Source organism: Actinocrispum wychmicini (assembly GCF_004345645.1).
Classification (GTDB): Bacteria; Actinomycetota; Actinomycetes; order Mycobacteriales; family Pseudonocardiaceae; genus Kibdelosporangium; species Kibdelosporangium wychmicini.
Genome location: NZ_SLWS01000002.1, coordinates 173,015 through 1,095,760 on the forward strand (window position 1 = coordinate 173,015; position 922,746 = coordinate 1,095,760).

General features: G+C 68.4%; 788 protein-coding genes, 1 tRNA gene, 7 pseudogenes and 1 riboswitch (2 of these 797 only partly in view). Of the genes and pseudogenes, 363 read left to right on the top strand and 433 right to left on the bottom strand.

Going from position 1 to position 922,746, the window contains the following annotated elements; all coding sequences use genetic code 11:
- Positions 1-1,249, bottom strand: partial view of a carbamoyl phosphate synthase preATP-grasp domain-containing protein gene (locus EV192_RS09380; protein WP_132113462.1) — the 5' portion only. It extends 995 nt beyond the left edge of the window; the window shows 1,249 of its 2,244 coding nt (coding positions 1-1,249); it begins with the start codon at positions 1,247-1,249; the stop codon falls past the left edge of the window.
- Between the two features lie 278 nt (positions 1,250-1,527).
- Between EV192_RS09380 and EV192_RS09385 the strand changes: the two genes are divergently transcribed.
- The 5 genes from EV192_RS09385 to EV192_RS09405 all read left to right on the top strand — a co-directional run bounded on the left by EV192_RS09385 (position 1,528) and on the right by EV192_RS09405 (position 4,999).
- Complete coding sequence (locus tag EV192_RS09385) at positions 1,528-1,797, top strand: helix-turn-helix domain-containing protein (protein WP_132113464.1); 270 nt, start codon at positions 1,528-1,530, stop codon at positions 1,795-1,797.
- Between the two features lie 33 nt (positions 1,798-1,830).
- Complete coding sequence (locus EV192_RS09390) at positions 1,831-2,034, top strand: hypothetical protein (protein WP_132113466.1); 204 nt, start codon at positions 1,831-1,833, stop codon at positions 2,032-2,034.
- On the top strand, positions 2,031-3,488 hold the full coding sequence (locus EV192_RS09395; protein WP_243726743.1) for a sodium:solute symporter family protein: 1,458 nt from the start codon (positions 2,031-2,033) through the stop codon (positions 3,486-3,488). Before EV192_RS09390 ends, EV192_RS09395 begins: the two co-directional genes overlap by 4 nt.
- Positions 3,489-3,808: 320 nt before the next feature.
- Positions 3,809-4,561: an ArsR/SmtB family transcription factor gene (locus tag EV192_RS09400; protein ID WP_243726744.1), complete on the top strand. Its 753-nt coding sequence runs from the start codon at positions 3,809-3,811 to the stop codon at positions 4,559-4,561.
- 42 nt (positions 4,562-4,603) lie between these two features.
- Positions 4,604-4,999 (top strand): hypothetical protein, encoded by a 396-nt coding sequence (locus tag EV192_RS09405; protein ID WP_132113468.1) that lies wholly within the window; start codon positions 4,604-4,606, stop codon positions 4,997-4,999.
- Positions 5,000-5,031: 32 nt separating this feature from the next.
- Here the strand turns inward: EV192_RS09405 and EV192_RS09410 are convergent, their stop codons facing one another.
- Together EV192_RS09410 and EV192_RS09415 are read right to left on the bottom strand one after the other, a co-directional pair.
- Complete coding sequence (locus EV192_RS09410; RefSeq protein ID WP_341770851.1) at positions 5,032-5,994, bottom strand: LysR family transcriptional regulator; 963 nt, start codon at positions 5,992-5,994, stop codon at positions 5,032-5,034.
- Positions 5,995-6,073: 79 nt separating this feature from the next.
- Positions 6,074-7,278: pseudogene (locus EV192_RS09415) on the bottom strand (ISAzo13 family transposase).
- Between the two features lie 163 nt (positions 7,279-7,441).
- Here EV192_RS09415 and EV192_RS09420 point away from each other — a divergent pair.
- Positions 7,442-7,894: a hypothetical protein gene (locus EV192_RS09420; protein WP_132113470.1), complete on the top strand. Its 453-nt coding sequence runs from the start codon at positions 7,442-7,444 to the stop codon at positions 7,892-7,894.
- A gap of 340 nt (positions 7,895-8,234) precedes the next feature.
- Positions 8,235-8,387 (top strand): hypothetical protein, encoded by a 153-nt coding sequence (locus EV192_RS55610; protein WP_243726745.1) that lies wholly within the window; start codon positions 8,235-8,237, stop codon positions 8,385-8,387.
- Positions 8,388-8,396: 9 nt separating this feature from the next.
- On the opposite strand, the pseudogene EV192_RS57325 reads toward EV192_RS55610, so the two are convergent.
- A pseudogene (locus EV192_RS57325) lies at positions 8,397-8,726 on the bottom strand (transposase family protein); the annotation flags it as partial.
- A 398-nt stretch (positions 8,727-9,124) separates the two neighbouring features.
- Between EV192_RS57325 and EV192_RS09430 the strand changes: the two are divergent.
- The 4 genes from EV192_RS09430 to panD all read left to right on the top strand — a co-directional run bounded on the left by EV192_RS09430 (position 9,125) and on the right by panD (position 12,958).
- Complete coding sequence (locus tag EV192_RS09430; RefSeq protein WP_165960309.1) at positions 9,125-10,576, top strand: aminotransferase-like domain-containing protein; 1,452 nt, start codon at positions 9,125-9,127, stop codon at positions 10,574-10,576.
- A 139-nt stretch (positions 10,577-10,715) separates the two neighbouring features.
- Positions 10,716-11,600, top strand: coding sequence for a ThiF family adenylyltransferase (locus EV192_RS09435; protein WP_207925954.1), 885 nt, complete (start codon positions 10,716-10,718; stop codon positions 11,598-11,600).
- Position 11,601: 1 nt separating this feature from the next.
- A complete protein-coding gene (locus EV192_RS09440; RefSeq protein ID WP_132113476.1) occupies positions 11,602-12,552 on the top strand; it encodes an aspartate/ornithine carbamoyltransferase family protein in 951 nt (316 codons plus the stop codon).
- Positions 12,553-12,592: 40 nt separating this feature from the next.
- On the top strand, positions 12,593-12,958 hold the full coding sequence (gene panD / locus EV192_RS09445; protein ID WP_132113478.1) for an aspartate 1-decarboxylase: 366 nt from the start codon (positions 12,593-12,595) through the stop codon (positions 12,956-12,958).
- A gap of 299 nt (positions 12,959-13,257) precedes the next feature.
- Here panD and EV192_RS09450 read toward each other — a convergent pair whose 3' ends face one another.
- The 11 genes from EV192_RS09450 to EV192_RS09500 form a co-directional block, all read right to left on the bottom strand.
- Positions 13,258-13,617 carry a hypothetical protein gene (locus EV192_RS09450; RefSeq protein WP_132113480.1) on the bottom strand — a complete coding sequence of 120 codons (360 nt, stop codon included), beginning with the start codon at positions 13,615-13,617 and terminating at the stop codon, positions 13,258-13,260.
- A 32-nt stretch (positions 13,618-13,649) separates the two neighbouring features.
- On the bottom strand, positions 13,650-13,925 hold the full coding sequence (locus EV192_RS09455) for a DNA glycosylase family protein (protein WP_132113482.1): 276 nt from the start codon (positions 13,923-13,925) through the stop codon (positions 13,650-13,652).
- Between the two features lie 165 nt (positions 13,926-14,090).
- Positions 14,091-14,984 (bottom strand): isocitrate lyase/PEP mutase family protein, encoded by an 894-nt coding sequence (locus tag EV192_RS09460; RefSeq protein ID WP_165960310.1) that lies wholly within the window; start codon positions 14,982-14,984, stop codon positions 14,091-14,093.
- Positions 14,985-15,094: 110 nt separating this feature from the next.
- Positions 15,095-15,865, bottom strand: a complete 771-nt coding sequence (locus EV192_RS09465; protein ID WP_132113486.1) for a maleylpyruvate isomerase N-terminal domain-containing protein — start codon at positions 15,863-15,865, stop codon at positions 15,095-15,097.
- A 64-nt stretch (positions 15,866-15,929) separates the two neighbouring features.
- Entirely contained in the window at positions 15,930-16,196 is a 267-nt protein-coding gene (locus EV192_RS09470; RefSeq protein WP_132113488.1) for a hypothetical protein, read from the bottom strand.
- A gap of 179 nt (positions 16,197-16,375) precedes the next feature.
- Positions 16,376-17,164 (bottom strand): formyltransferase family protein, encoded by a 789-nt coding sequence (locus EV192_RS09475; RefSeq protein WP_165960311.1) that lies wholly within the window; start codon positions 17,162-17,164, stop codon positions 16,376-16,378.
- Positions 17,165-17,416: 252 nt separating this feature from the next.
- Complete coding sequence (locus EV192_RS09480; RefSeq protein WP_132113492.1) at positions 17,417-17,716, bottom strand: NIPSNAP family protein; 300 nt, start codon at positions 17,714-17,716, stop codon at positions 17,417-17,419.
- Positions 17,713-19,170 carry an MFS transporter gene (locus tag EV192_RS09485; RefSeq protein ID WP_132113494.1) on the bottom strand — a complete coding sequence of 486 codons (1,458 nt, stop codon included), beginning with the start codon at positions 19,168-19,170 and terminating at the stop codon, positions 17,713-17,715. Before EV192_RS09485 ends, EV192_RS09480 begins: the two co-directional genes overlap by 4 nt.
- A gap of 304 nt (positions 19,171-19,474) precedes the next feature.
- Positions 19,475-20,692, bottom strand: a complete 1,218-nt coding sequence (locus EV192_RS09490) for an acetyl-CoA hydrolase/transferase family protein (RefSeq protein ID WP_243726747.1) — start codon at positions 20,690-20,692, stop codon at positions 19,475-19,477.
- The gene (locus tag EV192_RS09495; RefSeq protein ID WP_207925955.1) at positions 20,689-21,879 is read right to left on the bottom strand and encodes a CaiB/BaiF CoA transferase family protein; all 1,191 of its coding nucleotides are present in this window, start codon (positions 21,877-21,879) and stop codon (positions 20,689-20,691) included. The genes EV192_RS09490 and EV192_RS09495 overlap by 4 nt, the downstream gene beginning before the upstream one ends.
- A gap of 8 nt (positions 21,880-21,887) precedes the next feature.
- Positions 21,888-22,871: an LLM class flavin-dependent oxidoreductase gene (locus EV192_RS09500; RefSeq protein WP_165960312.1), complete on the bottom strand. Its 984-nt coding sequence runs from the start codon at positions 22,869-22,871 to the stop codon at positions 21,888-21,890.
- A gap of 172 nt (positions 22,872-23,043) precedes the next feature.
- On the opposite strand from EV192_RS09500, the gene leuA reads away from it, so the two are divergent.
- Positions 23,044-24,621, top strand: a complete 1,578-nt coding sequence (gene leuA / locus EV192_RS09505; protein ID WP_132115227.1) for a 2-isopropylmalate synthase — start codon at positions 23,044-23,046, stop codon at positions 24,619-24,621.
- Positions 24,622-24,675: 54 nt separating this feature from the next.
- On the opposite strand, the gene EV192_RS09510 is transcribed toward leuA, so the two are convergent.
- The 8 genes from EV192_RS09510 to EV192_RS09545 are packed head-to-tail and all read right to left on the bottom strand — an operon-like array spanning position 24,676 to position 33,717.
- Positions 24,676-26,295: an FAD-dependent monooxygenase gene (locus EV192_RS09510; RefSeq protein WP_165960313.1), complete on the bottom strand. Its 1,620-nt coding sequence runs from the start codon at positions 26,293-26,295 to the stop codon at positions 24,676-24,678.
- A gap of 2 nt (positions 26,296-26,297) precedes the next feature.
- Positions 26,298-27,338 carry a ketoacyl-ACP synthase III family protein gene (locus EV192_RS09515; protein WP_132113500.1) on the bottom strand — a complete coding sequence of 347 codons (1,041 nt, stop codon included), beginning with the start codon at positions 27,336-27,338 and terminating at the stop codon, positions 26,298-26,300.
- Position 27,339: 1 nt separating this feature from the next.
- Complete coding sequence (locus EV192_RS09520) at positions 27,340-27,597, bottom strand: acyl carrier protein (RefSeq protein ID WP_132113502.1); 258 nt, start codon at positions 27,595-27,597, stop codon at positions 27,340-27,342.
- Positions 27,597-28,835, bottom strand: coding sequence for a ketosynthase chain-length factor (locus EV192_RS09525; protein ID WP_132113504.1), 1,239 nt, complete (start codon positions 28,833-28,835; stop codon positions 27,597-27,599). Before EV192_RS09525 ends, EV192_RS09520 begins: the two co-directional genes overlap by 1 nt.
- Positions 28,832-30,112 (bottom strand): beta-ketoacyl-[acyl-carrier-protein] synthase family protein, encoded by a 1,281-nt coding sequence (locus EV192_RS09530; protein WP_132113506.1) that lies wholly within the window; start codon positions 30,110-30,112, stop codon positions 28,832-28,834. The genes EV192_RS09525 and EV192_RS09530 overlap by 4 nt, the downstream gene beginning before the upstream one ends.
- Positions 30,109-31,203: a Gfo/Idh/MocA family protein gene (locus EV192_RS09535; protein WP_132113508.1), complete on the bottom strand. Its 1,095-nt coding sequence runs from the start codon at positions 31,201-31,203 to the stop codon at positions 30,109-30,111. The genes EV192_RS09530 and EV192_RS09535 overlap by 4 nt, the downstream gene beginning before the upstream one ends.
- Positions 31,200-32,678 carry an FAD-dependent oxidoreductase gene (locus EV192_RS09540; RefSeq protein WP_132113510.1) on the bottom strand — a complete coding sequence of 493 codons (1,479 nt, stop codon included), beginning with the start codon at positions 32,676-32,678 and terminating at the stop codon, positions 31,200-31,202. The genes EV192_RS09535 and EV192_RS09540 overlap by 4 nt, the downstream gene beginning before the upstream one ends.
- Before the next feature lie 31 nt (positions 32,679-32,709).
- The gene (locus EV192_RS09545) at positions 32,710-33,717 is read right to left on the bottom strand and encodes a class I SAM-dependent methyltransferase (RefSeq protein ID WP_132113512.1); all 1,008 of its coding nucleotides are present in this window, start codon (positions 33,715-33,717) and stop codon (positions 32,710-32,712) included.
- A 137-nt stretch (positions 33,718-33,854) separates the two neighbouring features.
- On the opposite strand from EV192_RS09545, the gene EV192_RS09550 reads away from it, so the two are divergent.
- From EV192_RS09550 to EV192_RS09570, 5 genes are read left to right on the top strand one after another with little or no spacing between them, the layout of a single operon-like run.
- Positions 33,855-34,829: an acyltransferase domain-containing protein gene (locus EV192_RS09550; protein WP_132113514.1), complete on the top strand. Its 975-nt coding sequence runs from the start codon at positions 33,855-33,857 to the stop codon at positions 34,827-34,829.
- Positions 34,830-34,851: 22 nt separating this feature from the next.
- Positions 34,852-36,372 (top strand): FAD-dependent monooxygenase, encoded by a 1,521-nt coding sequence (locus tag EV192_RS09555; protein ID WP_132113516.1) that lies wholly within the window; start codon positions 34,852-34,854, stop codon positions 36,370-36,372.
- Positions 36,369-37,775 (top strand): NDP-hexose 2,3-dehydratase family protein, encoded by a 1,407-nt coding sequence (locus EV192_RS09560; RefSeq protein WP_132113518.1) that lies wholly within the window; start codon positions 36,369-36,371, stop codon positions 37,773-37,775. Before EV192_RS09555 ends, EV192_RS09560 begins: the two co-directional genes overlap by 4 nt.
- Positions 37,776-37,803: 28 nt before the next feature.
- Positions 37,804-39,051, top strand: coding sequence for a nucleotide disphospho-sugar-binding domain-containing protein (locus tag EV192_RS09565; protein WP_132113520.1), 1,248 nt, complete (start codon positions 37,804-37,806; stop codon positions 39,049-39,051).
- Positions 39,048-40,310 (top strand): DUF6365 family protein, encoded by a 1,263-nt coding sequence (locus EV192_RS09570; protein ID WP_132113522.1) that lies wholly within the window; start codon positions 39,048-39,050, stop codon positions 40,308-40,310. Before EV192_RS09565 ends, EV192_RS09570 begins: the two co-directional genes overlap by 4 nt.
- A gap of 69 nt (positions 40,311-40,379) precedes the next feature.
- Here EV192_RS09570 and EV192_RS09575 read toward each other — a convergent pair whose 3' ends face one another.
- The 4 genes from EV192_RS09575 to EV192_RS09590 are packed head-to-tail and all read right to left on the bottom strand — an operon-like array spanning position 40,380 to position 44,689.
- Entirely contained in the window at positions 40,380-41,450 is a 1,071-nt protein-coding gene (locus EV192_RS09575) for a methyltransferase (protein WP_165960314.1), read from the bottom strand.
- A 29-nt stretch (positions 41,451-41,479) separates the two neighbouring features.
- Positions 41,480-42,784, bottom strand: a complete 1,305-nt coding sequence (gene rfbH / locus EV192_RS09580; protein WP_132113526.1) for a lipopolysaccharide biosynthesis protein RfbH — start codon at positions 42,782-42,784, stop codon at positions 41,480-41,482.
- A complete protein-coding gene (locus EV192_RS09585) occupies positions 42,777-43,766 on the bottom strand; it encodes a Gfo/Idh/MocA family protein (RefSeq protein ID WP_132113528.1) in 990 nt (329 codons plus the stop codon). The genes rfbH and EV192_RS09585 overlap by 8 nt, the downstream gene beginning before the upstream one ends.
- The gene (locus EV192_RS09590) at positions 43,766-44,689 is read right to left on the bottom strand and encodes an aromatase/cyclase (protein WP_132113530.1); all 924 of its coding nucleotides are present in this window, start codon (positions 44,687-44,689) and stop codon (positions 43,766-43,768) included. The genes EV192_RS09585 and EV192_RS09590 overlap by 1 nt, the downstream gene beginning before the upstream one ends.
- 119 nt (positions 44,690-44,808) lie before the next feature.
- Between EV192_RS09590 and EV192_RS09595 the strand changes: the two genes are divergently transcribed.
- Entirely contained in the window at positions 44,809-45,774 is a 966-nt protein-coding gene (locus tag EV192_RS09595; protein ID WP_132113532.1) for an aldo/keto reductase, read from the top strand.
- Here the strand turns inward: EV192_RS09595 and EV192_RS09600 are convergent.
- Genes EV192_RS09600 through EV192_RS09625 form a run of 6 tightly spaced genes read right to left on the bottom strand, consistent with a single transcriptional unit; the run spans position 45,769 to position 52,408 of the window.
- Positions 45,769-46,548: a cyclase family protein gene (locus EV192_RS09600; protein ID WP_132113534.1), complete on the bottom strand. Its 780-nt coding sequence runs from the start codon at positions 46,546-46,548 to the stop codon at positions 45,769-45,771. The genes EV192_RS09595 and EV192_RS09600 overlap by 6 nt on opposite strands.
- Before the next feature lie 13 nt (positions 46,549-46,561).
- Positions 46,562-47,764: an FAD-dependent oxidoreductase gene (locus EV192_RS09605; RefSeq protein ID WP_132113537.1), complete on the bottom strand. Its 1,203-nt coding sequence runs from the start codon at positions 47,762-47,764 to the stop codon at positions 46,562-46,564.
- The gene (locus EV192_RS09610) at positions 47,761-48,519 is read right to left on the bottom strand and encodes an SDR family NAD(P)-dependent oxidoreductase (protein ID WP_243726748.1); all 759 of its coding nucleotides are present in this window, start codon (positions 48,517-48,519) and stop codon (positions 47,761-47,763) included. The genes EV192_RS09605 and EV192_RS09610 overlap by 4 nt, the downstream gene beginning before the upstream one ends.
- Complete coding sequence (locus tag EV192_RS09615; protein WP_165960315.1) at positions 48,509-50,683, bottom strand: AMP-binding protein; 2,175 nt, start codon at positions 50,681-50,683, stop codon at positions 48,509-48,511. Before EV192_RS09615 ends, EV192_RS09610 begins: the two co-directional genes overlap by 11 nt.
- Complete coding sequence (locus tag EV192_RS09620; RefSeq protein ID WP_132113543.1) at positions 50,676-51,596, bottom strand: aromatase/cyclase; 921 nt, start codon at positions 51,594-51,596, stop codon at positions 50,676-50,678. Before EV192_RS09620 ends, EV192_RS09615 begins: the two co-directional genes overlap by 8 nt.
- 23 nt (positions 51,597-51,619) lie before the next feature.
- Positions 51,620-52,408 carry an SDR family NAD(P)-dependent oxidoreductase gene (locus EV192_RS09625; RefSeq protein ID WP_132113545.1) on the bottom strand — a complete coding sequence of 263 codons (789 nt, stop codon included), beginning with the start codon at positions 52,406-52,408 and terminating at the stop codon, positions 51,620-51,622.
- Between the two features lie 150 nt (positions 52,409-52,558).
- Here EV192_RS09625 and EV192_RS09630 point away from each other — a divergent pair, with 150 nt between their 5' ends.
- Genes EV192_RS09630 through EV192_RS09640 form a run of 3 tightly spaced genes read left to right on the top strand, consistent with a single transcriptional unit; the run spans position 52,559 to position 55,181 of the window.
- On the top strand, positions 52,559-52,984 hold the full coding sequence (locus EV192_RS09630; protein ID WP_132113547.1) for a nuclear transport factor 2 family protein: 426 nt from the start codon (positions 52,559-52,561) through the stop codon (positions 52,982-52,984).
- Positions 52,981-54,129 (top strand): cytochrome P450 family protein, encoded by a 1,149-nt coding sequence (locus tag EV192_RS09635; protein WP_132113549.1) that lies wholly within the window; start codon positions 52,981-52,983, stop codon positions 54,127-54,129. Before EV192_RS09630 ends, EV192_RS09635 begins: the two co-directional genes overlap by 4 nt.
- Complete coding sequence (locus EV192_RS09640; RefSeq protein WP_132113551.1) at positions 54,126-55,181, top strand: glucose-1-phosphate thymidylyltransferase; 1,056 nt, start codon at positions 54,126-54,128, stop codon at positions 55,179-55,181. The genes EV192_RS09635 and EV192_RS09640 overlap by 4 nt, the downstream gene beginning before the upstream one ends.
- Before the next feature lie 55 nt (positions 55,182-55,236).
- On the opposite strand, the gene EV192_RS09645 is transcribed toward EV192_RS09640, so the two are convergent.
- Positions 55,237-57,117, bottom strand: coding sequence for an AfsR/SARP family transcriptional regulator (locus EV192_RS09645; protein ID WP_132113553.1), 1,881 nt, complete (start codon positions 57,115-57,117; stop codon positions 55,237-55,239).
- Between the two features lie 346 nt (positions 57,118-57,463).
- On the opposite strand from EV192_RS09645, the gene EV192_RS53700 reads away from it, so the two are divergent.
- The gene (locus EV192_RS53700) at positions 57,464-57,634 is read left to right on the top strand and encodes a hypothetical protein (RefSeq protein ID WP_165960316.1); all 171 of its coding nucleotides are present in this window, start codon (positions 57,464-57,466) and stop codon (positions 57,632-57,634) included.
- Positions 57,635-58,551: 917 nt separating this feature from the next.
- Here EV192_RS53700 and EV192_RS09650 read toward each other — a convergent pair.
- Positions 58,552-59,160: a MerR family transcriptional regulator gene (locus EV192_RS09650; protein ID WP_132113555.1), complete on the bottom strand. Its 609-nt coding sequence runs from the start codon at positions 59,158-59,160 to the stop codon at positions 58,552-58,554.
- A 73-nt stretch (positions 59,161-59,233) separates the two neighbouring features.
- Positions 59,234-59,755 (bottom strand): PadR family transcriptional regulator, encoded by a 522-nt coding sequence (locus tag EV192_RS09655; RefSeq protein WP_165960317.1) that lies wholly within the window; start codon positions 59,753-59,755, stop codon positions 59,234-59,236.
- A 75-nt stretch (positions 59,756-59,830) separates the two neighbouring features.
- Between EV192_RS09655 and EV192_RS09660 the strand changes: the two genes are divergently transcribed.
- The 3 genes from EV192_RS09660 (at position 59,831) to EV192_RS09670 (ending at position 62,867) form a co-directional block, all read left to right on the top strand.
- Positions 59,831-61,327, top strand: a complete 1,497-nt coding sequence (locus tag EV192_RS09660) for an MFS transporter (RefSeq protein ID WP_132113559.1) — start codon at positions 59,831-59,833, stop codon at positions 61,325-61,327.
- A gap of 76 nt (positions 61,328-61,403) precedes the next feature.
- A complete protein-coding gene (locus EV192_RS09665) occupies positions 61,404-61,832 on the top strand; it encodes an SCP2 sterol-binding domain-containing protein (protein ID WP_132113561.1) in 429 nt (142 codons plus the stop codon).
- Between the two features lie 15 nt (positions 61,833-61,847).
- Positions 61,848-62,867: a ketoacyl-ACP synthase III family protein gene (locus EV192_RS09670; protein WP_132113563.1), complete on the top strand. Its 1,020-nt coding sequence runs from the start codon at positions 61,848-61,850 to the stop codon at positions 62,865-62,867.
- A 157-nt stretch (positions 62,868-63,024) separates the two neighbouring features.
- Here EV192_RS09670 and EV192_RS09675 read toward each other — a convergent pair whose 3' ends face one another.
- The gene (locus EV192_RS09675) at positions 63,025-63,774 is read right to left on the bottom strand and encodes a TetR/AcrR family transcriptional regulator C-terminal domain-containing protein (RefSeq protein WP_207925956.1); all 750 of its coding nucleotides are present in this window, start codon (positions 63,772-63,774) and stop codon (positions 63,025-63,027) included.
- An 804-nt stretch (positions 63,775-64,578) separates the two neighbouring features.
- On the opposite strand from EV192_RS09675, the gene EV192_RS55615 reads away from it, so the two are divergent.
- Entirely contained in the window at positions 64,579-64,842 is a 264-nt protein-coding gene (locus tag EV192_RS55615) for a COG3415 family protein (protein ID WP_243726749.1), read from the top strand.
- A 372-nt stretch (positions 64,843-65,214) separates the two neighbouring features.
- On the opposite strand, the gene EV192_RS09685 is transcribed toward EV192_RS55615, so the two are convergent.
- Entirely contained in the window at positions 65,215-65,901 is a 687-nt protein-coding gene (locus EV192_RS09685; RefSeq protein WP_132113565.1) for an isochorismatase family protein, read from the bottom strand.
- Positions 65,898-66,275, bottom strand: coding sequence for a PPOX class F420-dependent oxidoreductase (locus EV192_RS09690; RefSeq protein WP_132113567.1), 378 nt, complete (start codon positions 66,273-66,275; stop codon positions 65,898-65,900). The genes EV192_RS09685 and EV192_RS09690 overlap by 4 nt, the downstream gene beginning before the upstream one ends.
- 140 nt (positions 66,276-66,415) lie before the next feature.
- Here EV192_RS09690 and EV192_RS09695 point away from each other — a divergent pair, with 140 nt between their 5' ends.
- Positions 66,416-66,880 (top strand): MarR family winged helix-turn-helix transcriptional regulator, encoded by a 465-nt coding sequence (locus EV192_RS09695; RefSeq protein ID WP_207925957.1) that lies wholly within the window; start codon positions 66,416-66,418, stop codon positions 66,878-66,880.
- A gap of 230 nt (positions 66,881-67,110) precedes the next feature.
- Here the strand turns inward: EV192_RS09695 and EV192_RS55620 are convergent, their stop codons facing one another.
- A complete protein-coding gene (locus tag EV192_RS55620; RefSeq protein WP_165960318.1) occupies positions 67,111-67,326 on the bottom strand; it encodes a helix-turn-helix domain containing protein in 216 nt (71 codons plus the stop codon).
- 313 nt (positions 67,327-67,639) lie between these two features.
- Here EV192_RS55620 and EV192_RS09705 point away from each other — a divergent pair, with 313 nt between their 5' ends.
- From EV192_RS09705 to EV192_RS09730, 6 genes are all read left to right on the top strand, one after another.
- The gene (locus EV192_RS09705; protein WP_132113569.1) at positions 67,640-70,204 is read left to right on the top strand and encodes a S8 family peptidase; all 2,565 of its coding nucleotides are present in this window, start codon (positions 67,640-67,642) and stop codon (positions 70,202-70,204) included.
- A 779-nt stretch (positions 70,205-70,983) separates the two neighbouring features.
- A complete protein-coding gene (locus EV192_RS09710) occupies positions 70,984-71,271 on the top strand; it encodes a hypothetical protein (protein ID WP_243726750.1) in 288 nt (95 codons plus the stop codon).
- 40 nt (positions 71,272-71,311) lie between these two features.
- Entirely contained in the window at positions 71,312-72,424 is a 1,113-nt protein-coding gene (locus EV192_RS09715; RefSeq protein WP_132113571.1) for an AAA family ATPase, read from the top strand.
- Entirely contained in the window at positions 72,421-72,756 is a 336-nt protein-coding gene (locus EV192_RS09720; protein WP_132113573.1) for a bpX5 domain-containing protein, read from the top strand. Before EV192_RS09715 ends, EV192_RS09720 begins: the two co-directional genes overlap by 4 nt.
- Complete coding sequence (locus EV192_RS09725) at positions 72,753-74,381, top strand: hypothetical protein (protein ID WP_132113575.1); 1,629 nt, start codon at positions 72,753-72,755, stop codon at positions 74,379-74,381. The genes EV192_RS09720 and EV192_RS09725 overlap by 4 nt, the downstream gene beginning before the upstream one ends.
- Entirely contained in the window at positions 74,378-76,525 is a 2,148-nt protein-coding gene (locus EV192_RS09730; protein WP_132113577.1) for a bpX6 domain-containing protein, read from the top strand. The genes EV192_RS09725 and EV192_RS09730 overlap by 4 nt, the downstream gene beginning before the upstream one ends.
- Before the next feature lie 53 nt (positions 76,526-76,578).
- On the opposite strand, the gene EV192_RS09735 is transcribed toward EV192_RS09730, so the two are convergent.
- Positions 76,579-77,733, bottom strand: a complete 1,155-nt coding sequence (locus EV192_RS09735; protein ID WP_132113579.1) for an epoxide hydrolase family protein — start codon at positions 77,731-77,733, stop codon at positions 76,579-76,581.
- 63 nt (positions 77,734-77,796) lie between these two features.
- Here EV192_RS09735 and EV192_RS09740 point away from each other — a divergent pair, with 63 nt between their 5' ends.
- Positions 77,797-78,747, top strand: a complete 951-nt coding sequence (locus tag EV192_RS09740; RefSeq protein ID WP_132113581.1) for a helix-turn-helix transcriptional regulator — start codon at positions 77,797-77,799, stop codon at positions 78,745-78,747.
- 9 nt (positions 78,748-78,756) lie between these two features.
- On the opposite strand, the gene EV192_RS09745 is transcribed toward EV192_RS09740, so the two are convergent.
- A complete protein-coding gene (locus EV192_RS09745; protein WP_132113583.1) occupies positions 78,757-79,341 on the bottom strand; it encodes a TetR/AcrR family transcriptional regulator in 585 nt (194 codons plus the stop codon).
- A gap of 85 nt (positions 79,342-79,426) precedes the next feature.
- Here EV192_RS09745 and EV192_RS09750 point away from each other — a divergent pair, with 85 nt between their 5' ends.
- A complete protein-coding gene (locus tag EV192_RS09750; protein WP_132113585.1) occupies positions 79,427-80,308 on the top strand; it encodes an SDR family oxidoreductase in 882 nt (293 codons plus the stop codon).
- A gap of 117 nt (positions 80,309-80,425) precedes the next feature.
- On the opposite strand, the gene EV192_RS09755 is transcribed toward EV192_RS09750, so the two are convergent.
- Positions 80,426-80,680, bottom strand: a complete 255-nt coding sequence (locus EV192_RS09755; protein WP_132113587.1) for a DUF6059 family protein — start codon at positions 80,678-80,680, stop codon at positions 80,426-80,428.
- 339 nt (positions 80,681-81,019) lie between these two features.
- Between EV192_RS09755 and EV192_RS09760 the strand changes: the two genes are divergently transcribed.
- Positions 81,020-81,388, top strand: coding sequence for a hypothetical protein (locus EV192_RS09760; RefSeq protein ID WP_132113589.1), 369 nt, complete (start codon positions 81,020-81,022; stop codon positions 81,386-81,388).
- Positions 81,389-81,473: 85 nt separating this feature from the next.
- On the opposite strand, the gene EV192_RS09765 is transcribed toward EV192_RS09760, so the two are convergent.
- The gene (locus EV192_RS09765) at positions 81,474-82,064 is read right to left on the bottom strand and encodes a hypothetical protein (protein WP_132113590.1); all 591 of its coding nucleotides are present in this window, start codon (positions 82,062-82,064) and stop codon (positions 81,474-81,476) included.
- Between the two features lie 143 nt (positions 82,065-82,207).
- Between EV192_RS09765 and EV192_RS09770 the strand changes: the two genes are divergently transcribed.
- Both EV192_RS09770 and EV192_RS09775 read left to right on the top strand, forming a co-directional pair.
- On the top strand, positions 82,208-82,996 hold the full coding sequence (locus EV192_RS09770) for a hypothetical protein (RefSeq protein WP_132113592.1): 789 nt from the start codon (positions 82,208-82,210) through the stop codon (positions 82,994-82,996).
- A 226-nt stretch (positions 82,997-83,222) separates the two neighbouring features.
- Complete coding sequence (locus tag EV192_RS09775) at positions 83,223-84,731, top strand: outer membrane protein assembly factor BamB family protein (RefSeq protein WP_243726751.1); 1,509 nt, start codon at positions 83,223-83,225, stop codon at positions 84,729-84,731.
- A gap of 114 nt (positions 84,732-84,845) precedes the next feature.
- Here EV192_RS09775 and EV192_RS09780 read toward each other — a convergent pair whose 3' ends face one another.
- Positions 84,846-85,088 (bottom strand): hypothetical protein, encoded by a 243-nt coding sequence (locus tag EV192_RS09780; RefSeq protein WP_132113594.1) that lies wholly within the window; start codon positions 85,086-85,088, stop codon positions 84,846-84,848.
- A gap of 605 nt (positions 85,089-85,693) precedes the next feature.
- Between EV192_RS09780 and EV192_RS09785 the strand changes: the two genes are divergently transcribed.
- Positions 85,694-86,227, top strand: coding sequence for a hypothetical protein (locus tag EV192_RS09785; protein WP_132113596.1), 534 nt, complete (start codon positions 85,694-85,696; stop codon positions 86,225-86,227).
- 367 nt (positions 86,228-86,594) lie between these two features.
- A complete protein-coding gene (locus EV192_RS54635) occupies positions 86,595-86,792 on the top strand; it encodes a hypothetical protein (protein ID WP_207925958.1) in 198 nt (65 codons plus the stop codon).
- A 267-nt stretch (positions 86,793-87,059) separates the two neighbouring features.
- Here the strand turns inward: EV192_RS54635 and EV192_RS09795 are convergent, their stop codons facing one another.
- On the bottom strand, positions 87,060-87,983 hold the full coding sequence (locus tag EV192_RS09795; RefSeq protein ID WP_132113597.1) for a TetR/AcrR family transcriptional regulator: 924 nt from the start codon (positions 87,981-87,983) through the stop codon (positions 87,060-87,062).
- A 109-nt stretch (positions 87,984-88,092) separates the two neighbouring features.
- Here EV192_RS09795 and EV192_RS09800 point away from each other — a divergent pair, with 109 nt between their 5' ends.
- On the top strand, positions 88,093-89,205 hold the full coding sequence (locus tag EV192_RS09800; RefSeq protein WP_132113599.1) for an FAD-dependent monooxygenase: 1,113 nt from the start codon (positions 88,093-88,095) through the stop codon (positions 89,203-89,205).
- Positions 89,206-89,519: 314 nt separating this feature from the next.
- Here EV192_RS09800 and EV192_RS09805 read toward each other — a convergent pair whose 3' ends face one another.
- Both EV192_RS09805 and EV192_RS09810 read right to left on the bottom strand, forming a co-directional pair.
- On the bottom strand, positions 89,520-89,846 hold the full coding sequence (locus EV192_RS09805) for a hypothetical protein (RefSeq protein ID WP_132113601.1): 327 nt from the start codon (positions 89,844-89,846) through the stop codon (positions 89,520-89,522).
- Positions 89,843-91,843: a PA14 domain-containing protein gene (locus tag EV192_RS09810; protein ID WP_165960319.1), complete on the bottom strand. Its 2,001-nt coding sequence runs from the start codon at positions 91,841-91,843 to the stop codon at positions 89,843-89,845. The genes EV192_RS09805 and EV192_RS09810 overlap by 4 nt, the downstream gene beginning before the upstream one ends.
- A gap of 142 nt (positions 91,844-91,985) precedes the next feature.
- On the opposite strand from EV192_RS09810, the gene EV192_RS09815 reads away from it, so the two are divergent.
- The gene (locus EV192_RS09815; RefSeq protein WP_132113605.1) at positions 91,986-93,155 is read left to right on the top strand and encodes a hypothetical protein; all 1,170 of its coding nucleotides are present in this window, start codon (positions 91,986-91,988) and stop codon (positions 93,153-93,155) included.
- A gap of 69 nt (positions 93,156-93,224) precedes the next feature.
- Complete coding sequence (locus EV192_RS09820; protein ID WP_207925959.1) at positions 93,225-95,186, top strand: DUF5107 domain-containing protein; 1,962 nt, start codon at positions 93,225-93,227, stop codon at positions 95,184-95,186.
- A 29-nt stretch (positions 95,187-95,215) separates the two neighbouring features.
- Here EV192_RS09820 and EV192_RS09825 read toward each other — a convergent pair whose 3' ends face one another.
- Together EV192_RS09825 and EV192_RS09830 are read right to left on the bottom strand one after the other, a co-directional pair.
- The gene (locus EV192_RS09825; protein ID WP_132113609.1) at positions 95,216-96,490 is read right to left on the bottom strand and encodes an ROK family transcriptional regulator; all 1,275 of its coding nucleotides are present in this window, start codon (positions 96,488-96,490) and stop codon (positions 95,216-95,218) included.
- 109 nt (positions 96,491-96,599) lie between these two features.
- Positions 96,600-98,354 carry an RICIN domain-containing protein gene (locus EV192_RS09830; RefSeq protein WP_132113611.1) on the bottom strand — a complete coding sequence of 585 codons (1,755 nt, stop codon included), beginning with the start codon at positions 98,352-98,354 and terminating at the stop codon, positions 96,600-96,602.
- Positions 98,355-98,626: 272 nt separating this feature from the next.
- On the opposite strand from EV192_RS09830, the gene EV192_RS09835 reads away from it, so the two are divergent.
- Positions 98,627-98,848: a hypothetical protein gene (locus EV192_RS09835; RefSeq protein WP_132113613.1), complete on the top strand. Its 222-nt coding sequence runs from the start codon at positions 98,627-98,629 to the stop codon at positions 98,846-98,848.
- A gap of 42 nt (positions 98,849-98,890) precedes the next feature.
- Here EV192_RS09835 and EV192_RS53710 read toward each other — a convergent pair whose 3' ends face one another.
- From EV192_RS53710 to EV192_RS09880, 9 genes are read right to left on the bottom strand one after another with little or no spacing between them, the layout of a single operon-like run.
- Positions 98,891-99,502: a TetR/AcrR family transcriptional regulator gene (locus tag EV192_RS53710; protein WP_165960320.1), complete on the bottom strand. Its 612-nt coding sequence runs from the start codon at positions 99,500-99,502 to the stop codon at positions 98,891-98,893.
- Positions 99,503-99,549: 47 nt separating this feature from the next.
- Complete coding sequence (locus EV192_RS09845; RefSeq protein ID WP_132113617.1) at positions 99,550-101,148, bottom strand: AMP-binding protein; 1,599 nt, start codon at positions 101,146-101,148, stop codon at positions 99,550-99,552.
- Between the two features lie 12 nt (positions 101,149-101,160).
- Positions 101,161-103,905, bottom strand: coding sequence for a serine hydrolase (locus EV192_RS09850; protein ID WP_132113619.1), 2,745 nt, complete (start codon positions 103,903-103,905; stop codon positions 101,161-101,163).
- Positions 103,902-105,632 carry a CocE/NonD family hydrolase gene (locus tag EV192_RS09855; protein WP_132113621.1) on the bottom strand — a complete coding sequence of 577 codons (1,731 nt, stop codon included), beginning with the start codon at positions 105,630-105,632 and terminating at the stop codon, positions 103,902-103,904. The genes EV192_RS09850 and EV192_RS09855 overlap by 4 nt, the downstream gene beginning before the upstream one ends.
- Before the next feature lie 16 nt (positions 105,633-105,648).
- Complete coding sequence (locus EV192_RS09860; RefSeq protein WP_132113623.1) at positions 105,649-106,398, bottom strand: SDR family NAD(P)-dependent oxidoreductase; 750 nt, start codon at positions 106,396-106,398, stop codon at positions 105,649-105,651.
- Complete coding sequence (locus tag EV192_RS09865) at positions 106,395-107,579, bottom strand: acetyl-CoA acetyltransferase (RefSeq protein WP_132113625.1); 1,185 nt, start codon at positions 107,577-107,579, stop codon at positions 106,395-106,397. Before EV192_RS09865 ends, EV192_RS09860 begins: the two co-directional genes overlap by 4 nt.
- Positions 107,579-108,976, bottom strand: a complete 1,398-nt coding sequence (locus EV192_RS09870) for an OB-fold domain-containing protein (protein WP_132113627.1) — start codon at positions 108,974-108,976, stop codon at positions 107,579-107,581. The genes EV192_RS09865 and EV192_RS09870 overlap by 1 nt, the downstream gene beginning before the upstream one ends.
- On the bottom strand, positions 108,973-109,791 hold the full coding sequence (locus tag EV192_RS09875; protein WP_132113629.1) for an SDR family NAD(P)-dependent oxidoreductase: 819 nt from the start codon (positions 109,789-109,791) through the stop codon (positions 108,973-108,975). Before EV192_RS09875 ends, EV192_RS09870 begins: the two co-directional genes overlap by 4 nt.
- Complete coding sequence (locus EV192_RS09880; RefSeq protein ID WP_132113631.1) at positions 109,781-111,406, bottom strand: AMP-binding protein; 1,626 nt, start codon at positions 111,404-111,406, stop codon at positions 109,781-109,783. The genes EV192_RS09875 and EV192_RS09880 overlap by 11 nt, the downstream gene beginning before the upstream one ends.
- 100 nt (positions 111,407-111,506) lie before the next feature.
- On the opposite strand from EV192_RS09880, the gene EV192_RS09885 reads away from it, so the two are divergent.
- Both EV192_RS09885 and EV192_RS09890 read left to right on the top strand, forming a co-directional pair.
- Complete coding sequence (locus EV192_RS09885; RefSeq protein ID WP_132113633.1) at positions 111,507-112,463, top strand: amidohydrolase family protein; 957 nt, start codon at positions 111,507-111,509, stop codon at positions 112,461-112,463.
- Positions 112,460-113,617 (top strand): thiolase family protein, encoded by a 1,158-nt coding sequence (locus EV192_RS09890; RefSeq protein ID WP_132113635.1) that lies wholly within the window; start codon positions 112,460-112,462, stop codon positions 113,615-113,617. The genes EV192_RS09885 and EV192_RS09890 overlap by 4 nt, the downstream gene beginning before the upstream one ends.
- Here the strand turns inward: EV192_RS09890 and EV192_RS09895 are convergent.
- The gene (locus tag EV192_RS09895; protein WP_132113637.1) at positions 113,592-114,980 is read right to left on the bottom strand and encodes a flavin monoamine oxidase family protein; all 1,389 of its coding nucleotides are present in this window, start codon (positions 114,978-114,980) and stop codon (positions 113,592-113,594) included. The genes EV192_RS09890 and EV192_RS09895 overlap by 26 nt on opposite strands.
- Before the next feature lie 89 nt (positions 114,981-115,069).
- Between EV192_RS09895 and EV192_RS09900 the strand changes: the two genes are divergently transcribed.
- The 4 genes from EV192_RS09900 to EV192_RS09915 all read left to right on the top strand — a co-directional run bounded on the left by EV192_RS09900 (position 115,070) and on the right by EV192_RS09915 (position 120,672).
- A complete protein-coding gene (locus EV192_RS09900) occupies positions 115,070-115,627 on the top strand; it encodes a VanZ family protein (RefSeq protein ID WP_132113639.1) in 558 nt (185 codons plus the stop codon).
- A 253-nt stretch (positions 115,628-115,880) separates the two neighbouring features.
- Positions 115,881-116,942, top strand: a complete 1,062-nt coding sequence (locus EV192_RS09905) for a ferritin-like domain-containing protein (protein ID WP_132113641.1) — start codon at positions 115,881-115,883, stop codon at positions 116,940-116,942.
- The gene (locus tag EV192_RS09910; protein ID WP_132113643.1) at positions 116,939-119,590 is read left to right on the top strand and encodes a LodA/GoxA family CTQ-dependent oxidase; all 2,652 of its coding nucleotides are present in this window, start codon (positions 116,939-116,941) and stop codon (positions 119,588-119,590) included. The genes EV192_RS09905 and EV192_RS09910 overlap by 4 nt, the downstream gene beginning before the upstream one ends.
- Positions 119,587-120,672 carry an NAD(P)/FAD-dependent oxidoreductase gene (locus EV192_RS09915; RefSeq protein ID WP_132113645.1) on the top strand — a complete coding sequence of 362 codons (1,086 nt, stop codon included), beginning with the start codon at positions 119,587-119,589 and terminating at the stop codon, positions 120,670-120,672. The genes EV192_RS09910 and EV192_RS09915 overlap by 4 nt, the downstream gene beginning before the upstream one ends.
- Before the next feature lie 44 nt (positions 120,673-120,716).
- On the opposite strand, the gene EV192_RS09920 is transcribed toward EV192_RS09915, so the two are convergent.
- The 3 genes from EV192_RS09920 to EV192_RS09930 form a co-directional block, all read right to left on the bottom strand.
- Positions 120,717-121,634 carry an RICIN domain-containing protein gene (locus EV192_RS09920; protein ID WP_132113647.1) on the bottom strand — a complete coding sequence of 306 codons (918 nt, stop codon included), beginning with the start codon at positions 121,632-121,634 and terminating at the stop codon, positions 120,717-120,719.
- A 107-nt stretch (positions 121,635-121,741) separates the two neighbouring features.
- Positions 121,742-123,166, bottom strand: coding sequence for an MFS transporter (locus tag EV192_RS09925; RefSeq protein ID WP_132113649.1), 1,425 nt, complete (start codon positions 123,164-123,166; stop codon positions 121,742-121,744).
- Between the two features lie 37 nt (positions 123,167-123,203).
- Positions 123,204-123,878, bottom strand: coding sequence for an SGNH/GDSL hydrolase family protein (locus EV192_RS09930; RefSeq protein ID WP_207925961.1), 675 nt, complete (start codon positions 123,876-123,878; stop codon positions 123,204-123,206).
- A gap of 71 nt (positions 123,879-123,949) precedes the next feature.
- Here EV192_RS09930 and EV192_RS09935 point away from each other — a divergent pair, with 71 nt between their 5' ends.
- Positions 123,950-124,939 carry a helix-turn-helix domain-containing protein gene (locus EV192_RS09935; RefSeq protein ID WP_132113653.1) on the top strand — a complete coding sequence of 330 codons (990 nt, stop codon included), beginning with the start codon at positions 123,950-123,952 and terminating at the stop codon, positions 124,937-124,939.
- Between the two features lie 387 nt (positions 124,940-125,326).
- Positions 125,327-126,574 carry a serine hydrolase domain-containing protein gene (locus EV192_RS09940; protein WP_165960321.1) on the top strand — a complete coding sequence of 416 codons (1,248 nt, stop codon included), beginning with the start codon at positions 125,327-125,329 and terminating at the stop codon, positions 126,572-126,574.
- 317 nt (positions 126,575-126,891) lie between these two features.
- On the opposite strand, the gene EV192_RS09945 is transcribed toward EV192_RS09940, so the two are convergent.
- From EV192_RS09945 to EV192_RS09980, 8 genes and pseudogenes are all read right to left on the bottom strand, one after another.
- Complete coding sequence (locus tag EV192_RS09945; protein ID WP_132113657.1) at positions 126,892-127,098, bottom strand: hypothetical protein; 207 nt, start codon at positions 127,096-127,098, stop codon at positions 126,892-126,894.
- Positions 127,099-127,209: 111 nt separating this feature from the next.
- Complete coding sequence (locus EV192_RS09950; protein WP_132113659.1) at positions 127,210-127,836, bottom strand: hypothetical protein; 627 nt, start codon at positions 127,834-127,836, stop codon at positions 127,210-127,212.
- The gene (locus EV192_RS09955; RefSeq protein WP_132113661.1) at positions 127,833-128,633 is read right to left on the bottom strand and encodes a DNA-binding transcriptional response regulator; all 801 of its coding nucleotides are present in this window, start codon (positions 128,631-128,633) and stop codon (positions 127,833-127,835) included. Before EV192_RS09955 ends, EV192_RS09950 begins: the two co-directional genes overlap by 4 nt.
- The gene (locus EV192_RS09960) at positions 128,633-129,925 is read right to left on the bottom strand and encodes a sensor histidine kinase (RefSeq protein ID WP_132113663.1); all 1,293 of its coding nucleotides are present in this window, start codon (positions 129,923-129,925) and stop codon (positions 128,633-128,635) included. The genes EV192_RS09955 and EV192_RS09960 overlap by 1 nt, the downstream gene beginning before the upstream one ends.
- An 85-nt stretch (positions 129,926-130,010) precedes the next feature.
- Positions 130,011-130,769, bottom strand: a pseudogene (locus EV192_RS09965) (methyltransferase domain-containing protein); the annotation flags it as partial.
- 333 nt (positions 130,770-131,102) lie between these two features.
- Positions 131,103-131,585: a hypothetical protein gene (locus tag EV192_RS09970; RefSeq protein ID WP_132113665.1), complete on the bottom strand. Its 483-nt coding sequence runs from the start codon at positions 131,583-131,585 to the stop codon at positions 131,103-131,105.
- 96 nt (positions 131,586-131,681) lie between these two features.
- Complete coding sequence (locus tag EV192_RS09975) at positions 131,682-133,115, bottom strand: hypothetical protein (RefSeq protein WP_132113667.1); 1,434 nt, start codon at positions 133,113-133,115, stop codon at positions 131,682-131,684.
- Positions 133,116-133,226: 111 nt separating this feature from the next.
- Positions 133,227-135,221, bottom strand: coding sequence for an APC family permease (locus EV192_RS09980; protein ID WP_132113669.1), 1,995 nt, complete (start codon positions 135,219-135,221; stop codon positions 133,227-133,229).
- A gap of 158 nt (positions 135,222-135,379) precedes the next feature.
- On the opposite strand from EV192_RS09980, the gene EV192_RS09985 reads away from it, so the two are divergent.
- Both EV192_RS09985 and EV192_RS09990 read left to right on the top strand, forming a co-directional pair.
- Entirely contained in the window at positions 135,380-135,682 is a 303-nt protein-coding gene (locus EV192_RS09985; protein ID WP_165960322.1) for a winged helix-turn-helix transcriptional regulator, read from the top strand.
- Positions 135,683-135,798: 116 nt separating this feature from the next.
- Positions 135,799-137,736 carry a potassium transporter Kup gene (locus tag EV192_RS09990; RefSeq protein ID WP_132113673.1) on the top strand — a complete coding sequence of 646 codons (1,938 nt, stop codon included), beginning with the start codon at positions 135,799-135,801 and terminating at the stop codon, positions 137,734-137,736.
- On the opposite strand, the gene EV192_RS09995 is transcribed toward EV192_RS09990, so the two are convergent.
- The 3 genes and pseudogenes from EV192_RS09995 to EV192_RS10000 form a co-directional block, all read right to left on the bottom strand.
- Positions 137,737-137,946 carry a hypothetical protein gene (locus EV192_RS09995; protein ID WP_132113675.1) on the bottom strand — a complete coding sequence of 70 codons (210 nt, stop codon included), beginning with the start codon at positions 137,944-137,946 and terminating at the stop codon, positions 137,737-137,739.
- Positions 137,947-138,178: 232 nt separating this feature from the next.
- A pseudogene (locus EV192_RS57665) lies at positions 138,179-138,349 on the bottom strand (WXG100-like domain-containing protein); the annotation flags it as partial.
- Positions 138,339-138,665: a hypothetical protein gene (locus EV192_RS10000; RefSeq protein ID WP_132113677.1), complete on the bottom strand. Its 327-nt coding sequence runs from the start codon at positions 138,663-138,665 to the stop codon at positions 138,339-138,341. The pseudogene EV192_RS57665 and the gene EV192_RS10000, both read right to left, overlap by 11 nt.
- A 202-nt stretch (positions 138,666-138,867) precedes the next feature.
- On the opposite strand from EV192_RS10000, the gene EV192_RS10005 reads away from it, so the two are divergent.
- The 4 genes from EV192_RS10005 (at position 138,868) to EV192_RS10025 (ending at position 144,097) form a co-directional block, all read left to right on the top strand.
- Positions 138,868-139,407: a hypothetical protein gene (locus EV192_RS10005; RefSeq protein ID WP_132113679.1), complete on the top strand. Its 540-nt coding sequence runs from the start codon at positions 138,868-138,870 to the stop codon at positions 139,405-139,407.
- Between the two features lie 236 nt (positions 139,408-139,643).
- On the top strand, positions 139,644-140,726 hold the full coding sequence (locus EV192_RS10015) for a sensor histidine kinase (protein ID WP_132113681.1): 1,083 nt from the start codon (positions 139,644-139,646) through the stop codon (positions 140,724-140,726).
- An 87-nt stretch (positions 140,727-140,813) separates the two neighbouring features.
- Positions 140,814-141,566, top strand: a complete 753-nt coding sequence (locus EV192_RS10020) for an ABC transporter ATP-binding protein (protein ID WP_132113683.1) — start codon at positions 140,814-140,816, stop codon at positions 141,564-141,566.
- Positions 141,560-144,097, top strand: coding sequence for an FtsX-like permease family protein (locus EV192_RS10025; RefSeq protein WP_132113685.1), 2,538 nt, complete (start codon positions 141,560-141,562; stop codon positions 144,095-144,097). The genes EV192_RS10020 and EV192_RS10025 overlap by 7 nt, the downstream gene beginning before the upstream one ends.
- Positions 144,098-144,102: 5 nt before the next feature.
- Here the strand turns inward: EV192_RS10025 and EV192_RS10030 are convergent, their stop codons facing one another.
- Positions 144,103-145,326, bottom strand: coding sequence for a PucR family transcriptional regulator (locus EV192_RS10030; RefSeq protein WP_132113687.1), 1,224 nt, complete (start codon positions 145,324-145,326; stop codon positions 144,103-144,105).
- A 166-nt stretch (positions 145,327-145,492) separates the two neighbouring features.
- On the opposite strand from EV192_RS10030, the gene EV192_RS10035 reads away from it, so the two are divergent.
- The gene (locus EV192_RS10035; protein ID WP_165960323.1) at positions 145,493-146,797 is read left to right on the top strand and encodes an FG-GAP repeat domain-containing protein; all 1,305 of its coding nucleotides are present in this window, start codon (positions 145,493-145,495) and stop codon (positions 146,795-146,797) included.
- 11 nt (positions 146,798-146,808) lie between these two features.
- The gene (locus EV192_RS10040; protein WP_132113691.1) at positions 146,809-147,663 is read left to right on the top strand and encodes an esterase/lipase family protein; all 855 of its coding nucleotides are present in this window, start codon (positions 146,809-146,811) and stop codon (positions 147,661-147,663) included.
- A 58-nt stretch (positions 147,664-147,721) separates the two neighbouring features.
- Here the strand turns inward: EV192_RS10040 and EV192_RS10045 are convergent, their stop codons facing one another.
- From EV192_RS10045 to EV192_RS10065, 5 genes are all read right to left on the bottom strand, one after another.
- On the bottom strand, positions 147,722-149,020 hold the full coding sequence (locus tag EV192_RS10045) for a cytochrome P450 (protein ID WP_243726752.1): 1,299 nt from the start codon (positions 149,018-149,020) through the stop codon (positions 147,722-147,724).
- Between the two features lie 164 nt (positions 149,021-149,184).
- Entirely contained in the window at positions 149,185-150,798 is a 1,614-nt protein-coding gene (locus EV192_RS10050; RefSeq protein ID WP_132113695.1) for a carboxylesterase/lipase family protein, read from the bottom strand.
- A gap of 33 nt (positions 150,799-150,831) precedes the next feature.
- Positions 150,832-151,530: a TetR/AcrR family transcriptional regulator gene (locus EV192_RS10055; RefSeq protein WP_165960324.1), complete on the bottom strand. Its 699-nt coding sequence runs from the start codon at positions 151,528-151,530 to the stop codon at positions 150,832-150,834.
- Between the two features lie 77 nt (positions 151,531-151,607).
- Positions 151,608-152,798 carry a PucR family transcriptional regulator gene (locus tag EV192_RS10060; protein ID WP_132113699.1) on the bottom strand — a complete coding sequence of 397 codons (1,191 nt, stop codon included), beginning with the start codon at positions 152,796-152,798 and terminating at the stop codon, positions 151,608-151,610.
- A gap of 17 nt (positions 152,799-152,815) precedes the next feature.
- Complete coding sequence (locus EV192_RS10065; protein WP_132113701.1) at positions 152,816-153,856, bottom strand: alpha/beta hydrolase family protein; 1,041 nt, start codon at positions 153,854-153,856, stop codon at positions 152,816-152,818.
- A gap of 149 nt (positions 153,857-154,005) precedes the next feature.
- Here EV192_RS10065 and EV192_RS10070 point away from each other — a divergent pair, with 149 nt between their 5' ends.
- Positions 154,006-154,737 (top strand): esterase/lipase family protein, encoded by a 732-nt coding sequence (locus EV192_RS10070; protein ID WP_165960325.1) that lies wholly within the window; start codon positions 154,006-154,008, stop codon positions 154,735-154,737.
- On the opposite strand, the gene EV192_RS10075 is transcribed toward EV192_RS10070, so the two are convergent.
- From EV192_RS10075 to EV192_RS10105, 7 genes are read right to left on the bottom strand one after another with little or no spacing between them, the layout of a single operon-like run.
- Positions 154,734-155,693, bottom strand: coding sequence for a Gfo/Idh/MocA family protein (locus tag EV192_RS10075; protein ID WP_243726753.1), 960 nt, complete (start codon positions 155,691-155,693; stop codon positions 154,734-154,736). The two genes, EV192_RS10070 and EV192_RS10075, sit on opposite strands and share 4 nt — an antisense overlap.
- Positions 155,690-157,075 (bottom strand): zinc-binding metallopeptidase family protein, encoded by a 1,386-nt coding sequence (locus tag EV192_RS10080; protein ID WP_132113705.1) that lies wholly within the window; start codon positions 157,073-157,075, stop codon positions 155,690-155,692. The genes EV192_RS10075 and EV192_RS10080 overlap by 4 nt, the downstream gene beginning before the upstream one ends.
- On the bottom strand, positions 157,072-158,709 hold the full coding sequence (locus EV192_RS10085) for a glycoside hydrolase family 13 protein (protein ID WP_132113707.1): 1,638 nt from the start codon (positions 158,707-158,709) through the stop codon (positions 157,072-157,074). The genes EV192_RS10080 and EV192_RS10085 overlap by 4 nt, the downstream gene beginning before the upstream one ends.
- On the bottom strand, positions 158,706-160,088 hold the full coding sequence (locus EV192_RS10090) for an ABC transporter substrate-binding protein (RefSeq protein WP_165960326.1): 1,383 nt from the start codon (positions 160,086-160,088) through the stop codon (positions 158,706-158,708). Before EV192_RS10090 ends, EV192_RS10085 begins: the two co-directional genes overlap by 4 nt.
- 2 nt (positions 160,089-160,090) lie before the next feature.
- Positions 160,091-160,900 (bottom strand): carbohydrate ABC transporter permease, encoded by an 810-nt coding sequence (locus EV192_RS10095; protein ID WP_207925963.1) that lies wholly within the window; start codon positions 160,898-160,900, stop codon positions 160,091-160,093.
- On the bottom strand, positions 160,893-161,756 hold the full coding sequence (locus EV192_RS10100) for a carbohydrate ABC transporter permease (RefSeq protein ID WP_132113713.1): 864 nt from the start codon (positions 161,754-161,756) through the stop codon (positions 160,893-160,895). Before EV192_RS10100 ends, EV192_RS10095 begins: the two co-directional genes overlap by 8 nt.
- Positions 161,753-162,832, bottom strand: coding sequence for an ABC transporter ATP-binding protein (locus tag EV192_RS10105; protein WP_132113715.1), 1,080 nt, complete (start codon positions 162,830-162,832; stop codon positions 161,753-161,755). Before EV192_RS10105 ends, EV192_RS10100 begins: the two co-directional genes overlap by 4 nt.
- Before the next feature lie 214 nt (positions 162,833-163,046).
- On the opposite strand from EV192_RS10105, the gene EV192_RS10110 reads away from it, so the two are divergent.
- Positions 163,047-164,555 carry a long-chain-fatty-acid--CoA ligase gene (locus EV192_RS10110; RefSeq protein ID WP_132113717.1) on the top strand — a complete coding sequence of 503 codons (1,509 nt, stop codon included), beginning with the start codon at positions 163,047-163,049 and terminating at the stop codon, positions 164,553-164,555.
- 43 nt (positions 164,556-164,598) lie between these two features.
- Here EV192_RS10110 and EV192_RS10115 read toward each other — a convergent pair whose 3' ends face one another.
- A complete protein-coding gene (locus tag EV192_RS10115) occupies positions 164,599-165,573 on the bottom strand; it encodes a zinc metalloprotease (RefSeq protein ID WP_132113719.1) in 975 nt (324 codons plus the stop codon).
- Between the two features lie 442 nt (positions 165,574-166,015).
- Between EV192_RS10115 and EV192_RS10120 the strand changes: the two genes are divergently transcribed.
- The 6 genes from EV192_RS10120 (at position 166,016) to EV192_RS10145 (ending at position 173,611) form a co-directional block, all read left to right on the top strand.
- Positions 166,016-167,194: a hypothetical protein gene (locus tag EV192_RS10120; protein WP_132113721.1), complete on the top strand. Its 1,179-nt coding sequence runs from the start codon at positions 166,016-166,018 to the stop codon at positions 167,192-167,194.
- The gene (locus EV192_RS10125) at positions 167,191-168,603 is read left to right on the top strand and encodes an alpha/beta fold hydrolase (RefSeq protein WP_132113723.1); all 1,413 of its coding nucleotides are present in this window, start codon (positions 167,191-167,193) and stop codon (positions 168,601-168,603) included. Before EV192_RS10120 ends, EV192_RS10125 begins: the two co-directional genes overlap by 4 nt.
- Before the next feature lie 47 nt (positions 168,604-168,650).
- Positions 168,651-169,238, top strand: coding sequence for an O-methyltransferase (locus tag EV192_RS10130; RefSeq protein WP_132113725.1), 588 nt, complete (start codon positions 168,651-168,653; stop codon positions 169,236-169,238).
- Positions 169,228-170,511, top strand: coding sequence for an MFS transporter (locus EV192_RS10135; RefSeq protein ID WP_132113727.1), 1,284 nt, complete (start codon positions 169,228-169,230; stop codon positions 170,509-170,511). The genes EV192_RS10130 and EV192_RS10135 overlap by 11 nt, the downstream gene beginning before the upstream one ends.
- Positions 170,512-170,594: 83 nt before the next feature.
- The gene (locus EV192_RS10140) at positions 170,595-171,404 is read left to right on the top strand and encodes a PDZ domain-containing protein (protein WP_165960327.1); all 810 of its coding nucleotides are present in this window, start codon (positions 170,595-170,597) and stop codon (positions 171,402-171,404) included.
- The gene (locus EV192_RS10145; RefSeq protein ID WP_132113731.1) at positions 171,401-173,611 is read left to right on the top strand and encodes a RiPP maturation radical SAM C-methyltransferase; all 2,211 of its coding nucleotides are present in this window, start codon (positions 171,401-171,403) and stop codon (positions 173,609-173,611) included. Before EV192_RS10140 ends, EV192_RS10145 begins: the two co-directional genes overlap by 4 nt.
- Here the strand turns inward: EV192_RS10145 and EV192_RS10150 are convergent.
- From EV192_RS10150 to EV192_RS57125, 3 genes and pseudogenes are all read right to left on the bottom strand, one after another.
- The gene (locus EV192_RS10150) at positions 173,580-174,614 is read right to left on the bottom strand and encodes a helix-turn-helix domain-containing protein (RefSeq protein WP_132113733.1); all 1,035 of its coding nucleotides are present in this window, start codon (positions 174,612-174,614) and stop codon (positions 173,580-173,582) included. The two genes, EV192_RS10145 and EV192_RS10150, sit on opposite strands and share 32 nt — an antisense overlap.
- Before the next feature lie 272 nt (positions 174,615-174,886).
- Entirely contained in the window at positions 174,887-175,357 is a 471-nt protein-coding gene (locus EV192_RS55625) for a zinc-binding dehydrogenase (RefSeq protein ID WP_243726754.1), read from the bottom strand.
- Positions 175,358-175,550: 193 nt separating this feature from the next.
- Positions 175,551-176,135, bottom strand: a pseudogene (locus EV192_RS57125) (alcohol dehydrogenase catalytic domain-containing protein); the annotation flags it as partial.
- On the opposite strand from EV192_RS57125, the gene EV192_RS10160 reads away from it, so the two are divergent.
- Entirely contained in the window at positions 176,065-178,050 is a 1,986-nt protein-coding gene (locus EV192_RS10160; RefSeq protein WP_132113735.1) for a S8 family peptidase, read from the top strand. The pseudogene EV192_RS57125 and the gene EV192_RS10160 sit on opposite strands and share 71 nt — an antisense overlap.
- 61 nt (positions 178,051-178,111) lie before the next feature.
- Here EV192_RS10160 and EV192_RS10165 read toward each other — a convergent pair whose 3' ends face one another.
- Entirely contained in the window at positions 178,112-179,653 is a 1,542-nt protein-coding gene (locus EV192_RS10165; protein ID WP_132113737.1) for a B12-binding domain-containing radical SAM protein, read from the bottom strand.
- 214 nt (positions 179,654-179,867) lie between these two features.
- Here EV192_RS10165 and EV192_RS10170 point away from each other — a divergent pair, with 214 nt between their 5' ends.
- A complete protein-coding gene (locus tag EV192_RS10170) occupies positions 179,868-180,149 on the top strand; it encodes a hypothetical protein (RefSeq protein WP_132113739.1) in 282 nt (93 codons plus the stop codon).
- Here the strand turns inward: EV192_RS10170 and EV192_RS10175 are convergent.
- The 11 genes from EV192_RS10175 to EV192_RS10225 form a co-directional block, all read right to left on the bottom strand.
- Positions 180,115-181,776: an Hsp70 family protein gene (locus tag EV192_RS10175; protein WP_132113741.1), complete on the bottom strand. Its 1,662-nt coding sequence runs from the start codon at positions 181,774-181,776 to the stop codon at positions 180,115-180,117. The genes EV192_RS10170 and EV192_RS10175 overlap by 35 nt on opposite strands.
- Positions 181,773-183,884: an Hsp70 family protein gene (locus EV192_RS10180; protein ID WP_132113743.1), complete on the bottom strand. Its 2,112-nt coding sequence runs from the start codon at positions 183,882-183,884 to the stop codon at positions 181,773-181,775. Before EV192_RS10180 ends, EV192_RS10175 begins: the two co-directional genes overlap by 4 nt.
- Complete coding sequence (locus EV192_RS10185) at positions 183,881-184,300, bottom strand: nucleotide exchange factor GrpE (protein WP_132113745.1); 420 nt, start codon at positions 184,298-184,300, stop codon at positions 183,881-183,883. The genes EV192_RS10180 and EV192_RS10185 overlap by 4 nt, the downstream gene beginning before the upstream one ends.
- The gene (locus tag EV192_RS10190) at positions 184,287-184,538 is read right to left on the bottom strand and encodes a hypothetical protein (protein ID WP_132113747.1); all 252 of its coding nucleotides are present in this window, start codon (positions 184,536-184,538) and stop codon (positions 184,287-184,289) included. The genes EV192_RS10185 and EV192_RS10190 overlap by 14 nt, the downstream gene beginning before the upstream one ends.
- A complete protein-coding gene (locus tag EV192_RS10195; RefSeq protein WP_165960328.1) occupies positions 184,535-189,598 on the bottom strand; it encodes a CHAT domain-containing protein in 5,064 nt (1,687 codons plus the stop codon). Before EV192_RS10195 ends, EV192_RS10190 begins: the two co-directional genes overlap by 4 nt.
- A complete protein-coding gene (locus EV192_RS10200) occupies positions 189,595-191,355 on the bottom strand; it encodes a tetratricopeptide repeat protein (protein WP_132113751.1) in 1,761 nt (586 codons plus the stop codon). The genes EV192_RS10195 and EV192_RS10200 overlap by 4 nt, the downstream gene beginning before the upstream one ends.
- Positions 191,352-192,998: a HEAT repeat domain-containing protein gene (locus EV192_RS10205; RefSeq protein ID WP_132113753.1), complete on the bottom strand. Its 1,647-nt coding sequence runs from the start codon at positions 192,996-192,998 to the stop codon at positions 191,352-191,354. The genes EV192_RS10200 and EV192_RS10205 overlap by 4 nt, the downstream gene beginning before the upstream one ends.
- Positions 192,995-193,924, bottom strand: a complete 930-nt coding sequence (locus tag EV192_RS10210) for a hypothetical protein (protein ID WP_132113755.1) — start codon at positions 193,922-193,924, stop codon at positions 192,995-192,997. Before EV192_RS10210 ends, EV192_RS10205 begins: the two co-directional genes overlap by 4 nt.
- A gap of 647 nt (positions 193,925-194,571) precedes the next feature.
- Complete coding sequence (locus EV192_RS10215) at positions 194,572-195,162, bottom strand: LuxR C-terminal-related transcriptional regulator (RefSeq protein WP_424923354.1); 591 nt, start codon at positions 195,160-195,162, stop codon at positions 194,572-194,574.
- A 44-nt stretch (positions 195,163-195,206) separates the two neighbouring features.
- Entirely contained in the window at positions 195,207-196,424 is a 1,218-nt protein-coding gene (locus EV192_RS10220) for a sensor histidine kinase (protein WP_132113757.1), read from the bottom strand.
- Positions 196,425-196,477: 53 nt separating this feature from the next.
- Positions 196,478-197,977 carry a nitrilase-related carbon-nitrogen hydrolase gene (locus EV192_RS10225; RefSeq protein ID WP_132113759.1) on the bottom strand — a complete coding sequence of 500 codons (1,500 nt, stop codon included), beginning with the start codon at positions 197,975-197,977 and terminating at the stop codon, positions 196,478-196,480.
- 113 nt (positions 197,978-198,090) lie between these two features.
- Between EV192_RS10225 and EV192_RS10230 the strand changes: the two genes are divergently transcribed.
- A complete protein-coding gene (locus tag EV192_RS10230; protein ID WP_132113761.1) occupies positions 198,091-198,477 on the top strand; it encodes a PPOX class F420-dependent oxidoreductase in 387 nt (128 codons plus the stop codon).
- Here EV192_RS10230 and EV192_RS10235 read toward each other — a convergent pair whose 3' ends face one another.
- The 5 genes from EV192_RS10235 to EV192_RS10255 form a co-directional block, all read right to left on the bottom strand.
- A complete protein-coding gene (locus EV192_RS10235; protein ID WP_132113763.1) occupies positions 198,478-199,434 on the bottom strand; it encodes an alpha/beta fold hydrolase in 957 nt (318 codons plus the stop codon). It lies immediately after the preceding gene.
- Positions 199,435-199,443: 9 nt separating this feature from the next.
- The gene (locus EV192_RS10240) at positions 199,444-200,589 is read right to left on the bottom strand and encodes an epoxide hydrolase family protein (RefSeq protein ID WP_132113765.1); all 1,146 of its coding nucleotides are present in this window, start codon (positions 200,587-200,589) and stop codon (positions 199,444-199,446) included.
- A gap of 64 nt (positions 200,590-200,653) precedes the next feature.
- Entirely contained in the window at positions 200,654-201,631 is a 978-nt protein-coding gene (locus EV192_RS10245; RefSeq protein WP_243726755.1) for a GlxA family transcriptional regulator, read from the bottom strand.
- A 55-nt stretch (positions 201,632-201,686) separates the two neighbouring features.
- Complete coding sequence (locus EV192_RS10250) at positions 201,687-202,745, bottom strand: hypothetical protein (protein WP_132113767.1); 1,059 nt, start codon at positions 202,743-202,745, stop codon at positions 201,687-201,689.
- Complete coding sequence (locus EV192_RS10255) at positions 202,742-203,245, bottom strand: SigE family RNA polymerase sigma factor (protein WP_165960329.1); 504 nt, start codon at positions 203,243-203,245, stop codon at positions 202,742-202,744. Before EV192_RS10255 ends, EV192_RS10250 begins: the two co-directional genes overlap by 4 nt.
- Before the next feature lie 75 nt (positions 203,246-203,320).
- On the opposite strand from EV192_RS10255, the gene EV192_RS10260 reads away from it, so the two are divergent.
- Entirely contained in the window at positions 203,321-203,962 is a 642-nt protein-coding gene (locus EV192_RS10260) for a nitroreductase family protein (RefSeq protein ID WP_132113771.1), read from the top strand.
- Here the strand turns inward: EV192_RS10260 and EV192_RS10265 are convergent.
- The 4 genes from EV192_RS10265 to EV192_RS10280 form a co-directional block, all read right to left on the bottom strand.
- Positions 203,923-207,093 carry an AfsR/SARP family transcriptional regulator gene (locus EV192_RS10265; protein ID WP_132113773.1) on the bottom strand — a complete coding sequence of 1,057 codons (3,171 nt, stop codon included), beginning with the start codon at positions 207,091-207,093 and terminating at the stop codon, positions 203,923-203,925. The genes EV192_RS10260 and EV192_RS10265 overlap by 40 nt on opposite strands.
- Before the next feature lie 117 nt (positions 207,094-207,210).
- Positions 207,211-209,109 (bottom strand): ABC transporter ATP-binding protein, encoded by a 1,899-nt coding sequence (locus tag EV192_RS10270; RefSeq protein ID WP_132113775.1) that lies wholly within the window; start codon positions 209,107-209,109, stop codon positions 207,211-207,213.
- A 3-nt stretch (positions 209,110-209,112) separates the two neighbouring features.
- Positions 209,113-210,150, bottom strand: coding sequence for a lanthionine synthetase LanC family protein (locus EV192_RS10275; protein WP_132113777.1), 1,038 nt, complete (start codon positions 210,148-210,150; stop codon positions 209,113-209,115).
- A gap of 78 nt (positions 210,151-210,228) precedes the next feature.
- Positions 210,229-210,465, bottom strand: coding sequence for a hypothetical protein (locus EV192_RS10280; protein WP_132113779.1), 237 nt, complete (start codon positions 210,463-210,465; stop codon positions 210,229-210,231).
- Between the two features lie 187 nt (positions 210,466-210,652).
- On the opposite strand from EV192_RS10280, the gene EV192_RS10285 reads away from it, so the two are divergent.
- From EV192_RS10285 to EV192_RS10300, 4 genes are all read left to right on the top strand, one after another.
- Positions 210,653-213,637 carry a lantibiotic dehydratase gene (locus EV192_RS10285; protein ID WP_132113781.1) on the top strand — a complete coding sequence of 995 codons (2,985 nt, stop codon included), beginning with the start codon at positions 210,653-210,655 and terminating at the stop codon, positions 213,635-213,637.
- Entirely contained in the window at positions 213,634-214,890 is a 1,257-nt protein-coding gene (locus EV192_RS10290) for a lanthionine synthetase C family protein (RefSeq protein ID WP_132113783.1), read from the top strand. Before EV192_RS10285 ends, EV192_RS10290 begins: the two co-directional genes overlap by 4 nt.
- Before the next feature lie 21 nt (positions 214,891-214,911).
- Positions 214,912-215,814, top strand: coding sequence for a JmjC domain-containing protein (locus tag EV192_RS10295; RefSeq protein WP_132113785.1), 903 nt, complete (start codon positions 214,912-214,914; stop codon positions 215,812-215,814).
- A 385-nt stretch (positions 215,815-216,199) separates the two neighbouring features.
- Entirely contained in the window at positions 216,200-217,294 is a 1,095-nt protein-coding gene (locus tag EV192_RS10300) for a hypothetical protein (RefSeq protein WP_132113787.1), read from the top strand.
- Positions 217,295-217,300: 6 nt separating this feature from the next.
- On the opposite strand, the gene EV192_RS10305 is transcribed toward EV192_RS10300, so the two are convergent.
- From EV192_RS10305 to EV192_RS10315, 3 genes are read right to left on the bottom strand one after another with little or no spacing between them, the layout of a single operon-like run.
- Positions 217,301-218,059: a GAF and ANTAR domain-containing protein gene (locus EV192_RS10305; RefSeq protein ID WP_132113789.1), complete on the bottom strand. Its 759-nt coding sequence runs from the start codon at positions 218,057-218,059 to the stop codon at positions 217,301-217,303.
- Positions 218,060-218,087: 28 nt separating this feature from the next.
- Entirely contained in the window at positions 218,088-218,849 is a 762-nt protein-coding gene (locus EV192_RS10310) for a GAF and ANTAR domain-containing protein (RefSeq protein WP_207925965.1), read from the bottom strand.
- Positions 218,833-219,813 carry an acyl-CoA desaturase gene (locus tag EV192_RS10315; protein WP_132113793.1) on the bottom strand — a complete coding sequence of 327 codons (981 nt, stop codon included), beginning with the start codon at positions 219,811-219,813 and terminating at the stop codon, positions 218,833-218,835. Before EV192_RS10315 ends, EV192_RS10310 begins: the two co-directional genes overlap by 17 nt.
- 194 nt (positions 219,814-220,007) lie before the next feature.
- On the opposite strand from EV192_RS10315, the gene EV192_RS10320 reads away from it, so the two are divergent.
- From EV192_RS10320 to EV192_RS10340, 5 genes are all read left to right on the top strand, one after another.
- Positions 220,008-220,361: a lipopolysaccharide assembly protein LapA domain-containing protein gene (locus EV192_RS10320; RefSeq protein WP_132113795.1), complete on the top strand. Its 354-nt coding sequence runs from the start codon at positions 220,008-220,010 to the stop codon at positions 220,359-220,361.
- Positions 220,362-220,431: 70 nt separating this feature from the next.
- Positions 220,432-220,815 (top strand): HPF/RaiA family ribosome-associated protein, encoded by a 384-nt coding sequence (locus tag EV192_RS10325; RefSeq protein ID WP_132113797.1) that lies wholly within the window; start codon positions 220,432-220,434, stop codon positions 220,813-220,815.
- A 211-nt stretch (positions 220,816-221,026) separates the two neighbouring features.
- A complete protein-coding gene (locus EV192_RS10330) occupies positions 221,027-221,869 on the top strand; it encodes a slipin family protein (RefSeq protein WP_132113799.1) in 843 nt (280 codons plus the stop codon).
- Positions 221,870-221,947: 78 nt separating this feature from the next.
- On the top strand, positions 221,948-223,498 hold the full coding sequence (locus tag EV192_RS10335) for a tannase/feruloyl esterase family alpha/beta hydrolase (RefSeq protein WP_132113801.1): 1,551 nt from the start codon (positions 221,948-221,950) through the stop codon (positions 223,496-223,498).
- Between the two features lie 23 nt (positions 223,499-223,521).
- On the top strand, positions 223,522-224,358 hold the full coding sequence (locus tag EV192_RS10340; protein WP_243726756.1) for a lipase family protein: 837 nt from the start codon (positions 223,522-223,524) through the stop codon (positions 224,356-224,358).
- Between the two features lie 173 nt (positions 224,359-224,531).
- Here EV192_RS10340 and EV192_RS55635 read toward each other — a convergent pair whose 3' ends face one another.
- The gene (locus EV192_RS55635) at positions 224,532-224,771 is read right to left on the bottom strand and encodes a hypothetical protein (protein WP_243726842.1); all 240 of its coding nucleotides are present in this window, start codon (positions 224,769-224,771) and stop codon (positions 224,532-224,534) included.
- Here EV192_RS55635 and EV192_RS10345 point away from each other — a divergent pair.
- Positions 224,719-225,312 carry a S1 family peptidase gene (locus tag EV192_RS10345; RefSeq protein WP_243726822.1) on the top strand — a complete coding sequence of 198 codons (594 nt, stop codon included), beginning with the start codon at positions 224,719-224,721 and terminating at the stop codon, positions 225,310-225,312. The genes EV192_RS55635 and EV192_RS10345 overlap by 53 nt on opposite strands.
- A 28-nt stretch (positions 225,313-225,340) precedes the next feature.
- On the opposite strand, the gene EV192_RS55640 is transcribed toward EV192_RS10345, so the two are convergent.
- Positions 225,341-225,460 carry a LuxR C-terminal-related transcriptional regulator gene (locus EV192_RS55640; RefSeq protein WP_243726823.1) on the bottom strand — a complete coding sequence of 40 codons (120 nt, stop codon included), beginning with the start codon at positions 225,458-225,460 and terminating at the stop codon, positions 225,341-225,343.
- Between EV192_RS55640 and EV192_RS55645 the strand changes: the two genes are divergently transcribed.
- From EV192_RS55645 to EV192_RS10360, 3 genes are read left to right on the top strand one after another with little or no spacing between them, the layout of a single operon-like run.
- On the top strand, positions 225,416-225,754 hold the full coding sequence (locus EV192_RS55645) for an anti-sigma factor family protein (protein ID WP_243726757.1): 339 nt from the start codon (positions 225,416-225,418) through the stop codon (positions 225,752-225,754). The genes EV192_RS55640 and EV192_RS55645 overlap by 45 nt on opposite strands.
- 44 nt (positions 225,755-225,798) lie before the next feature.
- The gene (locus tag EV192_RS10355; protein WP_132113803.1) at positions 225,799-226,110 is read left to right on the top strand and encodes a PadR family transcriptional regulator; all 312 of its coding nucleotides are present in this window, start codon (positions 225,799-225,801) and stop codon (positions 226,108-226,110) included.
- Positions 226,110-227,114: a hypothetical protein gene (locus EV192_RS10360; protein ID WP_132113805.1), complete on the top strand. Its 1,005-nt coding sequence runs from the start codon at positions 226,110-226,112 to the stop codon at positions 227,112-227,114. The genes EV192_RS10355 and EV192_RS10360 overlap by 1 nt, the downstream gene beginning before the upstream one ends.
- On the opposite strand, the gene EV192_RS10365 is transcribed toward EV192_RS10360, so the two are convergent.
- Complete coding sequence (locus tag EV192_RS10365; protein WP_132113807.1) at positions 227,038-227,961, bottom strand: gluconolaconase; 924 nt, start codon at positions 227,959-227,961, stop codon at positions 227,038-227,040. The two genes, EV192_RS10360 and EV192_RS10365, sit on opposite strands and share 77 nt — an antisense overlap.
- Before the next feature lie 140 nt (positions 227,962-228,101).
- On the opposite strand from EV192_RS10365, the gene EV192_RS10370 reads away from it, so the two are divergent.
- A complete protein-coding gene (locus tag EV192_RS10370; RefSeq protein WP_132113809.1) occupies positions 228,102-228,842 on the top strand; it encodes a hypothetical protein in 741 nt (246 codons plus the stop codon).
- 11 nt (positions 228,843-228,853) lie between these two features.
- Here EV192_RS10370 and EV192_RS10375 read toward each other — a convergent pair whose 3' ends face one another.
- A complete protein-coding gene (locus EV192_RS10375; protein WP_132113811.1) occupies positions 228,854-230,383 on the bottom strand; it encodes an MFS transporter in 1,530 nt (509 codons plus the stop codon).
- A 185-nt stretch (positions 230,384-230,568) separates the two neighbouring features.
- Here EV192_RS10375 and EV192_RS10380 point away from each other — a divergent pair, with 185 nt between their 5' ends.
- The 5 genes from EV192_RS10380 to EV192_RS10400 all read left to right on the top strand — a co-directional run bounded on the left by EV192_RS10380 (position 230,569) and on the right by EV192_RS10400 (position 236,162).
- Positions 230,569-232,044 (top strand): S8 family peptidase, encoded by a 1,476-nt coding sequence (locus tag EV192_RS10380; protein ID WP_132113813.1) that lies wholly within the window; start codon positions 230,569-230,571, stop codon positions 232,042-232,044.
- 368 nt (positions 232,045-232,412) lie between these two features.
- Positions 232,413-232,784 carry a cupredoxin domain-containing protein gene (locus EV192_RS10385; protein ID WP_132113815.1) on the top strand — a complete coding sequence of 124 codons (372 nt, stop codon included), beginning with the start codon at positions 232,413-232,415 and terminating at the stop codon, positions 232,782-232,784.
- 317 nt (positions 232,785-233,101) lie between these two features.
- Entirely contained in the window at positions 233,102-234,535 is a 1,434-nt protein-coding gene (locus EV192_RS10390) for a phenylacetate--CoA ligase family protein (protein ID WP_132113817.1), read from the top strand.
- A gap of 1 nt (position 234,536) precedes the next feature.
- Positions 234,537-235,463 (top strand): hypothetical protein, encoded by a 927-nt coding sequence (locus tag EV192_RS10395; protein WP_132113819.1) that lies wholly within the window; start codon positions 234,537-234,539, stop codon positions 235,461-235,463.
- Positions 235,464-235,529: 66 nt separating this feature from the next.
- Positions 235,530-236,162 carry a GPP34 family phosphoprotein gene (locus EV192_RS10400; RefSeq protein WP_132113821.1) on the top strand — a complete coding sequence of 211 codons (633 nt, stop codon included), beginning with the start codon at positions 235,530-235,532 and terminating at the stop codon, positions 236,160-236,162.
- 1 nt (position 236,163) lies between these two features.
- Here EV192_RS10400 and EV192_RS10405 read toward each other — a convergent pair whose 3' ends face one another.
- The gene (locus EV192_RS10405; protein WP_243726758.1) at positions 236,164-237,744 is read right to left on the bottom strand and encodes an amidohydrolase; all 1,581 of its coding nucleotides are present in this window, start codon (positions 237,742-237,744) and stop codon (positions 236,164-236,166) included.
- On the bottom strand, positions 237,741-239,192 hold the full coding sequence (locus tag EV192_RS10410) for an APC family permease (protein WP_132113823.1): 1,452 nt from the start codon (positions 239,190-239,192) through the stop codon (positions 237,741-237,743). The genes EV192_RS10405 and EV192_RS10410 overlap by 4 nt, the downstream gene beginning before the upstream one ends.
- A gap of 128 nt (positions 239,193-239,320) precedes the next feature.
- Between EV192_RS10410 and EV192_RS10415 the strand changes: the two genes are divergently transcribed.
- Positions 239,321-239,950, top strand: a complete 630-nt coding sequence (locus EV192_RS10415; protein ID WP_132113825.1) for a TetR/AcrR family transcriptional regulator — start codon at positions 239,321-239,323, stop codon at positions 239,948-239,950.
- Positions 239,951-239,954: 4 nt separating this feature from the next.
- On the opposite strand, the gene EV192_RS10420 is transcribed toward EV192_RS10415, so the two are convergent.
- The 4 genes from EV192_RS10420 to EV192_RS10435 are packed head-to-tail and all read right to left on the bottom strand — an operon-like array spanning position 239,955 to position 243,931.
- Positions 239,955-240,620 (bottom strand): response regulator, encoded by a 666-nt coding sequence (locus EV192_RS10420; RefSeq protein ID WP_132113827.1) that lies wholly within the window; start codon positions 240,618-240,620, stop codon positions 239,955-239,957.
- Entirely contained in the window at positions 240,617-241,873 is a 1,257-nt protein-coding gene (locus EV192_RS10425) for a sensor histidine kinase (protein WP_132113829.1), read from the bottom strand. The genes EV192_RS10420 and EV192_RS10425 overlap by 4 nt, the downstream gene beginning before the upstream one ends.
- A gap of 5 nt (positions 241,874-241,878) precedes the next feature.
- The gene (locus EV192_RS10430; protein ID WP_132113831.1) at positions 241,879-242,997 is read right to left on the bottom strand and encodes an acyltransferase family protein; all 1,119 of its coding nucleotides are present in this window, start codon (positions 242,995-242,997) and stop codon (positions 241,879-241,881) included.
- Entirely contained in the window at positions 242,981-243,931 is a 951-nt protein-coding gene (locus EV192_RS10435; RefSeq protein WP_132113833.1) for an alpha/beta hydrolase, read from the bottom strand. The genes EV192_RS10430 and EV192_RS10435 overlap by 17 nt, the downstream gene beginning before the upstream one ends.
- 192 nt (positions 243,932-244,123) lie before the next feature.
- Between EV192_RS10435 and EV192_RS10440 the strand changes: the two genes are divergently transcribed.
- The gene (locus tag EV192_RS10440) at positions 244,124-244,669 is read left to right on the top strand and encodes a hypothetical protein (RefSeq protein WP_132113835.1); all 546 of its coding nucleotides are present in this window, start codon (positions 244,124-244,126) and stop codon (positions 244,667-244,669) included.
- 7 nt (positions 244,670-244,676) lie between these two features.
- On the opposite strand, the gene EV192_RS54640 is transcribed toward EV192_RS10440, so the two are convergent.
- Positions 244,677-247,274, bottom strand: coding sequence for a hypothetical protein (locus EV192_RS54640; RefSeq protein WP_207925966.1), 2,598 nt, complete (start codon positions 247,272-247,274; stop codon positions 244,677-244,679).
- Between the two features lie 142 nt (positions 247,275-247,416).
- Positions 247,417-248,334 carry a LysR family transcriptional regulator gene (locus EV192_RS10450; RefSeq protein WP_132113837.1) on the bottom strand — a complete coding sequence of 306 codons (918 nt, stop codon included), beginning with the start codon at positions 248,332-248,334 and terminating at the stop codon, positions 247,417-247,419.
- A gap of 71 nt (positions 248,335-248,405) precedes the next feature.
- On the opposite strand from EV192_RS10450, the gene EV192_RS10455 reads away from it, so the two are divergent.
- The 5 genes from EV192_RS10455 (at position 248,406) to EV192_RS10470 (ending at position 252,324) form a co-directional block, all read left to right on the top strand.
- A complete protein-coding gene (locus EV192_RS10455; RefSeq protein ID WP_243726759.1) occupies positions 248,406-248,549 on the top strand; it encodes a hypothetical protein in 144 nt (47 codons plus the stop codon).
- Positions 248,546-249,385, top strand: a complete 840-nt coding sequence (locus EV192_RS10460) for an SDR family NAD(P)-dependent oxidoreductase (RefSeq protein ID WP_132113839.1) — start codon at positions 248,546-248,548, stop codon at positions 249,383-249,385. The genes EV192_RS10455 and EV192_RS10460 overlap by 4 nt, the downstream gene beginning before the upstream one ends.
- 177 nt (positions 249,386-249,562) lie before the next feature.
- Positions 249,563-250,495 carry an alpha/beta fold hydrolase gene (locus tag EV192_RS10465; RefSeq protein ID WP_243726760.1) on the top strand — a complete coding sequence of 311 codons (933 nt, stop codon included), beginning with the start codon at positions 249,563-249,565 and terminating at the stop codon, positions 250,493-250,495.
- A 21-nt stretch (positions 250,496-250,516) separates the two neighbouring features.
- A complete protein-coding gene (locus EV192_RS53715; protein WP_165960330.1) occupies positions 250,517-250,819 on the top strand; it encodes a twin-arginine translocation signal domain-containing protein in 303 nt (100 codons plus the stop codon).
- The gene (locus EV192_RS10470; protein ID WP_165960331.1) at positions 250,783-252,324 is read left to right on the top strand and encodes an amidohydrolase; all 1,542 of its coding nucleotides are present in this window, start codon (positions 250,783-250,785) and stop codon (positions 252,322-252,324) included. The genes EV192_RS53715 and EV192_RS10470 overlap by 37 nt, the downstream gene beginning before the upstream one ends.
- 1 nt (position 252,325) lies before the next feature.
- Here EV192_RS10470 and EV192_RS10475 read toward each other — a convergent pair whose 3' ends face one another.
- Both EV192_RS10475 and EV192_RS10480 read right to left on the bottom strand, forming a co-directional pair.
- Positions 252,326-254,200, bottom strand: coding sequence for an acyl-CoA synthetase (locus tag EV192_RS10475; protein ID WP_132113844.1), 1,875 nt, complete (start codon positions 254,198-254,200; stop codon positions 252,326-252,328).
- 5 nt (positions 254,201-254,205) lie between these two features.
- Positions 254,206-255,087 (bottom strand): esterase/lipase family protein, encoded by an 882-nt coding sequence (locus EV192_RS10480; protein ID WP_132113846.1) that lies wholly within the window; start codon positions 255,085-255,087, stop codon positions 254,206-254,208.
- A gap of 132 nt (positions 255,088-255,219) precedes the next feature.
- On the opposite strand from EV192_RS10480, the gene EV192_RS10485 reads away from it, so the two are divergent.
- Together EV192_RS10485 and EV192_RS10490 are read left to right on the top strand one after the other, a co-directional pair.
- Positions 255,220-256,356 (top strand): PucR family transcriptional regulator, encoded by a 1,137-nt coding sequence (locus tag EV192_RS10485; protein WP_132113848.1) that lies wholly within the window; start codon positions 255,220-255,222, stop codon positions 256,354-256,356.
- Positions 256,357-256,486: 130 nt separating this feature from the next.
- Positions 256,487-257,917 carry an APC family permease gene (locus EV192_RS10490; protein ID WP_132113850.1) on the top strand — a complete coding sequence of 477 codons (1,431 nt, stop codon included), beginning with the start codon at positions 256,487-256,489 and terminating at the stop codon, positions 257,915-257,917.
- A 2-nt stretch (positions 257,918-257,919) separates the two neighbouring features.
- On the opposite strand, the gene EV192_RS10495 is transcribed toward EV192_RS10490, so the two are convergent.
- Genes EV192_RS10495 through EV192_RS10520 form a run of 6 tightly spaced genes read right to left on the bottom strand, consistent with a single transcriptional unit; the run spans position 257,920 to position 264,586 of the window.
- A complete protein-coding gene (locus EV192_RS10495) occupies positions 257,920-258,270 on the bottom strand; it encodes a transposase (protein WP_132113852.1) in 351 nt (116 codons plus the stop codon).
- Entirely contained in the window at positions 258,267-258,953 is a 687-nt protein-coding gene (locus tag EV192_RS10500; RefSeq protein WP_132113854.1) for a CPBP family intramembrane glutamic endopeptidase, read from the bottom strand. Before EV192_RS10500 ends, EV192_RS10495 begins: the two co-directional genes overlap by 4 nt.
- Positions 258,950-261,349 (bottom strand): MMPL family transporter, encoded by a 2,400-nt coding sequence (locus tag EV192_RS10505; RefSeq protein WP_132113856.1) that lies wholly within the window; start codon positions 261,347-261,349, stop codon positions 258,950-258,952. Before EV192_RS10505 ends, EV192_RS10500 begins: the two co-directional genes overlap by 4 nt.
- Positions 261,346-262,218: a class I SAM-dependent methyltransferase gene (locus tag EV192_RS10510; protein WP_132113858.1), complete on the bottom strand. Its 873-nt coding sequence runs from the start codon at positions 262,216-262,218 to the stop codon at positions 261,346-261,348. The genes EV192_RS10505 and EV192_RS10510 overlap by 4 nt, the downstream gene beginning before the upstream one ends.
- Positions 262,215-263,408 (bottom strand): MFS transporter, encoded by a 1,194-nt coding sequence (locus EV192_RS10515; RefSeq protein WP_132113860.1) that lies wholly within the window; start codon positions 263,406-263,408, stop codon positions 262,215-262,217. The genes EV192_RS10510 and EV192_RS10515 overlap by 4 nt, the downstream gene beginning before the upstream one ends.
- On the bottom strand, positions 263,405-264,586 hold the full coding sequence (locus EV192_RS10520) for an aminotransferase class I/II-fold pyridoxal phosphate-dependent enzyme (protein ID WP_132113862.1): 1,182 nt from the start codon (positions 264,584-264,586) through the stop codon (positions 263,405-263,407). Before EV192_RS10520 ends, EV192_RS10515 begins: the two co-directional genes overlap by 4 nt.
- A 504-nt stretch (positions 264,587-265,090) precedes the next feature.
- Between EV192_RS10520 and EV192_RS10525 the strand changes: the two genes are divergently transcribed.
- Both EV192_RS10525 and EV192_RS10530 read left to right on the top strand, forming a co-directional pair.
- Complete coding sequence (locus tag EV192_RS10525) at positions 265,091-265,621, top strand: TetR/AcrR family transcriptional regulator (RefSeq protein ID WP_207925967.1); 531 nt, start codon at positions 265,091-265,093, stop codon at positions 265,619-265,621.
- A complete protein-coding gene (locus EV192_RS10530; protein ID WP_207925968.1) occupies positions 265,618-266,037 on the top strand; it encodes a DUF5360 family protein in 420 nt (139 codons plus the stop codon). The genes EV192_RS10525 and EV192_RS10530 overlap by 4 nt, the downstream gene beginning before the upstream one ends.
- A gap of 3 nt (positions 266,038-266,040) precedes the next feature.
- Here EV192_RS10530 and EV192_RS10535 read toward each other — a convergent pair whose 3' ends face one another.
- Positions 266,041-266,598: a DoxX family protein gene (locus tag EV192_RS10535; protein ID WP_132113864.1), complete on the bottom strand. Its 558-nt coding sequence runs from the start codon at positions 266,596-266,598 to the stop codon at positions 266,041-266,043.
- Between the two features lie 203 nt (positions 266,599-266,801).
- Here EV192_RS10535 and ppk2 point away from each other — a divergent pair, with 203 nt between their 5' ends.
- The 5 genes and pseudogenes from ppk2 to EV192_RS10560 all read left to right on the top strand — a co-directional run bounded on the left by ppk2 (position 266,802) and on the right by EV192_RS10560 (position 271,364).
- Positions 266,802-267,617, top strand: coding sequence for a polyphosphate kinase 2 (gene ppk2 / locus EV192_RS10540; RefSeq protein WP_132113866.1), 816 nt, complete (start codon positions 266,802-266,804; stop codon positions 267,615-267,617).
- A gap of 130 nt (positions 267,618-267,747) precedes the next feature.
- Entirely contained in the window at positions 267,748-269,490 is a 1,743-nt protein-coding gene (locus tag EV192_RS10545) for a GAF domain-containing sensor histidine kinase (RefSeq protein ID WP_243726762.1), read from the top strand.
- A gap of 209 nt (positions 269,491-269,699) precedes the next feature.
- A pseudogene (locus tag EV192_RS10550) lies at positions 269,700-269,915 on the top strand (response regulator transcription factor); the annotation flags it as partial.
- A 227-nt stretch (positions 269,916-270,142) separates the two neighbouring features.
- Positions 270,143-270,568 carry a pyridoxamine 5'-phosphate oxidase family protein gene (locus EV192_RS10555; RefSeq protein WP_207925969.1) on the top strand — a complete coding sequence of 142 codons (426 nt, stop codon included), beginning with the start codon at positions 270,143-270,145 and terminating at the stop codon, positions 270,566-270,568.
- A gap of 64 nt (positions 270,569-270,632) precedes the next feature.
- The gene (locus tag EV192_RS10560) at positions 270,633-271,364 is read left to right on the top strand and encodes a maleylpyruvate isomerase family mycothiol-dependent enzyme (RefSeq protein WP_132113868.1); all 732 of its coding nucleotides are present in this window, start codon (positions 270,633-270,635) and stop codon (positions 271,362-271,364) included.
- 4 nt (positions 271,365-271,368) lie between these two features.
- Here the strand turns inward: EV192_RS10560 and EV192_RS10565 are convergent, their stop codons facing one another.
- Positions 271,369-271,809, bottom strand: a complete 441-nt coding sequence (locus EV192_RS10565; RefSeq protein WP_132113870.1) for a hypothetical protein — start codon at positions 271,807-271,809, stop codon at positions 271,369-271,371.
- Between the two features lie 82 nt (positions 271,810-271,891).
- Between EV192_RS10565 and EV192_RS10570 the strand changes: the two genes are divergently transcribed.
- Entirely contained in the window at positions 271,892-273,937 is a 2,046-nt protein-coding gene (locus EV192_RS10570) for a hypothetical protein (protein ID WP_132113872.1), read from the top strand.
- On the opposite strand, the gene EV192_RS10575 is transcribed toward EV192_RS10570, so the two are convergent.
- From EV192_RS10575 to EV192_RS10585, 3 genes are read right to left on the bottom strand one after another with little or no spacing between them, the layout of a single operon-like run.
- On the bottom strand, positions 273,938-276,112 hold the full coding sequence (locus EV192_RS10575) for a xanthine dehydrogenase family protein molybdopterin-binding subunit (RefSeq protein WP_132113874.1): 2,175 nt from the start codon (positions 276,110-276,112) through the stop codon (positions 273,938-273,940).
- Positions 276,112-277,062 carry an FAD binding domain-containing protein gene (locus EV192_RS10580; protein WP_132113876.1) on the bottom strand — a complete coding sequence of 317 codons (951 nt, stop codon included), beginning with the start codon at positions 277,060-277,062 and terminating at the stop codon, positions 276,112-276,114. The genes EV192_RS10575 and EV192_RS10580 overlap by 1 nt, the downstream gene beginning before the upstream one ends.
- Positions 277,049-277,501, bottom strand: coding sequence for a (2Fe-2S)-binding protein (locus tag EV192_RS10585; RefSeq protein WP_132113878.1), 453 nt, complete (start codon positions 277,499-277,501; stop codon positions 277,049-277,051). The genes EV192_RS10580 and EV192_RS10585 overlap by 14 nt, the downstream gene beginning before the upstream one ends.
- 210 nt (positions 277,502-277,711) lie before the next feature.
- Here EV192_RS10585 and EV192_RS10590 point away from each other — a divergent pair, with 210 nt between their 5' ends.
- The 3 genes from EV192_RS10590 (at position 277,712) to EV192_RS10600 (ending at position 279,728) form a co-directional block, all read left to right on the top strand.
- Positions 277,712-278,275, top strand: a complete 564-nt coding sequence (locus EV192_RS10590) for a TetR/AcrR family transcriptional regulator (protein ID WP_132113880.1) — start codon at positions 277,712-277,714, stop codon at positions 278,273-278,275.
- 106 nt (positions 278,276-278,381) lie between these two features.
- Complete coding sequence (locus EV192_RS54645) at positions 278,382-279,143, top strand: hypothetical protein (protein ID WP_207925970.1); 762 nt, start codon at positions 278,382-278,384, stop codon at positions 279,141-279,143.
- Positions 279,144-279,164: 21 nt separating this feature from the next.
- On the top strand, positions 279,165-279,728 hold the full coding sequence (locus EV192_RS10600; protein ID WP_132113883.1) for a histidine phosphatase family protein: 564 nt from the start codon (positions 279,165-279,167) through the stop codon (positions 279,726-279,728).
- Here EV192_RS10600 and EV192_RS10605 read toward each other — a convergent pair.
- From EV192_RS10605 to EV192_RS10615, 3 genes are read right to left on the bottom strand one after another with little or no spacing between them, the layout of a single operon-like run.
- A complete protein-coding gene (locus EV192_RS10605; protein WP_132113885.1) occupies positions 279,725-281,056 on the bottom strand; it encodes a PEP/pyruvate-binding domain-containing protein in 1,332 nt (443 codons plus the stop codon). The two genes, EV192_RS10600 and EV192_RS10605, sit on opposite strands and share 4 nt — an antisense overlap.
- Positions 281,053-281,682 carry a transcriptional regulator gene (locus tag EV192_RS10610; RefSeq protein ID WP_132113887.1) on the bottom strand — a complete coding sequence of 210 codons (630 nt, stop codon included), beginning with the start codon at positions 281,680-281,682 and terminating at the stop codon, positions 281,053-281,055. The genes EV192_RS10605 and EV192_RS10610 overlap by 4 nt, the downstream gene beginning before the upstream one ends.
- Complete coding sequence (locus tag EV192_RS10615; protein WP_132113889.1) at positions 281,664-282,755, bottom strand: TetR/AcrR family transcriptional regulator; 1,092 nt, start codon at positions 282,753-282,755, stop codon at positions 281,664-281,666. Before EV192_RS10615 ends, EV192_RS10610 begins: the two co-directional genes overlap by 19 nt.
- 81 nt (positions 282,756-282,836) lie before the next feature.
- Between EV192_RS10615 and EV192_RS10620 the strand changes: the two genes are divergently transcribed.
- Together EV192_RS10620 and EV192_RS10625 are read left to right on the top strand one after the other, a co-directional pair.
- The gene (locus EV192_RS10620; RefSeq protein WP_132113891.1) at positions 282,837-283,787 is read left to right on the top strand and encodes an ATP-binding cassette domain-containing protein; all 951 of its coding nucleotides are present in this window, start codon (positions 282,837-282,839) and stop codon (positions 283,785-283,787) included.
- Complete coding sequence (locus EV192_RS10625; protein WP_207925971.1) at positions 283,787-284,584, top strand: ABC transporter permease; 798 nt, start codon at positions 283,787-283,789, stop codon at positions 284,582-284,584. Before EV192_RS10620 ends, EV192_RS10625 begins: the two co-directional genes overlap by 1 nt.
- Here the strand turns inward: EV192_RS10625 and EV192_RS10630 are convergent.
- From EV192_RS10630 to EV192_RS10640, 3 genes are all read right to left on the bottom strand, one after another.
- Entirely contained in the window at positions 284,575-285,738 is a 1,164-nt protein-coding gene (locus tag EV192_RS10630; protein ID WP_132113893.1) for an MAB_1171c family putative transporter, read from the bottom strand. The genes EV192_RS10625 and EV192_RS10630 overlap by 10 nt on opposite strands.
- Positions 285,735-286,154 (bottom strand): gluzincin family metallopeptidase, encoded by a 420-nt coding sequence (locus EV192_RS10635; protein WP_132113895.1) that lies wholly within the window; start codon positions 286,152-286,154, stop codon positions 285,735-285,737. Before EV192_RS10635 ends, EV192_RS10630 begins: the two co-directional genes overlap by 4 nt.
- A gap of 100 nt (positions 286,155-286,254) precedes the next feature.
- On the bottom strand, positions 286,255-286,680 hold the full coding sequence (locus tag EV192_RS10640) for a helix-turn-helix transcriptional regulator (RefSeq protein WP_132113897.1): 426 nt from the start codon (positions 286,678-286,680) through the stop codon (positions 286,255-286,257).
- A 253-nt stretch (positions 286,681-286,933) separates the two neighbouring features.
- Between EV192_RS10640 and EV192_RS10645 the strand changes: the two genes are divergently transcribed.
- From EV192_RS10645 to EV192_RS10665, 5 genes are all read left to right on the top strand, one after another.
- A complete protein-coding gene (locus tag EV192_RS10645; RefSeq protein WP_132113899.1) occupies positions 286,934-287,434 on the top strand; it encodes a hypothetical protein in 501 nt (166 codons plus the stop codon).
- Entirely contained in the window at positions 287,431-290,904 is a 3,474-nt protein-coding gene (locus EV192_RS10650) for a polymorphic toxin type 44 domain-containing protein (RefSeq protein WP_132113901.1), read from the top strand. The genes EV192_RS10645 and EV192_RS10650 overlap by 4 nt, the downstream gene beginning before the upstream one ends.
- On the top strand, positions 290,864-292,741 hold the full coding sequence (locus tag EV192_RS10655; protein ID WP_132113903.1) for a S1 family peptidase: 1,878 nt from the start codon (positions 290,864-290,866) through the stop codon (positions 292,739-292,741). The genes EV192_RS10650 and EV192_RS10655 overlap by 41 nt, the downstream gene beginning before the upstream one ends.
- Before the next feature lie 92 nt (positions 292,742-292,833).
- A complete protein-coding gene (locus EV192_RS10660; RefSeq protein WP_132113905.1) occupies positions 292,834-293,211 on the top strand; it encodes a hypothetical protein in 378 nt (125 codons plus the stop codon).
- Between the two features lie 19 nt (positions 293,212-293,230).
- Positions 293,231-293,584 (top strand): VOC family protein, encoded by a 354-nt coding sequence (locus tag EV192_RS10665; RefSeq protein WP_132113907.1) that lies wholly within the window; start codon positions 293,231-293,233, stop codon positions 293,582-293,584.
- On the opposite strand, the gene EV192_RS10670 is transcribed toward EV192_RS10665, so the two are convergent.
- A complete protein-coding gene (locus EV192_RS10670) occupies positions 293,559-294,215 on the bottom strand; it encodes an SDR family oxidoreductase (RefSeq protein ID WP_132113909.1) in 657 nt (218 codons plus the stop codon). The two genes, EV192_RS10665 and EV192_RS10670, sit on opposite strands and share 26 nt — an antisense overlap.
- A gap of 101 nt (positions 294,216-294,316) precedes the next feature.
- On the opposite strand from EV192_RS10670, the gene EV192_RS10675 reads away from it, so the two are divergent.
- Complete coding sequence (locus EV192_RS10675) at positions 294,317-295,153, top strand: helix-turn-helix transcriptional regulator (protein WP_132113911.1); 837 nt, start codon at positions 294,317-294,319, stop codon at positions 295,151-295,153.
- A gap of 4 nt (positions 295,154-295,157) precedes the next feature.
- Here the strand turns inward: EV192_RS10675 and EV192_RS10680 are convergent, their stop codons facing one another.
- The 4 genes from EV192_RS10680 to EV192_RS10695 all read right to left on the bottom strand — a co-directional run bounded on the left by EV192_RS10680 (position 295,158) and on the right by EV192_RS10695 (position 304,424).
- Complete coding sequence (locus EV192_RS10680; RefSeq protein ID WP_132113913.1) at positions 295,158-297,905, bottom strand: nSTAND1 domain-containing NTPase; 2,748 nt, start codon at positions 297,903-297,905, stop codon at positions 295,158-295,160.
- Positions 297,906-298,008: 103 nt separating this feature from the next.
- Positions 298,009-299,418, bottom strand: a complete 1,410-nt coding sequence (locus tag EV192_RS10685; RefSeq protein ID WP_132113915.1) for a hypothetical protein — start codon at positions 299,416-299,418, stop codon at positions 298,009-298,011.
- Between the two features lie 71 nt (positions 299,419-299,489).
- Positions 299,490-301,805, bottom strand: coding sequence for an RCC1 domain-containing protein (locus tag EV192_RS10690; RefSeq protein ID WP_132113918.1), 2,316 nt, complete (start codon positions 301,803-301,805; stop codon positions 299,490-299,492).
- A gap of 105 nt (positions 301,806-301,910) precedes the next feature.
- The gene (locus EV192_RS10695) at positions 301,911-304,424 is read right to left on the bottom strand and encodes a fibronectin type III domain-containing protein (protein ID WP_132113920.1); all 2,514 of its coding nucleotides are present in this window, start codon (positions 304,422-304,424) and stop codon (positions 301,911-301,913) included.
- Positions 304,425-304,530: 106 nt separating this feature from the next.
- On the opposite strand from EV192_RS10695, the gene EV192_RS10700 reads away from it, so the two are divergent.
- The 9 genes from EV192_RS10700 to EV192_RS10735 all read left to right on the top strand — a co-directional run bounded on the left by EV192_RS10700 (position 304,531) and on the right by EV192_RS10735 (position 317,046).
- Entirely contained in the window at positions 304,531-305,166 is a 636-nt protein-coding gene (locus EV192_RS10700) for a nitroreductase family protein (protein ID WP_132113922.1), read from the top strand.
- 61 nt (positions 305,167-305,227) lie between these two features.
- The gene (locus EV192_RS10705) at positions 305,228-308,263 is read left to right on the top strand and encodes a type 2 lanthipeptide synthetase LanM family protein (RefSeq protein WP_132113924.1); all 3,036 of its coding nucleotides are present in this window, start codon (positions 305,228-305,230) and stop codon (positions 308,261-308,263) included.
- A 29-nt stretch (positions 308,264-308,292) separates the two neighbouring features.
- Entirely contained in the window at positions 308,293-308,490 is a 198-nt protein-coding gene (locus EV192_RS10710) for a hypothetical protein (RefSeq protein ID WP_132113926.1), read from the top strand.
- A gap of 74 nt (positions 308,491-308,564) precedes the next feature.
- Positions 308,565-311,486, top strand: a complete 2,922-nt coding sequence (locus tag EV192_RS56765; RefSeq protein ID WP_132113928.1) for a helix-turn-helix transcriptional regulator — start codon at positions 308,565-308,567, stop codon at positions 311,484-311,486.
- A gap of 148 nt (positions 311,487-311,634) precedes the next feature.
- Positions 311,635-311,766 (top strand): hypothetical protein, encoded by a 132-nt coding sequence (locus tag EV192_RS56770; protein ID WP_279493094.1) that lies wholly within the window; start codon positions 311,635-311,637, stop codon positions 311,764-311,766.
- A 76-nt stretch (positions 311,767-311,842) separates the two neighbouring features.
- The gene (gene lanKC / locus EV192_RS10720) at positions 311,843-314,407 is read left to right on the top strand and encodes a class III lanthionine synthetase LanKC (protein ID WP_132113930.1); all 2,565 of its coding nucleotides are present in this window, start codon (positions 311,843-311,845) and stop codon (positions 314,405-314,407) included.
- The gene (locus tag EV192_RS10725) at positions 314,400-314,948 is read left to right on the top strand and encodes a flavoprotein (RefSeq protein WP_132113932.1); all 549 of its coding nucleotides are present in this window, start codon (positions 314,400-314,402) and stop codon (positions 314,946-314,948) included. Before lanKC ends, EV192_RS10725 begins: the two co-directional genes overlap by 8 nt.
- Positions 314,941-316,137 carry an MFS transporter gene (locus EV192_RS10730; RefSeq protein ID WP_132113934.1) on the top strand — a complete coding sequence of 399 codons (1,197 nt, stop codon included), beginning with the start codon at positions 314,941-314,943 and terminating at the stop codon, positions 316,135-316,137. Before EV192_RS10725 ends, EV192_RS10730 begins: the two co-directional genes overlap by 8 nt.
- Positions 316,138-316,212: 75 nt before the next feature.
- The gene (locus EV192_RS10735) at positions 316,213-317,046 is read left to right on the top strand and encodes a siderophore-interacting protein (RefSeq protein WP_207925972.1); all 834 of its coding nucleotides are present in this window, start codon (positions 316,213-316,215) and stop codon (positions 317,044-317,046) included.
- On the opposite strand, the gene EV192_RS10740 is transcribed toward EV192_RS10735, so the two are convergent.
- The 10 genes from EV192_RS10740 to EV192_RS10785 are packed head-to-tail and all read right to left on the bottom strand — an operon-like array spanning position 317,019 to position 324,692.
- Positions 317,019-317,504 carry a pyridoxamine 5'-phosphate oxidase family protein gene (locus EV192_RS10740; RefSeq protein WP_132113936.1) on the bottom strand — a complete coding sequence of 162 codons (486 nt, stop codon included), beginning with the start codon at positions 317,502-317,504 and terminating at the stop codon, positions 317,019-317,021. The two genes, EV192_RS10735 and EV192_RS10740, sit on opposite strands and share 28 nt — an antisense overlap.
- Positions 317,497-317,862 carry a carboxymuconolactone decarboxylase family protein gene (locus EV192_RS10745; RefSeq protein WP_132113938.1) on the bottom strand — a complete coding sequence of 122 codons (366 nt, stop codon included), beginning with the start codon at positions 317,860-317,862 and terminating at the stop codon, positions 317,497-317,499. Before EV192_RS10745 ends, EV192_RS10740 begins: the two co-directional genes overlap by 8 nt.
- Positions 317,859-319,052: an MFS transporter gene (locus tag EV192_RS10750; protein WP_132113940.1), complete on the bottom strand. Its 1,194-nt coding sequence runs from the start codon at positions 319,050-319,052 to the stop codon at positions 317,859-317,861. Before EV192_RS10750 ends, EV192_RS10745 begins: the two co-directional genes overlap by 4 nt.
- Positions 319,052-320,668 carry an FAD-dependent monooxygenase gene (locus tag EV192_RS10755; protein WP_165960332.1) on the bottom strand — a complete coding sequence of 539 codons (1,617 nt, stop codon included), beginning with the start codon at positions 320,666-320,668 and terminating at the stop codon, positions 319,052-319,054. Before EV192_RS10755 ends, EV192_RS10750 begins: the two co-directional genes overlap by 1 nt.
- Positions 320,658-321,317, bottom strand: a complete 660-nt coding sequence (locus tag EV192_RS10760) for an HAD family hydrolase (RefSeq protein WP_132113944.1) — start codon at positions 321,315-321,317, stop codon at positions 320,658-320,660. The genes EV192_RS10755 and EV192_RS10760 overlap by 11 nt, the downstream gene beginning before the upstream one ends.
- On the bottom strand, positions 321,314-321,568 hold the full coding sequence (locus EV192_RS10765; protein ID WP_132113946.1) for an acyl carrier protein: 255 nt from the start codon (positions 321,566-321,568) through the stop codon (positions 321,314-321,316). The genes EV192_RS10760 and EV192_RS10765 overlap by 4 nt, the downstream gene beginning before the upstream one ends.
- A gap of 31 nt (positions 321,569-321,599) precedes the next feature.
- On the bottom strand, positions 321,600-322,547 hold the full coding sequence (locus EV192_RS10770; protein WP_132113948.1) for a beta-ketoacyl-ACP synthase III: 948 nt from the start codon (positions 322,545-322,547) through the stop codon (positions 321,600-321,602).
- Entirely contained in the window at positions 322,544-323,242 is a 699-nt protein-coding gene (locus tag EV192_RS10775; protein WP_207925973.1) for an AAA family ATPase, read from the bottom strand. Before EV192_RS10775 ends, EV192_RS10770 begins: the two co-directional genes overlap by 4 nt.
- Positions 323,243-323,271: 29 nt before the next feature.
- Entirely contained in the window at positions 323,272-324,252 is a 981-nt protein-coding gene (locus EV192_RS10780; RefSeq protein ID WP_132113950.1) for an AvrD family protein, read from the bottom strand.
- A complete protein-coding gene (locus tag EV192_RS10785) occupies positions 324,249-324,692 on the bottom strand; it encodes a hotdog fold thioesterase (RefSeq protein ID WP_132113952.1) in 444 nt (147 codons plus the stop codon). Before EV192_RS10785 ends, EV192_RS10780 begins: the two co-directional genes overlap by 4 nt.
- 297 nt (positions 324,693-324,989) lie before the next feature.
- On the opposite strand from EV192_RS10785, the gene EV192_RS10790 reads away from it, so the two are divergent.
- Positions 324,990-325,952 (top strand): AraC family transcriptional regulator, encoded by a 963-nt coding sequence (locus EV192_RS10790; RefSeq protein WP_243726764.1) that lies wholly within the window; start codon positions 324,990-324,992, stop codon positions 325,950-325,952.
- Here the strand turns inward: EV192_RS10790 and EV192_RS10795 are convergent.
- Complete coding sequence (locus tag EV192_RS10795) at positions 325,892-326,164, bottom strand: response regulator transcription factor (RefSeq protein WP_132113954.1); 273 nt, start codon at positions 326,162-326,164, stop codon at positions 325,892-325,894. The two genes, EV192_RS10790 and EV192_RS10795, sit on opposite strands and share 61 nt — an antisense overlap.
- A gap of 224 nt (positions 326,165-326,388) precedes the next feature.
- On the opposite strand from EV192_RS10795, the gene EV192_RS10800 reads away from it, so the two are divergent.
- The 4 genes from EV192_RS10800 (at position 326,389) to EV192_RS10815 (ending at position 332,052) form a co-directional block, all read left to right on the top strand.
- Positions 326,389-327,687, top strand: a complete 1,299-nt coding sequence (locus EV192_RS10800; RefSeq protein ID WP_132113956.1) for an amidohydrolase family protein — start codon at positions 326,389-326,391, stop codon at positions 327,685-327,687.
- A gap of 148 nt (positions 327,688-327,835) precedes the next feature.
- Complete coding sequence (locus tag EV192_RS10805; protein WP_243726765.1) at positions 327,836-329,152, top strand: alpha/beta fold hydrolase; 1,317 nt, start codon at positions 327,836-327,838, stop codon at positions 329,150-329,152.
- Between the two features lie 380 nt (positions 329,153-329,532).
- Positions 329,533-330,480: a Leg1-related protein gene (locus EV192_RS10810; protein ID WP_132113960.1), complete on the top strand. Its 948-nt coding sequence runs from the start codon at positions 329,533-329,535 to the stop codon at positions 330,478-330,480.
- A 489-nt stretch (positions 330,481-330,969) separates the two neighbouring features.
- The gene (locus EV192_RS10815; protein ID WP_243726766.1) at positions 330,970-332,052 is read left to right on the top strand and encodes a S53 family peptidase; all 1,083 of its coding nucleotides are present in this window, start codon (positions 330,970-330,972) and stop codon (positions 332,050-332,052) included.
- A 136-nt stretch (positions 332,053-332,188) separates the two neighbouring features.
- On the opposite strand, the gene EV192_RS10820 is transcribed toward EV192_RS10815, so the two are convergent.
- Positions 332,189-333,031, bottom strand: coding sequence for an alpha/beta fold hydrolase (locus EV192_RS10820; RefSeq protein ID WP_132113964.1), 843 nt, complete (start codon positions 333,029-333,031; stop codon positions 332,189-332,191).
- A 52-nt stretch (positions 333,032-333,083) separates the two neighbouring features.
- Here EV192_RS10820 and EV192_RS10825 point away from each other — a divergent pair, with 52 nt between their 5' ends.
- Positions 333,084-333,695, top strand: a complete 612-nt coding sequence (locus tag EV192_RS10825) for a TetR/AcrR family transcriptional regulator (protein ID WP_132113966.1) — start codon at positions 333,084-333,086, stop codon at positions 333,693-333,695.
- Here EV192_RS10825 and EV192_RS10830 read toward each other — a convergent pair.
- Positions 333,646-334,962: an ABC transporter permease gene (locus tag EV192_RS10830; protein ID WP_132113968.1), complete on the bottom strand. Its 1,317-nt coding sequence runs from the start codon at positions 334,960-334,962 to the stop codon at positions 333,646-333,648. The genes EV192_RS10825 and EV192_RS10830 overlap by 50 nt on opposite strands.
- The gene (locus EV192_RS10835; RefSeq protein ID WP_132113970.1) at positions 334,959-335,714 is read right to left on the bottom strand and encodes an ABC transporter ATP-binding protein; all 756 of its coding nucleotides are present in this window, start codon (positions 335,712-335,714) and stop codon (positions 334,959-334,961) included. Before EV192_RS10835 ends, EV192_RS10830 begins: the two co-directional genes overlap by 4 nt.
- A gap of 109 nt (positions 335,715-335,823) precedes the next feature.
- On the opposite strand from EV192_RS10835, the gene EV192_RS10840 reads away from it, so the two are divergent.
- On the top strand, positions 335,824-336,627 hold the full coding sequence (locus tag EV192_RS10840; RefSeq protein WP_132113972.1) for a TetR/AcrR family transcriptional regulator: 804 nt from the start codon (positions 335,824-335,826) through the stop codon (positions 336,625-336,627).
- Positions 336,628-336,701: 74 nt separating this feature from the next.
- Complete coding sequence (locus tag EV192_RS10845) at positions 336,702-337,172, top strand: DUF4396 domain-containing protein (protein ID WP_207925974.1); 471 nt, start codon at positions 336,702-336,704, stop codon at positions 337,170-337,172.
- A gap of 9 nt (positions 337,173-337,181) precedes the next feature.
- Here the strand turns inward: EV192_RS10845 and EV192_RS10850 are convergent, their stop codons facing one another.
- Together EV192_RS10850 and EV192_RS10855 are read right to left on the bottom strand one after the other, a co-directional pair.
- Positions 337,182-338,312 (bottom strand): acyl-CoA dehydrogenase family protein, encoded by a 1,131-nt coding sequence (locus EV192_RS10850; RefSeq protein ID WP_132113976.1) that lies wholly within the window; start codon positions 338,310-338,312, stop codon positions 337,182-337,184.
- Positions 338,309-338,677, bottom strand: a complete 369-nt coding sequence (locus EV192_RS10855) for a hypothetical protein (protein WP_132113978.1) — start codon at positions 338,675-338,677, stop codon at positions 338,309-338,311. The genes EV192_RS10850 and EV192_RS10855 overlap by 4 nt, the downstream gene beginning before the upstream one ends.
- A gap of 276 nt (positions 338,678-338,953) precedes the next feature.
- Here EV192_RS10855 and EV192_RS10860 point away from each other — a divergent pair, with 276 nt between their 5' ends.
- The 5 genes from EV192_RS10860 to EV192_RS10880 all read left to right on the top strand — a co-directional run bounded on the left by EV192_RS10860 (position 338,954) and on the right by EV192_RS10880 (position 344,339).
- Positions 338,954-341,836: a helix-turn-helix transcriptional regulator gene (locus EV192_RS10860; RefSeq protein WP_165960333.1), complete on the top strand. Its 2,883-nt coding sequence runs from the start codon at positions 338,954-338,956 to the stop codon at positions 341,834-341,836.
- A 117-nt stretch (positions 341,837-341,953) separates the two neighbouring features.
- Positions 341,954-342,292, top strand: a complete 339-nt coding sequence (locus EV192_RS10865) for a hypothetical protein (protein WP_132113982.1) — start codon at positions 341,954-341,956, stop codon at positions 342,290-342,292.
- Positions 342,293-343,297 (top strand): WXG100-like domain-containing protein, encoded by a 1,005-nt coding sequence (locus tag EV192_RS10870; RefSeq protein WP_132113984.1) that lies wholly within the window; start codon positions 342,293-342,295, stop codon positions 343,295-343,297. It begins immediately after the preceding gene.
- The gene (locus EV192_RS10875; protein WP_132113986.1) at positions 343,297-343,902 is read left to right on the top strand and encodes a pentapeptide repeat-containing protein; all 606 of its coding nucleotides are present in this window, start codon (positions 343,297-343,299) and stop codon (positions 343,900-343,902) included. The genes EV192_RS10870 and EV192_RS10875 overlap by 1 nt, the downstream gene beginning before the upstream one ends.
- Positions 343,899-344,339 (top strand): YbaB/EbfC family nucleoid-associated protein, encoded by a 441-nt coding sequence (locus EV192_RS10880; RefSeq protein WP_132113988.1) that lies wholly within the window; start codon positions 343,899-343,901, stop codon positions 344,337-344,339. Before EV192_RS10875 ends, EV192_RS10880 begins: the two co-directional genes overlap by 4 nt.
- Before the next feature lie 17 nt (positions 344,340-344,356).
- Here EV192_RS10880 and EV192_RS10885 read toward each other — a convergent pair whose 3' ends face one another.
- Positions 344,357-344,947, bottom strand: coding sequence for a TetR/AcrR family transcriptional regulator (locus EV192_RS10885; protein ID WP_132113990.1), 591 nt, complete (start codon positions 344,945-344,947; stop codon positions 344,357-344,359).
- Positions 344,948-345,062: 115 nt separating this feature from the next.
- On the opposite strand from EV192_RS10885, the gene EV192_RS10890 reads away from it, so the two are divergent.
- Positions 345,063-346,502 (top strand): MFS transporter, encoded by a 1,440-nt coding sequence (locus tag EV192_RS10890; RefSeq protein WP_207925975.1) that lies wholly within the window; start codon positions 345,063-345,065, stop codon positions 346,500-346,502.
- A gap of 79 nt (positions 346,503-346,581) precedes the next feature.
- On the opposite strand, the gene EV192_RS10895 is transcribed toward EV192_RS10890, so the two are convergent.
- The 9 genes from EV192_RS10895 to EV192_RS10935 all read right to left on the bottom strand — a co-directional run bounded on the left by EV192_RS10895 (position 346,582) and on the right by EV192_RS10935 (position 356,930).
- Positions 346,582-347,916, bottom strand: a complete 1,335-nt coding sequence (locus EV192_RS10895; RefSeq protein WP_132113994.1) for an FAD-dependent oxidoreductase — start codon at positions 347,914-347,916, stop codon at positions 346,582-346,584.
- On the bottom strand, positions 347,913-349,103 hold the full coding sequence (locus EV192_RS10900; protein ID WP_132113996.1) for a cytochrome P450: 1,191 nt from the start codon (positions 349,101-349,103) through the stop codon (positions 347,913-347,915). The genes EV192_RS10895 and EV192_RS10900 overlap by 4 nt, the downstream gene beginning before the upstream one ends.
- A gap of 209 nt (positions 349,104-349,312) precedes the next feature.
- Positions 349,313-350,353, bottom strand: a complete 1,041-nt coding sequence (locus EV192_RS10905) for an LLM class flavin-dependent oxidoreductase (protein ID WP_132113998.1) — start codon at positions 350,351-350,353, stop codon at positions 349,313-349,315.
- 15 nt (positions 350,354-350,368) lie between these two features.
- Positions 350,369-351,967 (bottom strand): dipeptide ABC transporter ATP-binding protein, encoded by a 1,599-nt coding sequence (locus EV192_RS10910; RefSeq protein WP_243726767.1) that lies wholly within the window; start codon positions 351,965-351,967, stop codon positions 350,369-350,371.
- Complete coding sequence (locus EV192_RS10915) at positions 351,954-352,802, bottom strand: ABC transporter permease (RefSeq protein ID WP_132114002.1); 849 nt, start codon at positions 352,800-352,802, stop codon at positions 351,954-351,956. The genes EV192_RS10910 and EV192_RS10915 overlap by 14 nt, the downstream gene beginning before the upstream one ends.
- Positions 352,799-353,743, bottom strand: coding sequence for an ABC transporter permease (locus tag EV192_RS10920; RefSeq protein ID WP_243726768.1), 945 nt, complete (start codon positions 353,741-353,743; stop codon positions 352,799-352,801). Before EV192_RS10920 ends, EV192_RS10915 begins: the two co-directional genes overlap by 4 nt.
- 7 nt (positions 353,744-353,750) lie before the next feature.
- Positions 353,751-355,412: an ABC transporter substrate-binding protein gene (locus EV192_RS10925; RefSeq protein WP_165960334.1), complete on the bottom strand. Its 1,662-nt coding sequence runs from the start codon at positions 355,410-355,412 to the stop codon at positions 353,751-353,753.
- 299 nt (positions 355,413-355,711) lie between these two features.
- Positions 355,712-356,506, bottom strand: a complete 795-nt coding sequence (locus EV192_RS10930) for an SDR family NAD(P)-dependent oxidoreductase (protein WP_132114008.1) — start codon at positions 356,504-356,506, stop codon at positions 355,712-355,714.
- Between the two features lie 7 nt (positions 356,507-356,513).
- The gene (locus EV192_RS10935; protein WP_132114010.1) at positions 356,514-356,930 is read right to left on the bottom strand and encodes a nuclear transport factor 2 family protein; all 417 of its coding nucleotides are present in this window, start codon (positions 356,928-356,930) and stop codon (positions 356,514-356,516) included.
- Between the two features lie 180 nt (positions 356,931-357,110).
- On the opposite strand from EV192_RS10935, the gene EV192_RS10940 reads away from it, so the two are divergent.
- The 7 genes from EV192_RS10940 to EV192_RS55660 are packed head-to-tail and all read left to right on the top strand — an operon-like array spanning position 357,111 to position 392,696.
- Positions 357,111-358,130, top strand: a complete 1,020-nt coding sequence (locus tag EV192_RS10940; protein WP_243726769.1) for a 3-oxoacyl-ACP synthase III family protein — start codon at positions 357,111-357,113, stop codon at positions 358,128-358,130.
- Positions 358,127-358,354, top strand: coding sequence for an acyl carrier protein (locus tag EV192_RS10945; protein ID WP_132114012.1), 228 nt, complete (start codon positions 358,127-358,129; stop codon positions 358,352-358,354). The genes EV192_RS10940 and EV192_RS10945 overlap by 4 nt, the downstream gene beginning before the upstream one ends.
- On the top strand, positions 358,351-359,100 hold the full coding sequence (locus tag EV192_RS10950; protein ID WP_243726770.1) for a 2-oxo acid dehydrogenase subunit E2: 750 nt from the start codon (positions 358,351-358,353) through the stop codon (positions 359,098-359,100). Before EV192_RS10945 ends, EV192_RS10950 begins: the two co-directional genes overlap by 4 nt.
- The gene (locus EV192_RS10955; RefSeq protein WP_132114014.1) at positions 359,097-360,167 is read left to right on the top strand and encodes an alpha/beta hydrolase; all 1,071 of its coding nucleotides are present in this window, start codon (positions 359,097-359,099) and stop codon (positions 360,165-360,167) included. Before EV192_RS10950 ends, EV192_RS10955 begins: the two co-directional genes overlap by 4 nt.
- Complete coding sequence (locus EV192_RS10960; protein WP_132114016.1) at positions 360,164-373,717, top strand: type I polyketide synthase; 13,554 nt, start codon at positions 360,164-360,166, stop codon at positions 373,715-373,717. The genes EV192_RS10955 and EV192_RS10960 overlap by 4 nt, the downstream gene beginning before the upstream one ends.
- Positions 373,714-381,096 (top strand): type I polyketide synthase, encoded by a 7,383-nt coding sequence (locus EV192_RS10965; protein ID WP_132114018.1) that lies wholly within the window; start codon positions 373,714-373,716, stop codon positions 381,094-381,096. The genes EV192_RS10960 and EV192_RS10965 overlap by 4 nt, the downstream gene beginning before the upstream one ends.
- On the top strand, positions 381,093-392,696 hold the full coding sequence (locus EV192_RS55660; RefSeq protein ID WP_243726771.1) for a type I polyketide synthase: 11,604 nt from the start codon (positions 381,093-381,095) through the stop codon (positions 392,694-392,696). The genes EV192_RS10965 and EV192_RS55660 overlap by 4 nt, the downstream gene beginning before the upstream one ends.
- Here the strand turns inward: EV192_RS55660 and EV192_RS11000 are convergent.
- Positions 392,657-393,568, bottom strand: coding sequence for an AfsR/SARP family transcriptional regulator (locus EV192_RS11000; RefSeq protein WP_243726772.1), 912 nt, complete (start codon positions 393,566-393,568; stop codon positions 392,657-392,659). The two genes, EV192_RS55660 and EV192_RS11000, sit on opposite strands and share 40 nt — an antisense overlap.
- 619 nt (positions 393,569-394,187) lie before the next feature.
- Between EV192_RS11000 and EV192_RS11005 the strand changes: the two genes are divergently transcribed.
- Positions 394,188-396,035 (top strand): right-handed parallel beta-helix repeat-containing protein, encoded by a 1,848-nt coding sequence (locus tag EV192_RS11005; RefSeq protein ID WP_207925977.1) that lies wholly within the window; start codon positions 394,188-394,190, stop codon positions 396,033-396,035.
- Positions 396,036-396,088: 53 nt separating this feature from the next.
- Here the strand turns inward: EV192_RS11005 and EV192_RS11010 are convergent, their stop codons facing one another.
- From EV192_RS11010 to EV192_RS11045, 8 genes are all read right to left on the bottom strand, one after another.
- Positions 396,089-397,783: a DUF7405 family protein gene (locus tag EV192_RS11010; protein WP_207925978.1), complete on the bottom strand. Its 1,695-nt coding sequence runs from the start codon at positions 397,781-397,783 to the stop codon at positions 396,089-396,091.
- Between the two features lie 322 nt (positions 397,784-398,105).
- Entirely contained in the window at positions 398,106-399,041 is a 936-nt protein-coding gene (locus EV192_RS11015; protein WP_207925979.1) for a pseudouridine-5'-phosphate glycosidase, read from the bottom strand.
- Positions 399,038-403,060, bottom strand: a complete 4,023-nt coding sequence (locus EV192_RS11020; RefSeq protein ID WP_132114026.1) for an amino acid adenylation domain-containing protein — start codon at positions 403,058-403,060, stop codon at positions 399,038-399,040. Before EV192_RS11020 ends, EV192_RS11015 begins: the two co-directional genes overlap by 4 nt.
- Positions 403,061-403,094: 34 nt before the next feature.
- Complete coding sequence (gene upp, locus EV192_RS11025) at positions 403,095-403,760, bottom strand: uracil phosphoribosyltransferase (RefSeq protein WP_207925980.1); 666 nt, start codon at positions 403,758-403,760, stop codon at positions 403,095-403,097.
- The gene (locus EV192_RS11030; protein WP_243726825.1) at positions 403,757-404,422 is read right to left on the bottom strand and encodes a phosphoribosylanthranilate isomerase; all 666 of its coding nucleotides are present in this window, start codon (positions 404,420-404,422) and stop codon (positions 403,757-403,759) included. The genes upp and EV192_RS11030 overlap by 4 nt, the downstream gene beginning before the upstream one ends.
- A 207-nt stretch (positions 404,423-404,629) precedes the next feature.
- Positions 404,630-404,836 (bottom strand): hypothetical protein, encoded by a 207-nt coding sequence (locus tag EV192_RS11035; protein ID WP_207925981.1) that lies wholly within the window; start codon positions 404,834-404,836, stop codon positions 404,630-404,632.
- 26 nt (positions 404,837-404,862) lie between these two features.
- Positions 404,863-405,318: a hypothetical protein gene (locus tag EV192_RS11040; protein ID WP_132114031.1), complete on the bottom strand. Its 456-nt coding sequence runs from the start codon at positions 405,316-405,318 to the stop codon at positions 404,863-404,865.
- A 381-nt stretch (positions 405,319-405,699) separates the two neighbouring features.
- Complete coding sequence (locus EV192_RS11045; RefSeq protein ID WP_207925982.1) at positions 405,700-406,965, bottom strand: ATP-binding protein; 1,266 nt, start codon at positions 406,963-406,965, stop codon at positions 405,700-405,702.
- Positions 406,966-407,040: 75 nt separating this feature from the next.
- Here EV192_RS11045 and EV192_RS11050 point away from each other — a divergent pair, with 75 nt between their 5' ends.
- Entirely contained in the window at positions 407,041-408,228 is a 1,188-nt protein-coding gene (locus tag EV192_RS11050; protein WP_132114035.1) for an MFS transporter, read from the top strand.
- A 15-nt stretch (positions 408,229-408,243) separates the two neighbouring features.
- Positions 408,244-409,008, top strand: coding sequence for an AraC family transcriptional regulator (locus EV192_RS11055; protein WP_132114037.1), 765 nt, complete (start codon positions 408,244-408,246; stop codon positions 409,006-409,008).
- 5 nt (positions 409,009-409,013) lie between these two features.
- Here the strand turns inward: EV192_RS11055 and EV192_RS11060 are convergent, their stop codons facing one another.
- From EV192_RS11060 to EV192_RS11090, 7 genes are read right to left on the bottom strand one after another with little or no spacing between them, the layout of a single operon-like run.
- Positions 409,014-410,282 carry an ATP-grasp domain-containing protein gene (locus EV192_RS11060; RefSeq protein ID WP_132114039.1) on the bottom strand — a complete coding sequence of 423 codons (1,269 nt, stop codon included), beginning with the start codon at positions 410,280-410,282 and terminating at the stop codon, positions 409,014-409,016.
- On the bottom strand, positions 410,279-411,097 hold the full coding sequence (locus tag EV192_RS11065; protein ID WP_132114041.1) for a proline dehydrogenase family protein: 819 nt from the start codon (positions 411,095-411,097) through the stop codon (positions 410,279-410,281). Before EV192_RS11065 ends, EV192_RS11060 begins: the two co-directional genes overlap by 4 nt.
- A 7-nt stretch (positions 411,098-411,104) precedes the next feature.
- Positions 411,105-412,523 carry a radical SAM protein gene (locus EV192_RS11070; RefSeq protein ID WP_132114043.1) on the bottom strand — a complete coding sequence of 473 codons (1,419 nt, stop codon included), beginning with the start codon at positions 412,521-412,523 and terminating at the stop codon, positions 411,105-411,107.
- A gap of 27 nt (positions 412,524-412,550) precedes the next feature.
- Complete coding sequence (gene speD, locus EV192_RS11075; protein ID WP_132114045.1) at positions 412,551-412,949, bottom strand: adenosylmethionine decarboxylase; 399 nt, start codon at positions 412,947-412,949, stop codon at positions 412,551-412,553.
- Positions 412,937-414,139 (bottom strand): ATP-grasp domain-containing protein, encoded by a 1,203-nt coding sequence (locus EV192_RS11080; RefSeq protein WP_132114047.1) that lies wholly within the window; start codon positions 414,137-414,139, stop codon positions 412,937-412,939. The genes speD and EV192_RS11080 overlap by 13 nt, the downstream gene beginning before the upstream one ends.
- Positions 414,072-415,280 carry an MFS transporter gene (locus EV192_RS11085; protein ID WP_132114049.1) on the bottom strand — a complete coding sequence of 403 codons (1,209 nt, stop codon included), beginning with the start codon at positions 415,278-415,280 and terminating at the stop codon, positions 414,072-414,074. The genes EV192_RS11080 and EV192_RS11085 overlap by 68 nt, the downstream gene beginning before the upstream one ends.
- Entirely contained in the window at positions 415,277-415,912 is a 636-nt protein-coding gene (locus EV192_RS11090) for a hypothetical protein (protein WP_132114051.1), read from the bottom strand. The genes EV192_RS11085 and EV192_RS11090 overlap by 4 nt, the downstream gene beginning before the upstream one ends.
- Before the next feature lie 159 nt (positions 415,913-416,071).
- On the opposite strand from EV192_RS11090, the gene EV192_RS53735 reads away from it, so the two are divergent.
- Entirely contained in the window at positions 416,072-416,230 is a 159-nt protein-coding gene (locus tag EV192_RS53735; RefSeq protein ID WP_165960335.1) for a hypothetical protein, read from the top strand.
- Here the strand turns inward: EV192_RS53735 and EV192_RS11095 are convergent.
- Positions 416,227-419,292 (bottom strand): AfsR/SARP family transcriptional regulator, encoded by a 3,066-nt coding sequence (locus tag EV192_RS11095; RefSeq protein WP_132114053.1) that lies wholly within the window; start codon positions 419,290-419,292, stop codon positions 416,227-416,229. The genes EV192_RS53735 and EV192_RS11095 overlap by 4 nt on opposite strands.
- A 175-nt stretch (positions 419,293-419,467) precedes the next feature.
- A complete protein-coding gene (locus EV192_RS11100; protein ID WP_132114055.1) occupies positions 419,468-420,439 on the bottom strand; it encodes a ParB/RepB/Spo0J family partition protein in 972 nt (323 codons plus the stop codon).
- 438 nt (positions 420,440-420,877) lie between these two features.
- Here EV192_RS11100 and EV192_RS11105 point away from each other — a divergent pair, with 438 nt between their 5' ends.
- Positions 420,878-423,070: a choice-of-anchor J domain-containing protein gene (locus EV192_RS11105; protein WP_132114057.1), complete on the top strand. Its 2,193-nt coding sequence runs from the start codon at positions 420,878-420,880 to the stop codon at positions 423,068-423,070.
- Between the two features lie 41 nt (positions 423,071-423,111).
- On the opposite strand, the gene EV192_RS11110 is transcribed toward EV192_RS11105, so the two are convergent.
- The 3 genes from EV192_RS11110 to EV192_RS11120 all read right to left on the bottom strand — a co-directional run bounded on the left by EV192_RS11110 (position 423,112) and on the right by EV192_RS11120 (position 427,691).
- Positions 423,112-424,125, bottom strand: coding sequence for a ribonucleotide-diphosphate reductase subunit beta (locus EV192_RS11110; RefSeq protein WP_243726773.1), 1,014 nt, complete (start codon positions 424,123-424,125; stop codon positions 423,112-423,114).
- Positions 424,122-426,437 carry a ribonucleoside-diphosphate reductase subunit alpha gene (locus tag EV192_RS11115; RefSeq protein ID WP_243726774.1) on the bottom strand — a complete coding sequence of 772 codons (2,316 nt, stop codon included), beginning with the start codon at positions 426,435-426,437 and terminating at the stop codon, positions 424,122-424,124. The genes EV192_RS11110 and EV192_RS11115 overlap by 4 nt, the downstream gene beginning before the upstream one ends.
- An 86-nt stretch (positions 426,438-426,523) precedes the next feature.
- A riboswitch (cobalamin riboswitch) is annotated at positions 426,524-426,729 on the bottom strand.
- 47 nt (positions 426,730-426,776) lie between these two features.
- Entirely contained in the window at positions 426,777-427,691 is a 915-nt protein-coding gene (locus EV192_RS11120; protein WP_132114059.1) for a transglycosylase SLT domain-containing protein, read from the bottom strand.
- A 127-nt stretch (positions 427,692-427,818) separates the two neighbouring features.
- Here EV192_RS11120 and EV192_RS11125 point away from each other — a divergent pair, with 127 nt between their 5' ends.
- The 3 genes from EV192_RS11125 to EV192_RS11135 all read left to right on the top strand — a co-directional run bounded on the left by EV192_RS11125 (position 427,819) and on the right by EV192_RS11135 (position 431,056).
- The gene (locus tag EV192_RS11125; protein ID WP_132114061.1) at positions 427,819-428,610 is read left to right on the top strand and encodes a methyltransferase domain-containing protein; all 792 of its coding nucleotides are present in this window, start codon (positions 427,819-427,821) and stop codon (positions 428,608-428,610) included.
- Positions 428,611-428,895: 285 nt separating this feature from the next.
- Positions 428,896-429,288: a hypothetical protein gene (locus tag EV192_RS11130; RefSeq protein WP_132114063.1), complete on the top strand. Its 393-nt coding sequence runs from the start codon at positions 428,896-428,898 to the stop codon at positions 429,286-429,288.
- Positions 429,278-431,056: a caspase, EACC1-associated type gene (locus tag EV192_RS11135; RefSeq protein ID WP_132114065.1), complete on the top strand. Its 1,779-nt coding sequence runs from the start codon at positions 429,278-429,280 to the stop codon at positions 431,054-431,056. The genes EV192_RS11130 and EV192_RS11135 overlap by 11 nt, the downstream gene beginning before the upstream one ends.
- A 2-nt stretch (positions 431,057-431,058) precedes the next feature.
- Here the strand turns inward: EV192_RS11135 and EV192_RS11140 are convergent, their stop codons facing one another.
- Complete coding sequence (locus EV192_RS11140; protein WP_132114067.1) at positions 431,059-433,380, bottom strand: PEP/pyruvate-binding domain-containing protein; 2,322 nt, start codon at positions 433,378-433,380, stop codon at positions 431,059-431,061.
- Between the two features lie 601 nt (positions 433,381-433,981).
- On the opposite strand from EV192_RS11140, the gene EV192_RS11145 reads away from it, so the two are divergent.
- From EV192_RS11145 to EV192_RS11180, 8 genes are all read left to right on the top strand, one after another.
- Positions 433,982-434,977 carry an ABC transporter substrate-binding protein gene (locus EV192_RS11145; RefSeq protein ID WP_132114069.1) on the top strand — a complete coding sequence of 332 codons (996 nt, stop codon included), beginning with the start codon at positions 433,982-433,984 and terminating at the stop codon, positions 434,975-434,977.
- Complete coding sequence (locus EV192_RS11150; RefSeq protein WP_132114071.1) at positions 434,974-435,885, top strand: ABC transporter permease; 912 nt, start codon at positions 434,974-434,976, stop codon at positions 435,883-435,885. The genes EV192_RS11145 and EV192_RS11150 overlap by 4 nt, the downstream gene beginning before the upstream one ends.
- Positions 435,882-436,667, top strand: a complete 786-nt coding sequence (locus tag EV192_RS11155) for an ABC transporter ATP-binding protein (RefSeq protein ID WP_132114073.1) — start codon at positions 435,882-435,884, stop codon at positions 436,665-436,667. The genes EV192_RS11150 and EV192_RS11155 overlap by 4 nt, the downstream gene beginning before the upstream one ends.
- A gap of 20 nt (positions 436,668-436,687) precedes the next feature.
- On the top strand, positions 436,688-439,420 hold the full coding sequence (locus EV192_RS11160) for a sensor histidine kinase (protein WP_243726775.1): 2,733 nt from the start codon (positions 436,688-436,690) through the stop codon (positions 439,418-439,420).
- Complete coding sequence (locus tag EV192_RS11165) at positions 439,417-439,845, top strand: roadblock/LC7 domain-containing protein (RefSeq protein WP_132114075.1); 429 nt, start codon at positions 439,417-439,419, stop codon at positions 439,843-439,845. The genes EV192_RS11160 and EV192_RS11165 overlap by 4 nt, the downstream gene beginning before the upstream one ends.
- 9 nt (positions 439,846-439,854) lie before the next feature.
- Positions 439,855-440,217, top strand: coding sequence for a DUF742 domain-containing protein (locus EV192_RS11170; protein ID WP_132114077.1), 363 nt, complete (start codon positions 439,855-439,857; stop codon positions 440,215-440,217).
- Positions 440,195-440,797: a GTP-binding protein gene (locus EV192_RS11175; RefSeq protein WP_132114079.1), complete on the top strand. Its 603-nt coding sequence runs from the start codon at positions 440,195-440,197 to the stop codon at positions 440,795-440,797. Before EV192_RS11170 ends, EV192_RS11175 begins: the two co-directional genes overlap by 23 nt.
- Before the next feature lie 103 nt (positions 440,798-440,900).
- Positions 440,901-442,319: an ATP-binding protein gene (locus EV192_RS11180; protein WP_132114081.1), complete on the top strand. Its 1,419-nt coding sequence runs from the start codon at positions 440,901-440,903 to the stop codon at positions 442,317-442,319.
- Position 442,320: 1 nt separating this feature from the next.
- Here EV192_RS11180 and EV192_RS11185 read toward each other — a convergent pair whose 3' ends face one another.
- Complete coding sequence (locus EV192_RS11185) at positions 442,321-443,484, bottom strand: cytochrome P450 (RefSeq protein WP_165960336.1); 1,164 nt, start codon at positions 443,482-443,484, stop codon at positions 442,321-442,323.
- Positions 443,485-443,588: 104 nt separating this feature from the next.
- Here EV192_RS11185 and EV192_RS11190 point away from each other — a divergent pair, with 104 nt between their 5' ends.
- Both EV192_RS11190 and EV192_RS11195 read left to right on the top strand, forming a co-directional pair.
- Positions 443,589-444,161 carry a TetR/AcrR family transcriptional regulator gene (locus tag EV192_RS11190; protein ID WP_132114085.1) on the top strand — a complete coding sequence of 191 codons (573 nt, stop codon included), beginning with the start codon at positions 443,589-443,591 and terminating at the stop codon, positions 444,159-444,161.
- A complete protein-coding gene (locus tag EV192_RS11195) occupies positions 444,145-445,515 on the top strand; it encodes a nitrilase-related carbon-nitrogen hydrolase (RefSeq protein ID WP_132114087.1) in 1,371 nt (456 codons plus the stop codon). Before EV192_RS11190 ends, EV192_RS11195 begins: the two co-directional genes overlap by 17 nt.
- Here EV192_RS11195 and EV192_RS11200 read toward each other — a convergent pair.
- The 5 genes from EV192_RS11200 to EV192_RS11220 form a co-directional block, all read right to left on the bottom strand.
- On the bottom strand, positions 445,420-446,595 hold the full coding sequence (locus tag EV192_RS11200; protein WP_132114089.1) for an RNA polymerase sigma factor: 1,176 nt from the start codon (positions 446,593-446,595) through the stop codon (positions 445,420-445,422). The two genes, EV192_RS11195 and EV192_RS11200, sit on opposite strands and share 96 nt — an antisense overlap.
- Positions 446,592-446,948, bottom strand: a complete 357-nt coding sequence (locus tag EV192_RS11205; protein ID WP_132114091.1) for a YciI family protein — start codon at positions 446,946-446,948, stop codon at positions 446,592-446,594. Before EV192_RS11205 ends, EV192_RS11200 begins: the two co-directional genes overlap by 4 nt.
- Before the next feature lie 9 nt (positions 446,949-446,957).
- The gene (locus EV192_RS11210) at positions 446,958-447,509 is read right to left on the bottom strand and encodes an eCIS core domain-containing protein (protein ID WP_132114093.1); all 552 of its coding nucleotides are present in this window, start codon (positions 447,507-447,509) and stop codon (positions 446,958-446,960) included.
- A gap of 111 nt (positions 447,510-447,620) precedes the next feature.
- The gene (locus EV192_RS11215) at positions 447,621-449,909 is read right to left on the bottom strand and encodes a M4 family metallopeptidase (RefSeq protein ID WP_132114095.1); all 2,289 of its coding nucleotides are present in this window, start codon (positions 449,907-449,909) and stop codon (positions 447,621-447,623) included.
- Positions 449,910-450,563: 654 nt separating this feature from the next.
- On the bottom strand, positions 450,564-452,825 hold the full coding sequence (locus EV192_RS11220) for an ATP-binding cassette domain-containing protein (RefSeq protein ID WP_132114097.1): 2,262 nt from the start codon (positions 452,823-452,825) through the stop codon (positions 450,564-450,566).
- 74 nt (positions 452,826-452,899) lie between these two features.
- Between EV192_RS11220 and EV192_RS11225 the strand changes: the two genes are divergently transcribed.
- The 3 genes from EV192_RS11225 (at position 452,900) to EV192_RS11235 (ending at position 458,637) form a co-directional block, all read left to right on the top strand.
- A complete protein-coding gene (locus EV192_RS11225; RefSeq protein WP_132114099.1) occupies positions 452,900-453,691 on the top strand; it encodes a TetR/AcrR family transcriptional regulator in 792 nt (263 codons plus the stop codon).
- An 86-nt stretch (positions 453,692-453,777) separates the two neighbouring features.
- Positions 453,778-456,510, top strand: a complete 2,733-nt coding sequence (locus EV192_RS11230; RefSeq protein ID WP_132114101.1) for a discoidin domain-containing protein — start codon at positions 453,778-453,780, stop codon at positions 456,508-456,510.
- A gap of 33 nt (positions 456,511-456,543) precedes the next feature.
- Positions 456,544-458,637: a phosphocholine-specific phospholipase C gene (locus tag EV192_RS11235; protein WP_132114103.1), complete on the top strand. Its 2,094-nt coding sequence runs from the start codon at positions 456,544-456,546 to the stop codon at positions 458,635-458,637.
- Between the two features lie 57 nt (positions 458,638-458,694).
- On the opposite strand, the gene EV192_RS11240 is transcribed toward EV192_RS11235, so the two are convergent.
- A complete protein-coding gene (locus EV192_RS11240) occupies positions 458,695-459,726 on the bottom strand; it encodes an NlpC/P60 family protein (protein WP_165960337.1) in 1,032 nt (343 codons plus the stop codon).
- A 266-nt stretch (positions 459,727-459,992) separates the two neighbouring features.
- Here EV192_RS11240 and EV192_RS11245 point away from each other — a divergent pair, with 266 nt between their 5' ends.
- Entirely contained in the window at positions 459,993-460,340 is a 348-nt protein-coding gene (locus EV192_RS11245) for a hypothetical protein (RefSeq protein ID WP_207925983.1), read from the top strand.
- Here EV192_RS11245 and EV192_RS11250 read toward each other — a convergent pair.
- Positions 460,328-460,591 carry a hypothetical protein gene (locus EV192_RS11250; protein WP_132114109.1) on the bottom strand — a complete coding sequence of 88 codons (264 nt, stop codon included), beginning with the start codon at positions 460,589-460,591 and terminating at the stop codon, positions 460,328-460,330. The two genes, EV192_RS11245 and EV192_RS11250, sit on opposite strands and share 13 nt — an antisense overlap.
- On the bottom strand, positions 460,578-461,120 hold the full coding sequence (locus tag EV192_RS11255; protein ID WP_132114111.1) for a dihydrofolate reductase family protein: 543 nt from the start codon (positions 461,118-461,120) through the stop codon (positions 460,578-460,580). Before EV192_RS11255 ends, EV192_RS11250 begins: the two co-directional genes overlap by 14 nt.
- A 140-nt stretch (positions 461,121-461,260) precedes the next feature.
- Here EV192_RS11255 and EV192_RS11260 point away from each other — a divergent pair, with 140 nt between their 5' ends.
- Positions 461,261-461,620 (top strand): hypothetical protein, encoded by a 360-nt coding sequence (locus tag EV192_RS11260; RefSeq protein ID WP_132114113.1) that lies wholly within the window; start codon positions 461,261-461,263, stop codon positions 461,618-461,620.
- Here EV192_RS11260 and EV192_RS11265 read toward each other — a convergent pair.
- Positions 461,598-462,413, bottom strand: coding sequence for a thioesterase family protein (locus tag EV192_RS11265; protein WP_132114115.1), 816 nt, complete (start codon positions 462,411-462,413; stop codon positions 461,598-461,600). The two genes, EV192_RS11260 and EV192_RS11265, sit on opposite strands and share 23 nt — an antisense overlap.
- A gap of 61 nt (positions 462,414-462,474) precedes the next feature.
- Between EV192_RS11265 and hypF the strand changes: the two genes are divergently transcribed.
- Positions 462,475-464,667: a carbamoyltransferase HypF gene (hypF, locus tag EV192_RS11270; RefSeq protein ID WP_132114117.1), complete on the top strand. Its 2,193-nt coding sequence runs from the start codon at positions 462,475-462,477 to the stop codon at positions 464,665-464,667.
- A 113-nt stretch (positions 464,668-464,780) separates the two neighbouring features.
- Here the strand turns inward: hypF and EV192_RS11275 are convergent, their stop codons facing one another.
- Genes EV192_RS11275 through EV192_RS11300 form a run of 7 tightly spaced genes read right to left on the bottom strand, consistent with a single transcriptional unit; the run spans position 464,781 to position 470,020 of the window.
- The gene (locus EV192_RS11275; RefSeq protein ID WP_132114119.1) at positions 464,781-465,047 is read right to left on the bottom strand and encodes a hypothetical protein; all 267 of its coding nucleotides are present in this window, start codon (positions 465,045-465,047) and stop codon (positions 464,781-464,783) included.
- 1 nt (position 465,048) lies between these two features.
- Positions 465,049-465,153 carry a DUF6893 family small protein gene (locus EV192_RS57330; RefSeq protein WP_424923349.1) on the bottom strand — a complete coding sequence of 35 codons (105 nt, stop codon included), beginning with the start codon at positions 465,151-465,153 and terminating at the stop codon, positions 465,049-465,051.
- Positions 465,154-465,156: 3 nt separating this feature from the next.
- Entirely contained in the window at positions 465,157-465,780 is a 624-nt protein-coding gene (locus EV192_RS11280; RefSeq protein WP_132114121.1) for a DUF6084 family protein, read from the bottom strand.
- 1 nt (position 465,781) lies between these two features.
- Positions 465,782-466,366 (bottom strand): DUF5947 family protein, encoded by a 585-nt coding sequence (locus EV192_RS11285; RefSeq protein WP_132114123.1) that lies wholly within the window; start codon positions 466,364-466,366, stop codon positions 465,782-465,784.
- Positions 466,363-467,163 carry a NifU family protein gene (locus tag EV192_RS11290; protein WP_132114125.1) on the bottom strand — a complete coding sequence of 267 codons (801 nt, stop codon included), beginning with the start codon at positions 467,161-467,163 and terminating at the stop codon, positions 466,363-466,365. The genes EV192_RS11285 and EV192_RS11290 overlap by 4 nt, the downstream gene beginning before the upstream one ends.
- A 1-nt stretch (position 467,164) precedes the next feature.
- Entirely contained in the window at positions 467,165-468,958 is a 1,794-nt protein-coding gene (locus tag EV192_RS11295) for a nickel-dependent hydrogenase large subunit (RefSeq protein ID WP_132114127.1), read from the bottom strand.
- Between the two features lie 18 nt (positions 468,959-468,976).
- A complete protein-coding gene (locus EV192_RS11300) occupies positions 468,977-470,020 on the bottom strand; it encodes an NADH-quinone oxidoreductase subunit B family protein (protein WP_132114129.1) in 1,044 nt (347 codons plus the stop codon).
- Between the two features lie 282 nt (positions 470,021-470,302).
- Between EV192_RS11300 and EV192_RS55665 the strand changes: the two genes are divergently transcribed.
- The 16 genes from EV192_RS55665 to EV192_RS11380 all read left to right on the top strand — a co-directional run bounded on the left by EV192_RS55665 (position 470,303) and on the right by EV192_RS11380 (position 480,507).
- On the top strand, positions 470,303-470,641 hold the full coding sequence (locus tag EV192_RS55665) for a helix-turn-helix domain-containing protein (protein ID WP_243726776.1): 339 nt from the start codon (positions 470,303-470,305) through the stop codon (positions 470,639-470,641).
- A 21-nt stretch (positions 470,642-470,662) separates the two neighbouring features.
- Positions 470,663-471,208 (top strand): YceI family protein, encoded by a 546-nt coding sequence (locus EV192_RS11310; protein ID WP_132114133.1) that lies wholly within the window; start codon positions 470,663-470,665, stop codon positions 471,206-471,208.
- Positions 471,205-471,480 carry a muconolactone Delta-isomerase family protein gene (locus tag EV192_RS11315; RefSeq protein WP_132114135.1) on the top strand — a complete coding sequence of 92 codons (276 nt, stop codon included), beginning with the start codon at positions 471,205-471,207 and terminating at the stop codon, positions 471,478-471,480. The genes EV192_RS11310 and EV192_RS11315 overlap by 4 nt, the downstream gene beginning before the upstream one ends.
- Positions 471,481-471,558: 78 nt before the next feature.
- Complete coding sequence (locus EV192_RS11320; protein WP_132114138.1) at positions 471,559-471,942, top strand: helix-turn-helix domain-containing protein; 384 nt, start codon at positions 471,559-471,561, stop codon at positions 471,940-471,942.
- 63 nt (positions 471,943-472,005) lie between these two features.
- Positions 472,006-472,608 (top strand): D-sedoheptulose-7-phosphate isomerase, encoded by a 603-nt coding sequence (locus EV192_RS11325; RefSeq protein WP_132114140.1) that lies wholly within the window; start codon positions 472,006-472,008, stop codon positions 472,606-472,608.
- Positions 472,609-472,625: 17 nt separating this feature from the next.
- Complete coding sequence (locus EV192_RS11330; protein ID WP_132115277.1) at positions 472,626-472,823, top strand: HypC/HybG/HupF family hydrogenase formation chaperone; 198 nt, start codon at positions 472,626-472,628, stop codon at positions 472,821-472,823.
- Positions 472,820-473,479, top strand: a complete 660-nt coding sequence (locus EV192_RS11335) for a D-sedoheptulose-7-phosphate isomerase (protein ID WP_132114142.1) — start codon at positions 472,820-472,822, stop codon at positions 473,477-473,479. Before EV192_RS11330 ends, EV192_RS11335 begins: the two co-directional genes overlap by 4 nt.
- Entirely contained in the window at positions 473,476-474,768 is a 1,293-nt protein-coding gene (locus EV192_RS11340) for a hypothetical protein (protein WP_132114144.1), read from the top strand. The genes EV192_RS11335 and EV192_RS11340 overlap by 4 nt, the downstream gene beginning before the upstream one ends.
- Entirely contained in the window at positions 474,765-475,253 is a 489-nt protein-coding gene (locus EV192_RS11345) for a hydrogenase maturation protease (RefSeq protein ID WP_243726778.1), read from the top strand. The genes EV192_RS11340 and EV192_RS11345 overlap by 4 nt, the downstream gene beginning before the upstream one ends.
- A complete protein-coding gene (locus tag EV192_RS11350) occupies positions 475,226-475,498 on the top strand; it encodes a HypC/HybG/HupF family hydrogenase formation chaperone (RefSeq protein WP_132114146.1) in 273 nt (90 codons plus the stop codon). Before EV192_RS11345 ends, EV192_RS11350 begins: the two co-directional genes overlap by 28 nt.
- Positions 475,499-475,507: 9 nt before the next feature.
- Complete coding sequence (gene hypD, locus EV192_RS11355) at positions 475,508-476,635, top strand: hydrogenase formation protein HypD (protein WP_132114148.1); 1,128 nt, start codon at positions 475,508-475,510, stop codon at positions 476,633-476,635.
- Positions 476,632-477,711, top strand: coding sequence for a hydrogenase expression/formation protein HypE (hypE, locus tag EV192_RS11360; protein WP_132114150.1), 1,080 nt, complete (start codon positions 476,632-476,634; stop codon positions 477,709-477,711). The genes hypD and hypE overlap by 4 nt, the downstream gene beginning before the upstream one ends.
- On the top strand, positions 477,711-478,082 hold the full coding sequence (gene hypA, locus EV192_RS11365; RefSeq protein ID WP_132114152.1) for a hydrogenase maturation nickel metallochaperone HypA: 372 nt from the start codon (positions 477,711-477,713) through the stop codon (positions 478,080-478,082). The genes hypE and hypA overlap by 1 nt, the downstream gene beginning before the upstream one ends.
- Positions 478,046-478,738 (top strand): hydrogenase nickel incorporation protein HypB, encoded by a 693-nt coding sequence (gene hypB, locus EV192_RS11370; protein WP_132114154.1) that lies wholly within the window; start codon positions 478,046-478,048, stop codon positions 478,736-478,738. The genes hypA and hypB overlap by 37 nt, the downstream gene beginning before the upstream one ends.
- 60 nt (positions 478,739-478,798) lie before the next feature.
- A complete protein-coding gene (locus tag EV192_RS11375) occupies positions 478,799-479,356 on the top strand; it encodes a TetR/AcrR family transcriptional regulator (RefSeq protein ID WP_243726779.1) in 558 nt (185 codons plus the stop codon).
- Positions 479,353-480,507, top strand: coding sequence for an FAD-dependent monooxygenase (locus EV192_RS11380; RefSeq protein WP_132114156.1), 1,155 nt, complete (start codon positions 479,353-479,355; stop codon positions 480,505-480,507). Before EV192_RS11375 ends, EV192_RS11380 begins: the two co-directional genes overlap by 4 nt.
- On the opposite strand, the gene EV192_RS11385 is transcribed toward EV192_RS11380, so the two are convergent.
- From EV192_RS11385 to EV192_RS11395, 3 genes are read right to left on the bottom strand one after another with little or no spacing between them, the layout of a single operon-like run.
- The gene (locus EV192_RS11385) at positions 480,482-481,705 is read right to left on the bottom strand and encodes a sensor histidine kinase (RefSeq protein ID WP_132114158.1); all 1,224 of its coding nucleotides are present in this window, start codon (positions 481,703-481,705) and stop codon (positions 480,482-480,484) included. The genes EV192_RS11380 and EV192_RS11385 overlap by 26 nt on opposite strands.
- Positions 481,702-482,370, bottom strand: a complete 669-nt coding sequence (gene cseB, locus EV192_RS11390; protein ID WP_279493124.1) for a two-component system response regulator CseB — start codon at positions 482,368-482,370, stop codon at positions 481,702-481,704. The genes EV192_RS11385 and cseB overlap by 4 nt, the downstream gene beginning before the upstream one ends.
- A 5-nt stretch (positions 482,371-482,375) precedes the next feature.
- Positions 482,376-482,924: an LppP/LprE family lipoprotein gene (locus EV192_RS11395; protein ID WP_132114162.1), complete on the bottom strand. Its 549-nt coding sequence runs from the start codon at positions 482,922-482,924 to the stop codon at positions 482,376-482,378.
- A gap of 150 nt (positions 482,925-483,074) precedes the next feature.
- Here EV192_RS11395 and EV192_RS11400 point away from each other — a divergent pair, with 150 nt between their 5' ends.
- The gene (locus EV192_RS11400) at positions 483,075-483,839 is read left to right on the top strand and encodes a polysaccharide deacetylase family protein (RefSeq protein ID WP_132114164.1); all 765 of its coding nucleotides are present in this window, start codon (positions 483,075-483,077) and stop codon (positions 483,837-483,839) included.
- On the opposite strand, the gene EV192_RS57335 is transcribed toward EV192_RS11400, so the two are convergent.
- Entirely contained in the window at positions 483,769-485,055 is a 1,287-nt protein-coding gene (locus EV192_RS57335; RefSeq protein ID WP_207925984.1) for an RNA-guided endonuclease InsQ/TnpB family protein, read from the bottom strand. The two genes, EV192_RS11400 and EV192_RS57335, sit on opposite strands and share 71 nt — an antisense overlap.
- A 128-nt stretch (positions 485,056-485,183) precedes the next feature.
- Between EV192_RS57335 and EV192_RS11410 the strand changes: the two genes are divergently transcribed.
- From EV192_RS11410 to EV192_RS11420, 3 genes are read left to right on the top strand one after another with little or no spacing between them, the layout of a single operon-like run.
- Entirely contained in the window at positions 485,184-486,389 is a 1,206-nt protein-coding gene (locus tag EV192_RS11410; protein WP_132114166.1) for an LCP family protein, read from the top strand.
- A gap of 16 nt (positions 486,390-486,405) precedes the next feature.
- Positions 486,406-486,741 carry a DUF6542 domain-containing protein gene (locus EV192_RS11415; RefSeq protein ID WP_132114168.1) on the top strand — a complete coding sequence of 112 codons (336 nt, stop codon included), beginning with the start codon at positions 486,406-486,408 and terminating at the stop codon, positions 486,739-486,741.
- A gap of 27 nt (positions 486,742-486,768) precedes the next feature.
- Positions 486,769-487,911, top strand: a complete 1,143-nt coding sequence (locus EV192_RS11420) for a CaiB/BaiF CoA transferase family protein (protein ID WP_132114170.1) — start codon at positions 486,769-486,771, stop codon at positions 487,909-487,911.
- Here EV192_RS11420 and EV192_RS11425 read toward each other — a convergent pair whose 3' ends face one another.
- From EV192_RS11425 to pstC, 11 genes are all read right to left on the bottom strand, one after another.
- Positions 487,912-488,706 (bottom strand): phosphate ABC transporter ATP-binding protein, encoded by a 795-nt coding sequence (locus EV192_RS11425; RefSeq protein WP_132114172.1) that lies wholly within the window; start codon positions 488,704-488,706, stop codon positions 487,912-487,914.
- A gap of 8 nt (positions 488,707-488,714) precedes the next feature.
- Positions 488,715-489,548, bottom strand: a complete 834-nt coding sequence (locus EV192_RS11430; RefSeq protein WP_132114174.1) for a sortase — start codon at positions 489,546-489,548, stop codon at positions 488,715-488,717.
- Positions 489,549-489,551: 3 nt separating this feature from the next.
- Positions 489,552-490,307 carry a hypothetical protein gene (locus EV192_RS11435; protein ID WP_132114176.1) on the bottom strand — a complete coding sequence of 252 codons (756 nt, stop codon included), beginning with the start codon at positions 490,305-490,307 and terminating at the stop codon, positions 489,552-489,554.
- Entirely contained in the window at positions 490,300-490,935 is a 636-nt protein-coding gene (locus EV192_RS11440; RefSeq protein WP_132114178.1) for a hypothetical protein, read from the bottom strand. The genes EV192_RS11435 and EV192_RS11440 overlap by 8 nt, the downstream gene beginning before the upstream one ends.
- Positions 490,922-491,899 (bottom strand): WxL protein peptidoglycan domain-containing protein, encoded by a 978-nt coding sequence (locus tag EV192_RS11445; RefSeq protein WP_132114180.1) that lies wholly within the window; start codon positions 491,897-491,899, stop codon positions 490,922-490,924. The genes EV192_RS11440 and EV192_RS11445 overlap by 14 nt, the downstream gene beginning before the upstream one ends.
- A 54-nt stretch (positions 491,900-491,953) precedes the next feature.
- Positions 491,954-493,525 (bottom strand): Ig-like domain-containing protein, encoded by a 1,572-nt coding sequence (locus tag EV192_RS11450; RefSeq protein WP_243726780.1) that lies wholly within the window; start codon positions 493,523-493,525, stop codon positions 491,954-491,956.
- 14 nt (positions 493,526-493,539) lie between these two features.
- Positions 493,540-494,529 (bottom strand): substrate-binding domain-containing protein, encoded by a 990-nt coding sequence (locus EV192_RS11455; RefSeq protein ID WP_243726781.1) that lies wholly within the window; start codon positions 494,527-494,529, stop codon positions 493,540-493,542.
- Between the two features lie 129 nt (positions 494,530-494,658).
- Positions 494,659-497,001: a hypothetical protein gene (locus EV192_RS11460; protein ID WP_132114182.1), complete on the bottom strand. Its 2,343-nt coding sequence runs from the start codon at positions 496,999-497,001 to the stop codon at positions 494,659-494,661.
- A complete protein-coding gene (pstS, locus tag EV192_RS11465; RefSeq protein WP_132114184.1) occupies positions 496,998-498,569 on the bottom strand; it encodes a phosphate ABC transporter substrate-binding protein PstS in 1,572 nt (523 codons plus the stop codon). Before pstS ends, EV192_RS11460 begins: the two co-directional genes overlap by 4 nt.
- Positions 498,566-499,696 carry a phosphate ABC transporter permease PstA gene (gene pstA / locus EV192_RS11470; protein ID WP_132114186.1) on the bottom strand — a complete coding sequence of 377 codons (1,131 nt, stop codon included), beginning with the start codon at positions 499,694-499,696 and terminating at the stop codon, positions 498,566-498,568. The genes pstS and pstA overlap by 4 nt, the downstream gene beginning before the upstream one ends.
- Positions 499,693-500,685 (bottom strand): phosphate ABC transporter permease subunit PstC, encoded by a 993-nt coding sequence (gene pstC / locus EV192_RS11475; protein WP_132114188.1) that lies wholly within the window; start codon positions 500,683-500,685, stop codon positions 499,693-499,695. The genes pstA and pstC overlap by 4 nt, the downstream gene beginning before the upstream one ends.
- A gap of 814 nt (positions 500,686-501,499) precedes the next feature.
- Between pstC and EV192_RS11485 the strand changes: the two genes are divergently transcribed.
- The 3 genes from EV192_RS11485 to EV192_RS11495 are packed head-to-tail and all read left to right on the top strand — an operon-like array spanning position 501,500 to position 504,168.
- On the top strand, positions 501,500-501,781 hold the full coding sequence (locus EV192_RS11485) for a metal-sensitive transcriptional regulator (protein WP_132114190.1): 282 nt from the start codon (positions 501,500-501,502) through the stop codon (positions 501,779-501,781).
- A 12-nt stretch (positions 501,782-501,793) separates the two neighbouring features.
- Entirely contained in the window at positions 501,794-502,000 is a 207-nt protein-coding gene (locus tag EV192_RS11490) for a heavy-metal-associated domain-containing protein (protein ID WP_132114192.1), read from the top strand.
- Positions 502,001-502,014: 14 nt separating this feature from the next.
- The gene (locus EV192_RS11495) at positions 502,015-504,168 is read left to right on the top strand and encodes a heavy metal translocating P-type ATPase (protein WP_132114194.1); all 2,154 of its coding nucleotides are present in this window, start codon (positions 502,015-502,017) and stop codon (positions 504,166-504,168) included.
- 10 nt (positions 504,169-504,178) lie between these two features.
- Here the strand turns inward: EV192_RS11495 and EV192_RS11500 are convergent, their stop codons facing one another.
- On the bottom strand, positions 504,179-504,676 hold the full coding sequence (locus EV192_RS11500) for a MarR family winged helix-turn-helix transcriptional regulator (RefSeq protein WP_132114196.1): 498 nt from the start codon (positions 504,674-504,676) through the stop codon (positions 504,179-504,181).
- Positions 504,677-504,754: 78 nt separating this feature from the next.
- Here EV192_RS11500 and EV192_RS11505 point away from each other — a divergent pair, with 78 nt between their 5' ends.
- Positions 504,755-505,918: an amidohydrolase family protein gene (locus EV192_RS11505; protein WP_132114198.1), complete on the top strand. Its 1,164-nt coding sequence runs from the start codon at positions 504,755-504,757 to the stop codon at positions 505,916-505,918.
- Between the two features lie 159 nt (positions 505,919-506,077).
- On the opposite strand, the gene EV192_RS56775 is transcribed toward EV192_RS11505, so the two are convergent.
- Positions 506,078-506,431: a hypothetical protein gene (locus EV192_RS56775; protein WP_132114200.1), complete on the bottom strand. Its 354-nt coding sequence runs from the start codon at positions 506,429-506,431 to the stop codon at positions 506,078-506,080.
- Between the two features lie 683 nt (positions 506,432-507,114).
- Between EV192_RS56775 and EV192_RS11515 the strand changes: the two genes are divergently transcribed.
- Positions 507,115-508,347 carry an HNH endonuclease signature motif containing protein gene (locus tag EV192_RS11515; protein ID WP_132114201.1) on the top strand — a complete coding sequence of 411 codons (1,233 nt, stop codon included), beginning with the start codon at positions 507,115-507,117 and terminating at the stop codon, positions 508,345-508,347.
- 420 nt (positions 508,348-508,767) lie between these two features.
- Here EV192_RS11515 and EV192_RS11520 read toward each other — a convergent pair whose 3' ends face one another.
- The 3 genes from EV192_RS11520 to EV192_RS56780 are packed head-to-tail and all read right to left on the bottom strand — an operon-like array spanning position 508,768 to position 511,144.
- The gene (locus EV192_RS11520) at positions 508,768-509,907 is read right to left on the bottom strand and encodes an alkaline phosphatase family protein (protein ID WP_243726782.1); all 1,140 of its coding nucleotides are present in this window, start codon (positions 509,905-509,907) and stop codon (positions 508,768-508,770) included.
- A 9-nt stretch (positions 509,908-509,916) separates the two neighbouring features.
- Positions 509,917-510,978 (bottom strand): ATP-dependent DNA ligase, encoded by a 1,062-nt coding sequence (locus EV192_RS11525; RefSeq protein ID WP_207925985.1) that lies wholly within the window; start codon positions 510,976-510,978, stop codon positions 509,917-509,919.
- A 37-nt stretch (positions 510,979-511,015) separates the two neighbouring features.
- Positions 511,016-511,144 carry a VOC family protein gene (locus EV192_RS56780; protein WP_279493128.1) on the bottom strand — a complete coding sequence of 43 codons (129 nt, stop codon included), beginning with the start codon at positions 511,142-511,144 and terminating at the stop codon, positions 511,016-511,018.
- Positions 511,145-511,233: 89 nt separating this feature from the next.
- Between EV192_RS56780 and EV192_RS11535 the strand changes: the two genes are divergently transcribed.
- The 3 genes from EV192_RS11535 to EV192_RS11545 are packed head-to-tail and all read left to right on the top strand — an operon-like array spanning position 511,234 to position 514,177.
- The gene (locus EV192_RS11535; RefSeq protein WP_165960338.1) at positions 511,234-511,881 is read left to right on the top strand and encodes a TetR/AcrR family transcriptional regulator; all 648 of its coding nucleotides are present in this window, start codon (positions 511,234-511,236) and stop codon (positions 511,879-511,881) included.
- Positions 511,878-512,738: an amidohydrolase family protein gene (locus tag EV192_RS11540; RefSeq protein ID WP_132114204.1), complete on the top strand. Its 861-nt coding sequence runs from the start codon at positions 511,878-511,880 to the stop codon at positions 512,736-512,738. Before EV192_RS11535 ends, EV192_RS11540 begins: the two co-directional genes overlap by 4 nt.
- Complete coding sequence (locus EV192_RS11545; RefSeq protein ID WP_132114206.1) at positions 512,735-514,177, top strand: AMP-binding protein; 1,443 nt, start codon at positions 512,735-512,737, stop codon at positions 514,175-514,177. The genes EV192_RS11540 and EV192_RS11545 overlap by 4 nt, the downstream gene beginning before the upstream one ends.
- On the opposite strand, the gene EV192_RS11550 is transcribed toward EV192_RS11545, so the two are convergent.
- Positions 514,174-515,160: a Gfo/Idh/MocA family protein gene (locus EV192_RS11550; protein ID WP_132114208.1), complete on the bottom strand. Its 987-nt coding sequence runs from the start codon at positions 515,158-515,160 to the stop codon at positions 514,174-514,176. The two genes, EV192_RS11545 and EV192_RS11550, sit on opposite strands and share 4 nt — an antisense overlap.
- Before the next feature lie 81 nt (positions 515,161-515,241).
- Here EV192_RS11550 and EV192_RS11555 point away from each other — a divergent pair, with 81 nt between their 5' ends.
- From EV192_RS11555 to EV192_RS11565, 3 genes are all read left to right on the top strand, one after another.
- Positions 515,242-515,673 (top strand): helix-turn-helix domain-containing protein, encoded by a 432-nt coding sequence (locus EV192_RS11555; RefSeq protein ID WP_132114210.1) that lies wholly within the window; start codon positions 515,242-515,244, stop codon positions 515,671-515,673.
- A 5-nt stretch (positions 515,674-515,678) separates the two neighbouring features.
- Positions 515,679-516,212 (top strand): hypothetical protein, encoded by a 534-nt coding sequence (locus tag EV192_RS11560; RefSeq protein ID WP_132114212.1) that lies wholly within the window; start codon positions 515,679-515,681, stop codon positions 516,210-516,212.
- 97 nt (positions 516,213-516,309) lie between these two features.
- On the top strand, positions 516,310-516,837 hold the full coding sequence (locus tag EV192_RS11565; protein ID WP_132114214.1) for a hypothetical protein: 528 nt from the start codon (positions 516,310-516,312) through the stop codon (positions 516,835-516,837).
- On the opposite strand, the gene EV192_RS11570 is transcribed toward EV192_RS11565, so the two are convergent.
- Positions 516,779-518,287: an alpha/beta hydrolase gene (locus EV192_RS11570; RefSeq protein WP_132114216.1), complete on the bottom strand. Its 1,509-nt coding sequence runs from the start codon at positions 518,285-518,287 to the stop codon at positions 516,779-516,781. The two genes, EV192_RS11565 and EV192_RS11570, sit on opposite strands and share 59 nt — an antisense overlap.
- A gap of 153 nt (positions 518,288-518,440) precedes the next feature.
- On the opposite strand from EV192_RS11570, the gene EV192_RS11575 reads away from it, so the two are divergent.
- The 3 genes from EV192_RS11575 to moaC all read left to right on the top strand — a co-directional run bounded on the left by EV192_RS11575 (position 518,441) and on the right by moaC (position 521,722).
- Positions 518,441-519,772, top strand: coding sequence for a pyridoxal phosphate-dependent decarboxylase family protein (locus EV192_RS11575; RefSeq protein ID WP_132114218.1), 1,332 nt, complete (start codon positions 518,441-518,443; stop codon positions 519,770-519,772).
- A 444-nt stretch (positions 519,773-520,216) separates the two neighbouring features.
- Complete coding sequence (moaA, locus tag EV192_RS11580) at positions 520,217-521,245, top strand: GTP 3',8-cyclase MoaA (protein ID WP_207925986.1); 1,029 nt, start codon at positions 520,217-520,219, stop codon at positions 521,243-521,245.
- Between the two features lie 3 nt (positions 521,246-521,248).
- A complete protein-coding gene (gene moaC, locus EV192_RS11585) occupies positions 521,249-521,722 on the top strand; it encodes a cyclic pyranopterin monophosphate synthase MoaC (RefSeq protein ID WP_132114220.1) in 474 nt (157 codons plus the stop codon).
- Here the strand turns inward: moaC and EV192_RS11590 are convergent.
- Positions 521,719-522,216 carry a methylated-DNA--[protein]-cysteine S-methyltransferase gene (locus EV192_RS11590; protein WP_132114222.1) on the bottom strand — a complete coding sequence of 166 codons (498 nt, stop codon included), beginning with the start codon at positions 522,214-522,216 and terminating at the stop codon, positions 521,719-521,721. The two genes, moaC and EV192_RS11590, sit on opposite strands and share 4 nt — an antisense overlap.
- Positions 522,217-522,275: 59 nt before the next feature.
- Positions 522,276-523,529 (bottom strand): MFS transporter, encoded by a 1,254-nt coding sequence (locus EV192_RS11595; RefSeq protein WP_132114224.1) that lies wholly within the window; start codon positions 523,527-523,529, stop codon positions 522,276-522,278.
- A gap of 330 nt (positions 523,530-523,859) precedes the next feature.
- On the opposite strand from EV192_RS11595, the gene EV192_RS11600 reads away from it, so the two are divergent.
- Together EV192_RS11600 and EV192_RS11605 are read left to right on the top strand one after the other, a co-directional pair.
- A complete protein-coding gene (locus tag EV192_RS11600) occupies positions 523,860-524,369 on the top strand; it encodes a DinB family protein (protein ID WP_424923350.1) in 510 nt (169 codons plus the stop codon).
- A gap of 176 nt (positions 524,370-524,545) precedes the next feature.
- Positions 524,546-524,959: a DUF5313 family protein gene (locus EV192_RS11605; RefSeq protein WP_132114228.1), complete on the top strand. Its 414-nt coding sequence runs from the start codon at positions 524,546-524,548 to the stop codon at positions 524,957-524,959.
- A 6-nt stretch (positions 524,960-524,965) separates the two neighbouring features.
- Here the strand turns inward: EV192_RS11605 and EV192_RS11610 are convergent, their stop codons facing one another.
- Entirely contained in the window at positions 524,966-525,367 is a 402-nt protein-coding gene (locus EV192_RS11610; protein WP_165960339.1) for a nuclear transport factor 2 family protein, read from the bottom strand.
- 110 nt (positions 525,368-525,477) lie between these two features.
- Here EV192_RS11610 and EV192_RS11615 point away from each other — a divergent pair, with 110 nt between their 5' ends.
- From EV192_RS11615 to EV192_RS11640, 6 genes are all read left to right on the top strand, one after another.
- Entirely contained in the window at positions 525,478-526,029 is a 552-nt protein-coding gene (locus EV192_RS11615; protein ID WP_132114232.1) for an HdeD family acid-resistance protein, read from the top strand.
- 69 nt (positions 526,030-526,098) lie between these two features.
- Entirely contained in the window at positions 526,099-527,112 is a 1,014-nt protein-coding gene (locus EV192_RS11620) for a DUF7847 domain-containing protein (protein ID WP_132114234.1), read from the top strand.
- Positions 527,112-527,702 carry a DUF4129 domain-containing protein gene (locus tag EV192_RS11625; RefSeq protein ID WP_132114236.1) on the top strand — a complete coding sequence of 197 codons (591 nt, stop codon included), beginning with the start codon at positions 527,112-527,114 and terminating at the stop codon, positions 527,700-527,702. The genes EV192_RS11620 and EV192_RS11625 overlap by 1 nt, the downstream gene beginning before the upstream one ends.
- On the top strand, positions 527,699-528,841 hold the full coding sequence (locus tag EV192_RS11630; protein ID WP_243726783.1) for a DUF4350 domain-containing protein: 1,143 nt from the start codon (positions 527,699-527,701) through the stop codon (positions 528,839-528,841). The genes EV192_RS11625 and EV192_RS11630 overlap by 4 nt, the downstream gene beginning before the upstream one ends.
- Positions 528,838-529,791 (top strand): AAA family ATPase, encoded by a 954-nt coding sequence (locus EV192_RS11635; protein WP_132114238.1) that lies wholly within the window; start codon positions 528,838-528,840, stop codon positions 529,789-529,791. Before EV192_RS11630 ends, EV192_RS11635 begins: the two co-directional genes overlap by 4 nt.
- On the top strand, positions 529,791-531,083 hold the full coding sequence (locus EV192_RS11640) for a DUF58 domain-containing protein (RefSeq protein WP_132114240.1): 1,293 nt from the start codon (positions 529,791-529,793) through the stop codon (positions 531,081-531,083). The genes EV192_RS11635 and EV192_RS11640 overlap by 1 nt, the downstream gene beginning before the upstream one ends.
- Here the strand turns inward: EV192_RS11640 and EV192_RS11645 are convergent.
- On the bottom strand, positions 531,080-532,087 hold the full coding sequence (locus EV192_RS11645) for a stage II sporulation protein M (protein ID WP_132114242.1): 1,008 nt from the start codon (positions 532,085-532,087) through the stop codon (positions 531,080-531,082). The genes EV192_RS11640 and EV192_RS11645 overlap by 4 nt on opposite strands.
- A 35-nt stretch (positions 532,088-532,122) precedes the next feature.
- Here EV192_RS11645 and EV192_RS11650 point away from each other — a divergent pair, with 35 nt between their 5' ends.
- Positions 532,123-532,944 carry an RDD family protein gene (locus EV192_RS11650; RefSeq protein ID WP_424923351.1) on the top strand — a complete coding sequence of 274 codons (822 nt, stop codon included), beginning with the start codon at positions 532,123-532,125 and terminating at the stop codon, positions 532,942-532,944.
- Here EV192_RS11650 and EV192_RS11655 read toward each other — a convergent pair.
- Positions 532,941-533,783, bottom strand: coding sequence for an AraC family transcriptional regulator (locus EV192_RS11655; protein WP_132114246.1), 843 nt, complete (start codon positions 533,781-533,783; stop codon positions 532,941-532,943). The two genes, EV192_RS11650 and EV192_RS11655, sit on opposite strands and share 4 nt — an antisense overlap.
- A gap of 90 nt (positions 533,784-533,873) precedes the next feature.
- Here EV192_RS11655 and EV192_RS11660 point away from each other — a divergent pair, with 90 nt between their 5' ends.
- Complete coding sequence (locus EV192_RS11660) at positions 533,874-534,683, top strand: NAD(P)H-binding protein (RefSeq protein ID WP_132114248.1); 810 nt, start codon at positions 533,874-533,876, stop codon at positions 534,681-534,683.
- Here EV192_RS11660 and EV192_RS11665 read toward each other — a convergent pair.
- From EV192_RS11665 to EV192_RS11685, 5 genes are read right to left on the bottom strand one after another with little or no spacing between them, the layout of a single operon-like run.
- The gene (locus tag EV192_RS11665) at positions 534,680-535,303 is read right to left on the bottom strand and encodes a sensor histidine kinase (RefSeq protein WP_132114250.1); all 624 of its coding nucleotides are present in this window, start codon (positions 535,301-535,303) and stop codon (positions 534,680-534,682) included. The genes EV192_RS11660 and EV192_RS11665 overlap by 4 nt on opposite strands.
- On the bottom strand, positions 535,303-535,950 hold the full coding sequence (locus EV192_RS11670) for a response regulator (RefSeq protein WP_132114252.1): 648 nt from the start codon (positions 535,948-535,950) through the stop codon (positions 535,303-535,305). The genes EV192_RS11665 and EV192_RS11670 overlap by 1 nt, the downstream gene beginning before the upstream one ends.
- A gap of 54 nt (positions 535,951-536,004) precedes the next feature.
- A complete protein-coding gene (locus EV192_RS11675; protein ID WP_132114254.1) occupies positions 536,005-536,646 on the bottom strand; it encodes a response regulator transcription factor in 642 nt (213 codons plus the stop codon).
- Positions 536,643-537,740 (bottom strand): hypothetical protein, encoded by a 1,098-nt coding sequence (locus tag EV192_RS11680; protein ID WP_132114256.1) that lies wholly within the window; start codon positions 537,738-537,740, stop codon positions 536,643-536,645. Before EV192_RS11680 ends, EV192_RS11675 begins: the two co-directional genes overlap by 4 nt.
- A complete protein-coding gene (locus EV192_RS11685; protein WP_243726827.1) occupies positions 537,727-538,857 on the bottom strand; it encodes a sensor histidine kinase in 1,131 nt (376 codons plus the stop codon). Before EV192_RS11685 ends, EV192_RS11680 begins: the two co-directional genes overlap by 14 nt.
- Positions 538,858-539,061: 204 nt before the next feature.
- Between EV192_RS11685 and EV192_RS11690 the strand changes: the two genes are divergently transcribed.
- The 3 genes from EV192_RS11690 (at position 539,062) to EV192_RS11700 (ending at position 541,852) form a co-directional block, all read left to right on the top strand.
- Entirely contained in the window at positions 539,062-539,271 is a 210-nt protein-coding gene (locus EV192_RS11690; protein ID WP_243726784.1) for a DUF397 domain-containing protein, read from the top strand.
- 273 nt (positions 539,272-539,544) lie between these two features.
- A complete protein-coding gene (locus tag EV192_RS11695) occupies positions 539,545-540,432 on the top strand; it encodes a helix-turn-helix domain-containing protein (RefSeq protein WP_165960340.1) in 888 nt (295 codons plus the stop codon).
- Positions 540,433-540,652: 220 nt separating this feature from the next.
- Complete coding sequence (locus EV192_RS11700) at positions 540,653-541,852, top strand: hypothetical protein (protein WP_132114264.1); 1,200 nt, start codon at positions 540,653-540,655, stop codon at positions 541,850-541,852.
- A 188-nt stretch (positions 541,853-542,040) separates the two neighbouring features.
- Here the strand turns inward: EV192_RS11700 and EV192_RS11705 are convergent, their stop codons facing one another.
- The gene (locus EV192_RS11705) at positions 542,041-544,635 is read right to left on the bottom strand and encodes an ATP-binding protein (RefSeq protein WP_132114266.1); all 2,595 of its coding nucleotides are present in this window, start codon (positions 544,633-544,635) and stop codon (positions 542,041-542,043) included.
- A 143-nt stretch (positions 544,636-544,778) separates the two neighbouring features.
- Between EV192_RS11705 and EV192_RS11710 the strand changes: the two genes are divergently transcribed.
- The 7 genes from EV192_RS11710 (at position 544,779) to EV192_RS11740 (ending at position 552,706) form a co-directional block, all read left to right on the top strand.
- On the top strand, positions 544,779-545,534 hold the full coding sequence (locus tag EV192_RS11710) for a DeoR/GlpR family DNA-binding transcription regulator (RefSeq protein ID WP_132114268.1): 756 nt from the start codon (positions 544,779-544,781) through the stop codon (positions 545,532-545,534).
- A 10-nt stretch (positions 545,535-545,544) separates the two neighbouring features.
- Positions 545,545-545,901: a DUF4406 domain-containing protein gene (locus EV192_RS11715; RefSeq protein WP_243726785.1), complete on the top strand. Its 357-nt coding sequence runs from the start codon at positions 545,545-545,547 to the stop codon at positions 545,899-545,901.
- Between the two features lie 84 nt (positions 545,902-545,985).
- On the top strand, positions 545,986-546,477 hold the full coding sequence (locus EV192_RS11720; protein ID WP_132114270.1) for an ester cyclase: 492 nt from the start codon (positions 545,986-545,988) through the stop codon (positions 546,475-546,477).
- 118 nt (positions 546,478-546,595) lie between these two features.
- Positions 546,596-549,271 (top strand): ATP-binding protein, encoded by a 2,676-nt coding sequence (locus EV192_RS11725; protein WP_132114272.1) that lies wholly within the window; start codon positions 546,596-546,598, stop codon positions 549,269-549,271.
- A gap of 79 nt (positions 549,272-549,350) precedes the next feature.
- Complete coding sequence (locus EV192_RS56785) at positions 549,351-551,009, top strand: PEP-utilizing enzyme (RefSeq protein ID WP_132114274.1); 1,659 nt, start codon at positions 549,351-549,353, stop codon at positions 551,007-551,009.
- On the top strand, positions 551,006-551,893 hold the full coding sequence (locus EV192_RS11735) for a methyltransferase (RefSeq protein ID WP_132114276.1): 888 nt from the start codon (positions 551,006-551,008) through the stop codon (positions 551,891-551,893). The genes EV192_RS56785 and EV192_RS11735 overlap by 4 nt, the downstream gene beginning before the upstream one ends.
- 159 nt (positions 551,894-552,052) lie before the next feature.
- The gene (locus EV192_RS11740; protein WP_132114278.1) at positions 552,053-552,706 is read left to right on the top strand and encodes a response regulator; all 654 of its coding nucleotides are present in this window, start codon (positions 552,053-552,055) and stop codon (positions 552,704-552,706) included.
- A 118-nt stretch (positions 552,707-552,824) separates the two neighbouring features.
- Here the strand turns inward: EV192_RS11740 and EV192_RS11745 are convergent, their stop codons facing one another.
- Positions 552,825-553,649 (bottom strand): SCO4651 family lipoprotein, encoded by an 825-nt coding sequence (locus tag EV192_RS11745; RefSeq protein ID WP_132114280.1) that lies wholly within the window; start codon positions 553,647-553,649, stop codon positions 552,825-552,827.
- A 181-nt stretch (positions 553,650-553,830) separates the two neighbouring features.
- Here EV192_RS11745 and EV192_RS11750 point away from each other — a divergent pair, with 181 nt between their 5' ends.
- Positions 553,831-555,678 (top strand): sensor histidine kinase, encoded by a 1,848-nt coding sequence (locus EV192_RS11750; protein ID WP_132114282.1) that lies wholly within the window; start codon positions 553,831-553,833, stop codon positions 555,676-555,678.
- Here the strand turns inward: EV192_RS11750 and EV192_RS11755 are convergent.
- Positions 555,665-555,970: a metallophosphoesterase family protein gene (locus EV192_RS11755; RefSeq protein WP_132114284.1), complete on the bottom strand. Its 306-nt coding sequence runs from the start codon at positions 555,968-555,970 to the stop codon at positions 555,665-555,667. The two genes, EV192_RS11750 and EV192_RS11755, sit on opposite strands and share 14 nt — an antisense overlap.
- A gap of 184 nt (positions 555,971-556,154) precedes the next feature.
- Here EV192_RS11755 and EV192_RS11760 point away from each other — a divergent pair, with 184 nt between their 5' ends.
- Positions 556,155-558,890, top strand: a complete 2,736-nt coding sequence (locus EV192_RS11760; RefSeq protein ID WP_132114286.1) for a helix-turn-helix transcriptional regulator — start codon at positions 556,155-556,157, stop codon at positions 558,888-558,890.
- A 3-nt stretch (positions 558,891-558,893) separates the two neighbouring features.
- Positions 558,894-561,710, top strand: a complete 2,817-nt coding sequence (locus EV192_RS11765) for a helix-turn-helix transcriptional regulator (RefSeq protein ID WP_132114288.1) — start codon at positions 558,894-558,896, stop codon at positions 561,708-561,710.
- 18 nt (positions 561,711-561,728) lie between these two features.
- Here EV192_RS11765 and EV192_RS11770 read toward each other — a convergent pair whose 3' ends face one another.
- Both EV192_RS11770 and EV192_RS11775 read right to left on the bottom strand, forming a co-directional pair.
- Positions 561,729-562,202 (bottom strand): ester cyclase, encoded by a 474-nt coding sequence (locus tag EV192_RS11770; protein WP_165960341.1) that lies wholly within the window; start codon positions 562,200-562,202, stop codon positions 561,729-561,731.
- A gap of 185 nt (positions 562,203-562,387) precedes the next feature.
- A complete protein-coding gene (locus tag EV192_RS11775) occupies positions 562,388-563,968 on the bottom strand; it encodes an ABC-F family ATP-binding cassette domain-containing protein (protein ID WP_132114292.1) in 1,581 nt (526 codons plus the stop codon).
- A gap of 182 nt (positions 563,969-564,150) precedes the next feature.
- On the opposite strand from EV192_RS11775, the gene modA reads away from it, so the two are divergent.
- Genes modA through EV192_RS11790 form a run of 3 tightly spaced genes read left to right on the top strand, consistent with a single transcriptional unit; the run spans position 564,151 to position 566,767 of the window.
- Positions 564,151-564,921 (top strand): molybdate ABC transporter substrate-binding protein, encoded by a 771-nt coding sequence (gene modA / locus EV192_RS11780; protein ID WP_207925987.1) that lies wholly within the window; start codon positions 564,151-564,153, stop codon positions 564,919-564,921.
- Complete coding sequence (locus EV192_RS11785; RefSeq protein WP_132114294.1) at positions 564,918-565,718, top strand: ABC transporter permease; 801 nt, start codon at positions 564,918-564,920, stop codon at positions 565,716-565,718. The genes modA and EV192_RS11785 overlap by 4 nt, the downstream gene beginning before the upstream one ends.
- A complete protein-coding gene (locus tag EV192_RS11790; RefSeq protein ID WP_341770852.1) occupies positions 565,697-566,767 on the top strand; it encodes an ABC transporter ATP-binding protein in 1,071 nt (356 codons plus the stop codon). Before EV192_RS11785 ends, EV192_RS11790 begins: the two co-directional genes overlap by 22 nt.
- Here EV192_RS11790 and EV192_RS11795 read toward each other — a convergent pair.
- From EV192_RS11795 to EV192_RS11805, 3 genes are read right to left on the bottom strand one after another with little or no spacing between them, the layout of a single operon-like run.
- Positions 566,764-567,954, bottom strand: coding sequence for a dihydrolipoamide acetyltransferase family protein (locus tag EV192_RS11795; RefSeq protein WP_207925988.1), 1,191 nt, complete (start codon positions 567,952-567,954; stop codon positions 566,764-566,766). The two genes, EV192_RS11790 and EV192_RS11795, sit on opposite strands and share 4 nt — an antisense overlap.
- Entirely contained in the window at positions 567,951-568,937 is a 987-nt protein-coding gene (locus tag EV192_RS11800; RefSeq protein WP_132114298.1) for an alpha-ketoacid dehydrogenase subunit beta, read from the bottom strand. The genes EV192_RS11795 and EV192_RS11800 overlap by 4 nt, the downstream gene beginning before the upstream one ends.
- The gene (locus EV192_RS11805; RefSeq protein ID WP_132114300.1) at positions 568,937-570,016 is read right to left on the bottom strand and encodes a thiamine pyrophosphate-dependent dehydrogenase E1 component subunit alpha; all 1,080 of its coding nucleotides are present in this window, start codon (positions 570,014-570,016) and stop codon (positions 568,937-568,939) included. Before EV192_RS11805 ends, EV192_RS11800 begins: the two co-directional genes overlap by 1 nt.
- Before the next feature lie 22 nt (positions 570,017-570,038).
- On the opposite strand from EV192_RS11805, the gene EV192_RS11810 reads away from it, so the two are divergent.
- Together EV192_RS11810 and EV192_RS11815 are read left to right on the top strand one after the other, a co-directional pair.
- Entirely contained in the window at positions 570,039-570,596 is a 558-nt protein-coding gene (locus tag EV192_RS11810) for an Lrp/AsnC family transcriptional regulator (RefSeq protein WP_341770853.1), read from the top strand.
- Positions 570,597-570,790: 194 nt separating this feature from the next.
- The gene (locus EV192_RS11815; RefSeq protein WP_132114302.1) at positions 570,791-571,282 is read left to right on the top strand and encodes a helix-turn-helix domain-containing protein; all 492 of its coding nucleotides are present in this window, start codon (positions 570,791-570,793) and stop codon (positions 571,280-571,282) included.
- 374 nt (positions 571,283-571,656) lie between these two features.
- On the opposite strand, the gene EV192_RS11820 is transcribed toward EV192_RS11815, so the two are convergent.
- Positions 571,657-574,686: a tetratricopeptide repeat protein gene (locus EV192_RS11820; RefSeq protein WP_132114304.1), complete on the bottom strand. Its 3,030-nt coding sequence runs from the start codon at positions 574,684-574,686 to the stop codon at positions 571,657-571,659.
- 329 nt (positions 574,687-575,015) lie between these two features.
- On the opposite strand from EV192_RS11820, the gene EV192_RS11825 reads away from it, so the two are divergent.
- Positions 575,016-576,230: a hypothetical protein gene (locus EV192_RS11825; RefSeq protein ID WP_132114306.1), complete on the top strand. Its 1,215-nt coding sequence runs from the start codon at positions 575,016-575,018 to the stop codon at positions 576,228-576,230.
- Positions 576,231-576,648: 418 nt separating this feature from the next.
- On the opposite strand, the gene EV192_RS11830 is transcribed toward EV192_RS11825, so the two are convergent.
- Positions 576,649-578,778 (bottom strand): tetratricopeptide repeat protein, encoded by a 2,130-nt coding sequence (locus EV192_RS11830; protein WP_132114308.1) that lies wholly within the window; start codon positions 578,776-578,778, stop codon positions 576,649-576,651.
- Between the two features lie 142 nt (positions 578,779-578,920).
- On the opposite strand from EV192_RS11830, the gene EV192_RS11835 reads away from it, so the two are divergent.
- Complete coding sequence (locus tag EV192_RS11835; protein WP_132114310.1) at positions 578,921-579,505, top strand: Uma2 family endonuclease; 585 nt, start codon at positions 578,921-578,923, stop codon at positions 579,503-579,505.
- A 97-nt stretch (positions 579,506-579,602) separates the two neighbouring features.
- On the opposite strand, the gene EV192_RS11840 is transcribed toward EV192_RS11835, so the two are convergent.
- The 4 genes from EV192_RS11840 to EV192_RS11855 form a co-directional block, all read right to left on the bottom strand.
- Positions 579,603-580,394 (bottom strand): S1 family peptidase, encoded by a 792-nt coding sequence (locus EV192_RS11840; RefSeq protein ID WP_132114312.1) that lies wholly within the window; start codon positions 580,392-580,394, stop codon positions 579,603-579,605.
- 116 nt (positions 580,395-580,510) lie between these two features.
- Positions 580,511-581,896 (bottom strand): NAD-dependent succinate-semialdehyde dehydrogenase, encoded by a 1,386-nt coding sequence (locus EV192_RS11845; protein ID WP_132114314.1) that lies wholly within the window; start codon positions 581,894-581,896, stop codon positions 580,511-580,513.
- On the bottom strand, positions 581,893-583,200 hold the full coding sequence (gene gabT, locus EV192_RS11850) for a 4-aminobutyrate--2-oxoglutarate transaminase (RefSeq protein ID WP_132114316.1): 1,308 nt from the start codon (positions 583,198-583,200) through the stop codon (positions 581,893-581,895). The genes EV192_RS11845 and gabT overlap by 4 nt, the downstream gene beginning before the upstream one ends.
- A gap of 52 nt (positions 583,201-583,252) precedes the next feature.
- Positions 583,253-584,584: a PucR family transcriptional regulator gene (locus tag EV192_RS11855; protein WP_165960342.1), complete on the bottom strand. Its 1,332-nt coding sequence runs from the start codon at positions 584,582-584,584 to the stop codon at positions 583,253-583,255.
- Positions 584,585-584,650: 66 nt separating this feature from the next.
- On the opposite strand from EV192_RS11855, the gene EV192_RS11860 reads away from it, so the two are divergent.
- A complete protein-coding gene (locus EV192_RS11860; RefSeq protein ID WP_132114320.1) occupies positions 584,651-585,547 on the top strand; it encodes a universal stress protein in 897 nt (298 codons plus the stop codon).
- Between the two features lie 64 nt (positions 585,548-585,611).
- A complete protein-coding gene (locus tag EV192_RS11865; RefSeq protein ID WP_243726786.1) occupies positions 585,612-587,534 on the top strand; it encodes an FAD/NAD(P)-binding protein in 1,923 nt (640 codons plus the stop codon).
- On the opposite strand, the gene EV192_RS11870 is transcribed toward EV192_RS11865, so the two are convergent.
- Together EV192_RS11870 and EV192_RS11875 are read right to left on the bottom strand one after the other, a co-directional pair.
- Positions 587,437-588,324, bottom strand: a complete 888-nt coding sequence (locus EV192_RS11870; RefSeq protein ID WP_132114324.1) for an SDR family NAD(P)-dependent oxidoreductase — start codon at positions 588,322-588,324, stop codon at positions 587,437-587,439. The genes EV192_RS11865 and EV192_RS11870 overlap by 98 nt on opposite strands.
- 334 nt (positions 588,325-588,658) lie before the next feature.
- The gene (locus tag EV192_RS11875) at positions 588,659-592,096 is read right to left on the bottom strand and encodes a tetratricopeptide repeat protein (RefSeq protein ID WP_132114326.1); all 3,438 of its coding nucleotides are present in this window, start codon (positions 592,094-592,096) and stop codon (positions 588,659-588,661) included.
- A gap of 262 nt (positions 592,097-592,358) precedes the next feature.
- Here EV192_RS11875 and EV192_RS11880 point away from each other — a divergent pair, with 262 nt between their 5' ends.
- From EV192_RS11880 to EV192_RS11895, 4 genes are all read left to right on the top strand, one after another.
- On the top strand, positions 592,359-594,299 hold the full coding sequence (locus EV192_RS11880) for a phospholipase A2 (protein WP_165960343.1): 1,941 nt from the start codon (positions 592,359-592,361) through the stop codon (positions 594,297-594,299).
- A gap of 439 nt (positions 594,300-594,738) precedes the next feature.
- Positions 594,739-596,214, top strand: coding sequence for an LCP family protein (locus EV192_RS11885; RefSeq protein WP_165960344.1), 1,476 nt, complete (start codon positions 594,739-594,741; stop codon positions 596,212-596,214).
- A gap of 73 nt (positions 596,215-596,287) precedes the next feature.
- Positions 596,288-596,824 (top strand): helix-turn-helix domain-containing protein, encoded by a 537-nt coding sequence (locus tag EV192_RS11890; RefSeq protein WP_132114333.1) that lies wholly within the window; start codon positions 596,288-596,290, stop codon positions 596,822-596,824.
- Between the two features lie 64 nt (positions 596,825-596,888).
- Positions 596,889-598,310 (top strand): ATP-binding protein, encoded by a 1,422-nt coding sequence (locus tag EV192_RS11895; RefSeq protein ID WP_424923352.1) that lies wholly within the window; start codon positions 596,889-596,891, stop codon positions 598,308-598,310.
- Positions 598,311-598,314: 4 nt separating this feature from the next.
- Here the strand turns inward: EV192_RS11895 and EV192_RS11900 are convergent, their stop codons facing one another.
- Positions 598,315-599,787: a flavin-containing monooxygenase gene (locus EV192_RS11900; RefSeq protein ID WP_132114337.1), complete on the bottom strand. Its 1,473-nt coding sequence runs from the start codon at positions 599,785-599,787 to the stop codon at positions 598,315-598,317.
- Positions 599,788-599,902: 115 nt separating this feature from the next.
- On the opposite strand from EV192_RS11900, the gene EV192_RS11905 reads away from it, so the two are divergent.
- Entirely contained in the window at positions 599,903-600,502 is a 600-nt protein-coding gene (locus EV192_RS11905; protein ID WP_132115303.1) for a TetR/AcrR family transcriptional regulator, read from the top strand.
- A gap of 66 nt (positions 600,503-600,568) precedes the next feature.
- On the top strand, positions 600,569-600,901 hold the full coding sequence (locus EV192_RS11910) for a hypothetical protein (RefSeq protein WP_165960345.1): 333 nt from the start codon (positions 600,569-600,571) through the stop codon (positions 600,899-600,901).
- On the opposite strand, the gene EV192_RS11915 is transcribed toward EV192_RS11910, so the two are convergent.
- Positions 600,898-601,119: a DUF3618 domain-containing protein gene (locus EV192_RS11915; RefSeq protein ID WP_132114341.1), complete on the bottom strand. Its 222-nt coding sequence runs from the start codon at positions 601,117-601,119 to the stop codon at positions 600,898-600,900. The genes EV192_RS11910 and EV192_RS11915 overlap by 4 nt on opposite strands.
- 106 nt (positions 601,120-601,225) lie before the next feature.
- Here EV192_RS11915 and EV192_RS11920 point away from each other — a divergent pair.
- The 4 genes from EV192_RS11920 (at position 601,226) to EV192_RS11935 (ending at position 605,281) form a co-directional block, all read left to right on the top strand.
- Positions 601,226-601,299: transfer RNA gene (locus tag EV192_RS11920), tRNA-Leu, on the top strand.
- 223 nt (positions 601,300-601,522) lie between these two features.
- Positions 601,523-603,193 carry an Eco57I restriction-modification methylase domain-containing protein gene (locus tag EV192_RS11925; RefSeq protein WP_207925990.1) on the top strand — a complete coding sequence of 557 codons (1,671 nt, stop codon included), beginning with the start codon at positions 601,523-601,525 and terminating at the stop codon, positions 603,191-603,193.
- Positions 603,190-603,903 carry a PaeR7I family type II restriction endonuclease gene (locus tag EV192_RS11930; protein WP_165960346.1) on the top strand — a complete coding sequence of 238 codons (714 nt, stop codon included), beginning with the start codon at positions 603,190-603,192 and terminating at the stop codon, positions 603,901-603,903. The genes EV192_RS11925 and EV192_RS11930 overlap by 4 nt, the downstream gene beginning before the upstream one ends.
- A 40-nt stretch (positions 603,904-603,943) precedes the next feature.
- Positions 603,944-605,281 (top strand): cryptochrome/photolyase family protein, encoded by a 1,338-nt coding sequence (locus EV192_RS11935; RefSeq protein WP_132114347.1) that lies wholly within the window; start codon positions 603,944-603,946, stop codon positions 605,279-605,281.
- On the opposite strand, the gene EV192_RS11940 is transcribed toward EV192_RS11935, so the two are convergent.
- From EV192_RS11940 to EV192_RS11950, 3 genes are all read right to left on the bottom strand, one after another.
- Positions 605,203-605,706 carry a hypothetical protein gene (locus tag EV192_RS11940; protein WP_132114349.1) on the bottom strand — a complete coding sequence of 168 codons (504 nt, stop codon included), beginning with the start codon at positions 605,704-605,706 and terminating at the stop codon, positions 605,203-605,205. The two genes, EV192_RS11935 and EV192_RS11940, sit on opposite strands and share 79 nt — an antisense overlap.
- A complete protein-coding gene (locus tag EV192_RS11945; RefSeq protein WP_132114351.1) occupies positions 605,703-606,161 on the bottom strand; it encodes a MarR family winged helix-turn-helix transcriptional regulator in 459 nt (152 codons plus the stop codon). The genes EV192_RS11940 and EV192_RS11945 overlap by 4 nt, the downstream gene beginning before the upstream one ends.
- Positions 606,162-606,314: 153 nt before the next feature.
- A complete protein-coding gene (locus EV192_RS11950; protein WP_132114353.1) occupies positions 606,315-606,887 on the bottom strand; it encodes a TetR/AcrR family transcriptional regulator in 573 nt (190 codons plus the stop codon).
- A gap of 141 nt (positions 606,888-607,028) precedes the next feature.
- Here EV192_RS11950 and EV192_RS11955 point away from each other — a divergent pair, with 141 nt between their 5' ends.
- The 7 genes from EV192_RS11955 (at position 607,029) to EV192_RS11985 (ending at position 611,757) form a co-directional block, all read left to right on the top strand.
- Positions 607,029-607,622 (top strand): isochorismatase family protein, encoded by a 594-nt coding sequence (locus EV192_RS11955; protein ID WP_207925991.1) that lies wholly within the window; start codon positions 607,029-607,031, stop codon positions 607,620-607,622.
- Positions 607,623-607,624: 2 nt separating this feature from the next.
- Positions 607,625-609,004, top strand: a complete 1,380-nt coding sequence (locus EV192_RS11960; RefSeq protein ID WP_132115305.1) for an FAD-dependent monooxygenase — start codon at positions 607,625-607,627, stop codon at positions 609,002-609,004.
- Between the two features lie 27 nt (positions 609,005-609,031).
- The gene (locus EV192_RS11965; RefSeq protein WP_132114357.1) at positions 609,032-609,265 is read left to right on the top strand and encodes a hypothetical protein; all 234 of its coding nucleotides are present in this window, start codon (positions 609,032-609,034) and stop codon (positions 609,263-609,265) included.
- 67 nt (positions 609,266-609,332) lie between these two features.
- Entirely contained in the window at positions 609,333-609,515 is a 183-nt protein-coding gene (locus EV192_RS11970; RefSeq protein ID WP_132114359.1) for a hypothetical protein, read from the top strand.
- A 218-nt stretch (positions 609,516-609,733) separates the two neighbouring features.
- Positions 609,734-610,264, top strand: a complete 531-nt coding sequence (locus tag EV192_RS11975; protein WP_132114361.1) for a hypothetical protein — start codon at positions 609,734-609,736, stop codon at positions 610,262-610,264.
- 16 nt (positions 610,265-610,280) lie between these two features.
- Positions 610,281-610,754: a thioredoxin-dependent thiol peroxidase gene (gene bcp, locus EV192_RS11980; protein WP_132114363.1), complete on the top strand. Its 474-nt coding sequence runs from the start codon at positions 610,281-610,283 to the stop codon at positions 610,752-610,754.
- A gap of 130 nt (positions 610,755-610,884) precedes the next feature.
- Positions 610,885-611,757 carry a hypothetical protein gene (locus tag EV192_RS11985; protein ID WP_132114365.1) on the top strand — a complete coding sequence of 291 codons (873 nt, stop codon included), beginning with the start codon at positions 610,885-610,887 and terminating at the stop codon, positions 611,755-611,757.
- Here EV192_RS11985 and EV192_RS11990 read toward each other — a convergent pair.
- Positions 611,754-612,860 carry an FAD-dependent monooxygenase gene (locus EV192_RS11990; protein ID WP_132114367.1) on the bottom strand — a complete coding sequence of 369 codons (1,107 nt, stop codon included), beginning with the start codon at positions 612,858-612,860 and terminating at the stop codon, positions 611,754-611,756. The two genes, EV192_RS11985 and EV192_RS11990, sit on opposite strands and share 4 nt — an antisense overlap.
- A 44-nt stretch (positions 612,861-612,904) precedes the next feature.
- On the opposite strand from EV192_RS11990, the gene EV192_RS11995 reads away from it, so the two are divergent.
- Positions 612,905-613,474 carry a TetR/AcrR family transcriptional regulator gene (locus tag EV192_RS11995; protein WP_132114369.1) on the top strand — a complete coding sequence of 190 codons (570 nt, stop codon included), beginning with the start codon at positions 612,905-612,907 and terminating at the stop codon, positions 613,472-613,474.
- On the opposite strand, the gene rdgB is transcribed toward EV192_RS11995, so the two are convergent.
- Together rdgB and rph are read right to left on the bottom strand one after the other, a co-directional pair.
- The gene (gene rdgB, locus EV192_RS12000; protein ID WP_132114371.1) at positions 613,437-614,039 is read right to left on the bottom strand and encodes an RdgB/HAM1 family non-canonical purine NTP pyrophosphatase; all 603 of its coding nucleotides are present in this window, start codon (positions 614,037-614,039) and stop codon (positions 613,437-613,439) included. The genes EV192_RS11995 and rdgB overlap by 38 nt on opposite strands.
- On the bottom strand, positions 614,036-614,812 hold the full coding sequence (rph, locus tag EV192_RS12005; protein ID WP_132114373.1) for a ribonuclease PH: 777 nt from the start codon (positions 614,810-614,812) through the stop codon (positions 614,036-614,038). The genes rdgB and rph overlap by 4 nt, the downstream gene beginning before the upstream one ends.
- A 91-nt stretch (positions 614,813-614,903) precedes the next feature.
- Between rph and EV192_RS12010 the strand changes: the two genes are divergently transcribed.
- Both EV192_RS12010 and EV192_RS12015 read left to right on the top strand, forming a co-directional pair.
- Complete coding sequence (locus tag EV192_RS12010; protein ID WP_132114375.1) at positions 614,904-615,578, top strand: Crp/Fnr family transcriptional regulator; 675 nt, start codon at positions 614,904-614,906, stop codon at positions 615,576-615,578.
- Between the two features lie 112 nt (positions 615,579-615,690).
- Entirely contained in the window at positions 615,691-616,914 is a 1,224-nt protein-coding gene (locus tag EV192_RS12015) for a glycosyltransferase family 4 protein (protein ID WP_132114377.1), read from the top strand.
- On the opposite strand, the gene EV192_RS12020 is transcribed toward EV192_RS12015, so the two are convergent.
- The 5 genes from EV192_RS12020 to EV192_RS12040 are packed head-to-tail and all read right to left on the bottom strand — an operon-like array spanning position 616,901 to position 622,455.
- Positions 616,901-619,486: an ATP-binding protein gene (locus tag EV192_RS12020; RefSeq protein WP_132114379.1), complete on the bottom strand. Its 2,586-nt coding sequence runs from the start codon at positions 619,484-619,486 to the stop codon at positions 616,901-616,903. The genes EV192_RS12015 and EV192_RS12020 overlap by 14 nt on opposite strands.
- Before the next feature lie 22 nt (positions 619,487-619,508).
- The gene (locus tag EV192_RS12025) at positions 619,509-620,276 is read right to left on the bottom strand and encodes an MBL fold metallo-hydrolase (protein ID WP_132114381.1); all 768 of its coding nucleotides are present in this window, start codon (positions 620,274-620,276) and stop codon (positions 619,509-619,511) included.
- A gap of 36 nt (positions 620,277-620,312) precedes the next feature.
- Positions 620,313-621,119, bottom strand: a complete 807-nt coding sequence (gene murI, locus EV192_RS12030) for a glutamate racemase (RefSeq protein WP_132114383.1) — start codon at positions 621,117-621,119, stop codon at positions 620,313-620,315.
- Positions 621,116-621,763, bottom strand: a complete 648-nt coding sequence (locus EV192_RS12035; RefSeq protein WP_132114385.1) for a rhomboid family intramembrane serine protease — start codon at positions 621,761-621,763, stop codon at positions 621,116-621,118. Before EV192_RS12035 ends, murI begins: the two co-directional genes overlap by 4 nt.
- 35 nt (positions 621,764-621,798) lie before the next feature.
- On the bottom strand, positions 621,799-622,455 hold the full coding sequence (locus tag EV192_RS12040; RefSeq protein WP_243726787.1) for a rhomboid family intramembrane serine protease: 657 nt from the start codon (positions 622,453-622,455) through the stop codon (positions 621,799-621,801).
- A 20-nt stretch (positions 622,456-622,475) separates the two neighbouring features.
- On the opposite strand from EV192_RS12040, the gene EV192_RS12045 reads away from it, so the two are divergent.
- On the top strand, positions 622,476-623,333 hold the full coding sequence (locus tag EV192_RS12045; protein WP_132114387.1) for an SMP-30/gluconolactonase/LRE family protein: 858 nt from the start codon (positions 622,476-622,478) through the stop codon (positions 623,331-623,333).
- On the opposite strand, the gene EV192_RS12050 is transcribed toward EV192_RS12045, so the two are convergent.
- The 9 genes from EV192_RS12050 to clpS all read right to left on the bottom strand — a co-directional run bounded on the left by EV192_RS12050 (position 623,313) and on the right by clpS (position 628,838).
- Positions 623,313-624,449, bottom strand: a complete 1,137-nt coding sequence (locus tag EV192_RS12050; protein ID WP_132114389.1) for a serine hydrolase domain-containing protein — start codon at positions 624,447-624,449, stop codon at positions 623,313-623,315. The genes EV192_RS12045 and EV192_RS12050 overlap by 21 nt on opposite strands.
- 61 nt (positions 624,450-624,510) lie before the next feature.
- Positions 624,511-625,461, bottom strand: a complete 951-nt coding sequence (locus EV192_RS12055; protein WP_132114391.1) for a PLP-dependent cysteine synthase family protein — start codon at positions 625,459-625,461, stop codon at positions 624,511-624,513.
- 4 nt (positions 625,462-625,465) lie between these two features.
- Positions 625,466-625,738: a MoaD/ThiS family protein gene (locus EV192_RS12060; RefSeq protein ID WP_132114393.1), complete on the bottom strand. Its 273-nt coding sequence runs from the start codon at positions 625,736-625,738 to the stop codon at positions 625,466-625,468.
- A 39-nt stretch (positions 625,739-625,777) separates the two neighbouring features.
- The gene (locus tag EV192_RS12065) at positions 625,778-626,233 is read right to left on the bottom strand and encodes a M67 family metallopeptidase (protein ID WP_132114395.1); all 456 of its coding nucleotides are present in this window, start codon (positions 626,231-626,233) and stop codon (positions 625,778-625,780) included.
- Positions 626,234-626,285: 52 nt separating this feature from the next.
- On the bottom strand, positions 626,286-626,741 hold the full coding sequence (locus EV192_RS12070; RefSeq protein ID WP_132114397.1) for a hypothetical protein: 456 nt from the start codon (positions 626,739-626,741) through the stop codon (positions 626,286-626,288).
- Positions 626,738-626,974 (bottom strand): ATP-dependent Clp protease adaptor ClpS, encoded by a 237-nt coding sequence (locus EV192_RS12075; RefSeq protein WP_132114399.1) that lies wholly within the window; start codon positions 626,972-626,974, stop codon positions 626,738-626,740. The genes EV192_RS12070 and EV192_RS12075 overlap by 4 nt, the downstream gene beginning before the upstream one ends.
- Positions 626,975-626,982: 8 nt before the next feature.
- The gene (locus EV192_RS12080; protein WP_132114401.1) at positions 626,983-627,942 is read right to left on the bottom strand and encodes a P1 family peptidase; all 960 of its coding nucleotides are present in this window, start codon (positions 627,940-627,942) and stop codon (positions 626,983-626,985) included.
- Positions 627,943-627,996: 54 nt separating this feature from the next.
- Positions 627,997-628,554: a DUF2017 domain-containing protein gene (locus EV192_RS12085; RefSeq protein WP_132114403.1), complete on the bottom strand. Its 558-nt coding sequence runs from the start codon at positions 628,552-628,554 to the stop codon at positions 627,997-627,999.
- Positions 628,551-628,838, bottom strand: coding sequence for an ATP-dependent Clp protease adapter ClpS (clpS, locus tag EV192_RS12090; RefSeq protein WP_132114405.1), 288 nt, complete (start codon positions 628,836-628,838; stop codon positions 628,551-628,553). Before clpS ends, EV192_RS12085 begins: the two co-directional genes overlap by 4 nt.
- Before the next feature lie 101 nt (positions 628,839-628,939).
- Here clpS and EV192_RS12095 point away from each other — a divergent pair, with 101 nt between their 5' ends.
- Together EV192_RS12095 and EV192_RS12100 are read left to right on the top strand one after the other, a co-directional pair.
- Entirely contained in the window at positions 628,940-630,250 is a 1,311-nt protein-coding gene (locus tag EV192_RS12095; RefSeq protein WP_132115309.1) for a nicotinate phosphoribosyltransferase, read from the top strand.
- 10 nt (positions 630,251-630,260) lie between these two features.
- Positions 630,261-630,830: an isochorismatase family protein gene (locus tag EV192_RS12100; protein ID WP_132114407.1), complete on the top strand. Its 570-nt coding sequence runs from the start codon at positions 630,261-630,263 to the stop codon at positions 630,828-630,830.
- A gap of 13 nt (positions 630,831-630,843) precedes the next feature.
- Here the strand turns inward: EV192_RS12100 and EV192_RS12105 are convergent, their stop codons facing one another.
- Positions 630,844-631,353 (bottom strand): SRPBCC family protein, encoded by a 510-nt coding sequence (locus tag EV192_RS12105; protein ID WP_207925992.1) that lies wholly within the window; start codon positions 631,351-631,353, stop codon positions 630,844-630,846.
- 113 nt (positions 631,354-631,466) lie between these two features.
- Here EV192_RS12105 and EV192_RS12110 point away from each other — a divergent pair, with 113 nt between their 5' ends.
- Entirely contained in the window at positions 631,467-633,227 is a 1,761-nt protein-coding gene (locus tag EV192_RS12110; protein WP_132114411.1) for a DUF6879 family protein, read from the top strand.
- On the opposite strand, the gene EV192_RS12115 is transcribed toward EV192_RS12110, so the two are convergent.
- Positions 633,206-633,853, bottom strand: coding sequence for a choice-of-anchor P family protein (locus tag EV192_RS12115; protein ID WP_132114413.1), 648 nt, complete (start codon positions 633,851-633,853; stop codon positions 633,206-633,208). The genes EV192_RS12110 and EV192_RS12115 overlap by 22 nt on opposite strands.
- Positions 633,854-634,002: 149 nt before the next feature.
- Between EV192_RS12115 and EV192_RS12120 the strand changes: the two genes are divergently transcribed.
- Positions 634,003-634,581, top strand: a complete 579-nt coding sequence (locus tag EV192_RS12120; RefSeq protein ID WP_243726788.1) for a biotin transporter BioY — start codon at positions 634,003-634,005, stop codon at positions 634,579-634,581.
- Between the two features lie 9 nt (positions 634,582-634,590).
- Here EV192_RS12120 and EV192_RS12125 read toward each other — a convergent pair.
- From EV192_RS12125 to EV192_RS12160, 8 genes and pseudogenes are all read right to left on the bottom strand, one after another.
- Positions 634,591-635,433: pseudogene (locus EV192_RS12125) on the bottom strand (DMT family transporter); the annotation flags it as partial.
- Positions 635,434-635,518: 85 nt separating this feature from the next.
- Positions 635,519-637,252 (bottom strand): serine/threonine-protein kinase, encoded by a 1,734-nt coding sequence (locus EV192_RS12130; protein ID WP_132114415.1) that lies wholly within the window; start codon positions 637,250-637,252, stop codon positions 635,519-635,521.
- Between the two features lie 16 nt (positions 637,253-637,268).
- Positions 637,269-638,444 (bottom strand): S1 family peptidase, encoded by a 1,176-nt coding sequence (locus tag EV192_RS12135; RefSeq protein ID WP_165960347.1) that lies wholly within the window; start codon positions 638,442-638,444, stop codon positions 637,269-637,271.
- A 76-nt stretch (positions 638,445-638,520) separates the two neighbouring features.
- Complete coding sequence (locus tag EV192_RS12140; protein WP_207925993.1) at positions 638,521-640,551, bottom strand: ATP-dependent DNA helicase; 2,031 nt, start codon at positions 640,549-640,551, stop codon at positions 638,521-638,523.
- Positions 640,552-640,586: 35 nt separating this feature from the next.
- On the bottom strand, positions 640,587-641,345 hold the full coding sequence (locus EV192_RS12145) for a peptidyl-tRNA hydrolase (protein ID WP_132114419.1): 759 nt from the start codon (positions 641,343-641,345) through the stop codon (positions 640,587-640,589).
- Positions 641,342-642,568 (bottom strand): phosphoserine phosphatase SerB, encoded by a 1,227-nt coding sequence (gene serB / locus EV192_RS12150; RefSeq protein WP_132114421.1) that lies wholly within the window; start codon positions 642,566-642,568, stop codon positions 641,342-641,344. The genes EV192_RS12145 and serB overlap by 4 nt, the downstream gene beginning before the upstream one ends.
- Positions 642,569-642,603: 35 nt before the next feature.
- Complete coding sequence (gene ctaD / locus EV192_RS12155; protein WP_132114423.1) at positions 642,604-644,346, bottom strand: aa3-type cytochrome oxidase subunit I; 1,743 nt, start codon at positions 644,344-644,346, stop codon at positions 642,604-642,606.
- 113 nt (positions 644,347-644,459) lie between these two features.
- Positions 644,460-645,686, bottom strand: a complete 1,227-nt coding sequence (locus tag EV192_RS12160) for an aldehyde dehydrogenase family protein (protein ID WP_132114425.1) — start codon at positions 645,684-645,686, stop codon at positions 644,460-644,462.
- A gap of 69 nt (positions 645,687-645,755) precedes the next feature.
- Between EV192_RS12160 and EV192_RS12165 the strand changes: the two genes are divergently transcribed.
- Complete coding sequence (locus tag EV192_RS12165) at positions 645,756-647,120, top strand: amidase (RefSeq protein ID WP_132114427.1); 1,365 nt, start codon at positions 645,756-645,758, stop codon at positions 647,118-647,120.
- 88 nt (positions 647,121-647,208) lie between these two features.
- Entirely contained in the window at positions 647,209-648,738 is a 1,530-nt protein-coding gene (locus tag EV192_RS12170) for a hypothetical protein (protein ID WP_132114429.1), read from the top strand.
- On the opposite strand, the gene EV192_RS12175 is transcribed toward EV192_RS12170, so the two are convergent.
- Positions 648,731-649,438 (bottom strand): M50 family metallopeptidase, encoded by a 708-nt coding sequence (locus EV192_RS12175; RefSeq protein ID WP_132114431.1) that lies wholly within the window; start codon positions 649,436-649,438, stop codon positions 648,731-648,733. The genes EV192_RS12170 and EV192_RS12175 overlap by 8 nt on opposite strands.
- 93 nt (positions 649,439-649,531) lie before the next feature.
- Between EV192_RS12175 and EV192_RS12180 the strand changes: the two genes are divergently transcribed.
- The gene (locus EV192_RS12180; protein ID WP_132114433.1) at positions 649,532-650,665 is read left to right on the top strand and encodes a glycosyltransferase family protein; all 1,134 of its coding nucleotides are present in this window, start codon (positions 649,532-649,534) and stop codon (positions 650,663-650,665) included.
- Between the two features lie 31 nt (positions 650,666-650,696).
- Entirely contained in the window at positions 650,697-651,227 is a 531-nt protein-coding gene (gene soxR, locus EV192_RS12185) for a redox-sensitive transcriptional activator SoxR (RefSeq protein ID WP_132114435.1), read from the top strand.
- On the opposite strand, the gene EV192_RS53740 is transcribed toward soxR, so the two are convergent.
- Together EV192_RS53740 and EV192_RS53745 are read right to left on the bottom strand one after the other, a co-directional pair.
- Positions 651,196-651,987 carry an ABC transporter permease gene (locus EV192_RS53740; RefSeq protein ID WP_165960348.1) on the bottom strand — a complete coding sequence of 264 codons (792 nt, stop codon included), beginning with the start codon at positions 651,985-651,987 and terminating at the stop codon, positions 651,196-651,198. The two genes, soxR and EV192_RS53740, sit on opposite strands and share 32 nt — an antisense overlap.
- A gap of 14 nt (positions 651,988-652,001) precedes the next feature.
- The gene (locus EV192_RS53745; RefSeq protein ID WP_165960349.1) at positions 652,002-652,919 is read right to left on the bottom strand and encodes an ABC transporter ATP-binding protein; all 918 of its coding nucleotides are present in this window, start codon (positions 652,917-652,919) and stop codon (positions 652,002-652,004) included.
- Positions 652,920-653,083: 164 nt separating this feature from the next.
- On the opposite strand from EV192_RS53745, the gene EV192_RS12195 reads away from it, so the two are divergent.
- The gene (locus tag EV192_RS12195; RefSeq protein ID WP_132114437.1) at positions 653,084-654,976 is read left to right on the top strand and encodes a sensor histidine kinase; all 1,893 of its coding nucleotides are present in this window, start codon (positions 653,084-653,086) and stop codon (positions 654,974-654,976) included.
- On the top strand, positions 654,928-655,581 hold the full coding sequence (locus tag EV192_RS12200; RefSeq protein ID WP_132114439.1) for a response regulator transcription factor: 654 nt from the start codon (positions 654,928-654,930) through the stop codon (positions 655,579-655,581). Before EV192_RS12195 ends, EV192_RS12200 begins: the two co-directional genes overlap by 49 nt.
- 25 nt (positions 655,582-655,606) lie before the next feature.
- Here EV192_RS12200 and EV192_RS12205 read toward each other — a convergent pair whose 3' ends face one another.
- A complete protein-coding gene (locus EV192_RS12205) occupies positions 655,607-656,242 on the bottom strand; it encodes a response regulator transcription factor (RefSeq protein ID WP_279493166.1) in 636 nt (211 codons plus the stop codon).
- A 453-nt stretch (positions 656,243-656,695) separates the two neighbouring features.
- On the opposite strand from EV192_RS12205, the gene EV192_RS12210 reads away from it, so the two are divergent.
- The 3 genes from EV192_RS12210 to EV192_RS12220 all read left to right on the top strand — a co-directional run bounded on the left by EV192_RS12210 (position 656,696) and on the right by EV192_RS12220 (position 659,343).
- The gene (locus tag EV192_RS12210; protein WP_165960350.1) at positions 656,696-657,202 is read left to right on the top strand and encodes an RNA polymerase sigma factor; all 507 of its coding nucleotides are present in this window, start codon (positions 656,696-656,698) and stop codon (positions 657,200-657,202) included.
- Positions 657,203-657,459: 257 nt separating this feature from the next.
- Entirely contained in the window at positions 657,460-658,713 is a 1,254-nt protein-coding gene (locus tag EV192_RS12215) for a sensor histidine kinase (RefSeq protein WP_132114443.1), read from the top strand.
- Between the two features lie 9 nt (positions 658,714-658,722).
- Complete coding sequence (locus EV192_RS12220) at positions 658,723-659,343, top strand: response regulator (RefSeq protein WP_132114445.1); 621 nt, start codon at positions 658,723-658,725, stop codon at positions 659,341-659,343.
- Positions 659,344-659,447: 104 nt separating this feature from the next.
- On the opposite strand, the gene EV192_RS12225 is transcribed toward EV192_RS12220, so the two are convergent.
- From EV192_RS12225 to EV192_RS12240, 4 genes are read right to left on the bottom strand one after another with little or no spacing between them, the layout of a single operon-like run.
- Positions 659,448-661,910, bottom strand: a complete 2,463-nt coding sequence (locus EV192_RS12225; protein ID WP_132114447.1) for an NAD(P)/FAD-dependent oxidoreductase — start codon at positions 661,908-661,910, stop codon at positions 659,448-659,450.
- On the bottom strand, positions 661,911-662,117 hold the full coding sequence (locus EV192_RS12230) for a ferredoxin (RefSeq protein ID WP_132114449.1): 207 nt from the start codon (positions 662,115-662,117) through the stop codon (positions 661,911-661,913).
- Positions 662,114-662,698: a ferric reductase-like transmembrane domain-containing protein gene (locus tag EV192_RS12235; RefSeq protein ID WP_243726789.1), complete on the bottom strand. Its 585-nt coding sequence runs from the start codon at positions 662,696-662,698 to the stop codon at positions 662,114-662,116. Before EV192_RS12235 ends, EV192_RS12230 begins: the two co-directional genes overlap by 4 nt.
- Positions 662,695-663,447 (bottom strand): DUF4142 domain-containing protein, encoded by a 753-nt coding sequence (locus EV192_RS12240; protein WP_165960351.1) that lies wholly within the window; start codon positions 663,445-663,447, stop codon positions 662,695-662,697. The genes EV192_RS12235 and EV192_RS12240 overlap by 4 nt, the downstream gene beginning before the upstream one ends.
- Positions 663,448-663,684: 237 nt before the next feature.
- Here EV192_RS12240 and EV192_RS12245 point away from each other — a divergent pair, with 237 nt between their 5' ends.
- The 5 genes from EV192_RS12245 to EV192_RS12265 are packed head-to-tail and all read left to right on the top strand — an operon-like array spanning position 663,685 to position 667,742.
- Entirely contained in the window at positions 663,685-664,251 is a 567-nt protein-coding gene (locus tag EV192_RS12245; RefSeq protein ID WP_132114453.1) for a sigma-70 family RNA polymerase sigma factor, read from the top strand.
- A gap of 8 nt (positions 664,252-664,259) precedes the next feature.
- A complete protein-coding gene (locus tag EV192_RS12250; RefSeq protein WP_132114455.1) occupies positions 664,260-664,976 on the top strand; it encodes an anti-sigma factor in 717 nt (238 codons plus the stop codon).
- Positions 664,977-664,985: 9 nt separating this feature from the next.
- Positions 664,986-665,861, top strand: a complete 876-nt coding sequence (locus EV192_RS12255) for an AAA family ATPase (protein ID WP_132114457.1) — start codon at positions 664,986-664,988, stop codon at positions 665,859-665,861.
- Positions 665,858-667,198: a vWA domain-containing protein gene (locus EV192_RS12260; RefSeq protein WP_132114459.1), complete on the top strand. Its 1,341-nt coding sequence runs from the start codon at positions 665,858-665,860 to the stop codon at positions 667,196-667,198. The genes EV192_RS12255 and EV192_RS12260 overlap by 4 nt, the downstream gene beginning before the upstream one ends.
- Before the next feature lie 7 nt (positions 667,199-667,205).
- On the top strand, positions 667,206-667,742 hold the full coding sequence (locus EV192_RS12265) for a histidine phosphatase family protein (protein ID WP_132114461.1): 537 nt from the start codon (positions 667,206-667,208) through the stop codon (positions 667,740-667,742).
- Here EV192_RS12265 and EV192_RS12270 read toward each other — a convergent pair.
- Positions 667,730-669,181, bottom strand: a complete 1,452-nt coding sequence (locus EV192_RS12270) for an MFS transporter (RefSeq protein WP_132114463.1) — start codon at positions 669,179-669,181, stop codon at positions 667,730-667,732. The genes EV192_RS12265 and EV192_RS12270 overlap by 13 nt on opposite strands.
- A gap of 101 nt (positions 669,182-669,282) precedes the next feature.
- Between EV192_RS12270 and EV192_RS12275 the strand changes: the two genes are divergently transcribed.
- Together EV192_RS12275 and EV192_RS12280 are read left to right on the top strand one after the other, a co-directional pair.
- The gene (locus EV192_RS12275) at positions 669,283-670,131 is read left to right on the top strand and encodes a helix-turn-helix transcriptional regulator (RefSeq protein WP_132114465.1); all 849 of its coding nucleotides are present in this window, start codon (positions 669,283-669,285) and stop codon (positions 670,129-670,131) included.
- Positions 670,128-670,994 (top strand): LysR family transcriptional regulator, encoded by an 867-nt coding sequence (locus EV192_RS12280; protein ID WP_132114467.1) that lies wholly within the window; start codon positions 670,128-670,130, stop codon positions 670,992-670,994. Before EV192_RS12275 ends, EV192_RS12280 begins: the two co-directional genes overlap by 4 nt.
- On the opposite strand, the gene EV192_RS12285 is transcribed toward EV192_RS12280, so the two are convergent.
- Positions 670,954-672,192, bottom strand: coding sequence for an FAD-dependent monooxygenase (locus tag EV192_RS12285; protein WP_132114469.1), 1,239 nt, complete (start codon positions 672,190-672,192; stop codon positions 670,954-670,956). The two genes, EV192_RS12280 and EV192_RS12285, sit on opposite strands and share 41 nt — an antisense overlap.
- Positions 672,193-672,272: 80 nt before the next feature.
- Between EV192_RS12285 and EV192_RS12290 the strand changes: the two genes are divergently transcribed.
- The gene (locus EV192_RS12290; RefSeq protein WP_132114471.1) at positions 672,273-672,797 is read left to right on the top strand and encodes a TetR/AcrR family transcriptional regulator; all 525 of its coding nucleotides are present in this window, start codon (positions 672,273-672,275) and stop codon (positions 672,795-672,797) included.
- Here EV192_RS12290 and EV192_RS12295 read toward each other — a convergent pair.
- From EV192_RS12295 to EV192_RS12305, 3 genes are all read right to left on the bottom strand, one after another.
- Complete coding sequence (locus EV192_RS12295) at positions 672,794-673,978, bottom strand: glycine C-acetyltransferase (RefSeq protein ID WP_132114473.1); 1,185 nt, start codon at positions 673,976-673,978, stop codon at positions 672,794-672,796. The genes EV192_RS12290 and EV192_RS12295 overlap by 4 nt on opposite strands.
- Positions 673,978-675,009, bottom strand: coding sequence for an L-threonine 3-dehydrogenase (gene tdh, locus EV192_RS12300; protein ID WP_132114475.1), 1,032 nt, complete (start codon positions 675,007-675,009; stop codon positions 673,978-673,980). Before tdh ends, EV192_RS12295 begins: the two co-directional genes overlap by 1 nt.
- Before the next feature lie 92 nt (positions 675,010-675,101).
- Positions 675,102-678,026, bottom strand: a complete 2,925-nt coding sequence (locus EV192_RS12305; RefSeq protein ID WP_243726790.1) for an amidohydrolase family protein — start codon at positions 678,024-678,026, stop codon at positions 675,102-675,104.
- Positions 678,027-678,257: 231 nt separating this feature from the next.
- Between EV192_RS12305 and EV192_RS12310 the strand changes: the two genes are divergently transcribed.
- From EV192_RS12310 to EV192_RS12320, 3 genes are read left to right on the top strand one after another with little or no spacing between them, the layout of a single operon-like run.
- Complete coding sequence (locus tag EV192_RS12310) at positions 678,258-682,214, top strand: NACHT and WD40 repeat domain-containing protein (protein WP_132114477.1); 3,957 nt, start codon at positions 678,258-678,260, stop codon at positions 682,212-682,214.
- A complete protein-coding gene (locus tag EV192_RS12315) occupies positions 682,198-684,624 on the top strand; it encodes a P-loop NTPase fold protein (protein WP_165960353.1) in 2,427 nt (808 codons plus the stop codon). The genes EV192_RS12310 and EV192_RS12315 overlap by 17 nt, the downstream gene beginning before the upstream one ends.
- Positions 684,621-685,253 (top strand): response regulator transcription factor, encoded by a 633-nt coding sequence (locus EV192_RS12320; protein ID WP_243726791.1) that lies wholly within the window; start codon positions 684,621-684,623, stop codon positions 685,251-685,253. The genes EV192_RS12315 and EV192_RS12320 overlap by 4 nt, the downstream gene beginning before the upstream one ends.
- Here the strand turns inward: EV192_RS12320 and lpdA are convergent.
- Complete coding sequence (gene lpdA, locus EV192_RS12325; protein WP_132114481.1) at positions 685,250-686,635, bottom strand: dihydrolipoyl dehydrogenase; 1,386 nt, start codon at positions 686,633-686,635, stop codon at positions 685,250-685,252. The genes EV192_RS12320 and lpdA overlap by 4 nt on opposite strands.
- A gap of 57 nt (positions 686,636-686,692) precedes the next feature.
- Between lpdA and EV192_RS12330 the strand changes: the two genes are divergently transcribed.
- From EV192_RS12330 to EV192_RS12340, 3 genes are all read left to right on the top strand, one after another.
- Positions 686,693-690,214, top strand: a complete 3,522-nt coding sequence (locus EV192_RS12330) for an AAA family ATPase (RefSeq protein WP_132114483.1) — start codon at positions 686,693-686,695, stop codon at positions 690,212-690,214.
- 86 nt (positions 690,215-690,300) lie between these two features.
- The gene (locus EV192_RS12335; protein ID WP_132114485.1) at positions 690,301-691,635 is read left to right on the top strand and encodes an O-antigen ligase family protein; all 1,335 of its coding nucleotides are present in this window, start codon (positions 690,301-690,303) and stop codon (positions 691,633-691,635) included.
- Positions 691,632-692,108, top strand: a complete 477-nt coding sequence (locus tag EV192_RS12340) for a hypothetical protein (RefSeq protein WP_132114487.1) — start codon at positions 691,632-691,634, stop codon at positions 692,106-692,108. The genes EV192_RS12335 and EV192_RS12340 overlap by 4 nt, the downstream gene beginning before the upstream one ends.
- A 48-nt stretch (positions 692,109-692,156) precedes the next feature.
- On the opposite strand, the gene paaE is transcribed toward EV192_RS12340, so the two are convergent.
- From paaE to paaZ, 6 genes are read right to left on the bottom strand one after another with little or no spacing between them, the layout of a single operon-like run.
- A complete protein-coding gene (paaE, locus tag EV192_RS12345; RefSeq protein ID WP_132114489.1) occupies positions 692,157-693,215 on the bottom strand; it encodes a 1,2-phenylacetyl-CoA epoxidase subunit PaaE in 1,059 nt (352 codons plus the stop codon).
- Positions 693,215-693,700: a 1,2-phenylacetyl-CoA epoxidase subunit PaaD gene (gene paaD, locus EV192_RS12350; RefSeq protein ID WP_132114491.1), complete on the bottom strand. Its 486-nt coding sequence runs from the start codon at positions 693,698-693,700 to the stop codon at positions 693,215-693,217. Before paaD ends, paaE begins: the two co-directional genes overlap by 1 nt.
- Positions 693,694-694,527, bottom strand: coding sequence for a 1,2-phenylacetyl-CoA epoxidase subunit PaaC (gene paaC, locus EV192_RS12355; RefSeq protein ID WP_132114493.1), 834 nt, complete (start codon positions 694,525-694,527; stop codon positions 693,694-693,696). Before paaC ends, paaD begins: the two co-directional genes overlap by 7 nt.
- Positions 694,528-694,534: 7 nt before the next feature.
- Complete coding sequence (gene paaB, locus EV192_RS12360; protein WP_132114495.1) at positions 694,535-694,813, bottom strand: 1,2-phenylacetyl-CoA epoxidase subunit PaaB; 279 nt, start codon at positions 694,811-694,813, stop codon at positions 694,535-694,537.
- Positions 694,810-695,736 (bottom strand): 1,2-phenylacetyl-CoA epoxidase subunit PaaA, encoded by a 927-nt coding sequence (gene paaA / locus EV192_RS12365; protein WP_132114497.1) that lies wholly within the window; start codon positions 695,734-695,736, stop codon positions 694,810-694,812. Before paaA ends, paaB begins: the two co-directional genes overlap by 4 nt.
- A complete protein-coding gene (paaZ, locus tag EV192_RS12370; protein ID WP_132114499.1) occupies positions 695,736-697,763 on the bottom strand; it encodes a phenylacetic acid degradation bifunctional protein PaaZ in 2,028 nt (675 codons plus the stop codon). Before paaZ ends, paaA begins: the two co-directional genes overlap by 1 nt.
- A gap of 62 nt (positions 697,764-697,825) precedes the next feature.
- On the opposite strand from paaZ, the gene EV192_RS12375 reads away from it, so the two are divergent.
- Positions 697,826-698,596 (top strand): enoyl-CoA hydratase/isomerase family protein, encoded by a 771-nt coding sequence (locus EV192_RS12375; protein WP_132114501.1) that lies wholly within the window; start codon positions 697,826-697,828, stop codon positions 698,594-698,596.
- Between the two features lie 20 nt (positions 698,597-698,616).
- Here EV192_RS12375 and EV192_RS12380 read toward each other — a convergent pair whose 3' ends face one another.
- The 3 genes from EV192_RS12380 to EV192_RS12390 form a co-directional block, all read right to left on the bottom strand.
- On the bottom strand, positions 698,617-698,940 hold the full coding sequence (locus EV192_RS12380) for a hypothetical protein (protein ID WP_132114503.1): 324 nt from the start codon (positions 698,938-698,940) through the stop codon (positions 698,617-698,619).
- A gap of 18 nt (positions 698,941-698,958) precedes the next feature.
- A complete protein-coding gene (locus tag EV192_RS12385) occupies positions 698,959-699,753 on the bottom strand; it encodes a hypothetical protein (RefSeq protein ID WP_132114505.1) in 795 nt (264 codons plus the stop codon).
- Between the two features lie 79 nt (positions 699,754-699,832).
- Positions 699,833-701,011, bottom strand: a complete 1,179-nt coding sequence (locus EV192_RS12390) for a thiolase family protein (RefSeq protein ID WP_132114507.1) — start codon at positions 701,009-701,011, stop codon at positions 699,833-699,835.
- Between the two features lie 76 nt (positions 701,012-701,087).
- Between EV192_RS12390 and paaI the strand changes: the two genes are divergently transcribed.
- Together paaI and EV192_RS12400 are read left to right on the top strand one after the other, a co-directional pair.
- A complete protein-coding gene (paaI, locus tag EV192_RS12395; protein ID WP_132115325.1) occupies positions 701,088-701,456 on the top strand; it encodes a hydroxyphenylacetyl-CoA thioesterase PaaI in 369 nt (122 codons plus the stop codon).
- Positions 701,453-702,040, top strand: coding sequence for a TetR/AcrR family transcriptional regulator (locus EV192_RS12400; RefSeq protein ID WP_132114509.1), 588 nt, complete (start codon positions 701,453-701,455; stop codon positions 702,038-702,040). Before paaI ends, EV192_RS12400 begins: the two co-directional genes overlap by 4 nt.
- 46 nt (positions 702,041-702,086) lie before the next feature.
- Here EV192_RS12400 and EV192_RS12405 read toward each other — a convergent pair whose 3' ends face one another.
- The 8 genes from EV192_RS12405 to EV192_RS12440 form a co-directional block, all read right to left on the bottom strand.
- On the bottom strand, positions 702,087-702,476 hold the full coding sequence (locus EV192_RS12405) for a histone-like nucleoid-structuring protein Lsr2 (protein WP_132114511.1): 390 nt from the start codon (positions 702,474-702,476) through the stop codon (positions 702,087-702,089).
- A gap of 165 nt (positions 702,477-702,641) precedes the next feature.
- Positions 702,642-704,030 (bottom strand): glycoside hydrolase family 28 protein, encoded by a 1,389-nt coding sequence (locus tag EV192_RS12410; RefSeq protein WP_132114513.1) that lies wholly within the window; start codon positions 704,028-704,030, stop codon positions 702,642-702,644.
- Between the two features lie 86 nt (positions 704,031-704,116).
- Positions 704,117-705,118 (bottom strand): proline racemase family protein, encoded by a 1,002-nt coding sequence (locus EV192_RS12415; RefSeq protein WP_132114515.1) that lies wholly within the window; start codon positions 705,116-705,118, stop codon positions 704,117-704,119.
- A 1-nt stretch (position 705,119) separates the two neighbouring features.
- Positions 705,120-706,175: a dihydrodipicolinate synthase family protein gene (locus tag EV192_RS12420; protein WP_132114517.1), complete on the bottom strand. Its 1,056-nt coding sequence runs from the start codon at positions 706,173-706,175 to the stop codon at positions 705,120-705,122.
- A gap of 9 nt (positions 706,176-706,184) precedes the next feature.
- Positions 706,185-707,405 (bottom strand): NAD(P)/FAD-dependent oxidoreductase, encoded by a 1,221-nt coding sequence (locus EV192_RS12425; RefSeq protein WP_132114519.1) that lies wholly within the window; start codon positions 707,403-707,405, stop codon positions 706,185-706,187.
- Entirely contained in the window at positions 707,402-707,623 is a 222-nt protein-coding gene (locus EV192_RS12430) for a 2Fe-2S iron-sulfur cluster-binding protein (RefSeq protein WP_165960354.1), read from the bottom strand. Before EV192_RS12430 ends, EV192_RS12425 begins: the two co-directional genes overlap by 4 nt.
- Entirely contained in the window at positions 707,620-708,759 is a 1,140-nt protein-coding gene (locus EV192_RS12435) for an NAD(P)/FAD-dependent oxidoreductase (protein WP_132114521.1), read from the bottom strand. The genes EV192_RS12430 and EV192_RS12435 overlap by 4 nt, the downstream gene beginning before the upstream one ends.
- Positions 708,760-708,799: 40 nt before the next feature.
- Positions 708,800-709,393 carry a helix-turn-helix domain-containing protein gene (locus tag EV192_RS12440; protein WP_132114523.1) on the bottom strand — a complete coding sequence of 198 codons (594 nt, stop codon included), beginning with the start codon at positions 709,391-709,393 and terminating at the stop codon, positions 708,800-708,802.
- Between the two features lie 89 nt (positions 709,394-709,482).
- On the opposite strand from EV192_RS12440, the gene EV192_RS12445 reads away from it, so the two are divergent.
- Positions 709,483-711,024, top strand: a complete 1,542-nt coding sequence (locus tag EV192_RS12445; protein ID WP_132114525.1) for a methionine--tRNA ligase — start codon at positions 709,483-709,485, stop codon at positions 711,022-711,024.
- 37 nt (positions 711,025-711,061) lie between these two features.
- Here EV192_RS12445 and EV192_RS12450 read toward each other — a convergent pair whose 3' ends face one another.
- Complete coding sequence (locus EV192_RS12450) at positions 711,062-713,359, bottom strand: penicillin acylase family protein (protein ID WP_132114527.1); 2,298 nt, start codon at positions 713,357-713,359, stop codon at positions 711,062-711,064.
- Positions 713,360-713,421: 62 nt separating this feature from the next.
- Positions 713,422-714,060 carry a TetR/AcrR family transcriptional regulator C-terminal domain-containing protein gene (locus EV192_RS12455; protein WP_132114529.1) on the bottom strand — a complete coding sequence of 213 codons (639 nt, stop codon included), beginning with the start codon at positions 714,058-714,060 and terminating at the stop codon, positions 713,422-713,424.
- A 77-nt stretch (positions 714,061-714,137) separates the two neighbouring features.
- Between EV192_RS12455 and EV192_RS12460 the strand changes: the two genes are divergently transcribed.
- Positions 714,138-715,592 carry an FAD-dependent monooxygenase gene (locus EV192_RS12460; RefSeq protein WP_132114531.1) on the top strand — a complete coding sequence of 485 codons (1,455 nt, stop codon included), beginning with the start codon at positions 714,138-714,140 and terminating at the stop codon, positions 715,590-715,592.
- A gap of 297 nt (positions 715,593-715,889) precedes the next feature.
- Here EV192_RS12460 and EV192_RS12465 read toward each other — a convergent pair whose 3' ends face one another.
- Positions 715,890-716,618, bottom strand: coding sequence for a nucleotidyltransferase domain-containing protein (locus EV192_RS12465; protein WP_132114533.1), 729 nt, complete (start codon positions 716,616-716,618; stop codon positions 715,890-715,892).
- Positions 716,619-716,949: 331 nt separating this feature from the next.
- Between EV192_RS12465 and EV192_RS55680 the strand changes: the two genes are divergently transcribed.
- The gene (locus EV192_RS55680) at positions 716,950-717,102 is read left to right on the top strand and encodes a hypothetical protein (protein ID WP_243726792.1); all 153 of its coding nucleotides are present in this window, start codon (positions 716,950-716,952) and stop codon (positions 717,100-717,102) included.
- 443 nt (positions 717,103-717,545) lie between these two features.
- Here the strand turns inward: EV192_RS55680 and EV192_RS12480 are convergent, their stop codons facing one another.
- Both EV192_RS12480 and EV192_RS12485 read right to left on the bottom strand, forming a co-directional pair.
- Positions 717,546-718,016 carry a hypothetical protein gene (locus tag EV192_RS12480; RefSeq protein ID WP_243726793.1) on the bottom strand — a complete coding sequence of 157 codons (471 nt, stop codon included), beginning with the start codon at positions 718,014-718,016 and terminating at the stop codon, positions 717,546-717,548.
- A gap of 547 nt (positions 718,017-718,563) precedes the next feature.
- The gene (locus tag EV192_RS12485) at positions 718,564-719,010 is read right to left on the bottom strand and encodes a winged helix-turn-helix transcriptional regulator (RefSeq protein ID WP_207925994.1); all 447 of its coding nucleotides are present in this window, start codon (positions 719,008-719,010) and stop codon (positions 718,564-718,566) included.
- A gap of 151 nt (positions 719,011-719,161) precedes the next feature.
- Between EV192_RS12485 and EV192_RS12490 the strand changes: the two genes are divergently transcribed.
- From EV192_RS12490 to EV192_RS12510, 5 genes are all read left to right on the top strand, one after another.
- A complete protein-coding gene (locus EV192_RS12490) occupies positions 719,162-719,890 on the top strand; it encodes an SDR family NAD(P)-dependent oxidoreductase (protein WP_132114535.1) in 729 nt (242 codons plus the stop codon).
- 57 nt (positions 719,891-719,947) lie between these two features.
- The gene (locus EV192_RS12495) at positions 719,948-720,775 is read left to right on the top strand and encodes an alpha/beta fold hydrolase (protein WP_132114537.1); all 828 of its coding nucleotides are present in this window, start codon (positions 719,948-719,950) and stop codon (positions 720,773-720,775) included.
- A 103-nt stretch (positions 720,776-720,878) separates the two neighbouring features.
- Positions 720,879-721,586 carry a FadR/GntR family transcriptional regulator gene (locus EV192_RS12500; RefSeq protein WP_207925995.1) on the top strand — a complete coding sequence of 236 codons (708 nt, stop codon included), beginning with the start codon at positions 720,879-720,881 and terminating at the stop codon, positions 721,584-721,586.
- A 3-nt stretch (positions 721,587-721,589) separates the two neighbouring features.
- Entirely contained in the window at positions 721,590-722,897 is a 1,308-nt protein-coding gene (locus EV192_RS12505) for a hypothetical protein (protein WP_207925996.1), read from the top strand.
- A 119-nt stretch (positions 722,898-723,016) separates the two neighbouring features.
- Entirely contained in the window at positions 723,017-724,711 is a 1,695-nt protein-coding gene (locus EV192_RS12510; RefSeq protein WP_207925997.1) for a GMC family oxidoreductase, read from the top strand.
- 6 nt (positions 724,712-724,717) lie between these two features.
- Here EV192_RS12510 and EV192_RS12515 read toward each other — a convergent pair whose 3' ends face one another.
- Entirely contained in the window at positions 724,718-725,416 is a 699-nt protein-coding gene (locus EV192_RS12515; protein WP_132114539.1) for a dienelactone hydrolase family protein, read from the bottom strand.
- A gap of 133 nt (positions 725,417-725,549) precedes the next feature.
- Between EV192_RS12515 and EV192_RS12520 the strand changes: the two genes are divergently transcribed.
- Both EV192_RS12520 and EV192_RS12525 read left to right on the top strand, forming a co-directional pair.
- On the top strand, positions 725,550-726,536 hold the full coding sequence (locus EV192_RS12520; RefSeq protein WP_132114541.1) for a right-handed parallel beta-helix repeat-containing protein: 987 nt from the start codon (positions 725,550-725,552) through the stop codon (positions 726,534-726,536).
- A gap of 85 nt (positions 726,537-726,621) precedes the next feature.
- Positions 726,622-727,848: an MFS transporter gene (locus tag EV192_RS12525; RefSeq protein ID WP_132114543.1), complete on the top strand. Its 1,227-nt coding sequence runs from the start codon at positions 726,622-726,624 to the stop codon at positions 727,846-727,848.
- Here EV192_RS12525 and EV192_RS12530 read toward each other — a convergent pair.
- Positions 727,792-728,820, bottom strand: a complete 1,029-nt coding sequence (locus tag EV192_RS12530) for a FecCD family ABC transporter permease (protein WP_207925998.1) — start codon at positions 728,818-728,820, stop codon at positions 727,792-727,794. The genes EV192_RS12525 and EV192_RS12530 overlap by 57 nt on opposite strands.
- Entirely contained in the window at positions 728,817-729,833 is a 1,017-nt protein-coding gene (locus EV192_RS12535; protein ID WP_243726795.1) for a FecCD family ABC transporter permease, read from the bottom strand. The genes EV192_RS12530 and EV192_RS12535 overlap by 4 nt, the downstream gene beginning before the upstream one ends.
- A gap of 82 nt (positions 729,834-729,915) precedes the next feature.
- On the opposite strand from EV192_RS12535, the gene EV192_RS12540 reads away from it, so the two are divergent.
- Genes EV192_RS12540 through EV192_RS12555 form a run of 4 tightly spaced genes read left to right on the top strand, consistent with a single transcriptional unit; the run spans position 729,916 to position 734,971 of the window.
- Positions 729,916-731,556 (top strand): ABC transporter ATP-binding protein, encoded by a 1,641-nt coding sequence (locus tag EV192_RS12540; protein ID WP_243726796.1) that lies wholly within the window; start codon positions 729,916-729,918, stop codon positions 731,554-731,556.
- Positions 731,553-733,265 carry an ABC transporter ATP-binding protein gene (locus EV192_RS12545; RefSeq protein WP_132114549.1) on the top strand — a complete coding sequence of 571 codons (1,713 nt, stop codon included), beginning with the start codon at positions 731,553-731,555 and terminating at the stop codon, positions 733,263-733,265. Before EV192_RS12540 ends, EV192_RS12545 begins: the two co-directional genes overlap by 4 nt.
- A complete protein-coding gene (locus EV192_RS12550) occupies positions 733,266-734,249 on the top strand; it encodes an iron-siderophore ABC transporter substrate-binding protein (protein ID WP_132114551.1) in 984 nt (327 codons plus the stop codon).
- 5 nt (positions 734,250-734,254) lie between these two features.
- Positions 734,255-734,971 (top strand): SDR family oxidoreductase, encoded by a 717-nt coding sequence (locus EV192_RS12555; protein WP_132114553.1) that lies wholly within the window; start codon positions 734,255-734,257, stop codon positions 734,969-734,971.
- Between the two features lie 766 nt (positions 734,972-735,737).
- Here EV192_RS12555 and EV192_RS12560 read toward each other — a convergent pair.
- Genes EV192_RS12560 through EV192_RS12575 form a run of 4 tightly spaced genes read right to left on the bottom strand, consistent with a single transcriptional unit; the run spans position 735,738 to position 755,645 of the window.
- On the bottom strand, positions 735,738-735,947 hold the full coding sequence (locus tag EV192_RS12560; RefSeq protein ID WP_132114555.1) for an MbtH family protein: 210 nt from the start codon (positions 735,945-735,947) through the stop codon (positions 735,738-735,740).
- Positions 735,944-753,313, bottom strand: a complete 17,370-nt coding sequence (locus EV192_RS12565) for an amino acid adenylation domain-containing protein (RefSeq protein ID WP_481728848.1) — start codon at positions 753,311-753,313, stop codon at positions 735,944-735,946. The genes EV192_RS12560 and EV192_RS12565 overlap by 4 nt, the downstream gene beginning before the upstream one ends.
- Complete coding sequence (locus tag EV192_RS12570; RefSeq protein WP_132114559.1) at positions 753,310-754,317, bottom strand: iron-siderophore ABC transporter substrate-binding protein; 1,008 nt, start codon at positions 754,315-754,317, stop codon at positions 753,310-753,312. Before EV192_RS12570 ends, EV192_RS12565 begins: the two co-directional genes overlap by 4 nt.
- Before the next feature lie 11 nt (positions 754,318-754,328).
- A complete protein-coding gene (locus EV192_RS12575) occupies positions 754,329-755,645 on the bottom strand; it encodes a lysine N(6)-hydroxylase/L-ornithine N(5)-oxygenase family protein (protein WP_132114561.1) in 1,317 nt (438 codons plus the stop codon).
- A 119-nt stretch (positions 755,646-755,764) separates the two neighbouring features.
- Here EV192_RS12575 and EV192_RS12580 point away from each other — a divergent pair, with 119 nt between their 5' ends.
- The gene (locus EV192_RS12580) at positions 755,765-756,697 is read left to right on the top strand and encodes a methionyl-tRNA formyltransferase (protein ID WP_132114563.1); all 933 of its coding nucleotides are present in this window, start codon (positions 755,765-755,767) and stop codon (positions 756,695-756,697) included.
- On the opposite strand, the gene EV192_RS12585 is transcribed toward EV192_RS12580, so the two are convergent.
- Positions 756,694-758,784, bottom strand: coding sequence for a putative bifunctional diguanylate cyclase/phosphodiesterase (locus tag EV192_RS12585; RefSeq protein ID WP_132114565.1), 2,091 nt, complete (start codon positions 758,782-758,784; stop codon positions 756,694-756,696). The two genes, EV192_RS12580 and EV192_RS12585, sit on opposite strands and share 4 nt — an antisense overlap.
- A gap of 163 nt (positions 758,785-758,947) precedes the next feature.
- Positions 758,948-760,408 carry an MFS transporter gene (locus EV192_RS12590; protein WP_243726832.1) on the bottom strand — a complete coding sequence of 487 codons (1,461 nt, stop codon included), beginning with the start codon at positions 760,406-760,408 and terminating at the stop codon, positions 758,948-758,950.
- A 91-nt stretch (positions 760,409-760,499) separates the two neighbouring features.
- Between EV192_RS12590 and EV192_RS12595 the strand changes: the two genes are divergently transcribed.
- On the top strand, positions 760,500-760,931 hold the full coding sequence (locus EV192_RS12595) for a MarR family transcriptional regulator (protein WP_132114569.1): 432 nt from the start codon (positions 760,500-760,502) through the stop codon (positions 760,929-760,931).
- Here the strand turns inward: EV192_RS12595 and EV192_RS12600 are convergent.
- Together EV192_RS12600 and EV192_RS12605 are read right to left on the bottom strand one after the other, a co-directional pair.
- Positions 760,881-761,639 carry an SGNH/GDSL hydrolase family protein gene (locus EV192_RS12600; RefSeq protein ID WP_132114571.1) on the bottom strand — a complete coding sequence of 253 codons (759 nt, stop codon included), beginning with the start codon at positions 761,637-761,639 and terminating at the stop codon, positions 760,881-760,883. The two genes, EV192_RS12595 and EV192_RS12600, sit on opposite strands and share 51 nt — an antisense overlap.
- 16 nt (positions 761,640-761,655) lie before the next feature.
- Positions 761,656-762,582 carry a helix-turn-helix transcriptional regulator gene (locus EV192_RS12605; RefSeq protein ID WP_132114573.1) on the bottom strand — a complete coding sequence of 309 codons (927 nt, stop codon included), beginning with the start codon at positions 762,580-762,582 and terminating at the stop codon, positions 761,656-761,658.
- 1,079 nt (positions 762,583-763,661) lie between these two features.
- Here EV192_RS12605 and EV192_RS12610 point away from each other — a divergent pair.
- Both EV192_RS12610 and EV192_RS12615 read left to right on the top strand, forming a co-directional pair.
- Positions 763,662-764,534 (top strand): TIGR03854 family LLM class F420-dependent oxidoreductase, encoded by an 873-nt coding sequence (locus EV192_RS12610; RefSeq protein WP_132114575.1) that lies wholly within the window; start codon positions 763,662-763,664, stop codon positions 764,532-764,534.
- A 388-nt stretch (positions 764,535-764,922) separates the two neighbouring features.
- Positions 764,923-766,515 (top strand): L-lactate permease, encoded by a 1,593-nt coding sequence (locus EV192_RS12615; RefSeq protein WP_132114578.1) that lies wholly within the window; start codon positions 764,923-764,925, stop codon positions 766,513-766,515.
- Here EV192_RS12615 and EV192_RS12620 read toward each other — a convergent pair.
- The 3 genes from EV192_RS12620 to EV192_RS12630 all read right to left on the bottom strand — a co-directional run bounded on the left by EV192_RS12620 (position 766,489) and on the right by EV192_RS12630 (position 770,677).
- Positions 766,489-767,391 carry an arginase family protein gene (locus tag EV192_RS12620; protein WP_132114580.1) on the bottom strand — a complete coding sequence of 301 codons (903 nt, stop codon included), beginning with the start codon at positions 767,389-767,391 and terminating at the stop codon, positions 766,489-766,491. The genes EV192_RS12615 and EV192_RS12620 overlap by 27 nt on opposite strands.
- 51 nt (positions 767,392-767,442) lie before the next feature.
- Positions 767,443-768,186 carry a chitosanase gene (locus EV192_RS12625; protein WP_243726833.1) on the bottom strand — a complete coding sequence of 248 codons (744 nt, stop codon included), beginning with the start codon at positions 768,184-768,186 and terminating at the stop codon, positions 767,443-767,445.
- A gap of 199 nt (positions 768,187-768,385) precedes the next feature.
- Positions 768,386-770,677 carry a PQQ-dependent sugar dehydrogenase gene (locus EV192_RS12630; RefSeq protein WP_132114583.1) on the bottom strand — a complete coding sequence of 764 codons (2,292 nt, stop codon included), beginning with the start codon at positions 770,675-770,677 and terminating at the stop codon, positions 768,386-768,388.
- A gap of 105 nt (positions 770,678-770,782) precedes the next feature.
- On the opposite strand from EV192_RS12630, the gene EV192_RS12635 reads away from it, so the two are divergent.
- Genes EV192_RS12635 through EV192_RS12640 form a run of 3 tightly spaced genes read left to right on the top strand, consistent with a single transcriptional unit; the run spans position 770,783 to position 775,046 of the window.
- On the top strand, positions 770,783-771,895 hold the full coding sequence (locus tag EV192_RS12635) for a glycosyltransferase (RefSeq protein WP_132114585.1): 1,113 nt from the start codon (positions 770,783-770,785) through the stop codon (positions 771,893-771,895).
- 59 nt (positions 771,896-771,954) lie between these two features.
- Positions 771,955-772,089 carry a hypothetical protein gene (locus EV192_RS56790; RefSeq protein WP_279493187.1) on the top strand — a complete coding sequence of 45 codons (135 nt, stop codon included), beginning with the start codon at positions 771,955-771,957 and terminating at the stop codon, positions 772,087-772,089.
- 41 nt (positions 772,090-772,130) lie between these two features.
- Positions 772,131-775,046, top strand: coding sequence for a helix-turn-helix transcriptional regulator (locus EV192_RS12640; protein ID WP_132114587.1), 2,916 nt, complete (start codon positions 772,131-772,133; stop codon positions 775,044-775,046).
- A 3-nt stretch (positions 775,047-775,049) separates the two neighbouring features.
- Here EV192_RS12640 and EV192_RS12645 read toward each other — a convergent pair whose 3' ends face one another.
- Positions 775,050-775,826: a hypothetical protein gene (locus tag EV192_RS12645; protein ID WP_132114589.1), complete on the bottom strand. Its 777-nt coding sequence runs from the start codon at positions 775,824-775,826 to the stop codon at positions 775,050-775,052.
- Between the two features lie 202 nt (positions 775,827-776,028).
- Here EV192_RS12645 and EV192_RS12650 point away from each other — a divergent pair, with 202 nt between their 5' ends.
- Entirely contained in the window at positions 776,029-776,805 is a 777-nt protein-coding gene (locus tag EV192_RS12650; RefSeq protein WP_132114591.1) for a hypothetical protein, read from the top strand.
- A gap of 279 nt (positions 776,806-777,084) precedes the next feature.
- Here EV192_RS12650 and EV192_RS12655 read toward each other — a convergent pair whose 3' ends face one another.
- Positions 777,085-778,068 carry a sigma-70 family RNA polymerase sigma factor gene (locus EV192_RS12655; RefSeq protein WP_132114593.1) on the bottom strand — a complete coding sequence of 328 codons (984 nt, stop codon included), beginning with the start codon at positions 778,066-778,068 and terminating at the stop codon, positions 777,085-777,087.
- Positions 778,069-778,260: 192 nt separating this feature from the next.
- On the opposite strand from EV192_RS12655, the gene EV192_RS12660 reads away from it, so the two are divergent.
- Positions 778,261-778,632 carry a VOC family protein gene (locus tag EV192_RS12660; protein WP_132114595.1) on the top strand — a complete coding sequence of 124 codons (372 nt, stop codon included), beginning with the start codon at positions 778,261-778,263 and terminating at the stop codon, positions 778,630-778,632.
- 26 nt (positions 778,633-778,658) lie between these two features.
- Here EV192_RS12660 and EV192_RS12665 read toward each other — a convergent pair whose 3' ends face one another.
- From EV192_RS12665 to EV192_RS12680, 4 genes are all read right to left on the bottom strand, one after another.
- On the bottom strand, positions 778,659-779,453 hold the full coding sequence (locus EV192_RS12665; protein WP_132114597.1) for a class I SAM-dependent methyltransferase: 795 nt from the start codon (positions 779,451-779,453) through the stop codon (positions 778,659-778,661).
- A 73-nt stretch (positions 779,454-779,526) separates the two neighbouring features.
- Complete coding sequence (locus tag EV192_RS12670) at positions 779,527-780,900, bottom strand: DUF6351 family protein (protein WP_132114599.1); 1,374 nt, start codon at positions 780,898-780,900, stop codon at positions 779,527-779,529.
- 57 nt (positions 780,901-780,957) lie between these two features.
- The gene (locus EV192_RS12675; RefSeq protein ID WP_132114601.1) at positions 780,958-781,389 is read right to left on the bottom strand and encodes a VOC family protein; all 432 of its coding nucleotides are present in this window, start codon (positions 781,387-781,389) and stop codon (positions 780,958-780,960) included.
- A gap of 37 nt (positions 781,390-781,426) precedes the next feature.
- Positions 781,427-781,861 carry a helix-turn-helix transcriptional regulator gene (locus EV192_RS12680; RefSeq protein WP_132114603.1) on the bottom strand — a complete coding sequence of 145 codons (435 nt, stop codon included), beginning with the start codon at positions 781,859-781,861 and terminating at the stop codon, positions 781,427-781,429.
- Positions 781,862-781,935: 74 nt separating this feature from the next.
- Here EV192_RS12680 and EV192_RS12685 point away from each other — a divergent pair, with 74 nt between their 5' ends.
- Positions 781,936-782,580, top strand: a complete 645-nt coding sequence (locus EV192_RS12685) for a LuxR C-terminal-related transcriptional regulator (protein ID WP_132114605.1) — start codon at positions 781,936-781,938, stop codon at positions 782,578-782,580.
- On the opposite strand, the gene EV192_RS12690 is transcribed toward EV192_RS12685, so the two are convergent.
- Positions 782,574-783,866, bottom strand: coding sequence for a tetratricopeptide repeat protein (locus EV192_RS12690; RefSeq protein ID WP_132114607.1), 1,293 nt, complete (start codon positions 783,864-783,866; stop codon positions 782,574-782,576). The genes EV192_RS12685 and EV192_RS12690 overlap by 7 nt on opposite strands.
- Before the next feature lie 421 nt (positions 783,867-784,287).
- Here EV192_RS12690 and EV192_RS12695 point away from each other — a divergent pair, with 421 nt between their 5' ends.
- On the top strand, positions 784,288-785,250 hold the full coding sequence (locus EV192_RS12695) for a hypothetical protein (RefSeq protein ID WP_132114609.1): 963 nt from the start codon (positions 784,288-784,290) through the stop codon (positions 785,248-785,250).
- Between the two features lie 301 nt (positions 785,251-785,551).
- Positions 785,552-785,701 (top strand): hypothetical protein, encoded by a 150-nt coding sequence (locus tag EV192_RS53750; RefSeq protein ID WP_165960355.1) that lies wholly within the window; start codon positions 785,552-785,554, stop codon positions 785,699-785,701.
- A gap of 124 nt (positions 785,702-785,825) precedes the next feature.
- On the opposite strand, the gene EV192_RS12700 is transcribed toward EV192_RS53750, so the two are convergent.
- Positions 785,826-786,479: a Crp/Fnr family transcriptional regulator gene (locus tag EV192_RS12700; RefSeq protein ID WP_132114611.1), complete on the bottom strand. Its 654-nt coding sequence runs from the start codon at positions 786,477-786,479 to the stop codon at positions 785,826-785,828.
- A gap of 162 nt (positions 786,480-786,641) precedes the next feature.
- Entirely contained in the window at positions 786,642-787,121 is a 480-nt protein-coding gene (locus EV192_RS12705) for a cupin domain-containing protein (RefSeq protein WP_132114613.1), read from the bottom strand.
- A gap of 149 nt (positions 787,122-787,270) precedes the next feature.
- Between EV192_RS12705 and EV192_RS12710 the strand changes: the two genes are divergently transcribed.
- The 4 genes from EV192_RS12710 to EV192_RS12725 all read left to right on the top strand — a co-directional run bounded on the left by EV192_RS12710 (position 787,271) and on the right by EV192_RS12725 (position 791,099).
- The gene (locus tag EV192_RS12710) at positions 787,271-787,708 is read left to right on the top strand and encodes a hypothetical protein (RefSeq protein ID WP_132114615.1); all 438 of its coding nucleotides are present in this window, start codon (positions 787,271-787,273) and stop codon (positions 787,706-787,708) included.
- The gene (locus EV192_RS12715) at positions 787,705-789,171 is read left to right on the top strand and encodes a carboxylesterase/lipase family protein (RefSeq protein ID WP_132114617.1); all 1,467 of its coding nucleotides are present in this window, start codon (positions 787,705-787,707) and stop codon (positions 789,169-789,171) included. Before EV192_RS12710 ends, EV192_RS12715 begins: the two co-directional genes overlap by 4 nt.
- A 101-nt stretch (positions 789,172-789,272) precedes the next feature.
- Positions 789,273-790,394 (top strand): alpha/beta hydrolase family protein, encoded by a 1,122-nt coding sequence (locus EV192_RS12720; protein ID WP_165960356.1) that lies wholly within the window; start codon positions 789,273-789,275, stop codon positions 790,392-790,394.
- 135 nt (positions 790,395-790,529) lie between these two features.
- Positions 790,530-791,099: a hypothetical protein gene (locus EV192_RS12725; RefSeq protein ID WP_132114621.1), complete on the top strand. Its 570-nt coding sequence runs from the start codon at positions 790,530-790,532 to the stop codon at positions 791,097-791,099.
- Here the strand turns inward: EV192_RS12725 and EV192_RS12730 are convergent.
- From EV192_RS12730 to EV192_RS12765, 8 genes are all read right to left on the bottom strand, one after another.
- Positions 791,086-791,646, bottom strand: coding sequence for an acyltransferase (locus tag EV192_RS12730; protein WP_132114623.1), 561 nt, complete (start codon positions 791,644-791,646; stop codon positions 791,086-791,088). The two genes, EV192_RS12725 and EV192_RS12730, sit on opposite strands and share 14 nt — an antisense overlap.
- Positions 791,643-792,719: a DegT/DnrJ/EryC1/StrS family aminotransferase gene (locus EV192_RS12735; protein WP_132114625.1), complete on the bottom strand. Its 1,077-nt coding sequence runs from the start codon at positions 792,717-792,719 to the stop codon at positions 791,643-791,645. The genes EV192_RS12730 and EV192_RS12735 overlap by 4 nt, the downstream gene beginning before the upstream one ends.
- Entirely contained in the window at positions 792,716-793,360 is a 645-nt protein-coding gene (locus EV192_RS12740; RefSeq protein ID WP_132114627.1) for a NeuD/PglB/VioB family sugar acetyltransferase, read from the bottom strand. The genes EV192_RS12735 and EV192_RS12740 overlap by 4 nt, the downstream gene beginning before the upstream one ends.
- Complete coding sequence (locus tag EV192_RS12745; RefSeq protein WP_132114629.1) at positions 793,357-794,472, bottom strand: DegT/DnrJ/EryC1/StrS family aminotransferase; 1,116 nt, start codon at positions 794,470-794,472, stop codon at positions 793,357-793,359. Before EV192_RS12745 ends, EV192_RS12740 begins: the two co-directional genes overlap by 4 nt.
- A complete protein-coding gene (locus EV192_RS12750; protein ID WP_132114631.1) occupies positions 794,469-795,431 on the bottom strand; it encodes an NAD-dependent epimerase/dehydratase family protein in 963 nt (320 codons plus the stop codon). Before EV192_RS12750 ends, EV192_RS12745 begins: the two co-directional genes overlap by 4 nt.
- Positions 795,431-796,450 carry a Gfo/Idh/MocA family protein gene (locus EV192_RS12755; RefSeq protein WP_243726797.1) on the bottom strand — a complete coding sequence of 340 codons (1,020 nt, stop codon included), beginning with the start codon at positions 796,448-796,450 and terminating at the stop codon, positions 795,431-795,433. The genes EV192_RS12750 and EV192_RS12755 overlap by 1 nt, the downstream gene beginning before the upstream one ends.
- Positions 796,451-796,621: 171 nt before the next feature.
- Positions 796,622-797,572 (bottom strand): non-homologous end-joining DNA ligase, encoded by a 951-nt coding sequence (gene ligD, locus EV192_RS12760; RefSeq protein ID WP_132114635.1) that lies wholly within the window; start codon positions 797,570-797,572, stop codon positions 796,622-796,624.
- 9 nt (positions 797,573-797,581) lie between these two features.
- Positions 797,582-798,100, bottom strand: coding sequence for a TetR/AcrR family transcriptional regulator (locus tag EV192_RS12765; protein ID WP_243726798.1), 519 nt, complete (start codon positions 798,098-798,100; stop codon positions 797,582-797,584).
- 81 nt (positions 798,101-798,181) lie between these two features.
- On the opposite strand from EV192_RS12765, the gene EV192_RS12770 reads away from it, so the two are divergent.
- Together EV192_RS12770 and EV192_RS12775 are read left to right on the top strand one after the other, a co-directional pair.
- Complete coding sequence (locus tag EV192_RS12770) at positions 798,182-798,640, top strand: nuclear transport factor 2 family protein (RefSeq protein ID WP_132114639.1); 459 nt, start codon at positions 798,182-798,184, stop codon at positions 798,638-798,640.
- A 128-nt stretch (positions 798,641-798,768) separates the two neighbouring features.
- Complete coding sequence (locus EV192_RS12775; RefSeq protein ID WP_165960357.1) at positions 798,769-802,344, top strand: RCC1 domain-containing protein; 3,576 nt, start codon at positions 798,769-798,771, stop codon at positions 802,342-802,344.
- On the opposite strand, the gene dinB is transcribed toward EV192_RS12775, so the two are convergent.
- On the bottom strand, positions 802,341-803,537 hold the full coding sequence (gene dinB, locus EV192_RS12780; protein WP_132114643.1) for a DNA polymerase IV: 1,197 nt from the start codon (positions 803,535-803,537) through the stop codon (positions 802,341-802,343). The two genes, EV192_RS12775 and dinB, sit on opposite strands and share 4 nt — an antisense overlap.
- A 117-nt stretch (positions 803,538-803,654) precedes the next feature.
- On the opposite strand from dinB, the gene EV192_RS12785 reads away from it, so the two are divergent.
- From EV192_RS12785 to EV192_RS12800, 4 genes are read left to right on the top strand one after another with little or no spacing between them, the layout of a single operon-like run.
- The gene (locus tag EV192_RS12785; RefSeq protein WP_132114645.1) at positions 803,655-804,062 is read left to right on the top strand and encodes a VOC family protein; all 408 of its coding nucleotides are present in this window, start codon (positions 803,655-803,657) and stop codon (positions 804,060-804,062) included.
- Positions 804,059-804,976 (top strand): RNA polymerase subunit sigma-70, encoded by a 918-nt coding sequence (locus tag EV192_RS12790; RefSeq protein ID WP_132114647.1) that lies wholly within the window; start codon positions 804,059-804,061, stop codon positions 804,974-804,976. The genes EV192_RS12785 and EV192_RS12790 overlap by 4 nt, the downstream gene beginning before the upstream one ends.
- The gene (locus EV192_RS12795) at positions 804,976-805,728 is read left to right on the top strand and encodes a HipA family kinase (protein WP_132114649.1); all 753 of its coding nucleotides are present in this window, start codon (positions 804,976-804,978) and stop codon (positions 805,726-805,728) included. Before EV192_RS12790 ends, EV192_RS12795 begins: the two co-directional genes overlap by 1 nt.
- The gene (locus EV192_RS12800; protein ID WP_132114651.1) at positions 805,712-806,095 is read left to right on the top strand and encodes a DUF3037 domain-containing protein; all 384 of its coding nucleotides are present in this window, start codon (positions 805,712-805,714) and stop codon (positions 806,093-806,095) included. Before EV192_RS12795 ends, EV192_RS12800 begins: the two co-directional genes overlap by 17 nt.
- On the opposite strand, the gene EV192_RS12805 is transcribed toward EV192_RS12800, so the two are convergent.
- The 4 genes from EV192_RS12805 to EV192_RS12820 are packed head-to-tail and all read right to left on the bottom strand — an operon-like array spanning position 806,092 to position 811,972.
- Positions 806,092-806,814: a hypothetical protein gene (locus EV192_RS12805; protein ID WP_132114653.1), complete on the bottom strand. Its 723-nt coding sequence runs from the start codon at positions 806,812-806,814 to the stop codon at positions 806,092-806,094. The two genes, EV192_RS12800 and EV192_RS12805, sit on opposite strands and share 4 nt — an antisense overlap.
- A complete protein-coding gene (locus tag EV192_RS12810) occupies positions 806,811-807,968 on the bottom strand; it encodes a vWA domain-containing protein (RefSeq protein ID WP_132114655.1) in 1,158 nt (385 codons plus the stop codon). The genes EV192_RS12805 and EV192_RS12810 overlap by 4 nt, the downstream gene beginning before the upstream one ends.
- Positions 807,958-809,055, bottom strand: coding sequence for an ATP-binding protein (locus tag EV192_RS12815; protein WP_207926000.1), 1,098 nt, complete (start codon positions 809,053-809,055; stop codon positions 807,958-807,960). Before EV192_RS12815 ends, EV192_RS12810 begins: the two co-directional genes overlap by 11 nt.
- Before the next feature lie 52 nt (positions 809,056-809,107).
- Positions 809,108-811,972 (bottom strand): helix-turn-helix transcriptional regulator, encoded by a 2,865-nt coding sequence (locus tag EV192_RS12820; RefSeq protein ID WP_132114657.1) that lies wholly within the window; start codon positions 811,970-811,972, stop codon positions 809,108-809,110.
- A gap of 98 nt (positions 811,973-812,070) precedes the next feature.
- Here EV192_RS12820 and EV192_RS12825 point away from each other — a divergent pair, with 98 nt between their 5' ends.
- A complete protein-coding gene (locus EV192_RS12825; RefSeq protein WP_132114659.1) occupies positions 812,071-812,841 on the top strand; it encodes an SDR family NAD(P)-dependent oxidoreductase in 771 nt (256 codons plus the stop codon).
- Between the two features lie 227 nt (positions 812,842-813,068).
- Here EV192_RS12825 and EV192_RS12830 read toward each other — a convergent pair whose 3' ends face one another.
- From EV192_RS12830 to EV192_RS12840, 3 genes are all read right to left on the bottom strand, one after another.
- Positions 813,069-816,227: an NACHT domain-containing protein gene (locus tag EV192_RS12830; RefSeq protein ID WP_132114661.1), complete on the bottom strand. Its 3,159-nt coding sequence runs from the start codon at positions 816,225-816,227 to the stop codon at positions 813,069-813,071.
- A 120-nt stretch (positions 816,228-816,347) separates the two neighbouring features.
- Positions 816,348-816,896: a dihydrofolate reductase family protein gene (locus tag EV192_RS12835; RefSeq protein ID WP_132114663.1), complete on the bottom strand. Its 549-nt coding sequence runs from the start codon at positions 816,894-816,896 to the stop codon at positions 816,348-816,350.
- An 89-nt stretch (positions 816,897-816,985) separates the two neighbouring features.
- The gene (locus EV192_RS12840) at positions 816,986-817,423 is read right to left on the bottom strand and encodes a sigma factor-like helix-turn-helix DNA-binding protein (protein ID WP_132114665.1); all 438 of its coding nucleotides are present in this window, start codon (positions 817,421-817,423) and stop codon (positions 816,986-816,988) included.
- 525 nt (positions 817,424-817,948) lie between these two features.
- On the opposite strand from EV192_RS12840, the gene EV192_RS12845 reads away from it, so the two are divergent.
- Both EV192_RS12845 and EV192_RS12850 read left to right on the top strand, forming a co-directional pair.
- Entirely contained in the window at positions 817,949-818,404 is a 456-nt protein-coding gene (locus EV192_RS12845) for a DUF1062 domain-containing protein (RefSeq protein ID WP_243726799.1), read from the top strand.
- 11 nt (positions 818,405-818,415) lie between these two features.
- A complete protein-coding gene (locus tag EV192_RS12850) occupies positions 818,416-818,889 on the top strand; it encodes a YfbM family protein (RefSeq protein ID WP_132114669.1) in 474 nt (157 codons plus the stop codon).
- 9 nt (positions 818,890-818,898) lie between these two features.
- On the opposite strand, the gene EV192_RS12855 is transcribed toward EV192_RS12850, so the two are convergent.
- The 3 genes from EV192_RS12855 to EV192_RS12865 form a co-directional block, all read right to left on the bottom strand.
- Positions 818,899-819,588 (bottom strand): SDR family oxidoreductase, encoded by a 690-nt coding sequence (locus tag EV192_RS12855; protein WP_132114671.1) that lies wholly within the window; start codon positions 819,586-819,588, stop codon positions 818,899-818,901.
- Positions 819,589-819,658: 70 nt separating this feature from the next.
- Positions 819,659-820,201: a GNAT family N-acetyltransferase gene (locus EV192_RS12860; protein ID WP_132114673.1), complete on the bottom strand. Its 543-nt coding sequence runs from the start codon at positions 820,199-820,201 to the stop codon at positions 819,659-819,661.
- Positions 820,202-820,210: 9 nt separating this feature from the next.
- Positions 820,211-821,059, bottom strand: coding sequence for a hypothetical protein (locus EV192_RS12865; protein ID WP_207926002.1), 849 nt, complete (start codon positions 821,057-821,059; stop codon positions 820,211-820,213).
- A gap of 199 nt (positions 821,060-821,258) precedes the next feature.
- Here EV192_RS12865 and EV192_RS12870 point away from each other — a divergent pair, with 199 nt between their 5' ends.
- A complete protein-coding gene (locus EV192_RS12870) occupies positions 821,259-822,128 on the top strand; it encodes a 1-aminocyclopropane-1-carboxylate deaminase/D-cysteine desulfhydrase (RefSeq protein ID WP_132114675.1) in 870 nt (289 codons plus the stop codon).
- 101 nt (positions 822,129-822,229) lie between these two features.
- Here the strand turns inward: EV192_RS12870 and EV192_RS12875 are convergent, their stop codons facing one another.
- Positions 822,230-823,291: a hypothetical protein gene (locus tag EV192_RS12875; RefSeq protein WP_132114677.1), complete on the bottom strand. Its 1,062-nt coding sequence runs from the start codon at positions 823,289-823,291 to the stop codon at positions 822,230-822,232.
- Positions 823,292-823,468: 177 nt separating this feature from the next.
- On the opposite strand from EV192_RS12875, the gene EV192_RS12880 reads away from it, so the two are divergent.
- Both EV192_RS12880 and EV192_RS57340 read left to right on the top strand, forming a co-directional pair.
- Complete coding sequence (locus EV192_RS12880; protein ID WP_132114679.1) at positions 823,469-823,735, top strand: AMED_5909 family protein; 267 nt, start codon at positions 823,469-823,471, stop codon at positions 823,733-823,735.
- Positions 823,735-824,010, top strand: coding sequence for a helix-turn-helix domain-containing protein (locus EV192_RS57340; protein ID WP_132114681.1), 276 nt, complete (start codon positions 823,735-823,737; stop codon positions 824,008-824,010). Before EV192_RS12880 ends, EV192_RS57340 begins: the two co-directional genes overlap by 1 nt.
- Here EV192_RS57340 and EV192_RS12890 read toward each other — a convergent pair.
- The 3 genes from EV192_RS12890 to EV192_RS12900 are packed head-to-tail and all read right to left on the bottom strand — an operon-like array spanning position 823,961 to position 826,313.
- Complete coding sequence (locus EV192_RS12890) at positions 823,961-824,911, bottom strand: sigma-70 family RNA polymerase sigma factor (RefSeq protein ID WP_132114683.1); 951 nt, start codon at positions 824,909-824,911, stop codon at positions 823,961-823,963. The two genes, EV192_RS57340 and EV192_RS12890, sit on opposite strands and share 50 nt — an antisense overlap.
- The gene (locus tag EV192_RS12895; protein ID WP_132114685.1) at positions 824,908-825,828 is read right to left on the bottom strand and encodes an alpha/beta hydrolase; all 921 of its coding nucleotides are present in this window, start codon (positions 825,826-825,828) and stop codon (positions 824,908-824,910) included. The genes EV192_RS12890 and EV192_RS12895 overlap by 4 nt, the downstream gene beginning before the upstream one ends.
- Before the next feature lie 35 nt (positions 825,829-825,863).
- On the bottom strand, positions 825,864-826,313 hold the full coding sequence (locus tag EV192_RS12900) for a MarR family winged helix-turn-helix transcriptional regulator (protein WP_132114687.1): 450 nt from the start codon (positions 826,311-826,313) through the stop codon (positions 825,864-825,866).
- 109 nt (positions 826,314-826,422) lie between these two features.
- On the opposite strand from EV192_RS12900, the gene EV192_RS12905 reads away from it, so the two are divergent.
- Entirely contained in the window at positions 826,423-827,562 is a 1,140-nt protein-coding gene (locus EV192_RS12905) for an FAD-dependent monooxygenase (protein WP_132115345.1), read from the top strand.
- On the opposite strand, the gene EV192_RS12910 is transcribed toward EV192_RS12905, so the two are convergent.
- On the bottom strand, positions 827,546-828,388 hold the full coding sequence (locus tag EV192_RS12910; RefSeq protein WP_132114689.1) for an alpha/beta fold hydrolase: 843 nt from the start codon (positions 828,386-828,388) through the stop codon (positions 827,546-827,548). The two genes, EV192_RS12905 and EV192_RS12910, sit on opposite strands and share 17 nt — an antisense overlap.
- Before the next feature lie 137 nt (positions 828,389-828,525).
- On the opposite strand from EV192_RS12910, the gene EV192_RS12915 reads away from it, so the two are divergent.
- Together EV192_RS12915 and EV192_RS12920 are read left to right on the top strand one after the other, a co-directional pair.
- Positions 828,526-828,918: a YciI family protein gene (locus EV192_RS12915; protein ID WP_243726834.1), complete on the top strand. Its 393-nt coding sequence runs from the start codon at positions 828,526-828,528 to the stop codon at positions 828,916-828,918.
- Entirely contained in the window at positions 828,915-830,132 is a 1,218-nt protein-coding gene (locus tag EV192_RS12920) for an RNA polymerase sigma factor (protein ID WP_132114693.1), read from the top strand. The genes EV192_RS12915 and EV192_RS12920 overlap by 4 nt, the downstream gene beginning before the upstream one ends.
- On the opposite strand, the gene htpG is transcribed toward EV192_RS12920, so the two are convergent.
- Positions 830,092-831,990 carry a molecular chaperone HtpG gene (gene htpG / locus EV192_RS12925; protein ID WP_132115347.1) on the bottom strand — a complete coding sequence of 633 codons (1,899 nt, stop codon included), beginning with the start codon at positions 831,988-831,990 and terminating at the stop codon, positions 830,092-830,094. The genes EV192_RS12920 and htpG overlap by 41 nt on opposite strands.
- Positions 831,991-832,051: 61 nt before the next feature.
- Positions 832,052-832,630: a TetR/AcrR family transcriptional regulator gene (locus tag EV192_RS12930; protein WP_132114695.1), complete on the bottom strand. Its 579-nt coding sequence runs from the start codon at positions 832,628-832,630 to the stop codon at positions 832,052-832,054.
- Positions 832,631-832,687: 57 nt separating this feature from the next.
- On the opposite strand from EV192_RS12930, the gene EV192_RS12935 reads away from it, so the two are divergent.
- From EV192_RS12935 to EV192_RS12950, 4 genes are all read left to right on the top strand, one after another.
- Entirely contained in the window at positions 832,688-834,028 is a 1,341-nt protein-coding gene (locus EV192_RS12935; RefSeq protein ID WP_132114697.1) for a M14 family zinc carboxypeptidase, read from the top strand.
- Positions 834,029-834,077: 49 nt separating this feature from the next.
- Positions 834,078-834,716: a hypothetical protein gene (locus EV192_RS12940; protein ID WP_132114699.1), complete on the top strand. Its 639-nt coding sequence runs from the start codon at positions 834,078-834,080 to the stop codon at positions 834,714-834,716.
- A 60-nt stretch (positions 834,717-834,776) separates the two neighbouring features.
- On the top strand, positions 834,777-837,926 hold the full coding sequence (locus EV192_RS12945) for an AfsR/SARP family transcriptional regulator (protein WP_132114701.1): 3,150 nt from the start codon (positions 834,777-834,779) through the stop codon (positions 837,924-837,926).
- Positions 837,927-838,021: 95 nt separating this feature from the next.
- Positions 838,022-839,182, top strand: coding sequence for a serine hydrolase domain-containing protein (locus EV192_RS12950; RefSeq protein WP_132114703.1), 1,161 nt, complete (start codon positions 838,022-838,024; stop codon positions 839,180-839,182).
- A gap of 167 nt (positions 839,183-839,349) precedes the next feature.
- On the opposite strand, the gene EV192_RS12955 is transcribed toward EV192_RS12950, so the two are convergent.
- Complete coding sequence (locus tag EV192_RS12955; protein WP_165960358.1) at positions 839,350-840,882, bottom strand: CocE/NonD family hydrolase; 1,533 nt, start codon at positions 840,880-840,882, stop codon at positions 839,350-839,352.
- Positions 840,883-841,026: 144 nt separating this feature from the next.
- Here EV192_RS12955 and EV192_RS12960 point away from each other — a divergent pair, with 144 nt between their 5' ends.
- Positions 841,027-842,421: a M36 family metallopeptidase gene (locus EV192_RS12960; protein ID WP_207926003.1), complete on the top strand. Its 1,395-nt coding sequence runs from the start codon at positions 841,027-841,029 to the stop codon at positions 842,419-842,421.
- Here EV192_RS12960 and EV192_RS12965 read toward each other — a convergent pair.
- Complete coding sequence (locus EV192_RS12965; RefSeq protein ID WP_132114707.1) at positions 842,414-843,631, bottom strand: MFS transporter; 1,218 nt, start codon at positions 843,629-843,631, stop codon at positions 842,414-842,416. The two genes, EV192_RS12960 and EV192_RS12965, sit on opposite strands and share 8 nt — an antisense overlap.
- A gap of 61 nt (positions 843,632-843,692) precedes the next feature.
- Here EV192_RS12965 and EV192_RS12970 point away from each other — a divergent pair, with 61 nt between their 5' ends.
- From EV192_RS12970 to EV192_RS12980, 3 genes are read left to right on the top strand one after another with little or no spacing between them, the layout of a single operon-like run.
- Positions 843,693-844,601 (top strand): winged helix-turn-helix transcriptional regulator, encoded by a 909-nt coding sequence (locus tag EV192_RS12970; protein WP_132114709.1) that lies wholly within the window; start codon positions 843,693-843,695, stop codon positions 844,599-844,601.
- A gap of 28 nt (positions 844,602-844,629) precedes the next feature.
- Positions 844,630-844,962 (top strand): YciI family protein, encoded by a 333-nt coding sequence (locus EV192_RS12975; protein WP_132114711.1) that lies wholly within the window; start codon positions 844,630-844,632, stop codon positions 844,960-844,962.
- Positions 844,955-846,154, top strand: coding sequence for an RNA polymerase sigma factor (locus EV192_RS12980; RefSeq protein WP_132114713.1), 1,200 nt, complete (start codon positions 844,955-844,957; stop codon positions 846,152-846,154). The genes EV192_RS12975 and EV192_RS12980 overlap by 8 nt, the downstream gene beginning before the upstream one ends.
- On the opposite strand, the gene EV192_RS12985 is transcribed toward EV192_RS12980, so the two are convergent.
- The 3 genes from EV192_RS12985 to EV192_RS12995 form a co-directional block, all read right to left on the bottom strand.
- On the bottom strand, positions 846,145-846,504 hold the full coding sequence (locus tag EV192_RS12985; RefSeq protein WP_207926004.1) for an RNA-binding S4 domain-containing protein: 360 nt from the start codon (positions 846,502-846,504) through the stop codon (positions 846,145-846,147). The genes EV192_RS12980 and EV192_RS12985 overlap by 10 nt on opposite strands.
- A gap of 70 nt (positions 846,505-846,574) precedes the next feature.
- Positions 846,575-846,868: a response regulator transcription factor gene (locus EV192_RS56795; RefSeq protein WP_132114715.1), complete on the bottom strand. Its 294-nt coding sequence runs from the start codon at positions 846,866-846,868 to the stop codon at positions 846,575-846,577.
- Between the two features lie 102 nt (positions 846,869-846,970).
- A complete protein-coding gene (locus EV192_RS12995; RefSeq protein WP_132114717.1) occupies positions 846,971-848,065 on the bottom strand; it encodes a Gfo/Idh/MocA family protein in 1,095 nt (364 codons plus the stop codon).
- 90 nt (positions 848,066-848,155) lie between these two features.
- Here EV192_RS12995 and EV192_RS13000 point away from each other — a divergent pair, with 90 nt between their 5' ends.
- The gene (locus EV192_RS13000; protein WP_132114719.1) at positions 848,156-848,752 is read left to right on the top strand and encodes a TetR/AcrR family transcriptional regulator; all 597 of its coding nucleotides are present in this window, start codon (positions 848,156-848,158) and stop codon (positions 848,750-848,752) included.
- On the opposite strand, the gene EV192_RS13005 is transcribed toward EV192_RS13000, so the two are convergent.
- Positions 848,736-849,773, bottom strand: a complete 1,038-nt coding sequence (locus EV192_RS13005; RefSeq protein WP_132114721.1) for an AraC family transcriptional regulator — start codon at positions 849,771-849,773, stop codon at positions 848,736-848,738. The two genes, EV192_RS13000 and EV192_RS13005, sit on opposite strands and share 17 nt — an antisense overlap.
- A gap of 84 nt (positions 849,774-849,857) precedes the next feature.
- On the opposite strand from EV192_RS13005, the gene EV192_RS13010 reads away from it, so the two are divergent.
- The gene (locus tag EV192_RS13010; protein ID WP_132114723.1) at positions 849,858-850,724 is read left to right on the top strand and encodes a DUF3060 domain-containing protein; all 867 of its coding nucleotides are present in this window, start codon (positions 849,858-849,860) and stop codon (positions 850,722-850,724) included.
- A gap of 3 nt (positions 850,725-850,727) precedes the next feature.
- On the opposite strand, the gene EV192_RS13015 is transcribed toward EV192_RS13010, so the two are convergent.
- Genes EV192_RS13015 through EV192_RS13050 form a run of 8 tightly spaced genes read right to left on the bottom strand, consistent with a single transcriptional unit; the run spans position 850,728 to position 863,059 of the window.
- On the bottom strand, positions 850,728-851,288 hold the full coding sequence (locus tag EV192_RS13015) for a GNAT family N-acetyltransferase (protein ID WP_132114725.1): 561 nt from the start codon (positions 851,286-851,288) through the stop codon (positions 850,728-850,730).
- Between the two features lie 2 nt (positions 851,289-851,290).
- Positions 851,291-852,499, bottom strand: a complete 1,209-nt coding sequence (locus EV192_RS13020; protein WP_132114727.1) for an MFS transporter — start codon at positions 852,497-852,499, stop codon at positions 851,291-851,293.
- A 13-nt stretch (positions 852,500-852,512) separates the two neighbouring features.
- Positions 852,513-855,650, bottom strand: coding sequence for an amidohydrolase family protein (locus EV192_RS13025; protein WP_243726800.1), 3,138 nt, complete (start codon positions 855,648-855,650; stop codon positions 852,513-852,515).
- Positions 855,651-855,687: 37 nt separating this feature from the next.
- Complete coding sequence (locus tag EV192_RS13030) at positions 855,688-857,148, bottom strand: NAD(P)/FAD-dependent oxidoreductase (protein ID WP_132114729.1); 1,461 nt, start codon at positions 857,146-857,148, stop codon at positions 855,688-855,690.
- A 21-nt stretch (positions 857,149-857,169) separates the two neighbouring features.
- A complete protein-coding gene (locus EV192_RS13035) occupies positions 857,170-859,320 on the bottom strand; it encodes an aminotransferase class I/II-fold pyridoxal phosphate-dependent enzyme (protein ID WP_132114731.1) in 2,151 nt (716 codons plus the stop codon).
- Complete coding sequence (gene pabB, locus EV192_RS13040) at positions 859,317-861,401, bottom strand: aminodeoxychorismate synthase component I (RefSeq protein WP_132114733.1); 2,085 nt, start codon at positions 861,399-861,401, stop codon at positions 859,317-859,319. The genes EV192_RS13035 and pabB overlap by 4 nt, the downstream gene beginning before the upstream one ends.
- A gap of 28 nt (positions 861,402-861,429) precedes the next feature.
- Positions 861,430-861,723 carry a chorismate mutase family protein gene (locus tag EV192_RS13045; RefSeq protein WP_132114735.1) on the bottom strand — a complete coding sequence of 98 codons (294 nt, stop codon included), beginning with the start codon at positions 861,721-861,723 and terminating at the stop codon, positions 861,430-861,432.
- Between the two features lies 1 nt (position 861,724).
- Entirely contained in the window at positions 861,725-863,059 is a 1,335-nt protein-coding gene (locus EV192_RS13050) for a phenylacetate--CoA ligase family protein (protein WP_132114737.1), read from the bottom strand.
- A 517-nt stretch (positions 863,060-863,576) separates the two neighbouring features.
- Between EV192_RS13050 and EV192_RS13055 the strand changes: the two genes are divergently transcribed.
- The gene (locus tag EV192_RS13055) at positions 863,577-864,956 is read left to right on the top strand and encodes a class II 3-deoxy-7-phosphoheptulonate synthase (RefSeq protein WP_132115355.1); all 1,380 of its coding nucleotides are present in this window, start codon (positions 863,577-863,579) and stop codon (positions 864,954-864,956) included.
- Here the strand turns inward: EV192_RS13055 and EV192_RS13060 are convergent.
- From EV192_RS13060 to EV192_RS13075, 4 genes are read right to left on the bottom strand one after another with little or no spacing between them, the layout of a single operon-like run.
- Complete coding sequence (locus EV192_RS13060) at positions 864,953-865,687, bottom strand: alpha/beta hydrolase family protein (RefSeq protein WP_132114739.1); 735 nt, start codon at positions 865,685-865,687, stop codon at positions 864,953-864,955. The genes EV192_RS13055 and EV192_RS13060 overlap by 4 nt on opposite strands.
- A 39-nt stretch (positions 865,688-865,726) precedes the next feature.
- Positions 865,727-867,508: a RiPP maturation radical SAM C-methyltransferase gene (locus EV192_RS13065; protein WP_132114741.1), complete on the bottom strand. Its 1,782-nt coding sequence runs from the start codon at positions 867,506-867,508 to the stop codon at positions 865,727-865,729.
- A gap of 13 nt (positions 867,509-867,521) precedes the next feature.
- Positions 867,522-867,776, bottom strand: a complete 255-nt coding sequence (locus tag EV192_RS13070; RefSeq protein ID WP_132114743.1) for a hypothetical protein — start codon at positions 867,774-867,776, stop codon at positions 867,522-867,524.
- Between the two features lie 15 nt (positions 867,777-867,791).
- The gene (locus EV192_RS13075; RefSeq protein ID WP_132114745.1) at positions 867,792-870,566 is read right to left on the bottom strand and encodes an AfsR/SARP family transcriptional regulator; all 2,775 of its coding nucleotides are present in this window, start codon (positions 870,564-870,566) and stop codon (positions 867,792-867,794) included.
- Positions 870,567-870,707: 141 nt separating this feature from the next.
- Between EV192_RS13075 and EV192_RS13080 the strand changes: the two genes are divergently transcribed.
- Positions 870,708-871,283 carry an RNA polymerase sigma factor gene (locus EV192_RS13080; RefSeq protein WP_132114747.1) on the top strand — a complete coding sequence of 192 codons (576 nt, stop codon included), beginning with the start codon at positions 870,708-870,710 and terminating at the stop codon, positions 871,281-871,283.
- Here the strand turns inward: EV192_RS13080 and EV192_RS13085 are convergent.
- Positions 871,280-871,963, bottom strand: a complete 684-nt coding sequence (locus EV192_RS13085; RefSeq protein ID WP_132114749.1) for a hypothetical protein — start codon at positions 871,961-871,963, stop codon at positions 871,280-871,282. The genes EV192_RS13080 and EV192_RS13085 overlap by 4 nt on opposite strands.
- A gap of 108 nt (positions 871,964-872,071) precedes the next feature.
- Here EV192_RS13085 and EV192_RS13090 point away from each other — a divergent pair, with 108 nt between their 5' ends.
- The gene (locus EV192_RS13090; RefSeq protein ID WP_132114751.1) at positions 872,072-872,656 is read left to right on the top strand and encodes a glycoside hydrolase domain-containing protein; all 585 of its coding nucleotides are present in this window, start codon (positions 872,072-872,074) and stop codon (positions 872,654-872,656) included.
- Positions 872,657-872,724: 68 nt separating this feature from the next.
- Here EV192_RS13090 and EV192_RS13095 read toward each other — a convergent pair whose 3' ends face one another.
- Both EV192_RS13095 and EV192_RS13100 read right to left on the bottom strand, forming a co-directional pair.
- Positions 872,725-876,177 carry a tetratricopeptide repeat protein gene (locus EV192_RS13095; RefSeq protein ID WP_165960359.1) on the bottom strand — a complete coding sequence of 1,151 codons (3,453 nt, stop codon included), beginning with the start codon at positions 876,175-876,177 and terminating at the stop codon, positions 872,725-872,727.
- A 155-nt stretch (positions 876,178-876,332) separates the two neighbouring features.
- The gene (locus EV192_RS13100; protein WP_132114755.1) at positions 876,333-876,776 is read right to left on the bottom strand and encodes an ester cyclase; all 444 of its coding nucleotides are present in this window, start codon (positions 876,774-876,776) and stop codon (positions 876,333-876,335) included.
- A gap of 97 nt (positions 876,777-876,873) precedes the next feature.
- Here EV192_RS13100 and EV192_RS13105 point away from each other — a divergent pair, with 97 nt between their 5' ends.
- Positions 876,874-877,389 carry a flavin reductase family protein gene (locus tag EV192_RS13105; protein WP_132114757.1) on the top strand — a complete coding sequence of 172 codons (516 nt, stop codon included), beginning with the start codon at positions 876,874-876,876 and terminating at the stop codon, positions 877,387-877,389.
- Here EV192_RS13105 and EV192_RS13110 read toward each other — a convergent pair.
- On the bottom strand, positions 877,286-878,002 hold the full coding sequence (locus EV192_RS13110; protein WP_243726835.1) for a Crp/Fnr family transcriptional regulator: 717 nt from the start codon (positions 878,000-878,002) through the stop codon (positions 877,286-877,288). The two genes, EV192_RS13105 and EV192_RS13110, sit on opposite strands and share 104 nt — an antisense overlap.
- A 181-nt stretch (positions 878,003-878,183) precedes the next feature.
- Here EV192_RS13110 and EV192_RS13115 point away from each other — a divergent pair, with 181 nt between their 5' ends.
- The 6 genes from EV192_RS13115 to EV192_RS13140 are packed head-to-tail and all read left to right on the top strand — an operon-like array spanning position 878,184 to position 883,065.
- On the top strand, positions 878,184-879,251 hold the full coding sequence (locus tag EV192_RS13115; RefSeq protein ID WP_165960360.1) for an LLM class flavin-dependent oxidoreductase: 1,068 nt from the start codon (positions 878,184-878,186) through the stop codon (positions 879,249-879,251).
- A gap of 2 nt (positions 879,252-879,253) precedes the next feature.
- Positions 879,254-879,736, top strand: coding sequence for a DoxX family protein (locus tag EV192_RS13120; RefSeq protein WP_132114763.1), 483 nt, complete (start codon positions 879,254-879,256; stop codon positions 879,734-879,736).
- A complete protein-coding gene (locus EV192_RS13125; RefSeq protein ID WP_132114765.1) occupies positions 879,733-880,563 on the top strand; it encodes an ABC transporter permease in 831 nt (276 codons plus the stop codon). Before EV192_RS13120 ends, EV192_RS13125 begins: the two co-directional genes overlap by 4 nt.
- Complete coding sequence (locus tag EV192_RS13130; protein ID WP_132114767.1) at positions 880,560-881,315, top strand: ABC transporter permease; 756 nt, start codon at positions 880,560-880,562, stop codon at positions 881,313-881,315. The genes EV192_RS13125 and EV192_RS13130 overlap by 4 nt, the downstream gene beginning before the upstream one ends.
- A gap of 22 nt (positions 881,316-881,337) precedes the next feature.
- Positions 881,338-882,105: an ABC transporter ATP-binding protein gene (locus EV192_RS13135; protein WP_132114769.1), complete on the top strand. Its 768-nt coding sequence runs from the start codon at positions 881,338-881,340 to the stop codon at positions 882,103-882,105.
- A 15-nt stretch (positions 882,106-882,120) separates the two neighbouring features.
- Positions 882,121-883,065 carry an ABC transporter substrate-binding protein gene (locus EV192_RS13140; RefSeq protein WP_132114771.1) on the top strand — a complete coding sequence of 315 codons (945 nt, stop codon included), beginning with the start codon at positions 882,121-882,123 and terminating at the stop codon, positions 883,063-883,065.
- Between the two features lie 3 nt (positions 883,066-883,068).
- On the opposite strand, the gene EV192_RS13145 is transcribed toward EV192_RS13140, so the two are convergent.
- The 9 genes from EV192_RS13145 to EV192_RS13185 all read right to left on the bottom strand — a co-directional run bounded on the left by EV192_RS13145 (position 883,069) and on the right by EV192_RS13185 (position 893,983).
- A complete protein-coding gene (locus tag EV192_RS13145) occupies positions 883,069-883,821 on the bottom strand; it encodes a Crp/Fnr family transcriptional regulator (RefSeq protein WP_132114773.1) in 753 nt (250 codons plus the stop codon).
- Complete coding sequence (locus tag EV192_RS13150) at positions 883,821-885,014, bottom strand: 2-oxo acid dehydrogenase subunit E2 (RefSeq protein WP_132114775.1); 1,194 nt, start codon at positions 885,012-885,014, stop codon at positions 883,821-883,823. Before EV192_RS13150 ends, EV192_RS13145 begins: the two co-directional genes overlap by 1 nt.
- A gap of 6 nt (positions 885,015-885,020) precedes the next feature.
- Positions 885,021-887,180 (bottom strand): alpha-ketoacid dehydrogenase subunit alpha/beta, encoded by a 2,160-nt coding sequence (locus EV192_RS13155; RefSeq protein ID WP_132114777.1) that lies wholly within the window; start codon positions 887,178-887,180, stop codon positions 885,021-885,023.
- A gap of 11 nt (positions 887,181-887,191) precedes the next feature.
- The gene (locus EV192_RS13160; RefSeq protein ID WP_207926006.1) at positions 887,192-888,628 is read right to left on the bottom strand and encodes an NAD-dependent succinate-semialdehyde dehydrogenase; all 1,437 of its coding nucleotides are present in this window, start codon (positions 888,626-888,628) and stop codon (positions 887,192-887,194) included.
- A gap of 13 nt (positions 888,629-888,641) precedes the next feature.
- Entirely contained in the window at positions 888,642-889,874 is a 1,233-nt protein-coding gene (locus EV192_RS13165) for a M24 family metallopeptidase (RefSeq protein WP_132114779.1), read from the bottom strand.
- 2 nt (positions 889,875-889,876) lie between these two features.
- On the bottom strand, positions 889,877-890,839 hold the full coding sequence (locus tag EV192_RS13170) for an NAD(P)-dependent oxidoreductase (protein WP_132114781.1): 963 nt from the start codon (positions 890,837-890,839) through the stop codon (positions 889,877-889,879).
- 194 nt (positions 890,840-891,033) lie between these two features.
- Entirely contained in the window at positions 891,034-891,762 is a 729-nt protein-coding gene (locus EV192_RS13175; RefSeq protein WP_132114783.1) for an alpha/beta fold hydrolase, read from the bottom strand.
- Positions 891,763-891,806: 44 nt separating this feature from the next.
- Complete coding sequence (locus EV192_RS13180) at positions 891,807-892,463, bottom strand: endonuclease/exonuclease/phosphatase family protein (protein WP_165960361.1); 657 nt, start codon at positions 892,461-892,463, stop codon at positions 891,807-891,809.
- A gap of 110 nt (positions 892,464-892,573) precedes the next feature.
- The gene (locus EV192_RS13185) at positions 892,574-893,983 is read right to left on the bottom strand and encodes a helix-turn-helix domain-containing protein (RefSeq protein ID WP_132114787.1); all 1,410 of its coding nucleotides are present in this window, start codon (positions 893,981-893,983) and stop codon (positions 892,574-892,576) included.
- Between the two features lie 255 nt (positions 893,984-894,238).
- On the opposite strand from EV192_RS13185, the gene EV192_RS53755 reads away from it, so the two are divergent.
- Together EV192_RS53755 and EV192_RS13190 are read left to right on the top strand one after the other, a co-directional pair.
- Positions 894,239-894,388, top strand: coding sequence for a hypothetical protein (locus EV192_RS53755; protein ID WP_165960362.1), 150 nt, complete (start codon positions 894,239-894,241; stop codon positions 894,386-894,388).
- 325 nt (positions 894,389-894,713) lie between these two features.
- Positions 894,714-895,175 (top strand): DUF6907 domain-containing protein, encoded by a 462-nt coding sequence (locus tag EV192_RS13190; RefSeq protein WP_132114789.1) that lies wholly within the window; start codon positions 894,714-894,716, stop codon positions 895,173-895,175.
- A gap of 29 nt (positions 895,176-895,204) precedes the next feature.
- Here the strand turns inward: EV192_RS13190 and EV192_RS13195 are convergent, their stop codons facing one another.
- Genes EV192_RS13195 through EV192_RS13215 form a run of 5 tightly spaced genes read right to left on the bottom strand, consistent with a single transcriptional unit; the run spans position 895,205 to position 898,841 of the window.
- Complete coding sequence (locus EV192_RS13195; RefSeq protein WP_132114791.1) at positions 895,205-895,459, bottom strand: hypothetical protein; 255 nt, start codon at positions 895,457-895,459, stop codon at positions 895,205-895,207.
- A gap of 49 nt (positions 895,460-895,508) precedes the next feature.
- On the bottom strand, positions 895,509-895,952 hold the full coding sequence (locus tag EV192_RS13200) for a pyridoxamine 5'-phosphate oxidase family protein (RefSeq protein ID WP_132114793.1): 444 nt from the start codon (positions 895,950-895,952) through the stop codon (positions 895,509-895,511).
- A gap of 14 nt (positions 895,953-895,966) precedes the next feature.
- A complete protein-coding gene (locus EV192_RS13205) occupies positions 895,967-897,400 on the bottom strand; it encodes a sodium:solute symporter family protein (protein ID WP_165960363.1) in 1,434 nt (477 codons plus the stop codon).
- Positions 897,397-897,633: a hypothetical protein gene (locus tag EV192_RS13210; RefSeq protein ID WP_132114795.1), complete on the bottom strand. Its 237-nt coding sequence runs from the start codon at positions 897,631-897,633 to the stop codon at positions 897,397-897,399. The genes EV192_RS13205 and EV192_RS13210 overlap by 4 nt, the downstream gene beginning before the upstream one ends.
- Positions 897,630-898,841, bottom strand: coding sequence for a M20 metallopeptidase family protein (locus EV192_RS13215; RefSeq protein ID WP_132114797.1), 1,212 nt, complete (start codon positions 898,839-898,841; stop codon positions 897,630-897,632). Before EV192_RS13215 ends, EV192_RS13210 begins: the two co-directional genes overlap by 4 nt.
- A gap of 68 nt (positions 898,842-898,909) precedes the next feature.
- Between EV192_RS13215 and EV192_RS13220 the strand changes: the two genes are divergently transcribed.
- Positions 898,910-899,464 carry a hypothetical protein gene (locus tag EV192_RS13220; protein ID WP_132114799.1) on the top strand — a complete coding sequence of 185 codons (555 nt, stop codon included), beginning with the start codon at positions 898,910-898,912 and terminating at the stop codon, positions 899,462-899,464.
- A gap of 32 nt (positions 899,465-899,496) precedes the next feature.
- On the opposite strand, the gene EV192_RS13225 is transcribed toward EV192_RS13220, so the two are convergent.
- The 9 genes from EV192_RS13225 to EV192_RS13265 all read right to left on the bottom strand — a co-directional run bounded on the left by EV192_RS13225 (position 899,497) and on the right by EV192_RS13265 (position 910,117).
- Entirely contained in the window at positions 899,497-901,326 is a 1,830-nt protein-coding gene (locus EV192_RS13225) for a VWD domain-containing protein (RefSeq protein WP_132114801.1), read from the bottom strand.
- 74 nt (positions 901,327-901,400) lie between these two features.
- Positions 901,401-903,308 carry a DUF8189 domain-containing protein gene (locus EV192_RS13230; RefSeq protein ID WP_132114803.1) on the bottom strand — a complete coding sequence of 636 codons (1,908 nt, stop codon included), beginning with the start codon at positions 903,306-903,308 and terminating at the stop codon, positions 901,401-901,403.
- A gap of 2 nt (positions 903,309-903,310) precedes the next feature.
- A complete protein-coding gene (locus tag EV192_RS13235) occupies positions 903,311-904,939 on the bottom strand; it encodes a PLL family lectin (protein WP_132114805.1) in 1,629 nt (542 codons plus the stop codon).
- Between the two features lie 23 nt (positions 904,940-904,962).
- Complete coding sequence (locus EV192_RS13240; RefSeq protein ID WP_207926007.1) at positions 904,963-906,468, bottom strand: PLL family lectin; 1,506 nt, start codon at positions 906,466-906,468, stop codon at positions 904,963-904,965.
- A 47-nt stretch (positions 906,469-906,515) separates the two neighbouring features.
- Entirely contained in the window at positions 906,516-907,475 is a 960-nt protein-coding gene (locus tag EV192_RS13245) for an alpha/beta hydrolase (RefSeq protein ID WP_279493211.1), read from the bottom strand.
- A 69-nt stretch (positions 907,476-907,544) separates the two neighbouring features.
- Positions 907,545-908,105 carry a carboxymuconolactone decarboxylase family protein gene (locus EV192_RS13250; RefSeq protein ID WP_132114807.1) on the bottom strand — a complete coding sequence of 187 codons (561 nt, stop codon included), beginning with the start codon at positions 908,103-908,105 and terminating at the stop codon, positions 907,545-907,547.
- Positions 908,102-908,965, bottom strand: coding sequence for an SDR family oxidoreductase (locus EV192_RS13255; protein WP_132114809.1), 864 nt, complete (start codon positions 908,963-908,965; stop codon positions 908,102-908,104). The genes EV192_RS13250 and EV192_RS13255 overlap by 4 nt, the downstream gene beginning before the upstream one ends.
- A 106-nt stretch (positions 908,966-909,071) precedes the next feature.
- Positions 909,072-909,533 (bottom strand): VOC family protein, encoded by a 462-nt coding sequence (locus tag EV192_RS13260; protein WP_132114811.1) that lies wholly within the window; start codon positions 909,531-909,533, stop codon positions 909,072-909,074.
- Complete coding sequence (locus EV192_RS13265; protein WP_132114813.1) at positions 909,530-910,117, bottom strand: DinB family protein; 588 nt, start codon at positions 910,115-910,117, stop codon at positions 909,530-909,532. Before EV192_RS13265 ends, EV192_RS13260 begins: the two co-directional genes overlap by 4 nt.
- Before the next feature lie 62 nt (positions 910,118-910,179).
- Here EV192_RS13265 and EV192_RS13270 point away from each other — a divergent pair, with 62 nt between their 5' ends.
- Positions 910,180-911,160 carry a helix-turn-helix transcriptional regulator gene (locus EV192_RS13270; RefSeq protein WP_132114815.1) on the top strand — a complete coding sequence of 327 codons (981 nt, stop codon included), beginning with the start codon at positions 910,180-910,182 and terminating at the stop codon, positions 911,158-911,160.
- Here the strand turns inward: EV192_RS13270 and EV192_RS13275 are convergent.
- Both EV192_RS13275 and EV192_RS13280 read right to left on the bottom strand, forming a co-directional pair.
- Positions 911,149-911,820 carry a TetR/AcrR family transcriptional regulator gene (locus tag EV192_RS13275; RefSeq protein ID WP_132114817.1) on the bottom strand — a complete coding sequence of 224 codons (672 nt, stop codon included), beginning with the start codon at positions 911,818-911,820 and terminating at the stop codon, positions 911,149-911,151. The two genes, EV192_RS13270 and EV192_RS13275, sit on opposite strands and share 12 nt — an antisense overlap.
- A 9-nt stretch (positions 911,821-911,829) precedes the next feature.
- Positions 911,830-912,450, bottom strand: a complete 621-nt coding sequence (locus tag EV192_RS13280) for a TetR/AcrR family transcriptional regulator (protein ID WP_132114819.1) — start codon at positions 912,448-912,450, stop codon at positions 911,830-911,832.
- A gap of 91 nt (positions 912,451-912,541) precedes the next feature.
- Here EV192_RS13280 and EV192_RS13285 point away from each other — a divergent pair, with 91 nt between their 5' ends.
- Entirely contained in the window at positions 912,542-913,216 is a 675-nt protein-coding gene (locus tag EV192_RS13285) for a hypothetical protein (RefSeq protein ID WP_132114821.1), read from the top strand.
- On the opposite strand, the gene EV192_RS13290 is transcribed toward EV192_RS13285, so the two are convergent.
- Together EV192_RS13290 and EV192_RS13295 are read right to left on the bottom strand one after the other, a co-directional pair.
- Positions 913,173-915,509 carry a WD40/YVTN/BNR-like repeat-containing protein gene (locus EV192_RS13290; protein ID WP_132114823.1) on the bottom strand — a complete coding sequence of 779 codons (2,337 nt, stop codon included), beginning with the start codon at positions 915,507-915,509 and terminating at the stop codon, positions 913,173-913,175. The genes EV192_RS13285 and EV192_RS13290 overlap by 44 nt on opposite strands.
- 177 nt (positions 915,510-915,686) lie before the next feature.
- Positions 915,687-916,649, bottom strand: a complete 963-nt coding sequence (locus EV192_RS13295; RefSeq protein WP_132114825.1) for a M28 family metallopeptidase — start codon at positions 916,647-916,649, stop codon at positions 915,687-915,689.
- Between the two features lie 175 nt (positions 916,650-916,824).
- On the opposite strand from EV192_RS13295, the gene EV192_RS13300 reads away from it, so the two are divergent.
- A complete protein-coding gene (locus tag EV192_RS13300; RefSeq protein WP_243726801.1) occupies positions 916,825-917,439 on the top strand; it encodes a DsbA family protein in 615 nt (204 codons plus the stop codon).
- Between the two features lie 19 nt (positions 917,440-917,458).
- On the opposite strand, the gene EV192_RS13305 is transcribed toward EV192_RS13300, so the two are convergent.
- Positions 917,459-917,914, bottom strand: coding sequence for a DUF2871 domain-containing protein (locus EV192_RS13305; RefSeq protein WP_132114827.1), 456 nt, complete (start codon positions 917,912-917,914; stop codon positions 917,459-917,461).
- A gap of 233 nt (positions 917,915-918,147) precedes the next feature.
- Here EV192_RS13305 and EV192_RS13310 point away from each other — a divergent pair, with 233 nt between their 5' ends.
- Both EV192_RS13310 and EV192_RS13315 read left to right on the top strand, forming a co-directional pair.
- Positions 918,148-919,119: a GlxA family transcriptional regulator gene (locus tag EV192_RS13310; protein WP_132114829.1), complete on the top strand. Its 972-nt coding sequence runs from the start codon at positions 918,148-918,150 to the stop codon at positions 919,117-919,119.
- 127 nt (positions 919,120-919,246) lie between these two features.
- On the top strand, positions 919,247-920,287 hold the full coding sequence (locus tag EV192_RS13315; protein ID WP_165960364.1) for an LPXTG cell wall anchor domain-containing protein: 1,041 nt from the start codon (positions 919,247-919,249) through the stop codon (positions 920,285-920,287).
- Positions 920,288-920,332: 45 nt separating this feature from the next.
- Here the strand turns inward: EV192_RS13315 and EV192_RS13320 are convergent, their stop codons facing one another.
- Together EV192_RS13320 and EV192_RS13325 are read right to left on the bottom strand one after the other, a co-directional pair.
- Positions 920,333-921,481, bottom strand: coding sequence for a DNA glycosylase AlkZ-like family protein (locus tag EV192_RS13320; protein ID WP_132114833.1), 1,149 nt, complete (start codon positions 921,479-921,481; stop codon positions 920,333-920,335).
- Positions 921,482-921,526: 45 nt separating this feature from the next.
- Positions 921,527-922,746, bottom strand: partial view of a DUF7927 domain-containing protein gene (locus EV192_RS13325; RefSeq protein ID WP_243726802.1) — the end only. It continues 6,904 nt past the right edge of the window; the window shows 1,220 of its 8,124 coding nt (coding positions 6,905-8,124); its start codon lies off the right edge, out of view; it ends in the stop codon at positions 921,527-921,529.

Below are 922,746 nucleotides of genomic sequence, written 5' to 3' on the forward strand. Positions count from 1 at the left end.
CGATCGACGCCGTCACCACGGCGACCCGGTATCCGGCGCGGCGCAGGGCAAGCGCGCCGTTGGCGCAGGCGTGGTCGAACTCGGCCGGGTCGTCCGGTGCCGGTCCTAGTAGCAGCACGGCCGGTTCGTCCGGGCGCCTGGCCGGCGGCGGATCGCCGGCTGTCGGCGGACCGGCGACGAGAACCGTTGCTGGGCCGTGGAAGTGCGGGTGCAGGCCGAGACGCTCGCGCACTCGGCGGACACCGGCGCCGTCGGCCAGTTCCGGTCGCAGGTCAGCGATCTGGTCGTCGGAAAGGCCGGCCCGCTTGGCATCCCGCAGCACGGCGGCGTCGAGTACCGGCGCGCATTCGATCCGCGTGCGCAACGTGTCGAGTTCGCGCAGCCGCACCGCCAGCCACGGCGGTAATCCGGTGCGGCCGGCGGGCCAGCACGTGCGCCCTGTTGTACGCAGCGCGGCATTGAGGGCCGCCAGGACGGTGGTGCCCATACCGACCGCGTGGTCGCCCAGCGCGACGAGGACGCGGTCGCCCGGGGTCGGCTCGAACGTCGGCAAATCGGCGCCGATGGCGAGCTGGACGGCCGTGGCCGCCAACGGAAGTCCGTGCACGGCGGCGGCCAGGGCGCTCGCCCGGGTCAGTCCCGGCGTCACGCCGACGACCCGCCAACTGTCCCCGTCGGCGACCAGCCGGACCGAGCAGCAGCCGGCGCCCGGTGCGTTCGCGGCCACCGCCGCCGTCGCTGCGCGCCGGATGGTGCGGTCGCCGGCCTCAGTTACCTGTGCCGGCACGATGATCGCGTCGTCGTCGATGTGTTCCAGTGTGCCGAGAACGGACACGCGGCCGTGCCGGTCGCGCAGCGTCTCGACGTCGACCAGTCGTCCGCACACTCGAGGTACGGGTGGGATACGTCGCCACGCAACGGGATCCACGCCGAGCAGTGCGGTGCCGTACCGGCGCAGCACACCCTGCTCGTGCAAGGCCAGTGCACTCGCGACGGCAGCGGGGCCACCGAGCGCCACCACCAGGCCGTCCGGTCGTTCCGCCGCGATCACCCCGGCCAGGCCGGCCGGGGTGATCGGCGCCACGTACGTGGTGTCGGCGAACTCCGCGTCGACCGTGATCGTGGCCGGGTTCGGGTCGGCGACGGTGACACGAAATCCGGCATCACGCAGCACGCGGCACGCCGGGCCGGTCGCGACCGGCCCGGCGCCGAGCACCAATATCTGTGAAATCGCTGTAGTTTCGGGCATGACGGAACACCTTTGTCCGTAAAGCGCGTGTGAGGACGGCGGCGACGAAACCAGCTCGCTCCAATCGTATCATCATATGCGACCGGGTGGTGCTTCCTCACCCGTTTACCCTCATGCGAAACCCCTTTCACCAGCGGTTATACGTCGTACACATTAATGCGTTACCAGTGGTATTTGGGATTTTGGCACCCGGCCGCATAGTGTGTGGAAGGTGCCAAGATTGATCGGTTTCGGAACCATGTGATCGACATTTATTACCTCAGAAACGGAGATATGTGATGTTGACCGTCGTCGACCCGCCGGTCCTGCTCAGTGCGCATGAACACCGCATCGCGGTGCGTGCCGCCGACGGTTGCTCGAACCAGGGCATCGCCGATGACTTCGACGTTTGCGCCCGTACCGTCGAACACCATCTCACCAAGGTGTACCGGAAACTGGGAATCGCGGGACGCAATCAGCTCCGCGCCGAGCTGCGTCGCTACTCGGCGGCCGGCGGCAATCGTCGGACGCAACCAACGGCCCAGCCGACGTCATCGCGCGCCGCATAATTGTGGCCGCATAATTGTGACTGGGGGGTTGAGATGAACCGATTCGCTCCGCTCGCTCTCGTCGTGCTGGCACTGCCTGTCGCGGTCGCGATTCCCGCCGTCAACCGGGCCACGCTCTGGCTTGGTATCCCGCCGTTGGTGGTGTGGTCATTTGTCGGTGTCGCCCTGTTGACCCCGCTGCTCGCCCTGATCGAGTTCACGCGTCGCGGCTCGGACGACGAGGAGCCGAACCCGTGAACGTGACACTCCTGGTCATGCTGGTGGGCGTTGTCGTCATCGGCGCGTTCGGCGTACTCGGCCGCCGCCGGCAGCGCGAGCTGTCGGACTGGACCGTCGGCGGCCGCCAGCTCGGCGGGGCGACGATGTGGTTCCTCCAGGCGGGTGAGACTTTCACCATCTTCACGTTCCTCGGCCTGGCCGGACTCGGTTTCACCGGCGGGGTGGCCGCGCTGTACGCGCTGCTCTACATCCCGCTTGCCTTCGTGGGCTTGTACTTTCTCGGCCCCCGGCTGTGGCGCCGGTGCCGGGACGAGGGTCACCTCACGCAGGCGGACTTTGTCGGCGGCTTCTTCGCGTCGCCGGTGCTTGGCCGGGTGGTCGCGGTGCTGGGTGTCGTGTTCGTGCTGCCCTACCTCCAGTTGCAGATCACCGGGCTCGGCCTCGCCGTCCAGTTGGCCACCGGCGACCGGGCGTCGGCGGATCTGGGCATGGTGATCGCGTTCGCGATCACCGTCGGATTCGTGCTGTGGTCCGGGATTCGTGGTGTCGCGACGGCGTCCTACTTCAAGGACGGCCTGATGCTGGTCGTGCTGGTGGTGCTGGCCGTCGTGATTCCGAGCCATTTCTCCGGCGGCCTCGGCTCGCTGTTCACCCGTCTGGTGCACCAGCATCCGGCGATCCTGACCATCCACTCCGGACCAAACGACACCGGTTGGTACGTCTCCAGCGTGATCGCGTCGGGGCTCGGGTTGGCGTGCATGACCCTGCCGCACATGTGGCCGGAACTGCTCGCGGCACGGTCGGCACAGGCGCTGCGGCGCAACTACGTGTGGCTGCCGGCCTACTCCCTCGTGCTGGTGTTCCCGGTGTTCATCGGCATGACCGCGATCGGCCTGCTGCCCACCGGTACGGACAGCAACTCCGCGCTGCTGCTCCTGGTGTCGCGGTCGCTGCCGCCCTGGCTGGTCGGCGTGGTCGTGGTCGCGGCGGCCGCCACCGCGATGGTGCCGGCCGGCGGCATCATCATCGGGATGTCCACGCTGATATCGCGCAACATCCTGCCGACGACGACCCAGCGTGGGCAGTACCGGACCACCATGATCGCCGTGGTCGGGGTCGCCGGCCTCGCGCTGGTGCTCGCGCTCCTGCGGCCGGACCTGATCGCCAACCTGTTGCTGCTCACGTATTCCGGGCTCGACCAGCTCGTGCCGGCCATTCTGGTCGCGTTGCTCGGCCGGCGGTTCGTGAGTTGGCGGCCGGTGCTGGCCGGGATGCTGGTCGGGGTCGCCGCGGTGATCGTGCTGACGCCGCCGTTCGGGAGCCTGCACGTCGGTCACGTCAACGCCGGCCTGCTCGCGCTCGGGCCGAACGTGCTGGTCGTCGCGGCCGGTGCGCTGATCGAGCGCCGACGCGCCACGCAACGGGTCACCGCGTCGGACGCGAACACCGAATCCGCGGCGGTGCATCCGTAAAACTTCACCCGATCGGGTGGAAACGGTCACGGCGATATGCGTTCGCGCAGTTCAGCGGCCACGGCCAGATCAGTTCGGCCGGGGCCGAAACGTTCCGCCGATAGCGTCGCCAGCATGTCCACTAAGATAGAAGCGGTACCGGAATGCCCGCCGCACCACCGTCTTCGACGCACCTTCCATGCCATCGCGCCCTCCAGCGATATTCGAACACACGTTCGAGTGATGGTTCCCGTTGTGTCCGCGTGTCGATGCGGATCGGCCCGTCCCGGCCCTGAAGACCGGGGTACCCACCGACTGGAGTCCTGATGACCATGACCGGCGTGCGAACCGAACCGGTTCTCGGTGACGTCGAGATCGCCGAGATCGGAACGCTCCTGGCCGACCGCTCGCGCTGCCGCGTCCTGATGGCGCTCATCGACGGCCGCGCGCTGGCCGCCAGCGTACTGGCCGACGAGGCAGGCGTCGCCAGATCCACTGCGAGCAGTCATCTCGCCAAGCTCACCGAGGCCGGCTTTCTCCGCGTCGAGACGCACGGCCGGCACCGGTACTACCGGCTGGCCGGCCCGGAAGTCGGTGAGCTGCTGGAGAAGCTCACCCAGATCGCGCCGGCACGGCCGGTGCGTTCGCTGCGCGACGGCAACCGGGGAGCGCAGTTGCGGGCCGCCCGGACCTGCTACGACCACATGGCCGGCCGGCTCGGCGTCGGTATCATGGCGCACTTCGTCGAATGTCGTTACCTGGTCGGCGGGGACGGCGAGTTCCATCCCGAGTCGGCCCCGCACGACAAGATCATCGGCTACGGCCGGGACGTCGCGTACGAGCTGTCGCCGGCCGGCCGGGACTTCATCGACGAGGTAGGCATCACGATCCCGGACAACGGCCGCAGTCTGATCCGGTACTGCGTCGACTGGAGCGAGCAGCGGCACCATATGGCCGGCCGGCTCGGCCGGGCGATCCTGGATCACTTCCTCGCCAATGCGTGGATCGCGCGCCGCCCGGTCGGTCGCAGCGTCCAGGTCACCGCGAACGGGTCGAGGGCGCTCGCCGACATCTTCGACATCTCCTGGAACTAGGGAAGACGCGCCATTGTCCGACCGCACAGGAAGCCGAGACCGATGAGTGACGACCAACCGGTCGAGGTGGCCGAATTCCTCGGCGCGCTGGACTCCGCGACACCAGAAGCGCTCGCCGCGCACATCGCCGGCAACTACTGGGAAATCACCCGGCATGTCGAGACCTACCTGGCCGGCACGCCGTTGATGCGCACCAGGACGTTCGACGAACGCGAACCGGAGTTCCGGATGCTGTCCGCGCCGGAGCTCACCCGCGCCTTCGAAGCGGGCGAGGCCAGGATGCGGGTCCGGATCGAGGAACTGCTGTCCATCCAGGACAACCCAGTGCTGCGCTTGGCCAACCGGCAGATGCATGCCGCCGGATTCCTCAAGCACAGTCGCAGCGAATGCGCCGAGGCGGACACCCGGGCCAACGCGAGCGGGAACGCGCGGCGGTAGTGCCGTGTGGCCGTCCCGCCGGGCACATCGGGTCATGCGACGACGTCGAGTGGCGGCGACGTGTGCGGCGGAAGGGCCGCCCGCCGGGCCGCGCTGACGAACTGCCGGGTGAACGGATGGCTGCCCTGGCGCGGAAAAACCAGGTACACCGGCACAAGTGGCGCGCCCTCCAGCGCGACGAACCGGATCGCCGGGTGGATGACCCGGTACGCGGCCGAAATCGGCACGACGCCGACCCCTCGGCCGGCCGCGACCGCCTCCAGCCATTCGTCGAAGTTCGTGGTCTCAGTCGACATCATCGGCCGGTGGTTCGCCGGCCACAGTTCCGGTCGGGTGGTGCCGCTGACCGTGTTCACCACGAGCGGGCTGTCGGCGAGGTCGTGCCAGTGGATGCGCGACTGGTTGGCCAGCGGTGTGTTGCGGCGCACCGCGGCCACCCGGCGTTCCCGGAACAGCAGGACGGCCTGCAACCCGGTGTGGGCCAGTTCGCCACGCAACACGGCGATGTCGCTTCGCCCCGCGTCGACGCCGGCGAACACCTCGTCCCTGCGGACCAGTTCGACCTGGACGTGCGTGTCGGCCTCGAACTGGGTGATCGCCTGCTGTGCCCAGGTGTCCGGGAGCAGCCATGTGAACCCGAGGCGCAGCCGGGCCGGCGCGCCGCCGATGTCGAGGATGGAGTCCAACTCTTTGAGCAGCCGTTCCACGTCGGTCTTCAACCGCTCGCCCTCGATGGTGAGTGACACCCGTCGCGTGGTGCGGTTCAACAGTTGGGCGCCGAGCATGCGTTCCAGGCCGTTGACCGTCCTCGTGAGGCTCGGCTGGCTCGTCCGCAGCCGTTTCGCGGCGCGTGTGAAGTTCAGTTCCTCGGCTACGACCAAAAAACTCCGTAAATGACGAATGTCCACATTCACCCGAATAATCCCCCGAACGCCGATTGGTACCAGACCAATACAAGCACACTGTAACAGGACGGTCACGCATCCGGCAAACACCGTCGAACAAGATCGGCGTACCCAGGCAGCGGCAAGATCATACTGTGTGATCGTTAGGAGCCGTAAAGAAATAATCTATTTATCTGCGTTTTGGCTTGATTGTGTAATTCCATTCGCCGTGGAATTTGCGTCGGCGGAGAGGGATGGCTTCTCGTTCCGGCTGGCCAGTTTTGATCTTGGTTGGGTAGAGGTTGGAGTCGAGTTCGCCTTGACCGGTGAGACCAGTGCGGGCGGTAGTGTTGGCGACAAGATTGACGACGGTCTGATAGGCCGTGAGTGGGGGTCCGCGCCAGTTGCGGGTGATTCTGGAGAATAGCCGGTGCTCGATCTTGTTCCATTTGCTGGTACCGGGCGGACAGTGGCAGACGACGATCTCCAGCCCGGTCGCGGCAGCCAGCCGGGCGAGTGCGTGTTTCCACAACCACGGGCGGTGTCCATGGGAGCCATCGCCATCGGCGATGATCACCAGCTGGTGGGCATGGGGGTATATGTCCCGGCCCATCTGCTGCCACCATTTCTCCATGGTGGCTACAGCGAACACCGAGGTGTCGTGATCCACTCCGGCGGATACCCGGGCGCTGTCGTCAGCTAGGTCGTAAATTCCGTAGGGAATAGCCTTGCCGTCGGCTTTGCTGGGGAAGTCGTAGGTGGAGACTTGTTCAGGTTCGCTGACTGGCCGCCACTCCCGTCCCCCTTGAGTGAATCGCCCTACCAGCTCCTTCTTTTTCGTATCGACGCTGATCACGGGCTGCCCGGCGGCCAACGCCGCCGTGACCTGGTCATGGATGTACCGAAACTGTGCGTCTCGATCCGGACGCTGAGCACCTTCCAGTGTCCTGCGGGTGCCCTGCAGACTGTAGCCACTCGCCTTCAGCAGGCCAGCCACCAGAACATGGCTGGCGGGGTGACCACAGGCGGTCAACTCACCAGCCAGGTTTCGGGTCGACTTCGTTGTCCATCGCAATGGCGATTCCGCCCCTCCCCGCGTTTCCGGCTCGATCAACGAATCCAACGCTTCCATCAACGCCGGATTAGCGACTTCTGCCTTCTTACGCCCACCCCCGGCGGCCCGTATCCGGCCCGTCCTTGGTGACTCGGCTGCCACTTCCAGATCACGCAGTCCCTGTTTAACGGTCGACCGTGCTACACCAGTCGCCCGATGAACTTCCGCGATTCCCCCATACCCCCATACCCCCACGACCGCGCTTCCGCGCCCAGTGCCAAGCGACGACCACGCTCATTTAGCCGAGGCAGCAAGGCTGCCAGTCGAGCCATCATCGCCATACGCTCACCGGACCGGTCGATCGCCACGAAAAGATCGTAGCACAAACCGTTCACTATCAATTAGTTATTTAATTACATTTCCTTGGTTGCGCTGAGCGACGAGCAGAGGGAGTGCTCGTAGCGGGTTGCGGCTGATCCACTCGGTGGTTCGTTTCATGTCGGTATGGCCGTGGAGTCGGAGCAGGCTGTTGGCGATGTCGGTGAGTGTTTCCTTGACGCGTGGTGCGGTTCCGTTGTTGATATGTTGCGCGTCTTCGTGCCAGACGGTGTCGCGGACGTAGTGGCTTTTGTTATCGATCCCCCACTGGTTTCGGACGTGGTCGTGAAGGTCGACTGCTGTGGCGTCTTCGACGAAGAGGCTGGTGATGATGAACGCCCATTCTTGCCAGGTTTCCTGACCGTCGAGGTCGTAGGTTCGGCGTCGAATGCAGGCGGTTTGTCGCGCGTGTGGAAAAGTGATGTTGTCTGCGTCTGTGATCCAGGTTCCCAGGTGTTGATGCGGCCGTGGTTTCGTTCGCGGACAGCGTGGTCGGGCGTGTTCTTGACGAGCGGAAGTGTCTTGGACGCGATGGCGGAGTGGAGTGTGGGCTGGTGTCCTTTGGCGGCCATGATGTAGCCGAATCCGCGGATCCCGGCGATGTATTCGGCGGTGTCATGTTGGGTGTGCGCGGCGTCCATGGTGACGATGACGCGTTCTGTCTCGCGGGTGACTATCGGGTCGAGGAGCGCTTTGACCTGGGTGATCTCGTTGGTGTCCGGCGGCACCCCAGGGCGGCGACAAGATCATCTTCCGTGATCCTTAGTTACGTTGGGTGACGAGGAGGCGGAGTGCTCGCAGTAGGTGCGACTGATCCGCTCGATGGCTCACCCATCCCGCCCAGCAGACCCACAAGATGACTACGCTCCGCAGTTGACTACTATCTCGAAGTGATCTTGGCGGTGCCTTGGGTGGCACCTTGACCTGGGCGATGGTGATGCCTTCGCGGTGGATCATCCCGGAGAACAAAGTTGAACCGCTCGTTCTCGTCGGTCCAGACACCACGGAGTACCTTGCCGTCTATCGCGAGCAGAAGCTCTCCGTCAGTATCGCGCTGGGCGCGTTTTCGTAGCCATGCGCCTATCTCGGTTTCCAACCGTTCTACGTCGACATGTTCGAACACGCGTCGGAACGTGCGATAGCACGGATTCCGGACCCGGCTCACGAAGTGGCACCACCGTCCACCCAGTCTTTGTGATAGCTCCCGCGGAAAGTCTGCTACCTGATCAGCGATCTGTCGGAAGTATGCCGCGCCACCCAGTATGGCGAGCAGTGCGGTGGCGAGTACAAACGAGAGCGGGAAGATGAGCCCTCGTGGCTTACGACCCTCGGGAACGTTCGCGAACAGTTCCAGCAAGCTTGGAAGCGTATCCTCTAATTCTGGATCGACAGGTGTTTGCGATGACGACATGCGCCCGTGAGACAATACCGCCGGATGGCCTTCTGCCGGGAAGTTGGTTCGTTTTGGCGATCGCCACTATTCCCGGTCGGGAGGCCATCTCCAGCCCGCCCATCAGACCCACAAGATGGCTACACTCTGCAGTTGCCGCTACATCAAGTGATCTTGTCGCTGCCCTGGCGTACCCCAGGCCGTTCGAGGTAGATCGCCGGATTTTGCCTGGCGCCCAGCCGATCGGCGGCAGCTCAAGATCGATGCGGAGACGGACGTTGGCATGAAACCGAACCGCTGAGCGGAACGGTGGCGCCCTTTGGCGTGCCAGCGTTCGGCCAAGCGAACCAACGTGGACGGGGTGATATCTGATGGGCGATCACGGGTCGACACGGCCGCAATCTCCGCGATTCAAACTGGTGCTCGCTGACCGGTCACTTTCCAGCTATGACGTCGCGTTGGTCAAGAATGCCGCCGAACCCCTTTATGCACAGCTCTACACCCAGCTACGGGCCGCGATCGTCGCTGGTGACCGGCGGATCGCCGGCGCGCGGCTGCCGTCGTCCCGGGAGCTCGCCGGTGAGTTCGGCGTGTCCCGCAACACCGTCGTACTGGCCTACCAGCGGTTGCAGGAGGACGGCTTCGTGCGCGGGATGGCCGGCGGCGGCACCGTGGTCGCCGATCTGCCGCCGCTGGCGTGCGACCCGCCAGCGCCCGAGCCCGTTGTCGCCGCCGTCCCGGCCACCGTCGAACGGGCCCCGTACGGGCTGCCCAACTCGGCGTTCCCGGTCGGCGTCCCGCCGGTCGACCTCTTTCCGACCGCGCTGTGGGCCGGCCTGACCAGCCGGCGGCTGCGCGCGTCCGGCGTGCGGGTGCTGCTGGGCTCCGGCCGGCTGGGCTACCGGCCGCTACGCGAGGCGATCGCCGGCTACCTGTGGGTCGTGCGCGGTATCCGCTGTTCCCCCGATCAGGTGATCGTCACCCGTGGCCTGGGCGCCGGGTTGGACCTGCTCGGCCGGGCACTGCTGCGGGCGGGTGACCGGGTGTGGTGCGAGGAACCCGGCTACTACCCGGGGTGGGACGCGCTGGCCCGGCACGGCGTGCGGCGTGACCCGGTGCCCGTCGACACGGACGGGCTCGACGTGGCCGCCGGCCGGGCGATGGCACCGGAGGCCGCGATGGCGCTCGTGTCCGCGGCGTGCCAGATGCCGCTGTCGGTGACGATGACCGCGCAGCGCCGCACCCAGTTGCTCGACCACGCCCGCGGCACCGGCATGTGGATCGTGGAGCACGAGAGCGACACGCCGTTCCTCGGCCGGCACGCCAGCCGCCCGCTGGTCGCCGACGACCCGGACGGCCGGGTGATTCATGTCGGCAGCTTCGACACGGTGCTGTTCCCCCAGTTGCACGTGGGCTACTGCGTCGTGCCGGTCGGACTGATCGACCCGGTCGGCCGGGTGCTGTGTGAGAGCGGCGCGCAGGCATCCGGCCTCACCCAGGCCGTGCTCTCGGATTTCCTCAACCACCACCGGTTCGCGCGGTTCATGATGCGGATCACGTCGGCCTGCACCAGCCGGCGCGACGCGTTGCGCGATGCCCTGCTACGACTGCCGGGAACGCCGCTGGCCATGATCGGCGACGGCGGCCGGGGTGCCTGTCTCACCGCGTTGTTCAGCCGTGACGTCCGGGAGGACGCCCTGCTCGCCGACGCGGCGCGGCTGTCGCTGCGCCTCGAGCCGCTGAGCCGCTACTTCAGCACACCCGCCCCGGCGACCGCCGGCCTGCTGCTGGGCTGCGCGGCGGCACGCGAGGAGGCGATCGGGCCGGCCGTGCGCCTGCTGGCCGGCCTGTTGCGTCGCCACGGGTCGTAACGCTTGGTTTGGTACCGCAGCCCGATCCCACTTGGACCTGTGCAGACGTGCCGGAATCGGGCAACCATGGAGCAGGTTCGAATTCACCGTCCTGTTGCGAACGGGACGTCTCCCATGTCGAAGGCAAGGAGAAACGCCTGTGTCATCACGGAATTTTTACAGTTTCCCCAGCGAATACGACGACGAAATCTACTGGGCCCGGGTAGCGCGCAATCTCGGCTGGCTGGGCGACACCGACGAACAGGCACGGGCCCGGCAGACCCAGCTCCGTGACACCGTTGTCGGCGTCGCCGGGTGCGGCGGCATCGGTGGCAGCATGGTGGACCGGCTGGCCAGGCTCGGCGTGCTGCGCCTGCGCATCGCCGATCTGGACACGTTCGAGTACTCCAACATCAACCGTCAGCTCGGCGCCGGATTCGACACCATCGGCAAGAGCAAGGCCGAAATCGTCGGCAGTATTGTGCACAACACGGCGCCGGACGTCGCGATCGACGTGTGCACGAAAGGGATCACCGAGGAAACGGCCGATGAATTCTTCGAAGGCTGTGACTTCGTACTCGACGAGATCGAGCCCTACGAGTTCCGCGCCCGTTACGCGTTGCACCGCGCGTTCCGCCGGTCCGAGAAGTGCAAGTTCATGATGACCGCGCACGTCTACGGCAACCGTACGTTCCTGTGGAAGTGGACCAAGGACTCGATGCCGCTGGAGGAACTGCTCGGCGTGCCCGAGGACGCCGAGGTCAACCCGACGACCGCCAAGCAGTTGATGAGCCGCCTCATCCCGGAGTGGCCGACCTGGCCGGCCGACGACATGCAGCGTGGCTGGCTGATCGACAAGACCACGTGCCCGATCATCCCGGGTGCCCCGCCGATGGCGCAGGGTTTGCTGTTGGAGCGCCTGATGTTCGGCATCCTCGGCATCGAGGATCTCGGTGACAGCATGAAGTTCCCGCCGTCGCCCGGCTACGCGATGATGGATTCTCGTACCTGGACCGCGAAGGTGGTCGAGGGCCAGTGGTGGTGACATGAGCGTCCCGACCGCCGGGCTGCTCGCCGTCGACCCGATACCGCGTAGTACCAACGGTTTCGCTGGTCTGCACGTGCTGTCGATGTCCCAGTACGGCCCGGACGACCTGTGTCTGCTGTTCGCGGCCGCCCAGGACATGCGCGTCATCGCGGCGACGGGCCGACTCAACCGGTCCCTCACCGGGCGGCTGTTGATGTCCGCTTTCTTCGAACGGAGCACCCGCACCCGCCTCTCGCACGAGGCCGCGATGATCCGGCTCGGCGGCGGCGTGTCCGGCTTCGCCGATCCCACGGTCACCAGGGCCGGCGGATCGACCAAGGAAAGCGACGACGACGTCGCCAGAATGCTGTCGCTGTACGCGGACGTGGTCGTCGTGCGGCACCCGGTCACCGGTTGGCCGGCACGGATGGCCAAGCTGTCGCACGGCGCCCTCGTGATCAACGGCGGTGACGGCGTCGGCGAGCATCCGACACAGACGCTGGTCGACCTGTTCACGCTCTGGCAGATCTTCGGTCGACTGGACGGACTGCGGATCGTGCTCACGAACGACCTGCGCATGCGGTGCACGCACTCGTTGTTGTTGGGTCTGCGGCACTTCGGCTGCACGGTCTACGGAGTGTGTGCGCCGGGCAAGGCCCCCGACGACGAGACCCTGGACGTCATCCTGCGCGACGACCTGCCGGACCTGTTGCCGCACGTGGACGTGATCTACTCGTCGCCGACGGTCGCCGCCGAACTGCCCGGCCAGGACAGCGGCGTCGTACTCGACCGGCGCCTGCTCGACATGTATGCCAACGATCACGCCGTCGTACTGCATCCGCTGCCGAGGCGGGCCGAACTGGCGACCGATGTGGACGACACCCGGTTCAACGGCTACTGGACCCAGGCGGCCAACGCGGTGCCGGTCCGGATGGCGCTGCTGTCCCTGATGTTCGACATGATCCCTTGAACAGTCCCGATTTCCCCTGCGCAGAAAGGCAAACGAAATCATGTTGCGTACGTTCATGAACTCGAAGATCCACCGCGCGACGGTGACCGACAGCAATCTCAACTACGTCGGCTCGCTCACGCTCTCCCCGGAACTGCTGGACGCGGCGAACATCGGCATCCACGAGCTGGTCAGCATCGTGAACGTCAACAACGGCGCCCGCTTCGAGACGTACACGATCCTGGGCACCCCGGGCGTCAACGAGGTCGTGGTGAACGGCGCGGCTGCGCGCCTCGTGCAGCCGGGCGACAAGGTCATCATCATCTCCTACGCCCAGCTGACCGAGGTCGAACTGCTCACGCACCAGCCGACGGTCGTGCACGTCGACAAGGAGAACCGGGTGCTCGAGCTGGTATCCGCGCACTGAAACCGAAATCAATGAGGTTGTTCACGCAGGGGAATCCCGGCCAGTCTTCGGCGTGTTGACCTGAGCGGCGGTCTATTTGTTGAGAGAATTGGGTCACCAGACTCAAAACTCGAACAAATGGGCCGCCTTACGTGCGTTACACCACAGGACTTACTCGCGAACGCATCGTGAATCTCTGCGCGATCATCTATCGTGGCACGGTGGACGAGGAACAGACGTGTCCGCAGATCCTGGGATTGTTCAAATCCGGCAGTGGACTGGCCGGACGTTGACCAGTTGGGTGAATCGACTTGACACGTTTACTGTGGCCCCCTCGCCCTGGCGAGCATGTCCGCCGGAGACTCGCCGGACATCAGGTCGCCCAGTGCCGCCCTGCTGGTGAACACGCGTAGTTCCTCGACCGTCTGGTTGTAGTTCAGGTCCTCGACCGCCTGGATGTCCCACTCCACCAGGCCCGCATAGGGTGCGACGATCGCGGCGACTTCACGCGAGGTCCCGACCTCGATCAGCACGAAACCCGCCAGTCCGCTGGGAAAGGTGAACCAGGCGCGCACATCGGCCGGCCGGTTGGTGCCCGCGTCGTGCTGGCGCAGGAGCCGTCGGGCCAGGTCGCCGGCACGGACCTTCGGCAACGCCCGGTAACCGCAATACCACATCATCGAAACTCATTCCTTCCAGTCGGGTTGCGTTGTCACGCACAGGTTTCCAGCACGATCTGCCGCGCGACGGCCCGGCGCAGGGCCACGTCGCCGGCCACGACGACCGGCCGGCCCAGCACCCGGACGGCGAACCATTCCGCGGTCCATCGGCCGATGCCGTGCAGCCTCGTCAGTTCTGTGATCACTTCCTGGTCGTCCAGCCCGGCCCGCGTTGGTAGACGCAGTCGGCCGTCCCGCAGCGCAGTGGCGACACCGATCAGGTAGCTCGCCTTGCGCTCGGACAGTTGCAGGGCCCGCAACTCGGCCACGGTCGTACCGGTGCCCGTCCAGCGTCAGCACGTGGATCAGGCGGTCGCCGTCCCAGCGGTCCAGTAGGTCGTCTCCGTTGCGGCGCAAGAACTCCACCGACGCGGCCACGTCAACCGGTCCGGGCAGCGGCACGGTGAGCCGCCGCGTCTGGCCGACTCCCGCGGTCACGACGTGCCCGCCGTGGACAGCACGTCCAGGAGTTCCGCGTAGCTCAGGTTCTCCGCGGCGGCCAGCGCGGCCGACTGGCCGGTGGTGAGCAGGTCGGCGGCCGCGTCGCGCACCGCCGCCATCCCGAGACGGTAGAGCCTCGAACCCGTCGACAGCCGGCAAACGCCCAGTTCGGCCAGCACGTCAACCGGCGGCAGACTCGGGTCGGCCAGCAGGTTGAGCGGCGTGCCGGCCAACTCGCCGACCAGTTCGGCGATCAGGTCGCGGGCCTGCTGGTCGGGCACGTCCGGTCCAGGGAAGCCGGGCACGAACACGCAGTCCGCGCCGGCCTCCGCGTAACTCCGCAACCGGTAGACCGCGTGGGCCAGGCGGCAGTCCGGCCGCCCGATCCGCCGCCAGTAGACGTCGGTCCGCGCGTTGACCACGATCGGCACGCCCAACTGGCCGGCGGCGGACCGCGCGGCGGCGATCCGCGCGGCGTGCTCCTCCTCGGACCGCAGTTGGTTGGGTTGGCCAGGCAGGCCATCCTCCAGGTTCACCCCGACCGCGCCGGCGTCGATCACCGAGGCCACCGAGTCCGCGACCTCGTCCGATGTGCTGCCGTATCCGGCCTCCAGGTCCACGGTCACCGGCAGGGCGACCGCGCGGATGAGCTGTGTGATGGCGGCCAGCAGTTGGTCCAGGCTCAGCAGTTCGCCATCCGGCAGGCCGTAGCCCGCGGCCATGCCGGCGCTGGTGGTGCCCAGCGCCCGCACCATAGGCACCCTCGCCAGCAACGCCGCGCTGCCGGCGTCCCACGCGTTGGGCAGCACGAGGACACCGGGCCCGGCGTGCATGCCGGCGAACCTCCTGGCCATGGCCTGTCGGGTGACGAGCAGCTCAGAGTCCATATCGGACGGTCCCGTTCCCCAACCAGCCGGCCCAGGTGCGCCTTTCTTCCGCCAGCCGGTCCAGGGACGTCGCCCGCCTGCCGTTGCCATCACACACACCTCCCGGTTGGTCAGTAGCCAGACAGCAGCCACTGGACCCGGGACAGCTCCTCGGCGGTCCCGTGGCACAACAGCCGACCGAACGGGGTCGCCCGGCGGCCCCACATGAACAGCAGCCGGGCGGCGGGGTCGCCCTCGATCAGTGCCTCGCCTGCCGGCTCGACCGCGGCTATCGACGGCTGGCCGCGATTGACGGTGACCAGCAGATCGGGTTGCCCGGTCGCGCGGATCCGGGCCTGCAGCGGTGCGCCGAAGCCGGCGCCGGTCGCGATCCCGCGTGCGGTCATCGGCAGCGGACCAATGAAATTGACCACGTGCATGAAGAGTTCCTCTTGGGACAGCAGTTTCTCGCTGATCTCGTCGCCACCCACCAGGTCCCAGCGGTGCACGGCACACTCGTCACGTTGGTGCTTGATGAAACTGGTCGCGTGCGCTTGGCGCTTCGTCCAGAGCAGCACCGGATCCGGCTCCTTGTCGAACAGTTCCGCGAGGCTGGCCCGCATCCGCCGTTCGCCCTCCTCGAAGGCCCGCATCAGGTCCGGCGCGGACAGCACGCGGAACTCCGGTTCACGCTCGTCAAAGGTCCTGGTGCGCTGCAGTGGCGTGCCGGCCATGTAGTTGTCGACGTGCCGGGTGATCTCGTAGTAGGTGCCGGTCACGTGCGCGGCCAACGTGTGCACGGTGCGCCCGGGGCACGCGGTCAGCGCATTGGGTAAGCTGGAGTCGAGCGCGGTCAGAAATTCGGCCGCCTCGAGCGGCTGCTGGCCGGTGTCGTTCGTCATCGGTTCGGCTCCCTGGTGCGTTCGGATGCATTGAAGGAAACGGCCGGATCCGACCTGTGCCGCGTCAGCAGTTCCAGGCGAGGTGAAAGATCTCGGCCAGCGCCACCTGGCCCTGCGGGGTGACCTGCACGCTGCGGCCGACCGTGCGGCGACGGATCCACGACGCGGCAACGAAGTGGTCCATGATCGCCCGGCCGAGCTGTCCAGCGAGATGGTGCCGCTGCTCGCTCCAGTCCACGCAGTACCGGATCAGCGGGCGGTAACCGTCCGGGATCATGACGCCGGCATCGTGCGGGAACGTCCAGCCGGCCGGGGTGAGCGAATATTCCACGTCCCAGCCGTAGCCGGCGACCCGGTCCCGACCGCGGCCAGCGCCCTGCCACCGTTTAGCGCCATCAGCACCCGACGCCGGGTCCGATCGGCCAGGAGGGTCCCGATCTCGGCGATCTCGACATCGCCGAGAACCGCCTCGGTCCCCGTGCGCATAGTGGACATTGCCAACCCTGACCGTTACGTGCTCGCCGAGCTGAGCATCAGGCGCCGGTCACGCGAATCCTCGGCCGGAATGCCCGCCTCGCGGACCGCCTCGATCAGCGTGTCCCGCAGGCCGCCGATATCGGCGAGGGTGCCGAAGAACGCGTCCGCGAGCACGTCGATCACCGCCGACGCCCGGAACAGGTCGACGCCTTTGCTGGCCAACCGATCCAGATCGGCGTCGGTCAGATAGCTGAAATAGCCCGCGTTCTCCTTGTCCTGCGGCCGGGCCGGCACGGGTTGTCCGGCCGAGACCCGGTGCATGAGGTCCAGCATGAGGCTGGCCGAGTCGGTGGCGTGCGCCATCATGTTCTCCAGGAACGAACGCGAATAGCTCAACGGGAAGCTGGCCTGTCCGACCACATCGCCGGTGTCGAGCTCCGCGTCGACATGATGCATCGTGAAGCCGGCGCGCGGCGCGCCATCGATCATCGACCGCGCGAACGTGGTGACGCCCCGGTAGAACGGCAGCAGGCCGGGATGCGCGTTCACGAACAGGGAACCCGGCCGGCTGAGCGTGTCGATGATGGGCTGGCGGAACTTCTGGTAGCAGCGGACCGACACGGAGATGTCCAGGTTCTCATCGGCCAGTCCCGCGACGAACTCGGGGTCGTTGACATCCTTCACGTCCCGGACAGTGGACCCGGGGGGCACCAGTGCCCGCCAGCCGGCCGGGGTGTTGAAGTAGTCCGGTGCCGGTGTGCCGAAGTTGTCCACATACGGATACACGTGCTCCTGCAACAACACGTGCTCGACGAAGTACAACTGCCATAGTCGTCGCGGGTGGTTGCGATGGGGCCGCGAATGGGTCAGGAAGACATGGACGGTGGCTCCGGAGCGGAGCAGAATCGGTAACAGCCGATTGACGGTGATATGGCTGGTGATGTCGCTGTTCAGGAAGAAAGCGACCCGAATCGGGCGCCCCAGCTTGCTGAGGACTAATGGGGATACTGGTGCCGCGGGCGGCATTGTCGACTCCTCAGGCTTTGATGCGTGAATGGGTCGAGCGCAGATCGGTTACACTGGTCGCAGGAACGACCGACTTTCCACGAGAATGCAACGGGTGTCACGGGCATGCGCGAAGTTCGCCTTCGCGTCCGGGTCGGCGGCCAGCCGCTCCCGGTAGCGCTCGTAGTCGGCGAGCGAATCGAAATTGATGAGCGCCTGGGCGTAGTTGTTGGCGCCGTCCTTGGGCAGGTAGTACCCGACGAGCTGGCCGCCGCAACGCTCGACGATCGGCGGCCACGTGGTCGCGTACTTCTCGAAGTCGTCAATGCGGAACGGGTCGAGCGTATACTGAATGCAACAGGTGATCATTTGTTGTGCACCTCCTGGTTCTTCCCGGCACGGCTGGGGTTGCGCACCTTCAGTAGTGCGATCAGACAGCCGAGGAATTCCACCGCGCAGCTCACCAGCAGCGCGCCCCGCAGGCCGCTGAGGAACGCGGGTCCATGTATCGCGCCCGCGCTGATGACCGCCAGCGTGGTGCCCATGACCGCGACACCCAGCGAGGAGCCGAACATCCGCACCAGGTTGACGATCCCGGACGCCAGCCCGGCCAACTCGGAGCTCACGGCGGACACGGCGACGCCGACTACCGGCCCGGTGTTGCCGGCGAGCCCGATGCCGACGATCACGAAGGAAATCTCGATCAGCCAGATGTTCCCGTCGCCGCCGACCACTGCCCAGAACAGCACGCCGACGCCCATCGCGAACATCCCGGTGATCATCGGCAACCTGGGCCCGTAGCGGGTGGTGAGCCGCCCCACGACCGGCGAAAGGGCCATGAACACCAACGGCATCGGTAGCATCTCAAGGCCGGCGACCAACGGCGTGGTACCACGCTCCTGCTGGAACGCGAGGCTCACCAGCATGAACAGGCCGTACATCCCGAACGTCATGCACCCGGCGACCACCGAGGCCACCGGCAACTGGCCACGGCGCACCAGATTCAGCGGCACCATCGGGCTGGGATGCCGGTTCTCGACGTAGAAGAACAGCCCGGCGGAGAGCAGGCAGACCACCACACACCCGATGACCGTTGGCGATGTCCAGCCCAGATTCCGACCGTCCACCACCACGAACGTCAGCAGGCCCAGGGCAACCGTGCACAGCACCTGGCCGCGGACGTCCAATCGGCGGGCGTTCGGGTTGCGCGACTCAGGCACGTTGGTGAACGCCAATATCAGCGACAAGATGCCGATCGGCACGTTGACCCAGAAGATGAAGTTCCAGTTGATCTCCTGGACGACCAGGCCACCGATGGTCGGTCCGGCGGCCACGCCGAGCCCGGCAACCACCGACCACGCGGCCATGGCGCGGTTGCGCTCGCGCTTCCCGGGAAACGCGGTGGCCAGGATGGCGAGGCTCTGCGGCACCATCAGGGCCGATCCGACGCCCTGCACCACACGGCCGGCGAAGAGGACCGGGATGGTGCCGGCCAGCGCACACACGATCGAGCCGATGATGAACACGGCGATGCCGATGCGGAACAGCAGGCGTCGGCCGAACCGGTCACCGAGCGTGCCGCCGCTCATCAGCAGCGCGGCGTAGGTGACGCTGTAGGCGATGATGATCCCCTGCTGGGCGTCCAGCCCGCCGCCAAGCGCCCGCCCCATCGCGGGCAGCGCGAGGTTGATGGCGGTGGTGTCGACCTGGCCGAGAAACAACCCGAGGCAGATGGCGAGCAGGGTCAGAATCGGTCTGGCCATCGGGTCCCGACCAGGTGGCCCAGCTGATGTGGACTCGGCGGCTGATCGTTGGATCGTCATGCCCGTGACGCTATCGCCGGAACGGTTCGACCCAGGCCGAACCGACATGGGCTGCTCGCTGAACTGGGTAAACGTGTCTCGATGCGAACGGTTGCCAACCGATCGGATGAACCAGTCAACGCTGCAGCACCGTCGGACGCCGGGAGCCGCTTGTCGTCCTGAGTACCGCGACGCAGCCGTTCCGCACATAGTTCTCGGTCGCGGCGAACATCATCGCGATCTCGCCCACGGGCCGCTCCTGCACCGACGCGCGTCGACCTGGTGGTCTTCACCAACCGCTGCGTCTTCGAGGGCCAACCATCCGCTATCCCATCAGGGATGTTTCGAGGGCGGCTTGCCGATCGGGGTGCACGATGGCGAGCAGGCGCTCGTAGCGCTCACGCAAAGAGCGTCCGCGCAGATCTGCCACGCCGAACTCGGTGACGATCACACCGGCATCCGCGCGGGCGGTGCTGACCGGGCCGCTCAGAGTGGCCACGATGCGGGCCGCAGGCAGGGCGACTATGGGCAGGCCGCCGGGGGATGCGGCGGCACCGCGCAGGAAGTCGGCTGCTCCACCGACAGCGCCAACGTAGCGGCCTCGAGCGACCTCCGTGTTCGTCTGACCCGTCAGGTCCACTTCGATCGCGGTGTTGATGGCCACGAATCGTTGCTGGGCCGCGAGGGTGGCGTGGGCGTGGGTGTACCGGGTGTCGGCAAGACGGATCGCGGGATTGCGGTGGGCGAAGGTGAACAGGCGGTCGGAGCCGATCAAGGCGCCCGCCACCGCGCGGCCGCGGTCAAGAGTCTTGCGGGCATTGGTGACTACGCCCGCGGCCATCAGATCAGCGACCCTGTCGTTGATCAGTCCGGAGTGGACACCAAGGTGGCGGTGGCCGGACAGCTCCGCCAGAACGGCCTCGGGCAGCGCGCCGATCCCCACCTGCAGGGTCGAGCCGTCCTCGACCAGGCCAGCCACCGTCTTGGCGATCCGCCGCTGGAGCAGATCCGGCTCGTCACGGTTCGGACAGGTGGGCGACCGGGAAGTGTGGATCACGACATCCAGGTCCGCCGCGGTCAGGGTCCGGCTGCCATGGGTCCACGGCACCGCTTCGCTTACCTCGGCGATCACTGTCCTGGCCGTGTCGATGGCCGCGGGCAGATACTCCTCGGCCAGTCCCAGGCTGTGCCGGCCGACCGAGTCCGGCGCGGGCAGCGACAGCAACACCACGTCGACCGGCAGCACACCCGAAGTGATCAGCCGCGGAAACGCCGAATAATGGCAGGGCAACACATCCAGCACGCCCGCCCGATCCAGCGACCGGTTCGCGCCACTACCGGTGTACGACACGAACCGCACATGATCGGCGTGTTCCGGGCGTACCGTGTCCGACGTCGGCACGCCAAGAAAACACCGGAAGCCACCGATCCGGGCACGCTGGGCCATCAGCTGCTCGGTCAAGGTCCGTGGCTCGGCGCACGCCTGGCCCCAGAGCACCGTGTCACCCGGACGGACATACCGAGCGAAGTCCACTGTGGTCACTCGACGACCCCGGTGGCCCGCAGCCGGGTGATCACGGCCGGGTCATAGCCGAGTTCGGCCAGCACGGCGCCGGTGTGTTCGCCGAGCGCCGGAATCGGGTCCATCCGGGCCGCCACGTCCGCGAAGCCGATCGGCGGCAGGATCGTCCTGACCGGACCGACCGGCGACCCGACCTCGCGCCATCGGTCCCGGTCGCGCAGTTGCGGGTGGGCGGCCAGGCCGTGCCCGTCGTTGACCGTCGCGTTCGGTATCCCCACCTCGTCGAGCCTGCGGACGAGATCGGCGCGATCGAGCCGCGATGTCGCCGCGACGACCGCGGCGTCGACGTCCGCGCGGTTGGCGACCCGCACCTGGTTCGTCGCGAACCGCGGGTGGGTGGCGAGCTCGGGCCGGTCGAGCACCTTGGTCGCCAGCAGCGCCCAGCCGGGATCGGTCTGCACACCGATGATCACGTCACCACCGTCACGGGTGGGAAACGCGCCATAGGGCACGACCACGGGATGGCTCAACGCCGAACGCTCGGGCGGCGCACCGGCGTACAGCGTGGTGTACATGACGTGCGCCATCCACTCGGCGGCCGCGTCGAACATCGTGACGTCCAGGGACGCCCCCTCGCCGGTCCGTGCCCGCCGGACCAACGCGGACAGCACGCCCGAGAACGCGTACATCCCGGCGGCGATGTCGCAGATGGGCGTCCCCACCTTGACCTGGGTCTGCGGGGTCCCGGTCACCGAGATGATCCCGGCTTCCGCCTGCACCAGCATGTCGAAAGCCCGTTTCCCGCGGTAGGGACCGAGCTCGCCGTACCCGGAAATGTCCACCGTGATCAGTTTCGGGGCACTGGCCCGCAGCCGCGCCTGGCCGAAACCCAGACGCGCCGCGGCGCCGGGCGCCAGGTTCTGCACGAAGACGTCGGCGTTGGACACCAGCTTCGCCAGGATGTCCCGGCCTTCCTGCTGCTTGAGGTCGAGCGCCACCGACTCCTTCGACCGGTTGAGCCACGCGAAATGGCTGCCGAGGCCGCCGCGGATGGCCTGGTCGTAGCCACGGGCGAAGTCGCCGCCGCCGACCCGTTCGACCTTGATCACCCGCGCGCCGAGGTCCGCGAGCTGACGGGTGGCGAACGGCGCGGCCACCGCCTGCTCCAGCGCCACCACCACAATCCCGTCAAGGGGCACCATGCTCATCTCCCGTCTCACAGCAGCGGGATGACCCGGTCACCGATCAGCTTGATCGCGTTCTCGACGTGCTCGGACGGCATGCCGCGCCATTGCATGCGGAGCAGGAAAGTATCCGTCCGCAAGGCGTCCGCGTGCAGTTTCAGGCCCTGCGCCACGTCTTCCGGGTCGCCGACGATGACCCGGCTGAGCAGCAGCTCCTGGAACCTGTCCACCTCGCCCTTCTCGCGCAGCACCTGAGTGAAGAGTCCCCAGTCGCGGAAATGCGCATAGCTCTTGGCCAGGTAGGGCATGGCCAGCTCGATGGCCTTCGCCCGGGTCTCGGCCACGAACACGTTGCGCAGGATCGGCATCGTCGGGATCTGGTCGCCGGTCAGCCCTTTGCCTTGCAGGAACGCCTGCTGGATACGGACCTGCCGGTCCAGCGGCACATGTGCGCTGAGCACCATGCTGTCGGCGAGCGGGGCGAAGGTGCGGGCGGTGCGCGGGCTGCTGGCGCCCAGCAGGATCGGCGGGCGGGGGCGTTGCACGGGCCTCAACCCGAGACGTACCGGCCGTCCGCCCACCTCGATCTCGTCACCGCGCAGCAGTGCGTCGAGAGTGCGCAGGCCATGCTCGAACGCGACCAGCCGGTCCGCCTTGTTCCTGCCCAGCGCCATGAACTCCGCCTCGACCCAGCCGGGCGCGACCCCGACCGTGAGCCTGCCGCCGGTGAGCACATCGAGGAACGCGACCGACTCGGCAAGCAGGACCGGGTCGAAGAACGGCACGAGAACAGCCGTCAGAGACAACTTCAGCTCGGGCACTTTGGCGGTGAGATAGGACAGGAACTGGATCGGCGGTGGCCATTGCAGGTCGCCGAGGGAGAGGTGCTGCCCGACCGACGCACCGGTCAGCCCATGGTCGGCGGCCAGCCGCGCCTGCCGGATGTGCTCGTCGATCCTGGGCGGCAGCGGCGTCTGGCTCGAGTACTCGGCGTTGATGAACAGCTGAAGCTCCACGTGCGCTCCCTGAGCGTGGGGTCGGGTGGGTGCCCCACCGACAGTCACAGCCCGCGCTCGACGACCGCTCAAGCAGCTCTGGACCAGTGCCCAACACGATCTGTGGCAGGGCCACAGCCGCGTCCCGGACAAGGAGGCTCCCGTGTCGTTCCCACTCCAGCAACCGTCCCGCATGCCATACCAGCGGTACCAGGCGTTTCCCCCGGTTGACCTGCCCGACCGGACCTGGCCGGCCAAGGTGGTCGACCGGGCACCCCGCTGGTGCGCGGTGGATCTGCGGGACGGCAACCAGGCGCTGATCGACCCGATGGACGGGCAGCGCAAGTGGATGATGTTCGATCTGCTCGTTCAGATGGGCTACAAGGAGATCGAGGTCGGGTTCCCGGCCGCGTCACAGACCGACTACGACTTCGTCCGTGGCATCATCGAGGGCGATCTGGTCCCGGACGACGTCGTCATCCAGGTGCTGACCCAGTCCCGGCCGGAACAGATCGAGCGGACGTTCGACGCCATCAAAGGGGCCCGGCGGGCAACGGTCCACTTGTACAACTCGACATCGACGCTGCAGCGGCGGGTGGTTTTCGCCCAGAGCCGCAGCCAGATCGCCGCGCTGGCGGTGGCAGGTGCCCAACAGTGCGTCAGGCTGGCCGAGCGGGCCAGCGGCGAAGTGCACTTCCAGTATTCGCCCGAGTCGTTCACCGGCACGGAACTGGACTTCGCCGCGGAGATCTGCAATGCGGTGATCGGTGTATGGCAGCCGGGTCCCGGGCGCGAGATGATCGTGAACCTGCCCGCCACCGTGGAGATGTCCACCCCGAACATCTATGCCGACCAGATCGAGTGGATGTCCCGACGGCTCGACCACCGGGAGTCGCTGGTGCTCTCCCTGCACCCGCACAACGACCGGGGCACCGCCGTCGCGGCAGCCGAGTTGGGCTATCTGGCCGGCGCGGACCGGATCGAGGGCTGCCTGTTCGGCAACGGCGAGCGGACCGGCAACGTCTGTCTGGTCACTCTCGGGCTGAACCTGTTCTCCCAGGGCATCGACCCGCAAGTCGACTTCTCCGGCATTGACGAGATCCGCCGGATCACCGAGCACTGCAACGAACTTCCGGTGCATCCTCGCCATCCCTACGGCGGCGACCTGGTGTACACGTCGTTCAGCGGGTCGCATCAGGACGCCATCAACAAGGGACTCAAGGCGATCGAGGCACTCGACGACACCACCAAGTGGCAGGTGCCGTACCTGCCGATCGATCCGAAGGACGTCGGCCGCACGTATGAGGCCGTTGTCCGGGTGAACTCCCAGTCCGGCAAGGGCGGCATCGCCTACCTGATGCGTTCCCGCCATGGCATGCACCTGCCACGCCGCCTGCAGATCGAGTTCTCCCGGGTGGTCCAGGACCACACCGACACCGGCGGCGGCGAGGTGACCCCGGCACAGCTGTGGGACATCTTCTCGACGGAGTACCTGGCGGTACCGGCCACACCTGGGATCCCGGCGGACGAGGAGTTCCGGGACACCGCCGATCCCGTCGCGGCCTTCGTTGGCGCACTGTGTTCTGCCGGCTTCCGGGTGCGCATTCTTGATCAGCAGCAACACGGTCGCGACGCAGGCCAGGTCGTGGCATACGTCGAGTGCGCGGTGGCCGAATGTGTCCTGTGGGGAGTCGGGATCGCGCAGGACGTGACCGCGGCGACTCTTTCCGCGATCGTCTCCGCGATCAACCGCGACCACCGCCAGTCCTGACAGCGCTGGGTGGCCTGCCGGAATCCGTCGGCAGGCCACCCAGCGTCGGGGTTCTCAGCTGCGGTCAAGGATGGTGCGCAGGGTGTCGTGGAGGGTCTGTTCGGGGATGGGTGACCGGCCGGTGGACCGCCACGCCACGAACCCGTCCGGACGCACGAGCACAGCGCCCTCCGCGCTGATCCCTGCCGCCTGCCGCCAGTTCCCGTCCAGGTCGACCAGAGGACAGCCCCGGCCGATCTGGTAGGCCTGGACCCGCATCCCGAGCCTGCGCCCCGCTTCGGCGGCCGCGTCGGCCCAGCGGTGTGCCGACGCACCACCCAGCAGCACGAAATCCCTGCCGCACAAGTCAAGCGTGCTGAGCCGTTCACCACGGCGAGCAAGCCGCACATGCGGCACCCGCCCACCCGGCGAACCGTCCACATTGGCCGCGAAGTCGGACAGGGACGCCAGCTCCCGGTGCGACTCGGCCACGGCACGCGACCGGTACCGGTAACCGGCGGAGACCACCTGCGGGTCGGCCATGCCGAGCTGTTCGCGTTCCGCCATGGATCCCGCGAGGTCCCAGTGCAAGCGGGGGTTGCGCTGGCACAGCATCGCCTGCTCGACGGTGAACCGGGCGACCGGCAGCCGCTCCTGCTCGTAGCTGTCCAGCAGACCGGGACCGGCCATGCCGTTGATCACGGCCGCGAGCTTCCAGGCGATGTTGTGCGCGTCCGCGATGCCGGTGTTCAGGCCGTACGCACCCAGCGGCGGCATGACATGGGCGGCGTCCCCGGCGAGGAAGACCATGTCCTTGCGCATTGCTTCGGCAGAGAAGGCCGAAGGGACCCAAGGATTGCGGGCAAGCACCCGCACGTCGAGGCCGGGCCGGCCGATCGCGGTCCTGATCAGCTCGGCACACCGCTGCTCCGGATAGTCCGCCGGGCTCGCGGTATCCGGGTCGTAGGAGATGTTGAACACCCAGCGGTCGCTGTTGTTGATGGCGAGCAGCAGGCCTGGTGCGGCCGGAGTGCCGATCTCGCAGACCACGAACTCGTGCCCGCGGATCAGGTTGGCCAGATCCGCCTCGAAAAGCACGCTCAGCACCGCGCCGCCCAGCGGTCCAGGCCCGATCGTCCCAATGCCGAGCGACTCCCGCAGACCACTGGCCGCACCGTCGGCCGCCACCACGTAACGGGGGTGCACGACCTGTTCCCCGCCGGGCGAACGCAATGTGGCGACCCCGCCGTCAAAGCCGGCCAGTTCGGTCTCGAACTGCACCCGCGCGCCGGCTGCACGCGCCGCGTCCAGCAGGATCGGCTCCAGCCGGTCCTGCGGGCAGATGCCCGACACGTCCGCGGTCGGGCTGTGCTCGACCGTCACGGCCTGCTCGGACTGGCGTGGCCAGATCCGCTTCGCAGTGGCCAAGTCGGTCCCAGCGAGGGTGTCCACGATCAGCTTCCCGCCGGTACTCGCCATCGCGCTGCCCGCCGCCGCCACCGACTCGGCCAGCCCGGCCTCACGCAGGATCTCCCGGGTGCGCACGGCGAGGCCGGTGGCACGGGGGTAGATCGTGGTGCCGGGATGCCGCTCCGCGACCAGGGCCCGCACACCGTGGCGGCCCAGGAAAAGACCGGTGGCGAGCCCGACCGGACCAGCGCCGACGACCAGCACATCGATGTTCGTTTCGGACACGTTCAGCTCCCCCTTGCCCAGGTAGGTCGATCGATGATCCGGATGATCGCCGCCGACCAGGTGAATCCGGCGCCGACGCCGAGCAGCATCAGGTGGTCGCCCGGCCCGGCCCGGCCGGACGCCACCAGATGGTCCAGACCGGCGAACGGGTCACCGGCGCCGAGGTGCCCGACTGCCCGGCTGTAGTCCCAGGTGGTGCGCTCCTCGTCGATACCGAGCGGCCCGAGATAGCCGGTCCGCAGACGGCGGGATCCCAGGTGCGGCACCACGAACCAGTCGATGTCGGCCTGGGTGACCTCGGCCGCGGCCAACGCCTGCTTGACCACCTGCCGCAGGCTGGAGCGCACTCGCGCGGTGGCCATCGACGCGGTGTAGCCCGCCAGGAACGCGTTCTTGCAGGCGTCCAGGTCCACTGTGGACCGATGGCTGAACGGGGCGGCGCCGAAGGGATCGTCGCCCCGGTGCATCCCCTCCAGGTCCGGGGCGGACACCGAGGCGAGGGACAACAACCGGGCGAACCCCATGGTCCGGCCGAGCACCACGGCCGTCCCGCCGTCGGCGTACACCGTTCCCGGATCACTCCGGAACCGGTCGAATCCCGGCGGGCAGAACTTGTCCCCGGTGGTGATCAGCGCGGCCGAACGCGTGGTGTCGGCCAGCAGATAGGCACGAGCGAGCTCCAGCGCGGCCATACCGCCGTTGGACACCTGCCCGACGCTGATCGCCGGGCAGGTCGCCGTACTCATGGCCCGCCGCTGGACGTACGACGCGGGCGCCCAAAGGTCGTGTCCCTGATAGTAGAAACTCGCGTGCAGCAGCACATCGACGTCATCCGGTTGGACACCACCGCGCCGCATCGCGGACTCGGCGGCCCGCGCCGCCATCTCCGGTGCGTGCTCGGAACCGGCGATGGCGACCGACGAGACACCGGTCGCCATCGCGGTCCGCTGGTCGCACATTCCCGCGGCGATGGCGTCCTCGATGGACATCCGCTGCGGCAACCAGGTGGCGGACGCCACCACGTACAGCTCGTCACCGGCCATGTCACACGCCCTGGGCAAGGCGCCCGTTGACGTAGGCGACAAACTGCGCGGGCGTGGTGATGTCCGCGAGGTCCTCCTCGGGCAGCCGGATGTCGTAGTCCCGCTCCAGCCGGTTCGTGGTCTCCATCAAGGCGAGCGAGTCGTAGCCGAGATCGGTGAACGGCGTCTCCGCGACCATCTCGGTGAGCTCGACCCCCTCGTCCTCGCCCGCACACTCGCGCATGATCCTCATCAGGTCCGCCAACCTGACCTTCGCCATCACAGTTCTCCTTCGCTGTCAGTGCCCGCCGCGGGTGCCCGCACGACCAAGGCGGCGTTGAACCCGCCGGCGCCGCGGGCCAGTACCAGCGCGTGGCGACCGTTGCACGGTCTGGGCGTTTCGGTGACCACATCCAGGTCTGCGCACACGGATGCCGCGCTGATGTTGGGCGCAGGCGGCAGCAAGCGGTCGCGCAGAGCGAGCAGCGCGGTCGCAACGTCCAGGGGAGCGCCCCCCGAGAACAACCGTCCGACACCCGTCTTCGGCAAGGCGACCGGTACACCGTGCGGTCCGAAGATCTCGGTGATCGCTAGAGCCTCGATCGAGTCCAACTCGGCGACGCCCATCCCGTCGGCGAACACGACGTCCACATCGGACGGATCAATTCCCGCGTCGGCCATGGCCAGTGCGGCGCACCGCCGCAACCCGGGCGGCCGGGCGCTACCCGCCGGCGGGTCGAACGTCGAGGCGTAGCCGGCGATCTCGCCGTACTCGCCGGCACCGCGTTCCCTGGCCGCGTCCGCCTCCTCCACAACGAGGATCGCACCTCCCTCGCCGGGCACGTACCCGTTGGCACGGCCGGTGAACGGCACGTACGCCGCCTTGGGGTCGTGGCTGTGGCTGACCCGGCCGCCTGCCTCGTGCGCCACCCACGAGTACGGGCACAGCGAACTCTCCATCCCGCCGGTCAGCATGATCGTGCAGCCCTTGGCGATATTGCGCCTGGCCTGGGCGATGGCCTCAAGCCCGCCCGCCTGCTCGCCGACGAACACGCCGGTCGGGCCGCGCAGCCGCTGGCGGATGGAGATCTGACCGGAGTTCACCGCGTAGAACCACGCGAACGACATGTACACGCTCACGTGCTTCGGGCCGGCCCGCCACAGGTTCTGCAGTTCGCGCTGGCCGAACTCGAAGCCGCCGAACGTGCCCGCCGTGGTCACCCCGGCGGACAGCTCGTCGAACTCCCCGTCGATCTTCGCGTCGGCCATCGCCCAGTCAGCCGCGGTGAGCGCGAGCTGGGTCATCCGGTCCATCTGCGGCACGAGCCTGCCGGGCAGATGCCTGCCCGGGTCGAAGTACGGGATCTCGCCCGCGATCTTCGCCGGATACCTGCCCGGGTCCAGCCGGGTCACCTGGGCCAGCGCGCTGCTGCCGCGCAAGGTCGCCGCCCAGTACGAGTCGAGGCCGAGCCCCGTGGGCGCCAGCACACCTATGCCTGTCACAACCGCGCGTGTCATGCGGCAGCCTTGGTCAGTACGACGGCGCTCTGGAAGCCGCCGAAGCCGCTGCCGATGCTCAGCGCCGCGTCCAGCTGCTGTTCGCGGGCCACAAGCGGGACATAGTCCAGGTCCAGGTCCGGGTCCGGCTCGTGCAGGTTGGCCGTGGGCGGGATGATCCCGTGCTCGATGGCCAGTGCGGTCGCTGCGATCTCGATGCTGCCGACCGCGCCGAGGGAATGGCCGATCATGGACTTGATCGAGCTGACCGGCACCCGCAGCGCATGCGCGCCGAGGGCGCGTTTGATGGCCGCTGTCTCGTGCACGTCGTTCTGCCTGGTCGCCGTTCCGTGCGCGTTGACGTAGCCGATCTCCTCCGGGCGCAGCCCGGCCTCCCGCAACGCCGCCGACATCGCGGCGGCCATCTCGGCGCCGTCGGTGCGCAGCCCGGTCATGTGGTAGGCGTTGCTGCGTGCGCCAAATCCAGCGATCTCCGCGTAGACGTGCGCGTTCCTGCGGCGCGCGGCCCCCAACTCCTCAAGGATGAGCACAGCGCAGCCTTCGCCGAGGACGAACCCGTTGCGGGTGCGGTCGAACGGCCGCAACGCGTGCTCGGGGTCGTCGTTGCGCGGCGAGGTCGCCTTGATGGCGTCGAAACAGGCCACGGTGATCGGGGAGATCGGCGCGTCGGTCGCGCCGGCGATCACCACGTCGGCGCGACCCTCCCGGATGAGGTCACAGGCGTGGCCGACCGCGTCCAGCCCGGACGTGCACCCGGCGGACACCACACCGACCGGCCCTTCCGCGCCGAACCGCCAAGCCAGTTGCGCGGCCATGGAACTGGGCACGAAGTAGTCGGGCAGCCATGAGCCGTCCGGCGGACTGTCCAGCGTCCAAGTGCTGCCGCCACCGCTCAGGGCGACGTACTCCGACTCAAGTTTCATCGTGCAGCCGACCGCGGTGCCGAGGCTGACACCGGTCCGCTCGCCGATCAGCTGTTCGGATTCGAGACCGCTGTCGGCGAAGGCCTCGTCCGCCGCCACCAACGCGAACTGCGCGGCGCGGTCGAGGTGGGTGATCTCTTCCGTGGTGAGGCCGCAGACGGCCGGATCGAAGTCGCACTCGGCGGCGAGCTTCGACCGGAACGGAGCCGGATCGAACGAGCTGATCAGCCCGGTGGCCGACCGGCCGGCCACGATGCGATCCCAGAACGCCTTGCGACCCACCTCGCCGGGGGCCACAACGCCGATGCCGGTCACGGCGACCCGGCGGGTGTGCTGCGTCGTAGGCGGTGTCATGGAGAGCTCGCTTTCTTCAGATGCGTCCAGGTCCGGGTGCGGGCCGACGCCGCCGCCGCGTCCAGCACGACCTGGCCGCGGTGTCCGTCGGCGACAGTCGGGGCGGCCGTGGGCTTCTGGCCACCGAACACCGCGAGGATGTCCGCTGCCTCCCGCGCGGCCGCGTGGTCGCTGACCGCCATGAACTCCTGGAACGAGCCTGGCGTCGTACCGTTCAGGTCCGGTCCGTCGGCACGCACGACGCGGGGTGCGGCTCCGCCGGTCGTCAGCACCACCTCGGCCGGGCGGTCGGAGTCGTAGGTCAACGTGCCGCTGTCCCCAACCAGTTCGAGGCGGTGCTGGAAACGGCGGTACGGGCTGGGTGGCAGAACTCTGGTCAGCGCGAGGCTGACCGCGACGTCGTCCGCCGTCCGTGCGGAGACCACGCAGTCGTCCCAGTTGTCCACCGCACGCCTGCCGTTCCTGCCATCCGGACGGTCCGGAAAGACGGTGTGCGCGGTGGCTGTCACGTCAGTGATCTCTCCACCCAGCCATTCGGCGATGTCCACCGCGTGCGGGCCGAGATCACTGAGGACGCCGTACGCGTACTGCTGGGAGTCCGACCGCCAGTCCCAGGCGGCTTGGGCGTTCGCGGCGATGCAGCTCGCGCTGGTGTAGCGCAGGTGCCTGAGTCGTCCCAGCTCATCGGTCAGCCTCGCGGCCAGCCGGACCCCGGGATGCCAGCGCTGAGTGAATCCCACGATCGTGGGCACGTTCGCACACGCCGTCACCATCTCGGCGGTCTCAGTGCCGTTGCGGCCCAGCGGTTTCTCGCAGAACACCGGGACGCCCTGTGCCCCGGCCGCACGCACGGCGTCCACATGGGACGAGGGCGGCGAGACGATCAGCAGGCCGTCCGGCTCGGTCGCCTCCAGCATCGCGTGGATGTCAGTGAACGTCCGGCCGACCCCGAGATTGGCGGCCGCCGCCTGGGCACGGCCGGTGTCCCGGCCGCACAATGCGACCAGGTCCGCGCCCGGCACCGACCGCAGACCGGGCACCAGGTACTTCTGCGCCCACCAGCCATGGCCGAAAAGGACGATCCGGGTCATCGGACCGCCCCGGCAGCCGCCTGCACCACAGCCGGCTGCTCACCGAACCAGATGGCCAGCGCCTGGGGCAGGCCGGTCGCCGTCCCGTCCGCGGATGCCCACGCGATGTACCCGTCCGGACGAACGAGAATACTGTCGCCAGGAACACCGGGATCGGCCGCGATCACCGTCGTCACCACGTCCGCCCACGGCTTCGCCGCCGCGGCAACAGAACCGCCGGTGCGGTCGATCAGGACACTCCAGCCGTCCCGCAACGCCTCCACCAGCCGGACATCACCCAGGCCGGTGCCGACCGTGCGGTCCGTGGCGAATGTGCCGGTCAACGGATGGTCACCGCCGAAGTCGTATCGAGTCGCGACGCCGGTGACGAGCCTGGCCAGCTCGATGTTCAGCTCATCGAGCGAGAGCAGACCGGCGAACAACTCGCGCAGCGCACTCACGTCGTCGTCCGGCTTGAACAACGCCAGCTGGGCGCGGCTGTAGGCGAGAACCCAGGCCGCCTGCGGATAACGCTCGGCGTGATAGCTCTCCAGTAGCGAGGCGGGGCCACCGGATCGCACCTGGACGGCGAGTTTCCAGCCGAGGTTGACCGCGTCCTGCAGACCCAGGTTGAGACCGAGCCCGCCGTAGGGGAAGTGCACGTGTGCGGCGTCACCCGCCAGCACCACCCGGCCGCTGAGATACTGTTCGGCCAGCCGGGTCGTGTCGGCGAACCGGTTGAGCCACAAGGGATCCACGAACGGGATGTCCCGGCCGAGCACCCGGCGCACGGCGGCGGTGAACTCCTCGACCTCGACCGGGGCCTCCCGGTCGGTGTGGGCGCGGCCGAACTCGGTGACCACGATCCTGGCCTTGCCGCCAGGGCGGATGTTGACGTTGACGGTGCCAGCGGCGGTGCGTGTGATGCCTCGGCGTTCGGCGGTCACGTCCGGGATGGTGCAGTCGCACAGCATGGCGGCCACCGTCGCATCCGTGCCGGGGAAGGCGATGTCGGCCATGGCACGGACGGCGCTGCGGCCGCCGTCGCATCCGACGGCGTACGCGGCTCGTACGGTTCCCGCAGTGGTTTCCACCTCCACGCTGTCCGCGTGCTGAGTCAGGCCGGTAGCGGTGACGCCCCGCCGGATCTCGGCCCCCGCGTCCGTAGCCCGTTGTTCGAGCAGTCCTTCCAGGGCCGTCTGCGGGACGTTGACGAGATACGGGTGATCACTGTCCAATACGGACAGATCGAGCAGCGGCCACATCCCGGCGAACGGCATCTTCGGCCACGTCACGCCGGGCCGGAGCAACGGCTCCAGCAACCCCCGCCGGTCGAGCGTCTCTGCCGTGCGCGCGTGCAGGCCCCAGGCGCGCGAATGCGGCGAGCGCTCCGGCCGACGTTCCAGCACCACGGTCCGCACGTCACGCAAAGCGAGCTCGTATGCCAGCATCAGCCCGACCGGACCGCCGCCGACCACGACGACATCGGTGTCCATTGTAGATTCTTCGCCTCCTCTGGTCGTTGGGTCATGCACGGGTGGCCAGCACCACGCGCAACGGCAGCCCTTCCCGGGTGTGCACCCGGGGTTCGATGAACCCGGCTGCGCGCAGCATGTTCTGGTACGCCTGGGTGGAATGCAGCTCGCCGCCCGCCGTCCAAGCCAGCATCAGCAGTTCAAGCATGTGCGCGTGGTAGTCCACAGCCGGTGGGGCGTCGCCCGTGGTGAAACCGACGATCGCCACACGACCGCCCGGGCGGGTCACCGCGGCCACCCGCCGCAGCAGCACGGCACATCGCTGCGGCGAGAACTGCAGCAGCACGTTGGCGAGGACGGCCACGTCGTACGGTCCGCCGAGGTCCACGGTGAACGCGTCGCCAGGCACCTGGTGCACCCGGTCGGCCAGGCCGAGGCGCGCCGCGTGCTTGCCGCTGACCGCCAGGACATCCGGCCAGTCCACATCCCACACCTGCGCGCCGGGCCAGTGTCCGGCGAGCGTGAAGCCGAACGTGCCCGGGCCGGAGCCGACGTCAAGCACCCGCGGGCCCGCACCACCGCCGAGGTCCGGGTCCAGCACCTCGGCCAGGAACTGGGCACCTGGCACGGTCGCGAATGTCTGGTGGGTGGCGAAGTCGGCCCAGTAGGGGAAGTTCGCCTTCGCCGCGTCGAACCCGATGCCACCGCCCCGGATCCGGGCGGCGAGGTCGCGCATCGAGTCCCACTCCCAGGTGCTCGCCGCCACCTTGGCCACTCCCCCGGCGTACCGGTCACTCCCGCTGACCAACAGCGTGTCCACGCCGGGCGCGAGCCCGAACTGCTCGCCGGTCATCTCCAGCAGTCCGGTCGCGGTCAGCGCCCGCAGCAGCACCCGGGTCGCGCGCGGGTCGGTACGCAGCAACGCGGCCACGGTGTCCGGATCGGCGGATTCCTCGGCCAGCGCGTCGAAGACCCGTAGCTCGATCGCGGCCCGAAGCAGATAGGTCTGCTTGAACGCGGTCAGCATCTCCAGCAGCCGGCCCTGGGTCACTTCGGGCATGTCGCTCCTCTCTGCGGTGCGCGGTCAGGCCCAGAGTTTTGGGAAGGACGCTCGAGACCGCGTCGACACGTGCTGGAGCACCGGGTTTCCACCGGCACTCCAGTTCGGTTCGACCGGGACGGCCAAGGCTGCCGACCATGCGATCAGTCGCGTTGCTGCTGCCGGGCCAGGGCGCCCAATACGCGGGCATGAGCACCGATCTTTACGGCGAGGTGGAGGTCTTCACCACGGCGATGGACGAGGTGTTCGATGCTCTTGGCCCGGACGGGGACCAGCTGCGGGCGGACTGGTTGTCCGACAGCCCTTCGCTGCCGATCGACCATGTCATCAGATCACAGCCGTTGCTCTTCGCCATCGACTACGCGTACGGCACGCTGGTGCGCAGCTGGGGTGTGGAGCCGGCGGCGTTGCTGGGACACAGCATCGGCGAGATGGCGGCCGCCGTGCTGGCCGGGGTGTTCACCATCGGCGACGCGAGCCGTCTCGTGTGGACTCGGATGAGCGGCCTCGCCGACGCGGTTCCCGGCGGGATGATAGCCGTGGCACAGAGCGCGCAGAGCCTGGCCCCGTTGCTCGGCGGCCAGGTCGTGGTCGGTGCGGTCAACGCGCCTCGGCAGACCATCCTGGCCGGACCACGGCCCGAACTGGACAGTGTCGCCGCCGAACTGACAGCACGCGGGATCACCTGCCGGCCAGTCGCCTCGCTCACCCCGTTCCACAGTCCGGCACTGGCCGGATTCGTCGCCGCGGACCGCCGGCAGTTCGCGACCGTCCCCATGCGTGCCCCCGCGATGCCGATCTACTCCTGCTACACGGCCGCAGTGCTGCGCCCGGACCAAGCTGTCGACCCCGGTTACTGGGCCAGTCATCCGGTCGCGACGGTCCGGTTCTGGCCCGCGCTCGAGACGCTCCTCGCCTCCGGCGACTACCTGCTGCTGGAGGCCGGCCCGGGCCGGAGCCTGACCACGCTGGCCCGCAGGCATCCGGCCGTGCGCTCCGGGCGTAGCCAGGTGCTCGCCCTGACCCCGGATCCCCATCAGTCCCGTTCGGAGATCTTCACCATCGCCCAGGGGATTGCCAGTGGGACACACCCCCGGGAAGCCGTCACCTGACGGCGAACAGAGAGGTTGTGTGATGGATGTTCTCGTCGTGGGTGCTGGCCCGGTCGGTCTCGCCATGTCCTGCCTGCTCGCCCGGCGCGGGATCCGAGTGCGGCTGGTGGACGCCGCCACCGGGCCGGCCACGACCAGCAGGGCGATCGCCGTGCATCCCCGGACCCTGGAACTGTGCGACCAACTGGGCGTCCTACCGGACATGCTGACGCGCGGCCAGGTCATCAACGCGTTCACCCTGCACGCCAACGGTCGCAGGCTGGCCCGGTTGGACGCGGACTACAGCCGGATGCCCACCCGGCATCCGTTCACGTTGTGCATCGATCAGGTGCGTACCGAGCAGGTTCTGCGCGACACGGCCGCGCGGCACGGAGTCCAGGTCGAATGGGACACCCGGCTGGAGTCGCTCAGCCACGACGACGCCGCGGCGCATGTCGTCCTGCGGCGTGCGGGCGGTGCTGCCGAGAACCTGACGGTCCCTTGGCTGGTCGGGTGCGACGGCGGGCACAGCACGGTCCGCAAGGCGCTCGGCTTCGACTTGGTCGGAACGTCCAGCGAGACATGGATGATCGCGGACGCCCCGGTCGACGCGGACCTGCCGCGCAACAGCATCCACTGGGTCCGCAACCGGGGCCGCACGATGATGATGGTCCCGATGAGCACGCCCGGCCACTGGCGGCTGCTCGACACAGCCGTGGTGAGCAGACCGGACCCGGACCCGGCCGCCATGTTCAGTCGTGAGCTCTCCCGCGGGCTCGGCCGTGCCGTCCGCGTGCACGAGCCGACCTGGGTCTCCGTTTTCACCTTCCAGCAACGAATGGTCACCCGGTTGCGGGCCGGGCGGTGTTTCGTCGCGGGCGACGCCGCACACGTGCACAGCCCGGCATCCGGCCAGGGGCTCAACACCGGCCTGCAGGACGCGGTGAACCTCGCATGGAAGCTGGCCATGGTGATCGACGGCCGCTCGGCACCCGCCGTACTCGACACCTACGCGGACGAGCGGATCCCGGTCGGCCGCAACCTGCTCAAGTCCACCAGGACCGCGACTTCGCTGGTACAGCTGCGCAACGCGGCGGCCGGTGTCGCACTTCCCGTGGTGTTCACGATAGTGCGTGCGGTACCCGCACTCAGACGGAAGATCCAGCGCAAAGTACTGGGCGGCGTATCCGGGCTGAACCTGGCCTACGCGCCGGGCCCGTTGAGCCTGCCCACCGCACGACCGTGTCCCGGACCACAACCGGGACAACGTGTCACTCAGGCGACGCTGTCCGGGCCGCTGCTTGAGGGCACCTCCGGCTGGGTCCTGGTGCACGACGGCGGCGAGGCCCCCGAGGGCGACGACTGGCTGGACGTCCGCCCGGTCGAGGACAGTGCCATCCGTGCGCAACTGGGGCTGAGCACCGGTGACTGGCTGCTGATCCGGCCGGACGGGTACATCGCGGCACGCGGCTCGGGACTCACCCCGGGCACGGTCGGCGATCTGGGCGTCTTCACCACTCCAGGTCCCCGGCTGCAGGAGAAAGCGACTGAGGCGACAGCATGACGACACTGACCCCGCAGCCGGTTTCAGTCCGCGCAGAGGACATCGACCGGTTCACCCGCTCGGCTCTGACGAGCGAAGGCATTGTCCCGACACAGCAAGTCCATGCCTGGTTCGCCGAACGCCGGCGAGCCGCCACGCACGTGGTGCGACGCGTGCCTTTCTCCGCGCTCACCACATGGCAGGTCGATCAGGACACCGGCGACATCGCTCACCAGAGCGGCAAGTTCTTCACCATCGAGGGCCTGCGAGCCGTGCGCGCCGACGGGCAAGGCTGGACCCAGCCGGTCATCAACCAGCCGGAAGTCGGCATCCTCGGCATCCTGGCCAAGGAGTTCGACGGCGTACTGCACCTGCTCATGCAGGCCAAGATGGAGCCCGGCAACATCAACCTGGTCCAGTTGTCCCCCACCGTGCAGGCCACGTTCAGCAACTACACCCAGGTGCACGGCGGTACGCGCACCCGGCACCTCGACCACTTCCGGTTCCCTGGCGGTGGCACGCCACTGGTGGACGTCCTGCAGTCCGAGCAGGGCGCGTGGTTCTACCGCAAGCGCAACCGGAACATGGTCGTCGAAGCCGACGGCGAGGTCGAGCCGCACGAGGACTTCTGCTGGCTCACGCTCGGCCAGATCCGGGACCTGCTTCGGCTACCGCATGTCATCAACATGCCGGCCCGCTCGGTTCTCGGCTCAATCCCCTATCTCGCCACACCGCGGGGCGGCAACGGATTCCGCACCAGCCTGGGGGCGTCGCTCACCCCCGAGGACAACGGGCCACGCTCGCTGGCGGAGCTGATCGGCTGGCTCAACGACGCCAAACTCACCCGTGGGCTGGACGCCACGCTGATCCGCCTCAACGAGGTCACCGGCTGGCATCGCACGGACGACGAGATCTCCGACGACGGCGGCAGGCACTTCAGCGTCATCGGTGTCTCGGTATCGGCGAGCACCCGTGAAGTCACCGCCTGGCAGCAACCCATGCTCGCGCCGCGGGCGCCTGGCCTGGCCGCGTTCGTCACCCGCAACGTCGACGGCGTGCTGCGGATCCTGGTCCGCGCGTCGGCCGAGGCGGGGCTGTTCGACCGGGTGGAGATCGGCCCGACCGTGCAGTGCGTCCCCGGCAACCGGGACAAGGCCCCGGAGAGCCGGCCCGCGTTGCTGGACTACGTACGCGGCCCGTCGGCGCGCGTCCGGTTCGACGTGGTGCAGTCCGAGGAGGGCGGTCGCTTCTATCAGGCGCAAACGCGGTACCTCGTGGTGGAAGCCGGCGATGACCTGCCCGCGCCGCCCGGTGACGAGTTCACCTGGATGACCTTCGGCCAGCTGATGGCCTTCCAGGCCTTCGGCGGCCTGATCAACGTTCAGGCCCGCACCCTGATCACGTGCCTGAACGCCTTGTGGTGACCCGCCCTCCCGATCGGAGTGAGACGACATGCGTGTGCTGTTCACCGTTTCCGACTGGCCCGCGCACTATTTCGCGATGATGCCGCTCGGCTGGGCCCTGCAGGCCGCGGGCCACGAGGTCCGTGTCGCGTGTGCGCCCAACCAGGTGCACCACGTGTCACACGCGGGCCTGACGCCGGTGCCGATCGTGGCCGGCCGCGATCCGGTCTACATGCACCGGCTGCTGGAACTGCAGAAATTCCATAATGGACAGTGGCGGTCCGAGCACCTGCCATTGCATCCCGTCACCGGCGTGCCCCTGCACAGCGCGGACGAACTGGGCGACCTCGACGTGTACCTCGCCGAGGCGAAGTACGACATGGCCCGGAAGCTGCGGCAGAACATGGCGGACTGCGTCCAGTTCGCCGAGCGGTGGCGGCCCGACGTGGTCATGCATGACATCGCGAGCCTGCACGGGATTGTGGTGTCCGCGGTCATCGGCGTGCCGGATGTGCTGCACCTCTGGGGTCCGCTGGGCACGGCCGAGCCGAAGGGGGTGAACCTGCTTCCGGTCGACCGGGCGGGCATCCTGGCCGGGTATGGCATCGACACCGCCATCGCCGACCTCATCGACTACGTCATCGACCCGTGCCCGGACGACCTTGAGCCGCCGACACACGCCGTCCGCGTCCGCAGCAAGTTCGTCCCGTACAACGGGCCGGGCGCCATGCCACTGTGGGTGCTCGATCCGCCCGAACGCCGCCGGGTGTGCCTGGTGTGGGGCAACTCGCTGCGCGAGACCGTCGGCCCCACGTCGTTCATCGTGCCGGAGGTCATCGAGTCCCTGTCCGACTTGGACATCGAGCTGATGGTGCTGGTGAACCCGCAGGACGCCGAGCGGTTGGGCGACCTGCCCCCGAACGCCGTCGCGCCGGGCACTGTGCCGCTGCATCTGGTGCTGCCGTCGTGTGCCGCGGTGATCCACCACGGTGGCTGTGGCTGCATGATGACCGCGGTCGGCGCGGGCATTCCCCAGCTTTCCCTGCCGGTGACGCCCGATCTGGACGAGAACGCACTCCGGCTGGCCAAGACCGGCGCGGGCCTGTTCACCGACGGCCGGGACGTCGACACCTCGACGGTCCGTGCTCATGTGCTTGCCCTGCTTGACAATCCAGCGTACGGCCAGGCGGCGCGGCGGTTGCAACGCCAGGGCGCGCTACGGCCCTCCCCCGCCGAGGTCGTTGCCCAGCTGGAGAAGATCGCCGTCGCCGGGCGGCGCGAAAGGAGTACCGCATGAGACTGATGCAGTTCGTGCTGACCCCGTCGGGCACCGGTGAGGCTGTCATCGCTTTGTCCCTCGCCGAGCAGTTGAAGCCGATGGGCTTCGAGCACCACTTCGTGATCTTGCCTGGGATGGAGGGCATGTTCCGGACCGCCGGGCATCCCTGTACTGTCCTGCGGCCGGAGATGGGACCGGCGGTCCGGGACGTCATCCACGAGGCCGTGGTGACCCACCGGCCGGACGCCTTCGTCCTCACTGACTACTTCACTTTCTGGGTGGTGCTGGAAAAGAACTTCGGCATCGACCCGTGGTTCGTCAAGGACTACGGCGTTCCGCTGCTGCCCGTGGACACCTGGGAATGGCGGCAGACGGACTTCGCGATGGACATGACTCCCGAGGACATCCGCCCGGTGAGCAAGGAGATCATCGGGATGCCCGCGCATCTGCGCCCGGTCCCGCTGACCCGGCCCCGGGCCGATCACGAGGCAGGTGAGTTCCCCTTCCGGCTGCGGGTCGGAGCCGACCGGCCCAGCGCGGCCGGCCGTCGAGCGGTCCGCGACGAACTTGGCATCCGCGGGGGCGACCGGCTGTTGTTCCTGCCCGCCTCGGCCTGGCAGCAGCGGCCGGTCCGGAACAAGGACCCACGGGTGCTGACCATCGCCGCCGAGGTGCCGAACCTGGTCACCCACTACCTGCGTCAACTGCCCGAGTCCACGCGATTCCTTGTCGTGGGCGATGTTCCGCCCGCGCTGCGATCCCTTCCCCCGGATCGCACGCACATCCTGCCGGTATGCCCGCCGGAGCGCTACTCGCAGCTGTTGTGTGCGTCCGACGCCGTGCTGGCCATGACTTTCCAGGCGGTGACGCTGATCAGGGCGATGTACGCCGGGATTCCCGGCATGGTCCTGACCAACAAGTACACCATCGCCGGGACGCGGGACGCGGAACAGGCCGGTGCCGAGTTCGGCGGGCTGACACCGGCGGTCCGGCAGTGGCTGGCCAAGGTCGGTGACATCTACCGGTTCCGGTTGTGGCCACTGTCGATGTACTCGCTGATGGAACCGGTGCTCCAGGACAACCCGTACCTGGCGGCGGTCGCCCACAGTGAACTGCTGGACGAGCGGGGCGTCGTCGACGGCCTGGCCGGACTGCTCAACGACCGGGCGGCGCGTGACCGGCTCGCCGAGGGCCGGGCCGGCTACCTGGCCGAAGTGGACAGTCTGGCCGACACGCCTGAGGTGGTCAGCGCGGCACTGAGGATGGCCTCGGGCTGATCCTCCGTTACAGCGGATGCTCGGCCCCGCGGTCCGGACCGCGGGGCCGAGCATTTGCTGTAGTGGAGGTCAGATCGCCATCGCCTCGATCAACTGTGACTCCACGCCGATCCAGGCGGGCACGATGGGCACCAGTCGGGTCTGCCGGAAACCCGCCTCGCTCAACAACTTCGAATACTCCGGCAAGGTCCGCTCCCGGCCGCCGTTGAGCAGCATGTTCAGGTCGCCCATGGCGGCCAGCCGGGATGCCAGCGAACCACTGAGGGTGTCCGGCATGACCGACTCGGCGATCAGCAGCCGGTGACCGGGCGTCATGGCCTGCCGGCAGCGAGCGAGGATCTGCGTGGCCTGCTCGTCGTCCCAGTCGTGCAACACGTTCTTGAGCAGGTAGAGATCACCCCCGGCGGGAACGTGCTGGAAGAAGTCGCCGCCCACCGCGGTCAGGCGCTCTCCGACGCCCTGCGCCGCGAACTGCTGCGCGGCCCGCTCGGCCACTTCGGGCAGGTCGAACACGACACCGCTGATATCCGGCAGTGCCTCGACCAGAGTGGCCAGCAACGTCCCGTGCCCGCCGCCCACATCGAAGACGGCCCGCACCCCGGCGAAGTCATAACCGTCCACAATGGCCTGCGCGGTGCTTCTGGTGAAGAACGTCATCGCCTGCTGGAACACCGCGGCGATCTCGGGCGGCATGTTGAACGGGTTGCCGCCGCCCGCTCCCGGCGACGCGGCCGGTGCGGGTTGCGGCGCCGATTGCTCGCCCGTGGCCGGACGCACCTTGTCGGCCAGCGCGGCCCACCGACGCTGGTGGTGCGGGCCCGCGTGCAGCAACGCCACCGCGAACAGCGACTCGACCCGGTCGGTACGCAGGTAGGCGCCCATGTCGGTGAGAGCGAACCGGCCTGGCGCGGACTCGGCGACAACGCCCTGCGCGACCAGGAAACGCAGCAGCCGCAACAGCACGTCCGGGACAGAGCCGGTCTTCTCGGCGAGGTCGGTGTACGACGTCTCGCCGTCGAAGGCGTCCGCGAGCCGCAGTTGCGCGACGGCATGCAGGGCCGCGGACACCGAGTGCGCGGTGATCAGCTCGAACAGTCGGGCGGCCGGTGCGTCACCGGTCGGCGGGCCGGCTGGGGGCATGGCAGCAGGAACCTCCGTGGAGTGGATGGTCATGACCGGTCGTGGGCGAACTGCCGGATCGAGGCGATCACGTAGTCGATCATCTCGTCGGTGAGACCTGGAAAAACACCGACCCAGAAGGTGCGCTCGGTGACGACATCGCTGTTGTCCAGGCTGCCCGACACCCGATAGCCCACGTTCGCGTACGCGGGCTGCCGGGTCAGGTTGCCCGCGAACAGCATCCGGGTGCCGATCCGGCGCGCCTCCAGGAAGTTCACGATCTCCGGCCGCGTGAACCCGGCGTCCGCGGCGACCGTGATGATGAACCCGAACCAGCTCGGGTCACTGCCAGGGGTGGCCGAGGGCAGGATCAGTCCGGGCACGCCGTCCAGGCCCTCCCGCAGCCGCCGCCAGTTGCGCCTGCGGCTCTCGCCGAACTCCGGCAGCCGCTGCAGCTGGGACAGGCCGAGAGAGGCGTGCAGGTCGGTCGACTTCAGGTTGTACCCGACATGGGAGAACACGTACTTGTGGTCGTACCCGGCCGGCAGGGCCGCGAACTGCTGCGTGTAGCGCTTTCCGCAGGTGTCGCACTGGCCTGGCTCGCACCAGCAGTCCCGGCCCCAGTCCCGCAACGACTCCACCACCCGCGCCAGTTTGACGCTGTCGGTGGTGACGCAGCCGCCTTCACCCATGGTGAGATGATGCGCCGGATAGAAGCTCACGGTGCTGAAATCGCCGAACGTCCCGGTCAGCTGGTCCTGATAGGTGGAGCCGACCGCGTCACAGTTGTCCTCGACGAAGAACAATCCGTTCGCCTTCGCGAGCTCGGCCACCTCGGCGACCGGAAACGGGTTGCCAAGCGCATGCGCGATCATGATCGCTCGGGTGCGCGGGGAGATGGCCTCGGCCACCCGCTCGGCAGTGGTGTTGTACGTGCCCAGTTCGATGTCCACGAAGACCGGGATCATCTGGTTCTGCACGATGGGGTTCACCGTCGTCGGGAACCCGGCCGCGACCGTGATCACCTCGTCCCCCGGTTTCAGCCGGGCGTCGCCCAGTTCGGCCTGGGTGAGCGCGGTCAGCGCCAGCAGGTTGGCCGAGGATCCCGAGTTGGTCAGGTGCACCTTCCGGCGGTGCAGGGTCTTCGACAGCCGCCGCTCGAAGGTGGTCGCGCTGACGCCCGCGGCGATGCGCAGGTTCAGCGCGGCCTCGACCAGTGCGGCCCGGTCGTCCTCGTCCAGCGCGGCGCCCGACGGCATGACCAGCGTCTCGCCGGGCACGAACCGCCGCTCCTGCTCCCGGTCCCGGTGCAGCTTGCGGACCAGCTCAAGGATCAGGTCCTGGCCGTCACTCATCGCTTCCTCCCGGCAGTGCCACCACAGCGTCGCGCACCCGTTGCATCAGGTCGGCCAGCCGCAGGACCTCCTCGCCCTGCAGGTCGCCCTCGCGGCCGGTGCGCACGGCACGGACGAAAGTCGTGAGCACGTTGCCGAACTGGTCGTCCGGCGGCAGCGTGCGCCATTCCCGGCGGTCCTGCTGCTCGATCCGGATCACCGGGGCATGGCTCGCCGGCGGGGTGTACGCCCACTCCACGACGATCCGCCCGCTGCTGCCCCACAGCTCGTACGCCGACCGGTAGCCATGCTCCATCCCCCACGTGAGGTGGGCCGGCGTGCCGTCCGGACCGACGAGCAGCGCCGATCCGGACAGGTCGACGCCCAGCCGCCGGTCGCGGCGTGCCGTGGCCCCCACGACCTGGACGCCATCGCCGAGGTAGAGCAGAGCTGTCCGGACGGGGTAGACGCCGATCTCGGTGAGGGCGCCGCCGCCGACCGGGTGGTAGCGCATGTCCGTCGGCGGTCTGGGCGGGAACCCGAAGTCCGCGGTCAGTCCGCGGATCTCGCCGATCGTCCCGGCCCCGACGAGCTCGCGAACGGTGTGGTGCTGGGAATGCCGGGTGAACATCAGGCTTTCCATCAGCGTCAGGTCGAGTTGCTGGGCGAGCTTGACCAGCCGCTCGGTCTCGGCGAAGCAACCGGCCAACGGCTTCTCGCACAGCACGTGCAGACCTGCCCGCAGCGCGTGCTCCACCCACTCGGCGTGCAGCATCACCGGCAGTGGCACGTAGACGGCCTCGATGTCGTCGCGGGCAAGCAGTTCGTCGTATCCGGTGACCGGCTCGCAGGCGAACCGCGCGGCGAACCGCTCAGCCTTCGCGCGGTCCCTGCTGGCCACGGCCACAAGTTCGACGTCCGGGTGCGCGGCCATGCTTGCCAGCATTCGCCGCCACGCGATCGAGGCGCAGCCCAGAGTGGCCATCCGTACCGGGGCGGCCATCAGGTCACCAGGTCGCGGCGTCGGTTCAGGAACTCCTGGGCACTGCGCAGCGCACCCAGGTTGCGCTCGCCGCGCACCTCGGCGACGTGGTCCTTGGCCTGCTGGACGTCCCAGCCGCGCTTGGCGACGGCCTCGGGTTTGAGCAACTCGGTCTGCCCGGCCCTGGCCAGGACGCCGTCATTGGTCTGGGTGAAGCTGGTGTAGCCGTAGAGGGCCTGGTCGAGCGGGGGAAGCCCACCCATCTGCCGCCACACGATCCGATCCCCCGGCAGGCAGACCCGGGCCTGTTTGGTGGTGTGCACGGCGCCGCTGGGCACGCGCACCTGCATCTCGACGATCTGCAGGCCGGTCTGGTCCTCGCGGGTGTCCACCGACAAGCAGTGGGGGATGGTCTCCGGCCAGCGGTCGGTCCGGTAGAAGTAGTCGAAGACGTCGTCGAGGTCGCCATCGATGAGCAACTGGGCCTCGTAGAACACTTCCAGGTCGATCAGCTGCTGCCGCTGCTCGGCGACCTTCACCAGCTGGGCCAGCTGCCGCTCAGCGCCGTCGGACAGCATCTGCTGCGCGCCTGGCGGCTCACCGGCAGGCGTGAACTCATGCCGCAGCCGCACCTCGGTGCGGTCGTCGGAACTCGCCTTGAAGGACCATTCACCGCTCACCGCGGCCAGGCCCGGTGGCGGGGTCTCGTGCCGGAAGCCGATCCGGCCGGCCGCCGGGTCGAGCTCGCGGGCCACTTCGGACACTCGGATGGTGTCGCCGTCGACGATCCAGCGCCGGACCCGATCACCGTCGCGAGTGGACTCAAGAAGGGCGGTGTGCACCACGTTGCCGAAGAACCTGACAGCTTGGCTGATGTCGGCGACCAGGTCGTACACCTTGCTCGCGGACGCGGCGACCACCGCCGTGTGCACGGTTTCGGGCATGCGTCTGTCTCCTCTGCCCTGCACTTGCCGGGATAGGGAACTGTGTGACGTGACAGTCGCACCGTGCGCTCGAGGACGGCTCCAGACCGCCTCGACGGCGACGGCCGAGGCTTCGCCGCATGCAGAAACGACTACTGGGGCAAGGACTGACGGTCTCCGCGATCGGCTTCGGGACGCTGGCGCTGACCGGCGGCTACGGAGCGGCCGACGAACTGGAGTCGGCGGACACCATCCATGCCGCTCTGGACGCGGGCGTCACCATGATCGACACCGCGGGTTTCTACGCGGACGGAGCGGTCGAGCAACTGGTCGGCAAGTCGGTCGCGGGCCGCAGGGACCAGGTCGTGCTCGCCACCCGGGGCGGCGTCCGCGCCGCATCCACCGGTGGGCCACCGACCATTGTGGACGCGAGCCCGGCCGCGCTGCGGACCGCCTGCGACGACTCGTTGCGCCGGCTCGGCACCGACCGGATCGACCTGTACTACCTGGCGCGGGTGGACCCCAAGGTGCCGGTCGAGGACAGCACCGGGGCACTGGCCGAGCTTGTCGCGGCCGGTAAAGTACGGCACATCGGGCTGTCCGAGGCGCCGCCCGAGGACCTGCGCCGCGCCAGCGCGGTGCACCCGATCGCCGCGCTGGAAAGCGAGTACTCCTTGTGGGAGCGCCACATTGAGACAGCCGTCCTCCCGACGGCCCGCGAGCTCGGGGTGCCGCTTGTGGCCCATACCCCGCTCGGCAAGGGCATGCTGGCTGGCGCGGTGACCGGGCACGCGAGTCTCGGCCGCGGCGACCACCGCCGCAACCATCCCCGGTTCCAGGCCGGGAACCTGACGTACAACCGCGGCCTGGTCGACGAAGCGGCCGCCATCGCGGCCGACCTGGACATCACGGTGGCCCAGCTGGCGCTCGCCTGGCTACTGGGACGCGGCACGGACATTCTGCCGATTCCCGGCACCCGCCGCCGCGCCCATCTGGCCGCCAATGTGCGAGCCTGCGAGATCACCCTCGATCCGGTGCATACCGCGCGGCTCGACGAGATCTTCGCACCCGGCCGCGCCGCGGGCGACCGCCACCGGGCGTCATAGATCCAGCAGGGCGACCGCTCGCGCCCAGCCCGCCCCGGCCCTGGCCAGCTTGACCGGGAAGCAGGCGACGGTGAAGCCGGTGGGCGCGGGCAGTTGGTCCAAATTGGACAGTCGTTCGATCTGACAGTACTCCCGGTCCCGCCCGGCGAAGTGAGCAGGCCACAGACCGGCGCGGTCACCGGTGGCCTGCCATTGCTCGACGATAAAGGGAAACGGCGCGTCGAGGCTGAACGCGTCGGTCCCGATGACCTTCACTCCCTTGTCCAGCAACAGGTGCACGGCCGGTCCAGTCAGCCCGGCGAAGTCGGTGAAGTACTTCGGTGTGCCCACGTGCCGGTCAGCGCCGGTGCGCAGCAGCACAATGTCACCGGGGCTGATGTCGTGGCCGATCCGGTCGAGTTCGGCCGCGATGTCATCGCGGTCGATCAGGCCGGGACCGTCGCGGTACAGGTCGAGCAGCACGCCGGGAGCGAGAAACCAGTCGAGCGGCATCTGGTCGATGGTCCGGGGCGGGTCCGGAGAGTAGGACGCGGTGGAGCCGTAGTGGGCCGGAGCGTCCACATGGGTTCCTGTGTGGACGGTCAGAGTGAAGGTGTCGTTGTTGAGGAACTCACCGCCGGGCAACATCTCCGGGTCGAAGTCGATGCCAAGGTGCTCCCGCAACTCGGACGCCATGTGCCGGGCGCCCTCGGCCGGGCTCATCGGCTCGTGCCGCACCGGGTCCGGTTCCCAGAAGGTGGCGTCCACAGGGGACGACAGATCGATCAGACGCACCGAAACGACTCCTTCAGACGAAAAGGTCACTGGCTATGCGTAGGTCTTTGTTGCCGTAGGCGATGTGCCGCAGGATCTTCGGGTACACCGGCGTGCGCGCGAGCACACGCGCCATCGCAGGCCGGACGCGGGACGCCACCCGGCCGGAGCCGAGCATCGCCTTGCTCTGCAAGGCCTGCGTGCGAAGGACTTTCGCGATGTCACGCCGTCGCGGCACGGTGAAGGCGTCCAGCGCGGCCGCGCGGAGATCACCGACGGCCAGCGCCCCGACCAGCACGGGATGCAACGCGACCGCGTCCTGGATAGCGAGGTTGATGCCCTGCGCCCCGAGCGGACTGTGAGTGTGCGCCGCGTCCCCGATGAGCACCAGGCCGTCCTCAGCCCAATGCCGGGCCGTCGCAGCGAACACGTCGAGCAGGGTCAAGTCGGCCAGGCGCCGGATGGTCCGGACGATCTGCTCGGCGTACTCCGGCACCGCCGCGCACAGCCGCTCCCGCACGTGGTCGAAACCCTGTGCCGCCAGGTCACTGTAGCCCTTGTGCGGGATCGTCCAGCCGAGCTGCACCTGGTCGGGGTATGACCGATAGCTGAGCACCGGACTGCCATCCGCCTTGTGAATCCGCACGTTCGGCTCACCCATGCCGGGTAGCCGCAACCACAGGACGTCGTGGGCGAACATGTCCAGCCGCTGCCATGGAATCCCGGCGAGCGAGCGCACCTTCGAGTACCGGCCATCCGCACCGACCACGCACCGCGCCCGCACGGAGAACCCGGTCCCGGCGACACCGATGACCCGGCCGGTACCGTCCCGGCGGAGTTCGGTCACCCTGCTGCCGGGACGGTGGTCGAAACCGTTGTGCTTCCCGCATTCCTCCAGCAGCTGGGCCAACACGTGCCGCTGCGGAATGCTCAGCAGATGGTCGTATGGGGCGGGCAGGGCCGCGTAGTCGATGTCGAGCAGGGTCCGGTCCGCGTCGACGAGCTGAAACCGGCGGTGCGGATGACAGCCACGTGCCTTCGCGCCTGCCAGCACACCCAGGGCATCGAGCAACGCCATGCCACCGGGCTGCAGGATCTCTCCACGGTACTCCCGGTCGAGGGACCGGCTGCGTTCCAGTACACACACCCGCACACCGGAACGTGCCAGCAGGAGGGCGAGAGTGAGTCCGGCCGGACCGCCACCGACGACGCACACGTCGGTGTTCACTTCGCTCATTGCCACAGTCCGAGACCGCCGTCGACCGTGATGACCTGTCCCTGGATGAACCCGGCCTCGGCGGTGCACAACAGGGCGACCACCCCGGCCACATCTTCGGGTGTGGTGAGCCGCCCGGCCGGTGTGGCCGCCGCCAACGCGGCCGCCGCCCCCGGATTGGGCGTGTCAGGTCCTTTGTCCAGTTTTGACGTGGACACCGCGTTGACCGTGATCCCCCGCGGCGCCAGCTCCACCGCGAGATACCGGACCATGCTCTCCAGTGCCGCCTTGGCGATGCCGTGCGCCCCGTAGCCTCGTATCACCGAGTGCGCCCCGGAACTGGACACCGCGATGAGCCGCCCCGCCGCAGAGGTCATCGCCTTCGCCGCGCACAGCAACGGATGCAGTGCGAGGCGCAGATCGACCGCCAGCACGTCCTGCGGCGTGTTCAGCATCGCCGTGGGCCGCCAGGCGTTCGCTGCGTTGTGCACGAACACGTCCACCCGCCCGCGCAGCGTCGCGACCTCGTCGATCAGCGCGGTCATCGCCTCGGGGTCGGACGCGTCGCCCCGGTGGAAGGTGATCGAGCCGGGTTGCTCGGGAAGCGGCGACCGCTGGTGGATGGCGTGCACGTAAACCCCGCCCGCGGCAAGTCTGCGCGCGACGGCGAGCCCGACGCCGCGGCTGCCACCGGTGACAATGGCCACCTTGCCGGCAAGCCCCCACGTCCCGGCCGTCACCCCGGCCGGTCGGCCCGCGGTCACATCAGTCGTCACCCTCGGCCCCCAGCGCCCGGTTCCATGCCACATGCACAACGGTTTCCGTGCGTACGGCCGCGGCCGCGGCGAGCGCCGCGAACTCCGGTGTGCCCGCTGCCTTGTCGAAGGCGGCCGGATCCCACCAGTAAGCCAGCCCGTAGTACGTTCCGGGTTCCTGGAACGACCGGTTGAGATCGGCGTAGCCGAACCCGTAGGTGTCGGCGATCACCTTGGCGTACCTGTCGAACGCGGCCTCGAACGCGAGGGGGTCGCCGGTCGTGAACGTGCACACCTGCATCAGCGGCACATCGAACTGTGCGCGCTCACCGGCGGCCTCGCCGGCGTTCACCCGCCGGACGTTCTTGCACAGCACCACTTCGGCTTTCTCCAGCAGGCCACGCATGACCGTCTGGTGGGACCGGAACTCTTCGGACGTGGTGACCGCGAGAAACGTGTCCTTCGAAGTCCACCAGCCGAAGTTCAGGTACACCCGTGGGTCGTCGGCGAGCCGGACTGCCTGGTGGGCACCGAATCCGTCCCGGGCCCGCATGTACTCCACGTGCTCCAGGAAGAAGGCCTCGAACGCGGCCGGGTCGTCCCTGGTGGTGAAACGCGCGACGGCGGTAACGAGGTTGTCCAGGTCCTCGGCGGTCTTCTCGGCCATGGTTCTCCTTGAGATCAGCTCGGCGCGCAGCGCGCGGCGGGACAGCTTGCCGTTGGTGGTGCGAGGGATCGCCCCGACCACCTCGAAATGCCGGACCCTCTGGTAGTAGGGCACCCGCATGGCCAGATGGGCTTCGAGATCGTCGACGGCCGCACCGTCCTGCAGGACGACGAACGCGGCCGCGTACGCGCCGCTGAACTCGTCGGGGTAGTCCACGACGGCGCAGTCGCGCACGCCGGGACATTCGCTCAGCACTCGCTCTACTTCGGACGGTGAGACCAGGTAGTTGTCGCACTTGAAGACGTCCTTGATCCGGTCGACCACGACGAGCCTGCCATCGTCGTCGAGCCGGCCGATGTCGCCGGTGGCGAACCAGCCCTCGTCGTCCACTCCGCTGTCGTGCTCGCTGTAGCCGAGCATGACCTGCGGGCCCCGCACCTGGATCTCGCCTTCGGCGCCCGCGGCGACCGGCTCGCCGGTGCCGGGGTCGACGATGCGGCACTCGGTGTCGGCGACCGGGCGCCCTACCGTGCCCACCGCGGGATCCAGCGGCGTGGCCGAATGGGTCAGCGGTGAGGTCTCGGCCAGCCCGTATCCCTGGAACACCGGTATGCCGAAGTGATCGGCCAAAGTGGACGCCGCGGCCGGGGCGAGCGCGGACCCGCCGGAGGCGATCGCCCGGACGGTGGTCAGCCGCAACTCGGGCAAGCGGGGGTGGCCGGCCAGTTTGGTCAGTCGCATCGGGATGCTGTAGTAGTGCGTGGCTCCGGCCGTGTTCGCCAGCTCGACCGCCTTGACCACATCCCATTCCTGGCACAGCACCTGGGTCGCGGCCGCGTGCACGGCCGAGTTCAGGTGCATCAGGTGGTATTTGGGCAGATGGTTGAGCACCACGGAGGTTTCGTCCACCAGGTGCGCGACGGCGGTCTGGGCGGCGTTGACCACCAGGTTCGCCTGGGACAGCCGGCACCCTTTGGGAGGCCCCGTGGTGCCGCTGGTGAACAGGACGCACGCGGTCCGCGCCGGCGGCACGGGCTCGGTTCGCGAGATGTCGTAGGCGGCCACGAGGTCGTCGAGTGTGCGCACCGCGCCTGCCTGGGCGGCAGGGCCAGGACCGATCAGGATGGCCTCGGCCAGCAATGGCAACCGGTGCGCGATGCGGCGGACACGTTCGAAAAGCACATCGGTCACGAACACCAGCCGTGCCTTCGAGGTGACCAGCAGATGCTCCAGCTCGTGCTCGGTGAGCAACGGATTGAGGGGCGCGACGGTCTTGCCCGCCCGGATCGCACCGTGGAAGGCGACGGCGAAATCCGGGTGCAGCGGTGACGCGAGGGCGATCACGTCAGGTTCCGTGCCCAGCAAACGAACCAGCGCCGTCGCGGCCGCCGAGACACTCGAATCGAGCTCGGCGAACGTCACGTCCCCGTAATGGGCACGCAGTGCGACCCCGTCCGGGCGCCGCGCCGCCGCGGCCGACACCAAGCCGTCCACGCTCGACGGCAGGGACTCAGCCACGGCCTGCTCCCGTGACGTGTGCGGACGCCGCATTGAGCGTGGCAAGACTGTTGGCGCCCAAGGCCGACCGGATCAGCTCACCGGCCTGCGCGAGCCCGGCGTCCGGCCCGAGAACCGTGCCGACCGCGTCCGGGTTGATCCGCACCTGATGCCGGGACACGGCCACGACCTCGTCGCCGTCCTGCCGCAGCAGCCACCTTCCGGCGTGGGCCGCCATGAGCGCGGGTGTTTCGGTCTGCTTGTAGGCGATCCTCGACGGAGCCGTGCAGATCCGGACAGACGAGGTGGTGTGCACACCGCCGTCCTTGGTACGGGTGTTCATCCGCATCCGCTGCACCCCTTGCGGGTCCTCCACGAGGTCCATACTGTCCACGTGCGACAATCTGGTCGGCCATTCCGCCGCCCGGTAAAGGAAGTCGTACATCTCCTGCAGCGGCGTCGATGTCCGTACCTCGTCGGTGAAGTCGAGGAACGCCCCCGCCGGCGCCGCCACCGCGGCCGCGAGCGCGGCCAGTTCCGCATGGCTGTTCGTGTCGACGGCCTTGGCGATCCAGGCGAGCGCCTCCTCATCGTCGCCCAGCGCGCGGAAGTCGTGTGTGAGCGACACTTCCGTACGGTCCCCGGCCGGGGTGAGCACCCACTCACCGCCCATCTCCGCCACCGGCGGCGCGGACAGCTCCTGCAGGAAACCGATCCGCAGCGCGCCGGGGTCCAGGGTCCGCCGGGACACCCAGGTCTTGACGGTGCCGTTGGCCAGAGCGCACAGCCGGATACGTTCTTTGCCATCGTGCAAGGAAAGCCGCTCGGCGTCGATGGTCGGCCCAAAGGTCGCCGGCCACAGCGTTACGTCGGCGAGCAGTTCGTACACCGACTCGGCCGCGGCCGGGACGGTCACCCGGTGTTCGACGTGCATGGACTGCCTCTCTCCGGAGATGTTCAGTAGTTGCCGAGGCCGCCGCAGATGTTGACGGCCTGGGCGGTGACCGGACCAGCGTCGTCGGAGACCAGGTAGGCGACCATGGCGGCCACCTCCTCGGGCGCCGTGTAGCGACCGAGCGGGATCTTGGCCTCGAACCGCTGCAGCACGGCGTCCTCGGTGATCCCCCAGTGCGCCGCGTACCCTTGGCGAACCCGTTGCGCCATTGCCGTTTCCACGTAGCCCGGACACACCGCGTTCACGGTGACACCGGTCTTGGCCAGTTCCAGGCCGACGGCTTTGGTGAAGCCGACCACGCCGTGCTTGGACGCCGAGTACGGCGCGCCGAGCACGACGCCCTGTTTGCCGCCGGTGGATGCGATGTTCACGATCCGGCCCCACCCCCGCTCGATCATCCCGCCCGCGCCGAGCACCTGGCGGGTCAGCAAGAACACGCTGGTCAGGTTGGTGGCTAGCACGTCGTTCCACAGCTCGTCGGTCAACTCGGCCGTCACCCCGCCGCCGCTGCGGCCCGCGTTGTTGACCAGCACGTCGATCCGCCCATACCGCGCCACAGCCTCGTCGACGAGTTGCGCGACGGAATCCGCGGACCGCACGTCACACGCCGCACCTGCGACGTCCATTCCCTTTTCGCGCAGGCGATCGACGGTCGAGTTCACGTCGTCCTTGCTGCGGGCGCAGAGGAATACGGCATGCTGCCGCTCAGCGAGTGCCGTCGCCGAGGCGAGTCCTATCCCACTGGTGGCACCGGTGACCAGGGCGACCCGTTTGTCCCCGCGCACACTCATCTTTGTTTCCTTCCTGTCGGCCTGCCGGGGCAGCGTCCGCCCGGCCGGTCGAGACCCGGTGGACGAACGCTCGACCTGAGTTTCCAGCCGTCATCGACCGGCCATTGAGAGCGGGCGAAGAGCCTGTCGGCGAACGAAAGGAGAACACCGATGACTGACTTGCCGGAACTCTCGGTCCGCCGGTTCTACGCGCGCCAGATGCACCTACTCGATGACGGTGATGTCACCGGCTGGGCTCAGACCTTCACCGAGACGGGTTCCTTCGCCTCGAACGCCATGCCAGCCGCGGTGGCCGGCCGGGACGCCATCGCGAAAGCCGCTGGCGAGACCACGGCGGCCCTCGCGAGGGACAAGCTCCGGCGCAGGCACTGGATCGGGATGCTCGCGATCACGGCCGGCGACGACGACACCGTCCGGGTGCGCAGCTACGCGCTGGTGATCCAGACCCCCATCGGTGGCACGCCCACCGTACTGGCCAGCACCACGTGCGACGACCTGCTGGTCGCGCACGGCGACGACTGGCTGGTCGCCGACCGGGTGATCGCCCGGGACGATCTTGACGGAGTTTCCCCATGACCATCGCCCCGCTGGCCCAGTCCGACAGCGGTATTTGCTCCCCCGATCCCTATCCACCGCTGCGGCGGTTACGGTCGACCGCGCCCCTGGTGCGCGTGCGGACCAGTTTCATGGGCGAGGTGTGGGTGGTCGCCCGCCACGACCTCGCCCGGCGGTTGCTGGCCGATCCCCGCTTCAGCCGCAGACGGGCCGACGACGGCGATGTGGCCGCGGTCGACTCCGATCCGCCGGACCACACCCGCATCCGTGGCCTGATCCGCAAGGCGTTCACCTACCGGCGGATCGAGCAACTGCGGCCGTGGCTCGAACGAACCGTCGAGGAGATGCTCGACGACATCGCGCCCCATGGGCACGCGGACATGCTGGAGGCACTGGCGTATCCACTCCCCATCGCGGTCATCTGCGAGCTGCTGGGCGCACCCGCCGCCGACCGCCGGGACGTGCGCAGCCGTACCGAGAAGATCCTCGCCGGCGAGGTGGCGGAGAACCGCGAAGAGGTCTACGACCGGACCAAGCAGTACATCGAGAAGCTCATCGCGGACAAACGTGCACACCCTGGTGACGACCTGATGAGCGCGCTCATCGCGGCCAGGGACGGCGACGCCCGGCTCAGCGAACCCGAACTGGTGGAGCTGGGGATCGCCTTGATCGCCGCGGGCTATGCGACGACGACGAATCTCATCGGCAACGGCATCCACACCCTGCTGACCCATCCCGGCCAGTTCGCCCTGCTGCGTCGGTACCCCAAGCTGATCCGGTCGGCGGTCGAGGAGTTCCTCCGGTTCGAGAGCCCGTTCAGCGCGGCGGGCCAGATCGCCAGGCAGGACATGGAGATCGACGGCATACCGATCGCCGAGGGCGACGTGGTGCTGGTGTCGTTCGCCGGGGCCAACCGCGATCCGGCGTGCTTCACCGATCCCGATCAGCTCGACATCACCCGCGATCCCAACCCGCACCTGGCCTTCTCACACGGCATCCACCACTGCGTCGGCGCTCCGCTGGCCAGGCTGGAGGCCGAAGTGGCGATCTCGGCCGTGGTCCGCCGGTTTCCCGATCTGCGCCTCGATGGTCCCGCCGAGTGGCGGGCGAACATCATGCGCGGCCTGCACACGCTGCCGGTACGGTTCGAGGTGGCCGCGCGATGAAGGCTCTCGTGCTCGCGGGCGGCAGTGGCACACGCCTGCGGCCGTTCAGCCACTCCATGCCCAAGCAGCTGTTCCCGGTGGCCGGCAAACCGGTGCTGCTGCACTGCCTGGAGAACATCCGGCAGGCCGGTATCCGCGAGGTCGGCCTGGTGGTCGGCGGCAGGCACGAGGAGATCCGCGCGGCCGTGGCAGCGTGCGGGCTCGACCTGTCGATCACGTACATCCCGCAGGCCGCGCCCCTGGGCCTGGCGCACTGCGTGCTGATCGCCAGGCAGTTCCTCGCCGACGAGGACTTCGTGATGTACCTGGGCGACAACGTGCTCGCCGAGGGGATCGCCGATCTCGCCGAACGGTTCCGGGCCTGTCCGGCGCAGGCGCAGATCACCGTCACCAAGGTCGCCAACCCACAGGAGTACGGCGTGGCCGAGGTGGACCATGACGGGCGCGTCATGCGGCTGACCGAGAAACCCCGCACTCCGGCGACGGATCTCGCGGTCATCGGCGTCTACTTCCTCACTCCGGCCGTGCATGAGGCGGTCCGGCGTGTCCAGCCGAGTGCGCGCGGCGAGCTGGAGATCACCGACGTGTTGCAGGATCTGGTCACGCAGGGGGCGGACGTGCGCGCCGAGGTGTTCTCGGGCTACTGGAAGGACACCGGCAGTATCGAGGACGTCCTCGATTGCAACCGGGTCCTGCTGGACGCCATACCGACGGCCAACCTGGGTGCGGTGGACGGTACGAGCCAGGTGACCGGGCCCGTGGTGGTCGAAGCGGGGGCGCGGATCCTCAACTCCCGGGTCGTCGGCCCGGTGACGATCGGCGCGGAGACCGTGATCGTCGACAGTGAGATCGGCCCCTACGTCTCGGTCGGGGCACGGTGCCGGCTCGGCCGGGCCGGTATCACCGATTCGATCGTGCTGGACGACGCCCGCGTACACGACGTCCGGGAGCTGCGCGGCTCGATCGTCGGCCGGTCGGCCGAGGTGACGAGCTCGGGGACCACCAGGCGCCGGGTCATCCTTGGTGATCACTCCAGCATGCGGATCCCTTGACCCTGGTGGCCCTGGGAGACAGGCACCAGTCCGGTCCCTGTCTCCCAGGGGCGAGTCAAGCCGCGCTGTCGTCCACCGTGGATACCCTGGCTGCCGGTTCCTGGCGTCCCCGTAACGATCTCGCGGCCACGCCAAGAAGCGACGGCAGCAGATAGTCTGGCTCGGCGGGCTCGTCCTGCTCGGTTCGCAGGACCAGCAACTGCGCGTCCAGCAACTGTTCCAGGACCGCCTCCGCATGGATCCTGCTCAACCCGAGCGTCTGTTCCACCGCACTGGCGCGCAAGGTGGTCATCCGGCGGGACGCGAGGAGATGAAACGTGTCCCGGGCGACGGGGCCGAGCCGGGCGCAAGTGGTCCGTACGCTGCGCAACAGCTCGCTGCCGAATTCACCGAACTCACCGAACTCGCCGAACGGGTCGCCGCTGGTCGCGAACCGGTTGGTGAAATGCTCGACCGCGCCGGCGGGTTTGCCGCTCAGCCGCGACGCCACGGCCCGGACGGCCAACGGCCAGTGGTCGCACAGTTCCGCCAGCTGCTTCGCCGAGGCCAGCTCGGCGTCCACGATCTGTGCGCCCACGATCTTCCTGAGCAGTTCCACGCTCTCGTCCACAGTGAACGAGCCGAGCTGGACCACGTGTGCCCCGCCGGCCACGTTCAGCCGCATCCGGCTGGTGATCAGCATCGTGCAGCCTTTGCCCGCCGGTTGCAGTGCCCGCAGTTGCGCGGCGGTGTCGACGTCGTCGAGGACGACCAGCACCCTGCGGTCGGCCGTCCACGTACGGTACATCGCGGCGAGCTCCGCCACTCTGACCGAGCTGGGCGGCTCAGCTATGCCACAGGCGCGCAGCATCCTGCGCAGGACGGTCTCGATGGCGTTCGGCTGGCCTGCCACTGTGCCGAGCTCTTCGTAGAACTGCCCGTCCGGAAAAAAAGGGCGCAACCGCCGCGCCGCGTGGATGGCGAAGGTCGTCTTCCCGATGCCCGGCGGGCCGACCACTTCGATCAACGGCACCTGCGCGGCCGTGTCGGCGCGGGTGAACGGTGCGGTCAGCGCGGCGAGCTCCGCGCCTCGGCCGACGAAGTCCGCGATCTCGGCCGGCAGCTGGGCGGGCGCCCGCGACAGCTGCACACTTCCCTTGGGCGTCGCGGGCTCGTCGATCAGGGACGCCTCGTCGGTGAGGATCGAGTAGTGCAGGTCCTGCAGCTTGGCCGCGGGTTCGAGGCCGTACTCGGCCACCAGCCGCTGCCTGGTCCGCTGGTACGTGTCCAGGGCGGCGGTCCGCTGTCCGGAACGCACCAGCGCGAGCATGAGCTTGGCGACGAACCCTTCGTGCGTCGGGTCGGTCTCCACCAGCGCCCGCAGCTCGTCGAGCAACACGTTGTGCCGCCCGAACTGCAGGTTGATCCCGAGCCACATGTCCAGCGCGGACCGGTGCATCTCCTCCATCCGGTGCACCTCGGCGGACAGCACCGGGCCGACAGTCACGTCCGCGAGGACCGGGCCCGTGTACAGCGCGAGGGCCTCGGAGAGCTTGGCCTCGGCGTCCTCCAGCAGGTTGAGCCGGTAGTCCGTGGTGGCACGGGCCACAAGGCTGCCGAACTGCCTGACGTCCAGCCAGTCGTCCGGTCCGAGCCGCAGTTCGTAGCCGGACGGCCTGGTGAGCACCGCGGTGCCCTCGCCCGGGCCGCTCTCCGCCCGGTCGTAGGCCAGGCCAAAGTGCCTGCGCAGGTGGTAGATGTAGGTGTGCATCGTGGTACGGGCGCTGCGCGGCGGACTGTTGTCCCACAGCTCCTGGACCAGGCGCTCACATCGGATGATTCGGTTTGCGTCGAGCAGCAACAGGGCCAGCACCCGTCGCGGCATTCGTGCGGTCGGCGTAATGGACGTGCCGCCGCCAGTGTGAACCTGTAACGAATCGAACAGCTTAAAACGCATCGGTTCCCCCTGAACCAGAATTGCCTTTTCGTCTCACGCGGCCCCCCATGACCACGAAGCGGAGCAGCTTCACTGCGAACTGTCATGAACTGCGCTCGCTGCAATTGATTGAACCATCTACTACAACCGCACATCACGACAAGATCTGTTCACGTACTCAAGCCGGGACGATGTTACCCAAACGAACAGGGAACTGGTCAAGTCCCTGTTGGCGTGACTTGTTGATCTTGTTGATTGGTGCGGTGCCTGCTGATCGGCGTCCGTCCTATGACGAGCTTGCTGTTCTTGTCGTGCGGCAGGCCGAGGGTGGTGCTGGGCCAGTCAGGCCGGCGACGCGCTCGTGGACATGCGGAAGCTCGTCAGCGAGGCGATCACGACCAGCGCTGACACCGACGACCTCGACGCTCTGGCCACGCAGACCCGGCTCTACCGTTCGGCCGCGCGGATCGGCATGCCCCAGACCGCCGCATATTCCGACAAAGGTGACGAAGAAAACACAACGCGCTGGCCCGCATGATCAAGCTGCGGCGGAAAGTGTCCGGCTGGCTACGCTCCCCCCACCGGAGCCGCACAGTTCTGCGCGATACGCAGCTACCTGCCCACAGCCGCGAAACACGGCAAACACTTCCTCGAAGTCCTCGTCATGCTCGCCGAGGGCGACCCTGGCTGCCCGCACATTCGTAATCACCAGCGACGATCTGACCAGTTAAACAAATATTTGTCTGTATTGACCGTTCTCTCAGCCCGTCATCTGAAAAGATCACCGCCTTTCAGACCAACGTACCACGGTATCCGGCGCAGCGATAACCAAACCGCCAGCGGTCGCGCCCCAGTGCAAGTGAGGACATCAAAGCGGAATGTTCGTCCGCGTCCCCCGGGCCCGGTCAGCGGCGGCGGGCCCGGCCAGCCGGTATCGGGCGGGAGCGGGCTTGATGTGTCGTCGACGACTCCGATCGCCCGCCGGACGCCGCCCACGTCGTCCTCGTACACGACTCCGACAGTGTGCCCGGCTAGCCGGGTCAGCGCTGTCACCACGTTCGGTGCCCATTTCGCAGGCAGTTCCTCGAAAACGGGACCTGTCCCATCGCACCGCCCATCGCCGTCGGGTCAAGCGATCCGGCGTTCACCAGGTGTACCAGGCAGGCTTGCGGAGTGCGTGGATCCGTGTCCCGGTCAGCGCCACTCGCGAGTGGCGCTGACGGATGGGTGGAAAGGGTCATCGGTGGCTGCGCCCCTGTCTGCTAGGGTCACCGGAATCTCGAGGCGCAGCGTTTCAGCGAACTCTCGAAAACGGGTTGAGGGGCGCTTGACCCGGGCAAAGGCAAGATCACGCCAGGCGAGGCCAGTTCGCACGCCCCACCCGCAGATGATCACTCAAGGTCACATCGTCGTCACAGTAGATGATCTTGCCCTTGCCCTGCGCTTGACCGCGAGTCAGCTCGCCGGGTCACCGCCGTCGGCGCTGGGCATGGCTTGAGTGCGGCGCTGGCGCATCTCGGCCGCCTGCTCGGCGGGCAGCGCGTTCATCGCTTCCTCGCGTTTGCGTCCCATCTCGGCCAGCTCCTCGTCGCTGAGGCGCCCCATCCTGTCCGCGCGCTCCTCGGCCATCTTGGCCACCTGCTCGGGTGTGAACGGCTGGTCCATACTGATCATCTCCTCTATGAGCTGGATGAATTCGGTCACCGATGGCTTGGCCGTGCGGTCGAGCGCGCCGAGTATTCCGAGGAGCCGCGTACGAACTTGTCTCGATTTCTCGATGCGGTCCTCAAGCACGTGAAGCTGCCGCCGGATCAAATCGCGTGGATCGTCGACAATCCGACCGAGTGTCGTGCGTATCTCGTCAAGTGAGAGGCCGAACCCGCGCAATGCGATGATCCGGTGCAAACGACGAATGTCCTCGTCCGTATACGTCCGATGACCGGCCGATGTCCGGGATGAGGGCACGAGCAGACCGAGCCGATCGTAGTGGTGCAGTGTGCGCACAGTGATTCCGGTGACACGGGCCAGCTCGCCGATCCGCCACTGTTGCTTCCGCTCCGCCACCGTTCCTCCCCGTGTGTGCTTCCGACGCTAGAACCTGACGTCGGGTCAGGGTCAATGCCGATCTCGCTCAGGTTCACAGGCGGGCCTCAATCCGCCGCCGCGTCTCGTCACACCAGCCGAGCATGGCGTCGGCCAGCCGCAGAGTCAGGTCGTAGGCGATCATGTGCGAGTCGTGCGGGGCGACGAACTGTTCGCTCTCGGCGATGAACGACGCGAGGCCGTCCCGCTCCCGCTGCCACACCTTGGCCTCCCGGTCCAGCACCTCGAGCGCGTCCTTGGCCGACAGGGCGAAGGTGAGCAGGAAAGCCCGCAGGTAGACCTCACTGCGCATGGTCCGGTCCGGTTCGACCTCCACCAGCCAGTGCCGCAGCTCGCCGCGACCGGCCGGGGTGAGCGCGTAGGTGCTCCGGTTGCGGGGTCCTTGCGCGCTGACCTCGATCTTGCCGCTCGCGGCGAGTTTCGACAGCACCGGGTAGAGCTGGGGATTCTGCGCGTGCCAGACCCGCGGCAGCGTCTGCTCGAAGTGCTTGGCCAGCTCGTAGCCGCTGGCCGGGGCGACGCTGAGCAGCCCAAGCACCGCGTGTTGCAGAGACAAGTCGACCTCCGTCTTCGCCAAGCCTGACATCTATGATTCTATATATAGAGTTCTACATATGAGCAAGGAGTGATCATGACCTCACCCGAGGGGGGCGAGCAGACAGCTCCCGCTGACAGTCTCCGCGCCCGCATCGCGCAGCTGACGCCGCCGACCCAGCACACGGTGATCATTGTCGCCATCCTGGTGATGTTCCTGGGGCTGCTGGACACCACGGTCCTCGGCACCGCGCTGCCGCGTATCGTTGAGCAGCTGCGCGGCGACCAATCCCTCTACACCTGGACCGTCACCGCCTACCTGCTTGCCTCTATCGTGAGCACACCGCTGTACGGCCGCTACGCCGACCTACGCGGCCGCAAGCCCATGCTGCTGCTCGGGCTCATCCTGTTCCTGGCCGGGTCGGTCGGGAGCATGCTCGCTCAGTCCATGCCCGAACTGGTCATCTTCCGTGGCGTGCAAGGACTTGGCGCAGGCAGCCTGATGACCGTCGTAACCTCGTTGATGTTCGACGCGTTCCCCATGAAGCGCGTCGCCAAACTGCAGGCCTTCATGGGGACGATGCTGACGGTGACGGTCATCGGGGGCCCGTTCCTCGGCGGCCTGATCACCGACTACCTGGGGTGGCGGGCCATCTTCGGGCTCAACCTCCTCTTCGGCATCCCGGCGCTCGCGGTACTGGCCTGGCTGCTGCCGTCCTTCCGCCCGCCCCGGCGGCAGGGCGGCCGGACCGACCTTGCCGGTGCCGTTCTGATCGTGGTCGGGCTCGCCCTGATCATGCTGGGGCTGACCGAGAAGAGTCAGGTCACAAGCCGTCAGCCGGCCGAGTGGACCAGCCCGCAAGTCGGTGGCCTGCTCGCCGGTGGCGTCGTGGCTCTCGTGCTGTTCGTGCTGGTCGAACGGCGTGCGTCCACCCCACTGGTTCCCCTGCGGCTGTTCCGGTCCAGGACGTTCTCGGCCGCGCTGGCGACCGGCCTGTTCTTCTCGGTCACCATGCTGCCCACCGGGGTGTTCCTGCCGTTGTACTTCCAGCATGTGCGCGGCCTGTCACCCGCGGAGTCGGCGTTGTGGATGATTCCGTCGTTGGTGGCCATGATCGGCGGCAACCGGATCAGCGCCCGCCTCGTGCTCTACCCGGGCAAGGCGCGGTGGGTGCTGCTGAGCGGCGCGGTCCTGGTCACCATCGGCTCGGTGTTGTTCACGATGATCTCGGCCGGCACGCCGCTGGTACTCGTCACGGCGTTCGCCCTGGTCCGAGGACTCGGCCTCGGCCCGTCGATGGCGGCCATCTCCATCCTCACCCAGAACGCGGCCCCGCAGCAGGACGTGGGCACGGCCATGTCCAGCGGCAACATGTTCAAGTCCGTCGGTCAGATGCTCGGCCTGGCGGTGGCCGCGACGATCTTCGCTCACGTCCAGGCCACAGAGAACGGCGCGTTGAGCGACGGGATCACCACGGCGATCGCCATCGTCGGCGGGGTCGGCGGGGTGCTGGCCGCGCTCGGCGCGTTGTTCATTGAGGACCTGCCCATGCGGCATCTGCGTCCCAGCAAGCCCGCAACCGCCAGTCGCTGAGGCCGCCCAGCGGACTTCGAGCACACGTCGAGCAAACGGCGGCAGACTGCCGTCATCCCAGCACACAAGGAGTGCCATGAACGACATCGCCACTCACTACGGGCAGATCGCCAAAATCGTCGACTCGAACCCGGTGGAGGACCTGCCCGCCGTACTGACGGCTGAGGCAGGTGGGACGGACGCGGTCCTCGACACCGTCTTCGCTGTCTGGGTCCAGCGCATCGATCCCGCCCGGACAGGCGACATGGATGCCGACATCCAGTTCGACATCGGTACTGAGGAGGGTGTCAAGTCCTACGTGATGGCGTTGCGGCCCAACAGCTGCGAAGGACGGCGGGGTTCCGTGGACGCCCCCCTGTCCACGATCACCGTGGGGCTGACGGACTTCCTGCTGCTGGTGACCGGCAACGTCACCGGCGCCTCGCTCGGGATGACCAACAGGATGCGCACCAGCGGGGACACATCCGTGGTGATCAAGATGAAGAACTGGTTCGCTGCCCCGTAGCGAGAGGAGGCCGCAATGCGTTGGGACAGCTTGTATGTAGCTGGTGTGGGTACGTGGCTGCCGGAACCGCTCCCGGTGGCGGCGGCCGTGATCGAAGGGAAGGTTGACGAGGCCCGGGTCGAGGAACTCGCGTACAAGTCCGTGCTCGTGGCCGACGAGCTGAGCCCACCGGAGATGGCGGTGCGCGCGGCCGATGTCGCGATCGGCCGCGCGGGCATCCCGCGTGACGAGTACTCGGTCGTACTGCACAACACCAGTTGGTATCAAGGACATCCGATGTGGCCGTCAGGCAGCTATGTGGGCCGCCACTCGGTCGGGGCACACGTGCCGTGCTTCGAGATCCAGCAGCGGTGCAACGGGGCACTGGGCAGCATCGAACTCGCCGGCGCCCATCTGGCATCGGGGATCTCCACCGGCAGCGCGGCTTTGCTCACCACCGGGGACAGGTTCGTGGCCCCGGCGATCGACCGCTGGCACTGCCACCCACAGAGCGCGGTCGCTGACGGCGGAACCGCCGCCGTCCTGTCGGCAGTCGGCGGTTTCGCCCGCGTGGTGGCCACTTCGACAGCCGTCGACAACACCTTGGAACAAGTCAACCGCGGTCTGCGCCCCTTCAGCGAGCTGCCGCCGGACCCGGCCGAGCCGTTCGAGTACACCTCCCGGTACCGCGAGTACGTGGCCGGTCCTGGCGGTGGTGACGCCGCAGAACAGTTGAAGAAGGTTCTCATCACCGCCTGCGAGACTGTCCTGTCCGACGCGGGCATCGGTATCGACGATGTGGCCGTGCTCGTCATCCCTGCCGTCGGCGCCGGTCGGCTGAGCCGTGTGCTCGGTGTCCCGGTGGAACGCACCAGCTGGGACTTCGCCGCCAGCACCGGCCACCTCGCCAGCGGTGGCGACCAGATCGCCGGCTTCGCCAACCTGCTGGAAACCGGTTCGGTGTCGCCAGGTGACCACGTCATGCTGTTCGGCGGCGGCGGAGGTTACACATGTACCGCCGCTGTCCTGCAGATCAACGAGGTTCCCGACTGGTGACGCCGCGCTTGCCGAAAATGTCATCCACGACCAAGGCACTGCGGACACCGACCGCCTGCAACCCTCACCGCCGCAGCCTGACACGAGGGTCCAGGTGACGCTGGACCGTCACCTGTTTTTCCGATCAGTGTTGTACATGCTGCACCCGCGTCGCACGTCATCGCCTCAAGCGGCGACGCGGCAACGCCTCGATCGTCGAGAGCGCGTGGCTGATCAGCGCCGCGATGCCGAACTCCGAACGCTCGTCGAACGTGTCGTCCATGAACAGCCTCTCCACGCGAGCCAGGGTCGGGTACTTCTCGGCGCTCGCCTCGTACCGGCTGGCCGGGTCCGAGCGCTCGAACTGCTCTTCCTGGACCAGCCCGATGAGGAGGCAGTGCAGCGCCCAGGCGGTGCGCGCCGCCACGGCCTCGCTGGTGCCCAGCTCGAGGAACGCCGCAACGATCACCTCTGCCACGTGCAGGGTGTTGGACTCAAGCACTTTCGTGCCCGCGACCACGCGCGCGCCATCCCGGTGCGCAAGCAGCGCCAAGCGCAGCCGTCGCGACATCTCGGCGATCCGGTCTCTGGGATCCTCGGGAAGGTCGTTGAGCGAGAGCTCACCGAGGATCGCATCCGCCAACAGCTCGAAGAGCCTGGCCTTGGTATTCACCTGGAACGAGACCGAATTGAGGTGCACCTGCATGCGCTTGGCCACGCCGCGTAGCGTGACTGCGGCGATGCCTGACTCGTCCAGCAGCGCGAGCGACTCGGCGACCACGTCGTCCCGGCTGACCCGTTTCCTGCCTTTCTGCAACGAACCTCGTCCCCCTTTCGTCGAGTCCTTGAGGGTCGTCCTGGCGATCGACACCTGCTGTCGCTCACCGCCGGAGAGCGACCCGTCGCCTTCATCGACGGGCGTGTCCAATCCCGAACGGCAGCCGCGCTCCGGGTCGACGAGAAGGCTGCACAAACTCAGCTGGCATCGATCCCGCGTCGCGTCGAACCGGCCACACTTGAAAGCAGTTCTTGGCCAGCGAAGCCCGCGGCATCGCACGCCCCAGAGTACCAGCGACACTATGAAAAGCACCGGCCTCACCAAACCTGGGGCACGGGCGCTGCCGAGCGTGCCGCGGTAAAACTAAAGGCGGTCAAAGACTTTAGAGTGCGCGTCTGCGTCCGTTTAGATGGTCTGCTAGGCGCTGCCAGGCCATAGCGTTCTCGCGGGCGAGGTTGACGACGATACCAATGCAATGAGATGGCATATCATCGACCACCTTCTTCCACTCGATCGTCTCTGCTGGGTAGACACCGAGTGTCCGAACAAGAAGCCTTCCCGCATCGTTTAGCCGGAGCGATGGATCCGCCCGCAGACTCTGCAATGCCGAGGCTCGATCCATGCCCGACAGACGATCTCCGCTCTTATCTCTCGACCGGTCCGGCGCCGCATGGCGTTTTGATCGTCGCGGCGAAGACCTCGTCCTGTCGCGTTGACCGACTGGCACAGGGTCCTGCCCGGAAAAGAGTGCGCTCACGCACATTGAGCACCGTGGACGGTGCCAGTCAATCGCGACGTATCCTCGTGTTCAACTGTGTCTTCGGCACAGTCGAACGACGACGTATCTCACCCACTGTTCTAGTGCCGCGTCAACCAACGTTGGCGCTGTAATCGTGTCGCGTGGACGTGCTGTTGGTTGATGGTTCAGGCTGGGCCGCTGGAGGTGGTGGTTGAGTGGGACGTCGGCCTGAGGTGTTCGTTCGTCCGCTGGAGCCTGAGCAGGCCCAGCGGCTGGTCAAGGTCACCCGGTCCACGCGGGACCGTGTCCGGTCGCGGCGGGCCGGGATCGTGCTGGCCTCGGTGCAGGGCCGCAGCGCCAGGGACATCGCGGTCATGTTCGCCGCGACCGACAGTCATCTGCGGGAGGTGATCCACGCGTTCAACGACCTCGGGGTTCGCAGCCTTGGACCCCAAATGCAGCGGCGGCCGACCGCGTAAGTTCGGTCCGGCCGCCAACGCCTCCTGGCTGAACTGGACCGAGTGCGAGTCCACCGCATTGCGGTACTTCACCCTCGACGGCAGCGACTCCCCCTCCCACACCGCCCAGGAACTGGCCATCGCCCGCTACATCCGTTGGGCCACCAAGCAAGCCACCCCGAAACGGCACTTCGCCACAAACTCCAAGATCCGCAGACCCGATTACCCACCCAACGTTGCATGACGCGGCACTAGGTCAGACGGTCACCGTGCACACGGGCCCTGGGTTCAGGAAGCAGTTCGAGCCCTTGATCTGATTGTCGGCTGTGCTGGATGGAAGCCATCAGTGAGTGCAGGAGATTGCCACTCCCCGAATAGCCCAATGTTGAGAGATTACGAGCTGGCCTGGCGGCCAAGTTCGGCGTTGTACCACTGCAAAACGGGCAACGCGCGCCGCGCCTGTGGCGAGGCCCAGTCGCGGAACCACTCGAGCACCATAGCCATGGCGGTACTCGCCGTGGCACCAGCATGAATCATGCGATCCAACGCGCGATCATAGGCGGTGGTGCTCTGACCGGCAATGGCGTCGCCGATGACGGCCAGGTCCAGACCGGCGGCCAGCATGTGCACGGTGGGAAAGGCAACACAAATCTCGCTGTAAAGCCCGCCAATCACCACCCGCCGCCGGCCAGTCGCGTGGACCGCGCGGCGTACGGCGGGGTCGTCCCAGGCATCCATTGTGCTCCGGTCAATGGGTTGAAAGCCCGGCACATCACCCAGCAAGGCCGGAACCGTCGGCCCGTTAATCCCCATCGCCACGCCAACCGTGGTGAGCACAACGGGAATGGACAGGGCGACCGCCATCCTGGCCAACAATCGGGCATTGAGCTCAATCACCCGGGGATCGGCGCCGCGCAAACCGGCGAATGTCTCCGGCTGATAATCGACAAGCAGCAACGCCACATCCTCCTGCCGCCAGATCGGCGATCGCGCCGGCTGCTCGGCCGCTGCTCGCGGCGCAGCGAGCACTCCGGCCGCTGCGGCCGCCGTGCCGGTCAACACGGTCCTGCGTGAGGTCATCGTTGCTCTCCTTCGTCCAGACCCCAGGATGTGATCGTTTCCGGGGTGATGCGGATCAGGGCCTCGCCGCCGGTCGCCGGGGCGTCGATGGCCTCGGCGCGGCCCTGGATGGTGACGCAGCGGGGGCGCCATGGGGGCAGGACATCGTCGACGACGAAGGCGACGTTGGGGTTGTGCCGCACGTTGCGGAACTTGCGGGTGGCAGCGAAGTCGCGGCCGGAAATGTCGATCGTGCCGAGCTCGGCGTTGTAGTACCAGCCGAGGGGGACCAGGTGCGGGCGGCCGTCCCTGGTGATGGTGGCGAGCCGGCCGAGCCTGCGTTCGCCCGGCTCGACATCGAGGTAGGCCAGTTCGGCTGGGGTGAAGGTCGCCATGGTCGCTCCGATCGCGGGGAAGCGGATGCATCGACCCGACCGCCCCTTGGCCAGTTAGTTGCTGCGAGGAAATTTGTTGTGACAAGTAAAGTTTGTACACGAGGATATTCCTCGCGTCAACTAACTGCTAGCATGAGGCCGTGGCGACCTTCACCGACCCCCGGCTGACCGTGATCGGCCTGTTGGTCGAGGTGCATGGTGGGCTGATGGCGCGCTTGGACAAGGTGCACGCGACCGCCGGGTTTTCTGGCACGGACTTCGATGTGCTCATTCGGCTCGCCCGATCCCCTGGTCACCGGCTGCGCATGAGCGACCTCGCCGCCCAGACCGCCCTCTCGACGAGCGGGGTCACCCGCATCGTCGACCGTCTCGAACACCGCGGCCTGCTCACCAGGCAGCTCAGCTCGGATGACCGCCGCAGCCTGCTCGCCGTGCTCACCGACGAGGGCCTCGATCGCCTCACCGCTCACCTACCCGGCCTGTTCGCCGCGATCGATTCGGCCCTCGTCGACGTGCTCACCCTCCAAGAGTTGGACCAGTTGGTCGGCACCTTCCGGATGCTGCGCGAGCACCTGCACCCCGACGCCACCGCGGGAGCCCACTAGTGCCGCATCATGCAACGTTGGGTGGGTAATCGGGTCTGCGGATCTTGGAGTTTGTGGCGAAGTGCCTTTTCGGGGTGGCTTGCTTGTTGGCCCAACGGATGTGGCGGGCGATGGCCAGTTCCTGGGCGGTGTGGGAGGGGTAGTCGCTGCCGTCGAGGGTGAAGTACCGCGATGCGGTGAACTCGCACTCGATCCAGTTCAGCCAGGAGGCGTTGGCGGCCGGACCGAACTTACGCGGTCGGCCGCCGCTCCATTTTGGGTCCAAGGCTGCAAACCCCGAGGTCGTTGAACGCGTGGATCACCTCCCGCAGATAACTGTCGGTCGCGGCGAACATGACCGCGATGTCCCTGGCGCTGCGGCCCTGCACCGAGGCCAGCACGATCCCGGCCCGCCGCAACCGGACACGGTCCCGCGTGGACCGGGTGACCTTGACCAGATGCGGCACTGGAAAGTCCGGACACAAAGCCCGCGAGAATCCACCTGATTGATCTGGTCCTGACATCACGAGACGAAAACTCGACGACTACCTATAGTAGGTGTAGTTTCCGCCTCCACCTGACCACTTCCGCGGGCAGACGACCACAATTGACCAGGTGATCGGATGACCCGTCGTTCGCTAGGGTGATAGCTTCTGTTCGCTCTGTAACTACTGGCTGGAACTGCCCGTCGGGCCGTGACCTGAAATTGATTCCGCAATCGGTATCTGTTGGCATAACGGGTCCTCATTCCATACATGCCATCGACTATTGGGAGATCCGATGAGAATCGATATCGACGAGCCGCACGGACGGACGGCGCGATACGCGCTCGCTAGTGCCAATCTGCACGAGCGTACTGTCTCGGCCTTGCGGCTGGATGGGCGCACCCCGACCACCTTCGTTGCCGACGAGGTGGTCGTCGACGCAGCCGACCGTGACCTGATCGACCGCATGTTGGCGCACGGCGGACGGATCGTGCGCGACGTCTACGACCCCGACCCGCCGGCGGAGTTCCGCGACGCCGGGCTCGGCCGGGAGACCCCGGTCGACCTGGCCGGGCTGCCCCGCAGCGTCCGGATCCAGTTCGAGCGTGTGCCCGAAGCGCGTGACGTCGACCTAGAGGCGTACCTGAGCCGAGCCGGGCTGCCCGCCGAACGCCTGACGTTCTCCGACGACACGGCCGCTGCGCTGACGCGGCTGATAGCGCCGATGGTCACCGATGGCCGGGGCATCTGGTTGAACGAGATCGGCACCGATGCGACGCTTCCACTGCACGAGCCTCATGAAGGTCCCTACCTGGCGTTCGACATCGACCCGTTCAAGTGGAACAGCATGACCGGACGCACGCGTGTTGCCGCGGCGTGGCAGCTGATCGAAAGCATGCGTATCGCGCGTTCGGTGAGCCCCGTGGTGTTCATTTGCATTGTCGACAGTGGCTTCTGGTTCGACGCTCCCCAGGCGCCGCCCGACTCGGCGGGCGCACAGACCTTCGCTGACATCGGGGCCGGCGGCCCGCAGTGGAACGCGGTGAGCGACTCGCAGGGCATACCGACCGGACCGGGTCGCACGAACTACCACGGCACCTCAGTGGCGGGCGTGGCCGGTGCCGTCGTGGGAAACAAGAAGGCCGCGGCTGGGTCCGGCGGCACGGTTGCCCACCTGTGTTTCTTCTATGACGACCGCACCGCCGACTCGGCGAAGACGGCGATGATCCGGTGCGCCCAGTGGGGCATCCCGATCGTGAACTACTCGGGCACATTCACCTCCATCGAGCTGTTCTTCGGCACGAGCGCCTGGAACGACACCTTCAACTGGGCTGCCGACAACGGCACGATCATGTTCGCCGCCGCAGGCAACGACAACATCAGCCTGCCCGACGACGCCGTCAAGCGCCCGGCCTCGCGAACGCCGCGTGCCCTGACCATCGGCGCGCTGAACGACGACGGCACCAAGGCCGGCTTCTCCAACTACGGCAGTTCCGTGGACCTCTGGGCCCCAGGCGTCAATATCCCGCTAGTCCCGAATCCTGGTGCGATGGACGGCAAGCCCCTGTCCGGGACATCCTTCTCAGCGCCGCTCACCGCGGGCGTCGCCGCGATGGTCCGCGCCGCGAACCCGAATCTGACCATGGACCAGGTCCGCGACACACTGGTGAACACCGGATGGGACGGCGCGGGACCGGGCGGCAAGGGTTTGGACGCCTATGCCGCGGTGTGGGCCGCCATGGCGGGCCGTTTCGCGGAGGACGTGTTCGAGAAGCCGCAGGAGACGTTGTTCCCGCACGCGGACGGCACGTTCAAGCCGATCTTCAACGAGGCGATCAACCGCAACGGTGATCGCGACACGTTCCTGATCAACGTCTCCGCGTTCTCGACGATCCAGGTGGATCTCCAGTGGTACGAGCGGCTCGCGAACGTCACGCTCGCGATCGAGGCGACCGACCCGGCATCGATGGCGGACCCGGACAGCACGGTCGTCTCGACAGGAGCCGGCGCGGCCCTGCTCACCGCCGCAGTCGGCTCCGGGCAGTATCGGATCGTCGTGACCGGCAACGGCCCGACCGCGTACCTGCTGACCGGGCGTCTCACACCGGGCCACCTCGACCCCGACTGGTTCGAGGGCAACGACTCGTTCGACACCGCGACCCAGCTGCGCTTCGTGCGGAACCCCATCCCCGACCTGCACCACCGGTCCAAGCACGGTCCAGGGTCGTTCAACCTGACACTGCACACAAGCGGCACCGGCCCTGGCACAACCGACGTGGACTACTTCACCTTCACCGTGCCCACCGACATCGGCGCCCTGAACATCCCACAGATCATCGTGCACAGCGACGAACAGGTGGACGTCACGGCGTACGACGCGGCACGCCAGCAGATATTCAGCAAGCACGACAGGGATGTCACGCTCAGCTGGAAACCCGGAGAGACGTGCTACCTGCGGGTATCCGGGTCGACGCACACCCGCTACTCGCTCTACGTCGGGCTCACGCTCAACGACGAGGCCCTGCACAAGAACTGGCCAGAGGTCCAGATCCTGCCGCACTGGTGGGAGGGACCGCACCCGGACTGGGTGAAGGGCGAAACGTACCGCGGCATCATTCTCAACGAGGACGTGCTGAGCGATGGGCAGCTCGTCATCGGCGAGGCGACCACCGGCGTGCTGCCCGCGTCGGTGCGCGTCGAACTGCTGGACGACGCCGGCAACATCGCGGCGGAGTCGGTCGACACCGCGGGGCGTCGCACGTTCGACGTGGCTGGCCTGGAGCAGGGCGCGTACGTCCTGCGGATCACTTCTGGCGAGCAAGCACCAGTGGCGATCACCGTTCAGGCACCCTTGGGCTGACGCGGTCCCAGACTGCGAGCCGTGTCGGAGGCAAGGTATCCAGCCACCCCGACGAGTACCGCCACACCCAGCACGCCGATGGCTGTCGCCCCCCGGCGTGACTGGCTGTCCCCGATCAGCCACCGGACGTGCGGTCGGCTGGTTGTCATAGTGGTTGGTTGGGGTGCGACTTTGTGCCAGATCGGCACCTGGTCATTCCGGGCCGGATTAGGTCCGTCATGTGCCGGGTGAGTCCGGCCCAACTCGCGGGACGGGCGACCCGGCTGTGCGCCAACGCGGCCAGATGCGGGTGCTGTCCTTGTCGCGGTCGGGGGTTGAGCATGTCAAGCTGTCGCGACTGACCTGTCCGCAACCGGTTGGTCAAACTCGGAACGAACTGTTCTGACCAACCGCCGGGCACAAGCATCGCCGATGCCCTACCTACTGCACACGACAGCTCGGTCGTCGGCACGAATGGCTCGGCACCACTCGCGAGATTTCGCCGCACCAAGCCGCAATCGCTTGCGCAAAGTTTCAGCGGTGATAGGCCGGCCGGTCCTCGCCCCACCGGCAACCGCGATGCCACGTCGCTCTATCTGCGGCGGCGACTCCGGTAGTGCATGAACCGTCGACGGGACCGTCTGGCGACAACTGGCCAGCTGTCACAACACCATCCGCCGCCACAACAATCAAGTCCGCCACGGCACCAACACCCACCGAACCGCAGGAATCGCATCACGACTCGCCTCCTGCTCGCGAACGATCCGTGGCGGGAACTGTTGGGAGCGGTCCGGTCGGCGATGTCTGGCCCCGGTGCGAGTGAGGACTACACCTACGGACGGCCGTCGCGCAGGTCAGCTGGTCTGCCCGGTGTCGTCATGCCGAGCCTGCGGCGCCGGCCGCCCCGTGTCTGTGTGATCGTCGACACCTCCGGGTCCGTGAGCGACGACGAGTTGGGGACCGCGATCGTCGCGATCGGCCGCGCCGTGGGCGGCCGGCGTGACCTTGTCTCAGTGCTGTCGTGTGACGCCGCCGCCCACGTCACACATCCACTGTGCCACGCCGAAGGGGTCGCGCTGGTCGAGTAATTCGAGGGTTGGGGACTTGAAGTTTCCCTACACTCGCGGCGTGCAGGGGAATGACGCGGCGGCCGTGCGAGCGGCGGTGGTGGCCACACGGGACGGGTTGGTCGACCGGGAGCTCATCGCCGAGGTCGTGGTGTTGTGTGCGGTCGCGGGTGAACACTTGCTGGTAGTCGGTGCACCCGGCACAGCCAAGTCCGAGGCCGTCCGGCGGACGGCCGCGCAGCTGGGTGGGCGGTACTTCGAGTACGTCCTGGGCCGGTTCACCGAGCCGAACGAGATCTTCGGCCCGGTCGACCTGCGGCGCCTGCGGGACGGCGTCGTGGAGATCGAGACCGCGGGCATGCTGCCCGAGGCCGACGTCGCGTTCCTCGACGAGGTCTTCCTCGGCTCCACGGCGATTCTGAACACGCTGCTCGGTGTGCTGAACGAGCGCGTGTTCCGGCGTGGCGGCACGAACGTCACGTGTCCGCTGCGGGTCTGTGTGGGCGCGACCAACACCCTGCCGGAGGACCCGGCGCTGGCCGCGTTCGCCGACCGGTTCCTGGCCCGCCTGTTCGTCGCGCCGGTGGCCGACGCTCGCCTGGAAGAGCTGCTGGAAACCGGCTGGCGATCCGCGGCCACCGCCGGAAACGATCTGCTGCCAGCGGTCGACCGACTGGCGCGCCAAGCCCGCGACGTCGACATGACGGCGATGGTGCCGCTCGTCGCCACCGCCATCCGCCGGATGCGCAACGCAGGTATCACCATCACCGACCGACGGGCTGTGCGCGCGCAGCGACTCGTCGCGGCTGCGGCCGTCCTGGATGGACGGACCGTAGCGACGCCCAGCGACCTGTGGGTGTTGCCGATCGTCGCGCCGACCGCGGACACCCAGGCACTGGCCAAGGACGCGCTGGCGGACATGCTTACCAGTGCGGGCAACGATGGCCTGGTGTACGCGGCCGAGGAGTTCTCCGACGGCGTCCAGGCACGCGACCGAAGGCTCGCGGAGACCGCCGAGAAGCTGCTCGCGACACTGGGCGACCCGACCAGTCAGGACGAGCGCCTGCGGGTGGAGGCGACGCTTCGCGAGATCGACGCGAGCATCGCCTCGACCGACATGTCCGAACAGCTCAAGGGCGTCCGCGCCCGGCTCATCCTCGCCGCCCGGCCGTGAACATCACGTGGACCCGCCGCGAACCACCATTGCGGCCCGTGGCCGTCGCGGGCACGGACAGCCTGTACGACGCCGCCCGGAAACGCCTGGCGGACGGTGTGGCGATCAGGGCCGCGGTCGGTGACGGCTGGACGCTGATCCTCGGCGATGACCTGCCATGGGCCGACGGCGCGGTGTATCTCGGGTGGGAGGACGGGCTGCTGGTGCCGACGCTGTTGCGGCCATCCGTGCCGTCCAGCTTCCTGAAAGCCGCGCTGCCCGACGCGCTGGCTGTGCTCCCCGGTCGGGTATTGACCGGCGCCATGCCCGTACGGCAGGCGGAGCTGGCATGACTCAGCTTCCCGCCGCACTGGCCCCCTGGGCGACCGCACTGTCCACACTGGAAGTAGCCGCGGCGGTGGCGCTCGGCCCGCTGCTGCGCACGCTCGACACGATGGTCAGCCGGTACGACAACGGAACCGGCCAGGGTGACGTGTTCGACGGCTACAGCGGCATCACACGACACGGCATCCCCGAGCGGATCCTCATGTCGGAATGGGCCCTCGCGGATGAGTTCCCGCTGGAGTTCCTGCGCCGCGCGGCAGGCAACGAACTGCTGCACATGGCCCCTGCGTACCAGAACACCAGGCGACGCGGCCGGATCGCGGTGCTGGCGGACACCGGCCCGGACCAGATCGGCGCGAGCCGGCTCGTGCAACTGGCCGCGCTGATCGTGCTACACAGGCGTGCCCAAGCACGCGGCAGCGAACTGGCGTTGGGAGTGCTCGGTGACGAGGCCGGGCGGTGGCGCGAAGGTGACATCGCCCAACTACTGCTGGGCTGGGTAAGTGCCCGCCGGAGCACCGCGCCCGAAGCGGACGACGTGCGCCGGTGGAGCGCCGATCTGACCGCGGCGGACGAGATGTGGGTGCTCACCGGCCCCCGGCTCGCCCGACATCTGCCCGGCCGCCCACACACGCTGGTATGCGCCGAGTCCGCATGGGACGCCAACGGCGCCACCGCCGTGAAGATCACACTCGCGGACGCCGACGCGGAACTTCCCTTGCCTGGCCGGAATGTGGCCGTGCGGACGCTACGCGGGGCCGCGTTCCGCCAGGCGGTGGAGACGTCGTCCGGAGGTATGCGCTACCCGTTGTTCTCCAGCGGCGGACAACAGTTGATCGGACGCGGCAAGGACCTCACCGAGATCCGCGCCGTCCATGTGCCGCAGACCAAGGTGCGGCAATACCGGTTCCCCGGGCCGGTAGTCGCCGCGTCGTACCTGGGCAGGCGGCTGGTCGCGTTGTGCCAGACTGACGACACGCTGGTCGCGCGGGTCATCGGGAAGAAACTCGGCGGAGTGGACCGGATCTCCCTGTCGCTGAAGAACATCTCGCTGGATGACGCCATGTTCGAGACCCTGCGGCCGCTGTACTTCGACAGCGGCGCGCTCCTGTTCAACATCGACGGGAAATGGTGGCACGCCGAACCGTCCGGCAAGCTCAGCTCGCTCATCTCACCAACTATCGCCGCCGTCGCCACCGGTCCGGTTTTCGACTCCCCGCTCCGCGCCTACCGCACCCCAACCGGAGTCTGGGTCAACGGCTCCCAGCTGAACATCAACCCCGGGTCGCGGGTCTTCCTGGGCGGTGGCCTCAAGGCGTGGTCGGCGGACGGCATCGAGTGGGCGCTCGAGCACCCGGACGACGTGGTGACCATCGAGGACGGCGCCCAGGTCATCGGCCTGCACCGGATCGACGGCAAGCCGACGCTGATCACCCTGTCCCGCGCCGGGCTGCTCGTGCGCGCGGTCCGCCTCGGCAAGGTCGTGACGCTCAGCAAGTGGTCGGCCGGAATCACCCCGCCCACGGTCCACCCGACGAAGCCGTGGATCGCGGTCGAGCACAGCGACGGCAAGGTGGAAGTCGGCGACCTCCAGACCGGCGAGCTGCTCCTGCGGCTGCGGGGTGACCGGTGACGTTCCGGGGCCGGGTGACCGCGGCCGCCTTCGTCGTCGACCGGCCGCTCATCGGCGAACACGAGGCCCGGCAGCGGGTTCTGGAGTGGTGGGGCGACGGCGCCCGCGTGTACGAGCTGCCCACGGGGGTGTGGCTCGTCGTGTTGGCGAAGGCGGTGACGGTCCGGGCCGAGAAGGCGCCTGGGCTGCCGTTGACGGACCCCACAGCCGTACCCGTCGGCGGCGACGTGCTGCGGGCCGACCTGGACCAGCTGCCCAAGATCGACCTCGCCGACTGGATCGACATGGGCGAGATGCACCGGCTGACACCGGCCGACGCGCCGCTCACGGCCACGCGAGCGGTCGAGACACCCATCGTGCGGACGCAACGCGCAGTCGGCAAACTCGGCCAAGAAGAGCCGGCGCCGAAAACCGGCTTCATGTGGCGGTTCGCCCGGCTCGTGACACAAGCCGCGTACGAGCGTTACCTGCGCAGGCTGTCGCGTCTGTTCGAGCAACGGCAATGGGACGACGCCTTACGTGAGGCGATCGGCGTCCGCGACGGTGCTGGCACGAAACCGGCGTACCGCCTGCCTCGGCGACGCACAGGCCAGATCAAGCCCACGTTCATCATGCGCCCCAGCAACCGGACTGTCGGCAGCAGCGGCGGGCCGCGTCTGAACGACATGTACCGGACCGCGGCCCAGCGCCTGGAACACGAGGGCAGGATCGACGAGGCCGCGTTCGTCTACGCCGACCTGCTCAACCAGCCGTCCACGGCCGTCGCCGTGCTGGAACGCCACCAGCGCTACCGGACAGCGGCCGAACTCGCCGAAGGGCGGCGGCTGGCACCGGACGTGATCGTCCGGCTGTGGTGGCAGGCGGGCGACCGGGACCGAGCGATCACGGTGGCCCGGACATTCGGGGCGTTCGCCACCGCGATCGCCTTCATGTCCAGAGTGGACAAAGAAGCCGCCCGGCCGCTCCGGATCGAATGGGTCCGCTTCCTACAACAGGCCAACGACCACCTGGCGGCCGTGGAAGCCGCGTGGCCGGCGGACGACCTGCGGCCGACCGTGCTGACGAACATCCAGCACGGCATGGCCCTCGGCGGCCGCACAGCGGCCCACCTGCTGGCGTATCTGCTGGCCGAGTGGCCATCGGCCGACACCCAGCGAGCCGCGATGTCCACTTTGGATGGCGAACACCGGGGTCAGTTCGTGGCCACGCTCACCAAGGTCACGATTCGGGACCCGGCCGTGGACCGGCGAATCTGCACAGCCGCCCTGCGCGCATCACTCGGCGACGACACCCCGGTCAGCGCGTTGACTTACCGCGCCGACCCGTTGCTGGTCGTCGACCTCCCGGCCAGGAGGATGCACGCGGACCCGAACGGCACCCTGGTAATCGAAGTCCCACTGCGCAAGGGTGAGCTGCCGATCCTGGACGCGGTCGCCCTGGACAGCGGCGCGTTCCTGATCGCGCACGGCGACCTGGGCGTGACCCTCCGGGCGTCGGACGACACAATCCGCGCGCGGTGGAGCGTGCCCGCGCACGAACTCGTGGTCGCCGACCACGGTGGCAGCGCGTTGCTGGTCGCCCGCCTGGGCGAGTCGTGCGAGATTCACCGGCTCGACCTGACCAGCCGCAAGGTGACCCGCTGGACGAGCCTGCACAACACGCGGTTCGTCCCGTCCTACGACGGCGCGATCGCGATCACCGTGGACGAGGACGGCATCGCGTGGCTGGACACGCACGCCGAACCGCCCAGGGTGATGTGGCGCGAACTGACCCGTGACAACCAGATCCGGTCGCTGCAACGCGTCCCGAACAGCCTGGCCGCGGCTGTCGACGACGAACTGTGGCACTGGGACCTGCCGTCGATGGCCCTGCGCCGACGCGTCAAACTACCCGAGGACACCACCGGGCTGCTGGCCAACGGGAACACGATCACCTGCGACTCCCCCCGCGTCAGCGGATCGATGTTCACGACCGGCACACTGGTGCACGCGGCAGCACACACCACGCCCGCCCTGGACATCCGGTTCCCCGAATCGGACCCACCCGGATTTCGCGCACACGGCACCAACGTCACGCTCTGGGACAACGCGGGACGACTGGTGGCAGCCGACATCACGCAACGGCGGGTGCTGTCGACCGAATGAGTGGCTGTTGACCTGCGTGGACGTATTCCTCGGCACGCACAGCCGCGGTGGTGTCAGCGTAGTTTGCCGAAGAACTCCCGGATGTCGCCGGTGAGCAGGTCGGGGGCTTCCATGGCGGCGAAGTGGCCGCCGCGGTCGAATTCGGACCAGTGCACGACAGTGTGTTCGAGCTCGACAGTGGGTCGGATCGACACGTCCAGGGGGAACACCGCGACCCCGGTGGGCACCGTGGAACGCTGACTCGCGCCCCAGGCTCCGGCATGGGCGGTCTCGTAGTAGCTGTTGGCCGAGGACCCGGCGGTGCCGGTCAACCAGTACAGCATCACGTTGGTGAGCAGCTGATCCCGGTCCACCGCGTCCTCGGGCAGTTCGGCGGCCGGATCGGTCCACTCCTTGAACTTCTCCACGATCCAGGCCAGTTGTCCGACCGGGGAGTCGTGCAGCCCGTGCGCCAGGGTCTGCGGCCGGCTGATCTGCATCATCGCGTAGCCGGACCCCTCGGTCTTCAGGTACGCCAGATGCGCGAGCCGCGCCCGATCGGCCTCGGTCAGCTCGCCCAGATCGTCGGGGTTGACCTCGGTGAACGCGGAGAGCCCGTTCGTGTGCACGCCGACAACCTTGTCGGGGTTGAGCCGGCCGAGCCCTGGGGCGATGACCGCGCCGGTGTCGCCGCCCTGGGCGCCGTAGCGGTCGTAGCCGAGCCGGTTCATCAGTTCGGCGAACGCCCTGGTCACCCGGTTGGTGTCCCAGCCGGCCTCGCGGGTCGGCCCGGAGAAGCCGCTGCCGGGATTCGACGGGATCACGAGGTGGAACGCGTCCGCCGGGTCTCCGCCGTGTGCTCTGGGGTCGGTCAGCGGGCCGATGACGTTGAGGAACTCCGCGACGGAGCCGGGCCAGCCGTGGATCAGGATCAGCGGCAGTGCGTCCGGCTCGGGCGAGCGGACGTGCAGGAAGTGGATGTTCTGTCCGTCGATCTGGGTGGTGAACTGGGGATAGGAGTTCAGTTCCCGCTCATGGGCGCGCCAGTCGTAGCCGTCGCGCCAGTACTCGGCCAGCACTTTGAGGTAGCTCACCGGCACCCCGCGGCTCCAGCCGACATCGGGCAGGTCCGCGGCCCACCGGGTTCTGGTGAGCCGGTCACGCAGATCATCCAGGTCAGCCTGGGGAATGTCGATGGTGAAGGGCCGGATCTCGCTGTTGTTCCGCATGCCGACTACGCTAGAAGCCGGTTAGGTCTGATTCGGTCCTAGGTTGATGGCAGACTTCAACGCATGTGGGAAACCTCGGCACGGTTGCTGCGACTGCTCTCGCTCTTGCAGACACGACGCGACTGGTCCGGCGCCGAACTCGCCGAGCGACTGGAGATCACCGCGCGTACCGTGCGACGTGACATCGAGCGCCTGCGGGCCCTCGGCTACCCTGTGCTGGCCACCGCGGGCACCGCCGGCTACCGGTTGGGCGCCGGCGCGGACGTGCCGCCGCTGCTGCTCGACGATGATGAGGCCGTCGCGGTCGCGATGGGCCTGCGCACGGCCGCCGGCGGTTCCATCACCGGTATCGAGGAGACCTCGGTGCGGGCCCTGGCCAAGCTCGAACAGGTACTGCCGTCCCGGCTGCGCCACCGGATCAACGCCTTGCAGTCGATGACCGTGCCGATGGCCAACACCGGCCCCACCGTCGACCCGAGCACCCTCACCGCCATCGCCGCCGCCTGCCGAGACTCGCTGCGCCTGCGCTTCGACTACCGCACCCACGACGCAACCAAAAGCCTCCGCACCACCGAGCCGCACCGACTGGTGCATTCGGGCCGGCGCTGGTACCTCATCGGCTGGGACGTCGACCGCCAGGACTGGCGTACCTACCGCGTGGACCGCCTCAACCCGCGCACGCCCACCGGCCCCCGGTTCACCCCACGCACCCCACCAGACCCCGATCTCAGCGGCTACACCTCACGCGCGATCTCCACGTCGGCCTACCGCTACCAAGCCCGCTTCACCCTGCACGTCAACGCCGAGACCGCGGCGGAGCGGATCTCCCCCACCACCGCGACCCTGGAGCCGATCGACGAGCAGAGCTGCACCCTGCGGGCCGGATCCAACTCGCTGGACGAGTTGGCCATCTACGTGGCAGGCAAGGGATTCGACTTCCAGATACACGAACCCCCGGAACTCGTCGAACACGTCAGAACGCTGGCAACCCGACTCGCCAACGCGAGCGGGTGAGTTGTCCGGTCAGCCCAGGCCCAGCGATGCGCTCGCGGTGCGCAACTCGTCGAGGGCCTTCCGGAGGCAGGCGGCGAACCCGTCATCGGGGGCACGATCAGCTTCGGACCATTCGGCGTACCCCCGCTTGAAGGCGAGGACGGCGAGCTCACTGGCCACGGCCGCGGCCGGATCGGACACGCCGCGGGCGACCAGGGCAGTGGTCATGGCGGCCGCGAGGCTGACGCTCTTGAGGGCGTCGCGCTCCTGAAGTTCGGTGCTGGCGGCGACGGCCGCCTTCAGCCGCGGGGCGATCTCCCGGCTCATCGGGCCCATCGCGGTCGAGGCGCGCTCCAGACCGGCGGCGACCGCCTCGAGCGGGCTGGCGCCGGAAGGTGCCTCGGTGATGCCCTCGGTCAGCAGTCGACACAGCGTCTCCTGCCCGGCGACCAGCAGCTCGCGTTTGTCGGGGAAGTGCCGGAAGAAGGTGCTTTTGGTGACCCCGGCGCGCTCGGCGATCTGGGTCACCGTCGTGGCGTCGTACCCCTGCTCGGTGAACAGGTCGACGGCCGCCATGACGAGGCGTTCGCGCGCGCCCGGCTCCCATCGACCCATGGGACCATGATAGGTGATGGGACTCTTGTCCCGTCACTCTGCTACGGTGACGGGACAAGAGTCCCATCACTTGCGGGAGAGTTCCATGCGCGTCTTCATCACCGGCGGCACCGGCCTGATCGGGTCAGCCGTCGTCGCCGAGCTGCTCGGCAACGGCCACACCGTCGTCGCACTCGCCCGCTCCGACGCCTCCGCACGGGCCGCCTCGGCTGTCGGCGCCGAGCCGATCCGGGGAGGCCTGGCCGATCTGGACGTCCTGCGTGCCGGCGCCGCTCACGCCGACGGCGTGATCCATCTCGCCTTCGCCAACGACTTCAGCAGCCCCGAAGCCCTGGCGAACGCGGTCGCCGAGGAAAGCGCCGCTCTCGCCACCCTCGGCGAAGCACTCGTCGGCAGCGACCGTCCCTTCGTCGCCTGCTCGGGCACGCCCGCCGTGCCGGGCCGCGCCTCCACCGAGGCCGACCCGATTCTGACCGACGGACCGGTCGGTGGTCGCGGCCGTGCGGTCACAGGAGTCCTGGACTTGGCCTCGCGCGGGGTCCGCAGCTCGGCCGTCCGCTTGCCGCGGACCGTCCACAACGAGGGCACGGGCGGGTTCGCCGGTGTGTTGACCGGGATCGCGCGTCAGAGCGGAGTGTCCGGCTACCCGGGCGACGGCACGCAGCGCTGGCCGGCCGTGCACGCCCTCGATGCCGCGGTCCTGTTCCGGCTCGCCTTGGAGCAGGCGGAAGCCGGCACCTCCTGGCATGCCGTGGACGACGAGGGCGACCGGGTGCGTGACATCGCGGCCGTCATCGGCCGGCGGCTGGGCCTGCCGGTCGAGTCCGTGCCGGTGCAGACCTACGGCCCCCTCGGCGTCATCTTCGCGGCCGACCAGCCTTCGTCCAGCACACACACCCGCCAAGCACTGGGCTGGGAGCCGAAACACCCGAGCCTGCTGGAAGACCTGGAAAACATCCAGCCCTGACCGCCGGCACATTCAGTCCACATCAGCCTGAGGACCTTCATGACCAGCCGCGGCGAAGTCGCCGCCGGCACCGTTGTCCCGCGCCGTCGACCAACGGTGTTGGCGCCAGCCGGACGTTCATGGTGTTCTGTTGTCTTCCTTCGCTTCCGGAATTCTCCAGCCCAACTGCCGCCACAGCGCACGTTCGGTGGGTGATGGCGGCAGGTCGGCCGCATGCCTTTCGGGATGTCCGGGCGGCACCCGCAAATCCAGCGGGCGATCCGGTGGGATGACACAACCATAGAACTGGCAGACCATCTCGCCGAGCATCCGCAACGCACGCCAGCCAACCGGCAGCACAACAGCACGAAGAAGCTTGGCCGCATTCCGCACTCCGACCTCCTCGTGACTGGACTACGGCCAACACTGCCAGCGCACCCTAAAGCCGCGATTGCACATCGCTAACGCGGAACTGCTCATAGTGGCGGAGGTCGCGGTGCCGTTGCCGGGTCAGTTGATTGGCCCGTTCGCCTCTCCGGTGTGGTACGGCCGATGGCATTCCGCGGACCGGCCTTGTGACGCCGCCACGGCGCCACTACCTTCCGGGAGTCCGTTCCCGGCAAGGGAGTCCACGTGCCGTGGTAGGCCGCTCTCCACCTCCGCGGCACGATGCGCTGGGACTACGACCCAGCAGATGCCCCGGCTGGGCCGGGCCTCGAACACAGGAGAATCATGACGAAACGTCGATTGCTCACCGCCGCCATCTCACTTCTGGCCCTCGTCGCCCTGCCAGGCACGGCGCACGCGGCGAACTCGGTCACCATCATCGAGGGCTACGGCACCGGCAGCGCCTGGGTCAAGTTCAGCTACACATGCGCACCGGGGACCGCGACGAACGCGCCCCTGGTCGTAGCGGCGGGTCAATCGGTGGCGAACGCAAGCCCCGGCGTGACCTGTGACAACGTCAGCCACACCGTGATCAGCGGGACAAGCTGTTTGACCAGTTGCAACTTCCGCCCGGGCAACAGCGTGTGGGTCCAGGTGCACGTGGGCGGGGCCAGCGATTCCAGGAACCTGGGCCTGCGTCCCCCGCCGTGGTGAGCGCCGGGAGTCCGTGCGGTCCCTGGCGGGTCGCCGTTCACCAAGAGCGCCTGCTCCCGATGAGCCGTGACTTGTCCACTTCGGATCAACCGGACCGGGTGACGGAGATGCCCAGGACATCCCGGACGTAGATCTCGATGAACTCGGGAAGCCATGGGGCAGCGGCTATCCGGTCGAACACGGCGATGATCCCACTGTCCGGGGCGTCGGTGAGATGGACGATGCGCCACAGGTTCAACGGCTGGTTCTCGGTGCCGCCCACCGAGTGCTGTACGTGGAAGACCGGCTGGCGGGAATCGGCCCGCAGGGGCTCGCCGTCGCTGCCGGCAAGCTCGGTGGCCCCGATGAACGTGACGATCTGGTTGGCATGGTCGAGCTGGGTCTGTTCGAGCACCAGTCCGTACGTGTCGGGCTGGGTCCACAGGCGCTGCATCGACTTGCGTACGAAGATGTCGCCCTCGCCCCACGACTCGGCGCTGCCGGAAGCCACCACGAACGGGATGAACAAGTCTGGCCGCCGGGCCTTGCGGACCTCCAGGTCCCACAGCATCGTCCGGGTGAACACCAAGGGTTTCCCGAGCTGGTAACGCTCGGCCAGGACCTCGTTGACATCGATCGCGGGCAGCTCGTAGCGGGTCGCGGCCGGGTTGTCCCACGCCTCGAGAAAAGTCTTCACATGATCGATGGTGTCCATCGCGGCCTCCCAGGTGTTTCTCGCGAATCGCCAAGGCCCACACTAGCGGCCAGTTCGGCAAGTGTCGGGCGGTGATCGCTGGCTCACGCAATGATTCGCTTCTCGGTTGATGGCAAGGTCAAGGTATGGCATCCGGCGACCAGGCCATCGAGCACTTCCAGATCCACGGTTGGATGCGCGTGCCTGGGGCGTTCGACCGCGCCGAGGCCTCGGCCATGCGCGACGTCGTCTGGCACGGCCTTGCGGACGTCGGCGTCCAGCGCGACGCGCCGGCGACGTGGACCATCGAACGGCCGGAAAAACTGCAACAGCTGAAGGCCCATGCCGCCTTCAACGCCGTGGGAAGCGCACGCCTGCTCGCGGCCATCGACGCCATTCTGGAAACCCAGGCCTACCAGAAGCCGAAAAGGTGGGGCGCCATATTCGTGGCCTTCCCCACCATGGACGAATGGCGGGTGCCGGCGAGCGGTTGGCACGTCGATGCGAACTACACCAGCCAGCTGTCGCCGCCGAAGGGCGTCCAAACTCACGCCCTGTTCGGTGATATCGCGCCCCGCAGCGGCGCCAGCCAGATCCTGTCGGGCTCGCATCGGTTGATCCGCAAATGGTTCGAGGACCATCCGCCGCCGGCCGGCGCGCGAAGCGCCGACATGCGCAAGTCATTGCAGAGGCATCCGTATGTCCGGGACCTGCATACCGAGGGCGACCGGGGAAGCCGGATCGATCGGTTCATGAACCGCGTCGAGGAAGTGGACGGCATCCCGCTGCAGGTGGTCGAAAACACGGGCGCGGCCAGGGACGTCATCCTCTTGCACCCGTTGACGCTGCACGTCGCCGCCCCAAACAACGGCGTCGCGCCTCGTTTCCTGCTTAGCGGCGCCGTCACGACCGACATGCACGGCTGGGCCCGGTAACCGGCGGACTCCCCGGATACGCCGGTCCACGGTCAGATCCGCCGACCCCTTTGTCCGATGTGGAGAGTCGATGTGAGTTGTCCAGACCATTCGTCGTTTTATTTTCGCCACCCGTAGACCATAGGCCGCTGATTTCGACCATTCGGCGTACACCCTCGGTGTTAACCGGACAACACTCAGTAGTTTCCTGGTCACCTTGTTCCGGTCGGCCGAAGGAGGGTCCGCCGTGCGGCCAGGACACATCCCCACACTCTTGCTCATCCCCCTGCTCACCAGCGTGCCGGCGGCCCAGGCACGCACGTCCCACCAGGTGTCGGTCACGGTGACCGAAGGCACCAACATCGCCGTCACCGCGGCGCCGCGCACCGGCGCCATGGTGATGGAACGGCCTGGCTTCGCCGCCAAGAGCCAGCCCGCGGTGGTCGACGGGTCGATCTACTTCGGCGGCCCGGACGGGAAGTTCTACGCGCTCGACGCTCGCACCGGCGCCACGAGGTGGACCTTCACCCTCACCCGGTCAGTCGTCAACGACGCGCCCACGGTCGCCCACGGAAAGGTCTACTTCGGCGACTCCGCCGGCAACGTGTACGCGCTGTCGACCCGTACCGGCAAGTTGCTGTGGACGAAGGACACCGAGTCGCACCCGGCCGGGCTCCACACCAGTTCACCGCTCTACTACCGTGGACGGATCTATCTCGGCGCGTCGAGTGGTGAGAACATCACCAGCGACGTGAACTACCCGTGTTGCACGTTCCGTGGCCACATCGACTCGCTCGACGCCGACACCGGCGACCTCGTCTGGCGGTATTTCACCGTTCCCGAACCCAAGGCGACCGGCACCTGGCCGAGCGGCGCGACGAAGTACGAACCGTCCGGCGCCGGTGTCTGGAGCTCACCTGTGATCGACGAGCACACCGGCACGCTCTACGTGGGCACCGGCCAGAACTACAGCGGCAGCGGCGGCGACTTCGACTCGTTGCTCGCACTGGACGCCAAGTCCGGCGCGGTCCGGTGGAAGCAGCAGGTCACCAAGGCCGACACATGGCGGTTGCTGTGCAGCCGCCCGGACAACGAGGGGTTCTGCCCGGGGCAACGCGACGGCACCGCGCTCGACTACGACATCGGCGCCACCCCCAACCTGCTGCGGGTCGGCGACCGGACGCTCGTCGGCGTCGGCCAGAAGAGCGGTGCATACCACGTGTTCGACGCGCGCACCGGCGATGTCGTCTGGCGCCGCCAGCTCGGCCGGCCAATACCTGGTGGGGGTATCGGGGGCGTCCAGTGGGGTGCCAGCACGGACGGCCGGCGTGTGTACGTAGCCACCTACATGGCGAACCCAGGCACCCTCTTCGCGCTGGACCCCGCGACCGGCACGGAGATCTGGTCGACCGCCAACCCAGCCGACGGCTGCACCACCGGCGGTGCCGCCCAGTTCCCGAACCTCTGCGTGCCAGCCCACCCCGGAGCGGCGACCGGATCACCTGGTCTCGTCTGGGAAGGCAGCGACGACGGCAAGATCCGCGCATACTCGGCAAAGGACGGCAAGGTGTTGTGGACGTACGACACGGTCCGTGACTTCGACGGCGTGAACGGTGTTCCCGGGCGGGGTAACGCGATCTCCGCGGCCGGTGGCGCGGTAGTGGCCAACGGCATGCTGTACGTGCAGGCGGCCGGCGCGCTGTTCTCGTCCTACCCGAGCGACCGGGGAAACGTCCTGCTGGCCTTCGGACTGTGACAGCGACTCCGGACGAGTCAAGGCTCGTCCGGAGCTGGCACGGCGAGTTGGACGGTGGGATCGGGCGCTGACCGGAGGGCCCGGTGGACGCGGCCCCGGGCCCTCCGTCGCGGGTCAGCCCTTGAACGCCCCGGCCACGATCCCGGCGACGTTCGCGGACGCGTACTCGGTGGTGGCATCGGCGGATGCCTTGCCCAGCTTCTTGTAGGCCCCGGCCACGATCGCCGGCGCGTAGCCGTGCTCCGACGCGGACGCCCCGAACTCGGTCGCCGTCGCGGCCTGAGCGCTCGCCGCCCCGGCGATGCCGAGCAGCGCGCACGCCGCACCAATCACGATAACCCCAGCCGTCCTGCGCATGTGTCCTCCTTGATTAACCTGTTGGGCCGGTCACGATAGCGAGCCGGCCCGGCCGCGGAGGCCCTTTCGGCAGCAACCGGCCACGGGAGCTCAGGAGGGATGACCGACGGTGTCGTCCTGGCCCGGTCCGGGAGTAGCGTGCGCCGGCGGGAGCGTCGGTGGCCCGGCTCCCCGCACTCGCGGATCATCCAGATGGCGTGGGCGACGGCAAGGTAGACGAAGCGAACCAGCACGAGCCGCGATCATGCCCGACCCCCACCGGCCACACGCCGATACCTGTTGACCTGCACGGACGTGTTTCTCGACAGGCACAGATCCAGCAACAAGGCCAAGACCACGTCTAGCCAGAAACACGACCGCTACCCGGTCGCCATGCACATCCTCCTCGCCAACCACATGGACAGATCCTGTTCATGCTCCGCGCCGGCTCCGGCTACGCTGACGGACAACTCACCATCAAGCCCCAGCCGGACAGCCTCGAAGACAATGGCCGGCCAACAAGCATCAAGGTCCGGCCCGGCAGGCGAACAGCCACACCGCCGGCGTACTCCCCCGGGTATGCATCCCGGCGAAGGACTGCGCATGCGGGTTCGGCAAGCAGAGGAGTGATCGAGTTGTGGGAGGTGGCGGATGAGCAGCGTCGCCGGTGGGAGTACGCACCACACCAGACCGTTGGGCCGCTGGCCTTCGGGATCACAGCCGACGAGGTCGTCGACGCACTCCACGCGATCCGGAATCTCGACCACAGCGACCGGGCACAGTACGGTCCGACCGTCTCCCAGCCGGGTTGCTTCGCCGAGTTCCCCGATGTCGGAGTGACCACCTACTTCGCCCACGGCTCGCTGCTCGCCGGGGTCGCGATCGATGCTCTCCGCGGCCCTCAGGTCACCATCGACGGCGTCCCGCTCACCGGCCGCACACCGTCCGTACTGGACAAGTGGATCGTTGATCACACCGGCACGAACGACCTCGACCTGCGCTACACCCACGAAGGGAACCCAGCATCGATTGCCCTCGGACTCGTCATGCGAGTACAGCGGGCCGGCGACCTCGTCCTGAGCCGTCCACTGTTACTCACACCGGAATGGGTCGAGGACTGTTGGGACCGCCTGCCCGACCACGAGTGGCGCACCTTCTGAACCACCGACCACAAGCACACGCCAGCCCGCGACCCCGCCTATGGCAACGTCCAGGCGCCACAGGCAATCAATCCACCGGCCGGTCCCGTGCGATGCCGTGGGCGCCGAGGACCGTTGTTCCCACCACTGGCACCACACGAGGTCGACGCCGCCGAACGCCTCATCGGACGCCCCGTGCCGACCTTGCTTCGCCGGATCTACACCGAAGTGGGCAACGGTGGCTTCGGCCCCGACACCGGCCTCGCCCAACCTTACCGAAGGCCACCGCGCACCCGGTGACGCGAGTGATTGGCGATCCACAATCAGCATGCACCTGCGCAATCGCGCAAGGAGGCTACCGTCGTCGTGGCTGTACCTCGGATGCACGATGGAGTGGTACGTCTCCCTGATCGCGGTCGACAACCCGGTACTGCTCTTCGACGCCGACGGGTGGGAACCCAGTTGGGGCGAAGAACCACATGACGGACTCCGACACGCGACTGCGTCATTGCGGGAATGGCTACGGACATGGGCAACCGGCGGCAACGTCTGGGACACAGCACTCGGCGACAGCTCCCTCGACTGAACGGCATTATGCGCCCGGCCACGGACGATGCGTTTGCCGAGAATGTCATCTATGCAGGTCAGAGGCGACCTATGCGAAGACCGGACCTACCTGACGATCCAGCACCACAGACAGCTGCCTGACCGTCGGCACGAATCGCTCGACACCAGTTGCGGGACTTCGCCGCACCGAGCCGCAACCGCTTGCGCAGAGTCTCGGCAGAGATGGGCCGACCGGTCCTCGCCCACGTTCCAAAGCTCATGCGGCTGACCGCGTGGGAGGTTGTCCTCAGTGGCCGCCCTCGATGATCACTGCGAAGCCGTCGAGCAACGGTTGGAGTCCGAACTCGAACAGGTCGTCGAGGCGGAGGTCGTAGCCGTCGTCGAGAGCGCGCACGGTCTTCGCGAACGTTGGCGCGGCACCGGATTCGACGATCGCGGCAAGCGCGGACGCTTGTGTGTCCATCCACTGCTCGTCGGACAGTCCGGTGGTGGCCTCGGCGTGCGCTTCACGTTCCAGGTTCACCGCGATGCCGTGCACATAGCTGTACCCCAGCACGTGCAGATTCATCATCGTCGTCGGGTCAAGGCCGTGGCCGTCCATCGCCTTCATCGCCCATTCCGCGTGTGCCAACTGGTTGGCCAACGGGAGCGGGCGGGTGAGCGGATTGAACTGTGCCAGCCAGGGGTGTTTGCGGAACAGTCGCCACAGCATGCGTAGCCCCAACTCCAGGCGGGCCCGCCAGCCGTCCGGGGGTTGCTCGGGATAGGACTCATCACCGAAGGCGGCGTCGGCCATCAGTTCGATGAGGGCCTCCTTGCCGTTCACGTAGCGGTACGGCGACATCGTGGCCACCCCGAGCTTGGCCGCCACCCCGCGCATCGACAGCGCGGCCAGCCCGTGCTCATCCGCGATGTCAATGGCCGCCCGCACGATCCGGTCCCTGGTGAACTCGCCGGTGTCCGTACTGTCCGGCTCGGCCGGTGGGCGACGTCCGGCCACCACCGTGCCGACCCTGGGCTGGGCGCGGACCAGCCCCGCCTGGCTCAGCGCGGTCAGTGCCTTGGCGGCGGTGGCCAGCGCGACGTTCCACTCCTTGGCGATCTGCCTGGTCGATGGCACCCGCGCGCCGGCCGGGAGTTCGCCGGTCGTGATGCGCCGCCGAATCTCGGCAACGATCCGCTGGTAGGGCGGTGGCGCCTGGGTCGCCATCAGCTCCTCCTGTACTAGCACACAGGGTTGGTCATCTCCGAGCGTTTCTTGCTAGAACTGCATATACAACGTACATACAGGCGCATACACCGTACAAGGGAGACCGCTCGTGCAGACCGTGCTCATCTCCGGAGCCAGCATCGCCGGACCCACGCTCGCCTACTGGCTACACCGCAACGGATTCGCCCCCACGATCGTCGAGCAGGCCCCAGCACCACGAACGGGCGGCCAGGCGATCGACGTCCGAGGAGTCGCGCTCGAGGTCGTCAACCGCATGGGCGTCCTCACCGACATCCAGCGGGCCCGCACCCAGATGCGCGGCATGTCCATGCTCGACGGCCACGGCAACGAAATCCACCGCACCGAGGACATGACCGTCAGCGGCGGTCGGCTCGACAACGACGACGTCGAACTGCTCCGCGAAGACCTCACTCACCTGCTGCACACCCTCACGCACGACAACGTCGAATACATCTTCGACGACGCCATCACCTCGCTCGACGAGGATCCGCAGGGCGTGCGGGCCACCTTCCAACACGGCCAGCCCAGGACATTCGACCTCGTCATCGGCGCCGACGGCCAACATTCGAACGTGCGCGCGCTGACCTTCGGCCACGAGGGACAGTTCCACCACCACCTCGGCATGCACCTCGGGATCTTCAGCACGGACAACTTCCTCGACCTGGACAACTGGCAGGTCTGGCTCAGAGACGGCAACGCCGGCTACGGCATCTACCCGGTGCGCGACAACACCGAACTCCGAGTCAACATCGGCTTCCACTCCGGACCGATCGACTACGACTACCGCGACATCGAGCAGCAGAAGCAAATCATCACCGACCGAGTCGCGGACCTGCGCTGGGAGACCCCGCGACTGGTGAAGGCCATGTGGGACGCCACCGACTTCTACTTCGACAGCATGGCGCAGATCCGGATGGACACCTGGTCGCGGGGCCGGGTCACCCTGGTCGGCGACGCGGGCTACTGCGCGTCCGCGTTGTCCGGCCAGGGCACCAGCCTGGCACTGGTCGGCGCCTACATCCTCGCCGACGAACTCGCCAAGACTGGCGGCGACCACCTGGCGGCCTACACCCGCTACGAGCAACGCATGCGCCCGTTCGTCGACCTCAACCAGGCGTTGGCCACCGAGAACCCCGGCATGCCCGCGTCCGAGGAATCCATTGAATGCGCCAAAACCGCCATCAGCCTCGGCACCCCATGACCAAATGCTATGCCTGCGTCATACGGTATCGACCACGAGTCGATAGTTCGGTATGTTTTCCTCTCCTTCGAGGACAGTCTCCCCGGCAGGCGGTACCCATGATTTGTTGGGCATCAGCCCGAACAGGCATGAGTCACACCAGAGGGCTGCTTTGGCGACAGCGCCGGTCTCGATCTTCTTACCGCCTACCATGAACACCATTCGCAATCGACGTGCGCCGCAATGGGGACACGTGCGTGAAGCGATCGAGGAAGGGTCTCGATGGAGGGAGCTGAACATTTCCACCCATTCATCGAATTCCGACTTCGACGGACTCATGATGGCATGTCCTGCCGATACTTTCCGTAACGTTCCCACCAGTCGTCCTCATACTGTTGGGCTTCTTTCTCCCAAGAATTCCCGGGGTCGTATTCCGCGGGATACCCCTTTCCGGATTCGATCTGTTGCACATGGAATTTTTCATGGACCAGCGTCCTGGCCAGCTGCTCCTCACTTCTGAACGCGGCCCTTCTGAGAGTGATGTCGCCATTCGGTGCCGTGATACCGTAGACGCCATCCCTGTTTTTGTCGATCTTGATGTTGAGGCTGCGGATGTCAATGTTGTACTTGTGGGCGATCTCATCAACCGACTGCCTGCTCATGGAAAGCCGGTCCGTCTTCGGATTCCGGTCCGGATTGGCTGGCCGCTTCGGCCCACAGGTGGCGGTCTCGTCACAGCTGTCCGGTTTCTCGCCCCAATGATACGGGCCGACCGGAATGGGAATTGGTTCATAACCACCGCCACCCCCGGAATCGCACCACTGAGGTCGTTGTAGTTGACCGGGTCGCCGCTGGTGTAGTCGTAGTCGTTGTCGGAGCCGGCGGCGACCGGGTCGGTTTGCACGACACCGCCAGGCAGCGTCAGCACCCGCTGCTGAAGTTTCTCGGAGCCATCCAGGATGAAGTCAGGGCCGCCGGTGTCACTGGTGAAGCCGTAACGGGTTACCTGTACGGGGCTGTTGGCATTGTCCTGGGCTGTTCGTGCTGTGATGCGGTCGGTGACGTCGCGGGTGTAGCGGACTGTGCGTCCGGCGGCCGTGGTGGTGGACACGTGCCGGCGGGTGGAGTCATACCCGAGGGTGTCGGTGCCGACCGAAGTGGCGTTGCCGTAGGTGTCGTACTTGAACGACAGGGCGAGTCCGCCGTTGGTGGCGACCAGTCGGTCGGCGTTGTCGTAGCAGTAGCTGGTGCTGACTGCCGGGGCGCCGTTGAGGCTGTCGGTGGAGGCGGTTCGGTTGGTGTTCGCGCCAGCCTTCGGGTTGGGTCCGCAACCACCGTCGCCTGCGTAGGCGTACGTGAGTTGGTGGTGTGGCACGGTGGCCGCGATCAGGCGACCGACCCCGTCATGGGTGTAGGCGGATTTGTAGCTCGGACCGGTCGTGTCGGTGATGGTGTCGTCGGTGACGCGCTTGTCGCGGGCTCGGGTGACGGTGTCGGTGACGGTGGAGCCGGGGGTTGTCCAGGCCAGTGCGGTCAGTGATTCCGCGTCGTTGTCGGTGACCGCGAGGTTCGAGTTGTTGCCGTAGGCCACGGTGCGCAGGAATCCCGCGTCGTAGGCGGGAGTGGCGATGGTGGTGCCGTCCAGGTCCTGGCCGGTGAGGCGGGAGGCGGTGTCCCAGTGGTAGGTCAAGGTCGAGGTGGCACCGTTGATCCTGGTGGTGTCGCTGGTTTTGCGGTTGGCGACGTCGTACTGGGAGACGGTGACGGCACCGTTGGCGTCGGTGTAGGACACCATTTGGCGGAGTAGGTCGATCACGGTGGTGGTGGACCCACTGTCGTCGCTGACCTTGGTGGCCAACGGGTTGCCGCCTGCCACGGTTTTGGGCATACCGCCTTGACTGACCGCCGGAGAACGAGTGTCGCAGGGGTTGGTGCGGGTTTCGGTGTCCCCGTAGTAGGTCGAGGTGCCGCGCTGGTCGGGGTTGGCGATGTCACCGGCGGGTAGCGAGGTGGCCAGCCGGCGTAGGTATCCTTGGCCGGGCTTCTCGAAACTGTTGCGGCGGGTCAGGTTGAGCCCGTTCCGGTCGCTGGTGGTGGCGACCGCCAGCCCCAGGGCCGGGTCGATCCCGTTGGCAGGATCCGAGTAGTTGGTCGTGGTTGTGGTTGAGGGCGCGCGTTCGGCGTTGCTGTCGGTGACGGTGCTGGTTGGGTAGCCGTAGCGGGGTGCCAGATTCTGGCCGGGCACCGTGACTGCCGCGCTGGCGCCGGGTGGTGTCCAGGTGAAGGACAGGGCGCCGCTGGTGCCGGCACGGTTGTAGTAGTCGACGCGGACGCGGTGCCAACTGCCGGCGGTCGCGTTCATGTAGGTGCCCGTGACCGCGGTGCTGGGCTTGTCGCTCCAGGAGTCCACGGTCAGCACGTCGTCGATCCTGAGCCGGACTCCATCCACGGCGGTGAACCCGACACCGTACTGACCGGTGGTGGGGAACTGGATCTCGCCGGTGAACCGTCCCGACCAGCCGTCGGTATTCGGCACCGGTGGCGTGCCACCCCAACTACCGGACAGGGAACCATCAGGTGTGCCGACCCCGGTCTGCCAGACCGCCGGCACACCCGACAGGAACGGGTTGTCGTAGAACGCGGCCTGCAATCCGGCCATGCCCCCGTCATAACGAACCTCGCCGTCGACCGTGAGCGAACAGCGCGCTGAGCAACAAGACAGGGCAACCTCCAATGGGGAACACACGTGTTGGTTACACACGCCCACGCTCGACCGACACATTTTCTCGGGAGGGGATCACATGCCTGGCACAAACAGCTGTATTCGAAGAATCGCGATCCTCGGCACAGCTGCGATGCTGGTCGCCGGCACAGGCACCGCGGATGCGCTCGCGGTCAGCGGCTCGCCGACGATTGTCGACCTTGGCACGTTAGGCGGCACATACAGTGATGCCGAGGACATCAACGACGCCGGGGTCATCGTGGGACGAGCGACGACAGCCGACGGTCAGACGCACGCGGCCAAATGGGATCGGCATGGCACCATCGCCGACCTCGGTGCCATCGGCGAAGCTCACCGGGTGAACGCCCGCGGCGAGATTGTGGGCACCACGCGACTGCCCTCGGGGAGGACCCACGCCATGCGGTGGGACAGGCATGGAGTCGCGACCGATCTGGGTACCCTCCCCGGCGGTCAGGAAAGCAGGGGTTCCGCGATCAACGACGACGGTGTCGTGGTCGGCTCGGGATACGCCTTGGGCCCCAACAACACCCTGTTCAATCATGCTCTCCGGTGGGATCAGTCCGGCCAGATCGTCGACCTCGGTCCGGCCGAGGACGCCTACGGCATCAACAACGCCGGCATCACCATCGGCGCAACGGCCGTCAACGGTAATCGCGCCGCGAAATGGGACGCACGTGGAACCATGATCGCCCTCGACCAACTACCCGGCACCACCTACAGCGTGGGATACGGGATCAACGACGCGGGGATGGCCGTTGGCTACGCGGAGACCCGCCCTTCGAAGGGCCACACTGTCCGCTGGGACGCACAGGGCCGGATCACCGACCTCGGCGCGTTGCCCGGCGGCGAGTACAGCACGGCGGGCGCGATCGGTGACGACGGCACAGTTGTCGGAATCTCCACCACCACCGGCGAGCTGTACCCGTACCACGCGGTGCGCTGGGACAGGTGGGGCCGGATCACCGACCTGGGCATCCTGCCAGGCGAGATGGCCAGCGACGCCCGGACCGTGAACCGGCACGGCACGGCCGCGGGTGTCTCGGGGCAGTCCGCGGTTTTGTGGGACCGGCGCGGCCGGATCACCAACCTCGGCAGTCTTGTCGACGGCGGGCGCAGCGCCGCGTACGCGATCAACAACCACGGGCTGGTGGTCGGGCTCGGCAGTGCGCCGGACGGCTCGTTCCATGCCATGCTCTGGCGTCCGTCCAGCCGGGCGACTGCTCCTTGACTTGCCCCCTTTTAGTTATAACAATAGTCGAATTAATTGGCGGAGACCCGAGACCGAATGGGGCGCGGAGTGAGCGCGGTATACCTCGACACCGTGCGGCTGCCTGTCGCCGCGCTCGGCCCGGACAATCCCCTACCACCACTGGGTGCGCCGAAGCTGGTGACGCCGATGGTCGACACCTTGGCCGCCGACCCGGAGATGGCCCGGAACCTTGCCTACGGCCGGCCCAGGACGCTGTTGCCGTACACCGTGCAGGACGGCTACACCCGTGACCTCACCGACCGGGACGTGCCCGTGGCCATAGTGGACAACGGCATCCTGCGCGCCGAGTTCCTGCTGGACTTCGGCGGCCGGATGCGATCGCTGGTGCACCTGCCCACCGGCCGGGAACTGCTGCACCGCAACCCGATCGTGCAACCGGCGAACCTGGCACTGCGCAATGCCTGGTTCGCCGGCGGCGTCGAGTGGAACCTCGGCACCACCGGTCACACGGCTCTGACGTGCGCACCGCTGCACGCGGCCAGGGTGGTCCGGCCCGACGGCGTCGAGGTCCTGCGGATGTGGGAATTCGAACGCGGCCGCGAACTGGTCTACCAGATCGACGCGTACGCGCCCGCGGGCTCTCCCGTGCTGTACGTCCACGTCCGGATCATCAACCCGAACCAGCACGAGGTTCCGGTGTACTGGTGGTCCAACATCGCCGTTCCCGAAACACCTGACACCCGGGTGCTGGCGCCCGCCGACGCGGCCTTCCACCTCGCCTACGACGGTGTTCTGCGCCGGGTACCAGTTCCCACGTACGACGGTATCGACCGCAGCTACCCGACACGCGCCCAGCACGCCGCCGACTACTTCTACGACATCGCGCCGCAGCGCCGCCGGTGGATCGCCGCCCTGGACGGCGACGGCACCGGCCTGGTGCAGTCGTCGACCGACCAGCTGCGCGGGCGCAAACTGTTCCTGTGGGGCCAAAGCACCGGCGGCCACCGCTGGCAGCAGTGGCTTTCCCCGCCGGGGCACCCGTACCTGGAGATCCAGGCCGGCCTGGCCCGTACCCAGCTGGAGCACCTGCCGATGCCCGCCGGCGCACGGTGGTCCTGGCTGGAGGTTTACGGCCTGCTCACCGCGGACGTCGCAAAGGTGCACCACCACGACTGGGACACCGCTTGTGCTGGCACTGAGGAGGCGTTGCACGAGCTGGTCCCCCGGCACGTCGTGGACGCGGAGCTGGACGCCGCCCGGCAGTGGACCGACCAGCCGCCGACCCAGCGTCTGCACTCCGGATCCGGTTGGGGCGCACTGGAACAGCGCCACCGCGGCACGGACGGCGATCATTCCCTGGACCTACCGGGGACCCCGTTCGACACCGACACCCTCGGCTGCGAGCAGCAACCGTGGCTGGCCCTGATCGACACCGGCGACATCCCGGCGCCCCCGTCCCGGGCCACGCCGGGCTCCTACCAGGCCAGCCCAGGCTGGCGGCAGCGGCTCGAACACGCCCGGGACAACTGGTTCGTCTGGCTGCACCGCGGCGTGGCCCGCTGGCACGCCGGCGACACCGACGCCGCCCGCGACGCCTGGCACGCCTCGCTGAACGCGACCGCCAACCCGTGGGCGTTGCGCAACCTGGCCGCACACGACCTGCACGCCGGGAACGCACACAACGCGGCGTCCACACTGCTTCTCGCGGGCACCATGCTGCCCTACATGCGGTCACTCGCGGTGGAAACACTCCAGGCTCTGCTCGTCGCCGACCGCCCGACCGAGGCGCTTGCCCTCGTCGACCGGCTGCCACCGCACCTGCGCGCCCACGGCCGAATCCGGATGCTCGAGTGCGCCGCCGCTCTCGCCGCCAGTCGCCTGGACCGGGCCACCCGCCTGGTGGACACCGGCATTGTCGTGGCCGACCTTCGCGAAGGCGAGGACGCCCTCGACCAACTCTGGTTCGCCTACCACGACCTGCGCGCCGACTCCGGGACAGCCACCGAGGACCACCCGCTGCCCTGCCTCTACGACTTCCGCATGACGTAACACCTGTCCATAGTGGAATCGGCGGACGCTCAGGAAGATGAGTCGGGTGGCGCCGAGACCGATCCGGGGTCGGCGAAAACGGACTCCAGGGCGGCCTGGGCCGCGCCACGTGCGGCGCTGGTGAATCCCAGGGTGGAGGCCAGCAGCCGGCATCCCCCGGCGTTGGGCGCCATGGCGCGGTCGTCGACGACCTGCCGGACGGTGTCGAGGAGGTGGTCACTGAGAATCGCGAAGTAACCGCCCAGTACCACGGCTTGGGGGTTGAGGATGTCGACCAGCAGGCCGATGCCGAGGCCGAGACCATGTGCGATGCGGTCGAGCGCGGCCAGCGTGCGGCTGTCCCCCGCCGCCGCCCGGGAGCGGATCTCGGCCAGCCGGTCCTCCAGGTCGCGGGTGGGGTCGCGAACCGGATCGTCAGGTTCGGCGGCGTGCCGCATGAGGGCGGCGAGCCCGACCATGGTCTCCCAGCAGCCGCGCCTGCCGCAGGCGCACGGTTGCGGGTCGGGATCGAGTGGCATGTGGCCGACTTCGCCGGCGAACCCGGCCGCGCCCAGAAACAACTGCCCGTTGGTGATGATCCCGGCGCCGACACCGACTTCGCCGGTGATGTAGATCAGATTGTGGACGCCGAAAGTTCCGGCGACGGCGTATTCGGCGATGGCACCGAGTCTGGCGTCGTTGCCGAGCGTGACGGGCGGGGCGTGGGGGCCGAGCCGCGCGGTGAGGCCGCTCACGATCGGCAGGTGTGACCAGCCCATGTTGGCGGCGAAGATCACGACTCCGGTGTCCTGGTCGATCTCACCTGGAGCCGCCACCGTAATGCCGATGACGTCGACCCCATCCGCGCGGACGCGGTCGATGGCGCGGGCGAGCAGGGCGGCGACGGCGTCGAGCAGAGCGTCGCTGTCTTGTTTCGGGCTGATGGTGATCCGCTGGTCCAGGATCATGTCACCGCGCAGATCGAGCGCGATGGCCCGGGCGTAGTCGACACTGATCTCCACGCCGAGCCCGCACAGCGTCCGGCCGTACAGCTCGACGGCCTGCCTGGGGCGCCCGATGCTCCCACCCCGTTGCACGTCGCCTTCCCGGACGAGGTTGCGTTCGACGAGTTCGTTGACCAGGTTCGAGATCGTGGCTTTGGGCAGGCCAAGGTCCTCGGCGAGCAAGGTGCGCGACCGGGGGCCGACGTTGCGCAGACGGCGAAGGATCAGACCGAGGTTGGTACGCCGGATCGAGGCCCGGTTCGCGACATCCTGATGTCGCGCCGCCGGAACCGCGCTCTCGGGTACGTGTTGGTACACCATCGCCCACAATCCTGCCCTATGAATCACGGCCAGTGGAGTGCCCGGGGTTGACGTGGCCGGTTGCCGCGTCAACCCCGGGCACTCCGCTCTCATGTGGCCAGTGTGAGTGTCACTGCACCTGGTTGGACGCGGAGAGCTGCGTCGCGGTACGGGTGAAGGTCAGCACCTGCGCCGCCGAGGGGGTGCGGTCGCCGCTGGCGGCGCTGCTGGTGTTGTCCCAGTTGCGTTGCGGGGTGGTCACCAGGGATTGGCCGGTGACGCTCAGTGCCAACCCGTTGTAGCGGCTGACCAGGCGGTAGGTGCCGGTGGGACCCGAGTCGGTGACGACCGGCTGCAAGGACCACTGCTGCCGAACGTCGGTGCTGTGTGCCGGTGCCGGAGTGACGGCAGCACCCCAGGCCCGGCCTGCGTCGCCGCTGCTGGCCACGCCCAGAGCCTGGCCCGCGGCCTTGTTGGTGACGGTGTAGAAGCCATCGCCGGTGGGGGTCAGATTCCACTGCTGGGACTGCGAGGTGCTGGCGCCGTCGCTGCCCTGGGCCAGCTGTCGGCCGTTGGCGGCGGTGATCTGGTAGGAGGCGGTGCCGTCAGCCTTTGCCGCCAGCTGCGACGCCTGATCGATCGTGACCGGCACGTACGTGGCGTTGGAGCTCGCGGTGCAGAAGAAGGAGCAGTAGGTGCGGAACGTCCTGCCCACCGTGTTGGAGGTGGTCAGGGTGGCGGAGTCCACGAACCACCGGTACCACGAACTGGCGCTCAGCTTGTTGGCGGGAACGCTGCCGATGTCGGTCCACTTCTGGGTGGCCAGGTTGCTCGTGGCGTAGATGTGCAGCGGCAGGTGCTGGCCGGGGGGCTGGTTCTGCGGCGTCCCGATGTACACGCCCAGGTAGGAGTCCCAGGCGACGTTCATCAGGGCCAGCGGCGAGTCACCGCTGGGCAAGGTGCCCGCGGACCTCTGCTGGGCGACCGTGCCCGGCTTGGTGGGGTTGTAGTTGACGGACGTGTATCCGGTGCTGGACTGGCTGGTGGGAACGATGTTGCTTTCCTGCCCGCCGACACCGGCGGTCTGCCACGCGCCGTTGTACCACTTCTGCCACGACGACGGCGTCATCTTCTGCGAGATGGGTGCGCGCGCCACGTGCTCGAGCCACATGTTGCCGCCGCCGCTCTTGTCGAGCACCCTGCTGCCGTAGAAGACGTAGAAGTAGCCCGAAGCGTTGTCGACGAACAGGCGCGGATCGCCGTCGCCGTAGTAGTACGTCTGGTTCGGGAACTGGGCGGTGTCGTTGCGGACGGTTCTGAACGGTGAGGTGATGACGTGGTTCTGGATGGTCCAGCTGCTGCCATGGTTCTGGGACGTGGCGTAGTCGATTGAGTCGTAGTGCAGGCCGTCACCGAACGGCTGTGGCGTGAACTCGTTGTGGATCAGGCCGTACCAGGTACCGGTGTCCGGGTCGACCCACACGCCCATCAGGTCGCAGAAGTTTCGCTGCGAGTAGCCGGAACCAGCGGGTGCGTAGGTGGCTTGCACGCCGGTGGGACTGTTGTTGCACAGCGTTGTCGTGTTGGCGTTGGCGCCGGTGTTGCTGATCGACGCGAGGGTGGCCGTGTCGAATCTGCTGCCGCTGTAGAAACTCCACCTGCGGCTGTCGTTCGCGCCGTAGAGAGAGTGCGATTGCTGGTAGTAGAACTTGCCGTTCGTGTCGATGAACAGCCCCGCGGGGGTGTCGTCGGGGTTGCTCCAGGAACCAGGCGTCCCCGCGGTCACGGTGTATGTGGCTGCTTCCGCCGTGTTGGCGGTCGTCGTCGCCAGGGCCAGGACCGCGGCAAGCGCGACTCCTAACCGTCGTGTTGTGGTTCGCGCCATTGCGATCCTCTCGGTGCAGGGTCAACGGAAGAGGCCAGGTGAGCTCGGCAGTGCGGTCGCGGGACCACCGGCGCCCCGGGGCGAGCCGCTGACCTGAGGGTATTTCGTTCGTACATTGTCCAAACTAATGCGACGTGGCAAGTGTCCGAGCCAATCCCCCGGAAGTCAAGAGGCAGCCGTCCTGATCCCGCAGATGGCCGGCTTGTCAGGTCGGAGCAAGGCATAGCCTTGCCGCACAGACAAAGCAGGGCAGCCGGAGAACGGAGTGCATCATGATCGTTCGCCTGTCCCGTCGCGCCTTGGCATCCGGCGTGGTCCGCATCGTCGCCGTAGCGGGCGCGGCGCTCGCGTCAACCGAGGCCGCCGCCGCGACCACAACGTCCTGCACGAGCGGCTTCAGCCCATGGACGTTGACATCGGTCAACCTCCCCGGCCCGAACACCAACTGCAACAGCACCAGCCTGTCCGCCGTGAACTGCACGATCACCAGGTGACACTTCGTCCACGGCGACCTTGGCACCGACCGGCGCGGTGGGTCAGGCGGACCGCCGGGTGACTATCCGCAGCGCCAGTTGGGCGTGGAAGCGGGCGAGTCCGGCGATGTCCCTGCTCGGGTGGGGGCCGGCCGCGTCGGACAGGCGGATCGCGACGTTCGCCAGTGCGGTCGCGGTGAGTTTGATCTCGTTGACGTTGTCGTAGATGGGAATGACGAACTGGCCGGTGGCGATGCCCGCCTCGATGATCTTCTCGATGCGGCGGCGGTTGGTCCGCCGGAACTCGACCTCTTCCTTGAGGTACGCCTCGCTGAGTTCCACATAGTCGACGTTGGCGACCTTGACGGCATCGGGATGGCGCAGCGCGAACAGGGCCATCGCCTCGACGACGTTGAACAGCAGTTGGGCGGGGTCGTCCGGGTCGGCCGCCTGCTCGCCCCGCTTGATCATGACGGTGAACTCGTCGCCGAGCTTTCTGAGGATGGTGAAGAGGAGCTCGTCCTTGGACTGGAAGTGGTTGTACATGGCGCCTGGGGTCAGGCCGCACTCCAGCATGATCTCCTTGACCGGGGTGCCCCGGTAGCCCTGGGCCGCGAACAGCTTCAGTGCCACTTCCTCGATGCGGCGCCTGGCCGGGCTGTCGGGTTCGGCCACGGGCTTGTCTCCTCGCGCGATCCACGGTGAATGTACGTTCACACATATTACCGGCGATGGCTGATCCGGTCCCGGTGCACCCGGATCCCGGCTGCCTCCCGGTCCCAGGTGTCGGCCGTCAGTCCGGTGGTTCTGAGCTTGTGTTTCTCGACCTTCGCCGAGGGTGTCCTGGGGAGTTCGCCGAGGAACCGCACGTAGCGCGGGATCATGAAGTGCGCCAGGCGCGGCCGTAGGTGCTCGATCAGGTCGGCCGGGTCGAGACGGTGGCCGTCGGCGAGGGCGAGCACGGCCAGCACCTCCTCCTCGCTGTGCTCGCTGGGTACACCGACGACTGCCGCCTCGCGGATGGCCGGGTGCGCGAGCAGTTCGGCCTCGACCTCGAACGAGGAGATGTTCTCGCCGCGACGGCGGATGGCGTCCTTCGCGCGGTCGACGAAGAAGAAGTTGTCCTCGCCGTCCCGGCGGAACAGGTCGCCGGTGTGGAACCAGCCGTTGCGCCAGGCGTGCGCGGTGGCCTCGGGCATGGCGTGGTATCCGGCGTTCATCGACCACGGCAGGTCGGCACGGACGATCAACTCGCCCACCTCGCCGGCGGCGACCTCGCGGTCGTGCTCGTCGACGAGCCGGACCTCGACACCCGGGCGGGGCCGCCCGCAGCTGCCCACCGCGGTCGGATTGGGTTCCGACACCAGCGGATTCGACGTCTCGGTCATGTTGAACACGGTCAGCACCTGGACGTCGAACCGCTTGGCGAACGCGATGGCGTCGGCTGTCAGCGGCACCGTGAGGGCGAAGCGGAGTGGGTTGTCGGTGTCGTCGGCGCGGGGCGGTTGTTGGGAGAGGAAGGCGACGGGTGCGCCGAGGAGGGTGCAGGCGGTGGTGCCGGTCCGGCGGACGACGTTCCAGAAGTCCTTGGTGTCGAAGCCGCGGCTGACCACCATCGACGCGCCCAGCGCGAGCACCCCGTTGACGGCAAGGGTGGCGGCACCGTGGAAGAAGGGCGTGTTGACGAGGTAACGGTCGTGTTCGCCGAGGCGGCCGAGGACAGCCACCGCCGTGCAGTGGGCATGCAGGTGGGGGCAGCGGACTCCTTTGGACGGCCCGGTGGTGCCCGAGGTGTACATGATCGTCTGGAGGTCCCAGGGCTGGACCGGCCGGTCCGGGGCCGGCAGCGCGTCCGGGTCGCCGTCCAGCGCGTCGCGGCCGAGGATCCGCCAGGGTGCCGGGGCGGCCGGGGTGTCGCCCAGCACGACGACAGTGTCCAGTCCGGGGGTGTCGACGTGCCGCAGCCGGTCCACCAGTTCGGGGTGGACCACGGCCACCCGCGCCCCGGTCGTGGTGACCACGTGCCGCAGTAGATTTCCCTTGTAGGCCAGGTTGATCGGTACGTAGACGGCACCGATGAGGTTGATGCCGAACCAGGTGCGCAGCACGTCCGGTCCGTTGGGCAGCCAGACCAGCACCGGATCGTCCTGCTCGACGCCGAGACCGCGCAGGCCGGCGGCGGTCCGCCGGGCCTCTGCCATGGCGTCGCCGTAGGTCCACGTCACGTCGTCGTCGAACACGGCGAACGTCCGCTCCGGGTGGGCGTTCGCCCCCTTGGCCAGCAATGCGGGCAGCACGCAGTCCTCAGCCGGCGGGATCATGGGCGTCTCCTCTCACCGGACAGTGTGGACGCAGTGGTAGAGCGCGTCGATCAAGGGGCGGGACCGGTCGTCCTGGATCTTGTGCGCCATGTGGTTACGGATGTAGCCGATGCTCAGCCCGGCCGCGGGGTCGGCGATCGCGAGCGCGCCGTTGGCGCCGGAGTGGCCGAACGCCGTCGGGGTCGGTGCGTCGAAGAAGATGCCTCCCGAGACGGCGAAGCCGAGCCCCCAGGCGGTCGGTCCGAGGACGACCTGGTCCGGGCCCACCGCGTGCGGCCTGGTGGCGCGGGCGACGGTGTCCGGGGTGAGGATCCGGTGTCCGTCGACCTCGCCGATGAGCGCGGCGTACAGGCGGGCGACCGACCGGGCGTCGGCGATGCCGTTGGCTGCCGGCACCTCCATGGCGTGGTAGCGCGGCGAGTCCATGTCCTCGCCGATCTCGACCGGACCCATCGTGCGCTGCCCGATGGTGAGGTCGCGGCGGAAGAACGACGGGTCGCGCCTGCCGGGATCGCGGTACATCGCCAGGAACTCGGGGTCGAGGTACAGCTCGGAGAGTTCGTGCAGGAACCGGTTGTAGTCCTCGTCGCCGTAGTCGGCGACCAGGGCGTCGGGGTGGTCGAAGTCGACCCGGTGGACCGGCGCCACCCGGGCCTCGTGTTCGGCCGGCAGCCCGATCCACATGTCGAGGTCCAGCCGCGGCGCCACGTGCCGGGCGAGGTACTGACCAGGGGTGAGCCCGGACAGCCGGCGGACCAGTTCACCGATCAGCCAGCCGATGGTCAGCCCGTGGTAGCCGTGCGCCGTTCCCGGCGTCCACAATGGACGCTGCGCGGCCAGTGCGTCCACCACCGGATGCCAGGCCTCGCAGTCGTCGAGGGTGATCCAGCGGTCGACGGCGGGCAGCCCGGCCTGGTGGCTGAACAGCAGCGAGACGGGGATGTCGGCCTTGCCCTCGGCGGCGAACTCGGGCCAGTACTCGACGACCGGCGCGGCCAGGTCGAGCAGCCCCTGGTCGACCAGCATCAGGCCGCAGATCGCGGTCAGTGCCTTGGTGGACGAGTCGACGGTGGCGATCGTGTCGCGCTGCCACTCGGCGCCGCTGCCGGCGTCCGCGATCCCACCCCAGAGGTCGACGACCGGTGTGCCGTCTAGGTACACCGCGAACGCCGCGCCCACCTCCGTCCGCTCGTCGAAGTTCTCCTGGAACACCGCCCGGACGGGCTCGAAACCGGGTGCGACGAAGCCGTCGATCTTCGTTGTGGGCAGCACGGACGGCGTCACCCGGCTGCGGATGGACGGGCCGCCGGTGCGCTCCGCCGGTGTTCGGGTGGTGCGGTCGTCTGGCATGGTGGACCACCATTTCTCGCCGATCGGGGTGGACGGGGTGCCGCCGAGGAACAGTTCCCGGCCGAGCGCGTGGAAGTTCGCGGCGCCGCGCAGCCGGCCGAGCACCGCCATGGTGCCCATCGTGTAGCGCAGCAGCATGCTCAACCACGGCGGCTGGTAGCTGGCCTTGCGTGACTTGTAGAACTCCGCGGTGGGTTTCTGCGCCGCCGCGATCAGCCGGCCGATGTGCCGCGGGTCGAGCCGGGTCTCGGTGTCCTCGTCGACCGGCCCGGCCAGCAGCGGACCCAGCTCGGCCCAGAGCTTCGCCGGGTTCCCGCCGTTGTCCGGCAGGAGCCCGAGGCCGGTCAGCCCGGCCACCAGCGCGTCCCAGTCGTCCTGGACCGCGGCCACGACGGGCGCGATGGCTCGGGCGTGGTCATCCGGGGTCATCCGCTCCACCAGCCCGAAGTCCAGGAAGCAGACCCGGCCGTCGTCGAGGAACAGGTAGTTGCCCGGGTGCGGGTCGCAGGAGAACACCCCGCCGGCCACCGAGCCGTAGGCGAAACGGTAGATGGTCTCGGCGTACCGGTCCCGTTGCGCCTGCGGCCGGTCGAGGATGTCGTGGAAACCTTGGCCGTCAACGAACTCCGAGGTCAGTACCCGCCGTCGGCTCAGCTCGGGCACCACCTCAGGGATCTTCACGTACGGGTGGCCGCGGTACAGCTCGGCGAAGTAGGTCTGGCTGGCGGCCTCGATCTCGTAGTCGAACTCGTCGCGCAGCATCGAACCGAGGTCGGTGAGGATGGCCTCGACGTCGAACCCGACTCCGGTCAGCGCCCAGGCGCGGGACAGGTCGGCGACCGCGTCGAAGTCGGTCATGATGGCCGTTTCGACGCCGGGGTACTGGACTTTGACGACGACCGCGCGGCCGTCGGGCAGGGTCGCGCGGTGCACCTGCCCGACCGAGGCCGCGGCGATCGGCTCCGGCGAGAAGGACGCGAACCGCGCCAGCGGCCGTGGTCCGAGCTCGTCGGTGAGGATGCCCAGCACCACCTCGTAGTCCATCGGCTCGGCGTGCGTCTGGAGTGCGGTCAGGTGCTTCTCCGTGCCCGGGTCGAGCCCGCCGGCGAAGGACGCGAACTGGCCGAACTTCATGGCCAGGCCCTTCATGTCGCCCATCGCCCTGGCCACGTCGGCCGCGGCTTTCTCGGTGGCGGCGGAGCGCAGCGCCGCTTGGTTGGCGTTGGTGGTGAACAGGCCGCGCAGCCGTGCTCCGGCGAGTGTGCGGCCCGCCCGGTAGGTCATCCGGACCAGTTCGCTGCGCCGCTGGTTCGCGTCACCGCCGCGGCGGGCGAACACGGCGCGCAGGATGTCGGCCTGGAGGCGGCCAAGCGCTCGCCAGCGCTGTCCTCGACGTGGATCGTTCACTGGTGCTCCTGTCCTGTGTGGCCAGTGGCGGAGAGGACGGACAGTCGCAGCACGGACTCGTGGTACACGCGCTGGGTGGCGGCCAGTCCGGCGGCATCGGTACCGATCGCGTTGCCGGTGTTCAGGTTGCGGTCGAAACGGGGGAAGTTGCTGCTGGTGACGGACAGCCGAAGCCGGCTGCCCGGACGGAACCGCCAGGCGGTCTCCCCGCAGTCCACCCGCAACGCGACCGGCACACCGGGGTCGAGCGGCACCTCGCGGTCGAGGCCTTCGCGGTAGCGGGCGCGGGTGATGCCGTCGACGACGGCGATCGAGCGGCCGTCGGGCAGCACCTCGGTCAGCCGAGCGACGAAGTCGGTGTCCACAGCGGACGACGACACCCGCATGTCCACCAGGACCGGACCGACGACATCGAGTGGCCGCTCCAGTGGCGCCGACGTGTAGCACAACACGTCCCGCCGTCGTTCTACAAAGGACACATCGCGCGGGCCGGTGACCTCGTTGCCGAGCGCCACGCGGCCACCGTGGGTGGGCACCGGATCGTCGGGGTCGTAGACGTACTCGTCGTACCCGGCCGCGCCGGTCACCACGTCGGTCAGGCGGCCGTCGCCGGCCGAGGTCCTGGCGTCCCCGCCGCTGGCGAGCGCGAGTTCGCAGGTGGTGGTGCCGGCCGGCGGCCACTGGTCGGCGGTACGCCATTCGTTCGCGCCCATCAGGAAGTACTCGACCGGCGGCAGATCCCGCCCGGCGCCCCGCAGGTGCCGGTCGAAGAACGCGAGCTGCTTCTCGGTCAGGCCCGCGCCGGCACCCTCGGCGGATATCCCGAAGTTCAGGTCACCCTGTCCGGCGGGGGCGCTCGACGCGTGCGCCCACGGCCCGACGATCAGCCGATGCTCGGCCGCGCCTGCCGTCGCGAGCCGGGAGAACCCGCGCACACCCGCGTCGCAGTAGATGTCGAACCAGCCGGCCAGCGACAGGCTGGGCACCGCGATGGCGTCGACGTCGAACTCGGCGGTGTCCGCGAACCGTCCACTGAGGACGTCGGCGAGGTCGGCGACCACGCCGGCGGACAGCCCGGGCATGTCCAGCAGCGGGAGGTGGCGGGTGGCGAGGTCGGGATCGGCCGCGACCGCGGCGATCTCACCGAGCACCACCTGATCCACTGGTTCTCCCTTGGCCTGACTGGTGATCAGCCGTTCCAGCGCCATGTACGCCAGCCAGGACACCCCCTGCGCCAAGGGGAAGGCCCCGCCGTCCGCCTGGCGTTGGAGCGCGCCGCCGGCCGCGATGGCCGGGGCGATCGCCTTCAGATGGGGCGGGCGCAACGCGGCCCCGACCCACTGGACGATCCCGAGGTACGACCCGCCGACCATGCCGACGTTGCCGTCGCACCAGTCCTGGGCCGCGATCCACTCCACCGTGTCGTAGGTGTCCAGGCCCTCCTGCGGCCACATGATCGGCGCCCACTCGCCGTCGGAGGCGTAGCGGCCACGCGTGTCCTGGACGAGGACGGTGTAGCCGGCGGCGAGTGCGTCGGTGGTACGGAACCAGTCGCTGTTCGGCATCGCGACGGCCTTGTTGTAGGGCAGGCGGCGCAGCAGCACCGGTCGCGGCGTCTCGTCCGCCGTGCGCCATACGTCGCCGCGCAGGATGACCCCGTCCCGCATCGGCATCTCGACGTCGCGGTGTACGACCAGGTTCGGCTTGGTGCTCAAGGGTTTCTTCATGATGTGATGTGTGCTTTCAGTGGCGGATCCAGCCGCCGTCGACGAACAACGACTGACCGGTGATGTAGGCGGCCTGATCACTGACGAGGTAGGTGACCGCGCCGGCCACGTCGGTGGGCAGTCCCATCCGCGCGATCGGCTGGGTGGCCACCTGCTTGTGCGCGACGGTCGCGAGGTTCGCGGCATCGACCTGGCCGGTGTCGATGAACCCCGGACACACCGCGTTGGACCGGACGCCCTCGCGGCCGAGCTCGACGGCCAGCGAGCGGGTCAGGGTGAGCAGACCGCCCTTGGAGGCGTCGTAGCCGATCTGCCCGAAGAACCCGATGACCGCGGTCGAGCAGACGTTGACGATGGCACCGTGCCCGGATTCGGCGAGGTGGTCGACGGCGGCCTGGGCGAGGAAGAACGGCCCGCTCAGGTTGGTCGCCAGCACCTGGTGCCACTGCTCGGGCGTCCACTGGCGGATCTTCAGCCGGCGCCCGGTCGCCGCGTTGTTGACCAGGATGCCCAGCCCGCCGAGCCGGGCGACGGTCTCGTCGACGACCGCCCGTGCCGTGCCCGGCTCGCTCACGTCACCGGGGACGGCCACGCACTGGTGCCCGGCCGCGGTGAGCTCGGCCACGGTCCGGCCGGCCGCCGCGGTGTCGATGTCGTTGACGGCGACGAGCGCCCCCTCGGCCACGAGCAGGCGGGCGATCCCGGCGCCGATGCCCCGGCCGGCCCCGGTGACGAGCGCGACGCGGCCGGTCAGCTCCCTGGTCATCCGCGCTCAGCCCCCCACACCGAGACGAAGGAGACGCACTCGCCTGGGTAACCGCCGAGGTTCTGGGTGACGGCGTACTTGCCGGTCAGGTCAAGCTGCCGGTCCGCCGCCTCGCCCCGCAGCTGCGACCAGCACTCGAAGATCATCCGGATCCCGGACGCGCCGAGCGGGTGACCGAACGACTTCAGGCCACCGTCCGGGTTGACCGGCAGCGCGCCGTCCCGGTCGAAGGTGCCCGCGAGGATCTCCTTCCACGCGGTGCCACGATCGGCGAAGCCGAGGTCCTCCATCAGGATCAGTTCGGTGATGGTGAAGCAGTCGTGCACCTCGGCCATCCCGATCCGGTCCGGCGAGCCGACGCCCGCCTGGCCGAACGCCTCCCGGCGGGAGGCCACGACCTCGGGGAAGGTGCTGAAGTCGTACCCGGGATCCATCGCGCCGGTGCCCGGTCCGGTGACGAACGACATGCCCCGCAGGTAGATCGGGCGGTCGGTGTACTTCTCCGCGTCCTCGGCCCGCACGACCACGGCCGCGGCCGCACCGTCGGAAAGCCCGCCGCAGTCGAACAGGCTGAGGTTCCCGGCCAGTGGCGGCGCGGTGGCGAGCGCCTCCTTGCTGACCCGCGTCCGCAGGTGTGCCCTGGGGTTTCCGGCGCCGTTGTCGTGGTTCTTCCACGCCACGTGCGAAATAGCGTCCTTGAGGTCGGTTTCGCTGACCCCGTACTTGTGCGCGTAGGCGGTGAACAGGTAGCTGTAGGAGCCGGGTGCGGAGATGTCGAGCCGGGTGCCATCGCTGAACGGGTGCGTGAACGGGATGCCGGCGATACCAGGATCGCTCATATGCTCGGCGCCGATCGCCAGCGCGACGTCGTACGCGCCGGAAGCGACGGCGTAGCAGGCGTTGCGGAACGCGTCCGACCCGGTGGCGCAGTAGTTCTCATTGCGACTGACCGGTTTGTAGCCGATCTTCAGTGGCCGCGACAGTGTGGTGCCTGCCACGCCGGAGCCGAAGGTACCCAACCAGTAGGCGTCGACCTGGTCCTGGCGGACACCGGCCGAGTCGAAAGCGGCCACGGCGGCCTCGACGAGCAGGTCGTCGAGACCGCGGTCGCGGTGGTGACCGAACCGGGTGCAGCCCATCCCGACGATCGCGATCTGGTTCTTCAGTCCGTGGGACCCCATCAGCCCGCCTCTCCGCGCACTGGACGCGCTTTCCAGAAATAGTTGTGCACGCCGTCCCGGGTGTGGCCGCGCCGGAAGACCATCTCGACGGCCAGGCCCGGCGCGATGGCCGTGTCGTCCACTTCGGTCAGTTCGCACTCCAGGCGCCCGCCGCCGTCGAAGTCGATGACGGCGTAGCTCGCCGGCGGATGCGGTGACCACGCCAGGCGGTCCGTGGTGCCGGTGACCACGCGGGCCGGCCGGCCGGCGACGGGCCGGACCCGCATGTCGTCGACCGCGCCACACGAGGCGCACACTCGCTGCGGAGGCAGGTGGACCGCGCCACACGAGCAGACCGACCCCCGCAGCGCGAACTTCCAGCCGGTCGCACGTCGCGCGGGTGGTCCCATCGGCGCCTTCGGTGTCGGGCGGGGCAGGTCCTCCACCGGCAGGAGGCCACGCCACCGCAGGACGGTGAACTGGTCCACCGGGTCGTCGCACGCGGCCGCCTGGTCGCCGAACGGGATCCGTTGCCGGCCGCTCACCAGCGCGTCGGTGGTCCGCAGGACGACCGCGTCCGCGCCGTCGGCGAGGCTGACCACGACGATGTGCTGGCCCGGTTCGGCGAGATCCAGCACCGCGGCGAGTTGCACCCCGGCGTCGGCGGCCCCGGCCTGACCCAACCCGCCCGTGGAGTCCACTGTAGACGCTTCGGGCCGGGTGCCCGCCGTGCGGCGCAACGTACGGGCCGCACGGCGGTTGGTCGAGGAGACGAGCAGGTAGTCGATCTCGCTCGCGGTGAGCCCCGCCTGCTTGAGCGCGGCGTCGAACGCGCGCTGCCCGGCCGGCACGTACTGCTCGGCCCCGAAGTGCTCCTCCCAGCGGCGGTCGGCCGGCGCGCCCGGCAACCGCCACCGTTCCAGGATCTCCATGGTGACCGCGGCGTCGCCGAGCACCTCGGCGATGACCGACGGCCCGGAGCCGGTGACGAACGCGACGGCCGCGTCCGCGCCCTCGCGCTCGTCCGGCCCGCCGGGCAACCCGCCGCGCATGTCCGACACCGCGAGCAACTGGGCGCGATCCTGTTGGGCCGCCTCGATGAGCAGGGCCAGGGCGGACCGGGTCGCCGAGCCCGCGTCGGTGGCGCGGACGGATTCGTCCAGCCCGAGCGCGGCGTGCACCGCCGACGCGTTGTTCTTCACCAGATACGGCGGAACTGGTGTGGTGACCTTGACCGCGGCCAGGTCCGGATGGCGGCCGGCGGACAGCACCCGGCGGCATGCCTCGACCGCCATCGTGGTGGTGTCCTCGTCGTGGCAGGCCACCAGCCGCCCGTGCCCGCCGGCCCTGGTGCCCAGTGCCGCCTCGGTGATCCGGTAGTGCGGCAGGTAGCTGGCGTAGCCGATGATTCCGGTCATCTCGCTCCTCGTGATCGCTGCAGGCGCCACGTCGTCGCACCGCGCCGGCGGAAGTCGTTCGTGTACCAGCCGGCGCCGGGGATGGCGCCGCCGCCGTCCACGACCAGCGCGGTCCCGGTGACGTACGCCGCCTCGTCGCTGAGCAGGTAGCAGACCGTCCTGGCGACGTCCGCCGGCACCCCCAGCCGTCCTAACGGGACATTCGAGAGCACGTGGTCCTCGGCGCCCGCGGCCAGGATGGCCTGGGTCATCGGCGTCGAGACGACACCGGGCAGCACGGCGTTGACCCGGATGTCGTGCGCCCCGAGTTCGTAGGCCATGACGGCGACGAGCATGTTCAGCGAGGCCTTGGCGCTGCAGTAGGCGGCCATCATCGCGGTGGGGACGACAGCGCCCGTCGACGAGGTGACCACGATCGAGCCGGGAGTGCCGTGCCGCACCATCCGGACGGCCGCGGCACGGGCGGTGAGGAACGTGCCGTGCACGTTGACGTCGAAGGCCCGGCGCCAGTCGTCGAAGGACGTGTCGAGCACCGACCCGACCGATCCCCAGCCGGCGTTGGCGAACACCAGGTCGATCCGGCCATACCGGTCGACGACGGTGTCGAACAGGCCGTCCACCTGGTCCGGGTCGGTGGTGTCGCAGCCGGCGGCCCAGGCGCTGGGGCCGATCTTCGCCGCCTGGTCCCGTGCGCCGTCGCCGTTCAGGTCGGCGAGGACGACGGTCGCCCCGCGCTCGGCCAGCAGGTGCGCTGTGGCGCCGCCGATACCGCCGGCCGCGCCGGTGATCACCGCGACCTGACCGTCATACCGCATCGTGTGCCTCCGTCCGGGTGCCACCGAGCACGAGACCGCTGGTGGCGCGGTCCCATGTGTCCGGCGTGACTCCGTCCTGCCGCAGCAGGTATTTCCGTACCTTGTTGGTGGGTGTGCGGGGCAACGTGTCCACGACCCGCACGTACCGGGGAACCATGAAGTGCGGCATACGCGGGATGAGCCAGCGCGTCAGGGCCTCCGGGTCGATCGTCCGGCCGGGCACCGCGGTCACGACGACCAGCACGTCGTTCTCGGTGTCGGCACTGGGCACCGGCACCGCCGCCGCGTCCTGCACATCGGGGTGCGCGGCCACGTCGGCCTCCACCTCGAAGGAGGAGATGTTCTCGCCGCGCCGGCGGATGGCGTCCTTCATGCGGTCGACGAAGAAGTAGTCGCCTGCCGCGTCGCACCGAAAGGCGTCGCCCGTGTGGAACCAGCCGTTTCGCCAGGCATGCGCGGTCTCCGCCGGCATTCCCAGGTAGCCGTGGCTCATCGCCCATGGCGTGTCCGTGCGGACGATCAACTCGCCGACCTCGCCGATCGGCACCGGCCGGTCGTGCTCGTCCACCAGCCGTAGCGTCACGCCGGCCCGCGCTCGTCCGCAACTGCCCACCCGGTCGGGATTCCTGGCCGAGACGATCGGTGCGGAGACCTCGGTCATGTTGAAGACCGTGTACACGTCCACCCCGAACCGATCGCGCAACCGCGCGCCGTCCTCAGTGAACGGAACGAGGAAGACCGTGCGCAGCGGGTTGTCGGCGTCGTCAGGGGATTCCGGCCGGCTCAGCAGGAACCGTGCCATCGCACCGAGCAACGTGACGACGGTGACGCACTCGGCCCGCACGACGTCCCAGAATTCCTCGGTGCGGAACCGGGGACAGACGACGAACGAGCCGCCGATCACCAGCGCGGCATACGCGTCCTGGGTGGCGCCGGCGTGGTAGAGCGGTAGGGCGATCAGGGACCGCTCACCCGGCCGGAAGTTGTCCGCGACCGCCCGCACGGTCTCGTACTGGTGCAGGTGCGAGCACAGCACACCCTTGGACGGCCCGGTGGTGCCCGAGGTGAAGACGACACACTGGGTGTCCCACGGCTCGACCGGCGTCTCCGGCTCGGTGAATCCGGCGCCGTCCCCGGTGAGGAGCTCGAAGGGCGCCGTCGCGACGAGGAGTTCGGGGCTGGGCGGGCCGGGACCGACGACCACGGCGACTTCCAGGCCCGCCAGGTCGACGTCGGCCAACCGGTCGAGGAGCGTCGCGTGGACCACCAGCACCTTGGCCTGGCTGATGCGGATCACGTGCTCGAGGATCGCCCCGCGATAGGCCAGGTTCATCGGCACGAACGCCGCGCCGAGCAGGTTGGCGCCGAACCAGACCCGCAGCACCTCCGCGCCGTTCGGCAGCCAGGCGAGCACTCGGTCGCCCACGACGACACCGAGCTGCCGCAGACCACGGGCTGCTGCTCGGGCTGCCGCGTAGGCGTCCATGAAGGACCATTCCTCGCCGGTGTCGGTGAACGTCGCGTACGGGTCGTCCGGCTGTTCCCGGGCGCGCCGGCGGAGCAGGCCCGGGACCGTGCACTCGTCCCGGTCCGGAAACCGTGGGTCGTGCGTCATCGGGAATCACCACCACTTGGCATATGAATGAACATTTATTATCGTACGATCTTGCGCCAGGACAGCCCAGAGCGCAACCCCCTGATCCTTCGGAGGACAGATGACAACACCGCCCCAGGTCGTCGACATGTGCGGCGTGTACTTCGACCTCGAGTGCTGGGAGAGCTATCTCCACTCGTTCGCCAACCTCGCGCCGGGCTACCTGCGCACCTTCGCCGTCCCACTGGCCCGGCACGCCGGGATCGACCTGCAGCGGTACCGGGACGCGCTCGACAGGAGTGCCCGCGACGCGGTGAGCGCCTTGCTGGACGGCCCCGGGCTCGCGGTCGGTGTGGACGACTACGCCGCAGACCTGCGCGCGAACGGCGTCGCGCGGCAGGTGTTGCACGGCGGCCAGAGCCGGCTGACGGACGGGACGACGGTGAACGACCGGCTGGTGCGGATCACCGACCCGCACCGCGACCTGCTGGAGGTCTGGGCCGGGCTCGATCTCGCGGACGTTCCCGCCGCCATCGCCGAGCTCGAGCACTGCGTGACCGACCTCGGCGTGCGCGGCGCGTCGATGGTGCACTGGTGGGCGGACCGGGCACCGGACGACCCGGAGTGTCACCGGCTCTACGCGCGCGCGGCCGAACTGGGGGTGCCACTGTGGATCCACACCGGCACGAGCTACTCGCCGAACCGGGTGTTCGACCACTGCACCTGGCGCGACCTCGACCACATCGCCGCACGGCACCCCGATCTGGTCATCGTCGCCGGGCACGGCGGCTGGCCGTGGATCACCGAGGCGATGGCGGTGCTGCAGCGCCAGCCCAACGTCTACCTGGAGTTCAGCGCGCACCGGCCGAAGTACATGCGCGCGGCGGGTTCCGGCTGGGAGCCGATGCTCAACTACGGCCGGACCACGGCCCGCCACAAGATCATGTTCGGCTCAGTCACCTGGGTGCATTCGGTGCCGATCGGGATCCTGGCCCGCGAGGTCCAGGGGCTCGACCTCGGCGCCGAGACCGAACGCGCCTGGCTGCACGGCAACGCCGAACGGCTGCTCGGCGCATGACCATGGCGGTCATCGTCGATGCCGTCCGCACCCCGTCGGGCCGGGGCAAGCCGGGCGGAGCGCTGCACCACGTCCATCCGGCCGAGTTGCTGGCGGTGGTGCTGCGCGCGCTGGTGGACCGGTCCGGCCTCGACGCGGCCATTGTGGACGACGTCATCGCCGGATGTGTGACGCAGAGCGGAGATCAGTCGCTGAACATCGGCCGGACGGCGGTGCTCCTCGCCGGTTTCCCCGAGTCGGTGCCCGCGGTGACGATCGACCGGCAGTGCGGCTCCAGCCAGCAGGCCGTCCATTTCGCCGTGCAGGGCGTGCTGGCCGGCGCGTATGACGTGGCGATCGCGTGTGGTGTCGAGTCGATGAGCCGGGCACCGATGTTCGCCAACACGCGGGGCGGCGACCCGACCGGGGTGCGGGATGGGGTGATCCAGCAGGGGCACGCGGCCGAGGTGGTCGCGGCCCGCTGGAAGATCGGCCGCACCGCGCTCGACGAGTACGCCGCCCGGTCGCACCGGCTTGCCGCCCACACCGCGGCGGCCGGCGGGTTCGACCGGGAAACGGTGCCCTTGGGCACCTTCGTCCAGGACGAGACGATCCGCCCGGGTACCACCGCCGAGGCACTGGCCGGGCTTGCGCCGGCCTTCCGGGACGCCGCGATCGGGGACCGGTTCCCGGAGATCGAATGGCGCGTCACGGCGGGGAACTCGTCGCCACTGACCGACGGCGCCTCTGGTGTGCTTGTGATGTCCGAGCCGCGCGCCGCCGAACTCGGCCTCGTCGCGAGAGCCCGCGTGCACGCCATGTCCGTCGTCGGCAGCGACCCGTTGCTGATGCTCACCGGCGTCGTCGCGGCCACGCGCCGAGTGCTGAAGGCCGGCCGCCTGCGTCTCGACGAGATCGACGCCTACGAGGTCAACGAGGCATTCGCGGTGGTACCGCTGCTGTGGGCGGCGGAGCTGGGCGGGGACGCCGAGCGGCTCAACCCGCGCGGCGGGGCGATCGCACTCGGGCATCCGCTCGGCGCGTCCGGGACCCGGCTGCTGGCCACGCTGCTCAACCACCTCGAGGACACCGGTGGACGGTATGGCCTGCAGACGATGTGCGAGGGCGGCGGCATGGCCAACGCGATGATCATCGAACGGGTGACCGCTCGCTGAGCACCTCGTCGGCAGCGCGCTCGCCGGCCTGCACGGCTCCGTTCATCCAGCCGGTCCACCGGGTCGCGGTCTCGGTCCCGGCGAGGTGGACCCGCCCCACTGGTGCGCGCAACGCCGAGCCGGCCCGGGTGACCACGCCGGGCGGCGTTGTGCCCTGGCAGCCGAAGATCCACGGTTGCCGGGGCCAGTTCGTCTCCTGGAACTCCACTACCTCCCGGGCGCGTTGGCCGAAGAAGCGCACGAGCTGTTCCAGCGCGGCCGCGCGCCGCAGGTCCGCGTCGACGAAGAACTCCGGCGGACTGCCGAACGGCTCGTCCGCTGGGAACACGAAGCCGATCACCGTCAGGACGCCGACCGAGCCGTCCGGCGGCGAGGAGTCGACGACTGCCGGGAACGGGCCGGTGTCGCTGCTCGCGCTGCCGCTCAACCCGTCGGCTCGCCAGAACGGCTCGGCGTAGACGACGTTCAGCTTCAGCAGTTGCCCCGGCAGCCACGAGCCGGCCAGCAGCTCGTGTCCCGCACCCAACCCCGGCGAGAAGTCGATCGCACGGGTGCCGAGCGCGTTGAGCGCGACGATGACATGGTCCGCCGCGACTTCGGCACGGCGGCTCGTGACGCGTACCGGACCGTCCCGGTGGTCCTCGACCGCGGACACCGGCGTACCAAGCACCAGGCGGTCACCGAGCCGCTCACCGATGGCCAGCGCGAGCCGCTGCGAGCCACCCGTGAACCGGTAGGTGACCTCCTGGTCGGCAAGCATGCGTGCCACGCCGCCACACGTCGCCATGTAGTGCAGGGCGCCCAGCAGGGACGCACGAGACGCCGGCGTCGCCAGCCAGCCACTGACACAGCGGTCGAACTGGACGCGGGCGATCGGGTCACGGATCCTTCCGTCCCGCCAGTCGCCCAGGCTTGTCTGGTCGAGCACCACCGCCTCAGGATGGCGCCACGGTTCCCCGGCGGGAACGCCGGCGACCAGCTCGTCGAACGCGCGGAGCGCGCGGCGCAGCTCGTCACGGGCGGACTTCGCCATGGGCGGCACGGCGCCGTCGCTGACGTGGCGTACCCCGTTCAGCTCCGTGACGTGCGCGCCGTCCTTGTGCGTCGGGAACATCTCCAGCCCGAACAGCTCGATGAGCCGCCAGATGTCCCGCTGCGCCGGGCACACGTACATGGCCCCGCCCTCGATGAGGCCGCCATGGCTCAGTGGCCGGTTCCACACCCGGCCACCAACCCGCTCGGCGGCTTCCAGCACCACGACGGAGTCGATCCCGCGCTCGACCAGACGGTGCGCGGCGGCCAGGCCCGAGAGGCCGGCACCGATGACCGCGACCTCGGCGCGGAGGTGATGACCGTCGGACATGACCACCCCTTCCGATATGAATGAGCATTTATATGCTAGCGGATGTCGCCGGGCTGGGTAGATTCACGGCCGGCGCACGCGGAGGTGGCATGACCGAGGGGTGGCACAGCTGGGTGGGTACGGTCCATGGCGTCGTACTCATCACGGTGGCCGTACTGCCGTTGGCCGTACTGGCAGTGTGGTTTCTGGCACGCCGCCGGAGCGTCACCGGCACCACGCCAGCATGGGCGTGGCGAATGTCGCTGGCCGAGGTCGGCATGGTCTACGGGACCGTGCCGTGGGTATGGATGATCATGTTGCCGGGCGGCCGGGCCGGCGCCGTTCCCGGCCGGGTAAGCGTGGTACCGCTGCGGGATCTTCTCGCGGTCCTTGCCGACGGGCCGCTCACGGCGACGGTCCAGGTCGTCGGCAATCTGCTGGTGTTCGCGGCTCTGGGGTTCTTCGGCCCGCTGCGGTTCGCCGCACTGGCGTCGGTACCGCGGATCCTGGCGCTCGCGGCCGGCTGCTCGGTCCTGGTCGAGACCGCCCAGTACGTCCTGCGCCTGGACCGGGTGTCCTCTGTGGACGACGTACTGCTCAACACCGCCGGCGCCGGGCTCGCCGCACTGGCGGCCCGCCGCTGGTGGCAGGACCGGGCCTGCGCGTAGGTGCGGCTTTGCCGCTCGCCGGGTTGGGGAGATGGCGTTCCGATCACGAACTGTGAGATTTCTCGATGGAGAATCACCTTTCTGTCGGCCTTCTTCGCACCATCGGGCAAAAGTCCGTTGCGCACATTGGCCACCCTTTCGAGCGAACGGCTGTCAGTGCCAAGAATCCGGTGGTAGCGTCCGAAGCTTGACGTCAAGCGCGACCGAACCATTCAGACGTGTTCGATGATTCACGTTTCCAAGGAGAAGTAACGTGACCACGTCAACATTTGACACATCGCTCATCCAATCGATCGAACGCCAGCTCGCCTGCCCGCCGGAGGAGCAGGATCTCGACTGGCTCAAGCGCTCGCTGCAGACGGCCGTGGAACTCGAACTGTCCACCATCCCGCCGTACCTCTGCGGCCTCTGGTCGATCGAGAACAGCTCGGACCAGTCCTCGGCCGAGGCGGCGGAGACGATCTGGGAGATCGTCCGCGACGAGATGTTCCACGCGGCGCTGGCCTGCAATCTGCTCACCGCGATCGGTGGCACGCCGGATGTCACCCGCGTGCCCGGCTACCCGTGTGAGCTGCCCGGCATCGACCGGGACCGGCTGCGGGTATACCTGGGCGGCCTGACCAGGGAGTACGTTCAGGACGTCTTCATGGCCATCGAGCTGCCCGAGCAGCTGTGGCCGGCGGACCGCCAGGCCAGGACGATCGGCGAGTTCTACGACGCCGTCGAGTCGGTGATCCGGACCAGGCCCGACATCCTTCCGCCGGTCACCAAGGCCCGACAGTACGAGCGCAACGGGTTCCCGGACCTTCCCCTCGTCGACACCTACCAGACCGCGCTCAAGGTGATCACGAGAATCAAGGAGGAGGGCGAGGGCAGCCGGACCCCGCCGGACGAAACCCCGGAGGTCCTCCCGCACTACTACCGGTTCGGCGCACTGGTCAACGGCCGACGGTACGTCAGGAAACCGGACGGCAAGTGGGACTACGTCGGCGCGAAGGTCCCGTTTCCGACCAAGGTGTACCCGATGATGCCCGTGCCCGACGGCGGCTGGCAGAACACATCCGGCGAGGTCGCCGACAATCTCAAGAAATTCGACGTCCAGTACAAGAAGACGCTCACCGAGCTCAACGCCGTGTGGCGCGAGTCGGACACCGCCAAACAGAACACGCATTTCTCCGCGTCCGTGCGGGCAATGCGCGAGATGGGTAAACACGCCAAGGCACTGATGAGGACTCCACTCCCCGGCCTGATGCTCGGAAACTACGGACCGGATTTCCGTCCGTTCCCCATCCGCACCGAAGGAAGTCACCGATGAGTGAGATCAAAAGCATCCGGATCCATCCGGCGATCGGCATCGCCAGAGTCGGCAACAGCGCGGACTTCTTCATCGGACCCGAACAAGTGTGGCAGCGGACCGACCCGCACGAGAAATTCAAGGACGGGGCCGGCCGAGTGAAACGGCAGGCCGCCAGATTCCGCCTGTTCGCCTACTACGACGACGGTCCGCCCAAGGAACTGACCAAGGCGCACCCGGGGATCTCGATCACCTGGCAGGTCCACGTCCGCAACAAGAAGCCGTGGATAGACGAGGACAACGAGCGGTCGCCCGGCCTGGTCATCGACTCGGGGAAGCAGACGGTCAGGGGCGACGGCGCCCACACCGGACCGAAGCTCGCCGGGAAGATCACGTTCTCGCGCCAGTCCGAACGCCCGGTGCCACTCGGCGAGCTCCGCACCGACCCACAAGGGCACCTGGTGGTGCTTGGCGGCTACGGCAAGTCCACCTCCTGGCACGGCCGGGAACCTGAGCGCATCATGCGGAACCCGGGATGGTACGACGACACGTCCGACGGCCCCGTCACGGCGACCGTCACGATCAACGGCCGGAACGTTCCCGTGGTGGGCGCGTGGATCATTGTGGCGCCGCCGAAGTACGGGCCGCATTTCGACACCGTCATCACCCTGTACGACCGGCTCTTCCAGCTACGGAACCCGACTTTTTCGGTGCCGGCCAAGGTCTCGTACACCAATGACGTGTATCCCATCCTCAGGCGCGCGGTGGATACACAGTGGACGAACAAGAACGCCGGCAAGCGGCACGGAAAGGACTGGGCGGCCGACGACAAGCTCCGGAGTATGCCGAAGGAGCTGCGGGAGCGTGTGTTCGAGAACCTGCGGGATCCAAGGAATCCCTCAGGTGGAGGCACCATGCCCAAGCTGGAGACGACCGTGAGCCTCACCTCGATCCAGTACGACATCATGCGGAAGTGGAAGGACGGGGGCGAGCAGGTCGTCAACGACTGGCCAGCGGACGGCCACGGCCCGAAGCCGGCGGAGAAGGTCACCCCGGATGACCTCGACCGGGCGGCACTGAGCGCCTGCGTCGGCGAGTCCTTCGGGCCCGGCATCGAAGTCGGTGGGTTCGGTACGCAGCCCATCCTCGACAACTCCCTTTACGACGACACCGACCGGTTGCGCCTGAAAAGCACGGTCGAACCGGGTGCCATCACCGCGTACCTGGCGAACCCGTGGCAGACCGACTTCAGCGCCTGCGGGGAGAACTGGTGGCCGGTCCCCCGGCCGAACCAGGTGCACACGGAGTCCGCCGGTACGCTGGATTGGGACCGGGGCCGAAAGGGCTTCACGAACATGGTCCGCAACTGGCACACCTTCGGCTTCGTCCTCCCGGTGGGGAACAAGTTCCTGGAAGTCGGGCGCGCTCCGCTGCCGACCGTGCGGCTCAGGAGCTACCAACTGCACTTCAGCGACGTCGTTCCGGCGGCGTTCGACATCCCGAAACGGGTCGGCGGGCAGATCACGTTCGACGTGTCCGCGCCTGGGCAGCCGGTCACCCTCCGGATCGCCCCCGGCGACGGCCCGAGCCATGCCGGCCTCGAGGTGGATCGCGGTTCCATCACCGTCGAGCCCACCGGGGCCGGCGAGATGGCCACGGTGTCGTTCCGGGTGACCTACCAGCCGACGGAGACCGGCGAGCGGATCGAGGACCGGGTGATCGTCAGCGACCCGGTCGGCGACCAGCGCTGGGTCATCCCGATCAGGGCGACCACCGCGACCACCACACTGTCCACAACAGACAGCCAGGAGGCGGTGCAGCGGGCCGCGTCGGTCCTGGCCGACCTGCTGCCCGCCGGTACGCCGGACGCGGTGGCCGACCTTCAGTCGATGGACCTCGACCACAGTCACCCGGATGGTTTCGGGCCCGCGCGGGCGGCCGTGCGGCTGGCCACCTCGCTGGTGGACGCGGGAACCGCCCTGGACGTCGACGGCACGCTGCTGCCCGGGTACGACCAGAGCGTCCCGTTCGACCTGACCGAAGTGGACACGGCGGTCGACCTGATCCTGCTGACCGACAACGCCGACCTGGTCGACTTCCGGCTGCTGAGCCCGGTCGGCCTGGCGGTCGACCCGGCGCGCCTGATCAAGGCACCCTCGGGCGTCGCCCACTACCGGATCACGCTACCGCTGGAGTTCATGCCCGGCCGTTTCGACCACGCCGGGCAGTGGCGGGCCTTGCTCTCGACGACCGGAGCCAAAGCTGTCGCGTACAGCCTGGTTGCCCAGGTCTACTCCAGCATGTCGATGCGCGCCACCATCATCCCGCGTGGCACCGATTTCGACGCGCCGCTGGCGATTCACGCGAGCCTGACCGACGCCGAACTCGTCCCGGACAGCGCCCGTGCGTGGGCGGTGATCACCAGACCGGACGGCTCTGAACAGGAGACGCCGTTGGCCGAACAGATGCCAGGTCGGTTCGCCGGGACGTTCCCCACGGACGAGCCTGGTACGTACCGCGGCCGTGTCCGGATCAGTGGGGTGAGCGCGGACGGCCATCCGTTCCAGCGAGAGCAGTCCGCGACCGCGACGACGTGGCACGAGACCGTGATCCCAGCGCAGGAACCGGCGCGGGAGGTTCGGTCGCGGGACGCGGCGCACAGTCGATGACCTTGCTGCGTAACGAGATGTACGAGGTGGCTGTCGTCGGCGGTGGCCCCGCAGGCGCCGTGGCGGCAGCCACCCTCGCCAAAGCCGGCTACCGGACGGTGCTCCTCGAAGCGTCCCACTACGAGGAGCACCGGATCGGCGAGACCCTGCCGCCGGACGCGGCAGCACTGCTGACCCAGTGGGGACTTCGCGAAGACGACTGGCTTCCCTGCAATGGCAACGAAAGCGCGTGGGGCGGGCGCGACCTGCAGTCGTTTCCGTTCATCTTCAACGTCCACGGTGCTGGCGCGCATGTCGACCGAAGTCTGTTCGACTCCCGGCTGGCCGCGTCCGCAGCCGACGCGGGCGTCAGGCTGCTGTGTGGCACGCGTGTCACCGAATGCGTAGGTCCGTCCGACGGTTGTTGGCGGCTGACCTTGCGTGGACGTGGCGAGATCACAGCACATGCCGTGATCGACGCGACCGGACGCACCGGGCGGCTGTCCCGTTCCGTCGGCGCCCACAGACACACCTGCGATCGCCTGGTCGGCGTCGCCGCGCAGTACCGTGGACCAACCACCAGCGGCGGCAACACCCTCATCGAGTCCACAAAGGACGGATGGTGGTACACCGCGCCGCTGCCACCAGATCGCCGGATAGTGGTGTTCATGACCGACGCGGACCTCTGCCGTCGGCTCCGACTCACCCACGACCGGACCTGGGACGAGCGGCTGGCCCGGACCCACCACATCCGTGATCGGGTCGCGAACACCCAACGGGTGTCGGCCCCGACGGCGCACACAGCGGCCAGCCACCACCTCGAATCCGGCACCACCGCGGGCAGGTGGCTCGCGGTGGGCGATGCCACCATGAGCGTCGATCCGCTCTCGTCCAGCGGTATCTCCCGAGCTCTGACGACCGGTGCCCTCGGCGGCCTGGCGATGGCACACTGGCTGGCGGGCCAGGTCAAACCCGTACAGGAGTACCAGCGTGCCCAGGCCGACGAACTCAGTGCGTACCGGCAGGCCAGACTCGCCTACTACGGCTTGGAAACGCAGTGGCCGGACGCGTCTTTCTGGCGACGCCGGCACGTCGATGCTTGAGCGTCGGTAAGCCGCGCTTGCGCGGCTTACCGACCCGCGCGAGGTCAGCGGCCGTCGAGGTACCAGTACTGGCTGGCCCAGTCGTGGCACGGCTGCACACTCAGCCCCTGCCCGAGGCTGCCGGTGGACAGGCATCCCCACGTCTGGGTGTTGATGATCGACACGGTGCCGTCCGGGCCGCCACCGACGATCTTCCACCGCTGGTTGGCGCCGCCACCGTAGGTCCACACCTGCACCTTGCCGTTGCCCGTGTCCAGGTCGAGCGCCTTGGAGTACCCGGTGGCACCGTTCTTGAGCACGTACACGTCACCGCCCTGCGCCTCCAGCGACCACACCTGTGCGGCGTTGTTGTTGGCACGCTCGGCTTTCACCAGGTTGCCGTTGGCGTTGCGGGCGCCATCGTCATCGGCCAGAAGCCCGTTCTCCCTGCTGCGCAACGCCTTCTTGTCGCCCTGGTTGCCCTGGCCGCGGTCGGGGCGGGAGCGGAACGTGTAATGGTCGTTGTACCGGCCGCTCTTGCCGAAGTCACCGCGGAAGCGGGACCAGGCCGGGTAGTCCTTGTCGTAGTCGTATCCGCCGCCGTCGAAGGTGCCGGTGTCGAAGATCCACACCCCGTACTTCCAGCCGTTGTCCTCCACCGTGGTGTAGATCGGCTGGCCCCGGTCGGGGCCGCCGCGGACGTCGACCTTCGCACCCCATTGGGTGATCGCCGAGATGGACAGGACGATCACGTTGTACTCGTAGTTGGTGTCGCGTTCGGCGACCTCGGCCTCAGCCCAGGTGAACTCCTCGTACTTCGCGTTCTGGGACGCGGCCTTGGCGATGTCCGCGATCACCTTCGCCGGGTCGATCGGGATCTTCGCGCTGGCGGCCGGGACCGCGCCCAGCGCCACCGGCACCGCCATCGCCAGCACGGCCAGTCCGCTGACCACCGCACTGCGTAGCTTTCTTGTCCTGTTCATCGTTACGCGAGACCTCCCCATCAAGCGCGCCGGGTGGCGCGGCCACAGGAGCATCGCTGACACTGATCAACAGGAAATCAATCCGGCATCAACCGGTACATACCCGGCTAGCGCCGGGTCCCAGGCTTCGGGGTGATGCCCAGCGCGGCGGCGGCGCCGACCAGGGCGACGGCGGCGATGGCCCACCAGGCCCAGGTGAAGACCGTCAGTGCCTGGTCGTCGGACGCGATCAACTTCCCGAGAATGGCGACCAGCATGGCCACCCCGAAGACGTAGCCGAGTTGGCGACTGGCGTTGATGACGGCGCTGCCAGTCGCCGCCCGAGCCGGCGGTAGGTCGACGGTCGCGGAGGCGAGCATGTTCGGTAGCGCGAAACCGACACCGATGCCGACGATGATCCAGCCCGGCAGGATCTGGCTGGCATAGTTGACATCCGTTGTCGCGGTGAGCGCCAGCACCACGGCGCCGACACCGACCAGCGCGTTCCCGATGGCGACCACCACACCGACCGGTAGGCGGCCGGTCAGCTTCTGACTCACGATGGCGAACAACGGCACCATCAACGGTCCGGGTGCCACCGCGAAACCGGTGATCAACGGATCGAAGTGCGCGTAGTTCTCCAGCCGCAGCACGACGCTCGGCAGAACGGCGCCGAACGCGATGCAGAACAACAAAGCGCTGGCATTGGCCCAGAAGAACGTCCGTACCCTCAGCAATGCTGGATCCACCACGGGCGCGGGGTGGCGGAACGCACGGAAGACGAACCATGCCAGCGCAAGCACGGACACGGCAAACGACACCAAGGTCGGCCCGCTCGACCAACCCCACTCCTGGCCTTTGACGAGAGCGAGGGCGAGGGCGCCGATCCCGAAGGCGAGAACAACCGAGCCAACGATATCCGGAATTCTCGAAACCGACGTGTCGCGGGAATCAGGTACCAGCGAGACGGCGGCGACAAACGCCAGGAGTCCGATGGGCACATTGATCAGGAAGATCCAGTGCCACGACACCTTCACCAGGGCGCCGCCGATGACCGGCCCGACGGCGGCGGCGACCGACGTCGAGGTCGCCCACACCTTGACCGCGAACGCTCGCCGAGCCGCAGGCATCGAGGTGAGCAGCAGACCGAGACTGGTTGGCGTCAGTGCCGCGGCGCCAACAGCCTGGAGCACGCGGAAGCCGTTCAACCACCACAATGTCGGGCCAACCGCGCACAAGGCACTGGCGATCGTGAACACGGTAAGTCCAACAAGGAATCCAGCTTTGCGCCCGTAGCGGTCAGACATCCGCCCGGCCGGGATGAGGAACGCCGCGTAGACAATGGTGTATCCGTTCAAGATCCAGCTGAGATCGGACAGCGAAGATCCCGCGTACCCCTCCCCGATGGCCGTGAACGCGACGTTGACCACGAAAACGTCCAGCATCGCCATGAAGGCCGCTGAACAGAGCACGATCAGGATGAGATTCGAACGATCCCGGACCTGTGGTTCGCGGGCGCGCGACGCGGTCGCCGCATTTTGCGCACTGTTCATTGAGGCACACCGATCCTGTTGGAAGAGTTCATCGCGCTCACCGCACGCCGTTGAGGGCGCCGGCCAGCGCGCGGACAACCTCGATGGCGAGCACGGCCTGTCCCGCCGATGCGAGGTGGATCTGGTCCGCGCTCAGCAGATCTGGGCGATCGTTGATGTGGTGGTCCCATGTGTCGACCACGATGGCGCCGTACTCGCGAGCGACGCGACGGGTGATGTCGTTGACCCGGCTGACCCGTGCGGCGAAGTCGGGGATCGTGGCGACCACGAACCGTTTGACCAGGGTGAACACCGTGAGCGTGGCACCTGTGGCAGCCGCGAGTGCGTACAGCTCGCGCAGGTCGTCCTCGATGTCGGAATAGGACGGCTGGGACCGCCAGATGTCGTTGGCGCCGGAGGGCAGGTGGATCAGGTCGGGTCGGAACGCAAGCATCCGTTCTGCCTGAGTCGCGGTGGTCTTTGCCGTCGACGTGCCGATCTGTGCGGTGTTGAGATACGCGAGGTCCGGGTTCACGCGTCGCAGGACCGTGCAGACCCGTTCCGGCCAGGGCACGGTCCGGTAGCCAGGGCTGGGATCGCCGATCCCGGCGGACAGGCTGTCACCGATGACCGCGAAGCGGCGCCACGGAGCGCCCACGAGCACGGCCGCGGCGTCCTCGTCGGACAGGCAGTAGGGGTCCGTCTGCTCGGTGAGCACAGTGTCTGTGGTCATGGCGTCGAGCATCGGCCGGTTCGATCTTCTTGCCCAGTGTCCGATCGGCCCACTTGCGTATACTTTCGGACATGACTGTCGTCGCGCTGGCCCTGTCGGACCGTGTCCCGATCTACGAGCTCGCCGCACCGTGTGCGATCTTCGGTTCCCGTGCGCCGCGCGGTGTCGAAGGCTGGTACGAGCTCCAGGTCTGCAGCCCGCGAAACGCGCGTGTCGACGAGTGGTTTCGCGCGGCGACCGAGTTCACCTACGACGATCTCGTGCAAGCAGACACGGTCGTTGTACCTGCGTGTCACGACCTACAGCCATCGCGACGTCTCGTCGAAGCGGTGCGTGCGGCGTACGACCGGGGCGCACGGGTGATGTCCATCTGCACCGGAGCCTTCGTGCTGGCCGAGGCAGGAATCCTCAACGAACTGCGGGCCACGACGCACTGGATGTACGCGACGACGCTGGCTGAGCGCTACCCGTCCATCACGGTCGACCCGGACGTGCTCTACGTCGACGAAGGACGGGTGCTGACGTCCGCGGGCAAGGCCGCGGGTCATGACCTGTGCCTGCACGTCGTACGGCGTGACTTCGGTGCGGCGGTCGCCAACCACATCGCCCGCCGGCTGGTGATGCCGCCGCACCGTGAGGGCGGCCAGGCGCAGTACATCGCCACATCGGTCCCCCACTCCTTGTCCGACGATCTCGCGCCAGTGCTGGACTGGGCGCTGACGCACCTCGACCAGGCGATCACCGTCGAGGACCTCGCCAGGCGGGCGCACCTGGGGACCCGGACACTCAATCGGCACTTCCACGCCAGGGTCGGCACCAATCCGTTGCAGTGGCTGCACGGCCAGCGGATCCGCCGCGCCCAGGAACTGCTTGAGCAGACCGACCTGCCTGTCGAAATCGTCTCGCAACGCGTGGGACTCACCAGCGCCGCCGTGCTGCGCCGCCATTTCCGGCGCGCGCTGGACACAACCCCGGACGCCTACCGGCGTACCTTCAGAGGCGCTCGCCCGTTGCACGGGACTACCCCACCGGCGTCGTCCCTGGATTCAGCTTCAGCCTAGTAGGGTCGCGGGCTTGGTGGCGTCGTCGCCACCAGACCCAGTGCAGGTGATCACTGATCAGCCCCTGGATGTACTTCCTGGCCTGCGCAAACGGTTGCACCCGGGCAAAGCGCGGCCGTAACCGCCCGGGTAGGTCGGCCAGATTCGACACCGCACGCCAGGGACCTGTCGCGACTCCGTGTGTTCCGGCTTCCGGGCATTCGGCCGACCCGTGGTCCGACTTTCGACTGGGGGCGTCCTCCTACCTCGGTAGGAGGATGGATGGCACCGCGGTGCGATGTGGAGCGTGTCCGTGTGTCCTTACGGTCGGCGCGTTGTGGGATGACGCCGACCGGACGGCCCAAGCCGTCGACGGAGTTCCGGATGCCGAACCAAGGGAGTCGTCCAATGGCGGTTTCGTTCGCACGTCGAGTATGGGTACCGGCCGTCGCGGCGGTGGCGTTGGCCGCTGGGACGACCGCGCCCGCCAACGCCGGACAACCCGGCCTGGACCGGACCGGCCTTGACCAGCCCGGGTTGGACCGGGCGCTGGCCGCGGTTCACGAGGCCGGGATGCCCGGGATCTACGCCGAGGTCCGGGACGGGTGGCGGACCTGGCGGGGCGCGTCCGGGGTGGCCGACACGGCCACCGGCAGGCCGGTCCGGCCGAATCTCGAGCACCGCGTTGGCAGTATCACCAAGACGTTCGTCGCCACCGGCCTGTTGCAGCAGGTCGCCGCCGGCCGGATTGTTCTGGACGCCCCGATCGGCCGCTACCTCCCCGCCCTGGTGCCGGGCGAGCGGGGCCAGCAGATCACGGTACGGATGCTGCTCAACCACACCAGCCTCATCAACGAACACACCGACGCGCTGTGGAGCGGCCCGGACGACATCGACCAAACCCGGTTGACCACCCACGCACCGGAGAAACTGGTGGAGATCGGGCTGCGGATGACGCCGGCGGCGGGCACGCTCGGCAGCACGCACGCTTACTCCAACACCAACTACATCATCATCGGACTGTTGCTGGAGAAGGTCACCGGGCAACCGGTCCGGGACTACCTGACTCGCAACGTGATCCGCGCGGCGGGCATCGGGCACACCACGTACTTCCCCGGCACCGACCCGTACATCCGCGGTCCGCACTCCCGGGCCTACGAGTCGATGTACGGCCACTGGAACCCGCCGAAGGACTTCACCGTCGACAACATGTCCTGGGCAGGCATGGCCGGCGAGCTAGTGTCCACAATGGATGATCTGAACCGGTTCTACCGCGCACTGTTGCAGGGCAAACTGCTCCCGCCCGCGATGCTGGCCGAGATGAAGAGGACAGTCCCGATCTCGCTCGGCGTGGCGTACGGGCTGGGCCTGGTCGAGAAGACGTACCCGGGCTGCGGCACGTTCTGGGGACACGGCGGCGGTGTGCTCGGCATGGGCACCACGACATTCACCAGCGGGGACGGCACTCGCCAGGTCTCAGTGGGGGTCAACTTGCTGCGGTACGAACAACTCGGACCGGACGGTCAACCCGTGCCGAACCCGATCACCGCAGCGTACAACAACCTGCTCCAGACCGCACTGTGCCCGGGTTCCCCGGCGGCATCGACCCAGGCCACAGCATTCCCAGGGGAAACCATGCTGGCCACCCGCGGCTGACAGCACACCGCCCAGGGGGCGTCGCCGGCCCGGCCGCCGGTGACGCCCCCGGGTCCATGAGGGAGCGCGGCTTTGTCGCGGCAGCCCGACGCCACCAAGCCCGCGCCCGCTGGTTCCACCACCGCACTCGACTACGCCGCGACCAGCAAACATAGCCCCACTCGGAAGTGCGGCTGCCGTACCAGGCAGGCCGGCCTTACGCCACGATGTCGCGTGCCGGAAACGGGACTCGCCAGTTGCGGGCGCGACCTTGGCATTGCCCCGTTGCGGCACGCGACATCGTCTGTGCGGCTGGTATCGACCTGCCGAGCCCAGCCTCAGTCCTCGATCGCCTCCTCGATGGCGTTGTTGACCAGTGCTCCGGCGATGAAGCCCACTCCGGCGCCGATGATCGCACCGGCCGGTCCGCCCGCGACGAAGCCGAGTGCGGCCCCGCCCTTGACGCCGGCGGCGTAACCGGCGGCCGCACCGGCCGTGGTCGACACGCCCTCGATGATGATCTCCTCGGTGGTCCGCTTAGGCACGTTCCCCCTCCTATCTCAGCAACTGGTTCGTTGTCGGTGAACCATCACGGTTCACACGATGCACCGAACCGCGCGGCCGAGGCAGGGAAAACTCCGCACCACATCAGACGGTCAACCGGACGTCGCCCGCAGGCTGATGGAATCCGCTGGCCAAGGGCGGGGCACGGGCCGCAACCGGCGCCAGTCGAAGGGCGGATGCCCGAGCCTGGGATGCCGCCGGTCGTGCAGGTGCAGGAGGATCCAGCCGGCCCCGCACCCGAGGATGATCACCTTGCCCAGCGCCGCGAGGACAGGCCGATCGCCAAGTGGGGCACCAAGACCGGCGACAGCGGTGACCGTGACCAGGGTGCCGAACACCGGATACACCGCGAGTTGATGCCAGATCTTGGTCGGCGCCAACGCCTGGGCCAACGAGTAGTAGTTCAGCCGTGTTTCCGAACGCCATTGCCAGATACCGAAGACCAGCCAACAGCTCGCGACGAGCAGGGCCGTCTGGGTGGCGGCCAACGACCGGATCAGCCCGGAAAGCTCCCGGGGAACCAGCGCGACACCCACCCCACAGGCCAGGCACAGCAAGGGATCGCCGTAGATGAGCGCCAGGAACTGGTCGCGTGGCCGGATCACCCGGCGTTCCAAACCGAGTGCCAGCACCACATGCATGCCAGGGGTGATCGCCAACGCCATGGCACCGGCCACCAGGGGACCTCGGTCCAGCACGAACAGCAGCGGGCCGGTCACCGTCGTCGCCCCCTACGTCGCTGGACTCCGCGGCTGGCCTCGGTGCTGACCCGAACGACTGGTCGCTCCACGACGAGCGCGCGCACCTCAGGATCCTGGAAGAACCGAAAGTGCGTGACCGCGAAGGCGTGCATGGGCGCGAGAAAGTGCTTCTTCGACCCGTCTCCGTCAGGGAGCACCGAGATGATGGGTGCCCGGCTGTGCAGCGACTGGATCGCCAGCATGGCGTCGTAGTGCTCGGCAAGGAAGTAGTCGACGGTTCGCGGTGAGACGAACGAGGCCATCGCGATCTCGGTGCGGGTCACGTGGGTGGACAGGTTCTCCCAGATCGTCAGGTCGACAGGACTGCGCACCAACCCGTCGAGCAACGAAGGACGATCACGGGAACGGTACCGGTCGCCTTCCTTGTCCGTCACCGTCGTCATCCCGGACCGTTGGAAATCATCGACCAGTTCTCTGATCTCGTCGGCGTTGGCCCGCTTGGAAAGCAGGGTGAGCGGCCGGTAGAACTGGAACGCGGCAAGGAGGAACAGCACCCGGTTGTCCTCGCTGTCCGCCGAGTAGATCACTGACGGCACGCCGTGCGCGGCAAGGTGGCGCAACGCCGTCAGCCCGGTTTCCGGCGATTCGTAGGAGAAGTCCACGTCAACAAAGGCCAGGTCGAAGCGCTGCTCGCGCAAGGCGACGGCCAGAGCGCGCGGGGTCAGCAGCGTGTGCACGTCATGCGCCGTTCCCCTCAACGACTGCGCGACGGTGTGCCCGATCTCCAGGATGTCGTCGACCACCACGATCCGCATCAGCGTTCCCTCCACCAACCATCGCCACTACGCAGCCTCGTCACGCCATCGTGCCCCTGCGAGCGCCAATGGGCCTCGACGACGGTCTCGATGCCGGCGCGGTTCCAGGCGATGCCACCGTCCATCATGGACAGACGGGTGTGCAGGAGACCGAGGCTGCTGTGCGGGGTGTGGTCAGGCGCCTGGGCCGGCCCTTCGCCATCGTCCGCGACCCGGACGCGGGTGCACTCGTCGTCCAGGACACAGTTGACATGGACCAGGTTGGCTCCCGCGTTGAGCGCGTTGGTGACCAGGTCCGGCAGTACCCGCCGGGCGATCTGGTAGTCCGCGGCGGACAGGACCAGCGCGGCTGAACCCTCGTTCAGCACGCAGCAACCCCGGCGTGGCGACGGCACGATACGCAGCACCGTCTCCCACAGTTGGCTGAACGACCGGGGGCCGGACCGCTCGCCCGTGGCCAGAACATCCCGCCGCAGCTCCTCGACCCGCATCATGACCTCTCTGGTCAGGCTGCGCACCTCTTCGATGACCGGATCCGACTCGTCGACGTAGCGCTGCAACAACGTCGCCGAGTTCTTCACCTGGCTGTGCAGGTCGATCGACGTCTCCTGACACTGGATGACGTAGCTGCTTCGCGCGTGGCTGACCGACGCCCTGAGCAGGACGTCGAACGCACCACGGATCGGGTAGTACAGCAACGGAAGCGCGGACAGCACGAGGACCACGGGTAGCGGCACCCGACCGGCGACATCGTTGTACGGGAACACGGTGGCCAGCACGATCGCACAGAGAATGACCGGGATCAGCACCCGGAACCGACGCATGCCCCGTGGTGGCGGGAACTTCGTGCTGTACCAGCCGGGATCGATCACTGCCTGGAGTACGGCCTCCCACACGTACAGCACGGCGAGGGTGACGCCGAGGATCCTGACCCCGGTCGGCAGGCTCACCAGCGGGAACGGGCCGACGTAGAGCCAGGTCGCCAGGAACGCACCGGCGCCCTCCAGCAGGCCGGACGCGTCGACCGTGGCCCGCCCCGAGGTGCTGGCCAGATGGTCGACCAACCGAGTCAGGCCAGGGATACGGCCGAGGCGGGCCAGCGCTTCGGCGCTGAGATGCGCGAACGCCAGCATCACAGCCGCGGTGGCAAGAAGCAGTTGTGCCGCCCCGCGCAACGCGTCGCCCGCCGTAGCCGCCAGCAGGGTTGTCCACATCCCGGCCAGCAGAAGGGTGCGGATCCAGCAACCGGCGCGCCAGATCGGCCCGGCGGCACGCACCGCCGTACTGAACATCGCTTGCTCTGGCCCGAATACCCGCACGACCCTCCCGGTGGTTGTCTGGATAGTCGTCAACCATGGCCGGCGTATTGGGGTCTGTTTCCCAGACCGACACGTGTTTGGTGCTCTCAGCCGTGAGCTCCGAGCGGTCCCAGTCCGCCCAGCGGTACTTCAGGCTCATCCCGGCGATGCGCGCCATCAGGTCCATCTCGGCCGGCCAGGCATACCGGAAGGGAATACGGCGGAACCGCCCCGTCCCGTCCGGGGACACGGTGACGTGGTTCGACGTGAACTCCTGCCTGACGACGTCGTACTGGTCGAACCCGACATAGCCGCCGCCGGCGCCGGGCGCCACCGCGAACGGGACAGTGTCCTGCCCGGGCGGTAGGCGACGCAGGTCCGGCAGGCCCACCTCGACCAGGAACAACCCGCCCGGCCGCAGGTGCGCGGCCGCATTGCGGAAGACGTCGACCTGCCCGTCCTGTGTGGTCACGTTGCTGATCGTGTTGAACACCAGATAGACCAGCGAGAACTGCCCGGCCACCCGCGTCGTCGTCATATCGCCGATGGTGACCTCGACCGCGTCGCCACCCGGCTTGCCCGCGATCCGCGCCGCCATCGACCGGCTCAACTCGATGCCACTCACCGGCACGCCGCGAGCAGCCAGCGGCACGGCGATCCGCCCGGTCCCGACGGCGAACTCGAGTACCGGGCCGTCAGCCAAGTCTTCGAGTACGTCCACCGCGGGCGTCACCACCGCGGGCACGTTCGCGCCACCCGGGGCGTCATAGCCCGCGGCCACGCTCTCGGGGAACCAACCGTCCGCCGGGTCATCTCCCGTATTCGCCTTATCGATCACGGTTACCAACGCTACGCCGGCGAACGTGAACCTTCGACGGCGTTGAGTTCCTCGAAGATGCCGATGGCTTCTTCGACGCACGCTCTGGCCTCTGCGATCCGGCGCCGGCCGATCAGCGCCTTGGCCTGGTTGACCAGGGCTTCGCCTTCGCCGAAGCGGACCCCGTGAACGGGCCGGCAGCCACCAGCTGATGGCGGCGCGGACGGCGAGGCGGGTCTTGCCCGCCCTTGTGCCCACCCACGACGATCTCCCCACAGTTTCCTGCCGCTGGGACGCTGTGGACACCGGTCCGTTGATCGTCCTAGGGCACGAAAAACCGTCGGAAAACCCTGGTCAGACCAGGCCGGCGAAGCTGTCGGCGAGGTAGGCGACGCGGGCCGGCTCGTCACGGGCGGACCGCAGGTAGCGCAACCAGGCCTGCTGCTCGTGGCACACCGCGCCCAACTCCCACACGCAGTACGTGGCGTGGTGCGGCCGCTGTGGCACGATCTCGAAGGGGCCGCCGTCGGCGGCGAACACGGTCTCCCACAGTTCGTTCTCGTTCCGCCAGGTGTTCAGAATGAGAAAGTGGAAACTCGGTCCGCATCGGTGCAACACAACGAAGCCCAGCGGGCCGGCACCGTCGAGCTCGGCCGAGCACAGGAACTCCCTCGCCTGCTCGGCGACGGTCGGATCAACGCCCTGCGCCGGTCTGGCGATGTCGTACCACTTCAACCGGCCTGCCGGCAGGTCCAGTTGCGGCCCTGGGGTGATCAGTTTGTCCGCGTGGACGTAGTCGGCGGCAACGGCATCGGCGGATATGGCGTGTGCGGTCATTCTTCCTCCGGATCTTCCCCAGCGACCCAGTCGCCAGCGCCAGTCGTTGGACACCCTATTCCCAGTGCGCGGTGCCGAACAGATGGATCAGGGCCTTCAGCGGTACTCGACGACTCTGCGCCATACTCCGGCTCCTACCAGTAGCGTCACGGCCACCGGCAGCCCGAGTGGGACGAGGTCGCCCCATCCGGTCAGTTCGCCGTCCGCGTCCCGGATCGCGGTGTCGAACGCCTGCTGGTTGACGTCGATGACGGCGACCAGTGCGTTGTCGTACTGGGCGAAGTCGTAGTTGGAGTTGCCCGGTGTGGTGCCGATCCCGAACGCGATCGCCCCGCGCAGGTCTCCCCTGGCGGCCATGGCCCTGATGTGCCGGTCGTCCCGTTGGTACTGCTGGAAGGCGGTCAGCATCCGTTCGGCGGCGGCTCGTTCGCCGGGGAAGGTGATGTTGTGCAGCTCCGCGCCGAAGTAGCCGCCGAACCCCACGTCGGTGTGGTCGGCCCGATAGTCCCGTAGGGCGGCGTCGAAGCGGTCGTCGAAGTCGTTGACTCCGGCGTCGAGCAACGTCACCAGCGACAGTGTTTTGTCCACAAAGGTCCGTTCGTACTGGGCCGTGCGGAAGGGGTCGACCAGGTAACGGCTCTCGTCGGCGTTGGCGTCATAGCCGACCGACCGCGCCTGGGACAGGGCGATGATCGAGTCGAAGGCGTCGGCCTTGGCCACTTTCAGGTCACGTGCCTCGGCCGACAGGGCGGTCGATCCCACGACCACGGTGCCGCCGACGAGGATGGTCGCGAGCAGGATCGCCGGATTGAGGCGACGCCGTAACCGGGCACGGAGGAACACCTGCAGCCCGACGAGCGCGACGACCAGCAGGCCACCTGTGCCCCACAGCCAGCCGCGTGCTTCAGTCGCGCCGTCGTGTTTGTCCTGGTAGGTCTGGTTGAGCAGGTCATGGTTGGTGGTCGTCAGGTCACGGACCTCGCGCAGGATGTCCCGCATCAGGTCGGTGGCTTCGCGGTGCCGTTGGAGGGCCGCCGTCGACGGCCGGCCTGCCGGGCTGTTGTCGCGTTCGTTCAGCAAGGTGGTCTGGCCGGCCAGCGATTCGTAGCAGCCCAGGCGGTCGAGGATGTCCGCAACCTTCTTGTCGGTCGGGTCGCCAGCCGCGATCCGCTGGAGTGCGGCGGTGGCCTCGGTCCGGCGTTGTTGATAAAGGTCCAGCGCCTCCCGGCGGTTGCCTGCCATGGCGGGTTCGCCGCCGGCGAGCAGCACGTTGGCCAGTTGGGCGTCCATGTCGCTGAGCGCGAAGTAGAGTCCGGTGGTCGCGGCGACCTGCGGCGCGGCCTCGCGGCCGATGACCCGCACGCCTTCCCGGACCGAACTGGTCACAGCGCTGACGAACGCGCCCAGCACGACGGCCAGGACCACACAGGCGCCGGAGAGTGTGATGATCCAGGTCGGCGTTTCCCAGCGGTAGCTGGATAATCGACGAAGGCCCGGCTCAGCGGCCGGGCGGACGAGCGTGGTCGCCACAGGTCCCCCTCAGTTGTGACGCGATCAGTCAACTGGAGAGTGGGCACTGACGACCGCCGGATTGACGCGGTCCTTACGCCCAGAAGCGCCGGATTGACGGCATCACAACGGTCACTCCCCCGGGCTCAGGCCGCGGCGGATCTCGCCGGGGACATGCTCGACGCGGAGCTTGGCGCGGCCTTCACTGGAGCGCAGCTGCCACGGGACGCTGGTGACCATCACACCGGGCAGGAACAGCAGCCGGCCTTTGAGCCGCAGCGCGCTTTGGTTGTGCAGCAGGTTCTCCCACCAGCGGCCGACGACGTACTCGGGGATGTAGACGCAGACGATGTCGCGTGCGCTGGCGCGGTGGATGTTCTTGACGTAGTCCACCACCGGCCGGGTGATTTCCCGATACGGCGATTCCAGGACCTTCAACGGGATCCTGACAGGGAAGTCCTCCCACTGTTTGCGCAGGGCGAGGGTGTCGGCTTCGTCGACGTTCACCGTGATCGCGGTGACCGTGTCCGGCCGGGTGGCCTTGGCGAACGCGATCGCCCGCAGGCTCGCCTTGTGCAGGCCCGACAGCAGCACGACCGCGTGCACGCGGCTGGGCGTGATGGTGCTTTCCTTGTCCGGAGCCATTTCCTCACGAACGCGCGTGTAGTGCCGGTGGATGGCGCGCATCATGAGGAACAGCAACGGAATCGCGATCACCACGAGGTACGCGCCGTTGGTGAACTTCGTGATCAGCACGACGACGAGCACCACACCCGTGAAGCACGCGCCGAACGCGTTGATGATCCTGGCCTGGTGGATCCGGCGACGCCCTTCGGTGGCCCGCCTCAGCTCCCGGGACCAGTGCCGGACCATGCCGGCCTGACACAAGGTGAACGACGTGAACACGCCGAGGATGTACAGCTGGATCAACCGGGTGGTCGACCCGTCGAAGGCGTAGATCAGGACGGCGGCGGCCGCGGCCAGCAGGACGATGCCGTTGGAGAACGCGAGCCGGTCACCCCGGGTGTGCAGCTGGCGCGGCATGAACCGGTCCTGCGCCAGGATCGACGCCAGCATCGGGAACCCGTTGTACGCGGTGTTGGCCGCCAGGATCAGGATCAACGCCGTACTGGCCTGGATGTAGTAGAACAGGAACGTGTGGTCGCCGCCGAACACGGCGACCGCGATCTGGGCGATCACGGTGCGTTGCGCGGCGTCGGCGCAGCCGGCGGCCGGGAATCCGACGAGATCGCAGGCGTTGTCCGTGATCCGGACGTCGGCGATCAGGGCCAGTGCGGTCACCCCGACGAACATCACGATGGCCAGGATCCCCATCGCGGCCATGGTGCGGGCGGCGTTGAGCGCCTTGGGTCGCCGGAACGCCGGTACCCCGTTCGAGATCGCCTCGGCCCCGGTCAGCGCGGTACATCCGGACGAGAACGCCCGCAACACCAGGAACGCCACCCCGAACGACGTGATGCCGACCTGCTCCGGGCGGATGTCGAAGTGGGCGGTCTCGGCGACGGGCGCGTGCCCGGCGATCGTCTGCGCCACGCCGAGGGTGATCATCAGCACCACGCCGACGATGAAGGCGTAGGTGGGGACCGCGAACGCCCGGCCGGACTCTCGGACGCCGCGGAGGTTCATCGCGGTCAGCAGCGCGATGAACCCGATGTTGATCAGCACGCGATAGTCGTTGAGGCCCGGCGCCGCGGAGATGACGTTGTCCACACCCGCGGCCACCGACACCGCGACCGTCATGATGTAGTCGACCATCAGCGCCGCCGCGACGACCAGGCCGGCGGTGCGGCCGAGGTTGCGTGAGGCGACCTCGTAGGATCCGCCGCCGCTGGGATAGGCGCGGACGACCTGCCGGTAGGACAACACGACCACGGTGAGCAGCACCGCGACGGCCAGCGCGATCCACGGCGCCAGATGCAGGTAGGCCAGGCCGCCCAGGGTCAGGACGAGCAGGATCTCCTGGGTCGCATAGGCCACAGAGGACAGCGCGTCACTGGCGAAGATCGGCAGGGCCAGCCGTTTCGGCAGCAGGGTGTGCCCCAGGCTGTCACTGCGAAACGGCCGGCCGAGCACCAGTCGTTTCAACCACGAGGCGGGAGCCGGCACGTCAGCAGAATAGGGTGAACCACCCCACGTTCTCGCTGGTCGCACGCGTATGGATTGCGTAAACGGCGTAGGGATGGCGTAAATATTGTCCGCCGGGTCGTAGCGGCGACGTTAGATCTCAGCCAGCCCGGTGTGGTCGACGCCTTATCGTCATGGCCGTGTCGCGCACGGACCTGGCATTCCTGGTCAGCCAATACCGCGCGGTCGAAATCCTGGACGCCCTCGCCCGCAAGTCCTTGGCACTACGCGACCTGCGGGTCCAGACCCACGCGAGCCGCCGCCCACTGGCCAGGACACTGCGGCTGCTCGGCGCGCACGGCATGGTCAGGCGCACTCACCCAGGCAGCTGGGACCGGCTACGACCGGTAGGCCGCTACGAACTGACCCGGCAGGGCCACGAACTCGCCGACCAATTGTCCGTTTTGGACGTCTGGACGGATCTGTACGAGCACTACCTGTAGCCCGTGCCCGGTTCGGTTCCGCCCACTGGGCAGGAATCCCTTTCGTCGTCCCAACGCGACCTGCACGCCTTTGCCGCGATTTTGACGTAGGGTACGCGCGGCGAGGGAGGAACACCGTGACCGATCAGCAGAATGTGGCCGCGTCGAACACTGGGGCGCATGGCCTCAGCGCTGTACGGCTGGCGGTGGTGATCGGCGCGCTCGGCGTGGTGTTCGGCGACATCGGCACCAGCCCGCTCTACACCCTGCAGACGGTGTTCAACCCCAGCGACCCGCACCCCGTCCCGGTCACCGTCGACAACGTGTACGGGGTGGTCTCGCTCATCTTCTGGTCCGTGATGATCATCGTCACGGTCACCTACGTCCTGCTCGCCATGCGCGCCGACAACGACGGCGAAGGCGGCATCATGGCGCTCATCACGCTCCTGCGGCGGTGGAGCACCCAACGCGGCCGACGCGCCGCCCTCGTCCTGGCCGGACTGGGCATCTTCGGCGCCGCCCTGTTCTTCGGCGACAGCATGATCACCCCCGCCATCTCGGTGCTCTCCGCGGTGGAGGGGCTCAAGGTCGTCAACGAGTCGCTCGACGATCTGGTCGTGCCGATCACCGCGGTGATCATCGTCGTGTTGTTCCTGATACAACGCCGGGGCACCGCGGCTGTGGGCCGGGTGTTCGGCCCGGTCATGATCGCCTGGTTCGTCATCGTCGGCGTGATCGGCGTGACCGGCATCGCCCAGCGCCCGGAGATCCTCAAAGCCCTCTCCCCGACCTACGCGCTCAGCTTCATGGTCGGCCACTTCGACATCGCGTTCTTCGCCCTGGCCGCGATCGTGCTCGCGGTCACCGGGGCCGAGGCCCTCTACGCCGACATGGGCCATTTCGGCCGTCGGGCGATCACCCGGGCCTGGCTGGTCCTCGTGTTCCCCGCGTGCGTGCTGAGCTACCTCGGCCAGGGCGCGCTGATCCTGGCCGACCCGGCGAACATCAGCAGCCCGTTCTTCCTGCTCGTGCCCGAGTGGGGCCGGGTGCCGATGATCCTGCTCGCCACCGCCGCGACCGTGATCGCCTCCCAGGCGGTGATCACCGGCGCGTACTCGGTCGCCCACCAGGCCGCCCAGCTCGGCTACCTGCCCCGGCTGCGCGTCGCGCACACGTCCGAATCCACCGTGGGGCAGATCTACGTCCCCTGGATCAACTGGCTGCTCATGGTGTCCGTGCTGACCCTGGTCTTCGCGTTCCGCAGCTCCACCGCGCTGGCGTTCGCGTTCGGCATGGCCGTCACCGGCACGATCACCATCACCACCCTGCTGTTCTTCTACGTCGCCCGCGCCAAGTGGGGCACGCCGCGGTGGGTGATCGGGATCGGCGCGACCGTGCTGTTGGTCGTGGATCTTCTGTTCGTCGCGGCCAACATGACCAAACTTATCCACGGCGCCTGGCTGCCGCTGCTGATCGGCCTCACCGCGTTCACCGTCATGACCACCTGGGAACGCGGCCGTAAGATCGTCACCGCCGCACGCGAACGCCTCGAGGGACCACTGCGCGAGTTCGTCGACCGGCTCCGCACCGGCCAACAACCCACGATCGTCCCCGGAACCGCGATCTTCCTCAACCGGGGCAACGAAACCGCGCCGCTGGCCATGCGCGCCAACGTCGAGCACAACCACGTCCGGCACGAGCACGTCGTCATCGTGTCCATCGAGACCGAACCCATCCCTCGCGTGCCGGCGAACGAACGGGTCACCGTCGACAATCTCGGCTACCGCGACGACGGCATCACCCATGTCACCGCGCGCTTCGGCTACATGGAAAACCCGGACGTCCCCGGAGTGCTCGCCACCATCGACCCGGCCGCCACCGAAGGCCGGCTGCAGCTCGACCGGGCCTCCTACTTCCTGTCCACAATAGAGCTCCAACGCGGCACCGGACCCACCATGGCCGCCTGGCGCAAACGGCTGTTCATCGCCACCTCCTACATCACCGCCGACGCCGCCGACAGCTTCAACCTCCCCCGCGACCGCACCGTCATCATGGGCTCCCACATCGACGTCTGATCAGTGGAACACCCAGGTGTAGCTGCCACCCGCCTCCCCGCCCGCGCCGGCGCCGACACCACCGAGGGCAGTGGCGGTCCAGACCGGCCCGTCCGGGCTGTTGCCGTAGGCGATCGTCCCGCTCCCGCCGGGGAATCCCGTGCCGCCGCCCACCGAACCCTGGACGAACCAGCCAGCCTGGTCCTCCACTCGCGCCCCGTTGCTGACCATGGGTCCTGTCCCCAGTGTCGCGTCGAGGCCTTCGCTTGTGCCGACCGCTCCGGCGAGCGTGACCGTCGGCGCCCATCCGCCGTCGGGCGCGTGGATGATGCAGGCCGAAGCACCGCCGCTGAACAATGGATGTCTGTGTTCCGACGGCTTGAACCACCTTTCCCCATACCGTTTGGTTGGCGGACACTTTGTCCACCATTGTGCCGCCGGCCGTGTCCCGCCAGGCGTGGCTGATCTCCTCGCCGGCGCGGCCGATCAGTGTCCGGCCGTCGACGACCTTGGCCCCGAATCCGGCCAGGTCCTCGCCGAGTTGGCGCGCCACATCCTCGCTGTCCGGCGGCCAAGCGTCGTATACCGCTTTCACCGCCGTCCACAGTGGACTTCTGTGAGGCTCAGGAATCACGGCGCACCACTGCCAGCTCGGCGGCAGACCGCTGGTCGGAATCGACGTACGTGGCGATGCCCGCCAAGCCGGCAGACGCCAGGTGCGCCACGTCCGCCAACGCCCGCGCGGTGTCCTCGTGCAGTCGCGCGTCTCTTGGGTGATACAACGCTCGGAAGCGCGCCCCCATCGGCCCGCCGCCGAGCCGCCCGGCCGTCGACTCCAGCAGTCGTGACGTTGCCGACCATTCATCGCGCAGTGTGTCGCCCACCGCGCCGAGACGAGCCACATGCACCTCGGTTTCACCGACGTTCATGTCGATCTCGCTGCCGCCCATGGCTTCGCGCTCCTTTCCTCCGGTGACCTCAGCCTGTCCGGGACAGCCGCTGACCCGCCGAACCCTGGCAGGAACCGGACATCAAGGGGCCGTCAAGGTTCTTCTGTGCGGTGGGGGCGGGATACTCTGGACCCGCATCCGGCGGCCGCGACTCCGCTGTGGCCGAGTGTCCCGGGACAGCCGATGGAGGAGAGTGTTCCCGGTGACTTCCTCGCCGCAGCAGCCCGGTGGACAACCGTACGACTGGCCAGGCGGACGGCCGCAGAAAGGCACTCGCCGGATTGTCGGCATTGTCGCAGGTGTCGTTGTCGTCGGCGTGGTCGTCGGCGTTGGCGGGTTCGTGTGGCCCGGTTTCTTCGCCGGTTCCCGGCCGACATCGGTGGCCCAGTCGTTCACCGACGCGATCAGGAACAACGACACCGCAGGCGCCAAACGGTTCGTCTGCCCGGCCCAGCGCGACAGTGACGAAGTCTTCCTTGGCCTCGCGCTCGCCGCCGGAGGGCCGCGCGTGACACCCGCGTTGCTGCACGCGATCAGACTCACCAACAAGTTGGCCGCGGCCCAGATACTGGGAGGCGCGGATGTCACGGGCAGCACCGCGACCGCTGTCGTGCATGTGGAGGGTTCGTTCGGGGGTGGCGCGTCCGGCCAGGACGAACAGCGCTACTCCGCTGTCGTTACGGTGCAGTTGGAGCAGCAGGACGGGGTGTGGTGCGTGTCCGACGTGCGTCCTGTCTCCTAGGTCGGTTCAACTAACTACCCCGCGCGGGGGACTGGGTGTCCGAGAATGGACAGATTCCGGCGCCTGCGGGGATTCTTGTGTCCAAATTGTGCACACAGGACAACGGGCCACGGAGGAGCCAAGGTGACCGGACCAACCCACCTGAACCGACTGATGGCCAAACTCGAACTGTCCTCCCGCGCCCAGGTGGTGTCCCTCGCGTACGCCACCGGCCTGGTCAACCCACCGCGGCACCCATGCTGATGCGGGCCGGTTACGGCGTCCTCGGCGGCGTGCTGGCGCTCGCCCAGGTGGCGACCATGGTTACCGCCGTACGGTTCCCGGATGTCGCGTTGCTCGCGGCCGGAGCGGTCGGCGGTGGATCGGTGGCCGTCGTACCGCGGTTTCCCCGGGTTGCCCACGCGGTGGCCGTCCTGGGCTATGTCGCGATGATCTCCGCGGGCGTCAAAGGCGGCGGCTGCTTCTTCGCCGTGGTGATCACCGCGTACGCCGTCGCCGTCCGTGGCTGGTGGGGATGGGCCGGGTTCGGGATGGCCGCGTCGGTGGCTGTCGAACTCTGGGCCCGGCTGCCCGCCGACCACACGGTCGCGACGGCCGTCATGGTGGGCGCGGCGGCGCTGCTGGGGCACAGTGCGAGGCAGACCGCGATCCGAGCGGGCCAACTCGAGCAGCGACTACACGAGCTGCGTTCCAGCCAGGCTTCCCTCGCGGCGGCGACAGCCACCGCCGAACGTGGTCGGGTCGCCCGCTATCTGCACGACGTCGTGATCGCATGCCTGGGTGGTGTCCGTGGCCAGGCGGTCCGGGCGCGTCGGCTGCTGACTGACGACGACCGGGCCGCGGCCAAGATCACCCTTGGCCGGATCGAGTCGGCTTCCCGCGACACCCTGGCCGAGATGCGCGGTGTGCTCAAGGCCATCCGCGCACCGGCCGAAACGCCGACATGGCCAGGGATCGACCAGGTCGGCCACCTGGTGTCGACGGTCCGGGCGTCCGGTGTGTCCGTCCGATTCGAACAGACGGGAACACCGGTTCCCCTTCCCGCCGGGACCGATCGGGCCGCGTACCGGATCGTCGAGGAGGCGCTGGCCAACGTGCTCCAACACGCGGGCGACGCCACGGTCCGCGTCACATTGGCTTACACACCGGCCGAACTGGTCATCGACGTCGTGAACGGCCCTGGCTGGACACTTCGCAAATGGTCAGTAGGGCACGGGCTCACCGCGATGCGGGAACACGCCGTGACGAATCGGGGGCAGTTCTCGGCCACTCCCCTGCCCGACGGCGGATTCCACGTGACCGCCACCCTGCCACTGTAGGGCTGGGATACCGCCGAGGTTTACCCGGACACTGCCGCGGTTGTCGAATTGCGAGGGAACCGTCCTCGGACGACAATCCCTTGGAGTATGGACAGTCAGGCACGGGCCGCCGTGCGGGTCGCGGGCGTGAGCAAGACGTACGGCAAGGGCGGCGCGGCCGTACAGGCGCTGCGTGAGGTCTCCTATTCCTTCGGTGCGGGCACGTTCACCGCGGTGATGGGACCGTCCGGCTCGGGCAAGAGCACCTTGCTGCACTGCTCGGCGGGTCTCGACCGGCCGAGTTCGGGCTCGGTGTGGCTGGGCGACACCGACCTCGCCGCACTGAAGGAGAACCAGCTCACCAGGCTGCGCCGGGACCGGGTCGGGTTCGTGTTCCAGGCGTTCAACCTGATGGGCTCGCTGACGGTCCGGGAGAACATCCTGCTTCCGCTGCGGCTGGCCGGCAGGCGCCCCGACCGGGAATGGCTGCGGCAGGTCGTCGAGCAGGTCGGCCTGGCGCAGCGGTTGCGGCATCGGCCCGCCGAGCTGTCCGGCGGACAGCAGCAGCGCGTGGCCATCGCCCGCGCGTTGGTGACCCGGCCCGAAGTGGTGTTCGGGGACGAGCCGACCGGGGCGTTGGACACCAGGACGGGGGCTGACGTGTTGCGGCTGCTCCGGTCGGTTGTGGACACTCACCGGCAGACGGTGGTCATGGTGACCCACGATCCGGTCGCCGCCTCCTACGCCGACCGGGTGGTGTTCCTGGCCGACGGCCGCCTGGTGGGACACCTGGACCGGCCGTCGGCGGACCAGGTCGCCAACCGGATGGCGCATCTGGACGACTGGGGTGCGGGATGCTGAGACTCGCGGTCCGGACTCTGCGCGCCCGCAAGGGTTCCTTCATCGCGGCGTTCGTGGCGTTGTTCTTCGCCTCGGCCCTGCTCACCGCCTGCGGGGTGCTGCTGGAAACCGGGATCGCGGGCGGGGTGCCCACCGAGCGGTACCAGGCTGCGGCCGTGGTGGTGGCCGGTGACCAGTCGTACGTTCCGGCCCAACCGGCTGACCGGGACACCACCGGGTCCACCTCCGCGCAGTCGCAGCAGCTACGGGAACGGGTCCGGGTGGACTCCACTGTGGCGAACGAAATCGCCGCGGTCGCCGGGGTGCGGGCAGTGGTGCCGGACGTGTCCTTCCCCGTGACGATCGCCAGTCCCGGGACCACGGCGGTCGGCCATTCCTGGGCCAGTGCCGAGTTGGCGCCGTACCAGCTGCGGGCGGGGACAGCACCGACCCGGCCGGACGAGGTCGTGCTGGACGCGTCGATAGGTCTTGGCGTCGGGGATCAGGTCCTGTTGCAGGTCGACGACCGGCTCACCCCGTACCGCGTGGCCGGCGTCGCCTCGCTGGACAACGCCCGGCAGCCGGCGGTGTTCTTCAGCGAGCCGAAGGCCACCGAACTCGCCGGGCACCCCGGCCGGGTGGACGCGCTGGGCGTGCTGGCCCAGCCCGGCACCGACCCGCGGACGCTGGCCGATCGGATCGAGCAGGCCCTGCCGGAGCACGGGTTCGTGGTCGCCACCGGCCTCGACCGCGGCTCGGTCGAGTTCCTCACGGCGGGCAACTCGCTGGCGTCGTTGATCGCGTTGTCCGCCGCCTTCGGCGGGACGGCGATGATGGTGGCGTTGTTCGTGGTGTCGGCCACGTTGGCGGTGTCGGTCCGGCAGCGGCTCCGGGAAATGGCCCTGCTGCGGGCGATCGGGACCACGCCGGGGCAGATCCGCCGGATGATCTGCGGTGAGGCGCTGATCGTCGCCGCGGTCGCCGGGCTGCTCGGCTGCCTACCCGGCCTGGCGCTGGCGAAGTGGCTGCGTTCGTTGTTCGTCGATCGGGGGATTCTGCCCACCGACGTCGCCGTCGTGTACGGGCCGCTGCCGCCGCTGGTGGTCGTCGCCGCGCTGGTGGTCGCCGCGTTGGTGGCCGGGCGGATCGCGGCGCGGCGGGCGGCGACGCTCAAACCCACGGAGGCGCTCGGTGAGGCCGCCGCCGAGCGGAAGGTGATCGGTGCGGGCCGGTTGATCACCGGACTGGTGCTGTTGGCCGTGGGCGTGGCCGGGGTGGTGCTGGCCAACCAGCTCACCGGGCCGGCCGCCGCGGCGAGCGCCGGCGGGGTCGCCATGGTGCTGATCGTCGCGGCCGCGGTGCTCGGCCCCGTGCTGGCCAAGGTGGCGGCCGTGCTGACCACTCCGATCCTGCGCGGCGCCCGGGCCAGCGGATATCTCGCGACCAGGAACAACCTGGCCAACGCGAGGCGGATGGCCGGCTCGATCACCCCGCTGGTGCTGGCGGTTGGCCTGGGCTGCGTGTCGATCTTCACCCAGACGACGATGCTGCGTGGCGCCGAGGAGGACACCCAGGCGACGATCACCGCCGACTACACGCTCAGCGCCCCGGACGGCATCCCCACCGCCGCGGTGGACGCGGTCCGGGCGATCCCAGGAGTGGCCTCGGCCACCTCGTTGCGGCAAACCCAGCTGATCGAGGAACACACGTCCGGCGGCGCGATCCAGGCACACACCGTCGACGCGCTCGCGATCGACCCGGGGCGGCCGAGCCTGAACCTGGACATGCGAGTGCGCGTTGGCAGCCTGGACCAGGTCCGTGGCTCTGATGTGGCACTGTCCCAGCAGCTCGCCGACACCCTCGGCGCGCGGATCGGCGACCGCGTCAAGCTGCGGCTCGGTGACACCACGCCGACCGAGCTGCGCCTCGTCGCCGTCTTTGACCGGGAGAACGGGCTGGGCCAGGCCGTGATCGACCGCACCGTCGTGGCCGGGCACACCACCAGCCCCCGCGACGAGCAGATCCTGGTCCGCCTCGACCCCGGCGCGAACCGGGCGGCGGTGACCGCGGCCCTGACCGCGCTCGGCCAGTCCTTTCCCGGCCTCGGCCTCGCGGACCGGGATTCGGTGCGGGCCGCGCAGGCGCAGGAGCTGCAGGCGAACGCCTGGGTGAACTTCCTGGTCGTCGGGTTGATCCTGGTCTACATGGGGATCGCCGTGGTCAACACCCTGGTGATGGCCACCAGCGCCCGGTCGCGGGAGCTCGCGCTGCTGCGGCTGGTCGGCGGCACCCGACGGCAAGCACTCCGGATGATCAGATGGGAAAGCCTGGTCCTGGTGCTCACCGCGATCCTCACGGGCTCCGCGATAGCCGCGGTGACACTCGTGCCGTTCAGCAAAGCGACGACCGGCTCACCGATCCCGGACGTGCCGCCGGCGATCTACTTCGGACTGATCGGGCTGGTCGCCCTGCTCGGCCTGATCGCCACCGAGATCCCCGCCCGGCTCGCGCTGCGGCAGGACCCGGTGGCGGCGATCGGCATCCGGGAGTAGGACTGTCAGGCGTGGTCCAGGACGGTGAGGGCGGCGGCGATCACCCGGGCGTGGTCGGGACGGGCCGGGTCAAGCCCGGTGATGGTGGCCGCGCGGCGCAGCCGGTAGTCGAACGTGTTGGGGTGGACGTGCAGTTCGGCCGCGGCGGCCTGCCTGTTGTTGCCGTGCAGTGCGTGTGCGCGCAACGCGTTCAGCAGGTGCGGGTGCTCGGCGAGTTCGGCCAGGCGCGCGGCGAGGCGATCGCGTGCCGGGCTGGGGCGGGTGAGCTGGTACTCCAGCAGCACGTCGTCCAGGTGATACAGGCCCGGTGGGTAGTGCAGCGCGCGGACGAGCTGGGTGATCTCCCGGGCTTGGTCGGCGGCTTCGGGTAGACGCGCGGGGGTCGTGGCTTCGCAGACCGCGGCGACGGTCGGCGCGTCGAGGGCGTCGGTGAGCCGGGCGACCAGATCGGGCAGGCCGGTGCGCATGGTGTCCAGGGATGCCGTCGCGGCGGGCAGCAGGGCGATGCCAGTGCCGCCGTCGATGGTGCCGATCACCGGCGCCTGGGCGAAGGCGTCGAGTTCGCCCTGGGTCCGGCGGATCCGTCGGCGTGCGGCGACCGCGGCACCGGCCGTGGTGGTGGAGTCACCGGTCTGCGGGACGAGCACCTCGATGGCGAGCACGAGATAAGCCGGCGCGATGGGAACTCCGGCCTTGTCGGCCAACTCCTCCGCGGGCTGTCCGGCGAGCAGGGCCGCACACAGCGCACGACGGGCTTCGCGTTCCTCGCCGTAGATGGTTTGTTGCACCTCAAGGAAAGCAGTGGAGATGGCCGCGGTGACGGCCTGCATGTGGGTCATCATGTAGGTGCCCGCGGCCAGCAGGTCATCGGTGTCGTCCGGACCGGCCAGCTGGATCATCGCCTGCCAGCAGACACGCGCACCGATGTGATACGCGGCGAGCACATCGGCGAGCGGGATCCGTTCCTCCGCGCGACGCATGGCCGAGCTCATGATCGTGGCCAGTTCGGACTCGGTCGGCGTCCGCCCGGCCCGGATCGAGTCGAGGTAGACCCGGATGTTCTTGACGACGATGTCGGCCATCTCGCCGTCGATCTCCTCCTGGGGCAGCAGGGCGTAGAGCGGTAGCTCGGCCTGGCAGGTGGCCATCGTGCGGGCGGCCAGCTCGCGGATCCGCGGCGGCAGTCGGCGCATCAGCGGGGCGTCCGGGCGGATGGCCGGCAGGGTCACGACCAGATTGTGACATCTCACAAACTGGCGAGGCAAACTTTGCGTTCACAGTGGAGAGACGCCAGCGCCGCCGTGCCGAATGATGAAGAGCGCGGCATCTGAAAAGCCGTCTCGCCAAATTCAGCTGCTTTCCGTCATCCCTGCATGTCAACGAAAGCGAGGCACTGTGGAACACCGTGGTTTCACACCCACCCGACGCCGGGCCGCCGTGCTGTCCGGGCTGGTACTGACCACCACCGCCATGCTGGCCGGGCCGGCGTCCGCCGGTATGACCGGTACCAAGGTGGAGTTCTCCGGCGCGACCAACTTCACCATCGGCGCCGGCCTGCCATGGTCGGTCCGCACCGCCGACTTCAACAACGACGGCAAACCCGACATCGTCACCGCGAACGCCGGCCAGCTCGGCTGGAACGGGGTGTCCGTGCTGCTCAACGCCACCCCGCGCGGGGCGGGTGCGCCCGTCTTCGGCAAGCCGGCCAACCTCAACGCCGGCTGGGCCACCACCGGCGTGGCCGCCGCCGACTTCAACGGCGACGGCAAGGCCGACATCGCCGCCGCCAACACCGGGTCGGTCTACTTCAACGCCGTCTCGGTGTTCACCAACAAGACCCCCGACGGCGCGACCACCGCCGGCTTCGGCGAAGCCCGCCAGTTCGCCGGTGGTCTGGGCGCGTCCCAGATCGCGGCGGCGGACATGAACGGCGACGGCAAGCCGGACATCATCGTCGGCAACTTCGCCAGCCCGTTCGTCACCGGCGTGTCCGTCCTGATCAACACCACCCAGCGGGGCGCGCAGCAGCCGTCGTTCGCCGGGCCGGAGTTCTTCACCGAGGGCTGGGGGTCCGAGGGCATCGGCGTCGGCGACCTCAACGGCGACGGCAAACCCGACGTGGTCATCGGCAACACCATCTCCAGCCAGGTGTCCGTCCTGTTCAACACCACCAAACCGGGTGCCGGCAAGCCGTCCTTCGCGCCGGTCAAGCAGATCTTCTCGCCGCTGGCGACCGCGATCGGCCTGGCCGACTTCAACGGCGACGGCAAGCTCGACATCGCCGCCGCGAGCACGGTCAGCACGCCAGGCGCCGGTGTGTACGTGTGGACCAACAACACACCCGTTGGCTCCCTGGAACCGAAGTTCGACAACAAGCGCGCGTTCGGCACCGGGTTCCTGGCCGAGGACATCGCGGTCGCGGACTACAACGGCGACGGGAAACCCGACCTGGCGGTGGCCAACGACGTCTCCGTGCCAGGTCTGATCGAAGGTGTCTCGGTGCTGGTGAACACCACACCGGCCGGTTCGCCGGACATCGACTTCGCCAAGCAGCAACTGCTGTCCACCGGCGGGATCGGCACGAACACCATCGCCACCGCGGACTTCACCGGCGACGGCAAGCCCGACCTGACCACCGGCAACGTCGTCACGTTGGTCGGCAAGGACGGCGTGTCCGTCCTGGTCAACCAGACGAACTAAGGAGCCCACTGATGCGCTCGTCCCTACGTCGTTTCACAGTGGCGACCCTGACCGCGATCGGTCTCGTCGCCGCCCCACTCGCCGCCTCCGCCCAGGCCGATCCGGTCGCCGCCGCCAAGAAGTACGCCTCCCCCGGCGCCGACCTGGTGGGTGCCAACAACTGGAGCTGCCGACCCACCGCGACCCACCCTGAACCCGTGGTGCTGGTACACGGCACGTTCGTGCCCGGCGCGATCAACTTCGCGCTGCTCGCGCCCCGGCTGAAATCACTCGGGTACTGCGTGTTCTCCATCGACTACGGCGGCCCGATCGGCACCGGGCCGATGGCCGAGTCCGCCAAGCAGCTCAAGGTCTTCGTCGACGGCGTGCTCGCCGCCACGGGCGCCGCGAAGGTGTCCATCGTCGGCCACAGCCAGGGCGGCGCGCTCCCCCGCTGGTACCTCCGGTTCCTTGGTGGCACAGCGAAAACCAGCCGGCTGATCGGGATGGCGCCGACCAACCACGGCACCGAGTTCCCGCTGGCGGGGCAGGTCGGTTTCGTCTGCCCGGCCTGCGCCGACCAGGCCGTCGGCTCGAAGTTCAACCGGACACTCGACGCCGGCCACGACGTCGAACCAGGTGTCGCCTACACCGTCATCCAGACCAAGTTCGACCAGGTCAACTTCCCGTACACCAACCAGGCCCTGGCCGGGCCGGCCGACCAGGTCACCAACCGGATCATCCAGGACGACTGCGCCTGGCGGCCGGTCGAACACGCCCTGCAGGCCGTCGACGGCGTGACCCGCCAGTACGTCGAGAAGGCCCTCGCCGTGCCGAACGGCCCGCTGCCCAAGGACTTCAAGCCCAACTGCGGCGTCCTGCTCTGAACCCGGACCAGCATGTCGACCGGACCGGTCGACATGCTGGTCAACAAACGCGGCCTTCCTACGGCTCGACGCCGACACGTGCCTGCGGAGCCAGCGGCATGTGGGTGTAGCCGCGGAGTACGCGGTTGCCGCGGCGGACGGGCCGGCCGTCCAGGCGCAGGTCGGGGAACCGCTCGAACAGCACCCGGGTGGCGGTCGCCGCCTCCAGACGGGCGAGTTGGGCGCCGAGGCAGAAGTGCACGCCTGAGGAGAAAGCGAGATGTTCCCGGGCGTTGGCGCGGGCGGTGTCGAACACGTTCGGGTCGGGGAACACGGCCGGGTCACGATTGGCTCCGCCCAGCAGGATGAGCACCGGCCGGCCAGCCGGGAGCGAGGTGCCGGCGACCTCGGCGTCCTCCCGAGGGATACGCAGGGTGAACTGCACCGGAGAGTCGTGGCGGAGCACTTCTTCGATCGCGTTCGGCCAGCCGGCGGGTTCCCGCCGGAGACGGTCGAGTTGGCCGGGGTTGGCCAACAAGAGCGGAACCGCGTTGCCGATCAGGTTGACGGTGGTTTCGAAGCCGGCGCCGAGCACCAGCATCGCGGTGACCCGCAGCTCGGTGTCGGTGAGCCGGTCGGCGCCGTCCGCCGCCTGGATCATGTGGCTGAGCAGGTTGTCCTCCGGTTCACGACGCAACCGGGCGATGTGCTCGTCGAACCAGGCGTGAAAGCGCCGGCTGGCCGCGTCGGAACGCCGGTAGTCGCGCCAGGGCATGCCGGGTTCCAGGGCCAGCGCCACATCGTCGCCCAGTTCACGGAACAGGTCGCGCATGCCGGCGGGGACGCCGAGAATCTCGGCGATCACAGTCACCGGCAACAGCGCCGCGTACGAGCCGATCACGTCGAACGTGCCGGAGTTGGTCGCCTCGATCCGGTCGAGCAGTTCGTTGGCCAGTCCCTCCACCCGCTTCGACAGCGCGGCGATGGCACGGGCGGTGAACGCGCGCGTGACGAGCCGGCGCAACCGGGTGTGCTGTGGCGCGCTGATCGCGATCAGCGAGGGCGGGTCGACGACGCTGAGCGCCCGCGGTTCACGCACGGCGTCCAGCAGCCGCGCCAGCCGCGGGAAGGGCACAGGTGTGGGCCCGGCCTGGAAGATGTCGCTGCGCAGCAACTCGGTGGCGGTCGCGTAGTTGGCGGTGGCACTGATGAACGAGCCATGCGCCATCGCGCCCATCGCGCGAATCTCGTCGTAGGCCGGGAACGGGTCCTCCCGGAGCCTCGGATCGGCAACCAGCCGGGAGATCAGGTCACCACGCCGGCTCCCGATCCGCATCCCCAAGCCGGACAAGCCATACTGAATCGTCCAGACCGCCATCGACCGCATTGTCATTGTGGCACTCCCCTCCCGGGTTCGCCGCTTGACATTACGGACCGGACGGCATGAGCACATCGGACCGTGGCATCCAATGTCTTCTCCTACCGTGGTCGCAGGCCGGTGCCGTCTATCGGCGGAAAGGGCGGCACCGGCCCGCGAGTCTGTCAGCCGTGCGACTGCTGGAAGGCCGGCGCGGGGTAGTCGGCCCAGAAGTCGCAGCGGTGCTCGTCACTGAACTTCTCGGTCACCTTGTTGCCGCCGGTCTGCAACGACAGGATCTCCTTGGTCGTCGGGTCATAGCTGGGCATGGCGGTCAGGTCGTCCGGGTTGGGATCGCCGGTCGCCACGAACTGGGTCCAGTACTTGACCATCTGCTTGCTGAGCTTCTTCTGCTCCGAGTTCAACAACAGTTGCAGCAAGTCCAGCCGGAAGTCACCGGAGCCGACCCAGATCGTCCACAGGTACATCAGCTCGCTCGCGTGGTACGCGCCCATCCCGAAGAACGCCGGTGGTTGCGGCGCGTTCCGGTCGTTGAACTCGTAGACGTACGCGGACGACTGGTCGGCGATCCCCTTGGCCATCGCCGGGATGGACTTGCACACCGCCCAGTCCGTCTCGACCGCGCTGAGCGTGCGGTTGGTGTTGTACTCGTAGTCGCTCACCGGATACTTCTCCACGATGGCCTTGAGTTGGTCTTCGTCGAGTGACGGGACTTCCTTGGCCAGCGTGCTCTTGTACTCCCATGGCCAGATGTACTTGAGTTTCAGGTCGTAGTTCGCCCACACGAACAACGACATCTCGTCACGGTTGTTCCCCATCATCACCGGGACTTTGTTGAACTTGCCCTGGACGATCGCGTCGCCGAGCGGGAGCGGGATCATGGTGCCGCCCGAGGTCGCGTCCAGCCTGGGCGTCGGCGCGGCCATGATCTTGTCGACCGACAGGCCGCGCAGGCACTTCGCCACGTCATCGGCGTCGGCGCAGCCCACGTTGGTGGCGAAGGTGTCGGCCGCCTTGGTGCCCTGGTCCTGGGTCATGGACTGACACGGGCCGCTTTGGTCGATCGCGGCCCGGAACAACCCGGCCGCGCTGGGGCTCGCCAGCAGGGCACAGACCGCGATGCCGCCCGCCGACTCGCCGGCGACGGTCACCTTGTCCGCGTCCCCGCCGAACGCGGAAATGTTGCTCTGCACCCATTTCAGGGACGCTTCCTGGTCCATGATGCCGTAGTTGCCGAGCTCGCCGTCCGTGCCGGCGAGCTTCGGGTGGGCCAGGAAGCCGAGCGCACCGAGCCGGTAGTTGATGGTCACCACGATGATGTTCTCGGTGCCGTCGTTGACCAGCTTGTCCGGGCTGTAGTCGGCGCCGGAGCCGGTTTTGAAGCTGCCACCGTGGATCCACACCATCACCGGCAGCTTGTGGCCGTCGGCGGGCAGCTTCTTGGGCGTGGAGACGTTGAGGTACAAGCAGTCCTCATTGGTGCCCTTGTCCTGCGGGCAGGACGAGCCCGTCTTGGTCGCGTCACGCACGTCGTCCCACGATTTGACGGCCGCGGGCGGCTGCCACCGCAGGTCCCCTACCGGCGGCGCGGCGTACGGGACTCCGTTGAACTGACGCAGGGATGCAGTTGTGGTGCCAAGAATCTTGCCGGAGTCGGTCGTGACGGTCAGCGGAGCGTCGTCCGTCGTAGCACTCGCGGGAGCGACGCCTGTCAGCGCGACGGCGCTGACCACAAGCGTCACCAACGCGAGCCGACGTTTTGTACGTGCCCTTTCCATGACGGCCTCCTTGCCACATGGGAGTGGGTTTCTTCAGCCGGACGGTGACACCATCCGGACGGCGAAATCGGCGTACGTATCCGCGATCTCGTCGATCGTGTACCGCTCGCGGGTCACACCGGCGTCGGGCATGTCCGGGACCTGGAGCTGGTGAAAGTGGCTGGCGCCGTACCATTCCGCGACGCGGATGCCCATGGCGGCGATCGCGGCCGTGGTGAGGAACGGGTCGCTGTCAACGAACTCGCCTGCCGCGACACCCCGCTGGAGCACCTCCATGCCGATGCTGGCCGCGTCGACGTGGGTCTCGAGCGTCGCCTTCAGCTCCGACTCGGGCAGTGCGTGTTCCTGCCGATCACACACCCGCATCAGCAACGGGTAGGTGGCGTACATTCGCACGTGCGCGCGGACCAGGGCACGAAGTTGGTCGGTGGCCCCCGACCCGGCGTCCAGCACCGCTTGCTGGAGCCGGTGGCGATGTTCGTCGAGGCCGAGTCGCACCAGCTCGGCCAGGATGTCCTCCTTGGCGGAGAAGTGCGCGTACATCGAGCTGGGACGGATGCCGATCTGCGCGGTGATGTCGCGGACGGACACGCCGTAGTAGCCGCGTTCGGCGAATTGCACGACCGCGGTTTCCAACAGCCGCCGGACGGTGCCGGTCATGGTGGCGCGAGGCGGCAGGAGTTCGGGAAGGTTCCGGGTGTCGCCCGGATGCCCCTTGGCGGATGGTGACACAACCCACACCCTAACGAACATTCGTTAGGAACGCTAGACCAGGGACAACACCAAAAAGGAAGTGGGTCGGACAGGGCTCACGGGCGGTCACGCAGGCGTTGCGCCGACAGTGCGGCGAAGAGGGCTGCCACGTCGGCGGGGCGCTCGAACGACCGGCCGGTGAGTTTCTCGATCCGGTCGAGCCGGTTTCGGACCGTGTTGCGGTGGCAGTAGAGCCGGTCGGCGACGTCACCGGTCGAGCCCTTGGTGTCCAGCCGGGCCGCCAGGAACACGAGCAGCTGTTCGTGGTCGGGCTGGGCGAGCAGGGGTGCGAGCACCGAGTCGGCGACGTGAGCGCCGATCTCGGGCGCGGCGGCGACCAGCACGCCGACCGGGTTGGTGTCGAGAGCCGCCGCGCCGCGCGTACCCACCGGGAGGCTGGTTCGCGCGCTGCCGGCCATCCGCAGGGCGGCGGCGGTGTCGAACAGGCGGGCGTACCAGGGGCTGACCCCGACGCGACCGGTCGCCACCGCGGTGAGTGCCTCGACGACGTGGGCGATGTCGGTCCGGGCCGGTGCTGAGGCGATGCCGACCTGGTCGTCGGTGCGCGGTCGCCACACCGAGCGCATCCCCAGCCTGCGCAACGCCCGGTTGAGCGCCGATCCGTCGTCGGTCAGATCAGCCGCCACGCAAAGGAAGCTGCCGCGTTCGTGCAGACCGAGTGCCTGCGTCGTGCCGCCCAATGTGGACCAGTCGGCGATCCTGTTGTCAATCAGGGAATCCAGCAACGCGAGGCGTTGCCGCTCGTCGTGGCGGGCGAGGTCGACCAGCGTGTCCTGGTAGGCGTCGGTGACCGCGGTCGAGAAGACGTCGACCACCGACCACACCGACGACACCGCACGGGCCATCTCGTCCGCGGGGATGTCCGAGTCAGCGGACGCGCGTTCGATGATCGCGTCCCAGATGATCCGCAGGCCGATCCGGTGGGCGTGCAGCAGATCGCCGAGGGACATGCCCTGGGCGGCCCGCAGCCGCACGCCGAGCTGCACCGGATCGGTCCGGATCGGATCACCGTTGGCCAGGCTGGTGAGCAACCCGCGGCCGACATGCGCGATGTTTTCGCGCACGTCGGCCCGCTGCTGGGCGTTCAGCGCCTGGTAACGGTCGATCTCGGCGAACATCGCCTCGGCCGCGCGGTCAGCCAGCTCGTCGGCGTTTCCGGCGAGCAACTCCTTGGCCATCCGCGTGACAAGCGGGTCGCGCCAGTACCCGCTGCCGATCGCCGTCATATCCCGATCATAATGCGCTACCTGGCCGGCGGCGGGTCCATGATCGTGGCCGCCGTCGCCGGGATACCGTCGCTCCAGATTCCCATGCCAGTGAGGTCGCCGAGCTGTGCGCCCAGTCGCGCACTGTCCGCCAACGCCTGCCAGTTGCGGTACAGGCCGTAATACTGGATGTGGCTGCGATGGCACTCGAAGTAGACGCCGAGCTGGTCGAACTTCTCCCCGTCGGGGCAGTCGTTGGAGCTGGTGTGCTCCGCGGTGTAGACCTTCACGTCCGGGTGGCTGTTGTCGCTGAGCACCCGCACCCGCTCCTTCGTGCCGCCGGGCGCCCGCATCCGGTCGTATTCGGGGAGAACCGTGTCGTTCCCGGTACCCCAGTTGACCACGAGCACACGCGTGTTCTTCGGAAACGTGATGTCCTGGGGATCAGCCGGGACCTTCTTCAGGTAGCGCGGGTCGTTCATGAGTATCCAGAAAGAACTGGTTCCCCAACCGTGCCCCTCAACCTTGCTCGACAGCCATGGGGTCATGCCACCCCCGTAGGAATGGCTCCATAAGCCGATGTTGGCGAGGTCCATCCGGGTGGTCATGGTCGTCGCCTGCACCCAGCCGTGGTCGACCTGCGGGTAGGTCATGTCCGCATACCAGTCGAGATCGGCCGCGGGCAGGGAGGTGTAGTTCGCGAATGCCACGATGTAGCCGTTGCTGACCATGTTGTCGATGACGCCCTGGTACCACCATGGCCACATCGCACCCCAGCCGTGCGTCATGAACACCACCGGCCGTTTGGCATCGTCGCAGGTTCCCCCACTGCGCGGCGTGCCCGTGCCGGTGGGCTGGTAGAGCCACACCCACAGTCCCCAGTCCGTCTTGTTCGCCTCGTCGGTTCTGCTGCTGCCGCACGGCCCGGCGCCGCCGAGTGCACCGGCGGCCGGCTGCGTCGGCGGTGTCGGCTGGTCGGCCGCTACGGCCTGACCGACTCCGGCCATCATGACGGTGGCGGCGAAAGTGACCGCGACGGCCGCTTTCCATAGCCGAGTGTGTCCAAAGTGTCTTCCCATGGTGACGAACCTCTCTGTTCTGGCACCGAAGTTCACCCATGGTGCAGGACATCGAGGGCGGCGTCTCTGGGCGCGTGCCGCCGATGTCGCGGACCGTTTTGTGCGCCCGCACAACGACTTACCGCCAGCCAGGTCCTACGGTGGTAGACATGAGCACCAGGCCCTCCGCCGGGTACAACGACCTGACGTGCAAGCCGTCGTCACGACACCCCTACCCGGTGATCTTTCTGCACGGCATGGGGTCCAACAAGAACGCTTACACGAAGAAAGGCGCCAGGCTGGCCGCGGCAGGCTACTGCGCGTACTCACTCACCTATGGCGCCCATTCGTGGCTTCCCAAGCTGGGTGGCGTCACCGACATGGTGGCCAGCGCGAAGACCGTGGGATCGTTCGTGGCGAAGGTGCTGGAGCACACCGGGGCGGCCAAGGTGGACCTGGTCGGCGCGTCCGAGGGCTCGACCGTCGCGGCCTATTACATCAAGGTGCTCGGCGGCGCCGCGGTGGTCAACCACCTGGTGGGTGTGTCGCCGAACTACGCGGGCACCACCAAGGCGATTCGGGCGCGCGCACTGCCGTCCCCGCTCCGGAAGCTAGCTTGGCGTGCGGGTGCCGCGTTCCTTCAGTTCTCCCCTGACTCGGACTTCATGCGCGAGCTGAACTCCGGTGGCACCGCGGCAGTGGACGGCGTGCGGTACACCAACATCCAGAGCACGTACGACGACGTCGTGGTGCCGTTGCGCAGCGGCCAGCTGGATGTCCCGAACGCTACCAACATCATCCTGCAGGACGGCTGCGAAGAGAACCACGACGGCCACATCGCCGCCATCCTCAGCGAACGGGCCTTCGAGTTCACGCTGAAGGCCCTCGACGCGGAGTCCTAAGCCTGGGCCAGAACGGAGTCCATGGTCGCCATGATCGCGACGGTTTCGTCCAGGGGCATGAGTGGACTCTCGGTCTCGCCGGCCGCCAACCGGCGAGCGACCTCGTCCGCCTGGTGGCGAAGGCCGCGGCCGTGGTGGTCCCGCTCCACCCTGATCGGTTCCCCCCGGCGTGGCACCAGGGTGAACGACGTCGGTGCGTAGAAGTCGCCGTCGATGTCGATCCGGGCATCCGTGCCCACGATGCACGCCCTGGTGGGGCTCTTCGCCCGCAACGTACAGGTGAGGACCGCCTGCGCCCCGCTGTCGTAGCCGAACAGCATCGAGGTCTGCCCGTCGACACCGGTGAAGGCCGGATCGCTCATGACCATGATCCGGCTGGGCGCACCGAGGATCATGGAGGCGAAGGAGACCGGGTACACGCCCAGATCCAGCAGCGCGCCACCACCCAAGGCGGGCGAGAACAACCGGAAGTCGGGATCCTCGGCGAACCACTGCCCGTGGTCGGCGGTCACGGTCACGATGTCACCCAGCGCGCCATCAGCGACCAGCTCACGGATTCGCTGGATGTGCGGGAGGAACCGGGTCCACATCGCCTCCATCAGGAACAGCCCGGCGTCGCGGGCCACGGCGACCAGTTCGCGCGCCTCCTCGGCGTTCATCGTGAACGCTTTCTCCACCAGCACGGGTTTCCCTGCCCGCAAGGCGAGCAGTGCGTTGGGATGGTGCAGGGGATGCGGGGTGGCCACGTACACGACGTCGACTTCCGGGTCGGCGGCCAGGTCCGCGTAGTCCGCGTGGCGGCGGTCGATGTCGAAGCGGTCGGCGAACTTGTCGGCGGACGCCTGGCTGCGCGAACCGACGGCGACCACCGTGCCGGAGTCAGTATCGCGTAGGTCAGCGGCGAACCCGCCCGCGATCAGGCCGGTGCCCATGATTCCCCACCGCAGCGGCTTCACCGGGCCCCTCCGCGCATGTCGCCCGCGGCGACGCCACGGGTGGATTCAAGGATGCGGATGGTCGTCCTGGTGATCGGCACCAGACCATCCTGGTCGATCTTGTCCACTGTGTCCATCTTGTCGAACAGGTAGAACGGCGCGGTCAGGAACTGGACGATGGGGTAGCCGGCGAGGTGGTAGCCGCCCGCGTCGGTGCCGGGGCGTTCGCCGACCGCGTTCGGGGCCAGCAGCATCGACCGTTCCAGGTGCTCGGCCCGGATCGCGCCGATGACCGCTTCTTCCAGGCGGGGGATGCGGCTGGTGAAGAACCAGCGGGGCACCGGCAGGCCGGTGGCCACCAGTTCGCCGTCCTGCTCGGCGAACTCGCTGGCCGCGTGTTCCAAGTGGACGGCCAGGACGAGCCGCTCGTCCAGCGCGGCGCGGTGTGTGGCGATGAACCGGGCGTCGGCGGGATCGCCGAGGGTACCCATGTGTCCGGCGTGTAGGACGAACGCCATCCGGTGTGGGCGTTCCGCGGCCGGTCTGCTAGCCCAGTATGTGGCCTGTGCCAGCACGAGCGCGATCCCGCTGGCGTCTTCGACCGCGGATGCCCATGGTCCATCGTGATGGGACCCGATGATCACCATGTCCTCGTCGGCGCCGGGCAGTTCGCCGACGACCGTGTTCGCCTGGAACGGTTGACAGGTCGACTTCACGGCCAGGCGGACGCGGACGGGGCCACGGGTGAGCTGTTCGTGCAGCCAGGCTCCGTCGCTGCCGCGGATCCACATTCCGGGGATGGGCCGTTGCACCGCGTCATACGGCACGAAGTAGTCACAGGAGTCGCCGGGATAGTCGGCCAGGCACCCGATGAACGCCGAGGCGCCGGCCGCCATCGACGGTTCCATCACCTGCATGCGTTCCAGCGCGAACGGCAGCACGACCTCTTGGGACAGCGTGTTCGCCGAGTCGAGCCGGCGGCTGGCCATCTGTGACTCCGGCGCGTCGCCGACGGCCATGAACAGCGCTGCCGGCAGCCGCATCAAGCGGATGTCATACAAGGATGCCTTGCCGGACACCGCCGCGGGGTCTTCCGGGTCGAACGCGGCCAGTTCCAGCTCCAGGCCGTCGACCGGGGCCGCGAACGGAACCGGGAAGCAGTCCAGGACAACGGGCGCGGCGTCGCCGGCCAGCACCTCCAGCGACCAGTCGTTCGGCTCCCACCGCAGGGTCGGCACCGGTTCGAGGCGGACGTCCTGCATGCCGAGCCGACGGAACTCCTCAGTGCAGAAGCGTTCCGTCCAGATGTCCGCCGGGTAGCCGGAGCGTCGGATGCCCTGCTCGACGATCTGTTCGATCCAGGAGACGATGGTTTCCTGGCTGGGTACCGCGTCGTCGATCACTCCGCCTCCGGGTTCTTCAGCCATACCGCGGTGTCCGGCGGCAGTTGGTCGTCGACTCGGCCGCTGGCCAGCAGCACACGGTGGTGTGGCGGCAGCGGCACAGGTGTCGAGCCGAGGTTGATCAGGCACGTGAAGCTGTCGCCTCGGGTGAACCGCAACGTGTCCGCCGGGGTGTCGACCCAGGCCATCGGGCCGCCGCGCGGCCGTGTCGAAATGGCCGCGCGGTACAGGTTCAGCGTGGAGTCGGGTTCGGCGAGCTGGGCGGCGACCGTGTAGTCGGCCCAGTCGGTGGGTTGCGGCAGCCAGGTGGCCATGCCGTCCGGAGAGAAGCCGTACGGCGGTGCGCCGCCCGACCACGGCAGCGGCACCCGGCAGCCGTCGCGAGTCGCCAGTGTTCCGCTTGAGCGCCACCAGATCGGGTCGTCCCGCGCGTGGTCCGGGATGTCGAAGACCTCGGGCAGGCCGAGTTCGTCACCCTGGTAGATGTAGGCCGACCCGGGCAGGGCCAGCATCAGTAGCGCCGCCGCCCGCGCCCGGCGGGCGCCGGCCGCGGTGTCTACTTCGGACTCAACTGGCATGTTCGGTATCTGGTAGGAACGTCCATCGACGACGGTGTAGATCGGGTCCTGCCAGCCGTACCGGCTCGCCATCCTGGCGACGTCGTGGTTGCCGAGCACCCAGGGCGCCACCATGTCCGATCCGGCGGTCAGGCCGGTGACGGTCTCGATGGCCGCCCGGACGGCCGCCGCGTCCCAGGGCGCGAACAGCAGGAAGAAGTTGAACAGCTGGGGCAGCCCGCCGGACGCCACGTACGGCGCCAGATCCTCGGGCAGGGCGTAGATCTCGCCGATCGCGGTCCGTCGCCCCGGGAACACGTCGTCCGGATAGGACTCGAGGATGGTCCGCCACGACCGGTACAGCTCGTGCAGTTCGACGCGATGCCGGTACGGGCCGGGTACCAGGCGGGGCTGCCGCCCGTCGGGCAGGTCAGGCAGGTCGGGGTCCTTGTAGAGGGCGCTGGCGACGTCGATCCGCAGCCCGGCCACGCCACGGTCGAGCCAGAACCGCAGGACGTCCTCGAACATGGCCGGCACTGCCGGGTTGCGCCAGTTCCAGTCAGGCTGCCCGGAATCGAACAGGTGCAGGTAGTACTGCCCGTCCGGGACACGGGTCCACGCCGGTCCGCCGAACGACGACGGCCAGTTGTTCGGCGGCTCGTCCCCGGCGGGTCCGCGGCCCTCGCGGAACACGAACAGTTCGCGTTCCGGACTGCCCGGTCCGGCGGCCATTGCCTGCTGGAACAACGGATGCGCGGTGGAGCAGTGGTTCGGCACGATGTCGACGATCACCCGGATGCCCAGCCACGCCGCGTGGGACACCAGCGCGTCGAAGTCGTCCAGGTCGCCGAAGCGCGGGTCGACGTCGCGGTAGTCGGCCACGTCGTAACCGCCGTCGGCCATCGGGGACGGATAGAACGGCGACAGCCACAAGGCGTTCACGCCGAGGTCGACGAGGTGGTCCAGGGACGATCGGACACCGGCGAGGTCGCCGATGCCGTCGCCGTTCTCGTCGGCGAAGCTGCGGGGATAGATGTGGTACACGACGGCGTCGTGCCACCAGGGAGTCTCGGTCATCCGTTGTACTGTTTCAGTGCGTCGTTGAGTGCGGTGTCGGTGGTCTTGACGACGTCGTCGACCGGTTTGCCACCGGACAGCAGGTTCTCGGTGGAGGCGTTCAGTGTCCGCTCGAACTGGTCGTACGGGCCGATGGCCGGCGCGGGGTTGTTCGGGTCGACCCGTGCGAGTTCGTCGGCGGCGACGGCGAGGATCTTGCCGGCGCTGTCGGTCTTGTAGAACGCCTGCAGCGCGGGGTCGTCGGAGATGCCTTTGACGAACGGTACCGCGGAGCCCTCCTTGTTCCAGGTGACCAGGTTGTCCTTGCCCTGCATGAACTTCATGAAGTCCCATGCGGCCGCCTGCTTGGCCGGGCTGGACTTGCTGACCAGGTAGAAGCCGCCACCGTCCACATTGACCTGACCGGCCTTGGTCACGCCGGGCAGCGGGGCGGCGACCAGGTCCAGTCCCGGGATGGTCTTGCCGGCCAGGAACGCCTTCACCGAGCTGGCCGCGCTGGACGTGTCGATGGTCATCGTCGCGGTCTGGTTCACGATGGACAGGAAGTGGTCGGGACTGGCCAGGCTGAACGGGTACTCCTTGAGCAGGCCGTCGGCCTTCATGTCGTGCAGCCACTGGTAGACCGTACGGGTGGTCGGGTTGTCGAACGTCGACTTGTCGGCGGGGCCCTTGCGGCCGTTGCCGTTGCTGACGATGTCGGCACCGGCGCCGGCCAGCCAGGAGTTGATGATCTGCGGGTCCTGCCGGAAGCTGAGCGGCGCCTTCACCCCGGCCGCCTTCAGCTTGCGGGCGTCGTCGAGCAGTTCGGTCAGCGTCGCCGGCGGCTTGTCCGGGTCGAGACCGGCCTTGCTGAACTGGGCCTTGTTGTAGTACAGGACGGGCACTGTGACGTGCGCGAAGCCCGGCCAGTACTTGCCGTCGAGAGTGTAGGTGTTGCGCACGACCGGCACGATCTGGTCGAGGTTGCCGCCGGACGCGCGGACGCAGGACTCGGCGGGCATCAGCGTGCCCTTGTCGATGAACGACCGCAGCCGTTTCGGGTCGACGTCGACCAGGTCGGGCAGCTGGTTCGGGCCGATCGCGGAGTTGTACTTCGCGGTCAGGTCGGCCGCGGGGCCCTGCTGACTCAGCACGACCTTGACCTTGCTCTGGCTGGAGTTGTACTGCTGCACCAGGTTCTGCAGGGTCTTCTCCACCTCGGCGGACCGGCTGTGCCAGAACTGGATCTCCACCGGACCGGCTGCGTCCTTCAGCGCGTCGACCGGGCAGGCCGACCCGGCCGCGGCCGGCTCGTCGCCGCCGGAACCACCGCAGGCGGCCAGCGTGAGCCAGCCGGCGAGCGTCAACGCCACCGCGCGAAGCTTTGCGGATCTACGCATGTTCATCCTTTCACCGCACCCGCAGTGAGGCCGCGGACGATCTGTCGCTGGAAGACGATCAGCAGGAACAGCACCGGAACCGCGGTGATCAGGGCACCGGCCGGCAGCAGGTTGAGGTCGTTGGCCGAGAAGCTGAGCCCGCGCAGTGCGACCTGGAGGGTGGCCGCTTCGCTGCTCTCCACGACGGTTCTCGGCCAGAGGTACTGGCCCCACGCGCCCAATGCCGCGATCAACGTGAACGACGCGACCACCGGCCGGGTCAGCGGCACAGCGATGAGGAACAGCAGGTGCAGATGGCCGTGCCCGTCCAGGCGGCTGGCGTCCTTGATCTCCGAGGGAATCCCGGCGAACGCCTGGCGCAGCAGGAAGATCCCGAACGCGCTGGCCCCGAACGGCAGCACCAGCGCCTGCATGCTGTCGATCCAGTGCAGGTCCCGGATCGTGCCGACGTTGGCCAGCAGGGTGACCTCGATCGGCAGCAGCATGGTGGCCATGCACACCGCGAACAGCAGCCGCCGGAACGGGAACTTCAGGAACACGAACGCGTACGCGGCCAGCACGCCGGTGACGACCTGGGCGAGCGTGATCAGCACGGTCATGATCAGGCTCTGTAGCGCCGCGTGGCCCAGCCCGGCGCGTGTCCACGCCTCGGCGAACGCGCTCCACTGCGGGTGGGCCGGATAGAGCGGGGAGTCCTGCAACGCGAACTCGACCGGCGGCGTGAGGGCACGCACGAAGGTCAGGTAGATTGGGAACAGGACAATGAGCGACAACACGCCAAGCAGGGCATACCAGCCCGTTTTCCTAATCACCATAGTGCACCCGCCTGCTCAGCAGCCCGAACTGCAGCAGCGCCACCAGCCCGGTCAGCACGAACATGCCCACCGACTGCACCGCCCCCACACCACGGGTCTCCGGACTGTTGTTGTGGAAGACGGTGAACAGCAGGGTCTGGGTGGACTTGCCGGGGCCGCCCTGGGTCAGCAGTTCGATCTGGGCGAAAGCCTGCAGCGCGAAGATCGTCAGCACCACGGCGAGGAACAGCAGCACCGGCGAGATCAGCGGCACGGTGACCCGGAACATCCGGCGCACCGGGCCGTACCCGTCCAGCCTGGCCGCCTCCAGCACCTCCTCGGGCACCGCCTGCAACCCGGCCAGCACGATCACGAACGACACCCCGAGGGTCTGCCAGACCAGTGACAGTGACACCGCGAACAACGCGATGTCCGGGTTCTGCAACCAGTCCACTTTGAACACGCCGATGGTCGGGTTGATCAGCATGGCGAAGACCACCGCGGCGACCGCTCCGGACGTGGCGATGGTGGTGGAGAAGATGGTCTGGAACACCTTGATGCCGCGCAGCCGGCGGTGCGCGGCCGTGGCGAGCAGCACCCCGAGCACGAGGCCGGCCGGCACGGTGATCAGCATCATCGCCACACTGCGCCAGACCCCGCCAAGAAACTCCTTGCCGGTCAACACGTCGACGTACTGCTGGAGGCCGACGAACCGGTACGAGGCGCCGCCCCGGACGCTCTTGTACGTGCCCCAGGACAGCAGTTTCACCAGCGGCACGAAGAAGAACATGACGAAAATCGCCAGCGACGGCACGAGGAACAGCAGCGCGAGGCCGACTTCCCTGGCGCGGTACTGTTTCAGTCTGGCGATCACGTCAGCCGCTGCCCGGACTCGGTGTCGAACACGTGCACGTTGGCCGGGTCGACCGCGAAGGTGACCACGCCGCTCGGCGGGTCGCTGGTCGCCCGGACCAGCAGGTCCTGACCGTCCAGCGTGCAGAACACCAACCGGTCGTGGCCCAGCCACTCGCTGGCCCGCACTTGTGCCTTCACCGTGCCCGCGGCGTCGAGGGACAGGTGCTCCGGCCGCACTCCGACGGTCACCAGTCGGCCCTCCTCAAGCCGGGTGCGCAGCCCGGTAGGGATCGGGAACCACGCCTCACCCACGGTGATCCCCTCGACGGTCACCTTCCCGTCCAGGCAGTTCATCGGCGGCGAGCCGAGGAACCGGGCGACGAACTGGTTGGCCGGGGCGGTGTAGATCTCCTCGGGTGTGCCGGCCTGCTGCAGGCGGCCGGCGGACATGACCGCGATCCGGGTCGCCATCGTCATGGCCTCGGTCTGGTCGTGCGTCACGTAGATGACGGTGGTGCCGACCCGCTGGTGCAGCTCGACGAGTTCCCGTCGGGTCTGGGTGCGGAGTTTGGCGTCCAGGTTGGAGAGTGGTTCGTCCATCAGGAACGCTTTGGGCCGGCCGACGATCGCCCTGGCCAGCGCGACTCGTTGCCGTTGCCCGCCGGACAGCGCGCGCGGCTTGCGGTCGAGATACGGCGTGAGTTCCAACGCCCGTGCCGCCTCGGCCACCCGCTCGGCGCGCTCCACCTTGGTCAGCTTGCGGGTCGTACCGTCCACAGGGTAGCGGCGGGCGATCAGTGGCGACTCGATGTTGCCCCGCACGGTCATGTGCGGGTACAGCGCGTAGCTCTGGAACACCATCGAGACGTCCCGTTGGGCGGGTTCGACCCGGTTGACCACGTCGTCACCGATCCGCAGCGTGCCGTCGCTGATCTCCTCCAGCCCGGCGACCATCCGCAGCGCGGTGGTCTTGCCGCACCCGGACGGGCCGAGCAGCACCATGAACTCGCCGTCCCGCACGTCCAGCGACAGCCCGTCGACCGCGGTCACGTCGCCGTACCGCTTCGACACGCCCTCGAACGTCACGCTAGCCATCCACCCACACCTTCCTAACGAATGTTCGTTAGGATGTGCGTTGACTCACCATCCGTCAAGAGGCAATCCGACAATCCACACCATTGGGCATCCGCACACCCAGGCCGCTTGAGCCGGGTGCGCGCGCCCAGTGACCAGCCGACAGCCGGTCAGGCATGGTGAGTCCGGCCTCGGCCGGACAGGGCACGGGCTTCTCCAGAAAGGGACAACCACCGTGAGCTTCAACCTGGCGACGATTCTGCGCGAGTCCCGGCGGGCTCATCCGCACCAGCCGCTGTGCCATGACCGGACCGGCACCTTCACCTACGAACAGGTCGACGACCTGTCCGGCCGGGTGGCGACCAGCCTGCGGGACCTGGGGCTGAAGCCAGGTGACCGGGTGGCGGTCCAGTTGCCGAACGTGCCGGAGTTCCTCTACTGCTACTTCGCGATCCTCAAGGCGGGCCTGATCATGGTTCCGCTCAACCCCCTGCTGCGCGCCGCCGAGATCGCCTATCACCTGTCGGACTCGGGAGCGAAAGTGCTCATCACGTTCGAGTCCTGCGCCGCGCAGGCGGTTCTCGCCGCGACGATGACCACCTTCGTCGTCAACACGCCGGGCACCGACACACGACCTGAAGCGACTCTGCCCTTCGACGACCTGTACGCGGCCGAGGACACCGGAGAAATCGAGCCGACGCGCGCCGACGACCCAGCCGTCCTGCTCTACACCAGCGGCACCACCGGACACCCCAAGGGCGCGGAGCTCACCCACTTCCAGCTCTACATGAACTGCACGGTATCCGGGGAGCTGTTCGGGTTCCGCCCCGACGACGTCGAGTTGGCGGTGCTGCCGCTGTTCCACGTCTTCGGGCTGTCGAGCGTGCTGAACATGGCCGTACGGTTCGGGGGCGCGATCGCACTCGTGCCGCGATTCGACATCGCGCTTGTGCTCGACGCGTTGGAGGTCCACCGCTGCACGGTCCTCGCGGGCGTCCCCACCGTGTACTTCGGACTGCTCCGAGCCGACCTGACCAACCGGGACCTGTCAGCCGTGCGGATCGGCGTCTCGGGCGGAGCGGCCATGCCCGGCGAGATCCTGCGGGAGTTCGAGGAGAAGTTCCCCGGCGTGGTGATCCTCGAGGGATACGGGCTCTCCGAATCGGCCAGCACCACCACGTTCAACATCAGCGCCGCCCAGCGCAAGACCGGCTCGATCGGCAAGCCCATCTGGGGCGTCGAGACGATGATCGTCGACGAGGACGACCGGCCCCTGCCACCCGGTGCCGACCAGGTCGGCGAGATCGTCATCCGCGGCCACAACATCATGCGCGGCTACTGGAACCGCCCAGCCGAAACCGCCGAGGCGTTCCGCGGCGGCTGGTTCCACTCCGGCGACCTCGGCTACGCCGACGACGACGGTTACCTGTTCGTCGTCGACCGCAAGAAGGACCTCATCATCCGCGGCGGCTACAACGTCTATCCGCGCGAAGTCGAAGAGGTGCTCTACACGCACCCGGCCATCGCCGAGGCCGCGGTGATCGGCCGCCCGGACGAGCGCCTCGGTGAGGAAGTCGTCGCCTGCGTGACGTTCAAACCCGGCACAACCGCCGCCGCGGAGGACGTCATCGCCTTCTGCCGTGAACAGTTGGCCGCCTACAAGTACCCCCGCGAGATCCGTGTGCTCGACGCCCTTCCGGTCGGCCCCACCGGCAAGATCCTCAAGAAAGCGTTGCGCACGTGAGCTCAGCCGATCTCGCGTCGCACGAGGCTCCTGGTGTGTCGGCTTAGGCTGACCGCGGCTGTCGGTAGGCCGCCCAATGGTCGGCTGCTCGCTGTGCCTGCCCGGGGCTGAACGTGGTCATGCAGGAGTCGTCGCTGTAGTCCATGTAGTTGTGCACTGGATCGGTGCCGGGGGCGGGACAGCTGTCCTGGCCCTGTGGGCAGCCCGCGGCCGGCTCCGCTTCGTACGGGGTGTCGTCCACTTCGTCGCCCGGCGCTTCGCAGCCGCCTTGGAAGGTGTGGTACAGCCCGAGCCAGTGGCCTACCTCATGGGTGGCTGTCTTGCCCTGGTCGTACGGCTTGAATGCACCGCCGGGCACCGTGTTGTACTTGACCACCACGCCGTCCAGCGCCGCCGAACTGGCGTAGTCCTTGGGCCAGGTGGCGATGCCGAGGAGCTTGCCGTCCCCGGGGGCTTTGTAGCCGGGGTTGTTGAAGTAGAGGTTGAGATCCCCGGCCCTGCCCTTGTGCAGCTTGGTTTTCATGGCCTTCTCGGCCGGGCTGGCAGTGACCGCCTGGAACCAGTTCTGGTTGTCCGTGCGGTCGGTGCCCCTGAGTACGAAGGCGAACCCGGTGGCGGCGCCGAAGTTGTTGTTCAGCACGGCGATCTGCTTCCGCACCGTGTCATCGGTGATCTTGCCCGTGTCGCCGGTGGACACCACGTGCACGTACACCGGGATCTTCACCTGGCCCGTGGCCAGGTTGGCGTGGATCTTCCCGTCCTGGCCCTCGACCAGCATCCCCTGCGGCAGCTGGTGCTGGTCGAACAACTCCTGGAGGATCCTCTCCTCGGCGGTCTGCTCTTCGACCACTTCGGACTCCGGCGGATTGTCCGGGTCGTGCCCGGGGTCGTCCACCAGCCTGGCCTGAGCGCAGTCCGTCTTCGCCGTGGCGGCCGGTGACGTCTCGGCGGCGGCACCGGGAGTGACCACCATCCCGCTGGCCAACGCCAATGTGAGGAGTGCTCCGAAAACTCTCATCACCCGTCCCCTGCCGTGTGACTCACCCGTCCACTCGAACATAGGCAGGAGATCAGGCAGCGTACAGGTATCGAAGGAGTGACACCGGCCAGGAACACAGCCGCCCGCTCCGCCGCGGCCGCGCGGTTGTTCGAGGATTGTTGAAAAGCTCGATCGCGCTACCGAAACCTGCGGATACTTCGGGTAGCTGGCCATCCTCGCGAGGCTGGCCGGCCGGTTATGAGGTCAAAGCACGGGGAGGTACACGAATGGATGCTGCAACTGAGCATGACGTCGTCAACGAAGACGCGGTGTTCGACCTTGACAACATCGGCGAGGCCGACTTCAACGTGTTGACGTCCGTCCGCATCTACTAGCGGTTCCAGCTAATCAACAGATGCGACGGTTCTCGTGCGCGGAGCGCTACGCCACGAGAACCGTCCTTCCGACCAGGGTGAAACACATGTCAGACGCGACAGCTGTCTCGGTGACCAGTCGGGTGTGGCGGACCTTGCTCACGTTGCTCCCGAGCTCCGCCGGCCCCATCGCTATTCAACACGCACCCTTGACGGCCCGAGGTCAGCTGGGATCGCTGCGCGAGCCGTTCTCGTCGATCCAGTACCCAACCGGAACCCGGGCCCATCTGATCGACGCGGTCGGTCAGGTGCTGGAGCCGCTCGGCGCGGCCGCGAGCACGTTCGACGGCCACCCGGAACTCGCCCAGCTCAACGCGGACATCGTGCGGTTCCGGGACCTGACCATGATCCGCCGGGCCGAGGTACTGTCCTGTTTGAACTGCATGACGGAGCAACGGGTGGCGTTTCAGCTGGTGCCCGCGTTGTCATGGGCCGAGCACTACGCCGATCCCGACGGGTGTTGCGTGCTGTACGAGGCGGCTCGCAGCCTGATCAGGGTGAAGCCGCAGGACCAGCAGTCCCGGCGGGTCCTGGAGCGGATCTCCCGCCAGGACGTCAACCCGCGGCTGGCGACGGCCGCCGCCATCCAGCTCGGGGCCGCGTCGGTCCGACTGGACCACGACCTCGACGCCGCCGCCAAGGCGCTGGACGTGGCCGACCAGCGGCGCGCCGAGGTCGACCGGACGGACACGCCGTTCGTGGCGGATCTCCTGGACAGCCGTTACTACCGGGCCTTGGCCCTGCTCGCGTTGAAGCAGCGCGACTTCAAGCTGCTGCGGTCCTCAATGGACGGTACGATGACGGCCGCGATGGCGCTGATGGCCCGAACCACGCCCGCCGACGAGTACCCGCTGCTGGTCGCACGGGAGAACATGCGGCTGGTCGTCGAGGTTCACCTGGTGGCGGCGACTGGCGCCGAGAAGCCCGACCAGTTCTCGCGGTGGGCCAAGCGGTTGCTCGACCTGGATCCCGAGGACCCGTTCACCTGGCAGTACCTGTCGATCTACGGGGCGCGCTGCGGTTGTGTCGTCGAGGCCGCCCTCGCGGCGTCCGGCATGGCGATCATCGGCGGGCTCGACCATGTCGGTGTGAGCGAGGCGCTCGGCGCGGCCAGGGTTGGCGACTTCCGGGACGACGATCTGGTCGAGAAGATCCTCGGCACCCTGGAAAGCCTTGTGCGGCCTGAGAAGCCCGCCCGGATCGAACAGCCCATGAGCGTCGCATGAGTGCGGCGGTCGACAGGCTCCTGCGCCGCGTCCCCAGCCCGGCGTCGACCATCTCGCCGGAGTTCGACCTGGCCCGTGCGGGCGGGATCGCCCCTGAGGACAGTGTCGCCTTCCATCGCGGCCGGCTCTTCGTCCTCAGCGACCTGCACGGCGGCAGGATGCTGCACGAGTACTCCGCCGGTCGACTGGCGGTGCAGCCCGACGCGGGTGCCTGGATCCACAGCCTGGAGTCAACCGCGCGGCTGACCGCGTGGAACAGCAGTCCTACGAACGAGAACATGACCGCGACGGACTACAACAACGGGCGCTGGACGGTCGACCGCGAGCGGGTGAAGAGCTTCCCGACTGTCTCGTCGCTGCACCATCCGGACGAGCCGCTGGTGTTCCAGTCTCGGAGGGTGTCGCCGGGCGTGAGCGCCTGCCGCGTCCTGCGGGACGACGGCACCGTCATGGCCCGCTGGCGCTGTGCCTTGATGGGCCGTGGTTTCTGGTTCGACAACATGCTCTGGTACACCGACGAGGTGTGGCCGTCGCAGGTCCTTGTCGGGCGCGGCGGCGACGACTTCGCGGTGCTCACGCGGCATCAGCTGCCTCCGGGGATCCTGTCGAGCCTGGTGTCGGACGGTTCGGTGGTGGCCGGCATCTGGAGCGACCCCGGGACACCGGCCTCGCTGCTCACCGCCGGTTCCGTCGGGGAGCTCGCGGACACCGTGGCCGCGTTCGCGGAGACATCGGACCCACGCCCTTACCGCAGCCATTGCGGCACCATCGAGGACCTGCCCTGCGTGGTGTACACGCCGCGCATCTCGGTCGTCGGCACAGTGCTTGTGCTCCACGGCGGACCCCACTCGCTGAACTGGCCGGTCTTCTCGCCGTTGATCGGGTACCTGTGTGAGAGTGGCTGGCGGGTCGTCGCGCCCAACGTGAGCAGCAGCGCGATGGGCTCGCGTGAAACGGATGTTGAGAGCGAGTACGGGGTCGACGACGCCAACGACGTGACGCGCCTGGCGACAGCTTTCTCGGACGGCCCGGTGGCGGTCGTCGGATGGAGCTACGGGGCCTACCTCGCGGCCCGTGCGGTCGCGCTTGGGTTGCGGTGCGCGGGAATCGTCTCCCTCGGCGGCTTCTTCAGCCCGGAGGCGATCAACGAGGCGCACCCCGCGGTTGGCGCGTTTCTGCGCGCGTACCGGTTGCCCCGGACGGATTCCGGCGACATCGCGCACGTCCCGGTGCTGGCGGTGCACGGGCGCCATGACACCCGCATCAAGGTCGATGTCCATCGCGATTACGTGCGGCGACTGCGGTTCGGCACGTTCGTGGAACTCCCCGACGATGGCCATCTGATCATCACCGACGCCGGCGCCGCCATCGCCTATCCCGCACTGGCGGCCTGGCTCGCCGGTCTCTGAGCGGTGGCGGCTCGCCGAAACCCACCGGGAGCACTGAGGAGCACGAGATGATGAACGACCAGCCCCAGGAGATTCCTCCGCTCGTCGCCGAAGCGATCGCGCTGTCGGAGGCCAACGACGACCCCATGGCCAGCAGCCTGCGCACCGGGGGCCTGCTCCGTACCCTCGCGGCGACCAAGCCCGGCGGCCTGCTGCTCGAACTGGGAACGGGTTTCGCCGTGGGCAGCGCCTGGCTGGCGTCCGGGATGGACGCCAACGCCCGGCTGATCACGTTGGAGATCGACGAGGAGGCAGCCGAGGCCAGCCGCCGGCTGCTGGCCAAGGACGACCGGGTGGAGGTCATCCAGACCGACGCCACCGTCTGGCTTGAGGAATACGCCGGGCCCCGGTTCGACCTCGTCTTCGTCGACACGACAGTGATCAAGTTCCTGCGGCGCGACCTGCTGATACCGCGGCTGGCCCCAGGGGCGGTCTGGGTGTCGGACGACCTCACCCCGCAGCCCAAGTGGAACCCGACGCACGCCGAGAAAGTCGAGCGGTTCCTCGGCGAGATCGGGCACGAGAAGGATCTTCTGGTCACGCTGCTGGACTGGGACTCGGGACTGATGATCGCCAGCCGCCGAAATGACCACTAGCGGCCAGGCCGACGGGGACACCTCGGCCGTCGAGAAGCGCAACGTCAACCGCATGTGGGTCGCGGCCGCGGCGGCCAACGTGTCGGACGGGCTCGCCACCACGGCGATGCCGTTGCTGGTCGTCAGCGTGAGCCGGGAGCCGTTGGCCCTGTCGACGCTGAACGCGCTGTGGTTCCTGCCATGGCTGCTGCTCGGCGTGGTCGTCGGCGCCCTGATGGATCGCTGGGACCGGAGACTGGCGATGGTGCGGGCGGCGGCCGTGCGGGCCGTGCTGGTGGGGTTGCTCGCGGTGGCGATCGCGTTCGGCCACGGCAGCCTTGCCTTGCTCTATCCGATCGTCTTCGTCTTCGGCTCGGCGGAGATCGTCTACGACATCGCCAACCGGGTGCTGTTGCCGTCGCTGATCCCGCCGGGACGGCTCGAAGTGGTGAACAGCTGGCTGGTCTCGACCGAGAACGTGGGCCAGTCGTTCGTCGGGCCGCTCCTGGCCGGCGTGCTGTTCGCGGTGACGGAGTCGTTGCCGTTCGCGGTGATCGCCGTGCTGTTGCTGGTGGCGGCCGTCGCTCCCTGGACGATCCGGGGCGACTTCCGGCCACGGCCCGCCGAAGGGGCGGCCCGGCCGTCGATCCGCCGGGAGATCGCCGAGGGCATGCGGTGGTTGTTCGCCCACCGGCTGCTTCGGCACATCGCGGTCATGGTGGGCGTCCTCGGGTTCCTCGGCGCGGGTGTGCTCGCCCTGCTGGTCCTCTACGCGCGCGAGAACCTTGGGCTGAGCAGCCGGATGACGGGTGTGTTCCTGGCCGCCGGCGCGGTTGGCGGTGTGCTGGGCAGCCTGGTCGCCCCCAAGGTCCGCCAAGCCCTCGGCACCGGGCTCGCGCTGACGCTGGCGGTGATCGTCATGGGCGTCGCGACAATGGGATTCGCCGGGACCGACCAGCCGGTCATCGCCATGGTCCTGTTCGGCGTCACCGGAATCGGATCACTGGTCTGGAACATCATCACGCTGGCGCTGCGCCAGGCCCTGATCCCTGACGAGATCCTCGGCCGGGTCTTCACCTCCTACCGCCTGCTGGCGTACGGCTCGGTGCCGCTCGGGGCGACCGCCGCCGGCCTGGTCGCCACGTGGACCAGCCTGGACACCGTCTTCCTGCTGGCGGGCGTGCTCCAGCTGGTGCTCATCGCGGGCTATTTCCGGCTCCTGATGGTGGCGGGCCGCGAATACGAAGCCACCCTCCGGACGGACGAGGCCGAAAACGCGAGCCCACCGGGATGACCGTTCGAGAACCGTTGAAAGGACAGGGGAGCCGAATGGCGGACCTTCATCCGTGGCCACGGCCATGCCGGACGATCGACTTCATGCAACACGTCCGGGCCAGTACCGAACGGGTGTGGCAGGCGCTGACCACCGAGTCGGAACTGCGGTCGTGGCTGGGCGCGACCCACGCCGACATGCCGCAGACCGCCGGCGAGCCCTTCACGTTGGAATGGGTCACTCAGGGCCGGGTGAGCGGCGAGACGACGCACGGCTACTACGGACACGTGCACTCGGTGATCCCGGAACGGCTGCTGGCGTTGGACTTCAAGTTGCGGTTCGCGGACCGCATGACCCAGTTCTCCGTGCAGCTTCATCCCTCGTTCATGGCGTACGGCTTCGACCGGGGAGCCGAGTGCGACATCTGGATCACCCATTCGGGCTTTCCCACCGAGGGCACGGGCTTGTTCGAGTACGACGGGTTGCTGCTGCACTGGCGCCAGTCGGTGGACGACCTCGTCGCGGCGTTGGAGGACCGGCCGGCCAGGCGGCGTCCCTACGCCATCGCCGGCATGGAGTTCGTTGGCGGCGCCCAGGACCAGGGCGTGCTGGTGGCCGACGTGGTGGTCGACGGCCCTGCGGACAAGGCCGGTATCCGGCCGCGTGACGTCCTCCTGGCTATCGACGGCAAGCGACTGCACGCCGTCGACGATTTCCACGACTGGATCGCCGTGCAGCGCCACGGGGACAGCGGGACGTTCGAGGTCGCCGGCCGGGGCGAGATCGTCCTCACCGTGGAGAGCGTCGAGGTGGCACTGGCGCGGTTCCGGGTCCTGCAGGGCGACCGTTGGGAAGCTCCCGACGGCACCATCCTCAAGGAACCAGCCGAGCAGGAAGGCAGGGTCGCGCCATGAGCCGGGGTTCGGATCTTCGCAGGCTCCTGGTGGGCGTGCTGACCGACGCCGAACTGAGGGCGGCGCTGCTGGACGAGGGGGTGACCGCCGCCGAGCGCTGGGGGTTGCGGCTGTCGGACGCGCAGCGAGCCGGCCTGGACCGCAATATCGACGCGCTGCGGCGGAATCCGCTCGGCTGGGAGCACCTGGTCGACCGGGACGTGCCCGCGAACCTCTCGCTGGCCGCGGCCAAGGCGAAGGCTGACGCGTCGACGCCGGTGGCTTTCGTGGTCATGCCCTACGCCGAGGTGCGGTGGCCGGCCCTCGGCGTGTCCCTGCTGCAGGCGGCACTGCGGCGGACCGGGCTGGACAGCGACGTCGTCTACGTGAATGTCGACTGGGCGGACACCATCGGCCACCCGCTCTACGACCGGGTCGGCGTCAGCTCGCCGACGACTTCGCTGTCCGGCGAGTGGATCTTCGCCGATCTGGTCAACGAGCCCGCCGGCATCGGGGCGATCGAGGACTACGTCAACGACGTGCTGCTGGGCGACCACGCCAGCTACTTCAAGTTCAACCTCATGTTCCGGATGGGCGAACTGCGGGCACTCAGCGGTCCCTTCATCCAACGGCTGGCCGATGATCCGGTGTGGGCCCGCTACCAGGTCGTCGCCTTCACGACCACGTTCCAGCAGAACGCCGCCTCACTGGCGCTGGCCCGCGGCCTCAAGAAGGCCCACCCCGGGCTGACCGTCGTCTTCGGCGGCGCCAACTGCGAGGGGACCATGGGCGAGTCCCTGCTGCGCAACTACCCGGAGCTCGACTTCGTGTTCCAGGGCGAGGCCGAGGAGCGGTTCCCGCGGTTCGTGGCCGACCTTGTCGCGGGGCGCCGGGACTTCGTCGCGACCGACCCGACGTGGAAATCGGCCTCGAAGCGCCTGCCCGACGGCCGCGCGCTCATCCGCTGCCAGCCCGTCGCCAACATCGAAGACGTGCCCATGCCCAGCTACGGTGACTACTTCGCCAGGCTCGCGGCGACCGACGAACTCGCGGGTACGTCCCTGGTGAGCACGGCGGCCATCCCCTTCGAGACCTCCCGCGGCTGTTGGTGGGGCGAGAAGCACCACTGCACCTTCTGCGGCCTCAACGGCCAGACGATGAGTTTCCGCAGCAAGGACCCCGACCGGGCGCTCGACGAGCTGCGCGGCCTGGTATCGACCTATGGCGATCCCGCCGGCACACCCCAGATCCTGGTGGTGGACAACATCCTGGACTACCGCTACCTGGACACGTTCATCCCGCGGCTGGCCGAGTCCGAGCTCGATGTCGCCCTGCACTACGAGGTCAAGGCCAACCTGCGGCACGATCAGCTGGTGCGGCTGGCCGGGGCCGGCGTCCGGCATCTGCAGCCGGGCATCGAGTCGCTCAACGACCGGGTGCTCGGGCTGATGCGGAAGGGAACGACCCGGCTGCGCAACATCCAGCTGCTCAAGTGGTGCATGGAGACCGGCATCGCGCCGTTCTGGAACTACCTGCACGGGTTCCCCGGCGAACAGGACAGCGACTACCTGGATCTCCCGGAGCTGTGCGGCCTGCTGACCCACCTGCGGCCGCCCGACGGCGTGGGCCCGGCCCGGGCCGACCGCTTCAGCCCGTTCTTCGTGACCCCGAGGGAGCTCGGCATCCGCGAACTATTGCGCGAGAAGGCTTACGACACTGTCTACGCCGATCTCACCCCGGCGGACCGAACCGACATCGCCTACCATTTCAAGATCGTCTCCGAGACGCCGTTGGCGAGCAAGGCGGCGGTGGCCGCCTTGACCCGGGCGATCGACTGGTGGCGCGCGGTTCACCCGTCGTCGACGCTCACCGCCCGGTGGGAGGTCGACCACGTGGTGGTGCTGGACGGTCGCACGGTGAGTCCCGCCGAGGACGGCGCCCCGGCCCGTCGCATCGACCTGACCCCGGTGCAGAGCGCGGTGCTGCTGGCCATCGACAAGGTACGAGGCGGCAACGCGGTGGTACGTGACGTGCGGCGGAGGATGCCAGGTGCCGACGCCGAGTCCGCTCTCGCCGCGCTCATGGACTGGCAACTGGCCATCCGGGACGGTGACAACTACCTGGGTCTCCCCGTACTGGACCGGACCAGCGGGCTACCGGGTACGGAGCAGGAGGAGGAGCGGGAAACCCGGCGGATCAACGTGCCACTACACGTCGTGTCGAGCTAGCCCGCCGAGCGGTGCACCCCCAGGCTTCGAAGATGTGCAGCAGGGCCGTGCCGCGAGCGCTGCGGTGAACGAGTACCCGTTGACCGTCGCGCTCGCGCACCACCAGTCCGGTGCGTTCCAGCGCTTTGAGGTGGTGGCTGATCGCGGACGGGGTGAACAGCAGTTCGTCGGCCAGTCCGCCGGCGCACACGGGCCGGTCCAGACGACGCAGGATGTCCGCTCTCGGGGCGCCGAGCAGCTCGTCCAGGGAGGTGGCATGGGGGTGCGGGCCGTTCCCCTCGATCAGCCGGTGCGCGCCGGGCAGCGGATAGCCGAGGTAGTGGACCCGATCCCGGTCGGTTCCCACCAGCGAACCGCCGGGACCGACGACCATCGGCGCCAGGACCAGATCGGGCGCGAGCGCGGTGGGTGAATACCCGGGTCGATTCAGTCCGTCACCCGAGATTCGGTAGTCCGGATACAGTCGCGCGAGCTGCTCCCCCAGGGAGCCCCACGCCAGGGCGGCCGCCATCCGCTCGGCCTCGCGTTCAAGGAGCGGCGCGGCGCGTTCCCACCAAGGCTGGACGCATTCCCAGGCCAATCCCAGTGCGAGAAGGTAGGCGTCCAGCCAACGGTCCGGCGCCTCGGCCGCGACCGACCAGGCCGACCCACGGAATTCCGCCGCTTCGAGTTCGGCCATCAGATCGTCGGATGACACCGCGGCCACCTGATCGAGTTCGTCGGCGAAGGCCGGGAACGGCGCTTCGGGGCGAGGCATCAGACAGTCGGGGATGAACGGCGGGCCATCCGGGCCGCACACCGGTGCCAGGGCACCGGTGGCGATGTCGCATGTCCGGAAAGCGGTCCGCAGCCTGGTCAACCACTGCGACGGCGACCCTTTGCGGCGGCCGAACGTCTCGAAGACGAGTTCAGTGACGGTCGCCAGTGGCATGGCCGCGACGCGGGCCTGCTGACCGGCGGCCGCCAGGAGTCCCAAGCCCTTGATGTCCACGCCTGTCAGCAAGGTGCCCCCCTTTTTTGTCCATCAGCAAGGTGCCCCCTTTTTTTGTCCGATCGAAAGATCGACTCATCCGCCCCAACAGACACCCGCGTTTGTTCGCAAGATCTGGTGATGAATCTCCGCAAAGTCACCCATTCTTAAACGACTTGCAAAAGCTGGATCGCACTAATCGAGCAATCCGCCATACTTTTGGAGCTTACATCGAGCGTCAATCCCAGCGGCGGGCCACCGGGCCAATTGGAATGAATGGCATGGAATCCCGATCAATATGTCGGTCATGCGATGAGCACCAGCTTGCCGGGAGCGTGCCCGGCGAGGCCGACCTCGTGGGCCTTCGCGGCTTCGGCGAGCGGGAAGGTGGTGTCGACGATGACGCGCAGGGCGCCGGATCCGACGCGGTCGACGAGTTCACCGCGGGCGGCGGCGCGGACCTCGGTGCCCGCGTCCTGCCCGGGGCCGTAGCCGAGTAGCTTGATGCCGGCCGTGGCGCGGCGCGGCGACCCGGCGATCGAGGCGATGCGGGTGCGGTCGGCCACCAGCTCCAGCGAGACGTCGAGCGCCTCGTCCGTACCGGCGAAGTCGACCGCGGCGCTGACGCCCTGCGGCGCGGCGGCGCGCACCCGGTCGGCGAGCCCAGGGCCGTAGACGACCGGGGTGGCGCCGAGTTCGCGCAGCAACGCGTGGTTGCGCTCGGCGGCGGTGGCGATCACCGTCGCCCCCGCGGCGACGGCCAGCTGCACGCCCATCAGGCCGACCCCCGCCGGCCCCGCCGTGGACGAGCAGCGTGTCGCCGGGACCCACACCGGCGGCGTGCAGCGCATGGACCGCGGTGGTGCCGGTCAGCATCATCGACCCGGCCTCGGCCCAGCCGAGCCCGGCGGGCTTGGGGAGGATCGAGGTGGCCGGGGCCGTGACGTAGTCGGCGTAAGCGGCCGTCACGGGGTACACGATGACCTCGGCACCGATCCGCACACCCGTTACGTCCGCACCAACCTCGGTGACGACACCCGCGCACTCCAGGCCGAGCGACGGCATCGAGGCGGCGATCCCGGCGGCGTCCTTGTGGTCGTCGTCCACGGCGTGGAAAGCCCCGCTGTAGAGCTTCCAATCGATCGGGTTGACCCCCGCGGCCCGAACCTCGACGACCACGCCGTCGGCGGCCGCGTGCGGCGTGGGCACGTCCGTCAGGGTGAGCACATCGGGCGTGCCGTAGGCGGTCGGTCGCACGATCCTGGGCATGACTGGACTCCTGTCTCGGTGATGGTGGGAGGACTCCCAACAGCCAGTATTGATCCGTTCGGGCTTGATTCCCAGTGCATAGTTGGTAAGGAGTACTTGCGTCAAATGCAAGAGTGGCGTCCGTGCCGTCGACGCGCCTGTCGGCCGTCGCATTCCCTGTGTCCGCACTATCTTTCGCAGTATCAGAAGCTTCGACCGAGGGGAACTGAAGCGAATGTCCCTCCTACTTCGTCGTGCTCGCCGGGCCTTCGTCGGCACCACCGCCTTGGCCCTCGTGCTCGGCATGGCCGCCGCGCTCCCGGCGGCCGCCCAGCCCGGAGACACGGCCGCGCCGCTGCTCGCGGCCGGATCACCGCACGTGGTTCCCGGGCGCTACCTTGTCGTGCTCAAACGCCCGGACCAGGGCCTGTCGCCGTCGGCGACGCCTGACGCCCTGACCAGAACGAGGTCCACCGCAAGCGCCAACGGCGGCAGCGTGCGCCGGGACTTCACCGCCGCCCTGCGCGGCTTCTCCGCGGACCTGCCACCAGCGGCTCTCGACGCGCTCCGCCGTGACCCGGCGGTCGCGTACGTGGAAGCCGACCAGATCCACCAGCAGCCGGTGCGGGCGAGCAGCCAACTGGCCCAGGCGAACCCGCCGTGGCACCTGGACCGGATCGACCAGCACACCCTGCCCCTGGACCAGTCCTACAACCCGCCCAACGACGCGGCCGGTGTCAACGTGTACGTCCTCGACAGCGGTGTGCGCGCCACCCACACGGAGTTCGAAGGCCGTGCGACCGGCGTGTTCACGGCCATCAACGACGGCAACGGCACCAACGACTGCGCCGACCACGGCACGTTCGTCTCCAGTCACATCGCGGGCAGGACGTTCGGCGCGGCCAAGAAAGCCGCCATCAAGATGGTGCGCATCCTGCACTGCGACAACACGGCGTCGACCGAGGAGATCGTGGCCGGGATGAACTGGGCCGCCGCCAACGTCCCGGCGCACTCGGTGGTCAACATGAGCATCGAGAGCGGCGGCGGCCTGTCCGACCAGGCGCTCGACGACGCGGCGGCCGCGATGATCGACCACGGGCTGCTGCTGGTCCTGATCACCGGGAACTTCGACAAGGGCGACTGCATGAACTCCCCGAAGGACCCCCGCGCCATCACCATGGCGGCGACCACGATCGGCGACTCCCGCAACACCGGGCCGTTTCCGTCCAGCTACGGCCCATGTGTCACCGCGTTCGCCCCAGGCGCGGACGTGACCGGCGCGGGCAAGGACAGCGACACCACCGTCCTCACCGGGTTCTACGGCACCTCGTTCGCGGCGCCACTGGCCACCGCGACGGTCGCCATGGCGTTGAAGAACAACCCCACCCTGACTTTGGCGCAGGCCAAGGATCTCATCGTCAGCACCGCCACCACGAACGTCCTGACGAACATCGGCGCCGGTTCGCCGAACCGCCTGCTGTTCGCCGGAACCAGCGGCACACCCAGCCAGAACCCCGTGGTCACCAACCCGGGCAACCAGACGTCGACGGCCGGCACCCCGGTCACACTGGCCATCCGGGCGACCGATCCGCAGAGCGACCCGCTCACGTACACCGCGACCGGACTGCCCGCCGGCCTGACCATCAACGCCGGCACCGGCGTGATCTCCGGCGCCCCCACCACGGCCGGCGTCTCGACGGTCACCGTCACCGCCAAGGACCCCGGTGGCAACACCGGTTCCGCGTCGTTCAGCTGGAAAGTCACCGCGGCCACCGGATGCACCCCGGCCCAACTCGTTGGCAACGGCGGCTTCGAGTCCGGCACCACGCCATGGACGGGCGACACGCACACCATCGGGCAGTTCGGCCAGGCACACAACGGCACCCGCGTGGCGTCACTCGACGGCTACGGTCACGCCGCCACCGAGCGGGTCGCGCAAACCGTCACCATCCCCGCGGGCTGCTCCGCCACGCTCACGTACTTCCTGCACATCGACACCGCCGAGACCGGCACCACCGCGTTCGACCGGATGACCGTGAAACTGGGCGGCACCACCCTGTCCACCTTCAGCAACCTGGACGCCAAGCCCGGCTACACCGCTCGGACCGCCAACGTGTCCGGCTTCGCCGGACGCACGGTCGCACTGGAGTTCAGCGGCACCGAGGACAGCGCGCTGCAGACCAGCTTCACCCTCGACGACATCGCCATCACCACCAGCTGACGGCCATCGGCGTTCCGGCACCGCGGCCACGGTGCCGGAACCGCCGTCGACGTTGTCGCCGCTACCGCTTCTCGATGGTGAGTGGAAGGGGCTGAACGGCGGCGGGAGACAGGTCGGGTGTCCGATCGGCCGGTGACAGCAGTTCCGCGTAGCGGCCGAGCATGCGCTCGCCGATGTGTTGGTAGAACCCCGGCAGGGCGTTGGTGCGGCCTTCGTGGAACGCCAGGAACCGGGCGTCTGACCGCAGCATGCCCAGGATGCCCTGGAAGCTTTTGATGTCAGCGCGGAAGCTCGCCGTGCGGGCCCGGTGCACGTATCCGACAAGGCGGTTGGACGTGGTCCGCACGCGCCGACGCAGCATGCTGGGCGATGAGGCGTGCGCGTAGAGCTGGATGAGCTTCTCGTAGTAGGTGACCGGGTCGTAGTGCTTGATCGTGGTCACCAGATAGGGCGCGTAGTAGAAGTTGAACGGCATGGCGGACAGGATCCGCCCGCTGGCGGCGAGTTCGTCGTGCAGCGGGGTGCCACCGAACGGCACCGGGATGTTGATCGTCGGGAAGGCGAAGGGAGCCAGGTCCATGAACCGCTTGGTCAACTCGACCGGCTGGTCGCCTTGGTCGGTGTCCAGCCCGAACATGAAGTTCGCCTGCAGGTACGGCACGTTCTCGGCCAACTGCGCGAAATGCTGGGCCACCCGGTCGACCTTCGCCACGCCGCCGGTACGACCCACACCGGCCTTGTTCGAGTAGTCCGTCCACGACTCGACGCCTGGCGCGACCATCGCGCAGTTGGTGTCCTTCAGCCGCCGCAGCCGGTCACCGCGCAGGACGGTGAGCGAGCTTTCGATGATGTACGGCGGCCGCTCGCCCGGCGGCTGGGCTTCCAACGTCTCGAAGACCTGGTCGAACTTCACCGCGAAGTTCGGGTCGTGGAACACGATCAGCCGGCCCGGCAGGTGCCGGGCGAGGTAGCGCAGGTCGGCACCGAGCCGGTCGGTCGACAACGGCCGGTAGGTGCTGTTCCAGTCGATGCAGAAGTCACACCGGTAGGGACAGCCCATGCTCGCGAGCATCGGCACCGCCGACAGCAGCAGCGGCTTGCGTCCCCAGAAGAAGGCCGAGGAGCGGATCTCAGGCATCCGTTCCTCGACAGTCGGCACGTCGTCGAACGGTTGGCTGGCCGAGATCACGGCCCCGGGATCGAACTGCCCGGCCAGGATGTCGGCGACCAACGCCGGGTCACATTCCCGCACGACCAGGTCGAAGAACCGCAGACAGTCCACGGGGAACGCCTTGGCGTGCGGACCGCCGATCACCGTGCGGACACCGGCCCGGCGGTAGAGCTTCGCCAGCGCGTAGGCGAGGTGGCTGACCTGCGTGTAGCAGGAGATGAACACCACGTCCAAGTCGGTCGGCAGCAGGCGGTGTGGCTGGCCGAGGCCGTAATAGGTGGCGTAGAACGTCTTGTGCCCCATCCGGCGGCACCAGACCGAGATAGCCTGCGGGGTGATGCTGGCGTACTGCTTGGTGATCAGCGACTGGTAACCCACGTCCACCAGCCGTCGGGCCGGCGGACCCAGAAGGTCGAGGATTCCCACTCTCACCACGTGCCCCCTTGGGCGATCGGCCGCGACTCGAACTGACAACGACGTCACCAGGGTCTGGGGCAAACGTGGCGATCACCAGGGAGTGTACCTCGCCCGCTCGGTGCCGCACGGCCCTCGCTCAGTTTCACCCCTACCGAGATGGCGGGGGTGCCTGATTCGGCGCACGACGCCGGCGCCCCGTGACGCTGCGGGTCCTGGAGGAGGGCGATCGGTGAGCGACGATGTCACTGTCGAACGGCATGCGGAGACAGGGCGCGACAACGTGCACGCGTTCCTGGCCACCATCGAACATATCGTCGACAGCCCAGGCCGCACGGACAACGCCCGGCGGCTGCTGCTCCCGGTACTGATCAGCGTCGTCCTCGTGCTGACCGCGGTGGTGATCGTGGCTGTGCTCGCCCCGGCCTGGGCGCTCGGGGCGGCCGGAAGCGGTGCCGTTGTCGCCGGCTACCGCCGCCTCAGCCGTGGGTGTGCGCGCCGATCTCGGCGCTGAGCTCCTGCCCACCTGGATGGTCGGGGTCGAGGTTCAGACACTGCTCCAGCAGACCCATCGCCTCGGTGAGCTGGCCGCGATCATGATGGTGGCGCGCGTGCGCGAACATCCGCTCAACCAGGCAGTCGACGACCTCCTGGTTGAATCTGGCGTGCGCCTGGGCACAGTTGAGCCACCGGTACGCGTCGGCGAACCGGTCCGGTGTGTCGGCGGCTCTGGCCGCCGCGAGATGGACGTCGATCATCTTCTGGAAGACGTCATCCAGATCCGGCGCCAGTTCCCACGCCTGATGCGATTCGCTCACCGCGTCGGCCAACTGCCCCTTCGTCAACCGGCGAACCGCACGGTCGATAGCGCGCCGGGCACGGTCGCGAGCCTCCTGTGTCGATTCCGCGAGGAGAGACTCTGTCTCAGACGTACTCTCGGCGATCTCCTTGAGCAACTGGCCGGCGCGGTCGATCAGCGCGGTCAGGAGGGCCTTCGCGTCGTCCGGTTTGCCGTCGGACCAGAGCCGCCGTGCGTCGGCAATCGGGTCCGACGGACGCGTCGTGTCCGGAGCTACGCCATGGGCCGGGAGAGTCAGGCCGGTCAGAGCGACCGGTTGTTCCGGCACATCGATGAACTCGGCGGCCTGGTCCGGCTCGGCGTCCATGGGCCCCAACCGGGCCCCGTACACGGCGGCTCCCCAGGCCAGATGGTTCGGGCCTGTTCGGCGGGTCGGAACGCCCAGTTCGCTGTCGAGCATGGCGGGCACGGCCGGCAACGCGGTGCATCCGCCGACAAGCAGCACGGCGTCGATGTCCCGGGCGGACAGCTTCGCGTCCGCCAGGACCTCACGAACGTGGTCCCTTGTCGCGGCGACCTGCGCGTCGGTCAGCTGACGGAACTCCTCCGGGGTGGGAGTCTCGAGAACCAGCGACGGCCCGGTGGACCAAGGTGGCCAGAAGCGGCGGACCGGCTGGTTCGCCGCCAACTGGTGCTTCGCCTCCTCGGCGACGGCACGCAGGCGCGTCCACTCCGCCGCGGTCCAGTCCGTCAGGTCGTCGGCCTCCCGCTGGCCGAGTGCGCGCAGCCAGGTGTTCATGATCCAGCTGTCCATGCCGGCCCCGCTCGGCGCGTCCGCCGCCATGTGGTGCAGTACCCGGACCTGGCCTCGGGCCACGCGCAACAGCCCGACCTCGAACCCGCTGTAGCCCAGCGAGTACACCAGAACGGTCCGGGCCGGGACCGAGCCGTCCTCACCGAGGGCCGCGGCGATGGCGTCGTTGACCAGATGGACGTCGGTGAAACCGGCCCTGCGCGCCAAGGCGCGCAGGCCGATCCGGTCGCGGGACTCCATGCGCGCCGGCACGGTCAACACCACCCGATCAACTTGGTGGCCTGTCTCGGTGCCGACGCGTGTCCGCGCGGCCGAGAGCTCGGTCACGAGTTTATGGACGGCGGCGGCTGATCGTAGGTGCCGGGCAGTGACGAAGTTGATCGTGCCGGCCTCGAACTCGGCCGTGACCCACGGTTGGTCCTCGGCCGCCGCCGACTCGCCCAACTCCACCGGCTGACAGTCCGGACCGGACCAGGCGACGCGCAGCCCGAGGCTGCCGACGTCGACGCCGATGGCTGTGCCGCTCATCGGCTCGTCGCCGAGTGCGGTGTCCGAAGCAGGTCGCTGGCGTCCGCCATGGTGTCCCCGCTCAGCTTGCGCAACTCCCGTTCGATCAACTCGCGGAGGATCTTCTCGGCATGCGCCCGCCGGGCCTCGTTGCGCTGCTCGTGGGCTTCCCGCACGGTCTGGGCGGTTCGACGGATGCGCTCGCTGTCCGCCGGCTCCGCCCGGTCAGCGACGATGTCGGCGTAGTACAGCGTGGTCGCCAAGCCGGCCGAGTCCAGGTCGCGCAGCAGCAACCCGTTGAAGCGCCGGTGTTCGGCGCTGTCGTCACCGCGGAACGCCGCCTTCGCCTTGACCAGGCGGCCTTTGATCCGGTCGCCGTGGAACGGCTCAAGGTAGGAGTCGAACCGCACCAGGAAGTCCTCCACGAGGTCGATGGACCTCTCCAGGTCCTCCTTGGCGTCGTCGGCGGCCGGCGGCCGGTCGTCGACCACGTGCGGGTGCAGGGTCGTCGCCTGCACGAAGGTGGTCCCCGGCACTCGGACCATGACCGTGACGACACGATCCCGGTCGTAGTTGAAGCTGACCTCCACGTCGCTGTTGGGTTCCAGCCCCTCGGGCAGTTCCACCTCGACGACGCCCTGCACGCGGTTCTTGCTGGCGACCTTGTGCACGCCCTCGTGAACCGGGATCCGGACGCGGCGCGCGGCCGCGGTGAACATCTTCTTCATCGGTTCCCGGAGCGGATATTTGGTGCCGCGGGGAATGATCTCGACGAAGGCGTCCGAGTTGTCCCCGTCGATCGCCGCGATGCCCAGTGCCATGGCGGTCTGTTCGTAGATGACGATCCCGTCGTCCGATCCCACCTCAAGCAGCGAATGGTCGCAATTCTGGCAGCTCTCGGCGTCGTCGCCGTTGGCCGTCTCGCAGGACGGGCATTCGAGGCCGGTCTCGGTGCTCGCCAGGATCGCCGCCCCGAGCGCGACGCATTCCATCGGCTTGACGCCCATCCGCACCTTGCCGACGCCGAACCGGGCGATCACCGCCTCGCGCACACTCGCCATCAGCGTGGAGCCACCCACCAGCAGCACGTCCGTGATGTCCTCGGCGGTGAAGTTGCCCTCGGCGAGCACGTCGTCGACGAGCGCCATGGTGCGGGCCACCAGCGGGGCGAACATCCGGTTGGCCTGTTCCCTGGTGAACTCGACGTAGACGTCGATCAGCGGACCGTCGTCGGCCGGCATCCGGAACGCGCCCGGGATGTTCACCACGGCGAAGTCCTGGTTGCTCAGCTTCCACTTCACCTTCTCCGAGTGTTCCTTCACCGCCCGCCGGAACCTCTGGTCGTCCGGTGGCGCCGTGCCGAGCCGGTCACGGACCTCCTCAAGCACCTTGTCGACGATCAGGTGGTCGAAGTCGTCACCGCCGAGCCAGTTGTCGCCGGCGGCGCCGACCACATGGAAGTGGCTGCGCCCGTCCTGGTCCTGGACCATCTGCAGCAGGGAGATGTCGAACGTGCCGCCACCGAGGTCGTAGACCAGCACCCGCTTTCCGGTGGTGCCGGCCTCGCGCATGCCGAACGCGATGGCCGCCGCCGTGGGTTCGTCGATCAGCCGCTTCACCTTCAGCCCGGCCGCCTCCGCGGCCTTGCGGGTGGCCGCACGCTGGGCCACCTCGAAGTAGGCCGGCACGGTGATCACCGCGTGCGTCACCTGTCCGCCGAGCGACCGCGCCACGTCCGTACACACCTTGCGCAGAATCAGGCTGGAGATCTCCGGCGGGGTGCGCACCGTGCTCCCCATCCGGATCGCGGCCGTGGGGTCCTCCGGCGAAGCCGGGACGATCTCGTAGTGGAACCGCTTGCGCACGTCGGCGATCTCCGGTTCGGAGACGCCACGGCCCATCAGGCGCTTGACGGAGAACACCGTGCAGGTGGCGTTTCCAGCGCCGTCGACGGCGTCCTGGCCGACGACAGTCGCCTCCTCACCGGTCTTGCGGGTGTGCACGCCCACGACGGACGGCGTGTACGGCTTCGCCTCGCCGTTCTCCACGACCTCGGTGACTTTCCCGTCCGGATGGTGGATCGCCGTCACGGTGTTGGTGGTGCCGAGGTCGATGCCGATTGCTTTCACGCTTGCGACTCCTTTGTTCCGTCAGCGACGATCACCTCGGCTGACCGGAAGATCCGGCCGTCCTTCTGATAGCCGGGCCGTACCACCTCGACGACGGTGCGCGCCGGCAGGTCCGCACACGGCCGCGCGCCGATGACCCGATATCCGCCGAGATCGACGGAATCTCCCCGGGCGCCGAAGGGAACCAGCCCACTGTCCGCGAGCGCCGAGCGCATCTGCTCACCGATCCGGACGCAGGTCACCACCAGGTCGGCCGGGTCATCGAGCGGTTTTCCGTTGTTCACATGGCATTCCAGCCGGTCGAACGAGTCGAGGACGGGGATCAGCGACTCCAGCAGGCTGTCCAGCTCGTCGCGGAGATTCATCCGCTCCAGCAGGTGACTGGCCAGCGGCCAGCGACTGTCATCGCTCGTCATCGTCGGCTGCTCCTTCCTCGGCCCCGTCGGGGTAGATGAACAGATCGACGAACAGCCGTCGATCGAGATGCCGAAGCTCGTCCCACGCCACCTGCGCCTCGTGCGTGAGCCGGTTCTCCCGCAGCAGCACGAAAGAAGCGTCCTGCACCTCGGTGTGCGGCGACTCCGGTGAGATGCCGATATCGGCGAAGACGTCGTAGGGAAACGGACCGCCCCACTCGGTCAGCGGATCTTTCACGGTGTGCTCCCATCGGGATCGCGGGCGGCCCAGCGGTTGACCAGGGCGATCAGCGCGTCCCTGGCGAAAACGGCCGTCGGGTCGGCCTGGACCGCCTCAACAGCAACCAGAAGTGCCCCTCGGGAATCGCCTGCGGCGTCGGTTCGGACGGCCGCCTGGGCAAGCCGCACCGCCTTCGCGGTCGCCGGTTCCGCCGGCCGGTCCACGGTGGGCTGCAAGGCGATCAGCTCGTCCTCGGGCATCGCCTGGAAGATCAGCTTCTGTACCATCGCCGCCGCTGTCTCGAGGGCGGCGAGCAACGGCCCCATCCCTGTCGCCAGGCGCAGTCCCTCGCCCAGCACGGTCAGCGCCTCGGCCACCGCCGCCGCACGGCCGCGCGACCACCGCTGGTCGTTGCACCGGTCCACCAGCGTGTGGGCCAGGCCGACCCGAGCCATCAAGGTGGTGCGGCTGAGCTCGACCGCCAGGCGCAGGTCGGCGATCGCCCGGTCGTAGTCGCCGGCATCAGGTTCGTCGCTCTGCGCGATCGCCTGTGCTCTGTGATAAAGCGCCTCGGCGTGGGCTCGGCGAAGTTCAGGACTGTCCAACGCCAGCTCGCCGCGGAGCGTCTCGACGAACTCGACCGCACGGTTCGGGCGCTGGCTCCGCCCCTCCCCCGGTGCGGTCATCGCGTCGACACAGGCACTCACCAGGTCGGAGATCGTGCCTTGGGCCCGCCCGGCCAGGCCCACGACCGCGGCGCGACCGAGGGCGGTGCCGATCGATCGCACGGCGATGTCCACACCGGACTCCTCGGCACCGAGCACCGCGTCGCGCGCGATCCCCACGTGGCACTCGACGGTGATCCGCACGGCGTCCTGCCACAGCTGGAAATCGCGGCCGGCCAGGCCAATGTACGCGGGATCCTCAGCGAGGAACCTGTCGCAGCTCTCGCACAGTTCGTCGAGCGGGATCGGGCAGTCACAGCCGGGGGCGGCCAGCACCTCGGCCACGTTCGCGTAGGGAAAGTCGGGCAGCACCGCCAAAGCGCGCGTCGGCCGGCCCGCCTCCAGCAGTGTCTGCGCGGGGCCGAGCCGCGAGAACGCCGCCCGCAGCCTGGTGGTCAGTTCGTCGGACACCACGACGTCGGCCGACGCGGCTGAAATGTCCTCATCAGACAGTTCGGGAGCCGGGCGGCGCATCAGGTCGGCGACGAGCCGGCCGACGCATGTGGACAGTCCGACGGCACGCAGGTACACCGGCCCGCCGATCACGCGGGTACCTACGGGGGCGGTGATCCCACCCACCTCCGCGAGCAGCCCGCGGCCCAGCGTTTCCACCTGAACGGCGAGGCCGAGCCTGCGATAGCTCTCGGCCATGGTGGGTCGACCGTCGTCGTCGTGCCGCTCCGCGATCCGGTGCAACTCCGCGACCAGGTCGGCGATCACCACCCGGCGCAGCCGCCGCACCTCCGCGACCGGCACCATGAACTGGTAGCAGTCCGAACGTTCCCGGCGCCAACGCTCCCAGTACGTCTCGTCGCCGAGAACGGTCACCCACATCCCGATGCAGTGCTGCCAGGCCATCCGGCCGTGCTCCCAGGCCCCGGCCTGGTCAAGGTCCCGGGCTGACCACTGGTGCGCGATCGCAAGACAGTGCGCGACGGCGGTGTCCGCGGGGTCGGCCCGCAGTCGCTCCTCCCAGGCGTTCATCGCCTGTTCCCGGCCGAGGTGCAGAAGGATCAGCAGCGGGCGGTCGTCCGCGACGGCCGAGCACAGTCGCTGAAACTGAACGTCCGGCTCGTCATCGACCAGCGCGCCCAATGCCGCCCGCAGGCGGGCCGGATCGCGGACAGGGTAGAGATCCGCGTCCACACCCAGGCGTGTCTTCCAGGAGCGCAGGGTGGCGACACCAATGGCCGCGGTCGCGTTCTCCCGCATGGCAAGGATTTCGGCGTCCTTGATCCGTGCCATCGAGGCCGCGGGGCCGACGCCGAAGGCAGCAAGTACCCGATACGGGAAGTCCTCTCGGGCCTCAGCGCTTGGATCAGGTACCAGGTTCCTGTCACCCAGCCCCTCGGCCCAGCCGAACGACGTCAGGAGGTCCGCCAGCCGCGCGCGCAGGAGCAGCACGTCCCGATGGTCGTCAGCCAGTGGGAGAAGGCACGCGAGTGCGTCACGCCAGCGGCCGTCGGCGGCCAACGCCCGACCGCGCGCATACGTCAGCCGGTCATCGGAGTCACGGAATCCGTGGCATTCAGCGAACAGCCGAACCTGCTCCAGCCAGTCCATAGTGGACTCCGCAGCGCGGGCGCGACCGTAGCATTCGAGCTGCTTGGCATCTCGGAACCCGCCGAGCCGGCCGGCCTCCGTCACCACCGCCAGCCAGTCCTCACGATCGAGGGCCGCCCGCGCGGCGGCGTACCCGCGCAGCGCGCCCGCGTTCTCGAAGTCGGTCGGCAAGGCGGCCCACCAGCGCTCGGCCGCCGACCAGTCACCGGCTTCCTCGCCCATCTTACCGCGGACGAGATCCCGTCGGGCGACGACATCCCGCACCGCGTCGGCGATGCCTTGGTAGGCGTCCAACGCCTCGGCCAGCCGGCCGTCCGCCTCCGCCACCCTGCCCTTGGCGTATTCCCAAAGCTCCGCCAAGTCGGCCGTCGGCAGCACAGTGCCGGTGAAGGCCGCCACGAAGGCCGGCCAGTCACGGCGTTCCAAGGCGACGTGTGCGAGCGCGGTGGCTTTCAGCACGCGGACCTCGTCGTCTTCGGAGACGTCCTGCAGCGCTTCGACAACGGCCTGCCATTCCTCCCGAGCCACCGCCAGATGTGCGCGGGCGAGCCCACGCATGCGGCCCACCTCGTCCGGCAGGAAGTCGGACGGCAGCACATGCAACGCGTCCAGGACCTGGTCCCAGTTCGCTGTGGCGAAAGCGACCTTGCCTTCGGCGAACCGGCCGCGCACCCGCGCGTCGCCGTACAACAACTCGGGCAGCTCGCCGAGTATCAGAGCCGCCCGCGCGAACTCGCCGTCGGCGAAGGCCAAGCGACCGACCGCGTAGGCGTGCGCCAGCTCATCGTCCACACCGGACCGTTGCGCCATCTCGTAGCAGGCGACTGCCGCCCGCCAGTCGCCGGCGATCTCCGCCTGCCACGCCTGGCACAGGCTCGACCGGCCGCTCGCGTCCGCGATGTCGCCGGCGGCCGCGTAGGCCGCGATCGCCGCGGGAATCTCCCGTGCGGCTTCGGCGACGTGCCCGAGGCAGTACTGCTCCCACCGGTCGGCCTCTCGATACCCGTTCGGGCGGCGGGCCACCACGGCCGCGTAGTCCGCGGCCGCGGCCTGCCATTGCCACGTGTTGACGTGCCGTCCGCCGCGCTGGTAAGTCGCCGCCACGTCAAGCTCGTCGATGGCATGCTCGCGCAATGTCACGGTCCGGCCATAACCGCCAGGCAAGTCGGAGAGAACCTCGTCGCAGTAGCCGATCACGGCCGCCCATTCGCCGGACTCGGCGGCCTTGGCCGCGGCCCGCAGCGCGCCCGATGCCTTGTCCGCGAGCCGAATCTCGCTGTCGAGGCAGTCATACATCTGTTCGGGGACGACGGCTCGAATCCCGTCAAGCAGCACCCGGGCCTCGCTCGGGTCGCGCTCCTCGGCGAGCTGCTCGCAGATCGCCCGGCACCGGTCCATGGCCAGCTCCAGCCGCCCCTCCTGGGCCAGCCAGTCCAGCCGTTCGTCGTCGCCGCCCAGATCGGCGTACCGGACGACCTCCGCCCAGTCACCTTGCAGCCAGGCGAATCGGGCGGCCTCGGCCAGGGCCTCGATCCGGACCACCCCGTCCGGTGGGTCGTTCACCTCGGCCGTCGCCCGCGCTCCCGCCGCCAGCGGGTCGACCGGGACGGCCTTGCTGCTGGCGACCGTGACCGCCTTGAACAGCCAGGTGTGCCAGCATTGCTGGTGCAGCATCAACACCGGCGTCGCCCACTCCACCGTGGTCTCGTCCTCGGGGTTGACCAGGTCCTGGCGGGCGGCTGCGACGGCCTCGTCGAGGGAACGGTTCGCCGCGAGCGCGGCGAGCAACGTGGGCGTGAAGCGTTTGGCGGCGGAGTCGCTGACGTCCGCCTGCATCGCCACGACAGCGGGAATCCCTCGGGCGATCAGCTCGTCCGCGACGGCCGAGCCAGGATCCGCGGCGGACCCGTTGTCGGCGCCGGCGCACAGGTTCAGCACGACAAGCCGGAGGTTGGGGGCCGCGGCCAACTCGGTGGCGAGACGTTCGCCCGCGATCGAGTCCCGGGTACCGTCCGAGTTCTCCAGGAACACCCGGCCACCGCGAGTGCCGTCGCCGCCTGTGCCGTGCCCGACTATCACCACCACGGTCGGCATCTCGGCGTGCTTGGCCAGGGCGGCGCGGAGATTGCCTACCGTCGGGCGGTTTATGCGGCGCCCGGTAGGCGACCAGCCAAGCGGCTCCAAGGCCACCGCGGCCGGACGGGCGCCGGCGGCCAGTTCGGCCCGCAAAGCCTCCATCTCGGCGTCGAGATCGAGCCGCGGTTCTGTGCTCGCGTCGCGCCACCGCCCGGCGGCCACTGCCACCACCCGGAACTTCTCCGGCCGGCTGGCCGCGGTCGGCAACCGGCCCGGTGCCAACCCGGCTCCCTGCACGGTGCGCGTCAGCGACAGACTCGCATGTCCGACCAGCCACCGGTGCGGCGGCGGTGGGCGGAGGATCTCCATCGGGAGATCGCCGAGTTCCGGTGCCAGTTCGAACCTGATCCGCAGCCGCCTGCCGTCCTTCTCGGCCCGGTGCGCGCTGTCGAACAGGCAGTTGGCCAGCGGATCGGGAAACAGCGTGGCGAACAGGCGCTCACCAAGCTCTCGAAGGCGTTCACGCACGGTGGGGTGGGCCCGGTCGACGCGCCGGAACTCCTCGTCGAGCAACCGGCGGTACGACCTCCGGAACTCGTTGCCCGGATCGATGTGCACCACGGCTCCCGCCGCGGCAGGGCCGTTCGCCAGCACCAGGTAGCGGCAGCGTCCGATGCGTCGGACGCGCACCCGCAGTTCCTCATATTCGATCACGCCCGTCTTCCCGCCTCCAAGATCAGGTCCATGACGAAATCCACCAGCGCCCGCCACGCTCGCCTGAACCGGCCACCCGACGGGCGGCGCGGTTCAGGTTCCGGGTACCGGAACTCGTCCTGGTAGCCGACGCCACGGGAGCCTCTCGGGTAAGGACTCCCGGCGCGGCCCAACAGCCGCGTCAACTCGCTCAGGTCGATGTCGCCCAAGCTGTCGGACAACTGCGGCAATCGCATCGTGTCCGAGATGACCCGCCGGTTGTGCAGCACTGTGCTGTCGCCTGGCAGCTCGGCCAGTGCCCGGTCGATGATCCGCAGGGCCTCGTCGTGATCACCACGCTCATGTGCTCGCACGGCCTGCGCGTTCCAGGTCATCCCCAGGGCACGCGAGATCGACCGGAGCAGCACGTCGACCTCTTCGCGTTTGCCGCCACCAGGAAACGCGGTCACGTGCTCACGCGCCTCGGTCAGCAATGTCGTGGCAGAATAGAAGTCCGTGCCGAGCGGACGCTGCTTGTCTATCACGAGCCCCGCGGCGTTCTGCAGAACGACAACCAGATTGCGGCACGCGTTCCAGGACGTCGGGCAGAGCTTGACGGCTTGACGCAGATCCGCCTGCGCTCGCGCGAACTCCGGTGGTGTGCGGCTGGCGAACTCGACGCCACGTGCCGCCAGCAGTTGGCCGAGGCTGCGGGTCGCCTCGCCGAACACCTCGTCGCCCGCCGCCTCGACGTCCAAGGGAAGCGCCTGCAGCACTGCGATGGCGTCGTCCCGCCGACGCGACCGCTGGAGGAACCTGACTCGCGGCAACGCGAATCCGGTGACGTGCTGGCGGACCAGCTCAGCGGACCCAGGTAGTTCCACGGCTGCTCGCCAATGTTCGCGTGCCGTGGGAACGTCGAGATCCATTGAGGACAGTGCCGTTTCGGCGATCCGTAGATGTGCCTCGACAGTGAGCGTGCACGCGGCGACGAGAAACCGCATCTGACCGGCGTTCACGCGCGCGTACGCCGGGTTGAGTTCGGCGAAGGACGGACAGCCCTCTCGACAGAGTCGTGGTGCCGCACCCAGGCGGCCCGCGTGCCGCTCGCAGTCGGCACACCAGACCTCGGCAAGACAAGCCAGAGCCGCTGTGGGGGCATCCCGGTCGAGGTGCACCACGGCCATGCCCAGCCGGGAGAAGTACATGGCGGCGCGCCGGGTCTGTTCGTCCAGTGACGCCAGCAAGCCGGCCGTCAGCCGGTGGCACTCCTCGTCCAGCGCGAGATGCCGGATCAGCATCGGTCCACACGGGATCGGCCGGTGCGCGGTCGGCGCCGAGACACCCCCACGGACCGCCACCAGCTTGGCCGCGCGCACCTCGAGTGCGAGCGCCACAGCCAGGTCGTCCCCGGCGCAGCGGGCCACGGTCTGGGACAACCACTGCTCCAGTTTCTCGCGCGCGGCGTCAACGTGGCCGGCCGGAACCGCGGCGCGGTACCGGTGGCCGGCCTCGGTCGCGAACCAGGTCCAGAACCGGGGCTCCGCGAGCAGGTTCGCCCACAGTCCGAGGCACAGCCGCCAATCCGCGACGGTCCCGGCCCGGCCGCTCACCAGCTGCCAGAGCGACATCAGGGCGAGTGCGTGGGTGATCCGGAAATCGGCCGGATCCTCGGCGTACGACCGGGTCAGCAACCGCATGGCCCGATCCCGTTGGCCGCGGTTGAGGCAACGGACCGCCGTCAGCACATCGGTGTGCTGCCCTGTTATCTCGCTCATCCCGGCTCCCGGGACCCGTCAGCGTCCGGCAGGCGACCGGCGCGAATGACCGATGCGATGCGCGTGTGCACGCCGGGATCGGCAGCCAGCGCCGCCCAGGCGTCCACGGTCTCCGCATAGGCGCGGCGAACGGACACGGCAACCGCGTCGGCGAACTCCGGACCGAGCGTGTCGGCACTGTGGATCGCCAACCCGCCGTTGCCTTCCAGCCGGTCTGTGTCGTGCAGCACGAGCCGCGCTCCGCACCGGTCGGTCTGGTGGTTCCACCGCAATGGCGCGAGCAGATACTCCGGTCCGCCGGCGGCCCGCACCGGGAGCCGGACGACCAGCCGCCGGTCGGTGATCCCGAGCCCGACAACGTCCGCGATGATGCTGCCGTCCGCGGCTCGGCGGATCGTCATGGTGCGCCCGTCCGGATCGGACACCTCCAGCACCGCGACAAACTCCTGCTCGGTGGCAACGGACGGGCCGCGCACCAGAACCGGTGTCGCCGCTTGCGCGGAAAGGTCTCGCACGGTCCGGTCGGCGGGCTGCCGGCCCGGCGGGTGAATCCGCAACTCGTACCGTCTCGCACTGACATCGCGCAACCGGAGCTGGCCGAGCCGGTCGAACGCGCCGGAGTGCACCCGGACCGTGCCGATCGCCCACAACGAGGCGATATGGCCGCCGAGCGCGTCGCCGGGAGCCACAGCGAGGGCAAGGGTGTCCGCGTCGAACAAGTCGGGATGCGCCAGCAGTGCCACGCCGTCCTGCTCGACGACGGAGCCGACGGCCGGGTCGATCTCCGGGAAACGTCCCGCCGCGACCTGGACGGCGTCAGCGGACGATGCCGGCAGAGCAGGCGTCGCGCGTTCGACGACCGGGGTCGGCGTGTCCCACTCGGTCTCGCCGAGCCGTTCGAGCGCCTCCTCCGCCGCCTCCCGGACGGCGGGATCGCGGTCGGCGTTGTTGCTGATCTCGACGAGCTTGGCCACCGCTGCCGAGCTGGCAATCAGTCCCAGGCTCCACACGGCGGCCTGTTGTACGGACCACATGGCGTCGTCCGCGGCTGCCAGCAACGGTTCGACCGCGCCGACGCCACCGACCGCTCCGAGCAGTTCGGCCGCGGCTCGGCGAACGATCGCTTCGGGGTTCGCCCGCAGCTGCCGCACGATCGGTTCGGCCATCGCAGCCGGCCAGGGATCGCCATCCGCGGTGGCACGCAGGGCGTCGAGCGCCTCGCAGCAGACGATCGGGTCATCGTCCACAACGGACTCAAGCAGCCGGCCGACCTCCCGGGTCCGCGACGGTTCAGCGTCGTCGGGGACCGACCGAGGTCGATCGGTGGCCAGCAGCCTGACCGCCCATCGGCCGCGGGCGAGACCACGGAAATGGCACTGGCCGTTGCGGTCCAGCCGCTCGTAACGATAGGGGTCGTCCGGTCGGGCCGCGACGATCCAGCAGCCGTCGAGGTCGACCTGCTCATCGCCGACGGGGAACAGGGTCACCGTCAGCGCGTCGCCGGAGACCGCGCCCAGGTCGACCCACCCGCTGTCCGCGGTGCGCAGCTCATGTCCGGGAACCTCGACCGGGCTGGCGGCCAGCATCCGCGCCGCGTCGGCCACAAAGCCACGGTCGGAACGTGGCAGGTGCGTCTCGGTCACCGTACCCAGACCTCCTGCGTCCGGCACAGCGCCAACTTGCGCTCGTCGAGCGCTTCCAGGAGACCGTGGCCACACCGTCGGCAGCTCCCGGAATCCCGCAGCACCTCACCGACCGTCCAACTGGCCGGACACCCCGGACACCGTACGGTGAGATACCCGCGACAGCCCTCGCACCGGGACATCAGGTCGTCGACCTCCCGCCACTGGCCACACCCCCTTGTCGCGCACCGCAACTGGCGGGTGTGACGGCACTGTTTCAGCGGGCACCCCTTCCCTCGTTCCACCCGTGCCGCATCGAAGTATCCGCCGCATTCGCGGCACAGCACCCGACGAACCCGCTGGTAGCCCCCGGCCCCGGGATACAGCAACACGTGCCGCCTCACCTCGCGCCGATTCAGCTTCGCCGTGTCCGCGTGACCGCACTCCGAGCAGGCGTCCACACCAGCCGGACGCTCGAACCGGTGCGCGCACATCGCACATCGGCGAACTTCCACATCCCCGACGACCATCGGCTCCAGCCCGGCCCGATCCAGCACGGGCCGGAGCATGCTCCGGCTGAACGCGTCACCCCAGACCACCCGGACCGGTGTGCCACTCCTACTTCGGGTATCGGCGCTCCCCCGCACCGCGTTGGCCAGGAACACCCCCAGCTGCACCTCCGCTGGGTCCCACGCCCGCAGCGCGTGACCGCGCACGCAGCACCGGCAGGACGTCGATGTGGGCCGGCAGGACCGGACGTGATGCCCGCACCCGCAACGACCACTGATCAGGCTGAGCACGAGCAAAACGGCCACGCGGTCGACCCATTCGGTACGCGCGTTCGGGGAGTACTGCCACTCCGGGAAGTTCTCGTCGAACGCGCGCACCTGCCCCCGCAGAATTCGGACAGTCGAGCTGACCCGGCTCGCCACCAGGCGGCTGAGCACTTCGACCGACCTCGGCCACGGCGTCGCCGTTCCACCCGCCGATATCGCAGTTGCCGGCTGCACATCTGCTCCGTTCTGGACAATTCCGCGGGAGCGCGTCGCGCACGTACGTACCAGGTGATTCAGTTCGGTCCAGCGCACCCGATGGCCCCCACCGAGACGGCGGCGGCCCACGGCCCCGCCAACTCGGCGACCCGGGTGAAAGCCAACCGCAAAGGTTCGGGAGGGGTCCCCAGACCGGCCGGAGCCAGGACCTTCAACATCACCAAACCCAGCTCGTCAACGGTCAACGACCGTCCCATGCATCGCTCGACGGACAGTACTGGGCTGTTCTGCCCGCCCCCTTCGATCGCGTCAACCAGCCGAACCAAGTCGTCGACCGGCCACGAAGCCAGTCGCGGCTCAACGTCGTCCAGGAACCGCCAAAAACCGCCCACCCGCGCTACTCCCCGGTAAACAGTCATTCACACGCTCGACGTGATTCCCCTGCACATCGTGGCCGGGTCGGCAACCCCAATCTGGAGTAATCGTCGATCGCCCGCGTGCAGCTTTGCGGTGTCACATTCCGCTGTCAAGTTGATGTAGAAGCGAGTTCCGGCACTCACAATTGTTGACGTAATGCCAAGAAGAGTCGCCCGGGGCGGTGGTCAGCGGTTGAGATACGCGAGCACGGCCAGGACGCGACGGTTGTCGTCCTCGGACTCCGGCAGGTGAAGTTTGCCGAAGATGCTCGCGATGTGTTTGGTGACCGCGCTGGCCGAGATCGTCAGTTGATGAGCGATGGCCGCGTTCGAGCGCCCCGCGGCGATCAGGCTGAGCACCTCACGTTCGCGGGGGCTCAGTTCGGCTGTACGGCCGCGCGCGTCTCCTCGGGTCAGCAGTTTGGCGACCACTTTTGGGTCCATCGCCGTGCCGCCACGGGCCACCGAGTCCACCGCGGTGATGAACTGCTCGGTGTTGGACACCCTGTCCTTCAACAGGTAACCGACTGCTCCGGCGCCGTCGGCGAGCAGTTCCCGCGCGTAGAGCTGCTCGACGTACTGGGACAGCACCAGCACCGGAAAGCCGGGCCGCTGGCGGCGCAGGTCGATCGCCGCCTGAAGGCCCTCGTCGGTGAACGTCGGCGGCAGCCGCACGTCGACGACGGCCAGGTCGGGCCGCTCGTCGGCCAACGCCTTGCGCAGTGCCGGGCCGTTGTCCACGGCGGCCACGACCGTGAAGCCGTGCTCGGTGAGCATGCGGACGAGCGCGTCCCGGATGAGGAACAGGTCCTCGGCGACGACTACTCGGACCTGATCGCGCACGGCACCTCCAGGTGGACGCGGGTCGGGCCGCCGGGTGGGCTGTCGACGACGATCGTCCCGTCGAAAACGGCCAACCGGCTTTGGACACCACGCAGCCCGGTGCCGTTGGCCGGATCGGCGCCGCCGCTGCCGTCGTCGACCACATCGCAGCTCAGCACGCCGTTCCGGTACTGGATGGTGACGCTTATGGTTGCCGCGCCGGCGTGTTTGCTCGTGTTGGCGAGCACTTCGTTGACGGCGAAGTAAACGGCCGACTCGACCGGCGGCGCCGGCCGGCCGGGCAGATCGGCGAAGACGTCGACGTCGAGCAGCGAATCCAGGGCCAGGGCGCGGATCGCGTCCGCGAGGCCCCGGTCGGCCAACACCGGCGGATGCACGCCCCGGACCAGGTCGCGCAGTTCGTCCAACGCCTTCGAAGACGCCTCCCGCGCCGAGGCCACAAGCTGGCGGGCCGCCTCTGGATCCTCATCGAACAGCCGCTCGGCATTGCCCAGGCCCATGCCCAACGCGACCAGCCGGGCCTGCGCGCCGTCGTGCAGGTCCCGTTCGATCCGGCGCAGTTCCGCGGCCTGTGTGTCAACGGTGTCCGCGCGCGTTTCCACCAGCGTCTCGACTCGTCGCTCCAACTTGGTCGTCTGCGACGGCCCAAGCAGGTCGCGCGCCCAGCGGGCCCGCAACCGCAGCAGTATCGGCCCGAGGTACAGGCCGAGCGCGACCAACGCGAGCCCGACCGGGATCGCCGCCAGCGCGTCGGCCGTCGAGGTCACGTGAATCACGCCGTAGGAGTTGGTGCCGCCGGCCCGCGCGTTGGCCTGCCATACGAATGGCTGCACCACCGCGCCGTACACGCCGTAGAGCGGCATGCCAAGCGCCAGCGCGGCCGCCCACGTGCCGATGATCGGGTCGAGGAACGCCCAGAGCACGTCCCGCCAGGTCGTGCGCGCCGCCAGCAGCGCGGCGGCGTCCGTCTCGGGGCCGTAGGGGCGCTCGATGTGCACACCGAGCTGGCCTGCCAGCCGCCTGGCCGCGTTCGCGACCGTCCGCAGCAGCGAAACCGCGCGCGGGAACACGTACCTGCCGACGCCGAGCAACGCCAGCGCCGCGCAGAGCACGACCAAGGCCGCCGCGCCGATGCCGGCGATCGACAGGCCGATCATGGCCAGCGCGCGAACCGGTGCCGCAAGTCTCGCCCTCATCCAGGTCTCCCGTTCCGTTCCGCTGGCATCATCGCATTTCTCCGCCGGGGAGATCATTTTTGGCCCGGATGTTCGACCGGCCGGAAAACAGCCAGTGCGCCCAGTCCGGCGGCGGCCGCGGCGCAGAGCCAGGCGAACAGGTCACCGACCAGGCCGTAGACCGTCCAGGTTCCCCGCGTCGGCACGGACGCGACCATGGTCTGCCGCGTGGTGCTGAAGTAGTTGGTCCTGGCCAGGTTCGCGCCGTACGGGTCGACGGTGATCGCGATCCCGTTGCTGGTCTGCCGGATCAGGGTGTAACCGTTCTCGACGGCCCGGAACACCGCGTTCGCCGCATGCATGTGCTCGATGCCTTTCCAGTCGTTGGCGGGGACGAACATGATGTCCGCGTGGGTGCGTAGCGTGCCGGGGAAATCGGCGTCGAAGCAGATGACGTTGGCCAGACTGCCGTACGGTGTCCCGGACACTGGCACGATTCCGTTGCCCGGCCGCAGGTTTTCCATGCCGGGCACCGGATGCGCCTTGTCGAAGGTGGACAGCACCTGGCCGTCCGGCGCCACGAGCACCGCGATGTCACGGGAACCTGGTGCGCCGTCCAGGATGACGGCTATCCCCATGTCCAGATAGATCTGTTTCGCCCTGGCCAGGTCCTGGGCCGCACGCAGAAAGTCGGCGTAGTCGTCGGCGAGGACGACCGCGGCGGTCTCCGGCCACGCCACGATCTTCGCGCCGCCATCGGCCTCGATCCGGCTGTGCGCCAACAGGTCGTCGTTCAGTACCGCGAACGCCTTACGCAGCACCGGTTTCTGCTCAGGTTGGACGCTCGGGGTGTGGAAGTTGTCGATCTCCCGCATCCGGGCCTCGGCCGTGAGCGACGCGCTGACGCCCGCGACGCGGACCAGGCTCGGCGGAGTGGGTGCCATGGCCAGCCGCAGGCCACCGCCGAGCAGGACGAGCCCGAGCACCGAAACGTAGGCCAGCGTGCCGCCCCGGATCGACGGCCAGCTCAACCGGCGTTCCAGCGTCATGTTGACGACCGGCGCGACCCAGGCCATCACGAAGCTGATCCCGTAGACGCCGGTGACGGACGCCAGTTGCAGCAGCGGCAGGTTGGTCGACTGGGTCGCCGCCAGCGGCCCGAAGATCGTCCCAAGCGGGCTGACCGCCGCCACCAGGAACTCGGCCGCCGCCCGGGTGGCGGGAAAGACCAGGCTGCCGGCAAACGCGGGCAAACGCCGGAAAAGTAGCCGGTCGACCAGCAGCGGAACGCTCAGGATCAGGCTCAGCACCAGGCAGCCGAGCAGGATCGGTAGGACCTCGAACTGGCCCGCGGCCGCGACATAGACCACTGTCGTCGCCGCCGACGACAGAACCACGCACAGCAGTCCGGCGAGCACACCGGAGCTGCGCGTGAACCGCATCAGGCCGATCGAGAACAACCAGCCGGCGACCGGAATCGCCCATTCGCTGTTCGTGCCGAACAGCCCGATCGTGATTCCCGCCACCAGCCACGCGTGTTTTCGCCAACCGGTGGCGAAGAACAAGTTCTCCATGCGACCGAGCGTCCCCGATCACACGGCCGCCGCCATTGCGGTTTGCTCTCCACTCTCCCTGTAGTTTTCTCCACCGGCGATCCCTTTGGGGACTCGCGGCGGTCTGCACAGGCATGGAACTCGACGAACCCAGCCGCGACCTGCTCGACGGACCGCACACGGCGGTGCTCGCCACGACGAACGCGGACGGTCGCCCCCAGTCCTCGGTGATCTTCGTGAAGCGCGACGGCGACACGGTCGTCTTCAGCACGATCAAGGGCCGCCTGAAGACCCGGAACATGACCCGTGACCCCCGAGTGAGCCTGCTCGTCACCCGGACGGCCGGCCAGTACGTCGAGATCAGGGGCACGGTCGAGATCACCGAGGACCCGGAGAAACGCCTCCTGCACGAGATGTACGACCGCTACATGGGCGGCCAGACTCCACCGCCGGAACCCGACGCGGAACGCCTGATCGTCCGCGTCATCCCGGAGAAGCTCCACCTCTGGCCGCCCCAGTGATCAACCGAGGAAGTCGGTGAGGGCCTTGACGACCGCGTCCGGCTGTTCCTCCGGCAGGAAGTGGCCCGAGCCGGCGATCTTGGCCAGGCGGACGTCGGTTCCCTTGCCCGGCAACACTTCCGCCAGGGTGTCGTTGTACTCGGCGGCGAGGCCTAGCATCGGGGCGGTGACCTTTCGGTAGGCCGTCTGATCCTCGATGTCCTGATAGAACGCTTGGTACCAGGCGTTTCCCGCGCGGATCGCGTCCGGCCGGGAGTAGGCGCGGGCGTAGACCGCGCGGTCCCGATCCCCGACGGACGCCGGGTTGACCAGCAGGGTGTCGAACAGCCAGTCGACCAGGGGCCGGAACCGGCCGGCGAGCAACTGCTCGGGCAGGCCCCGGACCTGGTTGAACGCGAACCACCACACGTTCACCGGCTGGCCGGGCGGCGCGAGCATGGGGATCTTGAACAGGTTCTCGTCGGGGTGGGCGACGTCCATGATGGTCACCGTGCGGGTACTGTCCGGGTGGTTGACCGCGAAGCTGAACGCCACCATGGCGCCGATATCGTGCCCCGCTATGTCCACAGTGGAGTATCCAAGGTGGCGGACGAGTTCGTGGATGTCCCGCGCCATGGTCTTCTTGTCGTACCCACCGGCCGGTTTGTCCGAGCCGCCCTGGCCGCGCAGGTCCACCGCGATGACCCGGTACCGGGCGGCGAGCGCGGGCATGATCTTGCGGAACTCCCACCAGGTCTGCGGCCACCCCGGCACCAGCACCAGCGGCCGGCCACGACCGCCGGCCACGTAGTGCATCCGGATGCCGTTGACGTTCGCGTACCCGCTGCGGAAACCCGGCAGGGACCGGACCAGCGCCTCGTCGTCCGGGCCCTGGTCGGCGGACGCCGGCTGGCCGGTGGCGGCGAGGACGGCGCCGGCCGCGCCGAGCGAGAAGAGATGGCGACGGTTGATCGTCATGGTGGTCCCCTACCGGTAGTCGCGGAAGAACGAGCGGAGGTCGTCGGCCAGCAGGTCGGGCGCGTCGGTGCCGGAGTAGTGCCCGCCGCGGTCGAACTCGCTCCAGTGCACGATGTTGTGGTCGCGTTCGGCCAACGGGCGGATGGCCTGGAAGTCGTTGGCGAACACCGCGACCCCGGTCGGCACGGTCCCCCGCGACGCGGGTTCCTCCGAAATGTGCGCGTTCTCGTAGTAGAACCGCGCCGACGAGCCGGCGGTGTTGGTCAGCCAGTACAGCGACGCGATCGTGAGCACGAAGTCGGCGTCCAGCGCCTTGTCCATTTCGGACGGATGGTCGCCGAACCCGCGCAGCAGGTCGAGCACCCAGGCGAGCTGGCCGACGGGTGAGTCCGCGAGCGCGTGCGCCAGGGTCTCCGGGCGGGTGGACTGGATCTTGTTGAAGCCCGAGTGCTCGTCCATGAACCGCTGCAGGAACGTGAGCCTGCGGTACTCCTCCGGACCGAAGCCCTCGAACTCGGTGGGATCGCCGCTGGGGAACGAGAACACCTGGGTCACGTGGACCGCCGGGACCTGCTCGACCCGGCCGAGCACCGGCGTGACCATCGAGCCCGCGTCGTTGCCCGCCGCGCCGTACCGCGCGTACCCCAGCCGCCGCATCAGCTCCGCCCACGCCCGTGCCACCCGGTTGACGTCCCAGCCCGCGTCCGGGGTGGGCCCGGAGAACGCGAAGCCCGGGATGGACGGGATGACCAGGTGGAACGCATCGGCTGGGTCACCGCCGTGCGCACGTGGGTCGGTCAGCCGGTCGATGACGTCGAGGTACTCGACGAACGTGCCCGGCCAGCCGTGGGTGAGGACCAGCGGGAACGCGTCCGGCTCCGGCGAGCGCACGTGCAGGAAGTGCACAGTGGTGCCGTCGATCTCGGTCCGGAACTGGGGGTAGCCGTTCATCCGGGCCTCATGGGCCCGCCAGTCGTACCCGTTCGCCCAGTACTCGGTCAGCTGCGCCAACTCCCCCGCCGGCACACCCCGGTCCCACCCGGGGAGCTGGCCGGTGGTCCGCCGGGTGCGGGCCAGGCGGTCGGCCAGGTCGTCCAGCTCGGCCTGCGGGATGTCGATCCGAAACGGCCGGATGTCGGTGTTTTCGCTGTTCATGGGGATAGCGTCGCCCGATCACGGGCTCGGCCGTGAGAGGTGATCTCGCCATCGCCCGTCGGTTTTAGGACAGGCTTCCGGCCATGCCGAAGCTGTCCCGGTAGGACGCCGGAGCGACGCCCACCAGCCGCCGGAAGTGCGGGCGCAACGCGGCCGCCGACGAGAACCCGCAGTACCGGGCGACCTGGTCGACCGGCAGGGTGGTGGACTCCAGCAGCCGCTGCGCCCGGATCACCCGCTGGTGCGTCAGCCAGGTCGCCGGCGTCGTGCCGGTGATCTCCCGAAACCGCCGGTCATAGTTGCGCCGGCTCATGTGCGCGCGCTGGGCCAACTCGGCCACCGGCATGGTCGTGTCGAGCTTGGACAGCGCCCACGTCATCGTCTCGGCGACCGGGTCCTCCTCGGGCACCTCGGGGATCGGCGACTCGATGTACTGCGCCTGCCCACCCGGCCGGTGCGGCGGCAACACCATGCCCTTGGCCAGCCGAATGGCCACGTCCGCGCCGCACAACGTGCGGATCAGGTGCAGCGCGAGATCCATCCCCGCCGCGCCACCGCCCGACGTGAGCACGTCCCCGTCGTCCACGTAGAGCGCCGAGGCGTCCACCTTGACCTTCGGGAACTGCTCGGCCAGCAACGGCGCGAGCCCCCAGTGGGTCGTCGCCGGGCGGTCGTCCAACAGCCCGGCCGCGGCCAGCACGAACGCCCCGCTGCACAGGCCCGCCACCCGTGCCCCGCGGGCGTGGGCCGCCCGCAGGGCCTCCAGCAGGTCCTCCGGCGGCCGTTCGAACGGCGACCGCCAGTTCGGCACGATCACCAGGTCCGCACCCCGGACCGCGGCGAGGTCGTAGGGCACCGGACAGCTCAGCCCACCGCCGCGCAGCGCCGCGTCCGGCTCGCCGCCGACCACCCGCACATCCAACCCGGGCAGCTCCCCCTGCGCCGTGGCCATGTCGAAGACCCCGAACGCGAAGGACATGATCCCCAACGACACGCCGTTGAACACCACCACAGCCAGCCGCTCGACCACTGCCGTATCCACCCCCAGGGTTGTGTCACCCTGAGCATAACCAGCGGAAACGCGAAACTGAGTGGGTTCAGTGCGGCAGGACGAGCCGGTCGGCGATGTCGTACAGGTCGGTTTGTGGCACCCGGCCGGCGATGATGACCGGGGCGCCGTCGACCGCGTCGAGGACCCACAAACTCTGGTAGCCCTTCTCGTCGGCGAGGCGCGTCGCGTGGCCCTGCACAGGTTGGCCCGGGGTGCCGGCCGGCGGCTTGGTGACCGCGGTGGTGACGTTGATCGGCGGCATGGTGGCGCACGTGCCCAGTGCGTAGCTCGTGTGGGCCGCCGACGACCCCGCCGCGGACGGACCGACGCCGCCCTGCTCGACGTCGAAGGCGCAGATCCGCGTGCCGTTCGGCAGGTCGCGCAGTCCGTACGCCGGCTTGACGGTGGTCGCGCCTGGGAACTGGATGTTCTCCGCGATCCGCCGACCGGCGTCGACCAGCTGCTGCGCGGGTGCCTTGCTGCCGGGCGCGGCGGACACGTTCACGTACATCGACCCGCCGTCACGGTGCGTCACGTACAGCTCGTAGCCGCCGGGGCCGCTGGAAACCGAGCTCTCGACACCGCGCTGCCCGTTGACGGTGACGGCCTTGCCCGGGCCGGACTTGAACGCCGCCTGGTCCACCGGCATCATCCGGAAGTGCTGGACGTCGACCTCCAGGACCTGCCCGTTGGCCTTGACGGTGAGCATGTACTCACCGCCGTACAGCGGCGACGCGTCCGGGCTGGAGGTGGTGGCTCCGACGTTGATTCGGTGCGCCAGGTAGGTGACCGCGCCCGGCGGCAGCCAGCCGAGGGAGAAGGGCATCTGCAGGCTCGTGACGGCCGGCTCGGCCGCGGCCTTGGTGCTCTGGACCTCGGCGGCCGGACCGGCGACCTGGCGCTCGTCCGCCGGCCGGTTCAGCACCACGACGGCGGCCGCGGCGAGGGTCAGCACGGTGGCCCCGCCCGCGACCGCGAGCGGTCGGCTCAGCCCGACGCTCCCGCGGTCGATGCGCTGCCGGGCGGCGGCAAGGACCGAGTCGCTGTCCGGCACGGCATCTTCGTGCGCGGTGAAGGTGTCCGCGATCAGCTTCTCGACGTTCATGAGTTCTCCTTGATCTCGGCCATCTGCTCGATGGTCAAGCCGTTCCGCAGTGTCGCCAGTGCCTTGTGGGCGTGCGCGCGCACAGTGGACTGGGCACAGCCGAGCAGGTCGGCGATCTCGGGATCGGCCAACTGCTCGTAGTACCGCAGCACCACCACAGCCCGCTGACGTTTGGGCAGCCGCGCCAGGCGCTGCCACATGTCCTCGCGTGACGCGTGGTCCGAGGCGAAGTCGTCCGCCCGCGCCTTGTCGGGCGGGTCACCCGTGGTGATCACCCGGATCGACCTGCGCCGTCGCCAGGACAGGTAGCCGTTGGTGACCATCCGCAGCACGTAGCGGTCGGGGTGTTCCGTGCCGCTGATCCGGGACCAGTGCCGGTAGAGCTTGACCAGCACGTCCTGCACCAGGTCAGCGGCCTGTTCCCGCTCGCCGGTGAGCATCGTCGCGTAGCGCAGCAGCCGCGGCAGCAGCCCCCGGACGAAGTTCTCGTAGTCAGCCATCACCACTGAAGACTCAGCTCAAGGCCGATCTGTTTACCGCGGTTCGGTGTCTTTCATGATCTGTAGTGTGAGCCCATGACCCCGGATGAGCTGTTGACGACCACGCGTTCGGTCCGCAGGCGACTGGATCTGACCCGGCCGGTCCCGATCGACCTGGTGCGGGCGTGCCTGGAGATCGCGATTCAGGCGCCGTCGGGGAGCAACCGGCAGGCGTGGCAATGGCTGGTGGTCACCGACCCCGACCAGCGGGCCGCGTTGGGCGAACTCTACCGCCGCGCGGTGGACAGCTACCTGGAATCCGCCAGTGCGGCCGGGAAACTGTTCCAGGACGAGCCGGGGCGCGCCGGTGTGCAGGAACGCGTCGGCGACAGTGTCGCGTACCTGGGACCGCGCATGGGTCAGGTGCCCGTGCTCGTGGTGCCGTGTATCCAGGTCGCCGAACTGCCTCCGGGCAACCAGGCCGGTGTCTGGGGCTCGATCCTTCCGGCGGCGTGGAGTTACATGCTCGCCGCGCGGTCCCGCGGGCTGGGCACGGCGTGGACGACGTTGCATCTGACCTACGAGGAGGAGGCCGCCGAGATCCTGGGCCTGCCGCGGGACGTTCGGCAGGCGGCGCTGATTCCGACGGCCTACTACACCGGTTCGACGTTCAAGCCGGCCGCCCGGGTTCCCCTCGATCAGGTACTGCACCTGGATCGCTGGGGTTCGCGCGACTGACCGGCGCACGGGACGTCATGCGGTGCTGGCACGTGGTCGACGGTGATCTCGGTCATCGCCGCGTGGGCGCGTTCCTGGCCTGGGCGGTAGCCGGTGTGGGTGTGGGTGGCCAGGGCCGCCCGGATGTGGGCGGTGGCGGTGTCCCGGTTGTCCAGTCGGTGGGCGGTCAGAGCCAGGGAGGTCAGTGCGTTGCCGCGCTGGATCTCCCGGCCGGTCACGACGGCACCGACGAGGGCGGCGTCGGCGTAGTAGGCCGATCTGGTCAGGGCGCCGAGGTGGCGGTGGGACACCGAGAGGCCGATGCGGGCTTCGCCGAGGACGCGGCTGTGTTCGTCGGCGGCGAGGAGGTTGACGGCTTCGAGGAACTTGTCGACGGCCTGGCAGTGGTTGTCGCGCAACTGATCGATGGTGCCGTGGACGACGAGGACCTCGGCCAGGACGCGGACCGCGTTGACGGCGCGGGCGGCGGCAAGGGCTTCGTCGGCCACCGCGGCGGCCTGGTCGTGACGGCCCGCGTCCCGGTGGACGGCGGCGAGGTGCGACAGCGTCTCCGCTGAGTCCACTGTGGACCCCAAGTCCTGGAAGGCCGCGAGGGCTTCGCGGAGATGGTCTTCCGCGTCCGCCAGCCGGCCCGCCGCGTGGTGTGCCTGACCGAGGTTGGACCGCGCGGTGGCCGCGGCGTGTGGGGAACGTACGCGCTCGCAGATGGCCAACGCCTCCTCGCTGCATCGCCGGGCCGCGTCGAGTTCGCCGAGTTCCAGGTGAGCACCCGCGCTGTTGAGCAGGGCGTTGGCGACGACGAAGTCCTGACCGGTGCGCCTGCCCAGGTCCTGGCCGCGGGCGAACAGGTCGGCGGCCAGCATCGGCCGCCCGATCTCCAGCTGGATGATGCCCATGTTCAGCAACGCCGCGCCCTCGATCGGGGCCGAACCGGCCGCGCGGCCGCTGTCCAGGGCGCGGCCCATCTCGTCGAGGGCCTCGGTGTGCCGGCCCAGTGTCCACGCCAGGATGCCCAGACTCATCCGCATGGCGGCCTGCGCGCCCACGTCTCCCGCGCGTTCGGCGGCGGCCAGTGCGTTGCGCGCGGCGGAGTCCCACTGGGTGGTCGTACTGCGGGAGTGGAGGTAGCCGCGCAAGGCGTCGGCCAGGTGCCACGAGTACGACGGCAGGCCGGACGGCTCAGCCGCCTCGATGGCGGCGATGAGGTTGGCGCGTTCCGCCTCCAGATGGTCGCGGGCCGCCTCGGCCGCGTCGAACCTGGCGCGGGGCGACGACCGGGGCAGCCTGCTCAGGTCCGGATACAGCACCGTCCCTGCCGCGTCGGCGACATCCAGATAGTGGTCGAACAACCTGCGGAGCGCTTCGCGCCGGTCGTCCGCCGAGTCGTCCTGACGGGCCCGTTCGGCGGCGTACAGGCGCATCAGGTCGTGGAACTGGTAACGGCCCGGGATCCGCTGACCGACGAGGTGACGCATGCTCAGGTGGTCGAGCGCCTCTCGCGCCCGCGCCACGTCCACCCCCAGCAACTCAGCCGCGGCGTCGACGGTGAAATCCGGACCGGGCACCACGCCCAACAGCCGGAAAAGCCGTCGCGGCAGCTCCGGTAACGCGGCGTAGGACAGGTCGAAGGTGGTACGCACGGTGGCGTGCGGGTCGCCAGGCACAGCGAGCCTGCCCAACCGGTCACCCGCGCGCAGTTCGGCGAGATAGTGCTTGACGCCGCCGCCGAGGTTGGCCGCGGCCAGCCGCAGCGCGAGCGGCAGATGTCCGCACAGCTGAGCGATCTCGGCCAGCGCGTCCACGTCCGCGTCGACGTCGCCGAGCAGTTCGGCGAAGAGCGTCCGCGCCTCGCCGGGACGCAGCACGTCCAGGGTGAACACGCGGGCGTCGTGCAGGGCGGCGAGTCCGCCCAGGTGGACGCGGCTGGTGATCAGCGCCGCGCAGCCAGGCGTGCCAGGCAGCAGGGGGCGCACCTGGGTGACGTCGGCGGCGTCGTCGAGCAGCAGCAGGACGCGTCGGTCAGCCAGCCGGGCGCGTAACTCGGCCGCCCGGGCCTCGGTGGACGCGGGCAGGTGGGCGCGGTCCAACCCGGTGGCGTGCAACAGGTCCGCGAGCACCTCGGCCGGCTCGACCCGGCCGAGCCGGACGTACAGCTGACCGTCAGGGAACGCGGCCCGTAACTGGTGGGCGATCCGCACGGCGAGTGCGGTCTTCCCGACGCCGGGCGGACCGCACAGGGCGGCCACGGGGACGGTCTCACCCGTCAAGGTGAGGACGAGCTGGTTCAGCAACTCCTCACGACCCACGTAGGCGCGCACATCCAGTGGGAGCGTGCACTGCGTGACCCACGGCGCCGACCGCGGTGACTCCGCGTGCGCCGTCCTGACGGGCGGCGGCTCGGCCTCGCCGGTGAGCACGGCCTGATGCAGGTCACGCAGCCGGTCCCCGGGCTCGATGCCCAGTTCGTCGCGCAGCCTGGCCCGGACCGACCGGTACGCGGCCAGCGCCTCGGCCTGCCTGCCGCCGCGGTACAGGGCGAGCATCAACTGCGCCCAGAACCGCTCCCGCATCGGGTGTGCGGCGGTCAGCCCGGAGAGTTCGGCCACCAGCTCGGCGTGCCGGCCCATGGCCAGCTCAAGATCGACGACGCGTTCGAGCACCTGCAGCCGTTCCTCGGCCAGTGGTAGCGCGGCCGCGGCCCGGAGCGACTCGGACGGGACGTCGCTGAGCACCGCGCCACGCCAGAGCGTGAGACCGGCGCGCAGTGACTCGACCTCGGCGTCCAGGTCCCCACGCGCCGCGGCGGCGTTGGCCTCGGTGACCGCGGCACGAAAGCGGTCGAGGTCGAGCGCGCCGGGGCCGACCTCGATGGCGTAGCCGTCACGGTGGGTGGTGATCAGCTCGTGCGGCGCGAAGGCGCGGCGCAGCCGCTGGACGTAGGTCTGGACCGTGCCGCGGGCGCCGGCGGGCGGCGCTTCCGCCCACAGGTGCTCGATCAGCTCGGCCACCGACACGGCTTGATTGGCGCGCAACAACAACGAGGCCAGCACCACCCGGTGCTTCCCCGCCGGCACGGGCACCTCATGCCCGTCCAAGTCCACCCGCATGGCGCCGAGAAGAGCGAACTCCACTCGCGACTCCGTCCCCAGATCGAGCCGCTCGCGCGCCCCCACGCACGATGCCGCACCCGAACGGCGCAAAGTATTCCATACCGGACAGCCGACGTCGGCAAACGGGTGAAGATCGCCTCAACGGGTCAGGCCGTGCTGCTCCGCCTGGAGCCGGAAGAGCTGCGCGTACGTCCGGTCCAGCGCCATGAGCTGCTCGTGGGTGCCTTGTTCGACGATCCGACCCTGGTCGAGCACGTAGACGCGGTCCGCGCGACGCACCGAGGCCAGCCGGTGGGTGACCAGTACGACCGCGCGGCCGGCGCCGGCCAGGCCGCACACCCGGTCGAACACCTCGACCTCGGCGCGCGGGTCGAGCGCGGCGGTCGGCTCGTCGAAGATCACCACGGGCGCGTTCCGGTAGTGCGCCCTGGCCAGGCCCATTCGCTGCCACTGGCCGCCGGACAGCGCCGTACCGCCCCAGAACTCGCGGGCGAGCAGGGTGTCCCAGCCGTGGTCGAGCCGGGCGACGACCTCGTCCGCCCGGCCGAACCAGGCGGCGTGCCGGAGCCGGGTCGGGTCCGGCGGGTGGGTGGTGCGGCCGATGGTGACGTTGACGCGGGCCGTGAACGGCCACTGCACGAAGTCCTGGGCGACCAGGGCGACGTGGTCGAACAGGTGCTGGCGGTCGACCTCCGTGGTCGGCATGCCGTCCCAGCGGATCACGCCACCGCTCGGCAGGTACAGCCCGGCCAGCAGCTTGGCGAGCGTGGTCTTGCCCGAGCCGTTCGCCCCCACGAACGCCACGATCTCGCCGGTGCGCAGGGTCATGTCGACCTCGGTCAACGCGGGCTGCTTCGCGTTCGGATAGGTGAAGGACAAGTTACTCACGGTGATCACGGCCGGCGGGCGGTTCAGGCGGCGCCGTCGGACCGGCATCGCCTCGGCCTCGGCGCGCTCGCACGCCCGTTGCCAGTCCTGCACGAACAGGCCCTGCTCGTACAGCCCGTTGACGGACGTGACCAGCCTGGCCAGGTGCCGGGTCCCGGTCTGGATGGCGAGCACGACAGTGCCCGCGACCGCCAACGGCACCGTCCCGGAGACCAGCAGCAGCCCGAGTACGCCGTAGGTGGCCACCTTCGCCAGCCCCGCGACACCGTCGGTGAACAGGGTGGTGCGGGCCTGCGCGTCGGCCAGCCGGGCCTGCTCCGCCTCGGCGAGCCCGGCGAGCCTGCGGTAGTTCGCCAGCAGGAACCCGCCCGTCCGGTGAACCCGGACCTCTTCGGCCGACGAGGGCTGCGTGAGCAGGGTGGCGAGCATGTCGAGCTGGCGGTTCAGCTCGACCCATCGCTTCATCGACAGGAATCTGGCCCGCGCGGTGCGTACCGCGCCCCACGCCGACGGCAGGCTCACCGCGAGCAGCATCGGGAGCAGCGTGGGATGCAGCACGGTCAGGACGCCGCCGGCGGCCAACAGCCCGGCGATCGCTTCGAGCAGGTCGATCGCGTTCGACGTGACCTGGCGCGCCGCCAGCGCGCCGCGCCGGGCAGCGGCGAGGTCGTTGTTGAACGTCGGGTCCTGCATGACGGCCAGTTCGACGGCGACAGCCCGCTCCAGCAGCCGTACGTAAGCGGCCCTGTCGACGCGTGGGGCGAGCCGTCCGCTCGCGGCACTGCCCACCGAGGTCAGCACGCTGCGCAGCACGCCGCCCGCGATCACCCAGACGAGCGAGGGCACAGCGGCGACTAGCAGTTCCTTGCTCGGCGGGGCCGACAACAGGACGGACAGGGCTGAGTTGGTCGCGACAAGGATCAACGCGGTGGCCGCGCCCGCGACGAGGTTCGCGCCGACCGCGACCGGCAGTGTCCAGCGACCGGCCGCCCAGGCCAGTCCGAGCGTGATCCGCAGCAGGTTGGGCAGCCTGCGCAGCATGGTCCAGAAGCCCAGATCCGCCGCGGCGCCCTCGTGTTGCGCGAACCCGTCGGTGAGCCGGATGCCGCTGCCGAACAGCGGGTCGTCGCCCGTCCCGTGCGGTCGCATCGGTCAGGCCAACAGGAACAGCCGGGCCCACGCGGGCGGGCGGGAAGCGGTGACGGCACGGAGAACCAGCGCGACGCCGGCGGCGCCGAGCAGGACACCGGGGTTGTCCACGAGGGCACCGAGCGATTCGACGTCGCGAAAGCCGAACAGCGACGCCGGCTCATAGGCGTCCAGCAGGCGCGTGCAGAGCCGGTCGGCGTGGACTCGATGACGTTCGTCGCCCGTGTCCCACCAGAACAGGGCGGACACCAACAACGCGCCTGCCGTGCCGTGGCAAAGCGTGGGTGTGCGGTAGTCGGTGTCAGCGAGGGCCATGTCAGTGGCGAAGGCGCGCAACTCGGCGTCGTCCAGGGCACGACCCGCCAGCCACAACGCCCGTGCGACGCCCAATGCTCCCGTGCACCAGCTGACTTGCGCGACTTCGGCCGTACGCAGCCTGTCGGCCAGCGCGCGAAGCGCGGGCCGCACGCCCGGTACTCGGTGCAGGTGCAGCAGGGCAAGCGCGGCGAGCGGGCCGCCCGCGCCGTGCGCCATGCCGGGCTCAGGGAAGTCCTGACCGAGCTGGGCCAGCGTGGCGCCAAGGGCGGTGAGGACGTCCGCGGGGGCGGCGTCCAGCAGAAGTGCGGCGGTCCAGCCGGACAGTCCTTCGACGACGTCGTAGTCGCGCTCGTCGCCGCGCGCCTCGTGCAAGGAACGACCCAACGCCAGCAGCACAGCGGTGCCCAACTGGCTGCGCAGTCCCGGATAGCGCGTCCCGCCACGGCTCAGCAGAGCCGCCGCGGCGAGGACGCCCGTCGAGCCCGCGAACAACGACAACGGCAGGTCCGGGTCGTCGACTGCGGCAATGGCCGCGGTGAGAAAACGATGGCCAGTGCGATCCCATCCGCCGTGCGGATCAGCGGCGTCGAACGCGGCGCACAGGACGGCCGCGCCCACGTCGCCGCACGCCAACGACGCCGGGCGCCAGCGGACCGTGTCGGCGAAGGCGGACTGGCCGGCCATGGCGGCGACGCCCGCGGCGATCCGGTCGGGATCGACCATGCGCGCCGCCACCTCGGCGGACACTGTCGCGACCCGCGCGGCGCGGCGCGGGTCAAACAGAGCCGACGACACCACGGGTCAGATGCACATGTTCGGCGTGATCGTGGATCCCTGTGCGGCGAACCCCCGGCAGGTGTAGCTGCACGCGTAGTCCGCCGTGCACCTGCTGCTACAGCTCTCCGACACGTAGGACGTGTGCACGGTGCCGGTGTCCATCTGGAACTCCAGGCCGTAGTCGTCCTTGGCGTCCAGCGGCACGACCCGCACCTCAAGCTCGAACAGCGCGTCCTCTTCGGACAGCGTCATCATCGTCATTCGTCGTCTTCCATTCCCTGTGGACTCAACCGGGACCCACCGATGGGTCGCCGGATCCAGCTTGCTGGCTCGTGCCGGCGGACCGGCGACGTGCCGCCGACGTCTCGCCGACGCCGGGCTTCGGGCCGGTGACGCCGGCCTGGCTGCGTGGTTACCTGCGGTGCGACCCGAGGTGGAAGGAGTTCCCGTGGCCCTGTTCACGCCCGACGACGCGGCTCTGTTGCGGATGCCGGCCGCCCCTGTGGCGATGGCGGACGCCACCAGGGTCGGGCTGGCCGACGCCGGCCAGGTGCTGCGTACCGTGCTCGACGACCCGGTCCTCCGCGAAACCGTCGAGCTGTCGAGCACCGCGCTCGCCGGAACGCTTCAGGCCGTCGACGCCGGCCGGACCAGTCAGTCCAAAGTGGACCGGGCGGGCCGCTCCGCCGCCCGGTACCTGCTGCGGATGGCGGGCCGGCCGACGCCGTTCGGCCTGCACTCCGGTGTCGCGGTGGCCGCGGTCGACGACACGACGAAGGTGCGGATCGGTACGGCGCACCGCAAAGGCGTACGGGTCGACTCGGGCTGGCTGACCGCCTTGCTGGTGCGTTTCGAGCGTGACCCACGCGTGCTGCGGAAGTTACGGGTCGTGGCCAACGACCTGTTCTTCACCCGAGGCGATCGGCTCGTGCTGCCGTACGTGCCCAGTGACGCGAGCGAGTCGGTCCGGAGCGTGCGGGAGTTGTCGGTGCGCCGGACCCCGCCCGCCAGCCTGGCACTGGAGATCGCGCGGCAGCCGATCCCGTTCACCGGCCTGGTCGCCGAGGTCGCCGCCGCCTTCCCACGGGCGTCCACCGACGCCGTCGAACGGATGCTGGGCCAGCTGGTCGCCCAGGACCTGCTGCTGACCGACCTGCATCCGCCGCTGGTCGACACCGACCAGCTCGACCACGTCATCGACCACCTCGCCGGCCTGCCCGAGGCAGCCGCGCTCCGGCACGCGCGCGAGCTGCTGGCGGCTTACGCCGAAGCGCCGATCGGCCAAGGACTGCCCCAGTGGAACCGCGCTGTCGAGGCGCTGCAAGCGATCCAGCCCGGCAACCGCGCCCCGATCCAAGTCGACCTACGGGTCGACGCCGACGTACGGCTGCCCCGCGCCGTCGCCGACCAAGCCGCCCGCGCCGCCGAAGTGCTTTATCGCTTCGGCCTGACCCGACAGGAACCCCCGCACCTCACGGACTACCGGGAGGCGTTCCTCGACCGCTACGGCAGCCACCAGCTGGTGCCGCTGGCCGAGTTGATCGACCCGGAACGCGGCCTGGGCGCGCCCGCCGGCTACCGGGTGCCTGACAGCGAGCGGCGCCTCCGGCACAGCGTGACTCCGTCGACGCCGGTGGACGACGCCCTCGCCGCGTTGGCGCAGCAGGTGATGCTCAGCGGCGAGGTCGAGTTCGTCCTGGACGACGCCCTGGTGGACCGCCTCGCGCCCACCCACCCGGACGACCCCGCACCGGACAGCGCCGAACTGTGCGTACGCGTGCTCGCCTCGTCGGCCGCCGCGCTGGACGCGGGAGACTTCCGGCTGGTGGTGGCCCGGTCCGTGGGCGCGCCCAACGCGGGCGAGATGTTCTCCCGGTTCGCGTACCTGTTCGACAACCGGCCCATCTCGGCAACACCTGACCAGCCAAACCTGCTTCCCGTGCAGCTGGTGTTCCGCCCGCTGCACGGCCGGATGGGCAACCTGCTGCAGGTGCCTGCCGTCTGCGAGCGCACGCTGGCCATCGGCACGTTCGCCGAACGCGGCCGCGAAGACGTGCTCGGCCTGGCCGATCTGTCGGTCGGCATCGACGGCGAGCGGCTGTTCCTGGCCGCGCCAGCGCTCGGCGCGGAGATCCTCGCGGTGTCGCCGCACCGCATGAACACGACGCACTCGACCGCCAACGTCGTGCGGCTGATTCGCGAGATCACGGCCGCGAGACACAACGCGCTCGACGCCTGGTCGTGGGGCGCGACCGCGGGACGGCTCCCGATGCAGCCGCGAGTTCGTTACGGGCGCACGGTGTTGTCCGCCGCGACATGGACGGTCAGTGACCGGATGCGCGACAAGAACCTGCCGTGGGCGGAGTGGAACGGCGAACTCGACGCGTGGCGTGCGCGGTGGCGCGTACCCGAGCGTGTGCAGGCGATCGACCGTGACGTCTGCCTGGAACTTGACCTGACCAGCGAACTGCACCGCAGGCTGCTGCGCGACGAGCTGAGTCGCCGTCCGGACACCGTCGTGGGTGAGGTGTGCGGCGGCCCGGAGGACACCGGCTGGCTCGACGGCTACGCGGCGGAGTTTGTGGTGCCGTTGCGCGGGGTCGGGCCACGGCCCGCTTCCGCCCGCGTCGTGGCCCAGCCGCCGCCTTCCCGCCGGCTGCTGCCTGGCGGGGAATGGTTGTACGCCAAGCTTTACGCCGCGACCACCCGGCACGACGAGCTGCTCGCCCAGCACGTCGCTCCGCTGGTCGCGGGCCAGCGATGGTTCTTCATCCGTTACGCCGATCCGGACCCGCATCTGCGGCTGCGGTTCCACGCGCCTGCCGATCGCTTGCTCCCGGAACTGCACGCGTGGGCGGCCGGCCTGTGCGACAGCGGGCTCGCCAGCAGGCTGGTCATCGACTCCTACGAACCGGAGACCGCCCGCTACGGCGGCCCGGCGCTGCTGCCCGCCGCCGAACTGGTCTTCCGCGCCGACAGCGAGTCCGTGCTCGACCAGCTGCGGCTGCCCAGCCTGCCGCTGTCCCCGGTGATGCTGGCGGCGGCCAACTACCTCGACATGCTGTCCGCGTTCGGCGACCCGGACTGGCTGCTCGACAACCACCCCAAGGACATCCAGCAGCACCGCGCCTTCCGAGCCGTGCGCACGGAAGCCGTCACCCTGCTGGACCCGGCGAGCGGCTGGCGTGCGCTCGCGGCGCGGCCGGGCGGGGACGTCATCGTCTCGTCGTGGGCGAGGCGACGGGTGGCGCTGGCCGCGTACGGCGAGGCGGTCCGTGCCGCCGGGAGTCCGCACGACTCGTTGCTGCCGGCCCTCCTGCACATGCATCACAACCGGCTGATCGGCTTCGACCCCACGAGTGAGGCCGAGTCGTTGGCCCTCGCGCGCGGTGCCGTCGAAGCCCACCGCAACCGCGCGAGGTTCGGCCGATGACCGGCGTGGTGGACACCCTGGCGATCCGTGTCCGGGCCGAGGCGGTGGTCGAGGACGTCGCCCGCAGGCTGGCCGACCCGGCGGTGGTGGCCGCCGTGACGATCGCGCTGTCGCCGGGCAGGTGGGCTGCCTTGTCCTTGTCTGACGGGTATCCAGCCACCGCGCTGCTGTTCGCCGAACTCGCCCACCAGGATCCCGCGTACCGCGCGGTCGCCCACCAGCACCTGGCGATCGGTTCGGCGGCAGGCAACGCGAGCACGCGCGGCCTCTACGTCGGTGCGGGTGCGCTGGCGTTCGCCGCGGCGCGGGCGGCGGGCAAGGCGGGTGCCTACGCCGACATGCTGTCCACATTGGACCACCACCTCGCCATGTGGGTGGCGCGCAAGCTGCGGCCGGAATGGGAGCGCATGTCCGCGGGGCGGCCGGGGACCGAGTTCGCCACGTACGACGTGGTGACCGGTGTGACCGGCGTCGGCAGGCACCTGCTGGACCGCGGTGCCCTCGAATCCACCCAGGCGGTGCTGAGGTATCTGGTGACGCTCACCGAGCCCGTCGGCCGGTTGCCGGGGTGGTGGGCCGTGCATCCACCGACCGTGGCCGATCCCGGCGGTGGGCACGCGAACACCGGTCTGGCGCACGGCATCGCCGGGCCGCTGGCGCTGATCTCGATCGCGTGGGCGCACGGGGTGCGCGTGCCAGGGCAGGACGCGGCCGCCGAACGGATCGTCGACTGGCTGCTCACGTGGTCGGACACCGACGAGAACGGCCGGTACTGGCCGTACGGGTTGGACACCGCCGAGCTGGCCGCCCGGCCGAAGCGGCTGCGACCGGCCCGGTCGGCGTGGTGCTACGGCACACCCGGGATCGCTCGCGCGCTGCACCTGGCGGGCACCGCCTTCGACCGTCCAGAGTGGACCGACGAGGCCGTCGGGGCACTCCAGGCCATGCTGCTCAGGCCACTGCACAGTCACGCGGTGACCGACGCCGGACTGTGCCACGGCTGGGCCGGCCTGCTGCACCTGGTGCTCGGCACCGGACGCGACACCGGCGCGCCCGAGCTGCTCGCCGCCGCCGACCGGATCGCCGCACGGGTGCTGGAGGTCTACGACCCGGACTCCGCTTTCGGCTTCCGGGTGGACGGGACCGACGACACCGCCGGGTTCCTGGAGGGCGCCGCGGGCGTCGCGCTGGCCCTGCTCGGCTGGCTCGGCGAACCCCGCAGCGGCTGGGACGCGGCCCTGCTGGCCGCATGACGATTCGACGAAAGGACAACAGTGAGCGAGGACTACCGGACCGACCCGGCGTGGGCCGCGCTGTTCGCCAAACCCGAACAGGCACAGGACTTGCGCTGGGGCGGCGAGCACATGCGCTTCAAGGCCGCGGACACCGTGCGTGAACTCGTCACCCGGGAGTTGATCGAGCACTGGCTGGTGTTCGGCAACCTTCGATACCCGCAGTTCAACGTCAGCTACGGCGGCGACGGCGCCCCACCGACCACGTTCACCCGCACGAGGGTCCTCAACCAGCACCAGCTCACCGGTTGCGCCCACGCCGACGACATCATCGAGCACCTTGACCGTGGCGGGACCCTCGTACTCAGCAACATGGAACAGTACGACCAGCGCGTCGGCGACTTCTGCCGCGGTCTGGCCAACGCGGTGTCCGGGACCGCGCAGACCTACGCCTACCTGACCGCGCCGGACCAGTTCGGCAGCCGCCCGCACCGCGACACCGCGGACGTCTTCGCCGTGCAGATCGAGGGCACCAAGCAGTGGACGCTCTACGACCTCCCGACCGGCGGCGACTGGAACCGCGGCCACATCGACGACGACACCCAGGTCACCGAGAAGGTCGTGCTGGAGCCCGGAGACGCGCTCTACGTGCCCGCGGGACTGGGCCACCGCGCCCAGGCCGGCCCGACCGGCTCGCTGCACCTGACCATCTCCCTCGGCGTCCCGCCCGTGCGCCAGGTGATCGACGTGCTCACCGAAGAACTGCGGGCGGTTTTCCAGCGGCAAGAGGCGTTCCCGCCCGGCCAGGCCGGTCGCGCCGAGGTGGCGCGGGACGCGTTGCGGCGCCTGGCCGCCGCGGTCGAGGCAGCCGATCCGGCGGCGGTCGCCGACCGGCTGGTCCGGCCGAGCGAATGGCCGCACGAGGCCCGCCGCCTGCCCTGGTGACCGTCCGGAACGTGGTCCGCGATTGGGGGTGCCGGCGACGGTGGTCGCCTTCGGGCTGTCGCTGTCGCCGGCCACAGTCGCGCACGTTCCACCGCCGCCACATCAGGCCGGCTGATGGCGGTACCGCACCAGGTGGGATCCACGGTACCGTCGCGTCAAATGTCAATTTGCGCCCGGACCCCGCGCGGCCTGCGAGCGTCCCCGGAAACATGATCGACCGGGTACGTCGGTGATGGCCTGACGTCGGCAACCGCCGACGCCAAGAAGCCTCGGTCCCGGGAGATCCTCCATTAGCGTCTCAGTCTCGTTGTCAATTCCCCGTTCACTCACCGATGTATACGGTCCCGGCGTCGCCGTCTGCGCGCGACCGGCGCTGGAGGCGACGGTGCCCACGAGCAGGCACCGCCATACCCGTGACGTGGTCTCCGCCCGGCCGATCGCCGTCGCCGCGGACACACCGCTGATCTGCAGCGCCGGCGGCACGAACCCGGAACTTCTGGCCCGGTTGCGACACGGTGGCCTGCCGGTCGGCACCGACCTGCGGGAATTCCGCACCGAGGCGGAGTTCTCCGCACGGGTGACGGAGGCGATCGCCGACGGCCTGCTCATCTCGATGGAGTACCCGCAGCCGACGACCCTGTGCCCGGACGAACACGCCGCCAAAACCGGCCGGCTCGTCGGCCACCTCAACAACAAGGCCAGCATCGCCACCCTGGTGCATCCGCGCTACCAAGCGCTCCGCAGTGTGGTGACACGTGCGCAGTTGGCCGAAGCGGCACCCGCTGAGAAGGCCTGGGTGCTCAAGGCCGCGACCGACGACGCACACGGCGGCAGCCTCGACGTCTACCTGCACCAGGCCGGCGGGCAGATCACGCTGCCGACGTTCACCGACGTCCTGAGCGAGTTCGTGATCGAGGAGTACCTGAACATCCTCCGTAACTGGGGCGTCCAGCTGCACACCGGGGCGGACGGGACAGCGCACCTGCTCGCCGTCACCGAACAGCGCATCGACGCGGCAGGGATCTACACGGGCGGACGGTTCGGGCTGGTCACCCCGCTGCCGCCCGAGCTGCTCACCGAATGCCTGGCGATCACCCAACGGGCCGCCGACCTCGGCTATCGCGGCCTGTGCAGCCTGGACTGCGCCCAAACCCGCGACGGTCAACTGGTCGTGCTCGACCTGAACTTCCGGATCACCAGTGGGTCCGTCCCGTTGTTGGCGCTGCGGTCAGTCCGCCCGGACGCCCTCGACCGGCCCGCCGAGTCGGTGAAACTCACCGTGACCGCGCCGCTGATCAACCTGCTCGACGAACTAGGGCCCGACTTGGCAGCCGGCGGCCTGCTCATCGCCGCCGCGCACGACACCGTCCGAACCGACAACCCGATCCGGCAAAGCACCATCCAGCTGGTGGTGTTCGGCGACGATCCGGACGAGGTGACCGCACGCCGCGTCGCCCTGGAAACCAAGGCCACCCCGTGACTTCGGTCATGGTCCGGGCGGGGTGCCTGGCCTGGTACGCGGGCCCTTTCCCAACTGGTCACCGCCGATCGACCCGTCGACGATCTGTGCGGCGACGTCGCTCAGCCGGCGGTTGTGGCTGCGGGCGTAGTCGCGCATCACCTGGAAGGCCTGCCCCATCGGCAGGCCGGTGCGTTGGGCGAGCATCCCTTTGGCCTGTTCCAGCTGGACCCGGCTGGTGAGGGCGGTCTGCAGCTGGGTGGCGAGCAGTTCGCGGGTGGCGATGGCGCGTTCCTGCATCAGGCCGACCGTGGCCACGTCGGCCATGGCCTGGCCGATCCCCAGGTCGGCTTCGCCCAGCAGGCCGGGTCGGGTCCGGAACAGGTTCAGCGCGCCGATTGTCTCGTCCCGCAGCCGCATCGGCAGTGCCTGCGCGGAGCGGTATCCGAGTTGCTGCAGCCGCTGCGTGAAGGTCGGCCACACCGTGCGCATCGCGGACAGGTCGTCCTGGGCCACCGGACGCCCGGACCGGAAGCAGTCCAGGCAGGGGCCTTCGTTGTTCTGCAGTTCGTAGAGTTCCAGCAGCCGGGCCTCCTCGGCGGACGAGGCCATCACGTGCAGGTCGCCCTGCGGGTCGGCCAGCATGATCCCGGCGGCGTCGGCGTCAAGCAGTTCCACGCTGCGGGTGGCCAGGGTGTGCAGGAAGTCGATGACGTCGAAGTCGGCGACCAGCGTGTCGGCCAGATCCACGAACGTGCTGGCCAGGAGTTGTTCCCGGGTCGTCATGAGCCCACTGCCCCCACCGTCTCACGGATCATGGCCGGTCCTGCCGCGTCGTGCCTTCTGGCCCAGTGTCATCGAAACACATACGGCGGCTCACCACATCCGCGGCTACGGCGGACACCGTCCGTCCGATGGCGTACGCGTGCGCTCGCAACCGACGCAGTGCCTCAGCAAGACTGATGCCGAGCTGGATCGCGATCATCCCGGTCGCTTGATGGACCTCAGCGCGGTTGTCGATCGGTCCGGCGAGTGGGACGTGCGTGCTGTCGTGCTCGTCGTAGTCCTGCAGGTGCAGGATCACGACGGTGGCCGCGTCAGCGAAGGCCGCCGCGTCGGCGAGTTCAACGGCTGTGAGCTGCCCCGGGGTGTCGCGGTACAGGTCCAGGACGCCCACCCGGATGGCGCCGACCCGCAGTGGGAACGCGAAGATCGCGTGCACACCGGCGTCGAGCACGGCCGCGCCGAACCGTGGCCAGCGTGCCGGCCCAGCCGCCCCGAGATCCGGTTCGAGGACCGGGCGACCGCTGCCGGACGCTTCGACACACGGCCCCTGACCGAGCGCGAACTGCAGTTCCTCCAACTGCCGGGCCCGCCCGTCAGTGGCCGCGAGGACGACACCACTGGGCCCGTCAGCGGTCATCAACGCCAACCCGACCCCGCTGACCGGCAACGCCGACAAGCATTCCGCACACAACCTCGCGGGCAGCCCGACCTGCTCACCGCCGTGGCCATCGATCGCCGACAGGATCTCGGCGACCCTGCCGTCACGCCGGGTGCTATCCGTCCGAACCACGACCGGACAAGGCCCGATCCTTCGGGACAGCGATCCGGGCCAGTCGCGCGGGCGTGCTCCACCGCACGTCCGACACCCAGCCGAGCCGCTCGAAGATCCAGATCACCCTCGCCGAGATGTCAATCTGCCCGCGCAGCACACCATGTCGGGCGCACGTCGGGTCGGCGTGGTGCGAGTTGTGCCACGACTCCCCCATCGACAGGATCGCCAAGGGCCAGAAGTTCGCCGCCTTGTCCCGTGAGGCGAACGGCCGGTCGCCGATCATGTGGCAGATCGAGTTGATCGACCACGTCACGTGGTGCAGGAACGAAACCCGCACCAGACCCGCCCAGAAGAACGCCGTCAACGCGCCCCACCACGACAACGTGATCACCCCGCCCAGCACGGTGGGCACCCCGATGCTCACCGCGACCCACAAGGGAAACAGCCGGTCGACGACCCGGATGTCCCGGTCGGCCAACAGATCCGGGGCGAACCGTTCGGTGTTGGTGCCGGCCCGTTCGAACAACCAGCCCATGTGGGCGTGCCAGAACCCCTTGGCCAACGCCACCGGCCCGGTGCCGAACAGCCACGGCGAGTGCGGATCGCCCGCACGGTCGGAGAACGCGTGGTGCCGCCGGTGATCAGCCACCCACCCGATCACCGGCCCCTGCGCGGCCAGGCCACCGGCCACCGCCAACGCGATCCGCAGACCACGCTTGGCCTTGAACGCGCGATGGGTGAAATACCGGTGGTAGCCGACCGTCACACCCAGACAGGCGACCGTGTAGAAGCCCGCGGCCAGGCCGATGTCCGTCCAGCCCACACCCCAGCCCCAGACCGTCGGCACCGCCGCGATCAACGCGGCGAAGGGCAGCAGGACGAAGGCCTTCACCAGGATCTGCTCGCGCGTCGACCGGCCGGGGACGACCATCGGCTTCGGATCGGCACCTGGTGCGGGGCGAACCGCGGTGGAGGTGGTCATCAGCAGGCCCCCACTTGGGCCGTGATGCGGAGAGTCAGGTCGAGACGTGTCACCGGAACACCCTTCGGTCGGCTGATGTCACGCCGAGGTCCAGGGCACTTGACCACCACCCTACGCGCTCCGCCGGACGATGTCCGCCGAGATCGGGAGTAGCATGCGGAGGTAAGCCCCTCATTCAGAGAGGGGGCGCACCCATGACCGATACGTCCGCCACCAGGCACGTACCTTCAAACACCCCACCTGTGGACGCCGTCCCAGGCCCCATCCAGACCGCACCGGCGACCGGTGATCCCGACCCGCTGCGACGCACCCGGACGGGTGTCGTCTGGATCGGCGTGATCATATTCGCCGTCGTGCTGGTCCTCCTGCTCATCTTCATCCTGCAGAACACCCAGCCGGTGGAGATCTCCTACCTCGGCGCCACCGGACACGTGTCACTCGCCGTCGCCATGCTCCTGGCCGCCATGGCCGGCCTGCTGCTCACCGCGATCGCGGGATCACTGCGGATCTGGCAACTACGCCGACGCCTGCGCCGTTCCGCGCGTTAGCTGACGACCACAGCAGCGCACTGTCCCGCTTGGACCCCGCAGGACATCATGCCCAGGAAGGCACCTCCGTATGACCGCGATTCCGCACGAGCCGAACCTGATCGCCGACCGACTGCACCTCGCCACCGGTTTCCTGGACTCCGAACGTGACTGGATCGTCCGGCGCCTGGCCGCGCTCGATCCGAGACTGCGGTCCTTCCACGAGGTACAGATCGACCTGGAGATCAGTCTCAAGGATCGCGGCGGCGCGGCCCAACGGGTCACGCTGGAATGCTGGATCCGCCGCACTCCCCGGCTGCACTTGGTGTCTACTTCGGACTCGGCGAAACTGGCGGTGGCCCTCAACGAGGTCCGCAACGGCATGATCCGAAAGATCGACGACGCCAAGACCCGCACCGAGCCGCGCCACAACCGCGCGCTGCGAAACGTCCAGCCAACACCCGAACCCGAATGACCCGACTGCGTCACCTCGACGCACGAGGAGGCACACCAACGATGCGACACATACCCAAGCCCACGCCAGCCGCCCAGCGGCCTCGCCCGGCCGGCGACACCGCACGCGACCGAAACTGGCCCACCACCTTCGGCACGCTGATCCTCGGCGCCATCATCGGCGCGATAGTCGGCATCACCAGCCGCACACCCTTGCCGCGAAAGGAAACTCGATGATCGTTCTGTACGTCGCCATCGGGATCGTGATCCTGCTGGGACTCGCACTCTCGTTGCGGATCGTCACCCAGTACGAGCAAGGGGTGCTGTTCCGGTTGGGCCGGGTGCGAAAAGTGCGGGAACCCGGACTCGCCGTGATCGTCCCGGTGATCGACATCCTGCGCAAGGTGTCGCTGCGGATCATCACCATGCCCATCCAGTCCCAGGGCATCATCACCCGGGACAACGTGAGCATCGACGTCTCCGCCGTCGCCTACTACCGCGTCATCGACGCGGTGAAGTCCGTGGTGGCCATCGAGAACGTCGCCGCGGCCATCAACCAGATCGCCCAGACCACCCTGCGCAAGGTCGTCGGGCAACACACCCTGGACCAGACACTGTCCGAGACCGACGCCATCAACATCAGCATCCGCGAGATCCTCGACGTGGCGACCGTCGAGTGGGGCGTCGTGGTCACCCTGGTCGAACTCAAGGACATCCAACTGCCCGACAGCATGAAACGAGCGATGGCACGGCAAGCCGAAGCGGAGCGCGAGAAGCGAGCCAAGATCATCGCCGCCGAAGGCGAGTCACTGGCCGCCGCCGCGCTGGGCGAAGCCTCCGACACCATGATGGCCCACCCGTTGGCCCTGCAACTGCGAAACCTCCAGAGCCTGGTCGAGATCGGCGTGGACAAGAACACCACAGTCGTCTTCCCGGCACCCCTCATGAGCACCATCGGGGAGCTCGGCTCGTTCCTCAGCCGGGAAGCCGCGGCGGCCGTCCCGGTGCCCGCGCCCCCGATCCCCGCCAAACCGGACGTGGCGGCCAACGGAGCGCCCGTCAGCGTCAACAAGTAGGCCAGGGCCTGTTCGCCACAGAACTGTCGGTGGTCCCCGATACGGTCACAGGTGTCCTGTCGATCGATAGGGGGCAAGATGAGACGACTACTGCTGGCAGGGTTGCTCCTGCCGGCGTTCCTGACCGTCGCACCGCAGGCGTCCGCGCACACGCGGGCCTGTGAGGCGGGCAAACCAGCTGTTCCGGGCGCTCAGGTGGTGTCCGCGACCGGCGTCGAGAAGCCGGGTGGCACCGTGGAGGTGCCGTTCCCTGGGGTTCCACCGATCACCGACGTGCCGCCGTACTGCGACATCACCCTCGTCCTCACACATCCCGGCGCGAACGACCGGGTGACCGTGTCGGTCTGGTTGCCGGTCAGCGGGTGGAACGGGCGGTTCCAGGGCACCGGCGGTGGTGGCTATGCGATGACCATGGGTGAGTTCGGGCTCGCGCAGGCCGTGAAGGACGGCTACGCGGCCGCTTCGACGGACGGCGGGCACGTCATCGACTTCGAGGATCCGTCGAGTTGGGCGCTCGGCCCGGACGGCCACGTGAACCAGCCGCTGCTGCTGGACTTCGCGTCCCGATCGTTGCACGACATGGCCGTCGCGGGCAAGGCGGTGACCACCCGGTACTACGCGACGGCGCCGCGCTATTCGTACTGGACCGGCTGCTCGACCGGCGGGCGGCAAGGCCTGATGGAGGCCCAGCGGTACCCAGGCGACTACGACGGCATCAGCGCCAACGCGCCGGCGGTCAACTGGGACCGGTTCATCCCGGACCTGGTGTGGCCGCAGGTGGTCATGCAGCAGGAGCACAACTTCCCGACACAGTGCGAGTTCCAGGCGTTCCACGACGCGGCGACGGCCGCGTGTGACCGCGATGACGGGGTGGCCGACGGCGTGGTCGACCTGCCGAAGTCGTGCGACTACAACCCTTACCGCCTGGTCGGCACGAAGATCGTCTGTGCCGGCAAGGAGATCACGATCTCACGCGCCGACGCCGACGTGGTCCGCAAGATCTGGCAGGGCACGCCGTTGTGGTTCGGGCTCAACAAGACCGCGGCGTTCTCCGGCCTGGCCAACACTGTTCCCGGCCCGGACGGGTCGACCGTGGGCGCGCCGTTCAAGATCTCCGAGAACTGGCTGAGGTACTTCGTGCAGGAGGACCCGTCGTTCGACCTGCGGACGGTCACCTACCGCGACTTCGACCGGCTGTTCGCCAAGTCGCGGGCGAAGTTCAACGCGATCATCGGCACGGACGACCCGGACCTGTCGGCGTTCCGGGCGGCCGGCGGCAAGATGATCACGTGGCACGGCCTCGACGACTCGATCATCCCGTACCAGGGCACGGTCGACTACCGGGAACGGGTCGAGCGCCGGCTGGGCGGATCAACCACAGTGGACAATTTCTACCGGGTGTTCCTCGCGCCCGGCGTGGACCACTGTTTCGGCGGCCCAGGACCGTACCCGGCCGACCCACTCAGCGCGCTCGTCAACTGGGTGGAGAAAGGCAAGGCACCGGACACCTTGCCGGCGGTCACCGCGGACGGAGCCAGGACCCGCAACATCTGCCACTATCCACTGAAGGCGCGGTACAACGGTCACGGTGACCCGAACTCGGCGGACAGCTACACCTGCCGCCGCTGACCCGGATTGCCCGCTGGTCGTGCGTGAGAGCACCCGAACATGAGTGTTCGCCACGCACGACCAGCCGTGCCAAGGGCTACAGCCTCCCGCTGGCCTACGGGATGGCCAAGGCCGCCGAGCTGGCCTACCAGAACGAGGACGCCGTCAAGGCCGAAGCCGGCCGGTGGGGTTTCGACCGGGTGCGCCACCACCTGACCCGGTTCACCCCGCCGTTCCCACTGGCCGACACCCAGGCGTACACCGCGGCCAGCGACAACATGATCATCATCGCGTTCCGGGGCACCGAACCCGCCCAGATCCGGGACTGGCTGTCCGATGTGAACACTCCGCCCCGGCCCGGTCCGGCCGGCACCGGGCTGGTCCACTTCGGCTTCGCCGAGGCGCTGCGTTCGGTGTGGCCGCAGGTCAAGGACGCGGTCAGCGAACTGCGGGACAACGACCAGTCGGTGTGGTTCACCGGTCACAGCCTCGGCGGCGCCCTGGCGATGCTGGCCGGCGCGTGGCTGTCCTTCGAGGACCCCAAGCTACGAGCGGACGGCGTCTACACCTTCGGCCAGCCCCGCACCTGCGACCGTCTGCTGGCGTCGGCCTACAACACCGCGTTCGCCGGCCGCTGCCACCGGTTCGTCAACAACAACGACATCGTGCCCCGACTGCCGCCCGAGCCGGTCTACCACCACGTCGACGCCCTGCGGTTCATCGACGCCGCCGGCCGCGTCCGGGAGTCGACGACCCTGCTGGGCGGGTTGACCGAACGGGCCAAGGGCCTGACCGCGGACGCGTTCGCGCCGGCCAGTGCGGGAATCCGCGATCACTTCATGGCGGCCTACCGCACCGCGATCGAGAAGAACCTGACCTGATCCGCCACCACTGAGGCCACCGAAAGGTGGGCACTCCCGCAACCGAAGTGAGGTGTCGTACGTGTTGATCGTGTGAGTCCGAATGCGCGGGGTCGGTCGTTGTTCCGGTTGTGGGTGGTGGCGTTCGCCGCCGTGCTGGGGGCCGGGGCGGCGTTTGGCTACGTTTTCGCTGGTCAACAGCGCGCGGCGGCTGGGGCCGAGCAGGTCCAGGCACCGCCACAGCACAGCGTTGTCACGAGCGGTGACAGCCCGACGCCGTCGGTGGCGGCGACGACGACTTCGAGCCGGCCGGTGGTGAGCGCGATACTGCCGTTCAACGCGAAACTGACGTCGTCGGACATTCCCGTCCCGGGCGGCGGAGTGCGCAGCGGCGGGTGCAGCGGATCGCTGATCGCCCGCGAATGGGTTGTCACGGCCGGGCATTGTTTCCACGACACGAAGGACAACCGGATTGGTGGACCGCCGCCATATCATATGACGGTTACAGTGGGCAAGCTCAAGGACAGTGATCCCGGCGGTGAAACAGCGCCAGTGGTGGATGTCCGGCAGTCCCCCGTCAACGATCTCGCCGTGGTGAGACTCGCGTCGCCTGTGGACGGCATCACGCCGTTGACCATCGCGGACACGAAGCCAAAGGTCGGCCAGCGGTTGCATTTCGCCGGTTGGGGCTCGCTTTCGGCGAAAGCGGTCGCCCCGTCCGACCACCTCAAGCGCGGCGAGTTCACGGTGGCCAAAATCGGGCAGACCACTGTGGAAGCGTCGCCCGTGGTGGCCCGGACCGTGGAGAACAGCCCATGCCCGGACGACTCGGGCGCGCCGTTCTACGCGGGCGACGACAAGACGGGCACGTTGGTCGCCATCGTGAACACCGGGCCGTCGTGCCCCCAGCCCGGCCGTGAGGTCCTCGCCCGGGTGGACGTCGTCGCCGACTGGATTCGCCAGCAGATCGGCTGAGCGCCGACCGGACGCCCGGCTGGTCCGCTCAGGTGTCGGGCAGGGTCAGCCGGATGAGGTCGGTGCGCGAGGAGATCCCGGTCTTCTGGCACACCTTTCGCAGGTGGTAGTCGATCGTGCGGGTGCTGAGGAACAGTTGGGCGGCGATCTCGCGGTTGGTGGCGACGGCGGAATCGTCGCGCTGGTCGCGATCCTGCTGGTGTTGTCCGCCGTCCGGCCGCCCGCGGCGGCACCGGCCGTCGAGCCGCAACCGTCGGACCTGGCCTGCCGGGAACTCGTCGACCTCGTGACCAGTTACCTCGACGGCGTGCTGGCGCCGGACTGGCGCGCCGGACTCGACCACCACCTCCAAGACTGCGACGGCTGCACCGAGTACGTCCACCAGATCCGCGGCGTCCTCCAGGCACTCAGCGTGCTCAAACCCGCCGCGGGCACATCATGAAAGCGCCCTTGTGGCCAAGAAGTCTATCTAGGTAGACTTCTTGGATGGCTCGCCGACCGTCCGCGCAAACCGTTGCCGTACTGGCCGTTCTGGCGCACGACCCGGGAAACCCACGCTACGGCTACGAACTCGGCAAAGAGCTGGGGATCAAGGCCGGCACCCTCTACCCGATCCTGATCCGGTTGTGCCAGCGGGGTTTGCTGGACGCGTCCTGGGAGAGCGACCCACCGGTCGGGCGCCCGCCCCGGCACCTGTACCGCATCCTGGCCCCTGGCCTGCGTCTTCTGGAGCACGTACGGCAGGACAGCCCGCGTACGCAGCCGGCGCGGGGCAGCATCGCCCTGGGTGGTGCCTGATGACCCGGCACGAGGATATGGCCGGCCGCGTTCTTGCCGTGGTGGTCCGCGCGCTTCCCTTCCACCGCAAGGACTGGGGTCAAGCCATGCGCGCGGAACTGGCCGCCATCACCGAAGGGCCGGCACGCCGTCAGTTCGTCCGTGGCTGCACGCGAGCGGTCCTCCTCAGCGGTACCGCGCTGCGCACGCTGGCCGGCTATGTCGGCATGCTGGTCTTCGCCGCGGTGATCCTCCGCCAGACAGCCGACCTCCCCTCGGCGGGTGTCCGTGTCGAGGCCATCGGGCTGATCGCGGTCATCACTGTCCTGGCCTGGTGCGGTCGCCGCCGCGGCGCCCTCGGCCCGGCCGGCATCGACCTCGTTCCCCGACTGATCCGTCTCGCCGGATACGCCGCCGTCATGACCACTGTGGCCGTGCTGCTCACCACCGGAACCAACGACCCCACAGGCTGGTGGCTCGCGGCCCTCGCGGTCGGCGTCTACCTCACCGGCTTCCTGCGCGCCACCACCCAGCCCGCCGCCGACGCGCTGTCGCTGCCCATCGCCGCGACGCTCACCTTGGTGGGCCTGGCCGTGTGGTGGGTTCCCATGCTCCTGCTCATTGGCGTCCGCGCCGCGCCGATCCTCACGTTCCTCGTCGCATGCGCCCTCGTGCCCGCCGGCACCGCGCTGGGTTCGCGAACCGGCTCACCCATCAAGGGCACGCTCAGCGGACTGGCCGCCGCGGCCGTCACCCTGCTCCTGTTCTTCTTGGCCGCCGTGCTCACCTACCGGCTCGCCCCTGGCCTGGTCCCGGACATCGCCGGTCCCGGCGACGCTGGCGGCCTCACCCCCGCCGCCAAAGCCGAGACCAACCAGATCGAGTCCATCGACCCCTACGTCGCCGACTTCCTGCTCGGCGCGGTGCTCAGCGGCATCCTGACCGCCGTCAGTGTCCGTCGACGTCCAGGCGTCGCAACAGGAATTCGTCGCTTCCCTGGGGAAGTGTATCCAGCCGACCGCTGAGCACATAGACGCCGCAACGACTGTTGGCCATCGTGGTGGGTGCTGGGTCCGGCCAAGGCCGACTCACGGTCACGCCCGCCGTGGACCAGTTGTCTTTCGACTGCAGCGTGACCACACGGTTGGCAGCGGTGTTGTCCACTGCCTCCAGTGTGTTGTGGCCGCGCAGCAGCAGTCCGTCCGGAGCGCCGATCGGTTGATCGACGGTGACCTGCGTGAGGTTGGTGCCACTCAACTTGTAGAGCGCGCGTGCGGAGGATTGTGCGATCAGCAGGAACCCGCGCGGGTGCCACACGATTCCGTTGGCGCCGTTGCCACGGCCCACCGGCTGCAGCCGGTCGTCGCGCATCAGGACGGTGGGCGAGCCCTTCAACGGCACGCGGTAAATGGCGCCACTGAGGGAATCGGTGACGTAGGCGGTGCCGTCCGGTGTGAGGGCGACGTCGTTGCCGAAGTGCTGACGGGTGGGATCAAGCGCGCCAAGGTCGTGGTAGGCCAGTCGCCGTCCGGTGCGCAGGTCGTAGACGCCCAGTCCGGCGGTCTTGTTCAGGGTCTGGGGCGTTGTCCGGGAACTCAACCCGACGTCGCCGTTGACGACCAGCAGCCGGCCCCGCTTCGCGTCCACCGTCATGCCCATGGTGGTGACCAGCACAGGGTCGTTGACGAGGGTCCGGACGGTGCCGTCGGTCTGCACGACCGAGACGGTGCCCTGGGTGACCGAACCGACCAGGAAGTGGTCCCTGATCGGATCGTAGCCGACACCCTCGGGCTGCAGCCGAGCCGCGGAACCGTGGATGACATCGGCACAGTCACAGGTTCGCGCACTCGCGGTGGCCGGGGCGACCGCCATTGCCAGGACCACGGAGAGGACAACCAACCCGCTAGCCTTCATAAGGCTGTCATACCTCCGGCCTGCCGGCGCTCACAACCCGTCATCAGTCGTGAGGCATGATCACAGTGCGGGATACCGAATGAGACTGGGGATGAGCGATGGACAACGCGTACGGCAACGAGTCCAAACGGATCGAGAAGACCAACGCCGAGCGGTATCAGGCGTCCGCGCAGTACGGCTGGCAGTTCCGGCCGGACGCACCGGAACTCCTGGACCGGTGGAACGTCATGCCGTTCACGCAGCGCGGTGACAAACGGCTCGCGTTCGGCGTGCTCTCCGGTGCGTACCAGGGGCTGCCGTTCACGATGTTCGACTTCCACCGCCGCCCCAAGGTGACCAGCTCCTACACCAAGTACACGCATCGGCACATGAACGACCGGGACACCATCGAGATCGAGTCGGTGTGGGTGGTCACGCTGCGGGCGCCGATGCCCCGGTTCCAGATCGTCAGCAGCACCGCACCGACCTACGAGGTCGACCACTACCCCGAGCCGCCCACGTACGACCCGAAGTTCAACCGGTGGTACAAGATCATCGACACCGACCCGCAGGTCGCCACGCAGCTCCTCACGCCGCCCGTGATGTCGACGATGCGGCAGCTCAAGACCCACAACTGGGCCCTGGTGGGCACTGATCTGGTCTACGTGGAGAACCCCATCTTCGGGCGCACGAAACCGGACGAGGTGCTGCAGGCGCTGGGCAAGCTGTACACCCTCGTGTCCCTGCTGCCCATCGGTCCGCCCGCCCCGCCGCAGTACCAACAACCGCAGCCCAACTTCCAGTACCAGCAACCGTATCCGCAGTACAGATACCCGCAACCCGGGTATCCGCAGCGCTGACAGCCATCGCGTCAGTGGTTCTCCAGGACGGGAACCGGCTTTTCGATGACGGCTGGGCGGGTCCTGCGCAGCGCGATCATGCCGACCACTGCGAACACCACGACAATCGCGGTACCGATACCGGCGACGGTGTGCAGTCCGGATGAGAAGGCATCCCGTGCGGTGGCAAGGACACCGTCGGCCAGCGAACCGGGAAGAGTGCTGGCCGCCCGCAGGGCTCCGGCCATGCTGTCCGTCGCCTGAGCGGCGGCCTCGGCGGGCACCTGGGCGGGAATGGCGACCTGGTCGCGGTAGACGGCCGTGCTGATGCTGCCGAACACCGCGATCCCCATGGCGATCCCGAATTCGGCGCTGGTCTCGGACATCGCCGAGGCGGCACCGGCCTTCTGCGGTGGGACCGAGCTGACCACCATCTCGGTGCACAGCACGCCCTGCGGCCCCATCCCGAAGCCGGCGATCGACATGCCCACGACCACGAACGCCACCCCGCCGGTTCCGGCGGCCTGCGTGAACAGCACGATCCCGCCGGCCGCGACCAGCATCCCGAAACCGAGCACGAACTCCGGCCGGAACCGCTGTGCCAGCCGTGGCGCGATCATCGACCCGACCACCACCGCACCGGCCTGCGGCACCAGCCAGAGCCCGGCCTGCGCCGCGTTCAGCCCGGCGACCATCTGCAGGTACTGGCTGACCAGCAGGAAGACGCCGCCCATGGTGACCGCGCCGACCAGCATGATGCTCACCGCCGCGCTGAACGCCCGCACCCGGAACAGCCGCAGGTCCAGCATCGGGTCGGCCAGGCCGCGCTGCCGGCGGACGAACACCGCGCCGACTGACAGGCCCACGGCGAGCACGACCAGGTTGACCAACGACACGCCGTCCTTGGCGGTTTCCTTGAGGGCGTAGATGATCGGCAGGATCGCGCCCAGCGACAGGGCCACGCTCGCCAGGTCGAGCCGTCCGGCGGCGGTGTCGCGGTACTCCGGCAGCAGCTTCGGCGCGGTGGCCAGCAGCAGCACCATCACCGGCACGGACATCAGGAACACCGAGCCCCACCGGAAGTGCTCCAGCAGCACGCCGCCGACCACCGGCCCGATCACCATGCCGCCCATGAAGCAGCTCATCCACACCGCGATCGCGGTCCCGCGCTGCTTGGGGTTCTGGAACATGTTGCTGATCAGCGCCAACGTGGACGGCATCAGCGTCGCGCCGGCGATCCCGAGCACGGCCCGTGCCCCGATCAGCATCTCCGGGCTGGTCGCGAAGGCCGCCACGATCGACGCCACGCCGAACGCGGCACCGCCGATCATCAGCAGTTTCCGCCGGCCGATCCGGTCGCCCAGGGTGCCCATCGTGACCAGGAAACCGGCGATCATGAAGCCGTAGATGTCGATGATCCACAACAGTTGGGTGCTGCTCGGCCGCAGGTCGGCGGCCAGGTGCGGGACTGCCAGGTGCAGCACGCTCATGTCCAGCGACAACAGCAGGGTCGGCAGCGCCAGCACCGCCAACCCCAGCCACTCGCGTCGTCCTGCCCTCATCGTCGTCTCCCGGTGGTCTCGATCGTCTCGTCTCACCCTTCCGTCGAACGGCGGCGGCCCAGATCGACACCGCGGTCGAAGAAGTCTTCGCCGGGCCGACCTGCGACCGATAGATCGTCGGTTGTCCGGATCTCGCCGTCCGGCGGACACTCGACAGGTCGTCAGAACTCCGAGGGGATGGGCTCATGGGCGCGGTAGTCGGATCGTGGCGTCGTCGGACTGTGGGGACGTTGGCACTGGCCTTGGTGGGCGCGACGCTGCTGGCGCCAGCCGCTCAGGCTGACGAGCAGCCCGAGTCCGTGCCGGCGCTCACTTCGGAGCCGACCATCACCGAGGCGCCTGGGCAGCTCGTCATGCCTTACGTCGTGGTGACCAAGGGTGGACTCCGGGACACCTGGCGGGCCGAGCGCGCCGTGCGTGGCTCAGGCGGCAAGGTCGTCTCTTCCTATCCGCAGATCGGCGTGGTGGTGGCGTACTCGACCGACGACGGCTTCGCCGCGCGGTTGCGTCAGGTGCGCGGCGTCGAAGCGGTCGGGGCGACGCGCACGGCCAAGATCCCGGTCGAGTTCTTCGCCCCGCGCAAGGACTTGGTGTACACCGGCCCGGGGTCGCCGGACAGCGCCAAGGTGCCGGCCGAGGGCGCCGCCTGGGACGTGGCGGCCATCGGCGTCGACCGGGCGCACCAGGTGACCACCGGTGACCGTGATGTGGTGGTCGGCGTCCTGGACACCGGCGTGGACGACCAACACCCGGAACTCACCCGTGCGGTGGACACCGGCAAGTCGGTGTCCTGCCTGTCCGGCTGGGCCGACCGCGGCCGGGCGGCGTGGCGCCCGACGCTGGACGGGCACGGCACCCACGTGGCCGGCACGATCGCGGCCGCCCGGAACGGGACGGGCGTGGTCGGCGTCGCCCCAGGGGTCCGGATCGCCTCGGTGAAGCTGGCGGAGCTGGACGACACCGAGACCGCGGAGAGCATGGTGTGCGGTTTCGTCTGGGCCGCCGAGCACGGTTTCCGGATCGCCAGCAACAGCTACCGAGCCATCCCGTGGCGCTACCACTGCCCCGCGCAGGTCGACCAGGCCGCGATCCTGGCAGCCGTCGGCCGCGCCGTGCAGTACGCGCAGCGCCGTAACGTCCTTGTCGTCGCCTCAGGCGGCAACGCGGGCCTCGACCTGAACAACCGCAAGGTGGACAACGAAAGCCCAGCGGACAGCACACCGGTCAGCCGCATGATCGACAACAGCTGCATCCGGCTGCCGCACGAACTGCCCGGCGTGGTGGGTACCGGCGCGGTGGACGAGAAGCTGCTCAAGGCCAGTTTCTCGAACTACGCGATCGGCCCGATCGCGGTGGCGGCGCCCGGGGTTCGGGTGTGGTCGACGTGGCCGGGCGGGCTGTACCGGTCGCTCAGCGGAACCTCGATGGCGGCGCCGCACGCCGCCGGTGTGGCCGCGTTGATCGCCAGCGAGCATCCACACTGGCCAGCCTCGCGACTGGCCCGCGCCCTGTTCGCCGACGCGACCCGGCTGCCGTGCCCCGAGCTCTACGACCCGAATGGAGACGGCAAGCCGGACGCGGTCTGCACCAGCGCGGGCGGCCAGACCAGCTTCTACGGCCACGGGCTGGTCGACGCCGCGAAGGCAGTTCGGGGCCATTGAGCTCCCCGGCCGGTCGGAAATTCACCATCCCGAAAATGGCGCATTTCCAACCGAGTTTCACCTAACGTGACCACAGCGACCACTTTCCGCGATTTCAATCGGCCGTTTGAACCCGACCCGATTGGCGCGTGACAAATGTCGTAGCAGTTTCCTGAATTGTTCCATTTGTGCGATAACGGTGATTCGATTGTGTTCGTAACGACGGTTTGATCTTATTCGCGGAGCTGCCCGGAGTTTTCTTCCCGTTGACGGTTCTCTGACGAGCCGGTGAACCGTATGCTCACTCGTCAAGGATCCGACGATTCAATGAACGGGTGACGGCGAGGCCGCGCTATCGACGGCCGTGCAATTGCGGACGGAGTCTTATCGTGTCAATTCCGCGGATACTCTTCGCTATTCCCTTGCTGGTGGCCGGGGCGTTCCTGCCGGCCGCGGGCGCCGAACCGCCCGCGCCGCCGTCCGGTGACGTCGGCATGGCCCACGAGACGTTCACGACCGACGTGATCACCATCCACCGCGGCGAAACCCTGACGCTGGTGAACAACTCGCGGTGGGCGCACATCATCGGCCCCGGCCAGGACGGCACGCTCACCGACGCCGACGCGGTGCCGATGCACATGCGCGTGATGACGGAGACGAACGACAGTTACACAACGCCACCGTGGAACGAGACGGGCACCTTTTACCTCACGTGTTCGATGCACCCGGAGATGACGGTCAAGGTGATTGTCACCGACTGAGGCGACTACTCACGAGCAATGTGGGTAGCACAGCGTGGCCACCTGACGGTCACGCTGGGTCAAATTGTCCCGACAAGTGTTCGAAGGGAGGTTCGCCATGCGTTCACTCGTAACCGGCTTCAAGCACGCTCGTTACGTGATGGGTTCACTGACCGCGGTTCTGTTCACTGCGGCCAGTGGCGCGTCTCTGTAACTCACCGATCGCCGCCGGCCGCCCCACCCGGGTTCGCCGTGCGCGGTCTCCCAACGGACCGGGCGGCGTTCCGCGATGAGCGTCGCCCGGTTTCCAGACGCGATGACAAAGAAAGGAGTGGCAAATGTTCGAGACCGGGATCAGGCAGTTGCGGATGGCGATGGGAATGGTCCGGGGGCGTCGGCTGGACACCCGCAACATCACCAGGCTCGTCGACGACGCACTGGCCACCCTCCGCGAGTTCGGCGAACCGGGCGCGGACGCCCGGGACCTGATCGACGGCCCGCTCACCGATCCGGCGGCTCGGCTCGACTTCGCCACCGAGGGTGTTCGACGCACCGCCACCCGGCTCGCGTCGCAGTCCCCCTTCTACGCCCGCCGGTTCGCGTCCGCCGGCGTACCGCCGGCCAAGCTCGACGTCGCCGGCCTGGCCGCGGTCCCGGTCACCGTCAAACGCGACCTGGTGGAGCGGCCGGACGACTTCCAGTGCGCCGACACCAGCCGCTATCTGGCGACCCGCACCACAGGCACCAGCGGCCGGCCGGCCGAGATCTGGATGTCGCGCTACGAGATGGACCTCTGGCCGGCCATCGGCTCACTGGCCGCCGTGCTCCGCGACGACCTCCGGCCCAGCGACGTCATGCAGGTCAACATCAGCTCCCGCGCGACGGCCGCGGTCCACCTCGACGTCGCCTGCTGCCGCCTAGTCGGCGCCGCCTGCCGCGTGCTGGGCACCGTGCCACCGGACGACGCGCTCGACAGCCTGGCCGAGCAGGGCGCGACGCTGTTGGCGACCACCCCGAGCTACCTCGGCGAGCTTGAAGCAGCGGCGCGCCGGCGCGGTATGGGCCCGGACGACTTCCAGCTGCGCCGCGTCGACGTCGGTGGCGAGGTGCTGTCCACCAGCCTGGTCGCGGCCGCGCGGGAGACGTTCGGCGTGCCCGGGGTCAACGACCTGTTCGCGATGACCGAGGTGGTGCCGGTGACCGGGCGGATGTGTGGCCACGGACATCTGCACCACGACATCAACATGGGGCTGGTCGAATACCTGGACCTCGAGTCCGGTGAGCCGGCCGAACCCGGCGCGCTCGCCACGGTCGTGGTCACCCCGTTCTTCCCGTACCGCGACTGCATGCCCGTCTTCCGGTACGACACGCGCGACGTCGTCCAGTGCCTGCCCGACGAGCCGCTCACCTGTGAAGTCGCCGGCCTGCCCGGCACCGGGCCGATCGTCGGCAAGGCCGACCAGCTGGTCCGGCTCGGCCCCGGCGACATCGTCACGCCGAGACAGCTGATCGAGGCGATCGAGGCGCTGCCGACCCGCCCGTGGCCGGCCCGATTCCGCTCCACCGTCGACAATGGACGGTTGCGGCTCACGGTGCCGGCGTCCGTGGTGGACGGCCTGAGCGAGGGCGCGGCCACCGGCCACTTCGCCGACCGCGGCCTGGACGTGGACCTCGATCTCGTGCCCGACGACGAGGCTCCTGCACTCCGCCACCTGCGCAGCGACCTGCACGAGACGACGTTCACCGTCCGTCCGACCCTGATCGGAGCTTGACATGCTGACCAGCGGCATCCTCAGCCCCGTCCTGTCGAGATCCATCTTCGAGCTGTTCGTGTCGGTGATCGGCGCGCTCGCGACGAGCCTCGGCGCGCTGCTCTACCTGCTCCGGGTCCGGCTCGACCGACCGGCCATCGGCAAGTTCAACGGGCGGGACGTCCTCATCCTGTTCGTGTTCCTGGCGATCCTGCCGGCCGTGTACCTGGTCCTCCCCCGCTGGGCGGTGACGTCCCTGCTGTCACTGACCTTCATGGCGTCGCTCTCCATCGGCTTCCGGCCGCTGTTCAACCCGACCCCGTTGTGGGTGGGCATCGGCGTGCTGCTCGGCGGGAACATCTGGCTCGGCCAGAACGCGCTCGGCACGGTTCCCGGCTGGCAGGCGTTCTGGGCCGAGACCAGTGTCGTCGTGGTCCTCGGCGCGGTGTCGGTCGCCAACCTGTACGTGCAGGGCGGCATGCAACTGCGGCACGTGGCCTGGTTCGCCGTCGGGCTCGCCGTCTACGACGCGGTCTTCACCGTCGCGATCCCCGTGTCGAACCTGCTCGTGCGGGAGTTCGTCGGGTACCCGCTGTTCCCGGCGGTGGGCATGCGGATCGGTTTCGACGAGGCCATCGTGGGTCTGGGCGACCTGCTGGTGTACGGCCTGTTCACGGCCGCCGCACTCAAGGCGTACGGCTGGCCGGCGGTACGGCTCGCACTGGTCCTCGTGGTCGTGTTCGGCGCCGCGATGCCCGCCCTGTCCTCACTCCTGATCGACTACATCGACGCCCGCGCGGACATCGTCATCCCGGCGCAAACCTGGTTCGGGCCGGCTGCGTACATCGGATACCGATGGCTGCGCCACCGGTACGGTCCCGAGCGCACCATGCGGGAGTTCCTGGCGAGCAGGACCGTCGTCCCCGATCTTGTCGCGGTGCCGGCCTAGTTCCTCCACATCGGTGGTAGGGTCCATTCAGGACGGTTAGGCCGCACGAGTTGGGACCCGACAAGGATGTTCGGCACAGACACGGTCGCCACCAAGTTCGTTTTGTGTACCCGTACGGACACCGGCAAGTCGACGCTTGCCGCGACCGCCGCCGGGGTCGGCACAGCGGCCGCGCTCATCTGCGACCTGCTGCTCACGCGACAGGGAAGGCTGCACGACGGGATCGTCGTGACCCGGCCCGGCGCGCGCTCGAGCCATCCGTTGACCGACCTCACCCTCAACCGGTTGACCGGCCGCCGGTCGACCAGTGACTGCCTGCACATCCTCGGCGCGGACGCCTACAGTGTGGTCACCGACCACCTGGTGGACACCGGCGTACTTCGCTTTGTCCGCAACGGTCGTTGGTGGGCCAGTCACCCTGTCGTCCAGCCGGTCGACCCGAACGTGGCCGCGGCACCGGCCGCGAGGCTGGCCGTCCGACTGAGCCGAGGCCAACGGATGGACCTTGGCGACACGGTTCTCGTCGGCCTGCTCGCCGCCATCGGCATCGACCACCGGCTGCCTGTCGACGACGCCCACACCGCACGCCATCACTTGGCCAGGCTCCTGGACACACTGCCGACGCCGTTCAGCGAGCTGTTCCGGGAGACGGCCACGGCCGCCAACGCCCGGCGCACATCCCCGGGCCGTCTCCTGTAGATCAAGCCCTGTGCACGACTTTGCCAGACACCACAGTCATGGCGATCGGCGCGTCGGCCAGCTCGTCCGGATCGGCGCGCAGCGGATCGACGGTGAACACGGTGAGATCCGCGCGTGCGTCGGCCACTGTCCGGCCGATCTGACCGGCGGCCGCAGCGGCCATGGATGTGTAGCCCTCCAACGCCATCAGCGCGGTCAGTCCCTGGTTCGGTTGTACCGGCGGCACTTCGGGCTGACCGGCCGGCCGCCGCAGGCGCGCGGTGGCCAGGCTCCGGCGCGCGTCGAACGGGGCGACCGGCCAGTCGGAGCCGAGGACGACCGGGACGCCTGCGGCGCGCAGGTCGCGGCAACGCCAGGCCCGGTCGGCCCGCTCGTCGCCCAGCCGGACCGACCAGTTGTCGGTGTGGTCGGCCCTGGTGTAGTGGCTGTGCAACGGTTGCATGCTGGCGACTACCCGCTGCCGGCGGAACCGGTCGATCAACCCGGTCGGCAGGGTTTCGATGTGCTCGATCCGATGGGACGGCGAACTTCCGAGCCCGTCAAGCGCGTCAAGGACATGCCGTACGGCGGCGTCGCCGATGGCATGTGTCGCGGTGGGAACGCCGGCAGCGGCGAGCGTCCGCACGGCTTTGGTGTAGTCCATGGGGTCGGGCCAGAAGCTGTCCGTCGATTCCCCGTGTGTGTCGGGCTGTTCCAGCCATGCCGTCCCGTTGTCGACCGTGCCGTCGATCATGAACTTGACTCCGCCGATCTCCCAGCGACGGCCACCCCGCCCCTGCATGGCAACCAGCTCCGCCAAGCCGTCGGCGTCCACACCGGGTACGCACCACGGGGCGAACCGAAGGCGCACCGGCAGATCACCCAGGTTCTCGGCGGCGGACACAACGGCCTCGCTGTCACCGAGCAGGTCCATGACGTGGCCACCGGTGATCCCCGTCGCGGCCATTTCGGTGAGGAGCGTGTACAGCCGCGCGGCCCGTTCCGCGACCGGCTCCTGCGGGATGAGGTCGGCCACCAGATCCATGGCCGCGGACTCCAGCAGCAGGCCGGTCGGCCGGCCGTTCTCGCCGCAGACGACGCTCGCCCGCTGCTGAAACCGTTGGGGCCCATCGACTCCGGCGACCCGCAGCGCGGCCGGGGTGGCCAGCGCGGAGTGCGCGTCGGACAGCCGCACGAAGGCCGGCCGACCGCCCACCGCCGCCTCGATCGGCGCGCTGGTGACCGGCATGCCCTCGAAGACGTTCGGATCCAGTCCCCATCCCTGCACCCAACCGTCGGGCGCCGGACCGGCGGCGGCCAACAGCCCGACGACCTCCGCGAGCGACCGGGCGCCCGACAGGTCGACACCCGCGGTCAACTGGAGACCCGACACCGGGTGGATGTGCCCGTCGATCAGGCCGGGTGTCACCACGGCACGGCCCAAGTCGATGACTTCCGTGCCGGAACCACGCCAATCCCTTACGTCCCGCCGGTTTCCGACGGCGACCACAACACCGTCGGCCATCGCGATCGCCTCGGCGGGACGGCCGTCGCCGGCCAAGGTGTGCACTGTGTCGGCACACACCACAAGGTCCGGATTCACACGGACACCCCTTCGGACACGACGGCGTCCTCGCCGATGCGCGCGTACGTCGCCGGTCGCCTGCTCCGCAACCAGAGGGCGACCAGGCCACCCGCCAGGAGCGTCACCGGGACCACACTGACCAACAGGACGTTGACCGTGGCCGTGGTGTTCGTGAGCAGGCCGACGTTGTCCACCAGGAGATAAGTGGCGACAGTCAGCAGCACAGTGGACACTATTCCGGCGGCCACCGCCGTCGACGTACTCGCCGCTTTGTTGCGTCGCAAGAAGTACACGACAGTGGCGATCGCGGTCAAGGTCTGCAGGACCACGACCCCGACCACGCCTGGCGTGTTCACCCCCAACAACAGCCGGGTGTACGGATCGGCGCCGGCGATGGCGAACGCCCCGATCACGACCACCGCGAGCACGGTCTGCACGACGCTTGCCCGGACCGGCGACCTGAAGCGAGGATGAACCTTCCCCATCCACGCCGGCAGGACGCCGTCCCGCGCGAGGGCATAGGTGTACCGCGTGATCGCGTTGTGGAAGGCGAGCTGTGACGCGTAGACGCTGCTGATCACCAGCAAATGCATCAGCGTGCTGGCCCAAGGCCCGACGTAGGTTCCGATCGCGGTGAAGAACAGGCCGGCGATGTCGTCGCCGGCCGCGGCGACCGCGTGCTCGCTGCCGACCGCCTGGATGACCGACCAGACGATGAAGCTGTAGAAGATCGCCATGAACCCCGCGGCGAAATAGGTGGCGCGGGGGATCGTGCGCTCGGGGTCACGCGCCTCCCGGCGATAGAGCACTGTGGACTCGAAGCCGATGAACGCGCCGAAGCAGAACGACATGGCCGCGCCCATACCCGGGCCGAACGCCGCGGCCGGCGTGTAGGACTTCGCGTCGAGACCCGATGCGCCACCGTGGGTCAGGACGCCGATGGCCATCAGCAGCAGGATCCCCGACTCCAGGACCAGCAGGACACCCAGCACCTTCGCACCCACGTCGATCCCCAGCCAGGCCACCACCAGCACCAGCGCGACGGCGACGAGCGCGATGACCGGCCATGGCACGTTCACACCGAACACGTCGGCCAGCGTCGCCTGGGCCTGCGCGGCGAGCAGCCCGTACACCCCGATCTGCAGGGCGTTGTACGACACCAGCGCCAGCAGCGCGGCGGCCAGACCCCATGCCTTGCCAAGTCCTTTCGCGATGTAGGCATAGAACGCGCCCACACTGCCCACATGCCGCGTCATCCGGGTGAACGCGACCGCGAAAACGGTGAGCACCGCGCCCGCGGCGAGATAGCCGGCGGGCGCGCCGATCCCGCCGATCATGATGGCCAGCGGTGCCACGCCGGCCATCACGGTCAGCGGCGCCGCGGCGGCCACGACCATGAACACCAGACTGCCGGTGCCTAGGACACCACGTCTGAGCTGGCCGTCACCGGCTGGGGAAGTGGTCATGGCGGATCCTCTCGGAGCCTGCGAAGCTTAACCGAACGAGATTCGCTTAAGGATGCAGAGCGCACCCCGAGTCGTCAAGGATTTCGTACGAACAAGGGTCGATCTGTTGCGGATATAGTGGAGAACTTGTGGCTCAACGACGGAAACGGTTGCTCAGTGTCGAATCAATCCTGGACGCGGCCCTGGCCTGCGTCGACGACTCCGGCCGACTGACCATGGCCGACCTGGCCGCGCGTCTCGGCGCGAGCGCGTCGTCCATCTACCACCACCTGCCCGGCCGGGCGGCGATCATCGAGGCCCTGCGGGAACGGCTCGGCGACGAGATCGGTCCGCCCCCGATGGACGGCAGCGACTGGGACGCGCAGATCCGCCAGTGGATGCGCTCCTACCGACAGGCGATGGCCGAGCACCCCAACCTGATCCCGCTGCTGACCGAGCAGACGATGACCGCGGGCACGGTCCTGCGCGGCTACGAGCAGATCGTGACGCTGCTGACCCAGGTCGGCGCGCCCGCGGCCGACATAGCGCTGTGGATCAGCGTCCTGGACAGCTACGCCCTCGGGTCAGCCCTTGACCTCGCCGCCCCGGACGAGGTGTGGCACGCCGACCCGGACACCCTCCCCGCGCTCGCCGAAGCGATCAGCATGGCACCGCGCGGACGCCCCCGCGCCGACAAGGCATTCGAACTGGGCCTGAACGCGCTGCTGGCCGGAATGCGTGACCAACTTGGCGGGTCGTCCGCCGCGTCGGTCTCATGATCGCTCAGTGTCCGGTCGGCCGGATCAGACCTGTTTCGTAGGCGAAGACCGCGGCCTGGGTACGGTCGCGCAGGCCCAGTTTGATCAGGATCCGGCTGACATGTGTCTTGACGGTCTGTTCCGCCACGACCAGCTGTTCGGCGATTTCGGAGTTCGCGAGGCCTTGCGCGATCAGGGACAGCACCTCGGTCTCCCGTTCGGTCAGGTCGCCGACGCGTTCCTTGAGTGGGGCGCGGGGCCGGTCGGATATCCGGGAGAACTCGGCGATGAGGCGTTTGGTGACACTGGGGGCGAGCAGTGCCTCGCCGGCTGCCACCACTCGGACCGCCTCGGCGAGCTCGATCGCGGAGGCGTCCTTGAGCAGGAACCCGGACGCGCCCGCGCGCAGCGCCTCGTAGACGTACTCGTCGAGGTCGTAGGTGGTCAGGACGATGACTTTCACGGCGGTGTCGGCGGTGACCCGACGAGTCGCCTCGATACCGTCCATTTCGGGCATCCGGATGTCCATCAGGACGACATCGGGGGTGAGCTCGGCGACCTGGGCGACCGCGTCGGCGCCGTTCACGGCCTGGCCGACCACCTCGATGTCGGGCTCGGCGCCCATCAGTACGGCCAGGCCCTGGCGGACCATCTTCTGGTCGTCGGCGATCAGAACGCGGATGGTCGTCATGGCGTGTCCTCGGCCGGAGTCGTGGTCGTCGGCAGGGTGGCGGTCACGTCGTATCCGCCGTCCGGAGTGGCTCCGTTGGTCAGTGCGCCGCCCAGCATGGCGGTGCGCTCACGCATGCCGAGCAGGCCGTGCCCCTGCCCTGGTGCGGCCGTACCGGGCCGGGTCGGGGCGGTGTTGGCGACCCGGATCGTGACCTCGGACCGCTGGTATCCGATCTCCACCCTCGCCGCGGCGCCCGGCGCGTGCCGGAGCACGTTGCTGAGCGCCTCCTGGACGATGCGGTAGGCCGAAAGTTCGACACCCGACGGAAGCGGGCGCGGATCGCCCGTGATCTGTGTCGTGACCGCGAGGCCGGTGCGACGCACCGTCAGGATCAGCTCGTCCAACTGGTCGAGACTGGGTTGCGGGGCGTACCGCGTGTCCTCGGCCTGCAGAGCCTCCTCGGAACGCAGGACGCCGAGCACCCGGCGCAGTTCGGTGAGCGCCTCGACGGCGCTGTCCCGGATGCCGGCGAGGTTCTCCGTCAACGCCTCGGGCGGGTTCTCGACAAGGTGCGTGGCGACCTGAGCCTGAATCGAGATGACGGACATGTGGTGCGCGACCACGTCGTGTAGTTCGCGCGCGATGCGGTTGCGCTCCTGAAGGTGAGCCAGTTGGGTGCGCCCCTCGGCAAGGATCTTCTCCCGCTCCACCAGCTTGTCCCGGGCCACCTGGCGGCCGCGCAGTGAAGCACCGACCACCACGGTGGCGACGAGGATCGTGACGGTGAGCGCAATGTCCCGATCGCGCTCGGCGGCGAACAGCATGATCACTTCGATCGAGACGCTGATCCCCAGCGTCTCGGCAGTGACCCGGGGGCGGCTCCGCAGCGCGACCATGAACAGCACCGCGACGCGCATCGCGATCTCGACACCTGTCCAGGTCGGGCTCGTACCGGTGATGGCCAAGACCATCAGCACACCGTCGACCGCCGTCACCATCCACCAAGCCACGATCGGGCGATACAGCGTGACGACAAGTGCCATCGCCAGAACCGCCGCGACCGGGTAGCCGAACGTGCCCAACTGGTCGGCGCGACCGTACTCATTGGCCGTGGCGGCGAACAGCGCCGCAGCCAACAACGTGAACACCAATGTCGCGGACGCCGACAGCCATCGGGGCGTGTGCCCGTGCCGGTCGGAGGTGTCCGTCAGCAGGTCCTCGCGCAGCATGCGCGGCACCCTCCGCACGGCTTCCCCGAATCGCCTGTCCATCGTGATCACACCTTAGATACGCCGCCGCGTTCGTGCCGACGGAACACCGCGCAGAGGACAAGCAGCACCACGGCGAAGACAGGTAACCACGCGAGCCTGGCGAGCACCCAATTCCCACTGGCCGGCACGGTGTGCAGACCTGGCAGGGTCTCGCCGGTGAGCCTGCCGGCGGCGGTGACCGCGATCAGCGCGGTCAGGTGCCACAGGTAGATGGTCATCGCGGAGAGGTTGGCCAGTGCCACCGCCGCCCAGACGACCGGCCGCCGCAGTACCCGGCGCAATGGGCCGAGCAGCAGAACGGTCGCTCCGCACTGCGCGAGGCCGAAGGTCACGGCGGCCAAGGTGGGCGGGTTGAGATTGGAGATCCCGTTGCCGGGCACGCCGACCATGGCGGCCGGGTAGCCGGCCAGCAGGACCAACCCGGCTGTGGCGGCGGCACCGCCCAGTAGCAGCGCCCAGCCGGTGCCGCGGCCAGGGACACCGCGGCGCGCCCAGGTCGACCCCAGGCAGAACGGAACCAGCCACCCCACCGGCACGTTGACCCAGCCGAGCCACTCCGGACCGTCGAGACCCAACCGCACCACGTCGACGCACAGCACAACGGCCACCGGCCACACCGGATGCAGCTTCGTGACCAGCGGGGTCGCCGCCGTCAACGCCGCGAAGACCGCCAGGAACCACAGCGGCGACATCACCAGGTGGACCAGGGTGCGAACGGTCGGCCAGTCCGCCCCGCAGGCGAGCATCGAGCCTGCCACCGCGGCCCACACCACCACCAGGACCACGACCGGCCGGGACAGGCGGCCCAGCCGGGAGACCAGCCACTGCCCGTACGACCATCCCCGGGCTCGGGCCGACAGGTAGCCCCGTGCGCTCATCTGCCCGCCCACCAGGAAGAAGACCGCCAGGGTCTGCAACACCCACGAGACGGGAGTCAGCCATGGCAGGTACTGCAACGGGCTCTCGCCGTGCACAGTGCCGCTGTCCACGATCAGGCCGGTCACCAGCCAGTGACCGAGCACCACCCCCAGAATGGCCAGGAAGCGGAGCGCGTCCACGGCTCGATCCCGGTCCGGCGGCGTCGCGGCCTCGGTCCGCTCGACAAGTTCACGAACGCGTGTCATGGGTGTCTCCCGAGATGATCCGTGCGATCCCCGCCAGCGACGAGGAGCCGGGTTTCAGGTAGTCGCTGTGGCCGCCGGTGCCCGCGTCGAAGACTCGGGCACCGAACCCCGGCGAGAGCGGGTCCGGGCCGAATCCGATGGTGGTGACCATGAACCTCAGACGGAAGTGAGGCACGTTGGCGATCCAATCAGTCGCGCCGCGCCCGGCCCACACTGTGGCAGGAGTATGCAACTCGGCCACGGTGTCGTATCCGGTGCCGGGGCTGCCCAGCAGGACGATGTCGGACACGGCCATGTCCGCCGCGGCTCGCGCGCACACCACCGTGCCGTAGGAATGGCAGACAAGTGACGTCCGGGCCGCGGGTTTGACCGCACGCAACTCCTCGACGAACCGGCGTAACCCACCGGTGGCCTCGTCCGCACGACCGGTCGTCAACACCCCGAGGCTGATCGTGCTCGGTGTCGCGTACCCGAGCCACGCGATCACAGCGGACTTGTCGCCCAGTTGCCCCACAAGTGCCGCCGCGGCGGATTCGAGCCGCCCGTACCTGTCGAGATCGGTGTCCGAACCCGGGACCAGCACGGCGATTCGCTCGGCCTGGGCAAGATCGCCGAAGACTTCGACCGTGCGGCCGCCGTCACGGCCATCGAACGTGAGGAAGGAACGATCAGGCTCCGCCATGGCACGCAACGCCGCGGCCCGGGTCAGGTCACCGTGCGCACTGGCCATCCGTTCGGCCGCCCTGATGTCTTCGCGACTTGCGGCGTACCGGTCGGCGAGAGCTCCAGCGGTCGCCGGAGGCAACGGGCCGGCGTGCGCCGGGGCAGGCGCCGGCACAGCCGCCGGGCGGGCCATCCCCGACATCGGCACGGCTATCACGGCGCCGGCGAACGCGGCGAGCAGCGCGTGGTACATCCGCGGCAGAGACGCCATGGCGATCCTCCATATCTTTTCGTGCTCTGCACCGAAAGCTATGGATCACACCTCGTGGTCGGCGTCCCTCCGTGGAGCGCACTTACCGCGTAGCTCTTAAGTACTACGGGTCGTCGGGCCGGGAAATGCTCCCGAGTGTCTGGGTGCACGCACCCTTCTCACTCGCGTGTCGCGCCCGCGACGATCCGAGGCATGCGGAAATGGACCAAGTTGCTGGCCCTGCCGGCGATCGCCCTGTCCTTGCTCGCCTCCGGTGGTGTCGCGCAGGCACAGTCGACCCCCTGGAACTTCACCACGGCGTGGCACAACGCGAAATTTCCCGGCAAATGCCTGAGCGCGATGCCGGAGCCGATCCTCGCCGCGGCGCGTCCGATCGGCACCAAGTTCCCGGTGATCATGCATTCGTGTGACCAATGGGACCAGTTCCACCTGTGGACCACGAAACAGATCGGCGACAACCGCTTCCTCTTCGGCCCGAGCGACGCCTTCGGCCACGGCGTCGACGGCTGTGTCGGCTTCAACCTGCTCAGCGAACTCGACGTATGGCAGTGCTCGGCGACGGAGCCGAGAGAGGTGTGGTCGGTCACCGGAACCGCGGCCGCCGGATACCGGTGGAAGTCCGAATTCGCCCAGACCTGCATGCGCGTCGACGACGCGGGCTGGGGCCCTGTGCTGGCGAACTGCGACTCCCCACGCACCGAACTGAACTGGATCCCGGAACACGCGCCCAGCCACTGAATCGGCACTACCGGGTCCTGGATACGGGCTGTGCGAGCCGTGCTTGGAGTTTGGCGTGCCGGAACTGGTAGACGGGTCCCACCGTGCGCAGCAGGTGTCTGCTCCGCGCGTCTTCCAGGAACGCGACCAGCCGCAGTGGGGTCTCGTGCCGGATCGCGAGTTGCACCGCAGCCAGTGCGGTGTCTGCGGCGGCGGCACCAGGTGAGCTCGCGGCGGTGCCCTCACGTTTGATTATCAATGCGGTCCCGAGCCCGCACACGAGCCCGACCAGCAGCACGACCGACAGCACGACCGAAGGTCTGGACGCGAGCCCCGATGGGAGCCCTGGCACGAGCCCAACCGTGAGCACTGCCACGAGAGCGAACACGAGCCCAGCCACGGATATGAACATGAGCCCGGCGTTTCTGTCTTCGCGCCAGACATCCGCAGGCCCGAGCGGGCTTTCATCAACTTCCGTATGCCTCGCGAGCCCCTGCAGGACGACAACCACAAGTCCGGATACGAGCCCGACTGAGAGCCCGGTCAGGAGCCCGGCCGACAGCCCGGCCAGGAGCCCGGCCAACACCCCGGCCAGAAGCCCGCCGGAGAGCCCGGCCAGGAATCCGAACACGAGACTTTGCACTGCGCTCCGATAGGTAAGGCGGGTGATCCGTCTGGGCATGACCGGTACCCCCTGCCAATGCCCGGCCAAGAGCCCGACCACGGTCGTGAGCCCGACCACGAGCCCAGCCGAGAGCCCGAGCACGGGCCCGAACACGGGCCCCAGCGCAAGCCCGACGACGAGCTCGTTCACGAGCACGGTCGTGACGGCGCCCATGATCATTCGGGAGCGGTGCGTTGTCCAGGTGGGGATGTGCCACCAGGCGAGGTCGGCAGTGCCGTGTTCGGTGAGCCGGGTGGCGAGGTAGCGCAGCGTGCGTTGGGCGGTCGCCACCGGGTAGCGCGGGGCAGGATGGCCGGGGCGGGGTGTGTACGCGGCGGTGATGGCTTGGTCGAGCAGATGGTTCTCGATGTCGGCGGCAGCAGGAAATCGTTCGTCGTCAAGGAGTTCGTCGACCAGGTCGGCCGAACCGTAGACGTCACGGAGCAGGCTGAGCGCGAGCGGCGTGATCAGGGCTTCTGACAACGCACTGGTCCCTTGTTCATCGTCCGCTATCCCGGCGAGATGATCGCTGATCCGCTGCCACGGGACTGGTGGCGGATTGACCAACGGTTGCAGGAGATAGCCGGCGGCGTCGGTGGGCTGCACGGGTTGAAGTTCCAACGCGACGGCGCCGGCCAGCGGGCCGTGCTGGGCTGCCGCGACCGCTTCCTCGGTGCGGGTCAGCAAGACCAGTCGGAAGGGGGCGTCGGCCAGCGCCGCCAGGACGCCGGGCCGAACGGACTCAGGGATTTCGTCCAAGCCGTCGAGGAATCCCGCCACGCGGCCGGCGGTCAGCAGGTCCGTTGCCGCGCGACGGCCTGTGCGGCCGTGGAAGAGTGGGTAGGTCTCGGCGAGTTTGCCGGCCATCCAGTCGGTGACCGACACGCCGCTGTCGGGGTCCCAGCCGTGCAGGGTGAACAGCACCGGCACCGGAATCCTCGCCTGGTCTTCCGGCCTGGCCTGCTTTCGGTAACTCAGCGCGTCCCGCAGCAGGAGGATCGCGGCGGCGGTCTTTCCCGATCCTGGTGGTCCGAGCAGCAGCAGCCGCCCCGACGGCAATCCTCCGTAGATCCGGTGCAAAGCGTCTTTGTCGCCCTCACTCGGTTCGCTGACGGCCGGCAGTCCGGGCAGCGGATCGAACCGCGGATACCTGGCGGCCGATTCCGGGCCGGCGACCGGCGCCGTCGAGCGACGCCACCGGATCGGCAACGGGGCGGGGTGCAACAACCGCCGGTCGTTGGCCGCCCCCGTCCACTGATTCCACGACGCCTTGGCCAGCAGGCCCAATTGCTCGTCTGCCGGCGATGCGAGTGGGGGCGCGACCACAGGATGGCTGGTGTGGTCACCGCGTTGGTCGAGCACTGTGGGGTCGGCGGGATAGGGCTGATCAGGCAGCGCGACCCAGGCGGTGTCGCAGGTTTCCTTCACCGCCACCAGGATGGGTCGGAACGTGGCCGCGTCGACCCCGGCGGAGTGGCGAACGACCTCGTCGAACACCCACCGGGACACAGCCAGCGCGACCACTCCGGAGGAGTCCGCCAACGCCTGTTTGACAGGCGGGGCGTCCAGCAGCCGGAAGACGGTGATGACCGCGTTCGACGTGACGCCGTGATCGTCGTGTGCGACTTCGCCCGCGTGCACAGCCATCCGAAGCCGAACCCGCTGCCTTTCATCGCTGATGTGGTTGTGGGCGCGCACCGCGTGCGCCAGGGCTTCCGGCATGACAGCGACCAGTGGCGACTTGGGGATGTCCGGCGGTACCAGGATGAACACCGCGTCGCCCCGGTCCTCGGTCCGGCAGCGGTCCCACGGCACCCCGGCGGCGTCAAGTGCCTCCGCCACGACCTTGTAGAGCCCGGCGCGGGTGGCCAGTTGGTGTGGCATCGTCCGCGCGGGGTCGCCGAAACCTTCGATGTCCACAGCGATGATCGTGCGATGGACCGCGACCTCGGAACCCACCATGCCACCCTCCGCGGAATTCCGCTTTTGGTGTCCCGTCCGAAGTTGTACCGATCACCGGCCGGGTCGATCCCTCCTTTGCGCGGGTTCGCCTTGGCGAATACCGAGCTCACCCGATCGGACGCAACCGAGCACCTGTTCGGGGCTATGCCGGGGTGTCCGTCTCGATGGCGGCGGCGCGCAGGGCGTCGGCGAGGCGGGCGACCGGTTCCGGTAGTGGTCGCGGGACTCGGGCGAGGTGGATGCGGCGTTGCTCCGCCGGTCCGCCGCGGACCGGCAGGATCCGCACTCCGGGCGGTGTCGCGGAGGAGAACGAGGCGGGCACGGTGGTGATACCGCAGCCGGCGGCGACCAGGTGCAGTTTCGCCAGCCAGTCACGGGCGGTGTGGGCGATCTGGGGGCGTTCGTCCACACCCGGCCAGACGCCCATCACCCCTTCGTGGCCCGGTCCGGCGATCCAGCGTTGGCCGCGCAGGTCGGCGATCTCGATGAACTCGTTGCGGGCCAACGGATGCGTGGTGGGCACGGCGACGCGCAGGCTGCGTTCGGTGAGAATGTGCAGTTCCAGTGCGGGTGTTTCGGCGTCCGGTGGGCGGAACGGCGGTGCCGACGCCAGCAGTGCGACGTCCAGGGTGCCGGCCCGCAGCGCCCGCACCAGTGCCGGTGTGCTGCCCTCGCGGGTGATCACGGTGATGGCCGGGTGGGTGCTGCGCAACGCGGCCAGCGCGCGGGGAACCAGCCAGGCGCCGGCGCTGGCGAACCAGCCGAGCCGGATCGTGCTGTGGTCCTCGGGCAGGCCGGCCAACTCCCGCGCGGTCGTGTCGACCTGGTCGACGACGATGGCGGCGCGGCGGACCACGACCCGTCCGGCCGGGGTGAGCCGTACCCCGTCGTGCCGCCGCTCCAGCAACGGCGTGCCCGCCGCGCGTTCCAGTGACGCGATCTGCCGGGATACCGCGGACTGCGTGTAGCCGAGTGCGGTCGCCGCGGCGGTGAGTGTGCCCCGCTCGGCCACTTCCCGGAACACCCGGAGCGCGGTCAGCGAGGCATCGGTGAAGGCCATGACATATACGCATACCATGGTTGACTGTCTTTCGTTGGCGGCATGGCCGCGGGCTGCCTAGCGTGGCCGGTATGAGCCTGATCAAGACGCCGGAACAGGGCGCGGCGACCTCGGTCCTCCTGGCCACGTCGCCCCAGTTGGCGGGTGTCGACCCGGACAGCGCCGAACGCCTGTGGACCCTCTCCGAAACCCTGCTCGCGAAAGGACCGGCATGACGAAGGTCGCCCTGGTCACCGGCGCCACCCAGGGCCTGGGCCTGGCACTGGCCGAGGGACTCGCCCACCGAATGTCCACTGAGGACACCGTTTACCTCACCGGTCGGGACATCGACCGGGTCACCCAGGCCGTCGACACCGTGCCCAGCGGCGGCGCGCGGGTCCGTGGCGAGATCCTGGACGTGGCCAATCCCGAAGCCGCCGACCGCCTCGCCAGGCAACTGAACGAGCGGCACGGCGGCGTCGACATCGTGTTCAACAACGCCGTCATGCGAGTCGGACCGGACGACGATCCACGCGCGATCGTCGACCGCTACACCGAGGTGAACAACTTCGGCACCACCCGGATGCTGCGCGCCTTCGCTCCCCTACTACGGGACAACGGCCGGCTGATCGTCGTCGCGAGTTCGTTCGGCAGGTTGCACTACCTGGCACCGGCGCTGCACGACCGCTTCGCCAACTTGTCCTCTTTGGACGACGTGGACAAGCAGGTCGCCGCATGGCGCGACGCCGTACGGGACGGAAGCGCCCGCAGTGGCGCGTGGCCTGGTTTCGTCAACATCCCGTCCAAGATCGGCCAGGTCGCCGCCGTGCGCACCCTTGCCGAGCAGCGCCGCGAGGACGACGCCGAACGCGGCATCCTGCTCGCCGCGGTCTGCCCCGGCATGATGAACACCCCCACATCCGCCATGTGGTGGGACGTCAGCACCGCGCCCACTCCCGCCCAGGCCGCTGTCGCTCTCCTGGATCTCGCGCTCGACCCGGTCCGTCCCCAGCACTACGGCCAACTCGTCCGCGACGGAGAAGTCCTCCCCTGGTCTCCCACGAGTATGTGAGCCGCCTGTTGTTGATGTCAACACACAGGACACTTGACGCCGGAGACCAAGACCTGAGCCACCACGGCACCTCATTCAGGGTGTTGACATTGACAACACTGGAGGGGCATCCTCTCGGTCTACCAGGCAGGACGAGACGGTGGAGTTCGCATGACAGGCTCGGCGAGGTCGGACGGCGTGAGCCGACGACGGATCATGTTGGCTACCACGGCTGCCGCGGCGGCGATGGCCGTCCCGGGGACGGCGACAGCCGATCCTGACCGGCGCGTCCCGTGCGACACGCCGGAGCCGGTCCCGGCTCAAGTACCGGCCAGCGAAGGGTTTCTGGATGTGCCGGGGGCGCGGCTGTGGTACTGGGACACCGGTGGCAACGGCCCCGCGGTCGTGCTGGTGCACCCGGGCAGCGGCAGCGCTTTGTCCTGGCCGTACCAGCAGCCGGTCTTCGCCAAGGCCGGCTATCGGGTGATCGCGTACTCGCGGCGCGGGCACTACAACTCCTCGCCGCCCGCGCCCGGCAACCCGGGTGTCGGCGCCGACGATCTGCAGGCGTTGGTCGACCACCTGCGCCTGCGGCGGTTCCACCTGCTCGGCGCGGCGCTGGGCGGCTACTTCGCGACGGACTACGCGCTGCTGCACCCGGAACGGCTGCTCAGCCTGGTGATCCTGAGCAGTTTCATGGGTATCTCCGACCCGGAGTACCTTCGGGTGACCTCGTTGCTGCGACCACCGGGTTTCTCGGACATGCCGCACGACTTCCTCGAACTGAGCCCGTACTACCGCGCCGCCAACGAGACCGGTGCCCGGCAGTGGCGGGAGATCTCGGACAGGTCACTCGGCGGGCACTCGGTCGACAGCCAACTGGTGTCGCAGCCGATCAGTTGGGCGCGACTGGAAACCCTGTCGGTCCGCACCCTGCTCATCGGCGGGGACGCGGACCTCTACCTGCCGCCGCCGATCCTGCGGATGATCGTCGGCCACCTACCGGGCTGCAGCACACTGGTCTACGGCAAGGCCGGCCACTCCGCCAACTGGGAACGTCCTGTCGACTTCAACCGTGACGTGCTGAAGTTTCTGTCCGGCGCCCGGTTCCCCCGTGAGTCCTGCCGCTGACCGACCCAAGGAGGCTCGACGATGGATCGTCGTCAGTTGCTGCGCGGAGCCGCCGTGGTGGCCGCCGGTACAGCGATCACGGAAGCGTTGCCTACGGTCGCGAACGCATCGCCGGGCACCGCGGACCTCATCATCCACAATGGACGCGTGCTCATCCTGGACAAGCACTTCCGCACGGCGGAGGCCGTCGCCATCCGCGGCGGGCGCGTACTCGCCGTGGGCAGCGGCCGGGACATCCGACGCTACCAGGCCCCCAGACAGAACTGCTCGACGCGGGCGGCGGCACGGTGCTTCCAGGCGTCAACGACTCACACAACCACCTGAACTCGCTTGGGTTGAGCGCCCCGCCGTACAGCGTCAGCGTGGACACCAAGACGATCGCCGAACTGGTCGCGGTGTTGCGAAAGGCTGCGGCTGAGGCACCCGCGCCGGATTCGTGGATCCGTGGCCGGGGTTGGCAGGAACTCGTCCTGCCGCGGGCACCGGTCGCCGCCGACATCGACCCGGTTTCCGGAAACCATCCGGTGATCCTCGGTGACTTCTCCGGGCACGCGGTGTCCGTGAACTCCGTCGTGATGCGGATGGCAGGCATCACCCGCGACACCGTGCCACCGCCTGGCGGCGTCATCGACAAGGACGCGAACGGCGAACCGACGGGCGTGTTCCGCGAGACCGCCGCGGGCCTGGTGCGCCGTGTCGTCCCGCCGTACACCCGGGAGGAACGCTCACAAGCCATCGACAGCGGCGTGAAACTCCTGCACACCATGGGAATCACGAGCGTCACCGAACCGGGCATCGACGTCGACACGTTGGGCATCTACGCGGAGAAGGCGCGTTCCGGCACGTTACCTCTGCGCATCTCCGCACTGTTGGGCGCAGGAACCACGCCACAGTCGCTGCGGAACGTCCTGGCCGGATACCAGCCTTTGACTGACGTTGATCCCCGGATCCTGCGTGTCGTCGGGGTCAAGCTCTTCGCCGACGGTATCCCCCGGTTCCGGACCGCGTGGATGAACAAGCCGTACCTGGACGGATCCAACGGTCGTCTCACCATCGGCGGCGCCACACCGGCCGAGCAGCTTGCCAACCTGCACGAGATGATCAAGATCGCGACCGACGCCAAGCTTCAAGTCGGCACGCACGCGACCGGCGACGCGACCACCGACGCGACAGTCGCCGGGTACGTCAAAGCGGTCGGGCACAACTGGCGTAGGGCGGATCTGCGCCACTACGTGATCCACTGCAACTTCCCGTCCGCGCGGACACTGCGGACGATGGCGCGCAACGGGATCGGCGCGAACATGAACGCGGAGATCCTGTACCTGCAGGGGCGCGTGCTCGAATCGATCATCGGGCCCGAACTGACGGAGTACCAGTGGCCCTACCGCAGCGCGCTCAACGCAGGCGTGCAGGTGGCGAGCGGATCGGACGCGCCTGTGGTGGCGTTCCACTGGCTGCGCGGCGTGATGGCGGCCGCGCTGCGAGAAGGCGGCGACGGCAGCGTCGCCGGCACCGCGGAGCGCATCACCATGCCCGAAGCGCTGGCCACCTACACCCGGACCGCGGCTTGGCAGGACCACGCGGAGAGCTGGAAGGGCACACTGGAGCCTGGGATGGCGGCTGACGTCTGCATTGTCGACGGCGACGTCCTCACCCAGGACCCACACGACCTCATCCACAGAGGAATCGCCGCCACGGTGGTTGACGGCAAGGTGGTCTACGAGCGGTCACCCGGTGGCCAGGCCAAAGCCGCCGGCATGGGCCACACCTGCGAAGAGGCCGGCAAGTGCTGCTGTCAGCTGGCTGAGGAGATCCGGGCCGGACAATGAGCTATCGCTCCAGCAGGCGCCAACGGAAGGTGTAGGCGTCGAGGGCCAACGCGAGTTCGCCGATGCCGGCCTGGTGGGTTCCCGGGTCGACCACGACGACCGGCTCGTCTCCGTCCACCACGACCGTGGCGGTCACTCCCGCGAGGTCCAGCGACGCGATCTCGTGTTCGGCCGCACGCCGTAAAGCGTCCTGGCGCAGAGCTGGTTTGTACTGCTTGCCGACTGCGGTCAACGGGATCTCTTTGACGACATAGACGTCCTTCGGTACCGCGGCGCGCTCGGGGACGTGCTCGGCCGCCCACGTGAGCAGTTCTTCCGGCGACGTCTCGGTGTGCAGGGTCACGTACACGACGGGGACTTCGCCGGCGTGGCGGTCTGGCCGGCCGACGGCTGCCGCGCTGGACACCGCTGGGTGGGTGAGCAGCGCGTCCTCGATTCCGGCCGGGTCGATGTTGTGCCCGCCGCGGATGATCAGGTCCTTTGCTCGGCCGGTCAGTCGCACGAACCCGGCTGTGTCGACGCTGCCCAGGTCGCCGGTGTCCAGCCAGCCGTCGACCACTTTTCCGGCGGGGTCCGGGATCCGGCCGGCCGCGGTCTGGCGCAGGTAGCCGGGGAAGACGTTGGGTCCGCTGACCACCAGCACGCCGGGCTCGCCGGCGGGGAGGTCGGTCCAGCCGTTGTCGTCCATCCGCACGGCTTTTATTTGCTGGTACGGCATTCGCTGGCCGACTGTGCCGGGGCGGGGTGCGCCAGGGAACGACCGCACGGAGGCGCAGGTGGCCTCGGTGAGGCCGTAGCCCTCGCACAGCTCGACTCCGGTGTGGTCGCGGAACTGCGTACGCACGGAATCGGGCAGGGGCGCCGCGCCGACGATCGGCAGGGTGAGGGTGGAGATGTCGGCGTCGACAGGGATGTGCACGAGCACGGCGTACACAGTGGGCACCGCTGACATCGCGCCGATCCGGTAGCGCTCGACGATCCGCCAGAACGCCGGGTACAGCGCGGGATCCCGGTAGCCGAGCGGCCCGGCCCACACCACCTGCTGGCCCTTGAACAGCGGTGCGAGCCCGGTGACGAACAACGCGTTGGCGTGGAACAACGGCAATGCGCCCAGCAGCACGATGTCCTCGTCGCCGCTGCACGCGGCGAGCGTCCACGCCATGGTGACCTCGTTGGCGTGGGTGTGCACCGCGATCTTCGGGGTGCCGGTGCTGCCGCCGGTGTGGAAGTAGCCGGCGATGTCGGTCGCTACGGGCGGATCTGCCAGCAGCGTGCTCGGCTCGGCTATGGCGGCGAGGTCTTCGAGCCAGGCGGCGTTCCCGGGCAGGGCGGGTCTGCCAGGAGCGGCACCGTCGGGACGGACCGCGAGGACAGCGGCCAGGCCAAGGTCGCTCGCCAGCCCGAGCGCGGTGTCCCAGAGATCGGGGTCCAACTCGGGGCCGGCGGCGATCAGGACCTTGGCGCCGGACGCCTGCAGCAGCGAGCGGATCTGCGACGCGGCGAGCCCGGGGTTCACTGGCGCGGCGACGCCGACGGCCTCGGCCGCCAACGTCGCCGCGAGCACCTCCCCCGTGTTCGGCGACAGCAGCGCCACCGCGTCGAGCCGCCCGACGCCGAGCGTGCTCAGCGCGTTGCCGATCCGGTGGACGCGGGTGAGCAGTTCGGCGAACGTCCAGGTCACCGGCTCCGCCCAGCGCGCCGCGGACGGCAGCAGCGTCACCGCCGGACGGCTGGGAAAGCGGGCTCCGGCTTGCTGGAGCAGGGCGTAGGTGCTCTCCGGCAGGTCGCGCTCGGACAGGGGGACGGCCTCGATCGCGGCGAGGTCGTCCGGCCCGTCGTAGCGCGGCCAGGCCGTGGATGGGCTGGTCGCGGTCATCGGGTTCAGCCGGGGGAGCCGACGGCGCAGATGGCGATCGGGGTCGCGTGCGCCGGGTCGAGCGCGTTGCGGACCAGGTGCCAGACATTGAGGTCGTACGCCTCGCCGATGTGGCCGACCGGGTCGAACGGGCAGGAGTCCTGGACGTAACGGTTGTGCACGCCAGGTTCGCGCACGAACGAGGTCTCCGTCGGGGTCACCAGCTCGTCGTAGCGCGACGTGATGATCGTGTAGTCGATTCCCGGCTGCGCGACCGGCCCGGTGTTCAGGGCGATGACCGCGGCGCCGCCGTCGAGTTCGTCGGCGAAGATCGGCAGGCCGATCGTCTTGACGATGGTGTCCCAGGTGCCCTTGCCGAGCAGCGTGTACGCCAGCGTGAGCAGGCCGGACGCGTTGGCGCCGTGGGTGGGTGGCGCGATCGCCACGACATGGGCGATCTCGGACTGGATGCCCTGCATCTTGGCCAGGTAGAGGGACTGCAGGCCGCCTTCGGAGTGCCCGACGACGTCGACCTTGGCCGCGCCGGTCGCGCCACGGACGCGCTCGACGAAGTTCTTGATCTCCACCGACGACTCGGCCACCGGCTTCAGGCCGCCGACGAACGGGAACCCTGGGTAGGCGCCGTACGTCAGAGAGAACGTGCAGTAGCCGCGGGCGGCGAGGTCGGCCTGGAGGAAGTTGAGGTCCTCGTAGTAGGTGGCGAAGGTGCCGTGCAGCAGCACGACCGGGTTCGGGTGGGCCGCGCCCGGCCGGCAGGAGAAGTCGTTGTTGCCGCCGGCGGTCGCGGCCTGGGCAGGGACGGCCGTGCCCACGCCGAGCGTGAGCGCCAGCAGTGTGCCGGCGATGCCCGCCCATCGTTTCGCCCGGCGGACCTTCGTTCGCGCCATTGCGACTCCCTTTCGTGATCGGTCGACTCGATCTGGTCTGCATGCACAGCATGCTCCGGTCGGCCAACGCTGTCTGCTAGCACAACGCGCAGAAACTTGCCGCGGAGGTTTGTGCACAGTGACAATGTCGGCATGAACAACGTCGACGCGTTGCTGCCCCGGATCGACGAGATCGCGACCGCGATGATCGCTCGATGCGCGGTCGAGATCCCGGCCTACCGGCTGCTGCCGGCGAGCGTGCTTGAGGGCGATCTGGTGGCCAACGCCAAGGGCGTCTTCGAGTTGTTCCTGACCACGGTCGCCGAGGGACGGCCACCGACCGAGCAGGAGTTGGCGCCCCCGATCGCCTGGGGTGCCGAACGGGCCCGCGACGGCCTACCGCTCGAAGCCGTGCTCCAGACCTACCCGACGGGCGCCGGCGTGGCCTGGGCGATGGCCGCCGAGGGGGATGTCGACCTTGAGGTGCTCGGTACCCGGATGATCGGCTTCCTGGGTGCGGTGATCCCCCGGGTCGCGGCCGCGTACCTGCGCGAACGTGACGACCTGGACTGGGAGCAGCGCGAGGACCGCCAGAACCTGGCCGCCGGTCTGCTGGCCGGCCGCCCGGCACGGCGCGCCGCCAGCCGGAAGCTCGCCGACAGCTACGACGTCGTCGTGTTCCATCTGCCCGCGCTGCCCGCGGACAGCGGTCCCCGGGCCGCGACGAACCTGTTCCGCCAGATCCGGTCCGATATGGACAGTCAGCCGGACGTGCTGGTGACGTTCAAGGACGACGGCGGCATCGTGCTCGTCCCGACCGGTGGTGCCGACCGGCTGATGTCCCGGATCGACGCGGTGACCGGCCATCGGTGTGTCGCCGCGGCCGCCACCGCGGCCACCCACGCCGACATTCCGGCGGCGCACAACGAAGCCGCGGAAGTCCTTGCCCTGGCCGAGAACCTGAGCCGCCCGCCGGGTCTCTACCGGCTCGCCGACCTCGCCATCGAGTACCAGATAGCCCAGCCGGGACCGGCCCGCGAACTCCTCGCCCGCGTGCTGGCGCCACTGGCCGGGCACCCGCACCTGATCGACACCCTGCGCGGGTTCGTCCTGTCCGGCTACCACCGTGGCGACGCCGCGGCCGCGTTGAACATCCACCGCAACACGCTGACCTACCGCCTCGGCCGCATCCAGATCCTCACCGGCCACGACGCCACCCAGCCCGCCGACGCCCGCCACCTCGCCGCCGCGATCACGGCCTACGACATCATCCGCCACGCCAGCCGGTAGCCGGCACCTGCCTTTGCATTGCGAGCACAGCCCTTGACCGTGGCAGCACAGCCGGCGCCGGCGCTATCAGGATCCCCACCGGACAAGCGATCGTGTCAGGTCAATACCGCGCGGCGCGAGGAGAACGACCATGGAAACCGGGTCCGCAGGGCGACTTCGACGCGACGCACTTGGCACAGCCGGAGTGGTGTTCCTGGTCCTCGCCGCGGTGGCACCACTCACCGGCATCATCGTCATCGCCGCGCTCGGCATCGCGGTGGGCAACGGTGGCGGCATGCCCGGCGCGTTCGCCATCGCCGCGCTGATCCTGCTTCTGTTCGGGACCGGATACGCGCAGATGAGCAAGGACGTCGTCGGCGCCGGCGGGTTCTACGTGTACGTCACCAAGGCGCTCGGCCGCCCGCCAGGCCTGGTCGCGGCGTTCGTCGCGCTCGTCGGTTACAACTGCTTCGTCGCTGGCGCCGTCGGCACCAGCGGGTTCTTCACCGCCAGCGTCGTCCAGCAGGTCTTCGGGCTCGACACACCGTGGCCATTGTGGAGCGCGGTGTCGGTGGTCGCCGTGTTCCTGTTGGGCCGCCGCGGTGTCGATGTCAGCGCGAAGGTGCTCGGCACGTCGCTCGTCCTTGAGGTGTCGATCCTGCTGGTCCTCGACGTCGCGGTGCTGGTGCGCCACGGATACGACTTCACGGCGTTCGCGCCCGGCGTCGTGTTCTCCGGCTCGGTCGGCCTCGCGTTCCTCTTCGCGTTCAACGCGTTCGTCGGGTTCGAGGCGACAGGACTGTTCAGTGAGGAGGCCCGGGACCCGCGCCGCACCATCCCCCGAGCCACCTACATCGCCATCACCGCGATAGGCGTGTTCGCCGCGGTCACCACACTGGCCATCGTCACCGCCCTCGGGGTCGCCCAGGCCGGCCAAGCCGGCCAGGACCACCTGTCAACCGGCGACCTGGTGTTCTCGATCAGCAAGGACTACCTGGGCTCGACCCTCACCGACGTGATGATGCTGCTCCTGGTGGTCAGCCTCTTCGCGGCGCTGCTCGCACTGCACAACTCGGCCACCCGCTACCTCTTCGCGCTGGGCCGTGCCCGTGTGCTGCCGGCCGCGCTGGGCCGCACCAACGCCAAGAACGGCGCGCCCTACATCGCGAGCGCCGTACAGATCGCGTTCGCGACCATCGTCGCCGGGATCTTCGCGGTGACCGGCCTCGACCCGCTCGCCGACCTCACGGCCAGCATGACCGGCATCGGCACGCTCGGCATCATCGTGCTGCAGGCCATGGCCGGGGTCGCCGTCGTCGTGTACTTCCGCCGTCGCCGCGACCCACGCGTCTGGACCACGGCCGTCGCCCCGGGACTGGGCGGGCTCGGCCTGATCGGCGTGACCGTGCTCGCGGTCGTCAACTTCCCCACGCTCGCCGGTTCCGAGGCTCCGGTCATCGCGCTGCTGCCGTGGCTGCTGGTGATCGCGGCCGTGGTCGGGCTCGGCATGGCCCTACGCCTGCGCCGCAGCCGGCCAGAGATCTACGCGGGGCTGACCGACATCGCCGTTGACGCGCCATAGCGTCAGTTGCAGGCCCGTTCCTTGGCCGCGTCGACGATGGCTCGCAGCCAAGTGTCCTCACAGGACATTCCGTCGGCGACCGTGTGCTCGATGCGGCTCCAGATGTCCACGGCGGTCCACTCGATGAAACGGCGGTGGGCGGTGGGGGCGCTGACGCCGAACCAGCGTGGGAGTTGGCGCCAGCCGCAGCCGCTGCCCAGCACGTAGACCACGGCCGTGAACACGGCTCGGTCGTCGGTACGTGCCCGGCCGCCACCTTGCGGCCGGGCACGGGTGGACGGCAGCATCGGGCCGACACGCGCCCACAACTGGTCCGGCACGAGCCGTTCGAAAAGCAGCACGTGGCCGTTCATGACCACACGACCCAGGCCACGAGCAGCAGGTTGGCGGTGCCCTGGGCGATCGCGCTGGCCAGCACCGACCCGGTCAGCGCGCGGCAGAAGCCGAGCGCGAGCCCCATGCAGAACACCGACGGCAGGACACCGAGGATCACCCCGCCGTTGGGTGGGTTCAGCCCGTAGTTGCCCAGGTGCACCAACGCCCAGCCGGCGGACGTGAGCACCACGGCCGGGACGACGCCCCAATTCCGCCGCACAGTGGTGAACAGAACGCCGCGATAGCAGATCTCCTCGATCAGGGGGACGAACAGGCCCATCGCGAGCACCATGACGACGCCGGCCAGCGCGGTCGCTCCGCCGACCAGGTCGTGGAACAGCCTGGGGATTCCGGTGGTCCAGTTGGCCGCGCCCGAACCGAACGCGGCCCAGTTGCACGCGACCACGTCCGCGTACACGACGACCACCACGCCGACGCCGAGCACGAGGCGCCAGCCACCGGTCCGGCGTAGCCCGATCTCCTGCCATGCGTCCCGCGGCACTGCGGCGAGAACGCATGGCGTCAATGCTATGGACAGCACGGAAAAGGGGATCTCGAACGCGCCCGCGATCCGTACCGCCGCGAGGATGGCGTACCCGACCAACGCGGTCGCGAGCGGTGCCATCTCATGACGCGTACGGACCCAGCGCAACACCGTCATCGCGCGGCTCTCCGTAACTTCGGCAGCCACCAGTTGTACTTGCCGAACAGCAACAGTGTCGCGGGCACGAACAGCATCCGCACCAGCGTCGCGTCCAACAGAACGGCGGTCGCCAAACCGGTGCCGTACTGCTGCAACATTATCGTGGACGACAACACCATCGTGCCCAGACTGCCGGCCATCACCAGACCCGCCGACGTGATCACCCGGCCGGTGTCGACGACCGCGCGCATGGTCGCCGGGCCGTTGGCCATCCCGCCGCGGACCAGGTCACGGACCCTGGTGACGAGGAAGATCTCGTAGTCCATGCCCAGGCCCATCATCAGGATGATCAGGAAGATCGGCAGGTCGTCGATGACCGGCAGGCCGAACACGTCCCGGAACAGCAGGACCGTCACGCCGATCGCCCACACGTTGCTCATCATGATCGTGCCGATCAGGTGCAACGGGATGACCAGTGAGCGGATCGTCAGCAGCAGCATGAGGAACACGCCCAGCGACACCAGCAGGACCATCTGCCAGAAGCTGGAGTTCAACGCCGACCCGTACTGTTCGTCGACCCTTGTGGCGCCACCGAGTTCGAGGTTGCCGACCGCCTTGCCGGCATCGGACAACACCGTCTCCACCCGCTTGACCGTGTCCGAAGCCGCCGCCGAGTACGGCTCGTCCTTCAGCTTCACCACGATCCGGAGCGTTCCGTTGTCCGCCAGGAAGTCCTTGCGGACGTCCGGCGGGAGGTCGGTCACTTCGGCACGCGGCAACGCCTTGCCGAACGGCCGGGCCACCGTGTCCACTTCGGACACGCCAGGGACGCCGGCGAGCCGGTCGCCGAGGTCGGTCACGGCCTGGTAGCCGCTGTCGGTCAGCTTGGTCCCGTCGGCGGCGCCGGCGGCGATCGGGCCGGCGATCACGGTCGGGAACACCGTGCCGTGGCCCCATTCCTTGGCCACCAGCTCGAAGCCGCGCTTGGAGTCGGTGTCCGGGCTCAGCGCGACCGGGTCGGCGGTCGAGTGGTTGGACGCCACGACGAACCCGAACGGGACCGTCACCAGCAGGAACAGCAGGGTGACCGCGATCTTCCGGCGGCTGGCCACCGCCGAGACCCGCCGCAGGTACCGGCTGAGCAGGCCGGTGCTCTCCATGTCCGCCAACGGTTTACGGCCGAGCAGGAAGAACTTGTCGCCGAACAGCGTGAGCAGCGCCGGGGTCAACGTCAACGCGGCCAGCAGGATGATCGGGATGCCGAGCAGCCCGCCGTACCCCAGCGGCGGAATCCAGTCCACAGGGGACAGTAGGGTGGCGCCGAACGACAGGGCCACCGCACCACCGGCCAGCATCACGCTCTCCCCCGCGTGCGTGGTCGCGTGCACGACAGCCTCACGAACCGACCGCCCGGCAAGCCGTTCCTGTCTGTATCGGGACGACAGCAGCATGCTGTAGTCCACGCCCGCGCCGAGCATCACGAACGTCATGATGGTGACCGTGAACTGGGTGAGCGTGACCGCGTGACCCAGCCCGAACAGCGCCGCCTGGCTGACGTTCATCGCCAGCCCGATCGACACCAACGTGACCACCGCGGGCACGACGGCACGGAAGAACAACAGCAACACCAACAGAATGATGACGTACGCCGCCGTCTCCATCGTGCCGTTGTCCGCGTCGGCCTTCGCGTACGTGTCGTGGATCAGCGCGAGTTCGCCGGTGGCGTGCACCTGTGCCACACCGTCAAGCCCGGCGTCGTGCAGGCTCCGCGCGGCGAGCGCCCGAAGACCGTCGACGTCCGGGTCGTTGCCCGCCTTCTTGCTGAAGCTCACCGACACGAGCGTGGTTCCGCCGCTGGACGAGATGACCGTGGACACCACCTCTGGCGGCACCGGGACTGGGAACTTCGCCCAATCCGTACGCAGAGCGAGGTCGGCGGCGGCCGTGCGAATGCCGTCCGGGCCTTGCAGCTGGGTGAGGTACGCGGTCGCCGCGTCCCGGTAGATCGTGTACGCGGACACGGTCTGGTCGATCTCACCACGTGCGACCCGCTCGCTGAGCCCAGCGTCGACCGCGGCAAGGAACTGCCTGACTCTCGGCTCGCGCACATCGGGCGCGGTCAGCACCAGCAGGGTCTCCCGCTGTGACCGTTGCGGGAAATCCTGTTCCACCAACCGTTCCACGTCCGCGCTGGACGTGCCCGGGACCACTTTGGACGCGCCCTGCTTGGTCAGCACGGACGACAGCTGGAACGCGAACGGCGTGCTGGCCGCGATGACCACCAGCCACGCCACGATGACGAGTTTGTGCCTGCGGACAATGCCTTCGGCGACCCGCTGGAGCACCCGTTGCAGGCCACCGCCCGAACGGCCGGGCTTGGACCGTTCGGGCGCGGGCGACACGAGCTGGGTCATGCGGCCGGCTTCCGGCCCGTCACGACCAGGAACGTGTGCCGCAGCTGCAGCTGGCCGCTCGACGCGACCTGCACCGCGAGCTCGTCCCGCAGCTTCCGCAGCACTTCCTCCTCACGCTGGGAGTCCACCGCGTCCTTGAACCCGGCGGCGGCGCCGGACCGCTGCACCCACTCCAACGCGGCGTCCGGTGTGGTCACCGGGAGGACCTGGCTGCCTTCGCTCTGGTGCGTCACGACCAGGCCGGCCTTCTCGAACCAGCGCGCGACGACCGCCGCGCTCTTCGGCAGCGAGATCCTGATCAAAGACGTGAGCAGGGACGGGTCGTCGGCGAAGACCCGCTCCAGCGGACGGACCAGGTTCTGCAACGCGTCCGCCCGGGTCTCGATGATCAGCACGTGCCCCTCTGGCTTGAGCACCCGGTGGATCTGCCTGAGCAGCTGCGGCGGCTTGCCGTAGCAGATCGCCCACCCGCACACCACCACGTCCGCGCTGGCGGTCGGCTGCCGGCGCAGGAACTCCTCCATGTCACCGGCTTCCAGGGTGACGTCCAACAGGGAGCTGCCGGTGACCTTGGCCCGCGCCACCTCCAGCATGCCCGGCGACTTGTCGACCGCCCTGATCACGCCCCGGCCGGCCAGCCGCTCGCCGATCGCCTCGGTCAGGTGGCCGGTGCCGCACGCGAGCTCGACCACGGTGTTCCCCGGCCTGATGGTGACCTGGTCGAGCGCCGCCACCGAATGCACGCCCATGACTTTGGTGAAGAACGAGTCATAGGTGGGGCTCGCCGCGTTGTAGTCGTGAATCGGGTCCGATGTGGACCGGGTGATCGCGAGCCGTAACGCCCGGACCGCGAGCCTGGTTTTGCTCACCGTGTCATCCCTTTCGCCGACGGCGCCATCGCGCCTGTTTCTCCAGAACCGCCGGTTGTCCCGGCGAGCAGCAGCAGGCCGCCGGCGCACAGCAACGCGCCGGCCACCGCGAGCGTCGCTCCGAGCGACAGCCCGGCACCGGCGCCACCGGCGACCGGTCCGAGCACCATTCCCATGCTGTAACTGATGTTGAAGACCGCGTACACCGTCGCGTACGCGCCGCCGCCATGCCGCTGCGCCACCGTGGCCAGCTCTGGCAAGGCGGGAACGAGAATGAACCCGTAGGCGATCGCGAACACCGTCAACACCGCGCCCGTGCCGACCACCGAGTCCGGGATCAGCAGGCACGGCAGCAGGCCACCGGACGCGACCAGGCCCAACGCGATCAGCCGGACCCGGCGGCACCGATCGGCCAACGCGCCGATGACCGGGCTGGCGGCCCCGTTGGCCAGGGTCGCCACACCGAACACCAGGCCGACCGCGGCCGGACCGGCGCCCTGGTGGTCGGCCAGGTCGAGGGGCAGGATCGGTTCGAGCATGCTCAACGCCGACGCGCCGAGGAACACCGCGATCACCGTCCCGCGCAGCGATCGGTCGGCCAGCAACGTCCGAACTGGCACGCCCTCGGCGTTCGTCGCTGGCGGATCCTTCACCAGCACCATCTGAGTGAGTCCACTGAGGACGGCCACGGCCGCGACGACGAGGAACGGCGTGCGGTAGCCGCCGGCCTGCTCCAGGAAGCCGCCGATCGGCGGGCCGCTGATCAGACCGGCCGACATGCACGCCATCACCACGCCCATGACCTGCCCGAGCCGGCCCTTCTCGGTCACGTCCGCGACCAGTGCGATGCCGGCCGTCCACACCGCTGCCGCGGCCACCCCCTGCAGGAACCTCGCGGTCACCAACAGCGGATACACGTCCGCGAACGCGTACAGCACAGTCGTCGCAGCAAGGCCTACCGACCCGAGCAGCATCGGGATCCGGCGGCCGATCCGGTCGGACATCCGGCCCAGCACCGGAGTGGCGAGCACGAGCCCGACGGCGTACGCGGCGAACAGCAGGCCGATGGCGGTCGACGAGGCTCCCAAGCGGCTGGCGTAACCCGGCAGCACGGGCACGACGACGCTGTACAGCAGGCTGTCCACGAACATCGCCACGCAGACAGCCGCCACGGCGGGTTTCGCGGTCATGCCTGGAGCACGGCCGCCGGGCGGCTGGCGAACTCGGACTCGAACGCCGACAGCACCCGGTCGAGATGGTCGACGGTGTGGGTGGCCATGAAGCTCATCCGCAGCCGGTAGGACGCGGCCGGCGGAACGACCGGGTTCACGTACACACCCTTGCCCAGCAAGCTCTTCCACACGCCGAACGTGTCCAGCAGGTCCTTTGTGGGCACTGGCAGGATCGGCGTGCTGCTGGCACCGACGTCCACACCCATCCGCCGCAGCCCGTCACGGACGTACGTGGCGTTCTCGTGGACGTGATCCACGCGCCACGGCTCCTCTTTCAGAACCCGCAACGCTGCCAGCGCGGCCGCGGTGTTGGCGGGCGACATGCTCGCGCTGAAGATCAAGCTGCGCGCGTGGTGCCTTAGGTAGTGGATGACGTCGGCGTCGCCGATGACCGCGCCGCCGACTGACGCGAGTGACTTGCTGAACGTGACCGTGAGCAGGTCGACCCGGTCGGCCAGGCCGAAGTGCGACTCGGTTCCGCGCCCGTCGGCCAGCACGCCAAGGCCGTGCGCGTCGTCCAGGATGAGTCGCGCGCCGTGCTCGTGGCAGACGCTGAGCAGGTCGGGCAGCGAGCAGATGTCGCCCTCCATCGAGTAGACGCCATCCACCACGACCAACTTGCCGGCGTCCGGCGGGCACGCACGCAGCTGCCGTCGCAACGACTCCGGGTCGTCGTGCCGGAACGTCCGAACCTTGGCGCCGGAGAGCGCCGCCGCGTCGATCGCCGACGCGTGCGCCGCGCGGTCGATCAGGACCACGTCCCCACGCCCGGCCAAGCCGCTCACCGCGCCAAGATTCGCCTGGTAGCCGGTGGAGAACACGAGTGCGTCCTGGCGGCCGCAGAACTCCGCGAGCTCACGCTCCAGCGTCTCGTGCAGCTCCAGGTTGCCGTTGAGGAACCGGGAACCCGTGCAGGACGTGCCGAACTCGTCGATCGCGGCCCGGCTCGCCGCCTTGACCCGCGGATCCGTGGTCAGCCCGAGATAGTTGTTCGAACCGCACATCACCAGGTCCCGGCCCCGGTGCCGGACCTCGGCCCCCTCGTGCCCGTCCAGCACGATGAAGTACGGGTAGAGCCCCGCGGCCATGGCGTCCCTGGCCGCGGTGAAGCTGTGCACCTTCTCGAATATGTCCATTCAAGACCGTCCAATATGGTCAGTTCGGGCATGACGTCGACACCACCGGTGGTGAGTGGTGATTTCCCCCAGAACAAAGATCAAAAGCGGTGGCAGGCATGCCCGGCGACACCGGCGAGCGCTACCGCGTTTCGCTGCTGGCGGACAAATTAGCGGTTCAACCGGCCTTGGTGTTACGTCCGGCCACCAAGGGTGCAATGCGCGGGTTCGGCCGCGGTGTCTCAGTTGGCGACTTTCCCGGCGGAACCGGCATGAATCCGGCCGTCAGGCGCGGTCCAACTGGGGCAGCATTGCCCAAAAGGACGTGACCGTGGTCACATTTACCGAGCGGACAACCCTCTCCGTTAATGCGCGCTGAGCTGCGCGTTTATCGAGTTCCACCGCCGCGGTCGGCCAACTGAGATGTCGTGGTGATCAAGAGCCGGGCGCGGCCGGTGATAGTGCTCGCGGCGAGGGCTGGGGTAGGCTGCCGACGTCCGACCGTCCAGCCGGTTTGGGGACCGTATGCTGCGGGAACGTGTGCTCGACGCCACTGTTCGGCTCATCCTGGCCAAGGGCACGGACGCGGTCCGGCTGGAGGACGTCGCCAGCGAGGCCGGGGTCAGCAAAGGCGGCCTGCTCCACCATTTCCGGAGCAAACAAGCGTTGATCGAAGGTGTTCTCCGCCGGCAGATCGCCATTTTCGAGGCAGTTCTGCCACCATCGAACAGTCCACCCGGATCGTTCACCAAAGCGTGGCTCGACGCAGCCATCCCGCTGACGGAACCGCGGCGCGGCGACCCGTCCGATCAGGTGGCGGTCGCATTGCTCTGCGCGATCAGTGGCGGCTCGGAAACCCTCGACGTGTTACGCGAACACTACGAACAGTGGCAGGAACGATTGGTGACCGACGGTCTGGAACCGGCCACCGCGACACTTGTGCGATTCGCGGTGGACGGCTGGTGGACCAGCCGTATCCTCGGACTCGCGCCGCCGACCGGCGAGCTGTACCAGCGGCTCCGCCAGGACATCGCCGACCTGGTCGAACCGGCATGACCGACATGTCCTGCCTGCCGCGTCTGCCATGCCTGCCGCCATGGCGCCTGGTACGCAAGGCGATGCTCGGCACCGACATCGGCTTTCTCATCTACTGGACGGTGGTGATTGCCGGGATCATCCCACCTTCGCTGGCCTATCAGGACTACCTGAATCCCATTCTCACCGACTGGAACAAGTCGTTCCTCCTGCTCGACGTCCTCGCCAGCCTGACCGGCCTGATCGGCGTCCGCACCCGGCGCCGGGTGCTGGTGGTCGTCTCACTCGTCCTCACCAGCACAGCCGGGCTGCAGGCGGTCAGCTTCTGGTTGCTGCGCGGCGACTTCACCTTGATGTGGTGGCTGCCCAACCTGTGGCTGCTGCTGTTCCCGTTGCCCGCCATCGTCGTCGCCGCCCGGCACCCGTCGCTGCGGTGACGCTCAGGCACGGATCAGGAGGAACACTCCGCCCACCACCAGTGCCAGCACGATCGCCGCCACGCCGTAGATCACCCGGTGCGACCGGAGCACCGGGATGAACCGGTCGAGTGCGTACCGGCCCGGCCCGGTGAGCGCGAGGCTCGCCGCGGCGATCACCAGCAGCAGTTCGAGTTCGATACCGTCCGGCGCGAAATAGCCACCGCCCTTGACGGTGAGCGCGTTGATCATCTCGCCGACGACCGCCGCCGCCGCGAGCGGGGTGAGCAGGCCGAGTGCGATGCCCAGTCCGCCCATCGTCTCGGACAGGCCGGCCACCACCGCCATCGTCTTGCCGGCCGGGTAGCCGGACATCACGAAGTACTCCCCGGTGCCGTCCAGGCCGGCGCCGCCGAAGAAGCCGAACAGCTTCTGCGAGCCGTGGGCGGCCATGCCCAGCCCGACCACGAGGCGCAGCAGGAGCAGACCACTGTTGTAGGCACCCGCGGTGGCCGCGTAACCAGGCACAACACGGGCAGGTGCCGCGGGAACGGAGTTCTCCAGCGAACGGGTAGAAGACATCGAAGAGTCCTTCCTGGTGAAGCTCGAACGAGTCGCGGTCCCTTCTGGTCTGCTGTGGGCAGTTTCGGCTTCGACGGTCCGCAATGGAACCGCTCGTGCGGTGGGGGACAACAACGGTGCGCTCCCGGCCAACCCGCTCGGGCATGCCACCCGGTTCATCTGGCCTTACCGTGGTCGGGTAGCCAGAACGGGCAAAGGAGGCCATGGTGGGCGACAGGGACAAGAAGAAGCGGCTGCCCCGCGCGGTCTACGAGCAGGAGTTGTTCCGGCTGCAGGCCGAGTTGGTGAAGATGCAGGAATGGGTACGGGCCGAAGGCGCGCGCGTAGTGGTCATCTTCGAGGGGCGGGACGCCGCGGGCAAGGGCAGTACCATCAAACGGGTAACCCAGTACCTCAACCCACGGATCGCTCGGATCGCCGCGTTGCCCACGCCGACCGAACGGCAACGGACCCAGTGGTACTTCCAACGGTACATCGAACACCTGCCCGCGGCCGGCGAGATCGTCTTGTTCGACCGCAGCTGGTACAACCGCGCCGGGGTGGAGCGGGTGATGGGTTTCTGCACGCCCGACGAGTATCGCCGGTTCCTGCAGCAGTGTCCCATCTTCGAACGACTGCTGGTGGAGGACGGCATCCTGCTGCGCAAGTACTGGTTCTCGGTGAGCGACAGCGAGCAGCAGAGCCGGTTCGAGTCCCGGCTGAACGACCCGATGCGGCAGTGGAAGCTCTCCCCCATGGATCTTGAGTCGATCACCCGATGGGAGGACTACTCCAGGGCCAAGGACGAGATGCTCGTGCACACCGACATCCCCGAGTCACGCTGGTACGTGGTCGAAAGCGACGACAAGCGCACGGCCCGGCTGAACATGATCTCGCACCTGTTGTCCACCGTCCCGTACCACGAGGTGAAACGCCCCCTGCTGAAGCTGCCGCACCGGCCGGCGTCGAGCGGGTACGTCCGGCCGCCCCGGGCCCAGCAGACCTACGTCCCCGACCACGCCGCGTCCCTCGGCGAGTGACCCGGTCCGGCGTCTGATGTGGATCGGGGCTGGTTCGGCGCCTTGCGTTCATCTTGGCCTGGGTCGCCTTCAGTCGCGAGCGCCACTAGCCTTGACGGCCGGGAACCGACCCCGACCTGAGTGAGGCACGGTGAACGAACAGTCCGGTGACCGGATGATTCCCGACCTCAGTCAGCTTCGCCTGGACGCGTTGTTGCGTGAGCTGTTGGATCGGGCTGCCGAGGTGTTGGAGTCCCAGGACCGGATCCACCGGTTGCTGGACGCGGTGGTGTCCGTCGCGAGTGACCTGTCGTTGCCGGACGTGTTGCGGCGGATCGTGCAGTCGTCGATCGACCTGGTCGGCGCCCGCTACGCCGCGATGGGCGTGCTCGCCCCGGAAGGCACCAGCCTGCAGGAGTTCATCTACATCGGCATCGACGACCAGCAGCGAGACCTGATCGGCGATCTCCCGCACGGCAAGGGCATCCTGGGGCTGCTGATCAAGCACCCCGAGCCGATCCGCATGCCCGACCTGCACGAACACCGGCAGTCGTACGGGTTCCCGCCGAACCACCCGCCGATGAAGTCGTTCCTCGGTGTCCCGGTCCGGGTCCGTGGTGAGGTGTTCGGCAACCTCTACCTGACTGAGAAGAAGAGCGGCAGCGAGTTCACCGACGAGGATCAGACCGTGGTCGTCGCGTTGGCCGCGGCAGCCGGTATCGCGATCGAGAACGCGCGGCTGTTCGAGCAGACCCGTCAGCGCGAGGCGTGGTCGCGCGCGTCGAACGAGCTGACGGGGGCACTGCTGGCCGACCAGACGGCCGCAGGCGCGTTACGACTGGTCGCGCGGCGGGCCGCACAGGTGTCCGGGGCGCCGCTCGTCGCCGTCGCCCTGCCGGACGAGCTGGGCGAACAGCTGGTGTTCGACGTGGTCGACGGCGCGACCGCCACCGAGTTGGCCGACCACCAGGTGCCGATGACGGGCAGCGTCCTCGGCGAGGTGTACCGCAGTGCCGAACCCCGCGTGATCGACGACGGGTGGGGCTCGTCCGAACGGTCACCGCTCGGCTGGGCCGGCGAGGCACCGGTCGCGTTCAAACAACTGGGGTCGACCGTCCTGGCGCCATTGGCAGCCGGCCAACAAGTGCTGGGTGTGCTGGTGGTCACCAAGGCGGCCGGGCAGATCCCGTTCCTCGAACCCGACCTGCGGATGGTGACCACCTTCGCCAGCCACGCCGCACTGGCCATCGAATTCGCGCGGGCCCAAGAGGACCGGCAACGGCTCGCGGTGTTCGAGGACCGCGACCGGATCGCCCGCGACCTGCACGACCAGGTCATCCAGCGACTGTTCGCGATCGGGCTTGGCCTGCAAGGACTGACCCGACTGGTGGTCAAACCAGAGGTCGGCACCCGAGTAGCCGGCTTCGTCGAAGACCTCGACCAGACCATCCGCGAGATCCGGCGCAGCATCTTCTCCCTACAGGAGGCCCCAGGCGGGCCAGTCAGCCTGCGGGGCGAACTGCTGCGGGTGATCCAGGAAGGCGCCGGCGCGCTCGGGTTCGAACCCACAGTCAGCATGGACGGCCCATTGGACAGCCTGGTCCCCGACGACATCCGACCCGACGTACTGGCAACGCTCCGCGAGACGCTGTCGAATGCCGCACGGCACGCCGAGGCAAGCGCGGTCACCATCGCCATCACCGTCGACCGGGACGGGACCGGACTGCGGCTGTCGGTCCGCGACGACGGCAAAGGCATGCCCAGCCAGCCGGAACGCAACAGCGGGCTGGCCAACATCGCCGACCGGGCGACCCACTTGCACGGCACGTGCGCCATCGACAGCGCACCCCACGGCGGGACCACCGTCACGTGGTCGGTCCCGCTGCCGAAATAGCCCGATTCAGTGGCGACCGGCCTGGGTCACTGGGGCCGATAGTCCCTAACGGCGGCACGCGGCGCAGGACACGATGTCAGGCACGGTCTGCACGGGGCCGGATTCCCGGACGAGCGCGGGCTCAGTGCGCTCGTCCGGGTCGGCGAAACGTCCGCAATGGACAGTGCGAACCGGGGTAACGTGCTGGCTGCCGACCGCGAGGAGTGACCATGGCCATCTCCGTGTTCCTGCTCGACGACCACGAGGTGGTCCGCCGTGGGCTGCGCCAGCTCCTGGCGGACGAGCCGGACATCGAGGTGACCGGCGAGGCCGGCACCGCCGCGCAGGCCCTGGCCCGGATCCCGGCGCTGCGCCCGGACGTGGCCATCCTCGACGTCCGCCTGCCCGACGGCGAAGGCACCGCCACCGTCCTCAACCGGCTGCGCGGCGGCGACCACGAAGACCCCCGCTACGCCACCCGCAGACGCGACGAACAACGCTGACGGGTCTCAGTTCCACCGCCGGGTAGCCGTTTCCCGCACCCATTTCGTGGCTGACTTCGCCTGGTCGACGGGCGCCCGGGAGCGTCCGGGACTTTGGACCCTATCCGCTCCGACCGAGCCGCCGCACAGTGGAAACCACACCGGGAGACACGAGACCAAAGGGGGCCGAGGTGGACGCCGCGGGACTGGAGATCCTCAGTGCCGAGGAATGCCTCCGGCTGTTGGACGAGGTCGCGGTCGGCCGGATCGTGTACACCGACCGGGCGCTGCCGGCGATCCAGCCGGTGAACTTCATTGTGGACGGACCGTCGGTGGTGATCCGGACCGCGTCCCGCAGCCGGCTTGCCATCGCCGCGACCGGGGCCGTGGTCGCGTTCGAAGTGGACGAGTTCAGCGACGAGTGGGTCCGCTGTGGATGGAGTGTGGTCGCTGTGGGCATGGCCGCCCAGGTGACCGACGAGCGGGAGTTGGCCGCCGTGCGGCGCCGGGGCTTGGAGCCGTGGGCGCCGGGCGCGCGGGAGTACTACCTGCGCGTCGACATAGCGATCATCTCCGGGCGCAGACTCAAGGCGCGACAACGCGTCTGCGGCCGTTAACGATCGTTCACGGTCGGGCAACCAGGAAGAAACCGGTTCCCGATGCCGGCGATACCGTGGCTGGATGAAGGTCTTCGACATGATCGTGGACGAACGGCGTCGGGTCGCGGATGTGTTGGCTGACCTCACCGCCGAGCAGTTCCAGCGGCGGAGTCTGTGTGCCAAGTGGACTGTGCACGACGTCGCCGCCCACCTGATCACGTACTTACGGTTCGGGCAGGCCAAGCTGTACATCGGCATCGTGGCAACCGCGGCGGACTTCGACCGGATCAACGTGTGGCTGACCCGCCGGGAAGCCCGCCGCCCCAGCCAGGAGATCGTCGAGGTGCTGCGCCGGCGGGCCAGGTCGGGGGTCACCATTCCGCGGTCCGGCTTCGACCCGGTACTCGCCGATCTCCTGCTGCACGACCTGGACATCCGGGTGCCGCTGGGCATTCCCCGCGCGACCCCGGAAGAACGGCTGTGGGTGGCCTTCCACCATCTCACCGCCCGGCCGTCACCCGGCTTCACCATGGGGTCCAGGCTCACCGGCCTGCGCGTGACGGCCACCGACACCGGCTGGACACACGGCGACGGTGCGCCGGTGCGCGGCCGGGCCGAGGCTCTGCTGCTCGCGATCGGTGGCCGCGCTGTGGCCTTCGACGAACTGGCCGGCGACGGCGTGCCGCTGCTGCGTGCGCGGGTGACCACGCCGCCGCCCAAAGCCGGCCCGCTCAGGCGGTTGACGGTCCCACTCGGTGTCCTGCTCAACCCGGCCCCGCCTGAGCGCCGGTCACGCGAGGCGACTCCGGCCTGAACGACTACGCGGCAGTGAGGGAATCCCGCAACGCCACGAAACTGTCGTACTCCGCCTTTTGGTCTACCGGCAACTGGTACGCGACGGCCATCAGTTTCGGCACTGACGGGATCACCGTGAGCCGGAACGTCTGGCCGTCGGTGGTCTTGACCACGAACCGGCCCTGGAGGTCGCGTTTCTTCACCACCGCCCGGTTGGCGTCGGTGATGGTGAACGGGGTGCCCGCGGTCACCGTGCCGTTGTTCTCATCGATTGGGACGATGGTCAGGTCGGTCCGGCCGGACTGGAAGCCGATGACGAAGTTGCTGATCGTCGTTCGGCGGAACACAATGTAGTTCTTCTGCCTGATTTCGGTGGCGTACACCTTGGTGTAGCTTGCGCCGTTCGCGACCACCGAATCGAAGGCGGCGTGGATCCTCGCCTTCAGTTCTTCCTTGTTCGCCACTGCGCTGCTCCTCTCGGTCTGCCCGCAATGTGAGCGAGAACCTACTAGGGTGCTGATCAACTGGATGACGATGGGGCGGACTATGACCGACTGGGGCTCGCTGTCCCATGCCTATGGCGACGCGTCCGACGTACCGGAACTGTTGGCGCGGTTGCGTTCCGGGAACGCCGACGAAGCCGGTCAGGAACTGTGGGCTTCGGTGCTGCACCAGGGCACCTTGTACGACGCGACGCCGCCGGCGATCGTCGAGATCTGTCGCGTTCTGGCGGGGCGGGCCGCTGCCCGGGCCGAGGTCGCGGGCTGGTTGCTGGCCCAGGCAGTCGAGAGTGCCACCGCCTGCCCTGCCGAGGATCCGCTGGCGCTGGCCGTGCTGGCGGCCGCCGAACCGGCCTGGACATGGGCCACCAAAGCGATCACGCGCTCGAAGCAGGCCGCGGTCGCGGCGAACGTGCTGCGGGCGTACCGGCATCGTGCGTCGGAGGCATTGCCGCTCCTCACCGCGGCTGCCGCGCGCTGGCCGAACCGGCCCGAGTTCCTGGTCGCCATCCACGTTCTCGATCCGGACTCCCCGGTGCTGGCACAGCGGTTGGCGGCCGACGACGAGCAGCAGGCGGCGGTCGCCGCGGTGCTGTTGATCAACGCCTTGGGCGGCCCACCGGACAGTCCACTCGGCGAGAAGTTGATCAGCGCGTCCACTCGGGTCCTGGCCAACGGACCGGTGACCGAGCACCTGCCGGACACCCCGGTGAAGTTGATCATGACCGGGATCACCGGCGTCGACCCCCAGTTCACCGAGCCGGAGTTCGCCCACCCACCGACCGCGCCGGAGCCGGCCGCTCGCCTGGTCGGCGCGTTGTTGGACAGCCGGCACCAGCCGACCGCGACTGAAGCCTACGTCGCGCTCAACGACCGCAACCTGGCCCGCAGTCGCGGCGTCGCGGACTGGGCCACCGGGTTGATCGTGGAGCGGATGGACTGGCCTGGCCCGGCGGCGGACGCGATGATGCTGGCCGCGTTCGGGCTCGGGCCGAGGCTGGCCCCGGCCGTTGACCGGATCGCCGCGGTCGACTGGCCGGACGGCAGCATGGCCGGCGGCGCGGCCATGGCCCTGCTGGCCCGCCTGGATCCGGCCCGTGTCGAACAGGTGCCCGACTGGCTGGACCGCGGCTGGGGGCACCCCGACCTGGCCGCGCACACCCAAACACCGCTGAACGACCGGGTGATGACAGCCATCGCCGGCCGGTTGCGGCAGCTCGGTGTGCCGACCTCCGGCCCGGCCACCTCGTCCCGCCCGTGGCACGTCCGCTCGCTCACCGGGACGACGGAAGCATTGCGGAACAACGAGTTCATCGCCTGGCAGGGCGCACTGGCGCGCGGCGGCCGGGCCGCCAACCAGCAGCTGGCCGAGCTACGGTCCGGCTGGCCGGACGACACGGTGGGCCTCGGCCCGACCCGCCGGGCCGACCATCTGCTGGGGCTCGGCGACGAGGACAGCGCACGGGCGTGGCTGATCGACCAGGTGAGCCGGCCCGACCACCGGCTGGACATGGACTGGCTGTGGGCGCGGCCGGCCGATCCGGCGGTCGTCGAAGCTGGCGTCGCGACGCTGTCCACGCTCGATCCCAGTGCCTACTTCCCCAGTGCGGCGATAGCCCTGGCCGGCTGGCTAGCCGCCAACTCCGACTGGGATCCGGCGGCGTTGTTCGCCGCGCGGGCCGGTGAACCGTGGCCGGCGATCGAAATGCTGGGGCTGCGCCGGTACAGCGACCGGTTCACGGCAGACGTCGAAAGCTGGATCGCGCCTGCCGTGCCGACGGTGATCACCGCGTTGGACACTCCCGGACAGTGCCTGGCCGCCGCTCCCCTGCTGCGCCCCGACGAACTGACCGACGGACAAGCCGAAGTGCGGCGCGAACTCCTGGTGCGGTGCGCGACCCGGCTGCCCGACCGGTCGGCTGAAGCCGTGGCGGTGCTGGCAGCCGAACCGGCCACGCTCAATGAGGTCGCCGGCCGGCTCCGGGACTGGCTGGCGGGCGACTCCTTGTTCAGCTCCTTGTCGATCGGGCAGTCCGCCGGTTTCACCGACCAGGAGGTGCGCGACCGCCTACTCCCCCTGGTCGGTTCCTGACTAGTGGCCCAGCAGGTCCTCGATCGTGATGGGAATGTGGCGCACTCGGATACCGGTGGCGTTGTGGATGGCGTTCGCGATCGCGGCGGCCACGCCCACGACGCCGATCTCGCCGAGTCCTTTGGCTCCGACGGGATTGTGCAGGGTGTCCGGGTACTCCACGAAGTGCACGTCGATGTCCGGGATGTCGGCGTTGACCGGGACGAGGTAGCTCGCCAGGTCGCCGTTGGCGAACCGGCCGTTCGCCTCCAACTCCAGGCCTTCGTGCAGCGCCGCGGAGACGCCCCAGATCATCCCGCCGACGATCTGGCTGCGGGCGGTCTTGTCGTTGATGATCCGGCCGGCGTCGTAGACGCCGAGCATGCGGGACACCCGCGCCTCACGGGTCCACTTGTGCACGCGGACCTCGCAGAACTGGGCGCCCCATGAGCTGAACGAGTGCTTGGTCAACTCCTCGCCCGGGGCCGACGAGCCGGTGGCCGAGATCGACGGACGGTTCACCGCCCGAAGCACCTCGCCGAAGGTCATCGAACCGCCGTCCGCGAACAAGCGTCCGTCCGCGTACGAAACCTCCTTGCCCGCGAACGGCGATCCCGGCGAGGACGCCAACGCCAGCAGTTCGTCGATGATCTGGGCCGCGGTGGCCATGATCGCCGTGCCCGCGCTCGCGGTCGCGCTCGACCCGCCGGACAAACCCCCTGGGGGTAGCTCCGAGTCGCCAAGCAAGGGGGTGACCCGCTCCGGCGGGATGTCCAACGATTCCGCGCCGACCAAGGAAAGTACGGTCAGCAGGCCGGTTCCGGGGTCCGCGCCGCCGGTGCCGACCACAGCCGTGTCGTCGTCCCGCAAGGTGATCCGGACCGCCGCCGGGAACCTGATCGCGGGGAACATCGCGGTGGCCATCCCGAGGCCCACCTGCCAGTCGCCGTCCGTGCGGCCGTTCGGCGAACGGTCCGCCCAGCCGAAGCGGGCCGCGCCGATCCGGTAGCAGTCGTCGAGATGCTTGCTCGACCACAGCAGGTCCTTGCCCGGCGGCGCGGTCGAGTTGTTCCGCAGCCGCAGCTCGATCGGATCCATGGCCAGCTTGGCCGCCAGCTCGTCCATCGCGCTCTCCAGCGCGAACGACCCGGGCGCTTCGCCCGGCGCCCGCATGAACGTGGTCCGCGGGATGTTCAGCGGCACGATCTTCTGGCTGATGGCCAGGTTCTCGGTCGCGTACCACTCCCTGGACGTGCCGTGCGAGGTCGGTTCGACGAACGACCGGTCCATCGCCGTGCTGCACCACGAGTCGTGCCGCACCGCGACGAGTGAGCCGCCGGTGGTCGAGCCGAGAGTGATCTTCTGCACGGTCGCGGCGCGGTTCGCGGTCGTGGTGAAGATCTGCTCCCGGGTCAGTACGACCTTCACCGGCTTGCCGAGCACCCTGGCCGCGGCCGCCGCCAGGAAGGCCGCGACGGACGTGCGGCCCTTGCCGCCGAACGCCCCACCCACGAACGGGTTGATCGTGTGCACCGCCGACGATTCGATCTCCAGCGAAGCGGTCAGCTCCGCCACCTGCAGGCTGGCGCCCTGGTTCCCGCTGTACATCGTCAGGCCGTCGGCGTCCCACACCGCGACCGCCGAATGCGGCTCCATGGCGGCGTGGTTCTGCGGGGCGGTGGAGTACGTCGCCTCGACCACCACCGGGCTCGCCGCCAGAGCGTCCTCAATGGACGCCACGCCGTCGGCGAGGACGGCGAAGGTCGCGGGCGTCCCGTCCCTGGCCGCCGGCGCGTCCTCGGCCTCCGCCAGGCCGTCCGCCAGTGACGTCCGGACCGGGCGCCGGGCATACGTGACCTCGACGGTCATCGCCGCGTCCCTGGCCTGCTCGTACGTCTCCGCCACGACCAGGCCGATCGCCTGGCCGTAGTACGTGACTTCCTTGTCCTGTAAGGGAACCCACGTCTCGCCGAGCAGGGGCGTACTCGCCGTCCGCAGGACGAGCGGGTCGAACGGCGAGTAGACGCCGACGACTCCCGGGGCACTCTTGGCGGCCGTGGTGTCCATCGCCAGGATCTCGCCGTGGGCGACCGTGCCGACCACGACGTAGCCGTGCACCAGGCCGGGAAAGTTGTTGTCCGCCCCGTACTTGGCCCGGCCGGTGACCTTCAGTGGGCCGTCCACCCGGCTGGCCATCAACGACTCCCCTCGATCAGCGCGCGGACCACCGTCCGCTTGAGCAACGACACCTTGAAACTGTTGCCGGACAACGGCTTGGCCCCGTCGGCCGCCACGGCGGCGGCATCCTCGAAGGCCTCGACGGTCGCAGGCCCGCCACGCAGGGCGTCCTCGATCGCGGTCAGCCGCCACGGCCTGGTCGCCACGCCACCGACAGCCACCCGGGCGTCGACGACCCGCGAGTCCTGGATGTCCAACGCGACCGCGGCCGAACAGAGCGCGAACTCGTAGGACTGCCTGTCCCGCACCTTCACGTAGGTCGAGCGCCGGGCCCAGTCCAGCCGCGGCACCACGACCTCGGTGATCAACTCGCCCGGCCGCAGGTCGTTCTCCACGTCCGGGGTGTCCCCCGGCAGCCGGTAGAAGTCGGCCAGCCGAACGGTCCGCTGCCCCGAGGCGCTGACCAGCCGGATCTCGGCGTCCAGCGCGACGAGGGCGACCGCGACGTCACTGGCGTGGGTCGCCACGCACGAGTCGCTCGTGCCCAGCACGGCGTGCATCCGGTTGGCACCACTGACAGCCGGGCAGCCACTGCCGGGCGCCCGCTTGTTGCACGGCATGTTCACGTCACGGAAGTAGCCGCACCGAGTGCGCTGCAACAGGTTGCCGCCGATGCTGGCCATGTTCCGCAACTGCTGGGACGCGCTCTGCAGCAGTGCCCGGGAGATGGCGGGGTACACGCCGGGGTGCTGGGCGATGTCGCTCATCCGCTCCAGCGCGCCGATCCGCAGCCCGTCGCCGGTGTCGATGCCACGCAACGGTAAGTCGTTGATGTCCAACACATGTCGCGGCGTCATGACGTTCAGCTTCATCAGGTCGACCAGGGTGGTCCCGCCGGCGAGGAACGTCCCCGGCTGGCCGAGGGCGGCCTCGACGGTGGCGGGCGCGGTCAGGTCAAACGGTCGCATCGGCCCGCCTCACCTGTTGCACCGCGGCGACGATGTTCGGGTACGCGGAGCAGCGGCAGATGTTGCCGGACATGAACTCCCGGACATCGTCGACGCCCTGCTCGACGGCGGCCACCGCGGACATGATCTGGCCGGACGTGCAGAAGCCGCACTGCAGCGCGTCCCGGTCGACGAACGCCTGTTGGACCGGGTGCAGCCGGTCCCCGTCGGCGAGGCCGTCCACCGTCGTCACCGGCCGTTTCACGGTGGCGGCCAGGGTCAGGCACGACAGCACGGGCCGGCCGTCGACGTGCACGGTGCAGGCGCCGCACTGGCCGCGGTCGCAGCCCTTCTTCGGACCGGTGATGTCGAGGCGTTCCCGCAGGCAGTCCAGCAACGTCACGCCGGGCTCGACACTCACGTGTTCGGTCCGGCCGTTGACTTCAAGGGAGATGTCCACTGGTCTCTTCCCTGTTGACCACTTTGGACGTCCAGGTCGGACGTCGTGAGGGGGATGTGGGGGGTGATCATCGGACCCCGGCACTAACCGGAGTCGCTTCCGCTTCAGACGTTAGCGGATTATTATCCGCTTCGCAACAGCCTGCCGTTCGCGGCGAACACCTGCCATTTGTGCACTACATTCGATGGACGAGCCGGGGAGGAGGGGGCGATGACCACGGGGGCGGTGAGCCCGAGGCGCGCGGACACCCGACGCAACCACGAGCGCATTCTCGCGGCGGCGTTGGAGTCACTGACCACCACGGGCGAGATCTCGTTCAACACCATCGCCAAGAACGCCGAAGTGGGCGTGGGCACGGTGTACCGGCACTTCCCCAACCAGGAGGCGCTCGTCCTGGCCGTCTACCGGCGCGAGGTGCGGCACCTGCTGGACATCGTGCCGGCGCTGCTCAAGCGGAACACGCCGGAACAGGCCTTCCGGGAGTGGACCAGGCACCTGGCGCGCTACATGATCACCAAGCACGGCCTGGCCGACGCGTTGCGCACCGCGGCGACATCGCAGGCGGAACTGTTCGCGGCCTCCTACGAAGCCATCCTCGGCGCGGTCAGGACACTGCTGGACGCCAACGTGGCCGCCGGTTCGGTGCGTGCCGACCTGGATCCGTTGACAGTCACCCGCGCACTGGGCGGCATGATGCACTTCAACCCGGGCGGAAACTGGCAGACGGACACCGAAAGCCTGATCGACCTGCTCTGGAAAGGCATGCGCCCCTGAGTACGTGTCGTGTTGTAGCCGACACCCAGTGCTACGCGCATCCGCGTACCTTCAGTGACAACACTGGGCGGACGCGTAACCACCAGCAGGTCGACACGCTGTTCGGATGACCGACAACATCAGACGCTTACCGATCGTGGCCACCTTCGCCGGACTGTTCGTCGCCGCGGTCGGGTTGGTGGTCCAGTGGATCGCCAAACCCGCCGCCTTCGCCGATTTCGGCTTTCCACCCGGCCTGTTCTATGTGGTCGGTGCCGCCGTGCTCGTCTGGCTGGACCGACGGGCCAACTGGTCGCCGATGGCCGCGGTCATATTGGCGCTGTGGATCGTGATCGGCGGTCTCGCCGGCGGCATCCTGCTGCGGAACCTCGCGTCCACCAACGCGGGCACGGTGGCCGGGAACGTCGTGATGGTCGCCGGGCTGGCCGTCACCGCGGTCGCGGGAGTGTTGGCGATCGCGCACAATCGCCGCACCAGGCCGGAATCCGCGCCGCGACCGTTGGACAGGAGCAATCCGCGCAGGCTCGCGGCACTGCTCACGGTCATCGGGCTGGCCGTCGACGCGATCGGCGACGCCGCGCCGGAGGGCCTGAACTGGGACGGGCCAGGACCGGCACTGTTCGCCATCCTCGCCGTTGTGGTGGCGCTCGTGCCTGGACGGGCCATGATCGGGCTGAGCATGCTCCTCTCGTTGACCTTCGTGCTCGCCGCCGTCGCCGAACCCGACTCGGTCAACCGCCTGCTGAACCCGGCGGACGCGTTGCCGTTCGGCGGCGTGGTCGCGCAGATTCTCGGGCTGTCGCTGGCCGTCGTCGCCGGAACCGTCGCCATCGCACCGTTCCGCAGATCGAATGTTGTCAACATCTGAATTTTGTGAGTATCTTGATTTATGGCGACTCGGCACTTGTACGTGATACGGCACGGCACAGCGGACGCGTTCGGTCAGCTGACCGACATCGGGCAGCGGCAGTCGGAACTGGTCGCGGCGCGGTTGGCCGCCCTGCCGGTCGACGCCGTGTGGCATTCGCCCCTGCCCCGGGCAACGCGTTGTGCCCAGATCGTGGGCGAGCACCTGCCGGGTGTCGCCGTACGGAAAGCGGCCGAACTGATCGACCACGTGCCGTACGTGCCGACGGAGATCCCGCCCGCGTGGGCGGGGTTCTTCGACGGGTACGACGCCGCGGAAGCCGCTGCGGGCGCGCGTGTCGCGGACGCGTTGATCGACAGGTTCGCCCGCCCAGCCGAAAGCGAGACCCACGAGGTCCTGATCACCCACGCCTACCCGGTGGCCTGGCTGGTGCGGCACGCGCTCGACGCGCCACCGGTCCGGTGGTTGGGCCTGAACTGCGGCAACACAGCGTTGACAGTGATCGAGTATCGCGACGGCCTGGCGCCGACTCTGTTGCTGTACAACGACATGGGTCACCTCCCGGCGGACCTGCGGAAGCCCTAGCGGCGCAGGACGGCGTGGGCAGCGGTGAGGCGTTGGGCTTCGTCGCGTTCGGAGTGGTCGCCGGACACGTTGTCAGCCCATTCGAGCAGCCGGCGCAGTTTGGTGTCGGCTGCGGTCGTGACGACACGAGGCCTGCCGAGGGCGACTTCACCACTGGTTCCGTCGATGGTGACGAGCGTGCCTTCGCTGATGGCACGTCCACCAACACTGATCGAGGCGTCGGCGACGGTGAGATCAGTTATCCCCACCACAGCAGGCTTTCCCATCGCCCGGGCGACGACCGCGGCGTGGCTGGCCGGCCCGCCGCGGGCGGTGACGATTCCGTTGGCAGCGGCCAGGCCACGCATGTCGAGCGGGGACGTCTCCGGACGTACCAAGATGACCGGGCCGTCGGTGGTCATCCGCACGGCCCTGTCGGCCGTGGTCGCCACCCTGCCGACCGCGACACCGGGGCAGGCGCCCAGTCCTCGGGCTAGGATGTCGGCGCTCCCGGCTATGCGGGGTGTGCGGACGTGCTGGAGATGCTGCGGCGACACCCTGAGCAGCGCTTCGTCACGTCCGATCACGCCCTCGTCGGCGAGGTCGGTCGCGACGCGGACAGCGGCAGCACCGACGAACCGGCCCGGCCGGACCTGCAACATCCACAACTCGCCGGCCTCAAAGGTGAACTCCACGTAGCACGCGTCGCGGTAGTGCCCCTCGACCCGGCTCAACGCGTCGACGAGACCGGCCCACACGGTCGGTTCCCGGTCGGCGAGTTCGAGCAGGGGCCGGGTCAGCGTGTTGCCGGAGACCACGTCCTCACCTTGATGTCCAAAAAGGACGTCGCCGAACGGGACCGGGTCACCGGTATTGGGGTCGCGGCTGAACGCGACCCCGGTGCCGCTGTGGTCGTCGCGGTTTCCGTACACCATCGTTTGCACGATCGCGGCTGTGCCGAGGGTGTGCGGGATGTCATGCAGTTCGCGGTAGGTACGCGCGCGTGGCGTGTCCCAAGACGAGAACACGGCCATCACCGCCGACGCCAAGCCGGCTGCGGGGTCGAGGTTGAGGATCGTGTTCATCATGCCAGGCATCGACACGCTCGCCCCTGAGCGAACAGACACCTCCAACGATCCGAGCTCCGTACTGGCTGACGCGAGTTCGTCGTCAAGTCCGTCGGGAAGACGCCCGTCACGCAGGAAAGCGCGACAGGCGTCCGTGGTGACGACGAACCCAGTGGGCACCGGCAGCCCGAGGCGTTGCAGCACCACGAGTCCGTGTGCCTTGCTGCCCAGCAGCTCCGCGGTCTCGTCGAGCTGAGCGGACAGCGGGCGAATCCACTTCATCGCGGAATCCCCAGTGTGGCAAGCAGATCTTCGTGCATCTCGGCCCACACGGTGTGGTACGACGCGGTGCCGTCGGCCACGTACTCCAACTCGCCGGAGATGGCGCGATCGAGGGCTTCGCTGAGACGGACCCGGTAACGGCCGAATCGAGGCAGCGCCGCGGACAGTTCGGCGCCAACGACGGCGGCACGCTGGTCGAACTCGGCGAACCGGTTGAGGACGAGGGCGTCGTAGGACCGATCGCGGTGGTCGTTGACGGTCATGACGCCGTCGACGGTCCGGAGTTGCCATGCCGTGCAGAGGTCCAGCAGTTCCGGGTTGAGCACGAGAAAGCTGTCGAACGCAGCTTTCACGGCGGTACGGGCGTTCGCCGACTCCAGCTCGTCGGTGATCCGCTGGGCGTCCACGACCCGGCCGGCGTCCGTCAGACTCCACCCGCCGAACGGGCCAGGCAGGTGGTTGACGAGACCGGCGACCGCGAGATCGATCAGCTCGGACTCCACATCGGATTCGGTGAGAACGGTGGCCGCGGCCAGGCGGGCGAGACCGGCGGTGCCGCCGCAGCGCAAGGCGTGGAGTACCACCAGGTTGGCGTCGGTCGCGCGGATCACCTCTTGCCTCGCCATGCGTTCGAAGTGTCGGCGGTGGACGCCGCATAGGCGGCGCCTCGCCCGTGGGCTCGGGCGACGATCACGCCGTCCTGAACGCGCACAGCGGCCTCGGTCTCGTCATCGAAGTCCGTCAGGCCGATCGCCGACACGGTCCGGGCGTCATCGTCGAAAACCAGTCGAACGCGTTGCCAGACCTCGGGTTCGAACACGCGCCGCAGGCAGCTGGTGAGGTCGACGACTCTGAGCCGGACGAGGCGACCTGTCTCGGCGGGATCGTTCGTGACGATCACCACCGTCACCTGTTCGCCGGGCCGAGCGGACCGGACGGCTTCCTCAGCGGCGGCAACGCGACCGGCCCCCAGTACCGTGACCAGACCGTCGGCGCCGAAGTCGACCTCATCCCCGCCGATCTCATCCGCAAGTCCCGTGGGCGGATCCCATGTGTCCTCGCAGGGTTGCGCGGGGGTGATGTACGGCAGATACGCCGGCGCCCACGTGTCAGCGAGGTCGATCCCGGCCAGGTGTTCACACGCGCGCGCCAGGTCGAACGGGTCGCCGAAGCCTGGCGCGGCCTCGGCCAGATGGCTCGAACCGTCCAGCATGGTCAGCACCAGCTCAGCCAGTCGTACGCGCCGCACCGCACGAGCCGGTTCGCACGACTCCAGCGCGATGGCGAGCAACAACGCCTCCAGCCGGGCAATCTCCGCCAGCACAGCTCGTCCATGCTCGTCATCAAGCACGCCGACCAGCGAGCGCAGTTGCAGGCGCCCTCCGGAAGCCGTGTCGTCGGCCATGGGCAGGCGTTCCAGCCAGGCCCGGGCGAACACGCCCAGCGCGTCGTCCAGCGACACCGGCGGCGTCGGCTCATCGACGGTGATGTTCTCGACCATGTCGATCAGCACCGCCAGATACAGCGCGCGCTTGCTCGGGAAGTTCGAGTACACCGCCCCGCGGGTCAGCTCGGCCCGGTCGGCGATTCGATCGACCTTGGCCAACGTGTAGCCGTACTCGGTGAACTCGTCCTTCGCCGCGGCCAGCACGGACCTGCGGGTGCGTTCCTGCTGCTGCACCCGAGTCAGTCGAACCATCCCCTGCTCCTTCCCTCGACGTTCGGCATTAGGATACTCTCAAAATCCAGATGTTGTGAACATCCGAATGAGAGGTGACCCGTGCACGGGTTCGAGACCGAGGGACTGGCCAGAAAGTTCGGCAAGGTCACCGCGCTCGACGGAGTCAGCCTGGCCGTCCCGCGCGGGCAGGTGCTCGGCCTGCTGGGGCCCAACGGGGCCGGCAAAACCACCTTGATCCGCATCCTGGCGACGCTGCTGCGCCCCGACCGCGGCCGGGCCTCCGTCGCCGGCTTCGACGTGGCCCGCCAGCCGGCACAGGTGCGGCGGCGGATCGCCCTGTCCGGCCAGCACACCAGCGTGGACGAGGAGCTGACCGGGCTGGCGAACCTGGTCATGATCGGCCAGTTGCTCGACCTGCCCCGACGGCAGGCCAGCCAGCGCGCCGCCGACCTGCTGGCCCAGTTCGGGCTGCAGGACGCGGCGACCCGACCGGTGGCCGGCTACTCCGGTGGCATGCGCCGACGCCTCGACCTGGCCGCGAGCATGGTCGGCCACCCCGAAGTGGTCTTCCTCGACGAGCCTTCGGTGGGACTGGATCCCGGCAAACGCGACGAGCTGTGGCAGATGATCCGCGGCCTCAGCGCCGACGGCGTCACCGTCCTGCTGACCACCCAGTACCTCGAAGAGGCCGACGCGCTCGCCGACGCCGTCGCCGTCATCGACCACGGCCAAGTCATCGCCGCCGGTACTCCCGCGGACCTGAAACGCCAGGTCGGCGGGCACACCATCACCGTACGCCTGAACAACCCCGCCGACACCGACGCGGCCGCCGCCATCCTGGCCGATGTCGCCGACCGCACCCCGGAACGCGCCACGCGCCACGAACTCGTCGTGCCCGTGCACGGTGACGAGGACTTCTTCGAGATCACCGCACGGCTGCGCGAACACCGGATCGGCGTCTCCGAACTGTCCCTGCGTCTGCCAAGCCTGGACGAGGTCTTCCTCGCCCTGACCGGAGCACCCACCACCGAACCGACAAAGGCCGCCTGATGACCGCCGTTCCGATGACCACCACCGCCACCCGACCACTCGGCTGGCTGCGGCACAGCCTCGTACTGGCCCGCCGCAGCCTCGCCAAAACCACCCGCAACCCCGGCCCGATCATCAACGGGGTCGTGACACCCGCCCTGTTCATGGTGCTTTTCCTGTACCTGTTCGGCGGGTCGGTGGCCGGCTCCACCACCGGCTACCTGCAGTACCTCTTCCCCGGCATCCTGGTCATGGGCGCCGGCCTCGCCGGGATGGTCTCGACCGGCACGAACATCAACATCGACCTCAAGAACGGCGTCACCGACCGGTTCCGCAGCCTGCCCATCAGCCGCCTCGCACCCCTGCTCGGCTCGGTGCTCGCCGACATCGTCCGCTACCTGATCGCCGTCGCGGTCCTCTTCGGCCTCGGCGCCCTCCTCGGCTTCGACGGCGCCGGCAGCTTCGCCGCCACCCTCGCCGCGGCCGGCCTGGCCATCGGGTTCGGCTTCTGCCTCAGCTGGGTCACCGTGTTCGTCGGCGTCCTGGTCAAGAACGCCAACACCGTCCTCGCGATCAGCTTCATCAGCTTCCTGCCCCTGCAACTCGGCACCAGCCTCGCCGCCCCGGTCGCGACCCTCCCGGGCTGGCTCCGAAACTGGGCCGAGATCAACCCGATCACCCACGTCATGGACGCCTGCCGCGCCCTACTCACCGACACCCCGGTCGGCGACACCGTCACCACCACGCTCATCTGGTGCGCCGCCCTCTTCGTCGTCTTCTGCCCCCTGGCCGTCCGCGCCTACAGCCGTCAACAATGACCGACCGTCGCATGGGTGGCGATGCCGCAGATCGTCGTGTCCCGCATGAGATTCGACAAGGTCAGCAATGCGGCGATCTCGTCGTCGAGCCCGGTCGCCGTCGTCCAATGGAGCGCACAGGGGCTGGTCGCCGGAGCGCGATCCTTGATACCCAAGGCGATGCGCAGTGTGCAGGCGTCGAGGGCGAGTTCGTGGTCGAAGCCGTGCCGTGACAGTTCGGCCTCGGCGGTGTCGCGGATGGCTCTCGGAACCTTGTGGATCAGTTCGAGTTGGGCGTCGCGGATCTCCACGGCTCTTCGGTACAACAGCAACTCCATGGTCCTGAAGGCGAGAACGGACAGTGGGTGCGGTGGCGGGGAGAGAACCGTGCCTGGTACGGCGTTGGTGAGGGTGGTCCAGAGGTCACGGAGGCGGTGGTAGGCCACGTGCCTGCGGATGAGAGCACCGAGGCGACCAGTCAGCGGAACGAGCGCGCTGAGTGCGCCGAGCAGGAGAAATACCTGCTCGGTCAGGCTGAACACCATGTGGTAGACCGGGTCGGCTATCGGATCGGCACCGAACCCTTGTCGCAGCGTGGCCCAGACGCGGTTGACGACATAGGGGATCGCGACCGCGACTGCCAGCCACAACAGCAACAAAGCTGTGCGCAACGGGCCGCGCGATGCCGATCGCCAATGCCGCACCAGAAACGACAGCGCAAGGCACAGTCCGACGCCAAGAGAGACGTGGAAGAGCAACATGTAGGCGACGACCCGGATGTCTCCGCCTTGCCAGACACCGAAGTCCGGCCGATCGAACCGCCGCGGGACGGCGATGAACAACGCGACCATGCACACCGCGACCACGGCAGCCACAGCCTTGCTGTGGCGTAGCGGTGTGCGCCGGGGGCGGCTGGCGCCGGTCACCGCCGACGTGAACTGGACCGCCGTGATGATCACAAGTAACCCGACCAGGTGGCTGAGCAGGATCGACAGGTCGGGTACGCCGATGCCGGCGTCCGTTGTTCGACGGACTGCCGGGTGCATCAGCGTCGCGGACGCGGCGACGAACATCAGGAGCATGGTGATCAACCGCTGCTGCCGACTCTGCCACAGCGCGGGCAGCCGCCAGAGCACGACCAGCCACAGCAAGGACAACACCACAGTCAGGGTCACTGGGTGCCTCGCCTCGGCAGGCCGAATGCGATGGTGAGCTTGCCGAGCGCCCCGTAGGGCAGTGCCGTGCCCGGCGACCAGCCCGCTTCCTCGAGGATGAGCGCCGCGACCATCTCGGCTTCCTGTTCCTGCGGCGTCGAGTAACGCGATCTCAGCAGGACCTGTCGTACCTTCTCCGGATCGAGATGACTGAACAACGCGGTGAGATCGGCAGAACCGTCATGGAGCGAGTGATCGCACAGCAGGTGCCCGATCTCGTGCAGGATGATGTTCTGTTGATGCAGTGCGCTGGCGCCCTTCGCGTAGAACACGTAGTCGGTGTCAGGCAACGCGATCCACATTCCGCATGGCAGATCAGGCGCCGCGGCCAGCGGCAACGGCCGCAAACGCAGCTTCCGCCCGCGACTGCGCGACACCCGCGTGCACAGTTCGTGGACGGAGAACGGGCGTGGCACCTCGAAGCCCGACAGCCTTGCTCTACAGGTACGACGCAGTTGTCGCCACCGCGGACTGCCGTTACTCATCGTCTTGCGCCGAGGGCAGCCCTTCGATGGCCCTGGTGTGCTCGATCACCCCCATGATCGCCTTGAGCCCGGCCGGAGACAGGTCCGCGGTGCGCAACGCGACCATCCGGACCGATTGGTCCCGCAACGCGACCATGAGTTCCAGTTCCGCGTCGACATCCGACACGTCCTCCTCCAGGAAGTACGACGGCCGCACCCCGAAGAACCTGGCCAGCGCCTCAAGGTGCCGCTTGGTCGGATTGTCCCGCAAACCCTTGCGCAACTGCCAGACGTACGTGTGGGAGATGGTCACCCCCTCCGCACGGATCGCCGCCGCCACCTCGTCGTAGCTGTACTCCCTGCGGCCGGTCGGGTGCACCGTGCGGAACAGCCGGTCAAGCCGGTCGGCCAGGGTCGCGGGTTCGGGTAGCTCGGGCACGCTTTCATCCTAGTTGACACAGAACCTCTCCGCGTCAGCTGTTGACAGCGCGAGCCCCGATGGTAGTCTCCGAACGTAAACTGAAGTTTACATGATCAGAATTGTCATAAACTGAAGTTCGGGGTAGAACGCGCGACGACGCGTGCGGTAACCGGGGGTCGGGGGATCCTTTGATGGGACGACTGCGCACTGCCTGGCGCGTTCTTCGTGAAGGTCGACACTGCGAGAATCCACATAGGAGACATGATCGTTCATGCGCAGAGGCCCGCGAGTTTTCGTACTCAGCATAGGTTGTCTCTGGCTCGCCGCCGGTGGCGCACTGGCCGCCGCCGACCAGCCCAGAGCCCAGAAAGTCGATCCCGCCCAGACAACCCTCGTCGAGGACTTCGCCTACCCGGGGGCCGGCGAAATCCTCGCCCGCCGGGGGATCACGCTCGTCAAAGGTGATGGCCACCTCCTACTGGTTGCCTGTGGCCAGCCCGGCTTGATCGAAGTCATGAGTACCGACGTCCCGCACGACACGGATCCTGACGCACTGCACTACTGCTTCAAGGCGTCTGTGCCCTTCGGGGATCTCACCCTCACCATCCCGAACGCCTATCAGGTCAAAGGCGACGACCACTCGGTCACGGCCACCGTGACAGTGCAGAACCAGACCAGCACGGTCCCCATCGACAAGAACACCTGGACCGGCATCGGTATCTCATCCGGCCCTGATCCGGCCACCCTCCTGCGGTTGACGGCGAAACCATGAACGCAAAACCTTTGCGCGCGGCGGTGGTTTACGCGTTGGCCGCGATCGTTGTGTTCTGCCAGTTGAGCATCGGGCCGTCGGCAACGGCAGATCCTGCCGCACCACCGGTGAGTGAGCGCGCGCAGGTGTTCGACGCGGTCCAGAACGGGGGCCGGGCGACGTCGGGTGCGGCCGCGATCGCGTTGTGCGGTTCGGATGCCGACGTGCGGGCGTTCCTGTCCACCGGGCTGGCCCGAGCGCGTGCCATCGACGATCGGATCGCGGCGCAGCGCTTGCTGACCGACGGCGGCCCGCTGGTGAAGTCAGCCGCCAACCGGGCGTTGTCCGGGTCGGCCGACGATGTGCGGACGTTCGTGGCCGGCGGCTGGCAACAGCCGTGGCACATCGACCTGCGGATCACGGTCCAGCGGATCCTGTCGGCCGCGACTGGCCCGACGGTCCGGGACAGAGCCAACCAGGCGCTCAACGGCACCGAGAACGACCTGCTGGCGTTCTTGGGCACGGGGTGGCCGCAGGCGCAGGCCGCCGACGACCGGATCGCGGTGCAGCGGATCCTCACCACCGGCGGGCCTGAGGTGCGCGCGGCCGCCAACCGGGCGTTGTCCGGGTCGATCGAGGACGTGCGGGAGTTTCTGCGCACCGGCTACCAGATCGCGGCACAGCGCGATCAGGAGACGCTGACCGTGGCGCAGTTGGCCGATCTGGCGAGCCAGGCCGAACAACGATCAGCAGTGCAGACTCAGGCCGCCAAGGAGGCGGCCGACCAAGCGGTCGCCGCCGCGGCCACCGCCAAGGACGCCGCGCAACGTGCCGCCGCGGAGACCCAGGCGGCCGGCAACTCCGCCGCGCAAGCAGCCGACGCGGCCGCTCGGGCCGCTGACGCCGCCAACCGGGCCGCTGATGCCGCGCAGACCGCGATCGACGCCGCGCAGGCTGCCAATGACGCCGCACGGGAGGCAGCGAACGCGGCCAGCCAAGCCGCGTGGGCCGCGGCCATGGCCGGCAAGGCCGCCGCCGAGGCGCAGAACGCCGCGGCTGGCGTTGCCCGTGGTGCGGTCCAGGCCGAGGAGGCCAACCGGGCCGCGCAGAACGCGCGAGATGCCGCCGCTGGGGCGCGTAACGCCTACGTGGCGCTCACCCGTGCGCTCGAAGCACTCGACGCGGCCCTCGTGGCGATCCGAAGTGCGGCGGGCGCTGCCGCCGACGCCGCCGCAGCCGCGGCTGCCTCACGCGACGCCGGCGATTGGGCACAGCGGGCCGGGGCCGACGCGGACAGGGCGAACGCGGCCGCCGCGCGGGCGCAGGCCAACGCCGACGAGGCCGTGCGGGCGGCCAACGCCGCCCAGGCGATCGCCAACGAGGCGCGCGGCTACGCCGACCAGGCCCGCCAGGCCGCTGCTGACGCCGCCGCGCACGCCGACGCCGCGGCCAAGGCGGCCGAGGACGCGGCGAAAGCGGGCTATGAGGCGGCCCAGGCCGCCCAACGCAGCCAAGCCGCCGCTGACGCCGCCACCGAGTCCGCTCGTGAGGCTGACGCTGCCTACCAGCAGGCGAGTAACACCGCTGGGACCGCTCGCAAGGCCGACGCCGAACGCCTTGCCGCGCAGTCCAGCCAGGCGTCCCGGGAAGCCCGCGACGCTCGACAGGCGGAACTGGACAAGCAAGCCGACGTGAGGTGGCAGCCCGGCCAGGGCACCGTCTTCGACGCCGGCACCCAACACCTGCTCGTCGAGGCACAAGACCCGGCCACACCCGCCGATGTCGCACGGGCCGACGGCCGCAAAGCCGCGCTACAACTGTGGCGCACCGCGGGACCGTGGGTGAAAGCCGCCGCCGGCTCGGCCCTCGTCGGAATGGACGCCGACGTCACGGCGTTCGTGTCCACGCGTCTGGTCATCGCCGTCGAGCAGGACGACCGGGCCAGCGTGGCCACCATCGCCGACACCACGGCCATCCCCCGGCAGCACGACGCCGCGGTGGCGGCGTTGGCCGGAACCTATGCCGTGGTCAAGGAGTTCCTGCGAACCCGGTGGTATCCCGGCAAGGACACCGACGACCGCGTCGCCGTGCAGCGCATCCTCACCGCCGGCGGCCCAGCCACCAAGGCCGCGGCCAACCAGGCGTTGTCCGGCACCATCGACGACGTCCGGGCGTTCCTCGCCAGCGGCCAGTACCAAGCCGCTGCCGCCGACGACCGCATCGCCGCCCAACAAGTCCTCACCACCGGCGGCCCCGAGGTGCGCGCCGCCGCCAACGCCGCCCTTGACGGGCCCGCCGGCTACGCTCGGCAATTCGTCCAAATTGGACAGTTCAAGGCCGCGCAACGTGACGCCGACACCGCCTCCCACACCGCCCAGATCGCCGCCTACCTCGCCAACGCCGCCAACTCCGCGGCACTGGCCTGGCAGAACGCGGACAAAGCCCAACAGTCCGCCGCGATCGCCCGCGGTGCCGCCGCCGAGGCCGCCAACTGGGCCGCCCAAGCCCAACAATCGGCGGACCAGGCCCGAAACTACGCCAATGAGGCCGCCAACTCCGCGGCGCAAGCCCAGCAATCAGCCGATCAGGCCCAGCAATCCGCCAACACCGCGCGGGACGCGGCCACCGCGGCCCAGCACGACGCGGCGGCGGCCGCGCAGTCAGCGGCTCGCGCTGACGCCTCGGCGGCTCAAGCCAACAGCTATGCCACCGCAGCCCAAGCAGCGGCCGACCAAGCGCGGGCCGATGCGCTGGCAGCCAACAAAAGCGCTGAGGAAGCGGAGCAGGCCGCAAAGGACGCGTTGACAACCGCCATCGCCAGGCAGCAACGAGAAGACGAACTGCGGCGCCAAGCCGGCGGCGGTGGCGCCGGTGTCGTAGGCGGCCTGGACTGCCCACCCACCTGCGTCCCGCCGGACCAGCAGGTCCCACCCAACCCCGCCTGGTCGCAAGCTCTTGGCTTCATGATGAACGAAATGGTCAACAATCCAAAAAGTGCCACAACCTCGGTCATCAGCGACCTGAACAAATGTAGCCGCTTTGCCCCAATTGGCTGCAAACTGTCCGCGTATGGGATGTTCTTCACCTACGAGAAGCCGAACGGCCCATGGGACCAAAAATCCAAACTGCAGCAGATTCTGAGGGACAACGGAATTGATGACATCTATTTTCCGATCCCGGGCACGAACGAGGAGCTGAGCTATGACTTCTGGTCCAACCTGCACTACGGGTACGAAGGCATCGCGGCCGGCTTCTCCCCGGTAGAGCTCACGACGGCGACGGAGTTGACCCCGCTCCTCGGCCACATCGGCGGCAGCAAGGCCGCGGCGATCCGTGCGGGGATACGGTTGCGGCAGCTTTATCCCAACGAAAACTTTCTCAACAATCCCGACATCATCCTTCAGGTCATCAAGGACCACCGGGACATCTTCCGTCAACGGCAGTCCAACAATGAGCCTCCCTATCTCCGGCGCGTTCGTGAAAGGCATTGACGTGATATCGGACATTGTGGCAACGCGTTCGCGTCCCGCGCGGATCGCTGGACTGGCCGCGGCGGTTGTGGCCGCTGGAATGTTGGTTGCCGTGCCGAGCGCGGCGGTCAGTGGGGGCACTGCGGTGCCGGACGGGTCGTACCGGTTCGCGGTGAAGCTGAACGCCGGTGAGGACGCCGGGTGCAGCGGCGCGTTGGTCGACCCGCAATGGGTGATCACCGCGGCCAGTTGCTTCGCCGGCAACGCCGGGCACAACGGTGCCCCCGCGGTGGCCACCACGGCCACCGTCGGCCGGACCCGACTGGACCACACCGACGGGCACATCGTGTCTGTTGTGGACCTTCTGTTCCGCGCGGACCGCAATGTGGTTTTGGCGAGACTGGCCACGCCGGTCACCGACGTACCACCGGTGGCGATCTCGACGGCGGCCCCGACTGTGGGGGAGGCGCTGACGGTCGCTGGTTATGGCCGTACCGCTACCGAATGGGTGCCCAACCAACTGCACAGCGCGGCCGTGTCGGTCCAGGCCACCGCCGATACCACGGTGGCGGTCGCGGCGCCGGGCACGGCGACCACATGCAAGGGCGACGCCGGCGGGCCCACGATCCGGGACCGCAACGGCACAGCCGAACTGGTCGCCATCCACCACACGTCCTGGCAGAACGGGTGCCTGGACTCGACCGAGACCCGGCAGGGCGCCACCGAGACCCGCCTGGACACCATCGCGGACTGGGTGTCCCAGCAGGTGCGCGGCGACGCCTACACCCCGCTGGCCAACCAGCGGCGGCTGCTGGACACCCGCACCGCGACCGGCGGTCACCAGAAGGCGTTGAGCGCGGGCGAGATCGTGGCCGTGCCGATCCCGGACCTGCCCGCCGAGGCCAGTGCGGTGGTGGTGAACCTGGCCGGTGTCGGCGCCACGGTGCCGACGTTCCTCACCGCGTTCGGCGACACCGCTCCCCCGACCTCCAATCTCAACCTCCTCTCCGGTCGGGCGGCAGCCGTCATGGCCACCGTTCCGGTCGCCGCCGACCGGGTCATCCGGGTCCGCAACAACCACGGCGACGTCGACGTGATCATGGATCTGCTGGGCTACTACAGCGCGTCCGGCAACTCCACCTACGTTCCCCGCGACACGCCCCAACTGGCGTTGGACACCCGAACGGGTCTGGGCGGTCACCTCGGGCCATTGCAGGGCGGGGAAACGGCGATCCTGCCGGTCCGTGGGGTCAACGGGATACCGGCCAACGCCACGGCGGTCGCGGTGAACGTCACCGCGACGCAACCCACCGGCTTCACCCACGTGGACGTGTTCGCCAAGGACCACACCGAGGCGTCCACTCTGAACGTGGTGCCCGGGGAGGATCGGGCCAACCAGGCGGTGGTGGCCGTCGGGGACGACGGCGCGGTTCGGATCTTCAACCATGTCGGGCAGACCCACCTGATCGTCGCCGTGCTCGGCTGGTTCGTGCCCGGGGACGCCGGCAGCCGGTACACGGCGCTGCGGACCGGCGTCAGAATGACCGACACCCGGGACAGGCACAGTCCGCTCACCCCGGGCGCGGTCATGACCGTGCCGAACTTCTTCATCCCACGCCGGGCGGTCGCCGCGGAGCTGAACATCACCGCGATCACCCCGACCGCCAACACCTACCTGACCGTGTGGGCACCCGGCGGAACCGTCCCCGCTGACGCACCCGCACTCAACGCGACCGCGAACGACATCACCGACAACTCCGCCACCACCCGGGTGGCGCCGCTCGGCCAGGTCAACATCCAGAACCACGTCGGCACCGTCGACGTGGTCGTCGACCTGCAGGGCTACTACGCCCGGTGATCGACGCCCCACCCGTCGCGACAAACATGATCTGGTTCGAACGCCCCGACAGGTCGACAATGAGGCGGACAGTTCCGGGATGGAGGATCGCCATGATCGGATGGGTGTTGCGGATCGTTGTCGCGGCCGCGCTGCTGGGGTCGGCCGGGGTGCACTACTTCCTGTGGACACAGGGGTATTCGGGCATTGTCAGCGCGTTGTTCCTGCTGAACGCGATCGGTGGGGTGGTGCTCGCGATCGCGGTGCTGCTGTGGCGGCACTGGTTGCCGCCGTTGGGCGCGATCGGGTTCGGGGTGTTGACCCTCGGCTCGTACGTTCTCGCTGCGACAATCGGTTTCCTCGGGCAACATGACCAGTTCAACAGCCAGCCCGAGTACTGGGGGGTGATCACCGACGCGGTGTGCGTCCTTGGTGGTGTCGCCCTGCTGCTCATCCCGAACCGGAACAGCACACTGTCCAATGTCAACTGATCGACGGCAGGAGAACCGCATGCGTGTCACCCGGGTCACGGCCAACCTTCGGGTGGCCGACGTCGATGCGGCCAAGGGCTTCTACACCGACTATCTCGGGTTGAGCACCGAGGAGTTCAACATGGGGTGGGTGGCGCGCTACACGTCGCCTGACACCGGGGCCAACGTCCAGCTCGTCACGCAGGACGCGACCGCGCCCGAATCGCCGGTCATCTCCGTGCACACCGACGACGTGGACGGCGCGTACGAGGAAGCCCAGCGACTCGGTCTGGAGATCGTGCAGCCGATCGCGACCGAGGAGTGGGGGGTGCGTCGGTTCTTGGTGCGGGCACCGGACGGCAACGTGATCAATATCGTGCGCCATCGGGAGTGACCACCGGCGGGCGCAGCTGGCGGGTGCGTTCGTCGGCCAGTACCTCCTCGTGGCCCGCCGCCACCGCGTCCAGCACCAGCCCGGCGACGTACTCGGGCCGGTGCTTGGGCACGTCGAAGCCCTCGGCCAGGCCGGTGTCGATGAAGCCGGAGTGCACGCCCACCACGAGCGTGCCCTGGTCGGCCAGTTCCATCCGGACCGAGTTGGTCATCGACCACGCGGCCGCCTTGGTGGCGCTGGCCGACCCGAGGCCGGGGGCGCTGAAGAACGAGATGATGGACAGCACGTTCACCAGCGCGCCGCCGCCGTTCGCGGCCAGGATCGGCGCGAACGCCCGGCACATGGCCAACGGGCCGAAGTAGTTCGTCTCCATCTCCAGCCGGGCCACATCCATGGTCGGCGCGGACAACATCGGGGTCAGGCTCGCGATCCCGGCGTTGTTGATCAGCAGGGTCACGTCCTGGTACGTCTCGGCCGCGCGCGCCACATCGGCGGGGTTCGTGATGTCGAGCCCGGTGGCGCGGCTGGTGGCGTACACGCGTGCGCCTCGTTCGGCCAACATGGTGGCGAACGCCTTGCCGAGACCTCGGTTCGCGCCCGTGACCAGCGCGACAGCACCTTCGATTCGCATGCCCCGAGCCTGACCCATCGAACTCGCCGGGACAGAGAGCCCCTTGACACCGGTACTGACAGCACCCGGCACGACCGGCCCGCGACCGGCAGACTGGTGGTATGCCGTCCGTCCGCCGCCAGGAGCTCGCCGCGTTCCTGCGCACCCGCCGGGCCCGGCTGACCCCGGCCGACCTGGGCCTCCCGGCCGGCGCCGGCCGCCGCACGCCCGGCCTGCGCCGCGAGGAGGTCGCGCTGCTGTCCGGTGTCGGCCTGACCTGGTACACGTGGCTTGAGCAGGGCCGGCCGATCAACGCGAGCGTGCAGATCCTGGACGCCGTCGCCCGCACTCTCCGGCTCGACCACGCCGAACGCGCCCATCTGTACCGCCTCGCCGAGGTCCCGTCGCTGCCCGAACCGGCCCAGGACGTGCCCGAGGTGCAGGAGATCCTCGACAACCTGGCACTCCCGGCGTGCGTGCTCAACGCCCGCTACGACGTCCTCGCCTGGAACGCCCCGTACGCCGTGTTGTGGGCACGTACCCTCTCGGCGCCGTTGGCGGAACGGAACATTCTGTGGCAGTCGTTCATGATTCCGCCGTGTTGCACCCCGTTCGCCCAGGACCGCGAGCTTGAACTGCGGGACATGGTGTCGACGTTCCGTGCCGGGTACGGCCGGCGGACGGGTGATCCGGACTGGACCGACCTGATCGGCCGGTTGTCCTTGGCCAGCAAGGAGTTCCGGGACATGTGGGCGGCCCAGGACGTGCGGGCGCCGACCAGCCGGGTGAAGGTGTACCGGCACGCGTCCGCCGGCGACTTCGGCCTGACCGTGACCGGGTTCGACCTCGCCGACCTGCGGATGACCGTGTACACCCCGGCCGACGACGAAAGCCGCGAGCGAGTCGCCTGGCTCCTGGACCACCCGGACGCACCGCCCGCCGACCACACCCACCCGTAGGTCCTCAGTGACAGGTCGGCTGGAAGGGCAGGTCCGGCAGATACCGGTCCCACAGGTCCTTGGTGACGTGGATCCGGTCGCACAAGCTCGCCGTCACGTTGTCCACGTTGAGGTCCAGCCGTTGGATGAGGCCGTTGTCGAAGGCGGCGGCGAGGGTGCCGTCCTGGGCGAACGCGACGGCGATCACCCGTCCTGAGTAGCCGGTGATGGTGGCGACTTCCTGGCCGTTGTCCGCGTTCCACAGTCGAACCAGTCCCGCGGCTCGTTGGGGCCTGTCCTGGTACACGGTGGCCACTGTGCGGCCGTCCGGGCTGAACGCGCCGCTCGCGATGTGGCCGGCGTTCGCGGTGGCGATCTCGCGTCCGGTGTGGACGTTCCAGAACTCCACAGGCGAGGTTGGGTACAGGGATTGTTGGCCGCTGGTCAACAGCGTCCGCCCGTCCGGGCTGAACACCATGTCCGCGATGAAACTCGTGGGCACGGTGAAAGTGGGGATCTCACGGCCCGTGCCCACGTCCCGCAACGTCACCTGACAGCAGCCGACACCGGACCTGCCGACACTGGTCATCGCGAGCGTTCGTCCGTCCGGTCCGAAGGCCATCTCACCGAAGGTGTCGGAGGGGTCGGTGAACTCGGCGATCTGGTGGCCGGCGAACACATCCCACAGCGCCACCTTTCCCACCGGCTGAGAATTGACGGCCAGGGTACGGCCGTCCGCGCTCAGCGTCGCCCACACCACCGGTTCGCCGATGGTGAAGGAGTTGATGACGCTTCCAGTTGCCGTGTCCCGTACTGTGACCCGCCCACTGTCGCCAACGGCGGCCGTGACCAGGACACGTCCGTCCGCGCTGAACCTCCAGAGGTACACGTCGTCGCGGATGACCACGATCTCGCGGCCGGACGACGCCTCCCACAGCGTCATCCCGCGATTGGCGTCCACCGTGGCGAAAACGCGCCCGTCGGGGCTGAACACCGCGTCCTTGAACGGAACCACGATTCGTGGGGAATCGTTGTTGCCCAGGGCGGTCTGCAAGCTGAGCAGGATACTGCGGGCTTCGACGGTGGGCGCCTGGCGGAACGCTTCGACGGCGACCAGCGCGGCCTCCACGGGCTGCGCCATCGCCATCGTCGTCGCCTTGGTCGCCAACTGGCGTGAAATCGCTATCTGGCGCTGATCCTGCGCGGCTTGGCCTTGGCTGACAGCCGTCACAGCGCTGGTGACAGCCACGCACACCACGACGGCCAGGCAAGCGACCAGCGTCCGAAGCCGCCGGACACGACGTCGGCCAGCGCGCAGTTCGTGGTCACGGGCGGCGATGCTGGCGTCGAGGAACCTTTGTTCGTTGGGGGTGAGCACGGCCTGCCGACACCGCATCCGCGCGGTGGCGAGTCGAGTGCCGCGGTAGAGGGCGCCGGGGTCGCGGTCCAGGGATTCCCACAGCCGGGCGGCGTCCGTGAGCTGGCGGTGGACGTGCAGGGTGTCGCGGTCCTCGGTGAGCCAGTCGTGCAGCCGGGGCCAGCACCGGATGAGGGCTTCGTGGGCGATCTGGACGGAGTCCTCGGCCAACGTGATCAACCTGGCCTGTGCCATGGCGTCCAGCACGAACTGGGTGGCCGGGTCGGCGCCGTCGAGCTCGGTGCGCTGGACGCGTCGCCGGGTGTCCTCGGTGCCGTCGCCCAGGGCAGTGAGCCGCACGAAGATCTCGCGTGCCATCCGCTGCTGCTCGCCGTCCAGGCCGGTGTAGACGCGTTCGGCGGTCTGCGTCAGCGCGCCCTCCACCCCACCCGCGGCCTGATAGCCGGCGAGGGTCAACGTTGTGCCGCGCCGACGACGCCAGGTTTCTACCAGCGCGTGCGACATCAGCGGGAGCGCGCCGGGCCGGCCGATCATCTCGCTGACGATCCGGGACACCAACGCGGTTTCGACCCGCAGCCCGGCACCCACCGCCGGCAGGGTGACGGCCGCCTGCAACTCGTCCGCGTCCATCGGCCCGACCATGGCCTGCCCGTCCCGCAGCGCCTCGACCAACTCGGGGTGTTCGGTGCAGTGGCCGTAGAAGTCGGCCCGGATCCCCAACACCACTCGGGTGCGACTGCCGCCGTCCCGCCCGGCCACCACCAGCGCGGCGATGAACTGGGCTCGTTCCTCGGCGTCCGCGCAGTGGGTGAAGACCTCTTCGAACTGGTCGACGACGATCAGCAGGTCCGTTCCGGACACCTGGGCGGCCAACTCCGCCAACGGATGCGCCCCGGGAGTGAACAGCACCACGGGCCAGTTGGCCATGGCCGGGACGACCCCGGCCCGCAGCAGCGAGGACTTGCCGCTGCCCGACGGGCCGAACACGGCCACGAAGCGCCGGTCCTGGATCCGGCCCACCACCTCGGCCACCAACCGCTCCCGGCCGAAGAACCGGTTGGCGTCCTCCCGCTGGAACGACGCCAACCCCACGTATGGCGCTTCTTCTGGTGGCGCGGACCGCGCGGGAGGCTGTTCCACGGCCAGCGACCGCCACTTGGCCTCCCACTGCCGGTCGTCGCCACCGCAGGCCCGGACGTACGCCAACGTCACAGCCAGGCTCGGCAGCTTGCGACCGCCGGCCGCGTCCGCCAACGTCGCCACCGAATAGTGCGCCGACTTCGCCAACTGCCGATAGCCCGGACTGCCCGCCTTCTGCCGCAGTTCCCTGAGCTCACTGGCGAACTTCTGCAGGTCGTCCGTTGTCGGATCCAACGGTCGTTCCGGTCGCGCCACTCGCCATCTCCCCCTCCGGCCTACCCATCGAGGTTGTCCGAAGGTGGTTCGTCTGGCAAGAAAGTCGACCGAGAACTGCCCTATGGTGTGTAAAGCTGGCGGTTCACGAACCCGCCGAACCGATGTCGTAGAAGGTGTTCTTCTTTCCCCACACCGGGAACAGCACGTGGCCGGCGTACTGGTCGTCGTCGCCGATCTCCGCGCGGGTGCCCGTGATGATCTCCGCCGCGCTCTCGACCGCCGTCGCGCCCGCGCCGTCGGCGAAGGCGTAGAGGCGGTGGCCGGGGTGCATGATGTCGAACGGGCCGACAACCGCGCCGTTCTGGAGTTTCGTCGCCCACTTGTGATTGACCGAAGCCAGCCGGGTGAACACCCCGGCGATCTGCACCAGATCACCACTTGTGCCCTTGTAGCGGTCGGGGTGCGTGCCCCAGCCGAACGCGGGCGCCCAGTGCGCCAAATGCGCGCACAGCGCGATCGCCGAATCCGGCCACTGATAAGCGTATTCAGGTACGTGGGCCGCGTGTTTCTCCATCGCGGCCCACTGTGCGTCGAGCGCGTGTTGCTGGTGTTGCGGAGCGCGGCCGAGGGTCACGAAGACACCAAGGAGTTTCGTGTCGAACTGCATGAGACGCAACGCGCTGACGCCGGTCTCGATCAGGCCCGTTTCGGTGTTCACCACGCGCCAACTCTTGGCGTCACAGTCGATGCCGGCGCGCAGCAGTTCGTGCCGGGCCTCCGGATCGGCCTGGAACATGATCATCAGGACTTCGTTCATCGACCCGGACAGGGCGCTGAACCCCTTGCCCCACGTGAGGATCTGGTCGTCGTACGTGTTGATCGCGTCGACCGTGCCCTCGTGACCGAGTTCCTTGTACGCGACCTTCTTGGCCCGGGTCGCCGGGTCGGTGGCGTCGCCTTTCAGCTCGGTCGGCGTGAGCTTCTCGCCGGCGCCGCTGTCGCCGAGGACCATGCCGCTGGTGCCGGCTTTCTTGATGGCGTACTCGGGCAGCGCGTCCCGGTTCGCCTTGAGCTGATCGACCAGGGTCTTCTGCTCGCTGGTCAGCTCGGTCGTAGCGCCTCGTTTGGCGGTCGGCAGGATCGACGGCCACAGCTCGACGCCTGTGGCTGGATGGTCCGCGACGGGCGCGGCGGCCGGAGCAGGCGCGGCGGCCTGGTGGTGTTGCAGCGCGGTGAACGTTCGGCCGCCCGGATCGACCCGGCCGTCGGGAGTCGGCCACCCCATGACGTCCTTCTGGAACCGCAGGATCGCCGCGTTGAGGTCGTCGGGCATCCCCAGCAGGCGCGCCACGACCATCACGTCACCCGGCAGGTTCACGCCGCCCGCGCCGACCGAACCGCGCAACTCGGATCCCAGCAGGCCCTGCCCGACCTCGCCGATCAACCCCAGCATCCGGCCGATCGCCTGGTTGCCGGCGGCGAGGAACCCAGGTCCGGCCGGCCGGACCGGACCGGCGTCCTCGGCCGTCTCCGCCAGGACGTCCCTGAACACACCCCGCTGCTCGCCCATAACCCCAAGGGCGTGACACGGCTGTGCCACAGCCGTGCCACGCCCACTGTCCACTACGGAGTCGGGACTACCGCGTGCCCGCCTCGTTGCCCGTCGATCGCGCTGACCCCGGCCAGACCGGGCACCCGCACGGGCACCGCGGTCTTGTTGGGCGCGTTGGGATCGCCGAGGTTTCCGGTCTGGTCGTATCCCCACGCCCAGACCGTGCCGTCGTTACGTAGCGCGTACCCACCCATACCGAAACCGTCGATGGCCTTGACTCCGGTCAGGTTGCTCACCTGAACCGGGGTGTTGACCACACAGTTGGAGGTGGTGCCGGCGTCACAGTCGACGCCGTTGCCGAGGCTTCCCTGGTCGTTGTTGCCCCACGCCCACGCCGTGCCGTCGCTCCGGACCGCGAAGCCGTGCTGGTAGTCGGCGCCGACCGTGGTGACGCCGGTCAACCCGGACACCTGGACCGGAACCCCGGACTGCCCGCCGGTCGTGCCGTTGCCCAACTGGCCGAGGTTGTTCGCCCCCCACGCCCAGACGGTGCCGTCCGCACGAACGGCGTACGTCGCCGCGTCGGCCGCGAGCGCGCGGACCGACGTCAGCCCGGACACCTGGACCGGGACTTCCGAGTTGTCGACGGTGGAACCGTTGCCCAGTTTGCCCCGCTTGTTGGATCCCCACGCCCAGACCGTGCCGTCGGTGCGCAACGCGTACGCGGTGACGCCGTTCACTTCGTCGCCGCTCGCCGCGATGGCACGGACGCCGTCGAGCTTCGGGACGTGCACCGGACGGACGGCGACATTGGCTCCAGCGGGGGTGCCGAGCTGGCTGGTGAAGTTGGCTCCCCAGGCCCAGACTGTCCCGTCCGAGCGCAGCGCGAACCCGTTGAACCTGCCGTCCGCGATCGCGGTCACGCCGGTGAGGTCCAGCACCGGGACTGGGAACGAGGTTTCCCCGCCGATCCAACCGTTTCCGAGTTCACCGTCGTAGGCGTTCTGCCCCCAGGCCCACACCGTGCCGTCATTGCGCAACGCGTACCGGCCGGACACCGCGGTCACGCCGGTCAGGCCGGAGAGCAGGGTGCGGGTCTTGGTGTACGCGGTCGTGGTGCCGATGCCCAGGGCACCGAAGTTGTCGCCCCAGCCGTACGCACACCCGCTCGCACACGGGGTGGGCGGCACCACGAAGTAGCCGGCGAGATCGCCGATCACGTCCACCTGGCCCTGGCTGTTGTACAGGGAGAAGCGGCTGCCCGGGTGCTGGTACCGCAGTGCCACCACCCCGAGGTTCGGCAGCGTCTGGTTGGCCCGGAGGTTGAGGGTCGACGACCCCGGAGTGTCCCGGTCGTTCTGCCACGCGGTCACGAAGGTGGCCAGCGGCGAGTTGGTGCCGGTGAAGTTGATCACCGCGGCGACCGCCTCGTCCGGCACGACGGTCCCCGGGAAGACCCCGATGTTCTGGGTCGCGGTGATCGGCCCGCGCGGGCGCCCAGGGGCGGTTCCGGTCGCGTCCCGGGTGTCCAGGACGCGCAACGGCGCGTGTGGCACGAACAACGCGCCGTAGTCCGGCGAGTAGAAGCCGGCCAGGTCGGCGATCAGGTCCACCGAGCCCCGGTCGTTGTACAGGTCGACCGTCCGCTCGGCGCCCAACGGCACGGTCACCAGGTTGGCCACTATGTCGTTGGCCCACGGGTTCAGGTTCGACGCCAGCGGGCGGGGCGCGCCGTGCGGCCAGGCGGTGACGAACGTCAACTCGGTCACGTCGGTGGCGGTCAGGTTGAACGTGACCGCGGTCGCCGACGCCGGCACGTACCTGCTCAGGTCCAGGGAGACCGTCCCGCCCGGCCCGACCTTGACCGGCGGGTTGCCGTAGCGGGTGTCTAGCACGCGATCCGGGTTACACGGCGTGTACCGGGTGCCGGAACCGGTCGAGTAGTAGCCGGACAGATCCGCGACGAGGTCCGTGTTCCCGGCCTTGTTGTACAGGTCGACCTTGCGGTCCGGGCCGACCATGACGGTGACCAGGTTGGGCCGGATGTCGAACGGGGCCAGGTTGAGGTTCGACGCCAACGGCCTCGTCGTGCCATGCGGGTACGCCGTGACGTAGGTGTTCTCGGTGACCCCGATGCCGGTGACGTTCAGGATCACAGCGGTCGCGTCCGCCGGCACCTTGGCCGACAGATCGAGCGTGATCGCGCTGTCCGCGTGCACCGGCGCGGCCGGCGCCCCGGTGCCGTTCCGCGTGTCCAGCACCCGAACCGGGGTGACCGGCGTGAACGTCGACGCTGCTGGCGCGGCAGGCGCGGCCTGAGCCGGACCGGCCACCAGGACGAGCGAGCCCACCAAGGCCGCGCAGGTCCCCAGGACAAATCTTCGCATCTAAGACAAACCACCCATAATTGACGTCCCCCGAAAATGTAGGCCGAGCGTATCCAAAGTCGACCTTGTCCACCATCGACAACCTGGACTGTCACCCCAGGTCACCTACTGGTCACGCCACCGGGCGACGGACACCGCGTACAGCCCTTTGTCCATGGTGTCGAAGGCCACTGTGGACCCGTCCTCGCTCAAAGCGGGTTTGGTGTCGGGCGATCCGTACGAACACACGGGTACGGGCAGGACGAGTTCACGCTGGGACTGCTGGTCGTAGACCTCGGTGAGATCGGGCACGTTGTGCGAATAGTCCTCCAAGCCGACGTAACAGCCCGCCGACGTGTTCCCGTCCCGGCTGACCGACAGGTCCTGGATGTGCACGTAGTCGTCCTTGGTGGGCCGCACCGGCACCGGGTTCGCCCCCGGCGTGGTGGCGATCCTGGTCAAGGGTGCGGGAGACGGGTTGACGTCGCCGTCGGGCGAATAGACGATCGACTGTCCGTCGCCGCTGATCGCGAACCCGAAGTGGCCCAGGCTGGCCGCCACCGAGCGGATCTGGCCGCTGACGGTGTCCAGGAGATTCAACTGCGACCGCCTGGCCACGGTATACGGGTACTCGAACACGTATTTCGTCGCGTCGTCGGACACGGCGAAGCCTGGCCGGATATCGCACGAGCTGTCGCAACCCGCGACCTGCGTGACCTGACCCGCACGCCAGTCCGCGCGGTAGATGGTCCCCCGTGCGTTCGAGTCGGTGCTGCCCCAACTTGTCCAGCGCCCGTCCGGCGACAACTGGACACGGTTCACCCCTGTTGTCGCGACGACTTGCGAGGTCCCGGACGTCAGGTCTCGCACCGACAGTGTCTGCGGGCCGGAAGGATCCCTGTGCGCGTACGCGACGACCGAGCCGTCCTGGCTGATCGCCGCCGGCCACCGCCGGAAGGCCGTGCCCGAGTCCATCCCGTCGACGACGATGACTTCCCCGGTCGTCAGGTCCTTGCGCAGCAGTCGCGAGCCAGCGGGCTCACTTGTTCGGGACGGCTCGGGCACCAGCGTGTTGTTGCTGGCCGTCGTGATGAGCGCGTACCGCCCGTCGCCGGATATCGCGACCAGCAGGGACCGCGCCGAACCCGGGACGCCGTGCGCGTCGACGTCGACGCGGGTCACCGGTACCGGCATCACCACGCCTGCCACGGATGGGGGCGACGAGCCATAAATGTTGTTCGCGGTCACCAGGATCGTGTACTTGACGTAGTCCGACAGCCCGGGAAGCACCACCTCGTACCGGCTCGCGTCGACGGTCACACTGGCGCCGCCCGGCTGTGCCGTGATCGTGTAGCTGGTCACGGGCGCGTCCCCGTCGTCGTCCGGCCGGTACCACTGGACGAGCGCGGCCTTCTCGCCGAGAACGAGCTTGGCGAAGTAGGTCTTGGTGGCGGACGGGAGTTTCGGAGTGTAGAAGTAGCCGGTCAGGTCGACCAGCGCGTCGGTGGTACCGACCGCGTTGTACAGCCAGAGGTGGTCCTGCTTGGGGCTGACCACGACATTGGGCACGATCGAGCCGGCCGCCAGGTTGACGTTCGACGTGGTCCGTCCGGAATCCACCGCCAGGTAGGTGTTCGCGGTCGGCAGCACGCCGGTGAGGTTGAAGACCGTCGCGTCTATCGTCTGCGGAACCGCTGGCAGCACGTTGGGCCAGTACAGCTTGGACGTGCTGACACCGCCGGGGAGAGGGCTGTCGAAGTTACGGGTGTCCAGGACCCGGCGAGGGCTCGTGGCCGCGTACCGGCTGTTGCTCCTGGGGCTGAACCAGCCCTGCACGTCCACCACCACATGGGTGCTGCCCTGGGAATTGCGGACGCGGATCGCGCCGTCGGCGCCGATGCCGACCACGGCGAGGTTCGCCCGGATCGCACCGGGGTCCAGATTCAACGTCGAGGTACCCGCCGCGCCGTCAGGTGTCGCGGCCAGGTACGTGGCGGCGGTCGGCGTCACGCCGGTCACGTTGACCACAACAGCCGTGACGCCCGGCGGAGTCTCCCATCGGTCGCGCACCGGGATCGTCACCACCTCACCCGGCCCCAACGGATGGCTGTCGGGACCGGACCATCGGGAGTCGAACAGCCGCTGTCCCGCCGCCGCGATGAAACCCGATCCCGACCCGGTGGCGAAGTACCCGGTCAGGTCGGCGACGACGTCCACCGAGCCCTGGGAGTTGAGGATCTTGATGGTCCGGTTCGCGCCCAGCGCGACGAACGCCGACACCGCGGCCGTCTGCCCGGTCGCCAGGTTCAGGGTCGACGTCTGAGCGAAGGTGTCCGGGAACACGCTCAGGAATGTCGGCGCTGTCCCGCCTGTCCCCGTCAGGTTGATCACCGCGCCGGTCGCGTCGGCCGGCAGTCCGGGCACGGCCACCGTGATCACTTCGTCCGGCCTGACCTGCCCGCGGTGCCCGCCGGTGGCGGTCCGCGTGTCCAGGATCCGCGACGGCGTCGGCAATGCTGTGTACAAACCGCCTGGAGGCGGGTACGGCGCCGACGCGTGCGCGGTGGCCGGCGCGACCACAGCCGACGCGACCATGGCAGCGACGACCAGTGCACGAGATGCCCAACGGCGTGTTCTCACGCGCGAAGAATAACGGGGACCCAGGTCGGTGATCTTCAGATTTTCGTTCACTACAGTTGAACGTCCTCTTCGGACACTCTCGGTGATCCGTGGTTAAGCTCGCGTTATGGACACCACGACCACGGACCATCTGCTGAGCACCACCCGCGCTGTCCGGCGCAAGCTCGATCTCGACCGTCCGGTGGAGCTCGACGTGATCACCGAGTGCCTGCGGCTGGCGATCCAGGCGCCCACTCCCGGCAACACTCAGCAGTGGCGCTGGCTCGTGGTCCGTGACCAGGCCGTCAAGAACCAGCTGGGGGCGTTGTTCCGCGAGGTCGGCAACGCTTACATGCGGGCGAAGGCGGCTGGGTTGGGTGAGGCGGCCAAGCATGGTGCGAATGCTCGTGCGATGGCGTCCGGGCAGTATCTGATCGACGTGATCGAACGGGTTCCGGTGTTCGTCATTCCATGTCTGCAGGGGCGGCCGCCGGTGGGGAACGCGGCGCAGTCGGTGTACTACGGCGGGATCTTCCCGGCGGTCTGGAACTTCCAGCTCGCGTTGCGGTCGCGGGGCCTCGGCTCCACGTTGACCAGCTACCACCTCGAACGCGAGGCGGAGGCTGCCCGGATTCTCGGCATCCCGGACGATGTGACGCAGGTGGGGCTGCTGCCGATCGGCTACGCCACCGTGCCTGACTTCAAGCCGGGGCCGCGCACGCCGGTCGAGGAGATCACTTACGTCGACAGCTGGGGCGCATGACGAAACTTTGGGTGCTGTCCACCCATGCCAGCGCGGTCGTGTGTGACGCACGCTTGCGGGCGTGTGCGCGACGCCGTTGGTTCCCCAGTTGTCCGACCGGATGCCGGCGCCGTTCTGGTGGGCGGCGGGGCTGAACCTGGCGGAGCGGTCGCCGGCCGGGCCCCGGACCGCCGACGCCGGCCCGGAAGCGCTCGCCCGGTTGGCGCAGTGGTCCGACGGGGCTGGGGTGGATCGGGCCGGGTTGCTCGCGCTGCTGGCCGAGTCGCCGCAAGCGCTCGCGGCGCGACGGGCCCGGCCGCGATGGGCCGAACTGGTGGAACGGGTGATCGCGCTGGCCCCGGAGACCCGCCGGCCGGTCCACCGCGTTCCACCCGCGCAGCGGGCCAGGCGCGGCGCGGCGTTGTTCGCCCCAGCGTTGCAACCCTTCGTGGACGTGGCCGTCGACAGCTTGCGGCGCTGGGCGGACCAGGCCTGCGTCGCGGACGTCTGTGTCGATCTGGACGCGGTGTGCGCGCGGTTCGCGGACGCGTTGGGCAAACGGCTGGCCGAGCTCGCCGCCCGCACTCTGGTGCTGGAACTCGACCTGGCCCGGCGAGCCGGCCGGCTGACCGGGCACACCGACACCGACCGGTTCGACGACTTCCTCGCCGGGGTGGCCACCGCCGACGGCCTACGCTCGCTCTGCGGCACGTATCCCGTTCTGGCAAGGCTGCTGGCGCAGGCCGTCCTGCACACAGTTGAGGCGTACCAGGAGGTGCTGCGGCGGTTCGCCACGGACCGCGCGGACATCGTGCGCGCTGTGCTCGACCGGGTCGATCCGGGCCGGCTGATCGCGATCGAGCACGGCGCCGGTGACACCCATCGTGCCGGACGGGCCGTGGCCGTGTTGCGGTTCACCGCGGGCAACGTGATGTACAAACCGCGATCCCTGGCCCTGCACGAACATTTCCAGGATCTGGTGGGCTGGCTCAACGTCCGGGTGCTCGGCCTCGGGTTGCGGCTGATCCGGTCGTTGCCGCGCGACTGCTACGGCTGGCAGGAATACGTCACGCACCGGCCCTGCGCCGACACCGCCGCGGTGGAACAGTTCTACCACCGGCACGGCGCACTGCTGGCGCTGGTGTACGCGCTGGACGGTACCGACGTGCATTTCGAGAACGTGATCGCCGACGCCGACCAGCCGGTCATCGTCGACATCGAAGCCCTGTTCCAGCCCGTGCTGCCGGTTTCCGCGGTCACCGGGGCGGATCCGGCCACGAAAGTGCTCGCCACGTCGGTGGCCGGCACCGCGTTGCTGCCGACGTTGCTGGCCGGCGAGCATGGCGCGGTCGACGTGTCCGGTCTCGGCGCGGACCGGGACGCGCCACTGCCGAACGACGTGGTGTCCTGGTCCGCCCCCGGCACCGACCGGATGCGGCTGGTCCGCACCCAGGCCGGCCTGTCTGGCGGCGCCAACCGCGCGTCCGTGGACGGGGCCGACGTCGAACCGCGGCATTACGTCGGCGCGTTGCTGGCCGGATTCCATGCCGCGTACGACGCGATCATCCATGGACGCGACGAACTGCTCGCCTGGGTAACGCGTTGCGCCGACGACGAGATCCGGGTGTTGCTCCGGTCGACGCAGGAGTACGCGGCTCTGCTCGTCGAGTCGACCCACCCGGACGTACTCCAGGACGGCCTGGACAGGGACGCCGTGTTCGACTTGCTGTGGTCGGCCGCGCGGAACGAAGTCGCCCGCACGGCCGCCGCGCACGAAGCAACCGATCTGTGGCTGGGAGACGTGCCGATTTTCGTGACCACGCCTGGTTCCACGGATCTGCGCAGCGGACGTGGTGAGCGGATCGCCGACGCGCTCGACAGTCGCGGGCTGGATCGGGTGGCGGCGAAGCTGGCTGGTCTTGGTGAACTGGACCGGCAACGCCAGGAGTGGGTGATCCGCGCGGCCATGGCGACCCGCGCACCGACCCGTTGGCACGCGCCCGCCGCCGCACTGGCCGGCACGCCGACCGCGGTGGTGCCGGATCCTGACCGGTTGCTCACCGCCGCGTGCCGGATCGCGGACGAGATCGTCGTCGACGCCGTGTTCGACGACCACCGGGTGAACTGGCTCGGGATGGAGCCGGTCGGTCCGGACCACTGGGCGGTGCGCGCCATGGGTGCGGGGCTGGCCGACGGGTACACCGGGGTGGCGTTGTTCCTCGGCCAGCTCGGCGCGCTGACCGGAGTGGCGCGATACACCGACCTTGCCGGCCGCGCGATCGCCCCGCTCCCCCGGTTGCTTGACGCGCTCGCAGCCGACGAGGAGCAGGCGACGGTTGCCGGCTGCGGTGCGTTCGCCGGTCTCGGCGGAATCGCCTACGCACTGGCCCGGTTGGCCGATCTGTTGCCGGACAAAGCGCTGCGCGACTGGCTCGCTGTGGCTGTGCCGCTGGTCGGAAGGTCGGCCACGGACTCGGCGACCGGTGTGGCGGACGGGCTGGCCGGCGGTTTGGCCGCGCTGCTCGCGGTGCACGACCAAACCGGTTCACCAGCGGCTGCCGACTGGGCGGCCGTGCTGGCGGGCCGGTTGGCGCTGGCGGCCAAGCCCGACCAGACCGGATTTCTGTACGGCCGCAACGGCATCGACTGGGCGCTACGGCGGTTTCATGGTGCGGCACCCGGCGGCACGGCTGTGCGCGAATGGTCGACTGACGCTGATTTCGGTTGGTGTCACGGCATTGCCGGCACGGTACTGGCCTCCGGCGGAAGTCCCGAGCTGGCCGACCGGTTCGTCCGGGCGGTCGCCGGCCGGCCGCTGGCCGACGACATGTCGCTGTGCCATGGTGAACTGGGCGTGCTGGACGCGCTCACGGCCATGTCGGCGTGGCACGAACAAGCCGCGGCCGTGCGGGACAGGCGCACCGCGGCACTGCTTGGCGTCCTGGAACGAGTCGGCCCGCGCTGCGGGACCCCGGACGGCATCGTCGTGCCGGGGCTCCTGACCGGCCTGGCCGGGATCGGCTACGGCCTGCTGCGGCTGAGCCGTGGCGCGCGCGTGCCGTCCGTGCTTCTCCTGGCCACGGACGACACAGTCACCACCAAGGAAAGTCCTAAGTAGACAGAGAAGGACGGGAGACACTGGACCGCATGGACATCGAGCCGCCCTGTACGGACAAGTCCGAGGAACAGGAGAACGAGCACCCAGCCGGCCGGATTCGCCTGCGAGCGCGGGCGATCAGCGCCCGCGCCAGCGTGCTGGCCGGCACCGGCCTGCTCGCCATCATCGCCATGGAGGACAACATCACGCTGGTCAGCCGGGGCACTTTCAGCTGGATGTGCGGGTAACCGCGCGTCCGGCGGTACCCGGTACGCCGATTCGCCGAGTTATCCGGGTGTGTGCCCTGGTTTAGTGTCCGATCATGGGGACACGCGCGCTGCGCCTGATCGGCCGGACCGGCGAGATCGCGGAGGTTCGCGACGCGCTCACCGCGGCGCGCGACGGGGTCGGCGGATCGGTGTTCATCCTCGGCGAGGCCGGGGTCGGCAAGTCACGGCTGGCCGCGGAAGGTGTCAGCCTCGCGATCGACGCCGGGATGGCGGTGTTGCGCGGCCGGTGCAGCGCACTCGGGCCGATCCTGCCGTTCCGGCCGCTGACCGAGGCCGTGCTGTCCGTGGCCCGCCAAGGGGAACTGCCCGGGGAGGAGGAGCTGGGGCCGTACCGGTCGGTGTTGGGCCGGCTGGTACCGGAATGGGGTATCGCCGACGGCGACATGCACGGCGCTTCGTTGGTCGTGCTCGCCGAGGCGGTGCTGCGGCTGACCGCGGTGGTCGGCCGGGGCCGGGGCTGCCTACTGGTCCTTGAGGACTTGCATGACGTCGACGTGGAGACGTTGGCCGTCATCGAGTACCTGATCGACAATCTCGACGGGCAGCCCACCCTCCTCCTCGCGACCGCGCGCGGCGAAGCGGTCCGAGCGGTGGACGTCGTCCGGTTCGCCGCCCGCCGGCGCAGTGGCACCATCCTGGACCTGCGCCGGCTCGACCGGCTGGAGACGGTGGCGCTGGTCGGCGCCTGCCTCGGCATCGAGGCGGGCGCCGTGCCGGCCGACGCGGCGGAACTGCTGTGGCACAACAGTGTCGGCAACCCGCTGGTGCTCGAAGAACTCGTCCACGCGATGGTCACGAGCGGGCAGTTGACCAGCGGACCGGACGGCTGGCGGACGGTCCCGAACATGCGGACCGAGATCCCGGCCACCCTCGTGCGTAGCATCGCCCTGCGCACCGACCGGCTGGACGTGTCCGGCCGGGCCGTCCTCAGCGCCGCGGCCGTTCTCGGCCAACGGTTCTCCATGTCCGTCGTGCAACGGGTGACCGGGCTCGACGACCAGGCGCTGCTGCGCCAGTTGCACAGTTTGGTGGCCGCGCAACTGGTCGACCCGGACGAGCACGGCGTCGACTGGTACGCGTTCGGGCATCCGCTGATCGGCGAGGCGTTGCTGGCCCAGCTGACCCCGGCGGACCGCAATGCCGGCTGCCGCCGGGCGGCGGAGGCGATCGGCGAGCTGCACCCCGGGCTGCCCGGCGACTGGTGTCAGCTGGCCGCGACGCTGTGGCTGACCGCGGGCGAGGTGACCATGGCCGCCGGGTTGTTCGCCGACTCCGGCCGCCGTGCGCTGGCCGATGGCGCGGCTGGTTCGGCCATCACCCTGTTGTCCCGCGCCGAACGGCTGCTTGACGAGTACGGCGATGTCACCGGCCGGGCCGAGGTCCTGGAGATCCTGTTGTACGCGCTGGCCGAGGCCAACCAGTTGGACCGCGCGTTCCGGCTGGCCGAGACCATTCTCGGGGACGGGTCGGTGCTGGAGCCGCGGCGCCGGGTGGCGTTGTGCGTCCGGCTGGCGTGGCTGGCCAGCATCGCCGGCCGCCCGGAAGTCGGTGAGGCGCAGGTCGCCGAGGCCCGGCTGGTGCTCAGCCAGCTGCCGCCGACCGAGCAGAACCCGGCCGCGATCGACGCGGTCGCCGCGCACCTGGCGTTGGACCAGCCGGGGCCCAACCGGTTGACCGAGGCCGAACACCTGGCGCGGTCGGCCCTCGCCGCCACCGCCCCGGCCACCCAACCGTTGACGTGCTGCCAGGCGTGGTACGCGGTCGCGGTGATCGCGCGGGAGCGTGACCTGGCCGAGTCCAACGCGTGTTTCGAACAGATGCGGGTGATCGCGCAGGCCCATCGCCTGCCGATCTGGCTGCACTACGGCCGGACCGGGCCGGCGACCAACGCCTGGCTGGCCGAAGGGGACGTGGACGCCCTCGCCACGGTCTCGCACGAGGCACTGCGGGTCGGCGCGATCAACGTGGCCAACACCGTTGACGCCGTGCGCACCCTGGACGCGGTGCTGTGCGCCGAATACGAGCGGGCGACGGAACTGCTTGCACTGCAACTGGCCGAGGCCCGCAGGCTGCAATTGCTGACCGTAGAGCGCTATCTGCTGATGACCCGCGCGGTGCTCGCCGCCCACCAGGGCCGACGGCCGGAGATGGACCTGGCGTACACGGAGTTTCTCGACCGAGGCGGTGACCGGTCCCGGGAACTGCCGCTCGCGTTGGGCATGGCCCGTGCGTTCTGCGCGCTGACCGAGGAGAACCGGGAACTCGCCGAGCAGGAGCTGACCGCGGTGGTGGCCCGGCAGCGGGAGAACCCGACCACGTTCTACCTCGCCGGCAGGCACGGCCTGTACCCGCTGCTGCGGTGCCTGGCCACGGAGACCGAACCGCCCGAGTTCGACCGGCTGCGCGCGGTCGCGGCGGCGGACATGCGGTGGAACCGGCAGTTCGCGCACTTCGCCGACGCCGTGCTGCTCGGCCGGTCCGGGCACGCCCAGGCGGCCAACGTGGCGATGGCGGCCGGACTGCGGGCCGCGTCCCGGTATCCCCTGGCCCGGTACCTCGGCCTGCGCCTGGTGGCGGACTCGGCGTACGCGAACGGTTGGGGCGAGCCGGTGACCTGGCTGCGGCAGGCCGAGGACTTCTTTCACCGGGCGGCCATGCCGGCGGTGGCCAGTGCGTGCCGCGCCGCCCTGCGCCGGACCGGGGTGCCCGCGCCGCAGCACACCACCGACGCCGAACGGGTGCCGAGCCGGTTGCGCGACCGTGGGGTGACCATCCGGGAGTTCGAGGTGTACGAGCTGGTGCTGCAACGGCTGGCGAACAGGGAGATCGCCGCCCGACTGCACATTTCCCCGCGCACAGTGGAGAAACACGTGGCGAGCCTGCTCGCCAAGACCGAAGTGGACGGTCGGGCCGCGCTGATCGCCAAGGCCGCCGACCAGGCCGGGGGCCGCTGAGCGGCAGGACTGGGTGCTCACCACGTAGCCCGTCCGGAACGCCGGTGCGGCGAAGTTTGGGTGCCGCGCACCCATGCCCGTGGTCGCCGGACTCGGTGAGACTGCCGAAGGAACAAAGTTTCCCGGTCTGAGAAAGGTTGTGACCATCATGATGAACAGTGTTCTGGCACTGGCCGAGCTGGGCGCCGAGTCCGAGGGTACGGGTTTCGTCACGGTGACCGTCAGCGGCAACAGCAACGACTCGCACCAGTGTGGCAGCAACCACAGTGAGGGCTGCTGACCAGTAGCGAACCAGGTCCGTCCGGTCCGGGAAATCGTTTTCCCGGACCGGACGGCCGCGCCCTTGGGAGAACTCCATGCAGAACTACCGATTCTTTCGCGGCTACACGCTCGCCGACCCGAGGTTCTACGAGGATCTCGGCGTTCTTCCCGAAGGTGACCTGGAACGCGAGGTGAACGTGGTGCGGTCGGCCGACGTGCGTGTCTCGCGGCGCGGCCCGTGGGTCATGTGCAAGCCGACCGACGTCGTGACCCCGCCGCATGGTTGGAAGATTCACGTTTCAGTGGTGCCCGCGCAGGCCCGGGACGCACTGCGGGTCGTGCTCGCCGAATTCGCCCGCGAGCCGTTCCATTTCAAGGTCATCCGCAATTCCCAACTGGTGGTGTCCGCGACCTCCCGATGGTGGCCGCCGGGCCAGGTCGGCAAGATCTTCGCGATCTATCCGCGGGACACCGCGGACTGCCGCGCGTTGCTGGAACGACTGCACGGTGTGCTCGGCGATTTCGAAGGCCCGTATGTCCTTACGGACCGGCGTTATCGGGATTCGCTGTGCCTGTACTACCGCTACGGCGAATTCAGCAACGAATCGTTGATCCGTTCGGACGGCACGTCGGCGGCGGTCCTGCGCGGCCCGAACGGCGAGGAATGGCTGGACGAACGGACGCCCGCGTACCGCAAACCGCCGTGGGTGCCGGATCTCTTCCCCGAGCCACCGGCCGAGCCTGTCTCGCGGGACATCAACGGCTATGTCGTGACCGAGGCGCTGCACCACACCGGGTGCGGCGGCATCTATCTGGCCGAGCGGCAATCCGACCAGACCAAGGTCATCCTCAAGGAATCCCGGCCACGCACGGCGTTCGGAGCCGACGGGGCGAGCGGGCAGATCCGGTTGCGGCGCGAGTTCGAGGCGTTGACCGCGGCACGGGGGACCGGGGTGGCCCCCGAGCCGATCGAGCTGTTCCAGGTGTGGGAACACCTCTTCCTGGCGGAGGAGTTCATCGACGTCGGACCGCTGGCCATGTTCCTGGCCGCGCGATCGCCACTGGCACACGGGGATCTCAGCCCGGCTGCGCTCGACCTCTACCGGGCGCAGGTCCGGACCGTGATGGCCAACCTGCGAGCCGCCATCGCCGCCCTGCACGAGCGCGGTATCTGCTACGGCGACATCTCGATGACCAACATCATGGTCGAGCCGGAGACCCTGGCGGTCCGGCTGGTGGACTTCGAGTCGAGCCTGCCGTTCGCCGAATGGACCGGGGAGAACCCGGCCACCCAGGGATACCGTCCGCCGCCGGGATCGACGGCGTGGACCGATCCGCGACGGCTCGACGAGTTCGGCGTCGCGTCGATCGAGATGGCCCTGATCAGCCCGCGCAATGTGTTGCGGGACTTGAATCCGCACGCGCTGGTGCGGTGCGTCCGGCACGCGGCCGGCTTGCTGCGGTACCCGCTCGGCGACCTGCTGGAGCGGCTCGACCTGCCGACGCCGGACGACGATCCACCGCCCGACCTGGACGTCCTGGTCAAGGACGCGGTCCGGTTCATCGAGAACACGCTCACCCCCGACCGGGCCGACCGGCCGTTCCCGACCTCGCCGCAGATGTACGTGACCAACCCGTGGTCGGTGTCGTACGGCGTGGCCGGGGTGCTGCGTGGGCTGCACCGGCTCACCGGGCAGGTCCACTCGGGCCTGCGGGACTGGATGGACCGCAACGCGGCCGGGCTCGACAAGCTCCCGGCCGGCCTCTACTTCGGACTGTCCGGGGTCGGCTGGACCCTGCTCGACGTCGGCGAGACCGACCGCGGCCGCGAGCTGATCGACCGGGCGGACCGGACCGCGCCCGACGACCTGCCGGCCACCGTGCTGGACGGGACCGTCGGTATCGGTCTGGCGCGTCTGGCGGCGTGGCAACGCGTCGGCGACGGCGACGATCTGGCGGCCGCGGCGCGCATCGGCGACCATCTGATCGACACCGCGAGCGACTCGGGCATCGGCCTGTGGTGGCCGCGCCCGGAGGCGAAGAAGCATCCGCTCGGTTACGCGCACGGATCGTCCGGTGTCGCCGCGTTCCTGCTCTACCTGCACCTGGCCACGGGTGACGGCAGGTACTTCCGGACCGCGCGCCGCGCCTTGGACTACGAACTCAACCAGTTGACGCCGCGCGGCGGGAGCGGGATCGGCCTGCCCGGCCACGCGGACCATCCGTTGCTGGAGCCGTACTGGGAGCGCGGATCGTCGGGGTTCGGCGGTGTGCTGGCGCGGTTCTGCCGGGTGACCGGCGACGAGCGCCTGAGGCCTACTTTGGACCATCTGGTCTCGTGCACGCTCCAGGGCACCGCGGTGTACCCGGGCCTGGTCAACGGGATGTCCGGCATCGTCAACTTCGCGTTGGACTGCCGGCACCTGCTGGGCGGCGACTCCTACCGGGACCTGGCCGCCGGCATGGCCGAGGGGGTGCTGGCGATGGCCTGCCCGCAGCCGGAGGGGCTGGCGTTCCCCGGCCACGGACTCCTGCGGTACAGCAACGACTTCGCCTCGGGAAGCATGGGGATCGCCCTCGTGTTGGACAGGTTGCGCCGAGGCGGGCCGGACTTCAACTACACCCTCGACGAGCTGCTCCCGGAGTCCCCCGATGCGTGACGACGCGCTGTCGGTCATCGTGTGCGGGTCCGCTGTGGCCGTGCGCATGCCGGAATACCTTGCCGCACTGAGAGAACACAGCCCGCTGCCGCTGCGTGTGCTGATCACCCACAGCGCAACCAAGTTCCTGACACCGTGGGTGGTCCGATGGTACGCCGACGAGGTCTACCCGCCGGACAACATCGACCTCAACCCCACCGAGTTCGCGTTACGGTCCCGGTGTGTCGTGGTCCTGCCGGCCACGGCCAACCTGTTGGCCTCGGCGGCGCTCGGGCTCGCGTCGACAGCGGCGCAGACCGTCCTGCTGTCCGCGCCGCCACCGGTGGTGTTCTTCCCGGCGATGAACCGACACATGTGGGAGCACCCCAGGATCCGCCGTCATGTGTCCACTTTGCGCGGTGACGGGCACGTCGTGGTCGACCCGATGGAACGGGAGGTCTACGAGTACTGGCGGCGCGAGGTGACCCTCGGCATCGCGCCACCGCCGGCCGACCAGGTGGCGAAGATCGTGCACGCGCAGCTGGTGGCCCGGGATGGCTAGCACGCTGACACCGTTGCGACGGCCGGACTTCCGCCGGTTCTGGCTCGGCAGCGGCCTGTCCACGTTCGGGTCCCAGCTGACCGAACTGGCCCTGCCGCTGCTCATCCTCGACCAGACGCACTCCCCTGTGCTGGCCGGCGTGGTCGGCACCGCGCGGATGATCACCTACATGATCGTGCAGCTGCCCGCCGGGGTCGTCGCCGACCGGCTGGACAGGCGGGCGCTGCTGCTGTTCGGCGAGGTGTTCCGCGGCTCGATCGTGGTGGTGATCGGCGTCGCGCTCGTCCTCGGCGCCCCACTGCCGATCGTTCCGTTGGCGCTGCTGATGGTCGCCGGGACCGTGATGTCCGCGGTGGCCGACCCGACCCGCCAGGCGGCCATGCGCCACCTGGTCGGCGTCGACGAGATGCCGTCGGCGCTGGCGTTGAACACGATGTCCAGCCAGACCATGACGTTGATCGTGCCGCTGTTGGGCGGCGTGTGCTACCAGGCATGGCCGGCGCTGCCGTTCCTGGTCGACGCCGCCAGTTATGCCGTGTCGTTTGTGGTGCTGTCCTTCGTCACCGTCTCACTCGGCACCGGCACCCGGGAGCGGCGGTCGATCCTGGCCGATGTCGGGGTCGGGCTCCGGTTCGTCTGGACGTCGAGGTTCCTGCCGCTGTACCTGGTCTGGTCGGCGTTGGGGAACTTCGTGACGGCCGGCGTGATCTTCGTGCTGGTCATCACGGTCCAACCCAGTGGTGGCTCGACGCTCGGGCTCGTCATGAGCGTCGTGGCGCTCGGCGGTCTGGCCGGAGCCGCCCTGGCGCCCCGGACGGCGAAACTGCCGACCGCGTGGGTCGTGTCCGGCGGGATCGGACTACGCCTGCTCGCCGCCTGCGCGATGGCGGTCCACCCCACACCGGTCGTCCTGGCGGTGGGCACGACCCTGATCATCCTGCTCGGCCCGTCGATCCTCATTCCGTACGGCGCCCACGTGTACACCGTGGTTCCCGACCACCTCACAGCCAGGGTGCAGAGCGCGATGGTCCTGGTCGGCGGGTCGCTGTATCCGTTCGCCGCGCTCGCCACCGGCCTGCTCATGGAACTGACGTCCACTCCCGTGACACTGCTCACCCTCGCCGCGCTTTTCGCCGTCCTGCTCAGCGTCTCCGTGCTGCCCAGGATGCGCCTGCCGAACCGATCTTGACCGGTTCCCTCTTGATTTCCTGGCGACCACACCGCCAGAATACCGAGGGTAGGCTAACCTAACGAGGAGTGTGGGATGCCGCAGACGAACATGTCGGCGACCCGGATCAAACCGGCGACATCCGAGCTGCTGACCTTGACCGTGCTGCGCCAACAGCGGATCTCACGGAACTTCGTGCGCATCACGCTCGGCCGGGGCGACGTCGAACGGTTCACCCCGATGGGGTTCGACCAGTGGTTCCGGCTGTTCATCCCGGTGTCCTCGCCGGACACGCTGTCCCGGCTGCCGAACAAGCTCACCATGATGGCCTACCTCAAGTACCTGACGGTCGCCAAGACCCAACGGCCGTTGCTGCGCAGCTACTCGGCGCGCGCCTACCGGCCGGACGGCGTGGACGGGCCCGAGCTGGACATCGACTTCGTGCTGCACGGCTCGGCCGAGGACGGCACCGCGGGTCCGGCCACGCTGTGGGCGCAGAACTGCATCGAAGGCGACCCGGTCGCGCTGCTCGACGAGGGCATCGCGTTCACGCCGCCGCCGTCGGTCCGGCGCGTGTTCCTGGTGGCCGACGAGACCGGGCTGCCGGCCACAGCGGGAATTCTCGCGTCGCTGCCGCCGGACACCGAAGGAGAGGCGCTGGTGGAGGTCCCCTCCGCCGGCGACCGGCAGGACCTGGACAAGCCGGACGGGGTCAAGCTCACCTGGATCGACCGCGACCCCACCGGAGTTCCGGGACGGGCCGCGCTCGCGGCGGCGGAGGCGTCACCGCTGCCGACGGAGCCGTTCTACGGCTGGACGGTCGGCGAGTCCACGCTGCCGGTCACGCTCCGCCGGCACTGGGTCAAGTCCGGCGTCCCCAAGGAGAACGTGATGTTCTGCGGCTACTGGAAAGCCGGCCGCGGCCACTGAACCCGGCCGTCGACCCAGACCTCCCTGCCGAAGGTGGCCTCGTCGAACAGCCGGAACGCCATGACCGACACGTGGTACAGGCCCAGTCCCGCCGGCATGGCGGGGAAACGTTCTCGGTAGACAGCGGCGGCGTACGGGTAGTCCACTTCGGTCACCTCTCGGCAGACGCCTTCCATCTGGAGGCCACGCCGGCCGCCGTCCCCTGTCTGCTGTGTGTCGGCCACGCTCACGGCGATCGAGCCGCCGGTTTCGTTCAGGTTGACCGTGTGACGCGCCTGTGGCCGGCTGAGGAAATAGAGGTTCAGTTCGTCGTCGTGCGCGAAGTAGGCGTTGTTGATCCACGGGACGCCGTTCCCGCTCACCGTGGCCATGGCGAGCAGGCGCGTGGTGTTCAGGACGCTTCGAACCGCCGTGAACACCTCCTCGGCGGCATAGCCCGGCGCGGTAACGTTAACCATCGCTAACCAGCACGCGGCGGGCGACTGTGATCGCGTTCAGCGCTCGTGGCAGTCCGGCGTACAGGCTGACCTGGGTCAACGCCTCGACGACCTCGGTCGGCGTGGCACCGGCCCGAATCGCGCCGCCGACGTGGAACTCCAGCTGCGGCTCGCAGTCGCCGAGCACGGCGAGCATGCAGATGGTCAGCAGCTCCCGGGTCCGCAGGTCGAGCTCCGGCCTGGCCAGCACCGATCCCAGGCCGTGCCGCACCTGGTCGCCGAGCGCGGGCGCGAAGTCCGCCAACCCCTCCCACGGCGGCACGGCGTCGGCCGGCGCGAACCGGCGGAACACTTCGACCGCCTGATGGGACACCCTCATCTTGTTCTCCCCCTCTGGACGACTTGTTCGACACCCCAGATCAGCAGCGCGAGCACGGCCAGCCCGCCACCGACCGCGCACACACCGAGCCAGCCCGCCACCGGATACGCGGCGCCGGCCGCGGCCGAACCGGCGACACCACCCAGGAAGTACGTGGTCATGTAGGCCATCGTGATCCGGCTGCGGGCCTCCGGCCGGGTCCGGTAGATGACGGCCAGGTTCGTCACCTGCATGCCTTGCACGCCAAGATCGAGCACGAGCACGCCGACCAGCAGAGCGGCCAGTGAATGTCCATTCTGGACCGCGACAACACCCCAGCTCAGCACGATGCCGCCGAGCAGGAGACCGGACGTCAGGCGTTCGCGGTTGCGGTCCACCAGCCGTCCTGCCGGTCGCGCGGCCAGGGCGCCGACGGCACCCGCGAGCCCGAACAGCCCGATGACTCCTTCGCCATACGAATAAGGCGGTTGGGCGAGCAGAAACGCCAACGTCGTCCAGAACGCGCTGAAACTCGCGAAACACAGGAAACCGTAGGAACACCGCAGCCGAAGCGCCGGCTCCTCGCGTACGACCGCGAAGACCGAGCGCAGCAACGCGGGATACCGGATCCGCTCGATGGGCGCGACCTCGGGCAATACCCGGTACAGCACCACGGCGAGCCCGACCATCAGCACGGCGGCGACGCCGTAGACGGACCGCCAGGTGCCGGTCACCTGGGCGATCAGCCCGCCGCCGGTCCTGGCCAGCAGCACGCCCAGGAGCACCCCGGTCATCACCCGACCGGTCACCTGGCCCCGGTCGGACGTGCTCGCCAAGGTCGCCGCGAACGACACCAGGATCGGTGCGCCGACCGCGCACACAGCCAGCGGAACTGAAAGCACGGCAAGGAAAGCGAACGACGGCACGACGGCCGACACCGCCTGTGCCACACCGACGACCAGGAGCAGCCCCACCAGCAGTCGGCGCCGGCTGACCATGTCCCCCAACGGCACGAGCAAGGCCAAGCCCGCCGTGTAGCCGATCGTGGTCAGCGTGACGATCAAGGTGGCGGTGCCGCTGCCGATCCGGAACTCGGTGGCGATCGCCGACAACAATGGCTGCGCGTAGTAGATGTTCGCCACCGCGAGGCCGGCGGCGAACGCGAACAGCGTGACCATGCCCGTGCTTTGGCGTACTGAAATGGATGTCATCAACGCAGATTCTCCATTGTGGATCCTCTGTGGTAAATGTCAGACCGTCTCGACAATGTGTCCGAACGTATTCCAGCGATGTTCGACGAGACAGTGGCGGACCCGATGAACGACACCGCGCGATCCACCCGTTCCACCGGCACGAGCAGCGACAAGTGACCATCTGGCCGGGCGACGGCCACCGCTGGCCGCCGGCCGAGCGCCCGGCACAGAATCGCCTGTGTCGGGCCGGGAACCGACGCGAGATCACGTATCCCGACGTGGTCCGGGAACTGACGGGCCAGTTCGGCCTGGACAAGTGCCCAGTCGGCCGACGGGCGACGCCCCGGCCACAGCAGAACCGTATACGTGGCCAGATCCAGCGACGCGAACATCGGCAGCCGCTGTCCGGGACGGACCGGACTGGGATGCCGCCAGATGAACGGCTCGGTGATCTGCTCGCCGTACGTCACGTCCGTCTGGCTCAGCAGCGGCACGAGCACCCGCTGCACCAGGCCGGTCATCCTACCGACCACGAACAACATGTCCCGGACCGCGATCCTCGTCCGCCGCCTCTGGAGGCCGAATCTGGCCTGCGCGGCGGACGTCCGTGACATCCGCGCAGCCGCCGACCGCCGCTCGTGGTCGTACTCGTCGAGCACTCGCTCCGGCAGCTCGCCCCGGATGACGCCGGCGAGGCGCCACCCCAGGCTCGCCGCGTCCAGGAAGCCCACGTTGAGCCCCTGCCCACCGGCCGGGCTGACCACGTGGGCGGCGTCGCCGGCGAGAAAACACCGACCCTTGCGGAAGTTCTCGGCCATGCCGAGACGGGGCCGGAAGGACCTGGTCCAGTCGGGCTCCCCCACGGTGACCTCGCGGCAGGCGCGCTTCGCCAACAGGGATTGCAAGTATTCCCGGCTGGGCGGGCCGTCCGCCTCGGTGCGGTGCGGCACGTTCGCCGCGATCCGATAGTGCCCGTCCCGCAAGGGAACGAGCGCTATCACCCCGTGCCGCGAGTAGTAGTACTGCGCGTTGCGCGCGAGCCGTCCGGTCACCGGTGCGTCGCCGATGGCGTACGTGACGTCGATGGGGTCGCCGTCGAACCGTATGCCGAGCTGGTCGCGGACGACGCTGGCCGGTCCGTCGGCGCCGATGACCCACCCCGGCGTCACGACCTCCCGCCGGCCGTCCGAATGACGCAGGGCGACGACCGGCGCGTCCGGGTCACCGGACAGCTCCTCCATCGCGACGCCACGCTCGACGTGCCCGCCGAGTTCGGTGAAGCGTTCGCGCAATACCTTCTCCGTCTCCCGCTGCGGGAGCGTGAGCAGGAAGGGATACGGGGTGTCGGGAATCCGGTCGAGCCGCGCCGGACCGAGCAGCCGCCCGCCCGAGTAGTAGTTCACCCCGGCGGTCCGGTGGCCGCGCGCCACCAGCCGATCGCTGACCTGAATCCGCCGCAGCACCTCAAGGCTTCGCGGCCAGATCAGGATTCCCCTCGAATGCGGGTCGGTGTCGTCCAGGCGCTCCACCTTGTCGACGATCCGCAGGGAAATCCCTTGCTGCAACAGCTCGCAGGCCAGCGCCACGCCGACCGGTCCGGCGCCCACGATCAGCACCTGGGGATCACGAAGCACGATCCACTCCCTGTGCCATCCGCGACCAGCCGTGCCGGATCGCGAGCTCGGTCATCTCCGGGTCGTCGCCGACCACCACGGGATGCCCCACGAGCCGCAGCATCGGCAGGTCAGAGCCGTGATCGCCGTACGCGTAGGAAGCGCTGAGATCGATGTTCCGCGCGGCGGCCTCGGCCTGGATCGCCACGGCCTTGCGTTCGCCGATCATCGGACTGAACAGGGTTCCGACGTAACGGCCGGCCACGGTCTCCGGGTGGGAACACAGCACGCCGTCCGCCCGAACGTGGTCGGCGATCGGCCGCAAGCACGGCGGGAACGAACCCGACACGAGCACCACCAAGTCGCCCGCCCGGCTGTGTTCACCAAGCGCGGCAAGCACTTCCGGGTCGAATGCGCACTCGGCACGGAACCATTCGGCTCCTCGCGTCATCACCTCGTCGACCGACCGCCTGGCGAACTGCCGGTAGAACCGGCGGTTCGCCTCCTCCCTGGACGCACCGGCCGCTTTGAACGCGCGCAGGTCGTCCATGGCGCGCTGGTAGTCGCTCAGCGGCCGGCCGCTCGCCAGCACGTCGTACCGGAGGAAGCTGAACATGCTCGTGAGCGTGACGAGTGTGTTGTCGACGTCGAAAAAGGCCGCCCGGTTCATCCGGCGACATCCGATCGGGCTCGCCGCTCGTCGAGCAGCGCGGCGGCGCCGGCGACCGTGAGCTCCGGTGTCAGCACCCCTTCCTCGATCCGCACACCGAGTTGCTTCTCCAGTGCCAGGGACAGTTCCATCAGCGACAGTGAGTCCAGGTCCAGGCCGGAGAACTCGGCGTCGAGCGTGATCTCGTCCTCGGCCAACCGGCACTTGTCCACCAGGAACCGAACGATCCGCGTTGAGATGTCCGCTGCCATGTCCTTCACCTCCGATTGTCGTGTACTGGGGTCAGCCGGCGATGACGTCCGGCCAGGTGAGCGTCGCCGCTCCCCAGGTGGCGCCGCCGCCGAACGCGGTGAGCAGGACCTTGTGCCCGGCCACCAGGTCGCCGTCCTTGGCCGCGTCGGCCATCGCCAGCGGAATGGACGCCGCCGCGGTGTTGCCGACCCGGTCGAGATTCACCACCGCGCGGTCCTCGGGGATGCCGAGTTGCTCGGACACCGCCTGCAGGATGCGCACGTTCGCCTGGTGCCCCACCAGCCGGTCCACGGTCTGGGCGGTCCAGCCGCTCTGGGCAAGCACGGTCCGCGACGACTCGGTCATCCGGCGGACGGCGTGCATGAACACCGGCTTGCCGTCCATCCGGAAGTACTTGTCGGGAACGGTGATCAGGTCCGCCAAGGCGCCGTCACTGCCGAGGTGGAATCCGCTCAGCGCACCCGGTTCGTCCTCATGTCCCCGGCGTAGGACGACCGCGCCGGCGCCATCGCCGAAGATGACCGACGTCGTGCGGTCCGCGGGATCCAGGATCGTGCTGAACGTGTCCGCGCCGATGACCAACGCGCTTTCGGTATGCCCCAAGGCCAACGCCCCCGCTGCCGAGAACAGGGCGTAGATGAACCCCGTGCAGACCGCCGACACGTCGTAGGCGGGAACGTCGACGAGCCCGAGTTTGCTTGCCACCACAGGCGCGGTGCCGGGACACGGCCGGTCCGGCGTCGTGGTCGCCAGCACGACGAGGCCGACGTCGTCCACGCCCGCGCTCTGCATGGCGCGCTCGGCAGCCCCCACCGCGAGGTCGCTCGTCGAGCAGCCGGGCGGAGCCACGTACCGCTGCCTGATGCCGGTCCGGCTGACGATCCACTCGTCGGACGTGTCCAGGCGCTGGGCCAACATCTCGTTGGTGACGAGCCGGTCCGGGACCACCGCTCCGATCCCGGCGACGACCGCCGTCATCGCTGTGTCTCCAGCCGAAGGTCCTGACGCGCGTAGTCGTTCCGCGCGCGGGAGATGGCTTCGTCCGGGGTGAGCAGCATGGGCAGCCCGACGACTTCGACGATCCGCAGCAGCCGGTCGGGCAGCGAACCGCCCACGATCTCGTACTCGACGCCCAGTTCCCGGAACGTGCCGAGCATCAGCTCGTCGCACTTGCGCCGGAAGTTGTCGTTCATCGGCCGGTGCCCGTCGTCCAGGACCGGCAGTTCGTTGCGCAGGTGGACGAAGACGTCGTAGCCGCTGCCGACATGCTGTTTCACCGCGACGCCGAGTTGCTCGACCACGTCGTCAAAGAACCTCAGCTCGTCGGTCTTCGGCACGCTTTCGCCGTACCGCAGGTGCGCCGAGTCGCGGGGGCTGATCCCCATGCTGACCCGGAGCTTGGCGTAGATCCACTCCTGCAGCGACGACCCGTCCGAGACGAAGCCGCCGGGCAGCAGGCTCTCGTGCACACAGCGTTCGACGTGCCGGCGCACGACGAGCTGCAGGAACTCGGCGGCGGTGCACTGGTCCAGGGTCTTGCCGGGGACCGCCAGCGGAAGGATCTCCCGCATCGTCATCGCCATCGTCCGCGGCAGCCCCGTCAGGTGCGACAGGGCCATCACGGTCAGTGTCTTGCCTGAGGAATAGGTGCCGGACACCGCGAGCTTGACCACGTGAATCTCTCCTGTCGTCGAATCCTTGATCACGGCAACCGGTGGGCGACATCGCAGTCGAGCGACATCCCGGCGCAGGCGCCGAGAATCCGCGCGGTGCGCCAGACCGAGTCCCCCATCTCGACCAGCCCGGGGTCGGTGAGCCGAGTGTCGACGTCGCCAGGCCACGGGCGACGCGGATCGCTTGCCACGATGGACGTCTGCCGCATCCAGAGCGTGTCGCTCTCGCCCCGGCTCAGCCCGTCGGTCTCGTACAGCAGCACCTGGGCCAGCTGGAGGCTGGACACGAAACAGTCGATCATCGACAGCGACGGCTGGTACGCCGCCTCCATGCCCGTCATGGCGACGCCCGGCCCGGACTGGTCGACCTTCGCACTCGCCCGCATGTCCTTCTTGGACACAACGATCTCGCGCATCCCTTGGCCGCGTGCGATGAAGGCGGTGCCGTAGCAACGGCGTTCGTCCGACCCGAGGAGCTCCTCCGACAGGTCGAACCGGGTCTCGCCGGGCAGCGGCGACGCGGATCGGTGCTCGATCTCGCACCGGACCTTCATGGCACCCACTCGTGCGTCCACAATGGACACGGTCGCGCCGGGCAGCACGGGCTCGGTCGACGCGGCCCGCCAGGTGGCTCGCAGCGCCAGGTCGGAAAGGTCCTCCTGGGGTTGCGAACCGGCCCGCAACACGACCCGGCGCAGCCAGGCGTCGGCCCGCTGCCCCGCGTCCAACCCCAGGCCGGCGGCCAGGAAGAACTCGCCGAGCCGCGCGCCGAGCAGCACCCCGTCGATCGTGCTGAGGTGCGGGCGGAGCTCGCCACCGGACTTGGTCGACCACCCCTCCGGGTACCGGATCGCCGCCGTGGCCTGGATCGTCCGTTGGCCGCCGTACTCCACGGTGACCGCCACGTCGTCGACGTCGTAACGGACCCGCTGGTAGCCGTGTCCGAAGAACCGGGTCTCGGCGGCTCCGAGGTAGTCGTCGATCGAGTCGAGCATGGTTTCGGTGCTCACGTCGCCCCCTGGTCGACCGGCGGCGTCGGGCGCCTGCTGACCACGCAGGTCAGCCTCGCGGTGCACGTTCGCCGGCCGAGGTCGTCGGTGATGATGATCTGGTAGGTGGCGGTCGACTGGGCCTCGTGCAGCGGTGTGCACGTCCCGGTGACCGTTCCGGCGGACACCCAACGGTGATGGGTGCAGGACAGTTCGAGTCCGGCCGCGTTCCCGTCCGGCCCGGCGTGCAGGAAGGCGGCAACCGACCCCAGTGTTTCGGCGAGCACGGCGTTCGCGCCGCCGTGCAGGATGCCGAACGGCTGCCGGTTTCCGTCGACCGGCATGGCACCGGTCACCAGACCCGGCCGACAGGTGAGCACACGGATACCCATGCGCCGCACAAGCTGTTCCGCCCGAAAATCCGAATGTATTTCCACCGGCCCCAGAGTGGGTCCGGTCATCGTGAACTCAGTCGCCATGACGACGACAGCGCAGATCGCACTTATTCCCCCTGATGAACGATTTCTCCCCGACCGCAAGTACACCCGCGGGACGGCGAAGGTCGCAAGCAATGGACCGGGCCTGGCACCAAGCTGCCAGCCGCGCACCAAGGGACGCCCCTTCGGGCGGGCGGTTAACCGGCCACCAGATCCGGGCGGAGTTCGCTACACTTATCTTTGAGCTGTCTCATGATAGCCGTCATCCCACACCGCTATCCAACCACGAAGATCACGATTTCCGGCAGGAGTACTGCGGTCATGTCCGTGGATGTGTTGAGCGAGACCGTGGCGGCCATGCGCACGGGAAGGCCTCGATCCGTGCTGACCGAAGCGCGGGCACCGTGGGGACTGCGGTTTCAACCACGCGCCGGTGCCAGCTTTCATGTGGTGCTCGAAGGCACCTGTTGGTTCATGCCCGCCCAAGGGCGACCACTGCCGCTCGGACCTGGTGACGTGGTGTTCCTGCGCAGCGGGTCGGGCCACGGGTTGGCGGACCGGCCGACCACGCCGTTGGTCGAGTTCAGACCCGAACAGGTGAATCATTCGTCGCCCATCGGCCGCCTGTCCGTGCCCGGCACGGGCGAGCGGGCGGCGCTGCTGTGCGGCGCGTACCAACTGGAGCGCGCCCGACCGCATCCGCTGCTGATCAGCCTGCCTGAGACCGTGCACCTGCCCTGCCGGCCGGGCCAGCCGACGGCGCTGCGTTCGGCGGTCGAACTCCTCCGCAGCGAGCTGCGGGACTACCGGCCTGGTGGCGACGCCATCGTCAGCTCACTGGTCGACGGGATGCTCGTGTACGTGCTCCGGGAATGGCTGCACGAGCAGCCGCGGGACACGGCGGAAGGGTGGGCGGTGGCCATCGCCGACCCGGCGACCGCCGGCGCCCTGCGCAACATCCACCGCGATCCCGGGCGGCCGTGGACCGTTGACGCGCTCGCCGAGGACGTGGGCCTGTCGCGGGCGGCGTTCTCGCGCCGGTTCACCGCGCAGGTCGGTGAACCACCGCTCACGTACCTCACGCGGTGGCGGATGACCACCGCGGGCCGGCTGCTGCACGAATCGGGACTCCCGCTCGGCCGGGTCGCCCAACAGGTCGGCTACACCTCGAGTTTCGCCTTCGCCAAGGCGTTCAAACGGGAGTACGGAATCGCTCCCGGCGGTTACCGCAAGCTGGCGCGGGAGGACACCGGCGCCGATGAGCACTCGCGGCCGATCAGGTGATCGAGCAACCCGAGGCGCGCGGCGGTCACCCCCGCGGCGAACCGGTTGTCGGCGTCCAGCTCGGCCATTATCCGGGCGATCCGCCGGCGCACGGTCCGTATGCTGCTGTACAGCCGGCGGGCGATCTGCTCGTCCTTGTTGCCGTTCGCGAGCAGCCGGATAATAGCCAGTTCTTCGGGTGTGAACCGGTCGTCAAGAATTCGTGTTCCCACTTATCCCCCCACGGCCAATACCGTCAGCCAGCCTCCCGGCGGTGAGTCTATGAGCCCGAACCGAAACGGGCAACCGAGATGAGACCGGGCTCCCACACCGAGACGCTCGGACATCGACACGAGCGGATGAAACATTGATATTCCCGACCACGGGGACTTAGCTTGGACGTCGATCTGATTCACAATCTCCGGCTGTCGAGTCATTTACCTGGGAGGCCGTTTTCATGCCGCACACCTTGATCCGTGGTGGCCGGATTCTCACCCTGGACGCGCGGGGCAGCGTATTTCCCCAAGGTGACCTGCTGATCGACGGCGGCCGGATCCGCGCGGTGGGGCCGGAGCTGACCGCGCCCGAGGCGGCCGAGGTGATCGACGCCGACGGCATGCTCGTCCTGCCGGGTCTGATCGACACCCACCGGCACACCTGGCAGACCGCTTTCCGGCAGTTCGACTCCGCGCTTTCGCTCAGCGCGTACATCGACGTGGCGCTGCGCGGTTTCGGCGACCGCTGCCGGCCCGAGGACGTGTACGCCGGGACGCTGTGGGGCGCCCTGTCCGCCCTGGACGGCGGCGTGACCACGCTGCTCGACTGGGCGCACGTGATGAACTCCCCCGAGCACGCCGACGCGTCCGTGCAGGCGCTGCACGACTCCGGGATGCGGGCGGTGTTCGGCCACGGCTGGCCGGTGGGCAGGCAGCTGGACTTCACCGCGCCGCACCCCGCCGACCTGCGCCGGGTGCGTGAGTACCTGCTGCCCTCCGACGACGGGCTCGTCACGCTGGCCATGGCGGCGAAAGGCCCGGACTTCAGCGGGATCGACGTCGCCGCCCAGGACTTCGCGTTCGCCCGCGAACTGGGCGTCCCGATCACCAGCCACATCGCGGCCGGCCGGCCCGGCGACCACCAGCAGGGGATCCGGCTGCTCGACGACGCCGGGCTGCTCGGCCCCGACCTGACCGTCGTGCACGCCAACGGCGCCAGCGACGACGACCTCAAGCGCCTCGCCGCGCACGGCGTCACCCTGTCGTTCAGCCCCCAGATCGAGCTGACCATGCCGGGGCTGGGTGCGGCCGCCGCGACCCACCGGCTGGTGAACGCGGGCCTGCGGCCCAGCCTGAGCGTGGACACCGAGACGGCCGCGAGCGGCAGCCTGTTCACCCAGATGCAGCTCGCCCTGGCGACGGCTCGGGCCGCCACCCCGGACGACGAGCCGGCGTTGACGGCGAACGCGGTCCTGCGGATGGCGACCGTCGACGCCGCGCACACCCTGCATCTGGAGCACCGGACGGGTTCCCTGGAAGTGGGCAAGGCCGCGGACGTGATCCTGCTGCGGACCAACGACCTGAACCTCGCGCCGGTGTCGGCGCCCGAGGAGTCCGTCGTCCTGGCCGCGCATCCCGGCAATGTCGACACCGTTCTGGTCAACGGCAGGGTGGTCAAGCGGGACGGGTGCCTCGTCGGCGACGTCGACCGCGTCCGCGAGCTGGTCACGGCCGCGTCCGCGCACCTGCTCCAGCGGTGAACACCGGCCGATCGGCTCCTGATCGGAACGCGTGCGCTGTGGTACACACTCGTTCATGCGCAGGAGGATCCTTGCAGTAGCGATTGTCGCCGCGGCAGTCGCGGGAATGTTCGACTCGACTGCCGTGGCACGGGAAAACCGTCCCGTTTTGACTGATTCCCACCCGTGCGCGGGACAACCCGAGTTCACGTGCTCGATGTTGACCGTGCCGCTCGACCATCACGGCCGGACGCCGGGTTCGCTGAAACTTCAGGTCGCGGTGGCCGACAACGCCAACGCGCCCAAAGGTGTGCTGCTGTTCCTGACCGGCGGGCCCGGCCAGCCCGGGGTGCCGGCGATCACCCGGCTGGCCGGCCAGCGGCTGCCGGAGATCGCCGCGAACTACCGGTTCGCCATGATCGACCAGCGCGGCACCGGCGACTTCGGCGCGATCAACTGTCCGCAACTCCAGGCGCAGATGGGCAGTTCGGACATTGCGACGCCGACCCGGGGCGCGGTCCGTGAGTGCGCCGGAATCCTCGGGAACACCGCCGGCCTGTACGGCACCGACCAGACCGTCGCCGACTTCGACCTGTTCCGCCAGGCACTCGGCGCCAAGAAGATCACAGTGGACGGAGTGTCGTACGGTTCCTTCACCGCGGCCCGGTATGCCATCGCGTACCCGCGCAACACGCAGGCGATTGTGCTCGACTCGGTTGTCCCCCACCACATCACCCCGACCGATTCGCTGTACCTGGCCGGTCTGCGGGGCCAGGCACGAGTGTTGCGTGACGCGTGCACCGCTGCACCGGCCTGTGGCTTCGACCCGGCGGACGATCTGGCGCAGGTCGTGCGCGGCCGTAGTGTCGCGGACGGTGTCCGGATCTTCGACATGATCGTGAGCTACGAGTTCGAGGATCCCACGTACCGCCAACCGAACCTGCCCGGCCTGCCACCCGGTGTCGGCGACCTGATCGGCTCGTTGCACGCGGCCCGCACCGGAAAACCGGCCCAACTGGACGCCCTGCTCACCGCCTTCGCCTCGGGCGGCGACCCGGTCAACCGATTCAGCTCCGGCCTGCACGCGGCAACACTGTGCGCGGACATGCGGTTCCCCTGGGGCAGTTCGGCCACACCGGAGTGGATCCGCCCGTTCCTGCTCACCCTGACCGAGAAGTCCCTCAAGCGCGGCGACGTCTGGCCGTACACCCCAGCGGTCGCCGTCAACCAGGGCTTCATCCAGTCATGCCTGCCGTGGCCGGCCGAACGCGCCGTGCCGAACCCCGCCGACCCCCTCCCGAACGTGCCGACCCTGATGGTCAACGGCGACCACGACCTGTCCACCCCACTGGAATGGGCCGAGAAAGAGATCCCGCTGGCACCGCACGGCAAGTTCGTCATCGTGAAGGGCGCGTCCCACTCGATCCAGAACCGCGAACGCGGACACGCCGGCCGCGACGCGGTCATCAACTTCCTGAACGGCTAGGTGTGTCGCGCGTTCCCGGACCATGAAACTCCCCTAGTTTGGCTGTCCACTATGTCCTGAACCGAGGCGCCCCCCGCGTCTACTTTGGACCGAGTTGTTTCGTCCTGCACCACGACTGTGCGCGCCTTGGCCGACGCGCGCGCCAAAGGCTCCACGGCACCGTCCACTGTGATCGTTCCCGTTCCCGACATCCCTGACGCGGCGCTGCCCGCTCTCGACCTGTCCGCGGGTCTGGCCTACCTCTCCGCCTGCGCGACCAGCGTGACCGCCGTACGCTTGGCCGACGAGTCCCTGCACATCACCGGCGCGTTCCACCTGGGCGGCGTACACCCATACTGGCTCGTGACCCGACAAACACCGCTGGGGGGAGAACATCCACCATGTCCACGCCCGTGGAGCTCGCTGAACTGGATCTGTTCCATGCCTGGTCCGAAGCGCCGGCGCTGACCGGAACGTTCGACCCGTTCACCTTCCACCACCGGATGGCGGCCTACCGCCAACTGATCGACGCCACCAACCATGCCGGCCTGTTCGGCCCGGACAACCGGCGCAACCCGTTGTGGGGGCTGATGTTCCAGGCCCAGTGGCAGTTCCGCAGTGGCCGCTTGGGGCGGAACAGCCGCCAGGACGGGCACATCGACCCCGACGCGGCGTGGGGGTACGGCAACTATTCTCTCAATGTCATCCCGTGGTTGGGGGCTGTCGAGGCGGGCACAGTGCCAGATCTGGTCATCGCTGGGCCGTCTGTCGCATCCCGGTTTCGTTACGTCAGCGGCGGTGGCGCCGCACCGGTTCAGGTGCCGCCGGAGTTCGAGAAAGGTGTCGCGGACTGGCGTGACTATTTCAGACTCGTCGCCGCGACCGAGCGGGGCACCGACCAAGAACCGATCCGTTTCGCATTGTGGCGGGCACACAGAACATGCCTGGACGTGGTGGCCACGCGCGTCGCAAACATTGACCCGGCGCCTTATACAGCCGCCGAGTTGGCTTTCTTGCAGGGGTGGTGCCGAATGGTCCTCTACCTGGACGCCGCGGCCTGGCCCACCGACTTCGACTTCATGACCCAGTACGGTCTCGACGTCCTACCAGAACAACTGCTGCCCCAAAGCGACCTGCCCCCAAGGGTCCGCAGCAACGTGCGAAACGTACTCACCCTCGCGCGGACCCCGGTATGGCGGCACAACCTCAACCTCTGGATGTGGCGCCGGATCATGCGCACCCGCAAAGCCAGAGACGAAGTCGTGACAATGCTCGACGCCCTGTTCAACCCCAACCCGGCCAACACAGCCAACAGAAGACGAATGATCGGTTACCTCCTGCGCCCCTGACAAACCACGATCGACTCGCCGTACTGGCCACGACCCGCGTCCCTGACCAGCCGACACCGACTCACCCACGCCACCGGCCGGATTCGTCACCGACCCGGTGCTGCCGCAGATCGCCGCTACGCTCCCGCCCAGCCAAGTCGGGGGCTGGCCGGTGATCGTTGGATGCCGGGTAAGTTCTTTTTCTCTGTTTTGTTGCGGTATCTGGGTATACGCTACCAATGGCCGTACCGGTGATTCGGCGACGGAGTTTTAATCCGGCCAGCACGTGACGACCCTGCGTTCGCGTGCCGGGATTCCGGAGGAATGCTGATGTCTGCTGGGTTGGGCAAGATCCCGAGGGCGCGCCGGATGTTCACGCTTGCGGCTGTCGCCGTTTTGCTTTGTGGGGCGGGGACTTCTGCGACCGCGGCGCCGGTCGCCAAACATCATCGGTTCAGTGCGGGCGCTTCGTTGCTGGCGGGGGCCAGGTCGCCGGAGGAACGAGCCGCTTTGACTGACCGGGCGTTGGCCGCGACGAGCAACACGTTGCAGGTCGCGTACAATACGAAACCGTTGTACGACCAGGGAATTGATGGTACCGGCACCACGTTGGCGACCGTGGTCTCGTACGGCGACAAGGGCATCAAGGCCTTCATCGACAGCTATTCCCGGTCGCATGGCCTGCCCGTGGCGGACGTCCAGACCTTGGAGCCCGCGGGTCACGTTCCGGCCTGCAGTGACCCCGGCACCCCCAGCGACTGTTCGAGCTGGGTCGGCGAGACCGACCTGGACGTCGCGATGTTCCACACGCTCGCACCGAAGGCCAAGATCCTGGTGGTGGCCACGCCGACGTCCGAGACCCAGGGCATCGACGGGTTCCCGGACATGATGACGGCCATCGACTTCCTGGCCGACCACCACTCCGCCACCGTCATCTCGATGAGCCTCGGCACGCCGGAGGACGACTTCGACAACTCCGCGCAGCTGCACAGCCTGGACGCGCACTTCAAAAAGGCGACCGACGCGGGCATCACGGTCACCGCGTCCAGCGGCGACGACGGCTCCACCGGCACGAAGAAGGACAACACCCCTTGGGGCAAGCGAGTCGTGAGCTTCCCCGCCACCAACTCCTTCGTGACCGCCGTCGGCGGCACCGTCCTGCACCTCAACTCCAACGGCACGCGGACCTCCCCTGACACCGTCTGGCCGCGGTCGGGTGGCGGCGTGTCGCACGAATACGGCGCGCCGACCTGGCAGAGCGAGGTCGACAAGGTCACCCACGCCACCGGACGGTCCCTGCCCGACATCTCGATGCTCGGCACATCGGGCACGTCACAGTCCTCCCCGCTGTTCGCCGCGGTTGTCGCGCTCGCGTCCCAGAAGGCAGGCAAGACACTCGGCTTCATCAACCCCGCGCTCTACGCACTCGGCTCCGGCGCAACCACAACGGGCATCGTGGACGTGACCTCGGGCAGCAACGGCTTCAACGGCGTGCCGGGCTTCTCGGCGACCAGGGGCTTCGACATCGTCTCCGGCTGGGGCACCCTGAACGCGGCCACCTTCGTGCCCGCACTGGTACGGCAAATCGGCTGACAGAGCGGCCAGACGCGTTGTCCGGCGTTGTTTGTCTGGTGGCCGACGGCGACACCGAACAACCTGACCGCGCTACACATGTCATGGCGCCGTCGGCGGCTGAACTGAGGGGGACAGTTGCCGGCGGCGCCTCCCGCTAGCGAACTGCCGACCGGGTGAGGAAGTCGCCGATCTCGCCGGCCACCGCCTCGGGCTCGTCCAGCATCGACAACACGTACGCGCCGGGGATCTCGGCATACCGCCCGGCGGGCAACAACTCCGCCAGGCGGTGGCCGTGTTCGGGCGGCATCACCCGGTTGTCAGGTGACCACAGCACGAGGGTGTCGCCGGTGAACTGGCGCAACGCCTCGGTGGCACGGACCAGTTCCACTTTGTCGAACGGTCCGCGGCAGTAGGTGAGCAGGTCGCGGTGGATTCCGGGGGTGTGCAACAACGGCTCGGTCCAGGCACGGACGAGATCGTCGGGTACGGGTCGTCGGGCCATTTGCCCGAACAGCAACGGGGACCGGCGCAGCCGGCTGATCCGCAGTTGCCGGGCGGCGAGCCGCAGGCCGCCCGGCAGGCGGACGGCGAGTTTCATCATCTTGCCGGGCAGGCCGGGCGGGAAGTTGTCGAACGCCTCGCACGGGAGGATCACCTGCCGGGCGACGCGCTGGTCGAGCCCGTACGCGGTGAGGAACAGTCCCCCACCCCAGTCCGTGTGCACCAGGGTGACGCCGTCGAGCTTCAGTGCGTCGAGGACGTCGGCGACCACTTGGACCTGGCCACGCAGAGTGAGGTCCGCCCCCGGCTTCATCGGCCGGCGGTGCGCCCCGAGCGGCAGGACCGGGCGCACGTAGGTGAACCCGGCCGGGAGCAGCGGCAGCACTGTGTCCCACTGGGTGTGGTCCATCAGCACTCCGTGCAGCAGGACGACCGGCGGCCCCGAGCCGACCTGGTCGTACTCGACGACCCCCGCTGTGACCTCGACGTTCCTCATCGCGACCTCCCCTAGAACGATCTCTCTAGAATGACTGTTCTAGCATGGTGGGATGCGAACGGACCAGCGGATCGTGCTGGCTATGGCGGAACTCATGCGCAGGCAGGGCTACGCCGCCACGGGCATCAACCAGTTGGCCAGCGCCGCCGGCGCCCCCACCGGCTCCCTGTACCACCACTTCAAGGGCGGGAAACGCGAGATCGCCGCCGCCGCGTTGCGCCAGACAGGAGCCGCGTACATCCAGCTGCTGCCCTTGCTGCTGGACCCCTACGACGATCTCGCGACCGGGATCGAGGCTGCTTTCGCCGCCGCGGCGACGGACATGCGGAACACGGGTTGGGCCAACATGTGCCCGATCGGCACCGTCACCGGGGAGGTCGCGGACACCGAGCCCCTGCTGCGGGCGGTCGCGGCGGAGGTGATGACGGCCTGGGTCGACGAAGGCAGCCGCTACTTCGCCGACCGTGGGTTGTCCGAGTCCGACGCGCGGAGCGTCACGTTCGCCGTCCTGACGGCCCTCGAAGGGGCGTTCCTCCTCGCCCGCGGACTGCGTTCGGACGAACCGTTCCTGGCGGCCGGCCGCACGGTCGCGATGTACGTCGCGTCATTGCCGGCTAGCCCGCCAACGCCAGGATCGGTCGTTCCCGGGTCGCGCGGAGCGTAGGCAGCAGTGTGGCGGCAGCACTTATGACGACGGCACCGGCGATCACGGCGAGGTACATCCACAGTGGACCGCTGGGCACCGGCGAACCGGTTTTCACCAGGCTGTACGGAATCGTCGTGGTGAGTGCGGCCAGGGAGCCGAGCACGATTCCGACGAGCGCCAGAACTGTTGTCTCCACGGCGACCATGCCCATGACCTGCTGGCGGGTCGACGCGGTCAGGCGCAGCAGGCCGAACTCACGGCGACGGTTCACGGTCGCGGCGATCAGGGAGTTCGTCACCGCGATCGCACAGAACGCGATGATCATGGCCACGACCATGTAGTTGGCGGCGGCCAACTGGGCGCTGACGTCGTCCGGTGGACGGGTCGCCGCGGTGCTGTCCTCGGTGCTCTGCATGTACAGGGTGCCGACCGCGATGCCGACGAGCAGCGTGAGCGGGCCGACGATGGCGCCTGCGCGGGATGCGCGGGCGTCGAGATTGCGCAGGGCCAGGCCCGCGCTCCCGGCCGGCCCGCTGACGACTCGGCCTACCGCGGCGACTATGGCCGGGCTCAGCAGCGCGAGTCCGATCGCCGTCGCGATGCACGCCGGTCCGGCCGACGCGGCGAGCAATGGCCCGTTCGGCATCGCCAGTGTCCCGGCCCCTGTGCCGATCCCGACGAGGACGAACACGCTGCCGATCCACAGCTTCGTCCGCGTCAGCACGCGGTCTGGGCTGTCCGCCTCGGCCAACGCCCGCACAGGCGCGACCCGCGCGGCGCGACGTCCGGCGAAGATCGACGCGAGGACGGCGGCCACCAGGGAGATCGCGGCGCCGGCGAGGGCGGTTCGCCACGTCGCCACGAGATCGTCGCCCACGATCACCCCCAGGCCGGCGATCCGGTCGTGCACGAACGAACCGAGGCCGATGCCCGGCAGAATGCCAAGCAGCACAGCGGGTATCGCCACCGCGACGGTCTCCAGCACGACCATCCGCCGGACCTGGCCCGGCGTCGTGCCGATCGTGCGCAGCAGAGCGAGTTCCCGTTCCCGCTGTTGGACGACAAGGGACACCGTCGACACCACACCGAACGCGACGATCACGACGGTCCAGCCGCCCATGATGAAGGCCAGCATGGTCAGTGCCTCCAGCCGGTCGGCGAGTCCGGTCTCGGCAAGCGCGGCGAAGGCGGTCAGCAGCGCGGTTCCGGCGAACATCGCGCCAGCGGAGGCGATGTACGACGTCGTCCGGCCGCGGACAGTACGGAGAGCGAGCCGGCCGATCATCGCCCGGCTCCCACAGGAGCGCCCAGGGTCGCCATCCGTGCGGCCACGGCGTCGACGCGGGGATCGATCACGGTCTCGACGACACGACCGTCAGCGAAGAACACGACGGCGTCCGCGACCGACGCGGCCACCGGGTCGTGGGTGACCATCACGATCGTGCGGCCGGCGCCGCTGACCGCGTCCCGCAGCAGTTTCAGTACCTGAGCCGCGGAACGGCTGTCGAGCGCGCCGGTGGGTTCGTCCGCGAAGATCACCGCGGGCTCGCTCAGCAGTGCGCGGGCGATGGCGACCCGCTGCTGTTGCCCGCCGGACATCGCGGCCGGTTTGGTGTCAGCGTGGTCGGCCAGGCCGAGCCGCCCGAGCACGTCACGAACGGCCGTGTCGTCGACGCGGCGGCCGGCGAGTTCCGCCGGCAGCGTGACGTTCTGTCGGACGGTCAGCGTGGGCACCAGGTTGTACGCCTGGAACACGAAGCCGAGCCGGTCCCGGCGGAACCGGGTCAGCGCGGCCTCGTCGAGCCCGGACAGTTCGGTGCCCTCGATGGTGACCGAGCCGGACGTCGGCCGGTCCAGGCCGGCGGCGCACTGCAGCAGGGTGCTCTTGCCGGAGCCGGACGGGCCCATCACGGCGGTGAACGTCCCGCCCGGGAAGGCCAAGGTCACGCCGTCCAACACGGTCTGGGCGGCCGAACCGGTCCGGTAGGTCTTGACCAGGTCGCGGACTGCCACGGCCGAGTACGGTGTACGAGTCATAAATACACCGTACCTAACGACACGCAATCCGGGTATGAGATCTGTATTACCGGTCGAGGCGTATACTTTCGTCACAAACCCAGAGGTGTGACGAAAAGAGGCTGACGGAATGGCGGAATGCCTGGTGTGCGGACGGCCGCTCCCCGACCCCGGCCGGGGTCGGCCACCGCGGTACTGCTCGCGGGCCTGCCGCGCCCGCGCCTACCGCGAACGGGTCGCCCGCAAGCAGCGCCAGGACTTCCCGTTGCCGGACACCGAAGGCAGCACGCTCACCGTTGACCGGATCGTCCGCGCCGCGATCGCGTTGGCCGACCGGGACGGCGACGCCGGCCTCTCGATGCGTCGCACCGCCGCGGAACTCGGGGTCGGCGCCATGTCGCTGTACCGGTACGTGCCGGGCAAGGAGGAACTCGGCGCCCTGATGATCGACACGGTGTTCGGCGACCACCCGCTGCCCGACCCCGGTCCGGACGGCTGGCGCGCGAAACTCGAACTGTCCGCGCGTCTCGAATGGGACATCTACGTGAAGCACCCCTGGATTCCGCGGGTCTTCGCGATCACCACCCGCCCGCCGCTCGCGCCCCGGATGATGGTCTACACCGACTGGCGGATCCGCGCGGTGGACGGCCTGGGGCTGGACTTCCCGACCATGGTCCGGACCGCGATCGCGATCTCCGCGCACGTGCAGAGCGCGGCGTTCCCGTTGGCCCGCGAGCGGAACTCGAAGGACACCCGGACCGAGTGGCTCGACGCCCGCAGCGCCCGGGTGCGGGAGATGTTCGGCCCGTACAAACTCGACATGCTCGCCCGGTTCGACATGGACGCGTTCGAGGCGTCGGAACCGGCGAGCATCTTCGAGTTCGGCCTGGACCGACTGCTCGACGGCGTGGCACAGCTCCTTCCGGACGCCTGAGGTCCCCAGCCGACGGTGACGGACGGTGATCGACGTCACTTGCGAAGATACCCTACGGGGGTATGGTAGCGGCCATGGATCACAGCGAACACTCCACAGGCACCAGGACGAGCTGGAAGACCGCGGCGCAAGCGACCCTGCACTGCCTCACCGGCTGCGCCATCGGCGAGGTGGCCGGCATGGTCATCGGAACGGCGCTGGGGCTGCACAATGCCGGGACAGTGGTCCTGTCCATCGCACTGGCGTTCGTGTTCGGCTACGCGCTCACCATGCGCGGCGTCCTGCGCGCCGGGGTCGACTTCCGGACCGCGGTCAAGGTGGCACTGGCCGCCGACACCGTGTCCATTCTGGTCATGGAGATCCTGGACAACGCGTTCATGGTCGTCGTGCCGGGCGCCATGGACGCGGGGTTGGGCAGCGCGCTGTTCTGGCTGTCACTCGCGGGGGCACTGGTCGTGGCGTTCGTGGTGACGGTTCCGGTGAACCGCTGGATGATCTCCCGCGGCAAGGGCCACGCGGTGGTCCACGAGTACCACGAAATGTGAGCGCGTCTCCTACTTTTCTTCGAAGGCCGCGAACAGTTCGGTGCTGATCTGGTCGCGGCACACTTCGACCGAGTAGGCCATCACCCAGCCGGCGTAGGCGTCGCGGAGGATCCGCTGGATCGGCGACGTGCTCAGGTATCCGGATCCACCGCCGGCCTTGAGCGCCAGCTGGGCGGCGTCCACGGCGATCTGGTTGGCCAGCAGCTTCGCGCGGAGGGTGGCCGCCAGGAACCCGGGGTCGTTCTGGTCGGCCAGCCACGTCATGTGCCGGGCGTACATGACCGCGGCTTCGAGGTGGCTGTGCGTGGTCGCCAGGTCGAACCGGAGCCACTGCATGGTGGCGAGCGGCTCGCCGGTGGTGGGGATGACGCGACTGCGGGCATGCTCGACGGTGGCTTTGACGGCGGCGTCGGCGACGCCGAGGGACAGGAACGCGAGCCCGGCGCCGATGTGGTTGGGCCGGCGCCGCGTCGGCGGCGGGCAGCGGCGATCGTCCCGCAGCAGGGTGTCGGCGAACTCCACCAGGCGGCTGCCGTTGGCCCGCATTCCCATGGTGTCGCCGATCGGCAGGAACCGGATCGTGTCGTCCACGGCGACGCCGAAGAACGTCGGCTGGTTTTCGACGAGCGCGTTGACCAGGAAGTGGTCGGCGATCTCGCAGCCGGACGTGAACCGTTTGGCCCCGGTCAGCCGAAAGCCGCCCGCCGCGGGGTACGCGTGCTGCTGCGGCAGCAGGAACAGGTTGCCGCCGGACGGTTCGGACAACGCGTTGGCGAACCGGCGGCCCGCGATGAGTTCGTCCGCGTAGAACCGGGCGACCTCGGGTGTCGACATGGTCACGAGCCCGATCGCGGCGCCGATGTGCATCACCCAGATGCACGCCGTGGACGGGCACGCCTCGCTGAGCAGCCGCACGATCTCGCCGTAACTGCGGTAGCTGAGGTCCTGCCCACCGAACTCGCTCGGCAACAACGCCTTGTCCAGGCCGCTCGCGTGCAGTGCCTCCAGGTTTTCCAGGGGGACCTGGGCGCTCTCGTCGAAGGCAGCCGCGGTCGTGGCGAACTTCGCCGCGAGGCCCGCCGCCGTGTCCACCCAGTGGCGCTCGTCCGCTGGCGGCGCGAACGGGTGCGGTTCGGTCATCTGAGCTCCAACGCAGAGTCAATGGTGGCGTCCACGAAGGCGAGGGAATCGCGACGACGGGCCACGGGATCACGATAGCCGCGCCGGCCTTCCGCGCCGCCGGTTCGCAGCAGGTGAGGTTGCCGGCGGTGTAGGCGCGCAAGGCGTCCTGGTCGTCCCAAACGTCCACCGTGGCCGGTTCGGGCCCGCGCACGGTGACGCCGACCCGGGCGTGGGCCGCGGCCGGCGCCGGTCGGGTGGAAGTCGTCCAGGCACACCGAGCCGACCAGGTAGAAGCCGGTGACCAAGCCAGGGGCCAGGTCGTCGACGGTGGTCAGAAACATCGACACGGTCCGGTCAACCACTGCGGGAACGATGATCGACATGCCCGCCAACGTACCCGGGCCACAGATTGTCCACTGTGGACTCGATTCGAGTTGTCCACAATGCACGCCTCGGCCGCGACCTGCGCGAGCACTTGCTTACAAACACGGACATCGCCGGTTACGAATCCGCGCTCGCAAACCTTTTCCCCTGGTCGGAGGGGGCCGAGAGTTTACCTGACCGAATTCCCGGCCTTGGTACACTTCCACAGTGCGTCACCTCCTCAACGCGCCCATCGACTCCGACCGATCGACGTACCGCAAGGAGGCCTCATCACGTTGAGTCGATCCCAAGCCATCGGCGAACAGTCTTCGAGTGTCCGCCGCAGCGAGCTGCACCACCTGCTCGCCGCGCTCAACCAGCGCACCGGCCGGATCGTCGAACTGGTCGGGGACCCTGGCGCAGGCAAGACGCGCCTGCTGGCCGATCTGGCCGAGGAGGCGCAGCGCCGTGGCTTCATGGTGTTGAGCGGTCGGTGCAACGAGTTCGAGCAGGCCGTCCCGTTCCGGCCGTTCACCCAGATCCTGGGCGGCCGGCCGATGATCGACACACTGGACGAGCTGCCCGAGGCCGGCGCGAACATGGTCCGGCGGATGATCGTCCACCCGTCCATCGGCCCGGACGCCCCAGGCACGCCGGGCGAGGCCGAGCGCTACCACCTGTACTACGCGGTTCGCACGCTGCTGGCCCGCAGCTGCGCGAAGACGAGCATGGTCCTCATCCTCGATGACCTGCACTGGGCGGACACCGGCACGATCGAACTGATCGACTTCCTGGCGCGGTGGCCGCTGGACGCGCCGCTGCTGCTGGTGATCGCGCAACGCCCCCGGCAGTCGTCCACCCGGCTGCGCGCCACCCTGGCGCACGGCGTCGAACTGGGTGTGGTCGAGCGGGTCGAGCTGGACGCGCTGTCGATGAGCCAGTCCGCGGAGATCCTCGGCATGCGGCCGCACGACCACCGGCTGCGCGACCTGCACACCGAAAGCCGCGGCAACCCGCTGTACCTGCTGGCCCTCGCGCACGCCAAACCCGGACAGCAGCTGCGGTTGGGGACGTCGCTGCAGGAGGAGATCCCGGCCCAGTGCGCCGCGCTGCTGCTCGGCGAGATCGCGTCGCTCAGCCCGGACGAGTCGGCGGTCGCCGCCGCCGGTGCTGTCCTCGGTGACCAGTTCGACCTCGACTCCCTGGCGACCGTCGCGCAGATGGGCCTGGACCAGACGGCGGCGGCCGTCGCCGCGCTGACCAAGCGGGACCTGCTGCGGCCGGGCAACACCATGCCGACGTACTCCATCCGGCACCCGGTGCTGCGCAGCCTGATCTACACCAACGCCGAGCCGTCGTGGCGGGTGTTCGCGCACCGCCGGGCGCTGGCGATGCTGTCCGAGCGCGGCGCCACCGCCGCCGAGCAGGCCATCCACATCGAACGGTCGTTGGACCGGTCCGGTCCGGACGAACTGCGGACACTGGTCAAGGCGGCCCAGGACGCGATGGCGTCGGCTCCGGCGATCGCGGCGCACTGGTTCCAGGTCGCGCTGCAGGCGTTGCCGAGCAACCGGCCGGACGACGGCAGACGGCTCGAACTGTCGCTGATGCTGACCCGCGCGCTCGGCGTCGCCGGCCGGCTGCAGGAAAGCCGTGACCTGCTGCACGAGATCCTCGCCGAGCTGCCGCCGGACCCACCGAGCGTACGGGCCTCGGCGGTGGCGTTCTGCGCGTTGATGGAGTCCTTCCTCGGGCACTACACCGAAGCCAGCGCGCTGCTGACGGCCGAACTGGACGCCATGCCGCCGACCCCGCCGATCGAGGCGGTCGCGTTGAGCATCGCGCACGGCCTGGTCGGCCTGCTCGGCGGCGACTGTCCCAGCCCCGAGGAGGCCGAGCAGGCGATCCGGGTGGCCCGCCGGTACGGCGATCCGGTGATCGAGGCGGGCGCACTGGCCCTGCACGGCCTGTGCGCGGCGGTCGTCTACAGCACGCCGGAGGCGGAGGCGTCGCTGGGCGAGTGCGCGCCGGCGTTCGACGGGTTCTCCGACGCGGAACTCGCCCACTACCCGGAGTACCTCACCATTCTCGGCTGGGCCGAGGTGCGGGTCGGCTGGAACGCGGACGCGGAACGGCATTTCCGGCGCGGCATCACGATCGCCCGCAAGACCGGCCAGAGCTACCTGCTGCCGACCCTGCTGACCGGCCTGAGCAACACCAGCCGCCACCTCGGCGCCGCCGAGGACGCCCGGTGCGTGGCCGCCGAGGCGACTGAGATCGCGCTGCACATGGACGCCAAGCACGTCTACGGAATGGCGCTGGCGCTGGAGGCGTGGAGCACGATCTGGACCGTCGAGCGGGGCGATCTGGCCGCGGTGAACCTGGCCGAACGCGCGGCCGCGGCCCTCCCGTCGACCTGCCGCTGGAGCTTCAGCGCCCAACTGGCCCTGGCCAGCGCGGCCCTGGTCGCGGGCCAGCCGCAGCGCTGCATCTCGCTGATCGTCAACGTCGGCGGCGGCGGCCTGGAACTCCCCGACCTGCCCGTGGTGCCCCGCCTGCAGTGCTTCGAGATCCTCACCACCGCCTTCCTGGCCATCGACGACCTGGCCACCGCGATGGCCTGCGCCGACCGCGCGGAAGCCATCGACGACGTGTCCGCCGGAACCCAACCGGCCTACGCCATGACCGCGCGGGCGCACATCCTGAGCGCCAAGGGAGACCTCCCGGCAGCCGCCGAGCTCTACCAGGAAGCGGCGGCCCGCTGCGCCGCCGCCGGCCAACTCTGCGACCAGACCCAACTGCTCACCTTCGCGGCCCAATGCCTGATCGAATCCGGCGCCGGCGAAAAAGCGGCGCCCATCCTGCTGCTGGCAAAAGAACTGGCAAAGCGCTGCGGAGCCACCCGGGTCTACAAAGACGCGGAAAGTCTCGAACAAGGCCTCGGCCCAAGCCGAGCCCTCAAACGCCACCTCAACGGGGCATCCCCGGCGCTGTCCACCCTCACCGACCGGGAACGAGAAATAGCCGGCATTGCCAGCCTGGGAAAATCCACCCGGGAAATAGCCAAAGAACTCTCGGTGAGCCCCCGAACAGTGGACGTGCACCTGACGCGGATCTACCGGAAGCTCAACGTCCGTTCGAGAGCCGCTCTGGTCAAGCTGATGGCGGATATCGCCTGACCAGAAGATCCACGATGGCAGGCCGGTTGGCCAGGTCCCACATCGGGTTACCGCGGAATCGGTTGAATCGTCCTGAGTTCGCCACAACGCCCTTGGCCGCCGTGTTACGGTCCGGCCATGGGGACTGTCGATGTCCGACCGGAGAGCATTCACCTCGCCGCCCAGAAGGTCGACGGCGCCGGCCAGGACTGGGGCGAAGCCGTTGGCCGGCTGACCGCCGACATGAACGGCATCGGTGATCCGTACGGCGGCGACGAGTTGGGCACAGCGCTGAAGGATATGTACGAGATTATCGGGCCGACCGCCTTGGAGTACTTCGCCGAGACCGGTTTCTGCGTGATCGAGACGGCCGACGCGATGAACCAGATGGCCACCGCGTACACCACGGTCGAACGGGACAACACCGCGCAGGCCAACAAGGTTCGGCAGATCATGGAAAGCCTCGGTGACGTCTAGATGGGCCTTCAGCTGCCGGCCGAGTTGATCGAGGCGTTGTCCTGGGTGGGGTGCACCTGGCCGGAGGCCGACGAGACCAAGCTGTTCAACTGCGGCGAGTTCTGGGGCACGTTCGCGCAGAACGCCGCCAAGCACGCCGAAGAGGCGAGCGCCGCGGTGCAGGCGATGCTGGCCGAGAACCACGGTCCGGGCATCGAGGAGTTCAAGGCGTACTGGGAGAAGCTGTCCGGACAGGACGGTTACCTGGTGGACTGCGGCATTGTGGCCGGTGCCGTGTCGATCGCGTTCTACTCCGCGGGCGGCCTGGTGCTGACGTTGAAGATCCTGGTCATCGCGCAACTGGTCGCGTTCGCGGTGATCCTCGCGGCCGCCATCGCCGCCGCGTTCTTCACGCTCGGTGCGTCGTTGGCCGCGGCCGCGGAGGTCGCGGTCACGGTCAACCGCACGATCGTCACCCTGGTCAACACCACCATCACGGCCATCAGTGAGTTGGGCGGGCCGTTGTCGGAGCTGGTGCGTGACCACCTCAGCAAGGAGATCGACCGGCTGGAGGGGCGGCCGATCCACACCTCGGCGCACGGGGTCGACGAGTTCAAGACACCCGAGCAGCGGGAGCACGACCGCCAGGAGTACGAGCGCCGCAAGGAAGAACTGGCCAAGGACCCCGACCACGGCGGGCAGACGACCGCGGCGACGCTGCGGGAGGCGGAGGTCGCGTTGGGCCTTGAGCAGATGGGCGCGGTCAAGCCGCCGGTCGAACGCGGTAGTCCGGGCGCGGACTTCAAGGACGGCGACGGCCAGGACTGGGACGTGAAGGGATTCCAGACCAGGCCGGGACGCGGCGGCTACACCAGGGACGCGGCGCAGAAGTCGATCCAGCGGGAGATCGCCGCCGGCGAACACGTCGCGCTGGACACCGTCAAACTGTCCCAAGAGGACCGTGACGACCTCAAGGACCTGATCGCGTCGCATCCGGAGTGGGCCGGCAAGGTGGTGATCTACTGATGGACCTGACTCAGGCCGAGGTCGACCAGCTGCTGGCCGATCACCAACGGTGGAACGACCGGCAGGGCGGCCGGCAGCTTGACCTCACCGGGCGCTCGCTGCGGGGGCTGGCGCTGGCCGGTCGCCGGATGGACGGCGCCGTGCTCAACGACGCCGACCTCAGCCACGTCGACCTGACCGGCACGGACCTCAGCCACACCGAGCTGATCGGCGCGAACCTCCAGCACGCCAAACTGCCCGATGCCGACCTGTACAAGGCGAACCTGACCGGTGCCGACCTGTCCGGCGCGGACCTGACCGGGGCACGGCTGCTGCGTGCCGACCTGACGGACGCGGTGCTGGCCGGGGCGATTCTCGACGGCACCGACCTGACCAAGACGTACTTCTTCCGCACCGACCTGCGCGCGGCCAAGCTGCGTAACGCACGGTTCGACCGGGTCGGGTTCGACGCCGACCAGGTCAGCGGCTGGGACGCGACCGGTGCGACCGGGACTGTGCTGGCCGGCAGCGTGGTCACCGACGCCGGCCGGACCACGGACGCGATCGACGCACTACGCCAGGCCGGGGCCCTGGTCCGGCCGTTCGTCGGGAAGGCGGAATCATGACCGATCCGTGGCGCGGGTCCAAGGATGTCGTGCACTCCATGCAGGACCAGCTCGACCGGCTGCGGGCCGCGGCGAACCAGTCGGCAGCCGACGCCGCCGAGCCGCCGGTAGGCAAGGGCGAGGCGCTGGACGGCAAGGTCAAGGTCGAGGCCACTGGTGGGCGGATCAGTGCCTTGACCGTCGCCCCGGCGGCACTGCGGGTGCCCGCGGACGAACTGTCCGCCGCGATCATGGCCGCGACCAACACCGCACTGGAGGCCATGCGGCAGGCCATGATCGAGTCGCTGCCGACCCCGCCGTCGGTGGACCAGCTGACCCGGACGCTGAACGAGATCTCGTCGGACTCGGTGCGGGCGCTGGACCAGGCGACCGAAGGAGTCCGCGAGTCGATGGCGGCGATCCAGCGCATCTCGGAACTGCACCGCCAACAGCCCTGACAGCCAGGGCGTCGGCGTCAGTCCGACTCGCGCCGCAGTCCGCTCAGCACGATCGACAGCAACCGATCGGTTCGCACCGGGTCCTCCGGCAGCTGCTCGGTAGCCCACGCGATCGCGTTGGCCAGGATGAGCACGTCCGCCGAATCCACGTCTTTCCGCAGGTCCCCCGCGTCCTGAGCGCGCGCCACCAGCTCCGTCCCGGACGCGCGCATGGCGTGGCAGGACGAGTACAGCTCCGAGGTCTCGTCGTTCAACGTGCTCATCACAGGCGCCGAAAGGCCGCGGTAGGTCTTCAGGTGGGCGATGAACACCAGCAGCCAGCCACGCAACGCTTCGGCCGCCGACACGGTTCTGACCAGCTCGGTGGCCTTCGCCGTCAGTGCGTCGAAACGGTCCTGCAGGACCGCTGCCAGCAGGGCTTCGCGGCTGGGGAAGTGGCGGTACAGGGTGCCCACGCCGACTCCGGCGCGCGTGGCTATCTCGTTCAGGGAGGCTTCCGCTCCGTGCTGGGCGAACGCCTCTTTCGCCGCCGCGAGCAGATGCCCGTAGTTACGGCGGGCGTCGGCCCGCATCGGGCGCTTGGGCGCCTCTGCCGCTGTCTGGGTCATCGTTCCACCACCCGGGGTTGCGAAACGGATGCTAGCTCCATACTCTATCAACCGTAGGCGGAGAACCATTCCGCTTATGGCGACTGCAGGTATTCGGTGCTTTTGGGGAGGTTCCGTGTCCACCCAGTCGGCTTCGCCGGAGGTGGGACCAACGCCGCCCGACGGGGGCCCGCGGCGAGGCCGGGGCATCACGCTCGCCGTCATCGTGTCCGTGCAGCTGATGGCGATCCTGGACTCCACGATCGTGAACATCGCCCTGCCGTCGATCCGGGACGACCTCCATTTCACCCCGGTGGGCCTGTCCTGGGTGCTCAACGCGTACACGCTCGCGTTCGGCGGCCTGTTGCTGCTCGGCGGCCGGCTGGCCGACGTGTACGGGCGGCGGCGGATGTTCGTCATCGGGGTCGCGGTGTTCACGCTGGCGTCGCTGCTCGGTGGTTTCGCGATGTCGCCCGCGTGGCTGGTGGCGTTCCGGACGTTGCAGGGGGTCGGTGCGGCCTTCGCGTCGCCGAGTTCGCTCGCGTTGATCATGAACAACTTCAAGGAAGGCGGCGAGCGGAACCACGCGCTGGCCATCGTGGCGTCGGTGTCCGGCATCGGCCTGACCATCGGGCTGCTGCTCGGCGGTGCGCTCACCTCGGGCCTGTCGTGGCACTGGGTGATGTTCGTGAACGTGCCGTTCGGTGTGCTGATCATGGTGCTGGCGCCGAAGTACGTGCAGGAGGCCGAACGCCATCCCGGACGGTTCGACCTGGTCGGCGCGTTGCTGTCGACGGTCGGCATGGCGGCGTTGGTCTACGGGTTCATCCGGGCCGCGTCGAACGGCTGGGACGACCGGTTCGTCCTGCCCACGTTCGCGGTCGGGGTGGTGCTGCTGGTGTCGTTCGTGCTCGTCCAGCACCGCGCGGCCCAGCCGATCATGCCGCTGCGGTTGTTCGCCAGCCGCAACCGCGCCGCCGCGTACCTCAACATGCTGCTGCTGCCGGCCACATTGACGAGCGTGCTGTTCTTCATCACCCAGTTCACGCAGGACATCCTGGGGTACAGCGCGCTGGTCGCCGGCTGCGCGTTCCTGCCGATGGCGGTCCCGCAGTACATCGCCGGCCGGATGGCGCCCAGGCTGCTGGCCAAGCTCGGGCCGAAACTCGTGACCGTGATCGGCACGGTCCTGATCACCTTGGGGGTGCTCGGGTTCACGCAGATCACCGCGACCACGTCGTACCTCGGTGGCATCGTGGCGCCGCTCGTCCTGGTGGGTGTCGGTGTCAGCCTCTGCTTCACGCCGTTGAACCTGCTCATCCTGTCCGAGGCGCCAAGGCAGGATTCCGGTGCCGCGTCCGGCGCGTTGCAGACCATGCAGCGGCTCGGCGGGTCGCTGGGGGTCGCGATCCTGGTCACGGTGTTCCACATGAGCAGCCAGAGCACCTCCCCGACCCTGAGCCACCAGGCCATGGCGCACGGCATCGCGATGGCTTTCACGGTCGGCACAGTCTTCGCCCTCTGCGGGCTCGCGGTTGCCGTATTCGTCATCAAGACCAAGACAGCGAGGGCCTAGGCCTCGTCCTCGGCTTGGTGCGGACGGCACACTGACGCGGGGCCCAACCCCCAAGGCCCCGCGTCAGTCCAAACCAGACTCAGACTGGCTCACCGAACCACGTACGCAGGGCCACATCCAGGCCGTTGCCGCCCCTGTCCACGTAGGCCACTTGGCCGTCCGGCCGGATCAGCACCCGGACCACGTCCGTCTCCGGCGGCGGGCCGGGCCTGACGATGTCGACCCGGTCGGACCAGCCGGCGATGTCGACGCCGCCGGAGTAGTCCAGCAGCAGGCCACGGCCGGCGCGCAACGGAACGTCCGGCATGACGTCGCCGCGCAGGGGATCGACGGTCGGCATCTCCAGCAGGATCCGGTTGACCTCCGGCACCTGCAGCAGTTCCTGGAAGACCTCCCGCAGCGCGACGACGTTGTGCAACGGGTGCAGCAACGCCATCTGCGCTTCGGCGTGGGTGACCATCCGCTGGCCCACCGGGTGGCGTTCGGCGTGGTACGTGTCCAGCAGGCCGATCGGCGCCCAGCCGTTGACCTCCGCGGCCAGTTTCCAGCCCAGGTTCACCGCGTCGTGGACGCCGCTGTTGAGGCCTTGGGTGCCCGAGATGAACACGGTGTGCGCCGCGTCCCCGGCCAGGAACACCCGGCCGTCCCGGTACCGGGTCACGAGCCGGTTCGAGCCGCCGAACCGGGACAGCCAGTGGACTTTGTCGATCGCGGGCCGCCGGCCGGTGACCCGCTCCACCGCGTCGGCGACTTCGTCCACTGTGACCGGTCCATTCGGACGCTCGACGTCGAACTCGACGGTCATCAGGCGGATCATCCCCGGACGCAACGGAAGCGCGCCGAACATCCCCGCCGGATACACACCGCCCTGGAAGTCCATCTCGTCGACGACCACATCGGCGAGCACCCCGTAGTACGTCCGGCCGCCCTTCGGAAAGTCGATCCCCACCAGGGAACGGACCGCGCTGTCAGCCCCATCGCACCCCACGAGGTACCGAGAGCGCAGCTGCTCACCAGAGCGCAGGTCGACCGTGACACCCGTGTCGTCCTGGCTGACACCGGTCACTTCCTCGCCCCGGCGAATTTCGACGCCCAACTCCGTCGCGCGTTCCGCCAACAGCCGTTCGACCCGCCACTGCGGCAACGCGTACGTCAGGTCCCGCTTACTGGCCACAGCCAGATCCAGCCACAGCAACGCGAACGGGGTGCGCGGCCACGGGAACATGTCCTGCCGGGGAACCGCGAACCCGCGCCGGTCCAACACCTCCAGCGTGCGCGCGTGCACGCCCATCCCGGCCGAGTTCTCCTCGATCGACGAAAGTCGCTCCAGGACAACGGTTTCCACACCCTGCAGGCCCAGCTCGCACGCCAACATCAGGCCGGTCGGACCGCCGCCGGCGATCACCACGGTCATCGCCACATCACAGGCAGTTCCGCCACGCCGTACACGAAACTGTCGTCGCCGCGGAACCTGATCTCGGCGAAGTCCACTGCCAGCCGAAGGTTCGGCAGGCGTCTGAGCAGGGTGTCGATCGCGACCGACAGTTCGACCACGGCCAACGAACGACCAATACACTGGTGCACGCCGTGTCCAAAAGAGACATGGCGGCTCGCGTCGCGGCGAACGTCGAGCGTGCCCGGATCCGGGTACACCGAGGGGTCGTGGTTGGCCGCCGGGAGCCCGATGACCACGCCGTCACCCTTGGCGACCGCGACACCGCCGACGGACGTGTCCTCCGTCGCGGCGCGAACGATCCCGTACTGCGGGATCGACAAGTACCGCAGGAGTTCGTCGACCGCGCCTGGGATCAGGCCGGGGTCGGCCCGCAGCAGGGCGAGCTGCTCGGGATGCCGCAGCAGGGTCAGCACGCCCATGCCGATCATCTGCACCGGGTTCTCCAGGCCGGCGATCACCAGCAGCCGGACCATCGACACCATGTCGTCGTGGCTCAGCTCGCCGGTGGCCACGTACCCGCTGGCCAGCCGCCCGACCAGGTCGTCCCGCGGTTCCTTCTCGGCCGCGGCCACCACCTGGTCCAGGTAGATCGTGATCTGCTGCAGTGCCTCGCCGATCCGCATCGGGTCGGCGGTGGACGACGCGATCAGCCCGCTCCAGCGCTGGACCTGGTCCCGGTCCTCGGCCGGCACGCCGAGCAGCTCGCAGATCACCAGGCACGGCAGTTTCGCGGCGAAGGCGGCCATCAGGTCGACGGGTTCGTCCCGGCTGGTCATCGCGTCGACCAACGAGTCGGCGATGTCCTGGATTCGGGGCCGCATCGGCTGGATCCCGCGGGCGGTGAACTCGGCCGCCACCATCCGCCGCAGCACGCCGTGGTCGGGTTCGTCCATCTTCAGGAACGACAGCACGTTCGGCCCCGCGGACAACGCGCTGACCCGCGGCAGGTCCGGGTTGGCCAGGTCGGTGCTCATCGTCGGATCGGCCAGGACGGCCCGGACGTCCGCGTGCCGGGTCACCAGCCACGGCTCGTCGCCGGACGCCAGCCGCACCCGGCAGGGCGAGCCGGCCAACTCGGCGTAGGCCGGCGGCGGGGCGAGCGGGTCGGTACGGGGGAACGGGAACGCGCGGGGCTGGTCCACCATGCTCCCACGATCAGGACCGCCGCTTAGGCCCCGCTTAGCTCGTTCTAAAGGCGTGTCCCGTGGATCACGGTCGATGAGAGCTGGGATCGAGGTGGTTCCTGGCGGCGCCGCAGGAGCGCCCTAATACCGGGTTGTATTCGGGCGTTTCGGCGGTGGCGCCAGGGGCCGCCTCGGCCCGGCTATCGCGATCGTGATCCACGGGACACGCCTTATAGCGCGGACACCTGGTCCGGCTGCCCCAGCGCGACCGCCTCGGCGACCAGCTCGTACGAGCGGACCCGGTTCTCCTGCCCGTGGATCAGCGTCACCACCATCAGTTCGTCGGCCTTGGTACTGGCCAGCAGCTCATGGACCTTACGCCGGACGGTGTCCGGTCCGCCGATGATCCGGGACGACAGCATCTGCTTGATCAGATCCGTCTCCTCCGGCGTGTACGGGTACGCCGACGCCTCCTCTGGCGGCGTGTGCGGGCCCTGCGGCAGCCCACCGCGCATCCGCAGGATCGTCAGGCCGATCGACGAGGCGAACCATTCCGCGCGTTCCTCGGTGTCCGCGGCGATCACCATCGCGCAGACCAGCACGTACGGCTCGGCCAGCGCGGCCGACGGCTGGAAGGACTCCCGGTAGATCTCGAGCGCGCCCAGGGTGTTGCCCGGGTTGATGTGGTGGGCGAAGGCGAACGGCAGGCCGAGCCGGCCGGCCACCTCCGCGCTGGCGCCGCTGGACCCGAGCAGCCACAGCGGCGGGCCGTTGCCTTCGGCCGGGATGGCGTGGATCGCCTTGCCTGACCCGTTCTCGACCGGTCCGCTGAAGTACGCCATCAGCTCGGCGATCTGCTTGGGGAAGTCCTCACCGGCCATCTCGTCGGTGGTCCGCCGCAGGGCTTTCGCCGTGGTCGGGTCGGTGCCCGGGGCACGGCCGATGCCGAGGTCGATCCGGCCGGAGTGCAGCGCTTCCAGGGTGCCGAACTGTTCGGCGATCACCAGCGGCGGGTGGTTGGGCAGCATCACGCCGCCGGACCCGACCCGCAGCGAGGTGGTGACGCTGGCGAGCTGTCCGACCAGGACGGCCGGGCTGGAGCTGGCGATGCTGAGCGTGTTGTGGTGTTCGGCCACCCAGTAGCGGTGATAGCCAAGCCGCTCCACGTTCTTGGCCAGGTCCATCATGTCGCGCAACGACTGCGCTGGGGTCGATCCCCGCCACACCGGCGCGGTGTCGAGCACGGACAGCGGAACAGTGGACTTGACCACGTTTCCGAACCTCCTTCAATCCGAGAAAAAGCTGGGCGACGGTGGCACGGCGCTGTCCGGCGGCCTCGGCAGAGCCGCCAGCAGTTCCCGCGTGTGGGGGTGTCCAGGCCGCTGGTACACCGTTTCGACCTGGCCGCTCTCCACCACTTCGCCGGCCCGCAGCACGATCAGCCGATCGCTGGTGTGGCGGATGACGCCGAGGTCGTGCGAGATGAGCACCATCGCGAGACCGAGTCGTTCCCGCAGGTCGGCGAACAGGTCCAGGATCTGGGCCTGGCTGGAGACGTCCAGGGACGAGACCGGCTCGTCACAGACCAGCACGGCCGGCTCGGGCGCGACCGCCCGCGCGATGGCGACCCGCTGGCGCTGACCACCGGACAGCTGCCACGGCCGGCGGCCGGCGAGGTCCGTGTCCAGCCCGACCAGGCGCAGCAGGTCCGCGACCCGCCGCTGCCTGGCCTGCCGGCCCGGGACACGCACCGCTTCCCCGACGATCCGTGCCACCGTGTACCGCGGGTCGAACGAGCTCGCCGGATCCTGCTGGACGAACTGGATCCGGTGCCGGTCGGCCCGCCGGAGCTGTTCCGGCCGGTCCGACCAGGGGTGCCCGAACAGCCGGACGCTGCCGCGGTCCGGCCGCACGAGGCCGAGGACGACCTGCGCGAGAGTGGTCTTGCCCGCTCCCGACTCGCCCAGTATCCCCAAGGTCTCCCCGGCGCGCAGCACGAACGAGACGTCCTTGACGGCCGCCCGGCCGCGGTAGCTCTTCGAGACGCTATCCACTTCGAGCACCACCTGCGTCGACGCACCGGACCGTGCTCTCTTGGGGTGCGCGGCCGCGAGCAGGCTCTTGGTGTACGGGTGGCTCGGCGAGGTCAGCACGTCCGCGGCCGGGCCTTCCTCCACGAACGCGCCTTCGCGCATGACCGCGATGTAGTCGGCGAGCTTGGCCACCACCGACAGGTCATGGCTGATCAGCAGGAGGGCGACGCCGTCGCGTTTGCGTTCGGCGAGCAGGTCCAAGATGCGGGCCTGGACGGTCACGTCCAGTGCGGTGGTCGGCTCGTCGGCGATCAGCAGCGGCGGGCTCGCGGCCAGGGCGGACGCGATCAGCGCCCGTTGGCGCAGACCGCCGGACAGCTGGTGCGGATACTGCCGGGCGCGGGTTCCCGGCTCCGGAACCCGGGCCTCGGTCAGCAGGGACACGACTTTCCCGCCGACGTCCGCGCGCGGCACGACCTGGTGGTTGCGCAGCGTCTCGGCGATCTCGGCGCCGACCGTCCGGACCGGATCCAGGGACGTCATGGCGTCCTGCAGCACCAGCCCGACCACACGGCCGCGCACTTGGCGCCAGTCGCGTTCGGACAGCAGGGTCAGGTCGCGGCCGTTCAGCTCCATCTTCCGGGCCCGCACCGAGGATCCCGGGCCAGCGAGGCCCAGCAGGGCCCGTGCCGTCACGCTCTTCCCCGAGCCCGACTCACCTACGATGGCGAGGCACTTGCCCACGTCGACGGTGAAACTGATGCCGCGCACGGCGTCCACCCGGCCGCGTTTCGTTCCGAAGTGGACGCTGAGGCCGTCGACGGCGAGCAGGGGGAGATCAGCGGTGGACACCCGGATGTCTCCCCTCGAATCGGCGCATCAGGTCACGTCCGACGACGTTGACCGCGATGACGGTCACGGTGATCGCGAGCCCCGGCACCAACGCCAAGGACCACGCCACATCCAGATAGTCCCGCGCGTCCGACAGCATCGCACCCCACTCCGGGCTTGGTGCCTGCGCACCGAGGCCGAGGAAGCTGAGTGACGAGCCCGCGATGATCGCCGTGCCGATGTTGACCGTGGCCAGCACCAACAGCGACGGCAACGCGTTCGGGACGACGTGTCGCATGTAGACGACGACCGGCCGGGTGCCCAGCACGACGGCCGCTTTGACGTAGTCGGACCGCCGCACGACCAGCGCCTGGCCGCGGGCGAGCCGGATGAAACCAGGGATCATGGACGCGGCGAGCGCGAGCGTGGCGTTGGTCGTGCTCGGGCCCAGGATGGCCACCACCAGCAGGGCCAGCAGCAGGCCGGGGAACGCCAGGAAGACGTCCACGGTCCGCATGATCACCTCGTCGCCGGCCTTCTTCGAGCCCGCCGCCAGCGTGCCGAACAGGCAGCCGATCACGACCGCGACGACGGTGGCGCCGAGACCGACGGTCAGTGACTGGCCGGCGCCGTGGATCACCCTGCTGTAGAGGTCCCGGCCGAGCTGGTCGGTGCCGAGCAGGTGCGCCGCGCTCGGCCCTTCCAGCGCGTGCGTCGGATTCACTTGCAGCGGCGAGTGAATCGCCAGCAGGCCCGGCCACAGCGCGGACAGCGCGATGAACCCGAGGACGGCCCACGCGATCCACACGCTCCGGCCCCGGGTGCCTCGGGCCAGGGGCAGTACGGCGACGCTCATGCCGACACCCCCGTGTCCCGCAGCCTCGGGTCGATCACCCGGTACAGCCCGTCCACGATAACGCTGATCACCGCGAACAGCGCCGCCGAGACCACGGCGATCCCGGTCACCAGCGGGAAGTCCCGCCCGGCGACGGCGGTGGCGAGCACGTGTCCGAGGCCCGGCCGGCTGAACACGGTCTCGATCACCACGGCGCCGCTCAGCAGCGCGCCGACCGCCCAGCCGGCGATGGTGACCATCGGGACCATGGCGTGCCGCAGCGCGTGCCGGAGCCGGACCATCGTCTCGCCGGTGCCTCTGGCCCGCGCGCTGACCACGAACGGCTCGGCCAGCGCGCGTTCGAGCCCTTCACGCAGTACCTGGGCGAACACCCCGGCCATGCCCAGCGCGAGCGTGACCGCCGGCAGCACCAGGCCGGCCAGGCCGGTGCCGCCCGCGACCGGGAAGGCGTGCAGCCGGAACGAGAACAGCGTGAGCAGCAGGACACCGACCCAGAAGCCCGGCGTCGAGGTCATGATCAATTCCACTGTGGACGACAGGCCGCGCAGCGCCGGCCGTCGCCCGGCGGTGGCCACCGCGATCAGCAGCCCGAGGGCGAACGCCAGCAGGAAACCGGTGAGCGCCAAGGCGACCGTGGACCCGAGGTGCTCGCCGATCACGTTCGCCACCGAGTCGTGCAGCTGGTAGGACCGGCCGAGGTCACCGGTGCCGAGCCGGCCGAGGAACAGCCCGTACTGCTCGATCAACGGCCGGTCCAGCCCGAGGTCGTGGCGGACCTGATCGACCAGCTCCGGTGGCGGGTTGACGTTCGGCCCGAGCATCAGCCGGACCGGGTCGCCGGGTTCGAGCCGTAGCGCGCCGAAGGTGACGGTGGCGGCACCGAACACCACGAGCACGGCGAGCAGCAGGCGGCGAACCCACCACCGAAGGGAGTCACTCACCCGGCTCTCACGTCCCGTCCAGCGACACGTCATAGAACAGCGGGTACCCCGCCGCCTCGAACGTCAGGCCGCGCACCCGTTTGGCGGCGCCGACCAGCGACTCCGGCACGTACAGCGGCATCACCATGGCGTGGTCGACCAGATAGTGCTGGACCTGGGTGTACCGGTCCTTGCGGACCGCCGGGTCGCTGCTGCGGACCGCCTCGGTGAGCCACTTGTCCAGCTGCGGGTCCTTCAGCTCGAAGACGTTGAACCCGCCCTTGTCGGACGTCTGGTCGGCGGCGAACAGGGTGCGGAGAATGTCCGGGTCGGCCCGGACCGTGGCCTGGTCCCAGACGTGCGTGTTGCCGGAGTGCAGGTCGGCCCGGTACGTGGCGGCGTCCTCGCCGATCCGCTGCAGGTCGATGCCGACCTGCTTGGCCTGGTCCTGGATGCCCTGGCCGAGGACGTCGCGCTGCTCGCGCAGGAACTGGGTCAGGTACGGCCAGCGCACGGTCAACCGCTTGCCGTCCTTGGTGCGGAAGCCGTCCGCGTCCTTGGTCGTCCAGCCGGCGTCGTCGAGCAGCTTGTTCGCCATCGCCGGGTCGTACGGCCACGACTGCTCCAGCGCCTTGTCGTAGTCCAGGGTGGGCGGGTTGAGCAGGTTCCACGCCCGCGGGTACTGGTCGAAGTAGATGGACTTGACCAGGGCGTCGACGTCGACCGACCGCAGTAGTGCCTTGCGGACGCGTTCGTCGGTCATCGGCGCGCTCGTGGTGTTGAAGTACAGCGCGTAGCCGACACCCGGCGGTTGGGTCCGATAGACCTGCAGGTCGGCCGACGATTCGATGCTCTTGACCTTGGTGGGCAGCACGTTCGCGATCACGTCGGCCTGGTGGCTGGTGAGCGCGCCGGCGCGGACGGCGTTCTCCTTGATGAAGCTGATGGTGAGGCCGTCGAGGTATGCGGCGCCGTTGTGGGCGGAGGCCGCGGACGCCCAGTTGTACGCCGGGTACTTCGACATCGTGATCGACTGGCCCTGGGCCCACTTGTCGAACTTGAACGGCCCGGACCCGACCGGCCGCTGGCACGGACCGTCGCCGCCGGCCTGCAGCGACTTCGCCGACTGGATGCCCATGTAGGCGGTGCTGACCGCCTGGAGGAACGGTGCGCTCGGCGCGGCGAGAGTCATTTCGACGGTGTTGTCGTCAATGACTCTTGATCCGGCATATGGACGAATCAGGCTGGCCGCGTACTGCGATTTCGTCTTCGGGTCGACCGCGTGATCGAAGGTCGCCTTCACCGCTTCGGCGGTGAGCTTCGTGCCGTCCTGAAAGACGACGTCGGCGCGCAGGTGGAATGTGTACCTGGTGCCGTCCGATGACACCTCCCAGCTGGTCGCCAGCCAGGGGTGGAACGTGCCGTCCGGAGCCATGTTCACCAGCGAGTCGAAAATGTTCCGGTCGATGAGCGCGTTCACGTCGAGGCCGCTGACCTGCGGATCAAGACAACCGGGCTCGGTGTCGGTGGCGAAGGTGAGGGTTCCGCCGGCCGCGGGCTGCCTCGGGGCCGCGTCGGAACTGCAGCCGGTGGCGCCGGCCAGGACGGCACTGAACAGGATCAGAACCTGTCTTCCCCGATAGCGGTGCGCGTGTGCCGGACGATTCTGAGCACGCGGGGGCCGTGTCACTTTGTTCTCCTTGGCACCAGGGGACTGGGGGCACGCGGAGATGGTAACGCAGCCACTAAAGCAGAAAACGATTAGCGGTTCGCCACCGGTGTCACCATCCATTCCCAGCGTATATCCCTACTCTATTGGCAGCTGCCAATCACTCAGCCGATTGGCAGCTACCAATAGACCCCTCCCCTGCGGAACCCAGACCCCCATCACGAGGTTCCGCTGTACCACCCAACTAATGTCTCACAGCGCGACCTGCGGAAACATTAGGGAAACTACTTACGCGGCGGGTACGTACGGGGTCAGCGGTGTCAGTCCATGGTCCGGCCGCCGTCGACGCCGACGAACGCACCGGTGACATGCCTGGTCAGGTCGGCCGCGAACGCCACGACCGCGGCACCCACGTCGGCCGCGGTGCCGACCTGACCCAGCGGGGTGGTCTTGGCGATCTCGGTGATCATCATCGGCTGCCACGGGCCGGCGTTCGCGTCGGTCGGGATCATGCCCGGCGCCACCGTGTTGACCCGGACCCGGTCCGGGCCCAGTTCGCTGGCCAGCGACCTGGCCAGCGCCTCCTGCGCGGCCTTGGCCACGGCGATCTCGGCGATGCCCTTCTCCGGGCGGCCGCCGCGCGTCCCGGCCGCGCCGATCAGCACGACGCTGCCGCCGCCGCGCCGCCGCATCCCGGGCAGGACCTCCCGGCACGGGTACAGCGTCGCGGCCAGTTGCGCGGCCGTGCGGTGCAGGATCTCGGCCGCGCAGTCCATCGCCATGGTCCGGCCGGACATGAACCGCTCGACGGCGTCGTCGATCTCGCCGACCGTGTTGCACACCAGGACGTCGATGTCGCCCAACGCCTCGGTCGCGGTCCGGACCATCGCCGCGACCTGGTCCGCGTCGGTCGCGTCGGCCTGGACGGCGAGCGCCCGTGAGCCGGCCGCCTCGATGCCCGCCACCACGCCCGCTGCCGCGTCGGCGTTGGTGTGGTAGTTGACCACCACGTCCGCGCCCTGCTGTCCTAACGCGAGCGCGATCCCGGCGCCGATCCCCCGGCTGCCGCCGGTCACCAACGCCACCCGGCCGGTCAGCAAACCCCTGTCGTCCATCGCTCCCCTAATCCTGCTCGATGAGTTGTTCCTGGTAGTGGCGGTAGAGCACGATCTGGCCGGCGCGCACGCGCAGGACTTCGCAGTACTTCGTCCGGTACGGCTTGCCGCTGCCCTTCACCGAGCCGTGGCCGTCCAGCTCGGCGATGATCACCTCGGGGTCGGTGGTCTCGTGGACGACCACGTTCTCGATCGCTTCGAGCTGCAGCCGGCTGTTCTCCTGCCCCATGATCAGGAACTGGCGGATCTGCTCCCGGCCCTCGAACCGGCGTGGCACGCCCGGCGGGTTGAACGGGCAGTCCAGCACCCCGTCCTCGGCCCACATGTCGGCGAATCCGTTCATGTCGATGGCCAGCATCCGCCCGAACGCGCGGTCCAGCACCTCGCGCGGTGTGGGTACCGTGTCCTGGGCCTGTGCACTCATCGCTGTAACACCTCCGTCGGGATCTCGATCAATCCTCCCGACCAGGCGTACCTAGCTTCGCTAATGGCGTTCTTAAGTCCCGTTAAGCACTCCCCAGCCCGCCGTTAGACCGGCTTTAGCCACGGCTTAGCAGCCGTGCGGACGATCGGGCACGACGGCAGCGGCTGGAGGGGGACCGCCTTGGACATCCGAATCTCCTCGGCCGGGTCCGCCCTGCCCGGTCCGTCGGTCGACAACCCGACGCTGGCCCGCCGGTTCGGCATGGAGCCGCTGTGGGAGCAGTGGATCGACGTCTTCATCGGCACCGCCACCCGCCATCTCGCGGTCGACCTGGCGACCGGCGAGATCCGGTCAAGTCTGGCCGAACTGGGCGAAACGGCCGCGCGCCGGGCGTTGACCGCCGCCGGTCTGACTCCCGGCGACGTGGACGTCGTCGTCCTGGGCACCGCCACGCCGGACAAGCTGATGCCGGCGACGGTGAACGTGATCGCCGACCGGCTCGGCATCGACGGCGTTCCCACGTACCAACTGCAGTCCGGGTGTTGCGGCGCTGTCCAGGCCTTGGACGTGGCCCGGCACATGCTGATGGGCGGCCAGTGCCGCACCGCGCTGGTGATCGGCGGCGACGTCTGCGCCAAGTTCTTCGACCTCGGGGTGGACCTGCGCAAGCTGCCGCCGTCCCAACTGGTGAACGTCGTGCTGTTCGGTGACGGCGCCGGCGCGGCCGTGCTCAGCGCGGACCCCGCGTCGCCGGGTCCGGTGCTCCGGTGTGTGATCAACCGGTTGGTCGGGCTGAACCGGCCGCCCGGCCAGGTCCTGGACTGGTTCGGTCCGGTCGACCGGAATGCCGAACGGCCGGCCGTCAGCGAGGACTACAAGGCCATCGAGGAGTCCGTGCCGTTGATGGCCGCCGAGATCCTCAAGGAACTGCTGGACGCCGTGGGCTGGGCCAAGGCGGACCTCGACTTTCTGCTGCCGCCCCAGCTGTCCGGCCGGATGACCGAACGGATCACGCGGGAACTGGCCGTCGACGCCGTGCCGGTCAACTGTGTCGAACAGACCGGGAACACGGGCAACGCGTTGCCGTTCCTGCAGTTGGAGCGGCTGCTGGGCCGGATGACGGCCGGTCAGCGGGCGGTGTGCGTCGCGATCGAGTCCAGCAAGTGGATCAAGGCCGGGTTCGCCGTGGAGAAGGCGTGACCAGCGTCGACGAGTTCGTCGCGATCGTCCGGGACGAGATCGGCCTGCCGGTGACGGCCGACGACATCGCACGCGACCTGGCCGAACTGCCCGGCTGGGATTCCGTGCACCTGCTGACGTTGCTGCTGATCATGGAGCGCCGCACCGGCCGGCGGATCTCCATGCCTGACGTGCTTGAGGCGAAGACCCTCGAACAAATCTACCTGTTGGCGGTGGAGCGGTGAGAACGACCAGGATCGCCCGGGAGCGCCGGCACACCCTGCACTTCCTTGACGAGACAAGAAAGATCGCGCCGGTCTTCCTCGACACCGAGATCGACATGACCCGGGTGCAGCGGCATCGCGCCGCCGAGGGCCTTTCGTATGTGACGTACGTGCTGCACAGCACTGCCCGGGTGCTCGCCCGGCATCCACAGGCCAACGCGGCGATCCGTGGCCGCAGGATCGCGCGGTACTCCTCGGTGGACGGGAAGCTGGCGCTGGACAAGCGGCTCAACGGCGAACGGATCGTGCTCGCGGCAGTCCTGCCTGGCCTGGACAAGGCCGACCTGGCCGAGATCCAGGAGCAGGTCGACCACTACCGCGACGGAGATCCCGCGCAGATGCCGGAGTTCGCTGGTGCGCGGGCGTTGCACCGCCTCCCCTGGCCGTTGGGGGCGTTGGCGTTCCGGCTCGTTGTTCGTCCATTGCGGACTCGGGCGGTCCGGTTGGGCACGTTCGCGGTCACGTCCCTCGGGCATCGGTCTGTGGACGGGTTCTACTCGGTCGGCGGCACCACGATCACCATCGGCGTGGGACGGATCGTGGACCGGCCGGTGGTGCGGGACGGCCAGATCGTGGTGGCGCCGGTCATGCGGCTGAACCTGACGTTCGACCACCGGGTGATCGACGGGGCCGAGGCCGCCGACGTGCTGACTGAGATCAAGGAGACCCTGGAGAGCTTCGACCGGGCGGCGGTGAGCGTGCGATGAACGACGTCGATGAGCTGAAGCGGTTCGTGGTCGTGCACGCCCGAGCCCAGAACATCCTGGGCTACGAAGACGTGCTGCGCCGGATCACGAACGACGACGAGGACGCGCCCGGCTCGTGGGCGCGGGAATGGTCGCAGTCGGCCGCCGAACTGGCTGAGCGCGGACGCCTCCTGGAAGCTACCCGGCACTACAACCTCGCCAGATTCCCGTACGTCGACGGCCCCGCGCGGCACAACGCGCTCGCCGACTGTGTGTCCACTTTCGACCAATGGCGCCAGGACGATCCGGACATCCAACGGCTGGAGGTGGACCTGACGACGGGTCGGGTCCGGTGCTGGGCGACCGGCCTGTCCCTGGCGGCCCCGAAGCCGCTGTTGGTGATCATGGGTGGGCTGGTCAGCATCAAAGAGCAGTGGGCACCGGTGCTCCGCCAGGTTCGGCGCCTGGGGATGGCGGGGGTGGTCACCGAGATGCCCGGCGTCGGCGAGAACGAACTCCGCTACGACCGCGACAGCTGGCAGATGCTGTCCAGAGTGCTCGACGCGGTCGGGAATCAGGCGGACGTGACGCGGACGTACACCCTGGCGATGAGCTTCAGTGGACACATGGCTCTGCGTTGTGCCGTGTCCGACAACAGGATCAAGGGCATTGTCATGGCCGGCGCGCCGGTCGCCGAGTTCTTCACCGACACCGCGTGGCAACGTGACCTGCCCAGGGTCACTGTGGACACGCTGGCGCACATGTCCGGGACGAAACTCAAGGACATGCGGGACTGGGCGTTGACCCAGGCCGAACTGTCCTCGTTGGACATTCCAGTGGCCTGCGTGGTGAGCCGGCGGGACGAGATCATCCCGGCCGGTGACGTCGAGCGGATCAGACAGTGGGTGCGCCGGGTGGAGTTCCTGGACCACGACGACGTGCATGGCTCGCCCGGCCATGTCGTCGAAACCCGTCTGTGGTCCATCGCCTCGCTGCTGCGGATGCGCGGTGGCAATCCGTTGCGGCGGGCCGCGATCAACGCGTTGGTGGGTGTGGAACGACTACGAAGCCGGCTGGCACCGCGATGAAGGTCGCCGTCGTCGGACTGTCCTGCCGCCTGCCGATGGCCGCGAACCCGCAGGCGTTCTGGCGGTTGCTGGCTGAGGGGCAGGACGCGATCACCACCACCGACCGGTGGGGCGCCGGCCCGCGGTACGGCGGCTTTCTCGACCGGGTCGACGAGTTCGATCCGGCGTTCTTCGGGATCTCGCCGCGCGAGGCCGCGGCGATGGATCCGCGGCAGCGGCTCATGCTGGAGTTGAGCTGGGAGGCCCTGGAGGACGCCGGAATCGTCCCGGATCGGCTGCGGGACAGCCCTGCCGGTGTGTTCGTCGGTGCCATGCGGGACGACTATGCCTTGCTGCGCAAAGACATCACGCCCCACAGCCTTACCGGCGGGGAACGCGGGATGATCGCCAACCGGGTCTCCTACCACCTGGGCCTGCGGGGTCCCAGTCTCACTGTGGACACCGCGCAGTCGTCGTCGCTGGTCGCGGTCCACCTGGCGGTCGAAAGCCTGTACCGGGAGGAGGTGCCGCTGGCCGTCGCGGGTGGCGTGAACCTGAACCTCAGCGCGCCCGACGCGGCGGAGAAGTTCGGCGCGTTGTCGCCGGACGGCCGCTGCTACACGTTCGACGCCAGAGCCAACGGTTATGTGCCGGGTGAAGGCGGCGCAGTCGTGGTCCTCAAACCGTTGCACAAAGCCATTTCTGACGGTGACTTGATCTACTGCGTGATTCGTGGCAGCGCGGTGAACAACGACGGCGACACCGACGGACTGACCGTCCCGAGCTCCGAACAACAACGTGAGGTCCTGCGGCTGGCGTACGAACGAGCACAGGTGTCGCCGACTGCCGTTCAGTATATTGAACTACACGGCACCGGAACTGCTGTCGGTGATCCGATTGAGGCGGCCGCGCTCGGTTCGGCCATTCCCAGCCGATTCCGGGTCGGCTCGGTCAAAACCAACATAGGTCACCTTGAGGGCGCCGCCGGCATCGCCGGGTTGGTCAAGACCGCGTTGAGCATCGCGCGTCGGCAGCTCCCCGCCAGCCTGAACTTCGAGACGCCGAATCCGGCTGTGCCCGGGAACATCGTGGTCCAGCGGGTTCTGGGGCCGTGGCCGCGGCCTGACCGGCCGTTGGTCGCCGGGGTCAGTTCGTTCGGCATGGGCGGCACGAACTGTCACGTAGTTCTTACTGAATTCGCCGTGTCCCAGCCGGAACCTCGCGCGCACAGCTCGATCGTGCCGTGGATCGTGTCGGCGAAGGACGAAACCGCGCTGCACGCGCACATTTCGCAACTGGGTGAGGTCGCCGCCGATCCGGCCGATGTGGCGTATTCCCTGGCCACCACACGCAGTGCCTTCAGTCATCGTGCGGTGATCATCGATGGCGAGGTTGTGCAAGGCCGCGTTTCGGATCCCGGCAAACTGGCGTTCCTCTTCTCCGGGCAGGGCAGTCAACGTCTCGGCATGGGCCGTGAGCTGCGCGCGTTCCCTGCCTTCGCCGCCGCGTTCGACGAGGTCGTCGACAACTTCGACCTGCGGGACGTCCTGTTCGGCGATGACGCCTCGCTGCTGGAACGGACTGAATACGCCCAGCCCGCGCTGTTCGCCTTGCAGGTCGCGCTTTTCCGGCTCCTTGAGCATTTCGGGGTGACCCCTGACTATCTGGCCGGGCATTCCGTCGGCGAGCTGGCGGCGGCCCATGTCGCCGGGGTGTTCTCCTTGGCCGACGCCTGCACTCTCGTTGCCGCACGCGGCCGTCTCATGCAGGCGGCCCGCGCCGATGGGGCAATGGTGTCCGTTCAGGCTGGGGAAGAAGAAGTCCGGACCGCGATGGCCGGTTATGAAGATCGGGTCGCCATCGCCGCGCTCAACGGACCGGCCAGTACGGTGATCTCCGGAGACACTGACGCGGTTCTGGAAGTGGCGGCGAAGTTCCCGGGAAAGTCGGGTCGGCTCAAGGTGAGCCACGCGTTTCATTCCCCGCACATGGACGACGTCCTAGCCGAGTTTCGCTCGGTTGCGGAGCGTGTTTCCTATTCCCCACCGCGAATTCCCGTGGTCGCAGACGTCGGTTCGGCCGAGTACTGGACGCGACACATCCGAGATATCGTTCATTATGCCGAACGGGTTCATGCTCTGCATGACCACGGGGTGAACAGCTACCTTGAGATCGGACCGCATTCCGTCCTGACCGCGATGACCCGCGACTGCTTGCCGGAACGACCGTCCATATTGGTCCCGACTATGCGCGCCAATCATCCGGAGCAGCACACCTTCCTCACCGCGTTGGCGCATCTCCACGTGCACGGTGTGCACGTGGACTGGGCTTCCGCCGTCCCCGACGGCCGGCGGGTGCGACTGCCGACGTATCCGTTCCAGCGCCAAAGCCACTGGTTCGACAAGGCGCCGCCGCGCCGAATCGTGGCGCCTGTCGTCGAGCCGCTCGACCTGGTTCGGGCCCACGCGGCAGCTGTCCTGGGGCACGACACTCCGGACGCCGTCGATCCCGCTTTGACCTTCAAGGAGTTGGGCTTCGACTCGTACTCCTCGGTCGACTTCCGGGACAGACTGGCCGTGGCCACCGGGTTGCGGCTGCGTTCCACCTTGCTGTTCGACCATCCGACACCGGCAGCTGTGGCCAGGCACCTTGCGGAAGCGCCGGCCGCGCCCCTGCCCGCGCCGGTGGTGAGCGACGAGCCGATCGCGATCGTCGGGATGAGCTGCCGGTACCCGGGCGGGGTCGAATCACCCGAGGACCTGTGGCGGCTGGTGGCGAACGGTGTGGACGCCATCGGCGAGTTCCCGGCGAACCGCGGCTGGGACGTGCGGTACCACCCGGATCCGGAGCAGCCGGGCACGATCTGCACCCGCGCGGGCGGTTTCCTGCACGACGCCGACCGGTTCGACCCGGCGTTCTTCGGCATCAGCCCCCGCGAGGCGCTCGCCACCGACCCGCAGCAGCGGGTGCTACTGGAAGCCGCTTGGGAGGCGGTCGAACGAGCGGGCATCGACCCGGTTTCGTTGCGGGACAGCCAGACCGGTGTGTTCGTCGGCGCGATGTCCCAGGACTACGGGCCGACTTCGCCGGGTTACGAGGGCTTCCTGATGACCGGTCGTGAGGCCAGCGTTGTGTCCGGCCGGATCGCGTACGTTCTGGGCCTGGCGGGACCGGCGATCAGCGTCGACACGGCTTGCTCGTCGTCGTTGGTGGCGTTGCACCTGGCCGCTCAGGCGCTACGGCAGGGCGAATGCACGCTCGCGCTGGCCGGTGGGGTGACTGTGATGGCCACCCCGAGGATCTTCGTCGAGTTCAGCCGGCTGCGCGGGCTGGCGCCGGACGGCCGCTGCAAGGCTTTCGCCGCGTCCGCCGACGGCACCGGCTGGGCCGAGGGCGCGGGTCTGGTCGTACTCGAACGGCTCTCCGAGGCCCAGCGGAACGGACACCACGTCCTCGCGCTCATTCGCGGCTCGGCGGTCAACTCTGACGGCGCCAGCAACGGCTTGGCCGCGCCGAACGGGCTCGCTCAGGAACGTGTCATCCGGCAGGCCCTTGCCAGCGCGGAACTGTCCACAGCGGACGTTGACGCGGTGGAGGCGCACGGCACCGGCACCACCCTCGGCGACCCGATCGAGGCACATGCCCTGCTCGGCACGTACGGCCAGCGGCGGGAGAGCCCGCTGTGGCTGGGGTCGCTGAAGTCGAACATCGGCCACACCCAGGCCGCGGCTGGAGTCGGCGGCGTGATCAAGATGGTGGAGGCGATGCGCCACGGCGTCCTGCCACGCACACTGCACGTGGACAGCCCTTCGCCGCACGTGGACTGGTCGTCCGGCGCGGTCTCGCTGTTGACCGAGCAGGTCCCGTGGCCGGACGTCAAGCGGCCGCGGCGAGCCGGTGTGTCGTCGTTCGGCATCAGCGGCACCAACGCGCACCTCATCCTCGAACAGGCACCCGTCGACGTCAGTGTCGAACGCTCGATGTCACTGCCCGCGCCCTGGCCTGTGTCGGCCAAGACCGCTTCCGCCCTGTTGACGCAGATCCAGCGCGTTCGGCAGGCGGCCGTCGGGCTGCACCCGGCGGACGTCGGCGGCTCGCTCGCGACCCGGTCGACCTTCGGGCACCGAGCCGTCCTCCTTGGCTCGGACGTCATCCACGGCACGGCGGCCGGTGTCGAGCCGGTGTTCGTGTTCGCCGGTCAGGGCGCGCAGTGGCCCGGGATGGCGGTCGAGCTGCTGGACACTTCGAAGGTCTTCGCCCGGCACATCCAGGACTGCGAGGACATCCTTGGCTGGCCGTTGACGGACGTGCTGCGGGGCGCACCGGGGATGGATCGGGTCGACGTCCTCCAACCGGCGCTGTTCGCGGTCATGGTCTCGCTGGCCGAGCTGTGGAAGTCCGTCGGCGTCGAGCCGGCCGCGGTCGTCGGCCACTCCCAGGGCGAGATCGCGGCCGCGTACGTGGCTGGCGCGTTGTCGTTGGTGGATGCCGTCAAGATCGTGGTCCGGCGGTCGCAGGTGCTGACCGGCCTGTCCGGCACCGGCGGCATGGTGTCCGTCGCGCTGCCGCCGACAGCGATCGACGGCCTGGAGATCGCCGCGTTCAACGGACCGGCCGCCACAGTCGTGTCCGGTGATCCCGATGCACTGGACGAGTTCGTGGCGCGATGCGAGGCCGACGGGATCCGTGCCCGCCGGATCCCGGTCGACTACGCCTCGCACTCCGCGCGCGTCGAGCCGATCCATCGCGAACTGGTCGACCTGCTCGCCGGCATCACACCACGGCCGTCCCGGATCCCGTTCTACTCCACCGTGACCGGCGACCTGGCCGACACGACCACGCTCGACGCCGAGTACTGGTACCGGAACCTGCGGCACACCGTCCGGTTCGACCAGGCCACTCGCGCGTTGCTGAACCGGGGGCACCGGCTGTTCATCGAGGTCAGCCCGCATCCCGTACTCACCGTCGGCATGCAGGAGACCATCGAGGCCGCGGACACCCAGGCCGTGGTGATCGGCTCGTTGCGTCGTGATCACGGCGACCTCACCGCGTCCCTGGCCGAGGCGTACTGCGGCGGCGCCACGGTCGACTGGAAGGCCGTGTATGCGGGGCATACAAGCCGTGTCGACCTGCCCACGTACCCGTTCCAACGACAGCGGTACTGGTTGGCGGCAGGTCTTGGCACAGCCGGCCACCCGTTGTTGGACGCGGCCGTGGAGCATCCCGACGGCCTGCTGCTCAGCGGCCGGATCTCGCTGCGCACGCACGCGTGGCTGGCGGACCACGCCGTCGCCGGAAACGTTGTCCTCCCCGGGACCGCGTTCGTCGAACTCGCCCTGCACGCCGGCATTCGGGTCGGCCATGAGCACCTTGACGAACTCACCCTGGAAGCGCCGCTTGTCCTGACCGAGGAGCCCGTCGATCTCCGGGTCTCGGTCACGAACGACCACCGGATCAGCATCCACTCGCGGCCACCGGACGGCTCGTGGAGGCGGCACGCCACCGGCATCCTGACCAGGCGGGAAACGACACTCGAACCGTTCGACGTGCCGGCCGGAGCCGTGCCGATCGACCTGACCGACGTCTACCGGATCCTCGCCGACCGGGGCTACCAGTACGGCCCGACCTTCCAGGGCTTTCACGCGGCGTGGCGGTCCGGCCGCGAGATCTACACCGAGGTCACGCTGCCTGAGGGCGCCGCTGGTTTTGTGATCCACCCCGCTCTCCTGGACGCTGCCCTGCATCCGTTGCTGCTGGGCGCGGGCGACCCGGCGGGATGTGCCACCCGGGTGCCTTTCTCGTGGGTCAACGTCCAGGCGCGGACGACCGGCGCGACGGGTCTGCGCGTGCGGTTGACAGTCGCCGAGGACGACACCGCCGCGGTTGCGATCAGCGACACTGACGGAGTCCCGGTGGCCGCCATCGAATCGTTGGTCCTGCGACCGATGTCGGGCGCGACGCTGTTCCGTCCGGAGTGGACGATGGTGCCGTTGGGCGATCCGGTCGACCCGCCGGAGGTCGTGGTGCTGTCCGGCGACACCGACGACGACATCCCGTCGGCCGTTCGTGACGTCACAAACCGCGTACTGGAACTGATCCGCAACACGACATCACGACTGGTGATCGTCACCAAGGGCGCGGTTCATACCGAAACACCAGACCTGATCTACGCGCCGGTCTGGGGGCTCGTCCGCAGCGCCCAAGCCGAACACCCCGACCAATTCATCCTCATCGACACTGACGACACCTCCATCGACGCCATTCCCGCCGCAGTAGCCACCGGCGAACCCCAACTTTCCCTCCGCGACGGCCAGGCCTACATCCCCCGACTCAGCCCAGTGACCAGTACGGCCGGTCGACTCGACCCCAACGGAACCGTCCTCATCACCGGCGGAACCGGAACACTCGCCAAACACGTCGCCCACCACCTCGTCACCCACCACGCGATACGCCACCTGGTACTGGTCAGCCGCCACCCAGACCCCGACTTCCACATCCCAGGCGCCGACATCCGGACCGTTTCCTGCGACGTCGCCGACCGCGACGCGCTAGCCGAACTCCTCGCCACCATCGAGCCGCTCACCGCCGTCATCCACACTGCGGGCGTCCTGGACGACGGCCTCATTGACTCCATGACGCCCGAACAACTCGACCGTGTTCTGCGACCCAAAGTCGACGCCGCCTGGCACCTCCACCACCTCACCACCGCCCCACTCATCCTGTTCTCGTCGGTGATGGGCATCCTCGGCAGCGCCGGCCAAGCCAACTACGCCGCCGCGAACGCGTTCCTCGACGCCCTCGCCCAACACCGCCGCCACCAGGGTCTGCCCGCCACCTCCCTCGCTTGGGGGCTCTGGGCCGACACCAGCAACCTGACCCACAACGCCAACCGGGCCAGACTCGCCAAACTCGGCATCACCCCCATGACCACCGAAAACGCTCTCGCCCTGCTGGACACCGCGCTCGCCCTCGATCACCCGGTTCTCGTTCCCGCCGACCTGCGGCCTCAGGTGGCGCCGCTGTCGCGCGAACTGATCGAACCGACCCGTGGGCGGTCCATGCTCGACCTGGTGCGCGCGAACGCCGCCGCCGTGCTCGGTCACTCCACACCGGACGCGATCGATCCGCGTCGAGCGTTCAAGGACCTCGGGTTCGATTCGTTGACCGCGTTGGAACTCCGCAACCGGATGAGTTCGGTGACTGGTTCGCGGCTGCCCACCACAGTCGTCTTCGACCACCCCAGCCCGACCGCGTTGGCCGCTTACTTGAGCGGGGCCGCCAGGCCTGATCACGCGCCCGTGGTTCCGACCGGCGAGCCCATCGCCATCATCGCGATGAGCTGCCGTTATCCGGGTGGTGTCCGGACGCCCGAGGATCTGTGGCGGCTGGTCGCCGACGGTGTGGACGCCATCGGCGACTTCCCCACCGACCGCGGCTGGGACATCGAGACGCTCTACGACCCGGACCCGGACCGGCCGACCAAGACCTACACCCGGCACGGCGGCTTCCTTGACCACGCCGACGAGTTCGACAACGAGTTCTTCGGCATCAGCCCACGGGAAGCCCTCGCCACCGATCCGCAACAACGGCTGCTGCTCGAAACCGCCTGGGAAGCGTTCGAACGAGCCGGAATCGACCCGATGTCGTTGCACGGCAACAAGACCGGCGTGTTCGCGGGAGTCATGTACGACGACTACGGCTCCCGGCTGACGCGCGCGCCCCACGGCTTCGAGGGTCTGCTGCTGACCGGCAACCAGCGGAGTGTCGCCTCCGGTCGGATCGCGTACACCTTCGGCCTGACCGGGCCGGCCGTGACGATCGACACGGCGTGTTCGTCCTCGCTGGTCGCGCTGCACCTGGCCGGGCAGGCGCTTCGGCAGGGCGAATGCGACCTCGCTCTCGCCGGAGGGGCGACCGTGATGGCGACGCCGAACACGTTCGTCGAGTTCAGCCGGCAACGCGGGCTGTCCCCCGACGGGCGGTGCAAGTCCTTCTCGGCCGCCGCCGACGGCACGGGGTGGGGTGAGGGTGTCGGGCTGCTCCTGCTGGAGCGGCTGTCCGACGCCCGTCGCAACGGTCATCGTGTGCTGGCCGTGGTCCGTGGTTCGGCGGTCAACTCCGACGGCGCCAGCAATGGCCTCACCGCGCCGAACGGCCCTGCTCAGGAACTCGTTATCCGGCAGGCCCTCAGCAACGCCAATTTGTCCACAACAGACATTGACGCGGTCGAAGCCCACGGCACCGGAACCACCCTCGGCGACCCCATCGAAGCCAAAGCCCTCATCGACACCTACGGACCAGACCGCGACCATCCACTATGGATCGGATCACTGAAGTCCAACATCGGCCACACCCAAGCCGCAGCCGGAGTCGGCGGCGTCATCAAGATGGTGATGGCCATGCGGCACGGACGGCTTCCGCAGACCCTGCACGTCGACTCGCCGTCGTCCCATGTGGACTGGTCGAGTGGCGCCGTCTCGCTGCTTACCGAACCGGTCCCCTGGCCGGACACCGGCCGGCCACGACGGGCAGGCGTGTCCTCGTTCGGCATCAGCGGCACCAACGCCCACGTGATCCTTGAAGCCCCTGAGATCGAACCACCCGCCCCGGCCCGACCAGACCTCGTGGCTTGGCCGATCTCGGCCAAGCGTGCGGCAGACCTGCCTGTTCAGGCAGAACTCCTCCAGTCCTGTTTGGACATAGATCCGGTGGATGTCGGGGTCTCGCTGGCGGCACGTGCCACGTTCGACCACCGGGCGGTGATCGTCGGCGACTTCCCTGACGGGCTCAGGGCGTTGATCCAGGGCCACCCCGCGCCCAACGTGGTCCGTGGGGTGGCCGGCGCGCCTGGGAAGGTCGTGTTCGTTTTCCCCGGCCAGGGCCCGCAATGGGTCGGCATGGCACGGGACCTGCTCGGTTCGTCCGACGTCTTCGCCCGTCACATGCGGGCATGCGCAGACGCGTTGGGCGAGTTCGTGGACTGGTCATTGCTCGACGTGTTCGAGGAGCCGCTGGACCGGGTGGACGTCGTGCAGCCGGCTTTGTTCGCGGTCATGGTGTCGTTGGCCGAGCTGTGGCGGTCGGTGGGTGTCGAGCCGGATGCTGTCGTCGGCCACTCGCAGGGCGAGATCGCCGCGGCCGTCGTCGCCGGCGCCCTGTCGTTGGCGGATGGGGCACGTGTCGTCACCGCGCGCAGCAAGGCGTTGGCTGGCCTTGCCGGCAGCGGCGGCATGGTCTCGGTGGCGTTGCCGGTCGACGAGGTCGTCTCGCGGTGGGGCGACCGGCTGACCGTCGCGGCGATCAACGGACCCAGTTCTGTGGTGGTGTCGGGTGCACCTCGTGATCTGGCCGAGGTTCTCAACGGCGACGTTCGCGCGCGACGACTTCCTGTGGACTACGCGTCGCATTCACCGGATGTCGACAGTGTCCGCACGGAGTTGCTGACCGCGTTGGCACCGATCGAGCCACGCCGGCCGACCATCCCGTTCTACTCCACGGTCAGCGGCGAACCGCTGGACACCCTGGATCCCGCATACTGGTTCGCCAACCTCCGGCAGCCGGTCCGGTTCGAACAGGCCACCCAGGCGTTGGCCGACCGGGGGCATGGGGTCTTCATCGAGGTCAGCCCACACCCCACGCTGATCCAGGAGATCGTCGACGCGGTCGCGGTGGCCACGCTGCGCCGGGACGACGGCGGGTTCGACCGGTTCCTGACCTCGGTCGCGGAGGCCTACGTCCGGGGAGTCGACGTGAACTGGTCGGCTTTGGTGACCGGGCGACAGGTCGAACTGCCGACCTACCCGTTCCAACGGCGACGGTACTGGCTGGACGCGCCTGATCTCGGCCAGCCGATGGGTCATCCTCTGCTGGGTGCGGCCGTCGAGTTGGCCGACGACGCGACGGTGTTCACCGGCCGTTTCTCCCTGCGAACGCACCCATGGCTCGCCGACCATGCGGTGGCGGGGCAAACCCTGCTGCCCGGCGCGGCCTTCGTGGAGCTGGCCGCCCGAGCCGGTGACCATGTGGGGTGCGGACAGATCGACGAGTTGGTCATCGAGACCCCGCTCGTTCCGCACGACCAGATCAGTCTGCGAGTCACCGTGGGCGGTCTCGACTCAGGCCGGCGGCCGATCACCATCCACTCCCAGCACGAACACACCTGGACCCGCCACGCGACCGGCTTCCTTTCCGCCGGCGCTCCCCCGGAGGAGGTCTTCGAGTGGCCGCCCACGGGGGCCACCCCCGTCGACGACGTTTACGACGATCTCGCCGCGCGCGGTTTTGACTACGGCCCCGCGTTCCAGGGCCTGCGTGAGATGTGGCGGCAGGGCACGGACATCTACGCCGAAGTCGCTCTGCCGGCCGGCGTCGACGGGAGCAGGTTCGTGCTGCATCCCGCGCTGCTGGACGCCGCGCTGCAACCGCTCGGACTGGCCCAGAACTCTCCACAGGTGCCGTTCTCGTGGAGCGGGGTTCGGCTGCGCGATACCGGCCCGACGACCCTTCGCGTTCGGTTGTCCCAGGATACGGTCACGATCGTCGACACGTCCGGCCGGCCGGTGGCTCACATCGAGTCCCTTGCGCTCCGGCCGATTCGGCATAGTTCGTTGCAGGAATTGACCTGGGTGAACGTGCCATTGGGAGACGCTGTCGAAGAACCGGAGGTCGTGGTGCTGTCCGGCGACACCGGCGACGACATTCCGTCGGCCGTTCGTGACGTCACCAACCACGTGCTGGAACTGATCCGCAACACGACATCACGACTGGTGATCGTCACCAAGGGCGCGGTTCATACCGAAACACCAGACCTGGTCTACGCGCCGGTCTGGGGGCTCGTCCGCAGCGCCCAAGCTGAACACCCCGACCAATTCATCCTCATCGACACCGACGACACCTCCATCGACGCCATACCTGCCGCAGTCGCCACCGGCGAACCCCAACTCGCCCTCCGCGACGGCCAGGCCTACATCCCCCGACTCAGCCCAATCACCAACACGGCAGACAGACGGCTCGACCCCAACGGAACCGTCCTCATCACCGGCGGAACCGGAACACTCGCCAAACACGTCGCCCACCACCTCGTCACCCACCATGGAATCCACCAGCTCGCCCTCGCCAGCCGACACCCGGATCCGGACTTCCACATCCCTGGCGTCAGCATCCGTATCGCCGCCTGCGACGTCGCCGACCGCGACGCGCTAGCCGAACTCCTCGCCACCATCGAGCCGCTCACCGCCGTCATCCACACCGCAGGCGTCCTCGACGACGGCCTCATAGAATCCATGACACCCGAACAACTCGACCGTGTTCTCCGACCCAAAGTCGACGCCGCCTGGCACCTCCACCACCTCACCACCGCCCCACTCATCCTCTTCTCCTCCATCGCCGGAGTCCTCGGCACACCCGGCCAAGCCAACTACGCCGCCGCCAACGCCTTCCTCGACGCCCTCGCCCAACACCGCCACGCCCAAGGCCTCCCCGTCGTATCGCTCGCCTGGGGACTCTGGGCCGACACCAGCAACCTGACCCACAACGCCGACCGCGCAAGACTCAGCAACCTCGGCATCACCCCCATGACCACCGAAAACGCCCTCGCCCTCCTGGACACCGCGCTGGCGAGCGACCGACCGTTCCTCGTCCCGGCGCAGCTTCACCGCGTCGCGAATCGCCGGAACAAGGTCACCCGGGACATGCTGGAGTTGGTACGTGCCGAAGCGGCCGCAGTTCTTCGACACTCCACATCGGACTCGATCGATGCCGGGCGCGCGTTCAAGGATCTCGGTTTCGATTCGTTGACCGCGTTGGAACTTCGCAACCGGCTGAGTGCCGCGACCGGCCAGCGACTGCCCGCGACCATCGTCTTCGACCATCCGACGCCGACCGCGTTGGCCGCGTACCTGCGTGGCACTGCCAAACCTAAGGCGGTGTCCGCAACCGCGCCGGCCGCGGAGCCCATCGCGATCGTCGGAATGGCATGCCGGTATCCGGGCGGCGTCCGTAGTCCGGAGGACCTGTGGCAATTGGTCACGGAAGGTGTCGACGCCATTGACGAATTCCCTCTCAACCGGGGCTGGGACACCGACTCCGTGGTGCGTCGCGGGGGCTTTCTGTACGACGCGGACCAGTTCGACCCGGAGTTCTTCGGCATCAGCCCCCGCGAGGCATTGGTAACCGATCCGCAACAACGCCTGTTGCTCGAAACCGCTTGGGAAACGTTCGAACGAGCCGGAATCGACCCGGGCTCGTTGCGCGGCAGCACGACCGGTGTGTTCGCCGGAGTGATGCACAACGACTACGCGGCCGGCAAACCTGAAGGTTTCGAGGGCTACCTGTCGATCGGCAACTCGTCGAGCGTGGCTTCCGGGCGGTTGGCGTATACGTTCGGGTTGGAGGGACCAGCGATCACTGTCGACACAGCCTGCTCGTCCTCGCTTGTCGCCATGCATCTTGCGGCGCAGTCCCTGCGGCAAGGCGAATGCACGCTGGCGCTGGCCGGCGGGGTCACGGTCATGGCCACACCGGCTCTCTTCGTCGAGTTCGGCCAGCAACGCGCACTGGCTCCGGACGGCCGCTGCAAGCCTTTCGCGGCGGGTGCCGACGGCACCGGCTGGAGCGAAGGAGTCGGCCTGGTGCTGCTGGAACGACTGTCCGACGCCCAGCGCAACGGCCATCCCGTCCTGGCCGTCATACGGGGCAGCGCGGTCAACTCCGACGGCGCCAGCAACGGCCTCACCGCGCCGAACGGCCCATCCCAGCAACGAGTCATCCGGCAGGCCCTCAGCAACGCCGGTCTGTCCACAACAGACATTGACGCGGTCGAAGCCCACGGCACCGGAACCACCCTCGGCGACCCCATCGAAGCCAAAGCCCTCATCGACACCTACGGACCGGACCGCAACCATCCACTGTGGATCGGATCACTGAAGTCCAACATCGGCCACACCCAAGCCGCAGCCGGCGTCGGCGGCGTCATCAAGATGGTGATGGCCATGCGGCACGGCACGCTACCCAAGTCCCTTCACGTCGACCAGCCGTCGCCGCACGTCGAATGGTCGACAGTGCGGCTGTTGACCGAGGCGACCGCATGGCCCGACACAGGTCGGCCACATCGTGTTGGTGTGTCGGCGTTCGGCATCAGCGGCACCAACGCCCACCTCGTGCTCGAACAGGCCCCGCCGGGCAGCTCTGACCCTGCCGACCTGACCCACGTCTTCCGTCGCCACAGCTACTGGCTCGGCTCCACGACCACCACGCCGCTGATCCCGATCGACCTGTCGAACCTGCTGGACTTCGTGCGCGCCAACGTGGCGGCGGTCCTCGGCCACGCGACACCGGACACAGTCGATCCCCATCGGGGCTTTCTCGACATGGGCTTCGACTCGCTCGCCACGATCGACCTCCACGAGCGCATCGAGACCGCCACCGGCCTGCGTCTGCCCAGTACCGTGGCCTTCGACCAACCCACCCCCGCCGCGCTCGCCGACTATCTGCGTTCCGAACTCACCGCCACAACCGATATCGAACTGTTCGCCGCCCTTGACCGCGAATTGAGTGGCGGTGAAGCGTCGTGACCACCGAAAACAAGTTTCGGGAGTACCTCAAGCGAGCCCTGGCGGACCTGCGCGACGCCCGTGCGCGACTGGCCGATCTCGAAGGGCGAACCGGTGAAGCCGTCGCGATCGTCGGGATGAGCTGCCGATACCCTGGTGGGGTACGTTCGCCCGAGGATCTCTGGCGCCTGGTGGCCCAGGGAGTCGACGCCACCGGCGACTTCCCGAGCAACCGGGGCTGGGACGTCGACAGCCTCTACCATCCCGATCCCGAACGGCCGGGGAAGTCCTCCACCCGACGAGGTGGCTTCCTGTACGACGCGGACCAGTTCGACCCGGAGTTCTTCGGGATCAATCCACGTGAGGCGCTCGCCACCGATCCCCAGCAGCGACTGCTGTTGGAGACCGCCTGGGAGGCGTTGCACAGCGCGGGCATCGCCCAGGATTCGGTCAGGGGTGAGCGGGTCGGCGTGTTCGCCGGGGTGATGTACAGCGACTACGGGTCGAGATTGCGGCCGGTACCCGAAGCGTTCGAGGGCCGGGTCGGCAGTGGCAGCGCGGGCAGCATCGCCTCCGGACGAGTGGCTTACACGTTCGGTCTGGAAGGGCCGGCGATCACCATCGACACGGCCTGCTCGTCCTCGCTCGTCGCGATTCATCTCGCGGCACAGTCTTTGCGGCAAGGCGAATGCACGCTCGCGCTGGCTGGCGGGGTCACTGTGATGGCGACACCAAGTACATTTGTCGAGTTCAGCCGGCAACGCGGACTGTCGCCCGACGGGCGATGCAAATCCTTCGCGGCGGCCGCGGACGGAACCGCATGGAGCGAAGGCGTCGGGCTCGTATTGTTGGAACGGCTCAGCGACGCCCAACGCAATGGGCATCCCATTCTCGCCGTGCTCAGCGGGAGCGCGATCAACCAGGACGGCTCAAGCAGTCAGTTGACGGCACCCAACGGCTCAGCGCAACAGCGGGTCGTCAAGCAGGCTCTTGCCAACGCCGGGCTTTCGCCGGGCGATGTCGATGTGGTCGAAGGGCACGGCACCGGCACGAAACTCGGCGATCCCATTGAGGCCAACGCGTTGCTCGCCGCTTACGGCCGGCAGCGGGACCGGCCGTTGTGGCTGGGGTCGGTCAAATCGAACATCGGCCACACGCAGGCCGCCGCCGGTGTCGCCGGTGTCATCAAAATGGTCATGGCCATGCGCGTCGGCTCCTTGCCCAAGACTTTGCACATCGACGAACCCACACCGCACGTCGAATGGTCGACAGTGCGGCTGTTGACCGAGGCGACCGCATGGCCCGATATCGGACGGCCACGTCGAGCCGGTGTCTCGTCATTCGGCATCAGCGGCACCAACGCCCACGTCATCCTCGAACAAGCACCGCCCGGCAGCACAAAACTGGTCGAGATACCCTCGAACGTCTTCCGGCGGCGCCGATTCTGGCTTGAACCCGATTCATCGGCTCCCGTCACATCCGAGCCGACCGAAGATCTGTTGCAACTGGTCCGTACCGAGGCCGCACAAGCGCTCGGAAGTTCATCCGTCGACCCGACAATGACGTTCAGCGATCTCGGGTTCGATTCGTTGGCCGCGTTGGAACTCCATGAACGGCTGAGCGCCATCTGCGGCCGTGAACTGCCCGAGACGCTCATCTTCGACTACCCCACTCCCACCGCGTTGGCCGACTATCTCGGCGGAACTGCCGAACCCACAACGGTTCCAGCCGTCGCCGCGGACGAACCCATCGCCATCATCGGCATGAGCTGTCGATACCCTGGCGGGGTACGTTCGCCCGAGGATCTGTGGCGGCTGGTGGCGCAGGGAATCGACGCCATCGGCGAGTTCCCGACCGATCGGGACTGGGACGTCGAGCGACTCTACGACCCGCGTCCAAGATCAGGCCGGACGTACACCCGGCAAGGCGGATTCCTTTACGACGCCCACGAATTCGACCCGGACTTCTTCGGCATCAGCCCCCGTGAGGCCCTGGCCACCGATCCGCAACAACGACTGTTGCTCGAAACGGCCTGGGAAGCCGTGGAACGGGCCGGAATCGATCCCATCACACTCCGCGGCAGCCGAACCGGCGTGTTCGCGGGAGTCATGCACAACGACTACGGCACGCGGTTGCACAACAATCCAGCTAACTTCGACGGCTATATCGGCAACGGCAGCGCGGGGAGCATCGCGTCCGGCCGGGTCGCCTATACGTTCGGTCTGGAAGGGCCGGCGATCACCATCGACACCGCTTGCTCCTCGTCACTCGTCGCGATGCATCTCGCGGCACAGTCTTTGCGACAAGGCGAATGCACGCTCGCACTGGCCGGTGGCGTCACCGTGATGGCTACCCCAGCGATCTTCCTCGAATTCAGCCAACAAAGGGCGCTCGCACCGGACGGCCGCTGCAAACCCTTCGCGGCCGGCGCCGACGGCACCGGCTGGAGCGAAGGGACCGGCCTGGTCCTCCTGGAACGACTGTCCGACGCTCAACGGAACGGACACCGTATTCTCGCCGTGATCCGCGGCAGCGCGGTCAACTCGGACGGCGCCAGCAACGGCCTCACCGCACCCAACGGCCCGTCCCAACAGCGTGTCATCCGCCAAGCGCTGGCCAACGCCCACTTGACAACCAAGGACATCGACGCGGTCGAAGCGCACGGCACCGGAACCACGCTCGGCGACCCCATCGAGGCCCACGCCCTGCTCAGGACGTACGGTGCCGACCGCGAAGGTCCACTGTGGATCGGATCGCTCAAGTCCAACATCGGCCACACCCAGGCCGCGGCCGGAGTCGGCGGCGTCATCAAGATGGTGATGGCGATGCGTCACGGCGTCCTGCCGAAGACCCTGCACGTCGACCGGCCTTCACCGCGTGTCGACTGGTCAACGGTTCGGCTGCTGACTGAGACGACGCCGTGGCCGGATACCGGCCGACCGCGACGAGCCGGGGTGTCGTCGTTCGGCATCAGCGGCACGAACGCCCACGTCATCCTCGAACAGCCGCCTGCCACCGAAGTCTCCACCCCACCTCATCGAGTGCCACTCCCCTGGCTCCTGTCGGCCAAGACCCCGCAAGCCCTCCGTGCCCAAGCCGAACAGCTCCTTGGCCACCACGGCGAGAACCCTCAGGACGTCGCCTTCACATTGGCGACCCGAACATCGTTCGAGCACCGCGCTGCGGTCCTGGGCGCCGACCAGACCGGACTCGAAGCCCTGGCCAGGGGCACGAGCGGGATCAACGTGCTCCAGGGCCGCGCGGACCCGGAAGCCACGGCCGTGTTCGTCTTCCCTGGCCAGGGTTCGCAGTGGCCCGGGATGGCCGCGGATCTCCTGGACACGTCCGAGGTCTTCGCCGGCTGCATCCGGGACATCGACGAGGCGCTCAGTTCCTTTGTGGACTGGTCACTGGTTGACGTCCTCCGCGACTCGCCGTTGGAACGCGTCGATGTCGTCCAGCCGGCGTTGTTCGCGGTCATGGTCGCCTTGGCCCGGCTCTGGCAGTCGGTGGGGGTCCAGCCGGCCGCGGTCGTCGGCCACTCCCAGGGCGAGATCGCGGCCGCGCACATCGCCGGGGCCCTCACGTTGGAGGACGCGGTCAAAGCAGTGGCTCTGCGAAGTCAAGCCCTGGCCACGCTCGCCGGCACCGGGGGCATGGCCGCCCTCTCCGTGTCGGTCGACGAGGCGCTGCGGCTGATCGAGCCCTGGAACCTTGAAATCGCCGCGGTCAACAGCGCGTCTTCGGTCGTCGTCGCGGGCGATCTCGACGCGCTCAAGCACCTGATCACCGAAGGCGCCCGTGCAATTCCGGTCGACTACGCCTCTCATTCCCCGCATATCGATCAACTCCGCGAACGTCTTCTCGCGGCGCTGTCCGACATCAAGCCGCGCCAGGCCGAAATCCCGTTCTACTCGTCGCTCACGGGCGGCTTTGTCGACGACACCACCGCACTGAACACCGACTACTGGTACGAGAATCTTCGGCGGACAGTGCGGTTCGACCGTGCCGTGAAGGCCCTTTTCGAGGGGGGCCGTCGACTGTTCATCGAGGTTAGTCCCCACCCGATCCTCACACCCGTCCTCGATGACGCTTTCGGCACACTGCGCCGGGATCGAGGCGACTGGAGTCAGTTCCTGACATCCGTGACAGACGCCCATGTGCATGGCGTCGCCGTCGATTGGCCAAAGGTGCTCACCGGCCGGCCAATTGACCTACCAACGTATCCGTTCCAACGCAGTCGTTATTGGCTGAGCGCACCCGCTGATCCACCACGGGGTGATCACGCGCTACTGGATTCGGTCGTGGAGGTCGCCGGCACGGACACCTTTGTCCTTTCCGGCCGCATGTCTCCGCGGACGCACCCTTGGCTGTCCGACCATGTCGTTGCCGGAAACTGTGTGGTGCCAGGGAGTGTGTTCGTCGAACTCGCTCTGCACGCGGGTGCGGCGGCCGGCTGTGACCTGGTGGACGAGCTTGTCCTGGAGACGCCATTGACCACGACCGACGTCCAACTCCAGGTCTCGGTGGGCAGTCCCGACCACGCCGGAGCACGGCCGATCACCATTCATTCCCGGCACGGCGACGATTCGTGGATCCGGCACGCCACCGGCGCGGTGCGCAAGAGCACGCGTCACGAGGAACCGCAGGAGTGGCCGGCCGACATCGTTCCGGCGGATCTGACAGGTGTCTATCAGCGGCTCGCCGGACACGGCTATGTTTACGGGCCAACGTTTCAGGGCCTACGCGGTGTCTGGCGGCACGGCCACGATATCTACGCCGAAGTGACGTTGCCGGATGACGTTGACCCCGCTGGATTCGGCCTCCATCCCGCGTTGCTCGATTCCGCGTTGCACGCATTGGCGTTGGACACCGACCAGGTCAAGCTTCCGTTCGCGTGGAACGAGGTAAGTCTGCACACAACCGGCACCACCACGCTGCGAGTACGGATCTCCCCAGTGGGCGTCGATGCCGTCGCACTCACTGCCACGGACACCGCCGGGAATCTGGTGGCGCACGCCGATTCCCTTACGGTACGGCCGATGCCGTCCGCACTGTTCCACCTGGAGTGGGTTGAGGTGGAGGGCGGCAAGGGGAATTTCGACGTACGGGAATGCGCGACACACCGTACGGGAACGCGAGACACGCAGGCCGACGGCGTGCTCGGGGTGCTACAGCGGGGGCTTGCCGAGGGGGTGGGGCGGACGGTGGTGGTTACTTGTCGGGCGGTGGCTACTCGTCGGGGTGAGGATGTGGTGGATTTGGCCAATTCCGCTGTGTGGGGGTTGGTTCGGTCGGCGCAGGCGGAGCATCCTGGGCGCTTTGTGCTCCTGGACACCGACGATGAGATTCCCGCTTCGCTTCCTGTTAATGAGCCTCAACTTGCTGTGCGCCAAGGGAAGCTGTACGCGCCTCGGTTGGTCGGGCTGAGTCGGGACGGTGAGCTGGCTGAACCCGGTGCGGACTGGCGGCTCGTGCTCACTGGGAGTGGTGGGCTGGACGGTGTCGCGATGGAGGCCAGTCCGGCCACTGCTTTGGGGCCTGGTCAGGTTCGGATCGCTGTGCGGGCGGTCGGGGTGAACTTCCGGGACATTCTGCTGGCTTTGGACATCGCCCCGGACGACGGCCGGCCGGCGGTCAGCGAGGGCGCGGGGGTGATCGTCGAAATCGCCGCCGATGTCACGGGCTACTCTGTCGGCGACCGGGTGATGGGCTTGCTGAGCGGCGGGGGCGGCCCCGTCACCGTCACGGATCACCGGCTCATCGCCAAGATTCCACACGGTTTCTCGTTCGCTCAGGCCGCTGGCCTGCCGGTCGCTTTCCTGACGGCGTACTACGGCCTGAAGGAACTGGCCGGCGTGCAGCGTGGGGAATCGTTGTTGTTGCACGCCGCCACAGGTGGTGTCGGTATGGCGGCATTGCAACTGGCTCAGCACTGGGGTGTGGAAGTCTACGGGACCGCGAGTCCCGCGAAGTGGAATGTGCTGCGGTCGTTGGGCGTGGATCATGTCGCCTCGTCGAGGTCGTTGGACTTCGCGGAACGGTTCCCTCGCGTGGATGTGGTGTTGAACTGCCTTGCCCGCGAGTTCGTGGACGCCTCGCTGCGGTTGCTCGTGCCCGGTGGTCGTTTCCTGGAAATGGGCAAGACCGACATCCGGGACGCGGCCGACCATCCCGGTGTGCTGTACCGGGCGTTCGACATTCTGGAAGCGGGTCCAGAGCGGGTCCACCAGATGCTGACGGAACTGTTGGTACTGTTCGAAAGCGGTGCGTTGCGACCGCTGCCCGTTACGGCCTGGGATGTTCACCGCGCGCCTGAGGCGTTTCGGTTCGTCGGGCAGGCCAGGCACGTCGGCAAGGTCGTTCTCACGTTGCCGCCCAAACTGGACCCGAACGGAACGGTCCTGATCACCGGCGGCACAGGCACACTCGGCCAGCTGATAGCTCGTCATCTCGAAGACAAATACGGCATCCGACATCTGTTATTGGTCAGCCGAAGCAGTGGAGTCGATGTCACCGACCGCGAAGCCCTGGCCAAGGTGTTGGCGTCGATCCCCACCGAGCACCCGCTGACCGCAGTGATCCACGCGGCCGGCGTGATCGACGACGGCGTCATCTCCGAACTGACGCCCGAGCGGCTCGAAGCCGTGCTGCGGCCCAAGGTCGAAGGCGCGTGGAACCTGCACGAACTCACCAAGGACCACGACCTCGCCGCGTTCATCCTCTTCTCCTCGCTCGCCGGCACCCTCGGCAGCGCGGGCCAAGGGAACTACGCGGCGGCCAACAGCTACCTGGACGCCTTGGCCCAGCACCGCCACTCGCAGGGGCTGCCCGCCACGTCGCTGGCATGGGGACTGTGGGACCGAACCAGCGACATGACCAAGCATGTCGACCGCACCCGAATGGCTCGCGACGGTGTGCTACCCATGTCCGACGCGCAAGGCTTGGCGCTGTTCGACGCCGCCCTGCAGGCCCACCAAGCCGTTGTCGCGCCGGCTCTATTGACCACGCCCGACGTCCACGTCGTCGAGCTGGCCGAACTGTCCGAAAAGGATCAGTACGAGCGGCTCCTCGACGAAGTGCTGACCAACGCGGCTGCCGTCCTTGGCCATAGCACGACCAACGCGGTACGAGCCGACCGTGCGTTCGCGGAACTCGGCTTCGACTCGTTGACCGCGGTCGAACTACGCAACCGGCTCAGCGCGGTGACCGGCTTGCGGCTGCCCGCCACCCTGGTGTTCAACCACCCGACCCCCGCGGCCATCGCCCGTCACCTCCACGACAGGCTCACCCAGCCAACCAGGCAACAGCCGAAGCCGGACGTCGCCGACCGGCTCGATTCAGCGTCGGACGAGGAGATCTTCGCCCTCATCGACAACGACCTGGACGTGCCGTCATGACGGATACCGAAGACCTGCTTGCAGGGTCGAGCATCAGCACCGCGGAGAGGCTTCGCGGCTACCTCAAGCGGGTCACGGCCGAGCTGCACCAGACCCGGCAACGTCTGCGGGAACCCATCGCGATCGTCGGGATGAGCTGCCGCTATCCGGGCGGGGTGAGTTCGCCCGACGACCTGTGGCGCCTCGTGTCGGCCGGCGAAGACGCCATCTCGGCGTCCCCTGTGGACCGTGGCTGGGCCGCCGTTGGCGGGTTTCTCGCTGACGCGGCCGGTTTTGACGCCGAGTTCTTCGGGATCAGCGCCCGCGAGGCCACTGCCATGGATCCGCAGCAGCGCCTGCTACTGGAGACGGCGTGGGAAGCCGTTGAACACGCCCGCATCAACCCGGCGTCGTTGCGCGGCACCGACACCGGAGTGTTCGTCGGTGTGATCGCCCAGGACTACGCGGCACAGTTGTCGGACGAGTCCGAGGGCTATCTGTTGACCGGCAACACAACTAGTGTCGCGTCCGGTCGAGTGTCGTACGCGTTGGGCCTGCAAGGGCCTGCCGTCACCATCGACACCGCGTGTTCGTCGTCGCTGGTGGCCATGCACGTCGCGATGCAGGCGCTGCGGCAAGGAGACTGCGCACTGGCGTTGGCCGGCGGCGCCACGGTGATGGCCACCCCGGACATCTTCGCCGAGTTCGGCCGGCAACACGGCCTGTCCCCGGACGGGCGGTGCAAGTCGTTCGCGGCCGCCGCCGACGGCACCGGATTCGCCGAAGGCGTCGGCCTGGTCGTGCTGGAACGGTTGGCCGACGCCCAGCGCAACGGCCATGAAGTCCTGGCGGTGATCCGCGGCAGCGCGGTGAACTCGGACGGCGCCAGCAACGGCCTGACCGCGCCCAACGGTCTCGCGCAGGAAACCGTGATCCGTCAAGCGCTCTCCAGCGCCCAGCTGGACCCGGCCGACATCGACGCGATCGAAGCGCACGGCACCGGAACGGCCCTCGGCGACCCGATCGAGGCCGAAGCGCTGGTCACGACATACGGCGAGGGCCGCGAGCGGCCGCTGTGGCTGGGATCGGTCAAGTCCAACATCGGCCACACGCAGGCGGCAGCCGGCGTGGCCGGAGTCATCAAGATGGTGCTGGCCATGCGGCACGGCACGTTGCCGAGAACCCTGCACGTCGACGCGCCCTCACCGCACGTGACCTGGTCGAACGTCGCCCTGCTGACCGAGCCGGTCCCCTGGCCGGAGCCGCGGCGCGCGGGAGTGTCGTCGTTCGGGATCAGCGGCACGAACGCCCACCTCATCCTTGAGCAGGCCCCTGACACCGAGAAGACGTCCAAGAGCCGTGTCAGCCCGGTGCCGTGGATCGTGTCGGCACGCACTGAACCGGCCCTGCGCGCCCAGGCCGAACGACTGCGGGCGTACGTCGACCAGGACCTCGCCGACGTGGGATTCTCCCTGGCCACGACCCGCGCCACGATGGATCACCGCGCCGTCGTCGTCGCCGACAACCGCGAGGACTTCCTGCGCGGTCTCGACGCCCTGGCCCAAGGTGAACCGGTGGTCCACGGCAAGGTCGCGTTCCTTTTCCCTGGGCAGGGCAGCCAACGCGCGGGCATGGGACGCGAGCTGTCCGAGTGCTTCCCGGTGTTCGCGCAGGCCTTCGAAGAGGTGTGCTCGTACCTCGATCCGGCGTTGCCCGACGTCATGTTCGCCGAGGACAGCACGCTGCTGGACCAGACCGGTTACACCCAGGCCGCGCTGTTCGCCTGGGAAGTCGCAGTCTTCCGCCTGGTCACGCACTGGGGCGCGACCCCCGACTATCTCTTGGGGCATTCGGTCGGCGAGGTGGCGGCGGCGCACGTTGCCGGGGTGTTGTCGATCAAGGACGCGTGCACGCTGGTCTCCGCGCGCGCCCGGCTGATGCAGGCGTTGCCTCCCGGCGGCGCGATGTTCGCGGTGGAGGCCGGCGAGCAGGAGCTGCTCGACCTGGTGGCCGGCCACGAGCAGCACGTGAGCGTCGCCGCAGTCAACGGCCCGACTTCGGCCGTGCTGTCCGGCGATGAAGACGTTGTCTCTCGTCTTGTCCGACAGCTGGCCGAGAAGGGACGCAGGACCAAACGGCTCCCGGTCAGCCACGCCTTCCACTCCCCGCGCATGACCCCCATGCTGGACGAATTCGGCCGGGTGGCGCGGAGTCTGACCTTTCACGAGCCGCGGATCCCGATCGTTTCGAACGGCCGGGTCACCGAACCCGACTACTGGGTTCAGCACGTCCGACAGACCGTGCGGTACGGGGACGGGCTGGCCTGGCTGAAATCCCGGAACGTCACTTCTCTCGAACTCGGGCCGACGGAGTCCGAGGCGCACGCGGTGACCAAGGCCGTCGCGCAGCTGCCCGACCTGGACTGGACCGCCGTGTTCGGCGAGCGAACCCTGGTCGACCTGCCGACGTACGCCTTCCAGCACACACGTTACTGGCACGATCACGCGCACGCGGACATCAACGAGTGGCGGTACCGGATCGAATGGCGACCGATCCCCGACCGCCCCCGTAGCACTCTCTCCGGCACCTGGCTCGTTCTCCATGACGACGCCGACGACCTGGTACCCAGCCTCGTCCGCGCGTTGACCGACAGGGGTGCGCGAGCCGTTCCGGCGCGAACAGCCGACCAGGCAGGCGTTTCCGGGGTGGTGTCGCTGCTCGGGCTCGCTGGGACTCTCGCACTGCTCCAAGCTCCTGGCGACGCGCCAGTGTGGTGTGTCACCCGCGGCGCGGACGACCCGGCGCAGGCGATGGTGTGGGGTCTGGGGCGGACCGCCGCGTTGGAGTACCCGCAGCGTTGGGGCGGCCTGATCGACCTGCCGCCACCGTGGGACGAGCGGGCTGTCGGCCGATTGTGCGACATGCTCGGCGGTTCCGAGGACCAGGTCGCGGTGCGCTCATCTGGTGTGTACGCGCGACGGCTCGTCCGCGCCTCGGCTGCCCCATCAGGTCCACAATGGACCTTTCGGGGGACGGTGTTGGTCACCGGCGGCACCGGAGAGCTGGGCGGACACGTTGCCCGCTGGCTCGCCCGCACCGGCGCCGACCACCTGGTGCTGGCCAGCCGGCGCGGCCCGGACGCACCCGGCGCCGCCCGCCTCAAGGCGGAACTGGGGATCGACGTCACCTTCGCGGCCTGCGACGTGACCGACCGCGACCAAGTCGCCAAGCTGGTGCAGGGCTTGGACGTGCGCGCGGTGGTGCACCTGGCGGGGACGAGCCTGTTCGCCGCCATCGCGGACACCACGCTCGACGTCCCGGACGCCAAAGTCCTGGGCGCCAAGCATCTCGACGAAGTGCTCAAGGACGTCCCGCTGGACGCGTTCGTGCTGTTCTCGTCGGTCGCCGCGACCTGGGGCAGTGCCGGGCTGGGCGGATACGCCGCCGCAAACGCTTTCCTGGACGCCCTGGCCGAGAAACGCCGGGCCGCCGGCCAGGTCGCCACCTCGATCGCCTGGGGGCCGTGGGAAGGCGCGGGCATGTCCGGCGACACCGAGCGGTGGCGTCAGCGCGGGTTGTCGCCGATGTCGCCGCAGCTCGCCCTCACCGCGTTGCACCAGGCACTCGACCGCGACGCGACGCTGCTGACAGTCGCCGACGTGGACTGGTCACGCTTCGCCCCCGCGTTCACAGTGGCTCGCCGTAGCCCCCTGATCGACGAGTTCGTCGCGTCACCCCTGGCTCAACGGCTCGCCGGCCTGCCCGACGTGGAGCAGGAACGGCTGGTTCTCAAGTTAGTAAGTACTCACTCACTGCGTCTGATCGGCCACGACTCGCTCGACGTCGACCGAGCGTTCGCCGACCTCGGCTTCGACTCGATGACCGCAGTCGAGCTGCGACGGCGACTCGTCGAGGACACCGGGCTGAACCTGCGGACCACCCTCCTGTTCGACCACCCGACCCCGGCCGCACTGGCCCGGCACCTGCGCGCGATGGTCGCCGGCCGCGTCGAAACCGCGCCGGCCACCGCGCCCGGTCCGGCCGACGAGCCGATCGCGATCGTCGCCATGGGCTGCCGTTACCCCGGTGACGTCCGATCGCCCGACGATCTGTGGCGGCTGCTCGAAGCCGGGGTCGACGCGATCTCCGACTTCCCGGCCGACCGTGGTTGGGACACTGTGGACTCCGCTGTGCACCAAGGCGGATTCCTCGCCGACGCCGACCGGTTCGACAACGACTTCTTCGGCATCAGCCCGCGCGAGGCCCTCGCGATGGATCCGCAACAACGCCTCCTGCTCGAAGTCGCCTGGGAGACCGTCGAACGGGCCGGCATCGACCCGGAGTCGTTGCGCGGCAGCCAGACCAGCGTCTTCGCCGGCTGCGGTGGCCAGGACTACGCCCGCCTGCTGACCAGCTCGGACGGGTACCTGATGACCGGCAACGCGAGCAGCGTCGCCTCCGGCCGGGTCGCGTACACCCTGGGACTGGCGGGCGCGGCGATCACCGTCGACACCGCCTGCTCGTCCTCGCTGGTCGCCCTTCACCTGGCGGTTCAGGCTCTACGGCAAGGGGAATGCTCACTCGCGCTGGCCGGCGGCGCTGCCGTTCTGTCCACACCGGACGTTTTCGTCGAGTTCAGCCGGCAGCGGGCGTTGTCGCCGGATGGCCGCTGCAGGTCCTTCGCGGCGTCAGCGGACGGCACCGGGTGGGCCGAAGGTGTGGGTCTGGTCCTGGTGGAACGGCTTTCGGACGCGCAACGGCTCGGTCATCCCGTGCTCGCGGTCGTCCGGGGCAGCGCGATCAACTCGGACGGCGCGAGCAACGGACTGTCCGCGCCGAGCGGACCGGCCCAGGAGCACGTCATCCGTGCCGCGCTGGCCAACGCGCGCCTGACGGCCGAGGACGTCGACGCGGTCGAAGGCCACGGAACGGGCACCACACTCGGCGATCCGATCGAGGTCACCAGCCTACTGGCGGCGTACGGACATCGCGACCGTCCACTGTGGCTGGGATCGTTGAAGTCGAACATCGGCCACACGCAGGCAGCGGCGGGCATCGGCGGGGTCATCAAGATGGTGCTGGCCCTGCGGCACGGGCTGCTGCCGCGCACGCTGCACGTGGACGCACCGACCCCGCACGTGCCGTGGTCTGGGGCGGTCTCACTGTTGATCGAACCGGTGGCGTGGCCTGAGGCGGACCGTCCGCGTCGCGCCGGCGTGTCCTCGTTCGGGATCAGCGGCACGAACGCCCACGTCATCTTGGAGCAGGCGCCACCCATCGCGGGTGCTCCCAGATCGAGCGAAGCCGTGGTGCCTTGGGTGTTGTCCGCCAAGAGTCCGTCCCGGCTGCGCGCCCAGGCACAGCGACTGCTGGCGCACTTACGGGCCGATCCGGATCTACGGCCGGTGGACCTGGGTTACTCGTTGGTGACGACCCGTCCGTCGTTCGACCATCGGGCGGTGTTCGTGGGCGGCGACCGCGACGACCTGATGTCCGCGTTGGCGCGGATCGACAGCGATGCCACGCGCTCTGTCACAGGCAAGACCGTGTTCGTGTTCCCCGGCCAGGGCACGCAGTGGGCCGGGATGGGACGGGACTTGCTGGATCGCTCGCCGGCTTTCGCCGAGCAGTTCGAGGCGTGCGCTGACGCACTCGGGGAACACGTCGACTGGTCGCCGATGGACGTGCTGCGTGCCGCGGATCCGTTGGAACGAGTGGACATCGTGCAGCCGATGCTGTTCGCCACGATGGTGTCGCTCGCCGCCGTGTGGCGGGCTTTCGGGATCAGGCCGGACGCTGTGGTCGGGCATTCGCAGGGCGAGATCGCGGCGGCTTACGTGGCCGGTGGACTGTCCTTGTCGGACGCGACTCGGATCGTGGTGTCCCGCAGCAAGGCAATCGCCGTCCTCGCCGGTCGCGGCGGAATGGTGTCGCTGCCGCGGCCGGTGGCCGAGGTCGCCGAGATCATCACGCCGTACGAAGACCGTCTCGGCATCGCCGCCATCAACGGCCCATTGTCCACGGTGGTCTCGGGTGATGTCGGCGCGCTGTCGGAGTTGGTGGCCGGGGGTGCCCGCTGGATCCCGGTCGACTACGCGTCCCATTCCGTCCAGGTCGAGTCGGTGCGCGACCCTTTGCTGGACATGCTTTCCGGCGTCTCGCCACGGTCCTCGGAGGTTGCCTTCTACTCCACGGTCACCGGCGGCCTGCTGGACACTGCCAAGCTGAACACCGAGTACTGGTTCCGGAATCTCCGCGAGACCGTGGTGTTCGAGCGGGCCGTCCGCGCTTTGCTGGCCGATGAGTACGGTGTTTTCGTCGAGACCAGCCCGCATCCCGTGTTGACCGTGGGAATCCAGGAGGTCTCCGACTCGCCGCTGGTGGTGGGTTCGCTGCGCCGGGACCAGGACTCCTGGCCGGAACTGTTGACCTCGCTGGCCGAACTCCACGTGCACGGCGTGGACGTGACGTGGTCCGAAGCGTTCACCGGACTGAACGCTCGCCGGGTCGAGCTGCCGCCGTCCGTCGTCCAGCCGCGACGGTTCTGGCCGGACAAGCCGATCCTGGGGCCGCCGGTGCCGCTGGCAACCGGGGACGGCGTGCTGTTCAACGGCCGGCTGTCCGTCTCCACGCAACCTTGGTTGGCCGACCATCAGGTGCTGGACAGTGTGGTGCTGCCGGGTACCGCCTTCGTCGAACTGGCCGTGCACGCCGGCCGGCAACTCGGCTGTGACCTGCTGGATGAGCTGGTCCTGACCACCCCGCTGGTGCTGGACGGCGCCGGGGTCACGCTCCAGCTGATGCTCGGCGAGCCGGACGACTCCGGCCGCAGGTCCGTGACGATCCATTCGTGTCCGGACGGCACGTCATCGTGGACATGTCACGCCACCGGCACGCTCGCGCCTGGGGGCTCGCCCGAAGCCCGCCTAGCCGAGTGGCCGCCGGCTGGCGATCCACTTCGGACGGACGATCTGTACGACCGGCTGGCTGAGCGTGGTTACCGATACGGCCCGGCGTTTCAGGGCGTGCGTGCGGCTTGGCGGCGCGGATCGGAGGTGTACGCCGAGGTCGCCTTGCCGAACGTTCATCCAGCCGCGCTGATGGACGCGGCCCTGCACGCGATCGGCGACGAGGGACCGGCTCGGATGCCGTTCTCCTGGCACGGCGTACGCATGTCGACCATCCAGTCGTCGGCAGCCCGGGTCCGGATTTCCCGTGTCGCGGACGACACCGTGGCGTTGTCGATAGCCGACGACTCCGGTAGACCGTTGGTCTCGGTCGATTCGCTTGTGCTGCGGGATATCGGGGCCTTGGACTCGTTGTTCCACCTTGACTGGCGGCCGGTCGCGGCGGGCACACCGGCCGGGCGATGGGCGGTGCTCGGGCCCGACCTGAGGCTCGACTTCGACCGATACCAGAATCTCGACGATCTCGATTTCGTTCCGGACGTGGTCCTCGCGAGCTGCCCACCCACCGCACATGAGCTGCCCATGGCGGCGCGGGAATCCACGAACCGGGTGCTGGCGCTGATGCAGGCCTGGCTGGCCGATCCGCGGTTCGCTTCGTCGCGCTTGGTCCTGATCACCCGTGGCGCGGTGGCGATCGGCGACGGTGTACCGAACCTCGCCGAGGCGCCGGTATGGGGGCTCGTGCGATCGGCTCAGATCGAACATCCCGACCGATTCGTGGTGCTGGACATCGATTCCAGCGAGGCGATCCCGGCGGCCGTCGCCACGAACGAACCGCAGCTCGCGCTGCGCGATGGTGCCGTCCTGGTGCCGCGCCTCACCCGGGTCAGCCGGCCGGGCGGTGGTCGGCCGCTGGACCCGGCGGGCACGGTCGTGATCGTCGGCGGAACCGGGACACTGGGCAGCCTGGTGGCCCGCCATCTCCTTCAGCAACACGGCATCCGGCATCTGGTCCTGGTCGGCCGTTCCGGATCTTCGTCGTTCGGGCCCGAGGTTCGGATCGAGAAGTGCGACGCCGCCGACCGTTCGGCGCTGGCGGCTGTCCTGGCCACCATCCCGACGGAACACCCGCTCACGGCTGTGATCCACGCGGCCGGGGTGCTCGACGACGCGACAATCGAATCGCTGAGTCCACAACAGACCGACGCGGTATTTAAGTCCAAAGTGGATATAGCGTGGCATCTTCACGAGCTGACCAAGGACCTGGACTTGGCGCGGTTCGTGGTGTTCTCCTCCGCCGCCGCCACACTCGGCTCCGCCGGGCAGGGAAGCTACGCGGCGGCCAACAGTTTCCTGGACGCCTTGGCCGCGCATCGCCCTGACACGGTGTCGTTGGCTTGGGGACTGTGGGCGCCGAAGAGCGCGATGACCAGTCGTGCGGCCCGGATCCCCGGCATGGCGGAACTCACGGCCGCCCAAGGCCTCGCCCTGTTCGACGCCGCCCTTGCAGCGGACCAACGTTTCCTCGCGCCGGTACGGCTCGACACGTCCTCACTACGCGAGCAGCCGGTGACGCCCGCAGTGCTCCGCGACCTGGTCAGTCTCCCCCGACCTCAGCAACCGTTGGTTACCCGCCCCGACCAGGAAGGTGCCGTGCTCGACCTGGTCCGTACCCAGGTCGCCGGCGTGCTGGGACACACCACCACCCTCGACGACCAGCGCGCGTTCGCCGAGCTCGGATTCGACTCACTGACCGCCGTCGAACTCCGCAACCGGCTCAGCGCCGCCACGGGCCTGCGGCTGCCCACCACACTGGTCTTCGACCACCCGAACACGACGGCGCTGGCCGAGCACCTGCGCACACTCCTCTTCCCTGAGACCAAGGCTCGCCCGGCCGAGGTGCGGTCGAGGAACCACGAGCCCATCGCGATCGTAGGCATGGCGTGCCGGTATCCGGGTGACGTCCGGTCGCCCGAGGACCTGTGGCGGCTGGTCGAGTCGGGGGGCGACGCGATCTCCGCGTTCCCGTCCGACCGTGGCTGGGACGCCACCGGGTACGGCGGATTTCTGCGGGACGCGGATCGTTTCGACGCCAAGTTCTTCGGGATCGGCACACACGAGGCCACGGCCATGGACCCGCAACAACGGCTGCTGCTGGAGACCGGCTGGGAGGCGTTCGAACGGGCCGGACTCGACCCACGCGGCCTGCGCGGCAGCCAGACCGGCGTGTTCGTCGGGCTGATGTACAGCGACTACGGCTATCAACTGCGGCAGGTGCCGGACGAACTCGCGGGCTACATCGGCAACGGCACCGCGGGCAGCGTCGCGTCCGGCAGGTTGGCCTATACCTTTGGGTTGGAAGGTCCGGCCGTCACCATCGACACGGCATGTTCGTCGTCACTCGTGGCCACCCATTTCGCGGTCAACTCCCTGCGGCAAGGCGAATGCGAGCTGGCGTTGGCCGGCGGGGTCACGATACTGGCGACACCCGGTGTGTTCAGCGAGTTCCAGCGACAAGGCGGGCTCGCCCCCGACGGTCGATGCAAGTCGTTCGCCGCCGCGGCGGACGGCACCGGGTTCAGCGAGGGCGTCGGTTTGCTTGTGCTGGAACGTCTTTCGGACGCCCGACGCAACGGTCACCAGGTGTTGGCGGTCATCCGCGGCAGTGCGATCAACTCCGACGGCGCCAGCAACGGCCTGACCGCACCCAACGGCCGTGCGCAGGAACGGGTCATCCGGCAGGCCCTCGCCGATGCTCAACTATCCACAGTGGATATAGACGCGGTCGAGGCGCACGGCACCGGGACCACCCTCGGCGACCCGATCGAAGCCGGCGCGTTGGCCACCGCGTACGGGCCGGACCGGGACCGTCCACTGTGGCTGGGGTCGGTCAAGTCGAACATCGGCCACACCCAGGCCGCCGCCGGTGTCGCCGGCGTGATCAAGATGGTGCAGGCCCTTCGGCACGGCCGGCTGCCCATGACCCTGCACGTGGACCGGCCCACCGCACAGGTGGACTGGCCCGCCAGCGTGTCCCTGCTCACCGAGGGCCGGCCGTGGCCAGGTACGGACCGGCCGCGCCGGGCCGCGGTCTCGTCGTTCGGGGTCAGCGGTACCAACGCGCATCTCATCCTGGAGGAGGCCGCCGACGAACGTGAACCCGGTCGCCGGCTCGATGTCGTGCCGTGGGTGGTGTCGGGGCCGACCGAAGCCGCGCTACGAGCGCAAGCCGAACGGCTGCTGGCGTTCCCCTGCACGGATCTCACTGGAGCGGGACTCTCCCTGGCCACCCGTACGGTGTTCGACCACCGGGCGGTCGTGACCGGCGCCGACCGGGACGAGTTGAACCGGGGTCTGGCCGCGCTGGCCCACGGCGACCCCGCCGCCAACCTGGTCCGAGGCGTCGCGACCGAAGCGGGCAAGATCGCCTTTCTCTTCCCCGGCCAGGGATCGCAGCGCGCCCAGATGGGTCGATCGCTGTATGAAACGTTCCACTTGTACGCCAAGGCGTTCGACGAAGTCGCCGGGCACTTCGGCATGGACCTGGCCGACGTCGTCTTCGCCGAGGACGGCACGGCACTCGACCAGACCGGGTACGCCCAGCCCGCGCTGTTCGCCCTGGAAGTCGCCTTGTGCCGGCTGCTGGACCATGTCGGGCTGCGTCCGGACTACGTGCTGGGTCATTCCGTCGGCGAACTCGCTGCCGCCTGCGTCGCGGGCGTTCTGTCGCTCCCTGACGCCTGCACGCTGGTCGCCGCTCGTGGCCGGCTCATGCAGGCACTTCCCAGCGGTGGCGCGATGGTCTTCGTGCAGGCCACCGAAGACGAGATCCTGGCGCTTGCCGACCAGGTGGACATCGCCGCCCTGAACGGTCCATATGCGACGGTCGTCTCCGGTGATCGGGACGCGGTGGACCGGGTGGCCGCGCACTGGGCCGGGCAAGGCCGGACGACCAAGCTCCTGCGGGTCAGCCACGCGTTCCATTCCCGGCATATGGACAGCATGCTGGGCGAGTTCGGCCGGATCGCCGAAGGACTGCCGCATTCCGCGCCGACTGTCCCCATGGTCGCCACCGCCACCGGGCAGCCGACCGATCCCGGATACTGGGCGCGGCAGGTCCGCGAGCCGGTCCGGTTCGGCGCCGGTGTCCAGACCCTCGTCGACCTCGGCGTCCGAACCTACGTCGAAGTAGGACCGAACGCCGTGCTGTCGGCCATGCTGCCGGAGGACGTGGCGTCCGTGCCCGTTCTGCCGGACTTCACCAAGGAGTTGGCCTCGTTGCACGTACGTGGCGTGCGTGTCGACTGGTCGACGCTGTTCGCAGGCGCGCGACCAGCCGACGTTCCCACATACGCGTTTCAACGGCAACGGTACTGGCTCGGTGACACAGTTCCTGTTGCCGAAGTCACCGACGAGCCGCGGTTGCACGAACGTTTGGCCGGTCTGTCCGAATCCGACCAGGAGACCCTGCTGTTGCACCTGGTCCGCACGCATGTCGCGGCCGTGCTCGGCCTCGCCACGCCGGACGCGATCGGCGCCGACGACGACTTCCTGGACGTCGGCCTGTCGTCGTTCACCGGGCTCGACCTGCGCAACCGGCTGTGCGAGGCCACCGGGCTGGAGCTGCCACCCGTGGTGGTGTTCGACTGTCCGACCCCGACGCGACTCGTCCGCTATCTGCGCATGGAGTTGAACGGGACCCAACGCCCGTAGGGATAGGCCATCACGACGCTGACCATCGGCGTGGACAGCAGCGGCGGCGGCCAATGCTGGCTCGACTCGTTGTCGCCGTTGACAAGCATCGCGAACGGCTGCGGATGCAGCTGGTCCACGAACACCAGCGACTCCCGCGCCCGGCCGCCGTCGTCCAGCCGGTCGTCGGCCTGCAGGATGGCCCGGTGCAGGTCCCGCAACGCGCGACACGGCTCGATCCCGAGCTCCGCGGTGAGCTTCTCGCGCGCGACCCGGTACACCTGCAACGCGTCGCCCTGACGGTCCGATCGGTACAGCGCCAGCATCAGCTGCCGGTAGAACGCCTCGTGCAGGGGATGTTCGGACACCAGCGTGTACAGGAAGCTCACCAGCTCGCGGTGCCGGCCCAACATGAAGTCGGCTTCGACGAGCATCTCCACGCACTCCAGCCGGAGTTCCTCCAGCCAGGTCGCGAAACCCTGCACGATCGAGCCTTCGCGCAGGTCACCCAGTGCGGGGCCGCGCCACAGGTCGAGCGCCTCCGCGAACGTGGCCGACGCCTCCTCGTACCGTTTGGCGCGCATGTGCTCACGCCCCATCAGCACAAGTCTGCGGAACACGTCCAGGTCCAGGTCGTCGCCAACCACCCGGATCAGGTATCCCGGCGAACGTGTGACGATCGGACTTTCCCCCCGTCTGCCGACACCGAGGAACTTTCTCAGTTGCGACACATAGACGTGCAACGCGGCAAGTGCCCGCCGTGGTGGCCGCTCTCCCCACAGCTCGCCGATGAGCTGATCGTTGGTCACCACCTGATTCGCCCGCACCAGCAGCGTCGCCAGGACAGTCTCAACTTTCCGCGCGCCGATCGACAGGACGTCGTCCCCGTTCACCACGCAAAGGGTTCCCAAAGCTTGATACCTCAACGCAACCCCTAAGTTGATCATACTTCGGCCCCAGCCCTTCGGTATGCCACACCCAGCTTCGCAGAAGCGCGAAACCCGCCACAATACCCCGGAGAGTGATGGGTAACGGCGAATCAGCTGCACACAGTGACGTTTTTCCTGGTCACGCCCCATAATGATCTTTCTACGGAAGGTTGCCGACCGGTCACACCCGGATATTCCCGGGCCAGGTCGCCGAGACGACCGGACCGGTCCAAAGCCGGCCGGCGTCCACGGTGGAGGATCGACACGCCAGGGCATCACGCTCGTAACAGATAGGATGTATTTCGCGTTCTCTCCACGCTGACGCCCCCGAACGTCGCTTGACATCGGATGTCTTGGCTGCCTACGTTTCGTTGACCGCCGCCGATGTGTTGTCGAGCGTCCCAAAGGAGGGACAGCCATGTCGGGGGTCTCCCGTAGGCTTCGGGTTTTCTTCGTCGCCGGTGTGTTGGCCTGGGTGGGTGGTGGTGTGGGTAGTGCGACGCTCTCCGCCGCCGCTGTCGCAGGTGATGTCTTTGTCTCACCGTCCGGGAATGACGGCAATCCGGGGACTCAGGCCGCGCCGGTGCGTACTCCGCAGCGGGCCCAGCAGCTGGTGCGTGCGTTGAACGGCAACATGAGCCGGGACGTGACGGTGGTGCTCGCCGGCGGGTTCTACCGGTTGGCCAGTCCGTTGTCGTTGTCGAGCGCGGACTCCGGCACCAACAAGCACAACGTGGTCTGGACCGCTGACACGGGCGCTCGGCCGGTGTTCGCTGGCTCGACCAGGGTCACCGGGTGGAGCCGGATGTCGGCCGGCAGCCCGATCTTCGTGGCCCAGGCGCCGGTCGGGTTGGCCACGCGGCAACTGTTCGTCAACGGCAGCCGGGCCGAACGGGCGCACGGCTCGTTGCCGACCGCGTTGACCGGCCAGAGCTCCACCGGGTACAGCGGCGGCGGCAGGACCATGGGCGGCTGGCGCAGTCCCAGTGGCGGCAAGCCGCAGCTGGAGTTCGTCTACACGGGTGGGTTGGGCGCGTGGACCGAGCCGCGGTGCCCGGTCGCGTCGATCTCCGGGGACGCCGTGACCATGGCCCAACCGTGCTGGAGCAACTCCACCACCCGCGCCTGCTGCTTCACCGACCCGAACCACCGGGCGTACAACCTGGTCGGCCGCAGTTCGATCACCGAGCAGCCGACCCGGGTGGAGAACGCGTTCCAGTTCCTGTCCGCGTCCACCCCCGGCCAGTGGTTCCTCGACCAGGGCGACAGCAAGCTGTACTACGTGCCGCGGTCCGGCGAGGACATGGCCAAGGTGGACGTGGAGGCGCCGGTCCTGGAGAAACTCGTCGACGGCACCGGGGTCGCCAACGTCGTGTTCAACGGCATCCAGTTCTCCTACGCCACCTGGCTCGGGCCGCAGTTCCACGGGCAGGGCGGCAGCGACGGGTTCGCCGAGATCCAGGCCAACTACCAGGTGACCGGGGCGACCGGCGCGGCCCGGCAGGGCCTGTGCGACGTGCCACCGGCCGGGCACCACGGCGACTGCCCGTACGGCGCCTGGACCCAGGAGCCGGCCAACATCTCGTTGACGTTCGACCAGAACGTCCAGTTCACCAACAACGCCTTCGTCCACCTCGGCGCGGCCGGACTGGGCCTGGGCAACGGCACCCAGAACGCGGTGGTGAAGGGCAACGTCTTCACCGACACCTCAGGCAGCGGCATCCAACTCGGCAACGTGGACACCCCCACCGCCGCCGGCACAGCCCAAACCCTCAACAACACCATCGCCGACAACCACCTGTTCAACCTGCCGGCGGAATACCACGGCGGAATCGGCATCGACATCGGCTACGCGGCGAACACCAAAGTGCTCCACAACCAAATCGACCACACACCTTACACAGCGATCTCAGTCGGCTGGGGCGGCTGGCCGGACAAGGAAGCACAAGCCCCCAGGCCCAACTTCACGCACGACAACCAGATCGCCGACAACCTGATCTTCAACCACATGGCGACCCTGAACGACGGCGGCGCGATCTACACCCAAGGCCTGACCGGCACCGCACTGGCCAACGGCGAGAAAGTCACCGGAAACGTGATCCACGACCAAACCGGCAAAGGCCACGTGATCTACACGGACAACGGATGCACGTTCGAAACCATCACCGGCAACGGCATCTACAACACCGGTCCGGCCAACGCCTGGGGCAGCACCCACCACAACTACCTGCCGGGAGCCACCACCACCAACGACCCGACAGACGTAGAAAAGAACTACTGGATGAACGGAGCGACCAAGGGAAGCAACGGCGTAACGGTCAAAGGCAACACGGCAATCACCACCGCGAGCCAGATTCCAGCGAGCATCATCGAGAACGCCGGCCTGGAACCATCCTTCAAGCCCCTCCTGACCTGGACCCCAGCAGGGTAAGGCGAACGCCGGCCCTGGTGGGCCGGCGTTGACGAACACCTCAAGCGGGTTTGTCAGCCGGCGCCGGGTGGATCGGCGGGGGGTGTGGGTGCCACTGCTGTGCTGGTGAACTCGACTAGTGGGAAGGCGCGCACGGATCGGGGTGGGACAAGGAAGTTCTGGCGGCGCGTGGTGGTGATGAAGCGTTCAAGGCCGTTGTCCTCCGGGTCCACTTTGAACTGGGCCTGGAGGTCCTGTGCCGCCACGTCGGTGCGGATCCTTCGGAAGAACTCCGATGTGGGCACGAAGATGGCGAACTGGAGCTTGGGTTGGTTGCTGCCGGCGGACACGGTCGCGCCGCCGGTGGGGAAGGTCTGGAACTGGGGAACGTCCATGCCGCTGAGGCCTGGGCCGTCCATTCTGATGTGGATCGGGGTTCCGTCGGCCGCTCGGGAGGAGCGTTGCAGGGCCGCTTCGTGGCCGATGCGGGGCAGGCCGGTGAAGGTTTCCGTCTGTTGGGTGGCGGCTGGGTCAGTGGACTTGAACAGGCCGCCGGCGTCGCGGGCGGACAGGGTGGCGTCGTTGCGGCCCTGGAAGGTGTTGTTGACGAACGCCGGGCAGCCGCCGTTGGTGAACGGGTCGGTGGTGTTGAACGGGGTGGGCAGGCCGTCGGGGGTTCGGATCTGGTTGGCCCGGAACATGTACATGATTCGCTCGTCGGCACCTTCGCCCTCGGGATGCCGGGAGTCCTGGTCGGGCAGGGAGTAGAACTGGTACAGGTCCAGGATCACGTGCGAGAAGTGCTGGACGGCACCCAGCCCGAAGTAGTCACTCGCGGTGGCGTTGGTCAGGTTCGCCGACGAGTTCCCGGCGAACGTGCAGATCCGGGCCGGGCCGCTGGAGTCGACCTGTTGGTCGGCGAAGCCCATCCACATCGGCGAGTTCGGGTTGATCCGGGTCGCGAACTCGAAGTTGTTCGTGGTGGCGACCTGGCGGGGCATGCCCTGCTGGACGAACTGCACCCGGGTGGTCTGGAACGACATCAGGCCGTTGAAGGCGGGCGACCGGACACTGGCTCCGGCCAGCCGGTTGCTGCCCTGCAGCCACGCGAGCACGTCGTTGAGATTGCTCACCGAGTCACTGCGCATCTGGAACAACATGTCGTTGTTCTCCAGCACAAGGTTCACGTTGAAGCGGTCCTTGGTGACGTTTTTGGTAGGCGCGCCCGGCCCACCAACCACGCCCTGGACCACGTCGGTGGGCATGGCCACCGAGCGGGCGAGTGCGTTCGTCGTGCCGTCGGGGTTCAGGCCCGACCGCAGCTGCGGCATGAAGGTCTGGCAGAGCGATCCGTTCAGCCCACCCGGCAGCCGGTCGAAGTACCGGGCACTGTACGAGACGAACACGAAGATCCCGCTGGGACTGAAGGGGTAGGACTGCTCGATCGTGTTCAGGGCGTTGCTCAGGACCCGCTGGTCGGTGTTGGTCGGCGTGCGAGTCAGGACAACTGGGACGAAATAGGTGAAAACAGGACCGAACTGGGCGAGGACGTCACCGGCGCCGTCGTTGAAGGTGGCCGGTGCCTTGATGAAGTTGCCGATGTCGAACTGGATCGACGGCAACGCCGCCGCCGACTCGGCGGACGCCCGGTACGGGGACACGGCGACCGACTCGAGCAGTGCCAACTGAGTCGCGGCCGCGATCCCGAAGCCGGCTCGCAGAGCGTTGCGGCGACTGATCGTATGGTTCTTGAAATCGTTCAAGGACATGGATTTGCCTACCTCTCGGGGGTGTGAGGCAGACGTGCCTGGCAGGCACGAATGGGGTGGGCCATGGAGTGCTGGGTGGGTGGTCCGGGCCGGCCCCGCCGAGGTGTTCGTAACTGGAAACGTTAAAACAAACGAGAACCTCCGAACAATGACAGAAAACCCTTACGAGCTGTATCCATCCAAATGGGAAACATGGGAACAGTCGGGCGTCCGACGCTCCACAGTGACCGACGCTGTTGATCCACAGGAAGTCCGCGACCCGTGAGTCGACGGCGGCGCCCGCCTTTGCGCGCCGCCGTGACGAACAGGTCCCGTTAGTCCACTACGGCCGGTTCCCGATTTCCTCGCGATACCGGGCGTGTGCCGCGGCGAGGCTGCCGCCGACCTCCGCCGTGCTGACGAGCACCGACATGTTCGCCCGCGACGACCGGCCTTCCGTGGCCACGTCGACCGCGCGCATCAGGTACTTCGTGACCGCGTTGCCGCGGACGCCGTTCCGTTCGGCCGCGGCGACCGCATCTGCGATGGCCGCTTCCACCTCGTGGCCGGGGATCGCGTCCTCGGCCCGGACCGGGGTGGTGATCAGGAACGAGCCGGGGTTGCCCAGCGCCCAGTGGTTCGCCACGGACCGGGCGAGCACATCCGCGTCGTCCACCCGGCGCGGGCTGCGGAGACCGCTGGACACGCAGTAGAACGCGGGGAAGTCGGCGGACCGGTACGACACCACCGGGACACCGTGCGTCTCCAGGTACTCCAGGGTGAGCGCCAGGTCCAGGATGCTCTTGGCGCCGGCGCACACCACCGCGACCTTCGAGCGGGTGAACTGGATCAGGTCCGCCGAGACGTCCATCGTCCGCTCCGCGCCGCGATGCACCCCGCCGATGCCGGCCGACGCGAAGAACGTGATGCCGGCCAACTCCGCCGCCACCACGGAACCCGCCACCGTCAACGCGCCCATCCTGCCCTCGGCCAGGATCACCGCCATGTCTCGGCAGCTGGCCTTGGGAACGCCGGTGGCGGACGCGAACCGTTCGATGTCCACGTCGGTCATCCCGGCCTTGATCCGGCCGTGTTCCAGGCAGACCGTGGCCGGGACGGCACCGCCGGCCCGGACGGCGTCCTGCACTTTCAGCGCGGTCGCCGCGTTGTCCGGATACGGCAGGCCGTGCGTGATCACGTTCGACTCCAGGGCCACCACCGGCCGCCCCTCAGCGAGTGCGTCCGCGACTTCCTCGTTGTACGCCAAGGGAATGGTCACGGCCGGTCCAGTCGGTAGTTCGGCTGCTTGCCGAGCATGTCCTTGCGGTTGACGATCTCCGGGATGTAGACCTTCTCGTTCCACAGCTCCTTGGCGATCGGTTCGAACGCGATCGACACCGCGCCCTCGTCGCAGCCGAAGGCGTTGGTCATCGCCTCGGTCACCGCGGCGACCAGCTCGGTCTGCTGCTTCTTGCTGAGCGACACCGGGAAGTGCTTGATGTTGACGTGCGGCAGGATGCCCGAGCCGGGCCGGATCGCGGTCGTCAGCTCGTCGACATCCGGCTGTCTCAGCATGGTGTAGTGGTCGGCGGCGAGGTCGATGACGACCGGCGCGGTCGCCGAGTACCCGCTGCTGTTCTCCAGGAACGAGTAGTCGTCGCCGCGCGCCTTGAAGATGGTGATCGGCGCGGTGATCCGCCGCTGAGCCAGTTCCCGGAACGTGTAGGAGAACTCGAAAGTCTGCCCGACCACGCGGATGATCCGCCGGATCAGGTCGATGTCGAGACCCGGCACGACGCGGTGGACGAACGCGGCGAAGGTTTCGTCGTCGACGGCCTCGGCCAGGCACTGATCGAGCAGCGGGCCGCTGATCGTGCCCGCGAACACCGAGAACAGGATCGTCACGTACGCCTTGTTGTCGTACGTTGCCGTGCGGTCGTCGGCCAGGTGCGTCCTCGGGGATCCCGGCGCGATCAGGAACAGGTTCTCCACCCGCTCACCGGATTGTTCGAGCTGGTACGCGGTCTCGAAGGCGACGCGGGCACCGAACGAATACCCCCATAAGGTATACGGTCCGGTCGGCTGCACCGACCGGATCGCCTTGACGTCCTCGGCCGCCATCTCCCGGATGGTGCCGTACGGTGTCTCACCCTCGTTGATCCCGAACGCCTGCACGCCGTAGAACGGTTGGTCGGTGCCCATTTCGGCGGCCAGCACGCGCAGGTTCATCGGGTAGCCGCCGAGGCCGGGCCAGCAGAACACCGGCCGCCCGGCGCCCTCGGGCTGCAACGGCACCAGCCGGGACGACGGCTCGACGTCGACACCGTCCACCCGTCGGGCGAGTTTCTCGACGGTCGGTGACTCGAACAGCATCTGCAACGGCATCGAGCGGCCGAACATCCGGTTGATCTTGTTGATCAGCCCCACCGCGATCAGCGAGTTCCCGCCCGTGGCGAAGAAGTCGTCCAGCACCGACACGGTGTCGCACCGCATCGACTTCTGCCAGAGGTCGGCGATCCGGCGCTCGGTGGTCGTCCGGGGCGCCACGAACGGCCGGTCCGCGTCGTGCACGTCGGTCCGGTCGGACGCGGCGAGCGCCTGTACGTCGATCTTGCCGTTGGCGGTGAACGGCAGCCGGTCCATGACCACGACCTTGTTCGGGATCATGTAGTCCGGCAGGAAGTTGATCAGGTCGTCGCGGATCATCTCGGCCGGTCCGCGCATGTGCACGGCGTCCTCCTTCATCCCCTCGCTCAGCCGCTGCAGGTCGCTCACCCGACCGCCGACGAAGAAGTAGGACGGACCGGTCGCGCGGCCCAGGCCGCGCAGGATGCCGTCGATCCGACGGGCCGACGGCAGGTCGTCGCCGGACCTGGAGCTGTAGCCGGCCGACATGAACCCCAGGTTGAGGTCGTTCGTCGACAGGCGCTGGAGCGTGCGGCCGAGGTCCACGTATTCGAGCCAGTCCTGGTCGGTCCGGCTGATCACCGAGACGCCGATCCCGGCCCGCTCGTAGACCTGCTGGTTGATGGCGATCACGTGTTTCTTCAGGATCAGCTCGTCGGAGATCCGGCGCAACTCGCCGTCGGTGTACGCGTACTGGCCCGCGGGCAGGTCGGCGACCTTGCCGGGATGGGCCTGGACGTAGATGTCCACCTTGTCCTCGCGCGGCCCGGCGTACCGGATCACCTCGAACGTACCGAGGTAGTAGTCCTCGTCGGCACAGTCGAGCGCGGCCATGGTCGCCGGTGTGTACGCGAGGGCCGTGATGTCCAGGCCATGATCAGGAAGGACCTCTTCGAACAGGCCGACCAGATGACCCGCCTCGATCTCCAGGACCTCCTGGATGTTGTTCTTGTAGACCGGCTCGATCGCGCGTTTCCGGCCGACGAGATGCGCCTTCAGCCGGGGCAGCGGCCCGGCTTCGGTGGGCGTGACCAACACGAGGCGATGGTCCACCGGGTGGAAGTAGTAGAAGCCCGGTTCGAGCCCGCCGACGTGGTGGATCTCCAGGTACACCTGGGTGGCGTAGAGCGAACCTGGGGACGCGTAGCCGTACTTCGGCAGCAGCCGCTCTTTGCTGGCGTGCGGCCCGATCCACCGCAGGATCTCGCCGAGTTCGGCGAGATCGAGCGTGTCCAGGCCACGAGAGCGCGTGCCGCGGACCCGCCGGGCGAGCAGCCGCAACACGTCTGCCTTGGTGACGTCCCCGCCCTCGTAGAACCGGTATGTCTTGCGCGCGAACGCTTGCCCGCGCTGCCGGGCGGTCGCGGCCTTGCCCGGCAGGTCGATCACCAGCCGGCCAGCCACCACAGCGTCGTCCCGGACCCCGGCGTTGGACAGCTGCGCCCGGACCTGGAGCCTGCTCTGCTTGGACTGGTGGTGGGCGCCGTGGTTGCCCTGGTCCATCAGCGCGGCTTCCTTCGGGTTCAGCTCGACGCACGCGATCAGGTTCTGGAAACCGGTGCGCGGGTCGTCCTTGACGATCACGGCGGCGTGCTTGACCCAGTCGTGGGTCTCGACGGCGAGCCTGATCTCGTCCAGCTCGACCCGGAAGCCGCGCAGTTTCACCTGGTTGTCCGCCCGGCCGACGAACTGGACGGTCCCGTCGGCGGTCCAGTAAGCCAAGTCGCCGGTGCGGAACAGCCGGCCCGCGCCGAACGGGTTGCGCACGAACCGCTCCTCGGTCAGCTCGGGCCGGTGCAGGTAGCCACGCGCGACCTGGACACCGCCGATGAACAGCTCGCCGATCTCGCCGACAGCCACGGGTTCGGAGTTCACGGTGAGAATGTGGTACTCGGTGTCGCGCACCGGAGCGCCGATGGAGATCGCGTTCGGACCCTCGCTGAGGGTCGTTCGGTCCACTGTGAACGCCGACGAGTTGATCGTGCATTCGGTGGGGCCGTACAGGTTCACCAGTTCGCACCACGGCAACGTCTCAAGGCAGCTGACCGCCAACGGCTTCGACAGCACCTCACCGCCGGTGAAGATCTGCGTCAGCGACTCGCAGGTGTGCAGTTGCTCGGTGTCCAGCAACGCGGTCAGCAGCGTCGGCACGCACTGCAACGTGGTGACGTCGTTCGCCTTGACGACGTCGATCAGGCGTTCCGCGTCACGGTAGACACCAGGCGGTCCCATCACGACGGTCGCACCGCAGGCCGGGGCCAGGATCTCCCACTGTGCCGCGTCGAAGCTCATCGGCGTCTTCTGCAGGATGGTCCGCTCGTGGTTCAGGCCGTACGTCGCCGTGAGCCATCGGAGCTGGCTGACCACGCTGCGGTGTTCGATCATCACCCCCTTCGGCTTCCCGGTGCTGCCCGAGGTGTAGATGACGTACGCGAGGTCGCTCGACCGACCCTCAGCGTCTACTGTGGAGTCATTGTGGACGGAGTCGCGAACCGTGACGATCCTCGTTCCGGCCGGCGCCAACGCGGCCGCCCGGTCCGCGAGTTCCGGCTGCGCCACGACGACCCGGACGCGGGCGTCCTCGATCATGTAGCGCAACCGTTCTTCGGGATACTCCGGGGAGAGCGGCAGGTAGGCGCCGCCCGCGACCAGGATCCCCCAGGCGCCGACCATCAGGTCGAGCGACGGTTCGACGAACAGCCCGACGCAGTCGTCCGGCCCGGTGCCGAGGTGCCGCAGGTACCGCGCCAGCGCCGCGGCGTTCTCGGCCAACTCGCGGTAGGTCATGCGGTGCTCCCCCGCCACGACGGCGGTGGCGTCCGGCCGCCGGCGGACCTGGTCGTGGAGCAGGTCGGAAAGACACACGTCCTCGTCTGAAGACAGTTCGGCCATGGTGGTATTCGTTTCCTTCCCCCGTGAAAAAAGGTCAGCGGATGATGTCCGTGCCGAAGTAGCGATCCCCGAAGTCGCCGATGCCGGGCACCATGTACGCGTTGTCGTTCAAGCCCTCCTCGATCGCCGACGTGACCATCCGCACCTGTGGGTGGCGGTACTGGACGGCCAGGATGCCCGCCGGCGCCGACAGCAGGTTGACGAACACGATGTGGTCCTCCGGGACGCCCTTGTCCAGCAACGCCCTGATCGCGGCGAGCGCGGTCCCGCCAGTGGCCAGCATGGGATCCAGCAGCAGGACGTGTCGCCGCGCGATGTCCATCGGCAGCGCCGTGTAGTACAGGTTCGGCCGTTTCGTCACCGTGTCGCGCTGGATCAGGATCTTGCCGACCCTGATGCCGGGCAACACCGTGCGCAGCTCCGACTCCATGCTCTCGCCGGCACGCGCGATGGACACCGCGCAGACCGGCGCCGCCGGCCGCTGCCCGAAGTAGGTCGCGCCGACCGGTGTCGACACCTCGCACTCCTCGAACGGCAACAGGTCCAGCCCGGTTTCCAGCACCATCCGGATGATCCGGGCCGCGTGCGCCACGAAGGCGTCCCGTTCCGCGTCGCGGTCCCGGATGACGGTGTGCAGCGCGCGCAACAGGTTCGTCTGCGGCAACAGGTGCACTGTCGTGGTGTCGACCGTGCCGGTCATGCGATCTCCTCGAAGGCACGCCGGGCCTCGGCCACGAACTGCCGGACCTTCAGCCGGTCCTTGCGGCCGGTGGCGTCCTCCAGGCCGGTGTGCGCGTCGACCGCGGCCGGGCGGACCCGGTTGATCGCGGTGGCGACGTTCGCCGGGGTCAGCCCGCCGGCCAGCATCAACGGCCTCGGCGAGATCCGGACCAGCTCCGCGCTGACCGACCAGTCGTGCGGCCGGCCGGTGGCGCCCTTGGCCCCGGTCGCCGGGTCGAAGCTGTCGGTGATGAACATGTCGACCCAGTCGGCGGCCTCGCCGACGGTCTTGGCCAGCTCGTCGATGTTGTCCGCCTTGACCACCAGGCTTTTCAGCACGTACAGGTCCGGCGCGATGTCCCGCAGGGCCCGCAGTTGCGCGGTCGGTACGTCGCCGTGCAACTGGATCGCGGAGACGCCGAGCTCGGCGCAGAACCCCCTGATCTCCTCCGCGTCGGTCAGGTAGGTGATGACCACACCGCGATGCTCCGGCTGGATCGCCTTGATGATGGCCGCCGCGTCCGCTTCGGACAGGTCTTCGTTGCGCAGCGGCAGGCGCAGGGCGAAGCCCAGCCAGTCCACGCCTTCCTCGCGGATCAGGTCCGCCTCGGCCTGATCGATGACACCGGCCACCTGAATCATTCCACGCACGGTGAACAGCCTCCCCTTCTGATACCGAACGACAATGGTCGAATGACAGACCAAGAACAAAGTGATGATCTTCGAAACCCGGCGAAACCGTATGCGCGCGGGTCGGTCAAACATATGAGATGCTTTTACACAAAGCTGTGCCCCGCAATCAGCGTGACACATCGGGAACCACTACGTCAACCGGGTGAGTGACGCACGTCAGGGAACGCTGTTTCCCGGCGGCGTCATGGATGTCGACCGCTGGTCCGCGACGTCCTTCTCGGTGACCAGCTGCAGTATCTCGTCAAGATCGTATTCGGCCCGGCGGGTGGTGCCGAGCCGGGTGAGCTTCCCCCGGCTCGCCCATTTCCGGATGGTCGCCTCGGTCACCCCCGCGGCCAAGGCGGCCAGTTCGGTGGGAACCACTCTTCGTCGTTTCCGACTGTGGTGGTTCACTGGGTCGCCTTCCCGACGCGTTTGAGCCATTCCGCCGGACGAAGAACATGCCCGGCGGCACACCGCACCGGCGCGCCGCCCTCGCCGATCACCGCGGACACCGTCCGGTCGCAGCCGCGATGCCCACAGCTCCCCAGGTCCACTCGAACAGACTGGTCCGACTGCAGGGCGCGGCGCACGACGGACGCCAGCGCGTCGGCCTTCTCGGCGATGGACCGGGCCACCGGACGCCCGGCCAGCCACTCGGCATGGCCGCCGAGGAAGCGGGCCAGCTCGGCGCACCCGCGCGGTGGCGGCTGCGGCAGGCCGCGTTCCTTCACCACGATCGCGGCCCATGACGTCATCGCGGCGAGAATGTCGGACCGCGCCGCCATGACGTCCTCGTCGAGCGTGATGCCGGCCGCCCGCCCGCCCCGGACCCGCCCGACCTGATATCTCCGCCGGCCGGTCAACCGGTTCTCACAGCTACGGTAAAGGTCCAGTAATCGTCCGAGATCAGCGGTGACCCGGTTATCGCATCGCGGGCAGATCCGAGGACCCGTCACCACCCGGCGCGCGCGATGTCCGCCACCGCGACACGAGTTTCCCTCACATAACTCCGCAGCCACCCGTTTCCTCCCCTGAACAACCGATCCACGGCACTTAATGTCGTCGATGGCGGTGACACGTGTCGTCGAATTATCCCACGCATCGTGGTCAGGTCGGCGTCAATTGCACAACCGGTGACCTGGTGACTGTCGCGGGAACCAACCGGTGCTTGACTAGCGCATCCGGCCGGTGCCCACGGTGACCGTGACATAAAGTGAACTACCGCTGTCCGGGAGCGACATCCGTCAAACTCCGCCCCTTTCCCGCGCGTACAGCCGGAGCGGGTTATAGAGCTTGTACAGATGCGGGCCGACCGGTTCGATCAAATGCGCTTCGGCGAGTCGGCGCAACACCCGTTCGGCCGCCTCGGGCCGCAAGCCGGTGGCCTCGACCGCGACCGCCGCGCTGATCTCCGGGCTGATCTCCCCGCTCGGATACAGGCCCAGCCGCTGGAACACCTGCGCGTCACCTGGATCGAGCGCCAGGTAGGACCACGAGAAGACGGTACGGGCGGTGGACCCGGGGTCGCCGAGGACGGCGAGCATGTTCAGGCCGTGCTCATCCATCGCCAGGTCGGCGGCGAACGCCCGGAGCCGGGTGCCCGGCAGGTCGGTGAGCCGCTCCCCAGCCAGCCGCAACGCCAGCGGGAAGCCGGCACAGCCGCGGGCGACCGCCGCCGCGCCTTCGGGTTCCGCGCGTACCCGGTCCTGCCCGGCGACGTGCGCGAGCAGATCCACGGAATCACGCTCTCCCAACGGGGTTATCGTGATCCGCCGGGCGCCGTCGCGCACTGACAGGCCGGGCAGCCGGTGCCGGCTGGTCACCACGACCGCGCATCCGGGCGCCCCCGGCAGCAGAAGCCGTACCTGCTGGGCGTCCGCCGCGTTGTCCAGCACGATCAGCAGCTGTTTGCCGTGCAGGACCGACCGGAACACCGGCGCCAACGACACCTCGGCCGCGACCGGCCCGCCCAGGCTGTGCAGGAACTCCTTCAACACGGTCTCCGGCGACTGGACGTCTCCGCCGTAGCCGCCGAGATCCGCGAACAGCACGCCGTCCGGGAACATCCTGCTGTGCTGGTGGGCCCACCGGAGGGCCAGCGCGGTCTTGCCCACCCCGGGCGGCCCGTCCACGGCGACCAGCGGCACCGCGCCGACGTGGCCGACCTCCGGTGCCAACGCCCTGGTCAGCTCGGCCAGCTCGACGGTACGGCCGACGAACCGGGTCGGTCCGGGCGGCAGCTGCGCGGGCCGCAGCCAGTCCTCGAGCATGGGCGGCGCGTGATCGCCGAGGCCGACCAGCTGGACAAGGGAGCCGCACGTGCCGAGCACCTTGTCGCACCGCTGCGCCAGCTCGACCGACGGCCGCTTGACCCCGTTCTCCACTTTGGACAGATAGCTGTGGCTGTAGTGGGTTCGCCTGGCCAGTTCCCGCAGGGTCAGTCCGCGTTGGGTCCGCGCGGAGCGCAACGACTCGCCGAAGACACCGAGGTCGCCTGTAACCGTGCTCACTGTCCCACCCTCATCGCTTAGCACTAAGCTAGAGTATCTTAGCGTTAAGCAATCAGGACCGAGAGGACTCTGGGGATGAACGTCGAATCAGTCCAAGTCGGGACGGTCCCGTTGGAGCGGGTGCCGCTGCGGAACTGGCTCGCTGTGATCGCCGTCGCACTGGGCACGTTCCTGGTGGTGACCGTCGAGAACCTGCCGATGGGCCTGCTCACCTCGATCGGTGGCGGCCTGACCGTCTCGGACGGCGCCGTCGGCCTGATGGTGACCGTGTCCAGCCTGGTCGCCGCGGTCACCGCACCCCTGCTGCCGGTGGTGATCCGGCGAACGGACCGGAGAGTGGTCCTGCTCGGGTTGATCCTGGTGGCGTTGGCGGTCAACGTCGTGTCCGCGGTCACACCGAGCTACGCGGTGTTGATGGTGGCGCGGCTGTTCCTGGGGGTCAGCATCGGCGGGTTCTGGTCGCTCGCGGCCGGACTCGGGGTCCGCCTGGTGCCCGAGGCGCACGTGGCCAAGGCCACGTCCCTGATCTTCTTCGGCGCCATGGCGGCCAACGTCCTCGGCGTGCCGGCCGGCACGTTCATCGGACAGCTCACCAACTGGCGGATCGCGTTCGCGACCGTCGCCGGCCTCGCGCTCGTCCTGCTGATCGCCTTGGCGGTGCTGCTGCCGCGGATGCCCGCGACCGAACCGGTTCGGCTGCGCACACTGGTGGACCAGCTGCGGACACCGGCCGTGCGGATCGGTGTGCTCGCCACTTTCCTGCTGGTGGCCGGACACTACGGCGCGTTCACCTTCATCAGCCCGATCCTGCAGGAAATCTCCGGCGTCAGCCCGACCGCGATCGGCCCGCTGCTGCTGGGGTTCGGCCTCGCTGGGATGGCCGGCAACATGATCGCCGGGTCGTGGGCCGGCCGGAACGTACGCGGCACGATCATCGCGGTCAGCCTGGCCCTCGCGGCCGTCCTCGCGCTGTTCCCGGTCCTCGGCGGCAGCCCGGTCGGCGGGTCGATCCTGTTGATCCTGTGGGGTTTCGCGTTCGGCGGCCTGCCGGTGAGCGTGCAGACCTGGATCATCAAGGCGGCGCCGCAGGGCATCGAGGCCGCGACCGGCGTGAACACCGCCATGTTCAACTTCGCGATCGCGCTCGGCGCGCTGTTCGGCAGCCTGCTCGTGGCCTCGGTGACGGTGTCCGGCCTGCTCTGGATCGCGGCCGGCCTGGTGGTCCTGACGTCCGTCGCGGTGTCCGGCACCAACCGGATCTAGGCTCGAAGATCTACCATGGACGTCGTGCCGGCCGCCGACTGTCCCTCGATCGACTGTTCGGCCGTGCCCAGCATCGTGCTTCCGTTGGAGTCGACGACCGGTATCAAGTGGCACAGCCATCCGCAGCACCAGTTGGCGTGGGCGCCCGACGGTGTGCTTGTGATGGCGGTGGACGACTGCCGCTGGGTGGTGCAGCGGTCACGTGCGCTGTGGATGCCGGGTGGTGTTCCGCATTCGGTGACCCCGAGTTCGCCGTGCGCGATGCTGTCGCTCTATTTCGAGCCGGACGAGTGCCCATTGGACTGGAGCCGGCCCACTGTTGTCGACGCCACCGGGCTTGTCGGCCCGCTCCTCACGCACCTTGCCGGGCTGCCCAAGCCCCGCACGGCGCAGCGGGACAGGGCCAACGCGGTGTTGTGGGACCTCCTGTCCCCGCTGGCGGTGACCACGATCCCGACCGTGCTGCCGACCGACCCGCAGGCGAGAAAAGTCGCCATGGGCATCAGGGACAACCCGGCTGACAAGCGCGGCCTGCCCGAATGGGGGCACGAAGTGGGGGCCTCGGCGCGCACGTTGTCGCGGCGGTTCCGGGAGCAGACCGGCAGCAGTTTCGAACGGTGGCGGACGCTGGAACGGCTCAACGCCGCGCTGCCGTTGCTCGGTGCGGGCGCGCCGATCACGCGGGTCGCCCGCGAGGTCGGCTACCACACCGCGAGCGCGTTCATCGCCGCCTTCCGCCGCGAGGTCGGCACCACGCCCGCCGCGTACTTCGGCGCCTGACCTCGTCAGACCGGCTCGACGTCCACGGAGATGGTCTCCCGAACCCGACCAGCGACGTCTACAATGGACAGACCGGGCGGTACGGCCAGGCGGACCTTGGCCAGCTCGGTACCCAGGTCGCGGGTGGTGGGCACGGTGTCACCGGGATGCCAGTGCGTGATCACCTCCGCCACACCCGGGATCCGGACGGCCTCGTCCACCCCGTTCAGCCGTCGCAGGACACCCGGTGGTCCCTGGTTGCGGATGAAACACATGCCGACGCGGTGGGTGAACACCGGCGGCGAGTCCATCACTTTCGGGACGTGGCCGAGATACCCGGCCAATGTGTCCTGGTACGCACGCAGATCGCTGTACCGTTCCCACATCTCCGGTATCCCGGCGCCGGGCAGCCGGGCGCCGATCTCGATCAGCACCAGACCGTCCGGCCCGAGTTTGGCCTCGATGTGCGCGGGTCCGATGTGGACTTCGAAACCGGACAGCACCTGGCGGGCGAACCGGGCCAGCCGTCCGCGCATCTGGTCGCGCGGGCCGAGTTGGACGAAGTCCCAGTACGGGTTGTCGTAGTCGGCGTCGCTGGGCTGGCGGTACTCCCACGCGTCGACGACCACGTGCCGGCCGCCGAAGCTGAACGTGTTGATCGCGAACTCCCGTCCGCGCACGTACTCCTCCACCAGCCACTCGTCGATCACGCCGCCGAACAGGTCGTACCGCTGCGCCCGGCGCACCCGGTCCAGGTCGGCCGGGCCACGGACCAGGATCACGTTGTGCGAGGCGGCGCCGGTGGCCGGCTTCACGATCGCCGGCAACCCGACCCGCCGCACCGCGGCCGGGATGTCCTTGACGTCACGTACCGCGAAGAACCGCGGCACACGCAGACCCCGAGCGGAAGCACGGCGGCGCATGGCCCGTTTGTCCCGACACGCGTACGCGGTCTCGACGGAGTTCGCTGGCACTCCCCAGTGCCGGGCGAGCAACGCCGCGCGGTGCACAGCCGGCTCCGTAGCAGGAATCACCGCGGCCACCCTGCCCGTGACACAGGCCGTGATGTCCACGGAACCGTTGTCGTACAAGGCCATTGCGTCACCGGACGCGTGATCCGCGGCCATCGCGTCCAGCCTGCACCGCTCGATGGTGTACACCCCGACGACCGGGAGTCCCGCGTCAGCGCAGACCTTCTTGAACGGCCGCCCGTTCAACACCCCGTCCACCAGCACCACGGAACCGGTGAGGGTTCGCAGCGGCTCCTGGACTGTGTTCACAACGGCACTGGTCACAGCGTCACCCCGGCCTTCTCCGCGTCCGACACCCGTTTGGCCAGGTAGTCGAACCACGCCGTGCCGAACGGCACGAACAGCCGCACCTGGCGCCCCTCGGCGGCCATCGACGAGACGCCCTCGGAGCGGACGCCCAGCAGCATCTCCACCGGAACCTCGGGCGGCATCATCGACTGGATCCGTGGGTCGTGCGTGGCCAGCGTCAACCCGGTGCCCTCGCCCATGATCTGCCACGCCAGCACCACGAACGCCAGATCGGTCTCGGCCCCGGACGGCAGCGCACGCTCGGCCGGCTCCAGGAAACCGCCCTTCACCAAGCGGATCGGGACACCGGCCTCGGTCAGCCGGGCCACGTCGTCCGGGCTGCGGTGCAGGTTCGCCTGAACCGTCGCCCGGATCGGCACCCCGGCCCGCCGCGCGGCCAGCACAGTCGCCAGAACCGAGTCGGTCTGGTCGCTGTCCTCCGCGCCGACCTGGATGAACCGGCCCGCCGGCAGCCCGGCCGCGATCAGCCGCAACTGCTTCACCGCGACCGGGACGGACAGTTCGAGGCCGATGTGCGGCAGGTCGACCTCCAGCCACGTGCCGACGGGTTGCTGCGCCAGCGACACCGCCAGCCGCCGGTAGCGACGGCTGTTGTCGGCCGCGGTGTGCTGGTCGGTGGCCACGCGGGTGAGCCAGCCGATGTTGGCCGCGACCGACTGGCCGGCGAGCGCGGACGCGATAGCTGTCGCGTCCGCCGGGACGAGCCCGGCGATGTACCGGCGGCCCAGCTGCCAGACCCGTTCATGCTGGGAGGAAAGGAAAGTGGTCACGGTTGCCTCACGCGGCGATCTGCAGCGGGATCATGGTCCGGTCGCCGTCGGTGATGCCCTGGTTGGCCGAGCGGCGCTCGACGAACTCGTCCAGCACCTTCTGGTCCGCGCGCGGCGACATGTAGTACATCATGTTCACGTACCAGGTCCAGCCGAGCTCGGTGATCGCGTACTCGTCGCCCTTGTCCACGAACATGCCCTCGGCGAGCAGCTCGCCGAACCGCTCGGTGACCTCGCCCGGGATCCGGTCCCAGTCGATCCGGCTCTTGGCCAGCTTCCCGTGGTACGGCAGCTGCAGCACCAGGCCGCGCTCGTACGGGACGTGGTCGGCGCGGGTGACCTTCACCTTGATGTCGTCGTTGTCCAGCAGGTTCTTGGTGTAGCCGGTGCGGCTCTCGTCGTTCATCACGGTCCAGTCCAGCGACTGGCTGACGCTGGACGCGCCGAAGCCGATCAGGTCGTCGTCCCAGTTCGCCCAGCAGTACTCGTGGTACTTGTTCGAGTAACGCCTGGAGACGAAGTCGCTCTCCTGCTCGGGGTTCTCCAGCCGGGCGTACCCGTGCCCGTTGTAGAGCCGGAAACCGGCCTGGCGCAGGTACTTGTTGGCGAAGATGGACATCGCCATCTTGTCCACATAGGGCAGTGCGGGCAGTCGCGCGCCCTGGTAGCCGGTGTGCAGCGAGTTCTGCGTCACGAGGTGGTTGATCGGGTAGAACTCACAGGACTCGGTGCCCAGTTCGATCGCCTTCTGCACGTCCTCGGCGAAGTCCCGCATGGTCTGGCCGTGCATCCCGTAGAGAATGTCGAAGCTGCGGTACTTGAAGTGCTCGCCGAGGATCTTGACGGCCTCGTACGTGCCGTCCAGGGTGGCGGTGATGTTGAACAGCTTGCGGTAGCGCGGGTCGAACGTCTGCAGGCCCAGTCGCGCCTTGGTGACACCGATCTCCTTGAACGCCGCGGCCTTCTCGGCGGTGACGCTCTTCACCTCCATCTCGATCGTCCACTCCTCCAGCCGGGACAGGTCGAACGACTCCCGGATGGCCCGGCCGATCCGGCGGATCTGGTCCGGGGTGAGGATCGACGGGGTGCCGCCGCCGAACCAGATCACCCGCGGCGGCACGGCCGTGATCTCCGGCCAGGTCGCCTTGATCCGGATCTCCTTGATCAGCGCCTGGGTGTACTTCTCGATCGCCTCGTCGCCCTCCGCGCCCAACCCACGGTTGAGCATGCAGAACGTGCAAATGGTCTCACAGAACGGGATGTGGAAGTACAGGCCACGGGACCGGATGGGCGTGGCGTCGAAGTTGGTGTGCGCGTCCCGGAACCGGATCGTCTCGGTCTCCTGGCCTTTCAACGGGTACAGCCAGTTGTAGATCGGCAGTTGGCGGTCGAACTTCATCAGGGTGTCGCCGTGGTTGAGCCGCATCGGAATTCTCCTTGGAAAGACTGGGGGTCAGGCCGCGGTCCGGGTGTAGATCTCGCCGGGGCCACCGCGTTTGATGATCTCCACGCGGTGGCTGCACTCGCCCAGGGCGGCGATCAGGTGGTCGATCACCCGCTCGGGGTTGCACCGCGATCCGCAGGTGAACGCGTCGAAGAACAGCGAGTTCTGGTCCGGATAGGTGTGCACGGACACGTGCGACTCGGACAGCAGGAACATGGCGGTGAAACCGGCCGGCTCGAACCGTTTGGTCTGCATCCCGCAGATCGTCGCGCCGGACCGCGTGATGCCCTCGGCCAGTGCGGCCACAATGCGGGACTCGTCCGATACGGCCTGGGGTTCGATGTCGTAGACGTCCGCGATGACGTGTGTGCCGGAGAAGTCGAAATCGAGCATTTCTAGGTCGCCCACCTTCCCAATGTGTTCGACAGTTCGCTACAGAAACGGATGTTGCGTTCGAGGTCCGCGCTGTCCGTGCCCTCGACCACGAAGGCGACGAACGAGTCGGTGCTGGCGTGCGCGCCGTCGAAGCGTTTCCCGATGGGCGCCTTGACGATGAAGTCCTTGATGAAGGGATACCCGGTCGGTTCGTCGATCCCGGTGAGCACACCGGTCTTCGGCGGCACCAGCAGCCAGCCGTACCGGTTGCCGCGGTCCTTGACCGCCACCGTCCGCCCGTCGACCAGGCCGGCCTGGTGGCGGATCCACAGCTGGGCGGGGTTGACGCCGGTGGCGTACGTCAACGACTCCATGATGTGCGCGCCGCCGAGCCGGCACGCGATCTCGCAGAACACCAGTTCGTCGTCGGGCGTGTGGAACACCTCAAGGTGGAACGGGCTGAAGTCGACCGGCGGCAACGCCGGAATGACCTCCTCGGCGAACCGCGCGACCCGCTGGAAGTTCTCACTGTCCCGGTCCAGCTGCACGCTGCCGAGCGGAAGGCCGTCGTGGAAGGCCATGCAGTCGTTGAGGTATCGGGAAACCGAGACGTACAGCGGCTTTCCGTCGTGCATGAAACCGTCCACATGGTACACGAAGCCCGGAGTGTACGACTCGATCAGCACGTCGTCCACATCCCAGGCAGAAGCGGCCTCACGCAATCCGGCGCTGTCGTGGACGACCTTCACCCCACGCGACGCGAAGCCCAGCCGCGGCTTGACGACCACGGGATAGCCCACGCGCCTGGCGAACACCTCGGCGTCCACGATGGACGAAGGTGCCGCGAACTCGGGCGTGGGCACGCCGGTCCACCGCACAAAGCGCTTCATGTGGTACTTGTCCCGCCACGGTAACGCGTCGATGTACCGCAGTCCGGGCAGGTCGTAACGGTCGCGTGCCTGAGCGCAGCGGAGGATGTCGTCCTCGGTGACGTGGATCAGCTTGGTGATCGGGTGGTGCCGGACGATCTCGGCCACGGTCTGCTCGAACGCGATGTCGTCAAGGTAGTCCGGGATCGCGTGGGTGCCGGCGAAGTCGCCCGCGTAGTGCGGGTAGATCTCCTTGCTGGTCAACACGTTCGTCCGGGACGCCACTTCAGCCAGCCACTGGCGCAACGGCGTCACGTTCGGTGGGATTCGATGGGCGATCAGGAGTTCGTTCATGGTTCCTCCCAAGTAACAACCAGGTGCCGAAGATGACCACCGCCATGGTGGTGAAGTACGTGGTGGCGCTGATGCCGAGCAGGCCGCCGCCGAGTGCCGGGCCCAGGAAGAACCCCAGGTACCGAACCTCGGCCAGGCCGAAGTAGGCACCTTTGCGCCCGTTCGGCGCGAACGTGTGGATGGCCATGTCCGGCATGGGGAACAGCACCGCCTCGCCGACTGTCCACACCAGAACACCTACGAACGGCAACACCGCGCTGGCCGGCAACATCCGGAACAGCAGCAGCGCCAGGGCGAATCCGACGCAGCCGATGAAGGCCATCCTCGACGCGGACACCCGGCGGGCCAGGCGGGCGACCGGGAACTGCATGACGATGCCCAGCGCCGCGTTGACGGCGAGCAGAATCGAGAAGTACGTCACCGCGTCCGGTCCTCGCACGGACCTGACGTACAGCGGCAGGATCGACTCGAACTGGGAGAACACCAGGAACAGCACGAACCCCGCCGCGATGATCCGCAACAACCGTCGGTCGTTCACCGCGTCCCGCAGCCGGCCGCGCTCGTCGCCCTCGTGCGCGTCGACCGACCGCAGACGAGCCAGATTTCGTTGCAGGAGCAGGAAATACCCGGCGAACACGACCGCGGGCACACTGAAGATCAGCCGGCTGTCGACCGCGTACAGCACGGCGCCGAGCAGCGGGCCGACGACGGCGCCCAGGCACAGCGTGACGTACCTGATCCGGAACACCGAGCCGTCCGTGCCGTCGGCCGCCACCGACATCAGTTTCTTCATCGACGGCTCGGTCAGCAGCCGTCCCACACCGAGCAGACCGGTCAGCGCGATCACCAGCCCGACGTCGTGCACCATCGCCAACGCCAGCCCGGTCGCACAGTTGAGCAGCACGCCCGCCCGGATCAGGGCGACCGCGCCGAACCTGTCGGACAGCATTCCGCCGACGAACCCGCCGAGCGAGGCGATCAGCGCGACACTGCCGACGACCGCGCCGATCGCCAGCCCGGACAACGTCGAGATCTCGGCGAGATAGATACTGAGGAACGGCAAGGTCGCGAAGAACGCGACGCTGTTGAGGACACTGCCGGCGACCAACAGGCGCAGGACAGCGTCTCGGTACCAAGTCATCCGGACTTTCTCCTCGCGGACGAGTAATCGGCCAACACCGCGTCGAACCGGTCTTCGACCAGCACGACGTCGTCGATCCGCCGCCGCCCTGGGCGGGTGCCGGCGAGCACCTGGCGGAGGTCGGCCGCGGCGTAGACCTGGTCGACCTGGGTCGGCACGTCGACACCGGAGGTGTTGACGAGGACAGCCCCCTTCGCCAGGCGTCGGGGCAGGCCGGTGGCCAGCGCGTCGGTCACCACGACGAAGCTGGCGCCGAACACGGCGTCCGAGATCTCGCCCGGGACAGCCACGTCGATGCCGTCCAGGTCGAGCTGGTCCTGGACACGTGCACCCAGATGTCCTTTGTGGACGGCAACGTGCACCACATCCGGCAGGTGCCGCGCGATCACGGACACACTGAGTTCGGCGGCCAGGCCGGAGCCGATGACACCGACGGTCACCGCACCGGGAACGAGCATCACGCGTCCCGCCAGCACGGCGAACGCGGCGGCACGCACCGCACGCGACACCTCAGCAGGGAACGCACTTAGCGGTGTCGAGCACAGCTCGCCGGAGAGGACGTCGACCGGGTCGACATCGTCGAGCACACGCCACAGCTCGTCGACGGCGAACTGGGTGACCGGGCCGGCCATCACGCCCTCCTCGGCTTGTCTGGCAGCCCGGCCAACCTCCCGTGGCGCTCTCCTGAAGCTCTATCGATCCGCTACTGGCCCATCGAGAGCGCCTGACCAGCGGATCGAGGGCGGCGAGGCGTCCCATGTACGCATCACCCCGAGAACGCGGAGGACCCTATGTCGATCACCCGGACGCTCGTGAAGTTCCTGACCGGTTCGGCCATCGCGCTCGCGGCGTTCCTGGTCGTGTTCACGACAGCGCCGGGCACGGCCAGCGCGAGCGAGACGTCGTCGTGCGACGACATGCACTGGGTCCTGCCCTGCACCACGCCTTAAGGGGTATCCACGGTTTCGCCGGTGAGCAGCGCGGTTCGCGTCCGCTCCAGGTGCGCGAGCCAGCGCTGGGTCTCCGGGGAGTCCATGGCCAGCAGGAGCTGCCGGGCCCGTTCGATGTCCGCCCTGGCCGCTTCCCGGTCGCCCGCGCTGGCGTGCACCTCGGAGAGCAGCACCAGGGTCCGGGCCTCCCAGTGGGCCGATCCCAGGTCGGCGAACAGGTCGCCGGCCGCGGCGAGGTACGTGCCCGCGGCTGGGTCCGCGCCGCAGGCCAGCTCCAACTCGCCCAGCGCGTACAGGGTCTGGCCTTCGACCAGCCGCTCCCCCAGGCCCCTGGCCAGCGACAACGCGTGCACCAACGTGGTCTTCGCGGTGTCGAGACGGCCTTCGCGATGACGGACGACACCCAGGCTGTACCGCACGTACGCCTCGCCGATCCGGTCGCCGATCTCCCGCACGATCAGCAGCACCCGGTTCAGCGTGTGCCGCGCCAACTCTAGCTGGTCCGTGCCGGTGTACAGCTCGGCGAACCGGTACAGCACCTGGGCTTCGCCGCGCAGGCACCGCACGTCCAGGCAGATCGCCAACGCCTCGTCCAGCAGGCGCTTGGCGAGGGCGACGGCACCGACCTCGATGTGGTGGGAGGCGAGGCTGCGCAGGATCTGCGCCTCCCCCATCCGGTCGCCGACCAGCCGCATCATCGCCAACGCCTCGGTGTACTTCCGCAGCATCGCCGTGGTGTTGCCGCGCAACCCGTCCACCAACGCGACGTTGCGCAGCACGAGCGCACATCCATGGGTGTCGTCGTCAGCGGTGAACATCTCGTGCGCGCGGGTGAAGCACTCTTCGGCTTCACTGAGCCGTTTCTGGAACATGTGCAGGGTGCCCAGCGAGTACGTCATCGCGGCCACACCCCGGCGGTTGCCGGCGGCCTCGGTGACGTCGAGCGCGATCTGGGTGACCTCGCGCCAGTCGTCGAAGTACCCCTTGGCCTCGAACAGGTCCACCGAGATCAACGCCAGGTCCCAGCACAGCTCGTGCAGCCCGGCCCGCGCCGACTGGCAGACCGCGGTCACCACGGCGACGCGTTCGCTTTCCCACCACTCCATCGGGTTGGCGACCGCGTCGATGTCCGCCCAGTCCGCCGGCCGCCACCGCGGCGCGGTCCCGTGCAGGATCGTGTAGTCGCCGCCGTAGTCCTTGCGGTGCATCCTCTCCGCGAGCGCGAGCCACGCGCCGCACACCCGGCCGAGCGCCTCGTCACGTTCCGTCGCGGTTTCGGTCGCCACCAGCTGTTCCCAGGCGAACACGCGGACAAGGTCGTGGTACCGGTAGCGCAGCCGGGGGCTTCCGGGGTACTCGACCGTGTCGAGGACCTGGGCGTCGACCAGGTCCTCCAGCACGTCCTCGGCCCGGTCGAGCGTGGTGTCCAGCAGCGCGGCGGCCGTCCAGGCGGGCGAGTCGGGCGCGCGCAGCAACGCGAACAGCCGGAACAGCCGTTGCGCGGGTTTGCTCAGCATCCGGTACGTCAGGCCGATGTTGGCCCGCAGCTCCAGGCCGTGATGGGAGAACTCGTCGAGCAGCCGGGCCTCGTCGGCCAGCCGCCGGACCAGGAAGTCGAGCCGCCAGTGCGGTTTCGCGGCCAGCCGGGCGCCCGCGACCCGCAACGCCAGCGGCAGCCCGCCGCAGCGGTTGACCAGCTCGTTCGCCGCCGCCGGCTCGGCCCGGACCCGGTCGCGGCCGATGATCCGGTCGAGCAGGTCGAGCGACTGGCCGACGTCGAACACGGTCACGCCGATCCAGGACGCGCCGGACAGCCCGCTCAGCCGGGCCCGGCTGGTGACGATCACGGCACAGGTCGCGCTGCCCGGCAGCAACGGCGTGACCTGCTCCTCGCCGGTGGCGTCGTCCAGCACGACCAGCACGCGTCGGCCGGCGAGTTTGCTGCGGTAGAGGTCCTCGCGTTCGCGCGGGTCGTCCGGGATCGTGGAGCCGGAAACCCCAAGGGCGCGTAGGAAACGCGCGAGCACTCCGACGACCGGGTCCTCGCCCGCCGCGGTGAGGTCGGCGTACAGGTGGCCGTCCGGGAAGTCGTCGCCGACCTCGTGCGCGACCCGGATCGCGAGGCTCGACTTGCCCACGCCGCCCTTGCCGGAGATGGCGACGATCCTGAGCGCGTACTGCTCGCCCGCGCCGCCGAGCCGGTTCTTGATCTCGGCGATGTCCGCGTCCCGGCCGGTGAAGTCGGCGATGCTGGCCGGCAGCTGACGCGGCACGACCAGCAGCCGCACGGCGGATTCCTCCGGCGGTTCACGGCTTTTCGCCGGCGCGGCCAGGGTGCCGTCCTGGTTGAGGATCGCGTGTTCCAGGTCCTGCAGCTCCTGGCCGAGCTCGATGCCCATCTCGGTGACGAGCATGGTCCGCGCGCGCCGGCACACCTCCAACGCCTCGGCCTGCCGCCCGGAGCGGTACAGCGCGAGCATCAACAGGCCGTAGAGCCGTTCGCGCAGCGGATGTTCATCCACAAAGGACCGTAACTCGCCGATGATCCGCTCGTGCCGGCCGAGCGCCAGGTCGAGCCGCGCGCACTCCTCCAGCGCGGCGAGCCGGCGCTCCTCCAACAACGCGGCCCCGCGTTGGACGAGATCGCTGGGAACACCGGCGAGCGCGGGCCCACGCCACAGCCCCAGCGCGGTCCGCAGCGTGGCCGCGGCCTGGTCGAGCCGCCCGGCGTCGGCCTGGTCCCGGGCCTGGCCGAGCAGGGTGGCGAACACCTCGGTGTCCAGGTCGTCGCCGGTGATCTCCAGCAGGTACCCGGCCGGCCGGGTCCGGATGTACGTGCTGGCGCCGATCAGCTTGCGCAACGCGGACACGCACGTCTGGATCTGCGCCCGCGCGGTCGACGGCGGTGACGTGTCCCAGATGGCGTCGACGAGCTGGTCGACCGTGGTGACCCGGTTGGCGTTCAACGCGAGCATCGCCAGCACGACGCGCTGCCGTGGGCCGCCGACGTCCACCGTGAGCCGGTCCACGACCAGCTCGAGCGGACCCAGCAGCCTCAACACGCTCGGTCATCCCCTACCGTCAGTGACGGCGCTCTGCACCGCCGCCAGCTGGGAAAACATCGTAAGCGGTATTTCGGCAGGGCAGCGGGCACCGATCAGCGGTTGGACAGTGCCCGCAGGCGGATCCGGGCCGGGGATGCCCACGTCCGCGAACGCAGGCACCCCCGGCGGCGGGCTATCGAGGTGTCTTGCGGTACCGCTCCAGGTACACGGCCAGTTCCGTCCAGGCGTCGCTGTTCTGCCGGGCCAGGCGCGCGATGGCCTGCTTGGAGTGGGCGGGGATGTTGTCCGCGTGCTCCTTCCACATCTCCAGGCCGGCCGTGTGCGTGTCCAGCCACCTGAGCAGGGCCCGGCCGATCTCGGTGAACCGCAGGGACGGGTCCTTCTTCAGGTCCTGCAGCACGATTCCGGAGTCCACCACCGAGGGCATCTCCCGGTCGAGCGGGGAGCGCGGCGCCGGGTACTTCCTCGACACCGCTGACTTGCCGTCCGGAACCGGGCTCAACCCGTCCCGCAAACGGTTGCGAACGTCCAACGCGGTGGCCGGCGAGACACCGGCGGCCCGCGCGATCTCCCGGACGGACGCTTTCGGCCGGTCCTTGATGAACTCGCTGGCGCGCAACCGGCCGGAGGTGCGGTCGGTCGGCCGAACCTTGCCGTCCCGGCCGACCCGGGTGTTGTTCGGCTGTTCCCCGTGTTCAGTTGAACGGCGGCGGATCCCGCCGACGGTGGACGCGGCCAGCCCGGTCACCGCGGCGATCCGCCGATCGGACCACTGCGGCCGGGCGACCACGATTCGGGTCGCGGCCGCGGTTCGGTCGGCCAACGACAACGGCAAGCCGTGCGCGATGTTCGTCTCCACCGCGATGATGAAGGCGTCATCGTCGTCGCCTTCGTAGAACCGGACCAGGATCTCGTTTTCACCGCGCAACGCGGCGGCGCGTACACGATGCATTCCATCGATGACGCGCATGGTCGAGCGATGTACGACAATGGGTGGCAGAACCGCCTCTGACGCGGCCAGTATCCGAGCGTGTTCCTGACTCTCCCCGCACAACCGGGGTGAGTCGGCGGGCAGCAGCGAGTCGATCAGCACCCGCTCCTCGGAACAGTCGGTCCAGCTTGCCACCCCTCCGTGGTGTGACATTGTTATGGAATCCTTCCCCCCAGGAATGATCCGCTTGTATGTCTTGGTCGGCTGAAACACCAGTGGCCCCCCGGCCGCAAGGTGTGTGGACCTGTGATCACCCCCAGCGATTCGCTACGTCACAGTGCGCACCCGACAGTAGCGAGTCAAGACAGGCATCTGTCAACAAACGCGAACATATCTCGCCTGGTACGCCCCGGTGCGCGGGGCTACTCCGAACGGCGGCCGAGCGCCCTGTTCGGTCAGCTCGTGGCCGGGAGCGTCCTCCCTCCGGGTGAACTTGATCACCTGCCGCCGGGCTGTCCACAAAGGAGTACAACAGTGTTTTCCGTCCGCGATAGCCTGTCCATCCGCACAGGTCCGGCCAAACTGCCGATACCAAAGCGGATGACCCGATGTTTGAATGTCCTGTCTCATTCGAACAGCGAAGGGGGATCCATGGCCCGCAGCCGCCGAGCAGCAGCCGCAGCCATCCTCGTCCTGCCCCTCGTGGTCGCGCTCCCGGCGACCCACGCCGCGGCGGCGCCGGACAGACCGGTGACCAGTGACACCAGGGAGATGGTTCGCAAGAACTTCACCCTGGAGGGCAAGCCCGTTGAGGGACAGTACAGGTATCAGCCGAACAGTCCCAAGGCGAAAACCGCCCTGGCGCCCTCGGCGACACCGCCGGTGGGCACCGTCCGGCAGTGGCTCGGGTCCGACGACGTCCAGCAGAAGGACTACCGCAAGGACTACACACTGCGCGGGGTCGGCAAGAAGATCGAGGTGTGGGTCGCCAACGACCGCGCCTTCCCGGCCGGCGACTGCCGTGCGCAGATCCCCGGCACGACCGACGTCACCGACGCGCAGGTCAACGAACTCATCAGCGAGTTCGACAACAACATCTACCCCAAGGAGACCGCGGCCTTCTCCACGCCGCCGGGCCGGGACGGGACGCACGCGATCCTGAAGCCGGACGCGAACGGCAACGGCGGCGTCTACACCGGCGACGGTGACAAGACCGTCACGCTGGTCGACAACATCCGGGACGACAACTACTACAACTTCCCGGCCCGCCCGACGTACACCGCCGGGTTCTTCTCCCAGGGCTACGACGAGTTGTTCGACCGCAACGTGATGAACATCGACGTCTTCGACTGGGCACACCGGACCACGGCCACCCCGCCGAACCAGCCGACCAGCGACCTGTGCACCAGCCGCCCGGCCAAGCCGTGGTCCTACGAGGGCACGTTCGCGCACGAGTGGCAGCACCTGCTGCACTCGTACACCGACCCCTTCGAGGGCCTGTGGATGAACGAGGGCCTGTCGGACTTCGCGATGAACATGGTCGGCTACTCCAACGGCCTGAACACGATCAACGACCCGGGCTCGGACGGCCACCTGATGTGCTTCCAGGGCTGGACGACCGTGCAGACGCCGAACAACCCGAACCCGCGGGACTGCGGCGGCGCGGAGAACTCGTTGAACCTGTGGGGCGAGTCGAGCAACCCGAACGCCGTCCTGGCCGACTACGGCAACGCCTACCAGTTCATGCTGTACCTGCACGACCGGTTCGGCGACGACATCATGTCCCGCCTGCACCGGGACGGCAAGCTGCAGGGCCTGGCCAGCCTGCAGGCCCAGTTGGCGGCCGAGGGCGAGAACGACATGTACAAGGTCATCCACGACTACCAGTCCAGTGTGCTGCTGGACAAGATCGTGGGTGAGCGCGGCGGGATCATGCTCGGTGTGCCGAAGTCGCGGGTCACGTCGAAGAGCGTCCGGTCCACGGTGAACCTGGCCAACCCGACGTCGTACGCCACCCCGGGCGCCGGCCCGAACGGCGCGGACTTCGTGCAGCTGCGTGGTCCTAACGGGACTGTCCTGCGTGGATGCGACCTGCGCTCGATCACGTTCGAGGGTGTCCGCACCCTGCCGCCGCTGCCGCTGACGTGGTCGCTGGTCACCAACGACCCGGACCGGCCGGGCAACTCCGTGCTGTGGTCGGGCAACAGCAGCAACCTGAACGCCACCGCGGTGACGTCCGTGGCGGTGCCGACGACCGACCCGACCCTGCGTTTCCAGGCCAAGTACGGCGCCGAGTTCGGGTTCGACTACGCCTACGTCGTGGTCTCCACCGACGGCGGCGCGACCTACACGGCCGTCAAGGGCGACAAGACCGGGGACGCGCCGCTCGGGCCGGGCCTGAACGGCACGACCAACGGGTTCGAACCGCACACGTTCGACCTGTCGGCGTACGCCGGGAAGACCGTCCTGCTCGGCTTCAAGTACGTCAGTGACGCCGGCACCAACGAGGGCGGTTTCAAGGTCGACGACGTGACGATCGGCGGCACCCAGGTCAGCGACGGCACCAGCCTGGCGTCGTTCAAGTCCCCGACCCAGATCAAGCCGGCCGACGTGCACAACTGGAACGTCCGCCTGATCGGCATCGACGAGAACCACTCGGTGGCCCTGCAGCTGGACTTCAACGGCAAGCCGTCGCTGAAGCTCAACCCGTTGCAGGTGGCGTTGCTGTCGGTGTTCCCGAAGGTGGTCGCGGTGGTCGCCTACGACGAGCCGACCGAGACGATCAACCAGTACGCGTCCTACACCCTGAAAGTGAACGGCGTCACCCAACCCGGCGGCGCGTGAGACCGAGCTGGCCCCGCCCGCGGGCGGGGCCAGCCCCCACGTCAGAAGTCCTCGTCGAAGTTCACGGTTCCGCTGACGGCCACCTGGTAGGCCGAGACGCGGCGTTCGAAGAAGTTCGAGAGTTCCTGGACGTCCTGCAGTTCCATGAACGCGAACGGGTTCTTCGAGCCGAACTCGGGGGCCAGGCCGAGCGCCTGCAGCCGCCGGTCGGCCACGTGTTCCAGGTAGGACCGCATGTCCGCCAACGACATCCCGGCCACCCCCTGCACCAGCAGGTCCTTGGCGAACCGGGTCTCCGCGTCCACCGCCTCGCGCAGCATCTGCCGTACCTGGGCGTGCAGTTCGTCGTCGAACAGGTCGGGTTCCTCCCGCCGCACCACGTCCACGACGTCGAACGCGAACGCCATGTGCATGGACTCGTCCCGGAACACCCAGTTCGTCCCGGACGCCAGCCCGTTCAGCAGCCCACGGGAGCGCAGGAAGTACACGTACGCGAAGGCGCCGTAGAAGAACAGCCCCTCGATGCAGGCCGCGAAGCAGATCAGGTTCAGCAGGAACGCGCGGCGGTCGTCGCGGGTGCGCAACTGGTTCAGGTGTTCGATCGAGTCGATCCACTTGAAGCAGAACTCGGCCTTGTCCCGGATCGACGGGATGTTCTCGACCGCGGCGAACGCGGCGGCCCGCTCGTTGTCGTCCGGCAGGTAGGTGTCCAGCAGTGTCAGGTAGAACTGGACGTGCACGGCCTCCTCGAACAGCTGCCGGGAGAGGTACAGCCGGGCTTCGGGCGCGTTCACGTGCTCGTACAGGTTCAGCACGAGGTTGTTGGCGACGATCGTGTCGCCGGTCGCGAAGAACGCCACCAGCCGGTTCACCAGGTGCCGTTCCGCGTCGGTGAGCTTGCCCAGGTCGGCCAGGTCGGAGTGCAGGTCGACCTCTTCGACCGTCCAGGTGTTCTTGATGGCGTCCCGGAAGCGGTCGTAGAACAGCGGGTACCGCATGGGTCGCAGGGTCAGGTCCATGCCAGGGTCGAGCAGGGTCTGGTTGCGAACGGTCACTGGCACGCCTCACAGGTCTCGGGGTTTTCCAGGGAGCAGGCGACTGCCTCAACGGCGACCGTGGCCTGCTGGATCCGGGTCGCCGGGCGGGACCGCAGGTAGTAGGTGGTCTTCAGGCCGGCTTGCCAGGCGTACCGGTACATCGACGACAGCTTGCCGATGGTGGGCGCGGCCACGAACAGGTTCAGCGACTGGCTCTGGTCGATGTACGGGCCACGCGCGGCGGCGAGGTCGATCAGGGCTCGTTGCGGAAGTTCCCACGCGGTACGGAAAAGCAGCTTGCTGTCCGCGGACAGGCCGTGGATTCCCTGCACGGAGCCCTCGTCGCGCTTCAGCCGCGTGCGGGTCTCCTCGGTCCACCGCCCTTCGCGTTTCAGCTCGGCCACGAGATACGAGTTGACCTGGAGGAACTCCCCGGACAGCGTCTCCCGTTTGAACACATTGGACACTTGCGGCTCGATGCACTCGAAGCACCCGGCGATGGACGCGATCGTCGCCGTCGGCGCCACCGCGACCAGCAGCGAGTTACGCAACCCGTGCTCGGCCACCCGCTCCCGCAACGCCTCCCACCTCGCCGTCTGGGTAGGCGTCACGCCCCACAGGTCAGGCTGCAGTTGGCCACGAGCAGCCCGAGTCTCCGCGTACGCCGGGTGCGCCCCGGCGGAGGCGGCCAGGTCGGCGGACGTCTCCAGCGCGGTGAGGTAGATCTCCTCGGCGATCCGGGTGGACAGCTCGACAGCTTCCGGCGCGTCGAACGGCAGACGTAGCTTGAAGAACACGTCCTGCAGGCCCATCACGCCCAGGCCGACCGGCCGCCAGCGCGGGTTGGAGCGGCCGGCCTGGTCGGTCGGGTAGAAGTTGATGTCGATCACGCGGTCCAGGAACGTCACCGCGGTCCTTACCGTCTCCCGAAGCCGAGCCCAGTCGACAGCACCCTCGACGACATGCGCGCCGAGGTTGACCGAGCCGAGGTTGCACACAGCGGTCTCGGCGTCGCTCGTCACCTCCAGGATTTCCGTGCACAGGTTGGACAGGTGCACGACGTTGCCCGCAGCCGCGGTCTGGTTGCAGGTGCGGTTGGCGGTGTCCTTGAACGTCATCCAGCCGTTGCCGGTCTGGGCGAGGGTGCGCATCATCCGGCCGTACAGGTCACGCGCCTTGACCGTACGTACGGCCCGACCCGCCTCCTCGGCCGCGCGGTACGCCCGGTCGAAGTCGTCGCCCCACAGGTCGGGCAGTTCGGGAACCTCGTCCGGGTCGAACAGCGACCAGTCGGCGTCGGCTTCGACCCGGCGCATGAACTCGTCCGGGATCCAGTTGGCGATGTTGAGATTGTGCGTGCGCCGGGCGTCCTCGCCGGTGTTGTCCCGCAGCTCCAGGAACTCCTCGACGTCCGGGTGCCAGGTCTCCAGGTAGACGCACGCGGCACCCTTGCGCCGGCCGCCCTGGTTGACCGCGGCGACCGAGGCGTCCAACGTGCGCAGCCACGGCACGATGCCGTTCGAGTGACCGTTCGTGCCACGGATCAACGCGCCGCGCGAACGTACCCGGGACCACTGCACGCCGATGCCGCCGGCGAACTTCGACAGCCGGGCGATCTGGGCATACCGCTCATAGATGGATTCGAGCTCGTCCCGCGGTGAGTCCAGCAGGTAGCAGGACGACATCTGGGTGTGCCGGGTGCCGGCGTTGAACAGCGTCGGTGAGCTGGGCAGGTAGGCCAGCGACGACATCAGCCGGTAGAACCTGATCGCCTCCGCCGGTGTGTGCGACAGGCCGCACGCCACCCGCAACAACCAGTACTGCGGGCGTTCGACCACGGCACGGGTGTGCGGGTGCCGCAGCAGGTAACGGTCGTAGACCGTGCGCAGCCCGAAGTACTCGAACCGGTTGTCGCCGTCCTGGTCGACGGCGTCGTCGAGCTTGCGCGCGTGCGTGGACACGAAGGCGGCGGTGCTGTCGCCGATGAGCCCTTCACGGTGGGCCAGCGCGATGCTCTGGCTGAAGGAATGCACGCCCTGGCCGCGTACTTCCTTGTCGATGTACGCGCCCAGCAGGCGCGCGGCCAGCCGGGAGTACTCCGGCTCTTCGGCGACCAGCTCGGCCGCGGTCTGGATGGACAGCCGGTCGAGTTCCTCGGTGGTGGCGCCGTCGTACAGACCGTTGATGGTCCTGGTCGCCACTTGATTGGAATCCACAGTGGACAGACCGGTGGCGCACCGTTGGACGGCACGCACGATCTTGTCCACGTCGACCGGTTCGAAAGCGCCACTGCGTTTGCGCACGCGCATCGTCGGCGCGGAAACCGTCACGACTCTCTCCTCGCGAGTCTCAGGGCGCGCGAGGACCCCACAGGGTCGCCGCGCCCACCCTCGGGGCCGGAAGACACCTGCCCGCCGCGCGGACAGGCGAGCAGGCAGGTCTTCGGACTCGCGGGCACACAAAACCGGACCTACTGGCCGTCGCTTCCCGGACCCGGGTCCAGTGCTTGATGACGGCGGTCGTTCCCGCTCACCGCTGCGGGGCAGCCCCGGATTCACACCGGGTTCCCTGTTACCCCGACCACCCTGGATGGATGGCCGAACCAGCTCTGCGGAGCACAATACATGGGGTCGCTCGACACGACGGGACCCACATGTTGTGTCGGCGTGTCATCCCCAGGGCTGGCTCGACATGAGCGCCCGGACGTTGTTCGCGTACTTGGACGCCACGGTGTGCCCGTTCGCGAACACCACCGCGCCCGGCCCGGCGTTGTAGCCGACGATCACCGCCGTGAGCAGATCCGGGTCGGTGATGTCGTAGTGGTAGCCGAAGTTGTTCTCACCGAAGTACGCGATCAGCCACTGCAGGTACTCGGCCCCGATGGCGGTGTTGCCGGCGAGCGTCTTGTAGTCGTACGACGTGCCGAACCGCTGGTTCATCCACTTCGCCGTCGGGTCCATGATCTGCATCGTCCCGAGGCCGCCGTCACACGCCTTGATGGCCGACTGCCATCCGCTCTCCTGCCACGCGATCGCCTGCATCAACGCCGGCGGCACCGTGATCACGGCCTTGCCACCCAACTGCGGCGTGGCCGGCGGCGGCACGTCAGGCGGCGGGTCGATCGCCACCAACGGCGGATTCGACGCGTTCGTCCAGTACTGCTTCCCAGCGGCCGCCAGCAAAGCGGACTTCACGTCGCCCTTGGGCGCGTTGTCGCCGGCCAACGTTGGTGTGCAGTTCGGCACCTCGGGCGGATGCGGCGGCGGAGGCACCGGAATGTCGACGGGATGCGACGTCGGCGCCGGCATCGCGGGTTTCGGCGCGGGCGCCCCAGGCTTGCGCGACGAGGAAGTGGCCTTGCTCGACGAGGAAGAAGCGGACGAACTGGTCGTCGCGGCCGAGGAAGAGGCCACAGACGGCGTGGTCGAGACCGCGGCCGAGGAGAACGAGAGATCACCGAGAGCGGCTGCGGGCTTCGTCGGCGGCTGCTTGTCGCCACCGGTCAGCAGGACGACCGCCGCAACCAGAACAGCGGCTGTGGACCCGCCCGCGATGGCTAACTTGGCTCTACCGGAAATCCCCATAGCTGTTCTCCCCTGGTCACCAGTCGCGCGAATCTACCAGAGGCGCCCGGCGATCTGACACGCCGTCAATTGCCCACAATATGAGAAGCTTCTCCCGAATCTTGAGAACCGGCGCTAGCGTGGGATCATGCCGAAGTACACGCATGGACACCACGAAGCCGTTCTCCGTTCCCACCGGTCAAGGACTGTCGCGAACTCGGCCGCCTATCTGGTCCCGCACCTGCGGCCCGGACTGTCCGTTTTGGACGTGGGGTGCGGGCCGGGGACGATCACCGCGGACCTGGCCGAGCTGGTCGCGCCGGGTGTGGTGACCGCGGTCGAGCCGGTGCCGGACGCGTTCGGCGCGGCGAAGGAGTTCGCGGCCGGGCGGAACGTCACGAACATCCGGTTCGAGATCGCGGATGTGCACAGTTTGCCGTACCCGGACAACAGTTTCGACGTGGTGCACGCCCATCAGGTGCTGCAACACCTGCACGATCCCGTGGCCGCGTTGCGCGAGATGAGGCGCGTGTCCCGAGGTGTGGTCGCTGCGCGGGACTCGGATTACGCGGCCATGGCGTGGTTCCCTGAATCACCTGTGCTCGACGAGTGGATGGCGTTGTACCGAAAGGTGGCGCGGCACAACGGCGGCGAGCCTGACGCGGCCCGGCGGTTGTTGTCGTGGGCGCGCGCGGCCGGTTTCACCGACGTCGTTTCCACGGCTTCCACTTGGTGTTACGCCACTCCGCCGGAGCGCGAGTGGTGGAGCGGCATGTGGGCGGACCGGATCCTGCACACCGCGATCGCCGACCAGAGCGTCGCCTACGGGTACGCGAGCCGGGACGACCTGGAGCGGATCTCCCAGGCCTGGCGTGCGTGGGGCACGGCCGACGACGGCTGGTTCGCGATCCTGCACGGCGAGATCCTGGCGCGGAGCTAGTGGCTCGTCTACCAAGGTTCGCCGGGTTTCTCGACGGCCCAGCTTCCCGCTGACCGCACGGCCGAACCGGGCGAGTACGCCCGGTACGAGCCCAGTCCGGCCGCACGCCCAGCGGAAACCTGGATCCGCCGAATAAACCCAGCAACCTTGGTAGACGAGCCACTAGGCCCTGCTTCCGTTCGCTCGTCGAAGGACTACGCCATCCGGATGCAGACGGGCGAACAACGATACCTCTCCGCGTGCCGGCGGTAGCTTGCTGTTACCGGGCATGAGCGGAGGAGGAGCATGGGAACGGTGTCGCTGCTGCTGCGGGTTCATGCCGCGGACCTGGAGCCGGAGGAACACGAGGAACACACTTCGGATCTTGGCCGGTTACTGCGCGCGGTCGACGGGACGCGGCTGTCGACGGTCGCTGGTGACCCGGCGCCGCCCGGGGGCAAGGCGACCGGCGGTGTACTCGCCGGCGGACTGCGGATAACCGTTGCCGCATCACGTAAGGCGCTCGCCGCGGTGCTCGAGGTGGTCCGCACATGGGCCGCGGCGGTCACCGCACGGTCGGTCCTGGTCGAGATCGACGGGGACCGGCTGGAGATCAAAGGCCCCACCACGGCGCAGATGGACCAACTGGTGGCGGTGTTCGTGAACCGACACACCGAGGTGGACGTCCGTGACGCGTGAAGCCTTGCTGATCGGCACCGCCAGCTACGAGCACGAATCCTTGCGGCGGTTACGTTCTCCGGCGCAGGATGTCGCGCAGCTCGACGCCGTCCTCGCGGATCCGGCGGTCGGCGGGTACGACGTCACGACGCACGTCGACACTCCCGCCGAGCGGTTGAGCGAGGCGATTCGCGGGTTCTTCGCCGATCGTCGCCCCGATGACACACTGGTGCTGTACTTCTCAGGGCACGGCATCAAGGACGCGGCCGGCGAGCTGTTCCTGGCCGCCACCGACACCCAGCTCGACGACCTCGACCACACCGCGCTGTCCACCGACACGGTGAACCGGTGGGTCCGCAACTGCCGGTCCCGACACGTGCTGCTGATCCTGGACTGCTGTTACAGCGGCGCGTTCCCGCGCGGAATGTTCGCCAAAGCCGGTGCGACAGTCGATGTGCACGAGCGCTTCACCGGCCGGGGTCTGGCCATCATGACCGCGACGACGGCGATCGAGTACGCGTTCGAGGGCGGTGAACTGGCCGACCGGCACGACGGCGAGCCCGACACCTCGGCCTTCACCAAAGCGTTGATCCACGGCCTGGCCACCGGGGAAGCCGACGACAACCTGGATCAGCGGATCACGCTGGACGAGCTGTACTACTACGTCTTCGACCTGGTGCGAGCCGCCAATCCCCGGCAGACACCGTGCCTGTGGCTGCTCGGCGGGCAGGGCAGCTTCGTGGTCGCCCATCGGCGGCCGGGTTCCACCGCCCGGTGGCGGCGCCCGGCGCCGGCCAGAGAACCGGTCGTCCTCGAACCCAGCCGGCGCGTGCTGGCGCTCACCATTCCCGCCGCGGTGGCCGGTGGTTTCGTGAGTTGGCTCGGCCTCGACGGGCTTCCCGGAAGTCCATTGTGGTCGGTCGCGCTGTTCGGCGTCCTCCTGGTGGCGGCCGCGGTGCCACACACGGTCAGAGCTTGGGCGGGACGTACTGTCCTGGAGAACCGGGGTGTGCGGGTCACCGGGCTGCGCACACGGTTCATACCGTGGCCGTCGATCCTGGTGGTCGAGACACGGTACGGACTGTTCGGGCAGGGCGCCGCCGTCCGACGCGGCAATCGGTTACATCGGCTCCCGCTGGTGCTGCCCGCTCCCGATCGCGTGTGGTTCGGGTCGCGGCAGCGGTGGCGCACCGGCTTGGACAAGGTCCGGGTCTACAGCGTACACCGCGGCTCGCCGACCAGCGTCGTCAGTGCCGGCCCGACCGGTCTGCTGACTGGCGCCCTCCCCTCGCTCGTCGCCGTCATCGCCGTGCTGGTGGGCATCGACCATCCGTGGAACTGGCCGACCGTCACCACGACGCTGCCGGACGCGTGTGCCTTGCTCCGTGAAGGATCCGCCGTTTTTGGTCCGACCGATCCCCAGCCGGACAACTCGTCAGCGGACACCGCCGGCTGCAGCACACCGTTCGCCGGTTTCGGAACCCTTCGGCTGGACTACGAACTCTCTCGCAGCGCGCCGCCGTCGGCCATCCGGCGCGCAGCGGCGCGGTTGGCCGGATATCGCCTCAGCGATGGGCAACAGGGAACGATCTTCACCGCGGACAAGTTGACGCACGAGGGATACGGCGTCGAACAAGCACCCTGGGCCAAGGTGCGCCTGCGATGTGGAAACGTCGTCGTTTCGGTGGCCTACGACGGCGGGGGCGCGAACGCGATGACGACCTTCCTGCCGGCGGTCGCCAACGAGGCCGCCAACAGGCTCGCCGCCGAGACTCCTGGGATATGTTGACGCTACAGAACAGTCACCGTCCCCCGGCCGCCGTCGACCCGAACCTGGTCCCCGGTCGAGATCCGGGCGGTGGCGTTCCCGCATCCCACCACGGCCGGGATCCCCAACTCCCGAGCCACGATCGCGGCGTGCGACAGCGGCGCCCCCACATCGGTGACCACGGCGGCGGCCCGCGGAAACAGCGGCGTCCACCCGATGTTGGTCACCACGGTGACCAGGATCTCGCCCTGCCGCAACGCCTGTGCGTCCTCCACAGTGGACACGACACGGGCGGTCCCGGTGACCACCCCGCCCACCCCGGGGAAGCCACGGATGTCCCCGTCGGCCGGGGGCAGGAGGGCGGACGGGTCGAAGCGGCCCCGGATCAACGGCGGATACGGCGGCAGCGACCGGTAGTGGTCGTAGGCCGCCCGCCGCCCCGGCACCGAGGCCAACGCGCCTGTGTCCCCGGCCAACAGCGCCAGGATCTCATTGACACCAAGGAAGAACAGGTCGTCCCCGTGGCCGGTCAAGGCGCCGGCCCGAAGGACGAACGCCCGGAACACCCAGAATGTCCGGACCATCTCCGAGCGGGACTGTTCCCGGGCGAGCGCGGTCGTCGCGGCCTTGGCCAGTTGGGCTTTGATCTTGGCTGCCTTACCAGGGAACCGCTGCTCAAGGCGGGCCCACGCCTCTGCGCGGGCGGAAGCCTGCCGGGACAGCAACTCTTCCGGCGAGCCGTCGAAGGCGTCCCGCTGCCGGTCGATCCACGCCGGGTCCTCGCCCGGCCGGGGCGCGGACAGTTCGTACTCGTCCGGACACCTGTGGCCCCAGTCCCGCACGTAGGCGTCACGGGTCAGCGAGCCGCGTTTGAGCTGGGCCAGTCCGATCAGTGGGCCGAGGCTGGCCAGGTCCGCGCCGGCGCCGGTGAGCAGGGTGTTGGCGTCCGCCTCGCCGACCAGGTCGCGCAGGGCCGGCCCGAGTTTGGCCGCGCCGACCTGCCGGGCGCCCACGTCCAGGGTCTGGCAGTCCACCCGCAGCAGACTGTCCACATCGGACCGCCACAACGCCAGCAGTGAATCCGTTGACGTACAGGCGGCGATCCGGTCCCGCAGCGAAGCACACCGAGCCGGGTTCGACGCGAGCAGGCGCGGCAGGTGACGGCGATATGCCCGGCCCTGCCTGACGAACAGCAAGGCCACCGGGAGCGCGGCCCGGACCAGCTTGAACCAGGACATCGGCAGCCGGGGGACGTCGGCGGGGATGTGGCCGAAGGTCTGTTCGCTCGCCTGCCGGACGGCCTTGCCCATGCCGAAGGCGTTGGCCATGGCCATGGTGGTGGACAGGTTCAGGTAGAACCGGCCGCCGATGTTGCCGGACGTGGGGTGCCCGCCGATCGCCGGCATGGCCAACGCCTGGATCACCGACCAGGTGACGGGTGTCATCACCGACGGCACGGCCTCGCTGACGTTCCCGTTGGTCCACAGGTAGTCGCCGAGCCGGGTGTCGTTCCACTCGGCGCGCGCCACCGGCAGGTTGGTGATCGGCCTGGCCTGCACGATGTACGGGCTCTCGTCGGCGACCGCCCATTCGATGTCCATCGGCACGCCGTAGAGGACTTCGATCCGCTCCCCCAACCGGGCCAGCTCAACCGCTTGATCGGCGGTCAGCACCGGTGCGCCGCGCCGGTCGTCCGGAACCGGTTCCGCACGGGTCCCTTCGGGCGTCCGCACGGTCATCGCGGTCTTCTCGTGAATCGCGCTGCTGACCAGGGAACCACCTTTGTCTACAACGTACACATCAGGGGTGACGAGTCCACTGACGACCGTCTCACCCAGTCCCCAGTTCGCGTTGATCACCAGTTGATCACGATTTCCGGTCAGCGGGTCGGCGGTGAACAGCACGCCGGCCGCGTCCGCGGGCACCAACTCCTGAACCACGACCGCCATGGCCACATCGGACGAGACGCCATGTTCGGCGCGGTACGCGATAGCCCGTTCGGTCCACAGTGAATCCCAGCAGCGTCGAACCGCGGCCAGCAGCGCGTCGAAGCCGGTGATGTTCAGAAAAGAGTCGTGCTGACCTGCGAAAGACATGTCCGGCAGGTCCTCGGCGGTGGCCGAGGACCGCACCGCGACCGGTCCGCCCTGGTAGGCCGCGCGGATCGAAGCGACCACCTCGTCCGGACTGTCCCGGTAGGCCCGAAAAGCGTGTGTCGTGATGTGGAATCCCGGTGGGACGGGCAGTCCCGCCGCCGCCAGCCGGGCCAGTGACGCGCCCTTGCCCCCCGCGGTGGCCAGATCAGCCGCATCGTCGTCCAATCGGAGTACGTATGCGTTGCTCATCTACCTATGTTCGCACGGCTCGAACGCGAACTAGTCGGCAAACAGTTCACCTTAGGGTGACAATTCGGCCATCGTCTGAAGGTCATCTGACCTCGGCGAACGTGACACACTGAACCTATGTGACCAACCGTACGTAATCAGGTGTAACCCGGTTGGTACCTTTGCAGTAGCCGTTCAGGTACTTGCGGTGCTCGCTAGGCTGTCGGCCGGGAGGCGAAGGGTAAGGCGGGCTCATGGGCGCGGGCCACGGTTTGCCACGCGTTTACATGCGTGCGACCACTCGCAGCGATTTGAGTCCTTTACGTTCGCCAGGCAGCTGATCGTGAAGGGCTGGACGCATGTTGACCGGGCATTGTGACGTTCCGTGGTTCCGCCACTACGGAGCGAAGGCTCGACACGCTTGGCGTCCACTCGCATACACAGTCGCAAATGGACCCACAGCCAGCCGAAACGGTTACCCACACCCGTTTCATGCGTCAGCCGCATACTCCCAGTTAGTTAGTTTCCGTCGTTCCCCCCAGGTTTCCGCGAGCTGAATATCGGAACTCCCCACCCCGTCCCCCTGGAGTTCGTTGTGCGATCCCGTCCATACGGTCGGCTGATGACCGCGGTGCTCTGCGCCGTCAGCCTGTTCGGCGTCACCGCCCTGTCCGCCTGCAGTTCGTCCACCGCATCGGCCGGTGGCGGCGGCGACAAGATCACCCTCGGGTTCTCCGCCTGGCCAGGCTGGTTCCCCTGGCAGGTCGCCGAGGAACAGGGGCTGTTCAAGAAGAACAACGTCAACATCGAGCTGAAGTACTTCGACAGCTACACCGACAGCATCAACGCCCTGTCCACCGGCGCCATCGACGGCAACAGCCAGACGCTGAACGACACGCTGGCGGCGGTGAGCGGTGGCGCCAAGGAAACCATCATCCTGGTCAACGACAACTCGACCGGCAACGACAAGATCATCGCCCGGGACGGCATCAACAGCATCGCCGACCTGAAGGGCAAGAAGGTGGCGGTCGAGCAGGGTCTGGTCGACCACTACCTGCTGCTGCTCGCCCTGCGCGAGGCCAACATGACCGAGAAGGACGTCCAGCTGGTGCCGATGGAGACCGGCGCGGCGGCCGCGGCGTTCAAGGGCGGCCAGGTCGACGCGGTCGGCGCGTTCCAGCCGTTCGCCGACACCGCGCTGAGCCGGCAGGGCAGCAAGGCGCTCGCCACGTCCGCGGAGTTCCCCGGTGCGATCCCGGACCACCTCGCGCTCAAGGCCGATCTGGTCAAGTCGAAGCCGCAACTGGCCCAGGCACTGGTGAACACCTGGTTCGACACCATCAAGTGGATCAAGGACAACAAGGACAAGGCCACCGAGATCATGGCCAAGCGCGGCGGCAGCACGGTCGAGGCCTACAAGGCGTTCGACTCCGGCACGACGATCTTCACCCTGCAGCAGAACCTGGACGCGTTCACGCCGGGCACCACACCGGAACACCTGAACCACCAGGCACAGTCCGTTGTGGACTTCATGATGAGCACCGGACTGACCCAGAAAGCGCCTTCGCTGGACGGGTTGTTCGACGACACGTTCGTCAAAGCGGTGCCCAAGTCATGAAACCGGTAGCGGTTGAGCACGAGGACCTGGCCGGCTGGGGCGTCAAAGCCCCGCCGGTCAGGTCCGCCCGACGAGACCGACAGGACTGGCGGCCGCTGCCGGAACGGCGGCGGCCGCGCAGGTCGCCGAAGCTGCTGCCGATCCGCACGCCGATCTCCGCGAAGGGCAAGTGGGTCCTGTACGTTCTGTCGTTCGCGATCCCGCTGGCGGCGTGGTTCGTGCTGAGCGAGGCCAAGATCCTTCCGCCGGAGTTCCTGCCGACGCCGGAGGCGACGTTCAGCAAGCTGGTCGAACTCGCCCAGTCGGGCCAGCTGTGGCCGAACCTGTGGGCCACGTCCGAGCGGGTCATCTACGGCTTCGCCATCGCGATCGTGATCTCCGTCCCGCTGGGATTCATGATGGGCACGTTCCAGGCCGCCCAGGCGCTGTTCGAACCCATCATCAGCCTGGTGCGGTATCTGCCGGTGCCCGCGTTCATCCCACTGCTGATCATCTGGCTCAACAGCGTGGACGAGCCGCCGAAGATCGCACTGATCGCGCTCGCCGTGGTGTTCTTCAACACATTCATGATCGCGGACGTGGTCAAGTCGGTGCCGATGCCGATGATCAACGTGTCGTACACGCTCGGTGCCCGGCGCGGGGAGGTGCTGCGCAGGGTGATCCTGCCGCACGCGCTGCCCGGCATGATCGACGCGATCCGGGTCAACCTCGCGGCCGCGTGGAACTTCGTGATCGTCGCCGAGGAGGTCAACGCGGCCACCGGCCTCGGCCACGAGATCATGCAAGCCCAGCGTTTCCTGCGGACCAACGAGATCTTCGCGGTCCTGATCGTGATCGGACTGGTGGGCCTCGTCCTCGACGTGGCCTTGCGCTTGCTTCGCGGCCGTGTGGGACGGTGGGTGGTATGAGCGACACCCTCCTGGAGCTACGCGGAGTGAGCAGGGCGTTCACTGTCCGCGGCAAGACGGTCCAGGCCCTTGAGGACATCGACCTCGTTGTCCCGCAAGGAGAGTTCCTGTGCGTGGTCGGCGCGAGCGGATCCGGCAAGTCCACCATGTTGTCGCTGGTGGCGGGTTTGGACACACCCACTCAGGGTGAGGTGCTCGTCGACGACGCCCCGGTGATCGGCCCCGGACCGGACCGCGGTCTGGTTCCACAGGCCGGGACGCTCTATCCCTGGCGGACAGTGGAACGTAACGTCGCCTTCGGACTCGAACTGCTGTCGGTGAGCGCGGCCGAACGGGCCAGGCGCGTGGACTGGTACCTGGCCGAGACCGGGCTCACCGAGTTCCGGCGGTCGTTGCCGCGGCAACTGTCCGGCGGGCAGCAGCAACGGGTCGCGATCGCCCGCGCGCTCGCGTGCGAGCCCGAGGTGCTGCTGCTCGACGAACCGTTCGGCGCACTGGACGTGCAGACCAAAGAGGACATGCAGGTGCTGATCCGGCAGATCTGGCTGGACACCGGCACGACCGTGCTGATGGTCACGCACGACGTGGAGGAGGCCGTGTTCCTCGGCCAGCGCGTGGTCGTCCTCGCGTCGCACCCGGGCCGGATCGCCGCCGAGATCAACGTCGAGCTGCCCGCCGACCGGGATTTGAGGGTCAAACGCACGCCCGAGTTCCTCGAGCTTCGCGCCACCATCGAAGATCTCGTCCGAGCCCAGCACCGCAAGGCCGCGGCGGCCGGGTGACAAGGAGGAGGTGAGTCGGCGTGAAGCACGTACGTAGGGGAGCGGGGAAGCGCAGCCTGCAGAGCAAGACTCTGCTGGGCCGGTTACGCATCCGCAGCAAGCTGAACCTGCTCCTGGGCCTGCCGTTGGCCGCGGTGCTGCTGGTGGCGACCCCGTTCGTGATCACCCAGGCCAGCAGCGCGGCCTCCGCGCAGGTGACCGCGGACGCCGCGGGCAACACGCGTGAGCTGGGCGGTCTGATCTGGGAACTGCAGCGTGAGCGGCTGCTCACCGCTGCCTACATCGCGTCGCCGCACAGCGACCCCGGGCAGATGCAGAAGCAGCAGCGCAAGGTCGACGACACCGTCGCCCAGGTGCGCGCGTCCCTCGGCACGGGCATCTCCGACGAGTTGACCTCCGCGCTCGCGCGGCTCGGCTCGTTGCCCGAGGTGCGACAGAACGCGCTGCGCCGCGGCATCGCGCCTGACGTCGTGGCACGGACGTACCACGCGATGGTCGACGCGATCATCGGCAGCCTCCGGCTGGTAGCGCAGCAGACGTCGGACGCGGCGGGTACGCGGCAGCTGACCGCCCTGGACGCGTTGCTGCACGCCAACGAGTTCGGCGAGCTGCGCGGCATGGCGTTCATCGCGACCGCGGTGAACAAGCAGGCCGGGCAGAAGCTGCTCGACGACTGCGGCGCACAGGCCGCCCTGTTCGTGGAACGGTTCGTGCAGCAGGCCGACGTCGAACACGCCGGCCTTGAGGTGTCCGTGGTGGAAGGCGACACCGGCCGGGCCGTGGAAGCCCTGCAGGGCTCCTTGCCGGACCCGAAGAGCAGCTCGGCGGTCGAGGCGTACGCCTCGACGGCGCTCAACACGGTCAGCTCACAGTCGGGCCTGCGGCGAACCGTCCAGGACCGCGTGACGAGCCAGATCACCGACGCCGCGACCAGCCGAGCGGACAGCGCGGCCACCCTCGCGTGGCTGATCGGTGGCGGTGCCGCCGGGTTGTTCGCCCTGGTGCTGTTGCTGTCGGTGGTGGTGAGCCGCTCGATCGCGTCGCCGCTGCGGAAGCTGACCGACGCGGCCACGTCCGTCGCCGACCTCGCCGAGACCGAACTGGTCCGGGTCAGCGACACCGAGGAAGGTGTCGTCGAACAGGCACCGGTGCGGCTCGCGGAGATCGAGGTCAACACCGCGGACGAGCTGGGCCAGCTGGCGGTGGCGTTCAACCGCGTGCAGTCGACCGCGTCCGGACTGGTCGAACGGCAGGCGGTCACCCGGCGCAACGTGAGTCTGATGTTCGCCAACGTCGCCCAGCGCACCCAGAACCTGGTGGGCCGCCAGCTCGCCCTGGTCGACGAGCTGGAACGCAACGAGCAGGACTCCCGGCTGCTGGCCAGCCTCTACCGGCTGGACCACCTGTCCACCCGCCTGCGCCGCAACGCCGACAACCTGCTCGTGGTCGCCGGCAGCCGCGAGGAGAACGTGCTGGGCAGCCCGATCCAGCTGGCCACCGCGCTGCGGTCGGCACTGGCCGAGATCGAGGACTACCAACGGGTCCGGATCAGCGACATGCCCGAGGTCACACTGTCCTCGGTGATGGGCACCGACCTGGTGCTGCTGTTCGCGGAACTGCTGGAGAACGCGGCGTCGTTCTCGCCGCCGGACACGTTCGTGGAGGTCTCGACCGCGTTCGGGGCCGACGGCTCGTGCGTGGTGATCATCGTGGACCACGGCATCGGGATGAAGCCGCCGCGACTGGCCGAGGAGAACCAGCGGCTGGTCGAACGTGAACGCCTGGACGTGGCCCCGACGAGTGTGCTCGGGCTGTTCGTGGTCGGCCGGCTGGCCCGCCGGCACATGTTGAACGTCATGCTGGTGCCGACGCCGAGCGGCGGCATCACCGCGCGGGTCACCATGCCGCCCACGTCGTTCTCGCGGCCGATGGCGGCGGTGCTGACCGAGCCCGAGCTGCCGGCGCCGATGCCGGTGCAGGAACCCATGCCGCTGCCCGCGGCCCTGCCGCCGGTCGCGCCCCCGCCTGGCCGGCTGCCGGTGCCGGACGTCCCGTCCGTCGCGATCCCGCCGGCCCGGCACACGGCCGGATTCGCGTGGTTCCCGGCGTTCGAGAGCCAGGACGGCTGGCAGTCGCCCGCGCCCGCGTTCCACACCGGCGAGCAGCCCGTGATCCGGTCCCCCAAGCCGGCCTCGGAACCAGTTGCCGTGTCCGGCAACGGCAACAGGCAGGCAGCGGGCCACATGGGCGGCAGGCTCGGCCCGAACGACGGCGAGAGCCGCAGCGGTCTGCGCCGCCGGGTGGCCGGGGCGCAGCTGCCCGGTGCCGCCACGGTCCCCACCCCGACGGAGTCCGTGCCGGCGCCCCCGCCGCCACCGGCCCGGCACGCACAACACGACCCGGTTGCGGCGCGCGACGCGTTCGACGGTTTCCAGACCGCCTTCGCGAACGTGGCCGCCACACCGGAAGTCACCCCGCCACCGGCCGAGCCGGCGCCACCAACGGAACCCGAGCCGGTTCCCGCGGCGCAGGCACAGGTCCCGGCGGAGCGAGCAGGCTTGTCCCGGCGGATCCCGGGAGCCAACCTCGCACCAGGCTTGCGCTCGCGAGCCATCAGCCAACCGTCCGCCCGGCCGACCGCACCGCCGATGCGACTGCGGGACCCGGCCTCCGACCGGGCGTCGTTCGACGCGTTCAGTAGTGGTTTCGCACGCGCCGTTGACAGTGATCCAACGAAAGAGAGCACTCGATGACCATGTCCGGAGTCAGCACCGAGGCCCAGAACTTCAACTGGCTCGTGAGCCGCTTCGCACAGGGCACCGCTGGGGCGATCGCGGCCATCGCCGTGTCCGCCGACGGACTGCTGATCGCCATGTCGCAGGATCTGGCCAGGCACAACGCGGACCGGCTGGCCGCGATCGCGTCGGCCATGCTCGGACTGGCCAACGGGGTGGCCGACGCGCATCCGCTCGGCCAGCCCGACAAGATCATCATTGAGCTGGAGCGGGGCTACCTGCTCGTGTGCACGATCAGCATCGGCTGCTCGCTGGGTGTGCTGGCGTCCAAGCAGGCCAGCCTCGGGACGATCGCGTACGAGATGGCGATGTTCGCCAACCGGGCCAGCTCCGTGCTGACCCCGGCGCTGATCGAGGAGCTCAAGAACTCCGTTGGGCAGTAAGGAGTCCCGATGACCGGTCCTGCTGATGAGAAAGATGTGACGTTACTGCGGCCGTACCTGATGACGTCCGGCCGCTCCGCCCCGGTGGACCACACGATCGAGATCGAGGCGCAGGTGGTCACCAGCGCCCTCGGCGCGGCATCGCACCCACAGCTGAACTTCGAACGCCGCGACATCGTCTCGTTGTGTCGCACGAACATGTCCGTGGCGGAGATCGCGGCCATGCTCAAGATCCACATCGGGGTGGCCAGGGTGCTGGTCGCCGACCTCGCGGCACTCGGCTACCTGGTGGTCCGACGCCCCGACACCGACCTCCCCAAGGACCTCCGCATGATTGAAAGGGTCATCCGTGGACTCGAAGCCATCCGCTGAGCCGCTGGGCGGCAGCCGCAAGCCGCCGACACCGGTCAAGATCGTCATCGCGGGAGGCTTCGGCGTCGGCAAAACCACCGCGGTGGCAGCCATCTCGGAGATCCCCCCACTGCGCACCGAAGCGGCGATCACCTCGGTGGGCGCCGAGGTCGACCGCCCCGGCCACACCCCCGGCAAGACCACCACCACGGTCGCGCTGGACTTCGGCTGCATCACCATCGACGAGGACGTGAAGCTCTACCTGTTCGGCACCCCCGGCCAGGACCGGTTCGGCTTCATGTGGCACGACCTCGTGGTCGGCGCGCTCGGCGCACTGGTCATCGTGGACACCCGCAGGCTGGACGACTGCTACCCGGCAGTGGACTACTTCGAGAAGGCCGGCGTCCCGTTCGTGGTGGCGGTGAACAAGTTCGACGGGATGCTCAGCCACGAACTGAACGACGTCCGCTGGGCCCTCGCGGTCTCCGACGACGTCCCACTCGTGACGTTCGACGCCCGGATCAAACTGTCCGTCCGAGACGCCCTGCTCGCCGTACTCCGCAAGTCCTTCGACCGAGCCAGGACCCGCGCGATGAGCTAGCTCAAGGCGGCGACACCCCCCACCTTGCCAACTAACGCTCATGTTACTAGCATTGATGTTACCAACATGAGTGTTAGTAACGGTGCGCAGCGGAGGTGTCGGAGTGGCTCGTTTCGTCGGCAGGGACCGTGAGCTGCGGATTCTGCGGGATGAGCTGGCGCGGGTCCGCCAGGCGGACGACGACCGCCCGGGGCGCTGCCTGCTCATCCGTGGTCGCCGACGCGTTGGGAAGTCCCGGCTGGTCGAAACCTTCGCGGATCGAGCGGGCGCACCATTCCTGTTCTTCACCGCCACCGGCGAGGCGACCGAGATGGAACTGGCCCGGTTCAGCCAGGACGCTCTTGAGTCGACCTTGCCGGCGAAGGATCTGCTGGCCGCCGGCAACCCGGCGAACTGGGGCGACGCGCTGCGGCTGCTGGCCGCCGTTCTGCCGGACAACGCGCCGAGCATCGTGGTGATCGACGAGCTGCCGTACCTGATGGACGACAGCCAAGCTTTCGAAGGAGTGCTGCAACGGTCCTGGGACCGTTATCTGGCGCGCAAGCCGACGCTGCTGATCCTGATCGGCTCGGACTTGTCGATGATGGCGGCGCTGGACAGTTACGAGCGCCCCTTTCACCAGCGTGGCCGCGAAATGGTCATCGGCCCGCTGAACCCCTTGGACCTGGCCGGAATGCTGGAGATGGACCCACCCGAGGCGTTCGACGCGGCGTTGGTCACCGGCGGGCTGCCCTTGATCTGTGCTGACTGGGCAGCCGGACAGGACCTCTGGGGATTCCTCGACGATGCCCTGGCCAACCCCACGTCGCCGCTGCTGGTCTCCGCGGAACGGTCACTGGCTGCCGAGTTCCCCGAACACGCCCAGGCCCGTACCGTCCTGGGTGCCATCGGCTCCGGCGAACGCACGTTCACCAACATCGCCAAGGCAGCCGGGGGAATCGGAGCCACCCCACTGCAACGGTCACTGTCCACTTTGATCGACAAACGCGTCGTGGCCGGGGATCTCCCGCTGTCCACCCGGCCGTCCAAAGACCGCCGATACCGCGTCACTGACCCGTATTTGCGGTTCTGGCTGAGGTTCCTCGCCCCGGCCATGGACGAGATCGAACGCGGCCGCAGCGACCTGACCCTCAACCGAATCCGACGGAGTTGGACCACCTGGCGTGGTCGCGCCGTCGAACCCCTTGTCCGCGAGGCACTCGGCCGACTCCTCCCGGACGACCACATTCCGGCCGCGCCAGCCATTGGCGGCTACTGGACCAGGACCAACGACATCGAGATCGACATCGTCGGAGCCGACCGCGCTCCCGTCGCACGTCAACTTCTCTTCGCCGGATCCATCAAGTGGCTGGAGAACTCCGCCTTCGACGACCACGACCTCGCCGACCTCCAACGGCACGCCGCCGCCCTGACCGACCAGCCGCTACCCCTTGTCGCGGTGTCCCGCAGCGGCACGTCCTGCGAAGGCGCCCACGCGACGTACGAACCAGCCGACCTTCTCGGTGCATGGGACCCGCGATGAGCTAAAGGAGCACGGGCAGGGTATCGGTGCCGTGCTGGACGAAACCCCGTGCGCCGTAACGGAATGCGGGCGGCTGTTCGGGATCGAGGCGGATGTCCGGGAACCGGTCGAGCATCGCGTCCAGCGCCGCGGCCACCTCGATCCGGGCCAGCGGCGCGCCCACACAGTAGTGCGGGCCCAGGCCGAAGCCCAGGTGGGTGCCGGGCCGGTCCAGGTCGAAGACCTCCGGTTCGGGGTAGACGTCCCGGTCGTAGTGGGCGGCGGCGATGCACAGGTAGACCATGGCGCCCGCGTCGATCCTGTGTCCGGCGATCTCGGTGTCCTGGGTGACCAGGCGGTACAGCCCCGCGGACGGGTTGGCCCACCGGAACGACTCGTCAAGCGCGGCGTCCTTCAGGCTCCGGTCGGCCCGGACCCGGTGCAGCGCCGACGGGTTGAGCAGCAGCGAGGACACGGTCGCGGACAGCATCTGAATGGTGGTCTCCAAGCCGCCCAACAGGAGGCTGACCACCGCGACCGTGCACGCCTCGACGCTGAACCCACCTTCGCTGAGGTGCGCACGGATGATCTCGCCGAGCAGACTGTCCCCCGGATCGGCCCGTTCCGCCTCGATCAACGTGCCGGCGTACCCACTGAGCTCACTGAACGCCGCCTGGCCCGCGGCCGCCACCGCGGCGTCCATCGGCGACCCCAACCAGCTCACGATGGCCCGCACCCACCCCAGCCCCCGATCCCCCAACTCGTCCGGAATCCCCAGCAGGTCAAGAAAAACAGCCATCGGGTACCGCGCGAACGCCGCCTCGACCAACTCCACCCCCGGCCGCCCGACAAAGCTGTCGAACGTCCGCTCCGCGATGGGCTTTATCCGCGCCGCGTACCGCGCGCTCGCCCCGGGACTGAAGAACCGGTTGTGGATCCGCCGTTGCCGCGTGTGCTCGGCCCCGTCCTGCGCGATCATCATCGACTGGACCATCGGGGCGGCCCCGTAGAACCGAGTGCTGAACGTCCCATGATCCCTGAGCCCGGCGGACACATCCCTGTGCCGCAACACAACGAGCGCCCCCATGTGCTCGTCGAACACAGCCGCCCGCGCCCGCCCCATCTCGGCCAACGACAACCCGATAGCCGACGGACTCGCCGAACCCACCGCGAACGCACTCGTCATGGACCGAATATCCGGGACGAACTCCCGCATGTCACGAGCCCTTCGGCCGCCCAAAGGGGCGGCGCCCTGTTTACAGCGTACACAGGCTGGTCTACGCTGTACACATGACGACGACGGTTGAGCGGATTTCCCAGGCGGCGCTCAAGATCCTCCTGGAGGAGGGCGCGCAGGCGGTGACCATGCGGCGGGTGGCCGCGGCCTCCGGGGTCACGGCCATGGCCAGCTACCGGCATTTTCCCAATCGGGAGGCGTTGTTGCGGGCCGTGGTCGACGAGGCCGTCGCCGACGTCACCCAGGAGTGGGGCAAGGACCTCGGTGCGGACTTCGGCGCGCAGGTGGACGCGTTGTTGGAGCAGTTCCTGGATTTCGCGTTGGGAATGTCCAACTTGTACTTGTTCCTCGTGGCCGAGCAGTGGGACGGCGCCAGGCAGTTTCCTGAGGACTTTCGCACAGGTGGGTCGCCGGCGTTCGCGCCGATGTTGGGGGTGGTGGAGGAGGCCATGATCAACGGGGTGCTGAAGGCCGATGATCCGTTGGAGGTCACGTTGGCGGTCACCTCGCCGGTGATGGGTCTGGTCCAGCAGTATCTGGGGCGGCGGATCGCGTTGGCCGAGAAGGACTTCCGCGCGCTGTGCCAACGGACCGTACAGAGGGTCCTCAATGGACTTGCGGCGTAGCGCGGCCGCGGTCGCGGCGTCGGCGATCCTGTTCTACTTCGGCACCGGGTTGAGTCCGGTCGCGCAACTGACCTGGGTCGCGCCGCTGCCGATCTTGCTCCTGGCGCCCAGGGTCCGTACGTCGACCGCGCTCATTGCGGCGTTCGTGGCGCACCTCCTTGGCACCACGAACAGTTGGGCCTTTCAGTTACGGTCGCACGACGTCCCGTTCTGGCCGATGGGCTTGATGATCGACGTCGGCATGTCGTTGGTCTTCACCGCGAGTGTGTGGGCTTTCCGGCGCACGTACAGCAGGCCGTTGCTGGCCGCGTTCACCGCGCCGGCTGTGTGGACGGGCGCGCTCTACGTCGTGTCAGTCTCGAATCCGGCCGGCATGATGGGGACGTTCGCCAACCACCAGGCCGGTTTCCCGCTCGTGATGCAGACGGCGGCACTCACGGGTATGTGGGGTGTCGAGTTCCTCGTCATGTTCGTGCCATGCGCGATCGCCGCCGCCCGGCCGGCGACTCTGCTGGTAGCGACGGGAGTGCTGGGCCTCGTGCTGGTCGGCGGGGCGATCAGGATGGACACGGGACCGACCCGGAAAGTGGCCACGATCGCGACCAACCAACATGTCTGGGCCCCGGACGTGGACTCCCCAGCAGGCAAGGACCTGATCAGCGCGTACGCCGACGAGATCAGCAAACTCCCAGACGACGTCACCATGATCGTGCTGCCGGAACAGACCGTCCGCTCGACGACGACCCCAGCCGTCATCCAGCCGCTGATCAACGCGGCCCACGGCCGAACCGTGGTGGTGGGCGTGGCGTACGACGACGGCAGGAACAAGTTCAACTACGCCGTCACCGCCGACCAGGTCTACCTCAAGCAGCACGACTCGGTCAGTCCGCGAGGCCATGACCTCGTCTTTCCCGATGCACGGACCGGGGTCGTGATCTGCGCGGACGTCAACTTCCCCGCTCCGACCCGCGACTACGCCAACGCGGGCACCGAGATCCTCGCGATCCCCGCGTCCGATGAGGACACCAACGGGTGGCAGCACAGCCGTACCGCGCTCATCCGGGGTGTCGAGAACGGGCAGGCGGTCGTGTGGTCCGACCGGACAGGCGAGTCGATGATCTCCGACGGCTGGGGGCGGGTCGTCGCGAGCGCGCACACCGGCGGAAACGGTCCGTTCACGACTCTCGTCGCGGACGTGCCGATCGGCCCGGGAGCCACGGCGTACACGAGTCTGGGCGACTGGTTCGCGTGGCTGTGCCTAGCTTTGGCGGTCGCCGGGCTGGTCGTCAAGCCGCGCCGCGCGCCCCTGGAGATACCGCCGCTCCGGCAGGCTGAGAGTGCGGCTCGCGGCTAGCGAGTACTCCACGCGGGCGGCTTCGTTGTCCCCCGCTGCCTCAAGGAGATGCGCGCGGACGGCAGGCAGACGGTGATGCTCGGCGAGCGCCGGGTCGGCCGACTCAAGGGCCTGGAGAGCCGCGCGTGGCCCGTGCACTTCGGCGAACGCGACGATCCGGTTCAGCGTGACCATCGGTCCGGGCGCGACCTGGGTCAGAATGTCGTACAGGGCAAGGATCTGCGGCCAGTCCGTGGCCTTGGTGTCGGCGGCTTCGGCGTGCACGGCGGCGATCGCCGCCTGCAGTTGGTACGGGCCGACCGGCGAGGACGACAACGAGGAGGTGACGAGCGCGATCCCCTCGGCGATCGCGTCCGCGTCCCACCCCGATCTGTCCTGTTCGGACAGTGGCACCAGTGAACCGTCCGACGTGGTCCGGGCCGGCCGGCGCGCGTCGGTCAGCAGCATCAACGCGAGCAGCCCGGTGGCCTCGCCCGTCCGGGGCAGCTGCCGGGCGAGGCGGATCGCCTCGGTGCTCAACTCGACGCGGTGCAAGGAATCCCCGGAGCTGGCCGTGTAACCCTCGTTGAAGATCAGGTACAGCACATGCAGGACGGACCCGATGTCCGACGTCCGCTCGAACGGCACGCCTTTGATCTTCTGCTTGGCCCGGCTGATCCGTTGCGCGATCGTCGCCTCGGGCACGAGGAACGCCCGCGCGATCTCCGCGGTGGTCAGCCCGCCGACCGCGCGCAGGGTCAACGCGATCTGCGAGGCCGGCGTCAGCGAAGGGTGGCAGCACAGTTGGAACAGGGTGAGCGTGTCGTCCACACCGGCCACATCAGTGGGTGTGTCGAGGAACGCGGCGTTCTCCTCGCGGCGTTGCCGGGCGGAGTCGCTGCGCCACATCTCGATCCGGCGCCGGGACGCGACCGTGATCAGCCAGCTCTTCGGATTGTCCGGCACGCCTTCGGCCGGCCACTGCCGGACGGCCGCCAGCAGGGCCTCCTGGACCGCGTCCTCACACGTGTCGAACCCGCCGTAGCGGCGGACCAGCGCGCCAAGCACCTGCGGCGCCAGCTCACGCAGCAGTGTGTTCACCCCATGTCCAACACCGGCCGCACTTCGACCAGGCCGAACACCGCCTCCGGGATCTTGCCGGCGTGTTCCAGCGCGCGGTCCATGCTCTCGCAGTCGACCACGTAGAACCCGGCCAGATGCTCCTTGACCTCGGCGAACGGCCCGTCCGTCGGCACGGCGTCGGAACTCGCGGGTACCCGCCTGGTCTGCGACACGTCGGCGAGGGCCTCGGAGAGGACCAGCTCCCCGGACGCCGCCAAGCTCTCGCGGACATCGATGTGGCCCTGCCAGCCGACGAGCCGCTGCTCGTCGGTCATGCTCTCCCAGATCTGCCTGGTCGCGGCATTGCCGTAGACAAGGATCACGTACTTCACGTGATCACGCTACAAGGCTGAACCGGGATTCCGGGCGACCTCGCTGGCCTCACGTTCGTCGTGGTCGTGCGGGTCGCTCACGACCAACCCGGGCGACCACTCCTTGCCCTCGACCGCGCCGGACGACTGTTGCACGGTGTGGTGCAGCTCGTGCCTGAGCGTGGCCTGCCCGGCGGGCGACCCTGGGTCATAGGCGCCGGAGCCGAAGAAGACGTCCTGCCCGGTGGTGAACGCGCGGGCGTTGAGCTCCGACGCGAGGCTCGCGGCCTCGGCGTCGCGGTGCACGACGACGTTGCCGAAGCTCTGCCCCATGTCGGACTCCACGGAGGAGCGCACGTCCGACGGCAGCGAGCCGCCTTTGCCGAGCCGGCTTTGGATCCGTACCGCGAGGTCGTCACCGCCGGGCTCGGCGGCCGGGGCCGAGTCCTCCAGCAGGCGGACCATCATCTGGTTGCCGCCCTGGAACGCGGCGTTCTCCAACGACGTGTCGGCCTGCCGGACCGGCGCCGGCGCTGTGTCGGCGTCGTGTTCCGCACGGCGAGAAGGCTCACGGAAGCTCACCCCATGAGTATTCGGCAGGTCGGGCCGTGATCACCATCGCCGGACCGGAAAGCCGCCCCAACGGGCAGAGGGGGAGGCCGATGGCCTCCCCCTCTGTCACTTACGCGCGGATCAGCTGGCGGTCAGCGCGGTGTCGTCGATGACGAAGGACGTCTGGAGCGACGCGTCCTCGACGGCGTTCCACTTGATGGTGACGGTCTGGCCGGCGAACGAGGAGACGTCGAACGTCTTCTGCACGTAGCCGTTGGCCGCGTTCAAGTTGGAGAAGGTACCCAGGGTCGTGCTGCCGGCGGTGACCGTCAGCTTGTCGAACTGGGTCGTGGTGGTGGTCTCATCGGTGTCGATGTGCAGGAAGAAGGTCAGCGACGCCTTGCAGTTGGCCGGGATGGCCACCGACTGCGACAGCGAGTCGGTGTGGGTCGTCCCGTAACCGTCCAGCCAGGCGTTCTGCGTGCCGCCGTGGGTGGGCTGCTGGCTGCCGTTGGCGCCGATCACGGCAGGAGTAGCGGTCCATCCGGTGGCACCCGACTCGAAGCCCGGGTTGGTGAACTTCTGGCCGGGGCTGGTGCACTGGCTGATCTGGGTGACCGCCCACGTGAACGAGGCTGAACCGGTCTTCTTCGGGTTCGAGCTGTCGCTCACCGTGACGGTCACGTTGGAGTTGCCAATGGTGTTCGGGGTGCCCGAGATCAGGCCGGACGGGCTGATCGACAGGCCGGCGGGCAGGCCGGACCCGGTCCAGGTGTACGGCGTGGTGCCACCGGTGGCGGTCAGCTGGAGGTTGACCGGGGTGTTGATGACGGTGGACTGGTTGCCCGGGTTGTTCACGACCGGGTTGCCACCGGTCGGGTTGCAGGTCGGGTCGCCGGGCTGGGCCGGCACGCTCACCGCGTCCCACGCGGCCTTGACCGTGTTGAACGAGGTGCAGTCGCCCGGGGTGAAGTTCTTGGCGGCCGTCAGCGTCCAGGTCCGGTACAGCAGGTAGGAGCTGGCGCTGGTCTTCAGCTGCATGGCGGCGTAGAAGATCTTCATCGCGTTCTGCAGGCCGAGGCCGGTGACGGTGCTGCCGTTGCACGTGGTGCTGGTCGGCTGGCCGTCGGTCGGGTTGGTGCCCTCGGCGACGAGGTAGAACCAGTGGTTGCCCGGGCCGGCCGCGGCGTGCACCTCGGTGCTCGGGATCTGGTTGTCGTAGCAGTTCTTGTGGCCCAGGGCGGACGGGTTGAACATGTTGCGGATCGGGCCCTGGCCGACCAGGTTGATCGTCTCGCCGACGAGGTAGTCGGGGGTGTCGAACCCGGACGGCTCGTTGGCGAAACCTTCGGTGGCCGCGCCGAACACGTCCGCGACGAACTCCTGGGTGCCGTTGCCGGAGATACCACCCGGGGTGTGGTCGTCGATGCCGTGGCCGTGCTCGTGGCCGACGACGTCAAGCGAGCTGATCCACTGGTTCTGCTGGTTGTGGCCGATCTGGACCTGGGTGCCGTCGTAGAAGGCGTTCAGGTCGTTCAGGCCGACCCGGATCGGCCAGCCGCCGCCGTTGCCGTCGAAGCTGTTGCGGTTCAGCCACTGCGCCAGCATCTTGTTCTCGACCTGGATGTCGAAGAACGCGTCGGCACAACCGGTTTCCTTGCTGGTGGCGTTGCCGTTGCCGAACGAGTCGGTGCTCTTGGAGAACGTGGTGTTGTTCGCCGCGTCCTGGCACTGCTCGGTGGGGTGCGCCGGGTCGCGCAGCGAGAAGGTGCTGCCCGACTGGGTGGTGTCGAGGTGCACCGGCTTCGGGCCGTTCCAGGCCGTGTTGCCGTCACCGTGCATCACGTGTTCCTGGGTCTTGACGACCTGGCCGGTGTTGGCGTCGACGTACACGCTCAGCTTGCTCGGGCCGTCCGAGTCGCGGCCGGTGGTCCCGACCTCGTAGGCCAGGCGCGGGGTGCCCAGCGCGTACGTGAGCAGCTCGGCGCCGCCGACGCTGTCCACCTTGCTGGTCTTGCCGGCCTCGGTACGCGCGATGGCCTGCGCCTGTTGCGCGGTCAGTTTCGGCGTGGTGCTGGCCAGGCTGATGGTCTGTTCCTGCGCGACCGAGGTGGCGACCACCTGGCCGCTCAGGTTGGTGGCGACGACGAAGTCGCCGCCGTAGACGCGCATGCCCTTGTAGGTGCGGTCGTAGGGGACGTACTTCATGTTCCCCGTCGAAATCACCGGGTGCTGGACGAACTGGTCGTCATTGCTGGCGTGCAGAGCGGCTTTGTCGGTCGCGACGACAGCGGCCGCGGCATTCACGGCCAGGGCGTCCGCGGTCAGCGGAGCGGGGCTTGTCATCGGGGCGGCCGTGGCGGTGCCGGCGATGGCACCGACCACGAGCGAGAAGGCCGCCGTTAAGACGGCAGCAGGTCTTACCTTCATGGATCATCTCCTGTTGCAGGGTGGTGCGGACTCCTAGCCCTCGAAAGGAGGCCGCACTCAGGGGAGGTGAAAGCACGAACGGGATCAGCTTCGTCGCCGGGTCCGAACCAGACAAGTGAACTGGCGCATAAACGTATAACCATATGTCAATCACTTACGATCCGGACATATCCGGCACAAAAAGCGACAACCGCCGACAAAACAATGGTGTTCACTGTCCGAAAACCGAACACTGCAACAAACGGGTCACTACTTCCGACGGGTGCCGGTCGAGTTTCGTCTTTGTTCCCCGCGGCCGATACGGTCAGTATCGGCTGAATCAATTCAACGGCCATTCGGGTAACCATCCGTCTCCCGGTGTCACACATCGGGCCCGGTAGACGATATGCAGTTCGCCCGCGGCCGGACGGAACACTTGAGACAGTCGCTTTCTTGAATCATTCCGGAAACGCTAAATGGTAAAGACCACCGCTGACCGGATCATCCATGCCGGGCGACCCAACTGGACTGGCCGACACCCGTCGCCGCCACGCCAGGTCGTGGCACATTTTTCGGCAACAAACGACGGCCGGGTGCCGCCGGACGGACCGATCCTGGGGGATTCTTGAAACGGTCAGTTGTCTTAGCCGGCGCTTGTCGTCGCGGCCGGCACCCTCACCCCACGTACTCCCGCAAATGCCGCGCGGTCAACGTCTTCCCCTCCGCCACCAGGTCGGCCGGAGTGCCCTCGAACACGATCCGGCCACCGTCGTGGCCGGCGCCCGGCCCCAGGTCGATGATCCAGTCCGCGTGCGCCATCACGGCCTGGTGGTGTTCGATCACGATCACCGTGTTGCCCGCGTCGACCAGCCGGTCGAGCAGGGCGAGCAACTGGTCGACGTCGGCCAGGTGCAGGCCGGTGGTCGGCTCGTCCAGAACGTACGTCGTGGCCTTGTCCGCCATGTAGATCGCCAGCTTGAGCCGCTGCCGCTCACCGCCGGACAGGGTGGTCAGCGGCTGGCCGAGGCCCAGGTAGCCGAGGCCGACGTCGGACAGCCGGTCCAGGACGGCCTTGGCCGGGCCGGTCGGGAAGAAGTCCCGCGCCTCGGCCACCGACATCGCCAGGACTTCACTGATGTCCTTGTCGCGCAGCTTGTACGTCAACACCTTCGGGGTGAACCTCTTGCCCTCGCACTCCTCACACACGGTCGCCACCCCGGCCATCATCGCCAGGTCGGTGTACACCTGGCCGATGCCCTTGCAGTTCGGGCACGCGCCCTCGGAGTTCGCGCTGAACAGGGCCGGCTTCACCCCGTTGGCCTTGGCGAACGCGGTCCGGATCGGGTCGAGCAGGCCGGTGTACGTTGCCGGGTTGCTCCGTCGCGACCCCCGGATCGGCGACTGGTCGGCCACGCTCACACCGTCTCTTGTGGACACCGAGCCGTGGATGAGCGAGCTCTTGCCCGACCCGGCCACCCCGGTGACCACGGTCAACACCCCCAGCGGGATGTCGACGTCGACGTCCCGCAGGTTGTGCAGGGACGCGCCGGTGACCGACAGGTGTCCGGTGGCCGACCGGACAGCGGGCTTCAGCGTGGCGCGGTGGCCCAGATACCGGCCGGTCAACGTGTCCGAGGCGCGCAGCCCGGACAGTGGACCGGAGTAACAGATCCGACCGCCGGCCACACCCGCGCCCGGCCCCAGATCCACCACGTGGTCGGCGATCTCGATGGTTTCCGGCTTGTGCTCCACCACGAGCACGGTGTTCCCCTTGTCCCGCAACCGGACCAGCAGGTCGTTCATGCGCTGGATGTCGTGCGGGTGCAGGCCGATGGTCGGCTCGTCGAACACGTACGTCACGTCGGTGAGCGGCGACCCCAGGTGCCGCACCATCTTCACCCGCTGCGCCTCGCCGCCGGACAACGTGGCCGACTCCCGGTCCAGGCTCAGATACCCGAGGCCGATCTCCACCAACGAGTCCAGGGTCTCCCGCAGGGTGGTCAGCAGCGGCGCCACGGACGGGTCGGTCATTTCATGAATCACCGCGGCCAGCTCGTTGATCTGCATGGCCGAGCACTCCGCGATGTTGCGGCCGTCGATCCGGGACGCCAGGGCGGCCTGGTTGAGCCGCGCCCCGCCGCACTCCGGGCACTGGGCGAACGTCACCGCCCGGTCGACGAAGTCCCGGATCGCCCCCTTCAACGACTCGCGGTCCTTGGCCAGGTAGATCCGCTGGACCTTGGGCACCAGCCCCTCGTAGCTCAGGGTGGACTTGCCGACCTTGACCTTGGTCGGCGCCTTGTACATCAGGTCGTCCCACTGCCGCGGGGTGTAGTCCGCCAGCTTCATGTCCGGGTCGACGAACCCCGAGTGGATGTAGGTCTGCATGTACCAGGCGTCGACGTTGAAGCCCGGCACGGTCACCGCGCCCTCGTTCAGCGACTTCGCCACGTCGACCAGCTGGCTCACGTCGAACGTGTTGGTCCGACCCAGTCCCTCGCACTTCGGGCACATGCCGTCGGGCTGGTTGAAGCTGAACGCGGTGGACGTGCCGGCGTGCGGCTGCCCCAGCCGGCTGAACACGATCCGCAGCATCGTGTACGCGTCGGTCGCGGTGCCGACGGTCGACCGGGAGTTCGCGCCCATCCGCTCCTGGTCGACGATGATCGCCGCGCTCAGGTTGTGCAGCGCGTCCACGTCCGGCCGGGCCAGGTTCGGCATGAACGACTGCAGGAACGCGCTGTACGTCTCGTTGATCAGGCGCTGCGACTCGGCCGCGATCGTGCCGAACACCAGCGACGACTTGCCGGAGCCGGACACCCCGGTGAACACCGTCAGCCTGCGCTTGGGGACGTCGACCGAGACGCCGGTCAGGTTGTTCTCCCGCGCGCCGCGGACCTGAATCACGCCGTGACTGTCCGCGATATGATCCCCCATACCAGCCTTCCTAATACTTTATGGTGTATAGAGTTGGCTAGCACAAGGTACGTGAAACGCCAGGAGGCGGCAAGGTGGTCGTGTTCGCCGGCCAGGGCGACGCCCGTCGGTCGATGGCGCTGCTGTGGCGCAAGCAGTTGCCCCCGGACGCCCGGCCGGGCCCAAAACCAGGGCTGGACCTGCGGACCATCGTCGCCACGGCGATCGAGATCGCGGACGCGGACGGGATGTCCGCGCTGTCCATGCGCGCGGTCGGCGAACGTCTCGGCCGGACCGCGATGGCGATTTACACGTACGTGCCGAGCAAAAGCGAACTGGTCGACCTGATGTACGACTCGGCGCTGGCCGAAAAACCCACCGAATACCCACTCGAGGGCGGCTGGCGGCCGGCGCTGACCCAATGGTGTCGCGACTCCTGGGATTTCTACGCGCGGCACCCGTGGATACTTCAGGTGTCGCAGGCGCGGCCGGTGCTCGGCCCGAACGAGCACGTGAGCCTGGAGACCCTGATGCGAATCCTGGTCACCACGGGCCTGCCCGCGGTTGAGGTCCGCCGGCTCGGCGAAATGCTCCTGCATCACCTCCGCGGCATCGCGCAAGCGTTTGCGGAGACCAGGCAGGCGGCCAAGGCGACCGGCATGTCCGACGACGAGTGGTGGTACGCGCGTTCGTCGCAGCTCGACGAGCTCGCCCCGGACTTCGCCGAGCGCTTCCCGACGCTCACCCGGCTGGAAGCGGAGGGCGCGTACCGCGCGGCCGACGAAACCAAGCCCTACCTGGAACAACTCGCCCTTGAAACGTTCGAGACGGGCCTGCGGGTGGTGCTGGACGGGATCGAGAAAGCCGCCGAACAACCCTCCTTCTGACCCTAGCTTTGCGCACAACTGTCCGTAAGATGCGTAAACTGTGCAGCTTTGATCAGCACCCTGCACCTCAACGCTGAGGAGACGGCATGCGCCGAGCACGGTCGTTGGCACTACTCACAGCTTTGGTGTTCGCCCTGCTCCCTGTCCTGCCGGCGGGCGCGGCCACCATCGGCAACCTCACCGGGTTCACCGGATCCGGCGCCGCGTACACGGTCACCGCGGGCCAGGCCAAGGTTCGGGTGACCTTCGCCAGGGCGGACATCTTCCGGCTGTGGCTGGCCCCGACCGGCTCGTTCACCGACCCGGCCGCCGGCAAGCTGACCCCGAAGACCGACTTCGGGCCGGTCACCACGACGTCGACCGACGCGGGCACGTACTACAAGATCGCCACGAACGCGCTGACCCTGCGCGTGTACAAGACACCGCTGCGGTTCGAGCTGTACCGCGCGGACAACGCGACCGTGGTCTGGAAAGAGGCCAGCGGCTTGAGCTGGACCGGCTCGCAGGCGACGCAGCAGCTCACGCGCGGCACGGATGAGCAGTTCTACGGCACCGGCCTACGCCTGGGCGAGTGGGCGTTGCGGGACAAGAGCGTGCCGATCGCGATCGACAACAAGTGGCAGGAGAACACCAACGCCAGCCCGGCGCCGTTCTACCTGTCCACCGCCGGGTACGGCGTCATGCGCAACACGTGGGCGACCGGCCAGTACGACTTCATGTCCACTGTGTCCACCCGGCACAACGAGAACCGGTTCGACGCCTACTACTTCGTCGGCAACTCGCTCAAGGACGTGCTCGGCGGCTACACCGACGTGTCCGGAAAGCCGTTCCTGGCCCCGATCTGGGGACTGGAACTGGGCAACGCGGACTGCTTCAACGCGTCCAACCCGGACTACACCGGCGACCATAACCGGCAACGCCACCAGACCACGCCGGACGTGGCCGGCTACGCGACCGACGCCCGTGCCGCGGACATGCCGTCCGGTTGGTTCCTCCCCAACGACGGATACGGTTGCGGATACACGGACTTGCCAAACGTCGTGTCCAACCTGAAGGACCGCGGCTTCCACACCGGCCTCTGGACGCAGAAGTCGCTGTCCAACATCGCGTGGGAAGTGGGCACCGCGGGCACCCGGGCGGTGAAGACCGACGTGGCCTGGGTCGGCGGCGGCTACCAGACCGCGTTCGACGGCGTCCAGTCGGCGGTGAACGGCATCGAGGGCAACTCCGACGCACGGCGGTTCGTGTGGACGGTCGACGGCTGGTCCGGCACCCAACGAAACGCGGTCGTGTGGACCGGTGACACGCACGGCACGTGGGACGACATGCGGTGGACGGTGCCGGCGATCGCGGGCGCCGGGTTCTCCGGCCTGAACTACGCGTCCGGCGACGTGGACGGGATCTACGCGGGGTCGCCCCAGACCTATGTCCGTGACCTGCAATGGAAGTCGTTCACGCCGTCGTTCATGACCATGTCCGGCTGGGGCGCGACCAACCCACAGGCCGGCTACAACGACAAGCAGCCATGGCGGTTCGCCGAGCCGTATCTGTCTGTTAACCGCAAGTACCTCAAGCTGAAGATGCGGCTGACACCTTACTTCTACACGCTGGCCCGGAACGCGACGGACACCGGTGTGCCGACCGTGCGCGCCATGGCCTTGGAGTTCCAGAATGACGCGACCGCCCGCGGCAACGACACGTCCGGCCAGTTCATGGCGGGCGACTCGTTCTTGGTGGCGCCGGTCGTGTCGGACACGACCACCCGGGACCGGATCTACCTGCCCGCCGGCACCTGGACGGACTACTGGACGGGCCAGGTCCACCGCGGCCCCGGCTGGCTGGACGGCTACCACGCGCCGCTGGACACGTTGCCGCTCTTCGTCCGCGGCGGCTCGATCATCCCGATGTGGCCGCAGATGAACTACAGCGGCGAGAAGCCGGCCACCCCGATCACGTACGACATCTACCCGTCCGGCAACTCGACGTACTCGTTGTACGAGGACGACGGCCTCACCCGTGCGTACCAGAACGGCGCGTCCGCCCGGCAGAAGGTCGACGTCACCGCCCCTGCCAGCGGTGCCTCGGGCGACGTCCGGGTGAGCGTCGGCGCGCTGACCGGTTCCTACAACGGCGAACTCACCAGCCGCGGCTACGAGTTCTCCTTGCACACCAGCGCCCCGAACGCGGTCACCCTGGACGGCACGGCGTTGACACAGTACTCAAGCCAATCCGCCTTTGACGCCGCCACTTCCGGCTGGTTCTTCGACGGGAACACGCTGCACGCCAAGACAGGGACGAAGTCGACCGGCTTCACGTTGGTGGCCAGCGGTGTCAGTGTGCCGAACGGGTCGCCGGTGACCGGATCGCCGACCATCCCGAAGACCGGCTGGACAGTGTCCGCAGTGGACAGTCAGGAGACGTCGTCGGAGAACGGCGCCGCGGCCAACGCGATCGACGGCGACCCGGCGACCCTGTGGCACACCCAGTGGTCCGGCACCCCGGCGCCACTCCCCCACCAGATCACGATCGACACGCACGGCACGTACCCGGTCAACGGGCTCTCCTACCTGCCCAGGCAGGACGGCGGCACCAACGGCCGGATCGGCAGGTACGAGGTGTACGTCTCGGCGGACAACGTGAACTGGGGCCCGGCCGTGGCCACCGGCGAATGGGCCGACACAGTCACCGAGAAACGCGTGTCCTTCCCTGCCAAGACCGGTAGATACCTTCGGCTGCGAGCCTTGTCCGAAGCAGGCGACAGCGGCCCATGGACCTCGGCGGCTGAGATCGGCGCGACCCAGACCACGGGAGGAAGTTGACCATGCGAGGGTTCGCACAGGCGGGGGCTGACTATGCGGCGTCGTGATCTCCTCCGCGCGACCGCGGTGACGGCGGGTCTCGGGCTGCTGCCGGTCAACCTTCGGCAGGCGCTCGCGATGGCGGCGCCCGCCGGCGGGTTGGACGCGGTCGAGCACGTGGTGGTCCTGATGCAGGAGAACCGTTCCTTCGACCACTACTACGGCTCGCTGCGCGGTGTCCGTGGGTTCAACGACCCGACCGCGATCACCTTGCCCACCGGCAAGTCCGTGTTCTACCAACCGAACGGGACGAGCTATGTGCTGCCGTACCCGGTGAACGACCAGTTCATGGACGGCACCCCGCACGACTGGGGGAGCAGCCACGACGCGTGGGCGTCCGGTGCGATGAACAAGTGGTTCGATGCCAAGGGTGTGCGGACCATGACGCACATGCGACGGGACGCGCTGCCGTTCTACTACGCGCTCGCGGACGCGTTCACGTTGTGCGACGCGTACCACTGTTCGGAGCTCGGGCCGACGAACCCGAACCGGTACTACATGTTCACCGGGAAGATCGGGTACGAACCGGGCAGCACGACCGAGCGGGCGATCGGCAACAAGGGCTGGGACGACGCGAACCACCCCGGGTACACGTGGCCGACCTACGCCGAACGCCTCCAGTCCGCGGGTGTCGACTGGCGTGTCTACCAGGAGTGGGACAACTACGGCGACAACGCGTTGGAGTACTTCGTCCCGTACATGAACGCGGCCCGCAAGGCGCTCGCCAGCACAGGGCACGTCAAGACCCGTACGTTCTACGAGAAGCTACTGGCCGCCAGTCCGTCCACACAGGACAAGATGCTGGCCCAGCTCGCCCAGGGCGTCGCCACACTGTCGGCCAGTGAGCGCAGCCTGTACGACCGGGCCTTGCGCCGGGAACGTCCTGGCACTCTGGCCGAGGTGTTCAGGCGGGACGTGCTGGCCGACCGGCTGCCGGCGGTGACCTGGCTGGTCGCTGCCTACGAGGAGTGTGAGCACCCGTCCGCCGGGCCGAACAGCGGTGCCCAGCTGGTCAGCCGGATCCTGGACGGGCTGGCGGCCAACCCGGACGTCTGGAACAAGTCCGTGTTCCTGTTGAACTACGACGAGAACGACGGGTTCTTCGACCACATCCCGCCGCCCGCGCCGCCGGTGAACGCCGACCAGGGACAGTCCACAGTGGCCATCACGGACGAGATCTACCAGAACGTGCCGATCGGCCTCGGCACCCGGGTGCCGATGATGGTCGTGTCGCCGTGGAGCCGCGGCGGCAACGTCTGCTCCGAGGTGTTCGACCACACGTCGGTGATCCGCTTCCTGGAGCGGTGGACCGGGGTCAGGGAGCCGAACATCTCACCGTGGCGCCGGGCCGTCTGCGGCGACCTGACATCCACATTGGACTTCACCGGCGCGGGGACGTATCCGCCACTCCCCGCGCCGGTGGCCACCACCGGACCGCGCCCGACCCGTCCGGCGCCGCCCAGCAGCCAGACCTTCCCCGTGCAGGAGACCGGCACCCGACCGTCCCGGCCACTGCCGTACGTGCTGGCCGCGTCCGGCCGGGTCGCGCCGGACCGGTTCTGGATCGACTTCGCCAACACCGGCACCGCGGGCGCGCATTTCTACGTGTACGCGGGCACAGCCGTCCGCACGGACGGGCCGTGGCGGTACACGGTCGAAGCGGGCAAGAACGTGTCGGACTACTGGGCGGTCGGGACCCCGGCCGGCGCGTACGACCTGACCGTCCTCGGGCCCAACGGGTTCGTCCGGAAGTTCACCGGAAACCGGACCATTCCGGCCGGGAACGCGAACCCCGAGGTCACGCTGCGGTACGCGCCGACCGAGGACCGCGTCTACTTCAAGATCACCAACAGCGGCGGGCAGCCCGTCACGATCTCGGTCAAGCCGAACAACCGGTCCGGCGGGCCGTGGAGCTACCCCGTCGCGGCCGGCGCGTCCACCGAGGACTACGTCAGCACCTCGGGCACCGAGGGCTGGTACGACCTCACGGCGAGCACGACCGGCTTCAGCCGCCGCTTCGCCGGCCACATGGAGAACGGAAAGCAACGCGCCAGCGACCCGCGCATGGGCGCTGGCCCATCCCGGTAAGAAAACGGAGATCCCCTCGGGAGAACCTGCACTCCCGAGGGGATCTCCCAGTACGACCTAGCCGACGATCCGCTTGGCCCCGAAGAAGTCCTTGCCGCCCTTCTCGATCGGCGCGGACAGCACCGGAATGCCGTAGTCGGACGCGTGCACGATCATGTTGTTGCCGATGTACATCGCGACGTGGTGGATGGACGACGCGCTCCGGCCGTAGAACAGCAGGTCACCCGGTTGCAGGTCGGCTTTGGACACCGGCTTGCCGATCGTGAACTGCTCGCGGCTGGTGCGCGGGATCTTGACGCCGGCCTGCGCGTACGCCCACATCGTCAAGCCGGAACAGTCGAACACCGGCGGCCTGGACCCACCCAGCGAGTACGTGTCGCCACGCCGGCCCAGCGCCATCGTGACCGCCTTGCCGGCCGCCCCCGAGCCGGGCATGTAGATCGTGGTGTCCTCGGTGCCCTTCAGCAACGCGAGGTCGGCCGGGCTCAACTTCCCCAGCTGGGACTTCAGCTGCTGGATCTGGGCGTCCAGATCCTTGCGCTTGGCCGCGATGTCCTGGGCGAGCTGCTGGGCGGCGTCGCGGGCCTCGGTGGCCCGGCGGCCGGCGTCGGTCGCGTCCCGTTCCGCCTTGACGGCCGTGTCCACCGCGCCGGCCATCTCCTTCAACGCCTTGTTGTTGTCCGTGGACAGCACGTCCAGCGCGGTCGACCTGGCCAGGAAGTCCTCGGCCGAGGTGCCGGTCAGCAACGCGGACAGCTTGTCGAACCGGGCCCCGTGGAACGCCGCCTGGCTCAGCCGGTCGACCTGGTCGCGGAACTGGTCCTCGGTGGTCTGGGCGTCCGCTTTGGCCTTGTTCGCCGCGGCCAGGTCGGCGTTGGCCTTGTCGATGTCCGCCTGGCGGGCCGCCTTGTCCTCATTGGCCTTGAGGAAGTCGTCGTTGAGCTGCGCGGCCTGTGCGTTCAGGGCGCGGAACTGGGTCAACGCGTCCGACTCGGCGGGTTGGGCGACGGAAACCGGGGCCACACCGACGAACGCGACGGCGATCGCGGCGGCGAAAACCAGTGTCCGCCTGACTCGTTGCGACTTCACGTCGCGTACGTCTCCTTCTCTCATGCCGCCCCCGAACGGCGCCTGTGCTGAAGATCTCGGCAAGATTACGAGACGACACCGAGCGCGTCCAGCTTGGCATACAACAGAAATTTCCGAGCGCGCGCCATTAAACCAAACCCGCTTTCGACACGTACTACTACGTCCGCGCACGCTCTCGGAAGGACGCCAGGAAATATCGTGTGACCTGCGTCATGGGGTCTCGGCACGGCCGTCTCCCCGGCGTGACCATTCGCGAGCTTCCATTGGTGCGGGTGCGGGTCCTGTCCTCGGCGGTCCGGGACGCCGGCAAACCCCGCGTCCACGGGTACGTCTGGGCGAGCCGGCCGGACGCGCTGCGGGCGCGCCAGGACCTGCTCACCTGCTGGACGTACGAGCAGGGCTGGCTGCTGAGCAAGATCTTCACCGACGAGCGGCCCGGGTTCGGGCCGGGCATGTCCGCCCTGCTCAGAGCCATCCAAACCACGGACACGCACGCCGTGGTGATGTTCTCCGACGAAGGCGCCGCACGGGCGCTCGCCCGCCGGATCGACCGGTCCGGCACACCGTGCCTGATGCTGCCGTCCGATCTCGACTGTTTCCACTATTTCCACTGATAGGCGAAGTACGTGCCGAGAACGGCGATGGCCGCCGGCCCCAACTCCGGGTGCCGGCGGCGCATCTCGTCCCTGGCCATGGCGACCGCGCTGGCCAGGTCGTGGACGGTCCAGTCCACCGGTAGCGCGGTCACCTCGTCGGCGAGCGCGGTGACCTCCACCAGCGCGTCACCAGCGGCGACCGGGTCCCGCCGCCACCCACCGGGCAGGTAGGCGACGACGGCCGCGGTCAGCCTGTCATCCGTCGGCACGGTGGTAGGTGTTCAGCACGATGCCCGACGAGAACGTCTCGGACTTGACCAGCTTCAGTGTCTTGCGGGGAGTGCTGCCGAACGCGCGCAGCTTGCCGTCGCCCAGCACGATCGGGTGAACCATCAGCCGGTACTCGTCGATCAGGTCGTGCCCGGCCAGCAGGTCCAAGATCTGGCAGCTGCCGGCCAGCAGCAGGTCGCCGCCGGGCTGTTCCTTGAGCTTCGCGACCGCCTCGGGCACGTCCCCCTCGATCAGGGTCGCGTTCCAGGTCAGCTCGCTCAGCGTCCGCGAGGCGACATACTTGGGCATGCCGTTCATCTTCTCGCCGAACTCGCCGGTGTCGGTCATGGTCGGCCAGGCCTTGGCGAAGCCCTCATACGTCTTGCGGCCGAGCAGCAGGGCGTCCGCGGCCCGCAGTTCGGTGAACTTGAACTCGCCGGCCTCGGGCGAGAAGAACGGGATGGACCAGTGGCCCGGCTCGTCCATGAAACCGTCAAGGGACACGTACTCGGTGGCGACGAGCTTCATCTCTGGTTCCTCCTGGGTCGTCAGTCGCGATCTTCACTGACGCGTCGACCTACGGCGATTCGGATCGACAATTCCCGATGTGACCTAGATCACACGAGTATTGGATAGAATGGCAGGACCCGAAACAGAAGGGGCTCCTCATGCCGGAACCCATCCTGGTCTCGATCGCGGCAGCGCTGGCCACCAAGGGCGTGCAGTCCCTCTACGACCTGGTCCGACGGAAGTTCGCGGACCGCAGGGAGGCCAACGCTGCCCTGGCGGCCGCGCAGGGCGCGGCTCCGGACTCGGCCGAAGTGATCGACCTCGCCGACCACCTGGCGAGCGCCTCGGCCGAGGACCCGACGTTCGCCGAGGCGCTGCACCGGGAATGGCAGTCCCTGTCCGTGCAGCATGTCGAGAACGGCTCGGTGGCCAACGAGGTCACCGTCACCGGCAACGTGGGCAACGTCATCCAGGCGACGAATATTCAGGGAGGACTCACCCTCCACCAGCACTACTAGGCACGCGGACACCCGCGAACTGGATCGCCTGGGCCACCAGCCGGCCTTTGCTGTCCCACGCCATCGCGGTCTCGTCGAGCCGGTTGCCGGTGAGGTCGTTGGCGTGCATGTGCACCTTCACCGGGCCGGGCGCGGGCAGCCGGCGGATGTACGCGGTCATCTGCAGCGTCGGCACCCAGCCGGCCAGGCCGAGGTCGAACGTGACCGGCGGCACCGGGTCCAGCGCCACGAGCAGGCTCACCGGATCCCAGTCGCTGCCGTCGGCGAGCCGGTGGTAGCCGGCGGTCACCCCCCGGTTCGTCGGCCGGCCCACGGCGAAGCCGGCCGACGCGGGCTCCATCCGGGTCTCCTCGACCTCCATCAGGGGGATCCGGAACCCGCCCCCGGGGACCTCGGCCGGCACCCGGACGCACTCGTGCTCGTCCGGCAGGGTGATCGGCTCCACGCTGGTCCACCACGGGTCGTCCGCGGTGAGCACGCCCTGGGTGACCAGGGCGGCCACTCGGACCTTGCCGTCCTGGACGAGATCGGCGCGCAACTGGGTCTGGCTGCCGCCGACGTTGAGCACCTCGACCCGGACCGTCGCCGGGCCACCCACCGGCGCGGCCGGGAAGGACCCGCTGATCGCGGTGAGATGCGGATGCTGGGCGACCTCGCCGGCCGCGCGGGCGACGACCGCGAGGAGGTAGCCGCCGTGCAACTTGTCCGCGACGGCCCACTGGGCGTCCAGAGTCACGCCGAACTCGCCCGGCCCGGTCGGGGTCACGGCCGTTGCTTCGCTGAAGATCCCCATGCGACCAGGCTGACAGCCGGAACTAGCCAGTGTCAAGTTGACTCCGCTGGACACTGGACGGATGGACGGGCGCATCCGGCGCGACGTGCGAGTGGAGGGTGTGGTCCAAGGGGTCGGGTTCCGCCCCTTCGTGCACTCCCTCGCCACCCGGCTCGGCCTGACCGGCCGGGTGGGCAACGACGTCAACGGCGTCTTCGTCGAGATCGAGGGGCCGGCGGCGTCGGTGACGTCGTTTCTGACCGCGCTGGAGCGGGACGCCCCACCCTTGGCCTCGATCTCCCAGGTCACCGTGACAGCCGGCGAGCCGCGCGGCGCCGACGAGTTCGCCATCGTCGCCAGCTCGGGCGGCGGCCCGCGCCGGACACTTGTGTCCGCGGACACCGCCACGTGCGCGGACTGCCTGCGGGAGATGGGCACGCCCACTGACCGGCGGTTCATGTACCCGTTCATCAACTGCACGAACTGCGGTCCGCGCTTCACGATCGTGCGGGACGTGCCCTACGACCGTCCCTTCACGACAATGTCCGGGTTCGAGATGTGCTCCTTGTGTTCCGCGGAGTACCACGACCCCACGGACCGTCGTTTCCACGCGCAGCCAACGTGCTGCCCCACCTGCGGGCCTCAGTTGAGGCTGTTGTCGGCGGCCGGCTCGCCACTGGCCGGCGATCCGATCGGTGAAACCGCGGCACTGCTGCACGCGGGCCGGATCGTGGCCATCAAAGGCCTCGGTGGATACCACTTGGCGAGTATCCCTTCGGAGGCTTCGGTGCTTCGGCAACGGAAACATCGGGAGGACAAGCCGTTCGCCCTGATGGTGTCCGATGTGGATGTCGCGGATCGACTGTGCGTTGTGGACTCGACCGGTCGCGAACTGCTGACTTCACGTGTCCGGCCGATCGTGCTGTTGCCGTCACGTGGCGTGGTCGCTCCCGGGGTCGCCCCGGGGAACAGGCAGCTCGGCCTGATGCTGCCGTACACACCGTTGCACCACCTCCTGCTCGACGCCGTCGGCGGGCCGATCGTGCTCACCAGCGGGAACGTGTCGGACGAGCCGATCGCTTTCGTGGACACGGAGGCGTTCACCAGGCTGCACGGTATCGCCGACGCCTTCCTGACCCATGACCGAGCGATCCACATGCGCACGGACGACTCCGTGGTACGCCCCGGAACGGTCCTGCGGCGGTCGCGCGGTTACGTGCCGGAACCCATCGCGTTGTCCTGGAACATCCCCCGCCCGGTGTTGGCATGCGGAGCCGAGCTGAAGAACACCTTCTGCCTGGCCCGCGACCGGCACGCGTTCGTGTCGCACCACATCGGAGACCTGGAGAACTACGAGACACTGCGCTCCTTCGTGGACGGTATCGAGCACTTCTCCCGCCTGTTCGACATCACGCCGGAAGTCGTCGCGCACGACCTACACCCGGAGTACCTGTCCACCAAGCACGCCATCGAACTGTCCGATGTAGACATTGTCGGAGTACAGCACCACCACGCCCACATAGCGTCCTGCCTCGCGGACAACAACGACCCAGGGCCGGTCATCGGTGTCGCCTTCGACGGCACAGGTTACGGCACGGACGGCACGATCTGGGGTGGTGAGTTCCTCCTGGCGGACCTGACCGGCTTCACCAGGGTCGCTCACCTGGCGCCCGTGCCGATGCCCGGCGGGACGGCGGCGATCAGGCAGCCCTGGCGGATGGCAGCGGCCTACCTGGACGCGGCTGGCGAACCCCGCCCGGAGTGGGCCACGATCGTCGCCCTCGCCCACAGTGGACTGAACTCCCCGAAAACCTCCAGCGCCGGCCGTTTGTTCGACGCGGTCGCGGCGCTGCTAGGGATCAGGGACACGGTCAACTACGAAGGCCAGGCAGCGATAGAGCTGGAACAACGCGCCGACCCTGGCGAGCGGGGCAGCTACCCGGCGTCCATCGAGGACGGGGTTGTGTACGGTGTAGACCTGATCCGGGGAGTGACCTCGGACCTCCGAAAAGGACTGTCTCCAGCGACGATAGCCGGCCGGTTCCACAACGGAGTGGCCGACATGATCGTCCGCACCTGCCTGCGGTTGAGCGAGGAACACGGCCTGACCAAGGTCGCCCTCTCCGGCGGGGTGTTCCAAAACCTGCTGCTGCTGAACCGAACCACTGACCAACTGACCGCACACGGGCTCGAAGTCCTGACCCACCACCGAGTTCCCACCAACGACGGCGGAATCAGCCTGGGCCAGGCGGTGATCGCCGCCGCCCAGCGCTAGGCGCGGACCGGGCCGACCAGGCGCTGCTCGGCACTCCCTGGCGGTCCGGGGACTGGTCCGCGAACTGCGGAGCCCCGGCGGCCAGGGGCAACCGCCGGGACCGACCGCGGACACTACGCGGCGGGGCGAACGTTCGTTCCGGTCATCTCGCTGGCCTTGCGGGTGATCATGTCGGTCACTTCACCGATCATCGCGCCGGCGCCGCCGCTCATCACCTGGCGGACCGCGGACCCGGCCATCGAGGCGCCGGTCCTGATCAGTTGGTGGACTTCGGGATTCGTGCTGACCGCGTCCCAGGATTCCTTGAGTTTCGCGATGCCGTCGCGGCCGTACTGGGTTCCGACGAAGAAGCCTACTGCGAAGCCGATCAGGGTCTCCATGTCACATCTCGCGGATCTCTAGGTAGCGCTTGATGTCCGGCAGCGACTGCACGACCGCTGCCACCAGCATCGCCAGGACCACCGCCCGGACCAGTCGGACCAGCATGTCTCACTCCTTCGTCGTCAGCAACGCGTCAAGCGTGCTCTCCCATGTGGGCAGTGCGTTGCGGGTCTTGAACTCACGCAGGGCGTCCAAGGTCTCCCGGTGGATGGGGAGCCAGGCGCTGTTCGGGAAGTGGATGTCCATGGTCTCACGCCACACCTTCAGCGGCAGCGGGTAGGCGCTTTCCTTGCTCCACGGCACTTGTTCCACGCGCATGCTGCCGTCGGTCACCACGAACACCGTGCCGCTGAACAACAACAGCATCGGTATCACGCCGTCTTCCAGACCGTCGAAGTACTTCGTCGTCGCTATCTCCATGTCGTAGGTCACCGGCAGCGGCAGATCCACTTCGGTGCCGCCGGTGAAGCCGGCGACCATCACCGACAAGTTGGCCAGCTGCAACGGTTTCAGCGTGTCGGCCCAGCGGTCCTGGGAGCCGAACAGGTCGTGCAGCCGGTCGGCCTCGGCGGCCGAGTAACGGCGTCGGTTGGGTTCGATCCGGATCTGGCATCGCAGTGCGATGGCGTCCACGCGGCCCACGGACGTGATCCGCAGCCGCAGGGTCATGGTCGGGGCGACGGCGTACCGTTCCGCGCGTGCCCCGACGCAGTCGAAGTCCAGCTCGGCCATGTCAGGCACCCGCCCGGGACCGGACGTCCGCGAAGAACTCCGAGATGCGGTCGGTGGCCTCCTGGCCGCCGTCAAAGCCCTTCCAGTACATCCGGACCGTCCCGACGAGCTGGTAACAGGCGTCGATCGGGACCAGGTAGCACTCCACGGCCTGGTCGGACGCCCGCACCAGGATCGCCTCCACCTCCGGCCGGGCCGAAGCCACTGTCGGGTGCGCGGCGGCCAGCGCGGCCCAGGCGTCCAGGTCCAACAGGCACTCGGTGGCGCCGGCCGGACTGGGATAGAACGCGGCCAGGCCGGAGTCGCTGCGCAGGAAGAACACCGTACTGACCGGGATGCCCAGGCCCTGCCATTCCGCCAGGGTGATCGACACCGGCACGTACCGGTCCGGAACAGCCCGGTACTTCCCGCTGTCGTCCCGGGTGAACAGGAGATAACAGGGCCGGCAGGCGCACATGATCGAGCGGTGTTCGACGTCGGCGACGTGCCCGTGTTCCGGAGACACGTCGGCGCCGCACATCTCACACTTCTCGACCGGCGCGGCAACCGGTGGCGCCGCGCCCACGAACCGCCGCAACGCACTCACGACGGCACCGCCACCCGGACACCCTGACTGTCCGAAAGCAACGGCAACGGCTCAAGGTGCTGAGCCGGATCGTCCACGCCACGGCCCGCGTTCCGTACGTCGAACCGCGTGCCACAGGTGGGACACGCCAGCACGGCGTCCACGATCGAAACAGTCCCTAGTGGACTCCCGCAGACGCACATGTCCTTGTACGCGTACAGCGTTCCGCGCACGGAACACAGAACCACTTGCACCCCGTCGACTGTGACCGCCTTGGCCCGCCCGTTCGGCGGGCCGACGTCCACGGCGTTCCAGGACGGCGGCGGCCCCATCCCGATCTGCAACAGCTCGGGCGACGCGGTCACGCCGGCCACGGCCACGCCGGCGATGTCCGGCGCCGCGGCCATGATCGCCGACTCGATGGCCATCTTCACGGTGACCGTCGACGACGGGCACCCCTGGCAGTTGCCCTGCAGCCGCAGCTGGGCCATCCCGTCCTCGGAGACGCCCAGGTAGTCGACCCCACCGGCGTGCGAGCCCAGATACGGCCGCACCTGGTCGAGCGCCCGCTGGATCCGGGTGTCCACGTCCACCGGATGCAGGTCGTGCAGCAACAGGAGGCTTTCCACCAACGGGTCCGCCACCAGGTCCGCCACCACGGGTGAGTCGCCCAGCAGGGCCATGATCCGGGTCAGCCCATCGCCGTACATGGTGACGAGCAGCCGGACCAGCTCCTCCGCGGTCTCCTTGTCCCGGCCGGGCCGGAGGCCGCCGAGGAGCTGTTCGACGCGTTCACCCACGCCCCTCGCGTCCGACATGTCAGCAGTACTCGGCGTTGAAAGCGTGCGGGGTGTGCACCTTCTTGAGCACCTTCCCGGTGCCGAGGGACATGTGGACGCCACACGGCAGGCACGGATCGAAGCTGCGGACCGCGCGCATGATGTCGATGCCCTTGAAGTTCTCCGGCGGGTTCTCCTCGAAGATCGGCGTGTTCTGCACCGCGTCCTCGTACGGGCCCGGTGTGCCGTAGGTGTCACGGACACTGCCGTTCCACGGCGTCGGCGGATACGGGTGGTAGTTGGCGATCTTGCCGCCGCGAATCACCATGTGGTGCGACAGCACGCCGCGGACCGCCTCGGTGAAGCCGACGCTCACCGACTCGTCCGGCACCTTGAACTGCTCCCACGTCTTGGTGTGGCCGCTACGGATCTCGTCGAGCGCCTTCTGGACGAAGTGCAGCGCCAGACCTGCCGAGTATGCCTGGAAGTACGTCCGCGCGCGGTTGCGTTCCAAGGCGTTACTCCACTGTGGAATCTTCCACTCGAAGGTGACCTCGGGCTTCAACGCGGTGCGCGGCAGGTTGATCAGCACGCTGTGGCCGGTCGACTTGACGTGCGGGGTGTCCACCAGGCCGGCGAGCGCGGTCGCCCAGAGCCGCGCGATCGGGCCGCCACCGGTGTCCAGCGGCAGGAAGTCCTTGCCGTCGAACCAGCGCGGCGCCATCGTCCACGAGTACTTGTCGTCGAAGTCGCGCTTGGCCGGGCGCGGGATGGTGTGCTGGTTCCACGGGTGCCTGCGGTCCACCGGGTTGCCCAGCGGGTCGCGGGACACGAACATCTCCTGGTCCTCCCAGTCCTCGTAGAACGAGTGCCCGAGGAGGATCCGGATGCCCAGGTTGATGTCGACCAGGCTGGTGGTGACCAGCTTGCCGTCCACCACCACACCGGGGGTGACGAACATCTTGCGACCCCACGACTCCATGTTCTGGTAGGTGAAGTCGCAGTGCTCCGGGTCGTTGAGCGAACCCCAGCAGCCCAACAGGATCCGCCGCTGTCCGACCTTCTCGTAGCCGGGCAGGGCTTCGTAGAAGAAGTCGAACAGGTCGTCGTGCATGGGCACGACCCGCTTCATGAACTCCACGTACCGCATCAACCTGGTGAGGTAGTCGGTGAACAGCTGCACGGTCGCGACCGTCCCGACCCCACCGGGGTACAAAGTGGACGGATGGACGTGCCTGCCCTCCATCAGGCAGAACATCTCCCGGGTGTACCGGCTGACCTGCAGGGCCTCCCGGTAGAACTCGCCCTCCAACGGGTTGAGCGAGCGCATGATGTCACCGATGGTCCGGTAGCCGTGGTCGCCGGCGTGCGGCGACTCGGTCCGGTTGGCGAGCTCAAGGACACCGGGGTTGGTCTCGGCGACCATCCGCTCGCAGTAGTCCACGCCGACCAGGTTCTCCTGGAAGATGTTGTGGTCGAACATGTACTCGGCGGCCTCGCCGAGGTTGATGATCCACTCGCCGAGGTGCGGCGGGCGCACCCCGTAGGCCATGTTCTGGTTGTACACCGAGCAGGTCGCGTGGTTGTCGCCGCAGATGCCGCAGATCCGGCTGGTGATGAAGTGCGCGTCGCGCGGGTCCTTGCCCTTCATGAAGATGCTGTAGCCGCGGAAGATCGAGGAGGTGCTGTGGCACTCGACGACTTCCTTGGCGGCGAAGTCGATCTTCGTGTAGATGCCGAGGCTGCCGACGATCCGGGTGACCGGGTCCCACGCCATCTCGGTGAGTTCGCGACCCTCGGTGTCGGCCGACTTCTGGCGTTTGGTGCTGGTCATCGTGTCCTCACCGGCTCCTCACCAATCGCTCTTGTATCCGGTCAGCAGCTTGGTGCCCTTCTGCCGCCACTTCGGCTCCTCGTCCACGGTCTTCATCGTGAAACCGCGCAACGCACGGATCACCGTGCCGTACATGCTGCTCGCCGCGGCCGACACCTTGGCGCCCGGCGGTTCGTCCATGAACGGCATGAACTTGTCCGGGAAGCCGGGCATGGTGCACGCGATGCAGATGCCGCCGACGTTCGGGCAGCCGCCGACCCCGTTGATCCAGCCGCGCTTGGGCACGTTGCACTTGACCACCGGACCCCAGCAGCCCAGTTTCACCAGGCACTTCGGCGATCCGTACTCCTTGGCGAACTCGCCCTGCTCGTAGTAGCCGGCCCGGTCGCATCCCTCGTGGACGGTCGCGCCGAACAGCCACTGTGGACGCAACGCCTCGTCCAGCGGGATCATCGGCGCCTGTCCGGCGGCCTGGTACAACAGGTACAGGATGGTCTCGGACAGGTTGTCCGGGTGGATCGGGCAGCCCGGCACGCACACGATCGGGATGCCGGCCTTGGACCGCCAGTCCCAGCCGAGGTAGTCGGGCACGCCCATGGCGCCGGTCGGGTTGCCGGCCATCGCGTGGATTCCGCCGTAGGTCGCGCACGTGCCGACCGCGAGCACGACCAAAGCCTTGGGCGCCAACCGGTCCAGCCACTCGCTGGTGGTCATCGGCTGGCCGGTCGCCGGGTTGTTGCCGAACCCGCACCAGTAGCCCTCGGACTTGATCTCCTCGTTCGGGATCGACCCCTCCACCACCAGGACGAACGGGTCCAGCTCACCGCGGTCGGCCTTGTGCCACCACTCGATGAAGTTGTCGGCGCCGGTCTCCGGGCCGCACTCGAAGTCGATCAGCGGCCAGTGCACCGCGATCTTGGGCAGCCCCGGCAGCGCGCCGAGCACGATCTCCTCGATGCTCGGCTGGGTGGCCGCGGTGAGCGCGACCGAGTCGCCGTCGCATCCCAGGCCGCCGTTCATCCACAGGATATGAACCACAGGTTCTTCGGTGTCGCTGCTCATCGTGACCTCTCGCAGAAGTGGATTCGCCGGTCACAGGCATCACTGGACAAAGACGTTAGCCCTGGCCCGAGCGGGCGGCAAGACATATCCTTGGATTGCTTGAGAGGGGTGCTGACGTTGACCGAACCCACTGGAGCGGCCCCGAACGAGCCGGTCGAAGTCCTCCCTCTGGTCGTTATTTCCAAGATTTTTCCGGCCCGTCCTTCGTCGATTCCGGAAATCCGGGAATTCGTCCGAAGCAGTTTGGCAGATTCGCCGCTCACCGAAGAGGGAAACCGCGAGGTGACCCAGACGGTGTTCCGGGCGCTGCTCACCGCGGCGGGCCCGGTCGGCACCATCCAGATCTCGTTCCGGATCTTCCCCGAGCACGTGGAGATCGACGTGCTGCACTCGCACTCCGGCGTGCCAGGAGATCCGCCGGTGCGGGACGCCGCGGGTGGCACGTTCGCCGCGTGGATGGGCGAGGTCCTCAAGCGGGAAGGGCTCACCCAGCAGGACGTGGCCAAGCAGCTCGGTGTGTCGGTGCGGACAGTCAGCCGGTGGGTCGGCGGCGAGACCGAGCCGCGGATGCGCGATCTTCGCCGGCTGCAGGAGCGGTTCGGCGACTTGCCACTTTCCTGAACGCGGCCCTACCGTGCCGGCATGGCGACAACAGTGCGGATCGGACCGGACAACGGCCGTCTGCTGCTCCGGACCGGACGAAAAGGCCTTGCCGCGCCAGCGGGTCACGACCTGACCATTGAGATCACCCGATGGTCGGGTGAACTGGTGTTGGCCGATGACGTCGCCGCGAGCACGGTGACGATCACCGCCGAGACCGGGTCATTGCGGGTGATCGAGGGCAAGGGCGGTGCCATCGCACTGTCCGAACGCGACAAACGAGAGATCGCGGCGACGACCCGGCGGCTGCTCGACAGCGACCACCAACCCGAAGCACGGTTCACGTCCGACAAGATCACCAGAACCGACGGCGACGGCACTGTGGCGGGCACGCTCACCCTCCTCGGCCAAGATCGTCCGTTCCAGATGCGGGTGAGCCAACCGGGTGAAAATCGGTTCCTCGGCACTGGCACGGTGATCCAGTCGGACTACGGGATCAAGCCGTACACGGCCATGCTCGGCGCGTTGAAACTGGCCGACCCGGTGGTAGTCGAGGCCGTGATCGACTTGTCCGGGGCCGGTCGATGAAGTTCCTCGTGCTGTGGCGGATGGAACTGTCCCTGTTGTCCGGTGAGATGGCCGCGGCGGTCGCCCGGATGCCCAAGTACGCAGGGCCTTTGGAACGCAACGGCAAGGTCGTCGCGCGCTACCATCTCGTCGGCCAGCACGGTGGCGCGTGGATCTACGAGGTGGCGTCCAACGAGGAGCTGGAGCGGCTGCTCGCGATGTCCCCGGTGTACAACTTCGCGCGCTACGAGATCCATCCGCTCGCCGAGATGCCGGATCCGTTGAATCCGTGAATCCGTCAGTTCAGTGTTTGACGCACAGCGGGCATCGGCGGACACTTGTGTCGTTCCTCGGCGGACAGAGGTGTCCGGATGACAGTTCCGAACCTGAACCCCGCACGCGAACGCCACTGGGTGTGCGCGCAAAGGATTCGTGAACGTCGGTTGGCGCTGGGCCTGACCCAGCGCGAGGTCGTCGCACGGTTGGAACGCCGGGGCAACCGGATCACCAACCGCGGGCTGAGCGCGATGGAGAACGGGCGCGGGCTGGACCTCGGGCTGCTGCCCGAACTGGCCGAGGTACTCCGCTGCACGGTGACGTACCTGCTCGGCCTGACCGCGGACCCGGCGTCCTGGCACCCCGCCAGCACACCACAGGTGCCGTCACCGGTACCGATCCAGAACAACGGGTCGGGGATCCTCGGCCCTGGCGTACCCGACGGGTTCGCCGCCCCCGGGCGGACCCGCAGGCGCTGACCAGATTGATCTACAAAGGACTGCCACCACCACAAGGACTGACAACCGAAGAAGGTGTAGGACGTGACGAGGGTGTCACCGTCCGGGAGAGTTCGCGACCTGTTGGAGCGCCGGACCGCTCCGCTGTCAGATCTGGCCGCCCACGCGACTGACGTCGCCAGAACCTGCCACGCCATGGCCGTCCGGTTCCACCGCGGCGGCAAGCTCGTCGTGTTCGGCAACGGCGGGCCGAGTACCGACGCGCAGCACGTCGCCGTGGAGTTCGTGCACCCGGTGATCGTGGGCAAGCGCGCGCTGCCGGCGATCTCGCTGACCGCGGACGTGGCGACGCTGACCGGCGTGGCCAACCGGGTCGGCATGGCTGAGACGTTCGCCCACCAGATCCGGTTCCTCGCCGAACCGGCCGACATCGCCATGGGCCTGTCCACCGACGGTGACTGCGCGAACGTCCTTCGTGGCCTGGAAGAAGCGCAGGAGCTCGGCATGCTGTGCGTGGCGCTCGTGGGCGGTGACGGCGGCCAGATCGTCGAGAGCGGGGTCGCCGACCATGTGCTCGTGGCCGCGTCGACGGATCCACGTGTGGTCAAAGAGGTCCACGTGACGATGTATCACATCCTCTGGGAGTTGGTGCACGTGTTCTTCGAGTCACCAGGGGTGATCACGTGAACGAGTGCCATGACGACGTGTGCATCACGTGTTCGGACACTGCTGTCCAGGTGACCGTGGTACGGCTGCTCGACGACGAGATGGCCGTTGTGGACACCGGGAGCGGTGCCGGTTCCGAGGAAGAGGTCAGTGTCGCGCTGGTCTCGGCGAAGGTCGGCGACACCGTCCTGGTGCACGCCAGCGAGGCGATCGCGGTCGTGGGTGATCAGCCGTGACCGGGCAGCCGGCCGAGGACGTCCAGTCGCTGTACCCGTTCCTGTACGCTGACTCGTCCAATGTGGACGCTGTACTCGAACAGGTCAGGCAGTCGACCGTGGCCAAGGCCCGGGAGATCGTCGAGCTGCGCGAGCAGGTGATGGTCCGGGACGGCGAGAAACTGCTGGCGTGCGCGGCCGAGATGGCGTCGCGGTTCCAACGCGGCGGGCGGCTGCTGGCGTTCGGCAACGGCGGCAGCTCCACCGACTCGCAGGACCTGGCCAGCCTGTTCCTCAGCCCGGTTGACGCCCGGCCGCTGCCTGCGTTCAGCCTGACCAACGACATCGCGGTGATCACCGCGCTGAGCAACGACGTTGGGTTCGACGTGGTGTTCGCCCGGCAGATCGCGGCCTTCGGGCGGGCCACGGACATCGCCGTCGGCCTGTCCACCAGTGGGAACTCGACGAACCTGCTGCGGGCGTTCGACGAGGCCAGCCGGCTCGGCATGGCATGCGTCGGGATCGCCGGCTACGACGGCGGGAAGATGGCCGAGCTGGACAGCATCGACTACCTGTTCGTGGTGCCTTCCCCGTCCGTGCACCGGATCCAGGAGGCGCAGACCACCTTGTACCACGCGTTGTGGGAGCTGACGCTCTTGGCGATGGACGAGTTATGACCACAGCGATGGACCAGGCGAGAGCGGTCGCCGACGCGATCCTCTACGAGGGCTACCTGTTGTATCCGTACCGTGCGTCGGCGGCGAAGAACAAGATCCGGTGGCAGTGGGGTGTACTCATGCCACCCGCGTTCGCCGCCGGCGGCACCGGCGAACGGTCCAAGTCGCGGTGCGAACTGCTGGCCGAACCCGCGGACGACGCGACCCTGCACGTCCGGCTCAGGTTCCTCCAGCTGCAGGCCCGGGTCGTGGAGCTCGCGTCGCCGATCGGCTACGAGCCGGTGGCGTCGGTGACGATCGGTGGCACCGAGTACACGACCTTCGAAGAGGCCGTCGAACGCGAGATCGATGCCGTCGTGCCGTTCGCGGACCTGGTGCCGGAAACTCGCGCCATTCCGTTCACTGTGGACGGTGGTGAGGACCTGAAGCCGCTGGCCAGGGCGCGACTGGCCCGCCGCCGGGATCCGCTGCGTGGCGAGATCCTGCTGTCGGCGGCGCCGCTGGTCGGGCCGTTCGGCGGGTACCGGATCAGCGTGGAGGTGGTCAACAAGTCCACCACCCGTGGCACAACCCGCGAAGCGGCCCTGAACCGCGCGCTGATCTCCGCACACACGCTGCTTTCGTTGTCCGGTGGCACATTCCTGTCCCAGACCGACCCGCCCGAATGGGCCTCGGTGGCCACCAAACAGTGCCGCAACGACGGCACATGGCCGATCCTTGTCGGTGACCGTGGCACGGTCCTGTGCTCGCCGATCATCCTGGCCGACTTCCCGACCATCGCCCCGGAGAGTGCCGGAAACCTGTACGACGGCACGGAGATCGACGAGATCCTCACGCTGCGCACGATGACGCTCACCGACGCCGAGAAACGTGAGGCGAGGGCGACGGACGCACGGGCGGCCGAGATTATCGACCGGGTCGATCACCTGCCGCCGGAGTTGATCGAGCGCCTGCACGGCACGATCCGTTACCTGCGTGACGTGTCCGAACCGGCGAAGCCGTGGTGGGACCCGGGCGCGGACTCGTCGGTGTCACCCGAGACTGACAGCGTCACGGTCGACGGCGTGCCGGTGGCCAAGGGCAGCCGCGTGCGGTTGAAGCCGGGCAAACGGGCGGACGCGCACGACATGTTCCTCGCCGGACGGGTCGCTGTCGTGCAGGCGGTGTTCCTGGACGTGGACGACGGGCGACACCTGGCCGTGACCCTGGAGGACGACCTGGGCGCCGAGTTGTACGCGGCACACGGCCGGTACCGCTACTTCGCCCCCGAAGAGGTCGAGCCGTTGTGAAGATCTTGGTGGCAGGCATCGGAAACGTCTTCCTCGGAGACGACGGGTTCGGCGTCGAGGTGGCCCGCCGGCTGTGCCGGACGGCTGTCCCGGACGGTGTCCGGGTGGCCGACTATGGCATCCGCGGCATGCACCTCGCCCACGACCTGGCCAACAGCGGGTACGACCTGACCATCATGATCGACAGCGTCGACACCGGCGACCCGGCGGGCACGGTCTGTGTGATCGAACTGGATCCCGCCGGGGCGCCGTCCGCCGAACTGCTGGACGCCCACGGCATGCAGCCGGACGTCGTACTCGGCCTGGTCCGGTTGTTGGGCGCGACGCCGGGCCGGGTGCTGCTGGTGGGGTGCTGCCCGGCGTCGCTCGACCACCGCATCGGGCTGAGCCCGGCGGTATCCGTGGCCGTCGACACCGCGGCCGACGAGGTTGTCGCACTAGTGCGCGAGGAGTTGTCATGTGCCTGGGCATCCCCGGCGAAGTGATCGAGATCCTGTCCGACCGGCCGGACCTGGCCCGGGTGGACGTGAGCGGGGTGAAGCGGGCGATCAACATCGGCCTGCTCGATGAGGGCGAGGTCAAGCCGGGTGACTGGGTGCTCATCCACGTCGGCTTCGCCCTGTCCAAAATAGACGAAGACGAGGCCAGGGCGGCGATGGAGTTCCTCGAAGGCATCGGCAAGGCGTACGAGGACGAGATAGCGGCGCTCCGCGAGTCACAGATCCTGTAGGAGACACTCATGCGTTTCGTCGACGAGTACCGGGACGCCTCCCAGGCGCGGGCGCTGGCCGCCAAGATCGCCGGCCTGTGCGAGCCGGGACGCGAGTACAAGTTCATGGAGGTGTGCGGCGGACACACGCACACGATCTACAAGCACGGCCTGGAGGACTACCTCCCGGAGAGCATCACCCTGGTGCACGGCCCCGGGTGTCCGGTGTGCGTGATCCCGATGGGCCGGATCGACGACGCCATCCACATCGCCCGCCAGCCCGGCGTGCTGATGACGTCGTTCGGCGACATGATGCGGGTCCCGGGCAGCGACGGGAACTTCTTCGACTCCAACGCGGAGGGCACCAACATCCGGATGGTGTACTCGCCGCTGGACTCGTTGAAGATCGCCCGGCAGAACCCGGACCAGCAAGTGGTCTTCATGGCCATCGGCTTCGAGACCACGGCGCCGTCGACCGCGATGACCGTGCTGCGCGCGGCCAAGGAAGGCATCGAGAACTTCTCCGTGTTCTGCAACCACATCACGATCATCCCGGCGATCAAGGCCATTCTGGACTCCCCCGACCTGCGGCTGGACGGGTTCATCGGCCCGGGGCACGTGTCCACGGTGATCGGTTGCCGGCCGTACGAGTTCATCGCCCGTGACTACGGTAAACCCATTGTCGTGGCCGGGTTCGAGCCGCTGGACATCCTCCAGTCGATCTACATGCTGATGGTCCAGCTGCATGACGGACGGTCCGAAGTGGAGAACCAGTACTCGCGGGTCGTGCCGTGGGAGGGCAACCTCACCGCGCTGCGGGCGATCGCGGAGACCATGGAGCTGCGGCCGTACTTCGAATGGCGCGGGCTCGGCTTCATCTCGCACTCGGCGCTTCAGGTCCGGTCGAAGTACGCGCGGTTCGACGCCGAGCTGCAGTACAACGTGCCCGGCGTGCGCGTGGCCGACCCGAAGGCCTGCCAGTGCGGCGAGGTGCTGAAAGGTGTGCTGAAACCCTGGGAGTGCAAGGTGTTCGGCACCGCGTGCACCCCGGAGACGCCGATCGGCACGTGCATGGTGTCGCCCGAGGGCGCGTGCGCCGCCTACTACAACTTCGGGCGGTTCACCCGCACGAGGGTGCGGGAGGCGAGCATCTCATGACCATGTCCACCCGGGAACAGGAGGTTCTCGACCGGATCGAACGGGTCCGCAAGCGCCGGCCGAAGGTGAAGGAGGAGCGGATCACCCTCGCGCACGGCTCCGGCGGCAAGGCCACCCAGACGTTGATCGAGGCGGTATTCCTGGACGCCTTCAGCAATCCGATGCTGGACAGGCTGGAGGACGCGGCGGAACTCTCGGTCAACGAGACCCGGCTGGCTCTGACCACCGACTCGTTCGTTGTCTCCCCGTTGTTCTTCCCCGGCGGCAACATCGGGGATCTCGCGGTCAACGGGACGGTCAACGATCTCGCTGTCTCCGGCGCCAAACCGCTGTACCTGACCGCGGGTTTCATTCTGGAGGAAGGGTTCCCGGTCGCGGACCTGATCCGGATCGTCGCCTCGATGAAGGCTGCGGCCGACGCGGCCGGGGTGTCGATCGTGACCGGTGACACCAAGGTCGTCCAGCGCGGCAAGGCCGACGGCTGTTACATCAACACCGCCGGCGTCGGTGTCGTCCGCTGTCCTGGGCGACTTGGCGCGGCCACGGTCCAGCCCGGAGACGCCGTCCTGGTCTCCGGGTCGATCGGCGACCACGGCGTCACGGTCATGCTGGCCCGTGGCGAACTCGACATCGAGGCGGACCTGGTCTCGGACACCGCACCCGTGCACGATCTCGTGGCCACGCTCCTCGCGGCGACGCCGGGTGTCCGGGCCATGCGGGACGCGACCCGCGGCGGCGTGGCGACGATCCTGAACGAGGTGGCCAAAGCCGCCGACGTCGCCGTGGTCGTCGACGAGGACAAGGTCCCTGTCGGCACCGAGGTGCGCGGCGCGTCCGAACTGTTGGGCATCGACCCGTTGTACGTCGCCTGTGAGGGCCGGATCGTGGTCTTCGTGGCCGGCGCCGAGGCCGAAACCGCGCTCGACGCTCTGCGTTCGCACCCGTTGGGCCGGGAGGCCGCGCTGATCGGGCGCGTCAAGGCCGACCCGCCCGGCCTGGTGCTGCTGAACACCACGTTCGGCGGGACCCGGATCTGCGACCTGCTCGTCGGCGACCCGCTGCCCCGGATCTGCTGATGCACGAGCTGTCGATCGCCCAGTCGATCGTCGAGGACATCGCCGACCGGCTGGGCGACACCCGGGTCACCAAGGTCACCCTGGAGATCGGCCGGATCTCCGGGGTGGTGGTCGACGCCATCCGGTTCTGCTTCGACCTGGTCACCGAGGCGACCACGCTGGCCGGCGCCGAACTGGTCGTCATCGAGCCGGTGGGGGCCTGCCGGTGCCGGGTCTGCGACACCCGGTTCGAGACAACGGATCCGATCGTGCTGTGTCCCGACTGTGGCACGTCCGAAGTGGACGTCCTGGCCGGGCGGGACATGCGAATCAAGTCGGTTGAGGTGATCACGGCATGTGCGCCACCTGCGGATGTTCGGACAACGCGGTAGTACACGGTCATGGACATACCCACACGGTCGACCTGGAACAGAAGGTGTTGGCCCGCAACGACGAACTGGCCGAGCGGAACCGGAAGTGGCTGGCCGAACGGGAGATCCTGGCGTTGAACCTGATGAGCTCCCCCGGCTCCGGCAAGACCACGCTGCTGGAGCGCACGATCCGCGCGGTCGACCCGCCGGTCGTGGTGGTCGAGGGCGACCAGGAGACCATGGTCGACGCCGACCGGATCCGGGCGACCGGCTGCCCGGTCGTGCAGATCAACACCGGCGCCGGGTGTCACCTGGACGCGAGCATGCTCGCTCGCGCGCTGGACACGCTGGACCCGGACCGCGGGTCGGTCGTCTTCATCGAGAACGTCGGGAACCTGGTCTGTCCGGCCCTGTTCGACCTGGGCGAGACCGCCCGGGTGGTGATCATGTCGGTCCCCGAGGGCGCGGACAAGCCGCTGAAGTACCCGCACATGTTCGCCACCGCCGACCTGATCCTGCTGAACAAGATCGACCTGCTCCCGTACCTGGACTTCCCGGTCGGCGAGTTCACCCGCAACGTCCGCCAGGTCAATCCGGCCGCGGAGATCCTGCCCGTGTCCGCCACGCTCGGCACCGGCACGCAGGAGTGGTACCGCTGGCTGAGGTCCACGGTCTGATACATTCAGGGCAGTCGTACAGGACGATCGTACAGGTCGACTGCCCTGAAGGAGTTCACCGTGACCGCTGCGGCACGCGGGCGTGAAGTGCGTGGCCGGCTGCTGACCGCGGCCGCCGAACTCGTCGCCGAACGCGGCTGGACAGCGGTGAGCACGCGGATCCTGGCCGAACGGGCCGGGGTCACGCCGAGCGTGGTGCACTACCACTTCCCGTCCATGCCGGCGTTGCTCAACGAGGCCGTGATCGAAGCCATCCGCCAGTTCGCGAACGGCTTCGAGGCGTGTCTCGACATCGCGGCCACCCCGACCGAAGCGCTCGACGTCATACTCGCGTCGCTCGCCGACCAGACGGCCGCGGACCCGATGCCGAGGCTGTTCATCGAGGCGTACCTGGCCGCGGCTCGTGACGAGGAACTGCACGCGCGACTCGTCGAGGTGACGGACGAGTTGCGGCGCCGGGTCAGCGCCTGGCTCGGCGGCCACGGCGTATCCGCTCCTGACGACACTGCCGCCGTACTCATTGCCGCGCTCGACGGCCTGGTGCTGCAACGCGGGATCGGTGCCCGCGTCGACGCCGGGCCGGTCCTGCGCAGGCTCGTCGAGGAGGAGAAAGCATGAAAGTGGTGATCTGCGGAGCCGGTATCACCGGACTGACGCTGGCCCACCGGCTGTCCGGGCATGAGGTCGTGCTGCTGGAGCGCGCACCCGGGCCACGTCCCCAGGGCTACATGATCGACTTCTTCGGGCCGGGCTACGACGCGCTGGAGGCGATGGGCCTGTTGCCCGCGGTCGAGGAGATCGCGTATCACCTGGACGAGGCGACGTTGCTGGACGAGCACGGGCATCGCCGTTCCGCCGTGCAGTACCCGGAGTTCGCCAAGATCGTGGACGGACGGCTGATGAGCCTCATGCGGCCCGATCTGGAGCGTGTCCTACTGGAGAACCTGCCGTCCACTGTGGACTTACGGTTCGACACGAGCCTCACGGCCATCGCGGGGAACAAGGTCACGCTCGACGACGGCACCGAGCTGGAAGCGGACCTGATCGTCGGCGCGGACGGTGTCCATTCCACCGTGCGGCGGCTCGTGTTCGGCGAGATACCGTTGCGGCACCTGGGTTTCCACACCGCCGCGTACATCTTCGACGACCCGGAGATCCACGCGGCGACCGTCGGCAGGTTCTGCCTCACCGACACCGTCGGCCAGCAGATGGGCCTCTACGGCCTGCGGGACGGCCGAGTGGCCGCGTTCGCCGTGCACCGCACGGCCGATCCGACCATCCCGGACGACATCCCCGCCGCCCTGAAGGCGACGTACGGCGGCCTGGGCTGGCTGGTTCCGCGGGCGCTCGAGAAGTGCCCATCGGCCGCGGAGATCTACTACGACCAGGTCGCCCAGGTGGAAATGCCCAGGTGGAGCAAGGGCAACGTGGTTCTCGTCGGCGACGCGTGCTACGCCGTGTCCCTGCTGGCCGGCCAGGGCGCGTCACTGGGGATCGGCGGCGCGTACGTGCTGACCGAGCAACTGACCACTCAGCCGCTGGATCAGGCGCTGGCCGAGTACGAACGGCTGTGGCGGCCGGTCGTCGAGGACAAGCAGAAAGTCGGCCGGAGCGGCGCCCACTGGTTCCTGCCCAAGTCCACCATGGAGCTTCAGCTGCGGCGGATGATGCTGCGGCTGTCCCGACTGCCGATGGTCCGCCGGTACGTGGCCGTCACCCTCGTGGGCAAGCCCAGCACGTTGATCAGGAGTCCGGCAGCGTCAACGTGACCAGCGCGCCGCCGCCGTCGGCGTTGGCGAACGCCAACCGGCCGCCGAGGACTCTCACCTGAGCCGCGGCGATGGTCAGGCCCAGCCCGTGTCCGCTGCCCCGGTCGCTGCTGTCGGTCCGGAACCGGCTGGGCCCGTCCCGCAGCAGTTCCTCGGAGAACCCGGGGCCGTGGTCACGGACCGTCACCGTCTGGCCGTCGACGTCGACGGTCACCGGCGGTGCGCCATGTTTGCCCGCGTTGACGAGCAGGTTCACGAGCACCCGTTCCAGCCGTCGCGGATCGGTCCGGACCGGGTGCTCGGCGACCACGTTCACCTCGGCGGTCGGCGTCACCCCGGCCACCCGGCGCCGGACGAACTCGCCCAGCGAGACCTCGGACAGCTCGGCCTTCTCGGTCGCGGTGTCCAACCTGGCCACTTCGAGGATGTCCTCCACCAGCGCCCGGAGCGCCTTCACCCGGTCGCGGACGAGCTCGGCCGGGCGGCCGGGCGGCAGCAGCTCGGCCGCCGTGACCAGGCCGGTCACCGGGGTCCGCAGCTCGTGGGCGATGTCCGCGGTGACCCGTTGCTCGGCTTTCAGGCGCTCCTGCAGCGCGTCGGCCATCGCGTCGACGGCTTGGGCGAGGTCCGCGGCCTCGTCGCGGGGACGTTCCCCGATCGCGTCACCCACTCGTGCGGACGAGTCGCCCTCGGCCACTCGCCTCGCCGCGGCGGCGGCCTTGCGCAACCGCCGGGACAACCGGCTGCCCAGCGCCACGCCGAGCAGCGAGCTGAGCACGACGACCCCGACCGAGCCGATCACCAGCACCTTGTCCAACGAGACCAGGGCGTCGTCCCGGTCGGAGTACGGGCTGCGCAACGACAGGACCTTGCCGTCGGTCTCGGCCGCCGCCCAGATCCACGCACCGGTGTCGTCCCGTTGCAGCACAGTCGCCCGCTTGCCGCCCTTGATCGCGTCCAGCAGTTCACGCGGCACGTTCGGCGAGTTCAACTCGCTGCCCAACGCGGCCTGGCCGGACAGCGCGTAGTCCCGGATCACCAGCTGGATCCGCTCGTCCTGCAGCTGGCGCGCGTCGGCGAGCTGGGTGTTCTTGAACTCCTCCCGCACCAGCAGGCTGAGCGACACCGCCACCAACGCGCTGACCAGGGCGATCGCGGCGCTGACCCGCCACCGCATGGTCGTCGGGAGCAGCCTCATGTCTTGAGCTTGTAGCCGAAACCGCGGACGGTCTCGATCCGGTCCTGGCCCACCTTCGCCCGCAGCCGCTGCACGTGCACGTCCACCACCCGGGAGTCACCGCCCCACTGGTAGTCCCAGACCTGCTCCAGCAGCACGTCCCTGGTCAGCACCGAACCGGGCGAGTCCACGAAACACAGCAGCAGCCGCAGCTCGGTCGGGGTCAGCTCGACCGGCCGGCCGTCGACCCGGACCTCCAGGCCGTTGCGGTGCACCTCCAGGTCGCCGAACCGGACGACCTGGTCGTCGGCTACGGCCTCGGCCCGGCCCATCCGGCGGACCACCGCCCGGATCCGGGCGACCAGCACCGTGCTGTCGAACGGCTTGGTGACATAGTCGTCGGCGCCGGCCTCCAGGCCGAGGACGACGTCGATCGGGTCGGCGCGGGCCGACATCATGATCACCGGGGTGGGGCTCTCCTCCCGGATCTGCCGGCACAGGCTCACCCCGTTCATCCCGGGCAGCATCAGGTCGAGCAGGGCCACGTCCGGGGCGAGCGAGCGGAACGCCGCCAGCCCGGCGACGCCGTCCTCGGCGACGGTCACCTTGAAGCCGTCCCGCTCCAGCGCCAACTGGGTGGCCTCGCGGATCACGGCGTCGTCCTCGACCAACAGTACGTGCAGCATCCCGCTCATTTTTTCACCGGTTCCAGCGCGGCGCCGGTCCACCGGTACGGGACCGTGGTCACCCCGCTCGGACAGCACGACTTGTCCCTGGCCTGCCACCGGACGTACACAACAGTCAACGCGGAGTCCTCGACGTAGATGTCCGCCGACGGCTGCTCCACCGCCAGCAACTGGGCCGGTGGGGTCGGCTTCAGGTCGTACACGTAGATGGCGAGGTTGTCCCGGTAGTCCGAGCCGGGGAGTTTCGTGTCGCACGAGGCGATCGTCGCGATCAGCTCGGGCGACCCGTCCCCCGTGACGTCCGCGTACCGCGCGTCCACCGGGTAGCGGTCACCGACACACGGCGTGAGCAGGGTCTTGATCTTGTCGCTGACCTTGGGGTCGGTCCGCAGGACCGCGACCGGGTCCACCGACGGTGTCACGTTGCTCGGCGGCGGCTGGGTGCTGGGCGGCGGCGTCACCTGGGCCGCGGGCCCGGCGATCTCGACGCCGCCGGTCGTGGCGCACGCCGACAGCGCGAGGCAGCACATCGCGACCACCAGGACCTTGCGCACTCACCCATTGTGCCCAGTCGCGCTACGCCGGCCACTCGGCTGTTACACGGCCGCGGGTCAGTCGCCGGACCACTGTTACACAACCGTCGGCGGACCGCCGAAAACCGTGCCTAACGTCGAAGGTGGATCTTTCACTTCGGGGAGTGGCCGTTGAACACGCTGGAGCGTCTCAAACCGTTCAGGTACATGGCGTTGGCCGTGTTCGCGCTGTTACTCGTCGCGATCTTCCTTGCCCAGGACAGCCAGCCCCGACCGGCCGCCGACGCCACCGAACCCACCCCGCCGCCTGGTCCGACGCCGCCGACGCAGCAGGGCGAGTTCCGGCCACCGCCGCGGATCGCGCCCGCGAAGCACATCTACAAGGTGGAGACGACCGACCCGGTGGTGTTCCTGACCATCGACGACGGCCAGTACCGCGACCCGGCCATGGTCGACATCCTGAAACGCAACGGGATCAAAGCAACCTTCTTCCTGACTGAGACGTATGTCAGGCATGACCCGGACTTCTTCCGGAAGCTGCGTGACGACACCGGTTCGGCGATCGAGAACCACACCGCCACGCACGCGAACCTCAAGGGCAAGCCGGCCGTGGACCAGACCGCGGAGATCGGCCCGGTGTCCGACCACTACGCGGAGTGGTTCGGTCAGCGGCCGACCTTGTTCCGCGCGCCCTACGGAAACATCGACGACAACACCTTGCAGGTGGCCGGCGAGGCCGGCTGCAGGTACGTGGTGAACTGGGGGTCCGAAGTGATCAACGGCAAGATCAGTTTCTCCGGCCCGAAGGAGTTCCGGCCGGGCTCCATCGTGCTGATGCACTTCCGGCCGACCTTCGAAGCGGACGTCAACGCCTTCGTCGCCCAGGCGCGACAGAACGGCCTGACGCCCGCCCTACTGACGGACTACCTGAATTGACGTCCTCCCACGGCCAAGGCCGGGGATTCCAACTCACGACCGCCGCAGGAGAGGAGGTAGCGAATTGAGGTTCGCGGTTCATGGCCCCGCCCAGTGGCTGGAGGGCTCCCCGCGCTGTCACCGCCCGTCCGGCGGCGATGTTGCGAGCGGCGTTAACGTCAGCATGACAAGCAAACCGACAGGCGACGCATTGGAATACCGCTTGGCTCTTGCGGTTGCCCAACGCGGTGTGCCCACAAGCAGAACACTGCTGCGACGTGTACGCGGCGCTGATCTTCTCGATTCGGCCGGACGCTTTGTGCTCCAGGCGGGTCTCAAGCTGCCCCCAGCCGTTGGCGAGGATGCCCCGGTTGATTCCCGCCTTCTGCCGGACGTTGCGGCCCGGCTGGTCGGCGGTCCCCTTCGCGGAGCGGGTCATTCCTCGAACATTCAGGTTCTCTACCCGGATCAGATCGAACCGACGGGCCAGGTCGGTCGAGGTCTTCTCCACCCAGTCCTTACGCCGATCGCGCTCACGAGCTCTAAGAATCGCGATGGCTCGCTTGACTCGTGCGCGCCGGCTCGAACCGCGTCGGCCACGAGCAAGCCGACGCTGCAGACGTTGAACGCGTCTCTTTTCTTTTGGTTCCAACCCGGGCGCCTTCAAGAGTTCGCCGGTGGAGAGAGCGGCCGAGACTGTGACGCCCCTGTCCACCCCGACCGTCCGTCCGTTGCCGGGAGCGGAGATCGGCTCAGGGATCACTGCGAAAGCTACGTGCCACCGGCCGGCCCTGTCTCGAGTGATCCGGTAGGACTTTGCCACGACAGGCACAGCGCGCGACCACTGGAAACGAACCCACCCCACCTTCGGCACCCACAACCGTCCGTGCCTACGGTTGAGCCGCTGAACATGCTCGCGTTTCAGGCCAACCTGTCGAAATCCCTCATTCCGGCCAACTTTGCGCCACGAAGGTGTACGACTGTTGCCTTCGAGGAAGCTACGCATAGCTTGGGCAAAGTCCCGCAACGCCTGCTGTTGCACGGTCACGCTGCCCGCTCGCAACCACGCAAACTCCGCACGCGCCTCGGTCAGCTGACGGGCCTGCTCGTAATAGCCCGGCGCCGGGGCACGACCAGGTGCCCAATGCCTGTGCTGCTCGCATGCGAGGTTCCAGACAAACCTGGCCTGGGCGCAGTGCTGCAGCAAACCAACTTCTTGGTCAGGCGCTGGGGACATGCGGTAACGAGACACAAGATGAACGCTAGCAGGCAACACGGACAAGATCGGATACACCTGACCACGACCAAGGTGATGGGCCTGATCTCTGTGCCTGACGCCGGAGATCCCTTCGATTGGAAGTCGCAGTGAACGGCAGAAGAATCGCGTCCTGGATCGCCAGGTCCGTCGTGGTCCTGGTCTCCGCGGCGATGCTGGCGGTGACCGCGTACGCGTGGAACACGTACCGCAACGCCACCTCGAACCTGGCCACGGACGACGTGATCACACCGGAGACGCCGGCCGCGGGCCAGGAGAACGCGCCGTTGCTGGGCCGCAAGCCGGCGACCGACACCACGATCCTCCTGGTGGGCCTGGACAGCCGCACGGACCCGCAGGGCAGGCCGTTGTCCCGTCAGGTTCTCGACGAGTTACAGGCCGGGAACTCCGACGGGGAGATGAACACGGACACGATGATGGTCGTGCACGTGCCCGCGGACCCGAGTAAGAAGGCGTGGGCGGTGTCGTTGCCGCGGGACTCGTACGTGGACATCAACGGTGGTTTCGGCAAGCACAAGCTGAACTCCGCGTATGCCAGGGGCAAGCTCGCCGCCGCGAGCCAGCTGCGCAACCAGGGCAAGGACTCGGCCACAGTGGACCGTGAGTCGACCACGGCCGGCCGGAAGAACCTGATCGCCACCATCACGCAGCTGACCGGCCTGCATATCGACCACTACGCCGAGATCAACCTGTTCGGCTTCAGCGAGATCACCAACGCGGTCGGCGGTGTCCCGGTGTGCCTGAACAACCCGGTGCACGACTCGTACTCGGGCGCGAACTTCCCCGCCGGGCCGCAGACCCTGCAGGGTGTGGACGCGTTGAAGTTCGTCCGGCAACGGCACGGCCTCAACGGCGGTGACCTGGACCGGGTGCGTCGTCAGCAGGCGTTCCTCGCCGGTCTGGCCAACCGGATGTTCAGCGCGGGCACCCTGGCCAACCCGACCAAGGTGAACAGCCTGGTGGACGCGTTGACCAAGGCCGTGGTGCTGGACAAGAACTGGGACCTGATCAGCTTCGCCCAGCAGTTGAACGACCTGAGCGGCGACCGGATCGAGTTCCAGACGATCCCGACGATCCGGCCGAACCTGCCGACCCCGGGCGACGGCGTCGCGGTGGAGGTGAACCCCGGTCAGGTCAAGGCGTTCGTGCAGAACCTGCTGAACCCCGCCCAGTCGGTGCCCCCGGAGCCACCGTCCGACGCCCGTGGCAAGCGGGCCGTCATGCCGGACGACCGGGTGCAGAAGATCGCGAACGTGTCCCCGATCGACGCGGGCGGAATCCCCTGTGTCGACTGAACTCGAAGGAAAAGCTGTGCGCCGTTCGTTCTTCCGCCTGCCCGGGTGGATCGCCGTGATCGCCGCGTTGGGGCTCGCGGTCGGCGGGTTGGCCCTCGGCTCGCTCTACTTCCCGCTCTCCATTGTGGTCGGGTCGGTGGTGGGCGCGTTGTTCGCCGAGCGGTCGGCTTTCTTCGCCGTCGCCGTGCAGCCACCGCTCATCACCGCGATCGTCGTCACGGGCGCGGTGTTCCTGGGGCGCTCGTTGCTGGACGCGGCGACCCAGTTGGCATCGACTTTTCCGTATCTGGTCGGCACGATGGTCGCGGTGATCGTGATCCTGCTCGTCCGTGCTCGAATGTCCGCTGCCTGACCGGGTGTCTCAGGCTACCGTGACTGTGTGCTTCCTCTGTCAGGTATCACGGTGGTCACCGTCGAGCAGGCTGTCGCCGCGCCGTTCGCCACCCGCCAGCTGGCCGACCTGGGCGCCCGGGTGATCAAGGTGGAACGCCCCGGCGGCGACTTCGCCCGGCGTTACGACACGGCTGTGCACGGCGAGTCCAGTTACTTCGTCTGGTTGAACCGGGCGAAGGAGTCACTCACCCTGGACCTGAAGGCCGAGCGGGACCGGGAGATCCTGGACACCCTACTCGGCCGAGCGGACATCTTCGTCCAGAACCTGGCGCCCGGCGCGGCGGCCCGTCTCCACCTTGACCCGACCACACTCCAAGCGCGACACCCACAGCTGATCCCCTGCGAGATCACCGGCTACGGCACAACGGGCCCCTGGTCCGCCCGTAAAGCCTACGACCTGCTTGTGCAGTGCCAAACCGGCCTCGTCTCGCTCACCGGAACGCCCGAATCAACCGCGCGCCCAGGAATCTCAATAGCTGACATAGCAGGCGGAATGTACGCCTACACAGCCATTCTGACCGCGCTGTACACGCGCGCCACAACAGGCACCGCACGAGCCGTGACCGTGTCCCTGTTCGACGCACTGGCCGAATGGATGAGCCAACCCGCCTACTACACCCGCTACACCGGCCACCAACCCCCCAAGACCGGCACCCACCACCCCACCATAGCCCCCTACGGAGCCTACAAAGCGAAAGACGGCAAGGAAATCCTCTTCGCCATCCAGAACGAACGCGAATGGCAAAGCTTCTGCACCGACTTCCTGGCAAGGCCCGACATCCAGGACGACCGCCGCTTCACCACCAACGAAGCCCGAGTAACCCACCGCCAGGACCTCGACGAGATCATCAAAGCCAAGCTCGCCACAATGGACAGCAAAGCCGTCACAACCGCCCTGGACAAAGCAAACATCGCCAACACCGGAGTGAACACGGTCCACGACTTCCTCGACCACCCAGTCCTGTCCGACCGCAACCGCTGGCAGGACGTCCTGCTACCCGGCGGAACAATGCAGGCCCTACTCCCACCGGTCACTATGGACGGTGTCGAGCCAAGAATGGCCGCGGTCCCATCCCCCGGCGAACACACCGCCAGCATCCTCACCGAACTCGGCTACCCACCAGCGTAGTCAGCCGAACCGGCCGTTGACGTAGTCGAGGGTTCTGGGGTCCTCCGGTGTTGAGAAGATCAGCTGGGTCGGGCCGGCTTCGACGATGGCGCCGGGGGCTCCTTCCTCGGCCAGGAAGAAGGCGCATTGTTGGGAGACGCGGGCTGCTTGTTGCATGTTGTGGGTCACGATCACGATGGTGACTTCGGCGGCCAGTTCGGCGATGGTCTGCTCGATCCGGCGGGTGGACGTCGGGTCCAGGGCTGAGCAGGGTTCGTCCATCAGCAGGACGCGGGGTTGGACGGCCAGGGCTCGGGCTATGCACAGTCTTTGTTGTTGACCGCCGGACAGTGCTCCGCCGGGTTGGCGGAGGCGGTCTCGGACTTCCTTCCACAGGCCGGCTTTGACCAGGCTGGACTCGACCAGGCCGTCCCTGTCGGCGCGACGGACCTTGGTCCCGGTCAGTTTCAGGCCGGCCACCACGTTGTCGTAGATCGACATCGCCGGGAACGGGTTCGGTTTCTGGAAGACCATGCCGATCGCGCGTCGGGCTTCGGTCAGTTTCCAGGTGGGGTCGTAGATGTCCGAGCCGCCCAACATGACTGAGCCGGCCAGGGTCGCGCCGGGCACCAGTTCGTGCATCCGGTTCAGGATGCGCAGGAACGTCGACTTTCCGCACCCCGATGGGCCGATCAGGGCGGTCACGGTTCCCGCGGGCACCATCAGCGACACCTGGTCGAGGACCTTCCGGTCGCCGAACCAGGCGGACACACTCCGGGCCTCCAGTTCGGCCACGGCTTCGAGGGTCAGTGTCATCGGCTCTCCTACAACAGGTTGGGCAGCAACGAGGCCGCTTGGTCAGCCACGGTGAGCCCAAGGGCCCCCAACAACGGCACGCCGACGACCCAGGCGTGCCACCGCCCGGCCCGTTGGCGAAGGAACACGACCCCGCCGGCCGCCACGCACAACACCAGTCCCCACGCCACCATGGGGACGATCGCGGAGAAGTCCTCGGACATCTGTTGTTCGGCGTCCCGGACGGCCATCGCCGGTGGTGCGCCGTTGGTGGGGTACGCCTGCGAGGTCAGTTTGGCGTCCACCCTGAGCACGTCGCTCGGCAGGAACAGCGGGCCGTCGGCGGTGACGAGGGTGAGACGCCCCTCCCCCTTGGCCAGTGCCACGGGCTGCGGCGCCCCGGCCCGGCGGACACCGGTCACCCGATAGCCGTGCACGCCCTGACCGGTGGTCACCTTGATATCGTCGCCCACACTCAACGTGCTGATGCCCTCGAACGGCCCGCCGTAGGCCGCTCGACGTCCATAAAGGACACTGACACCGTTCTGTCCCGGCAGGACAGTGTCCCGGCGGTGACCAGGGCCGGATTTCAGGGCCTCCGGTGACGTCCCCTCGCCGACCACCTCACGCAACCCGAGCTTGGGGATCGCCAGGATCGCCATCGGGGTTCCGTCGGCGAGCAGCCGCCTGGTCTTGTCCAGACCGCCGACCGGCGCGGTCGCGTTGGCCAGCTCGACGCGGAAACTGTTGTACCTGGTGTCCTGGTCACGGTTGTGGGCCAGCACCCCGATCACGGCGAGTTGCGCGACCAGGCACAGCGCGAGCGCCGCGACGATGCAGATGGCCTGCCCAGCTATCCGCACCGATCAGTCCTCAGGCCACGACGTCGGCGTCGACACCTTGCGGGTGCGCGTGACGTACAGGACGTAAGCACCAAGCAACAGCAAGGCGATTCCCAACGGCAGCATCATGTCCACGGGCGAACCGGTGTACGCCAGCTTCTGTTGCGGGCCAACTTCCACGCTCACCTTCTCGGCTGCCCCCGGCGTGCTCGTCACCGTCGTCTCGGTGGAAGTCGCCGGAGCGGACGAAGAGGACGATGACGAGGACGAAGAAGTAGTAGAAGACGACGAACTGCTGGACGAGGACGACGTGGTCGACCCGCCGCCGGGCGGAACAGACTGGTAAGCGTGCGGCGTGGTGAAGTACATCGGAGTGGTGAACGTGCCCTTCACCTGCTGGGAGAAGGCGTCGATGCAGCTCACTTCGACCGTGTACGTCCCGGCGACGACCGTGGTGCTGTTGTCCGTGGCGATGTCCGCCATGTTGTTGGCGAACTGCACCGGGAACGGGGCCGTGGTGGAGAAGCCGGTGTCCTGCGTGCCGAAGGTGGCCATCAGCCCGGGGGCGAACCCGCCGGGGCCGTACACCTTGGCGTAGTACGCGTCCGAGTCGGGCGAGCAGCCCCTCGAGGTCCGCACGGCCGGGGCGGTGGTGTCCAGGCCAGTGGCCGGGATGATGGTCAACGTGCCCAGGGTCCCGGCGGGCGGATCGGCCCAGGCGACCGCGACACCGACCCCAATCACGGTCACAGCGCCAAGCAACGCGGCCAGCTTACGCATCGGCAGACTCCTTGCGGGCACGCCGCCGGATCACGACAGTGGCGGTGACGACAGCGGCCAACACGACCACGAACGCGACGACGATGAGAATCGGGAACCAACTGCTGCTGTGTTTCGCCTCAACGGCTTGGGCGGACGCAGCCGCCGTAGGCGGTTCACTGGCCACAGTGGACCCAACGGGCGGTGGCGGCGCCACCAACGTCTCCGGCCCGGGCGGGGCCGGCGAAGCCGGGATCCGGTCCGGCCCTTTGGCCGCGCCGACGGCCGCGTACTTCGTCGGCCCGCCGAACTCCAGCGACGCCGTGAACTCGCCCTGCACGGCCTGGCTGAAGGAGTCGACGCACCGCACAGTGATGCCGTACTTCCCTTGCAGGACAGTGTTGTTGTCCGCGGCGAAGTCCTTGAGGGTCTGCGCGAGGTACACGTCGAACCCGGCCGTGTGGGAGAGGCCGACGTCGGTCGTGGCGGTGATGATCTGCCCGTCCGCCGGGAAGCCCTTGCCGGTCATCTTGGCGTAGTAGCCGTCCGACTCGTTCGGGCAGCCGGCCGCGGTGTGCATCCGGATCACCGAGATGTCCGCTCCCTGGCCCGGCGTGATCACCAGGCCGCCCAACTCACGCGGGGACACTTTCCGCCACCTCCTTGGTCACCGGGGTGCTCCGGCGGCGTTTCCGCCAGCGCGCGAACACGATCAACAACGCCACCAGCACCAGCGCGCCGAGCACCGACCACGGCACGGCCGCGAACGTATGGTCCTGTTCGACGTCGGCCAGGTGCGGGTCGGGTGTCCCGATCGGGGGAACCGGCACCAGGTGGACGTTCGCGGTCAGCCAACCGGCCGGCAGCAGCCCGTGCACGGTCGTCGTCATCTGCACGGCACCACCCGGCAGCAGCTCCGGCAACGTGTCCACCGCCGCTGAGTCCACAGTGGATCCCCACGGGGTGCTCACCTTCACCGCCTGCGTCGCGCCGAGCCGCACGTTCCCGGTGTTGCGGACGGTGTAGTGCACGGTCGCGTCGCCACGTCCGAAGAACTGCCCGGAGAACGACGCGGTCAGGTCCTGCACGGACAGCTCCGGCCGCAGGTCGCCGGCCACCCGCAGGTAGATCCGCGCGCCGACCCGTTGCTCCACGGACACTTTCTGGCCCTGGGCGTTCGTCTGGTCCGTGGTCAGCGCCGCGACGATGCCGCCGGCGTGGTCGCCGGGGGTGGCGTCGGCCGGGATGGTCAACGTGAACGGCACGATCACCAGCGAACGCCCGGGGATGGTCACCGCCGAGTCCCTGGTCTTGGTCCACGCTCCGATGTCCACCGGCGGACGGCCGGCAGCGAGGAGGTCGTAACCGCCCTCCGGGGTGTTGAACGCGTCACTGGCGTACACCTTGAGGGCGACCGGCGCCTCGCTGACGTTCGACACGGCGACGAAGTCATGCACGACCGCGCCCGGCGTGGCGCCGTAGCTGAAGTTGTTGCGGTTGTCGGGCGCTGTCTCGGTGGCGGGGCGTACCCCGAACGTCACCGGCGCGGCCGCGGACGCCTGCGGTGCCAGCAGAACCCACAGCAACGCGGATACGGCAAGTAATCGGAGCATCGGAATTCCCTGGGTAGAGCCAGGTGGGCGGCGAGCCGCCCACCTGGCGGTGAATCAGATCGCGGTCAGGGTGAGCACCGCGGTGTAGGTGCCCGCCACCGTGGCGGTGGGCACGTTCAGCGCCAGGTCGGCGCCGAGGTGAGCGGTTCCGTTACCGGCCAGCGCGGTCGCCGTGGCGAGCGTGCGGGCCGAGGACAGGCCGACACCGGCCGGGGCGGCAGCGCCCGGCGCGAGGGCGTTGCCCGCGGTCACGGCCGGGCCGGCCGTGATCGTCTGCGCCGTCACCTTGTCGATGACCTTCGGCGTCCAGCCGAGGTTGGCGCCGTTGATGCTGTGCGACTGGCCGTCACCGAAGTCGGCGACCTGGCCGGACACGTTCCAGCCGGGGTTGCCGGCCCGGGTGTCGGTGACCCGCACCGGGTTCAGGGCGCCGGCCGTGGTCAGCTTCGAGCCGTCCGGCAGCATCACCGGCGACGGCAGCGTGACGTTCTCGTTCTCCACGCTGATCAGGAGCTCACCGGCGAGAACCGTGGTGGAGATCTTCTCCGACGCGGTGATGCCGGTGAACGGCGACACCGTCAGCGGCACCTGGGCCGACTCGGAAGGCGCGAACAGCGCGGCGTTCGCCGGAACGAACTTCGCGGTGAAGTTGTGCGCGCCGACACCGAGGTTGGACGTGCTCAGGGTGGCCGAACCGGCCGTCAGAGCGGCCGGGCTGCCCAGGTTGGCGCCGTTGTCGGTGAACTGGACCGCGCCCGCCGCGCCCGCCGGGGCGACCGTGGCGTTCAGGGTCACGTTGGTGAACTGCGCGACGCTGCCGCTCGGGGTGACCGACAGCGCGGTCGTCGTCGGCGTCGCGACCGGCGCGTTGACCACATAGGACACCGCGGGCGAGGTGGAGCCCGAGATGTTCGGGGCGGAGCCGGTGAACACCGCGGTCAGCGACCGGGTGCCGGTCGGCAGCGCGGTGGTCGCCAGCGACGCCGTGCCACCGGCGACGTTGACCGGCGAGCCCAGGTTGCCGGCGCCGTCCTTGAACTGGACCGTACCGGTGGCCGAGGCCGGGGTGACGGTCGCGGTCAGGGTGACGTTGGTGCCCTGGGTGACCGGGCTGGCCGGGGCGACGGCGAGCGCGGTGGCCGTGGTGACCGGCGCGTTCGGGTCGGTGTTCTGGTACGCCGTGGTGCTGGTGAACCAGATCGACGTGTCGAACGTGCCCTTGACCGTCTGGGCGAACGCGTCGATGCAGGACACCTCGATGGTGTACTTGCCCGGCTGCACGGTGGTGCTGTTGTCCACCGCGATGTCCTTGAAGGACAGTCCCAGCTGGGCGGGGAAGCCCGCCGTGTGGGACAGGTTCACGTCGGTCGTGGGCGTGGCGATCAGACCGGGCGCGAAGCCGCCCGGACCGAACACCTTCGCGTAGTAGGCGTCCGCGTCGGCGGGACAGGCGGCGGAGGTCTTCACCGACGGGGCGGTGGTGTCCTGGCCGGTCGCCGGGGTGATGTTCAGTGTGCCCAGCGTGCCGGCCGAGGCGGTGCCGGCGAAGGCCAGCGTCGCCGCGGTCGCGGCACCGAAGACGAGCGTGCCGGCGCCGAGGCGGCGCAGCACGTTAGCGATTCTCACCGGAGATCAGCCTTTCAGGGGGTGACGATGACGGTGTCGCCACAGTTGGTGGCGGTACCGAAGCCGTACTTCTTGATCAGGTCGGAGTTGAGACAGATCTGCGAGTTGCCGCCGACGAACACCGTGTTGTACGGCGCGGTGCCGAGCTTGCCGGTGGGCACCACGTTGTAGACGTCCCGCTTGAACGACGAGCTGGTGTTCAGGGACGTCGGCGAGATGCCGTTCAGCGTCGACAGCACGGCCTTGCCCTGCACGGACGGGGCGACGCCGTTGACCTGGGACTGGTAGACAGCGATGGAGTACGGCGCGAGGTGCTGCGGCAGCGTCAGGAACGTGCCGGTGTTCTCCTCGATGTCGGCACCGGTGCCGTCCTTGTCCGCCACACAGGGGAACTGCGTGGTGTACGTGGCGGAGTTGGTGAGACCCAAGGACTGGAGGAAGAAGTTCCGCGTACCGGAGCCGAACTTCGGCAGCAGCGGCTTGTAGGTGGTGCCCACACCCGGAGCGGTGCAGTTGTAGATGCTCTTGAGCTGCGCCGTGGTCAGCTTCTTGGAGATCGTGCTGTCCGAGCGGACCACGTAGGTGACCGCGTCCACCGCGAAGGGGACGTAGGTCAGGTTCTTGCCCGGGTAGTTCGCCGAGTTGTTCGACGACGAACGGGCGAACTGCACGCAGTTCGTGCTCCCGTCCTGTGCCGCGACGAGCGCGTTCACGCCCTCACCCGAGTTCGCCGGGCGGGTCAGTGAACAGGCCGGCAGGGCGGCCGGGTCCTTGGTGATGATCGGCGACGCGCCAACGGCGTCGTACGAACCCAGCACCTTGACACCGTTGACGGTGATGGCGTCGGCCAGACCGTTCATGACGCTCTGGGTGGTGTCCGAGCCGACCCCCACGATGTCACGGTAGGTGGGGTCGCCGGTCGGGTCGGCCTGGGCGACGCCAGCGGCGCCACCCATCATCGCTGTCGCGGCGAGCGCGACGACGACTCTCTGCAACTTCTTCACTGCGGGTATCCTTTACAACGCAGGAGTGCGCGGACGCCGCTCAACAGGTGGGAGTCCAGGCACTTTCTTGTCAGGACGCTGGGGTCGGGAGTTGCCCCTCCCGGCCGCAGCCGTCTACCTCGCGGGTGTTCACCTCCTCTGCCGGGCGCTCAGACGCAGCAGCAGCGGGCCACAGCCAGCCGCGACCGCGCCGAGAACGAGGAACGCCGCCAGCGCGTACCGGACAATGCCGACAGGCGCGGACGGTGTCGGCCGCGCCTCCGCCACCGGCACCGGCGCGCCGCTCACGGGCGCTGCGGACGGTGGGGGTGGCGGAGGTGCGGCGGGCGCCGCGGCCGCAGCCGCGGATGCCGGTGACTGCGCCGACGCGGGCGGCGTCGGGACGGCGTCGCCGCCACCGGGTTGCACAGCCGGGGGCGGCGGGACGGGCGGGCTGTACGGGATGCCCGCGGTGTCGGCGATCTTGGTCGCCGCGGCCCGGGTCTGGTCGCGGAACGTGTTCGGCAGCGGTGTGTAGCCCTCCGGCAGTTGACCGGGCTGGATGCCGACGGTCTGGCCATCGCCGACCGCGTAGCGCAGCAGGTTCGCGTAGTCCGCGCCAGCCGATTTGTCTATTTTGGACGGTACGACGGCCGCGTAGCTCATGACGGTCAGCGGGTACGCGTTCTTCAGCTTGGTCAACGGGTCGGTCTGCAGGACCTCGGGCGCGACCGTGCTGTGTTTCATGGCGTCCAGGCCGGCCATGATCGTGTCATTGGTCGGCGCGACGAAGTCACCGCCGGCGTTGCGCAGCTGGGCCATGGGCAGCCCGTAGCGGACGGCCGTGCCCGTGTTAACGATCGCTAACAGGCTGCGCTGGCCCTGGGGCTGCCGGTCCACGGCTTTGAGCTGTGGCTTGCCGTCCGGAGTGGCGAACCCGGTCGGCGCCTTGCCCAGGGTGTCGCCGCGGCTGATCGACCGGCCGGCCTCGTGCATGTCGCCGGACAACGGCCGCAGCGTCAACGCGCAGTTCTCCACGAGCGTGCCTGGGTTCGCGCACGTCAGGTCGCCCTTGGGGAAGTCCGGCAGCGGCAGCTTGAGGCCCTGGTAGTTGGGGTTGACGACCATCTTCCACGGGTCCGGCTTGCCGTCCAGGAAGTCCCTGGCGTCCTTGTCGCCGTTCATCCAGGTCCACAGCGCGATGTTGGCGTCCATCGGCACCGTCGACACCATTGTGTCTACAGTGGACATCAGCACGCCGAAGTCCTTGAAGTCCGGGTTGAGCGCGATGAAGTCCGGGTCCCTGGTGAGATAGTCCGGGTTGGTCCTCAGGTAGTCCGCCCGCAGCGGCAACGACACCTGGTAGGACTGGGTGAGCAGCTTCGCGACCAACCGCGGGGTCAGCTTCATCTGGCTGATCTGCTGCCCATCCTGCTGCCAGATCTCCGGCGGCACAACGCCTTCACCCGCGGACGCCCGTTCGGTGATGAACGCGATCGCCAGCCCGGACAACGCGACCGGCGCGTACACCACCGGCCGGTCCGGATCGGGCAACGGGTCGGTGAGGAAGGCCAGCCCCGGCTTGTCCGACCGCAGCGTGTCCCTGGCCGTGTTGTCGGACACCTGGGTGTACCCGAACACCGCGCCGCCGCCCGCGCACAGCTTCGGCTGCCAGCGCAGCACCGCGTCCGCGACGAACTCCTGGCCGGACGTCTCCCGTTCCGCGGCGCCGATCGGGCAGGCCCGGCCGACCGGCTGGAAGCTCAGCGGGAACGAGATGTGGTTGACCCAGTTGGACGCGCTCAACGGCGACGAGACCAACCAGTTCCGCTTCTCACCGGGCACCAGGCTGCTGTCGACCTCCTTGTTGCCCCGGGGAACGACCACGAGCCAGCAGTGCTTCGCCGCGCCGCCGCAGCCCAGGCCGTACGACTCCAGCGCGGTCTGCACCTCGAAGTCGACCTCGCCGCCGCCGTCCTGCCGGGTCTTGGCCAGCGGCACCTCGTTGGTGGTGCCGGCGTCGAAGAACTCGCCGGAGGACGTGGTGGACTTCCCGGTGACCGACTTGAACGGCACGATCGCCTGCTGGCCGGGCTGCGGCTTGATGGTCTCGGCCGGGTCGATCAGGCTGCTGCCGTAGCTGACCTGGCGCAGCCGCACGAAGTCGCCGGCCGACGGGGACGACTGGGTGAGCAGCCCGCCGAACTCGCACTGCTCGCGGCTCGGGCCGGTCGGGTCGTCGCTCCAACACTGCATGACCTGCAGGTAGTTCATGCCGAAGTTGCCGGCCGGGCCGGTCGGTTTGCCGCCGGTCCAGGTCACCTTGATGGTCTGGTTGATCAGGTCGGTGGTCTGGCTGACGGTGACCCGCAGGTCAGCGAAATCACCCCGGCCGGGCAGGGTCACGGCCGAGTCGGCACTGGCCGGGATCGGGCTGATCGTGAACAGCACACCCAGCACGATCAGCAGGACGAGTCTTCGTCTCCTGGTCATTCGGACCCCCCCTGCCGCAGCGCGCGGGCGAGGATCGGCGGGCCGATCACCACGCCGGTCAGCAACACCACCGCGAGCACGGTGAACAGCACCCCTTGCCCCGAGTCGAAGACCTCGACGGACACCGGCTCGGCCGCCACGTTCGACGTGCCACGGCTCGCGGCCGCGGAGATCGGCTGGCCGGTGTCCGGGTCGATCCCTGCTGCCGCCGGGGTGTCACCGTTGGCCGCGGCCGCGTTCGCCGCGTTGCCCTGACCGGGACCGGCTCCGCCGGCTCCGGCACCACCCCCGCCGCCGCCTCCGGTACCGCCGCCGGTGGGTGTCGGGTTGGTCGCGCCACCCGTGCCCTCGGCGCACTGCACTTTCCCGACCTTGTCGCATTCCGGCGGGAAAGGCGCGTTCTTGGCAAGAGTGTTCGTTCCGTCGGCCGAAAATGTCGGATTATTGCACTTCGAGATGTCGGTCTGCTTCTTGGTCGACCCCGGGATGCGTTCCACCTGTTTCAGTCCGGCCTGGACCAGGTTGATCGGCAGTGGCGAGTAGCCGAGTTGGTCGGCCTGTTGCTGGCCCTCGCAGAGGAAGTAGTACGCGAAGTCCGAGAGCGTACGTCCCTTGTCGGCGTTGAACTTCGCGGTCTCCGTGGTCGGCAGGATCATGTAGCTGTAGCTGGACAACGGATACGTGCGCTTGTCCCCGTCGTTGTAGACCGCGGACAACTCCTGGGTGAGATCCGGGTTGATCCTGGCCTGCAGCAGCGCCACCGCCACCGAGGTCGCCTTGGGCTCGACGAAGTAGCCGGCCTTGTTGAGCACCTTCACCACAGGAAAGTTGGCGTTGCGCGCGTACGAGTACTCGACGTACGTGATCGAGCCCTCGCTCTGCGACTGCCGCACGTAGTTGGTCACGCCCAGCGAGCCGGACTGGCCGACCACCGGCGCGGTCAACGGGTAGTTGGACGTGAAGCCGCACGGCGTGGCCCGGCCGGCCTTGCGGCAGAAGGCATCCCAGATGCCGCCGAACTGGTTGGCCATGTACGTGGTGAACTGGGCCGAGGTGCCAGACCCGTCGGACCGGACCACCGGGATGATCTTGCGGGCGGGCAGCTTCAGCCCCGGGTTGTCCGCGCCGATCTGCGGGTCCGACCAGTTGGTGATCACCCCGGTGAAGATCTTGGTGATGGTCTCGCCGGACAGCCGCAGGTTCGTCACCCGGTTGCCGCCGATGTTCAGGTTGTACATGAACGACGTGCCACCGGCGACGATCGGCATGTACGCGAACCCGCGGTCCGGCGGGGCGTCCACCACGCCGGAGTCGGTCAGCCCGTACGGGATCTCCGACACACCGAAGTCGGCCTGGCCGGCCTTGAACTGGTTGCGGCCGTCGGTCGACCCGGTCGCCGAGTAGCTGATCCGCATGCCGTACTGCTGGACGTTCTTACGCCACTGGTCCAGCGCGTTCGAACTCCACGTCGACCCGGCGCCGCTGATCGGCACGTAGTCCGCGGCCATCGCCGAACGCGGCAGCAGGAACGCCAACCCGACAAGTCCGAACGCCAGCCAGCGTCTCATCCCGACTCCCCCTTGATACGCCCGATGAACCGTTCCCGGTCCCGCGCCGACGCCCGGTCCCGGCCGCGCCGCTGTCGCCCGGACAGCTGACCGGCGGGCCGGCCGCCGCCCAGCCGGGCGATCCCGAACAGGATCAACACCAACACCATCAGCACCCCGGCGGCACCGAAGGCCCGCGCCTTCATCGCGTCCTCCGGGGACTGGACGAACATGAACGTGGCCAGTGGCAAGGAGACCTGCGGGCCGGACGTCGGGTCGGCGTTGAGGTAGGCGGTGAAGCCCGCCGTGATCAGCACCGGCGACGTCTCGCCGATCCCCCGCGCCGTACCCAGCAGGATCGCCGTGGTCAGGCCGGATCGCGCGCTCGGCAGCACCACGTGCCATGCCGTGCGCAGCTGTCCGGCGCCCAACGCCAGCGAAGCCTCCCGCAGTGAACTCGGCACCAGCCGGATCACCACGTCCGACGCCCGGATCACGATCGGCAGCATCATCACGCTGATCGCGCAGCCCGCCGCCAGGCCGGACTTGTCCAGCCCGAGCGCCAAGATCAGGAACGCGTACACGAACAGACCGGCCACAATGGACGGCAACGCGGTCATCGCGTCCACCACGGTCCGCACGAACCTGGTGAACACGCCACGGGTCTCGTTGAGGAACACCGCGCATGTCAGTCCCAAAGGGACCGTGATGATCAGGGCGATTGTGATCTGCTCAAGGCTGCCCACGATCGCGTGGATGATCCCGCCCTGCGTCAACGGATCCAGCGGACCAGCCAGTGCCATGTCCTGGCTGTAGAAGTTCAGGTGCCGCCACGCGTCGAACCCCGAGATCAGCGGGTAGGCCACGAACGCGACAAGTGCGACCAGGCCGGTGACCGCGACACCGCGGATCGCGGCGGCGACCAGCCGGTCCTTCACCGCCTGCCGGTCGCCTTCGAACGACGCCATCAAGCCGTACAGACCGAGGAAGATGACCCAGTCGATGATGAAGAACCCGGCCGGCCCACCGAACGGCGCCAGCTGCGTGAACAGCAGCCCGGTCACCGCCATCGCCGCCGCCCACGCACCGACCTGCAACATCACGTCCTTGCGCCGCGCGATGTTCGTGTTGCGCCGTACCTCGGTCATGCGTCACTCCCCTGGCCGGAGCGGCTGCGCGCGATCACCGCGGAGGCGCCGAAGTTGACGACCAGCGTCAGCGCGAACAGCGCGAGCCCGGCCGCCATCAGCGCGGACAGGCCGAACGGGCTCGCCGCGCCCCATTGCTGGGCGATCAGCGCGGACACCGAGTTCGCGCCGGACTGCAGGACATGCGGCTGGATCGCGAACACCGGCGCGATGATCATGTACACCGCGATGGTCTCGCCGAGCGCGCGGCCGAGGCCAAGCATGGTGCCGCCGATCATGCCGCTGCGCCCGAACGGCAGCACGACACTGCGGATCATGCCCCAGCGGGTGGCGCCGAGCGCGTACGCGCCTTCCCGTTCGCCCTGCGGTGCCTGTGAGAACGCCTCGCGCATGACCGAGCACATGATCGGCATCACCATGAAGCCGACCACGAAGCCGGCGTAGAAGGTGGAGCTGGCGAACACCGTGTTGGTGCCCAGCGGGTCGTCCGGCTCGAACCCGTCCACCTTGAACACCGGGATCCAGCCCAGGTGGACCCCGATCCACCTGGGCACGTCCAATGTGTGCCACTGCAGGTAGACAGCGCCGAACAGGCCGTACACCACGCTCGGGATGGCCGCCATCAGGTCGACGAGGCCGATCCAGAACCGTTTGCCGCGCGTGGCGTACTCCGAGATGTACAGCGAGACACACAGCGCGAGGGGGAACGCCACGCAGAGCGCGACCGACGCGATCAGCAGGGTCCCGACCAGGACGGCGGCGATGCCGAAGTTGCCCGAGTCCGGCTGCCACGCCTCGGTCGTGAAGAAGTCCCACCCCGCGGTGCTCAGCGCCTTGGTGCCGTTGGCCAGCAGGAAGCCCCCGACGGTGACCATGATGGCGAGCACTACCAGGCCAGCCGCACGGATCCCGCCACGGAACACCCGGTCCGCGCCGCCAGGCGGCCGGACCCTCCTGCGGGTGCCCGGCGCGGTGTCGACCTGTGTCATCGGCCCTCGTTTCTGTTTTGCCGACGTCAGCCAATCCAGCAGAGTTGGACGCCTCGCTGACAACCCATGAACAACGGACTAATAGGCAGATCCACCTACGCTTGGGAATCAGAAGTGCACGACCTGTAACGCGTCAATATCGCGAACGGTCGCGGCCAGGTCACGAAAAGCCGAACCCGCGTTTTCGGCATGGAGTCTGCGTTGATAGCAACGGGTGGACATCGCTGCGTCCGAACGGTCTATTCGCAACCGCCAGACCCAGAGCCCGAGCTCGTCCCGAGTCGTGACTATGTCACCGGTTGTGAGCGATCCTTGCAGGTCATGAAGTGCCCGTAGGCAGGCGTCCGCATCCGGAAAGTCACCTACCGAACGCCCTATGCTTCGATTGTTAGCCGAGAGAAAGCGCCACGTAACTGAACCGTACGCACCCTGCGCGCGTTTGTCTGTCGAGTACTTCGTGAAGACCTGAAAACGTGCTGAGGCCATCGTCACCCCGTTTGTCGCCAGTCCCCGACTGGGCCGCTCAAACAGTCAGTCACGTTGGTATACAACAGCGAAAGAAGAGAGAAATACGACCTTGCGCGCATCCTCACAAGGGATGACATGAGTGGTCGAAAAGTTTCCGACCAACCCGGCCGGGGGGTGAGCCCGACGCCTGCCAGAAGCTCGGTGTCACCTCCCGCCCGGCTCACGTGATCCGGACCACCTTGCCTACCCTGTACCCCATGGGGGTATAACTGGTCTCAGTAGCCCACCGTTCCCCCGGCCGACCCGGCCGGCCGCGCGGTGAGCCGGAGGTCAAGGAGTGCCCGGCATGCGGGGATACACCGGCAACAAGGAAGACCACCTGCGGCGGCTGCGCCGGATCGAAGGACAGGTCCGGGGACTGCAGCGGATGGTGGACAACGACGAGTACTGCATCGACATCCTGACGCAGATCTCGGCCGCCACACGTGCCCTGCAGGCCGTGTCGGTGTCGCTGCTCGACGAACACCTGCGGCACTGCGTGACCGAGGCGATCACCGAAGGTGGCGCCGCCGCGGAGGAGAAGATCAAGGAAGCCAGCGACGCGATCGCCCGGCTCGTCCGTTCGTAAGAAAGGCCATCAATGTCCCAGTCGACGTACACGGTTCAGGGCATGACCTGCGGTCACTGCGTCCAGTCGGTGACCGAGGAGGTCGGCGCGCTGTCCGGGGTCAGCCACGTCGAGGTCGACCTGCCCACCGGCCTGGTCACCATCACCAGCGACAGCGACCTCAGCGAGGCCGACGTGCGCACCGCCGTGACCGAGGCCGGCTACCAGCTCGCGAGCTGACATTCGAGGGGACGATGACCGTGACCAGTCATGTCGAGCTGGCGATCGGCGGGATGACGTGCGCGTCCTGCGCGGCGCGGGTCGAACGGAAACTGAACAAGCTCGACGGTGTGTCCGCGACGGTCAACTACGCGACCGAGAAGGCCGCGGTCACGTTCCCCCAGTCGGTGTCCACCACGGCACTGATCCAGACCGTGGAAGCCGCCGGCTACACCGCTCAAGTGCCCGAGGCAGCCCAGGAGGCGGACACCACGCAGCTGCTGCGATGGCGGCTCCTCGTCTCTCTCGTGCTCGCGGTCCCGGTCACGCTGCTGTCGATGCTGATGCCCGCTCCGATGGCGGAGTCGATGGCCGGGATGCAGATGACTCCCGAGACTCCTGGCTGGCAATGGATCGTGTTCGCGTTGAGCACGCCGGTCGTCATCTGGGCGGCATGGCCCTTCCACAAGGCGGCGTGGACGAACCTCCGGCACGCGACGGCCACAATGGACACTCTCATCTCGTTGGGGGTGAGCGCCGCGTACCTGTGGTCGGTGTACGCCTTGCTGTTCGGCGACGGCCACGTCTACTTCGAGGTCGCGGCCGTGGTGACCACGTTCATCCTGGCGGGACGGTACTTCGAGGCACGGTCCAAGCGCCGGGCCGGGGCCGCGCTGCGGGCGTTGCTCGAACTGGGCGCCAAGGACGTCGCAGTGCTGCGGGACGGCCGTGAGGTGCGGATTCCGGTCGAACAGCTGACGGTCGGCACCACGTTCGTGGTCCGGCCGGGCGAGAAGATCGCCACCGACGGCGTGGTCGAGGACGGCAGCTCAGCCGTGGACGCCAGCATGTTGACCGGCGAGTCCGTGCCGGTCGAGGTGGGCCCAGGCGACGCCGTGACCGGCGGCTGCGTCAACGCGGGCGGGCGGCTCATGGTGACGGCCACCCGGGTCGGGGCGGACACCCAGCTGGCGCAGATGGCGAAACTCGTGTCGGACGCGCAGACCGGCAAGGCGGCCGTGCAGCGGCTGGCGGATCGGGTGTCCGCTGTGTTCGTGCCGATCGTGATCGCGCTTTCCGTGGTGACGCTGGGGATCTGGCTGCTCTCGGGCGCTGACGCCAACAGCGCGTTCACCGCCGCGGTGGCCGTGCTGATCATCGCGTGCCCGTGCGCTCTCGGGTTGGCGACGCCGACGGCGCTGCTGGTCGGCACGGGTCGGGGTGCCCAGATGGGCATTCTGATCAAGGGCCCGGAGGTGCTGGAGTCCACTCGTCGCGTGGACACTGTCGTGTTGGACAAGACCGGCACGGTCACGACCGGCCGGATGAGCCTGGCGCATGTGCACACCTCCGACGGCGTGTCCGAAGAGGACGCATTGCGGATGGCCGCGGCCCTGGAGCACGCGTCCGAGCACCCGATCGCGAAGGCCATCACCGCGGCGGTCGCGGACGTGCCCGCGGTGACGGATTTCAAGAACCTCGAAGGTCTTGGTGTGCAGGGCGTTGTGGGCGGCAAGCTGGTGGTCGTCGGCCGGGCGGGGCTCGTCGACACCATCTCCGACGACCTGCTGAACGCCAAGGAGGTCGCCGAACGTAAAGGCCACACAGCCGTCCTGGTCGCCTGGGACGGCCGCGCTCAGGCCGTGTTGTCCGTCGCGGACACGGTAAAGCCCACCTCTGCCGAAGCCGTCCGGGGCTTGCGCGCCCTGGGCCTGAACCCGGTGCTGTTGACCGGTGACAACGAGGCCACGGCCCGGAACGTGGCCGCCGAGGTGGGGATCGGGACGGTGATCGCCGAGGTCCTCCCGAAGGACAAAGTGGACGTTGTGCGGCGGCTGCAGGCCGAGGGGCACGTGGTCGCGATGGTCGGCGACGGCGTGAACGACGCGGCCGCGCTCGCCCAGTCCGACCTGGGCCTGGCCATGGGAACGGGCACGGACGTGGCCATCGAGGCCAGCGACCTGACCCTGGTCCGCGGCGACCTGAGGTCGGCCACGGACGCCATCCGCCTGGCCCGCCGAACCCTCGGCACGATCAAGGGCAACCTGTTCTGGGCCTTCGCCTACAACGTGGCCGCGGTCCCCATGGCCGCCCTCGGCCTGCTCAACCCCATGATCGCCGGCGCGGCCATGGCCCTGTCCTCGATCTTCGTGGTGACGAACAGCCTGCGCCTGCGCCGGTTCCGCTGAGGTCAGAACGTCAGAACGGCCGGTCGCCCAATGCGACCAGGACCTCGCGGAGGACACCCACCGCGGCCTCGACGGTCTCCGGCGGTACCGAGGACAACAGTTGGCGCTGGGCTTCGTTGCTGGCCACGACGGCCGCTTCGGCGGTCTGGACGCCGTGGGCGGTGAGCTGGACCCATGAGCTGCGGGCGTCGGTCTCGTCGCTGCCGCGTTTGATCAACTTGGCCTCGGTCAGGCGGCGCAGCACGTTGCTCGTACCACCGGAGGACAGGAACAGCCGGGCGGCGAGGTCGGTCGGGCGCAGCCGGTAGGGCCTGCCGCTGGCGCGCAACACCGCGAGCACGTCGTACTCGGCCTTGGTCAGCTTGAACCTGGCGAGTTGCCGCTCGGTGGCCTCGGTCAGCAGGGCGCCGATCCGGACGGCCCGTTTGCTGAGCTCCAGTTCGACGCCGGCAACCTCGGGCAACTCGGCCCGCCAGGCCTCGACGATGCCGTCCACCAGGTCTTTCATGGTCCAAGACTACCGCACCTCTTGCACTCTGAAAGCTTTCGAGATAGCTTTAAGAAAAGCTTTCTCAGGAGGTAGTCGATGCTGATCAAGAACGCGTACCTGCCCGGCCAAGGCGCCAGGGACATCCGGATCGAGCGCGGGACCATCACCGCCATCGAGTCCACACTCGATGGCCCAGCCGACTTGGACGCCACCAACCTGGTGGCGATACCGGGCTTCGTGGACACCCACCGCCACATGGTCCAGTCGCCCCTGCGCGGCCTGGCACCGGACATGCCCCTGGCGGCCTACTTCACCGAGATCATCAGCCGGATGGACCGCTACACCGAGGAGGACATCCACAACGCGATCCTGCTGGGCGCCGCCGAAGCGATCGACGCGGGTGTGACCACAGTCCTCGACTGGGCCGGCACCCCAGCCGCGTTGACGATCGAAACCTACTCGCAGGCCGGAATCCGCGCGGTCTTCGCCAACTCCAACACCGAAAACGACCAGGACATCCGAAAGTACGCCGGACTCACCGGCCGCGTGACAACAGCCCTGGCCCCACTCGGCCCCGACTTCATGTCCCTTGAGGACACAAAGCAGCGCCTGAAGCTGGCCCGAGAACTGGGCCTCATGTCCTCCATGCACATCGGCGGCACAAAGCCCGGCGGCGTGGCGGCACTCCATGAAGCCGGCCTCCTCGGCCCAGACCTGCACTTCGTCCACGGAAACCGCCTCACCGACGACGAACTGAGAATGATCGCCGACACCGGAAGCTCCCTGACCGTCTCCACAGTAGTGGAATCCCTGATGGGCCACGGAGAAACAGCCTACAACCGGTTCCGAGCCGCCGGCGGCACCCCAGCCCTCGGCGTCGACGTAGTGATCAACAACCGCCCAGACCTCTTCACCGAAATGCAGTCAACCCTCTGGCGCGAACGCCTGAAAACCCCCTTCCCAGCCAAAGACCTCCTCAAATCCGCAACCCAGGACGGAGCCAAAGCAATCGGCCTGCCAACCACCGGCCACCTGACCCCCGGCAACCACGCGGACATAGTCCTCCTGAACGGCCTGGAACACCTCCTCAACACCCCAGCCGACCTAGCAGGCGCGATCGTCACCTCCCTCGGCACCGAGAACGTCCAAACCGTGCTGGTGGACGGCGAAATCCAAAAACTCAACGGCAACCTAGTCAACCACTCCCTCACCGAACTACGAACCAAAACCCGAGCAATAGCCGCAAAACTCCTCACCTGACACACAACGGACTATCTCGGTTCGGCCGAACAACCCGCCGACAACGGGTCGCCGCCGTCCACTGCCGCCCTTCCAGCTGGACGGCTCACCACCTCCCGCCTCCTGTCTCCCGCCCATCGGCCGCCGCTCCGGCCCTCGGCTTCCAGCCTCTCTCTCCTCCTATCTCCATTCCAGCCCCGCTACACCCTTCCGCAGTTCCAGCTTCCCCGCCCTCTCCTCCATTTCCAGCTTCGCAACACCCTTCCGCACTTCCAACTTCCCCACCCCCTCCTCCACTTCCAGCCTCGCACCCTTCTGCACTCCTGGCCTCCCCACTCCCTTCTCCACTTCCAGCTTCGCAACACCCTTCCGCACTTCCAACTTCCCCACCCTCTCCTCCACTTCCAGCCCCGCTACACCCTTCTGCACTCCCGACTTCCCGCCCTCTCCTCCACTTCCAGCCTCGCAACACCCTTCTCCACTCCCGACTTCCCCACCCTCTCCTCCACTTCCAGCTTCCACCCCCTTCTCCATTCCAGCCCCGCTACACCCTTCTGCAGTTCCAGCTCCCCGCCCTCTCCTCCATTTCCAGCTTCGCAACACCCTTCCGCACTTCCAACTTCCCCACCCCCTCCTCCACTTCCCCCCAGCTCCCCCTTTCTCCACTTCGAGCCCGCCACACCTCTCTCGCCGGTTCCAGCTCTCCCTTCTCTGGTTCCGGCTTGGTGCAGTCCTTCGGACTGTCAACAGATGCTCGCTTTCCGTGGCATGTCGGTTTAAAGATTGTTCGCTCGCCGCGAGGGCAGGCCGCCAAGAGGGAGCCTCTTGTCGGGTTTTGCTGCTGTGGTTGGGTTGTCTTTCAAGGGGGTCGTGGTTCTCCCTCCCGTGTGGCCTGCCCAAGGGAATCACATCTGGCATGTGGTGTCCGGCTTGGGTTTCGGTCCGTATCGCTTTTCGTTGTATGCCGGTTCCCGTGGGCGGACCGCACGGCTTTCGTTGCTCGGACACCACATACCAGATGTGATTGGCTGCGCCCAGGCCACACGGGAGGGAGAACCACTCCAGCCACAGGTGTGCTGCGCGGGCACGCGCTTCGACCTGGAGGCTCGGTGGCCGTGGGCGAAATTCGCTTCTCCTGGCTCGGTTTATTTGTTCGCTGATAGTGAAAAGCCTTATATTTCAACACATCCAGCATCGGCGTTCGATAGAATTGCCGTATGGACACCACAGCGTCACTATGGCAGACCAGCGACACTGAGCTGGTCGATGCCCATACCGCTGTGGTCCAACGCCAACGCCAACTATACGCCGAAGAACTCCGCCTCGTAGCCGAAATGGAAAGTCGTGGCGTCGCAACCAAACTCGGCTACAGCAACACCCCCGCGCTGTTGATGCACACCGCACGACTCAGCCGCACCGAGGCCCGGCGCCGGATTGCTCAAGCCGCAGATCTGTACGCCACCACCACACCCACCGGGTCAATGATCGACCCAGTGCTGCCGCAGACCGCCAACGTCTTGGCGCGCGGTGAGGTCGGGTCGGAGCACGTGGACGTGATCCGCAAGACCCTCGCCAACTTGCCGCACCTGGACGCCGAACAACGCACCACAGCCGAGCAGGTAATGCTCACGCGCGCCGCTGAAGACGACCCGAAAGCCCTGGACCGGTTCGGGTTCCGGATACGCGACATCGTCGACCCCGATGGACCACCGCCACCGGAGGAGGAGCCGAAGCGGCCGGCGCGGATGTTGCGTCGACACATCCGGCGGGACGGCAGCATGGAGTTCAAGGGGCACCTCGACCTCGAATCAGCCCAACTGTTCGAGAACCTACTCAAGCCCTTCGAGAAGCCACCCCCAGAAGGCAACGACACCCGCGGCTATGCTGAGCGGGCCGGGGACGCCTTCGCAGACGTGCTGCGGATGGCCGCCAACTGCCCGGACCTGCCCGCCCACAACGGCGCACGCACCGAGATCGCGGTCACCCTCTCCTTCGAACATCTCAAGCGGGCGCTGGATGACATGGTGCTGCCGGGTGACCAGCAGTTGACTGCCCGGGAAGCCCGCCTCCTCGCGTGCGACGGCCACATCCTGCCCGCCGTCCTCGACGGTGACTCCAAGCCGTTGGATGTGGCCGTCCCCGCCTACGCCACCCCAGCCCACATCCGGCGCGGACTCTACCTGCGGGACAAAGGATGCGCCTTCCCGGCGTGCGATCGACCAGGCAGTGTATGTGACTCCCACCACGTCGCGCACTGGGCACAGGGTGGACCGACCGAAATGGACAATATGGCGCTACTTTGCCCCCACCACCACCGATTGGTCCACAACAGCGAGTGGCAGATCAAGATGATCGAGGGGAGACCGTGGTTCATCCCACCGGCCTATGTGGACTCATCGCGAACCCCAAGACGCAACCATATCCACACACCCATACCCAGCGCGGCATGACCAGCCGCGCTGGAAAGGCCCTGCGCTCGGCGTGCCCAGGCAGCAACCTGGCGCGAAGAAGTGCGTGCCCGCACAACAAACCTGGCCCGAGTGGGGGCTCCCTCCCGTGTGGCCTGGGCGCAGCCAATCGCATCTGGCAGGTGGGGTCCACACCCACGGAACCCAAGGGAGGTCCGCCTACGAGACCCAACAAGAAGCGGTAGCGATACGGACCGGAAGACCAAGCTGGACCCCACCTGGCAGATGCGATTCCCTTGGGCAGGCCACACGGGAGGGAGCCGCCACGACCAAACAACCCAACCACAGCAGCAAAATACGACAACAGGCTCCCTCTTGGCGGCCTGCCCGAGCGGCGAGCGAACAATCTTTAGACCGACATGCCACGGAAAGCGAGCATCTGTAGACAGACCGAGGTCTCCGTCACGACGTCAGAGTAAGCAGCGGAATCAGCTGCTCGGTCGCGGTGAGTGAGCCGTGTTGGCCGGCCATTTGGGTGAACATCGGTTCTACGCCTGAGCGCACGACGACTGCTGTGCCCGTGGTGGCGACCACTATGTCTCCGATTCGGGCGCGCACCCGGTCGAGGACGCGGGGGCCGAACCAGCCTGCTTCGATCGCCTCTTCTCTCGGCACGACTTGGGCTCGGTCGCCGAGGTGGGCGCGCCAGGTGGTGAGGACGTCGTCCAGGGCGTTGTCTTCCACGTAGATGTGTCGGACTCGGGGTTCGCCGGCGAGCATTCGCACGCCGTCCTGTAGTTCTGGGGTGGTGTCGAAGTCGGCTTTGTCGTCTTTGCCGACCAGGACCATTCCGTGGTCCGCGGTCACCACGAGCATCGCGTCCGGGGGGAGGTCCGATGCGATCGCCGCGGCCAGGCGGTCCACGTGACCGAGCTGGAACCGCCAGGCCGCCGACCCTGGCCCGTACACGTGCCCCAACAGGTCCAGTTGGGAGTGGTACGCGTAGCAGAACACGCGGTCGGCGGCGGTCAACGCGGTCGCGGCTTTGGCGGCCAGGTCACCGAGGGCGAGGACGCCCGCGAACTCGCCGCCACGCAGCACTGCTCGGGTCAGGCCGCTGCCTTCGAACGCGGCTTCCGTCACCAGCCGGACCAGGACACCGGCTTCCTGGGCGCGCTCGAAGGTTGTCGGCAGCGGTTGGAACTCCTCGGGGACGAACCGGTCTCGCAGGTCGACGTGTTTCCCGGACGCGTGGCTGGTCCAACGCAGGACGTTGATCAGCTGGTCCGGGGCGGCCGCGAACGTGTAGCCGACTACGCCGTGCTCGCCGGACGGGACGCCTGTGCCGATGGCCGCGAGACTCGTCCCGGTGGTCGCCGGGAAGCCGGCTGTGATCGAGCCGCCCGCCAGGCCGGCCAGGAAAGGGGCGTCCGCGGCGTACCGCTGAAGCAGTTCCCAACCGAGGCCGTCGACCAGCAGCAGACACACCTTGCGCGCCGCCGGCAGCGACAGGGTGTTGACCATGCCGGGCACGTCGAGCCCGGCCAGCAACGAAGGCACCACATCGGACAACGCACCGGAGCCATACCGTGGGACAAGCACATCCGTAACCTACTCCGGGAACAGGGTCTTGAGTTCCGCCGGCGCCACCTGGTCCAGTTGGGCGTACGTGCACGACTCCGGGGTCCGGTCCGGCCGGAACCGCACCAGCCTGCTGCCGTGCCGGAACCGCCCGCCCTGCACGTGCTCGTACCGAACCTCGGCGACCCACTCCGGCCGCAACGGCTCCCACGACAAATCCTTGCCCACTGCCCACCGGCTGTACGCGCCCGGTGTACGCATCTCCGTCCGGTACTCGGCCCACGACCGCCACGGATGCCCTTCGAGAGCGTTCTCCCGCAACGGAGCCAGCTCATCCACCAGCTCACGGCGCCGCGCGGCCGTGAACGACGTCGCCACACCGACGTGATGCATCACGCCGTCGTCGTCGAACAGGCCCAGCAGCAGCGAACCGACGGACTCACCGTCCTTGTGCCACCGGAAGCCCGCCACCACGCAGTCCGCCGTACGCTCGTGCTTCACCTTCCACATCACGCGCTTGTCCGGCTCGTACGGCAGGTCCGTCGGTTTGGCCATCACACCGTCGAACCCCGCGCCCTCGAAGCGCGTGAACCAGTCCTCCGCGACCTTCGGGTCGGCCGTCACTGGCGTGAGATGCACGCGCCCCAACGAGTCCGACAGGATCCCCTCCAGCCGTCGCCGGCGTTCCGCGAACGGAGTGTCCATCAAGGACTCATCGCCCAGCGCCAGCAGGTCGAACGCGACGAAGCTGGCCGGTGTCTCGGCGGCCAGCTTGCGCACCCGGGACGCGGCCGGATGCAGCCGCAGCTGCAACGACTCGAAGTCCAGCCCCGACTCGGTGACGATGACCACCTCACCGTCCACAACGCACTTGTCCGGCAACGCCGCCAACAGCAGCTCGGCCAGCTCAGGGAAGTACCGGGTCAGCGGCCGGTCGTTGCGCGAGCCTAACTCGATCTCGGCGCCGTCCCGGAACACCACACAGCGGAACCCGTCCCACTTCGGCTCGTAGCTCAGGCCAGGGCCGTGCGGGACTTCGTGCACGGCCTTGGCCAGCATCGGCTTCACCGGGGGCATCACAGGTAGGTCCACTCCGTGATCGTAAGCACGATCCACGGATTGTGGCTGGTCAGATGTACGGGTGGGTGAGGATCTCCATGTTGTGGCCACTGGGGTCGTCGAAGTAGACACCGCGGCCTTCGTACAGGTGGTTGATCTCGCCCGGCTGGTTGTGGTGCGGGTCGGACGCCGTCGGCATCCACTACAACAACGCCATCAGATCGCTGATTCGGACGTAGGGGACGATCCCCCAATCAGACGCTTGATTAAGACGGTACTATTGCCACTGTGTCAAGTCTCGGCAGGATTCAACGGACGGCGGTCGGGCTGTTCGCGGTGCGGGGCTTCGCCGCCACTGGAATCCGCGAGATCAGCCGGGGCGCGAACCTCAACTCCGCGACGCTCTACCACTACGCGGGCGGCAAAGAGGAGCTGCTCGCGACCATCATGCGCGCGTGCCTGACCGAGCTGGTCAGGGCCGGTACGGACGCGGTCGAGGCCACCGGGGACCCGGCTGTCCAGCTCGTGCGGCTGGTCCGGGCACATGTCGCGGTCGAGGCCATCAACCCGCTGACGGCCAGGGTCACCGACCGTGAGGTGCATTCCCTGACGGGGGCGAACCACGTCGAGATCATGCGGCTGCGCGACCAGTACGAGGGCCTGTTCCGGGACGTGCTGGGCCTGGGCGCGGCGGTGGGCGAGTTCCAGCTGACCGACCCGCGGATCACGCGGCTGGCCCTGATCGAGATGTGCAACGGCGTGGCCAACTGGTACAGCCCGGACGGCCCGCTGGCCGTGCCGGACCTGGCCGCCCGGTTCGCCGAGCTGGCCGGCCGGATGGTCGGGTCCCGCCAGGTCACCGCGGACGAGTACGCACCCGACATCGAGGTGCCCCGGCTGGAGTCCGAGCCGAGTCACGAGGAGGTCCCGGCGTGAGGATCGTCGACGCCCGGGTCCGGTTGCCGCAGCATCTGCGTCCGCAGTCGGTGTACGAGGCCCCGCCACGGCTGACCGAGCAGTACGACCGGGTGCTCAACCTGACCGACAAGGTCAACAACGGCACCCTGGGCGAACTTCTCGACGTCATGGACGCCGAGGGTGTGGACCACGCGGTGATGCACGCGGAGACCGAACACGGCGAGTCCGCGGACGCCCTCAACGAGGCGCTGGTCAAGGTCATCGCCGCGCATCCCACACGGTTCACCGGCGTCGGCGCGGTCGACACGTCCCCGGCGCGGCCGACGCGCATCGCCCGGCAGGTCGCCGCCGCGGCGGACGCCGGCCTGGTCGGCGTGAGCGTGCAACCGGCGTTCTCGGGCCTGGACATCGACGACCGCGCGCTGTACCCGATGTACGCGCGGGCCGAGGAGCTCAACCTGGTCGTCGCGTTGCACACCGGGATCACGTACTCGCGGATGCACCCGATCCGGCATGAACGGGCCGAACTGCTGGACCAGGTCGCCTGCGACTTCCCTGACCTGCGGCTGATCGCGTGCCACGCGGGCTGGCCGTGGGTGGCCGAGTACTGCGCGGTGGCCCGCCGGCACCCGACCGTGTTCCTGGAGTTCGGTGGTCTGGCGCCGAAATACGTGGCCAAGCCCGGTTCCGGCTGGGACCCCCTGTTCGGGATGATGGGCAACGTCCTGGCCGACCAGGTGCTGTACGGCACGGACTGGCCGGTCATGTCGCCCACCCGGGCGCTGGCCGAGTGGCGTGCCTCGGGTCTCGGTGCGGCGACCCTGGCCGCGCTGTTCGCCGGAAACGCACTGCGACTGTTCGGGGATCTGCCGTGATTCTGACGGAAATGCTTGTGGCGCAAGCGAACCGGACGCCGGACAAGGTGTTCGTCCGTACTGCCGAAGGTGACCTCACCTATGCCGAGGTGCTCGCCAGGACCGAACACCTGGCCGCCGGCCTGGCGGCCGCGGGTGTCCGGTCGGGCGAGCCGGTGGCGGTGCTGATGCACAACAGCGCCGAGGCGGTCCTGGTGTGGTTCGCGATCAACCGGCTCGGCGCGGTGCACGTGCCGATCAACACGGCCCTGGTGGGCGCCGGCCTGGCGCACACGTTCCGGACGACAGGTGCCAGCTTCACCATCGCGGACGACGACCTGGCCCACCTGGTGCCGCAGTCGGACACCACCTTGCTGCGCGGCCTGCCGACGCTCGACGAGCCGTCCCCGGTGGCCGTGCCGCCCGAGCTGGACCCGGCGATCATGCTGTTCACCTCGGGGACGACGGGCGTTTCCAAGGCGTGCGTGCTGTCCCACCGGTACGTGGTCCGCCAGGGCCAGATCCACGCCCACTACCTCGGCCTGACTGCGGATGACGTGCTGTACTGCCCGTTCCCACTGTTCCATGTGGACGCGGTGACGCTCACCGTGGTGGCGGCGCTGGCGGTCGGGGCGACGGCCGCGATCGGCGTGAAGTTCAGCGCGTCCGGCTTCTGGGACGAGGTCCGCCGGTTCGACGCGACCGTGTTCAACTTCATGGGCGCCACTCTCACCATCCTGTGGAAGCAGCCGGCCCGGCCGGGCGACCGTGACCACCGGGTCCGGCTGGCCTGGGGGGTGCCGATGCCGGCGTGGCAGGACGAGTGGGAGCGGCGCTTCGGCTTCCGGCTGTATGAGATCTACGGCCTGACCGACGGCGGAATCGTCGCCTACGACCCGATCGACTCCCCGAAACGCGTGGGCACCTGCGGCAAGGTGATCCCTGAGTTCGACGTGGTGGTGGACGCGCCGCCCGGGGAGGTCGGCGAGATCCTGATCCGCGGCCGCGAACCCGGCCTGGTGATGACCGGGTACTACGGAATGCCGGACGCCACCGCGGCGGTCCTCCGGGACGGCTTCCTGCACACCGGCGACCTGGGCACCCTGACCGGCGACGGCTACCTGACCTTCGCCGGCCGGGCCAAGGACAGCATCCGCAGGCGCGGCGAGAACATCTCGGCCTACGAGGTGGAGCAGGTGGTGGAGGGCCATCCCAGCGTGCTGGAGTGCGCGGCCATCGGCGTGCCCAGCGAACTGTCCGAAGAGGACGTCAAGGTCTGCGTGGTGCTCCGCCCCGGCCACACCCTGACCGCCGACGACCTGGTCGCCCACTGCGCGGCCAACTCAGCCCCGTTCATGGTCCCCAGGTACGTGGAGTTCCTGCCCGAACTCCCCAAGACCCCCACCCAGAAAGTGGAGAAGTTCCGCCTCAGGCAAGCCCATTCGGCGCGGGCCGCCTAACCCTCGGTGGGTTGGCGCGGGGACATTCCGGCAGCGGTGTAGATGGCGTCGATCGTCGCCATGTTCGCGACGCTGTCCTCCGGTGGGGTCAATGTCGGTTCGCCGCGCAGGACTGCGTCGGCGAAGGCGTCCAGTTGAAAGGCATAGGTGGGACGTTTCTCGAATCGTTCGACCCGTTTTGTGCCTTTGGTCTTCACCACCAGGCGGTGAAAGAACTGGGGCGCGGCCGGGTTCACCACCGACAACGATCCCGCCGAGCCGAGCACGGTGGCGTGGGTCCGGAGCAGGGTGCTGGACCACATCGAGCAGTTCACGCCGGCCGTGTAGCCGCCTTCGAACTTCAGTTCGGATCTCATCGCCCGGTCGATACCGGGTTTCTGGAGTTTCGCGTGCGCCGAGACCACAGTGGGTTCCACCCCGGCCAGCGACCTCGCCATATGGACCGGGTAACAGCCCGCGTCCATCTGGGCGCCGCCGGCCAGGTCAAGGTCGTACCGGATGTCCGAGAACCGCGGCAACGGGAAGGCCAGCACGGTTTCGATTCGAACGATCTTGCCCAGTTCGCCGCCGCGGACGATCTCCACCGCCCGGCGGAAGAGCGGGTGGTACCGGTAGTGGAACGCCTCCATCACGACCAGACCGCTGGCCCGAGCCTTCGCCGCGACCGCACGGGCTTCGTCGGCGTTGGCGGTGAAGGGTTTCTCGCACAGCACGTGCTTGCCGGCGTCCAATGCGGACAGTGTCAGGCGGCCGTGCAGGCCGTTCGGCAGGGGGTTGTACACCGCGTCGATCGCCGGGTCCGCGAGCAGCTCGTCGTACCCGCCGTACGCGGTCGGAATGCCGTGCTTCGCCGCGAACGCCCTGGCCCGGGTGATGTCCCGGGCGGCGACTGCCGCCACTTGGACTTCGGTGCTGGATCTCGCCGGGTTGACCAGGGCTGTTGGCGCAATCCGGGCCGCGCCGAGAACGCCGATTCGCAGCATGCCAGGATCATGTCACTGGTGTATCCCGGGCGCACGCCCTACCCTTTCATAGGAGTCACACCGAGACGGGAGCAGTGACCGATGTCCGACCGGTTAGCGGACAAACTCAACCACCTGTTCACGCAGGTCCGGCCGCGCGGTGGCCAGGAGTACAGCAATGAACAGGTCGCCTCGGCGATCACCGCGAAAGGTGTGACGATCTCGCAGAGCTACATCTGGCAGCTGCGAAAAGCCAAGAAGGACAACCCGACCATGCGCCATCTGCAGGCGTTGGCGGACTTCTTCGGGGTGCCGGCCGCGTACTTCTTCGACGACGACGTCGCCGGCCGGGTGAACGAGCAGCTCGCCGCGCTGAAAGCCGAACAGGCCAGGCTGACCAAGCTCGCGAACAGCAGTGACGTGCAGTTGATGGCGATGCGCGCGGGCGAACTGTCGGCGAAGGGGCGCAAGCAGGTGATGGACCTGTTGGACGTGGTATATCAGCTCGAACAGACGAAACGAGGCGCACGCTAGCTGTGTTGAACGGTTCTCGCGGCGAAAAGGACCTGCGCAGGAGGTGCAGGCGGCTGTTGCGGGACCTGGACATCCGGCCGCCGCTCGACGTCACCGAACTGTGCCGTCGCGTGGGTGACCGGCGGGGCCGGCCGATCACGCTGGTCAGCCACCCGATCCCGGTGCCCGGCCCGTTCGGCCTGTGGATCGCGGCCAAGGACGCGGACTACATCCTGTTCCAGAAGGAGACGTCCAAGCCGCACCAGGACCACATCATCCTGCACGAACTGGGCCACCTGCTCGCCGGTCACCGCGACGAGAGCGACGAGCCGCTCGACGGCCTGGAGCCGGACACGTTGCGCACCCAGTACCCGGATCTCGCGCCGGACGCGGTCCGCCGTGCGCTGCGCCGGACGTCGTACGACACCGACCAGGAACGCGAAGCCGAAACCGTCGCGACGATCATCCTCGAATGGGCGTCCGTCCTGGACAAGGTCAGCCCGGACACCAGGAAGGCGCCGATGGACGGGGCGCTGGACGGCCGGATCGGCTGGCTGTAGCGCCCCGAACGGAGTAGGTCTTCCGGCACTTCCCCTCCAGGCCCAGCCACTGGCTCAATGTGAACGCACCTGACGATCAAGCGCGGAGGAAACCACAGTGGCCGCCCTGGAAGCCCTCAGAACGCCGGAACGCGCCCAGGTACTGGCCACGTTGCTCAAGGCGCACCCGGAGCTGGCCGCGGAGGCCGAGTGGATGGCCACGACCATGTTGTCCGCGGCGTCCCGGGACGAGGTCAGCGCGGAGCTGACGAGCACGCTGGCCGGCTACGAGTTCGCGGACATGGACGCCGAGGACGTCGGTGTCTGCGACCCGGAGGACGCCTGCGTCTACCTGGTGGAGAAGGCGTTGGACCCGTACCACGCGGAGATCCGGCGGCGCGCCTCACTCGGCCTGGTCAACGCCGCCCACGGCATCGCCGCCGGAGTCCTGGTCAGCCTGTACGGCCTGCGCGTGTACGAGAACAGCGAAGAGCATGTGCTGGGTGGAGCGGGAAGCATGGCCGGGTACGCGGATCGGGTCACCGCGTTGCTCCGGGACCTGGACATCCCGCTCCCCCAGGACATTCTCAGAGCAGCATGTCCCACATGGGCAGCGTCTTCGGCAACGTCGGCGCGGCGGCCGTAGCCGTCACCGCTGGCGGTTCCTGCGCGGCACAGTGCGTACCGTCGTTCGGCACAGTCCTACTGATCAGGTAGTTGTTCACGGCCGCGCGCGTGCAGTCGGTGTGCGGGTAGACGCCGTGGCCCCAACCGTCGTACGTCACGAGGACAGTCGTGTCGCGGGTCTGCTGATGTGCGTTCAGCGCCCACGGGTAGGCGGTCGCCGGGTCGTGCTTCGAGTTGAGCATCAGGATCTTCGGCGCGTTCCGGATGTCCAGCCGGTGCTGCGGGTTGGCCGCCTGGTCCGTCCAGCCGACGCACCCGACGGACGCGGTGTGCCCGAGCGAGCCACCGCGCATGTGCGGCGCCAGGCCGGTCTCGATGCCGCGCACCACCGAGTATTCGGCGAAGTTCCGGATCGGCAGGCTGTAGTCCTGGCAGAACACGGCCTGGAACGGGTTCGGCACCGTCGCCTCGGCAGCGGCGTTCGTCAAGTTCGCCACGGGCTGTTGCGCGTCCAGTTCCGCGATCAGGCTGGCGAGCTGCGACCAAGCGGGACCGTAGAACGCGCTGCCGGCCACACCCACCACCTGCTCCGCCGGCAGTTTCACGGACGGGTCACCTGGGGCGTGGACCTGGCCCTTGTCCGCCTTGGCGAGCAGGCCGTCCCACACCTTGGCCACGTCCTTGCCGTGCAACGCGCAGCTCGCCGTCCGGTCACACCACTTCACGAACTCGGTGAACGAGTCCTCCATGGTCCACGCCTCGGTGGCCGCGAACCCGATGGTCCCCAGGCTGTGGTCCATGTTGCTGTCGATCACCATGGACCGGATATGGCTGCCGAAACGCTCGGCGTACAACTGGCCGATCAACGTGCCGTACGAGACGCCGTGGTAGTTGATCTGCTTCTCGCCCAACGCTTTGCGCAGACTGTCGACGTCCTGGACGACCGCGCCGGTGTCGACGTGGTCGACGATCGCGCCGCTCTGTGCGCGGCAGTCGGCCCGCAGGTCGTGGTTGTACTTGGCGAGCGCGGTGAACTCGGCCTGGTTGGTCGGGTACAGCGACGGCGCGTTCTCCAGCTTGCTCAGCGAGCACTTGACCGGCTGGCTGCGGGCGACACCCCTGGGGTCGAACCCGATGATGTCGAAGTGCGCCAGGATGTCCGGGCTGAAGAAGCGGCTCGCGGCGAACGCGAAGTCCACGCCCGAGCCGCCGGGCCCGCCCGGGTTGACCAACAGCACGCCGAGGCGGTGCGCCGGGTCGCCGGCCTTGAGCCGGTTCACGGCGAGGGGGAACTTCTCGCCGGACGGCCTGGTCCAGTCGATGGGCAGGCTCAGGGTCGCGCAGTCGTAGGTCGCGTTCTCCTGACATGGTTTCCAGGTGAGGGATGGGGTTTCGGTCTGCGCACTCGCCACACCGGTGCCCAGCACCAGTGCGCAGGCGACGAGCGCCGCGCCGACAACGACTCGCAAGGTCTCTCCTGTCGTAGGCGGACAATCACCGTTCCATCACCCACAGTGGCACGGCAACCCGCCAGGAGTAGGGCGCCGGCCGATCCAGTTGGATCAATCCACTGTGGACATCAGAGCGGCGGTTAGGGTGCGTACGAGACAAAGGGGACGTTCATGGACCTGAAGAACTGGCTCGTCCAGGCAGCCGCCGCGCACGATCAGTGGGCCGAGGGCTTCGGCCCGTTCACCCGGCACCCGGTCACGCAGGTCGACGAGGGCAGGTTCGCGGCGGCGTTCGCCGAACTGACCGAGCGGCTGGCTGGCGACAATCCGTACTTCCATCCGCGTTACGCGGGGCAGATGCAGAAACCGCCGCATCCCGCGGCGGTCGCCGGCTACCTCGCCACCATGCTCAACAACCCGAACAACCACGCGTTGGACGGCGGCCCGGCCACCGCCCGGATGGAACGCGAGGTCGTCGCCGACCTCGCCACGATGTTCGGCTTCGACACCCATCTCGGCCACCTGACCAGCAGCGGCACCATCGCCAACCTGGAAGCCCTGTTCGTGGCGCGCGAGACCCACCCCGGCCGCGGCGTCGCGTACAGCGCCGAATCCCACTACACACATCCGCGGATGTGCCACGTCCTGGGCATGCCGGCGCACCAGGTCCCGGTCGACGGCCAGGGCCGGATGGACCTCACCGCGTTGGAGGACCTGCTGGCCAAGGCGAAGATCGGCACGGTCGTGCTGACCGCGGGCACCACCAGCCTCGGCGCCGTCGACCCGATCGACGAAGCCCTGTCCCTGAAGGAGCGCTACGGCGTCCGGATCCACGTCGACGCCGCGTACGGCGGCTTCCACCGGCTGCTGGCCGAACCCGCCGGGCCCTGGCAGGCGATCGCCCGGTGCGACTCGGTCGTCGTCGACCCGCACAAGCACGGCCTACAGCCATACGGATGCGGCGCCGTGCTTTTCGCCGACCCGGCAGTGGGCCGCTTCTATCTGCACGACTCGCCGTACACGTATTTCACGTCCGACGAACTGCACCCCGGCGAGATCAGCCTGGAATGTTCCCGTTCCGGCGCCGCGGCCGCCGCGCTGTGGCTGACATTGCGTCTGTTTCCGTTGACCCGCGACGGATTGGGCGAAGTGCTGGCGGCGAGCCGTCGAGCCGCACTCGACCTGGCCACCCGAATAGACCAGTGCGCGCCGCTGACGTTGTACCAATGGCCGACGCTGGACATCGTCACCTACTTCGCCGGCACCGAACTCGCCGCGATAGACACCAATTCCAACCGGATCCTGCACGAAGGCATGGCCCATCCGGCCGACCCGGTGTTCCTGAGCACCCTGCGCGTCACCGCCGACGCGATGACCGCCCGCCACCCGAACATCGCGGCGGACACCGACGGCGGCCGAATTCTCCGCAGCGTCCTGATGAAACCCGAATCCGAGTACCACACCGAACAACTGCACACCCGCCTGGTCACCCTCGCCTCGTGAGTGGTCTGGTGCGTTCCCACGCGCCGAACCACGCACGAGAGGTGCCGGTGTCGCCACGGTGACCGGCCGGTGCCCCAGGGTCACCATGGCCACGCTGAGCCACCAGGCGATCTCTGTCCGCGTTGACTTGTTGTTCGGATTCGGTCGTTCGGTTTGTTCGCTCCGACACCGAACATCGAAGTTCCGCTAGACATCTCTTGTCATGGTCATGACGAGGACAGGGGTGAGGGTATGCGCGGCGGTGAGTATCCGAGTCATCCGCGTCGGGGGGTTCCGGTCTTCCTCCCGTGAGTGGTTGTTGCCGGGGGTAATCACTCGCGAGAGGAAAACAAGCGGGCGGCTGGGGACCCGGGCCCGGGGCGCGAACCTACGGTTCCGCGCCCCGGGGCGCTTGTCCGCCGGGCGGTCGGACCACGCGTGTTAGCCTCGGGTGTGGACGCGTCTGTGAGTTCGGTGCGCGACGTCTTCGACCGCCCGATGGGAGCCCTGCGGATATCCCTCACCGACCGATGCAACCTCCGCTGCAGGTACTGCATGCCGGAAGAGGAGTACGCCTGGTTGCCTCGCCAGGACCTGTTGACGTTCGAGGAGATCGAACGGATCACCGAGGTCTTCGTGTCGGTCGGGGTGGACAAGATCCGGCTGACCGGCGGTGAGCCGCTGCTCCGCCGCGACCTGCCCGAGCTGGTCCGGCGGCTGGCCGGGGTGCCGGGGGTCAAGGACCTGGCGATGACCACCAACGGCGTCCTGCTCGCCAGGCACGCCGAGCCGCTGCGCGAGGCCGGCCTGCACCGGGTGACCGTCAGCCTGGACACGCTCCGTCCGGACCGGTTCGCCGAGATGACCCGGCGCGGCACCCACGACGAAGTGCTGGCCGGGATCGCGGCGGCGGTGGCGACCGGGCTGACCGACCTGAAAATCGACACCGTGATGATGCGCGGCTACAACGACGACGAACTCGCGGACCTGATCGAGTTCGGCCGGACGGTGTCGGCCGAGGTGCGGTTCATCGAGTACATGGACGTCGGCGGCGCCACCCGCTGGCAGCCGGAAAAAGTCCTCTCCCGGGCCGAAATACTGCAGGAAATATCGTCAAGGTACGGTTCATACGAAGAAGTTCGTCGAACCGACAGTGCCCCGGCGGACCGTTTCCGACTCCCGGACGGCACGGTTTTCGGCATTATCTCGTCCACCACCCAGCCGTTCTGCGCGAGCTGTGACCGCAGCAGGCTCACCGCTGACGGAATGTGGCTGCGGTGTCTTTACGCCATCACCGGAACTGATCTGCGAACCCCATTGCGGTCCGGCGCCACCGATGACGAGTTGCGTACACTGATCACCGGAACGTGGCAGCGACGCGCGGACCGAGGCGCCGTCGACCGCCTTTCAGGGCGCGCCGACGGCCAGGTTTTCGTAAGCTTGGAAAGCCTCAAACGGGACCCACATCTCGAAATGCACACGCGCGGAGGATGAGAAATGTCCGACCTGACTCATCTCGACGAGGCCGGTCGGGCGCGAATGGTGGACGTGGGTGCCAAGCCGGTCACGAACCGGCGCGCGGTCGCCTCCGGGGTGGTGCGGATGAAGCCCGAGACGCTGGCCCTGGTCACCGCGGGTGCGGTACCCAAGGGCGACGTGCTGGCGGCGGCGCGGGTGGCCGGGATCATGGCCGCGAAGAAGACCGGTGAGCTGATCCCGCTGTGCCACCCGCTCGGTCTGGACAGTGTCACCGTGGACCTGGCCGCGTCCGGCCAGGACACCCTCCGGATCACCGCGACCGCGACCGTCACCGGCCGCACAGGAGTGGAGATGGAAGCACTCACCGCGGTGAGTGTCGCCGCCCTGACCGTCTACGACATGTGCAAGGCGGTCGACAAGGACATGACGATCGGCGACATCCGACTGGACGAGAAGTCCGGCGGCCGAAGCGGCGACTACAAGCGCACTTAGCCCAGCGCCAGCATGACGCCGTTGTGGGTGCGTTCGAAGTCGAGCAGGTGGCGTTTGCGTTCGATGCCGCCGCCGTATCCGGTGAGGTCGCCGGTGGACCCGACCACCCGGTGGCACGGCACGATGACGCTGATCGGGTTGCGGCCGTTGGCCAGGCCGACCGCCCGGCTGGCCTTCGGGTTGCCCAGCTGCTCGGCCAGTTCGCCGTAGGAAGTCGTTTCACCGTACGGAATGTCCCGCAGCGCCGCCCAGACCCGTTGCTGGAACGGGGTGCCGAGCATGGCCAGTGGCAGGTCGAACTCGGTCAGCGTGCCGGCGAAGTAGGCGTCGAGCTGCGCGCGGACCTCGTCGAAGCCGTCTTCTTCGCGGTGACCGAACGTGCTCGGGTCCGGCAGGTGCCGCTGTTTGTCCATGTAGAGGCCGGTGAGGACACCGTCGAGGGCGACCAGGGTGAGTGGACCGACCGGGCTGTCCACAGTGGTGTGCGTTCTCATGGTCCCATTCTGGCCGGCCGACCGGACCCGTGCTGGCGAGTTTCGGACATCACCCTGTGTTATGACAGTTCGTTGATCTCCTCGGACACCGGCAGTGGCAGCATCGGTTCCCGCGGCAACGGAATCGCCGGCTCGCCCGCCCCGGCCTCGACCGGTTCGGGCGCCACCGGCGCGGGCTCGACGATCACCGGCCGGGCCGCCCTGGTGCCGCACCAGAGTTGTCCACAAAGGACGACCAGGGCCATGGCCAGCGGCGCCCGCCAGCCACCGGTGACGCTGTGCAGCAGGCCGCACGCCAACGCGCCGACCCCGGCGATGACGTAGCCCAACCCCTGGACCATTCCGGACAAAGCGGTCGCCACGTCGGCGTTTCCGCCGGCCCGCACCGAGATCGTGGTCAACGCCATGGCCAGCCCGCCCATGCCGATCCCCAGCATGCTCGACCACAGCCACGGCAGCGTCGCGGGCAGCACCAGCAGGCCGACGATGCCGACCGCGTTCGACACCACCAGTCCGGTCACCACGAGTGACTGGAACCGGCCGCGGTGCACCAGGAACGGCACCAGCCACATCATCGGCAGGCCCATCGCCATCGACAGGGCCAGGCAGAACCCGGCGTCGCTGGACGATATCCCGGCATCCCGCAGGATTCCCGGCAACCAGCCCATGACCAGGAACGTCAGGGTCGAGACGAGTCCGAAGTAGACAGTCAGATGCCACGACACGGCCGAGGAGAACAGTCGCCGGGGCGACAGCGAGCGGGCCGCGAACACGACGCCGGACTGCGGCGCGCTCTGCCAAAGGTGGACGGTGACCGCGGCGAGCAACGCCCAGAACGCCAGGGCGAACTGCCACGAGAAAGCGCTGACCAGCGCGGGTGTGACCAGCGCGCCGACCGTGCTGCCGGTGCCCAGCGCCAGCGTGAACGCCGCGCGCGTACGGGACGACGATGACTGGACCAACACCGGGAGGACAGTGCCGATCACCGCGATCGCCAGGCACGCCAACGCGGTTCCGACCAGCAACAACACCGGACCACCCTGGACTCGCAGGGTGAGCGACAGTCCCAACAGAATCAGCGCCCACGTGACCGCGCGGTACATGCCCCACCGGGACCGCAGCCACGGCGTCAGCCAACCGCCCAAACCGCTTGCCCACAAAGGCATCGCGACGAGCACCGCACCGATCGCGGCGGTCATCCCCGGCCGCGCCGAGATGTCCCCGAGAGCGGCTCCGAGGCTGGTCACGGCCGGTCTGAGATTGAGGCCAAGCACGAAGACGACACCGACACCGACAGATTCTGAGCGGTCCATCGTCTCCCCCTTCCGCAGTGGGGTGGGCTCGACCGCGGGATCTTTTGGATCCTCGGCCGATGAAGGGAAAAGAGTGCCTTACCAGCCCCTGAAAACCCGCAATTGATAGAGCGGAGTCTTCAAATCGAACAAAGGCGGTGTCACCGGTCCCCAACTCAGACTCATCATGGGAGCCTCCCTCGTGGCGCAGACAGTGGGCTCCCCGCGAACCGCACCGGCACAACCGCCTACGCAAAAGAGTCGCCGCTGTCGGGGGTACGGTCAATCGCCCTTTTGGGCGTGTCGTAGGCTAAGCCCATGTCGAACACCAGTTCTAAGGAAACCGCTGAAGTGCAGAAACGTGAGTGGCCTGAACAAGCAGCCACCAGTGAACTGCGTCTTGACGAAGAGTTCCTGACTTTCCTGCGCATCACGGCTGTGCACAAAGTGGCCGGATTGGACCGGTCCAAAGCGGTCGCCACGCCATGGCCGACCTCGCCGAAGATGAGCGCGCTCGGCGTGATCCAACACCTCACGGCGGTCGAACGCTGGTGGTTCTCCAAGGTCGGCGGCGGCTCGGACCTGCCGGTGCTCTACTGGGACGACCCCGAGCCGGACACCGACTTCATGATCGCGCCGGACACCACGCCCGCGTCCGCCGTCGCGGCATACCAAGCGGAATGGGACCTGTCCCGGGCCGCGGTCGCCGGAATGGCCGCGTCCGACCTCGCGAAACTGCGGCACCGCGACGAGGACCGGACCATCCGCTGGATTTATACCCACTTGATCCAGGAGACAGCGCGACATGTCGGCCATCTGGACGTGCTCCGCGAGTTCGCGGACGGCGAGCGCGGCGAATAATGGGCCGTTTCGGTGGAACAATGACCGTCAGATCGTTACCTGACACCGTGGCGGTCAATTGTTCGGTGTGATCCACGGCATCCCAGCGGCCCCCGGCCGTGCACCGGCCGTGACCGGCGGGGTGTACTGGACGCGGGCACGATGAATGTGTCGGTTGCCGGCGGAGGTGGTACCCCATGGCGGTGAAGCGGCCGAACCCCCTGTGGTGGCTGTGGTACGCGTTCGGCGGGAAGCTGCCCAACCGGTACCGCGAATGGGTCCTGCACGACGCGACGGCGCCCACGTGGCTGGTCCGGCACGTGCTGCGCCGCCTGGTGTTCATGGCGCCCATCCTGAGCCTGCTGTACCTGCTGCTCGCCGTGATCCTGGGCTACGACGTGACGATCGTCCTGCTCGGGCTGGGGCTGGGGATCTACGCGGGTGTCTACTACGCGTTGATCTTCTCGACGCACAGTGTCGACACCCGCGTGACCCGCCACGGCTACCCGGACGACTACGCCTCCCAGGTCCGCCGGGCCCTCAAACAGGCCGAGCGGGAAGCCAAAGCCGCCGAGTACAACCGGCATTGGCGGCAGGAAGGCGAAACCTGACCTCGGCTACTCCATGAGCGTCGCGAACGCGGCGTGGTTGTGGAAGTCCACCGAGTGCACGATCCGACCGTCGCGGACCCGGATCACCAACAGGTTCGCGCCCGTGACCGTCTTCCCGCCTTCCTTCGCGGTCAGTGTGCTGTCGTACTGCATGATCACGACCTCGGGATCGTCGGTCTGGTAGATCACCTCGGCGGACCACGACATCTCGAACGGCCGGGTCGGCGCGCTCAGGAACCGCTCGTGCAACGCGGCCCGCCCTTCGGTGCGCATCGGCTGGGGCAGCGCGAACGGGTGCTCCACCACGGCGTTCTCGTCATACAGCTCGGAAAGCTCGGCCCACGACCGGTTCCGGAACCGCTTCGACAAGCTCTCCGCGACCTCGCGCGGGCTGGCTGGCTGGGACATGCCTGCTCCCCTGGTAGACGGAATCATCATTCCGGTACGACTATACGGAATTCCGATTCCGGTTGTCCACCGGTCGCGCGAACCCGGCAGTGGTCCGAGAATGGGTAGCCATGAGCGATCCCGTAGTCGTGCTCGACCCTCGTCGCGCGTGGGGCCTTGTGGTGCTGCGCGGCGTCATGGCCCTGCTGTTCGGCCTGTTCTCGCTGATCTGGCCGGAGATCACTGTGCTGGCGTTCGCCCTGCTGTTCGGGATCTACGCGCTCGCCGACGGCATCGGCCTGCTGATGGACGCGTTCCGCAACCCGGACAAGTCCAACCGGGGCATCCGGATCGCCGGCGGCGTGCTCGGCATCGTCGCCGGGATCCTGGCGATCGCCTGGCCCGGACTGACCGTGCTGGCCCTGGCGGTGATCATCGGCGTGTGGGCGATCATCACCGGCTTCACCGAGATGGCCGCGGCCTTCCGGCTGCGCAAGCAGATCGAGAACGAGATCCTGCTCGGCCTGGCCGGCCTGGTGTCGGTGATCTTCGGCGTGGTCGTGCTGGCCTGGCCGCTCGCCGGGGCGGTCACGATCGCCGCGATCATCGGCATCTTCGCGCTGGTGTACGGCGTCGTCCTGATCGGACTCGGCATCCGGCTGCGCACACTGGTGCGTGCCTGACAACACGATTGCGGCTGCCCCTAAGGTGAAGCCCATTGACCAGGGACTCCACCCAGGGGGGACGCCAACGTGAGTGACAGCAACGACTGGTCCGCGCCGGACCAGGAGTCCCAACGACCGCAGGATCCCCTGCCGCAGTACCCGATGGCCCCGCCCCCGCCGCAGCAGTACTACGGGCCGAGGTATGTGCCCAAGCCCGGCGTGATCCCGCTGCGCCCGTTGGGTCTCGGCGAGATCCTGGACGGCGCGGTCACCACGATCCGCACGTACCCCAAGCAGATGCTCGGTGTGTCCGCGCTCGTGGAGACGGTGTCGGCGCTGCTGTCCCTCGGCGTGCTGCTGTACGTGCGGTTCCAGACCGACCTGTTGGTGGTCCGGCTGCCGGCGGACCAGTACGACGTTCAGGCCAACCTGGACGCGGCGTTCGACGCCTTCCGGGCGACGCTGGTGGTGGCCATCCCGGCACTGGTGATCGCGGTACTGGCCCGCGCGTTCCTCACCGGGTTCCTCACCGTCGTGGTCGGCAAGGCCGTCCTCGGCCAGTCGGTCTCGTTCAGCGAGACGTGGCAGCACGTGAAGCCCCGCGTCGGCGCCCTGCTCGGCGCCAGCGTCCTGTACACGCTGATGGTGGTCGGCGCCTCGTTCGGCTTCCTCGTCCCCGGGATCTGGCTGTACGTCCTGTTCAGCCTGACCAGCACCGCGCTGATCCTGGAAGGCGCCAAGGTCGGCGGCGCCTTCGGCCGCTCCCGGGACCTGGTCAGCGGGGCGTGGTGGCGCACGTGCGGCATCCTGCTGCTGGCGACCATCCTCGCCGCCATCCTGTCGTACATCATCGAACTGCCGGTCAACCTGCTGTCCGGCGGCCTGTACAACCTGACCGGCACCGGGCCCGTCCCGGACCTGGGCCTGGCGATCCTGCTCAACGCGGTCGCGGGGATCCTCGCGGGCACACTCACCCAGCCGTTCGTCTCGGGCGTGACCACGCTGGTCTACATCGACCGCCGGATGCGCCGGGAAGGCATGGACATCGAGCTGACCAGGCAGGCCGGCATCACCCCGCCCGGCCCGGCCCAGCCGGCCTGATGAGCGACACCCCGGTCGACGTCGGCCGCGACGCGGCCCGAGACGCGGCAACGCGTGAACTGTCCGACCCGGCGTACCACCAGGCCGCGCCGTCCTGGATAGACCGCGCGCTGCGTTGGCTGGTCGCGCGGCTGATGGAGCTGCTGAACGCGGTCAACCAGTTCGTGCCTGGCGGGTTCCTCGGGCTGATCATCATCATCGCGGTCATCGTGGTGATCAGGACCCGCGCCGGGCGGATGACCCGGACCGCGAGCGGTGCCGTGTTCGCCGGAAAGCGGTTGTCCGCGTCGGATCACCGCCGTGCCGCCGAGGAAGCCGTCGCCCGGGGCGACCTGGCCGAGGCGGTCCGCGAACGGTTCCGGGCGATCGCGCGTGGGCTTGAGGAACGCGGTGTGCTCGACGAGCGTTCCGGCCGGACCGTCGACGAACTGGCCCGCGAGGCCGGTGCCAGGATTCCCCCGCACGCGACGGCTTTGCGGTCGGCGGCGCTGATGTTCGACGACGTCTGGTACGGCGGCCACCCGGCCACCCTCGCGGGCTACCACGAGCTGGTGGATCTCGACCTGGCCCTGGACGGCGTGCGCGCATGACGTCAACGGCATCGATGCTCGACCCTGCAAGCAGGTCTTCGGTCTTGGACCCGAGCGCCCGCCGGATCTGGCGTTCGGCCCGTGGCCCGGTCATCGTCGGCGCGATCGTGATCGCCGCGGCCATCGTCATCATGTTGCTGAGCGGGTCGAACAAGGCCGGTTCGCTGGAGCCGGAGTCCGTCACGCCGGACGGCAGCCGCGCGATCGCCCGGCTCCTCAAGGACTACCGGGTTCAAGTGTCCCGTGTGGACACTGTGGCCGGGGCCGCGGCGGCCGTGTCCGGCGACACCACGCTGCTGGTCGCCCGACCGGACTGGGTCCCGCCGGACCGGCTGGCGGACCTGGTCGGCGCGGCCGGTCACAGTGTCCTGGTCGGCCCCCAGGGCGAGGCGCTGCGCAAGGTGCTGTCCGGCGTCGACGTGCGCGCCACAGTGACTGTCCAGACCCGCGAGCCCGAATGCGCGTTCGACGCCGCCAGGACGGCCGGGAACGCGCGGATCGGCGGCGTCTCGTACCACGGGCCCACCACGTGCTACGGCGGCACGCTCGTGTCGGCGGGCAAGATCACCGTCCTCGGCGACGGGACACCGCTGACCAACGACGTTCTCGACGAGGACGGCAACGCCGCGCTCGCCCTGCACCTGCTGGGCCCGCATCCGCGCGTGGTCTGGTACATGCCGAGCCTGTCCGAGGCGGCCGGCCAGCAGGGCTCGCGGAGCTTCTTCGACCTGGTGCCGGGTGGCTGGAAGTACGGCCTGATCATGGCCGCGATCGCGGTCGTCCTGCTGGCGTTGTGGCGCGGCCGCAGGCTGGGACCGGTGGTCACCGAGCCGCTGCCGATCGTCGTCCGCGCCGCGGAGACCACCGAAGGCCGCGCCCGGCTGTACCGCCGCGCCCGCGCCACCGACCACGCCGCCACCGCGCTGCGGCAGGCCACCGTCGGCCGTCTGCTGCCCATGCTCGGCCTCGCCGTGGACGCCTCCCCGGCAGCCGTCGTCGAGCGGGTCGCCGAACGCACCGGCCGGCCCGGACCCGAGATCCACCCGGTCCTGTACGGGCCGCCGCCATCGACCGAGCAAGCCCTTGTCCATTTGGCCAACGCCTTGGACAACCTGACCAACGAGGTCCGAACGAAATGACGGAGAACTCCCGCGCGGCGCTCGTCGCGTTGCGTGCCGAGGTCGGCAAGGCGGTCGTCGGCAACGACGCCGCGGTCACCGGCCTGATCATCGCCTTGCTGTGCCGCGGGCACGTGCTCATCGAAGGTGTCCCCGGGGTGGCCAAGACGCTGCTGGTGCGGGCGTTGGCCGGCGCGCTCGACCTCAAGTGCACGCGGATCCAGTTCACCCCGGACCTGATGCCCGGGGACGTCACCGGCTCGATCGTGTACGACCCGCACAAGGCCGACTTCGCGTTCCGCGAGGGCCCGGTGTTCACGTCGCTGCTGATCGCGGACGAGATCAACCGGACGCCGCCGAAGACCCAGTCGGCGCTGCTGGAGGCGATGGAGGAACGCCAGGTCTCGATCGACGGCACCGGCCGGCCGCTGCCGGATCCGTTCATCGTGGTCGCCACCCAGAACCCGGTCGAGTACGAAGGCACGTACCCATTGCCAGAGGCACAGCTGGACCGGTTCCTGCTCAAGCTGACCATGCCGACGCCGAACCGAGACGACGAGATCGGCATCCTCACCCGGCACGCGCACGGCTTCGACCCGCGTGACCTCGCCGGCGCCGGCATCCGGCCGGTCGCGGGCCGCGCGGACCTGGACGCCGGACGCGCGGCTGTACGGTCGTTGACCGTGCACGAGAACGTCATCGGCTATGTCGTGGACATCTGCCGTGCGACGCGGAACTCTCCTGCGATCCGTCTTGGCGTATCCCCGCGTGGTGCGACGGCGTTGCTGGCCGCCGCGCGTGCGTGGGCGTGGCTGTCCGGCCGCGAGTACGTGACACCCGACGACGTGAAAGCGTTGGCACGGCCCGCTTTGCGGCACCGGCTGGAGCTGCGGCCCGAGGCCGAACTGGAAGGCACGACAGCGGACGGCGTGCTGGACGGTGTGCTGGCGGCCGTGCCGGTTCCCCGCTGATGGCACTCACCGGCCGCGCGGGCCTGCTCGCCCTCGTCGGCGCCCTGGTCGTCGGGTTCCTCGTGCCGTCGTGGGCCGGGATCGGCCTGGTCACCTTGGCGATCCTGGCGCTGGTGCTGGTCGACCTGGCGCTCGCCGGGTCCGTGCGCGGGCTCGTGTTCTCCCGTGGTGGCACCAAGTTGGTACGTCTCGGGGAACAGGCCGAAGTGACGTTGACGATCAACAACCCGGGTCGCGCGCGGGTCCATGGGCTCCTGCGCGACGCGTGGCCGCCGAGCGCGGGCGCGTCCGATCGGCACCGCGTGGACATCGCCGGCAACGGGCGGCAGACCGTGACGACCGTGATGCGCCCGACTCGACGCGGAGACCGCATGGCGTACCGCGTGACCGTCCGTGCCGTGGGACCGCTTGGTGTGGCCGCACGGCAGGGATCACATTCCGTGCCGTGGACCGTGCGGGTGCTGCCGCCGTTCGCCAGCCGACGGCACCTGCCCGCGCGGCTGGCCCGGCTGCGGGAGATGGACGGCCGGCTGCGTAGCCTGGTTCGTGGCCAGGGCACCGAGTTCGACTCGCTTCGGTCCTATGTGGTCGGTGACGACGTCCGGTCGATCGACTGGCGGGCCACGGCCCGTTCGCCCGAGGTGATGGTCCGCACGTGGCGTCCGGAACGTGACCGCCACCTGATCCTGGTGCTGGACACCGGTCGCACGTCCGCCGGGCGCGTCGGCGACATTCCCCGCCTGGACGCGTCGATGGACGCTGCCCTGCTGCTCGCCGCGCTCGCGTCCCGCGCGGGCGACCGGGTCGACCTGATCGCGTACGACCGCACGGTCCGCGCGAGTGTGCAGGGGATGTCCGCGTCGGAGTTGTTGCCGGCGTTGGTGAACGCCATGGCCAGGCTGGAACCCGCGTTGGTCGAGTCGGACGCCCGCGGTGTCACCGCCGAGGTGCTCCGCCGCACCCGTCGCCGGTCGCTGGTGGTGTTGTTGACCGCACTGGACCCGGATCCGTTGGAACAAGGGTTGTTGCCGGTGCTGCGGACGTTGACGTCGCGGCATCTGGTGCTGCTGGCCAGCGTCGCCGACCCGCGGATCGCTGAGATGGCCACCGCCCGCGGCGACGCGGAAGCCGTGTTCGACAGTGCGGCGGCCGAACGTGCCCGCCAGGAACGCCAGCACATGGCGGCGTGGCTGCGTCGCCTCGGCGTCGAAGTCGTCGACGCCACGCCGGACGAACTGGCGCCGGCCCTCGCGGACATGTACCTCGCCCTGAAGGCCGCCGGCCGCCTCTAGACCGCGGTCGGCAGCGTGTCCTCCGCGTAGCGCGCGTCCACGTCGCCCGTCTCGCCCATCCGCGCGGCACGACGGCCGACGACGAACACGTACGCCAGGAACAACAACTCCGCCAATACCCCGATCCCGACGCGAGCCCAGGTAGGCAGACCGGATGGCGTCACGAACGCTTCGATCGCCCCGGAGACGGCCAGCACGCACACCAGCCCGAGCGCGACCGCGACGACCGAACGCCCTTCCGCGGCCAACGCTTCCGCGCGCGTCCGGCCGCGTGGGTCGATCACCGTCCACCCGAGCCGCAGTCCGATTCCCGACGCGACGAACACCGCTGTGAGCTCAAGCAGTCCATGCGGGGCAAGCAGACCAAGGAACACGTCGCCCCGGCCGGCGGCCGTCATCAGGCCGATGCCCACGCCGAGGTTCAGCGCGTTCCCCCACAGCAGGAACACCACCGGGACGCCCAGTAGGACACCGAGCAGCAGGCACCCCGCGGCGATCCACGCGTTGTTGGTCCACACCTCGGCCGCGAACGAGCCCGCGGGATTGCTGGAGTAGTACGCCTCGTACGCGCCGCCCGGCTTCGTCATCTGCTGGATCTGTTCAGGTGCGGCGATGCTGCCCTGCACGTCCGTGTTCGTCGCCACCCAGACCGCGATCAGGCCCGACACCGCGAGGAACGCCAGCGCGGTGGGCACCCACCATCGTCCACCCAGGTACAGCGCGGCCGGCAGGCGGCGCGCGAAGAACAGCCCGAACTCACGCCACGCGGGACTGTCGGTCCCGGTGATCGCCGACCGGGCCCTGGCCACCAACGTCGACAACCTGGCGACGAGCGCCGGATCGGGCGCCTCGGTCCGCACGATCGACAGGTGGGTGGCGGCCCGCTGGTAGAGGCGCACCAACTCGTCGGCCTCCGGCCCGCGCACCCGCCCAGCGTGCTGGGCCAGCTGGCCCAGCCGGTCCCATTCGGCGCGATGCGCCGCCACGAACACGTCGACGTCCACGCCCCGTACTATTCCGCATTGACCAGGGGGTGCACGTGTCAGATCTCGTCAGCGGCGAAGCCGTCGTCCTGGAGCTGCGGGTGGCGCGGGTCGCCAGCCGCGGCCTCGCCATGGCGTTGGACGTGCTGATCCAGGGCTTCACCCTGTGGATCACGCTGCTGCTGCTGATCCTCGGCGGCCTGATCGGCTTCGACTCGGCCCTGAGCGCGGCGGTCACCCTGCTCACCATCGTGCTCGTGGTGGTCGGCTACCCGGTGATCATGGAGACGCTCACCCGGGGCCGGACGGTCGGCAAGATCGCGCTGGGCCTGCGGGTGGTCCGCGTCGACGGCGGCCCGATCCGGTTCCGCCAGGCCCTGGTCCGCGGCCTGGCCGGGTTCTTCGTGGACTTCTGGGCACTGGGCGTGCTCGGCGCGGTCGCGGTGATCGTGTCGATGTCGTCGAAGAAGGGCCAGCGCGTGGGCGACATGCTCGCCGGCACCCTGGTGATCCGGGAACGGGTGCCCGAGCAGCGCGTGCCGTACGTGGTGATGCCGCCACCGCTCGCCGCCTGGGCGTCGGAACTGCACGTGGCCGCCCTGCCCAACGACCTCGCCCTGGCCGTCCGCCAGTACCTCGGCCGGGTGCACGAACTGCGCTACGAAGCCGCCGCCTCGCTGGGCTATCGGCTCGCCGTGGACGTCAGCAACCACCTGGGCGCGCCGATCCCGCCCGGTGTTCCACCGTACGACTACCTCATCGCTGTGCTGGCCGAGCGACGCAACCGTGAGATGTCCCAACAGATGCAGCCGCCGCCCGTGGCAGCGCCGCCCCCACAGGAGTTCGGCCCGGACTCACCGTTCGCGCCGCCAAGTTAGGCCGTCGAGCACACGGCTACGTGGTCGCGGTATTCGCTGGGGCTCATCCCGTGGAACCGTTTGAAGGCGGCGCTGAAGCCGAACGCGTCCGCGTATCCGACCTGGCGCGCAACCGTGGCGATGGTCGCGGCGGACTCGGTCAGCAGGTCGGCGGCCAACGTCATCCGCCAGTCGGTCAGGTACGTCAACGGCGGCTCACCCACGAGCTTGCCGAACCGATGCGCCAGCGTCGTCCGCGAAACTCCGGCTTCACGGGCCAACGTGACCAGCGTCCACGGCTTGTCCGGCGCGGTGTGCATGGCCCTGAGCACCGGGCCGATCGCGTCGTCGCTCAACGCGTGCAGCCAGCCGGGCGCGACGACCTCCGGCTGGTCGAACCACGTGCGCAGGGTGCACACCACCAGCCAGTCGAGCAGGCGGTCCTGGGCCTGCCCCGACGGCGCGGCGGCGACGTGCGAGTCCAGGAAGGCGAGCAGCGGAGTGCAGTCCTCGGCGCACGGCACCACGAGGACGGGTGGCAGCACGCCCAGCAGCCGCTGCGCCACCTTGCCCCGCAGTTGATAGCTTCCGACCAGGAGCACCGCGCGGTCGTCCGGCGCTGCGCCCGGCTTGTCGGTGACGACGATCGGGCTGGGTCCGCGCGCGATCACCGTGTCCCCTACCTGCACCGGTTTCTCGTCGCCGCCGTGGGTAAGCAACGCCTCGCCTCGCAGCGGGGTGAGCATGGTCAGCGACGCTTCGTCGTCGAACCGCAGCGTCCACGGCGGCGACAGTTCCGTCCGGCCGAAGCGGACACCGTCGGCGCGGACACCCCGGAGCAGATCGTCGAACGGGTCCATGTCCTTCACGATAGCGATCCGGACGAATGGACATGGTCCGCGGACTTCGGGCCATGTCCGGACCTGGCCGGTGGCGGTTGACTCAGTGCCATGATCTTGGTTCTTGGAGCGACAGGCAAAACCGGACGGCGACTGGTGCGGACCCTGCGGGCGGCGGGCGAGCCGGTCCGGGCCGCGTCCCGGTCGGGCGAGGTGCGGTTCGACTGGACGGACCCGGACACGTGGCCGGCGGTACTGGCCGGGGTGTCCGCCGTCTACCTGGTGGCCCCGGACGACCCGGCGCCGATCCCGGACTTCGTCAAGCAGGCGGTCCAGGCGGGGGTCGGCCGGTTCGTGGCGCTGTCCGCACGCGGGCTGGACCACATTTCCGAAGGTGCTTTCCAGGGCATGGCCACCGCGGAACGGGCCGTGCGCGACTCCGGTGTGCAGTGGACGATCATCCGCCCGAACAACTTCAGCCAGAACTTCAGCGAGGACCTGTGGCACGCCACACTGCGGTCCGGCCGGCTGGCGCTCCCGACGGGTGCCGTGCCCGAGCCGTTCATCGACGCCCAGGACATCGCTGACGTCGCCGCTGTCCTGCTGACCTCGGACGGCCACCACGAGCAGGTGTACGACATCTCCGGACCGCAGGCGTTCACCTTCGGCGAGGCGGTGGCGACGATCGCCAAGGCAGCCGGCCGAGAGATCGACTACGTGGAGCTGACACCGGCGGAGTACCAGGCCGAACTGCGGGCCGCAGGCGTGCCTGAGGCGTTCGTCAGCGAACTGGACGCGTTGTTCACCGTGTTGCGCGCCGGACACAACGCGAAGCCCGCCGACGGCGTCCGGCAGGTGCTCGGCCGCGATCCGGTGGACTTCGCCGGCTACGTCTCGAAAGCAGTGGATGCCTGGACCTAACGCGGCACCCAGATGGTGACGCGGGTTCCGCCGCCCGGCTTGGACACGACGTCGGCGTGGCCGCCGACCTGGCCGACCCGGGCGATGATCGACTCCTTGATGCCGAACCCGCGCGGCCGTTCGGCCATGTCGAAGCCGACGCCGTGGTCCCGGGTGGTCACCGCGATGCCGCCGTCGCGTTCCTCCACCCGGACCGTCACCTGCTTGGTCCCGCCGTGCTTCAACGTGTTGCGCAACGCTTCCCGCGTCGCGTCCCGTACGGCGATCCGGCGGGCGTCCGGCAACATGTCGTCGACGTCCGCCGAGACCAGCGTGGCGCGCAAGCCCTCACGTGCCAAGTCGGCGGTCAGGACATTGAGGTCGTCCACCAGGCGGCCACCGCGCGGTTCCTCGATGCCACGGCGCAAGGCAGTCGCCTGAGCCCTCGCGATGTTGCGGAACTCCGCCAAGTCAGCGGAGTCCGTGGGCCTGCGCAACGCCATGGCTTCCAGCGCCTGCAGAACCGTGTCGTGGATGTACCGGTTGAAAACGACCTGTGCCTGTGACCGCCCGCGACGGATGCCGACGACGTACGCGGCCACCACACCCACGGCCAGCACGGCGATGATCGCGATCTCCATCAGGCCGGCACGCGCCCGTACGTGACTCCCATCTCGATCGCGTACCGGGTCAACTCCGGCCGGCGACGCTGGCCGGTCTTGTCCCGGATCCGGTCGAGGTAGGACCGCACGGTCCGGATGCTGATCGCGAGGGTCTCCGCGATGTCCTGGTCACGTTCGCCGGCGGCGACCAGCGACAGCACCTGACGCTCCCGTGTGGACAGTTCGATGGCCGGGCTGGCCCGGTCGGCGAACGCGTCCAGCACATGCGACGCCAACATCGGGCTCATGTACGTGTTGCCCTCGGCGACCAAGTAGACCGCGTGCAGGATCTCGTCCGCCTCACAGTCCTTGGAGAGGTAACCACTCGCGCCGGCGGCCATCGCACCGAGCACCTCGGCCTGGTCGGAGTGCGCGGACAGCACCAGAACCCGGTACCCCATGCCCACCACCTCCATTACCGCGGACGACCCCATCAGCCCAGGCAGCCGCAGGTCGAGCAGCACCACACCACCGCCGTCGTCGCGCCTGCGCGCGGCGAACTGGGCCACCGAACCGGCGACAGTGCCCAACTCGATCCCGGACGCGTCAGCCAGCAACCCGGCAACCGCGTCGCGGTACAGCGGATGATCTTCGATCACCCCGACTGGGATCCCACTGGTAGCCATACCCCCAAGCTAAGCCAGCCCCACCCACCTCGATGACAGCTAATCAACCCCCACTCACAGTTCGTCGACACTCACGATGCCGTCCTGGATGGCGCGGGCGACCAGGGCGGCTTTTGTGGGAGCCTCGCGGCCGACGTTCGCGTACTTCACCCGGACCCGGTCCAGGTAGCCGTTCACCGTGCTCACGGTCAGGCCCAGTTTCTGGGCCACCATCTCCTTGGACTCACAGTGGAACCACTCCAGCAGCACGTCGACCTGGCGGGGTGTCAGCTTCGGCCGGTTGGCGCGGGTGTCCGTGCCCAACGCCCCGGACAGGGCGGGCGGGGTGTACGGCTGGTTGTGCGCGGCGGCTTCGATCGCGGCGACCAGGTGCTCGTCGCCCTCGGCTTTCGTCAGGTAGGTGAACGCGCCGATGTCCAGGCAGGTCAGCGCGGTGTCCCTGTCCTCGCGCATGGTGTACACCACCACCTGCCGGCCGGCGTCGACCAGGCGTTTCAGGTCCCCGTAGGCCGGGCCGGTGATGTCCAGTTGCAGGTCGAGGACGACGACGTCGGCGCGGTCGCCGGGTTCGAGCCAGGCCACGGCCACGGTCGGCCCGTAGTCCAGCACCTCGATGGGTGGGTCGGCGGTCTGGCACCACGCGCGGATGCCGGCGACCACCGCTGGATGGTCGTCCACCACCACAACGCTCGTCATGGGCGGCCCTTCCACGTCGCGGTCACCCACAGCCGGTCGCCGTTGACCACTGTGGACGTCGTGATCTCGTCGTTCTCCACCATCGGCACGTCCCGTGGGGCCGCCTGAGCCACGACGCTGACGGTCACGTCGCCGTCCGAGCCCACGACTGTGAGCCGCACGTCGCCGCGGGCCGTCGCGAGGACGGCGACCGCGGGCTCGGTGAGCATGCGGCGGATCGGTGTGGGCACCGGCGGCCGGTCACCGCGTTGCGAGAACCGCACCGACACCCCGTTTCGCTCAGCCAGTCCGACGCACGCCATCAGCTCGTCCACCAGCGGGTCCGGTCCTACCGTCGCATCGCCGAACAGCCGCCGCATCCGGGCCGCCTCGATCGCGCACGCCCGCCGGACCGCCTCGTCTCCCGGATCCAGGTCCCCGGATCCCAGCCCACGCAACAGCGGCGCGGTCGTGTCGGCCAATGCCGCGTACCGGTCCTTACGATCGGAGTGCAGCTGGTCGGCGACGGCTTCTGTGGTTCGCACGCTTTCCTCCTCGCCCGCCACCCGCGCCACCGACAACGCCACCGCGCGCAACGCGTTCGCGAACAGCACGACCGCCACCTCGAACGCGGAGGTGATGACCGTCGTGTTCACGACCCCGGCGAACGTCACGTCGACCGGCCCGTCCACAAGCGCCAGCACGTACGCCGGGACGTAGTGGGCGGCGAGCAGGCCGGCGAACCGTCCTGGCCGTTGGTCCAAGCTCAACAGCACCAGCGAATAGCCGACGACCTCGTCGGACCAGTGCGCGGTACCCAGCCGGTCGGCGGACGCGACCGTCACTGTCCCCGCGACCGACGCCGCGAGCACGAGCGCGATCAACGGCCACCGCCACCGCTGCACCACGTCGTCCCGCCACGCCACCAACGGAACGAAGGTGAGCACCGCCATCACGGCCACCTGGACCGCCGCCGGCCGGTAGGTGTCCCAGTTGCCCAGCAGCTTCGGCAGTTCCAGTCCGTACAGGACGACGAGCGCGATCCCGGCCGCGCTCCAGCGCATGCCCTGCATGTACCGGGCGGCGACCTCCCTGGCGTGGTCAGGCTGGCTCATGGGGCCACTCCAACCGGATCTCGGTGCCTTCGCCCGGCGCGCTGGTGATGTCCGCACGGCCGCCCATCCGTGTCATCCGTTCGGTGATCGACGCGGTCAGGCCGTAGCCGTGCCCGTTGATCCGGGTCGGGTCGAATCCCCTGCCGTGATCCCGAACGCTGACCGCCACGAGCTCCCCGTTGTCGACGACCGCGACCTCCGCGGCGTCCACACCGGCGTGCCGCACGACGTTCGTCAACGCCTCCCGCAAGCCACGGCACAACGCGATCGCCACCACAGCCGGCAAAGTCACGTTCGCCGGCAGTCGCCAGTCGACGCGCAGGGGAACGTGTTCGACGGCATGCCGCAGCATCGGAACCAGGTCGACCTCGCCGTCCACCGGGTCGGTCTGGCCGCTGATCACGTCGAGATCCCGAACGGCCTGGTGGGACAGCCACGCCTCCGGTTTGGCGGCGACACCCGCGCCCACCATCAGCAGCGTGGCCGACGCCGTGTCATGCAACGCCGCCAGGTACTCCCGTTCGTCCGCGCGCCGCGCGGTGGCCACGGCGGCCTCGCGACGGACCTGCGCCCCACGCGCGAACTCCCTGTCAGCCCGTCGTCCACCGCGCCTGACCAACAAATACAACCCACGGCCAAGCGCCGCCTCCACGGCGACCCATGACCCGATGGGCACGGCGAACGTCCAGTCCTGCACCTTCGCCAGCACGGCCCCTGTCAGATACGCGACGAGCACAACGACCGTCGCCACCGCGCCGAGCAACACCGGCGCGTGGAACTGATACGCGACAACGATGATCGACGCCGCCGCGAGCACCCAGCTGACGCGGTCCACACGCATCCCCGGCACGGCCGTCCACACCTGCGCCAGACACACCCCTGCCACCACGACCAGATCGACGGGCATCAGCCACGGCCGGCGCCGCCGGATCATGCCGTACGTGAAGACCAGGTTCCACCCGACGAAGCCGACGATCACCACCGCGGCCATAGCCGGCTGCCGCGCGGTCGTCGTCACCAGTGTGACCAGGCTCGACACCGCGACCACGGCACAGCGGATCATCACGGCATACCGCAGCCCCACCCGGTCGAGCTCGCGTTCCGCCGGACCCGTCATGGCCACCCGCTCATCCTAGTGATCCGGTGAAAGATCCACGTGTTCGGCTTTCGTTGGGGTGGAAGTGATCTCACCCCGCTCGGCGGTACTGACCACGGCGTCGGATACCTAGGCTAAGTATCCGGACCGGGGCGGGAGTTCGCGCGTTCGCGCGCGTCGATGGGGCTTCCCTGCGCTCTGCCGGTCCCGATGGGAGGGCATGAAGTGGGACAGCAAGCGCAACCACATGTCGTCGAGATCGAGCCGGCCGGCCTTATCTGGGTCAAGAGCTCCGCCAGCAGCAGTAGCAGCAGTTCGTGCGTGGAGGTGGCCCGAACGGCGGCGACGATCCTGGTCCGCGACTCCCGCGACCGCCAAGGACCACGGCTGGCCTTCCCGTCCGCCAGCTGGAAACTGCTGGTCGACCAGCGATAACACACTCACCGGCGATGCTTCCCGGCGCGATCGCGGCGGGAAGCATCGCTGAACTGCGCCCACTCGCGGGATGACTGCTCGCACTGCGACACGTCACCACGCGCCGGGTCACTATGCGCCGGGTCACAGTCTGACGGTCCGCGTTCTGCACATCGCGAGTCGAGACGTAACTTTTCGACAGTCGGCGGCATGCCATTTGGTTTCTCGACTGCTATCATTGTGCCACGTGGCAGATTGACACCACCCTCAAGCAACCCGACGAGAGAGAGCACCATGAGCCAGGGGGCGAACCCCGTGATCCAGAAGCGCAGGCTGCGCTCGGAATTGCGGCAGATCCGGGAGGACGCGGGCATGTTCCAGAAGGACGTCGCCGACGCCCTCGAGTGGTCCGTGTCCAAGCTGATCCGCATCGAGACCGGCGCGGTGGGCATCTCCAAGACGGATCTCATCGCCCTCCTGCAGCACTACGGCGTCACGGACCGCAAGCGCGTCGACGAACTGATCGAGGTGTCCAGGAGCAGCCGCCAGAACGCCTGGTGGGACAAGTACCGCGAACACCATCCCCCGCAGTTCCTCACGTTCCTGGGCTTCGAGGCGTCGGCCAAGGTGCTGCGGCAGTTCCAGGTACTGACCCTGCCCGGCCTGCTACAGACGCGGGAGTACGCCCGCGCGATGATCGAGATCAGTCCGACCACGCCCGAGCAGACCAGCATGGGCGTGGACCTGCGGCTCGAGCGGCAGCGGCTGCTGCAGGTGACGGACGACCCGCCCAAGCTGTTCTTCATCGTCGACGAGGCCGTCCTGCGCCGCCAGGTCGGCGGCCCCGAGGTGATGCGCGCCCAGTTGGAGCGGCTGAAGGAGCTCAACCACCGGCCGAACATCAGCATCCAGGTGGCCCGGTTCGGCATCGGCGCGTACATCGGCATGCGTGGCGCGTTCACCGTGTTCGAGTTTCCCTACGAGGACGAGGACTACGCCGTCCTGCTGGAGTACTCCCACCGCGACGAGCTTGTCCCGAACGACCCGGAGCAGGCCGCCGAGTTCGTCGAGATCTTCTACGAACTGGAGTCCGTCTCGTCGCCGAAGTCCGACACCGACCGGATCATCGACGATGTCCTCGCCACTTTCCCGAGTGACGAACCCGCACCCGCACATATGTGAATAACTTTCACGTACGGCCATGAGAAAGCGGACGACCCCTGCCCACCAGAGGCCGTCCGCAACAACTGACAACAACCGCCCCACGTCCAAGTGAAGGATGGTTGCCCGACATGTGTACCCCATGTGGCCACCCCGACGCAGCACCTACCCGCCAGGTTCACCCCAAAGACGCCCCGGTCTTCCCGGTGCCATGGGTACCTCTCGACCTGCGAGCGGCGTCGTGAAGGAGCCTGCCCAACCACAGCCCGGCAGGTGGCAGACGCTGCCCGCCGAAGTGACCGTCGCGGCCGTCGTGCACACGCCGGTGAGCATGATGCGCATGCTCGACTACGCCGCCCTGCTCGAGCCGGACCCCCGGGTCCGGTTGGAATGGACCATCGCGCCCGACCGGTTCAACACCGGCACCGAACAGCTGCTGGAGAAGCAACGGGTGTCGGTCGTGCCCTGGGCGCAAGCCCTGGAACGGCCCTACGACCTGGCGCTGACCACCAGCCTGCACCAGGTCGAGTTCCTGCAGGCCAAACGGAAGTTCGCCGCGCCGCACGGGTGCGGCTACGGCAAGCGGTACCCGAGCTGGGCCTGGCCGGCGCACGAGAACCCGCCGGTCTACGGCCTGGACCGAGAGTCCCTGCTGGACCGCGACGGCCGGCCGGTGTTCGACAGCGTGCTGCTGCCGCACCTGGCCGACCTGGCCGTGCTGATCCAGCAGTGCCCCGAGGTCGCGCACACCGCGATCGTCGGCGGCGACCTGGCCTTCGACCGGCTGATGGCGGCCGGGGCCTACCGCGAGCGCTACCGGCTCGACTTCGGCGTCCGCCGCAAGCAGACCCTGGTGGCACTGGGCAGCACGTGGGGCGGCGAGTCGCTGCTCGCCAAGTTCCGGGACCTGCCGAACCGGCTGCTGACCGAGCTGTCCGCGGACCACAAGATGATCATGACGATGCACCCGGCCGCGTGGTACGAACACGGCCCGCGGCAGATCAGGGCCTGGATGCGGGACGCCAACGAGGCCGGCCTCGACTTCATCGGCCCCGGCGTCGACTGGCGCCCGCTGCTGGCGGCCGCGGACGTCTTCATCGGCGACCACACCTCGTTGACCTCGTACGCCGCCGCGGCCGGCGTGCCAGTCCTGCTCAGCCACTACTCACCCGACGAGATCGCGCCGACGTCCCTGATCGCCGAACTGGCCGAGGTCTGCCCGCGGCTGACCGACGAGCCTCTGCCCGACCAGCTGGCCATGGCCCGCCAAACCCGGGACGCCCAACAGAACGTCGCGCTGGCCAGGATCTCCGCGCACCCGGGGCGATCCGCCCTCGTCGTGCGGAAGGCGCTGTACCGCCTCATCGGACTGCCGGAACCCGACCTGCCCCCGCGGGTCGACCCGATGGCCCGGACCGAACTCGACCTGCCCGACTACTAGTGGTTACGACCGGAGGTTCGTTGGGGGTATTCGGCGGATCCAGGTTTCCGCTGGGCGTGCGGCCGGAAGGTTCTCGTACCGGGTTGTACTTGGGCCTTTCGGCCGTGCGGCCAGCGGGAAGCTGGGCCGTCGAGACCCCCGACGAACTTCCGGTCGTGACCACTAGTGTCCCGCGGGACACTGAGGACTCACGCGGGCCCCAGCGCGGCGAGCTGGGCCCGCACCCGGTCGACCCCGGGGTTGCCCAGTTCGGTCAGCATCTCCTCGGTCCGCTGGTAGAACCGCCGGGCCTCGGCGCGTTCGCCCGTCCGCTCGTGCAGCTCCCCCAACGCCCACAACGCGTCCGCCTCACCGAGCGGCGACTCCACGTCCCGCATGGCCATCAGCGTCGCCTCAAGCAGCGCGCGGGCCGCGTCCCATTCGCCCGCGCCGGTTTCCGCGCGTCCCAAGGCAAGCATCGCCCGCGCCGAGTTGTACGGGTCGGGCGGCCGCAACGACCCCAGCTCCTCCTGGGCGTCGCGCAGGTACGGGACGGCTTCGACGAACCGGCCCGACTCGATCAGCGCGCGGCCGATGCTGATCAGCGCCAGGCCGGAACTCCGCTGTTCGCCGACGTCCCGGTAGCCCGCGAGGGCCCGGGTGAAGTGCTCGATCGCGAGTTCGGCGCGGCCCTGGTCGAGGTAGGCGAACCCGAACCGTTCGGTCGAGCTGGCCATCCGATGCCGTTCCCCGAGCTCCCGCCAGATCTCGGCGGCCTTGCCCATGTGCGCCAACGCTTCCTCGTTGCGGCCCAACGCGTGGAACAGCAGCCCCAGCCGGTCCTGCGCCTCGGCCTCGGCGGCCCGGTCCGGCCCGTCCTGGGTGGCCTCGACCGCGAGCAGGTCGAACTGCATCCAGTCGTGGTAGTGCGTGCGGAACAGGAAAAGGCCCCACATGGCGTCGGCCAGCTGCCACGTCATCGCGGGCATCCCGTATTCGAACGCGACGCGCGCGGCGGTGAACAGGTTGACGCGCTCCCGGTCCAGCCAGTCCAACGCGTCCGCGTGGCCGTCGAACCGGGCCGGCTCGACCGGCACGTACTCGATGTCCCGGCGCAGCCCACGGCGATGCGGGGTGACCATTCGGCCGGCTGCGGTGGCGCTGTCCAGGTACCAGTCCAGGATCCGGCGCACACCTGACCGGCCGTCCTCCTGCTCGGCGAGTTCGGCCGCGTGCAGCCGGATCAGGTCGTGGAACTTGTACCGGTCCTCCCGTACCTCTTCGAGCAGGTTGGCGGTCAGCAGTTCGTCCACGAGGTAGTCGCACTCCGCCCGGGGGGCGCCGAGGACGGCGGCCGCGACCCGGATGTCGAAGTCGGGACCGGGATGCAGCCCGAGCAGCCGGTAGAGCCGGGCCGCCGGTGGGGAAAGCGCCTGGTAGGACACGTCGAACACCGCCTTGACAGAGAGATCGTCACCAAAACTGAGCCGGGCCAGCCGCCGCCGTTCGTCCACCAGGTCGGCCACCACCTTCTCCACAGTCCATTTAGGACGAGAGACGAGCCGGGCCGCGGCCACGCACAACGCGATGGGCAGCCCGCCGCACAACGCCACCAGTTCCCGCGCGGACTCGGGTTCGGCCTTGATCCGCACCCCGCCGATGGCCTTGGACAGCAACTCCACGCCGTCGCCCACACCGAGCCGCTCGACCGCGACGAACCGCGCGCCCTCGGCGATCAACCCGCCCAACTGGGTCCGGCTGGTCGCGACCGTGACACTCGCCGCCGACGCGGGCAGCAACGCGCGCACCTGGTCGGCCGAGGCGACGTTGTCGAGCAGCACCAGGAACCGCCGGCCCGCGGTGAGCGACCGGAACATCGTCGCCTGCTCGTCCGGGTCCACCGGAACCCGTTGCGGCGCAACCCCCAACGCCCGCAGGAAGCGGCCGAACACCTCGGCCAGCGCCACCGGCCGGCCCGGTCCGCCGAGGTCGGCGTAGAACTGGCCGCCGTCGTACCGGGACCGGACGCGGTGCGCCCAGTGCAACGCGAACGCGGTCTTGCCCACCCCGGGCGGGCCGACCAGCACCACCAGCCGCCCGGTCCGGCCGACCTGGTCCAGCGTCCGCAGTTCCCGTTTCCGGTTGACGAAAGTGGCCATCGCCGGCCGCAACTGGCGCGGCGAGTCGCTTTCCGGGGTGGCCGACCGCTCGATCACCGGCGGTGTGGACGTCCCCGGCAGATGGATCCACGCGTGCAGCCGGCTCTTCTTCACCTGCACGGACACCGGGTGGTAGGTGGAGGGGTCGATGCCGCGGTACCGATGGCGCACGATCCCGTCGTAGATCGAATCGGACACGATCGCGGCGAGCGGAACCGGTGAGTGCCGCAGCGCTCCCTTGAGTTCCTCCGCGTCGAGAAGCCGGAACGCCACGATGACATCGGTGCCGGACAAGCCGTGCTCGTCCCGGCCGACCTCACCGGCGTGCAGCGCGAGCCGCAGCCGGATCCGTTCGGACAGCCGCGCGTCCCGGTTGTAGTCGACGAGCGCGGCGTTGAGGTTGCCGAGCAACGGATCCAGCAGCAGCACCTTGGACACGTCCGGCGGAACGATGACGATGGCCCCGTCGCCGCGGTCCTCGTGGGTGCACGCGTCCCAGGGCACTCCGGCCGCGGCGAAGGCTCCTTCGACCAGGCGGTAGATCCCGGCACGCACCGCGGTCATCGCGTTGTCGTCCCGGTAGGGATCACTGAACCCCTCGACGTCGAAGGCGAGGACGGACTGGTGCGTCGGGTACTGCCGCATAGCGTCCCCTCGCCCGGATCGGTGGCCAGCCCTCTAGAACTACCACCGTATGCATCCGTTTGTATGCCGGTCTGTGTCACGTGACTCACGTTGATCTCACAGTCGATCTACCAAATCTCACACACGCGTGGTAGAAACGAGCTGTGGCAGTTGCTGACCGGCTCGACCTCACGTTGCGACTCGTTCGCGGCGCCGAGCGGATCTCGTTGAACGAACTGGCGGACCGGCTCGGTGTCTCACTCATGACCGTCCGCCGGGATCTGGACGAACTCCAGGCACAGGGCCTGGTGCGACGGGTCCGGGGCGGCGCGGTCTCGCTCGCCGCCCCGGCCGAGGAAGCGGGGTTCACGGCCCGGCAGCAATGGCGGGCCGCCACCAAACACCGCATCGGCGTGACGGCCGCCGGGCTGATCGAGCCGGGCATGACCGTCCTGCTCGACGCCGGCACGACCACGGCCGCGCTCGCGCCGAGCCTGCCGACCCCGTTGACGGTCGCCGTACTCGGGCTGCAGGCCGCGGACCAGTTGGCCGACCGGCCCGGAATCCGCCTGCTGGTGCTGGGCGGCGAGTCGCGGCCCGGGGAACGCAGCCTGGTCGGCCACCTGACCCTGCGGATGCTCGAGGAGCTGTGGTTCGACCGGTTCCTGATGTCCATCGGGGCGGTGCATTCCGGTCTCGGCTGGTCCGAATTCTCTTCTGACGACGCCACAGTGAAGCAACACGCCCGATGCCGGGCGGACCGGACCATCGTCGTCGCCGACTCCAGCAAGCTCGGGGTCCGCGCGTTCGTGCGGGTCGCCGGGCTCGCCGACGTCGACACGTTCGTCACCGACGACCCCGGGCCGGACGAGACGCTCGACGCCATTCGGGACACCAGTGTCGAAGTGGTCACCACATAAGGAGAAGCACATGATGATCCTGGTCGCCGGCCCCTACCGGTCCGGCACCGGCGACGACCCGGGCCGGCTCGCGGCCAACGTCGCCGCCATGAACCGGGCCGCGCTGCGGCTCTTCCGGGCCGGCCACCTCCCGGTCACCGGGGAGGCGCTGGCGCTGCCACTGATCGAGATGGCGGGTTCGGACCGTGTCGGCGATCCGGCGTTCGACGAGATTTTTCACCCGATCGCACGAAGGCTGCTCACGCGCTGCGACGCGGTTCTGCGGGTCGGTGGGCCGTCCGTGGGCGCCGACGAGATGGTGGCGCAGGCCCGCACCGAAGGGAAGCAGGTGTTCACGGCGGTCGACCAGATCCCGCCGACCCGGTGACACCGTCGTCGTACGTGGCCTACGTAGTGGATTCCGTAGTGCCACGGATACCCCGAATGGCCGACTCGGAGCACGATTCCTGGTATGAGCGATCGTTCTGGGGCCAACGCGCGCTACAAGAACCTCGTCCTCGCCCTCAACCACGCCTTCAACAGCGGCGACCTGTCGGGTGTCGACGAGATCCTCACGCCGGACTTCGTCGAACGGGACATGCCGCCGGGGCCGGAGGGCTACAAGACGGCCGTCCGGCAGCTGCGGGCCGCCCTGGACGAGCCGAGATCCGAGGTGCTCGGCCTGGTCGCCGAGGGGTCGACCGTGGTGCTGCGGGTCCGGCTGACCGGGGTGCACGTCGGCGAGATCGTCGGGGTGGCAGCGACCCGGCGGCAGGTCACCGTGGAGCAGATCCACTTCTACGAAGGCAGGGACGGCCGGTTGGCCACCCACCACTACATCCGCGACGACCTGGCACTGCTGGACCAGTTGGGGGTGCAGGCCGACCCGAAGGGTGTCCGCTCGCCGGTCCGGTCCACCCGGCCGACCGGGAAGTTCACGCTGATGGCCAGGTTCGCCGGGTAACCGGCCGACACCGTCCTGATCGGACTGTTCCGGTGGCCGGCACAACCGTCCCTGTGCCGGGCCTGGAAAGGACAGGCCGACTGGACTGCTCACTGGACCGTTACGCCAGAATGAGCACATGGGGATTCGGCTGATCGGACGTGACGCCGAGCTGCGCGCCTTGCTGGCCACCCTGGACCGCTGCCTGACCGGGCCCGGCCGGATCGTGCTGCTGTCCGGCGAGGCCGGCATCGGCAAGTCCCGGCTCGCCGCCGAAGTCGTTGCGGCGGCGACAACCCGTGGGGCCACCACGTTGGAAGGCCGAGCGCATCCGTTGCACGCCGGCCTCGCGTACGCGCCGATCGTGGAAGCCCTGCGCCCGCACCTGTCCCAGGACATCGCCGACCTGGCCGGGCCCCGCGACCAGGCGATCGAGCCGGCGTTGGCGAAGGCCAGGATGTTCGAGGCGGTCACGGCCGCGATCCAGCGGCTGGCGCCGCTCGTGCTGTTCGTCGACGACCTGCACTGGGCCGACCTCGGCACCGTGGAGCTGGCCCACTACGTGGGTCGCAACACCGACAATGTCCTTGTCCTGGTTACCTGTCGCGAGCCAAATGGACCGCTCCGGGACCTCGCCATGGCCATCCGGCGGGAGGATCCCGGTGACCAGTTGGCCCTCCCGCCGTTGACCGATTCGGCCGTGGCCGAACTGGCGGCGTTGGTCCTCGGTTCCGTTCCGCCACCGGCGTTCCTCAGCGACCTGACCCGGCGCGCCCGGGGAAATCCGCTGTTCGTCACGGCGTTGGCGAGTGCGCCCGTCGACCGTCGGACGTTGCCGACCATCGTGCGGGACGTGGTCCTCGGCCGGTTGCACGGCCTGAGCGAGCCGGCCCGCCGCCTGGTCGAGATCATCGCCGTCGCCGGTGACGAGGGCACCGACGAACTACTCCGAACCGTTTGGGGCAACGGCGACTTCGACGCCGCCGTCCGCGATCTGGTCCAAGGTGGACTGATCACCGAGCACGTGGTCGGGCGGACCGTCGCGTACCGGGTCGCGCATCCGCTGTACGCCGAGGTCGCGTACGCCGAGCTGACCGTGAACGAGCGACGGTCCCTGCACGCGGCCATCGCCGACGCGATCGACGACGACCGGCCGGACGACGTGCTCGCCCTCGCACCGCACTATCTCGGCGCGGGCGATCTTGTCGACGCCGGCCGGACCGTCCGGGTCCTGGCCGAGGCCGGGTGGCGCGCCCTGGAGATCCACGCCGCGGACGAGGCTGTCCGGTACCTGACCGCCGCGCTGGCCGAGACGTCCGTGCCGGCGCTGCGGATCCGGCTGCTCGACGGGTTGGGCCGCGTGCACCAAGGCGCGGCGCGGCTGGCTGAGGCGAGCGAGGTCTGGGCCGAGGCGATCGAGCTGGCTCGACGGGATGGCGACACCGACCGGCTCGGACCGATGGCGTACTGGTCGGCGATGCTCGAGGCGGAACGAGGTGACGCCGCCGGTGCCGCGCGATACCTGCACATCGCCCATGACGCGGGCCGGCCGGCGGATCCGCTGCTGGCCACCGAGTACACCGTCCTCGGCATGCACTTCGCCTTGCGCGGCAACGACAACAGCCAGATTCGGCAGGGCGCGAAGGAGCTGGTCGCGGACGGCGGGCACCCCGCCCACCTCGGCCGGTCCACGCTCGCCATCCTGGACTACGACTGGGACACCGCCCGCCGGGAGGCCGAGGCGACCCTCGCGGCCGGGTACGGCCCCGGCCGGCTGTCCACGATGCTGCCCATGATCGCCCGTACCCAGCTGCAGATGATCAGCACCCTCAACGGGGAGCTGGCCGCAGCGATCCGGTACGCCGAGTCGATCAGGGACACGCCTTCGGTCTACGAGTACTCGATGTACAACTCGTTCGCGCACTACTACGTCAGCCTCAGCCGGTATCTCACCGGAGACGTCCGTGGCGCGTTGACCGAGATCGACAAGGGCCTCGACCTCGAACGGCACTCCGACCGGCCGCGGATGCTGTCCTGGATGCTGATGTTCCAGGCCCTGATCCACCTCGAACTGGGCCGGTACGCCCTGGCGGACACGGGCCTTGCCGAGGCCGAACGCGTCTACGCCGACATTGCCGAAGTGCCCGGCCTGGCGACGCTGTACGGGTCGGCCAGGACCCTCCAGGTCCTGTACGCCGGCCGGCCGGAGCAGGCGCGGGCGCTGCGGGACCACACCGACGGGCTGCACGACCCGATCGCGACCGGTTTCTGGCTGTTGTTCACCGGTATGGCCGCGTTCGCCGCAGGCGACGACGAGCGTGCCGCCGGGATGGCGGTCCGGCTGCGCGCAGCCGGCGACCACGCGCCGTTGGTGGACGCGCTGGCCGACCGGCTCGCCGGGCTCCTCGGCGACCCCGCGATGTCGTTGTCCGCGGCCGACCGGCTCGACGCGATGGGCGCGGTCGGTCTCGCCGCGCAGGCCCGGCTGGAATGGGCGGACCGCACCCGCGATCCCGGCCCGGTCCGGGCGTGTGTGGAAGTGTTCGACCGGGCCGGCATGTCGCCGTGGGCGGACCGGGCCCGGCAGGTCGCCAAGGCACTGGGCGTCCGGGTCGCGAAGAAGTCCAGCGCGTTGTCCCGGCGCGAGTCGGAAGTGGTCCGGCTGCTCGGCGAGGGCCTTTCGAACGCCGAAATCGCGGCGCGCCTGTTCCTGAGCGAACGGACCGTCGAGTCGCATTTGCGGAACAGCTACGCGAAACTGGGTCTGACCTCGCGGGTCGCGTTGGCGCGTTGGGCGATCGAGAATCCCGTGTGAGCCGGTCGACCGGGCATCCGCGAGATTACGTGCTGCCACGGATGGCGGTCGGGCGGCGGGTGGGTCGACCATTCGGGGCATGGACAGGGAATGGGGGATGATCGGCACGTCCGCCGAAGAACTCGAGCACGTACCGATCGAAGTGCGGGTGCCGCCCGGTTTCTGGCGCCGTGACGACACCCACATGCCGTTGCCGGTGACCCCGATGACGGACTCGGTGTTCGACAACGCGGACATGTTCGCGGCTGCCTGCACGGACTTCGGCCTGCTGGTCGAACCGAGGATCGCCGGGATCGGCGGCTGGCGGTACATCCAGATGGCGCCAGTGGGCGCGAAGCCGGGCGCGGCCACCCCACCCGGCTGGCTGCTGCCCCTGCTGCTGCGGTTGTCCCCCGAGGCCCGGACGCGGGTGCGCCGGTGCCGTCTGGTCGCCCGGACCGGGTACGTCGAGCGAGTCGTGGACACGTGGCACGCCGAGCAGCGAGACCTGTTCGAGCGGCGGATCGCGGTGGTGCGCGCGGCCGACTCGGGCTCGATGCCGGACCCCCAGCTCATCGCCCACGTCGCCGACGCGCTCACCCTGGCCGAGGACGGCCTGCGTACCCACTTCCGGGTGAACGTGGCGCACTGGCTGGCCATGGGCGAGCTGTCAGCGGTGTGCCGTGACCTGCTCGGCTGGGGTCAGCCCGAGGTCACCAGCCTGCTCGCCGGCCTGTCCGCGCGGTCCAGCGAGCCGGCCCGGCGCCTTTCCGCGCTGGCCGGGAAGTCCCCGGACAGCCCGGAGTTCCAGCAGTATCTCCGGGTCTACGGCTGCCGGTCGCTGACGTTGGAGATGGCCGACCCGACCGTCGGCGAACTGCCGGCCGTCCTGTGGGCGCAGCTGCGCGACCAGGTCCGCGCCGGCTACGACCCGGCCACGGACGAAGCCGCGCTGGCCGACCGCCGCGCCGAGGCGGCCGCACAAGCCCGAAAAGCGCTGAAAGGCCAGAAGCTGGCTCGGTTCGAGCGGGCCCTCGCGCTTGCCGTGAAGGCCTACCCGGTCCGCGAGGACAACGTCTTCTTCACCGGCGACGCGCCGATAGCCCTGATGCGGTACGCGGTCCTGGAGGTCGGCGAACGACTGCAGATGCGGGGCCAGCTCGACGAGGGGGACGACGTGTTCTTCCTCAGCCTGGCCGAGGCGCTCGACGCGCTCGGCGACCACGAAGGCAGGCAGACCCTGGTCACGCTGCGCAAAGCCGAGCACGAATGGGCGCTGGCGAACCCCGGCCCGCCCACGTACGGCAGGGATCCCGGCCCGCCGCCGTCCACCCGATGGCTGCGTTCGGCGGTGCGCGCCAGCGTGGACGCCATGCACCTGGTCGCCGAGCAGGTGCTGGCCGCGGACCTGAGCAACCGGACGCCGACCGCGCCCGCCACGACCCTGACCGGGATCGCCGGCTCGCCGGGCCGGTACCGCGGCCCGGTCCGCGTGATCGCCTCAGAGCGTGAGTTCGACAAGCTGCACGCGGGTGACGTGCTGGTCTGTGCGGCTACGCGGCCGTCGTGGTCGGTGTTGTTCCCGTCCGTCGGCGCGATCGTCACCGACGCGGGCGGCACGCTGTCGCACCCGGCGATCATCGCGCGCGAGCACCGCGTCCCAGCTGTCGTGGCTACCGGCTACGCCACCCAGATCCTGCGCGACGGCCAGGTCGTGACCGTGGACGGCACGCGCGGCGTCGTGGAGGTGGAGGCGTGAGCACCCCCTTCACGACCCTGTCCAACGCGGCCGGAACGGTCGCCGCGTTCTCGACGGCCGTCCGTCTCGGCCTGCTCGACCGGATCGACCGCGAACCGGCCGCGCCCGCGGAACTCGCGCGTACGTGCGGCGCGACCGAGCGCGGGGTCCGTGTCGTCCTGGCCGCCCTGGAGTCCACGGGGTTCGTCGAGCGGCTGCCGGACGGTCGGTACAGGCCGGTGCTGACTGGACTGGCCGCGCTACATCCGATGCTCCCGACGTGGGAACACCTGCCGGAGGCGGTACGGACCGGGGAGCTGGTGTACGACGTCGCGGTCAACGACACCCACCCGTCGGCCGCGCATCACGCCGCGGCCGTGCTCCCGGAGGCGAAGCGCGTGCTGGACGTCGGCGCGGGGGCGGCACCGTGGACCATCGCGTACAGCGCGAAGAACCCGGGCTGCCGCGTGACCGCGTTGGACCAGCCGGCCGTGCTGCCCGCGACGCGCCGGGCGGTGGCCCGCGCCGGCCTGGCCGACCGCTACGAGTTCGTCTCCGGGGACATGTTCGAGACCTCGATCGAACTGTGCTCGTACGACCTGATCGTGCTCGCGCAGGTGTGCCACCTGTTCGACGCGGACGCCTGCCGTGATCTCATCTCGCGGCTGACGCCCGCTCTCGCCGAAAACGGGGTACTCGCGATCGTCGAACCCGTGACTTCGGCCATGTACGAGCTGTCGCTGTACCTGCGGACGCGGCACGGTCGGGTGCACTCGGTCGAGACGTACCACGGCTGGCTCACGGACGTGGGGCTCGCCGACATCCAGGGCACGGACCTGCCCTCGACCCCTGCCGTCACCGTGATCACCGGCCGGAAAGCCACCGATACACTCGGCGGCCGATGAAGGCCGAAGCGGTGATCCGGGAACAATTCCCGGGTGGCCTGGGTGTGCCGTCCCTGTCGGCCGGGAGTCCGGTCGAACGATGATCCGCAGATGCAATCCGTGTCCGTCGGTCACACACTGGGTGCGGACCGAGCTCCCGCCGAGGCCACCGGAGGGGACATGACACAGCCGCAGGAGAAGGAACTGAGCGTCGTCCTCGCCGACGACCACCCAGTGGTCCGCAGCGGCCTGCGTGCCCTGCTGTCGTCGGTGGACGGGATCACGGTCGTCGCGGAGGCCACCACCGGCCGGGAGGCCGTGGAGGCGACCATCCAGCATCGGCCGGATGTGCTCTTGGTGGATCTGCAGATGCCCGATCTGAACGGGATAGCGGCCACCCGCGAGGTCCTGCAAACCGCCCCGGAAGTGGCCGTACTCGTACTGACGATGTTCCACGACGACGAATCCGTGGTGTCCGCGATGCGTGCCGGAGCCCGCGGTTACATCCTCAAGGGCGCGGGCCAGGAGGACATTGTCCGTGCCGTCCGAGGTGTTGCCGCCGGCGAGGCGATCTTCGGCCAGAGTGTCGCCCACCGAGTTCTGGATCTGCTCGCCACCCCGCGGACAGCGGAACCATTTCCGGATCTGACGGTCCGGGAACGTGAAGTACTGGACCTGGTGGCGGCAGGTCTGGGCAACGCGGTCATCGCGCGCCAACTGCACCTCGCCCCGAAGACGGTGAGCAACCACATCTCGGCGATCTTCGCCAAACTCCGTGTGGTCGACCGCGCGGCGGCCATCGTGCGCGCCCGCGAAGCCGGCCTCGGCCGCTGACTCACAAGCTCATCCGCGTGCCTGATCACATGAGGAATCACCCCGCCCAAGGACGAGGGCGGGGTGATTCCCGTACCGGTCACCGGCTGGGGGGACGGTAACCGGGGTCTTCGGCGGACTAGCCGGGCTGGACCTCGCTGTCCGGCGGCGCCTGGATGGACACCGGCGCGCCGTAGTCGAAGAACTCGGCGTTCATCCCGCCGTCCAGGCCGGGCATGGCGATCGAGAACTTGACGAGCCGGCCCTGGCCGTCGATCCACACCTTCATGTCGGTGCCCTTGGCGTCGGCCGGGTCGCCGCCGATCTCGCCGACCTTCGACGGGTCGACGGCCACCTTGTAGCGGGTCGCCGGGGCGCCGCGGACGGTGTCCGAGCCGTCCGGGGTGGTCGTGGCGAAGTCCTTGATCGGGTCGAGCATGCCCATCGGGTCGGTGCCCGGCTGGGGCGTCTTGCCGCCGCCCGAGGCACCGCCGCCGAGGGAGCCCAGCTCCTTCGTCATGTCCTCCAGCGGGAACTTGGTCCACTTGGGGGCGGGGCCGGCCTTCATGTACATCGTCTTGTCGACCACCAGGATGGACACCTTGATGGCCGCGCCGCCGTCCGGGCCGCCCATGGACGACTCGCCCTTCAGGCGCTCGTTCTTGGTGTCCACCTCGCCGGAGGTCTGGAAGTTACCGGTGCCGCCCTTGTCCGAGAGTTTCCACTCGAACTTGTACGTGCTGGCGTCCTTGCTGCTCTTCGCCGCGTTGGCGATCAGCGCCTTCGGGTCGGCCGGCGCGGAGTTGTTTCCCGACGGCTTGTCCGGCTTGGCGCTCGCGCCGCCCGACGCGACCGCGGGTCCGTCCGCCGGCTGTGGAACACCCGGCAGGGCCGACTTCTCGCACCCGGCCAGGGCGAGCGTGGACAACGCGGCCACTGCCACGAGTGTGTGACGTGTTCGCATCTGCTTCATCCCCTTCGTTGGCTTGCGGGTGTTTCCGTCGTTCCCCCCGCCGCGATCAACTCTGGCCGACCGCCACTCCCAAACGGCAGGGGTCGCGACCGGGACAGTGCGGGAAACTGTCCGGACGAGATCGGGACCCCAATCCCAGGACAAATCCCCTCGCGCAACGGAGTATTACGAGGTGCCGCACACCGCTCACCGGCCCGCGACCTGGCTCGCCTGGGGTTGCTTCACGGTCGCCGCCGGGTCGGCGATCGCGGCTCTGGCGCTGGTCACGGCCACCCGGACGGCTTCGTGGTTCTTCGTCCTGGCCACCGCGGTGATGAGCCTGTCGCTGGCGGTGTCCGGGCTGTTGCTCGCCCGGCACCGAATCCACAACCCGATCGGCTGGCTGCTGATCGCCGGCAGTTGGGCGTACGCGGCGAGCGCGTTGGCCGTGCCGACGCATGTGGACGCGCTTGAGTCGACGTGGACGGTGTGGGGGACGCTCCTGCTTCCGCTGGCGCTGTTGCTGTTCCCGACCGGCCGGCTGGCGGGGCCGTGGTGGCAGGTTCTGGTGTGGGCGCTGATCATCGCCGCGCCGCCGTTCCTGATCGGCTGGTCCGTCGCCCTGTGGGTGTGGCTGGTGCCCGCGGCCGGCGCGGTCGTGTCGCTCATCGCGCGGTACCGGCGCGGTGACGAGGTCCTACGCCGGCAGATGTTGTGGCTCGTGCTGGCGTTGATCGGCAACGCCATCGGGTTCCTGCCGTGGCTGATGAACCTGGGTCCGTGGCTGTTGGTGGTGACGCCCGGGTTGGTGCCGGCCGCGTTCGCCACGGCGATCCTGCGCTACCGGCTGTTGGACATCCGGCTCGTGGTTTCCCGTGCGCTGCTGTACTTCCTGCTGACCGGCGGGGTGATCGCGGTCTACTCAGGACTGGTCGTGGTGGTCGGCCGGTCACTGGACCTGAGGGCGCACGTCGGCGCGGCCGCGCTCGCGGCGGTGGCGGTCGCGCTGGCGTTCAACCCGGTGCGGGTGCGGCTGCAACGGCTGCTGGATCGCGCGTTGTACGGGCACAGGCGCGACCCGGTCCGCGCGTTGAGCCACCTCAGTGCCCGGCTGGACGCGGAACTCGGTTCCCTGGACGACTTGCTGACCGCGGTACGGGACGCGCTGCAACTCCCCTACGCGGCGTTCCGGCTGCGTGGCCGGGAGGTCGCCGCGTCCGGGTCGGCCGCCGGGGTGCTGGAGGTGGTGCCGTTGGCCGCGTCCGGGGCCGCGAGCGGCGAACTGGTCATCGGCGTACGCCCAGGTCAGAGCCGGCTGGGCACCCAGGACATGCACGTGCTGACCGTGCTGGCGATCCCGTTGGGGGTCGCGCTGCGGGCGACGATGCTGTCCGAGGAGCTACAGCAGTCCCGCGAGCGGATCGTCGCGGCACGTGAGGAGGAGCGCCGACGGCTCCGGCGGGACCTGCACGACGGTCTCGGCCCGACGCTGAGCGGGGTCGCGTACGCCACGGACGCCGCCCGCAACCTGGCGCGGTCCGATCCGGACACGGCCGTGGACCTGCTGGTCCGGCTGCGCGGCGACATCGGCGACGCGATCATCGAGATCCGTCGGCTGGTGGAAGGCCTTCGACCGCCCGCGCTGGACGAGCTCGGCCTGGTCGGCGCCCTGCACCGAGAGGCCGAGCGACTGTCCTATCAGGAGGGTGGCCGCCCGCTCACGGTGAGCGTGGACGCTCCCCCGGACATGCCCGAACTGCCTGCGGCCGTGGAGGTCGCGGCGTACCGGATCAGCGCGGAGGCGCTCAACAACGCGGCCAAACACTCCGGCGCCGAGCACGTCCGGGTCCGCATCACAGTCGGCGACGAGCTGCACATCCAGGTGCAGGACGACGGCTCCCCCGGTCCGAACGGCTGGGCACCCGGCGTGGGGATGGCGTCCATGTCGGAGCGCGCCGCCGAAGTCGGCGGCCGGTGCGAAGCCCACCCCAGCCCCGACGGCGGCAACGTGGAGGCCGTCCTGCCGCTCAAGCCGTGGTGACGACCCGGTAGTGCGTGGCCAACCGCCGGTCGTCATCGAGCACGTGGAACGCGATGGCCGGCGGCATCTCCAGGTTCGAGTACTTGGCGAGCACGGCCGCGAGCCGGTCCTCGCCGTTCTGCTTGATCCGGTCGACGTAAGGCACGTGCAGCACGACCGGCGGGTGGTGGAAGCACACGAACGCCGAGGTGTCACCCGCGTCGGCCAGGCCCGAGTCCAGCCAGTCGAGCGTCTCGTCGGCGAGATAACCGTCGTCCTGGTGGATGTCACTGACGTGCGCCAGTACAAGCATGCGTGTCCCTTTCCCCAGTTGTGCAAACCCGCGGGATCGCTCAAGCGTCTGTCAAGTCGCGACGAATCCACGTGCAACAAGTTGGCCAACTGGACCGACATCAGGACAAGATTGAGCATCGACGGGCAGAGAACCGCAGGACTGACACTGTTACGGACCGTAGGAGCCTGTGATACTTCGCGTCATGACCTTGGCCGGCCGAGCGGCGGAGGTGGCCACGATCGAGGCTGCCCTCACCCGGGTCGGCGGCATGCCCTGGGTGCTTGAGGTCCGTGGCGAACCCGGCATCGGCAAGACCAGGCTCATCGACGAGCTCCGTGAGCGGGCGCGGGCCCAGGGCCTGCTTGTGTTGGCTGGTCAGTCGACCGAACAAGGCCGGTCGACCGCGTTCAGTTCGCTCAACGAGGCGCTCTCCGGCCACGTCGTGCCCGAGGACCTCAGCCGGGCCCAGCGTGAGGCGCTCAAGGTGGTGTGTCCGACCGGCGGGCCGGGCGCGGACGTGGAGACCTATCGGGTGCAGCGCGCGATCCGGGCTTTACTGCAGACGCTCGCCAAACCCAGCGGGCTCGTGCTCGTTCTGGAAGACCTGCACTGGGCCGACGACCCGACTGTCGGCCTGGTGACGCACCTGCTGCGGCATCCGCCGGCCGCGCCGATCCTGCTGGTGCTGTCGTACCGGCTGGCGCAGGTCCCGGCGCGGGTGACGGCGGCGATCGACCGGGCCGTCGCCGCGGGCGAGGTGGAACGGCTCGAACCGGCGCCGCTGTCGGTGGCGGCGTTCGCGGAACTGCTCGGCCCGAGCGCGAGCCGGTCCCGGGTGGCGGCGCTGCACCGGGACAGCGGCGGCAACCCGTTCTACCTGCGGCTGCTCACCGAGGACGGCGCCAACGAGCTGGTCGACGAGATCACCGCGCTGCCGCCTGTCAGCAGGCACGTCGCCCGGACCGCGGCGGTGGCTGGCGAGGAGTTCGACCCTGGCCTGGTCGCGGCCGTCATGGCTGACGTGTCCACGCGCGACACTCTGGCGGCGTTGGACGACCTGCTGGCCCGTGACCTGATCCAGGTCGACGCGGACGACCGGCGCCTGCGGTTCCGGCACCCGTTGGTGCGCGCGGCCGCGTACCAGGACGGCGATGACGAATGGCGAGCGAACGCGCATCACCGCGTCGCGGCGGAACTCGCGGAACGTGACGCCCCGGTGGTCGTCCGCGCGCAGCACATAGCGTTGTCCGCCAAGCAAGGCGACGTCGACGCGGTCGACACACTCCTGCGCGCCGCGACCGCCCTGATGCCCGAGGATCCAGCGACCGCGGCTGGTTGGTTACGCGCGGCACTGCGGCTGCTTCCGCCGGGCGATTCACCGCTACGCCTGCGCGTGCTTACGGCCGCCGGGCACGCGCTCGCGATCACCGGCGACCTGACCGAGAGCCGCGCGCTGCTCCGCACGGCCATGGCCGACATCCCGTCGGACGACGTCGACACCCGGATTGCCACGACGGTCCAGTACGCGACCGTCACACGCCTGCTTGGGCGCTACGCCGACGCTCGCGCGGCGCTCGACCGCGAGCTGGCCACGTTGCCGCCGGACGCGGACACCTCCCGGCTGAAGCTCGAACTCGTGCTGGTCGAGGTAGTGCGCGCGGGTGAGGTCAGCAAGGACATGGATCTCATCGACGACGTGCTGGCCGCGGCCCGCGAGGCGCAGGACCCGCTGCTGGAGGCGTGCGCGCACACCGCCGCGGCGTGGGCCGGCTACACCGCCGGAGACCTGGACCGGACAGCCGCGAGCTGTGACGCTGCCAAGGCGTTGCTGGACGGCCTGCCGGACGGCGAGATCGCCGGGTGGGTCGAGCCGATGTTGTGGCTCAGCCAGGCCGAACGGTTTCTCGACCGGTTCGACGACGCGTTGCGGCACGACGATCGCGGCATCGCCTTGGCCAGGGCGACTGGCCGCAACTACGTGCTGACGTCCCTGCTGTCGCACCGGGCGTTGGTGCTGCGGTGGCTTGGCCGGCTCGGCGAGGCGGCCCAGTCCGCGCAGGACGGGGTGGAGGTGGCCGAGCGGATCAACAGCCAGGCCCGTCGGGGGGTGGCGCTGCAGACCTGGAGCCGGGTCCGGCTGGTGGCTGGCGCCCCGGCCGACGCCGTCCGGCTCGCCCGGATGGCCGTGGCCGCGGCCGGTGCCGAGCCCGACTGGTGGCAGCGCAACGCGCGGAAGTCCTTGCTGCTGGCGGAAACCGAGGTGGATCGCGTCGACCGGATGGCTGAGGTGCTTGACGTCCTCGGCGGCCCGGAGCTGGCCACGATCGTGCCGGTCAACCGGCCGCTGGACTACGTCGAACTGGTCGCCGCGGACTTGGCCGTTGGCAACGTCGACCGGGCCGCGGACTGGGCCGAGCGGGCCGAGCGGTTCGCCGACCCGAAGCTGCCGTCCCGGACCGGCCTGGCGCACCTGGCCTGGGCGCTCGTGCTGTTCGCGCGCGGCGATCCCGCTGGGGCGTGGGCCCGGTCGCGGTCGGCCGTCGCCGATTTCGACCAACGAGGCAACCAGTTCGACGCCGGCCGCGCGCACCTGGTGTGGGGGCTGGCGACGGCCGCGATCGGGAACACCTCGGGCGCGATCGTCCACTTGGAACAGGCGTCGGCCCTGTTCACCGAGTCCGAGGCGCCGAGCCTGGCCGCGCGGGCCACCCGCGAGCTGCGCCAACTGGGCCGGCGGGCGGCCGGGACGGACACGCTGACCGCGCGGGAGCTGGAGATCGCCGACCTGGTGGCGGGCGGCGCGACGAACAAGCAGATCGCGGCGAAGCTGGTGATCAGCGAGCGCACGGTCGGCACCCATCTGTCCCGGATCTACGCGAAGCTGGGAGTCTCGTCCCGGGCCGCGCTCGCGGCGAAACGCACCAGAGTCGAGGGATAGCCAGTGTCGCATCTGGTCGGACGGGCCGAGGAGCTCGCGGTCATCCACGACCTGCTGGGCCGGCCGGGCCTGCGGCTGGCCGAGATCGTGGGCGAGCCCGGCATCGGCAAGACCAGGCTGCTCGCCGAGATCCGGACCCTGGCCGAGGGCGGTGGGCACCGCGTGCTCGCCGGGCAGGCCGGTGAGCTGGCCGGCTCGATCCCGTTCGCGGTGCTGGTCGACGCGGTCGACGACGTGCTCGCCGGTGGCCGCCCGCCGCTGTCGGACACCACGCTGGCGCTACTTGCCGACATCCTGCCGGCGGTCGAGGAGTTCGCGCCGCCCGAGCACACGGTCGGCGGCGAGCGGTTCCGTGTCCATGGCGCACTGAGCGAACTGCTCGAATGGCTTGCCACGCCTGGTGGTCTGGTGCTGACCCTGGACGACGTGCACTGGGCCGACGAGGCCACTTCGGAGCTCCTCGGCCGGTTGCTGCGCCAGCCGCCACGGCAGCCGATCCTGATCGTCCTCGCCTACCGGCCCCGCCAGCAGCCCCGGCACTTGGCCGCCGCGCTGGCGAGCGGGCGAAGCGAGATGATCGAGCTGTCGCCGCTGTCCCGGGACCAGACCGCCGAACTGCTCGGTCCGGGCGTCTCCTACCATCGGCTGACCAAGCTGTACGCGCTGAGCGGCGGCAACCCGCTGTACCTGGCCGCACTGTCCAAAGTGGGCACTCTGGCGTCGTTCGACGCCGTGCTGCACGCGGAACTGGACGGGCTGTCCGGGCAGTGCAGGGTGGTCGCGCACGCCGCGGCCGTCCTGGACGACCCGTTCGCTCTCGATGTGGTCGCGCACGTCGCCGAGCTGTCCTTCATCGACACCAGGCGAAGTCTGGACGACCTGGTGGCGTACGACCTGATCCGTGCGGATGGCACCCGGTGGCGATACAGGCATCCGTTGGTGCGCCGGGCCGCGTATCGGTCGGCCAGCCGCGGTTGGCTGCACGGCGCGCATGCCCGCGCGGCCAGGGCGCTGGCGTCCGCGCCGGCGGTCATGCGGGCGCCGCACGTCATGCGCGTCGCGCAGGTGGGCGACGAGGAAGCCGTTGAGCTGCTTGCCGAAGCGGCCAGGCAGGTGCTGGGGCACGGTCCGGCGACCGCCGCGCAGTGGCTGCGCGCGACCTTGGATCTGTTGCCGGACAACGATGATCGCCGGCTTGGCCTGCTCGGCGAGCTGGGCAACACGCTCGCGTTGAGCGGTTCGCTGCACGAGAGCCGAGACGTCCTCCAGGCTGTCCTGCACCAGCTTCCGACCGACGAGCCGGAGCGCCGGGTCGCGGCCGTCGTGTCGTCCGCGCGGGTCGAGCAGCTGCTGGGCCGGCACCCGGAGGCGCGCGGGTTGCTCCTGGCGGAGCTGAAGCGGCTGCCGGAAACCCATCGGCGGGAGAAGGCGGTCCTCGAACTGGAGATGGGCAGTGTCGGCCTGATCAGCTGCGACTTCCAGATCGACGTGGCCTGGATCACCGACGCCCTGGCCACCGCTCGCGACCTCGGCGACCGCGCGTTGGACGCGGGCGCGTGCGCCGTCCTCGCCCTGGCCGCGTACGGATTCGGCAAGGTGACGGCCGCGCTGGCGTGGCAGCGCGAGGGCGCCCAACTGGTCGACGAGCTGTCCGACGACGTGCTGGCCACCCGGCTGGACGTGACCGCGACCCTCGGCTGGGCCGAGCTGTACCTGGCGCAGCCCCGCGCCGGCCTGCGGCACGTCGACCGCGGCCTGGCGTTGTCCGCGCGGACCGGCCAGAGCCACCAACTGGTGTACCTGCTGACCGCCCGCGCGATGGCCCTGCACCTGATGGGTGACCTGGCGGACGCCAGCGCGAGCGCGGCGGAAGCGGTGGAGGCCGCGGAACTGTCCGCCAGCGACAAGCTTCTCTCGGCGGCGTACACGATCCAGGCGATGGTGGCGACCAGCCGACGTGACCGAGACCTGGCGTTGCGCGCGGGCAGGCGGGCGGCACGGGCCGCGGAGCGCAACCCGGACTGGTGGTCGGCGGTCGCCGGCTGCGCGTTGGGTGGCGCCCGGCTGGTCAACGGCGACATCGACGGCTGCGTGACCGACCTGCTGCGGCTGGCCGGCGGCCGAGACCTGCCCTTGCTGGACCCGTTGCACCGTCCGGTGTTCGCCACTTCGCTGGTCGTGGCCGCGCTGTCGCAAGGTCACCTGGCCGAGGCACGGGCGTGGATCGACATGATGGAGAAGGCCGTCGCGACGAGCCGGGGCGGCGAGATCCTGAGGAACCGCACCGGGCACATCGCGTTGTGCCACGCGCGTTGGCACATGGCGGCTCAGTCACCGGCGGAGGCGGTGCAGTGGGCGAACCGGGCGGTCCAGGCGTTCGGGGAGATCGACCACGTTCTGCAGGAGGCGGAGTCCCGTCAGGTCCTCGGCGCGGCGCTCGCCGCGACCGGCGACACCGAAGGCGCGATCAGCGAACTGACCCGAACAGCGAAGATGTACGAAACGTGCCATGTGCCCGGCCGCCGCGACGGCGTCTACCGGCAGCTGCGGGCATTGGGACACAACGTCCTGGCGCCCAGGTCGGCCGAGACCACGTCGGCCCTGCCGCAGCTCACCGCCCGAGAGGCGGAAGTGGCCCAACTGGTGGCCCACGGCATGACCAACCGCGAGATCGCCGATCGCCTCCAGCTGAGCCGCCGAACCGTGGAAACCCACGTCACGAACATCAGGGTGAAACTGGACGTGTCCTCCAGAGCGGCCCTGGCCGCCACCGTCATCCGCGCCCAGGGTCATGGGGTTCCCCACGTCTCTGACACCTGAGGAACGCCATGACCTCGGTCAGGATGCCTGGGCGGCCACCACCTTGATCTTCTTCTTCCGCATCGGCTTGGTCTCGCCGACCATCGTGGTGTCCGGGCGGACGCCGAGCTGGTCGAGCAGTTCCAGGTCGTCGCGGACGCAGTAGTGGGTGGCGAGCCTGCCGTCGCGGCCTTCGTAGATGTGCACCTGCTCGACGCTGACCGCGCACCTGGTCGGCGCGACGCCGAGGTACTCGCCGATGTGCACCCCGGAGAACCGCAGGCGGGCGACCGTGGTGGTCCCTTCGCCCACCAGGCCGAGCACCTCCCAGCGGGCATCGCTGAACGACCGGCGCAGCGACTGGATCGAGCTTGAGAACCAGTCCGGTCCGGCCGACACCCCGAGATCAGCGAAGTCCGGCGTCAGGTAGTCGTCTATCTTGTCGATCTTTCCTTCGTTGAACGCCCGGCACAGCTCCAGCACCAGGCGCTTGTAGTGAGCGGTCCCCGTCATTCTCTCCTCGACCCTCTCCCCCAGGAGGTCCCCTTGCGCGCCACAATATTGACTCATCCGACGGCCGGGCGCTTCGTGGTAATTACGCACATCCCGGCTGAGTACTACGTAGGTTGTTTCCCACTGTGTTCGTTTCGCACCTCAGGGTAGTCGACCGGACGCCCCTTCGGGCATATTTTCGCATGTCAGGCGACCCGACCGGCGTGCAGGACCACCTCAGCGCCGGACCACGTCCGGCGCAGCCAGCGGTCGTGCGACGCGATCACGACCGCGCCCGGCGCCTGCCGCAGCGCGTCCTCCAACTCCTCCACCAGGCTGAGCGAAAGGTGGTTGGTGGGCTCGTCCAGCAGGAGCACCTCGGGCGGCCGGCCGACGAGCATGGCCAGCGCGAGCCGCCGCCGCTGCCCCACCGAGAGCTGCCCGACCGGCCGGTCCATGTCCCTGGGCGCGACCAGCCCGAGATCGGTTAGGGCGACCGCGCCGGAGTACAGCTGGCGAGGCGTTTTCGCGGGTTCGGCGAACACCACGTCCTGGTCGAGCATGCCCACCCGGACCCCGCCGGCGCGGCGGACCTCGCCGTTGTCCGGCACGAGCCGCCCGGCGAGGACGTTCAACAGGGTGGACTTGCCGGCCCCGTTGAGCCCGGTGACCATCAGGCGGGCCGAGGTCCGCACGTCGAGGCGCTCGATCCGGAGCCGGCCGGCCACCTGAACGTCCCGGAGCGCCAGGAGGAGGTTGTCCGCGGTCGAGGCCGCGGTGAGCGTGCCGGCGAACCGCAGCGGCTCAGGCGGCCTGCGGACCTGGGTACGGGTCAGCTCGTCCAGCCGGTGCTGCGCGTTGCGGACCCGCCGGGAGATCGCCGTCTGCACCCGGGCGCCCTTGAAGTGGTGGATGAACTTGTCGTTGTCCCGCGGCGGGCGGTTGTGCGGCGCGACGCTGCGGGCCGTGACCGAGACGGCCTGCCGCAACTCCTTGAGTTCTTCTTGTTCGTTCGCGTACTGCTGCTCCCACCGGACGCGTTCGGCGCGTTTGGCCACCAGATAGTCGGTGTACGCGCCGCCGTACCGGGTGACGCCGCCCCTGGCCGGATCCAGGTCGACGATGTCGGTGCACACCGCGTCCAGGAACACCCGGTCGTGCGACGCGATCACGACCACCCCGGGCAGCCGCCGCAGCTGCGTCTCCAGGAAGACCATGGCGTCGTCGTCCAGGTGGTTCGTGGGCTCGTCCAGCAGCAACGCCCCCGGCTGCCTGACCAGCAACGCCGCCAGGCCGAGCCGCGACCGCTCGCCGCCGGACATCGCACCCAGCCGGCGCCCCAGGGACACCTCGCCGAGCCCGAGGCCGTCCACGACCATCGCGGCCCGCCGGTCGGCGTCCCACACGTCATGTGCCTGCGCCCACTCCAGGACGTCGCCGTACTCGGCCAGGGCCGCCGGGTCGTCGAGCCGGCCGGCCAGGTCGTCCAGCCGGCGCACCGCCGCGCGGATCTCGGCGAGCGCGTCGTCCAGCACGTCCCCGACCGTCTGGTCCAGGCCGAACGGCAGCTCCTGGGTGAGGAATCCGCAGTCCGGCGGGCGGACCACGTCGCCGGTGTCCGGCTCCTCGACCCCGGCCAGCAGCCGCAGCAACGTGGACTTGCCGACGCCGTTCTCACCCACGAGCCCGAGCCGTTGCCCAGGGGACGCGTTCAGCGACACCTCGTGCAGCACACGCCGGTCGCCGTACACCTTGGTGAGGTCGTTCGCGGACAGATAGAGAGACATACGACCACCGCCGGAAGGGGGTTGCTGAGGCCCGCCGGGCATCGAACGCCTCGGGCGCGGGCAGGTCGCAAGTCAGCTCTCCATGATGGTTACGACTGTAGCAAGAACCGCAAACCATTATCCGAGGACCGCAGATGCTGCCGTAGATTGCATACCGCTGCCGCAAATACGGAGGTTTGGCTGTGAAGAGACTGGCAACGCTGCTGATGGCATCGGTTCTGTTGGCCGGGTGCGGCAGCGGCACGAACCAGACTGCGACCAGCGGTCCTGCGTCCAGCGGTGCGGGCGCGTCCGTCGGCGACGTGACCGTGTTCGCCGCGGCGTCGCTGACCGAGTCGTTCACCCAGATCGGCAAGGACTTCGCGGCGGCCCACCCGAACTCGCACGTCAAGTTCAACTTCGCCGGCAGCCAGGCGCTGGCGCAGCAGATCACCCAGGGCGCCCCGGCGGACGTGTTCGCCTCGGCCAGCCCAACCAACATGAAGCAGGTCGTCGACGCCGGCTCGGTCACGTTCGTGCGGAACAAGCTGCAGATCGCGGTGCCCAAGGGCAACCCGAAGAAGATCACGGGTCTCGCGGACCTGACCAAGTCCGACCTGAAACTGGCGTTGTGCGCGGACGCCGTCCCCTGTGGAGCGGCCGCGAAGAAGGCGTTCGACGCCGCCAAGCTCACCCCGAAGCCGGTCACCCTGGAGCAGGACGTCAAGGCCACACTGACCAAGGTGAAACTCGGTGAGGTGGACGCGGCCGTCGTGTACCGGACGGACGTGTCGTCGGCCAGCAAAGACGTGGACGGTGTGGACTTCGCCGAAGCGGCCCAGGCGGTCAACGACTACCCGATCGTCGCGCTGCCCAAGGCGACGAACGCGGCCGGCGCCAAGGCGTTCGTCGACTTCGTGCTGTCCGACAAGGGCAAGGCCGTGCTGACCAAGGCGGGCTTCGACTCGCCGTGAAATCCGCCCGGCGGCGGCCCGGTGTTCCGCTCGTCCTCGTCGTCCCGGCCCTGATCGGCCTGGTGTTCCTGATCCTGCCGATGGTGGGGCTCATGGTCCGGGCGCCATGGTCCACCTTGTGGTCGCAACTGGAGACCGCCGAGGTCGGCGAAGCCCTGCGGCTGTCGCTGGTGTGTGCGACGTTGGCCACCGTGGTGAGCCTGGTGTTCGGGGTGCCGCTGGCGTGGATGCTGGCCCGCACCCAGATCCCGGGCCGGCGGCTGGTTCGCGCGTTCGTGACCGTGCCGTTGGTGCTGCCACCGGTGGTCGGCGGGGTGGCGCTGCTGCTGGTGTTCGGCCGGCGCGGCCTGGTCGGCCAGTACATGGACCAGTGGTTCGGGGTGACGCTCCCGTTCAGCACCGCCGGTGTGGTGGTCGCCGAGGCGTTCGTGGCCATGCCGTTCCTGATCATCGCGGTGGAGGGGGCGTTGCGGGGCGCGGATCCACGGTTCGAGGAGGCCGCCGCGACCCTCGGCGCGTCCCGGTGGACGGCGTTCCGGCGGGTCACGCTGCCGACGGTGGCGCCGGGGATCGCGGCCGGCGCGGTGCTCTGTTGGGCGCGGGCGTTGGGCGAGTTCGGGGCAACGATCACGTTCGCCGGGAACTACCCGGGCACGACCCAGACCATGCCGTTGGCGGTGTACCTGGCGCTGGAGAAGGACCCGGACAGCGCGACCGTGCTGAGCCTGGTGTTGTTGGTCGTGTCCGTGGTGATCCTGATCAGCCTGCGGGAGCGGTGGATCGGGACGCGGGCATGACGCTGCGCGCGGACCTGTCCGTCCACATTGGAGACTTCACGCTGGCCGCGGCCTTCGCGGTGGAGCGGGGCACGACATTGGCTCTACTGGGCCCGAACGGGGCCGGGAAGAGCACGGCGTTGCGGTCGCTGGCCGGGCTGCAAGCGTTGGACGGCGGCGCGATCGAGCTGAGCGGGGCCGTGTTGGACGATCCGACGAGCGGTGTGTTCGTGCCGCCGGAGCGCCGGTCGGTCGGCGTGGTGTTCCAGGACTACCTGCTGTTCGGCCATCTGTCCGCAATGGACAATGTGGCGTTCGGCCTGCGGGCGCGCGGGATCAGGAAACCCACGGCCAACTCAGCCGCCCTCGACTGGCTGTCCCGGGTCGGCCTGGCCGAGCAGGCCAGGCGCAAACCCCGGGAACTGTCCGGCGGGCAGGCCCAGCGGGTCGCGCTCGCCCGCGCTTTGGCCACAGGGCCGGATTTGCTGCTGTTGGACGAGCCGTTGGCCGCGCTGGACGCGGCGACGCGGGTGAACATCCGGTCGCAACTGCGCGAGCACCTGGACCAGTTCCCAGGCGCCACGGTTCTGGTGACCCACGATCCGTTGGACGCGATGATCCTCGCCGACCGGCTTCTGGTGCTGGAGAACGGTTCTGTGGTGCAGGAAGGCACACCGGCCGAGGTCGCCCAACGGCCGCGCACCGACTACATCGCCACCCTGGTGGGGCTGAACCTGTACCGGGGCGTGGCCGACGGCGTGCACATCAAGCTCGACGACGGCGGTGTGCTGACGACCGCGCATCCGGCTGAGGGCTCGGTCTTCCTGGCGTTCCGGCCGACCGCCGTCAGTATACACCGTACACATCCCGAAGGCAGCCCGCGGAACACCTGGCGGGCCACGGTTTCCGGGATCGAGCAGCACGCCGACACGGTCCGCGTCCGCCTGTCCGGAACCCCGGACCTGCTCGCCGACGTCACCACCGCGGCCGTGGCCGAACTGGACCTGGCCCCCGGCCGCGCGGTGTGGGTCTCGGTCAAAGCCACCGAAACCCACACCTACCCCGTCTAAAGGTCGCCCAACAGGGCCGTGGGGTGTTCGACGCAGTCGGCTATGTAACGCAGGAAGCCGCCGGCGACTTCACCGTCGCAGACCCGGTGGTCGAAGGCGAGCGTGAGCTGGGTGCACTTGCGGACCGCCAGTTGGCCGTCCACCACCCACGGCTTGTCGATGATCCGGCCCATCCCGACGATCGCCGCCTCCGGGTGGTTGATGATCGTGGCCGAACCGTCCACTCCGAACACACCGTAGTTGTTCACGGTGAACGTGCCGCCGGTGAGCTGCGCCGGCGTGATCTTGCCGTCCCGGGCCAGCCCGGTCAGGCTGGCCAGGTTCGCGGACAGGTCCCGGGTGGACAACATGTGCGCGTCCTTGACCACGGGAACCACCAAACCACGCGGGGTCTGCGCGGCAAATCCGAGGTGGACGGCCTCGGACAGCACGATCTCATCGTTGTCCACTGTGGAGTTCAACGCGGGGAAACGCCTGAGCCCCAGCACGCAGAACCGGGCGAGCAGGGCGAGCAGACCGACCGGCCGGGCCGGGTCGGCCGCGTTGATCTCCTGACGGGCCAACAGGAGACCGGTCGCGTCCACGTCCACCCAGACCGTGGCCTCCGGGATCTCCCTGCGCGAGCGGGACAGCCGTTCGGCCATCACGCCACGCACACCCTTCAACGGGATCCGAGTGCCTTCGGTGCCCTTGATGGCCGCCACGACGTCCTTACGCAGCACCAGTCCCTCGGGGCCGGAGCCGATCGACCGCAGGTCGACGCCGTGTTCCCGGGCCAGCTTGCGGACCACCGGCGAGATCACCGGGACCGTGCTGGACACCGCTGGCTGCTGGCCGGACGGCGCCGCCAGTCGTTGCCTGCGGGCGCGCTTGGTCGTTCCCGCGCCGACCAGGTTCGGGCTGGTGGTCACGCCCGGCTCGGACAGTCTCGGCGTTTCCTGGGCATCCGCGGATGCCACCGAGATCAGCGCCGAGCCGACCTTGACCGTCGAGCCAGCGTCGCCGTACAGCGCGGTCACCACGCCCGCGTACGGCACCGGGACCTCGATCGCGGCCTTCGCCGTCTCGACCTCCACCACCGGCTGGTCCACGTGCACGGCGTCGCCGACCGCGACCAGCCAGCGGACGATCTCGGCCTCCACCAGGCCTTCGCCGAGGTCCGGCAGCGCGAACTCCTGGACGTTCACGCCTCCTCCCACTGCAGGCGGGCGATCGTGTCCAGGATCCGGTCCGGGTGCGGCAACTGGTGTTCCTCCAGGTCCTTCGGCGGGTAAGGCACGTCGAACCCGCCGACCCGCAGCACCGGCGCCGCCAGCCAGTGGAAGCACTTCTCGGTCACGGTCGCGACGACCTCGGCGCCGTACCCACCGAACATCGACGACTCGTGCACAACGACGGCTCTGCCTGTCTTGCGTACGGACGCGCAGACCGTGTCCTCGTCAAGCGGCGTGAGGGTACGCAGGTCCACGACCTCCACGTCCCAGCCTTCTTCGGTTGCCGCTTCCGCGGTCTCCAGGGCGGTCTGCACGGTCGAGCCGTACGCGATCAGCGTGACGTCCTTGCCCTGCCTACGCACGAGCGCCTCGCTGAGGTCGGTGCGCACAAGGTCGAGTTCGGCCCGGGACCAGTACCTGGACTTGGGCTCCATGAAGACGACCGGGTCTGGACAGTCAATCGCGGCCCTGAGCAATGAGTACGCGTCCGCGGTCGTGCCTGGCGTGACCACGGTGAGTCCGGGCGTGTGCGTGTAGTACGCCTCGGACGAGTCACCGTGATGCTCCACGCCACCGATACCGCCGCCGTAGGGGATGCGGATGACCATGGGCAGCGCGACTTTGCCGCGCGTACGGTTGCGCATCTTGGCCACGTGCGAGGTGATCTGTTCGAACGCGGGGTACGCGAACGCGTCGAACTGCATCTCCACGACGGGCCGCATGCCGTACATGGCCATTCCGACGGCGGTGCCGACAATGCCCGATTCGGCGAGCGGGGAGTCGAAGCACCGGTCTTCGCCGAACTGGGCGGTGAGGCCTTCGGTCACGGTGAACACGCCGCCGTACGGTCCGACGTCCTCGCCGAAGACGACCACGTTCGGGTCTTCGGTCATCGCGTCCCGCAGCGCCTGGTTGATCGCCTGGGCCATCGTGAATTGACCGGTGACCGGGGCCATCACGCCTCCCCTCGGTCGGCCGCCAGCTCGGCGCGCAGGAAGTCGCGCTGGGCTCGCAGGCGCGGTGTGGGCACGGCGTAGACGTGTTCGAACAGTTCGTCCGGCTCGACGTGGGCGTCCTTGTTCATCTCGGCGCGCAGGTCGGCGGCCATCCGCTCGGCCTCTTCGGCGTGTGTGTCGGAGTCGATGCCCAGCAGGCGGTCGAAGCGCAGGATCGGGTCTTTGGCACGCCACGGCTCGGCGTCGTCGGCGGGGCGGTAGCGGCTGGTGTCGTCGGAGTTGGTGTGCGGGTCGATCCGGTACGTCCACCCCTCCACAATGGACGGACCACCGCCGCTCCTGGCCCGGTCGAGCGCGGCGCGGGTCACCTCGTAGACCGCGGCGGCGTCGTTGCCGTCGACGTGGTGGCCGGGCATGCCGTAGCCGATCGCCTTGTGCGCCAGCGTCGGCGCCTTCGTCTGCTTGGCCAACGGCACACTGATGGCCCATTGGTTGTTCTGGATGAAGAAGACCACGGGCGCGCGCAGAACAGCGGCGAAGTTGAACGCCTCGTGCGCGTCCCCCTCACTCGTCGCGCCATCACCCATGAAGACGAGCACAGCAACGTTGTCACCACGTAGACGCGCAGCGTGCGCGAGACCCACCGCGTGCGGCGCGCTCGTCGCCAACGGCGTGCACTGCGGCGCGACACGGTATGCGTACGGGTCGTAACCGGAATGCCAGTTGCCGCGCAACAGCGTGAGCGCCTCAACAGGGGGAACACCCCGCGTGACCAGGGCGACACTGTCCCGGTACGTCGGGAACAGCCAGTCGTTGGGCGCCAACGCCAACGTGGCCCCCACCTGGCACGCCTCCTGACCCGCCGACGACGGGTAGACCGCCAACCTGCCCTGCTTGGTCAACGCGGTGGCCTGCCGGTCGAACCGCCGGCCCAGCACCATCCCGCGGTGCAACGCCCGCAACACCTCGCCGTCCGGCAGGTCGCCGACCGCCCTGCCGGTTTCGTCGACCACCTGGACCGGATCCGGTCCGGGCAGCTCCAACTCGTTGTCAACGAGCACGTCCCTGGGCGACTTCATGACCGAATGGTCAGTTGGTATCGTGACGCTTGTCCACGCCGGTGGCGCACTCGAAGACGAGTTGCCGGCGGCCACGCGACAGGAGGTCCGGATGTCCCACCAGATGTCCGGCCACCACCAGACCGATGGACGGATGGCCGCCCCACTCGACGAGATCGACCGCAACATCGTCGAACTGCTGCGCACAGACGGCCGAATCTCCGTGCGAAAACTGGCCGAACAGGTGAACGTCTCCCGAGCCAACGCCTACGCCCGGATCGAACGCCTGACCACCACCGGCGTCATCACCGGCTACCACGCCACAATCGACCCCCACCGTTACGGCTACACGGTCTCCGCCTACCTGGCCGTGAAACTCCGCCAACGCTCCTGGCGGGAATTCACCGAACGCCTGGCGGACATGCCGGAAGTCGAACACGCGGCCATGGTCTCCGGCGGCTACGACGGCCTCCTCCTGGTCCGCACCACCGACAGCGACGCCCTGCGCGACGTGGTCCTCGACCGCCTCCAAGCCATGCCCGAAGTGATGGCCACCCACACCATGTTCATCCTCGACGAACTGCGCCCGAAGCAGCGCTGAACACCGCCGCCTCAGCGTGCCCCGGACTGCGGGAAACACATTCGGCAATGTGATCTAGACCAAGCACTTACCCGATCGAGTGAAGAATCGGTAGAGTACTACCAGTGCTCAAGAAATCCTGTCATGAACTCTTTGACAGGCAGTCTCCTTCTCAGCCCACAGACGGACCCCCACACCGGGAGGAGCAGGTCCTGATGAGTGGTGAGACGGCCGACAGAGCCATCACTCGCGCACTCGGTGATGAGATAAGACGCGCTCGCGACGGACAAGGGTTGACTCGTGCGGAGCTTGTCGAGCGCATGCCCGCCGACATCAGTATCCAGACCCTGGCGAACTACGAGTACGGCATCCGCCAGTGCACAGTGTCGCGACTTGTCGAGATATGTCAGGCATTGGGCGTCTCGGCGACCAGCCTGCTCGGGCTGGCGTTGCAGCGTGCACGAATCGACTTGTACACCAACGACTTCCAGGTGGACCTGCACGCGGTCGCGCGGAACGAGGAGACGGACCTGGACCTGTTGCGCACCTGGGCGCGCAACCGGCTCGCACTGGAACCAGAGGGATCAGGAGTCGCCCGTCTGGAACGGACACTCGTGGAGCAGTGGGCCATCATGCTAGGGATGAGCTGGTCCGAGTTCGTGCGTTGTCTCTTGGCATTCACGCCCGGCGCCGCCCCACAGTGGTGAGACAGCGCCGGCCCAGGCTCAGGCGTCCGCGAAGTAGTAGGGCCACCAGTCAGTATGCGCGCCTAAGTCCGGCGCGCCGAGGGTGGTCGTGGTGCTCGTGAGCGCCTCCGGGGTCACCTCTCTGCTGTCGACAGGCGCGGTAGCCAGACAAGCCAGGACAAGCCAAGCAGCAGCTGTAGCGGCAGCTGCTTTGAGACGTTTGGTCAACGCGAGCCCTCCCGGCGAACACAGTCGCCAAGAATCGAGAAATCCACAACGGTCAGACCAGGAATCTGGTCTCTGTGGGTCCAGATCATCTCGTGCTGACCGGCGTGGCGTCAACCGCCCGCTAGCACTTCCTGTCCATGGAGAAGAAGTGCTCGATCTTGTCGCGGTCAGTGGTCCGCTATGTCCGAAGTCGTACCAAGATCAGGCAACGCCGGCTTGGACACCAGGGACGATGTTCGGGCATAAGGGACTTTCGTCTGACCTTCCTGAATCCTCCGCAGGTTGGCCCTGATCTCCGCGGCTCGGACAGCCGGACCGACCGCCGCATAGATCTCCGCGGCACGTTGCCACGCGGTCGCGGCGTCATACAGCTCGCCGCATGTGTAGTACAACTGGCCGAGTACATCCCACGACTGAGCCTCGGCCGTGAGGTTCCGGGTCTGCTGACTGATCTCGATCGCCCGCCGGGCATGCTCGTAGGCGTCGTCGGTCTCGGCGAGGTGGGCGGTGATCTCAGCCAGCGCCAGCCGGACCCGGATGCTGATCGCGAAGTCGGGGAAGGGGGCGCCGCTGATCACATCGAGCGCCTGTCGGCTGTACGCGACCGCGCTCGCGTAGTCGTCACGGTCGCGGTAGACCGAGCCGATCTCCAGCAGCGCGGTGGCCTGGACCGACCTCTCGTCGATCCGCTGGGCGTGAAACTGCGCCTGGTGCAGGTGCACAAGCGCTTCATCGTGTTGATCCAGACCAATTAGGGCTTCACCGAGCAGACAGTGGGCCCACGCGAGGCCTTCCTGATCCGAGGCTTGCTGGTTGACACGCAGGCAGCGGTCGAAAAGCGCTGCGGCAGCGGCAAAGTCGCCTCGACGCATCGTCAGCCTGCCCAGCAACGTCAGCGTGGATCCCTGGCCCCGGAGGTGGTGCGTCTCCTCCGCGAACCGCAGCGCGGCGAGCAGAGCGCGTTCGGCCTCGACGAGCTCACCGCGGACCGTCAGCACCATTCCGAGCCCTGCCAGCGACGACGCCTCGGCCTCACGCTCACCCGCCGCTGCGGCGGATGACACCGCCAGTGCCCTGACCTGTTGGCTGTCAGCGTATGAGCCCTTGCGGTCGAAGACAGTCGCGATCATGTCGGCGAGCCGCCACGCGTGGGCGTGCAGCCCCCGGTCAGCGGCGTACTTCACCACGGCGACAGCAGTCATTCGTTCTTGATCGAACCACGCCTTCGCATGCTCGGCATCCGCGAAAGTCAAGCCAGGCACTGGACTCTCCATCGACAGTCCAGGCGCGGTCGGTTGTCCCGGATAGAGGGTCTTGTGCGCCGCCGTCGCCGTGGCCAGGTAGTGGCTCACGATCCGCAAGTCGGCCGCGCGCCGCTGCTCCGCTGGTTCGTCCTGCTCCGCGCAGGTGAGGGAGAACTCACGAATCAGATCATGGAACTGAAAGCGATCAAAGGCGTGCGGCGACTCGAGAAGGTGGGCGCCAACCAAGATCCGAAGGCTTCGTCTGGTTTCCATGGGGGTTCGGTCGTCGTATACCCGCGCTGTCTCCGTACTCATGTCAGTTCCCGGATGCAGACCCAGGAGGCGGAACAGACGGCGCTCGGGAGCGGCCAGCGCTTGGTAGGACCACATGAAGAACGCGGTAGCGGTGTGCAGTTCGTCTTCGTCCTGACCGATTTCGGTGATCAGGTCACGGATCGTCAGGTTTCGGACGAAGGTCGACAGCTGGGCCGACCGCCGGTCGCCGACATGGTCGGTGAGGATGGTGATGATCAAGGGGAGGCCGTGACACAGGTCCGCCAGATGGGCTTGGACATCGGGGGCGAGTTCGTGGCGTAGGTCAAGGCGGGCGGAGAGAAGTTCGATCCCTTCGACCGGGGTCATCGGATCGACTCGGATCCGACGGGCACCGGTGGCCGTACTGAGCGCGGTCAGACGCTGTCGGCTGGTCACGACGACAAGGCAATTGGTGAGCAGCGGTATCAGCCGCTGGACATGATCGGTGCTGCGAGCATTGTCCAGAATCACCAGAGCTCGCCGCTCGGCAAACAGCTGGCTGAGCAGCAGCTCCTTGGAGCGCGGAGAGTAACCACTGTCGGGTGGATATCCCAGAGCGAGAAGGAAGTCGTCCACAACGGTTGACTGCGGAATTTTCTGATGCGGGGAGAAGCCGTTCAAGTTGACATAGAGATCCCCACCGGGGAAGTGTTTCCTGACGCGATGCCCCCAGTGCACGACGAGGGCCGTCTTTCCGACCCCGGCCATACCGTCCACAATCACTATGCCGCTCGGTCCAGCCTCCTTGTCCGCGGTCACAGTGGCCACATCGAGTGCGTCGATCAGGGCACGCCGGCCGACGAACTTCGGCACATCATGCGGAAGTTGACGAGGCACCAGAAGGGGGGCGGCCGGCAGAGTCTGATCGTTTTCCGCGGTCTGGCTCACGAGCCGGTCGTGATGTCTCCGCAGGTGCTCCATCGCCTGATCGTCGGCATCCCGACGGAACCGCTGCCGCATGTTGATGTAATACGCGTTGAGCTCCAGTGAGCGGGACAGACCGTGCAGGGTGGAAAGCCGCAACTTAACCAGGTTGACATCGTCCGGGTAGTCGATCTGGAGTTCGTTGAGCTGCACCAGCGCGTCCTCGAACTGGCCGGCCGCGATCAGGGCCGCCAACAACGTCGTGTTCGCCGGGAGCCATTCGTCCTGGATGACCCGGGTGCGCCAGGCCTCGGCCGGCTCGCTGGAGATGTCGTCCAACGGTCGCCCTCGCCACAGCGCCAGCGCCTGTCTGGCACAGTCCCGGGCCCGGACTGCTTCATTCTGGTGGCTGAACTCCCTGGCCTGGGCGATGAGTGCGCGGAACTGATGGTAGTCGATCAGGGATTTGTCCACCTCAAGGAGGTAGCCGCCATTGGCCGCGGACAACAGCGGTCGCGGCGACAAGCGATCGAGTGACCTACGCAAGCGGGTCGCGTACGTGTGCAGAGTGGAAACCGGATCTTGCGGGCCGCGTCTTTCTCCGGACCAGACCCACTCCAGCAAGGTGGCGATCGGAACGGTTCGGTTGGGATACAGCAGCAGGGTCGCCAAAATGGCGTGCTCACGCGGCCGTCCCCACTTTTCCTGAAGTTCACCGCCGATGCGGAGTGCGACGCGTCCCAAGATTCCGAATGTGATCTCCACCAGCTCCACCCCGTTGCTGGGTATCCACGTCCATGCAGTGTGCTCCGGGATTCTTGATCAATCCAGGGGCCGCCGCCCCGCCGAGACGGCCTCGTGACCTCTCATCGCACGATCAGCGCAACTGTCCTGGCGATTGTTGGTCCGTTGAAAGTCTGGTGACAGCCGACAACCCCATTATTGACCTCGGTGTCGTCCACATCCGAGTTGTGCACCGCGGAATCGTTCCGGTGTCCGCACCTTGTCCAGTTTTTCGACAGCACGCTGTCCAGATGGCGAATCGACACTGGGCCGGCCGGCCGAGTGGAGAGAGTCTCCCGCCGGGCCGGCGGGGGTGCGCAATGCATGAGATGTGGGTGAAGGGCCCGTTCGGCGTCGACGCGGTGAACCGGCTGACTCGTGGCGGATGCCGCATGGTGCTGGTCATGATCCCGTCGATGACCGCGGGCACCCGCCTGATGGACCTGGTTCCGCTGCTGGCAGCGGATCACCGCGTCCAGACGGTGTTCACGGTTCCGCACGCCGGTGAGACATGGCACGGCGCAGCCGAGTTCCTCGATCACCACGGCTGCCTGACCGTTCCCTGGCACCAGGCGCGGCAGCACACATGGGATCTGATCCTGACCGCCAGCCATCGTCAGATCGAGCAGGTGCGGGGCAGGATGTTGATCCTGCCGCACGGGGCGGGAAACCTGATGTCCCGCCGCTACAGCCGGAAGGCGGGTGTTCCGGCACGACCTTCCACCGGCCTGGACGCCGAACTGCTCACCTTCCGCGGTCGAGTCATCCCCACCGCGATCGCACTGACACACGACACCGAACTCAAGGCGTTGCGGCGTTCCTGCCCGGCAGCCTTGCCCACTGCCGTCATCGCGGGCGACATCTGCCTGGACCGAATGGTCGCCAGCACACCGTATCGCGAGCAGTACCGGGCGGCGCTGGGCGTCGGCGTCGGCGTCGGCGACACGCTCGTGACGGTCAGCTCGACGTGGTCGGCGACGTCGACCTTTGGCTGCCGTCCGGAGCTGTACTCCCGGCTTCTGGACGAGAGCCGCGGCGCCCGGGTCAAAGTCGCCGCGGTGCTACACCCGCTGATCTGGGCCGTGCACGGCACATACCAGGTCCGCCTTTGGCTGGCGGACGCCATCCGCCGCGGACTGATGGTGATCCCGCCGCACGACGGCTGGCAGGCGACCATGATCGCCGCGGATCACGTGATCGGCGATCACGGCTCCACGACAAGCTACGCCGCCGCGATCGGGCGGCCGGTCCACCTGGCCGCCTTCCCCGACCACAACATCCGGAGCGGGAGCATCGCCGCGGCAACGGCCTCGGTCGCGCTGCGGCTGAGGCACGACCGGTCGATAATTCCCCAACTGGAGTCGGCAGCACCCCCGCCGGCGAAAGTCGACAGAGTGTCCAACGTGATGACCTCACGTCCCGGGCAGGCCGCAAAGACCTTGCGTACCACCATGTACCGGCTGCTCGATATGACCGAGCCAGTTTGGCCGCCGCCGATGTCCGCAGTCGCGACACCTCGGCCGTTGTGGCGTTGAGAGGCGATCATGGAGCTCTTCGATGGTTTGGCTGTCACCGTGGACATCACGCCGCTCGCCATGGGCGCCAGTCACATCAACTGGTCGCTGTGCGGTCAGGTGCAGGGACTGGGTGACGGAATGTTCGTCAACGCGAGCCGCGCGAATCACCGGTGGGTTGTGGTCGCTGACGCGATCGCGTGTCCGCACACCCCTTCGGGTACGCCAGCCACTGAAGCGATACGCCCATTGCTGGCGCATGACGCGCTTGTCGCCGTCATGGCCGTTGCCCGACGTCGTTGGCTCGTGCGATGCCGTGCCGGCGAGGAGCTCGTCGTCACCGTGCCGCCGTCAGGTCGCGGTCTCCGGCTGGCGTGGATGGCGGCGCTGTACGGCTGGCTGTCCTGTGGCCAACCGCTTGCCGGCTGGCCCGCCGAGGTCAATGCTGGTCCGGCTCGGCCTGTTCCGCCAGCCGGGCACGCATCGCCTCCGCGGCTGGATCCCCGACAGACGCGTACAGGTCGGCGGCTTCCTGATAACTGACCCGCGCGGCTTCGTGCTTTCCTTGTCGTCGCGCGACCTCACCAAGCCTGGACAGGACTTCAGCCTGATAGTACGGCGAACCGAGCTGACGCACGAGCTCCAGCGCGTGCTGCAACTGGAGTTCCGCACGCTCCAACTGGTCCGTGCGCATGCACGACTCGGCGAGGAACAGCAACGTTCGGGCGTATTGCGTGTCGTCGCCGAGAGCCTGCATCGCTTCGGCGGCCGCCGCAAGTTCAACCGTTGCCTCGTCATGTAATCCCTGCGCCGCAAGGACCTGCCCGATCCGCCGGCGGCACAACGCCACGCCACGCGACTGACCGATTTCCTGCTGGACGTCGCGGGCCTGGCGGTAGTACCCCAGTGCTGCCGGCAGGTCTCCGCTGTCCCGTGCGGCACGACCCAACTGGGACAGCGCCGTGGCTTTGGCCTGAACGTCCTGAACCTCGTCGGCGAGCCGCAACGCCACGGTGTTCTGGACAACGGACTCGTCGTAGCGACGTAACTTCGCGAAGGCGAAGCCGAGCTGTGATCGCAGGCGCGCTTCGGCTCGCCGATCCCCGCACCGTCCGGTGGCCGTGATCCCCAACTGATGCATCCGGATCCAGTCACCGTAGTGACGCGTGTGCAGGAAGAAACCCCACAATGCCTCGCATAGCTGCCAGACGAGCTCGTCCCATTGTTTCTCGGCCGCGACGTCCACCGCCGAGCCGAGATGAACCCGGTGGGACTCCAGCCAGGACAACGCCCCCGGCACGTCGGCGAACCGCGGGCCGCGTGGCTCGGCTTCGGGATAGCGCGGTCCCAACCGTGGCCGCAGCGGATGAACGAGCAGGTCGGCGGCAACGGACTGATCGAGATACCACTCGATCATCCGCCGTAGGGCTGACTCTCGGGCTTCCGAGGTGTCCGCGTCCTCCGCACGTTGCCGCGCGTACAGGCGCAGCAGGTCGTGGTACCGGAACTGCTCGTCGTCGACTTCGAGCAGAAAGCTGGCCTCCAGCAGGCCATCCAGTACTTCCTCGGTGCGTTCGACCGGCCAGTCCAGCGCGGCAGCGGCCACGCTGGCGCCGAAGTCGGGGCCAGGATGCAAGGAACACAACCGGTACAGACGCGCCGCATCAGGACTCTGCTCCGAGTACGACACGTCGAAGACCGCCTTCACTGACATGTCCGCACCCAACGAAAGGTCAGCGAGCCTGCGCTGTTCCATCCGCAAGTTCTCGACCTCGCGGACGATACCGCGACGCCGCCTCGTAGCCAGCCGCGCCCCGACGATCACCAAAGCCAGCGGAAGGCCGCCGCACAGCGCGGCGAGTTCACGCGCGGCGTCCGGTTCGGCTCGAACACGTTCCGCGCCAAGGATGTTCTCAAGTGCCTCGACTGAACCCGCTGGGTCCAGCGGACCCACTTCCACCCAGTGAGCACCGTCAATCGCCAGTCCGGACAGGCGGAACCGACTGGTCACCACAACCACGCTGCGGTCGCCCGCCGGCAACAGGGGCCGCACCTGGGCCGCGGAAACGGCGTTGTCAAGCAGAATCGCCAGCCGTCGGCCGGCAGTGACTGTCCTGTACATGGCAGCCCGTTGGCCAGTCTCGACAGGAACACGCTTGGCGGGAACACCCAGGGAGAGCAGAAACCATTCAAGCGCTTCGGCCGGCAGTACCGGATCGGCGGAGCCCTGTCCCAGATCAACGAACAGCTGTCCGTCCGGAAAGTCCGCACTCAGTTCGGGCAGCCACCGCAACGCGAGTGCGGTCTTCCCGACTCCCGCCGTTCCGCTCAACACGACTGTGTGGGGTCCTTCGTGGCGACCGGCCAGCCACCGGTTCAGTCTGCCGAGGTCGCCGGCCCGGCCGGCGAACGACCGAGGTGGCGGCGGAATCTGGGCTGGAACAGGCGTCCGGTCGCCGCGGTGGAAATGGATGTCCCCGATCGTGTGTGCTTGCACGACGGGGCCGGAGACGCTGCCGTGCATGTCGTTGCGTGCCGGTGGCGGTCTGGCGTCTTCATGTTCGGTCACAGCGGCCTCGCCCGTTCTCCCCAGACGGTCTCACCTCATGTATAGCCGCTCCTCGACATCGTGTCGAAAAGTCGCGAGAACCTCGTGAGTAAGCCATGGCCCCTGGTCGCGAGATCCGCGGCATGCCGTTACCGTTGACATCATGACCGCTCTTCCGGACTGGATGCAGCCTCCCCGCGAGGAGGGATGGTTCGCGGACGACCTGGACCACCTGCCTGAGGCACCTCGCCACACGGAACTGATCGACGGAGCACTCATCTTCATGATGTCCCCACAGCGGGAGTGGCATGCCATTGTGATCTACCGGCTCGCCTACGCCCTACAGGACCAAGCTCCGGACGGTTTCGTCGTCGCGCCGGAAATGACGATCCGGCTCGACAAGCGCAATCGCCCCGAGCCGGACATCGTGGTCGCGGCCAACGCTCCCGTCGAGGACCGCACCTGGTATGAGCCATCAAACGTCTCACTGGTGGTCGAGGTCGTTTCGCCCGAGTCCGACCATCGCGACAGGATGGTCAAGCCGCGTAAGTACGCCGAGGCGGGAATCCCGCACTACTGGTTGATCGAAAACGAGGACGGCCAGCCGGTGGTGCATGTGTACGAGCTGGATACCGTGACGGCGACCTACGTCCCGGCGGACATCGCCCGCGGAGTTCTGGAACGGCCGGTTCCGTTCCCGCTCGTCATAGACCTGGCCACTCTGGTCCGCGGCAAGAAGTCTCGCTAGGCGCTCGGCCTCGAGACACCGCTCGGGTCGGGGCTGGACCCGAGCGGTGTCCCCTGTCCTCAACGACCGGGGGCCGGTGAGGGTTTGCGTGGTCCGGCTAGATTCGGCCGGCCGCGGAGGCGATGGCGCTGGCGAAGGTGCTCACTTCCGCGTAGACGCCGGGCTTTCCGGGGCGGGCGCAGCCTTCGCCCCAGCTGACGATGCCGACCTGGATCCAGGCGTTGTTGTTGTCGCGGCGGAACATGGGGCCGCCGGAGTCGCCTTGGCAGGTGTCCACTCCGCCTTGGGGGCGGCCGGCGCAGATCTCGGCGGACGGGATCAGGTCGGCGTAGCTGCCGCCGGCGGCTTCGCAGGTCGCGTCGTCGACGAACGGGACTTGGGCTTTCAGTTGGAAGCGTTGCTGGGCGCCGCCTTCGGTGGCCGCTCCCCAGCCGGCGACCGTGAAGGTGCCGTTGTTGAAGCCGTTGGTCGTCGCGATCGGGAGGGTTGGGATTGAGGCGGGGGCCGGGCTGGCGAGTTTGATCAGCGAGTAGTCGCCGCCGGTCGAGGTGTTGTATGTCGGGGAGCGGTAGACGAATGTCGACTTGATCTTGACGGCCGAGGTGCTTTGCAGGTCGACCACGCCGAGGGTGGCGGTGATGGACGTGTTGTTGCCCGTGCGGGAGACGCAGTGGGCCGCGGTCAGCACTATCTGGCGGGTGTACAGGGCGCCGCCGCAGCCCATGGAGAGGCGGACCATCCAGGGGAACTCGCCCTGGGCCGCGCGGGTGCCGCCGACGACGTTCGCGGAGGGCGGCTGGGCCGCCTGTGCCGGGGTCGCCAGGGACAGGACAGTCGCGGCGCCGACTACCGCGATGGCCGATTTTTTGAGCGCGCTCAACCACTTCACTCAGATCAGTCCTTCCAGGTTCACACGAGGCAGGGATGTGAACGCGGAATCGACTACACCAGAGCTGAATCGAAGCGGTCAACCCGACTTTCTTCGGTTTCTTCTCCCCTGGCGGGTTACCACGATGTTGCGACGTACATGGTTTCCAGATATTCCTGGATGCCCTCGTACCCGCCTTCCCGGCCGAGGCCGGACTCCTTGACACCGCCGAACGGGGCCGCTGGGTCGGACACCAGGCCGCGGTTCAGGCCGACCATGCCGGCCTCCAACCGCTCGGATATCCGCAGGCCGCGGCCCAGGTCCTGGGTGTAGACGTACGCGACCAGGCCCATCTCGGTCGAGTTGGCCAGCGCGACCGCCGCGTCGGCGTCGGGCACCGTCAGGATCGTCGCGACCGGCCCGAAAACCTCCTCACGCGCCAGGACGGAGTCGTACGGAACATCGGTCACCACGGTCGGCGGGTAATGGAATCCCGGACCGGACTCGCGCTTTCCGCCAAGCAGAACACGACCGCCGGAGGAATCGACACGGCCGGCGACACCATCCACCGCACGCGAATTCACCAATGGCGCCGACGGAACCGAAGCCATCGCGTCGACCAATTTCGACGTGAATTCCGAAACGACCGAGGAATCCACGATGAATCTGTTCGCGGCCGTGCACGCCTGGCCGTAGTTGCGCATCTTCGCCAGCATCGCGCCTGCTACGGCGGCATCCACGTCGGCGTCGTCGAGCACCAGGAAAGGCGCGTTCCCGCCGAGTTCCATCGAACAGTTCACGACATGCGCCGCGGCTTGGCCGAGCAACACCCGACCGACCTGCGTCGACCCGGTGAAAGACAGTTTGCGGACGCGCGGATCGGCCAGCGCGGCCGTGACCAATTCGCCGGGTTGATCCGTAGTCAGTACATTGACGACGCCGTCCGGAATGCCCGCATTCGCGAAGATCTCCGCGAGCAGCAACGCGGTCAGCGGCGTGTCCTCGGCCGGTTTGAGCACGACCGTGCAGCCGGCCGCGAGCGCCGGGCCGATCTTGCGGGTCGCCATCGCCGCCGGGAAGTTCCACGGCGTCAACAGCAGCGCCACCCCGACCGGACGGCGGAACGTCAGGATCCGGTTGGCGCCACTGGGCGCGACCCGCAGCTCGCCGTCGATCCGCACGGCCTCCTCGGCGAACCATCGCAGGAACTCGGCCGCGTACGTCACCTCGGCCAAGGCGTCCGCCTGCGACTTCCCCATCTCGCGCACGATCAACGCGGCGATCTCGTCACGTCGCGCGATCATGCCCTCGAACGCACGCCGGAGCAGCTCGCTGCGCTCGCGCGGTGCCGTCGCGGCCCACAGGGGCTGCGCGGTGTGCGCGGCGGTGATGGCCCGGTCCAGGTCGTCCAGCCCCGCGCGCGCAACGGCAGCGATGCGAGCAGCCGACGATGGATCAAGCACGTCGAACGACCCCGCGGAACCCGCGCTCCAGGTGCCGTCGACGAACAGATCGGTTCTCACAGGACCTCCGCCATAGCCATATCCAAGATGTCCAAACCCTCGACGAGCAGGGCGTCGTCGATCACCAACGGCGGCAGGAACCGCAGCACGTTGCCGTACGTACCTGCCGTCAGCACGATCAGCCCGGCCCGGTGGCACGCCGCCGCGACCGCCGTGGACTTCGCCGCCCCCTTCTCGGCGAACTCGACGGCCAGCATCGCGCCACGCCCACGGACGTCACCGATGGCGTCGTACTTCGCAGCCAACGCGTCCAGTCGCGGACGCATGGTCGCTTCAATCCGTCGCGCCGCCCCGCACAGGTCCTCGGCGCGCATGGTCTCGATGGCGGCGAGGGCCGCCGCGCACGCGATGGGGTTGCCACCGTACGTCCCGCCGAGGCCGCCGGAGTGCACGGCGTCCATCACCGAGGCGCGCCCGGTGACGGCGGCGAGTGGCAGCCCGCCGGCGATGCCCTTCGCGGTCGTGATCAGGTCCGGCACGATCCCCTCGTGCGTGCAGGCGAACCAGTCGCCGGTCCGGCAGAACCCGGTCTGGATCTCGTCCGCGATCAGCAGGATCCCGCGGTGCCGGCACCAGTCCGCGACCCGCTTGAGGAACCCGGGCGCGGGTACGACGAACCCACCCTCGCCCTGGATGGGTTCGACGATCACCGCGGCGGTGTTGTCCACCCCGACTTGGACAGTCACCGCCGCGGTGAACGCCTCGAACGCCTCATCGGCGCAGTTCTCGGAGGGCCAGCGGTACGGGTACGCCATCGGCACCCGGTGGATCTCCCCGGCGAACGGACCGAACTTGTGCTTGTACGGCATGTTCTTCGCGGTCAGGGCCATGGTCAGGTTGGTCCGGCCGTGGTACGCGTGGTCGAACGCGACGATCGCCTGCCGCCCCGAGTAGTGCCGGGCGATCTTGACCGCGTTCTCCACGGCCTCCGCGCCTGAGTTGAACAACGCGGACCGTTTCTCGTGGTCGCCGGGCGTCAACGCGTTGAGCTCTTCGGCGACGGCGATGTACGGCTCGTACGGCGTGACCATGAAACAGGTGTGCGTGAACCGCTCCACTTGTTCCTGAACCGCGGCCACGACGCGCGGCGCGGAGTTACCGACGCTCGTCACCGCGATGCCGGAGCCGAAGTCGATGAGCTGGTTGCCGTCGACGTCGACCGAGATCCCGCCGACGGCACGTTCGATGTACACGGGCAGGGTCGTGCCGACGCCGGGAGCGACCGCGGCGGTCTTGCGTGCGTGCAGCTCCAGAGACCGCGGGCCAGGGATCTCGGTACGCAGAACGCGCCGCTGCTCGGTCATGACCTCATGGAACGACCCGGCCCGCGGCCGTGTCTCTTGGCCATTTGGCCAATCAGTTGTCCAATTGGAGAGCCAGCCAGAGCTCGGCCCGCGCCCCGGTGTCCGCCACGCGCCGGCCGAGGATGTCCTCGATCTTCTGGATCCGGTACTTCAGCGTGTGCCGGTGGATCCCCAGGCGGGTGGCCGCCTCCGCCCAGCCGCCGTCGCATTCCAGGAACGTCCGGAGCGTCTCCAGCAGCATCGGCGACTCCCGCAGCGGCGCCAGCAACGCCCGGACGTACCCGCGAACCGCCGGAGTGTCCACATACGACAGCAGCCCGTCGTGCGCGTTGACGATCCCGGGCCCGGTCAACGCGCCGACCAACCCACGCGCCTGGTCCACGGCCTTGGGCAGGTCTGCCAGGCGCACCGGGTCACTGACCGCCGCCCGCCCGCACTCCCCCAGGTCAAGCTGCACATCCGCCTCGATCACGCACAACAGGCCGTCCTCGTCCGGCACACTCAACAGACCGCGCGCGTCGACGTCCTGCAGGATCGCCACGCGCACCGGCGGTTCCGGCAGCGTGACGATCTTCGCCGCGTCGTCGACGAACCCGTTGACGAGCAGCCGCACCGCAGCGGCCCGCAGCGCTCGCGCCTGCTCGGCTTGCAGGGACAGCAGAAGCACCGCGATGGCGATGACACCAGGCCCGTCCGGGCCGAGGTTCGGTGTGCCGACCGCGAGGTAGCCGCCCTCAATCGGGTGCGCGGAGATCTGCACGCCGTCCCGCGCCCAGGACACCGAGAACCGCCCGGTTTGCTCGATCCGGTCCAGCTCGGCCCGCACGTCCCGAAGTTCCTTGCGTGCCTTCGCCGGCGCCACGGCCACCAGTCCGGCGTCCTGGTCGAGCACCATCGCCCAGCCACCCAGCCATTTCGCCAGCCGGGCCGTGACCGACGCGACCGGGTCGGCGGCGGCGAGGGCCTTGATCAGCGCCCGCTCGGCATCCACTGTGGACCGCGCGGCCCGGACCGCGGTCCTGGCCATGTCGTCGGCGACGAACCGGACGAGGTCGGCGAACCTGGTGTCGAACGGCACCTCCACCAGCGGCACGTCCAACGCGGCACACGCGTCGACAAGATCGCCGGGGACGGTCCGATGCGACAGCCCCACGCCGAAGCCGATCCCGGCCACGCCGGCCTCGGCCAGCCTGGCCACGTACTCACCTGGATCCCGCAGCTGCAGCCCGGTGGTCAGAAGGAGCGTGCCGGCTCGCAGGAACGGCGTCGGGTCGGCCAGCTCACTCACATGCACCCAGTCCACCGGCCGGTCGAGCGCGCCCGCACCTGCCAGGACGCGCAGGTGGAAGGCTCGTTGGCGGACGATCGCGGCGAGGGTGATCACGGACCCATGGTGCGGGGAACGCGCGGCGGGAGCAAAGTAGGGGCACGACCCAGGAAGCGAGGACACATGTCAGAATCCGCTCACGACGCGGTCGTAGTCGGCTATGACGGCTCGCCGACCGCGCGCCAGGCAGCCCACTGGGCCGCGCACGAAGCCGCGACACAGCACCGCCGGATGCTGGTGGTGCACGCCTTCCGCTGGCCGCTGACCGAGCTGACGCAGATGCGGGTCGAAGCCGTGGTCCTGCCCGAGGAGCCGTTCCGCCAGGAGTACGGGAAGCTCGTCGACACCCTGGTCGCGGAGTGCCAGGCGCTGGCCCCGGCGATCTCGGTGAGCGGCGAGGTGATCACCGGCGAGCCCGTCGACGTCCTCGAACGGGTCTCGACGAACGCGAACCTGCTGGTCCTGGGCTCGGCCGGGCACGGAACCGCGCACCAGGTGCTGCTCGGCTCCACGTCCGCGGAGCTGGTCCGGCTGGCCCACGCGCCGATCGTGGTGGTCCGCGGCACGGACAACCCCGCGACCCACCGCCGGGTCGTCGTCGGCGTCGACGGTTCCGAGACAGGCGCCCACGCCGTCGACTTCGCCTACGACTACGCCGCCCGCCACGACGCCGAACTTGTCGCCGTGCACGCCTGGAGCGACCTGCCGCTGGACGCGCTGGCGCCGGTCCGCGAATGGGACGTGGACTGGCCGGAGATCAGCCGCGCGGCCGACCTGATCCTCGCCGAGGCGCTCGCCGGCCACACCGCCCGCCACCCGGACGTCCAGGTCCGCCGGGTGGTGGCGATGAGCAAACCGGTCCAGGCGTTGCTGGACGAGGCCGACCACGCGGACCTGCTCGTGGTGGGCAGCCACGGCCGGGGCGCGGTCCGCCGGATGCTCCTCGGCTCGGTCAGCCAGGCTGTCCTGCACTACGCGAAGTGCCCGGTGGCCGTCATCCGCGTGTCGAATCCGGCATAGCGCAAGGGGGTCCAGCAGGTGGGCGCGCTTGACCAGGTGCGGAGCGGCCCGGAGTAATGGGTGGGTGGCCTCGATCGCGATCATCGGCGCCGGCCCGCGTGGGGTCGGGGTGCTGGAGCGGCTTGGTGCCAACGCCGACACCGGTGGGCCCGTGGACGTCCACCTGATCGACCCGTTCCCGCCCGGTCCCGGCCGGGTCTGGCGCTACGACCAGTCCCCGTTGCTGCGGATGAACTCGATGGCCGAGGACGTGACGATGTTCCTGGACGACAGCGTCACGTGCGAGGGGCCGATCACGACCGGCCCGTCACTGGCCGAATGGGCCGAAGGTGTCCGGGACGGCACCATCGCGGCGGATCTCCCCGAGGACGTGCTCGCCGAGGTCACATCGTTGACAGGGACCACTTTCCCGACCAGAAGGCTGCAGAGCGGTTACCTGACCTGGTTCTTCGACCACACGAGACGCGCCCTGCCGGCGAACTTCACCGTCACGGTCCACCGCGACACGGTCCGCCGGATCAGCGGCGGCGACGGGCCGCAAACCCTGTGGCTGAACGGAAAGACCATCGTCGCCGACGTCGTCGTGTTCACCCTGGGCCATCTGGACAGCCGGGCTCGCGGCGAGGAAGCGGAACTTCAGCGCCACGCCAGGGAAAACGACTTGTTCTACCTTCCGCCGGAGTACTCCGCGGACGCGGACCTCAGCGGTATCAGGCCCGGCGAGGACGTGCTGATGCGCGGCTTCGGTCTGGCGTTCATCGACCTCATGGTGCTGCTGACCGAAGGGCGCGGCGGCAAGTTCCGCACCGAGGTCGACGGCACGCTCACGTATCTCCCGTCCGGTGAGGAACCCCGGCTGTACGTCGGTTCCCGGCGAGGCGTCCCCTATCACGCCAAGACGAACTACCGGCTGAAAGCCGGCCGCCCGCCGCTCCCCCGGTTCTTCGGCCCCGAAGCCGTCGCGCGGTTGACCGCGCGGGACGAGTTGGACTTCACGAAGGACATCTGGCCGTTGATGGCCAAGGACATCGCCTGGGGTCACTACCACGAGCTGTTCAACGGCCACCCCGACCGGGTCACCGCCTCCTGGGCCGAGTTCAGCGAACGGTTCGCCGAACTCACCTGGGGCACAACGGAAATGCGCACTCTGGTCGCGGAGACCGTGCCACGCCAGGAAGATCGTTTCGACGTCGAGTCCACGGACCGCCCGCTGACCCAGGCGTTCGACCGGGCCGAAGACCTCCAGGACCACCTGAGAACCCTGATCCGCCAGGACATCGACCGCCGGGAGAACGACGAGCACAGCCAGGATCTCGGGGCGTTCGTCGGCCTGCTGTCGGCGTTCGGCAACCTCGCGCCGGTCGCGGCCGCCCGAAAGCTCACCACGACGTCGTTCGTCCGGGATGTCGGCTGGTGGCTGGGGTTCTTCAACTTCCTCGCCAGCGGCCCGCCCGGACACCGGCTGGAGGAGCTGCTTGCGTTGTCCCGCGCGGGAATCGTCCGGTTCGTCGGCGCCGACATCCGGATCGAGGCGAGGCCAGGCGGGTTCACCGCGACCAGCCCGAGCAGCCCCGCGACGATCGAGGCGACCGCGCTGGTGGAGGCCCGGCTGCCGAAGCCCACCCTCAAGCACACCACCAACGAGCTGCTGCTGGACCTCTACCTGTCCGGCGACGGGGCCCAGGACGTGCTGGCGAACCCGACGGTGGAGACCGGCCGGCTCCTGGTGGCGCCGGCCGACCTCCGCGTGATCGACACCTCGGGCCGGGCGCACCCGCGCCGGTTCGCCCTGGGTGCGCCGACAAGCGTGGTGGCCGCGGCTGCTTTCGCGCGGCCACACACGAACGCGCCGTCGTTCCGGCAGAACGACCTCGTGGCCCGTACCGTACTCAGGACGCTGTCGCCGGCACGATCCACTTGCGCAGCCGCGGCGGGAGGCGCTTCTCCATGCCGTACGCCTCCAGATGCCCCTGGAACACCTCGTTGAAGGCGTGCTCGACGCCTTCGGAGTCCCACACGTCCCGTTCCAGGATCGGCGCCTTGAAGTACGGCTGCCCGATCAGGTGCAGCTGCGGCCCGTTGCACCGGATCACCTGGCCCGTGATCCCGTGCGAACGGTCCGACAACAGGAACAACACGACCGGCGCCACCCGGCTCGCGGTCCGGTCCGGCGGGCACGCCCGCAGCGACCGCTCGGACTTCCACACCATTCTGGTGTGCGCCAACGGGCACAGCGCGTTGACGCGGATGTTCGCCTCCTCCATGTCCAGCGCCCACGCGTACGTGAGCGAAGCCACGGCACCCTTGGACGCGGCGTAGACGCCCAGTTTCCGCTGTCCCAGGTGTGCCCCTGACGAGATGTTCACGATCGAGCCGCCGCCCTGCGCCCGCATCTGCCGGGCGGCCGCCACTCCCACGTACATCACCCCGAGGACGTTGACTTCGACCAGCTCCCTCATCTGGTCGATGTCCTCGTCCCAGGGCAGGGCCTCATAGTTGAGGCCGGCGTTGTTGACCAGTCCGTCGACTTGGCCGAACTCGCGGACGCACAGGTTGACGATCGCCTGCGCTTCCACGGGATCGGCCACCGAGTGGGCACTCGCGACGACCTTGCCCCCTTGCGCCCTGATGCTCTCCGCGGTCCGTTCCGCCAGGTCACCGTCGATGTCGTTGACCACCACAGCCGCTCCCGCGTGAGCGGCGTGCAGCGCGAACGCCTCACCGAGGCCGCGTCCGGCCCCGGTGACGACCACTGCCTTCCCGTCCAAGAACCTCATGGCACAACCGTGGCAGTGAATCGGTTACTCGGATGGGTGACCCGCGCCGAACGGTCTACTCATTGCGCCAAACGCACCAACGACTTCGGTCGAGCCGTACTGCCGCGCTGTCTCCGGTGGTGGTTCAAACTGCCGATCTAATTCTGGAAGTTGCCGGTCCGCAATTTAGTCGAACGGCAAACCAGCAGGTCAGGTGGGTTGAATTTATGCCGTTGAACAACGTTATGACGTATAGGGATAGTTCACTCCTGATCCACTGGATGCCATTATCGTTCATCATGTCCGGGGCGTACTACGGCATAGGGGGGTATGTCGTAGTACCTCCGGGCATCGGCTATCCGTCGGCGGATGGTACGCCGAGGTCCTTCAGAATCGCTTTCGCGCTGGTGCGCTCGACCAGCGCGTCCGCCGTTTCACCGAGCGCCTCCAGGACCTGCCCCTTGGCCTCCCGCGCCCATGCCTCCACAAGCCGCTGACCGGTCTTGCGCGCGATCGTCAACGCCTGCTGTGCGTGGTCGTACGCGTGCGAGAACTCGTTGACGGCCAACTCCCCCAACGCCTGCATGGTGAACGCCCTGGCCTCCAGCAGCCGCATGCCCGAGTCGTGCATGACGGCCAACGCGTCCCGGGCAGCCGTCAACGCCTCGGCCACGTGCCCCGCTCGGCGCAGCGCGGCGGACATGCCGATCAGGACGGACGTTTCGCCATAACGGAACTCGATGTCCCTGGCCAGTTGCAGGGCCTCCCGGTAGTGCCCCAACGCGATGTCGAGATGTCCGCGACGCATGTGCGCGGTGGCCACGATGTCCAGACCGCTGACCTCGTGCCGGCGTTCGCCAAGCTGACGGCCCTGCGTGATACCGGTCCGCGCGAGCACAACCGCGCGCCGGTAACGGCCCGCGTCGCAATGGGTCTCCGCGAGGCAGATGATCGTGGTCACCTCGCCGTGCCGGTCACCCAACTGACGGCACGTGGCGAGCGCCCGCAGATGACACTGCACGGAGTTCTCCATGTCGCCCATGGCCCAGTGCGCGAGCCCGGCACCGTTGAGCGCGCGGGCCTCGGTGTAGCGGTTGCCCAGTTCCCTGGCCAGCGTGATGGACTGCTTGTGCCAGCTCAACGCCTGGTCCGGCCGGCCGAGGGACAGCTGGGCCACGCCGACGTAGTTGAGGCCGGTGGCCTCGCCGACCCGGTTGCCGGTCTCCCGGTGGATCGTCAACGCCTGTGCGTAGTAGATGGCCGCCTGAGCCGGCCGACCCAACTGCGAGTGCACGCGGCCAAGGTTGTGCAGGGAGGCGGCTTCGCCCGTGCGGCTGCCGATCCGGCGGTTCACCGCCAGCGCCTCGCTGTGGTGCGTGATGGCCCGCTGGTAGTCGCTGAGGTTGTAGTAGACGAGCCCGAGGATGTCCAGCATGGACGCCTCGGCCAGCGGGTTGTCCTCCTCGCGCGCGGCGCGCAGGCCGACATGGCTGATCTCCAGCCCGTCCACGCCGTGTCCACGGCTCACGAAGTACCCGCGCAACGCGTCGGTGATCTGCCACGCGTACCGACGCGGTCCTTGCATGGCCGCGCGGTTGACGGCCGCGATGAGGTTGGGACGTTCCGCATCCAGCCAGGCAACCGACTCCAGTTCGTCAGTCAACGCGGGCACAGGCACGCCGTCCGCGATCATCGGGACCGTCAGCCGCATGGTGTCCGGGAACAGACGGCTCGTCGCGGCGTGCGCGGTGTGCAGATAGAAGTCGTACAGCCGCTCGAGCGCGTGCTCGACGTCCTCTCCTTGTTCCTGTGCCCGGATGCCGGCGTACTCGGCGAGTAGGTCGTGCAGGCCGAACCGGTCCCCTGCTTCGGGGTGGACCAGGTTGGCCGACACGAGTTGGCCGAGCAGGCGGCGCACGTTGGTGGGGTTGCCGGCGGTCAGCGCGATGGCCGCGTCCGGCGAGAAGTCCGTGCCGGGAACCAGCCCGAGCAGTCGGAACAGGCGTTGCGCCTCGGGCTCCAACTGCTTGTACGACAAGTCGAACGCGGCCTGCACGGCCCCTTGCTCGTCACCGTCGACCGACAGCCCGGCGAGCCGGCCCTGCCGCCGGAGATCCGCGGTGTACGCGGCGATCTCGGTGTGTGGCCCGGAACTGAGGTTCGCCGCGGCGATGCGCAGCGCCAACGGCAGGTACGCGCACGCGTCCAGCAGGTCCGCGACGGACGCCGGTTCGTCCTGCATCCGGTCCGTACCAATGGTTCTGGCCAACAACGCGCGTGCCTCGTCCGGGTGCAGCCCGTCCAGCGCCAGCCGGTGCGCGCCTTCCCGGGCCGATAGGCCGCCGAGCCGGCCCCGGCTGGTCACCAGGACCAGACAGCCGGCGCTGCCGGGCAGCAATGGCCGGACCTGGTCCACCCCGCCGGCGTTGTCGAGCACGATCAGGACCCGGCGGTTGGCCAGCAGGGTCCGGTACAGGCCCATGCCCTCCTCGACGTCGATCGGGACCTGCTCGCCGGGCACGCCCAGCGCGTGCAGGAACCGGGACAACGCGTCCAACGGGCGCATCGGCGGCCCTGAGGCGTATCCCCGCAGATCCACGTACAGCTGCCCGTCGGGATAACGGCTCCGGATGCGGTGCGCCCAGTGCACGGCGAGCGCGGTCTTGCCGACCCCGGCGATGCCCTCGATGGTCACGATCACCACCGCCGTGTTGTGGCGGTCCTCGGGCACAAGCGCGTCCAGCACCTCAAGCTGTGCCTCCCGGCCGGCGAAGCCGGTCACGTCGGCGGGCAGCTGCGCCGGGATGCTCCGGCTCGTCATCGGCGCGACGGTGGACACGTGCGGCACCTCGCGTTGCAGGATCCGCAGGTGGGCCTCGCGCATCTCGATGCCCGGCCGGACCCCCAACTCGTCCGCGAGCCGGTCACGGATGTCGCCGAACAGCCGCAACGCCGCCGCCTGCTGCCCGGAGCCCGCCAACGCGGTCATCAGCCGCGCGTTGAGGCCCTCGTGCAGTCCACCGTGCAACGGATCCTCACCGGACAGCCGCAGCAACTGGGTCGTGGCCTGCTCGTGCCGGCCGAGCCCGATCGCCACGTCCGCATGGCCCAGCACCGCCGCCAGGCGCTGTTGGGCCAACGCCAACGCCGCCGGATGCTGCCGCAGCCGGTCAGGCATGTCCGACAGGACCGTGCCGCGCCAACACTGCAACGCCTCCACGAACATCGCCTCGGCCGTGTGCGGCTCCTCCGCCGCGATCCGCCGCGCCTCCCCGGCCAACTCGTCGAACCGCAGCGAGTCAAGGCCGTCCGCGTCCACCCGCAACAAGTAGCCGCCGTGCGCCGCGGTGATCGGCTGGGCCGGGTCGAGCGCCCGCCGCAGCCGGGCCACATAGGTGTAGACCAGGTTGAGCGACGACTTCGGCGGGTGCTCACCCCAGAGCACGTCCACGATCTCCTCCCGGGTCACCACCCGGTTGGGCTGCAACGCCATCAGCGCCAACAGCGACCGCGGCATGGACGGTCCGATGTCCACCGGACCGGCACCCGTCCGCACGCTCAACGACCCCAGCACGCCGATCCGCACCTCGGTGCGACCGTCCAGAACCAGCCCCACCACCTCGGCCAGCCGCCGCATCGACGCCGGCCGCGGCCTGGCCACCCGCCCCTGCTCGATATACCGGACCGCGCGCACACTCACGTCCGCCCGGTCCGCCAATTCCTGCTGGGTAAGCCCAGCACGGACCCGGTGAGCACGGAGCAGCTCACCTATCTCGCTCGGCCCGAACGCCATGTTGATTGCCCTCGCTCCGCTCGGGCGGGCTTGGTCGCCTATAGCCGACCATTTCCACCCCGCCCCACGCTACCGACATCTCCGCTCGGGGCTGGCCACCGCTGGGCCTGGGGCGATGTCGGGCGTGTTGCGGAGTGTAAATGATCGGCGCGACCAAGCCGGCTGTCTTTGTTGACCGATGCCTGCCAAGCCGGCTAGCCCCCATCGGAAGGGGTGGGCCAGCCGTGCGGCACCTGTGGATCTCGGCGGGTACTTTTTGCATGTGCGCAGGTTGTTGGGGGTGATCGCGGTCATTGTGGCCGCTTTGGGCTTCGGTGTCGTCGCCTCCCGGCCGGCCCCGCCGCCGTCCGACATCGCGCCCGGCGATGTCGCGGCGGCCGCACGGGTGATAGAAGCGTTGCTGCGTCCCGATTCCGGGGTGGACCCGATCAGCCTGCTGCCGCCGGACTACCACACCGTCATGCAGGCCGTCCCCGGCCACCTGCGGGCGCCGGACGGGACACTGCGAGCGGTCCATTTGGACGGTGGCTGTTCGACACCGTTCGGTGACGACAACACCGAGTGGGACTACAGCGTCGGCTGCAAGGCGCACGACTTCGGGTACGACGTGCTGCGGTACGCCGACCGCAAAGGCCACCCGTTGCCCGCGTACCTGCGGCGTGACCTGGACAATCAGCTCTCCAAGGACATGCACGCGCAGTGCGTGCTCAACCCGCGCGGTTCGGCGGGCAAATGCGAGGCCGTGGCGGACCTGTACACGGTCGGGCTGATCGTGAACTCGTGGCACCAGCGTTGGGGCCCGCCGCGGGCCGAGCCGATCTCGTCCTGGTTGGTGGGTGTGCTGGTGGTCACGTTCCTGCTGGCCGCCCGGCCGCCGTGGGTCCGTCGCCGGGTCAACCCCACCGAGGTGGCCGCGCCCGACCGTGGCCCCGCTGACCGGTACATGGGGCTGCTGCGGATGCTGAGCATGGCCGGGGTCGTGGTCGGCGAGACCGTGCTCGCGCTCACGCACACGAGCGGCTTCTGGCTGTTGCAGCTGGGCCCGTTGCTGTTCTTCGCGGGTGGCCACGCCAACCTGCTGGCCTGGCGGGAGTCGGGCGGCGACTACGGGACATACCTCGCGAACCGGATCAGCGCCCTGCTCCGGCCGGTGTTCGCGTTCGTCCTGGCCTGGCTGATCGTGCCGCTCGCGCTGGAGGCGTTGGACGCGCCGGAGAACACTGTGACGTCCGTCGGCGGCCTTGTGTTGCAGCCGCTGTGGCTGTTGGGGATCTTCCTGATCACAGTCGCCGCGTGCCCACCCATGCAGTGGCTGTACGAACGGTTCGGCGCGGCTGTGCCTGTGGTCTTTCTGGTGGCGTCGACGGTCGTGGACATGGCGGGTTCAACAGCCGCGTATGTGCACGTGAGCGGCATTCTGCTGGCGCTTGGATTCGCGCAGTTGACGTTCCACTGGGATTCGGGGGCACTGCGGCAGGTGCCGCGGTCGGTGTTGGTCGCCGTGGCCGTGGTGTCGTTGGTCGGGTTCGTCGTCCTGCATTACTTGCCATTGCTTGGTATCGCGCAGGTGTGCGTGGCGTCCATGGTCCGGTCGTTCGAGTGGGTGCCGAAGCGGTCCGTCCGGTTGCTCACGTCCATGCCGATGACGATCTATCTGGTGTATGTCGGGATCGTGCTGGTGTACTTCGGGCTGACCAGCGCGGCCGGCGCGGACTGGTTCACCCGGCCACGCACCTGGCTGGGGGTCGCGATGATCATGGCGGCCACCCTGGCGGCGTACCTGTGGTTCGAACGCCGGCCACGGCCGGTGGCCGTGCTGACCGGCCCGGTCACCGGTGTCCACGCGCTCGCCTCCGCGCTCGGGGTCGGCTACGGCGTCCTCGGCGTGCTCGGGTTCGCGGTGACCGGCGTCACCTGGCAGATCGGCGCGCCTTGGCTGTTCGGTGTGGCCCTCGACCCGTTGGCCAACCTGATCCACCTCATGCTGGGCGGGTATCTGCTGCACTGCGTGCACAATGGGACCAGTGGCCGGCCGTGGCCATGGGCGCTCACGGCCGTGGCGTGCGTGCCGCCGATCTTCACGACGTGGAGCAGGTTCGGGCTCGTGGTACACAGCGTGACCGTGATCGTGGCGCTCGCCACAGCAGGGGCTCTGGTGGTGACCCGGCTGCGCACCAGGAGTACACCCGTCAGCACCGGATAAGGCCCCGAAGTGTGACTGCTGGCGCGCCGTACCACTATGGGGTCAGCAGTCACGTTGTGACGGTGTGCCAGGCTACTGCAACCCAAGAACGGGTCTGAGCGTCTGTAGTGCTGCCGGGGGTGTCAGCGATAGCACGGCCGGGGTAGGTAAAGGAGAGCTGGTTTTGGACTACGGGCCGTCGAGGTCAGGCGGTCGCGCGGGTGGACAGGGCCGACCAGGCCGGCCGGTGCCGCCGCGTGGCCAGCAGGGCATGCCGCCAGGTCGCCGAGTGCCGCCACCTGGCCGTGGCCAGACCCCGCCACCGTCCCAGCCGGGGCGTCCGTCGCGGGACGATCCGCCGCGGTCACCGCGTCCCCAGTCGACCATGCGCGCCCGTGACCCACGCGACCCGGACCGGCCCAGGTCCCGGCCGACCCCGCCGCCGCGCCGGCCTCGGTACATGGCTGGCAAGGTGGCGCTGGCCATCCTGTCGGTCGCCGTGCTCAGCGCGACCGGCATCGGGTACGACAAGTACAACCAGATCGCCAGCGGCTACCAGACCGCCGACGTGCTCGACCCGGGCTCGGGCGGCCCGAAGCCGGCCGACGGCGCCACCGACATCCTGCTGGTCGGCCTGGACAGCCGGGTCGACGCCCAGGGCCACCCGCTGTCCAAGGAGCTGCTCAACCGGCTGAACGCCGGCAAGGCGGACGGCGTGATCAACACCGACACCCTGATCCTGCTGCGGGTCCTCAACGACGGCGGCAAGGTGGTCGGCGTCTCGATCCCGCGCGACTCGTACGTGGACATCCCGGGCGGCTACGGCAAACACAAGATCAACTCGGCGTACGCGCGGGCCAAGAACGCGGCCTACGCGCCGCTGCGCAAGAAGGGCGTCACCGACGCGGCCCAGCTGGAGGTCCAGACCAGCCAGGAGGGCGCGGCCGAGCTGATCAAGACCATCCAGCAGCTCACCGGCGCCACCATCGACCACTACGCCGAGGTCAACCTGCTCGGCTTCGCCGACATCACCGACGCGGTCGGCGGCGCGGACGTCTGCCTGCTGAAACCGGTCAACGACGACTTCTCCGGCGCACACTTCCCGGCCGGCCCGATGACGCTGGCCGGGCCGGAGGCGCTCGCGTTCGTCCGGCAACGCCACGGCCTGCCCAACGGCGACCTCGACCGCGTCGTGCGCCAGCAGGTGTTCCTGAAGGGCATGGCGCAGAAGGTGCTGTCCGCGGGCACCCTGACCGACTCGGGCAAGCTCGGCAGACTGGTCGACGCGATCAAGAAGTCGCTGGTGATCGACCCGAAGTGGAACATCATCGACTTCGCCAAGCAGATGCAGGGCATGTCCGGCGGGAACCTGGACTTCCGGACCATCCCGACCGGCAACCCGGCCCTGAAGACCCCGGACGACGGCGACGCGGTCGAGATCAACCCGTCGCAGGTGAAGACGTTCGTCCAACAGACCCTGCCGAGCGCGTCGCCGCCGCAGACACCGGGCAGCTCGCCGCCGTCCGGCGCGGGCGGCAGCGCCGGAAACCCGTCGAACGGGTCGATCACGGTCGACGTGCGCAACGGCAACGGCGGCAACGGTCTCGCCGCGCAGGTCGCCAAAACCCTGACCGACCATGGCTTCAAGCAGGGCACGACGGTCACCGGCGCCAGCCGCACCAAGACCGTGGTCCTGTACCCCAAGGGCGACAAGGACAACGCCGACAAAGTGGTCGCGGCCCTCGGCAGCGACTACACCGCCCAACAGGACGCGTCCGTCAAAAATGGACACATAGTCGTGTACCTGGGCAAGGACTTCAAGAGCTCGCAAGGCCTCACCGGCGACGGGATGCTGCAGCTCAGCCCGAACCTGCCGGCCCTGGACCAGCCACCGGGGTCGACCACCGGCTCGAACGGCGCACCCTGCATCAACTGACCCGATCGGGCTAACGCCGGAAAGATTTTCCTACTACCGCGTAATAGGGCACGGGCAGCCACGTTCCTCCAACGTGTTGTTCGACGTAGCTGTGTACCAGCGGGTGCTCGGAGACGAGATCCGCCGGCTGCGTAAGAAGCGCGGCCTGACTCGCAAGCAGCTGAACCGCCGCTTGCAGAGCGAGATCTCGCTGCAGACGCTCGCCACCTACGAGCTGGGCACCAGACAGTGCTCGGTCGTGCGCTTCGTGGAGATCTGCGTGGCGCTCGACGAACAACCCCACGAGCTGATCGCCCGCGTGCACGAACGGGTCTTCACCGACTCCCCGCGCGGCCGCGTCCGGCTCGACCTCCGCCAGGTCGTCCGGGACGACCACGAAGAGCTCCTCCCCCTGCGCCGCTGGGCCCGCGGCCGCCTGGACACCTACCCCAACGCCAACGCCGCCGAAGTCCACCTCGACTTCGCCGCCCTGGAACAACTGGCCTCCCTGTGCGGCCTGGACACCGTGGAACTGATCGCCCTGCTGCGCCGAATCGGCGGCGCGGCCCCAGAACCCGTGGCCTACTCACCGTTCAGCAACGGCCACGACCCGAACGACGAGGACGACTGAAGTTAAGTATGATTCTATCTAAGTAATACGGTATCTTACTTAGATAGAGGCGCACCTTATGGTCGTGTTCCAGGGACGCGCCACCGATCTCGCGCTGCTGGACAGGCAGCTGCGCCTGGTCCGAGACGCGGCAGCGACCACTCGCGGACAAGCGGTGATCGTCACCGGCCGACGGCGGGTCGGGAAGTCTCGTCTGGTCCAGGAGTTCTGCGACCGCTCAGGCGTGCCGTACGTGGTGTTCCAGGCTTCCCGCGGTCGCAACCCGGCCGCCGAGCGTGCCGACTTCACGGCCGCGCTCGCCCAGTCCGCCTTGCCCGGCGCGGATCTGGTCGCCGGGGCGGCCGGCACCGACTGGAACCAGACCCTGCGTTCCCTGACGGTGGCCCTGTCCGAGCAGACGCCTTGCGTCGTCGTTCTCGACGAGGTGCCCTGGCTGGTCGAGCAGGACAGCGAATTCGAAGGCGCCCTGCAGACCGTTTGGGATCGGTACTTGTCGGCCAGGCCAGTGCTGTTGCTGTTGGTCGGTAGTGACCTGTCGATGATGGAGTCGCTCCAGGAATACGGACGCCCTTTCCACGGCCGCGCCGCGCGCATGCTCGTTCGCCCGCTCGATCCCGCGGACGTGCAGCGGATGACCGCGCTTGAACCAGCCGAGGCCGTCGACAGTTTCCTGATCACCGGCGGCTTCCCCGAGATCGTCCAACGATGGCGTCCGGGTACCAGCCGTACCGAGTTCCTTTCCGACCAGCTCGCGGATCCGCTCTCCCCACTGGTGATGGCCGGCGAACTGGCCCTGCTCGGCGAGGTCCCCGAGCCGTCGCACAGTCGCTCGGCCCTGGAAGCGATCGGGACCGGCGAACGTACTTTCGGGACGATCGCGAACCGGGTCGGCGTGGGCAACCCGATCCCCTCCGGCACCCTCGCTCCCATCCTGAACACCTTGGTGGCCAAGAGGATCGTCGCGGTGGACACCCCGCTGTCCATTCGCCCCGACACCAAGAACAAGCGCTACCGGATCGAAGATCCGTACCTGCGCTTCTGGCTCGCCTTCCTGCACCGCGGTGTCCCGGAGGTGGAACGTGGGCGTGGTGACCTGGTCGCGGCGCGGATCGAACGGTCCTGGACGTCCTGGTGTGGCCGGGCCGTCGAGCCCGTCATCCGGGCGAGCCTCGAACGGCTGTTGCCGGACGACCGACTGCCCGGCGCCGAAACTGTCGGCGGTTGGTGGAACCGACAGAACAACCCCGAGATCGACTTGGTCGGCGCCGACCGCACACCCCGCGTCGCGTTCACCGGCTCCATCAAGTGGTTGGCGACCGAGCCGTTCGGCCAACGCGAACTGGAGAGCCTGATCGCGGGGTCCATGTCGGTGCCAGGACGCGACTACCCGACCCCTTTGGTCGCGGTCTCCCGCAGCGGCGTCGAAGAAGGACTGCCGTTGGCGGCTTCCTTCGGCCCCGAGGAGATCATCGCGGCCTGGCGTTGACGGCTCAGCTGAGTTCGAACTCGGCGAGGTCGACCTTGCGGGTTTCCAGCCAGTAGCGCCAGGTGAAGCCCGGCCAGATGGTCCGGTTGACGCCCATCGCGTCCAGGTACCAGCTGTCGCAGCCGCCCTGGCTCCAGATGCCGTTGGCCAACTGGCGCTGGATGCGGGTGGTGAAGTCGTCCTGGACCTCGGGGCGGACGTTCAGCGCCCGGGCCCGGCCGCGGTCCACCAGCGCGATGGCGTCGGCGACGTACCGGATCTGGGACTCGATCATGAACACGACCGAGTTGTGGCCGAGGCCGGTGTTCGGGCCGAGCAGGAAGAACAGGTTCGGGAACCCGGAGACGGTGATCCCCTTGTGGGTCTGGATGCCTTGCTGCTGCCACTGTTTGGCCAGGTTGGCCTCGTTCAGCCCGACCACGTCGAGGTAGTCGAAGGCGTCGGTGACGTGGAAGCCGGTGCCGAAGATGATCGCGTCGACCTCGTGCTCGGTGCCGTCGGCGGTGACCACGCTGTGCTCCCGCACCTGGGCCACACCGGCGGTGACGACCTGCACGTTGTCCCGGTTGAGCGCCGGGTAGTAGTCGTTGGAGACCAGGACGCGCTTGCAGCCCATGGTGTAGTCCGGGGTGAGGTCGCGGCGCAGCGCCGGGTCCTTGACCTGCCGGGCGATGTGCCGTTTGGCCAGTCCTTCGGCCGCCTTCATCAGCCGGGCGCCGCCCTTGCTGTTGAAGCCGAGCGCCCGCGCCTCCAGCAGCCAGTAGAGCACGTTCCGGTAGGCGCGCTGGGCCCCTGGGACCGCGCGGAACACGCGCTTGGCCCACGCCGGCATCGCGTAGTCCGGCTTGGGCATGATCCACGGCGGAGTGCGCTGAAACAGCGTCAGCGACTCCACCTCGGGCGCGATCTGCGGCACGAACTGGACCGCGCTCGCGCCCGTACCCACCACGGCCACCTTCTTGCCGCGCAGGTCGTACGAGTGGTCCCAGGTGGCCGAGTGGAACGTCCTGCCCTTGAAGTCGGGCAGTCCCGGCAGTTCGGGGATGTGCGGAATGTGCAGCGCGCCAATCCCGGAGACCAGGAACTGGGCGACGTACTCGTCACCGTTGCGGGCCAGCAGATGCCAGCGGCCGTCCTCGTCGTCCCACCTGGCGCTGGTCATCTCGGTACCGAACCGGATGTGCTCGCGCAGGGCGTACTTGTCCGTGACGCGGCGCAGGTAATCCCAGATCTCCTGCTGGGGTGAGTACGAGCGGCTCCACTTCGGGTTCTGCTCGAACGAGAAGGAGTACATGTGCGAGGGGATGTCGCAGGCGCAGCCGGGGTACGTGTTGTCGCGCCACGTGCCGCCGACGTCGTCGGCCTTCTCCAGCACCAGGAAGTCGTCCCGCCCGGTCTTCTTGAGCTGGATGGCCATGCCGAGGCCGGAGAACCCGGTGCCGACGATCACGACCCCGGTGTCGTAGCGCTTGCCCATTGTCGTCCTCCAACGCCTCGCCGCGCGCTTATCTTACCGATAGTAGGTTACTTCGGGTAGGAAACGGTAGAGTGAAGTCGTGACAAGCGCGGGCAAGACCGAACGACGGCGGCGGATGCCGCGGGCCGACCGGGAACAGCAGATGATGACGGTCGCCGAAGCGGTCTTCGCCGAACGCGGGTACGCGGCCAGCTCCATGGACGAGATCGCGGAACGCGTCGGCGTGTCCAAGCCGATGCTCTACGAGTACTTCGGCTCCAAGGAAGGCCTGCTCGTGGCCTGCATCCGGCAGGTGCGGGCCGAACTGCACGACCTGACGGCCGAGGCCGTGATCGACGCCAGATCCCCCGAGGACGCGCTGCGCAAGGGCCTGATCACGTTCTTCCGGTTCACCGACGAGCACCGCCGCTCATGGGACCTGCTGCTGCGCACCGAGGCCGCCGTGGTCGGCCAGGCCGCGGTCGAGGAGATCGAAGCCGTCCGCCAGGAACAGACCAAGCTGCACATCGCGCTGTTCTCGGCCTACATGCCCGACGCGGACGCGCGGTCCCTCGAAGCGGCCGCCGAGATCCTCGTGGGCGCGTGCGAACGGCTCTCGGTCTGGTACGTCCGGCACGACGACGTGACACCGGAGGAAGCCGCCGAGCACATCATGCGGATGACATGGTTCGGCCTTCGAGGCGAAGTCACCGGCCACCTGGACCACTCTGAGTAGCGCGGTGTACCCCACTGGATCGATCCCTGGCCGGTGAAGTGTCGGGATACGCCCGCAGGACGTCTAATGGTCACCAGCATTGTCCGCCAGGGAGAGGGGCAGACCATGATGGAGCCGATCGAAGCCAACTACGTGCCCGACGGGGACGACTGGACCATCACCATCGTGGGCCGGGGGAAGACCCTCACCGCGAAAGCACCGGGCCTGATCGCCGCGCGCGACCGGGCCGACCAACTCGTGGAGGAGCTGGCCGGCGACGAGAAGAAGCGAACCGTGGTGCACCGCCTGGACGGCGACGCCCTGGAGTTCACCACGGCCTACCTCAACGCCCGCCTCGCCAAACCGGAGCCGCCAGCGGCGGAACCGGCTGAGCCAGATGAAGAGGCTAAGACGAGCTAGCGGAACAGCCGGCGCACCACCAGCACGGCCACCAACACGCCCACCCCGATCAGGGCGGCCTTGACCTTGGGGTCGTCGAACTTGGACCGCACGGACGCGGTGGCGTCGTCCACCAGCTTCTTCGGGTTCGCCTTGGTACCGAGCTGGTCCAGGGTGGTCGCCAGCGCGTCCCTCGCCTGCTCGATGTCACGCTGGATGATGTCGGGGTCGCGGGCCACTGGTCCTCCCTGAATCCGGGCCGAGCTCTCGGCGCACCACGGTAGATCACCCGAGCGACCCGCGCCGCCCCGGGATGCGGCTAGGCTGTCGCGAGTCGTGGAGTAAGGGGCCGTAGCCCAATTGGCAGAGGCATACGGTTTAGGTCCGTACCAGTGAGGGTTCGAGTCCCTCCGGCCTCACTCGGGTGCTCTGACCAGCGTCACCACTAGATCGACAACTGCGGTGATCTTCGTCGGTTAGCAGACGGTTAGCAGAGGCCCCCGACACCAGCCCAAGCAAAGCCGGTTCGGCTCGGACTACACGCGTGGCCCTGCGCTACGCGGCACACAAGTACGGCGCGGGCAACAACGTAGTAGGCCGTGTCTACGTGAGACCGTCAGTGCCGGTCCCTAAGCTGTGCATGTGACACTCGTAGTCCCCGGCATCCAGAACTACGGCGAGGTGTTCACCCGTCGATGGGTAGTCGAGGTACTGCTCGATCTGACCGGGTACACCACAGACCGCGATCTTGGTTCCCTGCACCTGGTGGAGCCATCGTGTGGCTCAGGGGCGTTCCTTGGCCCTGTTGTCGAGCGCCTCATTGCAAGCGCCCAGACGTACGAACGCGACCTCGCCTCGCTTGGTGATGCGATCCGAGCATACGACCTCCAAGCCGAGCATGTAGAGGTCTCGCGCACGCTCTGCCGTGACCTCCTGATCACAAGCGGTGCGCCCGTGTCCACCGCGGAAGGGCTGGCTGAGCAGTGGATCGACCACGCGGACTTCCTACTTCCCGAAGCGGACGACAGTGCCGCTGACGTTGTGATCGGGAACCCGCCGTACATCCGTTACGACGACCTCTCGGACGACCTCGCGGCGCGGTACCGCAGCACATGGCCGACGATGCGCGGCCGAGGTGACATCTTTGTCGGGTTCATCGAACGGTCGCTGCGGCTGTTGAAGCCCGACGGAAAGGTCGGCTTCATCTGCGCCGATCGATGGATGCGGAACCAGTACGGGGCTGACCTGCGAGAGTTGGTGGCTCGCAATTACGCCGTTGAGCACATCTGGACGATGCATGAAGTGGACGCGTTCGAGCTACCGGTCGCGGCGTACCCAGCGATCATGGTGCTCGGCAACCACGCCCAGGCGTCAGCCGTGGTTGCTGACACGACCAGCGAGTTCGGGGCTGCCAGCGCACGTTCTCTCGCGAAAGCCGCCCAGGACGAGGGTTTCGAGGAGTTCTCCGAAGTCGGAGTGAAGGCTCACCGGCTTCCGCACTGGTTCGACGGCGGCGAACTGTGGCCTACCGGCTCCCCCGCACGGCTGGCGCTGATCGAACATCTCAACGACCATTTCGGTCCTCTGCACGACTCGAACACCCAGACCAAGGTCTCCATCGGGATCGCGACCGGCGCGGACAAGGTGTACGTCACCAAGGACCCCACTGTCGCGGAACCAGAGCGTGTTCTCCCGCTCGCAATGCGCCGCGACCTCATGTCCGGCACGTTCGAATGGCAGGGCAACTACCTGATCAACCCGTGGACCGACGACGGGTCACTCGTATCGCTCGCCGACTACCCCCAGATGGCAGCGTACTTGTCCAACCATTCGCTCCTGCGTGAGCGGTTCGTGGCGAAGAAGGATCCGTCATCCTGGTACCGCACCATCGACAAGGTGCAGTCCAGCCTTACCGGCAAGCCGAAGCTGCTACTCCAGGACATGAAGACGACCATCCATCCCGTCCTGGAGACGGGTGGCCACTATCCACACCACAACTTGTACTACGTCATCTCTGATACTTGGGACATGGAAGTCCTCGGCGGCATCCTGCTGTCTCGAATCGCCCAGGCGTTCATCGAGGCTTACTGCGTGCGAATGCGCGGCGGCACCCTCCGGTTCCAGGCTCAGTACCTCAAGCGCATCCGGGTACCCAAGCCCGATGAGATCGATGCGGACACCGCGGACGCCCTGCGGGTCGCATTCCGGACCCGCAACACCGACGCGGCAACGCAGGCGGCGGCTGCTGCCTACGGCATAGAACTGAAGGAATACGACCTGGTTCCTCCTGGTGGCGCGAAAGGCGCAACGTGACGGCCAGCGACGAAGACTATAACGCGGCGATCAAGGCATTCTGGACGGGCCGTGACCTTCAGACAGAGAAACAGATTGCGAGCGGAAGAATTGACGCGGGCACCCGCGGGTCAGTGACCGGCGGGAAGCATCTCAACGCCCTCCAGGAGTTGATCGCAGGCGAGTTCGCGCCGCTTGCGGAGCTCGGCGCCGCCGTACGGCGGGGTGGAAAGATCCGGCTTCCTGGCTATTACAGACGATCGAAAGACTGGGATATCGTGGTGACCTACAACGGCATCCTAGTAGCAGCCATCGAGTGCAAGTCCATGGTCGGCTCTGTCGGCAATAACTTCAACAATCGAGCCGAGGAAGCAATCGGCAACGCTGTTGACTTGCGGCGCAGTTACGAAGCCGGACTTGTGGGGACGATCAAGCCATGGCTTGGTTTCGTCCTTGTGTTCGAACGTACTCAAGGTTCATTGGCGCTGGTCGGTGATCAAGGTAGGCCACTGTATCGAACAGACCCGTACTTCGACGATTCCTCGTACACAACCCGCTACCAACTGCTGTTCCATCGCCTCGTCCGCGACCGGATCTATGACGCTGCATGCCTCATCACTTCAGTCAAGGGTGACGGCATCTACGACGAACCGCAGTCGGAGGTATCCACACGCAACCTGACGACAGCGATCGCGGAGAGAGTCGCGTACATTAAGGGCTCGCCCAAGTGAGATCGTTCCACTGACATCGGCATTGAACGTCGCGGAGACAATGACGACCACTATTGCCCTTTTCACCCGTGACCTGCGTGTCCACGACAATCCGGTGCTCACCGGGGCCGTCGGGGCCGGTGGGTTTGTGGTGCCGTTGTTCGTGTGGGACAGCGCGGTGACCGCAGCCGGGTTCGGGGCTGAGCCTCGGGCCCGGTTTCTCGCCGGGTGTCTCGCCGATCTCGACGAACGGTTGCGGGCCCGGGGTGGTGCGCTGGTCGAACGGCACGGTGACCTGGTAACCGAGGTGTGCCGGCTGGCCGAGCAGGTTGACGCGACCGAGGTGCACGTCGCCAGCGATGTGTCCGCGTTCGCCACGAACCGGGCCCGGCGGCTGGCCGACGCGCTCGCCGCACAGCGACGCCAGTTGGTCTGCCACGACGGAGTACACACCGTTGTCGCGCCGGGCGCGATCACGCCGCACGGACGCGACCATTTCGCCGTCTTCACCCCGTATCACCACAAATGGGCCGCCGCGCCACGACGGGCCGTGCTTCCGCCTCCGCGTCGGCTGCAAATGCCACCAGATCTGGACGCGTCGATCCAGCGCGACGACAAGGCCGGGGGCGAGACGCCGAGTCGTCGGAAGGCGCGCAGTTGGCTGTCGGATGGCTTGGACGCGTACCACGAACGGCACGATGATCTGGCCGGCGATGCCACTTCGCGGCTGTCGCCGTACCTGCACTTCGGCTGTGTGTCCGCGGTGGAGCTGGCCGCGGAGGCCGCTGACCGCCGCACCGAAGGCGGCGACGCGTTCGTGCGGCAGTTGGCGTGGCGGGACTTCCACCACCAGGTCCTCGCCGCCCGGCCGGACGCCGCGCACAGTGACTACCGGCCGCGTGGCGACCGCTGGCGTCAGGACGAGCAGGCGTTGCAGGCGTGGCAGCACGGGCAGACCGGCATTCCGATCGTGGACGCCGGCATGCGCCAGTTGCTCGCCGAGGGCTGGATGCACAACCGCGCCCGGATGATCACCGGCAGCTTCCTGACCAAGACCCTGTACCTGGACTGGCGCGCGGGCGCGGCGCACTTCCTGCGCCACCTGATCGACGGTGACCTGGCCAACAACAACCTCAACTGGCAGTGGGTCGCCGGCACCGGTACCGACACCCGGCCCAACCGGGTCCTCAACCCGTTGCGGCAGGCCGAACGCTTCGACCCGAGCGGCGACTACACCCGTCGTTGGGTGCCTGAACTGGCCGGTTTGGACGACCCGCGCCGGCCGTGGCGGCTGGGCGCCGAGGCGCTGCGGCGGCTCGGCTACCCGGCACCCATCGTCGACTTGGACGCCGCCCGCGACCGCTTCCGCGAGGCCCGCCAACTGGCTCTGGAACTGTGACCGGCCATCAGCCGCCCCGCACGGATGTTCAGCGCGAGCAGGCTCGCGTTCACCGCGCCCGCGACCAGCTCAATCCCTTGAACCACAACGAAAACCGGGCCGAAGTCACCGGCGGCGGACAGCTGCCGCAGGACGAACGCACACGGGATCAGCACGACGACGCCAATGGCGGCGATCGCGATCATGCGACGTTTCTTGCGACGGATGACGGGACCACCGCGCCGCGCGGCCAACCGACGTCCCGTCGCTCCGGTGAACGCCATGCTGGACACGAGCACCAGCACCGCGATCAGGATGATCGTCTTGGCCAGCGCGATGACGTCGTGGTCGCCGACAATCTCGACGACGACCGACAAGACGAGAAAACTCGCGACCAGACTCGCCGCGAGTATGCCCGCGACCGCGTGTATTCGAGTGTTCTTCATGGCTTACTCCCGGCACGAACGCTTTCCAGGTTGGCGATGATCAACGGCAACGCGGCCATGAAGGCGGCGACCGCGTCGTCGTCGAGCCCGCGAGTGGCGGCCGTGTTCACGGCGCGGGCGGCGGCCACGAGATCGGCTTGCAGCTCCCGGGCCCGCTCGGTGAGCAACACCAGTGACCGGCGGCCGTCCGCCGGGTCCGGCACCCGTTCGACCAGCCCGTCAGCTGCCATCCGGCCCAACGTGTTGGCCATTGTGGACTGTTCGATTCGGACCCGGGCGCACAGCTCCGCCTGGGTGAGCCCGTCCTGTTCGTAGAGGGCGAGCAACTGGGCGAACTGGCCCGGTGCCACGCCGAGCGGGGCGATCCGGTCCCGCAGGACGTTCTCCAGCAACCGGGCGAGATGGTTGACCTGGTAGCCCAGTGACGTCTCGCGGGGCAGCAACGCGCCGCTCATCCGACACCTCCCAACTCGATAGCTTGCTATGCAATTAACCATAGCTTGCTATGGAACATTGTCAATGCCATCCGAACCCCGCTCGACGACGAATGCCTGTTTGCCAGGAGGGGGAGATGCTCGCCGGGCGGGCTGCGGGCCCGGCGAGCATCGTTACGCGGCGATCAGACCGCGCAGCGCGTGCGTGAGATGCTCGGTGAACGTCTCGCGGTCCATCTCCGCCAGAAAACCCGCCCGCACGATGTACCTGCTGAACGTGACGCCGATCAGCAGCGAGGCGATGAAGGGCAGCAGCTGTTCCGCCTTGGCCTTACCCAGTTGCGCGCGGTACGTGTCCAACGTCCGCTCCTGCATGGCAAGCAGCAGCCTGGTGGCCGAGTCGTCGTCCGAGCCCGCGCTACGCACCAACGCCAGGAAGGCGTCTCCGCCGGCCGCGTTCTCCATTCGGTTGACGTACCCGGTGGCGAGCCGTTCCGGCAGCGTCTCCGGTGGTCCCTGGCCCAGTTCGGCCACGTCCCGGGTGCCCGGGACGGCCGCCAGGAACAGTTGTTCCTTGCTGCCGAAGTGCCGCAGGACGAGCCCGTGGGTGACCCCGGCCCGCCGCGCGATGTCGCGGATGGTCGCCTGTTGGTAGCCGCGTTCGGCGAACGACTGCGCGGCCGCGGCGAGGATCGCCTCGCGGTGCAGCTCGGGGTTGCGGATCCGACGTCCTGGACTGACGGGCACCGGCCGAGGGTAACGCCAGCCTTAATGACCGCGTGGACATTAGCCCTCGAACCAGAGTAGGGTTACTAATGACCAAGTGGTCATTAGTGTCAGGGAGGCACTCACATGGCTTGGAAAGTGACCGCCGCGGACAGTGCGATCGTGCTGATCGACCACGGCATCGGCTTCGCGAACCTCTTCCGCTCGCACACCGTCGCGGAGAACGTGAACGGGGTCGTGGCCCTGGCGAGGATCGCGCGGATCTACGGCGTGCCGCTGATCGTCACCAGCGGGCCCGACAACTCGCCTGTCGGTCCGCTGTACCCGCAGTTGGCCGCGGTGCTCGGCGACCACCCGGTGGTCTTACGCAGCGGCGCGTTCGACGCCTTCGAGGAGGAGGCCTTCACGCGGGCGATCGAGGCGACTGGCCGGCAGCGGCTGGTCATGGCGGGCCTGATGACCGAAGGCTGCCTGCTGCACACCGCTTTGGGGGCGGTGGAGCAGGGCTACGAGGTGCGCGCGGTGCTCGACGCCTCCGCCTGCGTGACCACGGAAACGCACGAGCTCGCGGTCAGGCGGATGACTCAGGCGGGTGTGATCCCGACAAGCTGGCTGAGCGTTGCCGCAGAGTATCAGGTGACCTGGGCGAACGCCGAAACCGCCGACGGTTTTCGCGACCTGGTCGGCGGTCATTCGCCGACGTTCGCGATGCAGGGTGCGATGCAGGCGAACATCGAAAGGCACGCGGCGTCGTGAGTATGGAGCCGTCGGTCGTGGTCGTGGGGGCCGGTCCGGTGGGCCTGTGGCTCGCCTGCGAACTGGCCCTCGCCGACGTGCCGGTGCTGGTCGTGGAGCGCGAACCGGAACGCGGCGCGCTGTCCAAGGCGTTGGGCCTGCACGCCCGGACCCTCGAAGTGCTCGCCATGCGCGGCCGGCACGAGCCGTTCCTCGACGAGGGCACCGCGGTGTCCGAATGGCACTTCGGTCTGCTGGAGTCCAGGATCGACTTCCGGCCCCTGGATACCCCCTACCCGTACATGCTCAGCTTTCCCCAGGCCCGGACCGAACAGCTCTTCGAGGATTTCGCCCGGGAACTGGGCGTCCGCATCCACCGCGGGCAGACAGTGACCGCGATCCAGCAGAACACCGACTGTGTCACGGTGGAAACGAGCGAGACCACAGTGCACACCCGTTACGTGGTGGGCTGCGACGGCGCCGGTAGCACAGTGCGGAAGGCCGCCGGGATCCCGTTCGTCGGCACCGATGCGTCCGCGCACGCGATCCTCGGTGAGGTCACTTTGGACAGTCCGCCGGCGCCGGGCCTGCCCCAATGGAACAACCAGGGCCACCTGATCGTCATCCCGCTCGGGGCCGGCCGGCACCGGATCGTCGCCTGGGATCCGACCCAGCGGCAGTCTGACACCCCGCTCACGCTGACCGAACTCCGGGCGACCACGCTTCGCTTGGCGGGCACGGACTTCGGCATGCGGGACCCGGTCTGGCTGTCCCGGTTCGGCAACGCCACGCGGGTCGCCGGCCGGTACCGGGACGGCCGGGTGCTGCTCGCCGGCGACGCCGCCCACATGCAGTTCCCCACCGGCGGTGTCGGTCTCAACGTCGGGATCCAGGACGCGATGAACCTCGGCTGGAAACTGGCCGCGGTGGCCCAACTCCGCGCCCCGGAGACCCTGCTCGACACGTATCACGACGAACGTCACCCGGTCGGCGTGGCGTTGGCGGAGAACACAATGGCGCAGACCGCGCTCCTCACCGGGATCTCGCCGGAGCAACGCGCGTTGCGCGCGCTGCTGAACGAGATGATCGCCACGCAACCGGAGTTCGCCCTGGCCCTGGCGAAGAAGCTGACCGCGTTGGACGTCACCTATCCGGCCGGGGAATGCCATCCCTCGGTGGGTTCCCGGGCACCGGTCGGTGACGCGGAGCGGCTCTTCGCCCTGATGCACACCGGCCGGCCGGTGGTTGTGGCAGCGCCGGAAATGCCGCTGTGGGATGCTGTCACGGCCGCCGTGATCAGGCCGGACGGTCACGTCTGGTGGGCGACCGAGGATCGCGTGGACCCGGACCGGCTGGTCAAGCAGGCGTTGGCCGCGCTGCCGGCCCGGTTCGACCTGATGTGACCACCGGCGCGCCGGTAGGCTGGCCCGGTGTCCACTCCTGGGTCGTTTCCGCAGCGGACGGTCTGCCACGGGTGCCGGCAGGTCACGCACATCCGGCTGGAGGACGAGGACGACGTGGCGATCCTGCGGCCGATGACCGTGCCCGGCCAGGGGTCGATCTACCACGAGATCTCGCCGGGGGTGATGGTGGAGCGGGCGTGCCCGATCTGCGGCGAATCGGACGATCCGGGGTGGATTCCCGGTTTCACCCCACCGGTCTGACCCCGCCGCCACCCAGGGGTTGACCGGGCTGGCCGGGCTGTCACCATGATGGACGGGAGGTGCGGCGATGCGGGTGTTCGAACCGCTGCGGCGGCTGCTGCGTGTGGTCGACTGGTTCGAGGCCCGCGGCGTGTACGTGCCCGGCGAGGACAGCCACCCGGTGTCCGCGTGGCGGGATTTCGGCTGGCTGATCGCCACCTGGTTGGTCACCGTTGGCCTCTTTGTCGTGTTCTTCGCCATCGCGGCCTGAAGCCACCACCCGTCGTCAGCGGGACCACCATTGGGGCGATCCCGGTCACTCCAGGTGCCCTTTCGGTTACGGCTTGGCCACACTCCGACACCAGCTCCGGCACGACCCGGTCTTTCGGATTGGGCTTAACAGTGTCCAACCCCCACCCTGTGGGAGTCACACCGCTCACTCCCCGCTGGGAGGGTGGGCAGTGCCCCTGGCTGGAAAGTAGGACCCCTGTGAGAACCGTCGGGCTGGCGGCCGCCGCGTGCGTGCTTCTGGCGTTGGCGAGCGGGTGTGGCGCGGACGTGATGCACAGCGCGAGCGCGACCGAGGTCGCTCCGGTCGCCGCGCCCCCGGCGGCCATTTCCGATCAACCCGGCCGGTTCGGTGACCGCCGGGACGCCGGCGACTCGCTGATGGTCACGGTGTCCGCGCCGAGGTCGTTCGTGCCGGGCGAGACCGCGTATCCGCAGGCGCCCCGGGCGGCGGCGTTCGAGATAGCGCTGGAGAACCAGAGCAACCGGCTGTACCGGCCGTCCCAGCTGGTGGTGAACGTGGCCACGGCGGACGGCAAACCAGTGGTGCCCCTGGTCGACGCGGCCCAGGGCTATCCCGGTGTGATCGGCTCCGAGCCACTCGCGCCCACCAAGAGCACCCGGCTCACGCTGGCGTTCGCGTTACCCGCTGACCCGGTCGCCCTGGTGGTGACGGTCCAGCCCAGCGCCGCCACGCTGACACTGCCGGCCGAGTTCGAGGGGACCGCCTGAGGTAGTTTCTGGGGCTATGAGCGAGCAAGACAGGCTGACGGTTGGGGACGCGGCACCGGAGTTCGCCCTCCCGGACAGCACGGGCGCGACGGTGTCGCTGTCGGACTACCGGGGCCAGTCCGTGGTCGTGTACTTCTACCCGGCCGCCGGCACACCGGGCTGCACCAAGCAGGCGTGTGACTTCCGGGACAACCTGGCCGAACTGAACGACGCCGGGTTCGACGTGCTCGGCATCTCCCCGGACAAGCCCGCCAAGCTCGCGAAGTTCGTTGCCGACGAGGGCCTGACCTTCCCGCTGCTGTCCGACGAGGACCGGAGCGTGATGAAGGAATGGGGTGCGTTCGGCGAGAAACAGAACTACGGGCGCACGGTGATGGGCGTGATCCGGTCGACTTTCATCGTCGGCCCGGACGGCAGGATCGCGAAGGCCGCCTACAACGTTCGGGCGACCGGTCACGTCGCCAAACTGCGCAAGGATCTCGGCGTCTAGCCGCCGGTCGACGATCTCCGCGCAAAGGCTCAACCTTCTGTCGGACTGACGCGTCGTAACGCTCTGACCTGGGCGAAGGTTGAGCCTTCCGGCGCTCAACTCGTTCGTATGCCTCAGGCGTATCCGGGGCATGAAGAGGGCATCCTGGGGGATGGCGGCAATCCTCGTTCTCGGCCTATCGGGGTGTGCCGGCAAGCCCGCCCCGCCGTCCGCGACCGAACTGCTGATCATTCCCGCGACGTCAATGGAATCCACCCCACAACCGCCGTCCTCCCTCCCGCCATCGGACAAGCATGGCCCGAACCCGATCTCGGTCGCCGCCGCGGTGCAGCAGGTCACCAGAGCGACCACCGCGGCCGTGGTGATCGACCGGCAGACCGGGACCACGCTGGTCTCGGAGAACGCCGACCGCCCGTTCGACTCCGGCTCCCTGATCAAGGTCCTGATCGGGTTGGACGCCCTGGCCAGGCATCCCCACGACAACTCGGTGACCAGCCAGGTGTCCGCCATGATCAAGTTCAGCGACGACGACCTGGCGAGCTCGTTCTGGGGCAACGAGGGCGGGCCGCTGATCATCGTCCGGATGGCCAGGACCATGGGCCTGCAGTCGATCAAGCCGCCCAGCCCGCCAGGAATGTGGGGCTGGACCAGGCTGACCGCGAACGACATGATCCGCACCTACGACTACCTGACGCACAGCGCTCCGGAACTCGACCGGGACGTCGTCCTGAAAGCCATGGCGGCCGCGGCTCCGGCCGGAAAGGACGGCTTCGACCAGCGGTTCGGCATCCCGCACGCGTTGGGCGACGACTACGAGTGGGCCATCAAGCAGGCGTGGGCCACCGACCCCAGCACCCGTTCGCTGCACACTTCCGGCTTCGTCGGCAAGGGCTGGCGGTACGAGGTGGTGGTGATGACCGAGTACCCGCGCGCCACATCATGGGCGACCGGGGTCAGGGCGATCGACGCGGGCACAGGGACCATCGCGTCCGTACTGTCCTAACCAGACGGCTGCCAGTCGAACATCCTGGCGGACGAACGGATCATCGCCGACGCGGGGACGAGGCTCACCACGTTGTTTCGCAAGGTGACCGCGAGCGCCGAGCGGGCCATCCCGACCCGACCGGCCACAAAGGACATCCGGGCGATCGACTGGGTCCGCTTGCGCCGAAGGCTGTCGTAGCGGTCGACCAGCGGCAGGGTGACGGCGTCCTCGATGGCCTGGCAACCACCTTGGCCCAGGTTCGGCAGCATCGCGTGCGCGGCGTCGCCGATCAGCACGACGGGGCCGTGGACGTAACTGCGGAGCTTGGGAACGTAGTACAGGTCGTGCCGCAGGACGTCCTCCGGGCGCACGCGCGGCAGCAGTTCGCGGATCGGATCGGCCCAGTTTCCGAAGCGGCGCAGCAGTTCGGCCAGCTCGCCGTCCGGGCTCGTCCCGCCAGCCGGACTGACCGCGCCCGCGAACATGTACACCTGCTCGTTCGGCAGTTGCAGGACACCGAACTCCTCGCCACGGCCCCAGAACTCGGCGCCCACGGCCAGCCGTTCCGCACCGGTGCGGTCGAGAATCATCCGCCACGCCGTGGATCCGGCGTAGACGGGTGCGCTGCGCGGCCAGAACTGCCTGCGCACAACGCTGTGGATGCCGTCCGCGCCGACGAGCAGTTCCGCCCGTGACTCCCCCTGTGTGTGCTCGACAACCACACCGCCGTTGTCGACGTGCGCCCGGATGACTCGTGTGTTCGTCCGCAGTACGCCTTGCGGCACAGCGTCTTCGAGGACCTTCAGAAGATTTTTACGGTGTAAAGCAACGGACGGCCCGAACCGGCGGTCCAACTCCGCGGTGTCGCTCCGCACCAGCCACTTCCCTTGGGCGTCGCAGATCCCGCCGGCCGCCTCGATCTTCCCGACCGCACGCACCCGGTCGCCGAGTCCAATGTGGTCGAGCGCGCGCAACGCGTTGGGCCACACCGTCAACCCGGCACCGACCTCGCTGAACCCGGCCGCTTGTTCGAGCACCTCGACCTGCCAGCCGGCCCGGGTCAACGCGATGGCGGCCGTGAGCCCGCCGATACCGCCGCCGGCGATCACCGCTGACCGCACGGGCGCACCTCCTCTACACCTGTAGAGGACTCTACACTTGTAGAGTGACTGACCGAAGAGCGGAGTTGACGGACGCGGCGATCGTCACACTCGCCCGCTCGGGCATGCGCGGCCTGACGCACCGCGCGGTGGACCACGCCGCCGACGTCGCCGAGGGGTCGACGTCGTACTACTTCCGGACCCGGGAAGCGTTGCTGGTCGCCACCATGGAACGGCTCGCCGAACTGTCCACAGCGGACATCGCGGCGGTGCGCGGGACCGACCTGGAAGCGGTCACCGCCCTGCTGCACCACTGGCTGACGCACGCCCGCGACCGGATGGTCGCCCGGTTCGAACTGACCCTGGAAGCCACCCGAAGGCCCGCCCTTCGGGCCGCCCTGACGAGCGCGGGCGGCCAGTTCCGCGCCATGGCGCACCGGCTGCTGGCCGAAGCGGGCGTCCCGGACGCCCGGCGCCGGGCCGCCAACCTCGTGGCGCACATCGACGGCCTGCTGTTCGATCAACTGGCCGGAGCGGGCCCGCGCAGGTCACGGACTGACCTGCGGGACGCCCTTCGCCCGTTGTTCGAGGCCGCCCTCACACCAGGGCGCGCAGATGCGGCAGGATCAGGCTGAGCGCCCGGCCGCGATGCGAGATCGCGTCCTTCTCCGCCGACCCCAACTCGGCCGACGTCCGCGCGTCGCCGTCCGGAACGAAGATCGGGTCGTACCCGAAACCGTTGGTGCCCTTGACTTTCCGGACGATCCGACCCGGCCAGAAGCCGCGCACCACCACATCGTCATGACCGGGGACGACCAGCGCGACCGCGCTCACGAAAGCCCCGCCACGGCGTTCGTCCGGGACGTCACCGAGCTGGCTGAGCACGAGCTCCAGGTTGGCGGCGTCGTCCCCGTGCCCACCGGCCCAGCGGGCCGACAGCACACCGGGCATCCCGTTGAGCGCGTCCACCTCCAGGCCGGAGTCGTCCGCGATCGCCGGCAGGCCGGTCGCGGCCACCGCGTCCCGCGCCTTGGCGAGCGCGTTCTCCTCGAACGTGGCGCCGGTCTCCGGGGCCTCCGGGTATTCGGGCACGTCCGCGAGGCCGACCACCTCGATGCCCACGATCCCCTCGGCCGCCAGGATCCGACGCAGCTCGACGAGCTTCTTCGCGTTGCGCGTGGCCAGCAGGAGCCGCATCACTTCGCCTTGGACTTCTTGCGCGGCGTCGGCTCCGGCAGCTCACCCGGATACGGCTCGGCCAACGCCTCGGCCTGCAACCGGCACAGCTTCTCGGTCCCGGCCAACGCCAGGTCCAGCATCTGGTCCAGGGTCGAGCGGGCGAACGTCGCGCCCTCCCCGGTGCCCTGCACCTCGACCAGGGTGCCGGCGTCGGTGGCGACCACGTTCATGTCGACCTCGGCGACCGAGTCCTCCTCGTACGGCAGGTCCAACCGCACCCGGCCGTGCACAACACCGACACTGACCGCCGCGATCGCGCACGACAGCGGCTTCGGGTCCGCCAGCCGGTCCGCGGCACCCAACCACGTCACGGCGTCCGCGAGAGCGACATAAGCACCTGTGATCGCGGCCGTCCGCGTACCACCGTCGGCCTGGATGACGTCACAGTCGATCATGATGGTGTTCTCGCCGAGCGCGGCCAGGTCGATGCACGCCCGCAACGACCGGCCGATCAACCGGCTGATCTCATGCGTGCGACCACCCACCCGCCCCTTGACCGACTCACGGTCACCCCGCGTGTTGGTCGCCGACGGCAACATCGCGTACTCGGCCGTCAACCACCCCAGGCCGGACCCGACGCGCCAGCGCGGCACCCCGTCGTTCACCGAGGCCGCGCACAACACCTTGGTGTTGCCGAACTCGACCATCACCGAGCCCGCCGGCCACTTCTGGAAGCCACGCGTGATCCGGACTTCCCTCAGCTCGTCGTCATTCCTGCCGTCACTTCGCGCCACACGGCTACCCTACGACTGCCCACCCACGCCGAAGACTGGGCATCCCCTTGAAGGCGACCCCAGAGTTATGTAGGGAACTACACTAATCAGCATGGACGATCGTCCGGTCCGCATGACCGATCTCCTGACCGAGGACCAGCGACGGGCCCTGCTGGCGTTGGGCCGCCCGGTGAGGTATCCGCCGGACGACACCATCTTCCGCGAAGGCGCCCCCTCACACTCCGTGGTGGTGGTCCAGACGGGCTCGGTCAAGATCACCAAACAGGCGACCGACGGCACCGAGATCACCCTCGCGACCCGGGGCGCCGGCGAGGTCCTCGGTGACGAGGGCGTGCTCACCAACGACGTGCGATCGGCCACCATCACGACCACTACCGAGGTGATCGGGGTCGACATCCCCGCCCGCATCCTCGTCGACTTCGTCGAACGGGAGAAGCTGTGGCCGGTGATGTACAAGTTCGCGGTGCAACGCCGCCGACAGTCCGACGAACGCGCATTGCTGTTGGCGCGCATGGACGTCCGCGAACGGCTCGCCACCGTCCTGCTGGAACTGGCGGACACAGTCGGTGTCCAGGTCGACGGCGACTGGGTGATCGAGGATGCCTTCTCCCAACAGGAACTTGCCGGAAGCATCGGCGCATCCCGCGACGCGGTCGCGGTCGAACTGCGCAAGTTCAGGCAGGAGGGCTTGCTGACAACCGGCCGCCGCCGCATCGCGCTGCACAACCTGCCTGAGTTGAGGCGAACAGCCACCGGCCAGGTGTAGACCCCGGCACTGAACTATGGGATCCTACACACTGGAAGATAGGAAACTCAGCAGGTAGCCGTGCCGCGTGTCGAACGCGCGAGTTTCACATGATCTGGCATTTGGGGCTGTCATGTCCGGTCCGACCAACCTCAGGGAACTGCCCAATCCCGGCACCCTCGCGGGACGACCACCATCGTTCCTGCTGATCTGCGACGAGTGGACGCCCGGTAGGGGCGGGATCTCGCAGTTCAACCGGTCGCTGGCGACCGCGTTGGCGGTCGCAGGTCACCGCACGACCTGCCTTGTCAACCAGGCGACCACAGGGGAAATCCAGGACGCCACTTCCCGCGGAGTGGTCCTAAGGGTCGCGGAGTCGACGCCGGAGTGCCCAAACATGTACGTGCCCGCGGAAAAGGTCGTCCACGACTCGCCTGATGTCGTGATCGGCCACGACATCGTCAGCGGGTCCGTGGCCCACGTCTACGCCCGCCGGTATCTGAGTGCCCGCTTGGTCGTCATCGTCCACACCCCGGCACAAGTCGAGATGTACAAGCGGAAACCCGACCCGACCCGACGCGTCGCGGAACGTGAGGCCCTGATCCGCCGGATCTGCGCCGACGCTGACCTCGTCGCCGCCGTGGGTCACCGGTCGGCGCGCAGCACCGAGGCCGTGATCAGCGACGGCTTCGGTCGCGGCCGGGTGCTCCCCCTCGAACCCGGCATCGACGTCGTCGACCGGACCAGACAGATCCCAGCCACCCCAACGATCGTCGTCCTCGGCCGCGGCGAGCACCCCGAGGCCAAGGGCCTGGACATCGCCGCGCGCGCCGTTGCCGGCCTGACCACCGACCAGGCGGACTTGTTCGTGCAGGGCGCGCCGGCCGACCGGTGCGACGACCTGCACCGGTCGTTGATCGAGTTGTCCGGGCTGGCTCGGCATCGAATCGACGTACGACCGTTCACCGACAACATCGACCAAGTCGCGCACGCGCTGACCCGGGCCGCGTTGTGCGTGCTGCCGTCCCGGATCGAAGGGTTCGGGCTGTCCGCGCTGGAGGCGATCGGCGCGGGCACACCCGTGCTCGTCACGACCAGGAGCGGCCTTGCCGAGACATTGCAAAGGCATCTCGGTCCGTTCGCCGAGCCGATGATCGTGGACGTCACCGACGATGTGGAGGCCGACGTGACACGTTGGCGGGACGCGACACAGCGTGTCCTGGACGGCCTGCCGGCGGCGTTCAACTACACCGACAAGGTCCGTCACACACTCAAGAACCCGTTGAGCTGGGCCAGGACCGTTGCCACGCTGACCGCGGAGCTGACCGCTGCCACATCGGCTGTCAGTCACTCATGACCTTGGCGCGCAGGCGTTTCTCATCGACGTGGCGAAGGTCCTGCAGGATCGCCAACGACTCCCGGAAGTACTTCTCGGCACGTGCGTGGTCGCCCAGGTCGCGATGGAGGTCGCCGGTCCGTTCAAGTCCGATGGCCTCCCAGTAGCGGTCGCCGAGCTGCCGGTCCAGGTCGATCGACCGCTGGTAGTGCTCGACCGCGCTGGCGGAGTCGCCGAGGCCACGGTGGATGTCACCGATGGTGAGCAGCACGTCGGCCTGCCCCTCTGTGTGCTGGAGATCGGAGTACAGCTCCAATGCCCGCGTCAACAACGGAAACGCCTCGGCGAACCGCGACAGCCGCGAAAGTTGGTGTCCCATGGTCGTGAGCGCGTCCCCGTGCCGCATAGGGTGCTCGCTGCGCCTCACGAGTTCCCAGGCCATCTCGGCGTGCGCCAAGGCGTCGGTAGGTCGCTCCTGTGCCTCAAGCACCCGCGAGTAGGCCAGATGGTTGCGGAACTGACCGATCTGGTCGGGGCACGCCTGGAGAACCCGGTCCGCCTCGCGCAGGTACTCGAGTGCTTCGTCGGGACACCCCAGCCGGGCCACGGCGTTCGCCAGGTGACGCAACGCCGTGACCTGGCCAGTGGATTCACCAGTCGCCTGGGTCGCGGTCAACGCTGTTCGGTGCACGCTGGCCCGCTCGTGCCACCGTCCAGTCCGACGCAGGAACGTCGTGCAGGCCAAGGCAAGCTGCCAGGCACGCGTGCTGAAGCCGCGCTCGGCGGCGAACGTGATCATGGCCGGCAGGGTGGCCTGCTCCGCTGTGAACCATGCCATGGCCGAAGCGTACGAACGCATTTCGGGCAGCGTCATGTCGGACGGCACGAGCTGGATCTGCTCCGCACAGTCAACCTGGATGTACTGGTTGGCGAGCAGAGCGGCTCGCAGGTAGTAGTCGAGCATCCGCTCCCCCGCGACGGCCGCCTCCGGCTCGTCCGCGGCCAGGTCGGCGGCGTAGATTCGGAGTAGGTCGTGGAACCGGTACCGGCCCATCACGTACTGGGTGAGCAGGTGAGCCGCGGTCAGCTCGTCGAGGACCCGTTCGGGCCGGTCGGTGAGCGCGCGGCAGGCGAACACGTCGATGTCCGGACCTGGATGGACGCCCAGCAGCCGGAAAAGTTGGGCCGCCTCGGGTGAGAGGACGCCGTAGGACCAGGAGAACACCGCACGGACACTGAGATCGGTGTCGCCGAGATCCAGGACGTCCAGCCGGCCGCGTTCATCCCGCAACCGGGCGACGAGGCCGCTGATGGTCAAGTCGGGCTGGCCGGCAGCACGTGCCCCGGCAATGCTCAACGCGAGCGGCAGGCGGTCACACAGCTCCAGAAGCTCCCGCACGGCAGAGGGTTCCGCGGCGAGCCGGTCCGATGGGACTCGTTCGGCAAGCAACGCCAACGACTCCTCGTCGGACAACGCTTCGAGCGCGATCCGGTACGCGCCTTCGTGCACGGTCAGGCTGTCCAGCCGGTTGCGGCTGGTGATGATCACCGCACAGGTCGGGCTGCCCGGCAGCAGCGGCCGCACCTGGCTGGTGTCGCGGGCGTTGTCCAGCACCACCAGCATCCGCCGGTCCGCGATCCGGCTGCGGTAGAGCGCGGCCTTCGCCTCCAAGTCCGTGGGGAACCCACTCGGCTCCACGTCAAGGGCCTGTAGGAAGCAGGACAGCGCCTGGTCCGGGTCCATCGGCTCACGCGGGTCGAAACCACGGAGGTTGACGTGCAGCTGGCCGTCCGGGAAGCGGTCCGCGACCTCGTGCGCGCAGTGGATCGCGAGCGAGGTCTTCCCGACCCCGGCAGTGCCGTCGATCGCGGTGATCACCACCGTTCCGCCGCCGCCGAGCAGCCCGGTCACCTCGGCGATCTCCCGGTCCCGGCCCACGAACTGCCGCATCTGCATCGGCAGCTGTTGCGGCACCTGACCGACCCGTGCCGGCGGTTCGCCGAGCGTCGGCGGGACGTGCGCGTCCGGTAGCCGGATCCACGCGACCGTGTCGATTTCCTTGGCGACGACCCGGACCCGCCCGTAGGCGCCCGGATCGGCGGTCTCGCTGTGCCAAACGACCTCGTCGAAGAACCACGCCGAAGTGACGATCGCCAGCAGGCCGGGGGACTCGGCCAGCGCCTTCTTCAGCACGGGCGCGTCGAGCAGGCGGAACGTCAGGTTCACCGCCTTGCCGACGACACCGTGTTCGTCGTCGTGGACCTCGCCGGCATGCAACGCCATGCGCAGCCGGATCTGTTCCCCGGCAGGGCTTCGCGCGTTGTGCCTACGCAACGCGTCGACAAGCGTCGACGGAAACGCCTCCACGAACAGACTCTTCGCGAACACCGGCGGGATCAGCACAAGCACGCCGTCGCCGCGGTCCTCCTGGTAGCACTCATGCCAAGGCACCCCGACGTCCGCGAACGTGCGCTCAAGGGACGCGTAGAGACCGTCGCGCACAGCCACCTGCTGCTGGTTCGTCCGGGGACCGAACCCGGCGACGTCAACGACGAGGATCGTCCGGTGCATGGCCGGCGATGGAGGCGCCATTGTTACCTCCCCGCCGTCGATGCTAGACGGTGTAAACGTCGCCTGTCTCGACCAACAGCGGCTCCCCGGTGTACGCCAGGCGCGCTTCGGCCAGCACGGCTTCGCGGTCCGTCCAGGGCGCCACGTGGGTGATCAGCAGCCGCCCGACACCCGCTCGGGTGGCCAGTTCACCGGCCTGCCGGCCGGACAGGTGCATGCCTTCCGGCCGGTCCGCGTGATGTGTCCAGGACGCCTCGGACAGCAGCACGTCGGCGCCCTCGGCGAGCTTGTCCAGGCCGTCGCACGGACCGGTGTCGCCGGTGTAGACGAGGGTCTTGCCGCCGTGGGACACGCGGAAGCCGTACGCCTCACAGGGATGCGCCACGGGCACGGCGGTGACCTCGAAGGGGCCGACCTCGAACGTCTCCGGGCCCAACGGGCGGAAGTCGTAGGTGTCGGACAGGTCCGTCTCCGCCAGTTCGACCGGGTCGGGGGCGTAGGCGGCGGCGAAGCGCGCTGGGGCGTCGGACGGGCCGAACACCGGGAGCCTGGCGCCGCCGCGGCGGGCGGCGGCGGGGTGGTAGCGGCGGAAGACCGTCAGCGCCGAGAAGTCCGCGCAGTGGTCGGGATGTAGGTGCGAGAACAGCATCGCGCCGATCAGGAACGGGTCGCAATAACATTGCAGCTCGGCGAGGGTGCCGTTGCCGAAGTCCATCACCATCAGAAAGTTGTCGGCCTCGATCAGGTAGCCGGAGGCTGGCGAGTTCGGCCCCGGGACGCTGCCCGAACAGCCCAGTACGGTCAACAGCACGAGGCACAGGGTTACACACCGCTTGCCAACAAGAGGTCAAGTTCGCACAGTCGGCCTAACAGCGGTCACTTCCAGCCCAAGGAAACGCCTGGCCAGACGGTGGAAGGGGGCGACTGGACCGGTGGCGAGAAACTCGTGTCCCGGATCTTCGCCGGTATCCGCGCGGAGCATGTCCCGCTCGGTCAGCACCCGCACGACGTCCTTCGCCGTCTCCTCCGCGCTGGACACCAGCGTCACACTGTCACCCATCACGATCTGCAACACGCCGGTCAGCAACGGATAGTGCGTGCAGCCCAGGACCAGGGTGTCCACGTTCGCGCGCTGCAACGGCTCCAGGTAGCTCTGAGCCAGGCCAAGGATCTGACGGCCGGATGTGACGCCGCGCTCCACGAACTCCGCGAACCGGGGGCAGGGCGCGGCCGTGACCGTCACGTCTGTAACCGCCGCGAACGCGTCCTGGTACGCGCCTGAGCGGATCGTGCCGACGGTACCGATGACACCTATCCGCCCGCTCTTCGTACTGGCCACTGCGCGGCGCACGGCCGGCAACACGACCTCCACGACGGGGATCGAGTAACGCTCGCGTGCGTCGCGCAGGCACGCGGCGGACGCGGTGTTGCACGCGATGACCAACATCTTCACGCCGCTGTCGACGAGAGAGTCCATGATCGAAAGGGCGTACGCGCGCGCCTCTGCGATCGGCAACGGACCGTACGGCGTGTGTTCCGTGTCGCCGATGTATCTCAGTCGCTCGGCGGGCAGTTGCGCGCTGATGGCGCGGGCGACGGTGAGGCCGCCCACGCCGGAGTCGAAAACGCCGATCGGGTTGTCCGGGTGACTCAAGCCGTGATCTCCGGGGTGGCTGGGGATTTGACCTTGGCGCGGCCGGCCCTGGCGGTCAGCCACGCGGTAAGGATGCCAGCCAGTGCCCCGAACAGGTGACCCTGCCAGGAGATCTCCGGATTGCCCGGCAGCAGCCCGAGCAAGGTGCTGCCCCAGTACAGGAACAGGGCGACCGCGACCGCGAGCTGTTTGGCGCTGCGGCTGAAGATGCCGCGCACCAGCAGGAACGCCAGCCAGCCGAACGCGATGCCGGACGCGCCGATCGTGGTCACGTTCGACGGCGCCGTCAGCCACACGCCGATGCCGCTGACCAGCCAGATCGTCGCGGTCACGGCGATCCACTGGCCGATGCCGCCGGCCATGGCCAGGAACCCGAACACGAGCACCGGCACGCTGTTGCTGAACAGGTGGTCCCAGTTGGCGTGCAGCAGCGGCGCCCAGATCACGCCGTCCAGGCCGGACCAGCTCCGGGCGTGGATCCCCCAGTTGGTCAGGTGCAGCGCCGGGAACGTCACGCTGACCAGCTGGATCAGGTAGAGCAACGCGGTGAAGCCGCCGACCACGAACACCGCCTGTTTCGGATTGGGCGGCACGATCCGGTTCACCGGACCCGGGTCGGCGGGCTTGGCAGGCAGAGTGGTCACACTTCGAGGCTACGTTCCGCCCCGGCCTGCGGAAATCAGGTGAAACCCTGGGTTTTCACCGATTCCCGCCACGCCCGGCCAACCAGCCACGCGGCCAGGATCCCGCCGACCGCCCCGGACAGGTGCCCCTCCCAGGACACCCCTGGCTGGTTGGGCAGCACACCCCACAGCACGGTCCCGTACATCGCGAACACCGCGACGGCGATCAACACCTGCGGCACACTCCGCACGAACACGCCCCTGACCAGCAGAAACGTCAGGTACCCGAAGATCACGCCGGAGGCGCCGATGTGCACGCCGGCGTGGCCGATCAGGAACGTGCCGAACCCGCTGGCCAGCCAGATGATCGCGGTCACGCCGAGGAACTGGCCCATCCCGCCGCTGGTCGCGAGCAGCCCCAGGACCAGTAGGGGCAGCGCGTTGGCGAGCAGGTGGTCCCAGTTCGCGTGCAGCAGCGGCGCCCACAGGATGCCGTCCCACTGGTCCGGCGTCCGCGGCCAGATGCCGTGTGTGCTCAGGGCGCCGTCCGACATCGAGTTGACGACCTCGATGGCGAACAGCAACGCGACGAACGCACCGACCACCGTGATCGCCTGCAACGGCCTGTCCGGCAGCACCCGTCGGGCGGCCGGGACCGGAGGCTTCGGGGGCTTCGGCGGCTCCGTCGGGCCGGTTAATCCGATGGGATCCACAGGATGACACTATCGGGTTTGTGACGAAGGACTTCGACATCGCGGTCGAATCGACGGCTCGGCTCGGCGAGGGCCCCACGTGGGACGCGGCCACCGGAACCCTGATCTGGGTGGACATCCTGGGTTCCGCCGTGCACCGCTGGAACCCGGCCACCGGCGTCGACACCGCCATCGACACCCCCCAGCACGTCGGCGCGGCCAAACCCCGGTCCAACGGCGGCCTGGTGCTGAACCTGCGGGACGGGATCGCGATCGTCGAACCGTCCGGCGAGCGGCGCTGGCTCGTCTACTGGGCCCGCGAGGGCGTGCGCGGCAACGATGCGGGTGTGGACGCCGCGGGCCGCCTGTGGGCCGGGACGATGCGTTACGACACCGCGGACGGCGGCGGCTGGCTGGCCCGGATCGAACCGGACGGCACGGCCACGACCGCCCTGAAGCAGGTCACGATCAGCAACGGCGTCGGCTGGAGCCCGGACAACACCCTGATGTACTACGCCGACACCGCGACCGGCGTGATCGACGTGTTCGACTACGACCTCTCGTCCGGCGACGCTACGTCCCGGCGGCTGTTCGTGGCCGTCGACGGCGATCCCGACGGCCTCTGCGTGGACGTGGACGGCTGTGTCTGGTCGGCCATCTGGGGAGCCGGCGAGGTCCGCCGCTACACCCCTGAGGGCCGTCTCGACCGCACGATCACGTTCCCGGCACCGCACACCTCGGCGTGCTCGTTCGGCGGTCCAGGGCTCACCGACCTGTACGTCACGTCCGCCCGCGCCGGGCTCACCGACGCCGACCTGGCCGCGGACCCCCTGTCCGGCTCGCTGTTCGTGGTGCCCGACGCCGGCTCGGGCATGCCGTCAACGGTGTTCGCCGGCTGAGTACGTCCAGAAGTCCCGGAACAGCTTCGGCGGGACCGGGCTGTCGGCGGCGCGCTGGGTCATCAGGAGGGCGACCGTGCCGGTGCCCGGCGTGACGTGCGCGGACGTGCCCGTTCCGCCGACCCAGCCGTACCGTCCGGGCACGTTCCACGGGTCCCTGCGGGCGACGTCCACCGAGCCGCCGAAGCCCCAGCCCTGGCCTTCCAGGAACAACGTGCCGCCGTCCCGCTGGGCCTGGGTCAGGTGGTCGGCCAGCATCAGCCCGGTCGACTCGGCCGACAACAGCGTTCCGCCGCCGGCCAGCAGCATCCGGCCGAACGCGTGCCAGTCGTCCACGGTCGAGACCAGCCCGCCCGCGCCCGACGGGAACGCCGGCAGCCGGCTCCACTGCCCGTCCGGCGGGTCAGCGAGCTCAAGCCCGTCGTCAGTGGCCCGGTAGTAGCCGCAGAACCTGTCCAGCTTCCCAGCGGGCACAGCAAAGCCCGTGTCGGCCATGGCCAACGGCTCGAACACCCGCTCGGCCAGGAACTCCGGCAGCGACCGCCCGGTCACCCGGGAGACGAGCACACCCTGCAAGTCGGAACACGCGTTGTACAGCCACTGTTCGCCGGGCTGGAACACCATCGGGATGTCGGCGAGGACCGCCATCCACTCGTCCGGCGCGGGCGGCCTCTGCACCTCCCTACCGTCCCCCTGCAGCCGCTCGGCGATCAACTGGACCGCGGGCCAGTCGAACCGGTCCGGAAACCCGTACCCGGCCCGGGACGTGAGCAGGTCGAACACGGTGATCGGCCGGTTGGCCGGGACCACGTCGGCCACCGGACCCGCCGGCGTCCGCACCACCTTGGGAGACGCCAACTCGGGCAGCCACTTCGCCACGGGATCGTCGAGCGAGATCACACCGTCGTCCACCAGCACCATGACCGCGGCAGCGACGATCGGCTTGGTGATGGACGCGATCCGGAAGATCGTGTCCCGCGCCATCGGCGCGGTGCCCTCGACATCGACCGACCCGACAGCGGCCACCTCAACCTCGTCACCCCGCGCCACCAAAGCCACGGCACCAGGCACAAAGCCGTCGCTGACGGCCGATTCCAGCAGCCCCTGAAGCTCCATCACGCCCACCCTTCTCCTCGTCCGAAGGATGGACCACCACACCGGCGAAAACTCATCGGGCCTAGGCCCAGAGGTGGCCGTCCAGGCGTTCCGCGGCTTCGTCGAGGGAGCCGCTGTAGGCGCCGGTGGACAGGTATTTCCAGCCGCCGTCGGCCACGATGAACACGACGTCGGCCTCGGTGCCGGCGACCGCCGCCTTCTCCGCCGCGGCCAGTGCCGCGTGCAGGATCGCGCCCGTCGAGATGCCCGCGAAGATGCCCTCGCTCTCCAGCAGCTGCCGGGTCCGGCGCAGGGCGTCATAGGAGCCGACGGAATACCGCCCGGTCAGCACCGACGGGTCGTACAGCTCCGGCACGAAGCCCTCATCGAGGTTGCGCAGGCCGTACACCAGTTCGCCGTACCGGGGTTCGGCGGCGATGATCTGGACGCCGGGCTTCTGTTCACGCAGGTACCGGCCGACACCCACGAGCGTGCCCGTGGTGCCGAGGCCGGCCACGAAGTGCGTCACCGATGGCAGGTCACGCAGGATCTCCGGGCCGGTGCCCTGGTAGTGCGCGCGGACGTTGTCCTCGTTGCCGTACTGGTACAGCATCACCCAGTCGGTGTTCTGCTTGGCCAGTTCCTTGGCGCGCACCACCGCCTGGTTGGAGCCGCCGGCCGCCGGCGAGAACACGATCCGGGCGCCGTACGCCTGGAGCAGCTGCCGGCGCTCCTCGGACGTGTTCTCGGGCATCACGCAGACCAGGCCGTAGCCCTTGAGCTTCGCGGCCATGGCCAGCGCGATCCCGGTGTTGCCGGACGTGGGCTCCAGGATGGTGCAGCCCGGGGTGAGCCGGCCGGCGCGCTCGGCCGCGTCGATCATCGCCAGCGCGGGGCGGTCCTTGACCGAGCCGGTCGGGTTGCGGTCCTCCAGCTTCGCCCACAGGCGAACCCCGTTGCCCGGCGACAGCCGGGGCAGCCCGACCAGCGGCGTGTCGCCGAGGGCGTCGAGCAGTGACTCGTACCTGGCCACAGCCTCAGCCGCCGGCGACCGCGGGCAGGATCGTGACCGTGTCGCCGTCGGACACCTTTGCCTCGAGCCCGCCGGAGAACCGCACGTCCTCGTCGTTGACGTAGACGTTGACGAACCGGTGCAACGAGCCTTCCTTGACCAGCCGGGTCTTCAGGCCGCCGTGCCGGGCCTCCAGGTCGTCGATGACCTCGGCGACGGTGGCACCGGTCGCCTCGACGGCCTTCTCGCCGCCGGTGTGCGTGCGCAGGATGGTGGGGATGGAAACGGTCACAGCCATGGGAAACCTCCGGAATTGCCGAACAGGGGTGCGAGTGACTCAGTGCCGGTCGGGAACGTCGTCCGCGCCGGTGTGCGAGAACAGGTACGACTCGACGACCTCGACCGGCTCCTCGGTGACCTCGCCGGCCACGATCCGGTACGACCGCAGCTCGGTCTCCTCCGGATGCCGCGTGGACAGCAGCACGTAGTGCGCGCCCGGCTCGCCGGCCAGGTCGACGTCGGTACGGGACGGGTACGCCTCGGTCATCGTGTGCGAGTGGTAGATCACCACCGGCTCCTCGCCGTTGCCGTCCATCTCCCGCTTCAGCCGGATCTGCTCCATCGAGTCGAACTGGTAGAAGTTGGGCGACCTGGCGAAGTTGGTCATCGGGACGAACCGCTCCGGCCGATCCGACCCCTCCGGGCCGGGCAGCATGCCGCACGCCTCATCCGGGTGGTCACGCCTGGCGTGGGCGATCATCTCGTCCACTAGGTCTCGGCGGATCTGCAACACGACTCCATCCTAAAGGCTGGGTGAGCGGCTTCCAGTGGGTGAGACGGACCGCTCAGTCCGACGTCCGCGGGGCGCCCTGGAACGTCCGCTGCAACCAGGCGGACGCCATGTTGTCGTGCAGCGCGAGGCAGTACTTCGCCAGCACGCCGATGTCGGAGATCGAGCCAGGCTCCCCGGCGTGATCGTCGAGGAACCGGGGCAGGTGCGCCAGCGCGACGAACCGGGCGTCGAAATCGGCCTGGTCCAGCTCGCTCAGCGGGCGGTCCCAGGTCTCCAGCGCCCGCTGCACGGACCTGAGGACCTCGGCCCGCATGCCCGCTTCGTGCCTTGCCCGGAACTGGGCGGCGTACTCACCGTTCGGTGAAACCGGTCGGAACAGCCGAGCCACCGCGACCGGGCCGCCGACCTTGGTCAGCAGCATGCCGGCCAGCCGCCGTGGCTTGCCGCCGCGCAGGCTGTCGGCGAACACCTCCAAGGCGTGCAGCAGCCGCTGGGCCTCGTAGTTCATGTCGCGAACACCTCCGAATGCAACCCGAACACCTGCATCCGGGCGGCCAGCACCTCGGCGTCATGCTGGTCGGACAGATAGGCCACCGAAGCCATCTGCCCGCCTTCGAGTCGCGCCGGGATGTCCATCGCCTGGTCCAACGGGAGCCCGACCACCCGGTGCAGGACGAACGCGACTGTGGCCCCGGTGTTGATGTCGTCGTCCCGCAACACCACCTGCCATCCCCCTGTCATGCCGGAGATTATGGCCAGATGTCCCGGTACGCTGGGAGCTCCCCCAAGGTTCTGGCGGCCAGCACGCCGTGCACCATGGCGCGGGCGAACGTGTCCGCGGCGGCCGTGCACAGCCGGTCCAACGCGAACGGCCGGGGCTCGGGGAGCTCCTGGGCACCCGTGGCCAGCGCGAACACCGTGTCGCCGTCGAACATCGAGTGCGCCGGCCGGACCGATCGGGCCAGGCCGTCGTGCGCGGCGACCGCGAGCCGCTTGGCCTCGGCCTTGGACAGGCGGGCGTCCACTGCGACCACGCCGATGGTGGTGTTCAGCCGTCGGCGCGGGATGTTCGGCAACTCAGCGGCGCGGTGCGGCCACGGGCCGAACTCGCCGTCCTGTTCGAAATCCGCCCCGAACGGCACCCCGCTGCGCGCGTCAACGGCCTCGCCGACGGCGTTGGCCACCGCCAGCGCGCCCACAGTGAACTCGTCGACCTGCGCGCTGGCCGTACCCACGCCGCCTTTGAGCGAGCCGACCCGGGCACCTGTGCCGGCGCCGACGCTGCCCATCGGGATCTCGCGGACCGCGGCCTCGCAGGCCTCGTACCCGAACTCCGCTGTCGGGCGGTGGCCCCAGGCGTTCATCGGCAGGTCGAACAGCACGGCCGACGGCACGATCGGCACCACTTGGTGGTCCATCTCCCCCACCGGCAGCCCTGACTTGTGCTCTTCAAGCCAGCGCATCACACCGTCGGCCGCCGCAAGACCGTACGCGCTTCCGCCTGTCAGGCATATGGCGTTGACGTGCTGAACGAGGTTCTCGGGCAACAGTGCGTCCGTGTCACGCGTGCCGGGCGCGCCGCCTCGTGAGTCCACGGCGCCTACGGTCTGTGGCGGCGTGAGTACGACCGTTGTGCCCGTGGCCCAGCCGTCGCCGATGCGATGGTGGTGGCCGACCAAAAGCCCCTGGACGTCGGTGATCGCGTTCATGCCGTCATAGCGTGCACGAGTTCCGCCCGCACGCGCGTCCACCAGTGATCGCGGTCATAGCGACATGGCATGCACGAGCTCTTCCTGCACCAACGTCAACCAGTGGTACACCGGCAGGTGACCGCTTCGCGGGTCGTCGTCGGGCAGTTCGTCGGGCATGTTCTCGTCGACGTCCAACGCGGTCCCCAGGGCCAACCGGACGTCGTTCAGCGCGGACAGCCACGCGTCCGCCTGCTCCAGGTTCAGCCGCACCTCGCCCCCTTCGGGCGGGCACGTCGCCAGCACCACCCCAGCCACCCCGGTCTTCAGGTCCAGCAGCGTCGGCTCGTGCAGGGACCGCAGCGCCGCGGCCGAGTCGAGGTCCTCAGTGGCCGGTTTGTCGTCGTCCAGCCGGTGGAAGTCCGGCAGCAGGCGGGACAGGATCGGGTCGTCCGGGGCGGTGGACGGGCCGGTCCGGATCCCGGTCAGCTCGGTCAGCTCGTCCTGCGGGGCCTCCTCGGCGCGGGCCAGCAGCATGTCGCTGACCTGGCTGACCATCGCCCGCAGGACGGCCGCCTCCTGTCGTTCCATCTCGGTGACGATCTCGTCGCCCTCACGACGCCAGGGATTCACCCGGTGCGCTCCATCGTCGCCCACAGACCAGCCGCGTGCAGCCGCGCCACGTCCGCCTCCACCTTGTCCTTGTCGCCGGAGGACACTACGGCCTTGCCCTTGTGGTGCACGTCGAGCATCAGCTTGGTGGCCTTGTCCCGGGTGTAGCCGAACAGCTTCTGGAAAACGTACGTCACGTAGGACATCAGGTTGACCGGGTCGTTCCAGACGATCGTCTGCCACGGGTTGTCCTCAGCGCCCACCTCGGCCCCGTGGGTCTGTTCCAGCTCGACTGGCGTGGTCATACATCCATGGTCGCATGTCGGCCACCGGGGTGTTCGCCCCTGTTTGACGTTGCCGGGTGATCGCGGCTCGGCGGGGCGCCATAGGCTGACGTCTCATGAACATGCCCGACGACCGGGTGGCCGGGTCGACCATCAGCACAGCCCTGCTCACCGACCACTACGAGCTGACCATGCTGGCCGGTGCGCTGGCGGGCGGCACCGCGCAGCGCCCCTGTGTCTTCGAGGTGTTCGCCCGGCGCCTGCCGGACGGCCGACGGTACGGGCTGGTGGGCGGCGTCCAGCGGGTGCTCGACGCGATCGCGCGGTTCCGGTTCGGCGACGACGAGCTGGCCCAGCTGAGCGATGCGAACGTGGTGGACACGGAGACGCTGGACTGGCTGGCGGCGTACGAGTTCAGCGGCGACGTCGACGGCTACCCGGAGGGCGAGCTGTACTTCCCTGGCTCGCCGATCCTGACGGTCCGTGGCACGTTCGCCGAGGCGGTCGTGCTGGAGACGGTGGTGCTGTCGATCCTGAACCACGACAGCGCGATCCTCTCGGCCGCGGCGCGCATGGTCTCCGCGGCCAACGGTCGGCCGATCATCGAGATGGGTTCCCGCCGTACGCACGAAAACGCGGCCGTGGACAGCGCGCGGGCCGCGTACATCGCGGGCTTCGCGACAACGTCGAACCTGGAGGCGGGGCGCACCTACAACATCCCCACCGCGGGTACGTGCGCGCACGCGTTCACGTTGCTGCACGACTCCGAGCGCGAGGCTTTCCAGGCACAGATCGACAAGCTGGGCGTGGAAACGACCTTGCTGGTGGACACGTACGACATCACCGCGGGCATCAACACCGCCATCGAGATCGCCGGCCCGGCGCTCGGCGCTATCCGGATCGACTCCGGCGACGTGGGCGTGCTCGCCCGGCAAGCCCGTGAGCAACTGGACTCGTTGGGCGCCAAGGACACCCGGATCGTGGTGTCCGGCGACCTGGACGAGTACGCCATCGCGTCCCTGCGAGCCGAACCTGTCGACGCGTACGGCGTGGGGACGTCGCTGGTGACCGGCTCGGGTGCGCCGACCGCCGGCATGGTCTACAAGCTGGTCGAGGTGGGCGGGCGACCGGTCGCGAAACGCAGCTCCCACAAGGAGTCCCGCGGTGGCCGCAAGGGCGCGATGCGCAAGCACAAGCCGACCGGAACGGCGTTGGAGGAGGTCGTCTACCTCCCGGACCAGCAGTGGCCGCAGATGACCGACAACGACCGGGACCTGCAAGTGCCGTTCCTGCGCGGTGGACAACCGGTGGCCGACCCGCCCACCCTGGAGCAGTGCCGCAAGCGGGTGAAGCGAGGACTGGTCAGCCTGCCATGGGAAGGCCTCAAGCTCTCCCACGGCGAACCGGCCATCCCCACCGTTTTCGTGGACTAGGAGCAGCCAGATGGCACGCGCGCTGATCGTCGTGGACGTCCAGAACGACTTCTGTGAAGGGGGTTCGCTGGCCGTCACCGGCGGCGCCGCGGTCGCCGCCGCCATCAGCCGGCACATCGCGTCCTCCGCTTACGACGCCGTGGTGGCGACCCGCGACTACCACATCGACCCGGGCGCCCACTTCAGCGAGACACCGGACTATGTGGACAGCTGGCCGGTGCACTGCGTGGCCGGCACCGCGGGCGCGTCGTTCCACCCGGAGCTGGACGTGACCGGGATCGAAGCGGTGTTCTCCAAAGGCGCCCACGCCGCCGCGTACTCAGGTTTCGAAGGGTTCTCGACGGACGGCTCCTCGCTCGCGGACTGGCTGCGGGCGCGTTCGGTCACCGAGGTCGACGTGGTGGGCATCGCCACGGACCACTGCGTGCGCGCAACGGCCGTGGACGCGACGCGCGCCGGCCTGTCCACCCGTGTGCTGCTTGACCTGACCGCCGGGGTGGCTCAATCCACAGTGGACACCGCGCTGACACAGCTTCAGGACGCGGGCGCGGACCTGGTCGGGACTCCCCGCGTGGGCTAGCGCGCCCTGACCCTCAACTCCCAGCCGTTGGGACAACGGTCCCGAACCGGCGACGGGTGTCGCGGACGAAGGACTCGAACAGCGCCTTGTTGAGCGGAGCGCCCAGCTTCAGCGCTGTGCCCAGGCCATGGCGGGGTGTCAGCGCGAACGTCCACACCAACCGGCTGCCGGTGGGTGTCGGGGTGACCTGGTAGTCCTCGGCGAACGACGCGAACAAGGGCATGTTGGCCTGGACGACGTAGAACGAGTGCCGGCGCTGCTCGTCGTCCCAACGGAAGAAATGCTCCCGCATCCGAAGCACCTTCCCCACCTCGACCAAGCGCGCCACGCCCTCCCCGAACGGCGGGTCACCCAGGTAGCGGACGTCGGTCAGCATGCGGCACCACGACAGCGGCCGGGCGACGGTCAGGCCGTTCCACACTGTGCCGGCGTCGGCGGCGACGTCGATCCGGTAGGTGAACCGCTGGGGAGCGGTGTCGAAGTACGTCTCGTCCACACCCTGCAGCGGGAATCGGAGGCTCACCCTACCGGACAGTAGCAAAACACGGCCCGCGCGGCGACTCATGACTTTCGTGTCACGATCGGCCGTTCGGATTCGATTAGCGGGTGCAGACCCCCAACGGTCGGGAGGCGTGAGTGTCCGTCGACAAGCGTGCGTATTCAGTTCCGCGCAAGATCTTGATCACGATGGTGGTCGGCGCGCTCTTGTTCCCGCTGACGAACTTGCTGCTGGATTCGACGGCCACGAAGGTACTTGCCACTGTCGTCGTCGGCGCGGTGGTTCTCATCGTGCAGTTCCTGGTCGACCTGCAGCGACAGCTTCGGGCGATCGAGGGCACCCAGATCGAGCAGATCTCCGAGGTCAGGCGGGCCGTGGACGACACGTTCGCCAAGATCAGCCCGGCGACCGAACTGTTCGGCCAGGCCGAGGCCACCGGACTGACCGAACTGGTGGCGCGGGCCTCGGCGATCGATCGCGGTGGCTCATCGCTGGTATCGAGATTCGCGCAGGTCGAACTGCATCGGATGTCGTATTTCCTGAACGCGATGATCGAGCGGGAAGCTTTCTACGACGGGGAAGATCGCGAATGGCTGTTGGCACTGACCCGCAGCACCGACGCGTCCATCGACGCGATCAGCGTGCCCAAAGTGGACGCTGACGGTGCGGCAGTCGGCTTCTGGCGAACGGACCTTGGCCTCCGCTACCTTTCGCTGCAACACGAGGCGATCGTGCGAGGTGTGCGCGTCCGGCGGATCTTCGTACTTCAGCGGCCTGAACTGGTGAACGATCCCGACCTGCTGTCCGTGGTTCGCGCACAGGCAGAACTCGGCATTGATGTACGTGTGCTGCACCCGCCGGCCGCCGCTTCGGCGGCCAAGGTGATCCGTCATGACATCACCCTGTTCGACAACGCGTTGAGCTACGAGGTCGTTCCAGTGCCTGGTCTCAGCCACGAAAAGCCATTGATTCTGTACACGCGGTTGGCGATGCGCGAGGACGTGGTCAACAAACACATCGAGCGTTACCAGCAACTGTGGGCGACCGCGGTACCACCAGCAGCTGGAGACGATGGAGAATTCGGTACCGAGGTGACTGTCTACACCTCCGCGGACGACGGGGAGCCGCTTCGGGACGCCGTGGTCGAACTGCTTGACGTCGCTGGATTCGATGTCCACGAGCTGAGCGAGCCGGCCCGTGGCTCCTGGTTTCAGCGACTGTCCGTACGCCGACGTGACTCACGGGCGATGGAGAAACTCAGCGCGCTCGCGGGAAAGGTGGAACGTGCGGCCGAGCTGAAGTACATCGACGCTCCCCGGTCGGAAACCGACGAGCGAGAGGCGAAGGCGATAGCGAAGCTCGCGGACGCCATGGCCGGCGTGGACGAGGTGGTGATCCGCACCAGCCACGTGCTTTTCGTCAAAACCAGCGGCCGGCTGGTCTCCTGGGTACTCACGGAGAACGAGATCCGAATGCTCCACGAGAATCCACAGTTCATGCGGTCGCCCCACGACCTCATGGCGGCGCTCGACAAGGTCCGGTTCCTTCGGCACGAACCAGCCAGGGAACTCGCCCAGCCGCTCCGCTGCCCGACCTGTGGTCACAGCCCGGCGGAGGCCCAGGAACGATGGCGACTGCGGCGGGAGTTGACCATCGCCTGGCTGCATCCGAGTCCGGACTGCCCTGGCGAGGTGGTCGAGCGACGACACTGCCGACAGTGTCAGCCGCGGAGTGTCCAACCGGTTGTGTGCCCGCTGTGCGGGGACGGGCCGATGATCACCGGTGGTCTGGCCGACCACCCGCCCGGCGCGGTTCAGTCGTGGCTTCTTTCCCAGGGGTGGCACCAGTCGGCCGGGGGTGACCTGGTCTGTGCGGCTCACACGAGGGGAGTGCAGTAGACGCCGCCGACCACGAGTTCGCCGGTGATCGGGCCGGTGCCGGTCGGGGCGAAGACCACGTGCATCAGGTTCAGGGTGATGCTGCCGTCCGGCGGGTTCGGGGTGCCGATCTCGTTCAGGATGATCTTGGCGAGCGGTGGTTCGCTGGGGCGTTCGGACGGGATCATGACGGTGTAGTTGGGCGTGAGGTCCTGCGGGGCGGCCATGCCGACCAGGCCGGAGAACTCCATTCGCGCCACCGCGCCGCTGACTGTGGTGACGCAGGTGGCCATGAAGTCGCTGATCTGGATCCGGGGGCCGCCGTACCTGGGCAACACGTTCAGTTCGAAGCGTTTGCCGCTGGCCTGCGCGGTGATTCGGCCGTTGGCCGGGTCGGCCGTGCACTTGGTGGCGCCTTCGCCGAACTCGGCGACGCCCTGCAGCCTGATCAGCTGGTTCGCGTTCTGCACGTTCCCGCCGCTGGTCAGGCACTGCGCCACCGGTGGCTGGAGGATCCGCTTCGTCCCGCCGACGAGGATGTCGACCGAGCCCACCGAGGCCGTGCCGCTGCCTGTGGCCGCGGCAGCGGGCGCCGCCTGCACCACCAGGACGGCGGCAGCCAGCACACCAGCGATCCGCCTTCTCATAGCCCCTCATGATCCACCTGTTCGCGCAGGTCAACGACTTGAGAACAGCTGAACCACCCGGTCGGGTGTCGTGATCACCACACGTGCACACCGGTGAACGGCCGCTAACCTCCGATCACGGGATCAGTTGCCCAGGAGAAGAGGTAGCCGTGTCAGTTGTCCCCCTCCCCCGCCGGGCGGTGCTCGCCGACCTGGTTCCCGGCGCGCTCGTCCGGGACGCCGCGCTGGTCGTCGGCGGTGCCGTGCTGACCGGGTTGGTCGCCCAGGTCGCCATCCCGGTGCCCGGCACCCCGGTGCCGATCACCGGCCAGACGTTCGGGGCGCTGGTGGTCGGCGCGAGCCTGGGATGGCGCCGTGGTGCGCTGTCGATGCTGCTGTACGTGGTCGCGGGCGTGGCCGGGGTGCCGTGGTTCGCCGACGGCACGTCCGGCTGGCTTGGTGCGACCGGCGGGTACCTGGTCGGGTTCGCCGTGGCCGCGAGTCTGGTCGGCCTGCTGGCGAGCCGGGGCGGCGACCGGACGCCGCTGCGCACCGTCGGCACGATGGTGCTGGGCAACCTCGTCATCTACGCGATCGGCGTGCCGTGGCTGATGGCGTCAACCGGTTCCGGCCTGGCGACCGCCTTGGACCACGGCGTGGTGCCGTTCCTGATCGGCGACGGCATCAAAATCCTGCTCGCGGCCGGTGTCCTGCCGGGGGCGTGGGCGTTGGCGAACCGTCTGCGCTAGGACGACGCCGAAGATGATGAGGACCGCGCCCGACGCGGTGTTCCAGCCGACAGGTTCCTGCAGGAACACCGCGCCGAGCATGGTCGAGAACAACGGCGTCACGTAGGTGACGGTCGACGCGACCGTTGAGCCCGCGGCCCGGATGACCGTGAAGTTGAGCCGGTACGCCAGGCCCGTGCCGAGCGCGCCCATCACGACGAGCGCGGCGACCGCGCCCCACCCGGGCCACTGCGGAATCCCTTCGACAAGCGGCGCGACGAGTCCAAGGTGGACTGTCCCCCACGTGACCTGCGCGGCGGACAGGACCGTCGCGGACTCCGGCCGTCCCGCGAGGAACCGTCGGGTGTACGCGAACGCGGCGCCGTAGCAGGTCGTTGCCACCAGGCACGAGAGCGTGCCGATGAGCGGTCCCGACTCGACACCGTTCCACACACCAAGGACCACGAGGACCCCCAAGAACCCCGTGGCCATCCCGAAGAGCCGACGGGCGGACGGCCGTTCGTCAGGCAACAGCAAGAGCACGAACACGAGCGTCGCCAGCGGTGTGGTCGCATTCCACACACCCGCGAGCACCGAACTGATCTTCGTCTCGCCGAACGCGAACAGCGGGAACGGCACCGAGTTCAACAACAGGGCCACGACCGCCGTGTGTCCCCACACCTTCGGGTCCCGCGGCACCCGCTCGCGGCTCACCAGCACCATGCCCCACAGCGCCAGCGCGCCGAACAAGCAGCGGATCGCGCCCACCCACATCGGCGGTACGCCTGCCGTCACAGCGATCTTGATCAGCAGGAACGTCGATCCCCAGATGGTGGACAACACCAGGAACGCCGGTACCCATCGCTTGCTCATTGGCCGCACTTTTCCGGCACGCAGACGCGTTGTCTGGCGGCTTTCGGACACGAGGTTGACCACGCCAGGACCGCGGCCGCCGCGATCATCGAATCGTGCGTTCGCGCAGGACCCTGATGAGCTGGAACGCGAGCCCACATCCCAACGCGGCGGCGACGATGCTCGCCAGCCCGACCCGTATGTCGCCGTTGACGACAACGCCCGTAAGGCCCCAGTTTCCACAGGCGGCGGTGACAATGCCCGTCAACACCGTGAGAACCCAGAAGATCCACCGGACCACCTTGGTGGCGCCCAGCAACGTCAGGTAGGCGCCTGGCGCGAGCCCGAAGAACAAGCCGATGGCTATTCCCCCGGACCCGACGTCGCCGACACTCAGCACGTCGACACGCACCCGGCCGGTCTCGGCGAGCCAGCCGAGGCCGAGGCCACCGATCGAGAGCGTCGCGAAGGCCAGCGAACTGGTCATCGCCGCCCGCCGGCCGCCGACGCCCAGCACCAGGAACGCGGCGACCGCACCGAGCACCATGCCGGCGACCCCGCCGGCGTAACTGGGCCGGTGCAGGATGTCCGAGGCGAACCAAAAACCTGAAGTGCGCGCCAGGTAGCCGTTGTGGTTGAGGTCCACGACATCGCCGACATTCGCGTCCGCCGCCAGGACCAGGCCGCCGAGCACCCCGGCCAGCAGCAGGCCGGTGTCCCGGATCATGACGAGCGTTTCCCGGACCATCAGCCCGAATCCCGTCGGCGGGCGACGCGGCTCGTTCACCAGGTCCGGCTCCACGACGGTCGCCTGTGACAGCTCAAGCAAGGTGTTGTTCGGTCCGTGCCCCGGCGACGGAACGCCGACCAGCTCCGTGGTCCGCGACCGGGTTCCGCCCTCGTCGATCACCTCGGTCTTCGGCTCCGCTATCGGCGTCGGCTCGGAATCTCCTTGTCCGCCAATAAGTTCGGCGACTTCGGCGTGCTGGTTCGCGATCAGTTCGTGGATCTTCGGCGGCCACGGCTGGGCCGCCGGGCTGATCTGGCCGATCAGGTCCAGCAGCAGCTCCGGGGTGGGCCGCGCGGCCGGGTCCTTGGCCAGGCACAGTCGGGTGATCCGGCGCAGCCGCGCCGGTAACGCGCTCAGATCCGGCTCGGTGTGGGTGATGTCGGCCAGGATCCCGCGATCCGACGTGCCGGTGAACGCGTCCTTGCCGGTCGCGGCGACGACGAGGACCGAGCCGAGGGCGAACATGTCACTGGCCGGGGTGATGGGCGCGGCCTGCGCCTGCTCCGGCGACATGTACGCGGGCGACCCCACAACCGTGCCGATGTGGGTCAATGCCGTGCCGTCGTCCAAGGCTCGGGCGATGCCGAAGTCGATCACCCTGGGTCCGTCCGCGGCCAGCAACACGTTGGCGGGCTTCAGGTCCCGGTGGATCAGGCCGACCCGGTGGATCTCCGCCAAGGCGGTCGCCAGCCCCGCGGCCAGCCGCAGCACCGCGTCCTCCGGCAGCCCGCCCGTCTCGTCGACCGCCTGACGCAACGACGGCCCCGGCACGAACACCGACGCCAGCCATGGCACCGGCCCCTCGGTGTCGGCGTCGATCACCGCCGCCGTGTAAGCCCCGGACACCCGCCGCGACGCGGCCACTTCACGCCGGAACCGCGCGCGGAACCCTTCGTCGTCAACGAACTGCCGGTGCACCTGCTTGACGGCCACTAACCGGCCGTCCTGGGCGGACGCGAGCACCACCCGTCCCATCCCGCCACGCCCAAGCTCGGCGATGGCCCGATACCGCCCCAGCGTCTCGGACTCGGACACCCCCAACCGCCTCATGGCCCCACAGTCTGCCTCAGGACGTGACGACCGAGACGCCGAGCTTGGTGGCCGCCTCCTGGATCGGCTGGAAGAACGTGGTCCCGCCGGACGCACAGTCACCGACACCGCCCGACATGACCCCCTGCGCCTGCGTGCCGCTGACCACCGCACCACCCGAATCGCCCGGCTCAGCGCACACCGACATCCGCGACAAACCCCGCACAATCGACCCGTTGCCGTAATTCACCGTCTCATCCTGAGTGACGACCTCACCACAGGCGAAACCGGACGACGAACCCGACCGACACACCGACGCACCCAACGCCGCCGGCTCAGTACCGGTGACCACCACCGGACCACCGTCCCGAGTGTCCACAAAGGACGTCACCCGAGCATCCGAGTCAGTGATGTCAATCAGACCGAAATCGCCGTCCGCGTCGAACGTACCGCCGCTGACCCGGCCGAACTCCTGACCGTCAGCCAGCACCAAACTACCCTCCTGAGTACAGTGACCCGCCGTGATCACATGCCGGGTCCCATTCGGGCCGGTCGCCGAGAACCCCACCGAACACCGGGCATCACCAATAGTGAACCCACCACCACCAAGCACATCCGCGAACGTGCGCGGCACCTTGCTCGTCCACTCGACCCGAACCATGTCACCGACACCCCTGGCACGGGTGATGAACTCCTCCGCCGCCTGATCCTTCCGCGCCTCGATCACCACAGTGTTGGTCGGCGGGTCGACATACCACGACACCACCGACACAGGCGCCCGCTCACCAAACCGATCCAACCGCGTCTTCGCACCCTGCAGACCAAGCAGATTGTGCTCCACCAACCTCGGCTCCGCGCCCATCGCCCGCACCTCGTCCACCCTGGACCGGTCGATCACCCCGACGGTCAACCTGCGGGACGTACTGTCGAACCACGCCCCGGCATACGCCACACCCAGTTTCCGACGGATCCCAGCCAGCGCCCGATTCCCCACCGCCTGCTGTTTCGCCAGGTCACGGGCTTGCTGTGGGGTGAGCTGCTCGTCCCGCCGGAACCCCGGATCCAGCGCGGACGCGGCACCGACCGCGACAGTCTGCGTCTCCGCCGGAGGTCGCGGGGCAGCGGCCATCGCGGTGATGGCCGCCGCCACAGTCACACCGACAACCAGGCCGAGGAGGATCTTCCTGCTGATGACCGGGCGTGGTTCATCCACGCGGTGCGTCCCCATGGGAGTGCCTCCTCGTCTCCATTGCCTCATCAGGAGGTACGGACGGCACGGGGACAGCGGTTCAACTATTGAGCCTGGCCAGGGCGCCACGGACGACAGCGGGGTCGTACGTCGTCCAGAACGGCGGCAGCGAGGCCCGCAGGAACCCGCCGTACCGGGCAGTAGCCAGGCGCGAGTCGAGAATCGCGACGACACCTTTGTCGTCGTTCGACCGCAGCAGCCGGCCGGCTCCCTGCGCGAGCAAGAGCGCGGCGTGGGTCGCGGCCACCGTCAGGAAACCGTTCCCGCCTCGGGACTCGACCGCGCGCTGCCGGGCCGACGCGAGCGGGTCGTCCGGGCGGGGGAACGGGATCCGGTCCACCACGACCAGCTGCAGCGACTTGCCGGGCACGTCCACGCCCTGCCACAGCGACAGGGTCCCGAACAGGCACGTCGCCTCGTCCTCGGCGAACTTGCCGACCAGCAACGACGTCGAGTCCTCGCCCTGGCAGAGGATCGGGAACTCCAGCCGGTCCCGCAGCGCCTCGGTGGCCTGCTTGGCGGCCCGCATCGACGAGAACAGGCCCAGCGTGCGCCCGCCGGCCGCGTTGACCAGCCCTTCCAGCTCGTCCAGGAACGCCGGTTGCAGGCCGTCGCGGCCAGGTGGCGGCAGGTGCCGGGCCACGTACAGGATGCCGCTCTTGTCGTGGGTGAACGGCGACCCCACGTCGATGCCGGTCCAGCTCGGGGCGTCGTCGTCGGCCGGCGGCGCGATGTCCGTCGCCGTGCCCGCCGCCTTCTGCGGCGCGCTGCCCTCCACCGGCAGGCCCCATTGGCGTGCCAGCGTGTCGAACGAACCGCCGAGCGTGAGCGTCGCGGACGTCAGGACAGTCGTGCACTTCCCGAACAGACGCTCCCGCAGCAACCCCGCGACCCCCAAGGGTGCGACACGCAGTACGGGCGGCCGCGGACTGCCGTTGATGACGTCCGCGCTTATCCACACGACGTCACGGTCCTTATGGTCGAACGCTTCCAACGCGCGCACAGCCGTGTCGTGGATCTCTTCGAGCAACGCCAACGCCTGACGCCTTTGCGTCGTCGAGTCAACGTCCTGTGTGGACCGATCGGGGCCGAGCGCGGTGATGCACGAATGCGCCGCGTCCCGGGTCGCCTTCAGCACGGCCTCCAACGGCCGGGGCAACTCGTCCACGCGGCCCTGCGGCAGGCTTTCGAAGATCTCCCGGATGCCCTCGGTCGCCTCCTCAAGGCGATCCGCGATGTCCTCGCGAATCTGCCGGCCGCACCGCTTCACGGCCGCCGACACCATGCCCGCGGTCAACTCGGCCGTGGCCACCGACGTGACCCGGTCGACCAGCTCGTGCGCCTCGTCGATGATCACGACGTCGTGCTCGGGCAGCACCTGGTACCCCTGCAACGCGTCGATGGCCAGCAAAGCGTGGTTGGTGACGACCAGATCCGCGCGTCCGGCCTCGGCCCGCGCCTTCTCCGCGAAACAGTCCGTCCCAAAAGGACACTTGTCCTTGCCGAGACATTCCTTGGCGGTGACCGAAACCTGCCGCCACGCCTGGTCGGTGACCCCGGGCACCAACTCGTCCCGGTCACCGGTCTCCGTCTCCGACGACCAGTCGAACAACCGCTTCACGTTGCGCCCCAACGCGGACACCGCGAACGGATCGAACAGCATGTCGTCATCGGGCTCGTCCGGCGCGCCCGAGTCCAGCCGGTGCAGGCACAGATAGTTGCGCCGGCCCTTGAGGATCGCGAACGTCGGCTCCCGCCCCAACGCCCCCTTGAGCGCCCTGCCCAGGCGCGGCAGGTCCCGATCCACCAACTGCCGTTGCAACGCGATCGTCGCCGTCGACACCACCACCGTCTTGCCCGTCTCCACCGCGTGCCGCAACGCGGGCACGAGGTACGCCAACGACTTCCCGGTCCCGGTGCCGGCCTGAACCGCAAGATGACCGCCGGTCCTGATCGACGTCTGCACCGCCTCGGCCATGGTCACCTGCCCAGGCCGCTCCGCACCGCCCACCGCGTCGACAGCGGTGGCCAGCAGGTCAGGAACAGAGGGAAGGGTGACGGTCTCGGGCACACCGCGAACCTACCGGTCCACCCCGTCAATCCGGTTCAGGCCCGCCATTGGGCGAGGACGGTGACTGTGCCTGGGGCGATTTCGGTGAAGCCGGCGTCACGGACAGCGACGACTTGGCGGTCCTGCCAGGCGCCCGCGGGGTCGGGGCCGGGGTGCAACGTGTTCCACTGCTCACGGGTCGGGGTGCGGACCGCGGACTGGTAGCCGGTGGTGGACCAGGATTTGAGGTCCGGTTCGTCCAGGAGGGCGGCCAGGAGCATGCTGGCGTGGCCGACCTGGGCGGCCGCTTTGCCGGCGGTGAGGGGGACGGTGGGGTTGAGCCACAGTACGGGGACGCCGGGTGGGGCCGGGCCGGGGTCGTCCTGGGGGAGGTCGCTGCCGGAGATCTGCAGGCGGCCGATCTCCCTGGGGGTTTCCGTGACCAGGCCGGGGACCAGGGCACGGGCCGAGGCGTCGGCGACCGTCACGGTCACGCCGGGGAACTGTTGGGCGGCTTGCCAGTGGGCGCCGCGGGCTCGGCGGGACACCTTGCGGATGTGGCCGGCGATCCAGGCGGTCACCAAGGCGTGCCATTCGCCTTCGGGTTCGGCCCGTGGGTCGAGGCAGACCGCGAGGGCGGCGGTGGCGGCGGCCTCCAGCAGTGCGGTTCGGGCCGGCAGGTCCCGTTCGATCTGGAGGATCACGGGCATCGCTCGGACCAGCGAAGGGTCGGTTTCGACGTCGTTGGTCTGGTCGGCCGGCAACGCCAGCCAGGAGGCGTAGCGGGCGGCGAGCGGGGCGAGAACGTTGGTCATAGGCGGGGCGCTGTCATGCCGTCGGCGGCGTCGGCTGCTTCGACTTCGGCGCGGGTCACGCCGAGGATGAACAGCACGACGTCCAGGTACGGGTGGGACAGGGCGGTGTCCGCGACTTCGCGGAGGGCTGGTTTGGCGTTGAAGGCCACGCCAAGGCCGGCGGTGGACAGCATGTCGATGTCGTTGGCGCCGTCGCCCACGGCCACGGTCTGTGCCAGGGACACTTCGTACATGTCCGCGAAACGCCGCAACGCGGCGGCTTTCTCGGCGCGGTCCACGACTGGGCCGACCACCCGGCCGGTGAGCTTGCCGTCGACGACCTCCAGGGTGTTCGCCGCGCAGTAGTCCAGGCCGAGTTCGTCGACCAGGCGTTGGATCACCTGGGTGAAGCCGCCGGACACGACACCGCAGCGGAACCCGAGGCGTTTCAACGTCCGGACCGTGGTCCGCGCGCCGGCGGTGAGTTCCAGGTCGGCCGACACCTCGTCGATCACCGACTCGGGCAGCCCCGCCAACACCGCCACCCGGCGGTGCAGCGACTCGGCGAAGTCCAACTCGCCGGCCATGGCCGCCTCGGTGACCGCGCGGACCTCGTCCTCGCAGCCGGCTTTGGCCGCGAGCATCTCGATGACCTCGCCCTGGATCAACGTGGAGTCCACGTCGAACACGATCAGCCGCTTCGACCGCCTGGTCAGGCCCTCCCGCTCGACCGCGACGTCCAACCCCACCCGGGAGGCCACGTCGACCAGGGCGTTACGCAGCGCGGCGTCCGCCTCGGGGGTGTCGTCCGGGACGGAGACGTGCAGCTCCAGGCCGGTGACCGGGTAGTCGGCGACCCGGCGGATGGCGTCGATGTTGATGCCGAGCGCGGCGAGCCTGCGGGCCACCTCGGTGAACGACCGGGCGGTGACCGGGCGGCCCAGTACGACCACGGCGTGGGTGGAGCCGACCCGGGCCGGGGTGAGCGGGTCGGCGCCCACCTCGACGTCCACGTGCATACCCAGGCTCGCCATCGCCTGCTCGATCGTCTCCTGCAGGCCTTCGGGGTCGTGTGAGGTCCCCACCAGCGCGCCGAGCACGAGCTGGCCGCGGATCACGACCTGCTCGACGTCGAGCACGTCGACTCCGTGTCGGGTCAGCACCGCGAACAGGACCGACGACACGCCTGGCTTGTCGGGACCGGTGACGGTGATCAGTACAGGCGTGCTTGTCGGACCGGGCAAGGTAGGACCCTCCTCGGCGGCGGCGCGGTGTGCAGCTAGTCGGTCTCTTCCGCCTCAGTCTTCTCCGCGATGGCCACCGCTGACCCCTTTTTGTGAGGATCACCGCTCGCGTAGGCCTCCACCCGCAACCGATCGACCATGTGCGGGTAGTGCAGCTCGAACGCGGGACGCTCGGAGCGGATCCGGGGCAGCTCGGTGAAGTTGTGCCGCGGCGGCGGGGACGACGTGGCCCATTCGAGCGAGTTGCCGTAGCCCCACGGGTCGTCCGCGTCGGCGATCTGGCCGTAGCGGTAGCTCTTGAACACGTTCCAGATGAACGGAAGCGTGGACGCGCCCAGGATGTACGCGCCGATCGTGGAGATCGTGTTCAGCGTGGTGAACCCGTCGCTGGCCAGGTAGTCCGCGTACCGGCGGGGCATGCCTTCCGCGCCCAGCCAGTGCTGGACCAGGAAGGTCAGGTGGAAGCCGATGAACGTCGTCCAGAAATGGAGCTTGCCCAACGGCTCGTCCATGAACCGGCCGGTGATCTTCGGGAACCAGAAGTAGATGCCGGCGAACGTGGCGAACACGATCGTGCCGTAGAGCACGTAGTGGAAGTGCGCGACCACGAAGTACGTGTCCGACACGTGGAAGTCGATGGCGGGCGCGGCCAGGAGAATCCCGGTCAGCCCGCCGAACAGGAACGTGACCAGGAAGCCGATCGAGAACATCATCGGCGTCTCGAACGTCAGCTGGCCCTTCCACATGGTCAGGATCCAGTTGAAGAACTTCACGCCGGTGGGCACCGCGATCAGGAACGTCATGAACGAGAAGAACGGCAGCAGCACGGCGCCGGTCGCGTACATGTGGTGCGCCCAGACGGCAACGGACAGCGCGGCGATCGACAGCGTCGCGTACACCAGCGGCTTGTAGCCGAACAGCGGCTTGCGGCTGAACACCGGGATGATCTCGGAGATGATCCCGAAGAACGGTAGAGCGACGATATAGACCTCTGGATGGCCGAAGAACCAGAACAGATGTTGCCAGAGGATCACCCCGCCGCTGGCGGGATCGAAGACGTGTGCGCCTATGTGCCTGTCTGCTAGGAGCCCGAACAGGGCCGCGGTCAGGATCGGGAAGGCGATCAGCACGAGGATCGCGGTAATGAGAATGTTCCACGTGAAGATCGGCATCCGGAACATGGTCATGCCCGGTCCGCGCAGGCAGATCACCGTGGTGATCATGTTGACCGCGCCGAGGATGGTGCCGAGACCGGACACGATCAGACCGGAGATCCACAGGTCCGCGCCGACTCCCGGGGAGTGGATCTTGTCCGACAGCGGGGTGTAGGCGAACCAGCCGAAGTCGGCGGCGCCACCCGGCGTAAGGAAGCCCGACAGGACGATGAGCCCGCCGAACAGGTACAGCCAGTACGAGAACGCGTTCAACCGCGGGAACGCCACGTCCGGCGAGCCGATCTGCAGCGGCAGCACGAAGTTCGCGAACCCGAACAGGATCGGCGTCGCGTACAGCAACAGCATGATCGTGCCGTGCATGGTGAACAGCTGGTTGTACTGCTCCTGCGACAGGAACTGCTGCCCCGGCACGGCCAGCTCGGTCCGGATCAGCATCGCCATCGCGCCGCCCACCATGAAGAAGGCGAACGCGGTGACCAGGTACATGATCCCGATCTGCTTGTGGTCCGTCGTGCGGAACAACCGCAGGAGGTACGAACCCTTGACCGTCTCCCGCGCCGGGAACGGTCGCGTCGCGATCGGCTTGGGGGCTACCGCCGTCACTCCGTGCCTCCACTGGTGGTTCTTGCCTGGCAGATGCCTCTGGATACTATCCCCCGCTACATATGCCGGGCACGTGCGGGCGGCCAACCGTATCCGCCCAGGTCAGGACCGGTTCAGGCGGGCACTACGGCGTATTGCCGCAGGCAGAGGTCGGTGTAGGTGACCGGCCCGCGCGGTCCGGGCACCTTGTCGATGTTGATGCCGGTCTCGGGCACGGCGAGCAGTTTGAACCCGTCCAGCAGCCGGGTCGTGGCGTTCCAGAACACGCCTGTGCCCGTGTAGGTGTCCATGAACACGTTGGCCACGGCCTCGTCCTCGGTCACGATGCCCGCCGCGAGGCCGGAGGTCTCCTCGTTGGCCAACTGGGCGGCCTGGGCGGCGCCGTCGACGGGCGACACGGTCACGGTCGCCTCGTGCGCGGAGTCCAGGGCCCACTCGTAGCCGATGGCGTGGTCGTACGGCGGCAGCGAGGGCCGTACACCGGCTTTGTCCAGGGTCTCCAGGACGTTCGGCAGCACGTCGTCGTAGATGGCGGAGTCGACGAGCAGCAGGTTGAGGCGGTTGCAGACGCCGAGCCGGTCCAGGCTCCGGCTGACCAGGTCGTACGCCTTGTCCAGGTCCGCACTCGCGTCGATGTAGAGGACGCCGCCGCCGTCCGCGTGCGCCAACGTGCGCACGCCGTGTTTCGCGGCCTCAAAGCCCAGCTCACGGGTGCTTTCACCGCTGCCGCGCAGGATCACCAACGGGATCAGGTCGGGAAACCGGACCAACGCGGACGCCGCTTTCCGGTCGGCGCTGGGGACCAGTTGGATGGCGGCCGGGTCGATGCCGGCCTCCGCCAACGCGGGCGCGATGGCCTCGGTGGCCAGGGCGGTCGCCGACCGCAACGCGGCCGACCCGGTCCGCAGCACCCCGGCGTTGCGGGACTTGACCAGCTGGGACGCCACGTCCACGGTCACGTTCGGCCGCGCCTCGTAGTTGGCGCCGAGCACGCCGACCGGACGGCGGCGTTCGACCAGCCGCAGGCCGTCCGGCAGGTCCCGGACCGGGGTCTCGCGGACCGGGTGCGGCACGTCGGCGAGCAGCTCCAACGAGTCGGCCATGGTGTTCAGCCGGGCCTCGCTGATGGTGAGCCGGTCCAGCAGGCCGTCGCTCATCCCGTCGGCCCGCGCGGCGGCGATGTCCCGGAGGTTCGCCCGCAGGATCTCCTCGGACCGGGCCCGCAGCAGTTGCGCCATACCGACCAGGGCGGCGTCGATGGCCGCTTCGGACGCGGTGGCCAGCGAGGGAGCCGCCTGCTTCGCCGCCCGTGCGCAGGCCTCGACAACGTCGTCGACCACCGTGGATTTCCTCTCGAATCAATCTGCCGAGACAATGCGTACCGTACGGCATGGCATCTGGGAGGCGCGGTGACGGAGTTCGTTGGCCTGCAGCGGACCGCTGAGTTGATCGCCGCCGGGCAGGCGAGCTCGGTCGAGGTCGTCACCGAGGCGCTCGACCGGATCGAGAAGGCCCAGCCGACCCTGAACGCCTTCCGCCGGCTGCGCCGGGAGGCCGCGCTGGCCGAGGCCGCCGCGGCTGACGCGCGGATCGAAGCCGGCGAGCGGGCGCCGCTGCTGGGTGTGCCTGTCGCGGTCAAGGACGACACGGACATCGCCGGCGAGCCCACCGCGTTCGGGTGCGCCGGGGACTTCCCGCCGAAGGCCGTGGACGGCGGTGTCGTGCGCAGGCTGCGCGCGGCCGGTGCGGTGATCGTCGGGAAGACCAACACGCCGGAGTTCGGCCAGTGGCCGTTCACCGAGGGGCACGCCTTCGGGGCCACCCGCAACCCGTGGGACCTCGGGTACACGCCGGGCGGGTCGTCCGGCGGGTCGGCGGCCGCGGTGGCCGCCGGCCTGGTGCCGGCCGCGACCGGGTCGGACGGGCTCGGCTCGATCCGGATCCCGTCCGCGTGGACCGGGCTGGTGGGCATCAAGCCGACCCGTGGCCTGGTGTCGTCGGCGCCGCAGCCGCCGGCGTGGCACGGACTGGCCTGCCACGGACCGTTGGCCCGGACCGTCGGCGACGCCGCTCTGCTGCTGGACGTGATCGCCGGGACCGAGACCCGGATGCGGTCGGCCGTCGGGCGCGCGCCGGGACGGCTGCGGATCGCGTTGGCGCTGCGCGTGCCGTTCACGCTGGCGCCGGCCAGGCTGGACCCGGAGATCCGGACCGCGGTGATCCGGCTCGGCCGGATCCTGGCCCGGCTCGGCCACGAGGTGCGGCTGGCCAGCCCCAACTACGGCCTGGTCGGCCTCGGGGTCTTCGCCCGCTCGCTCGGTGGCCTGCGGGACGCGGCCACGTCCGTCCCGGACCTGCGGCTGCTGGACAAACGGACCCAGGGCAACCGGCGGATGGGAGCGATCGCCTCGCCCCTGGTGACGCTGTCGCTCATGCACGAACGGATCGAACGCAGGCGGGTCGGCCGGATCTTCGACACGGCGGACGTGGTCCTGGCGCCCACGACGGCCACCCCACCGACCCCGATCGGCCACTACGACGGCCTGTCGAGCATCGGCACCACTCGGGCGATGATCGCCGCGTGCCCGTACGCGTGGCCGTGGAACATCCTTGGCCTGCCGGGCATCAACGTGCCCGCCGGCCTGACGTCGACCGGGCTGCCGATCGGCGCCCAACTGGTCGGCGCGGAGAACACCGAGCCGATGCTGATCTCCCTGGCGGCCCAGCTGGAGAAGGAAGAACGCTGGCAGGACCGGGCACCCGCGCTCGACTAGGTGCGTTCCGCACTGTCCATTGTGTCAATTCTGCCGTCACTCGGCCGGGGGCTGTCGGCGCGGCGCCGCACGCGCGACGCTGATGGCGATGACTTCCTTGCGGCAGAAGCACCTCAATCAGGCACTGATGCGGATTCCGCGGCGGGCCGAGAGCACCGACCGGCGAGCCCTCGCCGCGACCTACGTGATGGCCGGGTCGTTCTCCGCGATGCTGCACTCCACCGACCACCAGATCCTGTACGGGCGCCGGGGAACAGGGAAAACCCACGCGCTGCTGTACCTCGCGGACCTGATCGAGCGCACTGGCGACGTTCCGGTGTACGTCGACCTACGAACGATCGGCTCGGCGGGCGGGATGTACCCGGACGGCTCGATGGATCTGACGTCCCGCGGCACGCACCTGCTGGTGGACACGTTGGAGGCGGTCCACGACGAGCTGCTCAACCTGGCGGTCGAGGAGAACGGCCGGGAGGCGCTGCTGCCCACCCTTGACCCGCTCGCCCAGGCGGCCAGCGCGGTGCAGGTGGTCGGCGAGGTCGAGCGGGAGACCACGGCCGGCGACAAGGCGGAGTCGTCCAGCGGGATCGAACTGTCCGCCCGTCCGGTGGTGAAGACGTCCAGTGGCTGGACGGCCCATCAGGAAAGCCGGGTGCGGCGGACCGGGGTGGAACGGCACCACGTGGTGTTCGGTCCGTTGAACAGGGCGCTGCGCGGCATCGTGCGGGCGTTGGACGGCGCGCGGCTGTGGCTGCTGCTCGACGAGTGGAGCAGCGTTCCCCTCGATCTGCAGCCGCTGCTGGCCGACCTGCTGCGGCGCAGCGTGCTGCCCGCGGCCGGGGTGACGGTCAAGATCGCCGCGATCGAACGCCGGTCCAGGTTCAGCGCGACCGCGCCCGGCGGCGACTACGTGGGCATCGAGGTCGGCGCGGACGCGGCGTCCGCGGTGAGCCTGGACGACTGCATGGTGTTCGACCACGCCAGGACCCGGTCGCAGGAGTTCTTCGGGCAGCTGCTGCACAACCACACCACGTCCCGGCTGGCCGGGATGGCCGCGCTGGCCCCGGCGGACGTGCCCACGTTCCTCGAGGAGACGTTCCGCCGCAACGCCTTCGCCGAACTGGTCCGGGCCGCGGAGGGCGTGCCGCGGGACGCCATCAACATCGTGGCGCTGGCCGCCCAGCACGCCCACAGCGAACCGATCGGCCTGCCGCATGTGCGGTTGGCCGCGCGGGACTGGTACCTGCGGGACAAGCAGACCGCGATCGTCGACGACGAACCCGCGCGGCAGACCCTTCGGCTGCTGGTCGACGAGGTCGTGGGCCGTCGAAGATCCCGGACGTTCCTGATCGACCAGCTCACTGAAGAGGAGAGCGTGAACGCGTTGTACGACGCGCGGCTGCTGCACGTGTTACGGCGCGGCTTGGCGGACAAGCGCCACCCGGGCACCCTGTACGACGGGTTCGCCATCGACTTCGGCTGTTACGTGTCCCTGCTGCTCAACGGTGAACTGAGCGTGCCGCCGAAGGACAAGGGCAGCTGGCTCAGCTCCGCCAGAGGCGTGCCGCCGGACGGGTTCAACCTGGCCGCCGAGATCGTCGACCTGTCCCAGCTCAGGTAGGGAACACCGGCTGGACGAGCCACATCCCGCCGACGGCGGTCGCACCCAGGGCGACGAGGAAGAACATCGCCACCCAGAAGAAGCCCGGAGCGCCGGTCAGCCGCGCCAACTGGTCGGCGTCCGAGTCGCGCGCGTGGCCTCGGTGGCGTTTCACCTGCAGCTCCCACACCGGGCGCACGCCGCCGAACAGCAGGAACCACACTGTCAGGCAAGCGAATCCGGCCTGTACAGCGGGTGACGTCACCAACGAGACCACCACCAGCACAGTCCCGGTTGCCAGCACGGACAACACTCCGTACAGGTTGCGGATCATCACCAGGACAGCCAGCAGCAACGCCGTGAGCACCCACAGCAGCAGCGTGATCTTGCCGGCGGCGAGCAGGGCCGCCAGGCCGAGTCCGATCAGCGACGGCGCCACGTAACCCGCGAAAGCCGTGCACATCATGCCTGGTCCGTCGCGTTTGCCGCGGGACACCGTGACGCCTGAGGTGTCCGCGTGCAGCGTGATGCCGCGCAGCCTGCGGCCGACGAGCACCGCGACCAGGGCATGGCCGCCCTCGTGCACGATCGTGATCACGTTCCGGGCCATCCGCCACGGCTCGCCGGACAGCACCAGCAGCAGCGCCGCACCGCCGGTGACCAAGATCACGACCGCGGGTGGATCGGGCTGGGTGCCGAACAGTTGGTCGGTGAACGTCACGGGCTGAACCTCACCACACCGGCCGTGAACACCAGGTCAGTACCTGCCGTACAGCACAATGTCCCCCACTGACCGGGCGGCGAAGGATGGACGATGGTGATCACCGCGGTGCGCGCGCGGCCGTATCTGCTGGCCACCGGGGTTTTCGTCGCGGTCCGGCTGGTCGGGTTCGCGATGTTGGCAATACTGGCCGACAACCACGACAAGCCCGTGTTCGACCTGATGAAGTCCTGGGACGGCGACTGGTATCTGGCAATCGCGGAGAACGGGTACGACAACATCCCCGCGCGGTTCATCGACGCGAACGGCCACCACACGACGTACGGGCCGTTGGCGTTCTTCCCGCTATATCCGTGGCTCATTCGGGTCGTCGCACCGGTCACTGGATCGAACACGTTGGCCGCCGCGATGGTGGTGAGTTTCCTCGCCGGGTGTGTGGCGGCCTGCGGGCTCTTCCGGATCGCGCGGATGGTGGACCCGCGGCCGAAGACCGGGTACGCGCTTGTCGCATTGTGGGCCGGGCTGCCAATGGGCATCACGTTGTCGATGGCGTACACCGAAGCGCTTTTCACCGCCCTCGCGGCATGGGCGCTTATCGGGGTCATCGAACGCAACTGGATCTTGGCCGGGCTGTGCTGCGCGGCCGCCGGACTGGTCCGGCCGACCGCGAACGTCCTTGTCATCGTGGTCGTGGTGGCGGCGCTGATCACGGTGTTCCGCGACGGGAAGTCCCTGTGGGCATGGGTTGCCGTGGTGGTGGCGCCGGCCGGCCTGGTCGGCTGGTGGGCCTATGTGGCCAACCGGACCGGGAGCCTCACCGGGTGGTTCGACCTGGAACGGGACGGCTGGAACACCAAGTTCGACTTCGGCCGGGAAACCCTGAAGTTCGTGCGGGACGTGGTGATGTCCGGCAACTCGGTGATGGAGACCATCGACATCCTGGTGATCTTCGGCGCCATCGTGCTGGCCGTGCTGACTGTGCGATCACGGATTCCGTGGCCGTTGTCGGCGTACGGGGCCGGCGTGGTGTTCTTCGTGGTCGCGACCGCCGGGATCAACTACGCGCGGATGCGGTTCCTGCTGCCGGGCTTCCCGGTGCTGATCCCGGTCGCGCGTGGCCTGGCGAACCGCAAACCGGGTACCGCGGTCGCGGCGATCGTGGCATTTGTGCTGTTCGGCGCCTGGTTCAGCGCGTACTCGCTGACCGGCTGGCATTTCGCCATCTGAACCTCAACAATACTTCAGTTACGATCCAGGTATGTCTTCAAGCACCGAGCTCACCGTGGGCGAGCTGGCCGGCCGGGCCGGCGTCGCTGTGTCGACCCTGCACTTCTACGAGGCCAAAGGGCTGATCAACAGCCGCCGGACCGCGGGCAACCAGCGCCGGTTCACCCGGGACACCCTGCGCCGGATCGCGTTCATCCGGATCGGCCAGCGGGTGGGCATCCCGCTCGCCACCCTCGCGGACGTGCTGGGCCGGCTGCCGGAGGGACGCGTGCCGACCCGCGCGGACTGGGCCGAGCTGTCCGAGAGCTGGCAGGCCGAACTGGACGCCCGGATCGAGCAGATGCAGCAGCTGCGGAACGACTTCACCGACTGCGTGGGCTGCGGATGCCTGTCGCTGGACCGCTGTTCGCTCGCCAACACGGACGACAAGCTGGCCACCCACGGTTCGGGACCACGACGGCTGATCGAGAGCCGCCAGAAGGCGGATCCGCACCCCCAAAGCGGATCCGCCGACTGCTGTCCCCCTGGTCTCACTCCCACCGAAATGTGCGAGCCGCGATGAAGCCGATGACCAGCGTGTACACCACCGGCACGACCAGGTGCAGCAGGCTGGGGAACGAGCCGGACCAGGCTTCCTGCATGGCCTGACCGCCGGCGCCCAGCGGCGTGAACTCGGCGATCCGCCTGACCACGTCCCCCATCGCCGGGCCGGGTGTCCACAGGCCGGCCAGGAAGACGCTCGGGAACATCAGCACGGTGCCAATGCCGTTCGCAGCCTTGCCGGTCGGCGCGAGCGCCGCGACGAGCAGACCGATCGAGAACATCGAGGCGATGGTCACCAGGAGCGCGAGCAGGTAGCCGACCACCTGCTTTGGCATGGGCACGTCGAACGCGAACCCGGCGAGCGCCAGCATCCCGACGATCACGCCGGCGAGCACGGCCAGGTTCACCAGCCCTTGCGCGACAAGCAATGTCAGCGGTTTGACCGGGGTGACCGCGAGCCGGCGCAGCACACCGCGTTCCCGGTAGGTGCCGAGCACGGCGGCCAGCGTGTTCAACGCCATCAGCGCGACGACGAAGGACACCAGCACCGGCACGTAGAAGTCGATCATCCGGCCGCCGCCGAAGTCGGGGCTCGGCCGGCCGGTCGCCGGCAGCAGCCCGAACACCGCGCACAGCAGGATCGGCAGGACGACCACCCAGGCCATCCCGGGTTCCCGGCACAGCAGCCGGAACTCGCTGCCGGACAGCTTGCCGAGGCCGATCAGCCGCGGGCGCCGCGCCGGCCGCGCCGCGATCCGCTGGTCAAGTTGGACAGTCATGTCGTTCGGTCCCCTCAGTTCTCGCTGCCGAGCTTGCGGCCGGTGAGGGCCACGAAAGCGTCTTCCAGGTTGGTCTGTTCGACCCGCAGGTCCATCGCGATCACGTTGCGGCCGGCCAGCGCGGCGCTGACCACCTGCAGCAGGTTGCCGGTGCCGCTGACGACGACCTGACTCGCGGTGTGCGTCACGCCGGTGACTTCGGGCAGTGCGGTCAGCAGTCCGTCGTCGAACGGGACGGACGGCCGGAACCGCAGCCGCTGACCGCCACCGTCCACACGGGACACCAGGCCGGCCGGACTGTCCACGGCGACCACCCGGCCGGAGTCCACCAGGGCCAACCGGTCGCACAGCCGCTCGGCCTCCTCCATGAAGTGGGTGACCAGCACGACCGTCACTCCCCTGGCCCGCACGTCCTCGATGAGCTGCCAGGTGTCGCGCCGCGCCTGCGGGTCGAGGCCGGTGGTCAGCTCGTCCAGGAACGCGATCTCCGGGTTGCCGACCAGGGCCAACGCGATCGCCAGCCGCTGCTGCTGGCCGCCGGAGAGCTTCTTGTACGCGGTGTCCCGCTTCTCCGCCAGGCCCAGTTCCTCCAGCAGCTTGTCGCCGTCGACCGGGTCCGGATAGAAGGACGCGAACAACGCCATGGCCTCGCGGACCTTCATCTTCTCCGGCAGCTGGCTCTGCTGCAGCTGGACCCCCATCCGGTCGCGGACCTCGTCGGCATTCCGGCGCATGTCGACACCGAGAATGGAAATGTGCCCGTCGTCGACCGACCGCAATCCCTCGACGCATTCGACCGTGGTCGTTTTCCCGGCGCCATTGGGGCCGAGGATTCCGAATATCTCGCCGCGTTCGACGGTGAAGGAAACATCGTCGACCGCAACGTGCTGTCCGTATGTCTTACGCAGGTTCGCGACCTCGATGACCGCCATTCCCCGCCTCCTGTGAATGATTTTCGTTCCGATGGGAAGAACACTATTGACCGCGGCCCGGTGAACGAATGCGTTCAGCTGCCGACTTGGGGTGGGGCTAGCCCCACCCGGCGGCTACGTCTGAACGCAGTGTCCTGGGTGGGGCCGTCGGTCAGACTGGACGCATGCTGCGCCGGCACATGCTCGCCCCGATCAGGGGACTGGTGCTGTTCGGCTTGTCCCTGGTCGGGTTCGCCCAGCTCACGGTCATGATCGTGAGCTCGTTCACCGGTGTGGTGCTGCAGTTCGAACCGGAACGGTGGTTGCCGAACCTGTGCCGCGATCTCACCCGCGTCTGGCTCGGGGTGCAGATCCCGCGCCCGTACCGGCCGAAACCGGCGCCGCCCGAGCGCCAACCGGACGGCTGGTACCGCGAGGGCGACCAGCTTTACAAGAAATCCGGCCTGCTCCGGTTCCGGCGCCGGACCGAATGGCTGCAACGGGACCCGGCCACCCACCGTGACCACCTGTGGGCCCTGCTGACCCCGGTGACCGCGGGCGTCGGGGCGGCGTTACCGGCCGGGTTGATCGCGCTCGGCGCGTTCCTGCCGATGTGGGCGACGATCCCGCTGGTCGCCGCCGGATTCGCGATCGGCCCGGCGATGCTGGCCGGCTACGCCCGCTGGACCGCCTGGCTGCTGCGGCCCGCCGACACGATCGGCCGGCCGTGGTGCTGGGTCAAGCTGCGGATCAAGGTCCTGGGCCAGCTGTCGTGGTCGTTCGGAATGTCGCTGACCGGCGTCTACTACGCGGTGCTGACCATCCTCGCGATCTACCCAGGCATCCTCGCGCTGCTCCCGCAGGCGACCCGGGAGACGCGGCGGCAGGTCAACCTCCGCCGCAAACAGATCGGCGAGTGGACGGGTGTTCGGATCGACGAGCCGTACCTGCCGTACCCGCCGCCGCCCACACCCCGCCCGGACGGCAAGTACCAGCTCGGCAGGCGGCTGTACGACTCGCCGAGGCACGTGATCCAGACGCGGACCATGTGCGCGGTGGTCAAGGACAAGGCCACCTGGCGGGACCTCGCGTGGCTGGTGCTCGACCCGGTCGTCGCGTTCGTGCTCGGCGCCGGGCCGGCCGTCCTCGCCGTGGCCGGGTTCGTCGTCTACTTCTGGTCGTGGGTCTGGTCCCGGCTCCCCGCCCTGCTCGTCCCCGATGTCGACCTGCGCGCCGGCTGGGCCTACCTGTCCGACCTGCCCGGGTTGGCGTGGGTGCCGAACTGGGCCACGCCGATCGTCGGGCTGGTCGTGTCGGTCGCGGTCCTTTCCCTCAGCCGGCCGTTGCTGAAGCTGTACGGACTGTGGGGCCGGCTGCTGCTCGCGCCGACCAAGTCCGCGACGCTGGCCCGGCGGGTGGCCCAGCTGACCGAGTCACGCACGGAGGCGACCGACGCGCAGGCCGCCGAGCTGCGTCGGATCGAACGTGACCTGCACGACGGCGCCCAGGCCAGGTGGGTCGCGATGGGGCTCAACCTCGGTGCCGTCGAGCAGTTGATCGACCAGGACCCGGACGCGGCCAAACGTTTGCTGGCCGACGCCCGGTCCGCGTCCGCGCAGGCCCTGGTCGAGTTGCGGCACCTGGTGCGTGGCATTCACCCGCCGGTGCTGGCCGAACGCGGGCTCGGCGACGCGATCCGCGCGATGGCCCTGGACAGCGCGTTGACCGTGCACGTGGCCGTGGACCTGCCCGGACAGGTGCCTCAGCCGATCGAGGCCGCGGTGTACTTCTCGGTCAACGAACTGCTGACCAACGTGGCCAAACACGCGCGGGCGCAGCGGACAAGCGTCGATATCCGGTACCACGAGAGCAGGCTGCGGGTGACAGTCGTGGACGACGGCCACGGCGGCGCCGACCCCGCCGAAGGCAGTGGGCTGCTGGGCGTTCGCAAACGACTCGCTACATTCGACGGCGAACTGACCTTGTCCAGCCCGTCGGGCGGGCCGACCGTCGTGACCATGGAGGTGCCGTGCGCGTTGTCCTCGCCGAAGACCTCGCCCTCCTCCGAGATGGCCTGACCCACCTGCTGACCGCGCACGGCTTCGAGGTCGTCGCCGCCGTGTCGAGCGGCCCCGAGCTGGTCAAGGCCCTGGACGAGCTGCGGCCGGACGTGGCGGTGGTGGATGTCCGGCTGCCGCCGACGTTCACCGACGAAGGCCTGCAGGCGGCACTGGACGCCCGCCGCAAGATCCCGGGCCTGCCGGTGCTGGTGCTGTCCCAGCACGTCGAGCAGCTCTACGCGCGGGAGTTGCTCGCCGACGGCGTCGGCGCGATCGGCTACCTGCTGAAAGACCGGGTGCTCAACTCCGACCAGTTCATCGACGCCGTCCGACGGGTCGCCTCCGGCGGCACCGCCATGGACCCGGAAGTGATCTCCAAACTGCTGGCCAGCAACGCCCGGCACGAGCCACTCGCCGCACTGAGCCCCCGCGAGCGCGACGTGCTGGAGCTGATGGCCGGCGGCCGGTCCAACGCGGCGATCGCGGCCCAGCTGTTCATCAGCGAGGGCGCGGTCGGCAAGCACACCGCGAGCATTTTCAGCAAGCTCCAACTGGCGCCCTCGGACGACACCAACCGCCGCGTGATGGCCGTCCTGGCGTACCTCAACAGCATGAACGCCTAACGATTGCTGCGTATCGATTGCACTCTCACAACCGATGGCGTTGGTCGTGGGCTATGACGGCCGCCTGGGTTCGGCGGCGGAGCCCCAACTTGCCCAGGACGCTGGAGACGTAGTTCTTCACCGTCTTCTCGGCCAGGTTGAGGCGCTGGGCGATCTGGCGGTTGGTCAGGCCTTCGCCGATCAGCCGCAACACCGCCTTCTCCCGGCGGGTCAGCTGGTGAAGTGGGTCGGGCGGGGTGTCCGGCTGGGTCAGCTTGCCACCGGCGCTGACGATCCGGATCGCGCTGGTCAGCTCGGATCCCGGCACGTGTTTGGGCACCACGCCGACGGCACCGGCGGCGAAGGCGGCGTGCGCGGTGTCGTTGTCGACGCAGTGGGTCAACATCAGGCAGCGGACCTCGGGGCAGCGCAGCTGCAGGTCACGGCACAGCTGGACGCCGTCGCCGTCGGGCAGGCCGACATCCAGGACCGCCACGTCCGGCAGCTGCTCGGGGACTTGGGCGAGTGCTTCGACGAACGTGCCCGCCTGGCCGACCACGAACATGTCCGACTCGTCGTCCAGGAGGGCGACCAGGCCACGGCGCATGATCTCGTGGTCGTCGACGACGAACACGCTGGTGGGACTGGGACTCACGGTGTACCGCGCAACGTGTTCAGGCACGTTGCGCGGTACACCCGCGCCCGGCGGAGCGACGCGGCCCTGCCCCGCGTCGCTCCGCCGCCGGTGTGATCAGCACCGGGGATCGGAGGCGGTAACACGCAGCGGCCTGCGGATGACCCAATTCTGTCGATCACAATAACCGGAAAAGAATTCGGTACGCGTCCTGGTCGCAACGTCTCCCACGCTACGTTTTTCGTTTGAGCGGGCCTGTCCTGACCCAGGTTCACTCGAATGGCGGAAGTTAGCTACCACCGTACCGCCGTTACAGTGAAACCACCGGTATGGCTTGAGATTCTCACCACATGGGACACGGGCCGAATGGCCCTCCCGCACCCGTGTCACACGGTAGAAGCTTCCCAACGAAACACAGCAGAAATATGTTCAAATAGCAACTACTCGACATCGAGACGGCCGCCTCCGGCTTGGCCGAGGCCGCCGATCGGGGGTGTGGTAATGCCGGTCACGGACGCACGAACGCGTACCGACGACTACTGGCAGGAGTGCATCAAGATCCGACCGCAGTTGGTCAGGATCGCCGCCCGGCGTTGTGCGGCACCGGTGGACCCCGACGACATCGTCGGTGAAGCCCTGGTCCGCGGGGCGGAGTTCGACGATCTGGACATGAGCCGCCTGGAAGCGTTCCTGGTCTCCACAGTCACCAGGCTGTGCGCGGACGAGGCGCGCCGCCGCACCGTGGCCACGAAGATGGCCAACCATCCCAGGCTGGTGCCGCCCTCGGCGCAGGATCCGGCCGAGTTCGCCTGTGACAAGGCCGAAGCCCGCTGGGTGGCGGCGAAGATCATGGCGCTGCCGCGCCGCGACCAGGAGTTGGTGGACATGGTCGCGGACGGCATGCCGCACAGCGAGATCGCGCGGGAACTGGGTACCACCACCCAAGGCGCCCATTCGGCGCTCTACCGGCTGCGCAAGCGGATCGGCGCGTATCGACCGATCGGCTGATGGCGGCATCCACCGGCATCGTGGCCGGTTCGACGATCCGCGCGGCCCTGGAATCCCGGACACTGCTTGGTCATGACGCTGGTCTGTGACGTGTCGTTCGATGTGGCCGGGGGTGCCGGCGACGGCCGGACCGACCCGAATCGTCCTGTGTGGACGGTAAGTGGCGCTTACTCTGTGATGCAATCGTTTGTGCAGTCGCCACCGGGCAGTCGAGGTGGGACGATCGCATCTCTGACGCCGCTGTTCGAGTGGGAGTAATGCTGCAGGTCACCGAGAAGTCCGAGGTAGGCGGACGGAGCGCCAAGTGGTGGTACGTGTTGGTGGCGTACGTCGCCTTGTCGTGTTCGGTGACGTGGGCGCTGGCGCAACCGTCCATCACGCCCCGGCTGCCCCTCACGTTGGGGTTGGCCGGGGTGACCGCTGTGTGGCTGTTGGCGTTCGGGCGGTGGTGGCCCTGTTGGCCGGACCGCCGGGTGTGGGCCGTCGTCGGATATGTCGTGCTGCTGGCGTTGTGCTGCGCGCTGGTCTGGTCCAGCCAGGCCTTCGTGGTGTTCGTGTGGATCGGCTACCCGTTCGCCTTCGCGATCTTCCCGGCCAGGTGGGTCGTCCTCGCCGTCACCGCGAACTCCATCGGCACGTTCGTGGCGCAGGGCAGGTCAGGTTCGGCACTCTCGGTGAGCGTCGCGCTCGGCCTGCCGGTGCTGATCGCCTGCTGGTACGCGGGGGTGGAGAGCGAGCGGCGCCGGAAGGCGATCGCCCAGCTGATCGAGATGAACAAGCGCTTGACCGCGGCCCTGGCGGAGAACGCGGGCCTGCACACCCAACTCATGGTGCAGGCACGTGAAGCGGGCATCCTGGACGAACGGCAGCGGATGGCCCGCGAGATCCACGACACCCTGGCCCAGGAACTGGCCGCGATGATCCGGCAACTGCAGGCCGCCGACCGGGTGCGTGACCAGCCGCAGCAGTGGGAACACCACATGGACCAGGTGCAGATGCTCGCCCGCCGCAGCCTGTCCGAGGCCCGCCGCTCGGTCCAGGCACTGCGGCCGGCCCCGCTGGAGCAGTCCCGGCTGCCCGACGCGATCGCGGACATGGCGACGGCCTGGAGCCGGACATCGGGTGTGCCGCTGACCGTCGACACCACGGGCACGTCCGTGCCGTTGATCACCGGGATCGAGGTGGCGTTGTTCCGGGTGGCGCAGGAGGCGCTGGCGAACGTCGCCAACCACGCCCGCGCGTCCCGGGTGGGGATCACCCTGTCATACCTGGACGATGTGGTGCTTTTGGACATTCGCGACGACGGCGTGGGATTCGACGCGCCTGAGTCGTCCGTGCCGACCGAGGACAGCGGCTACGGCCTGGGAACCATGCGGCAGCGACTGCTCGGCGTGGGTGGCACCCTGGAGATCGAGAGCGGGCCCGGCGAGGGCACCGCGATCGGGGCGAGCGTCCCGGCGATCCGCACTGTGCCGACGCCCGATCCCGCAGGCAAGTCTTCGGAAAGGTGAGAAAGACCGATGATCCGACTTCTCATTGTCGACGACCATCCGGTTGTCCGGGACGGGCTCCGGGTGGCGTTCACGGGTGAGCCGGACATCGTCGTCGTCGGCGAGGCCGGCAACGGCCTGGAGGCCGTCGAGCGCGTCCACACCCTCGGTGCGAACGTCGTGCTGATGGATCTGCGAATGCCCCGGATGGACGGCGTGAAGGCGATCAGAAGGCTCAAGGAGACCGCGCCGGACACCCGGATCCTGGTCCTGACGACCTTCGACACCGACAGCGACGTCCTCCCCGCCATCGAAGCCGGCGCGACCGGCTACCTCCTGAAAGACGCGCCGACCGACGAACTGATGCGCGCGGTCCGCGCGGCCCACAGGGGCCAGTCGGTGCTGTCACCGTCGGTCGCGAACCGGCTGGTCGGTGAGGTCCGAAAACCGCAGCGGGGCACACTGAGCCCCCGTGAACTGGAAGTCCTGAAACTGGTCGCCGAAGGAGCCACCAACCGGGAAGCCGCCGCGAAGCTGTTCATCAGCGAGGCGAGCATCAAGACCCACCTGTTGCACATCTACGCGAAACTCGACGTGCGAGACCGCGCCGCCGCCGTCGGCGAGGCCTACCGCAGAGGCCTGTTCACATAAACACCCCCTCGCGAGGAGCGGTCGGGTTGCTCGCTCGCGAGGGGGAATTCGCCCCGCGACGGCCCAGGGCCGGGCCGCCGCGGTTCGCTCGGCTAGCCGTGTCTCTAGCCGAACCCTCTGATCGCCCGGTCGACGGGCTGCATCGACGGGAAGGACGGGTGCTCCTGGTACCGACCGGTCGGCCGGGGCACCGCCTGCATGTTCGGGAACGAGGGGTGCTCCTGGTACCGGCCGTTGGGTGGCGGCACCGGGGGCATGTGCTGGAACGACGGGTGATCCTGCGGACGCGGCACCGGACGCATGTTCGGGAACGACGGGTGCTGGCCCGGCAGTGGCGGCGGCAACGGTGGGAGGGCGCCGCCGGCGTCCGCTCGACGTTGCCTTGCCGGCGGCGGCGCCGGCCTCATCGCCGCCGCCGGCGTGTCCGGCACCGGGATCTTCGGCACCGCCAAGTTGGACAACGACAGGTTGGGCGCGGACAGGATCGGGATCGACGCGGTGTCAGGCAGCCGGTGGTCGTCGCGGACCGGTGGCACCGGTGTGGTCATCTCCACGATCTCGGGGCGTGTCATGGGCATCGAGTTCATCGGCTGACGGGCGGGCGGCGGGCCCGCGGGTTTCGCGTGCCGCCCGGCCAGTGCCGGCGGGATACGGGACGGCACCGGTCCGTGTGCGGCCGGGGGTCGGGGCGTCGACAGGGATGCCATGGCCGGCACCATCGCCGAGCCCGGACGAGCACTCTGCCGGGGCCCGGAATCCGAACCTTGCCGGGGCCCGGAAGTCGCGAACTGGCGGGACGCCACACCGTTTCCGGGGGCGGCAGCCGGGCGTAAGCCGGACATCGTCCCGTTCCCGGACCGGTCAACCGGACGCATGCCCGTTGCCGTGCCGTTCCCGGACGCGGCAAGCGGACGTGAGCCGGCAGCTGTGCCGTTTCCGGACGCCGCAAGCGGACGCATACCGGTTGCCGTGCCGCTCCCAGACGACCCGACCGGACGCATGCCGGTTGCCGTGCCGTTCCCGGCGGCCGCGAGCGGACGTGGTCCGGTGGTCGAGTCCGACCGGGACCGAGCACCTGGGTAGGAACCGGTCGTCGAGCCCGACCGGGGACCGGCGACCGGATACATGCCGGCAGCCGTGCCCGACCTGGGGGCGGACTTGGTGTCCATGCCCGGTCGTGAGCCGGCCAGGGCCTGAGCCCGGATCGGGGTCTGCACCAGGGTCATCTCGGCGGCCGTGGGGGCGCCGGCCATGGCCGGGATCGGCACCGGCATCGACCGCTGGACGACCGGGGCGGTCGGGGTCGACTCGCGGACGGGCGGCGCCGGGGGGCGGGCCACTGCCTTCGCCGGGGCCGGGGCGACCGGGCGCTTGCGCGTCTCCTCGGGCGCGGGCAGCAGGTTGTGCAGCTCTTCGGTCCACTTGATCATCGCACGGGGGGTGTCCCAGCCGCAGACGCCGACCAGCTTTCCGTTGCGCACGTAGCCGGTTACGCCCGGCGTTCCGGGGACGCCGTCGGACAGGTGCACGGTGTCCGTGCCCAGTGACGGGACGCCGGCGATCTGCAGCCGCACGCCGTACTGGCCGGACCACACCCGGGGGATCGGCGTGAACGGCGTTGCCTTGTCCCGGCCGGCCAGGAGGTTCTCGGCGGCGTGCCGGCCCATCTCGACCGCGTTGATCCAGTGCTCGACGCGCCGTGGGGTCTCGTCGAACCGCAGGTTGGGCCACCGGCCACAGTCACCCGCGACGACGACGTCCTGGGCGCCGGCCGCGAACAGCGTCGACTCGCACAACACGCCGTCCTCCAGCACCAGGCCGGATCCGCGCAGCCACTCCACCGCGGGGACCGAGCCGATGGCCAGCACGACGGTGCCGGCGACCAGCAGTTGGCCGTCGGTGGTGTGCATGGCGATCGAGTCGTCCGCGGTCACCCAGTTCTGGATGTCCGTGCCCATCGCCATCCGCACGCGGTGTTTGCGGTGCAGTTTGTCCACTGCGGACGCGACGTCGTTGCCCAAGTTGCGCAGGGGAAACCTGGAGCGGCCGAGCATGGTCACGTCCCGGCCCATCTTGCGGGCGCTCGCGGCCACGTCACAGCCGATGTAACCGGTGCCGAGCACCACGATCGGCAGGTCGCTGTCGGAGATGGTGCGCTTGACCGCCATGGCCTCGTCCACAGTGCGCAGTGTGTGCACCCGTGGGCTGTGCCGGGGAACACCCTTGAGGTGCCTCGGTTCCACGCCGGTCGCGATGATCAGGCCGTCGTACTTGATCTCCTCGCCGCCGGGCAGGGAAACCACCTTGCGGAGGGTTTCCAGCCGTTCGGCGCGGGTACCCAGGCGCCAGCGGGCACCCGTGTCGACGTGCCGTTGCAGCGTCAGGTCGGCCGGGCGGTCGCTGCCCGCGAGCAGGTCCTTGGACACCAGCGGGCGGTGGTACGGCCAGCGCGGCTCGTCACCGATGATGACGATCTCGCCGTCGTAGTCCAGTTCCCGCAGACGTTCCGCCGCTCGCAGGCCGGCGACCCCCGCGCCGACGATGACGACGCGTTGCATTTCGGTCATCTAAACCCTGTCCACCCTGATGGCCTGCATGGGGCAGCAGCGCGCGGCTGCGGCCGCCTGCTCGACCTGGTCCTCGTCCGGTCTCTTGGTGTAGAACAACCGGCCGTCATGGCTGAGTTCGAAGAGTTCGGGTGCCTCCATCTGACAGATCGCGTACCGCTCACAGCGGTCGTTGTCCACTTTGAGCCGAAGCCGACGGCCTCTCATGCCTGCTCCTCCACGAGTCCGATCTGTACGAGCATCCGCGTGGGAACGAACCGCAGGACCGACAACGTAACGGCTGGGACGAAGAAAGTCAGCCCCGCCAGCCACAGGACGGACAGGTGCGTGTTCGCCATCGCACCGAGCACCGAGTGCGCCACCAGCAGGGGAAAGGCGACGTAGGCCGACCGATGCACCCATTGCCAGCGCCGGTAGGAGGTCCAGCGGTACATGCTCGCGGTGATCGCGATCGCGATCATCAGTTCGAGCCCGACGATCGCGATGGTGTAGCGGAACATCGGGTTGATCGGCACCGCGATGTCCGCGAACGAGAACGCGCCCTCGTTGAGGAACAGGAATCCCATCGCGTGCACGATGCCGAAGGCGATCGTCAAGGTCGCCAGCACCAGATGCATACTTCGGAAGGACTTGCGCTCGCCGAGCCGGCGTGCCCAGTTGGTCTTGGTCAGCACGCCCCAGCTGATGGTCAGGCACAGCATCGCGTACGAGACGCGGGCCGACACCGCGGCGACTCCTCTGAGCCCGCCGTCGGACGCGCCGCCAACGGCCAGAATGACGTCGTTCACCTGACATATTCCTTGTCTACGAACAACTTCGTGTTCCGGTGGCTGCCGCCGTCGCCACCGTCGTTCTCGGCGGCGGGCCGACGGCCGGCCCGGCGGCTGGCGCGCTTGCCGGCCGCGAGCCACAGCATGAACACCGTGATCGCCACCACGAGTGGCACCAGGGTCAGTGCCACCACCATGTCGATCCCGTTCGAATCGGACTTCAGCGACAGCGGCGTCGGGTTGTACAGCGCGGCGAAGTCAATCACCCCGGTGGCTTCCAACACTGTCATGTGCCGCAACACGACCGTGTTGGCTGTGTCGGCGAACTTGCGGACGTCCGGGTCGTGCGTGTCCGACCGAACCTGGGCGACCGCAGCGAAGATGATTCCGTGCGCGGCGCGTAGCCGCATCGCCCAAACGGAGTCGAAGTTCGAGCCGGATGCACTAGCCATCTCGGTCAGCCAGCTCTTCTGCGCGTCGGTCGGTTCGGCCGGCAGCGGCAGGTTGTAGGCGGCCGCGAGCTGCCGCACCGCGATGTCCAGCTGCGCGTGGTCGGTCATCATGATCCGGCCCGCTTCCTGCACCTTCTGGTTGGCGGACCGTTCCTGCGCCATCTGGCCGGCCGGGATCTCCCACAGGCCGGCCAGGCGCACTTTGACCAGGAAGTCGGCGTCGAGCGGGGTCAGCGGCGTCGCCGCCTGTGCGTTGGCCACTCCCGGCAGGGCGATGAGCAGCATGAACACCAGCGACGCGACGATTCGTTTCACGGCGTCCTTCCTGTCTTTCGGGTGCCCGCGGGGGACGGACAGCTGAGCGACGTTGCTGGAAAAGGCCGTGTTCGATCCACTGTGGAGGTTCGGGGTCGCCACAGTGGAGCGGGTGCTACCGGGTTCGGGGGCACCTGGTGCGCCTTCACTGGTGGATACGGAGGCGGGGGTACGGCGGTTCAAACAAAAATTCCACAACGATTTGGCAGTGGACAGGCAACGGCCGGTCCCGAGAGGATGTGTGCCGTGGGACGCCACAGCCATACCGCAAGAGCTCTTCTGGGTGACGAGCTCAGCCGCCACCGGCACACCGAAGAAGACCTCGCGACCGCGTTGTACCGCGATTTCGGCACCCCACTTATGGCCTTCGCGCTGAGGCTGACCGGCAACGACCGGCACTGGGCCGAGGACGTCGTCCAGGAGACCCTGATCCGCGCCTGGCGCAACGCCGAGAAGCTCGACCGCAGCCCGGAGATGCTCCGCGCCTGGTTATACACAGTGGCCAGACGGATCGTGATCGACGGCCGGCGCAGCCGGAAGGCCCGCCCGCAGGAGGTCGAGGAGCCGGACGCCAACTCCGTGGGTGTACCCGACGAATCCGACCGAACACTCAGCGCAATGGTTGTATACGACGCATTACGAGTGCTTTCCGACGAACAGCGTGAAGCCATAATGCAGACGTACCTTCGTGACCGCACGGTTAACGACGTCGCCGAGACACTGGGCGTTCCGCCAGGTACCGTCAAGTCGAGGCTGTACCACGCTGTCCGCGCACTGAGGCGCGCGCTGCGCGATCGGGGGTGAGGTCGGGAATGGCTCACGCGTCTGGGCACGTTGATATCGCCGCGTACGTTCTCGGCGCCCTCGACGAGCCGGACAACACGGCGTTCGAGCAGCACCTGCTCGACTGCCCGAGGTGCCAGATCGACCTGGTGGAGCTGCAGGACGTGCCCGACCTGCTGGACACCGTCAAACACGACGCCCCAGCCCTGCTCGTCCCGGTGCCCGGACCGCGCGTGCTGACCTCGTTGTTGGAAGAGGCCAGCAGGTCGCGGACGCAGCGCCGGCGCCGGAACTGGTTCGCCGCGGCCGCGGCGGCCGTGCTCATCGTGCTCGCTCCCCTGGTCGCGGTCCTGCTGACCAGGGGCGGCAACGCGGTGCCGGCCGCGTCCGGGCCGGTCAACGTGAAGATCGAGTCGGACACCGACCCGCCGGCCACCGCGAACACGGACCCGCACGTCCTGTCGGGTGTCGGCGGGCAGCTGGACGCGAGCGTCACCATGCTGGCCCAGGAGTGGGGCACGCAGATCGGCATCGAGCTGCGGGGCGCCATCGGCCCGCGGAACTGCGAGCTGGTCGCGATCTCCAAGAAGGGTGACGTCCGCACGGTGACCAGCTGGTCCACGCCGGCCGGTGGGCGCAGCGCCCCGCTGAAGCTGAGCGGCGGAGCGCCGTTCCAGCCGTCGGAGATCGCGCGGCTGGAGGTCAAGGATGACGACGGCAACATTCTGCTCTCGCTGCCTGCCTGACCAGTTAGCCTGGCTAACGTGCTGTTCTCCTCCGTCGACGACGTCGCCGCACGCCTTGCGGACGCGGGCTACCTGACGTCCACGGCCATCGCGACCACGGTGTTCCTCGCCGACCGGCTCGGCAAGCCGCTGCTGGTGGAAGGCCCGGCCGGGGTGGGCAAGACCGAGCTGGCCCGCGCGGTCGCCAGGGCCACCGACTCCCAGCTGGTCCGGCTGCAGTGTTACGAGGGCATCGACGAGGCCCGCGCGTTGTACGAGTGGAACCACGCCAAGCAGCTGCTGCGGATCACCGCGGGTCGGGACGAGGGCTGGGAAGAGGCCCGCGCGGACATCTTCACCGAGGAGTTCCTGCTCCCCCGGCCGTTGCTGAGCGCGATCCGCAGCCCCGACCCCACGGTGTTGCTGATCGACGAGACGGACAAGGCGGATGTCGAGGTGGAGGGCCTGCTGCTGGAGGTCCTCGGCGACTTCCAGGTGACCGTGCCCGAGCTGGGCACGATCACCGCGACCCGCAAGCCGTTCGTCCTGCTGACGTCGAACGCGACCCGTGAGCTGTCCGAGGCGTTGAAACGGCGGTGCCTGTTCCTCCATCTGGACTTCCCGGACGCGCAGCGCGAACTGGACATCGTGCGCCTGCAGGTGCCGGAGGTGGACGACGCGCTGGCGTTGTCGCTCGTCCGGGTCGTGGGCGCGTTGCGGGCATTGGAGCTGCGCAAGTCGCCGTCGATCGCGGAGACCATCGACTGGGCGCGGACGCTGTTGGCGCTGGGCGCGGATCACCTCGACTCGGACATCGTGAACACGACGTTGGGCGTGGTGCTGAAGTACGAGGCCGACAAGCGCCGGGCCACGGCCGAACTGAAACTCGACGAGGTCCTCGGATGAGCGTCCCCACCCGCCTCGTGGAGTTCGTGGAGGCGCTGCGGGACCATTCGATCCTTGCTGGACCGGGCGAGACCATCGACGCGGCGCGCGTGCTGGCCGTGCTCGGGATGGACGACCGTGAGCAGGTCCGGGAGGGTCTGGCCGCCGCCTTGTTACGCCGTTCGGGTCAACGGGTGGTGTTCGACCAGGTCTTCGACCTGTACTTCCCGTCGTCGATGGGGGGCGCGCCGGACGAGCCGCAGGACGTGGAGTCGTTGCGTTCGCAGCTGGTCGACGCGCTGGCCACCGGCTCGGCCGAACAGCAGCAAGCGCTTGCTCGGGCGGCTGTGGACGCCCTGGGGCAGTTCGGCCAGGGCGGCACGGGGTCGGGCTGGTCGGCGTACCAGACGTTGCAACGGCTGCGGCCGGAGACCCTGCTCGTCCGGATCCTGGCCGCGTTGCGGGCGGACGACCCAGGTTTCCTTGCCGACGTTCGGCGTAACGAGATCCGCCGGCAGATCGACGGGTTCCGCCGAATGGTCGAGTCCGAGGCACGCCGCCGGACCGCGGAGCTGCGCGGCCGCGAAACGGTGTCCCGCAACGCCGTGGCGCAGCCGTCCGACCGGGTCGACTTCCTGACCGCGGGCCGCGCCCAGCTCGCCGAGATGCGGCGCGCCATCTACCCGTTGTCCCGCAAGCTGGCCACCCGGCTCGCCGCCCGGCGCCGCCGGACCCGGCGCGGCGAGATCGACCTGCGCCGGACGCTGCGGCGCTCGATCGCCACCGGTGGCGTCCCGATCAAGCCCGCGTACCGGCACCGCCGGCCAGGCCGCCCGGAACTGGTGTTGCTGTGCGACATGTCCGGGTCGGTCGCCGGGTTCGCCAACTTCACGCTGTTGCTGACGCAGGCGTTGCGTGACCAGTTCTCGAAGGTCCGGGCGTTCGCGTTCGTGGAGACCACCGACGAGGTCACGCACCTGGTGAAGGCGGGCGCCGAGAACCCCGCCGGGCTGGCCACCCGGATCCACCGCGAGGCCAAGCTGACCAGGTGGGACGGGCACAGCGACTACACGCACAGCCTGCAGGTGTTCGCGGACGAGTGGCTGGACGCGGTCGGGCCGCGGACGTCGGTGCTGGTCCTCGGCGACGCCCGTAACAACGGCGGCGACCCGAACCTGGCCGCGCTCAGGCGGATCGTGGGAAATGCCCGCCGCGCATACTGGCTCAACCCCGAACCCGAGCGGCTCTGGTCCACCGGCGACTCCCTCGCGCACGAGTACGCGAAGGTCGTGGAGATGTACGAATGCCGGACCGTGCACCAACTGTCCGAGCTGATCACCCGTCTGCTGCCAATTTAGGGACACCATGACCATCTATCTCGCCCGGCACGGCCGGACCGACTACAACCGGGTCGGCCGGTTCCAGGGGCAGCTGGACGTGCCGCTGAACGAGACCGGCCGGGAACAGGCGAAGCGGCTGGCCGACCGGGTGGCCGACCTGGGGCTGGCGGCGTTGTGGGCGAGCCCGCTGGCTCGGGCCCGGGAGACGGCCGAGGCCGTGTCTGTCCACATCGGACTGCCGATCCAGTTCGACAACCGGTTGATGGAGACGGACACCGGCGTGTGGACCGACCGGTTGTACGAGGACATGAAGATCGAGGATCCGGACGCGTACCACGGGTTCGTGACCGCGGCGGAGGACTTCCGGTTCGAGGGCGGCGAGTCGTACGCCGACCAGGGCGACCGGGTGATGGCCGCCCTGGCGGAGATCGAGCGGGGCCCGAAGCCCGCGCTCGTGGTGTGCCACGGCATGGTGATGCGGCTCGCGGTGTCCCGGCGGACCGGGAAACCGTGGTCCATCGACGATCCGATCGACAACACCGACGTGCTTCAGCTGCCCTGACGGGGATCCGGCAGACGGCGGCTGTACACGCAGGAGATGATCGCGATCACCACCTGCACGCCCATCACCACCGCGAACGCGACGCGCATGCCCAGCACACCGGGCTCGCTCAGCCACAGGTAGAGCGTGCCGAGCGTGGCCACGCCGAGCGCGAGGGACGCCTGCTGGACGGTGACGAGCGAACCGCTGCCCACACCCGCGCTCGCCACGGGCACACGGGAGAGCACGACCCGGAACAGGGTGGTGACGAGCAGTCCCTGGCCGAAGCCGGCGATGGCCATCCCAGGCGCGAGTTCCCACGGCGTCACGTCCGGCCAGGCCGCCAGGATCGTGCCGATCATCGTGAGAATGCCGACCGTCTGGATGGCCGCGCCGATGGTGAGCACAGTGCGGCCGTACCTGGTGACAAGGCGGCTGGAGATCAGGGACGCGGCGAGGAAGGCGACCGCCATCGGGGTCAGCGCCAGGCCGGCGGTCGCCGGGCCGAGCCGTAGCCCGTTCTGCAGGGTGACCGCGGCGACGAACATGAACCCGCCGAACCCCATGAAGATCGGCGCGCCCATCGAGAGGCCCCTGCGCATGCTCGGCATCCGCATGACGGACGGCGGCAGCAGCGGAACCCGGCCGCCACGCTCGATTTTCCGCTCCACCACCACGAACGCGCCGAACGCGACCGGGCTGACCGCCAGCAGCACCCACATCCACGCCGGCCAGCCGGCGGTCCGCCCTTCCATCAGCGGCACCAGCAGGGCGAACATCCCGAGGCCGAACAGGACCGTGCCCGGCAGGTCCACCCCGGCCGGGTTGGTCGCCCGGGTCTCGGGGACGTTCCGCCGCGCCAGCACCAGCCCGATCAGGCCGATCGGCACGTTCACCAGGAAGATCGACCGCCAGCCGGTGCCGGCGATGTCCGCGGCCACCATCACCCCGCCGAGCAGCTGGCCGAGCACCATGCTGAGGCCGGCGTTCGCGCCGTACAGACCCAGCGCCTTGGACCTGGCCTCGCCGCTGGTCGCGGCCTGGATGGTGGACAGGACCTGCGGGAGCATCAGCGCCGCCGCTGCTCCTTGCGCCATCCGTGCGGCGACCAGCACCCCGGCGGTGGGGGCCAGGCCGCACGCCAACGAGGTGACGGTGAACGCGGCCATGCCGACCAGGAACAGCCGGCGACGGCCAAACATGTCGCCCAGCCGGCCACCGAGGACCAAGAACAAACAGTACGAGATGCCGTAGCCGGCGACGACCAGTTCGAGCGTGCTGTCGGACGCGTTCAGCGTGCGCTGGATGGTGGGCAGCGCGACGTTGACGATGAAGAAGTCGAGGGCCGAGAGGCCGGATCCGATCAGTACCGTGGCCAGCCCGGCCCCGCTGAGTCCCCCAGTGGACTCCGATGTCCTGGCGACCGCCGCTGTGGTTGGCGTGGTCAGTGCGTGAGTCATGGGTACTACGATGAGCCGCGATTTAAACTGGTACCAGAGTCTGGTTATCCGGGTATTGAGACTAACTGGTAACAGGACCGAAGGCGTGCGATCCTGGTGTCATGACCTCGACCGTGGAAGGCCGCCAGGAACTGGCCCACTTCCTGCGCAGTCGCCGGGAACGGATCACCCCGGAGCAGGTGGGCCTCGCCCCGCTCGGCCGCCGCCGCACCCCCGGCCTGCGCCGGGAGGAAGTGGCGCAGCTCGCAGGCGTGGGTGTGACCTGGTACACCTGGCTCGAACAGGGCCGGGACATCAAAGCGTCCGAGCAGGTCCTCGACGCGGTCGCCAGCACGCTCAAACTGGACCCGCACGAACGGGCGCACCTGTTCGTCCTCGCTGGCTCGGCCCAGCCGTTGAAGTCGAACGACTGCCACGCGGTTTCCCCGGCGCTGGAGATCATCATCAAGCAGTTGGAGCCGTTGCCGGCGTCGGTGTGCAACGGGCGGATGGACCTGCTCGCCCACAACCGGGTGTTCACCCTCCTGTTCGACCTGGACTCGATCCCGTTCGAGGAACGCAACACCATGCTGCAGCTGAGCACGAACCAGGGCTGGCGGGACCGGCTGCCGGACTGGGAGGACGGCCTACGCCGGATGGTCGCGCAGTTCCGGGTCGCGATGGCCGGCCACCTCACCGACTCGAGGTGGAAGTCGCTGGTCCGCCGGTTGCAGGTGGAGTCGCCCGAGTTCAAGGAGATCTGGGACCGGCACGACATCCTGCCGATCGAGAACAAGACCAAGCGGTTCGAACACCCCGGGTACGGCCGGATGGCGTTCACCCACACCAGCCTCTGGTTCGGGCCACGCCGGGAGACCCGGCTGGTCACGTACACCCCGGAGGACGACGAGACCTGGACGAAGATCCGGGCCATGCTCGACGACACGGCCGAGAGCACAATGGTCAGATGATCGACCCCCGCCGGCTCCGCGTCCTGCGTGCCCTGGCAGACCACGGCACCGTGACGGCCGCCGGCGAGGCGCTGCACCTGACCCCGTCCGCGGTGTCCCAACAGCTCGCCGCTCTGGAGTCGGAGACCGGCCAGTCCCTGCTGCTTCGCCGAGGCCGCCGGGTGTCCTTGACGGCCGCGGGCGAGTTGCTCGTGGAGCACGCCAACGCCGTGGCCGCGGAGTTGGAACGGGCCCAGGCCACGCTCGCGTCGTTCGCCTCGGGCGCGATGGGCCGGGTGTCACTGGCGTCGTTCGCGTCGGCGATCACCCAGGTGGTGGCGCCGGCAATCCGTGACCTGCGGCAGCACGCGCCGGACATCACCGTGCTGGTGCGGGACGCCGAAGGACACGCGTCCCTGCCGTTGCTGCTGGACGGCGAGATCGACATCGCGATCACCGAGGAGCACCGCCGTGCGCCTCGCGTCGACGACCAACGCCTGTCCCGCGTTCCGCTCTACACCGAGCCGTTCGACCTGGTCCTGCCGGAAACCCACGCGCTGGCCGAACAGGACACGGTCCGGCTGAGCGACCTCGCCGACGACGACTGGATCGCGCCACTACCCGGCAACCCGTGCCGGGACGCGATCCAAGGCAAGATCATCCACACCTCGGACGACTTCCGCGCGATCATCGCCCTGGTCGCGGCCGGCGCGGGCGTGGCTTTGGTGCCACGCAACGCATTGGTGCACATGCCGGGCGCGATCGCCGTGCCGGTCCGCGGAGTTCCACCGCAGCGCAAGGTTTTCGCCGCCGTCCGCCGGGGCAGCGAGGACCACCCGCTGATCAAGACCGTGCTTGAGGCTTTGCAGACCCAGATTCCGTAGCTTGCAGGTCGGCGTACGGCTTGACGGTCATCGAGTCGTGCATCCGCGTGGTGCCGCTGGTCAGCTTGGAGACCAGGCGGCTGACGCCGACCGGCAACGCCGTGATCAGCCTGGCCGCCTGGAGCAGGGTCCACACGCCGGCGGCGGAGCCGGGGATCAGCCCTTTGGCCGCTTTTCGGGCGAATTCGCGGCTCTGCCGCACGAGGTCGGCCATTTCCCTTTCGTACGCGGGGAAAGCGACCGTGTGGTCGCCCTGTGCCGCGGCCAGTTCGCCGGCGAGTACGTACGCGCCGATCACGGCCAGGCTGGTGCTGCCGCCGACCGCGGGCCCAGGGCAGTAGCCGGCGTCACCGACGAGCGTCACCCGGCCCCTGGACCAGGTGTCCATCCGCAGCTGGGTGATCGAGTCGAAGTAGAACGCCGGTGTACTGTCCAGTTCGGACAGCCAGGCGTCCACCTCATGGTGCATCCCTTGGTACGTCTCACGAAGGAACTGCTTCTGCCACTCGACGTCCCGGTGGTGGTACCGCATCGGCCGGCCGCGGAGCAGGAAGACCAGTCGCCCGTCCGGCATCGCGGCGGTCGAGTACACGCCCGTCATCCGCCCGGCCGTCATCCGCATCTTGTACTCGCCTGACACGCATATGTCCTTCGGCACGGTCGCCACGGCCAGGTACGCGCCGATGAAACTGCTGTGCGCCGACTCTTCGCCGAAGACCAGGCTCCGCACGTTGGAGTGCAAGCCGTCCGCGCCGACCACGATGTCGAACTGCCGGCGCGGTCCGTTCTCGAAGGTCACGGCACCGTCGTCGATGCTTGTGATGGAGTCGCCGAACAGGTACTCGACGTCGTCCCGGGTGGCGTCGTAGTAGATCTCGCTGAGGTCGTCGCGCAGGATCTCCACGTGCCGGTCGGACGTGGCCGCGAACAACTTGCCGAAGTCCGCGCGCACCGGCCGGTCGCTGCCCTCGCGGTACAACATGGCATGGTCGACGTGCGTGGCCGCCCGTTCGATCGTCGCCACCACGCCCATTCGTTCCGAGATTTCCATCGCGGGCCGGAACAGGTCGACGGCGTGCCCGCCCGTCTTGCGCAGCACGGGTGACCGTTCCACCACGGTGACCTCGAAGCCGTACTTCGTGAGCCAGTACGCCAGCACGGGACCCGAGATGCTGGCGCCGGAGATCAGAACTCGCATGACCACTCCCTCTCTTACTTACCGGTAGGTCAACCGTACATGAGTTTTGACCTACCGGTAAGTCAGCTAGACTGGGAGGCATGGCGGGCACGAAGGAACGCATCCTGGCGGCGGCGCGTGAGCTGTTCGCGCAGCAGGGCGTCCAGAAGACCAGCATGCGCGACATCTCCGAGCGGCTGGGCATCACCAAACCCGCGCTCTACTACCACTTCACGTCCCGCGAGGACCTGGTCCGCAGCATCGTCCAGCCGCTGATCGAAGGCGGACTGGACCTGGTGGCGCGCTACGAGAACGCGCCCCGCATCGAGCCCCGCGAACTGCTGGAAGCGTACTTCGACTACCACTACGCGCACCGGGACGACCTGCTGCTGCTGTTCAACGAGCTGGCCACGCTGGCCGAACTCGGGCTCGTCGAACTCGTCCTGGGCTGGCGGACCAGGCTGATGGGCCTGCTGGTCGGCCCGGAACCCACCCTGACGGAGGCGACCGGAGCCGTGGTCGCGCTCGGCGGCCTGCAGGACTGCACTATCCAGTTCCGCGACATCCCGGCCGACGAGCTGCGCGACCCGGCCGTGAACGCCGCCATGGCGGCGCTGGGCCTTTAGTCCCCGAGTTTGGCGCGGGCCGCCACGAAGGCGTCCACCGCGCGGTTCACGTCGTCGGTGGAGTGCGCCGCCGACATCTGGGTACGGATCCGCGCCTTGCCGTGCGGGACGACCGGATACGAGAAGCCGATCACGTAGATCCCCTGCTCCAGCAGAAGGTCCGCGAGCCGGCTGGCCCTGGCCGCGTCGCCGATCATCACCGGGATGATCGGGTGGTCGCCCGGCAGCAGGTCGAAGCCTTCCTCGGTCATCCGGGTGCGGAACAGCTTCGTGTTGTCCCGCAGCTGTTCCAGCAGTTCGCCGGAGGAGCTGAGCAGGTCGAGCGCGGCCAGGGCGGCGGTCGTGATCGACGGCGCCAGCGAGTTCGAGAACAGGTACGGCCGGGAGCGCTGGCGGAGCATCGCCACGATCTCCGCCCGGCCGGAGACGTACCCGCCGGACGCGCCGCCGAGGGCTTTGCCCATGGTGCCGGTCACGACGTCGATCCGGTCGGTCACGCCGAACAGCTCAGGGGTGCCGCGGCCGGTCGGGCCAGTGAAGCCGACCGCGTGTGAGTCGTCCACCATGACCAGGGCCTCGTATCGGTCCGCCAGGTCGCAGATCTGGTCGAGCGGCGCCAGGTAGCCGTCCATGGAGAAGACGCCGTCGGTCGCGATCAGCCGGTGGCGGGCGTCGGCGGCGTCCTTGAGCTGGCGCTCCAGGTCGTCCATGTCCCGATTCTTGTACCGGTACCGCTTGGCCTTGCACAGCCGGACGCCGTCGATGATCGAGGCGTGGTTCAGCTCGTCGGAGATGACCGCGTCCTGGTCGGTCAGCAGGGTCTCGAACAGGCCGCCGTTGGCGTCGAAGCAGGAGCTGTACAGGATCGTGTCGTCGGTGCCGAGGAACTCGGAAAGCTTGGCCTCCAGCTGCTTGTGCACCTCCTGGGTGCCGCAGATGAACCGGACCGAGGCCATCCCGAAGCCCCACTTGTCCAGCCCCTCGTGGGCGGCCGCGACCAGGGTGGGGTGGTCGGCCAGGCCGAGGTAGTTGTTGGCGCAGAAGTTCAGCACCTCGTCGCCCCCGCCGACCCGGACGGCCGCGTTCTGCGGCGTGCCGATCACCCGCTCCGCTTTGTACAGGCCGGCTTCCTTGATCTCCGCCAGCCCGGCTCGCAGGTGGTCGCGCATCGCGCCGTACATCAGCTCTCCGTCCAGTCCAGAATGATCTTGCCACAGCGTCCGTCCCGCGCCGTGGCGAACGCCTGCTCGAAGTCCTTCGCGGGGTAACGGTGGGTGATCACCGGCGTGAGGTCCAGTCCGGCCTGCAGCAGCACGGACATCGAGTACCACGACTCGAACATCTCCCGGCCGTAGATCCCCTTGATGTGCAACATCTTCAGCACGACCGAGCTCCAGTCGATCGGGAACTCGGCGGCCGGCAGGCCCAGCATGGCGATCCGGCCGCCGTGCGCCATGTTCGCGATCATGTCCCGCACCGCCGACGGCTGGCCGGACATCTCCATGCCCACGTCGAACCCCTCGGACATGCCGAGGATGTCCTGCGCGTCGGCGACCGTCGAGCTCGCGACGTTCAGCGCCAGGTCCACGCCGACCTTGCGGGCCAGCTCCAGCCGGTGCTCGCTGACGTCGGTGATCACCACGTTGCGCGCGCCCGCGTGCCGGGCGACCGCCGCGGCCATGATGCCGATCGGCCCCGCACCCGTGATGAGCACGTCCTCGCCGATGACCGGGAACGACAGTGCGGTGTGCACGGCGTTGCCGAACGGGTCGAAGATCGCGGCCACGTCCAGGTCGACGGCCTTGCGATGGATCCACGCGTTCTGCTCGGGCAGCACCGCGTACTCGGCGAACGCGCCGTTGCTGTGCACCCCCAGGCCACGGGTGTTCGCGCACAGGTGACGGCGGCCCGCCTTGCAGTTCCGGCACTTGCCGCAGACCAGGTGGCCTTCGCCGGAGACGACGTCCCCGACGTGCACCCCGGTGACCGCGGCACCGACCGACACCACTTCGCCGACGAATTCGTGCCCGACCACCAGCGGGGTTTTGATGGTCTTGGCAGCCCAGTCGTCCCAGGCGTCGATGTGCAGGTCGGTGCCGCAGATCCCGGTGCGCAGCACGCGCACCACGACATCACCCGGTCCCGGTGTCGGGTCGGGTACGTCGGTGAGCTCCAGCCCCGGGCCCTCGACCAGTTTGACGAGTGCCTTCATGCCGGAAGTGTGCGGGAGGCCGCGGTGCCGGGTCCATCAGTACTTTCTAAAACCCCTTGTAAGCCCAGCTCCACAGCCCCCCACACTTGGACTTATCCAGCGCAGCAGATGTGTTCCGACCACTCCGGCACATGCCACCAGTGCTGCTTGGCCGCGGTGGGCGTGGCCGGCAGGACCTCGTTGGTGACCGTCCTGGCCGTCGGGGTCTGGAACGGGGCCATCAGCTCGTCGACGGTTCGGAGCACGCCGCCGACCATGACCTTCCGGACCGCCGCCGCGGCTTTGATGTCCTGCAGCGGGTTGCCGCTGACCAGGGACAGGTCCGCGTGGGCGCCCGGTTTGATCGCGCCGATCCGGTCCTGCAGGCCCAGCCAGCGGGCCGGGTTGTGGGTCGCGGTGGTGAGCGCCTCGTGCGGCGTGAACCCGAACTTCACCATGGCCCGGAGGTTCTGGTGGGTGGACACGGCCACGTTGTCGAGCGGTGAGTCGGTGCCCGTCACCACGAACCCACCCGCTCGGTGGATCCGCAGCAACATGTCCACGTCGCCGGCGAGGTTCGTGCGCACGTACGCGTTCTCCGGCAGGCCGGCGCCGTTCGCCTGGCCGACCAACAGGTCGTACTCCCACTTCGGGAACAGGGTCCTCGTGCGCACGTCGTCCACAAGGGACTTGTCTTCGGCGTACATCCACTTGGACGTGAACAGGGTCGGTGTCACGGACATCCCCGACCGGGTGAACAACGTGACCACGTCCTGGTAGGCCCGGCGGATCCGGCTCACGGTGTGCGAGTACCCGAGGCGGTTCGTCGCGCCCGTGTGTTCCATCGCGTCCATGCCGATGTTCGCCGCCGGGTACAGGTAGTGCGACGAGAGCGGCATGCCCGCCGCGTGCGCGGCCTGCACGACCTTCTGCTGGTAGGCGACAGGCAGCCGGACGTACGTTTTGATGAAGTCGTACTCCAGCTCGGCCGCCCGGGACAGCTCCAAGTTCATCTGCTCGGGCGACAGGGTCGGACGCATGAAGTTGTAGTAGACGCGCGAGCCGTCGATGGCCTCACCCGTGCCGAAGTACCGTGGCCCGACCCGCCTGCCGGATTCGAGCGCCTCCCGGGTCTCCAGCATCTGGTAGACCGGGTCGCCCGGGGACCTGGTCGTGGTGACGCCGTACGACAGCCACAGCCGGCCCTGCCGGTCGCCCCACTGACGGCCGCGCAGGTGCCAGTGGTTGTGGATGTCGATCAGGCCGGGCATGGCCGTCAGGTCACTGGCGTCCACACCGGACACGTCCTGGCGGGCGCAGACGTCGGCGATCTTGCCGTCCTCGACGACGATGGAGACGTTCTGCCTGAGGTCTTTGGCAGTGCCGTCCCAGTACGCGCCCGCGTGCACGACTGTCCTTTGTGGTGGGCGAGGCCGGGCCCAGCTGAAGTCGAGCCGGATCGTCCTCGGAGCGCCGCCAGCGATCCGCTGCGCCTTGAGACGCCCTTTGGACAGGTACACGAGAGTGTCGTTGCCTTGCCAGGCAAGGGAGTCCGTAACCTCGGTGGTGACCTGCCGCGGGTCGCCGACGAGCTTGCCGGTCGCGTCCACCGGGGCGATCCAGGCGACGCTCTCCACCGTGAACGCCAGGTACTTCCCGTCGGGTGACCACAGTGGACCGTCGTCGCCGCGGGTCGCCAACGAGCGGAACGGCATGGGTTCGGCGTACTGTAACGTGTTCGTCCTGAGGTTGACGGTCAGGATCTGGCTCGTGCCTTCGCGGTACCGCTTGGAGAACGGCTTGACCGCGGCCAGGGCGACGACCGTGCCGTCCGGGGACCAGGTCGGCCGGCCGGGCATGAACAGCGCCGGCGTGATCTGCTGGACCTTGCCGGTGGCGACGTCGAGCACCCAGCCGGCGCCGTCCTGGTCGTTGTACGCGACCCGGCTGCCGTCCGGGGACCACCTCGGCGCGGTCTGCGCGCCGGGCAGCTCGGTGAGCACGGAGTCCTTGCCGGTGGCGAGATCCCGGATCCAGAGGTCCGCGGTGCCGTGCCGGTCGCTGGCGTACAGCAGTTTGGTGCCGTCCGGGGAGAAGTCCGGGTCCGAGTTGAAGTAGCCGTCGTCGACGAGTTTCGTCGGCGTCCCACCGGCCGCGGCGACGACGTAGATCGCGTTCAGGGCACGGAAGGCGATCTGCTTGCCGTCCTTGGACACGACCGGGCTGGCGATGCCCTTGACGGGTTTGGGCGCCAGTGAGTCGATATCCCGGACGCGCCGATGGTAGTGGCGTTGCGCGGTGTTCACCGTCGCGGTGAACGGAATGTCCTTGACCGCGCCGTTCGGGTCCCGCAGCCGGATCCGGCCGTCCGCGGTGTAGAGGACCGAGTCCTGTGCCCAGTTCGCGGCGAAACCGAAGACGTCCTCTCCTTTGGTGAGCTGCTTGTCGCCGAGCATCAGGTCCGCGTCCGCGCCGCGCAACCGCATGTAGCTGGGCGTGTCGTTGGGGCCGAACGCCGGTCCGTAGAACTTGTCGGTGCCGGTCGCGGTGACGAGCCGTTGCCGGGCACCGGTGGCCACGGTGACGACGTCGATCGCGGTGTCGTTGACCGAGAAGATGATCCGCGTGCCGTCCCTGGACCACCGCGGCGAGCCCTCTTCGTCCACAGTGGACGCGGCAACGGTGATCGCGCCGGACGCGACGTCCAGCAGCCAGACCCCGTAGCTGCCGTCCCGGTCGCTGCTGACCGCGATCTTCGTGCCGTCCGGGGAGAAGACGGGTTCTCGGTGGTCGTACTGGCCGCTGGTGAGCTTGCGTGGCGTACCGCCCGCGGCGTCGATGACGTACACGTGGAAGTTGCCGTCGCGGTACGACTGGAACGTGATCTGCCGTCCGTCCGGCGACCAGGACGGCAACGTGGCGTCCTGGAGGTCGTCGGTGAGTTTCCGGGCCCGGCCGCCGGCCGCCGGCACCACCCAGATCCCGGTGACCAGGTCCACCGCCAACCACCTGCCGTCCGGGGACAGCGCGGCGGACATGTTGGTGCCCTCATGAAGATCAACGCCTTGAAGATCGGCGCTGTCCGGGTCGGCCTGCGCCGTCCCCACCCCGGCAACGCTCAGACCTGCGGCGACAGCGCCGCTGCGCAGGAGAAGTTCACGCCGTGAAAGACCTTGCGGTGACATAGTTACCTCCCAGGCCCTCACTATGCCCGTCCCAAGATCAGCCGTCCACAAGTAGGCTCTTTCGCGCCACTGGGAGGTGTGGGCATGCAGTACCAGCGCGACCTGCTGAGCCACGTTCACGAGGTCTGCCGCCTGCACTGGCGGCGCCGCGGCCACCCGGACGTGGAGATCAAGGAGGAGGAGTCACACGGCTTCGCCTACCTGCTCGTTTCGTACAACAGCGGCCCATGGCGCAAGCAGGAGGTGGTCGGCGTCCGCGATGGCCACGTGGACAACGCGGTGTTGCGCGATTTCCAACTGCTCACCGACGGCAAGCCGGCGGAGTTCGTGTTCCGCGGCCACGCCTCGCCAGCGACCTTCCAGTTCGCCAGGGACAACGGCATCTGGCTGCGGTCCATCGCCGACTACCAAGCGGCACTGTGGGACGCAACGCCCTATCTTCGCGCTCAGAACGACCTGCTCAGGCGCGACCCCGAGTACCCGTTGTCGCTTTACGTCGACAAGAGCTGGACACCGCTCGGTGACCCGAACCCGGCCGAGAGCACCGCCCTGCCACAGATCCTTGAGTGGCTGACCGCGGACGGGCCCCGGTTCATCCTCGTCCTCGGCGACTTCGGCACCGGGAAGACGTTCCTGCTGCGGGCCGTCGCGGACGCGCTGGCCGACAGCGAGTACCTGGTTCCCGTCCTGGTCACCATGCGTGACCTGGAGAAGGGGCGGACCCTGGATGAGCTGCTGGCCCAGCACATGGCTCGTTCGCGCGAAGATCTCTTCTCCCCCAGCGCGTTCCGTTACCTGCTCAGAGAGGGTCGGATAGCCCTTCTGTTCGACGGTTTCGACGAGCTGGCGTTGCGGACCAGCTACGAACGCGTCCCCCAACACTTCGCCACCCTCCGCGAAGCCGCCGGCGGCTCGGCGAAGGTCGTGGTGACCAGCCGCCACCAGTACTTCGCCACGGACCAAGCCGTGCGCAACGCCCTGGGCGACGAAGTCCATCGCATGTCGGGCTCCCGGATCATCCGCCTGTTGCCCCTCCGATCGGCGCAACGCCGGGAACTGGTCGCGAGGACCTTCGACGACGACCCGGCCACCGAAGGGTTCATGGACGCCATGCGGCAGGTCCCCAACCTGCTGGACCTCGCGACGAACCCGCGAATGCTGGCCTTCATGATCGACTGGTACCGCCACGGCTTACTGACCAGGTCCGACCTCGTCCAGTCCGCCGGCCAGCCGATGACCGCGGGCAAGTTGTACGAGTTGCTGCTCACCAACTGGCTGTCGCACGAGGTCAGGCGGCAGGCCGTGGTCGGCGGGTTGGTTCCGCTGTCGACAGGCCAGCGGATGGATGCCTTGCGCGAGACCGCGATCCGCATGTGGCGAAGTGGCCAGAGCAAACTGAGCCTGACCGACCTGGGTGAGATCCCGGACCAGATCCACGATCTGGCGCGGCTTGAGCTACGTCCTGGGGAGGCGGTGCAGACGGTCGCTTCAGCCACGGTCCTCGTCCGGGATGAGAGCGGCGACTTCTCGTTCATCCACCAGTCGGTGATGGAGTGGTTCGTGGCCGACGCCGCCCGCGATGCACTGGCCGACGGATCTGTCGACACGCTGTTGGCGACCACGGACATGAGCGGTCTCATGGTCGACTTCTGGTGCGACCTTTCGGGCTCGGCTGACGTGATCGCCTGGGCACGTGACATCATCGCCCGTACCCACCCCCCTGGCCCAGCGGCCAAAGCGAACGCCGCCTTGGTGTTACAGCGCAGGCACGCGCGCTCCGAGGCGATGAACCTCACGGGCCACGACCTGCGTGGCCGCGACCTGTCCGCTCAGGAGTTCATCCGCGCGGACCTGCGGGGTGCTGATCTGTCTGGCGCCGTCCTGCCGAAGAACGCGTGGCGGGCGAACCTGGCCGACTCCAGGCTGGTGAGTGCCCGGATGATCGATTCGAATCTCACCGGCGCCATCTTGACCTCGGCCAACCTGACCGCGGCCGACCTGACCGGCGCGCGCCTGGTCGGCGCGGACCTGACCAATGCCAATCTGACCGGCACTCGGTTGCGGCGAGCTGTTCTTGTCGGCGCGAAGGTCCACCCGACGCAACTGGCAAGCGCGCATACGAGCGGCGCAGCCCTGCCCGAAACTCACCTTGTGCCGCAGTTCTTTGGGGCGTCCACCGTTACCGCACTCGCCGGCCTGGCCGGTGGTCTGCTGGTCTCCGGCCATGAGGACGGCACGGTCAGGGTCCACGACGTCTCGACAAGCAGGACACTGCGGATCATCACCGCGCACGACGGACGGGTCACGGCACTGGCCACGACCCGCAACGGCTGGATCGCGTCGGGTGGTGATCGCCGCGTCCGACTGTGGGACAGCACGACCGGCGACAAAGTCGCACAGTTCCCCGCTCAGCTGAACGATATCGTCGGGATCGCCGTCGAGCCCGACGGTGAATGGGTGGCCTGCGTCGACGGCGCCCGGATCCACGTGTGGTTGTCCGCCGGAGACTCCAGGTGGACGCTTGAGACGAGTGGCACGGTGTACGCGCTGGCCGCCCACCCCGACGATGGCTCGCTGTTCTCAGCCGGCTCGTCAGTGCGGCAATGGAAAGGCCGCAACCCTGTCGGAACCTGGCAGGTGCCGGACGGCGTCGGCCGGATCACCGGGCTCTTGGTGGGATCCGGTCCGGGTCACCTCTGGCTGTACGGCACACGCGGCGTCGTGCAGGTCTCCGACACCGCGACGGAATGGTCGAAGGCCGGCGAGTTCAGCTCGGTCGTGGGCAGCGCCAACAGTCCATGGCTCGCCCTGATCGGAAAGGACACGATCACACTCCACTCCCGGAAAACCCGTCAGGAGACGACGATCGACACCCGGCAGACCACGCCGCTCTGCGCCATCGATCCGGACGGGCGCTGGCTGGCCACCGAGTACGCCGGTCGCCTCATGCCGATGTGGCGAACCTCGGACGGGCAGCAGTTCGGCACGATCGACACCGGACGGAGTGTTGTCACGTCACTGACGGCCAGACCGGGCGACGAGTTCAGCCTGGTTCTGGGCAAAGCCGACGGTGGCGGCACATGGGACCTGGCCACGGGAGACCTGGTGCCGACCACCGGTGTCGACGCCACAAGCGTCACGATCGACCAGACAGTCGGTCGACTGGCGCTTGGCCGACCGGACGGGACCCTCATCATCGATGGTTCCCCGGTATATTCGCCGAGTTACCACGCGGTGATGGACCTCGCGTTCGAGCCGACCGGCCAGTGGCTCGCCGCGGCGACCACGGGGGCTGTCGTCATGGTCAACACGAAATCCGGCCGAATCGTGAAGTACGGTACGGACAGGTCGGGATTCCGGGCACTCGCCTTCGATTTCGCGGGGCGATGGCTCGCTTCCGTGGGCACCCTGGGCGAGATCCAACTTTGGGACGCGCAGCCGCGGAACCTCAACCCGAGTGGACACCGGCTCACGTTTCCCGCGGGGTGCAAGGCGACAGCGGTGACCGCGCTCCCCCACCGGGACTGGCTCGTCACCGGTGGCCGGGGACAGGTGCAGGCGTGGCACCCCCACACCGCGGAATGCGTCGCCACCTATGAGTTCCCGGGTAGCCACGTGACCGCCTTCGCGGTGAGCCCGGACAGCCGTTGGTTCGGTGCGGGTGACCGTCTGGGCAACATCCGAGTCTGGGACGTGGACACCCAAGAGATCCGTTACACCATCCGGGCCCACGCGGACTGGATCGCGGCCATGTTCGTCGATCCGGTGCACGGCCGGTGGTTCGCCTCGGCCGGCTACGACGGCGCGGTACACCTTTGGGACTCCGCCACGGGCACTCCACGCGCGACGGTACTGGCCGTCAATGACGGGTGGGCAGTCCTCCTGCCAGACGGGCGCTACAAGGTTTCCGGGAACCCACGTGAGGTCTGGTGGGTGTCCGGGCTGTGCAGGTTCGACGTGTCCGATTTGGACGACCTGGCCCCGTACCTGCCTTACATGCGCCGGATTCCGGAGGGTGAACCGGTTGACCTCCTCGGTTGAACCCATGTGGGACGAGTTCTCCACGCCGGTCAAGACGGCACTGCGGTGGGCGTGGGCGAGCGCGCAGGCCCGGTCCGGTGATCGGGTCGACTCGATCGACCTGCTCATCGGAATCATGCTTGCCGACCTGACGTCCAGTCCCGCGACCGTCCTTCTTGACCATTTCGGGATTCCACCGGGCGAGGTGGTGGCGCGGCCGGACTACGCTCCGCCGACCGCGAAGGCGTTGCTCGCTGGATGGGAGTCGCTGGGGATGCCCGAGGTCGACGTGGACGTCGACCGGATCCTCCGCGGGACCTTCGTGGCGGACGGGGAACTGTGGTCACTTCGTTTCCTGTTCCTGTGCCTGTTGGAAGAACGCACCATGGCGTCGTCGGCGATCAACGCCGCGCTGTCCTTCCGGGGGTTCGACTTCACGAGGATCGTGGGTGCCTTCCGCGCTTACGTGTCCGGCCGGGATCCGCTCAGAACGTTCCTGGAGGAACGCTTTCCTTACCAGGCAGCGAGTGTGGCTCTGCCGGGCTATCTCACCGACCAGCCGGACCGGCAGCTGGACCTGATCGGAATCGGCCCCGAGGTCAACGCTTTCGCTCATCTGATGGCTTCCCGACGGCTGGTGCCGCCCCTCGCGATGGGCCTGTTCGGCGAGTGGGGCGCGGGCAAGAGCTACTTCCTGCGTTGCCTGCGGAGCCGGATCGCGCAGATCTCGGACGCCAGGCTGCCCGCCTTCCACCAGGCCGTCGTGCAGGTGGAGTTCAACGCGTGGCAGTACGTCGACGGGGACCTGTGGGCCAGCCTCGTCGAGCACCTGTTCCGCAACCTCCGGCGGTCCAGTGGGGAGTCGGACGACCTGATCGCGCAACGCCAGCGGTTCTGGGTCCAGCAGGTGCAACAGGCCGGTGAGGCACACCAGCAGGCCCAGAGCGAACGCCGGCAGCTGGAGCAGGCCCAGCAGAGCGCAGCCGACGCCGTCGAAGCGCGCAAACAGGACCTGGCCAAGGCCGAAACCCGGCTCGCGGAGGCCCGCAAGCCGGACGCGAGTGCCGCGCTCAAGCAGGCGGTGCGGGAGGCCGCGAAAACCGCCGGCGTCGGCGAGGTCGTCGACAACGCCACCCGGTTGGCCGCCGAACTCGACCAGACCAGAGCCGACCTGCGCAGCCTGCTGACTCCCCTGCGCGACCCGAAGTACCTCCGATGGGTGGTCGCCGCATTGGTGGCCGCACCGCTGATCGGGTACCTCGCGCAACTCGTCGACCTGTCGGCCGCGGTGTCCACTGTGTCCTGGCTGCTGGGGACGGCCGCGGTCTACGCAGGCAAGGCCGGGCAGTTCCTCCGGGACGCGAGCAGGCGTATCGCTGACGCGCGGGCCAAGCTCGCCGAGGCCGAGGCCGAGGAGACCCGGCGCAACGAGCAGGCGATGCATGACGCGAAGGCGAAGCTCGACGAGGTCAGGTCCGAACTGGACGCCGCCGTCGCCCGGGAACGGGAGCTGGCCGGCCGGGTCGCCGAGGTCAGGCGGACGCAGGAGGCCGAGACGCCCGGCCAGGTGCTCACCGACTTCATCACCGACCGAACGGACAGCGACGACTACCGTCGGCACCTTGGCGTGCCCGCGCTGGTCCGCCGCGACCTGGACCGGCTCTCCCGGCTCGTGAAGCAGCAGGTGCCCGGCGAGTACGCGATCGACCGGATCGTGCTGTACATCGACGACCTGGACCGGTGCCCGACACCGGTGGTGATCAAGGTCCTCGAAGCCGTGCACCTGCTGCTGGCGTTCCCGCTGTTCGTGGTGGTCGTGGCCGTGGACGCCCGGTGGCTGACCAGCTCGCTCCGCGACCACTTCCGACAGCTGTCCGGACCGGACGCCACGCCACAGGACTACCTGGAGAAGATCTTCCAGGTGCCGTTCCTGATCCAGTCGCTGTCCGGCGGCGCCCGCGCGCAGATGCTGCGCGGTGTCCTCACCCCCAGCCTGGTCCCGTCCGACCAGCCGCAGGGAACCGACCAGGCCGACGAGAGCGGGCCGGTGGCGTCCACCTCGGAGTTCGAGGAGGTCGTGGCCTCGTTCTCGGCCACGGCAGGCCCACGGCAGGCCCTGTCGGACACCGTGGATCTCACGATCACCAGCGCGGAACTCCAGCAGGCACAGCACGCCGCCGAGGCCATCGGCGCCACTCCGCGCGCGGTGAAACGCTTCGTCAACGTCTACCTGCTGGTCAAGTCGATCGGTGCGGCGCGGGGGCTGCGGGTGCCCGAGGACGGCCGCCTGGTGACGCTGGTGGCCACCGCGCTCGGGACCGGCGCACCGCCGGCACCGTCCGATGAGGACCCCGAATGGCTGGAACTTATTGACCGATTCAGGTTCCCCGGAGAGCGGAGATCCGACGCTGCGGGCAGGATGGACGAGTGATTCCGAAGCTCCTGGTCGTGTCGGCCGACGAAGTCCTCATCACCCGGCTCGGCGAGCTGCTGGCCGAGGCCGGGTACGAGCACGATGTGGCCGGCGCGGGCACCCCCGGGTACGACCTGATGATCATCGACCGGGAGCTCGCGGGCAGCCTGGAGATGCTCACCGAGCTACGCCGCCACGCCGTCACCGCGCGCGCGTTGGTGCTCTCCCCCATCGGCGACGACAGGGACCAGCAGGCCGCGAAGAGCGCCGGCGCGGACGACTACCTGACCACCCCGTTCCTGCCGAGCGCCCTGCTGCGGAAGATCCGCGGGCTGCTGCGCCGGCACATCGACAACGCCGAGACCATCCCGTTCGGCCGGGCCGAGCTGGACGTCCGCCGGTACGAGGTGGTGCTGCCGAAGGGCAAACGGATCGCGCTGTCCGTGCGGGAGTTCGACCTGCTGCGGACCCTGGTCGCCCGGCCGACGGTGATCTACCCGAAGGCCGAGCTGCGGACCAAGGTGTTCGGCACCGAGGCCAGTGAGTCCACCGTGGACACGTACGTGTACTACCTGCGGAAGAAACTCGGCCACGGCGTGGTGCGGTCGGTCTACCGCCTCGGCTACAAGGCCGGCACCATCTCCTAGAAGTTGATCATGTGGCCGGCCAGGCCGTGCACGGCCTCCTTGACCGCTTCGCCGAGGGTCGGGTGGGCGTGCACGTTCCTGGCCACCTCGGTGACCGTGAGGTCCCACTGCTGGGCCAGGGTCAGTTCCGGCAGCAGCTCGGTCACGTCCGGGCCGATCAGGTGCGCGCCGAGCAGTTCCCCGTAGCGCGCGTCGGAGAGGATCTTCACGAAGCCGGCGGTGTCGCCGAGGCCGTGCGCCTTTCCGTTGGCCGTGAACGGGAACTTGGCGACCTTGACGTCGAAGCCACGCTCCCGGGCCTGCTCCTCGGTCCAGCCGAAGCTGGCGATCTGCGGCTGGCAGTAGGTCGCGCGCGGGATCATCACGAAGTCCAGCTCCATGGTCTCCGCGCCGGCGATGGTCTCGGCCGCGACGATGCCCATCGACTCCGAGGCGTGCGCCAGCATGAGCTTCGCGGTCACGTCACCGATCGCGAAGATGTGCGGCACGTTGGTGCGGCCGCGGGCGTCGATGTCGATCGCGCCGCGGTCGGTCACCGCCACACCGGTCCGCTCCAGGCCGTAGCCGGTGATGTTCGGCTGGAAACCGATGGCCTGCAACACCTTGTCCGCTTCGAGGACCTGCTGTTGGCCGTTCTTGGACACGGTCACCCGGACCCCCGTGGACGTCTCCTCGATGGTCTCCACGCGGGTGGAAGTGAGTACGTCGATGCCCAGGCGGCGGTAGCGTTTGGCCAGCTCGGCGGACACTTCGGCGTCTTCGAGCGGGACCATCCGGTCCAGGAACTCGACGATCGTGACCTGCACACCGTAGTTGTGCAGGACGTACGCGAACTCCACGCCGATGGCGCCCGCGCCGGCGATGACGATGCTCTGCGGGAGTGAGTCGGCGAGGATCTGCTCCTCGTACGTCACCACGCGAGCCGACTTGGACGTGCCCGGCAGCAGGCGGGGCTTGGCGCCGGCCGCGATGATGCAGTGGTTGAACGTGACCGTTTCGCCGTTGACCTCGATGCTGTTCGGCCCAGTGAACGTGCCGTGCCCGTTCACTTCCGTGATGCCGTTCTTCTTCATCAGGAAGTGCACGCCCTTGACGCGCCCGTCGGCCACCTTGCGGCTGCGACGGAACGCCACGCCGTAGTCCAAGCTGACCGTGCCGTCCACCTGGATGCCGTACTCCTTGGCCTCCTTGGTGAAGATGTGCGCCAGCTCGGCGTTGCGCAGCAACGCCTTCGAGGGGATGCAGCCGACGTTGAGGCACACCCCGCCCCAGTAGCGCTCCTCGACGACGGCCGTGGACAGGCCCAGCTGCGCCGACCGGATCGCGGCGACGTAGCCGCCCACCCCCGCCCCCAGGACGACGACATCGAAATGTGTGGTCATGGCCCCAGCCTATGTCTACTGGTTAGGGTGTCCGACTGGACGAGAGGGGGCTCACCCGTGGGACGACCTGAACTGCCTGAACACCTGGCGCTGCTGCTCACCAACGAGCCGGTGTTCGACCTGTACGCGCACGGACCGTGGCGGGTACCGGACGGCCTGTACGAGGAAATCACCCGGCGGGGGCTCGCGCTCAACGCCGACCCCAGGCTGAGCGACCTGCCTTTCACCCTGAGCGACTACTACGCCGCGGACACCACCATCGTCGGCGCCGAGCTGTGGTGTCTGGCGGAGTACTTGTGCGGTGCCTCGGCGGTGCGCGGCGGCAGTCGGTCGGACCTGGAGTATGAGCTGTTCCCGATGTTCCTGGCCGAGCCCGAGCTGCCGGACCGGGACCCGGTGTGGGCGTGCATGCGGTCCTCCACGTATCGGCCGCCGGGTGACTGGTTGATCTCCGCGGCAGGGAACAATCCAGACAAACGAGCCATAGCGTACCAGCTTGCCCGGGAGTGCCTTGACGTCTTCGACGGCATCGAACCCCTGGAACACCGCCGGCAGGCCCTGATCGCCCTGCACGAACTGGCCAAGCCCGAGGAGACCACCGAGACCCCGCGGTCGTACCTCGCCGACATCTGGGCCCGCTCCGCCACGGACGACATCCTGGCCGCTTTGCCCGAGCTGTCCGGTCCGGTGAACCACTTGGAGTGGGCGCTCGACGGGTTCGTGGCCGCGCACGACCGGCTGCGCGCGGTGGTGGACGGCGGGTCGGCGGCGAGCCTGATCGCCGGCCTCGTGCAGGCGGCCGGGGCGACCTTCGCGCCGGCGGAGTTCGCCGTGCTGGGCAACGAGGAGCTGTTCGGCGAGGTCAGCCGGACGCTCGCGCGACCGTTCTCGTCCACTGACTGGTGGAACCAGGTCCGGTCCTGGCTGGCCCTGTGCGTGGCCGGCGGCGAGATCGACGCGTGCCGGGCGTGGCTGGACATGTACGTCCGGCTGGACTCGGCGCTGCGCGGCCTGCCCGGCGTGGCCAGCAACCCCAACCTGGACATCCCGGTCGTCGGGTTCCAGCGCACGGTCCGGCAGATGTTCGTCCGCCGTCCGCTGACCAACCCCCTGGTCGGCCGGATGACCGTGGCGCCGGTCAACGACCAGCCGGAACCCCCGGCGGACGCGCCCATGGTGGGGCAGCCCGAACTGGTCGCGGCCGCCAAGGAGATCGTCGGCGCCAAGGAACGTCCGGTGCGGCTGCTCATCGCCGGGCCGGACGCGACCGGCCGGCGCACCGGCGCGTCCCTGCTGCTCGGCGACCTGATGAACGACCACCTGGTGGCCGGTGCCCGCTGGGTGTCCGACGAGCTGTACTCCACATTGGACGCCAGCAGCGCGGTCCAGCAGATCACCCGGGACATCGAGACCTGCGCCCACGACAAGATGCTGATGGTGGTCGACGGGCTGGACCGGCTCCTCAGCTTCGACCGCTGCGGCCCGATCGTCGCGGAGGAGTTGCGCCGGGCGCTGAAGCGCTATCCCGGCCTGAACGTCGTCGCGGTGTGCGGCACGGGCGGTGACAGCCGGCTGTTCGACGTGAACCCCGCGCTGTACCAACAGTTCCTGATCGCCCGAACCCAGGAGTTCACCGACAAGCAGTACGCGGAACTGGTTCGCCGCGCGGTCATCCGCCGTGGCGCGACCATCAGCCGTACGGTCACTCTCACCGCGGGTGTCATGCTGACGCGCACGCCACCGATGCTGAACCTGCGCGGAGCCCGGCTCGTGGAGTACCTCGCCGAGCAATGTGTTGCCGCGGCACGGAAACGTGCGAAGGTCGGCCGGACGCGGTCGGTGAGTGTGACCGCCGCCGACCTGCCCGGTCAGCTCGTTCCCGGTGGCGTGGCCGCCGCGGACCCGCAGGCCGAGCTGGACTCGTGCGTCGGGTTGGACAAGATCAAGCGCGAGCTGGCCCTGCTGGTCGCCGAGGAGAAGGCGCAGCGGATGCGCCGCGAGGCTGGCGCGGTGGGGGTGGGATCCCCCGCAGGGGGTCGGAACAACACAGTGGTGTCCAGCCAGCCCCGGCATTTGGTCTTCACCGGCCAGCCGGGCACGGGCAAGACCATGATCGCCCGCATTCTCGGCCGGATGTACGCGGGCCTGGGCGTGCTGACGTCCGGGCACATCGTGGTGGTCGACCGCGCGGATCTCGTCCAGGGCGAGACCTGGGAGATCGGGCCGCGTGTCCGGCGGGCGATCGACCGGGCCGCCGGTGGCGTGCTGTGCGTCGAGGACGCGCACGAACTGCAGCCCAGCGAGGACAGCTGGCGGGAACGCGAGGTGGTGAACGCGCTCCAGGCGGCCATCCAGAGCCGGACGTCGGATCTCGTGGTCGTGCTGACCGGCACCGACGCGGGGGTGAACGGCCTGCTCAAGTCCGAGTCGGAGCTGGCCGCGTTCTTCCCGTCCGTGCTGCGGTTCCCGGCGCTGACCGAGGACGGCTTCGTGGAGCTGTTCGCCACCAAGGCCGCGGCCGGCGGATTCACGTTGCAGGACGGCGTGTTGGAGCAGGTACGCGGCCTGCTGTCGTCCACTCCCACCGGGAACGCGCGACTGGCCGTCTCGTTGCTGGAACGGGCCGTCAGCAGGTTGTCCCGGCGGGTGCTCGCGGACGACGTCCTCAGCGAGGACGAGTCGCTGCACGAGATCCTGGTCGAAGACGTCCCCGAAACCCTGGCGACCACATCCTGGGTGGAACTGCCCAACGACCCGCTCACCGAGATCGACTCACTGATCGGCCTGACATCGGTGAAAGACGAGGTCCGACTACTCGTGGCGGAGGCGAAAGCCGACCGGATGCGCCGCGAAGCCGGCATCCCCCTGGCCACCCCCACCCGGCACCTGGTCTTCACCGGCAGCCCCGGAACCGCCAAAACCACCATGGCCCGCCTCGTCGCCGCCGCCTACGCCAAACTCGGCCTCCTCACCTCCGGACACCTCGTCGAAGTCTCCCGCGGCGACCTGATCGGCGAATACCTCGGCCAAACCACCCCCAAAGTCCGCGCCGCCGTCGCCCAAGCCCTCGGCGGCGTCCTGTTCATCGACGAGGCCTACTCACTCACCCCAGCCTGGTACGACGGCTACGGCATGGAAGCCATCGCCGAACTCATCAAACTCATGGAAGAACACCGCGACGACCTCGTCGTCATCGTCGCCGGCTACGAACGCAAAATGGCCCAGTTCATGGCCGCCAACCCCGGCCTCGCCTCCCGATTCCCCACCACCCTCCAATTCCCCGACTACACCGACACCGAACTCGTCGACATCTTCACCCTGATGGCCCACAAAGCCGGATACACCCTCGCCAACGACCTCCTCCCAGCCATACACGACCTCCTACGCGGAGTAATCCGCGACGAAACCTTCGGCAACGGCCGCTACATCCGCAACATCTTCGACCGAGCAGTCGCCCTCCAAGGCCAACGAATCACCGAATCACCCAACCCACCCACAGACGTACGCCTCCTCCTCGCCAAAGACCTACCACCCACACACACCAACCAACCCGACAACCACTCCGGACAGTACCTGTAACTCGGTGCCGCATAAGGATTGGCGAGGAGCGGCTGCGGCGCTACTGTGAGCCGTCCGCGCGGGGCCGCGCGGACGGGGGAGGAGCAGTGCCGGGGGAAACGTTGCCGGTCCAACCGGACTACGCCGTGCGCAGCAAGGGCGTAGCCCTACCGTTGCATTCCCTTCTTCTGGTCGCGGCCTTGGCCGGCGCTGTTGTCGCCCAAGGTGGCTACTACCTGCCTGGCCGGATGCTGGCCACGGCGCTGGTAGCCGCCGCGGTGGTCGTTTCGTTGCGACATCGGCCTTTCTCCAGGGCTGATGCGGGTCCGCTGCTGTGGGCGTGCTCCGGTTTGGCGTTGTGGGCTGTTGCGCGGGCGGCGATGGATGGCGCGGTTGGCCGGGCGGTTCCCGTGGTGGCCAGCGTTTTCTGCGTGATCGGTGCGGTGTTCGTCGCTCAGCGGAACAATGCCGCGCAACGAGCCCAGTTGGCTTCGGTGGCGGTCGGTGTCGGCGCGTTGGTGGCGGGGTCCAGTTGGATCGCTGTTGTGTGGCGGATTCCGGCATGGACGACCGTCGCCGATGGACTGGTGCGCGCCGCGTCGACGCTCACGTATCCCAACGCTGCCGCTGCCTTGCTTGCTTCGCTGGCCCTGCTGGCGATGACCGGGCCTCAGTCGCCATCCCGACTGGGCGCGACTTGTCTGCTTCTGGTCGGGTTGGGTGCCACGTTGAGCCGCGCCGGTCTGCTCGCGTTGGCGGCGGGCGTCGTTGTGCTGGCATTGCTGGCAGGGGTGCGTACGATCGCACGAAACGTGGTCAGTCCTGCCGTCGGCGCGTTGATCGCGGTAGGCGCGCTCACGCCGTCTTTCCCGGTCGCGACGTCGGCACGGCCGATGCTCGCGATCCTCGGGCTGGTCGTCGGCCTTGTGGTCGCTGTAGGTCTGCCTCGCCTGCCCGCCAAGGCAATGGCGGCAGTAGGTGGTCTCGTGCTCGCCGGAGCGGTCGTCGGGATCGTGCTCAACGCGAATGGGCTGCTGTCCGGACGAGTCACGTTCAGCTCACCCGACCGCGCAGGTGTCACAGGCGCGGCGCTGGACGTCGTGGCCACGCGGCCGCTGACCGGTGTTGGGCCGGGGAACGCGTGGTTCACCTGGCCGGCCCCCAACGGCAACGCCCAGGTAGGCCACTACGTGCACAACGAGTACCTGCAGGCACTTGTCGAGTTGGGTGCGATCGGACTCGGCCTCGTGCTGTGTCTGCTCGTGGCCGTCTTCCTCATCGTCCGGCGAGGTCGTGGTTCGTCGACGGGCGCGGTGGCCGGGCTCGTCGTCCTGGTGGTGCACAGCGGTTTCGACTTCCTCTGGCACATTCCCGCCATCCTGCTGACGGTCGGCCTGCTGGTCGGATTGGCCGGTCCACTCAACGCAAAGGAGAAAGTATGAAGGTTCCGTCATTACGCGGCCTGAGATCGCCGAGGGTCATGGCGATCGCGGCCATCGCGGCGGGCGGGTTGGTCGCGGCCGTCCTGCCGTCAAGCGCGGAAGTCAGCGCCCAATCGGTGCCGGTGGCCGCGATCAGGGTGGAGTCGCCCGCCACCCTGTTGGCGCGTGGGGCGGCTGTCGCGGTCACGGTCACCGTGGTATGCCAGCCCGGCTCAAGCGGCAGTGTCAACATCGAGGTCACGGAGAACGCCGGAGGTCGCATCGCGAAGGGCTTCGAGTCCGCTCAGGTCCCGTCGTGCACCGGGGGCTTCCAGCCAGTCACCCTCAATGTCGCGGCCGAACCGACGGTACCGTTCCGCGCTGGAACGGCGTTCGGGCAGGCGAGCGTCTTCGTGAACGGTCCCGGTGGGTTCAATCAGGCCAGGGACGACCGGGAGTTCAAGATCGTCCGCTCGTTGTCCAGGATGGCATAGGAGGGTGAGTGTGCCGGCGGGCTCGCCCTCGCGGAGTCCGCCGGACACTCACTGGTCGTAGTCGACTTCCACGGCGTCCGATGTGGGCACCGTCTGGCAGGTGACCACGAAGCCGGCTTCGACCTCCGCTTCCTCCAGGGCGAAGTTGCGTCGCATGTGGACCTTCCCGCTGACCACCTTGGCCCGGCATGTGCCGCACACCCCGCCCTTGCAGGCGAACGGCAGGTCCGGACGGAACTGTTGGGCGGCTTCGAGAATGGTGGTGTCCCGGGGCACGGACGCGGTCGTCGTCCGGCCGTCCAGCCGGACGGTCAGCTCGGCGCTGGGCCCGACGGTTCCCGGTTCGGCGTGGTGGACCTGCTCCGGCGGTTCGTCCTCCACATAGAACAGTTCAAAGTGGATGTTCGCGCGCGGGACGCCGAGCGCGGTGAGCACCGCGCGGGCGTCGGTCACCATCCCGAACGGGCCGCACAGCCACCAGTGGTCGACCTGCGAGACGTCCACCAGCAGCGGCAGCAGTGTGCGCAGCTTCTCCTCGTCCAGCCGCCCGGTGAACAGCTCCGCCTCACGGGGTTCGCGGGACAGCACGTGCACAAGGTGCATCCGCGCGGTGTACATGTCTTTGAGATCAGCGAGTTCGTCGGCGAACATGACCGTGCTGGTCCGACGGTTGCCGTACAGCACGAGCGCGGTGGCCTCGGGGTCACGCAGCACGGACGACAGGATCGACATCACCGGGGTGATGCCCGAGCCCGCCGCCAACAGCACGTGCTGGGCCGGACGGGACATGTCCGGGGTGAAGTTCCCGGACGGCGGCAGCACCTCGATGCTGTCCCCCGGCCGGACCTCGTGGACCAGCCACGGCGAGAACGCCCCGCCAGGCACCTCACGAACGCCGATCCGCGGCTTCGCGCCGGCGGTCGCGCAGATCGAGTACGACCGACGCTCGTCCCGTCCGTCGATCATCCGGCGCAAGGTCAACGACTGCCCTGGCTGGAAGTCGTACGCCACAGCCAGATCGCCGGGCACGTCGAACGTCACGGCGACCGCGTCGTCACACAAGCGCTCGACGCCAGCGACGGTCAGGCTGTGGAACTCGGGCCGCATCAGATCTCCTTCACGTGCTCGAACGGCTCCGAGCACGAACGGCAGCGGCGCAACGACTTGCAGGCGGTGGCGCTGAACTCGGACAGCAGCTCGGTGTCCGCCGAACCGCAAAGGGGGCACGGGACGCGCCGGGCGGGCACGGTCAGCGTGAGCGGAATCGGGCCTGGGCGGGGTGCCGGACCCGGTGGCGCGATGCCGGCCGCGGCGAGTTTCGACCGGCCGGCCGGGGTGATCCAGTCCGTGGTCCAGGCGGGCGACAACACGGTACGGACGTCGACGTCCGAGTAGCCGGCGTTGTGCAGCGCGGCGGACAGGTCGGCGCGCATGGCGTCCATCGCGGGACAGCCGCTGTACGTGGGTGTGATCGTCACGACCACGCTGTCCAAGGTTTCGTCCACGGACCGGAGCACGCCGAGATCCGCCAACGTCACCATCGGCAGCTCGGGATCCGTGACGGTCTCCGCGATGGTACGCGCGCTTACCATGTCGCGTCCGGGTGTTCTCGGGCGACGCTCTGCATCTCGGCCAGAATCGGCTCAAGATGCTCAGTGTGCGTGCGCGGCGGCTGCAGTCCGTACCCGGCAGGAACGCGCAGAGTGGACACAGTGGACACTTCGGCGATCACCGCGTCGAACGTGCCGCGCAGGTCCGGGCAGTCCGCGAAAAGCTCGTCCACGTACGGCCAAACGGCGTCCAGGCCGGCCTGCATCCGCTCGTGCGAGTACTCGGTCCCGTCGCCCAGCCGGACCACCCACCGGGCCGCGTAGTCGCGGTGGTACGTCAGTTCCTTGACGCCCTTCACCGCGATCGCCGCCAGCACAGGGTCTTCGGCCGCGGTCAGGTCCTGCAGCAGGGCCAGCCGCCAGGTCGCGAACACCAGCAGCCGGGCCATGGCGAACGCGAAGTCCCCGCCGCCCAGCTCGACCAGCCGGACGTTGCGGAACTCGGCGGCGTCCCGGAAGAACGCCAAAGCGTCCTCATCGGACTGCGGCACCGACGGAACCACCGACGGATCCGCCTTCGCGGCCCGCGCCAGCAGCAGCCGCGCCTGGCCGAGCAGGTCCAGGCCGATGTTGGCGAGCGCGACCTCGTCCTCCAGCTCGGGCGCGGCCGTGACCCAGTCCTGCAGCCGGTGCGACATGATCAGGGCGTCGTCGCCGATCCGCAGGCACAGCTCGGCCAGCGCGGCGGCGTCCACATGGGACGGGACGGACGTGTCCATGCCGGCGAGCGGGTCGGCGAACCCGGTGCCGAAGGCCCAGCGGGTGTCGTTCTCCTCGGTAAGGGCCTCGTAGGCGTTGTCGAAGGACATGGCGGCCTCACATGTGCGGAACGTCGTCGGGGATCTCGTAGAACGTGGGGTGCCGGTACACCTTGTCGCCGCTGGGCGCGAAGAACGGGTCCTTCTCGTCCGGCGACGACGCGGTGATGTCCGAGGCCCGCACGACCCAGATGCTGACGCCTTCGTTGCGGCGCGTGTACAGGTCTCGGGCGTTCGACAGGGCCATCTCGTCGTCGGCCGCGTGCAGGGAACCCACGTGCACGTGGTTCAACCCGCGCTTGCCGCGGACGAACACCTCATACAGCGGCCAGTTCATGCCACGGCCTCCTTGTGTTTCGCGGCGTGCACCGCGGCCGCCTCACGCACCCACGCGCCGTCCTCATGTGCCTTACGACGGCGCTCGACCCGGATCGCGTTGCACGGCCCGTTGCCGCTCACGACTTCCTTGAAATGGTCCCAGTCGATCTCGCCGAAGTCGTAGTGCCCGCGCGCCGGGTTCCACGTCAACGCCGGGTCCGGCAGGGTCACGCCGAGCTTCTCGGCCTGCGGCACGCTCATGTCCACGAACCGCTGCCGCAGCTCGTCGTTGGTGTGCCGCTTGACCTTCCACGCCATCGACTGAGCGGTGTTCGTCGACTCGGCGTCCGGCGGGCCGAACATCATCAGCGACGGCCACCACCAGCGGTTCGTGGCGTCCTGGACCATGTCCCGCTGTGCCCGCGTGCCGGTCATCATGGTCATCAGCAGCTCGTATCCCTGCCGCTGGTGGAACGACTCCTCCTTGCAGATCCGGATCATCGCCCGCGCGTACGGCCCGTAGGAGCTGCGGCACAACGGGACCTGGTTGCAGATCGCGGCGCCGTCGACCAGCCAGCCGATCACGCCGACGTCGGCGAACGTCAGCGTCGGGTAGTTGAAGATCGACGAGTACTTCTGCCGGCCAGTGATCAGCCGCTCGGTCAGGTCCGTCCGGTCCGCGCCGAGCGTCTCCGCGGCCGAGTAGAGGTACAGCCCGTGGCCGGCCTCGTCCTGGACCTTGGCGAGCAGGATCGCCTTGCGCCGCAACGACGGCGCGCTCTTGATCCAGTCGCCCTCGGGCTGCATGCCGATGATCTCGGAATGCGCGTGCTGGGCGATCTGCCGGATCATCGTCCTGCGGTAGCCGTCCGGCACCCAGTCCCGCGGCTCGACCCGCTGGTCGCGCTCGATCGTCCGGTCGAAATGCTCCTGGAGATCCATCACTGCTCCCGTTTGGCGACCAGGGTCAGCACGTCGTACTTGGCGACGGACTCGCCCTTCTGGTTCGTGACGTCAGTGTCCCAGCGAACTTCGCCGTACTCCTGGTCGTTGCGTGGCGTGATCTGCTTGGCGGTCAACGTGACCGTCAGCTCGTCACCGGGGAACGTCGGGGTCAGGAACCGCAGGTTGTCCAGGCCGTAGTTGGCCAGCACCGGCCCCGGGTCCGGCTGCACGAACAGGCCGGCGGCGAAGGACAGCACGAGATAGCCGTGGGCGACGCGACCGCCGAAGAACGGGTTGACGCTGGCGGCTTCCTCATCCATGTGCGCGTAGAACGTGTCTCCAGTGAACTCGGCGAAGTGCTCGATGTCCGCCATGGTGACCCGCCGCGGCCCGGCCACAACCGTATCCCCGAGACGCAGGTCCTCCAGGTGCTTACGGAACGGATGCACGTCCTTGGACTGCGCGGCCCCTGGCACCCAACGGTTCGTGACCGCGCTCAGTACGCGCGGGCTGCCTTGGACGGCCGTGCGCTGCATGTGGTGCAGGACGCCACGGATGCCGCCCATCTCCTCGCCGCCACCCGCGCGTCCCGGACCGCCGTGCACCAAAGCCGGCAGCGGTGAGCCGTGGCCGGTGTTCTCGCGGGCGTTCTCGCTGTCGGTCACGAGGATCCGGCCGTGCCATGGCGCGACGCCGATGACTATGGACCTGGCGAACTCCGTGTCCCCGGTGACGACGGAGCCCGCCAGGCTGCCTTGTCCCCTCGCGGCCAACGCGATCGCGTGCTCCGCGTCGCGGTACGGCATCAACGTGCTGACTGGCCCGAATGCCTCAACCTCGTGCGGCTGGGCCGACTCAGGGTCGTCGGCCACCAGCAGCACCGGTGACATGAACGCGCCGCGCGCCACGTCAGCGTCCACAACGGACACTGAGTCCGGGTCGCCGAACACGATCCGGCCCGCTTCGAGGAGGGCTTTCAGCGACCGCCGGACCTCTTCCCGCTGCTCCAGGCTGGCCAGCGCGCCCATCCGGACGTCCGGGTTGCGCGGGTCGCCGACGGTGACCTTGGCCAGCCGCGCCTGGGTTGCCTCGGCGACTGCGTCCAACAGTTCCGCGGGCACGAAGGCACGACGGATGGCCGTGCACTTCTGGCCGGCCTTCACGGTCATCTCGGAGACCAACTGTTTGACGAACAGGTCGAACTCGGGGGTGCCCGCGGTGGCGTCCGGGCCGAGGATCGAGCAGTTCAGCGAGTCGGCCTCGGCGTTGAACCGGACCGACCGGCGGATGACGTTTTCGTGCGCGCGCAGCCGCTGCGCGGTGGACGCCGACCCGGTGAACGACACCAAGTCCTGCTCAGTGAGGTGGTCGAACAGGTCGCCGACACCGCCCGCGACGAACTGCAGCGACCCCTCGGGCAGCAGGCCGGACCCGATCACCAACTCGACCATCCGGGCGGTCAGGTAGGCGGTCTGGCTGGCCGGCTTGATCAGGCTCGGTACCCCGGCGACGAACGCGGGCGCGAACTTCTCCAGCGGGCCCCACACCGGGAAGTTGAAGGCGTTGACCTGGACCGCGACCCCGTGCAGCGGGGTGCAGATGTGCTGGCCGAAGAACGTGCCGCCCTTGCCGAGCGGCTCAAGGCCGCCGTCCACGTAGACGGTGTCGTTGGGCATCTCCCGGCGGCCCTTGCTGGAGTACGCGAACAGCGTGCCGATGCCGCCGTCCACGTCGAACCTGTTGTCGCCCTTGGTCGCGCCGGTCCGGTGGGACAGGTCGTACAGCTCGTCACGGTGTTCCATCAGGTACGAGCCCAGCGACTTGAGCAGCGCGGCCCGCTGGTGGAACGTCAACTCACGCAGCTGCGCGCCGTGCTCACGGCCGTAGGCGAGCGCGGCGGCCATGTCCACGCCGGTCGACGACACGCGGGCGATCTCCTCGCCCGTGACCGCGTCGTGCAAGGGTGTCCCCTCGTCGGACGGGGTGTGCCATTGGCCGGACACATAGCTGCGCAGCGGAGCCATCCTGGTCAACCTCCGGACTGAATTACTAACCGTACGTTCAGTCAGCATGGTAGCTTGGCCGCATGCCCGAGGAAAGCGGTGTTCTGCTGGTGCGCGACGGTTCGGTGGCCACCATCACGATGACCGAGGTGGCGCTGTCCAACCACTTGAAGACGTCACTGCGGGACACCGTCGCCGAAGTCGGCGCGGACCCCACGATCCGCGCGGTGGTCCTGACCGGGTCCGGAAAGGCCTTCTGCGCGGGCCAGGACCTCGGCGAACACGCGGCGGCGCTCCGGGCCGACGCCGCGCACGCCCTGGACACCGTCGACGAGCACTACAACCCGATCGTGCTCGGCCTGGCGACCATGCCGAAACCCGTGATCGCGGCCGTCAACGGCCTGTGCTTCGGCGCCGGCCTCGGCTTCGCCCTGGCCTGCGACCTGCGGATCGCCTCGTCGAAGGCCAAGTTCGGGACGGCCTTCACCGCGATCGGCCTGACCTGCGACTCGGGCCTGTCGGTGACCCTGGCCCGAGCGGTGGGCGCGGCCCGCGCCAGCGAACTGGTCCTGCTGGCCGGCACGTTCACCGCGGCGGACGCCCTGGCCTGGGGAATCGTCGGCAAAGTGGTCGAGCCTGAGCAGTTGGCGGCCGAGACCGCGGCCCTGGCGACCAAGCTCGCCGACGGCCCCACCCTGGCCTACGCGGAAGCCAAGCGGGCCATGGCCGTGTCACTGGAGCAGGCGCTCGCGAACGAAGGCGCGGGCCAGAAACGGCTCGGCGTCACCGAGGACCACCGGAACGCGGTAGAGGCCTTCCTGGCCAAGGACACCCCCAAGTTCCACGGCCGCTGACCCAGCGGCCGGATCCGGTCTCAGCCGCGGCGGACCCTGTTCACCGTTGTGTCCACCCAGTGGCCGTGGGCGGGCTGGTCGATCAGCGGGTCCGCCCAGCGGATCCGGATCCGCCGTCCCGCCGCTTCCTGCAGGCGGGCTTCACGCCACTCCCCCGAGTCCTCCACCCACCAGGGGTCGCTCAGGCTGGCGAGGCCCTCAGCGCGGACGATGTCCTCGGCGTCGTCGCGAGTCGTCGGATCGGCCAGGGCAGCGTGGAAGACGGTTACGGGCTGCCATTCGTCACCTGCGGGGACGACGTAGCCGAGCAGCTCGTCGTCCTCGTCCCGGCGGATCTCGATCATGCGGCCCAAGGTAACCGGTCAGGCAACCGGTTTGATGGTGAACCCGTAGTCGGCCGGCTTGCCGGCCTCGGACCAGACCACAATCGCCAGCCTGCCGTCCTTCTCCAGGGCCGGTGAGGTGAAGTCCCAGCACAGCGTGCCCGGCGTGTAGACCAATGGCCGGTCCGCGTCGTCCGTGTAGCCCATGGCGACGTCCTGGCACGGCTGGGAGTCGGCGATGGTCACCTTCTGCAGCGCCGGCAGCGGGAAGACGTACTCGTCGACCTGGCCGGGAGTGTCGAAGCGGCCCTTGATCACGTCGCCGACCCGCACCTCGTGTTTCCGGATCTTCCGGAAGACCACCCGGAAGGTGTACTTCCCGGTCTCGCCGTCGGGCAGGCTCAGCGTCAGGTGATAGGTGCCCGGCTTGCCGACCCCGTACTGGAACGCCCCGGGAATGACGTTGAAGTCGGGATTCTCGCCCTGGTCCAGCCGCAGGTCGACCTTGTTGCTCGAGTCGACCAGGCTGAACTGGGTGGCACCCTCGATCACGATGTTGTAGTCCACCCGGTCGCCTGCGTTCTTCACCTCGCCGACGACCGTGTCGCCGTCCCTGATGGTGCCGCCGGGCAGGACCCGGTGGGTGTCGTCGGCGATCGTGGCGTCCGCCTGAGGGCTCTTGAACACGCGGCCGTCGATGACGGTCGCGGTGAGGCCAAGCAGCAACAACAGCAGCAGAAGCAGTGCGGCGAACCGCTTGCGCTTGGTGAACAGCACGATCACCAAGACGATCAGCACTGCCGCGACGATGACGACATACACCCAACCAGCCATGCCCGAGAGCTTCACGGCCGGGCGTTCCCGAGGGCCAGGGACACCGCACCGAGCCGGCCCGGGAAATCGGCCGGTCGGGTCAGGAAACCCGTTCGAACGCCACTGCCACGCCCTGCCCCACGCCGACGCACAAGGTCGCCAGGCCACGGGCGGTTTTCTCGCGTTCCAGCCGGCCGAGGAGGGTGACCACGAGCCGGGCGCCGGAGCAGCCGAGCGGGTGGCCCAGGGCGATCGCACCGCCGTCGGCGTTCACCCGGTCCTGGTCCAGCTTCAACCGGCGGATCACGGCGAGGGACTGGGCGGCGAACGCCTCGTTCAGCTCGACCGCCAGCTCGTCCCGCTGCCAGCCGGTCCGAGCCAGGACCTTCTCCGTGGCCGGGACCGGGCCGAGGCCCATGAGGTGCGGTTCGACACCCGCGCTCGCCCCGGCGACCACCCGCGCCCGCGGCTTCAAGCCGTACCGTTCGACGGCTTCGGCGCTGGCCAGGACCAGCGCGGCGGCGCCGTCGGACAGCGGCGAGGACGACCCCGCCGTGACGATCCCGTCCTTCCGGAAAACGGTCCTGAGCTGGCCGAGCTTCTCCAGGGTGGTCGACCTGCGCGGCCCCTCGTCGACCGTCACCTCACCGTCCTTCACAGGAACGGGCACGATCTCGGCGGCGAACCGGCCGCCGTCGATCGCCGCGATGGCACGGGCGTGGCTGCGCAGGGCGAAGGCGTCGGAGTCCTCGCGAGTGATGCCGTCGAGCTCCGCGACCTCCTCGGCCGTTTCACCCATCGGAATGGTGTCCTTCGCGGGGAATCGAGGGTTGGTGAATCGCCACCCCAGTGACGTGTCCGCGATCTCGCCCGGTTTGGCCCACGGCGTGCCTGGCTTGGCCATCACCCAGGGCGCGCGGGTCATCGATTCGACCCCGCCGGCCACGACCACGTCGGCCTCACCGGACTTGATGGCCTGCGCGGCGGACATGACCGCCGTCAGCCCACTCGCGCACAGCCGGTTCACGGTGTAACCGGGCACGGTGTGCGGCAGGCCGGACAGCAACACGGCCATCCGGCCGACGTTCCGATTGTCCTCACCGGACTGGTTGGCCGCGCCGAGGATGACCTCGTCGACGTCCTCGCCGGGCACCCCGGCCCGGCGGACCGCCTCGGCGACCACCAGAGCGGCCAGGTCGTCCGGCCGTACCCCGGCCAGCACGCCGCCGTAGCGGCCTTGCGCAGTTCGGACACCATCCACAACGAAGGCCTCACCCATACCCGTTATTATCAACCGTCCGTTCGGTCAGTTGGCAAGGGTGGTGAATCCGGTGTCACAGAACCCCGTGCACGACATGTTCGAGGCGGACGCGGCCTCCAGGGCACTGGGCATCGAACTGATCGAAGCAGGCGCGGGCCACGCGGTCACCAGGATGCGGATCACACCGACCATGGTCAACGGGCACGACATCGCCCACGGCGGCTACATCTTCCTGCTCGCGGACACGACGTTCGCCTGCGCGTGCAACAGCTACGGACCGGTAACCGTGGCGGCGGGCGCCGACATAACCTTCGTCACACCGGTCAAGCTGGGCGACCTGCTGACCGCTCGGGCGACCGAGAAGACCCGGTTCGGCCGCAGCGGCATCTACGACGTCACGGTCGACCGGGACGGCGAGGTGGTCGCGGAGTTCCGCGGCCGCAGCCGGGTGATCGGGAAATGACCCGCCGCGGCAGGCCCGGATACGACCTCGAGTCGCTGCTCGCGGTCGCGGTGAAGGTGTTCAACGAACGTGGCTACGAGGCCACGAGCATGGAGGACCTGTCCCGCCGGCTCGGGATCACCAAATCCGCCATCTACTACCACGTGCCGAGCAAGGACGAACTGCTCCGACTGGCGGTGGACCGTGCGCTGGACGGACTGTTCGCGGTCGCCGAGGAGGCCAGGGGTGTCGCGGGCCCGGCCATCGACCGGCTGGAGTTCCTGATCCGCGGCAGCATCGGCGTCCTGGTGGACCGGCTGCCGTTCGTCACCCTGTTGCTGCGCGTGCGCGGCAACACGAAGGTGGAACGGGCCGCGTTGGCCCGGCGCCGGGAGTTCGACCTGGTGGTGACCGAACTGGTGAAACAGGCCGAGGCCGAGGGCGACGTCCGGCCGGACATCGATCCGGCGGTGACCGCTCGGCTGCTGTTCGGCACCGTGAACTCGTTGACCGAGTGGTATCGCCCGCGCGGGGGACTCGGCACCGCCGATTTGGCGAACGCGGTGTGCGCCGTCCTGTTCGACGGGTTACGGACCACGGCATAACTGGAAGTGGCTCTCCCCAGCGCCACTTCCAGTAGGACATACGTCATCATGCCGAGAACGCGGGCTCGCCCTTCTTCTTGCCCTTGCTGCCGGTGTGCGCGGCCTCGAAAGCCTCGATCACCGTGGCCGGAATGCGGCCGCGGTCGGAAAGCTCGAAGCCGTTCTGCCGGGCCCAGTCGCGGATTGCCTTGGTCTGCTCCCGGCTCGCGGGCGAACCGGGGCGCTTCGACGGCGCGGTTCCACGCTTGACGCGACCGCCGGTGCGGCGCGCCGAGTTCACGAACTCCTCGAGGCCGGAACGCAGTTTCTCGGCATTTGCCTCGCTGAGATCGATCTCGTAGCTCACGCCGTCGAGTGCGAAGCTCACGGTGCTGACGTCATCGGCGGCGGTGCCGTCGAGGTCGTCAACCATCTGGACGGTGACCCTCTGAGCCATTAAAGGTTACCTCGATTTGTGACAGTGGTGACAATGGGTAACGCCCGCCATGTGGGAATGCCGCGGGTGTTAGGTCAGACTATAGTTCGCCACTACCACTGCTTCGCAACTCCATGTTCCCCGGCGTGGCGGAACACGCCGGCGCGGGACACGCCGAGAAAACCCTCAGATGGGCTTTCCGTTCACCGTGACGTTTGTGAACCGCCTGCCGTCCACGTTGTTCAGTATGTTGGCGGTGTTGGCCACGCCGGCGAACCGGCAGTCGGTGGCCACCAGCCCCTTGATGTGCGAGTCGGCCAGACCGCTGACGTCGAACACCCGGTCCGCCCTGGTACACGAGGAGTTGCTGATGGTAAAGGGCCCGAACGCCGGTGGGAAGTTCCCGGTCTGGTTGTTGTACGTCGAGGTGACAAACACGAAGGAACGGTCGAACGTCCCGGACACGCTGTCCAGGTTGATGTTCTGGGAGAAACCTCCGCGCTGGGTGTTCGATTTCACGTAGAGAGCGAACTTCGTGGCCCCTGTGACATTCAATCTGAACGCATAGACATTACGGATACCCCCGGACTGCTCGGACCCGCAGGTGATGGCCCCCCAGTTGCCGTTCATCGCGCAGTTGACCACGACCAGGTTCTGACAGGGCACGTTGACCCGGCGGCCGTCGGCGTCCCGCCCCGACTTGATGGCGATGTTGTCGTCGTGCGCGCCGAGCTGGCAGTTGGTGATGACCACATGGTCGCACGACTCCGGATCACAGCCGTCGGTGTTCGAAGAAGCCGTGCTGGGGTCGGTGCGCACGCCGTCCACCGTGACGTTCCGGCACAGGGTCGGGTGGATCTGCCAGAACTTGGGGTTTTTCAGGGTCACGCCCTGGATCAGAACCGTGTCGCACTTGTACGGCTCGATGAACGTGGAGCGCCCGGTATGGCCGGAACCCGGAAACACCCGTTTGGCCGGATCCGTGACGCCCTTGGCGATCAGGGATTCCAGGTACGCCCGGTCGGACCCCTTGTTCCAGGAGGAAGTGGCATTCGCGTCCAGGGTGCCACTTCCGGTCACCGCGATGTTCGTCTGGCCGTACGCGTAGACCATTGGCGAACGGTTCATGCACTCGATGCCCTCATACCGCGTCAGCACCGTGGGAAATTTCGACGCGTCGCCACTGAACCGTAGAACCGCTCCGGATTCCAGGTGCAGGTCGACGTTGCTCATCAGGTGAATCGCCCCGGTCACATACTGCCCGGCCGGCACGATCACGTGGCCCCCGCCGGCCGCGTTGGCCGCCGCGATCGCCTTGCCGAACGCGCCGGTGTTGTCGGTCTTGTTGTCGCCTTTCGCGCCATACTTCGGGTCGGTGGCCAGAAAGTTCACGTCCGGAAAAACCGGCAGCCGGGTCGCGGCCACGATGTCATTGGCCGCGGCCCACGGCAGCGTCGGTATGTCCTTGGTGAGCCGCACGCCGGTCGCCGCGTTCGCGGTGCGAACGAGCGAAGGGGACACCACTGCCGTGGCCGCGACCATCGCGCCGGTCCGGAGCAGTTGCCGACGATCCATCCCACTACCTCCAGGTCAGAGTGATCTGCGGTAACCCGGCGGCGGGGTTGGTACAAACTCAATGTAAAGGTTTTCGCCCAGTCGCACTAGAGCGTGAATCCGGCCGGGAAGGGATCGGTCGGATCCAGCAGGTACTGGCCCATTCCGGTGATCCAGGCCCGGCCGGTGACCGTCGGGACGACCGCCGGCAGGTCACCCACGGTCGTCTCGCCGATCAGCCGGCCGGTGAACCGGGTGCCCAGCAGCGACTCGTTCACGAAGTCCTCCTGCACGCCGAGCATGCCGCGGGTGTGCAGCTGGGCCAGCCGCGCGGACGTGCCCGTGCCGCACGGCGAGCGGTCGAACCAGCCGGGGTGGATCACCATCGCGTTCCGCGAGTCGCTGCCGTTCACACCGGGCGCGACGAGCTGGACGTGCTTGCAGCCGGCGATGTCCGGGTCGGCGGGATGGACCGGACGGCGTTGCTCGTTGATGGCGGCCATGATGTCCAGGCCGGTGGCCAGCATCCGGTCCTTGTCCGCCCGGTCGAACGGAATGCCGAGGTCGGCGATGGGCAGGATGGCGTAGAAGTTGCCGCCGTAGGCCATGTCGTAGGTGACGTCGCCGACGTCCGGCACCTTCACCCGGGCGTCCAGCTCCAGCGTGAACGACGGCACGTTCTGGATGGTCACCGCCTCGGCGCGGCCGTCGGTCACCTTGACTTCGGCGGTGACCAGCCCGGCCGGGGTGTCCAGCCGGACCGTGGTGACCGGGGACGTCACCGTGACCATGCCCGTCTCCACCAGGACGGTCGCCACGCCGATGGTCCCGTGCCCACACATCGGCAGGCAGCCGGACACCTCGATGTACAGCACGCCCATGTCCGCGTCCGGTCTGGTCGGCGGCTGGAGGATCGCGCCGCTCATCGCCGCGTGCCCACGCGGCTCGTTGACCAGAAACTGCCGGATATGGTCGAGATTCTCCATGAAATACAGTCGCCTGGCCGCCATTGTGTCGCCGGGAATCACGCCGACTCCGCCGGTGATCACCCGCGTCGGCATGCCTTCGGTGTGCGAGTCGACCGCACTGAAATACCGGTTCGCCCGCACGTCACACCTCCAGCGCGCGGCGCATGTCCGCGTCCAGGGCGGCCTTCTGCTCCGCCGACAACGGACCGCGCGGCGGGCGGCACGGACCGCCATATCGGCCGACGAAATCCATGCCGTACTTGATGGCCTGGACGAACTCGGTCCGAGAATCCCACCGGAACGCGCCGACCATCCGCTCGTACACCTGGCGGGCGTCGGCGAGTTTTCCCTGCAGAGCCAGGGTGAACAGCTGGACGGACGTCTCCGGGAACACATTCGGGAATCCGGCGAACCACCCGGTCGCGCCCATCAGCACGGACTCCAGCAGGACGTCGTCGGCACCGGCCACCACGGTCAGGTCCGGCGCCTTGGCCCGGATTTCGGTGACCCGCCGGACGTCGCCGGAGAACTCCTTGACCGCCACCACGTTGTCCAGCTGGGCGATCTCGGCGAGGACGGCCGGGGTGAGGTCGACCTTGGTGTCGAACGGATTGTTGTAGACCATCACCGGCAATCCCACCGCCGCCACCGCGGCGAAGTGATCAATCACCTCTCGGGTATTCGCGCGGTAGAGCGTCGGCGGCAGGCACAGGACGCCGTCGGCGCCGTCCTCGGCCGCCAGTTCCGCCCATTGCCGGGCCTGGTGCGAACCGACGCCGTGCACACCGACGACGACAATTCCCTTGTCCCGCACGGCGTCAATCGCGGTCCGGGCGACCGCCCGACGCTCCTGGTCGGTCAATGACGAGTACTCGCCGAGGGAACCGTTCGGGCCGACACCGTGACATCCGTTGTCGACGAGCCACCGGCAGTGTTCGGCGTATCGGTCCAGGTCCACTTGGAGACCGGCGGGGGCGCTGGAATCCTCGGTGTAGGGAAGTGCGGTGGCGACGATGACGCCGTCCAGGTCGTGTCTCGACGTCCCCGTTCGATGATAGTCGGGATCGGGGCGGTTCCTGGCGTCGCCGCCGGGACGCCGCGAATACTGGTTGTCTTTGGGCGTCCCGGCGGTGGCGTCAGGGACCGCATCCGGCCCGGCTATCGCGGACGGGGACGTCGAGACACGGCCTGATTTCATGGCTCCTCCTCAAAGCTCGCCCAGCCGCACGGGGGCGGCGACGGGCCTGCGGTCGGTGAACTGAATTCCGGTGAGGTCCTCGGCATTGCGGGTACACGTCCGCCCCTGGCACAGCCCGAGCCCGACCCGGCTGGCCAACTTCACCGCACGCGCCTCGGTCAACTGCCTGTCCGCGATGGCCGCCCGCAACTGTCCGACCGGCACACGTTCGCACCGGCAGACAATGGTGTCGTCGGCCAGCCAGGTCCGCCATCCCGGTTTGACCGGATACGCTTTCGCCAGCGCGGCGGCGAATCTCCGGCCGTGGCGGACCCGCATGAGCGCGCCCCGGGGAATATCGCCGCCCGCGGCGGCGACCCCGGCGACCTCGCCTTCGGCGGCCGCCAGATCCGCGCCGCCGATACCTGTGATCTCCCCGGCCGCGAACACGCCGGGAACAGATGTCCCTTGTGCGATGTCCACTGTCACAAATCCGTCCGCCAACGCGCATCCAGCGGCGACAGCCAGTTCAAGTTGGGGCGTGAACCCATATCCGACGCACACCGCGTCCACCGGGACGTCCTTGCTGTCCCGGACATTCCACTCGGCATCCAACTGCGAGACGGTCGCCCCACCGGCGCCGACAGCGGTCACCGCGCTCCTGAGCCGATACGGAATTCCGTGGCGCGCGAAGAAAGCCGCGTATCCGGCCAATTCACCGAGTTTGTGCCTCGCCGCCCACGGATCACCCCACTTCGGCACATTCGCCTCAAGCACACCGACCACCTTGGCGCCAGCCTGGACAAGTGATTTGGTGACGGCGAACAGAAACGGCCCGGTCCCACCGACCAGGACCCGGTCACCCACCGCGACCCGTTGCCCCTTCGCCAGCGCCTGAGCCGCGCCGGCCGTGAACACCGTTGGCGTGTCCCAGCCGGGGAACGGCACCACCCGGTCGTACGCCCCGGTCGCCAGCACGAGCGCGGACGCGTCCACCGTCCGACCCTGCCGGCCCGGCCCGTCCGCCGGCCCGGTGAGCAGGTGCACCCGCCGCCCCTCCACCGCCCAGACCACAGTGGACGCAAGGTGCTCGACCCCGGGCAGGGTCAGCGTCCGGTCGTAGGGCTGTCGGAAGTACTGGCCGCCGACCGAAGGCGCTGCGTCGACCAGCAGGACGTGTTTCCCGAAGGCGGCGGCGGCCCGTGCCGCGCTGAGCCCGGCCGGTCCGGCGCCGACCACCACGATGGTCATGGGCGGGTCCTGATTTCGTCTCCCTCGGCCAGGACCCGTTGGCAGGCACGGACATCCTGGATCCCGTTCACCACGACGACACAGGCGAAGCAGACCCCGATGCCGCAGAACAGGACCCCTGGCAGGACAGCGCCGATCGTCTGCCCCGGCCGGGCATGGACCGCACGCCCGTCGACAGTCACCTGCACAGTGCCAGTCACTGCTGCGCCGTCCTTCATGCCATCACCCCTGCCCGATCCACCCGGAACGGCTCCGGATCCACCGCCGGCGCCCGTTCCAGATACAAGTCCGCCAGCAACTGTCCGGTGCCCGCGGCCAGCACGATCCCCGCTCCTTCATGCCCGGTCACGTGCCACAGTCCGGGCACCCGCGGATCCGGCCCGATGACCGGCAGGTGGTCCGGCGCGTACGGCCTGAACCCGCCGTACGCCCGCATCACCGGCACGTCGGCCAACCCGGGGAACAGCCGGACCGCCTTGCGCGCCAGCACCCGCAGCACCTCGACCCGGATCGTGTCGTCGAAGCCGACCCGTTCCCGGCTGGACCCGACCAGCACCGAACCGGCCATTGTGGACTCCACCACGGTCGAGGTCTGCAGCTCGGCCGCTGAACTGCCGACCGCGCCGACATAGTCCGCGTCGTAGACCTTGTGGCGGACCTGGATGCCCATCGGCCGAGCGGTGACCAGGATCACCCCGCGTCGCGGCTGGACATTGATCGGCGCGCCCACGGCCGCGCTGAACTCCCCTGCCCATGGCCCGCACGCGTTCACCACCGCACCACACGCGATGAACCCCGCCGACGTCACGACTCCGCCAGGTCGAAGCCCGAGGGCGGTGACACCAGCCCGCACCTCACCACCGCGCCTGCGGACCGCGGCGAGCAATGTCGTGGCCGCGAGCACGGGTTGCAACTGGGCGTCTTCCGGGTAGAACACGGCCGCGTCGAGATCCCGGGTCAGGTCCGGTTCGTACTCGTACGGGTCCATCACGACCTCGGCGCGGACGCCGACGGCCCGTTGTCGTGCTGCGAACTCCAGCAGCTCATCCCCGTGCGCGGTCGCGACGACCAGTCCGCCTTTCGGCTGCCACTCGACTTCGGCGACATGTCCAAGTTCGGACCTCAGTTCGTCGAGCAGCCGCGGCCAGCGCGCCAGTGACGCCTGGGCCAGCACCAGTTCCGGGCCGGGTGCCTTGTCCGAGATCAGGAGGTTGCCCTCGCCAGCCGCCGTGGTGCCCGAGGCCGGTCCGGCGCGGTCCAGCACAAGCACTTCAACGCCGGCCGCGGTCAGCGCTTCGGCGCAGGCGGCACCGATCACGCCCGCGCCGACCACCACCACGTCCGGATGCTCCATTGCGGCCACCGTTCATTAAAACGAACGAGACTGAGCGTAGCTAGCGGCTCACGCAGCTGGCAAGCACCGAGACGACCTGATCCGACGGGTACTGCAACAGCAGCACCGACACCACCGGCTCCTCGTCCGCGGTCGAGTAGACGTGTGGCTGGTCGGCCGGGAAACAGACGTAGTCGCCGGCGTCGAGCACGTACGGCTCGTTCGGCGGCCCGACCTGTAGCCGTCCTGAGGTCACCACCACGTGCTCCAGCCCGGGATGGCCGGCCGAGTGCTGTACCGCGCCGGGCCGGACCCGTTGGTCGTACAGTTCGAACACGGTGTCCTGCAGGTCGAGCCGCCGGAACATGCGCAGGTCCACCGCGACGCTGCTGAGCACGTCCAGGCCCGCGCCGCGGACCAGGACCACCTCCGGCGCCGTCCGCTCGGTCAGCAGGGTCGACACCGGCACCTGAAAGGCGTTCGACAAACTGAACACGGTTTCGATGGTCGGGTTGCCTGTGCCGGACTCCAGCTGGGACAGCGTGCCCTTGGCGATGCCCGAGCGCCTGGCGAGTTCGGACATGGACAGGCCGGCCTGCGCGCGCAGCGCCCTGAGGTTCGCGGCCAGCACCTGACCAGCTTGTTCCTTCACCACCAGGGCCTCCTCGCGCTCGCCCGCACGAGGCTACCCAACCGCGCCCGGATAAGCTTGGTCGTCCGGCGCTTGCAGAGGTTAGGAAGATCATGGCCGAGGCCGCTTTCATCTCCACGACCATCCCTTACGTGAACGCGCAGCCGCACCTGGGGCACGCGTTCGAGTACAGCCAGGCCGACGCGTACGCGCGGCACATGGCCAGCCAGGGCATGGACGTCTACTTCCTGAGCGGCTCGGACGAGAACAGCCTCAAGAACGTGCTCGCCGCGGAGAAGGAAGGCATCACCGCGCGCGAACTCGTCGACCGCAACGTGGTGTTCTTCGAGCGGATGGCCGACGACCTCCAGGTCCGGTTGCGCCGGTTCATCCGGACCAGCGTCGACCAGGACCACCTCGACGGCGCCGTGGAGATCTGGCAGCGGATGGCCGCCCGCGGCGACATCTACGCCAAGGACTACGAGGGCCTGTACTGCGTGGGCTGCGAACAGTTCTACACGCCGGCCGAACTGGTCGACGGCAAGTGCCCGGAGCACTTCACCGTGCCGGACCTGGTCAGCGAGCGGAACTACTTCTTCCGGCTGTCCAACTACCAGGACGCCCTGCTCGCCGCGTTGGAGTCCGGCGAGCTGAAGGTGGTCCCGGAGTCGCGGCTGAACGAGGTCACCAGCTTCGTGCGGTCCGGCCTGGAGGACATCTCGATCTCCCGCTCGACCGGCCGCGCCCGCGGCTGGGGCATCCCGGTGCCGGGCGACGACAACCAGGTGATGTACGTCTGGATCGACGCGCTGACCAACTACACCAACGCCCTTGGCTGGACCCGGGACGCCGACGAGTACCAGCGGTACTGGGTGGACGCGGCCAAGCGGGTGCACGTGGTCGGCAAGGGCGTGACCCGGTTCCACGCCGTGTACTGGCCGGCGATGCTGATGTCGGCCGGCCTGAAGATGCCGACCGAGGTGGTCGTGCACGGCTACATCACCGCGGCCGGCCAGAAGCTCAGCAAGACGACCGGCAACGTGATCGACCCGACCAACCTGATCGAGCGGTTCGGCTCGAACGCGGTCCGTTACTTCCTGCTGGCCGAGTTCTCCCCGTTCATCGACGGCGACTTCAGCGAAGAACGCCTGATCGCCCGGTACAACGCGGATCTGGCGAACGGCATGGGGAACCTGCTGTCCCGCGCGACGAGCATGACCGTCCGTTACCGCGACGGCGTGGTGCCCGCGCCGAGCGAGATCGGCGACCCGGAGCGCGCGCTCGCCGAGCAGCTCGTCGCGTCCGAGCAGGCGTCGGTCGCCGCGATGGCCGGCTACGACCACCGCGAAGCACTGGCCCGGATCTGGGACCTGGTCCGCCGGACCAACGCGTACGTCGACGAGCGGGCCCCGTGGCACCTGGCCAAGGACGAGGCCCAGGCGTCCACATTGGACACGACACTGCACTACCTGGTGGCCGCGATCCGCCAGCTGGGCCGGCTGTTGCTGCCGTTCCTGCCGCAGGCCGCCGACGCGATCATCCGCACCCTGGGCGCCGAACCGGACAAGGTGCCGGGCGCGGCGAACTGGCTGGACTCCCTCACCGGCGTCCAGGTCACCAAGTCCCCCGCGCTGTTCCCCCGGATCGAGGCCTGACACCGCGGCGAGCCCGTCAGGCTCGCCGCGGCTGTCGCTAACCCTTCAGGAACAGCACCTTGAGCTGGGGCGATGTCCAGATGTCCCACTCACAGAACCGGCCGCGGACCCACTTCCCCCGCGAGAACAGCTTGGTCTGGTCGGCGAAGTGCGGCGACGTCGGATCGGTCGACTGCGAGTACGTCAACAGCGTCCGCGCGTCCGGACACGGCGAGTCGGTGAACGACACGGCCTGGATGTAGCTGGACCCGTGGATGATGTCGGGGCTGCCCTGTCCGTTGTCCCGCACCGGGGTCAGCACGTTGAGAACACCCAGATTGCCGGGTGCGCCGTGCACGCTGATCTTCTCGCCGTTACGCGTGACGTACTGGCTGTCCGAGAGTGGAGCGTCGAACGGGATGTTGGCCGCCCGCAGGACCGCGACCGCGTCGGTGAACGCCTTGCGCACCTCGGGCCGTGCGGTGTCCAGGGTGTTCGGCGTGCCGACCGGGTCGGCCGGGTTGAACGGGACCTTCCAGGCGTCCGGCGGCACCTGCTTCCAGAACCGTCCGAACAGCGCCGCCCCACGGGACGCCGACGTGAACGTCCTGTCCCACTTGGCAAGACTGTCGCACGCGTTGCCGACGTCCGGCAAGGTGCGGCACATGGCGACCACGTCCGTGACCGTGAGCTGGCCCATCAGGCTGCGGTCGCTGAACAGCATGTCCTGAATGGACTGTCGGGAGAACTTCCTGCCGTCCAGCTCGGTGATGGCCATCCGGGTCCGTGGGCTGCGCGCGGTGCCGATGTCACCGATGATCCGCGGGTAGCCGGTGATCGGCTGGTGCGGGTTCGCCAGCCACGCGCTGTCGTTTGCGTTCTCCACGTAGTCGCCGCGGGTGAGCAGCGGCTGTCGGGACGGGCCGAACAGCCCTGGTTGCACCGCGTCCTTGTCGTTGCCCCATGCGCATCCCGTTGTGCTGCCGTCCAGTACGGCCAGCCCGGTGTCCTGGAAGATCGCGTTGCCCAGCGGCGTGTTGCACTTCTTCGCCAGCTCGTCGGTGATGTTCGGGACGACCTGGATGTCCGCGTACGTGGCGTTTCCGGACCGGTCGGCGGCGATCGTGTTGACCCACGGCGACGCCAGGTTCGTCGAGAGGCTGCGCACGATGTCGCCGGTCGAGCGGGCCAGGTCGAAGTCGAACCACATGTTCAGCCCACGGAAGTTGTCGACGTTGGCGTCCTTGAGCGCGTACGCCGTGTCCCTGGTCCAGGCGACCGGCAACCCGAACCCACCGCCAAGGACCGGACCGTACCGGGTGGACCACAACGTTCGTTCCACAGTGGACAGTTTGCCGTCGGCGCCGCGGACCTGAACCCGGACCGTCCGGTTGGTCATCGCCTCGGGTTTGCCATCCACCAGGTACGTGGTCGGCGAGGTCAGTTTCAGCTGGTACAGGCTGAACCCCACCGGGGTGGACACGGTGTGGCTCCAGGCGACATCACGGTTGTAGCCGATCTGCACCAACGGCAGGCCCAGCAACGACGCGCCGGACACATCCATCCGGCCGGGCACGGTCAGCTGCGCCTGCCAGAACCGGCGGCCGCCCTGCCACGGGTAGTGCGGGTTGCCCACCAGCAGCCCACGACCGTTGGCCGAGGCGTCCCGGCCGAGGGCGAACGCGTTGCTTCCCATGTCCTTTTTGGACTCCATCGCGGCCCGGACCCGGTCCCCCAGGCCAGCCGGGACAGCGGCCGGCGACTGAGCCGCGGCCGCCGGTGGCTGGGCCGACGTGATGCCGTCCATCAGCTGGCCCTCGCCCGCGAGCACCAAGAGGGCGTGCAGGTGCCGGTACACGTCGATCTCGCTGATCGGCCGGACCCAGGCCGCGCCCCGGCAGGCCGGGTCGGTGACCCTCCCCTCGGCCACGAACCTGTTGTACCCGGCGACGTAGCCGCGGACGAGCTCCCGGACCTCGGGCTTCGGCCCGAGCGGCGCCGGCTGCCGCATCCCCTTCTCGATCAGCCCGGAGTCGTTGACCTGCTGGAAGTACAGGTCGCTGGACAGGCTGGTGGCCGCGTCGCTGAGCGCCACGTTGCCCGGCGCGTCCGGCCCGAAGAAGCGGGACCGTTGGGCGGCCAGCGTGACGTACATGTCCGCGATGACACAGACATTGTCGGTGGCGGCGGCGTAACCGTAGCCGTAGCCGACGCCGCCGAACGTGTTCGCCTTGATGTGCGCGACACCGTTCTCGGTGTAGCGCACCAAAGCCGTGAAGTCATTTCCCCGATCTTCCGCCGCCATTGCCTGACCGGTCGAACCGGCCAACGCGACCACGGCGGCGAGCGTGGTCATCCGTCTCATCAGAGGCACAGGCCTCTTTGTACTTCAGCGGCGGCGCCCGGACATCGGGGAGATCACCCAGGGGCGCCCGCCTTCATCCCGAGCAGGATCGTTCGCAGGCCGTGTTCGAAGGCCGAGTCGGCGTCGTCCTCGAACAGGTGCGGCAGCATCGACGCGGTCAGCGGGAAGCGCTGGACGTCGATCTTCGCGACCTGCTTGTCCAGGTTGTACGGGTTCTCGGCGTAGTCACTGCCGTGCCGTGCCTGTTCCTCGATGGTGAAGCCGACTGTGTAGTGGTAGACGACCGGATACGTGCGCGCGACGTACACGAGCGGGAAGTCCGCGTCCTGCAGGGCGCGCAGGGTCAGCTCGGTGGTCCGGTGGATCACCGGGTGGGTGATGTTGGTGCCGGCCACCACTTTCCCGCCGTCCCGGTAGGCGAGCATCGCGCGACGGAACCCGAACGCGCCATCGACCACCCAGTCGTCCCAGCTCACGCCGCGGCCGGGCAGCTCAAGGCTCTCGTTGCGACGCAGGACCATGATCGTGGCCATCTCGTCGAGCAGTTCCTGCTTGCCCTTGACGTGCCAGTACAGGGCGGACGCCTGCACGCCGAGGTCCTTGGCCACCAGTCGCATGGTCAGCCCGTCCAGGCCGACCTCGTTCAGCAACCGCAGGCCGGCCTCGGCGATCACCTCGGGACTCAACTTCACGCTTGACAGACTAACACCGTTCACGCCATCGTGAACGAGCGTCAATTCAGATGAACATCGTTCAGGGAGGGATCGACATGGATGTGGTGGATGTGGATGTTGTGGATGTGATCGTCGCGGGGGCCGGCCCGACGGGTTTGATGCTGGCGTGCGAGCTGCGGCTGGCCGGGGTGAACGTGCTCCTGGTCGACCAGCTCGCCGAGCGCGGGACGACGGAGTCCCGCGCGGGCGGGCTGCACGCGCGCACGATGGAGGTGCTGGACCAGCGCGGCCTGGCGGACCGTTTCCTGGCGGCGGGACGGCAGATCCAGGCCGGCCATTTCTCCGGGCTCCGGCTGGACTTCACCGAGTTCCCCACCCGCTACCCGTTCACGCTCGGGCTGTTGCAGCACCGGGTCGAGCGGCTGTTGGAGGAGCGTGCGGCCGAGCTGGGCGTCCAGGTCCGCTGGTCCTCACCGGTGATCGAACTGCGCCAGGACGAGACCGGCGTCGAGGTCGTCGTCGGCGGCGACCGGTTCAGAGCCGCCTACCTGGTGGGCTGCGACGGCGGCCGGAGCACGATCCGCAAGCTCGCCGGGATCGACTTCCCCGGCACGGAGGCGACGATGACCGCGCTGCTGGGCGATGTCGAAATGGCCGCCCCACCCGACGACACCGTCTTCATGGAACGCCACGAGCACGGGGATTACAGTGTGATCGCCTTCGAGCCGGGCTGGTACCGGGTGTTCACCGCGGAATACGACCATGTCGCCGACCGGGACGCGCCGATGACGTTCGAGATCCTGCGCGAGTCAGTGGTCCGGATCGCCGGCACCGACTTCGGGATGCACAGCCCACGATGGGTCTCGCGGTACAACGACACCGCCCGACTGGCCTCCCGTTACCGCGAGGGACGTGTGCTCCTCGCCGGGGACGCCGCGCACATCCATTACCCAGCAGGCGGCCAAGGGCTGAACATGGGCGTGCAGGACGCGGTCAACCTCGGCTGGAAACTGGCCGCGGTGCTGCAGGGGCGAGCGTCCGACACTTTGCTGGACACGTACCAGACAGAACGCCAACCGGTCGCCGAGCGAGTCCTGCGCAACACGCGCGCACAGTCCGCGCTCGGCCGGCCCGGCGCGCACATGGACGCCATGCGGGCCATCATGGCCGGCCTGATCACCAAGCCGGACGTGAACGAAGCCCTGGGCAGCATGATCGGCGCCCTGGACATCCAGTACCCCCTCGGCAGCGGCCACCCCCTGATCGGCCGCCGAGTCCCCGACCTGGACCTGAAAACTGACTCCGGCCCCACCCGCCTCTACGAACTACTGCACACCGGCCGCCCAGTCCTCCTCGACCTCGGAGCCGGCGTATCAGCGCCGAACGACTGGGTCGACGTAGTCAGAGCCCAGTGCGACGCAGAAGAATGGCCGATCCCCGTGTTGGGGACCGTGCCCGCGGCACGCGCCCTCCTGATCCGCCCGGACGGACACGTGGCATGGGTCGACGGCTCCGGCAACCTCACATCGGCGTTGACCACATGGTCGTGACTCCTGGGTTTGGGCGTCCAGACCTCACCGGCGGGCTGTGCGTTCTCAGCGGACTTGGCAGAACCTCGGGGTGTCGCACGCGGGTTTGAAGGTTCTCAGGCGATGACACAGCAAGCGGCCCGGTTGCTCTTTGTTCGTCCCCGCCTGGGCTGACGTCAGTTTCCGCAGAGTTGACTCGTCTCACTCGAGTCCGCGCGGAAGTGGACATGCGGTTGAGGAAACTCGGACACGCTGTCATACCGATCACAGGACGCCCCGTCGTTTCGACAAGTTCTCCCCAGCGGGACAGCGGTTGGCTCAGGTGTTGCCGGTGTGCGCGCGGGCGACAGTTCGGCGAGCATCGCGCCAGGCGATCAGGGCTGTTCGCAGACGTGGTGAGGTGACGTCCTCACCTCGGCGTCTCGCGCGTAGTTGATCGATCAGCCAAGCCGGAGCATGGGCCTGTTCGACCGCCTGGCTCTTCGTGAGAAGTGCACCGTTGCTCAGCGCATAGCGGCCACGGGCCATCGACGTAAGGCCAAGATCGGCGATGACGGGGTTCAACCACATCCGTGGGCGCCGGGCCGCCCACGCCCAGTATCCAGTCAGCTCAGCACGGGCTGCTTCGCGGAGATCGTCGTCACTCATAGGGGGCAACACAGCGCACGGCGAGCGGCCGACAACGGCATGCCCATGACGCACAAGCTCAGCCCTGGTGATTCCGGAAAGGATGCGCTCAACCAGCGAGCCGTGAGTCCACGTCGGATGCGTCATCCGAACATCCGAGACCTTCCCGGCCTCGACATAGACACATCCGAGGTCGAGACCAGAGCCAACGCCCTCGTCGAGATGACGATGCACAGCCACGAGAGTGGCCTGCCGGTGTGTGTCGACCGGGCCGTCCACAAGCGCGACCAGGTCGATATCACTGACCCCGGGAACGTAGTCGCCAGTCGCCAGCGATCCCGCGACAAACACATCACTCACCCACCCAAGCCCCGCCAGCCGTGTGCCGAACTCCGCCACGACAGGCACCGAGGTCACCATGATCGCAGTCTACGAACTCCCTCACCACAAGACCGGCGGTGAACGTCATCCATCAGAATCGTGGAGATGGTCGGCATACTCACATGCCGCGTCGGGTGTGACCGAGCAGCCAACAGACCGCGCCGTTGGCCACCGTTCGACTGGGCCGCTCCTGCTCAATCGGCGTGCCAGGCAGATGGATCGGCACTGTGCTACCTGCCACCTCCGGCGCTTGGCTCAGACAGCAGTGGTACGGCTGCCCCGCGCACCACCATGCGATATGACCGCGCCCGCAAGAACCTTGACCGTCACCCCAACTACATCCTTGCTGTCACATCCATGCGATTGCGGCGTGGATGAGGACGGCAGCTCGGTAGACGATCGCGTGTTTGTCGTATCGGGTGGTGAGGCCGCGCCATTGCTTCGTTTGGCAGAACCGGCGTTCGATCACATTGCGGTTCTTGTAATCGTGGGCGTCGAGGCCGACGGGCCTGCCGCCGCGTGAGCCGCGGCGTTTGCGGTGCCCCTGCTGGTCTCTGGGGTTCGGGGATGACGGCCTCGATGCCGCGGCTCGCGCAGGTCCTGTCGGATCGCGCGGGACGGGTATGCCTTGTCGCCGCGAACCGCATCCGGTCTCGTGCGCGGTCGCCCGACGTTACGGCCTCCCCGCAGCTGCTGCAGGAGCGGGCAGCAGCATCGGGGAGTCCCTGGCCTGACCGGGCGTGATCAGCTTGACCAGTGGCAGCCCGTTGCCGTCGACGAGCTGATGGAGCTTCGTCGACAACCCACCCCGCGAGCGGCCGATCCCGTGATCAGGCGGCTCGACCGCTGGATTCGCGTAGTTCGACCCATCCCCCTGTGGGGCGGATCGTGTTCGTCGCATGCTGATGTGCGCGAGCGATCGTCGGGCATCCGAGAGCAACTAGGGATCCGGCCAATGGCTTCGGGTCAGGTCCGCTTGCGGCTCGCGATCTTGTCAGAGAGCTGCTGCACATGGGCGGGGTCCGCGTCCCGGGCAAGGGCGACGTAGTGGTCCATGACGGCCGGCCGGTAGCGCACGGGCAACGTCTGTCCTGGGGCGAGTCGGGTGAGCTCGGTGATCGTGAGGCCTTCGTCCGCGATACCGCGGAACGAGATGCCGTCGGCGGTCTCCACGTCGAACATCAGGACCACGCGTGGATTGCTGTTGACCTCCCGCCAGTCGACGAGAACGCCGAGCGCAAGCGCCCCCGTACGCAGTTCCGCATTGCGTTTCCACGCATCACTGCTCAGGGACGGGTTCGGGGCGACGCCCGGGAAGTCGGGCCCGACGCCGAGCGATTCCCGACTCAGGTCGGGCCTGAGCTGCGCCATCAGATCGTCGAGCTTCTTCTTCGAACCGAACATCCTGTCGCTGAACTTCTTGTTCCAACCGAACATCCTGACCCCTCCCGCACACCGGTGCCGGAATCTCGGCCTGGCGCTTCGCCCTCACCGCGATCGTACGTCACGGCCATTCCCGACACCGTCGCATCGCCCCGTCCCGATGGGGTCGCCGTCCGCGGTCGCGGACGGGCTTGGTCGAGAGCAACTGAAAACGCGACACGGGACCAGAGTTCCAGCCAGAACGCTCAACCTTTGCCAGACCCGCCCTATTGTCCCGAAGCGACTACCCGGGCGACCGGTGATCGCTTCGATCACCGCGATCGCTGTGTTGGCCGGCTCAGCCGCCAGGTCGATACCCACCGTCCGCGTGTGTTCCTGCCCTGCCTGATACCGAGAATGAGTCGCTGCAGATCGTTCAGGTTGCCGTGGTCGCTGGGCTCTGACGCTACGCGTTGCTTCAGCAGCGGTCTGCTGATATGCCGCTCGTGATCGGCTCGTAGAAGGTGCTGGCGATACGCGGAACGATCTCCGTTCCGCCTGACCAGGCGCAGTTCTGCAGGAGGAATTGTCAATTCCTGTGGATCACTTGGTGGGGGTGGGATCAATGCTGGGTTCGTGATGGGTGGGTGGCGTCGTAGCGGCGTCGGTTGTTGTTGATCTCTTGGCGGTGTGTGGTGGCCCATTCGCCGAGGGCGACAACGGAGTCGAGCAGTGTCGTGCCGAGTGGGGTGAGCGTGTAGTCGACGCGTGGGGGGACGCTGGGGTGCACGGTGCGGGTGAGGAGGCCGTCGCGTTCGAGTTGCCGCAGGGTCAGGGTGAGCATGCGCTGCGAGATGCCGGTGACCGCGCGGTGTAGCTCGCTGAAGCGCAGGGTCTGGTCGCGGAGTTGCCCGATGACCAGGATGCTCCACTTGTCGCCGATCAGGGCGAGGATCCGCAGCACCTGCCGGCATACTTCGCCGTCCGGTTCGCCGCCGTTGGCGGCTGTGGGCTGGGGCCTGACGTCGCGGTGCCGTCCGGCCGGCGAGGTGTTTTTGTGTGGCGCCAAGGGTTACCTCCGTGTGCGTCACCGACATGAATGTGCCGTCTTGCCACCGTCACTGTAGTGACAAATCATGATGCTACGAACAAAGAGTAACCCTCGGCGGCGGGTCGGGAGAGCGCCCGAGTCGACCGTTGTGGCCAGAAGGGACGTTGTGGTGGCGAAGACACTCGTTGTTGTCGGTGCTGGTCCGGGGTTGGGAATGGGGGTGGCTCGGGCGTTCGGCCGCCACGGCTTCCAGGTCGGGTTGATCGCCCGCACCAAGGACCGGCTGAACGCCCTGGTCGGCGAGTTGACCGAGCAGGGTGTCACCGCGGCGGCGTTCCCCGCTGACATCCATGATCGTGGTGCGCTGGCCGACGCCCTCGCCATGGCCGGGGACACGCTGGGTCCGATCGACGTGCTGACCTACAGCCCCAGCCCGACCGGGCCGATCACGCACGCCTCGCAGACCACGGCCGCCTCGGCCGCCGCACAGTTCGAGTTGCATGTGTTGGGCGCGGTGACGGCGGTGGGGCAGGTGCTGCCGAGCATGCGTGCCCGTGGTGCGGGCACGCTCCTGCTGACCACCGGCGTGTCCTCCACGGTCCCCGCGCCGTTCTTGGCCAACGTGGGCCTGGCCATGGCCGGCTTGCGCAACTGGGCGCACGCCCTGCACGCCGAACTGCGACCACAGGGGATCTACGCGGCAACGGTGACGATCGCCTCCGGTGTCATCCCCGGCGGTGGCGACGCCGACCCAGATGCCATTGGTGCCCGCTACTACCGCATGTACCAGCAACGAGATCGCGTGGAAGAGATCATCGGCGACATCGACACGTTCCGCGACCTCGTCGCCCAGTGGATGAGTGAGAACGGCGGATCGGCCCCGTCGACCGCGGGCTAGGCAACGTCCTCATCGGGTCGCTCGACGATACTGGAATGCGTGGATCATGCCGCGGGGATGGTTGTGACGGAGGATGGGTGCCGGCTGTGGGCTGCTGAGGCGGGCCATGGGGAGGCGGTGGTTCTGTGTCATGGCGGTCCTGGTTTGTGGGACATGTTCGGCGATGTCGCTGACGTGTTGGCGCCGCGGGTGCGGGTGATTCGGTGGGATCAGCGCGGTTGTGGGCGATCCGAGCGGCGTGGTCCGTACTCGCTGGCACGCACAGTGCGGGACCTGGACGCTGTCCGTCGGCACTTCGGGTTGGATCGGATGGTCGTGCTGGGCCACTCGTGGGGTGCGACGTTGGCGCTGCGCTACGCCTTGGACCAGCCGGATCGGGTCAGCAAGCTCATCTACGTGTCCGGCACGGGCCTTGGGCGGGAATGGCACGAGCACTACGAGCGGAACCTCGCCGCGCGTCTGGGAAACAGCGGGGCGCGGCTGGCGGAGTTGAAGGGCCGTGCGCGTACCGCGTCCGAAGATCGCGAACTCGCGGTGCTGCAGTGGTCCGCGGACTTCGCCGACGCGAGTAAGGCCACGGGTTACGCGGAGCGGATGGCCGACCCTTGGTTCGAGATCAACTATGAGTGCAACGCGGCGATCAACCGGGAAGAACGGGAGGTATGGCGCGAAACCGAGTTGGTCGCGGCCTGTCGTACGTTGGCGGTTCCGACGCTGATCGTGGACGGCGCGCTCGACATCCGGCCCCGTTGGGCGGTGGATTCGTTGCAGCAGGCCTTGTTGTCGGCGACGCGGGTGGTTGTGGACAACGCCGGTCATGTGCCGTGGCTGGAAGCACCTGACGAGTTCGGCTCCGCACTGCTGACATTCCTGCACGAGTCCTAGCCCAACGAAAACGATCCTGCCGGGCGTCGGCGGCGTCCACGATGGCCGCGGCCCGGTCACGGCCGCACTTGACAAGGCCACCTTGGTGGGTGACATTGGTTCAGTGGATCAGCCACTGCTCCAGAATGAGCCGATCGGCCGGGGCACGGTCGTGGACGCCCTGGTCGCCCGGGTCAGGGCGGACATTCTCAGTGGGCGGTATCCGCCGGGGTCGTTGCTCCCGCCGGAGCGGGCGCTCGCGGCGAGTTACGGGGTGACACGGACTTCGCTGAAGCATGCGCTGGTTCGGCTGGTGCAGACCGGTCTGGTCGCCACCAAGCACGGTGTGGGCACGCGGGTTCTGGACCATGCGCGGTTGCGCAGCCTGGAGTTGTTGCCCGAGTTGGTGATGGCCGACGGGCCGGGGTGGTTCGTGGAGATCTTCGAGACCCGGCGGGAGATCGGCGCGCTGGTGGTGGCCAGGGCCGCCGAACGGGCCACCGCCGAGCATCACGACCGGCTGACCGACTTGGTCAACCGGGTGCGCACCGCGGCCGACCCGGACGAGGCGCAGGTCGCGGAGTGTGCGATCCACCGACTGTTCGGTGAGGCCTGCGGCAACCGGGTCTACCGGATCCTGGTGGACACGTTGCTGGACGCGTACATGCCGGTGCGGGCGTTGTTCGTGCGGCCGTTCAGTGATCCGCCGGTCGCGGCGGCGCGGATCGCGCCGGTTGTGGAGGCCGTGATCGTGGGCGACCCGGCCGACGCGCACCAAGCGGCGACCATGTACCTGGCCGAAACGGAACGCATGATGCTGGGACAGGAGTGACCTGTGTCGACGACATTCAGGGAAACCATGGCCGGCACAGTCGGTTCCCGGCCGATGCGGATGGATCTGCACGTGACCGTTCCGGGGTTGCTACTGCCGTGGTCGGACGTGACGGCAGCGATCACCGGGCACGTCACCATCGACGGCCTGGCCGACGCGCCGGCGACGGGCACGTTGCGAATAGCCCCGCTGCGAGCCCGGATCATCCACTACCGGTGCTCTTTCGCTGCGTTGGACGGCCGGATGCTGCACCTGGACGGACACAAGTCGATCGACCCACGGCACCCGACCCGGTCGATGACGACCCTGCCGGCAACGGTGCGCGACGCGGCCGGTGCAGTGGTCGGCGAGGCGGACCTCACCTTCGACATCCGGCGCGATCTGGTGAAGTTCCTTGCCGGCTTCCGATTCCCCCGTGACCCGACGCTGATGGCACCGCGATGGCGTGGCCAGCCCGGCCGGCTCGAGGTCTGGTACACGACCTTCACGGACCCGGACACGAAGACCGGGGTGTGGCTGCACCACGAGATGGTCGCGCCCAGCGACGGCGGCCCGCCGCGGGTCCTCGGCTGGGCAGCGGTGTTCCCGCCCGGAAAGCCGCCTGTCCACGGCAGGTTCGGACCGTTCCCGCAGATGCCCGCTAACCGGCTGCAGGGCACGGCCGACGACGTCCACTGGGATCTGGCGTCCTCGGGAAGCGGCGGCGACCCGATGTTCACGTTCCCGCGGTGGACCTGGGACCGTGAGATTCTGCCTGCGGCACAAGTGGTTCCCGAGCCCTCCGCGATCTTCAACGGGACCGTGAAATGGAATGACGGCGAGCTGACCGTCCGCGACGGACACGGCGCGACGGCCCGGATCTACGGCCACGGCAACGCCGAGAAATGGGCGTGGCTGCACGCGGACCTCGGCGACGGCGACGTGCTGGAAATAGTGAGCGCGGTGTCCCGACGGTGGCCGTTGCGTCAGTTGCGGCCGTTGACATTCCTGCGACTCAGGGTCGGCGGACAGGAATGGCCGGCTCGGGTCATGACAGCCGCACCACGGTTGCGCGCGTCGATCGGACTGCCGACGTGGACGGTGTCCGGCAGAGTCGGGAACTGGCGGATCACCGTGGACGTTACCCAATCAGCGGACGGAACACTGGCACTGGAGTACCGCGATCCGGATGGCGCACAGGCGGTCTGCCGGAACAGTGAACGAGCGGACGCCCGGATAGTCCTGGAGGAAAGCAGAAACGGCTCCTGGCAAGTGCACCGAACCTGGGAACTGAACGGAACCGCCCACGCCGAGGTGGGCAGTCGTGATTGAGGAGGGGAACGCCCACTGCCGACTGGGAAGGCATCCAGGGTGGCGGCCACGCGAGGCATCGGACGCTGCCATGGACGGTCGCCGACGGCCGCCATCGACGGAGCACCAAGGTGGCCGCCGTGGATGACCGGGCCGGCAGACCACCGGACAACGAGGCAATGCAGCGGGTGGCCACCGTGGATGACTGGGCGTCTCGGTTCGCGCGACTCACCTCTGGGTTTCCGTTGTCAGCGCGGCTTGGGATTCGTGCTGCCGCCCGGTTCGTGCCTGAACTGGTCAAGGTCCCGATGTTGCTCGCCGCCGCTGCGGAGACCACGGGCGACGCCACTCCTGGTCGCCCCGATCCGCCGTTGACCTGTGTCCCGTCCGCTGAGTGGCGGGGTGGTTCGGCGGATGTCGTGGTGGTGGGTTCCGGGGCGGGTGGGGCGGTGGTGGCGAAGGTTCTGGCCGAGGCGGGGATGGATGTCGTCGTGGTTGAGGAGGGACGACGGCATACCGCTGAGGAGTTTCGGCGCACGTCCACATTCGACAGGTTCCGTACGTTGTACCGGGACTCCGGCGCGACTGTCGCGTTAGGACTTCCGCCGGTTGTGCTACCGTTGGGGCGTGGGGTTGGCGGCACTACGCTTGTCAATTCCGGTACGTGTTTTCGGACGCCGGACCGTGTGTTACGGCGATGGCGCGAGCAGTGGGGTGTTCCCACCGACGAGTTCCCCGAACTGCTTGACGCGGTCGAACGCATGCTTCACGTTGCCCCGCAGCCGCTCGATGTCCTCGGCCGCAACGGTTTGCTGGCCATCGCGGGCGCGAGTAGCCTGGGGTGGGACGCGCAACCGTTGAACCGCAACGCCCCGGGATGTGCTGGGTCTTGTCAGTGTGCGGTGGGTTGTCCGCGCAATGCCAAGAACGGGGTTCATCTCAACGCGTTGCCGGATGCTTGCCGGGCTGGTGCGCGGATCGTCACCGAGGCGCGCGTCACCAGGGTGATCACCGCGCGCCGCAGGGCCGAAGGGGTTCTGATTCGCCGGCCGGACGGCAGTTCGTTCGTCCTGCGCGCGCCCCTGGTGGTCGTCGCGGCCGGGGCCACTGAGACGCCGCCGTTGCTGCGCAGGTCGGGGTTGGGCGGGCAGCCGGGGCTCGGCCGGGGTATGGCGGTTCATCCGGCGACGACTGTGGCCGGCCGGTTCGACGAACCTGTCAACAGCTCACGCGGTGTGTTGCAAAGCGTGGGTATCGAACGGTTCCACGATGAGGGCATCCTGATCGAGGCCACCACCGGGCCGGCCGGCCTGGTCACGTTCCCGCTGCCCGGCACCGGCCGGGAACTCCGGCACGAACTGGACAACCGGCATCACCTCGCCTATCTGGGTGCGATGGTGGCGGACGCGCCCGCCGGCCAGGTCCTGGGCCGCCACCGGCCGGTCATCACGTACCAGCTCACCCGGGCGGACGCGGGCAAGCTGCGCAAGGCCATGGTGGAGATGGGGCGGGTGCTGTTCGCCGCGGGCGCCACGGAGGTGTTGACCGGCCTGGACCGACACCCCCGGGCGAGTACGGTCGAAGAGCTCGCGGAGATCGTGGGGACCACACCGGCGAAGGCCCTGCGGGTCGCCGCGTTCCATCCCACGGGCACCGCCCGGATGGGCGCCGACGGGCAGCGGGCGCCTGTTGACGTCACTGGGCGGCTGCGCGGTGTGTACGGTGTATACATCGCGGACGGTTCCTGCCTGCCGACGTGTCCCGAGGTGAACCCCCAGGTCACGATCATGGCGGTGGCGATGGCCGTCGCGAACGGGATCAGGTCAACGTCCTGAGCACGCTCACAGGTGCGTCGCCAGGAACTCCTCGGTCAGCTGCCACGCCCGCGCCGCGGGTTCCGGCTGGTAGAACATGGGCGCCACGCGGTTGTGGAACGCGTGCCCGGCGTCGGCCTGGATGTGCAGTTCGATGTTGTCGTGGCCTTCGACCGCGTCGGCCACCTTGGAGACCGAGTCGGCCGGGATGTACGGGTCCTGCCCGCCGAAGTGCAGCTGCAGCGGCGACTTGATCTGCTCGAGCAGGCTGAGGCTGTTCGGCACCTCGGATCCGTAGAACGACACCACCGCGGTCGGCCGGACCTGGGCGGCGAGCTTGAACGCGAGCGACCCGCCGAGGCAGAACCCGAGCACCGCGACTCCCCCGTCGATCTCGGGCAGTCCTTCGAAATGTCGCAACGCCGTCACGGAATCCGTGACGCCCCCCTCGACGTCGAACCGCCCGCGCACGGCGACCGAGTCGTGCAGGCCCTGTTCGGTGTGGTCGGCGTTCCATCCCGGACTGATCCGCCAGTACAGGTCCGGTGCCGCGACCACGTACCCGAGCGCGGTCAGGTCGGCGGCGACCGCCTCGATGTACTCCCCCACACCGAAGATCTCTTGCAGGATGAGAACTCCCGGGCCACGGCCCGATTCCGGCGGCCACACCCGCAAGTCGAACTTGCCGTCGGGCGCGGAAACTGATTCTGTACGCTGTGCGCTCACGTCATGAACCTACAGGTTGAAACTCAACTAACCACACATGTGGGAATAACGAAGAGTTTTCACTGCTGGAGGCCGAATGATCGACTCGTTGCCGAAGCGGCGACATAGGTCGAGCTTGATCCTTATCGTCCTGATGATCGGCACCGTCCTGGTCGCCTGTAAGAAGTCCGACACGGCGGCGCCACCGCCCCCGTCCGAAACGCCGTCCGAGTGGACCTCCGAGGCCGCGTCCGCGCCGCCGTCCGATTCGGCCGGCGCACCTGCGCCACAACCTGGTTCGTCGGCTCCGAAACCCAGCGCTCCCCCGCCGTCGGCCGCTCCGCCGCCACCGCCGCCCGGGACCAACTGCGTCAAGAATCCGCGCGCGTGCGGTTTCCCGGACGCGAGCACCACGGGATGGCAGCCGACCGGCGTGAAGCTGACCACCGCGGGGGTCAAACTCACCTCGGACGCCGAGTTCCAGATCAACACCGCGGGCGCGGTGATCGACGGCAAGGACATTCAGGGCTGCGTCAGCATCAAGGCGAACAATGTGACCATCAAACGCAGTCGGGTGCGGTGTGACAGTTACTTCCCGATCCGCGTTTATGACGGTTTCAAAGGCGCGGTGATCGAGGACACCGAGATCGACGGGATGAACTCGGGCACCACCAACGCGGCCATCGGTTTCGACGGGTACGTCGCGCGGCGGGTGAACATCCACGGCGTCGGCGACGGCCCGCATATGGGCACCAACGTGGTGATCCAGGACTCGTACGTGCACGACCTCGCCAACTGCGACATCTGCCACAACGACACCATCCAGTCGTCGGGTGCGCTGAACGTGGTGCTGAACCACAACACGTTCATCAATGACGCGGAAGGCAAGAACGCGGTCGTCCGGATCGCCACCGAACAGGGCGACTCGCACAATTTCCTGGTCGAGAACAACCTTCTGGCCGGCGGCAACTACGCGGTCCAGGTGCGCAGCCAGGGCTACGGCTTCCCGCAGGGTGTGAAGGTGATCAACAACCGAATTGTGCCGACCTGGCGGTTCGGTCCGTTCGACGTGACGGACGGGACCATCGTGGCGACAGGCAACTTCCGCGACGACAACCTGGCGCCGCTTTCCGCCGACTGAGTGTTTCCGTTGAGTGGAAACCAGGGATCCGGGCCGCCCGAATCGCTCCTATTGTCGTACCCCCACGACGCAACGGAGCGAGCAGATGGCTGACAGCAATGTGTCCCGATGGGCGATGACTTTATCCTGGACCGCCGTCCTGCTGGATGGCTTCGACCTGGTGGTCCTCGGCACGGTGATCCCGACTCTGCTGGACGGGAAGGTCTGGGGCCTCACCCCGGCGAGCGCCTCGGTGGTGGCCACGATCGGCTTGGTGGGGATGACCATCGGCGCGCTGGTGGTCGGCACGATCACGGACGTGATCGGCCGGCGCAGGGCGTTGGTGCTGTCGGTCGCGGGCTTCTCGGTCTGCACGCTGCTGTGCGCGTTCGCGCCGTCGGTGTTCGTCTTCGGCCTGCTGCGGTTCCTCGCCGGGCTCGGCCTGGGCGGCTGCCTTCCGACGGCCCTCGCCGCCGCGAACGAACACTCGCACAGCCGCCGGGTCGGCAGCGCGACAACTATCGTGATGACGGGATATCACGTCGGCGCGGTGTTGACGGCTTTGCTCGGCATCATGGTGATTCCGGACCTTGGCTGGCGCGCGATGTTCATCATCGGCGCGGCGCCCGCGCTGGTAGTCGTTCCGTTGATCTGGAAGTACATGCCGGAGTCGCACGAGCCACGGCCGGCGCGGACCGCTCTGTCCACAATGGCCTCGTTGTTCACCGCCAAGTACCTGCGCGCCTCGTTGGCGTTCTGCCTCGCGTCGTTCATGGGCCTGCTTCTGGTGTACGGGCTGAACACGTGGCTTCCGCAGATCATGCGCTCGGCCGGGTACAACCTCGGTGCGGCTCTGGCGTTGTTGTTGACGTTGAACGTGGGCGCCGTCGCCGGGCTGCTGCTCGCCGGGGTGGTGTCCGACCGGGCCGGCATCCGCAGGCCCGCGATCGCCTGGTTCGTCACGGCCGCGGTGTTCCTGGCTCTGCTGAGCGTGAAGATGCCGCAGATCGGCGCGTACGTCGTGGTGTTCATCACCGGGTGTTTCGTGTTCAGCGCCCAGGTTCTGGTGTACGCGTACATCGGCCGGACCTATGTGGACGGCAACCGGGCGACCGCGCTCGGCTGGTCGGCCGGGGTCGGCCGGCTCGGCGCGATCTGCGGTCCCTTGGTGGGCGGCGCGCTGCTCACGGCCGGGATCGCGTACCCGTGGGGCTTCTACGTCTTCGCTGTCGTGGGTGCGCTCGGCGCGGTCGCCGTCACGGTCGTGGGCGGCCGGTCACCTGCGCCGGCGCCACTCGTGAGCCAGCAGCCAGGCCAGGTAGAGCCCGCCTAGCACGCCGGTGGCGATGCCGACCGGCAGTTGGACGTCGGTGAACAGCCGCTGCACTCCCAGATCGCTCGCCATCAGCAGGACCGCGCCGGTCAGGCTGGACGACACCGGCCCGGCCGCCGCCGTCCCGGCGAGCCGGCGGGCGATCTGGGGCGCGGCCAGCGCGACGAACCCGACCGGCCCGGCCGCGGCCGTGCCGACCGCGGCCAGTGCCACGCTTGTCATGACCAGCAGGAACCTGGTTCGTTCCACGGGCACGCCGAGTGCCCGCGCGGCGTCGTCACCCATCTCCAGGACGCCGAGTCGCCTGCTGTAGTACGCCGACACAGGCACCAGGACCAGCATTGCCCAGGCGACCGGTCCGACGTGTTCCCAGCCGCGTCCGTTCAGGCCGCCGACCAGCCACGCCTGCGCCGCGACAGCGTCGTGCAGGTTCGCGTGCGTGATCAGGTACTGGTTGGCCGCGATCAGCATCGCGCCCACTCCGATCCCGATGAGCACCAGCCGATATCCCTGTACGCCGCGCTGAAACGCCAGCAGGTAGATCGCGATCGACGTGACGAACCCGCCGACCAGCGCGCCCGTGGCGACGGCGAGCATGCCGCCGTGGGTCACCACGATCACGACCAGCGCGCCTGTCGCGCTTCCCTGGGTGAACCCGATGATGTCGGGGCTGCCCAACGGGTTCGACGTCAGCCGTTGCAGGATCGCGCCGCTGAGCCCGAAAGCGGCGCCGACCAGCAGTGCCGTCAACAGCCTCGGCAGCCGCAACGTCATCACGATGAAGTCGGCGCCCGGCGGTCCCTGCCCGAGCAGGGTGTCCCACACCTCGGACACGCTCAGCGGGTAGTCGCCGCTGGTCATGGTGACCACCGCGATGCCCACCACCACGATGACAAGTCCCAGGCACGCCAGCGAAGCCCGAGTGTCCACTTTGACCGACACGGCGCCGCGCCGGACGATGGTCGCGCTCACAGTTTGGTCACCCGGCGGCGCCGGCACAGCAGGACGAACACGGGCGCGCCGATGAACGCGGTCACAATGCCTACTTGGAGCTCCTCGGGACTGTTGATCACGCGGCCCAGCACGTCCGATCCGATCAGCAGGACCGGCGCGAGGACCATCGAGTACGGCAGCACCCACCGCTGGTCCGGCCCGGCGATCAGGCGCGCCACATGGGGAACCGCGAGCCCGACGAACGCGATCGGCCCGACCGCCGCCGTGGCCGCCCCGCACAGCAACGTCACCGCGATCACGCCGACGACTCTGGTCCGTCCGATGTGGGCACCGAGCGCTCGGGCCGCTTGGTCGCCGAGGGCGAGGGCGTTGAGCGACCGGGAAAGCGCCAGCGCGAGCACGATTCCGACGCCGATGAACGGTGCCAACCGGACCACGACGTCCATGTTCCGGCCGCCGAGCGACCCGACGTCCCAGAACCGGAACTGGTTGAACGTCAACGGGTTCAACACGAGAACGGCGTCGATCAACGACAGCAACACCGCGCTGATGGCCGCGCCGGCCATGACCAGCCTGTCCGGTGTCACCCCCCGGCCCGCCGACCCCAACACGTACACGACGACCGAGGCGATCCCAGCCCCCAGGAACGCGAACCACACGTAACCGGACACGCCGGTGACGCCGAAGAACGTGATCCCACCGACTACGGCGGCCGACGCGCCCGCGCTCACGCCCAGTAGTCCCGGGTCGGCAAGCGGGTTGCGGGTCAGCGCCTGCATCAGCGCGCCGGCCAGCCCCAGTGCGGCCCCGACCATGATGCCCAGGAGCGTCCGGGGGATACGGACAGTGTGGATGATCGCCGCGTCGCGTGACCCGTCGTTGTGCCACAGGACGTCCCAGGTCGAGCCGAACGGGATGTCCTTGGACCCGAACCAGACGCTCAGCAGGCAGACGAGCACGAGCGCGCCCAGCGCTCCGACCAGCCCAAACAGGCGGAACGACCGCTTACTGGCAATGGTGTGGGTCGTCACGCGCCTGTCCTCGAAGCCGGTTATTGAGGATAGGCTAACCGAAGTTCAGAGCCGCGATCAACACCGAGGGGAGATACGCGCCGTGACCACCGGGGGCGTTGTCCTGCGCCAGGCCATCGGCGGCCAGCGCAGGGACGTCATTGTGTCGAGTGTTCTGGCCGCCGGGCATCAGGCCGGTGAGGCTCTGGTCCCGGTCGTCATCGGTGTTGTGATCGACCGGGCGGTGGCGACCGGGTCTGTGAGTTCTCTGCTGATGTGTCTCGCCGCACTGGCGGGCGCGTTCGTGGCGTTGTCCTACAGCTACCGGTTCGGGGCGCGCGCCGGGGAACGAGCCGCCGAGCAGGCCGCCCACCGGATCAGGATCCAGCTCTCCCAACGAGTCCTCGATCCACGGGGTGGCGCCGAAGCGTCCCACCTGCCGGGCGCGCTGGTGAACATCGCCACCAGTGACGCCAAACGTGTCGGCGGGATCAATCAGGCGCTGCCGATGGCCGTCGCGGCGCTCACAGGTCTGCTCGTCAGCGCGATCGCGTTGTTGCGCATATCGGTCCCGCTCGGTCTGCTCGTGCTGCTCGGCACTCCGCCGCTGATGTTCCTCGGCCATCTGATCGGCCGGCCGCTGGAACGGCGAAGTGGTGTGGAGCAGGAACGGGCCGCGCACGCGTCCGGTGTCGCCGCGGATCTCGTCGCGGGACTTCGGGTCCTCAAAGGGATCCGGGCCGAGAAAGCCGCCATTGACCGGTACCGGCGGACAAGCCGGGACTCGCTGACCGCGACGATCAAGGCCGCCCGCGCGCGGGCCTGGCACGACGGCGCGATCCTGTCGTTGACCGGCGTCTTCATCGCCTTGGTGGCGCTGGTCGGCGGGAATCTGGCCGCGGACCGGGCGATCAGCATCGGGGACCTGGTCGCGGCGGTCGGCCTGGCCCAGTTCCTGGTGGTGCCGCTCAGGTTGTTCGCGTACGTCAACGGCCAGCTCGCGCAGGCTCGCGCGTCCGCTGCCCGCGTCGCCGAGGTGCTGTCTGCCGACTATGCCGTGACCGGGACGAAGATCCTGCCGTCGGTTGACGGGCGGGTCCGACTGGCGGGTGTGTGCCACGGGTCGGCGCGGGACGTCACGTTCGACGTCCACGAGGGCGAATTCGTCGGTGTCGTGGCCAGTCCGGCCACCGCGGCGGACTTGCTGGCCTGTCTTGCCCAGGACGTGGCACCCACCGGGACCATCGAGGTGGACGGGCACGATCTCGCGGACGCCTCACCAAGCAGTGTCCGAGAAGCCGTTCTGGTGGCCGCGCACGACGCCGTCCTGTTCGAGGGAACGCTGCGGGAGAACGTCTCCGCGGCGGCCAGCGGCCCGGTCGACCGCGCGTTGGCCGCGGCAGCCGCCGAACTGCCTGAGGACACGCACATCTCCGAACGCGGCCAGTCACTGTCCGGTGGGCAACGACAACGGGTGGCCCTGGCCAGGGCGTTGGCCGCGGATCCGGCTGTCCTCGTGGTCCACGACCCGACAACGGCCGTGGACGCGGTCACCGAGGCTCGGATCGCCCGCGATATCCGCGAGGTCCGGCGCGGTCGGACGACGATCGCGCTGACCACCAGCCCTGCGCTGCTGGCGGTCACCGACCGCGTTGTGCTGCTGGCCGATGGCGTGACGACCGAGGGGCGCCATGCCGATCTGCTGCACGGCAACGAGGTCTACCGCAAGGCGGTGCTGTCATGACCGAGCTCTTGCCCGTCGCGACCGGGGCTCGGACTCGTAAAGTCGTCGGTTCGCTGGTCAAAGCACACCGGTGGCAGGCCGGCACAGCTTTCGCCGTGCTCGTCGGGGCGACCGCGATCGGCGCGGCCACAGCGCCCCTGCTTGGGTATATTGTGGACAAAGTGACCGGCGGCCAGTCGAACCTGACCGCGCCGGTCGTGGCGCTTGTTCTCGTCGCGCTGGGTCAGGGTGTGGCAACGGCCCTCGGCACGGGCATGGTCGCCAGGCTTGGCGAGAGCATGCTCGCGACGCTCAGAGAGCGGTTCGTGGCCCGTGCACTCACTCTTCCACTGTCCCAAGTGGAGGGAGCTGGCTCGGGTGACCTGACGTCCAGGGTCACCAACGACGTGTCGGTCGTCGCCGAGGCCGTCCGGACCGCGCTCCCGATGCTGGGTCAGTCGGTGCTGACCATCGTGTTGACGCTCGGCGGAATGGCCGTGCTGGACTGGCGGTTCCTGCTCGCCGCCCTGGTCGCCGCGCCGATCCAGCTGCACACAGTTCGCTGGTACGTCCGGCAGGCGAGCCCGCTGTACGCGGCCCAACGAGTCGCAGTCGGCGCCCAGCAACAACAACTCCTCGACACCGTCGGCGGTGCCCGGACCGTTCGCGCGTTCCGGCTCGCCGACGCGCATGTCGCGCGCGTGCAGGAACGGTCGAGCGCCGCGGTAGCGCTGGTGCTTCGCGGTGTCCGTGTGCTGACCCGGTTCTTCGGGCGGCTCAACCTGGCCGAGTTCGTCGGGTTGTCGGCTGTGCTCGTGACCGGGTTCGTGCTGGTGGGCAACGGGTCCGCGTCGATCGGTGCCACGACCGCGGCGGCGCTGTACTTCCACAGCCTGTTCAGCCCGATCAACATCGCGCTGGCGCTGGTGGACGACGCGCAGTCCGCGTCCGCCAGCCTGGCCCGTCTGGTCGGCGTGTCCGATCTGCCGGTGGCCGCTGTGCCCGAGTTGGTCCGGCCGGTGGACTCGTCGGTGAAAGCCACCGGGCTCGGCCATTCGTACGTGCCCGGCCGCCCGGTGCTGTGGGACGTGGATCTGCACGTGGCGCCCGGTGAGCGGGTGGCTTTGGTGGGTGCGAGCGGGGCCGGGAAGACGACCCTGGTCAAGCTGGTGGCCGGCATGCACGAGCCCGGGAGCGGCACTGTCCACATTGGCACTGTCGTCCTGGACGAGCTGCCGTCGACGACTGTCGCCATGGTCAGCCAGGAGGTGCATGTGTTCGCCGGCCCGCTTGCCGACGACCTGCGGCTGGCCAAACCGTCCGCGACGGACGCCGAACTCGCCGCGGCACTGGACCTGGTCGGCTGGGACAACGACATCCCACTGTCCACTGTGGTCGGTGACGGCGGCCATCGGCTGACCGCGGCCCAGGCCCAGCAGCTCGCACTGGCCCGGCTCGTGCTGGCGGACCCGGCGGTCGCCATCCTGGACGAGGCGACGGCCGAAGCCGGCAGCGCGGGCGCCCGGATCCTGGAGGTCGCCGCCGACGCCGCGCTTTCCGGGCGTACCGCGTTGGTCGTGGCACACCGGCTGTCCCAGGCCGCGGCCGCGGACCGGGTCGTCGTGCTCGACGGCGGCCGGGTCGTGGAAAACGGGACGCACACCGAACTCCTCGCCGCGGGCGGTCGCTACGCGGAACTGTGGACCGTATGGTCAGGAAGGGCTCTCTAGATGATTCGTCGTGTGTTGGCCGTCGCCTCTGTGCTGGTGTTGGCGGCCTGTGGTACCAAAGCGGTCAAGGACACCCCAGCGGCGTCCACCGGGGGCGCGTTCCCCGTGACGATCGAGCACAAGTTCGGCAGCACGACGATCAAGTCGGAGCCCAAGCGGATCGTCCTCGTCGGATTCACCGAACAGGACTCACTGCTCGCGCTCGGCGTGGTCCCGGTCGCCACCACGGACTGGCTGGGCAGGTACGAAAGCGCGATCAACCCGTGGTCGCTGGACAAACTGGGGAACAGTCCGAAACCCGTGATGCTGACCGACAAGGACGGCCCGCAGTACGAGAAGATCGCCTCGCTGCGGCCGGACCTGATCCTCGGCATCTACGCGGGCCTGAACCAGGAGCAATACACCAAGCTGTCCCAGATCGCGCCGACAGTCGCGCAGCCGTCCGCGTACGCCGACTACGGCGTACCGTGGCAGGAAGCCACCGAGACGATCGGGAAGATCGTCGGCAAGTCGGCCGAGGCGGACAAACTCGTGGCCGACACCGAGGCGCGGATCGCCAAGGCCCGCCAGGACAACCCCAAGTTCAACGGCGCCTCCGCGGTAATGGCGACCATGTGGGAGGGCTACTTCGTGTACGGCCGACAGGACCCGCGCTCCCGGTTCCTGTCCTCGCTGGGCTTCACCCTGCCCACCAACCTGGACAAGGTGATCGGCGACAAGTTCGGCGTGTCGATCAGCAAGGAGCAGGTGGACCTGCTGGACCAGCGGGTGGCCATCTGGGTCGTCACCGACGCCGAGCAGACCCGCCGCCAACTCGACGCCGACCCCCTCTACACCAGCCTGAATGTGGCCAAGCAGAAGCACGACGTGCTGATCGACGACAAGACCGACTACGGCAGCGCCATGTCCTTCATCTCCGTCCTGAGCATCCCCTACCTGCTCGACCACCTGGTTCCGGACCTGTCCAAGGCACTGGCATCCTGAGGTTCATGGAACGTGTCGCCCTGGTGACGGGCAGCTCACGCGGACTGGGCGCGGCGATCGCCGCCCGCCTGGTCCGCGACGGCCTCAAAGTGTTCGTGAACTCCCTGCCCGGCAACCCAGAACTGGCCACCATCGCGTCCGCAATCGGAGCCACCCCCATCTACGCGGACGTGACCGACCCATCGGACATCAAGGAACTCGCCTCCTCGGTGGGCCCGCTCGACGTGCTCGTCCTGAACGCGACCGGCCCCCAGCCGAACATAGCCCTGTTCGACACAACCTGGTCGGATCACCTGGACCAACTACGGTTCTTCGTGGAGAGCCCCATTCTGCTGTTGCACGCGCTGGTGCCAGGAATGATCTCGCGCGGCTACGGGCGGATCGTGCACATCGACTCCGAGGTGGCCGACCGACCCGCATTGCACCGCTCCGCCTACGTGACGGCGAAAGCGGCCCAAGTGGGGCTGGCTCGAAGCTGGGCCCGGGAACTCGGCCCGTCCGGGATCACCGTGAACACAGTGGCCCCTGGGTTCGTCCCAGTGGAACGGCACAACGACGTCCCCGGCTCAGCGCGTGCCGCTTATACGGCAACAGTTCCCCTCGGGCGGATGGGGCTGCCTGAAGACGTCGCCCACGCCGTCAGTTTCTTCGCCTCTGAGGGGGCCGGGTTCGTCACAGGGCAACGGGTGGTCGTGGATGGTGGCCGCCACTTGGGGCCTTGAGTTCGCTGTTTTGGCTGGCCTTCGCTGTGCAAAAGATATTGCGCTCGCCGCGCCGGCAGGCCGCCAAGAGGGAGTCCTTTCCCGGACCTTTCCGCTTTGTTGGAGGAGTATAGGTCGCGCTGCCTCCCTCCCGTATGGCCTGCCCAAGGGAACCGCATCTGCCAGGTGGAGTCCAGCTTGGTCTTCCGGTCCGTATGGCTCCCAGCCTGGTCGGGTCTCGTGGGCGGACCTCCGGTTGGGTTCCGTGGGTGTGGACCCCACCTGGCAGATGCGGTTGGCTTCGCCCAGGCCACACGGGAGGGAGTCACCACTCTGGGCGAGGTATGTCGCGCGGGCACGCGCCCAAGGCGGGCGTGATAATGTTTAGGCCGCAGCGGGACAAGAATTTACTGCCTACCGTTTCTCGACATTTTTAGTTCGCGGCGGCGGTATTGTTTTATCTAATATTGGTAGCCCGGAGTGTTGTCTCCCTCCCGTATGGCCTGGGCGCAGCCAATCATATCTACCCCGTGGTGTCCGAACCCACGAGAGCCATCCGGTCCGCCCACGAAGACCAGCACAGGCTGGAAGCCATACGGACCGAGACGCAAGCCGGACGCCACGGGGTAGATATGATTCCCTTGGGCAGGCCATACGGGAGGGAGGCGCCGCGACCAAACAACCCAACCACAGCAGCAATACCCAGGTCAGGGGCTCCCTCTTGGCGGCCTGCCCGAGCGGCGAGCGAACAATCTTTTCCCAGTCCGCGGTGACTGCAGTGTAGTTGTCAGCCGCCCATTTCGTTAACCAAGGACCGAGGGCGCATGTCCGTCCAGTTCTGTTCCACGTAGTCCACACAGGACTGGCGGTCGGTGGGGCCGTGAACTGGGGTCCAGCCTGCTGGGGTTTCGGCGAAGGTGGGCCACAGGCTGTGCTGGCCTTCGGTGTTCACCAGGACCGTGAAGGTTCCTTCGGGGTTGTCGAAGGGGTTGGTCATTGGGGTCCTTTCAGGGTGGCTGCCAGGGCGGCGATTGTTCGACTTTGGAAAAGGTCGCGGGGAGTGAGGGGGAGGCCGGCGCTTTGGGCTTTGCTGGTGAGTTGGATGGCGAGCATGCTGTCGCCGCCGATGGTGAAGAAGTCGTCGTCGATTCCCAGGGTGGGGAGGTTGAGGACGGCGGCGAAGATCTCCAGCAGGGTGCGTTCGGTGTCCGTTCGTGGCGGCCGGTTGGTGACTATGTTTGTGTAGTCGGGTTCGGGGAGGGCCGACCGGTTGATCTTTCCGTTGGCGAGGACTGGGAACTCTGTCAACCACACGAATGCGGCGGGCACCATGTAGTCGGGTAGTAGGGCGGAAACGTGGGTTCGCAGGTCGCTTTGGGTGCCGATCACGTAGGCGATCAATCGGCCGGCTCGGGCGATCACCAGGACGTCCTGGACCGATGGGTGTTTTCCGATCGCTGCGGCGACTTCGGCTGGTTCGATCCGGAAGCCACGGATCTTCACTTGGTCGTCGGACCGGCCGACGTATTCGATGACGCCGTCCTTTGTCCGGGCCAGGTCTCCGGTTCGGTACATTCTGGCGCCCGGGGTGAAAGGGTTGGCCACAAATCGGGACGCGGTCAGTGCGGGTTGTCCCAGATATCCACGGGCCAGGCCGGCGCCGGCCAGGTACAGCTCGCCCGTCACGCCGGGCGGGACCGGTTGGAGCCGGGAATCGAGTACATACGCTTGCGCGTTGTGCACCGGGCGGCCGATTGCCGGCCGGTCGGTGTCACGCGCCCTTGCCACCAGTGAGTCGACCGTGCATTCTGTTGGGCCGTAGAGGTTATAGGCCTCTGTGTTGGGCAATGCGCGCAGTTGTTCCCACGACGCGTCGGACACCGCTTCGCCGCCGAAACCGACTGCGGCCAGCGGGCATTGAGCAAGCAGACCTGTCTGCGCGAGGAAGGACGGTGTGAGTTCGATGAAGTCAATGCCTTGGGTGACAACGGCATTGGTGAGCTGAGCTGGATCCCGGCGGGTTTCGTCGGGCAACACGTGCAGTGTGTGCCCGTCCAGCAACCACAGTTGTGGCTGCCAGGAGGCGTCGAACGAGAACGACCAGGCGTGACCGACCCGCAGGTTCCGCCGGCCGATCGGTCGATACAGAGTCTCGCGGTGACTGTGGAACAGATTCACCACGCTCTGGTGCGTCACGACAACACCTTTGGGCGTTCCGGTCGAGCCGGATGTGTAGATCACATACGCCGGATGGGCCGGAAGCAGTCCGACTTCCGGATTGTCCGTTGGATACGGGTTCAGATCAGGAATCGCGGTCAGGACCGTTGTGGGCCGAGCCGATGTGAGCATGTCCGATATCCGCGACGGGGGCAGGTCGGGATCGATGGGGAGATAGGCACCGCCGGCTTTCTGGACGGCCAGGATCGCCGTGATGTAGTCGGCCGACCGCGGCAACCGCAGGCCCACCACCGACTCTGGCCGCACACCTTGGGCGACAAGGAAATGCGCGAGTTGATTGGCCCGCGAGTTCAACTCCGCGAATGTCCACGCGACCGCGTCCGACACGACGGCGACCGCCGAAGGTGTCGCCCGGACCTGCTGCTCGAAAAGCGCCGGAACGGTCGACACCGGAACATCCAACTCGGTCCAGGCCATCAGCCGGCTCCGCGCGGCGGGCGGGACAATGGCCAAACCGCTGACCGGCTTGGTCGGATCCTCGGCGATGGCGCCAAGGAGAACCACAAGACACTCCGCCAACTGTTCCACTGTGGAACGGTCGAACAGGTCCGCGCTGTACTCGATCCGGCCGCCCGCACCGGCGACGAAATCGAACGACAGGTCGAACTTGGCTGTGTGCTGCTCGACCGGCTCCTCGCGGACGGTTACACCGGGCAGGTCGAGTGATCCGGTCCCCTGCGCCAGATAGACGACCATCACCTGGAACAGCGGGTGCCGGGCCAGCGTGCGTGCCGGGCTGACCGCGTCCACCACCCGTTCGAACGGAACATCGCCGTGGGAGAAGGCGGCGAGGTCCGCCTCCCGAACGCGCCCCAGGAGATCCACAAAGGACGGATCTTTGGACAGATCCGTCCGCAGCACCAACGTGTTCAGGAAGAACCCGACCAGGTCGTCCAGGGCCGCGTCGGAACGGTTGGAGATGGGCGTGCCGACAGGAATGTCCGTTCCAGCGCCCATTCGGTGCAGAAACGCCGCTATGGCGGCGTGGAACAGCATGAACATGCTGACCCCATGTGCCCGCGCCAGCGCCTCAAGGGCCGACTCCAGGTCCGCGGACAGCGGGACGTCCACCTGACCGCCGCGGTAGGAGGCCTGGGCCGGGCGTGGGCGATCCAGGGACAACGTCAGCTCGTCCGGCAGGTTCCGAAGGGTGGATGTCCAGAACGCCAGCTGTGCGTCGGCGACCTCCGCCACCCGGTCACGCTGCCACAAGGCGTAGTCCGCGTACTGGACGGGCAACGCCTGCCACGCGGGCGCCGAACCAGCGAGCCGGGCCGTGTACGCCTCTGCCAGGTCCCGGGTCAACGGCTGGCTGGACCATTCGTCACTGGCGACGTGATGCACCAACACCAGCAGCAGATGCTCGTCGGAACCGACGTCGTCCACCGAGACCCGGATAGGGATCTCGCTGTCCAGGGCGAACCTGTGCTCGAAATCGCCGCCGTACGTGAACGGAACCTCGAACGTGTCCACAACAGACTGATAGGGCACGCCTTCGAAGGACAGCAACAGAGTCCGCAGTGACTCGTGCCGAGCGACCACGTCGTTCACCGCAAAGCGCAGTGCGGCGATGTCCAGATCGCCGAAGATTCGCCACGCCAGCGGGATGTTGTAGGTCGTGCTCGGCCCTTCCACCTGGTCGATGACCCACAGGCGGTGCTGCGCGAACGACAGAGGCACCCGAGCAGGCCGAACGACCGGCTCCAGCGCGCGAGCCGCTGTGCCTGCCGCGTCCAGGCGCTTGGCCAGCCCGGCAACGGTCGGAGCGTCGAACACGTCCCGCAGCAGGACCTCCCGGCCCAGCACCGAGCGAATCCGGCTGACCAGACGCATCACCAGCAACGAATGCCCACCGACAGCGAAGAAGTCGTCGTCGACACCGACCCGCTCCAGCCCGAGCACCTCGGCGAACAATGCCGCGAGCGCCGCCTCGTCAGGTGTGCTCGGCTCCTGGGAAGATACCTGGAACTCAGGCGCCGGCAGTGCCTTGCGGTCGAGCTTGCCGTTCGGGGTCAACGGCAGCTCCGGCAACGACACGATCGCAGCCGGGATCATGTAGTCCGGCAGCACAGAGGCCAACTCCGCGCGGTCCGGTGCCTCCCCCACCACGTACGCCACGATCTGGCCGTCCCGCAGGACGACCACGGCTCGCGAAGCGTTCCGCAACAGGACGGCCTCGATCTCGCCTGGCTCGATCCGGAAGCCCCGGAGTTTCACCTGGTCATCCGCACGGCCAAGGAACTCGACGACCCCGTCGGACGTCCAACGGGCAAGGTCGCCGGTCCGGTACATGCGCGCGCCTGCGGTGAACGGACTCGCCACGAACCGGCACGCCGTCAGGCCGGCACGCCTCAAGTAACCGTCCGCGAGCTGGGCGCCGGCGATGTACAGCTCCCCCACGACCCCCGGCGGCACCGGACGCAAAGCCTCGTCCAGCACGTAAACCTGGGTGTTCCACACCGGCCGCCCGATCGGCACCCAACTCGGGTCCGTCACCGCCCACGCGGTCACGTCCACCGATGCCTCAGTCGGCCCGTACAGGTTGTGCAGTTGGGCGTCGGACGACGATACGAACTGCCGCGCGACCTCTACCGGGAGCGCCTCGCCGCTCGTGAACACCTGCCGCAGGCTCGGGCACCCACGCAGCTCAGACAGGAACACGTCCAGCATCGACGGGACGAAGTGAATCGTCGTGATCCGCTGGTCCCGGACCAGGTCAGCCAGGTAGGACGGGTCCTTGTGGCCGTCCGGCCTGGCCACGACCAGAGTGGCGCCGGTAATCAGCGGCCAGAAGAACTCCCAGACCGACACGTCGAAGCTGGACGGCGTCTTCTGCAACACCCGATCCGATGTGTACAGTGTATACACGTCCTGCATCCACAGCAGCCGGTTCACGATTCCGGCGTGCGACACAACCACGCCCTTGGGGCGACCGGTCGAGCCGGACGTGTAGATCACATACGCCGGGTGGTGCGGCGACACCCGTACATCTGGATCAGCCGAGTCGCCGGGGACGTCCACCTGAGCCGGATCGTCGATCACATACGCCGGTTGGGCGTCGGCGAGCATGTACGAGATCCGGTCCACCGGATACGACGGGTCGACCGGCAGATACGCGGCGCCCGCCTTGTGGACGGCGTACAGCGCGACGATCAGCTCAACCGAACGCGGCAATGCGACCGCCACCACTGAACCAGGCGAAACTCCTTGGCCTACAAGGAATCTGGCCAACCGGTTGGCGCGCGCGGCCAGCTCCGCGTACGTCAGTGAGACGTCCTCGAACACCACGGCTTCGGCGTCCGGTGTACGCGCGGCCTGGGCCGAGAACGACGCAGGCAAGGTCGTATCCGCAACGGGATGCGCAGTCGCGTTCCAGTCCACCACGACCTGGGAACGCTCGTCGGGAGTGAGGACGTCGAGTGAACCGACCGGGATGTCCGGCCGGGTCGAGACCTGGGTCAGCAGGGCGACCAGGCGAGCGGCCAGACTGTCCGCTGTGGACGGATCGGTCAGGTCGCGGGCGTACTCCAGCTGGAGTGTGATCCGGTCGGGCCGGTCCACGAACGTGAAGTGCAGGTCGAACTTGGCCCGCCCGGGGTCGACGTCCAGCCACGACGTGGGCAGCCCCAGCACGTGCTCGGCGTCCTCAGTCCGGACGTGGTAGCCGAGCATGACCTGGAACAGCGGGTTCCGGCCGGCGACCCGGGTCGGGTTCACCGCCTCCACCACCCGGTCGAACGGCACGTCCTGGTGGGAGAACGCGGCCAGGTCCGCCTCCCGCACCCGTGCCAGCAGCTGCGTGAAAGTGGGGTCGCCGGCCAGGGATGTCCGCAGCACCAACGTGTTCACGAAGAACCCGACCAGGTCGTGCACGGCCGCGTCGTCCCGTCCGGCGACCGGCGCACCCAGCGGGATGTCCGTGCCCGCGCCGAGCCGGTGCAGTAGCGTCGCGACCGCGGCCTGCAACACCATGAACATGCTCGCGCCGGACGTCTGCGAAAGCTCCCGCAACGCACGGACTGCCGGCACGTCCAACGAGACCTTGCCGCCCTGTCCCGAGCGCGTGGCCGGTCGGGCGCGGTCGACGGGCAGTGTCAACGCGTCCGGGACGCCCCGCAGGGTGTCCGTCCAGAAGTTGAGCTGGGCTTGGCCGACCTCGTCAAGCAGATCACGTTGCCACAGCGTGTAGTCGGCGTACTGCACGGGCAGCGGCTCCCATGCAGGAGCCTCGCCGCGTAGCCGCGCCTGGTAGGCAGTCGTCAGGTCGGCCAAGAACGGCCGGTCGGACCATTCGTCGGTGGTGATGTGGTGCAGCACCACGGCCACGACGTCGTCGAACACGCCCACACGCAACGGGATCTCGGTCGCGAGATCGAACGGACGGCGAACGAACCCGGCAAGTTCCGATGAAGGCAGCATCTCGACCTCTGGGGACACGTCCAGAACCGACTGGTACTCGCCGTCCACGAACACGGTCCGCAGCGACTCGTGCCGCCGAGCCACATCGGCGACAGCCGACCGCAGGGCAGGAACAACCAACCCAGCAACCCGGAACACCAGCGGGAAGTTGTATGCGATATCCCCGCCGGCAAGACGGTCCACCAGTAGCAACCGCTGCTGCGCGAACGAAACCGGGATCCGCGATGGACGGTCGTACGGCCGCACAGGCGGTCGAGCCGGCGCGCCGACGGACGCACGCTCGGCGAGCAGTGCTGGCGTCGGCGCTTCGAACAGGTCGCGGATGGCCAGCTCGGCGCCCAGGTCGGTCCGGGCGCGGCTGATCAACCGGGTCGCCAGCAGCGAGTGCCCGCCCAGGTCGAAGAAGTTGTCCGCCACACCCACTTCAGGCAGGCCGAGGACATCCGCGAACAGCGCGCACAGCACCGACTCGGCCTCCGACGCCGGTGGGCGGCTGACCGCCAGCGCCACGGCCGGATCCGCGGACGGCAGGGCCTGCACGTTCAGCTTTCCGTTGTCGGTCAACGGCAAACTGCCCAAAGTCACGAACGCGGCTGGCACCATGTACTCGGGCAGCTGCTGTTTCAGCGCGTCCCGCAGCTGCTGGATCAGGTCGTTCGTGCCCCGCGCGGCAGTCGGCGTGTTCGCGAGCACGGACCCGCGACCGGCCAGGTACAGCCCGGACGTCAAAGCGGAAGACGTGGTGAAGACCGCCTCGAAGCAGCCTTCCGACGACGACCACGTGGTATGCACGTGGTATCCAAGGTGTATACCCAATGTATACAAGGACTCCGGTTCGATCCCACCCTCGGACGTGAACCGCGCAAACGCTTCCGCGACCGGCATTCCCGCGTCCAACGCGCGCATGGCCGAGATCTCACCGAAGACTCGGGCGTCCGGGATATCGCAGACCCGCAGTACCTCCGGCCGGTCCCGAAGCCGGTTCTCCAGGTCGGCGAGGGAACTCCACACCACCTGAGGTGCGTTCGCCACCGACACGGTTTCCACCGGCGACCGATAGATCACCACGTCATAGCGGTACCGGCTCAGCTCGTTGTGCCAACGGCCGCGTTTGGTCCGCAGCTCGACGCCGGGGAACTGGGCGAAGTAGTCCGGGTGGAGCAGCAGCTCCTTCTCCAACGACACGCCTCGCTCGATCGCCCGCCGCAGCTGGCCGGCGTCCACCGACGGCCCGGACCTGGTCAGCTGGATGCCGGTCTGGAACACCCTGGCCAGCCGCAGGTCGCGCACGTCGCCGATGAACAGCCGGCCGCCGGGCGCGAGCAGGTCGAGCGCGCTGCGGATGACCTGCGTCAGGTAGTCGACGCTGGGGAAGTACTGGATCACGGAGTTGATCACGACCGTGTCGAAGTGCCCGGCGGGCAGCCCGTCAACCACGTCGGCCGGTTGGGTCCGCAGCGTGATCTTCGCGGCCAGGTCAGGGTCCCGCGTGAGGTCCCGCTGGAGTTTCGCGATGACGGGCGCGGCGAAGTCCGTTCCCCAGTACTCCTCGCTCGCTGGCGCCAACTGGGACATCAGCAACCCGGTCCCGACACCGATCTCGAGGATCCGCCGGGGTCGCAGGTCGGTGATCCGGGCGACGGTCGCGGCCCGCCACTCCCGCATGTGGTCCAGCGGGATGGGGTCACCCGTGTAGCTGGAGTCCCAGCCGGCGAAGTCCTCGGTGAACAGGGCCGTGCCGATCTCGGTGTACTCGTCGGAGTAGATCTGCCGCCACTCCCCGACCTGGTCCGCCTCGACCGTCTCCCGGTCGGCCCCGCTCAGCTCGGCCGGGACGACGTACCCGACCAGCCGCGAGTCCTTGAGCAGGACGGCCGCCTGGGCGACCCGCGGATGGCTGGTCAGCGCGGTCTCGATCTCGCCGAGTTCGACCCGGTAGCCACGGATCTTGACCTGGTCGTCGGTCCGGCCGAGGAAGTCCAGGTTGCCGTCCGGCCGGCGGCGGACGAGGTCGCCGGTCCGGTACATACGTTCTCCAGGCGTACCGAACGGGTCGGCCACGAACCGTTCCGCGGTCAGCCCGGGTCGGTCCAGGTAGCCGCGGGCCAGTCCGGTGCCACTGATGTAGAGCTCGCCGGGCACGCCGTCCGGCACCGGCCGGAGCCATCCGTCCACAATGTACGCTCGGGTGTTCCAGATCGGCTTGCCCACAGTGGGTGTGGCGCTGTCGTTGGTGCCACCGCCGAGGGTGTTGATGGTGTACTCGGTCGGGCCGTACAGGTTGTAGCCGTACGTGTTGTCGGTGTCCCGCAGCCGCGACCACACCGACTCGGACACCGCTTCGCCGCCGAGCAGCACCAACGCGGGCCGGTGCCCGGCCAGCAGACCTTCTTCCATCAGCAAGTGGGCGTACGTGGGCGTCACGTTGACGACGTCGATCTTGTGGGCATCGCAGTACGCCACCAACGCCCGCGCGTCCCGCCGAAGCTCCTCGTCGCAGACGTGCACCTCGTGGCCTTCGACAAGCCACAGCAACTCTTCCCACGACATGTCGAACGAGAACGACACCGTGTGGGCGATCCTCAGCCGGCGTCCCCCGGCTGAGGCGATGGCTGGGTCGAAGATGGCTTCCTGGTGGTTGAGCTGCATGTTCGTCAGGCCGCGATACGGCGTGACGACACCTTTGGGCCGGCCCGTCGAGCCCGAGGTGTAGATCACGTAGGCCGGGTGGTCCAGGCTGAACTTCCGGACTTCGTCCAGCGGATGGCCTGGGATATCAGTAAAATCGGTCTGGTCAAGGAGAATGCGCGGGGTGTCGTCGGCCAGGGTCGCGGCGACCGGACCGGTCGAGACCAGGACGATCGGGCGGGCGTCCGCGATCATCATCGCCAACCGTTCGACCGGGTAGTCCAGTTCCAGCGGCAGGTACGCGGCGCCGGTCCGCAGCACCGCGAACAACGCCACCACCATGTCGATCGACCGCGGCAGAGCCAACGCGATGACCTGCTCCGGCTCGGCTCCGGCCGCCAGTAGCAGCCGGGCCATCCGGTTGATCCGCGCGTCGAGTTCCGCGTACGTCACGCGTTCGTCGCCGAAGACCAGCGCGATGTCGTCTGGCGTGACCAGAGCCTGCGAGCTGAGCATGTCCGCGACGGTCTCTTCGTACATCGTGTTCGCCGTGGCGTCCCACAATGCGGTGAGTTCTTTGTGTTCCCGCAAGGAAAGCAAGTCAAGTGACCCGACCGGACGGGACATGTCGACGGTCAGTCTGGCCAGGACAAGGGCGAACCGGGCGAGCAGCCGCTCGGCGAACTCCCGGTCGAGCACGTCCGGCCGGAACGACAGCCGGATCCGCAGCCGGGCCGCCGGGGTGACGACCAGGCCGATCGGGTAGTGCGTGGCGTCGACGCTGTCGGCCTCTTTGATGTCGTATCGGTGCCGGAACTCGTCGAACTGCTCCTCGTTGACGAAGTTCTGCAGCACGTACAGGCTGTCGAACAGGCGGGCGTGGCCGGCTTCGCGCTGGATCTCACCGAGGCCGTAGTACTCGTGGGCCATCAGTTCGACCCGCTCGGACTGCACCCGCCGCAGCATGTCCACAACGGACTCGTACGGGTCGAACCTGATCCGCACCGGAATCGTGTTGAGGAACAGGCCGATGATGTTCTCGACCCCGTCGACCTCAGGTGGCCGACCGGCAACCGTGCTGCCGAACACCACGTCGTCCCGGCCGACCGCCTCGGCCAGTGTCAACGCCCAGGCCGCGTTCAGCACGGTGTTCAGCGTGAGACCGTTCCGCCGGGCGTCGCCGCGCAACCGGTCGGACAACTCGGCCGAAAGTTCGGTCTGGCACTGTTCGGGGATCGACGGTTCTTTGAGGTCCGGCGGCCCGAACAACGTTGGCTCCGCCAAACCGCCCAACGCCTTCCGCCAGGCCGCGGCGGTCGCTTCCTTGTCCTGACGGTCCAGCCAGGACAGATAGTCCTGATAGGACCCGGGCGTGGGCAGGCGGGAGTCGTCGCCGTGTTCGTAGAGGTGGAAAAGCTGTTCCAGGAACAAGTCCTCGGACCAACCGTCCCACAGCAACAGGTGGTGGATGATCACCAGCAGGTCGCGGGACTCGCCCAGTCGCACCAGCAGCAGCCGGCACAGCGGCGGCTTGGCCGGGTCGAACCGCTTGGCCCGGTCGGCCGCCAACAGCCGTTCGATGTCCTGGCCGGTGCCGTCGACGACTTCGAGCGGGACCTCGGGTGCGTCCACAATGAACTGAACAGGCCGGCCGTGGCCTTCGCTGGTGAATCCGGCGCGGAGGTTCGGGTTACGGGCCAGCAGCGCGGCCACTGCGGCCCGCAGCCGGTCCGCGTCCATCCGGTGGCCCAGCTCGAAGACGTCCTGCACGGTGTACACGTCGAGCGCGGACTGGTCGTAGCTGGCGTGGAAGAACAACCCTTCCTGCAACGGCGACAACGGCCAGACCGTACTCGGGACCTCCCACGCGGACAGCTTTTCTATGTCCTCTTCGGACAGTGAGCTGGTCCACGTGACGGTCATCCGCGGCCCCTCCGACGTTTCCAGACAGACCACATCGACTTGCAGCAGGTACGGGGTGGCGATGTCGGACGGGACCTCCGGTCCCACGGATTCGACGCGGCCGTAGTAGTTGAACAGCACCTGTGCCTGGGGCAGTCGGCCCAGAATGGCGGCGGTCTGGGCGTTGAGGTACCGCAGCATGCCGTACCCCAAGCCATCGCCCATGAGCTTGACAATGCCGCTGGGAGACAGGCGAACCGGCTGAATGCTGGTGAACCAGCCGACTGTCCGCGCTGTGTCGAGGCCTTCTCTCCCGTGCCGTTCGACGTCAACGAGCAGGTCTGAGTGCCCGCGCCATTCCGTGACGGTGTTGCGCAGCATGGTCAGCAAGGTCTCGGTGACGTTCCCGCCCAGCACGGCCTTCGTCTCGGCCACCGAAAGCTGAGTGGTACGCGACCATGTCGGCCCTGGCTGTGCGCCGGGCAGGAGATCCGCGCCGGAAGCGCATTCGGTGACCCAGTGTTCCAGCTCGGCGAGCCGGGCGGGCGATGTGGCCTGTTCGTTGACGTGCCGGGCGAAGGTTCGGTATGACGTCCCGACCGGCTCCAGGGCACGGCCGTGCGTGAGAGCGTCCCAGTCCTCGGCCAGGATCCGCCAGGACACCCCGTCGACAGCCAGGTGGTGCACTGCCAGGAAGACCTGGCCGAGTTCACGGAACCACACCGCCTGGACCACCACGCCCGCGTCCGGGTCGAGCCGCCCGACCGCCCGGTCCGCCTCGGCCGTGATGTCCACATCGGACGATTCGGTGACGTCGACCGACACCGACGGCAGTGTTTCCAGGGACCACAACACACCCGCGATCCGGGTCAGCTTGATCCGCAGGGCGTCGTGCTGGTCAACCAGAGCCTGGACGTGCCGGGTCGGGTCGGTGGTGGCCGGGAGCAGGCCGGACAGGTTGAAGCGGTTGATGGCGCCGGCGCGTTCCCGCAGCCAGTGCACGACCGGCAACAACGGGACGTCGCCGACGCCGTCGTCCTGCGGCTCGGCCACCACCGGCGCCTCAAGCGCGGCGAGCGCGGCCGCCGTTCGGTGTTCGAAGACGTCCCGTGGGCTCACCGACAGGCCGAGCTTCCGGGCCCGACTGGACACCGCGATGGAGAGGATGCTGTCGCCGCCGAGCATGAAGAAGTCGTCGTCCACACCGACGTCGGACAGCTTGAGCACGGTCTCGAAGATGTCCGCCAGTTGGCGTTCCCGCTCGATTCCCGCCCGGACCGACCGGGTCCGGGCCGGCGCCGGTAGGGCCTTCTGGTCGAGCTTTCCGCTGGGGGTCAGTGGGAACTCGGCGAGGGTGACCACCGCGCTCGGGACCATCGCCGCGGGCAACACCGTCGGCAAAGTCGCCAAGTCGACATCCGCGCCGACGACGTATCCCACGAGAGCGTTGTCCCGCACGACGACCGCAGCCTGCGTAACGCCTGGTTGGGCCGCGAGGACGGCCTCGATCTCACCGGGCTCGACGCGGTTGCCACGGATCTTGACCTGCCGGTCGGTGCGCCCCAGGTACTCCAGCGCGCCATCGGCCCGGCGCCGGACCAGGTCGCCGGTGCGATACATCCGCTCGCCCGGCCCGCCGAACGGATCGGCCACGAACCGTTCCGCCGTCAACCCAGGCCGGTCGTGGTAGCCGCGGGCGAGTTGTACTCCCGCGAGGTACAACTCGCCCGCGACTCCGGCCGGTACGGGCCGGAGATACGGGTCGAGCACGTGCAGCCTGGTGTTCCAGACAGGCCGGCCGATCGGCACCCCTCCCGCCGATCCGCCGTACTCACACCAGGTCACGTCGACCGCGGCTTCTGTTGGGCCGTACAGGTTGTGCAGCGGCACCCCGGTCAAGTCCCGCCACCGGCCGGCCACTTCGCCGGGCAGGGCCTCACCGCTGGCGAACACGCGGCGCAGGCTGCCCGCCCAGTCCGCGTCGGTCATCTCGGCGAGGAACGCCGCCAGCATCGACGGGACGAAGTGGACAGTCGTGACCCGTTGCTCGCGAATGAGTTCGGCCAGGTAGGCGGGGTCGCGGTGGCCCTCCGGCCGGGCCAGCACCACGGCCGCGCCCTCGGCCAACGCCCAGAAGAACTCCCACACCGAGACGTCGAAGCTCGCCGGGGTCTTCTGCAGTACCCGATCGTCTGTGTACAGCGTATACATGTCCTGCATCCACTGCAGGCGGTTGGCGATCGCGCGGTGTGTGACGACGACGCCCTTGGGTCGGCCGGTCGAGCCCGAGGTGTAGATCAGGTACGCCGGGTGGTCCATGCCTGTCTCGTCGTGGACATCGACCTCGGGCCCGTCGGCGGTCACTGTCACGCGGTCCGGCCCATCGGGCAGTACGATTCCGTCGACCGTGACCACGAACCGTGCGCCGGAGTCGGCCAGCATGTAGGAAATACGGTCCACTGGATAGGACGTGTCGATCGGGAGGTACGCGGCACCGGCCTTCAGCACGCCGAGCAACGCCACCATCAGCTCGACCGAACGCGGGACGGCGACGGCCACGAACTGCTCGGGCCCGACTCCCTTGGCTCGCAGCCTCCGCGCCAGCGTCGCGGCCCGTTCGTCGAGTTCCGCGTAGGTCACCGTGCTGTTCTCGAAGATCACCGCGGGCGCTTGCGGATTGCGTTCCACCTGGGCGGCAAACGCTTGCGCGAGTGTGCGGTCCACGGTTGTGTGCGCGGTGGCGTTCACCTCCGCGATCCAGTCACGTTCCCGCGCGGTCAGCAGCGACACCGAGGCGACCGGCAGGTTGTCGACGACGGCGTCCAGCACGCGCATCAGGCAGTCGGCGAGATGCCGGACGTCGTGCTCGCTCAGCCGACTGATGTCGTGCATGAACTGCAACGTGATGCCGTCGCCGGGCAGGACGAGCATGGTCAACGGGAAGTGGCCGGCGCCGAGCATGTGCAGGCCGCCGAAGGTGATCTCGCCGTCGGTCAGCTCGGTGTCCACCGGGTAGTTCTCGAACGCCACCAACGTGTCGAAGAAGTCGGTGACGCCGACGATCCGCTGCAGGTCGGCCAAGCCGATGTGCTGGTGGTCCAACAGGTTCGACTGCTCGTCCTGCAGCCTCCGCAGCGCGTCCCCGACCGTCTCGTCGGGCCGTGTGCGCACCCTGACGGGCAACGTGTTGGCCAGCAGGCCGATCATCTCGTCGACCCCGGGCACATCCGCCGCGCGCCCGGAAACAGTGTTGCCGAACACAACATCGTCTTTGCCGGTCAGCGCACCGAGCAGGATGCCCCAGGCGCCTTGCATGACGGTGTTCAAGGTGACGCCGAGTTCACGGGCGCGGGCGACCAACCGCTCGGGGTTCGGGACGTCCACCCAGACCTCTTCGAGCTGGTACTTGGCCGCGTCTCCTTGCCCAGTAACGAGTTTCGTCGGCTCCACGCCCGCCAAGGCCACTCGCCAGGCGGCTCGCGCGGCTTCGCTGTCCTGTGTGGACAGCCAGGACATGTATTCGCGGTACGGGGTCACCTGCCGATGTAGGCCGAGATACTCACGGACCATGATCGTGGTGGACCAGCCGTCGACAATGCTGTGGTGCAACGTCAACACGAGCCAGCCGCGGCCTTCACCCTGCACGAACGTCCCGGACAGCAACGGCGCGGATTCCAGGTCGAACCGCCGGGCGCGGTCCTCACGGGCGACTTGTGTTGCATCCACATCGGACACTTCGCGCCACGGCAGTTCCACGCGACTGTTGATGACCTGGATGACCTGACCGTCCGGACGCTGACGGAACGACGCACGCAACGGCTCGTGCCGATCGATCATGCGTTGAACAGCCGCCCGCATCTTCTGTGCCGAGACGGCGCCATGGAACTCCACGACCTGCTGCACGACGTAAGCGTCCACAACGGACTCGTCGTACATCGCGTGGAAGAACATGCCTTCCTGCAACGGCGACACCGGCAGGATGTCGTCGACGTCTCCCAGACCGTCGACCTCATCCTGGGTGAGCGTGACCAACGGGAAGTCGGACGGTGTGCGGCCGCCGGTGAAGGTCCCCGCCGCCAGCTCGGTCAGGACACGCTGCCACCTCGCCGCGATGGCGGGGACTCCGGTCAGGTCGTGCCACATGAACGTGGCAGTCAGTTCGCCGGACCGGACCACGGCGTTGATCTCCAGCATGTGCCGCAACGGCATGCGCGGGTCGATGTCCTCACCGAGCGGATCCCGGCCCGGCGCGGGCTGCCAGTCCCGGCCGTCGGTGGCGAACTGACCGAGATAGTTGAACAGCACGTCCGGCACTTCGGCCGCCGCCAGGACAGGGTCCGCACACAGCAGTCCGTAGCCGATTCCCTTGTCGGGGATGGTGTTGAGCTGCTCCTTGACCCGCTTGAGCGCGCCGCCGAGATCGGTCCCGCCCGGGTCCAGCCGCACCGGGAACATGGTGGTGAACCACCCGATCGTCCGCGAGAGGTCAGCACCCACAACGTGCTCTTCGCGGCCGTGCCCCTCCAGATCGACGACAACCGGCTCGCCTTCACCGACCGCAAGTGCGAGCGCGGTCAGCAGAACGTCGTTGACCCCGCCGTGCACGGCCTTCGGCACGGTAGTGAGCAGGGCGTTTGTCACGTCGGCCGGCAACGTGACGGTCAACGTCCGTGCGGCCGGCGCCAGCGCGTGGACCCGCTCCCCCAGGCGGACACCCGGGTCGGCAACCTGCCGACGCCACACCGCCAACTCGGCCGACTTGTCCACCTCGGACAGCTGCTCGGACCACTGCCGGAACGACGTCCCGACCGGCGGGATCTCCCCGCCCTGCCACGCGGCCGCCAAATCGGCCGACAGAATCCGCCACGACACCCCATCCACTACCACGTGCTGGATCACCAACACCAGCCGCCGCTCCGCCGGCAACCACACAGCCTCGAACATCCGCCCGCGCCCCGGATCAAGCCTGGCCACCGCCTGGTCATGGGCAACGGTGACAGTGTCAGCGTCAGCCCTCGTATCGCTGACACTGTCAACGTCGCCATCTGACACTGTCACATCATCGGCCGCACCAGGGGCCACCCCACTGGGCGCATCAGCGGGCACTTCAGCGGCTACACCAGCGAGTGCCCTGATGCCAACTGGGCCGACAGCGCCTGCCGCCTTGTTGGTGACAGTGTCAGCGTCGCTCTCTGACAGTGTCGACCCCGTATCTGACACTGTCAGGATGTCGACGGCCCGGATGGCTCCTGGCTCGGCGACGAACAGGGTCCAGTCGGCATTCAGGCGGGATCGCAGCAGGTCGTGGCGGTCCAGCACGGCTTGCAGGATCGCGACCAGCCGGTCCTCGGTCAGGTCGGCGGGGGTGGTCAACACCGTCGACTGGTAGAAGTGGTCGACCGGGGTGCCCGGTTCGGCGAGCCACCGGATGATGGGGGTCGGTTGGACCAGGCCGGTGCCCGGTTCGTAGACGGTTGAGACCGGTGAGCCGGCGATCGCGGCGAGGGCGGCCACGGTTCGGTGCCGGAACACGTCCCGGGGCGTGATCACGAGGCCGGCGGCGCGGGCGCTGTTGACGAGCTGGATCGCCACAATGCTGTCGCCGCCCAGTTCGAAGAAGCCGTCGTGGACGCCCACCGACGGCAGGCCCAGCACTGCGGCGAACACGGCCGCGAGCTTGTGCTCGGCCTCCGTTGTGGGTTCGGAGTTCCCGGCCAGGCCCGTCCAGTTCGGTTCCGGTAGGGCCGCACGGTCCAGCTTTCCGTTGGTGGTCAGCGGAAGTGGTCCGGACATCGGGATCACGGCGGACGGCACCATGTAGTCCGGCAGGGTCGCTTCGACACAGCCGCGGACGTCGGTGGGCGTCACGTCGCCGACCACGTAGGCGACCAGACGTCGGACCCGGCGGTGGTCCTCGCGGGCGATCACCGCGGCCTGGGTGATGGCCGGGTGTTTCATCAGGACGCTTTCGATCTCGCCCGGTTCGATCCGGTAGCCGCGGATCTTCACCTGCCCGTCGGACCGGCCCAGGAAGTCGAGGTTGCCGTCCGGCCGCCAGCGGGCACGGTCACCTGTGCGGTACATCCGGCTGCCGGGCGGACCGTACGGGTCGGCGATGAACCGGGACGCCGTCAACCCGTGCTGTCCCAGGTAGCCACGGGCCAGCCCACGGCCACCTACGTACAGGTCGCCCTCGGCGCCGATCTCCACCGGCCGCATCGACGAATCCAGGACATAGCACCGGGTGTTGGGGTCGGGGCGGCCGATCGGCACCGGTCCCTGCCAGTCCGGTGCGGCCATCCACAGCGTGGAGTTCACTGTCGCCTCGGTCAGGCCGTACGCGGCGACCACCCGCAAACGCTTGGCCCACCGCGTGATCAGCTCTGCCGGCACGGTCTCGGTGCCGACGATCAGCACGGCGCCTGAGGGCAGTTCGCAGTCCGGCGGCAGCGCGGCGACCAACGACGGCGGCAGAATCATGTGGGTGGCACGGTGTTCGGCGATGTAGTCCGTCAGGGCCGCGCCCGCGACCCGGCGTTCGGACGGCACGATGATCGCCCGGCCGCCGACACCGAGCGACATGCACAGGTCCCACACGGTCACGTCGAAGCCGACGGACGCGAACTGGATCACCCGGCTGGCCGGGGTGATCCCGATCCGGTCCACCGCCGTGGCGATCAGGCTGCCGATGCCTTCGTGCGACACGACGACACCTTTGGGCCGGCCCGTCGAGCCGGATGTGTAGATCACATACGCGGCTTGGTGCAACGCGATCGGAACATCCACATTGGACGAATCGAACCCGGCAAGGCCGTCCACGTCGGTGATGACCAGCCGCGCGTGCGCGTCGGCGACCATGTAGGAGATCCGGTCCGCCGGATGGTCGGGATCGATCGGCAGGTACGCCGCGCCCGCCTTCATCACCGCCAGCAGCGCCACGACGAGGTCCGTCGACCGCGGCAACGCGACCCCGACGACGTCCTCAGCCACAACGCCGCGCTGCTGAAGTGAACGCGCCAACTGGTTGGCGCGCGCGTTCAACTCCCCGTACGTCAAGGACGACGACTCACAGACCAGCGCCACGGCGGACGGCTGTTCGGCGGCCAGGCGCTCGAAAGCCCCCGGCCAGGTGACGTCCTCGACATCCCGTGGCGCGATCCCGAACTCCAGCATCAGAGCTTCTTCGCGGCCGTGGCGAGCGCCGGGATCGCCTGGTCGAAGGCGTACGGGATGCTCAGCACAGTGGCGAAGGTGAGGGCGGCGCCGGTCGGCGGGTCGGTGTACGGCAGGAAGATCGCCCGGTCGGCTTTGGCCACCGCGAGTTTCGCGTACACCGGGGTGTTCCTGATCCGGTCGGCGTCCTCGGGCTTCTCCGGCATCCAGACGAGCACATCGGTGTCCACCAGGTCAAGGCGTTCGTCGCCGAACATGATCGGCTTGCCGTCCTTGGTCTGGCCGTCCAGCTTCGGGTCGACCTTGAAGCCGATCTCGGTCATCAGCACGGTCCGTGGGTCGGCCGGGGCGAACGCGCCGTACTGTCCGGGCGCCGGGCTGTCCGCGACCACGACCTTCTTGCCCGCGAACTCCGGGTGCTCCTTGCGGATCGTGGCGAACTTGGCGTCGGTGTCCGAGATCAGCTTCTTGGCCTCGGTCTCCTTGCCCAGCGCCCGGCCGATGGTCGTGGTCATCTCGCGCCACGGCGTGGAATAGTCCTCGTACTTGCCGTTCTGCGCCACGGTCGGCGCGATCTTCGACAGCTTGTCGTACTGCTCCTGGGTGATCTGGGCGTACTGGCCGATGATCAGGTCCGGCCGCAGCGCCGCGACCTTCTCGTAGTTGACCTCGTTGCCGTCGCTGATCACCTCGGGCCGCTGGTCGCCCCATTTGTCGTTGGACCACGGCCAGTTGCCGTACGGCCGTTCGCCGAACCAGTCCGTTGCGCCGACCGGTTTGACACCTAGTGCGAGCATGGCGTCCTGGTCGGTCAGGCCGAGCGACACCACCCGTTTGGGCTCCGCCTTGATCTCGGTCTTACCGAACTTGTGCTCGATCGTGACCGGGAAAGCTTTGGTGTCAACGGATGTCTGCGCGGCTGGGGCGGGCGTCTCGGTCTTGCTGCCGCACGCGACGAGCGACAACACCAACGCTCCAGCGAGCAACACACGGGCTGGGGAGAACATCAAGAACCCTTCTATTCCGACCGGACGCCGGACACGGCGTACTCCGGTTGCCCGGCGGGCTTTCGCGAAGCCCGCCGGTCGACGATCGACCGCAGGATCTCCCCCACCCGCACAGCGGTGTTGGACAGCAGCGAGGACGTGATGCCGTGGGTGTGCTCGGTTCCGCCCTGCAGGTAGATTCCGCCGGCCAGGTCCGGCTCTGTCCACACGCGATAGTCGCGGTCCACGCGCAGCCTGCCCTGCTCGTCCCGCAGGCAGTGCCGGGCGACATCGCCCAACTCGCCGGTCGGGTCGGCCGGCAGGTACCCGGTGGCGTAGACCACCACATCGGCGTCCAGCGAGGTCTCCACGCCCGTGGTGAGCGTCCGGACGGTGACCTGAACCCCTGCCGAGGTACGCACGACCTTGACCGGCTTCGCCACGTTGAACAGCCGAAGTCGCCGCGTGCCAAGGACTTTCTCGCGGTACTCGCGGCGGTACAGCTCGTCGATCAGGTCGATGTCGACCACCGAGTAGTTGGTGTTCGCGTGGTAGCCCATCAGCCGGCGCTTGACGTCCTCCGGCGCCCGGTAGAACTCGTCGACCGCGGTGGGGTCGAAGATGCGGTTGGCGAACGAGCTGTCGTCGGACGGGCTGTAGCCGTATCTGGTGAAGACGCCGCACACTTCGGCTTGCGGGAAGCGCTCATGGAGGAACGCGGTGACCTCCGCGCCGCTCTGCCCGGCGCCGACCACGACGAACCGCTTGGGGTCCTTGACCGTGTCGATCCTGGTCAGCAGCTCGCTGTTGTGCCACACGCACTCGTCGGCGCGGATACCGTCGGGCAGGCTCGGCCGCAGACCCGTGCCCAACACGATGTTCCTGGCCCGGAAGACGGTTCCGGTGGCGTCCTGGACGTCGAAGAACTCGCCGGCGGCCCGGACGCTCACCACGTCACTGCCGTACGCGACCAGGTCGTCGACCTGGGCGGCGGCCCATTCGAAGTAGTCGTGGAACTCGATCCGCAGCGGGAACAGGTTCTTGTGGTTGATGAAGTCCAGCAGCCGGCCCTGCTCCCGCAGGTAGCACAGGAAGCTGAAGCGGCTGGTCGGGTCGCGCATGGTGACCAGGTCCTTGAGGAAGGACACCTGCATGGTCGCGTCGTCGATCAGCATCCCCCGGTGCCAGCCGAACCGCGGTTGCCGCTCCAGGAACTGCGCGGTCACCGCGTTCTCCGGTGCGACCTGGGCGTTGTGCTCGGTCAGCGCGATCGCCAGCGCCAGGTTGGACGGCCCGAACCCCACTCCGACGACGTCATAGCTGGGAACCTCATCGTCCGACTCAGACATACCTGTCCCATCGCTCGTCCGACCCTGCCTGACAAAGGTCACCCTAACCTAAGTTAGGTGAGCCTCAACTACTACATTCGAGGGTGACTTTGATCGCCTTGCATCGAGGAGGAGCACCCATGCGGGTCGCGTTGTTCGGGTACCAGACCTGGGGTCATCGGACGCTTAAGGCGCTGCTCTCGTCGCCGCACGAGGTGGTCCTCGTAGTCACCCATCCGCGAAGCGACCACGCGTACGAGAAGATCTGGTCCGACTCGGTGGCCGAGCTGGCCGAGTCGCACGGGGTCCCGGTGCTGCTGCGCAGCCGGCCGGAGGACCTGGTGGTGCCGCTGAAGGAGGCGGACCCGGACATCATCGTGGCCAACAACTGGCGGACCTGGCTGCCGCCCGACGTGTTCTCGTCGCCCCGGCACGGAACCCTGAACGTGCACGACTCGCTGCTGCCGGCCTACGCGGGCTTCTCCCCGCTGATCTGGGCCCTGATCAACGGCGAGACCGAGGTCGGGGTGACCGCCCACATGATGGACGCCTCGCTGGACGGCGGCGACATCGTGCTGCAGCGGTCCGTGCCGGTCGGCCCGCACGACACCGCGACGGACCTGTTCCACCGGACGGTCGACCTGATCGGGCCGATCACCGTGGACGCGCTCGGACTGATCGAGAGCGGCCGGGCCCGGCTCGTGCCCCAGGACCGGTCCAGGGCCAGCTTCTTCCACAAGCGGTCCATTGAGGACAGTCGGATCGACTGGCGGTGGCCGGCCGAGGACATCGAGCGCCTGATCCGCGCCCAGTCGGACCCGTACCCGAACGCCTTCACCTTCCGTGGCGAGGAAAAGATCCGAGTGGTCAAGGCCTCGGTGTCGGACGGGCGCTACGGCGGGACACCGGGCCGGATCTTCATCCGCGAAGGCGACGGAGTGGTGATCGTCGCCGGCGCGGACGCCCGAACCGGCCGGAACCACGGCCTGGTGGTCGAGCGAATCCGTCTGGACGACAACACCGAACTCCTGGCGACGGAGTACTTCCGCCCCTTGGGCGGGTACTTGGCCTAGTCCTCGAAGAGAGAACCTTGGGCCAGATCCGCGCCGGCGGCTCGCCACCAGTCCGACTGGGCCTGGGTGGTGACGCCGTCCACGATCATCTCCACCCCGGAGAGGTGGACCAGGCTGGGCAGTTCGAGCAGCGCGTGGGTGACCGGTGAGCCTGGCACGGGCTCCCGGTCGACCAGCCAGCGGGCGATCCGGACCGCGCGCAACGGCAGGTCCTCCACGCACACCAGGTCGCCGGCCACCGCACCGAAGTTCCGGGCCACCGCTTGGACTCCGTTCTCCGCCAACGTACGGAGGTTGTCCATCGCCTCGCCGTTCGCGGCCAGCAGGGCGTCCACCGGCATGCCGAGCCAGAGCCGCTGCGGCGACACCGCGGTCTCCTTCAGCACCCGGCCGACTTCGCCGACCAGGTCCGCGTCCGAGGACTGGCTGGCCGTCAGGTTCACGCTCAACGGCAGGTCACGTCCCCAGCGGAGATGTTCGCAGGCGGTCCGCAGCAGCCACGGGCCCAGCGCGAGGATCAGGCCGGTCTCGTCGGCCAACTCCAGGCACTGGTCGCCGCACACCACGCCGTGCTCCGGGTGATCCCAGCGCAACACCGCTTCGGTGCCGACGATCGCCCTGTCCGACAGGCGGACGATGGGCCGGTACACCACGGCCAACTCGCCGCTCTCCCACGCTCCCGGCATCTCCGCGGCGAGGCTAAACGCCTTGCGGTCCTTGGCGTGCTGGTCGGGGTGGAACAACTCCCACTGGCGGCGGCCGTTGCCTTTCGCCCGCCGTAACGTCATGTCCGAGGCACGAAGCAGGTCCGCCGCGTCCATTCCTCGCGGCGGGCGGTGCACCACGCCGATCGACGCCGTCGCGGCCACGCCGTGGCCCTGGATGTAGACGGGCTCGGAGAGTTCCTCGTTGATCCTGGTGATCATGGCCAGCACGTCCGGTGTGGCCGCGGTGTTCTCGACCAGGACGAGGAACTCGTCGCCGTCGAACTTGGCCACCATCGCCTTCTCGGCCGACACCAGCGTCTTCAGCCGTTCGGACACCGACTGCAGCAGGCGGTCGCCGACCTCCCGGCCGAGGCCGCCGGTGATCAGCGAGAACGCGTCCAGGTCCAGGTGGAACAGGGTGATCCCGGTGACCGGGTCGGCCCGGCGCAGCACGCCTTCCAGGTGTGTGGTGAAGAACTGGCGGTTCGGCAGGCCGGTGAGCACGTCGTGCAGGGCCTGGCGGCTCAGTTCGTTCTGCAGAAGAGTGAGCTCGGTGCTGTCCTCGACGACCGTCACGAAGTGGTCGGGGTCGTCCGTGCCGTCGTGCAGGATCGTGGCGGTCAGCGTGACTCGGGAGATCTCGCCGTCGCCGCGGACAAGTCGCAAACTGCGTCGGATCCGCAGGTGGTCGCCGTCGCGCAGGGCCTGGTACGACTCCTTCAGGTAGGTCTCCTCGGCCGGGTGCACCAGGTCGAAGACGGTGAGCGCGGCCAGTTCCTCTGGCGGGTAGTCCACGATCTCACTGAAGGCGCCGTTGGTTCGGACGAAACCGCCGTCCGGGTTGAGGATCACGATCCCGCTGGACGAACAGGAGGCCACCTCGTCGAACGTGGCCTCGCTGATCCGCTGGTGTCCATGGGTGTTCTCGACCGCCGTCAGCAGCGCGTCGCGGAGTTCTTCCTGCTGGTCGAAAGTGGTGGACCGCAACAACTCCGCGGCCCGTGCCGCGATCGCGCCGACCAGTTCGACGACCTTCTCGGCCAGCCGCGGCACGCCGCTCAGCTCGGTCACCGACAGCAGGGACTTGCCCAGAACGTCTACTGTGTACCGAATGCTCTCCGCGCCCGAACAGTTCAGCTTGGCCAGTCGCTCGGTGATCCTCGCGGCCACCCCGTCGGCGTCCGTCGGGTCGCGACGCAACGCCGCGACCACTTGATCAAGTAGGTCCAGCAACTGGCGCTCCAGCTCGTCCTGCGACAACGGCACGTAGTTCGTCGCCGAGATCAGGCTCGCCCACTTCCGGGCGAGCTTGTGTCGCTCTCGAACACCGCGACGGTGGGAGGCATCCGGGAGCGGGGAGGTCGGCTCTTGCCGAGGCACCAAAAAAGCCTACCGAGGGTCGTCCCAGACCTACCACTATTTGGTTAAGCGTTCAACCTAATGGTCCAATCGGGGGACCCGTCGCGTCACCCCGCGCGACTGTTCACTGCTTCACCGTGAACGACGGTCCCCCTCATGCGTCGCACGAGGGGGACCGAATGTTTCACGCGTTGGCCATCTCCAGCTCGGCCGCGGCCCGGTTCTCCTTGCGCAGCGCGACGATCCCACTGAGTGAGATGATCACGCCGATCGCGGCGATCCCGGCGACCACCGCCAGGCCCGGGAAGTAGCTCGCCAGGAGCTGGCTCGACGTGGCCTTCGCCCCGCCGGTCTCGTTCGCGGTCACCACGGCGGTGACGACGGCGAGGCCGATGGCGCCGCCGACCTGCAGCGAGGTGTTCAGCAGACCCGAGGCCAGACCCTGCTCCTCGTTGCGGACACCGGACGTGGCCTGGATGTTCAGCGACGTGAAGCACAGCGCACAGCTGATCCCGAGCAGGATCATGCACGGCAGGATCACGCCGACCAGATCGGGTGTCACGTCCACCCCCAGGAAGAACGCGTACCCGGCGACCAGCGAGACGAACCCGACCAGGATCAGCCGTGCGGTGCCGAACCGTTCGACGATCCCGGCCATCTTCGTGGAACTGACCGCGACGATCACCGCGGCCGGCAGGAACGCCAGCGCGGTCTGCAGTGCCGTCCAGCCGAGCAACCGCTGCATGTACTGCATCACCACGAACTGGAACCCGACGTACGACCCGAAGAAGATCATCGCGCCGAGGTTCGCCCGCACCAGCGACCCGGACCGCAGAATCCCCAGGCGTACCAACGGGTGGCTGCTGCGCCGCTCGATGGTCACGAACGCCACGAGCAAGGCGATGACGACCACGAACGAGCCGATGGTCATCGCCGACGCCCAGCCCTCCTCGGGCGCCTGGACGATCGTGTAGACCAACAGCAGCATGGCCGCGGTCGCGGTGACCGCGCCGCCAAGGTCGTAGCCGCGGCCGTTGCGCGCGGGTTTGCCGTCGTTCGGCACGAACTTCAGCGCGGCGATCAGGACAATGAGCGCGACCGGGCCGGGCAGCAGCAGCGGGTACCGCCAGCCGACCTCGGTGAGCAGGCCGGACAGCACCAGGCCGAGCGAGAAGCCGCTGGCGCCGGTCACCGAGAAGATGCTCAGCGCCTTGTTGCGCGCCGGGCCCTCCTCGAAGGTCGTGGTGATGATGGACAGGGCGGCGGGCGCGGTGAACGCGGCGGCCACCCCCTTGACAAACCGGGCCGCGATCAACAGTTCGGGGGTGTTGACCAGCCCGCCGAGCAGAGACCCGACGGCGAACACCGCGAGCGCGGTGATCAGGACGCGACGCCGGCCGAGCAGGTCGGCGGCCCGGCCGCCGAGCAGCAGCAGGCCGCCGTAGCCCAGGACGTAACCGCTGACCACCCACTGCAGGGCGGAAGTCGTCATGTTGAGGTCGGTACGAATGGAGGGGAGAGCCACGCCGACCATGGAGATGTCCAGCGCGTCCAGGAACAACGCGCCGCACAGGACCACGAGCGTGCCCCACAGTCGGGGTCCCCAGCGCACGTCTGACGTGGAAGTAGCAGTCGATGACTCGATCACGGCGACGACCCTATACATGCACGTGCATTGAGTGCAAGTGCATTAAATGCGTTTGCACAAGATGCACCTGCAGTGTAGGGTGGGCCGCATGGTCGCCGATGACGCCGCCAACCCGCTTGTCTGCGAATGGCGGGACTTGCTGTCCGTCCACGCACGGACCTGGTGCGCGCTCGAGCGTGAGCTGAACGAGCGGCACGGCCTGGGCGCCAGCGAGTTCGAGGTGCTGGACAGGCTCATCCAGTCCTGCAAGCCGTCCTGGCGGGTGCAGGAACTGGCCGGTGAGATCCACCTTAGCCAAAGCGCGCTGTCCCGGCTCATCGCCCGGCTGGAGAAGGACGGCCTGGTCATGCGCGGGATGTGCGCGGAAGACCGCCGTGGGATCTACGTCTCCCCCACCGAAGCCGGCCGCGCGAAGCACGCCGAAGCGGTCGCGACGCACCGCGCGGTCCTGGCCGAGTACTTCGTCCGGTCAGCCCCACGCGACCAGGTCGGGCCGCTTGGGCAGGACGTGGTCGCCTGACGACTCGCCGCGCAACCGGCGTCGTACCCACGGCAGCGCGTGCTCACGGCTCCACTGCAAGTTCGCCGCACGCCGCTCACGCGGGCTGACCACCGGTTTCGGGCCGATGTCCGTGTGCGCCAACTTGTGCGGCACGCCAAGGAGATCGAGGAACGCGATCGCCACCTCGTTGTGTCCCAGGGCGTTCAGGTGCAGCCGGTCGGGTGCCCACAGCCGGCGGTCGCGCAGCTGGCGCATGGCGAACATGTCCACGACCAGGGCGCCCCGCCGGGCCGCGATGATCCGGGTGAACTCGTTGAAGATCGCCACCCGGCCGCGGACCTTGCGGAACAGGCCGTCCTCGACCCCGTCCACGCCGGTGAACAGCACCACCTGCGCGCCGGTGTCCGCCAGCCGGACGATCGCGTCCTCATAGCGGTCCATCAGCGCGTCGATGTCCACCGACGGCCGGATCAGGTCGTTGCCGCCCGCGTACAACGTGACCAGGTTCGGCCCAAGGGCAAGCGCACGGTCGAGCTGCTCGGCCAGCACCTGCCGGAGCAGCTTGCCGCGAACGGCGAGATTGGCGTAGCGGAAACCGGGATCGTGCGCGGCCAGCTGCTCGGCCGCGCGATCCGCCCAACCCCGGACACCGTTCGGGAACGACGGGTCGTCGTCACCGACTCCCTCGGTGAACGAGTCACCGAGACTCACCAGACGCGTACTCATGCGCCGAGCCTAGTGATCAGAGCAGGCCCATCTGCATGGCGCGGACCCCGGCCTGGAACCGGCTGCGGGCGTCCAGCTCGACCATGGCCGAGGCCACGTCTCCCCGAACAGTCCGCACGCTGACCCCGAGCCGGCGGGCGATCGCGTCGTCGGTGAGGCCCTGCGCCAACATCCGCAGCACCAACTCGTGCCGGGACCGGGTCGGCGGTGCCTTCCGGACCTGGCTGACCGCGACACTCTGCACCCACAGCCGGTCCGCCAGCGCGGCCAACGAGCTCAGCTCGGTGTCGTCGCGGACCACCCGGCCGGAGCCGGCCTCGTCCACCACCACACCGACCAGGCCGTCCACCACCACCGCCCGCACCGGCACGTTCTCCGCGACCCGGGGCCCGACACCGCGATTGGCCAGCCACATCGCGAACGACGTCGCCGCCACGTCCGCCTTCCAGACCGCGCGCAGCCCCGCGCCCCGCCGCAGCACACCTTCGGCTATGTGCTCGGCGAACTCGAACGACCGCGGGTCGTAGCACGGCGCCAGCACCACGATCTCGTTTCGCACCCGGGCCGCGAGGCGCTCGACGACCGCGGTGACTTCGTCCATATCGAACAGTGGCGTGGCGTCGTCCAGTCGGCCGGTGGTCTGCTCGTGCAACGACACGAACGTCTCCACCGCCGCGGCCGTGGGCATCCGCCCGCCCCCCAGGCGGCTCGCGGCCAGCGCCGGCAGCGCCAGGCAGGGCTGTACCGCGCGCATCGCACCCACTTCGACTGAGGAAGCCATCACCAACCCTTCGGCGCAGAGCTCCGCCAACACAGCGGCGGCCCGCTCCGGCGGCCACGCCAGCGCTCGCGCCAGCTCGTCCGGCTGCCATCGGGGCCGGGTCAGCATGGCCCGGTACCCGATCTCAGCTTGGCCGCCCACACCAAGCCTGTGGCTCTTCATGCTCGCCTCACCCTCAGCAGCGTCTTCACCTCGAAAGAGGCCCGCCACCCCACCGAAATACCGGCGCCGCCCCAACCTGGTGCCCCAGCACTGCTCCCCAACCCGCGGCCACGCCCGGCGACGATCTTACGAGACTGCCGGTGTGCCCGCTGGATTCTCGGCAATACGGCTGACCCAGCTTCGACCGGCCGGTATTTGCTCGCTGTACAGCCAGGTTCCGCCACACGCGGCAACCGGTTGCGACCCCCCGTAACCCTCGGCCGCAAAGGACGCACGTGTAAATTCGGTAAACCTGGCAATTATCGCTTGTGGACCTTCCCGAAGGCGACGCGCGCCGGGGTTCATCGCCACGACCGCATCGCCTCCCTCCATTACGCCGGCGCCCCCTCCAGGTGCCCGCACGTCCACGTCGTCGGCTTGCCGCGATCCCCTTGGCTCGCTGTCACCAGCGCGTGCAGGGGCGCCGCGCGCGTGCGTAAACGCGCCGTGCACTGCGGAATGTAGTACCAGGAACGCCCACACAGGTAGGACTGTTGGAGTGACCTGGCTGATTGGCAACAGGGAATACCGGGTAGCCGGCGAACCCACAAGACTGTTAACCGGACCGACATCATCCGTGAACTCCGCGATCGTGGTTGAACGTTGTTTTTCCGCGCCCCACCGGGCCGTCCGGATCATCCGGCCATTGTTGGACCGGCTGGGAAATCAATAGGTCCGCGGGCCAGGGCAGGCCAGCGGGCCGGAAACCGCCGGACCGTCCAATCCGGACGTCATACTGGGATTGACATCGTTGTCGTCCACTGTGGAAATTCGTTCGGCGACAACAGCGATACACTGCGCGACCGACCCGGCCCCGATTACCTGAAGCAATCGTTTGCAGGATCGGCCGCGGAATACTCCGGACGTCATTTGTTCAGATCCCGAACAAAGTCTGGCGACAGACAACCCTGAGTGTGACCTGGATCACAAGCTGACGGTTTCCTGACTGTCAATAAAACGGCAACGAACCGGAAATTCCCCCAGGCGGGTGAGCGGGCTAATGCGGGCGCGCTGCCCTTTCGAGCAGGCAGGATGGCGGTATGAAGGTGCGGATCGGAGTGGGATACGGGTCGCTCGCCGGGTTCACCGAGGCGGTCGACCATGCCGAGGCAGTGGGCGTCGACTCACTGTGGTTGTCCGAAGTCGTGTTCTCCCAGCAGGTCGACCCGTTCATCGGGATGGCGCACGCGCTGGCCCGGACGACGAACCTGAAAGTCGGCACGGGTGTCGCTGTGCTGCCCGGCCGGCACCCGGTGCTCGTCGCCAAACAGCTCGTTTCCCTGGCCGCGCTCACCCCCAAGCGGGTGCTCCCGGTGTTCGGACTACAGCCCGCGCGCCGGCCGGAACGCCAGGCGTTCCCGGTCACCGGCAACCGCGCGGCCGTGTTCGACGAGACCCTCCGGGCCGTCCGAACCCTGCTGGAACAGGACGAAGTGACGTTCCACGGCGACTTCTGGACCATCGAGGGCGCCCGCCTGGCACCCAAACCCAGCAAGCCACTGGACATCTGGCTGGGCGGGTCCGCACCAGCCGGCCTGACCCGCGTCGGCCGCCTCGCCGACGGCTGGCTCGGCAGCTTCCTCACCCCGGCACAGGCCGGCGAGGCCCGTGAAACGATCAAACGGGCAGCCGACGAGGCCGGCCGGGAGATCGAGGAAGACCACTACGGCATGAGCATCGCGATCGCCACCGACGGCATCCCGCCCGCACTCGCCGCGTTGGCGCGGGAACGGCGGCCGGACACCGATCCCGGCGACGTGATACCGACCGGCTGGGGCGGCACCCGCGACCTCGTCCAGCGGTACGTCGACGCCGGGATCACCAAGTTCGTCATCCGGCCCACCACCGCACCGGACGACTTCACCGCCTTCCTGGACGAGTTCGTGACCGAACTGATGCCACTACAGAACTAGTGGAGCCCGACGTACGTGACGAAGAAGCCGGACGTGGTGAAGGCCGGTGACAACGGCTGGTAGCAGACCACGCGTAACGGCCAGGTGGCATCGGCGTGATCGTGCCGGCGGGATAGCTGAGCGTCGGCCCGGCGACCCAGGTGGCGAACCCGAACGTGTCCGGCACCGCGGCCTGCGCGGGCGCAGCGGCCGGCACGGACACGCCGAGCGCGAGCGCCGCCGCCATCGCGAGTTTTCTGAGTCTGCTCATGGATTCGAGCGTCAGTCGCGGCCGGGCGGGCGGACAGGGCCACTCATCGACCAGAACCGGCCGTTAGTGGCCCAGACCTTGCGCCGACCGGCTGCGGTTACGGATGGTTGATATCCGTCGCCTCAATGGGGAGGTCAGATGTTCACCCAGCAGACCGCGCCCGTGGCCGGATCGCTCGGTTGGTCCGCGCTCGTCGCCACTCTGCCTTTGCTGACAGTGTTCCTGTTGCTGGGTGTGGTGCGTACCAAGGCGTACGTGGCCGCGCTGACCGGCTTGGCGGTGGCGCTCATCGTCGGGATCGCCGTCTACGGGATGCCGGTCGTCCAGGCGTTGTCCAGCGCGGTACAGGGCGCGGTCTTCGGGTTGTTCCCCATCCTGTGGATCGTGGTGAACGCACTGTGGATCTATCGGATGACGGTGTACACCCGGCACTTCGACGTGCTGCGCCGGTCGTTCGGCCAGGTGTCGTCGGACAACCGGATCCAGGGCCTGATCGTGGCGTTCTGCTTCGGGGCGTTGATGGAGGCGCTGGCTGGATTCGGCGCGCCGGTCGCGATCAGCTCGGTGATGCTCGTGGCGCTGGGCTTCTCGCCGCTGCGCGCGGCCGCCGTGTCGTTGGTGGCGAACACCGCGCCGGTCGCGTTCGGCGCGATGGCGACGCCGGTGATCACGCTGGCCCAGGTCACCGGGCTGCCGCTGTCCGTCGTGTCCTCTGTGGTCGGTCGGCAGACGCCGGTGCTGGCCCTGTTCGTGCCGCTGTTGCTGGTGTTCATCATCGACGGGAAGCGTGGCGTGCGCGAGACCTGGCTGCCGGCGCTGGTGTGCGGGGTCGCCTTCGCCATCGCGCAGTTCGCCGTGTCCAACTACGTGGCGCCCGAGTTGGCGGACATCGCCGCCTCGCTCGTCAGCGCGGGCGCTCTGGTACTCACGATCCGGACGCGCACCCGCGTTCCGGCCGGCGGGCCGCCCGCCGAGGAGTCCACTTCGGACTCACGGCCCGATGTGGTCAAGGCGTACGCCCCCTACGGGATCATCATCGTGATCTTCGCGCTCGGCCAGGTGCCGGCGATCAAGGCGTGGCTGTCCCAAGCGACGCTGGCGTTCCACTGGCCACTGCTGGACGTGCACGGCCCGAACGGGAAACCCGTTTCCGGCAACACGTTCTCGTTACCGCTGCTCAACACCGGCGGCACGCTGGTGTTGATCGCCGGCGTCATCACGGCCGTGGTCCTACGGCTGTCAGCCCGGACCGCGCTGACCGAGTGGGGCCGGACCGTGCACGAACTGCGGTTCGCGATCCTGACCGTGACCGGGGTACTCGCCTTGGCGTACGTGATGAACCTGTCCGGACAGACCACGACCATCGGCTTCTTCATCGCCGGCGCCGGGGCGGCGCTGGCGTTCCTCTCCCCGGTCCTCGGCTGGTTCGGCGTGGCGGTGTCCGGTTCGGACACATCGGCGAACGCGCTGTTCGGGGCGTTGCAGGTGACCGCGGCCGGACGAACCGGGCTGCTGCCGGAACTGCTGGCCGCGGCGAACAGCTCCGGCGGCGTGCTCGGGAAGATGATCTCCCCGCAGAACCTGACCATCGCGGCGGCCGCGGCACAGCTCCCAGGGTCGGAGAGTGCGATGCTGCGCAAGGTCCTGCCATGGAGCATCGCGTTGCTGCTGGTGATGTGCCTGCTGGTCGTGCTGCAGAGCGGTTCAGTGCTCGGCTGGATGCTGCCCTAGAACTGTCACGACCGCGTCGGTCAGCTCTTCGGCGTACCGGCCGTCCGGATCCAGGTCGGGGTCGAAGATGGCCAGGTTGAAGCCGACACACCGAGGGTCGGCGAGCAACGGCCGCAGCAGCTCCACCAGTTCCGGGTAGCTCAGGCCGCCCGGATCCGGCGCGTCCACCGCCGGCAGGACCTCGATGTCGAGCACGTCCGCGTCCAGGTGCACCCAGAAGCCGTCGAGCCCGTCGAACTTCGCCAGCGTGGCCGCGGCGACCTCGGCCGGGCCCTCGGCCTGGATCCGCGGCGACGTCCACGCGGCGATGCCCGCCTCGGCCAGGTTGGGGACGTCCTCGTCGTCGTCGCGGTGGCCGAGTACGACGATGTCGCTGTCCTGGACGTACGGCCCGAAGCCGTCGATGTCCGTGACGTCGGCCTGGCCACGGCCGGTCAGCAGCGCGAGGGTCGCGGCAGCCGCGGCACCCACCCGTCCAGCCTGGGTCACGCGCAGGAAGTCGGCACTGCCGTCCAGGTACGCGAGTCCGTAACGGCCGCGGCGCCGCAGGGCCAGCGCGGGTGCGAACAGGATGCTGCAGTCACCACCCAGCACGACCGGGAACTCCTGGGCGTCAAGGAGTACGTCGATCCGCTCGGCGAGCCGGCGCGTGTACCGGGCGATGCCTTCGGCGTTGAACAGGCCGTCCCCGGACGACCACCCGCTGATGTCGTACCTCGGCGGCACCACGTAACCGCCGTCCCGCGCGCCGATCCGAGTCAACAACCCCTGGTCCCGTACGGCACCCGCGAGCTTGTAGCACCCCGGCACGACACCGGGCGCCGGCATCCGCAGGCCCAGGTTGGACGGCGCGTCCAGGACGACGATCGAGTTCATTGGAGCACCTTAGCCAACAGGGCGGACCCTGTTGGCCAAGGTGACGGGGTGTCAGCTGATCTCGTACGGGTCGCCGTAGACCTTCCACTTCAACGGGGTGTTGAGGTCGAAGTTCTTGTTCTTCAGGAACACGCGCTGCTCGGTGTCCACCCGGCTGGTGTCCGAGTGGGCCTCCTCCTGCTTCATCGCCCACACGCGGGCGTCGAGGAACGCGTTCAGCCACGCGGTCTCGTCGCCGCCCTGGGCCGGCGGCTTGGCCTTGCCCAGCGCGCGCTTGCGAATGTTCTTGAAGCTCGTCTTGTCGTCGCCGTCGCCGTGCATCACGATCGCGTCGTAGTACATGAACTGGCCGAGGGCGCGCACGCCGTCCGCCTTGCCCTGGGACACAGCCGGGTTGAAGTACACCCGGTCGCGTTCCGACTCCTGGGAGTCCTGGAACACCTTGTCCTTGGCCGCGGTCTTCCAGTCCTTCGGGTAGTTCGGGTCCAGGCCCTTGTGCGAGTCGGAGCCGTCCACCTTCTTCAGCGCCGGCAGGTACTTGGCCAGGATGTTGCCCGGCTTGCGTTTGGTGTACTCCTGGACCAGTTCCAGCATGTCGTGCGTGCCGGAGCAGAAGCCGATGATGCCCGCTGTGTAGCCGCGGCCGTCATGGATGTCCTCGATGTACTTGAACTGGGCGCGCCAGTCCAGTGACGAGTTCTCCGCGCTGGACACGAGTTCCATCGCGATTTCCTTCTTGGCGGGGTCGTCCAGGTTGGCCGCGGAGGCGTGCGCGACCGTGGCTGAGAAACCCAGGCACGCAACGGAAACCGTTGCGAGAAGCCGGGCGCGCCACCTTGACGGGAGTTTCACGAAATCCTCCTTGCAGGGCAGGATGTCGGTCCGTCGGGCGGTGGCGGCAGGGACGCCCGAAGTCGGAGCCGTGGAACGGGCCGTGCCGCCGAGTCAACAGCGTCCCGGCCCTATTCGTCAAGACTCTTGCCGAATTGCGCGGTCAGAACGCGGCCCGGGTGAGCGCGTACTGCGCCCCGACCTCCCACGGCCGCACCACCCGGTCGAGGAACATGACGTTGTCAAACCGGCAGTTGCACGGGTTGTCCTCCCTGGTGTTCTGCGGGAAGCCGCCACCGATCTTGATCCCGCGCGGGTTGGTCGCGGACGTGAAATAGGGCGGATCACCGGTACGGACTCCCCATGGATCTCCCTGAACAACGTACGCGCCCGGCACCGGCACGCCGTTGGCGTACAGCGCCATCGCCCCGGTGTCGTAGTCGAACGTGGCGGTCAGGAAGGTCCATTTGTTGTCCGGCAGGATCTTGTGCCAGTCCTCGGTCGCCGCGAACGTCTGCGACGCGCCGCCGTCCACCCGGCGGCCCAGCGCGACCAGCTTCATCACGCCGTCCACCTCGATCAACTCCAGCAACGCCCGGACGGTGTGCCCGTCCGAGTCGCCGCTCAGCACGCCCATCAGGGCGACCGCGCCGAAGAACCTGGCCGGATCGGTCGAGTTGGTGTTGGGACTGGGGTTCGGGCCGGTCGGCTTGACCCATCCCATCACCGTGATCTGCTGGGTGTGGTTGAACGCGAGCAGGGTTGGCACGCCGGTCGCCGAGTAGGTCCCCGCCTTCCAGTCGTCGTTGCCCTTCACGGTCGGGTTGACCTGCTGGGTCTGCAACGCCGACCGGGAACCGTCCTGGACCCGCATGGCGGCCCCGCCGTTGATCAGCTGGACGGCCGTGCCGGACGAGCCCAGGTCGCGTTCCATCGCCGGGTTCCCGAGCGCCGGGTGGTCGAAGTCGTACTGCGCGACCAGGTTCGGCGCGAGCGTCGGCACGACGTCCGGTCGCGGCACCGCCCCGGTGATCTGCCAGATCTTGCCGTTGGCCTTCGAGAGCACGAAGATGTCGCCCGCGTTGTCCGTGCCGAACTTCAGGTCCACCCGGCTGTCACCGGCCAGGTCCTGCATGGTCAGCACCCGGCCAGATCTGTCCACAACGGACAGTTTGTGGATGGGGGCGCGTTGGCCGTTGGCGACCCGGCTCATCTCGGCCGTCTCGGTGTAGAACAACGACCCGTTCACACCGTCGCCGAACACGTACTTGCCGAACAGCGCGGGAATGCTCCGGCCGCGGTAGACGAAGCCGCCGATCACCGCGTGCCCGCTGTCGGCCGTGCACGACAGGTTCGGCGGACGGTCGTGGTCGTACGCGGCGACCGGATACGTGTAGCCGAAGTCGGCGTCGTTGGCCGGCAACGGATACAGGAAGCAGCGGTCGGAACTCCTGAACACGAACGGGCCTTCGCGCTGGCTCCACCCGGCGTTGTCGCCCGGCTTGACGTCGTAGACGCCCTCGATCGCGTGTTCGCCGATCATGCCCAGATAAAGCTTGCGGGTCCACGGATCCCAGCTGAACCGGTGCGGATCGCGGTAGCCGTACGAGTAGATCTCGCCAATGGCGCCCGCACGGCCGACGAACGGGTTCGTCGACGGGATGCCGTACTTGCCGTTGGCACTGTTGGTGCCCGCTGGATCGATCCTGATCAGCTTGCCGTGCGGGATGGACAGGTCCTGCGGGTCGTTGTTGGTCACGCCCCGGCCGCCGTCACCGACCGCGAGATACAGCTTGCCGTAATCGTCGTCACCGCGACGGGCCGTGGGGTTGAAGGAGATCTCCTGGATCGTGTGCAGCGTCCCGGCGAACCCGATCCGCAGGATCTCGCGGTGCGTGCCGGTGAACGTGTCCGCGGCGGGGTCGGTCGCGGTCCACTCGTCCACCACGCTCTGCTCGATCGTGTTGGGTTGGGCCCAGTCCGCCTGTTTGGTCAGCAGCGCGTTCCCGTTCTCGGTGTGCACCGTGTAGAACTTGCCGTTCTGCTTGAAGTCCGGATGGAACGCGACGAACCCGAAGCCGGTGCCGAGGCCGCGGTTGTTGAAGAAGTCGGCGCCCGCCGCCGCGCCGACGTCCAGGTACTCCCGCGGGGCACCGTTTTTTACAGTGTAAAGCTTGCCGTTGAGGTCCGGCACGTACATCCGGCCGGAGCCGTCCGGCAGCTCACCGACGTAGTTGATCCGCGCGTAGCGCTGTAATCGCTTGTCGGTTGTCGGTGGATTCGTGTCCGACTTCGGCATGGTGACGAGCTCGTCCACGGTCAGGGCGAGGCCGGAAGCAACCGGTTTCTCCGGTATCGGGTCAGGGACCGGACTGTCGTCGGCGAGCGCCTGCGGCGCCGAAACCAACGACACGACAAGGGGAACGGTGAACGCGATGACAAGACGTCGCAGCATGGACACCCCACCATGAACTCCGTTGGCATGGTAAGCGCTTACTATCACACTGGGCCGACGCTACCCAGCACCGCCGAACTAAACAAGACCCATACAGTGAGTTGGGTGCGCATCTTGTTCAGTTTTGTTGGCGGAAGAGGACATTTCGAGCCGCTTGTCCCACTGGCCGGAGCAGCGGCGGCGGCCGGGCACACGATTCACGTCACGTGCCAGCGCAGCATGGTCCCGTCCGTACAGCGGGCCGGCTTCGCCGCGACCGAGTCGGGCCCCGACTACAGCGGTGACGGCAAGCGCCTGCCGTTGATCGTGCCGGACCGGCAGAAGGAAGACGACGACCTCCGCAACGGTTTCGCCAGGCGCGCGGCGCGGCTGCGGGCGAAGGACGTGCTCAAGTTGAGCGCGCGGTGGCGGCCGGACGTGATCGTGTGCGACGAGTTCGACTTCGGGGCCATGATCGCCGCGTCCGTGCTCGGTCTGCCGCATGTGACCGTGGAGGTGAGCGCGGCCGGCTCGTTCATCCGTCCGTCGGTGGTCGCGTCGGCACTCGACGAGGTCCGCGCCGAGCACGGCCTGCCGTCGGACCCTGAGTTGGCCATGCTCAGCGAGCACTTGTGGCTGTCGCCGTTCCCGCCGGGGTTCCGCGACCCCGCGTTCGGCATGCCGGCGAACGGGCACCGCTACCGGACGCGGGACACCGTCCAGGCCAAGCCGGAGCAGCCGACCATCTACTTCACCCTGGGGACGATCTTCAACACCGAGTCCGGCGACCTGTTCGCCCGCGGCCTGGCCGGGCTGCGTGAGCTGCCCGTCGATCTCGTGGTGACCGTCGGCGACATGATCGACCCGGCCGAGTTCGGTCCGCAGCCGGCGCACGTCCGCGTCGAACGGTTCATCCCGCAGGACGAGGTCCTGCCGACGTGCAGCATGGTGGTGTCGCACGGCGGGTCCGGCAGCTTGTACGGGGCCTTGCTGCACGGGCTGCCGTCCGTGCTGGTGCCGATGGGCGCGGACCAGCTGCTCAACGGGCCGCGAGCGGAGGCGGTCGGCATCGCGCGGGTGCTGCACGCGGTGACCGCCACGGCCGAGGACTTCCGCGAAGCGGCCGCTGACGTCCTCGAAACACCGTCTTACCGGCGCGCCGCTGAGGGCCTTAGGGACGAGATCGCCGAACTGCCCCCGGCGCCTTACGCGATGAGCCTGATCGAGCGGCTCGGATAGGCCGAGACTGCGCGGTTGCCCCATGTGGCGTAGGGCGCCTTACCCCGAGTCTTATGGTCATGTGGGGACCAGAAGCACATCTTGACTACATCCACCAGCTGCAGGCGACCGAGCGCCGGCGCGCCCAGTTCGACCGTGAGGCCCGGGCCGTCCGGGCCAGGCGCCGTCGATGGTGGCAGAAGAACAACCACTAAAAGTGGTCGGTGGTATGACGCACGGTGTGCGACCATGCGCTGTGCCACGTACCGGATCCGGGGTTGAGCTGGTCGGCCGGCGGGCCGAGCTGACGAGGCTGAAGGCAGCCTTGTCCGTGGTGTCCGCCGGCCGGGCCGGGACGGTCCTGCTGAGCGGCGACGCCGGCGTGGGCAAGTCCCGCCTGTTGACCGAGCTGGTCCAGCACGCCCGGTCGGTGGGCACGATCTCACTCACCGGCCGGTGTCTCGACGTCGATGCGGCAGGTCTGCCTTACCTGCCCTTCGTCGAGGCGCTGGGCCAGCTCACCTCCGCGCAGCGCGCGCTCGCCGGGCAACGGCCCGTGCTCGCTCGCCTGGTCCCGGGCCTGGCGGCGGTGGAGCGGCTCGACGAGAACGACTCGGCCATGGCGCAGCTGCGCCTGTTCGACTCGGTCGTCGGGCTGCTCACCGACCTCGCGGCGGAGGCTCCGGTGCTGCTCGCCATCGAGGACCTGCACTGGGCGGACGCGTCCACCCGGGACCTGGTGCTGTTCCTGGTGTCCAGACTGGACTCGCAACGCATCCAGGTGGTGTGCACCCTGCGTACCGAGGACCTGCATCGCCGCCATCCGTTGCGGCCGTTGCTCGGCGAACTCTCCCGTCTGTCCACTGTGGAAACAATTGAGCTCGCGCCGTTCGACCTCGCGCACAGCGTGGAGTTCATCTCGGCGCTGACTGACAACGTGCTGCCGGCGGACACCGTGCACAAGATCGCCAACCGGTCCGAGGGCAATCCGTTCTTCTGTGAGGAGCTGGCCGCGGCGTACGGCGACGGCGACGGCGTCCCGAGTGGACTGGCCGAGCTGCTGCTGTCCCGGGTGGAACGCCTCAGCCCGGCTGCCCGCCGGGTGGTGCGTGCCATCTCGGTGGGGAGCCGGAAGGTCACCCACAGCAGCCTGCACGCGGTCTGCGAAATGGCCGACGACGCGCTGGAAGAGGCGCTGCGCGAGGCCGTCCAGCACAACGTCCTGGTGGCGTTCAAGGGTGGGTACACGTTCCGGCACGCGCTGTTGCGTGAGGCGGTGTACGGCGACTTGCTGCCCGGCGAACGGGTCCGGCTGCACGCGGGATACGCGAATGTCGTGACATCGCCGGCTTCGTTGGCGTACCACAGCTTGCGGTGCCACGACCTGCCTCGGGCGCTGGCCGCCTCGGTGACCGCGGCGCACCACGCCGCCAAGATGTACGCGCCCGGCGAAAAGCTGCGGCTGGTCGAGCAGGCACTGGAACTGTGGACGGCGGTCCCGGATCCGGCGGAGGTCAGCGGCACCACCGAGGTCAGCCTGCTGCGGATCGCGTCGACCGCCGCGTCCGCGATCGGCGAAGTGGACCGTTCGATCGAGTTCGCCCGGTCCGCGGTGGCCAAAGCCGACGAGACGGACGACCCGGAGCTGTCCGCGATCACCCGCCACCAGTTGGCGACCGCGTTGTTCGTGCCGGAGAAGGTGTCCGCGGAGATCGAGAAGCTCGTCAACCAGGCGTGGGACCTCGTCCGGGACCGGCCGCCGACCATGGCCCGCGCCAAGATCCTGGCGTTGCGCGCCCGCGAGTGGGTGTGGGCCTGGGACGACGACCTGGACATCGACGAGCTCAGGGCGTACGCCCAGGAGGCGATCGAGAACGCCCGGACGGTGGGCGCGGACTCGGTCGAAGTCGACGGCCTGGTCACCCTCGCGGTGTTCGCCGAATGGACCGGGCACACCGAGGAAGCCATCCAGGTGGGGAGGACAGCCGCGGAACGGGCCATGTCGATCGGCGCGTTCGGGGTCGAGCTGCGGGCCCACAAGAACACCGCGATCACCCTCGCCACCGCGGGCCGGCTGGACGAGGCGATCAAGTTGTCCGAGTTCATCTGCGTCCGAGCCGCCGAGATCGGCCTGCCGTGGGGTCCGACCAGCGTCGACGCCCGGTTCGGCCTGGTGTACTTCCGCTACTACACAGGTGACTGGGCCGGTTCACTGGCCGCCTCGGCCGTCTCCGGCGTCCCCACGTCCGTCTGGGCCAAGGTGACCGCGCCGAGCCTGCTCGTCCTCGCCGCCCAAGGCGAACACGCCCGGCTCGACCACCTCGTCACCGAACTCGAACGGCACACCGACGACCCGCTCACCACCGCCATCACCCACATGGGCCAGGCCGAGTCGGCCCTCTGGCGCGGACACCCCCACCAGGCGGTCGACCACATCGAAGCCTCCTTCGACGACCTGGCGAAACTGGCCCGCCCGGCCGCGGTCGACGCCGTACTGGCCGCCTGCATCGGCATCTGGGCCCTCGCCGACATCGCCACCCAAGCCCGCCGCAAAGGCGACACAGCAGCCTGCGCCCAAGCCCTCGCCCGAGGCCAAGCCCTGGTCGACCGGATGGCATCCCACCGCCCACGCCACTGGATCGCCCGAAAACTCTACGAGGACAACCACCCCGGAATCGTCATGTTCGGCCACCAACTGGCCGCAGAGATGCACCGCCTGCAAGGCACCGACACAGCAGACCACTGGCAACAGTCCGTCAGGTCGGCGACAGACTTCCCCTACGGCGAGGCATACGCCCGTTGGCGCTGGGCAACCGTCCTGCTCGCCACAGGCGGCCGCGAAGAAGCAGCACAACAAGTGGTCACCGCCCACGAAATCGCGTCCCGCCTGGGCGCGACACCCCTCCGCGACGCCGTGGCCGCCCTGGCCCGACGAGGCCGAATCCCCCTCCCCGGCGTGGCGGAGGAGCCACCGGACACCGAACTGACCCCCCGAGAACTGGCGGTCGTCGAACTTGCCGCCACCGGAATGACCAACCGAGAGATCGGCACCCAGCTCTACATCAGCCAGAAGACCGCCAGCGTCCACCTGTCCCGGGCCATGGCCAAACTAGGCGCCGCCAACCGCGCCGAAGTCGTCTCCATCGCCCACGACCTCGGCCTCCTGTCCTGACCCCTATGAGCAGTCCTTGGCCGACACGACATAGCGCTTGTCGGTGTTGACGTAGCCGTACTGCCCGTTTCTCAGCAGGACCCGGTAGCGGCGCGGATTGCTCTCGTCGACGTCCGCTCGGAACCGGGTTTTTCCGGGCCATTCTGTCCACGTGTCACGGGTCCGCGGATCTTTGAACACCGAGACCGTCTCGGTTTCGTCTCGGACCCGGACACATTGGGCTCCCGCATTGTTGGCCGGTTGCGTACCGGAGTCGAAGCCAGGCGTGCCACTGGACTGGGTGGCGATGACGGCTGCCGAGACTCCGGCGACGAGTATGTCAGTGCCGAGCGCGAGAAAGAGATGGCCGCTTTTCAGGAAATTGGTTCGCTGCCAGCTCGCCGATCCGGAATTCGGCGTTTTTCTCGTTTGTCCGGATTCAGTCGAAAGGTTTTGCTGCGACTCCTCGCTCTTGTCGAGATTTTCATAGGCAGCTCTGGCCTTCCGCCACTTCGCCACCCATTCCTGCGGCTCGCCGCCAAGATAGTCCACGATCAAGCTGACGCGCGTATCCCAGTCCGGGACCATGTCCCGTTTGCTGGCCAGCAGCTCACTCAGCGTGCTTTCCGGAATATCAGTGGCCTCTGATATTTCCTTGTTCGTGACCGGGCGAAGGTTGGCACGCAACCGCTCGGCGTCGAAGCGGTCGCGCAGTCCTTTGATCTCCATCCACCAGAACCTCCTGATGATCGTTCTGGGGTCGCCGTCCCGCAGACCTTCGATACGCCGGTCGGATGTCACCCCCACAATTGTGGTCGCCGCCACGAAGATCCGGAAACCACCCCCGGATCCGGCCGTTCGCGCAGGTCGAACCGTTCGGGTCCGGCCGGATCCGGTATCGCTGGCCGGCCGCACCGCACTGCTGGACGGTGGCGTCATCACCGACTGGCAGGTGATGACAATGGCAAGGAGCAAGCAGATGCAAACCCATATCGTGAGGCGCTTGTCGCGTAGGGTGATCGGTATCTCGTTGGCGTTGGCCGGAGTGTCCGGCATCGCGGTTGTCGCCGACAGAACTTCGGAGCCGCCGGTCGCCGTGCAGAACACCACGCTCACGGCAACGACCACAGACGACGAACTCGGCGAGGACGGCGGCGACATGGCTGTCGCGGCCGCACACAAACCGAAAGAAGGCGAGGTCGTCAAAGGCCACCGGCGAATCCTTCTGGTCACCTACTACACGAAGAGCGACTGTGTGATCCACCCCAACTATCCGACCAATCCAGGCGGCCGGTCCTGGACGATCCGAAAAGGCGACCAGATTATCTGGCGGTACAACGTCACCAGCAAGGTCGCGGCGGTCTCCGACCCGGGCGACAACAAGTTCCCGCACTGGGGGTTCGTCGAGGACAGCGAGTGCATCGGCACCTCCACCGGTCAGGACCCGAAGAAGTACACGGTGATCGAGAACGACAAGGAAGTAGTGCGGAAGACGCCGCCGTACCCGGCCGGCGTGGCGATTCCCGAGCACAGGAATCTGTCCGGCCGGAGCCAGTTCGATCCATTCTGGGTCACCGTGGACTGGATGCATGACCGTGGCGCGATTCCCGGTACGCGCCACAAAATGTCGCACAACGCCACTCTTCGGGACGCGCCGAACCGGTTCGTCATCGGAAATGTCTACGACAAGTGGGAGGTCCGGCCGACCGGAAAGACCGAGGGCGGCTACGCCGAGGTGTACGTGCCCAGCCTCCACCGCTGGGGCTGGCTGCAACCCTGACATCCCGCCCAGCGCCCACCACAAGACCTGGCTGCAACCCTGACAACCAGCCCAGCCGCCGCTGGCGTTGGCTGCCACTGACGTCCAATGCAGCCCCGACCGCCGGCGTTGGTGACGACTGACGCCCAGCCCAGCCCAGCCCACGCCGCGGCGACGGGCGGCGGCGATGAGGCGTTCGCCAACGACGCCCAACCCAGCCCACACCGTTCGCGACCGGGTTCGCCCGGTCGCGAACGGGCGTTGGAGTGCGCTGTCCGGCGGTAACCTGACGACCAGGATCTACTCCGCTGGCGCCTCCTCGGGGTAGACCGGCGGGAGGCCGAAGGTGTCGAACAGCCGGTGGTCGAAGAAGGACGTGGAGTGCGTTATCCCCTGCGCACTCAACGTCAGGACCACCAGGTTGAACGGGCGGTACACACCTTCGGCGTCCCGCCAGTAGGTGCCGAAGCCGGGCTGGCCGTTGGCCGTCACCGGGATCAGGCGCATTTCGCCCGGCCCGACCGGGCACACTTCGGCCAGGTGACGGCCGATGTTCTCACGACCCTTGTACCAGACCGCGTAGGGCGGCATGTCGAACACCGCGTCCTGGGTGAACAGGGCGACGATCGCGGGCACGTCCTTGGCCTCGAAGGCCGACACGTATTTGTCCAGCAGGTCCCGTTGCTCCGCCTCGGTGGGCTCGGTGACTGTGTCCTCGGTCGGCGACGCGTCCGCCAGTTGGGCTCGGGCTCGTTGCAGGACGCTGTTCACCGCCGCCGTCGAGGTTTCCAACAGTGTGGCGACTTCGGCGGCGCGCCACTTGAGGACGTCGCGCAGGACCAGCACGGCGCGTTGGCGGGGCGGCAGGTGCTGGAGGGCGGCGATCAGGGCCAGGCGGACGGACTCCTTGGCGGTGACCACCGAGGCCGGGTCCGCGCCGGTCATGGTGTCCGGGGCCGGTTCGAGCCAGGGGACTTCGTGGCGTTCGTCCAGTGGTTCGCCCGGGTCGCTGTCCGGGTTGCCGAGGCCGGCGGGCAGCGGCCGGCGCTCCCGGCCGTCCAACGCGGTCAGGCACACGTTGGTGGCGATCCGGTACAGCCAGGTGCGCAGGGACGACCGGTTCTCGAACTTGTCGTACGACTTCCACGCCCGGATGTACGTCTCCTGCACCAGGTCCTCGGCGTCGTGCACCGAGCCGAGCATCCGGTAGCAGTGCGCGAGCAGTTCGCGCCGGTACGGGTCGGCCTGCTGCAGGAAGTCCACCGACTCGGTCGCGGTCGTCATGACCTTTCTCCTTTCCCCAGTCGTCGCCCACCCTAGACCGCGGCACTGACAGTTTTGTGTCTCCGCTGGTCAGGGCGCATTTCGGGGCCGAATGGCCGGGGGTGGGTGTCCAGCTGTGTGGCTGGAGCGACTGGGCCGTCCGGGCTAGCGTGCCTGGTACCAATCCCCGGAACACACACCGAAAGTGGAGCAATGAGCGGACGCGTAGTGCACTTCGAGATCCCGTTCGACGACGAGAAGCGCGCCACTGAGTTCTACACCGAGGCGTTCGGCTGGAACCTGCAGGAAGTCCCGGGCTACACCCTGGTCGCCTCCGGCCCGACCAAGGACCTGGGGCCGGCCGAGCCCGGCTTCATCAACGGCGGCCTGCTCGCGCGGGACCCGGCCGCCGCGGCCAGCCCGGTGATCGTGGTGGACGTCCCGAACGTGGACGACGCGCTGGCGAAGATCGAGAAGCTCGGCGGCACAACGGTTTCCGGCAGGCGTGACGTCGGCGGCTTCGGCTTCGCCGCCTACTTCAAGGACCCGGAAGGCAACCTGATGGGGCTCTGGGAAGCCGCCTGACCCGACGAACCGCCGCGTCGTCCCGCTCAGGACGGCGCGGCGGACAGTCCTTTATGGAGAGTTGCCTGGAAGTCCAGCTTGATGCCGCCGCCGGTGTCCATGTCCTCGGCTCCGGCCAGGAAACGGTCGCGGAACTGCTCCGCCCGCTCGTCCGGAAGGGACCGGACCGCGTCCCCGAGTCCCCTGGGCGCCAGCCAGTCCCACAGCGCTGACGCGTCCGCCAACGGCACCGGCATCGCCACGGGCTCGGCTGTCAGGTCGACGAACCCGGCGTCGGTCATCAACACCGTCAACTTCTTCGCTGTCATGGCGCCGGTGTTCTCGTCGTCGTCATCGGGTACGGGGATGCCGAAGAACTCCGAAGCCAGCTCGTAGAGCCAACGCAGCCGACCGACGGACTGCTTCTCCAACGACAGGGCCAACATTCCGCCCGGCGCGAGCACCCGGTGCGCCTCCGCCAGCGCCATCCCTGGGTCCGCCAGCACCTGGATCACGAAACCGGCCGTGACGAGGTCGAACGAGCCCGCCGGGAAGTCGAGGCGGCCGGCGTCCATCTGCCGAGCCGTGATGTCCGGAAAGTCCGCGGCGAGCCGGGCGACCATTCCCTGGGACGCGTCCGTCGCGGTCACCACACAGCCGCGGTCCAGGGCCGCCCGAGCCACCGCGCCGCGCCCGGCGCCGACGTCCAGCACTCGCCAACCTGGCTGTGGTGCCGCGAAAGTGATCAGTTGCCGGCCCACGTCGGCGACGTACGGGAAGACCTCCTCGTACCGGTCGGCCAGCTCGTCGTACTTGCGTCTGCCCTGCTCCGTACTGGTCACACGGCTCCCCTCCACTTGGCGCAGCGAGCTTAGTAGAGGGGAGCCGTACGGAGTACCGCCGTTTGTGTTGTGGCTACCTGGACGGCCGGGGCAGCGCGCCCGGGTCGAAGGCGGTCAAAGCCGGTGCGGCCGGTGCGTTCGGGTTGTTCGGGTAGTCGTACACGACCTGGTACTTCGCAGGCAGTGACGCGGCCGTCGCGTTGAGCGTCGCGGGGTTGGTCGACGGCCAGTGGCCGGTCCTGATCCGGGTGAACAGGACCTGCATGGTGACGATCTCCTCCGCGGCGGTGAACGCGCAGTGGGTCGCGCGGCCGGCGAACAGCTGCCGCAGGTTGTCGGCGTTTCCGTTGCGGCGCATGATGTTCGCGAGCCACGACTCGTTCGCCGGGTCGGCCGCGTCCGCCACGTTGTGCAACGTGATCACGGGCGCGCGTTGGGCACCGGTCGGGATCCCGTTGCGGTACAGCCAGGCGACCGCCGCGGGGTCAGGGCTGATCCTGGGCGCCGCGGCGAGCCGGGCCAGATCCGCGTCCGGAGTGGTGCCCGCCGCCTGGTACGCCCGCTCGACCAGGTCCCGTTCCCGCGACTTGGCGAGCTGGCGCGAGTAGTCCACCCCGACGTTCCACAACGGATTCCCGCCGGCCCGCTGTTCCAGGTCGACGCGTCCGCTCGGGCCAAAGGTGCTCACGTGGAAACCCATGATGATCTCGGCCTGCTGGGCCAACTGCCCGGCCAGGTCCGCCGGTTTCGGCTGCATCGCCCGATCCCAGCCGGGAGCGTTCGCGAACGACCCGGCCAACGCCAGCCGGGCGCGTCCCGCCGGGGTCTGCGACGCCCTGGTCACCGCCTCCTGCAACAGTCGCACGCTCCGAGCCGGGTCCCGCACGTGCACCTGCTCGATGTCCTCGCCGGGCGCGAGCAGGGTGGCGATGGCGAACGTGGCGTCGAGAATGGTGTTCCACGTGTCGCCCATGTCGAGCGGCCCGCACATCGGCACCACCCCGGTGATCTGGCGCGGCAGCCGTTCGGCGAGCTTCAGCGAGATCGCCGCGCCCATCGACGAGCCGGTGGCCACCACGTCCCGCGGCCGGCCGACGTGCCTGGTGAACCAGTCCAGCACGTTGCGCTGGTCCACGACCCCCTGCTCGACCAGGAAACCGTTGCGGCCCTTGAAGTCCGACGCCGCGAGCGCGTAACCGTGGGCCAACAGCCAGTCCTCGGTCTCCGGCCGGTTCGTCAGGCCCATGCCCGGTGGAATGCCCGGCACGTAGTACGGGTGGCTGTACACGACGAGCGTGCCGTTCCACTGGTCCGGCACCTCGACGCGGTAGTCCGCGCCGTCGATGGAGCCCGTGTAGCTCCGCCTCCCCGTGGCACTTGCCGTCGCCGTGCCGGCGACCACGCTGACCAGCGTCATCACGACCACCACCAGACTTCGAAGCTTCATGGTCAAGTCCTTTCCCCGCAGTGACCGACCCAGGATACGTGACCAAAAGGTCACATATCAAGCCCCGAAGTCGGCCCGGACCTGGGTGAGCCGGAAGTGGTTGCCGGACGGGTCGCGGAACCCCGCGTCGATGCCGTACGGACGTTCCTCGGGCTTCTCGACGAACTCGACACCCCGCGAGCTGAACTCCTCATAAGTGCCGTGGCAGTCGTCAGTGCTGAGGAAGATCGTGCCGGCGAAGCCCTTGCCCATCAGGTCACGGACCTGCTCCCCGGTCGCGGCGTCCATGACCGGCTCGCCCGGGATCGCCATCAGCACGATGGCGACGTCCGGCTGGCCGACGGGACCGACCGTGAGCCAGCGGAAATCCCCCATCTCCGGCATGGTCACGTCCATCCGGACCGCCATGCCGAGTTGCTCGGTGTAGAACTTCAGCGCCACGTCCTGGTCGTGCACCCAGAGCTGCGTGTTGGCAATGGTGACAGGCATCGGTGTCTCTCCTCAGTGGACTTTCGACACCGCAACGCTAGTCCGGGGCGCCGGCCGCGTCTTCTCGAAACGTCCGGTGTTGCGGACGGCTGTAGAAACGCACGACACATGCGGGCACGCGCGCGTACGTGGCCGCTGGTGGGAACTTCGCCCGGTACGCCGTCGGAGGCATGCCGAACGTCCGGGTGAAACTCGTGGTGAACGACCCGACGCTCTGCAGTCCAACCGCGACACAGATGTCCGCGACCGAGTTGTCCGTCGTCCGCAGCAGCGCCGCGGCCCGTTCCAGTCGACGTGTCAACAAGTAAGCGTGCGGCGACTCACCGAACACACGCCGGAACTGGTCGCTGAAATGCGCCCGGGACAGGCCCGCGGCCCGCGCGAGGTCGGCGACCGTGAGGTTCTCGAAGTACCGGGCGTCAGCCAGGTCCTTGGCCCGCAACAGGTGTCGAGCGGGCGGAACGGATGCCATGGCGCCAGTATGACGACGTTCTGAACGAACTTGATCCCCCCCGCGTAAAGGGGGTGAGGCGGAGGGGATACCGGATGACACTTGTGCACTATGAGTTATCCACGCGGCTGGTGACTGTCATCGTCGTCGATGCCATGCCGGTCATGCGTGACGGGATACGGACCGTGCTGGCCGGCGAGCCGGACATCAAGGTGGCCGCCGAGGCCGCGACCGGGCGGGACGCGGTCCAGTTGGCCGCCGGTCACCGGCCGGACGTGCTGGTGGCGGATCTCCCGTCGAACGAGCTCGCCGCCACGTGCCGGGAGGTCCAGCGGTTCGGCACGGCCACGGTCGCGTTCACCGACCAGCAGGACGACACGTCGGTGTTGGCGGCGATCCGCGCCGGCGTTCTGGGGCACCTGCCGAAGTCGGCGAGCCCGGACGACCTGGTCCGGGCCGTGCGCGGGGTGGCGGGCGGACACGTGATCTTCGGTGCGCACGTCGCCGACCGCGTCACCCGCCTGCTGTTCAGTAAGCCCGCCGATCCGCTGGACCGGCTGACCCCGCGGGAACGGGAGATCCTGGACCTGATGGCCGTCGGTCTGTCCAACCCGGCGATCGCACACCGGTTGCGGGTCACGGCCAAGACCATCCGCAACTACGCGTCCGGCATCGTCACGAAACTCGGCGTGCCTGGCCGGGCCGAGGCGATCGGCCTGGCGCGAAACCTCGGTCAATGATCCCCGGCGGCGGGATGCAGCCGCTCGGCACGTGCCAAATGGCCCGCCGCCTCGTCCGCGCGGCCGGCCGCGGTGGCGATCCGGCTGAGGCCCAGTTCGGCTCGGGCGGCCTCGGACCGGCTGCCGTTCTGCTCGCTCAACGCGATCGCCTCCCGGTAGCACGCGGCGGCACGGGTGTGGTTGCCGACCTTGAAGTACGCGTGCCCCAGGATGTTCAACGCCAGCACCGCGTCCAGTGTCATGCCCAGGCGGCGAAACGCCGCGAGCGAGTCCGCCGCGTGCCGGATGGCATAGGTCACCGCACCCATGTCCACCTGCATCAGGGCGATGCCCCGTAACGTGATCGCCGCGTTCCCGGCCGAGGCGGCGTGCCGGTAGAACTCCACCGCCCGCCACATGTCACGTAGCGCCACAGCGTGGTTGCCCTGGTAGTGCCGGACCCACGCCAGGTTGACCAGGCAGTTGCTCAGGCCGTGCTCGTCGCCGACCACGCGGAACAGCCCGAGCGCCCGTTGGTAACACGCGGCAGCCTGGTCCCTCTCGCCACGGTCGACGTACGCGACGCCCATGTTGTTCAACGTCATCGCCTCGGCCCGCTGGTCGCCGAGGTTGCGGGCGGCCGCGATCGCCATGGTGTGCGTCTCGATCCACGGATCCCACAGTCTGGCCAGGTAGAAATACCCCCCAAGGGTGTACGCGAGCTGCCAGCACCGGTTGTATACACCGTACACAAGCGCGGTCCGGCACAGCGCCACCAAGTTCGGCAACTCCACCGCCAGCCACGCCTTGGCTTCGGCCAGACCGGCGAAACCGCTGGTCGCCGGGGGAAGGCCGAAGTCCGGCCGGTACCGATGCGGGCTCAGCAGGACGTCCGCGGCCTCGGCCATCCCCAGCACGTGGTCCAGCAGCCGACCCGCGGCCACCTCCCGGTCCGCCAAGGGCAGCACGGCGTGCTCGGCGGCGAACACGCGGACCTGGTCGAGGAGCCGGTAACGACCCGGCCCCGCGTGGTCGATCAGACGGGCCTTGCACAGCCGGTCGAGCAGCCGCTCGGCCTGCCGCACTCCCGTGCCGGCCAGCGCGGCCGCGCCGGACACGTCGATGTCGGGTCCCCTGTGTACCGTGAGCAAGGCGAACATCCGCCGCTGGTCCGGGGGAAGTTCCTGACAGGACAGGTCAAACGTGGCGGAGACGCTCCGCTCGTCGTCGTCCAACTCGGCCATTCGAGCCTCCTCGTCCGCGAACCTGGTGCCCTGGGCGCCACAGGACACCTGTCGGACCGTCACTCAGCCGATCAACGAGATGAGCCACGCCAGCAATCCGTACGGTTCATGTGTCTGCATTGCCGGTACACCCCCTTTCCTGGTGCGCGTAGCCGGCCGTGGAGACCGGGCCGGTTGGCGCCGGCGTCCCCGAATAGGTCAGCAGGATGCCGGCCACAATTCCGGCCACTACCGCCCACAGCGCGAATCGGAGTATGGATGTGATCGAACAGTAGATCGTCATCACATTTCCTTTCGAGGATGACCAACGCAGAAAAATCATGCGTCCTGGCGACCATGACCAACAAGAGGTTTCCGGTTTCGTAGTGGATCGGGAAACAGGAAACACCTGGCTCGCCCACCGCGCGCCGCGGTTGAGTACCAGCGGCCGGGCGACTACGGTTCTCGTTCGCCAGGTCCACGCATATCGACACGGAGGCGCTCGGTGAGGGTTCGCGTTGAGCAACTCGTCGACGAATTGAAGGGGCTGCGCAAAGGGCGGGGAATACTGGCGAGTGCCATCACCGACCGGATCGGCCCGGCCCTGCGCGCGGTGACCGGAACCGCCGCCGAGGACCGGCCGCCGGACGTCCGGCGCAAGGTCGGCGGGTCACTGCTGCGCTGGGCCGAGGACCTGCCGCACGACCTGCGGCTGGCCGTCCTGATCGCGTTCGCGCTGGCCGAGGACGGTCGGCTGCCGTACTACAAGGACCGGGTCCGGCTGGTCGCGGCGCGGCTCAACCGGGACGAACGCACCGCGCGGCGCCGGATCGACGAGGGCATCGGGCGCCTCGCCGAGGTGGCCGCCGCCGCGCCGACCGAGGCCGCGGCGCCGAACGTCGAGACCGGCGCCGGCTGGCACACCGAGGAGCTGCGCACGTCCCTGGCCCTGGACCAGCCGACCCCCGAGGTGTTCGAGACCCGCCGGATCATGGCCGAACGGGACAACCTCGACCACGTCGACCTGGCCTTCACGCTCACCTCGGACCCGAGCAACGGCACGATCCGCACCGACGACTTGGAGATCGACATCTTCCACGGCGGCCGGCTGGCCAGGGTCACGATGGAGTCCGGCGACCGGTACGGGTTCCGGCTCATCCTGCCGCAACCGCTGCACCGCGACGAGTCACACCAGATCGGCATGCGGTTCCGGATGCGCAGGGACCGCCCGATGGCGCCGCACTACGTTTGCGTGCCGCGCCACCGATGCGTCGAGTTCGACCTGCGCGTGCGCTTCGACCTCGACCGCCTGCCCGCCCAGGTGTGGCGCCTGGCGCACGCGTTCCAACGCGACATCGAGGACCCGCTGGCCGTCCACGAACCTCTCCAGTTGGACGGCGCCGGCGAGATCCACACCCGGTTCCACGAGCTCACACCTGGTCTGGCATACGGAATCCGCTGGTCCTGACGGGTGTCCCCAACCCGCCGGGTGGGCTGCCGAATGCCCAACCGGCGGGCCACCCCCTCGCCCGGTCCGCCGACCGTGAGTCCGGCCGCGGTCAGGCCACGGTGGGCCGCCGAATCTCACTGTCCCTCGGACCGTGTGCACAGAATGCCGGACCGACCATCGCATTTTCCAGGCCGCGGACTGGACATTTCCGAACGGACTGGCCAATGACTGGACATTTGCGTTGTGCGTCAGATTTCACAGACGGGCCGGCCGGACAGTGCGAGGGTCGTCGCCTGACCCTCTGTTGACGGGACACGCGATGCGAACGATCAACCAGTCCACCATCACCACGGTCGCCTTCCTCACCGCGGCCACCCTGGTGATCATCGCCGTCCTGGTCCACAACGTCAGTTCCGTGCTGCTGGTCGCTGGAGCGTTCTGGCTGGTCAAGGTGGGTCTCGGCACATGAGACCACAGCCCGGGAGGAGTGCATCGAGAGTGCGTCGACGAGGGGAGGCAATCAGCGACAAAGAAAGGTAACTTCCCAGCATTTCGCCCCTCGTGAGTAACCCGAACGCTCACGAGGGGCTCCTTTATGTGAGGGCCTCAGCGTATCGGCGCAGAACGTCCATTCGCAGAACCTCGAACCGGCCGCGGTTCGTCCGGACCGCACCGGCGTCCCGAAATATTCGCAACGCCTTGGCCACCGCCTCACGGGACGCGCCCGCCGCGTCGGCGAGATCCACCTGGCGCATCCGCACGGTGATTGTGCCGTTGTTCTCGTCGCCGTACTCAAGGGCGTAGTCGAGGAGCAGCAGCGCGGTCCGGGTCGGCACGTCGTAAGCGCCACCCTCAAGACGCCTGCGGGTCGATTCCCGCAACCGGCTCAACACAATTTTGAGCAGTTCGACCGCGACCGACGGGGTCGTGGTCAGAAAACGCAGAAAATCCGGGGCGGTCAGCGTGACCGCTTCGACATCGGTGAGCGCGGTGACGGTCGCCGACCGGGCGTCGCCGTCGATCGCAGCCGTCTCACCGAGCAGGTCCCCTGGCCCGCGCAGGGCCAGCATGACCTGCCGGCCGCTCGACGCGGCCGAGGAGATCTTCACCTTGCCACTGATGATCAGTACGACATGGTCGGTGGTGTCGTACTCCCTGATCAGAATCTGTCCCGGGGCCCACCGCCTTGGGGTCCCCGCCGCGATCAGTTTCCGCTGTCCCTCGTCACTCAGCCGACGGGTGCACATCGCAACCGGCTCTCTGGAGTTGCCTGGAGTCTGCCGAGCGCAATGCTATTCGCTGGCGGCCGAAGTGTGGCAGGCAATCGGCGAAGAACACCGGCTCGACCGGGACCGGTCACGCGGGCCAACCGGCCCGCTTCCGCGGGCCAGTTGGTCCACAGTGGACGTTCAGAGCCAGTAGGTGTCGTGGTACCGCATGAACTCGACGACCTCGTGCTGTGACTTCTCGGCGAGGTGCACCAGATCCTCGAAGTACGCCTCCCGCGGCGCGCCCGGCGCGAAGTGGATCAGCATCGACGCCGGCGCGTCGGACTCGTTCCGGAATCCGTGAATGCCGCCGGCCGGAACATGCACGAAATCCCCGGCCTGGGTATCGATCCACCGCTCGCCGTCGTGAATCCTGATGCTCCCGGTCAGCGTGTAGAACGACTCGGAGATCGTGCGGTGGAAATGCGGCGCGGGTCCACTTCTGGCACTCGTCATCTCGTAGCGGTACAAGCCAAAGCCGCCCGCCGACGTCGCCCCGGTCGCCAGGTAGTGGATGGTCGTTCCATTGGCGTACACCAACTCCGGAGAGTGATCACCGGGCCGGTACGTGGCACTGACCTCACCCTCCTCCTTGAGGTACAACGGTTCCGGGTACGACATGCGGTTTCCTTCCCCAGCGCGACACGATGAAAACGCTTGTAGCGTAACCCATGCGGCGCGTATACCACCTGGGATTCCTAGCTCCTTGATCGGGTGAACTTGTGTTCGACAGCTGGCCCGAACCGCGGCCACCCCGATACAGTCGAGCCATGGCAAACAACAACGAGTTGGAGAAGCGAGTGACCGTTCTCGAAAAGGAGATTCCGGCTATGCAGAAGGACACTGCCGCGGCATTGCACCTGGCGCAGTGCGCGGACCGGGATGCCTCGGAGTTCAAGTTGGCCCAGGCCCAGAACACGCAGGTGTTCAACGCCCTTCGCAAGACGCAGCTTGAGCACGACACGCTCCTCCGCGAGCACGACACGCTCCTCCGCGAGCACGGCAAGCGGCTCGACCAGGTCGAGCAAAAAGTGGATGCGGGCTTCGAGCGGGTCGAGAGGCGTTTCGATCTACTACGCATCCGGCTCGATGCGACTGACATGGCGGTCGACCTGCAGCTCGACAAGATCCGGGAGGGCTTCGGCAAGATGGCTGTCGGCCAGGAGGAGATCACCCAACTGCTGACGAGGATCATCGAGAACAAATGAGCGACTTAGTCGTCACCACCAGCGGCACGGTTCGCGGAGTCACTGCCGAAAAGGTGTGCGTATATAAGGGAATTCCTTACGGAGCGCCACCAGTAGTAGGTCACAACCGCTTCCAGCCACCCAGGCCAGTCGAGCCATGGGAGGGGGTGCGGGACGCCCTGGAGTTCGGGCCGACCGCGCCGAAGGCTCCCTACTCGGCTCCTCTCGACCGGTTCATCCCGGAAGTCGAGATTCCCGGTGACGACATCCTCAACCTCAATGTGTGGGCACCATCGTCGGGGGCCGGTCTCCCGGTGATGGTGTTCCTCCACGGCGGCGCGTTCGCGAACGGATCCAGCTCGGTCGGTGGGTACGACGGGTCGGCGTTCGCTCGGGACGGCGTTGTCCTGGTCAGCGTGAACTACCGGCTCGGTACGGACGGGTTCCTGTACCTCGGAGACGGCGATCACGCGAACCTCGGCCTGCAGGACCAGGTCGCGGCCCTGCGGTGGGTCCAGGACAACATCGCGGCGTTCGGCGGCGACCCGGCCCAGGTGACGGTGTTCGGCGAGTCCGCGGGGGCCATGAGTATCGGCATGCTGCTCGCGATGCCCAGTGCGCGCGGCCTGTTCCACCGCGCGATCCTGCAGAGCGGCGCGATGCAGCTCACCCTGAGCGTGCAAGGGGCTCGGAGGATCGCCGAAAACCTGGCCGAACGGTTGGGTGTCGAGCCGACTCGGGCTGCGCTGGCGACAGTGCCCATGGAGCAGCTTGTCCTTGCCGGGCAACAACTTCGTTCGGCCATCTCGGCGAACCCGGACCCCGCGGTGTGGGGCGAGGCCGCGCTGAACATGGTGCCGTTCGAACCGGTCATCGACGGTCAGATCATTCCCGGTCCGCCCATGGAGCACCTCGATCCGACGGTGGACATCCTGGTGGGGACCAACACCGACGAGTTCGACCTCTACCTGGTGCCCACCGGCGCGCTCGGCGTGATCGACGAGAACCTCCTCACCGTCGCGGTGGGCCGCTACGGCGTCAACGCGGCGGGGACAATCGCCGCGTACCGCGCCAGCCGCCCCAACGCCTCCCCTGGCCAACTGCTCTCCGCGATCCAGACCGACTGGTTCTTCCGCATCCCAGCGATCCGGCTCGCCGAATCGGCGAACCCCGCGTGGGTGTACGAGTTCGCCTGGCGACCCTCCACATTCGACGGTCGTCTCGGTGCCTGCCACGCCGCGGAACTCCCCTTCGTCTTCGACACCCTGGCCGACAAGGGATTCCACCCCCTCCTGGGCACCGACCTCCCCCAGCGCCTGGCGGACACCGTGCACCAAGCCTGGATCTCCTTCGCCACAACGGGAAACCCGGGCTGGTCGCCCTACACCCGCGAATCCAGAACCACGATGATCTTCAACACCGCCTCGGCCACCACGAACGACCCCCGCGCCACCGAACGCGAACTCTGGACCGGCCACAGATAGGGGCAGCCCCACGATCAACTTGTGTATGATCAACCTCAGCGGTGACGTCCGTCACCGCCACGGTCGATCCCCTCCCGGGGATGACGACTCTGGGGATGTCCATGACCAAGTTGAGATCAGTCCTGCTCGCATTATGTTTGGTGGTAGCGGGTGTCGTACTGCCCGTCGGTGTGGCCGCTGCCGGCACGCCGGGCCGCGTGGTGTCGGTCGAGCCGTTGCCGGCGAACCTCTGGCTGCCGAACACGGCAAGGGCGTACCGGGTGCAGTACACGTCCCACAACGTCAGGGGACGGCCTTCGGTGGTGTCCGGGGCAGTCTTCGTTCCCACTGGCAGAACCCCGCGCGGGGGCTGGCCGGTGGTCGCGTGGGCGCACGGAACCGTTGGTATCGCGGACAACTGTGCTCCGTCGACAAATGGGAGGTCGCAGCGGGACGTCGACTATCTGAAGGCATGGCTCGGCGCCGGGTACGCCGTTGTCGCCACTGACTACGAAGGCCTTGGCACAGCTGGGGAACACCCCTACGAGAACGGCGGGGCCGAAGCACGCAGCGTGATTGACCTGGTCCGCGCCAGCCCACGCGTCGACAGGAGTCTCGGCAGCCGGTGGCTCGCGGTGGGACAGTCGCAAGGTGCCCAGGCCACGATGTTCACCGGCTCGATCGTCGAGTCCTATGCGCCTGAGCTGGACTTCCGCGGGACGATCGCCACAGGCATGCCGTCACAGTGGCGCACCCTGGCCGAAGTCGCGCACGTCTACGACCCGGCCGCCCCACCGATCCCCGAGGCCCTGCTGATCATCTCCGGCCTCGCGGTGGCCCACCCGACCACGGTCCACCCCAGCGAACTGCTGACACCGCTGGGCAAGGACCTGCTTGACAAGTCCCGTGCCACCTACTGCTACGACGACCTGGCCGCCCAGCTCGCCGGAAAGACCAACGCGGACATCTTCGCCATCGACGACAACGAGCGGGCCCTGGTGCAGAACCTCGTCGACGAGGACGCCGAGATCCCGGTCAAGGAGTACGCGGGCCCCATCTTCATCGCTCAGGGCACCGCGGACACCGTCGTCTACGCTCCGGCCTCCAAAACCACCGCGGACAACCTCACCGCGGCAGGCAACGACGTGACCTTCCACTTCTACCCGGGCGCCGATCACGACACCACTCTCCAAGCGGCACTGCCGGACCTCCTGGCTTTCGCCGCCGCCCACCTGACACCTTAGAGACCCGGCGCTCTCGCTGGGCCTGAACAGCGTTCAGGCCCAGCGAGGCGGCAGGACCTGACCCTGGACCGGAACCTCCGAACCGCGAGCGGTGTACCCCCAGTGTCAGTGCCTGTCCACCGTCAGGGGGCCACCATGTGGAAACGTCTCGCGGCACTTGTCGGTGCTGTCTTCTTCCTGGGTGCGCCCGTCGCGTTCGCCGGCGGGCCGACCAGCGTCATCGTCGTCGACCCGTCGACCGCCAAGACGGCTGCGTTGTACAACTCCGATACCGACTACACGGCTTTGATGGCGGCTTTGGGGCCGGATCCGGTGAAGGCCGAGGGGCCTGATCTGCATGCCGCTCCGTCCACCACCGTCACGATCACCTGGTTGGTGCACGACGTCCAGATCTGGCGGACCGACCATGTGTTCATGGACGAGCAGGGCGGACCGTGGGTCGAGACCAGTGAATGGACCGACGGGCCGCCCAATTTCGACCAGCGCGGCGTCGTCCACAAGGCGGCCAACCCGAAGGCGTTGACGGAGTTGCTCAACAACCTGCTGGGCAAGCCGAAGACCGCGGTCGCGGTGAGCGCGCCCGTACCGCCGCCGGCCCCGGTGCGGCCCAGTGGGTTGCAGTGGGGATCTTTGCTGGTGGGGGCGGCGGCCGGTGCGCTCGTTGTGGTGGTGTTCGGCCTGGTACGGCGGGCTACCTCGCGGTGAGGCCTTCTGTGGGTGACAGCAGCCGGTGCTGAGCGCCGCAGGACGGGCACGTCAGGTTCTCGTCGAGCTGGGCCGCGCATCGGCACACCCAGCCTTTCCGCACGCCCGGGTTGCCGACGATGAACGCGTGCGCCGGGACGTCCCGGGTCACCACCGCGCCCGCGCCGACGAAAGCGTTGCGACCGATGGTGGTCCCGCAGACGACGACCACGCCCGCGCCGAGCGTCGCGCCTTCACAGACCATTGTGGACAACAAGGCGCCGCCGGACAGCTTCTGGTGGGCACGCGGACGCATGTCGTTGGTGAACACCACGTTCGGGCCGAGGAAGACGTTGTCCTCGCACGTGACGCCGTTGTACAGCAGGACGTTGTTCTTCACGGTCACGTTGTCGCCGAGGACCACCTGGCTCTCGACGAAAGCCCCGCCGCAGATGTTGCAGTCACGGCCGATCTTGGCGCCAGGAAGCACGTGCGCGAAGGCCCACACTCGGGTTCCTTCGCCGACGTCCTGGGTCTCGCAGAGCGCGTTCGGGTGGACGAAGGTCATCCCAGGGCTCCCACCAGGACTTCGGCGACCCGCTCCTGCTGGGCGCGGGTGATACCGGGGAACATCGGCAGGCTCAGGATCTCACCGGCCAGCTTCTCGGCGTTCGGGAACGAGTCGGCGGTCGCGAACGGCGCGGTCTGGTGGATCGGCGTGGGGTAGTGGATCGCCGCGCCGACGCCGTTCGCCCGCATCGAGTCGTGGACGCGGTCACGGTCCTGCACGCGGACCACGTACAGGTGCCAAACGTGCGTGTTGCCGGGCAGAACCCGAGGCACCACCACGCCAGGCACGTCTGCGAGCAGCGTCTCGTAATACTCCGCAGCCGCAACACGTTGGGCATTCCACACCGACAGCCGCCGCAGCTTCGCGCTCAACACCACGGCTTGCAGCGTGTCCAGGCGGCTGTTGAAGCCAAGAGCACTGTGCACGTACTTCGTCACCGACCCGTGCTGGCTCAGCAGCCGCACCTTCGTCGCGAGCGAGGCGTCATCGGTGGTGACCGCGCCGGCATCGCCATAGGCGCCAAGGTTCTTGCCCGGGTAGAAACTGGTGCCCGCGATGGTGCCGAGCGAGCCGGACACCTTGCCGTGCCGGGTCGCGCCCTGCGACTGGGCGGCGTCCTCGACAACGGGCACGCCCTGGTCCAGCAGGTCCTCGACCGGCGCGATCTGGCCGTAGAGGTGCACGGGCAGGATGGCCTTCGTCCGTTCGGTGATCGCGGCGACAGCGGCCTTGGTGTCAATGAGAAAAGTCTCCGGATCGCAGTCCACCAATACTGGTGTGGCGCCCGCACGAGCGACCGCCTCGGCCGTCGCGATGAACGAGTTGGCCGGCAACACGCACTCGTCGCCGTGCCCCACACCAAGAGCCCGCAACGCCAGTTCCAACGCGTCCGTACCGTTGGCGACACCGACGCAGTGCGCGACTCCGCTGTAGGACGCGTACGCCTCCTCGAAGGCGCCCACCTGTGGGCCGCCGACGAACGCGGTCCTGGCCAGGACCTCGCCCCAGCCGGCGGCGACCTCCTCGGCGATCTCTTCGTGCTGGATGGTCAGATCAACAGGCGGAATCATCGCGCGGTCCTCAGGTCAGCGGTCATGGGGCGAGCCGGAACACCGGCCCACACCTCGTTCGGTGGTACGTCCTCCAGCACGACAGCGCCCATCCCGACCAGCGAATCGTCCCCAATGGACAGTCCTTCACGGACCAGGGCGCCACTGCCGAGATACGCGCACTCCCCCACAGTCACCCCGCCGGCCAACGCGACGCGGGCGGCGAACGTGGCGTAAGAAGCGATCGAGTCGTCGTGCGTGATCGTCACGTGCGGCATGATCACCACGTGCGCGCCGATCGCCTGTGGCGCGGTCACCGCGACGAACGCGAGCACGATCGACCCGTGCCCGATCGTCACGCCTGGCGCGAGGCTGGCGGAAGGGTGGATCACGGTCGCGTAGCGCTCTGCAGGCAGCCTCAGTCGCGCGGCGATCCGACGACGGCTGGTCCGGTCCCGGCTGCTGGCCGTGCACAAGACGACCTGCGCGTCCGGATGCGAGTGGATCACGTCCGTGGATCCCAGCACAGGCAGGCCGTCGATGATCCGGCCGTGTAGATCGGGATTGTCGTCGACGAACCCGAGCACGTCCCGGGACAGTCGGGCGGCGGCCAGGGTCTCCCGGGCAAGGCCGCCGGCACCGACGAGGATCAGCGGGTTCACCGAAGGATCTCGGCGAGCTCGGTGACCACGGTGTCCTGTTCGGACTCGGTCATCTGGTGGAACAACGGCAGGATGAGCGAGCGCTTGGTCAGGCGTTCGGTGACGGGCAGGTCCACCCACGAGTAGGCCGGTTCGAGATGGGACGCCATGATCCCGCGCCGCGCCGAAACCCCACGCGACATCAACGCGCCCAACACGTCCACGACCGTGCCCTCGTACGAGTCCGGCAGCACCACCCAGAACGACTGGTAGTTCGTGGTCCCGTACTCCGGGTCAGCCACCCACCGCAGGCCGTCGATCTCGGCCAGCATCTTGTGGTACCGGTCGGCCAGCTCCCGCCGCCGCGCGATCACCTCGGGCAGCTTCGCCAGCTGCACCAGGCCGATCGCCGCCTGGATGTCGGTCATCCGGAAGTTGAACCCAACCTCTTCGTACTCCTCCAGCTTTACGCCGCCCGACGCGTGGCGGTCGGCCGCGGAGACGCTCATCCCGTGCTCGCGCAGCCGCCGCAGCCGCGCGGCCCAGTCGGCGTTCGACGTCGTCAGCATCCCGCCCTCGCCCGTGGTGAGGAGCTTGCGCGGATGGAACGACCACGCTGCCAGCGAAGCACCCGCGCTCACCGGCACACCCCGGTACGTCGACCCCACGGCGCACGCGGAATCGTGCACCAGCGCCAAGTCCTTCCGGGAACACAGGGCTTCGAGCGCGTCCACATCGAACGGAACGCCACCCTGGTGCACGCCGACGACCGCGGCTGTGCGAGGCGTGACCACGGCGGAGATCGTGTCCGGCGTCAGGTTCCCGGTCATCGGGTCGACGTCGGCGAAAACCGGTGTGGCACCGACGTAACGGGCCGCGTTCGCGGTCGCGATGAACGAGAACGACGGCACGACGACCTCGTCACCCGGGCCGATCCCCAACAAGTGCAACGCCAAATGAAGCGCGGTCGTACACGACGACACGGCGACTCCGTGCGCGGCGCCGAACGCGTCCGCGAATGCCGCTTCGAACGACGCCACGCGCGGCCCCTGGGCGACCCAGCCGGACCGCACCACGTCCGCCGCGGCTTCAGCTTCCTCTTCGCCGAGCCACGGCCGAATGACTGGGATCATCGCTGCGCCCGCCACCACGAGACGAGGGACGCCAGGCCGTCCTCCAGGCCGATCGTCGGCTGCCAGCCCAGGTCACGTTCGGCCGCGCTGATGTCCGCGAGCCGGCGCGTGACGCTGTTCACCGACCGGGCCGGGCCGAACTCAAGGTCCGAAGTGGATCCCATCACCTTCTGCAGCGCCGCCGCGAGCTCCAGCAGCGAGGTCTCGGTGGCGGTGGCGATGTTGTAGACCCGGTCGGTCGCGTCCGCCCGAGCCGCCAGGATGTTGGCCCGTGCGATGTCCTCGACGTGCACGAAGTCCATGGTCTGTTCGCCGTCGCCGAGGACGAGCGGCGACTCGCCGGCCTCGATCCGTTCCATCCACCGGATCAGCACCTCGGTGTACTTGCCGTGCGCGTCCATGCGCGGCCCGTACACGTTGAAGTACCGCAGCGCCACGTAGTCCAGGTCGTGCATGGCCTTGAAGCTGCGCAACATGCCTTCGTTGAAGGCCTTCGCGGCGCCGTAGAACGTGTCGTTGTGGTACGGGTGATGGTCCTCACGGGTCGGGAACGTGTCGGCCAGACCGTAAACCGATGCCGACGAGGAGGCGACGACCTTGGAAACCCCGGCTTCCACAGCGGCTTCGATGATGTTGAAAGTACCGTCGACGAGGACTTCCAACGCGGTCCGCGGCTCGGCGGCGCACCGCGTGATCCGGATGGCCGCGAGGTGGAACACGACGTCCTTGCCGGCGGCGAGCTTGTGCATCAGCGCGACGTCCCGGATGTCGCCTTCGACCAGTTCGACCTTGTCCGGCGCGCGGTCGAAGGCGGACGAGAGGTTGGCCAGCGTGCCGCGGGAAAGGTCGTCCACCACGACCACCTGGCTCGCGCCCGCGTCCAGTGCCTGGTCCACCACGTGCGAACCGATCGTGCCGGCTCCCCCGGTGACCAGGATCCTGGTGTCGGTCAACTCCATCAGACACTTCCTCCGTTCACGGGCACGAACACGCCGCCCGCGGCCAGGCTCGCCGACGCGGCTTCGAGCTGCGCGAGCACCCGCAGCCCCGACCGGCCATCGGTGAGCGGCACACGCTTCTCAGTGATCGCACCGGCGAACTCCGCCATTACGCCTCGCAACGCTTCACCTGTCGGCAACGCGGGCGCAACCATGTCGCCGACGCGGTACGACACCTGGCGCTGCACCGGGTCGTCCGACCAGTCGACGCCGCGGTCGTACACGGCGAGCGGCTGGGTGGGGTCGAGGTCGTTCCACACCGCGGTCCGGCGGGAGCCGCCGATGATGGTGCTCCTGATCTTGGTGGGCGACAACCAGTTCACGTGCGCGTGCGCGATGGCGTCGTTGGACAGCCGCACTGAGATGTACGCGACACAGGCGCGGCCGAGCTGGTGCGGGTCGGTGCCGAGGGCGGCGACGGCGACCGGGGTGACGTCCTTCGGCAGGATCGAGTCCAGGATGGACAGGTCGTGCGGCGCGAGGTCCCAGAGCACGTCGATGTCCGGCTGGACGATCCCCAGGTTGATCCGGACGGAGTCGACGTACTGGATGTCGCCCAGCTCACCGTCTTGGACCAGTTGGCGTAACCGGCGCACCACCGGGGTGTAGCAGAAGGTGTGGTCCAGCATGAGGGTGAGGCCGCGTTCGTCGGCGGCGGTGACCAGCTTCAGGCCGTCCTCGTATGAGGACGCCAAGGGCTTCTCCACCAGCACGTGTTTGCCGGATTCGAGGGCCGCGAGGGCCACTTCGAGGTGGGTGGCGGCCGGGGTCGCGATGGCGACCGCCTCGACCAACGGGTCCGCCAGGGTTTCGGCGAGGGACGAGGTCGCGTGCACCGTGCTGTAGCGGCCCAGCACCGCCTTGGCCCGTTCCACGTCAAGGTCACAGAGCGTCTTCAGGTGGAACTGGGGAGTCGCCTGGATGTTGCGCACCAGGTTCGGGCCCCAGTAGCCCGCTCCGATGACGGCCACGCCAACCATCTGGATCCTCTCGGCTGGTTCTCCTCCTCCCGCGCACCGGGGAGCTATCCTCCGAATCGCGCGGAGGGGCCCCATGCATTACACACGGTTGGGGTGCGATCCCCCACGCTGGTGCTTTCGGGCGTCGGTCCGTTCTTCACCCACCAACCGGCCGGTGATGTCGTCGAGGACCTACTTGGCGTCGTCCGGGTTGGCCGAGTCCAGGCCGTCCCGGTCGGCCCACTCGATCAGTGTGTCCAATGTGTATACCGCGTCGTCGATCCCGGCGTGCAGGTCGCCGAGTTCGGCGAACCGGGCGGGGACGGTCGCGATGGTGAAGTCCCGCGGGTCGACGTCGTCGACCTCGTCCCAGCGGATCGGCGTGGACACCGTGCCCTCCGGGTTGCCGCGGACGGAGTACGCGCTCGCGATGGTGTGGTCGCGGGCGTTCTGGTTGTAGTCCACGAAGAGCATGGCCGGGTCGCGGTCCTTGCGCCACCACGTGGTGGTCACGTCGTCGGGCGCCCGGCGTTCCACCTCCTTGGCGAAGGCCAGCGCCGCGCGGCGGACGTCGGCGAAACCCCACTCGGGCTTGACGCGGACGTAGATGTGCAGCCCGTTGCCACCGGACGTCTTCGGCCAGCCGACCGCGCCCAGCTCGTCCAGGACCTCGTGGGCCACGTGGGCGACCCGACGGACCCGGGAGAACGGGCAGTCCGGCATCGGGTCGAGGTCGATCCGCCACTCGTCCGGCTTCTCGGTGTCGGCCCGCCGCGAGTTCCACGGATGGAACTCCACAGTGGACATCTGCACGGCCCAGACGACGCTCGCCACCTCGGTCACGCACAGTTCGTCGGCGTACCTGTTGTACCGGGGGAAGTGCACCCGGACGGTCTCCAGCCACGGCGGGGCGCCGCCGGGGATCCGTTTCTGGTGGACCTTCTCACCGGCCACACCGGACGGAAAGCGATGCATCATGCACGGCCGGTCGCGCAACGCGCGGACGATGCCGTCACCCACTGCCAGGTAGTAGTTGGCGAGGTCCAGCTTGGTCTCCCCGCGCGCGGCGAAGTACACCCGGTCCGGACTGGAGAGCCGCACGGTCCGGTGCCCGACCTCCAACTCCACCGCATCCTTGGCCATGCGCCCAAACTAGCCGGAAACAAGCACCACCGCAGCAGCCCGCGCGCGCCACGCGGCGTCAGGGTCACCCGTGATGGCGGCGATCGTGATGGCCCCGTCGATCAGCAACAGGATCTGCTCAGCCAACGGCACGTCCTGACACAGCGAGACCAGATAGGCGCGGAGCGCCTTCTTGTGGTGCCTGACGACGCTCATGATGGCGGGCGACCGGGTGCCCATCTCGCCGAACGAGTTGATGAACGCGCACCCGCGGAAGTCAGGTTCCGTGAACCACTCGTACAACCAGTCGAACACCAGGAGAATCTTGGGTCCGTGATGTGCGTCGACGAACTCCGCCAGTCGCCGCCGCCACCGCTCGTCGCGCCGCTCCAGGTAGCCGACGACCAGTGCCTCCTTGGACGGGAACAACTGGTACAGCCGCTTGAGGGACACTCCGGACTCGGTGCGGATGTCGTCCATGCCGACCGCCTGGATCCCCCGCTGGTAGAACAGCGCCTCGGCGGCGTCGAGAACCGCGGTCGTACTCACGGGCAACTCCCTACTGGCGCTGAGAACGTTCGTTCTCTAGCATACGGGAGAACCATCGTTCTCCCCGAGGAGCCGTTCACCATGACCCCAAGGCCGCCACTCCCGCCCTTCGACGAGGACAGCGCGAAGAAGAAGGTCCAAGCGGCGGAGGACGCCTGGAACACCCGGGACCCACACCGGGTGGCCCTGGCCTACACGGAAGACTCGGTGTGGCGGAACAGGGACAGGTTCGTCACCGGCCGCCCCCAGATCGTCGAGTTCCTGACCCAGAAATGGGAACGCGAACTGGACTACGCGCTGCGCAAGGAACTATGGGGCTTCCGCGGAAACCGGATAGCGGTCCGGTTCCAGTACGAATGCCACGACAGCGACGGCCAGTGGTACCGCAGTTACGGAAACGAACTCTGGGAGTTCAGCGACGAGGGCCTGATGCGCCGGCGTGAGGCGAGCATCAACGACCTGAGGATCACCGAAGCGGACCGGAGAATCTTCGGCCCGCGGCCGGAGAGCGAATACGGGGTCACCTTCCCCGTTCAGTAGTGATTTTCCGACATGGCGTATTCCCAGTGACGCTTCGGATTGCTCCATTCGGATTGTTGTTGTAGCGGTGACGTGCTGTTCGGCGACTGCCAAGAAAGGAAATGGTGGCCGGCGGACAGGGGTGGGTCGTGCGTTCTTGGTGGCGGAGGGTCGCGACCGTCGGCGTTCTCGCGTTGGTCGCGAGCGTGCCCGCGGTAAGTGTGGGAGTGGCGCGGGCGGTCTCGGCGACGCCAGCTGTGTCGGCGGTGACGCCGGCTTCCGGCGTACCGACCGGCGGCACCATGGTGACCGTCGTGGGCAGCGGGTTCGGCGACGTGCTGGAGGTCCGGTTCGGCGATCGCCCGGCCACCGCGGTCACGGTGGCGTCGGACACCACGCTCACGGCGGTGGCGCCAGCGGGCACCGGGACCGTCGGCGTGACGGTCCGTACCGCGGACACAGTGAGCACGGGATCCGTGAACTACACCTACCGTTCAGGCTCGCGGTACACCCCGATGGCGCCGGTTCGGGTCCTGGATACGCGAGACGGCACTGGAGCCCGACGCGGTCCCGTGGGGCCACAAGGAAGTATCGAACTCGACCTGTCCGCACGCGTCCCCACAACAGCCACCGCAGTCGTCCTGAACCTGACCGGAACAGACGTCACCGCACCAACATTCGTCACCGCATGGCCTGCCGCGCAACCCCGCCCCTGGGCGTCGAACCTCAACCTCGTGCCCGGACAGATCGCCCCGAACCTGGTGACCGTGGCAGTGACTTCGGGCCGGCTGGCGTTGTTCAACGACAGCGGAACCGTCGACCTGGTGGCCGATCTCAACGGTTACTACTCAGTTGATTCTCCCGACTCGTTCACCGCGATGGCGCCGGTTCGTGTTCTGGACACGCGAGATGGCACGGGCGCGCGGCGAGGTCCGTTGGGACCACAAGGAAGTATCGAACTCGACCTGTCCGCACGCGTCCCCACAACAGCCACCGCGGTTGTGCTGAACCTGACCGGAACAGACGTCACCGCACCAACATTCGTCACCGCATGGCCGGCTGGACAATCGCGTCCCCTGGCGTCGAACCTCAATCTGACAACAGGACAGATCGCACCGAACCTCGTGACAGTCGCGGTGACCGCCGGCCGGCTGCGATTGTTCAACGACAGTGGAACCGTCGACCTGGTGGCGGACCTGGCCGGTTTCTACGATCCCGGGTCCGGTGCGTCGTTCACGCCGATGTCCCCACGGCGAATGCTCGACACGCGCGACGGCACCGGTGTGCCGGCGGGACCGGTGCCTGGCGACGGTGTGGTGTCGCTTGACCTGTCCGCCGCGCTCGCCCCTGACGCCACAGCGGCCGCGCTGAACATCACCGCTACGGACGTCGCCGTCGGCACGTACGTCACGGCCTGGCCGCATGGCGCGGATCGGCCTTTGGCGTCGACGCTCAACCCGGCGGCCGGCCAGACCGCGCCGAACCTCACCGCGGTGGCCACCGGGACCGGCACGGTCGTCGATCTGTACAACAACCTGGGGAGCGTCGACCTGATCGCCGACCTCGCCGGGTACTTCGTGCCCGACATCAGCGCCGGGCGTACCTCGGTCGTGCCGCAGACCACCACTCGGACACCCGCCGCCGACCAGGTCCTCGGCGTCACGGGCGACCCGACCGGCCAGCAACAAACCGTGCTCGCGGCGGGAACGAACGTACCCGCGGTAGGTGGCCACCTGGCCGTTCCCGCCACCGGCAACGCCCCCAACGGCGTGCTCGGCAACGTCACCGCCGTCGCGCCTCAGTCGGACGGCACCACTGTGGTCACGACCACTTCCGCCCCGCTCGACGACGTCTACTCCACCTACGCGGTGACGGCCGACACCGACCTGACCGACGACGACGTCTCCCTCGTCCAGCCCGCGGCGCGAGCCGCCACCCCCGGCACGCCGTTCAAGCTGAACCTGGCCAAGACGAACTTCAGCTGCACGGGCAGCGGCGGCGGCCCGACCATCACGCTGGCCGCCGACCTCACCCGCATGCATGTGCAGTTCAACCTCGACATCTGGCAGCCGTCCATCCACTTCCTGCTCGACCTGCATCCGGTGTTCGACCTGAACATCGGGTTCACCGGCCAGCTCACCTGCACGCTCTCCGGCGGCTCGCTGCTGCGGGCGCGGATCCCGATCGCCGCCACCCCGCCGATCGACCTGACCGTCAAACCGGTGATCACCCTCACCGCGTCCGGGCAGGTCGGGGTCAACTTCCGCTGGGAGCCCAGCCTGGTCCTCGGGTTCGACCGCAGCCCGCGGGTCAACCAGGACGTGCACTCCTTCGGCAGCACCGGCAGTGTCGGGGTGACCGGCAACGCGTCCTTCGAGGTGTTCACCGGGCTGTCCGCGGAGATCTCCCTGGCCGGCGGACGGGCCGGGGTCAGCGGCGACCTCGGTCCGGTGTTCACCGGCCAGATCGACACCCGTGGCTGCCGTGTCGTGGACGCCGCCCTGCGCGCCCAGTTGTCCGCGTTCGCCGACGTGTTCGTCAAACACTGGACGTTCGCCCTGGCCAAGGGCACTTTCGCGAGTACCCGGATCGCCGACAGCTGCCGCCCGGGTCTTCGCTCCTGGGGAACCAACTACGCCGGCCAACTCGGCACGGGTGTCACCGGCGGCCGAAGCACGGCTCCGGTGGCGGTCACGCTGCCTGACGGCGTGATCGACACCTCGGGCGCGGTCGCGTTGCGTTCCGACTCGACCGTGTGGACCTGGGGTTCCAACTATCAGGGCGAACTTGGCCGTACCCCGGTCGGCGATCCGTCGCCCACCCCGGCAAAGGTGTTCGGCATCCTCGGCGCCACGGCGGTCACCTCAGGCACGTTCACCAACTACGCACTGCGTTCCGACCGCACGGTCTGGGCGTGGGGCAGTGACGGCCAAGGTGAACTGGGCCACGGCAGATCCGGACCACGGTCGGTCACACCCGTGCGAATACCTGGCCTCACCGACGTCGTGGCCGTCGCCGCGGACAGCTTCCGCGCGTTCGCCCTGCGCGCCGACGGCACCGTGTGGGGTTGGGGCTGGCTGCCCGGCGGGCTCGCCGGAGTCGCGTGCGACTACCCGTCCTCCTGCTACTACCCACCGACCCGGATCCCCGGCCTGTCCGGTGTCACCGGTCTGGCCACCGCCGGACTGACCGCGTACGCCGTCAAGAGCGACGGGACGGTCTGGGCCTGGGGCGCCAACCTGTACGGCGCGCTGGGCACCGGCAACCCGAATGAGTCGCCGAGCACCCCGGTCCGGGTCGCCGGCCTGAGCAACATCCGGCAGGTCGCCGCAGGCGAGTACACCGGCTTCGCGCTGGGTGCCGACGGCACGGTGTGGGCCTGGGGCAACAACGAAGGCGGCGCCCTCGGCACCGGGTCCTGGTGCGACGAGTGCTTCTCCGCCACCCCGGCCCGGGTCGGCGGCCTCAACTCGGTCACCGCCATCGCCGCTGGCGGCTACGGCACGCTCGGCTGGAACGCGTCCATCTACAACTTCGGCCTCGCCCAGCGATCCGACGGGACCGTCTGGAGCTGGGGCGACAACGACTCCGGACAGCTGGGCAACGGCACGTACTGCCCAGACAGCACCCACTGCCCACAGGCCGCCGCCCGCGTCCCCAGCCTGTCCCGAATCGCCAAGGTCTCCGCGAAGGGACCGAACGCCTACGCGCTCGTCACCGGCTAGTCGTCCGGCAGAAGGGGGACCTCGATTCCGGGGTCCTTCCCCAGTAACACCGCCCGGGTCAGCGCCTTCGTCCCGTACTTGCCGTGCACCGAGTCCACGGCCTTGTCCAGGGCGCTGTGGATGATCTCGTCGAACGGCAGCATCATCTGCACCGAGTCGGCGTCGTCGAGGTTGCCGACCGCGATGCCGACCAGGGTCAGGCCCTGCTCGTCGATCAACGGCATCGCCTTGGCCACCAGCCCCCGCAGGGCGCCGAGGATCTCCTCGGTGACAGCGGTGGGTTCGGCCAGGGTGTGCGACCTGGACGCCCGGGTGAAGTCCTCGAACCTCAGCCGCAGCATCACGGTCCGGCCGACCCGGTTGGCTGTCCGCATCCGGTGGGTGACCCGGTCGACCAGGCCGACCACCACCGCGTCCACCGCGTCGGGAGTGACCGCCATCCGGCCGAGGGCCCGCTGGGCGCCCACGGACCTGCGGCGACGCCCGACCTGGACCGGCCGGGGGTCGTGGTTGTGCGCCAGGCCGAAGAGGTGCCGGCCCAGGTGCCGGCCGAGGATGGACTTGAGCATCGACTCGGACAGTTCGGCGACGTCCCCGACCTTCACGATCCCGTGCGAGTGGAGTTTGGCCGCGGTGACCCGGCCAACTCCCCACAGCCGTTCCACTTCGAGGGGGTGCAGGAAGGCCAGCTCCCGGTCGGGCGGCACCACCAGCAGTCCGTCCGGTTTGGCCACGCCGCTGGCCACCTTGGCCAGGAACTTGGTGCGGGCCACGCCGACCGTGATCGGCAGGCCGACCCGGTCAAGCACCTCCTGGCGCAGGCGGGCCGCGATCTGGGCCGGCGTTCCCGCGATCTTCGCCAGGCCGCCGACGTCCAGGAACGCCTCGTCGATTGACAGGCCCTCCACCAGGGGTGTCGTGTCCCGGAACACCTCGAACACGGCTTTGCTCGCCGCCGAGTACGCCGACATCCTGGGCGGCACGACCACCGCGTGCGGACAGAGATACCGGGCTCGGGCGCCGCCCATCGCCGTCTTGATCCCGTACGCCTTGGCCTCGTAGCTGGCCGCGAGCACGACGCCGCCACCCACGATCACCGGCCGCCCGCGCAGCTGTGGGTCGTCGCGCTGCTCCACCGACGCGTAGAACGCGTCCAGGTCAGCGTGCAAGATCGTCGCCTCCGACACGAACATATGTTCGCATCTTCGGAGTGTCGTGCAAACCGGTCATCGGGGCACCGATGAGTTTCCCGGCCGCCCGTCGTTGTACCTGGTAGAAACCCGGACAGGCCGATTCCTGAGGAGCAAGCTGTGGACTGGAAGCTCGAACTCGTCATCATGCCCGTGACCGACGTGGACCGCGCCAAGAAGTTCTACGCCGACCAGATGGGGTTCACCGTGGACGTGGACTTCAGCTCCGGGCCGTCGTTCCGGATCGTCCAGCTCACCCCGCGCGGCTCGGCCTGTTCGATCACCCTGATGGCGAAGCCCGAGGCGGCCGGCTCGGTGCAGGCGTTGCACCTGGTCGTGTCCGACATCGAGGCGGCCCGCGCCGAGCTGGTCGAGCGCGGTGTCGACGTGAGCGAACTGTTCCACCACGGCGACGGCGGCGCCGAGGTGACCGGGCCGCACCCGGAGCGGATCAAGTTCGGCACGTACATGTCCTTCAGCGACCCGGACGGCAACGGCTGGCTGATCCAGGAGGTCCCGGCGGAGTGACCGCCCCGGATCTCGAGCCGCACCGGCGCGAGCTGCACGTGCACTGCTATCGCATGCTCGCGTCGTTCCACGAGGCCGAGGACGCCGTGCAGGAGACGTTCGTCCGGGCGTTGCGCGGGTGGGACGGCTTCGAAAAGGGAGCGTTCCGGGCGTGGCTGTACCGGATCGCGACGAACGTGTGCCTGGACATGATCCGGCGGGACGGCCGCCAGGTGACCACGCTGACCTCGTTCACCGAAGTGCCGTGGCTGCAACCGTTCCCGGACCGGATGCTGCCCAGGGACGAGGAGCCGGACTCGGTCGCGGTCCGCCGGGAGACGATCGAGCTGGCGTTCGTCGCGGCCATGCAGGTCCTGCCCGCCAGGCAACGGGCCGCGTTCGTGGCGCGGGACGTCCTCGGCTGGTCGGCCAAGGAGACTGCGGCCATGCTGGAGATCAGCGTGGCCGCGGCGAACAGCGCGGTGCAACGGGCCCGCGCGACCATGCAGGAGAGACTGCCGGCCAACCGTTCCGAATGGTCCACATCGGAACTGAGCGACGAGGAACAGGGCGTCCTCGCCGCGTTCATCGACGCCCACGAGCGGTTCGACGTGCCGGCGATGGTCTCGATCGCCGCGCGGGACCTGCGGATCACCATGCCGCCGAACGGGATCCGCTGGCAGGGCCTGGCGGAGATCGAGCCGAAGCTGCGGCGCGCCTTCGTCGACCAGCCGGACGGCGACTGGCGGCTGGTGCCGACGATGGCCAACCGGATGCCGACCGCCGCGAGCTACCTGCGGCAACCCGGCGACACCCTGTTCCGGATCTTCAAGTTCGACGTCCTGCGGGTCGAGCACGGCCGGATCGCGGAGATCACCACGTTCGGCCCGGCCGCCGTGATCGCCGCGTTCGACCTGCCGCGCATCCTGGAATGATGCGTTCCGTGCAACCGTTGCGGACAGTCCGGGCGACCCGCTATGTCACGCCGCTGCGTGAAGGCGGGTCGCTGCCGGGCCTGATCGAAGCCGACGACCTGGGCATGTACGTGCTGAAGTTCCGGGGCGCCGGGCAGGGTGTCAAGGCGTTGACCGCCGAGGTGATCGTCGGTGAGCTGGCCCGGCGGCTCGGCTTCCGCGTCCCCGAGATCGTGCTGGTCGACCTGGACCCGGACCTGGCTCGGAACGAACCCGACCAGGAGGTCCAGGAACTGCTGGCCAACAGCGGCGGGATCAACCTGGGCCTCGACTACCTGCCCGGCGCGTTCGACTTCAACCCGGTGGTCCGCGACCCCGGCCCGGACCTGGCCGCCCGCCTGCTGTGGCTGGACGCGCTCGTGCTCAACGTGGACCGGAGCTGGCGCAACCCGAACCTGCTGCTGTGGCACAAGGACGTGTGGCTGATCGACCACGGCGCGTCGCTGTACTTCCACCACGGCTGGGGCCCCGACTGGCGGCCGGCGGACACCTACCGGTTCGATCCGAAAGACCACGTCATGCTGCCGGCCGCCGGCCCGATCCCCACGTCCGTCGACGTACCGGCGGGCATGCTCGCCGAGGTGCTCGCCCTGGTCCCGGACGAGTGGCTCGACGGGGACCGGACGCGGTACACGAGGTTCTTCGAGTCGCGGCTGGCGAACGCGCCGCGGTGGATCGAGGCGTTGGAGGCCGCACGTGCCGCACGCGTTTGAGTACGCCCTGCTCCGAGCGGTCCCCAGGCAGGAACGCGGCGAGTCCATGAACGTCGGCGTGCTGCTGTACTGCGCCGACAAGAAGTTCCTGCACTGCCGGACCCACGTCGACGAGAACCGCCTGCGCGCCCTGGATCCCAGGATCGACATGGACCTCCTGCGGGACAGCCTCCGCCTGTGGTGCGGCGCCTGCGACGGCTCAACAACCGCCCCGATCACGGAAACCACGCTGGGCCAACGGTTCCGCTGGCTGACCGCACCGAAGAGCACCCTGCTGCAGACATCCCCCGCGCACACCGGCTTCACCGAGGACCCGCAACGCGAACTCGACCACTTGTGGGAAACCCTCGTCGCCACAGTTGGTTAGTCGGCGAGGCCGCCAGCTCGGCGTAAGGCGCGGAGGGCGGCGGCTTGTTCTTGGGTTATGCCGGATTCGCGTTGTTCCACGGCTTCGGTTGGGGTCAGGCCCGCGCCTATCCAGTCGGCTACCTCGTCGAAAGGGATGCCGGTGCGCCACCACTGCTCGATGACGTCCATGGGTTCGCCGAGGTCTTTGGTCTCCGGTGGGGTCAGGCCGAGGCGCATCCAGATCTTCGCGTCGCTGTGCTGGATGCCGAGTTTGGCCCAGGTCAGGGCTTCGTCGTCGGTCCAGTTCGACTGCAGGTAGCCGGCGAGTACGTGCGCGGGCACGCCGCTTTGCAGGAAGTGCTGGTAGCGCTCCTGGATGGGGGAGTACTTCATCGTGGCGGAGAGCTGTTGGCGTTGCTGGAACGCTGATTCGGGGCCACGGCCCTGTTTTGTGGCTTCGCGGGCTTTCGCCAGGTTGTAGCCGAACTCGTGCCAGCGGACCGCTTGGCTCGCTGTGATGCCGGCTTCGGTCCAGTCACCGACGGTCTGCGGGGTGACTGTCGCCGCGCTCCACTGCGCCGCCGTCAGTGCGTCGGCGACACCTGCCTTGCGCCATTCAAGCGCTTCGCGGAGCTGGAAGTTCCAGCGGCGCCAGTTCATCGCGTCCACCCGTCGGATCCCGGCCGCGAGCCACGCGGTGAGCTCTTCGGGGTCGTCGTCGCCGTTGAAACGCCTCATCGCGCCACTGTCTCCGGGTCGATCAGCACGGATGTCGCCCAGCTCGGGACCGTCCCGGCCGGGTCCATCAGCCCCACGACGACCTTGGCCCGCGGCGGCTTCGGCCACGGTGTGTGCCCGTCGGTGAGGACCAGGATCAGATCGGGTCTGGGCCGCAACTCCGCCGCGGCCTTGATGCCCGCGCCCATGTCGGTGCCGCCGCCGCCCAGGAGCTTCACCTCGTGCGCGTTCAGAACTCGTTGCGCCGCATAGGCTTTGGCGTCACAGCAGACGACGTGCAGCCGGTTGCGGGCGACCCCGAGGCTGTTGAGCAGTCCGGCGACTTCGCCGAGGATCTGGGCGAGCATGCCGTCGCTCATGCTGCCCGACGTGTCGATCACCACCGCGACGGTCGGCAGCGGCTGCCGCAGGCTCGGCAGGATCACGTCCGGCCGTTGCCGACGGGACGGCCTGCGGTACGTGAAGTCGACCCGGCCGGCGATCTCCGCGATTCCGCGCCGTACCGCGGACCGCAGCACCTGTCGCCAGTTGACCACGGGGTCGAGCACCTCGTCGGCCCAACGTTGCCAGCCGGACGGGATGTCGCCCCGGGACCGGTGGTGGTCCTTGATCCGGCGGGCCACGTCCTGGGCGATGAGTCTGGCGCTGATCGAGGACACCCCGGGCCGATCACAGTTCCATGGCCGCGACTGGCCGTCGGCGCCGGTGCCGCAGTCGGACGACTGGGGTGGTTCCGGGAGCTTCTCCCAGTACTGCTCGGCGATCCACCCGTCCGGCAGGTTCAGTTTCGTCGGGGTGATCGCCTGGTCCGGCACGGTGAGCGCGTCGGTGTGCAGGTCGTCGTTGATCTCCGCGTCGCCGGCCACGTTCCACCTGCGTGGGTGCCCGCCCGGGTACCGGTCGCCGTGGTGCCGCAGCAGGTGCGTGACCTGGTGCAGCAGCCAGAACCCGATCGCCGGGACCTCCGTCTCGGCCACCACACGCGGGTCCACGTAGATGTGCCATGCCTTGTCGGTGGGGAACGCGCTCAGGTCGTACTTGCCCTCGTCCTCGAAGACCGGCTCCAGCGCGAGCATCGCGGACGCGAGATACGGAGCTTGCCGCGCGGCCCACACCCGCGCGGCGGCCCATTTCTGGCGGATCTCAGCTTCCATCCGGCATCAGTCCAGCCGCCTTGAGGATCGGCGTCAGATGCAGCACCTCCGGCGGAAGTGCCGCGCCTCGCGGACGGTTCGCCGCCAACGACTGGGCCACCAGCGTCGCCACGTCCGGCGCCGCCTTGGTGGCCTTCGCCAGCACCCGCCAGGCCGCTGTCCACGATGCCGCGTCCCCGTGCGTGATCGCCACCGACGCGACCGCGGTCAGCGCGGCGAACGCGCGGTCGCTGCGCTCCGGGAGCTGGAACGAGTCCGGGTCGGCCAGCACGGCCTCCGGGTCCGGCAGGTCGGCGTGGGCCAGCCAGGACAGGAACTCGATGCCGGGCCCTTCGCCGACCGCGCCGGTCACGAGTGCGGCCCGGACGTCCTCGTTGGCGCCGATGGTGTCGCAGGTTGCCAGGAGCACGGCGACGGTCTCCCAACTGCGCGGGCTCGGCCAGCCCTTGCCGGCTTTGGCCGCGACCGTCGGGACTTGCAGCACGAGCGCCGGCCGCACTTTCAGGAACGCGGCCACAGCCGCTCTCGACGTGACCAGCCGCGCCGGATCCGGTCCTTGGTAGTTCAGCGGTTCCGGCTTGGGAAACCCGACCGCCAAGCCGTTCGCGACCGCCTTCGCGTCCACCGGCCAGTCCAGGTGCACGAGCCGGTTGGCCAGTGGCGGCGCCAGATCCCAGCCGTCGGCGGCCTGCTCGGGCGGGTTGGCGGCGGCCACCACGCGGACCCCGGGCGGCAGTTCGAGATCGCCGACGACCCGTTCCAGCACGATCCGGAGCATCGCGGCCTGGACCGCGGGCGGCGCGGTGGTGAGTTCGTCGAGGAAAAGCAGTCCCTCGCCGGCGTCCGCCAGCCGACGCGCCCACACCGGCGCGGCCAGCCGCACGTCACCGCCGACGACCACGGGTAAGCCGGCGAAGTCGGTCGGCTCCCGGATGGACCCGACCACCACCTCGACCGGCCATCCGAACGACTCGCCCAACGCCCGCACGACGGACGTCTTGCCCGTCCCCGGGCTGCCCCACAGCAGGACGGGGACACCCGCGGCGACCGAAGCCACCAGCGCGGAGTGTGCGACGGAAACATCCACTGTCTCACCCCTACCTGTCCCCTGCGCACCACAGTACGCCGGACGGTCACGACTAACGGGCGGCGGCGAGAGTGGCGAGTTCGGTCCGGTTCGCGATGCCGAGCTTGGCGTACACGTGGGACAGGTGGGTCTTGACTGTTCCCCGGCTCATGAACAGGCGTGTGCCGATCTCCGGGTTGTTCAAGCCGGCCACGGCGAGCCGGACGACCTCCAGCTCGGTCGGGGTGAGGCTGTCCCAGCCGCTGGTCGGCCGCCCACGGCTGCCCCGGGTCCGGCGCACGAACGCGACCGCGTCGTCCAGGGACATCACGAGACCGTCGACAGCGTCGACGGCATCGGCTGGCCGCCGCGGATAACCCATTTCGCGACGGGCTTGCGTGCTGGCAGCGAGCACCCGCGTGGCATCGTCCGGCTTGGCCATCAGCGGCGCGAGGGCGTCCAGACTGTCCACGTAGAACGTGCGCAGGCCGTGTTCGACACGGATCGCCAAGGCCTGGTGGTGCAGTTCGACGGCCTGGTCCGGCGACGCCAGGAACGCCTGCTGTTCGAGCGCGTCCGCGACGATCCGGTTCATTCCGCCGCGCCGCGCCAACTCGACCGTGCGCTCCAGCACGTCCCGCGCCTCGTCGGTCCGCGCGTTCACGCGCAAAGCGCGGGCGAGCGCGGACGCGTTGAGGGCCGTGATGTACATGTCCCCCAGCCGCATGTCCCCCTGGTACCACGTCAACGCCTCGGCGACCTCGCCCCGCCAGAAGTGCAGTTCGCCCATGGCGCGAGCCATGCCCGGCACGAACGCCGAAGTCCCCGCCACCAGCCGGAGAAACGGCTCCATCACGCGCATTCCCGCGTCGATCTCACCGGCGAAGCAGTGCGCCAGGGCCAGTTGGCTGCGGGCCATCCCGACCCGGTGGAAGTCGCCCATCGGTTCCGCCGTGGCCACCGCACGCGCCGCCCAGTCCTTGGCTTTGCCAATTTCGCCCGTGTAGAGCGCCGCCGAGGACATGAACTCGAACGCGGTCGCGGCGATCCCCCGGTCGGCCCGGCGCACCAGCCCTTCGACCGCCTCCGCCAACAGCGCCAACGCCTCGTCGTAGCGGTCACGGAGAACCAGGATGATCCCGCGCAGCACCCGGGCGCTGTCCCTCGTGTACTCGTCGCCCTGTTCGGCCCGCAGGCACAGCTCCCAGGACTCGTCGAAGTCGGCGGCCAGCCGTTCCAACGCCAACAGGCCCAGGCAGCGGGCGCGCAGCCGCTCGTCGCCCAGCTCGGTGGCGATGTCCACACCGTCCTGGGCGAACGTCTCCAGCGGTGCCGTCGTGTCCGCGACCTCGGCGATCCCGACGAGCAGCCGGACCTGCAGCGACGTCCGGTCATCCGGGGCCAGGTCGATCGCGCGGCGCAGGTACGCCATGCCTTCGTGGCCGCGCGCGTTGATGTTCCACAGCCACGCCAGTGACGCGGCCAGCCGGCGGCCACGGGTCGGGTCCGCCGCGGCCAACGCCCAGTCCAGGGCCGCGCGGACGTTGTCCCGCTCCGGTTCGACGATCGACCGCCACCGGTCCCTGTCCCGGCCGAGTTCCGGCTCGGCGGCCTCGGCCAGGTCCAGGTAATACGTGACGTGCCGGTCGCGGGTGTCGTCGGCCTCGCCCGCCTCAGCCAGCCGGGCGGACGCGTACTCCCGGATGGTCTCCAACAGCCGGAACCGGGCTTCTTCCGCGGCCACCAGCGACTTGTCCACCAGGCGCCCGATCGCGGCCAGCACGTCGTGCCCGCACACCGCGTTCGCGGCGGCCAACGTGAACGACCCGGCGAACACGGACAGCCGGCGCAACACCACCCGGTCGGCCTCGGCCAGCAGCTCGTGACTCCAGTCCACCGACGCCGCCAGGGTCTGCTGGCGGGCCGCCGCGCCACGCGGGCCACGGACCAGCAGCGCGAACCGGTCGTCCAGGCTGGCCTCGATCTGTTGCGGCGTCAGGGTTCTCAGCCACGCGGCGGCCAGTTCGATGGCCAACGGGATGCCGTCCAGCCGCGTGCACATCGTCCGCACGACGGACGCGTCCGCGTCGAAACCCGGACGAACCGCCTCGGCTCGTTCCAGGAACAACGCGACCGCCTCGTCGTTCGCGAGCGTCGGCACCAGCCACACCGTTTCCCCAGGAATCCCGAGCGGCTCACGGCTGGTCGCCAGCACGGTCACTTCGGGGCACTCAGTTGTCAACGCGGCCGCCACCTCGGCCGCCGCGTCCAGCACGTGCTCGCAGTTGTCCAGGCACACCAACGCTTTCCGCTCACGCAACTCCGCCGTGAGCGACCGCAACGCCCCCACTCGCGGCTCCACCAGCACGCCCACAGCGCTCGCCACGGCCTCCGCGACCTCGCCGACCACCGACGCCAACTCGACCCACCACACGCCGCCCGGCCAGCGCTGGGCGTCGTCGGCCGACACCTGCGCGGCCAGCCTGGTCTTGCCGCCGCCCCCTGGCCCGGTCAGCGTGACCAGCCCGTCGGACCGCAACAGCCGCCGGATCGCTTCCGCCTCCGCGCGCCGGCCGACAAAGCTCGTGGCCTGCACCGGCAGGTTGTTCGGCACCGCGTCCAGCGACCGCGGCTCGGCGTCACCGTCGAGCGAGTACACCCGCGCGGCCGACGCCAGGTCACGCAGCCGGTGGATGCCCAGGTCGAACAGCTCGATGTCGTGCAACTCGGCCGCGGTCTGAGCGGAGATGAGCGTCTGGCTCTCGTTGGCGATCTCACACAGCCGCAGGCACCTGCGCCGCACCGGCTCCACGGCGTCACCTGTGTGCAGGGCCATCCGCGCCCGGCTCGTGGTACGGCGCTGCGTGGCGGCGGCCAGGGCTTCACCGGCCGTGCCGAACACCGAAATGTCCGTTTCCACGCACAGGGCAGTCACCATAGCCAGGCAGTGTGCCAGGCATCGGCCACCTGGCCGATGTTCGGTTCTCGCAGGCCAGCGAGGCTGATGTCACTCAACCGAGACCGAAGGAGACGGACATGCTGCTCAAGGACAAGAACGCGGTGATCTACGGCGGCGCGGGCGCGATCGGCAGCTCGGCGGCACGGGCGTTCGCGGCGGAAGGCGCGCACGTGACCGTGGTCGGCCGGACCCAGGAGCGCCTGGAACCGCTGGCCAAGGAGATCGGCGGCGCGTGGGCCGTGGTCGACGCGCTCGACGCGGACGCGGTCAACGCCCACCTGGCGGATCTGGTGGCCGACCGCGGCAGCGTCGACATCTCGCTGAACCTGGTGTCCCGCGGCGACGTGCAGGGCATCCCGCTGCTCCAGATGTCCACTTCGGACTTCATCGCCCCGGTGACAGCCGGCCTGACCAGCAACTTCATCACCGCGCAGGCCGCCGGCCGGCACATGGTCGAGCAGGGCTCCGGCGTGATCCTGGCGCTGGACAGCGGGTCCGCCCAAGGCAGCCCGATGATGGGCGGCACCGGCCCGGCGGACGCGGCGATCGACACGTTCGTCCGCAACCTGGCCACCGAGATCGGCCCGCAGGGTGTCCGTGTGCTCGGCGTGTGGACGGCCGGGGTGCCGGACACGTTCGCGCCGGAGTTCGCGGGGACGAACCCGACCCGCGACGCCACCGGTATGGGCCCAGAGGACCTCGAACGGATCATCAGCCAGCTGACCATGCTCCGCCGCGCCCCGCGCCTGGCTGACGTGGTGTCAACACTGACGTTTCTCGCGTCCGACCGGGCCGGCTCCATCACCGGCACGTTCGTCAACGTCACCAGCGGAATCTTCGCCAGCTGACGTGACAGAGCCCGATTCGGGGGTACCACTACCATGTGCGGTGTCGGGTGCCCAACGAATCGAGCTCTGCCATGTCCGTCAAGGCGATCGTCCACTTTGTACTGCTGCTGGTCCGGACCAGGCGCGTACCACCGAGATCGATCGCCACGACGTCGGAGACGTGCCAGGACTGCGCACGTAGATGGCAGGCCAGCGGCTACGACCCGACCGCGCGCTGTCCCCGGCATCTAGGGATGGATCCGTAGCTCGGCTTCGGCGTCCTCACCCAGCGCGTCGAAGGCCGCGTCGACGTTTTTTACACCGTAAAGTTCGAGCACGTCCAGCGACCACACCAGCGGGCGCAGGCGTTCCAGGTCGACAGCCGGTTCGTTGACGTGCAGCACGAGGTGCCGCAGCCGGGGCAGCTCGGCCAGGGCCTCCACCTCGGGTTCGCGGGGCACGCCGTTGGCGGTGACCTGCTCCAGCGTGGGCCAGCGGTCGACGCCCAGCAGGGAACGCTGCTCGGCCCGGTTGGTGATCTCCAGCTCGACCAGGGGCAGGTCGTCCGGCAGCGGGTGCAGGCCGGCGGCCAGCCGCGGGTGCTGGATGGACAGGGCGGTGAGCCGGGCGCCGGCCAGGGTGGCCAGGTCGATGAGCGCGCGGTTGGTGGTGCGCGCGATCGGGTGCAGGGCGAGCCGGTCGACGGCGCACTTGGCCAGCGCGGACACGTCCTGCAGGGCGCTGAAGCCGGACACCCGCAGGCTGCGCAGGTTGCGGCAGCGGATCAGCGGGGCCAGGTGGTGGATGGTCTCGTTGGCCACGATGTCCAGGCTGCGCAGGTCGGCCAGGTCCGCCAGCGGGTAGAGCCCGGCACGGGTGTCGGCGAGCGGCAGGTTGCCGATCAGTTTCAACGCCGTCAGCGAGGTCAGGTGCTTGAGCCGGGGCAGCAGGCCCCAGCGGCGGACCTCCAGCACCCGGTCGCCGAAGTCCACTTGGGACAGCAGGAACCGGGCATACTGCTCGTCGAAGTCGAACTCCCGCCAGCCACGCAGCAACTCGTCGACCACAGTGGACTGATGCATGGCGGTGAACGGGCGGATCTTCTCCCACGCCTCCTCGCCGCCGATCATCGCCAGGGTGCGGATGACGAACGCGGCCAGCGCGTCCTTCTCCGGCCCCAGCTCGTCCGGGCCGGGCAGCAGGTCAAGCACGAACGGGCCGGCCTTGGCCAGCATCTCGGCGTTGTGGAAGCTGGCCGGCGGGATCAGGCCGTGCGCGGCGTTCTGCACCTGGATGCGCACCTGGTCCGGGTAGACCACGTCGGCGTAGCCCAGGCAGGCCGCGGCGACCAGCACCAGCCGGTCGGTGACGTTCTGGTCCTTCTCCGACACAGCCCGCCGCAGCAGGCGTTGCAGCAGGTCGGCGACCTCGCGTTCACGGGCCTGCGCGGCGGCCATGAAGACCACCTCGTACCAGGAGTCCTTGTGCGCGTTCTCGACCAGGGTCTCCAGCTCACCGGCCTTGACCATGTCGGCCGCGGCCAGGTAGTCCCGGAACGTCCGGTGCACGAACTGGACCTTCTGCTCGGCCGGGTACTCCCGCAACAACCCGGTACGCACCAGCATGTGCTGTAACAGTTTCGCCGGTTCCAGGCCGTGCGACCGCAGCCCGTGCATGGCGCGTTCGAGCCGGCGCTGCGCGTCGGTGTGCGAGACCATCAGCTCCGAGCCGCGGACCATCGGCGCGGCGAACCGCTCCAGCAGGATCAGCTGCTCGGCCTTGGTCATCCGCAGCTCCTCCTCGACCGCGACGCTGTGGTGGCCGTCGGACGAGCTGAGTTTGATGTCGTCCCACCGCCCCAGCAACAGATCCAGCGACTGGTCGAGGAGTTCCCGGCGGGTCCGCGGCAGGTACTGGTTGTTCTGCCGGTACAACGCGCACAGCAACGCCGCCAGCAACGGGCTGGCCACCAGCGACCGCAGGTTCGGCCGGGTGGCCAGGTTCTCCCGCAGGCTGCTTTCGCACTCGCCCAGCCACTCCTGCTGCGCCTGGTCGGCCTCCTGGTCCCGCGCGGCCGCGTACCAACACTGGATCACCCGGGCCAACCCGCTGGTGGACAACGACAACAGCTCGAACCGGATCAGCCCGACCCGGCCGGCCTGGTCCAGGAACCAGGTGTCGTCCACGGCCGACGGCCGGGTGCTCACCACGTACCGCGCCTCCGGGTACGTCCGCACGAACCGCTCCAGCCACCGCATCACTTCGTTGCGCCGGTCGACCACCAGCTCGTCCAACCCATCCACCAACAACATCGCGCGACCACTGGTGAACAGCTCGTCCGCCCAGTCGGACAGCTTGTCCCCGGTCAGCGTCGGCGCGACCGCCGCCAGCAGGTTCCCCGGCCGCTGCGGCATGACCGGATCGGGGAAGTACCGCAGCGACACGTAGAACGGCACCACACCCCGCCACGGGCCTTCACTGTCATGTGTGCTGGCCGCGACATGCGCCAGCCACCGCAGGAACGTGGTCTTCCCCGCCCCCGCGCCGCCCAGCAGCAACACCCGCCGCGCCTGCGCGATCGCGTTGCCCGGGTCGGTGCCCGTGCCGGTCAGCTCGGCCTGTTCGCCCGCGGTCAACCGGCGGGTGATCGGCGGCATCACGTAGAACTCGTCGAACGACGACCCGACCGGCATGCCTGAGCGACCCACCTGGAACAGCTCGAACGTGGCGTTCTCAGCCGCCACCAGATTCAGGTAGCGGCGTTCGAAATCCCGGACCCCATCGGCTGGTCGGATCGGCGGATAAGGATCGTCCGGCCGGCAGATCCACGCGTAGGTGTCGGTTTCCTTGACGACCGCATGGACCTGACGGAAAGAAGCGAGGTCACACGGCGGGCTGTGCCGCATCACGTCGTCATAGAAATACGACGACGAGATGACCGCCAGCAGCCCCTTCGAATCCGCGAGCGCGGTCTTGAGCTGTGGGGCTTCCACCAATCGGAACGTCAGGTTGACCGCGGTGCCGGACACGCCGTTCTCGTCCTCGGTGACGTCCCCCGCGTTCAGCGCCATCCGCAACCGGATCCGCTCTTCGTCCGGGTGCCGGCTGTTGTGCACCCGCAACGCCTCCACCAGCGCGCCCGGCAGGAGTTCGGCGAACAACGACTTGGGCAGGTCCGGCGGGGCGAGGATCAGCACACCGTCGCCGCGGTCCTCGTGCCGGCATTTCGACCACTCGATGTCGGCCTTTTCGAAAGCGCTTACCAGGGCGCGGTAGAGCCCGTCCCGGACGGCCACCTGATGTCGATTGTTCCTGTTCGGCGCCCCGAAACCCTCGACGTCCACGACCACTATGGTTCTGTGTAAGGCCAGCCGCTTTCGGTCCTCTTTCGGTTCCTGCTCTGCCATCAGACCTCTCTCCCGAGGTCAGCATCTCACGAGAAGGTCACCCGGTGCGACCACCACGTCCGGACCGGTCCAGTGCGCCGTCCACTGTGGACGCACTGGACCGGTACCGCCAGGCCACGGTCAGGCCGGCGAGTAGCTCAGGATGACCATCCCGGTCCGGTGGGTCTCCACCCCGCCCAGCGTGAACCTGGTCTGCGGGAGGTCGCGGTACAGCAGGTCGCTCGGTGCCGCCTTGCCGCTGAGCACCGGGTGCAGCCAGATCCGGACCTCGTCGACCAGGCCGTTGGCCAGCATCAGCCGGGTGACTGAGCCGAACCCGTACTGCAGGATGTCCCGCTCGGTGTCCGCCTTGATCCGGCGGATCTGCTCGACGACGTCGTCGCCGTTGATCACCGACGTGTTCGTCCACTCGGGATCCTGGAGGGTGGACGACACGACGTACTTGCGGATGCCGTTCATCCGGTCGGCGAACTCGTCCCCGGCCTGCGCGGACCAGGCGGGGAAGAACCCGTCGTAGGTCGCGCGGCCCATGATCAGCGCGTCGCTGCCGTACAGCTGCGCCTGCGCGGCGGCGAGGGACTCGTCCCCGAGGTAGTCGAAGTGCCAGTCCTGCATGTTGGTGATGTCGCCGTCGAGGGTCATGTACGTGGTGTTGACGATCCGGCCCATTGCGGTGCTCCTTCGGGTTCGTGGTTGCGCTCGCCTACGCGTCGAACACCGCCGGGTCGGATCGACAAAACCAGCACATGTGACGGCCGTCACACCGCCTGGGGCTGGGTCGCCGTTCTCATCCGCGACAGCGCCCGGTGCTGGGTCACCCGGACGACGGCGACCGGGTAGCCCATGGCCTCCGCGGTCTGCTCGGCCGTCAGCCCGACCGCGACCCGCAGCACCAGGATCTCCCGCTGGTCCCACGGCAGCTCCTCCAGCAGCCACGGCACCAGCGCGTCCGAGCCGATCCGGGCGGTCGAGTCGACCAGCGCCTCGTCGACCATGGCCACCGCGATCCCGTAGACCAGGGCAAGCAGGGGCTTGCGGTTGACAGGCAACGCCCGCAGCACCGCCTGGAGGATGTTGGTCGCGACCGCGTCGGCGATGCCGAACGACCGCCGCCGCCGGCCGATCCGCGCCCGGCAGTAACGGACGATCACCGGACGTGTCTGGCTGAGAACCTGGTCGAGATCCATCTTGGCCATGTCGTCTCCCGCGAGTCTCCCTGAGTGACAGCGAAGGGACTCGCGACTCACGACGCGGTGACGCCGGTTTTTCGGAGTTTTGCTAAGGAAAATCCAACTGCTACGTACCGTGTGCAGTCGAATCCTTACCGTCCAAGGACTTCGACGACGGCCAGCCTGTCGTCGTCAGGGACGTACCGGCCCAAGCCAGCCAAGCCTGGAAAACATGTTGCCCGTGGCCCGGTAGTTGACCCATTGTGACGCGCATGGGTCGGTAAGTGGCTTCCTGCACGCGACGTGATGTGCGACGTCGCGCCAGCCGGCATGCCCGTTTTCGGGCGCTGGCCGTACGCCACTGATCCCGGAGGCGACGCCTCCCCGTAAACCTTGGAATTCGCCATGAGCGATCTTCGTAGTACCCGTGTGTCCGGAGCTGACTTCGACCGGAAAGCCCTGTGGGTGGTCCGAGAGCTCGGATTACCCGCCATCGGCAAGGCATGCGCGTCGTGCCGGTCCACCCGGCACCGTCCGACCGGCAAGTTCCGGGTGAACGCGAGCGGCAAACTCCTCGACGTCTGGCTGCTGATCCGCTGCGAGCTGTGCGGCCGCACGTCGAAAATCCCCGTCCACGAACGCGTCCACGTGCAGGCACTCGAGCACGAGCGGCTGCTGAAGTTCGAGAACAACGATCCGGCCATGGTGCGACATCTGGCCATGAACGCGGCGCTGGCCGGATACCAGCTTGACTGGAGCGGCACATGGGAGCTGGAAACCGACATGCCGTTCTACGACCTCAAGAGCGATCCGGCGCCACTCGAGGTATTCGTCAGATTCGAGCTCCCGGCACCCATCCGAGTCGAGAAGCTGCTCACGACCGGGTTCGGCCTGAGCCGATCCACCGTGCGAGACATGGTCGATTCCGGCCGCATCCGCCTGCCCATGGCCATCGACGCGAAGGCCCGCGAGGACTTCACCTTCCTGGTCACCGCTGACGATGGGTAGCATGCCCAGCCATGCTGGGTGTGCACTTCGCCGTCACCGCCGATCAGGAGCGACTCCTGCTCGGCGGTGACGATGCGGCCGAGGAACTCCTCATGGACATCGAAGAGAACTGGGCCGACCCCGACCTGTCGATGGAGACCGACAAAGCGTGGGATGCCCTGCACCGCTGCTTCGGCGACGGGACTCTCGACCCCGACGGCGGCGCCTATCCCCTGTCGCACGCCATTCTTGGCGGCCGGCACCTGCACGACGAGTACTACGTCGTCCACGTCACCGCGGCCGAAGTCCGGGACGTGGCCGACGCGTTGCAGCGCGTCGAAAAGGCATGGCTGCGGGACAGGTTCGACTCGATCGACGACCCCGACTACCTCGGCCCACAGGACGACACCGACTTCGAGTACACCTGGTCGAACTTCGTCGACGTACGAGGGTTCTACGAGCGCGCGGCCAAAGCAGGGCGCGCGGTCGTCTTCACGGCAACCTGACTTCGGGCGTCACAGCGGTGAAGGAATCGGGCGGACAGTCAGGGTGTTGACGTCGACCCCAGTGGGTTGGCTGATCGCCCAGACAATGGCGTCGGCGATGTGGTCGGCGGTCATCATCGCCCGGTCGGGTGGGCCGCCGTCGGCGTCGAAGAAGTTGGTCTCGGTGGCTCCCGGGTTGACCAGCGTGACGCCCACGCCGTCGTCGGTGACCATGCGCCGGGTGTTCTCGGCGAGACCGGTGACCGCCCATTTGGTGGCGCCGTAGATGTTGCCGGGGCTGTAGACCACGCCGGCGACGCTGCCGATCAGCACGATCCGGCCGCGCGTCCGCTTCAACGCGGGCAGGGCGGCCCGGATGAGCAGGGCGGGCCCGAGCACGTTGGTCAACACCATGTCCCGCCAGGCTTCGGGGTCACCGTCGGCGATGGTGTCGAAGGTGGCGAAACCGGCGTTGGCGACGACCGCGTCCAGCTGTCCGAACCGCTCGACAGCGGTCTCGACGGCCGCGCTGACCGCATCCCAGTCGGCCGCGTCTCCCACAAGGGTGAGCAGGTCTGGCGTGCCGAGTTCCGCGGCGAACTGGTCAAGGCGCTGCTTTCCCCGCCCGGTGACAGTCACACGATGGCCACCATCAAGCAACTTGCGTGCGGTGGCCGCCCCGATACCGCTGCCACCGCCGGTGATCAACGTGACTGTCATGCCGCCCACGCTAAGACCTGGTGCGCACTCCAGGTCAACCATTACGGTCGCCTTCACGGTGATCTGACTTTCAGCCCCTGCGCCACTCATCCACAAGCAGCGAGTAAAGCACGCTGTCCCGCCAGGCCCCGTTCGTGTGGACATGGTCACGGAGCCGGCCCTCTTCGACAAATCCCAGCCGTCGAACAACCGCGATCGACGCGACGTTTTCCGGCCCGATCGCAGCCGAGATCCGATGCAGCCCCAACTCACTGAACCCGAAGTCAATCAGGCTGTGCGTGGCATCGCTCGCGTACCCTTTTCCCCATTCGTCAGCTGCGATTGCGTACCCCAGGTCGGCGGCCTGTACACCACTGAGGCCCAATCTCGCGAAACCGATGAGCCCGCCGGTGTCTCGGCTGGTGACAGCCAGGTAGTATTCCTTCCGTTCCGCCTCGCCGGCTCGTTGAACGGTGTCGGAGACCATCTGACTGACCTGGTCTCTGCTCTTGTTGTCGAAACTCAGCCATCGGGTCACGCGTTCGTCACCGAACACGCGAAGCGCGTCGTCAACATCGTCATCGCGCCACTCCCGAAGGGCGACCTTCTGGCCACTGAGGCGAACCGGGTACACAGCCACACTCTACTGCGGAAGAGATGCGACAGGAACTCGACTGAACACCTCAATGTGCTCCTGCAGCTCACGCGAATCCGACGCGAGTCCAGACCTTGTCAACGCTGTGTGCACATGGTGGACGCTTCGTATGATGCCATTGTTTCGCTGCGCCGGGGGAAGGTCCAGCACGGGGGAGAGCGCTTCCGTCGCGCCTTCCAGTTCACCCGCCATGATTCGGGCGACAGCCAGGTCGGAATGCGATCCCGCCTGGTCGCCGAACGCCCAGTCAGGACTGGCCGGATCGCGGTAGGCGGCTACGGCCTGGCCTGCGTAGTCCTCAGCCGCCGCAACCTCGGACGGCAACCAGGCCAGGGCGTCTGCCGCGTAGTAGAGCTGCCGGGAATGTGTGGGACGGTTTCGCTGCTCCAGCAGTGAGAACACGGTGTCCTGCGTGTCGGCCAATCGGCCCAATATCTCATGCAACGGACGCTGCGGATACGTCAGGGCGAGCTCTCGAACGTCTTCATGGACCTGTTCCATCGTTTCGTCGGTCATGGCGTTCCGACTTGCTACCAAACCAAACTTCTTAGCACGCTCCGCAGCCACATCGATCACCTTCCTGGCCTTGTCAGGATCGCCGTCCAGCAGCGCAACACCGCGATGTGCTGAACCTGCCGGCGCCGAGACGAGTTCCTCGTGTCCGAAAGGTGCAAGAAGCTCACCGAGCGAACACCTGAACAGGTGTTGCAGAACCCGCTGCGTGGCGGGGCTGACACCGGCCCGTTCGCCAGAAGCGAGCCGACGCAGGTGGCGAACCGTGCGGGCGGCCAAAGTCCGGAGCGCGGTCATCATCACCGCCCAGTTCGCCAGCTCCATCCGATCAATGGGTGGCGGAGCAGGCCGACGTGGCCGGGTGCGGTGGCTCGGACCGTTGCCCAGCCAGCCGAGGTGCGGGCGCTGCCATGGCTCGTGTCACTCGTCCTGCTCGTGTACCGACTTACTCCAACTGGGCGACCTGCTAGGTCGGACACGCGGTGAAGCACTCCGGCAAATGGATCGATTACGATGACGTACTGTGGAGGGAATCCGGCTGAGTCTGCCGTCGCCGCTCGTGGAGCTGCACGACGAGCGGATCTCCAGCCATGGCATTCGTCTATTCCTGAAACGAGATGATCTGATCAGCCCGGAGATTCCGGGCAACAAGTGGCGAAAGCTCAAATACAACATCTCGGCAGCGCGTGACGAGGGGGCGTCCACATTGCTCACCTTTGGAGGAGCGTACTCCAATCACATTCGAGCGACTGCAGCAGCCGGTCACTTCTTCGGATTCAAGACCGTTGGCGTGATCCGAGGTGAAGAGCATCTTCCACTGAATGAATCACTATCATACGCTGCCGACCACGGCATGTCCCTGACATATATGAATCGAACGACATATCGAAGCAAGACGAGCCCGCACGTACTTGAGGCCCTGAAACAACGATTCGGCGAATTCTATCTGATCCCGGAAGGCGGGAGCAACAGCACTGCCTTACGTGGCTGTGCCGAGCTTCCCGAAGAAATCGGCGTCGACTTCTCCGTGATCTGCTGTGCCTGTGGCACTGGTGGCACGCTTGCCGGAATCGCCGCCGGGCTCCGACCCGACCAACACGCGCTTGGCTTCGCCGCCTTGAAAGGCGACTTCCTCGCGAAAGACATCGCACAACTTCAGCGAACCGCCATCGGAAGAGTTCTCGATAACTGGTCCGTCGATACCGAGTTTCACTTTGGCGGCTTCGCGCGACGAAAGCCAGAACTTGACGACTTCATCTTCTCCTTTGAACGGCTACACGGGCTAACTCTTGACTGGGTCTACGTCGCCAAGATGATGTATGGAATCTACACGTTGGCCGATCGAGGACACTTTGCAAGCGGGTCTACAGTGATTGCCATTATCACCGGATAGGCGACATGGGTTACGTCGAACCAAGAACGTGCGGCCGAAGTAGGCGGACGGCTATCTTCACGGTGGCTTGACTTCAATCAATGAGCAGACATGGTCAAGGGTCACGCTTTGAGATGGTAGGTGCGCTGCGTGCCCATAGTTTCCGCCGCCTCTTGCCATATCAATGTCCACTCGCCGCTATTAATCATGAATTCACGACCGAACCCGAGCCACATTCCACCCATCCGGCGACCACTTGGATCAATTATCAACTGAATGACACCATGATATGTTGCGCCTTTGTAATATCCGGCCGGAGACGTCCGTTCACGCCAGGTACCTGTTGCCACCGAATCGTCGACGGCGAGTTCGATGCGAAGCTTCGAACCTTGACTGTGCGGCAGACTCTGACCAATCAGACGATTGCCCTGCTGCCGCATGATGAGGTAATGATCGCTAGAAAGTCTTTGCGCCCGCCCCGTACTCGGATAGTCGTACCGACTGTGCCAAACTCCCGAAAACGACCCGCGCTCACCGCCTCCATCTTGGGTAGTCGAAAATGGCTCGACCTCTGCCGAAACCGAAGACGCTGCGGCGAGCGACAGTCCGGCGCTTAGTTTAAGAAGCAATGACCTTCGACTTACTCCCTTGCCAAGCTTGTCCACCCATATGGCTGCTACACTTGCAAGTTCGTGCACATCAATTGATTCCAACCGGGAAAACAGTTCAGAGATTCCAGACGTTGGCGACTTTCCGATCTCCACGTCCGGCCGGCCGAAGTCAAGCGCGTCAGGAAGGCCGGCCAATTCGGCTATACTTCGATAGGCCGAGTCATGCCCTCGGAAGTCGCCGCAGTCGCGGAGCAGATCACTGATGCTGCACTCGTAGAGCTCGGCAAGTCTGCCGAGGACGTCGAGCGATGGAGCGTGTCCAGTAGCCGCAGGCCATAGTTCCCAGTAGGAGAAGTTCTTGAAGGTCTTGGGATCCGCGGGCCAGCGACTGTTCCATCGGTCAGCCACGTCCCGCTGACTCCAGTCATGCGCGACGCGCAGCGCCACTCGCGCGTTGACGTGATATCGGTCAGCAAAGACTTTTGCGACTTCCCCCCAGGTCTTGCCCTGAGCACGCAACTCGGCCGACAACTGCCGCTGTTCCTGCCGTCGACTGCGTATTGCGACTGGCATACGACGCTCCTTCCTCGCTCTGGGCAAAACCGTAACGCCATCCAGCGTTTCACAGAAACTCCCCATTGAACAGGGATATCTGGTGGCGCAAGATCACGGCGCGTCGGGGTGTATCCGCACCCTGAGCTGCGATTTCCTTCTTCAGGAGCGACCATCAGCTATCTGGAAGGAGTACACATGCGAGGGACAGTAAGACTCAGTGTGGGCCGGGTCGTCGTGACGCTTGACCAGGCGAACGCGGTGACACCGATGACGCCGCCGGAACAGATGACGCCCAAGGAAAAGCGAGAGTTCTTTCAACAGCGCGCGAGTATGTACCGTCGTGTGGCCGACAGCGACCCGAATCGGCACTTCGAAGCGCTCGCGTGCGCGCTCCTGGAACAAGAAAAAGCCGACGAGATCGCAGAAGCAGGATCCGCTGCCGACGGAACCGTGGCGCGCTGATGGCCCGGACGTCACTCACGCTCCCGTTCAGTGGTGACCGGCTGCGTTCCTGCCGGGAACGAGCCGGACTGACCCAACAGGAACTGGCCGAACGATGCGGCCTGTCGAGATTTCAGATCTCTCGGTGGGAGACCGGGGAGGCCAAGCCTGGTGCTCGCTCGCTGCGACCGTTGGTTCGCGGACTTGCCGAGGTGCTGGAGCGCCCGGCAGGGTCCGCGTACCCGTTCACCCTGGACGAACTCCTGGAGACACCGGTGGGAGTCCGAACCTGGTGACCAGGTCGGGGCCGCCGCCGAAGACGTGGATGTGGGTGATGCCGTTGTCAGTGGTGGTGAGGACGCCGAGGCCGAACGCGCGGTGGATTCCGTCGGCGCCGAGGTGGTAGGCCGCTGCGGCTGGTTGTCCGTTGGCGACGGTGGGGATCATTCGCCAGTCTCCGGGGGATCCGATGACGTGCGTGAGGTAGCGCAGGCAGGTGACGCGGCCGGCGAACCAGGTGCGGGTGCCGACCATTTCGATCGCGGCGTCGGCCCGGAGGGCTTGTTCAAGTGCTGCTGTGTCGGCGTTCTGGAAGCCGGCGATGTATTTGTCGAGCAGGGCTTGGGCGCTTGGTTCGGTGGGTTCGGTGACGTTGTCCTGGGTGGGAGCCACTTCGTCGAGGTGGGCGCGGGCTCGTTGCAGCATGCTTTTCACCGCCGCTGTGGTGGTGCCGAGCATGGTCGCGACCTCGGCGGCCGGGAAAGAGAGCACCTCCCGCAGGATGAGCACGGCCCGTTGCCGTGGGGGCAGGTACTGCAGGCTCGCGATGAGTGCGAGCCGGAGGCTCTCGTGGGTGGCGACGATCGTGGCTGGGTCCGGAATCGGTTGGAGCCACGCCAGGTCAGGCTCGGCCAGCTCCAGTGACGCGTCGGGATCGTCGGCTGGACCGCCCAGGCCAGACGGCAATGCGCGCCGAGCGCGCCCCTCAAGCGCCGTCAGGCAGGCGTTGGTGGCGATGCGGTACAGCCAAACCCGCAGCGACGAGCGGCCCTCGAACCGCTCATAGGACCGCCATGCCCGCAGGTACGTTTCCTGGACGAGATCTTCGGCGTCGTCCACCGTCCCCAGCAGGCGGTAGCAGTGGGCGAGCAACTCGCGCCGGAACGGCTCGGTGAGCGTGGTGAAGTCGCCTGTCATCGCCGCCCCGTGCTGGTCGCGAGGCCGAGCCTGGGCCGGGCCCACTCGGCCATCCTGCGGATCGCGTCGTCGGCCTCCGGTGCCCGGCCGGCGGCCATCTGGAATGTGTGCAGCATCCCCGGGAACACGTCGAGCCGCACGTCGACACCAGCTGTGCGGGCGTGCTCGGCCAGTCGGTGGGCGTCGTCGAGCAGCGTCTCGTCCGCGCCCACCTGGATGTAGATCGGCCCGAGGCCGGACAGGTCGGCATACAGCGGGTTGGCGAACGGTTCGCGCGGATCGCCGTTCTCGCCGAGGAACAGGCCCGCGAACTGGCGCACGGACTCCTGGTAGAAGTAGGGATCCCGGTCCCGGTTGGTGGTGTACGACTCCCCGATGACCTCCATGTCCACCCACGGGGAGAACGGCATCGCCGCCGCCGGCAGCGGCAGGCCACGGTCCCGGGCCCGCAACTGCGTGGTGATCGACAGCCCGCCGCCGGCGGAATCCCCGGTGAACACGATGTGGTCGGCGCTGATTCCGTGCTCGAGCAGCCAGCGGTAGACCGTGGTCGCCTCGTCGACCTGGGTCGGGTGGGTGTGCACGGGGGCGAGGCTGTAGTCGAAGATCAACGCCCGCGCCCCGACCGCCTTGGCCAGATGGCCGAACAACTTGCGGTGTGAGTAGATCGATCCGCCCAGGAACCCGCCGCCGTGCATGCACAGCAGCACCCGGTCCGCGGCACTGTTCCTCGGCACGGCCCACATCGCGGGCAGGCCGCCCGCGGTGATCTCAAGGTAGTCGACCTCACGCGGTTCGGCGGTCAGGTCACCCCACGACTCGTTGTCCGGATGGTCGCCGTCCGGCTGCACCAACGCCAGGCGCGCCACCGTCCAGTGCCGCCTGACCGCTTCCGACTGCTTGCTCGTGTCACCCATGACCATGTAGACCACCGGCGGCCCGAAAGGAATCGCTACTCGGTCGACAGCCGCGCGAGCAGGGCGGCGATTCCTTCGGCGAGGCCGTGGAACTGTTCCTCGGTGAGGCCGTCCCGGAACAGGTCACGGACCAGGCGGACGTGTCCGGGCGCGGTCGCCTTGACCTTCGCCCAGCCGGCCGGGGTGAGGGTGGCGACCACGCCGCGGTCGTCCGAGGGGCAGCTTTTCCTCGTCACGTACCCGGCCTTTTCCAGCTGGGCGACCTGGTAGGTGAGGCCGCTCTTGGAGGTCAGGGCGGCGTCGGCCAGGTCGGTCATCCGCAGTTGGCCGTCCGGCGCCCCAGAGAGCCGGGCGAGCACCTCGTACTGCTGGTGGGACAGGCCGGCGTCCGCCTTGAGCTGCTGCTCTATCCGCCGGTTGAGTTTGGCGCTGACGGTCAGGAACCCTTCCCACGCGGCCCGCTCACGAGCGTCGAACCACCTCATGCCGCCAGCGTACTTCGAATTCGAACCATCTCGCTGACGGCCGTGGTCAGCCGGTCGTCAGGGCATTGTCAGAGCCCTGCGGAGTCTTGTGGACATGACGAACACAGCACTGAAGAACATGACCGTCCTGATCTCCGGCGCCAGCATCGCCGGCCCCTCCGTGGCCTACTGGCTCAACCGCTACGGCGCCCGAGTCACCGTTGTCGAAAAGGCCCCCACGCTGCGGAGTGGCGGGCAGGCCGTGGACTTCAAGGGCCCCGTCCACCGGACCGTGCTGGAACGGATGGGCATCCTCGACGAAGTCATCAGCAGGCAGACCGGCGGGATGGACCAGACGGTCGTCGACACGAACGGCAAGCCGCTGACGGTCATCCCCGGCGAGTTCACCGGCGGCGACATCGAGATCCGTCGCGGTCACCTGTCCCAACTGCTGTACGAGAAGACCGTGGGCGACTGCGAGTACGTGTTCGGCGACTCGATCGCGTCCCTCACCGAGACCGCCACCGGGGTGCACGTGACGTTCGAGGAAGGCGCGCCGCGCACGTTCGACCTGGTGGTCGGCGCCGACGGCATCCACTCCAACGTCCGGCGCCTGGCGTTCGGGCCGGAGTCCGAGTTCGTCGACTACCTCGGTTACTACTACGCGCTGAGCGACGCCGGCCTGCAGGCCGACCCCATGATGTACAACGAGCCCGGCCGGATGCTCGCGTTGGCCGGCCCGAAAGCGGGTTCGTTCTTCGTCTTCGCCGCCGAGCAGCTCAGCTTCGACCGGTACGACGCCGAGCAGCAGAAGAAGATCGTCATCGACCGGTACCAGGGCGCCGGGTGGCGGGTTCCCGAGGTGATCGCGCAGCTCCCGCACGCCGACGAGTTCTATCTGGACTCGCTCAGCCGGGTCAACATGAAGACCTACCACAAGGGCCGGGTCGTCCTGCTCGGCGATGCGGCGTATGGGAACACGCTCGGCGGTTTCGGCACCGGGCTGGCTTTCGTGGGCGCGTACGTGCTCGCGGGTGAGCTCGCCGCGGCGCACGGCGACCACCGAGTGGGGTTCCAGCAGTACGACGACGCGTTCCGCACCTACACCAAGGTCCACCGCAAGGCCAGCGCCGGGCCGTTCCTCGCACCCCGCACCAAGTTCGGGATGTGGGCCCGGAACCTGCTGTTCCAGACCGGTTGGATGTTGCGGATGATGCTGAGGATGACCGACAAGTTCGCCACCAGCATCGACCTCAAAGACTATCGCTGAGGAACGGGCGGATGAGCGCCACGATCTCGTCCAGATGGGCCTCCAGCGCGAAATGCCCGCCGTCGATCAGGTGGATCCGCGCGTCGGGCAGGTCGGTGCGGAACGCCGACGCACCGGCCGGGACGAAGATCGGGTCGCCGTTGCCCCATACCGCGAGCAGCGGCACCTGGCTCGTCCGGAAGTACTCGTGGAACTGCGGGTAGCGGGCCACATTGGTCTTGTAGTCCCGCAGCATGGCGAACTGGATCAGGTCGTTGCCCGGCCGGTCCAGCAACGTCTGGTCGTGCAGCCAGGAGTCCGGGCTGACCAGCGACGGGTCCGGCTCGCCGTCCAGGTACTGGCCTTTGGTCGCCGCCGCGCTGATCGCCCCACGCAGGTGCTCCTCGGTGGGTTCACCGGCGAGCACGGGCTGGTAGTCCGCGCCGATCCCCTCGAAGTACGCGTTGCCGTTCTGGGTGACGATCGCGGTCACCCACTCCGGGTGCTCAGTGGCGATCCGCAGCCCGATCGGCGCACCGAAGTCCTGGATGTACAGGGCGAACCGGTCGATCTTCAGCTCGACCAGGAAGTCCTTGATCACCGACGCCATCGACGCGAACGAGTACTCGAACTCGTCGACCGACGGACTGTCCGAGGCGCCGTAGCCCAGGTAGTCCGGCGCGACCACGTGGAAACGGTCGGCGAGCTGCGGGATGAGGAACCGGTACATGTGCGAGCTGGTCGGGAAGCCGTGCAACAGCACGACCGTGGGGGCGTCGACCGGCCCCGCCTCCCGATAGAACACCTGGTGCCCCTGGATCTTCACGTACCTGTGGTGGACCTGCACGGCTCCTCCTGACTAATGGTTGTAGCTATATTTATCCATTAGTCAGCCGCTGAGTCAAGGGCGATGTCCGGACCGGTGGCGCGACTCCGACGTCTCTGCTGAAGTCATCCGGTGGAAGGAGACGAATCGTGAAGTACATGATCATGCTGTCGTTGACCCAGCAGGACGTCGACATGATGGCCGGCTGGTCCCCGCAGGACGCGGCCGCGCTGGGCGAGTTCATGGGAAAGTGGAACAACGCCCTGGTCGAGTCCGGTGAGTTCGTGGACGCCCGTGGCCTGGCCGCGCCGGTGCACACGCGGCGCGTGTCGCTCAAGGACGGTGTGCCGGTGGTCACCGACGGCCCGTACGCCGAGACCCAGGAGGTCCTGGGCGGCTACACGATCGTGGAGTGCGCGAGCTTCGACCGGGCCACCGAGATCGCCGCCCAGCTCGCCGAGACACCACACCCGGCGGACGCCCAGTTCACCCACGACTTGCACGTCGACATCCGGCCTATCGCCGAGAACATGGCCGAGTCGCTGGAATGAGCGGGCCGTCGATCGAGAGCCTGCTGCGCGAGCTGGCGCCGCAGGTTCTCGGCGCGGTCGTCCGACGCTACGGCCACTTCGACACGGCCGAGGACGCCGTCCAGGAGGCCCTGATCGCGGCCAGCCAGCAATGGCCACGCGACGGTGTCCCGGACAGTCCCAAGGCGTGGCTGATCACGGTCGCCGCCCGCCGGCTCACCGATCTGCTGCGGTCCGAGCAGGCCAGGCAACGCCGTGAGCTGGACCAACGGCCGGTCCCCACCGGGCCGGTCGTCGACTTCGACGACACGTTGATCCTGCTGTTCATGTGCTGCCACCCGGCGCTGTCGCCCGCGTCCCAGATCGCGTTGACGCTCCGGGCGGTCGGCGGCCTCACCACCGCCGAGATCGCGCGGGCGTTCCTCGTGCCCGAGGCGACCATGGTCCGGCGGATCACCCGGGCCAAACAGTCCGTCAAGGACAGCGGCATCCCGTTCGGCATGCCGGCGGACCGCGACGAACGGCTCGGCGCGGTCCTGCACGTGCTGTACCTGATCTTCAACGAGGGATACGCCACCACGGCCGGCCCGGACCTGCATCGAGCCGATCTGGCCGCCGAGGCGATCCGGCTGACCCGGATCGTGCACCGCCTGCTGCCCGACGACACCGAGGCCACCGGGCTGCTGGCGCTGATGCTGCTCACCGACGCCCGCCGGCCCGCCCGCACCGGACCCGACGGCGGCCTGATCCCCATGGCCGAACAGGACCGCAGCCGCTGGAACGCCGAGTTCGTCACCGAAGGTGTCGCGCTGATCAGCGAGGCACTCCCCCGCGGCTCCGCCGGCCCGTACCAGCTGCAAGCCGCCATCGCCGCGGTCCACGACGAAGCATCCACGTCGGCCGACACCGACTGGCCGCAGATCAAGGCCCTGTACGAGGTCCTGCTGGAGATCCACGCGAACCCTGTGGTGTCACTGAACCACGCGGTCGCCGTCGCCATGGCCGACGGCCCGCGAGCCGGGCTGGATCTCCTTGGGCCGCTTGAGAAAGCGCTCGCGAAGGACCACCGGCTGCACTCCGTCCGCGCACACCTGCTGGAAATGGCTGGGGACACCGAGGCGGCCCGCGCGTCCTACGAACACGCGGCCCGCCTCACGATGAGCCTGCCGCAGCAGCGTTATCTCAAGGCCCGCGCTACAGCGTGTGCGCCAGACGGTCAGCCAGCAGGCGCGTGAACCGCGGCGGGTCCTTCAGCTCGCCGCCCTCGGCCAGCAACGCCATGCCGTAGATCAGTTCGGCGGTCTCGGCCAACGAGGCGTCTTCCTTGCGCTCGTCGTGCGCCTTGCGCAGTCCCGTCACCAACGGGTGGGTCGGGTTCAGCTCCAGGATCCGTTTGACGGGCGGCAGTACCTGGCCCATCGCGCGGTACATCTTCTCCAGCGTCGGCGTCATGTCGTGGGCGTCGCCGACGATGCACGCGGGCGAGTTGGTCAGCCGGGACGACAGCCGGACCTCCTTCACGGTGTCCGCCAACGTCTCGGCCATCCACGCGGTCAGGTCCGCGAAGTCCTTCTGCTGCTCGTCGGCGGCCTTCTTCTCCTCGTCGGAGTCCAGGTCGACCTGGCCCTTGGCGATGGACTGGAAGTTCTTGCCGTCGAACTCGGTCACCGACTCGACCCACATCTCGTCGATCGGATCAGTCAGCACCAGCACCTCGTACCCCTTGGCCCGGAACGCCTCCATGTGCGGCGAGTTCTCGATCGCCGAACGGGACGCGCCGGTCAGGTAGTAGATGTGCTCCTGGCCGTCCTTCAGGCGCTCCACGTACTCCTTGAGCGTCGTGGTCTGCTCTGGGTCGTTGGTCGACGCGAACGAGGCGATTTCGAGAATCGCGTCCTTGTTGTCGAAGTCGGCGACCAGGCCCTCCTTGACCGCGGCGCCGAACTCGCCCCAGAACTTCTGGTACTTCTCGGTGTCGTCGGCCATCATCGACTTCACCGTGGACAGCACCTTCTTGACCAGCCGGCGGCGCATCAGCTGGATTTGGCGGTCCTGCTGGAGAATCTCCCGGGACACGTTCAGCGACAGGTCCTGCGCGTCCACGACACCCTTGACGAACCGCAAGTACTCCGGCATCAGCGCTTCGCAGTCGTCCATGATGAACACGCGCTTGACGTACAGCTGGACACCGCGTTTGCGGTCCCGGCTGAACAGGTCCATCGGCGCCCGTGCCGGCAGGAACAGCAGCGCCTGGTATTCGAACGTGCCCTCGGCCTGCATCTGGATCGTCTCCAACGGATCGGTCCAGTCGCGGCTGATGTGCTTGTAGAACTGGTTGAACTCGTCCTGGGTCGCCTCGTCCTTGGAACGCGCCCAGAGCGCCTTCATGGAGTTGACGGTCTCCCATTCCGCGTCTTCTTCGTCACCTGCTGTGTCCTTGGCGTCCTTCCGCATTTTCACCGGCCAGGTGATGAAGTCCGAGTACCGCTGGACGATCTCGCGGATCTTCCAGGTGGCGGCGTAGTCGTACAGGTGGTCCTCGGTGTCCTCCGGCTTGAGGTGCAACGTCACCGAGGTGCCCTGCGGCGCGTCCTCGACCGTCTCGACCGTGTACGTGCCCGCACCGGCGGACTCCCAGCGGGTCGCCTCGGTCTCGCCGGCCCGCTTGGTCAGCAGCGTCACCTTGTCCGCGACCATGAAACTCGAATAGAAACCGACACCGAACTGGCCGATCAGGTCGGCGTCCGACTCCTTCGACTCCTTGAGCTTCCGCAACAGCTCGGCCGTGCCGGATTTCGCGATCGTGCCGATCAGGTCGACCACCTCGGCGCGCGACATCCCGATCCCGTTGTCCCGGACCGTCAGCGTGCGCTGGTCCTTGTCGACCTCGAGTTCGATCCGCAGGTCGGACGTTTCGACCTGGAGCTCCTTGTCGCGAAACGCCTCAAGCCGGATCTTGTCCAGCGCGTCCGACGAGTTGGAGATCAACTCGCGCAGGAAGATGTCCTTGTTCGAATAGATCGAATGGACCATCAACTGCAGCAGCTGGCGTGCCTCGGCCTGGAACTCGAGCGTCTCGATCTGCGTGTCCACTGTCTTCCTCTCGGGCGTACTCACCGACGTCAGACACCCCCGGTGCCTGCCCCGGCGACCATTATCCCAACAGCCCGGCGAGGGCTTCGGCCGCGTCGGCCAGGTAGTCCTCGTCGACGCTGCCCGGATCGAAAACCGCACGCTGGGCCAGCCCACTGGCCAGGGCGGCGACCGCCGGAGCGAGCCGACTGGCCTGGTCCGCGGTGGTTCGCCGATCGCCGAACTGACGGGCGGTGAGCAGTTCGGTCAGCTTCGCGGACGGTGTGCCGGTCGCCAGTTCGAGTCCCCGCACCGCGGCCGCCCCGGCTTCCAGTTCGAACGCGAAGCGCTCCCGGGCCCGTGGGTCGACCGCGGCCCTGTACATGACGGCGGCGTAACCGCGGAGGACCTCGGTCAGTGACAACGCCGGGTCCGCCAAGGGCGCCACCGCGTTCTCAAACTCCGCCACCAGGCGTTCCATCGCGGCGGCCAGCAGTTCGCGCTTGCTGCCGAAGATCGAGTAGACGGCACCGGTGGTCAGCCCGGCGCGGTCGGCCAGGTCCTCCAGCCGGGTCGCCCGGTAGCCGTGGGCCGCCACCTCGGCCAACGCGGCGTCGATCAGGGCTTCCCGGTTGCGCTGTCTTGCCTCGGTCCGTCGCACCGGACTGATGATAATCTGATTATTGTAGTAATCAAATTACGGAAACGGAGGGCACGGATGGACGAGGTTCAGCGGCTGTACGACACGGTGGAGCGGGTCGACCGGTTCCCCGGCGTCGACCAGATGCACGCGTTCGTCGACGACCTGGCCGCGAGGTACCCGGACCGGGTGGCGGTCGAGCCGATCGGCCGGTCCCGGGGCGGCGACCAGATCCAGGACGTCCGGGTCGGGTCCGGGCCGAACCACGTGATCGTGATCGGCGGCCCGCACCCGAACGAGCCGATCGGGCTGCTCACCATCCAGCACCTGCTGCGGCAGCTGTGCGCCGAGGACGACCTGCTCGCGCGGATGGCGGCGACCTGGCACTTCGTGCCGTGCGTCGACCCGGACGGCACCCGGCTGAACGAGGGCTGGTACGCCGGGCCGATCACGCGTGAGCACGTCGCCCGGCACATGTACCGTCCGCCGATCGACGAACAGCCGGAATGGACGTTCCCCGCGACCTGGCGCGGCACCGGCTTCGGTTCGCCGATCCCGGAAACCCAGGCCCTGATGACCCTGATCGACCGGACCGAACCCGCGTTGATCGCGTCGCTGCACAACGGCGACTTCGGTGGCGGGTTCTTCTACGTCGCCGGCGGCGACCCCACCTACTTCACGGCGCTGACCCAACTGCTCGCCGACGCGGACATACCGCCGCACCTCTCGGAACCCGACGCACCAGGCGCGCGCCCACTGCACCCGGGCGTCTTCGAACTGCCCACCATCGAGCAGTTGTGCGACACCATGGCCGCCGCCGGCGCCGACCCACTGTCGTTCTTCCCCGGCGGCTGTTCCCGCGACTACTCGTCCCCCTACGGCACCGCGTTCCTGGTCTGCGAGCTTCCACTGTGGACGGATCCACGCTCGGCCGACGCCACCCCGGGCGACCAGACCTTACGTGAAGTGGCACTCGCCGCCGCCGTCGCGTACCGGGACGTGCACGACCGGGTCGCCGGCATCCTCGACCGAGTGTCCTCCCAGTTGAGCGGCCACAGCCCCGTCCAGCGGGCGCTCACTGAAGGACTGCCCACCGTCCTGGCGATGGCGCAAGCCAAGGAAGCGACCGCTACCGACGACCGGACCGCCACCAACGCCGAGATCTTCCTTGACCAACTGGCGTTTCCGAGCATGCTGCGGTTGCGCGTCGGCGGCATGCTCCTGCGTCTGCTGTCCGACGAGGCCGCACCTGTGTTCGCCCGCGAACGGGCTGAGTTCGCCCCGGTGTTCGACGAGTGGTGTGCCGAGGTTCGGGCGACCGCGCCGGGCGACCTCGTTCCGCTGGACCGGCTGGTGGCGGTCCAGTCCGCCGCGATCGGCCTCGCGGTCACCCGGATCCGGGACGGACTGCCGATCTGACAGCCTCGGCACAACCGGTCTGCAACCGGCCGGCCGTATCAACAGCGTCATGCGAAAACACAAGTGGTGGTTACGGGGTATCGCCTTCCTGCTGGCCGGCCTGCTGGGGATGACGTCGTTCGTCGCTCCCACCAGGGAGGCGTCGGCCGGGGGGCAGACGTTGATCTGCTGGTGGGTCTGGTCGTGGCCGCACCACAGATGGGAGCTGCACTGCCGGGTCGAGCTGGTTTACCTGCCGTACGAGGAGCGGGGGGGCTGTCTGCCCTGTGGGTTGAAGGTGAACTACCGGGAGGACCCGGCCGTGGACCCGGACACGCTCGGCAGGATCGACCAGTCCGTGGTGGCCGGCCTGGTCGGGTTGGGTGACGCGGAGTTCAGCCAGGACCCGGCGCGGCGGGGCAAGCTGCGCGACGCCGCGTTGACGTCGTTCACCGACGCCGCGCAAGCCGCTGGGCAGTCCACGCTGAGGCTCGACAGTGTGGGCATCGCCAACCCGGAGAGGAACACGTACGAGCCCAGGGACATCGCTCCGCTGGCGGCGAGTGGTGGTGATGTCGCCGATGGGATCGCGCTGCTCCAGCGGTCCTTCGCCGACCCGAAGAACGCGGCCCAGCTGCGCGCCGCGGCCGTGGCCCAGTTCGACGAGGCGTACCAGGAGTTGTCACGACATGTGGTGATCCAGGGCTAGCGCGTAACGTTCCGGATGTGGTGTCGCGGACGATAGGCAATGGGTGAAGGCCCTGTGGGCATGCGCGTAGAGGTGCTGGGGCCGGTGCGGATCGTCGGCGAGGATGGCGAACCGATCGAGGTCGCGGGCGCCAGGTTGCGCATGTTGCTGGGCAGGCTGGCGCTGTCCGTGGGCCAGGCGGTGTCCTCCGACGCGTTGATCGAGGACATCTGGGGAGCGGAAGCGCCAGCCGGGCCCACGAACACGCTGCACGCCCTGGTGCATCGGCTGCGGCGGGCGTTGCCGGCGGCCGGGGTGGTGGAGTCGCTGCCCGTGGGTTACCGGCTCGTACTCCCGGCCGACTCCCTTGACGCGCACCGGTTCGAGGTGCTGGCCGCGCGGGGCAGGCGTGAGTTGGTGGCGGGTCAGCCCGAACTGGCGGCGGCGACGCTCGGGGAGGCGCTCGCGCTGTGGCACGGGACCGCGTTCGCAGATGTGCTCGCGGCTCCCTATGCCGGGTCGGCCGGTGCGCGGCTGGAGGAGCTTCGGGCCGCGGCCCGAGAGGATCGTTTTGACGCGGAACTGCACCTGGGGCGGCACACCGAAGTACTGCCCGATCTGGAGGTGGCGTGCGCGGACAATCCACTACGCGAACGCTTGACCGCGTTGCGGATGCGGGCCCTTGCCGCGGCGGGCCGCCAGTCGGACGCGCTCGCCGCCTACGCGGATGTCCGGGACAGGCTGGCTGACGAGCTCGGTGTCGACCCTTCCGCCGAGCTGCAACGGACCCAGCTGGCGCTGCTGCGCGGCGAACTGGACCGGTCGGTGGTCCGGGCCGAGCCCGCGCCGGGTCGGCTGCCGGCCCGCTTGACGTCGTTCGTCGGCCGTGCCGACGAGCTGAAGCTGCTGGCCGAGCTGATGGCGACCGCCCGCATGGTGACCGTGATCGGTCCGGGTGGCGTCGGGAAGACCCGGCTGGCCGTGGAGGCGGCGTCCCACCACCCGGCGTACGGCGCCGGTCGACTGTGGCTGGTCCCGTTGGCCGGGGTGGAGAGTCCGCAAGGGGTGGCCGCCGCGATCCTCGGGACGCTCAGCGCGGGCGCCGGCCAACCCACCGCCGGCCCGGCCGAGCCGCTGGACCGGGTGGCCGGCCTGCTCGGCGGGGACGACGCCGTGCTGATCCTGGACAACTGCGAACAGGTGGTCGCCGAGGTGGCGCGGGCCGCCCAGCTGCTGCTCGAGGCGCGGCCACGGCTGACCATCCTGGCCACCAGCCGGGAGTCACTGGAGATCATCGGCGAGGCACTGTGTCGGCTCGGCCCGCTTGACGTCCCGCCGGCGAGCCCGGAGATCATCGATGCGACCGAGTCGGCCGCGGTACGGCTGTTCCTGGATCGCGCGGTCACCGTCCAGCCCGGGTTCACCCTCGACGAGTCCACGATCGGCCCCACTGTGGAGGTGGTGCGCCGGCTGGACGGCCTGCCGCTCGCACTGGAACTGGCGGCGGCCCGCCTGCGGGCGCTGAGCATCGGCCAGGTCGCCCAGCGTCTTGACGACCGGTTCCGCCTGTTGTCCACGGGCAACCGGGCGGCCCAGCCCCGGCAGCGCACCCTGCGTGCGGTGATCGAGTGGAGCTGGGAGCTGCTGTCCGATCGGGAACGGGCACTGGCGCGGCGGCTGGCGATCTTTCCCGCCACCACCACTGTCGGCGCGATCGAGGCAGTCTGCGCGGACGGGCACCTGTTGGTGCCCGGGGACGTCGTCTACGTGCTCGGCTCACTCGTCGACAAGTCGCTCGTGGAGCAGAGCGGGGACGGTTACCGGATGCTGGAGAGCATTCGTGCGTTCATGACCGATGAGCTTTCGCGGGCAGGTGAGCGGGAGACGGTCCGCGACCGGTTCACCCGCTACTTCGCCGCGCTGGCCGCCGAGCACGAGCCGCTGGTGCGAAGCCACGATCAGCCTTCGTCGCTGATCGTGCTCGCGGCCGAGTACGACAACCTGGTGTTCGCGCTGCGGCTGGCGCTCGACAGCCGGAACGCGGCTGCCGCGGTACAGCTGCTTGGTCTGCTGCACTGGTACTGGTACGCGCTGCGCTACGACGCCCGGACGGAGTCGTTCGTCGCCGAGGCGCTCACGTTGGGCGATTCGCTTCCTGGTGACGCCCGGGCCGCCTTCGCCGCGATCGACGCCCTGATCGGTGACAACGGTCCGACCAACGATCCGCGGCGGGTGCGTGACCTGATCGCCGAGTGTTCGGATACCGGCGCGCTGCGGCGGTATCCGCTGCTGCTCATGGTGACGCTGCCCATCGCGCACCAGATGGGTCTGGACGACCTGGTCGAAGCCGAGATGGCCAGTGTGCGGAACGGTTCGGACGCGTGGGCCGTCGCCTGCATGTCGGTGCTGGAGGGCCGCATCGCCGGGGATCGCGGCGACTGGGCGGGCATGGTTTCCGCCAGGGAGCGGGCGGCTCGCGAGTTCACCGAGACCGGGGATCGACTGTGGACGGCGGTCGCGCTGGCGGTCATGGCCGAGGTCCATTCCGTCCGGGGCGATCACGACGCGGCGATCACGGCCGTGAAACGCGGCCTCGCGCTGGCCGCCGGCTCCGGCTCACAGGACGAGGTGTCGTATCTGCTGGCGCTGGCCACCGTGCGGATGCGCGCCGGCGACCTGGACGGTGCCAGCCGCGATGTCGACGCTGCCGAGCAGCTGACGCGGGCCCGTGGGCTGTGGTATATGGAGATCGAGGTACAGCGGGGGTGGGCCGAGCTCCACCGCCGCCGCGGCGACTCCGACCAGGCGGAACGGGCCCTCGATCGGCTGGCGGAGCTGGCTGATCAGGTCCGGACTTCGGCCCAGGACGACTGGCTGGCACCGACCAGGATGGCGTTCCTGCTGACGAACGCGGACATCGCGCGAGCCCGCGCCCTGCTGCCCGCCGCGATCACCGCGGCCATGGCAGGTGGCGAACCTGCTCCGGCCGCGCAGCAACTGGCCCGGCTGCTTTTCCTGGAAGCCGACCTGTCCGGTGCGGCGACCGCGCTCGGCATGAGCGAGGCCATTCGCGGCGCCTTCGACAACGGCGACCCGGAGCTGCGGGAGTTGACTGTCGAGCTCGCCCGACGGCTTGGGCAGCACGACTACGACCAGGCGTACCGGGCGGGCGCGCGGCTGTCGCGGCCGGACGCGCTCGCCCGCTTGAACGTCCTGCGCGACCAGGCCTGATACGCCGACCGGTCCGGTGTAAGCGCCGGATAAGACGGCTGTCATCGCCGACGCGCACCGTTGTGTCGAACCAACCGATCTGGGAGGGAATCGACATGACAGGCTTCGAAAGCGCTGGCCGCGAGAAGGTCCGCGAGGTCCTGGACTGGGCGGTGACGGGCGGGGGCGCCCCCAGCGTCGCCGTTCAGATCCAGGACGACAACGGCACGTGGTTCGGCTCAGCCGGGCCGGCCGACGCCACGACCGGCGCCCGGCGGGTGCCGGGCGAGCAACTGCACATCGCCAGCGCCTCCAAGGCGTACACCGCCGCCACCGTGCTGCGCCTGGCAGCCGAGGGACGGCTGAGCATCGACGACACCGTGGCGAAGTGGCTGCCGGGTGCGATGGCCGAGAACGGCTATGACGGCACCAAGGTCACCATCCGGCAGTTGCTGTCCAACACCAGCGGCCTCTTCGCCACCGGCATGGCCATGGAACTACAGCGCCGCTACAACATCCGCTCCGCGTTCGCCAAGCACCGCTTCGACGTGTGGCCGGCCGAGGACGTGCTGAAGGTCGCCATCTCGGAACCACCGGTGCACCAGCCGGGCGAGGGGTTCTGGTACTCCAACGGCGGTTTCGCGTTCGCCGCGGCGATCGTCGAGAAGGTCACCGGCAACACCTTCGAGTCCGAAGTGGACCGCGCGGTCGTCCAGCCGCTCGGCCTGCCGAACACCTTCGCTCGGGGCCGCGAGGAAACCGGATACCGGGGCCGCTACCCCCGGCTGTACTCGAAGGTCTTCCTCAAGGAAGGCGCCCGTCCCGAGGACGTCACACCGGACAACTGGCCGAGCATGCTGGAGGACCCGAACCTCGCGCCCATGGACACCACCGAGGTCAACACGTCGTGGGGTTGGGGGGCGGCCAACGTCGTGGCGCCGCTGGACGAGCTGATCGTGTTCGTCGACGCGATCATCACCGGCAGTCTGCTCCCGGAGGCCCAACACCGGGAGATGTGGAGCACCGTGTCCACCAAGGGCGCCCACTGGCTGGCCAACACCCGCTACGGGCTGGGCGTCTTCGAGCTGACGCTGGCCGATGGCCAGCAGCTGCGCGGCGTGGCCGGCGCGAGCGCGGGAACCAACACCTTGGCCATGGGCACTCCCGACGGCAGGCACACCGTCGCCGCCCACGTCGCCAACGACTCCGCCTTCCCGATCTTCGACAAGATCATCGAGGCCGAGTTCGGCGCGCCCGGTCTCAAGCTGGACATCTGACACTAGTGGTCACGACCGGAAGTTCGTCGGGGGTCTCGACGGCCCAGCTTCCCGCTGGCCGCACCGGCCAAAGGCACTGGTACAACCCGGTACAAGCCCTTCGTCCGGCACGCCCAGCGGAAACCTGGATCCGCCGAATACCCCCAACGAACCTCCGGTCGCAACCACTAGAACCGCGGCAACGCCAATTCCGGTACGCCGACAACCCGAACCGTGCCGGCGACCGCGTCCCGTGGGGACTCGTCCGCCCGGTCGCCACCGGTCTGGTAGTTCACCTGCCACAGCCGGTGCGGCTGGCGGACCACCACGGCGATCCGGTCGTCCGGCTCGGTCCGCAGCGAGATGAACGGGAACGCGGCCAGCTCGACCGGGACGTCCACATCGGACGGCCATGGTTCGGCGCGGCGCAACGACTCCCGGTAGCGCGCCAGGAACGGGACCTCGCCGAGCAGCACCGCCGGGCCGGTGCCGCGCAGCAGGTACACCTGGCCGAGCAGGTCGAAGTCCGGCAGCTTCGACGACAGGGTCAGACGTACCCTTGGCCGACCCGTGATGTCCGTCACCGGCAGCGGGTCGCTGAGGAAAGCCAAGCCGGGCAACGTGTCCGCGACGAACATCGCGTCGTCGTCCGGGGTCTCGGCCACCACCCGGGGGTCGAGGAACAGTTCGGTGCGGTCGCTCGGCTTCAGGTCGATGTCGGTGGACGAACGAGGAAACTCCGCGGCCGACCGCCACTCGTCGGCGCCCCTGTGGAAGTAGACCACCTTGTCGGCCAGGAACTCCGGGCGCTCGCCGCGGCCGAGCACCCAGTCGTACCAGTCGGCCTGCAACGCGGTCAGGTCGACCACGCTGGACTCGGCGAACGACAACCCGCCGAACTCTCGGGCGGACGAGCGGGTGGCGCCGTGATCCCACGGGCCGATCACCAGGTCATGCCGGCTGGCTGACGCGGCGAGGTGTTTGTCGTAGTACGTCAGGGCGCCCGGTTGGTCGTCGTCGTACTGGCCGGTGATGGTGAGCACCGGCACGTCGATGTCCCGGTAGTCGCGCGGGGCGAAGTTGTCCCAGTAGTCGGCCAACTCGGGGTGGTCGAGCCATTCCTGGAACGCCGGGAACCGACGGCCCACAGCCACCAGGTCGAAGTCCCGGAACGGCTTCTCCTGGTCGAACAGCTCCTGGACCGCGCCCCGCCAGAACTTCTCGTCCTCGAACAGCCGCTGGTTCGACCTGCGCCCGCTGACATAGGCCAGCCAACGCGGGACGTAGTACGAAGAGGAGTTGCCGAACAAGGGAAAGTCCACGCCTGGATACACCGACGCGGTCGGCGAGATGGCGCGCAGCGACGGCGGCCGCGTGGCCGCGATCGCCCACTGGACGAAGCCGCAGTACGACCCGCCGAACGTGACCACGTCGCCGTTACACCACGGCTGACGCGCGAGCCATTCCACTGCGTCATGGCCGTCGGCTCCGTCATGCCGGAACGGCATGTATTCGCCGTCGGAGTCCCCGCGTCCGCGCGCGTCCAGGCTGACGAAGTGGAACCCGCGTGACGCGAAGGTCGGAGCGTACTTGTGGAAACCGTCCGCGCCGTACGGAGTCAACGTCAGCACGACCGGGGCGCTCGCCGCCACAGGCCGGTAGTGCACGCCACGCAACGCAGTGCCATCCCGGGTGGGGACCGCCAAGTCGAGTTCCAGCAAAACTCCCCCTCGATCGTGATCGAAATCTGGCAACAGGGAAATTCTTACCCGATTCGGCCCTCCTGACGGAAACATTTCGTGTTTAGCGTCGGAAAGCGCACGGTCCGGCGGCCGAGCCGGACCCGGGCTCCAGGAGAGACGAACATGCCCATGCGTCGCCTCGCCATGGTGACGGCAGCCGTCACGCTCATGGCACCCCTGCTAGGGGCGACAGCACAGGCAGCCCCCGCCCAAGAGGGGCTGCAACTCGTGGCCGTCCACGATTCGCTGCTCGCCACCCACTACTGGTACGTGCAGACGTACGCCGGGCACAAGGTGCTCGACAGCTACTACGCCAAGCACGTCGACAAAGCGACCGGGCAGGTGACCGTCGACGACGGCCGCCAGACCGTCTCGGGTCTCACGGTGTCCGCCACGCCGAATGTGCCGGCGGCCAAGGCCGAGGCGTCCGCGGGTGAGTCGACCCACGCGCCGGCATACGCCAACGACGTCGCCGTGTTGCCTGGTACACAAGCGAAGCTCGTGTACACCGTGTTGAGCGACTCGGGCAAGGGCACGGTCCGGACCATTGTGGACGCCGGTTCGGGCGCGGTGCTGAAGAGCGAGAACATGGTGAAGGAAGTGAACGGCACCGGCAAGGTGTTCTCGCCGAACCCGGTGGCGTCGCTGCAGAACGAGTCGTTGACCGACCAGAACGACGCGGACTCCGCCGTGCCCGCCTCGGCCTACAAGTCGGTGACCCTGACCGACCTGGACGGCTCCGGCCGCCTCAGCGGCAAGTACGCCAAGATCACCAACTCGAGCAGCCAGCAGCCGCAGTCGTCGACGAACACGTTCAACTTCACCCGGCACAACAAGTTCTTCGAGCCGGTGATGGCGTACTACAGCGTCACCGAGACGCAGAAGTACATCCACAGCCTCGGTTTCACCAACGTCAACAGCGAGGCGCAGAAGCTGAAGACGACCGGGCTGACCGACGACAACTCGTTCTACGACCCGAGCGTCGACCAGATCACGTTCGGCACCGGCGGTGTGGACGACGCCGAGGACTCCGAGGTGATCTGGCACGAGTACGGCCACGCCATCCAGGACGCGCAGGTGCCGGGCTTCGGGTCGAGCACCGAGGCCGGCTCGATCGGCGAGGGCTTCGGCGACTGGTGGGCGATGCAGATGTCGTCCGTGGTCCAGCCGGACAGCGCGACCACCCCGTGGGCGTGCCTGATGGACTGGGACTCCACTTCGTACACGACCGGGACCCCGCACTGCATCCGGCGCACGGACACCAACCTCACGTACGCCGACCGCGACGGTGAAGTGCACGACGACGGCCAGATCTGGTCTCGCGCGCTGTTCGACATCTTCCGTGCGTTCGGCCGGGACAAGTCGGTCAAGCTCGTGCTGGAGTCGCAGTTCTCGTACAGCCCGAGCACCTCGATGGCTGCGGCCGCGCGGGCCACTGTGAACACCGCGCAGAAGCTATTCGGGGCAACAGACGCGGCGACTGTGACCGCCGCGTTCCACGCTCGCGGCATTATCTGACCGATATTCGGCCCGGTGAGTCAGCCAAGTCACGGATCTGCCTCACCGGGCTGAACCACAACACCGTCGGCGCGACGGGCACCAACAGACACGCGACCCACAGCGCGCCACGGGTGCCCATGACGGTGGCGAGCACGCCGCCCAACAGCGCGCCGAACGGGATCGCGCCCCACGACACGAACTTCACGGTCGCCATCACCCGGGACAGCAGTTCCGGCGGGCTGGCCACCTGTCGGTGCGTACGGGCCGCGATGCTGAAAACCACGACGCCGATGCCGAAACCGATGTTGGCGACGGCGAACGCGACCATCCCCCACGCGCCTGAGCCGACCGGCATCAGCAACACCATCACGGACGCGCCGACTGTGGCCACCATGACTGCCCGCGCGCTCCCCATCCGGGCGATCAGCCGTGGTGCGAACGTCGCCCCGAGCAGGCTGCCGACGCCGTCCGCCGCGATCAGCACACCCACGAGCGCGGGCGACGCGAGCAGGTCACGCACCAGGAACACCGGGATCAACGCCATCAGGGCGCCGTTCGCGAAGTTGACGGCCGTGGCGCCGAACATGCACGGTCGCATCACTGGATGCCGGGTGACGAACTGCCAGCCCGCTCGGATCTGCTCGGCCATGCCCGGCCGCTTCCCCATGGGCGCCGGCGCCCCGGCGGGCAGGCCTCTCAACAGCACCGCGGACGCCACGAAGCTCACCGCGTCCACGAGGAGAGTCGGCACGGCGCCCAGGACCTGGACGACGACCCCACCGAGACTAGGCCCACCCAGTTGGGTGGTCGACTCGGTCGCGGACACCAGGCTGTTGCGCGCGGTGAGTTCCTCGCGTTCCACGATCGTGGGCAGGAACGTGGCCGTGCCGACGTCGAACAGGACGTTGGCGAGGCTGACCAGCAACGCGGCCACGACCAGGTGGGCGATGGTCAACCGGTCGAACCACCAGGCCAGCGGAATGGACGCGATCACCGCGGCCCGTACGACATCCATGGCCACCTGCGTGGTGCGTAACGGCAGCCGGGCCACGATCACCCCGGCGGGCAGGCTGAGCACGGCCCACGCGAGGTAGGTGGCGGCCGTGAGCAGGCTGACTTCGAACGCGGACGCGTGCAACGTGCTCACCGCGACCAGCGGCATGGCCACGGCGGTGACCGCTGTGCCCGTCCGGCTGATGGCCATGGCCGACCAGTAGCGCCAGAACATGGACTCTCCCCAGTCAGTTTATAATTTAAACGCACTATAGTGACGGGGTGCGGAGCGGGCAATGAAGTACACCGAGCTGGCCGACGCGAACTGCGCGATCGCCCAGTCCCTCGCGGTCGTCGGCGACTGGTGGACGCTGCTCATCGTCCGGGACGTCGCCGGCGGCATCACCCGCTTCGACGCGCTCCAGCACGAGCTCGGCCTCAGCCGCCGCACCCTCGCCGAACGCCTCAAGACGCTGGTGGACCATGACGTCCTGGAGAAAGTGACCTACTCGCAGCACCCGCCGCGCTCGGAATACCACCTCACCGACGCCGGACGCGGCCTGCTGCCCGTGCTGATCGCGCTGCAGGACTGGGGCACGAGGTACGTCGCCGGAGACGGGTCACTGACCGCCACGAGCACGCCGACGTCAGCGGAGGCCAGGCGGGTCCACGACCTGGTGGGCAAGCGGATCCCGGACCTCACCCTGGGCTCCACCCACGGCCCGACCGACCCGGTGGCCACGTCGTGGACGGTGCTGTACGCGTTCCCCGGCGCGTTCGCCCCGGGCGGCACACCGCTCCCGCCTGGCTGGACCGACATCCCCGGCGCGGCCGGCTGCACCTTGGAAGCGACCACGTACAAGACCCGGTACCCGGCGTTCGCCCAGCTCGGCGCCGCCGTGCACGGCCTGAGCACGCAGCGGCCGGACCAGCTGCTGGCATTCGCCGAGCACGCCGGCCTGCCGTTCCCCCTGCTGTCCGACCAGGACGTCACGCTCACCGCCGCGCTCCGGCTGCCCACGTTCCGCGCCGGCGGAGCCGACCGGCTCAAGCGGCTCACCCTGGTCGTCGACCCGGACCGGGTGATCCGGGCCGTCCAGTTCCCGATCACCGACCCGGCGGGATCAGTCGACGAGGCGCTCGGACATCTCGAAAACTTTTCCGTCGGGGCTGTCCGGACGGGCGGGGGCCGTTCGTCATCCTGATGACCAACGACCTCGAAGGAGCCCGACCATGAAGTACATGATGTTCGTCTGCAGCGACAGCGAGCCGGACACCGACACCAGCCCCAACACCGACATCGAGGTCTGGGTGACGGAGAACGACACCAAGGGCCGTCGGCTCGACGGCGACGCGCTCCATCCCACGTCCGAGGCCACGACTGTGCGTGTGCGCCACGGCGAACTGCTGCTCAGCGACGGCCCGTTCGCCGAGACCAAAGAGGTGATCATCGGCTACGACATCCTCGAATGCGTCGACCTGGACGAGGCCATCGAGGTCGCCCGCGCCCACCCGATGGCCCGCAACGGGCGGCTGGAGCTGCGGCCGATCGGTTGGAATGGCTGACCCGAGCGCGGCCGTCGCGGCGGCGGTCGCGGACTCCCGGGCCCGGATCGTCGCCGCCCTGATCCGGATCACCGGTGACTGGACGCTGGCCGAGGACTGCGCCCAGGAGGCGTTGACGCTCGCGGTGGAGCGTTGGCCGGTCGACGGCGTACCGGCCAACCCCGGCGGCTGGCTGATGACAGTGGCCCGCAACCGGGCGACGGACGTCCTGCGCAGGGCGTCCGTCGAGCGCCGCAAGCTGCGGGAGCTGGCGTCACTCCCGGATCCCGAGCCGATGGAGGAGGTGGAGGTCGTGGACGACCGGCTCCGGCTCATTTTCACGTGCTGTCACCCCGCGCTGGCGTTGGAGGCACGCGTCGCGTTGACCCTGCGCACCATCTGCGGCGTGCCGACCGGCGACATCGCGCGGGCGTTCCTGGTCAGCGAGTCGACCATGACCCGCCGGCTGACCAGGGCGAAGACCAAGATCACCAACGCCGGCATCCCGTACGCGGTACCCAGCGGCCCGGCGTTGGAGGAACGGCTGCCGGGCGTGCTCGGCGTGCTGTACCTGCTGTTCACCCGCGGCTACGACGCGGACGGCGAGCCCGCGTTCGCCGACGAGGCCATCCGGCTGGCCCGGCTGCTCGTGGAGTTGCTGCCCGAACCGGAGGTGTACGGCCTGCTGGCGTTGTGCCTGCTGCAGCACTCCCGACGGGCCGCTCGTCGGGACGCCGACGGCAACCTGCTCGTTCTCGACAAGCAGGACCGGAGCCGCTGGGACCACGGCGCCATCGCCGAGGGCCTTACTGTGTTGGCCAAGGCGCGCGGCGGTCCGTACTCGCTGCAAGCCCGGATCGCGGCCTGCCACGCCACGGCCCCGGACGCCGCCGCCACGGACTGGCCGGCCATCGCCCGCTGGTACGACGACCTGGCCCGGCTCCAACCCACCCCGGTGATCGCCCTGAACCGGGCCGTCGCGCACGGCTACGCGCACGGCCCGGTCGCCGGCCTCGCGCTGCTCGACCAAGCCATGGCCGGTGGCGCGCTCGACTCATATCCGCTGGCCATCGCCGCCCAGGCCGACCTGACTGCGCGCAACGGCAACCCCGTGCACGCGGCTGCCTTGTTCCGCCAGGCGGCCAACCTCATCGACGTCGAGTCCGAACGCCGCGCCCTGCTCGACCGGGCCCGGGAGCTTGATCAGGACTGACGGAATTTGTCCAGGACCCGGCGCTCGCGTTTGGTGGGGCGCCCGGCGCCCCGGTCGCGGCGGGCGACGGGCAGCAGCGCGACCGGTGGTGGCGGGGGTGTCCGGTCGATGAAACACGTGGCCGCGTCCGGCGCGCCGACCCGTTTCTCGATCACCCGGACCACCTCCACGATCCGGGTGGTCGGGCCGACGCGGGCGCGTACCTCGTCGCCGGGTGACACCGTGGTCGCGGGTTTGGCCGGCCGGTCGTTGACGCGCACATGCCCGCCCCGGCACGCCGCCGCGGCGTCCGACCGGGTCTTGGTCAGCCGGACCGCCCACAACCAGCGGTCCACACGAGTGGACTCCACCACCCCATCATGGCTCAAGAAGTCGGGGCCGGCTCTGTCCCCCCACCACAGAGCCGACCCCCCGGACCGGTCATTCGGTCCTGGTAAAGCCTGACATGTCGGCGCTGGGCGGCACTATTGGCGGTTCCGCCATGCTGGAACCGCCGCATTGACAAGGCCGGCGCGTCCGCGATTCGACGAACACCACGGCCGCGCCCACCCGCGAGGTGACACCCAGCTTGAGAATGATCCGGCTGACGTGCGCGCGCACGGTTCGCTCCCGGATTCCCAGCAGGCGGCCGATCTCCCGGTCGGTCTTGTCCGACGCGACCATTCGCAGCACTTCCCGTTCCCGCTTGCTCAGCTTGGCTTGGACAGCGTACATACGCCGATCTCCTTCGCACGGCGAAGAAGGCGTCTGTACCTCTACGGCCGACCAGGAGGCGAGAGCCTCAGCCGATCAATCGAGACAGGAACAGACCGCCTTTCACGGACTCCCCATTGTCCCACAGAACTGTGTTGCCGTGGCCAGAAGTTCGTGCACCTCGCGAGCGGCCTGGAAATCAGGAGTGACGGCTGTTCCGTCCCGCAGATCGGCCGCGAAGCTTTGGTACAGGCGGGCGACATTGGCCGCGCTGATCGGGAGTCCGTTGTCGTCGGCCAGCTGGACGGGGAGCCATTCCCGGGTGCCTGGCCGGGATTCGTGCAGACGGATTCGGCCGATCTGGAGCTGGTCCGCCCACGGGTCCGCTTCCGGCACTGACATCAGCGCGAGATTTCCTTCGGTGCCGGCGATCTCGATGCGTGTCCTGGGCATGGCCGCTTCGCTGTCGTGCAGATGGATGGAGACCAGTGCTCCGCTTTCCAGCTCGGCGGTGGCGACGAAGTGGTCGGGCGCGGTGACGTCGATCGGCTCGCCGGTTTCCGCGACCCGATGGTCCGTGACGCGGACTGCGGTTCGCGCGGACAGCTCGCGGATCGGTCCGAGGATGTGCCGGACAAGGTCGATCGTGTGCCCACCGAGGACTTCGACCAGGCCGGCGGCCCCGCGCTGGTCGTACGTGTACGCGGTCCATGCCGGAACGTCGAGCGCGTTGCCTTTGCTACGGGCGCTGTAGACCGTCGCAGACTGTACGGTCCCGATGCGGCCGTCGGCGATCATCGCCCGCGCTGTACCGACGGCTGGGGCGTACCGCGCCTGTAGACCCACGGCGGTACGGACTCCCTGTGCCGCGGCTACCAACTCGGCGGCTTCGTCGGCCGTTGTTGTCAGTGGCCATTCGCAGTACACGTGTTTGCCCGCGTCGAGCGCCGCGGTGACCAGATCGACGTGCGTGGCGACCTGCACGGTGACCACCACGAGGTCGACGTCGGGATGCCGGACCAGACTGTGGACATCCGTGAACGCGTGCCGTGCGCCGAACCGCTCACGCGCGGCCTGCGCGCTGTCCTCGCGCGTGGTCGCCACCGCGGCCAGCTCGAACTCAGGCAACGCCTGGATCGCGGGGACGTGCGCGCGTGCGGCCCAGCCGCGGTCCGGGTTCGCCCCCAGGATTCCGACGCGGATCGGCCTGGCCGTCATTCCACACCTCCGTAACCGGGTCAATCTGTTCCGTTTCTCGCACGGTACCAGAAGCGGAACGCCTTGTTCCGGTTGAGTAGACTCCTGGGTATGGACTCCGCTGTGGACGCGCTGCTCACGCAGAGCGGGAACGCTCCCAGGGCCGACGCGCGGCGCAACGCCGAACGGTTGATCGCCGCGGCCCGGCAGGTCCTCGACGAACAGGGGCTGGACGCCACCACGCGGGACGTCGCGAACCGCGCCGGCGTGGGCCTGGGCACGCTCTACCGGCGGGTTCCATCGCTGGACGCGCTGCTGGCGGCGATCCTCACCGACACCATCGAGGAGATGACCGACCGGGCCTGGCGGGCGCTCGACGACCCCGACCCCTGGCAGGGGTTCGTCGACTTCGCCGAGGACTACGTCCGGTTGCGGGCGTCCAGCTGCGGCCTGCACGACGCGTTGTCCGGTGCCGGTGCCCACCTGGACCTGGAGCCGAGGATCACCCGCCTGCGGCGCGCGATGCGCCAGCTCGTCCGGCGGGCCCAGGACACCGGTGTGATCCGTGGTGACGTCGACTGGCGTGATGTCCCGTTCGTGCTGGCCACCGCGATCCCCGCGGACCACACCATCGGCCTCACCCCCAAGCCCGACCAGTGGCGCCGGAACCTGCGCGTCATCCTGACCGGGCTCAGAACTGCCGAGTAGCCGTGGAGACCCGGTCACGGCCTGGAGTCGTTCCGGTCCAACGCAAGTACGCGCGGTGGAAGGACCGTGGGTCGGCGAATCCGACCAGAGACGCTATTTCCTTGAACGCCCGGGGACTGCTGCGGACCAGGTCCGTCGCGAGCTGACGACGGGTGGCCTCGCACACCGACCGGAACGTCGTCCCTTCCTCGGCGAGCCGGCGGTGCAGGGTGCGTTCGCTGACCGCGAGGGCTTTCGCCGCCGTGGCGACGGTCGACGGTTTCCCGCTGAGGAAGTGTCGCAGCAGCCATTCCCGCACCTGCAAGGCGTACGAGGGCGCCACGTCGTGGGTGGCCCGCAGGCCGGCGATGTGATCGGTGAGCGCGTCGGCCAGGCCGGGCCGGGCGGTGCTCACCGGGAGGTCGAGAATGTCGGCGGGCACGAGGATCTCGGTGTGCATGGCGTCGAAGACGAGGCCGGGGCCGAAGTACGCGCGGTGCTCGGCGGTGTCGGACGGCGCGGGGTGGGTGAAGGCGACCCTCGGCGCGGTGAAGTCCTCGCCGAACTCGCTGTGGAATCCGGTGAGGAAGTCGGCGATCTGGAACTCCGCCTCGCACCGGGTGCCGAGCCGGTCCGGCGAGAGCCCGTCAAGCACGATGCTGATCCCGCCGGGCCGTTCGACGGCGATCAGGGTGTACGCGGTGGTCCAGGCGGTGGTGCTCTCGGCGGCCGTGATGATGCTGTCCCGAACGGTGGCGCAGGCGGCAGCCAGGTAGGTCACGGGGCTGCGGGCATCCGTAAAGCCGTTACGGGCGACGCGCAACGGGAAACCGGGATCGTTGACACGTCTCATGATCGTCTCCCACACCTCGAACAACCGCGCGGCGGGCAGGCGTTGGGCGAAGTCGGTCAGCTCGTCCGGGTAGAACCCGGTCAGCGCACGCAGTTCACCTCGGCTTATGCCGCCGCGCAGCGCTTCCTGCAAGATCTGGTACACGGTCACGACCGTGTGGGTGGCGGCTCCGTGGCGGGCCCGGTCCATGGATTGGCAGAGTAGACCCTTGGTGTGCGGTCGCCGCGTTGGCAGGTTGTCCTCCGAAATCGGGTGGAGGAAAGGACAACATCGATGGCACGGACGGCAATCGGCGCACTAGTGGCGTTATCCCTGGTGACAGGGTGCACCACCACCGCGGGAACCAACACTGCGGCACCGGTGGTGACGTCGCCGCAAGTCGCCCCCGCCGCGGTGGGCGCGTCGTGTCAGCCCGGTTCCGGCCGCGCGGTGACCAGCGGCGGACCGATGAACATGACCGACATGTCCGCGCAGCAACTGTCGTGCGCGGTGTTCGACCACCTGACCATGAACCAGGTGAACCTGCGGGACAGCCAATTGGCCGGGGCGCGCTTCACGTCGTCCACTCTGAACAAGGTGATCTTCACGCACGCCAACCTGATGGGCGCGGTGTTCGACGGCAGCACGCTGAACTTCCCGGACTTCACCAACGCCGACCTGCGCGGCGCCACCCTGGGCAACGCCCAGCTGAACGGTCCGGTGTGGACGGGCGCGACCTGCCCGGACGGTACGGCGACAGGAGACTGCGCCGGGCACCTGAACCCGGTGCCCGCCGCGGCGTCCACGGCGCCCCCGTCCACTCAGTCCGAAACCACCGTGGCGGCACCGCCCGCCACAGCGACGCACACCGCGGCCCCGACGTCAGCGGCAGGTGACGCCCCGAAGGCACCGGCCATCTTCAACGACCACGCCAGCGGAACCTACAGCTGCACCGGTGCCAATGTGGCGATCAACGGCGCCGGCAGCACCGTCCACCTCACCGGCCAGTGCGCCAACGTCCTGGTCAACGGCGCCGGCAGCCACGTCGAGATCGACGCGGCCAGCCGGATCATCGTCAACGGCGCCAACGCCCAGGTGACGTACCACAACAGCGCGCAGGTCCTGGTCAACGGCGCCGGCGCGACCGCACACCGAAGCTAGTGGTCACCGGGGATGCGGCTGTACCCAGTCGCGGGCGAGCATGGCGTAGACCACTTCGTCGGTCCATTCGCCCTTGACGAACTCGTTCTCGACGAGGTGCGCCTCGTGCCGCATCCCCAACTTCTCCACAACCCGCGCGGACGCGGTGTTGCGGCCGTCCATGTGTGCGGCGATCCGGTGCAGGCCAAGTGTTTCGAAGCCCACGACGATCAGCGGCCGGGTTGCTTCGGCCGCGTATCCCTTGCCGCGGTGGTCGGGGTGCAGCACGTACCCGACCTCGCCCTGTTTGTGCTCCTCGTTCACCCACCTGAGGTGGACGTCGCCGATTAGGGTGTCGCCCAGCATGACGGCCAACAAGAGGATGTCCCCTTCCGCGGCCAGCTTGGTGTACGTGACCCGCTCGGCGAGCCGCTCCCGGACCTCGTCCCGGGTCCGTGGCGACGTGTACAGGTACTCGTGGACGTCTTCACGGCCCTGGATCGCGTACAGCGGTTCCAGGTCGTCCTCGGTGAACGGGCGCAGCAGCAGCCGCTCGGTCCGGATCGGTTCCTTGACTATGAACACGGCTACTCCGCGGCGGTGGCAGGAACCGGGTCGGGCTCAGGGGTGAGCGAGCGGGTGCCGGTGATGGTCGCGAGGGCGGCCACCGCGCCGCAGCCCACCGTGAATCCGAACACCACGGCGCTGGAACTGTGGTCGGCCAGCGCACCGGCGACCGCGTTGCCCGCGGACATGCCCAAAGTGAGCGCGCTGCCGATCACGGCGAAGCCCTCCGCGAGCGACTCCCGCGGCACGATCGAGCCGACCAGTGAGCTGCCCGTGATCAGCACCGGTGAGATCCCGACCCCGGAGAGGATGACGAAGCCGACCATCGCGCCGACCGTGTCGACGAACATCAGCGGCGCCATCGTGAGGCACAGCAACACGTTGGTGGCCAGGAGCTTGCGCGGCAGCGGCGCGTCCCACTCGACCATGCCGTACGCGAACCCGGCCACCATGCTCCCGACGATCATCAACGCCAGCAACAGGCCGGCCAGGTCGGGTTGGCCGTGGTGGCCGGCGAACGTGATCACACCGACGTCCGCCGCGCCGAGCAAGGTGCCGGTGGCCAGGTAGCCCAAGGTCAGCAAAGGCATGCCGCGCAGGCGGATCACGCCGATCCGGACACGGCCCGCGGTCGGGTGCACGGGCGGTTCGGACCGGCGCAGCATCGCCATCACCATCGAGCCGGCGACCGTCAACGTGATCGCGCCGATCAGACCAGCGCTGGGGAAGACGTCCACGGCGAGCCACACCACCAGCAGCGGGCCGACGATGTACACGACATCGTCGAGCACCGCCTCCAACGCGTACGCGGTCGGCATCCGCTTCCCGTCGTCCAGCACCGCGCTCCACCTGGCCCGTACCAGGGATCCCAGTGGCAGCGCGGACGCCCCGGCCACGACCGTCACCGGGAAGTACGTCCACGCCGGCGCTCCGGACACCACCACGAGGACGACCGCCACGACACCACAGGTGTGCACGAGGGTCGTCCACAGGATCACCGGCCGCTGGCCGCGCCGGTCGGCCAGCCGGGCCAGTAACGGCGCCGAAACCGCGTTACAGAGCCCGAACGTCCCGGCCACCGTGCCGGCCAGGGCGTACGAGCCGGACACGGCCTGGACCAGCAGCAGGCAGCCGAGGGTCCGCATCGACATCGGGATCCGGCCGATGAAGCCGGCGACGACGAAAGCCGCGGCGCCGGGAACCTTCAGCAGGGCGCCGTACGCGCGCATGTACGCAGTCTCCTCACCGTGCCCGACAACATCCGTTGTGGGCCCATTCCGGTTCGTGCCAGTAGTAGTCGTCCGTGCCAGCGGCGCGGGCAGCCGGGTTCAGCCGGGTGCCAGTAGTGGTCGCAGCCGCGGCGGCGCGGAACGGTGCGAGCAGCTCGGGCACGGTCGTGGGACGCCCGCCCACCATCACCGTCCGCACCGCCGCGGCGGCGTGGATGTCCTGCAGGGGATTGCCTTCCACAAAAGCAAGATCGGCGAGTTTACCGACCGCTATCGAGCCTATCTGGTCGTCAAGCCCCAGGCACTTGGCGGCGTTGCCGGTCGCGGTGACCAGGGCTTCGCGCGGGGTGAAGCCGTATTTCACCATCGCCCGCAGGTTCTGGTGCAGGCTGATGCCGATGTCGTCCAGCGCGGCGTCGGTGCCGATCACCACCAGCCCGCCCGCGCGGTGCACGCGAAGCAACATGTCGACATCGCCCACGGTGTAGGCGTGGTTGATGTCCGACCCTGGCCCGCCGTCGGCGTCCGCCGCCTTCTGCAGCAGGCGCTGGTACTCCCAGTCCGGGAACAGCACCTTGGTGCGTTCGTCGTCGAGCAGCGACCGGTCGCCGATGAACATCTCGCTGGCGAACAACGTGGTGGTGGAGATCCACATCCCGCTCGCCGCGAGGATCGCGACCGAGTCGGACGCGGTCTTGCCCGCCGCGAAGCTCAACGTGCGCGAGTAACCGAGCCGGTTGCCGCCGCCGGTGTGTTCCTGGCCGTCGTGACCGGTGTGCGCGGCCGGATACAGATAGTGGGACGTGACAGGGATGCCACGGTCATGCGCCCACCGCACCACGTGCTGCTCGAACGACACCGGCATCCGCATGTACGCCTTGACGAGGTCGTAGTCGAGTCCCCGCGCGCGGTCGAGTTCACGTTGCAGTTGCTCAAACGTGAACACCGGACGCATGAAGTTGTAGTACGCGCGGGTGCCGTCCAGTGCCTCACCCGTGCCCAGATAACGCGGCCCCACCCGGGCTCCGGCCGCGAGCGACTCCCGGGTCTCGACCATCTGGTACGCGGGATCACCCGGCGAGCGGCTGGTGGTGACGCCGTACGCCAGCCAGAGCCGGCCGCTGCGGTCACCCCACTGCCGGCCGCGCAGGTGCCAGTGGTTGTGCGTGTCGATCAGGCCGGGCATGACCGTCAGCCCGGACGCGTCGATCACGTGGCCGGCGATGTTGCCGGCTCTGGGCAGGGCAGCGGCGATCCGGCCGTCCTGGACCACCAGGTCGACGTGGCGACGCAACTCGGCGCTCGTGCCGTCCCAGATGGCGCCGGCGCGGATCACCACCCGGTCCGGCGAGGACACCGGCCGCCAGGTCAGGTTCACGGGCACGGTACAGCCGTGTCCGCCGTCGATGTCGACCGTGCGCAGGGCGCCGTTCGACAGGTACAGCACGGTCTTTCCGTCGGCGCTGACCGAGACCGAGTCGCTGACCTCGTCGGTGAGCTGCCGGGGCGGCCCGGTGATCTTCCCGGTCCGGTCCACCGGAACGCGCCACACCAGGCTCTCCATCGCGAAGACCAGGTACCTGCCGTCGACTGTCCACACCGGACCGTCGTCGCCGCGGGTGGCGATCGACCGGTCGGTGGCCACCGGCTGGTAGCGGATCTCGTTGGTACGCAGGTCGACGATGAGGACCTGGTTGTGTCCCGCGCGGGACCGCCGGGAGTACGGCCGGATCGCGGCCAGGGCGAGCATGGTGCCGTCCGGCGACCAGGTCGGCCGGCCCGGCTGGTACATCGCGGCCACGACCTTGCTCGCCGTGTTGGCGGCAAGGTCGAACACCCAGGTCGCGCCGCTCTCGTCCTGGTAGGCGATCTTCTTGCCGTCCGGGGAGAAGCGCGGGGTGATCTGCGCGTTGGGCAGGTCGGTGAGCCGGTCGGACTTCCCGGTGGCCAGGTCGTACCGCCACAGGTTCGCCGTGCCCGCGCGGTCGCTCACGTACACCAGCGAGCGACCGTCGGGAGCCCAGTCGGGATCAGTGTTGAAGAACCCATCCGCCACGATCTTCCGCGGCCGGCCACCGATCAGCAGCAGCCACAAGCTGTTCAGCGCCCGGAACGCGACCTGCCGGCCGTCCGGGGACAGCACCGGGCCGGCGATCCCCTTGACGTCGAACGGACCCCGGGCGGTGAAGTCGGTGGGCCGGCGACGGTACCGCCGCCGGGCGAGCGGGACGACCGCGGTGAACGCGACGTCCTTGACCTCGCCGCCGAGCACCCGACGGCGGATCCGGCCGTCCGCGGTGTACATGATCTCCTTGTCGGACAACCAGTCCGGCGCGAACGGCGACACGTCCTCGTGCTCGCTCACCACCTTGTCGCCGACCACCAGCTCGGCGGTCGGGCCGGTCACCCGCACGTAGCCGAGCGTCTTGCCGTCCGGCGCGAACTGCGGGCCGTACAGGGACGTCTCGCCCGTCGCCGTGACCAGCTGCTGCCGGTTGCCGGACGCGAGCTCGACGACCTCGATCACCGAGTAGTCTACAACGTACACAAGCTTGGTGCCGTCCGGCGACCACGACGGCATGGTGAACGTGTGGTTCCCTTCGGCGGCCACCCTGGTCTGCCCGGTGGCCGGGTCCACCAGGCAGATCCGGTCCTTCTGCCCCTGGTCGGAGGAGTACGCGACGAGTTTCCCGTCCGGCGAGACCCGGGGCTCCAGGTCGTAGCCGGGACCCCGGGTCAGCTGGCGCGGGGCCGAACCGTCCACGCCGATCCGCCACAGGTTGTAGACGCCGTCCCGGAACGACTGGAACACCAGGCTCTTCCCGTCCGGCGACCAGTCCGGCTGGGTGGCGTCCTGCACGTCGTCGGTCAGCCGGCGGGCCGGCCCGCCGTCGAGCGGGACCAGCCAGATCGCGTTGAGCGCGTCCATCGCGATCATCTGCCCGTCCGGCGACGACACCGCGCGGATGCTCGATCCCTCATGGACGGCCACAGCGTCTTCCACCGCGCGGTCCGCGGCGCTGTCCGCGACCGCTTCACCAGGCGCGATCGCGGATCCGAGCCGCGCCGCGCCGCCCACGGCGGCCAACTTGCCGCCCCGGCGAAGCAACTCGCGACGGGGCAGCCCCGGCTGATCCTCCCGAGTGGACACTCCAGACCTCGTTCTCTTCGTTGTTACTGGGGGAAACTCACACGCCGGTGCGGCTGGCCTCGTAGTAGTCGCGGAGCATCTTGACCAGGCTCGGGTGGATCCGGGACGCGGCCAGGAGCTCGGGCGGCGGAACGAACTGCGGGTCGAAGTCCTCCGCCCACTTGGTGTACGAGGGTCGCATGTTGTACTCGACGATGACCGGCCAGTCGACCGTCACCTGCCAGTTGTACTCCCAGCCGGTGGCGAGCATGTGCGTGACCGCCTGGTCCACCGCCTCCTCGCGGGTCATCGGCTGGATCGGCGCCCGGACCGGCCGGAACCGCTCAAGTTCGAGCTGCGGCTCCTCGCCCAGGATCCGCGCGGCCATCTCCTTGGCCAGCAGCGGCGACAGGTGCAGGCCGTCGCGGTACGTGCCGGTCATCATCCACAGGCCGGCCAGGCCCTCCGTCTGGCCGAGCAGCGGGAACGCGTCCAGCGACACCGGCCGGTTGCCGACCTGCAGCCGGCTCAGGCCGCTGTTCCACAGGTTGGTCCGGACCTGGCGGTGCGCGCAGTCCAGCAGGAACTGCACGTCCCGCAGCACCGGGGTGTCCTGCGGTTCCGGCGTGATGATGTTCGTCGCGCCCACGTACACCTTGCCGTCGCCGCGCGGGACGATGTGCAGGCCGCAGGCGAACGCGCGGTTCGGCGTCCGGATCACGCTCTTCGGCGAGGTGTTGTCCTCGGTGTCGATCAGCGCCGACACGCCGTATCCGCTGACCAGGCGCGGCACCCGACGGGCGATGTCCGGGACGGTGTCCAACAGGTCCTGCGAGCGGACACCGGCCGCGAGCACCACGTCCTTGGCTGACACCGTTTCCCCGGAGGTGAGGGACACACCCTGGATCTGGCCGTCGGCGTACTCCAGCCGCAGCGCCGACTCCGCGATCAGCACCCCGCCCGCCAGCAGGTACGACTGCTGCAGCTGGTCGAGCAGCCGGTGCGAGTCGACCGCGTGCTCGCCCGGGATGAAGAACGCCTTCAGCGAACGCTGGCTGGCGTGCGCGACCATCCACTCGACGTCCGCAGGATCGATGTCCTCGTACGGCTCCTCGTACTTGTCCAGCTGGGTGCGGATGGCCGCGTAGTTGCCTTCGTCGATCCCCGGGCTGCCGACCGTGTTCAGGTGGACGACCGTGCCGTCGGCGGTCTGCACGTTCGGCTGGCCGGTCTCGTCGGCCAGCTGCTTGGACCACTCCGGCCACATCTTCCGGGCCTGCACGTCCATGTCCAGCTTGTACCGGCCGTGGTCGCTGGCCACCAGGGTGGTGGTGACCTCGCCGAAGCAGCCGTTCATCGCGCCCGCCGCCGTCGACGCGGCCCACGGCCGGTGCGGCTCGCCGAGCACAGCGACCCGTACCTTGCGCCTGGCAAGGGTGAGGCCGAGCGAGAGACCGAGCGCGCCGTTGCCTACCACGACGACGTCGTAGGGCCGCTTGTCCGACTCAGTGAGTGACACGGGAATTCCCTTCTTGAGGTATCAGTGATTGGTGACGAGCGAACGTTCGAGCCCGAGAGCGTCGGCCGCGGTCTCCAAGTGCTCACGCTCGTGCAGCGCGGACAAGGCGAACCGGACCAGCCCGGTGCCCTTGGCCACGGTCGGGAAGAACGCGGGCAGCACGAGCACACCCGCAGCCCTCAGCCGGCGCGTCGCCGCGAAGCCGGCTTCTTCGGTGGCGAAATGCGCCCCACGCACGGGCGAGCGCAACCCGGCGTTGACCATCTGGCCGCCAGTGAGATCGTCGAACACTTTCGCGTTGTGCCACAGGCGTTCCTGCAGCCGGGCCACCTCGCCGGACAGGTGCAGGCGGGCGGCGGCCACGTCGGCCGCGAGCATCGGGACCATGATCGAGTGGCCGAACACCAGTGGGTTCGCGAACTTCCGCAGTACGTGCACGTCGTCGTCGCTGGGCACGACCGCGAAGCCGCCCGAGCCGCCGAACCCCTTGGACAGCGAGCCGGCGATGACCACGTTCGGCGGCAGGTGGTCGCCGAACTCGTCGAAGGCGTAGCCGCCGCCCAGCCGTCCGGCGATCGAGATCCCGTGGGCGTCGTCGACGTAAAGGTGGCCGCCGTACGGCTTGACCGCCTCATGGAGGCCGACCACGTCGATCAGCCCGCCCATCGAGCCGACACCGTCGACGAGCACGATCGGCGTCCGCCCGGCGGCGCCTGCTTCGGCGAGGATGTCCGCGAGAGCCTGTTTGTCGTCGGAGTCGAACCGGTGAACCGGGCCGATCTGTTCCAGGATGCCGCGGATGACCTGCATGGAGGCGTGTGCCGTGCGGTCGATGACGAACGTGGCTCCCTTGTCGGACACCGGGTAGCTCGGCAGCGCCCCCGAGCCGAGCAACGGCAGGAGTCCCAAGTGGACGTTGCCGACCGACGTGAACGCGACGACCTTGTTCCGGTCGTACACTTCGGACAGCAACTCCTCCAGCTCGCCCAGGTACACCGGCCGCATGCGGTTGCGCGAGGAGGAAAGATGCGCGCCGTACCGCCGCAACGCCGCCTCGGCGGCGGCCACCAGATCCGGGTGCTCTTCCAGGCCGATGTAGGAACACGAGACGAACTCGACCGCGGTGGAGCCGTCCTCCAGGCGGACCTGCTTGCCCTGCCGCTCGGTGACGACGTGACCGGTCAGCCCTTCGTCGAAGGCGCGGTCCATCGAGTCGGACGTCCTGCTGATCCGCGACTCGACCCAGTTCGTCGGATGCGGCTCCTGCTGTGCCAACGACATCGTGTCTCCCCCCACTTCGGTCGGACGGGTCATCTCCGTGAGAGCCCGCGCGCAGGCGTCGGCGTAGTGCGCGCGGTGTTCGCCAAGGAGGTCACGGCATTCGGCCAGCACACCGGCGAAGTCGGCGAACCGGTCCACTCGCCCGGCGAACCGCCGCACCTCGTCCGCCAGTGCCGCGCGGGCCGTGGCCGCCTCCTGGCTGCCGGCCTGGACGTCCCAGTAGACCTCCGGCTCGGCGGACGTGATCCGGGCCAGCAGTCCGAGCAGCATCGCGTGCGGCGGTGGCGCGACCGCGCCCAGCTCGGCGATGTCCACGTCGAGCCGACTGAGCGCGAGGCCGAACGCGAGCACGGCGGTGTGCGTGAGCGCCTGGGACGCGGCGGCGAGCCGGTCGTGGTCGCGGACGTGCACGACCTTGCCGCCCCAGCTCTCGATGAGCCGCAGCAACCGCTGTCCCCGTTGTCCAGAATAGACGGTGACGGTCGCGACCGGCCGGCCCTCGATGCCCAGCGACGGCGCGAACATCGGGTTCAGGCTGAGCACCTCAAGGTCGTCCGCCGCGCTGACCAGCTCGATCATCCGTGCCTTCACCGAAAGCGTGTCGACGAGCAACGTTCCGGCGGTCAGCACCTTGATCAGCGGCCTGACCGCGACGAGCGCGACCCGTTCCGGCACCGCGAGGATCACCACGTCCGCGCTGGCGAGCTGGTCGGCCAGCGGTCCGTTGATGTCGGTGATGTCGCCCTGCAGGAACGGGATTCCGTTGTCCGGCCTGGCGATCGTGTCGACGACCAGGACGTGCGCGCCGGACAGGTGCAGCAGGCGGGCGAACATGCCGCCCACCGCGCCGCCTCCGACGACGACGCACCGATCGAGTCCCGTGTCGTTCATCGGCTCAACTCGGCCTGCTCGGTCATGCTCGCCGCCATCGCCGCCAACATCGCGCGCGACTTGACGACCGTCTCGGTGTACTCGTCCTCGGGGTCGGACAGCGACACGATCGCGCCGCCCACACCGAACGTGCACCGGCCGTTGGCCGACACCATGGTGCGGATGACGATGCTGAGATCGGCCGCGCCGCCGAGCGAGAACCAGCCGAGCGCCCCGGAGTACACGCCCCGAGGGCCCTCTTCGAGCCGGTCGATGATCTCCATCGTTCGCCGCTTCGGCGCGCCGGTCATCGAACCGCCCGGAAACGCCGCCCGGACACAGGAAACCGCCGACTCGGCCGGCCGGAGCGTGCCGCGGACCGTGGAGACCAACTGGTGCACCGACGCGTACGTCTCCACGTCGAACAGCAGTGGCACGTGCACAGACCCGACCTCGCACACCACGTTGAGGTCGTTGCGGACCAGGTCCACGATCATCAGGTTCTCGGCCCGGTCCTTCTCGTGCGCCCGCAGGTCCTGCCGGAACAGCTCGTCCTCGTGCGGTGTCGTCCCGCGCGGCCGGGTGCCCTTGATCGGCTTGGACTCGGCCACCCGGTCCGCCCCGATCGACAGGAACCGTTCCGGCGACGAACTCAGCACCGACAAGTGCGGAAAGTGCAGGAACGCGCCGTACGGCACCGGGCTGACCCGGCGCAACCGGGTGTAGGTGTACAGCGGGTCCGCGAGTTCGGGCGCGCTGACCATGTTGGTGAGACACACCTCGTAGGACTCGCCGTCCCGGATCTCCGCCAGGCACTCGTTGATCCGGTCGAGGTACGCCGGCTTGTCGTGCCGCGGCCGGATCTCCGGCAGGTCCGGCACGACGGTCAGCACGTCGGTGTCCGCGGCCAAGTCCTGTTCCGGCAACGAAAGCAGCCTGATCGCGGTGTCAGCCAGCCAGGCGGTGGCCGGCTCGGTGTCGCTGTCGCTGAGCGACAACAGATACGTCACCCGCTCGACGTGGTCGAGCACCACCATCCGGTCGGCGAACAGCAGTGCCGCGTCCGGCGTCTCCGACCTGTGCACGTCGTCGCCGGTGGTCTCGGCTTTCAACTCGTAGCCGAGATAACCGACATAGCCGAGGTTGAAGTCGAACGGCAGCCCGTCGGGCACGGGCACGGTCCGTTCACGCAGCCGCTCGTCGAGGAAGTCGAAGAAGCGCTGCCGCACGCGTTCGGTGCGATCGCCACGGGAGACGCTGACCGTGCGGTCCGCAACGGAGTAGGTGACGTACTCGGCCAGCGGCCCGGTGCCGTCGCCGAGGAACGAGAACCGCGACAGGCCGTCAACGACCGAGCTGCTGTCGAGCCAGAAGCTGTGCGCCGAGCCGGCGAACAGCTCCCGGTGCACCGCCTCGGGGTCGGGCAGGGCGGGCAGTTGGCGAACGTGTACCTGCAGCGTCGTCCGTGTCCTGAGCCTGATCTGTTCCACGGGCGCCGGCGGGCTCACCGCTGGCGTCCGGTCGCCGCCGCGCGCCAGCGCGAGGTCACGGAAGTTCGCGAGCAGTTCCCGGCCGTACTCGGTGCCGATCGACTCCGGGTGGAACTGCACGCCCCAGATCGGTCTGGTCCGGTGCCGGACACCCATCACCACGCCGTCCGTGGCCCACGCGATGACCTCAAGGTCCTCAGGCACCTTCGTCAACGCAAGGGAGTGGTACCGCACCACGGACAGCGGCAGCGGAAGGCCTTTGAACACGTCCACACCGGTGTGCATCACGGACGAGACGCGGCCGTGCATGGGCTCGGGCGCGTGCTCCACCACCCCGCCGAACACGTGGCTGATGCCCTGGTGGCCAAGGCAGACCCCGAGGGTGGGCAGGCCGCTGTCCCGGATGGCCGCGGCGCACAGGCCGAAGTCGCGGTCCCGGTCCGGACGGCCCGGACCGGGTGACACCACCAGGCTGTCGAACTCGTCGAACCTGATGTCCCGGATGTCCACGTCATTACGGACCACCGTTGGCGGCCGTCCGTCCAGTTCCCCGAGAAACTGGTACAGGTTGAACGTGAATGAGTCGTAGTTGTCGATGAGAAGCGTACGCATCCTCGAAGTCCCCCCACGAGGCGAGAAATCAGCAGGCAGTGGGATCGGCGATCACAATGTCCTCGACCCGGCACGTCTCGTCGACGATCACCGTGTAGAGGCGGCGAAGAAAATCCTGATCTATACCATGTACCGAACCATATTCGGCCGCTCGGTTCTGCACGATCCCGATCCGGTGCGGCTGCATCATGGGAACGTTGTGTTCCCGTTTGTGGTGTGCTATCCGAACGCAGCACTCGATGCGCTGCCGGATTATGTCGAGCAGCCGGCCGTCTATCCCGTCCAGCTCCTCGCGCAGTTCCGTCAACCGGTCAGCGACCATCTCACATCCTCTGGTAGAGAACCGGGACCTTGTCCCGTTCGGTCCGCGCGAACATCTCGGTGCCCACCCGTTCCACCGTGAACCCGGCGCAGCGCGGGCCGGCGATCACCTGGTGGATGTGGTGGGCCTCGTGCAGCGACTCGGCGACGATCGCCGTGGTCAGCCCGGCCGGTGTCCGCGGCGACAGCAACAACCGCACCTGGTAGTGCGGGAAATCCCAGAGCACCTGGAACTGGCAGTCCGCCGGGTCGGTGACACCGAGCCCGGTCAGCCGTTCCATCAGCTGGTCGGCGGACACTTTCCAGGTGTCGACGACGAGTGTCTGCCCGGTCCGGCCGAGCAGCGTGAGCAGCCGCGCCGAACTGCCGCACGCGCAGCCCGGCGGCCCCAACCGGCCGCGGTCGCCCACCCAGTAGCGGAACAACGCCATGCCGGTCGTGGACAGTGGCGTCACCAGCACGGCTCCGGGACTGCCCTCGGGCACTGGTTCGCCCGTGGTCTCGTCCACGATCTCCACCACGACCGCGTCCTCGTGCACGTGGTGGGTGGCGTGTTCCAGGTGGGGGCACTGGTAGCCAATCGGGCCCGTCTCGGTCGTGGAGTACGCGAACGACCGGATCGTCACGTCGGGCGCGACCGCTTTGATCAGCTCTTGGCGCGCGGGCCCGACCGGCTCGCCCAGATAGAGGAGATTCCGCAGGTGGCGGCCGGGTTCACGGACGATCAGATCGGTGCCGTACGCGGGTGACGAGACCACTGTGTCTATGCCGTGCTCGGCCACCAGTTCGGCAACGTGCGGGATCGTCGGCTTCGTGCCGAGCGGGAAGGCCAGCGCCCGGATGCGGCGCAGCACGTCGTGCACGAACGTGAAAGCGCCGCCGAGCTCGGCCGGATGCATACAGTTGGCGACCTTGCGGGGCAGGTCAGGCGCGGCGGCGCGAACACCGCGGGCGCCGAGCAGGTTCACCTGCCGGGTGAACTCCCACGAGTGGTACATGACCTTGTTCAGGCCGGACGTGCCGCTGGACCGGATCACCAGGCCCCCGTCATCGTCACCGTCGCCGAAGAGCAGTTCGGCCGACCTCGGCGGGCAGGCCGCCTCCAGGTCCTGCGGCGCCAGCACAGGTAATCGGGCCAGGTCGGTGACGTCCGTGACCTGGTCGAGCGCCGGCCAGCGCCGCCGGACCGAGTCGCTCGCACCGGCCGCGGCGAGCATGGCGTGCAGGTTGTTGTCGCGCAGTCTCTCCAGGTCCGGCCTGCTCAGCGTGGACAAGTCCGTCGCGAGCACGATCGAGCCCGCGACGCCGTTCGGAAGTGAACGTGTCTCAGTGGTCATGATTCGCGGCCGATTTCCCTTCCCCTAGGTGTTCGACGGCGCAAGATCACTACGGTATTTGAGGCATGTTTCCGTCACCTGGATTACAAAAAACTCCACGGCCGGTGAAGGCTTAGCGAACAATGCCCAAGATCAATTGTGACGGCGTTGCGAGATTCATTGCACACTCGTCCTCCCCAGTTCGGTCAACACCATGGCATGACCCCCGTGATGATCGCAACCCATCAATCGATGGGTTGCGAACCATGCACCTGGCAAGTAGTGGGCAGCCAATTGGCCTGCTCCACCAATCGGTTGAGTGGCTGCTCTCTCGGGTGATATTCGGGTAGCATCGCCCAGCGGAGCCCTGGGGGAGGGGGTAGGCGCTCCCGAGTTCGTGCGGTCGCGTGACCGCGGTCCTGCCATCGAATTCCACCGCATCCGGCGCGCGCCGAAATACGGCGTCGTTCCCGGACGTCGACCGATGAATCAGGTAGCTATGAAAAGCATCGCTCAGACCGGCGATTCACTCGACGCGATGGTGCCGCCGCCGGCCGACCCGGCCCCCGGCGCGGTGTCACTGCCACCAGTTCTGCGAAGAAGCCTCCGGGAGACGCTCGCCCGACCAGCCGAACAGCAGCCGACCTGGCCCGACCCGGAGCGGACCGCCTTGGTACGGCGGCAGTTGGAGTGCGCCCCACCGATCACCGTGCCCGCCGAGGTCGACGTGTTGCGCCGGCAGCTGGCCGAAGTCGCCCACGGCCGCGCGTTCGTGGTGCAGGGCGGTGACTGCGCGGAGACGTTCGCCGACAACACCGAACCGCACGTCCGGTCCACTGTGCGGACGTTGTTGCAGATGGCGGTCGTTCTCACGTATGGCGCCAGCCTCCCGGTGGTGAAGGTGGGCCGGATCGCCGGCCAGTACGCCAAACCGCGTTCGTCACCCACGGACTCGCTCGGCCTGCCGTCGTACCGGGGCGACATCGTGAACTCGCTCGACCCCACGCCGGAAGCCCGCATCCCGGACCCGACGCGGATGATCCGGGCGTACGCCAACGCGAGCGCCACGATGAACCTGGTGCGGGCGTTGACGTCGTCTGGCATGGCGGACCTGCACGAGGTGCACAACTGGAACAAGGACTTCGTACGCGACTCCCCCGCCGGGGAACGCTACGAGGCGGTGGCCGCGGAAATCGACCGCGGGCTGCGGTTCATGTCCGCGTGCGGGATGGACGACGTGAGCATCGGCGAGACCACCATCTTCGCCAGCCACGAAGCCCTGCTGCTGGACTACGAACGGTCGATGCTGCGGCTGGACACCCGCCACGGGCCACGTTTATATGACCTGTCCGCGCACTTCCTTTGGATCGGCGAACGGACCCGGCGACTGGACGGCGCGCACATCGCGCTGGCCGAGATGGTGGCCAACCCGATCGGCGTGAAGATCGGCCCCACCACCACCGCCGATCAGGCCGTGGAGTACGTGGAACGGCTGGACCCGCACGGGGTTCCCGGCCGGCTGACGTTGATCTCCCGGATGGGCAGCGACCGCGTGCGGGACGTGCTGCCCGGGATCGTCGAGAAGGTGACCGCCGCGGGACATCAGGTGATCTGGCAGTGCGATCCCATGCACGGCAACACAGTCACGTCGTCCACCGGCTACAAGACCCGGCACTTCGACCACATCGTGGACGAGGTGCGGGGCTTCTTCGAGGTGCACAGAAGTCTGGGCACGCACCCCGGCGGCATCCACGTGGAGCTGACCGGCGAAGACGTCACCGAATGCCTCGGCGGTGCCCAGGACATCGGCGACGCGGACCTCGCGGGACGGTACGAGACCGCCTGCGACCCACGGCTGAACACCCAGCAGTCGCTTGAGCTGGCCTTCCTGGTGGCCGGGATGTTCCACTCGAGTTAGCCGAGTACCTGGCGGATCGCGTCCCGAACCGCCGGCCACGCCACCGATCCCGGCTTGACGACGTCGACATGGGTCGCTTCCGGCACCACCACCAGCGCGCACCCGGCCGTCGCCTGGTACCGGCGGGAGATCTCCGCCGGCACCATCTCGTCCTCTGCGCCGTGCACCACGACAACAGGAACCTTGGGCGCGCCAAGGGCAACCGGGTCGACAGCGGCATACCGGTCCGGCACCTCATCCGGCCCGCCACCCAACAGATCCGCGACAGCGGCCTCACCCAACACAAGCCGGTGCGACTCAGCCAGATCGGCGACCGGCGCCAACGCCACCACCCCGGCGACCCGCGCGCCGGGGCGGTGCGCGGCCCACAATCCCAGCTGCCCACCAGCCGAATGCCCGACATACGCCGCGTTGTCGTAGTCGACGCGGCCCGGACTCCGCTCCTCGATCAAGTCCGTCAGCTGGTCCAGCGCGGACGCCACATCGTCGAACGTCTCCGGCCATCCCCCGCCGTCGCCGGTCCGCCGATACTCCACATTGGCCACCGCGTACCCGTCCGCGACGAGCGCGTCCGTCATCTTGACCAGGTACTGGCGGTCGTACTGAGCCCGCCAAAACCCGCCGTGCAACAGGATCACGAACGGCGCTTTGCCGTTCCCGCCAGGAGGCAGCGCGACGTCGGCGACATGGTCCCGGCCAGAGCCATAGCTCACAGAGAAGCGGTCGTCCACACAGCAACCATACTACGAAGCGCACGAACGAAAACCCCACTACCGGCCCGGAGTTCTCGGCAGCGCCAGGGAGAGTGCGAGGTCGCCGTCGAGGAACATCAGGCCGCGGTCGGCGAACTGGTGGAACGCTTCCTGGACGGCTTCGACCGGGTGGCGTAGTTGGAGTTTGCCGTGCACCGCGCGGGCGGTGGTGGGGCGGTCGACGCAGGCGAGGTAGATGTCGGCGAGGGTGTCGCGGAAGGTGTATGTGCCGGTTCGTTCTGGGTGGCGGGCGTCGTAGATCTCCAGGTAGCCCGGTGAGGTTCGGTAGGTGAGGCTGGGTGGTGTGGCGCCCTGCCAGGCGTGCGCCCACTCGTCGACAGCCTTGGCCAACGTGGCGTAGACGCTGTCGGGCAGGGCGTTGTCCGGGGAGTGGTCGTAGAAGTACGCGACCCTGGATATGTCTACTGTGGACGGATAGATCATCCGGTAGCTGCGGTCGGGGTGTCGGGGGCCAAGGGGGAACTTGTCCGGTTGGCTGAACATCGGGCTGAAGCGTTCCAGCCACACCCGGTCGGCGCCGGCCGGCGGCTGCAGGTGCACGAGGTGGGGCACGGCCGCGGCCTGGGCTGTGTAGTCGTACTCGGTCTCGCCGGGGAAGCCCCAGAGGATGTTCCAGCTGACGCCGATTCCGTAGTATCTGGCCCACCGCAACAGGTTGACGTTCTGGGCCGCTCGCACACCCTTGTCCATCAGGCGAAGGACGTGCGAGCTGAGCGACTCGATCCCCGGCTGTACCTGGACGACGCCGCCGCGCGCCAGGGTTCGCACCTGTGCTCTGGTCAGATTCGCTTTGAGTTCGTAGAAGAACTGGTAGTCGTGGTGTTCCGTGGCGATCACCGGGAACACCTCGGTGAGGTACCTGACGTCGAGGATGTTGTCCACGGCCTCGAACCGGAAGGTGCGGTACCGTCGGGACTGGGTGGCGAACTCCGCGAGCACGCGGGACGGTGACTTGGCGCGGAACCGCATGGTCGAGCCGTTGAGCCCGCAGAACGTGCAGTGGTGCTTGGCGCCCCACCAGCATCCGCGCGCCGACTCGAACGGCAACCAGACGTCGTTGGTCGGCAACCCCAACTCGGCCGCGCGCGAGAAGTACTCGTCGTAGTCCGGCGGCGGCAGATCGTCGAGCCCGTCGCGTGGTTGCGCCGGGGGTGTACCGCCGTCCCGGCTGTAAACACCGGGAATCAATGTAGGGTCCGTTCCCGCCTCGATCGCCTCCAGCAACGCCGGAAACGCCGTGTCCCCCTCACCGATGACGGCGTAGTCGACGCAGTCGATGGACCGGACCAGTTCGAGGCCCATCTCACCGTCGAAGTTCGCGCCGCCGAACACGGTCACCAAGTCCGGGTACCGTTCCTTCAGCCGACGCGCCAACGCGAAGGACGCCACGTTCTGCTGGAACGACGAGCTGAACCCGACGACCCGGAACTCGTGCCACGGGAACCCTTCGACAAGCTCGTCCAGGTACGCGGGCACGTCCTGCTCCCGGATCCGCAGCAGATCCTCGTCGTCGGTCAGCCGCTCTTCGGGGGCGTCCTGCCCGAACGCCGCCACTGCGAACAACCAGTCGCCCAGCAGCGGGCGTGGTTGGTCGGCGATGGCCGCGTACCGATCCATGCCGATCCTGCGCACGAAGTCCAGGTTCGCGTGCACTGTCCGGATCGGAAAGCCGCGCGCCTCACCGATCGCCTTCAACAGTCCAAGTTGGATGGACGGGCGGTCGGCCTGCCGGAACGGCATCGACACCAACGCGGTCTGCCACATGGCCCGTCCATCCATCCTGGAACCGTTGTCACCTGATGATCATCAACGCGGACGGCCGAGGGGACGCGGCGAACTCGACCGCGTCAACCGGACCGGCCGTGAAACTCTCCCCGAACTCACCCACGAAGGAGAAGTCGTCCGGCGGTTCGACGACCTGCACGACCGAGCGGGCCGCGTTGAGGAACGCCCACAACAGTTTTCTCTGGGAGATGTCCAGCGCTTCCCCGTGGTCGAGTGTGGCCATGAGACGGGAGATCTCCGCCCGTGCTATGTCGTCAGCCATGGTGGTGCCTTTCGGTTACGGTGTGATGGTCGCCAGCTTGGCCCGTAGCTGTTCGGCGTCCGGACTGCCCAGCTGGTCGTAGATGTCAAGCGCACCCTGCCACGCTTGCCGGGCCGCGGCGAGGTCGCCCATGACCTGGTGGGTCTCACCGAGGGACGTGAGCGCGATCGCCTCGCCGCGGCGGTAGCTGTTCTCACGGAACAGGTTCACGGCGGTCTGGTAGCACCGGACCGCTTGCTGGTGCCGACCGAGATGCTCGTGCGAGTAGCCGAGGCTGTGCCAGGTCTGGGCCGCGTTGATCTGGTCGCCGAGTTCCGTTTGCAGCGTAAGGGCTTCCTCGCAGTAGTCGATGGCCTTGCCGTGGTCGCCCCGCAGGGCATGGAACCAGCCGACCGCGTTCAGGCACTTGGCCTGCCCGGCCCGGTGTCCGGCCGCCCGGAACAGCTCCAACGCTCGCTCGGCGTGCGTCGACGCCTGGGCGATGCGGTTCTGTCGTTCCAGCATCCACGACCGGTAATGCTCCACATAGGCCTGACCGATCAGGTCTGCCGCGTCGCGGTACAGGTCGAAGGCGGCGTCGAAACCTTCGGCAGCCTCGTCATACCGGTCGAGCCAGACCGCGATGCAGCCCAGATAGCAGTGCGCGAACGCCTGTCTGACCGGGTCGCCCAGTCGTTGGGCGGCGGCCAAGGCAACTGCGAGAGCAGTGCTCTCGTCGCGGAACCGGCCCTGGTGGAACAGAAAACGCCGGGCCAGCCACACGACTTCCCAGACCTCGGCGTCGAACTCAGGCCCCTGATGGACGACGCCGAGCAGCACCGCACGCTCGGCGGCGAACCACGCCTCCGCCTGAGCGCGGTCGGCGACCTGCTCTGGGGTGACATCCTGCGGTAGCTCCACGAGCGGCGGTGGTTCTTCGCGGCGGGGATCCAGCAGCCGGTCCGCGTTGTTGGCGCTGTGGATGTAGTGGGCGAGGACGCGTCGAACCGCCGCGGTCCGGTCCGCCGCGTACTCGATCAGGTCGGCTTCCTCCGCCGCGTAGGCGCGAAGCAGGTCGTGGCAGGTGAACCGGCCCGGCGCGGACTCCGCGATCAGGTGGGCACGCGCCAGTTCCGCGACCAGCCGGCGGGCTCTGGCGACCGGCAGGCCGGCCAGGCTCGCGGCGGCCTGGGTGCTGATGTCCGGGCCGGCGTGCAGGCCGAGCAGCCGGAACAGCCGCGCGGCGTCGTCGGTCAACTGGAGATACGACCACGAGAACACCGCGCGTGGGTCGGTGGCCGGGTCCGCGCTGGAGAACTCGTCCAGGCTGCCACGGGCCGCGCTGAGCTGCCCGGCCAACGCCGTCAGCGTGAAGTGCGGATGGGTGGCGGCGCGGGCGGCGACCACGGCCAGGGCCAGCGGCAGCCGGGCGCACGTGGCCACGATGTCGTCCACGGCGGCGGATTCGGTCGTCACCCGGTTCGCGCCGACGCGGGCGGCGAGCAAAGCCCGTGACCCGGCGGAGTCGAGCAGGTCCAGGGGCAACGGGTGGGCGCCGGCGGCGACCAGACCGGTGAGCAGGTCGCGGCTGGTCACCAGCACGAGGCAGCCGGGCGCGCCGGGCAGCAGCGGCCGGACCTGCTCGGCGTCGCGGGCGTTGTCCAGCACGATCAGGACCCGCCGGTCGGCGAGCACGCTCCGCCAGAGCCCGACCTGGGCGTCGAAACCGGCCGGAACACGTTGGTGCGGCACGTCGAAACTGTCGAGCAGGCCGCGGACCGCCTCGGCCGGGGTCACCGGCGAGCCGGCGGGGTCGAAGCCGCGCAGGTTCAAATACAGTTGGCCGTCAGGGAACTCGCGGCGGACGCGGTGTGCCCAATGCACGACCAACGCGGTCTTGCCGACCCCGGCGGTCCCGGAGACCGTGACGATCCGGACCGTCCGCGGGCCATCCCGCAGAACGCCGTCGAGCCGGCCCAGTTCGTTCGCCCGGCCGACGAATCCCGGAACGTCCGGCGGCAGCTGCGCCGGAGTCGAGAGTGGACTGTCCTTTGCGGACTTGACCGGAGGCTCTCCGCGCAGGATCGTGGCGTGCAGGGCGCGCAGTTCAGGGCCGGGGTCCGCGCCGAGTTCGTCGGCGAGGCGACGGCGGACCACGGCGAACCGGTCAAGGGCCTCGGCGTCGCGGCCGGCCGCGTGCAGCGCCTTGATCACCAGCACTTCCAGCTGTTCGGCCAACGGATACTCGTCGACCAGGTCGGGAACAGTGGTGATGACGGCGTCGAACCGGCCGGTCCGCAGCTCGATCTCGCCCCACAGCTCGACCGCTTCCAGCCGGCGCCGGTGCCAGCTGTCCCGGACCTGGTCGCCCCAGTCGCCCTTTATTCCGGCGAGCGGCGGGCCCCGCCACAGCCGTAATGCCTCGGACAACGCGGCAGCGCGTTCGTCGTCTTCGACTCGCGCGTCTTTGCCGCGCTCGACGAGTGCCGTGAACCGGTGCATATCTATTCGGTCCGGATTGATTTCCAGAACGTATCCGGCGCTTCTGCGGTCAATGCCCGCTGTCATACCAGTGGCTTGGGCGGCGTTGTTCAGCAGTTGACGAATCCGGCTCAGATGCGAGTAGAGAACGTTCCGTGCCTCGACCGGCGGCGCGTCGTTCCACACCCGGTCGACCAGCGTCTCGATCGGCACCGGCCGGCCGGCGTCGACCGCCAGAGCAGCCAGAACAGCCTGCTGTCTCGGGGTACCGAGGTCGAGATGGCGACCACCGGCCGCCAGCTGGACCTCCCCGAGCAGTCGGAACTCCATGCAGCGGGCTCCACCTGTTCGCCATGCCCTGAATGCCGGACTTGTCGAGCCTGCCCCCTCCGCAAGGTCGCCGCAAGGTCGCCGAGCAGGACGTGGCGAAATCGTGAAACAAGACGATTGTTCTCGAACAGGGGGGCGACAATGCGAAACGAACCATCGACCACCGCTCTGCTGACCCGGGCCGCGCAAGGCGCGGAATCGGCGTGGCAGGAGATCTTCCGACGCTATACCCCATTCGTGGTGGGCGTGTGCCGGCGTTATCGGATTTACGGCGCGGACGCCGAGGACGTGTGCGGCACTGTGTGGTTGCAGCTGGTGACCAACGTGAACGCCATTCGCGACCCGCAGGCACTGCCGGGCTGGCTGGCGACCACCGCCGGCCGCGAGTGCCTGGCGCTGTTGCGGGACAAGCGCCGCCAGGTGCCCAGCCAGTCCGACGTGGTCGACCGGGTCGAGCCCGCGGTGGACGTGTCCCTGCTCGTCGACGAGCGGCGGGACGCCGTGCGCCGGGCCTTCGACCGGCTGCCGGACCGCGACCGGGTGCTGCTGTCGATGCTGTTCGCCGACCCGCCGAGGTCCTACGCGGACATCAGCTCGCAACTGGGCATGCCGATCGGCGCGATCGGGCCGACCCGGCAGCGCTGCCTGGCCCGGGTGCGGCGCAGCGCCGCGATCGCGGCGCTGCTCGCTGACGACGACCATCGCAGGTCCGCCTAGGCTTTCGGGACAGCTCGGGCGATCGCGTCGCACATCCAGTTCGACGTGCCGAACCGGAGGACGACCACCTTGCCGTTGTCCCTGACCGCGTCGCCGCACGGGTCGAGCTGGTACCCGGTCGGCGCCGCGGTCGCCGTCGGGGTGGCCGTCCGGGTCTGTTGCCTGCCGAACAGGTAGCAGGCCACGGCCCTCGCGGCGTTCCTCGGATCCTTGTTGACCGCGATGACGACGCCGACGGACGACACGTGGTCGCTGTGCCGGTAGATCCCGATGGCCAGTTCGTCCTCCTGGTACAGGCACCGCAACCCGTCGGCCGCGTTGACGTAGTAGCCGGCCAGTTTCTTCAAACCGCGCGCGAAGTCCTTGGCCACCGACCTCGCGTTCGGCTCGGCGCCCTCGCCCACGTCCGGCATGAGGTCGTCGGCCTCGCCGATCAGGTCGCTGAACGGCAGGCAGGGGTTCTTCTCGCCCAGGATCGTGGCCTCGTGCGGCCTGCCCCGGTCGAACGCCGGCAGCCAGTGCCCCGTCTTCCCGGTCGCCCGCGAGCAGCCACTCGACGACGTGGGCACCTTGCCGGTGGGATCGGGCAGGCTGCCCACAGCGTCGTCACAGCCAGCGAGCACGACGGCCAGCAGCAGGGCCGGCACGGCCCGTCGAACAACTCTCCATCTCGGTCGCATGACTGGAGGACGACGTACCGGCCGGGTTGATACAGCGCGAATCCGCGGTATCACCGGCGCCGCCGCCCGCTCTCACGGACGCACACCACTCGACTGTGAGGTCCACCCATGTCCACCGAACGCCCGCAGTACCCAGGCAACGACGTCATGAGCGGCCTGATCCGGACCACGAACCTGATCTGGACCGAGTTCTACCTCGCGCCGGCTCCGTCCCTAGACGACGACAGCTGGATGTCGCACCTCGCCGACCTGCGCGGCATGGGGTGGGGCATCGCGCCGCTGTTCGTCGGCCAGCAGCATCCCAGCATCGCCGAGGCGTCCCATGCCCGAACCGCCGAGCAGGGCAGGCAGGACGCGCTGCTGGCCGTCCGGCTCGCCGACCAGGCCGGGTTCAACGAGGCGGATCTGCCTGGGGCGCCGGTGATCTACCTCGACGTCGAGGTGCCCGGCGCCCTGCCCAGACCGGACCGTACGTACGTGAACGCGTGGTGTGCGACCGTCCGACTGGACCAGACGGTATACCTCCCAGGGGTACGTTGCGTCGACCCGGCGGCGGCCGCGCAACTGCGCACCGACGACGCCGACCTGACCTGCTGGGTATCGGATCCCACCCGCGAGCCCAACCAGTGCGAAGTGCCGGACCCGTCCCACCCCGAGCGCAAGTTCGACACCGCCACCAAAGCCTGGCTCTGATGACCACGAAGATCTCGCTCACAGCCGGGTACGCAGTGGTGATGGCCTTCGTGGCGGTCCTCGGCGTCCTAGGCCGCTGTCAGATCGGCGAGTATCTGTTTGGCTGCCGCCAGGCTGGGGCCGTAGCGGGCTGAATCGGCTTCGTTGAGTCGGGTGAAGATGTCCACCGCTTCTCTGGCCAGCGGGATCGCGTCCGGCCGTCGGCCGCTGTCCTTCAGGTAGCCGGTGGTCGGCCACAGCAGCCATTGGCCGAGGGCCGCGGCATAGGTCTGGTTCGCCTGGGGAAGTTGCCTGGCGACGGCGATCGCGTCGAGGGCCTTCGCGATTCCCTGTCCGTGGTCGCCCTTGGCCCAGTAGTACGTGGCGAGCTGGTTGAGGACCCACGCCTTCATATGCAGGTGTTGCGGGTCCTGGCCGAGCCGCTGATAGACCCCGACCGCTTCCTCACCCAACGCGATGGCCTCGTCGACGCGGCCCTGCTGGGTCAGGAAGTTGGCCGTCGCCACGAGATACTGGCCCAGGCTCACGGCGTAGCTCTGATCGTCGGCAGCGAGCTGACGCAGGACCGTGACCGCGTCAAGCGCTCTCGCCGTGCCCTGGTCGTGGTCGCCCTTGGCCCAGAACTGCTGCGCGAGATACATGTGCGCGTTGACCAACCCCCAACGGTACTGGCTGTTGGCCGGATCGCCGTGGACGAGCGCCTGATAGAGCCCGCGCCCTTCGTCAAGCAACGCGATCGCCTCGTCGCGGCGGCCGATCTCGCCGAGGTATCCGCTGACCACGAACGTGAGCCAGCCCGCCAACGTCGGCTGGAACGAGGAGTCGCCTTGGGCGATCTCCCGTCCCATCGCGACCGCTTCGAGGGCACGTTCGACCGCTTCGGTCCGGGCGCCTTGACCCCACAACCGTTGTGCTTCCGCCATCAGCGCCCGTGCCTGATCGTAGCCGCACTGACCCCAGCCGGTCGATATGGTGGCACCTCCGGCGTTCCATCCGAAGCCCTTGGCACAGCCGCCGTTGAGGCGATGGACACTGTCCATATTGTCCAGATGCCACCGCAACGCCCGGTTCAGGAAACTGTCCTCGGCGAGGACGTAGCGTTGATGGTCACCCGGGTGGGTGTAGGCAGTGAGGCCATCCGCGCTATCCACAAAGGACTGGTGCCCGCTCGCGTCGTCCGTGCCGTAGTGCGCGGCGGCCATTGTCGCCACTACCAGGCCGTCCGTGGTGTACATGGTGATCCAGGCATGACCGACGGCGTTGGTGGCGGTGTAGAAGTAGTCGCCGTCCGGCGCGACCGCGGAGAGACCGGACCCACCGTTCTCCGGGGCGCACAAGCGCGGTATACCGGTGTCCGCCGCCGCACGGCCGCATCGCGGGACGATCCTGATGGGCTCGCCCGACGGCGAGTCACGCCGCTCCACCGTACTGCCGCCCATCCAGAACAATGTGCCGTTCGGCTGTGGCCCCGACTTGGTCCACCCGGTGCGGTAGATGTCACCCTTGGTCCTGTCGTCCTTGGTCTCGTCGATCTTGGTGTTGATCGGGAAGAACTGCTCAGGACCGGTGTCCGGGGCGATGGTGGGCCCTGCGCCGACAGCGGCGGGCAGGTCGTACTTCGGATCGTCGCCGGCGAAGCCGGTCACTGGCACCTTGAGCGTGTACGGGCCCAGGGGTTTCCCGTCGGACGTCTTCCCGCCGAGCACGGTGAACCAGATGCTGCCGTCCGCGTCGACCCAGGCGCCCGGGGCCAAACTCGGGATGCCCCTGCCGTCCGAATCGGTCATCGTCAGTTCGTCATCGGTGATGACACCATCGACATGCTTGTTGTCGAATCCGGAGAACCACCGCCAGATCAACTGGTCGCCGACGAGCCGCACGTCCTGGCCGACCGTCGTGGACAGCCGCATGGTGTGGCCGGTCTCCGAGTACTCGTAGACCGAGACCTCCATTTTTCGCGGGGCGCTGCCGGTGCCGAAGAAGTACATATAGGTCCGCCCGTTGGACAGCGTGCGCCGCTGGCTCGTCCGCCCCGCGTCGATGACGTTCGCCGGACCGTTGGGTCGCCAGTTGGCCCGCGGCTGCCAGGCCCGGCCGGCATCGGGCCCCACCGGCACAACGGTGTAGTCGAACGCGCCGCTGGCCACGATGTTCGGATCCATGGCCAGATTCACCTGCGGGAAGGGGGTGAACTGGGCCTGCCGCGTCAGCGGTTTACGCACTTCGCCGTTCTCGTTGTAGGTCATGACCCTGGAGTTCATGAGATCGGCCACCACCATGTCGCCGTTCGGCAACACGGCCAGACTCGCCAAAGCGCCCTGCTGGTACGGCGTGTTGGGGAAGGGCAGGTCCTTCACGTTTCGACACCCGGCGGCGGCCATGTACTGCTGGTCCGGCCAGCGGAGCCTGTCGTCCGCGATCGGACCGGGTGTGGCGGCGCCGAAGAACTCCCCGTCCTGCGCCGGTCCGTCGGCGGTCAGCTTGTAGCGGTGTACCTTGCCGGTGCCCGCGTCCCCGACATACAGTTCGCCGTGACGGCCGCCCACAGCGACCGCGTATGGGTTGGTCAGGCTCGTGACCTTCGCGACCTCGTTGCCATCCTTGTCGAACTTGACCACGTCACCGCCGGTGGCCACCCACAGCGCGCCTGGGGTGGCGGGGTCGACCGCGATCCCCTTGGGTGCGGCCACCGGTATCGAGCCCACCAGCTCCCCAGTGTCCTTCTTGTACTTCCGCACCTGCCCGTCGTTGTGTTCGCTCGAGTACAGGTATTCACCGTCCACAGCGAGTCCGTACACCGACGCCGGTCGACTCGCGTTCGCCAGGATGTACCCCCTCGCGTCCACACCCGGCCCAGTCCACTTCGTCCAGTCCTGGACTTTGCTGTACGCGTCTTCCATCTTGGCCACTTCGTACCGCATCAGCATGGTCTGGCCGCACTTGAAATGGTCCGAGTTTCCGTCGCCGAGTGGAACTTCGTCGCCGTCCACGGCCACGTAGACGAAGTCGTTGTCGGCCGCGACTGCCATGTCACCACCGGCGCGAGCCATGCCCCAGACCCGCTTGCCGTCACCGGTCCACTTGCGGAGTTCGCCGTGGAACTCCTCCCAGTCGGACGACTCGTACACGTTTCCCGCCGGATCGGCGGCCACCGCACCGACTCCGGTGGAGAACACCCCTTTGCCGGATGAGGGTGAACTGCCCTGGGCGATCGAATCGTCTTCAACGGCGGCGACGTTGCTCGTCAACGCCTTCCACGTGTAGTTGCCTTCCGCAACGGTGTGCCAGTAGTCATCGGTACCGTCCCAGCGCAACTGCACGACCTCGGCCTCGTCCGGGTTGGTCTTCCGCATCCCCTCGATCAGCGTTCGGACCGGCTGTCTGCCGACGGCGTCATAGATCGTGACGCTCAACTGCTGTTTGTCGCGCGGAATGGTGACCGTGCCGATCACATTTCCGGTGGGATCACCGCCCACGGACGCACTGGCCGGTGCGACGCACAGCGACAACGCGACCGCCACGGTTGCCAGCGTCGCGATGCCGCTTCGAAAACGGTGTCTGACCTGCGTCCGCAGCCTCATCAAGCGCCCCCCGGGGTAGAAGTTCACTACCATTGTTGTGGTAAGGGGGCGGACTTTTCAAGGTCAAATGGTGCACAGATCCGGACGAGTTGCCACTACCGTGCCGCAGTGTCAGGGTGTAGCGGGGCGAGGGTGTCGGTGGTGACAGGCAGGCCGAGTTGGCGTAACAGTGTCAGTTCGTCGCCGAAGAACCACGCTTCGGCGACCAGACCGTCCTGGATCCGCCAGATCCCCATCTCGGTGACCTCCAGTGATCGGCCGGTGGCCGGGATTCCGAACAGTGTCCCGGTGTGGTGGCCGCGCAGTGTCCAGACCGCCCATACGCGATCGTCCTTCGCGATGATGTCCTCGACGGTGTCCACGCGGTCGCTGACGGACTGTCCATTGTAGCCGTTCGGCACGAGGTCGTTGAGGAAGGCGAAGCCGCGTCGGTGGTGACGAAGGTTCGGGTGCATGAACCGGCCACGTTCCGCGTGCGGCGCCGCACGCAAGGCAAGCACCAACGCCATGTTCGACTCTTCCTGGGCGGTGTAGGACATAACGCCATGGAACGGCGGCGCCAGCCCACGGTCAATGTCCTGTGCTGTTCTGCACACGCGCTAGGCGGGTCGGTTTCGGCCGGCACAGACTTGCCAGATGACCAACGGCGTGGATCCGGCGCGATTCCGGTCGATCGCAGGCTCGCTGCCGACCGGTGTCACCGTCCTGACCACACTCGACGACCACGGCGACCCGATGGGCATGACGTTGGGTGCCGTGTGCGGGCTGTCCTGCGAGCCACCCTTGCTGTTAACGTGCGTTAACAGTGGATCACGCACGTTGGCCGCGATCCGCCGCAACGGAACGTTCTGTGTCAACGTGCTCGACGCGGACGCGGCCTGGCTGTCGGCCCGCTTCGCGGGCGACGCCGACGACCGGTTCGCGGGAGTGGAGTGGACGCCCGGTGCTGGTGGGCTTCCCGTGTTGACGGGCAACATCGTCGCGTACGCCGCGTGCGAGAAGTACCGCACGGTCAGCGGAGGTGATCACATGATCGTCATCGGTCTCATCATCGCCGGCGATCACGATCCGCAAGCGGCACCGTTGCTGTACCACCGCAGGCGTTATGCGGGCTTCCCTGGGCTTTACGACGCAGCCGATCCAGGTCGGTGATCACCAGTCCACGGGACTCCAGCCGGACCGTTCCCCGAAGGGACAAGTCGGCCAGCGCGCGGTTCACGCTCTCCCGGGACGCTCCGATGTAGTGGGCCAACTCGCCTTGTGTGAGGCCATGTTCGACGCGAACGCCGCCCGGGATCCGGGTGCCGAAGCGCCCGGCCAGTTCCAGCACCGCCCTGGCGACCCGCCGGGGGACGTCCGCGAAGAGCAGGTTCTCCACGGCGTCGTTGGTGCGGCGCATTCGCCGGGCGAAGAAACGGAGCAGGTGCCAGGCCGCGTCAGGGTCGGTCGTCAGCCAGCGCCGCATCGCCTCGGCGGTGAGCACCACCAGTTCCGCCTCGGTCACCGCTTTCGCTGTCGCCTTGCGTGGCGTGGGATCGAACAGGGTCAGCTCGCCGAGCAGGTCACCGGGGCCGAGCAGGGACAGCATGTTCTCCTTGCCCGCGTCCGCCGGCCGCCCGACGCGCACTCTGCCACGCACCACGAGGAACGCCGAGTCGCCGATCTCGCCCTGTCGGAAGACCACTTCGCCGCGTGCGAGCCGGATCGGTCGCCCGGACGCCACGAGTTCCCGCGCGGCCTCTTTCGGTAGCCCGGCGATATGCACAGTCAACCGCCTCCTTGCGGTCGTTTCGGCCATCGTGCGGCATCCGGGCCACTGGGGGCGGCACCTGTTACCGACTCCACAGCGGCCTTGATCTCCGCGCGTGGCGGACCACACACTTTGCCAGCAATTGCGATCGTGTTTCCGTCACATGTCGTGCTCTGCCCGAGGAGTTGTCCCCCGGATGCGATTCTCCATCTACCTGAACGCCCAGACGCGCGGTCCGCACGAGGACGTGCCCATTGTGGAAACGCTGACCCGCCAGGCACTGGAGGCGACCAGCGCCGGTTTCCACGGCATCGCGCTCACCGAACACCATTTCTCCGGGTACAACACCTACGGGGACAATTTCATGTTCGCCGCGCACCTCGCCGGCCAGGCGCCGCGGGGCACGAAGTTCTCCCTCGCGGTCGCGGTGCCGCCACTGCACAACCCGATGCGGCTGGCGCAGAAATGCAACCTGCTCGACGTTCTTACCCGCGGTGAGCTGATCGTCGGCTTCGCCGCGGGCGGTTCACCGGTCGAGTACGCCGGCATGGGCCGCGACCCCGGCGAACGGCACGCCGAGATGTTCCACAACCTGGAAATCCTCGAAGCCGCACTGGCGAAAACCCCCGAGGACCCGCCTTTGAAATGGCACACCACCTTCGAGGAAGGCGTGTTGCACACCCGGATCATGCCCGCCGGTTTCCACCGCGCGCACCCGCCTTTCGCCCGCGCGACCCAAAGCGACTCCGGTGCCGAATGGACAGGACGCCGAGCCTGGTACCTGTTCACCGCTCGAGAGAAGCCCGCGGCGATCGCCGACCGTTGGCGCGTGTACGAACAGTCCCTCCGGGACTCCGGCGCCGACGAGGCCACCGTGGCGGATCGTCTCGAGTGGAGCATGGTGCAGAAGCAGGTGTACCTCGCCGAGACCACCGAACAGGCCGAGCGGGACATCCGTGACCGGCTGACGCTCATGGCCGAGCACCAGCGCCGCAGCTTCGGCGTGGTCTCCGGACTGCGGGACGCCAAGCATATGCGCAGCGTCGTCGGCGTTTCACCGCAGAACCCCGAAGAATTCCTGGACCACGCGATGATCATCGGCGATCCGGAGACCGTACGGGACCGGATCCGCGAGTACGAGGCCGCCGGCGTTCAGCACATGGCGTTCCTGTTCAACTACGGCTTCATGTCCGCCGAAACGGCCGACCGGTCATTGCGGTTGTTCATCGACGAGGTGCTGCCTTCGTTCGCCGAACGGACCTGACGATGGACGCCGGGTTACTGGTCATCCGGATCGTGGTCGGCCTCGTCATGGCGTATCACGGCACGGAGAAACTGTTCGGCTGGTGGGGCGGTGAGGGAATCGCCGGCGCCGCGGACTTCTTCGGCCGTCAGGGCTACCGTCCGCCCCGGCTGATGGCGGCGGTCGCCGGGCTCACCGAGACAGCCGGCGGCCTGTCCCTGGCCACCGGTTTCCTCACCCCGCTGGGCGTCGCCGCGCTGGTCGGCACGTTCGTCAACATCCTGGTGCTGCACCTGCCCAACGGCCTGGCCCGACGCAAGAACGGCTTCGAGTACGAGCTCGTGCTGCTCGCCGCCACGTGCGGGACAGGGCTGGCCGGTCCGGGCTCGTTCGCGCTGGACAGGTTGCTGGGCCTCGATTTCGCCCCTGTGTGGGGAATCGCGGCGGTCGGTGTCGGCGTGCTGTCCGGGCTCGGTGTCACCGCGACCCGGAAGGCGGTCACATGAGCGCGCTCGCCACCACGCGGCGAGGCGCGGCGAGGCGAGTGGGCGAACAGGCCGCAGCGAACGCGTTCACGTCGGTGCGTCGGGGTGTGGTCGGCGCTGTGGTGCTGACTTTAGTGTTCGAGGGCTTCGCCCGGCTGGAGCTGATCGACCCGCAGTTGCTGCCGCCCGCCACGGTGATCCTGCCGAAGGCGCTCACTCTGCTCGTTGACCCCGCGTTCCTCACCGAGGTGTGGGCCACGTTGTCGGCCCTGCTCCTCGGCATGCTGATCGCGGCCGTGATCGCCGTGCCGCTGGGCATCGTTCTCGGCTCGTACCGTCCGGTGGCCACCGCGTTCACCCCGGTCATCGACGCGCTCCGCTCGGTGCCCGGGATCGCGATCATCCCGTTGATCGTGCTCGTCCTTGGCCAGGGCCTGGAAATGAAGATCACCATCGTGGTCTTCGTGACGCTGTGGCCGCTGCTGTTCAACACCATGTACGGCGTCCAGGGTGTCGACCGGGTCGCGGTGGAGACCGCACGGAGCTTCCACGTGCCGACGCTGATGATGTGGCGCCGGGTGGTGCTGCCCAGTGCGCTGCCGTTGATGTTGACCGGGATACGGCTGGCGTTGTCCACCGGGCTGACGGTCGCGATCGCCGCCGAGATCGCCGTGGGGACGAGCGACGGCATCGGCTACTTCATCCTGCGTGCCAGCTATGCGGGATTCAACGCGGACACGGTGTTCGCCGCCGTTGTGCTGGCTGGGTTGCTCGGCTACCTGCTGAACGTGCTCACCACGGCGGCGTCCGCACGCTTGGTCGCCTGGGACCGCCGAGGTGCGTCGTGAACTGGCTGCTTCGCCTCGGGCCGGTAGTCGTCTTGGTGGCGCTATGGCAGTTAGCGACCGTTAACTCCGCCTCGCCGTTCTTTCCACCGCCCGTGGACATCGCCGAGCGGGCATGGCAGCTGTGGTTCAGTACACCGTTTCTCACCGAGAACTTCTGGGCCGACGTGGTGCCGAGCATGCTGCGAGCGCTTGCCGGCTGGTTCGCTGGCGCGGTCGTCGGTGTCGGTATCGGCCTCGCGGCCGGACAGTGGTCCCGCGCGGCCGGATATCTCGACCCGCCGGTGAACTTCCTGCGTTCGCTGCCGAAGCCCGCGATCGTGCCGGTGTTCCTGATCGTGTTCGGCGCCAGTGACGTCATGCGCGTCGGGCTCATCGCCTTCGGATGCGTCTGGCCGGTGCTGCTGAACACCATGCAGGGCGTGCGGTCGGTCGACCCGACGTACCGTGAGGCGGCGCGGGCGTTCCACCTGCCTGTACGGACGCAGTTCCTGCGGGTCATCGTTCCGGCCGCGATGCCGAAGATCGTGGCGGGCATGCGGGTGACGTTGTCGCTGTCGCTGATCCTCATGGTGCTTTCGGAGTGGCTGCTCGCGGAGCACGGGCTCGGCTACTTCCTGATCACTTCCCAGCGAACGTTCCTGGTGCTCGACATGTGGGCCGCCGTCGTCATGCTCGGCGTCACCGGATACCTGCTCAACGTGCTCTTCCTCGCGGTCGAGAAGCGCGTTCTCGCCTGGCACCGCGACAACTGACCCCGGACCGGGAGGAAAGACCATGAGCGCGTTGGAGGTCCACGACCTCACGAAGACGTACGGCTCACACACCGCGTTGCAGGACGTCTCGTTCGCGGTCGGGGAAGGCGAACTGCTGTCCATTGTGGGCCCGTCCGGCTGCGGGAAGACCACACTGCTCAAGTGCGTCGCCGGTTTGATCCGGCCGACCTCGGGAACAGTGCGCGTGCTGGGTTCCGAGGTGCGTCGCGTTCCCGACGGACTGGCCGTGGTGTTCCAGGACTACAGCAGGTCGTTGTACCCGTGGATGCGGGTCGGCCGTAACGTCGAACTTCCGTTGCGGGCCATGGGGTTGAGCCGCGACGAACGCCGGGAGCGGGTCAGCGGGTCGCTGGCCGCCGTCGGGCTCGCCGACAAGGCCGACCGCTACCCGTGGCAGCTGTCCGGCGGCATGCAGCAGCGGGTCGCCATCGCACGGGCGTTGGCGTTCCGGCCGAAGGTGCTGCTGATGGACGAGCCCTTCGCGTCGGTGGACGCGCAGACCCGGTCCGGCCTGGAGGACCTGACCAGGCGGGTGCACCGGGACTTCGGCATGACGATCCTGTTCGTCACGCACGACATCGACGAGTCCGTGTACCTGGCCGACCGGGTCGTGGTGCTGCGCCGCTCGCCCGGCGGCGTCCTCACCGAGCTGACCGTGGACCTGCCGGCGGAACGGGACCAGATCAGCACCAAGTCGATGCCGGGCTTCGTCGACCAGCGCAGCCTCGTCGCCAAGCACATCCAGGCCGCCGCCATGGCCGACTGTTGACAAAGGAGAAACCACATGTCCGGCAGAGTTGCCGCCATCGGCGCGGTTCTACTTGCCCTCACCACCGCGTGCGGCACTGCCGCACCCGCGAACGACGGTATGACCATCACCGTCAGCAACCCGGCCAACGTCAGCAACGTGCCGCTGCACATCGCGATGGACGAGGGCTACTTCGCGGCGGAGGGGCTGACCGTCAAGGCCGACGTCGACCTGGGGTCCGGCAGCACGATCGAGGCGGTGGTCGGCGGCCAGGTGGACATGGCCTGGGCCAACGTGGTGAACGTGATCGACGTACACGGCAAGGGCCTCGGCGTGCGGCTCGTCGCGGTCACCGACACCGCGGTCGAAGGCGCCCAGCAGGTCCTCGTGCCGAAGACGTCCACCGCGAAGGACATCACCGACCTGGCCGGCAAGAAAGTCGCGGTGCTCTCCCCGACCACGGTGTGCGTGCTGGGCATCCGCGCCGCACTGAAGGCGAAGGGGCTGCCGGTGAACGCGATCACGGCCGTGCCGGTCGCGCCGCCGGAGCACGCCAACGTGCTCGCCGGCGGTGAGGTCGCCGGGACGTGCACCAGCGACCCGTTCCGCACCCAGATGATCGACAAGCTCGGCGCCCGGCCGGTGTTCGACCCGTCCTTCGGTGAACTGGCGAACTACCTGGTCGGCGGGTACGTGGTGGCGGACAAGTTCGCCAAGCAGCACCCGGCCGCGCTCGCCGCGTTCCAGCGGGCCCTGCTCAAGGCGACCGAGCGGGCCAACGCCCGCCCGGACATCGTCCGGACCGCGTTGCCGAAGTTCACCACGATCAACCAGGACATCGCGAACCGGGCGGTGATCAACAAGTACGTGGAGGCGAAGGACGCGGCACTGATCAAGACCCAACTGCAGCGAACCGCCGACGCGATGCTCACCTACGGCATGGTGGCCAAGCCCGTCGACACCTCCGGCCTGCTGCTCTGAATGTCAGCCCCGCGCCACCCGTGACCTGGGTGGCGCGGTCACTGACGGTCGTCTCGCCGCGGTCTCCGGGCGGTAGCGGGCCCGCTGGGTGAGCGCGGGCGCGTTGATGACGACGAACTCGTCGCATTCCCGCCGGATCCAGCCGCGGCGGGCGAACTCCATGAGCACCTGGTTGACCCGCTCGCGGGAGGCCCGGACGTGATGGGCCAGCTCGTCCTGGCTGAGGTCAAGGGTGAGCCGCAGCCCGTCCGGGGTGCGCCAGCCGAACCTGCTGCCCTGTTCGACCAGGGCCCGCGCGACCCTGGTGGCCACGTCACTGGCGGCCGACGCGTCCTCAAGCCGGTCGTTCACCAGCCGGATCCGTTCGGCGAGCAGGCACATCATCCGGAACGACGCCGACGGGTGCCGGGCGAGCCACCCGAGCATCGCCCTCGTCGACACCCAACAGGCCGCGGTGTCCCGGACCGCGGTGGCCGTGGCCTGCCGCGCGCCGCCGTCGAACACCGCGAGTTCACCGAGCAGGTCACCCGGTCCGGCCATGTTCAGGACGACGTCCTTGCCGTCCGGACCGGGCCTGGTCATCTTCACCTTGCCCGACAGCAGCACGAAGACACCGCCACCCTTGTCGCCTTCGGCGAACAGCGCCTCACCCCGGGCGAACGCACGATCCGCCGCCAGGTCAAGGAACTCCGCCACCACCTCCGGCGACAACCCCGCCAACAGCGGGGTTGCTCGTAGCCCGTTCGACGTGGCCATCAGGCCAGGAGCCGCAACGGGCTCTCCACGACACTCACGAAAGCGGCCATCCACCTCGCCGCTACAGCCCCGTCGACGGGCCGGTGGTCCACAGTGAGTGTGCACCGGGCTACTGTCGCGATCGTAAGCTTTTCCTTGTGCACCACGGGTTCGCGCTTTCCGGCGCCGACCGCGAGGATGGCGGCCTGCGGCGGGTTGATGACCGCGGAGAACTCCTCGATCCCGAACATCCCCAAGTTGCTGACGGTCAACGTGCCGCCAGTCAACTCGTCCTGCCTGAGCCGCCCGGCCCTGGCCCGTTCGACAAGGTCCTTTGTGGCCAACGCGACATCCGTGATCGACCGGCCCGCCACCCCGGTGACCACCGGCGTGACCAACCCGGTCTCGGTGGCGACGGCCACCGAGATGTCCACAGAGGAGTATGACCTGATCGCCTCGGGTGTCCAGATCACGTTCATCTCCGGGACGAGCGTGTGGGCACAGGCAGCGGCCTTGACCACAAGGTCGTTGACGGAGATACGGATCGGACTGTCCCGGTTGAGCTTCTCGCGGAGGCGCAACAGCTTGTCGACGCGGACGGTGGCGCGCAGAAAGTAACGCGGCGGCACCGCACTGAGCCGGGAAGCGATGGCCTTGCGCATCCGGGAATGCGGGATCTCGATGTAAGGAGATGTTGGCTCCGCGACCGCGGGTGAGGCGACCGCCGACTCAACCGGTGGTGCGAGCAGTGGCTCGACTCGTGCCGGTTCGGGGGCCGGGGTGACCTGGGCGATGGCGGCTTCCACGTCTCGCCGCACGATTCGTCCGCCTGGCCCGGTGCCGGCGAGCTCCGCCACCACCAGCCCGGCTTCCTTGGCCAGCCGGCGGGCCAGTGGACTGGCGAAGACCCGTTGAGCCTCAACGGAAGCCACGCCGAGTTCGGCCAGCAACGCCGTCAGGTCGCCGACCGCCTCACCCGGCGCGCCCAGCACGGCGATCGGGCCGCCGATCTCGACTGTGGCACCGGCGTCCACGAGTCTCTTGAGGATCGTTCCGGCTTCGTCCGCTTCCACTTCCACGGCCGCTTTGTCCGTCTCGACCGCGGCGATGACGTCCCTGGCGGCGAACGGGGTGTGGTCGGGTACCAGCCATTCCTGGAGCACCGCCGTGGCGGCGTCCGCGGAGACTCCTGGCATCCGGAGCAGCTTCGCCATGGTTCGCTACCTTGTCATCTCGGTGAGCTTGGCGGTGACCTCGTCGACGCCGGCGATGGCCGCGCGTTCGAGCACTTTGCTGATGGTCGGCGACGACTCGCGGCCGGTGACCCGCTGCACTGGTTGGTCGAGCCAGTCGAAGAACCGCCGCTGGATCTCGTCGGCGAGCCAGCCGCCGTACGACGTTCCCAGCGCGCCTTGTTCCGCGATCAGCACGTTGTTCGTCTTGCGGATACTGGTGCCGATGGTGTCCCAGTCGATGCTCGCCCGGTCCAGCCACCGCAGGTCGATCACCTCGGCGTCCACGTCGCCGACCGCTTGCAGCACAAGGTCGACCATCGCGAGGTACGAGATGACCGTGACGGCCGACCCGGTCCGCCGCACCGCCGCCTTACCCACTGGCAGGCAGTAGTCCAGGTTGTCCACCGGGCCTTCGCCGCGGGAGGTGTACAGGTCGACGTGTTCCAGCACCACGACCGGGTCCTGACAACGCAGCGCGCTGTTCATCAGGCCGACGTAGTCGAACGGGGTGCTCGGCGCGACGATCCGCCAGCCAGGCGCGGTCGCGAAGATCCCGGCCGGGTCCATCGAGTGCTGCGAACCGTATCCGGTGCCCATCGCGACCTTGCTGCGCAGCACGAACGGCACCGCCCCGGTGCCGCCGAACATGTGCCGTGCCTTGCCGATCTGGTTGAACAACTGGTCGGCGGCGACCCACATGAAGTCCGCGTACATGAACTCGACGACCGGCTTGTAGCGGCCGTCGAGCGCGATCCCGCCGCCCAGGCCGGCGAACGCGTTCTCGCTGATCGGGGTGCCCAGCACGCGGTCGGGGAACCGGTCCTTCAGGCCCCGTGTGGCGCCGTTTGTCCCGCCCTTCAACCGATGTACGTCCTCGCCCATCACCACGACGGTCTCATCAGTTTCCATCCGGCGCGCCATCACCCCGGCGACCGCGTCGATGAACGTCTGCTCCGCGAGCTCTCCCGGGTACGTGTCGCGGTCGACAAAGGACTCCCCGGCGAACTCGCTCAGATCGCCGCGCACGCCAACGTCCGCAAAGGACGGATCCGGCCACAACGAGGGCTTGATCCGGCGCTTTCCGTCCGGCACGTCCTCCAGCAGTTCGTCACCGACCAGAGCCATGGTCCGCGCGGCCCGCTGCACGGCGGCGTCGATCTCGGGCCGGGTCAGCACACCCCGGCGGACCAGGTGTTCCGCCAGCTGGTCGATCGGATCCCGTTGCCGCCAGTGCTTTTCCTCGTCCTTCGAACGGTAGCCGAAGGCGCTGCCCGCGAAGCCACCGTTCTGGTGGAAGTAACGGTACGTGTCCGCCTCGACGATCGTCGGCCCGCCGCCGTTTCGCATGTGCGCCACGGCTTCCCGCATGGCCAGGTACACCGCGACGCAGTCCATGCCGTCGACCCGCCAGCTCCGGATGTTGAACCCAAGCCCGCGAGCCGACAGTCGCGGCTCGCCCGTCGCCTCCGCCACGTGCGTGGACACCGCGTACTGGTTGTTCTCGATGAAGAAACAGACCGGCAGCCGCCACGCCGACGCCAGGTTGAATGTCTCCAATGTGGACCCGATGTTCACCGCGCCGTCGCCGAAGTACGTCACGGATACCCTGTCGGTGCCCGCCTGCTTGTGCGCCCACGCGAACCCGGCGGCCTGGGGGACGCCACCGCCGACGATGGCGTTCGTTCCCATCGCGCCCGCCGCTTTCCACTGCAGGTGCATGGAACCGCCCCGGCCGTGGCTGAACCCGAGGTCGAGCCCGCAGATCTCGGCCAACGTGCGGAGCAGCAGGTGCCGGATCTCGTCGGACGGCTCCTCGGTCGGGTCCAGGCCCTTGGGCGCGAGATGGGCCAGCGTCTTGGCCAGGAACTGGTGGTGACCGCGGTGCGAACCGTTGATCACGTCACCGTCGGCGAGGGCGAGCACCGAACCGACCGCGGCGCCCTCCTGCCCGATGCTGGAGTGCGCCGGGCCGTGCACCAGCCCTGCCCCGGCCAGCTCCAGGACGTACTGCTCGAACCCACGGATGAGCACCAACTGGCCGAGCATCGTCCGCAGCAGGTCGGGGGCGATCTCGTCCCAGTCCGCGTCGGTGGCGACCAGCTCGACCCAGTCCGACGCGGGCGTGAGCCGGTTGTGGTCCGTCATGAATGACCCCTTCACCACTGGACGGCGATGTACTTCGACTCGAGATAGTCGAGCATTCCCTCGTGCCCGCCCTCCCGGCCGAGCCCGCTCTGCTTCACCCCGCCGAACGGCGCCGCAGGGTCGCTGACCAGGCCGCGGTTCAGGCCGACCATGCCGGCTTCGAGCGCCTCGCTCACCCGCAGCCCCCGCGCCAGGTCACCCGTGTACACATAGGACACAAGGCCGTACTCGGTGTCGTTGGCCAGTTCGATCGCCTCACGTTCGTCGTCGAACGTCACGATCGGCGCCACCGGGCCGAAGATCTCCTCGTGCAGGATCGCCGACCCGGGCCGGACGTCACACAACACCGTGGGCTCGTAGTAGAAACCCGCCTGGCTTGGCCGCCGGCCGCCCACCAGCGCGGTGGCACCCGCGGCGACCGCCTCCCGAACCAGGCTGTCCACTTTGGACACAGTTGCCTCGTTGACCAACGGGCCGACCTCGGTGTTCTCGTCCGAACCCGGTCCCAGTCGCAGCGCGGACATCCGCTCGGCCAGCCGGCGACTGAACTCCGCCGCCACCGAAGTCTCGACGTAGAACCGGTTCGCCGCGGTGCACGCCTCCCCCGCGTTCCGCATCTTGGCGATCATCGCGCCGTCCACGGCGGCGTCCAGGTCGGCGTCCGCGAACACCAGGAACGGCGCGTTCCCGCCCAGCTCCATGGACGTGTTGATGACCTGGTCCGCGGCCTCGCCCAGGAGCACCCGGCCGACCTCGGTGCTGCCGGTGAACGACAGCTTCCGCACCCGTGGGTCGTGCAGCATCGTCGACACCACCTCACCGGACCGCCGCGCCGGCACCACGTTCACCACCCCGGCCGGGACACCCGCGTCCGCGAGCAGCCCGGCCAGGGCCAACGCGGTCAGCGGCGTGTCACTGGCGGGTTTGAGCACGACCGTGCACCCTGCGGCGAGCGCCGGACCGATCTTGCGAGTGGCCATCGCCGCCGGGAAGTTCCACGGCGTCACCAGCACACAGACACCGACCGGCTGGCGGACCACGAGAATCCGGTTCTGGCCAGAAGGCGCGGTGGTCACGACCCCGGCGGAACGGACCGCTTCCTCGGCGTACCAACGGAAGAACTCAGCGGCGTACGCCATCTCACCCCGCGCGTCCCGCAGCGACTTGCCGTTCTCCAACGTGATCAGCCGAGCGAGATCCTCCGCGCGCTCGGTCATCAACACGAAGGCCCTGCGTAACGTCTCCGCCCGCTCACGGGGTGCCGTCGCGGCCCACTGCGCGGCTGCTGCTGCGGCAGCGTCCACCGCGGCGATCGCGTCGGCGACGGTTCCGTCCGCCACCGAGGCGATCACTTTGCCGGTGGCGGGATCGAGCACGTCGAACCGGCCGCCGTCGGAGGCGGGCACGGCCTTGCCGTTGATGTAGAGGTCGGTGATCGTCCTGTCCACCGTGGTCCGCCTTTCAGTACGGGTTGGCGACAACCAATTCCTGTGCCGGGAACAACGTGAGCACCCGCGGGCCGTCCGGAGTGACGACGACCTCTTCCTCGATCCGCGCGGCCGAGAAGCCGTCGCCGGCCGGGCAGTACGTCTCCAGCGCGAACACCATCCCGGCCTTGAGCTCGATCGGCTCGGCCATGCTGTTGAGCCGCGAGATGATCGGACGCTCGTGCAGGCCGAGCCCGAGACCGTGGCCGAACTGCAGGCCGAACGCGGCCATCTCGTTCTCGAAGCCGAACTCCTGCGCCTTCGGCCAGACCGCGGCCACCTCGTCGGTGCCCACCCCCGGCCGGACCACGTCGATCGAGGCGTCCATCCATTCGCGCGCCTTGGTGTACGCGTCCCGCTGGCTCGCTGTGGCGCTGCCGACCCCGAACGTCCGGTAGTAGCAGGTGCGGTACCCGTTGAACGAGTGGATGATGTCGAAGAACGCCTGGTCGCCCGGCCGGATCAACCGATCGGAGAAGTTGTGCGGATGCGGGTTGCACCGCTCCCCCGACACCGCGTTCACCGCCTCCACCTGGTCCGACCCCATCTCGTAGAGCCGCTTGTTCACCATCGCCACGATCTCGTTCTCCCGGATACCCGGTTTCAGCGCCTCCAGCACGTCCTGGTAGACGCCGTCGACCATGGCAGCGGCCTGGGAGAGCAGCGTGATCTCGTCCGGCGACTTGATCTCGCGCGCGTCCAGCATCGCCTGCTGCGCATCCACCACACGCAACCCCTGACGCTGCAACTCGAACAGCATCGGCGGCTCGACGATGTCGACGCCGACCGGCGCGTCCGCCACCCCCGCGTCGACCAGCAGGCCCTTGATCTGTCGCACTGCCGACTCCATCAGTCCGGCCGTAGGCGCGATCGCACCGCGCAACCCGAGCATGCCCGCGTGGCAATTCTCCGGCGAAAGCCACGGCGCGTACAGCCGGTGATGTCGCGCGGCCGATCCGAAGTCCCACAGCATCGGCTCGCCGTCCCTGGTGAGCAACGCGTACCGGGTCATCTTGTCGCCGAGCGCGCCACCGATCCACGTTTGCGTGGTGTAGCGGATGTTGTAGAAGTCGAACAGCAGGAACGCGCCGCACTCGCTGGCCGCCAACGCGTCCTTCGCGCGCTTTGTCCGGTACGCGCGCAGCCGGTCGAAGTCCACGCGCTGCTCGTAGTCGACCGCCATGTGTCCAGGAGCGGCGATGGTCATGCTCAGCGCATCCCGTCGGCCGCGCCGAGCCCGTCGTCGACCGCGACTTCTTCGGACTTGAGCGTCAACGCCGAGTTACGCGCCTGCACGTCCAACAGGATCGCGAAGTCGTCCTCCACCCGGCCGCTGTTCACGCTGGTCTGCACCTGCTGCGCGGTCGCGGCGGCCACCGGCATCGGCACGTCCAGTTCCCGCGCCGCGGCGAGCCCGAGGTCGAAGTCCTTGCGCAGCAACACCGGCGTGAAGGTCGGCGTGAAGTCCAGGTTGACGAACGCGGGCGACTTGTACCGCGTGAAAACCGACCCCAACACGCTGTTGTTCAGGAACTCCAGGAACGCGGCGCGAGACACCCCGCCCTTCTCCGCCAGCACGGTGATCTCGGCCATCGACTGGGTGACCACCCCCAGGAAGAGGTTGTGGCAGATCTTCACCAGCCGGGCGAGGTCGCCGGATCCGACGTACGTGACGGACCTGGCGATGGCCCGCAGCAGCGGCGCGACCGCGTTGAACGTCTCCTCCGGCCCGGACGCCACGATGGTGAGGTCACCGGCCCGGACGACCTTGGCGTTGCCGCTCACCGGCGCGGCGACGAAGGACACCCCACGCCGTGCGCAGGCGTCCCGCACGGTCGCCGACGACTCCGCGGACACCGTCGAGCAGTCGACCACCACGTCCGGGACATCGTCGGGGTCGGCCAGCAGGCCTCCCTCGCCGAGCAGGACCTGCTCCAGGTCAGCCGGCGTGGACACCATCGTGAACACCACGTCCAGCCCGCGCAACTCGGCGATCGTGTCCACGATCGTGCAGCCGTCCTCGGCGAGCGGCTCAGCCTTGGCCCTGGTCCGGTTCCACACCGTGACCCGCCCGCCGGCCGCGGCGAGCCGGGCGGCCATGGCGAACCCCATCCGCCCCGCGCCGATCCAGCCGACCGTCGGCCCGGCCACGTCCGGGTTGCTCGTACTCATGCCGCCTCCTTGCAATCGATTGCACCACAATGTACCAAACAAAACCCCTGATGCCAGCCGCCCAGTGCAAGATTCCACATCAGAAACGAGCAGCTGCCACCATTGGGTATGCAATCGAGTGCATTGAATCGATCAAGGAAGCTCCAGCCCGGCCCACGCGTCCGGTTTGGACGACAAAGCCCGTTTCGCCGGCGCTACCGAGCGTGGAAGAAGCGACTGATGATCCCCGCCACCAAGCCCGGGTCACGAGTCCACGGCCAGTGGTGCCCCACAGCGAACTCGTGCTCGACGACACTGTGCCGCCGCAGGTAGTCCGACGTTTCCGGCACGGTCGAAGCCGGCGACCACAGGTACAAGGTTGGTATCGACAGTCCGCGATAGGCCACACCGAACCGCCCGTCCGCACCTTGTTCCCGGGCGTCACAACCGAGCGCGTGCATGCTCACGGCGTCGGCCGCCCGGACCGCGTCCGCGTAACTGGACGGCGCACTCCCTGCCGCCACCAGCCGATCCACGCGCTCAGCCAGCGCACTCTGGAACTCCGACGGGTCGGCGTACTCCGCCGCCAGTCCGGAAAAGTAGGCGTCCTCGGGAGTCAGATTCCCCTCGATCGAGACCAGCCCGGCGCACCGCGACCCAAGCAGCCACGCGGCCTCCACCGCGATGACCGAACCGAGCGAATGACCCACAAGGGACACCTCATCCCACCGCTGAGCCACCTGTGCGACCAGGTCGGCCGCGCCCGCGATAGACGCTCGGTCACGATCAGGCGCGGACATCCCGAACCCCGGCAGGTCGACCACGAACACCTCGAAGCCCTCGCCGACCAAGGCCTCGAACAAAGCCCGCCACGACGTCCCGTTGTCCGCGAAAGCCGGCACACACACCAGCCCGTGACCACTGCGCATGTGCGGATTGACCATGGTCCTGAACGTAGTGCACGGGCACGATGGGGTTCGGGACGCTACTAAACGAAACCTCTCGATATGTCACGCGACACCCGCGCCACCGCCAACACCGCCAAGTGATCGGATCCCCTGACGTCCAACACCTTGGCGTCCAGTGAGACATTCGACGAAGCGACAAAGTAGTCGATCAGTTCCACCGGCTCCTCCGTCGGATAGGTGGCCAGCGCCGGGTCAGGCGCGACAGTCCGCAAGGCGTCGTCGCTGTCGATCCACGACGACGCTGGCGCGTTGAAGTCACCACACAGCAGCCAATCGCCGTCCAGCTCGCTGGTCACGGTCTTGAGCCGCTCCAGCGCCTCGGTCCGCGCTTCGTCGCTACTACGCGGCAAATGCGTACTGCCGACCCACAGCGGCCCGAGCTTGGCGAATACCACGGCGCGGAGTTCAGATGGTTCGGTGCCGTCGTAGACGGTCGAGGGCCAAACGAGCTGGCGCTGTCGCACAGCTGAGATGGGCACCTTGGTCAGCAGGGCGTTGCCGAAGCCTCCAGTCGGCTGCTCCTGCCCGTACTCGAACACCGGGACGAAGATGCTGGCGTAGCCACAGCGACCGGCGACGGCCCCCAGGCGTGACGGGCTTCCCCATGCCTCATCGACTTCCACAAGCGATACGACATGCGGGTCCGTCTCTTGGATCACGGCCGCGACCGCGTCCACATTGGAGGTTCCGTGTTCGTCCTGCCATGAGTGGATGTTCCAATGCAGGACGCGCAGTTCGTCGTCAGGAAGCCGGTCGGGTGTGGTGACTGGCATACGTGGAACGTCTCCTAGTTCAGCAGGTCGCAGCGTCCGGCGATCGCGCGGACATCAGACGACCGCCGTTCGCGCGACATGAGGTCGCGTAGCAGTTCATGGGTCAAGCGGTGCTCCCGCAGTTCGTGCGGCGCAATCCGTTCGGCCTGGAGCAAGGCGTCAAGAGCCGCTTGGTCATCGTGCTGGCTGCGCGCTACATCGATCAGGAAGCGCGCCCGGCGCTCCGTGAGCACAGCGGGCATCCGGTCGAGCTTGACTGACGGAATGCGTCGCAGAGCTCCTTGGCGGTCACCAAGCTCCACCGCAACGGCGACCTGGTGGATGGCGACGTTCGTCGGCCCGAATACGTTGCCAAGGTCAGAGCGTTCTTCGCCCAGCTCGTCAGCACACACGGCAGCGGCCTTGAGTGCTGCGTATGCCTCGCGGCTGTCACCGCGACGAGCCGACGCCGAGGCGGCGCTCAGCAGGGCTGCACCACGCAAGCACAGAGCAGTTTTCCGGTCAGCTGGGTGTGCGGTGTCGAGCTGCACCGTTGCGAGGAAAGCGGTGCGCGTGGCTTCGGCAAAGTTCCCAGCGCGCATGTGGACTTCTGACATGCAGCGCGTGGCAGCGGCCACCCGCAGGACGTCGTCAGTTTGTTCGGCGACTTGGATCGCCCGCTGCGCCGCGATCCAGGCGCCAAGCGAATTGTCCGCCTTGATCAGGCTCCATGCAGCGACGGCGTAGACATCGGACAGCAAGGGCTGGACAGTCGCTGCGGTGGCGTTGGCGTGCATGTTGGCCGCCTCGACATACCCGACGAGCGTCGGGAGCGCAGTCGACAGCTTTGCGTAGTCCGATGCGAGGTGTGCGGTCAGCACAGCACCAGCCCACTGGCGCAGTACGGCGACGTCGCCAGACTCCGTTCGCGACCCAGCGCTTGCGTTCGACGCGACTCGGCGCACAACGTCAGTGGGATTGAGCACGGCGTCGAAAATGGGACGAGCCCACGAGGCCGCCGGCGGCGCGGCAGGCGTGAACGGTGCCGGTCCAGGACTTCCACTCGAAGTCAAGGCCTGTGGGTGAGCGTCATGGGGCCCGAGCAGCGGCACAAGGCCGTACTTGAGCAGGACACGACGGTTCAGCTGACTCATGGCCTCCCATTCAGCGGCAGTGGCAAGGGTGCCGGTCTCCTGCGGTCCAGGTCCACCGTCCAGTATCCGGCTGAACCGGGCCTGGACGTCATCATCGGCCCGAGCCAGTGCGGTATCCAGTGCCCGCTGCATCTCAGTGACGGGGGTGATGTCCGCACCACGGCTCTCCCAGTTGCTCACAGTCCGGACGCTGACGCCAAGCTCCTGTTCGGCGAACGCCCGCACGCTGAGACGCAGCGCCTGCCGTAGGGCGCTTGCCTCTGCACCAGTCCATCGCTCCACGATGGCCACTCTCGCACCCCGATCCCCCGGGTTGTGAACACCCTACGCAGCGTAGTGCCACATGGCTGCATCACGCCTGCCACATGGCTTCGTTCCCAGCAGGCGGCTTCCCCACGAAGCTGATCACAAGGCAACGGCTCCGGAGACATCATGTCCGGGCTAGGCGCCGCCAACGTTCATTCCCTGGACTCACGCGGGAGCAGTCGTCATGCACCAAAGCCACCCACCTGGAGCCTTCGCACACCCCTGGCCAGGAGGCAAGCCGTGAGTACCGCTGTGTTCTGGACCTTCTTCGCGGTCGCCGTGTTGTCGTGGACGGCTGTGGCATGCCGGTGGCTTCTCAACAAGACCGGTGTCGGCAAACGGGTCGCCGTTTGGCGGTGGCGTCGTCAAGATCGCGTCCGCCGCAGGTGAGGTCACAATGCCTATACCGACATTCAAACCAGACCGCGAGCGCGCATACGAGACAGAAACACTGGAAGTGCGTGTCCGAGCGGCAGAAGACCTGGCAACCATAGGCCGGGACAAGCTACGCCGCGTGGCGTTGTTTCGCGCCTGTCGATGGGCCGATCTGTCCGTCGCGGCCTACGAACACGATTACCGCTGCGCTGACGTGGCCTGGATACGCTTCGCCGAGTGGTTGCGTATCTGGTTGGCTCTTTCCGCTGGCAACCGTCAACAGTAGGCCCATTGTCTCACCGTGGAGTGAGACCACCCAAATACAATATGGAGTTCCACCATGAGTTATACCGCAGCCTCCGCACAGATCGACAACACCTCCGATTCGGCGGACGAAGATGACTTGCCCTACTACTTGGCGGGTCCATGCCCACCATGGTGCGACAGGGCACATGAGGACACCGTGGATGACGCGGAACGGCTTCACATGTCCACCGGACTTATGTGGGAAGTGATGCTGGTTACCGAAGATCCGGTGAAGTCTGACAGTGAACCACATACATTGTCGGACTACTTCCCTCCCGAACTGGCGGTGTACATGGACCAACATGTGCGGGAAGTATCACCACGGATTGCAATTGACGGACTGCCCGCTGGGCGCACGCAACTACACTTGTTGCCAGCTGAAGCACGTACGGTGGGCGAGGCGTTGATCCATCTCGCAGAAGTGGCAGAGGGGCGGCGTACGTTTGTGGATTCGAGGGGCGGGCAGAAAACATCGGATAATTGCGTCAAAGGTTGACTGCCCATACCCGTCCGACAGCGGAAGCCTTATCGAGCGTGGACGAAGCGGCTGATGATCCTCGCCACCAGGTCCGGGTCAAGGATCCACGGCCAGTGGTGGCCCACGGCGAGCTCGTGCTCGACGAGACTGTGCCGCCGCAGGTAGTCCGCTGTCTCCGGCACGGTCGAAGCCCGCAACCACTGGTACAGGGCAGGTCCGGACAGTTCGCTCCGACGGATCCGCGAAGGCCGGCACGCACACCAAGGGTGGCCGCTGCCTCCGCGCAGCATGTGCGTGCTCATGACCATGAATTTACGCGTTTGGAGGGAGGTGAATCAGAACCGACAGAAGTCAGTTGCTGATCACACGCTGGGTCTCGATGAAGACGGCGGTACGGCGTTCCTCGGCCATCACCCGGTCGTACTCGGCCCAGTCCTCGTGGGTGCCGCCGGCGGCGGTGAAGACGTCCCGCAGCAGTCCTGGCACGCGGTCGGCGGGGAAGTCCGGGTGTGGGTCGTCCGGGCCGATGATGGTTACCGGGCCGTCCACCGACACCCAGTCCCACCCGGCCCGGAACGTGACGGTGGCGCGGCCGACGCGGCGCAGGTGCGTCAGTTTCGCCGCCCCACCGCGGGCCACGAGGGCCACCGACGGCGCGCCGCTGACCGGGTTGTCCAATACGCCCGCGTTCACCAGTGACGCGTGCACCGAACCGTCGGCGCGGGTGGTGGCCACGATCGCCAGTCCGTGGTCGGCGGCGGCCAACCGCTGTACCAGAGCCAAATCTGCTGCCATGGTGCCAACTTACGTCATCGGGCGACCGGGACCGGCCCGACTGCCCGGCTTCGACGCACGCGCTCAAGCACAGCACCGATGCCGACGATGGCGAGGTTGGGCGCCAGCGCGACGATCCCGACGTTGACGTGTCCGGAGTAGACAGTGCCGAACGTCAGCCAGATCACGATCGCCTCGCCGACCAGCAGCCCGGCGACCACCGGCCAGGTGCCGACCAGCCGGCGTGGCAGCAGGGCCAGCCCGATCGCGGGAATGAGCTGGTCCAGCCCGGAGAACGTGAGCAGGAGCAGGTTGGCGAGCAGGTCCGGCCGGGTCAGGCCGAGGGTGAGCGCCAGGCCGGTCACGACCACCACCGACACCTGGTTGACCCGGAACTGGCCGCGTTCGGTCCGGACGGGCGCGATGTTGCGGGCGATCACCGACGACATCGCGATGATCAGGCCGGCCGCGGGCACCATCGCCGTGGCCGCGGTCGCGACGACGACGATGCCGACGAACCACGCGGGGAACGCCTGGTTGGTCAACGCCAGCAGCACGCCGTTGCTCGTGGTCTTCGCGGGAAGCACGAGAACGCCGGTGAACCCGATGATCATCGGCAGCGCGAGCGCGATCGAGTACGCCGGCAGGAACACGTAGTTGCGCCGCAGCGCCCGCGGTGACGCGGCGGACATCAGCGCGGGCCATTGGTGCGGCAGCGTCATGAACAGCACGCCGATCGCCGAGGCGACCATGCTGGTGAAGAACCAGACGCTGTCGTACGTGCCGGCGTGGATCCGCAGTATGTCCGGACGGGTGGCCAGGATCTGCTTGAACGTGGCACCGATGCCGCCGGTGAAATGCGCGGGGATCGCGACCACCAGGATGAACAGCACCACGATCATGATCACGTCCTTGAAGTAGGACGTGCTGGCCACCCCGCGGATTCCGGACCACAGCACGAAAGCGACGGTCAGGACGAACGCGATGACGATGCTGACGCTCCCGGACGTCGTGTTGCCGGTCGCCAGCTGGACGGCCAGCCCCAACCCGGTGATCTGCAACTGCAGGTAGGGCAGCAGGAAGACCACGCCGAAGATGGCGACGAGCACGCCGAGCGGGCGGGACTCGTAGAAGTCGGCGAGGAAGTCCGACTGGGTGAGGTGGCCGCGCGCACGGGCCCGTCGCCAGATCATCGGGCCGAGGAAGTACAGGCCGATGTAGGCGAGCGGAACGTAAGGCAGAGCGTAGAAGGACGCGACCCCGCCGGCGAACACCAGCCCGGCCATGCCCAGGAAGGTGAAGGTGGTGAACACTTCGCCCGCCTGCAGGAACCACATGGTGACCGCGCCGAACCGGCGGCCGCCGACGGTCCACTCGGCCAGGTCGGTGACCGGGCGCTTGCGGCCGACGAACCCGAACGCCGCGATCAGCACGATTCCGGCGATCGTCACCAGCAATGTCACGGTCATGGCTTCGCCTCGGTGTTCTCGTGCCGCGCGTCCTCCTCGTCGTAACGCCCGCTGAACTCCAGTGCGGCGAGGGTCGGCACGATGGCCAGCACCCAGACGATCGTCCAGACCGCCACCGACGGCAGCCCGAACCACAGTGTCGACGTGTTGACGAACGGCAGGAACACCGTGCTCATCAGGGCGACCGCGATGATCACCAGCACCGTGACGTAGGGCCAAAGTCGCTTGGTCATTGTTCCTCCGCGTCCCGGCGCAACGCCCGCACAGCGAGTTGTGCGTGCAGCAAAGCGCCGTCGGACAACACGGCGTCGTCGAAAACCGCGCGGGGACTGTGGTTCGTCGGCCCGTCCAGGTCGTCCCCGGAATGCGCGCCGAGGAACAGATAGGTGCCTGGCACCGCGGCCAGGACCCGCGAGAAGTCCTCCGAGCCGCTCACCGGATCCTTCAAGGGCTCGTATCTGTCGTCGCCGAACACCTCGGCGACGACGTCCGCCGCGAACGCCGCGTGCTGGGCGTCGTTGACCGTGACCGGGTACTCGCCGAGGAACTCGGCCTCCGCCTCGACGCCGTGCGCCTCCGCGATCCGCTCACACAACCGCACACACTCATCACGGATCCGTTCCTCGGCCTCCGGCGAGAACGCCCGCACAGTCGCCTCGAACCGGGCGTCGTCGGGAATGATGTTGCGCTTGGTGCCGGCGTGGAAGGTACCCACCGTGACCACAATCGGGTCGAAGACGTCGAACCTGCGGGTCACCAACGTCTGGAGCGCGGTCACCATCTCCGCGGCGGCCGTGATCGGGTCGCGGGAGAGGTGCGGGGTCGAGCCGTGTCCGCCGGAGCCGTGCACGACGACGTTGAGAGCGTTGCTGCCGGCCATCAACGTGCCGGGACGTGTGGTGAACACCCCGCGTCGAACCACGGCGGACATCACGTGCATCCCGTAGGCGGAGGAAACACGGCGACCGGCGGCGTCCAGCACGCCTTCCTCGATCATGTACCTGGCGCCGTCCCATCCCTCCTCACCGGGCTGGAACATGAACACCACGTCACCAGGGAGCTCGTCGCGTTGCGCGGCGAGCAACTTGGCCGCCCCGACCAGCATCGCCGTGTGCAGGTCGTGCCCGCAGGCGTGCATCGCGCCGTCGACGCGGCTGGCGTAGTCGAGTCCAGTGGCTTCGGTGACGGGCAACGCGTCCATGTCGCCGCGTAACAGGACCGCCGGTCCAGATCCGCGGCCGCGCAGCACGGCTGTCACCGACGACACCTCCGCACCCGTGCTGACCTCAAGCCCCAGACCGTCGAGCTCGGCCAGCACAGTCCGTTGGGTCACCGGGAGATCCAGGCCGATCTCGGGGTGCTGGTGCAGCCGATGTCGCAGGTCGACCAGGTACGAGCTGAGCTCTTTCGCGTCGTCACGGAGCCGGTCGTCCAGAGCCATCGTGCCTCCCGAGGTCACCGATGGCCTATCGTGGCACTTACCGACCATACCAACCACGGACGATCGTCGTGAATCTGCAACCGTCTACTTGGAACAAGCCAGTGCTGTGGACAGCGCTCGCCGCGCTGCTGGCCGCGGCGCTGGTCGCCGCCGGTCTGACGATCGCGTTCAGCAGTCCGAGCGAACGGCACGCCGGCCCCGAGACCCGCACCGACGTCGAGCCGCTGCGAACCAGGTTCGCCGCCGTGGGCGATCTGTCCGACCCGCACTGGCTCGGCTACAACCCGCGGGAGACCGAAAGTTCCCGGCTGCCGGAGCAGGACCCGGAGACGCGGGTGGTCGGCGTGGCCCGGCTGCCGCATGGCGCCGTCCGGACGATCCTCGACCGGCCCGGGGCGGCCTTCCGGCCCGCGGACCTGGTCGGCCCCGGCTTCTACGGCTGGCCGAACTTCCCGGACAACCTGACCAAGCCGCCCGAGCAGATCACCCCGCACCTGCCCGGCACCGCCAAGTGGGTGGCCAGCACCGACTACGACACCAGCGTCACCCACGGCAAGTACCGCGGCAGGTTCTACTTCGACGAGGCCACCGACACGTTCTACTTCGACACCGTCAACCCGTAGAGGAGTCCCGAGACTCCCCTACGGGTTGGTGTCTACTTGTTGCCGTTCATCACCGGTGGCCTCTTGCCGACGTACGCGGTGGCCGCCTTGGTGCCGAGCACGGCGACGTCGAGCGTGCAGTCATCGAGCCAGGCCTGGTCGATCTCAGCCTCGAGGCAGACCGCCCGCGCCTTCTCGCGGAGCCTCGGCTCCAGGTCGTCCGCGAAGAACGGCTTCTTCGGGTTCGCCTGCTCAGCCAGCTCCCCGCAGGGCGACAGCAGCGAGTCGCCCGGTTCGACCCGCCAACTGTCGCCGTAACGGGAATAGAGGTCCTCGAACGACAACGGCACGCTGAACACGGTTCCGTCCCTCGACTCAAGCAGCTTGACGTTGTTGTCGGGGTTGCCGAGCAGACCGCGGACCCTGGTCGGCCACGTGCCGACGCCGACCGACACGTCGAGATACTCGGGTTGCTGGGTCACCCGGACGCTGTTGCCGGTCTGATCGGTCACGACGTACACGCCGTCGGCGAGGTTGATGTCCACTCCGGACGGCAACGAGATCGTCCTGCCGTCAGGGAGTTTGACGGGTCGTCCGTCCACCACGAGTTTCGGTCCGCCGCACACCGTCACCTTGGTGCTGCCCATCCGGGTGCCGATCGCCTGGTTCACCGACGCGTCCGGCCATGTCGGCGCCCCGGACACGTGCCGTGCCTGGACGTCGAAGTCGGACCCGACCTGTGCCAGTTCGAAGTCGCCCGTCGCCTGGAAGTCGTACGCCAGGCCAGCGACGGTGTGCGCGTGGACGTCACCGATGGTGGTGGCGCTCGCGCAGTTCGAAGTCGCTCCGCCGACGGTGTCCTCGACGAATATCACGGCCGGTCCCGGCCTCGTCGCGGGCGGCGCCGGAGTCCCGAAGTCAAGGTTGTTCTTCTCCGCTGTGAAGCCGTGGGCCACGCAGAGCGGTGCTGCCGTGCCGCCGTAGATGGTCCTCGTCCGGACCTGGAGAGAAGCACCGTCGTTGAAGCTGGCGGTGCCTCCGCCGTCGGTGTTGCCGCCGTAGCCGAACACGTTGAACTCGGCTTCGTTCCACCCGGCTGCGGCGGAGACGAAGTTGTCCCCGCTCTTCGAGTACGCGGTGGTCCCGACGAACAGGACCACGCTGTCGCCGGCCGCGCTGACCTGGCCGGACAGGCTGAGATCGGCCAGGTTCGTGATCGGCTGGCTCGGCACGAGCGCCGCTCCACTGGAGTTGTTGCGGTAGCAGTAGACGTTCGTGCCCGTGCTGAACGTGAACTGGTTCCATCCGGCCGGGCACGTGGTGTTGTACCGGGTCAGCCAGTACTGGATGAACACGAGGCCGGAACTGCCTTTGTTCGCGTACACGAACTGCTCCCAGCCCCGGCACTCCGGGTTCGGCGACCCCGCGCACGCCGGGCTGGTGAAGAAGTTGGTGTTCATCTGCAACGTGTAGGCGTTGGGCTCGGACGGTCCGGTGTTGCCGATCGGTCCGCTCTCACTCAGCACGTCGGCGACGTCGAACGATCCGATCGCCGTGGAGATGAAGCCGCTCGGCACGCGCGCCGAGATGTCGTTGCGGTTCCCGACGACAAGTGGCCGAGGCCCGTTGTATGGCGGCATCGGAATGTCCGGCGCGGGTGCGCACGGAGCCGCTTGCCACGCCAGCCTCGGATAGTCGGCCGTGAAGCACCCCTTCGACGGCTGCGGAACCTGGGCGATCTGGTTCTGCCAGTCCCGTTGGCTCACTGGGACTTGCGCCGCGCTGGACACGGCACCAGTCACAGATACCGCCGTGACGACCGCGAACACCACAGCCCCGAACAATCCGCGCGTACTTCGCCCCGCGCTGCCGAACAGTCGCATAGCCGTTCTCTCTCCTGTGTCTTGGCAGGTCAACGGGCAAGACACAGGGAGGCTGTTGTGGAACGGTTGTGGTATCAGTCCACTGTCGGACCACCTACCGGGGTCCAGGTGGACCAGCCGCCGCTGGGTGCCACTTGGTAGCGGCCGGCCAGCGAACCGGTGCCCGCGACGATCTCGATCCGGCCGTCGGCGTTGGTGCCGAACCCCCAACCGGACGCCCCACTGCCGAAGTTCTCCCACGCCGACCAGCCGGAACCGTTCTCCCAGCGGTGTTGGGTGACGAAGTCGCCCGCGGCGAACACTTCCATCCGCCCGTCGGCGTTGCGTCCGATGTGCACCCGGGCGCTTGGCGGGCCGCCGAACGCGGTCCATCCGGTCCACTCGCCCGACGGGCCGGACTGGGTCCGGCGGGACGTTCCCGCTGATCCGCCGGCGACGAGTTCGAGTGCGCCGTCCGGCCGTCGGTTGAGTGCCAGGTGCTTGACGCCGGACACGCTGCCGAACTGGTCGAATCCGGCCCAGCCACCACTGGCCACTGCCTGTCTGCGTCGGTACACAGTCGAACCAGCGGCGGCCATCACCTCGATCCGGCCGTTCGCGTCGCGGCCGGTGGCGATCACCGAGTCGGCGGGCCCGCCGAACGCCTCCCATTCGGCCCACGTTCCGCCCGGCGCGGTCTGCCAACGGTGGAAGATGCCCACCGACCCACTGGCGAAGATCTCCAGCCGGCCGTCGGCGTTCTGGGCCACTGTCATGTCGTGCGCCGCGGTGCCGAAGTTCGCCCAGTCATCCCAGGTGTTCGGCGCCGACTGGGCGCGGCGGTCCACCCGGCCTTCGCCGGAGGCGAACAGTTCGAGCCGTCCATCGACGTCCCGCGCGGCCGACAGGGTCGCCGATTTCGGGCCACCGAACGGGAACCAGTCCGACCACTGCCCGTTGCGCGTGGTCTGGTACCGCCCCCACACCTGGTCCGGCCCACCGGCGAAGACCTCCTGCCGCCCGTCGAAGCCGGACACGATCACCACGCGATCGCTCGGATCCGAACTCGCCTCGACCGCGTACTGCTGGCTGCCGTTGCCGAAGTCGAGACCGGCCAGCCAGACACCGCGCTGGCCCCAGCCCGCGTGGCTGATCCACCACCGGCCGTCCGCGTTGATCACCTCGGCGGCATGACTGAACACGTGCCCGGCGAGTTGGTCGACCGAGAAATGGAACGGGTCGGGGCTGCGGAACACGTCGGTGCCCACATACCCGCCGCGCGGCCCCACGAACAGGTACCACGCCCCGTCGACGTTCACCACGAACGGCGACTCGGTGTCGCCGCCACCGGATCCGGTCGTCGGGTCGGCGAACGCGACCGACCGGTCGGACCAGTGGACCAGATCGACGCTGGTGCGCACGGCCACCACGTGGTTCCCGCCGCTCGGCTCGCTGGTCGCGGTGTAGTACATGACCCACTGGTCGCCCACGCGCACCACGTACGGGTCGCGGGCGACCGCGCCGTCGCGGAACAGTGGCCCACCTGGATTTCGTGTCCACGTATACAGATCTGTGGACGTGGCCAGGTTGATCGCGTGCCTGGCCGGGTCTGCGCCGCCGCCCGCGTAGAACATGTAGTACGTCGACCCGTTCCTGATCACGTGCGGCGCCCACAGGTGGGTTTCGCCGTAGGCGGGGTCGACGGACAGCGCGGGCGCGCGTTTCGTCCATGGCCCGTTCAGGCTCGGCGCGGTGGCGTGGGCGAAAGTGTCCTCGTCGTCGGGCGCCGCGGGTTCCGTGTGCGTGATGCCGAACAGGTGCCAGGTGCCTTGGGCGTCCTGAACGAACGTGTGGTCGTTGATGTACCACGGACTTTGTTCGCTTGGGTCGTAGATCTGGACGAACGGCGTGGCCCCCACCTGCCCTGCCCCGGTCGCAGCCGCCGCGGGCAGTGCCGCCCCCAGGAGGGCGGCAACTGTCCACAGTGTACCTATCCGGCGCATGGCTAGGCGATCCCCGGGCCGGTGCCGTTCAGCCAGTCCCATTCCGACCAGGTGGCGAACCCGGTCTGCCACTTGTGATGCACGCCGACGTTGCTCGTCCCGAACACCTCGATGCGACCGTCGGCGTTGTTGCCCGCGCCGATCTCCGAGCCGCCGCCACCGAACGTCTCCCAGTCCGCGTACGCCGCGTTCGGGCGCGTCTGCCAGGCGTGGCTCGCGGTGCTGCTGTTGATGGCGAACACTTCGACCCGGCCGTCGACCGACCGCGAGGTGACCAGCTCGGAGTTGGCGGGCCCACCGGTGCCCGTCCAGTCGGACCACGAGGTCGGGCTGGTCTGCCACCGGTGGAACACACCGTTCGGCCCGGACGCGAACACCTCGATCCGGCCGTCCTGGTTGAAGCCGGCGGTCACATCATGCCCGCCGCCGCCGAAGTTCTCCCACGACGACCAACCACCGTTCACCGCCGTCTGCCACAGATGCTGGAACGTACTGTCCGACAAAGCAAAGACCTCAAGCCGACCATCCGGGGCGTTCTCCACCGCGAGCCGCGCGTTGGCCGGGCCGCCGAACGTCCCTTCCCAATTGCCCCAACCACCATTCACTGCCGTCTGCCACCGATGAAAAACACCACTCGAATTCGACGCGAGAACCTCGATACGACCATCCGCGTTGTTGCCCACCGCGACCCGATAGCCACCACCGCCGAAGTTCTCCCATCCCGACCAATTTCCACTCGGTGCCGTCTGCCACATATGATCAAACGTGCTGTCCGACAACGCGAACAACTCCAACCGCCCATCCGCGTTCGACGCGATCCCCAACTGCGCGTTACGCGGACCACCCTCCAGCCGCCACGCGGACCACTGCCCGTTCACCGCCGTCTGCCACGAGTGATACACACCATCGGCGCCAGCCGCGAACGTCTCCAACCGGCCATCCGCCGACCGACCCGACACCACCCGACCAGAAGCGTAGGGATACCTCGGGCCGCCGCTCGTGCCAGACCACAACGCGTTGGCGATGACCACGGCGTCGTCGGCCTCGATCGCGTACAGGTACCGGAGATCCGCCCTCGGGTTCTCCACGCGCCAGCACACCTCGCCGATCGCCATGTCGTTCCACGAAGGGACGTTCTGTTGCATGGTGTCGAGGAACCAGTTGGTCGCGCGCCCCGGGTCGAGGCACCCCTGCGTGTCCGAGGCGCACCAGAGCGACCTGCGCATCTGGTACAGGCCGAGCGAGTCGTAGTCGACTTCCTCGGTGTAGTTGTTGAGGCTGCTCTCGACGATGGCCGCCGCGATCGTGATCGCCGCGGCCTTCTGGTTGAACCCGCGTGCCTTCACCGCCTGGACCATGGCCCGCGCGCACGACACGTGATAGGCGTTCATGTAGCCGGCCATCTTGTTGTGCAGCTGCGGGTTGAGTTCGTCGGCCATGGTGCCGTCGGCGGCCGACGGGCCGGCCGGGTCGCATGGCGCGGTCGAGATCGCCAACCCCTGCACGGAACCGGCGACCCTGGGGTCGTGGCCCGGATTCGCGGACGGCTCGGCGTTGGCGACAGCCGGGGTCAGAATTCCTGCCGTGACGGCGAGAGCTGTGAGCGCGCGAAACAAACCATGTCTTGTCATCGTGTCACTTTCCGGTGGGAGAGTCAGCTCATTGCGGGCCCGGCGGAAGTGCCGACCCAGCCCCATTCCGACCAGGTCGCGAACCCGGTCTGCCACTTGTGGAAAACACCCACGTCGCTGGTCGCGAACACTTCGATGCGACCGTCGGCATTGTGGCCGGCGACGATTTCCGTGCCGCCACCGCCGAACGTCTCCCAGTCCGAGTAGGGCGCGTTCGGACCGGTCTGCCAGATGTGGCTCGCGGCGCTGCCGTTGATGGCGAACGCCTCGACCCGGCCGTCGACTGTGCGATCCGACGTCACCTCGGCATTCACCGGACCGTTCGTCCCCACCCAGTCGGACCACGAGGTCAGGCTGGTCTGCCACCTGTGGAACACGCCGGCCGAACCGGAAGCGAACACTTCCAGGCGCCCATCGGTGTTGTGGTTGACAGTCAGGTCATGCCCGCCGCCGCCGAAGTTCTCCCACGACGACCAACCACCGTTCACCGCCGTCTGCCACAGATGCTGGAACGTACTGTCCGACAACGCGAAGACCTCAAGCCGACCATCCGGAGCATTCTCCACCGCAAGCCGCGCGTTGGCCGGGCCGCCGAACGTCCCCTCCCAACTACCCCACCCACCACTCAACGCCGTCTGCCACCGATGAAACACACCACTCGAATTCGACGCCAACACCTCAATACGACCATCAGCGTTATTGCCCACCGCAACCCGATAGCCACCACCACCGAAATTCTCCCACCCTGACCACATTCCACTCGGCGCGGTCTGCCACATGTGGTCAAACGTGCTGTCCGACAACGCGAACAACTCCAACCGCCCGTCCGCGTTCGACGCGATCCCCAACTGAGCGTTACGCGGACCACCCTCAAACCGCCACGCGGACCACTCCCCGTTCACCGCAGTCTGCCACGAGTGATACACACCATCCGCACCAGCCGCGAACGTCTCCAACCGACCATCCGCCGACCGACCCGACACCACCCGGCCGGACGCGTACGGGTGTGGCTTGGGAGCCGCGGTCTCCTCGATGATCTTGTTGTAGCGCAACGCCTTGAAGTCGCCGTTGGGGTGGCCGTCGAGATTGGCGTCGTTGATGTTCGCGCGCAGGTGCCGAACCGGCGTGGAACCGAAGGAGTAGTAGGAGAATCCACCGTGGTCGTCCGCCCACTCGTGGAAGAGGAGGACGTGGTCGTAGAACGAGTTGAGAACATCCCCGGGCCGCAGTTCGTCCCGCGAGATCTCGTGCGAGTACCCGGGGAGGCCCTGCGTCGACGGGTTGGCGTCCAGATGCCACGCCATCGACACGTACCCGGAACAGTCACGACGGTAGCTGAAGTCACCACCAGGCCCAGGCGAGTACCCACCCTGGTTGTAGGGCCCCGGCTGGTTGTCCACCCAGTACTGGGCCCGCCAGATCACCTCACTCCTGGTGATCTGGCCACCCCGCACGGAATCGGCGACCGCGGGCGCGGTCAACCCACCCGCGATCACCACAAGTCCAACGACCAACGATCGGAAACGCATCGGAACGAACCTCCCAGGTCTGCGCAGGGGGGAGGGCAGGGTGCGGGTTATGCCTTGCGAAGACGGGCGATCATGCCGTCCAGGTCTCGCTTGACCATGTAGTCACGGACGATGTGGCCGCCGGGTTCCTCGTGCCACTCGTGCGGGATGCCGGCGTTGGCCAACAGGCCGCGGAACTCGCGTTGGCCGGCCAGGACGTGGGTCTCGTTGATCTGGTCGAACCAGTTGACCGGGTCCGGGCTGGTGCCGGCGACCAGGAAGATCCGCTTGTTCCGGTAGCTGTCCAGGCGTTGGACCGGGTTGTCGGCGGTGACTCTCGCTTCGTCCCATGGCACGCCGTACACGGTGCCGCCGGCGAGGTCCGCGACGGCGGAGGTCACGTTGGCCCAGTGGACCACCGCGCCGCTGTCGCGGCGGAGGCTGGCCGGGCCGGAGTGGGCACTCACCGAGGCGAAGTGGCCGTAGTACTTGGCGGCGTACTTCAGGGCGCCGAAGCCGCCCATCGAGAAGCCGGAGACCGCGCGGCCGTCGTATTCGGCGTAGGTGCGGAAGTTCGCGTCGACCCACGGCAGCAACTGGTTGATGTGGAAGCTTTCCCAGTTGCGGGGGCCGACGTTGGAGGTGACCGGGTTGCTGTACCAGCCCGCGTGGCCGCCGTCCGGCATCACGACGATGATCGGTTTGCCCGCGGTCCAGTCCCGGATGCCGAGCCGGTCGAAGAAGATGAAGTCCTGGTCGGTTCCGCCGCCGTGGAACAGGTACAGCACGGGATACCTGCGTCCGCCGGTGTGGTAGCCGTCGGGCAGCAGTACGTTGACACCCGGGTTCCAGCCGATCTCGGCGGTGGCGAACCGGTAGTACCACATGCGGGGGTCGTTCTCGTTCCGGTCGACGATACGCAGCCCGAAGCCGTCGCCGGCCGCGCTCGCCGACTGCGCCGTCGCGACCAGGCCGACGGCCATCAAAGCGGTGGCCTTCAACGCGGTCCTGCGGGTGTGCCCGTTCAACGTGACCTCCTAACCGAGTGATGACACAGTGCGTCAGATATTGCTGTAGGGACCGCTGAAAACAGCAGGTCACCGACCGGCCATAAACTGCCGGTCCCGCTTCGGTGGGTCGGGTTGCACTCTGAGTGCCGTGATGGTGGTGGCGAGCATTTCGTAGTGACCGACCAGGAAGCACAGCTCGATACAGGCCTCCTCGTCCAGGTGGGTACGCAGGAGCGCCCAGGTGGGGTCGTCGATGTCGTGGTCGGCGAGCAGTTGGTCGACCGCGGCGAGGATCGCGCGTTGCCTGGGTGTCCAGCCGTCGGCGGAGTCCGTCTCGATCCGGGCGATGTCGTCGTCGGTGAGGCCGGCTCGTTTGCCCAGCCGGATGTGGTGGCGTTGTTCGTAGCCGCATCGACGCGCGTGGGCGACCCGCAGGATCACCAACTCGGTGTCCTGGCGCGGAAGTTTCCCGCCGGGCATCAGCTTCCGGGCGAACTGGAGCCAGCCGCGGAACAACGGGCGGTTGCGGCCGAGGGTCAGAAACAGTGTCAGCGGGCCGCTTCGGGCCTGCCGGCCGCCGACGACCGCGATCACCCAGGCCACCGGACCGACCTGACGGAACGTGCCCGGCGCGATCCGCGCCTTCACGACGCGGCCACCCGGGCGGCGACCACGTCCGCCGCCCGGTTCGCCATCCGCATGATCAGTGCGTACAGCGGCGGGACATAGCGCTGGACCGCGTGGATCAGGCGGATGTCGTTGGACGTGTAGACCAGATACCGCCTGGCGAGCATGCCGGAGACGATCGCCTTGGCCGCGTGGTCCGCGGAGACGGCATGCCGACGGAACCGGGCCCGCAGCGCGTGCAGGGCTTCGCTGTCCTGGTCGACTCCGGCGACCGTCACGCTGTCGGCCAGCGGTGTGTCGACCCCGCCCGGACACACCAAAGTGACCGCGATCCGGTGCCGCGCCAGGTCGAACCGGAGCACTTCGGAAACCCCACGCAGCCCGAACTTGCTCGCGCTGTACGCCGCGTGCCACGGAAGCCCGATCAGTCCGGCCGCCGACGACACGTTGACCAGGTGCCCACCCCGGCCCGCGTCGACCATCCTGGGCACGAACGACTCGATCACGTGGATCGGCCCCATCAGGTTGACGTCGACGACCCGTTGCCACTGGTCGTGGCTCAGCGCGGAAACCGTGCCCCAGGTGGCGATGCCGGCGGCGTTGATGACGGCGTCCAGCGCGTCGGTGCTCTGATGCACGTGGTCGGCGAACGTGACGACGGCTGCGTAGTCCGAAACGTCCACGGCTTCCGCGAGGACGACGCAGCCGCCCTTGGCGCGGATCTCCGACGCCTCCGCGTCGAGCGCGTCCTGGCGGATGTCGGTGAGGTACAGCCGAGCGCCGCCGGCCGCGAGCCGGCGTGCGGTCGCCCGGCCGATCCCGCTGGCCGCGCCCGTGACGAGCACCCGCATGCCTGCCAGGCCATTCTGAACGGCGTTCATATTGAGATGATGAGCGTCCGGTCACCTGCCGTCAAGGCCGATGACCGTTCGACCGAGCAAGAGGATCCGATCCGGGTCGAATCCCCTTGCCGCTGCATGAAACGGGTCAGTCCAGGCAGAACTCGTTGCCCTCGGGGTCGGTCATCACGATCAGGCCGGCGTCCATCGGGGGCGCGGGCTCACCGCGACGGACCCGCTTGGCGCCCAGTGCGACGAGCCGGTCGCACTCGGCCTCCAGCGCCGCCATCCGCTCGTCTCCCTTCAGTCCGGGAGCCGCGCGGATGTCGAGGTGGACGCGGTTCTTGGCGACCTTGTCCTCCGGTACCTGCTGGAAGAACACCCGTGGGCCGTGGCCGTCCGGGTCCTCAATGGCGGACCTCGTGTTCCACTGATCCGCCGGCACGCCGATCCGCGCGAGGAACTCGTCCCACGCGGCCAGCGGGTCGGCGCCCTCGGGCAGGTCGACTCCGGGCGGGCTGGGGTGGACGTAACCCAGTACCTCGCGCCAGAAGGACGACAGCGCCTTCGGGTCATGGGCGTCGAAGGTGACCTGGATCTCGCGGCTCATCGGGTTGCTCCGTTCGTAGCGGCCTTCGTGTGCAGGTAGAGGTCGCGCAGCAGGCAGACCTCGGACAGATGATGGATCAGCTCGCGGTGGATGTGCAGCACCAAGCCGGCCATGGGCAGTTCGGGGTACGGCTCCTTCTCGCCGATCGGGATCCGCAGCCCCGCTTGGCCGAGGCCGCGTACCCCGGCCAGCCAGATGTCGAGCTGGGTGTCGAACTGATCGAGCGCGGCGGCCGCGCTGTCGGCGTACTCCCAGGTCTCATACGACGCGGCCGGTGCACCGAAATGCGCGGCGTTGCGGGCGGCGAGCACGCCGACGATGACGTGACCAAGCCGCCAGGCGATCGTGGTGAAGGCCGCGGGGACCGGCGCGGGGATGGCGTACTCGATCGTGAAGTCTCCACCACCTGCCTGCACGGGCGCTGTCGAGCTGCCGCGGGGCCGCACGCTCCAGGCGTCCGGCACCGGCGACCAGAAGTACTCCTCGTCGGTGAGGCCGTCCAGCCGGGCTCGGAGCTGCAGGCTCCAGTGATCCTCCCACTGCTCGCGCAGCGTCCGGTTCCAGTCGAGGTCGTCCAAGTCCATGGCGCCACCCTGACACCCCAAGCGGACAGGATCGGTCCGCTATCTCTGGCAAGGTGGACGACATGGAGGTGGCTGGCAGTGCCGAGCGAGGTACGACGGAGCGGGTGCTCGCCCTGCTCGGACTCCTGGAGCAGCGCCAGGTGTGGACCGGCCCCGAGCTCGCCGACCGGCTCAGGGTCACGCCGCGCACGATCCGGCGTGACGTCGAGCGGCTGCGCACGCTCGGCTACCCGGTCCATGCCAGCCAAGGGACCGGCGGCGGCTACCAGCTCGGCGCGGGGCAGGACCTGCCGCCCCTGCTGCTGGACGACGAGGAGGCGATCGCCACCGCGGTCTCGCTGCTCGCCGGCGCGGGTGGCGCGGTCGCCGGTGCCGGCGACGCCGCCCTGCGAGCGTTGACCAAGCTCGACCGGGTGCTGCCCACCCGGCTGCGGCCCGAAGTGCGCGCGCTGTCCGGATCGGTGGCGTCCTTCAGCGGAGGCCGCACGCCGGTCAACCCGGAGGCACTCATGACGCTGGCCAGAGCCTGCCGCGATGAGGTCGAGGCCGGCTTCGACTACCCGTCCAGCAGCCAGTTGCGACAGCGGCGAGTCGAGCCCTACCGTCTCGTCGCCTCCGACCGGCGCTGGTACCTGCTCGCCTACGACCTCGATCGCGACGACTGGCGCAACTTCCGCGTCGACCGGATGACCGCTGTGTCCGCACGAACCTGGCGCTTCCGCCCACGCGCGGCGCCGGACGCGGCGACGTACGTGCAGGAGAGTGTGGCCAGCCGGGTCTACCCGCACCAGGCGCGCTTCCTCGTGCACGCGTCGGCCGACACGGTCCGCGCGCAGATTTCGGCGTCGGCGGTCGTCGTACGCGAGCGAGGACGCGAACTCTGCGAGATACTCAGCGGCGCCGCCAACCTCGATGCCGTGCTCGTGCGCGTCCTCCTGCTGGGGCACGACTTCGAAGTACTCGACCCGCCCGAACTCGGGGACCGCTGCCGCGAACTGGCGCAGCGACTGCTGTCAGCCAGCCCAGGTAGGTCAGTGCCCTGATCCGTCCTGGGGCGGAACTGCCAACGGCTCCAGCAGAACCGCGCGGAATCCGGCGACGAGCACCTCCGCGGCCTGCTCGATCAGCTTCCGTTGGCTGCCCTGGTAGAGAAACGCCCGCGCCCCGTGGAAGTGTTCGGCGAGGCCGATCACGGTGATCCAGACGAGCTGGACCGCGGCCAGCCGCTTCTCCTCGGACATGACAGCGAACGCGGGCTCCAGCCGGGCCATGGCCGCGGCCGCCGTGCCATGCACTCGCAGTGCGGACTTCATCAACTCGGCGACGACCTCGTCGGAGATCCCGGCCGCCAGCCCGTCGACCGCCCAGAGGTCCAGTTCCCGCCCGAAGACCCGGTGCACCTCGAAGTACGTTTCGGCGATCGCGACGAGCGCGTCCTCAATGGACGTCACCGCGGCGCACGCGATCTCGAACTCCTCGGCGAGCTGACCGAGCCGCTGCGCGTACAAGGTCGCGTAGAGCTCCTCTTTCGACGCGAAGTACGTGTACAGCGTGCCGAGGCTGACCTGGGCGCCCTCGGCGACCGCGCGCATGCTCAACGCCTGGTAGCCGTTGGCCTCCAGCAACGCCAAGGCGGACTCGCGGATATCGCGTTCCCGCGCGATCCGGTCGCCCCACTTGGTCCTGCGCTCGCGAGCTTCCATGGCGTGAGGCTAAATGGTTGTGCGGATGCCCGCGCACAGCAGCCGCACGCTCTTGGCGAACTTGTCGTCCTGATCGCCGCCCGGGGCTTCGGCGAAGGTCAGCGGGAACCGGCCGGCGAGGTCGGTCAGATCGTCGGGCCGCACGTCATACGGGACCGGCTCGGTCTGTTCCTGCAGCACGAACCCGGTGACGTGGCTGAGCAGCGTGTCCGCGGCCACGACGCGATCCTCGACGGGCACACCGGCCTCGTCCAACGTGCTCAGCATCCGCTCCATCAAGCCCAGCGCGCCGGCGCTGAGCGTCTGCGGGCTGCCGGCGAGCAGGACCGCGCCGCCGGGGTGGCTCGCGATGGTGCTGCGCAGTGCGTCCGCCTGGGCATGAATCTTGTCCTGCCAGGTCGCCTCCACAGGCAGCGCGGCCAATGCCTCAGCGCCCGCGTCGTACGCCTGTTGGGCGACCCGGTCGGCCATCAGGCGCAACAGGGCGTTCTTGTCGCGCACGTGGTAGTAGAGGCTGCCAGCGTGCACGTCGAGGCGGTCGGCCACCTGGCGCATGGACAACCCGTGGTAGCCGACCTCCCCGAAGACGGCCATGCTCGCGTCGACGATCCGGTCCCGAGTGAGCTTCACCACGCCATCCTATCGCATTTTTGAACATCGTTTGAATCCAGGCTACAGTCGCCCCCAACGGATTCAAACACTGTTTAAAACGAGGTTCGGAATGGCTGCGATCGTGTACAACCTGACCACGGCCCTGCTGATGGTCGTGATGGTCAACAGTGGCCTCGCGCTCGTCGGCCGGGACACCATCACCCGGCGCCCGATCCCGTGGGTCGCGATCGCGCTGACCGGCCTCGTCGTGATCGGGGTGGTGCTCCAGCTGACCTGGTCCGGGGCGATGGCCGCGCTGGACAACGACCCCGCGAAGACCGGCTGGTGGCGAGTGGTCACCTCGGTGTTCATGCAGAACGGCGGGATCGTCGGCAGCGCGTGGAACATCGCCACCATCGCGATCGTCGCCGCCCTCGCCGAGTGGTTCTGGGGCGGCAGCATCACCCTCGCCCTGTTCCTGGCCGGAATCCTGCTGCCCCACCACATCGACTCCCTGTTGGGGATCGCGAGCGTCTCGTCCGAGCCGCGGAACTTCGCGGGCAGCTCAGGCGTGACGTACTTCCTCGCCGCGACGCTCGCCGTGCCGCTGCTGGTGCGCACGCGGGTCACGAAGGAGCGACTGATCGCGGCCGGGGTCGTGGTACTGGGTCTGGTGATGTGGTTCGCGCAGGACAACGCGCATGGGCTGATGGCGGTCTATGGTTTCGTGCTCGGCGCCGTCGTGTGGGCGGTGCGGCAAGCTAGTCGTCGATCCGCACAGACCACACGCTCCGACCAAAAGTAGCGGCGTACAGCGTGCGTCCGTCGCCCGTGATCTTGATGTCCAGAACGGACGTGTTCGGCAGCCCCCGGCCGACCCGCCGCCAGGAGCTCCGGCCGTCGCGGTTGACGAACACGCCGAGGTCAGTGGCTGCGTAGAGCCGTCGCCTTGGCTGGTCGTAGGTGAGCATCTCGACCGGACCGTTCGGCAACCGGCCGCTGATGTTGTCCCACGACCGCCCGCCGTTCTCCGTCTCCCAGATGTTCGCGGCGAGATCGCCCTCGCGGTAGCCGGAGAACGCCACGAACACGTGCCGCGCGTCGGTGGGGTCGACCACGATCGCATTGACCCACCGCGTCGGCAATCCCTTGCCGGTGAACTCCGTCCAGTGCGCGCCCAGGTCGTTGGTCCTCCACAGCCGGCCGGTGTCCGTGCCGAGGTAGATCGTGTTCGGGTCGGTCTTCGCCGGCGCGATCCACGTGATGGTCGCGTACTCGTTGGCGTAGAACGGTCCCTTGTCGTCCTCCTTCGGCGGCACCGGACCGGTCAGGAAGTCGCCGGGCGGACTGATCTGGGTGAAGTTGTTGCCGAAGTCGGTGGAGCGGTCCAGCACGTTCCCGCCGAAGTACACGACGGCCGGGTTGGTGGGATCCAGCACGATCGGCGCGTCCGTGGTGGTCCGGGTGGAGTGCCGGGCGCCGAGGTTGATCGTCATGGACGTGCCGTCCATGTCCTGGTGTCGCCGGCACGAACCGACCTGGGAGCACTCGTAGTACGTGTTGTGGTTGGTGGGATCGATCAGCACCTCGTGGCCGTCTCCGCCGCCATAGGCGTTCCACTGGGTGAGGTCGCCCGGCGGCGTGGTGGCCGTCCAGGTCCGGACGCTGCCGTTGTCCTGCAGGCCGGTGGCCAGCCGGGTGGGATCGTCCCGCGCCACCGCGAGGTGGTACGACTGGTTGAACGGCTCATAAGTGGCGTGCACCCAACTGGTCGACGTGCCGTTCGTGTCCGAATGGTAGACACCGCCGTCGTTGCCGAGGTAGATCCGGCCGGGCTGGTTCGGGTCCCACTGCATCGCGTGCTGGTCGGCGTGCACACCGGCCGACACGTGCCAGGTCACGCCACCGTCGGTGGATTCGCGGAGGTTCACGTCCGCGTCGTACAAGTGGTTCTCGTCCTTCGGGTCGACCCACAACCGGCCGAACCACCAGGCGTAGCCGCTGCTGCCGCCGGCGTGCCCACTCGGCGTGAACGTGGTCCCGCCGTCGTTGGACACATAGAAACCCTTGTCCGGGCCGTACTGCGTGGCGGACACGACGTAGACGCGGTTCGGGTCGTTCGGCGCGACGACGACGCCTATTCGGCCGAGGCTGGCGTCGCTGCGCAATCCGGTGCCGGCCTGGTCGGTCGGCGCCGTGCCGATCACGTTCTCCAGCCGTGTCCACGTCTCGCCCGCGTTGTCCGAACGGAACAGTCCGGAGCCGACACCGCCGTAGACGCGGGCGCCGTTGTTGCGCTGATGGTCCCACAGCACGGCGTAGATCCGGTTGTGGTTGGTGGGGTCCATCGCCAGGTCGACGCCACCGGTCGTGTTGTTCGGCGTCGGCAGCACAAGCCGCCAGTCGCGGCCGTTGTCGGCCAGCCGGTAGATGCCGCGCTGCCGGGCCGTTCCGGACAGGTTGCCGGTCGCGGCCACGTACACCCGCCTGGAGTCGACCGGGTCGGTCAGGATCGCGCCGATGGATCCGCTGCGGGTCAGGCCCCAGTTGTCCCAGGAACGGCCGCCGTCGGTCGACCGGTACACACCGTTTCCGAAGTACGTCAGCCCGCCGCCGGACGGGTTGGCCTCACCCGTGCCCGCCCACAACGTGCCGTCCCGGCCCATCGCCAGGGAACCGAGCGTCTGTGTCTGTCCGGACGGCCACGCGGGTTGGAACGTGGCGGCGGCGTCCGTGCTGCGCCACACGCCACCACCGGACGCCGCGACGTAGATCGTGTTGGGGCGCCTGGGATCGACTACGAGCCCGGTCACCCGCCCGCCGATGTTGGACGGCCCGACCAGGCGCCAGGTGTTGCCGTTCTCGCCGAACGTCGCGGCCTGCGCGACGGCCTGCTCGACCTGGTCGTCGGTGACGTCCTGGAACGACGTGAACCGGTCGTTGAGGAAGTCGACCGGCGCCTGCGGACCGCCGTCGTCCTCGTCCTCCTCGACCTGACCGCTGTCGGCGTCGTGATCCGCTTCCTCCGGCCCGATCACCTGCGCCGTCGCCGACGTCAACATGCCGCCGGCGAACACCACAACAGCGACAATTCCCACCACACGGACAAAACGAGACCGTAACCGACGCGGACCGACCATAGCGCACCTCGCCAGGGAACCCCTTGACCAGCACGCTAGCCCGCGACAATCCCGCTGTCACCAGACGATCGACGGAAATCGGCAGCTGCCGCGGACGCCGGCTGCCGAGGCAACCGACGTCCACAGTGGACAATACTAGTGTGCCGCCACCGGTACGCCGGACAGCGACCAGATCGCGTCGGCCACGGCGTCGACCATCCGGTCCAGCGCGGTCACGTTGACGTTGGTCGACGTGTCACACGAGCGGTGGTAGCAGCGGTCGAACGCCACACCGCTTGTGCCGCCCCACTTCTGCGCCTGGGCCGCGGTCTTGATCACCTCGGCACCGGTGAACAGGCCACCGGTGGGGATGCCGGCCCGCGCGAACGCGGCGTGGTCCGAACGCCCGCCGACCGAGATCAGCTCGGTGGGCACGCCGAGGGCGGTGAAGTGCGCTTCCAGGGCGTGCTGCAGGGTGGTGGACCCGGTCGGCTGACCCGCGCTGTCATAGACGAAGTAGCCCGGGTTGGGCGAGCCGAGCATGTCGAAGTTCAGGTATCCCTTGATCTTCGCCCGCTCGGTGCGCGCCAGGTTGTTGACGTAGAACGTGGAGCCGACCAGCCCCAGTTCCTCAGCGCCCCACCAGCCGAACCGCAGGTGCCGCTGCGGGTGGACGTTCATCCGGGACACGGTGAGCGCGATCTCCAGCAGCGCGGCGGATCCGGAGCCGTTGTCGTTGATGCCGGGCCCGGCGTTGACGCTGTCCAGGTGGCTGCCGGACATCAGGATGTTGTTGCCGTCGCCGCCCGGCCAGTCCGCGATCAGGTCCCAGCCGGTCGCGCCGTTGGAGGTGAACTGCACCAGCCTCGTGGTGTAGCCGGCGGCGTTGAGCTGGCCCTGGACGAAGTCGATGGACGCACGGAAGCCCGGCCGGCCGTGTGCCCGGTTGCCGCCGTTCTGGTTGGCGATGGTCTGCAGGCGGGCCTGGTGTGCCTGGACGTTGGCGACCGAGATGTCCGGCGCGGCCAGCACCGGCGCCGCGCTCGCCGGGGTGACCGTGATCAGGCCGGCCAGCAGGGAGCCAACGGCCAGGGTGGTGAAGGTGCGGGTTCTTCCCATGGTTGCTGCCTCCAGCAGGGAATAGGGACAACCACCCCGACCATCCCGAACAGGGCACCCGACGCGTAGGGCCGTTGGTGGCCTGTTCTTCCCAATTGCCGCTGGCCATTGGTCTGGTTGACTGACCTGGAATTGGCCCTTCGCCCCGACCAATTCGACACCTAGGGTCACTGCCGTGACAACCGTTGACATGTGGTTCGACCCGGTGTGCCCGTGGGCGTGGATCGGTTCCCGCTGGCTGCTGGAGGTGGAACGGGTACGTGCGGTACACACCCGCTTCCACGTGTTCAGCCTCGCCATCCACAACGACGGCCGGGACGTCGACGACTGGTACCGGACCTGGCTGGACCAGCGCTGGGGCCCGGCCAGGGTGATGCTGGCCGCCGAACGCGCACACGGCAACGACGTGCTGCGCGACCTCTACACCGCGATCGGCACCCGCATCCACCACGCCAAGGCGCCCATCGACCGGGAGCTGTCGGTGGCCGCGCTCGCTGAGGTTGGCCTGCCCACCGAGCTGGCGGACGCGGCGGACAGCACTGAACTGGACGCGGACCTGCTCGCCGGCAACCGCGCCGCCCTGGACCCGATCGCCGAGGACCTCGGCGTCCCGGCGATCCACCTGCCCGGCCAGGACGGCACCGTCAACGCGTTCTTCGGCCCGGTCGTCAGCCCGGTGCCGCGTGGTGAGGCCGCCGGGAAGCTGTGGGACGGCATCCTGCTCCTGTCGGAGACCGACGGGTTCTTCGAATTCAAACGAGGCCGAACCCGCCGCCCGATCACCACCTGATCAACCGATGCCGGCCTGGTCACTCGGTCGTCTTCGCCGCCGCGGTCTCGCCGGCGCGGCGGCTGGCCGGGAGCACCTTGCCGAGGTTGATGAAGAAGAAGATCAGGCCCAGGGTCAGCGCGATGTGGCCAAGACCGGAGATGCCGCTGAGCGCGGAGTCCGCTCCGGAGCTGAGCTTGGTGCCCACGACCGTCAGGGAGCCACGGAGCGTCATCATCACGACGGTCAGCGCGAGGCCCGCGTTGTAGACCCAGAAGAACCAGGAGAACAGCTTGCCGGCGGTGAGCGTGAACACCTTCTCCAGGACCAGGACGATCAGGAAGAACAGCATGCCGAGCGCGAGCAGGTGGGTGTGCACGACCCCCAGCTGGCTGTCGCCGGTGAAGTCGTTCAGTTTGGTCAGCTCACGGTAGTAAAGGCCGCCGACCAGGCCGAGAATCATGTAGATGTGCGCTGCGTAGTAGATCTTTTTCACTGTGTTTCCGTGGTGTGGTGGGAGTGGTCCGGGTTCTAGCACCGCTAGGAACGATGTCGACGCTACCAGAGCGTTGACAAATATTCTAGCAGTGCTAGATCACACTCTCGCCCTCATCATGCCTGGTCAGTGCCTCGGCTGTGAGCATTATGACCATCCACGAAGCGGGCTCGCCCCCAGGGTGATGGCGGGCGCCGTGCTGGAATGAGCCCTGTCGACACGGGAGGGTGAGCGTGAGCGCACTGCGGATCGGTGTCCTGGCCTATCCAGGCTGTTTCGCGTCCGAGGTGTTCGGCATCCCCGACCTGGTGACGATGGCCACCCACATCGCTGGCCCGGATCGCGCCGGATACCAGGTGACGGTCGTCTCACCTCGTCGGCGGGTCACCGCGTCGGGCGGTGTGCCGTTGGCCGTGACAGCGCTGCGCGAGCTTGACGTCCTGGTCGTGCCCGGCTTCGAACTCGTGCCTGGCCTCGATGTGGACGCGACCCTCGCCCGCCTCGCCCCCGAAGTCGCCGCGATCCGCGCCCACGCGGCCACCGGCAACGCCGTCGTCTCGATCTGCGTCGGCGCGTTCCTCCTCGCCCAGGCCGGACTTCTGCACCAACGCCGCGCCACGACCGCCTGGCTGTTCGCGGACGAACTGGCCCGACGCTGCCCCGACACCGAAGTCCACCCCGAACAACTGGTCGTCACGGACAAAGGTGTGACAACCACCGCGGCCTTCAGCGCCATGTACGACTTCGCCCTCGACCTGATCCGCAGGCACAGCGGCCCCCGCGTGGCACGCACGACCGCACGGATCGCGCTCGTCGACGACGCACGATCGTCCCAGACCCCGTACGTCGACGCGCAACTACTTCCACCGCCGGGCAACGAATTCTCCCACAGGGTGATGCGCCAACTCGACCAGAACCTCGCCGCCCGATACAACCTCGCGGCCCTGGCCGACACCTTCAACGTCAGCACCCGCACACTGCTACGACGGTTCGCGGACGAAACCAACCAGAGCCCCCTCGACTACCTGCAGTCCGCACGCATCCGCCGGGCACGCCACCTCCTGGAGACGACAGACCGAACCGTCGCCAGCATCACCACCGCGGTCGGCTACCGAGACGCCAGCGCCTTCGCCGCCCTCTTCGCCAAACACACCGGCCAACGTCCACGGGACTACCGCACGGCCTTCCGGCGCACCACCACCTGACGGCAGACCCGGGATGGTTTCCCGGACTAAGTAGGAGCTGGCCCCCTGTTGCGGGCGGTGACCCGGCGGAAAAGTGTCGGCGACTCCGTTTTCGGACATCTGGTCGACAGTCGACAGGGGAGATTCCTTGCGCAGCTTCATTCGCGCGGCCGCTCGGCCCGCGCGTAACGTTCTACTGGCCGGTCTGGTCGGGTTCGCCGTTGTCGGTGCGTCCGGCGTCGCGGTCGCCGCCAAGCCCGGCGATCACGCACCGCTCAAGCACGGACACAAACCCGCCAAGGCCGCCAAGCGCGCGGCCGCGGACACCAACCCGGATGTGCCCACTGTGGACCGCGACTTCGGGTGTCTGATCCCGGAGGCGCCCGGCTCCGGTCCCGGCATCGGCGACGCCAGGGTGACGGTCACCGACAGGCACGATCCGCAGCCACCGGCCTCTCCTGCCGCCCAGCAGGCGGCGGACGCGAACACGTTCACCTACAAGGTGACTCTGCTGAAGAACGCGGGCGGCGAGGACTACAAGGAGTTCAAGACCTCGAATGTGACGGTCGCGGCCGGGCAGGCCGGCGATCCGGTGGAGTTCAAGGACATCCCCGGCGGCACGTACAAGGCGCAGGTCCAGTTGGTCAAGGACGGCAAGCCCGTCGACGGGATCGTGACGGAGAAGTCCGAACTGGACCGCTGCGGTGAGATCCAGGGCCCGGTCACCGGGCCGTTGCAGGTGTTCCAGCGGTGCGACGCGAGCAAGGGCGGCCTGCTCACCATCAGGGCGTTCGCGCGGACGGCGGAGAAGCAGGACTACACCATCACGGTCACTGGCGAGGCTGACCGGACCGAGACCCAGCTCAGCACCGGGCAGGGCGAGCAGAACTACGGGATCCCCTACGACGAGGTCCCGTTCGCGGACGGCACCTACACCGTGCGGGTCTTCGTCAAGGGGGACACCAAGATCGACCAATCCCAAACCGTCACAGTGGCGTGCAAGGCTTCGCACCAGCCGACCGACACCCCGACCACACCCGCGGTCTCGCCGGCCGCGAACGTGTCGGACACGCACGGGCTCGCCAACACGGGCGCGTCGGTGCTCTGGCCGACCGTGATCGGCGTCGCCGTGCTGGCGCTGGGCGGCGTGCTGTTCGTGTTCGGCCGGCGTCGCGGGGCGGCCAAGTAGACCGGTGAACGACTGATGGCCCGGCCGGCGACCCCGGCCGGGCCGTCACGACCTCCACGAGCTGAGTGTCGCCAGCCGTCCTTGTCGGGACTTGGGGCTGTCGAGCCCACCGCTGCGGACGTCACCGAGGTGGTCACGGACGAACGTCTCGGTCTCGGTCACGGCCGCGCGCAGGGCGTCCAGGTCCTCGGGCGGTTCGAACGCCCACCACACAACCTTTTCAGTGTCCGGATCGTACTGCCAGAGCCCGACGATCCGTCCTCTGTCGACGATCGGGTGGTCCGCGAGGTACGTCGCACCGGTCACTGGTTCACCGCCGGGCAGGACCACTTCGCCGTCGATCAACGCCTGGTGGTCGCGGCGCAGCAGCACCACCGCGTCGAAGTTGGCCAGCAGTCGGTACGTGGGCGTCGTGGGCGACTGGAAATCGCGGTACTCGTCCACCAGGTCCGCCGGCAGCAGCCCGTCACCGACGTCCACCAGTTCGAGCCCGGCGACCGCGGCTTTGGCCGCCGCCGCGGACAGTCCGCTGAACCACCGGAAGTGCGCCACGCTGGCCGGGCCGGTCCACTGGAAGTACAGCCTGGCCAGCTCGGCCCTGGCCGCTTCGTCGGTCAGGCCGGTGTCCGGCGCGTCCCACCGAACGTAGCCGTACTGCTGCTGGTCGAGTCGACCGTTGCGCGGCACTCGACGCAGTTGACCCTTGCCCTGCAAGAATCCCAGCACAGCCGGCAGTGTGGTGGTCGCGCCACGGCGGCGGCCCTCGTCGCCCAGGTTGCGGACTTTGTCGCCCAGAACGGTCTTCAGCTGCGCGGGATCGATCGGCTCGTCGCCGACCACCTCAAGCACCGCGGTGCACAGCGAATCCACCTCGGCACGGGTGACGCCCAGCTTGCCCAGCGTCTGGATCTCGGCCTCGTTTCGGCCGACCTGGAGGGCCAGTGCGAAATGCGCGCGTGGCACGACGTAGGTGCATCCGCGGGCCGCCGGCAGTTCGTACAGCTCCAGGTCGGCCATGGCCGCGTCGACCTCGCTGCGGGTGCTGCCGGCACGTGCCCAGAGACTGAGGTACGGGTTGGCGCCACCGACCGAACGCGCCCACCCCGCGCCGGCGAGGACGTCCGCCGGCCCGCACTTCGCCATCGTGCCGTCAAGCCCCTGCCGGTGGGCCCACCACGCGCGGATGTCACTCATGGCGGCAGTATGGTCCAACTTGGATATATCCACAACCGATATATCTCAGGACCGACGTCGACGTGGCCTCCGACCTGCGAAGACCAGCAGCCCACCGAGCACCAGCAACCCGCCGGCGAGCAGCGACTGCGTGATCAGCGGGTAACCCGTGCCGGCCAGCGACGGCGGCCGGACCGGCAACGGCGGCGGCGGATTGTCCGGAGGCACCGACGTGTCCGTACCGCAGTCGGGATCGGTCGACCCAGGCGGGCAATCCCCACCCGGGGTATCGGACGTGACCACGTTGCGGAGCCTGCGATCACCGGTCGGCGGCGACTTGACGGTCACGCTGTAGTTGACTACGGCCGACACCCCAGGACCGAGGTCGCCCTTCCAGGTGAGCTTGGGCTCGGCGTACGTCACCGTGCCCACTGTGGCCTTCGCGTCACCGCTGTACGTGGCGTCGTCGAGCACGCCACTCAGGTCGTCGGTGAAGGTGGCACCGTCCAGTGTGGTCTGACCGGTGTTCCTGACCGTCACCGTGTACTTCACGACATCACCCGGGTTGGCCGACGTCTTGTCGACGGTCTTCTTGATCTCCAACCCCGACACCGGAGTCGTCGTCGAACAATCCGGATCCGTCGACCCAGGCGGACAATCCCCACCCGGCGTCTCCGACGACACCGCATTCACCAGCTTGTGATCACCTGAGTTCGGCTTCTTCACCTTCACGCTGTAGGTGACCGTCACCGTCCCGCCGACAGCGACATCCCCGGTCCACGTCAGCTTCGGTGCGGCATAGGTGATCGAACCAGCCGTTGCGGCACCGTCGTTCTGATAGTCCGCGTCATCCAACACCTGTGTCAGATCATCCGTGAACGTCGCACCGGAGTATGGAGTCTGACCCGTGTTCTTCACCGTCACCGTGTACTTCACGACATCGCCCGGATTGGCGGACGCCTTGTCGACGGTCTTCTTGATCTCCAACCCTGACACCGGGGTCGTCGTCGAACAATCAGGATCTGTTGAACCTGGCGGACAATCGCCACCCGGCGTCTCCGACGACACCGCGTTCTTGAGGCGGTTGTCGCCAGGGTTGGGGTTCTTCACCTTCACGCTGTACGTGACCGTGACCGTCTGGCCGATCGCGAGGTCGCCCGTCCAGGTCAGCTTCGGCGGCGTGTACATGACCGAACCAGCCGTCGCCGCCGCGTCATTCTGATAGTCCGCATCATCCAACACCTGCGTCAGATCATCCGTGAACGTCGCACCAGAGTACGGAGTCT

Bases quoted from the DNA above. Each gene is read 5' to 3' on its own strand.
- EV192_RS13005 (WP_132114721.1), bottom strand. From the start codon at position 849,773: ATGGACCGGGCCCGCCACGGAGCCGCCACCCACACGGTCGTGACCGTG.
- EV192_RS10915 (WP_132114002.1), bottom strand. From the start codon at position 352,802: ATGAGCGTCGCCGTACTGCCCCTGGCCCGAGGCACCCGGGGCCGGAGC.
- EV192_RS11310 (WP_132114133.1), top strand. From the start codon at position 470,663: ATGGCGACAACAGTGCGGATCGGACCGGACAACGGCCGTCTGCTGCTC.
- EV192_RS12480 (WP_243726793.1), bottom strand. From the start codon at position 718,016: ATGTTCGGTTGGAACAAGAAGTTCAGCGACAGGATGTTCGGTTCGAAG.
- EV192_RS10935 (WP_132114010.1), bottom strand. From the start codon at position 356,930: ATGAGTGCACAGGCCCAGGACACGGTACCCACACCGCGCGAGGTGCTG.
- EV192_RS11875 (WP_132114326.1), bottom strand. From the start codon at position 592,096: ATGGCGTTCGGGCCGAGCGAGATAGGTGAGCTGCTCCGTGCTCACCGG.
- EV192_RS12400 (WP_132114509.1), top strand. From the start codon at position 701,453: ATGACCCGCCGCGGCAGGCCCGGATACGACCTCGAGTCGCTGCTCGCG.
- EV192_RS11960 (WP_132115305.1), top strand. From the start codon at position 607,625: ATGGAGCCGTCGGTCGTGGTCGTGGGGGCCGGTCCGGTGGGCCTGTGG.
- EV192_RS13255 (WP_132114809.1), bottom strand. From the start codon at position 908,965: ATGAACGCCGTTCAGAATGGCCTGGCAGGCATGCGGGTGCTCGTCACG.
- EV192_RS10690 (WP_132113918.1), bottom strand. From the start codon at position 301,805: ATGCGAAGATTTGTCCTGGGGACCTGCGCGGCCTTGGTGGGCTCGCTC.
- EV192_RS13140 (WP_132114771.1), top strand. From the start codon at position 882,121: ATGTCCGGCAGAGTTGCCGCCATCGGCGCGGTTCTACTTGCCCTCACC.
- EV192_RS09590 (WP_132113530.1), bottom strand. From the start codon at position 44,689: ATGCCCGAAACCGTGCACACGGCGGTGGTCGCCGCGTCCGCGAGCAAG.
- EV192_RS10140 (WP_165960327.1), top strand. From the start codon at position 170,595: ATGCAACACGTCCGGGCCAGTACCGAACGGGTGTGGCAGGCGCTGACC.
- EV192_RS12375 (WP_132114501.1), top strand. From the start codon at position 697,826: ATGCCCGAGGAAAGCGGTGTTCTGCTGGTGCGCGACGGTTCGGTGGCC.
- EV192_RS09545 (WP_132113512.1), bottom strand. From the start codon at position 33,717: ATGCCCGAAGTGACCCAGGGCCGGCTGCTGGAGATGCTGACCGCGTTC.
- EV192_RS10675 (WP_132113911.1), top strand. From the start codon at position 294,317: ATGCCGTCCGTCCGCCGCCAGGAGCTCGCCGCGTTCCTGCGCACCCGC.
- EV192_RS10835 (WP_132113970.1), bottom strand. From the start codon at position 335,714: ATGACTCGTACACCGTACTCGGCCGTGGCAGTCCGCGACCTGGTCAAG.
- EV192_RS10855 (WP_132113978.1), bottom strand. From the start codon at position 338,677: ATGTCGATCATCGTTCCCGCAGTGGTTGACCGGACCGTGTCGATGTTT.
- EV192_RS09830 (WP_132113611.1), bottom strand. From the start codon at position 98,354: ATGGCGCGAACCACAACACGACGGTTAGGAGTCGCGCTTGCCGCGGTC.
- EV192_RS10475 (WP_132113844.1), bottom strand. From the start codon at position 254,200: ATGACCGCGACCAGCCCATCCACGGCCTGGCCGCGCTACGACGGGCCG.
- EV192_RS10050 (WP_132113695.1), bottom strand. From the start codon at position 150,798: ATGGAAAGGGCACGTACAAAACGTCGGCTCGCGTTGGTGACGCTTGTG.
- EV192_RS13240 (WP_207926007.1), bottom strand. From the start codon at position 906,468: ATGCGTTTCCGATCGTTGGTCGTTGGACTTGTGGTGATCGCGGGTGGG.
- EV192_RS11605 (WP_132114228.1), top strand. From the start codon at position 524,546: ATGGCGGTGAAGCGGCCGAACCCCCTGTGGTGGCTGTGGTACGCGTTC.
- EV192_RS10785 (WP_132113952.1), bottom strand. From the start codon at position 324,692: ATGACCGGACCCACTCTGGGGCCGGTGGAAATACATTCGGATTTTCGG.
- rfbH (WP_132113526.1), bottom strand. From the start codon at position 42,784: ATGAGTGACGGCCAGGACCTGATCCTTGAGCTGGTCCGCAAGCTGCAC.
- EV192_RS10400 (WP_132113821.1), top strand. From the start codon at position 235,530: ATGTTCGGCACAGACACGGTCGCCACCAAGTTCGTTTTGTGTACCCGT.
- EV192_RS13105 (WP_132114757.1), top strand. From the start codon at position 876,874: ATGACCAACGGCGTGGATCCGGCGCGATTCCGGTCGATCGCAGGCTCG.
- EV192_RS12880 (WP_132114679.1), top strand. From the start codon at position 823,469: ATGCGAGGGACAGTAAGACTCAGTGTGGGCCGGGTCGTCGTGACGCTT.
- pabB (WP_132114733.1), bottom strand. From the start codon at position 861,401: ATGCGTACGCTTCTCATCGACAACTACGACTCATTCACGTTCAACCTG.
- EV192_RS12295 (WP_132114473.1), bottom strand. From the start codon at position 673,978: ATGTACGGCGCGATGCGCGACCACCTGCGAGCCGGGCTGGCGGAGATC.
- EV192_RS11170 (WP_132114077.1), top strand. From the start codon at position 439,855: ATGACCGGTCCTGCTGATGAGAAAGATGTGACGTTACTGCGGCCGTAC.
- EV192_RS13320 (WP_132114833.1), bottom strand. From the start codon at position 921,481: ATGAGTGACATCCGCGCGTGGTGGGCCCACCGGCAGGGGCTTGACGGC.
- EV192_RS10045 (WP_243726752.1), bottom strand. From the start codon at position 149,020: ATGGCGGTCTGGACGATTCAGTATGGCTTGTCCGGCTTGGGGATGCGG.
- EV192_RS11715 (WP_243726785.1), top strand. From the start codon at position 545,545: ATGATGATCCTGGTCGCCGGCCCCTACCGGTCCGGCACCGGCGACGAC.
- EV192_RS09900 (WP_132113639.1), top strand. From the start codon at position 115,070: ATGACCGAGGGGTGGCACAGCTGGGTGGGTACGGTCCATGGCGTCGTA.
- EV192_RS11125 (WP_132114061.1), top strand. From the start codon at position 427,819: ATGCCGAAGTACACGCATGGACACCACGAAGCCGTTCTCCGTTCCCAC.
- EV192_RS09420 (WP_132113470.1), top strand. From the start codon at position 7,442: ATGGCCGTGGAGTCGGAGCAGGCTGTTGGCGATGTCGGTGAGTGTTTC.
- EV192_RS12850 (WP_132114669.1), top strand. From the start codon at position 818,416: ATGCTGGGTGTGCACTTCGCCGTCACCGCCGATCAGGAGCGACTCCTG.
- EV192_RS09880 (WP_132113631.1), bottom strand. From the start codon at position 111,406: ATGACGCACGACCCACGGTTTCCGGACCGGGACGAGTGCACGGTCCCG.
- EV192_RS12920 (WP_132114693.1), top strand. From the start codon at position 828,915: ATGAGCGGGCCGTCGATCGAGAGCCTGCTGCGCGAGCTGGCGCCGCAG.
- EV192_RS11675 (WP_132114254.1), bottom strand. From the start codon at position 536,646: ATGACGAGCGTTGTGGTGGTGGACGACCATCCAGCGGTGGTCGCCGGC.
- EV192_RS10070 (WP_165960325.1), top strand. From the start codon at position 154,006: ATGAGCACCAGGCCCTCCGCCGGGTACAACGACCTGACGTGCAAGCCG.
- EV192_RS13035 (WP_132114731.1), bottom strand. From the start codon at position 859,320: ATGAACGACACGGGACTCGATCGGTGCGTCGTCGTCGGAGGCGGCGCG.
- EV192_RS10480 (WP_132113846.1), bottom strand. From the start codon at position 255,087: ATGGCGCGAACGAAGGTCCGCCGGGCGAAACGATGGGCGGGCATCGCC.
- EV192_RS11870 (WP_132114324.1), bottom strand. From the start codon at position 588,324: ATGAGGTTCTTGGACGGGAAGGCAGTGGTCGTCACCGGGGCCGGACGC.
- EV192_RS12245 (WP_132114453.1), top strand. From the start codon at position 663,685: ATGTGTGCCGTGGGACGCCACAGCCATACCGCAAGAGCTCTTCTGGGT.
- EV192_RS12940 (WP_132114699.1), top strand. From the start codon at position 834,078: ATGCGAAAACACAAGTGGTGGTTACGGGGTATCGCCTTCCTGCTGGCC.
- EV192_RS10725 (WP_132113932.1), top strand. From the start codon at position 314,400: ATGCGTGACGACGCGCTGTCGGTCATCGTGTGCGGGTCCGCTGTGGCC.
- EV192_RS09480 (WP_132113492.1), bottom strand. From the start codon at position 17,716: ATGATCACCTGTTGCATTCAGTATACGCTCGACCCGTTCCGCATTGAC.
- EV192_RS11635 (WP_132114238.1), top strand. From the start codon at position 528,838: ATGACGGAGAACTCCCGCGCGGCGCTCGTCGCGTTGCGTGCCGAGGTC.
- EV192_RS10520 (WP_132113862.1), bottom strand. From the start codon at position 264,586: ATGGACATATTCGAGAAGGTGCACAGCTTCACCGCGGCCAGGGACGCC.
- EV192_RS12250 (WP_132114455.1), top strand. From the start codon at position 664,260: ATGGCTCACGCGTCTGGGCACGTTGATATCGCCGCGTACGTTCTCGGC.
- EV192_RS09995 (WP_132113675.1), bottom strand. From the start codon at position 137,946: ATGGTCAGCAACGGGGCGCGAGTGGAGGACCAGGCTGGCTGGTTCGTC.
- EV192_RS12890 (WP_132114683.1), bottom strand. From the start codon at position 824,911: ATGACAGGCGACTTCACCACGCTCACCGAGCCGTTCCGGCGCGAGTTG.
- EV192_RS12225 (WP_132114447.1), bottom strand. From the start codon at position 661,910: ATGACCGAAATGCAACGCGTCGTCATCGTCGGCGCGGGGGTCGCCGGC.
- EV192_RS10090 (WP_165960326.1), bottom strand. From the start codon at position 160,088: ATGCGTAGATCCGCAAAGCTTCGCGCGGTGGCGTTGACGCTCGCCGGC.
- EV192_RS11340 (WP_132114144.1), top strand. From the start codon at position 473,476: ATGACCACAGCGATGGACCAGGCGAGAGCGGTCGCCGACGCGATCCTC.
- hypB (WP_132114154.1), top strand. From the start codon at position 478,046: ATGTGCGCCACCTGCGGATGTTCGGACAACGCGGTAGTACACGGTCAT.
- EV192_RS09390 (WP_132113466.1), top strand. From the start codon at position 1,831: ATGAACCGATTCGCTCCGCTCGCTCTCGTCGTGCTGGCACTGCCTGTC.
- EV192_RS09625 (WP_132113545.1), bottom strand. From the start codon at position 52,408: ATGAGTGTGCGCGGGGACAAACGGGTCGCCCTGGTCACCGGTGCCACC.
- EV192_RS11495 (WP_132114194.1), top strand. From the start codon at position 502,015: ATGACCGTGACCAGTCATGTCGAGCTGGCGATCGGCGGGATGACGTGC.
- EV192_RS10885 (WP_132113990.1), bottom strand. From the start codon at position 344,947: ATGACCCAGACAGCGGCAGAGGCGCCCAAGCGCCCGATGCGGGCCGAC.
- EV192_RS09565 (WP_132113520.1), top strand. From the start codon at position 37,804: ATGCGTGTGCTGTTCACCGTTTCCGACTGGCCCGCGCACTATTTCGCG.
- EV192_RS12855 (WP_132114671.1), bottom strand. From the start codon at position 819,588: ATGACAGTCACGTTGATCACCGGCGGTGGCAGCGGTATCGGGGCGGCC.
- EV192_RS09920 (WP_132113647.1), bottom strand. From the start codon at position 121,634: ATGAACAGGACAAGAAAGCTACGCAGTGCGGTGGTCAGCGGACTGGCC.
- EV192_RS11630 (WP_243726783.1), top strand. From the start codon at position 527,699: ATGACGTCAACGGCATCGATGCTCGACCCTGCAAGCAGGTCTTCGGTC.
- EV192_RS10105 (WP_132113715.1), bottom strand. From the start codon at position 162,832: ATGGCTAGCGTGACGTTCGAGGGCGTGTCGAAGCGGTACGGCGACGTG.
- EV192_RS12820 (WP_132114657.1), bottom strand. From the start codon at position 811,972: ATGGTGACTGCCCTGTGCGTGGAAACGGACATTTCGGTGTTCGGCACG.
- EV192_RS11105 (WP_132114057.1), top strand. From the start codon at position 420,878: ATGGCCCGCAGCCGCCGAGCAGCAGCCGCAGCCATCCTCGTCCTGCCC.
- EV192_RS11505 (WP_132114198.1), top strand. From the start codon at position 504,755: ATGCTGATCAAGAACGCGTACCTGCCCGGCCAAGGCGCCAGGGACATC.
- EV192_RS11910 (WP_165960345.1), top strand. From the start codon at position 600,569: ATGGTCACCAGCATTGTCCGCCAGGGAGAGGGGCAGACCATGATGGAG.
- EV192_RS09750 (WP_132113585.1), top strand. From the start codon at position 79,427: ATGCGCGTCTTCATCACCGGCGGCACCGGCCTGATCGGGTCAGCCGTC.
- EV192_RS11350 (WP_132114146.1), top strand. From the start codon at position 475,226: ATGTGCCTGGGCATCCCCGGCGAAGTGATCGAGATCCTGTCCGACCGG.
- EV192_RS11725 (WP_132114272.1), top strand. From the start codon at position 546,596: ATGGGGATTCGGCTGATCGGACGTGACGCCGAGCTGCGCGCCTTGCTG.
- gabT (WP_132114316.1), bottom strand. From the start codon at position 583,200: ATGACCGAGCAGCGGCGCGTTCTGCGTACCGAGATCCCTGGCCCGCGG.
- EV192_RS12305 (WP_243726790.1), bottom strand. From the start codon at position 678,026: ATGTCCGCCGCGCTGTCCCCGGACGGCAGGTGGTTGGCGGTGGACCTG.
- EV192_RS11815 (WP_132114302.1), top strand. From the start codon at position 570,791: ATGAGTGGTGAGACGGCCGACAGAGCCATCACTCGCGCACTCGGTGAT.
- EV192_RS11610 (WP_165960339.1), bottom strand. From the start codon at position 525,367: ATGTCCCAGCCAGCCAGCCCGCGCGAGGTCGCGGAGAGCTTGTCGAAG.
- EV192_RS10085 (WP_132113707.1), bottom strand. From the start codon at position 158,709: ATGACCGAGACTCCCTGGTGGCACGACGCCGTCGTGTACCACATCTAT.
- EV192_RS12580 (WP_132114563.1), top strand. From the start codon at position 755,765: ATGCGGGTCGCGTTGTTCGGGTACCAGACCTGGGGTCATCGGACGCTT.
- EV192_RS11985 (WP_132114365.1), top strand. From the start codon at position 610,885: ATGAAGAGGGCATCCTGGGGGATGGCGGCAATCCTCGTTCTCGGCCTA.
- EV192_RS10335 (WP_132113801.1), top strand. From the start codon at position 221,948: ATGAGACGACTACTGCTGGCAGGGTTGCTCCTGCCGGCGTTCCTGACC.
- lpdA (WP_132114481.1), bottom strand. From the start codon at position 686,635: ATGACCACACATTTCGATGTCGTCGTCCTGGGGGCGGGGGTGGGCGGC.
- EV192_RS09875 (WP_132113629.1), bottom strand. From the start codon at position 109,791: ATGCGGTATGACGGTCAGGTCGCGGTGATCACCGGCGCGGCCGGCGGT.
- EV192_RS09630 (WP_132113547.1), top strand. From the start codon at position 52,559: ATGACTGACTTGCCGGAACTCTCGGTCCGCCGGTTCTACGCGCGCCAG.
- EV192_RS57335 (WP_207925984.1), bottom strand. From the start codon at position 485,055: ATGTCCCCAGCGCCTGACCAAGAAGTTGGTTTGCTGCAGCACTGCGCC.
- EV192_RS09805 (WP_132113601.1), bottom strand. From the start codon at position 89,846: ATGAGCAGGCAGTCGGTTGATGAGATCGCCCACAAGTACAACATTGAC.
- EV192_RS10735 (WP_207925972.1), top strand. From the start codon at position 316,213: ATGCCGCAGACGAACATGTCGGCGACCCGGATCAAACCGGCGACATCC.
- EV192_RS12615 (WP_132114578.1), top strand. From the start codon at position 764,923: ATGTTCACCCAGCAGACCGCGCCCGTGGCCGGATCGCTCGGTTGGTCC.
- EV192_RS09460 (WP_165960310.1), bottom strand. From the start codon at position 14,984: ATGGACTCTGAGCTGCTCGTCACCCGACAGGCCATGGCCAGGAGGTTC.
- EV192_RS10305 (WP_132113789.1), bottom strand. From the start codon at position 218,059: ATGACGACCCGGGAACAACTCCTGGCCAGCACGTTCGTGGATCTGGCC.
- EV192_RS10850 (WP_132113976.1), bottom strand. From the start codon at position 338,312: ATGACCGAACCGCACCCGTTCGCGCCGCCAGCGGACGAGCGCCACTGG.
- EV192_RS12840 (WP_132114665.1), bottom strand. From the start codon at position 817,423: ATGGCCAAGATGGATCTCGACCAGGTTCTCAGCCAGACACGTCCGGTG.
- EV192_RS12060 (WP_132114393.1), bottom strand. From the start codon at position 625,738: ATGGCTGTGACCGTTTCCATCCCCACCATCCTGCGCACGCACACCGGC.
- EV192_RS12735 (WP_132114625.1), bottom strand. From the start codon at position 792,719: ATGATTCCGCCTGTTGATCTGACCATCCAGCACGAAGAGATCGCCGAG.
- hypA (WP_132114152.1), top strand. From the start codon at position 477,711: ATGCACGAGCTGTCGATCGCCCAGTCGATCGTCGAGGACATCGCCGAC.
- EV192_RS13120 (WP_132114763.1), top strand. From the start codon at position 879,254: ATGGACGCCGGGTTACTGGTCATCCGGATCGTGGTCGGCCTCGTCATG.
- EV192_RS13100 (WP_132114755.1), bottom strand. From the start codon at position 876,776: ATGTCCTACACCGCCCAGGAAGAGTCGAACATGGCGTTGGTGCTTGCC.
- EV192_RS09465 (WP_132113486.1), bottom strand. From the start codon at position 15,865: ATGACGAACGACACCGGCCAGCAGCCGCTCGAGGCGGCCGAATTTCTG.
- EV192_RS10750 (WP_132113940.1), bottom strand. From the start codon at position 319,052: ATGACATCCATTTCAGTACGCCAAAGCACGGGCATGGTCACGCTGTTC.
- EV192_RS09955 (WP_132113661.1), bottom strand. From the start codon at position 128,633: ATGCGGATCGTGGTGGTCGACGACATCCTGGAGATCGGGCACACCGTC.
- EV192_RS56765 (WP_132113928.1), top strand. From the start codon at position 308,565: ATGGGGACACGCGCGCTGCGCCTGATCGGCCGGACCGGCGAGATCGCG.
- EV192_RS10375 (WP_132113811.1), bottom strand. From the start codon at position 230,383: ATGAGGGCAGGACGACGCGAGTGGCTGGGGTTGGCGGTGCTGGCGCTG.
- EV192_RS10225 (WP_132113759.1), bottom strand. From the start codon at position 197,977: ATGGAGAACTTGTTCTTCGCCACCGGTTGGCGAAAACACGCGTGGCTG.
- EV192_RS13145 (WP_132114773.1), bottom strand. From the start codon at position 883,821: ATGGCCACGTCGAACGGGCTACGAGCAACCCCGCTGTTGGCGGGGTTG.
- dinB (WP_132114643.1), bottom strand. From the start codon at position 803,537: ATGTTCGTGTCGGAGGCGACGATCTTGCACGCTGACCTGGACGCGTTC.
- EV192_RS09760 (WP_132113589.1), top strand. From the start codon at position 81,020: ATGACGAAACGTCGATTGCTCACCGCCGCCATCTCACTTCTGGCCCTC.
- EV192_RS10765 (WP_132113946.1), bottom strand. From the start codon at position 321,568: ATGGCAGCGGACATCTCAACGCGGATCGTTCGGTTCCTGGTGGACAAG.
- EV192_RS11140 (WP_132114067.1), bottom strand. From the start codon at position 433,380: ATGAGCAACGCATACGTACTCCGATTGGACGACGATGCGGCTGATCTG.
- EV192_RS09450 (WP_132113480.1), bottom strand. From the start codon at position 13,617: ATGATGTGGTATTGCGGTTACCGGGCGTTGCCGAAGGTCCGTGCCGGC.
- EV192_RS11770 (WP_165960341.1), bottom strand. From the start codon at position 562,202: ATGACGGGGACCGCTCACTACAAGCGCCTGGTGCTGGAGCTGTGCCGG.
- EV192_RS12980 (WP_132114713.1), top strand. From the start codon at position 844,955: ATGGCTGACCCGAGCGCGGCCGTCGCGGCGGCGGTCGCGGACTCCCGG.
- EV192_RS10665 (WP_132113907.1), top strand. From the start codon at position 293,231: ATGCGTGTCACCCGGGTCACGGCCAACCTTCGGGTGGCCGACGTCGAT.
- EV192_RS11020 (WP_132114026.1), bottom strand. From the start codon at position 403,060: ATGGCCGAACTGTCTTCAGACGAGGACGTGTGTCTTTCCGACCTGCTC.
- EV192_RS13170 (WP_132114781.1), bottom strand. From the start codon at position 890,839: ATGAGTACGAGCAACCCGGACGTGGCCGGGCCGACGGTCGGCTGGATC.
- EV192_RS53700 (WP_165960316.1), top strand. From the start codon at position 57,464: ATGCGGAAGCTCGTCAGCGAGGCGATCACGACCAGCGCTGACACCGAC.
- EV192_RS09525 (WP_132113504.1), bottom strand. From the start codon at position 28,835: ATGACACGCGCGGTTGTGACAGGCATAGGTGTGCTGGCGCCCACGGGG.
- EV192_RS09810 (WP_165960319.1), bottom strand. From the start codon at position 91,843: ATGGCCGGATTGCAGGCCGCGTTCTACGACAACCCGTTCCTGTCGGGT.
- EV192_RS12730 (WP_132114623.1), bottom strand. From the start codon at position 791,646: ATGACCTTCGTCCACCCGAACGCGCTCTGCGAGACCCAGGACGTCGGC.
- EV192_RS10870 (WP_132113984.1), top strand. From the start codon at position 342,293: ATGGGCCTTCAGCTGCCGGCCGAGTTGATCGAGGCGTTGTCCTGGGTG.
- EV192_RS11550 (WP_132114208.1), bottom strand. From the start codon at position 515,160: ATGCTGCGAATCGGCGTTCTCGGCGCGGCCCGGATTGCGCCAACAGCC.
- EV192_RS12570 (WP_132114559.1), bottom strand. From the start codon at position 754,317: ATGTTCTCCCCAGCCCGTGTGTTGCTCGCTGGAGCGTTGGTGTTGTCG.
- EV192_RS11680 (WP_132114256.1), bottom strand. From the start codon at position 537,740: ATGAGCCAGCCTGACCACGCCAGGGAGGTCGCCGCCCGGTACATGCAG.
- EV192_RS09595 (WP_132113532.1), top strand. From the start codon at position 44,809: ATGCAGAAACGACTACTGGGGCAAGGACTGACGGTCTCCGCGATCGGC.
- EV192_RS10625 (WP_207925971.1), top strand. From the start codon at position 283,787: ATGACCGCCGTTCCGATGACCACCACCGCCACCCGACCACTCGGCTGG.
- EV192_RS12435 (WP_132114521.1), bottom strand. From the start codon at position 708,759: ATGGAGCATCCGGACGTGGTGGTGGTCGGCGCGGGCGTGATCGGTGCC.
- ligD (WP_132114635.1), bottom strand. From the start codon at position 797,572: ATGGCCAAGGATGCGGTGGAGTTGGAGGTCGGGCACCGGACCGTGCGG.
- EV192_RS12115 (WP_132114413.1), bottom strand. From the start codon at position 633,853: ATGAGAAGGCGGATCGCTGGTGTGCTGGCTGCCGCCGTCCTGGTGGTG.
- EV192_RS12700 (WP_132114611.1), bottom strand. From the start codon at position 786,479: ATGTGCACCCGTCGGCTGAGTGACGAGGGACAGCGGAAACTGATCGCG.
- EV192_RS10745 (WP_132113938.1), bottom strand. From the start codon at position 317,862: ATGAGGGTGTCCCATCAGGCGGTCGAAGTGTTCCGCCGGTTCGCGCCG.
- tdh (WP_132114475.1), bottom strand. From the start codon at position 675,009: ATGAAGGCACTCGTCAAACTGGTCGAGGGCCCGGGGCTGGAGCTCACC.
- EV192_RS12340 (WP_132114487.1), top strand. From the start codon at position 691,632: ATGAAGGTTCCGTCATTACGCGGCCTGAGATCGCCGAGGGTCATGGCG.
- EV192_RS11130 (WP_132114063.1), top strand. From the start codon at position 428,896: ATGGGAACGGTGTCGCTGCTGCTGCGGGTTCATGCCGCGGACCTGGAG.
- EV192_RS10330 (WP_132113799.1), top strand. From the start codon at position 221,027: ATGATCGTTCTGTACGTCGCCATCGGGATCGTGATCCTGCTGGGACTC.
- EV192_RS10740 (WP_132113936.1), bottom strand. From the start codon at position 317,504: ATGGTTAACGTTACCGCGCCGGGCTATGCCGCCGAGGAGGTGTTCACG.
- EV192_RS11445 (WP_132114180.1), bottom strand. From the start codon at position 491,899: ATGCTCCGATTACTTGCCGTATCCGCGTTGCTGTGGGTTCTGCTGGCA.
- EV192_RS12220 (WP_132114445.1), top strand. From the start codon at position 658,723: ATGATCCGACTTCTCATTGTCGACGACCATCCGGTTGTCCGGGACGGG.
- EV192_RS10500 (WP_132113854.1), bottom strand. From the start codon at position 258,953: ATGACGGTGTTGCGCTGGGTCCGTACGCGTCATGAGATGGCACCGCTC.
- EV192_RS10175 (WP_132113741.1), bottom strand. From the start codon at position 181,776: ATGAGCGGCACAGCCATCGGCGTCGACGTCGGCAGCCTCGGGCTGCGC.
- EV192_RS10660 (WP_132113905.1), top strand. From the start codon at position 292,834: ATGATCGGATGGGTGTTGCGGATCGTTGTCGCGGCCGCGCTGCTGGGG.
- EV192_RS10875 (WP_132113986.1), top strand. From the start codon at position 343,297: ATGGACCTGACTCAGGCCGAGGTCGACCAGCTGCTGGCCGATCACCAA.
- EV192_RS12095 (WP_132115309.1), top strand. From the start codon at position 628,940: ATGCCCGACGACCGGGTGGCCGGGTCGACCATCAGCACAGCCCTGCTC.
- EV192_RS09710 (WP_243726750.1), top strand. From the start codon at position 70,984: ATGTCTGGCCCCGGTGCGAGTGAGGACTACACCTACGGACGGCCGTCG.
- EV192_RS12970 (WP_132114709.1), top strand. From the start codon at position 843,693: ATGAAGTACACCGAGCTGGCCGACGCGAACTGCGCGATCGCCCAGTCC.
- EV192_RS11615 (WP_132114232.1), top strand. From the start codon at position 525,478: ATGAGCGATCCCGTAGTCGTGCTCGACCCTCGTCGCGCGTGGGGCCTT.
- hypD (WP_132114148.1), top strand. From the start codon at position 475,508: ATGCGTTTCGTCGACGAGTACCGGGACGCCTCCCAGGCGCGGGCGCTG.
- EV192_RS10570 (WP_132113872.1), top strand. From the start codon at position 271,892: ATGACCGACTGGGGCTCGCTGTCCCATGCCTATGGCGACGCGTCCGAC.
- EV192_RS09725 (WP_132113575.1), top strand. From the start codon at position 72,753: ATGACTCAGCTTCCCGCCGCACTGGCCCCCTGGGCGACCGCACTGTCC.
- EV192_RS12285 (WP_132114469.1), bottom strand. From the start codon at position 672,192: ATGCGAGTTCTGATCTCCGGCGCCAGCATCTCGGGTCCCGTGCTGGCG.
- EV192_RS11805 (WP_132114300.1), bottom strand. From the start codon at position 570,016: ATGAAGTCGCCCAGGGACGTGCTCGTTGACAACGAGTTGGAGCTGCCC.
- EV192_RS12680 (WP_132114603.1), bottom strand. From the start codon at position 781,861: ATGGCATCCGTTCCGCCCGCTCGACACCTGTTGCGGGCCAAGGACCTG.
- EV192_RS12605 (WP_132114573.1), bottom strand. From the start codon at position 762,582: ATGAAGAGCCACAGGCTTGGTGTGGGCGGCCAAGCTGAGATCGGGTAC.
- EV192_RS10135 (WP_132113727.1), top strand. From the start codon at position 169,228: ATGACCACTAGCGGCCAGGCCGACGGGGACACCTCGGCCGTCGAGAAG.
- EV192_RS09865 (WP_132113625.1), bottom strand. From the start codon at position 107,579: ATGGGGTCCCACGGACTGAAGAACCAGATCGCGATCGTCGGGATGGGC.
- EV192_RS10280 (WP_132113779.1), bottom strand. From the start codon at position 210,465: ATGACGATGATGACGCTGTCCGAAGAGGACGCGCTGTTCGAGCTTGAG.
- EV192_RS10960 (WP_132114016.1), top strand. From the start codon at position 360,164: ATGAAGGTCGCCGTCGTCGGACTGTCCTGCCGCCTGCCGATGGCCGCG.
- EV192_RS09860 (WP_132113623.1), bottom strand. From the start codon at position 106,398: ATGACCAGGGAGCTGACCGGCCGCGTCGCGCTCGTCACCGGGGCCGGC.
- EV192_RS13115 (WP_165960360.1), top strand. From the start codon at position 878,184: ATGCGATTCTCCATCTACCTGAACGCCCAGACGCGCGGTCCGCACGAG.
- EV192_RS12385 (WP_132114505.1), bottom strand. From the start codon at position 699,753: ATGGCTGGTTGGGTGTATGTCGTCATCGTCGCGGCAGTGCTGATCGTC.
- hypF (WP_132114117.1), top strand. From the start codon at position 462,475: ATGGACGGGCGCATCCGGCGCGACGTGCGAGTGGAGGGTGTGGTCCAA.
- EV192_RS12770 (WP_132114639.1), top strand. From the start codon at position 798,182: ATGACCCCAAGGCCGCCACTCCCGCCCTTCGACGAGGACAGCGCGAAG.
- EV192_RS12710 (WP_132114615.1), top strand. From the start codon at position 787,271: ATGGCAAACAACAACGAGTTGGAGAAGCGAGTGACCGTTCTCGAAAAG.
- pstC (WP_132114188.1), bottom strand. From the start codon at position 500,685: ATGACACAGGTCGACACCGCGCCGGGCACCCGCAGGAGGGTCCGGCCG.
- EV192_RS13230 (WP_132114803.1), bottom strand. From the start codon at position 903,308: ATGCGCCGGATAGGTACACTGTGGACAGTTGCCGCCCTCCTGGGGGCG.
- EV192_RS11575 (WP_132114218.1), top strand. From the start codon at position 518,441: ATGGACCTGAAGAACTGGCTCGTCCAGGCAGCCGCCGCGCACGATCAG.
- EV192_RS10820 (WP_132113964.1), bottom strand. From the start codon at position 333,031: ATGAGGAACGTCGAGGTCACAGCGGGGGTCGTCGAGTACGACCAGGTC.
- EV192_RS10315 (WP_132113793.1), bottom strand. From the start codon at position 219,813: ATGACCACCTCCACCGCGGTTCGCCCCGCACCAGGTGCCGATCCGAAG.
- EV192_RS12805 (WP_132114653.1), bottom strand. From the start codon at position 806,814: ATGAGGCGTTTCAACGGCGACGACGACCCCGAAGAGCTCACCGCGTGG.
- EV192_RS09935 (WP_132113653.1), top strand. From the start codon at position 123,950: ATGACTGTCGTCGCGCTGGCCCTGTCGGACCGTGTCCCGATCTACGAG.
- bcp (WP_132114363.1), top strand. From the start codon at position 610,281: ATGAGCGAGCAAGACAGGCTGACGGTTGGGGACGCGGCACCGGAGTTC.
- EV192_RS09825 (WP_132113609.1), bottom strand. From the start codon at position 96,490: ATGGTGTACCAACACGTACCCGAGAGCGCGGTTCCGGCGGCGCGACAT.
- EV192_RS12935 (WP_132114697.1), top strand. From the start codon at position 832,688: ATGGACGAGGTTCAGCGGCTGTACGACACGGTGGAGCGGGTCGACCGG.
- EV192_RS13275 (WP_132114817.1), bottom strand. From the start codon at position 911,820: ATGGAAGCTCGCGAGCGCAGGACCAAGTGGGGCGACCGGATCGCGCGG.
- EV192_RS10060 (WP_132113699.1), bottom strand. From the start codon at position 152,798: ATGACGGCGATCGGCAGCGGGTACTGGCGCGACCCGCTTGTCACGCGG.
- EV192_RS09670 (WP_132113563.1), top strand. From the start codon at position 61,848: ATGCGTTGGGACAGCTTGTATGTAGCTGGTGTGGGTACGTGGCTGCCG.
- EV192_RS12390 (WP_132114507.1), bottom strand. From the start codon at position 701,011: ATGGGTGAGGCCTTCGTTGTGGATGGTGTCCGAACTGCGCAAGGCCGC.
- EV192_RS11185 (WP_165960336.1), bottom strand. From the start codon at position 443,484: ATGACGAGTGCGTTCGCGGTGGGTTCGGCGAGTCCGTCGGCTATCGGG.
- EV192_RS09940 (WP_165960321.1), top strand. From the start codon at position 125,327: ATGGCGGTTTCGTTCGCACGTCGAGTATGGGTACCGGCCGTCGCGGCG.
- EV192_RS11905 (WP_132115303.1), top strand. From the start codon at position 599,903: ATGCCGCGGGCCGACCGGGAACAGCAGATGATGACGGTCGCCGAAGCG.
- EV192_RS12705 (WP_132114613.1), bottom strand. From the start codon at position 787,121: ATGTCGTACCCGGAACCGTTGTACCTCAAGGAGGAGGGTGAGGTCAGT.
- EV192_RS11275 (WP_132114119.1), bottom strand. From the start codon at position 465,047: ATGGAGACCCTGATCGGCTTCGCAGTAGGCTTCTTCGTCGGAACCCAG.
- EV192_RS13190 (WP_132114789.1), top strand. From the start codon at position 894,714: ATGAGTTATACCGCAGCCTCCGCACAGATCGACAACACCTCCGATTCG.
- EV192_RS12550 (WP_132114551.1), top strand. From the start codon at position 733,266: ATGATTCGTCGTGTGTTGGCCGTCGCCTCTGTGCTGGTGTTGGCGGCC.
- EV192_RS09870 (WP_132113627.1), bottom strand. From the start codon at position 108,976: ATGACCGGAATCATCGGCTACGCCAGCTACCTGCCGCACTACCGGATC.
- EV192_RS13045 (WP_132114735.1), bottom strand. From the start codon at position 861,723: ATGGTCGCTGACCGGTTGACGGAACTGCGCGAGGAGCTGGACGGGATA.
- EV192_RS12050 (WP_132114389.1), bottom strand. From the start codon at position 624,449: ATGGAGCTTCAGGGGCTGCTGGAATCGGCCGTCAGCGACGGCTTTGTG.
- EV192_RS10215 (WP_424923354.1), bottom strand. From the start codon at position 195,162: ATGCTCACCGAGCACGGCTTCACGGTCGTGGCCGCCGTGGACAACGGC.
- EV192_RS10380 (WP_132113813.1), top strand. From the start codon at position 230,569: ATGGGCGCGGTAGTCGGATCGTGGCGTCGTCGGACTGTGGGGACGTTG.
- EV192_RS57340 (WP_132114681.1), top strand. From the start codon at position 823,735: ATGGCCCGGACGTCACTCACGCTCCCGTTCAGTGGTGACCGGCTGCGT.
- EV192_RS10040 (WP_132113691.1), top strand. From the start codon at position 146,809: ATGCGCTCGTCCCTACGTCGTTTCACAGTGGCGACCCTGACCGCGATC.
- EV192_RS09665 (WP_132113561.1), top strand. From the start codon at position 61,404: ATGAACGACATCGCCACTCACTACGGGCAGATCGCCAAAATCGTCGAC.
- EV192_RS11945 (WP_132114351.1), bottom strand. From the start codon at position 606,161: ATGAGCGGCGCGTTGCTGCCCCGCGAGACGTCACTGGGCTACCAGGTC.
- EV192_RS11300 (WP_132114129.1), bottom strand. From the start codon at position 470,020: ATGAGCAGCGACACCGAAGAACCTGTGGTTCATATCCTGTGGATGAAC.
- EV192_RS55625 (WP_243726754.1), bottom strand. From the start codon at position 175,357: ATGGGCGTGCAGCTGGCCGTCGCCGCGGGGGCGACGGTGATCGCCACC.
- EV192_RS12875 (WP_132114677.1), bottom strand. From the start codon at position 823,291: ATGCCAGTCGCAATACGCAGTCGACGGCAGGAACAGCGGCAGTTGTCG.
- EV192_RS09770 (WP_132113592.1), top strand. From the start codon at position 82,208: ATGGCATCCGGCGACCAGGCCATCGAGCACTTCCAGATCCACGGTTGG.
- EV192_RS11900 (WP_132114337.1), bottom strand. From the start codon at position 599,787: ATGGGCAAGCGCTACGACACCGGGGTCGTGATCGTCGGCACCGGGTTC.
- EV192_RS12545 (WP_132114549.1), top strand. From the start codon at position 731,553: ATGACCGAGCTCTTGCCCGTCGCGACCGGGGCTCGGACTCGTAAAGTC.
- EV192_RS54640 (WP_207925966.1), bottom strand. From the start codon at position 247,274: ATGGTGGGTTCCGAGGTCGCGGTCCATCGCACGATCATCGCTGTGGAC.
- EV192_RS12795 (WP_132114649.1), top strand. From the start codon at position 804,976: ATGCGTTCCGTGCAACCGTTGCGGACAGTCCGGGCGACCCGCTATGTC.
- EV192_RS12445 (WP_132114525.1), top strand. From the start codon at position 709,483: ATGGCCGAGGCCGCTTTCATCTCCACGACCATCCCTTACGTGAACGCG.
- EV192_RS09640 (WP_132113551.1), top strand. From the start codon at position 54,126: ATGAAGGCTCTCGTGCTCGCGGGCGGCAGTGGCACACGCCTGCGGCCG.
- EV192_RS10240 (WP_132113765.1), bottom strand. From the start codon at position 200,589: ATGAACAGCGAAAACACCGACATCCGGCCGTTTCGGATCGACATCCCG.
- hypE (WP_132114150.1), top strand. From the start codon at position 476,632: ATGACCATGTCCACCCGGGAACAGGAGGTTCTCGACCGGATCGAACGG.
- EV192_RS10825 (WP_132113966.1), top strand. From the start codon at position 333,084: ATGCGAACGGACCAGCGGATCGTGCTGGCTATGGCGGAACTCATGCGC.
- EV192_RS11485 (WP_132114190.1), top strand. From the start codon at position 501,500: ATGCGGGGATACACCGGCAACAAGGAAGACCACCTGCGGCGGCTGCGC.
- EV192_RS09605 (WP_132113537.1), bottom strand. From the start codon at position 47,764: ATGAGCGAAGTGAACACCGACGTGTGCGTCGTCGGTGGCGGTCCGGCC.
- EV192_RS10220 (WP_132113757.1), bottom strand. From the start codon at position 196,424: ATGAGGGCGAGACTTGCGGCACCGGTTCGCGCGCTGGCCATGATCGGC.
- EV192_RS10065 (WP_132113701.1), bottom strand. From the start codon at position 153,856: ATGGGAAGACACTTTGGACACACTCGGCTATGGAAAGCGGCCGTCGCG.
- paaZ (WP_132114499.1), bottom strand. From the start codon at position 697,763: ATGGCTCCGCTGCGCAGCTATGTGTCCGGCCAATGGCACACCCCGTCC.
- EV192_RS10145 (WP_132113731.1), top strand. From the start codon at position 171,401: ATGAGCCGGGGTTCGGATCTTCGCAGGCTCCTGGTGGGCGTGCTGACC.
- EV192_RS12995 (WP_132114717.1), bottom strand. From the start codon at position 848,065: ATGACGGCCAGGCCGATCCGCGTCGGAATCCTGGGGGCGAACCCGGAC.
- EV192_RS11290 (WP_132114125.1), bottom strand. From the start codon at position 467,163: ATGTCGGACGCGAGGGGCGTGGGTGAACGCGTCGAACAGCTCCTCGGC.
- EV192_RS09530 (WP_132113506.1), bottom strand. From the start codon at position 30,112: ATGACACCGCCTACGACGCAGCACACCCGCCGGGTCGCCGTGACCGGC.
- EV192_RS10450 (WP_132113837.1), bottom strand. From the start codon at position 248,334: ATGGCCTTCACCGATGCCTCGCTGACCGCGCTCCGGGTGTTCCGGGAA.
- EV192_RS11640 (WP_132114240.1), top strand. From the start codon at position 529,791: ATGGCACTCACCGGCCGCGCGGGCCTGCTCGCCCTCGTCGGCGCCCTG.
- EV192_RS54645 (WP_207925970.1), top strand. From the start codon at position 278,382: ATGACCGACAACATCAGACGCTTACCGATCGTGGCCACCTTCGCCGGA.
- EV192_RS10460 (WP_132113839.1), top strand. From the start codon at position 248,546: ATGACGAAGGTCGCCCTGGTCACCGGCGCCACCCAGGGCCTGGGCCTG.
- EV192_RS56785 (WP_132114274.1), top strand. From the start codon at position 549,351: ATGGACAGGGAATGGGGGATGATCGGCACGTCCGCCGAAGAACTCGAG.
- EV192_RS10390 (WP_132113817.1), top strand. From the start codon at position 233,102: ATGTTCGAGACCGGGATCAGGCAGTTGCGGATGGCGATGGGAATGGTC.
- EV192_RS11030 (WP_243726825.1), bottom strand. From the start codon at position 404,422: ATGATTCAGGTGGCCGGTGTCATCGATCAGGCCGAGGCGGACCTGATC.
- EV192_RS12725 (WP_132114621.1), top strand. From the start codon at position 790,530: ATGTGGAAACGTCTCGCGGCACTTGTCGGTGCTGTCTTCTTCCTGGGT.
- EV192_RS12180 (WP_132114433.1), top strand. From the start codon at position 649,532: ATGGTGATCACCGCGGTGCGCGCGCGGCCGTATCTGCTGGCCACCGGG.
- EV192_RS12945 (WP_132114701.1), top strand. From the start codon at position 834,777: ATGCGCGTAGAGGTGCTGGGGCCGGTGCGGATCGTCGGCGAGGATGGC.
- EV192_RS11165 (WP_132114075.1), top strand. From the start codon at position 439,417: ATGACCATGTCCGGAGTCAGCACCGAGGCCCAGAACTTCAACTGGCTC.
- EV192_RS57330 (WP_424923349.1), bottom strand. From the start codon at position 465,153: ATGCTGGTCCGACTGGTCCGGGCGGTGGTCCTGGCGATGCTGGTGGCA.
- EV192_RS11775 (WP_132114292.1), bottom strand. From the start codon at position 563,968: ATGTCTCTCTATCTGTCCGCGAACGACCTCACCAAGGTGTACGGCGAC.
- EV192_RS09635 (WP_132113549.1), top strand. From the start codon at position 52,981: ATGACCATCGCCCCGCTGGCCCAGTCCGACAGCGGTATTTGCTCCCCC.
- EV192_RS12750 (WP_132114631.1), bottom strand. From the start codon at position 795,431: ATGGAGTTGACCGACACCAGGATCCTGGTCACCGGGGGAGCCGGCACG.
- EV192_RS12010 (WP_132114375.1), top strand. From the start codon at position 614,904: ATGGACGATCGTCCGGTCCGCATGACCGATCTCCTGACCGAGGACCAG.
- EV192_RS12290 (WP_132114471.1), top strand. From the start codon at position 672,273: ATGGCGGGCACGAAGGAACGCATCCTGGCGGCGGCGCGTGAGCTGTTC.
- EV192_RS11230 (WP_132114101.1), top strand. From the start codon at position 453,778: ATGCGCCGAGCACGGTCGTTGGCACTACTCACAGCTTTGGTGTTCGCC.
- EV192_RS11800 (WP_132114298.1), bottom strand. From the start codon at position 568,937: ATGGCCCCGGTCACCGGTCAATTCACGATGGCCCAGGCGATCAACCAG.
- EV192_RS11320 (WP_132114138.1), top strand. From the start codon at position 471,559: ATGACAGTTCCGAACCTGAACCCCGCACGCGAACGCCACTGGGTGTGC.
- EV192_RS10650 (WP_132113901.1), top strand. From the start codon at position 287,431: ATGAACGCAAAACCTTTGCGCGCGGCGGTGGTTTACGCGTTGGCCGCG.
- paaE (WP_132114489.1), bottom strand. From the start codon at position 693,215: ATGCGGCCCGAGTTCCACAGCCTGACCGTCGCTGGCGTCGAGCGCTTG.
- EV192_RS09705 (WP_132113569.1), top strand. From the start codon at position 67,640: ATGAGAATCGATATCGACGAGCCGCACGGACGGACGGCGCGATACGCG.
- EV192_RS09550 (WP_132113514.1), top strand. From the start codon at position 33,855: ATGCGATCAGTCGCGTTGCTGCTGCCGGGCCAGGGCGCCCAATACGCG.
- EV192_RS10235 (WP_132113763.1), bottom strand. From the start codon at position 199,434: ATGACGATCAACCGTCGCCATCTCTTCTCGCTCGGCGCGGCCGGCGCC.
- EV192_RS09690 (WP_132113567.1), bottom strand. From the start codon at position 66,275: ATGGCGACCTTCACCCCAGCCGAACTGGCCTACCTCGATGTCGAGCCG.
- EV192_RS10230 (WP_132113761.1), top strand. From the start codon at position 198,091: ATGGAACTCGACGAACCCAGCCGCGACCTGCTCGACGGACCGCACACG.
- EV192_RS10880 (WP_132113988.1), top strand. From the start codon at position 343,899: ATGACCGATCCGTGGCGCGGGTCCAAGGATGTCGTGCACTCCATGCAG.
- EV192_RS10865 (WP_132113982.1), top strand. From the start codon at position 341,954: ATGGGGACTGTCGATGTCCGACCGGAGAGCATTCACCTCGCCGCCCAG.
- EV192_RS11265 (WP_132114115.1), bottom strand. From the start codon at position 462,413: ATGGGGATCTTCAGCGAAGCAACGGCCGTGACCCCGACCGGGCCGGGC.
- EV192_RS13225 (WP_132114801.1), bottom strand. From the start codon at position 901,326: ATGCGACTGTTCGGCAGCGCGGGGCGAAGTACGCGCGGATTGTTCGGG.
- EV192_RS09930 (WP_207925961.1), bottom strand. From the start codon at position 123,878: ATGACCACAGACACTGTGCTCACCGAGCAGACGGACCCCTACTGCCTG.
- EV192_RS12460 (WP_132114531.1), top strand. From the start codon at position 714,138: ATGGATGTGGTGGATGTGGATGTTGTGGATGTGATCGTCGCGGGGGCC.
- EV192_RS12630 (WP_132114583.1), bottom strand. From the start codon at position 770,677: ATGCTGCGACGTCTTGTCATCGCGTTCACCGTTCCCCTTGTCGTGTCG.
- EV192_RS10360 (WP_132113805.1), top strand. From the start codon at position 226,110: ATGACCCGGCACGAGGATATGGCCGGCCGCGTTCTTGCCGTGGTGGTC.
- EV192_RS12495 (WP_132114537.1), top strand. From the start codon at position 719,948: ATGGTTGTGACGGAGGATGGGTGCCGGCTGTGGGCTGCTGAGGCGGGC.
- EV192_RS11215 (WP_132114095.1), bottom strand. From the start codon at position 449,909: ATGAAGGTAAGACCTGCTGCCGTCTTAACGGCGGCCTTCTCGCTCGTG.
- EV192_RS09575 (WP_165960314.1), bottom strand. From the start codon at position 41,450: ATGCCCCCAGCCGGCCCGCCGACCGGTGACGCACCGGCCGCCCGACTG.
- EV192_RS11380 (WP_132114156.1), top strand. From the start codon at position 479,353: ATGAAAGTGGTGATCTGCGGAGCCGGTATCACCGGACTGACGCTGGCC.
- EV192_RS53745 (WP_165960349.1), bottom strand. From the start codon at position 652,919: ATGGCGGTCATCGAGGTCGCGAACCTGCGTAAGACATACGGACAGCAC.
- EV192_RS11090 (WP_132114051.1), bottom strand. From the start codon at position 415,912: ATGGCCGGCCCGGTCACCCAGTTCGCCGTCGACGAGCTGTGGCGTGTG.
- EV192_RS10525 (WP_207925967.1), top strand. From the start codon at position 265,091: ATGCTGCGGGAACGTGTGCTCGACGCCACTGTTCGGCTCATCCTGGCC.
- EV192_RS09815 (WP_132113605.1), top strand. From the start codon at position 91,986: ATGCCTGGCACAAACAGCTGTATTCGAAGAATCGCGATCCTCGGCACA.
- EV192_RS11190 (WP_132114085.1), top strand. From the start codon at position 443,589: ATGACGACGACGGTTGAGCGGATTTCCCAGGCGGCGCTCAAGATCCTC.
- EV192_RS53735 (WP_165960335.1), top strand. From the start codon at position 416,072: ATGTCGATCACCCGGACGCTCGTGAAGTTCCTGACCGGTTCGGCCATC.
- EV192_RS11295 (WP_132114127.1), bottom strand. From the start codon at position 468,958: ATGACCAGCACCAAACGCCAGAAGTCGGCCGACACCGAGGGTCGCGAA.
- EV192_RS10120 (WP_132113721.1), top strand. From the start codon at position 166,016: ATGTCAGACGCGACAGCTGTCTCGGTGACCAGTCGGGTGTGGCGGACC.
- EV192_RS10270 (WP_132113775.1), bottom strand. From the start codon at position 209,109: ATGCGACCGCACGGGACGGGCGACGACCCGCTGTTCGGCAGCGGCATC.
- EV192_RS10810 (WP_132113960.1), top strand. From the start codon at position 329,533: ATGTCCACGCCCGTGGAGCTCGCTGAACTGGATCTGTTCCATGCCTGG.
- EV192_RS11080 (WP_132114047.1), bottom strand. From the start codon at position 414,139: ATGAACGAACTCCTGATCGCCCATCGAATCCCACCGAACGTGACGCCG.
- EV192_RS12675 (WP_132114601.1), bottom strand. From the start codon at position 781,389: ATGCCTGTCACCATTGCCAACACGCAGCTCTGGGTGCACGACCAGGAC.
- EV192_RS09560 (WP_132113518.1), top strand. From the start codon at position 36,369: ATGACGACACTGACCCCGCAGCCGGTTTCAGTCCGCGCAGAGGACATC.
- EV192_RS13165 (WP_132114779.1), bottom strand. From the start codon at position 889,874: ATGACCATCGCCGCTCCTGGACACATGGCGGTCGACTACGAGCAGCGC.
- EV192_RS12745 (WP_132114629.1), bottom strand. From the start codon at position 794,472: ATGATCCCAGTCATTCGGCCGTGGCTCGGCGAAGAGGAAGCTGAAGCC.
- EV192_RS09485 (WP_132113494.1), bottom strand. From the start codon at position 19,170: ATGACGATCCAACGATCAGCCGCCGAGTCCACATCAGCTGGGCCACCT.
- EV192_RS12865 (WP_207926002.1), bottom strand. From the start codon at position 821,059: ATGGAGCTGGCGAACTGGGCGGTGATGATGACCGCGCTCCGGACTTTG.
- paaB (WP_132114495.1), bottom strand. From the start codon at position 694,813: ATGAACTGGCCGCTGTATGAGGTGTTCGTCCGCGGCAAGCGCGGGTTG.
- EV192_RS09385 (WP_132113464.1), top strand. From the start codon at position 1,528: ATGTTGACCGTCGTCGACCCGCCGGTCCTGCTCAGTGCGCATGAACAC.
- EV192_RS10355 (WP_132113803.1), top strand. From the start codon at position 225,799: ATGGCTCGCCGACCGTCCGCGCAAACCGTTGCCGTACTGGCCGTTCTG.
- EV192_RS10840 (WP_132113972.1), top strand. From the start codon at position 335,824: ATGGCGGAATGCCTGGTGTGCGGACGGCCGCTCCCCGACCCCGGCCGG.
- EV192_RS10020 (WP_132113683.1), top strand. From the start codon at position 140,814: ATGGACAGTCAGGCACGGGCCGCCGTGCGGGTCGCGGGCGTGAGCAAG.
- EV192_RS11055 (WP_132114037.1), top strand. From the start codon at position 408,244: ATGGACGTCGTGCCGGCCGCCGACTGTCCCTCGATCGACTGTTCGGCC.
- EV192_RS10700 (WP_132113922.1), top strand. From the start codon at position 304,531: ATGGACACCACGACCACGGACCATCTGCTGAGCACCACCCGCGCTGTC.
- EV192_RS11745 (WP_132114280.1), bottom strand. From the start codon at position 553,649: ATGCGAACACGTCACACACTCGTGGCAGTGGCCGCGTTGTCCACGCTC.
- EV192_RS12280 (WP_132114467.1), top strand. From the start codon at position 670,128: ATGATCGACCCCCGCCGGCTCCGCGTCCTGCGTGCCCTGGCAGACCAC.
- EV192_RS11500 (WP_132114196.1), bottom strand. From the start codon at position 504,676: ATGAAAGACCTGGTGGACGGCATCGTCGAGGCCTGGCGGGCCGAGTTG.
- EV192_RS11835 (WP_132114310.1), top strand. From the start codon at position 578,921: ATGACCGCTCTTCCGGACTGGATGCAGCCTCCCCGCGAGGAGGGATGG.
- EV192_RS10655 (WP_132113903.1), top strand. From the start codon at position 290,864: ATGAGCCTCCCTATCTCCGGCGCGTTCGTGAAAGGCATTGACGTGATA.
- EV192_RS10615 (WP_132113889.1), bottom strand. From the start codon at position 282,755: ATGGTTCGACTGACTCGGGTGCAGCAGCAGGAACGCACCCGCAGGTCC.
- EV192_RS10420 (WP_132113827.1), bottom strand. From the start codon at position 240,620: ATGACGACCATCCGCGTTCTGATCGCCGACGACCAGAAGATGGTCCGC.
- EV192_RS11515 (WP_132114201.1), top strand. From the start codon at position 507,115: ATGGACACCACAGCGTCACTATGGCAGACCAGCGACACTGAGCTGGTC.
- EV192_RS11970 (WP_132114359.1), top strand. From the start codon at position 609,333: ATGCGGGTGTTCGAACCGCTGCGGCGGCTGCTGCGTGTGGTCGACTGG.
- EV192_RS10185 (WP_132113745.1), bottom strand. From the start codon at position 184,300: ATGACGAGCGATGACAGTCGCTGGCCGCTGGCCAGTCACCTGCTGGAG.
- EV192_RS12555 (WP_132114553.1), top strand. From the start codon at position 734,255: ATGGAACGTGTCGCCCTGGTGACGGGCAGCTCACGCGGACTGGGCGCG.
- EV192_RS09515 (WP_132113500.1), bottom strand. From the start codon at position 27,338: ATGGCCGGTGACGAGCTGTACGTGGTGGCGTCCGCCACCTGGTTGCCG.
- EV192_RS11660 (WP_132114248.1), top strand. From the start codon at position 533,874: ATGATCTTGGTTCTTGGAGCGACAGGCAAAACCGGACGGCGACTGGTG.
- EV192_RS12915 (WP_243726834.1), top strand. From the start codon at position 828,526: ATGATCATGCTGTCGTTGACCCAGCAGGACGTCGACATGATGGCCGGC.
- EV192_RS13200 (WP_132114793.1), bottom strand. From the start codon at position 895,952: ATGGCAGCAGATTTGGCTCTGGTACAGCGGTTGGCCGCCGCCGACCAC.
- EV192_RS10440 (WP_132113835.1), top strand. From the start codon at position 244,124: ATGCGGAAATGGACCAAGTTGCTGGCCCTGCCGGCGATCGCCCTGTCC.
- EV192_RS10600 (WP_132113883.1), top strand. From the start codon at position 279,165: ATGGCGACTCGGCACTTGTACGTGATACGGCACGGCACAGCGGACGCG.
- EV192_RS11280 (WP_132114121.1), bottom strand. From the start codon at position 465,780: ATGGCCGAGCTGGACTTCGACTGCGTCGGGGCACGCGCGGAACGGTAC.
- EV192_RS10000 (WP_132113677.1), bottom strand. From the start codon at position 138,665: ATGGGCGGCAGCGAGATCGACATGAACGTCGGTGAAACCGAGGTGCAT.
- EV192_RS10830 (WP_132113968.1), bottom strand. From the start codon at position 334,962: ATGATCGGCCGGCTCGCTCTCCGTACTGTCCGCGGCCGGACGACGTCG.
- EV192_RS12100 (WP_132114407.1), top strand. From the start codon at position 630,261: ATGGCACGCGCGCTGATCGTCGTGGACGTCCAGAACGACTTCTGTGAA.
- EV192_RS12900 (WP_132114687.1), bottom strand. From the start codon at position 826,313: ATGAGGTGGTTCGACGCTCGTGAGCGGGCCGCGTGGGAAGGGTTCCTG.
- EV192_RS11665 (WP_132114250.1), bottom strand. From the start codon at position 535,303: ATGGAGATCGCGATCATCGCCGTGCTGGCCGTGGGTGTGGTGGCCGCG.
- EV192_RS12020 (WP_132114379.1), bottom strand. From the start codon at position 619,486: ATGGCGCCTCCATCGCCGGCCATGCACCGGACGATCCTCGTCGTTGAC.
- EV192_RS11385 (WP_132114158.1), bottom strand. From the start codon at position 481,705: ATGAGGCTGCTCCCGACGACCATGCGGTGGCGGGTCAGCGCCGCGATC.
- EV192_RS13295 (WP_132114825.1), bottom strand. From the start codon at position 916,649: ATGGGAAGAACCCGCACCTTCACCACCCTGGCCGTTGGCTCCCTGCTG.
- EV192_RS13125 (WP_132114765.1), top strand. From the start codon at position 879,733: ATGAGCGCGCTCGCCACCACGCGGCGAGGCGCGGCGAGGCGAGTGGGC.
- EV192_RS09795 (WP_132113597.1), bottom strand. From the start codon at position 87,983: ATGGCGACCCAGGCGCCACCGCCCTACCAGCGGATCGTTGCCGAGATT.
- EV192_RS11050 (WP_132114035.1), top strand. From the start codon at position 407,041: ATGAACGTCGAATCAGTCCAAGTCGGGACGGTCCCGTTGGAGCGGGTG.
- EV192_RS10160 (WP_132113735.1), top strand. From the start codon at position 176,065: ATGTCCCTCCTACTTCGTCGTGCTCGCCGGGCCTTCGTCGGCACCACC.
- EV192_RS12465 (WP_132114533.1), bottom strand. From the start codon at position 716,618: ATGGTGACCTCGGTGCCTGTCGTGGCGGAGTTCGGCACACGGCTGGCG.
- EV192_RS13235 (WP_132114805.1), bottom strand. From the start codon at position 904,939: ATGACAAGACATGGTTTGTTTCGCGCGCTCACAGCTCTCGCCGTCACG.
- EV192_RS10320 (WP_132113795.1), top strand. From the start codon at position 220,008: ATGACCGATACGTCCGCCACCAGGCACGTACCTTCAAACACCCCACCT.
- EV192_RS09910 (WP_132113643.1), top strand. From the start codon at position 116,939: ATGAGTGAGATCAAAAGCATCCGGATCCATCCGGCGATCGGCATCGCC.
- EV192_RS10560 (WP_132113868.1), top strand. From the start codon at position 270,633: ATGAAGGTCTTCGACATGATCGTGGACGAACGGCGTCGGGTCGCGGAT.
- EV192_RS13080 (WP_132114747.1), top strand. From the start codon at position 870,708: ATGCGAAACGAACCATCGACCACCGCTCTGCTGACCCGGGCCGCGCAA.
- paaA (WP_132114497.1), bottom strand. From the start codon at position 695,736: ATGGATCTCCAGGAGCATTTCGACCGGACGATCGAGCGCGACCAGCGG.
- EV192_RS53750 (WP_165960355.1), top strand. From the start codon at position 785,552: ATGCGAACGATCAACCAGTCCACCATCACCACGGTCGCCTTCCTCACC.
- EV192_RS13265 (WP_132114813.1), bottom strand. From the start codon at position 910,117: ATGGACTTGGACGACCTCGACTGGAACCGGACGCTGCGCGAGCAGTGG.
- EV192_RS12210 (WP_165960350.1), top strand. From the start codon at position 656,696: ATGCCGGTCACGGACGCACGAACGCGTACCGACGACTACTGGCAGGAG.
- EV192_RS12835 (WP_132114663.1), bottom strand. From the start codon at position 816,896: ATGGGCCGGATCGTCAACACCACGTACATGACCCTCGACGGCGACATC.
- EV192_RS11010 (WP_207925978.1), bottom strand. From the start codon at position 397,783: ATGTCCTTGAACGATTTCAAGAACCATACGATCAGTCGCCGCAACGCT.
- EV192_RS10505 (WP_132113856.1), bottom strand. From the start codon at position 261,349: ATGACCCAGCTCGTGTCGCCCGCGCCCGAACGGTCCAAGCCCGGCCGT.
- EV192_RS13135 (WP_132114769.1), top strand. From the start codon at position 881,338: ATGAGCGCGTTGGAGGTCCACGACCTCACGAAGACGTACGGCTCACAC.
- EV192_RS10670 (WP_132113909.1), bottom strand. From the start codon at position 294,215: ATGCGAATCGAAGGTGCTGTCGCGCTGGTCACGGGCGCGAACCGAGGT.
- EV192_RS11860 (WP_132114320.1), top strand. From the start codon at position 584,651: ATGTCAGAATCCGCTCACGACGCGGTCGTAGTCGGCTATGACGGCTCG.
- EV192_RS13010 (WP_132114723.1), top strand. From the start codon at position 849,858: ATGGCACGGACGGCAATCGGCGCACTAGTGGCGTTATCCCTGGTGACA.
- EV192_RS10370 (WP_132113809.1), top strand. From the start codon at position 228,102: ATGGACAACGCGTACGGCAACGAGTCCAAACGGATCGAGAAGACCAAC.
- EV192_RS11940 (WP_132114349.1), bottom strand. From the start codon at position 605,706: ATGAAGAACACTCGAATACACGCGGTCGCGGGCATACTCGCGGCGAGT.
- EV192_RS12965 (WP_132114707.1), bottom strand. From the start codon at position 843,631: ATGTTCTGGCGCTACTGGTCGGCCATGGCCATCAGCCGGACGGGCACA.
- EV192_RS10490 (WP_132113850.1), top strand. From the start codon at position 256,487: ATGGAAACCGGGTCCGCAGGGCGACTTCGACGCGACGCACTTGGCACA.
- EV192_RS12600 (WP_132114571.1), bottom strand. From the start codon at position 761,639: ATGAGTACGCGTCTGGTGAGTCTCGGTGACTCGTTCACCGAGGGAGTC.
- EV192_RS10435 (WP_132113833.1), bottom strand. From the start codon at position 243,931: ATGGCGTCTCTGCCGCGGATGTACCACGCGCTGCTCGCCGCGTTCGCC.
- EV192_RS10610 (WP_132113887.1), bottom strand. From the start codon at position 281,682: ATGGCGAGGCAAGAGGTGATCCGCGCGACCGACGCCAACCTGGTGGTA.
- EV192_RS56780 (WP_279493128.1), bottom strand. From the start codon at position 511,144: ATGCCGACGGCGTCCGACCCGCACCACAACCAGCCGGGCGAGATCAAC.
- EV192_RS13000 (WP_132114719.1), top strand. From the start codon at position 848,156: ATGGACTCCGCTGTGGACGCGCTGCTCACGCAGAGCGGGAACGCTCCC.
- EV192_RS13090 (WP_132114751.1), top strand. From the start codon at position 872,072: ATGTCCACCGAACGCCCGCAGTACCCAGGCAACGACGTCATGAGCGGC.
- paaD (WP_132114491.1), bottom strand. From the start codon at position 693,700: ATGGTAAGCGCGCGTACCATCGCGGAGACCGTCACGGATCCCGAGCTG.
- EV192_RS13205 (WP_165960363.1), bottom strand. From the start codon at position 897,400: ATGACCGTGACATTGCTGGTGACGATCGCCGGAATCGTGCTGATCGCG.
- EV192_RS12230 (WP_132114449.1), bottom strand. From the start codon at position 662,117: ATGAGAGGCCGTCGGCTTCGGCTCAAAGTGGACAACGACCGCTGTGAG.
- EV192_RS11460 (WP_132114182.1), bottom strand. From the start codon at position 497,001: ATGACCAGGAGACGAAGACTCGTCCTGCTGATCGTGCTGGGTGTGCTG.
- EV192_RS13195 (WP_132114791.1), bottom strand. From the start codon at position 895,459: ATGAGCACGCACATGCTGCGCGGAGGCAGCGGCCACCCTTGGTGTGCG.
- EV192_RS12130 (WP_132114415.1), bottom strand. From the start codon at position 637,252: ATGAGGCGGTTGGGGGTGTCCGAGTCCGAGACGCTGGGGCGGTATCGG.
- EV192_RS09540 (WP_132113510.1), bottom strand. From the start codon at position 32,678: ATGGACACCGATGTCGTCGTGGTCGGCGGCGGTCCGGTCGGGCTGATG.
- EV192_RS10955 (WP_132114014.1), top strand. From the start codon at position 359,097: ATGAACGACGTCGATGAGCTGAAGCGGTTCGTGGTCGTGCACGCCCGA.
- EV192_RS12450 (WP_132114527.1), bottom strand. From the start codon at position 713,359: ATGACCACGCTCGCCGCCGTGGTCGCGTTGGCCGGTTCGACCGGTCAG.
- EV192_RS11150 (WP_132114071.1), top strand. From the start codon at position 434,974: ATGAAACCGGTAGCGGTTGAGCACGAGGACCTGGCCGGCTGGGGCGTC.
- EV192_RS12380 (WP_132114503.1), bottom strand. From the start codon at position 698,940: ATGATCGAGATCCGCCGGGACGAGGACGACGAGCTGCTCGGCTACGTC.
- EV192_RS10250 (WP_132113767.1), bottom strand. From the start codon at position 202,745: ATGAACGTCGAGAAGCTGATCGCGGACACCTTCACCGCGCACGAAGAT.
- EV192_RS09520 (WP_132113502.1), bottom strand. From the start codon at position 27,597: ATGGCGAAGGTCAGGTTGGCGGACCTGATGAGGATCATGCGCGAGTGT.
- EV192_RS11070 (WP_132114043.1), bottom strand. From the start codon at position 412,523: ATGCGGCTCAACCACGGCGACACCCTGATGAAGTTCGACCGCCAACTG.
- EV192_RS09855 (WP_132113621.1), bottom strand. From the start codon at position 105,632: ATGAAGAAACCCTTGAGCACCAAGCCGAACCTGGTCGTACACCGCGAC.
- EV192_RS56775 (WP_132114200.1), bottom strand. From the start codon at position 506,431: ATGGAGAAGGGGGTGGAAGCTGGAAGTGGAGGAGAGGGTGGGGAAGTC.
- EV192_RS12170 (WP_132114429.1), top strand. From the start codon at position 647,209: ATGACTTCCTTGCGGCAGAAGCACCTCAATCAGGCACTGATGCGGATT.
- EV192_RS10710 (WP_132113926.1), top strand. From the start codon at position 308,293: ATGGACATCGAGCCGCCCTGTACGGACAAGTCCGAGGAACAGGAGAAC.
- EV192_RS10530 (WP_207925968.1), top strand. From the start codon at position 265,618: ATGACCGACATGTCCTGCCTGCCGCGTCTGCCATGCCTGCCGCCATGG.
- EV192_RS55660 (WP_243726771.1), top strand. From the start codon at position 381,093: ATGACGGATACCGAAGACCTGCTTGCAGGGTCGAGCATCAGCACCGCG.
- EV192_RS11155 (WP_132114073.1), top strand. From the start codon at position 435,882: ATGAGCGACACCCTCCTGGAGCTACGCGGAGTGAGCAGGGCGTTCACT.
- EV192_RS13085 (WP_132114749.1), bottom strand. From the start codon at position 871,963: ATGCGACCGAGATGGAGAGTTGTTCGACGGGCCGTGCCGGCCCTGCTG.
- EV192_RS13155 (WP_132114777.1), bottom strand. From the start codon at position 887,180: ATGACGGACCACAACCGGCTCACGCCCGCGTCGGACTGGGTCGAGCTG.
- EV192_RS13020 (WP_132114727.1), bottom strand. From the start codon at position 852,499: ATGCGCGCGTACGGCGCCCTGCTGAAGGTTCCCGGCGCCGCGGCTTTC.
- EV192_RS11755 (WP_132114284.1), bottom strand. From the start codon at position 555,970: ATGCTTGTACTGGCGCACGTCAGTGACATCCACCAGGACGACGGTTAT.
- EV192_RS13065 (WP_132114741.1), bottom strand. From the start codon at position 867,508: ATGGATGGACGGGCCATGTGGCAGACCGCGTTGGTGTCGATGCCGTTC.
- EV192_RS09740 (WP_132113581.1), top strand. From the start codon at position 77,797: ATGTGGGAAACCTCGGCACGGTTGCTGCGACTGCTCTCGCTCTTGCAG.
- EV192_RS12075 (WP_132114399.1), bottom strand. From the start codon at position 626,974: ATGACAGGGGGATGGCAGGTGGTGTTGCGGGACGACGACATCAACACC.
- EV192_RS11590 (WP_132114222.1), bottom strand. From the start codon at position 522,216: ATGAGAACGCACACCACTGTGGACAGCCCGGTCGGTCCACTCACCCTG.
- EV192_RS11255 (WP_132114111.1), bottom strand. From the start codon at position 461,120: ATGAAGCTCGTCGCCACCGAGTACGTGTCCCTTGACGGTTTCATGGAC.
- EV192_RS11625 (WP_132114236.1), top strand. From the start codon at position 527,112: ATGAGCGACACCCCGGTCGACGTCGGCCGCGACGCGGCCCGAGACGCG.
- EV192_RS56770 (WP_279493094.1), top strand. From the start codon at position 311,635: ATGATGAACAGTGTTCTGGCACTGGCCGAGCTGGGCGCCGAGTCCGAG.
- EV192_RS11595 (WP_132114224.1), bottom strand. From the start codon at position 523,529: ATGGACCGCTCAGAATCTGTCGGTGTCGGTGTCGTCTTCGTGCTTGGC.
- EV192_RS10845 (WP_207925974.1), top strand. From the start codon at position 336,702: ATGGATCACAGCGAACACTCCACAGGCACCAGGACGAGCTGGAAGACC.
- lanKC (WP_132113930.1), top strand. From the start codon at position 311,843: ATGCAGAACTACCGATTCTTTCGCGGCTACACGCTCGCCGACCCGAGG.
- EV192_RS09780 (WP_132113594.1), bottom strand. From the start codon at position 85,088: ATGCGCAGGACGGCTGGGGTTATCGTGATTGGTGCGGCGTGCGCGCTG.
- EV192_RS10760 (WP_132113944.1), bottom strand. From the start codon at position 321,317: ATGAACCGGGCGGCCTTTTTCGACGTCGACAACACACTCGTCACGCTC.
- EV192_RS12670 (WP_132114599.1), bottom strand. From the start codon at position 780,900: ATGAAGCTTCGAAGTCTGGTGGTGGTCGTGATGACGCTGGTCAGCGTG.
- soxR (WP_132114435.1), top strand. From the start codon at position 650,697: ATGTCTTCAAGCACCGAGCTCACCGTGGGCGAGCTGGCCGGCCGGGCC.
- EV192_RS10115 (WP_132113719.1), bottom strand. From the start codon at position 165,573: ATGAGAGTTTTCGGAGCACTCCTCACATTGGCGTTGGCCAGCGGGATG.
- EV192_RS12895 (WP_132114685.1), bottom strand. From the start codon at position 825,828: ATGGGTGACACGAGCAAGCAGTCGGAAGCGGTCAGGCGGCACTGGACG.
- EV192_RS12410 (WP_132114513.1), bottom strand. From the start codon at position 704,030: ATGGATCGTCGGCAACTGCTCCGGACCGGCGCGATGGTCGCGGCCACG.
- EV192_RS11760 (WP_132114286.1), top strand. From the start codon at position 556,155: ATGACCTTGGCCGGCCGAGCGGCGGAGGTGGCCACGATCGAGGCTGCC.
- cseB (WP_279493124.1), bottom strand. From the start codon at position 482,370: ATGCTGCACGTACTGTTGGTCGAGGACGACGCCGTGATCCGCGAGGCC.
- EV192_RS12660 (WP_132114595.1), top strand. From the start codon at position 778,261: ATGAGCGGACGCGTAGTGCACTTCGAGATCCCGTTCGACGACGAGAAG.
- EV192_RS10515 (WP_132113860.1), bottom strand. From the start codon at position 263,408: ATGACCGCGAAACCCGCCGTGGCGGCTGTCTGCGTGGCGATGTTCGTG.
- EV192_RS11260 (WP_132114113.1), top strand. From the start codon at position 461,261: ATGCCGGAACCCATCCTGGTCTCGATCGCGGCAGCGCTGGCCACCAAG.
- ppk2 (WP_132113866.1), top strand. From the start codon at position 266,802: ATGGTGGGCGACAGGGACAAGAAGAAGCGGCTGCCCCGCGCGGTCTAC.
- EV192_RS09885 (WP_132113633.1), top strand. From the start codon at position 111,507: ATGACAACACCGCCCCAGGTCGTCGACATGTGCGGCGTGTACTTCGAC.
- EV192_RS09535 (WP_132113508.1), bottom strand. From the start codon at position 31,203: ATGACCCGGATCGTCCTTTTCGGCCATGGCTGGTGGGCGCAGAAGTAC.
- EV192_RS09915 (WP_132113645.1), top strand. From the start codon at position 119,587: ATGACCTTGCTGCGTAACGAGATGTACGAGGTGGCTGTCGTCGGCGGT.
- EV192_RS12310 (WP_132114477.1), top strand. From the start codon at position 678,258: ATGCAGTACCAGCGCGACCTGCTGAGCCACGTTCACGAGGTCTGCCGC.
- EV192_RS10325 (WP_132113797.1), top strand. From the start codon at position 220,432: ATGACCGCGATTCCGCACGAGCCGAACCTGATCGCCGACCGACTGCAC.
- EV192_RS10575 (WP_132113874.1), bottom strand. From the start codon at position 276,112: ATGGCCAGCCGGGTGGACGGCCCACTGAAGGTCACCGGCCGGGCCAAG.
- EV192_RS11490 (WP_132114192.1), top strand. From the start codon at position 501,794: ATGTCCCAGTCGACGTACACGGTTCAGGGCATGACCTGCGGTCACTGC.
- EV192_RS11740 (WP_132114278.1), top strand. From the start codon at position 552,053: ATGACACAGCCGCAGGAGAAGGAACTGAGCGTCGTCCTCGCCGACGAC.
- EV192_RS10605 (WP_132113885.1), bottom strand. From the start codon at position 281,056: ATGAAGTGGATTCGCCCGCTGTCCGCTCAGCTCGACGAGACCGCGGAG.
- EV192_RS10410 (WP_132113823.1), bottom strand. From the start codon at position 239,192: ATGACCACTTCCCCAGCCGGTGACGGCCAGCTCAGACGTGGTGTCCTA.
- EV192_RS12685 (WP_132114605.1), top strand. From the start codon at position 781,936: ATGACACTTGTGCACTATGAGTTATCCACGCGGCTGGTGACTGTCATC.
- EV192_RS09585 (WP_132113528.1), bottom strand. From the start codon at position 43,766: ATGGCCGCCCCGGTACGGATGGCCACTCTGGGCTGCGCCTCGATCGCG.
- EV192_RS10290 (WP_132113783.1), top strand. From the start codon at position 213,634: ATGACCGGCGTGGTGGACACCCTGGCGATCCGTGTCCGGGCCGAGGCG.
- EV192_RS11670 (WP_132114252.1), bottom strand. From the start codon at position 535,950: ATGGCTACCAGTGGGATCCCAGTCGGGGTGATCGAAGATCATCCGCTG.
- EV192_RS11100 (WP_132114055.1), bottom strand. From the start codon at position 420,439: ATGTCACACCACGGAGGGGTGGCAAGCTGGACCGACTGTTCCGAGGAG.
- EV192_RS12975 (WP_132114711.1), top strand. From the start codon at position 844,630: ATGAAGTACATGATGTTCGTCTGCAGCGACAGCGAGCCGGACACCGAC.
- EV192_RS12080 (WP_132114401.1), bottom strand. From the start codon at position 627,942: ATGAACGCGATCACCGACGTCCAGGGGCTTTTGGTCGGCCACCACCAT.
- EV192_RS12950 (WP_132114703.1), top strand. From the start codon at position 838,022: ATGACAGGCTTCGAAAGCGCTGGCCGCGAGAAGGTCCGCGAGGTCCTG.
- EV192_RS10895 (WP_132113994.1), bottom strand. From the start codon at position 347,916: ATGACCGTGGTGATCGCCGGCGGCGGTCCGACCGGCCTGATGTTGGCG.
- EV192_RS12720 (WP_165960356.1), top strand. From the start codon at position 789,273: ATGACCAAGTTGAGATCAGTCCTGCTCGCATTATGTTTGGTGGTAGCG.
- EV192_RS56795 (WP_132114715.1), bottom strand. From the start codon at position 846,868: ATGTACGCTGTCCAAGCCAAGCTGAGCAAGCGGGAACGGGAAGTGCTG.
- EV192_RS13150 (WP_132114775.1), bottom strand. From the start codon at position 885,014: ATGGCGAAGCTGCTCCGGATGCCAGGAGTCTCCGCGGACGCCGCCACG.
- EV192_RS12575 (WP_132114561.1), bottom strand. From the start codon at position 755,645: ATGTCTGAGTCGGACGATGAGGTTCCCAGCTATGACGTCGTCGGAGTG.
- moaC (WP_132114220.1), top strand. From the start codon at position 521,249: ATGTCCGACCTGACTCATCTCGACGAGGCCGGTCGGGCGCGAATGGTG.
- EV192_RS10260 (WP_132113771.1), top strand. From the start codon at position 203,321: ATGACCCCGGATGAGCTGTTGACGACCACGCGTTCGGTCCGCAGGCGA.
- EV192_RS13175 (WP_132114783.1), bottom strand. From the start codon at position 891,762: ATGGTCAATCCGCACATGCGCAGTGGTCACGGGCTGGTGTGTGTGCCG.
- EV192_RS09645 (WP_132113553.1), bottom strand. From the start codon at position 57,117: ATGCGTTTTAAGCTGTTCGATTCGTTACAGGTTCACACTGGCGGCGGC.
- EV192_RS09735 (WP_132113579.1), bottom strand. From the start codon at position 77,733: ATGCGGAACAACAGCGAGATCCGGCCCTTCACCATCGACATTCCCCAG.
- EV192_RS10485 (WP_132113848.1), top strand. From the start codon at position 255,220: ATGAACAACGTCGACGCGTTGCTGCCCCGGATCGACGAGATCGCGACC.
- clpS (WP_132114405.1), bottom strand. From the start codon at position 628,838: ATGACCACGCCAGTCGAGCTGGAACAGACCCACGGGGCCGAGGTGGGC.
- EV192_RS10430 (WP_132113831.1), bottom strand. From the start codon at position 242,997: ATGACACGCGTTCGTGAACTTGTCGAGCGGACCGAGGCCGCGACGCCG.
- EV192_RS12830 (WP_132114661.1), bottom strand. From the start codon at position 816,227: ATGGCAGAGCAGGAACCGAAAGAGGACCGAAAGCGGCTGGCCTTACAC.
- EV192_RS09555 (WP_132113516.1), top strand. From the start codon at position 34,852: ATGGATGTTCTCGTCGTGGGTGCTGGCCCGGTCGGTCTCGCCATGTCC.
- EV192_RS13050 (WP_132114737.1), bottom strand. From the start codon at position 863,059: ATGACCACTGAGACACGTTCACTTCCGAACGGCGTCGCGGGCTCGATC.
- EV192_RS11315 (WP_132114135.1), top strand. From the start codon at position 471,205: ATGAAGTTCCTCGTGCTGTGGCGGATGGAACTGTCCCTGTTGTCCGGT.
- EV192_RS12430 (WP_165960354.1), bottom strand. From the start codon at position 707,623: ATGAAGGACGGCGCAGCAGTGACTGGCACTGTGCAGGTGACTGTCGAC.
- EV192_RS11705 (WP_132114266.1), bottom strand. From the start codon at position 544,635: ATGCGGCAGTACCCGACGCACCAGTCCGTCCTCGCCTTCGACGTCGAG.
- EV192_RS09895 (WP_132113637.1), bottom strand. From the start codon at position 114,980: ATGTCCGACGGTCATCACCTCCGCGCCGAGGTCGCGGTCATCGGTGCC.
- EV192_RS12260 (WP_132114459.1), top strand. From the start codon at position 665,858: ATGAGCGTCCCCACCCGCCTCGTGGAGTTCGTGGAGGCGCTGCGGGAC.
- EV192_RS09925 (WP_132113649.1), bottom strand. From the start codon at position 123,166: ATGAACAGTGCGCAAAATGCGGCGACCGCGTCGCGCGCCCGCGAACCA.
- EV192_RS11935 (WP_132114347.1), top strand. From the start codon at position 603,944: ATGACGACCACTATTGCCCTTTTCACCCGTGACCTGCGTGTCCACGAC.
- EV192_RS12070 (WP_132114397.1), bottom strand. From the start codon at position 626,741: ATGAACTACGAGGCCCAGCGGCTGCTGCACGCCTTGGAGGTGTTCGCC.
- EV192_RS09970 (WP_132113665.1), bottom strand. From the start codon at position 131,585: ATGACCGCACACGCCATATCCGCCGATGCCGTTGCCGCCGACTACGTC.
- EV192_RS12620 (WP_132114580.1), bottom strand. From the start codon at position 767,391: ATGAACTCGATCGTCGTCCTGGACGCGCCGTCCAACCTGGGCCTGCGG.
- EV192_RS10125 (WP_132113723.1), top strand. From the start codon at position 167,191: ATGAGTGCGGCGGTCGACAGGCTCCTGCGCCGCGTCCCCAGCCCGGCG.
- EV192_RS09845 (WP_132113617.1), bottom strand. From the start codon at position 101,148: ATGATCCCGCCGGCTGAGGACTGCGTGCTGCCCGCATTGCTGGCCAAG.
- pstA (WP_132114186.1), bottom strand. From the start codon at position 499,696: ATGACCGAGGTACGGCGCAACACGAACATCGCGCGGCGCAAGGACGTG.
- EV192_RS12525 (WP_132114543.1), top strand. From the start codon at position 726,622: ATGGCTGACAGCAATGTGTCCCGATGGGCGATGACTTTATCCTGGACC.
- EV192_RS10645 (WP_132113899.1), top strand. From the start codon at position 286,934: ATGCGCAGAGGCCCGCGAGTTTTCGTACTCAGCATAGGTTGTCTCTGG.
- EV192_RS12265 (WP_132114461.1), top strand. From the start codon at position 667,206: ATGACCATCTATCTCGCCCGGCACGGCCGGACCGACTACAACCGGGTC.
- EV192_RS09745 (WP_132113583.1), bottom strand. From the start codon at position 79,341: ATGGGTCGATGGGAGCCGGGCGCGCGCGAACGCCTCGTCATGGCGGCC.
- EV192_RS09960 (WP_132113663.1), bottom strand. From the start codon at position 129,925: ATGTTCAGTACGGCGGTGCGTGCCGCCGGGCCGATCTGGCGCGCCGGT.
- EV192_RS12425 (WP_132114519.1), bottom strand. From the start codon at position 707,405: ATGACCATCGTGGTGGTCGGCGCCGGACCGGCCGGGCTCAGCGCGGCA.
- EV192_RS53715 (WP_165960330.1), top strand. From the start codon at position 250,517: ATGGATCGTCGTCAGTTGCTGCGCGGAGCCGCCGTGGTGGCCGCCGGT.
- EV192_RS11235 (WP_132114103.1), top strand. From the start codon at position 456,544: ATGCGGCGTCGTGATCTCCTCCGCGCGACCGCGGTGACGGCGGGTCTC.
- EV192_RS12610 (WP_132114575.1), top strand. From the start codon at position 763,662: ATGAAGGTGCGGATCGGAGTGGGATACGGGTCGCTCGCCGGGTTCACC.
- panD (WP_132113478.1), top strand. From the start codon at position 12,593: ATGTTGCGTACGTTCATGAACTCGAAGATCCACCGCGCGACGGTGACC.
- EV192_RS10130 (WP_132113725.1), top strand. From the start codon at position 168,651: ATGATGAACGACCAGCCCCAGGAGATTCCTCCGCTCGTCGCCGAAGCG.
- pstS (WP_132114184.1), bottom strand. From the start codon at position 498,569: ATGAGACGCTGGCTGGCGTTCGGACTTGTCGGGTTGGCGTTCCTGCTG.
- EV192_RS12715 (WP_132114617.1), top strand. From the start codon at position 787,705: ATGAGCGACTTAGTCGTCACCACCAGCGGCACGGTTCGCGGAGTCACT.
- upp (WP_207925980.1), bottom strand. From the start codon at position 403,760: ATGACCGGCACGGTCGACACCACGACAGTGCACCTGTTGCCGCAGACG.
- EV192_RS11555 (WP_132114210.1), top strand. From the start codon at position 515,242: ATGTCCGACCGGTTAGCGGACAAACTCAACCACCTGTTCACGCAGGTC.
- EV192_RS09440 (WP_132113476.1), top strand. From the start codon at position 11,602: ATGAGCGTCCCGACCGCCGGGCTGCTCGCCGTCGACCCGATACCGCGT.
- EV192_RS12420 (WP_132114517.1), bottom strand. From the start codon at position 706,175: ATGAAATCAGGCCGTGTCTCGACGTCCCCGTCCGCGATAGCCGGGCCG.
- EV192_RS13070 (WP_132114743.1), bottom strand. From the start codon at position 867,776: ATGGCTGACGACATAGCACGGGCGGAGATCTCCCGTCTCATGGCCACA.
- EV192_RS13285 (WP_132114821.1), top strand. From the start codon at position 912,542: ATGGCTGCGATCGTGTACAACCTGACCACGGCCCTGCTGATGGTCGTG.
- EV192_RS11825 (WP_132114306.1), top strand. From the start codon at position 575,016: ATGCATGAGATGTGGGTGAAGGGCCCGTTCGGCGTCGACGCGGTGAAC.
- EV192_RS09405 (WP_132113468.1), top strand. From the start codon at position 4,604: ATGAGTGACGACCAACCGGTCGAGGTGGCCGAATTCCTCGGCGCGCTG.
- EV192_RS56790 (WP_279493187.1), top strand. From the start codon at position 771,955: ATGTGGGGACCAGAAGCACATCTTGACTACATCCACCAGCTGCAGGCG.
- EV192_RS10455 (WP_243726759.1), top strand. From the start codon at position 248,406: ATGAGCCTGATCAAGACGCCGGAACAGGGCGCGGCGACCTCGGTCCTC.
- EV192_RS09890 (WP_132113635.1), top strand. From the start codon at position 112,460: ATGACCATGGCGGTCATCGTCGATGCCGTCCGCACCCCGTCGGGCCGG.
- EV192_RS10200 (WP_132113751.1), bottom strand. From the start codon at position 191,355: ATGAGCGAGATAACAGGGCAGCACACCGATGTGCTGACGGCGGTCCGT.
- EV192_RS10770 (WP_132113948.1), bottom strand. From the start codon at position 322,547: ATGACGGCGGTCGTCGCCGGGATCGGAGCGGTGGTCCCGGACCGGCTC.
- EV192_RS09570 (WP_132113522.1), top strand. From the start codon at position 39,048: ATGAGACTGATGCAGTTCGTGCTGACCCCGTCGGGCACCGGTGAGGCT.
- EV192_RS10425 (WP_132113829.1), bottom strand. From the start codon at position 241,873: ATGGACAGGCGATTCGGGGAAGCCGTGCGGAGGGTGCCGCGCATGCTG.
- EV192_RS10395 (WP_132113819.1), top strand. From the start codon at position 234,537: ATGCTGACCAGCGGCATCCTCAGCCCCGTCCTGTCGAGATCCATCTTC.
- EV192_RS12215 (WP_132114443.1), top strand. From the start codon at position 657,460: ATGCTGCAGGTCACCGAGAAGTCCGAGGTAGGCGGACGGAGCGCCAAG.
- EV192_RS10590 (WP_132113880.1), top strand. From the start codon at position 277,712: ATGACCACGGGGGCGGTGAGCCCGAGGCGCGCGGACACCCGACGCAAC.
- EV192_RS12960 (WP_207926003.1), top strand. From the start codon at position 841,027: ATGCCCATGCGTCGCCTCGCCATGGTGACGGCAGCCGTCACGCTCATG.
- EV192_RS12655 (WP_132114593.1), bottom strand. From the start codon at position 778,068: ATGACGACCGCGACCGAGTCGGTGGACTTCCTGCAGCAGGCCGACCCG.
- EV192_RS10275 (WP_132113777.1), bottom strand. From the start codon at position 210,150: ATGGTCGATCCCGACCGGATCGCCGCGGGCGTCGCCGCCATGGCCGGC.
- EV192_RS12810 (WP_132114655.1), bottom strand. From the start codon at position 807,968: ATGGAAGCTGAGATCCGCCAGAAATGGGCCGCCGCGCGGGTGTGGGCC.
- EV192_RS11120 (WP_132114059.1), bottom strand. From the start codon at position 427,691: ATGGGGATTTCCGGTAGAGCCAAGTTAGCCATCGCGGGCGGGTCCACA.
- EV192_RS11425 (WP_132114172.1), bottom strand. From the start codon at position 488,706: ATGACACTGACCCTCGAAGCCGTGGCCGAACTGGAGGCCCGGAGTGTG.
- EV192_RS10930 (WP_132114008.1), bottom strand. From the start codon at position 356,506: ATGGACGACAGGGGTTTGCTGACCGGCCGGGTGGCGTTGGTGACCGGC.
- EV192_RS13260 (WP_132114811.1), bottom strand. From the start codon at position 909,533: ATGAGCCGCGAGATCCAGGTCACCTTCGACGCCCATGACCCGAAGGCG.
- EV192_RS53740 (WP_165960348.1), bottom strand. From the start codon at position 651,987: ATGACTGTCCAACTTGACCAGCGGATCGCGGCGCGGCCGGCGCGGCGC.
- EV192_RS10025 (WP_132113685.1), top strand. From the start codon at position 141,560: ATGCTGAGACTCGCGGTCCGGACTCTGCGCGCCCGCAAGGGTTCCTTC.
- paaI (WP_132115325.1), top strand. From the start codon at position 701,088: ATGTTCGAGGCGGACGCGGCCTCCAGGGCACTGGGCATCGAACTGATC.
- EV192_RS09835 (WP_132113613.1), top strand. From the start codon at position 98,627: ATGATCGTTCGCCTGTCCCGTCGCGCCTTGGCATCCGGCGTGGTCCGC.
- EV192_RS11885 (WP_165960344.1), top strand. From the start codon at position 594,739: ATGGCTGGCAAGGTGGCGCTGGCCATCCTGTCGGTCGCCGTGCTCAGC.
- EV192_RS09660 (WP_132113559.1), top strand. From the start codon at position 59,831: ATGACCTCACCCGAGGGGGGCGAGCAGACAGCTCCCGCTGACAGTCTC.
- EV192_RS11685 (WP_243726827.1), bottom strand. From the start codon at position 538,857: ATGACGGGTCCGGCGGAACGCGAGCTCGACCGGGTGGGGCTGCGGTAT.
- EV192_RS09495 (WP_207925955.1), bottom strand. From the start codon at position 21,879: ATGAGCATGGTGCCCCTTGACGGGATTGTGGTGGTGGCGCTGGAGCAG.
- EV192_RS11435 (WP_132114176.1), bottom strand. From the start codon at position 490,307: ATGCGTAAGCTGGCCGCGTTGCTTGGCGCTGTGACCGTGATTGGGGTC.
- EV192_RS13210 (WP_132114795.1), bottom strand. From the start codon at position 897,633: ATGACCAAGCGACTTTGGCCCTACGTCACGGTGCTGGTGATCATCGCG.
- EV192_RS12560 (WP_132114555.1), bottom strand. From the start codon at position 735,947: ATGACCAACCCCTTCGACAACCCCGAAGGAACCTTCACGGTCCTGGTG.
- EV192_RS10015 (WP_132113681.1), top strand. From the start codon at position 139,644: ATGCTGATGCGGGCCGGTTACGGCGTCCTCGGCGGCGTGCTGGCGCTC.
- EV192_RS11695 (WP_165960340.1), top strand. From the start codon at position 539,545: ATGAGCCAGGGGGCGAACCCCGTGATCCAGAAGCGCAGGCTGCGCTCG.
- EV192_RS11655 (WP_132114246.1), bottom strand. From the start codon at position 533,783: ATGGACCCGTTCGACGATCTGCTCCGGGGTGTCCGCGCCGACGGTGTC.
- EV192_RS12275 (WP_132114465.1), top strand. From the start codon at position 669,283: ATGACCTCGACCGTGGAAGGCCGCCAGGAACTGGCCCACTTCCTGCGC.
- EV192_RS10365 (WP_132113807.1), bottom strand. From the start codon at position 227,961: ATGGCGGTCGCCCCGGCCACCGCGAGTGCGCGAACCTGTGACTGTGCC.
- EV192_RS10800 (WP_132113956.1), top strand. From the start codon at position 326,389: ATGCCGCACACCTTGATCCGTGGTGGCCGGATTCTCACCCTGGACGCG.
- EV192_RS12015 (WP_132114377.1), top strand. From the start codon at position 615,691: ATGTCCGGTCCGACCAACCTCAGGGAACTGCCCAATCCCGGCACCCTC.
- EV192_RS13215 (WP_132114797.1), bottom strand. From the start codon at position 898,841: ATGGCTCTGGACGACCGGCTCCGTGACGACGCGAAAGAGCTCAGCTCG.
- EV192_RS12755 (WP_243726797.1), bottom strand. From the start codon at position 796,450: ATGGTTGGCGTGGCCGTCATCGGAGCGGGCTACTGGGGCCCGAACCTG.
- EV192_RS11720 (WP_132114270.1), top strand. From the start codon at position 545,986: ATGAGCGATCGTTCTGGGGCCAACGCGCGCTACAAGAACCTCGTCCTC.
- EV192_RS13055 (WP_132115355.1), top strand. From the start codon at position 863,577: ATGGTGCCGCCGCCGGCCGACCCGGCCCCCGGCGCGGTGTCACTGCCA.
- EV192_RS11085 (WP_132114049.1), bottom strand. From the start codon at position 415,280: ATGACTTGGTACCGAGACGCTGTCCTGCGCCTGTTGGTCGCCGGCAGT.
- EV192_RS12405 (WP_132114511.1), bottom strand. From the start codon at position 702,476: ATGGCTCAGAGGGTCACCGTCCAGATGGTTGACGACCTCGACGGCACC.
- EV192_RS10790 (WP_243726764.1), top strand. From the start codon at position 324,990: ATGTCCGTGGATGTGTTGAGCGAGACCGTGGCGGCCATGCGCACGGGA.
- EV192_RS09620 (WP_132113543.1), bottom strand. From the start codon at position 51,596: ATGCACGTCGAACACCGGGTGACCGTCCCGGCCGCGGCCGAGTCGGTG.
- EV192_RS11195 (WP_132114087.1), top strand. From the start codon at position 444,145: ATGGACTTGCGGCGTAGCGCGGCCGCGGTCGCGGCGTCGGCGATCCTG.
- EV192_RS10495 (WP_132113852.1), bottom strand. From the start codon at position 258,270: ATGAACGGCCACGTGCTGCTTTTCGAACGGCTCGTGCCGGACCAGTTG.
- leuA (WP_132115227.1), top strand. From the start codon at position 23,044: ATGCCATACCAGCGGTACCAGGCGTTTCCCCCGGTTGACCTGCCCGAC.
- paaC (WP_132114493.1), bottom strand. From the start codon at position 694,527: ATGTCCTTCGACAACGCCTACGAGGCCCTTACCGAGGAGAACGACACC.
- EV192_RS11145 (WP_132114069.1), top strand. From the start codon at position 433,982: ATGACCGCGGTGCTCTGCGCCGTCAGCCTGTTCGGCGTCACCGCCCTG.
- EV192_RS12270 (WP_132114463.1), bottom strand. From the start codon at position 669,181: ATGACTCACGCACTGACCACGCCAACCACAGCGGCGGTCGCCAGGACA.
- EV192_RS10255 (WP_165960329.1), bottom strand. From the start codon at position 203,245: ATGGCTGACTACGAGAACTTCGTCCGGGGGCTGCTGCCGCGGCTGCTG.
- EV192_RS12825 (WP_132114659.1), top strand. From the start codon at position 812,071: ATGCTGCTCAAGGACAAGAACGCGGTGATCTACGGCGGCGCGGGCGCG.
- EV192_RS11220 (WP_132114097.1), bottom strand. From the start codon at position 452,825: ATGGGGGATCATATCGCGGACAGTCACGGCGTGATTCAGGTCCGCGGC.
- EV192_RS09685 (WP_132113565.1), bottom strand. From the start codon at position 65,901: ATGACCTCACGCAGGACCGTGTTGACCGGCACGGCGGCCGCAGCGGCC.
- EV192_RS10580 (WP_132113876.1), bottom strand. From the start codon at position 277,062: ATGCGACCGTTTGACCTGACCGCGCCCGCCACCGTCGAGGCCGCCCTC.
- EV192_RS10900 (WP_132113996.1), bottom strand. From the start codon at position 349,103: ATGGTGGACCAGCCCCGCGCGTTCCCGTTCCCCCGTACCGACCCGCTC.
- EV192_RS13075 (WP_132114745.1), bottom strand. From the start codon at position 870,566: ATGGAGTTCCGACTGCTCGGGGAGGTCCAGCTGGCGGCCGGTGGTCGC.
- EV192_RS12195 (WP_132114437.1), top strand. From the start codon at position 653,084: ATGCTGCGCCGGCACATGCTCGCCCCGATCAGGGGACTGGTGCTGTTC.
- EV192_RS12145 (WP_132114419.1), bottom strand. From the start codon at position 641,345: ATGACCAACGTTCTCGCCCCGCTCGCCGCCCGCTACGCCTCCTGGCTG.
- EV192_RS12595 (WP_132114569.1), top strand. From the start codon at position 760,500: ATGGTCGCCGATGACGCCGCCAACCCGCTTGTCTGCGAATGGCGGGAC.
- EV192_RS12520 (WP_132114541.1), top strand. From the start codon at position 725,550: ATGATCGGCACCGTCCTGGTCGCCTGTAAGAAGTCCGACACGGCGGCG.
- EV192_RS13270 (WP_132114815.1), top strand. From the start codon at position 910,180: ATGGAGGTGGCTGGCAGTGCCGAGCGAGGTACGACGGAGCGGGTGCTC.
- EV192_RS10730 (WP_132113934.1), top strand. From the start codon at position 314,941: ATGGCTAGCACGCTGACACCGTTGCGACGGCCGGACTTCCGCCGGTTC.
- EV192_RS54635 (WP_207925958.1), top strand. From the start codon at position 86,595: ATGGAGTGGTACGTCTCCCTGATCGCGGTCGACAACCCGGTACTGCTC.
- EV192_RS10535 (WP_132113864.1), bottom strand. From the start codon at position 266,598: ATGTCTTCTACCCGTTCGCTGGAGAACTCCGTTCCCGCGGCACCTGCC.